At 59.3% G+C, this 695,927-nt stretch carries 649 protein-coding genes, 10 tRNA genes, 2 other RNA genes, 4 pseudogenes and 3 riboswitches; of the genes and pseudogenes, 396 read left to right on the top strand and 269 right to left on the bottom strand.

All coding sequences use genetic code 11. The annotated features are described in order from the left end of the window. The 4 genes and pseudogenes from BR48_RS0114665 to BR48_RS0114650 form a co-directional block, all read left to right on the top strand. Nucleotides 1-255 (top strand): annotated as a pseudogene (locus BR48_RS0114665) (homoserine dehydrogenase); the annotation flags it as partial. 53 nt (nt 256-308) lie between these two features. Next, on the top strand, nt 309-1,349 hold the full coding sequence (gene pdhA / locus BR48_RS0114660) for a pyruvate dehydrogenase (acetyl-transferring) E1 component subunit alpha (RefSeq protein ID WP_027232000.1): 1,041 nt from the start codon (nt 309-311) through the stop codon (nt 1,347-1,349). Further along, nucleotides 1,346-2,344, top strand: coding sequence for an alpha-ketoacid dehydrogenase subunit beta (locus tag BR48_RS0114655; protein WP_027231999.1), 999 nt, complete (start codon nt 1,346-1,348; stop codon nt 2,342-2,344). Before pdhA ends, BR48_RS0114655 begins: the two co-directional genes overlap by 4 nt. 2 nt (nt 2,345-2,346) lie before the next feature. Beyond that, the gene (locus BR48_RS0114650; protein ID WP_027231998.1) at nt 2,347-3,699 is read left to right on the top strand and encodes an acetoin dehydrogenase dihydrolipoyllysine-residue acetyltransferase subunit; all 1,353 of its coding nucleotides are present in this window, start codon (nt 2,347-2,349) and stop codon (nt 3,697-3,699) included. A gap of 9 nt (nt 3,700-3,708) precedes the next feature. Here BR48_RS0114650 and BR48_RS0114645 read toward each other — a convergent pair whose 3' ends face one another. Next, nucleotides 3,709-4,344 carry a hypothetical protein gene (locus BR48_RS0114645; protein ID WP_027231997.1) on the bottom strand — a complete coding sequence of 212 codons (636 nt, stop codon included), beginning with the start codon at nt 4,342-4,344 and terminating at the stop codon, nt 3,709-3,711. A gap of 172 nt (nt 4,345-4,516) precedes the next feature. On the opposite strand from BR48_RS0114645, the gene BR48_RS0114640 reads away from it, so the two are divergent. The 5 genes from BR48_RS0114640 to ptsP are packed head-to-tail and all read left to right on the top strand — an operon-like array spanning nt 4,517 to nt 9,227. After that, complete coding sequence (locus tag BR48_RS0114640; protein WP_027231996.1) at nt 4,517-4,951, top strand: transcriptional regulator GutM; 435 nt, start codon at nt 4,517-4,519, stop codon at nt 4,949-4,951. 41 nt (nt 4,952-4,992) lie between these two features. Further along, nucleotides 4,993-5,751 carry a PTS glucitol/sorbitol transporter subunit IIC gene (locus tag BR48_RS0114635; protein ID WP_027231995.1) on the top strand — a complete coding sequence of 253 codons (759 nt, stop codon included), beginning with the start codon at nt 4,993-4,995 and terminating at the stop codon, nt 5,749-5,751. Between the two features lie 20 nt (nt 5,752-5,771). Continuing rightward, nucleotides 5,772-6,803, top strand: a complete 1,032-nt coding sequence (locus BR48_RS0114630; protein WP_027231994.1) for a PTS glucitol/sorbitol transporter subunit IIB — start codon at nt 5,772-5,774, stop codon at nt 6,801-6,803. A gap of 30 nt (nt 6,804-6,833) precedes the next feature. Continuing rightward, a complete protein-coding gene (locus BR48_RS0114625) occupies nt 6,834-7,211 on the top strand; it encodes a PTS glucitol/sorbitol transporter subunit IIA (protein ID WP_027231993.1) in 378 nt (125 codons plus the stop codon). A gap of 45 nt (nt 7,212-7,256) precedes the next feature. After that, a complete protein-coding gene (gene ptsP, locus BR48_RS0114620) occupies nt 7,257-9,227 on the top strand; it encodes a phosphoenolpyruvate--protein phosphotransferase (protein ID WP_027231992.1) in 1,971 nt (656 codons plus the stop codon). Nucleotides 9,228-9,251: 24 nt separating this feature from the next. Here the strand turns inward: ptsP and BR48_RS0114615 are convergent, their stop codons facing one another. Beyond that, a complete protein-coding gene (locus BR48_RS0114615; RefSeq protein WP_027231991.1) occupies nt 9,252-10,004 on the bottom strand; it encodes a hypothetical protein in 753 nt (250 codons plus the stop codon). A gap of 328 nt (nt 10,005-10,332) precedes the next feature. Here BR48_RS0114615 and BR48_RS0114610 point away from each other — a divergent pair, with 328 nt between their 5' ends. Together BR48_RS0114610 and BR48_RS0114605 are read left to right on the top strand one after the other, a co-directional pair. Then, nucleotides 10,333-11,274, top strand: coding sequence for a sugar-binding transcriptional regulator (locus BR48_RS0114610; protein WP_081815892.1), 942 nt, complete (start codon nt 10,333-10,335; stop codon nt 11,272-11,274). A 144-nt stretch (nt 11,275-11,418) separates the two neighbouring features. Continuing rightward, a tRNA-Ile gene (locus BR48_RS0114605) sits at nt 11,419-11,495 on the top strand. 83 nt (nt 11,496-11,578) lie between these two features. On the opposite strand, the gene BR48_RS0114600 is transcribed toward BR48_RS0114605, so the two are convergent. After that, a complete protein-coding gene (locus BR48_RS0114600; protein ID WP_197030359.1) occupies nt 11,579-11,923 on the bottom strand; it encodes a DUF1344 domain-containing protein in 345 nt (114 codons plus the stop codon). Between the two features lie 403 nt (nt 11,924-12,326). Between BR48_RS0114600 and BR48_RS0114595 the strand changes: the two genes are divergently transcribed. The 3 genes from BR48_RS0114595 to BR48_RS0114585 all read left to right on the top strand — a co-directional run bounded on the left by BR48_RS0114595 (nt 12,327) and on the right by BR48_RS0114585 (nt 16,460). Continuing rightward, the gene (locus BR48_RS0114595) at nt 12,327-13,778 is read left to right on the top strand and encodes a DUF1254 domain-containing protein (RefSeq protein ID WP_245273488.1); all 1,452 of its coding nucleotides are present in this window, start codon (nt 12,327-12,329) and stop codon (nt 13,776-13,778) included. Between the two features lie 73 nt (nt 13,779-13,851). Continuing rightward, entirely contained in the window at nt 13,852-15,354 is a 1,503-nt protein-coding gene (locus BR48_RS0114590; RefSeq protein ID WP_036814469.1) for a DUF1254 domain-containing protein, read from the top strand. Nucleotides 15,355-15,503: 149 nt separating this feature from the next. Continuing rightward, nucleotides 15,504-16,460, top strand: a complete 957-nt coding sequence (locus tag BR48_RS0114585) for a trypsin-like peptidase domain-containing protein (RefSeq protein WP_027231986.1) — start codon at nt 15,504-15,506, stop codon at nt 16,458-16,460. Between the two features lie 14 nt (nt 16,461-16,474). Here the strand turns inward: BR48_RS0114585 and BR48_RS0114580 are convergent, their stop codons facing one another. From BR48_RS0114580 to BR48_RS0114540, 10 genes are all read right to left on the bottom strand, one after another. Further along, on the bottom strand, nt 16,475-16,882 hold the full coding sequence (locus tag BR48_RS0114580; RefSeq protein ID WP_228017943.1) for a DUF2147 domain-containing protein: 408 nt from the start codon (nt 16,880-16,882) through the stop codon (nt 16,475-16,477). Between the two features lie 185 nt (nt 16,883-17,067). After that, a complete protein-coding gene (locus tag BR48_RS0114575) occupies nt 17,068-17,925 on the bottom strand; it encodes an SDR family NAD(P)-dependent oxidoreductase (RefSeq protein WP_027231984.1) in 858 nt (285 codons plus the stop codon). A gap of 90 nt (nt 17,926-18,015) precedes the next feature. Beyond that, nucleotides 18,016-18,798, bottom strand: a complete 783-nt coding sequence (locus BR48_RS0114570) for a hypothetical protein (RefSeq protein ID WP_027231983.1) — start codon at nt 18,796-18,798, stop codon at nt 18,016-18,018. 10 nt (nt 18,799-18,808) lie between these two features. After that, complete coding sequence (locus tag BR48_RS0114565; protein ID WP_027231982.1) at nt 18,809-19,396, bottom strand: protein-S-isoprenylcysteine O-methyltransferase; 588 nt, start codon at nt 19,394-19,396, stop codon at nt 18,809-18,811. A gap of 119 nt (nt 19,397-19,515) precedes the next feature. Further along, on the bottom strand, nt 19,516-20,166 hold the full coding sequence (locus BR48_RS24625) for a hypothetical protein (protein WP_051614985.1): 651 nt from the start codon (nt 20,164-20,166) through the stop codon (nt 19,516-19,518). Between the two features lie 159 nt (nt 20,167-20,325). Then, the gene (locus BR48_RS26670) at nt 20,326-20,448 is read right to left on the bottom strand and encodes an ABC transporter (protein ID WP_113282376.1); all 123 of its coding nucleotides are present in this window, start codon (nt 20,446-20,448) and stop codon (nt 20,326-20,328) included. Between the two features lie 217 nt (nt 20,449-20,665). Then, entirely contained in the window at nt 20,666-21,250 is a 585-nt protein-coding gene (locus BR48_RS0114555) for a L,D-transpeptidase (protein WP_027231981.1), read from the bottom strand. A 123-nt stretch (nt 21,251-21,373) separates the two neighbouring features. Continuing rightward, nucleotides 21,374-22,723 carry a histidine kinase dimerization/phospho-acceptor domain-containing protein gene (locus BR48_RS0114550; protein ID WP_027231980.1) on the bottom strand — a complete coding sequence of 450 codons (1,350 nt, stop codon included), beginning with the start codon at nt 22,721-22,723 and terminating at the stop codon, nt 21,374-21,376. Next, nucleotides 22,720-23,382 carry a response regulator transcription factor gene (locus tag BR48_RS0114545; RefSeq protein WP_027231979.1) on the bottom strand — a complete coding sequence of 221 codons (663 nt, stop codon included), beginning with the start codon at nt 23,380-23,382 and terminating at the stop codon, nt 22,720-22,722. Before BR48_RS0114545 ends, BR48_RS0114550 begins: the two co-directional genes overlap by 4 nt. A 90-nt stretch (nt 23,383-23,472) precedes the next feature. Beyond that, the gene (locus BR48_RS0114540) at nt 23,473-25,113 is read right to left on the bottom strand and encodes a phosphoethanolamine--lipid A transferase (protein WP_027231978.1); all 1,641 of its coding nucleotides are present in this window, start codon (nt 25,111-25,113) and stop codon (nt 23,473-23,475) included. 272 nt (nt 25,114-25,385) lie between these two features. Between BR48_RS0114540 and BR48_RS0114535 the strand changes: the two genes are divergently transcribed. Continuing rightward, a complete protein-coding gene (locus BR48_RS0114535; protein ID WP_027231977.1) occupies nt 25,386-25,895 on the top strand; it encodes a low molecular weight phosphatase family protein in 510 nt (169 codons plus the stop codon). A 15-nt stretch (nt 25,896-25,910) separates the two neighbouring features. Here BR48_RS0114535 and BR48_RS0114530 read toward each other — a convergent pair whose 3' ends face one another. From BR48_RS0114530 to BR48_RS0114515, 3 genes are all read right to left on the bottom strand, one after another. Then, nucleotides 25,911-26,306 carry a hypothetical protein gene (locus BR48_RS0114530; protein WP_027231976.1) on the bottom strand — a complete coding sequence of 132 codons (396 nt, stop codon included), beginning with the start codon at nt 26,304-26,306 and terminating at the stop codon, nt 25,911-25,913. A gap of 92 nt (nt 26,307-26,398) precedes the next feature. Then, nucleotides 26,399-27,796: a PAS domain S-box protein gene (locus tag BR48_RS24620; protein ID WP_051614983.1), complete on the bottom strand. Its 1,398-nt coding sequence runs from the start codon at nt 27,794-27,796 to the stop codon at nt 26,399-26,401. A 659-nt stretch (nt 27,797-28,455) separates the two neighbouring features. Then, nucleotides 28,456-30,645, bottom strand: coding sequence for a PAS domain-containing sensor histidine kinase (locus BR48_RS0114515; protein WP_027231975.1), 2,190 nt, complete (start codon nt 30,643-30,645; stop codon nt 28,456-28,458). A 158-nt stretch (nt 30,646-30,803) separates the two neighbouring features. Here BR48_RS0114515 and BR48_RS0114510 point away from each other — a divergent pair, with 158 nt between their 5' ends. Further along, the gene (locus BR48_RS0114510) at nt 30,804-31,301 is read left to right on the top strand and encodes a peptide deformylase (protein ID WP_027231974.1); all 498 of its coding nucleotides are present in this window, start codon (nt 30,804-30,806) and stop codon (nt 31,299-31,301) included. A 9-nt stretch (nt 31,302-31,310) separates the two neighbouring features. Here BR48_RS0114510 and BR48_RS0114505 read toward each other — a convergent pair whose 3' ends face one another. Beyond that, complete coding sequence (locus tag BR48_RS0114505) at nt 31,311-31,793, bottom strand: cupin domain-containing protein (protein WP_027231973.1); 483 nt, start codon at nt 31,791-31,793, stop codon at nt 31,311-31,313. Nucleotides 31,794-31,964: 171 nt separating this feature from the next. Between BR48_RS0114505 and BR48_RS0114500 the strand changes: the two genes are divergently transcribed. Continuing rightward, on the top strand, nt 31,965-33,359 hold the full coding sequence (locus BR48_RS0114500; protein WP_027231972.1) for a sensor domain-containing diguanylate cyclase: 1,395 nt from the start codon (nt 31,965-31,967) through the stop codon (nt 33,357-33,359). A gap of 13 nt (nt 33,360-33,372) precedes the next feature. Here BR48_RS0114500 and BR48_RS0114495 read toward each other — a convergent pair whose 3' ends face one another. Continuing rightward, nucleotides 33,373-34,386 carry a substrate-binding domain-containing protein gene (locus tag BR48_RS0114495; protein ID WP_027231971.1) on the bottom strand — a complete coding sequence of 338 codons (1,014 nt, stop codon included), beginning with the start codon at nt 34,384-34,386 and terminating at the stop codon, nt 33,373-33,375. A 194-nt stretch (nt 34,387-34,580) separates the two neighbouring features. On the opposite strand from BR48_RS0114495, the gene BR48_RS0114490 reads away from it, so the two are divergent. The 5 genes from BR48_RS0114490 to BR48_RS0114470 all read left to right on the top strand — a co-directional run bounded on the left by BR48_RS0114490 (nt 34,581) and on the right by BR48_RS0114470 (nt 41,884). Continuing rightward, nucleotides 34,581-35,609 (top strand): ABC transporter substrate-binding protein, encoded by a 1,029-nt coding sequence (locus BR48_RS0114490; RefSeq protein WP_027231970.1) that lies wholly within the window; start codon nt 34,581-34,583, stop codon nt 35,607-35,609. Nucleotides 35,610-35,696: 87 nt separating this feature from the next. Continuing rightward, nucleotides 35,697-37,925 carry an iron ABC transporter permease gene (locus tag BR48_RS0114485; protein ID WP_027231969.1) on the top strand — a complete coding sequence of 743 codons (2,229 nt, stop codon included), beginning with the start codon at nt 35,697-35,699 and terminating at the stop codon, nt 37,923-37,925. Continuing rightward, the gene (locus BR48_RS0114480; protein WP_027231968.1) at nt 37,922-38,980 is read left to right on the top strand and encodes an ABC transporter ATP-binding protein; all 1,059 of its coding nucleotides are present in this window, start codon (nt 37,922-37,924) and stop codon (nt 38,978-38,980) included. Before BR48_RS0114485 ends, BR48_RS0114480 begins: the two co-directional genes overlap by 4 nt. 22 nt (nt 38,981-39,002) lie before the next feature. After that, nucleotides 39,003-39,803, top strand: coding sequence for an inositol monophosphatase family protein (locus tag BR48_RS0114475; RefSeq protein ID WP_027231967.1), 801 nt, complete (start codon nt 39,003-39,005; stop codon nt 39,801-39,803). Between the two features lie 257 nt (nt 39,804-40,060). Then, nucleotides 40,061-41,884 (top strand): thioesterase family protein, encoded by a 1,824-nt coding sequence (locus BR48_RS0114470; protein ID WP_027231966.1) that lies wholly within the window; start codon nt 40,061-40,063, stop codon nt 41,882-41,884. A gap of 317 nt (nt 41,885-42,201) precedes the next feature. On the opposite strand, the gene BR48_RS0114465 is transcribed toward BR48_RS0114470, so the two are convergent. Continuing rightward, a complete protein-coding gene (locus BR48_RS0114465; RefSeq protein ID WP_036814465.1) occupies nt 42,202-44,541 on the bottom strand; it encodes an EAL domain-containing protein in 2,340 nt (779 codons plus the stop codon). A 434-nt stretch (nt 44,542-44,975) separates the two neighbouring features. Then, complete coding sequence (locus BR48_RS0114460) at nt 44,976-45,278, bottom strand: helix-turn-helix domain-containing protein (protein ID WP_027231964.1); 303 nt, start codon at nt 45,276-45,278, stop codon at nt 44,976-44,978. Between the two features lie 95 nt (nt 45,279-45,373). Here BR48_RS0114460 and BR48_RS0114455 point away from each other — a divergent pair, with 95 nt between their 5' ends. From BR48_RS0114455 to BR48_RS0114440, 4 genes are all read left to right on the top strand, one after another. Next, complete coding sequence (locus BR48_RS0114455; protein WP_027231963.1) at nt 45,374-46,471, top strand: NADH:flavin oxidoreductase/NADH oxidase; 1,098 nt, start codon at nt 45,374-45,376, stop codon at nt 46,469-46,471. Between the two features lie 581 nt (nt 46,472-47,052). Next, entirely contained in the window at nt 47,053-48,093 is a 1,041-nt protein-coding gene (locus BR48_RS0114450; protein ID WP_027231962.1) for a methionine ABC transporter ATP-binding protein, read from the top strand. Continuing rightward, nucleotides 48,083-48,748, top strand: a complete 666-nt coding sequence (locus tag BR48_RS0114445) for a methionine ABC transporter permease (RefSeq protein ID WP_027231961.1) — start codon at nt 48,083-48,085, stop codon at nt 48,746-48,748. The genes BR48_RS0114450 and BR48_RS0114445 overlap by 11 nt, the downstream gene beginning before the upstream one ends. Before the next feature lie 32 nt (nt 48,749-48,780). Then, entirely contained in the window at nt 48,781-49,563 is a 783-nt protein-coding gene (locus BR48_RS0114440) for a MetQ/NlpA family ABC transporter substrate-binding protein (RefSeq protein ID WP_091923685.1), read from the top strand. A 41-nt stretch (nt 49,564-49,604) separates the two neighbouring features. Here BR48_RS0114440 and BR48_RS0114435 read toward each other — a convergent pair whose 3' ends face one another. The 9 genes from BR48_RS0114435 to BR48_RS0114395 all read right to left on the bottom strand — a co-directional run bounded on the left by BR48_RS0114435 (nt 49,605) and on the right by BR48_RS0114395 (nt 58,511). Continuing rightward, complete coding sequence (locus BR48_RS0114435; protein WP_027231959.1) at nt 49,605-50,675, bottom strand: sn-glycerol-3-phosphate import ATP-binding protein UgpC; 1,071 nt, start codon at nt 50,673-50,675, stop codon at nt 49,605-49,607. A gap of 1 nt (nt 50,676) precedes the next feature. Continuing rightward, the gene (gene ugpE / locus BR48_RS0114430) at nt 50,677-51,525 is read right to left on the bottom strand and encodes a sn-glycerol-3-phosphate ABC transporter permease UgpE (protein ID WP_027231958.1); all 849 of its coding nucleotides are present in this window, start codon (nt 51,523-51,525) and stop codon (nt 50,677-50,679) included. Between the two features lie 7 nt (nt 51,526-51,532). Further along, nucleotides 51,533-52,423 carry a sn-glycerol-3-phosphate ABC transporter permease UgpA gene (gene ugpA / locus BR48_RS0114425; protein ID WP_027231957.1) on the bottom strand — a complete coding sequence of 297 codons (891 nt, stop codon included), beginning with the start codon at nt 52,421-52,423 and terminating at the stop codon, nt 51,533-51,535. Nucleotides 52,424-52,488: 65 nt separating this feature from the next. Beyond that, nucleotides 52,489-53,799, bottom strand: a complete 1,311-nt coding sequence (gene ugpB, locus BR48_RS0114420; protein ID WP_027231956.1) for a sn-glycerol-3-phosphate ABC transporter substrate-binding protein UgpB — start codon at nt 53,797-53,799, stop codon at nt 52,489-52,491. A gap of 207 nt (nt 53,800-54,006) precedes the next feature. Beyond that, nucleotides 54,007-54,606, bottom strand: coding sequence for a bifunctional nicotinamidase/pyrazinamidase (gene pncA, locus BR48_RS0114415; RefSeq protein WP_027231955.1), 600 nt, complete (start codon nt 54,604-54,606; stop codon nt 54,007-54,009). Between the two features lie 54 nt (nt 54,607-54,660). Then, on the bottom strand, nt 54,661-55,818 hold the full coding sequence (gene nagA, locus BR48_RS0114410) for an N-acetylglucosamine-6-phosphate deacetylase (RefSeq protein WP_027231954.1): 1,158 nt from the start codon (nt 55,816-55,818) through the stop codon (nt 54,661-54,663). After that, nucleotides 55,815-56,825, bottom strand: a complete 1,011-nt coding sequence (locus BR48_RS0114405; protein ID WP_027231953.1) for an SIS domain-containing protein — start codon at nt 56,823-56,825, stop codon at nt 55,815-55,817. Before BR48_RS0114405 ends, nagA begins: the two co-directional genes overlap by 4 nt. A gap of 20 nt (nt 56,826-56,845) precedes the next feature. After that, nucleotides 56,846-57,631 carry a GntR family transcriptional regulator gene (locus BR48_RS0114400; protein WP_027231952.1) on the bottom strand — a complete coding sequence of 262 codons (786 nt, stop codon included), beginning with the start codon at nt 57,629-57,631 and terminating at the stop codon, nt 56,846-56,848. Continuing rightward, nucleotides 57,624-58,511, bottom strand: a complete 888-nt coding sequence (locus BR48_RS0114395) for a BadF/BadG/BcrA/BcrD ATPase family protein (protein WP_027231951.1) — start codon at nt 58,509-58,511, stop codon at nt 57,624-57,626. Before BR48_RS0114395 ends, BR48_RS0114400 begins: the two co-directional genes overlap by 8 nt. 198 nt (nt 58,512-58,709) lie before the next feature. Here BR48_RS0114395 and BR48_RS0114390 point away from each other — a divergent pair, with 198 nt between their 5' ends. The 8 genes from BR48_RS0114390 (at nt 58,710) to BR48_RS0114355 (ending at nt 67,604) form a co-directional block, all read left to right on the top strand. Beyond that, the gene (locus BR48_RS0114390) at nt 58,710-59,636 is read left to right on the top strand and encodes an N-acetylmuramic acid 6-phosphate etherase (protein WP_027231950.1); all 927 of its coding nucleotides are present in this window, start codon (nt 58,710-58,712) and stop codon (nt 59,634-59,636) included. Nucleotides 59,637-59,672: 36 nt separating this feature from the next. After that, complete coding sequence (locus BR48_RS0114385) at nt 59,673-60,932, top strand: ABC transporter substrate-binding protein (RefSeq protein WP_027231949.1); 1,260 nt, start codon at nt 59,673-59,675, stop codon at nt 60,930-60,932. 145 nt (nt 60,933-61,077) lie between these two features. Next, nucleotides 61,078-62,028: a sugar ABC transporter permease gene (locus BR48_RS0114380; RefSeq protein WP_036814461.1), complete on the top strand. Its 951-nt coding sequence runs from the start codon at nt 61,078-61,080 to the stop codon at nt 62,026-62,028. A gap of 13 nt (nt 62,029-62,041) precedes the next feature. Then, complete coding sequence (locus tag BR48_RS0114375; protein ID WP_027231947.1) at nt 62,042-62,881, top strand: carbohydrate ABC transporter permease; 840 nt, start codon at nt 62,042-62,044, stop codon at nt 62,879-62,881. After that, complete coding sequence (locus BR48_RS0114370) at nt 62,878-63,939, top strand: Gfo/Idh/MocA family oxidoreductase (RefSeq protein ID WP_027231946.1); 1,062 nt, start codon at nt 62,878-62,880, stop codon at nt 63,937-63,939. The genes BR48_RS0114375 and BR48_RS0114370 overlap by 4 nt, the downstream gene beginning before the upstream one ends. Nucleotides 63,940-63,967: 28 nt before the next feature. Continuing rightward, on the top strand, nt 63,968-64,969 hold the full coding sequence (locus tag BR48_RS0114365; protein ID WP_027231945.1) for an ABC transporter ATP-binding protein: 1,002 nt from the start codon (nt 63,968-63,970) through the stop codon (nt 64,967-64,969). A gap of 146 nt (nt 64,970-65,115) precedes the next feature. Beyond that, nucleotides 65,116-66,177 carry an L-glyceraldehyde 3-phosphate reductase gene (gene mgrA / locus BR48_RS0114360; RefSeq protein ID WP_027231944.1) on the top strand — a complete coding sequence of 354 codons (1,062 nt, stop codon included), beginning with the start codon at nt 65,116-65,118 and terminating at the stop codon, nt 66,175-66,177. 107 nt (nt 66,178-66,284) lie between these two features. Next, nucleotides 66,285-67,604, top strand: a complete 1,320-nt coding sequence (locus BR48_RS0114355; RefSeq protein ID WP_027231943.1) for a UDP-glucose/GDP-mannose dehydrogenase family protein — start codon at nt 66,285-66,287, stop codon at nt 67,602-67,604. 13 nt (nt 67,605-67,617) lie between these two features. Here the strand turns inward: BR48_RS0114355 and BR48_RS0114350 are convergent, their stop codons facing one another. The 9 genes from BR48_RS0114350 to BR48_RS0114310 all read right to left on the bottom strand — a co-directional run bounded on the left by BR48_RS0114350 (nt 67,618) and on the right by BR48_RS0114310 (nt 76,816). Continuing rightward, nucleotides 67,618-68,277 carry a hypothetical protein gene (locus BR48_RS0114350; RefSeq protein WP_027231942.1) on the bottom strand — a complete coding sequence of 220 codons (660 nt, stop codon included), beginning with the start codon at nt 68,275-68,277 and terminating at the stop codon, nt 67,618-67,620. Nucleotides 68,278-68,285: 8 nt separating this feature from the next. After that, nucleotides 68,286-69,068, bottom strand: a complete 783-nt coding sequence (locus tag BR48_RS0114345; RefSeq protein WP_027231941.1) for a hypothetical protein — start codon at nt 69,066-69,068, stop codon at nt 68,286-68,288. Nucleotides 69,069-69,421: 353 nt separating this feature from the next. After that, nucleotides 69,422-70,078, bottom strand: a complete 657-nt coding sequence (locus BR48_RS0114340; RefSeq protein WP_027231940.1) for a hypothetical protein — start codon at nt 70,076-70,078, stop codon at nt 69,422-69,424. Between the two features lie 121 nt (nt 70,079-70,199). After that, nucleotides 70,200-71,903, bottom strand: coding sequence for a glycosyltransferase family 39 protein (locus BR48_RS0114335; protein WP_245273482.1), 1,704 nt, complete (start codon nt 71,901-71,903; stop codon nt 70,200-70,202). Then, complete coding sequence (locus BR48_RS0114330) at nt 71,900-72,220, bottom strand: lipid-A-disaccharide synthase N-terminal domain-containing protein (protein ID WP_027231938.1); 321 nt, start codon at nt 72,218-72,220, stop codon at nt 71,900-71,902. The genes BR48_RS0114335 and BR48_RS0114330 overlap by 4 nt, the downstream gene beginning before the upstream one ends. Continuing rightward, the gene (locus BR48_RS0114325; protein WP_027231937.1) at nt 72,213-72,944 is read right to left on the bottom strand and encodes a glycosyltransferase family 2 protein; all 732 of its coding nucleotides are present in this window, start codon (nt 72,942-72,944) and stop codon (nt 72,213-72,215) included. Before BR48_RS0114325 ends, BR48_RS0114330 begins: the two co-directional genes overlap by 8 nt. Nucleotides 72,945-73,036: 92 nt before the next feature. Further along, nucleotides 73,037-74,686 (bottom strand): thiamine pyrophosphate-binding protein, encoded by a 1,650-nt coding sequence (locus tag BR48_RS0114320; protein WP_027231936.1) that lies wholly within the window; start codon nt 74,684-74,686, stop codon nt 73,037-73,039. After that, nucleotides 74,670-75,857, bottom strand: coding sequence for a CaiB/BaiF CoA-transferase family protein (locus BR48_RS0114315; protein ID WP_027231935.1), 1,188 nt, complete (start codon nt 75,855-75,857; stop codon nt 74,670-74,672). Before BR48_RS0114315 ends, BR48_RS0114320 begins: the two co-directional genes overlap by 17 nt. A gap of 2 nt (nt 75,858-75,859) precedes the next feature. Next, the gene (locus tag BR48_RS0114310; protein ID WP_027231934.1) at nt 75,860-76,816 is read right to left on the bottom strand and encodes an alpha/beta hydrolase; all 957 of its coding nucleotides are present in this window, start codon (nt 76,814-76,816) and stop codon (nt 75,860-75,862) included. 483 nt (nt 76,817-77,299) lie between these two features. Here BR48_RS0114310 and ettA point away from each other — a divergent pair, with 483 nt between their 5' ends. Together ettA and BR48_RS24615 are read left to right on the top strand one after the other, a co-directional pair. Further along, nucleotides 77,300-78,949, top strand: a complete 1,650-nt coding sequence (gene ettA / locus BR48_RS0114300; protein WP_027231932.1) for an energy-dependent translational throttle protein EttA — start codon at nt 77,300-77,302, stop codon at nt 78,947-78,949. Nucleotides 78,950-78,955: 6 nt separating this feature from the next. After that, entirely contained in the window at nt 78,956-79,738 is a 783-nt protein-coding gene (locus BR48_RS24615) for a BglII/BstYI family type II restriction endonuclease (protein WP_036814458.1), read from the top strand. Here BR48_RS24615 and BR48_RS0114290 read toward each other — a convergent pair. Continuing rightward, complete coding sequence (locus BR48_RS0114290; protein WP_228017962.1) at nt 79,708-80,352, bottom strand: MT-A70 family methyltransferase; 645 nt, start codon at nt 80,350-80,352, stop codon at nt 79,708-79,710. The two genes, BR48_RS24615 and BR48_RS0114290, sit on opposite strands and share 31 nt — an antisense overlap. 237 nt (nt 80,353-80,589) lie before the next feature. Between BR48_RS0114290 and BR48_RS0114285 the strand changes: the two genes are divergently transcribed. Then, nucleotides 80,590-81,198, top strand: coding sequence for a molybdenum cofactor sulfurase (locus BR48_RS0114285; protein WP_027231930.1), 609 nt, complete (start codon nt 80,590-80,592; stop codon nt 81,196-81,198). 27 nt (nt 81,199-81,225) lie between these two features. Next, nucleotides 81,226-81,409, top strand: a riboswitch (cobalamin riboswitch). A gap of 45 nt (nt 81,410-81,454) precedes the next feature. Further along, nucleotides 81,455-82,216 carry a 5,6-dimethylbenzimidazole synthase gene (gene bluB, locus BR48_RS0114280; RefSeq protein WP_027231929.1) on the top strand — a complete coding sequence of 254 codons (762 nt, stop codon included), beginning with the start codon at nt 81,455-81,457 and terminating at the stop codon, nt 82,214-82,216. Here bluB and BR48_RS0114275 read toward each other — a convergent pair. After that, the gene (locus BR48_RS0114275) at nt 82,149-82,466 is read right to left on the bottom strand and encodes a DUF2293 domain-containing protein (protein WP_027231928.1); all 318 of its coding nucleotides are present in this window, start codon (nt 82,464-82,466) and stop codon (nt 82,149-82,151) included. The genes bluB and BR48_RS0114275 overlap by 68 nt on opposite strands. A gap of 127 nt (nt 82,467-82,593) precedes the next feature. Here BR48_RS0114275 and BR48_RS0114270 point away from each other — a divergent pair, with 127 nt between their 5' ends. Both BR48_RS0114270 and metF read left to right on the top strand, forming a co-directional pair. Then, the gene (locus BR48_RS0114270; protein ID WP_027231927.1) at nt 82,594-83,601 is read left to right on the top strand and encodes a metalloregulator ArsR/SmtB family transcription factor; all 1,008 of its coding nucleotides are present in this window, start codon (nt 82,594-82,596) and stop codon (nt 83,599-83,601) included. After that, nucleotides 83,601-84,527 carry a methylenetetrahydrofolate reductase [NAD(P)H] gene (metF, locus tag BR48_RS0114265; RefSeq protein ID WP_027231926.1) on the top strand — a complete coding sequence of 309 codons (927 nt, stop codon included), beginning with the start codon at nt 83,601-83,603 and terminating at the stop codon, nt 84,525-84,527. The genes BR48_RS0114270 and metF overlap by 1 nt, the downstream gene beginning before the upstream one ends. A 494-nt stretch (nt 84,528-85,021) precedes the next feature. Here metF and BR48_RS0114260 read toward each other — a convergent pair whose 3' ends face one another. Continuing rightward, on the bottom strand, nt 85,022-85,912 hold the full coding sequence (locus BR48_RS0114260; RefSeq protein ID WP_051614981.1) for a DMT family transporter: 891 nt from the start codon (nt 85,910-85,912) through the stop codon (nt 85,022-85,024). 179 nt (nt 85,913-86,091) lie between these two features. On the opposite strand from BR48_RS0114260, the gene BR48_RS0114255 reads away from it, so the two are divergent. Beyond that, the gene (locus tag BR48_RS0114255; RefSeq protein WP_027231924.1) at nt 86,092-87,318 is read left to right on the top strand and encodes an alanine racemase; all 1,227 of its coding nucleotides are present in this window, start codon (nt 86,092-86,094) and stop codon (nt 87,316-87,318) included. Between the two features lie 9 nt (nt 87,319-87,327). Here the strand turns inward: BR48_RS0114255 and BR48_RS0114250 are convergent, their stop codons facing one another. Further along, a complete protein-coding gene (locus tag BR48_RS0114250; RefSeq protein ID WP_027231923.1) occupies nt 87,328-88,545 on the bottom strand; it encodes a lytic murein transglycosylase in 1,218 nt (405 codons plus the stop codon). Between the two features lie 114 nt (nt 88,546-88,659). Further along, nucleotides 88,660-89,478, bottom strand: a complete 819-nt coding sequence (locus BR48_RS0114245) for a GH25 family lysozyme (protein ID WP_027231922.1) — start codon at nt 89,476-89,478, stop codon at nt 88,660-88,662. A 190-nt stretch (nt 89,479-89,668) separates the two neighbouring features. Between BR48_RS0114245 and BR48_RS0114240 the strand changes: the two genes are divergently transcribed. Continuing rightward, nucleotides 89,669-90,688, top strand: a complete 1,020-nt coding sequence (locus tag BR48_RS0114240) for a hypothetical protein (RefSeq protein ID WP_027231921.1) — start codon at nt 89,669-89,671, stop codon at nt 90,686-90,688. Nucleotide 90,689: 1 nt separating this feature from the next. Here the strand turns inward: BR48_RS0114240 and BR48_RS0114235 are convergent, their stop codons facing one another. Continuing rightward, nucleotides 90,690-91,346, bottom strand: a complete 657-nt coding sequence (locus tag BR48_RS0114235) for a class I SAM-dependent methyltransferase (RefSeq protein ID WP_027231920.1) — start codon at nt 91,344-91,346, stop codon at nt 90,690-90,692. After that, on the bottom strand, nt 91,346-92,602 hold the full coding sequence (locus tag BR48_RS0114230) for a DUF3419 family protein (protein ID WP_051614979.1): 1,257 nt from the start codon (nt 92,600-92,602) through the stop codon (nt 91,346-91,348). Before BR48_RS0114230 ends, BR48_RS0114235 begins: the two co-directional genes overlap by 1 nt. 383 nt (nt 92,603-92,985) lie before the next feature. On the opposite strand from BR48_RS0114230, the gene aroA reads away from it, so the two are divergent. Further along, entirely contained in the window at nt 92,986-94,254 is a 1,269-nt protein-coding gene (gene aroA, locus BR48_RS0114225; protein WP_027231918.1) for a 3-phosphoshikimate 1-carboxyvinyltransferase, read from the top strand. 394 nt (nt 94,255-94,648) lie between these two features. Here the strand turns inward: aroA and BR48_RS0114220 are convergent, their stop codons facing one another. Both BR48_RS0114220 and BR48_RS0114215 read right to left on the bottom strand, forming a co-directional pair. Then, nucleotides 94,649-95,161 carry a GNAT family N-acetyltransferase gene (locus BR48_RS0114220; protein WP_051614977.1) on the bottom strand — a complete coding sequence of 171 codons (513 nt, stop codon included), beginning with the start codon at nt 95,159-95,161 and terminating at the stop codon, nt 94,649-94,651. Further along, nucleotides 95,154-98,789, bottom strand: coding sequence for a hydantoinase B/oxoprolinase family protein (locus tag BR48_RS0114215; protein ID WP_027231916.1), 3,636 nt, complete (start codon nt 98,787-98,789; stop codon nt 95,154-95,156). The genes BR48_RS0114220 and BR48_RS0114215 overlap by 8 nt, the downstream gene beginning before the upstream one ends. Before the next feature lie 233 nt (nt 98,790-99,022). Between BR48_RS0114215 and BR48_RS25875 the strand changes: the two genes are divergently transcribed. The 24 genes from BR48_RS25875 (at nt 99,023) to lpxC (ending at nt 123,828) form a co-directional block, all read left to right on the top strand. Next, nucleotides 99,023-99,433, top strand: a complete 411-nt coding sequence (locus BR48_RS25875) for a hypothetical protein (protein WP_139202489.1) — start codon at nt 99,023-99,025, stop codon at nt 99,431-99,433. A 127-nt stretch (nt 99,434-99,560) separates the two neighbouring features. Continuing rightward, the gene (locus BR48_RS0114205) at nt 99,561-100,280 is read left to right on the top strand and encodes a DnaJ family molecular chaperone (RefSeq protein ID WP_027231915.1); all 720 of its coding nucleotides are present in this window, start codon (nt 99,561-99,563) and stop codon (nt 100,278-100,280) included. Next, nucleotides 100,267-101,031: an N-acetylmuramoyl-L-alanine amidase gene (locus tag BR48_RS0114200; RefSeq protein ID WP_027231914.1), complete on the top strand. Its 765-nt coding sequence runs from the start codon at nt 100,267-100,269 to the stop codon at nt 101,029-101,031. The genes BR48_RS0114205 and BR48_RS0114200 overlap by 14 nt, the downstream gene beginning before the upstream one ends. A gap of 211 nt (nt 101,032-101,242) precedes the next feature. Then, entirely contained in the window at nt 101,243-102,007 is a 765-nt protein-coding gene (locus BR48_RS26845; RefSeq protein ID WP_027231913.1) for a transglycosylase SLT domain-containing protein, read from the top strand. A 97-nt stretch (nt 102,008-102,104) separates the two neighbouring features. After that, nucleotides 102,105-102,543: RNase P RNA component class A (rnpB, locus tag BR48_RS25520), an RNA gene on the top strand. A 377-nt stretch (nt 102,544-102,920) separates the two neighbouring features. Further along, nucleotides 102,921-103,379 (top strand): division/cell wall cluster transcriptional repressor MraZ, encoded by a 459-nt coding sequence (gene mraZ, locus BR48_RS0114190; protein ID WP_027231912.1) that lies wholly within the window; start codon nt 102,921-102,923, stop codon nt 103,377-103,379. Further along, a complete protein-coding gene (gene rsmH / locus BR48_RS0114185) occupies nt 103,376-104,374 on the top strand; it encodes a 16S rRNA (cytosine(1402)-N(4))-methyltransferase RsmH (RefSeq protein WP_027231911.1) in 999 nt (332 codons plus the stop codon). Before mraZ ends, rsmH begins: the two co-directional genes overlap by 4 nt. 3 nt (nt 104,375-104,377) lie before the next feature. Beyond that, nucleotides 104,378-104,806 (top strand): hypothetical protein, encoded by a 429-nt coding sequence (locus BR48_RS0114180; RefSeq protein ID WP_027231910.1) that lies wholly within the window; start codon nt 104,378-104,380, stop codon nt 104,804-104,806. 2 nt (nt 104,807-104,808) lie between these two features. After that, complete coding sequence (locus tag BR48_RS0114175; RefSeq protein ID WP_027231909.1) at nt 104,809-106,548, top strand: penicillin-binding protein 2; 1,740 nt, start codon at nt 104,809-104,811, stop codon at nt 106,546-106,548. 119 nt (nt 106,549-106,667) lie between these two features. Further along, nucleotides 106,668-108,137: a UDP-N-acetylmuramoyl-L-alanyl-D-glutamate--2,6-diaminopimelate ligase gene (locus BR48_RS0114170; RefSeq protein ID WP_027231908.1), complete on the top strand. Its 1,470-nt coding sequence runs from the start codon at nt 106,668-106,670 to the stop codon at nt 108,135-108,137. Next, nucleotides 108,134-109,567: a UDP-N-acetylmuramoylalanyl-D-glutamyl-2,6-diaminopimelate--D-alanyl-D-alanine ligase gene (locus BR48_RS0114165; protein ID WP_027231907.1), complete on the top strand. Its 1,434-nt coding sequence runs from the start codon at nt 108,134-108,136 to the stop codon at nt 109,565-109,567. The genes BR48_RS0114170 and BR48_RS0114165 overlap by 4 nt, the downstream gene beginning before the upstream one ends. Before the next feature lie 31 nt (nt 109,568-109,598). Continuing rightward, nucleotides 109,599-110,681 carry a phospho-N-acetylmuramoyl-pentapeptide-transferase gene (gene mraY / locus BR48_RS0114160; RefSeq protein WP_027231906.1) on the top strand — a complete coding sequence of 361 codons (1,083 nt, stop codon included), beginning with the start codon at nt 109,599-109,601 and terminating at the stop codon, nt 110,679-110,681. 5 nt (nt 110,682-110,686) lie between these two features. Then, nucleotides 110,687-112,090: a UDP-N-acetylmuramoyl-L-alanine--D-glutamate ligase gene (murD, locus tag BR48_RS0114155; RefSeq protein ID WP_027231905.1), complete on the top strand. Its 1,404-nt coding sequence runs from the start codon at nt 110,687-110,689 to the stop codon at nt 112,088-112,090. After that, nucleotides 112,083-113,240: a putative lipid II flippase FtsW gene (gene ftsW, locus BR48_RS0114150; protein ID WP_027231904.1), complete on the top strand. Its 1,158-nt coding sequence runs from the start codon at nt 112,083-112,085 to the stop codon at nt 113,238-113,240. Before murD ends, ftsW begins: the two co-directional genes overlap by 8 nt. A gap of 6 nt (nt 113,241-113,246) precedes the next feature. Continuing rightward, complete coding sequence (murG, locus tag BR48_RS0114145) at nt 113,247-114,374, top strand: undecaprenyldiphospho-muramoylpentapeptide beta-N-acetylglucosaminyltransferase (RefSeq protein ID WP_027231903.1); 1,128 nt, start codon at nt 113,247-113,249, stop codon at nt 114,372-114,374. Next, nucleotides 114,371-115,771 (top strand): UDP-N-acetylmuramate--L-alanine ligase, encoded by a 1,401-nt coding sequence (gene murC, locus BR48_RS0114140; protein WP_027231902.1) that lies wholly within the window; start codon nt 114,371-114,373, stop codon nt 115,769-115,771. Before murG ends, murC begins: the two co-directional genes overlap by 4 nt. Before the next feature lie 57 nt (nt 115,772-115,828). After that, entirely contained in the window at nt 115,829-116,803 is a 975-nt protein-coding gene (gene murB / locus BR48_RS0114135) for a UDP-N-acetylmuramate dehydrogenase (protein WP_036814446.1), read from the top strand. A gap of 64 nt (nt 116,804-116,867) precedes the next feature. Then, a complete protein-coding gene (locus BR48_RS0114130) occupies nt 116,868-117,134 on the top strand; it encodes a type II toxin-antitoxin system HicA family toxin (protein ID WP_027231900.1) in 267 nt (88 codons plus the stop codon). Beyond that, complete coding sequence (locus BR48_RS0114125) at nt 117,131-117,469, top strand: type II toxin-antitoxin system HicB family antitoxin (protein ID WP_027231899.1); 339 nt, start codon at nt 117,131-117,133, stop codon at nt 117,467-117,469. The genes BR48_RS0114130 and BR48_RS0114125 overlap by 4 nt, the downstream gene beginning before the upstream one ends. A gap of 209 nt (nt 117,470-117,678) precedes the next feature. Then, nucleotides 117,679-118,605, top strand: coding sequence for a D-alanine--D-alanine ligase (locus BR48_RS0114120; RefSeq protein WP_027231898.1), 927 nt, complete (start codon nt 117,679-117,681; stop codon nt 118,603-118,605). Then, entirely contained in the window at nt 118,593-119,534 is a 942-nt protein-coding gene (locus tag BR48_RS0114115; RefSeq protein ID WP_081815880.1) for a cell division protein FtsQ/DivIB, read from the top strand. Before BR48_RS0114120 ends, BR48_RS0114115 begins: the two co-directional genes overlap by 13 nt. After that, on the top strand, nt 119,531-120,853 hold the full coding sequence (gene ftsA / locus BR48_RS0114110; protein ID WP_027231896.1) for a cell division protein FtsA: 1,323 nt from the start codon (nt 119,531-119,533) through the stop codon (nt 120,851-120,853). Before BR48_RS0114115 ends, ftsA begins: the two co-directional genes overlap by 4 nt. A 68-nt stretch (nt 120,854-120,921) precedes the next feature. Continuing rightward, a complete protein-coding gene (gene ftsZ / locus BR48_RS0114105; RefSeq protein WP_027231895.1) occupies nt 120,922-122,616 on the top strand; it encodes a cell division protein FtsZ in 1,695 nt (564 codons plus the stop codon). Between the two features lie 270 nt (nt 122,617-122,886). Beyond that, nucleotides 122,887-123,828, top strand: a complete 942-nt coding sequence (lpxC, locus tag BR48_RS0114100; protein ID WP_027231894.1) for a UDP-3-O-acyl-N-acetylglucosamine deacetylase — start codon at nt 122,887-122,889, stop codon at nt 123,826-123,828. A gap of 136 nt (nt 123,829-123,964) precedes the next feature. Here the strand turns inward: lpxC and BR48_RS0114095 are convergent, their stop codons facing one another. After that, nucleotides 123,965-124,858, bottom strand: coding sequence for a LysR substrate-binding domain-containing protein (locus BR48_RS0114095; protein WP_027231893.1), 894 nt, complete (start codon nt 124,856-124,858; stop codon nt 123,965-123,967). 118 nt (nt 124,859-124,976) lie between these two features. Between BR48_RS0114095 and BR48_RS0114090 the strand changes: the two genes are divergently transcribed. The 9 genes from BR48_RS0114090 to BR48_RS0114050 all read left to right on the top strand — a co-directional run bounded on the left by BR48_RS0114090 (nt 124,977) and on the right by BR48_RS0114050 (nt 134,318). Then, entirely contained in the window at nt 124,977-125,387 is a 411-nt protein-coding gene (locus BR48_RS0114090) for a tautomerase family protein (protein WP_027231892.1), read from the top strand. Then, nucleotides 125,384-125,947, top strand: coding sequence for a DUF4865 family protein (locus BR48_RS0114085; protein ID WP_027231891.1), 564 nt, complete (start codon nt 125,384-125,386; stop codon nt 125,945-125,947). The genes BR48_RS0114090 and BR48_RS0114085 overlap by 4 nt, the downstream gene beginning before the upstream one ends. Before the next feature lie 148 nt (nt 125,948-126,095). Next, nucleotides 126,096-127,301 carry an MFS transporter gene (locus BR48_RS0114080; RefSeq protein ID WP_051615019.1) on the top strand — a complete coding sequence of 402 codons (1,206 nt, stop codon included), beginning with the start codon at nt 126,096-126,098 and terminating at the stop codon, nt 127,299-127,301. Nucleotides 127,302-127,640: 339 nt separating this feature from the next. Beyond that, nucleotides 127,641-128,507 (top strand): outer membrane protein assembly factor BamD, encoded by an 867-nt coding sequence (locus BR48_RS0114075; RefSeq protein ID WP_091946539.1) that lies wholly within the window; start codon nt 127,641-127,643, stop codon nt 128,505-128,507. An 18-nt stretch (nt 128,508-128,525) separates the two neighbouring features. Next, entirely contained in the window at nt 128,526-130,205 is a 1,680-nt protein-coding gene (gene recN / locus BR48_RS0114070) for a DNA repair protein RecN (RefSeq protein ID WP_027231888.1), read from the top strand. 112 nt (nt 130,206-130,317) lie between these two features. Further along, entirely contained in the window at nt 130,318-132,462 is a 2,145-nt protein-coding gene (gene ligA / locus BR48_RS0114065) for an NAD-dependent DNA ligase LigA (RefSeq protein WP_027231887.1), read from the top strand. Further along, complete coding sequence (locus BR48_RS0114060; protein ID WP_027231886.1) at nt 132,459-133,178, top strand: TIGR02453 family protein; 720 nt, start codon at nt 132,459-132,461, stop codon at nt 133,176-133,178. Before ligA ends, BR48_RS0114060 begins: the two co-directional genes overlap by 4 nt. 104 nt (nt 133,179-133,282) lie before the next feature. After that, nucleotides 133,283-134,023, top strand: a complete 741-nt coding sequence (locus BR48_RS0114055) for an AzlC family ABC transporter permease (RefSeq protein WP_051614976.1) — start codon at nt 133,283-133,285, stop codon at nt 134,021-134,023. Nucleotide 134,024: 1 nt separating this feature from the next. Further along, nucleotides 134,025-134,318: an AzlD domain-containing protein gene (locus tag BR48_RS0114050; protein ID WP_027231884.1), complete on the top strand. Its 294-nt coding sequence runs from the start codon at nt 134,025-134,027 to the stop codon at nt 134,316-134,318. Between the two features lie 7 nt (nt 134,319-134,325). Here BR48_RS0114050 and BR48_RS0114045 read toward each other — a convergent pair whose 3' ends face one another. Beyond that, the gene (locus BR48_RS0114045) at nt 134,326-136,170 is read right to left on the bottom strand and encodes an aminopeptidase P family protein (protein ID WP_027231883.1); all 1,845 of its coding nucleotides are present in this window, start codon (nt 136,168-136,170) and stop codon (nt 134,326-134,328) included. Between the two features lie 249 nt (nt 136,171-136,419). On the opposite strand from BR48_RS0114045, the gene BR48_RS26230 reads away from it, so the two are divergent. Then, nucleotides 136,420-136,560: a hypothetical protein gene (locus BR48_RS26230; protein WP_155810883.1), complete on the top strand. Its 141-nt coding sequence runs from the start codon at nt 136,420-136,422 to the stop codon at nt 136,558-136,560. 4 nt (nt 136,561-136,564) lie between these two features. Here the strand turns inward: BR48_RS26230 and BR48_RS0114035 are convergent, their stop codons facing one another. Continuing rightward, a complete protein-coding gene (locus tag BR48_RS0114035; protein ID WP_027231882.1) occupies nt 136,565-137,449 on the bottom strand; it encodes a 50S ribosomal protein L11 methyltransferase in 885 nt (294 codons plus the stop codon). A 10-nt stretch (nt 137,450-137,459) separates the two neighbouring features. Next, on the bottom strand, nt 137,460-138,053 hold the full coding sequence (locus tag BR48_RS0114030) for an SCO family protein (protein WP_036814441.1): 594 nt from the start codon (nt 138,051-138,053) through the stop codon (nt 137,460-137,462). Between the two features lie 274 nt (nt 138,054-138,327). On the opposite strand from BR48_RS0114030, the gene BR48_RS0114020 reads away from it, so the two are divergent. From BR48_RS0114020 to BR48_RS0114010, 3 genes are all read left to right on the top strand, one after another. Next, complete coding sequence (locus BR48_RS0114020; RefSeq protein WP_051614974.1) at nt 138,328-138,975, top strand: DapH/DapD/GlmU-related protein; 648 nt, start codon at nt 138,328-138,330, stop codon at nt 138,973-138,975. 68 nt (nt 138,976-139,043) lie between these two features. Next, nucleotides 139,044-139,529 carry a CreA family protein gene (locus BR48_RS0114015; protein WP_027231879.1) on the top strand — a complete coding sequence of 162 codons (486 nt, stop codon included), beginning with the start codon at nt 139,044-139,046 and terminating at the stop codon, nt 139,527-139,529. Between the two features lie 106 nt (nt 139,530-139,635). After that, complete coding sequence (locus tag BR48_RS0114010) at nt 139,636-140,469, top strand: N-acetylmuramoyl-L-alanine amidase (RefSeq protein ID WP_036814438.1); 834 nt, start codon at nt 139,636-139,638, stop codon at nt 140,467-140,469. Nucleotides 140,470-140,478: 9 nt separating this feature from the next. On the opposite strand, the gene BR48_RS0114005 is transcribed toward BR48_RS0114010, so the two are convergent. Continuing rightward, nucleotides 140,479-142,920, bottom strand: a complete 2,442-nt coding sequence (locus tag BR48_RS0114005; protein ID WP_027231877.1) for a UvrD-helicase domain-containing protein — start codon at nt 142,918-142,920, stop codon at nt 140,479-140,481. 250 nt (nt 142,921-143,170) lie between these two features. On the opposite strand from BR48_RS0114005, the gene BR48_RS0114000 reads away from it, so the two are divergent. Next, nucleotides 143,171-145,510, top strand: coding sequence for a glucose/quinate/shikimate family membrane-bound PQQ-dependent dehydrogenase (locus tag BR48_RS0114000; RefSeq protein ID WP_027231876.1), 2,340 nt, complete (start codon nt 143,171-143,173; stop codon nt 145,508-145,510). A 3-nt stretch (nt 145,511-145,513) separates the two neighbouring features. Here BR48_RS0114000 and BR48_RS0113995 read toward each other — a convergent pair whose 3' ends face one another. Then, entirely contained in the window at nt 145,514-145,984 is a 471-nt protein-coding gene (locus tag BR48_RS0113995; RefSeq protein WP_027231875.1) for an Lrp/AsnC family transcriptional regulator, read from the bottom strand. 147 nt (nt 145,985-146,131) lie between these two features. Between BR48_RS0113995 and BR48_RS0113990 the strand changes: the two genes are divergently transcribed. The 6 genes from BR48_RS0113990 (at nt 146,132) to BR48_RS0113965 (ending at nt 154,930) form a co-directional block, all read left to right on the top strand. Then, entirely contained in the window at nt 146,132-147,043 is a 912-nt protein-coding gene (locus BR48_RS0113990; RefSeq protein ID WP_027231874.1) for a DMT family transporter, read from the top strand. A 44-nt stretch (nt 147,044-147,087) separates the two neighbouring features. Further along, complete coding sequence (locus BR48_RS0113985) at nt 147,088-147,975, top strand: dienelactone hydrolase family protein (protein WP_027231873.1); 888 nt, start codon at nt 147,088-147,090, stop codon at nt 147,973-147,975. Nucleotides 147,976-148,059: 84 nt separating this feature from the next. Further along, nucleotides 148,060-149,013, top strand: coding sequence for a hypothetical protein (locus BR48_RS0113980; protein WP_027231872.1), 954 nt, complete (start codon nt 148,060-148,062; stop codon nt 149,011-149,013). A gap of 8 nt (nt 149,014-149,021) precedes the next feature. Beyond that, nucleotides 149,022-149,387 (top strand): DUF2185 domain-containing protein, encoded by a 366-nt coding sequence (locus tag BR48_RS0113975; protein ID WP_027231871.1) that lies wholly within the window; start codon nt 149,022-149,024, stop codon nt 149,385-149,387. A 223-nt stretch (nt 149,388-149,610) separates the two neighbouring features. Next, nucleotides 149,611-151,020: an FAD-linked oxidase C-terminal domain-containing protein gene (locus BR48_RS0113970; RefSeq protein WP_027231870.1), complete on the top strand. Its 1,410-nt coding sequence runs from the start codon at nt 149,611-149,613 to the stop codon at nt 151,018-151,020. A 124-nt stretch (nt 151,021-151,144) separates the two neighbouring features. Next, nucleotides 151,145-154,930 (top strand): AsmA family protein, encoded by a 3,786-nt coding sequence (locus BR48_RS0113965; protein WP_027231869.1) that lies wholly within the window; start codon nt 151,145-151,147, stop codon nt 154,928-154,930. 30 nt (nt 154,931-154,960) lie between these two features. Here BR48_RS0113965 and BR48_RS0113960 read toward each other — a convergent pair whose 3' ends face one another. The 5 genes from BR48_RS0113960 to BR48_RS24600 form a co-directional block, all read right to left on the bottom strand. Further along, complete coding sequence (locus BR48_RS0113960) at nt 154,961-155,446, bottom strand: VOC family protein (protein WP_027231868.1); 486 nt, start codon at nt 155,444-155,446, stop codon at nt 154,961-154,963. Between the two features lie 101 nt (nt 155,447-155,547). After that, nucleotides 155,548-155,778, bottom strand: a complete 231-nt coding sequence (locus BR48_RS0113955) for a ribbon-helix-helix domain-containing protein (protein ID WP_027231867.1) — start codon at nt 155,776-155,778, stop codon at nt 155,548-155,550. After that, complete coding sequence (locus tag BR48_RS24605; RefSeq protein ID WP_036814435.1) at nt 155,775-155,993, bottom strand: DUF4169 family protein; 219 nt, start codon at nt 155,991-155,993, stop codon at nt 155,775-155,777. The genes BR48_RS0113955 and BR48_RS24605 overlap by 4 nt, the downstream gene beginning before the upstream one ends. A 2-nt stretch (nt 155,994-155,995) precedes the next feature. Next, nucleotides 155,996-156,565 (bottom strand): SspB family protein, encoded by a 570-nt coding sequence (locus tag BR48_RS0113945; RefSeq protein WP_027231866.1) that lies wholly within the window; start codon nt 156,563-156,565, stop codon nt 155,996-155,998. 182 nt (nt 156,566-156,747) lie between these two features. After that, nucleotides 156,748-157,404 (bottom strand): TetR/AcrR family transcriptional regulator, encoded by a 657-nt coding sequence (locus BR48_RS24600; protein ID WP_245273479.1) that lies wholly within the window; start codon nt 157,402-157,404, stop codon nt 156,748-156,750. A 241-nt stretch (nt 157,405-157,645) separates the two neighbouring features. Here BR48_RS24600 and BR48_RS0113935 point away from each other — a divergent pair, with 241 nt between their 5' ends. Further along, entirely contained in the window at nt 157,646-158,854 is a 1,209-nt protein-coding gene (locus BR48_RS0113935) for a multidrug effflux MFS transporter (protein ID WP_027231865.1), read from the top strand. Nucleotides 158,855-158,917: 63 nt separating this feature from the next. Here BR48_RS0113935 and BR48_RS0113930 read toward each other — a convergent pair whose 3' ends face one another. From BR48_RS0113930 to ssrA, 4 genes are all read right to left on the bottom strand, one after another. Next, nucleotides 158,918-159,475 (bottom strand): AAA family ATPase, encoded by a 558-nt coding sequence (locus tag BR48_RS0113930; protein WP_027231864.1) that lies wholly within the window; start codon nt 159,473-159,475, stop codon nt 158,918-158,920. 210 nt (nt 159,476-159,685) lie between these two features. Then, nucleotides 159,686-160,165, bottom strand: a complete 480-nt coding sequence (locus BR48_RS0113925) for an SRPBCC domain-containing protein (protein WP_051614969.1) — start codon at nt 160,163-160,165, stop codon at nt 159,686-159,688. After that, nucleotides 160,158-160,499, bottom strand: a complete 342-nt coding sequence (locus BR48_RS0113920; protein WP_027231862.1) for a metalloregulator ArsR/SmtB family transcription factor — start codon at nt 160,497-160,499, stop codon at nt 160,158-160,160. Before BR48_RS0113920 ends, BR48_RS0113925 begins: the two co-directional genes overlap by 8 nt. 138 nt (nt 160,500-160,637) lie before the next feature. Further along, nucleotides 160,638-160,994: a transfer-messenger RNA gene (gene ssrA, locus BR48_RS25870) on the bottom strand. Nucleotides 160,995-161,137: 143 nt separating this feature from the next. Between ssrA and BR48_RS0113915 the strand changes: the two genes are divergently transcribed. Then, on the top strand, nt 161,138-161,449 hold the full coding sequence (locus tag BR48_RS0113915) for a DUF2853 family protein (protein ID WP_027231861.1): 312 nt from the start codon (nt 161,138-161,140) through the stop codon (nt 161,447-161,449). A 54-nt stretch (nt 161,450-161,503) separates the two neighbouring features. Here the strand turns inward: BR48_RS0113915 and BR48_RS0113910 are convergent, their stop codons facing one another. Further along, the gene (locus BR48_RS0113910; protein ID WP_027231860.1) at nt 161,504-162,592 is read right to left on the bottom strand and encodes an FAD-dependent oxidoreductase; all 1,089 of its coding nucleotides are present in this window, start codon (nt 162,590-162,592) and stop codon (nt 161,504-161,506) included. A 331-nt stretch (nt 162,593-162,923) separates the two neighbouring features. Here BR48_RS0113910 and BR48_RS0113905 point away from each other — a divergent pair, with 331 nt between their 5' ends. From BR48_RS0113905 to BR48_RS0113880, 6 genes are all read left to right on the top strand, one after another. Next, nucleotides 162,924-163,718 carry a thymidylate synthase gene (locus tag BR48_RS0113905; protein WP_027231859.1) on the top strand — a complete coding sequence of 265 codons (795 nt, stop codon included), beginning with the start codon at nt 162,924-162,926 and terminating at the stop codon, nt 163,716-163,718. A 43-nt stretch (nt 163,719-163,761) separates the two neighbouring features. Then, the gene (locus BR48_RS0113900) at nt 163,762-164,262 is read left to right on the top strand and encodes a dihydrofolate reductase (protein WP_027231858.1); all 501 of its coding nucleotides are present in this window, start codon (nt 163,762-163,764) and stop codon (nt 164,260-164,262) included. A gap of 191 nt (nt 164,263-164,453) precedes the next feature. Then, nucleotides 164,454-165,560: an FtsH protease activity modulator HflK gene (gene hflK / locus BR48_RS0113895; protein WP_027231857.1), complete on the top strand. Its 1,107-nt coding sequence runs from the start codon at nt 164,454-164,456 to the stop codon at nt 165,558-165,560. After that, nucleotides 165,557-166,501 carry a protease modulator HflC gene (locus tag BR48_RS0113890; protein ID WP_027231856.1) on the top strand — a complete coding sequence of 315 codons (945 nt, stop codon included), beginning with the start codon at nt 165,557-165,559 and terminating at the stop codon, nt 166,499-166,501. The genes hflK and BR48_RS0113890 overlap by 4 nt, the downstream gene beginning before the upstream one ends. Before the next feature lie 12 nt (nt 166,502-166,513). Further along, nucleotides 166,514-166,699, top strand: a complete 186-nt coding sequence (locus BR48_RS0113885; protein ID WP_027231855.1) for a DUF2065 family protein — start codon at nt 166,514-166,516, stop codon at nt 166,697-166,699. 108 nt (nt 166,700-166,807) lie between these two features. Continuing rightward, entirely contained in the window at nt 166,808-168,358 is a 1,551-nt protein-coding gene (locus tag BR48_RS0113880) for a DegQ family serine endoprotease (RefSeq protein WP_027231854.1), read from the top strand. Between the two features lie 27 nt (nt 168,359-168,385). On the opposite strand, the gene serB is transcribed toward BR48_RS0113880, so the two are convergent. Beyond that, nucleotides 168,386-169,273, bottom strand: a complete 888-nt coding sequence (gene serB / locus BR48_RS0113875; protein WP_027232002.1) for a phosphoserine phosphatase SerB — start codon at nt 169,271-169,273, stop codon at nt 168,386-168,388. A 27-nt stretch (nt 169,274-169,300) separates the two neighbouring features. On the opposite strand from serB, the gene miaA reads away from it, so the two are divergent. Next, nucleotides 169,301-170,182, top strand: a complete 882-nt coding sequence (gene miaA / locus BR48_RS0113870) for a tRNA (adenosine(37)-N6)-dimethylallyltransferase MiaA (protein WP_155810882.1) — start codon at nt 169,301-169,303, stop codon at nt 170,180-170,182. On the opposite strand, the gene BR48_RS0113865 is transcribed toward miaA, so the two are convergent. Beyond that, nucleotides 170,183-172,081: an ATP-binding protein gene (locus tag BR48_RS0113865; RefSeq protein ID WP_051614967.1), complete on the bottom strand. Its 1,899-nt coding sequence runs from the start codon at nt 172,079-172,081 to the stop codon at nt 170,183-170,185. 382 nt (nt 172,082-172,463) lie between these two features. Between BR48_RS0113865 and BR48_RS0113860 the strand changes: the two genes are divergently transcribed. The 12 genes from BR48_RS0113860 (at nt 172,464) to ilvC (ending at nt 183,702) form a co-directional block, all read left to right on the top strand. Beyond that, on the top strand, nt 172,464-174,269 hold the full coding sequence (locus BR48_RS0113860; RefSeq protein ID WP_027231851.1) for an acetolactate synthase 3 large subunit: 1,806 nt from the start codon (nt 172,464-172,466) through the stop codon (nt 174,267-174,269). A 22-nt stretch (nt 174,270-174,291) separates the two neighbouring features. Then, a complete protein-coding gene (ilvN, locus tag BR48_RS0113855; protein ID WP_027231850.1) occupies nt 174,292-174,864 on the top strand; it encodes an acetolactate synthase small subunit in 573 nt (190 codons plus the stop codon). A 131-nt stretch (nt 174,865-174,995) separates the two neighbouring features. Then, a complete protein-coding gene (locus tag BR48_RS0113850; RefSeq protein ID WP_027231849.1) occupies nt 174,996-175,589 on the top strand; it encodes a LysE family translocator in 594 nt (197 codons plus the stop codon). Nucleotides 175,590-175,627: 38 nt separating this feature from the next. Then, nucleotides 175,628-176,248 (top strand): nitrile hydratase subunit alpha, encoded by a 621-nt coding sequence (nthA, locus tag BR48_RS0113845; RefSeq protein WP_027231848.1) that lies wholly within the window; start codon nt 175,628-175,630, stop codon nt 176,246-176,248. After that, nucleotides 176,245-176,904, top strand: a complete 660-nt coding sequence (gene nthB, locus BR48_RS0113840) for a nitrile hydratase subunit beta (protein ID WP_027231847.1) — start codon at nt 176,245-176,247, stop codon at nt 176,902-176,904. The genes nthA and nthB overlap by 4 nt, the downstream gene beginning before the upstream one ends. Continuing rightward, nucleotides 176,891-177,253: a nitrile hydratase accessory protein gene (locus tag BR48_RS0113835; RefSeq protein WP_280949040.1), complete on the top strand. Its 363-nt coding sequence runs from the start codon at nt 176,891-176,893 to the stop codon at nt 177,251-177,253. The genes nthB and BR48_RS0113835 overlap by 14 nt, the downstream gene beginning before the upstream one ends. Nucleotide 177,254: 1 nt before the next feature. Then, entirely contained in the window at nt 177,255-177,701 is a 447-nt protein-coding gene (locus BR48_RS24595; RefSeq protein ID WP_036814422.1) for a hypothetical protein, read from the top strand. Between the two features lie 61 nt (nt 177,702-177,762). After that, nucleotides 177,763-178,890, top strand: a complete 1,128-nt coding sequence (locus BR48_RS0113825) for an ATP-dependent RecD-like DNA helicase (protein WP_027231844.1) — start codon at nt 177,763-177,765, stop codon at nt 178,888-178,890. A gap of 121 nt (nt 178,891-179,011) precedes the next feature. Beyond that, a complete protein-coding gene (locus BR48_RS0113820; protein ID WP_027231843.1) occupies nt 179,012-179,752 on the top strand; it encodes a pyridoxine 5'-phosphate synthase in 741 nt (246 codons plus the stop codon). Nucleotides 179,753-179,957: 205 nt separating this feature from the next. Further along, nucleotides 179,958-181,823 (top strand): potassium transporter Kup, encoded by a 1,866-nt coding sequence (locus tag BR48_RS0113815; protein ID WP_228019398.1) that lies wholly within the window; start codon nt 179,958-179,960, stop codon nt 181,821-181,823. 179 nt (nt 181,824-182,002) lie between these two features. Further along, entirely contained in the window at nt 182,003-182,662 is a 660-nt protein-coding gene (locus BR48_RS24590) for a TetR/AcrR family transcriptional regulator (RefSeq protein WP_036814419.1), read from the top strand. Between the two features lie 20 nt (nt 182,663-182,682). Further along, nucleotides 182,683-183,702, top strand: a complete 1,020-nt coding sequence (gene ilvC / locus BR48_RS0113800; protein WP_027231841.1) for a ketol-acid reductoisomerase — start codon at nt 182,683-182,685, stop codon at nt 183,700-183,702. 63 nt (nt 183,703-183,765) lie between these two features. On the opposite strand, the pseudogene BR48_RS26660 reads toward ilvC, so the two are convergent. After that, nucleotides 183,766-183,888 (bottom strand): annotated as a pseudogene (locus BR48_RS26660) (BA14K family protein); the annotation flags it as partial. A 350-nt stretch (nt 183,889-184,238) separates the two neighbouring features. Here BR48_RS26660 and BR48_RS0113790 point away from each other — a divergent pair. The 11 genes from BR48_RS0113790 to BR48_RS0113740 all read left to right on the top strand — a co-directional run bounded on the left by BR48_RS0113790 (nt 184,239) and on the right by BR48_RS0113740 (nt 193,063). Beyond that, nucleotides 184,239-185,354 carry an endonuclease/exonuclease/phosphatase family protein gene (locus BR48_RS0113790; RefSeq protein WP_027231839.1) on the top strand — a complete coding sequence of 372 codons (1,116 nt, stop codon included), beginning with the start codon at nt 184,239-184,241 and terminating at the stop codon, nt 185,352-185,354. Nucleotides 185,355-185,357: 3 nt separating this feature from the next. Next, nucleotides 185,358-186,071, top strand: a complete 714-nt coding sequence (locus BR48_RS0113785; RefSeq protein WP_027231838.1) for an NUDIX hydrolase — start codon at nt 185,358-185,360, stop codon at nt 186,069-186,071. 125 nt (nt 186,072-186,196) lie between these two features. Continuing rightward, entirely contained in the window at nt 186,197-187,114 is a 918-nt protein-coding gene (locus tag BR48_RS0113780; protein ID WP_027231837.1) for a PhzF family phenazine biosynthesis protein, read from the top strand. Nucleotides 187,115-187,229: 115 nt separating this feature from the next. After that, nucleotides 187,230-187,305: transfer RNA gene (locus BR48_RS0113775), tRNA-Lys, on the top strand. 86 nt (nt 187,306-187,391) lie between these two features. Further along, nucleotides 187,392-187,736 (top strand): RidA family protein, encoded by a 345-nt coding sequence (locus BR48_RS0113770; RefSeq protein ID WP_027231836.1) that lies wholly within the window; start codon nt 187,392-187,394, stop codon nt 187,734-187,736. Between the two features lie 240 nt (nt 187,737-187,976). Next, nucleotides 187,977-188,249, top strand: coding sequence for a 30S ribosomal protein S21 (rpsU, locus tag BR48_RS0113765; protein ID WP_027231835.1), 273 nt, complete (start codon nt 187,977-187,979; stop codon nt 188,247-188,249). 195 nt (nt 188,250-188,444) lie between these two features. Then, nucleotides 188,445-189,011: an NAD(P)H-dependent oxidoreductase gene (locus BR48_RS0113760; RefSeq protein WP_027231834.1), complete on the top strand. Its 567-nt coding sequence runs from the start codon at nt 188,445-188,447 to the stop codon at nt 189,009-189,011. Between the two features lie 50 nt (nt 189,012-189,061). After that, a riboswitch (TPP riboswitch) is annotated at nt 189,062-189,180 on the top strand. 147 nt (nt 189,181-189,327) lie between these two features. Next, nucleotides 189,328-191,130, top strand: coding sequence for a phosphomethylpyrimidine synthase ThiC (thiC, locus tag BR48_RS0113755; RefSeq protein WP_027231833.1), 1,803 nt, complete (start codon nt 189,328-189,330; stop codon nt 191,128-191,130). A 3-nt stretch (nt 191,131-191,133) separates the two neighbouring features. Further along, complete coding sequence (gene thiO / locus BR48_RS0113750) at nt 191,134-192,093, top strand: glycine oxidase ThiO (protein WP_027231832.1); 960 nt, start codon at nt 191,134-191,136, stop codon at nt 192,091-192,093. Beyond that, the gene (gene thiS, locus BR48_RS0113745; RefSeq protein WP_027231831.1) at nt 192,090-192,287 is read left to right on the top strand and encodes a sulfur carrier protein ThiS; all 198 of its coding nucleotides are present in this window, start codon (nt 192,090-192,092) and stop codon (nt 192,285-192,287) included. The genes thiO and thiS overlap by 4 nt, the downstream gene beginning before the upstream one ends. A gap of 2 nt (nt 192,288-192,289) precedes the next feature. After that, complete coding sequence (locus BR48_RS0113740; RefSeq protein WP_027231830.1) at nt 192,290-193,063, top strand: thiazole synthase; 774 nt, start codon at nt 192,290-192,292, stop codon at nt 193,061-193,063. A gap of 16 nt (nt 193,064-193,079) precedes the next feature. Here the strand turns inward: BR48_RS0113740 and BR48_RS0113735 are convergent, their stop codons facing one another. Further along, on the bottom strand, nt 193,080-193,529 hold the full coding sequence (locus tag BR48_RS0113735) for an Rrf2 family transcriptional regulator (RefSeq protein WP_027231829.1): 450 nt from the start codon (nt 193,527-193,529) through the stop codon (nt 193,080-193,082). 306 nt (nt 193,530-193,835) lie between these two features. Here BR48_RS0113735 and BR48_RS0113730 point away from each other — a divergent pair, with 306 nt between their 5' ends. From BR48_RS0113730 to cysW, 4 genes are all read left to right on the top strand, one after another. After that, entirely contained in the window at nt 193,836-194,027 is a 192-nt protein-coding gene (locus BR48_RS0113730; RefSeq protein WP_027231828.1) for a hypothetical protein, read from the top strand. A gap of 221 nt (nt 194,028-194,248) precedes the next feature. Further along, nucleotides 194,249-195,256, top strand: coding sequence for a sulfate ABC transporter substrate-binding protein (locus tag BR48_RS0113725; protein WP_027231827.1), 1,008 nt, complete (start codon nt 194,249-194,251; stop codon nt 195,254-195,256). Nucleotides 195,257-195,355: 99 nt separating this feature from the next. Next, a complete protein-coding gene (gene cysT, locus BR48_RS0113720; protein ID WP_027231826.1) occupies nt 195,356-196,198 on the top strand; it encodes a sulfate ABC transporter permease subunit CysT in 843 nt (280 codons plus the stop codon). Beyond that, the gene (gene cysW, locus BR48_RS0113715) at nt 196,182-197,057 is read left to right on the top strand and encodes a sulfate ABC transporter permease subunit CysW (RefSeq protein WP_027231825.1); all 876 of its coding nucleotides are present in this window, start codon (nt 196,182-196,184) and stop codon (nt 197,055-197,057) included. Before cysT ends, cysW begins: the two co-directional genes overlap by 17 nt. A gap of 11 nt (nt 197,058-197,068) precedes the next feature. On the opposite strand, the gene BR48_RS0113710 is transcribed toward cysW, so the two are convergent. The 5 genes from BR48_RS0113710 to BR48_RS0113690 all read right to left on the bottom strand — a co-directional run bounded on the left by BR48_RS0113710 (nt 197,069) and on the right by BR48_RS0113690 (nt 203,785). Continuing rightward, a complete protein-coding gene (locus tag BR48_RS0113710) occupies nt 197,069-197,629 on the bottom strand; it encodes an alpha/beta hydrolase (protein WP_027231824.1) in 561 nt (186 codons plus the stop codon). Between the two features lie 159 nt (nt 197,630-197,788). Next, on the bottom strand, nt 197,789-198,739 hold the full coding sequence (locus tag BR48_RS0113705; protein WP_027231823.1) for a lysylphosphatidylglycerol synthase domain-containing protein: 951 nt from the start codon (nt 198,737-198,739) through the stop codon (nt 197,789-197,791). Nucleotides 198,740-198,782: 43 nt separating this feature from the next. After that, entirely contained in the window at nt 198,783-200,540 is a 1,758-nt protein-coding gene (ybaL, locus tag BR48_RS0113700) for a YbaL family putative K(+) efflux transporter (protein ID WP_027231822.1), read from the bottom strand. A gap of 185 nt (nt 200,541-200,725) precedes the next feature. Next, entirely contained in the window at nt 200,726-203,254 is a 2,529-nt protein-coding gene (gene secD / locus BR48_RS0113695) for a protein translocase subunit SecD (RefSeq protein ID WP_027231821.1), read from the bottom strand. A 102-nt stretch (nt 203,255-203,356) separates the two neighbouring features. Next, complete coding sequence (locus BR48_RS0113690) at nt 203,357-203,785, bottom strand: hypothetical protein (RefSeq protein WP_027231820.1); 429 nt, start codon at nt 203,783-203,785, stop codon at nt 203,357-203,359. A gap of 202 nt (nt 203,786-203,987) precedes the next feature. Between BR48_RS0113690 and BR48_RS0113685 the strand changes: the two genes are divergently transcribed. The 4 genes from BR48_RS0113685 (at nt 203,988) to BR48_RS0113670 (ending at nt 208,563) form a co-directional block, all read left to right on the top strand. Beyond that, nucleotides 203,988-204,698, top strand: a complete 711-nt coding sequence (locus BR48_RS0113685) for a 2OG-Fe(II) oxygenase (RefSeq protein WP_027231819.1) — start codon at nt 203,988-203,990, stop codon at nt 204,696-204,698. A 54-nt stretch (nt 204,699-204,752) separates the two neighbouring features. Next, a complete protein-coding gene (locus tag BR48_RS0113680) occupies nt 204,753-205,982 on the top strand; it encodes a urate hydroxylase PuuD (RefSeq protein ID WP_027231818.1) in 1,230 nt (409 codons plus the stop codon). Further along, complete coding sequence (guaD, locus tag BR48_RS0113675; RefSeq protein ID WP_027231817.1) at nt 205,979-207,289, top strand: guanine deaminase; 1,311 nt, start codon at nt 205,979-205,981, stop codon at nt 207,287-207,289. Before BR48_RS0113680 ends, guaD begins: the two co-directional genes overlap by 4 nt. A 62-nt stretch (nt 207,290-207,351) precedes the next feature. After that, entirely contained in the window at nt 207,352-208,563 is a 1,212-nt protein-coding gene (locus BR48_RS0113670) for an FAD-dependent oxidoreductase (RefSeq protein WP_051614965.1), read from the top strand. Nucleotides 208,564-208,566: 3 nt separating this feature from the next. On the opposite strand, the gene BR48_RS0113665 is transcribed toward BR48_RS0113670, so the two are convergent. From BR48_RS0113665 to BR48_RS0113655, 3 genes are read right to left on the bottom strand one after another with little or no spacing between them, the layout of a single operon-like run. Continuing rightward, nucleotides 208,567-209,154 carry a sarcosine oxidase subunit gamma family protein gene (locus BR48_RS0113665; RefSeq protein WP_027231815.1) on the bottom strand — a complete coding sequence of 196 codons (588 nt, stop codon included), beginning with the start codon at nt 209,152-209,154 and terminating at the stop codon, nt 208,567-208,569. Continuing rightward, nucleotides 209,147-212,134, bottom strand: coding sequence for a sarcosine oxidase subunit alpha family protein (locus tag BR48_RS0113660; protein ID WP_027231814.1), 2,988 nt, complete (start codon nt 212,132-212,134; stop codon nt 209,147-209,149). Before BR48_RS0113660 ends, BR48_RS0113665 begins: the two co-directional genes overlap by 8 nt. Continuing rightward, complete coding sequence (locus tag BR48_RS0113655; RefSeq protein ID WP_027231813.1) at nt 212,131-212,406, bottom strand: sarcosine oxidase subunit delta; 276 nt, start codon at nt 212,404-212,406, stop codon at nt 212,131-212,133. Before BR48_RS0113655 ends, BR48_RS0113660 begins: the two co-directional genes overlap by 4 nt. Between BR48_RS0113655 and BR48_RS26225 the strand changes: the two genes are divergently transcribed. From BR48_RS26225 to BR48_RS0113635, 5 genes are all read left to right on the top strand, one after another. After that, nucleotides 212,399-212,731, top strand: coding sequence for a hypothetical protein (locus BR48_RS26225; RefSeq protein ID WP_139217655.1), 333 nt, complete (start codon nt 212,399-212,401; stop codon nt 212,729-212,731). The genes BR48_RS0113655 and BR48_RS26225 overlap by 8 nt on opposite strands. Before the next feature lie 44 nt (nt 212,732-212,775). Further along, nucleotides 212,776-215,178 carry a mechanosensitive ion channel family protein gene (locus tag BR48_RS0113650; protein ID WP_228019400.1) on the top strand — a complete coding sequence of 801 codons (2,403 nt, stop codon included), beginning with the start codon at nt 212,776-212,778 and terminating at the stop codon, nt 215,176-215,178. 119 nt (nt 215,179-215,297) lie between these two features. Next, nucleotides 215,298-215,561 (top strand): hypothetical protein, encoded by a 264-nt coding sequence (locus BR48_RS0113645; protein WP_027231811.1) that lies wholly within the window; start codon nt 215,298-215,300, stop codon nt 215,559-215,561. A 228-nt stretch (nt 215,562-215,789) separates the two neighbouring features. Then, nucleotides 215,790-218,306: an FAD-dependent oxidoreductase gene (locus BR48_RS0113640; protein WP_027231810.1), complete on the top strand. Its 2,517-nt coding sequence runs from the start codon at nt 215,790-215,792 to the stop codon at nt 218,304-218,306. 141 nt (nt 218,307-218,447) lie between these two features. Continuing rightward, nucleotides 218,448-219,299 (top strand): DUF1194 domain-containing protein, encoded by an 852-nt coding sequence (locus tag BR48_RS0113635; RefSeq protein WP_027231809.1) that lies wholly within the window; start codon nt 218,448-218,450, stop codon nt 219,297-219,299. A 1-nt stretch (nt 219,300) separates the two neighbouring features. On the opposite strand, the gene BR48_RS0113630 is transcribed toward BR48_RS0113635, so the two are convergent. Then, nucleotides 219,301-220,299, bottom strand: coding sequence for a GlxA family transcriptional regulator (locus BR48_RS0113630; RefSeq protein WP_027231808.1), 999 nt, complete (start codon nt 220,297-220,299; stop codon nt 219,301-219,303). 221 nt (nt 220,300-220,520) lie between these two features. After that, entirely contained in the window at nt 220,521-220,778 is a 258-nt protein-coding gene (locus tag BR48_RS0113625) for a hypothetical protein (protein WP_027231807.1), read from the bottom strand. Nucleotides 220,779-220,919: 141 nt separating this feature from the next. Between BR48_RS0113625 and BR48_RS0113620 the strand changes: the two genes are divergently transcribed. Then, nucleotides 220,920-221,822 (top strand): LysR family transcriptional regulator, encoded by a 903-nt coding sequence (locus BR48_RS0113620; protein ID WP_027231806.1) that lies wholly within the window; start codon nt 220,920-220,922, stop codon nt 221,820-221,822. Nucleotides 221,823-221,832: 10 nt separating this feature from the next. Here the strand turns inward: BR48_RS0113620 and BR48_RS0113615 are convergent, their stop codons facing one another. From BR48_RS0113615 to BR48_RS0113575, 9 genes are all read right to left on the bottom strand, one after another. Next, a complete protein-coding gene (locus BR48_RS0113615; RefSeq protein WP_027231805.1) occupies nt 221,833-222,555 on the bottom strand; it encodes a copper homeostasis protein CutC in 723 nt (240 codons plus the stop codon). After that, nucleotides 222,552-223,466: an ROK family protein gene (locus tag BR48_RS0113610; RefSeq protein WP_027231804.1), complete on the bottom strand. Its 915-nt coding sequence runs from the start codon at nt 223,464-223,466 to the stop codon at nt 222,552-222,554. The genes BR48_RS0113615 and BR48_RS0113610 overlap by 4 nt, the downstream gene beginning before the upstream one ends. A 76-nt stretch (nt 223,467-223,542) precedes the next feature. Beyond that, nucleotides 223,543-225,570 (bottom strand): ASKHA domain-containing protein, encoded by a 2,028-nt coding sequence (locus BR48_RS0113605; RefSeq protein ID WP_113280346.1) that lies wholly within the window; start codon nt 225,568-225,570, stop codon nt 223,543-223,545. 144 nt (nt 225,571-225,714) lie between these two features. Then, the gene (locus tag BR48_RS0113600; RefSeq protein ID WP_027231802.1) at nt 225,715-226,683 is read right to left on the bottom strand and encodes a methyltetrahydrofolate cobalamin methyltransferase; all 969 of its coding nucleotides are present in this window, start codon (nt 226,681-226,683) and stop codon (nt 225,715-225,717) included. Nucleotides 226,684-226,693: 10 nt separating this feature from the next. Beyond that, nucleotides 226,694-227,566, bottom strand: coding sequence for a methylenetetrahydrofolate reductase (locus BR48_RS0113595; protein ID WP_081815878.1), 873 nt, complete (start codon nt 227,564-227,566; stop codon nt 226,694-226,696). 16 nt (nt 227,567-227,582) lie between these two features. After that, complete coding sequence (locus BR48_RS0113590) at nt 227,583-227,885, bottom strand: virulence factor (RefSeq protein ID WP_027231800.1); 303 nt, start codon at nt 227,883-227,885, stop codon at nt 227,583-227,585. A 117-nt stretch (nt 227,886-228,002) separates the two neighbouring features. After that, on the bottom strand, nt 228,003-228,671 hold the full coding sequence (locus BR48_RS24585) for an exopolysaccharide biosynthesis protein (protein ID WP_051614961.1): 669 nt from the start codon (nt 228,669-228,671) through the stop codon (nt 228,003-228,005). A gap of 70 nt (nt 228,672-228,741) precedes the next feature. Then, nucleotides 228,742-229,323, bottom strand: a complete 582-nt coding sequence (locus tag BR48_RS0113580; protein WP_036814407.1) for a DUF4893 domain-containing protein — start codon at nt 229,321-229,323, stop codon at nt 228,742-228,744. Nucleotides 229,324-229,360: 37 nt separating this feature from the next. Further along, nucleotides 229,361-229,984, bottom strand: coding sequence for a DUF1638 domain-containing protein (locus BR48_RS0113575; RefSeq protein WP_027231798.1), 624 nt, complete (start codon nt 229,982-229,984; stop codon nt 229,361-229,363). A gap of 70 nt (nt 229,985-230,054) precedes the next feature. On the opposite strand from BR48_RS0113575, the gene BR48_RS0113570 reads away from it, so the two are divergent. After that, nucleotides 230,055-230,210 carry a hypothetical protein gene (locus BR48_RS0113570; protein ID WP_027231797.1) on the top strand — a complete coding sequence of 52 codons (156 nt, stop codon included), beginning with the start codon at nt 230,055-230,057 and terminating at the stop codon, nt 230,208-230,210. A gap of 93 nt (nt 230,211-230,303) precedes the next feature. Here BR48_RS0113570 and BR48_RS0113565 read toward each other — a convergent pair whose 3' ends face one another. Continuing rightward, on the bottom strand, nt 230,304-230,999 hold the full coding sequence (locus tag BR48_RS0113565) for a B12-binding domain-containing protein (RefSeq protein ID WP_027231796.1): 696 nt from the start codon (nt 230,997-230,999) through the stop codon (nt 230,304-230,306). A 277-nt stretch (nt 231,000-231,276) separates the two neighbouring features. Here BR48_RS0113565 and BR48_RS0113560 point away from each other — a divergent pair, with 277 nt between their 5' ends. The 3 genes from BR48_RS0113560 (at nt 231,277) to BR48_RS0113550 (ending at nt 234,400) form a co-directional block, all read left to right on the top strand. Beyond that, complete coding sequence (locus BR48_RS0113560; protein ID WP_027231795.1) at nt 231,277-232,863, top strand: trimethylamine methyltransferase family protein; 1,587 nt, start codon at nt 231,277-231,279, stop codon at nt 232,861-232,863. 123 nt (nt 232,864-232,986) lie between these two features. Then, nucleotides 232,987-233,655, top strand: coding sequence for a hypothetical protein (locus tag BR48_RS0113555; protein WP_036814556.1), 669 nt, complete (start codon nt 232,987-232,989; stop codon nt 233,653-233,655). Nucleotides 233,656-233,794: 139 nt separating this feature from the next. Further along, a complete protein-coding gene (locus BR48_RS0113550) occupies nt 233,795-234,400 on the top strand; it encodes a PadR family transcriptional regulator (protein ID WP_027231793.1) in 606 nt (201 codons plus the stop codon). A gap of 66 nt (nt 234,401-234,466) precedes the next feature. On the opposite strand, the gene bmt is transcribed toward BR48_RS0113550, so the two are convergent. Further along, a complete protein-coding gene (bmt, locus tag BR48_RS0113545) occupies nt 234,467-235,480 on the bottom strand; it encodes a betaine--homocysteine S-methyltransferase (RefSeq protein WP_027231792.1) in 1,014 nt (337 codons plus the stop codon). 108 nt (nt 235,481-235,588) lie between these two features. Continuing rightward, entirely contained in the window at nt 235,589-236,419 is an 831-nt protein-coding gene (locus BR48_RS0113540) for a helix-turn-helix transcriptional regulator (protein ID WP_027231791.1), read from the bottom strand. Between the two features lie 115 nt (nt 236,420-236,534). On the opposite strand from BR48_RS0113540, the gene BR48_RS0113535 reads away from it, so the two are divergent. Both BR48_RS0113535 and BR48_RS0113530 read left to right on the top strand, forming a co-directional pair. Next, entirely contained in the window at nt 236,535-237,572 is a 1,038-nt protein-coding gene (locus BR48_RS0113535; RefSeq protein WP_027231790.1) for a fatty acid desaturase, read from the top strand. Nucleotides 237,573-237,578: 6 nt separating this feature from the next. Beyond that, nucleotides 237,579-238,349 carry a PhnD/SsuA/transferrin family substrate-binding protein gene (locus tag BR48_RS0113530; RefSeq protein WP_027231789.1) on the top strand — a complete coding sequence of 257 codons (771 nt, stop codon included), beginning with the start codon at nt 237,579-237,581 and terminating at the stop codon, nt 238,347-238,349. On the opposite strand, the gene BR48_RS0113525 is transcribed toward BR48_RS0113530, so the two are convergent. From BR48_RS0113525 to BR48_RS0113505, 5 genes are all read right to left on the bottom strand, one after another. Then, complete coding sequence (locus BR48_RS0113525) at nt 238,326-240,902, bottom strand: FAD-dependent oxidoreductase (RefSeq protein WP_027231788.1); 2,577 nt, start codon at nt 240,900-240,902, stop codon at nt 238,326-238,328. The genes BR48_RS0113530 and BR48_RS0113525 overlap by 24 nt on opposite strands. Nucleotides 240,903-240,961: 59 nt before the next feature. Next, nucleotides 240,962-242,542: a trimethylamine methyltransferase family protein gene (locus BR48_RS0113520; protein WP_027231787.1), complete on the bottom strand. Its 1,581-nt coding sequence runs from the start codon at nt 242,540-242,542 to the stop codon at nt 240,962-240,964. Nucleotides 242,543-242,778: 236 nt separating this feature from the next. Beyond that, nucleotides 242,779-243,852: a glycine betaine/L-proline ABC transporter ATP-binding protein gene (locus BR48_RS0113515; protein ID WP_027231786.1), complete on the bottom strand. Its 1,074-nt coding sequence runs from the start codon at nt 243,850-243,852 to the stop codon at nt 242,779-242,781. Beyond that, the gene (locus BR48_RS0113510) at nt 243,845-244,732 is read right to left on the bottom strand and encodes a proline/glycine betaine ABC transporter permease (protein ID WP_027231785.1); all 888 of its coding nucleotides are present in this window, start codon (nt 244,730-244,732) and stop codon (nt 243,845-243,847) included. Before BR48_RS0113510 ends, BR48_RS0113515 begins: the two co-directional genes overlap by 8 nt. Before the next feature lie 132 nt (nt 244,733-244,864). Continuing rightward, nucleotides 244,865-245,869 (bottom strand): ABC transporter substrate-binding protein, encoded by a 1,005-nt coding sequence (locus BR48_RS0113505; RefSeq protein WP_027231784.1) that lies wholly within the window; start codon nt 245,867-245,869, stop codon nt 244,865-244,867. A 383-nt stretch (nt 245,870-246,252) separates the two neighbouring features. Here BR48_RS0113505 and BR48_RS0113500 point away from each other — a divergent pair, with 383 nt between their 5' ends. Both BR48_RS0113500 and BR48_RS26220 read left to right on the top strand, forming a co-directional pair. After that, entirely contained in the window at nt 246,253-246,600 is a 348-nt protein-coding gene (locus BR48_RS0113500; protein ID WP_027231783.1) for a hypothetical protein, read from the top strand. 218 nt (nt 246,601-246,818) lie between these two features. After that, complete coding sequence (locus tag BR48_RS26220; protein WP_155810881.1) at nt 246,819-246,956, top strand: hypothetical protein; 138 nt, start codon at nt 246,819-246,821, stop codon at nt 246,954-246,956. 310 nt (nt 246,957-247,266) lie between these two features. Here the strand turns inward: BR48_RS26220 and mmsB are convergent, their stop codons facing one another. Both mmsB and BR48_RS0113485 read right to left on the bottom strand, forming a co-directional pair. Further along, nucleotides 247,267-248,157 (bottom strand): 3-hydroxyisobutyrate dehydrogenase, encoded by an 891-nt coding sequence (gene mmsB, locus BR48_RS0113490; protein ID WP_027231782.1) that lies wholly within the window; start codon nt 248,155-248,157, stop codon nt 247,267-247,269. A gap of 25 nt (nt 248,158-248,182) precedes the next feature. Next, nucleotides 248,183-249,349: an isobutyryl-CoA dehydrogenase gene (locus tag BR48_RS0113485; protein ID WP_027231781.1), complete on the bottom strand. Its 1,167-nt coding sequence runs from the start codon at nt 249,347-249,349 to the stop codon at nt 248,183-248,185. 109 nt (nt 249,350-249,458) lie between these two features. Between BR48_RS0113485 and BR48_RS0113480 the strand changes: the two genes are divergently transcribed. From BR48_RS0113480 to cobO, 7 genes are all read left to right on the top strand, one after another. Then, complete coding sequence (locus BR48_RS0113480) at nt 249,459-250,907, top strand: cobyric acid synthase (RefSeq protein WP_027231780.1); 1,449 nt, start codon at nt 249,459-249,461, stop codon at nt 250,905-250,907. A gap of 148 nt (nt 250,908-251,055) precedes the next feature. Beyond that, a riboswitch (cobalamin riboswitch) is annotated at nt 251,056-251,290 on the top strand. 48 nt (nt 251,291-251,338) lie between these two features. Further along, nucleotides 251,339-251,515, top strand: coding sequence for a CbtB domain-containing protein (locus BR48_RS0113475; RefSeq protein ID WP_027231779.1), 177 nt, complete (start codon nt 251,339-251,341; stop codon nt 251,513-251,515). A 127-nt stretch (nt 251,516-251,642) separates the two neighbouring features. Beyond that, entirely contained in the window at nt 251,643-252,374 is a 732-nt protein-coding gene (locus BR48_RS0113470; protein WP_027231778.1) for a CbtA family protein, read from the top strand. After that, nucleotides 252,374-252,898 carry a bifunctional adenosylcobinamide kinase/adenosylcobinamide-phosphate guanylyltransferase gene (cobU, locus tag BR48_RS0113465; protein WP_027231777.1) on the top strand — a complete coding sequence of 175 codons (525 nt, stop codon included), beginning with the start codon at nt 252,374-252,376 and terminating at the stop codon, nt 252,896-252,898. Before BR48_RS0113470 ends, cobU begins: the two co-directional genes overlap by 1 nt. Nucleotides 252,899-252,902: 4 nt before the next feature. Beyond that, nucleotides 252,903-253,955 carry a cobalamin biosynthesis protein CobW gene (cobW, locus tag BR48_RS0113460; protein WP_027231776.1) on the top strand — a complete coding sequence of 351 codons (1,053 nt, stop codon included), beginning with the start codon at nt 252,903-252,905 and terminating at the stop codon, nt 253,953-253,955. Nucleotides 253,956-253,967: 12 nt separating this feature from the next. Further along, the gene (cobN, locus tag BR48_RS0113455) at nt 253,968-257,699 is read left to right on the top strand and encodes a cobaltochelatase subunit CobN (RefSeq protein WP_027231775.1); all 3,732 of its coding nucleotides are present in this window, start codon (nt 253,968-253,970) and stop codon (nt 257,697-257,699) included. Nucleotides 257,700-257,725: 26 nt separating this feature from the next. Continuing rightward, nucleotides 257,726-258,364: a cob(I)yrinic acid a,c-diamide adenosyltransferase gene (gene cobO, locus BR48_RS0113450; RefSeq protein WP_027231774.1), complete on the top strand. Its 639-nt coding sequence runs from the start codon at nt 257,726-257,728 to the stop codon at nt 258,362-258,364. A gap of 36 nt (nt 258,365-258,400) precedes the next feature. Here cobO and BR48_RS0113445 read toward each other — a convergent pair whose 3' ends face one another. Both BR48_RS0113445 and BR48_RS0113440 read right to left on the bottom strand, forming a co-directional pair. Beyond that, the gene (locus tag BR48_RS0113445; protein ID WP_027231773.1) at nt 258,401-259,045 is read right to left on the bottom strand and encodes a glutathione S-transferase family protein; all 645 of its coding nucleotides are present in this window, start codon (nt 259,043-259,045) and stop codon (nt 258,401-258,403) included. Between the two features lie 138 nt (nt 259,046-259,183). Beyond that, nucleotides 259,184-259,972, bottom strand: a complete 789-nt coding sequence (locus BR48_RS0113440) for a TSUP family transporter (RefSeq protein ID WP_027231772.1) — start codon at nt 259,970-259,972, stop codon at nt 259,184-259,186. Nucleotides 259,973-260,142: 170 nt separating this feature from the next. Here BR48_RS0113440 and BR48_RS0113435 point away from each other — a divergent pair, with 170 nt between their 5' ends. The 3 genes from BR48_RS0113435 to cobM are packed head-to-tail and all read left to right on the top strand — an operon-like array spanning nt 260,143 to nt 261,736. Continuing rightward, nucleotides 260,143-260,574 carry a TerB family tellurite resistance protein gene (locus tag BR48_RS0113435; RefSeq protein ID WP_027231771.1) on the top strand — a complete coding sequence of 144 codons (432 nt, stop codon included), beginning with the start codon at nt 260,143-260,145 and terminating at the stop codon, nt 260,572-260,574. Then, on the top strand, nt 260,571-260,960 hold the full coding sequence (locus tag BR48_RS0113430; RefSeq protein ID WP_027231770.1) for a cobalamin biosynthesis protein: 390 nt from the start codon (nt 260,571-260,573) through the stop codon (nt 260,958-260,960). The genes BR48_RS0113435 and BR48_RS0113430 overlap by 4 nt, the downstream gene beginning before the upstream one ends. A 14-nt stretch (nt 260,961-260,974) precedes the next feature. Then, nucleotides 260,975-261,736, top strand: coding sequence for a precorrin-4 C(11)-methyltransferase (gene cobM, locus BR48_RS0113425; protein WP_027231769.1), 762 nt, complete (start codon nt 260,975-260,977; stop codon nt 261,734-261,736). On the opposite strand, the gene BR48_RS24580 is transcribed toward cobM, so the two are convergent. Then, the gene (locus tag BR48_RS24580; protein ID WP_036814398.1) at nt 261,728-262,477 is read right to left on the bottom strand and encodes a cobalt-precorrin-6A reductase; all 750 of its coding nucleotides are present in this window, start codon (nt 262,475-262,477) and stop codon (nt 261,728-261,730) included. The two genes, cobM and BR48_RS24580, sit on opposite strands and share 9 nt — an antisense overlap. Beyond that, nucleotides 262,464-263,579, bottom strand: coding sequence for a cobalt-precorrin-5B (C(1))-methyltransferase (locus BR48_RS0113415; protein ID WP_027231768.1), 1,116 nt, complete (start codon nt 263,577-263,579; stop codon nt 262,464-262,466). The genes BR48_RS24580 and BR48_RS0113415 overlap by 14 nt, the downstream gene beginning before the upstream one ends. 103 nt (nt 263,580-263,682) lie before the next feature. On the opposite strand from BR48_RS0113415, the gene cobA reads away from it, so the two are divergent. Genes cobA through cbiB form a run of 4 tightly spaced genes read left to right on the top strand, consistent with a single transcriptional unit; the run spans nt 263,683 to nt 267,842 of the window. Beyond that, a complete protein-coding gene (cobA, locus tag BR48_RS0113410) occupies nt 263,683-264,522 on the top strand; it encodes a uroporphyrinogen-III C-methyltransferase (RefSeq protein ID WP_027231767.1) in 840 nt (279 codons plus the stop codon). After that, entirely contained in the window at nt 264,519-265,817 is a 1,299-nt protein-coding gene (locus BR48_RS0113405) for a cobyrinate a,c-diamide synthase (protein ID WP_027231766.1), read from the top strand. Before cobA ends, BR48_RS0113405 begins: the two co-directional genes overlap by 4 nt. Nucleotides 265,818-265,821: 4 nt before the next feature. Continuing rightward, entirely contained in the window at nt 265,822-266,832 is a 1,011-nt protein-coding gene (gene cobD / locus BR48_RS0113400; RefSeq protein ID WP_027231765.1) for a threonine-phosphate decarboxylase CobD, read from the top strand. A 29-nt stretch (nt 266,833-266,861) separates the two neighbouring features. Further along, on the top strand, nt 266,862-267,842 hold the full coding sequence (gene cbiB, locus BR48_RS0113395; protein ID WP_027231764.1) for an adenosylcobinamide-phosphate synthase CbiB: 981 nt from the start codon (nt 266,862-266,864) through the stop codon (nt 267,840-267,842). A gap of 36 nt (nt 267,843-267,878) precedes the next feature. Here the strand turns inward: cbiB and BR48_RS0113390 are convergent, their stop codons facing one another. From BR48_RS0113390 to BR48_RS0113370, 5 genes are read right to left on the bottom strand one after another with little or no spacing between them, the layout of a single operon-like run. Next, nucleotides 267,879-269,504, bottom strand: a complete 1,626-nt coding sequence (locus tag BR48_RS0113390) for a dipeptide ABC transporter ATP-binding protein (protein ID WP_036814395.1) — start codon at nt 269,502-269,504, stop codon at nt 267,879-267,881. Further along, the gene (locus BR48_RS0113385; RefSeq protein ID WP_027231762.1) at nt 269,504-270,355 is read right to left on the bottom strand and encodes an ABC transporter permease; all 852 of its coding nucleotides are present in this window, start codon (nt 270,353-270,355) and stop codon (nt 269,504-269,506) included. Before BR48_RS0113385 ends, BR48_RS0113390 begins: the two co-directional genes overlap by 1 nt. Then, on the bottom strand, nt 270,352-271,299 hold the full coding sequence (locus tag BR48_RS0113380) for an ABC transporter permease (RefSeq protein WP_027231761.1): 948 nt from the start codon (nt 271,297-271,299) through the stop codon (nt 270,352-270,354). The genes BR48_RS0113385 and BR48_RS0113380 overlap by 4 nt, the downstream gene beginning before the upstream one ends. 49 nt (nt 271,300-271,348) lie before the next feature. Next, the gene (locus BR48_RS0113375; protein WP_027231760.1) at nt 271,349-272,833 is read right to left on the bottom strand and encodes an ABC transporter substrate-binding protein; all 1,485 of its coding nucleotides are present in this window, start codon (nt 272,831-272,833) and stop codon (nt 271,349-271,351) included. A gap of 18 nt (nt 272,834-272,851) precedes the next feature. After that, the gene (locus BR48_RS0113370; RefSeq protein ID WP_027231759.1) at nt 272,852-274,123 is read right to left on the bottom strand and encodes an acetylornithine deacetylase/succinyl-diaminopimelate desuccinylase family protein; all 1,272 of its coding nucleotides are present in this window, start codon (nt 274,121-274,123) and stop codon (nt 272,852-272,854) included. Nucleotides 274,124-274,441: 318 nt separating this feature from the next. Between BR48_RS0113370 and BR48_RS26215 the strand changes: the two genes are divergently transcribed. The 6 genes from BR48_RS26215 to BR48_RS0113340 all read left to right on the top strand — a co-directional run bounded on the left by BR48_RS26215 (nt 274,442) and on the right by BR48_RS0113340 (nt 280,108). Further along, complete coding sequence (locus tag BR48_RS26215) at nt 274,442-274,597, top strand: hypothetical protein (RefSeq protein ID WP_155810880.1); 156 nt, start codon at nt 274,442-274,444, stop codon at nt 274,595-274,597. After that, nucleotides 274,594-274,959: a hypothetical protein gene (locus BR48_RS0113360; RefSeq protein WP_027231757.1), complete on the top strand. Its 366-nt coding sequence runs from the start codon at nt 274,594-274,596 to the stop codon at nt 274,957-274,959. The genes BR48_RS26215 and BR48_RS0113360 overlap by 4 nt, the downstream gene beginning before the upstream one ends. Beyond that, nucleotides 274,956-275,135 carry a hypothetical protein gene (locus tag BR48_RS0113355; RefSeq protein ID WP_027231756.1) on the top strand — a complete coding sequence of 60 codons (180 nt, stop codon included), beginning with the start codon at nt 274,956-274,958 and terminating at the stop codon, nt 275,133-275,135. Before BR48_RS0113360 ends, BR48_RS0113355 begins: the two co-directional genes overlap by 4 nt. A gap of 219 nt (nt 275,136-275,354) precedes the next feature. Continuing rightward, nucleotides 275,355-278,210: a molybdopterin oxidoreductase family protein gene (locus BR48_RS0113350; RefSeq protein ID WP_027231755.1), complete on the top strand. Its 2,856-nt coding sequence runs from the start codon at nt 275,355-275,357 to the stop codon at nt 278,208-278,210. Next, nucleotides 278,207-278,974: a 4Fe-4S dicluster domain-containing protein gene (locus tag BR48_RS0113345; RefSeq protein WP_027231754.1), complete on the top strand. Its 768-nt coding sequence runs from the start codon at nt 278,207-278,209 to the stop codon at nt 278,972-278,974. The genes BR48_RS0113350 and BR48_RS0113345 overlap by 4 nt, the downstream gene beginning before the upstream one ends. A 231-nt stretch (nt 278,975-279,205) precedes the next feature. Beyond that, nucleotides 279,206-280,108, top strand: coding sequence for a DmsC/YnfH family molybdoenzyme membrane anchor subunit (locus BR48_RS0113340; RefSeq protein WP_027231753.1), 903 nt, complete (start codon nt 279,206-279,208; stop codon nt 280,106-280,108). 4 nt (nt 280,109-280,112) lie between these two features. Here BR48_RS0113340 and BR48_RS0113335 read toward each other — a convergent pair whose 3' ends face one another. The 6 genes from BR48_RS0113335 to BR48_RS0113310 form a co-directional block, all read right to left on the bottom strand. After that, nucleotides 280,113-281,042, bottom strand: a complete 930-nt coding sequence (locus tag BR48_RS0113335) for a lipid A biosynthesis lauroyl acyltransferase (RefSeq protein WP_027231752.1) — start codon at nt 281,040-281,042, stop codon at nt 280,113-280,115. Between the two features lie 6 nt (nt 281,043-281,048). Next, on the bottom strand, nt 281,049-282,077 hold the full coding sequence (locus BR48_RS0113330; protein ID WP_027231751.1) for a zinc-binding dehydrogenase: 1,029 nt from the start codon (nt 282,075-282,077) through the stop codon (nt 281,049-281,051). 26 nt (nt 282,078-282,103) lie between these two features. Then, a complete protein-coding gene (locus tag BR48_RS0113325) occupies nt 282,104-283,381 on the bottom strand; it encodes a beta-ketoacyl-ACP synthase (RefSeq protein ID WP_027231750.1) in 1,278 nt (425 codons plus the stop codon). 11 nt (nt 283,382-283,392) lie between these two features. Then, on the bottom strand, nt 283,393-284,577 hold the full coding sequence (locus BR48_RS0113320) for a beta-ketoacyl-ACP synthase (protein ID WP_027231749.1): 1,185 nt from the start codon (nt 284,575-284,577) through the stop codon (nt 283,393-283,395). 73 nt (nt 284,578-284,650) lie between these two features. Continuing rightward, nucleotides 284,651-284,932: an acyl carrier protein gene (locus BR48_RS0113315; RefSeq protein ID WP_027231748.1), complete on the bottom strand. Its 282-nt coding sequence runs from the start codon at nt 284,930-284,932 to the stop codon at nt 284,651-284,653. Nucleotides 284,933-285,038: 106 nt separating this feature from the next. After that, a complete protein-coding gene (locus tag BR48_RS0113310; RefSeq protein WP_051614959.1) occupies nt 285,039-285,629 on the bottom strand; it encodes a hypothetical protein in 591 nt (196 codons plus the stop codon). A 102-nt stretch (nt 285,630-285,731) separates the two neighbouring features. Here BR48_RS0113310 and BR48_RS0113305 point away from each other — a divergent pair, with 102 nt between their 5' ends. The 3 genes from BR48_RS0113305 (at nt 285,732) to BR48_RS0113295 (ending at nt 289,316) form a co-directional block, all read left to right on the top strand. Next, entirely contained in the window at nt 285,732-286,688 is a 957-nt protein-coding gene (locus tag BR48_RS0113305; protein WP_027231746.1) for an AEC family transporter, read from the top strand. Between the two features lie 141 nt (nt 286,689-286,829). After that, nucleotides 286,830-288,287 (top strand): NAD-dependent succinate-semialdehyde dehydrogenase, encoded by a 1,458-nt coding sequence (locus tag BR48_RS0113300; protein ID WP_027231745.1) that lies wholly within the window; start codon nt 286,830-286,832, stop codon nt 288,285-288,287. Then, the gene (locus BR48_RS0113295) at nt 288,288-289,316 is read left to right on the top strand and encodes an aldose epimerase family protein (RefSeq protein WP_027231744.1); all 1,029 of its coding nucleotides are present in this window, start codon (nt 288,288-288,290) and stop codon (nt 289,314-289,316) included. On the opposite strand, the gene BR48_RS0113290 is transcribed toward BR48_RS0113295, so the two are convergent. Continuing rightward, nucleotides 289,313-290,230: a sugar kinase gene (locus BR48_RS0113290; protein ID WP_027231743.1), complete on the bottom strand. Its 918-nt coding sequence runs from the start codon at nt 290,228-290,230 to the stop codon at nt 289,313-289,315. The two genes, BR48_RS0113295 and BR48_RS0113290, sit on opposite strands and share 4 nt — an antisense overlap. A gap of 138 nt (nt 290,231-290,368) precedes the next feature. Here BR48_RS0113290 and BR48_RS0113285 point away from each other — a divergent pair, with 138 nt between their 5' ends. Beyond that, a complete protein-coding gene (locus tag BR48_RS0113285; RefSeq protein ID WP_027231742.1) occupies nt 290,369-290,980 on the top strand; it encodes a pyridoxamine 5'-phosphate oxidase family protein in 612 nt (203 codons plus the stop codon). Nucleotide 290,981: 1 nt separating this feature from the next. Here the strand turns inward: BR48_RS0113285 and phnF are convergent, their stop codons facing one another. Next, the gene (phnF, locus tag BR48_RS0113280; RefSeq protein WP_027231741.1) at nt 290,982-291,725 is read right to left on the bottom strand and encodes a phosphonate metabolism transcriptional regulator PhnF; all 744 of its coding nucleotides are present in this window, start codon (nt 291,723-291,725) and stop codon (nt 290,982-290,984) included. A gap of 90 nt (nt 291,726-291,815) precedes the next feature. Between phnF and phnG the strand changes: the two genes are divergently transcribed. From phnG to phnN, 14 genes are all read left to right on the top strand, one after another. Beyond that, the gene (phnG, locus tag BR48_RS0113275; RefSeq protein ID WP_051614957.1) at nt 291,816-292,289 is read left to right on the top strand and encodes a phosphonate C-P lyase system protein PhnG; all 474 of its coding nucleotides are present in this window, start codon (nt 291,816-291,818) and stop codon (nt 292,287-292,289) included. After that, complete coding sequence (phnH, locus tag BR48_RS0113270; protein ID WP_027231739.1) at nt 292,289-292,900, top strand: phosphonate C-P lyase system protein PhnH; 612 nt, start codon at nt 292,289-292,291, stop codon at nt 292,898-292,900. The genes phnG and phnH overlap by 1 nt, the downstream gene beginning before the upstream one ends. 4 nt (nt 292,901-292,904) lie before the next feature. Further along, nucleotides 292,905-293,999 carry a carbon-phosphorus lyase complex subunit PhnI gene (locus tag BR48_RS0113265; protein ID WP_027231738.1) on the top strand — a complete coding sequence of 365 codons (1,095 nt, stop codon included), beginning with the start codon at nt 292,905-292,907 and terminating at the stop codon, nt 293,997-293,999. After that, nucleotides 293,996-294,877 (top strand): alpha-D-ribose 1-methylphosphonate 5-phosphate C-P-lyase PhnJ, encoded by an 882-nt coding sequence (locus BR48_RS0113260; RefSeq protein WP_027231737.1) that lies wholly within the window; start codon nt 293,996-293,998, stop codon nt 294,875-294,877. The genes BR48_RS0113265 and BR48_RS0113260 overlap by 4 nt, the downstream gene beginning before the upstream one ends. Next, nucleotides 294,874-295,650, top strand: a complete 777-nt coding sequence (gene phnK / locus BR48_RS0113255; protein ID WP_027231736.1) for a phosphonate C-P lyase system protein PhnK — start codon at nt 294,874-294,876, stop codon at nt 295,648-295,650. The genes BR48_RS0113260 and phnK overlap by 4 nt, the downstream gene beginning before the upstream one ends. A gap of 9 nt (nt 295,651-295,659) precedes the next feature. Beyond that, entirely contained in the window at nt 295,660-296,370 is a 711-nt protein-coding gene (gene phnL, locus BR48_RS0113250; protein WP_027231735.1) for a phosphonate C-P lyase system protein PhnL, read from the top strand. Next, on the top strand, nt 296,367-296,981 hold the full coding sequence (locus BR48_RS0113245) for a DapH/DapD/GlmU-related protein (protein ID WP_027231734.1): 615 nt from the start codon (nt 296,367-296,369) through the stop codon (nt 296,979-296,981). Before phnL ends, BR48_RS0113245 begins: the two co-directional genes overlap by 4 nt. A gap of 119 nt (nt 296,982-297,100) precedes the next feature. Beyond that, the gene (phnC, locus tag BR48_RS0113240; RefSeq protein ID WP_027231733.1) at nt 297,101-297,934 is read left to right on the top strand and encodes a phosphonate ABC transporter ATP-binding protein; all 834 of its coding nucleotides are present in this window, start codon (nt 297,101-297,103) and stop codon (nt 297,932-297,934) included. Nucleotides 297,935-298,018: 84 nt separating this feature from the next. After that, nucleotides 298,019-298,936, top strand: coding sequence for a phosphonate ABC transporter substrate-binding protein (gene phnD / locus BR48_RS0113235; RefSeq protein ID WP_027231732.1), 918 nt, complete (start codon nt 298,019-298,021; stop codon nt 298,934-298,936). 71 nt (nt 298,937-299,007) lie between these two features. Continuing rightward, complete coding sequence (phnE, locus tag BR48_RS0113230) at nt 299,008-299,979, top strand: phosphonate ABC transporter, permease protein PhnE (RefSeq protein WP_027231731.1); 972 nt, start codon at nt 299,008-299,010, stop codon at nt 299,977-299,979. Further along, nucleotides 299,976-301,307 carry a phosphonate ABC transporter, permease protein PhnE gene (phnE, locus tag BR48_RS0113225; RefSeq protein WP_027231730.1) on the top strand — a complete coding sequence of 444 codons (1,332 nt, stop codon included), beginning with the start codon at nt 299,976-299,978 and terminating at the stop codon, nt 301,305-301,307. The genes phnE (BR48_RS0113230) and phnE (BR48_RS0113225) overlap by 4 nt, the downstream gene beginning before the upstream one ends. Before the next feature lie 85 nt (nt 301,308-301,392). Beyond that, nucleotides 301,393-302,100 carry a DUF1045 domain-containing protein gene (locus BR48_RS0113220; RefSeq protein WP_027231729.1) on the top strand — a complete coding sequence of 236 codons (708 nt, stop codon included), beginning with the start codon at nt 301,393-301,395 and terminating at the stop codon, nt 302,098-302,100. A gap of 1 nt (nt 302,101) precedes the next feature. Beyond that, nucleotides 302,102-303,241: an alpha-D-ribose 1-methylphosphonate 5-triphosphate diphosphatase gene (locus tag BR48_RS0113215; protein ID WP_027231728.1), complete on the top strand. Its 1,140-nt coding sequence runs from the start codon at nt 302,102-302,104 to the stop codon at nt 303,239-303,241. Between the two features lie 11 nt (nt 303,242-303,252). Continuing rightward, nucleotides 303,253-303,867 (top strand): phosphonate metabolism protein/1,5-bisphosphokinase (PRPP-forming) PhnN, encoded by a 615-nt coding sequence (phnN, locus tag BR48_RS0113210; RefSeq protein WP_343051206.1) that lies wholly within the window; start codon nt 303,253-303,255, stop codon nt 303,865-303,867. A gap of 61 nt (nt 303,868-303,928) precedes the next feature. Here the strand turns inward: phnN and BR48_RS0113205 are convergent, their stop codons facing one another. Continuing rightward, complete coding sequence (locus BR48_RS0113205; RefSeq protein WP_027231726.1) at nt 303,929-304,990, bottom strand: porin; 1,062 nt, start codon at nt 304,988-304,990, stop codon at nt 303,929-303,931. Nucleotides 304,991-305,345: 355 nt separating this feature from the next. Between BR48_RS0113205 and BR48_RS0113200 the strand changes: the two genes are divergently transcribed. Together BR48_RS0113200 and dusA are read left to right on the top strand one after the other, a co-directional pair. Beyond that, a complete protein-coding gene (locus tag BR48_RS0113200) occupies nt 305,346-306,236 on the top strand; it encodes a dihydrodipicolinate synthase family protein (RefSeq protein ID WP_036814392.1) in 891 nt (296 codons plus the stop codon). A 129-nt stretch (nt 306,237-306,365) separates the two neighbouring features. Continuing rightward, nucleotides 306,366-307,364, top strand: coding sequence for a tRNA dihydrouridine(20/20a) synthase DusA (dusA, locus tag BR48_RS0113195; RefSeq protein ID WP_027231724.1), 999 nt, complete (start codon nt 306,366-306,368; stop codon nt 307,362-307,364). 94 nt (nt 307,365-307,458) lie between these two features. Here the strand turns inward: dusA and BR48_RS0113190 are convergent, their stop codons facing one another. Genes BR48_RS0113190 through BR48_RS0113180 form a run of 3 tightly spaced genes read right to left on the bottom strand, consistent with a single transcriptional unit; the run spans nt 307,459 to nt 309,189 of the window. Further along, nucleotides 307,459-308,163, bottom strand: coding sequence for a TIGR02281 family clan AA aspartic protease (locus tag BR48_RS0113190; protein ID WP_027231723.1), 705 nt, complete (start codon nt 308,161-308,163; stop codon nt 307,459-307,461). 5 nt (nt 308,164-308,168) lie between these two features. Further along, nucleotides 308,169-308,402: a DUF1289 domain-containing protein gene (locus BR48_RS0113185; protein WP_027231722.1), complete on the bottom strand. Its 234-nt coding sequence runs from the start codon at nt 308,400-308,402 to the stop codon at nt 308,169-308,171. Nucleotides 308,403-308,421: 19 nt separating this feature from the next. Continuing rightward, a complete protein-coding gene (locus tag BR48_RS0113180) occupies nt 308,422-309,189 on the bottom strand; it encodes an adenosylcobinamide-GDP ribazoletransferase (protein WP_027231721.1) in 768 nt (255 codons plus the stop codon). Between the two features lie 125 nt (nt 309,190-309,314). On the opposite strand from BR48_RS0113180, the gene cobT reads away from it, so the two are divergent. Further along, complete coding sequence (gene cobT, locus BR48_RS0113175) at nt 309,315-310,334, top strand: nicotinate-nucleotide--dimethylbenzimidazole phosphoribosyltransferase (protein WP_027231720.1); 1,020 nt, start codon at nt 309,315-309,317, stop codon at nt 310,332-310,334. Between the two features lie 30 nt (nt 310,335-310,364). Here cobT and BR48_RS0113170 read toward each other — a convergent pair whose 3' ends face one another. Further along, complete coding sequence (locus BR48_RS0113170; RefSeq protein WP_027231719.1) at nt 310,365-310,811, bottom strand: DoxX family protein; 447 nt, start codon at nt 310,809-310,811, stop codon at nt 310,365-310,367. 88 nt (nt 310,812-310,899) lie between these two features. After that, entirely contained in the window at nt 310,900-312,420 is a 1,521-nt protein-coding gene (locus BR48_RS0113165) for a HAMP domain-containing sensor histidine kinase (protein WP_027231718.1), read from the bottom strand. Between the two features lie 247 nt (nt 312,421-312,667). Between BR48_RS0113165 and BR48_RS0113160 the strand changes: the two genes are divergently transcribed. The 4 genes from BR48_RS0113160 to BR48_RS0113145 all read left to right on the top strand — a co-directional run bounded on the left by BR48_RS0113160 (nt 312,668) and on the right by BR48_RS0113145 (nt 315,122). Next, the gene (locus BR48_RS0113160) at nt 312,668-313,219 is read left to right on the top strand and encodes a thermonuclease family protein (RefSeq protein ID WP_197030358.1); all 552 of its coding nucleotides are present in this window, start codon (nt 312,668-312,670) and stop codon (nt 313,217-313,219) included. Further along, nucleotides 313,216-313,827, top strand: coding sequence for a glutathione S-transferase (locus BR48_RS0113155; protein ID WP_027231716.1), 612 nt, complete (start codon nt 313,216-313,218; stop codon nt 313,825-313,827). The genes BR48_RS0113160 and BR48_RS0113155 overlap by 4 nt, the downstream gene beginning before the upstream one ends. Before the next feature lie 2 nt (nt 313,828-313,829). After that, nucleotides 313,830-314,450, top strand: coding sequence for a uracil-DNA glycosylase family protein (locus BR48_RS0113150; RefSeq protein ID WP_027231715.1), 621 nt, complete (start codon nt 313,830-313,832; stop codon nt 314,448-314,450). 192 nt (nt 314,451-314,642) lie between these two features. Then, entirely contained in the window at nt 314,643-315,122 is a 480-nt protein-coding gene (locus BR48_RS0113145; protein WP_027231714.1) for an Lrp/AsnC family transcriptional regulator, read from the top strand. A 19-nt stretch (nt 315,123-315,141) separates the two neighbouring features. Here BR48_RS0113145 and BR48_RS0113140 read toward each other — a convergent pair whose 3' ends face one another. Continuing rightward, on the bottom strand, nt 315,142-316,011 hold the full coding sequence (locus BR48_RS0113140) for an NAD(P)-dependent oxidoreductase (RefSeq protein WP_027231713.1): 870 nt from the start codon (nt 316,009-316,011) through the stop codon (nt 315,142-315,144). 61 nt (nt 316,012-316,072) lie between these two features. Between BR48_RS0113140 and BR48_RS24575 the strand changes: the two genes are divergently transcribed. Then, nucleotides 316,073-318,532 (top strand): penicillin acylase family protein, encoded by a 2,460-nt coding sequence (locus tag BR48_RS24575; protein WP_036814386.1) that lies wholly within the window; start codon nt 316,073-316,075, stop codon nt 318,530-318,532. 7 nt (nt 318,533-318,539) lie between these two features. Here the strand turns inward: BR48_RS24575 and BR48_RS0113130 are convergent, their stop codons facing one another. From BR48_RS0113130 to moaA, 8 genes are all read right to left on the bottom strand, one after another. After that, nucleotides 318,540-319,160 (bottom strand): glutathione S-transferase, encoded by a 621-nt coding sequence (locus BR48_RS0113130; protein ID WP_027231712.1) that lies wholly within the window; start codon nt 319,158-319,160, stop codon nt 318,540-318,542. Between the two features lie 27 nt (nt 319,161-319,187). Further along, entirely contained in the window at nt 319,188-320,024 is an 837-nt protein-coding gene (locus BR48_RS0113125; RefSeq protein ID WP_027231711.1) for an ABC transporter permease, read from the bottom strand. Beyond that, nucleotides 320,021-320,734: an ABC transporter permease gene (locus BR48_RS0113120; protein ID WP_027231710.1), complete on the bottom strand. Its 714-nt coding sequence runs from the start codon at nt 320,732-320,734 to the stop codon at nt 320,021-320,023. The genes BR48_RS0113125 and BR48_RS0113120 overlap by 4 nt, the downstream gene beginning before the upstream one ends. 122 nt (nt 320,735-320,856) lie before the next feature. Next, a complete protein-coding gene (locus tag BR48_RS0113115) occupies nt 320,857-321,648 on the bottom strand; it encodes a transporter substrate-binding domain-containing protein (RefSeq protein ID WP_027231709.1) in 792 nt (263 codons plus the stop codon). Nucleotides 321,649-321,871: 223 nt separating this feature from the next. After that, the gene (gene mobB / locus BR48_RS0113110) at nt 321,872-322,399 is read right to left on the bottom strand and encodes a molybdopterin-guanine dinucleotide biosynthesis protein B (RefSeq protein WP_027231708.1); all 528 of its coding nucleotides are present in this window, start codon (nt 322,397-322,399) and stop codon (nt 321,872-321,874) included. Next, on the bottom strand, nt 322,396-323,025 hold the full coding sequence (gene mobA / locus BR48_RS0113105) for a molybdenum cofactor guanylyltransferase MobA (RefSeq protein ID WP_036814375.1): 630 nt from the start codon (nt 323,023-323,025) through the stop codon (nt 322,396-322,398). The genes mobB and mobA overlap by 4 nt, the downstream gene beginning before the upstream one ends. A gap of 2 nt (nt 323,026-323,027) precedes the next feature. Continuing rightward, the gene (locus BR48_RS0113100; protein ID WP_027231706.1) at nt 323,028-323,951 is read right to left on the bottom strand and encodes a DMT family transporter; all 924 of its coding nucleotides are present in this window, start codon (nt 323,949-323,951) and stop codon (nt 323,028-323,030) included. A gap of 86 nt (nt 323,952-324,037) precedes the next feature. Beyond that, nucleotides 324,038-325,027, bottom strand: a complete 990-nt coding sequence (moaA, locus tag BR48_RS0113095; protein ID WP_027231705.1) for a GTP 3',8-cyclase MoaA — start codon at nt 325,025-325,027, stop codon at nt 324,038-324,040. A gap of 194 nt (nt 325,028-325,221) precedes the next feature. Here moaA and BR48_RS0113090 point away from each other — a divergent pair, with 194 nt between their 5' ends. After that, nucleotides 325,222-325,596 carry a DUF971 domain-containing protein gene (locus tag BR48_RS0113090; RefSeq protein WP_027231704.1) on the top strand — a complete coding sequence of 125 codons (375 nt, stop codon included), beginning with the start codon at nt 325,222-325,224 and terminating at the stop codon, nt 325,594-325,596. A 225-nt stretch (nt 325,597-325,821) separates the two neighbouring features. Beyond that, a complete protein-coding gene (locus BR48_RS0113085) occupies nt 325,822-327,741 on the top strand; it encodes a L,D-transpeptidase family protein (protein ID WP_051614955.1) in 1,920 nt (639 codons plus the stop codon). 1 nt (nt 327,742) lies between these two features. On the opposite strand, the gene BR48_RS0113080 is transcribed toward BR48_RS0113085, so the two are convergent. The 6 genes from BR48_RS0113080 to BR48_RS0113055 form a co-directional block, all read right to left on the bottom strand. Then, nucleotides 327,743-328,486, bottom strand: coding sequence for a proteasome-type protease (locus BR48_RS0113080; RefSeq protein WP_027231702.1), 744 nt, complete (start codon nt 328,484-328,486; stop codon nt 327,743-327,745). A gap of 32 nt (nt 328,487-328,518) precedes the next feature. After that, nucleotides 328,519-329,316, bottom strand: a complete 798-nt coding sequence (locus tag BR48_RS0113075; RefSeq protein WP_027231701.1) for a transglutaminase family protein — start codon at nt 329,314-329,316, stop codon at nt 328,519-328,521. 5 nt (nt 329,317-329,321) lie between these two features. Next, entirely contained in the window at nt 329,322-330,263 is a 942-nt protein-coding gene (locus BR48_RS0113070; protein WP_027231700.1) for an alpha-E domain-containing protein, read from the bottom strand. Nucleotides 330,264-330,321: 58 nt separating this feature from the next. Continuing rightward, nucleotides 330,322-331,734: a circularly permuted type 2 ATP-grasp protein gene (locus tag BR48_RS0113065; protein ID WP_027231699.1), complete on the bottom strand. Its 1,413-nt coding sequence runs from the start codon at nt 331,732-331,734 to the stop codon at nt 330,322-330,324. Between the two features lie 232 nt (nt 331,735-331,966). Next, nucleotides 331,967-332,437 (bottom strand): BA14K family protein, encoded by a 471-nt coding sequence (locus BR48_RS0113060; RefSeq protein WP_155810889.1) that lies wholly within the window; start codon nt 332,435-332,437, stop codon nt 331,967-331,969. A gap of 174 nt (nt 332,438-332,611) precedes the next feature. Beyond that, a complete protein-coding gene (locus BR48_RS0113055; RefSeq protein WP_027231697.1) occupies nt 332,612-333,295 on the bottom strand; it encodes an HAD family hydrolase in 684 nt (227 codons plus the stop codon). 197 nt (nt 333,296-333,492) lie between these two features. On the opposite strand from BR48_RS0113055, the gene rpiA reads away from it, so the two are divergent. The 3 genes from rpiA to gor all read left to right on the top strand — a co-directional run bounded on the left by rpiA (nt 333,493) and on the right by gor (nt 336,280). Beyond that, a complete protein-coding gene (gene rpiA / locus BR48_RS0113050) occupies nt 333,493-334,197 on the top strand; it encodes a ribose-5-phosphate isomerase RpiA (protein WP_027231696.1) in 705 nt (234 codons plus the stop codon). Nucleotides 334,198-334,201: 4 nt separating this feature from the next. Next, a complete protein-coding gene (locus tag BR48_RS0113045) occupies nt 334,202-334,768 on the top strand; it encodes a DUF2059 domain-containing protein (RefSeq protein WP_027231695.1) in 567 nt (188 codons plus the stop codon). A 120-nt stretch (nt 334,769-334,888) separates the two neighbouring features. Further along, the gene (gene gor, locus BR48_RS0113040; RefSeq protein ID WP_027231694.1) at nt 334,889-336,280 is read left to right on the top strand and encodes a glutathione-disulfide reductase; all 1,392 of its coding nucleotides are present in this window, start codon (nt 334,889-334,891) and stop codon (nt 336,278-336,280) included. Nucleotides 336,281-336,319: 39 nt separating this feature from the next. Here gor and BR48_RS0113035 read toward each other — a convergent pair whose 3' ends face one another. Next, entirely contained in the window at nt 336,320-337,207 is an 888-nt protein-coding gene (locus BR48_RS0113035) for an alpha/beta fold hydrolase (protein ID WP_027231693.1), read from the bottom strand. A gap of 256 nt (nt 337,208-337,463) precedes the next feature. Here BR48_RS0113035 and BR48_RS25855 point away from each other — a divergent pair, with 256 nt between their 5' ends. The 9 genes from BR48_RS25855 to gltX all read left to right on the top strand — a co-directional run bounded on the left by BR48_RS25855 (nt 337,464) and on the right by gltX (nt 347,618). Continuing rightward, the gene (locus BR48_RS25855) at nt 337,464-337,757 is read left to right on the top strand and encodes an antibiotic biosynthesis monooxygenase (protein ID WP_081815876.1); all 294 of its coding nucleotides are present in this window, start codon (nt 337,464-337,466) and stop codon (nt 337,755-337,757) included. A gap of 285 nt (nt 337,758-338,042) precedes the next feature. Then, nucleotides 338,043-339,422: a 3-deoxy-7-phosphoheptulonate synthase class II gene (locus tag BR48_RS0113025; RefSeq protein ID WP_027231691.1), complete on the top strand. Its 1,380-nt coding sequence runs from the start codon at nt 338,043-338,045 to the stop codon at nt 339,420-339,422. Between the two features lie 147 nt (nt 339,423-339,569). Then, the gene (locus BR48_RS0113020; protein WP_027231690.1) at nt 339,570-340,145 is read left to right on the top strand and encodes an ester cyclase; all 576 of its coding nucleotides are present in this window, start codon (nt 339,570-339,572) and stop codon (nt 340,143-340,145) included. Nucleotides 340,146-340,220: 75 nt separating this feature from the next. Continuing rightward, nucleotides 340,221-341,408 carry a Na+/H+ antiporter NhaA gene (gene nhaA, locus BR48_RS0113015; RefSeq protein ID WP_027231689.1) on the top strand — a complete coding sequence of 396 codons (1,188 nt, stop codon included), beginning with the start codon at nt 340,221-340,223 and terminating at the stop codon, nt 341,406-341,408. A gap of 32 nt (nt 341,409-341,440) precedes the next feature. Further along, entirely contained in the window at nt 341,441-341,875 is a 435-nt protein-coding gene (locus BR48_RS0113010; RefSeq protein ID WP_027231688.1) for a GFA family protein, read from the top strand. A gap of 49 nt (nt 341,876-341,924) precedes the next feature. Next, nucleotides 341,925-342,275 (top strand): diacylglycerol kinase, encoded by a 351-nt coding sequence (locus BR48_RS0113005; protein ID WP_027231687.1) that lies wholly within the window; start codon nt 341,925-341,927, stop codon nt 342,273-342,275. A 51-nt stretch (nt 342,276-342,326) separates the two neighbouring features. Continuing rightward, complete coding sequence (locus BR48_RS0113000; RefSeq protein ID WP_027231686.1) at nt 342,327-343,997, top strand: NAD+ synthase; 1,671 nt, start codon at nt 342,327-342,329, stop codon at nt 343,995-343,997. Between the two features lie 364 nt (nt 343,998-344,361). After that, nucleotides 344,362-346,176, top strand: coding sequence for an ABC transporter ATP-binding protein (locus BR48_RS0112990; protein ID WP_027231685.1), 1,815 nt, complete (start codon nt 344,362-344,364; stop codon nt 346,174-346,176). A gap of 68 nt (nt 346,177-346,244) precedes the next feature. Continuing rightward, on the top strand, nt 346,245-347,618 hold the full coding sequence (gene gltX, locus BR48_RS0112985; protein ID WP_027231684.1) for a glutamate--tRNA ligase: 1,374 nt from the start codon (nt 346,245-346,247) through the stop codon (nt 347,616-347,618). Here the strand turns inward: gltX and BR48_RS0112980 are convergent. Both BR48_RS0112980 and BR48_RS0112975 read right to left on the bottom strand, forming a co-directional pair. Beyond that, on the bottom strand, nt 347,536-348,594 hold the full coding sequence (locus BR48_RS0112980; RefSeq protein WP_197030357.1) for a DUF2865 domain-containing protein: 1,059 nt from the start codon (nt 348,592-348,594) through the stop codon (nt 347,536-347,538). The genes gltX and BR48_RS0112980 overlap by 83 nt on opposite strands. 91 nt (nt 348,595-348,685) lie before the next feature. Further along, on the bottom strand, nt 348,686-350,983 hold the full coding sequence (locus tag BR48_RS0112975) for an NADP-dependent malic enzyme (RefSeq protein ID WP_027231682.1): 2,298 nt from the start codon (nt 350,981-350,983) through the stop codon (nt 348,686-348,688). A gap of 229 nt (nt 350,984-351,212) precedes the next feature. Here BR48_RS0112975 and BR48_RS0112970 point away from each other — a divergent pair, with 229 nt between their 5' ends. The 3 genes from BR48_RS0112970 (at nt 351,213) to BR48_RS0112960 (ending at nt 354,442) form a co-directional block, all read left to right on the top strand. Then, nucleotides 351,213-352,034 (top strand): UDP-2,3-diacylglucosamine diphosphatase, encoded by an 822-nt coding sequence (locus BR48_RS0112970; RefSeq protein WP_027231681.1) that lies wholly within the window; start codon nt 351,213-351,215, stop codon nt 352,032-352,034. Continuing rightward, entirely contained in the window at nt 352,024-353,118 is a 1,095-nt protein-coding gene (locus tag BR48_RS24570; RefSeq protein WP_051614951.1) for a glycosyltransferase family 1 protein, read from the top strand. Before BR48_RS0112970 ends, BR48_RS24570 begins: the two co-directional genes overlap by 11 nt. Nucleotides 353,119-353,239: 121 nt before the next feature. Continuing rightward, nucleotides 353,240-354,442, top strand: a complete 1,203-nt coding sequence (locus tag BR48_RS0112960) for an MFS transporter (RefSeq protein WP_027231680.1) — start codon at nt 353,240-353,242, stop codon at nt 354,440-354,442. Here the strand turns inward: BR48_RS0112960 and dgcA are convergent. After that, entirely contained in the window at nt 354,439-355,422 is a 984-nt protein-coding gene (dgcA, locus tag BR48_RS0112955) for an N-acetyl-D-Glu racemase DgcA (RefSeq protein WP_027231679.1), read from the bottom strand. The genes BR48_RS0112960 and dgcA overlap by 4 nt on opposite strands. Nucleotides 355,423-355,488: 66 nt before the next feature. On the opposite strand from dgcA, the gene BR48_RS0112950 reads away from it, so the two are divergent. The 5 genes from BR48_RS0112950 (at nt 355,489) to BR48_RS0112930 (ending at nt 359,600) form a co-directional block, all read left to right on the top strand. Then, complete coding sequence (locus tag BR48_RS0112950; RefSeq protein ID WP_027231678.1) at nt 355,489-356,664, top strand: ABC transporter permease; 1,176 nt, start codon at nt 355,489-355,491, stop codon at nt 356,662-356,664. A gap of 23 nt (nt 356,665-356,687) precedes the next feature. Next, nucleotides 356,688-357,563: an ABC transporter ATP-binding protein gene (locus tag BR48_RS24565; RefSeq protein ID WP_051614949.1), complete on the top strand. Its 876-nt coding sequence runs from the start codon at nt 356,688-356,690 to the stop codon at nt 357,561-357,563. 3 nt (nt 357,564-357,566) lie between these two features. Beyond that, nucleotides 357,567-358,559, top strand: a complete 993-nt coding sequence (locus tag BR48_RS0112940; protein WP_027231677.1) for an MlaD family protein — start codon at nt 357,567-357,569, stop codon at nt 358,557-358,559. Between the two features lie 71 nt (nt 358,560-358,630). Beyond that, on the top strand, nt 358,631-359,212 hold the full coding sequence (locus BR48_RS0112935; RefSeq protein WP_228018108.1) for an ABC-type transport auxiliary lipoprotein family protein: 582 nt from the start codon (nt 358,631-358,633) through the stop codon (nt 359,210-359,212). Between the two features lie 55 nt (nt 359,213-359,267). Further along, complete coding sequence (locus tag BR48_RS0112930) at nt 359,268-359,600, top strand: hypothetical protein (RefSeq protein WP_155810877.1); 333 nt, start codon at nt 359,268-359,270, stop codon at nt 359,598-359,600. A 49-nt stretch (nt 359,601-359,649) separates the two neighbouring features. Here BR48_RS0112930 and BR48_RS24560 read toward each other — a convergent pair whose 3' ends face one another. Next, the gene (locus BR48_RS24560; protein WP_036814369.1) at nt 359,650-364,785 is read right to left on the bottom strand and encodes a hypothetical protein; all 5,136 of its coding nucleotides are present in this window, start codon (nt 364,783-364,785) and stop codon (nt 359,650-359,652) included. Between the two features lie 472 nt (nt 364,786-365,257). On the opposite strand from BR48_RS24560, the gene BR48_RS24555 reads away from it, so the two are divergent. The 4 genes from BR48_RS24555 (at nt 365,258) to BR48_RS0112905 (ending at nt 369,804) form a co-directional block, all read left to right on the top strand. Next, nucleotides 365,258-367,507, top strand: a complete 2,250-nt coding sequence (locus BR48_RS24555) for a hypothetical protein (RefSeq protein WP_155810876.1) — start codon at nt 365,258-365,260, stop codon at nt 367,505-367,507. Between the two features lie 266 nt (nt 367,508-367,773). Beyond that, nucleotides 367,774-368,145 (top strand): Hpt domain-containing protein, encoded by a 372-nt coding sequence (locus tag BR48_RS0112915; protein ID WP_027231674.1) that lies wholly within the window; start codon nt 367,774-367,776, stop codon nt 368,143-368,145. Nucleotides 368,146-368,267: 122 nt separating this feature from the next. Continuing rightward, nucleotides 368,268-368,588, top strand: a complete 321-nt coding sequence (locus BR48_RS0112910) for a 2Fe-2S iron-sulfur cluster-binding protein (protein WP_027231673.1) — start codon at nt 368,268-368,270, stop codon at nt 368,586-368,588. Nucleotides 368,589-368,775: 187 nt separating this feature from the next. Beyond that, nucleotides 368,776-369,804: an NAD(P)/FAD-dependent oxidoreductase gene (locus BR48_RS0112905; protein ID WP_027231672.1), complete on the top strand. Its 1,029-nt coding sequence runs from the start codon at nt 368,776-368,778 to the stop codon at nt 369,802-369,804. 6 nt (nt 369,805-369,810) lie between these two features. Here the strand turns inward: BR48_RS0112905 and BR48_RS0112900 are convergent, their stop codons facing one another. Continuing rightward, entirely contained in the window at nt 369,811-370,428 is a 618-nt protein-coding gene (locus BR48_RS0112900; protein WP_027231671.1) for a DUF922 domain-containing protein, read from the bottom strand. 122 nt (nt 370,429-370,550) lie between these two features. Here BR48_RS0112900 and folP point away from each other — a divergent pair, with 122 nt between their 5' ends. Beyond that, nucleotides 370,551-371,390 carry a dihydropteroate synthase gene (gene folP, locus BR48_RS0112895; protein ID WP_027231670.1) on the top strand — a complete coding sequence of 280 codons (840 nt, stop codon included), beginning with the start codon at nt 370,551-370,553 and terminating at the stop codon, nt 371,388-371,390. Beyond that, nucleotides 371,387-371,908 carry a 2-amino-4-hydroxy-6-hydroxymethyldihydropteridine diphosphokinase gene (gene folK / locus BR48_RS0112890; protein ID WP_027231669.1) on the top strand — a complete coding sequence of 174 codons (522 nt, stop codon included), beginning with the start codon at nt 371,387-371,389 and terminating at the stop codon, nt 371,906-371,908. Before folP ends, folK begins: the two co-directional genes overlap by 4 nt. An 87-nt stretch (nt 371,909-371,995) precedes the next feature. Here the strand turns inward: folK and BR48_RS0112885 are convergent, their stop codons facing one another. The 4 genes from BR48_RS0112885 to BR48_RS0112870 all read right to left on the bottom strand — a co-directional run bounded on the left by BR48_RS0112885 (nt 371,996) and on the right by BR48_RS0112870 (nt 375,801). Beyond that, nucleotides 371,996-372,532, bottom strand: coding sequence for a hypothetical protein (locus BR48_RS0112885; protein WP_027231668.1), 537 nt, complete (start codon nt 372,530-372,532; stop codon nt 371,996-371,998). A 132-nt stretch (nt 372,533-372,664) separates the two neighbouring features. Beyond that, entirely contained in the window at nt 372,665-373,747 is a 1,083-nt protein-coding gene (locus BR48_RS0112880) for a TIGR01620 family protein (protein WP_027231667.1), read from the bottom strand. Next, nucleotides 373,744-375,207 (bottom strand): YcjX family protein, encoded by a 1,464-nt coding sequence (locus BR48_RS0112875; protein WP_027231666.1) that lies wholly within the window; start codon nt 375,205-375,207, stop codon nt 373,744-373,746. Before BR48_RS0112875 ends, BR48_RS0112880 begins: the two co-directional genes overlap by 4 nt. A gap of 75 nt (nt 375,208-375,282) precedes the next feature. Beyond that, nucleotides 375,283-375,801, bottom strand: coding sequence for a histidine phosphatase family protein (locus tag BR48_RS0112870; RefSeq protein ID WP_027231665.1), 519 nt, complete (start codon nt 375,799-375,801; stop codon nt 375,283-375,285). A 386-nt stretch (nt 375,802-376,187) separates the two neighbouring features. Between BR48_RS0112870 and dksA the strand changes: the two genes are divergently transcribed. After that, nucleotides 376,188-376,604 carry an RNA polymerase-binding protein DksA gene (gene dksA / locus BR48_RS0112865; RefSeq protein ID WP_027231664.1) on the top strand — a complete coding sequence of 139 codons (417 nt, stop codon included), beginning with the start codon at nt 376,188-376,190 and terminating at the stop codon, nt 376,602-376,604. A 61-nt stretch (nt 376,605-376,665) separates the two neighbouring features. On the opposite strand, the gene BR48_RS25515 is transcribed toward dksA, so the two are convergent. Continuing rightward, the gene (locus tag BR48_RS25515; protein ID WP_027231663.1) at nt 376,666-377,775 is read right to left on the bottom strand and encodes a flagellar biosynthetic protein FliO; all 1,110 of its coding nucleotides are present in this window, start codon (nt 377,773-377,775) and stop codon (nt 376,666-376,668) included. Nucleotides 377,776-378,098: 323 nt separating this feature from the next. Between BR48_RS25515 and BR48_RS0112855 the strand changes: the two genes are divergently transcribed. Next, the gene (locus tag BR48_RS0112855; RefSeq protein WP_027231662.1) at nt 378,099-380,696 is read left to right on the top strand and encodes a PAS domain-containing sensor histidine kinase; all 2,598 of its coding nucleotides are present in this window, start codon (nt 378,099-378,101) and stop codon (nt 380,694-380,696) included. Between the two features lie 478 nt (nt 380,697-381,174). Here BR48_RS0112855 and cysK read toward each other — a convergent pair whose 3' ends face one another. Together cysK and BR48_RS0112845 are read right to left on the bottom strand one after the other, a co-directional pair. Continuing rightward, the gene (gene cysK, locus BR48_RS0112850) at nt 381,175-382,149 is read right to left on the bottom strand and encodes a cysteine synthase A (RefSeq protein WP_027231661.1); all 975 of its coding nucleotides are present in this window, start codon (nt 382,147-382,149) and stop codon (nt 381,175-381,177) included. Nucleotides 382,150-382,290: 141 nt separating this feature from the next. After that, on the bottom strand, nt 382,291-382,911 hold the full coding sequence (locus BR48_RS0112845; protein WP_027231660.1) for a LysE family translocator: 621 nt from the start codon (nt 382,909-382,911) through the stop codon (nt 382,291-382,293). Nucleotides 382,912-383,046: 135 nt separating this feature from the next. Between BR48_RS0112845 and mbfA the strand changes: the two genes are divergently transcribed. Together mbfA and BR48_RS26210 are read left to right on the top strand one after the other, a co-directional pair. After that, entirely contained in the window at nt 383,047-384,030 is a 984-nt protein-coding gene (gene mbfA, locus BR48_RS0112840) for an iron exporter MbfA (RefSeq protein ID WP_027231659.1), read from the top strand. 227 nt (nt 384,031-384,257) lie between these two features. Further along, nucleotides 384,258-384,398: a hypothetical protein gene (locus BR48_RS26210; protein WP_153669021.1), complete on the top strand. Its 141-nt coding sequence runs from the start codon at nt 384,258-384,260 to the stop codon at nt 384,396-384,398. Here BR48_RS26210 and BR48_RS0112830 read toward each other — a convergent pair. Both BR48_RS0112830 and BR48_RS0112825 read right to left on the bottom strand, forming a co-directional pair. Then, the gene (locus tag BR48_RS0112830) at nt 384,395-384,742 is read right to left on the bottom strand and encodes an antibiotic biosynthesis monooxygenase (RefSeq protein WP_027231658.1); all 348 of its coding nucleotides are present in this window, start codon (nt 384,740-384,742) and stop codon (nt 384,395-384,397) included. The genes BR48_RS26210 and BR48_RS0112830 overlap by 4 nt on opposite strands. Then, entirely contained in the window at nt 384,739-385,071 is a 333-nt protein-coding gene (locus BR48_RS0112825) for an NIPSNAP family protein (RefSeq protein ID WP_027231657.1), read from the bottom strand. Before BR48_RS0112825 ends, BR48_RS0112830 begins: the two co-directional genes overlap by 4 nt. Nucleotides 385,072-385,203: 132 nt before the next feature. Here BR48_RS0112825 and BR48_RS0112820 point away from each other — a divergent pair, with 132 nt between their 5' ends. Continuing rightward, nucleotides 385,204-385,899 carry a winged helix-turn-helix domain-containing protein gene (locus tag BR48_RS0112820; protein WP_027231656.1) on the top strand — a complete coding sequence of 232 codons (696 nt, stop codon included), beginning with the start codon at nt 385,204-385,206 and terminating at the stop codon, nt 385,897-385,899. On the opposite strand, the gene BR48_RS0112815 is transcribed toward BR48_RS0112820, so the two are convergent. The 3 genes from BR48_RS0112815 to BR48_RS0112800 form a co-directional block, all read right to left on the bottom strand. Next, complete coding sequence (locus BR48_RS0112815) at nt 385,896-386,609, bottom strand: SDR family oxidoreductase (RefSeq protein ID WP_027231655.1); 714 nt, start codon at nt 386,607-386,609, stop codon at nt 385,896-385,898. The two genes, BR48_RS0112820 and BR48_RS0112815, sit on opposite strands and share 4 nt — an antisense overlap. 171 nt (nt 386,610-386,780) lie before the next feature. Beyond that, nucleotides 386,781-387,086 carry a type II toxin-antitoxin system RelE/ParE family toxin gene (locus BR48_RS0112805; RefSeq protein ID WP_027231654.1) on the bottom strand — a complete coding sequence of 102 codons (306 nt, stop codon included), beginning with the start codon at nt 387,084-387,086 and terminating at the stop codon, nt 386,781-386,783. A 2-nt stretch (nt 387,087-387,088) separates the two neighbouring features. Beyond that, the gene (locus tag BR48_RS0112800; protein WP_027231653.1) at nt 387,089-387,352 is read right to left on the bottom strand and encodes a CopG family ribbon-helix-helix protein; all 264 of its coding nucleotides are present in this window, start codon (nt 387,350-387,352) and stop codon (nt 387,089-387,091) included. A 276-nt stretch (nt 387,353-387,628) separates the two neighbouring features. On the opposite strand from BR48_RS0112800, the gene BR48_RS0112795 reads away from it, so the two are divergent. Beyond that, nucleotides 387,629-388,291, top strand: a complete 663-nt coding sequence (locus tag BR48_RS0112795; protein ID WP_027231652.1) for an OmpA family protein — start codon at nt 387,629-387,631, stop codon at nt 388,289-388,291. On the opposite strand, the gene BR48_RS0112790 is transcribed toward BR48_RS0112795, so the two are convergent. Together BR48_RS0112790 and BR48_RS0112785 are read right to left on the bottom strand one after the other, a co-directional pair. After that, a complete protein-coding gene (locus tag BR48_RS0112790) occupies nt 388,284-389,201 on the bottom strand; it encodes a pseudouridine-5'-phosphate glycosidase (RefSeq protein WP_027231651.1) in 918 nt (305 codons plus the stop codon). The genes BR48_RS0112795 and BR48_RS0112790 overlap by 8 nt on opposite strands. A 14-nt stretch (nt 389,202-389,215) precedes the next feature. Further along, complete coding sequence (locus tag BR48_RS0112785) at nt 389,216-390,166, bottom strand: carbohydrate kinase family protein (RefSeq protein ID WP_027231650.1); 951 nt, start codon at nt 390,164-390,166, stop codon at nt 389,216-389,218. 317 nt (nt 390,167-390,483) lie between these two features. Between BR48_RS0112785 and recA the strand changes: the two genes are divergently transcribed. Together recA and alaS are read left to right on the top strand one after the other, a co-directional pair. Next, on the top strand, nt 390,484-391,575 hold the full coding sequence (recA, locus tag BR48_RS0112780; RefSeq protein WP_027231649.1) for a recombinase RecA: 1,092 nt from the start codon (nt 390,484-390,486) through the stop codon (nt 391,573-391,575). Between the two features lie 251 nt (nt 391,576-391,826). After that, nucleotides 391,827-394,490 (top strand): alanine--tRNA ligase, encoded by a 2,664-nt coding sequence (gene alaS, locus BR48_RS0112775; protein ID WP_027231648.1) that lies wholly within the window; start codon nt 391,827-391,829, stop codon nt 394,488-394,490. 420 nt (nt 394,491-394,910) lie between these two features. Here alaS and BR48_RS0112770 read toward each other — a convergent pair whose 3' ends face one another. Both BR48_RS0112770 and BR48_RS0112765 read right to left on the bottom strand, forming a co-directional pair. Further along, nucleotides 394,911-395,225 carry a YciI family protein gene (locus BR48_RS0112770; RefSeq protein WP_027231647.1) on the bottom strand — a complete coding sequence of 105 codons (315 nt, stop codon included), beginning with the start codon at nt 395,223-395,225 and terminating at the stop codon, nt 394,911-394,913. Between the two features lie 152 nt (nt 395,226-395,377). Beyond that, nucleotides 395,378-396,592, bottom strand: a complete 1,215-nt coding sequence (locus BR48_RS0112765) for an NADP-dependent isocitrate dehydrogenase (RefSeq protein WP_027231646.1) — start codon at nt 396,590-396,592, stop codon at nt 395,378-395,380. Between the two features lie 187 nt (nt 396,593-396,779). Between BR48_RS0112765 and BR48_RS0112760 the strand changes: the two genes are divergently transcribed. The 4 genes from BR48_RS0112760 to BR48_RS0112745 all read left to right on the top strand — a co-directional run bounded on the left by BR48_RS0112760 (nt 396,780) and on the right by BR48_RS0112745 (nt 400,574). After that, nucleotides 396,780-397,631 carry an RNA methyltransferase gene (locus BR48_RS0112760; protein WP_027231645.1) on the top strand — a complete coding sequence of 284 codons (852 nt, stop codon included), beginning with the start codon at nt 396,780-396,782 and terminating at the stop codon, nt 397,629-397,631. After that, complete coding sequence (murI, locus tag BR48_RS0112755) at nt 397,606-398,472, top strand: glutamate racemase (RefSeq protein WP_245273476.1); 867 nt, start codon at nt 397,606-397,608, stop codon at nt 398,470-398,472. Before BR48_RS0112760 ends, murI begins: the two co-directional genes overlap by 26 nt. Before the next feature lie 172 nt (nt 398,473-398,644). After that, nucleotides 398,645-399,088 carry a hypothetical protein gene (locus tag BR48_RS0112750; protein WP_027231643.1) on the top strand — a complete coding sequence of 148 codons (444 nt, stop codon included), beginning with the start codon at nt 398,645-398,647 and terminating at the stop codon, nt 399,086-399,088. 262 nt (nt 399,089-399,350) lie between these two features. Next, entirely contained in the window at nt 399,351-400,574 is a 1,224-nt protein-coding gene (locus BR48_RS0112745; RefSeq protein WP_155810875.1) for a hypothetical protein, read from the top strand. Between the two features lie 10 nt (nt 400,575-400,584). Here the strand turns inward: BR48_RS0112745 and BR48_RS0112740 are convergent, their stop codons facing one another. After that, nucleotides 400,585-401,631, bottom strand: a complete 1,047-nt coding sequence (locus tag BR48_RS0112740) for an LLM class flavin-dependent oxidoreductase (RefSeq protein ID WP_027231641.1) — start codon at nt 401,629-401,631, stop codon at nt 400,585-400,587. A 145-nt stretch (nt 401,632-401,776) separates the two neighbouring features. Beyond that, nucleotides 401,777-402,418 (bottom strand): NAD(P)-dependent oxidoreductase, encoded by a 642-nt coding sequence (locus BR48_RS0112735; RefSeq protein WP_027231640.1) that lies wholly within the window; start codon nt 402,416-402,418, stop codon nt 401,777-401,779. 147 nt (nt 402,419-402,565) lie between these two features. Between BR48_RS0112735 and BR48_RS0112730 the strand changes: the two genes are divergently transcribed. The 3 genes from BR48_RS0112730 to BR48_RS0112720 all read left to right on the top strand — a co-directional run bounded on the left by BR48_RS0112730 (nt 402,566) and on the right by BR48_RS0112720 (nt 404,010). Continuing rightward, nucleotides 402,566-402,982, top strand: a complete 417-nt coding sequence (locus BR48_RS0112730; protein WP_036814544.1) for a helix-turn-helix domain-containing protein — start codon at nt 402,566-402,568, stop codon at nt 402,980-402,982. 163 nt (nt 402,983-403,145) lie between these two features. Beyond that, the gene (locus BR48_RS24545) at nt 403,146-403,685 is read left to right on the top strand and encodes a DUF992 domain-containing protein (RefSeq protein WP_051614943.1); all 540 of its coding nucleotides are present in this window, start codon (nt 403,146-403,148) and stop codon (nt 403,683-403,685) included. A 136-nt stretch (nt 403,686-403,821) separates the two neighbouring features. Further along, on the top strand, nt 403,822-404,010 hold the full coding sequence (locus tag BR48_RS0112720; RefSeq protein WP_027231638.1) for a DUF3008 family protein: 189 nt from the start codon (nt 403,822-403,824) through the stop codon (nt 404,008-404,010). 18 nt (nt 404,011-404,028) lie between these two features. Here the strand turns inward: BR48_RS0112720 and BR48_RS0112715 are convergent, their stop codons facing one another. After that, nucleotides 404,029-404,958: an extensin family protein gene (locus BR48_RS0112715; protein ID WP_245273474.1), complete on the bottom strand. Its 930-nt coding sequence runs from the start codon at nt 404,956-404,958 to the stop codon at nt 404,029-404,031. A 368-nt stretch (nt 404,959-405,326) separates the two neighbouring features. On the opposite strand from BR48_RS0112715, the gene rpsD reads away from it, so the two are divergent. The 3 genes from rpsD (at nt 405,327) to ttcA (ending at nt 407,854) form a co-directional block, all read left to right on the top strand. Continuing rightward, on the top strand, nt 405,327-405,944 hold the full coding sequence (gene rpsD, locus BR48_RS0112710) for a 30S ribosomal protein S4 (protein WP_027231636.1): 618 nt from the start codon (nt 405,327-405,329) through the stop codon (nt 405,942-405,944). A 70-nt stretch (nt 405,945-406,014) separates the two neighbouring features. Next, complete coding sequence (locus BR48_RS0112705) at nt 406,015-406,944, top strand: glutaminase (RefSeq protein ID WP_027231635.1); 930 nt, start codon at nt 406,015-406,017, stop codon at nt 406,942-406,944. 67 nt (nt 406,945-407,011) lie between these two features. After that, complete coding sequence (ttcA, locus tag BR48_RS0112700) at nt 407,012-407,854, top strand: tRNA 2-thiocytidine(32) synthetase TtcA (protein WP_027231634.1); 843 nt, start codon at nt 407,012-407,014, stop codon at nt 407,852-407,854. A 174-nt stretch (nt 407,855-408,028) separates the two neighbouring features. Here the strand turns inward: ttcA and BR48_RS0112695 are convergent, their stop codons facing one another. After that, complete coding sequence (locus BR48_RS0112695) at nt 408,029-409,444, bottom strand: PLP-dependent aminotransferase family protein (protein ID WP_027231633.1); 1,416 nt, start codon at nt 409,442-409,444, stop codon at nt 408,029-408,031. Nucleotides 409,445-409,537: 93 nt separating this feature from the next. On the opposite strand from BR48_RS0112695, the gene BR48_RS24540 reads away from it, so the two are divergent. Continuing rightward, nucleotides 409,538-409,771 carry a DUF1127 domain-containing protein gene (locus BR48_RS24540; RefSeq protein ID WP_036814366.1) on the top strand — a complete coding sequence of 78 codons (234 nt, stop codon included), beginning with the start codon at nt 409,538-409,540 and terminating at the stop codon, nt 409,769-409,771. 84 nt (nt 409,772-409,855) lie between these two features. Next, the gene (locus BR48_RS0112685) at nt 409,856-410,077 is read left to right on the top strand and encodes a DUF1127 domain-containing protein (protein WP_027231632.1); all 222 of its coding nucleotides are present in this window, start codon (nt 409,856-409,858) and stop codon (nt 410,075-410,077) included. A gap of 413 nt (nt 410,078-410,490) precedes the next feature. On the opposite strand, the gene BR48_RS0112680 is transcribed toward BR48_RS0112685, so the two are convergent. From BR48_RS0112680 to purC, 6 genes are all read right to left on the bottom strand, one after another. Continuing rightward, the gene (locus BR48_RS0112680; RefSeq protein WP_027231631.1) at nt 410,491-410,907 is read right to left on the bottom strand and encodes a hypothetical protein; all 417 of its coding nucleotides are present in this window, start codon (nt 410,905-410,907) and stop codon (nt 410,491-410,493) included. 104 nt (nt 410,908-411,011) lie between these two features. Then, complete coding sequence (locus BR48_RS0112675; protein ID WP_027231630.1) at nt 411,012-411,671, bottom strand: glutathione S-transferase family protein; 660 nt, start codon at nt 411,669-411,671, stop codon at nt 411,012-411,014. A 400-nt stretch (nt 411,672-412,071) separates the two neighbouring features. After that, complete coding sequence (gene purQ / locus BR48_RS0112670; RefSeq protein WP_027231629.1) at nt 412,072-412,740, bottom strand: phosphoribosylformylglycinamidine synthase subunit PurQ; 669 nt, start codon at nt 412,738-412,740, stop codon at nt 412,072-412,074. After that, nucleotides 412,737-412,994, bottom strand: a complete 258-nt coding sequence (locus BR48_RS0112665) for a hypothetical protein (protein WP_027231628.1) — start codon at nt 412,992-412,994, stop codon at nt 412,737-412,739. Before BR48_RS0112665 ends, purQ begins: the two co-directional genes overlap by 4 nt. Before the next feature lie 19 nt (nt 412,995-413,013). Then, nucleotides 413,014-413,253, bottom strand: a complete 240-nt coding sequence (gene purS / locus BR48_RS0112660) for a phosphoribosylformylglycinamidine synthase subunit PurS (RefSeq protein ID WP_027231627.1) — start codon at nt 413,251-413,253, stop codon at nt 413,014-413,016. Nucleotides 413,254-413,287: 34 nt separating this feature from the next. Further along, nucleotides 413,288-414,052, bottom strand: a complete 765-nt coding sequence (gene purC / locus BR48_RS0112655; RefSeq protein ID WP_027231626.1) for a phosphoribosylaminoimidazolesuccinocarboxamide synthase — start codon at nt 414,050-414,052, stop codon at nt 413,288-413,290. A gap of 315 nt (nt 414,053-414,367) precedes the next feature. On the opposite strand from purC, the gene BR48_RS0112650 reads away from it, so the two are divergent. Then, a complete protein-coding gene (locus tag BR48_RS0112650) occupies nt 414,368-414,685 on the top strand; it encodes a DUF1476 domain-containing protein (protein WP_027231625.1) in 318 nt (105 codons plus the stop codon). 120 nt (nt 414,686-414,805) lie between these two features. Continuing rightward, the gene (locus BR48_RS0112645) at nt 414,806-415,573 is read left to right on the top strand and encodes an aldolase/citrate lyase family protein (protein ID WP_027231624.1); all 768 of its coding nucleotides are present in this window, start codon (nt 414,806-414,808) and stop codon (nt 415,571-415,573) included. Here the strand turns inward: BR48_RS0112645 and BR48_RS0112640 are convergent. After that, on the bottom strand, nt 415,570-416,118 hold the full coding sequence (locus tag BR48_RS0112640; RefSeq protein WP_027231623.1) for an alpha/beta hydrolase: 549 nt from the start codon (nt 416,116-416,118) through the stop codon (nt 415,570-415,572). The genes BR48_RS0112645 and BR48_RS0112640 overlap by 4 nt on opposite strands. A gap of 303 nt (nt 416,119-416,421) precedes the next feature. Between BR48_RS0112640 and BR48_RS0112635 the strand changes: the two genes are divergently transcribed. Next, nucleotides 416,422-417,234, top strand: a complete 813-nt coding sequence (locus tag BR48_RS0112635; RefSeq protein WP_245273472.1) for a VOC family protein — start codon at nt 416,422-416,424, stop codon at nt 417,232-417,234. A 47-nt stretch (nt 417,235-417,281) separates the two neighbouring features. On the opposite strand, the gene purB is transcribed toward BR48_RS0112635, so the two are convergent. From purB to BR48_RS0112610, 5 genes are all read right to left on the bottom strand, one after another. Next, nucleotides 417,282-418,586, bottom strand: a complete 1,305-nt coding sequence (gene purB, locus BR48_RS0112630; protein WP_027231621.1) for an adenylosuccinate lyase — start codon at nt 418,584-418,586, stop codon at nt 417,282-417,284. A 90-nt stretch (nt 418,587-418,676) separates the two neighbouring features. Next, nucleotides 418,677-419,414 carry a DUF2259 domain-containing protein gene (locus BR48_RS0112625; RefSeq protein ID WP_051614941.1) on the bottom strand — a complete coding sequence of 246 codons (738 nt, stop codon included), beginning with the start codon at nt 419,412-419,414 and terminating at the stop codon, nt 418,677-418,679. Next, nucleotides 419,411-420,076: a ribulose-phosphate 3-epimerase gene (gene rpe / locus BR48_RS0112620; protein ID WP_027231619.1), complete on the bottom strand. Its 666-nt coding sequence runs from the start codon at nt 420,074-420,076 to the stop codon at nt 419,411-419,413. The genes BR48_RS0112625 and rpe overlap by 4 nt, the downstream gene beginning before the upstream one ends. A gap of 70 nt (nt 420,077-420,146) precedes the next feature. Further along, nucleotides 420,147-421,154, bottom strand: a complete 1,008-nt coding sequence (locus tag BR48_RS0112615; protein WP_036814361.1) for a P1 family peptidase — start codon at nt 421,152-421,154, stop codon at nt 420,147-420,149. Next, nucleotides 421,154-422,233 carry a branched-chain amino acid ABC transporter substrate-binding protein gene (locus tag BR48_RS0112610; RefSeq protein WP_036814358.1) on the bottom strand — a complete coding sequence of 360 codons (1,080 nt, stop codon included), beginning with the start codon at nt 422,231-422,233 and terminating at the stop codon, nt 421,154-421,156. Before BR48_RS0112610 ends, BR48_RS0112615 begins: the two co-directional genes overlap by 1 nt. Before the next feature lie 225 nt (nt 422,234-422,458). Between BR48_RS0112610 and BR48_RS0112605 the strand changes: the two genes are divergently transcribed. The 8 genes from BR48_RS0112605 to BR48_RS24530 all read left to right on the top strand — a co-directional run bounded on the left by BR48_RS0112605 (nt 422,459) and on the right by BR48_RS24530 (nt 429,260). After that, on the top strand, nt 422,459-422,914 hold the full coding sequence (locus tag BR48_RS0112605) for a flavin reductase (RefSeq protein ID WP_051615011.1): 456 nt from the start codon (nt 422,459-422,461) through the stop codon (nt 422,912-422,914). A gap of 7 nt (nt 422,915-422,921) precedes the next feature. After that, nucleotides 422,922-423,863: a MoxR family ATPase gene (locus BR48_RS0112600; RefSeq protein WP_027231615.1), complete on the top strand. Its 942-nt coding sequence runs from the start codon at nt 422,922-422,924 to the stop codon at nt 423,861-423,863. Beyond that, a complete protein-coding gene (locus BR48_RS24535) occupies nt 423,853-425,130 on the top strand; it encodes a VWA domain-containing protein (protein WP_245273466.1) in 1,278 nt (425 codons plus the stop codon). The genes BR48_RS0112600 and BR48_RS24535 overlap by 11 nt, the downstream gene beginning before the upstream one ends. 17 nt (nt 425,131-425,147) lie before the next feature. Beyond that, the gene (locus BR48_RS0112590) at nt 425,148-425,483 is read left to right on the top strand and encodes an XdhC family protein (RefSeq protein WP_175498985.1); all 336 of its coding nucleotides are present in this window, start codon (nt 425,148-425,150) and stop codon (nt 425,481-425,483) included. Nucleotides 425,484-425,485: 2 nt separating this feature from the next. After that, nucleotides 425,486-426,199 (top strand): XdhC family protein, encoded by a 714-nt coding sequence (locus BR48_RS0112585; RefSeq protein ID WP_027231613.1) that lies wholly within the window; start codon nt 425,486-425,488, stop codon nt 426,197-426,199. After that, entirely contained in the window at nt 426,196-427,812 is a 1,617-nt protein-coding gene (locus BR48_RS0112580; protein WP_027231612.1) for a molybdopterin-binding/glycosyltransferase family 2 protein, read from the top strand. The genes BR48_RS0112585 and BR48_RS0112580 overlap by 4 nt, the downstream gene beginning before the upstream one ends. Before the next feature lie 11 nt (nt 427,813-427,823). Beyond that, on the top strand, nt 427,824-428,696 hold the full coding sequence (locus BR48_RS0112575; protein WP_245273492.1) for an alpha/beta hydrolase: 873 nt from the start codon (nt 427,824-427,826) through the stop codon (nt 428,694-428,696). A 120-nt stretch (nt 428,697-428,816) separates the two neighbouring features. Then, nucleotides 428,817-429,260 (top strand): hypothetical protein, encoded by a 444-nt coding sequence (locus BR48_RS24530; RefSeq protein WP_036814356.1) that lies wholly within the window; start codon nt 428,817-428,819, stop codon nt 429,258-429,260. 53 nt (nt 429,261-429,313) lie between these two features. Here BR48_RS24530 and BR48_RS0112565 read toward each other — a convergent pair whose 3' ends face one another. Both BR48_RS0112565 and BR48_RS0112560 read right to left on the bottom strand, forming a co-directional pair. Further along, the gene (locus tag BR48_RS0112565) at nt 429,314-430,216 is read right to left on the bottom strand and encodes a diacylglycerol kinase family protein (RefSeq protein WP_027231610.1); all 903 of its coding nucleotides are present in this window, start codon (nt 430,214-430,216) and stop codon (nt 429,314-429,316) included. A gap of 128 nt (nt 430,217-430,344) precedes the next feature. Continuing rightward, on the bottom strand, nt 430,345-431,610 hold the full coding sequence (locus tag BR48_RS0112560; protein ID WP_036814534.1) for a glucoamylase family protein: 1,266 nt from the start codon (nt 431,608-431,610) through the stop codon (nt 430,345-430,347). A gap of 136 nt (nt 431,611-431,746) precedes the next feature. Here BR48_RS0112560 and BR48_RS0112555 point away from each other — a divergent pair, with 136 nt between their 5' ends. The 4 genes from BR48_RS0112555 to BR48_RS0112540 all read left to right on the top strand — a co-directional run bounded on the left by BR48_RS0112555 (nt 431,747) and on the right by BR48_RS0112540 (nt 437,381). Continuing rightward, nucleotides 431,747-432,442, top strand: a complete 696-nt coding sequence (locus BR48_RS0112555; protein ID WP_027231608.1) for a fumarylacetoacetate hydrolase family protein — start codon at nt 431,747-431,749, stop codon at nt 432,440-432,442. Nucleotides 432,443-432,705: 263 nt separating this feature from the next. Next, nucleotides 432,706-433,185: a hypothetical protein gene (locus BR48_RS0112550; RefSeq protein WP_027231607.1), complete on the top strand. Its 480-nt coding sequence runs from the start codon at nt 432,706-432,708 to the stop codon at nt 433,183-433,185. 186 nt (nt 433,186-433,371) lie between these two features. After that, the gene (mprF, locus tag BR48_RS0112545; RefSeq protein ID WP_051614936.1) at nt 433,372-436,002 is read left to right on the top strand and encodes a bifunctional lysylphosphatidylglycerol flippase/synthetase MprF; all 2,631 of its coding nucleotides are present in this window, start codon (nt 433,372-433,374) and stop codon (nt 436,000-436,002) included. A gap of 5 nt (nt 436,003-436,007) precedes the next feature. Continuing rightward, nucleotides 436,008-437,381 (top strand): AcvB/VirJ family lysyl-phosphatidylglycerol hydrolase, encoded by a 1,374-nt coding sequence (locus BR48_RS0112540; RefSeq protein ID WP_245273464.1) that lies wholly within the window; start codon nt 436,008-436,010, stop codon nt 437,379-437,381. A 14-nt stretch (nt 437,382-437,395) separates the two neighbouring features. Here the strand turns inward: BR48_RS0112540 and BR48_RS0112535 are convergent, their stop codons facing one another. Next, the gene (locus BR48_RS0112535; RefSeq protein ID WP_081815890.1) at nt 437,396-438,397 is read right to left on the bottom strand and encodes a bile acid:sodium symporter family protein; all 1,002 of its coding nucleotides are present in this window, start codon (nt 438,395-438,397) and stop codon (nt 437,396-437,398) included. A 217-nt stretch (nt 438,398-438,614) separates the two neighbouring features. On the opposite strand from BR48_RS0112535, the gene BR48_RS0112530 reads away from it, so the two are divergent. The 4 genes from BR48_RS0112530 (at nt 438,615) to BR48_RS0112515 (ending at nt 442,960) form a co-directional block, all read left to right on the top strand. Then, entirely contained in the window at nt 438,615-439,631 is a 1,017-nt protein-coding gene (locus BR48_RS0112530) for an iron ABC transporter substrate-binding protein (protein WP_027231603.1), read from the top strand. Nucleotides 439,632-439,833: 202 nt separating this feature from the next. After that, nucleotides 439,834-441,339 carry an iron ABC transporter permease gene (locus tag BR48_RS0112525; RefSeq protein ID WP_245273463.1) on the top strand — a complete coding sequence of 502 codons (1,506 nt, stop codon included), beginning with the start codon at nt 439,834-439,836 and terminating at the stop codon, nt 441,337-441,339. Next, nucleotides 441,336-442,367 carry an ABC transporter ATP-binding protein gene (locus BR48_RS0112520; protein WP_027231601.1) on the top strand — a complete coding sequence of 344 codons (1,032 nt, stop codon included), beginning with the start codon at nt 441,336-441,338 and terminating at the stop codon, nt 442,365-442,367. The genes BR48_RS0112525 and BR48_RS0112520 overlap by 4 nt, the downstream gene beginning before the upstream one ends. A gap of 20 nt (nt 442,368-442,387) precedes the next feature. Beyond that, complete coding sequence (locus tag BR48_RS0112515) at nt 442,388-442,960, top strand: DUF1349 domain-containing protein (protein WP_027231600.1); 573 nt, start codon at nt 442,388-442,390, stop codon at nt 442,958-442,960. A 27-nt stretch (nt 442,961-442,987) separates the two neighbouring features. Here the strand turns inward: BR48_RS0112515 and BR48_RS24525 are convergent, their stop codons facing one another. Continuing rightward, a complete protein-coding gene (locus BR48_RS24525; protein WP_175492267.1) occupies nt 442,988-443,692 on the bottom strand; it encodes a GntR family transcriptional regulator in 705 nt (234 codons plus the stop codon). 93 nt (nt 443,693-443,785) lie between these two features. Here BR48_RS24525 and BR48_RS0112505 point away from each other — a divergent pair, with 93 nt between their 5' ends. From BR48_RS0112505 to BR48_RS24515, 4 genes are all read left to right on the top strand, one after another. Beyond that, nucleotides 443,786-445,360, top strand: a complete 1,575-nt coding sequence (locus tag BR48_RS0112505) for a sugar ABC transporter ATP-binding protein (protein ID WP_027231599.1) — start codon at nt 443,786-443,788, stop codon at nt 445,358-445,360. A gap of 38 nt (nt 445,361-445,398) precedes the next feature. After that, nucleotides 445,399-446,673, top strand: a complete 1,275-nt coding sequence (locus BR48_RS24520) for an ABC transporter permease (RefSeq protein WP_081815889.1) — start codon at nt 445,399-445,401, stop codon at nt 446,671-446,673. Between the two features lie 28 nt (nt 446,674-446,701). Then, nucleotides 446,702-447,667 carry a substrate-binding domain-containing protein gene (locus BR48_RS0112495; protein WP_036814345.1) on the top strand — a complete coding sequence of 322 codons (966 nt, stop codon included), beginning with the start codon at nt 446,702-446,704 and terminating at the stop codon, nt 447,665-447,667. Nucleotides 447,668-447,800: 133 nt separating this feature from the next. Beyond that, the gene (locus tag BR48_RS24515) at nt 447,801-448,199 is read left to right on the top strand and encodes a hypothetical protein (RefSeq protein ID WP_051614931.1); all 399 of its coding nucleotides are present in this window, start codon (nt 447,801-447,803) and stop codon (nt 448,197-448,199) included. Between the two features lie 6 nt (nt 448,200-448,205). Here the strand turns inward: BR48_RS24515 and BR48_RS0112485 are convergent, their stop codons facing one another. Then, nucleotides 448,206-448,886 (bottom strand): hemolysin III family protein, encoded by a 681-nt coding sequence (locus BR48_RS0112485; RefSeq protein WP_051614929.1) that lies wholly within the window; start codon nt 448,884-448,886, stop codon nt 448,206-448,208. Nucleotides 448,887-449,102: 216 nt separating this feature from the next. Between BR48_RS0112485 and BR48_RS0112480 the strand changes: the two genes are divergently transcribed. Further along, on the top strand, nt 449,103-450,815 hold the full coding sequence (locus BR48_RS0112480; protein WP_027231596.1) for a histidine kinase: 1,713 nt from the start codon (nt 449,103-449,105) through the stop codon (nt 450,813-450,815). Between the two features lie 60 nt (nt 450,816-450,875). On the opposite strand, the gene BR48_RS0112475 is transcribed toward BR48_RS0112480, so the two are convergent. From BR48_RS0112475 to BR48_RS0112425, 11 genes are all read right to left on the bottom strand, one after another. Beyond that, complete coding sequence (locus BR48_RS0112475; protein WP_027231595.1) at nt 450,876-452,474, bottom strand: bifunctional aspartate transaminase/aspartate 4-decarboxylase; 1,599 nt, start codon at nt 452,472-452,474, stop codon at nt 450,876-450,878. Nucleotides 452,475-452,484: 10 nt separating this feature from the next. Then, the gene (gene aspT / locus BR48_RS0112470) at nt 452,485-454,176 is read right to left on the bottom strand and encodes an aspartate-alanine antiporter (RefSeq protein ID WP_027231594.1); all 1,692 of its coding nucleotides are present in this window, start codon (nt 454,174-454,176) and stop codon (nt 452,485-452,487) included. Nucleotides 454,177-454,222: 46 nt separating this feature from the next. After that, entirely contained in the window at nt 454,223-455,212 is a 990-nt protein-coding gene (locus BR48_RS0112465) for a formylglycine-generating enzyme family protein (protein WP_051614927.1), read from the bottom strand. A 68-nt stretch (nt 455,213-455,280) separates the two neighbouring features. Next, nucleotides 455,281-456,642 (bottom strand): BatD family protein, encoded by a 1,362-nt coding sequence (locus BR48_RS24510; RefSeq protein ID WP_051614925.1) that lies wholly within the window; start codon nt 456,640-456,642, stop codon nt 455,281-455,283. Next, nucleotides 456,639-458,207 carry a VWA domain-containing protein gene (locus BR48_RS0112455; protein ID WP_027231592.1) on the bottom strand — a complete coding sequence of 523 codons (1,569 nt, stop codon included), beginning with the start codon at nt 458,205-458,207 and terminating at the stop codon, nt 456,639-456,641. Before BR48_RS0112455 ends, BR48_RS24510 begins: the two co-directional genes overlap by 4 nt. After that, entirely contained in the window at nt 458,204-459,217 is a 1,014-nt protein-coding gene (locus tag BR48_RS0112450; protein ID WP_027231591.1) for a VWA domain-containing protein, read from the bottom strand. The genes BR48_RS0112455 and BR48_RS0112450 overlap by 4 nt, the downstream gene beginning before the upstream one ends. Beyond that, nucleotides 459,204-459,707: a DUF4381 domain-containing protein gene (locus tag BR48_RS0112445; RefSeq protein ID WP_175492270.1), complete on the bottom strand. Its 504-nt coding sequence runs from the start codon at nt 459,705-459,707 to the stop codon at nt 459,204-459,206. The genes BR48_RS0112450 and BR48_RS0112445 overlap by 14 nt, the downstream gene beginning before the upstream one ends. Further along, on the bottom strand, nt 459,707-460,672 hold the full coding sequence (locus BR48_RS0112440; RefSeq protein WP_036814343.1) for a DUF58 domain-containing protein: 966 nt from the start codon (nt 460,670-460,672) through the stop codon (nt 459,707-459,709). Before BR48_RS0112440 ends, BR48_RS0112445 begins: the two co-directional genes overlap by 1 nt. 5 nt (nt 460,673-460,677) lie before the next feature. Beyond that, a complete protein-coding gene (locus BR48_RS0112435) occupies nt 460,678-461,652 on the bottom strand; it encodes a MoxR family ATPase (protein WP_027231588.1) in 975 nt (324 codons plus the stop codon). Continuing rightward, nucleotides 461,649-464,180 (bottom strand): fused MFS/spermidine synthase, encoded by a 2,532-nt coding sequence (locus BR48_RS0112430; RefSeq protein WP_036814336.1) that lies wholly within the window; start codon nt 464,178-464,180, stop codon nt 461,649-461,651. Before BR48_RS0112430 ends, BR48_RS0112435 begins: the two co-directional genes overlap by 4 nt. A gap of 75 nt (nt 464,181-464,255) precedes the next feature. Then, the gene (locus tag BR48_RS0112425) at nt 464,256-465,917 is read right to left on the bottom strand and encodes an arylsulfatase (protein ID WP_081815869.1); all 1,662 of its coding nucleotides are present in this window, start codon (nt 465,915-465,917) and stop codon (nt 464,256-464,258) included. 319 nt (nt 465,918-466,236) lie between these two features. Here BR48_RS0112425 and BR48_RS0112420 point away from each other — a divergent pair, with 319 nt between their 5' ends. Continuing rightward, nucleotides 466,237-466,890 carry a hypothetical protein gene (locus BR48_RS0112420; RefSeq protein WP_155810873.1) on the top strand — a complete coding sequence of 218 codons (654 nt, stop codon included), beginning with the start codon at nt 466,237-466,239 and terminating at the stop codon, nt 466,888-466,890. Nucleotides 466,891-466,896: 6 nt separating this feature from the next. Here the strand turns inward: BR48_RS0112420 and BR48_RS0112415 are convergent, their stop codons facing one another. Further along, nucleotides 466,897-467,646 carry a hypothetical protein gene (locus BR48_RS0112415; RefSeq protein ID WP_348625688.1) on the bottom strand — a complete coding sequence of 250 codons (750 nt, stop codon included), beginning with the start codon at nt 467,644-467,646 and terminating at the stop codon, nt 466,897-466,899. A gap of 418 nt (nt 467,647-468,064) precedes the next feature. Here BR48_RS0112415 and BR48_RS0112410 point away from each other — a divergent pair, with 418 nt between their 5' ends. The 3 genes from BR48_RS0112410 (at nt 468,065) to BR48_RS24500 (ending at nt 471,754) form a co-directional block, all read left to right on the top strand. Beyond that, nucleotides 468,065-468,292 carry a hypothetical protein gene (locus tag BR48_RS0112410; RefSeq protein WP_245273490.1) on the top strand — a complete coding sequence of 76 codons (228 nt, stop codon included), beginning with the start codon at nt 468,065-468,067 and terminating at the stop codon, nt 468,290-468,292. 149 nt (nt 468,293-468,441) lie between these two features. Beyond that, nucleotides 468,442-470,181 (top strand): hypothetical protein, encoded by a 1,740-nt coding sequence (locus BR48_RS24505; protein WP_051614923.1) that lies wholly within the window; start codon nt 468,442-468,444, stop codon nt 470,179-470,181. 127 nt (nt 470,182-470,308) lie between these two features. Continuing rightward, nucleotides 470,309-471,754, top strand: a complete 1,446-nt coding sequence (locus BR48_RS24500; RefSeq protein WP_036814332.1) for a lytic transglycosylase F — start codon at nt 470,309-470,311, stop codon at nt 471,752-471,754. Here BR48_RS24500 and BR48_RS24495 read toward each other — a convergent pair. From BR48_RS24495 to BR48_RS0112385, 3 genes are all read right to left on the bottom strand, one after another. After that, nucleotides 471,751-472,932 carry a hypothetical protein gene (locus tag BR48_RS24495; RefSeq protein ID WP_051614921.1) on the bottom strand — a complete coding sequence of 394 codons (1,182 nt, stop codon included), beginning with the start codon at nt 472,930-472,932 and terminating at the stop codon, nt 471,751-471,753. The two genes, BR48_RS24500 and BR48_RS24495, sit on opposite strands and share 4 nt — an antisense overlap. 9 nt (nt 472,933-472,941) lie before the next feature. Then, nucleotides 472,942-474,180 (bottom strand): alpha/beta hydrolase, encoded by a 1,239-nt coding sequence (locus BR48_RS0112390; RefSeq protein ID WP_027231581.1) that lies wholly within the window; start codon nt 474,178-474,180, stop codon nt 472,942-472,944. 167 nt (nt 474,181-474,347) lie between these two features. Further along, a complete protein-coding gene (locus tag BR48_RS0112385; RefSeq protein ID WP_027231580.1) occupies nt 474,348-474,980 on the bottom strand; it encodes a response regulator transcription factor in 633 nt (210 codons plus the stop codon). 221 nt (nt 474,981-475,201) lie between these two features. Between BR48_RS0112385 and BR48_RS0112380 the strand changes: the two genes are divergently transcribed. The 6 genes from BR48_RS0112380 (at nt 475,202) to BR48_RS0112350 (ending at nt 480,550) form a co-directional block, all read left to right on the top strand. Continuing rightward, nucleotides 475,202-476,173 (top strand): glycine betaine ABC transporter substrate-binding protein, encoded by a 972-nt coding sequence (locus tag BR48_RS0112380; RefSeq protein ID WP_113280668.1) that lies wholly within the window; start codon nt 475,202-475,204, stop codon nt 476,171-476,173. Continuing rightward, a complete protein-coding gene (locus tag BR48_RS0112375) occupies nt 476,170-476,862 on the top strand; it encodes a L,D-transpeptidase (protein WP_027231578.1) in 693 nt (230 codons plus the stop codon). The genes BR48_RS0112380 and BR48_RS0112375 overlap by 4 nt, the downstream gene beginning before the upstream one ends. A 22-nt stretch (nt 476,863-476,884) precedes the next feature. After that, nucleotides 476,885-477,214, top strand: a complete 330-nt coding sequence (locus tag BR48_RS0112370) for a hypothetical protein (RefSeq protein WP_027231577.1) — start codon at nt 476,885-476,887, stop codon at nt 477,212-477,214. A gap of 72 nt (nt 477,215-477,286) precedes the next feature. Next, the gene (locus BR48_RS26460; protein WP_051614917.1) at nt 477,287-478,756 is read left to right on the top strand and encodes a DUF3300 domain-containing protein; all 1,470 of its coding nucleotides are present in this window, start codon (nt 477,287-477,289) and stop codon (nt 478,754-478,756) included. Between the two features lie 43 nt (nt 478,757-478,799). Continuing rightward, a complete protein-coding gene (locus tag BR48_RS0112355; protein ID WP_027231575.1) occupies nt 478,800-479,732 on the top strand; it encodes a DUF2950 domain-containing protein in 933 nt (310 codons plus the stop codon). 29 nt (nt 479,733-479,761) lie between these two features. After that, the gene (locus BR48_RS0112350; protein WP_027231574.1) at nt 479,762-480,550 is read left to right on the top strand and encodes a hypothetical protein; all 789 of its coding nucleotides are present in this window, start codon (nt 479,762-479,764) and stop codon (nt 480,548-480,550) included. Nucleotides 480,551-480,602: 52 nt separating this feature from the next. Here BR48_RS0112350 and BR48_RS0112345 read toward each other — a convergent pair whose 3' ends face one another. From BR48_RS0112345 to BR48_RS0112335, 3 genes are all read right to left on the bottom strand, one after another. Next, nucleotides 480,603-481,019, bottom strand: a complete 417-nt coding sequence (locus tag BR48_RS0112345; RefSeq protein ID WP_155810872.1) for a hypothetical protein — start codon at nt 481,017-481,019, stop codon at nt 480,603-480,605. Between the two features lie 209 nt (nt 481,020-481,228). Next, a complete protein-coding gene (locus tag BR48_RS0112340; protein WP_027231572.1) occupies nt 481,229-481,684 on the bottom strand; it encodes a tetratricopeptide repeat protein in 456 nt (151 codons plus the stop codon). Between the two features lie 22 nt (nt 481,685-481,706). Further along, nucleotides 481,707-482,681 (bottom strand): MBL fold metallo-hydrolase, encoded by a 975-nt coding sequence (locus BR48_RS0112335; protein WP_027231571.1) that lies wholly within the window; start codon nt 482,679-482,681, stop codon nt 481,707-481,709. 308 nt (nt 482,682-482,989) lie between these two features. On the opposite strand from BR48_RS0112335, the gene BR48_RS24485 reads away from it, so the two are divergent. From BR48_RS24485 to arsC, 11 genes are all read left to right on the top strand, one after another. Further along, entirely contained in the window at nt 482,990-483,730 is a 741-nt protein-coding gene (locus BR48_RS24485; RefSeq protein WP_081815865.1) for a sigma-70 family RNA polymerase sigma factor, read from the top strand. After that, complete coding sequence (locus BR48_RS0112320; protein ID WP_027231570.1) at nt 483,727-484,515, top strand: anti-sigma factor; 789 nt, start codon at nt 483,727-483,729, stop codon at nt 484,513-484,515. Before BR48_RS24485 ends, BR48_RS0112320 begins: the two co-directional genes overlap by 4 nt. Nucleotides 484,516-484,922: 407 nt before the next feature. Next, nucleotides 484,923-485,966, top strand: coding sequence for a substrate-binding domain-containing protein (locus BR48_RS0112315; RefSeq protein WP_027231569.1), 1,044 nt, complete (start codon nt 484,923-484,925; stop codon nt 485,964-485,966). 85 nt (nt 485,967-486,051) lie between these two features. After that, nucleotides 486,052-487,518, top strand: a complete 1,467-nt coding sequence (pstC, locus tag BR48_RS0112310) for a phosphate ABC transporter permease subunit PstC (RefSeq protein WP_027231568.1) — start codon at nt 486,052-486,054, stop codon at nt 487,516-487,518. Beyond that, nucleotides 487,515-488,831, top strand: coding sequence for a phosphate ABC transporter permease PstA (gene pstA / locus BR48_RS0112305; RefSeq protein ID WP_027231567.1), 1,317 nt, complete (start codon nt 487,515-487,517; stop codon nt 488,829-488,831). The genes pstC and pstA overlap by 4 nt, the downstream gene beginning before the upstream one ends. Before the next feature lie 70 nt (nt 488,832-488,901). Further along, nucleotides 488,902-489,675, top strand: coding sequence for a phosphate ABC transporter ATP-binding protein PstB (gene pstB / locus BR48_RS0112300; protein ID WP_027231566.1), 774 nt, complete (start codon nt 488,902-488,904; stop codon nt 489,673-489,675). Between the two features lie 22 nt (nt 489,676-489,697). Next, nucleotides 489,698-490,423, top strand: a complete 726-nt coding sequence (phoU, locus tag BR48_RS0112295) for a phosphate signaling complex protein PhoU (protein WP_027231565.1) — start codon at nt 489,698-489,700, stop codon at nt 490,421-490,423. A gap of 18 nt (nt 490,424-490,441) precedes the next feature. After that, entirely contained in the window at nt 490,442-491,128 is a 687-nt protein-coding gene (phoB, locus tag BR48_RS0112290; RefSeq protein WP_027231564.1) for a phosphate regulon transcriptional regulator PhoB, read from the top strand. Between the two features lie 155 nt (nt 491,129-491,283). Further along, nucleotides 491,284-491,562: a metal/formaldehyde-sensitive transcriptional repressor gene (locus tag BR48_RS0112285; RefSeq protein ID WP_027231563.1), complete on the top strand. Its 279-nt coding sequence runs from the start codon at nt 491,284-491,286 to the stop codon at nt 491,560-491,562. Further along, nucleotides 491,559-492,500: a CDF family Co(II)/Ni(II) efflux transporter DmeF gene (dmeF, locus tag BR48_RS0112280; RefSeq protein WP_027231562.1), complete on the top strand. Its 942-nt coding sequence runs from the start codon at nt 491,559-491,561 to the stop codon at nt 492,498-492,500. The genes BR48_RS0112285 and dmeF overlap by 4 nt, the downstream gene beginning before the upstream one ends. Before the next feature lie 75 nt (nt 492,501-492,575). Then, nucleotides 492,576-492,998, top strand: a complete 423-nt coding sequence (gene arsC / locus BR48_RS0112275) for an arsenate reductase (glutaredoxin) (protein WP_027231561.1) — start codon at nt 492,576-492,578, stop codon at nt 492,996-492,998. A 9-nt stretch (nt 492,999-493,007) separates the two neighbouring features. Here arsC and BR48_RS24480 read toward each other — a convergent pair whose 3' ends face one another. Next, the gene (locus BR48_RS24480; protein ID WP_155810871.1) at nt 493,008-494,135 is read right to left on the bottom strand and encodes an LCP family protein; all 1,128 of its coding nucleotides are present in this window, start codon (nt 494,133-494,135) and stop codon (nt 493,008-493,010) included. Between the two features lie 232 nt (nt 494,136-494,367). Between BR48_RS24480 and BR48_RS0112265 the strand changes: the two genes are divergently transcribed. Beyond that, entirely contained in the window at nt 494,368-494,829 is a 462-nt protein-coding gene (locus tag BR48_RS0112265; protein ID WP_036814326.1) for a nucleoside deaminase, read from the top strand. 127 nt (nt 494,830-494,956) lie between these two features. Continuing rightward, the gene (locus BR48_RS24475; RefSeq protein WP_081815864.1) at nt 494,957-495,346 is read left to right on the top strand and encodes a nuclear transport factor 2 family protein; all 390 of its coding nucleotides are present in this window, start codon (nt 494,957-494,959) and stop codon (nt 495,344-495,346) included. A gap of 112 nt (nt 495,347-495,458) precedes the next feature. Here the strand turns inward: BR48_RS24475 and BR48_RS0112255 are convergent, their stop codons facing one another. Together BR48_RS0112255 and BR48_RS0112250 are read right to left on the bottom strand one after the other, a co-directional pair. Continuing rightward, complete coding sequence (locus BR48_RS0112255) at nt 495,459-499,256, bottom strand: vitamin B12-dependent ribonucleotide reductase (protein WP_027231559.1); 3,798 nt, start codon at nt 499,254-499,256, stop codon at nt 495,459-495,461. Nucleotides 499,257-499,867: 611 nt separating this feature from the next. Further along, entirely contained in the window at nt 499,868-500,350 is a 483-nt protein-coding gene (locus BR48_RS0112250; protein WP_027231558.1) for an NUDIX hydrolase, read from the bottom strand. A gap of 244 nt (nt 500,351-500,594) precedes the next feature. Between BR48_RS0112250 and corA the strand changes: the two genes are divergently transcribed. Further along, entirely contained in the window at nt 500,595-501,635 is a 1,041-nt protein-coding gene (gene corA / locus BR48_RS0112245; RefSeq protein WP_027231557.1) for a magnesium/cobalt transporter CorA, read from the top strand. A 3-nt stretch (nt 501,636-501,638) separates the two neighbouring features. On the opposite strand, the gene gpt is transcribed toward corA, so the two are convergent. From gpt to BR48_RS0112230, 3 genes are all read right to left on the bottom strand, one after another. Further along, on the bottom strand, nt 501,639-502,136 hold the full coding sequence (gene gpt, locus BR48_RS0112240) for a xanthine phosphoribosyltransferase (protein WP_027231556.1): 498 nt from the start codon (nt 502,134-502,136) through the stop codon (nt 501,639-501,641). Between the two features lie 145 nt (nt 502,137-502,281). Beyond that, a complete protein-coding gene (locus BR48_RS0112235) occupies nt 502,282-503,124 on the bottom strand; it encodes a universal stress protein (protein ID WP_027231555.1) in 843 nt (280 codons plus the stop codon). Between the two features lie 109 nt (nt 503,125-503,233). Continuing rightward, nucleotides 503,234-503,986, bottom strand: coding sequence for a competence/damage-inducible protein A (locus BR48_RS0112230; RefSeq protein ID WP_027231554.1), 753 nt, complete (start codon nt 503,984-503,986; stop codon nt 503,234-503,236). Nucleotides 503,987-504,134: 148 nt separating this feature from the next. Here BR48_RS0112230 and BR48_RS0112225 point away from each other — a divergent pair. Together BR48_RS0112225 and BR48_RS24470 are read left to right on the top strand one after the other, a co-directional pair. Beyond that, nucleotides 504,135-504,220, top strand: a tRNA-Leu gene (locus tag BR48_RS0112225). 87 nt (nt 504,221-504,307) lie between these two features. Next, a complete protein-coding gene (locus BR48_RS24470) occupies nt 504,308-505,813 on the top strand; it encodes a glycosyltransferase family 39 protein (protein ID WP_081815887.1) in 1,506 nt (501 codons plus the stop codon). A gap of 4 nt (nt 505,814-505,817) precedes the next feature. Here the strand turns inward: BR48_RS24470 and BR48_RS0112215 are convergent, their stop codons facing one another. The 3 genes from BR48_RS0112215 to BR48_RS0112205 all read right to left on the bottom strand — a co-directional run bounded on the left by BR48_RS0112215 (nt 505,818) and on the right by BR48_RS0112205 (nt 508,839). After that, nucleotides 505,818-507,320: a tripartite tricarboxylate transporter permease gene (locus tag BR48_RS0112215; RefSeq protein ID WP_027231553.1), complete on the bottom strand. Its 1,503-nt coding sequence runs from the start codon at nt 507,318-507,320 to the stop codon at nt 505,818-505,820. A 7-nt stretch (nt 507,321-507,327) separates the two neighbouring features. Beyond that, on the bottom strand, nt 507,328-507,789 hold the full coding sequence (locus tag BR48_RS0112210; RefSeq protein WP_027231552.1) for a tripartite tricarboxylate transporter TctB family protein: 462 nt from the start codon (nt 507,787-507,789) through the stop codon (nt 507,328-507,330). 72 nt (nt 507,790-507,861) lie between these two features. After that, complete coding sequence (locus BR48_RS0112205; protein WP_027231551.1) at nt 507,862-508,839, bottom strand: tripartite tricarboxylate transporter substrate binding protein BugD; 978 nt, start codon at nt 508,837-508,839, stop codon at nt 507,862-507,864. Between the two features lie 259 nt (nt 508,840-509,098). Here BR48_RS0112205 and ade point away from each other — a divergent pair, with 259 nt between their 5' ends. From ade to BR48_RS0112180, 4 genes are read left to right on the top strand one after another with little or no spacing between them, the layout of a single operon-like run. Beyond that, nucleotides 509,099-510,913 (top strand): adenine deaminase, encoded by a 1,815-nt coding sequence (gene ade, locus BR48_RS0112195; protein ID WP_027231549.1) that lies wholly within the window; start codon nt 509,099-509,101, stop codon nt 510,911-510,913. Beyond that, nucleotides 510,910-512,169, top strand: a complete 1,260-nt coding sequence (gene ilvA, locus BR48_RS0112190) for a threonine ammonia-lyase IlvA (RefSeq protein WP_027231548.1) — start codon at nt 510,910-510,912, stop codon at nt 512,167-512,169. The genes ade and ilvA overlap by 4 nt, the downstream gene beginning before the upstream one ends. After that, nucleotides 512,169-512,717: a DUF1697 domain-containing protein gene (locus BR48_RS0112185; RefSeq protein WP_027231547.1), complete on the top strand. Its 549-nt coding sequence runs from the start codon at nt 512,169-512,171 to the stop codon at nt 512,715-512,717. The genes ilvA and BR48_RS0112185 overlap by 1 nt, the downstream gene beginning before the upstream one ends. Beyond that, the gene (locus BR48_RS0112180) at nt 512,714-513,250 is read left to right on the top strand and encodes a DUF1697 domain-containing protein (RefSeq protein WP_027231546.1); all 537 of its coding nucleotides are present in this window, start codon (nt 512,714-512,716) and stop codon (nt 513,248-513,250) included. The genes BR48_RS0112185 and BR48_RS0112180 overlap by 4 nt, the downstream gene beginning before the upstream one ends. On the opposite strand, the gene BR48_RS0112175 is transcribed toward BR48_RS0112180, so the two are convergent. Further along, nucleotides 513,226-514,653, bottom strand: coding sequence for a PLP-dependent aminotransferase family protein (locus BR48_RS0112175; protein WP_027231545.1), 1,428 nt, complete (start codon nt 514,651-514,653; stop codon nt 513,226-513,228). The two genes, BR48_RS0112180 and BR48_RS0112175, sit on opposite strands and share 25 nt — an antisense overlap. A gap of 113 nt (nt 514,654-514,766) precedes the next feature. Here BR48_RS0112175 and BR48_RS0112170 point away from each other — a divergent pair, with 113 nt between their 5' ends. The 9 genes from BR48_RS0112170 to BR48_RS0112125 all read left to right on the top strand — a co-directional run bounded on the left by BR48_RS0112170 (nt 514,767) and on the right by BR48_RS0112125 (nt 523,135). Further along, nucleotides 514,767-515,630, top strand: a complete 864-nt coding sequence (locus BR48_RS0112170) for a DMT family transporter (protein ID WP_027231544.1) — start codon at nt 514,767-514,769, stop codon at nt 515,628-515,630. 112 nt (nt 515,631-515,742) lie between these two features. After that, on the top strand, nt 515,743-516,939 hold the full coding sequence (locus BR48_RS0112165) for an HPP family protein (protein ID WP_027231543.1): 1,197 nt from the start codon (nt 515,743-515,745) through the stop codon (nt 516,937-516,939). Nucleotides 516,940-517,278: 339 nt separating this feature from the next. Next, a complete protein-coding gene (locus tag BR48_RS0112155) occupies nt 517,279-518,613 on the top strand; it encodes a DEAD/DEAH box helicase (RefSeq protein WP_051615001.1) in 1,335 nt (444 codons plus the stop codon). Between the two features lie 172 nt (nt 518,614-518,785). After that, nucleotides 518,786-519,817 (top strand): cysteine synthase A, encoded by a 1,032-nt coding sequence (locus BR48_RS0112150; protein ID WP_027231540.1) that lies wholly within the window; start codon nt 518,786-518,788, stop codon nt 519,815-519,817. Then, nucleotides 519,817-520,563, top strand: a complete 747-nt coding sequence (locus tag BR48_RS0112145; RefSeq protein ID WP_027231539.1) for an alanyl-tRNA editing protein — start codon at nt 519,817-519,819, stop codon at nt 520,561-520,563. The genes BR48_RS0112150 and BR48_RS0112145 overlap by 1 nt, the downstream gene beginning before the upstream one ends. A 1-nt stretch (nt 520,564) precedes the next feature. After that, complete coding sequence (sseA, locus tag BR48_RS0112140) at nt 520,565-521,416, top strand: 3-mercaptopyruvate sulfurtransferase (protein WP_027231538.1); 852 nt, start codon at nt 520,565-520,567, stop codon at nt 521,414-521,416. A 3-nt stretch (nt 521,417-521,419) separates the two neighbouring features. Beyond that, complete coding sequence (locus tag BR48_RS0112135) at nt 521,420-521,956, top strand: GNAT family N-acetyltransferase (protein WP_036814320.1); 537 nt, start codon at nt 521,420-521,422, stop codon at nt 521,954-521,956. Between the two features lie 200 nt (nt 521,957-522,156). Next, on the top strand, nt 522,157-522,585 hold the full coding sequence (locus tag BR48_RS0112130) for a hypothetical protein (RefSeq protein WP_155810869.1): 429 nt from the start codon (nt 522,157-522,159) through the stop codon (nt 522,583-522,585). 76 nt (nt 522,586-522,661) lie between these two features. Continuing rightward, nucleotides 522,662-523,135 carry a DUF1203 domain-containing protein gene (locus BR48_RS0112125; protein WP_027231535.1) on the top strand — a complete coding sequence of 158 codons (474 nt, stop codon included), beginning with the start codon at nt 522,662-522,664 and terminating at the stop codon, nt 523,133-523,135. Between the two features lie 50 nt (nt 523,136-523,185). On the opposite strand, the gene ald is transcribed toward BR48_RS0112125, so the two are convergent. Beyond that, nucleotides 523,186-524,301 carry an alanine dehydrogenase gene (ald, locus tag BR48_RS0112120; RefSeq protein WP_027231534.1) on the bottom strand — a complete coding sequence of 372 codons (1,116 nt, stop codon included), beginning with the start codon at nt 524,299-524,301 and terminating at the stop codon, nt 523,186-523,188. A 151-nt stretch (nt 524,302-524,452) separates the two neighbouring features. Here ald and BR48_RS0112115 point away from each other — a divergent pair, with 151 nt between their 5' ends. Further along, on the top strand, nt 524,453-524,944 hold the full coding sequence (locus BR48_RS0112115) for an Lrp/AsnC family transcriptional regulator (RefSeq protein WP_027231533.1): 492 nt from the start codon (nt 524,453-524,455) through the stop codon (nt 524,942-524,944). Here the strand turns inward: BR48_RS0112115 and BR48_RS0112110 are convergent. Together BR48_RS0112110 and BR48_RS0112105 are read right to left on the bottom strand one after the other, a co-directional pair. Next, on the bottom strand, nt 524,941-525,303 hold the full coding sequence (locus BR48_RS0112110) for a hypothetical protein (RefSeq protein ID WP_027231532.1): 363 nt from the start codon (nt 525,301-525,303) through the stop codon (nt 524,941-524,943). The genes BR48_RS0112115 and BR48_RS0112110 overlap by 4 nt on opposite strands. Further along, nucleotides 525,300-526,547, bottom strand: a complete 1,248-nt coding sequence (locus tag BR48_RS0112105) for a cyclopropane-fatty-acyl-phospholipid synthase family protein (RefSeq protein ID WP_027231531.1) — start codon at nt 526,545-526,547, stop codon at nt 525,300-525,302. Before BR48_RS0112105 ends, BR48_RS0112110 begins: the two co-directional genes overlap by 4 nt. A 534-nt stretch (nt 526,548-527,081) precedes the next feature. On the opposite strand from BR48_RS0112105, the gene BR48_RS0112100 reads away from it, so the two are divergent. The 4 genes from BR48_RS0112100 (at nt 527,082) to BR48_RS0112085 (ending at nt 531,903) form a co-directional block, all read left to right on the top strand. After that, nucleotides 527,082-527,627: a spore coat protein U domain-containing protein gene (locus BR48_RS0112100; RefSeq protein ID WP_027231530.1), complete on the top strand. Its 546-nt coding sequence runs from the start codon at nt 527,082-527,084 to the stop codon at nt 527,625-527,627. Nucleotides 527,628-527,832: 205 nt separating this feature from the next. Further along, the gene (locus BR48_RS0112095; RefSeq protein ID WP_197030355.1) at nt 527,833-528,501 is read left to right on the top strand and encodes a molecular chaperone; all 669 of its coding nucleotides are present in this window, start codon (nt 527,833-527,835) and stop codon (nt 528,499-528,501) included. Further along, nucleotides 528,476-530,779 carry a fimbria/pilus outer membrane usher protein gene (locus tag BR48_RS24465; RefSeq protein ID WP_245273462.1) on the top strand — a complete coding sequence of 768 codons (2,304 nt, stop codon included), beginning with the start codon at nt 528,476-528,478 and terminating at the stop codon, nt 530,777-530,779. Before BR48_RS0112095 ends, BR48_RS24465 begins: the two co-directional genes overlap by 26 nt. A 191-nt stretch (nt 530,780-530,970) precedes the next feature. Then, nucleotides 530,971-531,903 (top strand): spore coat U domain-containing protein, encoded by a 933-nt coding sequence (locus tag BR48_RS0112085; protein ID WP_197030354.1) that lies wholly within the window; start codon nt 530,971-530,973, stop codon nt 531,901-531,903. Between the two features lie 667 nt (nt 531,904-532,570). On the opposite strand, the gene BR48_RS0112080 is transcribed toward BR48_RS0112085, so the two are convergent. The 3 genes from BR48_RS0112080 to BR48_RS0112065 all read right to left on the bottom strand — a co-directional run bounded on the left by BR48_RS0112080 (nt 532,571) and on the right by BR48_RS0112065 (nt 535,053). Continuing rightward, entirely contained in the window at nt 532,571-532,990 is a 420-nt protein-coding gene (locus BR48_RS0112080; protein WP_027231527.1) for a hypothetical protein, read from the bottom strand. A 77-nt stretch (nt 532,991-533,067) separates the two neighbouring features. Next, nucleotides 533,068-534,576 (bottom strand): bifunctional ADP-dependent NAD(P)H-hydrate dehydratase/NAD(P)H-hydrate epimerase, encoded by a 1,509-nt coding sequence (locus BR48_RS0112075; protein ID WP_027231526.1) that lies wholly within the window; start codon nt 534,574-534,576, stop codon nt 533,068-533,070. 168 nt (nt 534,577-534,744) lie between these two features. Then, a complete protein-coding gene (locus BR48_RS0112065) occupies nt 534,745-535,053 on the bottom strand; it encodes a DUF6665 family protein (protein WP_027231525.1) in 309 nt (102 codons plus the stop codon). Nucleotides 535,054-535,319: 266 nt separating this feature from the next. Here BR48_RS0112065 and BR48_RS0112060 point away from each other — a divergent pair, with 266 nt between their 5' ends. The 11 genes from BR48_RS0112060 to BR48_RS0111995 all read left to right on the top strand — a co-directional run bounded on the left by BR48_RS0112060 (nt 535,320) and on the right by BR48_RS0111995 (nt 547,893). Continuing rightward, nucleotides 535,320-536,036 carry a DNA helicase gene (locus BR48_RS0112060; RefSeq protein ID WP_027231524.1) on the top strand — a complete coding sequence of 239 codons (717 nt, stop codon included), beginning with the start codon at nt 535,320-535,322 and terminating at the stop codon, nt 536,034-536,036. A gap of 361 nt (nt 536,037-536,397) precedes the next feature. Further along, nucleotides 536,398-537,717, top strand: a complete 1,320-nt coding sequence (locus tag BR48_RS0112055; protein ID WP_027231523.1) for a site-specific integrase — start codon at nt 536,398-536,400, stop codon at nt 537,715-537,717. Further along, a complete protein-coding gene (locus tag BR48_RS0112050) occupies nt 537,714-538,475 on the top strand; it encodes a hypothetical protein (protein ID WP_027231522.1) in 762 nt (253 codons plus the stop codon). The genes BR48_RS0112055 and BR48_RS0112050 overlap by 4 nt, the downstream gene beginning before the upstream one ends. Nucleotides 538,476-538,866: 391 nt before the next feature. Further along, nucleotides 538,867-539,253: a ParB N-terminal domain-containing protein gene (locus BR48_RS25505; protein ID WP_197030353.1), complete on the top strand. Its 387-nt coding sequence runs from the start codon at nt 538,867-538,869 to the stop codon at nt 539,251-539,253. Next, the gene (locus BR48_RS0112035) at nt 539,243-540,220 is read left to right on the top strand and encodes an MT-A70 family methyltransferase (RefSeq protein ID WP_245273453.1); all 978 of its coding nucleotides are present in this window, start codon (nt 539,243-539,245) and stop codon (nt 540,218-540,220) included. Before BR48_RS25505 ends, BR48_RS0112035 begins: the two co-directional genes overlap by 11 nt. A gap of 751 nt (nt 540,221-540,971) precedes the next feature. Then, on the top strand, nt 540,972-541,271 hold the full coding sequence (locus BR48_RS0112030) for a hypothetical protein (RefSeq protein WP_155810868.1): 300 nt from the start codon (nt 540,972-540,974) through the stop codon (nt 541,269-541,271). A 114-nt stretch (nt 541,272-541,385) separates the two neighbouring features. Beyond that, the gene (locus tag BR48_RS0112025; RefSeq protein ID WP_027231518.1) at nt 541,386-541,712 is read left to right on the top strand and encodes a hypothetical protein; all 327 of its coding nucleotides are present in this window, start codon (nt 541,386-541,388) and stop codon (nt 541,710-541,712) included. Between the two features lie 190 nt (nt 541,713-541,902). Beyond that, nucleotides 541,903-542,337, top strand: a complete 435-nt coding sequence (locus tag BR48_RS24460) for a hypothetical protein (RefSeq protein WP_210165011.1) — start codon at nt 541,903-541,905, stop codon at nt 542,335-542,337. 570 nt (nt 542,338-542,907) lie between these two features. Further along, a complete protein-coding gene (locus tag BR48_RS0112005; protein WP_197030351.1) occupies nt 542,908-545,469 on the top strand; it encodes a DpnII family type II restriction endonuclease in 2,562 nt (853 codons plus the stop codon). After that, nucleotides 545,470-546,945: an AAA-like domain-containing protein gene (locus BR48_RS0112000; protein ID WP_027231514.1), complete on the top strand. Its 1,476-nt coding sequence runs from the start codon at nt 545,470-545,472 to the stop codon at nt 546,943-546,945. A 372-nt stretch (nt 546,946-547,317) separates the two neighbouring features. Next, nucleotides 547,318-547,893, top strand: a complete 576-nt coding sequence (locus BR48_RS0111995; RefSeq protein ID WP_027231513.1) for a recombinase family protein — start codon at nt 547,318-547,320, stop codon at nt 547,891-547,893. 103 nt (nt 547,894-547,996) lie between these two features. Here the strand turns inward: BR48_RS0111995 and BR48_RS0111990 are convergent, their stop codons facing one another. The 4 genes from BR48_RS0111990 to BR48_RS0111975 form a co-directional block, all read right to left on the bottom strand. Continuing rightward, nucleotides 547,997-548,917, bottom strand: coding sequence for an ATP-dependent Clp protease proteolytic subunit (locus tag BR48_RS0111990; protein ID WP_027231512.1), 921 nt, complete (start codon nt 548,915-548,917; stop codon nt 547,997-547,999). A gap of 151 nt (nt 548,918-549,068) precedes the next feature. Then, the gene (locus BR48_RS25500; RefSeq protein ID WP_027231511.1) at nt 549,069-549,671 is read right to left on the bottom strand and encodes a thermonuclease family protein; all 603 of its coding nucleotides are present in this window, start codon (nt 549,669-549,671) and stop codon (nt 549,069-549,071) included. A 137-nt stretch (nt 549,672-549,808) separates the two neighbouring features. Further along, a complete protein-coding gene (locus BR48_RS0111980) occupies nt 549,809-550,186 on the bottom strand; it encodes a hypothetical protein (RefSeq protein ID WP_027231510.1) in 378 nt (125 codons plus the stop codon). A gap of 267 nt (nt 550,187-550,453) precedes the next feature. Then, nucleotides 550,454-550,654 carry a hypothetical protein gene (locus BR48_RS0111975; RefSeq protein ID WP_155810867.1) on the bottom strand — a complete coding sequence of 67 codons (201 nt, stop codon included), beginning with the start codon at nt 550,652-550,654 and terminating at the stop codon, nt 550,454-550,456. Between the two features lie 304 nt (nt 550,655-550,958). Between BR48_RS0111975 and BR48_RS24450 the strand changes: the two genes are divergently transcribed. The 5 genes and pseudogenes from BR48_RS24450 (at nt 550,959) to BR48_RS0111940 (ending at nt 556,283) form a co-directional block, all read left to right on the top strand. Then, entirely contained in the window at nt 550,959-551,957 is a 999-nt protein-coding gene (locus BR48_RS24450) for an AraC family transcriptional regulator (RefSeq protein ID WP_051614905.1), read from the top strand. Nucleotides 551,958-552,609: 652 nt separating this feature from the next. Then, a pseudogene (locus tag BR48_RS0111965) lies at nt 552,610-552,903 on the top strand (EAL domain-containing protein); the annotation flags it as partial. Nucleotides 552,904-553,467: 564 nt separating this feature from the next. Then, nucleotides 553,468-554,502 (top strand): hypothetical protein, encoded by a 1,035-nt coding sequence (locus BR48_RS24445; protein WP_051614904.1) that lies wholly within the window; start codon nt 553,468-553,470, stop codon nt 554,500-554,502. 495 nt (nt 554,503-554,997) lie between these two features. Continuing rightward, nucleotides 554,998-555,348, top strand: coding sequence for a hypothetical protein (locus tag BR48_RS0111945; protein ID WP_245273451.1), 351 nt, complete (start codon nt 554,998-555,000; stop codon nt 555,346-555,348). 575 nt (nt 555,349-555,923) lie between these two features. Then, nucleotides 555,924-556,283, top strand: coding sequence for a hypothetical protein (locus tag BR48_RS0111940; RefSeq protein ID WP_245273443.1), 360 nt, complete (start codon nt 555,924-555,926; stop codon nt 556,281-556,283). 151 nt (nt 556,284-556,434) lie between these two features. Here the strand turns inward: BR48_RS0111940 and BR48_RS0111935 are convergent, their stop codons facing one another. Together BR48_RS0111935 and BR48_RS0111930 are read right to left on the bottom strand one after the other, a co-directional pair. Beyond that, nucleotides 556,435-557,478, bottom strand: coding sequence for a DUF2955 domain-containing protein (locus tag BR48_RS0111935; RefSeq protein WP_027231504.1), 1,044 nt, complete (start codon nt 557,476-557,478; stop codon nt 556,435-556,437). Next, nucleotides 557,468-558,589 (bottom strand): HlyD family secretion protein, encoded by a 1,122-nt coding sequence (locus BR48_RS0111930; protein ID WP_027231503.1) that lies wholly within the window; start codon nt 558,587-558,589, stop codon nt 557,468-557,470. Before BR48_RS0111930 ends, BR48_RS0111935 begins: the two co-directional genes overlap by 11 nt. Before the next feature lie 250 nt (nt 558,590-558,839). Here BR48_RS0111930 and BR48_RS0111925 point away from each other — a divergent pair, with 250 nt between their 5' ends. The 6 genes from BR48_RS0111925 to BR48_RS0111890 all read left to right on the top strand — a co-directional run bounded on the left by BR48_RS0111925 (nt 558,840) and on the right by BR48_RS0111890 (nt 567,595). Continuing rightward, a complete protein-coding gene (locus BR48_RS0111925; protein ID WP_027231502.1) occupies nt 558,840-559,949 on the top strand; it encodes an AI-2E family transporter in 1,110 nt (369 codons plus the stop codon). Beyond that, nucleotides 559,946-560,389 carry a potassium channel family protein gene (locus BR48_RS0111920; RefSeq protein WP_027231501.1) on the top strand — a complete coding sequence of 148 codons (444 nt, stop codon included), beginning with the start codon at nt 559,946-559,948 and terminating at the stop codon, nt 560,387-560,389. The genes BR48_RS0111925 and BR48_RS0111920 overlap by 4 nt, the downstream gene beginning before the upstream one ends. Before the next feature lie 1,768 nt (nt 560,390-562,157). Next, nucleotides 562,158-564,329: a mechanosensitive ion channel family protein gene (locus tag BR48_RS24440; protein WP_051614902.1), complete on the top strand. Its 2,172-nt coding sequence runs from the start codon at nt 562,158-562,160 to the stop codon at nt 564,327-564,329. A gap of 89 nt (nt 564,330-564,418) precedes the next feature. Continuing rightward, nucleotides 564,419-564,754, top strand: a complete 336-nt coding sequence (locus tag BR48_RS0111900; RefSeq protein ID WP_051614900.1) for a hypothetical protein — start codon at nt 564,419-564,421, stop codon at nt 564,752-564,754. A 277-nt stretch (nt 564,755-565,031) separates the two neighbouring features. Then, nucleotides 565,032-565,886: a universal stress protein gene (locus BR48_RS0111895; protein ID WP_027231499.1), complete on the top strand. Its 855-nt coding sequence runs from the start codon at nt 565,032-565,034 to the stop codon at nt 565,884-565,886. 614 nt (nt 565,887-566,500) lie between these two features. Beyond that, nucleotides 566,501-567,595: a porin gene (locus tag BR48_RS0111890; RefSeq protein ID WP_027231498.1), complete on the top strand. Its 1,095-nt coding sequence runs from the start codon at nt 566,501-566,503 to the stop codon at nt 567,593-567,595. A gap of 1,611 nt (nt 567,596-569,206) precedes the next feature. On the opposite strand, the gene BR48_RS0111880 is transcribed toward BR48_RS0111890, so the two are convergent. Next, nucleotides 569,207-569,281, bottom strand: a tRNA-Asn gene (locus tag BR48_RS0111880). Nucleotides 569,282-569,515: 234 nt separating this feature from the next. Between BR48_RS0111880 and BR48_RS24435 the strand changes: the two genes are divergently transcribed. Continuing rightward, a complete protein-coding gene (locus BR48_RS24435; RefSeq protein WP_036814496.1) occupies nt 569,516-569,767 on the top strand; it encodes a hypothetical protein in 252 nt (83 codons plus the stop codon). Nucleotides 569,768-570,493: 726 nt separating this feature from the next. Further along, nucleotides 570,494-570,567, top strand: a tRNA-Cys gene (locus BR48_RS0111870). A 146-nt stretch (nt 570,568-570,713) separates the two neighbouring features. Here BR48_RS0111870 and BR48_RS0111865 read toward each other — a convergent pair. After that, nucleotides 570,714-571,889 (bottom strand): effector-associated domain EAD1-containing protein, encoded by a 1,176-nt coding sequence (locus tag BR48_RS0111865; RefSeq protein WP_027231496.1) that lies wholly within the window; start codon nt 571,887-571,889, stop codon nt 570,714-570,716. A 309-nt stretch (nt 571,890-572,198) separates the two neighbouring features. Here BR48_RS0111865 and BR48_RS0111855 point away from each other — a divergent pair, with 309 nt between their 5' ends. After that, entirely contained in the window at nt 572,199-573,650 is a 1,452-nt protein-coding gene (locus BR48_RS0111855; protein WP_027231495.1) for an NCS1 family nucleobase:cation symporter-1, read from the top strand. A gap of 59 nt (nt 573,651-573,709) precedes the next feature. On the opposite strand, the gene BR48_RS24430 is transcribed toward BR48_RS0111855, so the two are convergent. Then, entirely contained in the window at nt 573,710-574,261 is a 552-nt protein-coding gene (locus BR48_RS24430) for a GGDEF domain-containing protein (RefSeq protein ID WP_051614898.1), read from the bottom strand. 423 nt (nt 574,262-574,684) lie between these two features. Between BR48_RS24430 and BR48_RS0111845 the strand changes: the two genes are divergently transcribed. The 7 genes from BR48_RS0111845 to BR48_RS0111815 all read left to right on the top strand — a co-directional run bounded on the left by BR48_RS0111845 (nt 574,685) and on the right by BR48_RS0111815 (nt 583,935). After that, on the top strand, nt 574,685-575,359 hold the full coding sequence (locus tag BR48_RS0111845; RefSeq protein WP_027231494.1) for a protein-L-isoaspartate O-methyltransferase: 675 nt from the start codon (nt 574,685-574,687) through the stop codon (nt 575,357-575,359). A gap of 143 nt (nt 575,360-575,502) precedes the next feature. Continuing rightward, complete coding sequence (locus BR48_RS0111840) at nt 575,503-576,897, top strand: TolC family outer membrane protein (RefSeq protein ID WP_081815858.1); 1,395 nt, start codon at nt 575,503-575,505, stop codon at nt 576,895-576,897. Between the two features lie 207 nt (nt 576,898-577,104). Further along, complete coding sequence (locus BR48_RS0111835) at nt 577,105-577,962, top strand: DUF2497 domain-containing protein (protein ID WP_027231492.1); 858 nt, start codon at nt 577,105-577,107, stop codon at nt 577,960-577,962. 218 nt (nt 577,963-578,180) lie between these two features. Further along, on the top strand, nt 578,181-580,967 hold the full coding sequence (locus BR48_RS0111830) for a valine--tRNA ligase (protein WP_027231491.1): 2,787 nt from the start codon (nt 578,181-578,183) through the stop codon (nt 580,965-580,967). Nucleotides 580,968-581,362: 395 nt separating this feature from the next. After that, nucleotides 581,363-582,667, top strand: a complete 1,305-nt coding sequence (locus BR48_RS0111825; protein WP_036814316.1) for an OmpP1/FadL family transporter — start codon at nt 581,363-581,365, stop codon at nt 582,665-582,667. Between the two features lie 136 nt (nt 582,668-582,803). Then, a complete protein-coding gene (locus BR48_RS0111820) occupies nt 582,804-583,154 on the top strand; it encodes a hypothetical protein (RefSeq protein WP_155810866.1) in 351 nt (116 codons plus the stop codon). 37 nt (nt 583,155-583,191) lie between these two features. Next, complete coding sequence (locus BR48_RS0111815) at nt 583,192-583,935, top strand: tetratricopeptide repeat protein (protein ID WP_228019424.1); 744 nt, start codon at nt 583,192-583,194, stop codon at nt 583,933-583,935. Nucleotides 583,936-583,977: 42 nt separating this feature from the next. Here BR48_RS0111815 and BR48_RS0111810 read toward each other — a convergent pair whose 3' ends face one another. The 3 genes from BR48_RS0111810 to erpA all read right to left on the bottom strand — a co-directional run bounded on the left by BR48_RS0111810 (nt 583,978) and on the right by erpA (nt 587,707). Further along, nucleotides 583,978-586,314, bottom strand: coding sequence for a phospholipase C, phosphocholine-specific (locus BR48_RS0111810; RefSeq protein ID WP_155810865.1), 2,337 nt, complete (start codon nt 586,312-586,314; stop codon nt 583,978-583,980). A gap of 237 nt (nt 586,315-586,551) precedes the next feature. Next, complete coding sequence (xth, locus tag BR48_RS0111805; protein ID WP_036814313.1) at nt 586,552-587,331, bottom strand: exodeoxyribonuclease III; 780 nt, start codon at nt 587,329-587,331, stop codon at nt 586,552-586,554. A 40-nt stretch (nt 587,332-587,371) separates the two neighbouring features. Beyond that, nucleotides 587,372-587,707 (bottom strand): iron-sulfur cluster insertion protein ErpA, encoded by a 336-nt coding sequence (gene erpA / locus BR48_RS0111800; protein ID WP_027231485.1) that lies wholly within the window; start codon nt 587,705-587,707, stop codon nt 587,372-587,374. Between the two features lie 168 nt (nt 587,708-587,875). Here erpA and BR48_RS0111795 point away from each other — a divergent pair, with 168 nt between their 5' ends. The 15 genes from BR48_RS0111795 (at nt 587,876) to BR48_RS0111725 (ending at nt 603,182) form a co-directional block, all read left to right on the top strand. Beyond that, nucleotides 587,876-589,084 carry a deoxyguanosinetriphosphate triphosphohydrolase gene (locus tag BR48_RS0111795; RefSeq protein ID WP_027231484.1) on the top strand — a complete coding sequence of 403 codons (1,209 nt, stop codon included), beginning with the start codon at nt 587,876-587,878 and terminating at the stop codon, nt 589,082-589,084. A 63-nt stretch (nt 589,085-589,147) separates the two neighbouring features. After that, nucleotides 589,148-590,905, top strand: coding sequence for an arginine--tRNA ligase (gene argS, locus BR48_RS0111790; RefSeq protein ID WP_027231483.1), 1,758 nt, complete (start codon nt 589,148-589,150; stop codon nt 590,903-590,905). Between the two features lie 128 nt (nt 590,906-591,033). Further along, nucleotides 591,034-593,568: an SPOR domain-containing protein gene (locus BR48_RS25495; RefSeq protein WP_027231482.1), complete on the top strand. Its 2,535-nt coding sequence runs from the start codon at nt 591,034-591,036 to the stop codon at nt 593,566-593,568. Between the two features lie 76 nt (nt 593,569-593,644). Then, nucleotides 593,645-594,664, top strand: coding sequence for a beta-N-acetylhexosaminidase (nagZ, locus tag BR48_RS0111780; protein ID WP_027231481.1), 1,020 nt, complete (start codon nt 593,645-593,647; stop codon nt 594,662-594,664). Between the two features lie 15 nt (nt 594,665-594,679). Further along, a complete protein-coding gene (locus BR48_RS0111775) occupies nt 594,680-595,543 on the top strand; it encodes a ScpA family protein (protein WP_036814304.1) in 864 nt (287 codons plus the stop codon). 34 nt (nt 595,544-595,577) lie between these two features. Next, a complete protein-coding gene (gene scpB / locus BR48_RS0111770) occupies nt 595,578-596,261 on the top strand; it encodes an SMC-Scp complex subunit ScpB (protein ID WP_228019427.1) in 684 nt (227 codons plus the stop codon). Between the two features lie 185 nt (nt 596,262-596,446). Continuing rightward, nucleotides 596,447-596,674, top strand: coding sequence for a twin-arginine translocase TatA/TatE family subunit (locus BR48_RS0111765; RefSeq protein ID WP_027231478.1), 228 nt, complete (start codon nt 596,447-596,449; stop codon nt 596,672-596,674). Between the two features lie 58 nt (nt 596,675-596,732). Beyond that, nucleotides 596,733-597,350: a Sec-independent protein translocase protein TatB gene (tatB, locus tag BR48_RS0111760; RefSeq protein WP_027231477.1), complete on the top strand. Its 618-nt coding sequence runs from the start codon at nt 596,733-596,735 to the stop codon at nt 597,348-597,350. Next, nucleotides 597,347-598,171 (top strand): twin-arginine translocase subunit TatC, encoded by an 825-nt coding sequence (gene tatC, locus BR48_RS0111755; RefSeq protein ID WP_027231476.1) that lies wholly within the window; start codon nt 597,347-597,349, stop codon nt 598,169-598,171. Before tatB ends, tatC begins: the two co-directional genes overlap by 4 nt. Before the next feature lie 64 nt (nt 598,172-598,235). Continuing rightward, a complete protein-coding gene (serS, locus tag BR48_RS0111750) occupies nt 598,236-599,519 on the top strand; it encodes a serine--tRNA ligase (RefSeq protein WP_027231475.1) in 1,284 nt (427 codons plus the stop codon). A 17-nt stretch (nt 599,520-599,536) separates the two neighbouring features. Next, on the top strand, nt 599,537-600,295 hold the full coding sequence (gene surE / locus BR48_RS0111745) for a 5'/3'-nucleotidase SurE (RefSeq protein ID WP_027231474.1): 759 nt from the start codon (nt 599,537-599,539) through the stop codon (nt 600,293-600,295). Further along, nucleotides 600,292-600,945 (top strand): protein-L-isoaspartate(D-aspartate) O-methyltransferase, encoded by a 654-nt coding sequence (locus BR48_RS0111740; RefSeq protein WP_027231473.1) that lies wholly within the window; start codon nt 600,292-600,294, stop codon nt 600,943-600,945. The genes surE and BR48_RS0111740 overlap by 4 nt, the downstream gene beginning before the upstream one ends. A gap of 192 nt (nt 600,946-601,137) precedes the next feature. Next, nucleotides 601,138-602,457: a peptidoglycan DD-metalloendopeptidase family protein gene (locus BR48_RS0111735; RefSeq protein ID WP_027231472.1), complete on the top strand. Its 1,320-nt coding sequence runs from the start codon at nt 601,138-601,140 to the stop codon at nt 602,455-602,457. 210 nt (nt 602,458-602,667) lie between these two features. Next, complete coding sequence (locus tag BR48_RS25840) at nt 602,668-602,856, top strand: type II toxin-antitoxin system HicA family toxin (RefSeq protein WP_245273442.1); 189 nt, start codon at nt 602,668-602,670, stop codon at nt 602,854-602,856. Then, on the top strand, nt 602,853-603,182 hold the full coding sequence (locus BR48_RS0111725) for a type II toxin-antitoxin system HicB family antitoxin (RefSeq protein WP_027231470.1): 330 nt from the start codon (nt 602,853-602,855) through the stop codon (nt 603,180-603,182). Before BR48_RS25840 ends, BR48_RS0111725 begins: the two co-directional genes overlap by 4 nt. Here the strand turns inward: BR48_RS0111725 and BR48_RS0111720 are convergent, their stop codons facing one another. Beyond that, the gene (locus tag BR48_RS0111720) at nt 603,183-604,046 is read right to left on the bottom strand and encodes an ATP-binding protein (RefSeq protein ID WP_027231469.1); all 864 of its coding nucleotides are present in this window, start codon (nt 604,044-604,046) and stop codon (nt 603,183-603,185) included. It lies immediately after the preceding gene. Between the two features lie 163 nt (nt 604,047-604,209). Between BR48_RS0111720 and yajC the strand changes: the two genes are divergently transcribed. From yajC to BR48_RS0111700, 4 genes are all read left to right on the top strand, one after another. Further along, nucleotides 604,210-604,545: a preprotein translocase subunit YajC gene (yajC, locus tag BR48_RS0111715; protein WP_027231468.1), complete on the top strand. Its 336-nt coding sequence runs from the start codon at nt 604,210-604,212 to the stop codon at nt 604,543-604,545. Between the two features lie 62 nt (nt 604,546-604,607). Continuing rightward, nucleotides 604,608-606,875 (top strand): protein translocase subunit SecD, encoded by a 2,268-nt coding sequence (gene secD / locus BR48_RS0111710; protein WP_027231467.1) that lies wholly within the window; start codon nt 604,608-604,610, stop codon nt 606,873-606,875. A 4-nt stretch (nt 606,876-606,879) separates the two neighbouring features. Beyond that, nucleotides 606,880-607,269 carry an Mth938-like domain-containing protein gene (locus BR48_RS0111705; RefSeq protein WP_027231466.1) on the top strand — a complete coding sequence of 130 codons (390 nt, stop codon included), beginning with the start codon at nt 606,880-606,882 and terminating at the stop codon, nt 607,267-607,269. An 11-nt stretch (nt 607,270-607,280) separates the two neighbouring features. Beyond that, the gene (locus tag BR48_RS0111700; protein WP_027231465.1) at nt 607,281-608,117 is read left to right on the top strand and encodes a phytoene/squalene synthase family protein; all 837 of its coding nucleotides are present in this window, start codon (nt 607,281-607,283) and stop codon (nt 608,115-608,117) included. Between the two features lie 129 nt (nt 608,118-608,246). Here BR48_RS0111700 and trmFO read toward each other — a convergent pair whose 3' ends face one another. Beyond that, complete coding sequence (trmFO, locus tag BR48_RS0111695) at nt 608,247-609,656, bottom strand: methylenetetrahydrofolate--tRNA-(uracil(54)-C(5))-methyltransferase (FADH(2)-oxidizing) TrmFO (protein ID WP_027231464.1); 1,410 nt, start codon at nt 609,654-609,656, stop codon at nt 608,247-608,249. A gap of 85 nt (nt 609,657-609,741) precedes the next feature. Next, on the bottom strand, nt 609,742-610,689 hold the full coding sequence (locus BR48_RS0111690) for an aldo/keto reductase (RefSeq protein ID WP_027231463.1): 948 nt from the start codon (nt 610,687-610,689) through the stop codon (nt 609,742-609,744). Between the two features lie 214 nt (nt 610,690-610,903). Here BR48_RS0111690 and BR48_RS0111685 point away from each other — a divergent pair, with 214 nt between their 5' ends. Continuing rightward, nucleotides 610,904-611,407 carry a hypothetical protein gene (locus BR48_RS0111685; RefSeq protein WP_155810864.1) on the top strand — a complete coding sequence of 168 codons (504 nt, stop codon included), beginning with the start codon at nt 610,904-610,906 and terminating at the stop codon, nt 611,405-611,407. A gap of 159 nt (nt 611,408-611,566) precedes the next feature. Here BR48_RS0111685 and BR48_RS24420 read toward each other — a convergent pair whose 3' ends face one another. Then, nucleotides 611,567-611,713 carry a DUF1127 domain-containing protein gene (locus BR48_RS24420; RefSeq protein WP_081815883.1) on the bottom strand — a complete coding sequence of 49 codons (147 nt, stop codon included), beginning with the start codon at nt 611,711-611,713 and terminating at the stop codon, nt 611,567-611,569. A gap of 257 nt (nt 611,714-611,970) precedes the next feature. Between BR48_RS24420 and BR48_RS0111675 the strand changes: the two genes are divergently transcribed. Together BR48_RS0111675 and BR48_RS0111670 are read left to right on the top strand one after the other, a co-directional pair. Then, entirely contained in the window at nt 611,971-613,083 is a 1,113-nt protein-coding gene (locus BR48_RS0111675) for a DUF2157 domain-containing protein (RefSeq protein WP_027231461.1), read from the top strand. Then, nucleotides 613,080-613,655, top strand: coding sequence for a GDYXXLXY domain-containing protein (locus tag BR48_RS0111670; protein ID WP_027231460.1), 576 nt, complete (start codon nt 613,080-613,082; stop codon nt 613,653-613,655). Before BR48_RS0111675 ends, BR48_RS0111670 begins: the two co-directional genes overlap by 4 nt. A gap of 28 nt (nt 613,656-613,683) precedes the next feature. Here BR48_RS0111670 and BR48_RS0111665 read toward each other — a convergent pair. From BR48_RS0111665 to BR48_RS0111645, 4 genes are all read right to left on the bottom strand, one after another. Next, a tRNA-Leu gene (locus BR48_RS0111665) sits at nt 613,684-613,766 on the bottom strand. Nucleotides 613,767-614,227: 461 nt separating this feature from the next. Continuing rightward, nucleotides 614,228-614,674: a pyridoxamine 5'-phosphate oxidase family protein gene (locus tag BR48_RS0111655; protein WP_027231458.1), complete on the bottom strand. Its 447-nt coding sequence runs from the start codon at nt 614,672-614,674 to the stop codon at nt 614,228-614,230. A gap of 83 nt (nt 614,675-614,757) precedes the next feature. Next, complete coding sequence (locus BR48_RS0111650) at nt 614,758-617,925, bottom strand: multidrug efflux RND transporter permease subunit (RefSeq protein ID WP_027231457.1); 3,168 nt, start codon at nt 617,923-617,925, stop codon at nt 614,758-614,760. Then, nucleotides 617,922-619,034, bottom strand: coding sequence for an efflux RND transporter periplasmic adaptor subunit (locus tag BR48_RS0111645; RefSeq protein WP_051614995.1), 1,113 nt, complete (start codon nt 619,032-619,034; stop codon nt 617,922-617,924). The genes BR48_RS0111650 and BR48_RS0111645 overlap by 4 nt, the downstream gene beginning before the upstream one ends. Nucleotides 619,035-619,669: 635 nt before the next feature. Between BR48_RS0111645 and tig the strand changes: the two genes are divergently transcribed. Next, entirely contained in the window at nt 619,670-621,094 is a 1,425-nt protein-coding gene (gene tig, locus BR48_RS0111640; protein WP_027231455.1) for a trigger factor, read from the top strand. A gap of 29 nt (nt 621,095-621,123) precedes the next feature. Here the strand turns inward: tig and BR48_RS24415 are convergent, their stop codons facing one another. From BR48_RS24415 to sfsA, 5 genes and pseudogenes are all read right to left on the bottom strand, one after another. Further along, on the bottom strand, nt 621,124-621,879 hold the full coding sequence (locus BR48_RS24415; RefSeq protein WP_051614896.1) for a 3-keto-5-aminohexanoate cleavage protein: 756 nt from the start codon (nt 621,877-621,879) through the stop codon (nt 621,124-621,126). 129 nt (nt 621,880-622,008) lie between these two features. After that, nucleotides 622,009-622,720 (bottom strand): annotated as a pseudogene (locus BR48_RS24410) (AraC family transcriptional regulator). 95 nt (nt 622,721-622,815) lie between these two features. Next, complete coding sequence (gene radC / locus BR48_RS24405) at nt 622,816-623,616, bottom strand: DNA repair protein RadC (protein WP_081815855.1); 801 nt, start codon at nt 623,614-623,616, stop codon at nt 622,816-622,818. Nucleotides 623,617-623,624: 8 nt separating this feature from the next. Then, nucleotides 623,625-624,455 (bottom strand): type I methionyl aminopeptidase, encoded by an 831-nt coding sequence (gene map, locus BR48_RS0111620; RefSeq protein WP_027231454.1) that lies wholly within the window; start codon nt 624,453-624,455, stop codon nt 623,625-623,627. Nucleotides 624,456-624,473: 18 nt separating this feature from the next. After that, on the bottom strand, nt 624,474-625,178 hold the full coding sequence (gene sfsA, locus BR48_RS0111615) for a DNA/RNA nuclease SfsA (RefSeq protein ID WP_027231453.1): 705 nt from the start codon (nt 625,176-625,178) through the stop codon (nt 624,474-624,476). 318 nt (nt 625,179-625,496) lie between these two features. Here sfsA and BR48_RS0111610 point away from each other — a divergent pair, with 318 nt between their 5' ends. Continuing rightward, nucleotides 625,497-625,676: a hypothetical protein gene (locus BR48_RS0111610; protein ID WP_051614993.1), complete on the top strand. Its 180-nt coding sequence runs from the start codon at nt 625,497-625,499 to the stop codon at nt 625,674-625,676. A 120-nt stretch (nt 625,677-625,796) separates the two neighbouring features. Here the strand turns inward: BR48_RS0111610 and BR48_RS0111605 are convergent. The 3 genes from BR48_RS0111605 to phaC form a co-directional block, all read right to left on the bottom strand. After that, nucleotides 625,797-625,872: transfer RNA gene (locus tag BR48_RS0111605), tRNA-Glu, on the bottom strand. Between the two features lie 145 nt (nt 625,873-626,017). Beyond that, the gene (locus BR48_RS0111600; RefSeq protein ID WP_245273437.1) at nt 626,018-627,331 is read right to left on the bottom strand and encodes a YcbK family protein; all 1,314 of its coding nucleotides are present in this window, start codon (nt 627,329-627,331) and stop codon (nt 626,018-626,020) included. A 248-nt stretch (nt 627,332-627,579) separates the two neighbouring features. Then, nucleotides 627,580-629,400 (bottom strand): class I poly(R)-hydroxyalkanoic acid synthase, encoded by a 1,821-nt coding sequence (gene phaC, locus BR48_RS0111595; protein ID WP_027231450.1) that lies wholly within the window; start codon nt 629,398-629,400, stop codon nt 627,580-627,582. Between the two features lie 117 nt (nt 629,401-629,517). Here phaC and BR48_RS24400 point away from each other — a divergent pair, with 117 nt between their 5' ends. From BR48_RS24400 to BR48_RS0111560, 7 genes are all read left to right on the top strand, one after another. Beyond that, nucleotides 629,518-629,877 (top strand): hypothetical protein, encoded by a 360-nt coding sequence (locus BR48_RS24400; protein WP_036814269.1) that lies wholly within the window; start codon nt 629,518-629,520, stop codon nt 629,875-629,877. A 141-nt stretch (nt 629,878-630,018) separates the two neighbouring features. Continuing rightward, nucleotides 630,019-631,236, top strand: coding sequence for an LL-diaminopimelate aminotransferase (locus tag BR48_RS0111585; protein ID WP_027231449.1), 1,218 nt, complete (start codon nt 630,019-630,021; stop codon nt 631,234-631,236). A 72-nt stretch (nt 631,237-631,308) separates the two neighbouring features. Further along, on the top strand, nt 631,309-632,625 hold the full coding sequence (locus tag BR48_RS0111580; RefSeq protein WP_027231448.1) for a homoserine dehydrogenase: 1,317 nt from the start codon (nt 631,309-631,311) through the stop codon (nt 632,623-632,625). A 178-nt stretch (nt 632,626-632,803) separates the two neighbouring features. Then, nucleotides 632,804-633,787, top strand: coding sequence for a class II fructose-bisphosphatase (gene glpX / locus BR48_RS0111575; RefSeq protein WP_027231447.1), 984 nt, complete (start codon nt 632,804-632,806; stop codon nt 633,785-633,787). A gap of 151 nt (nt 633,788-633,938) precedes the next feature. Beyond that, nucleotides 633,939-634,550, top strand: coding sequence for a hypothetical protein (locus tag BR48_RS0111570; protein WP_027231446.1), 612 nt, complete (start codon nt 633,939-633,941; stop codon nt 634,548-634,550). Between the two features lie 77 nt (nt 634,551-634,627). Next, nucleotides 634,628-636,418, top strand: coding sequence for a single-stranded-DNA-specific exonuclease RecJ (gene recJ / locus BR48_RS0111565; RefSeq protein WP_027231445.1), 1,791 nt, complete (start codon nt 634,628-634,630; stop codon nt 636,416-636,418). Nucleotides 636,419-636,505: 87 nt separating this feature from the next. Next, nucleotides 636,506-637,750 (top strand): type VI secretion protein ImpB, encoded by a 1,245-nt coding sequence (locus BR48_RS0111560; protein WP_027231444.1) that lies wholly within the window; start codon nt 636,506-636,508, stop codon nt 637,748-637,750. Nucleotides 637,751-637,761: 11 nt separating this feature from the next. On the opposite strand, the gene BR48_RS0111555 is transcribed toward BR48_RS0111560, so the two are convergent. From BR48_RS0111555 to BR48_RS0111545, 3 genes are all read right to left on the bottom strand, one after another. Then, the gene (locus tag BR48_RS0111555) at nt 637,762-638,544 is read right to left on the bottom strand and encodes a DUF4239 domain-containing protein (RefSeq protein WP_027231443.1); all 783 of its coding nucleotides are present in this window, start codon (nt 638,542-638,544) and stop codon (nt 637,762-637,764) included. Between the two features lie 76 nt (nt 638,545-638,620). Continuing rightward, on the bottom strand, nt 638,621-639,109 hold the full coding sequence (locus BR48_RS0111550; protein WP_027231442.1) for an anthrone oxygenase family protein: 489 nt from the start codon (nt 639,107-639,109) through the stop codon (nt 638,621-638,623). Continuing rightward, complete coding sequence (locus BR48_RS0111545) at nt 639,106-639,951, bottom strand: NAD(P)H-binding protein (RefSeq protein WP_027231441.1); 846 nt, start codon at nt 639,949-639,951, stop codon at nt 639,106-639,108. The genes BR48_RS0111550 and BR48_RS0111545 overlap by 4 nt, the downstream gene beginning before the upstream one ends. Before the next feature lie 92 nt (nt 639,952-640,043). Between BR48_RS0111545 and BR48_RS0111540 the strand changes: the two genes are divergently transcribed. Then, nucleotides 640,044-640,673: a TetR/AcrR family transcriptional regulator gene (locus BR48_RS0111540; RefSeq protein ID WP_051614894.1), complete on the top strand. Its 630-nt coding sequence runs from the start codon at nt 640,044-640,046 to the stop codon at nt 640,671-640,673. After that, nucleotides 640,670-641,113, top strand: a complete 444-nt coding sequence (locus tag BR48_RS0111535; RefSeq protein ID WP_027231439.1) for an SET domain-containing protein — start codon at nt 640,670-640,672, stop codon at nt 641,111-641,113. The genes BR48_RS0111540 and BR48_RS0111535 overlap by 4 nt, the downstream gene beginning before the upstream one ends. Here BR48_RS0111535 and BR48_RS0111530 read toward each other — a convergent pair. From BR48_RS0111530 to BR48_RS0111520, 3 genes are all read right to left on the bottom strand, one after another. Then, nucleotides 641,110-641,586 carry a hypothetical protein gene (locus tag BR48_RS0111530; protein WP_051614892.1) on the bottom strand — a complete coding sequence of 159 codons (477 nt, stop codon included), beginning with the start codon at nt 641,584-641,586 and terminating at the stop codon, nt 641,110-641,112. The two genes, BR48_RS0111535 and BR48_RS0111530, sit on opposite strands and share 4 nt — an antisense overlap. Continuing rightward, on the bottom strand, nt 641,583-641,966 hold the full coding sequence (locus BR48_RS0111525; protein ID WP_027231437.1) for a DUF6152 family protein: 384 nt from the start codon (nt 641,964-641,966) through the stop codon (nt 641,583-641,585). The genes BR48_RS0111530 and BR48_RS0111525 overlap by 4 nt, the downstream gene beginning before the upstream one ends. Before the next feature lie 91 nt (nt 641,967-642,057). Then, nucleotides 642,058-643,806 carry an adenylate/guanylate cyclase domain-containing protein gene (locus BR48_RS0111520; RefSeq protein ID WP_027231436.1) on the bottom strand — a complete coding sequence of 583 codons (1,749 nt, stop codon included), beginning with the start codon at nt 643,804-643,806 and terminating at the stop codon, nt 642,058-642,060. A 218-nt stretch (nt 643,807-644,024) separates the two neighbouring features. On the opposite strand from BR48_RS0111520, the gene gatB reads away from it, so the two are divergent. From gatB to BR48_RS0111495, 5 genes are all read left to right on the top strand, one after another. Further along, nucleotides 644,025-645,527 (top strand): Asp-tRNA(Asn)/Glu-tRNA(Gln) amidotransferase subunit GatB, encoded by a 1,503-nt coding sequence (gatB, locus tag BR48_RS0111515; RefSeq protein ID WP_027231435.1) that lies wholly within the window; start codon nt 644,025-644,027, stop codon nt 645,525-645,527. Next, on the top strand, nt 645,528-646,037 hold the full coding sequence (locus tag BR48_RS0111510; RefSeq protein ID WP_027231434.1) for a GNAT family N-acetyltransferase: 510 nt from the start codon (nt 645,528-645,530) through the stop codon (nt 646,035-646,037). Between the two features lie 8 nt (nt 646,038-646,045). Then, a complete protein-coding gene (locus BR48_RS0111505; protein WP_155810885.1) occupies nt 646,046-646,522 on the top strand; it encodes a GNAT family N-acetyltransferase in 477 nt (158 codons plus the stop codon). Between the two features lie 76 nt (nt 646,523-646,598). Further along, the gene (locus BR48_RS0111500) at nt 646,599-647,003 is read left to right on the top strand and encodes an NADH:ubiquinone oxidoreductase subunit NDUFA12 (RefSeq protein ID WP_027231432.1); all 405 of its coding nucleotides are present in this window, start codon (nt 646,599-646,601) and stop codon (nt 647,001-647,003) included. Nucleotides 647,004-647,142: 139 nt separating this feature from the next. Next, a complete protein-coding gene (locus BR48_RS0111495) occupies nt 647,143-647,535 on the top strand; it encodes a DUF2155 domain-containing protein (protein WP_245273435.1) in 393 nt (130 codons plus the stop codon). Between the two features lie 61 nt (nt 647,536-647,596). Here the strand turns inward: BR48_RS0111495 and BR48_RS0111490 are convergent, their stop codons facing one another. The 8 genes from BR48_RS0111490 to BR48_RS0111455 all read right to left on the bottom strand — a co-directional run bounded on the left by BR48_RS0111490 (nt 647,597) and on the right by BR48_RS0111455 (nt 656,576). Further along, on the bottom strand, nt 647,597-648,010 hold the full coding sequence (locus BR48_RS0111490; RefSeq protein WP_027231430.1) for a VOC family protein: 414 nt from the start codon (nt 648,008-648,010) through the stop codon (nt 647,597-647,599). Nucleotides 648,011-648,153: 143 nt separating this feature from the next. After that, complete coding sequence (aat, locus tag BR48_RS0111485) at nt 648,154-648,723, bottom strand: leucyl/phenylalanyl-tRNA--protein transferase (protein WP_027231429.1); 570 nt, start codon at nt 648,721-648,723, stop codon at nt 648,154-648,156. Between the two features lie 41 nt (nt 648,724-648,764). Then, nucleotides 648,765-650,123, bottom strand: coding sequence for an acetyl-CoA carboxylase biotin carboxylase subunit (accC, locus tag BR48_RS0111480; protein ID WP_027231428.1), 1,359 nt, complete (start codon nt 650,121-650,123; stop codon nt 648,765-648,767). A gap of 31 nt (nt 650,124-650,154) precedes the next feature. Further along, on the bottom strand, nt 650,155-650,634 hold the full coding sequence (accB, locus tag BR48_RS0111475) for an acetyl-CoA carboxylase biotin carboxyl carrier protein (protein WP_027231427.1): 480 nt from the start codon (nt 650,632-650,634) through the stop codon (nt 650,155-650,157). Between the two features lie 37 nt (nt 650,635-650,671). Continuing rightward, nucleotides 650,672-651,115 carry a type II 3-dehydroquinate dehydratase gene (gene aroQ, locus BR48_RS0111470; RefSeq protein ID WP_027231426.1) on the bottom strand — a complete coding sequence of 148 codons (444 nt, stop codon included), beginning with the start codon at nt 651,113-651,115 and terminating at the stop codon, nt 650,672-650,674. A 124-nt stretch (nt 651,116-651,239) separates the two neighbouring features. Continuing rightward, on the bottom strand, nt 651,240-652,031 hold the full coding sequence (locus BR48_RS0111465) for a DsbA family protein (RefSeq protein ID WP_027231425.1): 792 nt from the start codon (nt 652,029-652,031) through the stop codon (nt 651,240-651,242). 50 nt (nt 652,032-652,081) lie between these two features. Continuing rightward, a complete protein-coding gene (locus BR48_RS0111460) occupies nt 652,082-653,398 on the bottom strand; it encodes a M48 family metalloprotease (protein ID WP_244506646.1) in 1,317 nt (438 codons plus the stop codon). Nucleotides 653,399-653,651: 253 nt separating this feature from the next. Next, nucleotides 653,652-656,576 carry a ribonuclease E/G gene (locus tag BR48_RS0111455; protein ID WP_027231423.1) on the bottom strand — a complete coding sequence of 975 codons (2,925 nt, stop codon included), beginning with the start codon at nt 656,574-656,576 and terminating at the stop codon, nt 653,652-653,654. A 704-nt stretch (nt 656,577-657,280) separates the two neighbouring features. Between BR48_RS0111455 and BR48_RS0111450 the strand changes: the two genes are divergently transcribed. The 3 genes from BR48_RS0111450 to prfB all read left to right on the top strand — a co-directional run bounded on the left by BR48_RS0111450 (nt 657,281) and on the right by prfB (nt 662,450). Continuing rightward, complete coding sequence (locus BR48_RS0111450) at nt 657,281-658,486, top strand: N-acetylmuramoyl-L-alanine amidase (protein ID WP_051614888.1); 1,206 nt, start codon at nt 657,281-657,283, stop codon at nt 658,484-658,486. A gap of 271 nt (nt 658,487-658,757) precedes the next feature. Then, nucleotides 658,758-661,217, top strand: a complete 2,460-nt coding sequence (locus BR48_RS0111440; protein ID WP_027231421.1) for a penicillin-binding protein 1A — start codon at nt 658,758-658,760, stop codon at nt 661,215-661,217. A 104-nt stretch (nt 661,218-661,321) separates the two neighbouring features. Beyond that, a protein-coding gene (gene prfB / locus BR48_RS0111430; protein ID WP_113280744.1) for a peptide chain release factor 2 occupies nt 661,322-662,450 on the top strand; the annotation gives its coding sequence in 2 pieces (ribosomal slippage) (nt 661,322-661,390 and nt 661,392-662,450; 1,128 coding nt in all). 10 nt (nt 662,451-662,460) lie between these two features. On the opposite strand, the gene BR48_RS0111425 is transcribed toward prfB, so the two are convergent. Then, nucleotides 662,461-663,732 (bottom strand): M23 family metallopeptidase, encoded by a 1,272-nt coding sequence (locus BR48_RS0111425; RefSeq protein ID WP_027231419.1) that lies wholly within the window; start codon nt 663,730-663,732, stop codon nt 662,461-662,463. Between the two features lie 118 nt (nt 663,733-663,850). After that, nucleotides 663,851-664,324 carry a thioredoxin-dependent thiol peroxidase gene (bcp, locus tag BR48_RS0111420; RefSeq protein WP_027231418.1) on the bottom strand — a complete coding sequence of 158 codons (474 nt, stop codon included), beginning with the start codon at nt 664,322-664,324 and terminating at the stop codon, nt 663,851-663,853. A gap of 200 nt (nt 664,325-664,524) precedes the next feature. On the opposite strand from bcp, the gene BR48_RS0111415 reads away from it, so the two are divergent. Further along, nucleotides 664,525-667,845, top strand: coding sequence for a DUF3971 domain-containing protein (locus BR48_RS0111415; RefSeq protein WP_051614886.1), 3,321 nt, complete (start codon nt 664,525-664,527; stop codon nt 667,843-667,845). 8 nt (nt 667,846-667,853) lie between these two features. Here the strand turns inward: BR48_RS0111415 and tyrS are convergent, their stop codons facing one another. Next, nucleotides 667,854-669,107 carry a tyrosine--tRNA ligase gene (gene tyrS, locus BR48_RS0111410; protein ID WP_027231416.1) on the bottom strand — a complete coding sequence of 418 codons (1,254 nt, stop codon included), beginning with the start codon at nt 669,105-669,107 and terminating at the stop codon, nt 667,854-667,856. 100 nt (nt 669,108-669,207) lie between these two features. On the opposite strand from tyrS, the gene BR48_RS0111405 reads away from it, so the two are divergent. Continuing rightward, on the top strand, nt 669,208-670,338 hold the full coding sequence (locus BR48_RS0111405) for an anhydro-N-acetylmuramic acid kinase (protein WP_027231415.1): 1,131 nt from the start codon (nt 669,208-669,210) through the stop codon (nt 670,336-670,338). Between the two features lie 56 nt (nt 670,339-670,394). On the opposite strand, the gene BR48_RS0111400 is transcribed toward BR48_RS0111405, so the two are convergent. Then, on the bottom strand, nt 670,395-671,069 hold the full coding sequence (locus BR48_RS0111400) for an alpha/beta hydrolase (protein ID WP_027231414.1): 675 nt from the start codon (nt 671,067-671,069) through the stop codon (nt 670,395-670,397). A 206-nt stretch (nt 671,070-671,275) separates the two neighbouring features. Here BR48_RS0111400 and BR48_RS0111395 point away from each other — a divergent pair, with 206 nt between their 5' ends. The 7 genes from BR48_RS0111395 to BR48_RS0111365 all read left to right on the top strand — a co-directional run bounded on the left by BR48_RS0111395 (nt 671,276) and on the right by BR48_RS0111365 (nt 678,184). Beyond that, the gene (locus BR48_RS0111395) at nt 671,276-672,451 is read left to right on the top strand and encodes a cysteine desulfurase family protein (RefSeq protein ID WP_027231413.1); all 1,176 of its coding nucleotides are present in this window, start codon (nt 671,276-671,278) and stop codon (nt 672,449-672,451) included. Between the two features lie 170 nt (nt 672,452-672,621). Next, entirely contained in the window at nt 672,622-674,148 is a 1,527-nt protein-coding gene (sufB, locus tag BR48_RS0111390) for a Fe-S cluster assembly protein SufB (protein ID WP_027231412.1), read from the top strand. Further along, nucleotides 674,148-674,354: a hypothetical protein gene (locus BR48_RS0111385; protein ID WP_027231411.1), complete on the top strand. Its 207-nt coding sequence runs from the start codon at nt 674,148-674,150 to the stop codon at nt 674,352-674,354. The genes sufB and BR48_RS0111385 overlap by 1 nt, the downstream gene beginning before the upstream one ends. Before the next feature lie 90 nt (nt 674,355-674,444). Beyond that, complete coding sequence (gene sufC / locus BR48_RS0111380) at nt 674,445-675,200, top strand: Fe-S cluster assembly ATPase SufC (protein ID WP_027231410.1); 756 nt, start codon at nt 674,445-674,447, stop codon at nt 675,198-675,200. Between the two features lie 11 nt (nt 675,201-675,211). Continuing rightward, the gene (sufD, locus tag BR48_RS0111375) at nt 675,212-676,483 is read left to right on the top strand and encodes a Fe-S cluster assembly protein SufD (protein WP_027231409.1); all 1,272 of its coding nucleotides are present in this window, start codon (nt 675,212-675,214) and stop codon (nt 676,481-676,483) included. A gap of 43 nt (nt 676,484-676,526) precedes the next feature. Next, nucleotides 676,527-677,768: a cysteine desulfurase gene (locus BR48_RS0111370; protein WP_027231408.1), complete on the top strand. Its 1,242-nt coding sequence runs from the start codon at nt 676,527-676,529 to the stop codon at nt 677,766-677,768. A gap of 5 nt (nt 677,769-677,773) precedes the next feature. Continuing rightward, nucleotides 677,774-678,184 (top strand): SUF system Fe-S cluster assembly protein, encoded by a 411-nt coding sequence (locus BR48_RS0111365; RefSeq protein WP_027231407.1) that lies wholly within the window; start codon nt 677,774-677,776, stop codon nt 678,182-678,184. A 63-nt stretch (nt 678,185-678,247) separates the two neighbouring features. Here the strand turns inward: BR48_RS0111365 and BR48_RS0111360 are convergent, their stop codons facing one another. After that, a complete protein-coding gene (locus BR48_RS0111360; RefSeq protein ID WP_027231406.1) occupies nt 678,248-678,823 on the bottom strand; it encodes a hypothetical protein in 576 nt (191 codons plus the stop codon). A 118-nt stretch (nt 678,824-678,941) separates the two neighbouring features. On the opposite strand from BR48_RS0111360, the gene sufA reads away from it, so the two are divergent. Further along, nucleotides 678,942-679,316 carry a Fe-S cluster assembly scaffold SufA gene (sufA, locus tag BR48_RS0111355; RefSeq protein ID WP_027231405.1) on the top strand — a complete coding sequence of 125 codons (375 nt, stop codon included), beginning with the start codon at nt 678,942-678,944 and terminating at the stop codon, nt 679,314-679,316. Nucleotides 679,317-679,373: 57 nt separating this feature from the next. After that, nucleotides 679,374-679,691: a TfoX/Sxy family protein gene (locus tag BR48_RS0111350; protein WP_027231404.1), complete on the top strand. Its 318-nt coding sequence runs from the start codon at nt 679,374-679,376 to the stop codon at nt 679,689-679,691. A 19-nt stretch (nt 679,692-679,710) separates the two neighbouring features. On the opposite strand, the gene BR48_RS0111345 is transcribed toward BR48_RS0111350, so the two are convergent. The 3 genes from BR48_RS0111345 to BR48_RS0111335 form a co-directional block, all read right to left on the bottom strand. Further along, entirely contained in the window at nt 679,711-680,118 is a 408-nt protein-coding gene (locus BR48_RS0111345; RefSeq protein WP_027231403.1) for an NUDIX domain-containing protein, read from the bottom strand. 79 nt (nt 680,119-680,197) lie between these two features. After that, nucleotides 680,198-681,703, bottom strand: coding sequence for a DEAD/DEAH box helicase (locus BR48_RS0111340; protein ID WP_027231402.1), 1,506 nt, complete (start codon nt 681,701-681,703; stop codon nt 680,198-680,200). A gap of 189 nt (nt 681,704-681,892) precedes the next feature. Then, nucleotides 681,893-682,666: an NAD kinase gene (locus BR48_RS0111335; protein WP_027231401.1), complete on the bottom strand. Its 774-nt coding sequence runs from the start codon at nt 682,664-682,666 to the stop codon at nt 681,893-681,895. Nucleotides 682,667-682,894: 228 nt separating this feature from the next. Here BR48_RS0111335 and BR48_RS0111330 point away from each other — a divergent pair. The 3 genes from BR48_RS0111330 (at nt 682,895) to BR48_RS0111320 (ending at nt 684,717) form a co-directional block, all read left to right on the top strand. Beyond that, nucleotides 682,895-682,970 (top strand) — tRNA-Thr (locus BR48_RS0111330). A 75-nt stretch (nt 682,971-683,045) separates the two neighbouring features. Beyond that, nucleotides 683,046-683,423, top strand: a complete 378-nt coding sequence (locus tag BR48_RS0111325) for a DUF6632 domain-containing protein (RefSeq protein WP_027231400.1) — start codon at nt 683,046-683,048, stop codon at nt 683,421-683,423. Nucleotides 683,424-683,598: 175 nt separating this feature from the next. Continuing rightward, nucleotides 683,599-684,717, top strand: a complete 1,119-nt coding sequence (locus tag BR48_RS0111320; RefSeq protein ID WP_027231399.1) for an NADH:flavin oxidoreductase/NADH oxidase — start codon at nt 683,599-683,601, stop codon at nt 684,715-684,717. Between the two features lie 38 nt (nt 684,718-684,755). Here BR48_RS0111320 and blaOXA read toward each other — a convergent pair whose 3' ends face one another. Continuing rightward, on the bottom strand, nt 684,756-685,571 hold the full coding sequence (gene blaOXA, locus BR48_RS0111315) for a class D beta-lactamase (protein WP_051614880.1): 816 nt from the start codon (nt 685,569-685,571) through the stop codon (nt 684,756-684,758). 233 nt (nt 685,572-685,804) lie between these two features. Between blaOXA and BR48_RS0111310 the strand changes: the two genes are divergently transcribed. Together BR48_RS0111310 and BR48_RS0111305 are read left to right on the top strand one after the other, a co-directional pair. Continuing rightward, complete coding sequence (locus BR48_RS0111310; protein WP_027231397.1) at nt 685,805-687,424, top strand: ATP-binding protein; 1,620 nt, start codon at nt 685,805-685,807, stop codon at nt 687,422-687,424. Between the two features lie 36 nt (nt 687,425-687,460). Next, nucleotides 687,461-687,808 carry a response regulator gene (locus BR48_RS0111305; protein ID WP_027231396.1) on the top strand — a complete coding sequence of 116 codons (348 nt, stop codon included), beginning with the start codon at nt 687,461-687,463 and terminating at the stop codon, nt 687,806-687,808. A gap of 28 nt (nt 687,809-687,836) precedes the next feature. On the opposite strand, the gene BR48_RS26535 is transcribed toward BR48_RS0111305, so the two are convergent. From BR48_RS26535 to BR48_RS24385, 4 genes are all read right to left on the bottom strand, one after another. Continuing rightward, entirely contained in the window at nt 687,837-688,025 is a 189-nt protein-coding gene (locus BR48_RS26535) for a hypothetical protein (RefSeq protein ID WP_027231395.1), read from the bottom strand. An 84-nt stretch (nt 688,026-688,109) separates the two neighbouring features. Then, a complete protein-coding gene (locus tag BR48_RS24395) occupies nt 688,110-688,313 on the bottom strand; it encodes a hypothetical protein (protein ID WP_036814254.1) in 204 nt (67 codons plus the stop codon). Next, nucleotides 688,310-688,972, bottom strand: a complete 663-nt coding sequence (locus BR48_RS24390) for an acyl-homoserine-lactone synthase (protein WP_081815854.1) — start codon at nt 688,970-688,972, stop codon at nt 688,310-688,312. The genes BR48_RS24395 and BR48_RS24390 overlap by 4 nt, the downstream gene beginning before the upstream one ends. 81 nt (nt 688,973-689,053) lie before the next feature. Beyond that, nucleotides 689,054-689,797 (bottom strand): LuxR family transcriptional regulator, encoded by a 744-nt coding sequence (locus tag BR48_RS24385; RefSeq protein WP_155810863.1) that lies wholly within the window; start codon nt 689,795-689,797, stop codon nt 689,054-689,056. 477 nt (nt 689,798-690,274) lie between these two features. On the opposite strand from BR48_RS24385, the gene BR48_RS0111280 reads away from it, so the two are divergent. Then, nucleotides 690,275-691,924 (top strand): FAD-binding dehydrogenase, encoded by a 1,650-nt coding sequence (locus BR48_RS0111280; RefSeq protein WP_027231394.1) that lies wholly within the window; start codon nt 690,275-690,277, stop codon nt 691,922-691,924. Between the two features lie 18 nt (nt 691,925-691,942). Here BR48_RS0111280 and BR48_RS0111275 read toward each other — a convergent pair whose 3' ends face one another. The 3 genes from BR48_RS0111275 to rlmB form a co-directional block, all read right to left on the bottom strand. Further along, on the bottom strand, nt 691,943-692,536 hold the full coding sequence (locus BR48_RS0111275; protein WP_091921615.1) for a YceI family protein: 594 nt from the start codon (nt 692,534-692,536) through the stop codon (nt 691,943-691,945). Nucleotides 692,537-692,550: 14 nt separating this feature from the next. Continuing rightward, nucleotides 692,551-693,132 carry a cytochrome b gene (locus tag BR48_RS0111270; RefSeq protein ID WP_027231392.1) on the bottom strand — a complete coding sequence of 194 codons (582 nt, stop codon included), beginning with the start codon at nt 693,130-693,132 and terminating at the stop codon, nt 692,551-692,553. A 91-nt stretch (nt 693,133-693,223) separates the two neighbouring features. Continuing rightward, nucleotides 693,224-694,087, bottom strand: a complete 864-nt coding sequence (gene rlmB, locus BR48_RS0111265) for a 23S rRNA (guanosine(2251)-2'-O)-methyltransferase RlmB (protein WP_027231391.1) — start codon at nt 694,085-694,087, stop codon at nt 693,224-693,226. A 242-nt stretch (nt 694,088-694,329) separates the two neighbouring features. On the opposite strand from rlmB, the gene BR48_RS0111260 reads away from it, so the two are divergent. The 3 genes from BR48_RS0111260 (at nt 694,330) to tuf (ending at nt 695,924) form a co-directional block, all read left to right on the top strand. Next, nucleotides 694,330-694,414: transfer RNA gene (locus BR48_RS0111260), tRNA-Tyr, on the top strand. A gap of 25 nt (nt 694,415-694,439) precedes the next feature. Then, nucleotides 694,440-694,513, top strand: a tRNA-Gly gene (locus BR48_RS0111255). A 235-nt stretch (nt 694,514-694,748) separates the two neighbouring features. Further along, nucleotides 694,749-695,924, top strand: coding sequence for an elongation factor Tu (gene tuf, locus BR48_RS0111250; RefSeq protein WP_027231390.1), 1,176 nt, complete (start codon nt 694,749-694,751; stop codon nt 695,922-695,924). The last annotated feature ends 3 nt before the right edge of the window (nt 695,925-695,927 follow it).

Raw genomic sequence — 695,927 nt, 5'->3', positions numbered from 1 at the left:
GCCGTTGCCAAGAAGGACATGCAGCCCGGAGAGAAGCTCGATGCCATCGGCGAATATTGCTACCGCGCCTGGATCATGACCGCGGCGGAAGCGCGCGAGGCCGGGGCAATCCCGTGCGGGCTTCTGCAGGGCGGCACCGTCACGGCACCGATCCGCAAGGGCGAACTCATCACCAGCGCCAATGCCGCGCCGGTGCCAGGCTCGAAGATCGTCGAACTGCGCGCCCGCCAGAACAAGCTCGTCTACGGCGCGTGAGTGAGAAGCAACAAGATTCGTACGCCAGCCACTATCAGACAAGGAGCGCCGAAATGGCTTCCGCCAGAAGTTCAAATGCCAAACTGAAGGACGATGGCAGCAATCTTCCGTTTGCGTTCCGGCATTATCCGCCGGAACAGCTGAAGGAGGCGCTGCGCAAGATGTACCTCATCCGCCGTTTCGAGGAGGGGGCCGAAGAATCCTATACACGCGGCCTGATCCACGGCACGATGCACCTCTCCATCGGCCAGGAAGCAAGCGCCGTCGGCATCTCGCTGCCGCTTTCCGATGACGACATGATCACCTCGACGCATCGCGGCCATGGCCACTGCATCGCCAAGGGCGCAGAAGTCTCGAAAATGTTCGCCGAGTTCTTCGGGAAGGAAACGGGCTACTGCAAGGGCCGTGGCGGCTCCATGCATATTGCCGACGTATCCAAGGGCAACCTCGGCGCCAACGGGATCGTCGGCGGCGGGATTCCGATCGCCGTCGGCGCCGCTCTTTCCGCCAAGAAGCAGAAGAACGGCAAGGTCGTCATCTCCTATTTCGGCGATGGCGCCAATAATGAGGGTGCCTTCCACGAAGCGCTCAACATGGCTGCCGTCTGGAAACTGCCTGTCGTTTTCGTCTGCGAAAACAACGGCTATGGTATGTCCACTTCAACCAAGCGTTCAACAGCGGTTGCAAATGTTGCTGACCGGGCTGTGGCCTACAACATGCCGGGCGTCATTGTCGACGGCAACAACCTTTCCGAGGTTGCCGAGGCCTCGCATGAGGCTGTCGAGCGGGCGCGCCGCGGCGAAGGCCCGACGCTGATCGAGTGCAAGACCTACCGGCATCGCGGCCATTCCAAGAGCGACCGCAACCGTTACCGCACCAAGGAGGAGATTGAGGACTGGATCACCAACCGCGATCCAATCCTGCTCTTCCAGGAACAGTTGAAGGAGTTCGGCTTCGTTACCGACGGCGAAATCGAGGCGATCCGCGCCGACGCCGAGAAGGAAATCGCTGAAGCCATCGAATTCGCCAAGAACAGTCCGTCGCCCGATTTGAACAATCTTACCCGCGACGTTTATACGGTTGATATTCAATGAACGAGATCATTCGCGAACTCAGCTATTCGCAGGCCATCCAGGAAGCCATGGCGATTGCCATGGAGGCGGATGAGCGTGTTTTCCTCATGGGCGAGGATATCGGCGTCTATGGCGGCGCCTTCCAGGTGACCGGCGATCTCGTTCATCGCTTTGGTGAAGACCGGGTCATGGATACGCCGATCTCGGAGCTTGGCGGCGCCGGCGTCGCGGTCGGCGCGGCGCTGACCGGCATGCGCCCGATCTTCGAATTCCAGTTTTCCGATTTTGCCGCGCTCGCCATGGAGCAGATCGTCAACCAGGCGGCAAAGATAAGATACATGCTCGGCGGCGCGGTTTCGGTGCCGCTGGTGATGCGGTTTCCAGCGGGTTCCGGCACCGGTGCTGCCGCGCAGCACAGCCAGAGCCTCGAGGCATGGCTTGGCCACGTTCCAGGCCTGAAAGTGATCCAGCCGGCGACGCCATACGACGCAAAGGGCATGCTGCTCGCTGCGATCGAGGATCCGGATCCGGTCATGATCTTCGAGCACAAGCTCCTGTACAAGATGAAGGGGCCGGTTCCTGAGGGTCACTATACCGTACCGATCGGCAAGGCCGCTATCGTTCGCGAAGGGACGGACCTGACCATCGTTGCCACGGCCATCATGGTGCACAAGGCACTTGAAGCTGCCGAGGCGCTGGCCAAGGAAGGCATCAACATTGAAGTAATCGACCTGCGCACCGTGCGGCCGATGGACAAGGCGACAATCATCGCCAGCGTCAAGAAGACGTCGAAGCTGATGTGCGTTTACGAGGGCGTCAAGACGCTGGGCGTAGGCGCCGAGATCAGCGCCATGATCGCCGAGAGCGAAGCCTTCGATTATCTCGATGCGCCGATCGTGCGTCTCGGTGGCGCCGAAACGCCGATTCCATACAATCCCGACCTTGAAAAAGCGACGGTGCCACAGGTCCCCGGCATCATTGCGAGCGCCCGCGATCTCGCCAAAGGGGTACGCTAGTCATGCCCGTCGAAGTGATCCTGCCCAAGGTCGACATGGATATGGAAAGCGGCCAGATTTCGCGTTGGTATGCCAAGGAAGGCGACAGCGTTTCCAAGGGCCAGCTTTTGTTCGAGATCGAAACTGACAAGGCAGCCATGGAAGTCGACGCTCCCTCAACCGGGATACTGCGTGACGTAAAGGCCGAGGAGGGCACGACCGTGCCGGTCGGGCAGGCAGTCGCCTGGATCTATGGCGAGGGTGAAGCCTACGCGGCTACCCCCGCAAAAGCCGATGCAGGCAAACCTGATACGTCTGAAAAGCCGGCAGCCGCACCCGCCCAAACCGCGCCGGTTCAGGCTGCACCGATTGCGGCGACGCCTGCTGTTGCCGAAACCAATGGCGTCCGCGCCACGCCGCTGGCGCGCCGTGTTGCCCGCGAGGCCGGGATCGACCTCGCCTCGCTCAAGGGATCGGGCCCCAAAGGCCGTATCCAGAAGAAGGATGTCGAGGCAAGTACGCTCAAATTGGATGGAGCGTCGGCCAAGGCGCCTTCACCATCGCCAGTGCCTGCACCGGCGCGGACTGCCCAGATAACGGGTGAAGCGCCGCTCAACGCGGTCTGGCTACGCGAAGGCAAGTGTGCTGGACATGCACCGGTGGTTCTCATCCATGGCTTTGGCTCCGATCTGAATAGCTGGCGGCCGATGCTTGGCGGCGGCACGCTCGACAATCCGGTCCTCGCCATCGATCTGCCGGGACATGGCGGTTCGACCCGCGCCATACCGGACGATCTCGACGGCATCGCCGATCTCGTCGAGCAGACCGTTGCTGCGTATCATTCGGGCCCCGTCATCCTCGTGGCACATTCGTTCGGCAGCGCCGTCGCAACGGAGGTCGCAGCACGCAACAATCTCGATGTGCGTGCGCTGACACTTATATCGCCTGCGGGGCTCGGACCGGAGATCAATGGCGGCTTCCTTTCCGGTTTCGTTCGGGCGCGCAGCGAGGCGAGCCTCGTCGCGTGGATGAAGCAGCTTGTCCAGGATGAAAGCCTGCTGACCAAGCCTTTCGTCAATGCCACACTGGCACAGTCGCAGGACACGGCGCTGCGTGAGGCGCAGCAGCAGGTGGCGGATCGCTTCTTTGCCGACGGAACGCAGGTGATCGACACGAGGCAAACCCTCGCCAGTCTGCTCATCCCGGTGCGTGTGATCTTCGGCGCGGCCGACCGTGTCATACCGGCAAGCCATGCAGCGGGGCTGCCGGGCGAGATTGCGGTGCATGTTTTTGCCGGCACCGGCCACATGCCGCAGCTCGAACAGCGTGAGAAGGTCATGCGCATTCTCGGCGAGGTCAGCCGGTCAGCCGGCTGATTTCGGGTCTCACTCGCTGATCGCGTGGCGATCGTTTCTTGATGCGACCATCGCGCGGCGGATAGCGCCGCGGGCGGAGGCGAGATTGGGCATCACCCAGTTGGGCTCGGCTCCAAGGAACTTGTCGAGGAAGGCGATGGCATAGCCCGGCATCTCCTCAACGTTCTCGCGATAAGACCACCAGGTGCGCAGATCGTCGGCACAATCGTCGATGCGTGCAGCGGTTCCAAATTCCTGCTCATGGATGGCCGCGATCGCACCGACGCAGAAGTTGGTATATAGAAAACCTTCGGGCCAGAACGCGATGATATCCTGCATTTCGGTTTTTGCCGCAGCGCCGCCTTGAGCCTTGGCTGACACCGATGCGGGCGCTTCGGTGATCAGTTCCTTGAGGACCAGTCCTGCAGCAAAGATAATGAAATCCTTGCGGTCGATACGCGCAAACGACTTCTGCTGCTCGACCGTCTCGATCCAGTTGAGGAAGGCGCGGGTGAGCTTGGTCTCGTCGATGCTGAACTGGTAGCCGTAGTGGTCGGCGATCAATGCGGCATTCTTGCGGAAAGCCATGCGAAACCACCGCAGCCGCCGCAGCCGATGCCGCAGATCCGGCGTGTGGACGAGTTCATCCCGAAACAGAAAATCCATGTGCTCTCACTTTCGCGACGATGCTACCACGTTGCAGGTTTTCATGCATCCCCAGCCAAGATTTTGGTGGGTGTGAAAATCATACATATTGACATTACGAAAAACAAATGTTCTATATTTTTTCGTTCGATCATGGCATATGTTGGCGGTCGGGCGTAGGGAGGTTGATTACATGGCGATGTGGCAATGGGGATTGCTGGCCCTCGGATTCTTGTGGGCGTTGCAGTCGTTAGGCGTCTGGTATCAGATGCGGCATTACACTGATGTCATGAAGGGTATCTCCTCCAAATACAATGATGGATTCGTTGGCGCCGGCAATGTGCGCGGCCGCCTTGGCAAGGGCGTGATCGTCCTCATCGTTGTCACGCGCGACCTGACGATCCAGCGCTTTCTCGTCATGAGCGGCCGTTCGGTTTTTGCGAAGTTCAAGCGGCGTGAAGAGTTCGAGGGCATCTCGCTCAGTGCGCTGCGTACAGACCCGGTAATGTCCGGCCTGGGTGATCCGGCTCTGGCCAAGGCGGCAGAGCGGGCAATTGAACAAATAGATCGGGCGAGGGCGGATCCGCCCAAGCCGGGCCTATCGGGAATCAGGACAGTCAACGCTTAAGGGACGGCCGCTTGTCGCGGTCGGTAAGGAGGAGAGGGAACATGTCAATTCTAACAATGTTGGCGCAACATGCCGACATCGCCGCGCACCACATTTCTGTGGCGGGGACGATGGTCTCGGACGCGGCGCTGCACGGCAAGCACGCCGTCGAGCATGCGGGCAACGACCTCGTCGTTCTCGCGCAGTCGACGGGCGATATCTCGGTCGAGCAGTTCAAGGACAGGCTCAAGAACGTCCAGCAGGAAGAGCAGCTTGGCTGGCTTGCCAATATCGGCAAATACTTCATCGGTATTTTCCAGAAGGGCGGCGAGGTCTTTGCCGGTTTCGTTACGGGCATCATTCCGACCCTGGTCGTGCTGATGACCGCCTTCTACGCGCTGACCGAACTCGTCGGCGAAGAACGGGTCCATGGTATCGCGCGCGGCGCGGGCAAGATTGCCCTGACCCGCTATACGGTTCTTCCGGTGCTTTCGGTCTTCTTCCTCACCAATCCGATGGCCTATACGTTCGGCTCGTTCCTCGAGGAAAAGTACAAGCCCGCATTCTACGACGCCGCGGTTTCTTACGTGCATCCGCCGCTGGGCCTCTTCCCGCATATCAATCCTGGTGAATATTTCGTCTGGGGCGGCATTCTCGTCGCGCTTCTCGAACTGGAGAAGAAGGGCGCGGTTCCCACGGGCTATCACATCAACGTTGCTATCTGGTACGCGCTTGTTGGTCTGATCGTCATCCTGCTCAAGGGCATGCTCACTGAGCGCATCACCGCCATTATGGCGCGTCGCCAGGGCATCGAGCTTTAATTCGGGGTGGGAGCAGGAAAATGTCAAAGACATACAAGGCAGTAAAGATTTCCAGGGGATCGAACGGCTGGGGCGGCCCGCTCGTTATCCAGCTGACGCCGCAACGCAACAAAGTGGTCTCGGTTACGGGTGGCGGCATTCATCCCGTTGCGCGTCGCATTGCCGAACTCACCGGTGGTGAAGCGGTCGACGGCTTCAAGGCACCGCCGGTCGAAGGCGAAATGGGCGTGGTCGTGGTCGATTGCGGCGGCACCGCCCGCTGCGGCGTCTATCCGCGCAAGCGCATCCCCACCGTCAACCTGACACCGGTCGGACAGGCAGGTCCGCTCGCCCAGTTCATCACGGAAGACATCTATGTCTCCGGTGTGAAGGAAGGCAATATCGAGCTCGCCGATGGTTCGCAGCCAGCCGCCGTTGCCGGTGCTGCCTCCACATCGGGACCGGCATCGCCGCCCACACCGGCGGAACTCGCCGCTTCGATGTCGAGCCGCACCGGTGCAAGCGAATCGAGCGAGGGTGGCCTGATCGGCTTTATCAGCACGATCGGCCGCGCCATGGGACGTGTCGTCGGCATTTTCTTCAATGCCGGTCGCCGCACCATCGATCAGGTCGTTCGCAACGTCCTGCCGTTCATGGCATTCGTCACCATGCTCATTGGTCTCATTCTCTACACGGGCATCGGTGACATTCTTGCCCAGCCCATGGGACCGCTCGCCAACAACATCATCGGTCTTCTGATCATCTCCGCCATCTGCGGCCTGCCGTTCCTCTCGCCCATTCTCGGGCCGGGCGCGGTCATTGCGCAGGTGATCGGCGTGGCGATCATCGGTCCGCAGATCGCCAATGGCACGATTTCGCCCGCCATGGCCCTGCCGGCGCTGTTTGCCTATAATACGCAGGTAGGCTGCGACTTCGTTCCCGTTGGTCTTGCCCTTGGTGAGGCCAAGCCTAAAACCATCGAAATCGGTGTGCCTGCGGTCTTGATCAGCCGTCAGATCATGGGTCCCGTCTCGGTGCTGATCGCCTGGGTTGTCAGCCTGATCGTATTCTAAGATCGACCAACAGAAGAAGAGGTTCGCCATATGTCAGTCCTATTGAAAACACGGGTAACAGCCGTTGGGCCTGAGGTGGCGGACCTCGCGGAAGGAGGCGTCGTCATTCTGTTTGCCGATGGCGCGCCGCCCGAACTCGCCGAAGTTTCGATCCTGCACAGTGTCGAGACGCCGGCCTCCGAAGAGACGCCACCCGTAGGTGCGCCCATCAAGATCGGCAATGTCTCCGCCACCATCACCGGCATCGGCGACTATGCCTGGCAGAAGGTGAAGGACATCGGGCACGTCGTTATTACATTCAACGGATCGGACCGGGTCGAGCGACCTGGCGAGATCTGTGCTTCGGAAATCGATACGGAAGAACTGGTTTCAGCCCTGACAGTCGGTACGACGATTACCATCGGGTAATTGCAAGGGCACGACCAAAAACGAGTAACAGAGAGATACGAACGAATGGAACGCTCGACAATCGTCAGAGTGCATGACGGACTGCATGCACGGCCAGCCACCCGCTTTGTCAAACTCGCAAAGAGTTTCGAGGCGGACATAGAGCTCGTCAAGGCGGAGAAATCGGTCAGCGCCAAGAGTTCGGTCAAGTTGATGCTGCTCGGCGTCAAGGAAAACGAGGAGGTGACCGTTCGTGCGACTGGCGCCGATGCCATCGAAGCGATCGAAGCCCTGATCGGCTACCTCGAAAACCCGTTGTCGGGTACGGGAGAGGAGGGCGCCGCGGCGACGCCGGTGGAGGTTGCCCCGCGCAAGCAACAGGTTGCTGCTCCCGCTCCCGTCTCCATCCAGGGCGGAATTCGCGGCGTTGCTGCCAGCGAAGGCTTTGCCATCGGTTCTGCCTTCGGCTTTTTCCCGCAGGAGATCAAGCAGGAAAACCGAATGCTGGGCCACGACGAAATTCCCGCCGAGGCGGCGCGGCTGCGGCAGGCCTTTGCCACGGTTCAGGAGCGCATGGACCGCTCGCTCGCTGCATCCAATCTTGCGGAAAGCGACCGCGGCATCATCGCCGCGCTCAAGGACATTGCCAGCGATGAAGAATTGACGGAGGCAGCCGCGGCCCTCGTCGCTGGCGGTATCGATGCCGTCTCGGCGGCGATCGGCGCGACGTCGAAGATCGCCGACGATTTTGCTGCCATGGACGATCCCTATCTCAACGCCCGCGCCGACGACGTGAATGCGGTTGGCCGTCAAATCTGCCTGGCGCTTCTCGGCCAGGATGACGCCAATCTCGAAGCAATTCCGGAGGGCGCCATTCTTATCGCCGAGGATATTGGCGCCTGGGATCTTGCGCGTGCCCCGCTCAAGCGCATTGCCGGCGTGATCTGCGGTCATGGCGGCGCGACGTCCCATGTCGCGATCATTGCCCGCGCTCATGGCATACCCGCCGTTCTTGGCCTTGGCCACGCCGTGCACGAGCTTGAAACCGTGAACACAGTCGCGCTCGACGCCAATAGTGGCCTGGTGTTTGCCAACCCCGATGAAACGACCGCCAAGCGGTTCCACGACGAGATTGCAAAGGCTGAGGCCGTGAAGCAATCATTGAAGGCCTACAAGGACATAACACCGAAGCGTGACGACGGCACTGTCATCGAGATCGCGGCCAATCTCGGCTCGCTCGAGGAAATCGAGGCCGCGCAGGAAGCGGGAGCGATGGGCGTCGGCCTCTTCCGCACCGAGCTACTGTTCATGCGCCATATCCATCTGCCGTCCGAAGACCTCCAGGCCGAAACCTATGCCACGCTCGCCAAGGCCTTCGCGCCCTATCCGGTGATCGTGCGCACGCTCGATATCGGCGGCGACAAGCCCATTTCAGGGATCGATTTTCCTGTCGAGGAGAATCCCTTCCTCGGTTGGCGCGGCATCCGCATGTGCCTCGATCGCCCGGACGTGTTCAAGCCGCAGTTGCGCGCGCTGCTCAGGGCGGCCGTCCATGGCAATATCAAGGTAATGCTGCCGATGGTTTCGGGTGTCGACGAGGTGCGCGCGACGCGCCTTCTGATTGACGAGTGCGCGGCAGAACTCAAGGCCGAAGGCAGGGACCATGCCGTTTTCGATCTCGGCATCATGGTCGAGACGCCTGCAGCCGTCCTCGTAGCGCCGATGCTGGCCAGCGAGGTTGCATTCTTTTCCATCGGCACCAATGACCTAACGCAATATATCATGGCCGCCGACCGGCTTAACCCGACGGTGGCCAAGCTCAACGACGTCACTCACCCGGCGGTCATGGCTGCGATCGCGCTTACGGCCAAGGCGGCAGTGGAGGCCGGGATCATGGTCGGCATGTGCGGCGAGGCTGCCGGGCGCGCCGATCTTATTCCGGCTTTCCTCGACATGGGCCTGACCGAGCTCAGCATGAGTCCGTCTTCGATCCAGCGTGCAAAAAAATGCGTGCTCGATCTTGGCGCGGCGGCCTGACCAACATTTTCCGTAAGTACAGGCTTACGGAAGATGCGGCATGAGAAACGCATAAAGGCTCGACAGGGCCGCTTCGGGGTTGCCATTTGCAATGGCCGCGCCAAACTTTTCCTGCCGCGCCTGCAAAGCAAGGAGGGTACTTTCGACCAGTTTTTCGTCACAGGGCTCCACTTCGACATAGGTCGCAACACCTATGGCGAGCGCGATTGCGGCAAAGCACAGATATTGCGTGCGCCGGTCGGGCTTGGCGGAAACATGCGCCGGAAAGGCAGTGGGAGCGGCGTCATATTGCGTCTGCAGTTCGACGGTCATCACGGCGCAGGCAGCGGCAATTTCGGCAAGTCCCCCCTCGCGCGCGACGAGCAGCAGATGGGCATGGCGGCGGCTCATCGTCGCGTGGACGGCGGCGAACGTCGCCTCGTGAATAAGCGGATTGTCCGAGCCCAATATGCTGAAGATACGCTTGGTCAGGTAATAGACATCGCGCCGGAACAGCGCCTCGCCCTTGCCGGCACTGGCCGGAAAATATGCATCAAGGCTGCGGGCTTCGATCGTCGCCCTGTGCGCCGCGGGATCCTGCGAGACCAGAGAAATGGAAATCGTTTCGGCCGTGGTGAAGGCCTTGTCCATGACGCGGGCGGCCTGGCCGAACAACATATCCGGCAGGTCCTGCGCATGCGGCTTCGCATCGAGGCGGCTCGACCGGATCAGGTGGCGTACGTCCCGCAACCGGTCTTTCAGGTTGACGACGATGTCGCTCGAGATATCACGAATCATGATCGCAGCCTCTGCTCGCACGTGGATAAGAGTTCCTATCCGTTTTTGATGCCTTGCTAAATGACATTCTAGCGCATAACCCCAAAATCTGTATCGATTTTTGGCAAGCACTATGCGCAGATTCAAGGTGTTATGCCGTGCTTCGGCTTAAAAAGCGGCAGCGGGGCGCTTATGTAGAGAATGCAGATTTCTGTCGCGGAAGCGGCAGGACAATCGTAGGTTAAAAGGGGGACGAGTGGCCGATCGACGCAAACGAACAAATGGTGCGCCTGCGAACCCCCAGAAGGCGCCGGTGGATTTCGGGCAGCCCGACACCAAGATCAGCCGGATGCGTATGCGCGCCGCCTGGATGTACTATATCGAGCAGATGACGCAAAACGAGATTGCCGAAATTCTCGGCGTCGGACGCGTCACCATCGTGCGCATGCTGGCCGAAGCGCGTGCCCGCAACGAAGTCAAGATCGGCATTCAAGGCTATCTTTCCGATCTGATTTCGCTGGAGCGGCAGGTCGAGAAGCAGTTTGGCCTCGAACGCGTCATCATCGCGCCGCTGTCTCATCCGGACAATGACCCGATCCCGTCGATTGCAGCAGCCACGGGCGACTATTTATCGGGCGTCGTTGCCAATGGCATGCGGGTAGGCGTCGGTTGGGGACGCACACTCCTCAACACGCTGTCCTACCTCGAAGCCAAGGCGCTCGAAGATTTCACCGTGATCTCGCTGCTCGGCGGCATCAGCCAGCCGCGCCGCTTCAACCCGGCGGAATTCGCCTGGCAGTTTGCCCAGCTTTTTCAAGGCGATGGCTATCTTATTCCGGCCCCCGCCATGGTTGACAGCATCGAAACCAAGACGGCCCTTATCGAGCGCTGCGGGCTGAGGAACGTCTTCGAGATGGCCGAGGATGTGGACCTTGTGCTCCTCAGCGTCGGCGCCATCGAAACAGCATCGAGCACGCCCTATCACATCGGCTTTCTCAACGCCGGCCACCAGGCCTCGCTCGCCGAGCGCGGCGCGGTGGGCGACTTGCTCTTTCATTTCTATAACAAGGAAGGCAAGCTCGTCGATCATCCGATCCATGATCTCGTCATGTCTGTCGGCATCGATACGGTGCAGCGGGTGCCGGTACGGGTGCTGACCTCCGGCGGCAAGGAGAAGGTGAGGGCGCTTTATGGCGCGATGGCGCTCATTCGCCCGACGGTCTTCATCACCGACGAAGAGAGTGCGCGGCGGCTCCTGATCTTGGCCGAACAGGAGACGCAGAAGCGCTGAGCTTCGGACCCCATGGCATTTTCGGGGGAATTCGGTGGTGCGCCATGGACTTAAGGTCGTTCGGGGATTGCATTGTCAATTTTTCCCGTTATTGATCGCGGTACCGAACGCCGGTATTGCCCGGCTCGTTCGTATTTTCAGGTGGGGCCTGTAGCTCAATTGGTTAGAGCCGGCGGCTCATAACCGCTTGGTTGGGGGTTCGAGTCCCTCCGGGCCCACCATTTTCTTCCGTTCAAACTCCCAGATCGACCGGTGGCCGTTGGCCTCGCGGGCCTCCGACCACCGCTCAACCCTTGTCGATTGATCAGTGCACCACCACCATCTTCGCAGCGTGGAATTCATCCGATTCACCGTTGCCGAAGGACGTATTATAGGGGTCCTGGCCCTTCCAGGTGATGCGCACCTTCTCGCCGGCGGCTATGCCGCGGAAATCGGCATTTGCCGGCAACTGGTACTTTGTACCCGTCGTCAGCTGCACCGTCCTGGATTGCGGACTGACCCATTCGATCGTCCCTGTCGTGCTGAACATATCGGGGCTGTGCATGGCCCTAACCGATTTTACCGTGGAGGTGTAGGTGCGTTGTCCCTGAGCTGAGGCTAGGCCTGTTGTCAATGCCAGCGCAGAGATTACCAGAAGCAATTTCTTCATCATTTATCTCCTCCTGATCTATGCCGGACGAGACCGAGAAGAGCCGTTGCCAATTGTTCAAGACAAGGACCCGTTCCGTCCCGTCCCCATACCGGCACCCCGTGCCGGTTAGAGGACGTTACGCCATAAAACGTCATGAAAACAATGAATTACGTGTAATGTTGTTCAACTTCTCTTGAGAAAAATATGACCAAAGTTCACGGTCCGATGAGGCTGTCTGCCGGAGCGTGCATGCGGGGAGAAAATGCGCTTTTGCAGCATTTTGTTACTGTTACGTACTTTGGTTATCGTTGGGGATCGTTAGGTTCGGCATGTTATCTGCGCCGGTTTCGGCGCAGACAGGAAACGTTGGAAGAAGGGTAGCAAGATGCAGGTTTCAACCAGGTCTATTTCATTACGCACTTTGATTTTAGCTTCATCGATTGCAGTCTTTCCGGTCTCCTCCTTCGCCCAGGCGCCGGCTGTTCCGGAGATCAGCCAGGAAATCCCCAAGGGCCCGATATCCGGCACAACCCTTCCGAAAGCCTATGTGCGGGACATGGCGCGCATCGCCTATCTCTGGGGCTGGCCGATGGTCAACATGCACAATCGCCAGATGGTATTTTCCAAAGTGCCGGAGAATGGCCTGGGCGATGGCATCCTGCCTGTCGGACCGATCGGCCGCGTGACCATGCTGACCGATTACATTAAGCCCGAGGAACGCGGCGTCGCCACGCCCAACCAGGACGTCGTCTACGGCTTCGGTATCTTTGCGCTTGAAAAGGAACCGATCGTCTTTCAGGTGCCGGATTTCGGCGACCGCTTCTGGGTCTACCAGCTCGGAAACCAACGCACCGACACGATCGGCGGCATGGGCAAGCTTTATGGCAGCAAGCCCGGCTTCTACATGATCGTCGGGCCGGAATGGAAAGGCGACGTGCCTTCAGGAATTTCCGGCGTCTTCCGCTCGCCGACGAATCTCGCCTACATCATTCCGCGCGCGTTTCTCGATGACACCCAGGAAGATCGTGCCGCGATCCAACCCCTCATCAGCCAGATCATGACCTATCCGCTCAGCGAATTCGACGGCAAGATGAAGACCAAGGACTGGAGCAAGATACCGGTGCTTGCCGATCCTGCCGGCGGCAAGGCGGGAGCCGGCGGCGAGACCCAGTGGGTCAAGCCCGAGCTCTTCTTCGAGGAGTTGCCGCTGATCCTCAAGGAAGTGCCGCCGCAGCCGGGCGAAGAGGCGCTTTACGCCTGGTTCGGTTCGCTGCTCGAGGCCGCGTCGAAGAATCCGGAGGTGGCAGCCACGCTGAAGGAAACGGCGATCGAGACCGAAAAGGAATTGATGAAGCAGATCCACAGCTATTCCTATGCCGGCGTTCCGGTTGGCAATGACTGGGTCGCGCCGATGAACGGCGCCGAGTTCGGCACCGACTACTTCAGCCGCGCTGCGGCTGCCAAGGCCAATATCTTCGTCAATCCCCGGCGCGAATCCGCCTATTTCGGCCAGGAATACGATTCGCAGAAGAAACGTCTCAACGGCGAGCATGCCTACACCGTTACCTTCCCTAAGGGGAAGCTCCCGCCCGTTGACGGGTTCTGGTCGCTGACGCTCTACGATGCCGAGCACTTCTTCGCACCCAACGAGATCAACCGCTTCTCGCTCGGCACCAAGAACAAGGATCTCGTCTATGGCGAAGACGGTTCGCTGACGATCTATGTCCAGCACGGCAAGCCAGCGGGTGACAAGGCCGCCAATTGGTTGCCGGCGCCGAAGGGCGATTTCGAACTGTTTATCCGCGCCTATTCGCCGAAGGCCGAAATCATGGACAATAGCTGGTCGCCGCCACCGGTGCTCAAGGCAAAATGAATTTGAAGACAGGACCAAGATTACAACATCGCCGGGCAAGAACGTATTGCACGGCATAATTTGAGGTACGACCATGGTTTCAAAACAGGGCCTACATTTAATATCCCGCCGCAACCTCATGCTCGGCAGCGGCGCGCTCGCGGCGCTGCAGGCGCTGCCGCAATCGGCGGAAGCAGAGGTTGTTTCCCCCCTCGTCGAACAGCTCGATCACGGCGCCTGGCCGAGTGACGCAACGGTCAAGAAGCTCTACGAGGATCTGCTCACGCAGCGTGCCATCCAGTCCTATATGCTCACTTTGCCGACACTCAACGTGATCGGCATGCGCGATGGTTCGGAGGCGACGTTCGGCAAGGGTTATAACGTGCTGCCGATCTGGAAGGATCGCATGAACGCCAAGACGCTGGTGCCGACGCCGAACTGCGATGTCGTCTATTCGATGAGCTATCTCAACCTGAAGGAGACGGGTCCGCTCGTCGTCTATGCGCCGCCCAACGTCATCGGCATGTTCACGGATTTCTTCCAGCGCACCTTGACCGATGTCGGTGCGGCGGGACCGGACAAGGCCGGGGGCGGGCTCTATCTGCTCCTGCCGCCCGATTACAACGACCAGGTTCCGGGGGGCTATTTCGCCTTCCGTTCGCGAACGTACAATGTGTTCTTGTTCTTCCGCACGGTGCTTGCGCCTGGCCCTGATGGTCCGGACACGACCGTCGCGGTGGCGACGGCCGAGAGAACTCGGGTCTACCCGCTCTACAGTCTCGAGCGCAACCGTCCGCGCATGGAGTTTCCGAATGCGTCGCCGGTACGCGTCAACATGATGTATCCGACCGATTTCGCCTATTGGGAAAAACTGAAGGCCTTTATCGATTACGAGCCGGCCGAAAGCCTCGATCCGGTGACGCGCGGTATGCTCGCAAGCATCGGCATCATCAAGGGCCAGCCCTTCGCGCCGGATGCACGGCGCAAGGAAATATTGACAAATGCGGTCGAGACCGCGGCGCGCACGATTTTCGCGCTGCGCATCACGCCCGAAGGGCTCCCCAATGCGCCCTACTACTCGGACCGGCACTATGTGAATGGCTGGGGCGGCGTTGATGACGCCTTCTTCGGGTCGAGCTATCAATCGCTCGATAGCCGTGCCGCCTATTTCCAGGCAGCCTATTCCTCGGCGCCCGCCATGGTGGCGGATATTGTTGGGCTCGGCTCGAAATATCCGATCGCGTTCCGCGACGCGAAGGGCGAGCTTTTGGAGGGTAGCCGCAGTTATCGCCTGCGGTTGCCGCCGAAGATCCCGGCGCATCTCTATTGGGCGGTGACAGTCTATAACCCGCATGATGGTACCATGCCTGAAACGAGCCAGGCCTTTCCATCGCGCAACCAGTTCGACAAGGTGGAGACCAATCCCGATGGGTCGGTCGAACTCTATCTTGGACCGACGAAACCGGCGCAGGCGCCGGAACGCAACTGGATCCAGACCCTGGAAAAGCGTGCGTTTCTTGTCGCCGTGCGGCTCTACGGAACAGACCAGACGTTCTACGACCAGACGTGGAAGCCTGACGATCTGGTTCCATTGTAAGGCGGGCGAGCCGCGCGGATATCCAAACCTTGAACGTTCCGTGCGGCCTATCCATTTATTGGATTACAACGATGCCTTGACGGGTCCATCCGATGCGATGGATCCGCTGGCGGCAGGGGCGATGGTCGCCGCTGCTCGAGGATCCAATGATGGGTTACATAGACAAGGACATTGCGCCCGTCGATGACGGCGCGCTGACGGATGCATATTCACAATCGATAGCGCGGGCGGTCGATATCGTCGGGCCTGCAGTCAATCGCATCGAGCGTATAGGCGGTCGCGCTGGCCATGGTTCGGGCTTTGCCATTTCGCCCGACGGGCTAATCATCACCAATAATCACGTCGTCGGCGATACTGGGCACGTTCGTATCACGCGGCCGGACGGGTTCGTTACCGAGGGCACCGTGCTCGGCAGCGACGTCGACACGGATATCGCGCTGATTCGGGCCAATACGAGCGGCGAAGCCTGGGCGCGCCTTGGCAATTCGAAGCTGCTGCGCCGGGGCCATATTGCGATTGCCATCGGCAATCCGCTCGGCTTCGAATGGACGGTGACGGCCGGCATTGTATCGGCGCTGGGCCGGTCGATGCGAGCCGCGAGCGGCAGGCTGATGGATGACGTCATCCAGACGGATGCTGCGCTCAATCCGGGCAATTCCGGTGGGCCGCTGGTTTCATCACAAGGTGAAGTGATCGGGGTGAATACGGCGGTCATTCAGGGCGCGCAGAGCATTGCCTTTGCCGTCGCCTCGAATACCGCAAACTTCGTGGTGTCGGAGATACTTCGCTACGGACGCGTCAGGCGCGCCTATATCGGCATCGCCGGCGATACGATCGAACTTCCGCGTAGGATTGCGCTTGAAGCGGGGACGAGCCTCGCAACGTCGGTGCGCATCCGGCGCATCGAGCCTGCAGGGCCCGCCGAACTCGGTGGCCTCAAGGAAGGCGATTTCGTTCTCGCGATCGACGGCAAGCCTGTCGGCGGCGTCGATGACATCGTCCGCCTGATGCACAGCGAGACGATCGGCAGAGAGACCGAGGTTCTGATCTTTAACGTCGCGGGCCGCTTGGAAAAGCGCACTCTGGTACCGCTTGCCCGGCCGTAACGGCGGCTGAAGTGCTAGTCGCGACGCCAGGTAGCTGACTTGCAGATGAGGCCACCCAGAACACAGCCGGAGAGCTCCACAGCGTTGCCGGCAACCTTTGCCTTGCCGGAATAGGTTTTGCCGGTTTCCGGATCGTAGAGCGTTCCGGCATAGGTTCCGGGACCGGTGGCTTTCATCGACACCGCCTGCAGGCCGACAACCGGGCGGTCACGCTTGGACGCATCAGGGTTATTGATGTCGTTGACCGGCTGGTTCATCCACACGATCGTCCCGCAAACGCCGCTGTTGCAGTCGCTGATCTTCACTTTCGTGCGGCCGGTCTCATTCACATAGGTCCCTGCAATTTCCTGTGCTTCGGCCATCGCCGCAGTCGTCAGCGCACCGGCCATGAGAAGGGCGCAAAGGGCTTGTCTTGCGTTCAACAAGGGTCTCTCCAGTCCAAAAATTGTCATGTGAAGCGCGTTGAATGACGCGCACTCTGTTTTCGTGTTGAGTCAGCCGTTACACCAGAATTTCGGCAAGAATGGGCACGGCAACGCGAAAATCCATTCGCGGGCTAACTTTATTGTCGCAGGGGAAATGCGGCCTTGGTCGCCGGTTTCGGCCGCTATTTACGGCGCGCGCCGTGGCATTTCTTGTATTTCTTGCCCGATCCGCAGGGGCATGGATCATTGCCGCTGCGCTGCAGGCGGGCAATCAGCGGCAAGAGCAAGCTTGCAGGCAATAGCCTTGCCGCATAGACGGCGAGCTTGGCCGACAGCCCTGGAATGACGATCCGACGACCCGACCTGAAGCCGCGCCACGCCTGTTCGGCGACGTATTGGGCGTCGAGCATGGGCAGGAGCGTGAAGATCGAGGCATGTCTCGCCCCGGCCGTTGCATAGAATTCCGTCGACACCGGACCAGGCGCAAGGCACATGACGGTGACGCCGGACCGGCGCACTTCTTGATGCACCGCCTGCGAGAACGATCGCACGAAACCCTTGCTGGCATAATACAGCGCCATGTAGGGCCCTGCCGTGAAGCTTGCCACCGAACTCAGATTGATCACGCCGCCACGCTTGCGGGCCACCATCTGCGGCAGGAAATACAGGGTGAGCTCGGTAAGGGCACGAATATTCAGGTCGACGATGCCGAGTTGATCGTCCATGGGAAGACCAATCGCTGCGCCGCGCAGGCCGTAACCGGCGCTGTTGACGAGCACATCGCAATAAAGCCCGTTCCTCGCCAGGAATTCAGCAACCTGCGTGGTCGAGTCGTTGGCGAGCACGTCCAACGCCAGGGTAAAGGGTTCGCCGCCCGCGGCGCGCACCTCTGCCGCGGCGGCGTTCAATCCCTCGATCGAACGCGCAGTGAGGACAACCGGTCCGCCATCGCGGGCTGCCACGCGCGCTATGGCGCGGCCTATGCCGCCAGACGCCCCGATGACGACAACGGCGGGTCTCAAATCTGCCTGTGAATTCATGTCATTGCCCGCGAAACCACCCTTGGGGCAGCTTCGGCACCTTCCCAACTCATCTTTTCATCGCTTCATCGAGAAGCCAGCGCGTCGATGTCACTGGCTTCGGTCCTCCCGCAGTACTTTAACGACGCCACCCTGCGCAAGCTGCTTTACCTCGTCAGCCACAGCCCCGTTGAGGATGGCTTCGAACCGCTCCAGCGCGCGGGCGACGTTGGCTCCATCCATGACCCGGTGGTCGTAATGAATACGCACGGTCACCGAACCGTCCTCGCCGATCAGGCCATAGTTGAAGATCGTCGTCAGGGGGGTCAGCGGATTGAGCGATTCGGCGCCGAGGCCGGAATAGACGGAGAGTTGAAACGTGCCAAAGTAATTCGGCCGCTGCCGGCCGATATTGAGGCCGAGCCACATCATCGGCCAGCGGATGAGGCCCGGCAAACGTGCAATCTTCAAGGCACGCCGAAACTCCTTGACTTCAAGTACCGGCCGCGAGCGCACGTCCCTTATCGAGGCGTCGAGTTCGGGGATAGAGCGGTGCTCCGGGTCCTTGATCCGGCTGAGCAGGACCGCCTGTTCGCCATTATAGTCGCGCTCATGCGCAATGGATGCGACGCTGACCGGATATTCATAAAGTTGCGGCCATGGCAATTTGACATAGGCACGGCGCAGATCCGGCGTTTCCTGTGACAGAAGCGCATAGCCCTTCAGGAAAAGAACGGTCCAGGAAGGCTTGATGCTTTGCGACATCCTTGCCCGCAACAGCGGACCAAGATTCATCTGTCGCTGTACGGTCACCCTTGGTACAGCGATCGAGAACCGCATGAGGTCGTTCACCAGGCGCCGGGGCGCTGAAAGCTTGAGGGCTCGGCCTCGCATATTGTGACCTCTAATAAAGATAAGGGATAAGTCGCTTCGTCCTTTCCATGTAGTCGCGGTATTCTGGGCCGAAATTCTCCAGCATCATACGCTCTTCCTTGGTTACCCTCAGAAAAAACAGGATCGAAAAGCCAACGAGGCCGGCAAGGCCCGCAACCCAGTTCGCCAGCAGGAACGCCTGACCAAGCGCTATGAGAAGGAACGACGTATACATGGGGTGGCGGACAAAAGCATAGGGCCCCGATGAGACGAGCTTGTGCTTTTCACGTATCTCCAGCGTGATCGACCAGTTGCGGCCGAGCTCCTTGTGCGACCTGCGGAACACCCACAATGCAAGCAGCATTGTGATCGCTCCAAGGACGATCGCGAAGGCGTAGGGGCTATAATCGGCGGATTTGGGAATGCCTGTCGCCACGTAGAAGCCGGGGACTATGGCAAGGCCAAAGAATGCGATGCCAAGCCCCATCCTGTCGGTGAGGGTGCGCGCATTGCGCGTGACTTGAACCCGCCGCGCACGGCGCTCGAACGGGTAGCGAATCACGTACCAGGCAACGATGCCGAGCACCCATATGATCTCGCCGATTGAGGCAATGGACATGTTCACGCTAGGTCACTGGCGCCTTTTCTGCGATCCCGGCCAACATAAGCCGCACGAATGGCAACAGCCACGACTTTTGTGGGCCGCGAGACCCTGGAACAATGCGCTCCTCTCAAAATCTAACCTGCTGGTCCTGTATATCCGACGGCATTCGGTCCGCCGTTCATCTCGCGCAGCCGCGTCACGAACTGTTGGGGGCGTAGCCAGATGCCGGGCGTCTTGTAACCCATGGACCGGGCGATTTCACCAACGAATGCGTTGCAGTTATACACCGTCGCTTGCCAGTAATGGGAGCGCTTTTGCAGATCGTGAATAAACGCAACCACTTTGGTGTATTCGGCCTCGCTCAGCGTGACACGCCAGCTAGCGGACCTGTATCTGTCGTCAAGGTCGCCATCGCTTGCCCCTGTTTCCGCCGGCACGGGAATATAGTGACCAAGCACGTAGGGAACAGCACTGTTGGAGGCCGGATGAAGGCCCGCAACCTCGCGATCAAGCACGCGTCCCGACTTGTCGAGCCGCCCGAAGATTACGTAGGTATGACCGTAGCTAAGTGCGTAACGAGAACGGAACTCGATGTAATAAGGCCCTTGGGCCTGCGGTAACGTTCGTGTTGTAGTGCCCTGGGCGGACGTGGAAGGCGGAGCACCCACGGAACCCGTATTATTATAGGACACGACATTCGGCTTAATTGCAGCATCCGGCGCACATCCTGCTACTGCGACAGCAAACAGAACCGCAACCGACAGACGACCACTGTACAGCGCCATATCTTTCCTGAACTCCGAAGAGCGTAGGCATGAAGGCAAAACATGCCTGCTATAATTCTATGTATGACCGCCTGGAACCGTGAGACGCGTTCAGCCCGAATCACGTGCCGATGGGGAAAGAATCGCGTGAAACTTCCCCCATGCGGACGAGCGAATCAATTACTTGGTAATTACAGCCGGAGCTGGCTCAGGCGGCGGGGCTTTGCCCTTACCGATTGACCCGCAGGCACTCAAACTGGCGACCGTCATCACGGCAACTGCAGTGATCAGAATTCTCTTCATGTGACAATCCTTTCTCCTCAAAGGCGAGTAGGCCAACAATGTCATGCTACCATAAATAGTAATGAACGCTAGGGTAAGGTGCCGGAATCACTGGCATAGTGTCCGATTTGCCACATCAGGGTTAATTTGCCGATTGTCGACATTCCGCAGCATTTGGGACAGCAAAGCATGCAGTCCCAAACATATGCTGTCCATGTCAAAACCCTGGTGGAAGCCGCTAGATGATCAGTACCGGCGTACCAACGGGCGTGGCATCGTAGAGATACTCAACGTCCTCATTGGTCAATCTTATGCAGCCGTTCGAAACGGCCTGTCCGATCAACCACGGCTCGTTGGTCCCGTGCACGCGGAAGAGCGTGTCCTTGCCGTTCTGGTAGAGATAGAGGGCGCGCGAGCCGAGCGGGTTTTCGGGGCCGCCGGGAACACCGCCAGCATATTGGGCGAGGCGCGGCTTGCGCTGGATCATGCTGGCCGTCGGCGTCCATGAAGGCCACTCCTGCTTGCGACCAACTTCAGCCCGTCCCTTGAGGGTGAGCCCTTCCTGGCCGACGGCAATGCCGTAGCGCATCGCAGATCCGTCGCCCTCGACAGCATAGAGGTAGCGCTCATCCGTATTGATGACCAGCGAACCTGGCGCTTCGCCTCCCGTATAAGCAACGCGCTGGCGCCGCAGTCGGGGCTCGAGATAGTAGGTACCGCCTCCGCCGACCGGGTAGGCAAAGGAAATGGGTGTGCAACCCGCAGCCATCAGTGCCAGGCCGGACATTAACAGTCCCCGGCGAGCAATCTTCACATCGTTCATGTCCACCTGCTTCGAAGGAGTCGACGCCACTTCTGCAACCTAGCATTCCAGAAACGGGCGGCAAAGTCACCTTGGTTGTGGCTGATAAGAATAGCCGGCTCCTGATGCCGAGAATCAACAGGTCTAGCCAACTTCCGCCCTGTCGCCGTTGAACGTCAGAACCGCTTCGAACCCGTCGCTGCGACCCGTTGCCGGCGACAACAGGCTCAAAGTCGCGTTCATCTGTGCTGCGAGAGCGATAACGATAGCAAGGCCAAGCCCTGAACCGCGGGAGGTTTCGCCGCGACTGAAGCGCTTCTGGATTCGCACAATCTCTTCCTTGCCCAATATGGGGCTGCCATTGGCAATGCGAATCTTGCCGCCCCTTTCGAGATGCACAAGCACAGGCTCGTTCTGATGTCCATGATGAAGCGCATTTTCGATCAGATTGCGCAGCGCGATGGCAAAGATATCCTCGTTTGTCCGGCGCTTGAGCTCGGCGCCCGCGTCGCGCACATAATTGATGCGATCTGGCGCTGTGCTTGCGCGCTGGAAATCAGCGACCACCACGTCAAGGACCTTTGCGAGATCAACCATCTCATCTGCAGAGCCGAGCCCAGCCTCGGCCCGGGCCAGCTGCATGAGCTTTTCGACAAGTCCGCTCAACTCCTGGAGCGACTGTTCGATGTGCACCGTGCGTGATTTGGCTTCTTCGCTACGAACGTGTTTCTTCAAGAGCTGCGTCTGCGCGAGTGCGCCGGCGAGGGGGGTTCGCAGTTCGTGCGCGCTGTTGGCGGTAAATTCCCGTTCGGCCGCGAGTGTGGAACGCAATCGCGCCAGCAGCCGGTTAACGGAATGGACGATCGGCTGCAGTTCGCGGGGGAGGGCGATCGAAGCAATGGGAGCAAGGTTGCCGCCATCCTTGCTGGCGATGGCCTCGCGCAACTCGTTGACTGGCCGCAACGACAGGCGAACGACCAACCAGACGACGAATATGCCGACCGGAATAAGCACGAGGAGAGGAAGCAACAGGGCAAGCCCGCCCTCGATCGCTGCTTCTTCGCGATGCGCATTGTCATCCGCGACCTGAACGAAAATCGTGTCGTTGACTGCTTGCACGGTATAGAAGCGAGATGCGCCGTTTTCCCAGAATCCTCGCTTGAGCGGGGCCGCAAATGGCGTGGGTGGAATGTCCTCCGAGTGCAGAATCACCCCCCCCTCCGCGTCCCTGACCTGGTAGGTGAGATAACTCGACTCTGGAGACGCCGTCAGATTCTGCAAGCGCCTCGGCACGGTGGTGGTTTTGCTCTGAAGAATATCATCGACGACAAGGGGCGTCAGTCTTTCCGCGGTTTCCTTCAAGGAACTGTCGAATATTTCACCGAATTCATCCTGCATGACGAGGACCCCGGCCGTTACCGCAATGAGCCAGAACGCGATGAGCGTAGCCGTAAGGGACAAGATCAGGCGGCGCGTCATGCCATAGCGTTTCATGTGCGACCTTCAATCCGGTAGCCGACGCCCCGCACAGTTGCCACATATTGCCGCCCGAGCTTCTTGCGCAGGCGGCTGATATAGACTTCCACGGTATTGCTTTCGATTTCCCAGCCGAACGCATAGAGCGTTTCTTCGATCTGTGCTTTCGAAACGATAGCGCCAATTCGGGCGAGCAGCCGTTCGAGCACCGCCCATTCCCGCCCTGAAAGCGTAATCTCCTGGTTGGCCGAGGTCACCCTGCGGTCGGCGATGTGAATGTGCAGCGAGCCGAGCCGTATGACCTCGTCCGGACGTCCGGAATGGCGCCGCGCCACGGCATGCATGCGCGCCGTCAATTCATCGAGATCGAAGGGTTTGACGAGATAGTCGTCTGCCCCGGCGTTGAGTCCGCGGATACGCTCGGAAATCTGGTCGTGCGCCGTGAGGATGATCACCGGCGTCGCGTCGCCGCTGGTCCGCAGATCCGTCAGGAAATCGACCCCGTTCCCGTCCGGCAGTCTGATGTCCAGGAGCACGAGATCGTAGTTCGTCACGCGCATCGACACCTTTGCATCTTCCAGATGCTGCATCCAGTCGACGGCGTGATTGCCGTGCATCACGTGGTCGCGCACGGCCGCCCCGAGAGTCGCGTCGTCTTCAACAAGAAGGACCCGCAAATGCCTCATTCCCTTCTGCGATTTTTCCTGCTCACAGCATCGACCGCGCGGGAAACCTTTTCAAGTCAAGTTTTGGGCTGCTGTCCTCGGTCAACTCGTTCCGCTGCGACAGGGGGCGAGCGTATCGAGGTCGTTGTCATGGACCGACGTCTCAACATGCATCATCCCGAGCACCGTGTGGAAGAGGTTGTCGTGCGATTGCTTCTTCACCGCCTCGCTCTGCAAGCACGCGCCGTCGATCTGCGCCTTCTCGTCCTTGCCGAGCCACAATACGTAGGGAACATGGGTCTGCTGTGACGGCGCGACGATATAGGGCGCGCCGTGCAAATAGAGGCCGAACTCGCCGGTCGATTCGCCATGGTCGGACATGTAGATCATGGACGGCGAAATTTGTGTCTCCCGCGACTTGAGCCGGTCGATCACTGTGGACAGCAAATGATCGGTGTAAAGGATTGAGTTGTCATAGGCATTGATGATTTCTTCGCGCGAGCATGTGGCAAATTCGGCGGTCCTGCAGTCCGGCGTGAAGCGCCGGAACTCATCCGGATAGCGGAGATAGTAGGCGGGGCCGTGGCTGCCCAACTGGTGCATGACGAGCACCGAGTCGGTCTTGACGCTGTCGAGCCACGCATCGAGGCGGTCGAGGAAGATCGCGTCGAGGCATTCGCCGCCCTTGCAGAATTTCGGATCATCCGACTTGAACAATTGTTGGGATTTGATGCGGGCCGCCACGCCCTTGTCGCCCGTATTATTGTCCCACCATTCGACATTGATGCCCGCGTGCGTCAGTACGTCGACAAGGTTCTCGTTCTCGATGCCCTTCTGATGCGTATATTCCTTGCGGGTAAATTGCGAGAACATGCAGGGCAGCGAAACCGACGTAATCGTGCCACAGCTCGACGTATCGCTGAAATAGGTGATGTCCTGCCTGGCGAGTTCCGGATTGGTATCTGGGCCATAGCCGCCAAGCGAAAAGCTCTCGGCGCGCGCGGTTTCGCCGGCAATGACTATGGTGACGCGCGGCTTGCGCGTGCCGGCGGCCGGCCCAACCACGTGCGCGTCCTGGCCAAGCGGCTTGACAATAATGTTGTTGTCCTTGGTTTCCCGGATGGCAAGCTTCACGGTGTTCACGATCGGGGCGAGCGGATTGAGCGTTCCGAACCAATCCCGGTGTTCACGTATCAGCGACATGTAGGTGCTGGCATTGATCAGGGCCGCGACGCCCAGAACGAGGAGCGCAGGCACGATGACCGCAAGGTTCCACTTCAATTTCTGAAGATAGGGTCGATGTACAATACGCGGCCAGGCGATGATTGCCGAGGGGATCAACGCACATGTGATCATATGAACGACAAACGGAATGTTCAGAAAATGGCCGGCCTCCGCATTGGTGGTATCCACGGCGCTTTGCAGCATTTCGACGTCAATTATGACGCCGTAGTGATCCATGAACCAGGCGCCAAGCGCGCTGACGACCACGAAGAAGATCAGGGCAGGCTTGATGACGAACTTGACCGAAAAGGCGAGAAAGAGCGCTACATATCCACAAGCGATGCCAACGACCAGAAATGCGAGGGCGGCCGGCTGACCGTGCAAATAGGCAGCCGATTTCTCCCAGAACGTCCAGTTCGCGGACGCGAGAATAAACACCGCGGTTATGATAGTGAGCGGAACGCTTCCGATTTTCGGACGTGCAAGACGTCTGTCGAATTGACGCGTTGTAACTGACAAGGTGAACTACCCCGCACTCCTGGTTGATGCGCGAGCCGGTTCTGTCCAGGCTCTTCGAAAGGAGGGGCATTCACTGGTTTCCTGACACCAACCTGAACGCAGCAATTAAAAAACCGCGGCGTTGAACCGTTGTCCGATCCGATCAGGCGGTTTGGGGGGCTACAAACATGGCTCCGGTGACGTGCGATCGCAGCGCTGGCCGTTGTTGAACGGCTGTCACATTACTGCAGCATGATACGCACTACGCGCATTTTATTTGGAGAGAGTGAGCGATGGGCGACGATATAGTATTTCATGTCTTGTTTCTTTCGCATCGCGATTCGGTCAGGGGCGTCGTTGCCGAGACACTGCTCAACCGGCTGGGCAAGCCGCATTTCGTCGCCTACAGCGCCGGAACGGATCCTGATGTCGAAATAAACCCTGAAGCGCGCGAATTGCTCGAGCAGACGGGCTTTTCGGTCGAGGGCCTGCGTCCCAAGCATTATAGCGAGTTTGGGCTGGAAGGAGCCCGTGAACTCGATTTCGTTTTCACCCTGCATGATGGCGCCCATGGCGAAGCCATGCCCGAATGGCCGGGCGTCCCGGTGACTGCGCACTGGGAATGTCCCGACCCGCTGCTGTCGGAGGGCGAACCCTGGGAACGCAAGCAGGCGTTCAGCCGCATAATGAGCCAACTCGACCGCCGCCTGAAGATATTCGTCAATCTTCCGCTTGCGTCACTGGATCGGCTCAGCATCCAGCATCATGTCGATGAGATCGGCAAATCCGTCGGACCGGCCTGAGCCGATCCGACTTTCTCAAGCGCGGGCCTGGCGGACCGCCACGCTCTCGCGCGAGAACATCACGACCGCGAAGATCAGGACACCGAGGAAAGTAACCATCGAACCTATCCCGACCAACGGCTCAAGCTGCATGTTGCCACGCTCCATGAAGTAAAGCGACGGCAGCATCACGATAAGGCCGAGCATGTAAACGGCATAATGGACGAAGGCCAATCGCTTGGCTGCCTTGGCCGGATTGAGTGCGTAGTAACCGCCGAAAATGGCGCTCGTGACCCATCCGAGCAGGTTGATGTGGGCGTGGGCCGCGATCACCGTGTGATTGCCCGACATTCCCATCTGCAGGCCGGCGGCTATGCCAATCAGCAACCAGATGACGGCAGACTTGAAGAAGAGTTGAGAAATATTCGGCATTGTAGTCCCCCATTTTTGTGCAGCGGAGGATACACGCGCCCACAACCTCTTTCCAGCGTGCCGACCTAATCAAAAGGGGTGAAGACGCCTGGTTAGACGGAAGCTGCCCGGATATTCTCCATGGGCGCACGCACTGTCCAGACAATGCGATTGACGGACTGTTCGAGCATGCCTTCGCCGCCCAGCGACAAGGGCGTTATCCGCTCGAGAACGGTCTTGCCAAAGCCGCGCGTGCGGCCGAGCTTGACCGGTGGCCCGCCTGTTTCGGTCCAGGCGAGGTAGAAGGTCTTGCCCTCGTCGCCAACGAACCAGTCCACATTGATCTCACCGGTTTCCGAGGAGAAGACGCCGTATTTCGCAGAATTGGTCGCCAGTTCGTGGAATGCAATCCCGAGATACTGGACGGCGTTGGGTTGCAGAACCATGGACGGTCCGGTCATGGTAAGCCGGTTTTCGTCGCCGAAAGGCTTGATCTGCTCAAGCAAAAGGTCGGAAAGCGTCGCTCCGCGCCACGTCGCGTGAACCAGCAAATCGTGAGACCGGGCAAGTGCCATGATCCGCTCGCGGATCTGCTGTTCGAATTCGACGACATCGGTTGTACGGCTGCTGGTTTCGCGGATCATCGAAAGAATGACGGCGTACTGGTTCTTGACGCGGTGATTTACCTCCCGCATCAACATCAAAATCCGCTCTTCGCTTTCCTTCTTGTCGGTAATATCGCGGGCGATCTTCGATGCGCCGACCACGCGTCCGGAAGCGTTCTTTACAGGTGATACAGTGAGTGAGACATGGATGCGCGTTCCATCCTTGCGCTGCCGGACTGTCTCATAGTGATCGATCCTCTGGCCGTTGCGTACGCGCTCTACGATGCCGGGTTCTTCGTATAGCCGATCGGGCGGGATGACTGTCGTGATAGATCGGCCGATCATGTCTTCGGCGGTGTAGCCGAATATCCTCTCGGCCGCCTTGTTCCACGTCGTGACCATGCCCGAAAGATCCTTGCTGATAATCGCATCGTCGGACGATTCAACAATAGCGGCGAGGCGTTCGGCCATCGCTTCGTCGCGTCTCTGTTCAGTGATGTCGCGCAACATATTGAGCGCGCCGACAATCTCCCCTTGCTTGTTGCGCAGCAGCACAGGGAACGGCATGAAAGCGATGCGGCTTCCATCGGGCCTCTCCGCGATGGCATCGACGTCGCGCACCTCGCGCTCCTCGCGCAAGGTCGTCGCCAAGGGGCATTCGTCGTGCTGCATTGCCGTTCCGTCCGGCCAATACAGGCGCAGCGCTCCAGACCAGCGTTCCTTGCCGATTTCAGGCATGCGGCCCCAAAGTTCCGCCGCCGCCTTGTTATAGAATGTAAGGATGCCGGACTTGTCCGTCGTATACACGGCTACCGGCAACTCCATGATGATCGAGTCCCGGCTGTAGCTGTCCAATCCGTGCAGTGCTTCGAGAGAAGCCGCAAAATTGCTTTGTGGAATGTCCACGATTTCCCCAATTCAACATTATGTCTCGTTGCGAAAGCGCCTGCTGGAGAGCAGACTTCCGGTCAATCGCGCACATTAAACTATTTATGGTTGCATTGGTTCCATCAATCGTACCGATCAAAATGGTTTATCCCTCGTCTGGAGGGCAGCGAAATCGGCCGAGATTCATATGCGCCGGGGCCAACAAAGCCATACGGGCCAGGTCTCCAAGGAAACCTGACCCGCACAAAATGATAGGCGCCATCGACTTGCGCCGCAAACGAAAGCCAACCGGATGTTATCCGGGGGATCAAATCGCCAGGATGATCGCTGCAACTGCCAAAGCGCCGAACAGGCAGATAGAGCAGGTCATCCAATTGGCGATATCGCCGTTTTCCTTTGTATGCCGCAACATCATCGCCCTGTATCCTCCTGAGCAAAACCGGTAAACCGGCCCGTTCTCAAAAAAATCACGAACAACCACCGCTGATTTTGGCTTCCAGCTTGTATTTCAAATTGTCATGATCATTGCCCAAACCGGCGTGGCAGAAGGCTTAATTCCGTCATTCCGGTCTCAACGCTTTGGATTATAGCGCTTTCAATCTAGGCGTTCAATTTGTGTTGCAATGGCGATAATCACATTTTGATAGCGAATGAAAAGATTCCGATATTGGCGGTCTTCAGGCGGCAGCTGCCTCGGCTAGGCGCGGAAAAACCATGCGGACGAGGGCGCCCCGACCGCCGTGGAAATTAGCCGGCGCATCGAGCATTTCGAGATGCCCACCATGGTCCTCGACGATCTTCTTGACGATGGCAAGCCCGAGGCCGGTCCCTTTTTCGCGCGTCGTCACATAGGGTTCCAAAAGCTGGTGGCGGTTCTCGCTTGGAAGGCCCTTGCCATTGTCGAGCACCTCGACGGTGATGGAAGCCCCTGCACTCTTTGCGCGAACGAGAATATAGCCGGTCTCGACGGCGCCGGATTGCAACGCCGCCTCGATGGACTCGGATGCATTCTTGATGATGTTGCCGAATGCCTGGCCGAGCAGGCGGCTGTCGAAATTGCCGACCAGCGGTTCGTCGGCTATCTCATGTTCGAACTTGATCTGATTGTTGCTGATCTCGACGAGGAACGAGGCATCGCGCAATACAGTGCGAATATCTGTTGCCGCCAGCTGCGGCTTGGGCATACGAGCAAACTCGGAGAATTCATCGACCATCCGACCAATATCGCCAACCTGGCGAATGATCGTCTCGGTGCATTGGTCGAATACCGCACGATCCTCGACAATGACTTTGCCGTAGCGACGGCGGATGCGTTCCGCCGAAAGCTGGATGGGCGTCAGCGGATTCTTGATCTCGTGGGCGATCCGGCGCGCTACATCCGCCCAGGCGGACGAGCGGTGCGCGGCGACGAGATCGGTAATGTCATCGACCGTCACCACATAGGAGGTGTTCTTGATGTCGGCGTCTTCGCGCGTGATCTGTACGTTCAACGAACGCGCGACACCGCTGCGGGTGATGCTTATCTGCTTGCGGCTGGATGAACGTCCATTATCCCGCGCCACGTCGAAGACGGCGCCGATTTCCGGCAGGATAAGGCCGAGGCTCTGGCCAACGGCCTGCGATGCGTCGACCGCCAGCATCTGTTCGGCCGGGCGGTTAAGACCCGCGATGATCCCCTCGCTGTTGACGCTGATGACGCCTGCGGTAACGCCCGATAGGACCGCTTCCGTAAAGCGCCGCCGCTCGTCAATCTCGTCCTTGGCCGAAATCAGGTCGCTGTGCTGCGTTTTCAACTGCTCGACCATCTTGTTGAACGTGTGCGACAGAGAGCCGATATCGCCATCCGAACCGCGTACGGGGACGGAAACGTCGAAATTTCCGGTCGCGACGTCTTCGGCAGCGCCGATCAGCTGGCGGATCGGCAGGACGACGCGATTGGCAACAGCAATGCCGCTCCACACAGCGGTGAGCAGCAAGAGCAGGGTGAGTTCGATGTACAGCAAGGCATAGGCGATCTGTGTGGTGGACCGGTTGCTTGCCAGTGCCTGATACTCGGCATTGTTGTCTGTCATCACCCGCATATTTTCGAGCGCAGAGCGATCGACCGAGCGAATGGTGTAGAGGTAGAGATCGGGGAGTGCCTGCGTCTTGATCACCGCGCCGACGAGATTGGTGTCGCCCGGCGGTATCAGAACCGGCTTGTCGCCGGCGGCACTTCGCAGGGCCTCGATCGGGGCGTCCGGCAGCGAATGATCGTTGATGAGATTGGCCGCGACCACAACCTCCCCATCCGATTTGACCAGGGATGCGCCGAGCAGATTGTTGCGGCCGGCGTCGTAGGTGAGCCAGTCCGAAAAGGCGCCGCGGTCGAGGCTATAGAGCATGCGGCGCTGGTCCAGATCGATCACCATGGACAGCGTCGTCGTCAGCAGGCTTTGGGCGTTGTCCTCCGTGTAGGATTGCGCCGCCTTGATCGACATGTCGATGATCTGGTTGTTCTGGTTGTTGATCCACGAATCCATTCGCTGATCGAGGACGATGAGCGAGAAACAGGCCACGATGATCGACGGTATCGAGGCGATCAAGGCGAAGATCATCGCGACATTGGTGTGAAGGTCGTTGTGCTTTGCCTTGCTCTTGAACAGAAAGAGCTTCTTCAGCGTCGCGTAGGACAAATAGATCAGGACGAGAATCGATATGGCATTGGCGGCAATGATCAGCTGGGTCGTCTGTTTGGTGGGCGAAATATTGGTTATGCCCATCATGACGAGGAACGAGACGATCATCGTCGCAAGGACGAGGAGCGTCATGATCACGGCTCCTCGCGGCAGCACCTGCGGCTTGGTTATCGTCTTGCTGGCGGGCATTCAATCGCCTCGTTGGGCCCTCCGCAACAGTGCAGGGATGGCCGCATGGTTTCCTTGTCGATTATCGGTAGCGACGACGCTTGTAAAGCTTGCTTCCTCGGCGGGAATTGAGGCAACAGGATGGATACGCTGTCGCGTTCGCACATTGGAGCATGTTCATGGCGATTCGGCCAATCCTGACATTCCCTGATCCAGCCTTGCGAAGGCCCGCCGACCGCATTGCAGATTTCGGCGAGGCAACGCAAGAATTGGCGCAGGACCTTCTCGCTACAATGCGTGCTGCCCCCGGCATTGGCATCACGGCACCGCATGTCGGCGTGCCACTGCGTCTCGTCGTGATCGAGATCGAGTCCGGTCCGCCGCGCTTCTACATCAATCCGGAAATCGAATGGTCGTCAGGCGATCTTGCACGGCGGGAGGAGGGCAGTGTGTCGATGCCGGGCGTCTCCGACGAGATCGAGCGACCCGCCACGATCCGCGTGCGCTATCAGGATCTCGCCGGGAACATGTTGAGCGAAGAGGCGAGTGGTCTGCTTGCCACTTGCCTGCTGCATGAGATCGATCAGTTGGACGGCATGTTCTGGATTTTCCGCCTGTCGCGATTGAAACGCGAGCGGCTCGTCAAGCGGTTCGAGAAGTTGCAGCGGCTTGGCTGATTCAGCCGCTCAGCGATGGATGGGATCGATCCATGCAACCCCTTCCGGTTTTTCCACCGGGTCGATGTCGAGATTGACCACGATCGGCTCCTGACCGGAGCGGACCACGACGCACTCCAGCGTTTCGTCCGCGTTCGCATTGATTTCCTGATGCGGCACGTAAGGCGGCACGAAAATGAAATCGCCCGGACCGGCTTCGGCGACATATTCCAGCCGCTCGCCCCAGCGCATGCGCGCACGGCCTTTGACCACGTAGATAATGCTTTCAAGGTCGCCGTGATGATGTGCACCGGTCTTGGCATTGGCGTGAATGGTGACGGTACCGGCCCAGATTTTCTCTGCCCCCGCCCGGGCCCGATCGATCGCTGCAGCGCGGTTCATGCCAGGCGTCTGCGCGGTGTTCGGGTCAAGAGAATCGCCGGGGATAACCTTGACGCCGTGTTCGCGCCAATCGATGGGGTGATCATGTTCGTGGGTGTGATCTGTCGGCATGGTTCTTCTCCGCTCGCGGGCGAGTTTAGTCATCTTGGCAGCGGTGCACCAGCCGTTGCACGGTACAATTAATTAACCTCAAATTGCAGTAATTGCCTTGACGGTCTGGCCTTCCGCTCGCCAAGGTAGAGGTGCTGCGAGGCAATCTCGTAGTGGTCGGATACCTGAGTGATGCCAATCAGCAAATCGCGAAACGCACCATTTGACCGAGGCGATGAGCGCGGAAGCGACCGTCTGCTGCAAATCGAAGCGGTTTATGACAAGGTTCCCGTCGGGCTCTGCTATGTCAATCGTCAGGGTTTTCTGGTCACGGTCAACGACCGGTTTTCCCGTATCTTCGGCATTGCCGGCGAAAATGCCGTGGGCCGGTCCGTGGAAGACGTCGTTCCAGACCACGCATCACTGCTGCGCGCAGCCATCAACACTGCGCTCTCCGGCGGTTCGATTTCCGACGCACAGATCGAAGTCACCGGCGAATCGTTCATGGTTGCTGCGGCGACCGTCACCAATGATCTTGGCGAATTCGCCGGCATTTCGGTCGCTTACACCAACATTACCCACCTGAAGGATATTGCGGAACGGCTGCAACAGGTGGAGTTGCGCACCTCCTACGCTCTTGAGAGTGCGGGGCAATGGATATGGGATTTGAACATTGCGACGATGCGGGTATGGCGCTCGCCGCAGTATCGGACGCTGCTCGGCCTCGATCCTGCCGGACATGAGAGCGAAAGCGTGGCGTGGGATATCGTTCATCCCGACGACAAGGAGCGGGCGATCGAGGCGTTTGAAGACGTTCTCAGCGGGCGCAAGGCGCAGTTCGAAGCAACCTATCGGGTGTCGCGTCCGGATGGCGGTGACATCTGGATATTAAGCCGCGGCAAGATCGTCGAATATGGGCCCGACGGTTCCCCGCTGCGACTGCTGGCAACGAGCGTCGATGTTACGGCGCAAAAGCGGGTCGAGACGGAACTCTCGGCCATGGTCCAGGAACGCATGGCGCTGGAGCAGAAACTCCTCGAAGCAAACCGCAAGCTCCGTAACCAGTCCGAGCGCGATCATCTGACCAATCTTCCGAATCGGCGCAAATTCAACCACGTGTTGAGGCGTGCATTTCAGCGCGCCAGCGAGACTGGTGAACAATTGGCAGTTCTCATGGTCGATATCGACCATTTCAAAGCCTACAATGATTTCTACGGGCATCTTGCCGGCGACAAATGCCTCATTCAGGTTGGGCGCGCCTTGAACAAGGTCGCCAAGCAGAACGGCGGTTCGGTCGCTCGTTTCGGCGGCGAGGAGTTTGCGACGCTTATTCCCGGACGGGCACTACAGCCTTCCGCCGAAATCGCCGGCGCCATGCTCGACGCCGTGGCGGCCATGAAACTCGAACACGCCGCAAGTCCTCAGGGCGCAATTTCCGTCAGCATAGGCATGGCGATGTTCGATCCCCGAATGGGACTAAAGCCGCAGGGGCCGGAAGAGTTGCTAAATTTTGCCGACGGTGCGCTCTACCAATCCAAACATCGTGGCCGCGCGCGATTGACCATCGCCGGGACCTCCGGCAGCTAGCCTGGCGTTGGCTCTATCCGTTCCTATGTGCGCCCCTGATGGTTTTCCGCCAGATAAGCGGGGCATGGAGGGAAGCAGAGCGGCTGCTTGCGGCGCCGTCGCCGTTGACCAGCCAGACAATGCTGTTTCTGACTATCTCGTCGACGGGCTGGGTGAAGGTCGTCAGGGCGTAGGATGACCATCCTGACTGCTCGATATCGTCAAAGCCGACAACGCAAAGATCGTCAGGAATGCGCCGGCCAAATTCGTGGCGCGCCGCGTCCATCAAGCCAAACGCCATGAGGTCGTTGACGCAGAACACCGCATCGGGAGGCTCAAGGCCGGAAAACAGCGTCCTGCCAATCGTCCTTCCGCTTTCGTAGACGGTGTTGCCGTGCCGAACGACAGTTACATCAAGGCCAAAGTCCCTCGCCGCTGCCACGAAGCCCTGTTCGCGCGCCATGAGGCTTGGTGTTCCTACGGCCGAGTTTGCAAAAGCCAATCGGCGGCAGCCAGCGCGCAGGAAGGCACTGACCGCGACCCGCGCCGCCACTCCATCATCGAGGTTGATCCGAAACGGCCCCTCGATCTCATCGTCGCGGTTTATCAGGACGATGCGTTGGCCGCTATCGAGGCAGAGTTTGGTGATCGCCTTGTCGGGCAGCCCGGACAGCAGGATCGATGCATCCGCACGATAATGAAGTGTTTGGCGCAGGGCGGTATCGACGCTTCCGTCAGACCGGTCGGTGTTGATGAGCATCGAGATCTTGCCGGCCAACTGCAATTCATGGGTGAGGGCGCGTACGAGGCGGGCACGATAGGGCGTATCCATTTCGGAGACGACGAGGCAGACGATGCCGCTCTCGCTGCGCATGAGGCCGCGCGCCAGCTGGTTGACGTGGTAACCGAGCGCCTCGGCTGCCTGCATGACACGCTGACGCGTTTCTTCCGAGACGCTTGCCCCAGGGGTAAAGGTGCGTGATACAGCCGAGCGGGACACGCCCGCGCGTTTTGCCACATCGTCGGCGCTGACGAACGTCTTGTTCAAGCAAAGGACCCATATTTCAGTTCTGCGGCGCAGTTTGCACGCGATTGCGCGCCTTCGCAATCTCCCTCATTCAAAACATTTAAAGGTTATAATTGATGAGCCGGCTTGACAGATTGGACGCGCTCGTGAAAGTTTTGCACACGCTTGCAAAATGGCGTGCGGCATGGAGGTGCCGCTTTCTAGGGAGGAAAGATATGCGTTCTGTATTCGCCATTGCTGCTGCATTCGCCGTGGGCCTGCAAGTCATGCCAACCGAAGTGCGCGCCGCAGATAATCTCAACCTGATCTGCTCTGCCGACGTCGTCATCTGCGAATTGATGAAGGGCATGTTCGAAAAAGAGACCGGTATCCAGGTCAATATGGTGCGCCTGTCATCGGGCGAGACCTATGCCAAAATTCGTGCCGAAGCGCGCAATCCCAAGACCGACATATGGTGGGCTGGAACCGGCGATCCGCATTTGCAGGCGGCATCCGAAGGGCTGACGTTGGAGTACAAGTCGCCCATGCTCGATCAATTGCAGGATTGGGCGAAGAAACAGGCGGAGAGCTCGGGATACAGGACAGTCGGCGTTTATGCCGGCGCGCTCGGCTGGGGCTACAACACCGATATCGTCAAGAAGAAGGGCCTCAAGGAAGCAAAGTGCTGGTCGGACCTGATCGACCCCGCTTACAAGGGGGAAATTCAGATCGCCAATCCCAACTCTTCAGGCACGGCATACACCGCGCTTGCGTCGCTCGTGCAGATCATGGGCGAGGACCAGGCATACGACTATCTGAAAAAGCTCAACGCCAATGTTTCCCAATATACCAAGTCGGGTTCGGCTCCGGTGAAAGCGGCGGCACGCGGCGAGACGGCGCTCGGCGTGGTCTTCATGCACGATGCCGTCGCGCAGATCGCCGAGGGCTTCCCGGTGAAAGCTGTGGCTCCCTGCGAGGGCACGGGCTACGAAATCGGCTCGATGTCGATTATCAAGGGCGCACGAAATCTCAATGCCGCCAAGAAGTGGTATGACTGGGCGCTGACCGCCGATGTGCAGTCGCACATGAAGGATGCCAAGTCCTTCCAGTTGCCATCCAACAAGTCGGCGACGGTCCCACCTGAAGCACCAAAATTCGAGGACATCAAGCTCATCGATTACGACTTCAAGACCTATGGTGACCCGGCCAAGCGCAAGGAACTGCTGGATCGCTGGGATAAGGAGATCGGCGCGAGCGCGAACTGATCTACCTTCGCCTTGTCAACCATATGTCCGGCCTTATCCGGACATATGGTCCATAAAAATATGAGTCTTGGATGAGCGGGTGGCGTGATGGAGCGTAGCGACCGGAGACTGAACATTGCGCTCGGCATCGGGCTGGCAGGGCTTGTCCTCGTACCCTGGTACAGGATCGAGGCGGGATTCTATGGGCTGAGTTGGCTCAAGAACTTTCCGACGGGTTCCGCCGAAGCACCCGGCATCTTGCAGGCCTTCGAATTCGGTCGTTGGAACCTGGCGCTGATCGCCTTGATCTTTGCCGTGGCTATTGCCGCGAGGTTTTTGAGGGTTTCGGCGCTCCGTTCGAACCTGTTGATTGCAGCGGGCGCCGCCGGCATCCTTTTCCTCGTCTGGCAAGGCCTTGCGATTGGATATACGGGCTGGTCGTGGACGATCAACGAGACGCTGTTCGGGCCGCTGGCGGACGGTCAGCCATCCATGGGCGCCGGGGCTGGGTTAACGGCTTTGGCACTCGTTCTCTTTTTCGCCTTTGGCCTTGCCGAACGCGGCGTTCTTCGCGGCGATGCCTTCGTGGTCGCGTCGATTACGCTGCTCGTATTCCTCGTCGCGATTTTTGTGTTCTATCCGGTCGGCAGCATGTTTGTCGGCGCTTTCCAGAGCTTCGACGGGTCGTTCGATCCTTCCGGTTTTGTCCGAAACATTCAGGATCCATCGATATGGAGCCTCGATTGCCTCTTGGGCGGAAATCGCTGCGGCATTGCCTGGCGCACCTTTTTTCTGGCGGTCCTCACCGCCTCGGGATCCACCATTCTCGGACTGTGCTTCGCACTTGTCGCAACGCGCACCCGCTTTCCCTTCAAGAAGGGCCTGCGCCTGTTGACGATCCTGCCGATTATCACGCCACCCTTTGTCATCGGCCTCGCGCTCATCCTTCTGTTCGGCCGTGCAGGGGTCGTGACCCAGCAGATCTCGCATATCTTCGGTGTTGAGCCCGGCCGCTGGCTCTACGGCCTGACTGGCATCTGGATTGCGCAGGTCCTTTCGTTTACGCCGATCTCCTTCCTCGTCCTCATCGGCGTCGTCGAAGGGGTCAGTCCTTCCATGGAAGAGGCGTCGCAGACATTGCGCGCCGACCGCTGGCGCACCTTCTGGCGGATTTCGCTGCCGCTTATGAAGCCGGGCCTCGCCAATGCCTTCCTCATTGGCTTCATCGAGAGCATGGCGGATTTCGGCAACCCGCTCGTTCTCGGCGGCAGCCACGGCGTGCTTTCGACGGAAATCTTCTTCGCCGTCGTCGGCTCTCAAAACGATCCTTCACGCGCCGCAGTCCTCGCGATCATCTTGCTGGTCTTTACGCTGTCGGCATTCCTGGCACAGCGTCTCTGGCTCGCGGGCAAGAGTTTCGCCACTGTTACCGGCAAGGCCGACTCCGGTGCGCACATCGCGCTGCCGCGTTCCCTGTCGATCGGGGTCCACGCCATCGTCATCCCATGGGCGCTGTTCACCCTTGTCGTCTATGGCATGATCCTTGTTGGCGGCTTTGTCCGGACCTGGGGTCTCGACAACACCTTGACCTTCGAACATTACCAGCGCGCCTTTTCGTTCGCTTTCGAGAATGGCGCCATCGCCTGGACCGGCGTTGCCTGGAATTCGTTCTGGACGACGATGGAGATCGCGCTGATTTCCGCGCCGCTCACGGCAGCTGTCGGCTTGCTCACGGCCTATCTCATCGTTCGCCAGCGCTTTATCGGACGCAGCGTCTTTGAATTTGCCCTAATGATGAGCTTTGCCATCCCCGGGACCGTCATCGGCATCAGCTATGTCATGGCCTATAATTTGCCGCCGCTTGAGATGACGGGCACCGCCCTGATCCTGATAGCCTGTTTCGTCTTCCGCAACATGCCGGTGGGCGTACGCGGCGGGGTTGCCGCGATGAGCCAGCTCGACAAGAGCCTCGACGAGGCGTCGCTGACCCTTCGGGCGACGAGCTTCCGCACCATCCGCAAGGTCATCCTGCCGCTGCTGCGCCCGGCAATCGTAGCCGCTCTCGTCTATTCGTTCGTGAGGGCCATTACCTCGATCAGCGCGGTCATCTTCCTGGTAAGTGCACAGTACAATATGGCTACGTCCTATATCGTCGGCCTCGTGGAAAACGGCGAGTACGGCGTGGCCGTCGCCTATTCGTCTATGCTTATCGTGGTGATGATCGTCATAATCACCGGTTTCCAACTTCTCGTCGGGGAACGCCGGCTGCGGCGCGAGAATCGTGTCGCCACCGCCTTCGTTCCTGCCGCCGTGCCGCAAGAAAAGGCCACGCCATGAACAATCGTACCGGGTCAGTCGTCTTTACCAACGTCAAGAAGCAATTTGGCAGCTTCACCGCCATTCACGACCTGTCGCTCGATATAGAGCCGGGAACCCTTGTGACGCTGCTGGGACCGTCAGGTTGTGGCAAGACGACGACGCTGCGCATGCTGGCCGGTCTCGAGCACCCGACTTCGGGGCGCATTCTCATCGGCGGCAAGGACGTAACGATGCTCCCCGCCAATGAGCGCGACGTCTCCATGGTCTTCCAATCCTATGCCTTGTTCCCGCATATGTCGGTGCTCGAGAACGTCGCCTACGGGCTCGAGTCATCCGGGATGAAGAAGAGCGAAGCGCGGCAACGGGCGGAAGAGGGGCTGACGCAGGTCGGTCTCGCCGGATACGGCCAGCGCCTGCCGGCAGAGCTTTCAGGCGGACAGCAGCAGCGCGTCGCCGTTGCCCGCGCCCTGGTGCTCGAGCCACAGGTCCTGTTGCTTGACGAGCCGCTGTCCAACCTCGATGCGCGCCTTCGCCGCCGCGTGCGGACGGAGATTCGGGAGCTTCAGCAAAGGCTTGGATTTACGGCCGTCTACGTGACGCACGATCAGGAAGAAGCGCTCGCGGTCTCCGATCGCATCATCGTGATGCAGGACGGCGTCATCGCGCAGCAGGGATCGCCACGCGAACTCTACGAGGCGCCGGCGTCGTCGTTCATCGCCGATTTCATCGGCGAGGCCAATGTGGTGCCTTGCGAGGTGCTGGGCAATGACGGGACAGAGGCGATCATCCGTGTCGCCAGGTTGGAACACAGGGTGCCGGCGCGCAGCGCGCGCCCCGGGCCGGCCAGGATTGCCGTACGCCCCAATGCCATTACACTTGAAGCGGCGGAGGAGGCGGCATTTCCGGGCAGCATCCGCCATGCTGCCTATCTCGGCGACCACGTCGAGTATGAGGTTGAAACCGAAGCCGGAACGCTTTTCGTCGTCGATCCGGCAATCGACAGGAATCTTGCACCGGCGACCAATGTGAGCATCGGCTTCCATCACCGCGGAATCGCCATTATCAACAACTGATCGCTCGTACCGAGGAAAAGACATGACATCGCATACCCAAGCGGAGCTTGAGGCTCGCTTTGCCCTTGCCAAGACAATGGCCGCAGAGGCCGGAGCGAAGGCTCTTGCCTACTTCAATGCGCGGGAACGGCTCGTGATCGAGACCAAGGCCGATCCGCATGACGTTGTTTCGATCGCCGATCGCGAGGTTGAAGATCTCATCCGCCAAAAAATCGCAGCCGCTTTTCCGCAAGATGCGATCCTCGGCGAGGAACATGGCCTGAGCGCGGGAGCCTCCGGTTTCACCTGGGTCGTCGATCCGATCGACGGCACGAGCCCGTTCGTCAACGGCATGCCGACCTGGTGCGTCTCCATCGCCGTCCTTGCAGGAGAAGAGATCGCGATAGGCGTCATTCATGTCCCGTGCAACGACGAATTATACGCTGCGGCTCAAGGGCTCGGCGCTACCCTCAACGGCCGGCCGTTGAAACTCGGCTCCGACCGGACCGTCCGCAATGCGGTGACGGGCATCGGAGCCAACAGTCACGTTGCGCCAGCAGCGCTGGCGGGGATCGTGGAGCGCCTGCTTGATGCCGGGGGAAATTTCATCCGCAACGGTTCGGGTGCGCTGATGCTCGCCTATGTCGCGGCCGGACGCCTCGTCGGCTACTATGAGCCCTATATGCATGCGTGGGATTGCATGGCGGGTTATTGCCTCGTCAAGGAGGCGGGGGGCTGGCATCACCCCTTCCCGGTTCAAGGCGAAGCGTTGACCAAGGGATCGCCGGTGCTTGCCGCCGCCGAGGGCGCCGTGGACGACCTGCGGGCAATCGCCGGGCTTTAGCCCTCGCTCAAAATCCCGCGAGGCACTGCAGCCCATACGCGAATTCCGCCGAGATCGATTGCAACGATTTTGACACTAATGGATCCTATGCTGTACCCGGTCGACATTACCGCCGGGTCGTTATGGTGCTTCGCTGAACGGACAAGAAATTCTGGTTATCCAAGTTGCCACAACAAGCACGATCATTGACTTATCCGAGCGAATAACATCGACTAAAGTTTGAAGCTGTAGAGTTGCGTTTTTAAAGCTGGATAGTCATGACAGTCGTGCGGAATCTTTTGTGGGCGCCAACAATTGGCTTGTCCTGGCTATGGGGTCTGGGGTTCTTTTATTCGATCCACGTGACCCTCACCTATGGCTGGCTCGGATTCTTCGGCTTTGCCATCTCCAATGTCGCGGGCCTTTGGCTGTTCGGCTTTATCCTGGGGCGCACCAAGCGCTCGCCGGACCAGATCATGAAGGACATAGAGGGCCGCTACGCGGGCGTTTTCCTGCTGTTCCAGATGGCGGCGCTGGTCGTCACCATTTTCGGGTTCGTGGCCTATCTCTGGCAGCCGATCGTCGGCGAGGGCTCGTCGATCGGTGTTGCGATGCTGCTGCTCTTTGCCTGCGCCATCGGCCACGCGCTGACGTTGCAGCAGATCAAACTCTTGCACATCGTTTATACGGTCGTCGGCGTTTCCGCTGGGATCGTTCTTCTTGTTGGCCTGCGTGAAACCTCCACCTATCCCGGCGTGCCGCTTGCCCAGTTCGACAGCCGCTTCTACGGCCTGGTCCTGCCCACGATCATTGGCTTCCTGCTCGGGCCCTGGCTCGATATCCAGCATTGGCAGCGCGCAGTCACAATCAAGCGTGAAGGCGGGAATGTCGGCCTCGCCTATGGCGTCGGCGCCCTCATATTCTTCGGCTTTCTGTTTCTGAACGCCCTGACGGCATCGGCAGTCGGTCCGATCGGCAGCATTCTTTCCATCGACGGCTTGCCGAGCGCGCAGGGCGCCGTATCGGCAGCGACGGTACTCGCCGCCGAAAACGGCCAGTCCTACCTCGCCATAGCCTTTGTCATCTGGACGACGATCGCTCTCGCCTCGACTGTCGACAGCTACTACTGCGCGACGGCATGGTTCTTGAAGGGCAAGAACATGCGCAGCAACAGTCCGCTGCTGGCCCTTATCCCCGATGGAATTGCTTCCTCGCCGCTCTGGCTGCTGATCGGTGCTGTCTGGGTTGCCTTCACGGCCGTACCCGCGAACTTCTCGCTCATGTACTTCATGATGCCGTTCGCGACGCTTTTCGTGAGCGCTGCGGCAAATCTCGCCTGTGAGGCATTGGGCGCGAAGCCGAAGTTTGATCCGGTTCTGAGCTTTCTGATCGGCTGCGGATCGGCGGTTATCTTCGTCATCGGGTATGTCCAGCCGATACCGGAATTCCTGGCCCTTTCGCCGTTGATCGGCTTGATCGGCGCGCTTCCCGTCATCATCGAAATACTCGGTCCGGCCTCGAAGGCGATACCGGTCGAGATTGTCGACCAGCCAATCCGCATGATGTCGCCTTCGCCGATTGGCACGCCTGTCGCCCAGGGCGATGAGATGTCGCCTTCGCATGGGTTCGATGGCGAATGGTTCGTCATGCAGCTCATTCCCACCTATGACGATACGAATTCGGTCGGCAACGTCTATTTCGCCAACTATGTGCGCTGGGTTGGCAAGGCCCGCGAGCTTTTCTTCAATGTATGCATGCCGGATTTCGACCTGGCGACGACGCGATTCTATATCCTGACGCGCTCGTTCACCCATGATTACCGGCGTGAATCGAAGGAGTTCGAGCAGATCAGCGTGCGCATCAAGATCGCCAGACACAATCGCAAGTTCGTCACGCTCGAACATGAGATCCACAGTGCAACACAGGGCCTGCTCGGCCATGGCGAGCAATCGCTGATGTTCGTCGATCGGGAAAACTACAGCCCGCTGGATATTCCGGGCGAAGTGATCAAGGGTTTCCTTGCCTATTGGCCGAAAGACTCGCGCCTGTCACCCAACCACCGGCCGAATATCGCGGACGTCAAGGCAAAGCGGCAGGCTTAACTCAATCTTCCCTGGGATAGCCCCAAGGGTCGCATTGCCGACTTTGTCCGTTCCAGTTGAGAACGCAAGTCCCTAAACGCAATGACCTCAGTGTCCGCATAGAGGCGTCGAGCGGGTTGTTCCTATTCGACCGGGGGAGAGGTCGGTCCCGACCTCCGGGTTGCCGGTTGGATTCCTGCAACTTTCCGAGGTGCCTTTGTCCGATGCGTGAACATCGGCTTTGCTGCCTTCCGCGTGGATTGTCTCGCCATCCGGGAAACAGAACTGTTTCTATCTAAACAGGGAATGCTTAGCGGGAAGCTCAACGATCACGTTGCTCAGCTTGCGACCTGGTAGCGCTCGCTGTCGAACGTCAGGAGCTCGAAGGTCTTTTCCACGGGCTCGGCGGGGCTGAAGAGGAAGCCCTGTACCTGGTCGCAACCTTCCTTTTGCAGGCAGGCGAGCTGCTCGCGGGTTTCGACGCCCTCGGCGGTGATCTTCATGCCCATGCTGGCGCCAAGGCCCATCACCGCCCGGATGATGGCGAGACTTCCGCGATTGTGCGGCAGATCGCGCACGAAGGACTGGTCGATCTTGATCTTGTCAAACGGCATCTTGCGCAGATAGCTCAAGCTGGAATAGCCGGTACCGAAATCGTCGAGCGCGATGCTGACGCCCATGGCACGGAACTGGCGTAGCAGCGAAATCGCGGCGACGTTGGCTTCGAGAAAGACCGATTCCGTGATTTCAAGCTCAAGACGGTTCGGCTTGAGGTTGTTCTTGCTGAGCGCGTCGCGAACGATCGAGGCGAGATCGGAATGGCGAAACTGGATCGCTGAAATATTGACGGCCACGTGGATATCCTGCGGCCAACCGGCGGCGATGCGGCACGCTTCCTGGATGATCCATTCGCCAAGCGGGATGATATTGCCCGATTCTTCCGCGATCGGAATGAAGATCGTTGGCGAGATGAAGCCATGAACCGGGTGTTTCCAGCGCAAGAGTGTCTCGAAGCCGACTGTCTTCAGCGTCTGGGCCGAAACGATGGGCTGGAAATGCAGGATAAATTCCTGCCGGGCCAACGCCCCGCGCAAATCCATGGCTAGGGCGCGTTTTGCCTCGATGCGTGCATCCATTTCGACTTCGTAGAACCGATAGCTGTTGCGGCCCTCGTTCTTGGTGCGATAGAGCGCAAGGTCAGCACAGCGCATGATGTCGTTGACGCTGTCGGTCGGCGCTATCGCGATACCGATGCTGATGTGAATGTTGATCTGGATACCATCGATCCAGAAGGGCTGGGAGATGCTCTGCACCAATTGTTCGGCAAGTTCAGTCGCCGCTGCCTGATCCGCTCCGCGCGCAAGCAGCGCGAATTCATCGCCGGAAAGGCGTGCCACCGTGTAGGTGGCTGGCGAGGTGCCTCGCAGCCGGTCGGCCACCTGCTTTAGCAACTGGTCTCCAATGCCGTGACCGAAACTGTCATTGACAGTCTTGAACTCGTCGAGATCGATGCAGAATACGGCGAAGCTGCGCAGGCCTTTCTCGAGGTCCTTGGTCGCTTGGCCGAGCTGATCGGTAAACAGCGTGCGGTTCGGCAGGTCGGTCAGCACATCGTAGCGGGCAAGATAGGAAAGCTGGTCGTCGGACTGCTTGGCAGCCGTCACATCGGAACCAACGCCGCGGTAGCCGACAAACTTGCCGGCATTGTCGAATATGGCCTTGCCAGTCAGTGACCACCAGCGTGTCTCGCCGCGAATATTGACCGGGAGAATATGGTTGCGGAATGTGGTGCGGTTTTCAATGGCCTGCCAGATGGAACCGACCTGCGTCGCTTCTTCCGCATGCGACTGATCGACCTTGAAAAGTTGCGCGAAGGGCATGCCCTGCAATTCCTTCGTCGTCTTGGCGGCGATCTGGGCAAGGCGGGGGGAGGTGTGCTGCAGCTTGAGGTCAGCATCCGTTTCCCAGATCCAGTCGCTGGCATTCTCTTCGAAATCGTAGAGCAGGAGGCTGATGACTTCCTTCTGCTGTTCAACCTTGATCTGATCCAGCGTGCGCATGACGATGAGGTTGCTCATGTGCACGATCGTGAACAGGATAAAAAGCGCGTAGAACGCGAGCAGGATTGCAATGAACAGAAAGAAATCTTCGCCGGTGGAGGCGAGTGCGAAGAAGGATCCCGTGATGATCGTGCCGGAATAGGCGATTGCCGCAAGCGGCACGACCGCGACACCGATACCCGTGGCCATGAGACCCGCCGCAGTACAGGCGATCAACAACCGGTGATATGGGTCGGCGTCGAGGAACAGCATAAGCGGTATGCTGGCGAGGCAAATACCGTAGAGCGCCGAGACGATAATAAGATACTTGATGGCATCGAAGCCAAGCTCTTTCACCTTCGGCAGCTTGTACCATTGCGTGCACGCGAACAGCGAACCAACGGTCAACAGCGCCACCACCGTCGCGACACCGGCGAGATACGGGCGGGGTCCGAGATTCCAGAAGACATAGGCAACGACAAATACCACGCACATCGCAACAAGCACCGTGAATGGCGCCAGTCGCAGGGCGACGTCCATCTGCTCGGCATAAACACGGCGTTTGACTGCCGGATTTATGGCGCCGCGCATTCCGAAGATCGATCGGATCGCGTCAACTGTGTGGAACTTGGACGACACGCAAAGCCCTCAAATACGTGAGTTCGTAATTCCCCATGTTAGATTTTTTACGTTCGGCATTCGTTAATGTACTTAGCATTTTTTTTAATAGTTACCAATGTCTTTATCGCCTCATAGTACATTTTCATTAAGATGATTTTTTCAAGTCGTATATGATTAAATACGCGTTTCCGATTATAAAGAGTACTATTTCATATTGATTTGGTATAGCTATCAATTATATAAGTATAACATTGTAGAATGTTCCATTTGATTGGATTTGTATTTTCGAAGCGCGTCGATGGGCGGCTGGCGTCGCGATAGTGAGATAACACAACTGGCTGTAAGCATTCGCGTGTACTTCATTAATAATTGGTCATTTGATCGCCGATGAAGTTCGGCCGCCCCAAGGTCTGATAAATTATAGACCTTTGTTCGCAGAAATATCATTTTGTTCAGCGCGGGACGGAGAGAATGGCCCCCAGCAGTCCTGGAAAAGCGCTGTCCAGATCGTCTCGGCGCAAGGTATTCATGTGTGACGTCCCATCATTGCGGGTGTGGACGATGCCCGACTCGCGCAGCACCCGGAAATGGTGCGACATGCTGGATTTGGGGCGCCCGCCGTCAAGAGCCGCGCATGTCGCCTCACCCTCGCGCGCAAGTTGCCGCACTATGGAGAGGCGCACCGGGTCGCTCAGGGCATATAGAACTGACTCGACCTGCAATTCGGAAACTGATGGATGACGGAACTGTCTCATGGCCGATAAAGTACCACAAAATTTTGTGTATTGCTATTGTTCGAATATTATCGAACTATCAAAGAAATTCGGCAAGCCAGATTGGAGAATGATATATGGCATCGCTTTTTGACCCGTTCACCCTCAAGGACGTCACGCTGCGCAATCGCATCGCTGCATCGCCCATGTGCCAGTATTCCGCCAATGACGGTCTCGTCAACGATTGGCACAGCGTGCATCTCGGGTCGCTCGCGCGCGGTGGCGCAGGTCTCGTTGTGGTCGAGGCAACCGGGGTCTCGCCTGAAGGGCGGATCACCCCGAATTGCGTGGGTCTGTGGAACGACGAACAAGCCGCTGCCCTTGCACCGAATGTGCAGTTGATCAAGGATGCTGGTGCGGTTCCGGGAATCCAGATCGGTCATGCAGGGCGCAAGGCCAGTGCGAACCGGCCCTGGGAAGGCGACGACCATATCCCGGCCGGCGATCCGCGTGGCTGGGAAACAATCGCGCCATCACCGATCGCCTATGGCGGAGGCCTCAACAAAGTTCCACATGAGATGACCAAGGCCGATATTGAACGCGTCAAGCAGGCATTCGTCGATAGCGCCAAGCGCGCGCTGGCGAGCGACTTTCAATGGCTGGTGCTGCACTTCGCCCACGGCTATCTGGCGCAGAGCTTCCTTTCCAGGCACTCGAACCAGCGCACCGACGAATATGGCGGCAGTTTTGAAAACCGCAGCCGCTTCCTGCTTGAGACACTGAAGGCAGTGCGCGCCGTCTGGCCGGAAAACCTGCCGCTCGCTGCGCGTCTCGGCGTCATCGAGTTTGACGGCAATGACGAGGAAACCCTGGGCGAGGCAATTGAGCTGATCAAGCAGATGAAGGCGGAAGGGCTCGATTTCATCGATGTCAGCATCGGCTTCTCCCTCGGCAAGGCGGATATTCCCTGGGGACCGGCGTTCCTGGGTCCCACCGCAGCGCGCGTGCGCCGCGAAACGGCGTTGCCGGCTTCGACTTCCTGGTACATCAGCACGCCGCAACAGGCTGAGGGACTTGTCCGTGATGGTTCGGTCGATCTCGTCATGCTGGCGCGCCCATTGCTCGCCGATCCGCACTGGCCGTACAAGGCAGCGACGGAACTCGGCGTAGAAAAGCCTGCCTGGATTCTGCCAGCGCCCTATGCGCATTGGCTCAATCGCTATCGGGCGGCATAGGCGTTGCGAACTCTGCGAATAATTCCTGGGATGCTTGGAAACGCAGTGTCGTGAGCGAGGCTTCTGGGAGAGGAACGAGCTTTCGCCCGTCCCTCTCTTTCTGGAAGTTGAGTTGACCCGGACTGTGCCTCGCCAGCCCGTCTGGGAGTTTCGCCAAACGGCGAAACCGAAGCGATGTCCCCCAGGTTTTGAGAACAAGGCCGTTGCCAAGTTCCGGGCCGCCGATCTCCCGCTCTCGCGAATTGAAAGCAGCAGGCCGTTCGGTTGTTTTAGAATGCGAATCCTGAAACCTGCCAAAATATGAAACAGGCTTCGTGTCGTCTGAGGCGGCCTTTGCTTATGTTCGGGCACCGGCAAATGCCGCGCCATCTCATTCCAACCTGCCTGGTCGCTCAACCTGAAATGTTCATGCCCGTGTCCAACCTCTATCGAAAATTGCAGATGGTCTGTATAGACGGTCGCAAACAGGCAACAGGGCGGGTGTGCGAGCACCGCAAATGAACATGGCAATTGTGAAAAACAGGGCTAAGGGCCCGGTTGCCGTGGCGGCAAATGATGAGCCGGCCACGCAAGCCAAACCGATGGTCGCATTCGAGCAGGTCTCCAAACGCTTCGCGGCCGGCCGCAGCAGCAACGAAGTGGTCGCGCTCGACAATGTTGACCTTGTCGTGCCGCGCGGGTCGGTGACCGGAATCATCGGTCGTTCCGGCGCTGGCAAGTCGACCTTGATCCGCCTCGTCAATGGGCTGGAAAGGCCGACCGCCGGCCGCGTGCTTGTCGACGGCGTTGATGTTGCGGGGTTAGGCGAGAAGGACCTGCGCTCCGTGCGCCGCGCCATCGGAATGGTCTTCCAGCATTTCAATCTGCTGTCGTCGCGCACTGCCTTCGACAACATCGCGTTGCCGCTTGAAATCGCGGGTGTGGACAGGCAAGTCATCGAGAAGCGGGTGACGCCGCTCCTTGAGCTCGTGGGACTCTCCGACAAGCGCGACCGTTATCCATCGGAACTTTCCGGCGGACAGAAGCAGCGCGTCGGCATTGCCAGAGCGCTTGCGACCGAGCCGAAGCTGTTACTCTCCGACGAGGCGACCTCGGCGCTCGATCCGGAAACGACGCGCTCGATTCTCGACCTCCTGCGGAAGATCAACAAGGAACTCGGCCTGACCATCCTGCTGATCACTCATGAGATGGAGGTCGTGAAGACGATCGCCGACCATGTCGCAGTGATCGACGGCGGCCGTATCGTCGAGTCAGGGCCGACATTCGACGTCTTTACCGGCCATACCCATGCAACGACCCGGGCATTGCTTGGCGGTCTTGCGGGCATGCGCCTGCCCGAATTTCTGACCAAGCGGATGTCGAGCGAACCGCATGATGGTTCGCGCACGATATTACGCGTTATCTTCAAGGGCGAAAATGCCACCGAGCCAATGTTGGCGCGGCTTGGCAGCGATCTTGGCATCGAAGTGAACATTCTGGCTGGGGCCGTGGACGAAATCGCCGGGCGTCCGTTCGGCATGCTCGTCGTTTCGCTGCGCGCCGACGCGGCGAAGATCGCCGAGGCGCGGCAATTCCTTGCCGAACATGGCTTGGCATCGGAGGTGGTTGGCTATGTCGCCTGATATTATCGCGCTTATCGTCAAGGCGACGGGCCAGACGCTCTACATGGTTGCGGTTGCCGGTCTCGTCGGCTCGTTGTTTGGCATTCCGCTCGGCGTGTTTCTGGCCACGAGCGGGCGCGGCGAACTCTTTCCCGCGCCCTCGGTCAACAAGGTGCTGGGCGCAATCGTCAACGCGACCCGCTCGACGCCGTTCATCATTCTCGTCGTCGCGATCATTCCGTTCACGCGCCTTGTGGCGGGGACTTCCATCGGCACCAGCGCCGCGATCGTTCCCCTGACTATTGCGACCATCCCCTTTGTTGCCCGCCTCGTTGAGACGGCGATCCGCGAAGTCGATCCCGGACTGACGGAAGCTGCCCGCGCCATGGGCGCAAGTCCGATACAGATCGTATTCAAGGTTCTGCTTGCAGAAGCGCGCCCCGGTATCGCCTCGGCCTTGACGCTCACCGTCGTCAGCCTGATCGGCTATTCGGCCATGGTCGGAGCCGTGGGCGGCGGCGGACTTGGCGACCTCGGCATCCGCTATGGCTACCAGCGTTTCATGCCCGATGTGATGGCCGTTGTCGTCGTTGTTCTCATCGTCCTCGTGCAACTCGTCCAAAGCGCCGGCGACAGGCTGGCGCGCCAGTTCGACAAGCGCACGCGTCCGCGCTGAGCTTGTTATTCTTCAAAAGACAGGAGTTAGAAATGTTGAAGAGATTTCTTGCCACCGCCGCTTTCGCGGCTGTTCTGGGTGCATCCAGCGCCTGGGCCGAAACGATCAAGATCGGCGTCACGCCGGGCGAGCACGCGCAGATCATGGAAAAGGTCAAGGAGATCGCCAAGCCGAAGGGCCTCGATATCGAAATTTTCGAGTTTTCCGACTATGTCGTGCCGAACCAGGCGCTGAACGACGGCGAGCTCGACGCCAATTCCTTCCAGCACAAGCCCTATCTCGACAATCAGATCGCCGATCGCAAGTTTGACATTGTCGATGTCGCATACACGGTCAATTTCCCGATGGGCGTTTATTCGAAGAAGGTCAAAAGCTTCGATGAACTCGCTGATGGTGCGACGATCGCCATTCCGAACGATCCGACCAATGGCGGCCGGGCTCTGCTGATCCTCGCCGACAAGGGCGCGATCAAGCTGAAGGAAGGCGCCGGTCTGAAGGTCACCGTCAACGATATCGCCGAGAACCCGAAAAACTTCAAGTTCGTCGAGCTCGACGCCGCGCAGTTGCCGCGCTCGATCGACGACGTGGATGCGGCCGCGATCAACACCAATTACGCGCTGGAGGCTGGCCTCGATCCAATGAACGGCACCATCCTGAAGGAAGGTGAAAAGGCGCCTTACGTCAACCTGATCGCGGTTCGCACGGCCGACAAGGACAAGCCCTGGGTGAAGACGCTGATCGAATCCTACCACTCCGATCCGGTCAAGCAGTTCATCCTCGACAAGTACAAGGGTGCAGCTGTCCCCAGCTGGTAATCTACCAAACAGAGGCATCTCCCAAAAGGAGGTGCCTCGCCTCAGATGCGCTTCCCCTTGGCGTCGAACAGGTGGAGCTTTTCCTTCGGGACGATCACCCGCAAATGATCGCCTGGCTCGACGATGGATCGCCCGGCCACCCGCACGACCACTTTGTCACCGCCTATATTGCCGTAAACATAGCTCTCCGCACCGACCGGCTCGACACCGCGAACGGTCAGGTCCAATAGCAACCCGCCGATATGTTGCTGGCTTCCGGCCGCAACCTCGAGATCTTCCGGCCGGAAGCCGATCTGCGCTCCCTCGGCTGGAATTGCGAGGCCCTCAGCGCCGATATGGGTGCCATCCTTGAGGAGAAGACCGGCACTGTTTGCTGTAACATGAACAAGGTTCATCGGCGGCGCACCGATGAAGCTCGCAACAAAGGTGCTCGCCGGCTTTTCATAGATGTCGAGCGGCGCGCCGATCTGCTCGACGACACCGCCATTCATCACGACGAGAATATCGGCGAGCGTCATCGCTTCGAGCTGGTCATGGGTGACATAAACGCTGGTCACGCCAAGTTGCCGCTGCAGGTTCTTGATCTCGACGCGCATCTGGCCACGCAGCTTCGCGTCGAGGTTGGAAAGTGGCTCGTCGAACAGGAACACTTTCGGATTGCGGACAATCGCGCGGCCCATGGCGACGCGCTGGCGCTGACCACCGGAAAGTTCGCGCGGGCGGCGCTCAAGCAGGTGCCCGAGTTCGAGCGTCTGCGCTGCTTCCCGGACGCGCTTGTCGATCTCACCCTTCGGCATGCCGCGATTGCGCAGGCCGTAGGCCATATTGTCGTAGACCTTCATGTGCGGATAAAGCGCGTAGTTCTGGAACACCATGGCGATATCGCGTTCCGCCGGGCCAAGGTCGTTGACCACGGAATTTTCAATCTTGAGCACGCCTTCGGTGATCGTTTCGAGACCCGCGATCATGCGGAGCAAGGTCGATTTCCCGCAGCCTGACGGCCCGACGAGCACGCACAGCGCGCCGTCGTCGATGGCGATATTGATGCCCTTCACCGCCTCGACGCCGCCGCCGTAGACCTTGCGGATGTTGGTCAATTCCACGCTTGCCATTTCATTTCTCCGTTTCGACCAATCCGCGCACGAACCAGCGTTGCATCAGGACGACGACGAGGATCGGGGGGAGGATGGCGAGAATGCAGGTAACCATCACCAGATGCCATTCGGTGTCGGCGTCGGCGAAGGAGATCATCTTGCGCAGGCCGACGACGATGGTCGACATGTCGTTGCGATTTGTCATGAGAAGCGGCCAGAGGTACTGCGTCCAGCCGTAGATGAAAAGAATGACGAACAGCGCCGCAATGTTGGTTTTCGATAGCGGCAGCAGAATGTCCTTGAAGAATCGCCAGGGGCCGGCGCCATCAACGCGCGCCGCCTCGACGAGTTCGCCTGGAATGGTCATGAAGAACTGGCGAAACAGGAGCGTCGCGGTCGCCGAGGCCATAAGCGGCAAAGTAAGCCCCGTATAGGTATCGATGAGGCCAAGATCGACCATGACTTTGTAGGTCGGAAGGATGCGCACTTCGACCGGCAGCATCAGTGTGATGAAGATAAGCCAGAAGAAGAACATGCGGCCGGGGAAGCGGAAGAACACGATGGCATATGCCGAAAGAAGCGAGATGACGATCTTGCCGATGGCGACGCCAAGCGCCATGACAACCGTGTTCCAGAGGAGGCGGTCAACGCCGACGCCGCCGATGCGCCCGACACCGCCGAACAGGGCCGAAGAATAATTCTCCCAGAAATGGCCGCCCGGCAGCAGCGAAAGCGGCGGCCGGATGATTTCCTGCAGCGTCTGCGTCGAGGCGACGAATGTATAGTAGATCGGGAAAGCGACGACGACGATCCCAAGGATGAGAACGAAGTGTGCAATCAGGCGGCCAATGGGGTTGTTCTGGATCATGGTCACCTCAGCCGTAATGGACTTTGCGTTCGACATAGCGGAACTGGATTGCCGTCAAGGCGATCACGATGATCATGAGGATGACCGACTGCGCCGCCGAATCGCCGAGGATGAGATTGACGAAGCCGTCATTGTACACCTTGTAGACGAGCGTCTCGGTTGCCTTGCCCGGACCGCCGCCGGTCACGGCGTGAATGATGCCGAACGTGTCGAAGAAGGCATAGACCGTGTTGACGACGAGAAGAAAGAACGTCGTTGGGGCAAGGAGCGGAAAGACGATGGTCCAGAACCGCTTGTTCTCGCCGGCACCGTCGATGGCGGCAGCCTCGATCAGCGATTTTGGAATAGATTGCAGCCCGGCGACGAAGAACAGGAAATTGTAGCTGATCTGCTTCCATGCCGCGGCGGAAACAACCAGAACCATCGCCTGGTTGCCGTTGAGCAGCGGGTCCCAGTTATAGCCGGCGGAGCGGGCGAGATAGGCGAGCGTCCCCATCGATGGGTTAAACAGGAACAGCCACAACATGCCGGCGATGGCGGGCGCAACGGCGTAGGGCCAGATGAGCAGCGTGCGGTAGATGTTCTTGCCACGGATGACCTTGTCGGCCATGACGGCGAGAAGCAACGCGATCGTCATGGCGATCAGCGTCGTCGCGACCGAAAAGACGATCGTGACCTGCAGCGAATTCAGATAGTTGGGATCGCTGATGACCCGCCTGAAATTGCCAAGGCCGACGAATTGTGTCGACAGGCCGAAGGGGTCTTCGCGCAGGACGGACTGATAGATCGCCTGCGATGCCGGCCAGTAGAAAAAGATGAGCGTGATGGCAAGCTGGGGCGCCAGCAGCAAATAGGGCAGGAGCTTGTTGGGAAACGTCACGTTGTTGGACGATGCCATGAATGCCTCACATTAAAGGAAATCCCGGCCGCAAGGGCTTGCGGCCGGGTTTCAGACGGAAGGGCTTATTGGCCGAGCGCCTGCTTGATCGCTGCGTTGCCGCGCTTGACGGCATTGTCGAGCGCCTGCTGCGCCGTCTGTTTGCCGGCTAGCATGTTCTCGAACTCTTCATTCTCGATATCGCGTACCTGCGGCAGGTTGACGAGGCGCACGCCCTTGGAATTTTCCGTAGGAGCCTTGCCCAGCATCTGCTTGATCGGGATCTCGCGCGCCGGGTTCTTGTCGTAGAAACCGGATTTCTTGGTTGCCTCATAGGCCGCCATCGTAACCGGCAGATAACCCGAGACCTGATGCAGGCGAGCCTGGATATCGGTCTTCGACAGGAAATTGAAGAAAGCGGCCACACCCTTATATTGCTCGTCCGACTTGCCGGCGAAGACCCAAAGCGAGGCGCCGCCCGGAATCGTGTTCTGCGGCGCACCTTGCGCACCTGCCTCGTAGGGAAGCTGGCCGGTGCCGAAATTGAGGCCCGACTTCACCACGTCGCCAAGGCCGCCCGACGATTCAGTGAAGATGGCGCATTCGCCTGAGGTGAACAGCTGTTTTGCCTCCGAGGTACGACCGCCATAACGGAAGGTGCCATCCTTGGCGAGGTCGGCAATCTCCTGGAAGTGCTTGACGAAGGTCGGCGCGTTTATCTTCAACTCGACATCGGTGGCAGCGATGCCGTTTTCGTTGGTGCCCCACTGCAGATTATTCCAGGCCGCGTAATTTTCGGTCTGGATCCAGGTGAGCCAGGTCGAGGTGAACCCGCACGATGCTGCACCGCTGGACTTGATCTTCTTGGCGGCGTCCCACACTTCCGTCCAGGTTTTTGGCGGATTGTTCTCATCGAGGCCAGCCTTCTTGAAGGCGTCCTTGTTGTAGTAAAGGATGGGCGAGGAGCTGTTGTAGGGGAAGGACAGCATGGTGCCGTCAGGCTTGGAATAATAGGCGACGATGCCCGGCAGATAGAGGGTCTTGTCGAACTTCGAGCCACCCATCGAAAGAATGTCGGCAACCGGCTTGACCGCGCCTTCCGCGCCCATCATCACGCCAGTACCGGCGTCAAATACTTGAAGAATGTCGGGGGCCTGCTTGGCCCGGAATGCGGCGATGCCGGCATTCAATGCTTCAGGGTAGGTTCCCTTGAAAACTGGAACAACTTTGTAGTCGCCCTGGCTCGCGTTGAATTCCTTAGCCAGCGTCTCGACAACTTCATTGTTGGCGCCGGTCATTGCATGCCACCAGCTGATTTCGGTAACGGCGAAGGATGCGGTGGAGGAGGCAAGGACAAGGCCAAATGCAAGGCTCAACGAGGTAATACGATAGGTCATCTCAATCTCCCATGGACGAAGGCGTCATCTATAGTGCGCTTGATGCCAGTATCTCCATTATGTGACAGACAGACAACAGTAATGTGCCTTGTCCGGTTCCGCCTGTGGAAAAAATGCGCAGCTGTTCATTCGCTGGCGATAGTCGAGGCTGCGGGGCGGTCCCGGGATCGGGGCGCGTCTGCCGATGATTTTATTTGCCGGCTATGGTCAGACGAGGGTGACGCCGGCCTTGCGCATTTCACCGAGCATGGCGGCCAGCGAACCGCCGAGATTGATGCCGCGGCAAGCATCGAGCAGAACATCGGCGGCAAAGCCGTGCTCCACGGCGTCGAGCGCGGAATAGGCCACGCAGTAGTCCGTGGCAAGTCCGGCAAAGGTCACATTGGTGATCCCCCGGTCACGCAAATAGCCGGCGAGGCCAGTTGGGGTCTGGCGATCGTTCTCGTAAAAGGCCGAGTAGCTGTCGATATGATGGCGGAAACCCTTGCGGATGACGAGTTCGGCCTTGGTCCATTCCAGCTCGGCATGAAATTCGGCCCCGACGCTGCCCTGGATGCAGTGATCGGGCCACAGCGTCTGATTGCCGTAAAACATCGGGACCGTCTCGAAAGGTGCCTTCCCCGGATGGGTCGAAGCGAAACTCGAGTGACCGCCGGGATGCCAGTCCTGCGTCAGGATGACATGGTCGAAGCGCATGATCAGCTTGTTGATGATCGGAATGATCTCGTGGCCACCTTCAACGGCGAGGGCGCCGCCCGGGCAAAAATCATTCTGAACATCAACGACGATCAACGCGTCCTTGGCCATATTCATCTCCAATGTCTCGTGAAGAACTCAAGTATGACCAATCGGCGAGCCGCGTCAACGCGCGTAATGCAGATCGCCGTCGATCCATACCTGATTGACGTCGAGCCGATCGTCAAGATGCACGATGTTGGCGATGTAACCGGGCAGAAGGCGACCGTAATGGTGGTCGATGCGCAGGCTCTCCGCCGGATAGAGCGAGGCCATCCGCAAGGCTTCTTCCAGTGGCAGACCAAGCTCGTTGTGCACAAAACGCACCGCTGAGATCATGTCGAGGTCAGCGCCCGCAAGCGTTCCGTCGTCGAGTGTCAGACGTCCGCCGGCGCGGGTTATCCGGCGCCCGTTCAGTGTGAACGAGGTGATGTCGGTGCCGATGGTCGACATGGCGTCGGTGACGAGGAAAATGCGCGACGGCCCTTGCTTGGCTCTGATGGCAATTGCCATCGATGCCATGTCGACGTGGAACCCGTCGGCGATAAGACCGGCGGAAAGCTCGCCCGACTGCAACACAGCACCGACGACTCCGGGGCTGCGATGGCCAAGCTGGCTCATGGCGTTGAACAAATGTGTCGCCATGGTCGCGCCGGCTTCCGTGGCGGCGAGGGCGACTTCGTAGGACGCGCCGCTATGGCCGAGGCTGACAATGACGCCGGCGTCGGTCAAAGCCTTGATCTTGTCGGCGGGAACCGTCTCAGGCGCTACTGTGGTCAGGAGCACAGGCAATTGCTGTGCTGCCTCGATAAGCGCGACAAGATCGGCATCCTCCATGGGCCGGATGAGCTTCGGGTCGTGCGTCCCTTTGTGGGATACCGAAAGGTGGGGCCCTTCGATATGAAGTCCGATGAAGCCCGTCACCTTGTCAAGCGCGGCAGCCTTGCCGGCATTCAGCGCCGCCGCGGTGATTTCGGGCGTGTCGGTAATCAGCGTCGGCAGCAGGGCGGTCGTCCCGAAGGCGAAATGCGCATCGCAGATCGTCCGGATGACGTCAACACTCGGACCGTCGTTGAGAAGGACGCCGCCGCCGCCATTGACCTGGATATCGATAAACCCGGGCACCAGCTTGCCGCCGTCGAGTTCGACACGGCGGATATCGTCCGGCAGGGCGGCGTCGGAAATGCTCGAGACAACGCCCTTGTCGATGACGAGCGCCGCGTCGCTATGCCAGTTCGCGCCGTCGAAGATCTCGGCGCCCGTCAATGCGTAGGCGGTGCTCATATCGTTTCCGTCACCTTGCGCAGATGCGGCGGTTCGTCGGGATTGAGGCCGCGGCTGCGGGCAAATCCTTCCACGAAGGCGTAGAACGAAACGAGCAGGGCGAGCGGGTCGGTGAGCGGGTGCGATGTGGCGACGAAGGGCAACGCAGTTGCCTTCGATGGCTTTGACGAGGTGAGGAACACCGCCGCGCCTTGCTCGGCGAGGCGGTTCGCCGCTTCAACAAGCGAATCTTCGGCAGCATCACGCGCCGCCAGAACCAGCACGGGGAAGCCCTTGCCGACAATGGCCTTCGGCCCGTGCATGACTTCCGCGCCGCTGTAGGACTCGGCGTGGACGCCGCTCGTCTCCTTGAACTTCAATGCCACCTCGTTGGAGATAGCAAGGGAAGGCCCGCGCCCAAGCACGAACAGCGAGTTTTCATCCTTGAGTGCACCGGCAAAGGGCGACCAATCACATTCGACAGCCTTGGCCAGCGCGTCGGGCAGGGCATCGATGGCCGTCAGCAGCTTTTTGTCCTCGGTCCAGTGGCCGATGAGCGCCAGACCGGCAACGGCGGAATTGACGAAGGACTTGGTCGCCGCCACGCTGCGCTCGGGACCTGCGAGAATATCGATGGGGAAATCGCTCGCATTGGCAAGGTCGGAATTGATGACGTTGGTGATTGCGATGGTAAGCGCGCCGCTCTCGCTTGCCGCGCGAGTCATGCTGACGATGTCCGGGCTCTTGCCCGATTGCGATATAGAGAGCGTCGCTGCTTCTGCGAGCTTCAGCGTCACGCCATAGATCGAGGCGACCGATGGCCCGAGCGAAGCGACGGGAACCCCGGCGGTCAACTCGCTCGAATATTTGAGAAACGAACAGACATGGTCCGACGAGCCGCGAGCAATCGAGGCGAGGAATGGCGGGTTCTTCTCGCGCAGCTTCGCGCCGGCAGCGGCAAGGGTTTCGCGGGAACTTTTGAGGAACCGTTCTGTCACCGCGGGAATGGAAAGGATTTCCTCCCGCATGAGGGTGGTCGTTTTGGTCGTCAAAGCACTGCTCCTGATATTTCGGAAGAGTCGCCAAGCTTCAGCTCGGCCACAAACTCATAGGCATCCGCACGGTAGATCGATCGGGTGAACTCGATGACCTTGCCCGATTCCAGATAGGATATGCGCTCTATATTCAGGCTGGCGGAGCCGGCCGGAACCTGGAGCAATGTAGCATCATTTTCCTTCAAGATGGCCGCAGAAATGCGCTGGATGGCGCGCACCGGGCGGTTGCCCCCTTCGGCCAGCACCGCATAGAGCGAGACTGTGACCAACTCGGGATTCGGCAGCACGTTGATGGACAATGCAGCGCGTTCGATGGCCATGGGCGTGTCGTTGGCGACGCGCAGGCGGCTGATCCGCGCCACCTTTTCCCCCGAGGAAAGTCCGAGCGTGACCATCTCCTCGGGCGAGGGCGCATAGATACCGCGATCAAGCCAGGTAGAGCGCACCACCATGCCGCGGCGGGCCATGTCTTCTGTGAACGAGGTAAGGTGCGACAGCGATTGTTCGACGCGGGCCGAGCGCGGTGCGACGAAGGTGCCCGAGCCATGCCGCTGCACGAGCAGACCGCTGTTGACGAGGCCCTGCACGGCCTTACGCACCGTGACGCGTGAAATCTCGGCCATCGCCGCAAGTTCGCGCTCAGGCGGCAAGGCGTCGCCTGGCCGCAGCATGCCGTCGCGCACCGCATTCTCGATGAGCCGCTGCAGCTTTACATAAAGTGGGCCGCCGCTTGCCTGCTCGTTGAGCGAAGGAAGAATGTCAATCAGACCGTCAGCCATGCATATGCTCCACGCCTGCGCCGGAAAAGTGATGCACGGCGAGCTGGACCGCGCCCGTCAGGGGATCATTGAGCGGCTCCTGCAGCCGGGCCTTGTAACGTGGTGAAAGCAGTGGGCCGTAGAGCGAGCCAAGCCCGCCGAGGAGGGAAAGGCCGCTCTCGTCCGATGGCATCACTGCATCAAGACCTTCTTCGATGTTCCGGACTGAGCGCCCGATCAGCGCGACTGCAACCGGATCGTCCAGCGAAGCATATTCGAACAGCATCGGTGCAAATGTACCGAAATCGCCCGGACTTGCAGAATGGGCGAACTGGACGATCTGGTGCGGATTGCCGCCGAAGCGCCGCATGACTGCGTCGGTCAACGCCGAGGAGGGGTGAAACCCGTCATAGGCGAGCAATGTCTCTTCCAGCAGGTCGCGCCCGAGGCGCGCGCCACCGCCAAGATCGCTGACCTTGAAGCCCCATCCGCCAGCAAAACGTATCTCTTCTCCCGATCGGGTGACATAGACCGAGCCGGTGCCGACAATGACCACCGTCCCATCCGCATCGCCGAGCGCACCCTGCAGTGCAATGACACCGTCGGAATAGACCAGCGCGTTCTTGAAGGGGAGCATTGCCTGGAGCTGAGCGCCATTGCCGCCGACATTTGCACCGGCGAGCCCCAGGACAGCAGACGCAGAAGCGACAAGTGACGTGGACACTCCGGCGGCCGTGAAGGCAGCATCGGTTGCGCCGAGTATATTAAGCCGGGCGGTGTTCATGTCGGTCATGATATTGGCGGAACCACTTTTGCCCGTGGCCAGAATCCGGCCGCCCGCATCGGCCAGCGCCGCCCTGCAGCTCGTTCCACCACCATCGATTCCCACGAGATAATTCACGTTTCACCGTCCTCCACGAATAGAATACCAATAAAATACCAATAGCCAAGTGTTAATTCGTGCATTTTGTACATTTCCCATAGATCATTGAATAAATTGAACAAAAACCTCGAAAAACTTGACTGAACAGAAATTTTTTAAGATTTGCTGGACAAGTGGTATTTTTTTGGCATTATTTATCACAACGAGGAGAGAGTTGTGGCAGTTTCCCGCACAGAGGAGCGCAATGAGAGGGCATTCGGGCTGGACGAACGTTCGCCGGAAGATGTTCTGCAATTGCTGCATGAAGCGCAAATCGAGGCGGCCGCCTCGGTATCGCAAGCGCTTGGCTCCATTGCCGAAGCCGCCACTCTGGCCGCTCATACACTCGCATCGGGTGGTCGTTTGGCTTATGCGGCCGCCGGCAGTTCCGGCCTGATGGCGCTCGCGGATGCACTCGAAATCCCGGGGACCTACGGGATATCCCCTGAACGCATCGTCATCCTTATTGCCGGCGGCATTGCCAGCCTTGGTCGTCTTGCCGGTTCCTATGAAGACGATACCAGCCAGGCGACCGCGGACATCGCGGCCGCCGGACTTGGCGCCGGCGACTGCCTGATTGCGGTTTCCGCCAGCGGTACCACGCCCTATGCGCTCGCCGCCATCGAAGCTGGCAAACAGTGTGGGATGAAGGTCATTGCCATTGCCAACAATCCGGCCGTTCCGCTGTTCGACAAGGCCGATATTGCGATCACGCTGGAGACCCCGCCGGAAATGGTTGCCGGATCGACGCGCATGGGCGCAGGGACGGCGCAGAAGATTGCGCTCAACCTACTGTCGACCCTGATGGCGATCCATCTCGGCCATGTCCATGACGGCTATATGGTCAATCTTACCGCCGACAATCTCAAGCTGCGCGACCGCGCGGCCGCAATCGTCGCTGCGGTGGGAGGATGCGAACGCGGCGACGCGGTCAGGCTGCTCGAAGCGAGCGGCGGCTCCGTCAAGGCGGCAATTCTGCTCGCCGCCGGTGCGGAAGGTCCGCAAAAAGCATTGGAAATTCTCGAAAGCAATCAACAGAGGCTTCGCCCGTCGCTTTCGGAAATTGGTCGTAAAGACCTCAAGGAGAGCTTCGGCTCTCGTTAACGGCACAGCTCGCAAGGGGTGCAACAGGAGACTAAAATGGGAAGCACGACTTTAAAATCACTGCTTATGGCGACGAGCATCCTGGCTACGGCCGGTTTTGCCCACGCCGCAGACACCACACTGACGATCGAAAGCTGGCGCACCGACGATCTTGCCATCTGGCAGGAGAAACTGATCCCGGCATTTGAAGCCAAGAACCCCGGCATCAAGGTCAAGTTCGCGCCGACGCCGCCGACGGAATATGACGCGGCTCTCGGCGCACGCTTCGATGCGGGTAGCGCCGGCGACATCATCACCTGCCGTCCGTTCGACAAGTCGCTCGAGCAGTTCAAGCGCGGCAATCTTGCCAGCCTCAACGACCTCTCGGGCATGAAGAACTTCTCGGATGTCGCCAAGGCCGCATGGACCACCGATGACGGCAAGGACGCTTTCTGCGTGCCGATGGCATCGGTTATCCATGGTTTTATCTACAACAAGGATGCATTCGACAAGCTCGGCATTGCGATCCCGACCACCGAGGCAGAGTTCTTCGCCGCGCTCGACAAGATCAAGGCTGACGGCACGTATATCCCAATGGCCATGGGCACCAAGGACCTCTGGGAAGCTGCGACCATGGGCTACCAGAACATCGGACCGACCTACTGGAAGGGTGAAGAAGGCCGCGCCAAGCTGATCAAGGGCGAGGAAAAGCTGACCGATGCGGATTGGGTCGAGCCCTACAAGGTGCTCGCCAAGTGGAAGGATTATCTCGGCGACGGTTTCGAAGCCCAGACCTATCCGGACAGCCAGAACCTCTTCACGCTCGGCCGCGCTGCGATCTATCCGGCCGGCTCGTGGGAAATCGGCCTGTTCAACACGCAGGCCCAGTTCAAGATGGGGGCATTCCCGCCGCCAGTTAAGAACGCCGGCGATGCTTGCTACATCTCCGACCACAACGATATCGGTGTCGGCCTCAACGCCAAGAGCGCACATCCTGAAGAATCCAAGAAGTTCCTCGAATGGGTCGCTTCGCCGGAATTCGCTGAAATCTACGCCAATGCGCTGCCGGGCTTCTTCAGCCTGAACTCGACTGCGGTGAAGATGCAGGACCCGCTGGCGCAGGAATTCGTTTCCTGGCGCGAGAAATGCAAGCCCACGATCCGCTCGACCTATCAGATCCTGTCGCGCGGCACGCCGAACCTCGAAAACGAAACCTGGGTTGAATCAGCCAACGTGATCAACGGCACCGATACGCCGGAAGCTGCCGCCAAGAAGCTGCAGGACGGTCTCGACAGCTGGTACAAGCCGGCCAAGTAAAAGAAACGACAGCCGGGGCGTCCGTGAAGGAGGCTCCGGCTATTTCTTTATCGGAACATTGGGCGCTTCTTGCGCTATCATCCGTTTGAACGGCCGTCATGCGCCGCAAAAGTCGTGACCAAGAATATCAGGGGACTCTGATTTAATGAGCACAGTCGAACAAGCAATCGTTGATCGGGGCGCCGACAGGCGGCCGCGGCGCTGGCACATTCTGGTGTTCCTGGCGCCGGCGGTGCTCGTCTATACCGCCATCATGATCCTGCCGCTCATCGAGACGCTGCGGCTGTCGCTCTTCAATGTGAAAGATGGTCAGAGCGTTTTCGTCGGTCTCGGCAATTTCAACGTGCTCTTCGGCGACCCGCGCTGGGCTGCGAGCTTCTGGAATGCGCTGCGCAACAATTTCGTCTTCTTCCTCATACACATGATCGTGCAAAATCCGATCGGCGTTGCCCTTGCGGCACTGCTCTCGGTGCCGAAGCTGCGTTTTGGCGCTTTCTACCGCACGGCAATGTTCCTGCCGACGCTGCTCTCCTTCGTCATCGTCGGCTTTATCTGGAAGCTCATCCTGTCGCCGATCTGGGGCGTATCGCCATTTCTCCTCGATCTCGTCGGTTTGAAGTCGATCTTCTCGCCCTGGCTCGGCAAGCCCGGCACGGCGCTTATCGCCGTCTCGCTGATCTCCGTCTGGCAATATGTCGGCATACCGATGATGCTGATATACGCGGCGATGCTGAATATTCCCGATGAAGTTCTCGAAGCTGCGGAATGCGATGGCGTTACAGGCTGGAGCCAGTTCTGGAAGATCAAGCTGCCGTTGATCCTGCCGTCGATCGGCATCATTTCGATCCTGACCTTTGTCGGCAATTTCAATGCCTTCGATCTCGTCTACACGGTTCAGGGCGCGCTGGCGGGTCCTGACGGTTCGACGGATATTCTGGGCACTCTGCTTTACCGCACTTTCTTCGGCTTCCAGCTGCAGATCGGCGACAAATCCATGGGCGCGACGATTGCGACAGTGATGTTCCTGATCATCCTAACGGGCGTTTGCCTCTACCTCTTTGCCATCCAGCGGCGCATGCGCCGCTACCAGTTCTAAGCGAGGCACCAAAATGGCAAAACCAACCGCATCGCCGCTTCGCACGGGCCTCGTCCATCTCGCACTCGGAGCCTATACGCTCATCGCGCTGTTTCCAGTGTTCCTTGTCGTCATCAACTCGTTCAAGGACCGGGCCTCGATCTTCCGCGACCCGCTTGCGATCCCGACACCGTCAACGTTCAGTCTCATCGGTTATAATACGGTGCTCACCCAGGGCGACTTCGTCCTCTATTTCCAGAACAGCTTCATCGTCACGGCCGTATCGATCTTCTTCGTGCTGCTCTTTGGCGCGATGGCGGCTTTCGCCCTCTCCGAGTATCGCTTCAAGGGCAATACGCTCATGGGCCTCTACCTTGCCCTCGGGATCATGATCCCGATCCGCCTTGGAACGGTCGCGATCCTGCAGGGTATGGTCGCGGCGGGCCTCGTCAACACGCTGACAGCGCTCATTCTCGTCTATACCGCCCAGGGCCTGCCGCTTGCAGTGTTCATCCTCAACGAGTTCATGCGTACCGTCTCCGACGATCTGAAAAATGCCGGCCGTATCGATGGTCTTTCGGAGTATTCGATCTTCTTTCGCCTGGTGTTGCCGCTGGTTAAGCCCGCAATGGCAACGGTGGCCGTCTTCACGATGATCCCGATCTGGAACGATCTCTGGTTCCCGCTCATCCTGGCGCCAAGCGATGCGACGAAGACCGTCACGCTTGGATCGCAGGTGTTCATCGGCCAGTTCGTGACCAACTGGAACGCTGTTCTTGCCGCCCTTACGCTAGCGATCGTGCCGGTGCTCGTCCTCTATCTCATCTTCTCGCGGCAACTGATCCGCGGCATCACGTCGGGAGCCGTCAAATGACGACAGAAAAGCCTATCCGTGTGCTTGTTGCCGGCCTCGGCAATATGGGCCGCAGCCATGCGCTCGCCTATCACAACAATCCCGGCTTCGAGATCGTCGGTCTGGTGAACCGGTCTGTGGTGCCGCTGCCGGAGGAACTTGCTTCTTACACGATCCATCCGTCGTTCGAGACTGCCCTGGCCGACCTCGAGCCGGACCTCGTATCGATCAATACCTATTCCGACAGCCATGCCGACTATGCGGTTGCGGCCATGAAGGCAGGGGCCGACGTCTTTGTCGAAAAGCCGCTCGCGACAACAGTAGCTGATGCGGAACGGGTCGTTGAAGCGGCGAAGCAATATGGCCGCAAGCTGGTGATCGGCTATATCCTGCGCCACCATCCGTCATGGATGCGATTGATTGGCGAGGCACGCAAACTTGGCGGTCCCTACGTTTTTCGCATGAACCTCAACCAGCAATCGTCGGGCACGACATGGGAAACCCATAAGTCGCTGATGAAGACGACGTCGCCCATCGTCGATTGCGGCGTGCACTATCTCGATGTGATGCTGCAAATAACCGATGCAACGCCGACGGAGGTGCGCGGTATGGGCGTGCGGCTCTCCGATGAGATCGATGCCGGCATGTATAATTACGGCCATCTGCAAGTGCTGTTTGATGACAGGTCGGTGGGCTGGTACGAGGCCGGGTGGGGTCCGATGATGTCTGAGACGGCCTTCTTCGTGAAGGATGTGATATCGCCGAATGGCTGTGTTTCGATCGTGATGGACCAGAACGCCAAGTCCGACGATATCGACTCGCATACGAAGACTTCGACCATCAAGCTGCATTCGGCAAAGACCGGCAAGGACGGCCGCTTTGCCGCGCCCGACGAGCTTCTGAACATGGCCGGGGAACCCGGGCACCAGGAACTCTGCGATCTGGAGCAGGCCTTCGTGCTGAAAGTAATTCGCGAAAATCTCGACCTCGACCGGCACATGCGTGACGCCGTGCGCTCGCTGAGCGTCTGCCTTGCTGCGGATGAGAGCGTGCGGACCGGCAGGCCGGTAAAGCTATAATTTAGAATCAACGAACGGGAACAAGACATTGGGTTCTTTGAAGATTGAGAATATTCGCAAGTCGTTCGGCCAAGTCGACGTCCTTAAGGGCATCGACCTTGAGGTTGCGGACGGTGAGTTCGTCATATTTGTCGGCCCCTCGGGCTGCGGCAAGTCCACATTGCTGCGGGTCATCGCCGGCCTCGAAGACGCGACCTCCGGCGATATTCTGATCGACGGCAAGAAGGTCAACAACACGCCGCCCGCCAAGCGCGGCATCGCCATGGTGTTTCAGACCTACGCGCTCTATCCGCACCTTTCGGTACGGGACAATATGGGTCTCGGGCTGAAGCAGGCAGGCAAGCCGGCCGAAGAGATCAAGGAGCGCACCAAGATCGCGTCGTCGATGCTGTCCCTCGACGACTATCTGGAGCGGCGCCCGGCAGAGCTTTCGGGCGGTCAGCGCCAGCGCGTCGCCATTGGCCGCGCGATCGTTCGCGAGCCGGAGCTCTTCCTCTTCGATGAGCCGCTTTCCAACCTCGATGCGGCGCTCCGGGTGAACACACGCCTCGAAATCGCGCGCCTGCATCGCCAGCTCAAGGCAACCATGATCTACGTGACGCATGATCAGGTTGAGGCGATGACCCTTGCCGACAAGATCGTGGTCCTCAACAAGGGCAGGATCGAGCAGGTCGGCTCGCCGATGGAACTCTACAATGCGCCGCAGACGATTTTCGTCGCCGGCTTCATAGGTTCGCCGCAGATGAACCTTATCGATGCCACGAAACTCGGACAGAGCGGCGCCAGGACAATTGGCGTAAGGCCCGAACATATCGATGTCAGCAAGACATCCGGCGAATGGAAAGGCTCGGTCATCCATGTCGAGCATCTCGGCGCCGATACGATCATCTACCTTCAGACCGATTTCGGTCCACTGACGGTACGCCTCTTCGGCGAGCACCAGTATGAGGTCGATAGCACGTTGTTTGCGACGCCGATGCCGGGCCGCACCTATCGTTTCGACAATGACGGGCAGGCCATCAAGGGCTGAGACTCCGGGCCGGGCCCGTAGCCCGAAAATTGCGCTTTGGGCGGTAGGGGCACCAAATCCGGCCATGACATCGATGGGGTATTGCGCCATAGTCCGGCTCGCGCGGAATCACGCGAGTTGCAATACTTCAGGGCAGGACGACGACGATGGGCTGGACACCGGATACCAAGCGCTACGACACGATGAAATATAATCGCTGCGGCAAGAGCGGTCTGCGGCTGCCGGCCATTTCGCTCGGCCTGTGGCACAATTTCGGCAACGACACCCCGCATCAGCTCAAGCAGGCGATCTGCCGTCAAGCCTTCGATCTCGGCATCACCCATTTCGACCTCGCCAATAATTACGGACCGCCTCCGGGCTCGGCTGAGGAAGCGTTCGGCGAAATCTTGCGAACCGATTTCAAGGGATACCGGGACGAGCTGATCATCTCCTCGAAGGCCGGCTACAATATGTGGCCCGGTCCCTACGGCGAGTGGGGCAGCCGCAAATATATCATCGCGAGCTGCGACCAGAGCCTCAAGCGCCTCGGTCTCGACTATGTCGATATCTTCTATTCGCACCGTTTCGATCCAGATACGCCGCTCGAAGAAACGATGATGGCGCTCGATCATATTGTCCGGTCCGGGCGCGCGCAATATGTCGGTCTTTCCTCGTACAATTCGAAGCGCACGCGCGAGGCGGAGGCCATCCTCGAAGAGCTTGGCACGCCGTGCCTCATCCACCAGCCGAGCTATTCGATGATCAACCGCTGGATCGAAGATGACGGCCTGATCGACACGCTCGAAGAACTTGGCATCGGGTCCATCGTCTTTTCGCCGCTGGCGCAGGGCATGCTGACCGACAAATATCTGAAGGGCGTTCCTGAGGAGAGCCGCGCTGCGCAGGGCAAATCCCTCAATCCGGAATTTTTGAGTGACCGCAATCTCAAGAACATAAGCGCGCTCAACGCCATTGCTTCAAAGCGCGGGCAGACGCTGGCGCAGATGGCGCTGGCGTGGGTTCTGCGCAAGGGACGTATTACCACGGCGCTGATCGGGGCGAGCAAGCCGCAGCAGGTCGTCGATTGCGTCAAGGCGCTGGACAATCTCGAGTTCAGCGATGCGGAGCTCGCGGAAATCGACAGCTACGCCAACGACGCCAATATCAATCTCTGGGCAGCTTCGGCCGAGCGCAAGGGTCCTGAGCGCAAGCCGGTCAAAATGGATTGATGCCCGCCATTTGCAATCGCCTGGGCCGGCAGCGTCACAGGCGATTGGCAGCGCAGCGCTAATATGCGAAATGTCTGCGCCAGAGTTATGCTGATTGGAGCCTTTCAATGAAGATTGCGATGATCGGGACCGGATATGTCGGTCTGGTATCGGGTGTTTGCTTTGCCGAATTCGGCTTCCAGGTGACCTGCGTCGACAAGAACCCCGCGATCATCGAGCGCCTGCAGGCCGGCGAAGTCACGATCTTCGAACCGGGGCTCGACGATCTGCTCGACCGTAATGCCAAGGACGGACGTCTCGTATTCACCACTGATCTTGCGACAACTGTTGCCGATGCGGATGTCATCTTCATCGCCGTGGGCACGCCGTCGCGGCGCGGCGATGGCGAGGCTGACCTTCAATATATCCATGCGGCCGCGGACGAGATCGCGGCTGCGATGAAACCCGATGCCGTGATCGTCATCAAGTCGACCGTCGTCGTCGGCACCAATGCCGATGTGCGGGCGCGCATCGCCAAGGCAAGGCCGGGCGTTGCGTTCTCGATGGTATCGAACCCTGAATTCCTGCGCGAAGGCTCTGCTGTAGAAGACTTCCTTCGGCCGGACCGTGTGGTCGTCGGCGTGCATGATGAGGCGGGTGCGATCGCTATGAGGCGGGTCTACCGCCCGCTTTACCTGCGTGAGACGCCGATGATCGTTACGACGCTCGAAAATGCCGAGATCATCAAATATGCCGCGAACGCTTTCCTTGCCATGAAGGTGACCTTCATCAACGAGGTCGCCGACCTTTGCGAGAAGGCGGGCGGCAATGTTCAGGACGTCGCCCGGGCCATCGGTATGGACAATCGCATCGGCTCGAAATTCCTGCATGCCGGCCCGGGCTTCGGCGGTTCCTGCTTCCCGAAGGATACGCGTGCCTATGCCGCCACGGGCCGCAAGCTTGACGCGCCACAAACGCTGATCGAGCAGGTGGTCTCGATCAATGAGCAGCGCAAGCGCTCTATGGCGGAGCGGGTGATAGAGGCCGCGCAGAAGCATGGCGTGAAGAGCGTCGCGGTCCTCGGCATCGCCTTCAAGCCGAATACCGACGATATTCGCGAGTCTCCGGCACTCGATATCATTCCGCTTTTGCAGAAAGCGGGGCTGACAGTTCGGGCGCATGATCCAGAGGCGCGCACCGCCGCCGAACAGGTGCTGAGCGGCGTCAACTGGTGCAAGTCGGCCTATGAGGCCGTGGAAGGGGCGGGGATTACGCTGCTTCTCACCGAATGGAACGTGTACCGGGCCCTCGACCTGAAGCGGGTCGCAAGCCTGATGGATGGGAACATCCTGTTTGACCTGCGCAACGTCTATAGCGGGCAGGACCTCGATGGCACCGGACTCGAGTACCATTCCGTGGGCCGGCCGCTGATCGGCAGACCAAGTTGAGCCACTTAAGGTTTCAGCCTTGAAGCTCCAGCGGAAACGGTGTTCTCTCCCAGAACTTGCCGATCTTGTACGTTTTGACCGTCGCTGCTTCCCAGTCATGCAGGATTTGTGCGACCTCGACGCGGTCTTCGGCCTGAAGCGCCTTATAGAAACGCGGGGTTAGACCATTTACGTGATCGAGCCAGCGGTCACTGCTTTCGAGCTTCTCACAGGCAGAGGCGAATTCACCCTTCATTGCGTGATTCATGATTGCGCTGAGCTCAATTGAGGGCGATGCGACCCAAGGGAACAAAGGGCCCGAAAGATATGAATGATAGTCGTCGAGCGTTTCGATAGCATATAATTGCGCCAGCATCTCTTCGGTCGTATCGAGCATTTGCGCGACTATCTCCGGAACCCCGGCGTCCCAACCGCTATCGAGCACTTGTCCTTGGTGATCCGTAGGAAAGAATTGGTCCCCCCAGCCCTGCCGGACCTCCGCGGTTGCAGGGACGAGTAACCGAACGGACAAGCGCGATCCGAATATTTTCGGGTCAAGCCGCCTCTCGAAGTGGACACCGCGCAGGATATGCCGCACGGGCTTGATGAAGACAAAGCGCCCCATCGAGAAAAGGTCGTCACGACGCTCGATCAGCGGGCGCACGGCATTTCGTACATCGCGAATTGTGGTCATGGTCGTTCCTAACTGAAGGGTCCAACGGAAGGCCTGATCTCAATGACGAAGAACCGCTTTACTTTCGGAAAGGTTTTGGCGCTTGAATAAGAAAAATCATTCATCCGTCTCGTTCGCAACCTGCGGGCACCGGTCTTGAAGTCATAGATACAAGCTGTCTCATCATCCACGCGTTCATAAACATCCAGACCGATAGAATCTGTTTCGCGGGTACCCACGCCTACTTTGTAATATTCATCAGAAGCTCCCGCGAGCGGCGCCATCATGAAGAGTTCCGGCAACAATTGGCCCTGCCAACGTTTTTGAACTTCGCCCGCAGCCAGCAGGTGAAACTGATTTCCATAGTTCTGTTGCGATCCATATTGAGCGATAGGACCCATAGTGGCTGCTACATCATTGGCGATATTCTGAACGTCCAGATATCGTGGGCAATATTGCTTAACCGTCTCCATGTCGGCTTGGAGCACGCTTGCCCAAAGCCGTTCTTCCGACTCTCCCTTAACGTATTGACGTGCACGCGCCGATACTATCGCAATGGTGTGCGGATCGCCGGCAGCGACAATCGCATTGTACAGCCGAAGTGCTTCTTCAACCGGATACTCGATGGCGGGCTCTTTTAAAGCCGACAGCAGTGTCACCGCAGAACCGATCAAGGGAAGTTTGCGAATCGGAAGTTCGCGGCCGATTTTGCCTCCGATCTTTTGTGCTTCGTGAACTGCGCTCGAGGCGGTGGCCGCAATACCCTGAAAGGTCGTAGTTTCTTGATCTTTCGGAGGTTGCTTGTCCGCCACGGCGGATCCACTTCCGCCCTCGCTTACCCATTGCCCGCCCCCGGAAGTCCCGGCGGGAGCGCGGGGCTGGGGTCGTACTTGCGACAGAGGTGCTGGTACTCCAGAAGCTCTGCACGGAGAACGCGTTGTTCTGTTGCGACCCGTTGGCAAAGAGCGTCATGACGCCCGTCCTGAGAGGCGAGCCGTGCGGCTTTTAAGAGAACGTCATTCGCGTGTAACTGCCATTGTAAATCCAGGTCTTTGAATTGTTTCGCGGCGACCGATGCATTTAAAGAAACCCCGTTAATATGGGAATATATTCCTACGAACACATCAAGGAAATCAATTCGACTCTAGTCGTAGGCTTTTTCGACCTACCTAAGCTCTAGCGGAAACGGTGTTCTCTCCCAGAACTTGCCGATCTTGTACGTTTTGACCGTCGCGGCCTCCCAGTCATGCAGGATTTGTGCGACCTCGGCGCGGTCTTCGGCCTGAAGCGCCTTATGGAAACGCGGGGTTAGCGTGTTCAAATGTTTGAGCGAGCGATCACTGCTTTCGAGCTTTTCGCAGGCAGAGGCGAATTCACCCTTCATTGCGTGGTTCATGACTTCGCTGAGTTCTATTGTTGGCGACGCTATCCACGGAACCTGAAGGCCCGAAAGATATGAATGATAATCGTCGAGGGTGTCGATAGCGTGCAATTGCGCCAGTACCACTTCGGCCGTATCGAGCATTTGCGCGACTATCTTCGGATTACGAGCGTCCCAACCACTATCGAGTGCTCGTCCTTCCTGGTCGGTTGGAAAAAATCGCTCCCCCCAGCCCAGCCGGAACTCCGGGAGTGCCGGTACCAGCGACTGAACGGACAAACGCGATCCGAATATTTTCGGGTCACGGCGGCTTTCGAAGTGGACACCGCGCAGGATGTGCCGCACGGGCTTGATGAACACAAAGCGCCCCATCGAGAAAAGGTCGTCGCGGCGCTCGATGAGCGGGCGCACGGCATTTCGTACATCGCGTATTGTGGTCATGGTCTTATTCCCCCTCCGCGAACCGGGGAATAGGTTCCTATAAATCGGGCCAGAAAATCAATTCGACTCTAGTCGCAGGCTCTGGGACATGGCTAAGCGAATCCCCGGATAAGGCCCATGACTAGGGCGCGGCCCTATACAACGTCACCGTCGTGCGCCGGCCCTTGCTGTAGTTGATGCCGGAGACAGTGGCGATGGCGGCGACGGATTTCTCGCCCCCCGGCAGGCTGGCGATGAAGCCGTTGCGCTGTCCTTCATCGACTGCTGCGATCGCGCATTTCGGATCGGCCATAATATGCTGGGCGGCTCCGGCGCCGTCGGTCAGCACTGTATTCGTGCCGGCAAGGAAGACGAGGCTGGGTTCAGCATAGCTGGCGGAGGCCAGAACGCTGTCCGGGCAGGGCTTTGCTGCCTTGTAGGCATCGGCGATGGCCGGGCTAAGCCACATTGGCGTCAGAGCAGGAACGACGCCCCATGTGAGCAATCCGAGGGTAATTATAGCAAAGGTTGCAGCAGCTTGCAGTGCACCCTTCAAGTTGTGATTCAGGATGAGCCCGCTGGCGAAGACCCCTGCGGCGAACGCTGTAAAGAAGGCGACGATGCCGGGAAGTGAGAAGGAGCCGGTCATCACGTAAGGCAGGACGAGGCCTGCGCCCATCAGCGCCAGCGTGGCGGCGGCAAGGCCGAGCAAGGTCAGCCGTTCGATCCAGATCTGCCATTTGCCCTGATAGGGCCCCGATGCGACCCCGGTGTCGATGGCCCAGGCCATAATCAGGAGGAGCGCGGGGTAGGCGGGCAGGACATAGTGCGGCAGTTTGGTGGGGATCAATTCCGTCACCAGCCAGAACGGCACGTACCAGGCGACTAGAAAGGCGAGGCGCGGATCCTCGCGCAAGCGCCCGAGCGCCTGCAGGCCGCCGCGGACCGCCAGCACGCCGAACGGCCAGATGAAGAAAACGAAGATCAAGGCGAAATAGCCAGGCGGTGCGCCATGGCTTTCCTGCGCGTCACCCACCTTGGAAAGGAAATCCTTGTTAACCGATTCGTTGAAGAAGGCGCCGCCGCTTTTCATGGTGATCATGATCAGCCAGGGCAGGACGATCGCAAGCAGGATGATGATGCCGGCAATGGGCTTCAGCCGCTTCAGCCAGCGCCATTCGCGGTAGTAGAGGCTGAGCGACGCCATTGTGAGCAGGCTGACGAAAGGCGTAATGGGTCCCTTGATCAGTACGCCGACAGCCGTCGCCACCCAGAAGGTGAGCGCGGGCGCCCAGGTCTCGGCCGCTTGCCTGCGGCTCGCCATCCACATGAAGGCGAGCGCCGCCTGTGCCATGACGACCGTTGCGAGCACTGTCGCGTCCGTCTTGGCGACGCGTGCTTCAAAGCCGAGCATGACGATCGAGGCGAGAGCAATCCCGGCGAGAAGACCGGCGCTTTGCCCGAAAAGGAAAGCGCCGAGCGTTGCGGTTGCCAGCACGGCTACGGTCGCGCCAGCCACCGAGACGAGGCGGTAGGCCCAGGCGGGCGCCTTGTCGTCAAAGCCGGTCAGCTTCAAGGTAGCGCTTTGCAGCCAGTAGATGCCGATCGGCTTTTTGTAGCGTGAGGCATCCTGAAAGCGGATATCGACATAGTCGCCGCTTTCCGCCATCTGGTGAGTGGCCTGGATATAGCGCGACTCGTCGCGGTCGAGCGGGGGGATCGAGGCGATGCCCGGCACGAACGAAACGATGCAGATGAAGACCAGCAGCAGATAGTGGCTCAGGCGTAACCGCCGCGGCGTCGTGGCGGCAGGCGTTGTCTCTATGTGGCTCGCCAATGCGCTCACGAGTCTTGCGTCATCGCTTTCTTCTCATTGGCGATCAGCCAGAGGTTGCGAACGTAAACGACAAGTCCGAGGCCTTGTCCGGCGATGAAGACGGGGTCCTTGCGCACGATGGCATAGACAAACAGCAGGGCGCCGCCGAACAGCGAGAAGAACCAGAACGTGACAGGCACGACGCTGCGTTTTGCACGTTCCGATGCCAGCCATTGCAAGACGAAGCGCATGGTAAAGCACGCCTGCGCAAAGAATCCGAGCACGACCCAGGCATCGAACTGCGCGACGAATACCGAGTGCAGCCAATTGGTTATAGCGTCAGCCATGGCTGATCTCCGTGATAGTTGGGACGGTCTTGCGGCGTTTTCTCAGCCACCAGACACCATATAGATCGAGAATGCCGCGCAGGCCGCGGTCGAGAATGCCATAGTTGGACTTTCCGTGCCGCCGTTCGCGATCGACGACATCGACATGGACGACGCCGTAGCCTTCGCGAATGACGAGGGCGGGCAGATAGCGGTGCCAGCCGTCGAAGAAGGGCAGTTCGCGAAAGATCTGCGTGTGCAGCGCTTTGAGGCCGCAACCGGAATCGCGCGTATTGTCCTTCAGGATCGCACCGCGCAGGCGATTGGCATATTTCGAGGCGAATTGCTTGAGCTTGGTGTCGGTGCGCTTCAGGCGCTGGCCCGCAGCGATGCCCGTCCTTGGACCGGCTTCAAGAAGGGCATCGGCAAGCTGCGGCAGATAGGCAGGGTTGTTCTGGCCGTCGCCATCCATGGTCACGACGACATTGCCCTTGGCGGCGAAGACGCCTGAACGAACCGCGGCGCTCTGGCCGGCGGATTTGTCATGGCGCACATGGCGCAGCGGCTTGCCCGCCATGATGCGGCCGGCGAGCACGTCGCCGGTGGTATCCGTCGAGCCGTCATCCACGACGATGACCTCGTAGCTGCGGCCATCCATGGCGGCATCCACTTCATCGAGGAGAAAGGCTAGGTTGGCGGCCTCGTTGCGGCAGGGAATAACGATGGTGATTGCCGGATTGCTCAAGTCAGACGCTTTCGTATTGTCTCATCAGGCGCGCTCCATAACATTGAACGCACCGGCTTGCCATACCTCAATTCACGCATCGCGCGGGCTGATCACCGCTTATCGCGAATGTCTGACAGTGTCCTTGTCGGCGTGATTGCTTCCGGATCGAGGCGGATTTCGATGATGGCGGGCTTGCCGCTTGCAACTGCCCGTTGCCATGCCGCTTCGAAAGCATCCGTCGTTTCGACAGTCTCGCCATGGCCGCCAAAGGCACGGGCAAGCATCGCGAAATCGGGATTGGTGAGTTCGGTCGCCGAGACGCGCCCCGGATATTCCCGCTCCTGATGCATGCGGATTGTGCCGTAAATGCTGTTGTTGATGACGAGAACAATGATCGGCAGGTCATACTTCACCGCTGTCGCGAGATCCTGGCCGTTCATCAGGAAACATCCGTCGCCGGCAAAGCACACCACCATGCGCTCCGGGTGAAGCTGCTTGGCGGCGACTGCGGCGGGCAAGCCGTATCCCATCGAGCCGGAAGTCGGGGCAGCTTGCGTGCCGAAGCGGCGGAAACGATGAAAGCGATGCAGCCAGGTGGCGTAGTTGCCGGCGCCGTTGGTCATGATCGAATCTTCCGGAAGGACGCTTTCGAGGTAGGTCATGATCGGCCCCATCGCAACCTTGCCCGGGCCTGTCTGCGGCGGCGTCGACCAGGCGAGATAGGATTGGTGCGCCGTTTCCGCCTCGCCCGGCCAGTTGATGTGCGATGGTGGCGCAAGGTGCTCCACCACGGCCGCGAAGGCATCGGCCGCGGCATTTATGGCAAGGGTTGGGCGATATACTCGTCCGAGTTCCTCCGCATCCGGATGAACGTGGATCAGCGTCTGTTTGGGGTAGGGACTGTCCATCAGCGTATAGCCTGAGGACGGCATTTCACCGAAACGGCCGCCGACGAGGAGCAGAACGTCGGCCTCCTTGACCCGCGCGCCCAGCGCCGGATTGATGCCGATCCCGACATCGCCGGCATAATTGGGATGGAGATGATCAAACAGCATCTGGCGACGAAACGAGCAACCAACCGGAAGCTGCCATTTTTCGGCAAAGCGCGTGATTGAATGGACCGCTTGTTCGCTCCAGCGCGAGCCGCCAAGGATCATGAATGGCTTCCGCGCGCCTTGCAAAAGATCGGCGAGTTTCTCGATGACGGCAGCGGACGGACCGGTTTCAACCGGCTGCCAGCCTTGCGCCGCGACGGCTTCCACCTTGTCGGTGAGCATATCTTCGGGCAGCGCAAGTACGACCGGCCCCGGACGGCCGGAAGTCGCGACGGCGAAGGCGCGGGTGACAAACTCGGGGATACGGCGGGCATCGTCGATCTCGGCAACCCATTTTGCCGTGTCAGCAAAAAAGCGGCGGTATTCGACCTCCTGAAAGGCCTCACGTTCACGGGCGTCGCGCTGTACCTGGCCGATGAAGAGGATGAGCGGCGTTGAATCCTGCATGGCGATGTGGATGCCGGGTGATGCGTTGGTTGCACCTGGACCACGGGTGACGAAGCAGATGCCGGGCTTGCCCGTGAGCTTGCCCCAGGCGTCCGCCATCATCGCGGCGCCGCCCTCGGCCCGGCACACCGTCACCCCGATATTGGCGTCGTAGAGCGCGTCGAGCACCGCAAGGTAGCTCTCGCCCGGAACGCAGAAGAGCCGCTCGGCGCCATTGGCGACCAGAGCTTCAACGATCAGTTCACCGCCGGTTTTCATCGGTAATATCCTTCAATTCGTTCAATATGTCGGCGCTGTGTTCGCCGAGGCGGGGCGAGGGACGCTCGTACTGCAAGGGGGTCTTGGACATGACGATAGGCGTGCGCACGGAAGGGATAGTGCTGCCGTGGCTGTCTTCAAGGTCAAGGCGCAACTGGCGCGCGATGATCTGCGGGTCGTCGAACATCTCGCCAATACCGTTGATGGGGCCGGCGGGGACGGCATTGCCGGCGCAAGCCTCGAGCAGTTCCGCCCGGCTGCGCTTTGCCGTTTCGGCGCGTATCAATGCGGTCAACTCCGCCCGGTGTTCGAGGCGGGCGCGGTTGGTCAGAAACCGCGGATCGCTTGCGAGCGCATCCAGGCCGACGATCGAGCAGAAGCGGGCAAATTGGCCGTCATTGCCGACGGCAAGGATCAAATGCCCATCCGATGTCGGCACCACCTCGTAGGGCGAAATATTCGGATGGGCATTTCCCATCCGGTGCGGGCTCTTGCCGGTCGCAAGGTAGTTCATCGCCTGGTTGGCCATGACGGCTGACTGGACGTCAAACAGCGCCATGTCGATCATCTGTCCTTCGCCGGTTTTGGCGACATGCGCCAGCGCCGCCTGAATGGCGATCACCGAATAAAGTCCGGTGAAGACGTCGGCGACGGCAAGACCTACTTTCTGCGGTTCGCGGTCCGGCTCGCCGGTGACTGACATCAGCCCGGACATGCCCTGGATGATGAAATCATAGCCAGCCTGCGCCGCGTAGGGACCGGTTTGCCCAAAGCCGGTGATCGAACAGAAGACCAGCTTGGGGTTGTCGGCGCTGAGACTTTCATAGTCGAGCCCGTATTTGCGCAGCCCACCCACTTTGAAATTCTCAAGGACGACATCTGCCGTCTGGCAAAGCGCGCGCACGGTCTCCTGTCCCTCCGGCGTCGCGAAATCGGCGGTAATCGAACGCTTGCCGCGATTGCAGGCGTGGAAATAGGCGGCGGAGAGGTTCTCCCCTTCGCTGCTGGTGATAAAGGGTGGTCCCCAGCCGCGCGTCTCATCGCCGCCGGCAGGGTTTTCCACCTTGATCACATCGGCGCCGAGATCCGCGAGGATTTGTCCGGCCCAGGGTCCCGCCAGTACGCGGGCAAGTTCGATGACACGGATACCTTTGAGGGGTGCATCAGGCATGATCAGTTTTGTACCAGTTCTTTCGTTGAATGTTGGGCGACGCGCAGCGCCCAGGATGCAAAATCCTGCATGATCTCGTCACGGTTGATTTCGTTGAGGCTCTCATGGCGCGTGTCTTGATAGATCCGGCTTTCGACATCGGTGAAACCGAGGCGCAGGAGGCGCTCTTCGAGCTCCTTGACCGACTTGCCTTTCGCCGTGGCCGGATCCTCGGCGCCGCCGACAAGATTGAATGGCAGGTTGCGGCGCAACGTGGCGAGAAGAGCATCGTTGGTACCGGCGTTCATGAAATCGAAAATGTCGCGCCACATGCTCACGGTCGGGTCCCAGCCCGAGAGCGGATCGGCGAGATAGGCATCCACCTCGTCGGGATCGCGCGATAGCCAGTCGGAAGCCGTGCGGGCATTCTTGACCCTGCGGCCCCAGTCGCGAAAGGTAAGCTTTGGCAGGATCATGCTCGGGACATCGGAACCGAGGAGCATCCGTTCTGCCCGTAAAATACCGAGCGCAAGGCGATTGAGCGACGCCGTTGAAAAGTTGGCGTTCCAGATTGCGGCCCCGCTGACATTCTCGGGGTGCTTCAGGATATAGTTGAGCGCAACCAGCCCGCCCATCGAATGGCCGAAAAGGATGAGTGGCAGTCCGGGATTCCGGTTACGGGCGAGGTGGTTGACGACGTCGACATCGTCGAGCACGTGCTGGCGCCCGGCTTGTTGCGCAAAGCGTCCTGCCGGGGCTCCCGGCGCTTTGGTCAGGCCATGGCCGCGATGGTCATGGGCATAAACGTGAAAGCCCCTTTCGCTTAGAAACTGCGCAAAACGGGCATAGCGCAGGGAGTGCTCGCTGACGCCGTGGCAAATCTGGACAATGCCGCATGGCTCCGCTTCTGCCTGCGAGACCCGAACGGCAAGCGCGGCCCCCGTCGCAGTGCGTATTGTCTCAACCTCTTTAAATGCCATTCGCAGCCTCCCGCCCGCAATTGAAAGGGTGGCGCGCGATTAGTCAATGCGGAATAAGTCCATATCAATATCGCCCAAATTATCGCGGTGCTGCCTATTAAATAAACAGATAAATCTTTGTGCAACTTTCTTTTGCAAAACCACTTGCAATCGATAAAAACATGCCGCAGAACTTCACTCCGAAAGAAACGGGTTCTGACCTTTCGTCGCTGTTGCAGATGATCGAGCTGCCCATCTTGCCAGTTATATGGCCGTTCAAGGGAGAAGAGGACGCTCCCCGAATGCGGCACCAGAGGGGAAACCGGGTGACGGAAATATCCGCGCCCGGTTTCGCTCATTTTGGGACGGGTTTTATCTGAAACCAGTGTGAGGTGCGGGCCGGGCCGCGAAATAAAACGCCCGCGCATTGCCACCGGAGCGCCTTTCCCCTAAATACGGCGCAACTTCATTCACACGAATACGAACATCGGAGTGACGCGCGTTATGGCACGCCAATTCATTTATCATATGGCCGGTCTCAATAAGGCCTATGGCACCAAGAAAGTTCTCGAGAATATTCATCTCTCCTTCTATCCCGACGCTAAGATCGGCATTCTCGGCCCGAACGGCGCCGGCAAGTCGACGATCCTCAAGATCATGGCGGGAACGGACAAGGAGTTCACCGGGGAAGCCTGGCTTGCTGATGGAGCAACCGTTGGCTATCTCGCTCAGGAGCCAGCCCTCGACGCCAGCAAGGACGTCATGGGCAATGTGATGGAGGGTGTCGCCGACAAGAAGGCAATCCTCGACCGCTATAACGAACTGATGATGAACTATTCCGACGAGACCGCCGATGAAGGCGCCAAGCTCCAGGATATCATCGACGCCAAGAACCTTTGGGATCTGGAATCGCAGGTCGAGATGGCGATGGAGGCGTTGCGCTGCCCGCCGGGCGACGCCGATGTCAGCAAGCTATCCGGCGGTGAACGCCGCCGCGTCGCGCTGTGCCGCCTGTTGCTGTCGCAACCTGACCTGTTGCTTCTCGACGAACCAACCAACCATCTCGATGCCGAAACGACTGCATGGCTTGAAAAGCACCTGCGGGAATATCCCGGCGCCGTTCTGCTCATTACTCACGATCGCTACTTCCTCGACAATGTGACCGGCTGGATCCTCGAACTCGATCGCGGCCGCGGCATCCCATACGAGGGCAACTACTCGGCCTATCTCGAATCGAAATCGAAGCGCATGCAGCAGGAAGGCCGCGAAGAGGCTTCGCGCCAGAAGGCACTTGAGCGCGAGCGCGAGTGGATCGCCGCAAGCCCGAAGGCACGCCAGGCCAAGTCCAAGGCCCGTATCAAGGCCTATGACGAACTGGTCGATGCGGCCAACGACCAGCGTCCGGGCGACGCCCAGATCATCATTCCAGCAGGCGAGCGACTTGGGCAGGTGGTCATCGAGGCTGAGAACCTCACCAAGTCCTTCGGCGACCGGGTTCTGATCGAGGACCTTACCTTCAAGCTGCCTCCGGGTGGCATCGTCGGCGTCATCGGTCCGAACGGTGCCGGCAAGACGACATTGTTCAAGATGATCACTGGCCAGGAAAAGCCTGACTCCGGATCGATCCGCATCGGCGACACAGTCCATCTCGGCTATGTCGATCAGAGCCGCGATCACCTCAAGGGCGACAAGAACGTCTGGGAGGAGATTTCGGGTGGCAACGACATCATCAAGCTTGGCAAGCACGAGATGAATTCGCGTGCCTATGTCTCTGCCTTCAATTTCAAGGGTGGCGACCAGCAGCAGAAAGTCGGCAATCTATCGGGCGGTCAGCGCAATCGCGTGCACCTTGCCAAAATGCTGCAGTCGGGCGGCAATGTCCTGCTTCTCGACGAGCCGACCAACGACCTCGACACCGAAACGCTTTCGGCGCTCGAGGATGCGCTCGAAAAGTATGCGGGCTGCGCCGTGATCATCAGCCACGATCGCATGTTCCTCGACCGCCTTGCTACGCATATCCTTGCCTTCGAAGGTGACAGCCACGTCGAATGGTTTGAAGGAAACTTCGAGGAATATGAGAACGACAAGATCCGCCGCCTCGGCCCGGACAGCGTCAATCCGAAGCGTCCGACCTACAAGCGCTTGACGCGGTAAGGCCGCATGTTCGAGCGGCTGAAGGAACGCGGTTTTGATATCCTGGCGCTTCACCACGCCGAAGCCATCGTCACCATGGACATGGCCGGCGCGGAGAACGACCTCGAAACGGTCCTGCTCGATCTGACGATCCCCGTCACCGAAATTGTCGCGGGCGGGGGAGGCGAGGCGCGGCTAACGCAGCGTCTGCGCCGTGGTCTCGCCGAACGGGGCTGGAGCAAGCGCAATATCCGCGTCCGCAAGACCGTGCGCTGGTCCGAATTCGATGAGGAAAGGGAGGTCGCCTCCCTCTCCCATGAAATCGACCACGTGAAGGCCTTCGGGCCGCAAGGCTCGGTGTTCGCGCTCGAAATCGAGTGGAACAACAAGGATCCGTTCTTCGACCGCGACCTTGAAAGCTTCAAGCGCCTGCATGCCGAGGGCGCCGTCTCCGTCGGCGGGCTCATCACCCGCGGCGAGAGCCTTCAGAACGATATGCGGACGATCCTGCGCCGCTTTGCAGATGAGAGGGCTGTCGACGAACTCGGCCAGCTCGACAGCTTCAATTACGTTCCGACGCGGCGTCAGCGCGAAATGATCCTGACAAGGGCCGAGCGTACCGGCGACTTCCGGCAAGCATGGGTCGATGCATTCGTCGGCGACAAGTTCGGCGAGGCGACGACCCATTGGCGCAAGCTGCGCGACCGCGTCTTGCGCGGCGTCGGCAACCCGTGCCCGCTTGTCCTTATCGGCATACCTTCATCGGTGGTGACGTTCGATCACTCCGCGGCTTCCGCCGCCGAATTATAGGCGTAGGTCTTCCAGGTCGGCTTGTAGTCTTCGTCGGCCTGATTGCCCCAATAGGTCCAGTTTGGCCGCGTCCCGCGCGCAAAAAGTTCGAGATAAGGACCCTTCGAGCAGCTTTCGATCAGATCGTACTGCTCGTCGGGCTTGCGCGAGTGTTCGCGCTTGCGCGACGAAAGATAGTTCACCTGGCTGCGGCCTGGCGCCAGTGTGCGGGCGTTCTTGCCGCGAACCCCGAAGAGCAAGACTTCGGTGACGTTGCGAAAATAGAAGCCCACGCCGCGCCCGTCAGAGCCGCCATCCTTGCGCACCTTGTGCCAGATGATGTTCGACTTGTACTCGAATCCCCAGGATTGCATGACCCGCAGCCCCTCCGGCAGCAGCGCATTCGGCACCCACAGGTAGAGATGCGCAGGTTGCGCCGTCAGGTCGGCGATCGGCAGGGCGCAGATATCGTCGGTCGTCATCGTGCCGTAGCGGGACAGGCGCTTGTGCTCCGGAGCGACCTTTCCGGTGCGATTTGTGAAGCGCCACGGCGGATCGGCAAGGACGGTGTGATAACGCTTTCCTGCGGTTCGTTTCGCCAAATCTATGGCTGCGTCCATAACTTCAGCGTTCACGACAAACCTCCGGTGAGAAAAGAACGAAAGCAGAACACATAACGATTGTCAATCGGAGACGATTCGCCTTTCCAGTGGGTTGTAGCATGCCATAGGCGCAAGGTATTGCCGAGCCGCAATAGTTCACCGAATTCTCATGACTCTTTTTGACAGATTCATCAGGGATATTCGCTGGTGTTGCCCGCAGTTTTTCATAAAATGCGGCGGCTTTCACGGCGCATATTTTCAGGAGCGTTTATGAACGACCTTTTTTCAAACGGCCCCGAGATATTGCCCGCGCGCAAGCTCAGCGGGCGTGTCAGCGGCCTGTTCGAGGCACGCGCCGGCGATTTCGTGACGGCGCCGTCAGCGGAACTCAAAGTCACTTTCGACGGAATTGTCGGTGATTTCCATGCCGGCCCGACGCGGAAATCCGGCGGTCGCGAGCCTTGGTATCCGCGCGGCACTGAAATGCGCAACGAACGGCAACTCTCGATTCTTGCGCCGGACGAACTCGTACAAGTTGCAGCCGGCATGGGGCTTGCCGAACTCAGGGCAGAGTGGATCGGCGGCAACATGCTGATCGACGGGATCTCGTCGCTTTCGATGCTCCCGCCGCGGACGCTGATATTTTTCGAGGGCGGTGTCACGCTGAAGGTCGACGGCCAGAACGCGCCCTGCAAGATCGCCGGGCGCTCGATCGGCGAACATGCGGGAACGGCCGACCATACCGCGACTGCGCTCGATTTCGTTCGGGTCTCGCGGCGGATGCGCGGCATCGTCGCCTGGGTCGAAAAGCCCGGAACGATCGGCAATGGCGAAAAGGTGGATGTGCGCATTCCCGAACAATGGATTTATCGCCCCTGAGGCTTGCGCGCGCCCGGGAATTGTGGCGAATGATCAGGCAGGTCCGGTGCCTGCGGCAAGCGTTGCGGGAGAATCGGGAAGCCGGTGAAAATCCGGCACGTGCCCAGCGCTGTAAGGGGGGATGGACGCGCATTTGCCACGGAACGTTCCGGAAGGCGCGCGGCTCAGGTGAACCTCAGTCAGAAGACCGGCCGGACCTCATAGCTCGAACCGCGTGGACGGCGGCGAGAGTTTCAAGCGTTGTTGGGAGTAAACAATGCACGATAAATGCCATGGTCCGACTGCCGCCGACAATTTTTCCAAAGATGAACGCGCGGCGGTCTACAAAGCCATCCATACGCGCCGTGATGTGCGCGACCAGTTTCTTCCCAAGCCCATACCCGACGATGTGCTTATGCGCCTGCTCGATGCGGCCCACCACGCGCCTTCGGTCGGCTTCATGCAGCCCTGGAATTTCATCCTGATCAGCGATCCCGAGTGCAAGCAGGAGGTGCATCAAGCCTTCACCCGCGCCAATGAGGAAGCGAGGGCAATGTTCACTGACGATCGCCAGGCGCTTTATGGTGCGCTGAAACTCGAAGGCATCCTCAAGGCGCCGCTCAACATCTGCATCACCTGCGATCGCACCCGTGGCGGGCGCGTCGTCCTTGGCCGCACCCATAACCGTCAGATGGACCTCTACAGTACCGTCTGCGCAGTGCAGAATCTCTGGCTTGCAGCGCGCGCCGAAGGCGTCGGCGTCGGCTGGGTCAGCATTTACCATGATGCCGACATGCGCCGAATCCTCGGCATTCCCGCGCATGTCGAGATCGTCGCCTATCTCTGCGTCGGCTATGTGGATGAGCTCTACCAGGCGCCGGAGCTTGAGCAGCGCGGATGGCGCAAGCGACTGCCGCTGGATGAACTCATTTTCCGGGACCGCTGGAGTGGATGCGATGATCCAGAAACGCTCAGCTCTGATCATCCTCATCCGGATCGAGCAGGCGTGTCGCCCGCCACTCCGTCAGTTTCCGGTTGATCGCTTCCAGCACGAAGAAACGCGCCGACTCCTTGTCGTAACCGTCGTCACGAAGCTCATCGTAATCCGTGTGCTGGTGCCGGACATGCGCGACCGTCGCCAGCCACACCGCAATCGGCGGCGGCAGCGTCTTCATATGCGGGGCATTTGCGGCGGCGCGGATCGGCTCGGAATCCGAATAGGGTACGGCCGGTAGCAGAAGTGTCAAAGCCTTGTTGATGGCGCGCTGGCGGTTCGTTCCGATGCTCATGCCGCTATCCTAGCCGATTCTCGTCCTATTTCAGGCGCGGCAAAAAATGTCGTCAACGGCAAAAACAACTTGCTTATGTGGCGTTTGTCACATAAACATATCTTTATGTCTTTTGAGGATTGGAAGCATGGACAAGCGTGATCTCAACCTGGACCTGATGGTCGATACGCTGAAAGCGGCGGCCGAGCCGAGCCGCCTGCGCATCCTCGCGCTCCTGTCACGCGGCGACCTGACCGTTTCCGATCTTACCTCCATTCTTGGTCAGTCGCAGCCGCGCGTGTCGCGGCATTTGAAGCTGCTGTTCGAGGCCAGCCTCATCAATCGCTACCAGGAGGGTTCCTGGGCCTATTTCCGCCTGGCCGACTCGCTGATCGTCGGTGACATCGCCCGGTCGCTGCTCGACCGCCTCGACTTTTCCGATCCTTTGCTTGAACGCGATCTCGAGCGGCTTTCCTCAGTGAAGTTGCAGCGGCGCGAACGCGCAGCCGCCTATTTCAGCGCCAATGCAACGAGCTGGGATATGATCCGGTCGTTGCACGCGCCGGATGGCGCGGTGGAAGCAGCGCTCCTCAAGATCGTCGGCCGCAAGCCGTTTCAGGCGATGCTTGATGTCGGCACGGGGACGGGCCGCCTGCTTGAACTCTTTTCGCCACTCTATATTCGCGGCGTCGGCATCGACATAAACCGCGACATGCTGACGGTTGCTCGCTCCAATCTCGATCGCGACGGGATTACCAATGCGCAGGTGCGCCATGGCGATGTCTATTCCCTGCCGGTGGATCGCGAATCCTTCGATCTTGTTACCGTCCACCAGGTTCTGCACTTCCTCGATAACCCCGCCGAAGCAATCCGCGAAGCGGCTCGTGCATTGCGGGCAGGCGGGCGCATGCTCATCGTTGATTTTGCTCCGCACGAACTTGAGTTCCTGCGCGACAACCATGCCCATATGCGTCTCGGCTTCAGCGATGCGCAGATGCGCGAATGGCTTACGGAAGCCGGTTTGATGCTCGAAGAGAGCACGGAACTTGAACCGAAAGACAAGAATAAATTAACCGTCAAACTGTGGCTGGCACGCGACCCGCGCCTGCTGATTGCAGATCCCGATTTAACCTCCCGCGTCACGGAGAGTGTCTGATGAGTTTCTTTCGCCAATCGCGCCGCCCCGATATCGGTCACAATATCCGTGTGTCCTTCGAGTTCTTCCCGCCGAAGACGGAAGTCATGGAGGAACGGCTTTGGGAGACGGTGACGCGCCTTGCGCCGCTCAATCCTGAATTCGTCTCGGTGACCTACGGTGCCGGCGGTTCGACGCGCGAGCGGACCGCCCGCACGATCAACCGCATCCTGACCGAAACAGACGTCAATGCCGCTGCGCATCTTACCTGCGTCGATGCGACGAAGGAGGAAGTCGATACGGTGGTGCGCGAGTTTGCCGCCATGGGCGTCAAGCGCTTCGTTGCCCTGCGGGGCGATCCGGCAAGCGGCGTCGGTTCGCACTACAAGCCGACACCCCGCGGCTATGAGAACGGCGCTGATCTCGTTGCCGGGCTGAAAGCCTTTGCCGATTTCGATATCTCGGTTTCGGCCTATCCGGAAAAGCATCCGGAAAGCCCGGACTTCGCCACCGATATCGACATGCTCAAGCGCAAGGTCGACAATGGCGCGACACGGGCGATCACTCAGTTCTTCTTCGAGAACGATCTCTACGAGCGCTATGTCGAAAAGGTTCGCCGTGCCGGTATCTATATTCCGATCCTTCCGGGCATCCTGCCGATCCACAATTTCACGCAGGTGACGAATTTCTGCTCGAAGGCGGGCACGCACATTCCCAACTGGCTGGCCGAGCGCTTCGAGGGTCTCGAGAACGACCCGCAGACGCACCAGCTCGTCGCTTCGGCAGTCGCCGCCGAACAGGTGCTCGACCTCGTCGAAAGGGGTGCGCAGGATTTCCACTTCTATACGATGAACCGGGCCGACCTTGCTTTTGCCATCTGCCATCTCATCGGAATTCGGCCGGGCAGCAATGTCGTTGAGGCCAATTTGGCCGGGGCCGCGGCATAAGACCCGCCTCTGAAATGGGAAACGGCCCGACTGCCATGATCGGGCCGCTCCATGTTTCACCTACTTAACGGTCAGAGACCATCTACGTAGCGCTCTTATATTTACTCAGGGGATGAGTCCTACGACCATTGCACCGATAAATGCGAACGCTGCACAGATCATAAGGACATTCATCGATCGAGTTAGTCCCATCGTTTGTCTCCTGCAGTTAACCGATTTAGCATAGCGCAAATTTGCCACAGAAAAAGCCCAAATATTACGGTCTCATGACGCCGGGGAGAGAAAATTTTTGCCTGATAAACCTAAGTTTCTGAAATGAAACACATTTGACAGGGCAAAAAAATTTCGAGATCACGATAAAATGTTCCGAAATGAGGCATATATTTGCACTGCAGCATTTTTGCCACTAAAGGGCGCCGAAGCCCGTTTCAGCCACAATTGAGCCATAATTGGCCGTTCGTGGATATGTCGCTTTATTGAAAACTTTAGGTTTTTTACCGTTTTCGCATTGCGGTTATCAGGCGGCCGTCGATAGTCAACAGTCCGAGCGCGATGAGCCCCATCCCAAGAAAATCATGCGCGGCGAGCCGTTCGCCAAGAAAAATTGTTCCAAGCAGGATGGCGCTGACCGGGACAATCAGCGTTACGAGCGAAGCGTTGGTCGCGCCTGCCGTCTGCACGATGGAAAAATAAAGGATATAGGCATAGGCAGTGGACAGGAGACCAAGGCCGAGGATCGCGGCCCAAACTCCGCCATCGATCGTGGCGATCTGCGGGACGCCGTCCCAGAACAGCACGATAGGTATCATGATCAACGTCGCCGCGGTCATCTGGCCGGTCGAGGTGACGGTTGGCGGGACGCCTTTGAAGCGCTTGGCGAGGATGCCGGCAAAGGCGTAGGACAGCGTTGCCGCGATCACCAGCATTTCCGCCCACAGCGGTCCGCCCAACCCGGTCAGCGCCCCTGGACCAATGAGAGTAACGATGCCGGCAATGCCGAGCAGGATGCCGGCTATCTTGTTGACGGTGACCTTTTCATCGACGGTCAGAAATGCGGCAACAACGACAGTCCAGATCGGAGTCGTTGCGTTGAGGATGGCCTCCACTCCAGCGCCAAGGGCCGTCTGGCCGATGAACAACAATGAAAACGGTATGACGTTCATCAGCAGGCCGAGCCCGGCAAATTTGAGCGCGTGTTGCCGGTAGCTCCAGAAATTGATGCCGCGTGCAAGCAAATAGAGATGAAGAGCAAGGGCGGCTATGGCGACGCGAAAGAGCACAAGGGTAAGCGGCGGGACGACCTGAACTGCGATGCGGGCGAAGAAAAACGAGCCGCCCCAGATAGCGCCGAGAAGGAACAACTGCGCCCAGGCGAAGCCAGTCATGGCAAGGGGTCTTGGTGCGATGGTTTGGGATGACAAGGTCTCATTTCCTCCGAAGCCTGTCCGGCGTTGCACATTCAGGGCAAAACAGGATCAAGGCCACCCGATTCCTGCCGGACAAGAAGCGACTTTCGTCCGTCACGTTCGCTTGCTAAGAGTTTCGTATGACGCAGAACGACAAGATGCAACGATTCGCCTCGGCCCGTGAAGCAGCGCTTACCTTACGGCCGGATCAACCCGTCTACTGCTTTCGTCCCCATGTCCTCATCAAGGATGCGGACCGGTTCATGAAAATGTTCCCGGGCGAGACAGCCTACGCGGTGAAGACAAATGGCGAAGATCTCGTTCTCGATACGCTGGCGCGCAATGGCGTCAGCACATTCGATGTCGCTTCCCCCGGCGAATTCGCGGCCGTTCGCAAGGTCGCCCCGAATGCGCAGATGCTCTATATGCATCCGATCAAGGCGCAATCTGACATTCGCCTTGCTCTCGAAACCTATGGCATCCGCGTCCTTGCCGTCGATCATGAGGACGAGATCGCCAAGATCACGCGCATCGTCCGCGCGCTCGATATCGATCCGGCCAGTATTACGCTTTACGTTCGGCTGCAAACCAAGGGCCATGCCGCCTACGAACTCTCGAAGAAGTTCGGCGCGGCGCCGGCACATGCCATCGAACTCCTGCAGCGCTCGGACAAAATCGGCTACAAGGTCGGCTTGTGTTTTCACGTCGGCAGCCAGATTGAGGATCCCGATACCTATGAGAATGCGTTGCGCTCCGCTGACTGGGTGCGCAATCGCGCCGGCGTCCCGCTCGCGGGGCTGGATATCGGCGGCGGCTTTCCGGCCGAATATGGCCACGATCCGAAGCGCAAGCATGTGGAAATGCCCTCGCTCGGGCAACTGATGTCGCGCCTGCGCGGCGACATCAAGGAATACGGCTTCGGCGATCTCCCGCTTGTGGCCGAACCCGGCCGCGTCATTGTCGCTCGTGCCTTCTCGCTCATCGTGCGGGTGCTCCTGCGCAAGGGCAGGCGCCTCTATATCAATGATGGTATCTGGGCATCGCTGTCGGATTCATGGACGGGCAAGATCACGCTGCCGGCGCGCTTCATCCCCGATCCTGCCAAGAAGCTGCGGCACGGGGATGTGGAGGAGATCGTACCGTTCCGCGTCTGCGGCGCTACGTGCGATTCCGTCGATATCCTGTCGCGGCCATTCTGGTTGCCGGCAACCGTCGAAACGGGTGACTGGATCGAAATCGGCCATATCGGCGCCTATTCCCTATCGCTTCGCACGCGCTTCAACGGTTTTTATCCGGACACGTTTGTCGAAGTCGATACGGCTTTCGATGAAGGCAGCGAGCCGGAAAGCTTCGCATCGCTCGAAACGATGGCTCCGCCGCAATAGCGCTTCGTTTTAGAGCTTGCCGAGCAATTCCGGCGTCGGCCAGGAATCGGCGGGCATGCCGAGGCGGATCTGCTCATCTCTCACGGCATCGCGCGTCAGGATGCCGAACACGCCGTCGATCTTCGGGCCCATGTCGTGGCCGCGTGCCGCAAGCTTGTTCTGCAGTTCCTTCATCTGGTCAGGGTTGAGCCCGACTTCAGGGGTCGTCGCCTGCAGTGGTCCGGCTCCGGCCAGGCGCGTGGCGAAATAGGCCGCCGTGGTGGCGTAGATGATGGATTTGTTCCATTCGACGAACACGTCGAAATTTGCATAGGAAAGGAAGGCTGGTCCCTTGCGGCCCATCGGCAGCAGAAGGGAAGCATCGCCATCATCCGGCCCGAGAGGACCATTCATGCCTGTCACGCCCCACTCCGACCATTTGGAATGCGGCAGCCGGTTGGTGCGGATGGCGTTTTCCCAGGGCAGATCCTTGGTAAGCTTGACCTCTTCGAGCCAAGGTTCGCCGCGCTTCCAGCCGAGATCGCGCAGGACGCGGGCCGCGGTCATGATCGCGTCCGGGGCACTGTGCTTCAGATCGACCTTGCCGTCGTCGTCGCCATCGACGCCGCGTTCCAGATAATCGGTAGGGAGCATTTGCATCTGCCCGATTTCGCCGGCCCAGGCGCCGGTCGTCTTGGCATCGACGACGCCGTTGTCGAAGAGCTTCAACAGCGCAATCAGTTGCGGCCGGAAGAGTTCGGGCCTGCGGCAATCGAATGAGAGCGTAAGCAGTGCATTCAGTGTGTCGAAATCGCCCTGGACTGCCCCGAAATCCGTCTCGAGACCCCAGAATGCGGCGATGACCGGACCGGGCACGCCATATTCCTGCTCGGCTTCGGCGAAGGTCGAGGCATATTTCTTGAGGTTGGCTGCGCCCTGCTTCAACCGGTAATCGGAGACCATGCGCGAGGAGAAGGTCAGGAATGTCTGGCTGAAGACACCCTGTGCGCGATCGCGCTCCAGGACCTTGTCATCGAGCGAAGCCTTCAACAGCTCGTTCAGCCCACGTTCCCCGACGCCGGCACTGCGGGCTTCGGCAATAAGGCCGTTGAACCAGGGTTCGAGTTCGCCGCCGCAAGCAGGCTTTTCAGCCGGTGTCTGCGCAGGCGCTACCTGATCCAGCGCATAGGATGCGCTCGATGTCAGAAGAAGGCCGGCAGCGGCAAGGGCAGTCGAAAGTCTGTTCATCAGGGAAATCTCGTTCTAACGGGCACGCCCAAGCGCGCAGATGCCCTGCTAATGCACGAATATGCAGTTGAGGTGAAGTCAAAGAATCGCGAAACAGGGCGGGGGCCTTGCCCTTTATTGCACCTTGTTGCGCACCAGCCACTCTTTCCAGGATTTTTCGCTTCCGGCAAAGACATTGATGTCCGCATCGCCGCGCATTCCGGGGATGGAGCCGGTGCCGGTATATTGCCAGAAGGTCCAGGGGTGCGACCCGTATTTCTCGTCGGGATGCCCGGCTACCGAGCGCAACCAGAAGGGATAGCCCACGAATTGGCGCAGGTCATTGTCGTCAAAGAAATCGACCGTCGTATAAATGATCGGACGCTTGCCGTAGTAGCGTTCGACGATATCCATGAAGGTCTTCATCTCGCTGCGCACGATCGCGGCATTGGGCCGGAGTTTGCAGGTTGGCGAGGCGGCGTTCCACTCCATGTCGAGGACCGGCGGCAAGGCGCTTGGGTCCTTCGGGACGTGCTGGATATACCACTTGGCCTGATCCTTTGCCGTGCGGCAGAAATAATAGAAGTGATAGGCGCCGCGCGGAACGCCGGCCGCGCGCGTCGCGGCCCAATTCTGCGCGAAGCGATCATCCACCCGGTCGCCGCCTTCCGTTGCCTTGATGAAGGCGAACGAAATGCCATTGGCCCGGACGGTCTGCCAATCAACCGTAGATTGATATTTCGATATGTCCGTCCCGTGGATGGGATAGTGCCAGGGCGTCTTGCCGGTCCAGTCGTGCGGATCGCGGTCGCCGAAGCGCGGCGCCTTTACGTTGCCTGTCGGCGCGGCGATCTGCTGGACCGGCCTTGTCTGCTTGGCATCGGAAAAATCATAGTCGACGGTCGTGCAGCCGGTCAGAAGAACAGTCAGCAAACCTGCTGCAAGTCGTTTCATATATTACGGTCCATCATCGAATCGTGGCGGGATCAGTGCTCATGCACTAGAGATGCGCGATTATGCTTAACAGATGATGAGCGTGAGCGCGCCTCGTCGATGTTGTTCTGATTGCATATTTTTGCATGCTGCATCGAATCTTAAGCCGTGATACTCGTTGCAAACAGCGTTTGGTGCGAGGGGCGGGGCGATGAGAAAACTTGGTTTGCTGGTTTTTCTTGTCGCGCTGGTTGCGCTGGCCAATGCCTTTTTCGCGTCGTGGGTTACCATCAACAGGGATGATCTGGCGATATCCGTCAGCCAGTCCGGCAGTTGCGTTCGTCCGGCAATACCGAGTTTCTGGCGCAACTATAGAGGGTACCCCGATTACGACAACGAGCTGATTTCCGACTATTTCGGCATCTATGCCGCTTACGCTTCCAACGTCTACGCGCCATCGAACCGAGACCGTTTCAATCTCAAACCAGAAATATTCGGCTGGGCTCCGCAGGGCGGGCCGATCATCCGGCCGGGTGGGTTCTATGCTGAGCTTTTTTACAAGCGTAGTCCGGTGCGGCTTTCGGTAATGCTCGTCATCCGAGGCAAGGACAGCGCGTTCAACCTGCCGGATCTGATCAGCGAGAACACCTTGTTTACCCAGATGATCAATCCATGGGATCAATACCGGACTGTGCGCAAGGAGTTTTCGCGTATCCGGCGTGAGGCGCAAAGTGGCTCGGCGGGCCTGCCGGTCGAATATATCGTTGTCGGGCATGGGCTTGGCGGAGGACTTGCGCGCCACCTTGCGGCAGCGTTCCCTTGCACTGCGGCGATTACCTTCGATTCCACCTTCGTCTCCAACAATCGGCGCCTGGCCGAGCCCTATGACGGCCAGGTCGTCGATCTCTTCGCCGACAATGATTTGCGCTCGCGGCTCGCAGTCCTGCCAAATCCGCGCGCCTTCTTTCGCATTTCGCGGGTCCACCAGTGGTACCGCGTGCGCAATGCCGGAGATTTCTCCGGTCCCGCCGGCATGCAGAGGGCTGCCGTTGCGATGGCACGCATCCCGGTCATGTGCCTGCTGCGCGATGATTGCGAGTTGAAGCGACCGACAAGTGGCGATAGCGGCGAAGAGAACCCGCAAAGCGGGCGTTCGGCCGCGGAAATGTCGATGCTCTTTTGCCTCGCGGGCCCGGGTTCGGCCGGCCCCAAAGCCGACCTTTGCCAGTAGGTCAGGCGTGACGGCGGATTACTGAAATCCAGGCAAAGCCGCTATATAGCCTATGGATTTCGGCCTGCGCATTGGCGGCCAGGGCAATCTCGCCTGCAACATCGAACAGGTCGTTGCGAGGCGTCACGTGGTACCATTCGAGCCATTTATAAAGCCCGCGCCGCGCGAAGGCAGGCAGATCGCGCAGATCGCCGAAATCGACAACATGCAGCGCGCCACCCGGCGTGAGATGGTTGATCGCTTCGCGCATCACCGCCTGCCATTGCGGGATCATCGATACGGCATAGGAGATGAAAATGCGGTCGAACTCGCGTCGCCCGAGGATCGCTTCAGGTTCGAACTTTGCCGCGTCGGCATAGGCGAGCGTGGCGCGATCACCAATTCCTGCCGCAGCAATCTTCTTGCGTGCCGTTGCCAGCATTTCATTGGAAATATCAATGCCGTAGAGCGAAGTCTTAGGATAAGCCCGCCCGGCAAGCACGAGGTTGCGGCCCGTACCGCAGCCGATCTCCAGGATGCTGCCACTCGTTGGCGGGGTGAGCCCGGCAAGCATCGGGTCGCGGCCAAGCAGGTAGTATTTGCGGGTAGCGTCATAGAAGTGACGCTGATGCCGGTACACCCGGTCCATCAGCGGGCCGTGTTCAATCTTGGCAAACATCAGGCGCGGTCCTTGCGAAGGTAGAGATGAAAGCCGCCATAGATCGACGAGCGATCGCGCTCATGCAGCGCGCGGGAAAGTTCTTCCTGATAGTCCCAGCTACCAAGCAACGTATCGTCGATGCGTCCGGGCAGGATCGTAGGCTCGGCCGCCGTGCGGAAGATGACGCGTGCGCCCGGCGCGGCAGTGCGGGTAATCTCCGCCCATAATTCATTGAGCTGGGTGTCGTTCATCCAGTCCTGCGCATCCAGAAGAATGAAGCGATCGACCGAGGCGTCGGGTTTTGCCGCGAGGAATTCGGTGAAGGAGGCATTGACGACGTTCATCCGGCTGGCGCGGTCGCGCACGGTGGCAAAATTGCTGCGGGAAAGGTAGGGCGGCAGCGGGCCGGTCTCGGCATTGTCGCTGTAGCCGCGGCCAAAGGCCTGCCAGGCAAAATAGTTTTCCGAGAGCGGAAAGCCGCAAGCGAGCTTTTCCAGCCTGCCGCGCAGCACCTGCGCCATGTTGCCGTCACCGGCGGTGGCGAGCGCATCATACTGCTGCGGAGGAATGCCGAGTCCAAAGAGCGACGACTTCCGCTTCGTCGCCCAGCGGATCATGCGCTTATCGAAGAGCGGGGCTAGGGCCGTATCGAAATAGGCGCGCTGCTCCTCCATGGTGGATGCCTTGAGCAGATCGCGCGGGTCGATGCCGTACAGCCTGGCAATTCGATGCCCCATGCCGATGAAGAGCCCGAGCAGCCCGTGCCGATAGAGGTCGCGTGAGAAGATGGTGATCCGACGCCGGCCGGAAAGCATGCGCTTTTCCCAATAGGCGCGGCTCGTCGCGTCGAGATGCGGCTGGATGAAACGCTCATAGGCAGCAAGGTTGGCCCTGTCGTCAGCCGTGCCATAGAAGCGGTAAAAGGCGTCGTAATTGGGCAGGCGGGCAACTGCTGCGAGCTTAAGCCGGTTGAAGGCGACATGAGCGGTGTTGAGGTCGACGGCTTCGACGCTGGCTGGATCGGCCGTCAGATAGGACATGGCGTTGCAGCCGCCAGACGCGATGGTGACAATCCGGTGGCGAGGCAGAATCTGCAGTGCCTCCATGTCCACTTCCGGGTCTTCCCAGATTTGCGGATAGACCAGCCCCTTGAAGACATGGGCGAAGAGGCGTTCCGAAAGGCCGGCTTTCGAAAGGAGCCTGTTTTGCCGGACCGCCTTGTTGAGCTTCTCGTTGCGCGGGGACAGTTCGTTGGATTGTCTAGCAAGCGGCATCTAATCGAATCCCCTTTATTGGAAATTCCTGCCCGCCTAGCATCCCGATGTAACAAATGGGTGACGCACGCCCTTATAGCGACTTGCCAAGTTGATTCAATTTAAGCGGGCAAGTAATTGAGCTTGCACGGCCAGGAAGTGTGACAGCCGTGCAAAGGCAATTTAACAAGTGCCGTCATTTCCGTGTTTTATCAACGTTTCGTTGACGCCGCTGCGCCAAGCCAGTTTCAGCGCAAATCCAGGCGCCCATGACGCCTAACAGGGCACGTAGACATCAGGATCGCGCTTGTCGGTGCGTGCCGACTGGCCTAAAGAAATTATATGCAAATTCACCGATTCGTGGCTGCCCGGTCGGCCCGCATTGTATCCGGAAGTGACGTAGAATGAGCCAGCGTTTGGTTGCCACGATTACTCCGCCCGGTCGCAGGCTGATCGGCCAGATTACTCCTCCTGGCTCGAAGTCGATCACAAACAGGGCTCTGCTGCTGGCGGCAATGGCGCCTGGCAATAGCCTTATCCGCGGCGCGCTGAAGAGCGACGACACACGCTATATGTCCGCGGCTATGCGCGACATGGGCGTGATGGTCAGCGAGCCTGACGAAACCAGTTTTGCATTGACCAGCAGCGGCCGCCTTTCTTCACCTGCGGTTCCGCTATTTCTAGGGAATGCCGGCACCGCTACCCGCTTTATCACGGCAGCGGCGGCGGTCGTGGACGGAACGGTCATCGTCGATGGCGACGATTATATGCGCCTCCGACCGATCGAACCGCTCGTTGTAGCGCTGCGCGCTGCGGGCATCGACATCTTCAGCCAAGCTGGCTATCCGCCAGTGACCGTGCGCGGCACTGGCCGCCTGAAAACCAGCCGGATCGAAATCGATGGCGCGCTATCGAGCCAATATGTCTCAGCTGTGCTGATGATCGCGCCGTTTGGCGAGGGGCCGATCGACATCATACTATCTGGCCCCGCTATCGGGGCGCGCGGCTATGTCGATCTGACACTTGCGGCAATGGAGAAGTTCGGCGCAATGGTGGAGCAGACATCAGATGCAAGTTGGCGCGTCCGGCCGACCGGCTATATCGCCACCGATTTCATAGTCGAACCTGATGCGTCTGCAGCTACTTATCTGTGGGCGGCGGAAGCGATCACGAATGGTTCAATTGACCTAGGCATGCCGGTGGAGGCATTCACCCAACCCGATGCCAGAGCAATGGCCACCATCCGACAGTTTCCGCGGTTGCCGGCTGTCATCAACGGCGCGCAGATGCAAGACGCGATACCTACGATCGCGGTCTTGGCGGCGTTCAACGAAACACCGGTGCGATTCAGCGGGCTATCCAATCTGCGCGTCAAGGAATGCGACCGCGTGTCGGCGCTAGCTGCGGGGCTCAACGCAATTCGCCCAGGCCTCGGCATTGAGGAGGGAGACGATCTGCTTGTCGCCTCGGACCCGGGTTTGCAGTCAAGCTTTTCCGAGGTCGACATCGATACCCATTCTGACCACCGCATCGCGATGAGCTTCGCGCTGGCCGGCCTCAAACTGCCAGGCATCAACATCCTTGATTCCGGCTGCGTGGCGAAAACCTATCCAGGTTACTGGAACGCCCTGCGTTCGCTAGGGGTCGCGGTCAAGGAAACGTCCCCCTCATAGTATCTTGGCGAGTATCGTTCAGGAGACCGGATTCTCGGGTATCTGGGCATCTGGACCGCCGGTGTCGAGCGCGCTTGGCTTTCGCGATGCCAGCGCGGCGTCGTCGACGTGTACCTTGAGTGAAAGCTTTTTGCAAAGGTGAACTCATTTCATCGGCGAGCGTCAGCCTCTGGCGGACATGCGCGAAATTCGTCGGCCGCATCAGTCTGCCAAGGACTCGCAGCGCCTTCGACCGTTATTTTGTTCGCGCCAAATGCCTCGATGATGAGGGGCGGGCAAGTAATTGAGCTTGCACGGCGAGGAAGTGTGACGGCCGTGCAAAAGGCAATTTAACAGGTGTCGTTCGTTTCGTGTTTTATCGACGTTTCGTTGCCGCCGCTGCGCCAAGCCAGTTTCAGCGTAAATCCAGGCGCAGGTGCTCGTCGTCATAGGACTTGCCGTCGTAGCGCAACGCATCCTTCTCAAAACCAAAAACGGTAAATCCGAGACCGAGATATATATTGCGCGCGGAGAGGTTGGTTGCCATGACCGTCGCATGAAGAACGTCGACATGCTGCCTCGCATGTTCGATCACGGCCGCAGTCAATCGTCTGCCCAAGTCATGACCTCGCCAGGCGGGATCGACGAAGACACCCCATAGCAGGCCTACGTGACGCTTCTTGGCTTTGGGACTGACGGCAAAGCCGGCAAGGCCAACGAGCTGGTCGCCGGCGAAGGCGCCAAACACCGCATTGGGCTGCGCCTCCAGCATCGAGCGTATTTCGGCGATGTCGCGGCCGCACTCTTCCTCATAGCTCGAACCGAATGCTTCGGGTGCAGTCTGCAGGCAATGCAGCCGCAGGGCCTGGAAACGCTCCGCATCGTCGCGGGTGAGGCGCCTGACCGCAATCTGCATCGGTTCAACCATCAGTCTTTCCATAACCGCCGGGAGTGGGCGTCGTGAGTATTACAGCTTCACCGGCGTCGAGAACGGTCTGGTCGCAAGCTTTGAGCGTTTCGGTTGTTCTATTGTTGCGACGCACTTGCGTCTTGCCTGTCTCGCCATCGCCCCCGCCGTCGAGGCCTTCGGGCGGCCGGCTGCGATGCGACGACAGGATGGCGCAATCCATCCGTTCGAGGAAACGGATCGTCCGCTGCGTGCCGTTGCCGCCCGGGAACGTCCCGGTGCCGCCGGAACCATCGCGGATATGAAAATCCTCGAGCAGGACCGGGAAGCGCATTTCGAGGATTTCGGGATCCGTGAGGCGTGAATTGGTCATGTGTGTATGGACGGCGGCGGTTCCGGCAAAGCCGGTGCCGTCGTTGAAATGGCCTGCGGGCGATCCCGAGCAGATCGTCTCGTAATATTGATAGCGCTCGTTGCCGAAGGTCAGATTATTCATCGTCCCTTGCGAATTCGCCATCGCGCCCAAGGCGCCAAACAGGGCGTTGGTGACATGCTGCGATGTTTCAACATTGCCGGCAACGACGGCCGCCGGGTAGGTGGGCTTCAGCATCGACCCATCTGGGATGATGATGTCGATAGGACGCAGACAGCCGGCATTCATCGGTATCGTGCCTTCGACCATGACACGGAATACGTAGAGCACTGCTGCGCGCGCCACAGGCTCCGGCGCATTGAAGTTGTTTTTCATGACCGGTGACGTGCCGGTAAAATCCACCTTTGCCCGGCGCTCGTTGCGATCGACGGTAATCTTCACCGCAATCGTCTGGCCGGTGTCGGTCTCGTAGCTGTATTCGGATTGCTCCGGCAGCCGGTCGAGCACTGCCCGCACACTCTCCGCCGCATTGTCCTGGACATGGCCCATATAGGCTTCGACCACGCCGAGCCCGAACTGGCCGATCATCTTTTTAAGCTCAGCAACGCCCTTTTCGTTAGCGGCGATCTGCGCCTTCAGGTCGGCGATGTTCTGATGGACATTGCGCACAGGGAAAGGGTGATCGGTGAGAAGCGCAGTCAGTTCCGGTTCACGAAAGCGGCCACGCTCGACGAGACGGAAATTGTCGATGAGAACACCTTCTTCATCGACGGTCGTCGCGAGCGGCGTCATCGATCCCGGCGCGGAACCGCCAATATCGGCATGATGGCCACGTGAGGCGGCGTAGAAGAGAATGTTTTTTCCCGCATCGTCGAAGACCGGTGTCACCACAGTAATATCCGGGAGGTGCGTGCCGCCATTATACGGCGCGTTCAGGGCAAAGACATCGCCCGGATGGATATCGCCGGCATTGAGCTTGATGATCGTCTCGACCGAGCGGTCCATGGAGCCGAGATGAACGGGCATGTGCGGTGCGTTGGCGACGAGGGCGCCGCTGCCGTCGAACACGGCGCAGGAAAAATCGAGACGTTCCTTGATGTTGACCGAATAGGCGGTGTTCTGCAGCGTCACGCCCATCTGTTCGGCGATCGACATGAAGAGATTGTTGAAAACCTCGAGCATGATCGGATCGGCTTCGGTGCCGAGCGCGGCCGTGCGAAGCTTCTTTTCGGCGCGGCGCATGAGGACATGGTTCAAGTCGGTGATCTGCGCGCGCCAGCCTGGCTCGACGACGATGGTCTGATGCGGCTCGATGATCAGGGCCGGACCCTTGATCTCATGCCCGGGCGCGAGGTTTTCGCGCCGGAACGCCGGAGCGTCGTGAAACGCACCGCCTGAGAAAATCCGGCATGTGTTTTCGTGCTGCGGTTCTGCCGCAACCGGGGCCTGCTTCTTTTCGACTTGCGTCTGCTCGCGGGAATCCATGCCCTCGACGCCGACGGCTTCGACCACGATGCCCTTATTGTCGTATATGAAGCCGAACTGGGCCTTGTGAGCAGCTTCGAAGGCAGCGCGCGCTCCATCAATCGCAAAGGCGCTGAAATCGATGGGGATCGTCGTATCGGTTCCGTCATAGCGCAGATGCACGATGGGACGCGCCGCAATTGCCTCGGCCGGAACACTCTGGCCTGCAAGTTCGGTCGTTACGGCAGCCGACAGGCGCGCAACGAGTTCGCGAATTTCCTTAAGGTTTTCAGAAGAAAGCGGTTTGACCAGCGCCTGTTGCCGTGACGCGAATATCGAGGAAAGGCCGATACCATAGGCTGAGAGCAGGCCGGAGAAGGGATGGATAAGCACCGCTTCCATGCCGAGCGCGTCGGCAACAAGGCAGGCATGTTGCCCGCCCGCGCCGCCGAAGCAATTCAGGAGATAGCCGGTGACGTCGTAGCCGCGCTGCACCGATATCTTCTTGATCGCATTCGCCATATTCTCGACTGCGATCGTCACGAAACCTTCGGCAACCTCTTCCGGCGTCTTGCCGTCGCCGATTTCTGCCGCAAGCTGCGCAAATTTTCTCGCAACGATCTCAGCATCGAGCCGCTTGTCTTGATCAGGACCGAAGATCGCCGGAAAATATTCGGGCCGCAGCTTGCCGAGCATGACATTGGCGTCCGTAACCGCAAGCGGCCCACCGCGCCGGTAGCAGGCGGGGCCTGGATTGGCACCGGCTGAATCGGGACCGGCCTGGAAGCGCCCCGCGCTGTAGTGCAAAATGGAACCGCCGCCTGCGGCGACCGTATGAATGCGCATCATCGGCGCGCGGATGCGCACGCCGGCGACTTCCGTATCGAAGGCGCGCTCATAATCCCCATCGTAGTGGGCGACATCGGTGCTGGTACCGCCCATGTCGAAGCCGATCACCCGGTCGAACCCCGCAAGCCGTGCCGTCTCGACCATGCCGACGACGCCGCCCGCAGGACCGGACAAAATGGCGTCCTTGCCCTGGAAGAGATCGGCTGCCGTCAGCCCGCCTGACGACATCATGAAGGAGAGGCGCGGCCCCTGTTCCGCCCCGTCGCCCGCGCCAAGCTCACCGGCAACCCGATCAACGTAGCGGCGCAGGATTGGAGACAGATAGGCGTCGACAACGGTGGTGTCGCCACGCCCGACGAGCTTGGCGAGCGGCGAAACTTCATGGCTGACCGACACCTGTCCGAACCCGAGGTCCCGCGCCACCCGGGCTGCAAGCTGTTCGTGTGCCGGATAGTTCCAGGCATGCATGAAGACGATGGCGACGGCATCGATCCCATCCGCTTTGGCCTCGCTCAACAAGTCGCGTATCTGCGCGGCATCCGGCGCAACTTCCACTGTGCCGTCCGTTCGCACCCGCTCATCGATTTCGACCACGCGCTCGTAGAGCTGTTCGGGAAGAATGATCTCCTTCGCAAAGATGTCGGGCCGCGCCTGGTAGGCAATCCTCAGGGCATCGCGGAAACCGCGTGTTATGACGAGCAAGGTCCGGTCGCCCATGCGCTCAAGCAGCGCATTGGTTGCGACAGTCGTCCCCATCTTCACCTCGCCGATACGCTCGGACGGTATGTGATCGCCTGGCTCGACGCCGAGGAGTTCGCGAATGCCCTGGATGGCTGCGTCCTTATAGGCTTCGGGATTCTCCGAGAGGAGCTTATGGGCATGAAGCTGCCCAGCCGGATCGCGCGCAATCACATCGGTGAACGTGCCACCGCGATCGATCCAGAAATCCCATCTGTCCTTCACGGGCAGCCTCCGTCTTCAGGTGATTCGGCGGCGCGGAAAAAACCTCGCACATGCCCCAAGTGAGAATAAGCCAAACGGCAACAAGCGCAATCATGGAAGATTCTACGTTAAGATTCGCGCGAAACCGTTGATATCCACGGGAAAATTAACTGAATGCGCAAACAAACCGCCGCCAGCCGCCAATTCGTTTTAAGCTAAGGCGAGGGGCCAGTTTTAGCGATGGAGAGGAAACGATGAAGAACAGACTTTTTGTGGCGATGGCGACAGCCTCACTTCTTGTGCTTGCCGGTTGCGGCGAGAGCGAACAGAAATCGGAACAGGCTCCGGCTAAAACCGAAGCGCCAGCTCCGGCTCCCGCCCCGGCACCAGCGCCTGCGCCTGCTGCCCCGGCGGCAACCGAGACGCCCGCGGCTCCCGCAGCCCCTGCCGCGACACCCGCAACGCCGATGAATGCTCAAGACACCTTGAACAAGCTGAAAGAGCAGGCAGCGACGATGACGCCTGAGCAGAAGCAGTCAGCGGTAGCGACGGCGCGCAAGGCTGCGGAAGACGCTGCCAAATCGGCTGGCCAGACCGACGACCAGGCCAAGGTTGCTGCCGACGAGGCAGAGAAGGCCATCAAGGACGCGCTCGGCATGCAATAGCGCTTGCCGTTCGGCCGGGCGCTCCGCCGTCCGGCCGAACGTGGTGCGCGCCATGCGGCAACGCGTCCACCGCCGCGACATTGATATGGCTCTCGCATTTGCGAATGAATTTGAATAAAACGAAGTCATGTCGATTTGGCGCCGCATCAGCGATTTCATTACCAGCACTGCGATCGATGCATTCTCGAGCATCATCGAAGCCGTCCGAACCACGTTTGAGGGCGATCCGGAGACGCGCCGGCGCGTGGCTTTCTCCATTGCCATGATTGCGCTTTCGGCGAAGATGGCGAAGGCTGACGGTATCGTGACGCAGGCCGAGGTGAACGCGTTTCACGAGATATTCCACGTCCCGCCGCAGTATCAGGAGCAGGTTACAAGCCTTTACAATCTCGCAAAGCAGGACGTAGCCGGCTATGAGGCCTATGCGACGCAATTGTCCGGGCTTTGCGGCACCGGCAAGCCCAATTGCAAGATGCTCGAAGACATTCTGGATGGGCTCTTTCACATCGCCAAGGCTGACGGCGCCCTGCATGACAAGGAACTTGTTTTCCTCGGAACCGTGGCTGAAATCTTTCAGCTCGACGAGGAACAGTTCGACCGGATACTCGCGCGCCATGTGGGTGTTGGCCAAACGGATCCCTACAGGGTCCTCGGCCTTTCACACGGCGTCAGTTTCGAAGAGGCCCGCAAGCAGTACCGCGCGCTGGTGCGTGAGAACCACCCGGACGTTCTGATCGCTCGTGGCGTGCCGGAAGAATTCATCGCCATCGCCAACCAGCGCATCGCAGCGATCAATGCCGCCTGGGACCGGGTTGAAAAAGACCTGAAGGCGTATGAGCGGGTTTAAGCCGGACCACCTTTCCGCCGACGTCCATGTCTCGCCAAATTTCGGGCCGCGCAAGGATGGCAAGCGACCGTCATATCTCATATTGCACTATACCGGCATGGAGACCGGCGAGGCCGCCCAGAACTGGCTCGCCAATCCCCAAAGCGAAGTCTCCGCGCACTACGTCGTTCATGAGGATGGGCGGATCGTGCAGATGGTGCCCGAGAGCGAACGGGCCTGGCATGCAGGCCAGAGCTTCTGGAAGGGCGAGACAGACATCAACTCCTGCTCCGTCGGTATCGAGATCGTGAATGGCGGTCCGCTTCTCGGCTTTCCCGATTTCGAACCCGTTCAGATCGATGCCGTCATAGACCTTTGCAAGGGCATTGTATCCCGCCATGGCATCCGGCCCGAAGCGGTGCTTGCCCATTCCGACATCGCTCCGGCGCGCAAGATCGATCCCGGCGAGAAGTTTCCCTGGACTGTCCTTTACGATGCCGGCGTCGGTCACTGGGTGAAAGCGTCGCCGATCAGAGGCGGGCGTTTCTTCACGCTCGGCGATCAGGGCCAGCCGGTCGAGGCGCTGCAGTCGATGCTGGCACTTTACGGCTATGGCGTCCCTATCGACGGGGTCTTCGGAAACGCGACACAATTGGGCATTTTAGCGTTCCAGCGCCATTTTCGCGCCGAAAAGGTCGATGGAGTCGCCGACATGTCAACTATTGAGACCCTGCATCGACTACTTTATTCGCTGCCTGCTCTCTCTGCGTAAGCGTTTGAACCAAAAAACCTTTTCCGGCTCGTTTTGTGCAATGCAACCTATATATATCAATGGGTTACATTTTGTTATTTGGCCGATCAATATTCGGCTGCATTGGACCGTCAAATCCTTGGCCAGTGTTCCGGCTCTGCCCTTTTGATTTTTGGCACGGAACGATCCCGGTGTGCACATTCGTGTCGCCCAAGCTTCTAGACGGAAAACGATGAACAAAAAATTTGGTATGATTCTCGCCCTTTTCGGGGCGATGGCCCTCTATGGCTCAAATTCAGCACTCAGCAGCCCGGCAGAGCCGAACAGTATCGCTGATTACATCAAGTTGAAGCGGGAACGGGAAGCCCAGGCAAAGGCCAAGGCAGCTCCGGCCGCAAAAATCACCCAGTCGAAGGAAAAGGGTAAACGCGTCGCCAAGGCGCCGGCAACGAAAAAGGCAGCTGCCAAGCAGCAGCGCGTCAGCAAGAAATCCGCCTCGCACAAGCGGCCGGTCGTTCAGGCCAAGGCCCGCATCAAGACCACTGTCGTCAACGAGACCATTGCCAGCGTCGATACGATGACGACGGGGAGCATCGCCTCCGCCGGCGCTTCGGCGATCGGCGGGACCAAGTATTCGACGATCATCAATTCCTACGCCGCCTCCTACGGCGTACCGGTCGCGCTTGCCAATGCCGTCATTCGCGTTGAAAGCAATTACCAGCCGAACATGACCGGCAGCGCCGGCGAAATCGGCCTGATGCAGATCAAGTATGAGACGGCCCGCGGCCTCGGCTATACCGGCACGCGCCAGGCGCTCTACAACCCGGAGGAAAATATCCGCTGGGGGATGAAGTATCTTGCCGGTGCCCATAAGCTCGGCAACGGCACCACCTGCGGGACGATCCTGCGCTACAATGCCGGTCATGGCGCGACGCGCATGAACCCGGTTTCGGCCAATTACTGCGCCAAGGTGAAGCTGGAGATGGCATCCAACTAGGCTTTGGGTGTAATCACCGCATGATTTGAAAGGCCGGGCCGGACGCCCGGCCTTTTTTCGTTTGCGTTTTTCGCGCGAAACGCCTTTATACGCGTCGCCAGCTGGCTGGGCAGCCGCGCATGTCAAAAGCCGAAAGGCGGCATGTGAGGAAAGTCCGGGCTCCAGGGAAACACGGTGCCGGATAACGTCCGGCGGGGGCGACCCCAGGGAAAGTGCCACAGAAAGGAAACCGCCCCGCCTGTATTTCGGCTGCGACCGCGCAACGCTGGTCCGAGCCCAAATACTGGCGGGGTAAGGGTGAAAGGGTGGGGTAAGAGCCCACCGCGCAACTGGTAACAGGGGCGGCATGGCAAACCCCACCGGGAGCAAAACCGAATAGGGACGGCGTGCCGGGCGCAAGCCTGGCGATCAGTTTCCGGGTCAGTCGTCCGGGTGGGTTGCAGGAGGCGGGCGGCAACGTCCGTCCAAGATGAATGGCTGCCGCGTCGGGCGCGAGCCCGGCCATACAGAACCCGGCTTACAGGCCAGCTGGCACTTCAATTTCCACGGGATGATCGATCACTGTGAAGCCGCTCGGCGAGCGACTTCGCAGTGGTGCGAACACGTGAATGTGGCCTTTCCTAACGCTTCATTAAGCTTAATGAGCGATAAATTTCAGAATCGCCGGTAGTGCGCCGAATTGACGGCTCATTCCCTATCAGTGTCCGCTGGTCCCATTGACGCCCATAGTGCCCCATGATACCGATTGACTTCATCAGTAGCGTTCATTCGACACGGTGTCCCCCGCATTACGAACACGCATGCCAGGGCTGGCCATGGGCTGACCATGCCGATGTCTTGTCCGAACCATCGGAAGTTAGAACCATTGGCACCCCGAGAAATGCGGACGGGGCGGAAACGGCGGTGTTACGTCTTGAACCGGTTCCTCGGAAATATAACGAACAAGATCGACGCCAAGGGGCGGGTCTCGGTGCCGGCGCACTTCCGTTCGATTATCCAGAAGGCCGGTCACGCAGAGCTCTATGCACTGCGTTCTCTGCATCTGCCTGCCCTCGATGTGGGCGCGCCGGAGCTTCTGAGCCGGTTCGACAAGCGTCTGGAGAGCGAGGATCCTTTCGCGGAGACGGCGGACGACATGTCCTTCTACCTGCACGCCGACGGCGGCTTTCTGAAGCTCGACGGGGAGGGGCGGATTACGATCACGGATTTCATCCGGGAGCATACGGGCGTCTCGTCGGATGTGACCTTTGCGGGCGCCAACACCCACTTTCAGATGTGGCATCCGGATCGTTTCGAAGCGCATCGCACAACGGTGCGCGAACGCCTCGCGGAAAAGCGCCAACTCGAGACCTTGAACGGGGGCAGTCGATGACGGCATCCGACGACCGGCACATTCCCGTCCTGCTCGACGAAGTCATCACGGCGTTGCAGCCGCAGCCGGGCGAATTGATTATCGACGGCACGTTTGGCGCGGGCGGCTATACGCGCCGCATTCTCGAAACAGGCGCGTCGGTTACGGCGATCGATCGCGATCCCTCCGCGATCGAGGCAGGCCGCGCCATGGAGAAGGAATTTGCCGGGCGTCTCACGCTTGTCCAGGGCACGTTCTCGACGCTCGATCAGGTTGCCTTGCTGGCCGGCGCGCCCGATGGTGTCGTTCTCGATATCGGCGTCTCCTCCATGCAGATCGACGAAGCGGAGCGCGGTTTTTCCTTCCAGAAGGACGGGCCGCTCGACATGCGCATGTCAAGTTCCGGACCAAGCGCCGCCGATGTCGTCAATCGTCTGAAAGCGGGCGACCTTGCGCGCATCTTCAATTTCCTTGGCGAGGAGCGCCATGCCGGACGTATTGCGCGCATGATCGAAAAGCGCCGCGCGAGCGAGCCGTTCATCCGCACCCGCGATCTCGCCAATGCGATCGAAGCGCTGGTCGGGCGCAATCCGAAGGTGCCGATCCATCCGGCGACGCGCGTGTTCCAGGCGCTGCGCATCTTCGTCAATGACGAGCTGGGCGAGCTCGTGCGCGCGCTCCACGCGGCCGAAAGAGTGCTGAAGCCGAGCGGGCGACTTGTCGTTGTCACGTTTCATTCGCTGGAAGACCGTATCGTCAAGCGATTCTTCGCCGATCGTTCGGCAAGTGGCGGCGGATCGAGGCATCTGCCGCAGGTCGAACAGCGGCTGGCAAGCTTCACGCCGATCGGCAAGGGCATTGTTGCGCCGAGTGAGGCTGAGGCCGAGCGCAATCCGCGCGCCCGGTCCGCAAAGCTGCGTGGCGGAGTCCGCACAACCAATCCACCGCTTGCCGAGGACCATTCCATTTACGGCCTGCCCAACCTGCCCGCATTCCAAGATAAGGCGAGGAACTGATCCGTGCTGCGCACCTTCGATATCATATTGATAGGACTGATGATCGCGGCGGCCGCCGTGACCTACAAGATAAAGCATGATGCGGAAAAGCAGATGGCGCAGGTCAGCAAGCTCGAACGCATGATTGCCGACGAGCGCGATACGATCGACCTGCTCAAGGCCGACTGGAGCCTGCTCACCCAGCCCAATCGCCTGCAGAAGCTGGTGGAGACCTTCCAGGGCCAGCTCGACCTGCAGCAGATGGAAGCGCAGCAGATCGTCAACATCGACGAGCTGCCGCAGCCAAAGCCGGCATCGGACGGGCTTGATGATGTCGCGAACATCATCACCGAGGCGAATGCGGGCAATACGATAAAGACGGACGCGACGCTGACCGGCAGCGTCAAGAAAAGCAGCGCAGCCGTTCCAGGCGCAAAGCCGAAGGGGCATTGATGATGGCAGCGCTGTGGATCAAACGGAAAAAGAACCTTCTCGAAACGGGCGCTTCGCCGGCCTTCGCGCTTGACGCGAAAAAGAAGAAATCCGGCAATCGTGCACGCAATCGCGTTGTCATGGCCATTGCCGGTTTCATGGGCATATACGGCATTATCAGCGGCCGCCTGATCTATTACGGCATGCAGGAAGATACGACCGGTTATAATGGACCGACTGGCGCCGTGCTTGCCTCGCGTCCCGATATTCTCGACCGCAATGGCGAGGTGCTGGCGACCGACATCAAGACCGCGTCCCTCTACGCCGAGCCGCGCAAGATCATCGATCCCGACGAGGCGATCGAACTTCTATCGACCGTGCTGCCGGATTTGAACTTCGAGCAGACCTATAACCGTCTGAAGAGCAATGCGGGCTTCGCCTGGCTGAAGCGCGGTTTGACGCCGCAGCAGAAGAGCCAGATCATGGCGCTCGGCATCCCCGGCATTGGCTTCAGGACCGAGAAATCACGCTTCTACCCGGGCGGGCCGACCGCGTCGCATATTCTCGGCCTCGTCAATATCGACAATCAGGGCATTGCCGGTATGGAGAAATACATCGATGAGCAGGGTCTTTCGGACCTGCGCGATGTCGGCCTTGCGGACAGCCGTTCGCTCGAGCCGGTAAAGCTGTCGATCGATCTTCGCGTCCAGCACGTCGTCCGCGATGTCGTCGTCAATGCGATGCAGCGCTACCGCGCCATTGCCGCGGGCGCCGTCGTCCTTAATGTTCATACGGGCGAAGTCCTGGCGATGGCCTCTGCTCCGGATTTCGATCCGAACAATCCGTTCAACGCGCTCGACAAGGACAGGCTCAACCGCATGTCCGCCGGCACGTTCGAAATGGGCTCGACGATCAAAAGCTTCACGACCGCGATGGCGCTCGATTCCGGTAAGGTCAATATCAACAGCACCTTCGACGCCAGCCGCCCGATCACGATCGGCCACCAGACCATTCGCGACTTTCACGGCAAGCACCGCGTGCTGACCCTGCCTGAAGTCTTCATCTACTCGTCTAACATCGGTTCGGCAAAGGAAGCCGACGTCGTCGGCATCGAGGGGCACAGGGCGTTTCTGCATCGTCTCGGTCTGCTCGACCGCATGCAGACCGAGTTGCCGGAAGTAGCGCGCCCGATGGAACCGAAAGTCTGGAAGAAGGTTCACTCGATCACCATCGCGTTCGGTCACGGCATGGCGACAACACCGTTGCAGACGGCCGTCGGCGCCGCAGCCCTGATGAACGGCGGCAAACTGATCGAGCCGACATTCCTGCCGCGCACAGAGGAGGAAGCCACCAAGGTTGCCAAGCAGGTCGTCAGCGAGAAGACGAGCGAGGACATGCGCTATCTCTATCGCCTGAACAGCGAGAAGGGCTCCGGCGGTTCAGGCGCGCGGGCGAATGTTCCGGGCTATCGCGTCGGCGGCAAAACCGGAACGGCGGAAAAAGTCGTCAACGGCCGCTATTCGAGTGATGTCAGGTTCAATGCGTTTGTGGCGGCGTTCCCGATCGACAAGCCTGAATATGTGGTGTTGACCATCATCGACGAGCCGAAGCCAGAAGAAGGCAAGGTTGCGGCAACTGCCGGCTTGAACGCGGCGCCGATGGTTGCGGACATTATTCGCCGTTCGGCATCGTTCCTCGGCGTCAAGCCGGATTTCAAGGAAGAGAACATGGCAGCGCCAACGATGGTGTCGTTCGATGAATAGCCACAGCTTCGCTCGCGAATGCCCCAGAAACGACTCAAAACGATGCGTTTTGCGAGCAGAATCGGTGATTCTTGACCTTATGAGATGAAAAGTTTTTGAAAATGGGTTCCACTGCGGCCATGCAACTTAAAGATCTGAACGGAATTCCTGAAATCGCTATCTCCGAACTCGGCGATAAGACGATAACCGGATTGACGTCGGATTCGCGCAAAGTGGAACGCGGTTTTCTGTTTGCCGCGCTGAAAGGCTCCAAAGCCGATGGCGCAACCTATGCGGCGGACGCGGCGTCGCGCGGGGCCGCGATCATTGTTACCTCCAAGGGTGCGAAGCTTGGCAAGATTGCCGTTCCGATCGTTTATGTCGACGATCCACGCCGCACGCTCGCGCTTGCTGCGGCAAGCTTTTACAAGCTTCAACCGGATGTGATGGTGGCGATCACCGGCACGAGCGGCAAGACGTCGGTCGCATCCTTCACCCGCCAGATCTGGGCGCAGGCGGGCTTTGCCTCCGCCAGCATCGGCACCACCGGTGTCGTATCGCCCAAGCGCGACGATTATGGTTCGCTGACGACGCCCGACCCGGTCGAACTCCACAAGCTGCTCAGCGAGCTCGTCGATGAGGGCGTTACCCATGCCGCCATGGAGGCATCCTCGCATGGTCTCGACCAGCGCCGCCTCGACGGCGTGCGTCTCTCGGCCGGCGCCTTCACCAATCTCGGCCGCGACCACATGGACTACCATGCGACGGTCGAGGAATATCACGCCGCCAAGCTGCGGCTCTTCACGGAACTGCTGCCGAAGGGTGCGCCGGCGGTCATTTTTGCCGATGACGCCTTTTCCAAGCCGACGATCGCTGCTGCCACTGACGCTGGCTGCAAGGTGCTCACCGTCGGCCGCAAAGGCGATTTCATCACCTTGAAACGCGTCGAGCACGAGCGCTTCCGCCAACACGTCGAGATGCACATCGCCGGGGAAATCTTCGAGATTACCCTGCCGCTCGCCGGCGACTTCCAGGTGGCGAACGGCCTTGTCGCGGCGGGCCTTGCTATTGCCACCGGCGTTCCGCCCGCAGCGGCCGTGCGCGGCCTCGAGCGCCTAAAGGGCGCGCCGGGGCGGCTCGACCTCGTCGGTGCGACAGAGGAGGGTGCGCCCGCCTATGTCGATTACGCCCACAAGCCCGACGCGTTGGAAAACGTCCTCGCGTCGGTGCGTCCGTTCACGACCGGCCGCGTCATCGTCGTCTTTGGCTGCGGCGGCGACCGCGACAAAGGCAAGCGCCCGATGATGGGCGAGATCGCGACGCGCCTCGCCGACGTGGTCATCGTCACCGACGACAATCCGCGTTCAGAAGTGCCCGCCACTATTCGCGCCGAAATCCTTGCGGCAGCGCCGGGCGCCATAGAAATCGCCGACCGCCGCGAAGCGATCCGCCATGCGGTTTCGATGATGAAATCCGGCGACACGCTGATCGTGGCCGGCAAGGGCCATGAAGAAGGCCAGACAGTCGGCGATGTCGTTCTGCCGTTCTCCGATCATGCAGAAGTCGGCTCGGCGCTGAAAGACCGTCTGGCACGGGAGAGCGGCGCATGAGCCTGCTCTGGACCTCCGATGCCATGATCGAAGCGATGAACGGGCGGCCCGTCGGCAAGTTGCCAGAGGGCATCACCGGCATTTCCATCGATACCCGTAGCCTGAAGCAGGGCGAGGCATTCTTCGCCATCAAGGGTGACGCGCTCGACGGACACGATTTCGCCACCGCAGCGGTCGCTGCGGGCGCGGCGCTGCTTGTCGTTGCGGAAGCGAAACTGCCGGCGCTCGGCAAATTGAAGGCGCCGATGATCGTCGTCGATGACGTGCTCGCGGCCATGACCCGGCTCGGCATTGCTTCACGCGCGCGCTCTAATGCGCAGATTATCGCGGTGACCGGTTCGGTTGGAAAGACTACGACCAAGGAAGCGCTGCGGCATGTGCTTGCCACCAGCGGGAAGGTTCATGCCTCGGCGGCGTCCTTCAACAACCACTGGGGTGTACCGCTGACGCTTGCCCGCATGCCGGCCGATACCGATTACGGTGTGTTCGAGATCGGCATGAACCATCCCGACGAAATCCGCCCGCTGGTCAAGATGGTGCGCCCGCACGTCGCGCTGATCACGCTCATTGCGGCGGCGCATCTCGGTCATTTCAAGAATCTTCAGGAGATCGCAGCCGCCAAGGCGGAGATTTTCGAAGGCGTCGTTCCCGGCGGCTACGCGCTTCTCAACCGAGACGACAAGCATTTCAAACTGCTCGAGAAAATGGCGAAGGATGCGGGCGTCGAGCACATCAAGACCTTTGGTGAGAACGCCCGCGCAGATTACAGACTGATCAAATTGAAACTCCTTGGCGATTGTTCCTGCATGACAGCGCGGCTCGCCGGCGAGGAAGCCGTGGTCAAGATCGGAGCGCCCGGCCGACATATTGTGCAGAACGTTCTTGGCGTCCTCGGCGCGGCGCATCTTGCCGGTGCAGACATGGCCCAGGCGACGCTTGCTCTTGCCTCGCTGCGCCCGGAAAGCGGGCGCGGGGCGCGCCATACGCTGGAAGTTGCAAAGGGTACGTTCACGCTGATCGACGAGAGCTACAATGCCAACCCGGCGTCCATGCGCGCCGCGATCGAACTGCTTGCGGCGGCAACGCCGACTGGACGCGGGCGGCGCATCGCGGTGCTCGGCGACATGCTCGAACTCGGCAAGCAGGCGCCGAAACTTCATGCGGAACTCGCTTCAGTGATTGCCGACAACCATATCAACATGGTTTTTCTCGGCGGTCCTGAAATGGCGGCGCTCAAGGCGGCCATGCCGGTTGAATTTCATGCCGAATACAGGCAGAGCGTAGAGGAACTGCAACCGCAATTGCTGAAGACGATCCGGGCTGGTGACGTGATCATGATCAAGTCATCCAAGGGGACGGGATTCTCCCAGATCGTTAAAACGCTCTTGCAGAAATACAATTCCATCGAGCCTGCCGGTCCAGCCGAGTAAGCTGCGGGGATGGGGAAAGGGCTCTAGCCACATGCTTTATTATCTCGCCGGTCTGGCGGAACATATCCAGGCGCTGAACGTGTTCCGCTATATTACGTTTCGGACCGGCGGTGCGCTGATTACCTCGGCGCTCATCGTTTTTCTGTTCGGACCCCGCATCATCGACTCGCTGCGCATCAGGCAGGGCCGCGGCCAGCCGATCCGCGCCGACGGCCCGCAGACACACTTCAAGAAGGCCGGCACGCCCACCATGGGCGGCCTCATGATCATGACCGGGATTCTCCTGTCGTCGCTGCTCTGGGCCAACTGGTCGAATGTCTATGTGTGGATTGTTTTGCTCGTCGCGCTGTGCTTCGGCGCCATCGGCTTCTACGACGATTACCTCAAGGTCAGCAAACAATCGTTCAAGGGGTTTTCGGCCCGCGGGCGTCTCGGCATCGAGTTCCTGATCGCGGGGCTGGCCGGTCTCGGCATCATGTGGGCGGGACAGGAACCGTTTTCGTCGTCGCTGACCTTCCCCTTTGCCAAGCAGTTTATCATCAATCTCGGCATCTTCTTCATCCCGTTTGCTGCCTTTGTGATGGTCGGCGCGGGTAACGCCGTCAATTTCACCGATGGTCTCGATGGTCTTGCAACCGTCCCGGTAATGATCGCAGCAGCTTCCTTCGGCGTCATTGCGTACCTTTCCGGTAACGCGATTTTCGCCGACTATCTGCAAATTCACTTCGTGCCCGGCACCGGCGAGCTCGCCGTCGTCCTTGGCTCCGTCATCGGCGCGGGCCTTGGGTTCCTCTGGTTCAACGCGCCTCCCGCCGCCATCTTCATGGGCGACACCGGCTCGCTGGCGCTTGGCGGTCTCATCGGGGCTGTTGCCGTCGCAACCAAGCACGAGATCGTTCTTGCCATCATCGGTGGCGTCTTCGTCATGGAAGCCATGTCCGTGATCATCCAGGTGGCGTCGTTCAAGATGACCGGCAAGCGCGTTTTCTTGATGGCGCCGATCCACCATCATTTCGAAAAGAAGGGCTGGACCGAGAGCCAGGTCGTGATCCGCTTCTGGATCATCGCCGTCATTCTCGCGCTGATCGGCCTTTCGACGCTCAAGCTCCGGTAGGCCGCATGATCCCCGCCCATTCCATGAAGGACAAGACCATCGCGCTCTTCGGGCTCGGCGGGTCGGGCATTGCGACCGCGCAGGCGATCGCCGCAGGCGGCGCCAGAATTGTTGCATGGGACGACAACCCGGAAAGCGTCAGGAAGGCGCAAAGCGCCGGCATCGAAACCGGCGATCTTCGGAACGTCGACTGGAAGCAGTTTTCCTCCTTCGTCCTGTCGCCCGGCGTACCGCTGACCCATCCGCGCCCGCACTGGAGCGTCGATCTTGCGAGAGCAGCCGGCGTTGAGATCATCGGCGACGTCGAGCTTTTCGTGCGCGAGCGCAATCGCGCCGGCAAGAAAAGCCCGTTTATCGCCATCACCGGCACCAACGGCAAGTCGACGACAACTGCCCTCATCGCCCATATCATCAAGGCTTCGGGCCGGGACGTACAACTTGGCGGCAACATCGGCACGGCGGTCATGACGCTGGAGCCGCCGGCGGATAATCGCTTCTATGTCGTCGAATGTTCGTCCTACCAGATCGACCTTGCGCCATCCCTCAACCCGACGGCAGGCATACTTCTCAATCTGACCCCGGACCACCTCGACCGGCACGGCACGATGCAGCATTACGCCGAGATCAAGGAACGTCTGGTGGCAGGAAGCGAAACGGCGATTGTCGGTGTCGATGACAGCTACTGCGCGGCGATAGCGGAGCGGCTGGAGCGGACCGGCAAGCATGTTATTCGTATCTCCAAGCGCATGCCCATCGAGAACGGCTATTTCGCCAAGGGCTCCGATCTCGTCCGCGCCAAGAACGGCGATGCGTCGGTCGTCGCCTCTCTTGCCGGCATCGGTTCGCTCAGGGGCGAGCACAATGCGCAGAATGCGCTTGCCGCGCTTGCCGCCTGCCTCTCAGTCGGGCTGTCGATGGAAGAGATCAATGCGGGCCTGCGCACGTTCCCGGGTCTTGCGCACCGCATGGAGCAGGTAGCCAAGCTCGGCAATACCCTGTTCGTCAATGATTCCAAGGCCACCAATGCCGACGCGGCGGCGCCGGCGCTGTCGTCGTTTCCACGCATCTACTGGATCGCCGGCGGCCTGCCCAAGGAGGGCGGCATTGCCTCGCTTGCCGGCTTCTTTCCGCGCATTGCCAAGGCCTATCTGATCGGAGAAGCCGCTCCGCAATTTGCCGCGACGCTCGGCGATGCAGCGCCCTTCGAGATTTCCGGCACCATCGCCGCTGCCGTCGAACATGCGGCCCGCGATGCCGCAAGCGACAGTTCCGGCGAACCTGTCGTGCTGCTTTCGCCTGCCTGCGCCAGCTTCGACCAGTTTCAGAACTTTGAAAAACGCGGCGAGGCATTTCGCTCCGCCGTCCTCGCGCTTGAGGGCGCATCACCAATTGGAGGCATAGATGGTTAGTCGTATTGACCGTGGTCCCGTCGCCGACTGGTGGTGGACAATAGACCGATTTCTGCTGGCGGCCTGCCTGGCGCTGATGGGCCTGGGGATTCTTCTGTCTTTTGCCGCAAGCCCCGCCGTTGCCGAACGCATCGGCCTTGAGAGCTTCTACTTCGTCAAGCACCAGTCGATGTTCATGGTGCCGGCAGTTGTCGTGATGTTCGCCGTGTCATTCATGGCGCCGCGCACCATTCGCCGCTTTGCCATCATCCTGCTCGGCGTTTCACTCGTCGCGATGGTAGGGGCGCTGTTCTTCGGCATCGAGGTCAAGGGCGCGCGGCGCTGGGTTTCGCTTGCCGGCGTTTCGATCCAGCCGTCGGAATTCATGAAGCCGGCCTTCGTCATCGTCTGTGCCTGGCTCTTCGCCGAGAACGAGCGCCACAAGGATATTCCCGGCAATCTCTTCTCCATGATGCTCTTCGGCGTGGTGGCCGCGCTTCTGGTGGCGCAGCCCGATCTTGGACAAACGATCCTTACGGCAGGCACCTGGGGCGCCATGTTCTTCATGGCAGGGGTCCCGTGGCTTTGGATCATCAGCCTCGGCGTGCTCGGCATGGTCGGGTTCTTCGGCGCCTATACGGTGTTTCCGCACGTCGCCGGTCGTATCGACCGATTTTTGACCGGTGAAGGCGACACGTTCCAGGTCGATGCTGGCCGCGAGGCGATCATACGCGGCGGCTGGTTCGGGCAGGGACCAGGTGAAGGCACGATCAAGCGCATCATCCCTGACAGCCATACGGACTTCATCTTCTCGGTGACAGCTGAAGAGTACGGCATTGCCTTGTGCCTGCTCATTGTGGCGATCTTCGCCTTCATCGTCATTCGCGGGCTGACGATCGCACTCAAGGAGCGAGACGACTTCACCCGCCTTGCAGTGTCAGGTCTCGTCATTCTCTTCGGCTTCCAGTCGATCATCAATATCTCCGTCAATCTCCACCTGATGCCGGCCAAGGGCATGACCCTGCCATTCATTTCCTATGGCGGCTCGTCGCTTATCTCGGTCGCCATATCCACAGGGCTGCTGCTTGCTCTGACGCGGCGCAGGCCTGAAGCGCGGCGGTCGGCCACGCTCGGCAGCGCGAACATGCCTTCCATGGCCGGCGCACGCTGAGGGGTCATGGCAAAGGGGATTATCTTTCTTGCCGCCGGCGGAACCGGCGGTCATCTTTTCCCGGCTCAGGCGCTCGCGCATGAGTTGATCGCCCGCGATTGGGAAGTTCATCTTGCCACGGACGACCGGGCGGAGCGGTTTACCGGTGCATTTCCGGCAAAAGCAATTCACGTCGTACGTTCGGCCACCATTGGCGGGCGCAATCCCTTTTCGCTCGCCAGGACTTTCTGGACCCTGTGGCAGGGCAATCTCGATTCACGCAAGCTGTTTCGGGCGATGAAGCCGAAGCTCGTCGCCGGCTTTGGCGGCTACCCGACGCTGCCGCCGCTCTATGCGGCAACGTCGCTGCAGATACCGACGCTCATTCACGAGCAGAATGCGGTCATGGGCCGCGCCAACAAGGCGCTTGCGGCGCGCGTGACCGCAATTGCCGGTGGCTTCCTGCCCGACAATGGCGGCCCATTCGCGCAGAAGACGGTGTTGACGGGCAATCCCGTGCGCCCCGAGGTTCTGGCCGAGGTCGGGAAAACCTATGAGCCAGCGCAGGTATCGGGGCCGTTCCGTTTCCTCGTCTTTGGCGGCAGTCAGGGCGCGCAATATTTCTCGGCGGCGGTCCCCGCGGCGATCGAACTGCTGTCGCGCGAGAACCGGGCGCGTCTGGTGGTGACGCAGCAAGCCCGCCCCGAAGACGAAGCGAAGGTTCGCGCCGCCTACGATGCGCTCGGCATCAGGGCGGAGGTCGCTCCCTTCTTCAAGGATATGCCCGACCGCATCGCCGAGGCGCATTTCGTCCTCTCGCGGTCGGGGGCGTCGACGGTTTCGGAGATCGCAGCCATTGGACGACCGGCCGTGCTCGTGCCGTTTCCGCATGCGCTCGACCATGACCAGGCGGCCAATGCCGCGGCGCTCGCGGCGGCCGGCGGCGCGGAAGTGATCAAGCAGTCGGAACTGTCGCCGGAACGCATCGCCTCGATCCTTGCCAATGCCATGAACGAGCCCGACCGGCTGGCAATGACCGCAGAGAAAGCCCGAAGCACCGGCAAGCCGGAGGCGACAAGGTTGCTTGCAGACCTCGCAGAGGCTATTGCAACCGGCCAAAGCGTCGAAAAATTCAAAAAAGGAGTGCGTCCATGAAGATGCCGCTCAACATAGGTCTCGTTCATTTCATCGGTATCGGCGGTATCGGCATGAGCGGCATTGCCGAGGTCCTGCATAATCTCGGCTACAAGGTGCAGGGATCGGACCAGTCCGACAGCGCCAATGTGCAGCGTCTGCGCGAGAAAGGCATCGAGGTCTTCGTCGGTCACGCGGCCGACAATCTCGGCGACGCGGAAGTGGTGGTCGTCTCGACGGCGATCCGAAAATCCAACCCGGAACTCGTCGCGGCGCGCGAAAAGCTGCTGCCCGTCGTTCGCCGCGCTGAAATGCTCGCCGAACTGATGCGCTTCCGTCAAGCGGTTGCCATTGGCGGCACACATGGCAAGACCACGACGACCTCGATGGTGGCAACGCTGCTCGACGCCGGCAATCTCGATCCGACTGTGATCAATGGCGGCATCATTAACGCCTACGGTACGAATGCACGCATGGGTGAGGGCGACTGGATGGTCGTCGAGGCGGACGAAAGCGACGGCACGTTTCTGAAGCTTCCCGCCGACATTGCAGTCGTGACCAATATCGATCCGGAGCATCTCGATCATTACGGGACCTTCGACCGCGTGCGGGAGGCTTTCCGCCAGTTCGTCGAGAACGTGCCGTTCTATGGCTTCGGCGTCATGTGCCTCGACCATCCGGAGGTGCAGTCCCTGGTCTCGCGCATCGAGGACCGCCGGGTCATCACCTATGGTGAAAATCCGCAGGCCGATGTGCGCTTCGTCAATCTTGCCGTCAATGGCGCAAGCTCTACATTCGATGTCCAGATCGCCAAGCGCAAGACCGGCGATACAACGGTGATCGAAGGTCTGCATCTGCCAATGCCCGGCCGGCACAATGTGTCGAACGCCACGGCTGCAATCGCCGTCGCCAATGAGCTTGGCATTTCGGCCGAGGACATCAAAAAGGGGCTCGCATCGTTCGGCGGCGTCAAGCGTCGGTTCACCCATACGGGCTCGTGGCAGGGCGTCGAGATTTTCGACGACTACGGCCATCACCCGGTCGAGATAAAGGCCGTGCTGCGGGCGGCACGCGATTCCGCCAAGGGCAGGGTGATCGCCGTCATGCAGCCGCATCGCTTTACCCGGCTCGCCAGCCTTTTTGACGACTTTGCCGCCTGCTTCAACGATGCCGATACAGTTATCGTGGCGCCGGTCTATACGGCGGGCGAGGATCCGATCGAGGGTGTCAATTCGGAAGCTCTGGTTTCGCGCATCCGCACGGCCGCTCACCGGGATGCGCGCTATATCAGCGGGCCCCAGGAAATCGCGCCCCTGATTGCCCAGATTGCCAAGCCTGACGATTTCGTCATTTTTCTCGGTGCCGGCAATATCACGCAATGGGCCTATGCCTTGCCAAAGGAACTGGCGGCGATCTAGATTTGGCGGTTGCGCCGCCAGCGGGATGTGCGGCGCTAGAACCGTTGGAAGGATAATATGTACTCACTGGTTGACGGCGAGGCCCTGCTGAAGAAGCTGGGCGATCGATTTTCGAAGCTGCGTGGCCGCTTGACGCCCAATATGGGCATGGAGAAAGTCACCTGGTTTCGCGCGGGGGGGCCGGCCGAGGTCATGTTCCAGCCAGCGGATGAAGAAGATCTTGCCGAATTCTTGAAAGCAGTACCTGCTGAGTATCCGATCCTCACGGTCGGCATCGGTTCCAACCTTCTGGTGCGCGATGGCGGTATCCCTGGGTTCGTCGTTCGCCTCTCCGCCAAAGGGTTTGGCGAGGTCGAGCGGGTCGGTGACGTGCAACTGCGCGCAGGCGCAGCAACGCCAGACAAGCGCGTTGCTGCCGCAGCGCTTGAAGCCGGAATTGCCGGCTTTCATTTCTACCACGGCATCCCCGGCGGTATAGGTGGAGCCTTGCGCATGAATGCGGGTGCGAACGGCGTCGAAACGCGCGAACGCGTCGTCGAGGTGCGTGCGCTCGACCGCAAGGGCGAGCTTCAGGTGCTTTCCAATGCCGACATGGGCTACGCCTACCGCCATTCGGGTGCGGCGAGCGATCTGATCTTCACCTCGGCGCTGTTCGAAGGCACGCCCGGCGACAGGGCTGAGATTCAGGCGGCGATGGACGCGGTTCAGCACCATCGCGAGACAGTCCAGCCGATACGCGAAAAAACCGGCGGCTCGACCTTCAAGAACCCGGAAGGTTCATCGGCCTGGAAGGAAATAGACAAGGCCGGCGGACGTGGATTGATGATCGGCGGCGCCCAGATGTCGCCCATGCACTGCAATTTCATGATCAACACCGGCACGGCGAGCGGACACGACCTCGAGACCCTGGGCGAGACGATCCGCGCCAATGTCCTGAAGAATTCCGGCATCCGGCTCCATTGGGAGATCAAGCGGTTGGGCCGGTTCCGTACCGGCCAGGATGTGCAGGAATTCATGGGGCAGTTGTTGTAGGACCGACGTTTTTAATTAGCTGTTACAATTTTGCCAAAAAATCAATTTTCAGTGGTACTTAAATATGGTACTAAATTTAAAGCGTCGCCATCGCGTGATCCTGCAGCAAGTGTTTGCGCGGCCGGCCAGCGGCTCCATTCGCTGGTCGGATGTCGAGGCTCTATTGCTGGGTTTGGGCGCTGAAATCACGGAGCGCGAAGGGTCGCGTATTGGCGTCTTTTTGTTCGGTGAAATCAGGGTATTCCACCGTCCGCATCCCTCACCGGATACCGACAAGGGCGCCATTGCAAGCATTCGAAAATGGTTGGAGAGCCACGGTATAAGGCCATGAAGAACGTTATCCAGATTGAAGGCCACAAGGCAGTCGTTTCCTACGACCCGGATATCGAGATGATCCGGGGCGAGTTTCTCGGTCTGTCCGGAGGGGCCGATTTCTATGCGGATAGTGTTGAAGGGTTGATGGAGGAAGGCCGCCGGTCGCTAAAGGTCTACCTCGATATGTGCGCGGAAAAGGGTATCGCCCCGTTCCGTGAGTACTCGGGACGTTTCAATGTCAGGCTCCCTGCGGAAATCCACGAGGCTGCCGTTTTGGCCGCGGCATCTGAAAACAAGAGCCTCAATGAGTGGGTGGCGGAAGCCATCGAAGCCGCCGCACGCGCTGCCTGAGTACCCGCATTTTTTTACGCCGAATTTCATTGTTGAATCATTGAGGGCTTGTCAGCGAATCAACTCTCTGATTCTTTAGGGACAAGCGTTAACTGATTTGAGTCGGCTGCTTTTTTTGCCAGCCTTGGGTGTCTGCGGTCCCGGCCGCCGGACGTGCCCGGACTCATGTCTTTTTTCGCGTTGATGGGGAAATTCGAGGGGATGCCTTGATGGCGAAAAAGCATGTTGCAGTGCTGATGGGCGGCTTTTCATCGGAGCGTCCGGTGAGCCTTTCGTCCGGCAATTCCTGCGCCGATGCTTTGGAGGCCGAAGGCTATTCCGTCACCCGCGTCGACGTCGACCGCAACATCGCCAGCGTCCTGAACGATCTTCGGCCCGACGTCGCCTTCAATGCCCTTCACGGCCCCTTCGGCGAGGACGGTACGATCCAGGGCATCCTCGAATTTCTTGAAATTCCCTATACCCATTCTGGCGTGTTGGCCTCGGCGCTTGCTATGGACAAGCAGCAGGCGAAAATCGTTGCCAGGGCGGCAGGCGTGCCTGTCGCGGAAGCGAAGGTGATGAACCGGTTTGACTTCACGTCGGCGCATCCGATGAAGCCACCCTATGTCGTTAAGCCGGTCAACGAAGGTTCGAGCTTTGGCGTCGTTATCGTCAAGGAGGATCAATCGCATCCGCCGCAGGTCATCACATCGCCGGACTGGAAATATGGCGATACGGTCATGGTCGAGCGCTACATTCACGGCCGCGAATTGACCTGCGCTGTCATGGGCGATGTCGCCATCGGCGTGTGCGAAATCATCCCCGTTGGCCACCAGTTCTACGATTATGATTCAAAATACGTTGCCGGTGGATCAAATCATGTAGTGCCGGCTAAAATTTCACTAAAAATTTACCAAAAAGTACAAACACTGGCACTCAAGGCGCATCAGGCAATTGGATGTAAAGGAATTAGCCGGTCGGACTTCCGTTATGACGACCGTTTTTCCGAAGATGGCGAGCTTATCTGGCTGGAAGTGAACACCCAGCCCGGCATGACGCCAACATCCCTTGTACCGGATATCGCCAAAGCTGCGGGGCATACCTTCGGTGAATTGTTGAGTTGGATGGTGGAGGACGCATCGTGTTTGCGTTGAAGGCTAAAAATGCGCATCCGCGCGCTGCAGTGACGGTCGGTTCGGACCGCACGGCGGGTTTTGGCCGCTTCCGCGTCGTCCTGCCGAAATTCCTGCGCAAGCCGGTCCGCGTCTTCTCGCGCCTCGTCGAGGGCGAGCTCACGATCCCCAATCATGTTGGCACCATCGGCGCGGTTGCCTTCTTTGCCTTGACCGGCGCCTATGGTGCGATCCTCGGCGGGCATGCCCCGGAGGTCGTGAAAGTAACGACTTCGACCTTCGGCTTTGCCATCGAGGACGTGAAGGTTGTCGGCAACAGCGAAACCTCGGAGATCGATGTCCTAGGTGCGCTCGGGCTCGACGGGGAGACCTCGCTGGTCGGACTGAGCGCGGCGGATGCGCAAAAGGCGGTTGCGACGCTGCCCTGGGTCGAATCCGTCGATGTTTTCAAAGTCTATCCCAACACCATCCAGATCTCGATCCACGAGCGCACCGCGCTGGCGGTCTGGCAAAACGGCTCCGAGCTTTCGGTGATCGATGCGGATGGCCGCGTGATCGTCCCCTATACGGGCGGACGCAGCGCCTCGCTGCCGCTGGTTATCGGCGCCGGCGCCGAAAAGCAGGCGAAGCTGCTGTTCGCACAGATGGCGGCGTTCCCGCAGATCGCAGCTGAGGCAAAAGCCTATGCGCGTGTTGGCGATCGTCGCTGGGACCTGTTCCTGAAGAATGGCGTGACGGTGATGCTGCCCGAGGGGCAGATCAAGCAAGCGCTCGCCGACATCGTTGAAATGGACAACAAGTCCGGCATCCTGTCGCGCGACATCGCTTCGGTGGACATGCGTTTGACAGACCGCGTGGTTGTGCGGCTGACGCCCGACGCGATGATGCAGCGTGTTGAGTATTTGAAGGCGCGGGACAAGGCGCCAAAGCGTTCGGAGAAGCGTGTATGAGTATTCTGAACGGAAAGAGCACCTCGAATGGAGCGCCATCCGCCAAGCGGACGCGCTCCTTGACGGTTCTCGACATCGGATCGAGCAAGGTCTGCTGCATTATTGCGCGGTTGCGTCCGCGCGAGGAAAGCGCGCTTCTGCCTGGCCGAACCCATCGCATTGAAGTGCTTGGCATCGGTCACCAGAAGTCGCGTGGCATCAAGTCCGGTGTCATCGTCAATCTCGATGCGGCCGAACAGGCGATCCGCCTTGCCGTCGATGCGGCGGAGCGCATGGCAGGCCTCACGGTCGACTCGATGATCGTCAATATTTCGTCGGGCCGGCTCAAGAGCGAGACGTTCTCCGCCAGCATCAATCTTGGTGGCCATGAAGTCGACCAGGCCGACATCCGCCGCGTTCTTGCCGCCGGCGCCAAGCAGGCGCTTGCCACCGAACGGCATCTCGTACACTCCCTGCCGGTCGCCTACGGTCTCGATGGCGAGCGCGGCATTCGCGATCCGCTCGGCATGATCGGCGATACGCTCGGTGTCGATATGCATGTGCTGACGGCTGATGCCGCTCCGCTGCGCAACCTCGAGCTTTGTGTCAATCGCTGCCATCTCTCGGTCGAGGCGATGATCGCAACACCCTATGCCAGCGGCCTTTCTGCCCTCGTCGATGACGAAGCCGAGATGGGTGCCGCCTGCATCGACATGGGCGGCGGCACGACCACCATCTCCGTCTTCTCCGAGGGCAAGTTCATTCATGCCGATGCCATCGCCATCGGCGGCAATCACGTGACGATGGACGTCGCACGCGGCCTCTCCGCGCATATGGACGATGCCGAAAGGCTGAAGGTCATGCACGGTTCGGCCCTGCCGAGCGCGGCCGACGATCGCGATCTCATCAGCGTGTCGCCGCTCGGCAACGATGCTCGGGATGTCCCCAATCAATATCCGCGTGCCGTGCTCACGCGCATCATCCGCGCCCGCGTCGAGGAGACGCTGGAGCTTGCGCGCGACCGTCTCAATCAGTCAGGTTATGGGCAGATCGTCGGCAAGCGCGTCGTACTTACAGGTGGAGCCAGTCAGTTGGCAGGGCTGCCGGAAGTCGCCCGCCGCATCCTGGCTCGCAATGTGCGCATAGGTCGTCCTCTCGGCGTTACGGGGCTTCCCGAAGCAGCCAAGGGTCCGGCCTTCTCCGCAGCGGTCGGTCTTTTGATCTATCCGCAGGTAGCAGGCATCGAGGAGCGTTCTGTAAAGGCCGGTTCATCATCGCTGATGACAGGTACAGGTGGGCGTTTTCAGCGTATCGGCCAGTGGCTGAGAGAGAGTTTTTGATCAATCGGGGAAACCCAAAAGAAAATGCCGCAGCGGCGAGGCGGTAAGGACGAAAAGGAACGAGACACATGAGCATCAATCTGCAAAAGCCGGATATTACCGAGCTTAAGCCCCGCATCACCGTGTTCGGTGTTGGCGGTGGCGGTGGCAATGCGGTCAATAACATGATCAATGCCGGCTTGCGCGGTGTTGAGTTTGTTGTGGCCAATACCGACGCACAGGCGCTGTCGCAATCGAAGGCGGAGCGCCTCATTCAGCTGGGCGCTGCCGTTACCGAAGGCCTCGGCGCTGGATCGCAGCCGGAAGTCGGCCGCGCAGCCGCCGAAGAGTGCATCGACGAGATCATTGATCATCTGTCGGGCACACATATGTGCTTCGTCACCGCCGGTATGGGCGGCGGTACGGGTACGGGCGCTGCACCGGTCGTTGCTCGTGCGGCGCGCGAAAAGGGCATCCTCACCGTCGGCGTCGTCACCAAGCCGTTCCATTTCGAAGGTCAGCGCCGCATGCGCACCGCCGACATGGGCATTGCCGACCTGCAGAAGAATGTCGATACGCTCATCGTCATTCCGAACCAGAACCTCTTCCGCATCGCCAATGACAAGACGACCTTTGCCGACGCTTTCGCGATGGCCGATCAGGTCCTCTATTCGGGCGTTGCCTGCATTACCGACCTCATGGTCAAGGAAGGCCTCATCAATCTCGATTTCGCCGACGTTCGCTCGGTGATGCGTGAGATGGGCAAGGCAATGATGGGCACCGGCGAAGCTTCGGGCGATGGCCGCGCAATGGCCGCCGCGGAGGCTGCGATCGCCAACCCGCTCCTCGACGAAACCTCGATGCGCGGCGCCAAGGGCCTCCTGATCTCGATCACCGGCGGCCGTGACATGACGCTGTTCGAGGTGGACGAGGCGGCAACGCGTATCCGCGAAGAAGTCGACCAGGATGCCAACATCATCCTCGGTGCCACATTCGATGAAAGCCTCGAAGGCATCATCCGCGTTTCGGTCGTCGCTACCGGCATCGACAAGCAGGTTGGGGAATCGGCGCCTGCGCCGATCGAATTTCGCCAGCCCATGAAGCCTGTGGCTAAGCCCGCGCCGCAGCCGGCGGCAAGGGCCGAGACCGTAGCCCGCCCGGTTGTACAGCAGCCGGCCGCCCGCACCGCCGATCCGGTCGCCGATGTGATCCGCGCCGCCGAACACGACGTTCCGCAGCGCGCACCGCAGCCAATCGAGCAGGAGTTCCGTCCGCAAAGCCGGATCTTCCAGGCGCCTGCGCCGGAAGTCTTCGATGCACCGATCGCTGCCGCACCGGTTCAGCCCGTGCATCAGCCGGCACCGCAGCCGCAAATGCAGGCCGCTCCCGTGCAGCCTGCTGCGCCGCGCATGCCCAACGTCGCCGATTTCCCGCCTGTCGTTCAGGCGGAACTCAGCGCACGGGATATGGCGTCGCGCGATCATGGCCGCGAGCAGGCCGCTTACGAGCCGCAGGAAGACCGCGGACCGATGGGCCTCCTCAAGCGCCTGACCGCCGGTCTGACCCGCCGCGAAGACGAGACCGCACGCCTCGAGCCGGCGCAGCCGCGCGAACCGGCAATGCGCCCGGCCGAGCCGCGCCGCCCCCTGTCACAGGATGCGTCGATCTACGCGCCACGCCGTGGACAGCTCGACGATCAGGGCCGCGTGCAGCCGCAGTCGCGTCAGGCTTCCGAAGACGACCAGTTGGAAATCCCGGCCTTCCTGCGCCGGCAGGCCAACTGATCTGATCACGGATTGTTAACGAATATGAATTCCGCCACTCAAATCGTGGCGGAATTTCTCTTTAAAACCATTGAATTGGCATGAAAACGACTTAGCTGCACGCATGGCGGTTTCGTTACAAATGTCCCGAAACCGTGATTTTGCTTCGCAAGGCGCCATCTGTATCTTGCGCTGCAATATGACAGGGTGGTTGATTCCGCGGCAACGCCGCGCGTCAGTCAGATGTCCAGACCGGATATCGATCCGGCAAGTTCACAGGCAAGGGGTTCAATGCGCGATTTCCAGACGACGATTGCAGGACGAATCACGCTTTCCGGAGCGGGCGTTCATAGCGGCGCTCCCGTCAGCCTAACCTTCCTGCCCGCCGATCCAGATACCGGCATCGTGTTCCACCGGGTGGACGGCAAGGGCGATACGCACCCGATCAAGGCGCTGGTGTCGCAAGTCGGGACGACCGATCTTTCGACGACACTGACGAATGGCGCCGGTCTCACCATCAGCACTGTCGAGCATGTCATGGCTGCAATCGCCGGCGCGGGCATCGACAACATGACAATCGAAATCGATGGGCCGGAAGTGCCGATCCTCGACGGAACGTCGCTCGCCTTTCTCGATGCCTTCGAAGAGGCCGGATTTGTGCGCCAGGCGGCCAAGCGCCGTTTCATCCGCATTCTCAAGCCGACGCGGATCGAGTCGGGCGCTTCCTGGGCCGAGTTTCGGCCCCATGACGGCACGCGCTACGAGGTTGAGATCGATTTCGAGACGCCGGTTATCGGTCGCCAGAAATTTGCCGCCGATATGGACGAGAGGACCTTCCGCAAGGAGATCGCACGGGCGCGCACCTTCGGGTTCATGCGCGATGTCGAAAAGCTCTGGGCCGCCGGGCTGGCGCTCGGTTCCTCGCTCGACAACTCGCTCGTCATCGGCGACGATAATTCGGTGATCAATCCGGGCGGACTGCGCTACAAGGATGAATTCGTGCGTCACAAGACGCTCGATGCCATCGGCGATCTTGCGCTTGCGGGTGCGCCGTTTATCGGTTGTTTCCGTTCCTATCGGGGCGGGCACCGGCTTAATGCGGCTATGTTGCGCGCGCTTCTGTCGGATCATTCGGCTTTCGAGATCGTGGAAATGGCCGGAAAGCGCAGCCAATCGCGCGGGGCGACGCTTGTTGCGGTCAACGCGCCGGTATTCGCGCCCTGGGTCCTTTAGTCCGATGAATTGAACCCGGTTGCGCCGGCGTCGCCACGTCGGAACAGCGTTTTTATTGCTCATCGAATTCGCTCGGCGGACGGCGGACTACCATTCGCACGGCCGCTAAGACGATATTCTCACCCCGGGTTCACTCCTATCGTTCGACAGATACAGCGCTGCGCACTGCCTCGGTCATGATGGAGGCGAGGCGAAGGGTTGCCGGATCGGCATGCGCTTGCGAGCGATGCAGGAGGAGACTCAGCGACGGCAGCCCGGGCAGGCCGCTTACAACCGGCGCCAGAGGCTGGACGCTGGCCGGCAGTCCAACCGGTGTTCGAACAGTTACGCCCAGTCCTGCCGCCGTTGCCGCCCACAGGCCGGCAAGGCTGGGGCTGGTAAAGGCGAGGCGCCAGGCGATGCCGGCATGATCAAGGGCGTTGGTGGCGGCAGTGCGCAGCAGGCAAGGCGCTTCGAGGCATGCCAAGGGCAGAGGCTCGCCAGCAACCGCCAACTGTTCAATTGACGCGTTGGCCGGACCTACCCAGCACATCGGCACCTCGACAATGCGCTCGCAATAGGGCGTAACCGCCCCGTCGCTCCAGGCAAGCGCGAGATCGAGTTTCCCGGAGGTGACGCGATCGATCAATTCGGCGTTGCGCGCAACACGGGCTTCGATGCGAACCTTTGGATGGGCGCGTGCAAACTGGCCCAGTACCTGTGGCAAAATGGTCTCGCCGAAATCCTCCTGCAGGCCAAGCCGCACCCAGCCTTCGAGTTCGCTGCCGTGGATCGCTACAATAGCCTCGTCATTGAGATCGAGCAGGCGGCGCGCATAAGCCAGCATGGTTTCTCCGGCATCCGTCAACGCAAGACCGCGACCTTGCTTGACGAAGATATCCGTGCCGGCCTGCTGCTCCAATTTTCTCAATTGCGAACTGACCGCAGAGGTCGACCGCCCAAGCTTGTCAGCAGCCTTTGCGAAGCTGCCAAGCTCGACGCCAGCGACGAATGTCCTCAGCACCTCGAGATCCAATGTGATCTGCCGCATTTTAACTATCCTATATTTTAGGATCAATTGTTTAAATTATTCTAATTTTCAGGACCATCATGAGCGCGTATAGTCGCTGGGTCAAGCAAAGTTGCGCAAGAACCCAAGGACTACAACGATGCCATTCACTCGGATCACACTGCTGGAGGGAAAGTCGCCGGAGTATTTGAAGGGGCTTTCCGACAGCCTGCATCAGGCAATGGTGGAAACATTCGACGTGCCCGCGGCAGATCGGTTCCAGGCGATCCACCAGTTGCGCCCCGGCGAACTCATATTCGATCGCAGCTATTTCGGCGGGCCGCGCTCCGACGATTTTGTCGTCTTTACCATCACCACGGGCAAGCCACGCGACCCGGCGACCAAGAGAGCGTTCTACAAGCGGCTCGTGGCATTGCTCGCAGAGTCCCCGGGGGTAAGACCCGAGGACGTCATGATCATCGTCAGCACATCGAGCCGGGACGAGTGGTCGTTCAGCAATGGCGAAACCCAGATGCTGGATGGCGCTGCCGTCGAGGAGGCCCGGACATGATCGCCATGCAATATAGCTTCACGCTGCCCGCCGACTACGACATGTCGATCATCGACAGACGGATCGCCGAAAAGGGGCCGCTTCTCGATAACCTGCCCGGCCTTAAGTTCAAAGCTTACCTGACAGCGCGCAAAGGCAGCAGAAGTACCGAAAATCTCTACGCGCCCTTCTACGTCTGGGACAATGAATCCGGCCTGATGGACTTTATCTGCGGAGATGGTTTCGCCAACCTGACACAGTCGTTCGGCTGGCCGGCAGTCCGGACCTGGTTCGTCTGGGAGGCGAAGATCGCGCGGAACGTCCGGGAAGCAGTCGCAGCAACGCGCCAACTTCGCGAAACGCCGGCCTATGCACCGCTTGCGGATTTGCGCAGGCGCGAGAGCGCCGAAGTGTTCGAGGATGTCGAGCAGAACGGCGCGTTGGCGTCGATTTCTGCTTTCCAGCCGACGACCTGGACGCGCGTGCGCTTTCAGCTATGGGGCGAGAGAAATTCAGGCAGACCAGGTGAGGGGTTCGATGTCGGGCACGTTTCCTTTCCGGAAGGGGCACAATCCGATTAGACTTTAGTAGGGCTTTTAACGGCCGTATGTCCATGCAACGAGTAACGCTGTCGGCATCCGCAGGTCCAGCGCGACCGACCTCGTGGAGCCGGTCGTGAATTCGGAACTGAAGACATCGCTAGCCAGCCGTTCGCTCATTGCACTTGCCATGCTGAACTTCTTCTTGGCCGATGCGCGCGATGGGCTTGGTCCGTTTCTTGACGGGTTTCTGGCAACGCGCGGATGGACGCCGGTAACGCTCGGCTTCATAGCGATGATTGGCGGCATACTCGGAATGGTGGCGACGCCCTTGTTTGGAGCCATGGTGGACGCGTCGCGGCATAAGCGACTGCTGATCATTGTGCCTGTCGTGCTGGTCAATGCCGGCGCGCTTTGGACACTTGTCAGCCCCGATAACCTGTCGGTGTTCGGTGGCCAGTCTGCGACCGCTATTGTCGGCGCGATTATCGGCCCGGCGCTCATGGGCCTCACGCTTGGCCTCGTGGGCGAGAAGAAGTTTCCAGGACAGGTGGCCAGCAACGAATTCTGGAACCACGCCGGAAATGTCGTTTCCATGGCCGGAACATTCGGGGCCATCCTTATGTTCGGCGAAATTGGCGTGGTCGTGCTCATGCTGATCACCGCCGTCGCCAGTATCGTTGCCGTACTGGCAATCGACCCGGATGAAATCGACAATGACGTCGCGCGCGGCCTTGTTCCTGAACGCGATAATGACAACGGACCGTCCGGCTTTGCCGTGCTCTTCGACAATAAGGGCTTGATCTTTCTTGCCGTGACGCTGCTGATCTTTCATTTTGGCAATGCACCCATCACCCGGTTAGTAGCGCAGAATTTTTCGGTCCAGCTTGGGACGCCGTTTCGGACGACGGCGATTACGATAGGGGTCGCGCAGCTGGCGATGATCGTTGCCGCGCTCGCCGCGCCAATGTTGATCAGGCGCTTTGGCCTCGCCTCCGTGTTCATTATCGCGCTTGCTGCGTTGCCCATACGGGGCGCGATTGCCGGAACGCTGACAAGTTTTGTATCGATCTTCCCTGTCCAGATCCTTGACGGCGTTGGCGCAGGTCTGATCGGCATTGCGACGCCGATCGCGGCGGAACGGATTCTGTCGGGAACCGGACGCTTCAATGTCGGCCTTGCCGCAGTCATGACAGTGCAGGGCATCGGCGCTTCACTCAGCAATGCGGTCGCCGGCTGGCTCACTCAAATAGGCGGTTACAGCCTGGCCTATTGGGTGCATGGCGGCGTCGCGGTGCTGGCGCTTCTCCTGTTTCTTGCCACAAGAACGTCCATTGCGCCCGACAGCCCAATATCGCGAGCACGTGGGCCGAAAGCGGCTGCAGAATCGCCTTGAGCATTCATAAGGTGGCGGAGCGGTGAAATTGCCGGCTTCAAGGCTTTGCCGAACTTGCATTCAACAACTGCCTCAACCTCATGATTTGAAGCATATTATCCGGTTTCCGAAGTAATCTTTCCTGCTTATTCCGCCACCTTTTTGAGCTCCGCCACAAAATTGGACGATTGGATGGCAATAAGATTGCTGATTCTTTCGGCTTGTGGTTTATGAACGCCCAACCGACGGTAAGATTGACTTTGTTTGAGCATGAGTCGCAAGCGTGGCCAACAGGTTTGCGAGTGATGCTCTTGAATTATGTGTGGGGCCGGAGAGAGCATGGCGAACTGCAGAATGTCGATGAATAAGCGGTTTGGCGGCAAGGCCAGACTGACCCTTCTCCTTGTTCCGATCGCCGGCGCATTGGCAATTACAGGTTGTGCATCCAAGGATGACGATATCGATCTCAACGCCTATGTCGACACGATCGAGCCCGCCGACGTTCTTTACAATCAGGCGCTCGCCAATCTGAATTCTGGCCGTCTCGACGAGGCCGCCAAGAAGTTCGACGCGGTCGACCGCCAGCATCCCTATTCGGAATTTGCGCGCAAGTCGCTGGTCATGGGCGCCTTCGCCAATTACCGCGCCGGCAAGTATGACGAAGCGGTCAACATGACCAAGCGCTACATCGCGCTCTATCCGAACCAGCCGGAAGCGGCTTACGCCTATTACATCACCGGCCTTGCCTACTATCGCCAGATCCCGGACGTGACGCGCGAACAGAGCATGACGCGCCGTTCGATCGCCGCCTTCAACGAGGTGGTCGAGCGTTTCCCGGATTCCGAATATGTTGAAGACTCGCGTGCGAAGATACGCTTCGGCCGCGACCAGCTCGCCGGCAAGGAAATGCAGGTGGGCCGCTACTATCTGGAGCGGAAGGATTATGTCGCCGCCATCAAGCGCTTCCGCGGCGTTGTCGAGCAATATTCGAACACCCGCCACGTTGAAGAAGCTTTGGCGCGCCTGACCGAGGCTTACTATGCCCTGGGCGTAACCAACGAAGCGCAGGCCGCGGCCGCTGTGCTCGGCCAGAACTATCCGGACAGCCAGTGGTACAAGGACAGCTACAAGCTCTTGCAAAGCGGTGGATTGCAGCCGCGTGAAAGCGCTGGATCGTGGCTTTCCAAGGCCGCAGCGGCTATTACTGGTGGTAAAGACGGCGTCTGACCCTAACCTGAGCGATCCATGCTTTCGCATTTGTCGATCCGCGATATTGTTCTGATTGAACGGCTCGACATCGAGTTTCGCGATGGCCTGTCGGTGCTGACCGGCGAGACCGGTGCCGGCAAATCCATTCTTCTCGACGCGCTGTCGCTGGCTCTCGGAGCGCGCGGCGACGCCTCGCTCGTTCGCCATGGTGCCGACCAAGGCCAGGTAACGGCGGTATTCGATGTGACAGGCGGTCATCCGGCCCGTGCCTTGCTGCGCGACAACGATATCGATGACGACGGCGACATCATCCTGCGCCGTGTTCAGACCGCTGACGGCCGCAGCCGCGTGTTCATCAATGATCAGGCGGCAAGCGTGACCCTGCTGCGCGAGCTCGGGAAACGGCTTGTCGAAATTCACGGACAGCACGATGATCGGGCTCTTGTCGATATCGACATTCATCGCACGCTGCTCGACGCCTTCGGGGCGCTGGAAGTCAAGGCGGCGCAAGTTCGCGACCTGTACAAGGCATGGCGCGACGCGGAGCATTCGCTCGTACGCCACCGGGCCAAGGTGGAGGCCGCCGCGCGCGAGGCCGACTATTTGCGCGCCTCCGTCGAAGAACTCGCCAAGCTCGATCCTGAGCCGCAAGAAGAAGAGACACTGGCGATCAAGCGGACGGATATGATGCGATCCGAAAAGATTGCGGGCGACGTCAACGATGCCAATGAGGTGCTTTCAGGCAACGGGTCGCCAGTGCCGTCGCTGGCGAGCCTCGTGCGCCGGCTCGAACGCAAGGTTCCCGAAGCGCCGCAACTGCTGGAACCAGTCGTCAAGGCGATCGATGAAGCGCTCAATGCGCTCGCCGAAGCGCAAAATGGCGTCGAACATGCCATTCGTGCCATCGATTTTGACCCGCGCGTGCTCGAACAGACGGAGGAGCGACTTTTTGCTCTGCGTGCGGCTGCGCGTAAATATTCCGTCGCGGTCGACGATCTTGCCGCGCTGCGCGATAGGATGGATGCCGATCTCGCCGATATCGACGCAGGCGCCGAGCGGCTTGCCGCGCTGGAGCTTGAGGCAACGGCAGCGCGCGATGCCTATGATCGAGCAGCGACTGTGCTTTCTGCCGATCGCCGCGAAACCGCTGATCATCTCAAGCAGGCGGTGATGGCCGAACTGCCGGCGCTCAAGCTCGAGCGCGCCGAGTTCATCGTCGAAATCAAGACGGATCCGGCAAACCGCACCGCCGATGGCATCGACACGATCGAATATTGGGTGCGGACAAACCCTGGCACGCGTGCCGGGCCCATGATGAAGGTTGCGTCAGGGGGCGAACTTTCTCGCTTCCTGCTGGCGCTCAAGGTGGCGCTCGCCGATCGTGGTTCGGCCCCGACCCTCGTCTTCGACGAAATCGACACGGGCGTCGGCGGCGCAGTTGCCGATGCGATCGGCCAGCGGCTGCGTCGTCTTGCCGGTCAGGTGCAGGTGCTTTCGGTAACGCACGCGCCGCAGGTGGCTGCGAGGGCACAGACACACTTTCTCATTGCGAAATCGGCAGCCGGAAATGACCGGGTTGCGACATCCATCCGGGCGATGGAAACGAACGACCGGCAGGAGGAAATCGCCCGCATGCTTGCAGGCGCCAGCGTCACCGACGAGGCCCGCGCCGCGGCGGTCCGGCTTTTGCGCGAGAACGCCGCCGCCATTTCCTGAGTTATGGCAGGAGGTGGCGGCTGCGCCGCCAACGCGCAGATTGCACGATGCTTTTCGCAATATGTTAGGCTAATCTCCCGTCCGAATCCGTATATTCAGCGTCGGACAGGCCATGGCAGACACCCCCGTAGAAAAACTGACTGAGCCGGAAGCGGCCGAGGAACTTAGCCGTCTGGCGGCAGAGATCGCCCAGCACGACTATCGCTATAATACGGAGGACGCGCCGATTATCTCGGATGCCGAGTATGACGCCCTGCGCCGACGCAACCTTGCCATCGAGCAGCGCTTCCCGCATTTGAAGCGCGAAGACTCGCCCTCCAACAAGGTCGGCGCCAGCGTCTCGGAAAAGTTCGGCAAGGTTACGCATGCCATTCCGATGCTGTCCTTGGACAATGCCTTTTCCGACGGCGATGTTGCGGATTTCGTCGGCCGTATCCGCCGCTTCCTCAAGCTTGGCGCGGATGCCCCGGTAGCCATCACTGCCGAGCCGAAGATCGATGGCCTGTCGCTGTCCCTGCGCTACGAACTCGGGCGGCTCGTGACGGCGGCGACGCGCGGCGACGGAGCGACCGGCGAGAATGTCACGCTCAATGCCCGTACCGTTGCGAGCATTCCGAACGTCCTCAGCGGCAAGCCGCCAGAGGTGCTCGAGGTGCGCGGCGAGGTTTATATGAGCCATGCGGATTTTGCCGCACTCAATGAACGCCAGGCCAAGGAAGGCAAGCAAATCTTTGCCAACCCGCGCAATGCCGCGGCAGGATCGCTGCGCCAGCTTGATGCCACGATCACGGCGTCGCGCCCGCTGCAGTTCTTTGCCTACGCCTGGGGCGAAATCAGCGAGATGCCGGCGAAGACCCAAATGGGGATGGTTGGGGCCTTCAAGGACTATGGTTTCCGCGTCAACCCGCTGATGAAGCGCTTCGAGACGGTGGAGGGGCTGGTCAAGCACTACCACGAGATCGAGGAACAGCGCGCGCTTCTCGGCTACGACATCGACGGGGTGGTCTACAAGGTCGACGAGCTTGCCCTGCAGCAGCGTCTCGGCTTCGTTTCGCGCAGCCCGCGCTGGGCCATCGCCCACAAGTTCCCGGCGGAACGGGCGATGACCATACTGCGCGGCATCGATATTCAGGTCGGCCGCACGGGTGCGCTGACGCCGGTTGCGCGGCTGGAACCGGTCACGGTAGGCGGCGTTGTCGTCACCAACGTCACCCTGCACAATGAAGATTACATCAAGGGTATTGGTCAGAATGGGCAGCCGATCAGGGAAGGTCGCGACTTGCGCATCGGCGATACGGTCGTCGTGCAACGCGCCGGTGACGTCATTCCGCAGATCGTCGATATCGTGGCCGAAAAGCCGCGCGGATCGGCTCCTTACGTCTTTCCCGACACATGCCCGGCTTGCGGCTCCCATGCCGTGCGCGAGGAAGGCGAGGCGGTGCGTCGCTGCACCGGCGGGCTGATCTGCCCCGCCCAGGCCGTGGAGCGGATACGGCATTTCGTCTCGCGCAACGCGTTCGACATTGAGGGACTTGGCGAAAAGCAGGTCGAGTTTTTCTTCAAATCGGACGATCCCGCGCTTCATATCGGTACGCCAGCCGACATCTTCACGTTGAAGAAGCGGCAAGCCAAGTCGTTGGCAAAGCTGGAAAATATCGACGGCTTTGGCACCCTGTCGGTCAAAAAGCTCTATGACGCCATCGACGACAGGCGGGAAGTGTCATTGAGCCGCTTCATCTACGGCCTTGGCATACGCCATGTCGGCGAAGTCAATGCGAAGCGGCTGGCGAAAGCCTTTCGCTCGTACGCTCGGCTGGCCGAAACAGCCATGGCGGCCGAGATGCCGAAGGACAGATCCGACAAGGGCAACGATGCCTGGCGCGAACTCAACGACGTTGAAGGTATCGGCAGCATCGTCGCCGAGGCGCTCGTCGATTTTTACGCGGAGGAACATAATCGCGAGGCGCTTGCGGCGCTTCTTGCCGAAGTGACACCGCTCGACGAGGAAGTAAAGACAGTCAACGACTCGCCCGTGGCGGGCAAGACGATCGTCTTCACAGGGTCGCTCGAGCGCATGTCGCGCGACGAGGCGAAGGCGATGGCCGAGCGCTACGGCGCTAAGACCGCGGGGTCCGTCTCCAAGAAAACCGATCTTGTCGTTGCCGGGCCAGGCGCCGGCTCGAAGCTCGCGCAGGCGCAAACGCTCGGCATCGAGGTCATTGACGAGGATTCGTGGTTCACGTTGGTGGGAGCATGAGCGAGCCGCTGTTCAAGGGCTTTGGCGACAAGGCATTGGCTTTCCTCAAAGCGCTGGATTTCCATCAGAATCGGGAGTGGTTTCTCGAAAACAAGGAGCTTTTCGAGGCCCATCTCTACGAACCGCTCGGCGATCTCGTCGAAGACCTGATCGCCCGCTTCGAAAAGGCCGGCCTCCCGTTTAAAGGTGATCGCAAGAAGTCGCAGTTTCGGATAAAGCGCGACACGCGCTTCGCCAAGGACAAGAGCCCCTATAACCGGCATCTTTCGGCATTGCTTTCTCCAGATGGCAGCAAATGGACCGAAACCGGGTGCTTTTACGTTTGCGTCGGGCTTGAAGATTATCGCGGCTGCTATGCGGCGGTGGCCTGGTGGCAGCCAAAGGGCGAGCTCCTCACCGCCATGCGCAAATCGATCGTCACGAAGCCGGAGAAGTACCGTGCGATGGTCGAGGCCCTGCGCAGGAACGGCCTTGAATTGCGCGACAGCGACCGGTTGAAGCGAACGCCGCGCGGCTTTGACGACGTGACGGATGCGGATTTGATCGAAGCGCTGCGCAACCGGAGTTTCGTCGTGCGCCATGCGATCGACCCTGGGGCGATTACCGCGCCGGAGCTTGCCGATGATCTGTTTGATTTCGCCTTGCGATCCAGACCGCTGATCGACTGGGGTCGATCCATCGAGGGCACGCTCGTGACTGAAGTTGCTACATTGTAAACTTATCAGCAGGGGCACCGGACAGGGTTCACTGCAGCAACATTGATCTTATCGATCAACAAATCTCGCGTGACACACTCGCGCGTATAGCCTAGAGCACGGCGATGGACGAACAAATATATCAGCGGACGGCCACCGGCGAGACGAGTTCCCGCACGCAGTTTTGGGAAGGCTTTGTAAATGGCCTGCCGATCATGGTCGCGTCGGCGCCGTTCGGGCTGCTGTTCGGCGCACTTGCCATCGACAACGGTTTTACTGTCGGCGAAGCGGTGTTCATGAGCGCGTCGATTTTCGGCGGCGCCAGCCAGATGGTCGGCATCGAACTCTTTGGCCATAATGTCCCTGCCTGGCTGATTGTATTTTCGATCTTTGCGGTCAATTTCCGGCACGTGCTCTATTCGGCAGCCGTCGGACGGCGTATCGGCCATTTCAAGCCGCTGCAGGGCCTGTTGAGCTATTTCCTGCTCACCGATCCGCAATATGCGGAAACCGAGAAGCGGGCTGAATCCGCCAAGCCTGTAACCTTTATCTGGTACCTCGGGGTTGCGACGCCGATCTATGTCATGTGGGTGCTGGAGGCCTGGATCGGCGGCCTCTTCGGCAATCTCATTTCAGATCCGCATGCGCTTGGCATCGACATGCTGCTGCCGATCTATTTTCTCGGTCTCGTCATGGGGTTCCGCAAGCGCGATAATTGGGGGCCTATCGTCATTGCCAGTGGCGTCGTGTCGATCATCGCCTACAAGACCATCGGCTCGCCTTGGCATGTGAGCATTGGCGCACTTGCCGGCATCCTCGTCGCCGTCATCGTCGCCAAACCTGAAAAAGCGCAAGGGAAGGACTGAGATGTCGTCGATCTTCTGGATTACGGTTGCCGGCGCGATCCTGACATTCCTGACCCGTATCGGCGGGCACCTCGTACTCTCGCGCTTTGAGCGCATTCACCCGCGCGTCGAGGTTGCCCTCAATGCCGTTCCCGCGGCGGTATTGACGACGCTTGTCGCGCCTGCCATCGCCACCGCCGATTGGCGCGGGCTGGTTGCGCTCGTCTTTGCCGGGCTGGTTTCGCTGCGCTTCAATGCTCTGACGATGTTTCTTGCCGGCGCAGCAATGATCATCCTGCTGCGCCAGTTTTCCTGAGCCGATCTCAGCCCTTCGGTTCGTGACCGAAGGGTTCCGTCGCCGCGATCAGCCAGTCGCGTTCCTCGCCGCTCGCATGCGGCAGCAGGGTTTCGCGCACGCGGGCGTGATAATCGTCAAGCCAGACGAGTTCATCGCGCACGAGAAGATCGGTGTCGATGAGGCGCTTGTCGATCGGGCACAGGGTGATCGTCTCGAAACCCATCATCGGCAAGTCGCCGCCCTCCGGCACCGAAGGCTCGGTGACGATCAGCAGGTTCTCGGTACGGATACCGTAGCCGCCGGGCTTGTAATAGCCGGGCTCGTTCGAAAGGATCATGCCCGGAAGCAGCTCATGGACACCGCGCTTCGAGATGCTCTGCGGCCCCTCATGAACGGAGAGGAACGAGCCGACGCCGTGGCCGGTGCCATGGCCATAGTCGTAACCCTGCTTCCACAAGGCAATACGGGCGAGAACGTCGATATCCATGCCGCGTGTCCCCTTCGGAAAGCGCGCCGTGGAAATGGCGATCATGCCCTTGAGCACAAGGGTGAACTTGCGCTTCATATCCTCGGTCGGCGTGCCGACCGGCAAGGTGCGAGTGATATCGGTGGTGCCGTCGCGGTATTGGCCGCCGCTATCGATCAGATAAAGTTCGCCGTCCTGGAGCACTCGGTTCGACTGGGTGCTGACGCGGTAGTGGGCGAAAGCGCCGTTCGGACCGGCGCCGGAAATACTGTCGAAGGAGAGGTTTTCGAGCGGCATCTGGAAACCTTCGGCCACCTTGCGCCGCGTTTCTTCAAGCTTGGTCGCCGCCTTGATCTCGTCGATCGTGCCGGGTGCCTGCGTGTCGATCCACGACAGGAATGACACCATGGCGACGCCATCGCGCTCATGTGACTTGCGGGCGCCCTGAAGTTCCACAGCATTCTTCAACGCTCGTGGCAGGCGTGCGGGATCAAGTCCATCGGTCACCTTGCCGCCTGCCTGCTCGATGATCAGGCGCAGTTTTTCTGCTGCAAGCGCCGGGTCGAGCATCACCGTCTTGCCTCCAGCGGCAAAGGCAGCAACGTCGCCTTCGAGGGTCGACGGCGCGCGCAGCGTCGAAAGCTGGGTGAGGTATGCTTCGGTCTCGATCGGCAGCTTGCGCTTGTCGATGAAGAGAAGCGGCTCCCCGCTTGCCGGGATGAGGGCAAAGGCGAGGGGGAGCGGCGTATTGCTGACATCGTTGCCGCGAATGTTGAAAGCCCAGGCGATCGATGACGGATCGGTGAGGATAGTCGCATCGGCCTTGGCCTTGGCGACCGTCTCGGCCATCTCGTGTAGTTTCTCGCTGGCAAGCTTGCCCGCATATTTTTCGGGCTGGATCGTGACCTGTTCAAGCGGCGCCGAAGGCTGGTCGTCCCAGATCAAATCAACGAGATTATCCTTCACCGCAACGAGCGAGCCGCCATTTTTCTCGAGCGCCTCGCGCAGCGCCTTGGTTTCGCTTATCGTATGAAGCCAGGGGTCGAAGCCGATCGTGAATTTCCGTTCGGCGTTGCGCAACCATACCGGCGGCGGCGTATCGACCAGGCTTTCCACGGTGAAAACGTTCGGATCGGTCTGTTCGGCCGCCTGCAATGTGTAGCGGCCATCGACAAAGAGATAGGCCTTGTCCTTCATGATCAAGGCGACGCCGGCCGATCCGGTGAAGCCGGTCAGCCATGCGAGCCGGCGCGCGCGGGCGGGCACGTATTCGCCCTGATGCTCGTCGGCGCGCGGTACCAGAAATCCGTCGAGACCAAGGGATTCGAGTTCGGCGCGCAGTTTTGCAACGCGGGGGCCGCCGGTTGCTGGATTGCTGACGACCTCAAACGACTGGAACATGATTAATCTGACCTCTTTTGTTGGAGGCCGAACCTATCGCCACGACCGCGCTCACGCAATGGAAGAGGCGATGCGCAGAGCGAATTTTGCCGGGGGAATCAGCAGTCGCACAGGTAGATTGCAGAATTATTGCGGGGCGCATGTGTGAGGTGCATCACTGCCATGCGTGAACCGCGCTGGCGGGAGGCGGGCAAAATCAGCTAGATTCGAAGCGGGAGGATCGGTCTGCCACCATAATCACGGAGATGAGACATGGCCCAGAAGATCCGCGGATTTTTCAAGACAGCCCTTGAAAACCTGGTTTCCTGTCGCACGGCCCAAATGAGCCGCTTTGCCGTGCGCGCCATCGACGCGCCGCGCGAAAGATACCAGCACAGGATCTATTCCGTTTGACGCTTCAGTAGGTTGCCCGGGACTTGAGGTGCAGCGTGACCCAGCCTTCGCGGTGCAGCGTCTTCTGGTGGAATAGCCCCTGGATACGATAGGCGGCCAAAACCTTTTCGCGCTGTGACTCCAGTATTCCGGAAAGGATCAGCGAGCCGCCATAGGCAAGGTGCCTGCGCATTTCGGGCGCTAACTGCATCAGCGGTCGCGCCAGGATATTGGCAACGATCAGATCGAATGGCGCCGCAAGACGCATTGCCGGATGGTGGAACCCGGTCGCCGTTTCGGTTTTGACGCGAGCGGCGACACCGTTCTTGACGACATTTTCGCGGGCGACCGCCACCGCAACAGGATCGATATCGGTCGCGAGCACCGGGATCGGTGCGAGCTTGGCGATGCCGATGGCAAGGACTGCACTGCCTGTGCCGAGATCAAGCGCGTTTTGCGGATGATCCCTGCGGATCACTTCGCCGATCATGTCGAGACAGCCGGACGTCGTGCCGTGGTGGCCGGTACCGAAAGCTTGGCCGGCGTCGATCTCGATAGCGAGATCGTTGATCCGCCGCTTGGCTCGATCATGCGAGCCATGGACGAAGAAGCGTCCGGCGCGCACAGGTTTCAGTCCTTCGAGCGAATGCGCCACCCAATCGATATCCGGCACCTGTTCGCGATGGAGCTCAAGGCCGAACATATCGCTGCCGAGTGCGTCGCGCATGCGCGCCTCTATCTCGTCGGGCTCGAACGTGTAGACCGATACTTCGAAGATTTCGCGATCTTCATCGATTTCCGAGGAAGATATTGGCAGGCCGTCCTCTTCGAATGCGCGCTCCAGCATGGCGAAGACGCGGCCGGCCTCGATCTTGCCGGCGGTGAGGAAAAGACGGGTCTGCGTGGTCATCAGGGAACTTTCAGCTCTTGGCGAGGCGTTGCAATTTCTCGACAGCCGTATCAGGATTTTCGCCATAGGCAATGGTGCCGAAGAAGCCGCCCTTGCTGTCGAGCAGATAGATCGACGCAGTGTGGTCCATGGTATAGCCGTCACCACCCTCCACGGGAACCTTGCGGGCGTAGACGCTGTAGCCCTTGAGCATGGCAGCAAGCTTATCGGGCTCGCCGGTGACGCCGACGATGCGATCGGAAACATTGCCGACATAGGCTTTCAGCGTTGCCGCGTCATCCCGTTCCGGATCGACCGTCACGAAATAGGCGTTGACGCCGTCCGCCTCGGGTCCGAGTTTTTTCAGCCAGCCGTCAAGTTCGAACAAGGTCGTCGGGCATATTTCCGGGCAGTGGGTGAAGCCGAAGAAGATTGCCGAGGGCTTTTGCCGGAAAGCTGCTTCGGTGATCGGCTCGCCATTCATCGTCGTCAGTCGAAACGCTGAACCGAACGCGCCTTGCGCCCCGCCTGCGCTCTTGCGCGACGCCTCAAAAGTGACCCATCCGGCCGCGGCCACAACAAGCAAGGTCGCCGCGATAAGAAGAGGCAGCAGGCGTCTATTCATGGATGAAGGCTCCGGGACGGCGTGGCGGCTACATGCACCAGGCAAGACCCGCATTAATGAGAGACAGAAAGATCGAATCGCTATTGTTGAACCATGCTGCAAAGGTCAGTCCCGTTGCGACTGACGCGCCAAGCGCGAGCGCTGCGTAGAGCATCAATCTGGGCGTGCTGACCGACGGCGATGTTTTCATGACGCGAATATAGGATTTGCCCGCGGTTTATGCAAAAGAAATGCCGTGGGCACGATGCCCGCCAACCAGTTTCGAGAAGATGCCATGGCTGAGACCAACGATCCCCGTTTCATGAACGAGCAGCCGCGTATCCATCCGACCGCGCAGCTCAAGGGCGTCAAGCTCGGCAAATATGCGGAAGTCGGTGAGAGAGTGATCCTGCGCGACGTGACGGTCGGCGATTTCTCCTATCTGGAACGGCACAGCGAGGGTATCTACGCCGACATCGGGCGCTTCTGTTCGATCGCCGCCAATGTTCGCATCAACGCGCTCGAACATCCCATGGAGCGGCTGACGATGCACAAGGTCAGCTATCGCCCGAATGAATATTTCCGCTTCCAGGGCATCGATAACGGATTTCGCGCCCGCAGACAGGCGAAGCGGGTCCGCATCGGCCACGATGTCTGGATTGGCCACGGCGCGGTGATCATGCCCGCTGTCGAGATCGGGCACGGCGCCGTCATCGGCGCCAATGCCGTGGTCACGCGCAGTGTCGAGCCCTATATGATCGTAGCCGGCAGCCCGGCAAGGATGATACGGCCGCGTTTCCCGCAGGCTATCGCGACACGCCTCCTCGAACTTGCGTGGTGGGACTGGCCGCTCGACAGCATCTTCGAGGCAATTCCCGACATCCAGTCGCTTTCCATCGAAGACTTCCTGGCAAAGTGGGAAGGGCATCGCCCCGGCTCATAATGGCTTGCAATCGCCGCCTTAAATCGCCAACTGTCTCTGGCGAACGTTTTGAACCTCCGGAGATTTGAATGAAGAAGACATTGATTGCACTCATGCTTTTCGGCGCCGCGGCATTCCAGCCGGCAACAGCCGAGGAGGTCGGCAAGGTGGGCGTCGACTGGTTCGGCAATGATATCGTCATCGATGCGGTCCATGATCCGAAAGTGGAGGGCGTGACCTGCCACCTTGCTTCTTTCTCCCGCGGGGTTATCGATCGGCTGCAAAAGGGCAACTGGTTCGAAGACCCGTCCAATGCCTCGATTTCGTGCCAGCAGACGGGCCCGGTGACCATTGGCGATATCGAACTTGGCGAAGGCGGGGAACGCGTATTCTCCGAGCGCACCAGCCTTATCTGGAAGAAGCTCGTCATCACCCGCATCTACGACAAACCCAACAATTCGCTGATCTATCTGGCGCACGCGACCCAGGTTCAGGACGGCTCGGCCAAGACCTCGATCTCGACCATCCCGCTTTTTGCCGGCAATGTGACCTGGACCAAGGGCAAGCCCGAATAGAGGGTGGACGGCGTGCGATGGCGGATTATAATAGCCCATTCGTCTAATGGGAATTTATTCTTATAACGTCTAGAGTAGGACCAGTTCTGCATCGAGGAAACTGGTCATGAAATTCACGATTAAAAATCATAAGCTTGCTTCGATCGGTTCCCAGATTCCGTTCGTTGCTTCTCCCAATGTCGGCGGCGCGCTGGCCCCGAAATTCATCGTTATTCACTATACTGCAAGTGGGCCGGACGCCGATATCGCCCGATATTTTTCACAAAAGTCCGCCAACGTCGCGGCTCACCTCGTCGTACCGCGCGATGGCTCCATCTGTCAGTGCGTGCCCTTCGACAAGGTCGCATGGCACGCGGGTCAAAGCCGCTGGACCGGCAAGGGCGGCCGGCAATATTCCGGTCTTAACAATTCTGCGATCGGCATCGAGATCGAGAACTGGGGACCGTTGAAGAAGAGCGGCGCCGGCTGGGTATCGTGGACGGGTGCGCGTGTCGAAAGTCAAAAGGTTATCGAAGCAAGGCACAAGTTCGGCGCGCCCGATTGCGGGTGGGAGGTTTTCACGACGGTGCAGCTCGAGACCGTGATTGCGGCGGTCCAGGCGATCTGCGCCGAATATGCCATCGAGGATATTCTCGGCCACGACGATATCGCGCCCGGCCGCAAGTCCGATCCCGGCCCGGCCTGGGACATGGCGACGTTCAAGGCCAAGGTGAAAGGCGAGGCCGAAGATGGCGATGCGGTCATGATCGTGCATTGCCCGAGCGGGCTCAACATCCGCTCCGGTGCCGGGGCGTCGTTCCCTCTGGTTCATAATATGCTGCCGGATGGTACGAAGGTCTTGGTGCACGAAGCCAGCGGCAAATGGCGCTACGTTTCAGTGCTCGAGGCTTCAGGAAAGGCCGACTTTTCGGGCTGGGTTCACGGCGATTGGCTGGTTTAATCCAGCCAATCAAATCGCCTGAACGAAACTGTCGAGCACGCGCTTCTGGCCGGCCTTGTCGAAATCGATCGTCAGCTTGTTGCCTTCGATCGAGGAGACGTTGCCGTTGCCGAATTTGATATGGAAGACGCGGTCGCCGACGTCGAAGTTGGAGGGCGTTTCGCTGACGGATTTTGCCACGAGTTCCCCATCTATGGTGCGGCCCTTGACCGAGCCGCGTCCGGCGCCGAAGCCGGAATCCGTCTCGCCATAGCCGATCCGCTCCACCTTCGCGCCTGAGCGTGAGCCCCAATTATTGCGCGTGGCATCAGAGCGATGCTGCTGCGCGCGCTGCCAGCCGGGGGTCGAATAGCTGTTCTCGAACGGGTCCGCGCGGTCGAAACGCGACTGGCCATAACCTCCGCGTCCGCCATAGCCTCCATAGGAATCGCCACCCGCGACAACGTCCACATGCGCTTCCGGCAGTTCTTCGAGGAAGCGCGAGGGGATAGTCGATTGCCACAGACCATGGATGCGCCGGTTGGAGACGAACCAGATGTGAAGGTTCTTCTTGGCGCGGGTCAGCCCGACATAGGCGAGGCGGCGCTCCTCTTCGAGGCCGGACCTTCCGCCTTCGTCAAGCGCCCGCTGGTTCGGAAAGAGACCTTCCTCCCAACCGGGGAGAAATACCGTCTCGAACTCCAGTCCCTTGGCTGAATGCAGCGTCATGATGTTGACGGAGTCAAGGTTCTCGTTCCGCTCGGCATCCATGACCAGCGCGACATGTTCGAGGAACGAGCGCAGCGACTCGTATTCCTCCATCGAGCGAATCAGTTCCTTGAGGTTTTCCAACCGGCCAGGCGCTTCGGCCGACCGATCCACTTGCCACATCGCGGTATAACCGGATTCGTCGAGGATTTGCTCGGCGAGTTCCGTATGCGGCGTATTGTCGATGAGCGCCTGCCAGCGCTTGAAGTTCTCGATGACTTCGCGCAACGCTGAACGCGGCTTTGGCTTCAGCTCTTCGGTTTCGACAAGGTCGACGGCGGCATCGAACATGCTGATGTCGCGGGCGCGGGCATAATCATGCAATTGGCGGATCGCTGCCTCGCCAAGCCCGCGCTTCGGCGTATTGACGATGCGCTCCATGGCAAGATCGTCGGAAGTCTGCGCCACGACACGCAGATAGGCGAGGGCATCGCGTATCTCGAGGCGTTCGTAAAAACGCGGTCCGCCTACAACCCGGTAGTTCAGTCCGAGCGTGACGAAGCGGTCTTCGAATTCGCGCATCTGGTGGGAGGCGCGCACGAGGATCGCCATGTCGTTGAGATTGTGCCCGCGACGCTGCGCCTGCTCGATTTCTTCGCCGACAGCACGGGCTTCCTCTTCGGAATCCCAGGCGGCGTGGACATTCACCTTGGCATCGTCTGGGTTTGCCGCATCGGTGAAGAGCGTTTTGCCGAGCCGGCCTTCATTGTGCGAGATGAGGTAGGAGGCAGCACCGAGAATATGTGCGGTCGAGCGATAGTTGCGCTCGAGGCGGATGACCTTGGCGCCGGGGAAATCCTTCTCGAAGCGCAGGATATTGTCCACCTCCGCGCCGCGCCACCCATAGATGGACTGGTCGTCGTCGCCGACGCAGCAGACATTCTTCGACCCCTGCGAAATCAGGCGCAGCCACATATATTGGGCGGTGTTGGTGTCCTGATACTCGTCGACCAGAATGTAGCGGAACTTTGCGTGATATTCCTTCAGGACATCCGGATTGGCGCGGAACATGCGGATCGGATGACATAAAAGATCGCCGAAATCGCAGGCATTGAGCGTCTTCAAGCGGTTTTGATAGGCCGTATAGAGTTCGCGCCCCTTGCCGTTGGCAAATGACCGCGCATCGCCCTCCGGTATCTCAGCCGGACCGAGGCCCTTGTTTTTCCAGCTGTCGATCATCAGCGCGAATTGCTTGGCGGGCCAGCGCTTGTCGTCAATTCCCTCGGCCTGGATGATCTGCTTGATGAGGCGGATCACATCGTCTGTATCGAGAATGGTGAAATCGGATTTGAGCCCGACAAGTTCGGCGTGCCGGCGCAGGAGCTTGACACCGATCGAGTGAAACGTGCCAAGCCAGGGCATGCCTTCGACGGCGCCGCCGACAAGGACCCCGATGCGCTCTTTCATCTCGCGCGCGGCCTTGTTTGTGAAGGTCACGGCGAGTATCTGGCTCGGATAGGCTTTGCCGAGCGAGAGGATATGCGCGATGCGGGAGGTCAGAACCCGGGTCTTGCCCGTGCCGGCACCGGCGAGGACGAGGACAGGTCCCTCCGTCGTCTCCACGGCGAGGCGTTGCTCGGGATTGAGGCCATTGAGGTAAGGCGGTGCGCCGCGCGCCTGCATGGCGCGCGCAGCTATGCCCGATGGACGCCGCGGCGCCTCAGGTTCATCGAAGAATGGAATATCGTCAGGCAATCCGGCCATTTGAACCCAATGTAATGATTCGGGATCGAAAAACCAGATAAAAGCGATACAAAAAGAGAACGGGCGCGCGCTGAGAGGGCTTGAGCGGTGTATATCTCCGGTTGCATTGTTCCTTAGTCGATATTGCTTCAAGCAATTTAAAGGCTTACCCATTTTGACCAGAGCCGACTCTGGCAGCCGCCGGCGCATTCGCAGCCGCATGCCAAGGCCACCGAACCGAACCTGATTGAGCCTGGAAAGGACCCCCACCATGGCAATCACTCTGACGGCGCTCATCTTCTTCATCTTTGCAGCGGTGCTTGGCGTCGGCGGGATCTGGCTCATTATTCTCGGCGGCAGCTGGTACTATCTCATCGCTGGCATCCTCTTCCTTGCCACGTCGATCCAGCTTTTTCGCAAGCGCAGTTCCGCCCTCATCATCTACGCCGTTCTGGTCATAGGCACATTGGCCTGGGCGATCTGGGAGATCGGGTTCGACTGGTGGCAGCTCGCGCCGCGCGGCGGCGTGATCATGCTTTTCGCGCTCTGGTTGCTGACCCCATGGATCCGGCGTGAGCTCAACGAGGAGGAGGGGAGGTCGCCCTCTGATTTTCTGCCGGCACTGCCATTGGGCATTGCGGCAATCGTCGGGCTCGGCGTTGCTGGCTACGCGATGACAGGCGATCCGCTTGAGATCGTGGGCGAACTCAGCAAGGAAGTCATCGTTGCCACGCCTGACCTTGGCGGCAATGTGCCGGACAATGAATGGCACCAATATGGCCGCACGCCCTACGGCCAGCGCTATTCGCCGCTGAAGCAAATCACGACCGAGAATGTCGGCAACCTGCAGCTCGCCTGGCAATATCAGACCGGCGATGTGAAGCTGCCGCAGGACGTTGGGGAAACCACCTATCAGGTCACGCCGCTCAAGGTCCACGATACGCTCTACCTGTGCACGCCGCACAATTGGGCGATCGCTATCGATGCGGCGACGGGCAAGGAGAAATGGAAGTTCGATCCGAATGTCGGTCTCAACCCGGATCGCCAGCATCAGACGTGTCGCGGCGTCTCCTATTATGCCGATCCGAATGTGACGGCGGGGCAACCCTGCGCCGAGCGCGTGTATCTGCCGACATCTGACGCCCGTCTGATTGCCCTCGATGCGGCCAATGGCCAAATCTGCCCATCCTTCGGCGACAAAGGCACAGTCCATCTTGAAAAGGGCATGCCTTACAATCCCGCCGGCTATTACTACTCGACATCGCCGCCGGTCATAGCGGCTGGCAAGATCATTGTCGGCGGCGCCGTCAATGACAATTACTCGGTCCACGAACAATCCGGGGTCATCCGCGCCTTCGACATCAATACCGGCGCCCTGATCTGGAACTGGGATTCCGGCAATCCGGACGTAACGACGCCGTTGCCCGAAGGACAGACTTATACGCATAACTCACCGAACAGCTGGTCGGTATCCAGCGTCGATGAGAAGCTTGGCCTCCTCTTCGTGCCGCTCGGCAACCAGACGCCCGACCAGCTGGGAGCCGGGCGAAGCGAGAATGTCGAGAAATTCTCCTCGTCCATTGTTGCCCTCGATCTGAACTCCGGGCAGTTGCGCTGGGTGCGCCAGACCGTGCATCACGACCTCTGGGACATGGACATTCCGGCCCAGCCGGTGCTTGTCGACATCAATACGGCCACAGGTTCCGTGCCGGCCCTGGTCGGCCCCACCAAGCAGGGCGACATCTATGTTCTTAACCGGCGCACGGGCGAACCGATCATACCGGTCAACGAGGTGCCGGCGCCAACGGGCGCCATAGAAGGCGATTTCACGTCACCGACGCAGCCGGTTTCGGACCTTACCTTTATGCCGCAGCGTCTGACAGGCAAGGACATGTGGGGCGTGTCGATGTTCGACCAGCTTGCCTGCCGCGTCGAGTTTCTTCGCCTGCGCCATGACGGGCGCTATACGCCGCCCTCGCTGCAAGGCTCGCTGATCTATCCCGGCAATTTCGGTGTGTTCAACTGGGGCAGTGTCGCGGTTGATCCGGCGCGCCAGGTGATGTTCGGCATGCCGACCTATCTCGCCTTCACCTCGCGGCTGGTGCCGCGTGCCGAAGTGCCGCCGCCCGGCGCGGGCACGAAAGGCAGCGAGCAGGGCCTCAACCGCAATGAAGGCGCCCCCTATGCGGTCTATATGGGGCCGTTCGTCTCGCCGCTTGGCTTGCCTTGCCAAGCGCCGCCGTGGGGCTATGTCGCCGGCGCGGATCTGCGCACCGGCAAGATCGCCTATAAGCGCCGCAACGGCACTGTGCGCGATTCTTCGCCGCTGCCCTTGCCCTTCAAGGTCGGGGTGCCGGGCATCGGCGGGCCGATGATCACGGCAGGCGGCGTCGCCTTCCTCGGCGCGGCCGTCGATGATTACCTCAGGGCCTACGATCTCACGAGCGGCAAGCAATTGTGGGAGACGCGGTTGCCAGCCGGCGGCCAGTCGACGCCGATGACCTATGCGCTCGCCGACGGAAAGCAATATGTCGTCATCGTCGCCGGCGGTCACGGTTCGGTCGGAACCAAGCCCGGCGATTACGTCATGGCCTATACATTGCCGAAGTAAGCATCATCGCTGCGGCAATTTCAGCGGCGCGCCGGTCTTTACCGTCCGAATGGCGAAGTTGGAGCGTATATCGGCGACGCCGGGCAGAAGGAGCAACTTGTCGGTGAGGAATCGTTCATAGGCGCTGAGGTCTTCGACCACCACTTCGGCCAGAAAATCTGCCGTGCCTGAAATGAGGAAAGCGGCCGTGACCTCGGGCATCGCCAGGAGCGCGGCCTGCTGCGCTTCCGAGTTTTCGCGGCTGTGGTGCCCGACCTTTATTTCCACGAAAACCGTCAAGCCGAGGCCTACGGCCTTGCGGTCGATGTCGGCGCGGTAGCCGCGGATCACGCCGGATTTCTCGAGGTTGCGGATACGCCGCAGGCAGGGGGACGGGGAGAGGTTCACCTTCTCGGCGATCTCCACGTTGGTTGCACGCGCATCCTCCTGCAACGCTTCAAGAATGCCGATATCGAAATTATCCATATTTGGCATAAATGACCTTTTACAGGGTTCGAGCTTCCCGAAAGTTGCTGAAAGCATAAGTAGAGCGGCATCAACTTGCAAGGACATGCTTCGACCGTTTGCCCTATTGTTCTGTCAACCGAACGATGTTTCGGACGAAAACGAAAGGACATTCCGATGGTTGCTCTTGCCCCCGAAATGAAGAAGTCCAATTCACTGGGAGCCGGTTACGCCGGCGCATTGATTACCATCCTTATCTGGGCGACGTGGATCATCGCCACCCGGCACAGCAGCGCAACACACCTTGGCACCATCGATCTCGGCTTGATCCGCTATGGTGTTCCGGCGCTGGTCCTTGCGCCGGTCTGGCTCAGAACCGGGCTCATTCCGCGCGGCGTGCCAGTCAAGCTTGTCGCCATCATGGTCTGCGGGGCAGGGGCACTCTTCTTCCAGATCACCACCTTTGCCATCCATTCCACGCCTGCTTCGGCGGTGGGCGTATTGCTCGGCGGATCGATGCCGCTTGCTGCCGCACTGATCGGCGTGGTCGTCTTCGGCGAGCGGCCGGATTTCACCCGCTGGCTCGGCCTTGCCGCAATCGTGGCCGGTCTTGCGATACTTCTCACCATCGCGCTCGGCAGCCACGCGATCGGGTGGATCAGCTTTACCTTTCTGCCGCTGGGAGCTCTCCTGTGGGCCGGCTATACGCATGCGTTCAAGCGCTCCGGCCTCACGGCGCTTGAAGGCGGCGCGTTGATTGCGGTCTGGTCTTTCATCATCCACATTGGCCTCGCGCTTGTCTTCGGTACGGCCATCACCAGCGTTCCCCTGGCGGAGATCGCGTTGCAGTTTCTCAGCCAGGGCATCCTGTCGGGCCTCGCCGCCATGCTCGCCTATGGGATCGCTGTGCGTGTGCTGGGCGGCAGCCAGGCAGCGGCCTTCAGCGCCCTCACGCCGGTTCTTGCCGCGCTTGGCGGTGCCATCTTCCTTGACGAACCGGTCGGCGTCTGGGAGATTGCGGCAGCATTGATAACCGGGCTTGGCGTTGCCCTCTCAACCGGCATCCTTTCACACCGCTGCAAGCGCTGATGTGAAAGGTCGGCGCCTCGCCCCCCAACAAGGGTGAGGCTGTCATGAACGATCCTAACGCTACTCCGAAAATCACGCAGGCCATGGTCGATGCCTATGACGAGTATACGCACCTGACGCTTGACCGGCGCTCTTTCATGGACAAATTGACCAAGCTTGCCGGCTCGGGTGCTGCTGCCGCCATGATCGCCCCGCTGCTGGCGGCAAATTCCGCGAGAGCGGCCATCGTCGCTGCCGACGACAAGCGCCTGCTCACGAAGGATGTCGTGTTTCCCGGATCCAAAGGCGAGATCAAGGGCTATAGGGCAAGCCCTGCCGATGCGTCCGGCAAGCTTCCCGGCGTCGTCGTCATCCATGAAAATCGTGGCTTGAACGATCATATCCGCGATGTCGCGCGGCGCGTGGCGCTCGAAGGCTTTGTGGCGCTCGCGCCTGACCTGTTGTCCGTTTCGGGAGGAACGCCGCCGGATGAGGACAAGGCCCGTGACATGATCGGCGCGCTCGATGCCAGCATGGCGATTGCCGAAGGTGTCGCGACCATCGAATATCTGAAGAATGACAAAGCTACCAACGGCAAGGTCGGGGTCGTCGGCTTCTGCTGGGGCGGCGGGCTTGTCAATGACCTTGCCGTCAATGCGCCCGATCTTGGCGCAGGTGTCGCCTATTACGGGCGCCAGCCCAAGGCTGAAGACGTGCCGAAGATCAAGGCGCCGCTCCTCCTGCAATATGCTGGGCTCGATACACGCATCAATGCGGGCATCGACGCCTACAAGAAGGCGCTCGAGGCGAACGGCAAGACCTTCGAAATCTTTGTCTATGATGGCGCCAACCACGCTTTCAACAATGATACCTCGGAGGCGCGTTACGACAAGAAGGCCGCCGAGCTTGCCTGGGGCAGGACAATCGGCTTCTTCAAGAAGAACCTGAGCTAGCGCGAAACAGCGAACGAGGCCAACAGCTTGCGGGAAGCGTCGCGGAGCACTACTTCTGGATGACGTTCACGCAAGGAACCGCCAATGCGCCTGGTCACAATTGCCCTAAGCTTTCTGATGTTGCTGCTCGCCGGCATTGGGGCAAGCCGCGCTGATGATGTCGTATTTCCGGGCGGATCGAGCATAGGGCTTGTCCCGCCGCCTGGCCTGGTGCTTTCCACCAATTTCAGCGGTTTCGAAGACGCAGCCAAGGGCACCTCCGTCGTCGTCACCGAAATGCCCGCCGACGCCTATGCGGCACTGGCGGCGAAATTCAATCCCGAGGGCCTACGCGAGACGGGCATCGAAACTGTGGGCCAGCCTGAAAACTGGCCGGTTCAGGGCGCGGTCGTCTCCAAGCTCATGCGCGGCAGCCAGATGGCGGCAGGCATAAAATATCGCAAATGGATCGTGCTCGTCGGCGCACAATCGACGACGGCCATGGTCACGGTGCAAATTCCCGATGGCGTCGAAGGCGGCCTGTCCGATGCCGATGTCGATCAGGCGCTGCGCAGCATCGTCGTGCGTGCGCCGCCAAGCCTCGAAGAACAGATCGCATCGCTCCCCTTCAAGCTGACCGACATGGCAGGCTTTCGTCCTGTGCGCGTCATTGCCGGCGCGACGTTTCTTTTGACCGAAGGCGCAAACGACGTTGCGACGAACTCCACACAGCCGATGGTAATCATCGCCTCAAATCTCAATACGGCGCCCGAGCCGTCCACGCGCATGGACTTTGCCAGGCAAGCGTTCGCCTCGCTGACCGGCATCAAGGATGTCAGTTCCGACAATGAATCGAGTTCCGAAGCCGACGGCGCCGAATGGGTCGAAATCGACGGCAGCGCCAAGGATGCGGCGAGCGGCGATCCTCTCTACGTCGCTCAAATCGCCCGTTTCGAGGCCAGCCGATATGTCCGCGCCATCCTGATCGTTCGTGACAGTGAGAAGGCCAAATATGCCGATCGCTTCCGTAAACTAGCCAAATCCATGACGATCAATTAAAATTAGTCATGGAAAAGAGCTATCGACTCAGTGAAGACCAGATACGGCCATTGATTCGCAACTATGGTGGCTGCATCGCTACGGACACGATAACGATCGATGGTTTTCCGGTGCGTTTCATGTACCGCGAAGACCCCGACAACGAGTTCGACAGTGGCTGGCGCTTCCTTTCCGGCTTTGAGAGCGACGACTACATGGAAGATCCGGAAAACAGCGGCATCTTTGACGTCAATACGATCGCCAATTACGATCCGAGCATTATCCCTTTGCTGGACGCTCCCGTTGGCAGCGTCTTCGAGAAGACCGGTCAGCAGGAACGCTTCGTCGCGGTGACCGATTGGCATCCGGACGACGATGACGACGAGGAAGACTGACACGCGGCGTTGCGACGCGCTGGGCCGGCAACTTTCACACTGAGTTACAACTGGACAAGTCACGTGCATTCCCCGAAAATGCGGTGATAATCGATGAATCCTCGATTGTTGTGCCCAGCCCTCGCTTGTGCGCGGGTGGTGGTCAAAAAGAGTGTGCGAACGCGCATGCATGAGCTTGTGGCCGTTTCGGCCGTAAACGATGCGCGGAAGGGTGGAGACTGAAATGGCACTGGCAGACGCAGAGGCATTGCTGCGCAACGAGAACGGAATTGCAACTGTCGTATCGATTCTCAAGAAGCGCTTCGGCGATAATGCCCAAACCGGCAAATCCATTCGCGAACAGCATGCCCACACCACGAGCTACGTTCCGAACCAGGCTCCCGATCTCGTCGTTTTCGCCGAATCCGTCGAGGACGTGCAGGAGGTCGTGCGCCTTTGCGGAGAGTGGCAGGTACCGGTCATCGCGTTTGGAACAGGCACTTCCCTCGAAGGCCATGTGAACGCGCCGGCCGGCGGCATATCGATCGATCTGTCGCGCATGAACCGCATTCTGAAAGTCTATAGCGAAGACCTGAATGTCGTTGTCGAACCTGGGGTTACGCGCAAGGAGCTTAACGAATATCTGCGCGATACCGGGCTGTTCTTCCCGATCGATCCCGGCGCCAATGCGAGCCTCGGCGGAATGGCGGCGACGCGCGCCTCGGGAACGAATGCAGTGCGCTACGGCACAATGCGCGAGAACGTTCTGGCTGTGAAAGCCGTGATGCCCGACGGTCGTCTCATCACCACGTCGAAACGGGTGAAGAAGACATCCGCGGGCTATGACCTGACGCGGCTCCTCATAGGTTCCGAAGGCACGCTCGGCATCATTGTCGAACTCACGCTCAAGCTCTACGGCATTCCGCAGGCGATTTCTGGCGGCATCTGTGCGTTCCCCGATCTCGAGAGCGCCTGCAACACGGTGATCGAAACCATCCAGATGGGCATTCCCGTGGCGCGCATCGAACTCGTCAACCAGCTCGAAATGCAGGCAATGATTGCCTATTCAAAGCTCGACTACGAACCGGCACCTTACCTCTTCCTCGAGTTCCACGGCAGTGAAACCGGGGTCGCGGAACAGGCGGAGCTCTTCGGCGAAATCGCTGCGGCCAATGGCGGCGGCGCATTCAAATGGACCGCCAATGTTGAGGAGCGGGAGAAACTCTGGTCGGCGCGGCACAACTCGTACTTTGCCTGCATGACGCTCGCTCCGGGCAAGCAGTCGCTGTCGACGGATGTCTGCGTGCCGATCTCGCGATTGGCGGAATGCATTGTAGAGACGGAAACCGACATCGAGAGCAGCGGCCTCATCGCGCCGATCGTCGGCCATGCGGGAGACGGCAACTTCCATGTGCTCGTGCTGTTCGATGAAAAGAACCCCGAGGAGATACAAAAGGTCGAAGCCTTCGTCGAGCGCCTCAATTTGCGGGCCATCGCAATGGATGGTACGTGCACCGGCGAGCACGGCATAGGGCAGGGCAAGATCAAGTTCCTGAGAGCCGAGCTTGGCGGTGCGGTCGATGTCATGGAAACGATTAAGCGCGCCATCGATCCGGGCAATATCATGAATCCCGGCAAGATCTTACGGCTTTGAGCTTGCAAGTTGATTCGGGGCGCTGAACCTTTTTCTGAGGATTGCGTGCGAGCGAGGCGCTCGTCACGCCCGCGTGCGCAATCTTCTGCTATAGCGCCCAAGATAGAGTGATCGGAGCGGGAACCTGGCACGCCTTTTTGTTTTCATTGGTGGACTCCTCGTCCTGGTGCTGACTGCAGCGCTGATCGTGCCTTATTTCGTCGACTGGGCCGGTTATCGTTCGTCGTTCGAGCGGGAGGCGTCGGCGCTTCTGGGCCGCCCCGTTACGGTTGCGGGCAGCGCGAGCGCGCGTCTCCTGCCGTTTCCTTCGGTAACATTCTCCGATGTGCGGGTCGGCGATCCCGGCACCGAGCCCGTCATGACGATCGACAAGTTCTCAATGGATGCCGAGCTTGCGCCCTTTATACGCGGCGAAATCCTGATTTTCGACATGCGCATCGAGAATCCGCGGGCCACCGTTCGGATCGACAAGGACGGGGCGTTCGACTGGGCGATCCGTCCGCGTACGCCGTTTCATTCCGCGCAGGTACGGCTTGAAGACATGCGCATCACGGACGGATCGATCATCATCCGCGATGCTTCGACGGGAACCACGCGTACGGTTACCAATCTGGATGCCACGCTTGCAGCGAACGATCTGTCCGGACCCTGGAGCTTCGATGGCACGCTGTTCTTCAACGGCAAGAAGACCGCCGTTACTGCATCGACAGGCGCGGTCAAACCCGATGGTACGATGAACCTGCGCACCCGCTTCACCCCTGACAGTGTTCCGGCCTCGTTCGAAACCGACGGTCTCGTTTCGCTTCAAAACAGCGGCCTTAAATATACCGGCAGTATCGCCATTCGCTCGGCCGATGAAGTCGCTGCGGCAACGGGCGCCAAAGTCGAGCAGAAAAAAGCAAAGCCGCTATTGTCCAGCCTGCGGGTGACAGGCCGCTTCGAGGCCGACCACGCCAAGGTGACAATCCCCGAGTTCCGCATGGAGCAGGGGCCCGTGGACGATCCTTATGTGGTCAATGGCACCGCCCTGTTCGATTATGGCAAGACCCCCCACTTCGAAGTGACGGCAGATGGGCAGCAGGTCACCTTCGCGGAGCAGGCTCAGCCGGCGAAAGGCTCAACGCCGACCCCGATAACGGCGGCCGAGCGTCTGGCGGTGTTCCGCCGCCTCATGGACCAGCTGCCAATTCCAACAGTGCCGGGCAGGATCGACCTCAAACTGCCCGCGATCGTTGCGGGCGATACGACCATCCGCTCCGTCACCATCGACGCTGCGCCATCCGCAGCTGGCTGGACGATCAACCAGTTGCGAGCCGAACTGCCGGGACGCACGCAATTCGAGGCAAAGGGTACCTTAAGGGTCGGCGATGATTTCGGCTTCGACGGCCGGTTGCTCGTCGCTTCTCGGCAGCCCTCCGGGCTCGCAGCATGGCTGACCAATTCGGTCGACGAAGCCATCCGGCGTCTGCCGGGCGCGGGCTTTTCCGGCGATGTAAGCCTGCGCGATGACCTGCAGAAGATCGACAATCTCGAGGTTGCCCTTGGCGGGGCCTCGCTGAAGGGTTCGCTTCTGCGAAGCGCCAAGGGCGAATCCCTGCCGCTGACGCAATTGGTGCTCGAGGGCGGCGCGCTTGACGCGGATGCGCTTGAAGCATTCGCCGCCATCTTCGGCAATAATAGCCAGCCTTCGGACGATGGCTCACCGCAATTGCGCGGACAGGACCTCGATGTGCATCTTAAAGCTGGACCCGTCACCCATGGCGGCCTTGTCGCAGAAACGCTCGACACCTCATTCCGCCTGCGCGACGGCGTCTTTGATATAGATCGCCTGACGATCGGCAATGTCGCCGGGGCAACCATTACCGCAACCGGCAAGCTCGAACCCTTCAAGGCGGAACCATCGGGCTCGATAGATTCGACCGTGCTTTCCGACAACCTTGCTCCCTTCGTGACGGCCATGGCGCGAAGGTTTCCCGACTTCCCATTCATAACGTCGCTCAGCCAGCATGCGGTAAGCTATCCCGGCCTTTTTGAGGAAACCAAGCTTAACGTTCTCGCCAATAGCCTGCAGGGAAAAAGCGGTGCCAACGAGTTCTCCTTGAGCGCGGCCGGCAAGACCGGCGGGATGGACGTCACGCTTTCAGGTACGACCTCGAAGAACAGCGAGGGTTTGCGAAGCCTCGAACTCACCATGGATTCGCGCAGCGAACAGGCGGAAGCCCTGATGGCGTTCATCGGCCTGCCGGCGCTGCCTCTTGGGCTTGCTGGCGGGCTTGAAGCGGATCTTGCCTTGAAGGGCAACGAGAAGGACGGGCTGCAGACGCAACTTTCGCTTAAAGCATCGGACGGACAGGCGCTCGTCGATGGCGTGTTTCGCAATATCGGCGATATTCTCAGTGGCGAAGGTAGGGCCTCGATCAAGGCAGCGGACCTCGAACCCTATATCGCGACGGCAGGCTACACGCTTCCAGGCTTTGGCGATGGCATGCCCGTGGATCTCGCGAGCAGCTTTCAACTTGGCAAGGGCAGGCTTAACCTTCCCGATCTTGCGGGCCAGGTGAGCGGCACCAAGGTCGGCGGACGGCTCGGAATAGAAATCGCCAACCAGGTCCCCGACGTTCAAGGCGATTTGAATGTGGCGCATCTCGATCTTGCGACTCTCGGTGACTTCATGCTCGGGACCAGCGCGCTCCAAGCGGAGGCACGCGGGCCATGGCCGACGAAGACGTTTTCGGGCACGCCGCTGTTTCCCCTGAATTTCAAGCTGAAGCTTAATGCAAACGAGGCGGATGCCGGTTTCCTCGGGACGATCGGCAAATTTCAGGCAAACACGGCGCTGAAAGACGGATCGTTACGCTTCGATGACGCGAAGGGGGATATTCTCGGCGGCAATTTCAACGGCATGTTCGAACTGCGCAATACCAGCGGAACGGGACTGGCAACAGGTCAGTTCACCCTGGACGGTACGGCGCTCGATACGCTTTACAAGCCCGATGAGGACGTAATCCCCTTCGTGCCGCTCCGCGGCAAGACAAAAATTTCGGCATCGGTCAATGCAACCGGCACGTCAGTGGCCGAGATGATGCAATCGGTGGCGGGTTCCGGTGTCATTTCTGTCGCCGATCTTGCGATCAATGCTCTCAACCCAGCGGCATTGACGCCGATTGTGACGGATACGGATGCGGCCGACGGGCCGGTTACCCCGGCAATGATCGACGCCACGATCGGCAAATATCTCAACACTGGCGAGTTCAAGGCCGGCGCTGCCGAATTCGCCTTCACCATCGCCGGCGGCATGGCGCGCACGTCGACGTTCCAGTTGGCGAGCGAGGGAGCGACGCTTGGCGCCGATCTTAGGGTCAACTTTCCGGATCTCACCGTCGCGTCGCAGGGACGTTTCGTTTTCGATCCCGGAAAGTCGATCGTGGCCGGGGCCGATCCCGTCGTCGAGTTCAGCCTCTATGGACCTTGGGCAGCACCGAAGGTGACGCTCAACCAGCAGCCATTGGAGCAATTTCTGACGCAGCGGGCGCTTGAACGCGAGCAACAGCGGGTCGACGCCATGCAGGCGGCGCTTGTCGAAAAGCAGCGGCTGCGCCGCGAGGCTCAACTCTTCCAGGCGCGTGCGGACGAAAGGCAGCGTCTTGCCGAAGAGGCGCGGTTGAAGGCTGAACAAGAGGCAAGGGAAGCGGCTGAACGCGCCGAGGCGGAAAAACGCGCCGCCGAGGAGCGGGCGGCTGCAGCAAAGAGAGCGGCGGACGAAGCTGCGGCCCAGAAGGCCCTTGAACAGGGACAAACGCCGCCCGCGCAAGGGCAGGGCGGCGCAGCTGTGGCCCCGTCACAGGGATCGGGTACGATAAACAAGCAGTCCGTCGACGAGTTTTTGAAGACGCTCGAACCAAAATTTTAGGTCGGGGAGAATTCCGTCGATGAGCGCGGTCTATCCGGCGTCATAGGCCCGTTGCAGCTCGGCGATTTCAAGCTTGTGCATATCCATCAATGCATTCATGACGCGCGTCGACCGGTCCACGTCCTTGTCCTGCAGCATTTCCATGATCAGCGATGGAACGATCTGCCATGACAGGCCAAACTTGTCCTTGAGCCAGCCGCATGGTCCGGGTTCGCCGCCATCGGCTGTCAGTTTTTCCCAGTAGTAATCGATTTCTTCCTGGTTGGCGCAGTCGACGGTGAGGGACACGGCCTCGGTGAATCTGAACTGCGGTCCGCCATTAAGGGCGAGATATTCCTCGCCTGCCAACTGGAACTTGGCGATCAATACCTTGCCTTCCTTTTCCGGGTCGCTCTTGCCCCAGTGGGTTATTTCAAGAACCTTCGAATCCTTGAAAACCGACAAATAGAACTCAATCGCGTCCTCAGCATTTCCGTCGAACCAAAGGCATGGCGTAATCTTCTGGTTGGCTGGCATCTATCCTTCCTTTCGATTTGAATTCAACCGCTCCGAGGACGAACGAGCATGGGCCGGGCCTACACTTGGCCGATATTTTTTTGCAGAGTCGCAACAGCTATTTACGGACGATTGTTGCCGGCGTTTCTCACCCAACCGAGAACATGAAGCCTTAACGCCGACGAAAGATTGGAATTGCGGTCGCGGGTCTCATCCACTTCGGCAATGAGGCCGGCGATGGTCAGATTGCGGGCTTTGGCGATGTCGAGCAGAAGGTCGTAGAAAGCGTCTTCGAGCGAAAAGCTCGTGCGGTGGCCATGAATGGAAACCGAGCGCTTGCGGACGGCGCTCACGTCTTGTCCGTAGGCACGTCAGCCGGGTCGGCGGCGTCGGGCTTTTCCAGCCTATTGACGTCGAGAAAGCGCGCGGCCTTGTTGGTCTCATCGCGCTCGAATTGCTTTTCGACCTTGGTCCGACCGTACCGGATGCGGTTCTCGGCGGCGTGCTTGTCCTTTGCGTCCTTGGCCCTGCGCTTCTTGACCAGGCGAAGGTTGACGATCTCGCCCACGGCTATTTTTTCTTGCGGAAGGAGTCCAGCGATACGACGGAAGCCGATGATTTCTCGCCGTTTTCCTCAGCAGCTTCGCCGCCTGCCTTTGCAGGCTTCTTCGCTGCCTTGACGGGCGGCTTCGGCTTGGCGCTGGGCGTTGCGACCTTGGGCTTTTCGGGCTGGGCAGGCGCGATGCTGGTGACGCCCTGATCATTGTCCCCGACCGTTTCAGCAATCTCGACATCGAATTCAAGTTCGAAATTGACCGAAGGATCATAAAAGCCGCGAATGGCCGAGAACGGCACGACGAGGCGCTCCGGCACGTCGCCGAAGGAGAGGCCAACCTCGAACTGCGTGTCGGTCACCTGCATGTCCCAGAACTGATGCTGCAACACGATCGTCATCTGCTCGGGATATTTCTCGTGCAGCCGGGTCGAGATTCGCACGCCGGGCGCGCCAGTCAGGAAGGTGACGAAGAAATGATGATTGCCCGGGAGACCTGCCTTGGCAACTTCGCCGAGCACTTTGCGGATGACGCCCCGAAGCGCTTCCTGGGCAAGTATATCGTAGCGGATCATATCTTGTGGCATGCATTCTTATCCCATGGATTCACCCCTGCCTGTCAAGCGAAAGGGTGACCGAATTTCGACCATTATGGCGCATGGCTAAAGGAATTGCGACCGCTTGTCAGCACTGCGCTTAAATTTAACGTGATGGGCTGCGCGGATCGTTAAGCGCAGTGAGCGGAGAGGGAAAATGGCGGCAATATTGATCAGCCGACAACCGAAAGCGGCGGGCTCAGGCGGTTCGAATCGTTGCCTTGGGGGGCATAGGCGCGCAGGAACGTGCGGACCGCATTGCGCGACGCGCTCTCCATCTGTTCCTGGCTCGGCGTGTCGCCGAACAGCGTTACCATCTGCAGGTCGGCGTTGACGAGCGCAAGAAACTGGCGCGCGGCGACATCGACATCGTCAATGTCGAGGATAGCTTTGTGGTTGAGGCGGGCGAACAGCGCGGCAAGGGCCGTGGTAATCTTGCCCGGCCCATGCTGGCGCCATGCCTCGAACAGATGCGGATAACGTTCGCCCTCACTTTGGACAAGCTTGCGCAAAAAGCGCCCGTCCTGATTGCAAAGGCAATTCTGGGTCAAACGTATGGCAAACCCGGTCAGTTCGTCCTCGAGATTGTCACTTTTCTCGGGAAAGGTCGCAAGGACCGAGAAGAGTGCGGCATTGGCCCGGTCCATGACGTCGGCGACGACGGCGGTAAACAGCGTTTCCTTCTCGCGGTAGTGGTTGTAGATGGTCTGGCGCGAAACGGCGGCCTCGACGGCAATTTCGTCGATACTCGCTCCGGAAAAGCCTTCGCGGCAAAACACGTTGGCAGCGGCGTCGAGGATGGAAAGGCGTTTGGCACATTGGCCACGCATGGTGGGCCCCGCGGATTTCAGGGCAACGTCACGATTTGTCATGAATGAAAGATAAGGCGTCTTGACGTTTTAGACAATGGTGTCCAATTTGACACTTGTGTCCAAAATTGTTGACACGCCAATTAACGCGGTACGTGTACGTCCTCCCAAGACTGTGCGCTCCGTCAAACCTCATCCTGATCCTAAGGCACCGCGGAAACAATCCGGTTTCTGCGCCGCAGCTTTTGAAAGATTTGGCATCATGACGACATCCTTCTTTCGCAACGCTCTCATCCTCGGTCTTCTCACTGCGATCGGCCCATTTGCCATCGACATGTACTTGCCGGCCATGCCATCGATCGGCAGGGAACTCGGGGCAGAAAACAGCGCCGTGCAGCTGAGCCTACTGGCATTCTTTATTTCGTTTGCAATTTTCCAGTTGTTGTACGGTCCCTTGTCCGACATGTGGGGCCGCAAGGCGCCCCTCTACATAGGCATCGGCCTCTTTGCCGTCGCCAGCATCGGCTGCGCCCTTGCGCAGGATATCGAAACGCTCGTCGCATTCCGCTTCCTGCAGGGAATTGGCGGCGCCGCCGGCATGGTCATTCCACGGGCGATCGTCCGTGACATGCACACGGGCGTCCAGGCGGCCCGCCTGATGTCGCTGCTGATGCTGGTCTTCAGCATTTCGCCGATCCTGGCGCCGCTGACGGGCAGTGCCGTCATCGAATTTTACGGTTGGCGCGGTGTTTTCTGGGCGGTGATGATCGCCGCCTTCATCGGCCTTATCCTGCTATCGACTCAGCTCAAGGAAACGCGCCCATCCGAGGCGCGTGCCGAAAGCGGCCTTGGCAGCACCATGTCGGCCTACCGCCTGCTTCTTGGCGACCGGAATTTCCTGACGCTCACTTTTATCGGCGGCCTCGGCATATCCAGTTTCCTTGTCTATCTCGCGAACTCGCCATTCGTGCTGATCGATCACTATGGGCTGACGCCAACCCAATACAGCATAGCGTTCTCGATCAATGCCGTGTCGTTCTTTGCTGTATCGCAATTGACCGGCTGGCTCGGCGACCGCTTTGGCCTCGTCCGCGTCATGCGTATGGCGGTCACGGCGTTCGCGCTCACCATGGCGGCGATGGTCGTGGTCATGAGCCTTGGTATCAATCAACTGCCGGTGATGGCGGCGTTCCTCTTTGTTGGATACGGCTTCCTCGGCCTCGTCATCCCGACAACTTCGGTTCTGGCGCTTGAGGACCACGGTGAAATCGCCGGTACGGCGTCGGCGCTGATGGGTACGCTGCATTTCGTCACCTCGGCGATAGCGATGGTCATTGCCGGCGTGTTTTTCGACGGCACGGCCCTGCCGATGGCCATAGGCATCGCTCTTTGTGCGGTTGGCGCTTTCGTTCTTACCCAGGCAACAATCGGCAGGCGCCGCGTCGTTGAGGCGGGAGCCGCTGCCGAATAATTCTGATCCTCCGTCAGAAGCATGCGAAGGCTCCCGGAACGCGCGTTCCGGGAGCCTTTGTCGTCAAGGGACGGCGCCTATGGTTTCGATAAGGAAGGCGACCCGCTCCGAAATCGGCACGCGTGGAACCTCGACGAGCGCATAGCCGCAATCGCTGTAGGCCGAAACCATTGCGTGAAAGGTCCGCTCGGCCTCTTCAAGCGTTTGTTTGCGCTCTGTATCCTGTGTGAATATCTCCGACCACGGCGGCAGAATGAAAACCGTCGGGTTGTAGCGGAATATCCCTGCTGCCTCGCGGACATGGGCGGGAACTTCAAGGCCGCTAAGCTCCAGATAGCCAACAATGTCGGGCACGCCGCGATCGAAGAAGACGAGGTCGGCGCTGTCGGCTGCGCTATCGTAGGAACGCATCTCCCACGACAACATCAGTTCCGCGAAGATGGCGGGGTCCTTCCATGGCAGGGCAGGGCCATCCACTATCTGATGATGGCGGATGATCGCACGCCCGGCCTCGGTCGAGGTCGCGTATCCGTGCCGGTCAAGGGCTGAGATCAGGCTCGTCTTGCCCGAGCCCGGACCGCCGGTGAGAATGATGAAATTGTTCTGGATGTGTTGCTGCATAAAATGCTCCGGCTCGACGGTTGCGGAAAGACCGTGGCCCGTCACGCGTTGACGTCAGGCACAGACTGTAACATCCGGGCCGATTGAAATTTGGGAATTTGGGGAGTGCGCATGGGCAAGCGGGGGAGGGTGCACCAGCACCGAAATCGAATGCCATCGCTATCATAAGGGCGGCGACGAACCATCGCCACCCCAAATTCGAAGTCCGAATTATTCGCGCGCGAGCAGGGCTTCGAGGCGGTCGAAGGCGCTGTTCCAGCCGGTGACATGGCCGTCGCAACTTTCCGCCGTCTCGAAAACGCTCTGGCGGAATGTCATCAGCGTCTTCGCCGCCTGATCTTCAAACGTGATGTGGACAAGCGTCTCGTTTCCAGGCTTACCGTCCTCCTGGTCCCAGGCAAAGGTGAAGGCCAGCGTTCGATTGGGTACAATCTGCTGGTAGACGCCGCCGTGCCAGAGTTTTTTCCCCGTCGCTGCCGAATCGAGGCACGCGCGCCACTTGCCGCCAACGCGAAAATCCGCTTCCACCTGGGTTGCCGGATAATCACGCGGACCGAGCCACTGCATCATCCGTTTCGGGTTGGCGAAGGCCGCGAAGACGACGGCAGGGGGCGCATTGAACAGTCGTGTGATGGTAAGGACGCGTCCCGCAGTGTCATTCGTCACGTGGGCCCTATTGGTATCAGCCATCTTGCTCTCCGTTGTTTTGTACTTCGTGCAGATAGTCTTCCAGGCGGTCGAAGCTGCTTTCCCAGAACTGGCGGTAGCGTTCGAGCCAGTCGGTCGCTTCCTTCAAAGGCTTGGCATCGAGACTGCAGGGGCGCCACTGCGCTTCACGGCTGCGGATCACAAGCCCCGCCCGTTCAAGCACCTTCAGATGTTTGGTAATTGCGGGTCCTGACATGTCGAACGGCTGCGCGAGTTCAGTGACCGAGGTTGTTCCAAGCGACAAGCGTGCCAGGATTGCGCGGCGCGTCGGGTCAGCGAGCGCTGAAAATATTGTGTCGAGTCGATCAGGCGTCATCTTAACGGAACCAAATGGTTATTTAACTTGTGAGTTTAATACACCTTGCGTTAACGGCGGTCAAGCGGTCGTCGACAAATGCAGACGTCCATCGGGCGAGGTCCGAGGCGAATTTTGTTAAAAAGAAGCAGAGAGGGAAGTGGAGGCTTCTGTTGCCAGGTGCCTCCGAACCCCGCCTAGAAGTGCGAACCCCTAGGACTTGATTTGAAGCTATCGCACCGCATTAAGCGGCGAGACGTGCTTCCGCATAGTTGTCGTTTGCAACTACTGAGTTAGCCCGATAACGGTGGTACAATGCCGGGCAAAAGAGCGATCTTTACACCCTTGTCGATCCTGTGTCGCCCCCGCCACAAGGCAGCGCCTCGGCTGCATTGTGGTGGAGGCGCCGGGTACTGCCCCCGGGTCCAATGGGCTTATTGTATCGTCCGTTTATCACCATAGCCGACCGAAGCCGGCACGACTTATATAGGGCCTGATTTGTTGAATTGAAAGAGTGCATTGACTTCAAATCGTTGCTGGGGAATGTTTCGACTCGTATACAGAGTCACCGCCTCATGCGTCGGCCAGTCGCGAGGCGTCTTCAGGTTTCAGGGAGGCTGCAATGCGGGGCATTGCACCCAGCAAGCAGGGGAATTTCCATGACTGACTATTTGAAGGATGTACGCCATTACGACGCAGCTGCCGATGAGGCGACTGTTGCCAAGATCGTCAAGCACCTCGGCATTGCCCTGCGCAACCGCGACTCGTCACTGGTATCCTGCACGGACCCTGATGAACTCAAGCGGGTACGTACCAACTGGGTAGAAAAGAAACTTGGCCTCACCGACACCGCCAAGGCGGAAGCCGCCATCGAGTCGGTTTGTGCCGCCATGAAGGCTGACAACACCAAGAGCCGTGTCACCTTCTACTATTTGACGGCGAAAGCACTCGGCGCCCTCGGAAGCCTCTGATCCACGCTTTCCTGATCGATGTGAAATCCCTGGCCGTGCGCCGGGGATTTTGCGTCAGGAGGCCGCGCGGCCGGCGACTTCAAATCGCTCCAGCCTATAAGGCGCGAGGCGTTCATCTACAGCCTGCGTCATGATTTCGCCGCCGACCATGGTTCCTACCAAGGGGGCGAGGGTGACACCTGAATGCATGACGGCAATGTAAAGGCCGTCGCAACCTTCTGGCCGGCCAATGACGGGAAATCCGTCCGCAGGCGTCGGGCGATATCCTATCGTGTGAAACTCAAGGGCAATATCGTCTGCATCCCGAAACATTGCCTTGACCTTGGCGAAGAGAGCTTCCGCGGTTTGGCCAGGATCGTCGCCGGGCTCGCTTCCCGCGAAATCGCTGCCGGCAATGATGCGCCCGGCCGCCGTCTGACGCATGTGGACTTCTGGCGCAATCACCAATCCATTCAGTCTCTGCCGTGTCGGCTTGGAATGAACTATCAAACCGGGCGGCGTCTCAAGCGGCACTGTAACGCCGACAGACGCCGCAAGCTTGGTAACAGCGGCTCCGGCGGTGAGCACCACCATGTCGGCCGTCATTTCACCGGAAGAGGTCCGGACGCCGGTAATACGCCCACCTTCCTCGCGCAGGGCGGTGACGGTCACATTGTCGATCAACGTTGCGCCGTGGGCTCGCGCATCGGCAAGCAGTATGCGCGCGGCGTCGACCGGCTCGACTGCGCCTTCCTCCGCAACGGCAACCGCGAAGTCCGGATGTTCTGCGAGGTTTGGCTCCAGATTGGAAGCCTCAGCACGGCCAACGTGCCTGATATCGTAGCCCCAGCGTCCGTGCTCGGTCAGATAGGCATGCAATTCATCAGGCGCGAGGTCCCAGCACAGGCTGCCGCACCAGCGTAGCGGCATGTCCGGCAATTGCGATGCAAGCTGCCGCCACTCAGCCATCGCGCTACGTCGCAGCCGGAAATAGGGTTCCGGATTGCCCCAGGTCGCGTTGATCCAGGCGAAGGAGGCAGCGGTCGCAACGCCGCCCGCGTGCTCGGAGAGCACGGTGACTTCAGCGCCGGCTTTCGCCAGCGAGCGGGCAATTGATGCGCCGATAATGCCGGCGCCGACGACGATAATTTTCATGGACCTCATTTGCTCTCGAAATTGCGACGGCTGGGATCGTCCTGTGGAGAAAACCGGCAAAGACATCGCCGGATGCCGCATCCGACACTTGGGGGGAGCAGCCGGCCCACTTCACCGCGATGTTAGCTGCCATGGGTAATCACATGCGCTCTTGCTATTCAATCAAATTCAAAATGGCGGGTCATCAAAAGGCAAATGTCGAACGACTTCAGACAGATCGAAGCGATCAGAGCTTGATGCTCATACGCGAGGCTTATGCCCTCATGCGCTCTGAAGCCGGGATACTGTGGATTGGCGAAAGCGATGGTTTTTCGCCGGTCGAATCTGCTAAGAAAGAGGCATGCGCACTTATCTCGATCTTCTCCAGCATGTCCTGGACACAGGCGTCGACCGCGGCGACCGGACCGGTACCGGGACACGTTCCGTGTTCGGCTACCAGATGCGGTTTGATCTTTCGGCAGGCTTCCCGCTGCTGACGACGAAGAAGCTCCACCTCAAGTCCATTATCCATGAGTTGCTGTGGTTTCTCGAGGGCGATACCAACATCGCCTATTTGAATGAGCACGGTGTCACCATCTGGGATGAGTGGGCCGATGAGAACGGCGACCTTGGGCCGGTATACGGCTACCAGTGGCGTTCCTGGCCGGCCGCCGATGGGCGGCACATCGACCAGATTGCCAATGTGGTCGAGGCGATAAAGACCAACCCGCATTCGCGGCGCCTGATTGTTTCGGCGTGGAATCCGGCGCTTGTCGACGAGATGGCCCTGCCGCCATGCCATTGCCTGTTCCAGTTTTACGTTTCGGATGGAAAGCTTTCCTGCCAGCTCTACCAGCGCTCGGCCGATATTTTCCTGGGCGTACCCTTCAACATCGCCTCCTACGCGCTGCTGACGATGATGGTGGCGCAGGTAACAGGCCTGAAGCCCGGCGATTTTGTCCACACGCTTGGCGATGCGCATCTCTATTCGAACCATTTCGAACAGGCCAGGTTGCAGCTTGGCCGAACGCCCGGTCCCCTGCCGAAGATGCACATCAATCCGGCGGTAACGGACCTCTTTGCCTTCAAATATGACGATTTCCGTCTGATAGATTACGTCGCCGAATCCAGCATAAAGGCGCCGATCGCCGTTTAGGTTTTTTCGTCGCGGGTGCTCATTAAGAACGGACGATGTCAGCATGATCAGTTTCGTGGTTGCAATTGCCGAAAACGGCGTCATCGGACGAGAGAACGGCCTGCCTTGGCGGCTGTCCTCGGATCTGAAGCGCTTCAAGGCGACGACAATGGGCAAGCCTATCATCATGGGCCGCAAGACCTGGGATTCGCTCGGCCGCCCGTTGCCCGGACGCACCAATATCGTCGTAACGCGCGACGCTGCCTTCGGAGTCGATGGCGTCATTGGGGTTCGCTCCGTCGATGAAGCGCTGGTCGTGGCCGGCAGTCATGCCTCTGCCGACAAGGTCGACGAGATCTGCATCATTGGTGGGGGCGAAATCTTTCGCCAGACCTTGAACCGCGTCGACCGGCTCTACGTGACCTGGGTGCTCGCTGACATCGATGGCGACGTGCACTTTCCGCCGATCGATCCCAAGATCTGGGCCGAGGTTTCCAGCGAGGAATTCCCGGCTGGCGAGAAGGACAATTATCCGACGCGGTTTGCCGTCTACGAGCGCCGCTGAGTGCGCGTATAAACTGCGCGCGATATGAAAATATCGTGATAAGGAACCATAATCGTTCGGCTTTTTACCAAATTCGCGCGAAATCCGGCCGCGCGCGTTGAAAGCGTGCCCTGCCATCCCTATAAACGGGACATCGTGACAGTGGGAGGAAGCCAAGGGGTTGGCGTTTTCCTTCAAAATATGAGGTAGGAATGCCCTGGAGTAATCAGAACGGCGGCGGCGGCCCATGGGGTGGCGGCGGTAACAATAGTGGTGGTGGGGGTCCATGGGGCCAGAAGCCGCAAGGGGGCGGTGGCGGTAATCCGCCGGACCTCGAAGACATACTCCGTCGCGGTCAGGATCGTTTGCGTCAGGCTCTGCCTGGGGGTTCCGGCGGCAGCCCTGCTTTTTGGGGGATTGCAGCCCTCGTTCTCGTTGCTTTCTGGCTTTTCCAGTCGGTCTATACGGTGCAGCCGGATGAGCGCGCGGTTGAACTGCGCTTCGGCAAGCCGAAGCCCGATATCGCCGAACCTGGCCTGCATTTCCATTTCTGGCCGATCGAATCCTATGAAAAGGTCGAGATCGTCGAAAAACAGAAGAACATCGGCGGTCAGGGCGCACGCGGCGCCAAGGAAGGCCTGATGCTATCGGGCGACCAGAATATCGTCGACGTCCAGTTCTCCGTGCTCTACCGCGTTTCCGATCCTGTCGCCTATCTCTTCCATGTCGAAAACCCGGAGAATCTGGTGCAGCAGGTGTCCGAGAGCGCCATGCGCGAGATCGTCGGCCGCAGTCCGGCGCAGGACATTTTCCGTGACAATCGTGCGGGCATTGCCAACGACGTGCGCGGTATTATCCAGAAGACGCTCGACGATTATGGCGCTGGCATGCAGATCAATGCCGTATCGATCGAGGATGCGGCACCGCCGCGCGAGGTCGCCGATGCCTTCGATGAAGTGCAGCGCGCCGAGCAGGACGAAGACCGTTTTGTCGAAGAATCGAACCAGTATTCCAACCAGAAGCTCGGTCAGGCCCGCGGTGAGGGCGCACAGATCCGCGAAGATGCGGCCGCTTACAAGAACCGTATCGTGCAGGAAGCCCAGGGTGAGGCGCAGCGCTTTACCTCAGTCTACGATCAATATGTGAAGGCGCCGGAGGTTACCCGCAAGCGTCTGTTCCTCGAAACAATGGAGCGTGTCCTGAAGGACTCCAATAAAGTGATTGTCGATCAGAGCGGCCAGGGCGTCGTTCCTTACCTGCCTCTGACGGAACTGACCAAGCAGCAGCAGCGTCCGGCAGCCGAGGGGGCGAAGCAATGACCCAGAACCGCCTCCCCATCATCGTCGGCCTCATCGCCCTTGTCGCCTTGCTGGTCTATTCGTCGATTTTCGTCGTTCGCGCCGGCCAGCAGGCAATCGTCCTGCGCTTCGGCCAGATCGTCGACGTGAAATCCGACCCCGGCATCTATTTCAAACTGCCGTTCGGTTTTCTGGAAGCCGACAATGTCCAGATGATCGAAGATCGTCTCCTGAGCTTCGAACTCGACAATATCCGCGTGCAGGTCTCCGGCGGCAAGTTCTACGAAGTCGATGCCTTCCTCGTTTACCAGATCACCGACCCGCGTAAGTTCCGGCAGACCGTGTCGGGTGACGTTACACTGGCGGAAGCCCGCCTGCGTACCCGTCTCGATGCCTCGTTGCGTGGTGTCTATGGTTTGCGCGGTTTCGAGGCTGCGCTGTCTGATGAGCGCGCCGGCATGATGCATGAGGTACGTGAACAGCTGCGTCCCGATGCGGAATCGCTTGGCCTTAAGATCACCGACGTACGTATACGACGGACTGATCTCACCCAGGAAGTCTCGCAGCAGACCTTCGACCGGATGAAGGCGGAGCGCCTTGCGGAAGCCGAACGCCTGCGCGCCCGCGGCCGTGAAGCAGCCCAGCGCATCAAGGCCATCGCTGACCGCCAGGTGGTCGAGATCATCGCCGAAGCCCGCAAGGAATCGGAAATCATGCGAGGCGAGGGCGAAGGTGAGCGCAGCCGCGTCTTTGCCGAAGTGTTCTCCAAGGATCCGGATTTCTTCTCGTTCTACCGGTCGATGACGGCCTATGGCACCGCCCTCGACAATACTGGAACGACGATGGTGCTTTCGCCCAATTCCGAGTTCTTCCGCTATTTCCAGGACTCGAATGGAAACCTTCCTCCGGTGAGCGGCACCACCTCGCCGGCGCCGGCCGCTCCTGCGCCTGCCCCGCAATAGGGGCAGGCTCTCATGGTAGACTTTCTCGATGCCGTAGGGCTGTTCCTTGTGTTCGAGGGCGTGCTCTACGGCTGTTTTCCCGTGGTAGCCAAGCGCGTCGCACGCGACGTCAGCGAGCAGCCTGACGGGTTCCTGCGGATCGCCGGCGTGGCGGCGGTGGCGATCGGTGTTGCCATCGTCTGGCTTGCACGCGGATAAGTGGTCAAGGCCGCCGTTCATCAAACCTTTGTGTCGGCGGCCATATTTTTGTCTACTCTCACCGTTCTGTTGTATTATTTCCACGTTAACCGATAGGGGACCGAACGCATGGTTCTAAACACTGGTCGCACCTTCTTCCGTTCCACCACGGCAGCAGCGGCGCTGATTGCATTGGTTGCAGCGGGCGCTACTCCCTTGTCGGTCAATCACGCATTTGCGCAGGCGCAGGCGGCGCCGGTACCGAACAGCCTGCAGCCGCGGGCTCAAGGTCCAGCTTCCGTCGCTGATCTTGCCGAAGGGCTTCTTGACGCCGTGGTCAACATTTCGACGTCCCAGACCGTCAAGGGTCAGGATGGCGAGTCAGGTCCGGTACCCATGCCGAAGGTTCCGGAAGGCTCGCCCTTCCAGGAATTCTTCGATGAGTATTTCGGCAAGCAGAAGCCCGGACAGAACAATCCCTCGCATCAGGTCCAGTCGCTTGGCTCCGGCTTTGTTGTGGACGCGGCGCAAGGCATCGTCGTCACCAACAACCACGTGATCGCGGACGCCGACGAGATTGAAGTCAATTTCAACGACGGCTCGAAGCTCAAGGCGGAACTCGTCGGCAAGGACACGAAGACTGATCTTGCCGTGCTCAAGGTCGATCCGAAGAAGCACAAGCTCGTTGCTGTCAAGTTCGGCGATTCCGCCAAGACGCGGATCGGCGACTGGGTCATGGCCATCGGCAATCCGTTCGGCCTCGGTGGCACGGTTACGCTCGGCATTGTCTCGGCGCGCAATCGCGATATCAATTCCGGACCCTATGACAACTTCATTCAGACGGATGCGGCCATCAACCGGGGCAATTCCGGTGGCCCGCTGTTTGACATGTACGGTGAGGTGATCGGCATCAACACTGCGATCATTTCGCCGACCGGCGGGTCTATCGGCATCGGCTTTGCCATTCCGGCAGAGCTTGCCTCCGGCGTCATCGCCCAGTTGCGCGAGTTCGGTGAAACCCGCCGTGGCTGGCTTGGCGTGCGCATTCAGCCGGTTACCGACGAGATTGCCGAAAGCCTCGGTATGCCGTCGAGCAAGGGCGCGCTCGTCGCCGGGATCATCGATGGCGGCCCCGTCGCCGATGGTTCGATTCTTGCCGGCGACGTGATCACGCGTTTCGACGGCAGGGAGGTCAACAATGTCAAGGACCTGCCGCGCGTGGTCGCGGAGAGCCCGGTTGGCAAGGAAGTCGATGTCGTCGTCATCCGCAAGGGCAAGGAGCAGACCGTCAAGGTCAAGCTCGGCAGGCTCGAAGATACCGATCAGCAGGCCAAGAAGGATGATCAATCCAGTCAGGGCGAGGACAACAATGCCCTGCACGGCGTCGATGTCCTCGGCATGACCCTCGGGTCGCTCGACGATGACAGCCGGAAGTCGTTCGGCATCGCCAAGGAAGTGCAGGGTGTTCTCGTCACCGAAGTGCAGAAAGACTCGATTGCCGCCAACAAGCGTATCGAAGCCGGCGACGTCATAGTCGATATCGCGCAGGAAACGGTTTCGACGCCTGAGGACGTCGCGGCACGCATCGAAAAGCTGCGCGACGAGGGCCGCAAGAACGCGCTGCTCATGCTGGCTTCAAAAACCGGCGAGTTGCGGTTCGTTACACTGCAGATGGATTGATGGAGCGCGGCGGGCTAGCCCGCCGCCTCAAATTACGAAATCCTTCTTCCGGTAACCTTGCACGTAAAGCAGGGCTGTCAGGTCACCGTGGTCGATGCGAACGCGTGCCTGCTCGGCAACGACAGGCTTGGCGTGAAGCGCCACGCCGGTTCCGGCAAGCTGCAGCATGCCGAGGTCATTGGCTCCGTCGCCCACGGCAATCGCTTCACTTGGCGACAGGTTGAAACGGTCGCAGATCGATTTCAAGGCGGCGACCTTCGCCTCGCGGCCAAGAATGGGCTCCCGGACTTCGCCGGTCAGCATCTTTCCGTCGTCAAGCAATGTATTGGCGCTGTTTTCGTGAAAGCCGATCATATCGGCTATGCGCTGGGTGAACACCGTGAAGCCGCCGGAAACGAGGGCGGTATAGCCGCCGAATTTCTTCATCGTCCGCACCAGTTCAGGACCGCCCGGCATCAGCGTGATGCGGCTGGCAATGACCTTGTCGATGACACTGTAGGGGAGGCCCTTCAAGAGCAAAACACGTTCGCGCAAGGCTGGCTCGAAGGCGATCTCCCCGTTCATTGCCCTTGCCGTGATGGCCGCAACCTTGTCGCGCAGGCCTGCTTCCTCGGCGAGTTCGTCGATGCATTCCTGCTGGATCATGGTGGAGTCCATGTCAGCAATCAGGATCTTTTTGCGCCGTGCATCCTGGTCCTGCACGACGATATCGATGGGGCTGCCGCCGAGCGCATCCGCAAGCAGCGCATGGGCCTCAGTGAGGTCGGTGCCATCTTTCAGCGCAATATCGCAGGCAATTCCATCGGCCAGCCAATAAACACCTGTTGCATTGACCGCCGCCGAGGCTTTAATCCCGAGCGAAGGCGAAAGGCCCGCCATGGCGGGATTTGCGATGAGGGTGGCCATCAAAGGCATGGGACAATTTCCGATCGGGCGGTTGATGTGACAAGACAGGCGATCCTGATAGCTGGACCGACGGCAAGCGGCAAGTCGGCGCTTGCGCTTCGTTTGGCGAGGGAAGCGGGCGGGGTGATCGTCAACGCCGATTCAATGCAGGTCTACGACATATTGAACCTTCTGACGGCTCGGCCGAACGTCCACGATCTCGAGATCGCGCCACATTATCTCTACGGCCATGTTTCGCCTGCATTTGCCTATTCGACCGGCCGCTGGCTTGCAGATGTCGAGGCGCTGCTGGGGCGTGCGGAACTGTCAGACAAGCCTGTCGTATTTGTAGGCGGCACAGGCCTTTATTTCCGGGCGCTTTTGGGCGGGCTCTCGGCCATGCCGGATATTCCCGCAGAAATCAGAGCGCACTGGCGGCGTCATGACGCGGAGCACGGAGCCAACAAATTGCATGCGATCCTTGCCGGGAAGGACCCACTGGCTGCATCGATCTTGCGGCCCTCGGACAGCCAAAGGATTGTGCGTGCGCTGGAGGTTATCGATGCATCGGGCCGTTCTATCGTCGATTGGCAAAAGGAGACCGGACGCCCGCTGATCGATCCCCGGACGACGCGCAAGATCGTCATCGATCCGGACCGGGCGTGGCTCGGCGAGCGCATTGCCGTGCGCTTTCAAACCATGATGACATCGGGCGCGATCGAGGAGGTCAGCCAACTGCTGGCCCTGGAACTGCCAAACGAATTGCCTGCGATGCGGGCGATCGGCGTCAAGGAGATAGCGGAAGTCATTGAAGGCCGGTCGAGCGCCGAGGAAGCGGCCAATCGCGCCATAATCGCCACGCGCCAATATGCCAAGCGGCAAATGACGTGGTTTCGCAATCAGCTCGGCGACGATTGGGAGCGCCTGGCCTATCCCTGATCAGGGCTTGTCGGTGCGGAAGGTGCGGATGAGATCGCTGGCCCGGAAACGTTCGATACTTTCCTGCCGCGGCTTGGCTTGCTCATCATTGCGCATCGCCGCATTGAGCGTCCGCCATTGGGCGCGGACGGGATCCGTCGCGGCCGGCGGCTGAGGACGTGGCGCGGCAAATGACTGCGGCGTCGCGTGAGCCATTATCCCATCCAGATCGTCGAAGTCGCTGTCGTCGCCACTGTTGTTTTCCGCCGCATTGAGTTGGCGCATGCGCGTCAGGATCATGTCGAGCGAAACATGTGTATCGCCAAGCCGGGACGATTGCTGGGTCCTTGCCATGTGCGCGGCAGGCAATTGATCCGGCGCTATCGTCTCGAACATCATGCGCATCGGGGTCGGAACGGCTTCCCCAAAGGCTATGGCCTCGCGATTGGCGATGGATGAAAGAAACCCGATCGTACTCTGCGACGCGCCGGTTATGGCGCCGCGGATGATTTCCTGGTCGCGCTCATTGCCGAGCCGCATGGCGAAGACCGTGCTGCACTGAGACAGGATCGTCGGGTCGAGTTCGCCCGGGCGCTGCGTGATGACGGCAAGATAGACGCCGTATTTGCGTCCTTCCTTGGCAATGCGGGCAACGGCTTGGCGCGTCGGCCAGAAACCGCCATTTGGATCGGCGGGAATATAGCGGTGTGCTTCTTCGCAGACGACAAGGGTCTGCACGCGCCCGTCGCTCGAAAGTGCAAGGTCAAACGCCAGGCGGCATAGTACCGACGCAACGGAGTTCACGACTTCGGATGGCAGGCCGGCCAATTGGAAAACGCAGATCGGCTGGTCGTTCTTCGGTATGCGGAATATGTGGCCGATCGTCTGGCGCATCGTGTCCATGGTCGTCGGCGCCGAGAACATGAAGCGGTAGCGCGGATCGGCGACAAGCGCCTGCAAGCGCTGCTTCAATGCCTTCATCGTCGGACGGTCCGGCTTGCCTTCGAGCTGGCCTATACGCTCATCAATAAGCTTTATCAGGTCGGTGATCCGGTACGGCGAGGGCGTATCGGCCGTCATGGAAGAATAATCGCGGTCCTTTTTGAGGAGCGATGCGCTGGTAGTCCCTTCCGCGCTGGCAAAGCGCTCCTTGGCGAGCGGGATCAGATCACGCAATATATCGACTTCCGCTGCAACCGATGGGCGTCCGCGGAAGACTGCCTCGGCGAATTCCTCCAGCCGGAATAGCCAGTAGGGCAGGTCGAATGTTGTGTAATCGATCGAAATGGCGTGCTCGGGAAACGCACTTGAAAATTCATTGTGCGGATCGAGGATCAGGACGCGCAGATCGGGACGCTGGGCGATAATCTTGCGCAGGAGCAGCGAGACTGCACTAGACTTGCCGACGCCGGTGCTGCCGAGGACGGCAAAATGGCGCGATACGAGGCTGTCGATGGAGATCAGGGCGGGAATATCGGCATTTTGCGACAGGTGACCGACCGACACGGTGTTGGTCATCGTAGCGTTGTAGATTGCCGCGAGGTCTTCCGAGCGAATACGGTGCCCCACCGCTCCCATATAGGGATAGGTGGCGATGCCGGAGGAGAACCGCAGCGTCCCGTCGCTGAGCGTATCGACCTGCCCGACGAGTTCGATGTGGACGTGAATGATCTGGTCGTCGCCAGGTTCCCATTGGGCGTTGGGAAGATCGACCTTGTAGACAAGGCCGACAACGCGGCTGTGAGCGACCTGTATCGAGATGAGCTGGCCTACCGTCCAGTAGTCCTCCGACGCAGAGACGGATGGTCCGGACTTTGCATGGATGATCGCCTTTTCGCCGTTGCACTCGATGACATGACCGTCGGTTCGATTGCGAAGGAAGGGACGGGGCTGCTGGGAAGGCAAAGCTTCTGAACTCATTGGCGGCGTTCAATCCTGGGCGAGGAGGAATATTGATATCGTTCACAACAACCCTAAGCTGAGACGCATTGAGATTATGTTAGTCCAGTAGTTTGCATTTGAACGATATGCGCAGGCGCCTTGCCTCAATCGCGATTCATTTGCCAAATCCCTGCATTTTTGCCGTTGACGGATGGAAAATGCCAAATTATCGTCCGCGACCATGAAAACAGTTCTTATCGTCGTGGGATCGCGCATGGGCAGGGTGTTGTAAGCACCCGGCGAAAGCTCCCATGCGCGAAACACAGGCTCCTTCGGGGGCCTTTTTTATTACCAGCATCTCAGTTAAACGAAATCATCTTCTGAAGGGCCGAGAGCCACAGGATCGAACGGGAAGAGACCGATGACCGCAGACAAACAGGATAGTGACAGCCACGCATCGCAACGACGCGAAATGACCGGCGCCGAAATGGTCGTCCAGGCGCTTATCGACCAGGGCGTCAAGGATATTTTCGGTTATCCGGGCGGTGCTGTCCTTCCGATCTATGACGAGCTCTTCCAGCAGGACAAGATCAATCACATCCTCGTGCGCCATGAGCAGGGCGCGGGCCATGCGGCCGAAGGTTACGCCCGCTCGACGGGCACGGTCGGCGTCATGCTGGTAACCTCGGGTCCCGGCGCGACGAATGCGGTGACGCCGCTGCAGGATGCGCTGATGGACTCGATCCCGCTTGTCTGCATCAGCGGCCAGGTCCCAACCAGCCTGATCGGCTCCGACGCATTCCAGGAATGCGATACGGTCGGCATCACGCGCCCCTGCACCAAGCACAATTGGCTGGTCAAGGACGTCAACGATCTGGCGCGCGTACTGCACGAAGCCTTCCACGTAGCCAAGACCGGGCGGCCCGGTCCGGTTCTCGTCGACATTCCGAAGGACGTCCAGTTCGCGACCGGCATGTATACGCCGCCGGAAACCGCGCCGCGCACCAGCTACAACCCTAAGGTCCAGGGCGATATAGAGGCGATCAAGCAGGCGGTTGCGCTGCTCGCCTCCGCGAAGCGTCCGGTCATCTATTCGGGCGGCGGCGTCGTCAACTCCGGCGATGAAGCCAGCAGGCTTTTGCGCGAACTCGTGGAGATCAGCAATTTCCCGATCACATCGACGCTGATGGGCCTTGGCGCCTATCCGGCATCGGGCAAGAACTGGCTCGGCATGCTCGGCATGCATGGCACCTACGAAGCCAACATGGTCATGCACGATTGCGATGTCATGCTGAATATCGGCGCGCGTTTCGACGACCGCATCACCGGCAGGCTCAACGCCTTTTCGCCGAACTCGAAGAAGATTCATATCGATATCGATCCGTCTTCGATCAACAAGTCCGTCCGCGTGGATATTCCGATCATTGGCGATGTCGCCAACGTTCTTGAAGACATGGTGCGCCTGATGCGCGCCTCGTCGGTCCAGCCGGACAAGAAGGCGATCGGCGAATGGTGGTCGCAGATCGACAAGTGGCGCGCACGCAAATCGCTGTCCTATACGCGAAACAAGGACGTGATCATGCCGCAACATGCGCTGGAGCGTCTCTACGCGCTGACGAAGGATCACGACACCTACATCACGACCGAGGTCGGCCAGCACCAGATGTGGGCAGCGCAGTTCTACGGCTTTGAAAAGCCCAATCGCTGGATGACGTCCGGCGGGCTCGGGACGATGGGTTATGGCCTGCCGGCGGCGCTGGGCGTGCAGATCGCGCATCCGAATTCACTGGTCATCGATATTGCCGGCGATGCTTCGGTGCAGATGACGATGCAGGAGATGAGCGCGGCGGTGCAGTACAACGCGCCGATCAAGATCTTCATCCTCAACAACCAGTACATGGGCATGGTGCGCCAATGGCAGCAACTGCTGCACGGCAACCGGCTGTCGCATTCCTATACGGAAGCCTTGCCTGATTTCGTCAAGCTGGCGGAGGCCTATGGCGGGCACGGAATACGCTGCGAGAAGCCAGGCGACCTCGATGATGCGATCCAGGAAATGCTCGACGTCAAGAAGCCGGTTCTCTTCGATTGCCGCGTTGCAAATCTTGCCAACTGCTTCCCGATGATCCCGTCGGGCAAGGCGCACAATGAAATGCTGCTGCCCGATGAAGCAACGGACGAAGCGGTCGCCAATGCCATCGATGCCAAGGGCAGGCAGCTCGTTTAACCGAACCGGAGAAAGAAATATCATGAACGCGCAAAACCTTGCCTCCGGCTCGGCCTACTTCATCGCCAAGGAGACCGAACTACCGGTAACGACGGTCCTATCGGTACTCGTCGACAATGAGCCGGGCGTCCTTGCCCGGGTGATCGGCCTCTTCTCCGGACGGGGCTACAACATTGAGAGCCTTACGGTTTCGGAGACGGAGCACGAGCAGCACCTGTCGCGCATCACCATCGTGACGCGCGGCACGCCGCATGTGCTCGACCAGATTCGCCACCAGCTCGAGCGCATCGTGCCGGTGCATCGTGTCGTCGACCTGTCGGTACGTGCAGGCGAGCTTGGCAATGAAAAGCCGATCCAGCGCGAACTCGCCCTGGTCAAGGTTGCCGGTTTCGGCGACAACCGAAATGAGGCGCTGCGCCTCGCGGAGGCATTCCACGCCAAGGTCGTGGACGCCACCGTCGAGCATTTCATTTTTGAGATAACCGGCAAGGGCTCGAAGCTTGACCAATTCATCGCCATCATGAAGCCGATCGGCCTCGTCGAGATATGCCGCACGGGTGTGGCTGCGATGAATCGCGGCGCACAGGGCATGTAATCTCCAATGGAATGGCTCCAAATGTCAGGGATGCGCAATTGTATCCCTGACAAGATACGCGTTGAGCCGGATATCGAGCGGCCATATAGTTTGGGCCATTCATTTATACTCCATTTATACATGGTTAGATCATGACGCTCGAAATTTTCCTGACGCTGCTCGTCTTTGCCTTTGTCACCTCCATAACCCCCGGTCCGAACAATCTGATGCTGCTGACATCGGGTGTGAATTTCGGTTTCAGGCGGACGATTCCGCATATGTTCGGGATCGGCAGCGGGTTCTTCACCCTGCTTATCGCGGTAGGGCTGGGCCTCGGCGCGCTCATCCACAATTTTCCGCTGGTATACACTGCCCTCAAGTTCGCCGGCGGGGCCTACCTCGTCTACCTTGCCTACAAGATCGCGACATCGCGGTCGCTTGGCACGGTCGACAGCAATGCACGGCCGATGACGTTTTTCGAAGCCGCTGCGTTCCAATGGATCAACCCTAAAGCCTGGGTCATGGCCGTTACCGCCATGGCGACCTACACCTCGTCGGATGCCTATCTGCTGACGGTTCTCATCGTCGGTATCGCTTTTGCCATCGTCAACGTCCCTTCGGTGTCGAGCTGGGCAGCGTTCGGCCAGATGATGCGGGGATGGCTCGCCGATCCCGTCCGGCTTAAATGGTTCAACATCACGATGGCGCTTCTCCTCATTGCGAGCCTCTGGCCAATGCTGAAGTGAGCTTGCACCGGGGCAGGAAAAGGTCTTAAGATTTTTCCATGGCACACGATCACCCCGAGCATCACCCCGACAACGAACTCGATCCCATGGCCGCGCGCGTGCGGGCGCTCGAGACGATCCTGACAGAGAAGGGTCTCGTCGATCCGAAGGCCATCGATGCGATCGTCGATACCTACGAGACGAAAGTCGGCCCGCGCAATGGGGCGAGAGTGGTCGCGAAGGCCTGGTCCGACCCGGAATTTGCCGGTTGGCTGCAACGCGACGCCACCGAAGCAATTGCTTCGCTCGGCTATGCCGGGCGACAGGGCGAACATATGCAAGCGGTGTTCAACACCTCCGATACGCATAACCTTGTGGTCTGCACCTTGTGCTCCTGTTATCCGTGGTCGGTGCTCGGCTTGCCGCCAGTATGGTACAAGGCGCCGCCCTATCGCTCGCGGGCAGTGATCGATCCGCGCGGCGTGCTTGCGGAGTTCGATCTCGTTCTCCCCGAGACGACAAAGATCCGCGTTTGGGATTCGACTGCCGAGCTGCGCTACCTCGTTGTCCCCCTGCGTCCGGCGGGTACCGAGGGTTTCAGCGAGGAACAGCTCGCCGAACTCGTCACACGGGATTCGATGATCGGCACCGGGCTGGCACTGACCCCGGAGGCGGCATGAACGGCCCGCAGGATCTCGGTGGGCAAATGGGATTCGGCCCGGTTGCGCCGGAAAAGGACGAGCCGCTGTTTCATGCGGAGTGGGAAAAGCGTGCGCTCGGCCTGACCATAGCCGCCGGGGCAATGGGGCATTGGAACATCGATGAAAGCCGGCACACGCGCGAAAGCCTGCACCCTGCGGATTATTATTCGTCCACCTATTATGAAATCTGGATCAAGGCGCTCGAGCGATTGCTGCAGCGTCATGGTTTCGTATCGCCCGAGGAACTTGGCAAGGGTCATGCCACAGGCAAGGGCACGGAGCCGAAACGCGTCCTCAAGGCGGAAAACGTCGCGGCGGCCTTGGCGAAGGGTGGACCCTGCGACCGGCCGATGACTGCGCCGCCGCGCTTTTCGGCGGGTGACAGGGTGCGAACACATAATTTCAATCCGCAGACGCATACGCGGCTGCCGCGCTACGCCCGCGGCAAGGCAGGAATCGTCGAGGCTGTGCGGGAGGGCTTCGTCTTTCCGGACACCAACGCCCACGGCAAGGGCGAGAATCCGCAATTCGTTTATACAGTGACCTTTCCCGCTGCTGAGATTTGGGGTGACGGGGCCGACCCGACGCTGACAGTCAGCATCGATGCCTGGGAGAGCTATCTTGAGCCTGCGTGACCTGATCACGCACTCCAAGGGTCTGCCGTCGCAGGATGGCAGTCCTGTCTTTGCCGAGCCATGGCAGGCGGAAGCATTTGCCATGGTTGCTGCCTTGCACGACAGGGGCTTGTTTACCTGGGATGAATGGGCGCATGCGCTCTCGGCTGAATTGAGGCGCCCTGGCGCGCTGGAGGACGCCAGCGATTACTATCATTGCTGGCTTGAGGCCCTGGAAACCCTTGTCGTCACCAAGAATGTTGCGGCAAGAATCGAAGTAGAAGCGCTTGCGGCATCCTGGCAACGCGCCGCCCACGCGACGCCGCACGGCGAGCCCATCAGACTTGAAAACGACCCGGATCGATCCTGAAATGATGATTTCCCTGAACCTGCGCCGGAAGGCGTTTCTCCTTCTTGCGTGCGCAATGCTTGTTCTTGGCGGCGCCGCCATGGCGCAGGAAGACAATTGGCCAACGTCCAGCGAAGACGATTTGCGCAAGCTTATCACTGGGGCGACGCTGACGGGCGAAGTGAAGGCCGAGCCGCCATTCAACTTCAGTGAATTCCTTGCCTCCGACGGAAAGTCGCGCGGCAAGATGATCGAATGCTGCAAGCCGGAGCAGGTCGTCAGCAACGGCATGTCCTATGCGGGCGAGTGGACGCTGGAAAAGGACAATCTGTGCGTTACCTATGAAGGTGAAGCGGACAAGATCTGCTGGCGCCTCCAGGTGAAGGGCGACCGGTTTCGTATGACCGACCAGAAATTCGGTCGGGTCGGCGAGGGGCAGATCCGGGCGGGAAATCCCGATAATCTATAGTATAAGCCGATACCGCGGCATTTTCCTTGCCCTTTGGCGGCGAATCCTGTCAGTCAGACCCATGCAATTATCTCCGCAACAGGATGAAGCGCTACGAGCGGTTTCGACATGGCTGAAGGAAGGGCGACGGCCGATCTTTCGCCTGTTCGGCTATGCCGGCACCGGCAAGACAACGCTCGCCCGCTATTTCGCCGAACATATCGATGGCGACGTCCAGTTTGCGGCCTTTACCGGCAAGGCGGCGCAGGTGCTGCGCTCGAAGGGCGCGGCCAATGCACGGACGTTGCATTCGCTGATTTACCGGCCGCGCGGTGAAGAGGCTGTCGAAGACCAGACGACGGGCAAGACCAGTATCGCGCCGACTTTTTCGCTGAACCGGCAAAGCCCCGTCGCCAAGGCCAAGCTCATCGTCGTCGACGAATGCTCGATGGTTGATGAACAGCTTGGCAAGGATCTGCTGAGTTTCGGCACGCCCATCCTCGTTCTCGGGGATCCCGGGCAGTTGCCGCCGATCTCCGGCGGCGGGTTTTTCACCGAGCACGAGCCGGATTTTCTCTTGAGCGAGATTCACCGGCAGGCGCGGGATAATCCCATCATCCGGCTCGCACTCGACGTGCGCGAGGGTCGCGAATTCGGCTATGGCGACTATGGCGCGGCCAAGGTCATCTCCAAGACCGACGTGACCCAGGACCTCGTGCTTGGCGCCGACCAGGTGCTGGTCGGAACGAACCGCACACGCCGCCGCTACAACCAGCGCTTGCGCGAACTCAAGGGCTTTTCCGCCGCCTTTCCGCAGGCTGGCGACAAGCTGGTTTGCCTGCGCAACGACCCGGCCAAGGGGTTGCTCAATGGCTCGCTGTGGAAGGTTATGACCTCGTCGCGCGAGACCGTGAAGCCGGGCATCAACCTTCTCGTTTCACCCGAAGACGAGGAACCGGGCAGGGGCGTTGCCAAGATCAAGCTCCTGAAGGCCCAGTTCGATGACCCCGACGCTGAAATTCCATGGCAGACGAAAAAGCGCTTCGACGACTTCGACTATGGCTATGCGCTGACGACCCACAAGGCGCAGGGTTCGCAATGGGACGATGTCGTGCTCTTCGACGAAAGCTTTGCATTCCGCGATACCCGCGAGCGCTGGCTCTATACGGCCATTACCCGCGCTGCCGAGCGATTGACCGTTGTTCGGTAGGGCCATGCGTCCGTGACATGGATCGTTCAAATTTCGATCGGCCCTTGAACGAATTACCAATGTCTTATGTCGTATTTCTCAGATAGAACTGTGTGAGACGTTCCTGCGTGGAAATTCGACGATGACTGCAACACTCTCCGTCAACCTCAACGCTATTGCGATGCTGCGCAACCGCCGCGACCTGCCATGGCCGAGCGTGACCGGCCTCGGACGCATAGCGCTGGCGGCCGGAGCGTCCGGCCTGACGGTTCACCCGCGACCGGACGAGCGCCACATACGCTTCTCGGATCTGCCCGAGATTCGTGCGCTCATCGACGATGAGTTCCCCGACGCGGAGTTCAACATAGAAGGCTATCCGACGGCGGAGTTTCTCGAACTCGTCGCCAGGAATGAGCCGGAACAAGTGACCCTCGTTCCTGACGATCCATCGCAAGCTACGTCAGATCACGGTTGGGATGTCGTCGCGAAGGCAGATTATCTGCGCCCGATCATCGCCGGGCTGAAAGAGCGGGGCGCGCGCGTTTCCCTGTTCATCGATCCCGATCCGGAAGCGCCGGCCGGCGCGCAGGCACTCGGGGCTGACCGCGTCGAACTCTACACCGGTCCCTATGGCGGCGCCTTCGATAATCCGCGCCGTGCGGCGGAAGAGCTTTCGAAGCTGGAAGTCACCGCTGCGGCAGCTGCGAAGGTGGGGATAGCGGTCAATGCCGGACACGACCTGACTGTCGCCAATCTGCCGCCTCTGGTCAAGAAAGTGCCAAATCTGGTTGAAGTTTCAATAGGTCATGGCCTGACCGCCGACGCTTTGACCCACGGAATGTCGCGCTCTGTGGAAAGATTCCTCGATGCGCTACGAGCTTAGCCCCTTGATAAGGGTGCGCGATTTGATTTGCCATGCGTTTTTGCATACCGTGAGTCTAGAGCTATGAAGAAATGGCGATTGATATTGCGATGCAACACGGCTAACTCGTCCGCCCACGCTGTCAGAGCGAGGAAAAAATTGCATGAGTGACCAGCAATTGGCTGACGAGAACTACTACAAAGATCCCGTCACCCATGACCCGGATATGCATCACCACAAAGAGACGTTTCCGGTACTTGTGCTTGGGGCACTCGGCGTCGTCTATGGTGATATCGGCACGAGCCCGATCTATGCTTTCCGCGAGGCGCTTCATGCTGCTTCCCTTGATGGAAGCCTGAGCCGGACTGACGTGCTCGGCGTCGTCTCGATGATCTTCTGGGCGCTTACGGTCATTGTCACCATAAAATATGTGCTTTTCGTGCTGCGCGCCGACAATGACGGCGAAGGCGGCATTCTTTCCTTGATGGCCTTGGCACGGGCGAGCTTCAAGACTCGCCCGCAACTTATTCTGGCCCTCGGGATTATCGGCGCGTCGCTGTTTTACGGCGATGCGGTAATCACGCCGGCGATTTCCGTGCTTTCGGCGGTGGAAGGCCTTGAGATCGTCACGCCTACGTTGGAGCCGTTCATCGTCCCGATCACGCTGGTCATTCTGCTGACGCTGTTTTCCATCCAGCGCTTCGGTACGGCGCGTGTCGCGACCGTTTTCGGTCCGATTACCTTGCTCTGGTTCCTTGCCCTCGGCTTCTTTGGCCTTTGGCATCTCGCCGATGATCTGAGCGTCTTTGCCGCAGCCAATCCGGTCTATGCCTTCGAATACATCATCGACAATCCAGCTACCGCCTTCCCGACCATCGGTACGGTATTTCTGGCCGTCACCGGTGCGGAGGCGCTTTACGCCGACCTCGGGCATTTCGGTCGCAAACCCATAGCCACGGCGTGGATGTGGGTCGTTTTTCCGTGCTTGCTCTTGAACTATTTCGGTCAGGGCGCCTTCATTCTCGCGCATGGCGATGCGGCCAAGAATCCGTTCTTCGAAATGTTTCCGAACTGGGCGCTTCTGCCCATGGTCATTCTCGCCACGATGGCGACGGTCATCGCCAGCCAGGCGGTCATCTCGGGTGCCTATTCGCTGTCGCGCCAGGCCGTGCAACTCAATCTCCTGCCGCGTCTGAATATCGAGCACACCTCGGAGAAACAGTCTGGCCAGGTCTATTTGCCACGGGTCAATGTACTCCTCGGCCTCGTCGTCATCTTGCTGGTTCTGGGCTTCGAGCGCTCGTCCAACCTTGCATCGGCCTATGGCATTGCCGTCACCGGCAACATGCTGGTCACGACGACCCTGCTGTTCATCGTCATGCTCCGCATCTGGAAGTGGCGGCTTTGGGTCGCAATCTGCCTGACGCTTTCGTTCCTTATCATCGATCTGACCTTCGTCAGCGCCAATCTGATCAAGGTCGTCGATGGCGGCTGGGCTTCGCTCGTCGTCGCCTTCCTGATCATCCTCGTGATGTTCACCTGGGTGCGCGGCAGCCGCCAGCTCTTCGAAAAGACGCGCAAGGGCGAAGTGCCGCTTGATCTGATTTCGCGCAAGATGGCCGAAAACCCGCCGACGCTGGTTCCTGGTACGGCCGTCTTCCTCACCGGCGATCCAAAGAGCACGCCGACGGCACTGATGCACAGCCTCAAGCACTACAAGGTCTTGCATCAGAACAATGTCATCCTCACCGTCATCACCGCGCCGACGCCGCTGGTAAAGAAGAGCGAGCGCGTGCGGATCGAGCCGATCAACGACCTGTTCATGCGGGTGACGCTGACCTTCGGCTACATGGAGCGGCCCAATATTCCGCGCACCCTCGCCATCTGCCGCAAGCAGGGCTGGAAGTTCGACATCATGACGACGTCCTTCTTCCTGTCGCGGCGTTCGCTGAAAGCTTCGGCGCGGTCCGAAATGCCGCGCTGGCAGGATCGGCTTTTTATTGCCCTTGCTCGCACCGCAAGCGACGCGACGGAGTATTTCCAGATCCCGACCGGGCGCGTCGTCGAAATCGGTACGCAGGTGAATATTTAGAACCTGTTTAGTCTAGGACATGATCGAGGCGGAGTCCGTCCGGGGTCACCCCGGCCGCCAACGCCTCGCCGATACATTCTTTATCGAAAAATAATTGCGCCATCGCGCTTGCCAAATACCCTGCATCGTATTAGAAACCCCGCCGTAACGTACGGTACGGTACGGCAGGGAGTTAACGCGTGCACCCCACAGTCGATGTCAGCGAAAGCGGATTGACCGAGCGTCAGAAGGACGTGCTCGATGCGGCGCTCGCGCTTCTCGTTGAGGCGGGCGACACGCTGACGATGACAAGCGTCGCGCGTCGTGCCAGTTGCTCGAAGGAAAGCCTCTACAAGTGGTTCGGCGACCGCGACGGTCTCTTGACCGCAACAGTGCAATGGCAGGCCCTGAAGGTGAGGGGCGTACCGGTCGATCCAGAGGCTTTCAATCTTGCCTCGCTGACCGCGGGGCTTGAAGGCTTCGCTGCCGATTGGCTGCGTGTGTTGTCGGGCAATATTTCGGTCGCGCTCAACCGGGTCGCCGTTGGTCATGCCGGCAGCGACAAGCACGATCTTGGCGCGATCGTGCTCGAAAACGGCCCATTCGCCATGGCGCGGCGCTTGAAGCCCCTGCTGCAGCTTGGGCGGGAGACCGGCCTTTTGGAATTTCAGGAAACGGACGAGGCGTTTCGCACTTTCTTCGGACTTGTCGTCCGGGATGTGCAAATCCGGTTGCTGCTCGGCGACCGGCTCGGATTGAACGAGACGGCGATCGACCGTGACGCAAGGCGAGCGACACAGCAGTTTCTGGCTCTCTACGGAATTAACACCAACCAGGCCCGGAACGGCCACCAATCCTAACCAAGGGAAGGAATAGATCGATGCGCGTATATTATGACCGCGATGCGGACATTAACCTCATCAAGTCGAAGAAGGTTGCCATTATTGGCTATGGTTCGCAGGGCCGCGCCCATGCGCTGAACCTCAAGGACTCCGGCGCCAAGGACGTGCGCATTGCGCTTCGCCCCGGCTCCGCCACCGCCAAGAAGGCCGAGGCTGACGGCTTCCAGGTCGTGAGCGTTGCCGAGGCTGCAAAATGGGCCGATCTGATGATGATGGCAACGCCGGACGAGCTCCAGGCCGACATCTACAAGGAACATATCGCCGACAATATCCGCGATGGCGCTGCGATCGCCTTCGCGCACGGCCTCAACGTGCATTTCGGCCTCATCGAGCCGAAGAAGAGCGTAGACGTCGTCATGATCGCCCCGAAGGGCCCGGGCCACACCGTGCGCGGTGAATACCAGAAGGGCGGCGGCGTTCCCTGCCTTATCGCCATCCATCAAGATGCTTCCGGCAATGCGCATGATCTCGCGCTTTCCTATGCTTGTGGCGTTGGCGGCGGCCGTTCGGGTGTCATCGAGACCAATTTCCGCGAAGAGTGCGAAACCGACCTCTTCGGCGAGCAGGTCGTTCTGTGCGGCGGTCTGGTCGAACTGATCCGCGCCGGCTTTGAAACGCTGGTCGAGGCTGGCTATGCGCCGGAAATGGCCTATTTCGAGTGCCTGCACGAAGTGAAGCTGATTGTCGACCTTATCTATGAAGGCGGCATCGCCAACATGAACTATTCGATCTCGAATACGGCCGAATGGGGCGAATACGTCTCAGGTCCGCGCATCATCACCGCCGAGACCAAGGCCGAGATGAAGCGTGTTCTGAAGGATATCCAGACCGGCAAATTCACGTCCGACTGGATGCAGGAATACAAGGCCGGCGCGTCGCGCTTCAAGGGCATTCGCCGCATGAACGACGCCCACCAGATCGAAGAAGTCGGCGAAAAGCTGCGCGGCATGATGCCGTGGATCGGCAAGAACAAGCTGGTCGACAAGGCCAAGAACTAAGACGTTATCGTGTGAAGCAGAAAGGCCGGCGGAGCGATCCGCCGGCCTTTTCACCCTCTGCATTTACAAATCGCATTGCCGCCGCGGTGCGTTATATGGCTGGAACGTGTTGTCGGAAGGGCGGTACGACTGGTAGCGCGCGCGGCACCGTTCGACCTGGCTCGGTCCGGACGGCCCGACCGGACGGCGAACGCGAAAATCGTAGCAGCGCGACGAACCGGTACAATCAGGCGAGGCAATATTCGCAGGCGAACCATTCTTGAGGATGATCGGCTGGCGCGGGATGACGTCGAGGCCACGCGGCGCCGGGCGATAGGTCTGCACTTCCTGTGCTGATGCGACGCTCATCGAGATCGGCGCGGCGAGGCAGATGGCAAGGGCAATTGCGAGGTTTTTCATTTGTCCGGTCTTTCCATTCGCACAACATATAGGAGCAAGCGCCACGATAGCCACTGGTGGTCATCGCCGAACCCGATTAGGTTTCCTAAAAAGCAACGTTGCTTTGTACCGAATGGTTTCAACCTGGACCCCTCCGCATGTCCGTCCGCATCGCTACCTTCAATGTCGAGAACCTGATGAGCCGGTTCGATTTTTCCGGGTTCCGTAATAATCTCAACATGGATCGTTCGCTCCAGCTCTTTCAGATTCAGGACGAGGCGCAATTCAGGCAACTCGAACAGGCCCGCGCCATTGCCCATGCGGACGATACGCGCCAATTGACGGCGCTGGCGATTGCCGAAACCCATGCCGACATATTGTGCCTGCAGGAGGTCGACAATATCGGCGCGCTGAATGCTTTCGAGTTCGGCTACCTGTTCAAGATGGTGGGCGAGGGCTACCGCCACAAATACATGGTCGAAGGCAATGACAGCCGCGGCATCGATGTCGCCGTGCTCCTGCGCGACCAGACGCGCTATGGCGAACCGATCGAATTTGTGTCCATGACCAGCCACGCGCATGTGACCTATGACGATTTCGGGCTTTACGATCCGCAGCTTGGCCTTGTTGGGATCACCGCCAATGAGCGCATTTTCAAGCGCGACTGTCTCGAGATCGATGTGCGCATCGCCGGCAAGCCGCTCAGCCTCTTCGTCTGCCATTTCAAGTCGATGGGATCGCCGCGCAATGGTCTCGACGGGCGAACCTCGACCATGCCGGTGCGTGTTGCAGAGGCGAAGGCCGTGCGGCGCATCATCAGTGAAAAGTTTGCGTCAAGCGGCGGCCCGGCGGACAAGCACTGGTTGATCTGCGGCGATTTCAACGATTATCGCGAGCGGGTGGTGATCGGCGGCGATTCCATGAGCGGCTATACGTTTGCTCCGGTCAACGACCCGGTCAGCTGCGTCGATGTCCTGCTCGAAGGCGGGTTCTGCGAAAACCTGGTGGAGAGGCGGCCGATCATGGATCGCTGGACGCTTTATCATACGCGCGGCCCGCAGGAACGGCATCTTTGCCAGCTCGACTATATCCTGGCCTCGCCGGAGCTTGCCCGTTCCAACGGCAAGGTTCTCCCCGACATCATCCGCAACGGCCAGCCGCACCGGACAATCTTTCCGCCCGGCCAAGAGGTCGATCGCTTTCCACGCACTGGCTGGGACCGGCCCAAGGCCAGTGATCATTGCCCGGTGGCAGTTACTCTCGATATGGTTTGAACGATGCTGGATATTCCGGAAGGTGCGGTCATTCCGCTGAAGAGCGCGACCGTGCGCATCGACGGCGCACCCCTGGCCTATGAATTGCAGAACAGCGCGGATATTGCGGCAAACTGGTCGCGCGCGACCGCCGACAACCCGGCCTTGTTCAATGGTCCGTTCTTCATGGCGGAGGAGGCATCGGTTGCGGGTGGCGATTTCCGCGCACGATATCACCGCACGCGCTTTGCAACGATGATGCACTGGAAGGGCAATGTGTCTGCCGAAAAGCCCTGGCACATTTTTGGCGTGGGCGTCATCGTTTCCAGCGACAACAGGTTGATCGCCGGCCGTATGGCGCCTTCGACGTCGGCAGCGGGCCGCATCTATTTTCCAGCCGGCTCCTTCGATGAGGACGATGTCGTCGGCGACCATATCGATATCGACGGCAATATGATGCGTGAAGTCGAAGAGGAAACCGGCATTGATCTTTTGCGGGCGGCAGGCAGGGACGATGCCATATATCTCGTAACCGTGAACCGCAGCATCGCGCTGTTCCGCCGCCACTATTTCGATCTGACCGCGGCGACCATTCTCGATCGCATCCGCGCGCACATTGCCTCGGAAAACGATCCGGAACTCGATGATATTGTTGCGATTTCCGGCGCCGGTGCAATGCGCGAGGCGACGCCGCCGACATTTCGCGCCTTTGCAGACTGGCACTTCGGCCGGCCTTGAGCTTGCGCCGCAAGAGCGTAAGCTTTCAGGCCTCGGACCCGCCCAAAATGTAACCGTCACAAGCTTTGGCTTGAATGGGCGGGACCATCCACTAATTTCTGCGCATTCACGCGGGGAGAACGCAAATGGCTGGTCGGAACTACGAAGTCTACGACGTCTTTACGGACAAGGTATTGGCGGGAAATCCCTTGGCCATCGTCCACGATACGGATGGGCTCGACAGCGAGGCAATGCAGAAGATTGCGCGGGAGTTCAACCTTTCCGAAACGGTGTTCGTGCTTGCGGCCCGGAACCCGGCACATACGGCCTGGGCGCGTATCTTCACACCGGACTATGAGATGCCGTTCGCCGGTCATCCGACCGTGGGCACGGCGATTTCGCTGGCGCAACGACGCTTTGGCGCCGTCGAAGAGGATCAGGACGCGCTGATCATTCTTGAGGAGCAGGTTGGCCCGGTGCGCTGCGGCGTCCGCCTTACCGCGAGCGGTGCTTTTGCGGAGTTCGACCTGCCGAAGCTTCCCGTGCAGATACCCTACAATTACGACAGGATCGCAATTGCCAACGCGCTGCGGCTCGAACCGCGGGAGATTGGCTTCGAAAATCATGTACCGAGCATCTGGGACGCGGGCGTGCCATTCATGATGGTCCCGGTCCATGGTCTCGAATCGGCTGGCCGCATCCGTATCAACCAGACGGCTATGAAGGATGTTGCCCCGACCATCGGGCATCGCCAGTTGCCGGTCTACTGCTATTGCCGCGAAACTATCCTGCACGATAGCCATTTTCATTCGCGCATGTTCGTCAGCGATGACGGCACCTACGAGGATCCTGCGACAGGCTCGGCGACGGCTGCCTTTGCCGGCGCCATCCACGCCTTCGACAGGCCGCTCGACGGAGTGCTGCGGCTCTCGATCGAACAAGGCTACGAGATGGGCAGGCCGTCGCGCCTGCAACTGGAACTAGATATTGCCGAGGAGAAGCTCCTCGGCGCGCGTATTGGCGGTTCGGCGGTCAAGATCGCGGAGGGCCGTCTTTTTGCTTGATATGCTGCCTTGCGCTGTTCCTGTGCGCGGCCGTCATAAAGTTTTCAAGAAGGGCTGGACAGGCAGGAAATGCCCCGTTATAGAGCCCTCACTTTCGGTCGTCACAGCGGCTGACGGGCACATAGCTCAGTTGGTAGAGCAGCTGACTCTTAATCAGCGGGTCGTAGGTTCGATCCCTACTGTGCCCACCATTCTTTCGAAAAAAGGGCCGCATGGCCCTTTTTTCATGCACGCGAGGCAGAATCAACCTGCCGGCAAACGCTAGAGGAGACTTCCCATGAGCATCCGTCGTATTGAAGTTGGTCCACGCATGAGCCAGGCCGTTATCCATGGCAACACGGTATATCTCGCCGGGCAGGTGGGTGGCCCGGGCAAGAGTGTTACCGAGCAGACCAAGGATGTGCTTGCGGCCGTCGATCGCCTGCTCAAGGAAGCCGGCACCGACAAGTCGAAGCTGCTCCAGGCCATTATCTGGCTCGACGACATGAAGGACTTCAGCGAGATGAACGCCGTGTGGGATAGCTGGGTCGATCCGGCTAATACGCCCGCGCGCGCGACCGGCGAAGCCAAGCTCGCAACGCCCGAATACAAGGTCGAGATCATCGTCACCGCCGCTCTCTGATTCGGTTTGGCGCACGTCAAAGTGCGTTATTCTTGAAGCGGTTGTCACCATCCTGCCGTAAAAGGCGGTTTCTTTGCAGCAAAGCCCGAGTAAATTGCTCGGGCAGGCTGGATTTTTGGCGCGGAAATGCATAAAGTCCGCGCTTCTCCGGATTGCCACAGGGGCAATTCTTCAAACGCTTGTCTGATTGTAGCCAATTGCTATTGCGCAAGACGAGGCAAGCATGGGTAAGGAAAACGATTGCAAGTACTCGTTCGAGACAACAATGTTGAACAGGCCCTCCGGGTCTTGAAGAAAAAGATGCAGCGGGAGGGTCTCTTCCGCGAAATGAAGGCGCGCCAGGCATTCGAAAAGCCGTCCGAGCGCCGTGTCCGTGAAAAAGCTGAAGCCGTTAGCCGCGCCCGCAAGGCAGCGCGCAAGCAGGCGCAGCGCGAAGGTCTCCTGCCAGGGCCGAAGAAGAAGGAACGCCCGCCGCGTCCGAATGGCAATAGCGGTGGCGACTTCAACCGATAGTCGGTGACCGGCCGTCCGGTCATTTTTATAGCGAGAAAACCCGCACGGCCTTGCTCGGGCGGGTTTCGTTTTTCCTGGCCCTGAATGGTCGGCCGGGATCATCCCTTGGGCGGTTTCCAGAAAGTGCCTCCTTGCGCGGCCCAATAGCCTGCCTATTCATGCAGGCATTCAGTCATGCATCATGGAGACAAGCATATGGCGCTCAAGCTCAACATTATCATTGCCAGCACACGCCCCGGTCGTGGCGGTCCGGCAGTCGCAAAGTGGTTTCATGAATTTGCCAGCTTGGATGCCCGGTTTGAAACTGCGCTGATCGACCTTGCCGAAATCAACCTGCCTCTCCTTGATGAACCGCATCATCCCCGCATGCAGAAATATGAAAAGGCTCATACCAAGCGTTGGAGCAGCCTCGTCGATGCGGCAGACGCAACCGTTTTCGTTACGCCGGAATATGATTATTTCGCTCCGCCATCGCTCATCAACGCTTTGATTTACCTGTCGAAGGAGTGGAATTACAAACCGGCCGGATTTGTCAGCTATGGCGGCGTATCCGGCGGCTTGCGCTCGGTCGAGTCGGTAAAAGGGCTGGTTGCGGGCTTGCGCATGATGCCGATTCCCGATGGCGTTGCAGTGCATTCGTATCAGCAGTTCATCGATGATGAAGGCGTCTTCCAGCCCACCGAATCGATGACGGGCAGCGCGGCGACAATGCTGGCGGAGCTTGCCAAGTGGGCAGAGGCCCTGAAGCCGCTGCGCGCCTAAGCTGACGTATTGACCCGCTTGACAACAGCGTTGCAGGCGGGTCTCTTAGAGACATTCACCAGGGGGGTCCCGACAAGGGGCTGAGATACTGCTGGCCATCGGCAAGCGCAGTGACCCGTTGAACCTGATCCAGTTCATACTGGCGTAGGGACGGTGCAAAAGTCTGCGCGGGCCAGGGATCTCCTGTTGTAGTTCGCACAAGCCTTTCATCCTTCCGGCACAGAACTGGGTTTCGCGCCTGCATGGCCATAATGGCGTGCGGGCAATTTGAACTGGCGGGCGTTTTTGAGCGTTCGCGGAGCAAAGGAACCTGATGATGACCGCAATTACTCCAATCGTTTCGACCGGCGCGCTCCCGGCATCGACCAAGGTCTACAAGGCCGGGCGCATATATGCGGATTTGCGCGTACCGATGCGCGAAATTGCCGTGCATCCGACGGCGGGCGAGCCCCACGTCACCGTCTATGATGCGTCCGGCCCCTATAGCGATCCGCTCGTGACTATCGATATTGCGCAGGGCCTGCCACGCATGCGGGAGGCCTGGCTTGAGGCGAGGGGCGACACGATTGTTTATGACGGCCGCCACGTTCTCCCCGCCGATAATGGCTTTGCGACCGGTGAGCGTCTGACGCCGGCTTTCTCCGGCCTCAGCAGGCCACGCAGGTCCAGGGACGGCCGTGCCGTTACCCAACTCGCCTATGCGCGGGCAGGCATCGTTACGCCGGAGATGGAGTTTGTCGCGATTCGCGAAAACCTTGGCCGCGAAGCGGCGAGGAGCGCGTTGGTACGCGACGGCGAATCCTTCGGAGCGGCAATACCGGACTATGTGGCGCCCGAATTCGTGCGCGACGAGATCGCGCGGGGCAGGGCGATCATCCCTGCCAATATCAACCACCCCGAACTCGAGCCGATGATCATCGGCCGCAATTTCCTCGTCAAGATCAATGCCAATATCGGCAATTCCGCTGTCACCTCTTCGATGGCCGAGGAGGTCGAGAAAATGGTCTGGGCGACGCGCTGGGGCGCGGATACGGTCATGGACCTTTCGACCGGACGCAATATTCACAATATTCGCGAGTGGATCATCCGCAACGCGCCAGTGCCGATCGGCACGGTGCCGCTCTATCAGGCGCTGGAAAAGGTGGGCGGTATCGCCGAGGATCTGAGCTGGGAGATTTTTCGCGATACGCTGATCGAACAGGCGGAACAGGGCGTCGACTATTTCACCATCCATGCCGGGGTGCGGCTTCATTACATCCCGCTCACCGTCAACCGGGTAACCGGCATTGTCTCGCGCGGCGGCTCGATCATGGCGAAGTGGTGCCTGCATCACCACAGGGAAAGCTTCCTTTACGAGCATTTCGCGGAAATCTGCGATATCTGCCGCGTCTATGATGTCTCCTTCTCCCTGGGCGATGGGCTGCGGCCTGGCTCGATCGCCGATGCCAACGATGCGGCGCAATTTGCCGAGCTCGAGACGCTCGGCGAACTCACCCGGATCGCCTGGGCCAAGGATTGCCAGGTGATGATCGAAGGGCCCGGCCACGTGCCAATGCACAAGATCAAGGAGAACATGGACAAGCAACTCGCCGTTTGCGGCGAGGCTCCATTCTATACGCTCGGACCGCTGACGACAGACATCGCACCCGGCTACGATCACATCACCTCCGGCATCGGCGCAGCAATGATCGGCTGGTTCGGCACAGCAATGCTCTGCTATGTCACGCCCAAGGAGCATCTCGGCCTGCCCAATCGGGACGACGTCAAGGTCGGCGTCATCACCTACAAGATCGCCGCCCATGCGGCCGACCTTGCCAAGGGTCATCCGGCGGCGAAACTACGCGACGACGCGCTGTCGCGGGCGCGTTTCGAGTTCCGCTGGGAAGACCAGTTCAACCTGTCGCTCGATCCCGAAACCGCGCGCCTCTACCACGATGAGACACTTCCGAAAGAAGCGCACAAAGTGGCGCATTTCTGCTCGATGTGCGGGCCGAAATTCTGCTCGATGCGCATTTCGCACGACATCAGGGCGGAGGCGCAGAAGGAAGGCATGGCGGCGATGGCGGCGAAATTCCGCGAGGGCGGCGATCTCTATATGCCGCTGGAAAATGGCGGCTGATTCATGGCGGTGCTTGTCAAAGGCGCTGGCGTTGCCGGCCTGGCGGTTGCGCATGAACTGATGGTGCGCGGTATCGAGGTGACCGTGGTCGATCCTGCGCCCGGAGGCCTAAGGGCCGCATCCTGGTATGCCGGCGGCATGCTCGCGCCCTATTGCGAAAGGGAAAGCGCCGAGCAGGCTGTCGTCGAGCTTGGACGAGGGGCAGCCGATTGGTGGGAGGAAGCACTGCCCGGCAGCGTGACCCGGAACGGCACGCTGGTCCTCGCCCCGGCACGCGACCATAAGGAACTCGACCGTTTTGGGGCGCGCACGTCCGGCTTCGAAATGATCGATGAAGGAGAGATTGCGGCGCTTGAGCCCGACCTTTCCGGCCGCTTTCGCAAGGGGCTTCACTTTCCCAGCGAAGCGCATCTCGATCCTCGCCACGCGCTGGTCGTTCTTGCGGCAAAGCTTGCCGCCTGCGGTGTCTGTTTCGAAACCGATCTGTCGGCCCCGTCGGACTTCGATTGGACCATAGAATGTGTCGGACGCGCGACGCAGGACGAGAACATTCGCGGCGTGCGCGGCGAAATGCTGCTGTTGCGCACGCCGGATGTTGCCCTGTCACGGCCGATACGGCTCATTCATCCACGCTTTCCCGTCTACATTGTGCCAAGGGCAGGACAGACCTTCATGGTCGGCGCAACGATGATCGAAAGCGATGCGACCGGGCCGATTACGGCGCGCTCGATGATGGAACTGCTGAATGCTGCCTATAGCCTCCATCCAGCCTTTGGCGAGGCTGAGATCGTGGAGACTGGAACCGGTATCCGGCCGGCCTATGCCGACAACCTGCCGCGCGTCGTCCGCAACGGCAATGCAATCAGCATCAATGGACTTTTCCGCCACGGTTTCCTGCTTGCTCCCGCCATGGCGCGGCAGGCTGCGGACATGATTTTCGATGAAAGGAACAAGGCGCAATGAAACTCATCGTCAATGGTGAAACGCGTGAGGTCGGGGCGCAATTCCTCAACGCGCTGCTGAGCGAGCTGGAGTTCGAGGGTGAATGGCTGGCGACAGCGCTGAATGGCGAACTCGTCCGCTCGGCCGAGCGCGCGGACTGCGCGCTCCGGGAGGGGGACCGCGTCGAAATTCTGACGCCGCAGCAGGGAGGCTGACCATGCTTACGCTTTACGGCACCGAACTTCATTCACATTTGCTGCTCGGAACCGCGCAATACCCATCGCCGGCAATTCTGCTCGACGCCATTAAGGCCTCAGGCACCGGGGTCGTCACGGTTTCCTTGCGCCGCGAAACGGCGGGTGGCAGTTCCGGTGAAAGGTTCTGGTCGTTGATCCGCTCGTCCGGCGTGCGCGTGCTGCCGAATACGGCCGGCTGCCATTCGGCGAAGGAAGCGGTGCTGACGGCGCAAATGGCGCGTGATCTCTTCGCCACGGATTGGATCAAGCTCGAAGTCATCGGCAACCACGACACGCTGCAACCGGATGTTTTCGCCCTGGTCGAGGCCGCGGGTATCCTCAGCAACGAGGGATTCAAGGTCTTTCCCTATACGACCGACGACCTTGTCGTCGCCGGGAGGCTGATCGATGCCGGCTGCGAGGTGCTGATGCCGTGGTGCGCTCCGATCGGCTCGGCGCAAGGCCCGCTGAACCTGCATGCGCTGCGCTCGCTGCGCGGTCATTTTCCGGAGGTCCCGTTGATTGTCGATGCCGGCCTCGGCCGTCCGTCGCATGCGGCGACCGTGATGGAACTCGGCTTTGATGCGATTCTGCTCAACACGGCCGTGGCGAAGGCAGGTGATCCGGTGGCGATGGCCGGCGCCTTCGCCAAGGCGACGGAGGCCGGCTACGCCGCATTTCGCGCCGGCATGCTCGAGCCGCGCGATGTTGCCGTGCCGTCAACGCCGGTGATCGGCAAGGCAGTTTTTGGCTAGCAAACGCCTCGGCCAGTCAGCTATCGAGCAAGGCTGCGACGTTGTGGTTTTCGCCGTAGACGAGGCAATCGGCAATGGTTGTCTTGTCGAGGACGCCCCGCGTCACATTGGCCACCTCATTGAAGACATGGCGAATCTCGCAGGTCGCTTCGCTGGCGCAATCCTCGCAGCGGCGATAGGCGATCTTGCTGAGGCAGGGGAGTGGCGCAATCGGTCCGTCGATGAGCCTCAGCACTTCGCCGAATGTGATGTCCTCCGCGGATTTCAGTAGCAGATACCCGCCCATCTTGCCGCGACGGCTCATGACGATGCCCTGACGCTTCAGATCGAGAAGAATCTGCTCGAGGAACTTCTTTGGGATGTTCTGTTCTTCGGCGATGTCGGAGATAAAGAGCGCTTTCTCAGCATCCGCCCTGGCGAGCACGACAAGAGCCCGCAGTGCGTATTTGGCTTTTTGCGATATCATTTTCTCTGCCTGACCACCGTTTCAGCTGCAGTCATAGTCCGTCGCATACCATTTTCCAGTGTAGAAGTGTTAAAAATCTTAAGTTTTTTTGCGGCGGAGGAATGGCTTAAAAATGGCGTGTAAGGCGCTGAAAAATAAGAATTCATTAAGATATTTGCCTCTTTGCCGAAGACAGCTTCACACGATTGATACACGATTGAACCGGTAGAGATTATTGACAAATGATTTCAAGCCGTCATCATCAGCTATCGGTTGACCCCAAAAGGCAACTGCACTCTGCAACCGAAACCATTCTCGGAGGTCGCGATGTACAGTGAAGTATCGAGCATTTTCAATCGGGCCGAACGCTTGTGGCGCGACGTATTTACAGCAGAAACGCTGGAGCTGGATACCGGCGACTCCAAGAAGCGCGACTGCGATGAAGCGTCCGCCAAGCGCCATCGCAATTGGACGGAAGAAGACTTTCTCTGGTGCTGGCAGCATCGCGGTTTCTGGTAATCGCGGGCATATCCGGCGGTCGGAGCGACGCGCTGCAGGCAGTTGCTCCGCGCCACAATAGTTGTAGAATTTGGTTTCATTTATTGCATTAACAATAGAACAAAAGTCCTTCCGCGTCGGGCCCGCTCCGGCCATTCTGGCAAAAATTGCCCATCTTGAACCAGTGTGGCAATGGTCATCATTGCCGGTGCGTTCGCTCCCGGCCTGTGCGGGAGTTTTCCATGAAAAGACTATTGGTTTTGACGGCTGTGGCGCTCGGCCTCAGCCTTAATGCGGTGAAAGCGGCTGACGAGCCGAGCGAAATCCTCAACGTTTCCTACGATATTTCGCGCGAACTCTACGAGCAGATCGACAAGGCGTTTTCCGCTGCCTACAAGAGCGAGAAGGGCAAGGACATCACCGTCAACCAGTCGCATGCCGGTTCGTCCAAGCAGGCGCGCTCGATCCTTGAAGGGCTCGACGCCGATGTCGTGACCTTCAACCAGGTCACCGACGTTCAGGTCCTGCACGACAAGGGCAACTTCATTCCTGCCGACTGGCAGTCCCGCCTGCCGAATAATTCCTCGCCCTATTACTCGCTTCCCGCCTTCCTCGTTCGGGCGGGAAATCCCAAGAACATCAAGAACTGGGATGATCTTGTGCGCGACGACGTCAAGGTCGTGTTTCCCAACCCCAAGACATCGGGCAATGCGCGTTATACCTATCTGGCTGCCTACGCCTATGCGCTCGAAGCCAACAACAAGGATGAAGCGAAAGCGCAGGAGTTCGTCAAGAAGCTGTTCGCCAATGTGCCGGTTTTCGACACGGGCGGCCGCGCGGCAACGACGACCTTTGCCGAGCGCGGCATTGGCGATGTGCTGATTACATTCGAGGCGGAAGTGCTCGGAACGCGCAAACAGCTTGGCGAGGACAAGTACGAAGCCGTGGTGCCGCCGGTCAGCCTCCTTGCCGAATTCCCGGTGACCGTCGTCGACAAGGTGGTCGACAAGCGCGGCTCGCGTGCCATTGCCGAGGATTATCTGAAGTTCCTTTACACACCCAAGGGCCAGGACATCCTTGCCCAAAACTTCAACCGTGTGAACGACGCATCGGTGAAGGCGAAATATGCCGCGCAGTTTCCGGAAACACGGCTCCTGACGGTGGAAGATGTCTTCGGCGGCTGGGACAAGCTTTCGAAGGAGCATTTCTCCGAAGGCGGCATTCTCGACAAGGTGTTCACCAAGCGTTAACCGGACCGGCCAGCATGGCATATGGCGCAGCGGCGATGCTGCGCCATTCTATTTTTAACCACGACTTGCATTCGGACATGCACAGGCTAGAAAGCTGGAATGTCATTGTTTTCAAGGTCTTCTTCGCGCGGAATTCTGCCAGGCTTCGGTCTCACCCTTGGTGTGACCTTGCTCTATTTCGTGGTGATCGTAGCGCTGCCGCTTGTTGCCATGCTCTACAAGTCGGCCAATCTCGGCTTTGCGGACTTCTGGACGATCGTCACCTCGGAAAGAGCGCTTGCCACCTATCGCATCACGGTATCGACGGCTGCGCTGGCAACCCTTCTCAATGCGATGTTCGGCATGCTGCTCGCCTGGGTGCTGGTGCGTTATGAGTTTCCGGGTCGCCGGTTGCTCGATGCCATTGTCGATTTGCCTTTCGCGCTGCCGACTGCGGTCGCAGGTCTTGCCCTGGTCACCGTATTTTCGGCCAATGGCTGGTTTGGGCGCTATCTCGAGCCGCTCGGTATCAAGGTCGCCTATGCGCCTCTCGGCATCGCGCTCGCCATGATGTTCACCAGCATCCCCTTCGTCATCCGTACGGTGCAGCCGGTGCTGGAAGATCTTGCCAGTGACGTCGAAGAGGCGGCGAGATCCCTCGGCGCCTCCAATTGGCAAATATTCACAAGGGTCATCTGGCCGGCAATTTTGCCCGCATTTATAGCGGGTTGTAGTCTGTCCTTCGCGCGCAGCCTCGGCGAGTTCGGGGCGATCGTCTTCATCTCCGGCAACCTGCCTTTTGAAACCGAGGTGATGTCGTTGCTCGTTTTCATCCGGCTCGATGAATATGACTATCCGGCCGCCGCAGCGCTGGCGACAGTGATGCTGGTCACCGCCTTTCTCATGCTCGTCATAACCAACTCGATCCAGGCCTGGCATTTGAGATATGCAGAACGCAACTGAATCCGCGCTGCCCGCGCCGGCCGTCACGGCCTATTCTTCACCCCGGCGCGGCAAGCCAGCGGCGAGCGCAGTCCATCGCGTTCTCATCGGCGCCGCGTTCATCCTTTCGGCGCTTTTCATCGGCGTCCCGATGCTGGTGATCTTCACCTATGCGTTCCGCGAAGGTATGGGCGTCTATTTCTCGCAGATCACGCAGCCGGCGACGCTGCATGCAATCTGGCTGACGGTGCTTACCGCGATCGTGGTCGTGCCTATCAACATGGTGTTCGGCATCTGCGCCGCGTGGCTGGTGACACGGTATCGCTTCCCGGGTCGCCAGCTTCTGATCAGCCTTATCGAGATTCCATTTTCGGTCTCGCCGATCGTTGCCGGCGTGACATATCTGTTTCTCTACGGCAGCCAGGGACTGCTCGGGCCGCTACTCGAAAGTTACGACATCAAGATCATGTTCACCGTGCCGGCGATCTTTCTCGTCAGCCTGTTCGTGACCAGCCCTTTCGTCGCCCGTGAACTCATTCCGCTGATGCAGGCGCAGGGCAGCGAAGACGAAGAGGCAGCCATCACGCTGGGCGCCACCGGATTGCAGACGTTCCGCTATGTGACGCTGCCGAACATCAAATGGGCGCTGCTCTATGGCGCGGTGCTGTGCAATGCCCGCGTCATGGGCGAGTTCGGTGCGGTATCCGTCGTGTCCGGCGCCATTCGCGGTCAGACCAATACATTGCCGCTGCAGATCGAATTGCTGTTCAACGATTACAACGTTACCGGCGCCTTTGCCGCTTCATCGACATTGGCGTTGATCGCAATCGTGACGCTAGTGTTGAAGTACGTGCTCGAACGCAAGCAAAGAGCCGGCTGAGCAAGCCAGGCTCAGGCGGCGCGCTGTGGCCGGTAGTCTCGCTGCGGGCGTCGCAGAGAGTTGGCAAGGACATGGCCGTCGGGCCACGTGCCGAACCCAGCTTCTACATTGATATGGCCGGCATATTGCAGGTCGACAAAACCCGAACCCCAGACGCCGGCAAGGGCTTCCGCCTTCTTGAAGGACATGTAGGGGTCATTGCGGCTGGCAACGACGATCGACGGGAAACCGAGATTGTAGCGGGGCAGGGGCGCGAAACTCGCAAACTTCAAATCCTGCGATGCCATGCGCTCAGCGTCGGCGGGCGCAACGAGTACGGCTCCCGCAATGTGAGCCGCCGAGGGCCGGCTTGCGAGGTGAGAGACGAGAACGCAGCCGAGGCTGTGCGCAACGAGAACCGCATCCGGGGTTTCGGCAAGCTTTGCTTCCAGCACGTGCAGCCACTGTGACAGTACCGGGTTTTCCCAATCGTCCTGCTCGACGAGATGGGCGGTATCATCCTCGGCAAGCCATTGCCTTTGCCAATGGCCGCTTTCGGATCCGCGATATCCCGGAATGATCAATGTCGTCATCGGTGCCACAACTCCCTTGATGCAAAATCGCCTGAAGGAACTCTGATGTGGCCCAAAAATAAGGTTGCCGCGGCAATTCTTGAAGAAACAGCCCACTAAAGAGCCGGCATAATGGGAAAATCTGGCCCTGCAAAACCGCGCTTGTGTGGAAAGCGCCGCTTACGTTTCTCCGTCTTTCTTGTACCAGCGGATGAGAAGCTGGGAGCGTTCGAAATAGAGCACTACGAGCAGCGACAGGGCAAACGGGATCAGGAGATAGAACAGACGGAAGATGATAAGCGCGGCGAGAACGTCGGCATGGTTCATGTCGGGCAAGCCGGTCAGGAATACGAGTTCAAGGACGCCGAGACCGCCAGGCGCATGGGAGATGAGGGCTGCTGAAAACGACACGAGAAAAATGCCGAGGATGATCAGAAACCCGGGATTTCCTTCGGCGGGCAGCGTGAAATAGATGATAGCCGCAGCGCCAATGAGCTCCAGCGGTCCGACGATCAGCTGCTGCGCGACAACCGAGAGACGCGGATATTCGAGCGTGAACTGGCGAATCCGCAAGGGTTTGAATTGCAGCCAGCTGCCAAAGACATAGAGGAGGACGATGGCCAACGAGCCATAACCGAGGACATAGCCCACGGAAACCGGCAAATCCGCGTTGAAGCGCTGAAGTAGTTCCGGCTCGATCAAAAGCACGAAAGCACTAAGCGTCAGTATGCCGAGCATGAAAGTGAAGGAGCAGAAGGCAATCAGCAAAGCGATTTCAGATCCGCTCATCCCTTGCGAGGAATAGGCGCGATAGCGAACGACGGCTCCTGAAAGCACCGACGCGCCGATATTGTGGGACAGCGCATAGGTTGTGAAGGAACATAGCGCGATGAAGAGCCACGAAATCTTGCGGCGAAGATGCAGGAGCGCTACGCGGTCGTAGCCGGCAAGAGCCGCGTAGGCGGCAAGCGAGGACAGCGCGGCGAGGACCCAGCGATGCGGAGGAATCGCGTAGATGCTGTCGATTACGTCATCCAGCGAGATGCTCCGCAGCTCCTTGTAGAGGAGCCATACGGAAATCCCGACGGCGGCCAGTCCGACAACCGGCCATACATAATCCTTCAGCTTCATACTCGGTCCTGCCCACTCATACCGGTCGCTTTTATTGTTGTCTTTATTCAGTCAATGGTGCGGGCACCGGTTCATCGAGACCGAGAATCTGGGAAACCAGACCGCGCGCGATCTCGCGTTCTCCCATGATCACCGTATCGGCGCCGAGGTCCTGCAAGTGCTGCACTTCGGCGTCCGAATGGGCGCGCGCCAGAATGTTGATCGTCGGATTCGCGGCGCGTGCCTTGACGACGACCTGCCCGGCCTCAAAAGCATTGGGGATCGCCAGAATCAACTGCCGGGCTCCAACCAGATTCGCCGCCGCAAGTACGTCGCCATTGGCGGCGTTGCCGACGATGGTCTCGATATTGTCATCCCGCAACCTGGCGACGGTCTTGTCGGCATCTTCAATAACGAGGAACGGCTTGCCTCGTTCCTTGAGCGCCTCGCCAACGAGACTGCCTACCCGGCCGTAGCCGACGAGCACCGCATGATCGGTCAGCGTGGTGGGTTGCACTTCCTCCACGGCCTCCGCCTCGACAGTGGAAGGTTCGGCCGCGTCCGCAACAGGCTCGGTTGCCGCCGCCCGCTTTTCCAGCCTGGGTTTGAGATATGTCACGGCGGCAAATGCCAGCGGATTGACGAGGATCGACAGGATGGCGCCGCCAAGGATGAGGTCGCGTCCCTCCTGCGGCAGCATGCCAAGATCGACGCCAAGCTCGGCGAGAATGAAGGAGAATTCGCCGATCTGCGCCAGACTTGCGGAAATAATGAGCGCCGTGCCGGACGGATAACCGAAGGCGCGCACGATGAAGAAAGCAGCGAGCGACTTGCCGATGACGATGATCGCCAGCGTTGCCAGTAGCGGCAGCGGATCCTGGACGATTGTCATCGGATCGAACAGCATGCCAACCGAAACGAAGAACAGTACCGCGAAAGCATCGCGCAGCGGCAGCGATTCTTCGGCAGCGCGGTGGCTGAGCTCGGATTCGCTCATGATCATGCCGGCAAAGAAGGCGCCAAGCGCCAGCGATACGCCGAAGAGCTTTGCCGCACCGAAGGCGACGCCAAGCGCGATGGCGAGTACGGCGAGGCGGAACAGTTCGCGGGAGCCCGTATGCGCAATGGCGTGCAGCGTCCAGGGAATGACGCGTCGGCCGACGATGAGCATGACGGCCACAAAGGCGGCCACCTTGCCGAGGGTCAAAAGAATGACGCCGAGGACGCCGAGGTTGAAATAGTTGACGATCGGATCGCTGAGCGCGCGCATGGCCTGCTCGCCGTCACCACCGCTGTTGAGCGCACCCGCAATTGCAGGTAGCAGGACGAGCGCGAGGACCATGGCAAGGTCTTCGACGATAAGCCAGCCGACGGCGATGCGTCCGCGCTCGGTCTCGATAAGGCGGCGCTCCTGCATCGCGCGAAGCAACACGACCGTACTTGCTACGGATAGGGCCAGACCGAAGACGAGGCCTGCCTGCAGACCCCAGCCAAGGATCCAGGCGAGACCGGCGCCGAGGATTGTGGCCGCGACGATCTGTACGACGGCGCCCGGAATGGCGATCGCGCGGACGGAGAGAAGGTCCTTCAGGGAAAAATGCAGGCCAACGCCGAACATCAGCAGGATCACACCGATTTCGGCAAGCTCCGCCGCGAGCTTCTGGTCGGCGACGAACCCGGGGGTATGGGAGCCGGCGAGCACGCCGGCGAGGAGATATCCGACAAGGGGAGGAACTCGCAACCGATTGGCAATCGCACCAAAAATAAAGGCCAGAACCAGACCAATGACGATTGTCGCAATCAGCGGCGTTTCATGAGGCATATGTCGGCATCTCCTCCGTGGGATCGTTGAAAAATGAAATTTGATGAACCTGCAAACAGCGTCCTGTCGCAGCAGTATTGCGTACCGGGGAAGTCTTGCAAACCGCTTTCGTCAATTCTGCGGCACATGGAAGGCATTTTTTCCATGTGCCGCAAATATTTAGGCTTTGTGCTGGTCGCGCGGCATCAACTTTGCGCGACCGGCTTTTCACCGATGCGGTGCTGGTGGTTCTTCTCCCACCAGGTTCCGAGCAAGAGCAGGATGGGTGCTGCGATAAAGAGCGAGGAACTTGTCGCGATAATCACGCCGAAAAGCATCGGCAGCGCAAAGTTCTCGACCGCCTTGCCGCCCCAGATCGCCATCGGAAGCATGGCGAGGAAGACGGTCAATGAGGTGTAGATACAGCGCGCCAGCGTCTGGTTGATACTGAGGTCGATGATCTGGCGCAGCGGCATTTTCTTGTGGATGCGCAGGTTCTCGCGCATCCGGTCATAGACCACAACCTTGTCGTTGACCGAGTAGCCGATGATCGTCAGCAATGCGGCGATGGCGGTCAGGTTGAAGTCGAGGCCCATCAGCGCAAAGAAGCCGACGGTCTTGGTGGTATCGAGAATGAGTGTCGCAATGGCGCCCAGCGCGAAGTGCCACTCGAACCGCCACCAGATGTAGAACAGCATGGCAAGGCTGGCGAGGACGACGGCAAGGATGCCGGACCGCGCAAGCTCGCCGCTGACCTTAGGCCCGACGACTTCCGAGCTTTCGAACTTGACGGCGGGGTCAAGCTTTTGCACGGCATCCTTGACCTTGGTGACAGCAACGGTCTGCGCCTCTTCGCCGCCTTCCTGACGCTGGACGCGGATGAGAACGCGATTGTCGCCGCCGCCCTGCTGCAGGGCGACTTCGCCAAGGCCGAGACCTTCGAGCGTCGAGCGCATGGTGGCCAGATCCGCCGGCTGCGATGTCGTCACATCCACCTGGATACCGCCCTTGAAGTCGATGCCGTAGTTGAGGCCCGGATGGATGAACAGGATCACCGATGCGATCGACAGGAAGATCGACACGCCGATACCGAAGAAGCGGGCATTCATGAACGAGATGTTCGTGTTCTCCGGAACGAGCTTGAACAGGTGCTCGATGCGGATCGTCTTCATCTTGCGGCGACGCACGATCGCCATCATGATGATGCGAACGACGGTCACGGCAGTGAACATCGAGACGAGGGCGCCGATGATCATGGTGATCGCGAAGCCGCGTACCGGGCCAGTGCCGAAAAGGAACAGCAGGAACGTCGCGATCAGGTGCGTGGCGTTGGCGTCGACAATGGTCGAGTAAGCAAGCCTGAAACCACGATCGACCGCAGCCATCGCGCCGATACCCTTGCGCGCTTCTTCCCGGATACGTTCATTGATGAGAATGTTCGCGTCGACCGCAAAGCCGATGCCGAGAATGATGGCGGCGATGCCTGGCAGCGTCAGCGTCGCTCCGAGCAAGCTCAATATTCCGAAGGTCAAGGCAACGTTGAGAGCAAGGGCAAGGTTGGCGATGAGACCCCAGCCGCAATAGAGGATGAAGATAAACGCAACGACGAGGGCGAAGCCGATGAAGCCGGTCAACAGGCCCATCTTGATGACGTCGCCGCCAAGATCAGGACCGACCGTCCGCTCTTCGATGACGGTAAGCGGAGCCGGCAGCGCGCCGGCGCGCAGCAGCGCCGCGGTCGTCACCGTATCCTGTACGGTGAAATTGCCGGTGATCTGGCCCGAGCCGCCGGTGATCGGCACCTGGATGACCGGTGCGGTCAAAACCTTGCCGTCGAGCACGATGGCGAACGGCCGTCCGACATTCTGGCTGGTGATGTCCGCGAACTGACGTGCGCCGACATTATCGAAGCGGAAGGTGATGATCGGCTGGTTGGTCTGCTGGTCAAAGGCGGCGCGGGCGTCGGTCAGCCGTTCGCCGCTGATCGCAACGCGATCCTCGACCGGGAATGTGACGCCGGGAGTCTTGGCGTCGGGAAGGATCGAGACGCCGGGAGGCGGGTTGGTGCCGGCATCATGGTCGGCGACCATATGGAACGTCATTTTTGCCGTGCTGCCGAGCAGGGCACGCAGTTGGCTCGGATCCTGGAGCCCGGGCAGCTGGACCACGATGCGGTCGGAACCGACGCGCTGGATCGATGGTTCGGCGACACCGACCTGGTCGACGCGGCGGCGGACGATTTCAAGACTCTGCTGCAAGGCATTGTCGAGCTTGTCCTTCATGCCGGCCTCGGTGAGCGTCAGGCGGATCTGATTGTCGGTCGAGGTGATGTCGATATCGCTGACAGGGGCGGCGAAACCGACTTGGGCAACCTGCGAGGACAATTCACGCAAGGCAGCCACCGCGGCATCGCGCTGCGACGGATCGGAAAGCGTCACGATAACGGAATCGCCGGCAACACGCACCGACTGAGGCTGGATCTTCGCCGTGCGCAAATGGCCGCGCGCGTCATCGAGGATCGAGCGGATACGGTCCTTCTTCAGGGCCGCGGCATCAACTTCGAGAACGAGATAGGAACCGCCGCGCAGGTCGAGGCCGAGCGCAACCTGCTTTTTGGGGAACCAGCCCGGCATCGCGTCAAGCTGTGCCTTGGTGAAAAGATTGGGTAGCGCGAGCGTAATACCCGCCAGAATGATGAAAATATAGGTCCAGAGGACCCACCTCGAAGTACGCATGGTCGTTTTCCGTTATGAGATGGGGGCACTGCCGGGAACTGCTTACGCGTCTGCCTGGCGAGCGCCGAAGTTGTTCGTCATTTCCTGCCGGAAATGGTGATATCAGCCAAGGGCGCGGGGCGGCGCGCGGGCGCTGAATAGCGGATCGTGGCCGAGAAGCAATGTGGCGCTCGGTGCAAAAATCCGGATACCGGTCTGGTCGGCGAGCGCAAGCCGCGATCCGCCCGGAAGCAACGCATCCTGGGGACCGCTGTCGGCGCCGAGCCCGCTCTTGATTTTCAGATGCAGCGCTTCAAGCGCGATGACGCGCATGGGCCGCTCGACCGGAGTCGAGTGATTGTCAGTTTCGTGGGCGACACGTGTTTCGTGCGGCTTGGCCGCGCCGATCGCCCGTTCAGCCAGATTGCGGTCTGGCCCCGACATGTAAGAGGCGCCAAGGGCCGCGCCGATCGTGGAGACAAGCCAGAAAATAGAGATCAGGAGCGGAGCAGCGCTGCGCTTTCCTGTCCTGCTATTTCCATGCTTGTCCATGCCGCTACCCAATATCAATCTCCCGCGGCGCAAAGCGCCTCGTTGGTTCCTGTATTATGAAGTCTTGTTGGCTGAGTCACTTAAAATCGACGTGTTTGGCCGGTTCGACCAAGAAAAATCGCGCAGCGCGCAGGAAACGGGTGGAACCCATTCAAGCTAAGCGCACTCTAAGCCCGATAGGAAATTGCATGGAGGCCATGACATGACTGACAGCGTTACGCCACTTGCCACCACACGGTGGAACGACATTGCGACAAGTCTCGACGATATCGGCTATGCGGTCTTGAAAGGCGTGCTGTCGCCAAACGCGTGCGAACAGCTGGCAGCGGGTTATGGGGACGACGACCAGTTCCGCAAGCGGATCGTCATGGCCAAACATGGCTTCGGGCGCGGCGAATACAAATATTTCAGCTATCCCCTGCCGCCGCTGGTGAACGATCTTCGCCAATCGCTTTACGGGCCGCTCGCCGGCATCGCCAATCGTTTGAATGAGTTGATGGGCATCGATGTGCGCTATCCGGACGAGCACGCGGCGTTCATCGAACGCTGCCATGTGGCCGGCCAGAACCGCCCGACGCCACTGCTGCTCGAATACAAGGAAGGCGACTACAATTGCCTGCACCAGGATATCTATGGCGAGCATGTTTTCCCGCTCCAGGCCGCCTTTCTCCTGTCGCGTCCGGGCGAGGATTTCAGCGGCGGCGAATTCGTTCTCACCGAGCAGCGGCCCCGCATGCAGTCACGCGTCGAAGTTGTGCCGCTCAGGCAAGGCGATGCCGTGATCTTTCCGGTAAGCAATCGTCCGGTTAAGGGTTCGCGAGGCCATTACCGGGTCAATATGCGCCACGGTGTCAGCCGCCTGCGCAGCGGCAAGCGTCACACGCTCGGCATTATCTTTCACGATTCGAAATAGTTGCATCGACCCGCGAACGACCGCATTGTAGCGCGGCAATCTCGTGGGGCGTCGATGGATTATCTCATTTTCTGGGAATGGCTGAGCTTCGCCGCACGCTGGCTGCATGTCATCACCGCAATCGCCTGGATCGGATCGTCCTTCTATTTCATCGCGCTCGATCTCGGGCTGCGCCGCCACGCCGCTTTGCCCGCAGGCGTCAACGGCGAGGAGTGGCAGGTGCATGGCGGCGGCTTCTACCACATCCAGAAATATATGGTGGCGCCGGCGCACATGCCCGAGCACCTCATCTGGTTCAAGTGGGAATCCTATGCGACCTGGCTCTCCGGCTTTGCGCTGCTTTGCATCGTCTACTATGCCGGCGCCGACCTTTATCTCATCGACCGCAACGTGCTCGATGTCTCGACGTGGGTCGCGATCCTCATTTCACTCGCGTCGATCTCGATCGGCTGGCTGATCTACGACCTCCTGTGCAAATCACCGCTCGCGGCGAACGACACGGCGCTTATGCTCATCCTCTATGGTGTCATCGTCTTCATGGCCTGGGGCTACACGCATCTCTTCACGGGCCGCGCCGCCTTCCTGCATCTCGGTGCATTCACGGCGACCATCATGTCGGCGAATGTGTTCCTGCTGATAATCCCCAACCAGAAGAAGGTCGTCGCCGACCTCATCGCCGGAAAATCACCCGACCCCAAGCTGGGCAAGCAGGCAAAACAACGCTCGACGCATAATAACTACCTGACTTTACCCGTCATTTTCCTGATGTTGTCTAACCACTATCCGCTGGCAACGTCCACGGCGTTCAACTGGATCATCGCGTCGCTCGTGTTCATCATCGGTGTTTTGATCCGCCACTATTTCAATTCGCGCCACGCCGGAAAAGGCAATCCACACTGGACCTGGCTTGCGAGCGCCATACTGTTCATCGTCATCATCTGGCTCTCGACGGTTCCCAGGGTTTTGACCGGGGAGGCAAAGGTTTCGCGGGCAGCCGAACCATTCCTGACCGCGGCACATTTCGAACAGGTGCGCGACACGGTGTTGGGCCGCTGCTCGATGTGCCATTCCGCCGAGCCATCGTGGGAGGGTATCATGCTGCCGCCGAAGGGCGTCAGGCTCGACACGGATGGCCTTATCGCCGCGCATGCCAGCGAGATCTATATCCAGGCCGGCGCCAGTCATGCGATGCCGCCGGGCAATGTCACCCAGGTGACCGACGCCGAACGCGCCTTGCTCGTCGCCTGGTATCGCAGCGCGACCGCTGGAAAGCCGGTGCAATGACGGAAGTTCTGCTGCGCGGCCGCCTTCTGACCTTCCATGATGAGCCGATAGCGGGCGAGGCGAGCGCCGACGCCTTCACTTACATCGAGGACGGCGGCCTCTTGCTGTGCGACGGCACGATTGCAGCAATGGACGAGTTTTCGGCGCTGCGAGCGGGCGAGGGCCGCAACGTCGAGGTCATCGATCATCGCCCGCACCTGATTATGCCTGGATTCATCGACACCCATATCCATTTTCCGCAGATGCAGGTCGTCGGCTCCTATGCGGGTGCGTTGCTCGAGTGGCTCAACAAGTACACCTTCGTCGAGGAACAGAAATTCTCGAACCAGGGCCACCCGGAACGCATCGCCTCGGCATTTTTCGATGAACTGATCCGCCACGGAACCACGACCGCGGCTGCCTATTGTTCGGTGCACAAGGCATCGGTCCAGGCCTTTTTCGCCGAATCGCACCGGCGCAATACGCGGATGGTGGCGGGCAAGGTGATGATGGACCGCAATGCGCCGCCGTGTCTCCTTGATACGGCGCAGTCGGGCTATGACGATAGCAAGGCGCTCATCGCCGAATGGCATGGCAAGGGCCGGCAGCACTACGCCATCACGCCGCGCTTTGCGCCGACATCGACGCCGGAGCAACTGGAGATGAGCGGCGCGCTTGCCAGCGAACATCCGGACCTGCACATTCAGACGCATCTATGCGAAAACACTGCCGAAATCGCCTTCGTCGCCGAACTCTTCCCGTGGAGCCGCGACTATACGCACGTCTATGAGCACTATGGGCTACTGGGGCCGAAAACGCTTCTCGGCCATTGCATTCACCTGACGGACGCCGAAATCCGCGCTATTGCGGAGAGCAGTTCCGTTGCGGTTTTCTGCCCAACGTCAAATCTCTTCATCGGCAGCGGTTTGTTCGATCTTGCCCGGCTACGCGCTTCGGAGCCCTCCGTCCGCAACGCCATTGCGACGGATATTGGCGGCGGAACGTCCTACTCCATGTTGCGCACGCTCGATGAAGGCTACAAGATCCTCAATATTCAGGGGCAGCGTTACCATCCGCTGCGCTCCTTCTATCAAGCGACGCTTGGCAATGCCCGGGCGCTGTCGCTGGAAGATCTCATCGGTTCGCTAAAAGTGGGGGCAGAGGCGGATTGCATCGTTCTCGATGCGGGCGCCACGCCGGCCATGCGGCTTCGCATGGAAACGGTCGAGACGCTGGTCGAGGAACTCTTCCTTCTCCAGACCATGGGCGATGACCGGTCCATCGTCGAGGTCTATGTCGCGGGCCGACCGGCCAAATCGACGCTGTAGGGAACCGCAACAGCATTCGCACCGTTTGGCAGCAGTCACTTCCTCGCACCTGCGAAAGCCTTATGATCACACAACATCGCGATTTGCGAACCGGCCAGCCGATCTGGCTCGCCCGACGGGCACCCCGTATCGAAACGCAACTTCTGGTCGAAGATATCCGAACGGATGTTGCGATCATCGGGGCGGGCATCAGCGGCGCGCTGATGGCCGAAAGCCTTACGGAGGCTGGTTTCAGTGTGTGCGTCTTCGACAGGCGCAAACCGGTAACCGGGTCAACGCCCGCGAGCACGGCCCTTTTGCAATTTGAAGTTGACACGCCTCTGCATCAACTCGCGCGCAAGATCGGTATCAATGATGCCGAGCGTGCGTGGCGCCGATCGAAGCTTGCCGTCGATGCCCTGCGCGAGCGGACGCGGCGACTGCAGATAAACTGCGAAATGGAAAATCGCGATTCGCTTTATCTCGCGGGCAATCTCCTCGACAAGGACGGCCTGGAAAAGGAGCTTGCCGCGCGACGCCGCGCCGGTTTTGAAACGCAGTTGCTTGGCCGCGAAGAACTGAAGACGGTGTTCAACATCGACCGCGAAGCGGCATTGATGAGCTTCGACAATATAGAGGCAAATCCGCGCAAGCTTGCAGCAGGCTATTTGAAAACGGCGATAGGGCGCGGAGCGAAGGTCTTCGCGCCCGCCGACATCGTGGCTGTCGAACCCGCCGACCGCGGGGTTCGGGCCATGACTGCGACCGGACAGACGATCCGTTGCAAGCACCTGATCTTCGCGACCGGATACGAAATACCAAAGCAGGTGCCGCAAAAGGGGCATTCGATCATCTCGACCTGGGCCGTTGCGACGGTTCCGCAAAAGCAGACGCCGTGGCCGCAACGCTGCCTGATCTGGGAAGCCTCCGACCCTTACCTCTATATGCGCACGACGGCGGACGGGCGCATCATCGTCGGCGGCGAGGATGAGGAGTTCGAGGACGAGGACAAACGCGACGGCAAGCTGCCGGCGAAAACGAAAGCGATACTCGCCAAGCTCAAGAAGTTGTTCCCCGACGTTAGCGCCGAGGCAGACTATGCATGGACCGGAAGCTTTGGTGCGAGCGAGACGGGTCTGCCATCAATCGGGCCGGTACCCGGCATGAACCGCTGTTATGCCGTTCTCGGCTATGGCGGCAACGGAATTACGTTCTCGATGGTCGCCGCGCAGATCATTCGCGGACAGATCACCGGCACTGGTGATCCTGACGCGGATGTGTTCGCCTTCAAATAGCGATCATTCGACCTTGTACCCAACTTCTTCTGCCGCATGGCCGAGCGTTTTCCAGAACGACCGCGCAAAGGTGCGGAAGACATAAAGGTCGAAGGTCTCGTCGTCGATACGCTGGATATTGGCGTGGATGTCGTGATGCAGGGTCGCCCGCCCATAGGCGATAGGAAAGGCGTGCTCCGAAAAATCGATGGCGAAGAGCTTGGACAGCACCCATTCGGCATCAGGGCCACTGACCCGGATAACCGTCCGCCCGTGCGTGAGGTCGATGATCGTCGCAAGGTCGGCGGAAATGACGGACCGCAGGCGCAGCTCAAGTTCGGGCGTTGCGGCGACGACAAAATAGCGTCCGGGCGCAAAGCCGAACACTGACTTCTCACCGGCAACGCGGCCGAGCCCCGGCTTGTTCTGCAAGACGAGCCCCGTCGCGCTGCCTATGGCGGTCAGCACTTCTGGAATGGTGTCGCTCCAGGCGGTGATCTGGATAATCGAAAGTCCGATCCGCTCGCGGATCGTCACGCCGACCCCGCCGGCGGCATTGCCATGATCGCCCGTCACGTAGGCAGAGCCGATTGGCGATTGAAGCTCAGCCATGCATGCGGCTCCCTTCTGGATCATACATATGGTGGCTGACGATCTCGACCGGGCAGTGCCTGCCGCGCAAAAGGTCGGTGGCGAAGGCGCGGTTGCCGATCATCGACGTTCCGTGCTTGACCAGCGCCAGCGCGATATATTTGCCGAGCGCCGGCGAATAGCAGGCAGCGGTGACATGGCCAAAGCTGTCGGCGGGCTCGCGCGGCCTTGCATCGGTGACGATGTGGCTGCCCCCGGTGATCGCCTGATTGTCGAGCGAGACGAGGCCGACGAGCGAAAGCCGGTTCTCGTCCTTGAGCCCCTCGCGGCCAAGCATGGCGGAGCCGATGAATGGCTTTTTCTTCGACAGCATCCAGTCGAGGTGAAGATCATGGGCGCTGGCGCGTCCGTCGATCTCGGCGCCGGTCACGTGTCCCTTCTCGATGCGCAGCGTTCCAAGCGCCTCAAGGCCGTAGGGCATGACGTCGAACGGTTTACCGGCCGTGAGCAGGGCTTCCCAGACCCTCGTCCCGTAGCCCGAACCGCAATAGACTTCATAGGCGAGTTCGCCCGAGAACGAGAGGCGGCAGACCATGACTGGTACGCCCTCGATCTTGCCATGGACGATGCCCATGAACGGCAGAGTGTCATTGTCGACCTTTGTGCCGGTAACGCAGGCTTCCAGCAGCGCGCGTGCCTTTGGTCCGGCAACGGCCGTACCCGCCCATACGTCGGTGACCGAGGTCAGATGGACGCGCAGTTCCGGCCAGATGCAGTCGAGGTAATATTCCAGATGCTGCATCACCGGGCCGGCATTCGCGGTCGTGGTCGTCATCAAGAACTGCGTCTCGCCGAGGCGCCAGGTGGTGCCGTCATCGAAGGCAAGCCCGTCCTCGCGCAACATCAGGCCGTAGCGCGCCTTGCCGACCGGCAGCGTCGAGAACATGTTGGTATAGACGCGGTCGAGAAGCTCCGCCGCATCGGGTCCTTGAATATCGATCTTGCCAAGTGTCGAAACATCGACAATGCCGACGCTCTGGCGCACGGCACGCGCCTCGCGCACATAGGCCTGCTCGACCGTTTCGCCATGGCTGCCGTAGATCATCGGACGATGCCAAAGACCGGCCTCGTACATCTTGGCGCCGTTGGCGAGGTGCCAGTCATGCATCGGGGTCAGCCGATGCGGACGCAGGTCGCCGTAGCGTTCGCCGGCAAGAGCGCCAAACGACACCGGCGTGAAGGGTGGGCGGAAGCGCGTCGTGCCAGCTTCCGGTATCGAGATGCCGCGGGCATCCGCCATGATCGCGAGGCCGGGGACATTCGAAGTTTTGCCCTGATCCGTCGCCATGCCGAGGGTCGTATAGCGCTTGAGATGCTCGGCAGAATGGAAGCCTTCCCGATAGGCGAGGCGAACATCGTCGGCGGTCACATCATGCTGGAAGTCGACGAATGCCTTTTGCGATTTTGCCGAAGGCTCGATCTGGAACACAGGCGCAGGCGAGGCGTCGAGCATGGGCGCTTCGACCGGCGGCAAGATCAGCCGGCTCTTGGCCGAACCCTTGGTCGCCGCATCGGAGAGCACGCTGATCGTATCCATGTAACCGGCTGCAGCACCCGTCACCACCCAGTTCTGGTTGGGTTCGGGCGGGAGGAATGCCTGCAGGTCCTCGTCCCATTCCGGCTTGCCGCCGGCCTGGCTCGCAAGGTGAATGGCCGGTGACCAGCCGCCGGAAACGCCAAGACAGTCGGTGCGGATTTCGCGGGGCGCACCTGAGACCCGGCCTGTTTCGGCATTGAAATGCTGGACCGTGATCGAACTCAACGTCTTGCCGGCGTGGGTTCCAGTCACGGCATGGCCGGTCAGAAGCTCGGCGTTTGCCGCAGTGGCGATATCGCGGCAGGCACCCGACACATCTGCGCGAACATCGACGATGGCGACGATATTGACGCCTGCAAGGGAAAGCGCCCGCGCGGCTTCGTAGGCGCTGTCATTGTTGGTGAAGAGCGTGACGTTGCTCCCGGCTGCGACGCCATATTCCACCGCATAGCGGCGCACTGCGTCGGCGAGCATGACGCCTGGACAGTCATTGCCCGGGAAGACCATGGGCCGCTCGAAGGCGCCGGTTGCAAGAATGGTCTTGCCGGTACGAATGATCCAGTGGCGCTGGCGGGGCTGTCCCTTGGTGCGGTTGGGCTTGAAGTCGGAGACGTGTTCGATGGCAGTCAGGACATTGCCGTCGTAATAGCCCCAAACCGACGTCCGGGTCAGAAAGCGCACATTCGGCATGGCTGCCAGAGCCGCCGCCTTTTCACGTGCCCAAACCGACGGGTCGCGGCCGTCGATCGTCTCGGCCGAGGCGAGCAGCGAACCTCCCGGAAGCGGCCTTTCTTCGGCAATGATAACGCGCGCGCCAGTGCCGGCCGCTGCTTCCGCCGCAGTGAGGCCAGCAGGACCACTGCCGACGACGAGCACGTCGCACCAGGCGTTCATGCGTTCGTAGCGATCCGGATCGGGCGCGGTGCCGGCCTTGCCGAGGCCGGCTGCGCGGCGAATGAATTTTTCGCAGAACATCCAGAACCGCGTGCCACGCAGCGGGCCGATGGCCGGGCCCATGAACGTTTTGTAGTAAAATCCGGCGGAAAACAGCGGTCCGGCCAGCTGGTTGATGGCCATGAAATCATGGTCGAGCGAGGGAAAGCGGTTCTGGCTTTGGGTTACCAGCCCGTCATGGATCTCAAGCTCGGTTGCGCGCACGTTCGGTTCGCGGACGTCGCCGGAAAGCACGGTGACAAGCGCATTCGGCTCGTCGCTTCCCGCGGCAAACACGCCCCGCGGCCGGTGATACTTGAACGACCGGCCAAAAAGGGTGATGCCGCTCGCAAGCAGCGCCGAAGCGAGCGTGTCGCCGGGATGACCGCTGTAAGCCTTGCCGTCGAAGGTGAAGCGAACCGATTTCGAACGCTCGATGCGTCCGCCCTTGGGAAGCCTTGAACTCGTCATGCCTGTCCACCGCTCGCAACGTCGCGCGCAAAAGCCACGGATGAAATGGCATGGGTGGTCATGTCGCGGGTAACGACCAGATGCTGCCGACAGCCGCCGCTGTGCAGCCAGAACTCACGGTGCAATCCCGATGGATTGCTGCGGTCGTAGACATAGGCGTTCCAGACGTCCGGATCGTTGGACAAGGGCTCCGGGCGCTTTCGCGTCGCATCGCCCTGATAGGTAAATTCGATGACGTCGCGCGGTCCGCAATAGGGGCATTTGATGATCATGATCTCATTGTCTCGAAGGCGAATCGTTTGGACGTTGATGGCGGCGTTGGTATCGGGAAGCCCAATCCAGCAGAAACTCAAGGGACGGGTCAAGACGAGCCCGGTTGTATTCGGGCAAAATGCACGATCGAATTGTGCTCCGGCTCTTCATGGTATTCCCCAGATTATGCTACTGTCCGAAGCAAAGCTCGATCACCACGATTGCGGCGGGCACTGTCGCTGCGCCGACCATTCAGGCAATGAAATCAACAACAGCCTTGATTGTGCCGAGATCCGTATGCTTATGCGCAACGAAGACAGTTCACAGGTGGATATGAAATCGTGATTTTCCGCATGATCCGGCAGTTCGTATCGATGATTGTCGCGGTAATGCTTCTGGCAGCCGTGGTTCCATATGCAAGCGCGCAGCAAGCGCCGGACGCCGTACCGGACGTCGAGTCGGCAGTTGTCGCCGAACAGCGCCCTGCGATAGATGCCGTGAAGAAGCAAATCTCGAACTACGACCAGCAGAAGCTGAAGGCCGATACGGACGCCACGCTCGCCGACCTTCGCCTCAACCTTGAAGGCACATCGAAGAAACTCCTCGACATCGGCGTGTCGTTTCGCCCGCGTATCACCGAAATCAACGCTCGTCTCGATCAGCTCGGACCGCCTCCGCCACAGGGCCAGCCGCCGGAGGCCCAGATTGTCACCGACGAGCGCATACGGCTGACGACTGAGAAGGCGGAAATCAATGCGGTTCTTGGCGAGACCGAAGACCTGCTGATCCAGGTCAACCGGATGATCGATGCCATTGGCGAGGCGCGGCGCGAGCTCTTCACCAACACATTATCGCAGCGGGTCGATATCAACTATTCGCTCGGCAGCGAGATCGTCACCGCCTATGGCCAGGAACTGCAGACGATGAACAGGCTCGTCTCGTCCTGGTGGCGCTTTGTGGTCACGTTCAAATGGCAATCGATGCTGGCTGCCACCTTCTTTGCCGGTATTGCCGCATTGGTACTGCTGATCGGCGGCCGGCGTACGATCGGCCACCTCTACTTCCGCGATCCGGGCATCGAGGCGCCATCATATCTCAGCCGCCTCGCGGTGGCATTCTGGTCGACGCTGATGCGCTCGCTCACCGTGATCGTGTTCCTGGCGACGACTTACCTTTTCCTGGGCTATTTCAATGTGATGCGGCCGGACATTGCGTCGCTGATCTACATGCTCTTCTGCGTGATCGGCATCGTCTTCTTCGTGCATGCCCTGGCGCAGGCGGTAATCTGTCCCGGGGCGCCAAACTGGCGGCTGGTGCGGGTCGCTCCGCGGCCGGGCCGTATTCTCATGGTGCTGATCACGGCGACGGCGACGATCACCGGACTTGATTACATTGCCGATACGATCAACCAGATCGCCGCATCGGCGCTGTCGCTGACTGTGGCCAAGAGCCTCTTCGCCACGGTCCTTGTCGGCCTGCTGATCATTGCAATGGCCTTCCTGAAGCCGCTCGAGGACGCCGAGAGCGGGGCGACCAAACCTTGGCCGCGCGCCATGCGGATATTCCTTTTTACGATTGGCCTCGTTCCGATCATCGCGGCGTTCTTCGGCTATATCGGGCTTGCCCGCTTCGTTTCGCAGCAGATCATCATCAACGGCGCCGTGCTTGTGACGATGTATCTCGGCTTCCTGACGGCGCGGGCGGTGTCGGACGAAAATGCGCTGGCCGGCACCAAGCTCGGCCAGGCGATACAGAAGCGTTTCGGGCTTGACGAGACGACTATGGACCAGCTCGGTCTCGTTGCCAGCATCGTCATCAACGTCTTTGTCGTCATCCTCGGCATCCCGGTCATCTTGCTGCTCTGGGGCTTCCAGTGGAGCGAGATGTCGGCATGGTTCCTGACCATCGCCACCGGCTTCCAGATTGGCTCGTTCAACATTTCGCTGATCGCCATCGCCACCGGCGTCCTTCTGTTCGCGCTGTTCTATTTCTTCACACGCTGGTTCCAGGGCTGGCTCGACACGCGTGTCATGGCGCGTGGCAAGCTCGATTCAGGCGTGCGCAACTCGATCAGAACCGCCGTCGGTTATCTCGGCCTGGGCGTTGCTGCCGTCATCGGCGTCTCCGCGGCGGGCATAAACCTCTCCAGCCTTGCGCTCGTTGCCGGTGGTCTCTCGCTCGGTATCGGTTTCGGCATGCAGGCAATCGTATCAAACTTCGTCTCTGGCCTCATTCTTCTCGCCGAACGGCCATTCAAGGTCGGCGACTGGATCGAGACCGGCGGCGTTGGCGGCATCGTCAAGAAGATCAGCGTGCGCGCAACGGAGGTCGAAACCTTCCAGCGCCAGTCGCTCATCATTCCGAACTCGTCGTTCATAAATGGCAGCGTCGGCAACTGGACGCATCGCAACAAGCTTGGGCGCGTTGATATTGCCATCGGCGTTTCTCACAAGGTCGATCCTCGTCGCGTTCATGACCTGTTGATGGAGATCGCCCGCAGCCATCCTCTGGTGCTCAAGAACCCCGAACCCTTCGTGGCGTTCTCGGCAATTCTCGATTCGACCATGCAATTCGAAATAAGGGTTCACCTTGCCGATCTGTCCAATTCCGGCTCGGTCCAGAACGATGTCCGATTTGCCATCATCGATCGCTTCTCAGAAGAAGGAATTGAAATTCCCTATCCGCAGCGCGACGTGAACCTGCATTTGGAGGATGCGGATTCGATCGTCGAACTCCTGACCAAACGCGTGCGCGACGAACTTGCGGCAGATGGCAAGAAGTTCAAACAATAGTCGCTTGCGCCCGGGCTCCAGTGTTCAGTTGCCGTTCACGTTGATGCCGTTATAAATGTGGGTGACAAAGGGCCTGGCGGGGCCTTGCAACAGGGGCGGTGGCTACCACCGGGTTTGGAATGAAGAAGTTTGTGATTGCCGTTGTGGCGAGTGCGATTTCGATCGGATCGGCTTATGCGGCGAGCGTAAAGAACAATGACACCAATGCGCAGACGCTTGTCGTGACCGAAGGTTCGACCAAGACCCAGTTGCAGGTTGGCGCTGGTGAGACGGTTGAGTTCTGCAGCGGCGGTTGCTTCGTCACCTTTCCGAACGGTGACCGCGAGGCGCTGACTGGTGGCGAGACCGTCGAAATGACCGGCGGCAAGATCTCGATCAAATAGCCTGACGAAAAGCTTGAAGGAACGGTGGCTGGCTGGATTGATTTTCAGCCGGCCATTGGTTTTTCAGGCACCGGATGGCCTCGCAAGTCCTTGACTGTTTGCCACGCGTCGCGGCGTGTTTTCGCCATGTCGCAAACAGGCCTTAGCGATGGACATGCTGGGCGGCATAGTGCAAAAAAACCGGCGCAAGCTTTTCGCCCATCGATCGATATCAAAGGATAAAGTGCAATGAAGACTGAGGCGCGTGTTGTCGTTATCGGCGGTGGTGTGGTGGGCGTCTCGACGCTCTATCACCTTGCCAAGAAAGGCTGGAGCGACGTTGTCCTGATCGAGCGCAAGGAACTCACCTCGGGCTCAACCTGGCATGCGGCCGGATTGCTGCCGCTGTTCAACATGAGCTACTCGGTCGGCCAGATCCATAAGTACTCGGTGAAGTTCTATCAAGAACTGCAGAAGGAAACCGGCATGAATGTCGGCTTCACCAACTGCTCCAATATTCGTCTCGCCCGCACCAAGGACCGCTGGGACGAGTACATGTATTACGCAGGCGTCGCCGAGACGATCGGCGTCCCGGTCAAGGTTCTGACGCCGCAGCAGGTCAAGGAAATTTGGCCGCTCGCCGAAATCGACGGCATTCTCGGCGCGATCCAGCATCCGGACGATGGCTACATCCAGCCGGCGGACCTTACGCAGGCGCTGGCCAAGGGCGCTCGCGATCGTGGCGCAACCATCTATCGCTACACGACCGTGCTCGGCATCGAGCAACTGCCCTCCGGCCAGTGGCTGGTGAAGACGGACAAGGGTGACATCACCGCCGAACACGTCGTATCGGCAACTGGCAACTTCGCCCGCAAGACCGGCAAGATGGTCGGGCTCGATGTTCCGGTCATTCCGGTGGAACACCAGTACATCGTCACCGAGCCGCATCCGGCGATCCTGGAGCGCAAGGCCAAGGGCCTGCCGGAAATGGGCGTGCTGCGCGAGAGCGATTCGTCCTGGTATATGCGCGAGGAAAATGGCGGCCTGCTGCTCGGACCTTACGAGAAAGGCGCGCCGATCTGTTATGTCGATGGCCCGTCGGACGAGAGCGAGTACGAACTCTTCCAGGAGGATCTCGACCGGCTCGAACCGCACATCGAAACCGCGATTGCTCGCGTTCCTGCCTTTGCCGAGGTCGGCATCAAGAAGGTCTATAACGGCGCAATCGCCTATACGCCTGACGGCTCGCCGATCATTGGACCTGCGCCGCGCCTGAAGAATTTCTGGCTCAACGAAGGCCACTCCTTCGGCGTGACAGCCGCAGGCGGCGCCGGCTGGCAGTTGGCCGAATGGATCGTCGAGGGCGAACCCTCAATCGACATGATGGGCGTCGATCCGCGCCGCTTCGGTCCCTATGCGACCGAAGGCTATCTCAAGGAGAAGAACGAGGAAGCCTATGCCGAGGTCTTTTCGGTGCACTACCCGGACGAAGAACGCGGTGCTGCGCGGCCGCTCAAGCGTTCGCCGTCCTACGACCGCCAGAAGAAGCTCGGCGCCGTATTCGGAACCGTCTATGGCTGGGAACGGGCCAACTGGTTTGCGCCTGAGGGTTATGGGCTCGACGTCGCCAAGCTTGAAAAGCCCGATGTTCTCATGAACCAGAACCATCCGAAGCCGGATGCCGAAGGCAAGGTGAAGGAACTCTGGTCGTTCCGCCGCTCCAACTATTTCGAGCATGTCGGCAACGAGATCAAGAATGTCACCAACAATGTCGGCCTGCTCGACATGTCGGCCTTCGCCAAGATAGAAGTTACCGGACCCGGTGCGCGCGCCTGGCTCGATTCAATCCTTGCCAATCGCATCCCCAAGAAGCAGGGCCGAATTGCCCTTTGCCATCTTCTGACAACGCGCGGCGGCGTGCGTTCAGAGTTCACCGTTTATGAATGGGCGCCCGGCAAGTTCTACCTTGTCTCGGCCGGCGCCTATGAAAACCACGACCACGATTATCTGCACAAGCTGCTGCCCGACGATGGCTCGGTGACGCTGCGCCCGATTACCCAGATGTACGGGGTCCTCGTGCTTGCGGGTCCGAAGAGCCGGCAAGTTCTGGAAAAGCTCACCCGCGCCGATCTTTCCAACGAAGCTTTCCCCTGGCTTTCGGGCAAGGAGATCAGCGTTGGAACGGCAACAGCACATGCGCTGCGCGTCAACTTCGTTGGCGAGCTTGGCTGGGAACTGCATCATCCGATCGAGCAGCAGAATACGATCTACGATCTCCTGCTCGAGGCCGGTGCCGAATTCGGTATCAAGCCATTCGGCATCCGTGCGATGACGGCTATGGCCGTCGAGAAGTCGTACCGTCTGATCCCGCGCGAATTGTCGATCGAATACAATGCGTTCGAAAGCGGTCTTGATCGTTTCGTACATCCGAACAAGGGCGAGTTCATTGGCCGCGACGCGGTGGTGAAGGCTCGCGAAGACGGCTTGAAATGGAATTTTGTCACGCTTGAAGTGCATGTGCCGGGTGTCTCTGACGTTGATGCCCGCGGCAGCGAACCGATCTATATGAAAGGCGAACTCGTCGGCCGCGCTACCCATGGCGGTTATGGCTGGCGCCTCGGCAAGAGCATTGCGCTCGCCATGGTCAAGCCGGAATATTCGGCGCTTGGCACACAACTCGAGATCAAGATCCTCGACAAGATGCACAAGGTTACCGTCATTCCGGAATCGCCGTTCGACACCGAGAACGAACGGCTAAAGGCGTAGCGCCTTCGCAACAGCGAACATGAAATGCTGGACGGCGCCGTGGAGGCGCCGTTTCTGCGTTTGAACCTGTGGTTGTTCAACAGAATGTGAACGCACTGGAAGTTGCTTTGCGTTGCATCGTTTTGCGCTACACTTTGCTTCATGTCATCGCGAAGGAAAGCTCTCTGCAGTTTTCTGTCACTGGCGGCACTGATCGCCAGCTTTGAAACGCGCGCGCTTGCCGCCGATCTCGATGTGGACGTCGAACTTGTTCTTGCCGTCGATGCTTCGCGCTCAATGGAGCCTTTCGAGCAGAAGATTCAGCGCGAGGGCTATATCGCTGCGTTTCGGCGCAAGGAAGTTATTGATGCCATTCGCGAAGGGGTGAACGGACGCGTCGCGATCACCTATGTCGAATGGGCCGGCTCGACCGTCCAGCGGATCATCATTCCCTGGACACTGGTCGACAGTGCGGAAGCATCGCAGAAACTGGCGGATGCGCTGGATCAGCCGATACCTTCGACCCAAAGCCGCACGTCAATTTCCGGTGCAATCGATTTCGGCAGTTCGCTGTTCGACAATAACGGCTTCAAGGGCATGCGCAAGGTCATCGATATTTCCGGCGACGGCGCCAACAATAATGGCCGTCCGGTAGCCGACGCACGCAACGAGGCGGTGGCCAAGGGCATCGTCGTCAATGGGTTGCCGCTGATGACGCGCGGCGATTTCTATTCAGACTGGGCTGTTGCCGATCTCGATATCTATTACAGCAACTGCGTGATCGGCGGTCCCGGCGCCTTCATGATCCCCGTAAATTCATGGGATCAGTTTCCGGAGGCGGTCCGCCGCAAGCTGGTGCTGGAACTCGCAGGAAAGACGCCGGCAGTTCAGAAGGCCGATTGGCGGGATGCGGGGAGACTGCCAGTCATCCTTGCTGAAGACAAGCCGATGTATGATTGCCTTTCCGGCGAGCGCATATGGCAGCGCCGCATGCAGGACTGGGAATCCCGGTAACTTAAGCCGCCATCAATTGCTTGCGGTCCGCGCGCTCCTGTTGCGGCGAGCGGCCGTAGAGTTCGCGGTAGCATTTGGAGAAATGCGAAGCGGAGACGAAACCGCAGGCAACGGCGACCTCGACAATCGGCATTGACGACTGGATCAGCAGGTGGCGCGCGCGGTCGAGGCGGATTTCAAGATAGTAGCGGGCAGGGGATCTTCCCATTTCCTGGCGGAAGAGGCGCTCGATCTGCCGGCGCGACAGGCCGACATGATCGGCGATCTCGATCAGCGACAAAGGCTCGGAGAGGCGCGCTTCCATGAGTTCAATAATCGTCAGCACCTTTGAGTTCTGAACGCCGAGGCGCGCCCGCAGCGGCAGGCGCTGGCGGTCGTGCGGGCTGCGAACACGGTCGGTGAGGGCCTGCTCGCAGACGCGGTTGACGATATTGTCGCCGAAATCATCGCCGATGAGCTTGAGCATCATGTCAAGCGCCGCGGTGCCGCCGGCGCAGGTATAGATGTTGCCGTCAACCTCAAAGAGATCGGCATAGACATCTGCCTTGGGGAACGCTTCGGCAAAGCCCGGGAGGTTTTCCCAATGGATGGCACAGCGCTTGCCCGAAAGCAGACCGGCCGCCGCCAGGATGTGTGCGCCGGTGCAAAGTCCGCCTACCGCGACGCCGCGGTTGAACTCTTCGCGGAGCCACGCGAACACGGATTTGTTCTGGAATTTCTCGACGTGGACGCCCGAGCAGACAAAGACCATGGACGGTCGATCTCCGCCCGTAAGGTAGCGACGTTCGTCTTCCAGGGATGAGGATGCGGCGCATTCGACGCCGTTGGATGCCGTCACCGGCTTCCCATCCACGGAAGCAAGGCGCCAGCGATAGGCTTCGTATCCAAGCATTCTATTGGCAATGCGCAGCGGCTCGATCGCTGTCGCAAATGCGATCATCGAAAAGTTCGGTACGAGGAAAAATACGAAAGACCGCTTGGTCAGACCAACATGATCCATTTGATTCTGTGTTCCCGCTATTGGCTTCAAGGCCATGTCGCAACTGAAGCAGTGGCTTCAGATTACTGCTGTGGTCTTTTGAGCTTTTTTGCAGATAGAAACATAGAATTATTCTAAATGGAAGGGTCTTGCCCTGTGTCGCAAAAGCGCAGGCATCACATATGATAAAAGGGAGCGGATACGCCGTTATCCGCTCCCTTTACAAGGCTAATCTCATGATCTTAGCGCTGGCTAGGCTTGATTTCGTTGTAGTCCCTGATCTGTCGTTCATAGAGGTCCGGCCAGCCAATGTCGCAACGGATGCTGTCCGGGAGCGAATCAAGCGCCAATTCCGTTTCGCGCATCCGGCGACGGCGAGCAATGAGCTGGCGAGCATAGTTCATGCCTTCAGCCCAGCGGTGCAGCTGATCGGTTGCGAATGAGGCGAGACGTTCGGCCACGCTTGCATTGCGATGATAGAGTTCGTCACAGGTAGACATTGTCTTCTCCTCTCTAGGGATACGGTGGCAATTTCAACGCCATCCGTTTCTATGATCTTGACTATCTGCCCAAGTTGATGTTCAATCAAACGAAATTACGGAACACTATGCTTAAGAAAAATTGATGGAGGATTTGGCGATATGTCAGCACCAATGCATCATCCCATCCCGATCCTGGATCTCGACGTCTTGCGCACGTTCGCGATGATTGCGGAGACGGGTAGTTTTTCGAGTGCGGCGAATGCGGTGTTCCGCACGCCCTCAGCCGTTTCGATGCAGATCAAGAAGCTTGAGGAAACGCTTGGTCACGTATTGCTCGAACGCGATGCGCGTTCAGTAAAATTGACGCCGAGCGGCGAGGTCCTGCTCGGCTATGCGCGGCGTATGCTGGCGCTCAATCGCGAGACGGTGGCAAAGTTCATTGCGCCGACCGTGTCGGGAGTCGTCCGCCTCGGCGCTCCAGACGATATCGGCGAGCGGGTTCTTCCCTTCGTGTTGAAGCGATTCGCCGAAACCCATCCCGATGTCACGGTGGATGTTGTCATCGATCAGAGCAACGGCCTGCGCAAGCGGCTCGATGAGCAGCGCCTTGACGTGACGTTGGTCAATGTCAACGAAACGCTGGCCAAGGTCGAGGAGATCGAAATCCTCATGACCGAGGAGATCATCTGGGCTGGGGCCAAGTGCGGCACCGCACATGAGCGTAATCCGCTGCCGCTTTCCATGTGGGAAGAGGGGTGCATCTGGCGCGCCAACGCGATCAGTGCGCTCGAAAGCGCGGGCCGCGACTATCGCGTGGCCTATATGAGTGCGCATACGATGGGCCAGCGCGCCGCCATTCTCGCCGATCTGGCCGTTGCCCCGTTCTCGAAGTTCCTGCTGGATGACAATATGGTGCAGCTCGGATCCGAGCATGGCCTGCCGCGGCTCGGCGAATCGAAGCTTGGAATGCTGGTCGCCAAGAATGCAGGCGCCCATGTGAAGGCGGTCGCCCAGCATCTCAGGGTTTATTTCGAAGGGTACGAGCGGACCGGCAGGCTCTGAGTCAAGGCTCTTACGCCCGCAGGCAGAATTCCTTCAAGGCGCGCACGCGCTCGACGCTCGTCATTTTCTGCGTCGGCGTCTCGAAACCGAGGCGCCGCGCGCCTTCGCTCAATGGCGGCGCATCGACAGATCCCGACGAGTGAATTTCGGTGAACGGGATACGCTTGAGCAACGTCTCGACATTGCCGATGTTGACACCCGAGCCGGGCATGACCTTGATCCGGCCGTCGGCGCGAGCAAACGTTCGTTCCAGATCGTCGATGCCCTCAATCCCGGTCAGGGCGCGGCCGGACGTCAATATGCGCTCGAAACCGAGTTCGACCGCTGTTTCCACCGCTTCATCGAGATCGGGGACAAGGTCGAAGGCGCGGTGCAAGGTGACGCCGAACCCATCGCATTGACGGATGAGGCGTTCGAGCGTCGCATGGTCCAGTGTCCCATCCGCATGGTTGGCGCCGAAGACGACGCCTGCCAGATCAGCGCTGCGCATGGCATCGATCTCGCGCAACATGGCGTCGATGTCGGCTTCCCCATAGACGAAGTGCCCGGGCCGCGGGCGGATCATCGCATAGATCGGTATCAGTGCCACCGCGGCCTGTCCGATCAACCCGGGGGTTGGCGTAAGGCCGCCGACTTCGAGCGCCGAACAAAGCTCGATACGGTCCGCGCCTCCGGCAATAGCCGCCGCAAGTCCCTCGGGGCGGTCGACGCAAATTTCGAGAAGAACACTCATTTGACAGCTTCCATCAATCCCAGGACCCCAGCACCAATAAGGCCGGGCTCAATTTTCAGTTCGCCAGGGATGACCAGCGGCTTGTCGGTCTTCCGCAGGATTCGAGCGCGCACCGCTTCATCGAGCCGGCGGATCAGGTTTACCGAATTGGCAAGTCCGCCGCCGACCGGGACGATCGAAGCGCCGACGACATTGAGGGTCATCGCCAGAGGACCGCTGACGATATCGATATAGCAATCGATTGTGCGCTCCGCTGCCGCGTCGCCCCTATCCCAGGCCGCGATGATATCGGTGCTCGGCAGGTTCACGCCATGAAGATGCGCATGGAGCTTTTCCATGCCCCGCGCCGCGCCGATGGCATCGACGCAGCCGATCTGGCCGCAGCCGCAGGGAAAACGCGGTATGGCGACCGGCGGATTGCCGGCGAGGGTCGCCGCGACGGGGCCATGACCCCATTCCCCGGCAAAACCGCCCGCGCCCTCATGGATCTTGCCGTCGATGACGATGCCGCCGCCGACGCCGGTGCCGAGGATGATGCCGAAGACGACGCGGTGACCGCGCCCGGCGCCGACGACAGCCTCCGACAGCGCGAAACAGTCGGCATCATTGGCAATGAGCACGCGCCGCTGCAGTTTCTCGCTCAGGTCGGCTTCGAGCCTGCGCTGGTGAACGCAAGGAATATTGGCGCAGGTGATCCTGCCCGTATCCGTATCGACTACCCCGGCAATGGAAATGGCGATAAGGCTTTGCGGATCCGCGCCGCCATCCGCGGCGATCTTTTGGATTACGCCTGCAAACGCGTCGAAATCATGGAGCGGCGTCACCACCTTGGGCACCGGTCTTATATCCTCGGGCGAATAGGCGATCGCACCCTTGATCGCAGATCCGCCAATATCGAAGCAGGCTATCATGGAAAATCGAATCCGGAATCAAACATCATCGATGCTTGATAGCGGAAAACCGCGACAAGGACAAAGCGGCCGAGGCCTATTCGCGGTTGCGCCTTGCCGCGCGATCCTCGCGCGAGCGGCGGCGCGGCGTGGCATCTCCGGCAACCCCGTCCTCGCTGACATTCTTGCGCGCGGGCAAGGTCACGGCGTGGGAGAGTTTCGGGAAGGGATCAATCTTGTTCGGCATCGCCATGGCGTGGACGAAATGCTCCTGGAACTTCGGCTCGAGGGCGGTCTCGATCTTTTCGATCCGAGTCACTGTATCCTCGATCTCGCGCCGATAATTGCGGTTGAGGAGCGCCATGCGCGCGCCGGTGCCTGCGGCATTGCCGACCGCCTTGACCTTGTCGAGATCGCAATCGGGGATAAGGCCGAGCACCATCGCATATTTCGGATCGATGAAGGAGCCGAAGGCGCCGGCAAAGCTGATCTGGTCGACGTGGTCGATGCCAAGCTTGTCCATCAGGAGCTTGACGCCGGCATAGAGCGCGGCCTTGGCAAGCTGGATGGCGCGCACATCGTTCTGCGTGATCGTAATCGTCGGCGAGCCTTCGTGCAGGAGATATGAGAATGTCCGGCCATTGGCCCTGACACGCGGCGAACGGGCGGCGAGGCTGCCGTCAACGACGCCATCCTCGGAAATGATGCCCGAGAGATACATTTCGGCAATTACCTCGATAATCGCCGAGCCGCAAATTCCGGTAATGCCGCTTGTCTGCACCGCTTCGTCGAAGCCCGGTTCGTCGGACCATTGTTCGGTGCCGATGACGCGGAAGCGCGGCTCGAGTGTCAACGGATCGATGCGCACGCGTTCGATAGCGCCCGGGGCTGCACGCTGGCCACCGGAAATTTCCGCGCCTTCGAAGGCCGGCCCGGTGGGCGAAGAGGCCGCGACCGTGCGATGCTTGTTGCCGAGCACGATTTCGGCGTTGGTGCCGACATCGACGAGCAGCATCATTTCGTCCTGGCGGTGCGGACCTTCAGCAAGCGTTGCGGCCGCAGCGTCGGCGCCGACATGGCCGGCAATGCAAGGCAGCATATAGACGCGGGTTCCGGCATTCATCGGCAGGCCGATATCCGACGCCTTCAGATGCACGGCGCCGGATACGGCGAGCGCGAACGGCGCGCCGCCAAGTTCCGTCGGGTCGATCCCGAGAAAGAGGTGGTGCATGATCGGATTTCCGACGAACACCGCATCGAGAATATCCTCGCGCGCGACCTCGCCTTCGGCGCAAACCTTGTCGATCAGCCCGTTGATCGCCTCGCGCACGGCCGCAGTCATCGCTTCACGTCCGTCGGGGTTCATCATGACGTAGGATACGCGGCTCATCAGATCTTCGCCGAATCTGATCTGCGGATTGGACGCGCCTGCCGAAGCAATGGTGCGCACCGAAAGCAGCGACGAAAGATGCATGGCGATCGTCGTCGAGCCGATATCGCAGGCGATGCCGTAGGCCTCGTTCTTGAGACCCGGCCAGAGGCCGACCATGGCGGGACGCGAGTTTTCCTCGTCGTGGTAGATGGCGGCAGTGACGCCCCAATTGCCCTTGCGCAGGATCTTCTGCACGTTCGGCAGGATGTGCGTATCCACCTGAAGGTTGCGAATGCCCCATTCCTTTTCCAGCGCAGCCTTCAGGCGATCGAGATCGCCGAGCGGCTTGTGCATGTCCGGCTCTTCGACCTCGACATAGCACATGTGGATCGCAGGGTTGCGCTCGATGATGCGCGTATCGGCGGCCTTGCGCACGACCTGCGCATTGACCTGCACGTCCTGGGGAACATCGACGACGAGATCGCCGAGGATCGTGGCGGAGCAGGAAAGGCGGCGGCCTTCCTTGAGGTCGCGCTTTTCGGCATAGCGCTGCTCCTTGGGGCCGAATTCCGAGATGTGGTCATTGGATGACGTAATGCCATGCTTGGCGAAACGGCCTTCCTGAACCTCGACCTGGCAGCGTCCGCAAATGCCACGGCCGCCGCAGACGCTCTCGACATACACGCCGAGCGTGCGCGCCGCTTCGAGTATTGGCGTTCCAACGGCAAATCGTCCGCGCTTCCCCGACGGCATGAAGAGAACCAGCGCTTCCTTTGCCGATGTCTCAGGTGCTTTGACGGGTGCGTTCAAGATCGATGCTCCAAAACTTGCGGGGCGAGGGGCAGCATTTGCCACCCACCGCCTTGTTAGACCGGGCTGTCCGGCTGAGGCAAATGCTCAGCCTGCGGCGCCGCGCCGCGCCTCGCGGCCGCCACGGCGGCGACCGCCACCGGCGCCATCGGCTGGAACCGAGGGCGTGGCTGCGGGCGCAGCTCCAGCCGCTGCCGGCTGATGGTCGCGATACTTCTTGATCCAGTAGATACAGTTCGGGTCGGTGCCGTTGAGAACGTTGGCGGCGTGCACTGCCTCCATCTCCTGCGGGCGGCATGGGTTCATGATCGCCGAGGTCATGCCTGCACCGATCACCATCGGGATAAAGCCCGCATTGATGCCATGGCGATGCGGCAGGCCGAAGGAAATGTTGGAAAGGCCGCAGGTCGTGTTGACCTTGAGCTCCTCGCGCAGGCGGCGCAAAAGCGCAAATACCTGGCGCCCCGCATCGCCCAGCGCACCAATCGGCATGACCAGCGGATCAACAACAATATCATGCGCCGGAATGCCGAAATCGGCAGCGCGTTCGACAATCTTCTTGGCGACGGCGAAGCGCACGTCCGGATCCATCGAAATGCCGGTCTCGTCGTTTGAGATGGCGACAACAGGCACGTTGTACTTCTTGATGAGGGGGAGGATCGCCTCAAGCTTTTCTTCTTCGCCTGTCACCGAATTGACGAGCGGACGGCCCTTGGCGACCTTCAGAGCCGCCTCGATGGCGGCGGTTACGGAGCTGTCGATGGAGAGCGGCACGTCGACGAGGCCCTGGACGATCTCCAGAGTCTGCACGAGCAAGCCAGGCTCCGTGGCGTTAGGATCGACGGCAGTTACGCCGGCATTGACGTCGAGCATCGTGGCGCCAGCCGCTACCTGCTCCAGTGCGTCCTTGATCACCGTGTCGAAGTTGCCTGCGACCATTTCGGCAGCGAGTTTCTTGCGGCCGGTCGGATTGATCCGCTCGCCGATCACGCAGAAAGGCTGGTCAAATCCGATGATGATTTCTTTGGTCGCCGAGGCAACGATCGTACGGGTCATGCAGGGAACCTCAGTTTGCGGCTGCGTTTGCGGAAGAGTACTGCGCGTTGTTTACGTTCCAGGAGCCACGTTCGACAAGCCACTCGGAGGTCTTTTTCAGGCCGCCAAACGGGAAGAGGTGGATCTGCTTGATCGCCGACATCGGATTGGCAATGACATGCTGCTCGATCGGGCCGACAACGCCTTCCGGCGAATGGCTCGTGGCGAGAGCGGTCAAGGAGAGCGCGTTCTTCTTCAGGAAGCTGATCGAATTGCCGACGCCGCACATGGCCGCGTATTTAATGAGCGTGGTGATCTTGGCGGGACCGGCAACACCGAGATGGACCGGTAGGTCGATGCCATGCTCGCGCAGCGATTCGGCGTAGCGGATGAAGCGCTCGGCATCGAATCCGAACTGGGTGACGACGCGCAGCTTAGCGCCGGTGCGCTCGCCGAAGTTTTTCTTGAGACGAAGCGCCTGGAGGGCGACCGCTTCGGAAAACTCAGGGCTGCCCTCAGGATGGCCGGCAACGCCCATTTCGTTGATGCCGTATCTGTCGAAGAAGCCGGTTTCGAGCACCTGCATGGTCGAGGAGAATTCGCCCGCCTGGCGCTCCATCCCGCCGCCGATAACCAATATGTCGGTCACGCCTGCTTCTTCGGCAGCGCGGCGGATGCGCGTTTCAAGCGCAGCCTTCGTCGACAGGCGCCGCGAGGCGAAGTGCGGTACCGGCTTGTAGCCGAGATCATGAACGCGCTTGGCCGCGGCCGTCAGCGTATCGACGCTGTCGGTGCCCATGTCGGTAATGTAGACGCGGGTACCGGCTGGAAACAGACCAGGCAGGTCCTGCGATTCGATAGCCTGGCGTGCCGCCACTTCGATGGATGCTGCGATCTTTGTCATTGGCTTCGCTTTCAATTCATGAATTGTCATGTCCACCTGCCTTTACAAGCGCCACAAGGCGTTCCCGATCATATTCATTTTCAATGCGGGCTAGGGCTGCGTCAGCCTCGCCGTCAAGATCATCACTTACCGGCACCGGAATGCCGCGACGCCATTCCGCGAGATAGGCGTCGGAATCCCTGGCGCCTATGCGCATCGCGCACATGTCGATAGCCTCGGTAAATCGAAGGGAAAGCTCGCGCTTGGCTGCCTGGCGGCCCTTCTTGACGGTCACTTGAGCGGGAATGTCCCGCCAATAAACGACAATAAGATCAGCCATGCAATTCAACCTCCGATAACGACCCTTTTGCCGGAATATCAGGGGTTAAGCTTGCTATCTCACGACGCGCGACCACTCAAATGCGACGTCATTCATTTGCGCTTTTGCGACAGGCAATCAGAAGGGCCAGAACGTCGCGGCGTAGCTGACTGCGCTTGCCGCAGCAAAGGCGACACCGAAGACAATGCTCATCGAGACAAGGCCAAGGGCGAGGCCGGCAACCATCAGCCTGCCGTCGCGCTCACACAGCGCAATGCCGATGATGACGGTGGCCAGCGCCGGCAGCCAGTTCGACAACGGCATGGGAATAACGACCGACATGCCGAGAATGGTGGTGAATACGCCAAGCCAGCGGTCGCCCTGACGGCGGCCGAACGGCCAGTTGCGTGGCCGGATAAAGCGCTCCAGCCACTGCAGCCAGGGAACGACCTTGTCGGAAACAAGCCGGAAACGCTCGGGCGAAATGGTCTTGTCGCGCATGAATGAAGGTAGCCACACGGATTCGCGGCCCATGACCATCTGCACGGAAAGAAGAACCAGCGGGATACCAGTGATGACGCCGGTTCCAGGGGGCAGCGGCAGCAGGTTCAAGATGGCGAAGAAGGTGAGGAGCGCGGCGAAGCTGCGATCGGTGAAGGCGTCTTCCAGTTCGGCGAACGAAACCGGCTCCGTTGCCGACCGCGCCAGGTCCTCGAAGACCTGGGACAGGGAGCGGGGATCGTTATCGGCCGCATGCAAATCAGGCTTGTGCGGCTTTATTTCGTTGTTAGCGTCGATGGCTGCCATCTTATTGTCGTAGGTTCAAGTTTCGACGCATATGGCGCGGCAATGGTGACATTGCAATGACGAAAGTGTCTCAGCGCCTGAGTTCGATGATGTCCATGAGGGATTCGAGGGCGGGGGCTGGAAACTCGATTCGGAACTCGTTTTTGCCCGTGCGATAGGCGTAGCCGACCTGATCGGTATCGGGCCCGGCGCCATAGCGTTTTGGCTTTTCGCCTGCAACATAGCCGGCGCCGAGATAGGTCAGGCGCTTGTCGCTCTGTGTGTAGAAGCGGCCCTTGGTGCGCTGCGAACCGCTGGTTTTCTCGAGCATCCAGCCGGATCCGTCGTCCGTAACGCGGCATTTGAACCAACCATAGACGGTTAGCGGCGGTTGCTTGCCAAGCTTGATGATGCGGCATTGCCAATTGCCCACCATATCGAAGCCTTCATTGAAGGCGAGCGCCGGCTTGGCGAGAACCCCATCGAGCTGCGCCACATCGCCTGAAGTGCCGCCCTTCCTCGCCGCATCGACAGCGGCGGTTCGCGTCGCTTCATATTTATCGAGCCGCGACTGGTCCGATTTGGTGATCAGCCGTGTGATCTCGCCATCTGCAAGCGCACTGGCAGGCAACAACAGGCAGAAGATCGTGGCGAGGGCGGCGCGACAGGTCATGAGGGCTCCTTGGAGGCGTGGGGTTTGCGGTGCGCGTCTAAAGGGTTGCGGCTGCGGTCAGGGCCGGGATGAGATCGCCATAGCCGGTGAGGCGGCGCTCATAGGCAAGACCCAGAAAAGCTGCGGCGGCCTCGGCCTTGCGGCTGAGCGCCGGATCATCGGTTTGCGCCATGTAGATCATCTTGGTGTAATTGCTGAAATACATGTCGCGCAGTTCGGGGTGACGGTCGAGGCCAAGAGGCTTCACCATGAAGGCCTCGAAATGTCTTGCGAGGAAATCGGTCATGAAGAACGATGTCATGTCATCTTCCCACTGCGCACCGAAGGCTGCATTGCCGGCGTAGAAGGAAAAACAGTGCGGACCTTCGATCCGCTCGACGCCATGCTTCTCACACACACGGTCGAGCAGGCCTCCGGTGCCGCAATCCGCATAGCCAACGAAAATACGGGAAATGCCCGCCGCCTTGGCCTTGACTATGGCGCGATCCACAGCAGGAGCAATCTTGTCCGGGTAGTGGTGATAGATCGCCGGCAGGCATTTCAAGTCGATATGGTGGAGGCCGAATTGCTCCTGGATGGCAAGAATTTCACGCGCAATCATGCCGCAGGCGATGACGCGCACGGTCTGTGTTGATTTCGTTGACTTTTGTTGAAGAGTCATGGAACCGATGATGCTCTATCGCGTTATCCGACCGTTGAATTTCATTTTAGCAGAACGGGAGACACAATCCATGAAACTATCACATATCGTTCCGATTGCCGCTATACTTGCAGTTGTTGCACTTGCAGGTTGCGCAAATACCATACGCGGCGTGGGCGCCGATGCGGCCAACACCGTTAATGCTACGCAGAACGCCGGCCATCGCGTCGCCAAGGCTGCCAACTAATCTGTTGATTCGGATTAATTTTATTACTTAGTAGTCTATTCTTTATAGATGTTCTGAAAACGGCCGCGTCTGACGCGGCCGTTTTCATATGCGTCAGGCCGAAAGCTGGTTGTGCTTGCGCTTCATGTAGGATTTGGCTGTTTCAACCGCGACGGCCGCATCGCGGCAATAGGCGTCAGCGCCGACAGCCTTGCCGAATTCCTCATTGAGCGGCGCGCCGCCGACGAGAACGACATAGTCGTCGCGAATACCCTTTTCCTTCATCGTGTCAATGACGACCTTCATATAGGGCATGGTCGTCGTCAGCAGCGCCGACATGCCGAGAATGTCTGGCTGATGCTCTTCGATGGCGGCGAGGTAGTTCTCGACAGGATTGTTGATCCCAAGGTCGATCACGTCAAAGCCGGCGCCTTCCATCATCATGCCGACGAGGTTCTTGCCGATGTCGTGAATGTCGCCCTTGACGGTACCGATGACGAGCTTGCCCTGTTTTGGCGCTCCGGTCGCTGCCAGGAGCGGGCGCAGAATGAACATGCCGGCTTTCATCGCATTGGCCGAGAGCAGGACTTCGGGGACGAACAGGATGCCGTCGCGGAAATCCTCACCGACGATGCGCATGCCTTCGACGAGCGCCTCGGTGAGGACCCTGTAAGGTGCCCAGCCGCGCTCGAGCAGAATATTCGTGCCTTCCTCGATCTCTTCCTTCAACCCGTCATACAGATCGTCATGCATTTGCTCGACGAGTTCATCGTCCGAAAGCTCCGAAAGAATGATTTCATCATCGGCCATGGGTCTGCTTCCTTTCAAGCGTTATGCACAGGTCCGTAGCACAGAGCGACACTGGATAATATGGGTGCTTTGTCGCCCGCTGGCATTCGTTTAACATATCGGGCAAGTTGCTGAAAACGCATTGCTTAAAAGCGACCTTGTAAATGACGAAAACGACCGGATGTTTGTCTCCGATGCGCCATCACGTGCCGCACACGGAAACGCCCCCGCAGGCATGACGGTTAGGATTTGGTCTGATTGATTGGAAGTCTGCGCTTCGTGCGCCTGGAGAAAGACAATGATTGAGGAAACACCCGTCGATGCACCCGCGGAAACCGACACCGGCGGCGGACGCCGCAGTCGTGGCGCCAGTGGTGGCGCCGCCGCCCGTCGTGCGGCACGTTCCGGCGGTGGTCCCGGCAAGTCGCTGACCTATATCACGCGCAAGATTCGCACCTACGAAGTGCTCGATGAAGAAGGACTGGCGCTGATCGAGGCCAATGCCGATACGGTGCTTGAAGAGACCGGCATCGAATTTCGCGACGACGCGGAAGCTCTGGCGCTGTGGAAGGAAGCTGGCGCCGACATCAAGGGCGAGCGCGTCCATTTTCCCAAAGGGCTGCCGCGGTCGCTTTTAAAGACTGCGCCCTCGATCTACACGCAGCACGCGCGCAATCCCGAGCGTTCGGTCCAGATCGGCGGCGACGCGACGGTATTTGCACCCGTCTACGGTCCGCCTTTCGTGCGCGACCTCGACGGCAATCGCCGCTATGCGACGATCGAGGATTTCAATAATTTCGTGAAACTCGCCTATATGGCGCCGTCGATCCATCATTCGGGCGGCACGGTGTGCGAACCGGTCGACGTGCCGGTCAACAAGCGCCATCTCGATATGATCTATGCCCATATCAAATATTCCGACAAGCCGTTCATGGGCTCGGTGACTGCGCCCGAGCGCGCCGAAGATACGATCGCCATGTGCAAGCTCGTATTCGGCGAGAACTATCTCGACGAAAACACGGTTCTGACCAGCCTGATCAATGCGAACTCGCCGATGGTGTTCGACGAGACGATGCTCGGTGCCCTGAAGGTCTATGCTCGCAACAACCAGGCATGCATCGTTACGCCGTTCATTCTTGCCGGTGCGATGAGCCCGGTGACTGTTGCCGGCACGCTTACCCAGATCCTGGCCGAAGTGCTGGCCGGCGCAGCCCTGACGCAGCTCATCCGGCCGGGCGCGCCGGTCATTTTCGGCACGTTCGCTTCGTCGATTTCCATGCAGTCGGGCGCGCCGACCTTCGGCACTCCGGAGCCGTCGCTGGTCTCCTACGGCGCCGCACAGCTTGCACGCCGCCTTGGCCTGCCATTCCGTACAGGCGGCTCGCTTTGCGCTTCCAAGGTTTCGGACGCGCAGGCCGCCTATGAAAGCGCCAATACGCTGAATTCGACGTTGCTTGCCGGCACGAACTTCGTCCTCCACTCGGCCGGCTGGCTCGAAGGCGGTCTGGTATCGTCCTATGAGAAGTTCATGATGGATATCGATCAGCTCGGCATGGCGCAGAAGTTTGCGGCCGGCGTCGATCTTTCGGAGAACGGCCAGGCGATGGACGCCATCCGCCAGGTTGGACCCGGAAGCCACTATCTCGGCTGCGATCATACGCAGGCGAATTTTCAGACGGCTTTCTACCGCTCGAACATTGCCGACAACAACTCTTACGAGCAGTGGCTGGCCGAAGGCGAAAAGCGCGCCGACCAGCGCGCCAACGAACTCGCCCGGCGCTGGCTCGATTCCTATGAGGCCCCGTATCTCGATCCGGCAATCGATGAATCGCTGAACGAGTACATCGCCAAGAAGAAGGCCTCGATGCCCGACGCTTTCACTTGAAAGAAGCCCGAGGACGGCCGGGCTAAAGTGGCCAATCTGATCCATAAGGAAGTCTGGGCCTCCGCAATCAAGGGTTCGGGCAAGGGATGAGCTTTACATTCATGGCAATGGGCGGTGACGCCGATGCTTGACACGATCACCGCCGCGCTGGAACCCCACGGGCTTGTTCCACGCGGCGGCTTCGTATTCGACGCAGCAGATGACATCCCGGTCCTGCCTGATGGCACGCGAGCCCGAAGCGTCGTTCTTATCGGTCATTTCGGCTCGTCGATCTGGCAAGCTTTCACCGCCTGGCGTCGGGAAAATCCGGGGGTAGCCAATCCGCTCGATACGTGGTCAAAGCAGGTCCTCAACGCGATTGCCAGCGAATTTGGCGGGTACTCCGTCTTCCCCTCGGACCGACCTTATTTGCCGTTCCAGCAATGGGCGATGCGCGCGGAAGGGTTGCGGCCGTCACCGCTCGGCCTGTTGATCCACCCGCAATATGGTCTCTGGCAGGCATTTCGCGGTGCACTCCTGTTTCGGCAATCCATGGCTTTTGCGCCGCTCCAAGAAAACGGCCATCCATGCGACGTCTGTGCGTCAAAACCGTGTCTCAGTGCATGCCCTGTCGATGCTTTTGACGGCGAAACTTATGCCGTGGCGCGCTGCCGCGATTATCTCGCAACGGAGCCAGGCCAGACCTGCATGGAAGGCGGCTGTCTTGCCCGGCTGGGGTGCCCGGTCGGACGGCAATACGCCTACTTTGGCGATCAGCAGCGCTTCCATATGACCGCCTTCGCGCGTTCGTAAGCATTATATCCAGACGAAATTTCCCATTCGGTTCAATATGTTGATATGATTTACTGTTAAAAGATATATCTTTGGCTTGAATAAAGATATATCGTTTGTTAGATATAACGCATTGAAGTACTAACTAGGAGAAATTCCCATGCATAATCATTGCAGACACAATCACGGCCATGGCGGCGATCACTGGTCGCGGATGGACAGGATGGCCGGCTCTCACGAAGGCGGCGGACGTTTCAGCGGTCGCGGTCGCGGCGGGCCTTTCGGCCGGCATCGTGGCGGCCCCTTTGGCGGACGCGGTCCGCGCATGTTCGATCCGGGCGCACTACGTCTCGTCGTTTTAGGCCTGATCGCAGAAGAGCCGCGCCACGGCTACGACGTCATCAAGGCTCTCGAGGCGCGGTTCCAGGGCGCTTATAGCCCAAGCCCGGGTGCGATCTATCCGGTGCTGCAGATGATGGAGGAGGCCGATCTCGTTACCTCCAGCACCAACGGCAACAAGCGACTCTATACGATTACCGAGCAGGGCCTGGCTTATCTCGAAGAGAACCGCCCCGAACTCGACAAGATCAACGCGCAGCTCGACGACGCTTCCGGCGAAATACGCGGAGCGGCACTCGGCGAGGAGATGCACGCCTTGCGCTTTGCGCTCCATTCAAAGCTGCGCAGTGGTTCGCTTAACGCGGAAAAGGCCGAGCAGCTGCGCGAAATCCTCAAGAGGGTCCGTCGCGAGATCGAAGATCTCTGACACCTGTGAAAGCCAACAAAAAAACCGGCAGCCTCCGCTGCCGGTTTTTTCTTCAAAGTCCGTTGATTATCCGCGGCGCCCGCGACGCTCACGCTTCGGCGTATCGTCCGCATGGGCAGCGAGCTTGTTGCGCATCGGTCCAATGGTCTCGATGATCGTCTCGACAGTCGGGCGCGGACCGCTGGTGTGGCTGTCGAGCGCCTTGCGCATGGCGGCGAGATGCTCGAACGAGGTTCCGCAGCAGCCGCCGACAATCTTGGCGCCGCCGTCAATTGCGAGGCGAGCATAGTTTGCCATCAGATCGGGCGTGCCCGAATAGAAGATTTCCGAGCCGCGGAATTCGGGGATGCCGCAATTGCCCTTGATGACGATCGTCGCTTCAGGATTTGCTTCGCTCATATCGAGAAGCGAGGCAAGGATATCGGATGCGCCGACGCCGCAGTTGGCGCCGACCGCGACGGGCTTTGCTTTCAGGCCTTCGGCAACGCCATGGATTTCCTTGGGCGGCAGGCCCATCATCGTCTTGCCGGCCGTGTCGAAAGAGCCGGTATAGACATAAGGCAATCCGACCTTGACCGCAGCTTCGGCAGCGGCGCGGATTTCGCCCGGCGCCGACATTGTCTCGATCCAGGCGACATCGACGCCGCCGGCCTTGAGGCCTTCGAGTTGCTCGGTAAAGGCTGCGACGGCATCTTCCTCGGTGAGCGCGCCAAGCGGGACGAGCAGTTCGCCGGTCGGACCGACCGAGCCCGCGACAATGACCTTGCGGCCGGCATTGTCTGCGACTTCGCGCGCGAGTTCGGCCGCCTTCTTGTTGAGTTCGAAGACGCGGTCCTGGGCATGATGCAGTTTCAGGCGATGCCGTGTCCCGCCGAAGGAATTGGTAAGGATGATATCGGCGCCGGCATCGACAAAGCCCTGGTGGAGGGCAGTGATCTTTTCAGGCTTGGCTTCGTTCCAGAGCTCCGGAGCTTCACCCGCTTCCAGGCCCGATGCAAACAGGTTCGTGCCTGTCGCGCCATCGGCAAGGAGAACACCCTTTTCGGCAATAAGGTCGGCAAGCGGATTGTGAATGGTCATGGGAACGTCCCTTAAAACAAGTTAGATAACCATATAAGGAAGTCTTTATATGTGGTCAATGCTTCTTTGCGACATCGGCGCTCGCGAGCGGTCGCAAACCGCAAAGCGCTAGGTGACCTTGAGCGATGAAATATAGGTCGCAACCTCGTGAGCGTTGACCTTGGCGACGCGGATCAGCCCGTCAAAGTGTCGCTGCATGGTGAGCACCGCCTCGGTCGTATAGAGCACGAGGTACATCTCGCCGACGAAGATGGCGGCGCGGTAGGGTCCGAATACCGTATAGGGCACCGAATAGCGCTCGCGCCCATCGTAGAGATAGAGGCGAAACGAGGGATAGAGTTCGTCCACCAGCGACGCCATATGTTCAAGTTGCTCGACACGGACCTTGCGCGGCAGGTCACCCCAAAGGCTGCAGCCTGCCGCGAAATCATGCAAGGTCTGGAACGGCATGCATACTTCCATGTCCGTACCGGGCTGGCGGTTATAGTCGAGGCGGAACGCTGTCTCGCTCATCTGTATGGCTGGATCGCGATGGACCATCAGGGTTTCATAGGCGATCACCGCTTGCGTGCGCAGAAGATCGGGGATACGGGCTGGCACATAACGTATCTTCGTGCCTGTGGCCTCCGCATGCCATTTGACCAGCAAGGTCTGGTTGTCGAACCCTTCTTCGATTTCAAGACTAGGACGCAGTTCGCCGGTAATACCCTCGTCCTGGCTGAGGCCAAGCAGCCAGTCAAGCGATACGGAATGCCGTTCGGCGATGTTGAGCAGCGTTTCCACGCGGGGCAGGCGGGTCGATTGCCCGGAGAGCAACTGGGAGAGCGCAGAGCGGTCTATGCCAACGGAAGCCGCGAATGCGGATTGGTTTTCTCCGCTGCGGGTAAGCAGGCTCTTGATCCGCTCCTGAAAAAGCCGTGCAAGGTCGCGCTTGTCCATGAAAACACCCGATTGTTTATTATATACAACAAGTGCGCCCTTTGGTGACCAAAATCAACACTTTCTCACAATAATCGCATTGCTGACAGTTCCTGACAATGAGACCATGAAAATCATGGAATCAGAAAGACATACCGAAATACCCGCCTCCCGATCTCAACACCCGCGAAAACACCCCGGCATTGAGTGGCCAACCATTGCGCTTCTCACAGCATGCTATGGAATGTGGTTCGTAGGGGGATATTATCTCTATCCGGGCCTGCCGATCATCGCGCTGGTCCTCATGGGGCTTGCTGTCGCGTTCCATTCATCCTTGCAGCATGAAGCCCTTCACGGTCATCCGACGCGCAGTGGCATGATCAACGAACTCCTCGTTTCGCTGCCGCTCGGCCTTGTCTTTCCCTATCGCCGCTACAAGCATCTGCATCTCAAGCACCATGCGGACGAGCGCTTGACCGATCCCTACGATGATCCCGAAAGCTACTACCGTGCGCTCGGTGACTGGGAAAAACTGCCGGGCTTTGTGAAAGCGTTGCTCAACTTCAACAATTCGCTGGTCGGCCGCGTTGTCATCGGCCCGTTTCTCATGGTGGTCGGTTTCGCCATCACCGAGATCAAACTCGTAAGGGGCGGCGACAAGAAAACGCAAACGGCATGGGTGCTACATGGCCTTGGCCTCGTCCCGATGCTCGCGATCGTTTGGTTTATCTTCGGAATTCCCGTTTGGCTCTACGCGTTGACGTCCGTCTATCTGGGCTTGGCGATCATCTCGATCCGCAGCTATTGCGAACACCAGTGGTCGGAACGCCCGGACGGGCGGACGGTTATCGTCGAAAAATCGCCCTTGGCGTTGATCTTCCTTAACAACAATCTTCACTTCCTCCATCATAAGCGTCCGACTGTACCTTGGTACGATCTGCCGGGGCTTTACAGCGAACAGCGTGATGAATGGCTGAGGATGAATGGCGGCTATGTCTTCCGCAATTACTTCGAGATTCTGCGTGCCTATGCATTCAGACAGAAGCAGGATGTTGTTCACCCGGTGCTGCGCCGCGAACTGGCTCCCGGCCGCGCTTTCCGGCCTCGGGCACATGGCATCAGTCTGCAGGGCGGTTCGACCGTTCCCATTCCAGCCGAGCCTCCCAAAGAGTAGCTGCGCATGACGTTGATTGCGGCGTTGCCGATGTATGACTGGCCGGAAATGCAATCGGAGCTTCGTGCGCAATGGCAAAGAATGCGCGGCGTGCTGCTCGACAATGGCTATGACGCGCCGGAAAAGCTCGTTTCCCGCAATGGCGACCTTCCGGCGGTTCCAGGCGGCATCAGAGACCGGTCAGGCAATTTGATTGCGCCTGACCCAGCGACGCTGCCTCCCGACGAACTCGACCTGCCGACCTTGTGGCTCCATCCGGCATTGCTGATCACCCAGACGTGCTGGGGGCCGATGGAACTCGGCATTCAATCCCATGTTCATCTTGCAGGTCAGGATGACTACTCGGGCATTGAGGGCGGGGACGGCTCGCTTTACTCGAGTGCGCTCGTGATGCGGCGCGCCGAGGGGCGGGCGGCAGTCGCTGCGCCGGAAGACGGCAAGCCCGTACTGCCGCTGGAACTGCTTCGCGGCAAACGCTTTGCCTTCAACAGCCACGATTCGATGTCGGGCTACCTGGCGCTGCAACGCGACCTGGTGGCGTCCGGTGAATCACTTGCGATATTTGCCGGCGAACTCCAGACCGGCGGACACCGCGCCTCGGTGGCTGCTGTGGCGTCCGGCAAAGCGGACGTGGCCGCCATCGACTGCAAATCCTGGGCGAGAAGCCAGCGCTTCGACGCGGCAGCAGCCACACTTGCCGTTGTCGGCTGGACCGGCAGGCGCAAGGGCCTGCCGTTTATTTCCGCACTGCCGCTACCCGCGCATCTTTTCGCCTGAGGGATCGAACGGCGGCTCGAGATTGATGCGGGCGGGGCGCCGCACACCGAGAATCTCTACCTCGAACAGGCCATTGGATTCGTTTGATGCGAGTTCCGCCGGCACGTAACCCTGCGCCATCGAATGCTGGACGAAGTGGGCGTAGCCACCGGACGTGACCCAGCCGACAACGCGCCAGTCGCCCTGTACGGCGCCCTTGTCACTCGCGTCCGAGACCACAGCACCGGACGCATCGAAGCGGGGAGCGCCGACGCCATGGCCTGCCTGGACCGTACCGTAGTCCTTGGAGACCTTGGCCCAGATCGGCTCGTCGCCCATCACGTCGGCGGCGCCTTCGCCGTGCGGAACATCGATGAGGAAGGAAACCCGGCGCAGCTTCGTGCTGGTGCCGGCGTCAAACTCAGCCTTTTCCCTGGCGGCATGTTCGCGGCCGATGAAATCGTTCTTCGACAGCTTGATGAAGCGATCCATCGATCCCTCATAGCCGCCATAGATGGGGCGCAGTTCGCGAAACCATGTGGGGAAGTTCTTTTCGAGCCGCATTGAGAGCAGAGCACGCATGCCGAAATCGACAATGCCGAAGGCCGCGCCCTCGTCCTTGATCGCCTTGTAGACGAGGCGCTGATAGGCGGGTTGCATCCAGATCTCGTAGCCAAGGTCACCCGTATAGGAAATGCGATTGACCTTGCACGGCGCGCCGCCAACGGCCACTTCGCGGAAATCCATGAACCGGAAGGCGGCATTCGACACGTCTTCGTCGACGAGCTTGGCAAGGAGGTCGCGCGACTTCGGCCCGGCAATCGCAAGACCGACCAGTGTCTGGTCGAAGCGATGGATATGCACTGAGCCATCCTTCGGCTGCTGCTTCTGGAACCAGCGCATGTGATAGCGCTGGGCGGCAGACGAACCCCAGATCAGGAAGCGGTCATCGGCCGCCTTGGCGATGGTGAAGTCGCCGATGAGCTTGCCCTCTTCATTGAGCATGGGCGTCAGGACGAGCCGTCCAACTTTCGGCATCGTATTCGTCATCAGGCGCGACAAAAATGCTTCGGCGCCGCTGCCGGTTATTTCATACTTGGCGAAGTTGGCAATCTCGGTGACGCCGACGCCGGCGCGTGTCGCCCTTACCTCGTTACCGATATGCTCGAAATCGTTGGAACGATGATAGGAGACGATGTCGCGCGCTTCAGTGCCCTTCGGCGCGAACCAGAGCGGCGTCTCAAGGCCCCAGGAATCGCCCATGACGGCATTCTGCGCCACCATCGTATCGTAGAGCGGCGTGGTTTGTTGCGGCCGCGCTGCGGGCAACTCCTCGTTGGGGAAGCGGATCGAGAAGCGCCGCGAATAGTTCTCGCGCACCTTGGCGTTGGTGTAGCGCAGCGTCGCCCATTCGCCGAAACGCGCCACGTCCATGCCCCAGACGTCGAAGCCGGGTTCGCCATGAACCATCCAGTTGGAGAGCGCGAGCCCGACGCCGCCGCCCTGGCTGAAACCGGCCATGACGGCGCACGCTGTCCAGTAATTGGTAAGGCCGGGTACTGGGCCGACCAGAGGATTGCCATCCGGCGCAAAGGTGAAGGGGCCGTTGATGATCTGCTTGATACCCGCCTTCTCGATGCCGGGGAAATGCTTGAAGCCGACTTCGAGGGAAGGGGCGATGCGGTCGAGATCGGGCGCCAGAAGCTCGTGGCCGAAATCCCATGGCGTGTTGACCGGAGACCAGGGCTTTGCGGCCTTCTCATAGGTGCCGAGCAGGATGCCGTTCCGCTCCTGGCGGGTATAGATCTCGCCCTTGAAATCCATGACGCCGATGAGTTCGCGGCCCGTGGACTTATTGAATTCCATAACCTCCGGAACATCCTCGGTGAGAAGGTACATGTGCTCCATCGCAAGGACCGGCAGTTCGAGCCCGACCATGCGCCCAACTTCGCGGGCCCAGAGACCGCCGCAGTTGACGACATGTTCGGCCTTCACGGTGCCCTGTTCGGTGACGACGTTCCATGTGCCGTCGCTATCCTGCGTGAGTTCGACGACGCGGTTACGCAGGGTGATTTCAGCACCGAGCTTGCGCGCGGCCTTGGCATAGGCATGGGTGGTTCCGGAAGGGTCGAGATGGCCCTCGACCGGGTCCCACATGGCGCCGACGAAATTCGTCTCGTCCATGAGCGGGAACATGGCCTTGGCCTCCGATGGCGTGATCAGCTCCGTATCCATGCCGAGATAGCGACCGCGCGCGTGGGCGAGCCGCAGGAAATCCATGCGCTCAGGCGAATCCGCCATCATGACGCCGCCTGTCAAATGCAGGCCGCAGGACTGTCCGGAAAGCTCCTCGATTTCCTTGTAGAGACTGACCGTATAGGCCTGGAGCTTCGCAACGTTGGGATCGCCATTGAGCGTATGGAAACCGCCGGCGGCGTGCCAGGAAGAGCCGGACGTCAGCTCCGAGCGTTCGATCAGCATCACATCGGTCCAGCCGGCGCGCGCAAGGTGGTAAAGCACCGAACACCCAACGACGCCACCGCCGATGACAACTGCTTTAACGTGCGATTTCATACTCTTATGCCTCGTATGTGGAAAAGTGATTCAATGCGTTGAGACTTCGATTCAAGCGATCAGAAATCCGTGGGCGCGCCGCCTTCGGATTTGCGGCGGGCCACGAAGGCGTTGATGGCCTCTTCGACCGCGGGGTCGATTTCGGGTTTCTGGTAGGTTGCAAGGCGCTCCTTCCAGATGCGGTTGGCCTTCTCGATCGCAATCGGCGAGCCGGCCTCCTGCCAGGTTTCATAATTGCGCCAGTCGGAGATGATCGGTGCGTAGAAGGCCGTCTTGTAGCGCGACTGCGTATGAGCGGTGCCGAAGAAATGACCGCCGGGGCCGACGTCGCGCATGGCATCGATGCCGAGCGCGTCTTCGGAAAGATCGAGCGGGGTCAAGAACTCGGCCACCATCTGCAGGAGGTCGAAATCGAGGATCATTTTCTCATAGGAGCAGCAAAGGCCGCCTTCGAGCCAGCCGGCGGAATGGAGCATGAAGTTGCCACCGCCCTGGATGGCGCCCCAGAGGGAGAAGACCGATTCGTAGGCGGCTTGCGCGTCCACGGTGTTGGCGGCGCAGACATTGGAGGTGCGATAGGGAATACCGTAGCGGCGGGCAAGCTGGCCGCCGACCAATTGCGCCTTCATGTATTCGGGCGTGCCGAAAGCCGGCGCGCCGGACTTCATGTCGACATTGGACGTAAAGCCGCCATAGCCGACGGGCGCGCCTTTCCTGACCATCTGCGTGAACGAAATGCCGGCAAGCGCTTCCGCGTTCTGCTGCACGAGGGCACCGGCAATCGTCACCGGAGCCATGGCGCCGGCGAGGGTAAAGGGCGTTACGATGACGATCTGGCCATTGCTCGACATCTGGATGATGCCTTCCATCATCGGTATGTCGAGCTTGAGCGGGGAATTTGTATTGATGATCGTATAGCAGGACGGCTCTTGCTGAAGCTGTTCGTGGCTGACACCGCGCGCCAGGCGGGCGATCTCGATACCGTCCTGATTGCGCTCCTTGCCCAGCGAATAGATGTGGAACGCCTTGTCGCTGAGCGTCGCAAGGTCGCGGATGCATTCGAGATGCCGCACGGACGGGTGAATATCGATCGGCTCGACCGGATAACCGCCGGTCGTGTTGATGATATTGTGCATCTGGGCGAGCTTGATGAAATTACGGAAGTCGGCCTGGTTGCCGGAGCGCCGACCATTGTCGGTATCCGAGCAGTTTGGCGCCGAACCCATCTGCGCGAAGATGAGATTATTGCCGCCAAAGCGGACATTGTGGGCCGGGTTGCGGGCATGCAGGGTAAATTCGGATGGCGCATGGCCGACATGTTCAAGAATCATGTCCTTGTCGAAGCGAACCCGCATCGATCCGGGGCGAACGTCAGCACCGGCGCTCTTCATGATTTCGCGGGCGCCGTCATGCAGAACCTCGACGCCGATTTCCTGCAGGACCCGCAGCGACGCGTCGTGGATCGATTCGAGTTCGTCGTCCGAGACGATCTTGGTCGGCGTGAACGGAATTTTCAGCTGGCGAAACGGCGGCTGGTCGAAGGCTCCGCTTTCGGTGCTGCGCGGCCGCGCTCGTCCGCCCCGTCGTCCGTGATCCCGCGCTGACGTGTTGGTTTCGATCTCGATTGCCGGTTCGCTCATTGCCCATGCCCTTCGCTTGCACGTCTTGCGTGCGCTGTTGCCACTATCGCCAGAGCGGCATTGTGCGTGCGCGGCGTGAGCGACGCTGAGCGCAAAGGAAGCGACATGGTGTGGGGTGGGTCGCTGGGGCCAGAGTTGGGCCAATCAAGGGCGGTTCTTGGAGTTCGTCCACACCCCCTCTGTCCTGCCGGGCAAAGGGGGGTGAAACGACCCCACATATAGGAACTACAGTATGCCTACTCCGCAGCCGCCTTCGACGTCAGGTGGCTGATTGGCGTAACCATCGCCTGGATCAGGTTGTTCATGCTGATGACGCCGGTCGGCTTGCCATTGTCATCGATGATCGTTGCATATTGCTGGTTGGCGTCGGTCATCGTCTTGGCGGCTTCCTCGAGGATCGTGCCGGTGCGCACGGTGACGCCGCCGCTCGTGGCCGGAGCGCCCGCTGGCGTTGCGATCGTATCGACCATGATGACGCGGCCGCGGTTCACTTCCTTGACGAAGTTGGAAATGTATTCGTCCGCGGGCTGCAACACGATGTCCTGGCCGGTGCCCTGCTGCACTACCTCGCCGTCGCGCAGGATGGCGATGCGATCGCCGAGGCGCAGCGCCTCATCGAGATCGTGGGTGATGAAGACGATGGTCTTGCGAATTTCCTTCTGGAGGTCGAGGAGCACCGACTGCATGTCCATGCGAATGAGCGGATCGAGCGCCGAGAAGGCTTCGTCCATCAGGAGGATCGGTGCGTCGTTGGTCAGCGCACGGGCAAGCCCCACGCGCTGCTGCATGCCGCCCGACAACTGGTTCGGGTAGTGGCCCTCGAATCCCTTGAGGCCGACACGCTCGATCCAGCGACGCGCCTGTGTTTCCTGCTTGTCGCGGGGAAGTCCCTGGATTTCGAGGCCGTAGACCGTATTGTCGAGGACGGTGCGGTGGGGAAGCAGCGCAAACTTCTGGAACACCATCGCGGTCTTGTGGCGACGAAATTCGCGCAGATCGTTCTGGTTCATCTTGCAGACATCGGCGCCGTCGATGATCACCTCGCCGGAAGTCGGGTCGATAAGGCGGTTGATGTGGCGGATAAGGGTCGATTTACCCGATCCTGAAAGCCCCATGACAACCTGAATGCAGCCCGCCGGCATGTCGATGTTGATGTCTCTGAGGCCGAGCACGTGCCCATGCTGTTCGTTGAGCTCGGTCTTGGACATGCCCTTCTTGACGGCTTCGACGTAACTGACGGGTCTCTGGCCAAAAATTTTGTAGAGATTCTTGATCTTGATGCCTGCACCCTGGACCGAACGATCAGCCATGGACCACCTCCTGATGCTTCTGAAGACGCTTGCCATAGGCCTGACTAACGCGGTCGAAAATGATGGCGATGCCGACAATGGCAAGGCCGTTGAAAAGCCCGAGTGAGAAGAACTGCCCGTTGACGGAGCGCAGCACCGGCTGGCCAAGGCCCTGGACGCCGATCATCGAAGCGATGACAACCATCGCCAGAGCCATCATGATGGTCTGGTTGATACCGGCCATGATTGTCGGGAGGGCAAGGGGGATCTGCACGTTCTTGAGGCGTTGCCAACTTGACGAACCGAACGCGTCCGCGGCTTCAAGGACGTCCTTGTCGACGAGCCGGATACCGAGATTGGTGAGGCGGATCATTGGCGGGATGGCGTAGATCACCACCGCTATGAGACCCGGCACCTTGCCGATGCCCAGAAGCATGACGACGGGGATGAGGTAGACGAAGCTCGGCATCGTCTGCATCACGTCGAGAATTGGATTGACCACGCGCTGGAAACTGTCTGACCGGGCCATGATGATGCCGATCGGAATGCCGACGAAGATCGAAACGACGGTGCCGACGAAGATCATGGCGATGGTCTTCATCGCATCGCTCCACATGTCGAAATAGCCGATGAGGAGGAGCGTGATGATGGTGCCGGCAACGATCTTCCAGTTACGGCTGGCAATCCAGGCGATGCCTCCGATCAACAGCAGCATGATCGGCCACGGCGTCGTCGTCATGAAGCGCTCGGCTTCAATGAGGAAATACTGCAGCGGCTGAAAGAACGATTCGATGATGTCGCCATATTCGCGGGTAAAGGCCTTGAAGCCTTCGTCCATGGCCTTCTTGAGGTTGCGCAGCGTGTCATCATTCATGTTCGGGAATGAATAGAACCAATCCATGTTGGTATCCCCTTCATTGGGCCATTGAGGCTCGTTCTCTCTAATGACCGAAGCGCTGGACGATTATACGTTCAGCCTGTTCCAGCGAGGTAATAAATTGCGGCAGGGCCAGTGCCCTGCCGCAAAACATTATTATTGTACGGCAGCCTTGATCTTCTCGGCGGCTTCCGGAGAGACCCACTTGGACCAGGTCGCCTCGTTGTTTTTCAGATAGTACTTGGCGCCATCTTCGCCCGTCGCCTGGTTGTCGACCATCCAGGCAAGAAGCTTGTTGGCTTCCTCGGTCGAGATCTGGCGCTTCTTCAGGTATTCGAAGGCATCGCCGGCGCTGTCGGCAAACTTCTTGGTGACGATGGTGTAGATATCAGCCTTCGGCCAGCCATTCGGCTTTGGATCCGGGCAATCCGCGATGGCGTTGCAGCGGTTCCATTCCTTTTCATCCCATGCCACGCCGTTGTCGAGCTTGACCATCGGATACTTGCCGAGAATGGCGGTCGGACCCCAATAATAGCCGAGCCAGGGTTCCTTGCGCTCATAGGCCTTGGCGATCGAGCCATCGAGGCCCGCAGCCGAACCCGTATCGACAAGGGTGAAGCCGTGCTTGTCGCCCTCAAAAGCCTTGTAGAAGTTCGTCGTCGTGATCTGGCAAGCCCAGCCTGACGGGCAATTGAAGACGGCGCCCTTCTTCGGATCTTCCGGAGCAGGGAACAGTTCCGGATGCTTCATGGCATCAGCAATGGTCTTGATATCGGGGTGGGCATCCGCGAAATATTTGGGGATCCACCAGCTTTCCGTGCCGCCTTCGGTGATCGCCGGTGCAGCGTAGACGAGTTTGTTTTCCTTGACTGCCTTTTCAAGCGGCTCGCGGACGGCGTTGAGCCAGCCCTCGGGGGCGATGTCCGGCTGCCCCTTTTCGATCATGGACGTGAAGGTTGGAACAGTATCGCCGGCTACGAGCTCGGCGTCGCATCCATAGCCTTCGCTCAGGATGATCTTATCGAGATTGGCAAGTGCCTCGGCCGATTGCCAGTTCATGTTGGCAATCGTAACGGTGCCGCATTCCGCAGCCGAAGCCGACGCGGAGTAGCCGAAAAACCCAGCGGCAATCAGAAAAGTTGAAGCAAGCAGCTTCTTCATGTTCTTTATCTCCCACTCTTTGACAGTTCACCCGGTAACGAATTCTAACTTGGTACTGCCTTACCTAGTCGTTCGCTTATGTGCCATTTGGCATTCTTATCCCGTCAGAATGCAATGGAATCATCGAATTAATGCGGTGTATCGCGACAAGCCCTGTCGATATAGCGACGCCGGGATAAAGGATGCGACACCAAACGGCACATGGCTCCATCAGGTATCGTAACAAGGGTTTAGACGAAAGATCAACGCTTTAGACGATCTGCCTGCACGATCTGCGGATTTGACTGCCCGGATCCGGCACCCACCGATATTTTCCGCACGGCATGAAACCATTTTGCCCGCCGAAGGTTTGCAATGGGCCTGCCAAAGAAAAGGAACTCCCGATGAAATCTGCGCTGAAGACCGGACGCCAAACCCGTGACCTGCAACTGGCATCCATGGTAATTGCCATGCGCGTGCCAATGATGATGTTGGAGGCGATGAGCGAGAAGGGTGGCGGCGCAGAAACGCACCGCGCCGTTTCAGAAAAAGTCGCAGCGTCCGTGGATGGTGTCGTTTCCGCGCAGATTTCGCTCATGAACTCCGCAGCGACGTTCTGGTTTGACGTCATGCGCGGCAGGTCGCCCGCAAGCCTCGTTTCCGAAGCCGCCAATAAGGCTGCCGCAGCGGCATTGCGGCCGGGGCGAAAGACGTTGCAGGCGAACTACAAACGACTTGTTCCGGGAAGCTAAACAGCTTTTCCGTTAGCGTCACGCTTAATTTTCGAGAGTGATTTTATAAAACTTACCTTTCTGTAAGGGCGAGGTATGCGCTTCCGGCATGGTGACCATGCAAAAATGCAAGGGTTCCTGCTGTAAATGCGACATGCCATGGCGAAATTTCGTGATCAAACTTTGAGCAAAAAGCGCATTTGAGCGGCAACAACTCATTTCCTTTCGAGGTCGCCAAAATGCTCTACATTTTCAATCGCAATAACCGCGTGCACATTTCGTGGAATGCAACCGAAAAGCGCAACGCTCCGTCCAGCAATGCAAAGAGCGGTATCGGCTCCGCATTGTCCTTCATCTGGACCCGTTCGGCCGGCTAATCGATCAACGAGACGGCATGTGAACCGCTGCCTTTGAGGTGGCGGTTTTTCTTTGCTCTGAATTTTCTAAGGATGCAAAAAAACCGCCCTGTTCACGAGGGAACAGCGCGGTTTTTGCCAAGTTACGCATGGCAGTTCTGCCGAACTCAACGCGGGCAGAAAATTACAGCTCCGGTACGCGGTACCTGATCCGGAGCGGGGAACAGGTTTGACCCTGCTCGCCCGTAAAGTTTTAGCCGGACATCGTTACCGCGAGGTTATCGAGAACTTAAGCAAATCTAAATTTGCGACTTTTCCGCCAGGATTGTCGTCAGCCTTCGCGCTTGGCGTCGCGCAGATAATTGATAATGCCGGAGAAATCCGATCCTTCATTGCCCGCTTCCCCAAACTCGGCATAAAGCGCCTCGGCATGGGCGCCGAGCGGCGTCGCTGCGCCAACACTTGTCGCCGCCTCCTGCGACAATTTAAGGTCCTTGAGCATGAGCGCGGCAGCAAAGCCCGGCTTATAGCCATTGTTGGCCGGAGAGGTCGGCACCGGTCCCGGTACCGGGCAATAGGTCGTCAGCGACCAGCATTGGCCGGAAGATGTGGAGGCGACGTCGAACAGCGCCTTGTGCGAAAGCCCAAGCTTTTCGGCCAGCGTGAAAGCTTCGCTGACACCGATCATCGAAATGCCGAGGATCATGTTGTTGCAGATTTTGGCCGCCTGGCCGTTGCCCGCTTCGCCGCAATGAACGATCCGCCCGGCCATCGGTTTCAAGATCGGTTCGGCTTTGACGAAGGCTTCATCGGAACCGCCCACCATGAAGGTGAGGGTGCCCGCCGCCGCGCCGCCAATGCCGCCTGAGACAGGTGCATCGACGGACAGCAGTCCGTTCTCCGCGGCGATCGCATGCGCCTTGCGGGCGGAGTCGACGTCGATCGTCGATGAATCGATGAAAAGCGCGCCGCTTCGTGCTGCCTTGGCAACCGCCTCGTAGACCGAAAGCACGTGCTTGCCGGCCGGGAGCATCGTAATGACAACATCGGCCTCGGCGACGGCGGCCTCGGCATTATCTGCAATCGTTACGCCGTTGCCCCGCGCGGTATCGAGGTTTTCGGGCACGAGATCGAACCCAAGTACGTTATGGCCTGCCTTGACGAGATTGGCGGCCATCGGGTTGCCCATATGTCCAAGGCCGATAAAAGCGACAGTCGTCATCGCACTTCTCCCTCAATTTGAAATTTCAACGGCCCGTCATGTGCCGCGCGATGATAACTCGCATGATTTCATTCGTGCCTTCCAGGATCTGGTGCACCCGCAAGTCACGTACCAGTTTCTCCACGCCATAGTCGTGCAGGTAGCCATAGCCGCCATGGATCTGCAGAGCGTCGTTGGCGATATCGAACCCCTTGTCGGTGACGAAGCGCTTGGCCATGGCGGACCATTTGGAAGCGTCGTGCGTTTTGCGGTCAAGCTTTGATGCCGCTGTGTAGAGCAGCATGCGGGCAGCTGAAAGCTCCGTCTCCATATCGGCAAGCTTGAACTGAAGCGCCTGGAACTCATTGATCGCCTTGCCGAACGCCTTGCGCTCACTGGCATAGACCAGCGCCTTGTCGAGGGCCGATTGCGCGCCGCCAAGCGAGCATGCCGCAATGTTGAGCCGCCCGCCGTCGAGCCCGCCCATGGCAATGCGAAAGCCGTCACCTTCCTCGCCGAGCCGGTTGGCAACTGGGATACGGCAGTTCTCGAAGATGACCTGGCGGGTGGATTGGGCGTTCCAGCCCATCTTGTATTCATTGGCGCCAAATGAAAGGCCGGGCGCATCTTTAGGCACGACCAGCGCAGAGATGCCCTTCGGTCCATCCTCGCCGGTGCGCACCATCGTCACGTAAAGGTCGGAATCGCCGGCGCCCGAGATGAACTGCTTGGCGCCGTTGAGGATGTAGTGATCGCCCTCACGCACCGCGCGGGTCTTCAGGGCGGCGGCATCGGAACCGGAGTTCGGCTCGGTCAAGCAATAGCTTGCAAGCCACTCCATCGATGTCAGGCGCGGCACGAAGCGTTGACGTTGCTCCTCGCTGCCGAACGTGTCGATCATCCACGCGCCCATGTTGTGGATGGAGATGAATGCCGAGAACGCCGGACAGGCGGCGGCGAGCGCCTCGAAGATCAGCACGGCATCGAGCCGTTTCAGGCCTGAACCACCGACATCCTCGCGCACGTAGATGCCGCCCATGCCGAGCGGTCCGGTCTCGCGGATGACATCGGCGGGGAAATGCTTGTCGCGATCCCACGCCAGCGCGTTCGGCGCGACGCGGTCGGCGGCGAAGGCGCGCGCCATGTCCTGGATCGCCAGTTGATCCTCATTGAGTTCGAACTGGCCAGCGGTCGAATCAACGCTACTGTCCATGGCACCCTCCCTGCATTTCTTATTGCTTGCCACTCTATCCCAAGCTTCCCGGGGCGCAACGTCCAAGGCAGGACTAGGAAGAGAAAGACATATCCGCTACTCAAAGCCCATGACACGCGCAATCATGTTGCAGGGAACCGGTTCAGATGTTGGGAAATCCGTCCTGGTGGCGGGTCTGTGCCGGCTTGCGCACAAGCGCGGGCTGGTTGTCCGGCCGTTCAAACCGCAGAACATGTCGAACAATGCGGCGGTCAGCGATGACGGCGGCGAGATAGGTCGCGCGCAATGGCTGCAGGCGCTGGCCTGCGGTGTGCCGTCCTCCATCCACATGAATCCCGTGCTCCTGAAGCCGCAGTCGGAAACCGGCAGCCAGATCATCGTGCAAGGCAAGGTCTGGGGCCAGGCGAAGGGCCGGAACTACCAGAAGCTCAAGGGGCAACTGCTCGATGCCGTGATGCAGTCCTTTGACATCGTTTGCGATGGTGCCGATCTCGTCATCGTCGAGGGCGCGGGCTCGCCTGCCGAAATCAATCTGCGGGCTGGCGATATCGCCAATATGGGCTTTGCAACCCGCGCCAATGTGCCGGTCGTTCTCGTCGGCGATATCGACCGCGGCGGCGTCATCGCATCGATTGTCGGCACCCACGCGATCCTGCCGCCGGAGGATCGCGCCGCGATCATCGGATATATCATCAACAAGTTTCGGGGCGACGTCTCGCTCTTCGACGAAGGCTTGAAGGCAATCACCCGGTTCACCGGCTGGCCTTCATTTGGCGTCGTGCCATGGCTGAAGGATGCTTCCCGGCTTCCCGCAGAAGATTCCGTCGTGCTGGAGCGATTGGTAAAGGGGAACGGCCGCGCGCTGAAAGTCGCGGTGCCAGTGCTTGACCGCATTGCCAATTTCGACGACCTCGATCCGCTGATGGCCGAGGCTGATGTCGATGTCGTGTTTGTCCGAAGCGGGGAGCAACTGCCCGTCGATGCCGGTCTCGTCATCATCCCCGGGTCGAAATCGACGATCGGTGATCTTATACGCTTCCGGGAAAACGGCTGGGACAAGGACCTCAACCTTCACCGGCGTCGCGGCGGCTCGATCATGGGCATATGCGGTGGATATCAGATGCTCGGGCGCACGGTGCGCGACCCTGAGGGCATCGAAGGTGCAGTGACGCAAATCGAGGGCCTTGGCCATCTCGATATCGAAACGGTGATGGAGCCGGAGAAGACCGTTCGCAATGTTGCGGCTCATTCGCTGCAATACGACGTGCCGCTGAGCGGCTATGAAATCCACCTTGGCAAGACGACCGGCCTGGATTGCAGCCGCCCGACGGCGATGATCAACGGCGTCGAGGATGGCGCGATTTCAGCCGACGGTAAGGTCTTCGGGACCTATATGCACGGCCTGTTCGGCACCGATGCCTATCGCTCCGCATTGCTGCGTTCGCTGGGAATCAACGCCAATGCCTTCGACTACAGGGCGGGCGTCGATGCCGCGCTCGATTCGATAGCCGACCAACTGGCTGAAGTCCTCGATGTCCATGCGTTGATCGCACGTTGAGTATGTAGACCTGTGCGAAACATTATTGGGTGCCAATCCTGGCGACGGATGACGAATACAGGAACACCGATCTCGAAGTTTTCCCTTGACCGTACTAAAGCGAAAAACGTCGCGCGGTTTCGTTTGACATTCTCGGTGCTTGGTGAATAACGTTCAACCCATGATTGGTTCCCGTTCGGCCAAAGGCCATGGGATCAAAAGGGAATGCGACGGCCGTACCCATCAGGGCGGCCCTACCGCAGCCGACCCCGCGACTGTAGAGCGGCGAGGATTCATGCCAAGGCCTAAGGCGCAAGCCGAGGGCAGCCACTGGGAAACCGGGAAGGCGGCATTGATCCTGCGACCCGCGAGCCAGGAGACCTGCCAGTCATAGGGCAATGGTGCCCAAGACCGAAGGGGAATGTCCCTTCTGGCCCTGCACGGAGGTTGTTATGGCTGCACGTACTTCGACTACGATATCTCTCCCGCTCGCATCGCGTCTGACGACGGCGGTGGTTTCAATGCTGCTCGGCGTGTTCATCGTTTATGGCGTGGGTCTTTCCCATTCCGAAACGCTGCACGATACGGCGCACGACACCCGCCATTCCTACGGATTCCCCTGCCACTGAGGTTGGAGCCCGGCTGGATGTAATGATTCGGCCGCCACCGCTTAAGCATTGAAAACTGAGGGTTTATCTGGTCCGGGTGTCGTTTCGACAGCCCGGTGTCTTGATATGGGAATTCGGAGAGATATCGATGTTGGTTAAATATCTTCTGGCTACGATCGTGGCCGGTCTGTTTGCTGGTATTCTATTGACGCCAGCCATGTACGTGCGCAGCGTGCCACTTATCCTGCACGCGGAAGAATATGAGAACGCCGCAGGCGGCCACGAGCACGAGCATGCCGCAGCGCCTGCCGCCGCCGGCGAGACCGCACCTGCCGTGGCGCCGCACACTCACGAAGAGGAAGAGGCGAGCCCGGCGCTGCCATTCGGCCGCTTGGGTAATACGTTGCTGATCAATCTTGTCGCCGGAGCGGGTTTCGCCCTGATCACTGGCGCGGCCGCCTTGTTTCTTGGACGCAAGATCACCGTGCAGAACGGCATTTATTGGGGCTTGGCCGGGTTCTTCATCTTCAACCTCGCGCCATCGTTCAGTCTTGCCCCGGAACTGCCGGCCATGCCCGCCGCCGATCTCGCGACACGGCAAGCCTGGTGGCTCATCACGGTGCTGCTGACTGCGGGCGGCGTCTACTTCATCGTTCTGCGTGAGGAAATCTGGGCGAGGGTACTCGGCCTCGTGCTCATTGTTGCGCCGCATATCTATGGCGCTCCGGAAGCGGACGATCTTACTTCCGCCGTGCCGCCGACACTGGCATCCGAGTTCGCGGTATCGACGCTCGCGACCAACCTCTTCTTCTGGGTGGTGCTCGGCACTGCGCTCGGCTTTGCCATCCAGAGCTACGCGGCCTCGGAGCTTGAGGCCTGATGGCCGTGCTGGAGCGCGGGGTCACCTTTGTGCTCGGCGGCGCGCGCTCCGGCAAATCCTCCTTTGCCGAAGGACTGATCGAGTCATCCGGCAAGGAGGCGATCTATCTTGCGACGGGCAGGGCGTGGGACGATGAGATGTCCGCTCGCATCGACCACCACAAGGCGCGGCGCGGCGTATTGTGGACGACGGTCGAAGAACCGCTCGATCTGGTTTCCGCGCTGGAAGTGCATGCGGCCGAGGGCACAGCGGTTCTTGTCGACTGCCTGACACTTTGGGTCACCAACCTCATGATGGCCGAGCGTGATGTCATGGCGGAAACGGCAAGGTTTGCCGCAGCTCTGCCGCATCTCAAAGGTGCGGTCGTTTGCGTCTCCAACGAGGTTGGCCTCGGCATCGTTCCGGAGAACCGCATGGCACGCGACTTTCGCGATCATGCCGGTCGTCTCCATCAAGCTGTGGCTGGCGCCGCGGCAACAGTCTATTTCGTGGCAGCAGGTCTGCCGCTCAAAATGAAGGGATAACAACATGCAGGGTCAGAAGATTCCGGCAACGGTCATCACCGGCTTCCTTGGTTCGGGCAAGACGACGATGATCCGCAATCTGCTCGAGAATGCCGATGGCAAGCGCATTGCGCTGATCATCAATGAATTCGGCGATCTCGGTGTCGATGGCGGGTTGCTCAAGGGCTGCGGTATCGAGGCTTGTCGCGACGAGGATGTGATCGAACTCAACAATGGCTGCATCTGCTGCACCGTGGCTGATGATTTCATCCCGACCATGACGAAACTGCTCGATCGTCCCGATCGTCCTGATCATATCGTCATCGAAACTTCGGGCCTTGCGCTCCCGCAACCGCTGGTGGCGGCATTCAACTGGCCGGAAATCAAGACGCAGGTGACTGTCGACGGCGTCGTGACCGTGATCGATGCCGCCGCAGTTTCGGAAGGTCGCTTTGCCGACGATCACGACAAGGTCGACGCGCAGCGGTCGCAGGACGAATCGCTCGACCATGAGAGCCCGCTCGAAGAACTCTTCGAGGACCAGATCCGTGCAGCGGACCTCATCATTCTCAACAAGACCGATCTCATCAGCGGCGATGAACTCGACGGGGTGAAGGGCGACGTACAAAGCCGTTCGGTGCGTGCCCTCAACATGATCCCCGCAAGCTTCGGCAGGATCAGCAACCAACTGCTGCTTGGCCTTGGCGTCGGTACCGAGCAGGATATTGCCAACCGCAAGTCGCATCATGAGATGGAGCATGAAGCCCGCGAGGAACACAGCCATGACGAATTTGAGAGCTTCGTCGTTGGCCTCGGGCCGGTTTCCGAGCCGAAGTCTTTTGTCGAGAAGCTGAAAGGCGTGATCGCCGATCATGACGTTCTGCGCCTCAAGGGCTTCGTCGATGTTCCGGGCAAGCCGATGCGCCTCGTTGTCCAGGCGGTAGGCTCGCGCATCGAGCATTATTTCGATCGCAGCTGGCATCCGGGCGAGGAGCGGCAGACACGGCTCGTCGTCATCGGCCTTCACGATATCGACGCGGTAGCCATCGAATCGGCGATGAACGCGGCGGCTGCCTGATAAGGAAGACTGATGCATCTCCTGCTTGCCCAGAAAGGCACGATAGCCGAAGGCACCGAGGCAATCGATCTCGGCCAGACGCCGGGAGATGTGCTTTTTCTTTCGGCGGCCGACACGGAGCTGGCCAGCCTTGCCTCGGCCCATCGCCACAATGGCGAAGGGCTCTCCTTGCGCCTCGCCAACATGATGGCGCTGGCGCATCCGATGTCGGTCGATGCTTATGTCGAACGCACCGCGCGTCACGCCAAACTGATTGTCGTGCGCATCATCGGCGGCGAGAGCTACTGGCCTTATGGTCTCGAAGCGCTCCACGCCTGCGCGATCAATCACAAGGTGCAGCTGGCGGTTCTTCCGGGCGACGACAAACCCGATCCCGGCCTTGATCGCTTTTCGACGGTGCTGCGGCAAGATCGAGACGCGCTCTGGCACTATCTGCTTGAGGGCGGCGCGCAAAACGCGAGCCGTTTTCTCGACTATTGCGGCGCGATTGTCGATGGAGCCGAGAAACCGCAGGAGGCGGCGCCACTGCTGAAGGCGGGCGTGTGGTGGCCCGGCGAGCCGGCGCCATCGCTCGACCTGTTGCGGTCGCATTGGCAGGCGGACGCATCGATCGTTGCCATCTGCTTTTACCGCGCGCTGGTGCAGAGCGGACAGACCCAACCGGTCGAGGCGCTGGTCGATGCCTTGAGGCTCAAGGGTCTCAATCCCTTGCCCGTGTTTGTATCGAGCCTGAAAGACCCGGTTTCCGTGGCGACGCTTGAAAGCATATTCGGTGAGGCGGCACCCGTCGTTGTTCTCAATGCCACGGGATTTGCCGTTTCGGCGCCCGGCGTTGCGCGCAAGCCCACCGTGCTCGAACATGATGGCGCGGTCGTTCTACAGGTAATTTTTTCAGGATCGAGCGCCGAGCAGTGGCGCGCTTCGGATCAAGGTTTGTCTGCCCGCGATCTCGCCATGAATGTCGCGTTGCCGGAAGTGGACGGGCGGGTTCTCACCCGCGCCGTCTCGTTCAAGTCGGCACGGACGTTCGATGAGGCTGTCGAAGCCAATATCGTCACGCATGAGCCCATGCCGGACCGCATCGGATTCGTAGCCGAACTTGCGGCGAACTGGTCAGCGCTCAGGCGCACGTCGGCGGGGGAGAGGCGTGTCGCGCTGGTGATGGCCAACTATCCCAATCGCGATGGACGGCTCGGCAATGGCGTGGGCCTCGATACGCCAGCCGGGACCTGGCATGTGCTTACCGAGATGATGAAGCAAGGCTATGCGGTCGCGGACATTCCGGCGGATGGCGATGCACTTATAAAACACCTGATGGCCGGGCCGACCAATGCGGCGAGCGACGGCCGCGAGGTTCGCGAAACTATATCGCTCAATCATTACAATCATTTCCTCGAATCCCTTCCCATCCCGATTCAGCAAGCCGTCACCGAACGCTGGGGCAAGCCGGAAGCCGATCCGTTTTTCCTTGAGGAGAAAGAAGGATTCGCGCTGCCGCTTGCCCGCTTTGGCGAAACCCTTGTCGGGATCCAGCCGACGCGCGGCTACAATATCGATCCGAAGGATAGTTATCACTCTCCTGATCTCGTTCCGCCGCACGGCTATCTCGCTTTTTACGCCTATCTGCGCGAAGTCTATGGAGCGCATGCGATCGTCCATGTCGGCAAGCACGGCAACCTTGAATGGCTGCCCGGCAAATCGCTGGCACTTTCCGAAACCTGTTACCCGGAAGCGGTGCTTGGGCCGATCCCGCACATCTACCCGTTCATCGTCAACGACCCGGGCGAGGGCACGCAGGCGAAGCGCCGGTCCTCGGCCGTCATCATCGACCATCTGACGCCGCCGCTGACGCGCGCCGAGAGTTATGGGCCGCTCAAGGATCTAGAAGCGCTTGTCGATGAATATTATGAAGCGTCCGGCGTCGATCCGCGCCGGTTGGTGCGGCTCAAGGTGCAGATCCTCGATCTGGTGCGCGATATCGGGCTCGACCACGATGCCGGTATCCATGACCACGATGCCGACGACCTCGCGCTGCAGAAGCTCGATGCCTATCTCTGCGATCTCAAGGAAATGCAGATTCGCGACGGCCTCCATATATTCGGGCAATCGCCGCAGGGGCGGCTTTTGACGGATCTCGTAGTCGCGCTCGCCCGAGTGCCGCGCGGCTCCGGCATCGGCGCAGACCAAAGCCTGCAGCGCGCGATCGCACGCGACCTCGGCCTCGACGGCTTTGACCCGCTGGATTGCGATATGGCTGCAGTCTGGAATGGACCGCGACCGGAATGTCTGGCGCTGCAATCGGACGCCAATTGGCGTATCGCCGGTGATACGGTGGAACGCATCGAGTTGCTCGCCGCACGGCTTGTTGCCGAGGAGGCGCCGTGCCCACCCGATTGGGCTGCGACTAACGCCGTGCTTGAGGGCATACGGGCGACACTCGGGCCGGCCGTGGCGGACTGCGGCGAGGCCGAAATGGGCGGCCTGTTCCGGGCACTTGATGGCCGGTTTGTCGCGCCGGGACCCTCCGGCGCGCCGACGCGGGGCCGGCCGGACGTATTGCCCACGGGCCGCAATTTCTTTTCGATCGACAGCCGCGCCGTGCCGACACCGGCCGCGTGGGAACTTGGGCAGAAGTCGGCCGATCTCCTTATCCGCCGTTATACGCAGGACCATGGCGAGTGGCCGACATCGTTTGGTCTGACGGCCTGGGGCACCTCCAACATGCGCACCGGCGGCGACGATATTGCGCAGGCCCTGGCCCTGATCGGCGTCAAGCCAGTTTGGGACATGGCATCGCGCCGGGTCACCGGCTACGAAATAGTGCCTGTTGCAATGCTCGGCCGCCCGCGCGTGGATGTCACCTTGCGCATTTCGGGTTTCTTCCGCGATGCGTTTCCCGATCAGATCGCGCTGTTCGATACCGCAGTGCGGGCGGTTGGCGGACTTGACGAGGATCAAGCAGACAATCCTATCGCGGCGCGCATGCGCAGCGAACGCGAACGGATGCTTGGCGAGGGAATCGATGAGAAGACGGCCCGGCAGCGTGCCGGATTTCGCGTCTTCGGTTCGAAGCCCGGCGCGTATGGGGCGGGTTTGCAAACCCTGATCGACGAAAAGCACTGGGACAGGCGCGATGACCTCGCAGAGGCGTGGCTCGTCTGGGGCGGTTATGCCTATGGCGCGGGCGATGATGGACGCGCCGAGCGCGGATTGCTCGAAGAGCGCTTGCGTTCGGTCGAGGCCGTGGTGCAAAACCAGGACAATCGCGAGCACGACCTTCTCGATTCTGACGACTATTACCAGTTCGAGGGCGGCATGTCGGCGGCGGTCGAGCGCCTTTCGGGCGCGCAGCCGACGATCTACCATAATGACCATTCGCGTCCTGAAAAGCCGATCATCCGCACGCTGGACGAGGAAATAGCCCGGACAGTGCGCGGCCGCGTCATCAATCCGAAGTGGATCAGCGGCGTAATGCGCCATGGCTACAAGGGAGCATTCGAGATGGCGGCGACGGTGGACTATCTTTTCGCTTTTGCCGCCACGACCGGGGCCGTCGGCAATCACCACTTCGAGGCGGTGTACCAGGCATTCCTGGTCGATGACAATGTGCGCGCCTTCCTCAACGAGAAGAATCCACATGCCTTGCGCGAGATGGCCGAGAAACTCGAAGAAGCGGTCGAACGCGGTTTCTGGACGCCGCGTTCCAACTCGGCACGCTTTGAGCTGAGCCGGCTCGCCGCCTGATAAAAAGAATCTGAAGGAAACGCCAAATGTCTGAAAAATCACAAAAACTTCTGAACATGACCGAAGAGGAAATCAACGAGCGCCACGCGGACAAGATGCGCAAGAAGAAAGCGGTACGCGACAAGATTCTTGCCACCAAGACGGACGAGAAGGGCCTCGTCATCGTCAATACGGGGAAGGGCAAGGGCAAATCGACCGCAGGGTTCGGCGTCGTCTTTCGCGCACTCGGTCATGGCATGAAGATCGGCGTCGTCCAGTTCGTCAAAGGCTCCTGGGATACGGGAGAGCGCTGGGTTCTGGAGAAATTTCCAGACCAGGTGACGATCTCGGCCATGGGCGAAGGCTTCACCTGGGAAACCCAGGATCGCGCCCGCGATATCGCCATGGCGCGCAATGCCTGGGAGCAGGCCAAGACAATGATCCTCGATGACGAGACCGAACTCGTCCTGTGCGACGAACTCAACATCGCGCTGCGCTACGACTATCTTCCAGTCGAAGAGATCATCGACGTCCTGAAGCAGAAGCCCCACATGAAACACGTGATCATTACCGGACGGAACGCCAAGGACGAGCTTATCGAGTTCGCCGATCTCGTTACCGAGATGGAGATGATCAAGCATCCTTTCCGCTCCGGCATCAAGGCGCAGAAGGGCATCGAGTTCTAGGCCGTAGCTGCTGGCTCAATTCCACGCGTTAGTATCTCAGGCCGTTGGTGCGTTGATCGCATATTGCGCGGCGAAAGCGCGTCTATAGGCGGGCCGGGCTTCCCCGCGAGCCACGTAGGCGGCGAGGTTTTGATATTCGTCCAGAATGCCCGACATTCTCAGTCGCAGCAGAACTGAAACCATCAACAGATCACCCGCGCTGAACCTGTCATCAAGCCACTCGTCGGCGCCCAGGTGAGCCGAGAGCTTGTGCAGTGGAGCGCGGACACGTTCCTTTACCAATGGCAGGCGCTCGGCGCTCCAGGGTCTGTCACTTTCGAATATTCTTGCCGTCGTCAATTCGAGGATCGGCGGCTCGACGGTGTTAAGTGCGGCGAACATCCACGTGATGGCACGCGCGCGGGCATTCTTTTCCTTCGGCAGCAGGCCCTCATGCTGCTCAGCAAGATGCAAGATGATCGAGCCCGTCTCGAACAGCGACAGTGGGCCTTCCTCATAGGTTGGGATCTGGCCGAAGGGATGAAGCGCCAGATGGGCTGGCTCCTTCATCTCGGCGAAGGAAACGAGACGAACCTCATAGGGCTGGCCGACTTCTTCGAGCGCCCAACGAATGCGCGTATCGCGCGCCAATCCCTTGCCGCTATCGGGCGATCGTTCAAATGCTGTGATAGTGATTGTCATCGCATTCGTTTCCTTGCCTGGGCGAATTCTTTCGCTTCCCTTCGTGACGAATGAGTTTGCCGGAAATCGACACCGGTCGTGAACTATTTTCATTCGTTGCAAGAAGGCCGCGAACTCCCGAGGAACGTCCGACCAATCTCAGCCGTTCGTGAGCCAAACGCGCAGCGGATTGTCGGCGTCCAGCAAAAGCTTTGCGGCGAGCGCCAGGCACACGATGATAAGCAAGGGCTTGATGATTCTTGCGCCGATCTGCATGGCCAGGCCCGCGCCGACGCGGGCACCGGCAAACTGGGCAATGCCCATCAGCAACCCGACTTTCCAGTTGATCACCCCAAGGAAGGCGAATGTGATGAAGCCGCCGAGATTGGAGGCGAAGTTGAGAAGCTTGGTGTTGGCCGTCGCCTTCAAAATCCCGAAGCCGGCCAGAGAAACAAAGCTCAACATGAAAAACGATCCCGTTCCCGGACCGAACAGGCCGTCATAAAAGCCAATGAGCGGCACGACGGCTATGCCGAACATGAACGGCGTGATGCGCTGGGCACGATCGACGTCGCCCATGTTCGGCTTTACGGCGAAATAGATGGCGATGGCGATCAGCAGGATAGGCAGGAAAGCGCGCAATACGTCGCCCGGCAGGAACCCGGCGAGAAGTGCGCCCGCCACGCCGCCGATCGCCGACATCAATGCCGAGGGGAGTTGCTTGCTCGGATGCACAAAACCCTTCTGCGCATAGGCAATCGTTGCCGATGCCGATCCGAACAGCGATTGCAGTTTGTTGGTGCCAAGCGATTCTACCGGCGAAAAGCCTGCAAGGAGCAGCGCAGGCACGGTGATCAACCCGCCGCCGCCGGCGATCGAGTCGATGAAGCCTGCGGCAAAGGCGGCAATGATCAGAAGGATGGGTATGTTTTCGAAGAAGGCGGACATCTGGATTCTCGCTGCGACGGGGCGGGACCATAGACGGATCTGCTTCGTTGGCGAGCAATTTTCACGCCGGGTCGCGCAAGCGTGTTCGAATCGGCCGACAGTGTGTTGTTTCGGCACTTGAATTCGGCGCGCTGCACTGCAATCGTTTTGCGACAGAACGCGGGGATACGATGAGCGAAAGTATTTTTGACCGGATCAGTGAATTTTTTGGGGCGAAAAGCGCGGTACAGAAGGTCGCCGACGACCCGGTGCTGACCGCCGAATTGTTGCTGCTGTTGCACGTCGCGCTGGCCGACGGCAAGACCGACAAAACCGAATATGCTGCAATCCTCGGCATTGCCGAGACGGATTTCGGCATTCCGCGCGATGAATTCGCCGAGGTCGCGGAATATCTCAAGGATTTTGGTTACGAAACGACGAGCAAGCAGGCGGTGCTGGCATTTTCGGACGTGCCATTCGAGCGCAAGGTGCAACTCTTGCGCCATCTTCTTACGATCGCCAACGCCGATAACGATCTCGACCCGAAGGAAGCAAACCTGATCCGCACGACGGCCGGGCTGCTTGGCGTTACCCCGGAAGAACTGCACAAGAACCGCGGATGACGTCGCGGGGCTACGCGCTTGGCATCGGGTGTGAACGGGGCTGTGCGCCTGATGAAGTTTCGGCACTGGCGAGGAAGGTGCTGGAGCAGGCAGGGATTGCCGCAAAGGATCTGAAGGGTGTCTACTCGATCGACCAGCGCGCAGGCGAGCCGGCCATCGTCTTGGCGGCACACGGACTAGGCCTCCGGCTCGAATGTTTCGGTGCGCAATTGCTAGAGGAGCAGACGCCGCGCCTCCTCAACCCGTCCGAAAGCGTGTTTGCGCTCATGGGCTGTCATGGAGTGGCAGAGGCAGCGGCGCTTGTCGGCGCCGGTCCTGATAGCATATTGCTGGTCGGCAAGACCAAATCGGCGCATGCCACCGCGGCGCTTGCGGCGAAGAATTAGGCGACAGGTTCATCATGACAGTTCATTTCATCGGCGCCGGACCAGGGGCGCCAGACCTTATCACAGTTCGCGGGCTGAAACTCATCCAGTCCTGCCCGGTCTGTCTTTTTGCGGGATCGCTCGTGCCGCCGGAAATGGTGGCGGAGGCGCCATCCGGGGCGAGGGTGGTCGACACGTCTTCGCTCACGCTCGACGAGATCGTCGCCGAGTTCGAAAAAGCCCATGCGGAAGGCAAGGATGTCGCGCGCGTCCACTCCGGCGATCCGTCGATTTACGGGGCGGTTGCCGAGCAGATGCGCCGGCTCGATGCGCTCGGCATCGATTATGATGTCACGCCGGGCGTGCCGGCATTTGCCGCAGCCGCTGCCGCGCTCAAGAAAGAGCTGACCGTACCGGAGGTGTGCCAGACGATCATCCTCACGCGCACGTCGATGAAATCTTCGGCCATGCCGGAGGGGGAGGATCTGCAGACGCTTGGCAAATCCGGCGCGACGCTCGTGATCCATCTGTCGATCCGCAACCTCCAGCGTATCGAGACCGAATTGACGCCGCTTTATGGCGCAGATTGCCCGGTCATTGTTGCTTATCGGGTGGGCTGGCCGGACGAGCAGTTCATTCACGGGACCCTTGACGATATCGGCGGCAAGATCGCTGCCTCCGGTCTTACCCGTTCCGCGATGATCTTTGTCGGTCGTGGCCTCGCGGCCGATGCATTTAGCGACTCGGCCCTCTACAACAAGGGCCACAGCCACAGCTTGCGCCAGCGCTCAGAATGAGAGATTTGCCTCGACGAATTCGATAACGCCGTCGATGTCCGGGACCGTATTGGCGCCCGGGCGATGCGGACGCTCGATCATGATCACCGGCAAGCCGAGTTCGCGTGCGGCCCTTATCTTCGCGTAGGATGCCGTGCCGCCGGAATTGCGGCACACGATGTGCGACAGCCGTTTTGCTTTAAGGAAGGCTGTTTCCTCCTCAAGACTGCCGGGTTTGGACAACTCCAGTTCGTAATCGATGAGGCCGAGGGGCACTTCCGGCGGATCGATCATCCTGACGACGAAATGCACGTCACCGCGGCGCGCAAACGGCGCGATGTGCTGCCGGCCGAGCGCAAGCAGCACGCGTGCTTTGGTTGGGATCGCCGCGACGCCCTCTTCGAGCGTCATGGCGGTCGTCCACGCGTCTCCCGGCCGTTGCAGCCAGGCCGGCCTCTCCAATCGCACGAAAGGCACATCCGTCGCAGTGGCGGCTGCGATCGCGTTGTCCGAAATCTGCGTCGCAAAGGGATGCGTGGCGTCGATAAGGAGAGCTACATGCTGGCTGGCGATATAATCGCAAAGGCCCGCTGCACCGCCAAAGCCGCCGATCCGCACTTCGCCCTCGGGCCTCGCCGGGTCCTTCGTGCGTCCGGCGAGCGAAGATATGACGCGGTAGCCGCTCTCCATGAGGTGGGTTGCAAGTTTGGAGGCTTCAGCCGTTCCCCCAAGAATGAGGATCGGCCGATCAGACGCGGGCAAGGATTGCTCCCCTGCGATCCGTCACGATGACTTCGACATCTACCGGGGCCCCCTTGAGGGTGGCGATGGCGGTTTCCCTGGCCTTCACCGCGATGGGGGCGGCGAGGTCTATGCCAAGTTCTTGAGTCAGTTCAAGCACTTCCTGCGCGGTATTTGCATCGAGAATCCGCTGCCTCATGTCAGGATTCAAGCCGAGCCTGGTCGCCTCATCGGCGAGGAATTCCATGCTGACCTGACTGCGGGCGGAGTGAAGATCAAGCGCCCCTTGCGCAAGTTTCGTAAGCTTGGCAAAACCGCCGGCAATCGTCAGCCGGTCGATGGGGTGGACGCGCAGATATTTGAGCAAGCCGCCGGCAAAATCCCCCATGTCGAGCAGCGCTATTTCGGGTAGATGGTAAATCGCCTGCGCCGCATCTTCGGAGGTGGAACCAGTTGCCGCGAGCACGTGGGTAAGGCCAGCCGCACGCGAAACGTCGATGCCGCGGTGGATCGAGTGGATCCATGACGAACACGAGAAGGGGTGAACGACCCCCGTGGTGCCGAGGATCGAAATGCCGCCGACGATGCCGAGGCGAGGGTTCCATGTCTTCTTGGCGAGGTCCTCGCCCTCCGGCACCGAAATGGTAATCACAAGGTCTGTAGGCAATTCGTATTGAGCACAAATCTCCTCGCAGATTTTCTTCATCATCTCGCGCGGAACCGGATTAATCGCGGCCTCGCCGGGCGGAATCGGAAGGCCGGGCAGGGTGACCGTGCCCACTCCTTCGCCGGCGACAAACTGGATGCCGCTTCCGGGCGGAGCCGGGAAGACGGTGGAGATTATCGTCGCACCATGCGTGACATCAGGATCATCCCCCGCGTCTTTGACAATGCCGGCCATGGCGTAGCCGTCGCCGATCGATTCGATCGCGAGCTGAAAGTGCGGCACCTCGCCCTTCGGAAGAATAATGGCGACTGGATCGGGGAACTCGCCAGTGATCAAGGCGATCAGAGCTGCCTTCGTGGCCGCCGTGGCGCAGGCGCCCGTGGTCCATCCGCGCCGCAATGGCCGTTCCTTGGTCTCGTCGGGTTTGCGCAGCCCGGCATCGGGTTCGTCGTTCATGGGCTCCTTATAGCGGGCTCCATCGCCCGTTGCATGATTTTTCCGATAAGTTCATGCTTGCTCTCGGAAAAATTGTGCTATGCGCAAAAGACTGGAGTAAGCGATGGGCACAATGAAATCTAGGCTGCCGAAATTCGAGCCCGGGCACGTGTGGCTCGTCGGAGCGGGCCCTGGCGATCCGGGCCTCTTGACCCTGCACGCGGTCAATGCGCTCGAGCAGGCAGACGTGATCGTCTATGACGCCCTCGTCAATGAAGACTGCCTTTCCTATGCCCATGCCGGCGCGACGCTCGAATTTGCCGGCAAGCGCGGCGGCAAGCCGTCACCTCAACAGCGCGATATTTCGCTCCGCCTCGTTGAACTCGCCAAAGCGGGCAAACGGGTGTTGCGGTTGAAGGGAGGAGACCCTTTCGTCTTCGGGCGCGGCGGTGAAGAGGCGCTGACCCTCGTCGAACATGGGGTGCCGTTCCGCGTTGTCCCCGGCATAACCGCCGGGATTGGCGGCCTGGCCTATGCGGGCATTCCGGTCACCCACCGCGAGACCAATCAGAGCGTCACATTCCTCACCGGTCATGACGCAACCGGACTCGTGCCAGATTCGATGGATTGGACCAGCATTTCAAAGGGTTCCTCTGTCATCGTCATGTACATGGCGATGAAACATATCGGTCTGATTGCGTCGCGACTGATAGCCGCCGGACGCAAGAAGAGCGAACCCATCGCCTTCGTCTGCAACGCGACGACAGGCGAACAGCAGGTTCTGGAAACGACGCTCGAATATGCGCAGGCCGAAGTCGAACGCGCCGGCCTTCGTCCCCCGGCAATCGTCGTCGTGGGTGAAGTGGTGCGCCTTCGTGCGGCGCTCGACTGGCTCGGCGCCATCGAGGGCCGGGTGCTGACCCAGGATCCGCTTGGGACCCGCCGGGAAAAGGATGCGGGATGAAAGGCTTGCTTATTGCCGCGCCGGCGTCCGGGAGCGGCAAGACCACCGTTACGCTCGGTCTCCTGCGTGCACTTCGCGATCTCGGCGTCGAGATCGCTCCGGCAAAGGCCGGGCCGGACTATATCGATCCTGCCTATCATGCGGTGGCAAGCGGCGCGCCTTGCCTCAATCTCGATCCCTGGGCCATGCGGCGCGATCTGATCAGCGCCTTGGCCGCGCGCCATACGGAAGGCGCCAAATTGCTTGTCGTCGAGGGCATGATGGGCCTCTTCGACGGGGCGATCGACGGGCGCGGTTCTGCCGCCGACCTTGCAACGCATTTGTCGCTGCCGGTGATCCTCGTTGTCGATTGCGCCCGGCAGTCACACTCGATTGCGGCGCTTGTCAGCGGCTTTCGTGATTTTCGCCGCAACGTGATGATAGCGGGGCTGATCCTCAACCGCGTGGGCAGTGCGCGTCACGAGGCGATGTTGCGGTCGGCGCTCGAACCGGTCGGCATTCCCGTAATCGGCGTCCTGCCGCGTGACCCGCGCCTGCAGCTTCCGGAAAGGCATCTCGGACTGGTGCAGGCGGGCGAACATGCTGACCTTGACGCCTTTGTCGACTATGCCGCTGCGCTCATCGGTAAAAGCGTCGATCTTAAGCGCCTCGAGCAGATCGCCGGCAGCTATGGTCCGAGCGCTTCCATGGCCAATGTCGCGCGCGTTCCGCCGCTCGGCCAGCGCATTGCGGTCGCCTACGACAACGCCTTTGCTTTCTCCTACCTGCATCTGCTCGATGGCTGGCGACGTCGCGGCGCCGAAATCCACTTGTTTTCGCCACTTGCCGACGAAGCGCCGCCAACTGGGTGTGATGCGGTCTATCTGCCCGGCGGTTATCCCGAACTGCACGCCGGCAAACTTGCTTCGGCTTCCGCTTTCACCGCCGGAATGCGCGAGGCGGCGTTGAGCGGGATGCCGATCTATGGCGAGTGCGGCGGCTATATGGTGCTTGGGACCAGCATAGAGGACGCCGAGGGCGTCGCCCACAGGATGCTTGGCCTTTTGCCGGTCGAGACGAGCTTCGCCAGGCGCAAGCTCCACCTCGGTTATCGCCGCCTGACGCCTCTGGCGGCATCGCCTTTTGCTGCGTCCTTGACTGCGCATGAATTCCACTATGCGAGCATCGTGCACGAAGGCGATGCGCCGCGGCTTTTCCGCGTCAGCGATGCGCTAGGCGAAGACCTTGGCGAAGCTGGCTTGCGCGTTGGTTCGGTGAGCGGTTCTTATATGCATATCATTGATTTGGCAGGGTAGGTCGATGCGGATCGAACATGGGGGCGCACTCGACCGCGCCATCGAGCGTTTTGGCGGCGTGCGTGAAGACTGGATCGACCTGTCCACCGGGATCAATCCAGAGATATTCCCGTTGCCTGCCATTGCGCCTGAGATCTGGAACAGGCTTCCCGACGAGAAGCTGTTCGCGGCCACGCTTGCCGCAGCAAGGGATCATTACGGCGCGGGAACGGCAGCGCACGTCGTCGCGGCGCCAGGCACGCAAGCGCTTATACAGTTGCTTCCTGATATTGCCTGTAAAGGCGAGGTTGCGATTCTTGGCCCGACCTATCAGGAACATCAGGTTTCGTTTCTCGATGCAGGCTGGATGATTTCGGATTGCCGCAATGTCGAGGATGTTCCGCAATCGGCAAGTGTCGCCGTGATCGTCAACCCCAACAATCCTGACGGCCGGGTGATCGCCGCCGATGTCCTCCTCGAACTCGCACGTCGCCTGGCGGCAAAAGGCGGCTTTTTGATCGTGGACGAAGCCTTTGCCGATCCGCATCCCGAAACGAGCGTTGCCCGGTATGCCGGCATGGCCGGTTTGGTCGTGCTCAAATCCTTCGGCAAGTTTTTCGGCCTCGGTGGCTTGCGGCTCGGGTTTGCGCTGACCGATGGCGACGCCGCCCGCGCATTGACGCGCCGCCTGGGTCCCTGGGCGGCATCGGGGCCGGCGCTTGCGATAGCAACGCACGCCTTTTCAAATCGCCAGTTGCTCAATGCCTATACGGATCGGCTGCGCCTGCGCCGGCGGTTGCTTTCCGACGTGCTTGGCGATGCTGGCCTTGCGGAATTTGGTGGAACGATGTTGTTCTCGCTGGTCGAGTTCAGACAGGCGCAGCGGCTGCACGAAGCGATGTGCCATGAACATGTCCTCACAAGAAAATTTGCCTATGCGCCACAATGGTTGCGTTTTGGTCTGCCATTGGATGACAAAGCGGCGTACAAGCTGCGGCAGCGTCTTGATGCGGCGCTCGCGCGAGTCGGCGGCTGACATTTTGATTCAACAGGATCGATTCACTTATGGAAATCAATCTTTTGATCTTGTTTCTTGCACTCCTTGCCGACCGCTATTTCGGCGATCCGGAATGGCTCTGGGAGCGCGTGCCGCACCCGATCGTGCTCTTCGGCAAGGCCATCGAATTTGCCGACAAGCGATTCAACACGTCTTCGAAATCCGATGAGGAGCGCCGGCGCGACGGTTTTGTCGTCACGCTCGTTCTGCTTGTAATTGCCGCTGTCGCGGGTCTGGTGATCCACGTTGCACTGCGTACAATCCCGCCCTTCGGCGAACTGATCGAAGCACTGATCGTCGCCGTGTTCCTTGCCCAGAAGAGCCTTGCCGATCATGTGAGCCGCGTTGCCGTTGCGCTGCGTGAGGAAGGCATCGTCGGCGCCCGGCGCGCCGTTTCCATGATCGTCGGCCGCGATCCTGAAACGCTTGACGATGCCGCCGTCAGCCGTGCGGCGATCGAAAGTCTCGCCGAGAATACGTCGGATGGCATCGTCGCGCCGGCTTTCTGGTTCGCGCTGCTCGGGCTCCCCGGCCTGCTGGCTTACAAAATGCTCAATACCGCCGATTCCATGATCGGCCATCTCAATGACCGTCATCGCGATTTCGGGCGGTTTGCCGCAAAGCTCGACGATGTTGCCAACTGGATTCCGGCAAGGCTGACGGGCCTCCTGATTTCGGGGGCGGCCTGGATCGTCCATGGTTACGACGCGGCACTGCGCTCCTTCAACGTCATGATGCGGGACGCGCGCCTCCACCGCTCGCCCAATGCCGGCTGGCCCGAGGCGGCGATGGCCGGGGCGATCGAGGTCGCACTGGCGGGGCCCCGGGTCTATGGCGGCGAAGTCGCCAATGAGCCCATGCTCAATGGTGCCGGCCGCCGCGATGCCGGCGCCGACAATATCGAAGATGCGCTGGATATTTTCGGCGTTGCGACCGCCGCGTTGACCGGCGTCGTCCTGGTGCTTTTCCTTTTCGGTTTGCTGCTTTAGCGGCTCATCGCGATACGTCGACCAGGCGCGCCAGCGTTACCCCTGTTCGCCAATGCGGCGGGCGAGCGACCTGTGCAAGTCTGGCGAAGCTTGAACCAATGCGCGCCCGGCGTCGGACTCCGGATGGCGCAGCACCTCGTCCGTCCGACCTCGTTCCACGATCCTGCCATCAGCCATCACCATGACACTATCCGTTATCGCGCGTGCCACGGCGAGATCGTGGGTAATGAACAGATAGGCGATGCCGAGGCGGCCGTTCAAATCGGCGAAAAGGTCGAGGATCTGGGCGCGGATCGAAACGTCGAGGGCCGAAACCGGTTCGTCCGCCACCACCAGCTTCGGCTCGGTGATGATGGCGCGGGCGATGGCGAGGCGCTGCCGCTGGCCGCCGGAGAATTCATGCGGGTACTTGTCGCGATCTTTCGGCGCGATCCCGACGCGTTCAAGCGCGGTGTCGATCCGTTCACGTGTCTCGCCCTGCGAGAGTGGTGTATCGAACAGAAAGAGGGGTTCGGCCACCAGACGCCCGGCTTTGTGACGTGGGTTAAACGAACCGTAAGGATCCTGAAACACGACCTGCATGTGCCGCCGTGCCGGGCGCAGCGCTGCTTCGCCGAGATTGTCGATCCGCCGTCCGGACAGGACGATGTCGCCGTGCGACGGCTTGTCCAGGGCCAGAATCATGCGTGCCAACGTGGACTTGCCGCAACCAGAGCGCCCGACAAGGGCCATGGATTGGCCGGGCTCGAGCTCGAAGCTTACATCGTCGACCGCAATCGTCGGCTCGCTTCTTGCGAACAACCCGGTGCGCGTGCCGGGGTAGATGCGCGCGACATTGCGGACTGAAAGGAGCGGTCCGTCGTCTTGCGCGATGTGGGGGCGCGACCGATCCGGCACGTGCATCGAGGCTTGCGCCAGCTGGCGCGTATAGGGATGCGCCTGTTCCGTCAGGATTTGCGTGGTCTCGCCGCGATCCATGACTTCGCCGTGTCGTAGAATGGTGATGCTATCGGCGACATCGGCGACGACCGCCAGATCGTGGCTGATGAGGAGCATGCCCATTTTCTCGTCCCGGACGAGGTTCTGCAACAGATCGAGAATCTGTGCCTGCAGCACGACGTCCAGTGCAGTCGTCGGTTCGTCGGCGATCAGCAGCTTCGGCTTTAGCGCGCAGGCGATGGCAATGACCACCCGTTGACGCTGGCCGCCCGAAAGCTCGTGCGGATAACGGCCGAGCGGAAATTTCGCGGCCGGCAGGCCGACGCGGTCAAGGATGGCGCGCGTTCGCTCTTCCGCCACGGCAGGGCTCGCGCCTGTATGCAATCTGATGCCTTCGGCAACCTGCTCTCCGATCGTCTTCGTCGGATTGAGCGCCGTCATCGGTTCCTGGAAAACCATGCCGATGTCGTCACCGCGCAGGCGGCACATTTCGGCCTCGCTCGCTGCGAGAATGTCGGTGCCGTTGAAGCGGATCTGGCCCCCGGAGCGGGCGCCATTGGGCAGAAGCTTCATGACGCTAAGCGCGGTCATCGACTTGCCGGAGCCGGATTCGCCGACGAGCGCGCGGATTTCTCCAGGTTCGATGGCGAGGTCGATGCCGTTCAGAACAGGGACGCCACCAATCGTCAGGCGCAAATCCTTGATGTCAAGGAGGGGTGCCATCAGCGCTCCCGCCGCAATCGCGGATCAAGTACATCGCGCAGGCCGTCGCCAAGGAGGTTGAGGCCAAGCACCGTAATGACGATGGCAAGACCCGGAAACAGCGCCATGTGCGGCGCAAGACCGATCATGGTCTGGGCCTCGAACAGCATGCGACCCCAGCTTGGCATCGGCGGCTGCGAACCGAGGCCAACATAGGAGAGCCCGGCCTCCGCGAGAATGCCCAGCGAGAACTGTATCGTCGCCTGGACCACAAGGAGATTGGCGATGTTGGGCAGGACATGCTCGATCGTAATGCGCGCCGCGCCCTTGCCGGAGGCGCGCGCGCCGAGAATAAATTCGCGCGGCCAAAGCGACAGCGCCGCGCCGCGGGCGACGCGGGCGAAGACCGGGATGTTGAATATGCCGATCGCGATAATGGCGTTGATCGCGCCGGGTCCGAAGACCGCGGTTATCATCACCGCTGAAAGCAGTGCGGGAAAAGCAAACACCAGGTCGTTGAGCCGCATGAGCAGTTCGTCGATCCAGCCGCCTCGCGCTGCGGCCCAAAGCCCGAGCGGCACGCCGATCGCGAGGCCGATCGCAACCGAGACGAAGGCGACCGCAATCGAGTTGCGGCTGCCGACCATGATCATCGACAGCATGTCTCGGCCATAATGGTCGGTGCCGAGCCAGTGGCTCCAGGAGGGCGGCTTCAACTTGCCGGCAATGTCGAGCGTCCCAACGGCGTAGGGAGTCCAGACGAAGGAGAGGACGGCCATGACTGCAACGACGCCGGTGATCGTCAGGCCGACCAGAAACGACCGGTTGCCGATCGCCTTGGACATCCCTTCCTGCCATGCAGAGGCGGTCATGGGCGGCTCCGCAGACGCGGATCGACGATGGCATAGGAAAGATCGACGACGAGGTTGATGAGGATGACCGTCGCGACCAGCAACATCACAACGCCTTCAACGACGATGAGGTCGCGCTGGGTAATGGCCTGAAACACCAGCCGCCCTAATCCGGGAAGGTAGAAGACATTCTCGATGATGATTGTTCCGGCGAGCAGAAAGGCGAATTGCAGCCCGATAATGGTCAGGATCGGGATGAGTGCATTGCGCAGGGCATGGCGGTAAAGAACGCCGCGCCTGCTGAGCCCCTTGGCGCGCGCGGTGCGGATGTAGTCTTCGCCAAGTACATCGAGGAGGGCGGAGCGGGCAACACGCGCGAGAATTGCCGCCTGCGGCAATGCGAGTGCGGTCGATGGCAATATGAGCGTCTTCAACGCCGGCCAGATGCCGGCACTCCAGCCGGGAAAACCGCCCGCGGGCAGAAGCCGCAGTGTCACGGCAAAAACATAAACGAGGAGGAGGGCAAACCAGAAGTTCGGGATGGCGACGCCAATCTGGGCGACGCCCATGCTTGCGGTATCGGCAACTGTCCCGCGCCGCGAGGCTGAATAAAGAGCGACAGGCAATGCGATTGCCGTTGAGAGCACGAGCGAGATGAGGGCGAGCGGCAGGGATACTGCGACGCGCTCGCCAATGAGATCGACCACCGGAACCGAATAGGTGTAGGACCTGCCGAGATCGCCTGTCAGGAGGCCGCCCAGCCAATGGAAGTAGCGCGCTAGAAGCGGCTGGTTGAGACCCATCTGCTCTTGCAGGGCGTGAACCGCATCTTCTGTCCCATTCATGCCGAGCATGAGCCGCGCGGGGTCGCCCGGAACGATTTCCAGCATGGCGAAGACGACGATCGACGCGGCGAATACTGTCGCAAGGCCAATGAGGATGCGCTTTACGGCGTAGTTCAGCATAAGGAGCGCGGGTGGCGATCGATGACACCCCCCTCCGTCAGGTGCAAACTCAATCCGCCCATTTCACAGTGGTCAGGTCGTTGGCCTGGATCGGGCCGTTTTCCCAAAGGCCCTCGATCTTGGCATCCCAGACGCCGGTCTTGGGCAGCTGAAAAAGAAAAGCCGCGGGAACATCGGTCGCGAGTATCTTCTGCGCCTCTTGGTAAAGCTCCGTTCGCTTGGCGTCGTCGGACGTCGCCTCGATCTGCTTGATGAGATCCTTGAAAGCCGGATTGTCGTAGTTGAAGTAATAGTCGTCGCGGGCAAAAATATTCAGATCGTTCGGCTCGGTGTGCGACACGATGGTCATGTCGTAATCCTTGTTCTTGAACACCTGATCGAGCCATTGCGCCCATTCGAGCGGCACGATTTCAGCCTGGATTCCGACGTCGCGCAGTTCAGCCGCGATAATCTCCCCGCCGCGCCGCGCATAGGTCGGCGGTGGCAGCTTCAGCGTGGTTTTGAACCCATCGGGGTGACCGGCCTCCGCAAGAATCTTCTTCGACAATTCAGGGTCGAAAGCCGTTTCCGATGTCAGGTCTATATAGGCAGGGTGGTGCGGCGGAAAGAACGAGCCGATGGGGGTTCCGAGCCCGAACATCGCACCGTCGATGAGCGCCTTGCGGTCGATCGCATGGGCGATGGCCTGACGCACTTTCAAATTGTCGAAAGGCGGCTTCTTGTTGTTCATGCCGAGGATGGTTTCGCCCTCGGTGGTGCCGATGACGACCTTGAAACGCGGATCGGCCTCGAACTGCGCGATGGTTTCATAGCTCGGGAACACCGGAAAGGCCTGGACATCGCCCGCAAGCAGCGCCGCGGTCGCGGCGGCAGGATCGGGGATGATGCGGAATGTCGCTTTGTCGAGCAGGGCTGGCTTGCCCCAATAGGCCGCATTCTTCGACATAACAATCTGCGATCCCTTGGCCCAACTATCGAATTTGAATGGCCCGGTGCCGATCGGCTTTTCCTTGTTGGTTTGGGCGCTTTCCGGCGCGACGATGACGGCGTCACCCCAGCCCATATTATAGAGGAAATCGCCGCTCGGCTGCTTCAGCGTGACCTTGACCGTCAACGGATCGACAACCTCGACTGTATCGATTGCTGCAAACAGGCCTTTTTGCGCATTGGTGGAGTCGCCGCCGCGTGCCCTGTCCAGCGAGAATTTCACGTCTTCCGCGTCGAAGCTGGTGCCGTCGTGGAATTTCACGTCCTTGTGTAGCTTGAACGTATATGTCTTGCCGTCGTCGGAAAGCGTCCAGCTTTCCGCCAGCGCCGGCAGGACTTCGCCCTTCGGCCCGATACGGGTCAACCCTTCGAAGATATTGGCGTAGACGATTTCGTCGATGGCAGCAGCCGCGCCTGCTGTCGGATCGAGATGCGGCGGCTCGAGGACGATGCCGAGCACGAGATCGGCGCGCGCGGCAAAGGCTGCGCTCGAGGTGAGCAGCGCCAGGGCCGCGCCCACCAGTGCCGATTTTGCGAAATTGTTCATTCAACCACTCCCAACAGGTCAAACCGATCCGGACAAGAGAATCTTGAGCCCAAGCGCCATGACATTAGCGGATTCGAGCATGTCGTCGATGCCCACATATTCGTCCGGCCGGTGTGCAAGATCGAGAATGCCGGGCCCATAGGCGATGCAATCGTGCAGGAGCCCTATGCGGGCTATATGCTTCTGGTCATAGGTGCCGGGCGAAATCACATAGGCGGGCTCGCGTCCGAATACGGTCCGGATGCCCTCCGCCACCGCTGTCACCACCGGCGCGTCGCGCTCGGTCATGATGGGCTGCACCTCCATGATGTCCCGAATCTCGTAGTGAAATTTCGGCCGTTCCCATTGCAACCGGTCGAGGATCGAGGTGACCTCGCGTTTCACTTCGGCAATATCTTCCTCAAGCAGGAAGCGGCGATCGATCGTCAGCCGGCAGGAATCCGGCACGTTGGGCGAGGGCAGGCCGGAATAGTCGTCGGTTTGGCCGCCATGGATGGCGTTGATGTTCATGGTCGAGCGTCGCGCGCCTTCCGGTACGACCGGCATCCGGGTTTGTTTCCTGTCGAGTGCCGGGAACAACTCATTCTCGAAGGCGTCGAGCACCGCGCTCATATGCCGGATCGCGCAGTCGCCGAGGAACGGCATCGAACCGTGGGCGATTTCGCCCTTGGTCTCGATTTCGGCCCACCACACCCCGCGATGTCCGAGACAGATACGGTCTTTGTTCAGCGGTTCGGGAATGATGACGTGGTCGACACGCGGCTTCGAGAAAAAGCCTTTGCTCGCAAGAAAAGCGACGCCGCCAAATCCGCCCGACTCTTCGTCGACGGTGCCGGAAATCTCGATTGCGCCGGCGAAATCCGGATAGACCTCGAGAAAGGCTTCGGCGGCAATGACCGATGCCGCCAGTCCGCCTTTCATGTCGCAGGCGCCGCGACCATAAATCTTGCCGTCCTTAACCACGGCCTCGAACGGGTCGACCGTCCAGCCCTCACCGGTATCGACGACATCGATATGCGAGTTGAAATGCACGGTCTGGCCATGGGTGCGGCCGTCGAAGCGGGCGATAACATTGGTGCGCGGATAGCGGTCAGTATCACCCGGCGTGCCGACGCCCCGAATCAGTTGCGTTTCGAATCCGGATTTTTGCAGGCGCTTCGCCAGATATTCGGCGCAGGGCGTGTAGGCTTCGCCGGGCGGATTGATCGTCGGAAAGCGGATGAGATCACGCGTCAGCGCGACCAGGTCGTCACGGCGTCTATCAATGGCCCGGCGCAGCTTTTCGTCCATGCGCGCATCAAATCAGGGGACCCGCTGATTTGGCAAGAGGCAAGTGCTGCGCCAAGGCGCCATTGCAACAGGTTCACGAATGCATTGCACTACTTTGCACTTTCTTTGACGGATGCCCGGCAAACGTAAGTAAGCGTTACAAAGTGGTCTTTCGCAGCAAGTAAATTGCGCATTTGTACAGTTTTGTCGCACCCGATTGAACTTGAACTCGACAAGGGCCATCTGGTCAATCGCCGCAATGTAACGGCAACTTTTTCACCAAACAGGACCACGACGATGCTCCGCGAAGAACGAGTAGCAGAGACTGAATATGCACGCATGGAACAAGAGCACGAAGGCAGCTCCGACGAGCGCCGCGGCTCCTGTGCTATTGGTGTCCTCTGCGTTATTGGCCTTATCCTTGCGCTGGCGCTGCTTGCGCCATCCCATGCTGACGTGCCGATGCCCCATTCGGCTGTAGAACTCGTAAAATGACACGCTGGACTCTGGCGGAATATCGCCGCCAACGACGTATTGACGAGGCTTTCGACCCCGAAGCCGCAGGTTATGACCCTTGTGCCGTCATGTTTGAAGGTGTCGTGATGACCAGGCACGAAAAGACTGAACTGATGCGCGAGCGCCGGCTCAAGGCCGACCGCGACGCCGTCGTCGAAACCTGGTTTCGCCGCCTCATCCCGGTTCTCGTCATCCTTATAGCCGTCGGTATCTCGATGGTCTGGAACGTAGGCGCCGGCCTCTTGATCGCGGCGCTGGCAGCAGTGCTTTTCCTCAAGGCGAGGCGCCGCATGGTTCGCCAGGGCGCCTGGACCGCCGACACGATGGGCCTTTGGGAATGACGCCGCTTTTCGATCGGCGCGAACGGCTCATCGATTTGATATGCGTGGAGCGGCCCAAGGCTGGGTCGCTCGCGGACATTGTGCCGCTGGCCAGGATCGTTGATCCCCAGATGCCGTTGCGGGAGATCCGCGATGCCTGGACCATGTATAAGCGGCGGCGTGCCGATCGGTCCTGATTCGCGCCACGGTTGCGATTTGTCTGCACAAATAAAGCCATGTGCCGCTTTCCCTACAATACGCCGCTGCAAAACCGCTAAGATGCCTCCGAGTCGGGCAGGCTCTCGCAGTCGAGGCTGAAACGCTTCGCCAAACTGCAACTGATCGACTGTTACAGGATTGTTTTCACTACGCATTGTGAAACAATCGGGTATGCAAACAGCGGGGCGACTCAAGAGATGAATTCAGAACCAGACCTTGCCCTGTCGGAGCCGGTTGGTGATGAAGTTCGCAAGACCACCTGCTACATGTGCGCATGTCGCTGCGGCATCGATGTCCATCTGAAGGATGGCAAGGTCCGCTATATCGAGGGCAATCGCGATCATCCCATCAACAAGGGTGTGCTCTGTGCCAAGGGCTCTGCCGGTATCATGCAGCACTATTCGCCTGCGCGCCTGCGGGCGCCGCTCCTGCGCACCGGGCCGCGCGGCTCCGGCCAATTCAGGGAAATCAGCTGGGACGAGGCGCTGTCGCTCGCCGTCGATTGGCTGCAACCGGTACGAGAAACTGCGCCGCAGAAGCTGGCTTTCTTTACCGGGCGCGACCAGTCGCAGGCCTTGACCAGCTACTGGGCGCAGAATTTCGGCACGCCGAATTATGCGGCCCATGGCGGCTTCTGCTCGGTCAACATGGCGGCCGCCGGCATCTATACGATAGGCGGTGCGTTCTGGGAATTCGGTGCACCGGATTGGGACAAGACCAAGCTTTTCGTTCTCTTCGGCGTTGCCGAGGATCACGATTCCAACCCGATCAAGATAGGCATTTCCAAGCTGAAAAAGCGAGGCGCGCGCTTTGTTTCGGTCAATCCCGTCCGCACCGGCTATTCCGCCATCGCCGACAACTGGATCGGCATCCGGCCTGGCACCGATGGCCTGCTGATCCTGTCCATTATCCATGAACTCTTTCGCACCGGCCGCATCGATCTCGACTATCTGCGCCGCTACACCAACGCCCCCTGGCTGGTGATCGACGATCCGGGTCATGAGGATCATGGGCTCTTCCTGCGTGATGATCTCGGCAAGGCGCTGGTGCGCGACCGCGCCACCGGGGCACTCGTTCGATTTGACGAGCCCGGACATGTCGCCGATCTCAACGCGGATTTCATGACTGCCGACAATCGCAACGTGCGCAGTGTCCTTCGCCTGATGGCTGAAAAGTATCTCGATCCGAAATATGCGCCGGAGGCAGTGGCGGCCGAAACCGGGATCGACGCAAAGACCATTCGCGGCCTTGCCTCCGAGATCGCGCGGGTCGCCTTCGAGGAAGAGATCGTCATTGCGCAGCCGTGGACGGACATGAAGGGCGAGCAGCACGAGGTGATGATCGGACGCCCGGTCAGCTTTCACGCCATGCGCGGAATCTCCGCCCATTCCAACGGGTTCCAGTCTGCCCGTGCGCTGCACGTGCTGCAGACCATCATCGGCTCGATCGACTGCCCCGGCGGTTATCGCTACAAGCCGCCATATCCGAAGCCCGCCACGGCTCATCCTCGCCCGCACGGTAAATCTGAGCATGTGAGGCCGGGCCAACCGCTGGCAGGACCCCATCTCGGTTATCCGCTGGGGCCGGAGGACCTACTGGTCGACGCAGACGGCAAGCCGCAACGGATCGACAAGGCCTTTTCATGGGAGGCGCCGCTTTCGGCCCATGGCATGATGCATATGGTGATCGCCAATGCCTCGGCGGGCGACCCTTATCCCGTCGACGTGCTCTTTCTCTACATGGCCAACATGGCCTGGAACTCGTCGATGAACACGCGCGGCACGATCAGGATGCTCGAGGAGCGCGATCCTGCGACAGGCGAGTACAGGATACCCAAGATAATCTATTCCGACGCCTATTCGTCAGAAATGGTGGCCTATGCCGATCTTGTTCTGCCGGATACGACGTATCTCGAACGCCATGACTGTATTTCGCTGCTCGATCGTCCGATCTCGGAGCCGGAAGCGGCTTGCGACGCAATCCGGTGGCCGGTCCTGAAACCCGACCGCGACGTGCGCGGCTTCCAGTCGGTGCTGATCGATCTTGGTGCGCGCCTGAAATTGCCGGGCTTCGTCGATGCGGATGGCAAAGCGCTCTACAAGGATTACGCCGATTACATCGTCAATCACCAGCGCAAGCCCGGCATCGGACCGCTTTCCGGCTTTCGCGGCGAGGCTGGCGAGGATGAGGGCAGGGGCGCGCCAAACAAGGATCAGCTCAAGCAATATATCGAACACGGCGCCTTCTGGGTGAAGCACATTCCGGAGGAAGCGCTCTACTTCAAGCATCATAACGCGGCCTACCAGCAATTTGCCATCGACATGGGCTTCTTCGACGCCCCGCAGCCGGTCACGATCCAGCTTTATGTCGAGACGCTGCAGAAGTTCCGTCTGTCCGCCGAGGGCGTGCGCCAGCCGGTTGCGCCGCAAGCGTACAGGCAGCGCCTCATCGATTGCTTCGATCCGCTGCCGGACTGGTACCGGCCGTTCGAGGAACAGGGCATCGACTCGAACGCCTTTCCCTATCACGCGCTGACGCAGCGACCGATGGCGATGTACCATTCCTGGGGGTCGCAAAATGCCTGGCTCCGGCAAATCCATACGCGCAACCCGCTCTATGTTCCGGGCGGGATTTGCGACGAGCTTGGGCTCAAGGACGGCGATTGGGCGTGGGTAATCTCGCATCATGGCCGCATCAAATGCGAGATTGCGCGGACAGAGGCGGTAAACGGGCGCACCATGTGGACATGGAACGCCATCGGCAAGCGCAAGGGGGCCTGGGCACTCGCGTCCGATGCGCCGGAGGCGACGAAGGGCTTCCTGCTCAACCACCTTATCCACGAACTCCTGCCGCCCAAGGCCGACGGCATGCGCTGGTCGAATTCCGACCCGATCACCGGACAGGCGGCCTGGTATGATTTGCGTGTCCGCATCGAAAAGGCCGAAGAACGCGATGCTATGAGCGAGCCGCAATTTGGTGCGATTGAACGGCCCGGCAGCCAGAAGCCTGGCGCCGACGAAATTCGCTACGGCCAGGAGTGGGCGCGCAAATGACCAGCCTGCCGCAAAACCGCACCTCCACGAAGCTCGGCCTTGTCATCGATCTCGATGTCTGCGTCGGCTGCCATGCCTGTGTCATCAGCTGCAAGGAATGGAACACGGGCGGCTACGGCAATGCACTCTCGGACCAGCACCCTTATGGCGACGACGTTTCGGGCACGTTTCTAAACCGCATTCACAGTTTCGAAGTGGTGCCGGAGGGTGGTGAAGTCATCGGGGAAGCAGGCGATGCGCGCATCGTTCATTTTCCGAAATCCTGCCTGCATTGCGAGGATGCGCCCTGCGTCACCGTCTGCCCAACCGGCGCTTCCTACAAGCGCGCTGAAGATGGGATTGTGCTTGTCGACGAGGACAAATGCATCGGCTGCGGGCTCTGCGCCTGGGCCTGCGCCTATGGCGCACGCGAGATGGATCTCGCCGCCGGCGTCATGAAGAAATGCACTCTGTGCGTCGATCGCATCTACAACGAGACGTTGCAGCAGGAGGACCGGATACCATCCTGCGTTCGCACATGTCCCGCCAACGCGCGCCACTTCGGCGATCTCGGCGATCCGACATCCGAGGTGTCGATCATGGTGGCGGAGCGCGGTGGTTTCGATCTGATGCCGGAGCAGGGGACGCGGCCGACCAACAAATATTTGCCGCCACGCCCGCGAAAGGCTCTGAGCGAGAGTGCGCCATTGGTGCCGCTTGCCGAGAACAGCGAAGGTGCGACCGGTTTCTTTGCCTGGCTCGACAGAGCGCTCGATCGGATGTGAGTTAGCATGGCAGGCTCGCTATCCTATGATACCCCCCTCTGTCCTGCCGGACATCTCCCCCACAAGGGGGGAGATCAGCCTGCTTCACGGGTTTGCCTAACTACCGTCGTACAAATTGGAACACAGGCTTGCGGCCATCCGATCTCCCCCCTTGTGGGGGAGATGTCCGGCAGGACAGAGGGGGGTGACGCCCACCACCTGCGGGTCCCCGCAATGTCGAGGCCGCAATAAATGCATCCAGCCTATTCGATCATCGTCTTCACGACCCTGTCCGGCCTTGGCTATGGTCTTGCCGTCGTCCTCGGGCTTGGCTTTCTCGATCCGGCCGCGCTCTCGACCAAGATCGCCTATGTCGTTTCGATTGGGCTCATCGGCATCGGGCTGTCCTCGTCGCTTCTCCATCTCGGCAATCCGCAGCGCGCGTGGCGAGCGCTCAGCCAATGGCGATCGAGCTGGCTGTCGCGCGAGGGGGTGATGGCAATCGCCACCTTTGTGCCGCTGACCTTGAGCGCCGCACTGGCTGTTTTCGACGATCGCCACGATGTGCTGCTTGGCCTGATCACGGTCGCCGGCGCGCTGATCACCGTCTATTGCACATCGATGATCTACGCGTCGCTCAAGACCGTCGGCAACTGGAATACCCCGCTCACGCCGCTTTGCTTTTTGCTGTTTTCGCTGGCCGGAGGATTTCTGCTCGCGGCGAGTTTTGCCGGAGGCGCGCTCGGACTCGAGCTTCTGGCGCTGTTATTCATTCTGCTTGCCCTTGTCGCCAAGATGATCTGGCGCAAGGGGGCAATGACACTCGTTCCCATGTCGACGCCGGAGACGGCAACCGGGCTCGGACATATCGGCAAGGTGCGGTTGTTCGAGCGTCCTCACGCGCTGGAGAATTACTTGACGCGCGAAATGGGCTTTCGCGTTGCCCGCAAGCATGCGGCCAAGTTCTGGATGATAGCGTTTCTAAGCGGCATCGTGCTGCCGGTCGTTGCCTTGCTTGCTGCCATGGCGATTGGCGGCGGCCTCTTGGCACAATTCGTCCTTGCCGTAGGCGTCCTCGCGCATCTTCTCGGCCTCCTTACCGAGCGCTGGCTCTTCTTCGCCGAGGCCCGGCACGCGGTGATGAACTATTACTAGGTGATCAGTTCCAGCGCTTGTGGAACCACATCCACTGGCCGGGATACTCGCGAACCCAGCTCTCAACCTTGTCGTTCAAGGCTTGCACAGTGGCAGCAAGGTCTACCGCACCCTTTTCGTCGCGGGGCAGTTCCATTTTTTCCTCGAGTTCGAGGCGGAAGCGGCCGCCGGGCAAGCGGATGCAGCGGGCGGGATAGACATCGCAATCATATTGGCGCGCGAGCTTGGCCAGAAGCGGATTGGTCTTGCAGGGGCGATTGAAGAAGGTCGAGGGGATGCCGCGGCGGAATTTCTGGTCGACCAGCATGCCGACATTGCCGTTGGCATTAAGAACAGTCGCGAGCGACCATGCCGCTCCGGCCTTCGATGGAACGAGGTGCCCCATATTGGTGCGGCGGGCGCCCAGGATGCGCTTGGCGACATAGGGATTGTTTGGCGGGCGAAACAACGCTGTGACATTCAAGTCGAATGTCGCGGCGCAGATCGGCAAGAGTTCGAAATTGCCGGTATGCCCGGTGAAGAAAATATGCGGCCGGTCATTTTCCCCGAGCAGGCGCTCGAAGATTTCCCGGCCATGCACTTCAATGATCCCGGTCTTGTTGCTGTGCGGATCGTAGTCGAAGATGGCGTCGAGGAAGACATATTCGGCAGTGAGCCGCGCCATGTTGCCCCACATGTCGCGCGCGATATCCTGCAGTTCTTGCTCGGACTTTTCCGGATAGGCCTTGCGCAGGTTGTTCATGGCGACACGGTGGCGTCCCATCAGCGGGCCGATCTTGCGCGCCGCGGCGTCCATGAAATCCATTGCTGCCTGTGCGGGCAGGCGGCGCAACAGCCACAAAATGCCGAAGACGACATTCGCCGTCAGCCAGTAGTTGAACGACTTGAGCCTCTGGCTCCACCGGAACAGAGCAAGTTTCGTATTGAGCTTCATCGGAAATCAGTTGATGCGCAGGATGATCTTGCCGAAAACGTCCCGGCCTTCCATCCGTTTCAACGCCGTGTCGATTTCATCGAAACCGACTTGCGTATCGATGACCGGATGAACGAGGCCGCGCGCCATCTTCTGCATCGCATCCGCCATGTTCTCCATGCGGCAGCCGAAGGAGCCGAGCAGCTTCAACTGCTGCTGGAACAGCATCATCAGGTTCATGTTCGTCGATACGCCGGATGTCGAGCCGCACGTGACAAGACGCCCGCCGCGTCGCAGCGACAGCATGGAACCCGCCCAGGTGTCCGCGCCGACATGTTCAAAGACAACGTCCACGCCCTTCTTCTTCGTCAGCTTGCGCACGACACCTTCGAAGCGATCTTCGCGGTAGTTGATGACGTGGTCGGCGCCCAGCGCCTTCGCCTTCTCGATCTTGTTGTCGGAACCGACAGTCGTAATGACTGTGCAGCCGATCTTCTTGGCAAGCTGGATCGCCGCCGAGCCAATGCCCGACCCTCCGGCGTGCACGAGGATCGTCTCGCCGGGCTCGAGCTTGGCGTTGTCAAAGAGCATGTGCTCGACCGTACCGAAGGTAACGGGCGCCACCGCAGCGCCGATCTCGTCGACGCCGGGGGGCGCCGGGACGAGGAGGCGCGCCGGCAAGTTGACTTTTTCCTGGGCAAAGCCGTCAAGGTGAAAGCCATGGACCCCGGATACGTGTTCGCAGAGATTGTCGCGGCCTTCGCGGCAGGGCCGACAAAGGCCGCAGGTCTGCGCGCCGTAAATCGAAACAAGCTGTCCGGGCAGCACCGAACTGACGCCCGGGCCGATCGCATCGACAACGCCGGATGCTTCCGCGCCGATCGTCAGGGGCATCTTTCGCTTGGCGAAGGCCATGCCGCGCCAGCCCCAGACGTCAATGTGATTGAGCGCAACGGCCCTGATATTCACCGTGACCTCGCCGACGCCAGGCGGGGGCGGAGGGGCAATATCGACCAATTCGAGCTTGCGGTCGTCGATCAGCTGTAGTGCACGCATATCCGTTTCCTTGTTCAGGCCACGGATTAGTTCGGTTCTGCGGTCATGACAAGACAGGTATTTTGTCCACCGAACCCGAATGAGCTGGAAAGCACCGATGAAACGCTCGCCTCGCGCTTCACATTGGGCACCACGTCGAGATCGATGGCTGGATCGGGATTGTCGTAGTTGATCGTCGGCGGGATAGTGCCGGTCTGGATCGTCAGCATCGAGAATACCGCCTCGATGGCGCCGGCCGCCGTCAATGTGTGGCCGATCATCGACTTGTTGGACGACGTCGGCAGCTTCGAGATGCGCTCCCCGAACACGGTCGACAGGGCGAGATATTCCATCTTGTCATTCTCCGGCGTGGAGGTGCCGTGGGCGTTGATATAGTCGATCGCATCCTCTGCGATGCCGGCATCGTCGAGCGCTGCACGGACCGCTCCGATGGCGGGCGATCCATCCGGCTTCGAACGGGTGCGGTGGAAGTCGTCGGCCTTTTCGCCGCAGCCGCGCATGATCCCGAGAATGTTGGCGCCGCGGGCGACGGCTGCTTCCAGCGATTCCATCACCATCGCCCCGGAACCCTCGGCCATGACGAAGCCATCGCGATCCTTGGAGAATGGTTTTGCAGCCTTGTGAGCGGGCTCGTTCTGGGTGGAGAGGGCAGAGAGCAGCGAGAAGCGGATCAGTGCTTCAGCGGAAACCGAACCATCGGTGCCGATTGACAGCACCTTGTCGCTTTCGCCGCGGCGGATCGCCTCGACGCCGAGCTGGATCGCTGTCGCGCCAGACGCGCAGGCCGTCGACAGCGTCACCGGCAGGCCGCGCGTTCCGAACTTCTCGGCGAGCTGTTCGGCGATGTAGCCGAACTCAACAGTATTGAACATGTCGACCTGCGGCGCGCGGCGGCAGGCCGCGAGAAGGAGATCGTAGCCCGGCTCGCCTTCATTGCGGACCAGCGCATCGAGCGCGAAGCGGTTGCGCCAGTCGAGTTCGACCGGTGGCGCTGCCAGAAACAGTGGACCGCCGAAATCATCGACGGAGAGGCCGGCCTGTTTGATCGCTTCCTCGCCGGCGAGAGAACCGAGCTTCTGCGACAGCGCGACAGCGCCCTTGTTGCTTTCTTCGAGGAAATCAACGGTGCCGGCGATCTGCGTGCGCAGTCCATCGACGGGAAAACGGGTGATCCTGTGGATGCCGGACGTACCGGATGTCAGCGCTGCCCAGTTTTCCTCCTTGCCCTGACCGAGCGAGGAAACAACGCCGAGGCCGGTAATCGCAACAAGCGGGCGGCCCTGATGATCAGTATATTTGGACATGCGGCATATCCTTAAACTTTGACGAGACGGGCAACGCCTTCGCCGCGCGAGCCGCCGATCGAGGTAGCCAGCGCCGTGTCGACACGCTCGGGGCCGGCCTTTTCATTGTCGGGATCGATGGGGGGAAAAGCGGTGCCGTGATAGATGCTGAGCGCGGCAAGGCCAACGACCAGGGGGAACTGCGCCTCGCGGAAATGACCGAGCTTGCCGGCGATACCGCGTATGGACGAACTCGAGAATGCGTCGAGCGCCGCCTTCTCGGCAGCGGTGATGCGCTTGGCGCCGGATGCCCCGGAAATGATGACGTCAGCCGGCGAGTCGGCCGTTGCCGCGCCGAGAAGCTTGGCGATCGTTTCTTTCAGGTCGTCGCGGCTGCGGCGGATCTGCGTGCTGTAAACGCCGTCGATCGCCGCATATGCGCGGGCGCCGCGCTTCTTCGCGTGTTCCTCGCTTTCGAGGACCAGGAATGCGCCGCCCGAACCGGTAACGATGCCGCCGCCGGCCGCGTCTTCACGTTGCCACAGCGGCGCCCAGCCATTCTGCAGCAGCATGTTGTTCAGCTCATAACCGAGCAGCATGTCCGGGTGTTCAGCGTTATATGCGCCGCCGACGAGAGCGTGGGTGCTCTGGCCCGAACGGATACGCGCAACTGTTGTATCGATCGCAGAAATGCCGGAGCCCTCTTCACCCATGAAAGTGCGCGAGGAACCGGTGACCTTGTGGACGATCGAAATATTGCCGGCAAGGAGATTGGAAAGCTGGGCGAGGAACAGCGTCGGGCGCAGTTCCGTCGATAGTTTTTCGTTGAGCATCGTGCCGAGGTCATTGCGCACGCGCGCTTCGGCAAGGATCTGCAGATCAACCGCAACATCGCGTTCGCCGCCGCCGGCACCAACGACCATATCCATGGTGGCGCAAAGCGCCTCGTCATCCTTGATGCCCGCATCCTGCAGCGCGAGGCCGGCGGTATAGGTGCCGATGCGCTGCCAGGTTTCCATCTGCCGCTGGTCGCCGCGCTTCGGTATCTGATTGTTCCAGTCAACCTCGCCGAGCGGGTGGACCGTATATGGCTGGAAGGTTTCACTGTCGGTGCGCGGTTCAGCCTTGCCGCTGAACGCCTGCCAATGGGCATCTGCGCCTTCGCCCAGCGATGAGATCAGTCCAATCCCAGTGATGACGACGGTGTTGTTCTGCATTGTCTCGCAACACCGTCCACGCGGTGCACCCCGTTAGGTGGAAGTTGACTCGGTCCGAATCGTTGCTCGGAAATCAGGCCTTTTTGGCGGCGACGAGTTCGTCGATCTTGGCGCACAGGTTCTTCAACACGAAGTATTCTTCGGTCGGGACCTTGCCGTCATTGACTTCCTGCGTCCACTGTTCGAGCGGGATCTTGATACCGAAGGCCTTGTCGATTGCAAAAACAATATCAAGGAAATCAAGGCTATCGATGCCGAGATCGTCAATCGTATGGCTTTCCGGCGTAATGGAGTCGCGATCGATCTCACTGGTTTCGGCAATGATATCGGCAACCTTGTCGAATGTTTCGGACAATTGATTTTCCTTTTTTCTTCCGGTGCCCCTCGAAGGCACTGATGTCTGATGAGCCGGTATCTAACGTTTTTCAAGGTCTATGGAAAGACCCAAGGTTGTGCGCCGTCTAGTCGAATATAATTCGTCCAGCCACATGAACAGCTTCACCCTCTTCATTGGCGATAACCACTACGGCTTCCGTGGGCCGCGGAGTTACGCCCGTCAGAGCCGTTATATTGGCGCGATCGGTCAGCATTACCAGATTTCCGGACCCCTTGAAGCCTGTGATCAGAACGCGGATCTTTTCGAGTTCAGCGGCCTTGGCGGCGTCATCGGCGGGGAGCGGATCGAGCGGCTTGAAAATCCTGGCGGGAATGGAGCCGAACGACAGGCGCGCCGTCTCACGCGCATTGCAGGTGGAACTGGTCAGGATGCGATCGATGCGCACGCCGCGCGCCGCAAACCGCGCGCCCAATTTCTGCGCAAGCTGGCGGCCGCGATCAGAAAGCGTCTGCGTCGCCGAGCAGTCGACGGAGTGATCGACGGTTGGACTTAGCGTTCCCGAAACGTCGGCGCCCTGCATGAGGATCGTATATCCACCCCGCTGGACGCGCGCCCATGCCGCATCCGTCGCTTCGGCGGTAGAAAGAAATGCGAGCGCGCTCAACGCCAACGCGAGCATATGGACACGTAAGGGATGGATAAGCAGCCTCGACATCTGGCCTCCTTATCAGGCGAAATGGTGATTTGGCGAAGAAAAATAAAGTGAAGTCCTGGAACTGCTTGCGCGGCATGGCGCGCCCGCCTATTGCGGAATGTAATGGGTCTCGTTGAAACAATCCTTGTCGTCTTCGGTGTGATCGCCATCGCCTATGCTGCAGCCCAGTTCAAGCTGCTTGATGAGCGGGTGGGCGACGGATTGTCGGACTTCGTCTTTGTCGTCGCTGCGCCGCTTCTCTTGTTCCGGACCATGGTGACGGCCGATTTCCACGGGGCTGCCCCTTGGCAATTGTGGATCAGCTACTTCATTGGTGTGGTCGTTGCCTGGATTGCATCCGATCTGGCAATCAAGGTGCTGTTTGGCCGCGACAATCGCGCCGGCGTCGTCGCCGGGGTTTCGGGTGCCTTTTCCAATCTCGTGTTCCTGGGCATGCCACTGATGCTCGGTGTCTTTGGGCAGGAGGGGTTCGCCATCCTGTCGCTGATTGTCGCCGTTCACATGCCGATCATGATGGCCGCGTCCATAACGCTGCACGAGTTCGCCCTGCGCCGCGACGGGGTGTTCGATGGCGAGAGTCATTTATCCGCGGTGGTTGCCTCATTCTTCAAAAGCCTGCTGCGCAATCCCTTTGTCATCGGTATCCTCGCCGGCTGGCTATGGCGCCAGACTGGCTTGCGCATGCCCGTCGTTGCTGATTCGCTTATTCAGACGTTGGCAAGCGTCGCCGGCCCGGTCGCGCTTTTCGCTATGGGCATGGGGCTCAAGAAATTCGGTGTGTCGGGCCACATCGCCGCTTCGCTTGTCATGTCGTCAATCAAGCTCCTTTTGATGCCGGCTGTTGTCCTTGCTGCGGCTTTGCTGATCGGCATGCCGCCCTTTACCGCCAAGATTGCCGTCACCGCTGCCGCGCTCCCTGCCGGCGTCAACTCCTATCTGATTGCGACGCGCTTCGGCACCGGGCAGGCGCTCGCCTCGAATTCCATGGTCATGGCAACGGCGCTGTCGGCCCTCACGCTCGCGTTCTGGGTTTCCGTCGTCACGCATATTTTCGGCTAGGCAAGGCAGTTGCAGCTTTTGGCAAAAAGGAGCAGGGTAGCCCCATCGTCTTCACGAGACGCACATTGCCAAAGGCGATGCAGGGTTATCCTTCACGGAACTCACGGACACAATAACCCTTCGAACACAGGGAGAAATATGATGTTGCAGAAATCCAGCCCGTTCATGAAGCAGGCAAACCTGATCAATGGTGAGTGGGTGGGCGCCGATTCCGGCAAGACGATCGACGTCATCAACCCTGCAACCGGCCTGAAGATCGGCACGGTTCCGAATTCCGGCAAGGCCGAAACGCGGCGCGCCATCGACGCTGCAGCCGAGGCCTTCAAGACTTGGCGCAAGACATCGGTGCTCGAGCGCGCCAAGATGATGCGCAAGCTGCACGACGCGATCCTCGATAACCAGGACGCCCTGGCCGAACTCCTCACACTGGAGCAGGGGAAGTCGCTGTTCGAGTCCAGGGGCGAGGTCGGCATGTCGGCGGCCTATATTCTCTGGTACGCCGAAGAGGCGCGGCGGACCTATGGCGATATCGTTCCATCGCCCTGGGCCGATCGCCGCATCCTCGTGACGAAGGAGCCAGTTGGCGTCATCGGCGCCATCACGCCGTGGAATTTCCCGTCCTCGATGCTAGCACGCAAGATCGGTCCGGCGCTCGCTGCAGGCTGCACGGCGGTCGTCAAGCCAGCCACGCAGACACCCTATTCCGGGCTTGTATGGGGTGCGCTTTGCGAGGAGGCCGGCATTCCGAAGGGCGTCGTCAACATCCTCACCGGTTCTGCCTCTGAGATCGGCGGCGAAATCACCAGCAATCCCCTCGTGCGCAAGATCACTTTCACCGGCTCGACCGAGATCGGCAAGATCCTGATCAAGCAGGCGGCGGACACCGTAAAGAAGGTGTCCATGGAGCTTGGCGGCAATGCCCCCTTCATCGTGTTCGACGATGCGGACGTCGACCGCGCCGTCCAGGGTGCTATGATCGCCAAATTCCGCAATTCCGGCCAGACCTGCGTGTGTACAAACCGCTTCCTGGTTCAATCGGGTATCTACGACACCTTCATCGAGAAGTTCGCTGCGGCGACCCGGAAACTCAAGGTCGGCGACGGTCTCGAAACCGGTACAGAACAGGGTCCGCTGATCGACGAGAAGGCAGTCGCCAAGGTCGAGGAATTCGTCGCCGATGCCAAGCAGAAGGGCGGCAAGGTCGTGACCGGCGGCAAGCGCCATGCGCTCGGCGGCAGCTTCTACGAGCCGACGATCATAAGCGACGCCAAGGAAGACATGCTTTTCACCAAGGAAGAGATTTTCGGTCCAGTGGCGCCGGTCTACAAATTCGAGACCGAGCAGGAAGCGATCGACCTTGCCAATAACACCGAGTTCGGCCTTGCGAGCTATTTCTATACGCGGGACCTTGGCCGCGTGTTCCGCGTTTCCGAGGGGCTCAAATACGGCATGGTGGGCGTCAACGAAGGCATGATCACCACGGTCGAGGCACCCTTTGGCGGCGTCAAGGAATCGGGGCTCGGCAAGGAGGGCGGACATCAGGGCATTGAAGACTATCTCGATACGAAATATGTCTGCGTCGGAGGTCTCGGCCTCTAAATGAACACTGAGTTATTCGGCCACACGCCTGAGGGCGAAGCAGTCCACCGCATCACGATCTCCGGCGGGGGGCTGACCGCCAAGGTTCTGACCTGGGGCGCAGTCATCCAGGACCTGCGCCTCAAGGGCCACGAACCACCGCTGGTCCTGGGCTACCAGGACTTCGCCGACTATCCGGCACACTCGCCCTATCTCGGCGCGACGGTCGGCCGTTCGATCAACCGCATTCGTGGCGGCGAACTCACGATCGACGGCGAGACCTATGCGCTGGAGCGGAATTTTCACGATAGGCACAATATTCACGGCGGAAGCCGGGGTGCCGGCAAGCGCAGCTGGGACGTCGTCGCCGTCGGCTCGGATTATGTGACGCTGACCATCCAGCTTGGTGATGGCGAGATGGGGTTTCCCGGCAATCTCAACATCACCTGCACCTATATGCTGGAATCAAAGGGCACACTCGCAATCCGAATGGATGCCGTGACCGACAAACCCACCATCTGCAATCTTGCCCATCACAGCTACTTCAATCTCGATGATGGCGGTGCAACCGATGCGCTTGACCATCAGGTGCGCATCGATGCGGCGGCCTATCTGCCGGTCGATGCCGATCTCATTCCCGACGGGCGGGTTCTCCCGGTGGCGGGCACGACGCATGATTTTCGGGATTACCGGTCGATCCGCCGCGAAGAACGTGGCGCCCAGGTGGTCTATGACAACAATTTCTGCCTGTCGAGCCAGCGCCAGCCCCTGCGGCGGGTAGCATCGGCCAAGGGCGCGAAGTCGGGCGTCGAGTTGAACGTTCTGACCACGGAACCCGGCGTGCAGTTCTATGCCGGCAATACGCTGGGCGGGCGTCCACCGATCGGGCTGACAGGAAGCACCTACGATAATTATGCCGGCTTCTGTTTCGAGGCGCAGGTATGGCCGGACTCGACCCATTTCCCGTATTTCCCGCAGGCAATACTTCGGCCGCAGGAGACCTACAGCCAAATGACCAAGTACAGTTTCAATAAGGCAAAGCAGGCTTAAGCATCAAAGGCCTTGCGCGCTTCGTCCACCGGGGCAAGCGCGCCGTGAAATTCGACGACGCGCGCCGCCACCTTATGCGCCCGTTTTGCGGCCGCAACCGGATCGAGGTCGGCGAGGCGGGCAGCAATATAGCCGCCATTGAAGCTGTCGCCAGCGCCGGTCGTGTCGACCGCATTGGCTTTGGCGGCCTGTACGTTGGTGCTGACCCCTCCCGAAACGACCAGCGCCGGTTCCGTTCCATCCTTGACGACGATTTCCTTGACGCCATAGCTCGCAAGGCGGGCGGCCGTATCGGCCGGCGTGACGTCCCCGAAGAGCGCGTTTTCATCCGGGAATGTCGGCAAGGCGATATCGCTGACATGGAACGCGTTGCTCAATACCTGTCTCGCCGTCTCGGCATTTTCCCACAGACGCGGACGATAGTTGGCATCGAATACGATGAGCGAACCGTGACGCCGCGCATTGCTGACGGCGTTGAGCACAGTCTGGCGGCTCTTTGGGCTCAAAATGCCCATGGTGATGCCGGAGAAATAGATGATACGGCGGCCTTCAAGGCTCCTGGCGAGCGCATCGGCGTCATCCGCCAACTGACGCGCAGCGGCGTCATTGCGCCAATAGGTGAAGGACCGCTCGGCACCAGTCAAGGTAATTGCGTAAAGGCCGGGCCGGGCGCCGACAATCGTCGGGCTGTGGGCCGTGTTTATCCCATTGTCGCGCAAGAATGCCTTTTGCTTGACGGAAAAGGGATCGTCGCCAAATGCGGTCACGTAGTCGACGGCGAGGTCTGGATCGGCGAGGGCCCGAACATACCAGGTGGTGTTCAGCGTATCGCCGGCAAAGCCCATGCGCCACTGGTCGCCATTGGCGCCCGAGAGTTCGATCATGCACTCGCCGATAGCCGCAAATCCGTTCATGAAGTCCTCCGCAATCCGGTCGGTTGCGACTGATATACGAGTGGGCGGCTGCTGTCATGGGAAAGTTCCGGGGGCGGGGGCTGTCATATTCGCTTAATAATGCAATGTTAGTCGCGCCATATTTGCACGGAGAATCGAATGTCGCGCATCACGTCGATCGAACAACTCGAGGCGATCTACAGCGGTGTTGCCGAGGCATCGACGGCGAAGGTCACCGACCGAATCACGCCGGAATATCGCCGCCTCATCGAAGGCTCGCCGTTCGTGGCCCTGGCGACATCCGGCCCGGAGGGGCTCGATTGCTCGCCGCGCGGCGATCTGGCGGGATTTGTCCGCATCCATGACGATCGTACCTTGATGATCCCCGACCGCCGAGGCAACAACCGGGTCGACTCGCTGCGCAATATCGTCCGCGACCCGCGCGTCGCGCTGCTCTTCCTGATCCCGGGCGTCAACACGACGTTCCGCGTCAATGGCCGCGCCTTCCTCGATACGGACAGGGCATTGCTCGACAGTTTCGCCGTCGAAGAGAAAGCGCCGCGATCGGTGATGGTCGTCGAGGTGGAGGAGGCCTATTTCCAGTGCGCCCGCGCCTTGATCCGCTCCGAACTTTGGAATCCGAAGAATCATCGCTCGCCGAAAGAGTTTCCGACCCCCGGCCAGGTTCTTGCCGCTCTCAGCGAAGACCGTGTCGGCGGCGAGGCCTATGACCGCGAATGGCCGCAGCGTGCAGCCAAGACCATGTGGTAGATCAAAGCGCCTTGTTGTCGATCGCAATTTCCATGCGGTCGGCGGCGAAGCGGGTCTTGGCATATTCGACCGGACGGCCATCCATATCGACATTGATCGCAGTCGCAACGAGCACGATCGCCCCCGGCGACAGTTGCAGGTGGCGCAGGTCGTCGGCATCGGCATGTCTTGCCGCGATAATCGTCGACTTGCGCAGATAATCGTCTATTCCCGCAGCCTTGAGCGCAAATGTTATCGATCCGGATGAACGGTAGTCCTCGGCGGCGTTCGGCACGCGCGCGGCATCGAACCAGGCCGTCGAGCAGGTGACAGGGTTGCCATCCGCCGTGTGCAGCGTGTCGATGCGAACGACGTCTCCTGCCGGCATGCCAAGCGCCGCGGCAATTTCGGGCGTCGCCGCTTCGGTGCGGTAAGAGAGCAATACGCCCTTGGTCTCGCGCACCTGCGTTGCGAGGATCTGCGAGAACCGCGTGCGCTCGCCGATGCGGTAGATCAGCTTGCGGCTGTTGGCGACAAATGTGCCTCGCCCCTGCTCGGCGCGCAGCACGCCTTCCTTCGTAAGCGCGGCAATTGCGCTTCGGATGGTGTGGCGATTGACGGAAAATCGCGCGGCGAGCTCGATTTCGGGCGGCATGCGTGCGCCACTCGCCATTCTCCCCGCCGTGATGTCGCCGCGGATCTGGTCGGCAATCTGCCGCCAGATGGCGACACCGCTGTTTCGCGTAATGAATCGCGCTGAAGTCACGCTTTGTCATGCTCCTGTCATTGACCATCCCTATAGATGGATTTATTGTCTAGTTGTATAGACGAATAGATAAGTTTGAGCGAGGTGTCAATGACCAAAGATTTTCAGGAAATGTCGGCGACCGCCGATGCCGGGCGCAAGGCCGCCATGGCCTTGCTCGCCCAGGCGACCGCCGATGAGATGACCCGCTTCTGGTCCGTCTGGACCGACAAGCCGGAAGTCGAGACCTTGCGCGGGCCCGAAACGGGCCTCGTCATGGTTCGCGGACGCATCGGCGGGTCGGGAGCTCCGTTCAATCTCGGGGAAGCGACTGTGACCCGCGCGACCGTGCGGCTCGGCAGCGGCGCCGTCGGCCACGCTTATGCGCTCGGTCGCCAGGGCGAAAAGGTCCGCCTTGCCGCCGTCTTTGATGCGCTTTGGCAAGACGATGCCAAGCGCGACGTGGTCGAAAAGACCGTCCTTGCGCCAATCGCGCAGCGGCTCGACGAGGAACTCAGGACGAAGCGGGCCGAGACCGCAGCAACCAAGGTCGATTTCTTCACAATGGTGCGAGGGGAAGACTGATGCGCACGAATACTCAGGTTTTTGAGGGCGGCTTTGCCAATCCGGTCATGGGATCGCAGCAGATTTTCCGGGCTCTGATGGATGCCCTGGCCAATCCCGGCCGCGTCTTTGACGTGCCGGAACTCGTCGTAGCGCCGGCGCCGTTGACGCCAGTAATGGCGGCGATCGCCGCCACGCTGTTCGATCACGATGCAACGGTCTGGTGCGACAAGTCGATCAGCGCCTCGAAGGAAGCCATCGGCTGGCTGAAATTTCATACCGGCCTCGAACTCGTCTCCGATCCGGCGGCTGCGCAATTCGCGCTGGTGAAAGACGTCGCCGCAATGCCGTCCTTCGAAGCCTTTGCCAAGGGAACGTCGGAATATCCCGACCGGTCGACGACGGTGATCTTGCAGCTCGATGGATTTGAGGGCGAGAACGTCCTCACCCTCCGTGGACCCGGTATCAAGGATACGCAGGACTTCGCGCCGAGCCAGCTGCCGAAAATGTTCATCGATCAATGGACGGGCAATCGTGCCGCCTTTCCGCGCGGCATCGATCTGATCTTTGCCGGACGGGAAGCGCTCGCCGCCCTGCCGCGCACGACACGCGTTGCGAAGAAGGAGGCGTAAGTCCATGTATGTTGCAGTCAAAGGCGGCGAAACCGCCATCCGCAATGCCCACAAGCTTCTTGCCGACAAGCGCAGGGGTGATCGCTCCGTGCCGTCGATCCGGCTCGACCAGATCGTCGAACAACTGGCACTCGGCGTCGGCCGCGTCATGGCCGAGGGATCTCTTTACGATCTCGAGCTTGCGGCCCTCGCCATCAAGCAGGCGCGGGGCGACATGATCGAGGCGATCTTCCTTGTCCGCGCCTATCGCACGACGCTGCCGCGTTTTGGCTATACGCTCCCCGTCGAAACCGCGGCAATGGCGATAGAACGGCGCATTTCCGCAACGTTCAAGGATCTGCCGGGTGGACAGTTGCTCGGGCCGACATTCGATTATACGCACCGCCTGCTCGATGCTGAACTCGCCGCCGATGCCGCGGTCGAAGCGCCGGAGGAGCGGGTGGAGGAAACGCACGAGCCTGCGCCCCGCGTCACCGACATTCTCGGCCATCACGGCATGATCGAGACGGATGGCGAGTTGCCGGAAGGGACAGCGCCTGGCGATCTGACCCGCGAGCCGCTCGCCTTTCCGCTTGAGCGCGATCTGCGTCTCCAGGCGCTTGCCCGCGGCGATGAGGGTTTTCTTCTCGGTCTCGCCTATTCCACACAGCGGGGCTATGCCCGCAGCCATCCCTTCGTTGGCGAAATCCGCATCGGCGAAGTCGAGGTCGAACTTGAAGTCGCGGAACTCGATTTCCCGCTGACGCTCGGGCGCATCCGCCTGACCGAATGCCAGATGGTCAACCAGTTCAAGGGTTCGGCGAAGCAGCCGCCGCAGTTTACCCGCGGCTATGGCCTGGTGTTCGGCCAGAGCGAGCGCAAGGCGATGTCGATGTCGCTCTGCGATCGCGCATTGCGGGCGAGGGAGCTCGGCGAGGATATTACCGCCGCCGCCCAGGACGAGGAATTCGTCATTTCCCACAGCGACAATGTTCAGTCGACCGGCTTTGTCGAGCATTTGAAGCTGCCGCACTACGTGGATTTCCAGGCCGAGCTCGACCTGGTGCGTCGTATGCGGGCCGAACACGAACGCCGCGACGTCCAGGAGGCAGCAGAATGACCGAACTCGCAACATACAACTTTGCCTATCTCGACGAGCAAACGAAGCGGATGATCCGCCGCGCCATCCTGAAAGCCATTGCCATTCCGGGCTACCAGGTGCCTTTCGCCTCGCGCGAAATGCCGATGCCCTATGGCTGGGGCACGGGCGGCGTGCAGGTGACCGCGGCAATCATCGGACCCGATGACAGACTGAAGGTTATTGACCAGGGCGCCGACGACACCACCAACGCCGTATCGATCCGCGCCTTCTTCCAGAAGACCGCAAATGTCCGTGTCACCACCAGCACAACGGAAGCAACGATCATCCAGACGCGGCACCGCATCCCGGAAACACCGCTTACCGCAGGCCAAATCCTGGTCTATCAGGTGCCAATCCCCGAACCCCTGCGCTTCCTTGAGCCGCGCGAGACGGAAACGCGGAAAATGCATGCGCTAGAAGAATACGGCCTGATGCATGTGAAGCTCTACGAGGATATCGCCCGCCACGGCCACATAGCGACGACCTATGCCTACCCGGTAAAGGTCGAAGGGCGCTATGTCATGGACCCGTCGCCGACGCCGAAGTTCGACAATCCAAAGATGCATCGCTCGCCAGCGCTGCAACTATTCGGTGCAGGACGCGAAAAGCGCATCTACGCGGTTCCGCCCTACACGGAAGTCGTCAGCCTCGACTTTGAAGATCATCCATTCCAAATCCAGAGCTTTTCCGAGCCCTGCGCGCTGTGCGGCGCCAGGGGTACCTACCTCGACGAGGTGATCCTCGACGACAAGGGCGGCAGCATGTTCGTGTGCTCGGATACGGATTTTTGTGAAGACCGGCAGGCGCATGGCCATCGCGGCCATCTTTCGGCCAATCCGGCGGAGGCAGCAGAATGAGCGATACACCACTTCTCAAAGTCAACGCAGTTTCGAAATTCTATGGAAGCCGGATCGGCTGCCAGAATGTCTCGTTCGAACTGTGGCCGGGCGAAGTGCTCGCAATCGTCGGCGAATCCGGTTCAGGCAAGACCACGCTTCTGAACTGTCTGGCGACCCGGCTTGCGCCTTCGGCAGGTTCTGTCGAATACCGCATGCGGGACGGCCAGTTCCGCGATCTTTACCGCATCAGCGAAGCCGAGCGGCGGTTGTTGATGCGCACCGACTGGGGCTTCGTGCACCAGAACCCGGCCGATGGCTTGCGCATGACCGTCTCGGCCGGCGCCAATGTCGGCGAGCGGCTGATGGCGGTCGGCGACCGGCACTATGGCCGCATCCGCTCGACGGCGACCGATTGGCTCGGGCGGGTGGAAATCGCCGCCGACCGCATCGATGACGAGCCGCGCGCCTTCTCCGGCGGTATGCGCCAGCGCCTGCAGATCGCGCGCAACCTCGTAACCAACCCGCGCCTGATCTTCATGGACGAGCCGACCGGTGGACTGGACGTGTCGGTGCAGGCGAGATTGCTCGACCTTTTGCGGGGCCTCGTCAGCGACCTTGGCCTTGCGGCTATCGTCGTCACCCATGATCTTGCCGTCGCGCGGCTGCTTTCGCACCGCATGATGGTGATGAAGGACGGCCATATCGTCGAAACCGGCCTTACCGACCGGGTCCTCGACGATCCGCAAGCGCCTTACACCCAGCTTCTCGTTTCATCCATCCTGCAGGTCTAGGAGAAGATCATGCCAACGCCTCTCGTTGTCTCCGATGTCGCCAAGAGTTTCACCATGCACCTGCGTGACGGCATCCGCTTGCCGGTGGTCACCAACGTGTCATTCTCGATCAAGGCCGGCGAGTGCGCCGTTCTTGGCGGCCCTTCCGGCGCCGGGAAGAGTTCGATCCTGAAAATGATCTACGGCAATTATGCCGTGGATCAGGGCCAGATCATCGTTCCCTACCGCGACCGCCTTGTGGATATTGCCTCGGCCGATCCGCGAACCATGCTCGGTATCCGCCGCGAAATGGTCGGCTATGTTAGTCAATTCCTGCGTACCGTGCCCCGCGTTTCGGCGCTTGACGTTGTCGCCGAGCCGCTCGTCGCCCGCGGCGTCGATCGCGGCGAAGCCCGCGACAAGGCGGCGGTGCTGCTCTCTGGTCTCAACCTTCCCGAACGGCTGTGGGCGCTGCCGCCCGCCACCTTCTCCGGCGGCGAGCAGCAGCGCGTCAACATTGCGCGCGGCTTCATAACCGATCATCCAATCCTGCTGCTCGACGAGCCGACAGCATCGCTCGACGCCAGGAACCGCAGCGTCGTTGTGTCTATGATCGAGGCCAAGAAGGCCGCGGGCGTCGCCATGCTCGGCATCTTTCACGACGAGGACGTGCGCGAGGCCGTTGCCGACCGGATCATCGATGTCACGGCGTTTTCGACCGCAGGCGGAGTTGCGGCATGACGAAACTCTCGGAAACGCCACTGATCCATCCGACGGCGAGCGTCGAAGGCTGCGCGTTCGGCCGCTATACCGAAGTTGCCGAGCGCTGCCGCCTCAGTGAATCGAGCTTCGGCGACTATTCCTACATCATGCAGGACGGATCTGCCTGGTGCGCCAAGGTCGGCAAATTCGCCAACATAGCTTCGAGCGTTCGCCTCAACGCGCCCAACCATCCGACCTGGCGGCCGACGCTGCACCATTTTACCTATCGCTCGGGCGACTACTGGGACGACGGCACGGTTGACGAGCAATTTTTCGACTGGCGGCGCACCAATACCGTCACGATCGGCCATGATGTCTGGATCGGCCATGGCGCGACCGTGCTGCCGGGCGTCACGGTCGGCGACGGCGCAGTAATCGGGGCAGGGGCGGTGGTCACGAAGGACGTCGACCCCTACACGATCGTTGGCGGGGTTCCGGCGCACAAAATTCGTGATCGCTTCGACCGAAAAACGGCTGAACAACTGGAGGTCGTGGCCTGGTGGGACTGGGACCACGCTAAGTTGCGCTCTGCGCTCGATGATTTTCGCTCGCTCTCCATCGAGGCGTTCCTTGAGAAGCACGCGGTCTGAATCGAACGAGCGATAGGGTCAACGAACTGACATCAAGTTGTCATTCGGCTGCAACAAAAACGACATCGCACGTTCACATCCGTGTCCTAGGACAATGCAGCGCCAATAGGGACCTGCTTATGCTGAAGATTGAAAACGTGACGCGCCGGTTTGGCAAGTTCACTGCCATCGACGATGTCAGCCTGGAGATTCCCCAGGGTCAGATGGTAGGCATCATCGGCCGTTCCGGCGCCGGCAAGTCGACGTTGCTTCGCATGATCAACCGTCTCGTTGATCCCTCGGAAGGCGCGATCCTCTTTGAAGGCACCAATGTGGCGCAGTTGAAGGGCGCCGCCTTGCGTAATTGGCAGCGCGATTGCGCCATGATCTTCCAGCAGTTCAATCTGGTGCCGCGTCTCGACGTTCTGACCAATGTTCTGCTCGGTCGCCTCAATCATCGCTCGACGATCAAGAGCCTGCTCGGCATGTTTTCGCGCGAGGAGCGTGCGATGGCGATTGCGGCGCTGGAGCGCCTCGACATCGCGAAGACCGCGCTGCAGCGGGCCGGAACGCTCTCCGGGGGTCAGCAGCAGCGCGTCGCGATAGCCCGCGCGCTGATGCAGAATCCCAAAGTTGTTCTTGCCGACGAGCCGATCGCCTCGCTCGACCCGCGCAATGCTCAGGTGGTGATGGAGTCGTTGCGCGACATCAATGAGCGCGAGGGCCTGACGGTCATCACCAATCTGCACACGCTCGATACGGCCCGCCATTTCTGCCAGCGTATCATCGGCATGCAGGGAGGCAAGGTTGTCTTTGACGGCGGACCCGACGATCTCACCGAACTTGCCGCGCGCCGCATCTATGGCGCGGACGGCATGAAGGATGCTTTTTCGGAGGCAATCACTTCCACAAGTATCAGCCGCGGCACACCCAAGCCGCTTTCAGAGCTGGAGGCCGTTCTGGCCGCGCGTTGAGCGCACCGAGATCGGCTCGCCCACGATACGGGCCACTAATGAAACTGATCGCAAACTCATATCGACGTTTGACAGGAGAGAACTATGTTCAAGAAAGCCCTTCTTAGTGCAATCGCAATCGGCGCCATGCTGGCCGGTTCGATGGCGCGTGCCGAAAACCTCGAAACATTCCGCATCGGTCTGATCGGCGGCGAAAACGAAGCAGACCGCCTGCGCAACTACCAGTGCGTGGTCGACCAGTTGCCCAAGGTCCTCGGTGTCAAAGAAGTCAAGCTCTTCCCGGCAACCGACTATGACGGCGTCATTCAGGGTCTCCTCGGCGGCACGCTCGATGCTGCTGAACTCGGTGCATCCGGATATGCCAAGATCTATCTGACCAATCCGAAGGCAGTCGAACCGATCCTGACCGACGTTCAGACCGACGGTTCGACCGGCTATTATTCGATCATGATTGCCCGCAAGGACAGTGGCATCAAGACTCTTGCCGACATGAAAGGCAAGAAGCTCGGCTTTGCCGATCCGGATTCCACCTCTGGCTACCTCATCCCCGTTACCTCGCTGCCGAAGGACATCAACGCTTCGGTCAAGGATTACTTCGGTGAAACCGGCTTCGGCGGCGGTCATGAAAACCTCGTTCTCGCCGTCAAGGACGGCAAGTTCGACGCCGGCACGACCTTTGGCTCGGGCGTAGGCAAGTTCGAAGAGGGATACTCTTCCGGCAATCTGCGCAAGATGGTCGACAAGGGCCTGATCGACATGAAGGATTTTGTCGAACTGTGGAAGTCGCCGCTTATTCCGAACGGTCCGACCGTTGTTCGTTCATCAATGAACAAGGACACGATCGCCAAGTACAAGGAATATCTGATGAACCTTCCGAAGACCGATCCGGCCTGCTTCGCCGCGGCTTCTTCGACCGGTGGCGACCGCAAGGGCTACACGGAAGTTAACGCGCAGTTCTACCAGCCGATCATCGACGCCCGCAAGGCGCAGATCGGCGGCTGATAGCCATCCAACGATCACGGCCAGTTCCCTCAAGGTTCTGGCCGTGAATTTTTGTGCTCACTAAGGATCGGTTGATGAGCCAGCCTACGACCACCACCCTGTCGCCCGACGGTATCGAGATAGAACGCCACTGGCTGGAGCTTGCGACGCGCCGGCGTGCCTATTCATGGCTGATCGGCATTGGTCTGCTCGTGGCGGTCGCCGGGTCCCTGTGGTTCGCCAACGACTCAAACGCCGGCAAGTTCTTCGACCGTCTGCCGCACTTCTTCGAGTTTGCGGGCGATCTCGTTCCGCGCGACGGCTGGGAAGTGTGGCGCGCCTTGTTCGATCTGCCGTCACCCTATTACGACGGCAGCCTTAAATACGACTATCCGGAAGGCCGGGTCTATCTGTTCGGCGGGTTCTACTTTCCGGAGTATTTCCACAAGATGCTGCAGACCCTCAATATCGCAATCCTGTCAACACTTGTCGGCTTCATCTTCGGCTTTCTGCTCTGCTTCCTTGCCGCCAAGAACCTCGTCAAGAACCGGCTGATCCGCGGAGTCGTGCGCCGGACGATGGAAATCCTGCGCGCGTTCCCAGAGATCGTTATCGCCGGCTTCTTCGCCGCAATCCTCTCGCTCGGCGCCATACCCGCCATGTTCGCCGTGGCCATCCATACGATCGGCGCGCTCGGCAAGCTTTTCTTCGAAGTCGTCGAGAATGCCGACATGAAACCGGATGAGGGTTTGCGCGCCGCCGGCGCCAACTGGTTCGAACGGGTCGGTTTCGGCATCGTGCCGCAAGTGATGCCCAATTTCATGTCCTATGCGCTGCTTCGCCTTGAAATCAATGTGCGTGCCTCGACGATCATCGGCGCGGTCGGCGGCGGCGGCATCGGCGAGGAACTGCGCCTGTCGATCGGCCGCGGCCACCAGGCAAAGACGCTTGCCATCGTCCTTCTGCTGCTGGTGACGATCATCGCCGTCGATCAGTTTTCCGCCTGGCTGCGCCGCCGTCTCGTCGGCAAGCAGGCCTTCGCCTTTGCAGGCAAACAGTCATGACCGCCCTGTCCGCTGCCGCCATTGCCGATTACGAAAGCCGTCACCCGGAGGTCTTCAACCCGCCCGTGTGGAAGCGCTTCCTGCCGCTGTTCATCGCTTCCGGCATCGTTCTTTACGTCGTCTACTGCTGGTGGTTCTTTTCGATCGGCACCGTGCTCGCGAGCGGGCAGTGGCAGCGCGCCGAAATTTATGCGCGCGACTGGGTCTCCTACGCGGTCAGGGCGACCGTCAAGATGAGCCCGGAGGCGACAACAGTTTCCTATCCGCGTTTTTCCGAGCTTGGCAACAATCCCAATCCGGATTGGGTGATCAAGAACGGCAATGACGTGTCGATCCGCTTCGGCTCCAGCAAGTCGCTCGATATCAACGCCCAGCGTGTGATTGCGACGCGGGGAAGCGAAAGCCTGACGATCCTGCTCGAACCGAACGGCGCCAAGCCGCAAGGGACCTTGCCGAAATGGGCACAGCTGAAGGAGGACCAGGTTACGGTGAATTTCGGCTTTGCCGGGCAGGCGGATATCATTCCCGAGCGTGTCGTGGTGAGCCGGCGCTTCCTCGGATGGGCCAATTTCGTCTTCGATACCGCATCGCCATTCTGGGGCAAGTCGTTCGGCGAAGTGATGTCGATGATCACCAGCGGCGAGCGCATCAAGCCTGAGATGTCGAATGCAGCGCTTGCCTTCGATAACATCTGGTACAATTCATCGTGGCAGCATGGCGACGTTTGGACCAAGCTCCTGCAGACAATCGTCATGGCCTTCATCGGCACCTTGCTTGCAACGATCATCGCGTTTCCGCTCGCGTTTGTTGCGGCTCGCAACATCATGCCGAATTTCTTCGCCAACCAGATTACCAAGCGCTTCTTCGATTTCCTGCGCTCGGTGGACATGCTGATCTGGGCACTTTTCTTCACCCGCGCCTTCGGTCCGGGGCCGCTTGCCGGTATCGCCGCGATCTTCTTCACCGATACGGGCACGCTCGGCAAGGTCTATTCGGAGACGCTGGAAAACATCGATGACAAGCAGCGCGAGGGTGTCAAATCCGTGGGTGCATCGCCGGTGAACGTGCAACGCTATGGCGTCGTGCCGCAGGTCCTGCCGGTATTCGCCAGCCAGGCGCTCTACTTCTGGGAATCGAACACGCGCTCGGCGACGATCATCGGCGCCGTCGGTGCGGGCGGCATCGGCCTCAAGCTGTGGGAGGCGATGCGCACCAACACCAACTGGCATAATGTCGCCTATATGGTCGTGCTCATTCTCATCGTCATCTTCATCTTCGACAATATTTCCAACGCACTGCGCTCGCGCCTGACTGGAAAGCAGCACTAGATTGTCGATCCGCAGATCCCAAGTGATACAAAGCTTGTCATAATTGGAGTGTAACGCGAGACTGTTTTTAGGGAATCACACTGACATGCGCTATGCGATCTACTTCACGCCGCCGGCCAGCGACCCGCTTCTCAAAGTCGCGGCGAATTGGCTCGGCCGCAATGCCTTCAGCGGGCAAGCGGTGAAGGTCCCGCATATTCGCGGGCTCGATCCGGCGGACTTCGCGCAGCTTACCGACTCGCCACGCCGCTACGGTTTCCATGCGACGCTGAAGGCGCCTTTCCGTCTGGCGGAGGGGCTTGAAGAGCGCGAACTGCTTTCCGCCATGATGCATTTTGCCTCCTCGGTCGATCCGGTCGAAATTCCAAAACTTGAAATTCGCTGCCTTGGCGGTTTCTTCGCGCTTGTTCCGAGCGAGCCGCTTGACCGCCTCAACCAGTTGGCAAACGATATTGTCGTCGCCTTCGATCGCTTCCGCGCCGCTCCAAGCGAGCAGGAGATCAAGCGGCGCAATCCCGATGCGCTTTCGGTATCAGAGCAACGCAATCTCGAACAGTGGGGCTATCCCTACGTGTTCGAGGATTTCCGTTTTCACATGACCCTGACCGGTCCGGTACCGGAGGCCGACCAGCCAAGAATTGAGCGCATCCTCGGTGAATTCCTCGAGCCGGTTCTCGAAGAGCCGGTCGAGATCAACAATCTTGCTCTATTTACCGAGGCCCAACCCGGATCTCCTTTTGAAATCAACTCACTGCACCCGCTTGCTGGAACGAACCGTAGAAAGTCTGCCTGATATGTCCGCCGAACTGATCTTGAATAATGCGAAAATCGTCCTCGAAAACGAAGTCATCACCGGTTCCGTCCTGGTGCGTGACGGCAAGATAGCCGACATTACGGAAGGAACGGCATCCGGCGGCGAGGATTTCGGCGGCGACTATCTCATACCCGGCCTGGTGGAACTCCATACCGATCACCTCGAGGGGCATTATCTCCCGCGCCCGCGGGTACGCTGGAACCCGATCGCGGCTGTCCTTGCGCACGATGCGCAGATCGCCACCTCCGGCATTACGACTGTTCTCGATGCGCTGCGCGTCGGCATGGATGAGGATGCGGACCTTTCGGCGCCGGAAATGCGCAAGCTCGGCGACGCAATCGAGAACAGCGTCCATGAGGGCCGGTTGAGAGCCGATCACTATCTGCATCTGCGCTGTGAAGTCTCGGCGCCGGATTGCCTTGAGAGCTTTCAACTGTTCGAGAATGACAGCCGCGTGCGGCTCGCATCGTTGATGGACCATGCGCCGGGGCAGCGCCAGTTCGTCGATCTCGAAACCTACGCCTATTATTACCAGCGCAAGCTGAAGCTCAGCGACCGCGATTTCGAGTTGTATTGCGAGAAACGCATGGGCGAGTCCGCGCAGTATTCGGGCCCGCAGCGCGAGGCGCTGGCAGAAAAATGCCGCGCGCGTGGCATCGTTCTCGCCAGCCACGACGATGCGACGCAAGCGCACGTGGACGAGGCCATAGAGCAGGGCATCCACGTTGCCGAGTTTCCAACGACGCTCCAGGCGGCGGCTGCGTCCAAGCGCGCCGGCCTTGCCGTCCTGATGGGTGCGCCCAATGTCGTGCGCGGCGGCTCGCATTCCGGCAACGTCTCGGCGCGCGAACTCGTGGAGCACGGTTATCTCGACATTCTGTCGTCCGACTACATTCCGTTCAGCCTGATCCAGTCGACCTTCATGTTGAGCGAGACCGCGGACAGCATATCGCTGCCGGATTCGGTGCGCCTCGTCACCAAGAACCCGGCTGAGGCGGTTGGTTTCGAAGACCGCGGCGTCATCGAGATCGGTAAGCGCGCCGACCTCGTGCGCGTTCGCGTCGATGAGCACATTCCCGTGGTCCGCACTGTCTGGCGCGAAGGCCGCCGGGTCGTATGATGGCCGCCGCAATGATCGAACGCGCACTCGAAGTGGGGCCCGCGCCTTTGCGCAACGGCGCCTTCGTTGCGGTTGTCGGGCCGAGCGGGGCCGGCAAGGATACGATTATCGACTATGCCCGCGCTGCGCTCGCCAATGAGCCGGGATTCCATTTCGTCCGCCGCGTGGTCACCCGGCCTTCGGCGGTCGATGCGGAGGACCACGATACACTGAGCGAGGACGCGTTTTTGACGGCCAAGCGCGAAGGAGCGTTCTGCCACGACTGGTTCGCCCATGGGCTTTACTACGGCTTGCCGAAATCAGTCGATCACGAGATCGAACGGGGCGGGGTCGCGATCGCCAATGTATCGCGCGGCATTCTCCCCGATCTGAAATCGGCCTACGCCAATTTCCTGGTGGTCCATATTACGGCTTCGCCTGAGGTTCTGGCGCATCGCCTTGCGGCGCGCGGGCGCGAAAGCGCCGAGGAGATCGAGCGTCGCCTGATGCGGGCCGCGCCCAATCCATGCGATCCGGAAAATGCCGTTATGATCGACAATTCAGGTCCGGTCGCCGACGCGGGCGATGAACTCGTGGCGCTTTTGCGAAAATCGGCAGCAGTCGCTGCGGTTTCGGACCAGATTTGATTGCAGCTTTGTCGTAGAGGTATCCGGAGGCGTTTGCCTCCGGATTTTTTGTGTCAGGCGATCAGAAATTCCGCTGGAAGCGGACGATGCCACCGAGGGCATCGTCGTTGACGAGTGTGCCGTCGCCCTGACGGAAGTCCTCGAACTTGGTGTAGTTGATTTCCGGCGTGATCGTGAAACCAGGTACAAGTTCGTAGGCAACATTGAGGGCAAAGGCGTAGGTCCCCTCAGATGCGTACGCACCCTGACCGTTGACCGTCGCCTTGTCGGAAAGCTTTGCAGCAAAACCGGCCCAGGCGGCCCAGTCGCCCTGCCACGGCGTCAGGAAGTTGCGTTCCTCGCGCGTGGAGTCGTAGTCGGACTGGTAGGCCCCCATGCCCCAGACCTTGAACGTATCGGTGATGTTAACATCGAGGCGCGCCTTGGCGGCAAAGGCCTCGACGTTGGAATCGTAGCCGACGATACCGGACAGCGTTCCCCAACCCTGCTCGTACTTGGCGCCGGCCATGACATGCGGCATGTAGTTGTCGATGACATAGTCGGGATAATCGTCGTGCACCGAGCCCTGTTCAGCGGCGACGATGGCCGAGAAACCGTCTGCCCCTGTGAACGTGTAGCTCACCTGGTTGCTCTGCCAGCTGTTGTAGTTGATCACGTCGTCATTGATGATATCGCCGGCATAGCCGTTCCAGGCGCCGAAGATTTCATCGGCAACGCCGACACGGAAGCCGCCGAGCTCGATGAACGCCTGCGGGAGGCTGGCGCCGTCATCCGAACCATCGGTAAAGTCGAAGCGCGACTGGATGTAGGAACGCAAAGTGCCGAGTTCGGTCTCGGAACGGGCGTCGAAGCGAACCTCGGCGCGCGTGTGCTTGGCCCAAGTGTCGAGCGGGCCGCCATTATAGACGTCGTCACCCCCCTGTGCGTCGTAGCGGACATAGCCGCTTACCTTGAGGCAGGTTTCCGTTCCCGGAATATAGAAGAAGCCCGTGCCATAAGCATCGCAAACCCGCACATATTCGACGGGTTCGGGTTCCGCCACGACAACCGCGTCGGCGGCGCGCGCTCCTGAAACTGCAACCAGCGCTGCAGCGGAACCAAGGAGGAAGCTCTTTATTCGCATTATCGGTTCTCCGATCAAGTTGATACCAAAGCTCGTGTCCCCGCAGCAGGGATATTCCTGTTCGTTCGATCACGCAAAATCGATCTGCAATCGAACCGCCGGTTCGGAAATCGCTGTGGCGGTTTTGACACGCGGGGTAATGACTTGGTTCCGTCGGGGCGCAATTGCCCAAACAATAGGGCTTTGCGTAACACGATAAAGAATTAGGCAAAATTAGACTTTAGTCTCTGAATTGGATGTCCCGGAGTGCATTAACGGCTAAATCCGCCTGGTTTTCATACATGTTCATTGTATATCGATGTATTAAGACGATCAGTCTTAACGAATTCAGGCTGATTCAACCGAGGGAAAAACTTTGCTGTTCCATGGTCTATCCGCATTTCCGATTACGCCTGCAGATGAGAGCGGGCAAGTTAACGTCGAATCGCTCTGCCGGCTGCTGGAGCGGCTGGAGCGCGCCGGCGTCGATTCGGTCGGCCTTCTCGGCAGCACCGGTTCCTACATGTATCTTTCGAGTGCTGAAAGACGCCGGACGATCGAGGCGGCGAGGGAATGTCTCGGCGGGCGGGTGCCCATCATCGTCAGCGCCGGCGCCTTGAGGACGGGCGACGCCGAGGATCTCGCGCGCGACGCCAAGCGTGCGGGTGCAGACGGCCTTCTTCTCGCCCCGGTCTCCTATACCCCGCTGACCGATGACGAAGTGCTTCAGCATTATAGTGGCGTCGCCGGCGCCACCGATCTTCCCCTGTGCGTCTACAACAATCCGGGCACCACGCATTTTACGATCAGCAATGCCCTGCTCGCACGCATGGCCGCGGTACCGAATATCGTGGCAGTGAAAAATCCCGCGCAGCCTTTACCGGAGATGCGAGCGGTGCACCAAGCGCTTGAGGCCCAACTCCCTGTCGGGTTTGCCATTGGCTATAGCGGCGACTGGAATGCGCCGGGGGCGCTGCTTGCCGGCGGGGCCGCGTGGTACAGCGTGGTTGCCGGGCTGCTGCCGGTACCATCGCTGAAACTGGCGCGTGCCGCAAAGGTCGGTAATGTCGCCGAGGTCGAGCGCATCGATGGCCTATTCGCGCCCCTCTTTGCCTTGTTCAAGGAGCTTTCGAGCTATCGGGTGGTTCATGCCGCGGCAAATGCCATGGGGCTTGCGACCACAAAGCCGCCGCTGCCCATCTTGCCGCTTTCCACCGCCGATCAGGACCGCATCATGACGGCAATCAGCGCATTGGATGCGGTTTGAGCCTTGTCCAGCGCTGATCCTGCGCTAAATAGCCGGTGATGGACCTTGCGCTGCAGGGCGTGGTAAAGAGCCGCGAAGGCGCAAGGGCCTAAAAGGCGTGCGCTCAGCTTAACGACCTGGATGAATTTGATGGCAAAACTCTATGCCAGCGGAGAAAATATCTTCGCCGTGGCCCCGATGATCGACTGGACCGATCGGCATTGCAGAATGCTGCATCGCCAGTTCACGCGCCGCGCGCTGCTCTATACCGAAATGGTCGTCGCTGATGCTGCCATCCACGGCAAGCGCGAAAAAATTCTTGGTTTTGATCCTGAAGAGCATCCTGTTGCGCTGCAGCTTGGCGGATCGGATCCGTCGAAGCTGGCGCAGGCGTCAGCGATCGGCGAGGCCATGGGATACAAGGAAATCAACCTCAATGTCGGTTGCCCGTCGGACCGCGTGCAGTCGGGTGCGTTCGGCGCCTGCCTGATGCAAACGCCCGATATCGTCGCGGCTTGCATCGACGCGATGAAACAGGCCGTTGCAATACCAGTAACCGTCAAGTGCCGGATCGGCGTCGATGACCAGGACACGCAAGCGGCGCTTGATGAGCTGACGGGTCGTGTCTTTGCGGCAGGGGCGGATGCCTTATGGGTGCATGCGCGCAAAGCCTGGCTCAAGGGCCTTTCGCCAAAGGAAAATCGCGAAATTCCACCGCTCGACTACGACCGCGTCTATCGCCTGAAGCAGGACAATCCTGCGAAATTCATTGGCATTAATGGCGGTATCCAGTCGCTCGCAGAAGCTGAACGGCACCTTCAGCACGTCGATGGTGTGATGGTCGGGCGCGCGGCCTATCAGGATCCGCTGTTTCTTCTCGATGTCGACCGCAGGATCTATGGCGAGCCAGTGGTTTCGCCGACGATCGAAGGCATCATCGAGCACATGTGCGCCTATTCCGATACGCGTATTGCCCGTGGTGGACGGCTCTCGCACGTCACACGGCACATGGTCGGTATGTTCCATGGCGCTCCCGGCGCGCGCCGGTGGCGTCAAATGCTTTCCACGGAGGCCAATCGCGTTGATGCCGACAGCTCGGTGATCCGCCGCGCCTATGCGGGCATCGGCGCCGCCGCCGAGGCGGCGTGACCGGGAGGAGGCGATCGCCGTCGTCATCGGGCTCTTTTCTCAGGACCCACTCGTCCTTCAGAATTCACCAGTGTACTTGCGGACGGCAGTGAGACTAATCCGAAAGTACCAGCCGGTCGCCGCGCATCGAAAAGCCGCTGAGTGAGTTGAGAAAGTTCATCCCGAGCAGGCTGCCGTCCATGCGGCCGTCCTGAATCACCATGGCGCGGACGTTGCGCCGCTCGATAGCGCCGATCTTGACCTCGTCCAGGGTGACGTTGGCGGCCTTCGCCATGCCGTTTGCGGTCAGCACGGACGTGGCATAGGCGAGCTTGTCAGGATCGAGGCCGGCACGGCGTGCATCCCCGGCCGAAAGGACGATGGAGGAAGCGCCGGTATCGACCATGAACGGCACCGTCGCGCCGTTGACCTCGCCGCGCACCTCGAAATGACCGCTTTCCGATTTCGCCAGCGTCACGGTGATCAAACCATCGGCATCACGGTTGGAGATCGGGCTGCCCGGAATAAGGCCGGCCGTGATGCGATGGCCGACATCCTGCAATTCATAGCGATATTGATAACCGGCAACGAGGGCGAGGATGATAACGATCCAGATTGCCATGCTGCGCAGGAAATGGCCGAGCCGGATACCTGAGCCGAGAAGCGCAGAGGCGAGCACGATGCCCCAGATGCCCATATAGGCAAAGCGGGCAAAATCGTCATTGGCCATGCCGAAAGTCGAGCCGGCGTCACTGTTGGCCATCAGAAGGAGCAAGGCTGCGCCGACCAGTGCAATGATAATCCAGAATAGCCGGCCCATGCTGGTCAGGCCTCCTCTTCGCGCTCGCGCGCCATGCGGCTGCGGCGGGTTTCGCGGCGGGGACGCCGCTCGACAGTTTCGAGGCGGGACGGCAGGACCGCCATGATCGCGCGCCGGGCTTCCGGCGAAAAGGTCGACCATGCCCCGATTTCCTCGCGCGTGCGACCGCAACCGAAGCAGTACCCGGTCTTCATGTCGATGGCGCAAACGAGGATGCACGGTGACTCGATGATGCTCATGTTTCAACAATTGGTATGATCAGAGGACAATGACAAGCCCAAGCAGCAGGGAAATAGAGACGAACTGCTGCAGGGCTCCCAGTGTATCGCCGGTCTGGCCGCCGATCTTTGCGCGGCAGAGAGCGGCAAAGCCGAAATACGCAAGGGTGGCCAAGGCGCCGGCGGCTATGACTGCGAGCACGCCGGCGGCAAAGCCATAGCCCACCGCAAGCACGACGCCACCTATGGCGAGGGCAGAATTGGCGGCATTTGTGGTCGGAACGCCAGCCTGGTCGGCAACGCCGCCAGGACGGGCGGAGGGCAGGATTTGCCAGAACTTTGCAAGTGCGGCGCGGCTCGCGGCCTCGGTTCCAATAAGAACGGCGAGCGCCTGCAAAGATCCGACTTCGCCGATGACCGTTGCAAGCAATGCAGTACGCAGGAGCACGCTGAAGATAAGGGCGAGGGTGCCATAGGAGCCGATTGCCGAATCCTTCATGATTTCCAGCCGGCGCTGCGGCGAGTTTCCGCCATAAAAGCCGTCGGCCACGTCGGCGAGGCCGTCTTCATGCAAAGCGCCTGTCGTCACGACCAAGACAGCGGTGACGAGCAGCGCGCTTGCAAAGTCCGACAGCGACCATGTCACCAACAACACAAGCGCCGCGGGCAGGGCGATGATCATCCCGGCGAGGGGAAAGCCGCGCACCGAACTTGCCAGCGCGCCGTCATAATCGCGGAACCAGCGCGACGAAACCGGCAGTCGCGACAGGAAAGCGAGCGCCCGCATCGTCTCGTTGAGCAAATCCATGCCGCACACCTCTCAATATGGAAGCCGCGACACTCTGTGGCGCGTGTTGACCTTTGCCTTTTTCGATCCAGCGCTTATAGGACGTGGACTTCTAATTTGCCATGAAGACTTGACCGCAAGGGACCATCATGACCACTGGCCTGCCGTTTGACGATTTTCGCACGCTTATCGAGACATTGCCCGGACCCGACGAAGCCGCCGTCGCGGCTGTGCGCAAGCGCGATGCGACGCTGACGAAACCGCCGGGCGCGCTGGGCCGCATGGAAGAGATCGTGGAGTGGCTCGCAGCATGGACCGGCCGTTCGCGCCCGCAGGTCACGCGTCCGCTGGTCGCGGTCTTTGCCGGTAATCATGGCGTCACCGCCAAGGGGGTTTCGCCATATCCGTCGTCGGTCACCGCACAGATGGTCGAGAATTTTGCCGCGGGCGGCGCCGCAATCAACCAGATTTGCATCGCCTACGATCTCGGCCTGAAGGTCTTCGACCTCGCACTCGAATATCCGACCGCGGACATCACCGAGGAAGCGGCGATGGATGAGAAGACCTGCGCGGCGACGATGGCGTTCGGCATGGAGTCGATTGCCGGCGGCACCGATCTTCTTTGCATCGGTGAGATGGGCATTGGCAATACGACCATTGCCGCCGCGATCTTCCACGGCCTCTATGGCGGCACGGCTGAAGAATGGGTCGGCCCGGGCACGGGCGCCGATGGTGAGGGCCTGCGTCGCAAGATCGAAGCTGTCCGCACGGCAGTTGCCTTGCATGCCTCACATCTCAAGGATCCGCTCGAACTCTTGCGCCGGCTCGGCGGGCGCGAGATTGCCGCCATGGTCGGCGCCATCCTCGCAGCGCGTGTCGAGAAAATCCCCGTTATCATCGACGGCTATGTCGCGACTGCCGCCGCTGCGATCCTCCACCGCGCCAATCCGCAGGCGATCGACCACTGCCTTTTCGGCCATGTCTCGGCGGAGCCGGGTCATCGCAAGGTTCTCGAACAACTCGGCAAGAAGCCGCTGCTCGACCTCGGGATGCGGCTCGGCGAAGGCACCGGCGCGGCGCTTGCCGCCGGCATCGTCAAGGCCGCAGCGCTTTGCCACTCCGGCATGGCGACCTTCGACCAGGCGGGCGTCAGCAACCGCGATTGACAAAAGGCCCGCGCAAGCGGGCCTTCGTTTTTAGAACTCCTTGCCGATCCTCGCGTCGAGCGAGTGACGGCTTGCGCCTCGAATGACAAAGAAAAACAGGATAGCCGTCCAGAGGATCGACTTTTCCGAGCCGCCCCAGCCCTGTCCCTGCACGATCCAGTGGTAGTAGATGGTGACGAGAAGAACGATCGTCGTTGCGAAGGCGGCGGGGCGCGTCAGTAGCCCGAGCACGAGCAGAATGCCCCCGAAAAATTCTGTGGCAGCGAGGAGAGGCGACCAGAAGACGCCGGGGTAGAAGCCGAGCCCCTCGACCATGCCGACTGCGCCGAGAGGATTGGCGATCTTGCCCGATCCATGGACGATAAGCGCCGCACCGGCGACGACACGCAGGATCGTCTCGGAAAGGTCACCGAGCGACTGGTAGATGCGGCCGAGCGCCGGGATGATGAGAGGGCGATCATTGCCGTTGGCGTTCATTGGTTACCCGTTGATTTCGTTGCGTTAACGCCAGCAATGCCGACGCGCTCACGCCAGGGCAAATGACAATAAATTGAAGTGGAGTGTTTTAAGAAGCTTTTCGGTGCAGGGCACCCCGGCGCCTGGCCTCGTCAGCAATGACACGGCTGCGCGGGAATGTTGCAAGCGCCTCAGTGCCCTCCCGCAGTTTCGAAAACAGGTGGAACTGGCCGTCATGCAGGTTGACGAGGGCCTGGACGATCGGAAGGCCGAGGCCGGTTCCCTGCTCGGCGTTCTTGATGGCGATCGAGCCCTGACCGAACGTCGAGAGGACGACGGGAATTTCCTCCGGCGGAATGCCCGGACCATTGTCGCGGATCGTCAGATATTGACCGCCGCCCGCTGTCCAGCCAACCTTGATGTGGACGCGCCCGCCGGTCGGGGTGAACTTGATCGCATTGGCCATGAGATTGAGCACGATCTGGCGGATCGAACGTTCGTCGGCCTTGATGCGCAGCATGCCCTTCTCGAACTGCGGAAGGATAGTGATATCCTTGTTGCGCGCCTTGAGCTTCATCATATGGATGCACTCATTGGCGATATCGGCGAGAAGCAAAGGCTCCTCGTTGATCGTGTACCGGCCAGCCTCGATGCGGCTCAGGTCGAGAATCTCGTTGATCAAATTGAGGAGATGCTCACCGGATGCATGAATGTCGCTTGCATATTCGCGGTAGGTGCCGTTCTCGATCGGCCCAAGCACTTCCTTGGCCATCACTTCGGAAAAACCGAGAATGGCGTTGAGCGGCGTGCGCAGTTCGTGGCTCATCGAGGCGAGGAAGCGTGATTTCGCAAGGTTGGCTTCTTCGGCGCGCCTGCGCCCTTCGTCGGACATGGCATTGGCTGTTTCAAGTTCAGCGATCAGCGCGTCCTTTTCCGCCTGGAGAGCCAGCGTTATGGCGACGGACTGGTTAAGCCGGAGCGCTACGAGGTAGAAGAAGATGAGGCCGGCAAACAGCATGACCACCATGATGGCCGATAGCGGACTGCCGAGTTGCTTGGCCGCAAGCAGCGTATAGGCGACGACAGGCAGCGTGAAGGCGGCTAGAATCGCGGCGCGCAAGGCGGAGGTAACGATGGCCGTAATCGCCATTGCGAGGATGATCACCACGGCCTTGACGACCGGATAGTAGCTGATGCCGCATGGCGCGCAATCGAGAACGGCGAAATAAGCCCAGCCGATGCTGGTCATGAAGTGACCGCCGAGAAAAATCATCTGCCATTTATGGACGTGGCGATTGGCGATGCCGCGCTTTGCCAGCCTGCGCGCCAGCAGGCCGAGAAGCATGTAAAGGCCCATGGTGACCAAGGCCCAGATGATGATGCTGCCGCCAAAACCCGAGAAGACGCCGACACCGGCGATCATGACGATCAGGAGCGGGAAGGTTGCCGTGTTCACGATCAGGGCGCGCGTGTGCATGAAGAGCAATTCGCGCTCGAGATGGTTGCCGCCAGCGCGTTCCATCAACTGGTCACGGGCGCCGCGCATGACAGCCGACAGGTCCTTGTTGCGCGGCAGCTTGCGCCGGTCAACAATGTTCTTGTCTGCTGAGATTGCGTCTAGCGATGCCATATGCCTCGTTCCAGATGGCCCAAATCTGCACTTGTCGGCAGCATTGCATCGCAACCCTATTCAGAAATGATTAATAGAGAATCAAACCCATTGCTGCGATTCGAATGATTGAAGCCAGGCACGAGCGCCAGATGCCCCACACTCTTGCGGTTTGACAATGAGCAACTATCACAGGTATCGCCGCCGATGGCCGCGGCCTGCTCAGGCGCAGCGCCCGCCTTGGCGCCGTGGGTTCGATTTCGCGCTGATGGTGGTCTTTTTTGCGCTTGTGGCACTGCTTGCGGCGCGGCTAAACGTGCGTCCGCCGGCAGAATCGCTTGCCGGCAGGGCCTATGTCATCGATGGTGACACGATCTCGATTGCCGGCAATCGCATCCGTCTCAAGGGGATCGACGCGCCGGAGCTTGCGCAGGCTTGCGGGAATGGGCAGGCTGCGACGGGCTGCGGGCATGCTTCGCGTAAGGCGCTGATAGGCTTTATTGGTGGACTGGACGTCCGCTGCGAGGCATCCGGGAAAGATAAATACGACCGGGCGCTCGCAACCTGTTATTCGGGTGACATCAATCTCAATCGCGCTATGGTCGAGGCTGGACAGGCAGTCGCCTATGGCGATTATCATGACGTTGAAGCGAAAGCGGTGCGGGCGAAGCGGGGTCTTTGGGCCATTGAATTCGAGACTCCGCAGGATTGGCGCAGGGAACATGAGGCGGCTGCCAACGAACAAGCGCCGAAATCCTTGCCAGGTCCCGTGGATCAGCTTTTTGACTGGCTCGGTCGGCTATTGGGAGGATTGTGGTGAAACTCTATGATGGAGGGCGAGCGCCCAACCCACGCCGATTGCGGATTTTCCTTGCCGAGAAGGGCATCGTGGTGCCGCTCGTGCCAATCGATATGGGAGCGATGGAGCACAAGTCCGCCAGGATCACAGCGCTCAATCCGCTGCAGCGCCTGCCGATCCTCGAACTCGATGACGGCACGATCCTGACCGAGTCAGTGGCGATTTCCCGCTATTTCGAGGAGATACACCCGGAGCCTCCGCTCTTCGGGGTCGGCGCACTTGGCAAGGCTATGGTGGAAATGTGGAACCGGCGCGTCGAGCTCTATCTCATGGCGGCGATCACCGCCGCCTTCCGCCACACCCACCCCGCCATGATCGAATGGGAGGTGCCACAGGTTCCCGCCTGGGGCGAAGCAAACCGGCCCAAGGCCTTGCAATATATGAAGACCATGGATGACCAACTTGGACAGAACGAGTTCATTGCCGGGAGCCGATTCTCCATTGCCGACATCACCTTGCTCGTTGCAACGGACTTCCTGAAGCCGGCCAAGTTGCAGATACCAGAGGAGTTGGAGCATTTGCGCCGTTGGCATGTTGCGGTATCCGGCCGGCCAAGCGCCAAGGCGTGACAATGTCCGCCGCAGACCTTGGCGCGCTTTCGGCCGAGATAAAGGCGTGCCGGATTTGCCGGGATGCTCCGCGCTACGGCCCGGCGCTGCCGCATGAGCCCAACCCGGTCTGCATTCTTTCATCCACGGCGCGCATTGCCATTTGCGGGCAGGCACCCGGCATTCGCGTGCACAATTCCGGAATCCCGTTCAATGACCCTTCGGGTGACCGGCTGCGCGAGTGGCTGGGTGTCGACCGGACGACCTTCTATGATCCCGACAAATTCGCCATCGTGCCCATGGGCTTTTGCTTTCCCGGCTATGATGCGCATGGCAGCGACCTGCCGCCAAGGCGCGAGTGCAGGGAAACCTGGCACGAGCGCGTTTTCCGCTCGATGCCGCAACTCGAACTGATCCTGACGATCGGCCAATATGCTCAGGCCTATCACCTTCGTGACCGGCGCCGGCGCGGCATGACGGCGACGGTTCTGAACTGGCAGGATTACTTCGTCGCAAGCACCAGTCCGGCAATTTTGCCGCTGCCGCATCCATCATGGCGCAATAGCGGGTGGCTGAAGAAAAACCCATGGTTCGCAGATAACGTTCTTCCGGCGCTGCGGGAGAAGGTCAGGATTCTAACTTAGTGAATATATGCACGAAATTTTTTTGAGAATTGCAAAGATTGGAATAATTTTCTTGTACGCTCGATGATTATCAGACCATAAAGTATCTCATTCCAGAGCATGAGCCAAAACCGAACGGTTTGTGCGCAAATTCAAACAATTACTGCGTTGTTTGTGCGGCCAGCGGGCAGCGCGCAGTAAGGGGAACACGCAATGGACAGACTCGACCGGAAGATCCTTCGCCTTTTGCAGGAAGACGCAACGCTCGCGGTGGCGGATGTCGCCAAGAAGGTGGGGCTTTCGACGACGCCGTGCTGGCGGCGCATCCAGAAGCTCGAGGAAGACGGCGTGATCCAGCGCCGCGTCGCCATCCTCGATCCCGTGCGCGTCAATACGCGGGTGACTGTTTTCGTCTCGATTCGGACCGGCTCGCACTCGAACGAGTGGCTGAAACGCTTTTCGGAGGTGGTGCAGGACTTCCCCGAAGTCGTTGAATTTTATCGCATGAGCGGCGACGTCGATTATCTCCTGCGCGTGGTCGTGCCGGATATTGCCGCCTATGACGCCGTTTATAAGCGCCTGATCACCAAGATCGACATTCGCGACGTTTCCTCGGCTTTCGCCATGGAGCAGATCAAATACACGACGGAATTGCCGCTCGACTATATGAGCATCGAGAAGGAGCCGGCCTGAGTTCAGGCCGGGTTCTCGCCTATTTCTCGAGCCGCGCCAGGAGCGATGACGTATCCCAGCGGCTGCCTCCGATTTCCTGCACGTCCTTGTAGAACTGGTCGACCAGCGCAGTAACCGGCAGCTTGGCCTTGTTGCGTTCGGCTTCCGCCAGGCAGATGCCAAGATCCTTGCGCATCCAGTCCACGGCGAAGCCGAAATCATACGTGCCGGCATTCATGGTCTTGTGGCGGTTTTCCATCTGCCAGGATCCGGCCGCGCCCTTGGAAATGACCTCGATCACCTTTTCGATGTCGAGACCGGCCTTCTTGCCGAAGTGAATTCCCTCGGCGAGGCCCTGGACGAGGCCGGCGATGCAGATTTGGTTGATCATCTTGGTGAGTTGCCCCGCACCGGCAGAACCCATGAGGCCGACCATCTTTGCAAATGATTCAATGACCGGCTTTGCCTGCTCGAAGGCGTCCGCTTCGCCGCCGACCATCACCGTCAGAGCACCGTTTTCCGCGCCTGCCTGTCCGCCCGAAACCGGCGCATCGAGAAAGTGGAAGCCTCGCTTGCGCGCTTCCGCATCGAGTTCACGGGCGACTTCAGCTGAGGCCGTCGTATTGTCGATAAAGATTGCGCCCTGCTTCATCCCATGAAAGGCGCCGTTTTCGCCGATTGTCACGGAGCGCAAATCGTCATCATTACCGACGCAGGAGAAGACGAAATCCTTGCCTTCTGCGGCTGCCGCAGGCGTCGGCGCGTGACTGCCGCCAAATGCGTCGGCCCATTTCTCCGCCTTCGCATTGTTGCGGTTGAAGACAGTAACATCATGGCCGCCGCGTGATTTCAGGTGACCGGCCATCGGGTAGCCCATGACGCCGAGGCCAATAAAAGCGACTGTTGCCATTGCGTAAATTCCTCTGTCAGATAGGTCGTTGTGTAAGTGTGCTTCGGGGGACGTTAGGACAATGCGGCGTATCATCAAAGGCCTATTGTGGATTGTCTTCTCGCTCATCCCCATAGCATTGCTTGCTTCAGTCCTCGCCTATGTCTGGTTTGCCCGCTCGGTTACGCCGGCCGCAGGCGAAGCGACACTTGCGGGCCTGTCAGCGCCCGTCAGCGTTACCCGCGACAGGAATGCCGTTCCGCACATAAGCGGCAGCTCGGTCGAGGATGTGCTGATGGCGCTCGGTTTCGTCCATGCCCAGGAGCGCATGTGGCAGATGGAAATGAACCGCATGGCGGGGCAGGGCCGGCTTTCCGAGATATTCGGCGACAAGACCATTTTCACTGATCGCTTCATCCGGTCGATTGGTCTTTACGAATCGGCTAAAAGCTCGGTCGCATCTCTGGACGCGGCGGATCGTGGCAAGATCGACGCCTATGTGCACGGAATCAATGCGTTTATCGATAGCGCGCCGCCGACGTTCGGCTCCAAATACTCACCGGAATTCGTAATCCTTGGTCACAAGCCGGAGAAATGGACGGCTGCGGACGTCATCGTAATCCTGAAGCTGATGTCGGTGTCGCTCGGCGCCAATATCGATGACGAAGTCCTGCGCCTGAAATTCGCCCGGCTCGGGATGAGCGATGCGGAGATCACCGATCTCGAGCCGCCGGTCGAGGGCGATACGCCGCCGCCGCTCCCGGATCTGCGGCAGATACTCGGCCTTCAAACCGGAACGTTGAAAGCCGGAGCATCGGAAGCCGAACGCCGCTACGCCGCGCTCAACGACGTCGTCTCCACTGGAGCATCGAACAACTGGGTCGTCGGCGGTGCACGCACCGAAACCGGCAAGCCGATTCTCGCCAATGATCCGCATCTTGGCTTGAGCGCGCCCGCCATCTGGTATCTCGCTCATCTGCAGGTGAAAGCGGGCGACGGCACGGTAAAGAACCTCGTCGGCGTTACATTGCCCGGCGCGCCGCTTGTCCTGCTTGGGCGCAATGACAAGCTGGCATGGGGTTTCACCAATGCCGGCGCCGACGTACAGGACCTCTTCGTTGAAAAGATCAATCCAGCCAATCCGGACGAGTATCAGACACCGCAGGGTTTTCAGGCCTTCGACAAGAAAAGGGTCGACATCAAGGTGAAGGGCGGAGAGAGCGTCAGCTTCGACCGTCTCGCGACGCGCCACGGCCCCGTCCTCCCCGCCGATTATCGCGGCCTCGACCATTACATGCCGGAAGGCACGGTCGCGGCCCTGTCATGGACCGCGCTATCGGGCGACGACAAGACGATCGCGGCGGGCTTCAAGCTGTGGGATTTTGCAACGGTCAGCGACTTCCAGAATGGCATGCAGGATTTCATCACACCGATGCAATCGATCGTTATCGCCGATGTCGACGGCAATATCGGGATGATTGCGCCCGGAAGGGTGCCGGTGCGCGATCCCGCCAACCAGATCATGGGGCGAACTCCATCGCCGGGCTGGGATGCTACCTACGATTGGAAGGGCTTCATTCCCTATGGCGAACTGCCACGCATCGACAGTCCAGCCGATAATGTGCTCGCCACCGCCAACACCAAGATCGTCGATTCGAGCTATCCGCATTTCCTCACCTTCGACTGGGATGAGCCCTGGCGGCTCAATCGCATCAAGACCCTGGTGTATGGCGCAGACGGACAAACGCTGGAGAGCAATCGCAAGGTGCAGGGCGACGCCCGCAGCGATGGCTTTGCAGTGCTCCTGCCGGTGATGCTAAAGGCCCTGGAAGGCCGCAGCGACGTTGATCAGGATGCTTTGGCAAGGCTCAAGGGTTGGGACTTCGTCGAGGATCGCGCCAAAATAGAACCGTTGCTCTTCAATGCCTGGCTGCGCATTGCGATCAAGCGGATTCTCGAGGACGATCTCGGCGATGCGCTGCCCTCCTATTGGCAGGCCCATGTCACCGCCATGCTGCGCTGGCTTGGACCAGGGGCGGCACGCGACTGGTGCGATGACCGGCGGACCCCGGAGAAGGAAAGCTGCGGCGATATTCTGGCGCTGTCGCTCAAGGATGCGCTCAAGGATCTCGAAACGCGGCTTGGATCGGATCGCAGGGCGTGGACCTATGGCGCGCTGCATTATGCCTATGGGGCGCATCGGCCGTTTTCGCAGGTCAGCCCGCTCGACCGGATATTCAATGTGACCGTCCCAGCTTCCGGCGGGGCCTTCACGCTCGACCGCGGCAAGTCTGCCTACACCGACGAGAGCAATCCCTACCGGGTGACCCACGGCACGAGTTACCGTGGATTGTTCGATCTAGCCGATCTTGACCGCTCGACGTACATCCAGACGACAGGTCAGTCGGGTAACGTGTTCTCGTCAAACTATCGCGACTTTGCCGAGACATGGGCAAACACCGGAGGAATTACCATCCCGACCGACGAGACCGCCTATCAGGATGGTTTGCTGGGTGTTTGGAGCCTGAAGCCGGGGAAGTGAGAACGGTTCAAGTCAGAGGCGTCATCACGGACTTCTGATAGGCCGGGCGCTGTTTCAGCCGTTCATACCAGGCGGCAAGGTTGGGATGGTCGGGCCTTTCGATCGGCATTTCGAACCAGGCATAGGCAACGCAACCGAGCGGAATATCGCCGACGCCGAGCGTCTCGCCTGACAGGTAGGGGCTGCGCGCCAGCGCTGCGTCGACAATGGCGAAGAGCCGTGAGCACTCTTCAACGCCCTTGGCTTTTGCCGCGTGATCCTGTTCCTCGGGCCGCAGGCGAACCGTGTTCCAGAAAACGGGCCGGAATGGTCCGGCCAGCGTCGATATCTGCCAGTCCATCCAGCGCTCGGCAAGCGCCCTTGCCGCTGGATCGGCCGTTAAGAGCGACGATTGACCGTACTTGGCGGCAAGATAGCGCACGATGCTATTGCTTTCCCAAAGCACGAGGTCGTCATCCTCAAGCGTCGGCACGAGGCTGTTGGGGTTCTTGGCCCGATACTCGGGATCGGCGACGATTCCATAGGCGCCGCCGGCGGGGATGTTCTCATAGGCGACGCCGACTTCTTCGGCGGCCCATAGCGCTTTCTTGACATTGGTCGAATTGATGCGACCCCAAATCTTCAACATGGCCGGAAATCACTTCTGCACGGGAGTTTATCGGATGAGATGGCGCGTGATGCGTCGCTCCATCCAATCCCATACGTGGCGCAGGATTTCCACCAAAATAAGATAGATGATGGCTGCCCAGAGATAGGCCTGAAAGTCGAAGGTGCGGGAATAGGCAAGGCGGGTATAGCCCATCAGGTCGTAGACCGTGATCAGCGCGACGATAGCCGAGCCCTTGATCATCAGGATCACTTCATTGCCATAGGGACGCAAGGCGACGATCAGTGCTTGCGGCAGGATCACCTTGCGGAAGGTGACGAACTTCGAGACGCCGAGTGATGCGGCACCTTCCCATTGGCCAAGTGGGACACTTCTGATGGCGCCGCGCAGGATTTCCGCCTGGTAGGCCGCAGTGTTCAGCGAGAATGCGAGCAAGGCGCAGTACCAGGCCTCACGCAGGAAGACCCAGAGGCCGATCGCCTCCAGAAACGGCTTGAATGAACCGAGGCCATAATAGATCAGGAACACCTGCGCGATCAGCGGTGTGCCGCGGAAAAAGTAGACATAGGCATAGGCTATCGACGCGATGATGCGGTTTTTGCTCAACCGGCCAAGGACGACCGGTACCGACAGAATCGCGCCAAGGATGATCGACGCCGTGACAAGGCCGATCGTTGTTTTTAGACCGGCCCAGTAGCTCGGCGCATATTTCCCGATGACCTCCGGATCCCAGGCCGTATAGAGGTAAAATACAAGGCCGAGGATCAGTGCGGCCCACAGCGCCACCAGCCCGTTACCGATGATGCGTGGTTTCGTCCAGCGCCGGGGTGGGGCAGGCGGGCGCATCGTTGTCGGCGCCGGCGCGTTGATAAAGGTCTGGGTCATCGCTTCACCCCGCTCTTGGCAGCCCAGCGCTCAATGCCGTCGATGAAGAAGGAAGAGACGACGGCGAGGACAAGATAGATCATGCAGGCCGTGCCGAAGAACAGGAAAGCATGCTTGGTTACCCGAGCCGCAACGCCGGTCTGGCGCAATATGTCTGCAAGGCCGATGGCGGAAACGAGCGCTGTATCCTTGAGAAGGATCATCCAGAGGTTGGCAAGGCCAGGCAGCGCGATACGGATCAACTGCGGCAGGATGACCTTGCGCATCGTCTGGCCGTTTGAAAGGCCGATGGCATAGCCGCCCTCATATTGGCCTTTCGGGATTGCCCGAAACGACGAGAGGAACACCTCACTGGCATAGGAAGAAAACACCACGCCAAGCGCGAACATGCCGGCGATAAACGAATTGATTTCAACGGTACCGGTATAGCCGACAAGCACCGCGAGTTTCTGGATACCGATCTGCGCACCGAAATAGACGACGAACAGCGTGAGCAGTTCGGGCAGGCCGCGGAATATTGTCGTGTACATGTTGGAGGCAAGCCTGACCGACGGTTCGGGCGATTGCTTGCCAAGGGCAACAAAGAAACCGATCACCAGCCCCACGGGCAGTGTCGCCAGCGCCAAACTTACCGTCACGAGGACACCGCTGGCAATGCTCGGGCCCCATCCGCCCTCGCCAAAACCGAGTAATGCTATTGAGCCTTCCATAGGCGACTTTCTTTTTCGCGGGCAATTCCCCAAGGCCCTTTAGTCCGGCCTGCCCGTCATTCTTGGAAGATCGGCGAATGGCGGCTGACCGCCATTCACCCTTTTAGGTCAGATCAAACGGCTCAGTTCTCGCCGCCGTAGACGTCGATCTTGAAGTACTTGTCGTTGATTTCTTTGTACTTGCCATTCGCGCGAATGGCTGCGATCGCGGCAGTGAACTTGTCGGCGAGGGCGGTGTTGCCCTTCTTGACGGTTACGCCGGCACCTGGGCCGTGGATCGCCGGGTCAGGCGTGACCGTGCCAAGGAGCTTGCAGCATGCGCCTGCATCGCTATCGAGCCACTGGCCGAGAACGACCACGTCATCCATAACCGCATCGACGCGGCCGTTGGAAATGTCGAGCTTGTACTCATCGGCAGTCGGATACATCTTCACTTCCGAACCGGCATATTTGGACTGCGCATAGTTCGAATGGCTGGTCGAAGCCTGAACGCCGAGCGTCTTGCCCTTCAGTGCTTCCGGAGTGATGTCCTTGACATCGGAATCCTTCGGAACTGCAATGCCGGGGGGCGTGTTGTAGTACTTCTTGGAGAAATCTACCTTCTGAAGGCGTTCGGGCGTGATCGACATGGACGCGATGATCGCGTCGAACTTGCCGGCCTGCAGAGCCGGGATCATGCCGTCCCAATCCTGTGATACCCAGGTGCACTGCGCCTTCATCTCTTCGCACAGCGCATTGCCGATATCGATGTCGAAGCCTACGAGCTTGCCATCTGGGGTGAGGTTGTTGAAGGGCGGATAAGCGCCTTCGGAAGCAATCGTCAGTTTCAGGGCGTCCTCTGCGTGGGCCGCACCCATTGTGAAAGCAATGGCTGCAGCGGAAAACGCAAGTGCCAGACGCTTGGTGATACGCATATATTTGAACCTCTCTATTATGGCCCGGCTGTTCCCCTGTTTCTTTTTGAACAGCCTTCCGGGCAAGTCGCAGCTGTTACTGCTCCTGGCGCGATATTCCCACTAGTTTTTGAAGAATTGCAACCGGGAATCGTTCGCTGGCGCGCAAATCCGGCGAGCTCAATCGCATTAAAATTGGCATCTGATACTTTTGTTGCGCGCGTTTCGGTTGAAACGGCATTTTCTAACTCGGATCGCGCGAAAGTTGCATTTCACGTTCGATCATATCGGCAAGGCCGGCAATGTCATCGAGATCAAAAACGGGGATCGTCTCGCCGCTGATCGCATGATCGCTGGCAATTGCGACGATGGTCGGGTCGTCGGTCGACAAGGGATCCGTCGATCGGGCATCCAGCCTTCTCGCTTCGATTTTCTTGTGGTGCTCACGCTTGTACCCTTCAACAAGGACGAGATCGCAGGGGGCGAAGCGGGCGATGATTTCAGCGAGGGTGGGTTCCGCTTCTTCCGACAATTCATGCATCAGCGCCCAGCGCCGGTCGGAAACGATGGCGACCTCTCCGGCGCCCGCTTTCCGGTGGCGCCATGAGTCGGTGCCCTCCTTGTCGATATCGAAATCATGGTGAGCATGTTTTACCGTCGACACTTTCCAGCCGCGCCTGGCAAGTTCGCTGACAAGCTTGACCGCCAACGTCGTCTTGCCGGAATTCTTCCAGCCGGTAATGCCGAAAATGCGGTGATCGCTAGGGTTCATTCCGCTGTCTTCCAATGCTGTCGCGCAGCCGCGATATCTGCTGGCGTATTGATATTGAAGAACGGGTCGAATGGATCGCCTGTCCGCGCCCTGACGAGCGGAAATTCCACAACCCGGTGCGGATGCCTTTGCAGCCAAGCGGTAACCCTGCGATTGGCAGGATCGTCGAGCCAGTGCTTCAGATCGGATCGCAGCGACACCGGCCAAAGGCCAAAGGTAGGGTGAACCCGGCCGCCCGAGGCTGCAATGCCTATGTGGCGGTCTGCATCAAGGATCGTCTGACTGATCCTGGCCAAAAGCTCATCGGGGAAGAAGGGCGTATCGGTGGCGACGGAAAGAATGTGCGAGAACGGGCGCGGCTGTGCTGCCGCCCATTCCATGCCCGCATGGATGCCGGCGAGAGGGCCGGCGAACCCGTGAATGTCGTCGGCAATCACCGGAACATTGAGGTCGGCGAAGCCCGCGGTATCGGCGTTGCTGTTGAGGGCGATCGTTTCGACCTGGCGCGACAAGCGCTCGTGAACATGGTCGATGAGCCGGCGATCGCCGAACGGCAGCATGGCCTTATCCCGGCCATTCATGCGGCGCGACTGGCCCCCGGCGAGAATGATGCCTGCAATGCGCACCGCTAAACTCCATCTGGCGATGTTCTTGCCGCAGCCGCCGCAATTTCGACTGGTTTCATTCGGCCGACGATCTGCTCACGGTAGAGCGTATAGAGTCCGCTGCCAATGACAATGAGCGAGCCGACAATCATCGGGACATCGGGCAGGTCGTCAAAGAACAGGAAGCCGAGGAGGATCGCCCAGAGCAGGCTGGTATATCGAAACGGGGCGATGAACGAGATCTCGCCTTCACGCATGGCGAGGATGAGAAAATGATAGGCGACGATGACACAGCAGGCCGCAAGCGTCAGCAGCATCGTATTCATCAATGACATCGGCTTCCAGCCGCCGAGCGGCCCGATCATGGCAACGCCAGCAAGCGATACGCCGATGGATGTCAGCGCCGAAATCATGAGCACCGGGATGGTCTTCGGCACCTTGCGCGTGGCAAGGTCGCGCAGCGCCGCGAAAATGACGGTGACGACGATGAGCAGGATATAGGGGCTGACGCCTTCGCCGCCTGGACGCACAATGATCAGCACCCCACAGAAACCGACAGCGATGGCGACCCAGCGGCGCCAGCCCACTGGCTCGCCGAAGAAAATCGCCGCGCCCATGGTAACGGCAAGCGGCAGCGCCTGCAGGATTGCGGAGGTCAGCGCCAGCGGAACATGAACAAGCGCGACGAGGAAGCTCACGGTTCCAACGACTTCGCCGATCACCCTGACAATGGTCATCCTGTGCAGCGCCTCGCGGAGCGAAATGAGCATGCCCTTGTGCCATGCGAGCGCCAGGATGAGCACGGTGGCGATCGAGCCGCGCACCAGCATGACCTGGCCCATATTCATATGTTCGCCGACATATTTCACCGTCGCGTCGTTGAAGGTGAAGCTGGCCATGCCGATGGCCATGTAAATCGCGCCGCGCAGATTGGGAGATAATGCCAAGACTTCTATCCGAAATTAAAGCGATCCTCCTCCAGAATCGCAAGGATTGATATATCAGCCTATATCAATCCGCGCATTCGGAATTATCAGCCGCCGGTAACGCTCATATGGCGGGAGACAGCAGGGCGGTTGTGGCGGCGATCGATGATGAAGTCGTGGCCCTTGGGCTTGCGGCCGATGGCCTCGTCAATGACATCGTTGAGAAGGTCGTTGCCTTCGGATGCCCGCAGCGGCGCACGCAAATCTGCCGCATCTTCCTGCCCGAGGCACATATAGAGCGTGCCGGTACAGGTGAGGCGGACACGATTGCAGCTCTCGCAGAAGTTGTGGGTCATCGGCGTGATGAAGCCTATGCGGCCGCCGGTTTCCTCGACCTGCGCATAGCGCGCCGGACCGCCGGTCCTGTAGGCGATGTCATGCAGCGTGAATTCTTCGGCAAGTTTCGAACGCACCAGCGACAGTGGCAGATATTGGTCCGTTCGGTCGAGATCGATCTCGCCCATAGGCATCGTCTCGATCAATGTCAGATCCATGCCGCGGCCATGGGCCCAGCGGATCATCTCAGGTATTTCGTGATCGTTGAAACCTTTGAGTGCAACCGCGTTCAGCTTGATTTTGATGCCGGCAGCCTGTGCCGCATCGATACCCTCCATGACGCGGCCCAAATCGCCCCAGCGGGTGATTTGACGAAACTTGTCCGGATGGAGTGTATCGAGCGATACGTTGATGCGCCTGACGCCGTGATCGGCGAGCTCGGCGGCAAAGCGCGCCAGCTGCGAGCCGTTCGTCGTCAAGGTCAATTCTTCGAGCGCGCCGGAGCGAAGGTGGCGCGACAGTTCGCCGATCAAATGCATGATGTTCTTGCGGACAAGCGGCTCGCCGCCGGTCAGCCGCAGCTTCCTGACGCCACGCTCGATGAAGGCCGTGCACAAGCGATCGAGTTCCTCGAGCGTCAGCAGATCCCGCTTCGGCAGGAATGTCATGTGCTCGGACATGCAATAAGTGCAGCGAAAATCGCAGCGGTCCGTCACCGAAACCCGCAAATAGCTGATCGTTCGACCGAATGGGTCGACCATTGGTGCCTGAATGCCGGGTCTTTCGAGCAGTGATACGTGATCCACGAGCTTCCTCCTGAAGGAGAGATAAGGTGCGGCCGCTTGCTTGTCCAGTCATCGCCTCTAGCATGCTGTTTCAAGGAAAACTATACGCCGACTTGCAGGCCGCCTTGCGCATGCTACACAAGGGTGGCGAATGTTGAGGATTATACACCATGACGAGTGCCTGGCCGAAAGAATTGCGTGTTGCCAAGGACCGCCGGTCGCTGACGGTCAGCTTCGACAATGGCGAGACTTACATTCTTTCCGCCGAATTTCTGCGGGTTGCTTCGCCGTCGGCCGAAGTGCAGGGGCACTCGGCTGAGCAGCGCGTTACGGTGCCCGGCAAGATCAATGTCGCGATCATGAAAATGGAGCCCGTCGGCAATTATGCCGTACGAATCATTTTCGATGACATGCATGATACGGGTCTGTTTAGCTGGGATTACCTGATTGAACTCGGGCGCAACAAGGACGACCGCTGGCAGTCCTATCTCGACGAACTTGCTGAAAAGGGCTTGAGCCGCGAGCCGGCAATTCGGCCGCACTGACACCACCATACGCCGTGTCGCGCGGGTTATTTCTGCTTCGCCACCCTGAAAAATCGCCTGTGTCGAAATCGGCACACGGCGCAAAATTGTGCCGACCAAGAATAATCAAACGATCGATGGGCATTGTTAAAAGATTCTAAATAGGATGCGATGAAACTGGCCGAACACCAAATCAGAGGCCGGCCCATGATACACCCGTGGGCAAGTACCATCCGGGCGGACATCATGAATTCCTATTCCAAAAAACGTGCGATCTTTTTGGCTGCGATGCTTTCGGCAACAGCCATTCCGCTGTCGCCCGCATCTGCCGCAAACAATCTGATGGAGCTGTTGTTCGGCCAGCGCCGCGTCGAGTCGCAGCCAGTCGTCCAGCCGCGCGCGCTTCGCCCGGGCGAGGCGCCAGGCGAGGCAAGGCGCCCATCCGCACCGATCAAGCGCGTGACTGTTACGGCCCCGACAAATTACGATTATAAGCCGGAGCAGGTAACTCAGATCGACTTCTCTAAGGTTGATCCGCAACTGACGGCGTCCGCGGATCACGGCATTGTGTCGCCACCGCAGATGGAGCGTTTCGGGCTAAAGCTCGACCACTTCAAGGAAGCGCATGTCCTGGCGGAAAAGAACATTGCTGATGCTGTCGTCTCCTATTATGCCGCCAAGCAGCAGCCGATCTGGACCGCTTCCTATGATGTCAGCCCCAAGGCAAAGGCCGTCATGGCGCTGTTTGCCAAGGCGGGCGAAGAGGGGCTCGATCCGGCCGACTATGCCGTCAAGATGCCCTCCGACGACTATGACCGCAGCGATATCCCGGCCCGGCTGAAAGAACTCGCGGATTTCGAGCTGACGCTGTCGGCGCGCGCACTTCGCTATGCGATGGATCAAGGCGAGGGCCGCATCAATCCGAACCGCCTCAGCGGATTTCATGATTTTGCTGTCGACCGCGTGCAACCCCGCGACGTGATGAATCAGCTTGCCACCGCCAGCGATCCGGCCGTGGTGCTCGCCGGCTTTGCACCACAGAGCAAATGGTACGCCGAACTGAAACAGAGCCTCGCCGCGCTTGGCGATGCGTCGGAGCCGACCGTCCGCGTCGCACCCGGCACCAAGATCCGTCCGGGCGACGACAATCCGGAATTGCGCAATGTGGTGACGTTGATCAAGGCGAAGGCGCCGAAATCTTATCTTCTCACGCACGAGGCCGTCCTCGATGCCCACGAGAATGCCAGCGTCTACGACGAGAGCCTCGTCGAGGCCATCAAGGATTTCCAGCGTGATCAGGGACGCAAGCCGGATGGCGTGATCGGCACCAGCACGATCGGAGCGCTTCAGGCTGAATCGAACACGTCGAAGCGCGACCGCATCGTCTATTCCATGGAGAGGTTGCGCTGGCTGCCGCATGATTTCGGCCACCGTTATGTATTCGTCAATCAGCCGGCCTTTCGCGCCCAGTATTTCGATGGCGGCACCGAGAAGCTGGCGATGAATATCGTCGTCGGATCGCCGACCAACCAGACCTACTTCTTCAACGACACCATCGAAACCGTTGTTTTCAATCCTTCCTGGGGCGTGCCGCGCTCGATCATCCTCAACGAGATGATGCCGAAAATCCTCAACAATCCGTCCTATCTCGAAAGCAGCGGCTACGAGGTCTACGACAAGTCGGGACGCGTCATTCCGTCAAGTGCGGTGAACTGGTCGCAGGTTGCCGCCAACGGTGGCGGCGTCGGCATTCGCCAGAAGCCGAGCCTCGACAATGCTCTCGGCGAACTCAAGATCCTGTTCCCCAATAGCCACGATATCTACATGCACGACACGCCGGCGAAGTCCTATTTCAAGCGGGACATGCGCGCGCTCAGCCATGGCTGCATCCGTCTTGAACACCCGCGCGACATGGCTGCAGCCGTGCTTGGCATGTCGGTCGCGGACCTGACGCCGTATTTCGGCAAGAACGAGCGCAGCGTAAAGGTCGCCAACCCGCTGCCGGTCTATGTCTCGTACTTCACCGCCTGGCCGGATGCGGCAACGGGCGAAATCAAGTTTTACGACGATGTCTATGAGCGCGACGCCTATCTACAGAAGGCGATCGACAAGACGCGGGCGGTGCGTGAGTCAAGTCCGGTCACCGCGCAGACGGCGAAGCTCTGACCTAATGTCCCCTGGGCTCGATTTCGAAGGGCGGCAGGCTTTGCAGCGCAAGCTTCAAGGCCTGCGACCAGCCATCTGAAATCATTTCATAATAGGGATCGTGACGTTCCACGCGTCGTTCGAAACCAAGCCTGAAACTGTCGGCCTGGTAGAATTGCAGATCGAGCGGCAGGCCAACGGAAAGATTGGATTTCAGCGTGGAATCGAATGAAACCAAAAGCAGCTTGGTCGCTTCCTCGAAGGTCATGGCCGGATCATAGGAGCGGACGATGATCGGCTTGCCGTATTTGTGCTCGCCGATCTGGAAAAATGGCGTATCCGGCGTCGATTCGATGAAGTTTCCTTCGGGGTAGATCAGAAACAGGCGCGGATCGCCGCCCTTGATCTGGCCGCCGAGGATAATCGAGGCGCCGAACGAATCGGCGCGCTGCCCACTGGCGCCCACCTCGTCGATGACGTGGCGGATTGTATCGCCGACGAGGCGGGCGGTCTGGAACATTGACGGCATGTCGTAGATGCTGGGCGCCCGTTCGGACGGCATCTTGGTACGTTCGTTGAGAATGCTGATGACGGCCTGCGTGGTGGCAAGATTGCCGGCCGATAGCAAGGTGATGACCCGATCGCCAGTCTTGGCCCAGGTGTACATTTTCTTGAATGTCGAAATATTGTCGACACCCGCATTGGTTCTCGTGTCGGACATGAACACGAGGCCGCGGTCTAGTTTGAGCCCCACGCAATAGGTCATAATCAATCCCAGATTCTAAAAGCCAGAGCCGATTACTGCTCCACATTAACCTCGACGGCAAGTGATTCAATGCCGGGTCCCATGCGTATACCTGAAATCGGCGCCGCCTCGCGATAATCCAGCCCGCAGGCGATGCGCACATAGGTCTCATTCGGGCACAGATCGTTGGCGGCGTCGAAACCGACCCAGCCAAGCCCGTCGATATGCACCTCCGCCCAAGCGTGGCTCGCCGTCTGTTCGATCGTGTGATTGAGCATCAGGTAGCCAGAGACGTAGCGGGCGGGGATGCCAAGCAGGCGCGCCGTCGCAAGAAAGATGTGCGTATGATCCTGGCACACGCCCTTGCCGTTGAGCAGCGCCTCTTCTGCGGTCGTCGTGATCGTCGTTGAACCCGGCGTGTAGGCAACCCGTTGGTTCAGCAGACCCATGAGTTGATGCATGAGAGGCAGCCGCTCGAGGCTGCTGTCGAGATCCGCGGCGAGAGCGCGGATCGCATCTCCGGCGTTGGTCAGCGCGGTATCGCGTTCGTAGAGCCAGATCGGCATGAAGTTATAGACCTTGCCGAGCACGCCAGCTTTATCCTCGGTCTCGACCTGGCCCATGGCACGGATGACGAGGCGTTCTGTATCGCGCTGCAGGCGGATCAGCATGGTGCGGTTGCCGTAACCGTCGCGGTAATTTGCCTCTTGTGTCGCTCCCTCCACTTGCACAGACCAGTCGATGACTTTCTGGCCCGGTCCGCTTTGTGGATGCATGCGCAGCCGCAGAACCGAATAATGTACGGGAGCGTCATAATGATAGCTGGAAATGTGCTGGATGTTGAGAAGCATGATCTTCAATCGAAGTTGTAGGCTTCAGCAATTTTCGTGCTCAAGCTGTTCGTTTGATAGATGAGGTCGCTCAGGAACTCGTGCAGGCCGCTGTCGAATATGGTCCGGATATCATTGTCCTGCAACAGGGTCATGATGCCTTCCGCCATGTCATGGCAGGCGTGGCGGCGGCCGTAGTCGTTGGCCAGAAATCTCAGATTGTCGACGATGTTTGAATAGCAGAAGTTGAGCGAGCGCGGCATGCGCGAGTTGAGGATCAGGTAATCGGCAATGTTCACGGGGTTGTATTCGACGTCATAGACCCAGCGGTAGGAACGGTGCGCCGAGACCGAGCGCAGGATCGATTCCCACTGAAAATTGTCAAGGGTCGTGCCGACATAGGAGATCGATGGCAGGAGCACGTAATATTTGACGTCAAGGATGCGGGCGGTGTTGTCGCCGCGCTCTATGAACGTTCCAATACGGGCGAAATTGAAGATTTCGTTGCGCAGCATCGTCCCATGAAACGCGCCGCGGATGATCGCTGTCTCGCGCTTGATCTGGTCGAGGACGCGCGGCAGGTCGGTTTCCGGTATCGGGTTGGCGAGCGTGGATTTCAGGATCATCCACGTCTCGTTGACGCTCTCCCAGGCTTCGCGCGTCAGGGCGGTGCGCACCATGCGAGCGTTAAGCCGGGCCGTCTCCACGCAAGACATCACGCTCGAGGGATTGTTGAGGTCACGCAGCAGGAAGTCGGACACGAGGCCGGCATTGTATTCGGCGTACTTGCTGTCATAGCCGATCTTCACGCCGGCGCTCATCAGTACGGAGGACCATTCTTCAGGGGCATCGGAGGTCTTGGTCAGGGCCATGCGCAAACCGGCGTCGATCAGCCGAGCCATGTTTTCCGCCCGCTCGATATAGCGGAACATCCAGTAAAGACCATTTGCGGTTCGGCCGAGCAGCATTTTCCAGTATCATCCCTCGTTCTTGTGGAACCGTCTTCGGCGGCTCTTGATCAAAATGCTAGTCGTCGAGCACCCATGTGTCTTTCGTTCCGCCGCCCTGGCTGGAGTTGACGACGAGCGAACCTTCCTTGAGCGCGACGCGGGTCAAGCCTCCCGGCGTGATCCTTATGCGGTCGGAGACCAGGACGAAGGGGCGCAAATCCACGTGGCGCGGGGCGAGGCCCTTTTCGGTCATGATCGGCGTCGTCGAAAGCGCCAGCGTCGGCTGGGCGATGTAGTTCTTCGGATTGGCGCTGAGCTTGGCGGCGAAGACCTCACGTTCCTTCTTCGTGGAAGCCGGACCGACCAGCATGCCGTAACCGCCCGAGCCATGCACTTCCTTGACGACGAGATCGGCAAGATTTTCGAGTACATATTTAAGGGTGTCGGGCTCGGAGCAGCGATGCGTCGGCACGTTTTCGAGAATTGCCTTGCGACCCGTATAGAACTCGACGATCTCCGGCATATAAGAATAGAGCGCCTTATCGTCGGCGATTCCGGTCCCGGGCGCGTTGGCGATCGTGATGTTTCCCGAGCGGTACACATCCATGATGCCGGGCACGCCAAGCGCGGAATCCCTGCGGAAGGTGAGGGGATCGAGGAAGGAATCGTCCACGCGCCGGTAAAGCACGTCGATGGCGCGATTGCCTTCGGTGGTCCGCATGACAACCTTGCCGTCTTCTACCTTGAGATCGCTGCCTTCGACGAGCTCAACACCCATCTGATCGGCTAGGAATGCATGTTCGAAATAGGCTGAATTAAAAATACCAGGAGTGAGGACTGCGATCGTGGGCGGGCCCTTGCATCCGGGCGGCGCTACTGCGGCCAGCGATTGCCTGAGCAGCTTCGGATAGGTCTCGACAGGGCGAACCTTGATCTGCTGGAAGAGCTCCGGGAAGAGCTGCATCATGGTTTCGCGGTTTTCCAGCATATAGGAAACGCCGGAAGGCGTGCGGGCATTGTCTTCGAGAACGTAGAACTGGTTCTCCTGCGTCCTGACGATGTCGACGCCGATAATGTGCGTGTAGACGTTGCCGGGCGGACGAAATCCGACCATTTCCGGAAGGTAGGCATCATTGTGCGTGAAGAGTTCGCGCGGGATGCGTCCGGCACGGATAATCTCCTGGCGATGATAAATATCGTCGAGGAAGGCGTTGAGCGCCATGACACGCTGTTCGATGCCCTGCGACAGGCGGCGCCATTCATTGCCGGTGATGATGCGCGGGATGATATCGAAGGGTATGATGCGCTCGGCTGCCTCTTCGTCACCGTAGACGGCGAAAGTGATACCCGTTTTGCGGAAAACGTTTTCAGCATCAAGGGCTTTTTGTGCCAACCGCTCGGGGTTCTGGGTGTCGAGCCAGCATTTCAGTTGTTCATAGGGCGGTCGAACGTCGCCGCCTGTTTTGATCATCTCGTCAAATGGCTTCACTCAAAATCCCCTTCATATAAGGGACATTCAAGCGGGTTCATCGAAAAAAGCAAGCACAATCCATCGTTTAAGGCTGTGGCCGGGCGGCCGGGTTAAAAATTAGGCAACTGCATCACGGCAGAGGCAAGCGCAAGACGACTTTCGTCTAATCCATGGGCTAGAGATGGGGATAACCGAAAGAAAGCCCGGGATTTTGGTCCCGGGCCCTGATGAATCACCCCGATCGATTTGTTCAGTAAGGCGAAACACACTGGCGGCGCGGCCCGGAATAGGGCTGAAAACTATTGTCGTAGGCGCGATATGAGCGGTAGCGGTCATAGCACCACCGCACATGAGATCCGCCGGTCCTATAGACAGGTCCACCGTAGCGATAGACAGGCGGCGCGCTGAAAGCATTGCCTATGATCAGGCCGGTTCCAAAGGCTGCAAGCGGGAACCATGCCCCGTTGTAATATCTGTAGCCCGGGCGATAGTAGTTGTAGCCGCGATAGCCGCCCCAATAGCCGCCGCCACCGCGCCAATACGGGCGTCCGCTCCAGCCGCGGTCACGATAGAAACCACGGTTGCCGTTCCAGCCACCGCCGCGCCAATGGCGCCGGTACTGGACCTGATCGATGTTGGCGTTGCCGGTTTCAATCGTCACCGGCGCAAGCGGTGCAGAGTAGGCAGGAACGCTTGTGGCCGTCGCCATGCCCCCAACCATTGCCAAGGCAGAAAGTACTGAGGTCAGTTTCTTCAATTTCTCCTCCTTGCGAGACGCAGTGCCTCGCACACGTTTCATAGAAGTAAGAAATACGCAGATTTCGGGCCAAAACGGCCTTTTATCTCGGAAACTTAAACGTGGCTGGTCTTCATTTGTTCCGGCAGGCTGCTTGCGTCATGCATCCACCGACCCGATCAACTCATTTGCGAGTTCCACCTTCAATTCGCGAAAATGCGAAATGATGCGGCTCGGATCATAAGCAGAGACCGGCAAGTCCGAATAACCGAAGTCGACGGCAACGACAGGAATGCCTGCCGCCTTGGCCGTATCGATGTCCGTGCGGCTGTCGCCTATCATGACGGCGCGCTCCGGATCGCCGCCCGCCTTGCGGATGGTCTCGAGGAGATGGCGCGGATCGGGCTTGCGGAAGGAGAATGAATCCCCGCCGCAGATAGCGCCGAAGCGCGAGGTCTGGCCAAGCCCGTCCAAAAGCTTGACCGATAACCCCTCGAACTTGTTGGTGCAGACGGCAAGGAGGTAGCCGGCTTCAGCCAACTGTTCCATCGCCTGTTCGGCGCCTTCATAAAGCGCGGAACGACCCGGCATGTGCATACCGTAGTGCTCGATGAAGATATCGACCAGCCGGTCGAGTTCTTCCGGGCTTAAATGCTTTTGCTGCGCCTCGAAGGCGCGCTCGATCATGACGCGGCCGCCATGGCCGACATAGCGGCGCAGCGCGACCGGATCGATTTTCTCCATATCCTTGGCCTCAAGGCAATGATTGAGGCTGTCGAGTAGATCAGGGGCCGTATCCACCAGGGTTCCGTCTAGGTCGAAAACAACGATTGGCTGAGGCATATTTTTTCCTGTGGCATTCGCGGTTCGGAGCGAAGGTTGCGATAAATTGTGTGTTCGGTGCCCTGATGCATGCATGTACGATAATCAGGCCGGGATAAATCCGGCAATGAGCCTTGACCCGAACGTCTGACGTGTTAGGGAGCCCAGTGTCAAGGCAAAGCCATATCAAGTCAAAGCTACAAGAAGGCGCACCACCGATGGATGCCAAAACATTGAAGATCAAGGCCGCGGCCGAGGCGCTGACCTATGTCGAGGACGGCATGCGGCTCGGCATCGGCACGGGCTCGACCGCGGAGGAATTCGTGCGGCTGCTCGCGGTGCGGGTCAAGGACGGTCTTGATGTCATTGGCGTGCCGACGTCGGAGCGCACGGCCGCGCTTTGCCGCGAACTTGGCGTCAGGCTCACGACGCTCGAAGAGACGCCGGAACTTGACCTGACGATAGACGGCGCGGACGAGGTTGATCCCGAGCTGACCCTCATCAAGGGCGGCGGCGGGGCCCTGCTGCGTGAGAAGATCGTTGCTGCCGCCTCCAAGCGGATGGTGGTTATTGCCGACGAAACCAAGCTTGTCGAAGCACTCGGCGCGTTTCCTCTGCCTGTCGAGGTTAATCGTTTCGGGCTAGCGGCGACGAAGATTGCCATCGAGCGCGCTGCCTCGTCACTCGATCTGTCGGGGCCACTTACATTGAGGATGACGGGAGCCGAACCATTTGTTACAGACGGCGGGCATTTGATCCTGGATGCATCTTTTGGCCGCATTCCGGATACAAGAGCCTTATCACTCGCTTTGCACGCCATTCCCGGCGTGGTGGAGCATGGACTTTTTCTGGATCTGGCGCGCGTGGCCATTCTGGCTGGCGCTGACGGCATCCGCACACTGACAACGAAAACGGAGCGATAAACTCATGAACCTTGCATCTGGCTTTCGCCGCTTGATTGCACCCTTGTCTGTTGCGATCGTGCTGGGCGGTCTCTGCTCGGCACAAGCGCAGGAAATCACGCCTTCGCATCTCGCAGCTGCCCGTGCAGCGGTGGCCGCCATCAAGGCGACTGACATGTTCGACTCGATCCTTCCCGATGCTGCCCGCGGTCTCAAGGCCGAGCTTATCCAGAAAGATCCCAATCTCGAATCGGTGATCAGTTCTGCCGTCGACGAGCAGGCGATCAAGCTCGCAGCGCGCCGTGCCGACCTTGAGAACGAAGCCGCCCGTGCCTATGCGGTTTCCTTCACTGAAGAGGAACTTAACGCCATCACCGGTTTCTACACGTCCCCGGCCGGCCTCAAGCTCCTTTCGGAAGGGCCGATCGTGACGCGTGAGGTGAACAAGGCCGCCTCGATCTGGCAGCGCGGCGTCGCCCGCGATCTCGCGCAGGCTGTCGCCGAGAAGATTGCGGCAACCGCTGCGACGATGGCGCCAGCCAATGCACCGGCGCCTGCCAAGGCCGAGACGCCGGTAAAGCCGAAGCAGTAACGGCGTCGCCCCGTTTGAATCTTTCCACAAAGCCCGGCCCTAGCGCCGGGCTTTGTTCTTTCAAGACACCGCGATAGAACCCATATGCAATGAACCTCAGCAGATTCGGAGTGCCTTGCCATGACAGGCTTTGATTATGACCTCTTCGTTATCGGAGGCGGATCGGGCGGCGTGCGCGCCGGCAGGCTTGCGGGCGCCATGGGCAAAAAAGTCGGCCTTGCCGAAGAATACCGGATGGGCGGCACCTGCGTCATCCGCGGCTGCGTGCCGAAAAAGCTCTTCGTCTATGCGTCACAATTTCCGGAACATTTCGAGGCGTCGGCAGGCTATGGCTGGAGCGTCGGGGAGGCGAGCTTCGACTGGCCGACGCTCATTGCCAATAAGGACCGCGAAATTGCCCGCCTCGAAGGCCTTTATCGGCTAGGGCTCGACAATTCCAACGTCGAGATCCATGACAGCCGGGCTGTACTCATCGATGACCACACGATCGAGATCCTCAATACCGGCAAGCGGGTGACAGCGGATCAAATTCTTGTGGCGACGGGCGGTCATCCCAATCCGCATGCGGCGTTGCCGGGACATGATCTCTGCATCAGTTCCAACGAGGCGTTCCATCTTGCCGAACTGCCGAAAGCCATCGTCATCGAAGGCGGTGGCTATATTGCCGTGGAGTTTGCCAATATTTTCCATGGCCTCGGCGTTGAAACGACCCTCATCTACCGCGGCAAGGAAATCCTTTCGCGCTTCGACCATGATTTGCGGCAATTGCTGCATGCGTCGATGACCGAGAAGGGTATTCGCATTCGCTGCGTCGAGATGATCAAGGAGGTCAGGCGTTCGGGTGACGGAAGGCTCGCCGTGCAGCTCGGCTCGGGCGACAGCATCGAAGCGGACCAAGTGATGCTCGCCATCGGGCGCGTGCCGAACACAAAGTCGCTTGGCCTTGAAGCAGCCGGTGTCGAGGTCGACGAACTTGGCGCGATCAAGGTCGATGCCTATTCGCGCACGACCAAAGACAATATCTGGGCCGTGGGCGACGTGACCAACCGCGTGCAGCTTACGCCGGTCGCCATCCACGAGGCGATGTGCTTCCTCGAGACGGCATTCAAGAACAATCCGACCAAACCCGACCACAAATACATTGCGACGGCGGTCTTCTCGCAGCCGGAGATCGGCACGGTCGGGCTTTGCGAGGCGGACGCTGCAAGGGAATACAAGGAGCTCGAAGTCTATCGAGCCCTGTTCCGCCCGATGCGCAACACGCTATCCGGCGCCAAGGACAAGATGCTGACCAAGCTGATCGTCGATGCAGCGACACGCCGGGTCATCGGCGCGCACATACTCGGGCCGGACGCCGGTGAAATGGCGCAGCTCCTCGCCATTCCGATCAAGGCAGGCTGCACCAAGGATGATTTCGACAGGACGATGGCGGTGCATCCGACAGCTTCCGAAGAGCTGGTGACGATGTACAGGCCGAGCTACCGGGTGGTCGATGGGAAACGTGTCGATTGACCGCACTCGGGCTGCGGCGGCTCGCGTCAAAAGGCAGGCCTAGGCGGCGCGCATTTCCGGCCGCAACGCCGCCCCATCCGGAACCTTGGCGTTAAGCAGCCAATCCGTCACGGCCGGCCACAGTTTATTGGCCTGGTGTTTGCGGAAGAAACCGAGATGACCGATCGGCGCGCCGTCCGAACTTGCCGGGGAATACCACATCTCGTGCAGAACGGATGCATTGTCGAAGCGGCGCAGCAGGCTTTCGACCGCGCGCGGCGTTCCCCAGACATCGTCGGTGATGCCAACCGAGAGGAGAGGGATCGTCACCTTCTGGAAGTTTTGCGCTTCAGGAACCGCAGGGTCGGAGAACAGGAAATTCGGATTGCGGCACCAGCGGGCCCAGTCACGGAATATCGTGCCCGGCACGGCTTCACCGAGCCCGCCCCATTTGGGCAATTTGCCGAAGGGAATTGTAAGCGGCACTCCGACAAGGTTCATCTTGGCGTACATGGCGCAGGGCTGCGCCGTATTGCGATAGTACCCGGACAAGGACGCCAGCAGTGCATATCGCTCGAAGCTCGCAGACCGGTTGCTGAGACCGAGGGCAACGCCGCCATAGGAATGGCCGATACCGACCATGGGGCGCGATCCCGAGAGGCGCCTGAGTTCATCAACAGCGGCGGGAAAGTCGAGAACGCCCCAATCCTTGAGGTTGAGGCGCGATTTCCAGCGGCTGGGAGCCTCGGAGCGGGCGACGCCGCGGTAGTCGTAGGTAAGAACCTTGGATGCGCCGAGATCGATGAGATGGGCGGCAAAATGCCGGTAGATTGCGTCAGGGACGGCGGCTGCAGACGAAATCAGGACGGCCGGCCCTTCGCCGCCGCCTTCATACAGGTGACCGTGCAGCGGAAAGCCGTCCGCCGCCAGAAAACGTATATCCTTCATCGATCCTCCCAGATCTTACCTTGACGTTAACGTAAATCAAAACGGCGCTGCCGACAATGGTGATTTTCGCAACTGGCAACACGCGAACCTAAAAACTAATGTCTCTCGGCTCTAGAGCCACGCCGCACTCATTGATGTAAAAGCGAAAATCAAACGGTACGCTGACGTTGGTACACTCAAGACCTGTTTGACCCTGAAACCGGCTGGCTAAGGGCAGCAGCACGATGAAATCGCTGCCGTAAATGGATGGAATATTATGGATAACAGAACAGGCGCGGTTAGACTTTCTGGCTTCCTGCGATGCGTATCGATGCACGATGTTGCGCTTGTCATCGATTATCTTCCCGATCACCTTCGACTTACCAGGGCCGAGCCAGGCTGCATCTCTTTTGATGTGTCGCAGACCGACGATGCTCTGGTGTGGCGGGTGGGGGGGGTTTTTGTAGATCGCGCTGCTTTTGATTTTCATCAGCAAAGGACCCGCGCGTCGGAGTGGTTCACTGCGACGTCCACCATCCCCCGAGAATACACTGTCGAGGAACTTGAGTAGAGATTGCAGGAACCGCTTCATCGTGTAATCGATCGCGTCTTCACTTTGCCCATAGGCCATAATCAACACGTTATGGCAGACGCTATAATGACCCTCCGAACGCTCAAATGTCGGTTCCTGAGAGGGGCGTCCCGTATGTCCATGGGCATGTTCGCTTGATATTGTCCGCTGTTGCCGACGGGACTGGTATATCTGCAGCAATTGGACTATATGAGCGCCTCCGGCAAAGCCCGGGAAAACACAATCAATTACAACCGATATTGAAGGTCATAACAGGGTGCAATAATGACGAAGAACTGGACACCGACTTCCTGGAGAGGCAAACCGGTAAAGCAGATGCCTTTTTATCCGGACGCTCAGGCTTTGAGCGATGTCGAGGCCCGTCTTCGTACCTATCCGCCGCTCGTTTTTGCAGGTGAAGCGCGCAAGCTGAAAAAGCAGCTGGCCGCAGTCTCGCGCGGCGAGGGATTTTTGCTCCAGGGCGGCGATTGCGCCGAAAGCTTTGCCGAGCATGGCGCCGACAATATTCGCGACTTCTTCCGCGTCTTCCTGCAGATGGCCGTTGTCCTGACCTTCGGAGCGTCGCAGCCGGTGGTGAAGATCGGCCGTATCGCCGGCCAGTTCGCCAAGCCGCGCTCGGCCGACACGGAGACGAAGGATGGCATTGAGCTGCCCGTTTACCGCGGCGATATCATCAACGGCACCGAATTCACCGAGCAGGCCCGTATCCCGGACCCGGCGCGTCAGGAGATGGCTTATCGCCAGTCTGCCGCTACGCTGAACCTGCTGCGCGCTTTCGCGCAGGGCGGCTATGCCAATCTCGAAAACGTCAACCAGTGGATGCTCGGCTTCGTTTCCGACAGCCCGCAGGGCGAGCGTTATGGCAAGCTGGCCCGCCGCATTGCCGATACGATGGACTTCATGCGCGCCGTCGGGATCACCTCGGAAACCAACGCCCAACTGCGCGAGACGGATTTCTACACCAGCCATGAGGCCTTGCTGCTCGGCTATGAGGAAGCGCTGACCCGCGTCGATTCGACCTCCGGCGACTGGTACGGCACGTCCGGCCACATGATCTGGATCGGCGATCGCACGCGTCAGGCAGATCACGCGCATGTGGAGTACTGCCGGGGCATCAAGAATCCGCTCGGCCTGAAATGCGGCCCGACGCTTGAGCCAGATGACCTGATCCGCCTGATCGACCTGCTCAATCCGGCCAACGAAGCAGGGCGCCTTACCCTCATCGCCCGGTTCGGCCATGACAAGGTCGGCGACCATCTGCCCAAGCTGATCCGCGCGGTACAAAAGGAAGGTCGCAATGTCGTCTGGTCCTGCGATCCGATGCATGGCAACACGATCACCGCCAATGGCTACAAGACGCGGCCCTTTGACCGTATCCTCAAGGAGGTCGAGAGCTTTTTTGCAGTTCATCATGCCGAAGGGACCTATCCCGGCGGCATCCATATCGAGATGACCGGAAAGAACGTCACGGAGTGCACTGGCGGCGCCCGCGCCATATCGGCGGACGACCTCTCGGATCGTTATCACACGCACTGCGATCCGCGTCTCAATGCCGACCAGGCATTGGAGCTGGCATTCCTCGTCGCCGAGCTTCTGAAGAAGGAGCGCGACAGCCACCCGCAGAAGCTGGCAGTCAACGCCTGAGCGACGCACTGTCTGCCACTATTCCCAAAGGGCGGTCTTTATGGCCGCCCTTTGTTTATATAACGTACGTCACGGCAGGCTGGCGATTTTGGCCTGGCCAATACTGACGATTTCCATTCCAAATATTTCCAGAAAAGGAATTCAGCCATGAACAACTATATTGTTGTTGCCTTCGCTGCATTGACGATCGGACTGCCAGCTCAAGCACATGCAGAAGATCCCGCAAAGGCTGCGGAGAAGGCTCTTCCCGCCCTCATGGAAGAACTCGCCAAATATCAGAATGCCGAGAAGACGACGGACACCAATCTGAAAACATTCGATACGCTCGACTTCGATGTCTATACGAACCAGAAATGGGATCGCCTGGGCGAAAGCCACGCTGCCGATATTCTCGTCCACTATCCCGATGGTCACACGACGAAGGGGCTTCACGATCACGTCGAGGAATTGAAGGCGATATTCGTCTATGCGCCGGATACGCATATCAATGTGCACCCGGTGCGGTTCGGCCAAGGGCAATGGACCGGCGTGATCGGAGTGATGGAAGGCACGTTCACCAAACCGATGCCGACACCCGATGGCAAGTCTATCGCGCCCACCGGCAAGCCGTTCAAGCTGACGATGGCGACGCTTGGCCATTGGACGCCCGCCGGCGTGATGGACGAGGAATATCTTTTCTGGGACAATTTGAGTTTCATGAAGCAGATCGGGCTGGCGCAGTAGCCCGCCACGCAACCAACGCGGGAAAGGCGGATTTCGGGACTGGAGTTTTCCGTTTCAGGATTCTATCAAGTCTGCATGGACATTAAACCCACGCGCCGAATCCGCCTGACTGCGTCGTTCCGTTCGTTCATGGAGAATGAGGCTGCTGGCGGCATCATTCTGATGGCGGTTGCGGCTCTTGCGCTGATCATCGCCAATTCACCGCTCAGCGAAGATTATTTCGGTTTTCTCAAGACTTACGTCGGCGGGCTCAGCATCCTCCATTGGATCAATGACGCCCTGATGGCGATTTTCTTCCTGCTTGTCGGGCTTGAAATAAAGCGCGAAATGATCAGCGGACAATTGTCCACCTGGTCGCGGCGCGCTTTGCCAGGCTTTGCGGCCGTCGGCGGGATGATGGTCCCCGCGCTGATCTTTCTGTTCTTCAATGAGGGCGCCACCATTCGCGGCTGGGCAATTCCTTCGGCGACGGATATCGCCTTTTCGCTAGGCGTTCTCTCGCTGCTCGGCGCGCGCGTGCCACTCTCGCTCAAGGTTTTCCTGACCGCCCTTGCCATCATCGATGATCTCGGTGCGGTCATCATCATCGCGCTGTTCTACTCCGAAGGCCTGAATGTTCCGGCGCTCGCCGGCATGGCGGCGGTATTCGCCATTCTCGTCGCCATGAATTATCTCGGCATGGTGCGGCTCTGGGCCTATCTCGTTCTCGGCGTCATCCTCTGGATTCTGGTGTTCAAATCCGGCATCCACGCAACGATCGCCGGTGTTCTCCTCGCCCTGACAATTCCGATGAAAGGCAAGCGCGGCGAGGCCGATTCGCCGCTGGTCGAACTCGAACATGCCATCCAGCCCTGGGTAGGCTTCATCATCGTGCCAATCTTCGGTTTCGCCAATGCCGGTGTCTCGTTCAGCGGTGTATCGCTGTCAAACCTTGCCGATCCCGTGCCGATCGGCGTTGCGGCTGGCCTCTTCATCGGCAAGCAGCTTGGCGTCTTCGCCTTTGCCTGGCTGGCGATCAAGCTTCGTCTTGCCGAACGCCCGCCTGGAGCGACATGGGTGCAGATCTATGGCGTCGCGATCCTGTGCGGCATCGGCTTCACCATGAGCCTGTTCATCGGCCTTCTCGCCTATGACAAGTCGCCGCTGCTGCAGGACGAGACGAAGCTCGGCGTGCTCCTTGGCTCGCTCTTGTCGGCGGTGTTCGGCGCCTTCGTACTTGCTGTGGCGGCTGCCCGCTCAAAGAAGCCCGAGCCGAAAAAATAACTGGAATCCGCCAATCATCGGGAGGTATGGGCATGAGGGAAACGCATAAAGGATCGTGCCTTTGCGGCAGGGTCCATTTTGAGGCGAGGGGGGAACTGCGCGGGGTCGTCTATTGCCATTGCTCGCAATGCCGCAAGCAGTCGGGACATTTTTATGCTGCGACCAATGTTGGGAACGATGCGATCAGCATTTCGGGCGAAGAGAACCTCAGCTGGTACGAGGCGAGCGCTTTCGCCCGGCGCGGCTTTTGCAGGAATTGCGGCTCGGCGCTGTTCTGGAAGCATCGCGATCTCGATCATATTTCCGTCATGGCCGGCGCATTCGAGGAGCCAACCAGTCTGCGAGGCGAATGCCATATCTTTGTCGCCGATAAGGGCGATTACTATGCCATCGAGGATCATCTGCCCCAATACGAGAAGAGCGGCGGCGGCGTTGTCGTAGCCGTCAATGAGACACCCGGGGATTGACCTTGGCCGAACTCGCTCTAAAGCTTGTGCGGACAAATGAGGGTGAGGCATGCATCGGCTGGTACTGGCATTCATCAATTCCATGCGGGCTTTGAAACATTTGGCCATGCATGAAAAGGCGGTTCAACAGGAACTCGCTCTCTTCTTCATCTCGATACCGGTTGCCGCCTTCATTGCGCCTTCGGGACTTGCCTTTCTGCTATTGACCGGATCGGTGCTGTTCCTGATCCTGATCGAGGTGCTCAATACCGGCATCGAGGCTGCCTGCGATGCCGTTTCGCTTGATTTTCACAGGGAGATCCAGATCGCCAAGGATTGTGGATCGCTCGCCGTGCTCATCTCGGTTATCCTTGTGGCCGCCGTCTGGATCTATACGCTCTGGAGCGTGTTTTTTGCCTAGGAAGAGCGCGCCCGCCTTGCCTCGCCTGCAACGAAACGATATATGTTCATTATGAGCAAAAATACTGACATTCTCCGCATCGCTATCGCTCAGCTCAACCCAGTGCTCGGCGATATCAAAGGAAATCTTGCCAAAGCCCGTGAGGCGCGCGCCGACGCTGCGCGGCAGAGCGCCGATCTGATCCTCTTCACCGAGCTATTTATCTCAGGCTATCCGCCGGAAGATCTTGTTCTGAAGCGTTCGTTCATAGATGCCTGCGAGAAGGCGGTGAACGAGTTTGCTGCCGATACGGCGGATGGCGGTCCGGGGGTGATTATCGGGATTCCGTTGAAACGGCCATCGGGCCTGCACAATGCCGTCATGGTGCTGGATGAGGGCAGGGTCATCGCCGAGCGTTTCAAGGTGGACCTGCCGAATTATGGCGAGTTTGACGAGAAGCGCGTGTTCCAAGCCGGTCCGATGCCGGGCCCAGTGAACTTCCGCGGCGTGCGGATCGGTGTTCCGATCTGCGAGGATATCTGGGGTGATCTCGGTGTCTGCGAAACGCTGGCGGAGAGCGGTGCGGAGATTCTCTGCGTTCCCAATGGCTCGCCCTATTATCGCGGCAAGGTCGACGTTCGCTATCAGGTGGCGCTGCGCCAGGTGATCGAGACGGGGTTGCCCCTTATCTTCGCCAATCAGCTCGGCGGCCAGGACGATCTCATTTTCGACGGCGCCTCCTTTGCCTTCAATTCCGACAAGAACCTGGCCTTCCAGATGTCGCAGTTCGAAGAGCAACTGATGGTGACGACCTGGAAGCGGGGCGCGGACGGCTGGTCGTGCGGCGAAGGTCCAATGTCGCGCATCCCAGAAGGCGAAGAGGCCAATTACCGCGCCTGCATGCTCGGCCTGCGCGACTACGTCAACAAGAACGGCTTCAAGGATGTCGTGCTCGGGCTTTCCGGCGGCATCGATTCGGCGATCTGCGCCGCGCTTGCCGTCGATGCCCTGGGCGAAGAACGCTTGCGCGCGGTGATGATGCCTTATGCCTATACGTCGAAGGATTCGCTGAAGGATGCCGAGGATTGTGCCCGCATGCTCGGCTGCCGCTACGACATCGTGCCGATCTTCGAGCCGGTGGAGGGTTTTCTCAAGGCGCTGGGCCCGATTTTCGCAGGCACCAAGGAAGGGATCACCGAGGAAAACCTGCAAAGCCGCGCCCGCGGTACAATCCTGATGGCGATCTCCAACAAGTTCGGCTCGATGGTGGTGACGACGGGCAACAAGTCGGAGATGTCGGTCGGCTATGCCACGCTCTATGGCGACATGAACGGCGGCTATAATCCAATCAAGGACCTCTACAAGATGCAGGTCTACGCCATGTCCGAGTGGCGCAACAAGAACGTTCCCGCCGGTGGCCTCGGGCCATCGGGCGAGGTCATTCCGGTCAACATCATCAGCAAGGCGCCGTCGGCCGAACTGCGTGAAAACCAGACCGACCAGGACTCGCTGCCGCCCTATCCCGTTCTCGACGATATTCTGGAATCGCTGGTCGAGAACGAGATGAGCGTCGATGAAATCGTGGAGCGCGGTCACGATCGGGCGACAGTCGAGCGGATCGAGCACCTTCTCTACATCGCCGAATACAAGCGCCGGCAATCGGCTCCGGGTGTGAAGGTCACCAGGAAGAATTTCGGCCGGGACCGCCGCTATCCGATCACCAATCGATTCCGGGATCGCTGAGGCAACTGTTGCAAGCGCGCCTCACCTATGTCGCAAACACGCGAAGTTGAAAAAATTGGTGCTTGGCGCGCGAAAGCGATTCACCTATAAGCCCAAGTCCGGCAATGAAGACCGGGAGGTTTTCGAATGACAGTTTTCCATATGTCCCCGCGGGGCGGCGTTCGTTCCTGACACGTGATGCGGAAAAGCCCACGAGGCTTTTCAATTACCTTCACATGTCAAGGTAACCCATCGCCGACATTGGCCATTCCCGTATTCGGGCAAGTCGCCAAATCACTTCTGCCGTACTGATTCCTATCCACTACACGGCAAGCTCGTTCCTGATTATCTGTGAGGCCGGTGCAATTGGGCGCCGGACATTGTCATGAATTTTTTGCGTTTCAACCTGCGCGGGGGAGCATTCCGCGCCGTTCTCGGATTCACCTGGCACCACTGGCAAAAACAGCCGGTGCGCGTGGGCATTATCGCCGGGGCGGTCATGCTTTCGACCCTTGCCGACGTATTGACGCCGCTCTATTCCGGCCGGCTCGTCGATGCCGTCGTCAACGGGCACGCCCGTGAGGAAATTGTCTGGAATGCGGCAATGGCGGCGTTCGGGGCGCTTCTTGCCCTGTCGCTCGGCGCGATCATTCTCAGGCATGTCACCTTCGTTGCCGTGACGCACCTGACCTTGAAGATGATGACCGACATCGCGTCCGGTGCATTCTATCGCATTCAGCGTTTCTCGACGGACTGGCACGCGAACAGCTTTGCCGGATCGACCGTGCGCAAGGTAACGCGCGGCATGTGGGCGCTCGACCTGCTTAACGATACGCTGCTGCTGGCCTTGTTCCCATCGATCATCATGCTCGCAGGATCGACGATCCTGATGGCCTGGTACTGGCCGCTGATGGGTGTCATTATCGGCATAGGTTCGCTGGTTTTCGTCACTGTCACGGTGATGATGTCGCTCGGCTTCGTCGCGCCGATGGCAAGCCTTGCCAATCGCTGGGATACGAAGCTCGGCGGTTCGCTTGCGGACGCCGTCAGCTGCAACATGGTGGTTAAGGGCTTTGGCGCGGAAAGCCGCGAGGATGCGCGTCTCGTCAAGGTTCTGGACAAGTGGAAGGACCGGACGGCGCGCACCTGGATCAGGGGGACGTGGAACGGGACGACACAAGGCACGATGCTGCTCTTTCTGCGGGCGGCGGTGATCGGTTTTGCGCTTATCCTCTGGGCAGACGGAAATGCCAGCGCCGGTGACATCACTTTCGTGCTGACGTCGTTCTTCATCCTGCAAGGATACTTGCGCGAAGTCGGGATGCACATTCGCAACTTGCAGCGCTCGATCAACGACATGGAGGAACTGGTTGATATCCAGAGTCAACGCCTCGGCATCGAGGATCGTCCAGGTGCAAAGCCGATTGTCATCACCGATGGTAGAATCGAGTTCGACAACGTCACCTTTCTCTACGGCGCACATCGCCTGCCGCTCTATGACCGGTTCTCGGTGACGATCCGGGCGGGCGAGCGGGTGGGACTCGTCGGTCATTCCGGGTCGGGCAAGACGACATTCGTCAAGCTGATCCAGCGGCTGCACGACGTGAAGGCGGGCCGGATTCTGATCGACGGTCAGGATATCGCCGAGGTGCGGCAGGCGTCGCTGCGCCAGCAGATCGCCATCGTGCAGCAGGAGCCGATCCTGTTTCACCGGACGCTGGCGGAAAACATCGCCTATGCCCGTCCCGGTGCTTCGCAGGAGGAGATCGAGGAAGCGGCGCGGCAGGCAAGCGCGCATGAGTTCATCTCGGCGCTGCCCAAGGGCTACAGCACGCTCGTCGGCGAGCGTGGTGTCAAGCTTTCGGGCGGCGAGCGGCAGCGTGTGGCGATCGCCAGGGCGTTCCTTGCGGATGCACCGATCCTCATTCTGGACGAGGCGACATCGAGCCTCGATTCAGAATCCGAAGTGCTGATCCAGCAGGCGATGGAGCGGTTGATGCAGGGACGGACGACGCTCGTCATTGCGCATCGTCTTTCCACGGTGCGCTCGCTTGACCGGCTGCTGGTCTTCGACCACGGCAAGATCGTCGAGGAGGGCAACCACGAGGCGCTGATCCGTCTCGGGGGCGGCATCTACCGCAGTCTGTTCGAACGGCAGGCGCTGGAGTTGACGAAGGGCCTCGTTCTCAACGAGGACTAAAGAAATATGGGCCGCGCGCAATCGCGGCCCATATTGCCATTGCAGGCGCCATCCGATATGCCCCACCAATGACCACCATTGTCCGTTTTGCACCGTCTCCGACCGGCTTCATCCATATCGGCAACACACGCATCGCCTTGTTCAACTGGCTGTTCGCGCTGCAGAACAAGGGGCAGTTCATCCTGCGGTTCGACGATACGGATACCGTGCGTTCGAAGACGGAATATGCCGAGGCAACGATCGCCGATCTTGATTGGCTCGGCATTGAGCCAGTGCGCATCGAATATCAGTCGAAGCGCATTCCGCTCTATGACGCTGCTGCCGAAAAACTCAAGGCCGCGGGCGTCCTTTATCCGTGCTACGAGACCGCCGAGGAACTCGAGCGCAAGCGCAAGCTGCGCCTGGCGCGCCGGCTGCCGCCGATCTATGGCCGCGAGGCGTTGAAGCTGACCGCGGCCGATCGGGAAAAGCTCGAGGCCGAGGGTCGCCGGCCGCACTGGCGTTTTCTGCTGCCGAATTTCAAAGACGATCCGTTTGCGATAGCACGCACCGAGGTTCATTGGGACGATCTGGTGCGCGGCCGCGAAACCGTCGATCTCTCCTCGCTGTCCGATCCGGTCCTTGTGCGTGAGGACGGGACCTATCTTTATACCTTTACTTCGGTGGTCGATGATATCGACATGGACATTACCCATATCATCCGCGGCAATGACCACATCACCAATAGCGGCGTCCAGATCTCGATCATCGAGGCGCTGGGCGCGAAGGTTCCGGCGCTCGGCCATATCAATCTCCTGACGACGGCGTCTGGCGAAGGCATTTCCAAGCGCACCGGCGCATTGTCGATCGGCAGCCTGCGCCGCGATGGCTACGAGCCGATGGCGGTGGCGAGCCTTGCCGTGCTGATCGGCACCTCGGAAAATGTTACCGCAGTGCCGGACATGGCTTCGCTGGCCGCGATTTTCGATCCGGCTGCGACATCGAAATCCGCTTCGAAATTCGATCCTGCCGATCTCGATGCGCTCAACCGTGCCCTGATCCATGCGATGCCTTTCGAGGAAGTCAGTGAACGGCTCGCAGCGCTTGGCATTAAGGGCGACCGGGCGGGAGCCTTCTGGCTCGCCGTGCGCGGCAACCTTTCGAAGGTTTCAGATGCCGCCGCCTGGTGGACGATCGTGAACGAGGGGCCCGCAACGGATGTGGCTGTGGCCGCGGAGGATATTGATTTCGTGCGCGCCGCCTTCGACCTGCTGCCGGCCGAGCCCTGGAGCCGCGAGACCTGGAAACAGTGGACCGATGCGGTCAAGGATCAAAGCGGGCGCAAGGGCAAGGGCCTGTTCATGCCGCTGCGCATCGCGCTTACCGGGCTGACTTCTGGTCCGGAACTTGCGGATCTGCTGCCCCTTTTTGGTCGGGAAGGAACGTTGGCCCGACGACCCTGACCTTGCGGTTGGGATCGATCGGCTTGTCTTCGGTGAGCGGCTTCGGTTTCTCCACCTCGGTTTTTTTCGCCTCTGGTTCCCCGAGCTGAATAATCGAGGAGGCCTGCGTCGCGGGCTCGCCGGCGGTAACGGCAGGCTCGGTCTTCGTCTCTTGCGGTTGGGCTGATGGCTTTGCAGCCTCGGCAGGCGTCGCGGTCTCGACCCGTGGTACGGCCGGCTTGGCCGGCTCGGCTATAGCAGGTTTGGGCGTTGGCGCTGCCACTTTCCTCGGATCGCCGAGTGCCTTGAAGTCGCCGGCCGTCTTTTGACAGCTGCATTGCGGCGTTCCATTGGCGCCGACCTTGCGGAATTTGAAGGCGTTCGGCGTGCTCCGGTAGGCATCGCCGCGCAGCGAAATCATCGCGGCGGGGTCCTGATTCTCGGTCGGCCGATAAAACAGTTTCGCGCCGGTACATTGAGACTGGCATTGCGCTTGATCGCGCGCGAAATTCTCCGCACCCGTATCGTAGGAGATCGGGAAATAATAGCCGTCGCAACTGCGCACGCACAGCGTCTGGTAACGTCCGCCGGAGACGGGGGCCGTGCTCATTTCCGGCTCGACAGGTTCCGGCTCGGTTCCGTAAATCTCATAGGAAGGCGCGGCAGTCGCACGCCGCGGCGTGTCACGCAGCGGGTAATCGCGCTGGGGTGCCTCGTGTACCGGATAGTCGGGTATTGGTTGATCGCGCAGCGGCACGTCGTAATGCGGCTCATCGTGAATGGGCGAGTCAATGATGGGGCAGTCATTGGCATCGAGCGCAGCCACCACGCGGTCGCGGCGCAGTTGCAACTCGTAGTCGTCGACATCGGCATTTCTGTTCAATTGGTCGAGACGTTCCTGCATCCGCACGCAATTGTCGGAATTGGCATAAGCAAGCGGGGCCGTCGCGAGAATTGCGGCCGCGGCGATGATGGCAGATTGGCGTGTCCGATGCATGAGGCGGTCCGGAAAGTTCAGGGGCATTCGACGGGTGCGAATGCGCCTGAACCATCCACGGCCATGCGGCAGCAATAAGACGGTCCCTGTCTCAATCAACGCGCTGTGATGCCTCCACCACGGCAAGCGCAGTCATGTTGACGATGCCGCGCGATGTCACGGAAGGCGTCAGGATATGGGCCGGCTTGGCAGCGCCGAGCAGGATCGGCCCGACATGGAGCGCGTCGGTAACGCTCTTGACCACATTGAGCGTGATGTTCGCAGCATCGAGATTGGGGAAGACGAGGAGATTGGCCTCGCCGTTCAGCCGCGAATGCGGCAGCACGCGTTCGCGAAGCACCTGCGACAGCGCCGAATCGCCATGCATTTCGCCGTCCTGCTCGAGATGCGGTGCCTTGGCACGGAGCAGTTCGGATGCATGGCGCATCTTTGCGGCGCTTTCGGAATCGCGCGAGCCGAAATTCGAATGCGACAGCAAGGCCGCCTTTGGCTCGATGCCGAAGCGGCTGATTTCGCTCGCCGCCAGCACGGTCTTTTCGGCGATCTCCTCGGCGGTCGGATCGATGCTCACATAGGTGTCGGTGAGGAAGAGAACGCCGCGCTGCGAAATAAGCAGGCTGAGCGCCGAGAAATTGCGGATGCCTTCAAGCTTGCCGATGATCTGGTCGACATTGCGCAAATGCCGCTCGAAACGTCCTTCAAGCCCGCAGATCATGGCGTCGGCCTCGCCGCGCACGATGGCGAGCGCCGCAATGACGGTGCTGCTGGCGCGAACCATGGTGCGCGCCACTTCCGGGGTGGTGCCGCGCCGCCCGGTGAGCTTGACCAGAAGATCGACGTAATCGCGGTAGCGCGGATCGTCCTCGGGGTTGATGATATCGAAGTCCTTGCCGACCTTGATCTTCAGGCCGTAGCGCTTGAGGCGCGTCTCGATCACCTGCGGGCGTCCGATCAGCGTCGGCAGCGCAATCCCTTCCTCGAGCACGACCTGTGCGGCGCGCAGGACGCGTTCGTCCTCGCCATCGGCATAGATCACGCGCTTCTTCTCGGCCGTTTTCGCCTTCGTGAAGATCGGCTTCATGATCAGTCCGGACCGGAAGACGAAGCGGTTCAAGCGGTCAAGATAAGCATCGAAGTCGTCGATCGGACGCTCGGCGACGCCGGTATCCATGGCTGCCTTGGCGACGGCCGGGGCGATGCGCAAGATGAGGCGGGGGTCGAAGGGCGAGGGAATGAGGTAATTCGGTCCGAAGGTCGGCGTCTCGCCTGAATAGGCGCGGGCAGCAACGTCGGATGGTTCTTCGCGGGCGAGCGCCGCGATGGCCTGGACGGCGGCCATCTTCATCTCTTCGTTGATCGCCCTCGCGCCGCAGTCGAGCGCGCCGCGGAAGATATAGGGGAAGCAAAGGACGTTGTTGACCTGGTTTGGGAAATCGGAGCGGCCGGTGCAGATCATCGCGTCGGCGCGCGCGGCGCGGGCTTCCTCCGGCATGATCTCCGGTGTCGGATTGGCGAGCGCCATGATCAGCGGGTTCGGCGCCATCTGCTTGAGAAGCTCTGGCTTGAGCACGCCTGCAGCAGAAAGGCCGAGGAAGACGTCCGCCCCGCCGATGACATCGGCTAGGACGCGGGCATCGGTCTTCTGCACATAGACCGATTTCCAGCGGTCCATAAGCGTATTGCGGCCCTCGTAAACAACGCCGTCAATGTCGCAGACCCAGATGTTGTTGCGGTCGGCACCAAGCTTCACGAGAAGATTGAGGCAGGCGAGGGCGGCAGCGCCGGCGCCCGAGGCAACGATCTTGATCTTGGAAAGGTCCTTGCCGGCAAGCTCCATGCCGTTGAGGATTGCAGCGGCGACGATGATGGCGGTGCCGTGCTGGTCGTCATGGAAGACAGGGATGTTCATCTTGGCGCGCAGTTGTTCCTCGACCTCGAAACATTCCGGCGCCTTGATGTCTTCGAGATTGATGCCGCCGAAGGTCGGTTCGAGCGCGGAGACGACGTCGACAATGCGGGTGATTTCCTTGGCGTCGATCTCGATGTCGAAGACGTCGATATTGGCGAACTTCTTGAAGAGTACCGCCTTGCCTTCCATGACGGGCTTGGAGGCGAGGGGGCCGATATTGCCAAGGCCAAGCACCGCCGTTCCGTTGGAAACCACGGCTACGAGGTTGGCGCGGCTCGTATAGTCAGCGGCGGTTGCCGGGTCTTCGTGAATGGCAAGACATGGCGCGGCAACGCCGGGGGAATAGGCGAGCGCGAGATCGCGCTGGTTGCCGAGCGTCTTGGTGGCCTGGATTTCCAGCTTACCCGGCTGAGGAAAGCGGTGGTAGAACAGCGCGCTTTCATCGAGGTCAGAGCTGCTGGGCGTTTTGTCGTTGGCCATGGAGCGGGTCCTTCCGGAAATTGGTGCGGCGCGTTCACAAATCATCAGTTCAGGCATTTCTAGCATGCTTGAATAACATCCAGACGCATAAATGAAGTCCATTTTGTTACAAGTGTTTATCGTCCGAAAACATGCAGTTTTCCGCACCGTCATATGATTGTGACATGAATCGGGTTTGTGTCAGCGCAACCGGACGCCCCCGCGTCAGCGCTGAACGGAGATCAGCATCATGGTCGAGAACGAGGCCCGCAAATTCCGCACTCTTTTTCTTTCCGATGTCCATCTCGGTTCGAAAGGTGCGAAAGCCAGTTTTCTTCTGGATTTCCTGAAGTATCATGATGCCGATACGATCTATCTCGTCGGCGATATCGTCGATGGCTGGCGCCTGCGCCGCAGCTGGCACTGGCCGCAGGAGCACAATGATATCGTGCAAAAGCTGCTGCGCAAGAGCCGCAAGGGCGCGCGCATCCTCTACATCGCCGGCAACCATGACGAGTTCCTGCGCGATTTCCAGGGCACCCATTTCGGTGGCATCGAGGTCATGGACCGGACGATGCACGAGACCGCGGATGGACGAAAGTTCCTCGTCATTCACGGCGACCAGTTCGATGTAGTGGTGCGCAACGCCCGCCACATCGCCTATCTCGGCGACTGGGCCTATGACGCGGCCCTCGCGATCAACACCATCATGAACAAGGTGCGGCGCATGCTCGGCCTGCGCTACTGGTCGTTCTCGGCCTGGGCGAAATTCCGGGTCAAGAAGGCGGTCAATTTCATCGGCTCGTTCCAGACGGTCGTTTCCGATGAAGCGCGCCGCATCGGCGCTGACGGTGTCATCTGCGGGCACATTCACCACGCAACCATCGAGCAGATCGACGGTATCGAATATATCAATACCGGCGACTGGGTGGAGAGCTGCACGGCCATCGTCGAGCATTTTGACGGCCGCATGGAACTCCTGTCGTGGACGCACCTGATCGGTGAACAGGCTGGATTTGCACCGGTCATCCGCCTCGATGACAAGCGCCCCAAGGCGGCGAATGCGGCCTGAGCCAAGCGTTCAGCCCAAACGGCTCGTTATCGTTTCGGACGCCTGGCATCCCCAGGTCAATGGGGTCGTACGTACCCTGACGAAGCTGCGCGAGCAAATGGAGGCGCGCGGCTTCGACGTAACGATCATCTCGCCGGCCGACTATCGTTCGGCTCCGTGCCCGACCTACCCGGAAATTCGCCTGGCGCTGACGCTTCCGCATGCCGTGAAAGCGCGCATCGAGGCGCTGCAGCCGGCTTTCGTCCATATCGCGACGGAAGGTCCACTGGGCATCATGGCGCGACGTGCCTGCCTCAGGAATAGTTGGCGGTTCACGACCAGCTTCCACACGCGCTTTCCCGAATATCTGCGCGAGCGCCTGCCGGTGCCGCTGGCCTGGACCTATGCCTTCCTGCGCCGCTTTCACAATGCTGCCGAAACCTGTCTCGTGCCGACGCAATCGATCAACGACGAACTTTCCGCGCGCGGTTTCAAGACGCTGAAGGTCTGGACCCGCGGCGTCGATCGCAAGCTCTTCCGTCCCCAGCCGGTCGATCTCAAACTTAACCGGCCGATCTTCCTGTGCGTCGGGCGGGTCGCGCCGGAGAAGAACCTCGAAGCCTTTCTGACGCTCGAACTGCCAGGAACGAAGCTCGTCGTCGGTGACGGGCCGAGTTTGCCGGAGCTCAAACGCAAATATCCGGATGCGGTTTTTGCCGGCAAGAAGGAGGGTGAGGAATTGGCGCGCTACTATGCGGGTTCGGACGTGTTCGTCTTCCCGAGCCGCACTGACACGTTCGGGCTCGTGCTGCTCGAAGCGATCGCCTGTGGCGTGCCCGTGGCCGGCTATCCGGTCCCAGGTCCGAAGGATGTGATTGGCGTCTCGGGCGCCGGCGTCCTTTCCGATGATCTCAACGAAGCCGCGCTCGGCGCGCTGGCGATGGGCAAAGTCGATCCCGATGATCGGCTCAGAAGCTTCAGTTGGGAGGCTTGCGCCGATATCTTCGAAAGCGCGCTGACGGAGATCGTTCCTTCGCGCGAAGCTGTCGCCAGATGGATAGGCCGCAAGCGCGCGGTCCCGGCGCGGCAACCGTCGGACCTATAGAACTCCCACAATTATCGCGAGCATTTCTAGGCGGGTGCAGTATTTCGTGATAGGTGCGTGGCGCGGGCGGATCATGATTGCGATTCTCCCCAGCCGTCTTCGTTCTTCCGAAAGTCCTGCAATGATCACCGCCTCTGCGGATCCGGGTCTCGACAAGCCGCCTCGCTTTGAGCTGCGGGTGGCTCTCGCTTATTTCGCCATCTTCGCCTCGAGCGGCCTGCACCTGCCGTATTTTCCCTTGTGGCTCGAATACCGGGCGCTGACACCGACCGAGATTTCGATCGTCCTTTCCATGCCGCTTTTCGTGCGCGTCATCGCCGCGCCGCTTGTTTCAATGCTCGCCGACCGGTCCAACGACCGGGCGCATATCCTGACGACAGCAACCGTCCTTGCGGTCATCGTCGCCGCCTTCTATTTCGTTCCCTTCGGCTTTGCCGGCATATTGATTGTGTCGCTGATGCTGGCGCCGCCATGGACATCGCAAGTGCCGCTCGCCGATACGATTGCGCTCTCCGGCGTGCGCCGTTATGGAGCCGACTTTGCGAAGATGCGGGTTTGGGGCTCGATCTCCTTTCTGCTTGCCTCCTTCGCCGGCGGCGTCTTCATCCAGTATTTCGGCGAGTGGATCATCCCATCGGCTCTGCTGGCCACACTCATTGCCGCATGCGCCATGAGCTTCGTCGTCCCGCGCATCGGCAAGCCGCGCCGGCTCTCGCCGCTTTCGGATGTCGATATTGCCGATGCGGGCAGGGCGCTACGTCGTCCCGCCTTCGTCACCTTTTTGATCGCAACCGGCATTACGCAGGCCAGCCATGCTTATGGCTACAGTTTCTCTGCGATCTACTGGAAGTCGATCGGAATTGGCGAAACGGTGATCGGCGCATTATGGTCGATCTCCGTTGTTGCCGAAGTGATCATGTTCACGATGTTTCGACGCCTTTTCGGAAAGCTTCACCCTGCGCGGGTGCTGATGATCGGCTCGGCCTTTGCCATGTTTCGATGGGCCGCGTTTCCGCTGGTCGCCCCTTCGGGATTGGGTGTGGCGGGTTTCTTTCTCATCCAGAGTCTCCACGCTTTCTCATTCGCGCTCTCATTTCTCGGCATGCAGAAGATGATTGCGCTGACGATCCCCGAGGAACGCGGCGGCACCGCCCAGGGGCTGTCGACATTCTTCATCGGAACCTCGCTGGCCATCGCCACGATGGTTTCGGGGCCGCTCTATGCCAGGACGGAAATTTACGGCTTCTATGTGATGGTTGCGCTGGCCGCCTGCGGTCTTGTGCTTGCGGGCGTGTCTCTGCGGCTGGAACAGAGGCAAAATTAGCCCCAGAGATTACGGCTCGGCGGGAAAACCCGGCTGCCCTCGAACACCAGACCCGGCTCTCGATCCTCCTTGAGAATCAACGGACCGTCCAGATCGACAAAATCCGCGTCCTGGGCGACCAGCATCGCTGGTGCCATTGCGAGCGAGGTTCCGACCATGCAGCCGACCATGACGCCAAATCCAAGCGCGCGGGCGCTTCTTTGCATGTGCAGCGCTTCCGTCAGGCCGCCCGTCTTGTCGAGCTTGATGTTGATGCTGTCATAGCGGCCGATCAGGGCGGGAAGATCGTCGGTGCCGTGCGCGCTTTCATCGGCGCAGATCGGAACCGGGTGCGGTATCCTGGAAAGGATCGCATCCTTTCCAGCGGGCAGCGGTTGCTCGATCAGCACGGCGCCGGCCTTCGCGGCCGCCAGCATGTTTTCAATGATATTGGCGTCGGTCCAGCCCTCGTTGGCGTCGAGGATAATGCGGCTGGCCGGCGCTGCCGCCGCCACCGCCGCAATGCGCGCCGCATCGTTCTCGCCGCCAACTTTGACCTTGATCACGGGCCTGTCGGCGAAATTCCTGGCCGAAGCTGCCATCGCTTCGGCTTCGCCGAACGACACCGTAACCGCCGTGGTCAGTTCCTGGAGAGGAGCGAGACCGGCAAGGGCCACAACGGAGGTTCCGCTGCGCTTCGCTTCGAGGTCCCACAATGCGCAATCGACCGCGTTGCGGGCGGCGCCGGCCTTGAGCAGGGCCGGCAGGTCATCGCGTGTCGCGCCGTTTGTCAGTGCGCCGCGCAGGGCCTCGATCTCGGCGCACACCGATTCGAGGCTCTCGCCATAGCGCGCATAGGGCACGCATTCGCCTCTTCCAATGAATGGGCCATCCGTCAATGTGCAGATGACCACGGCTGCCTCGGTCTTCGATCCACGCGAGATCGTGAAGGTTCCGGCAATGGGCCAGCGTTCAACCGAAATCGAAATTTCCAGCGCCATTGTTTGGGCCCTATCCGAAACTATTGTTCAAGTGACATCGGTCGAGAGACTCGATATGTGTGTGTGATGTTGACCGATAGAGCAAACAATTCAAGTGCTTCTACCGCCGCGCCGCCCCACGTCGAATTCCAGAAGGAAGGCGACGGCGCGACTGTTGCGCTATCGGGTGCGTGGACAACCCGCAATGTCAGGCGTGTTGACGAGCGCATGCGCGAAATCGAGCGCGATACCAGCATTTCCAAGCTTGTGATCGACCTTTCCGGCATTGAACTCCTCGATACGGCAGGAACGTGGCTGATCGAGCGCCTGCGCACGACGCTGCAGGAGGCCGGCAAGGACGTCAAGATCGAGGGTCAATCGGAAAGCTGGGGCGCGCTCTTCGATGCTGTCGGCGAAGTTGCGACCACGCCTGATGATTCGCCGCCGCCCGAGCATGTATCCCTCACGGTACGTTTCTTTGCCGCAATCGGACGCAACGTCTATGCGTTTGGCGACGACTTCGTCAAATCGATGCACATACTCGGCGCTACCGTTCGCGGCGCGCAGATGAAGGGCAGCCGCCGGGGCAGCATTCGCCCTGCGGCGATCGTGCACCAGATCGACAGCATGGGCATTGGGGCCATTCCGGTGGTCGTGCTGATGTCGACGATCATCGGGGCGATCATCGCGCAGCAGGGCGCATTCCAGCTCCGCTATTTCGGCGCGGAGATTTTCGTCGTCGATCTCGTCGGCATCCTGGTTTTGCGCGAGATCGGCGTGCTTTTGACCGCGATCATGATCGCCGGGCGCTCCGGCAGCGCGATCACTGCCGAAATCGGTTCGATGAAAATGCGCGAGGAGACCGACGCGCTGACGGTCATCGGCCTCAATCCTGTCGGCGTGCTGGTATTTCCCCGCTTGGTCGCGCTGGTTATTTCGCTGCCGCTTTTGACCATCATCGCTGATTTTGCCGCGCTTGCCGGCGCCATGACCATTACCTGGGCCTATTCCGGTATTCCGCCTGATGCCTTTATTCAGCGTCTGCGCGATGCCATTGATATTTCGAGCTATCTTGCGGGCTTGATCAAGGCGCCGTTCATGGCCATGATCATCGGCGTCATGGCCTCTGTCGAGGGCATGAAGGTCGGTGGCAGCGCCGAGTCTCTCGGCCAGCGCGTGACCGCATCTGTTGTTAAATCCATTTTCGTCGTGATCGTGGTCGATGGCATTTTTGCCGTATTCTACGCATCGATCAATTTTTAAAGCCGGAGATTTAAGAAGACCCAATGACGCCGACAGCCCAGCAGGAAAACGGCAATACCGAAGAACGAGACATCATCCTGTCGGTCAAGGATGTGAGCGTTTCCTTTGGTCGGTCCAAGGTACTCGATAATCTCTCGCTCGATGTCTATCGCGGCGAAATTCTGGGCTTCGTCGGCGCGTCCGGCACGGGCAAGTCCGTGCTCATGCGCACGATCCTGGGGCTCAACCAGAAGCAATCCGGCACGATCAGCATTTTCGGTCATGACATCGACAGTGCGAATGATCAGGAGAAACTCAGTGTCGACATGCGCATGGGCGTCCTGTTCCAGCATGGCGCGTTGTTCTCGTCCCTGACTGTGCTTGAAAACATCCAGGTGCCGATGCGCGAATATCTCGATATTCCCGAAAGGCTGATGGACGAACTTGCGCGGCTCAAGATCGAGCTCGTCGGGTTGAAGCCCGATACAGCCGAAAAGTTTCCTTCCGAACTCTCCGGCGGCATGATCAAGCGCGCGGCGCTGGCGCGGGCGCTGTCGCTCGACCCCGAGATCGTCTTCCTCGACGAACCGACGTCCGGCCTTGATCCCATCGGCGCTGCCGATTTCGACGAACTCATCGCCAACCTGCGCGATACGATGGGTCTTACCGTCTACATGGTGACCCACGATCTCGACAGCCTGTTCGCGGTGTGCGACCGAATCGCTGTATTGGGAAAGAAGAAGGTTCTTGTCGAAGGAACCATCGAAGACATGTTGGCGTTTGACGATCCGTGGGTTCAGGAATATTTCCGCGGCAAGCGTGCGCGCCAGATCGTCAATGACGGCAAGACAAAGCGCAGATCAGAAGGCGTCCGTGCGGCGGCGGTATCTGAGCAAGGGCAAAAGGGTCAGGTAAGCTAACGCATGGAAACGAAAGCCAACTATGTTCTGGTCGGTGTTTTCACGCTTGTGATCTGCGCCCTTGCGTTCGCGTTCGTATACTGGATTGCGCGCTATGGCGATCGCAGCGAGACAGCGACGCTCGAAATCCGTATTCTCGGCTCGGTTACCGGTCTTTCCGAGGGCAGCCAGGTGCTGTTCAACGGCATCAAGGTCGGTACGGTCAAGAAGCTCTCGATCGACGACAATAATCCCGACGCCGTGATTGCGCAAACGGAAGTCAATGCGACAACGCCAATAACACGGTCCACGCAGGCGACGCTCGGCTTTGCCGGCTTGACCGGCCAGGCCTTCATCGAACTCAAGGGCGGCAAGCTCAACGAGCCGAACCTCCTTGAGGAGGCAGCCAAGGACGAGCAGATTGCGCGCATGGACGCCGACCCCTCCGTGGTCAACAACCTTCTGCAAAAGGCGCAAACCATTCTCGAGCGCGTGGATGGGGCGGTCAGTTCGATCGAAAGCTTCATTACCGAGGTCAAGGGACCGCTGGTCGACACGGTCAACAACACCAAGAAGTTCACCGATGCGCTCGCCAAGAATTCCGAGGTCATCGACAAGTTCAGCCAGAGTGCCGAGGATGTGCAGGCGGTCGTCAAGGAAGCGCGCGAGATGATGGCCAAGCTCAACACCGCTTCGACGCGCGTCGATGGCGTGCTTGCCAAGCTCGACACGCAATTGTCCGATCAGGACGGCAGCGTGGTCCGCGAGGCGCGTGAGACGATGAAGTCCTATCGCGCGGTTGCCGATAATTTGAATGCCCGGCTCGGACCGATCACCGACAATATCAACCGCTTTTCGGGGCAGGGCCTGCGTGACGTTCAGTCGCTCGTCAATGAGAGCCGCCAGTCGGTGCAGCGCATCGAGCGGGCGATCACCGATCTTGAGAAAAATCCGCAGCGGGTCATTTTCGGCGGTAGCGGTAGCGTTCCTGAGTATGACGGACGCACACGCCGTTGACTTTGGTCGATTCGCAAAGCATGAAGGTTAATAGATATTTACAGTTCGTTTTGCTTCGTTGGGGGGCATTGGTGAGTTTCAGGACCGTTCCCGCGTTACTTATTGCCTTGTCCGTTTCTGGCTGCGCCAGCAGCAAGAAACTTGACACGTTCGATCTCTCCAGCCCGTCGCCTGCCGTATCGGCCTCGCGCAAGCAAGGCAGGCAGATTCTCATCGCTGCGCCATCGGCGCTGAAAGCGCTTGATGGCGAAAACGTCGTCGTGCGCTCAGGTCCGCATTCGATTTCCTATTTGAAGGGTGCGCAATGGGCGGACCGACTCCCGAGCATCGTCCAGTCGCGCTTTGTCCAGGCTTTTGAAAGCACGCACCGTCTAGGCGGCGTCGGGCGCCCCGGCGATGGCCTTGCCATCGACTATCAGGTGCTCAGCGAAGTCCGCACCTTCGATATCGATGTCGAGCGCGGCAACAATGCCGTGGTCGAAATCGCCATCAGAATCCTGAACGACAAGAACGGCACTGTGCGCGCATCACGGGTTTTCCGATCGTCCTCGCCCGTCAGCGGACCGGGCAACGATGCCTACATTTCTGCCCTCGACCGCGCCTTTGATAATGTGACGTCCGATGTTGTCTCATGGACGCTGTCGGTCATTTAATTTTTCGAACTTACGAATGCATTTGCCCAGCAGTTGTTTTTAAGTTGGATTGCCGATGTATCGCCAGCAATCGTTTCTGCAAATTGTCAGGCATCTATCCGTAACGCAGATGGTATTTCTGGCGGTTGCGGGATCGACGGCGATAACCTGCTCGTTCTTCGCGGGCCGTACCGCCGGCAAGACCGAAATACACGCCGAAAGCCGCGAACTGATTGCCGGCTTTGAACGGAAGGTTGCCGACCTGCAGCACAGTCTCGATAGCGAGCGGGAGCGGGTGGGGCGGTTTTCCGATGCGAACCGAAGGCTCTCGGGCGACGCCGATGCCTTGCGCGAAAAGCTTGGTTCAGTAGTGCAGAAATTGCACAATAAAGATCGGACGCTCCAATAAAAAACGCGGCCCGAGAGCCGCGTTTTTTCACTTGCACGTTATCCCCACCTTAGCGCAGGCGGTTACTCGCATGCGCCAGCATCGTATAGACCTTGCCGGTATCGGACGTCAGGTAATTCTGCGTTGTGACATTGTCGCGGTCGTTGCGGCTGACATCTTCGAGCAGGCGCTCGAAATCATCCATGTAACGATCAACGGCACGGCGGAACTCGCTGTCGGCCTGATACTTGCGCTTGATCTCGTCAAAGGTCTGCTGGCCCTTCAGCGTATAGAGGCGGCGAGTAAAGACGTTGCGCTCGCCAGCACGGTAACGCTGCCAGAGTTCCACGGACGCTTCGTGGTCGATGGCGCGGGTGATATCGATGGACAACGAGTTCAGCGATTCCACGACCTGGCCGGGGGAACGCGTTTCCGTTGCCTTGGCCTTTGGCTCGGACGGGCCTTCATCGCTCGAAGCGCGGCGAAGGAGATCCGAAACCCAGCCATTGCCGGCAGGGCGGGGAGCAGCAGCGCGCGCGTCGAGGCTGCCGCGCAGAGGCGGTGCGGCAGGGGCAGGCGCCGGCTGGGCCGCGGGTGCCGGAGGCGTGCGCTGCGGCTGCGGGGCGACGGTTGCCGTTGTCCTGCCAGCGGTGGCCGTGCGTGCGGCGCGGCCTTCACCAACATCGGTCAGGCGACCGGACTTCTGAACGATTTCAGAGAGTTCCTTGAGCGCGTTGATCTGCTCGGAAACGGCCTTGCGCATCTGAGCGGTCGATTGCTTGGCCTCTTCTGGCATATCCATGACGCCGCGCTGCAGTTCGGAGCGGGTCTCTTCGAGTTCCGCGCGGATTGCCGCGGAGGAGCGGCGGATTTCGTCCGTTGCAGTCGCAAACTTCTGCGACGCCTGTTCCACCACTTCGGAAATCGAATTGCGGATTTGTTCGGTCGTCTGCGAGGCGCGGCCTTCGGCGCGGTCGAAGGCGGAGGAGACGAGCGTTTCGAACGAACGCATGGTCTTCTCGATGCTTTCCGACTTGGAGATGAGGCCGGCCGCAAGCTTCTGCAATGCGTCCTGGCGCTCGTCGAAGGTCGAGGCGAGGTTTGACTGCGACGCATTGATCAACTCGGAAGCCGAGTTCAGCATCTTGCCATGCTCGTCAAAGCGCTTGGCGATCGAGGCGATGTCGGTGAGCGTCGACTCCGAGAGGTTCGAGAGCTTGCCAAGATTGCCGTCGATAAGGCGTGTCGACGTCTGGAAGGACTCTGCCGCCTTGGTCGCATTCTCGGCAAAGGCCGTGGTCGTGTCGAGCAAGCGGCCATCGATATCGCCCAGGTTCTTGGTGGCCATGTCGATGAGTTCGCCAAGCTTCGCGTTCGAAGCGGAGAGACGGTCGATGAGGTTGCTGACGTCGTCGGTAAGTCCGGCCTTGGCTGCCTGTACCGCCGTGATCGTTTCGGCCGTGCGGCTGGCGATCGCATTGATAAGCGCGGCATTCTCGACGCGCAGGCGTTCCGTTGCTGCAGTTGTCGCCTCGACAAGCTGCGAGGCAAGGGTGCGGCCATTGTCGGCAAGGCTGTCGACCAGCGGTTGAGCCGTATTGTCGAGGATGCCAAGGATCTCCTGCGAACGGGCGGCGAGAACCTCGTTGAGTTCGCGGGTGCTTTCGGCGAGCTTCGACGCGGTCGAATCCGTTGCTGCCGAGAAGCGGGCTTCCAGAGCTTCAAGATTGGCCGCAGCTTCGCGGGCCCGCTCACCCAGACGACGCTCGGTTTCTGCAAGGCTCTCGTTCATGCGCTGGCTGAAGGCCTCGCCATGACCGTCGAGAGCCTCTCCAGCCTTCTGGGCCTCGCCGGTGAGCGATGCAGCGGCGTCGGTGATCTTGTCACGCAGCGTGCGTGCCACGACCGAGGCACTCTGTTCGAGCGACTTGCGAACGTTCTCCACACCCATGGAAAGTGCGTTCTCCATGGTGTTGGTGCGCTCGTCGATGGTTCCGCCGTGCGTTTCGAAGGCCTTGGCGAGAACGTCCGCGCTGTCCTGCAAGACAGCCTGCAGCGCAACCGTGCGGTCACTGATCGTGCTCGCCTTATCGTCCAGGGTCTGGCCGAGCAGCGAATTGCCCTGTTCCATGGCTGCCCGGATTGAGGCGATGCGGTCATCGAGCATGCCTGCATGTGCATTCAACGTATCGCCAATGCGCGAGTCGCTGTCGGCGAGAAGCGCGCGGATCGCTGCCGCCCGCTCTTCAAGCGCGCCGACATGCGAGGCAAGCGTTTCGTTGATCTGGCCGTTGCTGCCATCGAGCACGGAACGGATATCGGCCGTGCGTGCCTCGAGGGCGCCGATATGCGACGAGAGCGTGTTGCCGATTGCGTTGTTGCTGTTGTCCAGCACCGAGCGGATATCGGAGGTACGCGCCTCGAGAGCGCCGATATGCGAGGCAAGCGTACCGCCGATCGCATTGTTGCTGTTGTCGAGGAGCGAGCGGATATCCGATGCACGTTCTTCGAGCGAGGCGATATGCGAGGAGAGGGTGTTGCCGATGGCATTGTTGCTGCCGTCGAGCACCGAACGGATACGGACGGTACGCTCTTCGATATCGCTGGCATGATTGGCAAGCGTATCGCCAATGCGCGAATGCGTGCTGTCCAGCGCGGCCTGGATGTCCGCGGCGCGGGCATCGAGGGACGAGGCGTGGGAGGCAAGCGTGCGGTTGATGCGCTCGTCGCTATGGCTCAGAGCCTGCTCGATACCGGACGTGCGGTCCTCGATCGCGCTCGCATGGGTATTGAGCACATCGCTGATCCGCGCATCGCTGTTGACGAGGGCAGATTCGATACGATTGGTGCGATCGTCGACAGAGTCGATGAAGCCGCCGAGCGTATCGTCGATGCGTGCACCGCTATTGAGCAGGGTGGTCTGGATCTCGGCATTGCGCGCATCGATCGCCTGGGTATGCGCTGCCAGCGTGTCGCCGAGCTTGATATCGCTGCTCGATAGGGCGATCTGGATTTCCCGGTTGCGCTCATCGAGGCTCTTGGCGTGATGGTCGAGGGTCTGCGCGATCTTCGAATGCGTGTCGACGAAGGCAGCGCGCATGCCGGATGTGCGATCGTCGATGATCTTGGCATGGGCGTCGAGCGTCTGGCCGATACGGGAATCGTTGGCGTTGATCGCGGCCTCGATGGTTGAACTGCGCAGGTCGATGGTGCGTGCGTGTTCTTCGAGGGTCTCCCGGATCTTGGCATCCGTATCCGAGAAGGCGGCATGCATGCCAGACGTGCGGTCCTCGATCGCCTTGGCGTGCTGTTCGAGCGTGGCGCCGATACGGGCGTCATTGTCGTCGAGGGCTGCGCGCAGGCCGGAGGTGCGCTCTTCGAGGGAGCCAGCGTGACTGTCGATGATCTGGCCGATGGCGGCGGTGCTCGTTTCGAGGATCGAACGCAGATTGGACGTGTGGTCGCCGATCTGGCCCGCCTGTTCGCGGATGATCGAAGCTGCGCGTTCGGTTTCGCCCGAAAGCGTGGCAGCGAGCGCTTCGCGATTTTCCGCGAGGCGGTCCGCAAAGGCATTTGCATTGGTCGAGAGCAGGCTGCCGACCGATTCCGAAAGGCTCGACAGGTCGTTGCCGATCTTCGCCTTGGTTTCGTCTACGATGCCGTCGATGGAGGCGCGCCCATCCGTGAAGGTCTTGGCGATGTCGCGCGTGCGCTCGATCAATTGTTCGTTGATCTGGCGGGCACGAGCCTCGAGAGCGGAATTGAGGCGTTCGGTGCTCGTATCGAGCGACTGGGCGCGGGTTTCGAACTCAGCCAGCAGCGAGCGGCCGCGTTCGTTGATGGTCGCGTCGAGACCGGCAAGGCGATTGTCGAATTCGCCGACCAGCGTCTGCGTTGCGTCGCCGAGCAGCGACAACATGCTGCTGGTCCGGCCATCAAGGGTGTCCGCGAGCTTGAGGCTTACCGCGTCAGTCTGCTCCGAAAGGGCAGCGATGCGCATTTCCAGAAGATTCGCAAAGGCTTCGCCCGATGTGCTGATCTTGTGCGAGATATCGTCGGAGCGCGAAACGATGGACTCCGTGATCGCCTGGCCACTCTGGGTAAGCCGATCGATAAGGCCTTCGCCGGACTGGCTGATCGACATTGTGAGGTTTGTCGAAGCATTGGCGATGTTGTCGCGCAGCGCATCGCCGGCGAGCGACAACTCTTCCTTGAGCTGTTCGTGCGCGCTCGAAATCGAGGCGCGTACGCGCTCGGCATGGCCGATGACGGATTCGCGTTCGCCGCCGAGACGGTCGACGAGGGTGCGGATGCGATATTCATTGTCCGTATAGACGCGTTCGAGCTGGTTAACCTCGGTCTGGACCAGCGTCTCAAGTTCGACGGCGCGTGCCAAGGTGCGCTCGACGCCTTCGCTCATCGCGGCAACTTCGCGGCGTACAGCCTGACCGAGTGACGCGACGCGATCGGATGAGAGCATTTCCGGCTCTGACAGGCGCATGGCGGCTTCTGCCATCGAGCGCGCTGCATACTGCATTTCCTGTGCGCGGCGCACCATGAGGGCAAAGGCCCAGAACAGCATGATCGGCACGATGATCGCGACGGCAAGGCCGATTGCATATGGAGCAGCGGCAAAGTCGGACAATGAGCGGATCGAGCGCAGCCCTGGGAAGAACGCATTGCCGACGGCGAGCACGCCTGCAGCCCATAATACGCTGACGATTGCGGTTGGCAGCGCATAGGAGCGCGGCATCTGTGCGGCGGGCGTGGAAGCGCGGGCAGCTGTTGCCTTTTGCAACAGGTCGTCGTTTGCCGGCTTGAAAGTCTGCGACGGCACGGCAGGCGCCTTGGGCGGGGCCGGCGGCGCTGCGGGAATGGGGTTCGCGGCCTTGATCTGCGGCTTTGGTGCAGGAAGCGGTGCAACATTTGCGGCAGGGGCAACGGGAGCAGGGGCAGGTTTGGTTTCAGCCACCAGCACAGGTTCGGCATCCGGCGTCAAATTGTGCTTTTCAGCCGCCAATTCCTGCGCCGCCTGCGAAATCTGGGCTTCGAGGTCGCTCAAGGACAAAAGATCATCGTCGATCGGCGACAGATCCATATCCATGCCGAGCGTCGATTCGTCGAAATCGATTTCTAGCGCCTTTTCAAGAGCTTGGCCGAGTTCGTCTTCGGTCTTGGCTGCTTTGCTTCTAGGGGCTGTGGCCATGTTTACCTCACAATATTGGGCGGTTGACCACATGCGAAGTCCCCCGCGCCATACTCATTACGCCGCTACTTTATCGTACTGACACATGGATTGGAAAGAAACAACGGATTCGGCAAATGCTTAAAAGTTTAAACACAAGGTTAACGGGAGCCGGCGTCGCTGAAATTTATGGTGCAGGTGCTCCCGGCGGAGCCAGTCCGCCTCTCTGTGCCCTGCCTTTGTTTCGATAGACTCGAGAAGGCGCAACACGGGTTGATTTATCGTTGCAAGCGTTCGTCCCAATTAAAAACGGCGCGCCCCGTTCTGGCACGAAAATTGCTGACTATGGATACACGGAAAAGAGTCTGCTGCCGGATGCTTTATCGGCAAACTACGTGTTTTGAGTCATTTTTAAGCGCAAACGCCACATATTGGGTGAAACTGGATGATTTATAGAACAAAGCATATTGCACACAGAACATGCATGGCTGGCATGATGATGATATTTTTATCGGCGTGCGATCAAAGTTATACGGAAGGGCGGGTAACGGCGGCGCCAACGGTCGAACCCGCAGCGGTGGCTTCGACATTCGAAACACCGAACGATTTGAAGGAAACGGCGCCTGCAAATCCCAGCCCGACGGAAGGACCTGTTGTAGGAACGGTCACCGTCGTTCCCGGAACGGGGTCGCCTGATCCACAACTGGGCGGCGGCGAGGCGATCCCGCTCACCGGGCCCACCGACACACAAATCGTAATGCCCGCTGCGGAAGAAAAAGTGGTGCGATTCACCGAAATCGCCCCCGACACGGTCGGCGGCGCAACACTTAAACCTTCGCCCGCCCTTGACTACGACCTGGGCAACCTCGTGGCATCGACGGCCGGACAGTACGGCATTTATGAGACCGCTACACCCAGCGACGATGAGGTTTTCATCACTCCTATCAGGGGCCAAATACGCTATCCCCAACCTTTGAAATCAGCCGCAACGGCAGAACGGTTTCCAATTATCATCTTTCTGCACGGGAATCATTGGAACACTGATCCGAGCTATAGAGGGTATGATTATATTGCTCAGGATCTGGCGGCGCATGGCTATGTCGTGGCCTCGATCGACGCCAACGGGATCAATAGCGGCAGCGCGATTGATGGAGACGAGTCCAGCCAGTCGCGGGCGCAACTCATATTGGGCACGCTGGATCGGCTGCGCCAGGTCGATGCATCCGGCCAGGTTAATTCAGACAATGAACCCGGGCCGCTCGACGTACTGAAGGACAAGCTCGATTTCGACCGTATCGGCATCATGGGTCATTCGCGCGGCGGACAGGGCGTCTCCTATGCCATCAAATTCAACCAGACACGGCTCGGGGTGACCGAGGACGATCTGCGCGCGTCATTGAAAGCAAATCCTTATTTCTTCGAGGAGGATTATCCTGACTTGCTTGAGGCGGTCAAACCGGCAATCGAATCCTTCCCGGGGACTTCGAGAAGCCCTGCGGTCGCCGCGGCCCCGGCCAGTATTGACGACGATAAATTCGCGGAAGCCGCCAAGGAATATAATCTCTTCTACGCCGCCGGGCGCGAGACGGTAAAGCCCTATGACTTCAAAGGCGCTTTCATGCTGGCCCCGACTGATACAGATGGAAATTTCGGTATCAACAATGTGCCGCTTGCCGTCCTGCTGCCCGGCTGCGATGGAGATTTGGCCAATCTCAATGGGGCGATTGCCTATGATCACAACCGCTTCGGCCCGATAAGCGATATGGCGCCGCACTACCAGATCATGGTCAAGGGCGCCAACCATAATTACTATAATACGGTATGGGTAGAGGACGATTTCGATAGAAATGCACCACTATATTGCGACGCAGCCAGGCAGGACAGCATCCGCCTGAGCGAGGACAATCAGCGCCGCAGCGGCAATTTCCTCATCAGCTCCTTCATGCGCTACCATGTCGGCGGCGAGCAGAAATTTGCTACCTATTGGAACGCGGCGGCGCGCCTGCCGAATGCCGCCTGTCCCTCCACCGACGGTCCATGCGATGAGAGGGTTGTCCTGAGCGTGCAAAAAGGCGCCGACAAGCGCAAGCTCATTCAGCGCTTCGAGCGCAGTGACAGCATGGCGCGCAACGAATTTGGCGGCAGCTTCAGCTTGAGCGGTTTTGATGAGGCAGCCTTCTGCACGATGGGGCTGGGCAGCACAGGAGTATCGGACTGTAAACCAGGCCGCTTGGAGCATTTTGATTATGGTGACGGGATCCGCCCACAGGGATTCCTTTCAATTGCCGATCATTTCGAGCTTGCCTGGAGCAAGTCCCATGCTTCGATTGCCACGGATCTGAAGGGTCTTTCCGCCAAGTCGTACGATACGCTGACATTCCGTATTGCTGTCGTGCGACCTACAGGACAGGAAGTCAACGTGACGCTGACCGACAAAAGCGGCAAGGCAGCCACCGTTGCAGCAAGCGCTTTTACCGACGCCCTCTATAATGTCCCGCGCAAAATGGAAAAAGGGCTGCCCATGATCGACGATCCCCGCGATGCGCCGTTCGCCGATCGAAAAATGGCTTCGTTGCTCAACATGGTTGCAATCCCGCTCAAGGCGTTCGGCGGCATTGATATGACCGGGCTGAAGGAGTTGAAGCTCAGCTTCCCCAAGGAAAGCGGCAAGGTGGCGGTCACCGATATCGAGTTGCAAAACTTCAGCCGGGAAGCACCGCTCTCAACCGTTGCCCGCAAGTAGCGCATATTACAATCCCGCATCCCGCTTCTGGCATAGTCCGAGGCGGGATGCGCATTTTCAATCGCATATTTTTCAAGAACGCGGAGCGCGGGCAGCCGCATCAAGCCGAAGAACTAGAGCGGCCCAAATTTCAGCAAAACATCAAAATTTACCGAACGTTCACCATAATCCTTAAAACGCCCGGCGATTGCCAAGTTTTAACCTTGAATCAGCGCAATTTGATGAAACTTGTTCGTTCATTCGTAAACGTGTTCTGGAGAGTAGCAATGGCACAACAGGCGGCATCGATGGCATTCGCATTGCCGGGCGGAGAGCAATCGCTCCCTTCGCGCAAACGACCGATCGACCTCGTTCACCTGACCCGCGAGACTTTCGGCGACCGCACGCTCGAAACTGAAATTCTCGGCCTCTTTTCCCGCCAGACCAGCAGCATTGTCGACCGGCTCGCCCATGCGACACCTGACGAGCGTGCGCGGCTTGCAAAGTCGCTCAAGGGTTCGGCCCGCATCATCGGCGCTTTCGGCGTTGCCGACGTGGCTGAAGCCATCGAATATGCGCCGGCCGACCCGAGCAAGCTCAAGGAACTGCGGCCCATCATCGACGACGTGCGCGACTATATCGCTGCCATTACCCGTTGAGGCGTAGCTTCCGACATAACGTTGCCCGGTGCCGCGCGTGCTCGGGCTGCGTCAGGGAGTGCAATTGACTTCCCGCCCCAAATCCCTATGTCAGCGATAAAATTTCCTGCTTGGGGCATGTTATGGCGAAAATCACGTTTGTCACTTTTGATGGCGCACGGTTCGAAACGGACGCAGAAAACGGCTCGACCGTGATGGAGAATGCGATCCGCAACGCGGTGCCGGGCATCGATGCCGAATGCGGCGGCGCCTGTGCCTGCGCCACGTGCCACGTCTACGTCGATGAAGTGTGGACGGGCGTTGCGGGCGAACCGGAGGCCATGGAAGAAGACATGCTCGACTTCGCCTATGACGTGCGTCCCAATTCGCGCCTGTCCTGCCAGATCCGCGTATCCGACGATCTCGACGGTCTCGTGGTGCATGTTCCCGAGCGGCAGGCCTGATATTTTCTCATCGATGGATTAAAATCGCCGATCGGCGCGCCATTTTACGGGTGGGCGAGGATGCACTCACTTGACCTTGGTGAATGCAGTCGCTACGCGCTGTGCAGCCCGTGCGTCCCGTATGCACCAGCCAAGATCCCAATTTCGTCTGCACGGCATACAGACCTTCTGGCATGAGGAATTTTCGATGAGCGAAGTTATCAAAACCGATATTGTCATCATTGGCGCCGGCCCCGTCGGTCTTTTCGCGGTGTTCGAGCTTGGCCTTTATGACCTGAAATGCCACCTCATCGACATTCTCGATCGTCCGGGCGGCCAGTGCGCCGAGCTCTATCCGGAAAAGCCGATCTATGACATCCCGGCTTGGCCTATCATCAGCGGCCATGATCTCACCGAAAAGCTCATGGAGCAGATCAAGCCCTTCTCGCCGCAATTCCATTTCAACCGGATGGTTACGAAGCTGGAGCGTCAGGCCGACGGCGGTTTTCATGTCGAAACCGACGAGGGCGAGGTCTTCGAGGCCAAGGTGGTCGTGATCGCGGCCGGTGGTGGCTCATTCCAGCCCAAGCGCCCGCCAGTTCCCGGCATCGAAGCCTATGAGGGCAAGAGCGTGTTCTATTCGGTGCGCCGGATGGAGGAGTTCCGCGACCAGGATATCCTCATCGTCGGCGGCGGCGACTCCGCGCTCGACTGGGCGCTCAACCTGCAGCCGATTGCACGAAGCCTGACCGTCGTGCATCGCCGCGCGGAATTTCGCGCAGCGCCCGACAGCGTCAAGAAGATGTTCGAACTCGTCGAAAGCGGCAGCGTCCGCTTTGAGCTTGGGCAGGTATCAGGGCTCAAAGGTGAGGACGGGCAACTCAGTCATGCGACGATCAAGGGCAGCGAAGGCGAAATCGATATTCCGGTCACGCGCATGCTGCCGTTCTTCGGACTGACGATGAAACTCGGACCGATTGCCGATTGGGGGCTTAATCTGCATGAGAATCTCATTCCGGTGAATGTAGAGAACTTTGAGACGTCGGAACCAGGCATCTTCGCCATCGGCGATATCAACTGGTATCCGGGCAAGCTGAAGCTCATCCTTTCCGGCTTCCACGAAGCCGCCCTGATGACACAGGCGGCAAAGCACATTGTCAGCCCGGGCGAGCGGATCGTCTTCCAGTACACGACATCATCGACAAGTCTGCAAAAGAAACTCGGCGTCGCCAACTAGGCCCGGTTACGGCGTCTTGCCGAACTCGCGGATCAGGCGGTAGCTTAATAGCCGCCCGAAGCGGTCCTCGAAATTGAGGGCCTCGACCTTGTCGAACTGCACCTGGGCAAGGTCGTGCTGCTTCATAAGTTTCGCGGTCAGCGTGCTGATATCGTTCTTCAATGTTGCGCAGTCGCTGCGCCAGGGTAGCGCTTCGATCTGGCGTTCCATATTGCCTGCCGCGGTGCGGGCAATGGAGATGTGGCTTTCCTCGTGCCGCTTGATATCGGCTGAAAGTGTGTCCCAGATCATCGCAAGATCGGCCGGCGCGGTGCGCCGCTGCGCCCAGCGGGGCAGGTAGACATGCGCGTGGACGATGATCGTCGCATCGACCACACGACAGGTCTTGCCATTGGAGCCGTACTTGATGCGGCTTTCGAAGCGCATCTTGGTCATGCCCGGATGGCGCTGCCCGGTTTTCTGCAGGACCGGCCCGCGGCGGTATAGCTCGCGGTCGAGATCCGCCGCCGTCTTGCCGTTAAGGTTGAAGTATTCATAGCTGCGCAGGACGGTCGCTGCGTTGGCAGGCTGTGCTGCAAGGACGATCGCTGTGGCAAACGCTGCAGCTTTAGCAAAAATACGCATGATCTGTTCCTGTGTTCCGGCCAAGTCTGCCCGATCCAGACCCTATCGTCAAAAACATTGCGGATGAATTGACGCCGTGCGCGTTCTGTTCAAAAACAGGGGAATGTGAAGGGAGTAAGGCAATGGATTGGAATTGGAAGCTCGGGCATGGCCGCACGCTAACGCTTGGGAGCCGCGCGCTGATCATGGGCGTCCTCAACGTTACGCCGGATTCCTTTTCCGATGGCGGCCAGCACTATTCCCTGGACCAGGCGCTTGCCGGAGCCCGGCAGATGATTGCCGAAGGCGCCGATATCATCGATGTCGGCGGCGAATCGACCCGCCCGGGCGCAACGCGAGTAGAACCGCATGTGGAGCAGTCGCGGGTTCTGCCGGTCATCGAGGCCCTCGTGAAGGAAAGCGACATCATCATCTCCGTCGATACCTATCGCGAAGAGACGGCGCGGCTTGCCGTTCGCGCCGGCGCCCATATTGTCAACGATGTGTGGGGGGTCCAGCGGGAGCCTGCCATCGCCGACCTTGCCGCCGAGACGGGCGCGGGTCTCGTCATCATGCATACAGGGCGCGAACGCGAGCGCGATCCGGACGTCATCGTCGACCAGTTCGCGTTTCTCAATCGCTCGCTCGAAATCGCCAAGCTTGCCGGCGTTGCCCGCGAGCAGATCGTCCTTGATCCCGGTTTCGGCTTTGCCAAGGACACCGCGGAAAACATCGCGCTTATGGACCGGTTCGCCGAACTTGCGGCATTCGGCTATCCGTTCCTTGCCGGAACGTCGCGCAAGCGTTTCCTCGGCGCTACGTCCGGCGGCGAGGGGGAGCAGCGCGACGTCGCGACGGCCGCATCTTCGGCTCTGCTTCGCCTTGCCGGCGCCGATATTTTCCGCGTGCACAATGTGGCAATGAATCGTAGCGCCCTCGCGCTTGCCGATGCGATGCTTGCTGCCCGGCGGGAACGCCGATGAAGCAACCCATGCACAAGGCCTGGCTTGGCCTCGGCGGCAATATCGGCGACCCTGTGGCTGCCATGGCGCAGGCACTGCGTGCGCTTGATGGACGCGAGGATACGGATGTCGTCGCCGTCTCGCCGGTTTACAAGACGCCGCCCTGGGGCAAGACCGACCAGGCCTGGTTCCATAATGCCTGCGCCGAGGTTTTGACCGCGCTGGAGCCAGAGGCGCTGCTTGCGACCTGCCTCGACATCGAGAAAGAGATGAAGCGCGAACGCATCGAGCGCTGGGGACCGCGCATCATCGATATTGACGTGCTTGCCTATGCCGGATTCGAGACTTTCGCGAGTCCGACCCTGGTTCTGCCGCATCCGCGCATGACCGAGCGGGCCTTCGTGCTTGTCCCGCTCGCCGAAATTGCACCGGATCTGGTGGTTGACGGCAAGCCCGTGTCGCATTGGCTAGCCCGTTGCGACAAGGCCGGGGTGGAGGAAGCGCTGGGCGATTCCGGCTGGTGGCGCGAAGGAGCTTGAGGCACCACCGTTGATTCCGGGCCACTCCGGCAAACGCGAGGGTGATGCAAGGGAAGGACGCTGCGTACGCGAAAGAGGGCCGAAGGCTCAGTTCTTTGCGATACTTCCGACAGCCACCGAATCGACTCGCTTCAAGGATACCCCGACAACGGGGATAAGCTGGTCTTCAAGGCGAACGGATATCGTCACGTTCATCGTGTTGTCGCTGGTGAATTTTGCCTGCATCACGCCGGTGAGCTGCTTTCGGCTTATCGAAAGGACGACGCGGTCGCCGGCGACATTGCCGCCGGTGATATCGAGGCCTTTGCCGGCGGAGCCGTCAAGGAAGGTGCCCTTGTAGCTATTGCCGGAGCGGATGACCGTCGCCTTCATCGGCTGGTTGAAGATGCCGACGCGGCAGCTGCCGTCGAGCGTCATGCCCGGCTTCTCTGCTGGCGTTGTTCCGTCAAGGGTGCAGGTGAATTTCGTGCCCTTGTATTTACCGGCGACGATCTCGCCCGGTCCGGTCCATTGACCCTCGACCGTGCGGAAGAACTCGGCATCGTTGTCCCTTGCATGCGCCGGCGGCGCGAGAAGCGCGCAGGCGAACAGGGACAGGGCAGCGGCTGTTGCGCTTCTCTTCATCGGCGGGACTCAACACAAATCATTGGAATAGGTACGTGGGGCGATCATGGTCCGGAATGGTTAACGGAAAGTTGCCGTCCACAGAAAACGTGTCGCGACGAAGATTGCAACCAATAATTGGCGAACGTGGGACTATTCCTTTTTCGTTCCGCCGATACGGGCCAAATCTCCGATGAAATCGCCGATGTTCGGGCGCCGTTCGGCATTGAAGGGAAATGGCCGCACCAGATCCATCGCAGAAATGCCGATGCGCGCCGTCATCAGACCATTGATCACACCTTCGCCGAGGCGCGCGGAAAGTTTTGCGGCAAGCCCATGGCCGACCAATTGCTGGATGATCGAGTCGCCCATGGCAACGGTACCGGTGACGGCAAGATGCGCGATCACATTGCGCGTCAGTCGCAGAAAGCCGAGCGTGCCGGGCCTGCCGCCATAAAGTTCCGACAGGCGCCGGATCAACCTCGCGGATTCGAACACGACGTAGCCGATATCGACCAGAGCGCGCGGACTGACCGCGGTGACGATGGAGACGCGCTTGGCGGCAGCAAGGATCATGTCACGTGCCTGGCGGTCGAGCGGGCGCAGCAACTCGGTTTCGCTGAGGCGGATCAGGTCGCGACCATCGATGACCTCGTCGCGCAGATCGTGGAGCAGCGCGCGGCCCTTGGCCGTGGGCGGCAATGTCTCGGCGATCGCGACGAGCTTGCCGACGACGGCCTTTGCTGCGCGGCTATCATTGCCCTCGGCGGCTTTCGCTGCCTCTTCGCGCAAATGCTGCACGGACGCCAGCCGGCGCAGGGCGAGACCTTCGCGCAGGACGATTGCCACAAGTGCAAATGCCGCAAGGAAAGCAACGGCAAGCGCCAGCCAGCCGAGCCAGGGCGCCCGTTCAAACAAGGTGCGGATAAGATTGTCGGCCCATAACCCCAGAGCAAGCGATACCAGGATGCCGAGTGCGCCGGTGAAGAGCGATGCGAAAGAAAAGCGCGACTTGCGGGCAAGGGCGGGCGGCGGCGTCAGCGCGTCGAGTTCATTGGCAACGGCGTCATCGACGTCGAAAACATCGACAGCAGCCGGCGTAATCACCGCAACATCCTTGATCGCTGTCGGGCGGCGCACCTGTGATTTCGGCGCACTGGCAGCGTGCCGTGTTTCCGCTGCAGGTGCTGGGTCGAGGCGAAAGGCTGCGGGCTTGCGCGAGTTCTGGTCCGTCATGCGAGGCGATCTCCGATGAGGAACTGTAGGGCGCGATCGAGCCGGATATGCGGCAGTGATAGTGTTATACCCTCGGCGGTGCGCTCGAGCTTGGGTGGCCGGAAGCGAACGAAGCGAATGGCCGGATCGTCGGTGGGGCGGTCCGGAGCTTCAAAGATTGAATCCGGTTTTGCCGGCAAGTCACCGGGAAATATGGCAGTTTCAGTCTTGCCGTCGAATGTCTCGCCATTGATCGTCTCGCCCTTCAAGGGCATACCAACGATCACGGGCAATACCTCCCTGCCTTGCGTCACGGTTGCCTCGCGCGTCGTGCGAACGGCGGCCATGGCGAGCACATCGACGCTTGCACCCGAAAAATCGGCCCGGCTCACCGCGCGGTCGACGAGGCGGCGCACGATGGCCTGAAGCCGGTCGTGGCTTTCATGGTGGAGATGGTCGGCCTTGGTTGCGGCAACCAGGATGCGGCTGATGCGCCGCTGCACCAGTCCCGTCAGGAAGTTTGTGCTGCCAGGGCGAAAGCATGAGAGAATTTCCGTCAGCGCTCTTTCGAGATCCGCGACCGCGGCCGCACCGGCATTCATGGCCTGCATGGCATCGACAAGAACGATCTGGCGGTCGAGACGGGCGATATGTTCGCGGAAGAACGGCTTGACGACATGGGTCTTGTAGGCCTCGTAGCGGCGCTCCATCATGGCGGCGAGTGTCCCGGGTCGATGCTTGCCATCGGCAAGGCCGGGAAGCGGCGCGAAGGTAAGTGCGGGCGAACCGTCTAGATCGCCCGGCATCAGGAAGCGGCCGGGCGGCAGGGTCGAAAGTGCCCGTTCGTCCGCCTTGCCCGCCTTCAGATAGGCGGTGAAGCTTTTCGCCAGCTTCTGCGCCCACATTTCGTCGGCCGGGCCATCGGCCTCGGCGCCGGCTGCCTCCTGAACCCAGTCGGTCGCGACATCGCGGTGGCTGGCGAGTTGAGCCAACTCAAAGGAATCCCTCGAAAACTCGCTGTAGGATTTACCGAGAAGCGGCAGGTCGAGCAGCCACTCGCCCGGGTAGTCGACGATATCGACGGAGAGCTTGCCGCCCGAAAACATGCGATTCCACATCGAGGCGGATTCATATTCGATCGTCAAGCGGAGTTCAGAAATGGCTCGCGTCGATTCCGGCCATATGCGGTCGTCGATCAGCGCCTTCAAGTGTTCTTCATATTGGAAGCGCGGCACGGCATCATCCGGCTGTTCCTCCAGATAGGCGCGGGCGATGCGTCCGGATTTCTGCGCTTCGAACAGCGGCAACCGGCCGCCATGGATCAGATTGTGGACGAGGGCGGTGATGAAGACTGTCTTGCCGGCACGCGAAAGGCCGGTTACGCCGAGGCGGAGCGACGGCGAAACGAGCGCACTGGTCCGGTCGGCCAATGTATCGAGCGCAATTTTGGCTTCGTCGGTAAATGTCGTCAGTGTACCCAATTCTATCGTCCCATGGCGCGGTCACAGTTTCAGCCATATGGGACGAAGCCCGGTCGATGGCAAGGAATTGACGTCTTAGAGGTGATGTTCGGCGGGTGAGAAGAACGCCTGAAGCATACCGGTTCCCGGGTTAATTTCGGCGAGAGGGGCTTCGAAACTGATGACGGCGAGGCCAGCAGTGGGGAAACCCGATACGAGGTCAGGGTGTGCCGGTGATTTTGCCTGGTCTATGAGCGCGATCGCAAGCTCCTCCATCATGGGATTGTGGCCGACAAGCATGACGGAATTGGCGGTTTCGTGTTCGAGGCCGGCCATGCGCACGCTCAAAAGGTAGCCATCGGCGCCGCCCGAGTAGAGCTTTTCGGCGTCTTCAACGATAAAGGGTAGTTCGAGAGCGATATATTCAAGAGTTTGCCGTGCCCGGATTGCAGGTGAACACAGGACGATTTCGGGCCGAAATCCAGACCTCTTCAGCTCCTCGCCGACGACCTTGGCAGCTTCGATGCCGGCAATATCGAGGGCACGGTCAAAGTCCTTCTGACCGGCCGAGGGCCAGAGCGCTTTTGCATGCCGCAACAAAAAGACCTGACTCATCTATCGATTTCCCAGCGCTAAGATGCCCTTTAGAGTGGTTGCACGCTTCTTCGAAAGACGCAATTGCTGGATTCAGCTGTGGCGCAAATGTCAAAATAATCAAATAATTGTGCAAAAGGCGCCTGCGGAAATTCTGTGCTGCATGCGTTTTGGGAGTGCAAGCTACAACTCCCAGTAGAGTGTAAGAGCTATAAAAGGCCGCGTTTGGCCCCGAAAACCAATCATTTCGGTGCAGAAAATTCGAACATCCTGCCAATTTTGCCAATAAATTGAGCAAATTCCTGCCATTTGTTTCTGCGATTTACATGTCTTTTTGTAGTTGTGTGCCCATGTGACACGACCTATATAGGCCTCCTCGCGTCTCATAGGTGCAGGGTGATTCAAAGATGAATGAACTGATCGATCTTGACTACAAGCCCACGGATGACGAGCCCTTCATGAGTGATCGGCAGAAATCCTATTTTCGTGAAAAACTCATCAACTGGAAAAACGACATTCTGCGGGAGGCGCGCGAAACGCTTGAGATCCTGCAGCAGGAAAACGCCAACCTGCCGGACATAGCCGATCGCGCCTCGTCCGAAACTGACCGCGCCATCGAGTTGCGCGCCCGTGACCGCCAGCGCAAACTCATCTCGAAGATCGACGCCGCTTTGCAGCGTATCGACGACGGAACCTACGGCTTTTGCGAGGAGACCGGGGATCCGATCAGCCTGAAGCGTCTTGATGCACGGCCGATCGCAACGCTTTCTATCGAAGCTCAGGAACGTCACGAACGACGCGAGAAAGTTTACCGCGACGACTGAGCGGAGAAAATCAAAGCACCAGAGAAAGGCCCGGTTTTCCGGGCCTTTCGTTTTGTACGGTCTATCGTTTTTCCGGCTTGGAGAGTTCGCCAAGGAGACGCTCCATCTCGTCCTCGATATTGTCGGCTTTCCTGGGCGCCTCGTCCTTGCCGGGTGCAATGTTGAGCTCGCTTTCAAGATCCGCCTCGAAGGCCTCGGAGAAGTCGATCTCGCCGAGGGTCACGTCGGGCTCCACCGTCTCGGCAGGGCCGACGTTTTCGAGCGTCGGTTCCTTATAGGCCGAAGGTGCAGGCGCAGCCGAGGCGGGTTCATTGCGCACGGCAAAGGGAAAAGCTGCGGCGGTGGTCGTGCGCGGTTCCGAAGGGCGCTCGCTTGCGGGTGCGGGCGAAGGCGATTCCATCTTCGGCGCTGGCGGTTGCGGGGCGGATGCCTGCCGCATGACGCGGGGCCAGACACCGTTTTCGGCCGCAGGCTCACTAACGACCGGCGTCTCGACGGCTGGTGCGGCGAAGGATGGGGCCTCTACTGCCGTCGCAACCGTTGCGACGCGAGCGGCTCCAGCTGCTGCGGGCAGCGGAGGAACGGGAACGGCGGCTGGCGCATGCTTTGGTGGTTCGGCGAGACGCAAATCCCGCTGCGGCGCGACCGGACGCTGTTGGGGCGGTGCAGGGCGCAAGGGGATCTGCGGCGCGGCCTGGGCGGTTTGCGCAGGACGTGACGGGGCGGGTGCCGCGACGGGCGCGACCGGTTCCGGGGCGGCGATCGGAGCAATCGGCTCCGGCTGCGGTTCTTCCACCGCGACTGGTCGCTTCGCCTCGGCCACGGGCGCGGAAACCGGCGGTGCTATTGTTTCGTTGCGCGAGGGCTGCTTTGCGAACTGGCGGATATTCTGCTCGATGACAACGTCGCTCGGGCCGCCGATCAGGATGAGATGTTCCACATCGTCGCGCCGTACGAGCACGAGACGCCGGCGATTGTCGACGGCTGCTGCGTCAGTGACGGAGAGGCGCACCTGCCTGTTGCGGCCGCCGGCGACGAAGGTTCCGCCGGTTGCGCGCCGCAAGATGGCGAAAACGATCAGCAACAGCAGGATCACCAGGAGGAACAGCAGGACAAAACCGACAATGGGGGCGGCTGTGTCACCGACGATAGGGGCGAGCCAAGCGTTCATGACGAACTCTCCTTTAAGGTCTCCGAGCCCAAAACCTGTTCCCCGACATGGGCTTCCACGCAATACTTTGCGTGACACTAGTGCGAGCCAATGCTGGCCGCAACCCTGATGCCGTCAGTCTACCCTGGGATAAATCATTAGCCGGAAGCATTCGCCCGGCGGCGATATGGAATCGGCAGTCAGCCAACGAGTAGTGGACGAAGGCCCTGCATTTGAAAGATAGGGTTTATAGCGCCGAAAAGATATGATCCAAACGATTCGAAGCGAGACAGCGCAGCCAGGGTCGTGGCGGCGATTGTGAGGTAAAAAGGGGTTTGAGACGCATGTCTCAAGAAACGAACAGCGATCTTTATCCAGAACCGATCATTGCGAATACCAAGTCGAACAAGGCGGGTCTGCGCCTCGTCATCCTCGGTGTGCTGCTCGTCGGCGTTTCGATCCTCTACTTCATTTACCGGGACCAGTTGGGGCAACAGTTCCTTCTTGGACTGCTCGGCACGCTGGCCATGACCGGCGTTTTCTATCTTTTCGGCTCGGCGATCAACGTAATCCAGTTTACCCCGCGTGGCACGAGCGACGAACTGACACGCGCCTTTGTCGATACGCTGCCCGAAGGCACCGTCGTTTGCGACCAGAAGGGGCGCATCGTCTACGCAAACCGCGCCTATGCGCAATTGACGGGTGTCACCAATTCCAATGATGTCCGCCCGATCGAACATATTCTTTCCGGGGAAGCTGCCGCCTCAGATCCCATCTACCGTCTCGCCAATGCCGTGCGCGACGGGATTTCCGGGCAGGAAGAACTCAGGCTGTCGCGTCCTCTCGATCCGTCGCGCGAACCGGTCCCGACCTGGTACCGCATCAAGGCGCGCCCGGTCGCCGGCATTCCTGACCAGACCGCTCCGGTCTATGCCTGGCAGATCGCCGATATTTCGGCCGAGCGCGCCGAGCAGGAACGCTATTTCCAAGACATTCAGGAAGCGATCGACCATCTCGATCATGCGCCTGCCGGTTTCTTCTCGGCCGATCCTGACGGGCGCATCATCTACATCAACGCGACGCTCGCCGAATGGCTCGGCGTCGATCTGACGCGGTTCACACCGGGATCGATGATGGTTCGCGAGATCGTCGCCGGCAATGGCATGGCGCTGATCAATGCGGTCAAGACCGAGCCCGGCACCAGCCGCAATACGGTGATCGACCTCGACCTTGCCAAGGCCAATGGCCAGAGTCTCGCCGTCCGTTTTTATCACCGCGTACAGGTGCAGCGCGACGGAAGGCGGGGCCCGAGCCGCACCATCGTTCTCAACCGCGCCGAGGGCGAGGACAACTCGGCCGCGTTGCGCGCAGCGGAAGTCCGGTTCACGCGCTTCTTCAATTCCGCGTCGATGGCAATTGCCGCCGTCGATGCCACAGGCAAGATCCTGCGTACCAATGCGCGGTTCCTCGGTCTGTTCGCGCCAATCGTCGACCGTGACGACATCGACCGGCGCATCCCCCTGGAGACTGTGGTGCACGAGCGCGACCGCGAAGCCTTTGACCGGGCACTTGCGGCTGCATTTGACGGTCAGGCCGAGATTTCGCCTGTCGATACGGTCGTTCCAGGCAATGAGGAACGCCATTTGCGTTTCTACATCAGCCCGGTGTTCGATGCGGGATCGGAGGACGGCGCCGAGGAAGCCGCTATCGTTTCGGTCGTGGAGACGACGGAACAAAAGGCACTCGAGGCCACGATGGCCCAGAGCCAGAAAATGCAGGCCGTGGGCCAGCTGGCCGGCGGTATCGCCCACGATTTCAACAATGTGTTGACCGCCATCATCATGTCGTCGGACCTGCTCCTGTCCAATCACCGCGCGTCCGATCCGTCCTTCGCCGACATCATGAACATCAAGCAGAATGCCAACCGTGCCGCATCGCTGGTGCGCCAGCTCCTCGCTTTCTCGCGCCGTCAGACCCTGCGGCCGGAGGTTCTCAACCTTACCGACGTGATTGCCGATGTGCGCATGCTGCTGACGCGGCTTGCCGGCACGCAAGTAAACCTCAAGATCGAGCATGGCCGCGACCTTTGGCCGGTAAGGGCCGATCTTGGCCAGTTCGAGCAGGTGGTCGTCAACCTGACGGTCAATGCACGCGATGCGATGCCAGATGGCGGCGACCTCATCATCCGCACCCGCAATGTCAGCGAGGCCGAATCTGCCGAGCTTAATTACCGTGATCTCATTCCGGGGGACTACGTGCTGGTCGAGGTTGCCGACAGCGGGACCGGCATGCCGCCGGAGGTCATCGCCAAGATCTTCGAGCCGTTTTTCACGACAAAAGAGGTGGGCAAGGGGACGGGCCTCGGCCTTTCCATGGTCTACGGCATCATCAAGCAGACCGGCGGTTCGATCCACTGCGAATCCGAACCCGGCAAGGGCACGATCTTCCGCATATTCCTGCCGCGCTATGTGGAGGAGAAGCAGGCGGCGACCGTCAATGCCGATGGCGAGGTGATCGCCGCCGAAGCGCCGAAGCGCGAGAAGAAGGCGGAGAAGGCGACCGACCTTTCAGGCTCTGCCACGGTTCTCCTCGTCGAGGACGAGGATGCGGTGCGCATGGGCGGGCTGCGTGCGCTGCAGTCGCGCGGCTATACGGTGCATGAGGCTTCCAGCGGCGTCGAGGCGCTGGAAGTAATGAAGGAACTGGGCGGCAAGGTCGATATTATCGTGTCGGACGTGGTGATGCCGGAAATGGACGGGCCGACGCTGCTGCGCGAGTTGCGCAAGGAATATGGCGACATAAAATTCATCTTCGTCTCGGGATATGCCGAGGACGCCTTTGCCCGCAATCTCCCCGAGGACGCAAAGTTTGGATTCCTGCCGAAGCCGTTCTCATTGAAACAGCTCGCGACGGCCGTCAAGGAGATGCTGGAGGGCGAGTAGGGAAGTAGGGAAGTAGGGAAGTAGGGAAGTAGGGAAGTAGGGAAGTAGGGAAGTAGGGAAGTAGGGAAGTAGGGACCCCCTTCCTGGTCGGTCGACAGCGGGGCTTAAACCACGCACCAACGTCATTCTGCCCGTCCTTGTTCTCGCACTAATACCGCCATCCTTGGATCACTAGCGCCATCCACCCCATTACTACGTCATCCTCCGGCTACTACGGCCAGCCGCCTACGGCCATAATTCGCACACCGCCTGCGTCATCCTTGCTCTACAGCAGTCATGGTCGCGTGACCATCCGACCTCGCGCCACCAAGGTCGGGCAACTACCGCATCCTTCCACCCCTGCCATCATCCTTGCAGCACTACCGTCGACCTACCACCGCCGTCATCCTCGGGCCCTTGTCCCGAGAACCCACCTTCCGGCCGGATAATTGATCCTCGGGACAAGCCAAAGTAGCACAGTGGCGCGGACGCGCGAATCCTAGCTATCGAGCCCGTCGAACAGTGCCGTGGAAAGATAACGTTCGGCGAAGGACGGGATTATCACAACGATGTTCTTGCCTGCATTTTCCGGGCGCTTGCCGATCTCGATCGCCGCCGTCAGCGCGGCGCCGGAGGAGATACCGACCGGGACGCCCTCAAGCCGGGCCACGAGACGCGCATTGGCAAAGGAATCCTCATTGGAGACCTGGATCACCTCGTCGTAGATATGCGTATCAAGCACGGCGGGGGCGAACCCAGCGCCGATGCCCTGGATCTTGTGCGGACCGGGATTGCCGCCGGAAAGCACCGGCGAGTCCTTCGGCTCCACCGCAACGATCCGAACTTCGGGCTTGCGCTGCTTCAGCACCTGGCCGACGCCCGTGATCGTGCCGCCCGTGCCGATGCCGGCGACGAAGATATCGACCTTGCCCTCGGTATCGTTCCAGATTTCTTCGGCGGTGGTGCGACGATGGATTTCAGGGTTGGCCGGATTGTCGAACTGCCCCGGAATAATCGCATCGGGCGTCGTTTCGACGAGCTCATTGGCCTTGGCAATCGCGCCCTTCATCCCCTTGGCACCTTCGGTAAGCACAAGCTCGGCGCCAAGCAGCTTCAACATCTTGCGCCGCTCGACCGACATGGTTTCCGGCATGGTCAGGATCAGGCGGTACCCCTTCGCGGCGGCGGCAAAGGCAAGCGCAATGCCGGTATTGCCGGACGTAGGCTCGACGAATGTCGTCTTGCCCGGCGTCGCTTTGCCTTGCGCCTCAAGCGCTTCAATGAGCGCGACGCCGATACGATCCTTGACGCTGGCGATGGGGTTGAAGAATTCGAGCTTGGCGAGAAGGTTGGCGCCCACGCCCTTTTCCTTGGCGAGCTTGTCGAGCCGGATGATGGGTGTATCGCCAACCGTATCCACGATCGAATTGTAGATGCGTCCACGGCCCGGCTTGCGCGCGTCATTGTTGCTCATTGATGAACTCCCATCCTGGATTGCGTCGTTGGGCCGATCTTATGGGGCAGCGGCGGAATTTCCTAGTCGAAGCCGTTCGGTCGACGCATCCTCATGGGAAAATCCTGCCATTATCGCGCGAAAACTGGAAAATCATTCCAGTCAGGAAGCGCGCCCGGCGATCGCAAGCGCTGCTCCGGCCATGAAGGCGGCGGCAGTCCGGTTTAGCCGCTTCAACGCACGGGGCGATGCAAGGAGGCCGCGCGCCCTTGCTGCAAGGGCGAGGTAAGGAATCAGCACGACCAGCAACACCAGGACGGTAATCGTCGCCAATATCGAATAATCGGCGAGGGTGACAGCGTGAAGATCAACCAGCGTCGGCGTCAGGGCGATATAGAACAGCATCGTCTTTGGATTGCCGAGCGTGACGGTAAGTCCCGAAAGAACGCTTGCAGCCGGCCCGCCGCGGCTTTTCTTCGCCTCGATCTTTTCTGCGGAAATACCTGCGGACCACAGACCCCAAGCAAGATAGGCGAGGTAGGCAACGCCGGCCCATTTGATGATGAGGAAGACTGTTCCAAAAGTCTGCGCCACCATGGCGAGGCCTAGGACGACTGCGGTAAGGTAGGTGAGGTCGCCGATAATGAGCCCGATCGACATGAACAGCGCGGAGCGAAAGCCGGAACCGAGCGCCCGTGCGATCAGTGCGGTGAGGCCCGGGCCGGGTATGGCCGCGGCGATGGCAAGAGCGCCCGAATAGGCGACAAAACCGGCAAGCGTCATGTTAAGTTCCTGGGTGATTGCGACCGAACGGACCATATCCGTGTGGTTTCTTTCTGTCCATTGAAAGGCCCGCGCGGACTTGAACAATGACGCTGGAAACTATAATTTAGAATTATTCTAAATTAGGATGTTGTCATGCTCAGCCGGTTCTTCTCCCATCGCCGCCATTCGCTCGAATCGCTCACCGAACAGGAGATTCTTGCGCTTGCCATTTCGTCAGAAGAGGACGATGCGCGAATTTACCTCGCCTATGCGGATGGGTTGCGCGAGAATTTTCCCGACAGCGCCAAAGTGTTTGAAGACATGGCCGAGGAGGAAAACCGGCACCGGCAAGTGCTGATCGAGCTGCATCAGGAGCGCTTCGGCAACAAGATTCCGCTCATTCGCCGGGAGCATGTGCGCGGTTATATCGAGCGCCGGCCCGATTGGCTGATGCGTCCGCTTGGTATCGACAAGGTGCGCGAGATGGCCGAGAAAATGGAGGAGCAAGCCTACAGATTTTATACCGAGGCGATCAAACTTGTCAGCGATGCCTCGACCCGCAAGCTGCTTGGCGATCTTGCCATTGCGGAAAAGGCCCATGAATCGCTGGCGCACCGGCTTGGTCTGAGACATACGCCCGACGCGGTTCAGGACGCGGAAAAGCAAACGGAGCGCCGCCAGTTCATACTGACCTATATCCAACCCGGGCTTGCCGGTCTGATGGATGGTTCCGTTTCAACCCTGGCGCCGATTTTCGCGGCGGCCTTTGCCACGCAGGACACCTGGCAGACCTTTCTGGTCGGTCTCTCGGCCTCGCTTGGCGCCGGCATTTCCATGGGGTTCACCGAGGCCGCCCACGATGACGGCAAGCTCTCCGGTCGCGGGTCGCCGTTGAAACGCGGCCTTGCCAATGGGTTGATGACGGCGATCGGCGGTCTCGGTCATGCCTTGCCTTACCTGATCCCCGATTTCTGGACAGCCACCACTGTCGCTGCCCTCGTCGTCTTCGTTGAGCTTTGGGCCATTGCCTATATCCAGCATCGCTTCATGGAGACGCCCTTCTTCCGCGCGGCGATCCAGGTAGTCCTTGGAGGCAGCCTTGTGCTCGCGACGGGTATCTTGATCGGCAATGCGTGATCGAACGTAGGGACAAGCCCGAAGCGGTCGCAATGCTTTAAAAGGGGCATTCTCGCGGCAATATCCGTTGCAAAAACGTCTTTTTGCCCAAGTGGTTAAGGCTAATAATTGATGAATTTATCGGTCTTTAACCAATGGCATTCAGGAGCTGTTCATATTTATGAGTTAAATTTTAGCTAATTGATCGCTACCGGTTCGCCCGGCAGCCAAAATGCAAGAGACCAGACATGATGACCATGATTATCCAGCTGCGCGATACGCTTCGCGTCGTCCGCGAGTTCATTGTGCCGAGCTACCGGCCCGAACGCCACTATATGCGTGGTCCAGGACCGGCATGCGCCGAGCGCAATCACGGACAACGGGCCTAGGCATGATGATAAGCCCGCGCATCAGACGGAGCCTCGTCACGGGCTCTGAGGCCGTAGTCACGCACAACGGACGCAATCCGCAGCCGATAGTCGGCAAAGATCCCACCACGGCCGTCGCGTTGGGCAAGGCGATGTTCCTCGGTCTGGCGCCAAGCCGCCACTGACGCTTCGTCGCGCCAGAAGGAAAGGGAAAGGTAGCGGTTCGCGTCGGCAAGGCTGCGAAACCGTTCCACAGAGATGAACCCGTCCATCGTCTCCAGCAGCGGACGCAGATCCGCTGCCCGATCAAAATAATCCCCGGAGCGGCCCTCTGCCGGTTCGACCTCGAAAATCACTGCAATCATCGGATCAGTTCCTTCCCGTTCAATCCGGAAACGTGAGTGAGAAACGTGCGATCCTCGCGGCGGATGAATTTCCTCTCCATTGAGAACGCATAGTTCGCACGGCCGAGGGGATCGTCCCGCAGCCTGGCACGGTAGGCCTCGTAGGCTGCGAGGCTTTCAATATTGTAGATACCGTAGGCCAGGGTAGCAGAACCTTCATGCGGGGCGAAATAACCGATCAGGTCGGCGCCGCAGCGCGGGATCGCCTCATTCCAGTTGCGGGCATATTCTTCGAATGGACCCCTTTGATAGGGATCGATTTCGTATTTGATAATGCAGGTGATCGCCATTTCTCTCGCTCCATCGCGTTTCTAACCGGCCATCAACATAGGCCGCGAAGGCGGCTTGATACTTCGGCCGTTTTCGAAGCATTGTCGTCAGGGGCAAAGCAAATTAGGGCAAGATGGCGTGAGGAAGATGCGATGTCGAACAACGCGAAATTTGCCGAAATTGCAGCGCTGGCGGGAGATCCCGGGCGCGCAAGCATGCTGAACGGCTTGATGGACGGACGCGCGCTGACGGCATCGGAACTCGCGCAACTCGCCGGGATCACCGCGCAGACCGCGAGCAGCCACCTGACACGCATGACCGACGCCGGATTGCTGGCGGTGGAAAAGCAGGGACGGCATCGCTACCACCGCCTGGCATCGCCCGCCGTGGCGCAGATGATCGAGAGCATCATGCGCATTGCGGCGCCGGGCGTCGCTGCCAAGCCCGTTCGAACAGGGCCGCGCGACGCAGCCTTGCGGGCAGGGCGAACGTGTTACGATCACCTGGCCGGCCATCTCGGCGTCGCAATCACCGACGCGCTGGTTGACGCGGGTCACCTCGAGCTCGGCCTCGACGCCGGCGAGGTGACGGAGAGCGGGCGCGCGCTGCTTGACCGCGCCGGTATCGACATTGCGGCCTTGACCGCAGCCCGTGGCCGTATTCTCTGCCGGCCCTGCCTCGACTGGAGCGAAAGACGCCCGCATCTAGCCGGGGCCATCGGCGCGGCTCTCTGCAGCCATTGCTTCGAACGCGGCTGGATCAGGCGCGTGGACGGGACGCGGGCCGTAACCGTCACGCCGAACGGGCAAAGGCAGCTGCGTGAGACGTTCGGCGTCAGCCTTTCCTAGATGTGACGCGTAATCCCGCCATCGACACGGATATTCTGCCCGGTGATATAGCCTGCATCGTCCGATAGCAGGAAAGCGGCCGTCTTGGCGATTTCGTTCATCGTGCCGACGCGCTTCATCGGGACCTTTTCGGCAGTCTCCGGCTTGTGGTCCAGACTGTCGATGAAGCCCGGGAGCAACGCGTTCATACGGATATTATCGGCCGCATAACGGTCCGAATAAAGCTTGGTATAGGCGCCTACCGCGGCGCGATAGGCGCAGGAAACCGGAAAGACCAGGCTCGGCTCGAAGGCCGCGAAAGTCGTGATGTTCACGAAGGCCCCCTTGCCTTGCTTGAGCATGTAGGGCGTCACCAGCCGCGCCATGCGCACGACGCTCATCACCATCAGGTCGTTGCCAATCGCCCATTTATCGTCGGTGATGTCGAGAAGATCGCCCTTCGGCGGATGTCCCGTGTGATTGACCACGGCATCGACACGGCCGTATGCCTCCACGGTTTGTGCGACCAGCGCCTCGAGATCGCTGGCTTCGCCAGCGGACCCTTTCAGACCGATCGCGCCAAGTTCGCCTGCAAGCTCGACGGCGCTGCCTGAGGGCGACATCAGGCCGAGGCGGTAGCCGCGGCCATGCAATTCGCGCGCGATGGCGGCGCCCATGCCGCGTCCTCCGCCGGTAATGATTGCAACAGGAGCTTCTTGTGATTGCGTCATGGTTCTCGCCCTTCTTCTCGAATGGCGGCGAGCATTGTTGATTGTCCTTATGGACGCAAATGAATTCAGGATGCAAAGGGCGTCAAATTTTTTGAAGAACGTTGAGAAAATGAGTCAAAAGAGGAATTGAAATCTGACGACATATAGCGAGAGATGTCACTACTTCTTAAGTTAGTCCGGCCATTCCTCGGCCGACCAATCCCGCGATGTGTGGATGACCCGCAAGACGGCTATAACCTCTTGCCCGCCGTGGCTCTTGATCTCATAGGCTATGATGTAGGGCAGGCGGGCAACGGACTTTTCATAGCTACCTGTGACCCGGCCCGGCCTTCCGGTCGCAAACTCGCCAAGTCCGTTGCCCACCTGGTCGATCGCATCCGCTACCCTTTCAGCAGCAAGCGGGTTGTCAGCGGCCACGAATTGCAGAATGTCGAGGTAATCGTGCCGTGCGTCGGCCGACCAGATGACCCGCCTCATTCTTACGAGGCTTTTTTACGCTTCGCGTCCGCGATGATCTGGCGGGCTTCCGCCATCACCTGTTCATGGGGCACGACACGGCCGGCCGCAACATCGGCCATGCCGCGCTTGATGCCGTCGATGATTTCAAGCTCGCGATCAACATAGGCGGCGACAGCTTCGCCGGCGAGGAACGATTTGCTCCGTTGCGTGTCGGCCGCTATCCGGTCGAGCTTTTCTTTCACATCGGGCCGAACCCGAATCGTCATGGTAGTGCTGGTGGTCATGAAACTTGCCTCCTCATGTGTTGGATTGTGTACACCCTAGCACGTTTTCTTAGGCGCTGCCATCGTGCTTTCTAGTGTATCGATGCGGCCTGGCCTTAAGCCCCACGCGCCGTCATACCGTGCCTTCCCAAAAATCAGTTCGACCTTAGTCTAAAGGCCGGCGGCCAAGTCGCGAGGATTGCTATATAGGTGCGTCCAGCACGCATTTTTGGCCTCCCATATTTTGCCCGAATCGCTTGTATAGTCCGCGCCACATCCAAACGGGGACTTGATTCGATGATGAAGAAATTTGCCATCAGCTGCCTGGCAGCGACCTTTCTGGCGGGCTGCACGACGACGGACCCCTATACGGGTGACCAGAAGATCTCGAACACCGCCGGCGGCGCCTTGATCGGAACGGCAGCAGGTGCGCTCGCCGGTTTTGCCATTGGCGGCGGCAGCGGCAAATCGGGTCGAAATGGCGCGCTGATCGGTGCAGGCATCGGTGCGCTCAGTGGCGGCGCGATCGGCAACTACATGGACCGCCAGGAAGCGGAGTTACGCGCGCAGCTTCAAGGGACCGGCGTCTCGGTGACCCGGAATGGCGACCGGATCATTTTGAACATGCCGTCGAACATTACCTTCAACACCGACCAGGATCAGGTGAAGCCGGAGTTCTACCCGACGCTCAGTTCCGTCGCTGTGGTCCTGCGCAAATTCAACCAGACTATCGTCGATGTCGCCGGCCATACGGATTCCACCGGTAGCCTGCAGCATAACGAGCTTCTCTCTGAGCGCCGGGCGCTTTCCGTATCCAACTACCTGACCCAGCAGGGCATCGACAACCGCCGCTTCGACGTACGCGGCTTCGGCCCCTCGCAGCCGGTGGCAACCAACGCGACCGAAGCCGGGCGCGCCCAGAACCGCCGCGTCGAAATCCAGATCGCGCCGCTTACCTGATAGCGAGCGCCACGGCGATCCTCGCGGCAAAGCGCGCATTGTTCTCGACGAGTGCGATGTTCGCCTTGAGGCTCTCACCCTTGGTGATGTCGAGAATTTCGGAAAGTAGATATGGCGTCACGGCCTTGCCGGTGACGCCATCTTTCGTGGCGCGGGCGATCGCCTCGCTGATATAGCCCGCCATTCTCTCCGCTGGAATTTCGTCCGCTGCCGGAATGGGATTGGCGATCAGCATGCCGCCGTTGACGCCGATGGCTTCGCGTGCCCGCTGAAACCCGGCGATTGCCTCGGCTGAGTCGAGCCGCAGCGGCGCCTTGATCGGCGATTGGCGCGACCAGAAGGCGGGAAGCACATCGGCGCCATGGACGACGACAGGAACGCCCTTGGTTTCAAGCACTTCCAGCGTCTTTTCGATATCGAGAATGGCCTTGGCCCCGGCGGAGACGACGATGACCGAGGTTCGACCGAGTTCTTCAAGGTCGGCCGATATATCGAAACTCAATTCTGCGCCCTTGTGCACGCCGCCGATGCCGCCCGTGGCAAAAACCTTGATGCCAGCAAGATGCGCGGCAAGCATGGTGGCTGCAACCGTCGTGCCACCAGTGCGTCCTTCGGCAAGCGCGAAGGCAAGGTCGGCGCGCGACAGCTTCATGGCGCCTTTCACCTGCGCGAGCGCTTCACGTTCATTGGCGGAGAGCCCGATCTTGAGCCGGCCGTCGACAATGGCAATCGTCGCTGGAACAGCGCCTTCTTCCGCAATGATGGCCTCGACATCTGCGGCCATGCGGCTGTTGTCGGGATAGGGCATGCCATGAGTGATGATTGTGCTTTCCAGCGCGACAACCGGCTTGCCCGCATCAAGTGCCTGCTCGACCTCGGGGGCAATATCGGTAAAGGGATTGAGGGTCATGTCGGCTCCTTTGATCAACGCAGCAGGGTCGCATCGGGTATCAAGGAAAGCGCTGCGTCGAATTCCTCGGGGGTAAAGATCGGGCTGGCGGAATGTGTCTTCAATGTCAGCATCGACGCGGTCATACCTTGACGGACTGCCTCGTGAAACGCGACACCTTGCATCAGCCCGGCAATCGTTCCGCCGGCAAGCGCGTCACCTGCGCCGGTCACATCAGCAATCCCGTCGACGCCAGGCGGTTCGAGTGTATAGGCTAGATCGTTATGGTAGGCGAGGGTGGGACCGGCGCCATTGCTGATGACGGCGACTTGAAGGCCCGCCGCGCGCAACGCTGCGCAGATTTCCTTTAGCTCCGCCGATTGGCCAAGGCCTGTCAGGGCCAATGCTTCACGGCGGTTCATGAAAAGGCAGTTGAGATTGCCAAGGATCGTGCGCAGGCGCACCGCCTTTGCCGGGGATATCGCCAGGGCATAGATCGGCCGATGTTCCGCAAGGCCCGCAAGCCTTTCCAGCGCATCGGCCGGAAGGTTGGCATCACAAAATATGGCGTCGGCCGCTGCCACGGCATCGCGCACCTTCCGCCGGCGCAGTTGCCGAGGGAGCGCGACTTCATAAAGCGCCATGTCGGCGATTGCGGCGACGACATCGCCATGTTCGTCGAGGATTGCCGTATAGCTCGGCGTCGCCCGGTCCATGAAGACGACGGAGCTATCGATGATGCCGGCTGACTCGATCGCTGCGCTAATCGTCTCGCCGATACGGTCGCCGCCGCGTATGGACAGGAGTTCAGCTGCGATGCCGCGCTGCATCGCCAGCCTTAACGCATTGAAGACACCGCCGCCCGGCTCTTCGCGCATGATACCGGGGTTTGAAGCGCCGGGCACAAACGGTACTGTGCTTTGGCCGCGCCGGTCGAGATGGGCGCCGCCAACAGCAAAGAGCAGCGGTTTGTTGCCTGACGTCATGGGTGATTGCTTGTCCGATTTAAAACCACGGATTGAAGGGCTGGCGTTGCGCTACTTCTCTAAAGTGTCAGTCGGACAGGCGCAATAATCCGGCCGATTCGATTTTCGCAACTTCGGTTTGTCCGGCAACGCCTGGAAACAGCGGAAAGCTTGCCTGACAGCATGTCGCGCCCGTACAAGAACATTTTACGAACATTTTGAAGTTATGTGTTTATTTCAATAACTTATGTCTATTGCAAAATGAGAACAAAACAGATACAAATAAGTTCATCAGAAGCGACATCCGGACTTCATGCACAACACAGGGGTAGTGTAACATGGCTCAAAATTCATTGCGGTTGGTTGAGGGTAATTCGGTGGATAAAACGAAAGCGCTGGATGCGGCATTGTCCCAGATCGAGAGGGCCTTTGGAAAGGGCTCGATCATGCGGCTTGGCCGCAACGAGCAGGTTGTGGAGATCGAAACGGTTCCGACCGGCTCGCTGTCGCTCGATATTGCCCTTGGCGTCGGCGGATTGCCGAAAGGCCGCATCGTCGAGATTTACGGGCCTGAAAGCTCAGGTAAGACCACGCTTGCCCTGCATACGATCGCCGAAGCCCAGAAGAAGGGCGGCATTTGCGCCTTTGTCGATGCCGAGCACGCGCTTGACCCCGTCTATGCCCGCAAGCTTGGCGTTGATCTTGAGAACCTTCTGATCTCGCAGCCGGATACGGGCGAGCAGGCGCTTGAAATTACCGATACGCTGGTGCGATCCGGCGCCATCGACGTTCTCGTCGTCGATTCCGTTGCTGCGCTGACGCCCCGGGCGGAAATCGAGGGCGAGATGGGCGATTCCCTGCCGGGTCTGCAGGCCCGCCTGATGAGCCAGGCGCTGCGCAAGCTCACCGCATCGATTTCCCGTTCCAACTGCATGGTCATCTTCATCAACCAGATCCGCATGAAGATCGGCGTGATGTTTGGTTCGCCAGAAACGACGACGGGCGGCAATGCGCTGAAGTTCTATGCATCTGTTCGCCTCGATATCCGCCGCATCGGATCGCTCAAGGAGCGTGACGAGGTCGTTGGCAACCAGACGCGCGTCAAGGTCGTCAAAAACAAGCTGGCGCCGCCCTTCAAGCAGGTCGAGTTCGACATCATGTATGGCGAGGGCGTCTCGAAGACGGGCGAGCTGGTCGATCTTGGCGTCAAGGCCGGCATTGTCGAAAAATCTGGTTCATGGTTCTCCTATAATTCGCAGCGCCTCGGCCAGGGCCGCGACAACGCGAAACTGTTCCTGAAGGAGAATCCGGAAATAGCCAATGAGATCGAACTGGCGTTGCGCCAGAATGCCGGTCTCATTGCCGAGCAGATGCTCGACAAGAATGTCGGGGAAGTAGAGGACGACGAACCCGACGCCGCCGAAGGCTGAGCCGCCTCCAGATATTGACTGAGGATTTGAGACCCGCGGCCGGTGACGGCTGCGGGTCTTGGCATTTTGCCGTCGCCAATTCCCTGGCCGGTCGCGCTTTGGCTTGGCCAATTCCCTGGCCGGTCGCACGTCGCGGCAATAGGGATTTTCTGGACAGCACGCAGCCCTGTCGCTACAAGCGTTTCGTTCCGCTCCTTCGCTAAGAATGGGGCTAATTCCATTTGGATATAAGAAGTCAGAAGGCAAGCAGCATGAGTGGCGTCAACGAGATCCGGTCGACATTTCTGAACTATTTCAAGAAGAACGGCCATGAGATCGTGGCGTCGAGCCCGCTCGTGCCGCGCAATGACCCGACGCTGATGTTCACCAATGCGGGCATGGTGCAGTTCAAGAATGTTTTCACCGGCATCGAGCACCGTCCCTATAATCGGGCGACGACATCGCAGAAATGCGTGCGCGCCGGCGGCAAGCACAATGACCTCGACAATGTCGGCTATACGGCGCGTCACCATACCTTCTTTGAAATGCTCGGCAATTTTTCCTTTGGCGATTACTTCAAGGAAGAGGCGATCTCGCTTGCGTGGAACCTTATCACCAGGGAGTTCGGGCTTCCAAAGGACAAGCTGACGGTAACCGTCTACCACACGGACGATGCAGCGGCAGGTTTCTGGAAGAAGATCGCCGGGCTTCCGGAAGAGAAAATCATCCGCATCGCCACGAGCGATAATTTCTGGGCGATGGGCGATACGGGTCCTTGCGGTCCGTGCTCGGAAATCTTCTACGATCACGGTTCTGAAATCTGGGGCGGCCCTCCCGGCAGCGCCGATGAGGATGGCGACCGTTTCATCGAAATCTGGAACCTCGTCTTCATGCAGTTCGAGCAGGTGACGAAGGAGCAGCGCATCGATCTGCCGCGCCCATCGATCGATACCGGCATGGGCCTCGAGCGCCTTGCCGCTGTGCTTCAGGGCAAGCACGACAATTACGACATCGATCTATTCCAGACGCTGATCCACGCATCCGAGGAGGCAACGGGAGTAAAGGCCGAGGGTAAGTTCCGCGCCAGCCACCGGGTTATTGCCGATCACCTGCGCTCCTCAAGCTTTCTTATCGCTGATGGCGTGTTGCCGTCGAACGAGGGTCGCGGCTATGTGCTGCGCCGCATCATGCGCCGCGCCATGCGTCATGCGCAGCTCCTTGGCGCACGCGAGCCTCTGATGTGGCGGCTGTTGCCGGCGCTGGTGCGCGAAATGGGCCAAGCCTATCCCGAACTCGTGCGTGCCGAAGCATTGATCTCGGAAACGCTCAAGCTCGAAGAAAAGCGCTTCCGCAAGACCCTCGATCGCGGGCTCGGCCTCCTCGGCGAAGCGACCGAATCCCTCGGTGAGGGCGACAAGCTCGATGGCGAGACCGCGTTCAAGCTCTACGACACGTACGGTTTCCCGCTCGACCTGACGCAGGATGCGCTGCGCCAGCGCGGCATCGGCGTCGACACGGAAGCCTTCGATGCGGCCATGGAAAGGCAGAAAGCGGAGGCGCGCGCGAGCTGGGCGGGTTCCGGCGATGCGGCGACCGAGACCGTATGGTTCTCGGTGCGCGACAAGGTGGGTGCCACCGAATTTCTCGGCTATGAGACCGAGCAGGCCGAAGGCGTCATAACCGCGCTCGTTGAGAACGGTGCGAGCGTCGAAACGGCGGGCGAAGGCGATGCTGTGGCAGTCGTTGTCAACCAGACGCCTTTCTATGGCGAATCCGGCGGACAGCAGGGCGATACCGGAACGATCACCGGCGACGGCCTTGTCATCGAGATCAGCGATACGCAGAAGAAGAATGACGGCGTCTTCGTCCACATCGGCAAGGTGACGAAGGGAACGGCGAAGGTCGGTGCCCCGGTCGAACTTATCGTCGACAAAGCACGCCGCACCCGCATCCGCTCCAACCATTCGGCAACGCACCTGTTGCATGAGGCGCTGCGCGAAACGCTCGGCACCCATGTTGCCCAGAAGGGCTCGCTTGTTGCTCCGGACCGGCTGCGTTTCGATTTTTCGCACCCGAAGCCGATTTCTGACAAGGAACTTGCGGCAATCGAAGATATCGCCAATGAGATCGTGTTGCAGAACGCGCCGGTATCGACGCGCCTCATGGCGGTCGACGATGCGATTGCCGAAGGCGCTATGGCGCTCTTCGGTGAAAAATACGGCGATGAGGTTCGCGTCGTCTCCATGGGCACGGCTGTGCGAGGCGACAAGGCCGGAAAAAGCTACTCCACCGAGCTTTGCGGCGGCACGCATGTACGCGCCACGGGTGATATCGGGCTCATTCGCGTGGTCTCTGAAGGCGCTGTTGCTGCTGGCGTGCGCCGCCTCGAGGCGCTGACCGGAGAAGCTGCGCGGCGCTATCTCGAGGAGCAGGATGACCGCGTCAAGGCAATCGCGTCGGTTCTGAAGGCGACGCCGGCCGATGCGCTGGCCCGGGTGACGGCGCTGGTCGATGAACGCCGCAAGCTCGAACGCGAGCTTACCGAAGCCCGCAAGCAATTGGCTCTTGGCGGCGGTTCTTCCGGAGCCGCAGGCGGCGCGCCGGAGACGGTCAACGGTGTCGGCTTCATCGGCAAGGTGGTGAGCGGCGTCAATCCGCGCGACCTGAAGCCGCTCGCCGATGATGCCAAGAAGAGCGTCGGCTCGGGGGTCGTGACCTTCGTCGGCGTCTCCGAAGATGGCAAGGCGAGCGCGGTTGTCGGGGTCACCGAGGATTTGATAGGCAAGTACAGCGCCGTCGATCTCGTCCGCATTGCGTCCGCCGCTCTTGGCGGCGCAGGCGGCGGCGGCCGGCCCGACATGGCCCAGGCCGGCGGCCCGGATGGCGCAAAGGCGGAAGACGCGATTTCGGCCGTCCGCCAGGCGCTCGGCGCCTAGATTCGCGTACCCGGTCATGCTGCTGTATGACCGGGCCAACTCGCCGCTATGCGTATTATACTTATTGGCAATAGTACGGCGTTAAAATGCTCTTGCTTCTTCAAGCGATGCGTGATGTAATTCTTAAATAGTATTTGGGTTATTAAGTTTTTGGATTAGTATAAGCACTAAAACGACAGTGACTGTTACGGAAGCACCGATTGATATTGGCCGGTTGAAGTTTTATTATTTGTTGTTTGTACGAAGAATTTCCGGAGCGGCACTTCCATTGCTGGAACAAAGGAGCAGGTTCGCTGAGGTTGCTGCCGCTCCGACCTTTACTGCCGCTCTGACATGTGCCGCAGCGACAGCTACTCCACCTCGGCAAAACGCGGTCGGGGCCGGGGAAGCGGGTTCAGGCAACGAAAGCTGGCGCCGCGCTTACTCCTCGCGCGGAGCCTGTGCAGCCGCGATATGCATGGGCGCTATCGTATAGCTGTTGAGGCCAGCGAGTACGGTCGGGTCGTTGTCGCCGAAGCGGACCGCTTCCGCATGATCATTTACCTCAAGAAGAGCGAGCCCGAAGCTGCCGTCGGGCTCATGCACCGGGCCATAGGCAAGGACAAAGCCCTCGTTGAAACATTCCTGCACATAGCTTGCGTGCTGGCGCATCAGCTCTTGCTCGTCATCGTCCATGTCGTCCGCAAAGGTCGGCCGTGGCGGGATCAGGCGGAAAAAGAACTGCTGCTTGCTCATCTTCGGTCCCCTCGGGTGATCATAGCATCACGCATAATACCCAAAACAGCGCTTTTTGGCGCGCCATTTTCGCATCGCTCATTCGCGAAGCGCACAAACAAAAAGAGCTCCGGTTTTCACCGGAGCTCTTAGCATTGATGCTTTCAGATGGCTTAGGCAGCCATCGCCTTCGACAGGTTTTCGTTGATCTTGTCGAGGAAGCCGGTGGTCGACAGCCAGGGCTGATCCGGACCGATCAGGAGCGCGAGGTCCTTGGTCATGTAACCGGCTTCGACTGTGTCGACGCAGACCTTCTCCAGCGTGTGGCTGAAGCGCTCGAGCTCGGCATTGCCATCGAGCTTGGCGCGATGCGCAAGGCCGCGGGTCCAGGCAAAGATCGAAGCGATCGAGTTGGTCGATGTTTCTTCACCCTTCTGGTGCTGGCGATAGTGGCGGGTCACGGTGCCGTGGGCAGCTTCCGCTTCGACCGTCTTGCCATCCGGCGTCATCAGAACCGAGGTCATCAGGCCGAGCGAGCCGAAGCCCTGCGCGACGATGTCGGACTGCACGTCGCCGTCATAGTTCTTGCAGGCCCAGACATAGCCGCCGGACCACTTCAGGGCGGAAGCAACCATGTCGTCGATCAGGCGATGCTCGTAGAAGATCTTCTTTTCAGCAAACTTCGCCTTGAACTCTGCCTCGTAAACTTCCTGGAAGATGTCCTTGAAGCGGCCGTCATAGGCCTTGAGGATGGTGTTCTTGGTCGACAGATAGCAGGGAACGCCGCGATTATAGGCATAGTTGAACGAAGCGTGGGCGAAATCACGGATCGATTCATCGAGATTGTACATCGCCATGGCAACACCGGCGCCGGGCGCGTCATAGACCTCGTGCTCGATCGTCTGGCCGTCATCGCCGACAAACTTGATCGTAAGCTTGCCCTTGCCCGGGAACTTGAAGTCGGTCGCGCGGTACTGGTCGCCGAAGGCATGGCGGCCGACGATGATCGGCTGCGTCCAGCCCGGAACGAGGCGGGGAACGTTCTTGGCGATGATGGGCTCGCGGAAGATGACGCCGCCAAGAATGTTGCGGATCGTGCCGTTGGGCGATTTCCACATCTTCTTCAGGCCGAATTCCTCGACTCGCTGCTCATCCGGCGTGATCGTCGCGCACTTGACGCCGACACCATACTCCTTGATGGCATTGGCCGCATCGACCGTCACCTGATCATTGGTGGCATCACGGTGCTCGATCCCGAGGTCGTAATATTTCAGATCGATATCCAGGTAAGGATGGATCAGCTTTTCCTTGATATATTGCCAGATGATGCGGGTCATCTCGTCGCCGTCAAGCTCGACGACCGGATTTGCAACCTTGATCTTTGCCATGGATAGTCAGCCTCTATTTTGCTGGGTGTGGGAATGTCAGCATCGGTTTTCAGTGAGGGTTCGCGCCCCTATAGCATCGGGATCGCCGAACGCAAAGCTGCCGACCAGCCATGCCGTTATTTTAAGGCAGGATTGCCCATCAAAAGATCGCGCGTTATGACGGCGGCAATATCAGCAGGAACAAGAGATGGCCGGTACAGATAGACAACGCACGCTTATTGCCGAAGGCCCGGCAATTATTCTCGTTGAACCGCAATTGCCCGAGAACATCGGCATGGTGGCGCGCGCCATGGCCAATTTTGGCCTGGCCGAACTGCGGCTCGTCAAGCCGCGCGAGGAATTTCCCAACGAGAAGGCGCGCTCCGCGGCGAGCAGGGCGGACCACATCATCGATGCGGCGCAGGTTTTCGAGGATCTGCCTTCTGCCATCAAGGATCTGAATTTCGTCTATGCAACGACGGCGCGCGAGCGCGATGCATTCAAGCAGGTGCGGGGGCCGGTGGAAGCGGGCGTGGTGCTGCGCCAGCGCTTCAACCGCGGCGAGCGAACCGGAATTCTTTTCGGGCGCGAGCGCATCGGCCTCAATAATGACGAAGTCAGCCTTGCCGATGAGTTGGTGACGTTTCCGGTCAATCCGGCATTCTCGTCACTCAACATTGCCCAGGCGGTCCTGCTCATGTCCTATGAATGGATGAAATCCGGCCTCGAGAAACATACAGATACCGCCTTTCGCGGCCCCGAGCTTGCGCCGGCGTCAAAGGATCAATTGCAGGGCTTCTTCAACCATCTGGAAGAAGCGCTGCAGGCGAGGGGATATTTCCGGCCGATGGCCCGCAAGGAGATCATGGTCAATAATCTGCGCGGCGTCCTCACCCGGCCGGGTTTTTCGGATTCGGAGCTGAAGCTTCTGCGCGGCGTCCTTGTCTCTCTCGACTTCTTCAGCCCCGATACGCCGCGCGGCGCCGGAGCGCCGGAAGGGCGCAAGCGGGCAAAGCCAATCGATGAGCCGGCTAATGAAAGGCCGACAGACGATGAATGAGCGGGTCGCAGACCGACCGATCCTTGTCTTCGACAGCGGCATTGGCGGCCTCACCGTTCTGCGCGAGGCGAGGGTTTTGATGCCAGACCGGCGCTTCGTCTATATCGCGGATGATGCCGGCTTTCCCTACGGCGATTGGGAGGAGGCGGCCTTATGCGAACGCATCGTTGAACTCTTCGGCGGACTGATCGCGAAATACGACCCCGAAATCGCAATCATAGCCTGCAATACGGCATCGACGCTCGTGCTCGACGATCTGCGCAGAGCCTATCCGGGCGTCCCATTTGTCGGCACGGTACCGGCCATCAAGCCAGCCGCCGAGCGGACTTCGTCGGGCCTCGTGAGTGTCCTTGCAACACCCGGAACGGTTCGGCGCGCCTATACACGCGACCTTATCCAGTCGTTTGCCTCGCAATGCCATGTGCGTCTCGTCGGCAGCCAGAGCCTCGCTCGCCTGGCCGAAGCCCATATTCGCGGGGAATTCGTCGACGATGCCGAAATCAGGCAGGAGATTGCCCCCTGCTTCTACGAACGGGACGGCAAGCGGACGGACATCGTCGTCCTCGCCTGCACCCATTATCCTTTCCTCGCCAATGTCTTTCGCCGGCTCGCTCCCTGGCCGGTTGACTGGCTCGATCCCGCCGAGGCCATTGCTCGCCGTGGTCTTTCATTGCTCAAGGTCAACGGTACCGGCGAAGAACCCGAACATGGCGACGATTTTGCCATGTTCACATCGGGCAATCCAGATTTCTCCACGCGCCGCCTGATGCAAGGGTTCGGTCTCGATACCAATCTTGGACTGCAATTGGTTTCGGACGGCAACTCCGCCACTTTCGCCTAAAGCATAGGCCATGTTGCGCGGCGTTGGAAAAAACGGGCGTGTTGAACTTTCGAATAATTGACCCCGCGCTACCGCGCTCCTACGCTCGCATTTTATCGAGTTGCCATTAGTGATACCATTTGGGCGGTACAACATACCGCGCCCATCTATTGCATTGGACTGGGAGTATTTTATGCGATTTGTCGAACTTCTATCGGGGACGATGTTGGCAATTGTCGCCAGCATCCTATTCTTGTCGCCTGCGAGTGCGGGCGAGAAGCTGGGCTTCCCACCGCCCGATCCGCCTGGCACGGTGCGTACACCGATGACGCCGCAGAACATTCAGAAAGAACTCGATCAGCGGTTGAAGAGGCAGTTCGAGGCGGCGGCCGGCCCCTCGGGCCGCTTGACGGCACAACAGGCAAAGGATGCCGGTTGGGGCTTCATCGCCGACCACTTTGATGAAATCAGCCGAGGCAATGGCGATACGGTCGGTCTCAACGAAATCCAATCGTTCATGGATGCCCGCTCCCCCATGGCGCGGAGTGCAGAGCCGAACGTTGCCCCGAAGAGAAAAGGGAAAGCCACCGAGCCACCAAAGCCGGTGGACAATTCGCCAATCCAGATCATCGAATAAACAGGGGCTGCCAATGAGGCAGCCCCTCTTCAATTGTCCCTCTGCCTGAAAGTGTGGCGATAAGAGTGGAAGTGGTGGCGATAGTCCGTGCCGGACGGCATGACCTCCGCGACACCTTCCAGTTCCATCGGTCACTGCGCGCCGATCCTTCATTTGCAATATTCACAGCACCTGCGTGCCGCCGGGTTTTGACAGCGCGCCGTGCCCCGCCGCCGAGACTGCCGATCAGATACAACGCTTTCCAATATCGCCGAGGGCTTTCGTGAGCATTATTCTGGGACTCGTCTTCTCTCGCCAAGAAAAGATCAAATCTTCAAAGCAGCGGCCAAGCGCCAAGGATCTCGCCCGCAAGTTTTGCCTGTTGGCGCGCAAAGAGCCGACTTTGGGACCGCTGGCTGTCATCACTGCCGAGGGTGATGACGGCAAGGCGAGGTCAAGTTGCTCGATCTTGCCGACGGACGAGGATGTGCATTTCTACCAAGACGGCGCCCGGGTTAATTTCTCGGCGGCGACGGTGGCAACCGGCCCGGGTTATCATGATTATCTCGTGGCCTTGCTGGACGAATTGGTCGAACAGGAAAAACTTGTTGTCACGCAGGATGAGGAATTCAGCGACGACACCCAGTATTGGACGGACCGAAATTACGATGTCCTCCAGACTCACATGAGCGTTTATTTCAACTCGGTCTCGAAAGTCGTCGTCGAGCGGAGCAGCGCCAGCAAGCACGGCCCGCTGTCGCTGTCCCTGTCAGCACGCGAAGCGCTTGATGCTTTCAAGGACCGGATCATGACAGTTCGCGGGCCCCGCGACGTGGATTTCTTCGGCTTCAAGGGCGAGGCTGCCAACTTTTTCCCGTGGTGGGATTTCGGCTTGCCTGCGCGGGCGGCATTTGGACTGGCGGAGGCGATGTTGTGGCGCTCGTTTTCCTGGCGTGGCCCGATCGACGAGTATGAAGCACTTTTCATTCAAGTGCTCTCGGAACTCATCAAGATCGCAAGGGAAGAACCACGCCTCGAGACAGACAAGAAGTTGAATGTCGCAGCATTTGAGGCTGCAAGCCGGTCGAAGACGTGGCCGAGGCCACCCGGCATGGGCTATCTGCGCTATCCACGGCCGCAACCCTTTGGCGATAATTGGTGGATCACGCTGCCCGGACATTTCATTCTGGGCTGGAACGATCGTTTCAAACAGAATGTGTTCAAGAGTATCGGCTGCATCGTCGTGCCGGCCGCGACAACCATCGAACATGATGACCGCCGCCCGCCGGAGGGGTTTACCGGCAAGCTCGATGTTTCAGTCGTCAAGTACAATCTCAGCTTTTACGGCATATGGAACGACAACAAACTGGAAAACGGCAAGACCGATCAGTGGCTCGAGGGCTGCGCCGTCGCGACCGACGGTGTGACCTACGTTTTTATCCTGATGGACGACCCCGGTTCAAAGCAATGGGCAGTTGATACGCTGCTGTCGATCGAGCATCGCTAAGGCGACCTCCTCAAGATGGCTTCGCGCCGCCAAGCTCTTTGCGGATGACCGGTGCGACTTCGGTCCCGTAGAGTTCGATGGCCTTCAGGGTGTTGGTGTGCGGCAGGCTGCCGAGATCAATCTGCAGCATGAAGCGGTCATGCCTGAAATAGGTATGCTGCAGCATGATCTTGTCGATCACTTCCTGAGGCGAGCCGACAAGCAAGGCACCGCGCATGGTGCGGCCGGCTTCATACTGGGCGCGATTGCTCGGCGGCCAGCCGCGTTCGCGGCCGATCTTGTTCATCACGACTTCATAGGACGGCCAGTACTCGTCGGAGGCAGCCTGCGATGTCGCGGCAACATAACCGTGCGAATTGATGCTGACCTTGAGCTTATCCGGGGAATGGCCAGCCTTGGCTCCCGCCTCGCGGTAAAGTTCGACCAGCGGCGCAAAACGATGCGGCTCGCCGCCGATGATAGCGACGGCAAGCGGGAGACCGAGCGTTCCCGCGCGGATCACCGATTGCGGCGTCCCGCCCACGGCAATCCACACGGGCAGGGGATTTTGCAATGGGCGCGGATAGACGCCGAGATCGTTCAGAGAAGCGCGCAAATTGCCCTTCCAGGTTATACGCTCGCTTTCCCGCAGCTTGAGCAGAAGGTCGAGTTTCTCCGCAAAGAGTTCATCGTAATCATTAAGATCATAGCCGAAGAGCGGAAAGGATTCGATGAAGGAGCCCCGGCCGGCCATGATCTCGGCGCGCCCGGAGGAAATCAGATCAAGCGTCGCGTACTCCTGAAATACCCGCACCGGGTCGTCGGAACTCAGCACCGTGACGGCACTCGTCAGGCGGATGTTCCGGGTGCGCGCCGCACCGGCTGCGAGAACAACGGCCGGTGTCGAGATGACGAAGTCCGGCCGATGATGTTCGCCGATGCCGAAGACGTCGAGCCCCACCTGGTCGGCCAGTTCCATCTCCTCGAGGAGATTCTGCATGCGCTGGTGCGCGCTGATGGCGACGCCGGTTGCAGGATCCGGGCTCATCCCGGCAAATGTATAAATACCAAGTTCCATTTTTGACGCCCCGTTCAAACCTTGTCGCACAGGTAAGCATAGAAAGTGGTTCTGTGAAGAACTCACATCACGGTGTCCGAGGCACAAAAAGGATACTGGCGGGGCGCGTGGCGCCTGAAAGCAACGCCACGCACGCCGCGTGCGGTCAATAGCCGACGGTAAAGCGCTCGTGTGCGTGCGCCGGCTTTTCAGCCTCGTCGAGAATTGCCACCGCCAGGTCGCTGGTGCTGATCGTGCTCTTGCCGTCGGCTCCAAAGACAGGCTCGTCCTTGCCTTGGCGGTATTTGCCGGTCCGCTCGCCGGGAACAAGCGTGAAGGGCGGCGAGACAAAGGTCCAGTCAAGTGCGGTTTCGCTGCGAAGATCCTCGAGTGCCTGGCGTGCACCCAAAGCGCCCTCCTTGTACTCTGCCGGGAACGCCGCGCCATCGACGAACTGGGAACCATCTGGCGTACGCAGGCTACCGGCACCACCGACCACGATCAGTCGCTTGATGCCGGCCTGTTTCGTCGCTTCGGTGATCGATTTGCTGCCAGCGATATGGACGGCCTTGATATCGGGATTGTCCCAGCCGGGATTATAGGCTGATATGACGATGTCGTTTCCCTTCAGCTTGGCTGCGAGATCGGCGGTGTTGAGCGCGTCCGCTTCCACAGCGGTGATGCCATCGCGCTTCTCTACCTTGTCGACGTTGCGTACCAGCGCCGTCACGTCATGACCGCGCGACGACGCCTCTTTCAGGATCTGCGTGCCGACGAAACCGGTGGCGCCAATCAATGCGATTTTCATGAGATACTCCTTGGATGCGGGTACGCATCGTTTTGTAGTTACGATTGATAACTACCTATGCTAGGAAACATGCATTGGGAAGAACGCACTTTTTCCGTTTCAGGGCACATCCAGGTAACCGCCTGCCACAGCAAGGACATCGAGCGCATGAGCATTCACGCGAAAACCGAAGGCAAGACGCCGCTTCTCGCTTCCATGGCGGCAATGGAATCGGACGGCAGCGGTTCATGTCCGATGCGCGAGGTGCTGGATATTATCGGCGATTCGTGGAGCCTGCTTACGATCATCAATCTCCAGGCAGGACCGCGTCGCTTCAATGTGCTGCGGCGAATGATCGAGGGTATTTCGCAGCGCATGCTGACGGTAACGTTGCGTTCGCTCGAGCGCGAAGGGCTTGTGTTGCGGACGGTCAAGCCAACCTCGCCGCCGGAAGTTACCTACGCGCTGACGCCGATGGGCCATTCGATTGCGGTGCCGATCGGGGCGCTTGGCGAATGGGCGGTAAAAAACCGTGACAATCTCAGGGACGCGCGCAAGGTGTTCGACGCGGCGCCAATAGGCTGACACACGGCAATTGCTGCGCCAATTGCGAAATTGGTTGCACGGCCGCCGGAACCATCCAATCATGTGAACGTTTAAGGCAGCCCTCGGGATTTTCCGGGGAATGGTTCATTGAGGCGCGTCCTGTGCCGATAGTGATTTCATTAAGATCAACGGAGAAACAATTATGGTACGATTCATTCCGGCGCTCATTGTGGCGGCGACCGCCCTTACCGGTGGCACCATGGCAGCAACTGCCAAGACGACGAAAGCCGAAACACCAGCGAAAGCAACCCATATCGGAATCCTGTCGTGCCAGGTCGATGGCGGCGTCGGGCTGGTTTTCGGGTCGAACAAGGCGATCAACTGTGCCTACAAGCATCGCGACGGTTCGGTTGAAAACTACAAGGGCCGCCTCGGTAAACTCGGCCTTGACCTCGGCATAACGCAAAAAACGTATCTGAGCTGGACCGTGGTGACGACAGCGGACAATAAGCCGGGTGCCAATGCGCTTGCCGGCAAGTATGTCGGCGTGTCGGCGGGTGCTTCCGTCGGGCTCGGCCTTGGCGCCAATGCCCTTATCGGCGGATCCAACAAGAATATCGGCCTGCAGCCGTTCAGCACCGAAGGAACGCAAGGTTTCAACGTTGCTGTCGGCGTCAGCAGTCTGTCGCTGGAGCCGGTGGAAGGAGCCAAGCCGGTCAAGAAGCAAAAGCATCGCAGCTAACCGATTAGCCAGAGGTGAACGAAGGGGGCCAGCGTGCCCCCTTCATACTTTCCAAGTCAGCGGAAATGTGAACGTGGAACCGAGCCATAGCGCTTGCGTTTCTTTCCTTGTGCAACCACCCACAGGGAGAAATCCGATGCCCGCAAAATCCCAAGCCCAGCAAAAGGCCGCTGGTGCTGCGCTTTCGGCAAAGCGCGGAGAAACCAAGAAGAGCGAACTCCAGGGTGCCTCGAAGAGCATGTATGACTCGATGAGCGAAAAGCAGCTGGAAGAATTTGCCGAAACCAAGCGCAAGGGTCTGCCGAAGAAGAAAACCAGCGAGTGATAGATCGAGGCGCGTTTCTTACTGACAGATGCGCGCCTCGCACTTCTTTCCGTGACAGCCCTGATCGAGGTGCAGATTGCCCTGGTGTGCGGCATCACCGTCGGGGCCGATGACGGTCATGAAGCGCTCGCAGCTTGCCTTGTGCAAGGCGCGCCAGAATGTCTGTTCCTCGGGCGATCCCTTCCAGCCTGTACCGAGTTCCGTCTTTTTCCCATTCTTGAACTTGAACGCGACGATATCGAGGGCATTGGCAAAGGCATGCTCCGAAACACGGCCCTTATGCCCGTTGTTTACCTTGCGGCACTGATAGTCTGAGCCGGTGGTGATGCTTTCGATTTCCGCTCCGAAATCCTTCTGGGCTTCCGCCTGCACCTCGATGATCCAATTCGCCAGCGAACCGGCCATTGCGCAGTTGGTGGTGATGGCGGCCGCAAATTTCACCGGATTGTCCTTGCCGATCGCCGTAATCTTCAAAGGCGAACGTTCGCCGCAGATGCCCTCCGACAATGGCGGTATGAGTGAGCCCTCGACTTCCCCGTTCATCAACGCTGGACAGGCGTTCTGGTAGACACGGTCCGGCGAGATGGAGGGATCGACTTTTTCAACACTCTCTTCCTGATCGCCCTTCTCGGTGTTTTTGCCGGTTTCTTCCGGTTTTGGCAGCGGATTGGGCCCCAGTTGCTCTCCAGCTTTCACGTCGGGCTTCGACGCTGGTTCGGGCTTGCTTTCCCCTGCAGCAGGTTTTTGCGAAGGAACCGGCGTTTCGGGATCCGCTTTCTGGATTTCCTCCTTGGGCTTCTCTTCCGGTTTAGGCGCTTCGGTCGATTGTGCCGCCCGGGGATTGGATTCAGGGATCGGCGGAACGACAGGCAGTGGCGCTGCCGTTGTGACCGCACGGGGCGGACGCCGGCGCCGTGCATCGGCGTCGTCGGACGTCGTGATGATCATTGTGCTTGCGATAAGGGCGGTGAAGGATAAAAGAAGTACGGACCTGCGAGAATGCTGCGAGAATAGGGTCATTATCGGCTCTACTCCTGTTGAGCGTCTAACCTAACGCCTCAACCGGGCCATGGGTTTCAAATAATGTGAGCCGCTGAAACAGGCGCGCCCCCGCTTGACATCCCTGGCCCTTCCCACTAGAAGCCACCCCAGCGCAGGGCCCAACGGCTCTGCGTTTCATTTGACGTGTCCCGTGAGTGATTTCGCAATGCGTGCGTGAATCATTCTGTCAGTCTTCACACAAAGGAGGCAGAGGAGGGCGCGTTTCCTTGAACCGGCGCGTGAGCTTCGGTTCGTATTTGTTGAAAGGAAATGCGATGAGCAAGCGCGAATCGTCCAAGTATAAAATTGACCGCCGTCTTGGCGAAAACATCTGGGGCCGTCCGAAGTCCCCGGTAAACCGCCGCGAATACGGCCCGGGCCAGCATGGCCAGCGCCGCAAGAGCAAGCTTTCCGACTTCGGTGTGCAGCTGCGCGCCAAGCAGAAGCTGAAGGGTTTCTACGGCGACATTTCGGAAAAGCAGTTCCGCAAGACCTATGAGGAAGCTGCACGCCGCAAGGGCGATACCGGCGAACAGCTGATCGGTTTGCTCGAGTCGCGTCTTGACGCGATCGTTTACCGCGCCAAGTTCGTTCCGACCATCTTCGCCGCGCGCCAGTTCGTCAACCACGGCCACGTCAACGTCAACGGCCGCCGCACGAACATCCAGTCCTACATCTGCAAGGCTGGCGACGTCATCGAAGTTCGCGAAAAGTCGAAGCAGCTCGTGATCGTTCTGGAATCGGTTCAGCTCGCTGAACGCGATGTTCCCGAATATCTCGAAGTCGATCACAACAAGATGGTTGCCAAGTACAGCCGCGTTCCGGCTTTCTCCGACGTGCCATACGCTGTACAGATGGAACCGAACCTGGTCGTCGAATTCTATTCGCGTTAATCAGTTCTGAATTTCAGAAAAAGCCGCCCGGAGAAATCTCGGCGGCTTTTTTTTCAACCGGAGTCCGGCCATGACCGACCTTCAGGCTATCGTCGACAGTGTCTATAGCGACCTTTCCGGCCGCATCGGCGAGGGCAAACTTGCCGACTACATTCCGGAACTCGCGACGGTGGACCCGAAACAGTTCGGTATCGCTATGATAACGGTTGACGGGAAAGTCCATGTCGCGGGCGATGCCGAAACCAATTTCTCCATACAGAGCATTTCCAAGGTTTTCACGCTAACGCTTGCGCTCGGCAAGATCGGCGACGGGCTGTGGAAGAGGGTCGGGCGTGAGCCTTCCGGCAATGCCTTCAACTCCATTGTCCAGCTGGAGCAGGAGAAGGGGAAGCCGCGCAATCCCTTTATCAATGCGGGCGCTATCGCGGTTGCGGACGTGGTTCTTGCCGGGCATCAACCGCGGGAGGCGATCGGTGAAATCGTGCAGTTCATTCGCCACGTCGCCGATGATGAAACCATCGCCATCGACGAGAACGTTGCGCGTTCCGAAACGCAGACTGGCTACCGCAACATCGCGCTTGCCAATTTCATGCGCGCTTTCGGCAATCTCAATCATCCCGTCGAGCATGTCCTCGGGGTCTATTTCCACCATTGCGCTATCGCCATGTCGTGCCGCCAGCTGGCCCATGCCGGACTTTATCTCGCGTCGGCCGGCCGCAATCCGCTCAATGGCGGCAGCGTCGTTTCACCGGGCCGGGCGCGGCGCATCAACGCGCTGATGCTGATGTGCGGGCATTATGACGGCTCCGGCGATTTCGCCTATCGCGTCGGCCTGCCGGGCAAGAGCGGTGTTGGCGGCGGGATTCTTGCCGTGGCGCCGGGCAAAGCCTCGATTGCGGTCTGGTCGCCGGGATTGAACGAGAACGGCAACTCGCTGCTCGGGTCGGCCGCGCTCGAATTGCTCGCCCAGCGCACCGGCTGGTCCGTCTTCGGACAATGAAGGACTTGCCTTCGGCGATCCTGCGATGCAATTAAGGCGACGAACCGGATCGTAGCGGGATATTTCCATGACCATCCATGAGCTTGACCTCACCGACGCAAGCGGCTGCCATCCGATGTTTCTCGGCGTGCCGTCCTCCGTCGAGTTCAACAAGTTGCGCAAGCGGCTCCTGCGCCAAACGCGCCAGTCGCTCGAGGACTTCGCCATGGTCAAGCCCGGCGAGCGCTGGCTGATCGGACTTTCGGGCGGCAAGGACTCCTATGGTCTCCTGGCCTTGTTGCTCGACCTAAAATGGCGCGGTCTGCTCCCGGTCGAACTCCTCGCCTGCAATCTCGACCAGGGACAGCCGAATTTTCCCAAGCATATCCTGCCGGATTTCCTGAAGGCGAACGGTATCGAGCACCGCATCGAATATCAGGACACTTATTCAGTGGTCACGGATAAGATCGCCGAAAACCAGACCTATTGTTCGCTGTGCTCGCGCCTGCGTCGCGGACATCTCTACCGCGTCGCCCGGGAAGAGGGTTGCGCTGCGCTGGTACTCGGCCATCACCGCGAGGACATTCTCGAGACCTTCTTCATGAACCTCTTCCACGGCGGGCGGCTCGCAGCAATGCCGCCAAAGCTTCTCAACGACGAAGGCGACCTGATGGTGCTGCGGCCGTTGAGTTATTGCGCGGAAGATGATCTGGAAAAGTTTGCGGGCGCCATGCAGTTTCCGATTATTCCTTGCGATCTGTGCGGCAGCCAGGAGGGCCTGCAGCGCAACGCCATGAAGGCCATGCTGGCCGACATCGAAAGGCGCGTGCCGGGCCGCAAGGAAACGATGATCCGCGCCCTCGCCAACACCCGGCCGAGCCATCTGCTCGACCGCAAGATCTTCGATTTTGCCGGACTTGTGACGGGGTGAAGTTGGATCCTCGGGCTATGCCCAGAGGGATGACCGCCACAACACCGCCGTCATGCGCGGAAAGCACCCATCATTCGAAGGGCGAGGATTATACAGTCACGCACGCACCGACAGGTGTCCACCTACCTACCCAAAGACGCCCTCGCTTAACTACTCACTCGCTCACTACTCACTTCACGAATAGCTATCGTAGCTCGCGTTGTCGGACTCCATCAGGCGGCGCAACACCGACAGACCCTGGCCGAGCTCCTGTCGGGTCGTCGGGACGGTCAGGCCGACGCGAACACGGTGAAATACCTTTTCGCTGCGTCCGGCCTTGAACTCGTCCTCGTCGTCAATCATCACGCCCTCATTGAGCGCGGCATTCTTGAACGTGCCGGAGAGCCATGGATCAGGCAGTTTCATCCACAGGAATGGAGAATGCGGCTGCGACGCGAATTCCATGCCGGTGAAGACGGAGCGCGCCAAAGCCTCGCGTGCGTTCACTTCCGCGCATACCTCGTTGCGGATGCTGTCAGCTTCGCCGGTATTGACCAGTTGGGCGCTCAGTTCCATCATCATGAAGGGAACGCCGCCGCTGACCATCTTGTGGGCCGTGAGGACGCGGGCCGAGAGGTGAGGCGGGCAGGCGACCCAGCCGCTGCGAATGCCGGCGGCCACGGATTTCGACAGCCCGCCGATGTGAAATGTCCGCTCCGGCGCGAGTTCGGTAAGTTTAACATGATCGTGGCGGGTGAGCGAACCGTAGATCTCGTCTTCGATGAGCCAGACATTGTAGCGCCGCGCAATATCAACAATTGCGCGCCGGTCGTCTTCCGGCATGGTGACGGCCGTTGGATTATGCAGCGAAGGCATCAGGAAGACGAGCTTCGGGTGCTGCTGGGCGCAATGCCGTTCGAAATCGCCAGGGGTGAGCGAGCCGTTCTCGGTCTGAATGATGATGCTTCGCCGTCCCATGAGGTTGGCGCTGCGGGCAGCCGAGCAATAGGTCAGTTCCTCGAAAGCGATGCGGTCGCCGGGAACCGTTACGGCGGCGATGATTGCGAGAATCGCGGAGTGAGCACCAAGGGTCGGAACAATCGAAGCGGGCTCCGGCACCCATCCCGCAGCTGATAGCCAGCGGCTGCCGGCTGCCTGCCAGGAGGCGGGCAGGGTGCGGCAGTAGCTCGCGACCTCCGAGGGATATTGCTTGGTGATGCCAGCCAGCAACCCTGCCATCGTTTCCGATTGGCCGACGTCGATGGCGGCCGTACTATCGAGCCGTATTCTGCCCGGTTCGACCGCCTGGTTGCGCGTGCCGCCAAACGCCTCGGTGCGTGGGGACGGCTGTTCAAGTACCGGTTCCCTGCGCTCGGTGACATATGTCCCGCGACCGACTTCGCCGCTGACGAGGCCTCGTTCCCGAATGAGATTGTAAGCACGGCCGACGGTGCCAATCGTGACACCGATATCGAAGGCAAGGTTGCGCTGCGGCGGAAGCTTCGTGCCAGGGGCGAGAACGCCTTCGGCAATGTCGGATTCAATACGCTCGGCCAACTGCAGATAAAGCGGGCCTTTGCCAGGTTCAAGATTCGGAAGCCAATTTGTCATGGTGACAATTAATATATTGCGCTTCCATTTGAGTCAATACATAGAGACAATCATACAAAATAAGAGTCAATGATGGGCTTAAAGGAGCCAATTATGAGCACAATAGAGACAATAGGCGCGGATCGCGCTGGCACGAGCGAAATTCGTCGGTCATCGACACCCTCGCGGACCGTGACAATTGTTGCGCTCGTCAATTGGTTTGGTCGCGCAATGTTGAAGCGGCGCACGCGCATGCATCTTAGCGAGCTGAGCAACGAACTACTCGAAGACATTGGCATTGCACCTGCCGAAGCGCGACGCGAGGTGCAGCGCTTCTTCTGGGATTGATGCAACGTGCGGGCGCCGCGCGCTCTTGTTCGGCGCAACGCTTATGACGAGATATTACGCAAGTGATGACATTTGGAGGCAGTAATGGGTACGACCTATATCGATCCCGCCAGGCCCGTTCATCCAGGCTTGGCAGTACATGCGCAGAGCAACCGTTTCGGCCGTCTGTTTGGCTGGGTGGGAAATGCAATCGACCGGCGGCGGTCGCGGCTTGAGCTTGGCTCCCTCGGCGAAGACGGGCTTAAGGACCTCGGCCTAACGCGCGATCACATCGAAGCCGATCTCGGTAACTACTTCTCGGGATAATCCCCTTTATCAGTCCTACCGACGTTATCTTCGGGCTGTAGGTCCGAGGATCCGCCTGGAAGCTGTTGACCGTCGAAAGGAAAAATGGGTCCTCGGGTCAAGGGCCCGAGGATGACGGTGGAGAGGGAGGCGCGTGCAGGACGGTGGCGAAGGAGGCGCGTGCAACGCCGAGAGGATCGGTGGTGGAGAGCCTCTCGCCAGAATAGGGTTTCTCGGGACGAGACGCTCTTGGCGAATATTCTCTCCCCTTTCCGTCATCCTCGGGCACTTGGCCCGAGGATCCACGTGGAAACCATTGACCGTTTGAAGGAAAAATGGGTCCTCGGGTCAAGGGCCCGAGGATGACGGTGGAGAGGGAGGCGTGCACGACGGTGGAGAGGGAGGCCCGGGCAACGCCAACGATGACCGCGACTCTAACCGCTCGCTGCGCAGGACGACTGTCCGCTCGCCCAGCGGCGAACGTCTGCTGCGATGCGATTGCCTGAAGAATGCATCATCAGCGGACCAAACGCCTCGACCTTTGCAGGGTTGCCCTCGGCATGAACGACGAGCAAAGGCCGTCCTCCGGGATTGCTCGCCGGTACGACGAGGATGCGCGGCCTTCCCGAATAGGAATCGAGTTCGGGGGCGAGACGGTAGGGCTTGAATGTTGCATCGCCGGACTTGAACCAGCAGGCATTGGCGGCAAGCGCAACGCGTTCCATCGTTGGCAGCGCGGCCTTCTCAGAATTGAAGGCAAGGCTGCCCGGTCCAGGCTTGCTCTTGGATTGGCATCCGGCGAGTGCAGCGAGCGAAATCATCAGGGCAATACCGATCGTCGGCGTCTTCATGCGGCGTTCTCCACGACTGCGCCACTTCGCATGGGCGCAGAGGACATCTATGCATAAGCTATCCGGAGCCACTGTTCGGCACCGGGATTATGCGGGAAAGGGGATCAGGCGGTTTCGAGCTCCCCGAGGAATATTTTGAGGCCGTCCACCATCTCGTACCAGACGAGCGATAGCACCGGATCCTGAACAATCCGTTGCTCCAGCGCGTCGAACCTCGGGTAGGGAGCGAGCAGGTCAGGACGATTTGCCAATTGGCGGAAGGGGTTCATGACGAATCTGGTCGGCGTCAGCCATGCATCGGCCAGCGTCATCTCTTCACCGAGTGCATAAGGTCCATGGCCGAGCCGGTTTTCTACTTCCGCAAGACCGATCTCCATCTGCTTGAACAATTTGCTGATGCGCGCCTCGTCCTTGGATTTTCTAAACAGCAGTTCGAGGAGTTCCATGGTGGGCGCGAGCACCTCGAGCTCCGCCGCGCGCGCCAGCATCCGCACAATAGCGCGGTCGCGCGAGTCGGCCGGCAAAAGCGGCGGTTCGGGAAAATGCTCTTCCAGATATTCGGCGATGACGGTGGCTTCGATCACCGTAAGGCCAGAGCCGGTAATCAGGACAGGGATTCGGTTGAAGGGCGAAATCGCGCGAAATTCCTCCGGGATGGGCGAGCCGGGCGGCGGTGCAACGATCTTGATTGGCGCCTGCTTGTAATAGGCAATGCAACGGATGATGGAGGAATAGGGAGATAGCGGCCGGGAATATAGCTTCATTGAACTTTCCTCCAATTGAGCCGGCTATTTCTATGATTTGCCGGGCTCCTGCAGGAGCCTAACGAAATGGCGGGCGATATCAAGGACGACCAAACGGATTGCTGATTGTCAGGCGATCTATGGTCATTCCATCCCCCATATCTTCGGACCAGAGCACCGAACTGCCGCTGTTGATGGCGCAAGCGACAACGAGGGAATCGAAGAGCTGACGATTATAACGACGCGCAATCCTGATCGCAGCGTCGTGCGTGGCTAGGTCGAGTGTGACACGACGGTGGGGCACAGACGGCGTATAAGTGAAAGCGCCTCCTCGGTTTCTGTCCAATCCATGCGCAGCGCGGCGGGCGACATGCGTGAACTCGTTCAGAATCTGGACGCTGATGACTTTGTTCAGAAGTTCTTAGGCAGCCACTCCGAGGATACCGGCAAAAAGGGCGCGTCCGTCAGTGCCGCCATGCGCAGCTTCGATAAGGTTTTCCGGATGGGGCATGAGACCGAGCACATTGCCCGCTTCGTTGACGACCCCTGCAATATCGTTGATCGAGCCGTTGGGATTGGTGCCCTCGGCGTAGCGGAAGACAACCTGGCCATTGCCTTCGAGACGGGCAAGCGTTTCCGCGTCGGCAAAATAGTTGCCGTCATGATGGGCGACGGGGGTGCGGATGATCTGGCCGTGGGAATAGCCGCGCGTAAATGCGGTGTTGGCATTGGTGACTTCGAGCTTCACCTGGCGGCAGACGAATTTCAGCGACGCATTGCGCATCAGCGCGCCAGGCAGCAGGCCAGCCTCGACGAGAATCTGGAAGCCGTTGCAAACGCCCATGACCATGACGCCCTTGTTCGCCTTCTCGCGGATTGCCTGCATGACCGGCATACGCGCCGCGATAGCGCCGCAGCGCAGATAATCGCCATAGGAGAACCCGCCAGGAATGACGATAAGGTCGACATCGGGGATCTCGGTGTCCGTCTGCCACACCGTTTCGGGCGCGACTCCGGAGACGTCGGTCAAGGCCGCGATCATGTCGCGGTCACGATTGAGGCCGGGGAGAAGAACGACTGCTGATTTCATGGGTGTGGTTCAAACCTTGCTTGTGCTTCCGCGAGTTCCCGAAGTTCGAGACGGTTTTCGATGCGATCGAGACGGTCGTGAAGCGAGGACATCGACGCCCTGAGATTGTTCATCTCACCCTCGAGCAGGTGCAGATGACTGCGGACGCTAATACGATCCTGGCGCTGTTCGCGCCCGTTTTCCTTCAACGACGCAATGTCGCCCTGCATCTTCCGAAGAATTTCGTAAATCAGATCGGGCGATATACCGTCCATGGCGAATCCTCAAAAGTGATCAATCAATCGCCACACTATAATCTTCGATCACCGTATTTGCGAGGAGCTTCTCGCACATCGCCTTGAGATTGGCTTCGGCCGCGGCGCGGTCGGACGTGTTGAGTTCGACGTCGAACACCTTGCCCTGGCGCACGGAACCAACGCCATCAAAACCGAGACTGCCCAATGCGCCGACAATTGCCTTGCCCTGCGGATCGAGAACGCCATTCTTCAGGGTTACAGTGACACGTGCCTTCATCGACTTGTCTTCTCCGAGCTGATTGGATGAGTGCTTATTTGACCAGAACCGGTCCCGCGGGGCGGGTCGGCTCGTTTTCATTCATGATGCCGAGACGGCGCGCGACTTCCTGGTAGGCTTCGATAAGCCCGCCCATGTCGCGGCGGAACCGGTCCTTGTCGAGTTTCTCAGCGGTCTGGCTGTCCCAAAGCCGTGCCGAATCCGGCGAGAATTCGTCGGCGAGAACGATCCGCATGAGATCGCCTTCGTAGAGACGGCCGCATTCGATCTTGAAATCGACGAGCTGGATGCCGACACCGAGGAAAAGGCCGCTCAGGAAATCATTGACGCGGATGGCAAGCGCCATGATGTCGTCAATTTCCTGGGGTGCAGCCCAGCCGAACGCCGTGATGTGCTCTTCCGAAACCATAGGATCGTCGAGCTCGTCATTCTTGTAGTAGAACTCGATGATCGACCGCGGAAGTACGGTGCCTTCCTCGATGCCGAGACGCTTGGCCAGCGAACCGGCGGCGATATTGCGCACGACGACCTGGAGCGGAATGATCTCGACTTCCTTGATCAGCTGTTCGCGCATGTTGAGCCGGCGGATGAAATGCGTCGGGATGCCCATGCGGTTGAGCTGGCTGAAGATATACTCGGAAATGCGGTTGTTGAGGACGCCCTTGCCGTCGATCACTTCCGATTTCTTGGGATGCAGCACGGTGGTGTCGTCTTTGAAGTGCTGGACGAGTGTGCCTGGCTCTGGTCCTTCATAAAGGATTTTGGCTTTGCCTTCGTAGACACGGCGGCGACGGTTCATTGCAAATCTCGGTATTGGAGTTATCGGTCGGCCCCGGTTCTTAGCAGCGCCGTCATGTTGGCGCGCTAACTATCGTAAAAGCAAGCATTCTACAATGATCCTTTGTTAAGGTGCGCTGATTTGTGGAATATAGGTGCTCCATGAACGATCTACGACAAATTGATTCCAGCGGTTCATTTCGGTCTTTCGATTTCGTGCAGAATGGCTATATGAACCCAAGAAGCGAAAACATTGGGGAACTGCCTGAAAAACGCCCAAGGCCCGGATGTAGTTTAAGCATTGAACCAACCGATCATATTGCGGGAGCAACTGAGGATGACAATGGAAGATCGCAAAAACGCCTTTGAAAACAAGTATGCGCATGACGCAGAACTGCGTTTCAGGGCGGAGGCCCGCCGCAACAAGCTCCTCGGTCAATGGGCGGCCGAAAAGCTTGGCAAGAGCGGTGACGAAGCGGATGCCTATGTAAAGGAAGTCATCAAGGCGGATTTCCAGGAAGCTGGTGACGACGATGTCTTCCGCAAGATCCGCGCTGATTTCGACACGGCGGGTATCGACACGTCCGACCATCGTATCCGCCGCACCATGGAAGAACTGATGGTCGAGGCGATCCGCCAGATCGAAGGTTCCTGATCCGAGCCTTATGAACCCAAAAGCCCGGCCACAGCGCCGGGCTTTTTTCATGGCGGTGACTTGACCCGCCGTGGCGGCGTTTCCCATACTCCGCCGCGAAATCGAAGAAGGATGAGAAACATGTCATTTGCGTCGCGCCTGAGGGCTGGGGAGACACTCTATTCCGGCTGGTCGAGCGTGACCGATCCACTGGTCATGGAAGCCCTGTGCCGAACCCCGCTCGATGCGGTGCTTCTCGACATGCAGCACGGCGCCCACGACACGGCGAGCGTCGTCGCGCTGACCGGCGTCCTGCGCGCAAACCAGAAGCCGGCATTGGTGCGTATCCCGGTCGGACGTTTCGACATGGCCAGCCGCGCGCTCGACATCGGGGTCGATGCCGTGGTGGCGCCCATGATCAATAGCGTCGAGGATGCGCGGCTTTTAGCTGCTTCGATGAAATATCCGCCGCTGGGCGAACGGTCATGGGGACAATTGCGCGGTCGGCCCGCGAGCTATGGGGAGGGCGGCTCCGGCGCGTATCTGCGCGAGTCCAATGAGTCGACGCTGGCCTTTGCAATGATAGAAACCATCGCCGCCTACGAGGTATTGGACGACATTCTGGGCGTCGAAGGCATTGACGGCATTTTCGTCGGCCCGTCGGATTTTTCCATCGCCTGGAGCAGGGGCGCCGAGGTCAATGCAGCTTCGGACGCAATCATTGAGCCACTGACAAAAATTGCCGCCAAAACCAAGGCCGCTGGCAAGTTCGCCGCGATCTATGCGGCGAACGCCGACATGGCCAATCGCTTCAGTGCGCTCGGCTATACTTACCTGGCGCTTGCCGTTGATACGGGCTACCTGACACTCGGCGTGCAAAGCATCCTTGATGGGCTGAAGAAAGCCTAAAGCCGCGACAGGAACTGCGCGAAGACCATCGAGCCTTCCGGCCAGGGGCCATGGCCGGATTCGGCGTTGAGGTGGCCGGATTCGCCTGCATCGATGAAAAGCGATCCCCAGGCGGCGGCAAGGTCCTCGGCGACCGCATAGTCGCAATAGTGATCGTTGCGGCTGGCAACGACAATCGAAGGAAAGGTGAAAGGTTCGCGCGGGTAGGGGCCGAACGTCATCAGGTGCTTTGGCCTGATCTTCGGGTTCGAAACGTCGGGCGGGGTGACGAGAAACGCGCCCTTCACCTTGTCGCCGATCTCGGGAATTGCATGGACGAACGTCGGAACGCCAAGCGAATGGGCGACGATCACCACGGGTTTTGTCGCCGCATCGACCGCCTTGACGACCGCGGCCACCCAGTCCTCGCGCACCGGTTTCGTCCACTCCGCCTGCTCGACGCGGCGCGCCGTCGATAGCTTGGCTTCCCAGCGGGTCTGCCAGTGATCGGGGCCGGAATTGGTGTAACCGGGAACGATGAGAATATCGACGTCTTTGACTTTCATGCGGCGTATTTAGGAGAATCACTTCGGGATCGCAACATTCCAAAAGTGTAGCACGCTCAGGGAAGTGGCAGGAATGAGGGCGCCTTCACCGGGCTCGCATTGTTAGTAAACAATCATGCCTTTTAAGTTCATTATCTGTGAACAAGCTGTTCGCTGCTTTCGGCTTGTATCAAGCGCCGATAAATCCGACCTTACTGCGAACGAGATTTTTTCGAGGAAAGCATGGCGATCACACGCCGGGAACTGGTTGGTGGGTCTATTGCTTTCGTCGCAACAGCGGGAACTGCCCGCGCGGAGACGAGAATGGAAAACACATCTTTTGCGGCAACGGCGCCGGTCCACGTGTCGAAGGTCGGCATCAAGGCCAAGGACGCCGACACGCTGGCAAAATATTACCAGGAGGTCGTGGGCCTGCGCGAGATTTCGCGCAAAGGTCAATCGGTCACTCTCGGAACGGGGGAAACGCCCTTGCTTGAGATCGAGCAGGCAGATGCGGTGCGCGCGGACGATCCTCACAGCGCCGGCCTTTACCACACCGCATTCCTTCTACCGGCCCGCGCTGATCTTGCCCGCTGGGCCAAGCGCGCCATCGAAAAGCGCACGCCTATCGTCGGTGCTTCCGACCATCTCGTCAGCGAGGCGATCTACCTGACCGATCCCGAGGGCAACGGCATCGAGATTTATGCGGATCGCCCGCATGAAAGCTGGACCTGGAACGGTTCGTCGGTGGCAATGGGCACAGAGGCGCTCAATGTAGGCAGCCTGGTTGCGGAACCCGGCAGCGAGACGCCCTGGTCGTCGGCTCCCGACGGCACAATGGTCGGACACCTGCATTTGCGCGTCGGCAATGCCAAGGACGCGGAGGCATGGTGGCACAAGGAGCTTGGTCTTCAAACCGTGGCGGGCTTTGGCGGCAGCGCCGTGTTCATGTCGACGGGCGGCTACCACCACCACGTCGCGGCAAATTCATGGCAAAGCCGCGGCGCGGGCCTTCGGGACAATGACCGCTCCGGGCTTGCCTGGGCGGAATTCAGCTCGGCTATGGCCAATGACGAACGCGAAATCGTCGACCCCTGGGGCAATGTGATCCGCATCGTTCCCGCCAAACGCGGCTGATCGCCATTTGGCAAACGCTCGGCCTTTAAGGTCGAGCGTTTGCTGCATCAGTTTCCGAACACGCGCTTGAAGATCGTATCGACATGCTTGGTATGGTAGCCGAGGTCGAACTTCTCGCGGATTGTCTCTTCGGGCAGGGCGGCACGCACGTCCGCATCGGCGAGAAGTTCTTCGAGGAAATCCTTGCCCTGCTCCCACACCTTCATGGCGTTGCGCTGCACCAGACGGTAGGAATCCTCACGCGACACGCCGGCCTGGGTGAGGGCGAGCAGTACGCGCTGCGAGTGAATGAGGCCCCGGAACTTGTTCATGTTCTTGAGCATGTTGTCCGGGTAGACGAGAAGCTTCTCGATGACGCCGGTGAGACGGGCCAGTGCGAAGTCGAGGGTGATCGTCGCATCCGGACCGATCATGCGCTCGACGGATGAATGCGAGATGTCGCGTTCGTGCCAAAGCGCAACATTTTCCATCGCAGGCAGGGCGAAGGCGCGGACCATGCGAGCAAGGCCGGTCATGTTCTCGGTGAGGACGGGATTGCGCTTGTGCGGCATGGCCGAAGAACCCTTCTGGCCCGGAGAGAAATACTCTTCGGCTTCTAGGACTTCGGTGCGCTGCAGGTGGCGGATTTCAACGGACAGCCGTTCGATCGATGAAGCGATGACGCCAAGGGTGGCAAAGTACATGGCGTGGCGGTCGCGCGGAATGACCTGTGTCGAAACTGGTTCCGGCTGCATTCCCAATGCCTTGGCCACATGTTCTTCAACGTATGGATCGATATTGGCGAATGTCCCGACCGCACCGGATATGGCGCAGGTGGCGATCTCGGCCCGCGCCGCGACGAGGCGGCTGCGGCAGCGTTCGAACTCGGCATAGGCCTGGGCGAGCTTCACGCCGAAGGTGGTCGGCTCGGCATGGATGCCATGGCTGCGCCCGATGGTGACGGTATCCTTGTGCTCAAATGCGCGGGTCTTCAGCGCGGCGAGAAGCTTGTCGAGGTCGGCGAGAAGGATATCGCTTGCGCGCATGAGCTGCACGTTGAAGCAGGTGTCGAGAACGTCCGAGGACGTCATGCCCTGATGGACGAAGCGCGCATCCGGACCGACAATCTCGGCAAGGTGGGTCAGGAAGGCAATGACATCGTGCTTGGTCTCGCGCTCGATATCGTCGATGCGGTCGATGTCGAATGTTGCCTTGCCGCCCTTTTCCCAGATGGTTTTCGCCGCTTCCTTGGGGATAACGCCGAGTTCGGCAAGCGCATCGCAGGCATGCGCCTCGATTTCGAACCAGATGCGGAATTTCGTTTCCGGGGACCAGATGGCGACCATTTCCGGCCGCGAATAGCGCGGGATCATATGTGTTCCTGTCGGCGAAGAATTAAAAGTTGAGTGCGGTCTATCAGACCTTTGCCGATCGCTCAACGCAGGTTTTTGTCGTCGGCGCAGCTAGCGGCGCGTGGTCACGGCCATCCAGCGGTGATCGGGACCTTCGAAGCCGAACGCCCTAATGGCGACAAGAACTGCAACGACCGGCGATGCGCCTTGAGGATAATAGGTTTGCACGGCGCCAATGCTGTAACCGAGCGGGCAGCCCCGGCTTGTCGGTACCGTTTCGTCGGCATGCAGTAATTGCGGCCCAGCGCCGGGCTTGTCTTCGGCGAGTATCAGGCGAAACCCCTTGATATCGCCCATGTTCTGGCACATCTCGCTTGCCGGCGCGGCGATTTCCTCGAGCGTGATGGTGAGGGCTGGATCAAGCGCCGGAAAAATCGGCCGGGGGTTCACCCTTACCTTAAAGGGATCGGCAGAAAGCTCGGTTACCGGATTCGAAGCTACGGTAAAGCCGATGTTTGCCTGCAGTTCAACGTCCGTCAGCGATGTCAGGCCCTGCGCATCCCGCGCAGCCTTGTCGCGGGCCTCTTCGAGCGAAGAATGCTCATCGTCGAGGCGGACGCGCACCGGCGTCTTCGGCAGGAACTTGTCGTTTGCGGTATCGATGTAGAACCGGTTGGCATAGGGAAAGCCGGAACCGTCCTGAATACCGTATTCCTCGAAGGCGAAAACGCCGCCATCCTTGGAGAAGCCGAGAATATTAAGCTTCGCCGCATCGCCTGCATATGATGCAGTTGCCGCTGGAAACAGACCGAGCAGCAAACCGATGGCAAGTCGGCGATACGGGCTCACGCGCTGTTCACGCAGGCATTGCGAATGAGATCGATGTTACCGCGGTAAGATGCGCCCTTGAATACTGAGGATCCGGCAACCAGGGCATTTGCGCCGGCCGCCGCGGCAAGCGCAGCTGTTTCGGCGGTGACGCCGCCATCGACTTCAAGATCGATCGGCCTATCACCGATCATCGCCTTGATTTTGCGTATCTTTTCCAGCGTCTCGTGGATGAATTTCTGGCCGCCGAAGCCGGGGTTCACCGTCATGACCAGGATGAGATCGATATCGTCCAGGACGTACTCAATAGCCGATTCCGGGGTTGCGGGGTTCAGCGCAACGCCAGCCTTCTTGCCAAGTGCGCGGATCGTTTGCAGCGAACGGTGCAGGTGCGGGCCGGCTTCGGCATGAACGGTGAGGATATCGGAGCCGGCCTTGGCGAAGGCTTCAAGATATGGATCGCAGGGTGCAATCATCAGGTGCGTATCGAAAACCGCGTCCGTCAACGGGCGGATGGCCTTGACCACCTCCGGGCCAAAGGTGATGTTCGGAACGAAGTGCCCGTCCATGACATCGATGTGCACCCAATCGGCGCCCGCGTCGAGGACGCTCGTTACTTCCGCGCCGAGCTTGGAAAAATCCGACGCGAGAATGGATGGGGCAATGACGAGCGGACGGCTCATGTTCAGTCTCCGGAGTTTAAAACTTGCGCGCCGTTACCATGCGCGTTCCGGTGGCACAACCGAAACCGGTCTAGATCAGCGATTTCCACACCGGATAGGGATCGTTCGCGGCTGGCGTCGCGGCGTATATGCCGCGGGCAATCGCCCGTGACATGGTCGAAGCGGCTGCCGCGCAAAGATCGATGAATTCACCAACCTCCGGCATGCGGCCGCTCGTGCCGGTCGCAAGTGCGAATATGAGGTCGCCGTCAAATGGCGTATGGGAAGGCCAGATGGCACGGGCAAATCCGTCATGGGCCGCGATGGCCAGGCGCTTGGCCTGCGCCTTGGTCAGCACAAGATCGGTCGCGATGACGCCGATAGTGGTGTTCGAGCCCGTTGCTTCGCTGAATTTGGTTTTTATTTCACTGGTGTTGGCGGGAAGCGGATGGGGCAGGCCATGACCCCCGAACTCTGCGCCGATTTCAAAAGGCGCGGCCCAGAAATGCTTACCTTGTCCTAGTGTTACCGACCCAAGCGCGTTAACCGCAACGAGCGCGCCGATGGTCGCGCCGCTCGCCAGCATTGAAGAGGCTGAGCCGAGCCCGCCCTTCAACCCGGCCACAGTCGCGCCGGTACCAGCTCCGGCGGTCCCGATTTCGAATGCGGGCGATGCCGACTGGACGGCGGCGTAGCCAAGTTCGCGATAGGGCGGGAAGCGTCCCCAATCCTTGTCGCCCCCATTCATCATGTCGAAGAGGATCGCAGCCGGAACGATCGGAATGCGGTGACCGCCGACCTCGAAGCCGACACCCTTTTCGCGCAGCGCCGCCTGAACGCCCGAGGCTGCGTCGAGCCCAAAAGCAGAGCCACCCGACAGTACAAGCGCGTTGATCGATTCAACCGTGTTGTGCGGTTCGAGAAGGTCGGTTTCACGCGTTCCCGGGGCGCCGCCGAGAACCTGCACGGCGGCGGTCGCCGGCGTATCGCAGAGGATCACGGTCGTGCCGGACTTTACCTTTTCGTCGCTCGCATTGCCGACACGCAGGCCAGCCACATCGGTGATGAGGTTGCGCGCACCTGCCTTGACGCCGGCCATCACTTGGCCTCCAGGACGAATTGCGTTCCGTCGAACTTCTGCACCCAGTAAGTATCCGCGATCCGCTCGCCCAGGGCGTCAAACTGGACGGAGCCCAGCGCTGTCTCAAAAGCATTCTTGTGCAGAAGTTCGCTGAGGGAACCCGGCTGCGCCTGCGCACCGGCAAGAACCTGCAAGGCGATCTCGGTCGCGGCATAGGCCGGTATGACGTAGCCTTCCGGGACTTTCCCGGCAAGCTCGACAGCGTTTTTCGCGTTGCGGGCGCTGTCGAGCTTTTCCGCGTCGCGCGGTGCTATCATCAGGGTTCCGGCGGCAAGGTCGCTCCCGTTGCCGACAGTACCGAGCGCCTCGCCGCTGACGATGGTGAGCGGGTAGGACAGGGCGACGGCGCTGCGCCCGATGGCAGCAACGTCGTCGCGCTCGCCGCCGACGAAAACCTGCGTGGCGCCCGCGCGCTTGAGCCGGCCGACCAGTGCGTTCTGATTGTCGAGGCCAGGGCGATACGTATCGGCAAAAACCGGCTTCAGGCCCTTCTCCTCAAGCCGCGCGCGCACGCCGGAGGCAAGTTCACGGCCGAAGATGGTGCCATCGTCAATGATCGCGAAGGGTGTGGAATGCCATAGCTGCGCAAGAATATCGCCGGTTTCCGTTACCTCGCTCTGTTCGGATGGGGCGAGTCGGAAAACTGCATAGGGTTGCTCGGCTCGCCGTTCGGTCAGCGTTCGCGACCGCACCCCCGGACTTATGACCGGGATGCCCTTCTGGTTGAGGATCGGCAAGGCGGCCTCCAATGCGTCGGCGCAAAGGAAACCGACGACGATCATGACGTTGGCCTGTACCATCTGCCTCGCAGCGGCATCGCCACCGGCTGCGTCGCACTTGTCGTCGGCGGTGGTGATCGATATCGCCTGGCCTTTTCCGGCAGTGTTTACCGCCACGGTGCTGCCATCGACCACTTGCATGCCGAGGCGCGCAAAGGGACCCGAAAGCGGCGCAATAACGCCAATCCTGTCCTCCGCATGTGCGACACTCGAGACCAGAAGGCCAAGGAATGTTGCGGCGCGTAGCAAGCGATTCATCAAGAGCGGGCCATTTCGTGTTGTATGGTAACCAGTTACATTATTTCGGTAACTGTTTCCTTCATTCCGCGCAATTGGGGTCTATATAATAATAGGATCGAACAAAAATTTGTCCGCACTCTTTGGTTGTGGCGATTGTTGCGATACTGATGCTGCAGATACGGAATTGAAAATTTGCTTATAGCCAAGGATCAGAAGATCGAGCCGCTCGCGTTCCGCAATGCGATGAGCCATTTCGCGGAAGCCGTGCATATTATCACGACCGATGGTCCGGCCGGACGTCGTGGCGTGACGGTTTCGGCTGTCTGTTCCGTTTCCGACAATCCTGCAACGATGCTCGTCTGCCTCAACCGCGAGCATGAACTCAATCATCTCTTCATCGAAAACCAGGTCTTTGCGCTGAACACCCTCTCGCTTGGCCAGCAGGCGCTGTCCGAAGCCTTTTCCGGCAGGGGCGATCTTGCGCAGCAGGACAGGTTTTCCCTCGGCCACTGGCACACGTTGCAGACAGGGGCGCCCGTTCTCGTCGATGCATTGGCAAGCTTTGACTGCCGCATCGTCGCCACGCACGAGGTCGCCACCCACTACGTGATCTATGGCAAGGTGACGGCGCTCAACATGGGTGATCCGGCCAAATCCCTGATCTACCTCAACCGATCTTACCACTCCGCCGGAGACTAGGACCAGCATGGGCAAGCAAGCCGTTTCGTCCCTGCCGCAATCGATCGAGGCCACCTTGGCCCTGCTCGAATCCGGCGGGTACGTTGCGGACCGGGCCTTGGCGACCGTCTTGTTCCTGAGCTTGCGCATGAAGCGGCCGCTGTTTCTTGAAGGCGAGGCGGGAGTCGGCAAGACAGAGATCGCCAAGGTGCTGGCGACGACCCTCGGCCGTCCGCTTATCCGGCTGCAGTGCTATGAGGGCCTCGACGTATCCTCGGCGGTCTACGAGTGGAACTATGCGGCGCAGATGATCGAGATCCGGCTCGACGAGGCGAGCGGCGTCATCGACAAGAATGCGATCGAGCGGAACGTGTTTTCCGAAAAGTTCCTGATCCGGAGGCCGGTGCTGCAGGCGCTTTCGGGCGAGCAGGGCAAAGCGCCGGTCTTCCTGATTGATGAACTCGACCGCACGGACGAGGCGTTCGAAGCCTTCCTGCTTGAAGTGCTGTCGGATTATCAGGTTACGATCCCGGAGCTTGGCACCATTCGGGCGAATGAGCCGCCGCTTGTCATCATAACCACCAATCGTACACGTGAAATCCATGACGCGCTGAAGCGGCGCTGCCTCTACCACTGGGTGGATTACCCCTCGGCGGAACGCGAGCTCGAAATCGTCCGCCGCAAGGTGCCGGCCGCCAATGAGCGCCTCTCGGACGAGATCGTCCGCTATGTCCAAAAGCTGCGCGAAGTCGACCTCTTCAAGTTGCCGGGCGTAGCCGAGACCATCGACTGGGCCGGAGCCCTGACGGAGATGGACAAGCTCGCCCTCGATCCTGAAGCCGTATCCGATACGATCGGCGTGCTCCTGAAATATCAGGACGACATTGCCCGCATCGCCGGCGGCGAGGGGCGCCGCATCCTTGACGAAGTCAAGTTGGAGATACGCCAAGCCAGCTTGAATGCCGTCTGACATGGCGGCGCTCGAACGATCACCGCAGGCGGCGGGTTCGGGCAGTCATCTTGCGGACAATATCGTCTATTTCGCCCGGACCCTGCGCAAGGCAGGCATGCGCGTCGGTCCAGCCTCGGTCCAGGATGCAATCCAGGCGGTGCTCTTCGGTGGCATCGGCTCGAGGGATGATTTCTACTGGACACTGCACAGTGTTTTCGTAACGCGCCGCGAGGACCACGCGACATTTGACGAGGCGTTCCGCCTTTATTGGCGCTCGCGCGAACTGATCGAAAAGATGCTGGCAATGTTCTCCCCGGTCGCGATGGCGCAGGACCGTGAACGGTCAAGGGCTGCCGAAGCGCGGGTCGCCGAGGCGTTGCTCAGGGGAAATGGTCAGCCAGAACCGGGTCAACGGCCGCCAGAGATCGATATCGACGCCCGCTTTACATTTTCCGGCAAGGAAGTCTTGCGGGCCAAGGATTTTGCGCAGATGAGCGCCGCTGAGCTCGTTGAGGCGCGACGCGCCATGAGCGAACTCACCCTGCCGCTCGACGAGGTCGAAACCAGGCGCTACCGCAGCGATCCGCGTGGGAGGCGCATCGACCCGCGGGCCATGATGCGGGCAAGTCTGCGCACGGGAGGCGATCTGATCCTGCCAAAGTTTCGATCGCGCCGCGTCGTGCACCCGCCGCTCGTCGTACTTGCGGATATATCCGGCTCGATGAGCCAGTACACGCGCATCTTTCTGCATTTCATGCATGCGATTATGGAGAGGCGACGGCGAGTCCATTGTTTCGTCTTCGGCACGCGTCTTAGCAATATCACGCGGCCATTGCGCTACCGCGATCCTGACGATGCCATTGCGCGGTGCACCGATGTTGTAAAAGACTGGTCCGGCGGCACGCGCATCGGTGAGACATTGCATGAATTCAACAGGCAATGGTCGCGCCGCGTCCTGACCCAGGGCGCCGTGGTCCTGCTCATTACCGATGGTCTTGAGCGGGAGGATACAAGCGAACTCGAAGCGGAGATGGAGCGGCTGTCGAAATCGTGCCGGCGTCTGATCTGGCTCAATCCCTTGCTGCGCTTTGAAGGCTTCGAGCCGCGCGCCCGGGGCGTTCGGGCAATGCTTCCCTATGTCGATGACTTTCGCGCCGTGCATAACCTTGAAGCCCTGGACGATCTGTGCAAGGCGCTCGGCCGGCCGCGCGAGCGCAACGACGATCCGAAACGCTGGCTTGCCCGGGCGACCCCTTCCCATGCGCCGGGATCGCACCCATATTGAGCCTGCTGGAGGGCACGATGATGCTGGAATCCAATCAACAAACACTTGATCCGCTGATGACGGCGCAGGATTGGATGTCCGATGGCCGTGATGTCGCCATCGCGACTGTCATCGAAACGTGGGGGTCGGCGCCAAGGCCGGTCGGCAGCCATCTCGTTATCGATCGCTCCGGCAATTTCGAAGGTTCGGTATCGGGCGGCTGCGTCGAAGGCGCGGTTATCGCTGAGGCCATGGAGGTGATCGAGAGCGGCCAGCCGCGCATGCTCGAGTTCGGGGTTGCCGATGAAACGGCATGGCAGGTCGGGCTTTCCTGTGGCGGACGCATCAGGGTTTATGTGGAGCGGCTGGGCTGATCGTGGATCCCTTTTGCCTCAAGAAACTCAACGAAGAGCGACGCGCACGCCGCGCCGCGATCCTCCTGACTGATATTGGGGATGGCCGGGACCGGGTGATCCGTCAGGGCGATCCTGTTGCCGGTGCGCTGGGCCACGCGGTTCGAACTGCATTCCTGTCGGGCCGGTCCGGAATTGCCGATGTGGATGGCCGGTCCTTTTTTCTGAATGTGCATCTGCCGCCGCCACGCCTCGTTGTCATCGGAGCGGTCCACATCAGCCAGGCATTGGCGCCCATGGCGAAGGTTGCCGGCTATGACACGGAAATCATCGATCCGCGCACGGCCTTTGCGACACAGGAGCGCTTTCCGGATGTCGTGCTTCACGCCGAATGGCCGCAAGACGTGCTGAAAGCCCGCCCGCTCGACCCCTATACGGGCGTGGCCGCAGTGACACATGACCCGAAGATCGACGATCCGGCGCTCGCGGCTGCACTGACGTCCGGCTGTTTCTACGTCGGCGCGCTCGGCAGCCGTAAAACACATGCAAAGCGGGTGGAGCGGCTCAAGCTTCTGGGGCTTGCTGACGAACAGATCAGCCGGATCAGCGCGCCAATAGGACTTGATATCGGGGCCGCCAGTCCCGCGGAGATCGCCGTCGCGATTATCGCCGAGGTCGTCACGACATTCCGTGCGCGCGAACTGCAGCCATTGCAGCAATTGGACCGAACCGTATGATATTCGGTGAAATGCCACTCGACGGTGCGTTCGGCGCGATCCTCGCCCATTCGACCCATGCGGGCGGGCTCAAGCTGAAAAAGGGGCATGTGCTTACAGCCGCGGATATCACGGGGCTACGGGCAGCAGGCGTCAGGCACGTCATTGCAGCGCGGCTGGAAAGCGGCGATCTCGAAGAGAATGCCGCCGCCGAGCAAATCACCAAATCGCTTGATGTATTCAATGTCCGGCTGGGGACCGCAACGACGGGCCGCGTCAACTGCTACGCCGAAAAAGCCGGGCTTTTTGCTGTCGATGCCGACCTCGTCAATGCCATCAATGCGGTTGATCCGGCCGCAACGATTGCAACCTTGAAACCATTCGAGCGTGTTGAACTTGGCCAAATGGTTGCGACGATCAAGATCATCCCATTTGCAGTTCCAGGGCAAGTCATTGATCGCATCGCAATGCTGGCGCGCGGGCGAGCGGCAATTGGCGTCCATGCCTTTACCGGCGCGCGCGTCGGCCTTGCCCAGACGACCTTGCCGTCGGTGAAGACGAGCGTTCTCGACAAGACCCGCCGTGTCATCGATGCGCGCATAGCCGGAAATCATGGTGAACTGACTGCCGAGCGGCGGACTACCCATTCCGAAAGCGAGCTTGCGGAGGCCATTCGCGAACTGCATCGATCGAACGACATCGTCATCGCATTCGGCGCATCCGCGGTGGTCGATGCCGGCGATGTCGTGCCGGCGGCCATCAGGCAGGCCGGGGGCGTTGTGCATCATGTCGGCATGCCGGTCGACCCAGGCAATCTCCTGGTGCTTGGCGAACTGGACGGCAAGCCGGTCATTGGTGCGCCGGGCTGTGCGCGCAGTCCAAAGGAAAATGGCTTCGACTGGGTGCTCGAGCGCCTCATGGCAAATGTGCCCGTCACGAAGGAAGATGTCATCGGCATGGGCGTAGGGGGCTTGCTTATGGAGATAACATCTCGGCCGCAGCCGCGCGATCCACGACCTTCTACACGTGCCGATGTGGCGATCGCGGTGCTTGCGGCGGGACAGTCGACACGCATGAACGGATCAAACAAGCTGCTCGCGACTTTCGCCGGCATGCCTTTGATCCGGCGCTCGACCCTGACTGCGATCGAAGCGGGCGGACGTCCGGTCATTGCCGTTCTCGGCCATATGGCCGAGCAATGCAGCGCGGCGCTCGAGGGCCTGAATGTCGTCATCGCGCTCAACAAGGATTACGCGAGCGGCCTTGCATCCTCGCTGCAAACCGCGATCCGGCATGTGCCCGCTTCGGCGGACGGCGTCCTGATGCTGCTTGCCGACATGCCTGCGCTTTCGAGCGAGCACATTGAGACGATGATCAGGCGTTTCAGTGAGGCAGGGGGCCAGTCGATCGTGCGGGCGACCTTTGACGGTAAGCGCGGCAACCCCGTGCTTTTGCCACGCCAATTATTTGACGAAGTCTTCACGCTTGCCGGTGATGTCGGTGCCCGTCATCTGATCGAGCGGGGCGATTTTCCGCTGATCGATGTTGAACTTGGCGAGGCAGCGGCTATTGATGTCGACACGCCGGACATGCTCAATCGCGCCGGCGGCACGATCGCCCTGCCGAACCCTTAGGACTAACATTGCTGAAACCTATCCTCTTCGCCGCGTTCGCTCTGCTGTGCCTCGCCGCGCCCGCTTCCGCCGTGCAACTCGATCCGTACAAGGACGATCTCTTTGCCTATCCAGGTATTTTGAAAAGCGCGGATGGCGGCGACTATGTCGTTGTGGATTATAATGAACTGCGGGATATCAATGGCCGCGACACGGTGCCGGAACGGCGGGTCAAGCCGAACTATGTGTCCTTGCAGCCGAAACGCTCGCAAAAGGATCTGGTGGTCACGACCGACAGCGGGTCGGTCAAGGTCATGGCAGTCGGCAATCTCGACAGCCCGGCCATCATCACGATCTACCTGCACGGGCAAGGCGGAAATCGGCAGCAGGGGATGAACGATTTCACGTTCGGCGGCAATTTCAATCGGCTGAAGAACCTTATGGAGCGGAACAACGGTCTATACCTCACGCCGGATTTCACCGATTTCGGCGAAAAGGGTGCAGCGCAGGTCGCTGGCTTGATTGCGCATTTCAAGGCGCAGTCGCCGCAAGCAAAACTGTTCGTCGCCTGCGGATCGATGGGCGGAATGTTATGCTGGCGGCTCGCGAACGATCCAAAGGCGGCAAAGGATATTTCCGGTTTGCTGATCCTCGGATCGCTTTGGGACGATCACTTCATCGGCTCTGCTTCGTTCAAGCGCCGCATACCAGTGTTCTTCGGCCACGGTAGCCGTGACCCGGTCTTTGCCATCGACAAGCAGGAAGCCTTCTACCAGCAGATCCGGGCTTCCGCCAAAGGCTATCCCGTGCGCTTTACCCGGTTTGAAAGCGGCAACCACGGCACGCCCATCCGAATGACGAACTGGCGAGCCGCATTAAACTGGATGCTTTCGGTCGCACCCTGAGCGTCCTGGTGTTGTGGCAATAAAGTCCCATTGTGGCAGTTGTGCCACTAGACAAATGGCGAAAAGCGAATAGTTTCCGGCCTATATCCAATACTGCGATGAGACTTTGCGGAGAGACCCATGCGCCTGCCTGAAATACTGAGCCGAATTGCCCCTTTGGCGGTTCTTATTCCGCTGGCAGCATGCTCCACGACCGGCCAGCCTCCACTGGTTCCGATGATCCCCACTTTCGCGCCGGTTCGCCCGCCGGTGGATTCAGCACTGGCAGAACCCTGTATCCAGGCGGCGGCAGTCAAATACTTCCTCTCCGAAAGCAACATCAAGGCCGTTGAAGCGGAATCGATGGGCGGTGGCGTAAGTCAGGTGCGCCTGAAGGCGGATATTCGCGATGCCATGTGCACCGTAACCGACAAGGGCAAGGTCCGCTCGATCGTCGACACCATGCCGAAGAGCGCCGACCAGGCTGCAGCCGACGAGGCTGCGGCACGCAAGGCCACGAACCCGGCCCCAGCGGCAGCGCCCGCTGCGACGCCGGCAAAAAAGAACAAGAAAACCAGCAGCTAAGCGGTCTTTCCTTTATAATTTCAGCAGCGCGGCCATCGCCGCGCTGTTTTCATTTAGGGAAGCTTCGGCGCAAGGACTTTGAGTTCGCCGGCACGAACGGCAATCTTGACGTCGCGCGGCAGGGGGATCAGTTCGCCATCGATCGTGGCCTTGGCGCCGCGCCGCAGGTGCGGGAAGTGCAGCTCGACCTTTCGGGCCACAACTTCATCGACATCCGGGTTGCTGCGCCACGAGCCGGTGAGCACCGTGAAGGCCAGCTTGAGAAGGGCGGCCGGCGTCAATTTTCCAGCAATATAAACGCCGAGTTCGCCACGGTTGACGACTTCGGGAACCGGCAGGACACCGTGGCCATAGGCATTGTTGGCGACCGAAATGGCAGAAACGGTTCGCTCGATGGTGGTTCCGTCGACGACCATGCGAACGAGAAATTTGGGCGGGCGGCCCATGGCTTTGGCAAAGGCACGCATGCTGGCGAGCCGCTTGCCCCAACGCGAGCGATATTCCAGCGTGTTGCGAACCTGAATCATCTGCGGCTGGAAGCCGATCGAGAACTGATGGACGAAACTCTCGTCATTGGCCGTGGAAATATCAACAGCTTCGATCGATCCGGTCGCAAGGCTTTCAAGCGCTGCGTTGAGGTCGAGCGGAATCTTCAACGCCCGGGCGAAAAGGTTCATCGTGCCGGCCGGCAGGACGGCGAGGGGTATTTGCGACTTCCATGCGAAATCCGCGGCTGCGGAAATCGTACCGTCACCGCCGCCGGCCATGAGCACATGGTCGCCCGGCTCGGCGCAGACGCGTTCGAGCGCTTTGATAAGCTTCTTGCCCGGGATGATTTCGCTTTCGAACGTATGCCCATGGCTTTCGAAGATGGACTTTGCCGTCGCTGCGAACGCTTCCATGTCCATCGTGCGAAAGGTGCCGCCATCGCGGTTGAAAACGGCATGGACTTTCATGTCTGATCCTTGTTCAGCGGGAAGCGCGGCGAGGTGAGCGGAAGATGGTCAATTGCCCCACTAAAAACAATCCCTCAGGCGTGTTTTCGTTCCTCGACTTTCGTAGGACATAGGGGGCCATAACGGGCCTACGCCTGCGACAAGTGCGGGCTGACAAAGCCAAGCTTGCGCAGCCCATCCCTGATTTCCGGCGCGCTCATGAAGAGTTCCCAAAGCAGCCCGTTGCGGTAGTTCTCGATCATGGCGACGATCGGCCCCTGATTGATCGCAAGATAGGTGCGGGCATACCAGTTGCGCGCCGGTGCAAAGGCATCGACGAACCCGAAACGTCCGGCAATCCGGCTTTGCGGCAAAGTCATGAAATGGCGCAGCGCCCGCATCGACTCGTAGGGCGTGTAGGGGAGGCTGCTTAGGGCCGCTGTCGGTGCAATCAGACCTCTGTCGGAAGCCGGTGAACTGACGGCGTAACCCTTGGGCGCGTGGCTCGCGGTTAGCCCCCAACAATCGTCGGATTGGGTTTTTTCCACGCTGTGCAGATAGTTGATACGCGTGTGATTGCAGTTCTGTTCCCAGTAGTCGGCGTAGCGATCCTTAAGGCCGCGGGGGTCGAGGCCGCAGAAGGAGTAATGGGCAAAGAATAGGGGGCCGCCATAGTCCGGACCCAGCGGCAGCGTTACTCCATAGTACTCGCGCCCGTTGGCGATTGTGCCGTTGCCAGCGAAGCCCTCCTGGTAAATCCGGGGTTCGATCGCGTAGTCGGGGGAGGCGGCGGCGAGAACATAGGTGATCAGCGCTTCGTTCCAGCCGCGGATCGGCACGTTGCGCGCCCATTCATGTTTCGGGCTGTGATGCCAGTAAAGCGCATCCGTTCCGGGCTTTATGTGTGCGCTCCAGTTGACCGCGCGCCAGAGACGATCGATCCGGGCCCTCAGGTCGAAGCTCCCCGCATATTGCGAGGCGAGGTACTGCCGAACGCAGAGAAGCCCCTGAAACAGCAATGATGTTTCGACGAGATCGCCGCCGTCATCGAAGCGCGAGAAGGGGACCGTCGAGCCGTCGCGGCCGTTGATGAAATGCGGATAGACACCCTGGTAGCGCGTCGCTTGCTCGAGGGTCGATACCATCGCATCGAAACGGGCAAACGCATCCCGGCGTTTGATCCACCCGCGCTCGAGAGCGACAATGATCGCCATGAATGCAAAGCCAGAGCCGCTTATCGAGACGAGGTCATTGTTCGGATCGGCCGTCCGGCCAGACCTGTCGCGGGCAAGGCCGCTATGGGGATGCGCGCCATCCCAGAAATAGCCGAAGCTGGCGCGCTGCACCCGCTCAAGCAGTGCTTCATCGCTGTCCTCGCCATGAAACGCTGGGGCCGAGTCAAATCGAAGATGCATGGGAGGCGCAATATCCTTGCCAAGGGCATTATGCCGCTGCATATGCCGGGTTGCATCAGGCGGGCGTCTCGACTCTATAGTACGCATGGCGCTGAGTGAGAAGGCGCAACCGGTAAAACCCGAAAGAGGCGAATAGATGTTTGAAGCCCGTTTTGTTTTTGACCCGCTTCCGCAACCGGCATTGCCCGTGGCCGGTCTGGACAAGCTTTTCCCGGTTCACCGGATATACTGTGTCGGACGCAACTATGCCGACCACGCCATCGAAATGGGACATGACCCGAGCCGCGAGCCGCCATTCTTCTTCCAGAAGAACCCCGATAGCCTCCTGACCGAGGGGCGCAATTTTCCGTATCCCACAGCGACCAACGATGTTCACTTCGAAATGGAGCTCGTTGTGGCGCTTGCCAAGGGCGGCTCCGACATCAGCGTCGAATATGCGCTGGATCATGTCTATGGCTATGCCGTCGGGCTCGACATGACGCGGCGTGACTTGCAAGGCGAGGCCAAGAAGCTCGGCCGCCCCTGGGAGGTCGGAAAGGCGTTCGAGGCATCGGCGCCATGCTCGCCGATTGTGCCGGCGGCGGCGATCGGCCACCCCGCCGCCGGCGCCATCTGGTTGAAGGTCAACGGGACCGAACGCCAGCGCGGCGACCTCGACCAGATGATCTGGAAGGTTCCGGAGACGATTTCTTACCTCTCGACACTATTCACGCTGCAGCCGGGCGACCTGATCTTTACGGGCACGCCGGCCGGTGTCGGCGCCGTGCAACGCGGCGATGAGATGCATGGCGGCGTTGATGGAATCGGTGAAATTCAGGTTCGGGTCGTCTAGGACGGCCTGCAACCCAACACAATTTTGCCAGCGAACCGAACTTGTTTCTTCCGAGATCGATGGCGACGGCGAAAATAATTTTTTGCGCAATGTGGCGGGCCGTTGCGGGGATTTCCACGCTATTGGCGCGGCTTAGGCAAATATGTGCCGGCTAAGCGAAATCCCCTCGCATTTCCGTGAAGAGTCGCGGCCTTGTGTTTGAAAATAAATGAGGTATTTGAGATCCATCTTCTTCTATTTCGTATCTCAGAGCACCGATTTTGATGGAACACCGCATTCTGTTTGGCTCCTATCCCATCCCGCGATTCGGCGGGATCGCCAGCCACAACTTTGTGGTCTGGACAGATGAGGCCGGGCGTCCGTTGTTTGAAATCAACGGTGGCGCCGCAAATCCGGATGGAAGTTTCAACTATTGCGCGATTGGCGGCGCGCTGAGTGCTGTCGTCACCGACTATGCCAAGCGCGATCTCGTCTATTTCCCGGAATTTTACGTGCGGCCCACTTCGCGCACGACGATGATGCTGGAGGGCAGCTACGCGACGATTGCTGCGCGCTGGCGGGCGGCAATCGATGTAGCGAACCGTATCCGGCAATCGGATCTGCGCTACTCTTTCCTGATCCAGAACAGCAACTCGGTAGCAACCGCCATTGCCAAGGGAATGGGTCTCAACCCGCCGCGAAAGGCCGTCGGCCGCGTGCGTGCGCCGGGGAGCCATCGGCAACTATTGCTCGACGCGGCATGATCCAAGATTGATCTCCCAGTAAGACTGTAATAACTGATCGCATATCGTCATCCGGGCCACCGGAAGATGAAAGATTATTTAGCCTTTATTCTGGGCTCAATCCCGCCATTATTGCAGGGCTAATGCGCCAACCTTGAAACGGTGCAATTCGCTTCCTTCAGATCCATTCTGATTTTGGAATAACCCATGACGACGGCTGTGGCAGACCACGAAAAGCAGATGCAAAGGCTGGAAGCCCGCGCGAAGTCTCGCCTTCCCTGGTGGGGCAAGAAGGCCAGATCGGCGATGTTCGCCGCGCTGGGCATTGGCGTGGCCATCGTTAGCCTGCTCGTCCTCGCCCATTTTTCCAGCGAGATTTCGCTGCATGACGTGAAGCGGTCGCTGCATGCCATTCCGACAAGCACGCTACTGGTCGCGCTTGTTTTCACGATCGTCAGCTTTGCCGCCGTTGCACTTTACGACGTTGTTGCAGTTGAGACGATTGCGCCGAAACGCGTTCCGTATCACATTTCCGCCATGGCCGGCGGCGCCGGCTACGCCATTTCCAACGCACTCGGATTCTCGCTTCTGACCGGCGGAGCGTTGCGCTACAGGGTCTATGCCGCCGAGGGGATCGATATCGCCGATATCGGTCGCATCATCGGCACGTCGTGGCTGGCGATCTGGTTCGCATTCACGATTCTCATCGCCGTTGCCCTCGTTATCGACCCGACACGCATTCCCTGGGTGGTCTCGTTCGGCCCCATCGTCGATCAGGTGATTGGCACGGGAACTCTTATTGCCGTCGCCGTGCTTCTCTATTGGCTGTCGCGCCGCGAGCGTACGCTGCGGATCGGCCGCATGTCGGTGCGCCTCCCGTCGTCGCAGGGCGCGCTGCTGCAGATCATCGCCGGACTTGTCGATGTCGCCGCCGCTGCTGCAACGCTCTACGTTCTCCTGCCTGCGGGCTCGGTTGGAAGCATTCCGGCCTTCGCGCTCGTATACGTGGTCGCAGTCGCGCTCGGCATCGTCAGCCATGCACCAGGCGGCATCGGCGCTTTCGAAGCGACGATTATTGCCGGCCTTGGCCTTGGCCAGAATCCCGACGCTATCGCCGCGCTGGTCGCCTACCGCCTGATTTATACGCTTATCCCTTTTCTGATCGCGATCGCCGGGTTCGTCGTTTCGGAGATTTTGCGCAAACGCCATCTGCTCGCCGCGCCGACGATGATGGCTGCGCGCATGTTCGAGCCTCTGATACCGCCGCTTTCGGCCGGCATCGCGTTTCTTGGTGGCATCGTTCTCCTGATTTCGGCCGTGATTCCGGGCCTGCACTCGCGCCTCGAAGTGCTGGCAGACATCCTGCCCATGCCATTTCTCGAAATGTCGCATCTTGGCGCGAGCTTCGTCGGCCTCGCGCTGCTCATCGTTGCTCGCGGCCTGGCGCGGCGGCTGTGGCGCGCCTGGTTCCTCGCCATCATTCTGTTCAGCCTTGGCGCCATCTTCGCGCTTACGAAGAGTCTCGCCTGGGAAGAAGCGCTCATATTGACCTTGATGGCCGGAACGCTGCTCCTGTTCCGCGATTCCTTCTATCGCAGGCCGCTCAACGAACGCTTCACGCTCACATGGGGCTGGCTTGCAAGCATCGGGACCACGGCCTTCGCCGTAATCTGGCTCGGATTCTTTGCCTATCACCATGTCGAATATGCCAACGAGCTCTGGTGGGAGTTCGCCTGGGATGCCCAGGCCTCGCGGTTCTTGCGGGCGACGGTGCTGGTCCTCACCATTCTTGCGGCCGTCACGATCAACACGGTCATCAATGGTGTTGGCCGCAGCAAGCTCAAGGCCCAGCCCATTCCCGATCAAGTGCCTGAAGTCGTCGCCACATCGCCGCGTGCCTCAGATGCGCTGGCACTGCTCGGTGACAAGCGCTTCCTGATGGATGCGCAGGGCAGGGGTTTCGTCATGTATGCCCGCTCTGGCGGCAGCCTCGTCTCGATGGGCGAGCCCGTGGGCAACGACGGGACCGTCATATCGGATCTCGCCTGGGCGTTCCGCGGTCTTGCCGACCGAACGGGATCGCGCACGGTGTTCTATGGCGTAGGTCCTGAAAGACTGCCACTTTTCCTCGATATGGGCCTGACGGCGCTGAAGCTTGGCGAAGTTGCACGCGTAGATCTGACCGACTTTTCGCTTGAGGGCTCGAAGAGGCAGCCGCTGCGTTACGCGGCGCGCCGCCTCGAAAAAGAGGGCATAACATTCGAGGTCATTGCGAGGGACAATACGCCGGACATCATGGACGAGTTGCGCGAAGTATCGGACGCCTGGCTCGAGATGAAATCCGGTTCGGAGAAGCGGTTCTCGCTTGGTTCGTTTGAAAACGCCTACCTTGCCAATTTCGACGTCGGTGTCCTGCGCAAGGAGGGCAAGATCGTCGCATTCGCCAATATGTGGCGCGGCGCCAACAAGGAAGAAATTGCCGTCGACCTGATGCGCCATGTACCGGATGCCTCCAGCGTCGTCATGGACGGGCTTTTTGCCAATCTGCTGATGGCGGCAAAGAACGAGGGCTATCATTGGTTCAATCTTGGCGCGGCGCCATTGTCGGGCCTGTCCGACAGTCATCTTGCCTCGCGATGGAACCGGATCGGCTCCTTCATCTACCGGCGCGGCGCCGAATTTTATCGGTTTGACGGATTGCGCGCTTTCAAGGATAAGTTCGGCCCGAAATGGACACCCTACTACCTGATTTGCCCACCGGGCCTCGCGACGCCTCGCTCGCTCATTGATGCGACGAATCTGGTGAGCGGCAGCCCCTTTGAGGTCTTTAAACGATGAAATTCATGCGCAGGCGCACCCTGCTCGTTATTCTTGCATTGCTGATCGTCAGTATCGGTCTTTCTGCAGCACTTCACTACCTTCCGCGGTTCGGGTTCGGCGGCGGAGGCAAGCGCATTCTTGTTTCGTCCGAGCGGCTCACGGACGTGCCGTTGCTGCAGCCGGATGGCAAGGCGTCGGGTATCGCTATCGTCGTTTCGCAAAAGGGTGGCTTGGCTGCCGACGACGAAGCGCTGAGCAAGCTCCTGCTCGACCGCAACTTCCTGGTCTTGACCGTCGATCTTGAGAAGTGGCGCAAGGAACTCGATCAGGATACCGGCGATTGCACTTATTTCGTCTCCGACCTCGAAGGCATTGCCAAGGAGGCGCAGCGCATGATCGCCGTCGATACCTATATGCACCCGGTGATCGTTGGCATCGGCGAGGGTGCCGTGATGGCCTATGCCTCGGTGGCCGATACGCCGGCGGCAACCCTGGCGGGCGCGGTCCTTGTCGATCCCTCGGTCGGACTCAAGACCAAGCTTCCGTCGTGCGAGGGCGCCGATTATGAGGCCGTGGGCAATGACGGCTTCAGCTACTCCTACGATGCCGATCTGCCCAATCCGGCAACGATCGTGCGCGAGAAGCCGGATGCCGACCCCAAGGGCCCACCCAGCACTGGCTTTTTCCTCGCGCAGGAAAAGCTCGGCGCAACGCGTCCCGAGCGGCTGCAGATCGCGGCGGACGCGGCGGTCGAAATCGCCAAGGAAGACGCCTCGGCCGAGTCGCTGCCGATCATCGACGTGCCGGCAACAAACGGCGATCCTAAATATCTCGCCGTCTTCTTCTCGGGCGATGGCGGCTGGCGCGATATCGACAAGTCGGTCGGCGACATCATTGCCAAGGAAGGCGTTCATGTCGTTGGCGTCGATTCGCTTCGCTATTTCTGGACGCTGCGCAAGCCCGAGGACATCGCCAAGGATATCGGCCGGATCGTCGCGAAAGCCGATCCATCCGGCAAGCTGCCGGTGGTTCTCCTCGGCTATTCATTTGGCGCCAACACCATACCCTTCTCATGGCCATCCATGCCCCAGCAATTGCAGGACCGGGTGCGGATGATCGGCCTGATCGGCACGGAAGAGACGACGCCGTTTCAGGTGTCGGTCGGCGCATGGCTCGGGCTCGGCGGCGACAACGAGGTTGCGCCCGCGGTTGCCAAGCTGCCGCTCGACAAGGTTTTATGCGTTTACGGTTCCGAGGAAGACGATACGGCGTGCAACGATCCATCGCTTGCCTCAGTCGAGAAAATCGAACTTCAGGGCGACCACCACTATGACGAGAAGTACGACATGCTGGCCGCAAAGCTGATGCAGGCGATCGCGGCGCGCCAGCCCAAATAGTCTTGGATTTTCCGTCAGGTCTGCGCGGCTGGATGTGCTTCCTTCGCGCGGGCCCGCTTTCCGGCATCCGCATATTTCTGGGCAATGACAGCGCACACCATCAGCTGGATTTGATGAAACAGCATCAGCGGCAAGACTATGCTGCCGATGCTTTGCCCGGCAAAAATGACCGTTGCGATGGGAATGCCGCTGGCAAGGCTCTTCTTCGAGCCGCAGAAGGTTATTGCAATCTCGTCCTCGCGTGAAAATCCGGCCCAGCGGCTACCGAACATGGTGACCGCAAGGACGATGGCAAGGATTGCAATGTCGAGCAGGATCACGACGGCAAGGTCACGAATCGAGATCGTATGCCACAGGCCCTCGGTCACGGATTCGCTGAACGCCAGGTAGACCACCATCAGGATCGACCCTCGATCGAACGGCATCAGCAGCTTGCGCTGGCTGCGAATGAAGTTGCCGATGAATGGCTGGAGGATCTGCCCGAGAACAAAGGGCGCGAGCAATTGCAGGAGAATCGACTGCAGCGCGTCGAACGAAAATCCGCCATGGCCGCCTGCCGTCGAAAAGAGCAGGCCGACCAGAAATGGCGTTAGGAACATGCCGAAAATGTTCGAAGCAGAGGCGGAACAGATGGCCGCCGGCACGTTGCCGCCAGCAATCGAGGTGAATGCGATCGACGATTGCACCGTCGAAGGTAGCACGCACAGGAAAAGAATGCCGGAATAGAGCGCCGGGGGCAGTATCGTGGGCACCAGAATGCCGGCGCAAATACCAAGCAGCGGAAAGAGGACGAAGGTTGCCGCGAGAATCGTCAGGTGCAGCTTCCAGTGCAGGAAGCCGGCGATGACCACATCGCGTGAAAGGCGGGCGCCATGCAGAAAGAACAGCATGCCGATCGCTATCTTGGTCGCGGTGCCGAAATAATCCGCCGCTACGCCGCTGATCGGAAAGAACGAGGCCAGGATCACGGCCCCGACCAGCATCAGTGTGAAATTGTCAGGTAAAAAGCGACGCATTGCGACTTCCATTCGTGAATTCAACGCGTCCGTCTAACATACGCAGCCCACTCCCGAAACGATGAGGACAATCATATTTGTGCACGCATGAGAATCGAAAATATGAGTCGTTCGCTCACATAAATGTCACTGGTCTAAGTTGACGAGTTTTATCATAATTGTTTATCGAGTGAACGGACATCCGGGGGTCCGGATGCTTTTGATAGGGGGATTTTCCATGAAGAAGTCATTTTCGCAATTTGCCGGCACGCTGATCGTTGCTGCCGGGATCGCAAGCGCGACCATGATGGCGCCGGCGCGCGCCGAGGACGGGATCACCGTCTACAATGCCCAGCACGAGAGCCTTACGCAGGCCTGGGCCGACGGATTTACCAAGGAGACCGGCGTCAAAGTTACGATCCGCAACGGCAAGGACATGGAGTTCGCCAACCAGATCGTGCAGGAAGGCGCAGCTTCACCGGCGGATGTTTTCCTGACCGAGAATTCGCCGGCCGTGGCGCTCGTCGACAATTCGAAGCTCTTTGCACCGCTCAACGCCGATATCCTCGCGCAGGTCCCGGACAACTACCGGCCGGCCAATGGAAATTGGATCGGCGTTGCCGCTCGTTCCACCGTCTTTGCCTATGACAAGAACAAGCTGACCGAAGACAAGCTGCCGAAATCGCTGGTCGATCTTGCCGATGAAAGCTGGAAGGGTCGCTGGGGCGCAGCGCCCGCCGGCGCCGATTTCCAGGCCATTGTCAGCGCCTTGCTCGAACTCAAGGGCGAAAAGGTCACGGAAGACTGGCTCAAGGCCATGAAGGAAAACGCCAAGCCCTATAAGGGCAACAGCATTGCCATGAAGGGTGTGAACGCCGGCGAAGTCGATGGCGCGATTATCTACCACTACTATTATTACGGTGATCAGGCCAAGACCGGCGAAAACAGCAAGAACGTCGCCCTGCACTTCTTCAAGAACGAAGATCCCGGCGCGTTCGTCAGCATTTCCGGTGGCGGTGTTCTCGCATCGAGCAAGAACAAGGATCAGGCGCAGGCCTTCCTGAAGTGGGTCACAGGCAAGGGCGGCCAGGCCGTCTTGCGCGACGGCAATTCGTTCGAATACGCCGTGGGCAAGGATGAGGCATCGAATGCCGCTCTCGTGCCGCTGGCGGACCTGAATGCGCCCAAGGTTGAACCTTCGAAGCTGAACAGCAAGAAGGTGACGGATTTGATGACTGCGGCTGGCTTGCTCTAAACGTCAGTCACGTTCATAAGGCGTCGTCCTGGCACCCCGGCATCAATGTCGGGGTGCTGTTTCATTTCCGTGCGGGCGCGCAGGCGTCTGCGCCATAACGAAGAAAACAATGTCTCCATTGCCGCCAAGCCAGTCAGACCAGCCAGGCGCGTTGTTGCTGCAAGCCCCATTTCCCCTGGTGCGCCGCCGCGGACTGCCACGCATGTGGGTTTTTGCTGCGGCGGCGGCAGTTTCGGCGCTTTCGCTGCTACCGGTCGGGTTTGTCATCTGGATTGCCGTTCAGACCGGTTGGGAAGCCGTATCGGCATTGATTTTTCGGCCGCGCGTCGGCGAATTGTTGATCAATACGCTTCTGCTGCTCGCCTTCACCATTCCAATATCGATCGCTCTGTCGGTGACGCTCGCATGGCTTACCGAGCGGACGGACCTTCCCGGCGCCCGTTTCTGGTCCTGGCTGGCGGTTGCGCCGCTCGCCGTTCCCGCTTTCGTCCACAGCTACGCCTGGGTCAGTCTCGTCCCCGGGCTGCAAGGCCTCTTCGGCGGCGTACTCGTTTCGGTTCTCGCCTATTTTCCGTTCCTCTACCTTCCGGTTTCGGCGCAGATCAGACGCCTTGATCCGGCGATCGAGGATGCTGCGGCCTCGCTTGGCAATGGTCCGTGGCGCGTTTTCTTCTTTGCGGTGCTACCGCAACTGCGCCTTGCGATCTGCGGCGGTTCGCTGCTGATCGGCCTGCATCTTCTTGCCGAGTACGGCCTCTATGTGATGATCCGGTTTGATACCTTCACCACGGCGATCGTCGACCAGTTCCAATCGGCCTTCAACGGTCCCGCCGCGAACATGCTGGCCGGCGTGCTGGTCATCTGCTGCTTCGGCCTTCTTGGCCTTGAAGCCCTCGCTCGCGGCAACGAGCGCTATGCCCGCGTCGGCTCCGGCGCAGCCCGCGTCCCCGTCAAGCGGACGCTCGGCTGGATGGCGGTGCCGGGAATGTTGCTTTGCGCGCTGACCGCAGCACTCGCAATCGGCGTTCCGTTCACGACGCTTGGCCGCTGGCTTATCCTTGGCGGCGCCGGCGTCTGGCGTCTCGACCTTATCGGCAACGCTCTTGGGCAAACGATCCTGTTCGCACTCGCGGGTGCAGCCCTGACGACGGCGGTGACCTTGCCGATGGCATGGCTCTCCGTCCGCGCGCCCGGCCGTATCCAGCGTATTCTTGAGTCGTGCCATTACTATGTGGGATCGCTTCCCGGCGTGGTTGTGGCCCTGGCATTGGTCACGATTACGGTCCGCGTCGCCCTGCCGCTCTACCAGACTCTGGCAACGCTGCTCCTCGCTTACGCCCTCCTGTTCCTGCCGCGATCCCTCGTCGGATTGCGCGCCAGCATCGCCCAGGTTCCCGTCGAACTCGAACAGGCGGCGATGGCGCTGGGGCGCACGCCGATCAACGCCGTGGCGCAGATCACCATGCGGCTCGCCGCGCCGGGTTTTGCCGCCAGCATGGCGCTCGTTGCATTGGGCATAACCAATGAACTGACCGCCACGTTGATGCTGTCGCCCAACGGGACGCGCACGCTCGCAACGCAATTCTGGTCCCTGACCAGTGAGATTGACTACGTTGCCGCTGCGCCTTACGCATTGTTGATGGTTCTGTTGTCACTGCCCATGACTTTGCTGCTCTACACACAATCCAAGCGAATGACCGGACAATGACTTTTCTTTCAGTAAAGACCGTCACCAAACGTTATGGGCGTGTCACAGCCCTCGAAAATGTCAGCATCGACGTCGTTGCCGGCAGTCGCACGGCCATCGTTGGACCGTCGGGGTCGGGCAAGACAACGCTGCTGCGCTTGATCGCTGGCTTCGAGGTACCGGATGCGGGCCAGCTTGTGCTGGATGGAGAGTTGCTGGCCGAGGGCAGGGCCGCCACACCCCCGTACAAGCGCAGCATCGGCATTGTCGCGCAGGATGGAGCGCTGTTTCCCCATCTGACGGTTTCGGACAATATCGGTTTCGGACTGGACCGAAAGGCGCCCCACCGCGATCGGCGCATATTGGCGCTGATGGACATGGTGGAACTCGCGCGGGAAATGGGCGACCGGCGGCCGCACCAACTCTCTGGTGGCCAGCAGCAGCGTGTCGCCCTGGCGCGTGCCTTGGCCCGCCAGCCCAAGCTGATGCTGCTTGACGAACCTTTTTCGGCGCTCGACACCGGCTTGCGCGAGGCTATCCGCATGTCTGTTGCCGAATTGCTGCGGGCGGAGAAGATCACGGCCATTCTGGTTACGCATGATCAGGCGGAGGCGCTGTCATTTGCCGATCAGGTGGCGATCTTGCGCGAAGGGAAGTTGCTCCAGTCGGGACCGCCGCGCGACCTCTACATGAAGCCGTCCGATCCCGGCATCGCTTCGTTCTTTGGCGATGCGATCATCCTGCCGGCGGAGATTGACGATGGATGGGCCGAGTGCGAGCTCGGTCGCGTCGAGGTGTCGAGTTCCTATCGCGGCAAGGGCCGCATCATGCTGCGTCCGGAACAGGTGGTCCTCTCCTTGTCCAACGGCGCGCAACCTTGCCAGGGGACCATTTTGCGGATCGATTTCAACGGTCCGTCCAGCTTGATCGCGCTGTCGCTCGGGACAGACACAGCGCCGCTGATGGTCAAAAGTGCGCGGCTGGACTTGCCGCCTGTGGGCAGCCATGTTCAGATCAATTTGATCGGTCAGGCGCACGTCTTCGCCTGATCACCCGCGCGGAGAGACGAATGAGCAGGCAATTTACCTGGCTGAATGAACCCGCGGTGCATCGCGGCGATGCCGCAGAACTGCAACTTACGACGGATCTGCAGACCGATTTCTGGCAAGAGACATTCTATGGTTTCAAGCGAGACAACGGTCATGCTTTCCTGACACCGGTGGCAGGCGATTTCACCGTGCGGGTCAGGTTCAAGGGCGACTACCGCGAACTTTATGATCAGGCCGGGCTGCTGCTGCGGATTGATCCGGCAAACTGGATCAAGACAGGCATCGAGTTTACGGACGGGCAGATGCATTTCAGCGTCGTCGTCACCAATCGCCAGTCGGACTGGTCGGTCATTCCTTTGCCCTATGCAGGTCCCGACGATGAGGTTGCGGTGCAATTGACCCGGCACGGATCAGCGGTCCGCGTGCAATTCTCTGTCAACGATGCGCCTTGGCAGATGGCGCGCCTTGCCCCGTTTTCTGATGCTGACGCCTCGGTCGGAATGATGGCCTGTTCGCCGGAGCGGGCAGGATTTACGGCGCGTTTCCGTGGTTTCGAACTTGGTGCTGCCATCGACCGCAAGCTGCACGACTAGAGCCTTTCCTGCTTAAGCAGGACTTCTCTAGCTTTTGAACAATTCCGGTCGCTTGTCGCGCAGATGCAGCAGCATGCGGCCCATCTGGGAAATATGTGTTTCCATGGTCTTTGCCGCCCGATCGGCATCCCTGTCGGCAATCGCTGCAATGATTGCCTCATGTTCGACGAGCGTTTCCGCCATCCGCGCTTCGTAGTGGAGAAGGAGCCGTCGCACGCGGTCGATCTGGCTGCGCTCACGCGATGCGATCTCGCGCAGGCCTACCAATCCAGCCGCATCGCTGACCATGTCGTGCAACGCCTCATCGAGTTCATAGAAGTGTTCGAATTCCCGGTGGGCCGCGGCGTGGCGCTGCTGCTCGAGGTTTTGCTGCATCCGCTCAAGCGTTTCCGGCGTCAGCTGCTCCGTTGCCCGGCGTATTGCGGCGGTTTCGAGTGCGACACGGACGAATTGCGCCGTTTCGATTTTCTCCAGCCACAGGCGCGCGACGAACGTGCCGGTCTGCGGATAAATCTCAACCAGTCCTTCATCGGCCAGACGGTTGATCGCATCACTAACGGGGGTACGGGAGACGCCGAGCTGGGCCGCTACGACTTCCTTGCGGATAGCTTCACCCGGCGCGAGCTGCGATGAAATGATCGCCTGCCGTAATATCGTATAGACCTGGTCCTTGCGTGTGACGGCGACGACCTTCTGTTGCTTGAAGTCCCTGCTCGCAGAACGAATCTGCACGGTCGAAACTCCCCCCATTGTTCGCTGAAACCAGGGGTTCCAGCAATTGACTCCCGTCCCAACATCTAACATGTTACATACCAACGGGGAAGAATGTTTTGGGAGGAGCATTTGGACAGCCAGCCTCCAATTGTGTCGCTGCGCGGGATCAGCAAGACCTTCGCTCACGTGGTTGCCCTGCGCCGCATTGACCTCGATATCCATGCTGGAGAAATCCATGCAATCATGGGCGAGAACGGTGCGGGCAAGTCGACACTTGTCAAGATTTTGAGCGGCGTGCATCGGCGCAGCGGCGGACACATGGAAGTTCGCGGCGAGCCGGTAGATTTTGCAACGCCGAAGGAGGCGGAGCGCAACGGCATCGCCATCATCCATCAGGAACTCAACCTCATCCCCACTTTAAGCGTCTCGGAGAACATCTTCCTTGGCCGCGAACCTCTTAAAGCCGGCCTCTTCATCGACTATGCCGAGATTGAAAGACGCAGCGCCGAAATCCTGACGCGCTTCGGTATCGATATCGACCCGCGCGCCGATATCGAGAACCTGCGGGTGGGCGAGCAGCAATTGGTCGAGATAGCACGCGCCCTTTCGCTCAATGCCGATGTGCTGGTGCTGGACGAACCTACATCGGCCCTGTCGGAGGCCGAGGCGCAAAGGCTTGCGAGTTTCGTGCGCGATCTTGCCCGGCAAGGCGTCGCCATCGTCTACATTTCGCACCGGATGAGCGAGGTCTTTGCACTTGCCGACAAGATCACGGTCCTGCGCGACGGCAATTTTATCGCAACCCGCCGCTCGGGCGAGATCAGCGAACGCGACGTTATTCGCATGATGGTGGGCCGGGACGTGAAGAAGCAGCTTGCTGCAGCTTCCGTATCGGAGCGGCCGATTGTACTTTCGGTGCGCAATCTCGGGCTCGAAAGACCGAACTCGCGCGGCCGGATTCACAGCGTTGTCAATGATGTAGGCTTCGATCTTCACGAGGGCGAGATACTCGGGATAGGCGGGCTCCTGGGATCGGGCCGTACCGAAGTGCTGGAACTCATTTTCGGCGCTGCCATTGGAAAACGTTCGGGTACGATAGAACGCGGCGGTATCAGGCAGGCGGCGCAGTCGCTAAACCCGCGCCGTTCCGTCGGCAACGGCATCGCTTTCCTGACCGAAGACCGCAAAGGGACGGGTCTGCTGCTTCACGCCGACATCCGCTCCAACGCGGTGCTCCCTTCGCTGCCCTGGCTTGCGCCGCTTGGCTGGATCAGCAAGGCCCGCGAAGACACGGTTGCGGGTCGCATCATCTCGGCCATGCGCGTGCGCTGTCAGGGGCCAGACCAGGGCATCGATGAACTCAGCGGCGGCAACCAGCAGAAGATCGTACTCGGCAAATGGCTGGAGACGCGACCGCGGGTCGTGCTGCTCGACGAGCCGACGCGTGGCATCGACGTCGGCGCGAAGGAGGAGATTTACGATCTTCTCAAAAAACTGGCGGAATCCGGGGTTGCCATCGTGATGGTAAGTTCGGAGCTTCCGGAACTGCTTTCGCTGTCGAATCGCATTCTTGTCATGTGCGAGGGCAGGGCGACAGGCGTCATCGACGCCCAGGAATTTTCAGAAGAGCGGGTCATGGAGCTTGCAACGCCGCAGGGCAATGCCCTGACCAGAGCAGCGGCATGACCGATACAGGCGAGCGGGCAATGGCATCATCGAACACCATGGAATGGCTGAAGGGGATCGTAAAGGCGACGAAGCTCTATTGGGGCCTCGCATTGCTGTTTGCAGTCGGCGTTCTGTCCTCGCCCGTCTCATCGAAGGGACACAACATCTTCCTGTCCTTCGGCAACCTTTCCGACGTTTTCCGGCAAATTTCCGTGACCGGCATCACCGCTGTCGGCATGACGCTTGTGATCCTTATCGCCGGTATCGACCTTTCGGTCGGGTCGGTGCTTGCACTCGGCTCCGTGGTCTGCGCGATGCTCCTGACCAATGAGGGCTGGTCTTCCGCCTATCTGCTCGGTGTTCCAGCTGTGTTTCTTCTGGCCTTCCTTGTCGTCCTCGGCGTCGTATCGTTTGCTGTCAAGGTGCAGCGGCGCGCAACGCAAACCGGAGCGGTTCCCGGACTCTCCAAGATCGCACTGGTTGCCGCCTTGGCCGCCGCGTTTGTCGTCGCCGCCCTGGTCGCGTCGAGTTCCGGAAGCAAGGCCAGCGTCCTGCTTGTTCTGCTTGTCGTGCCCGCTGTTGGCCTGATGCTCGGGGCAATCAACGGTGTCGTGATCGTCGGCGGCAGGCTACAACCCTTCATCGTTACGCTCGCCATGATGGTTGCCGGGCTCGGCATTGCCCGTCTGACCGCTGGACAGAACACGGCCGTTTGGCCCGTCTATACGGGAAGCAATGCCACCGAGGATTTCGAGGCGCTGCGGGCGCTCATCTTCGGCATCATTCCGGTACCCGGCGTCATCTTTGCGGGCGTCATCCTGCTCTTCTGGATTATCTTGAGATTTACGAAATTCGGCCGCTATGTCTATGCGATCGGCGGCAATGAGGAAGCGGCCCGGCTTGCCGGCGTCCCGGTCTGGCGCGTCAAGATCACCGTCTACGCGATTTCGGGCTATCTTGCAGCGCTTGCAGGCATCCTCTACGTCGCACAATACCGCCAGGGCAAACCAGATGCCGGCATGGGTCTCGAGCTCGATGCGATCGCTGCCGTTGTCATCGGCGGGACCAGCCTCATGGGCGGCCGCGGATCGATGATCGGCACGCTCGTTGGCGTACTCATTTTTGGTTTCCTTAGCAATATCCTCCAGCTCAACAATATCGACAGCAATACCCAGCTCGTCTTGAAGGGCATCATCATCATTGTCGCGGTCCTGCTGCAGGAACGCCGCTCAAGTGGTTGGATGTTCTTCCTTTCTCAGCTCAAGGTGCGCGACGCACCCGAGAGATCCGTGTCCAGCCAGCAGACGGAGACAGGCCGGCACGGCGAATAATACGCATAACCACAAAGGGAGAGAGAGAATGAAGATTACCCGCAGGCAGTTTGCCACCTGGGCCCTCGCGACGGCCCTGATCGCTCCAGTCGCCTTCCACGTATCCCTGGCTGAAGCCAAGGATAAATACGTCATCGGCTTCAGCCAGGTGACCACCGTCGAGCCGTGGCGTGTCCAGTTCAACAAGGACCTCGAAGCAGAGGCGAAGAAACACGCCAATGTCGAGCTTCTGGTTGCCGACGGCCAGGACAAGACGGAAAAGCAGGTCGCCGACGTTGAAAACTTCATCCGCCAGGAGGTCGACGCCATCCTGATTTCGCCAAAGGAATCCGCCGGCCTTACCGGCGTCGTCGAAAAGGCGATGGAGGCAGGCATTCCCGTTATTGTTCTCGACCGCAACGTCGATACCGAAAAATATACGCAGTGGATCGGAGGCGACAATGTTGTGATCGGCGAGGCCGCCGGCAAACATGCCGTGGAACTCCTCGGTGGCAAGGGCAAGGCCAAGGGCACCGTCGTCGAAATCTGGGGCGGGCTGGGCACGCAGGCAAGCCATGATCGCAGCGACGGCTTCCACAAATATACGGATGCGGAACCCGGCATCAAATATTTGCTCGACAAGCAATCGGGCGACTGGAAACAGGATCAGGCCTACAACATCATGGCGACCGCCCTGCGCAACCATGAAGATATTACCATGGTCTACGGCCACAACGACCCAATGGCCTATGGTGCCTACCTTGCCGCCAAGGATGCGGGCCGTGAGAAGAATATCCTTTTCCTCGGCGTCGACGGGTTGCCCAATGAGGGCGTCCAATGGGTGAACAAGGGCGAACTGGCTGCGACATTCCTCTATCCGACGCCGGGTGCCGAAGGACTGCGCCAAGCCTTGAAGGTTCTCGCGGGCGAAAAGGTCGAGAAGAAGATCGTGCTTGGAACGGAAACGATCACCAAGGAAAACGCACCTGCGATCCTCAAGGCGAACGGGCTCTAACGCATTGGTCAAGGCGAGCCGCACGTCCACGTGCGGCTCGAATTTCTCCGACATCTTGTTGTTATCGCAGCCTTTTGCGCTATGATTTGGCCCGGCCGCACCTGTTGCGCCGCATGTTGTTGGAGGTACCGTCATGAAAACGCAGGCCATTGCCGCGGCAATTTTCTTCGCCGCGGCTGCCATATGGACAATCAAGGCCTCCGCCGAACCGCTGCAGACGATGGATGACGTCGGCCAGGCGATTGCCGCTTGCTGGAAGCCAGCCTCGGATTGGAAGGGCACGGTAACGCTCAGCTTCAGCTTCAAGCGTGATGGAACGTTGATTGGGCCGCCGAAGCCGACGAACATCGCTGTCGATGGCGATGACAAGGCGCGTCAAAAGTTCGTTGGTTCAGCAATCGAAGCGATCCAGGCCTGCATGCCATTGTCGTTTTCCACCGATCTTGCGGCCGGAATTGGCGGGCAGGTGTTCACGATGCCGTTCACCGCACCAACAAGCGGGCAGGATCAGCCGACGGTCGATACGCAGTAGAATTTTTCAGACGACGACGGAATAGACGGCCGCAAAGTGGATGCCAGCCGCGGTGAGGACGAAGCTGTGCCATATCGCATTGTGAAACGGCAGGCGTTCGAGCACGTGAAAGATGACTCCGCAGGAATAGACAATGCCGCCAGCGAGGATCAGCCACAGCACTGATGCTGACAAAGCCCCTTCAAGCTGGTGATAAGCGGAAACCCCGCTCCATCCAAGCAAGAGATAGAGCCCGATGGCGAGGCGATCAAAGCGTCCTGGCATTACCAGCTTAAGGACGACACCGACGACGGCCGTGGCCCAGACGCCTGCGAGCAGCCACCATGTGCCCGACTTCGCCATGAAGGGCGTATAAGTGCCGGCAATCAGGAGATAGATCGCCGAATGATCGAAACGGCGCAGCAAGTATTTGATCGGCGATTCCGGCCAGATGTTGTAGGTGGCTGACAGGCCCATCGAAAGCACGAGTGTTCCGACATAGATGGCGGTCGCGGTCGAGGTGCCGATCGCTGACTGACCGAGCACGATCGTCAGGAGTATGATCGATCCGACGATGGCGAGAGTGGTGCCCAGAACGTGCACAACGCCATCTGCCCAAAGCTCCGCCACCGAATAGCGCCGGAAGATCGTCACGGGTAGGGCTCGTAGCTTTGGTCCGGTCAAAGGGGCTCCTGCAATCTCGATCATGGCATCCAGCGTATTTCATTCTTCGCTTTTGACAACCCGAAATCCCCTGACCCAGGCATTGCGCATGGCGATCAGGAGAATTCCCGATGCGTATGGCGGGAAAATGTGTAACAATGATGGGCAATTACATTCGTAATTACTTTCCTTTTTACTTGATAGAATTGCAGTATAACAGGGCGGATCCGCTGTGGCGGACGTGGTGACTGGGGACTGGTGTTGAGCATTCTGCGCAGAAGTGGTGATCGATGGGCGCTTGCGGGACTTCCTGCACTCCTGCGCCGCCTTGGCCTGATGGCGCCCGCCGGCAAAGCGCTGAGCGGCAGCGTCCGCTCGCATTCGCGTCCGCTGGAGCTGCTGCCTTACGGACTTCTCCTCTTCCTCAGCGTCGCCGCGATCATTCTCGTCTTCATTATCGGCGTGGGTGAGAGCAGGGACAGGATGATCACCGAATCGACGGTTCAGTTGCGCCAGAAGACGGCGCTGCTTGAAGCCTATGTCAGCAAGATCCTCGAAGCCAATGAAATGGTCTTGCGCAACATTTCTTCTGAAATCGATCCGATGCCCTGGAGCGACATCGTGGCGTCGCCGAAAGTGGCAAGCCTTCTCGCCGATCAAAAGCAATTCCTGAAGCATTCTGGCGTCATTGCCCTCGTCAACAGGGAAGGTTCGCTCGTCGCCTATAGTGAGGGCTTTCCGGCCAAGTCGTTCAGCGTCACCGATCGCGATTATTACCGCTACCTGCACGATAATCCCTTGAGCGAGACATTCATTGGCGAGCCGCTCATAGGCAGGGTCCATGGCAAACTCTCGCTGACCATGAGCAAGGCCCTGCACCGGCAGGATGGCTTGTTCGACGGCTTGATATTGATCACCATGCCGCTCGAGTATTTTTCCAACCTGTTCAATGGGGCGGCTTCGCCGTCCGATGTTGCCCAGCTCCTGCGGAACGATGGCAGGGTCATCGTCAATGTCCCCTTTGCCCAAGGCGGCAACCAGGCGCCCTTGTGGTTCGCGTCTGCCGTGGGAGCCAATCCGGCCGCAGGGGTGGTCAACAGCGTGTCTGCAAGTGACCAGACGAACCGGCTGGTGGCATACCGAAAGGTTGAGGCGTTTCCGTTTTACGTGAGCTACGCCATCGATGAAGGCAAATTGCTGAACGGCTGGTGGCAATCGGTTTTCGTCTATGGCGCGGTTCTCGCGACCGCCCTTGCAGCATTCATGGCGACCGCATGGATGGCACGGCGAAATTCGATAGCGCTGCTTCATTCCAACGAGTCGCTTCGCGAGGTCAGCGAGCGCGTGCTTGTCTCGCAGGATGAGGAGCGCCGTTCGATCGCGCGCGACCTGCACGATTCAACCGGCCAGCACCTGATCGGCGCGGCAATGGAACTCGACAGCGCCCGTTCCCGCGTTTCGGAGACTGACGATGACACGTCGCGGGCATTGCACCGCGCCGCCGCATTGATCATGCAAAGCAATGAGGAATTGCGCACGCTGTCCTACCTGCTTCACCCGCCGATGCTTGACGAGTCCGGGCTGCCCAATGCGCTCGAACTGCTCGTCGTCGGTTTCGAGGAGCGGAGCGGTCTTGAAATCGAGCTGCGTGTGGCGCCCGAAATTGGCACGAAGCGGCCGCCCGCCGGCGTCGAGCTTGCGATATTTCGCATTGTCCAGGAGGCGCTGACAAATATCTACCGCCATGCGCGCGCAAGTCACGCCACGATCAGGCTTGTGCGCCAGGGCAGCGATGCATACCCGATGCTGTCTTTGACCGTGAAGGATGACGGCATCGGCATAGAACGCAGAAACCGCAACACGATCGGCGTCGGCCTCTCCGGAATGGAGGCGCGGCTGCGGCCCTTCAACGGACTGCTCGATATATCCACCGGCAAGAAGGGAACCACGCTCTCCGTGCGCGTACGGGGTTGATCGCAGCTCATTGCAGTCCTCGGGATTGGCCCCGAGGATGCTGATACAGGACCGGCTGGCTCAACCCTTCTTCTTGCCTTTATAATCCGCATAAATTTGGTCGGCCAATTTGCGCAACGACCGCCCGATATTCGCGTATTCGAACTCGTTGAGATTGGCGAGCGAGGCGCGCCCCGAAGGATGCAGGGTACCGAAGCCGCTGCCGGGCAGGAGTACAATCCCGGTGTCGCTGGCAATCCGGAACAGGAGCTCGGTCGGCGCCACATTTTTCTTCACCCAGTCGGCGAATGCATCTCCATAGAGCTTGCGGGCAATATGTTCGAGATCAAGCAGCGTATAGTAATCGACGGCATTGACGTCGTGTTCCGGCGGCAGCCCGAGTTCGCGGTAGAGCGCAGCCTCGCGGCGGCGGATGAGCTTCTTCAACTCTGCCTTGTAGCCGTCGCTCTCGTCCATCAGGGCAAACAGCGAAAACAGCACCATCTGTACCTGCTGCGGTGTGGAAAGTCCGGCTGTGTGGTTGAGGGCAACCGCCCGGCTGTCCGCAACTACCCGGTCGAGGAATTTCAGCTTCGATACGTCCGGAACAAGCGTCGAATAACGCTCGTCCAATTCCTTACGGTCTGACTTGGAGAGGCCCTTGAGCTTGGCGTCGAAGATATTTTCGCGCTGCGTTGCGATGACGCCTAGCCGCCATCCCGTTGCGCCGAAATACTTCGAGAAGGAATAGACAAGAAGCGTATTGGCGGGGCAGGTCGCAAACAGCGACTTGAAGTCGTCGGCGAAGGTCCCGTAGACGTCATCGGTAAGGATCATCAAGTCCGGCCGCTTCTCCGCGACCATCTTCGTGATGCGTTCAAGGCTGCGATCATCCATCTTCACCGAGGGGGGATTGCTCGGATTGATGCAGAAGAAGATCTTGATGTCCTTGTCGAGAAGCTTGTCGATCTCCTTATCGGGATATTGCCATTCCTGAGTAGGATCGGCGTTTATATGAACCTGCTTCAGGTCGTATTCTTTGAGCTCGGGAATTTCGATGTAGGGCGTGAAGGCGGGCATGCCGATTGCCACCTTGTCGCCGGCCGATATCAGCTTGTTCTGCTTCAGCGAGTTGAAGATATAGGTCATCGCCGCAGTGCCGCCCTCGACCGCGAAAAGGTCGATGTCGTCCGAACTGATGAAGCCTCCGATCATCTCCTTGACGATGTAGTGCTTCACGATCTCCTCGCTGACGCGAAGCATGCGCGGCGGTACGGGATAATTGCAACCGAGAATTCCCTCGACAGCTTCATGCAAAAAGTCCGATGCGTTGAGCCCGAGCTGATCGCGGACATAGCTCAAAGCCCGCCCGAGAAACACCACCCCGGGCTGATCGCGATGTTCGTCGATATAGCGGGCAAAGCGCCCCTCGATTCCGGCGATTTTCGGCAGGCCCCCGACACCGTTCTCCATATATGAGAATGAGAGTTCGGCTTCGGCAACCGCAAAGAGCCCGAGGCGGAAAAAGGCGCGTCGCGGCAGGGTGGCGAGAAAGTTCGGGTTACCGCGTCCAGCATTGAGAATGAGCCGGTTTTCCTTGCTGGAGGCAACCTGGATCAACGCATCCTTGAGTTCGAACGGGCTAAGCTTGGCATATTGGCTGTAGTCTGTGCGGGACATGGAACTCTCCTCAGGCAAATGCCACGACCAAAGGGCCGAGCAGGGTCAGGAATACATTGGCAAGGGCATAAGTGATGGCGAAGGGTGTCGTCGGAATCGTGTTGCCTGCCTTGTCGAGGATTTCGCCGAAGGCAGGATTGGCACTGCGCGAGCCGGACAGCGCGCCGGCAAAGATCGCCGTATTCTCATATTTGAGGACATAACGGCCAAAGACCATGGTGATCAGCAGCGGCAGGATGGTCACGACCATGCCGATGAGGAAGATCGAAAGACCGCTTGTGGCGATGGTTTGCACAGCCTGCAGGCCGGATTGAAGTCCGACCACCGCAACGAAGCCTGCCAGACCAAGGTCGCGCAGCAGCGTCGACGCCGCGGTCGGCATGTTGCCGATAGCAAGGTTGCGGCTGCGATACCAGCCGAACAGAAGACCGGAGAGCAGCGCGCCCCCGCCGCTTCCAAGCGTCAGAGGAATCGAGTCGATGCGGATCACGGCGAGGCCGATCAGCAGGCCGGCAACGATGCCAAGGCCGTGGAAGACGAAATCGGTCTTGTCGCTGGGGACGATGACGGTGCCGATGGATTTGGCCACTCTCTGCAAATCCTGGTCAGTGCCGTAAAGGCTGACCACGTCGCCGGCTTCGATGCGCGTGTCAGGCAATAGCGGCAGCGGCTTGTCGGCGCGCTTGATCCCGGTGACATAAATGCCGTGGCGCAGGTCATCGGCGGTCGCCGCCCTGATTTCCGCGACCGTCTTGCCGACCAGCGCCGGGCTGTTGATCGTAATATCGCGGGTCACGATGACAAGGTCCATGCCGTCCGACGATTGAAGCTCGGGACCGATGCCTTGTGCTGAAGACACCACGCCCGCACGCCGGCCGACAACCAGGATTACATCGCCGGATTCAAGCCGGAGGTCAGGCTGGACACCAATAAGCGCGCCGGCGCGCTTGACGCGTTCGATGGTCATCGGCGCGTCCTTGGTCGTCGGCCCTTCGATCTGGGCAATTGTCTTTCCAGCTGCCGTAGTCACCCGATAGATGCGGCCGACGAGATCGGGCGCGGCGGGTACTTCGCCCGGACCGAAGACCTGCGCGCCGGCGAGCAGTTCGGCCTCGGCCTTCATCGCATCATCACGAATACTGCGGCCCATGAACTTCGGCAGAATGTTGACGCAAACAATGATCGCGCCGAACGAACCGAAGATGTAGGTGACCGCGTAGCCGACGGCGACATTGCCTTGCAGGCGTTGGACTTCATCGGCGGCAAGGCCGAGCTTGCCGATGGCGGCGGAAGCCGTGCCGATGATGGCCGATTGCGTAAGGCCGCCCGCCGCGATACCGGCGGCGAGGCCCTTGTCGAGGCCAAACATCCGGGCCAGCACGATGACGGTCAGCAAGCCGCTGAGTGCAAGCACGACGGCCATAGCGATTTCGCGCAGCGATTGCCGGCCGAGCGAGCGGAAGAATTGCGGGCCGCTTTCAAAGCCCACGGCATAGATGAACAGCGCGAAGAGCACGGATTTTACGCCATTGTCGACGGAGACGCCGACCTGGCTTATCAGCACCGCTACAAGCAGCGATCCGGCAACGCCGCCGAGCTGGAATTTGCCGAACTGAACCTTGCCGATGGCATAGCCACCGGCAAGCGACAGGAACAAGGCAATTTCGGGCGATTGACGAAAAATCTCATGAAGCCAGACCATCGAGATCCTCCAACGATTGTATCAGCGCGATTGTGGTGTTTGAGCGTCAGGTCGTAGTCGAGCGTTGATCCGGGCGCTTGACGCAGCGAAAACCAACGTGACTGGTTGAAGTGTCCTCGGGTTCGGCATGCCGCGCGGCCGGACGGTAACGCCGGCAATAATTCGGTGCGCAAAGATGCGAACCGCCCTTGAGGACGCGCCGGGGAATAAGGATTTGCGGCGTGTGCGGATCATAGCTCGCGTCGATCGGACCGCCGCGCGGGTTAAGCGGGATGCAGCAAGCCTTTGCCGCCGGCTCCTCATGACGTGTGGACCAGAAATCGCCCGTCCACTCCCAAACATTTCCGATCATGTCGTAAACGCCATAACCGTTCGGCGGGAATCTGTGGACGGGCGAGGTCCGGTCGTCGCCTTGGGAGCGAAGGTTGTGATGTGGAAATATGCCTTGCCAGGTATTGGCCATCTGCCGGCCCCCGGGGTTCAGTTCTTCACCCCAGGCAAACTCGGTTTCGTCGAGCCCACCGCGGGCTGCCAGTTCCCACTCGGCTTCCGTCGGCAGGTCCTTGCCGGCCCAATCCGCGTAGGCCTTGGCATCCTGCCACGCTACATGCACGACGGGATGGTCGAGTTTGCCGCGCAAGTCGCTGCGCCGGCCATAGGGGTGACGCCAATCAGCCCCGAATTTGTAAGTCCACCACTGGGAAATATCGGGGCTTGTGACCGGGCGGGTCGGCGGATCGAACATCAGCGAGCCCGGCTTCAACATATGTGGCAGCGCACCGGGATAATCCTTTGGATCGGGGGCCTTTTCGGCAACGGTTATATGGCCGGTCGCCTTGACGAATTCCATGAATTGACGGTTTGTGACCGGGGTGGCCTGGATCCAGAATCCGTCGACCTCGACCGGGTGCGCAGGGGACTCCTCCGGATAGTGCTTGTTCGAACCCATCATGAAGGTTCGTCCGGGGATCCAGATGAGGCCGTCCTCCGATTTCAACTGGTCGTTGAAGCCATCTCTTTGGGCTGCGGCGGGCATTCTACCTCTCCGAAAGTCAACTTGTGCGAGCATTGCCGCGAATTCGCTGCGACTGAAGTACGTTACAGTTACATACTGTTGTTTCTGGCCGGACGCTGCCAGTTGTCGAACGGCGGATTAACCGGAGGAAGCGCTGGCGTAACTATAACGGATCGCCGGTCGCGGCGACGATACTTCACGCGCCAGGCCAGTATGGCGGACGCAAGAATACGCGCACTGCCTTGTGTCGGTGGATGCGGCGCACCGAAGAGATCACGTTCAAATCCTGGCAGCGCGTCCTGCACCGACCGGTCATTGCTTGCCTCAGCCCAATCCGTCGCGCTTCGAAATCCCATCGCTTTCGTCCAGAGGTTGAGCGCCGAATAGGCACGCTTCGCGTCGCCCGAGTTGAGCGCTGCCAGGAGTTCACGGTAGCGCGTGGGTTCGGATTGGGCCCGAGCCTGCTTGCGCGCATCAACCCAGCGTTTCATGCGGGGCCACAGGCGATGGAGGAGGAACGCCAGGACAAGGGCGGCGAGTATGGTGATGCCAATGCCAACCATGGCGCGGATGGAAAGGCGGTCTGGTGCTTCCTTCGCCTGCGGAAGATCGGGCGCAATAGCGTCGGCCGTCGCTGGCTTTGCCTTCACGGCGAGGACGAGGGGCTTCAGTTCAGCCCGCTGCGCCTGCATGTTTTCCGTGTCGAACCAGGTGACGGTCTGTGCGGGAAGCGTGAACGTTCCCTCTCTATCCATTACATAGGTGACGCGCTCGGTGCGGCTGCTCCCTCGCTCACGGCCACCACTGCCGGCAACATTGTCTGCGAGGGTCGGGGCCTGGCGATAGAGTTTTACGCCATCCGGCACGTCGAACGATAATTGCGGCAACATCATTGCCCGCGTCCCTGTCGCAAAGAGCGTAACCCTGCGCACAAGCGTATCGCCGACCTTGAGATTGGCCGGGTCACCGTCGAGGGTCTCACTAAGTTCGGCACGCGCGGCGGAAAACGCCGATGCTTCGGCCCCGGGTGGCAGTTGCGCGGCGACAAAGGTGACTGCGGGAAGGTTTACAGTTGCTGGGGTGGACTGACCCGGCAGCCTGGCGTAGGCGAGCGTGACGCTTGCTGTCGGGAGCGTAAATTCGCCGGCGATCTGCGGAATAATGAAATAGGTGCGGCGAATGCCGGAATATTCTTCGCCGTTGACGGATTTGACCAGATTCTGGGCCCGCTCGTCGGGAAGCGTCACGATTGCGTTCGGGACGTCGAGCAATGGAAACTGCGGCGGCGATGTGAAGAAGTTCGGAACGTAGACGTCGACATCGATGCTCACCTGCTGGCCGACCACAATCTTGCCCTGTGTCGCCAGCGACGTTTCCGCGAATGGCTCGGCGGCGTAAACCGGCGATGCAAACAGAAGAGGAAGCGCGACAAGCCAGCCAAAATATCTCATTGCTGGCCCCCTCGCGCCTCGATGGAAAATTTGCGGGCAAGAAGATCGGCCGGACTGACCTCGATATTCTTCATCCATAGATTGGCAGTCTGTTCAGAAACGTTGACCTGCCCCTTTTTGCCCTGCTTGCCCTTGTCGTCGAACTGGACCTGGTCAGGTTTGAGATTGGGGTCCTGCTGCTGTTCCTCGTCCTCCTGCTTTTGCAGCGACACGAGTTTCTCGGCAATGGCGAGATTGGCCTTGGCCTCGGGCCAATCTGTTCGAAGTTCCAGCGCGCGCTTGTAGGCGGCGATCGCCTGATCCAGCCGATTAAGGTGAAGCAGAGCGTTGCCCTGGTTGTACCAGGCTTCTGGCGTATCCCTTGCCGCGAATGCATCGACCGCTTCGCCGAACTTGCCAGCGCGATAGAGTGCGATGCCGCGCCATTCATTGTCCCTGAAGGCAGCCGCGGCGGCGGGATAATCGCCGCGCTCATAGGCGAGGCGTCCTTGCTGGTCCGGCGTCAGCCACATATCGGCAAGGCTCAGATCGGCGGCGCTTGAGGTATCGGGGCTGAAAATGAGATGGAAGGCGACAAGCGCGCCGGCCCAGCGCACGACCCAGCCCCGCCGGAACGACAGCGCGGCAAGTAGCACGATCGGTATGGTCAACCACCAGCCGAAGTCGCGCCAGCGCGTTTCGGCTTCGGCGGCCTTCTGCGCGAAATGCGTCTTGATCCGCTCCACGACCCAGCGCACGTCGCTGTCGTCGCTCGTAAAGGTTGCAACGCTGATGTTTCCGGCGCCTTGCAACCGTTTCAATTCGTCGACGTCAAGCTTGGCGAAGAGGCGACCTCCGGCAGCATCACTGACGAAACCTCCACCGCTGGTTTTGACCGGACCGCCCTCGGCTGTGCCAATCGCAAGGAGCACGACGTTGTTGCTACCCCCGAACCGAGCCACCTGATCGAAGGAGGCCGCATCGACACCGTCGGTCATGAGAAGAATCGTTCCGGGCGCTTGCGCACTTTCAAGCGTTTTCTCTGCCGCTGCCAATGCGACAGCAGTATTTTTGCCAGCAACGGGCATAATCCGCGTGGCCAGCGAGTCGACATAGGTGCGCACGAGCGCTGCATCGTCGGTTAACGGAAGAACCAGATGCGCCGAGCCCGCATAGGCAATGATGGCGGTTCGCGCTGCGGGCCGCGCGGCAAGGATGTCGTGGACCTTGAGCTTCGCCCGTTCAAGCCGCGACGGGGTGACGTCGATAGCATCCATCGTCTGCGACAGGTCGATGGTGATCACCAGCGGCGCTTCGTCCTGAACGAAGGGCGGGAGTTCGCGTTGCCAAGTCGGACCGGCAAGGGCGAGTGCTGCGAGGGCGATTAGCATTGCTGTCAGGTGATAGGGCCGCAGCCGCCCCTTGGATGGATCGTCGGAGACGAGATGATCGAGCAATTGCGGCGCAATCATATCGCGCCAGCGCAGCCTCATGTCGGACTGGCGCGATGCCAGCCACAACATTGCGATCGCTGCGAGGATCGCGAGCAGCCACCACGGCCGAAGGAAGTGGAAATCGGCGATCATTGGCTGGCTGCCGGTTCAAGCGCAGCGCCGCTGCGGTTTCGCAGCCTTGCGAACAGGAGCGCCAGAAGATGATAAGCAATAAAGAGCGAAAGCGCGGCACCGAGAGGATAGTGGAACAATTCGATGCGCGGACGCCAGGATAGTGTTTTCTGGTTCATGGGCGTGATGCGGTCGAGCGTCGTATAAATGTCCTGAAGCCCGGTCTGGTCCTGGCCGAAGAAATATCGTCCGCCCGTCGTCGCTGCGATTTTTTCGAGTGAGGCAGTGTCGAGCTTCTCTTCACCGGTGGCTTGGGGATTGCCGATGCCGATCGTATGTATCGTGATCTTTGCGTCCCTGGCTATGTCCGACGCCTTGGCCAGCGGCATCTTGCTTGCCGTATCGTTGCCGTCAGTAAGAACGATGAGCACCTTCTCGGGGGCGCTCGTGTCCTTGAACATCTTGATCGCCAGCCCGATGGCATCGCCGAGTGCCGTCCGCGGCCCGGCAATTCCGGGCAGCGCCTCCGCGATCATGGTCTGCACGGTGGGATGATCCATGGTGAAGGGGACGAGCGGGTAGGGTGCGTCGCCAAAGGCGATGAGGCCGATGCGATCAGCGGGGCGCTTCTTGACGAAGTCGCTGACGACGCTGCGAACCGCGTCTATCCGCGAGATGAGGTTGCCGCCGGGATCGCGAAAGTCCTTTGTCTCCATCGACTGCGAAAGGTCGATCGCCAGCATCAGGTCGCGCTGCGGCTCGGTCTTCTCGATCGGCGGTTCGACATATTGCGGACGGGCGAGAGCGATAAGGACAAGAAGCCAGCAGATCGTTCCCACGATCAGCTCCGGCCAGGTTCTACGCGTAACCAGTGAGCCGGTCGATGGGGCTATTCCCGCGGCCTGCGTGACTTCTTCGAAGAATGGAATGCGTACCGAAGCAGATTGCGAGCGATATGGCGGCAGGAGCCACCAGACGAGGACCGGCAATGGCAGCAGCACCAGCAACCAGGGCAAATCAAGCTGGTACATGGTGCTTCTCGATCCAGTGGCGTGCGGCTGCGAGCAATTGCTTGGGGTTACCTGAAGGATCGCTCTCCCGTGTGGGGTGATATTCCAGGTCGTCGAGCATATGGACAAGATCTGCGCCGAGGTTTCGATCCGGCAGGGCATTTTGCAGGAACGCGACCCATGCCCCGCCGCTTTGCGCGGCAACCGCATCGCGCGGCCAGACGGCCAACGCAACGCGCTTGACCAGAATCGGTACCTCCCGGGCGATCGTATCCGCATCACCATCGCTCTCGAGCCGATCGAGAATTTGCAAGGCTTCGCGCCGGTAACGATTGGCTCGTCGCCTCTTGAACCAATGCCAGCAAGCCATTGCCAATGCTGCAAGAAGGAGGATTGCCACCAAGGCCCAACCCCAGGTCTGCGGGAACAGCGCAACGGGGGCGGGGGTTGCGATATCGGCCAGTGATTTCAACGCCTGTTGTGTTGCGAGATCGAGCGGCGTATCGGCCATCATCGCCTCCTTTGCCGCCAGGCGGTCTGCGCCAGCAATCGGCGCAATTGTGGCGCCGTCTCAATCGCGGTCGATACCGGCAGCATCGGCAGGCCGAGTTCCTGCTGCCAGGCCAACAATTCGCGCCCTCTGCTTCGGGCAAAATCGCCGATCGCGTTGCGTGCCTTTGCCTGCTGGAAAGTGAGTTCTGCTTGCATGGAGCCGCCCCTGATGACAATCTCGCCTTTGGTTGGCAATTCGAGCAGGAACGGGTCATAGACCAGAATGGCGAGCACGTCATTGCGCACGCTGAGGCGCAAAAGGAGATCGCGCGTTTCTGCCGAATGTCCGTCAAAATCGCTGACGATGATCACTAGGTGATCGTGATGCGCGACATTCTCCACGGTCCGCAGCACCGTGTCCAGCTGTCCTGTGGCGCGCTCGCCGGGCGTGCGCGCATTCAGCGCCTGGTTCATGGCGGCAATGCTGTCGCCCAAGGCAATGACGGACTCTCGGCTGCGATGCGGCCGCAACTGCGTTGTGCCGCTATCGTTGAACACCTGCCCGCCGACCCTGTCGCCCGAGCCGAGAATGCGCCAGGCGCACAGCATGGCGGCTTCCGCAGCCGTGACCGATTTCATGACGCGACGGCTGCCGAAGAACATATTGGTGCGCTGGTCGACGACGATGAGGGCAGGACGTTCCTTTTCCTCGCCGTAGATGCGCACGAAGGGTTTGTTGGTGCGCGCCGTTACCCGCCAGTCGATGGTGCGTATATCATCGCCCGGAAGATATTCGCGCAGTTCCTCGAAGGTCAGTCCGCGTCCGCGCATCCTGGAACTGTGGCGCCCGGTCAGGGGCTGCTGTACCGCGTTCCTCTGGATGAATGTTAGGTCGCGCGCTGTCGATTCGAGTGCGGCGAGCTGTTCGACTGAGACATAAACGCCGTCGGAGATTTCTTGCGTGGACGAGGAAGCGGGCGCCATGGCACTCAGGCCACCGCTACGCGTTCGACAATCCGGTCGATGACTTTGTCGGGACCGATATCCGCGGCATGTGCCTCATAGGACAGGATCAGCCGGTGCCTGAAAACATCATGGACGATCGCCTTGACATCGTCGGGCGTGACATAGTCGCGGCCCTTTAGCCACGCATAGGCGCGTGAAACCTTGTCGAGGCCAATGACGCCGCGCGGGCTGACACCGACTTGCAGCCATTTGGCGAGGTCCGCGTCGATCTTGTCGGGGTAGCGTGTCGCGAAAACGAGTGCCACCATGTAGTCCTCGACCGGCTTGGACACGGTGATGGCGGATATTTCGGCACGGGCATCGAAGACTGCTTTGGGATCCAGCCTGTCGTCGGTTTTTCCGGCCTTGGACTTGGTTGAAGTCTCCTCACTGCGAACGAGCCGCATGATCGCCGCCTCCGACTGCTCATCTGTGTAGCCCACTTCGACGTGCATGAGAAAGCGGTCAAGCTGAGCTTCGGGGAGCGGATACGTCCCTTCCTGCTCAATTGGGTTTTGCGTCGCCATCACCATGAAAAGGTCAGGCAGGGGATAGCTTTTGCCCCCGACGGTCACCTGGCGTTCCTCCATCGCTTCAAGCAGCGCCGATTGCACCTTCGCCGGCGCACGATTCACCTCGTCGGCAAGGATCAGGTTGGCGAAGATCGGGCCCTGCTGGAATTTGAACTCGCCCTTGCCGCCCTCGCTGAAGTAGATTTCGGAGCCGGTGATGTCGGCCGGCAAAAGGTCTGGCGTGAACTGTACGCGCGACAGCTCGGCATCGAGATTTTTCGCCAGACTCTTGATCGCCCGCGTCTTCGCAAGGCCGGGCAAGCCTTCCACCAGCAGATGGCCATTGGCAATGAGGCCAAGCAGCAACCGCTCGACCATCGTGTCCTGGCCGATGATCGACTGGCCGACCCGCTTGCCCAATGCGAGAATGTCGTCACGTGCGCTCATTGTGTGTTCCCCCCTAAAAACCAGGCATAGTAGGCATTGTCGGGTGCATGGTCGCTGACGAATCCGGCGTTGCGCTGCCATGCGTCCCGATCACCGCGATAGGCGCTTAGGCCGGCATTATAGAACGTGTGGAGAATTTCCCGTTCCTGCTTCGTGGATGTGATGAAGGCCGCATCGGCATTGACCAGAGGCGGTTCACTGGCAAGGGCGAGAAGTTTCGGCAGGACTGTCGGAAAGGTGTCGGGTCTCACCCACGCCGCATATTCGATGCGAGGCATATCGTCGGTCACGGGGGCCGCGTCTCCGGCATAGGTTTCAAGTCCCTTGCGATCCATCACGAATGTGGCCATCAATTCAGGAAGTGAATTGACGCCGACTTCGCGCAAGGCCTGCCTCACACCGGGTTGTTCGAACCGCGCACTCATCTGAGCGACATCGAGGTTCATGGGTTCGAACGAGCCGACGAGGAGCATTTCATGCAGTTCGGTTGTCCATAGGGATGCGTGCGGAAAGACATCGATGAAGCTTCGAACGAGCGAGCGCGTATCCTCATCGTTTTGCGTCGGCAACGGGAGCCATTGCGCGACCATGCCACCTGGCCGCAGCCGCGCGGCGGCAAGCCTGTAGAAATCGGTGGAGTAGAGATTGGCTACCCCTGCGGCCGAGGGAGGCGGCGGTTCGAGCGTTACGAGATCGTAGGACTCTTCGCTTCCAAGCAGTTCCCGCCTGCCATCCCGCAGCCGGATATCGAGGTCGGGCGAGGAGGCAGCATTGAAATTGCCGTTGAACAGGTTCGCTGCCCGCTGTACGCCTGGCAGGAGTTCAGCGGCGACGCGCTGGTTGAGCCCGTCATAGGTAAGGAGCGCACCTGCGGTTATGCCGGTTCCGAGGCCGACAACCATCGCCGCCTGCGGCCGCTTTTGCATGGTTATCAGGGGAAGGAGCGCCTGGAGCCGCATGTAGCGCAGGGAGGGCAGGGAGTCTCCCGTATTGGAAACACCCTGGATATAGAGTCGGCGGAACTTGCGGTCGCGGCCCTGTTCGACGACCGCGACGGTAGCGCCAAGGCCTTCCTCGTAGAAGACCAGCCTTCCGGCCTGTGCACCGGGCAGCAGACTGGCGAAGCGATCAGAGGGGACGAGGAAGGCCAGGGCCAGCGTCAGGATGCAGACCGATGCGATGGCAATGCGGTGGAGGCGTACAGCTGCGACGTTGCGAAACACGGCGATCAGGCCAATGGCGGTGGCAGCGACGGCGAGGATGCCGAACGAGCCGACGAAGCCGAAAGTGGGAACGAGGACAAAGCCCGTAAGGACCGTCCCAACAATGCTGCCGAGCGTGTTCCAGCCGCTGACGAGCCCGACGCCGCTTCCCGTCCGGCCATCTTCAACCACGAGCTTAAGCGCAAAGGGAAAGGCGGCGCCAAGCAGAAGAGTCGTTGGAAGCACGATGAGGATCGCGGCGACCGCAAAGCGTGCCGACATTCCCGCAAGCTGGTTTCCTGTCAGCTGAAGCAGCCAGTACTCGGCCATGGACTGCAGCATGATGATCCAGTTGCCGAGGAACGCGATGCCGCAAAGACCGACGAGGCCCGCGCCGGCGATTAGCAGGCCGAAAATGCTCCAGTGGTCGCGAACGCGATCGACCCATCTCGAGGCAAGTGCGGAGCCTGCCGCCAAACCAATGAGGTAGGTGGCGAGCACGATGGCGAAGGCAAATGTCCGTGTGCTCATGAACTGGACGATGGATTGGGTCCAGATGACCTCGTAGCCGAGTGCGATGCCGCCCGCCACAGAATACAGAAACAGGGCAAGACGAACATTCCGGTAATTCACATTGGCAGGCGAGATGGTTTGCGCTTGAGCAGGCGACGCAAGGACCAGCGCAAGGGCAGCTGCAAGAAAGCTCAGCGCCGCCGCAGCATAGGCGGTGCTGGAGACACCGAGATAGGGGATGAGGAGGAATGCAGCGGCGAGGGTGCCGGCAATGGCTCCGGCGGTATTTGCCGCATATAGGCGTCCGCCCTTGCGGCCGATGTCGCGGTTCGACGCGGCTACCGATCGCACCACCGCTGGAAGGGTGCCGCCCATGAGGACAGCGGGAACACCGACGAGAGCGAAAACGATCAACCAGGCGACGGGTGCAGCGGAATTCTCGATAATTGCAAAGGACGGCGCAAAATGTGCGAGCGCGACGGTAACTGCAATGCCGCAAAGGGCGACACCCGCCTCGAGCAGCGCATAAAACCGAAAGGGATAATTGCTGCGATCGATTGCGGGCCCGAGCAACAGACTGCCGAGCGCCAACCCTGCCATGAACGCTGCAACGCCAGCCGTGACGGCATAGACGTCGACGCCAACGATCAGCGAGAGTTGCCGTACCCAGACGACCTGAAAGACCAGAGCTGAAAAGCCCGAGGCGAAAAGCAGAAGGGCAGGCGGCGCCGTGAGGGTCAATCGTTGGGGCATGGAAACCTCAAACTGTTCGGCACCGGCAGGCTGGTTGGAAAGTTGCGTATCAACGCTCATCTGATGCGCTCCGCAATGGATTGTTCGGCTGGCGCATCTTCTGGGCGCCAGCCGGTTATCGAAATCAAACGGGCGTTATTGCGCCTTGTTCTGCTTTGCCAGTTCCTCATCGATCTTCTTGTGAACGGCTTCCTCCACCTGGTCGACACTGAAGCTTGCCGGCTTCTGGCTCGGCGGATAATCGACGAAGGTTTGAAGGAACTCCGAAGCTTTCAACGTGGCAATACCCGTCAGATACGCGTTCTTCGCCAGCCAGTCATTGTACTGGTCCGACGTGATGTCGGCGCGCTCATAGGGGTCCATGCGCAGGTTGAAGATCTTGGGAAGACGCAGGCAGGTAAAGGGCTCTTGCCAGATGTTGAGGTTGCCTGGCGCGCGCTGCTCGCAGAACACCGCTTTCCAGTTGTCCCAACGCATGGCGACGAGTTTACCGTCGTCGTCGAAATAGTAGAACTCGTTGCGCGCACTCTTTGGCTGCTGACCTTCGAGATAGGGCAGCTGATTGTAGCCGTCGAGATGCACCTTGAAGTTCTTGCCGCCGATATCGGTACCCTTCAGTAGCCGGTCCTTGATATCCGTGTCGCCAGCAGCGGCGAGCAGGGTCGGGAACCAGTCGAGGCCCGAGAACATGTCGTTGCTGACGGTATCGGGTTTGATCTTGCCTGGCCAACGGATCATCGCCGGGACGCGGAATGCACCCTCCCAGTTGGAATCCTTTTCGCTGCGGAACGGCGTCATCGCCGCATCCGGCCATGAGAACATGTTGGGCCCGTTGTCGGTCGTGTAGACGACGATCGTGTTGTTGGCGATGCCTTCGTCGTCGAGTGTCTTCAGAAGCTTGCCGACGTCCTGATCGTGTTCCCACATGCCGTCGGCATATTCATTGCCCGGCATGCCGCTCTTGCCGCGATACTCTTCCCGCACATGAGTAAATACGTGCATGCGTGTTGTGTTCATCCAGACGAAGAATGGCTTGTCGCCCTTGCTGTGCTGCTTGATATAGTCGATCGCGGCACCCGTGGTCTCGTCGTCGATCGTTTCCATCCGCTTCGTCGTCAACGGACCGGAATCCTCGATCTTGCCATCGGCCGTTGCCTTAATCACGCCGCGCGGCGAGAAATTCTTGACAAAGGGATCATTGGGGTCCTTTGGCCAATAGGGTCGTTCCGGCTCTTCCTCCGCATTGAGGTGATAGAGATTGCCGAAAAACTCGTCAAAACCGTGCTTTACGGGCAGATATTCATCTTTGTCGCCAAGGTGGTTCTTGCCGAATTGGGCGGTGTTGTAGCCAAGCGGCTTAAGGGCCTGGGCGATTGTTATGTCGCGGTCCTGGAGCCCGACCGGTGCTCCGGGCGCGCCCACCTTGGAAAGACCGGTGCGCAACGGCGTCTGGCCGGTGATGAAGGAAGAGCGTCCGGCAGTACAGCTGTTCTCGGCATAGTAATCCGTGAACATCATGCCTTCCTTGGCGATGCGGTCAATATTCGGTGTCTGGTAACCGACGAGGCCGCGGGTATAGGCGCTGATATTCGTCTGGCCGATATCGTCGCCGAAAATGACGAGGATGTTGGGTTTGGGAGCGTCCTGCGCCTGCGCGGCCTGAACTCCAGGCCATTGCGCAAAAGCAATCCCTGTCGCTATGGCCGCGCCAGCGAGCAGGGAGGTCCTCGCCTTGGCTCCGCTCGGAACGCAAGCTTGCCAAAGCCTGCTTAAATCAATCTTCCATTCAACTGACATCAGTATCCTCCTGGAGACGGGGGCAAATTTCGTGCTGAAGCATTGTACTCTCGTGTCTGGGCCGAGGCATTATCAGACCCCTGCAACCGCTGCGCGTGTTTCTGCCCTGGATTGGGCTTTTGGACGACCTGCATGCTTTCGGGCTTCGGCTTCCGAAGGAAGTACGTAACTGTAACGCAATGCTTGATTTTACCGGGAACGGGACGAAATTTTATATGCATGTCGCAGAGCGTTCTGTAACAGTTAAGTACTTTGTCTTCGGATGAGATGCGCTCATGATGTCTGCACGTTAGACGCGAAAACGCAGCAGGAGACGTGAATGAAGGCGGTCACCGTGAGGACCCTATGTGCAATGATCATCGCCACCGGTCCATGGATATGGGCTGCGCAGGCGAAGGCTGACGACGTACGGCTTTCGGGCTTTCCATCGCTGATCCTGTCGGGTGGCACAGCCAAATCAACGTCCTATCAAATGCCCAAGCCCTTCAACAATATGCTCAAGGCGGACATGCTCGACATTTCGTTCGGAGCAACGACGCTCGATGCAATCCAGAAGGCGTTTGGCGGCGAGATCAGGACGCGCGGTTCGGGCGCCAATGGTGTCAGCTGGCTCTGCTACCAGGTTGCGCTCGATGGCCATGCGTCGAATCTCTGGTTTATTTCCAATGGTGAAGCAGCGGGTTCGAAACGGCTCCTGACGATGGTATCGGCTGAGGAGAGCGAGACTGCGCGGTCAGGCTGCTCCCAAGGTCCTGAAACCTTGACGGCGTGGATGTTGCCCGTACCAGGCTTGAAGGATGACGAGACGGATCTGCAAAAGGCTTTCGGCATGAGCATTCATGACGGGATTATCCGTTACTCGAATGAACAGGGCCCAAACAGCAATGGCGTGACGACCCTGCAAGCCCTCGTCTATCGGCTCGACGAAGGCAAGATCGACGGCATGTCGTTCAGTCAGGTTACGGCCAAATGATCTCGTCTATTTGCCGAGCGCAAACTGAAAGTTGACGCCTACGAAAACCTGCCACTCGGGGTTGCCGCGGCCTTGATCAAAGACGGTGTATTGCGGCTCGACGAAGGCGTTCATCGTCACCTTGTCGTTGACCTGAAACACCTTGCCGACGCCAAAACCGACCGGAACCGAGTAGTTTCCGCTCTCCAGGTCGAAGTTCCAGATGGCGGATGACCTGAGGTAGAAACCCTTGCTCAAATTGAAATTGACGATAGGCTGGAACGTTGCGAGTGAAACATCATCCCGGTCGCTTTCGCCGGCAAATGACGTCTGGTAGGTGACGAGACCGCCGAGCAGGCCCCAGCTTTGCGGTGCGACCACAACGCCGGCGGCGCCCGCCTGCCATTTGCCGGCGCCAAGGGCATCGTCCGTCGCGGTCGGGAGGACGACGAGCGGGCCGGCGCCGAATGAAATCTCCTTGCCGGGCACGAGGAAAATGTCCATCAGCGTCAGGTCGCCCAGGCCCGTCGTATATCCTGTCGGAAATTCCGGTGCGGTCGCAACTGGCAGGGTAAAGCGGATCAATTGCGGTGCGCCGAAAAGGTCCGAAGGCACGAGACCGCGCAGCAGGAACTGGTTTGCGTAGCGGTCGCCCGGCAGTCCGCTCAGTTCGGGAACGTAGTAGTCATGAAAATTGAGCGTGATCTTGGGCGTAAGCGGGTTGTTTGCAGCATTTACATCTGCGTGTTCCTGTGCTGATGCAGCTAGCGTACCCAACGAAATCGCGCTGATGGCCACAATCAATACATCTAATGAATAACTTAAATATCTCATGAACTTCATCCCTTAATTGAAAGCCAACGTGAGCCAGATTCCATCCTCCATGACAAGTTCGTAACTGTAACGTTTACAGCCTTCCGCCCATGCCGGGGTAGAACGACCAAAAAGGGGGCAATGCAAATTCATCCAAGGCAAAACATTTCGTTTTTTGGGCTCGCGGATTTGCGGCAACGGACCCCCTGTTAACCGTTACGTACTCCCATAAGGCGAGACATCATCCTATGATTGATGACCGAGCGGGGCCTGGGGATATAATTTCTGATTGCGGCCCGACCGGAGCTCGACGGAACAACGAGCAGGGGATGCAATTGAAGCGATGTCGACCGCGTCTGCCCAAAGGGGACTGTGGAAATTGATGCTCAGGCTGCCTGCGATGCGTGGGCAGCTGCAGGTTCTCAGTGCGCGGAATACGACATTGCAAAGCTTGTGCGATGCCTTCGACGAGGCCAGCTCCACGCTTGATCGCTTGCGCCGCAACGGCTCGAAAGATCTCAAGCTGATTGCTGAATATGAAATGCTCTGCGCTGACATCGAGACTGAAGTCATCGACATCTGCATCGCCACGCGCGGCAGAAGCTACTGACGTAGAGCCTCCCCACTATCGATGGCTGATCTCCTCAACCTGGTCTTGCGTCAGGACAATTCCATCGCAACCTGGGGGATTTCCCGTATGGCGTTGCGTAGCGTTCCGTTCAATTCTACTATCCAGTGAAACTGGGGTGGGGCGCGAACATGGAAGTTGACTTCAATGTCGACATGCCAGACTCGGAGAGGATTTCCGAAGAAGAGGCGCGGGCGGAGCTCGACAGGCTACTTTCGGACTCACAATTCCATTCGACAGAACGTAACCGGAATTTCCTGAGGTTCGTCGCCCAGGAGATGTTCGAGGGCCGGGCAGCCTCGGTAAAAGCCTATACGATTGCCGTCGACGTCTTTGGCCGGCCCTCGAGTTTCGACCCGACGACCGATCCCATCGTCCGCATCGAAGCAACCCGGCTTCGGGCCTCCCTGGCGCAATATTATGAGAGCCGGGCCGAGGAAGGCAGCGTACGCATCGAACTGCCGCGCGGCCGCTACATACCCGTATTCACCAAGGCACCGCCGCAAGCGGAGGTCGTGGAGGAATGCGAGGAGGCGGAAGAACAGCCCGTCTTGCCCCCGGCGCAGCCTTCCCATAGCTTCATTACCAAGCGGCATCTTGCCGTTGCAGCAGGCGTCGTGTGTATCACAGCGATTTCTCTCGTGGCAGTTGCGGCCAACCGCCGTGTATTTTCCGACAAGCCGGTCGTTGCTGTCGAGATGAAGCTGGCAGGCGATGGCACCGATGCTGAAGCCGGCCTCATCCGCGACTATCTGATGACGGCGCTTTCGCAATTTCAGACTTTGACGCTGGCGGCGGCAGAAATGCCTTCCCCGGTAAAGGCGACGGTTCCAGCGCTTAGCTGGTTCCGTAGCGCCCGGCGTGCTGCGAATCCCTACCATGTCGTCCTAAAGTACCATCCGGACATAAATGGTCGCGCAGTCTGGTGGCAGGTCGTCGATCCGGTGAGCGGCGAAGCCCTGCGGTCGGGGGTCGAGCGTGCGAACCCGGACGACCGGCCAGACACGGAGGTTCGCCGCGAGCTTGTCACCGATCTCGCCACCCGCTTCGCCGGCCCGCAAGGCGTCATCAACAATATCGAGTATACGCGAGAACTCGCAGCGCCCAGTCTCGGTAATGGCTGTATCCTCAGAACCGGGGTGGCGCTCGAGCGGCAAGATGCTACTGAGCTCGACGCCGTTCGCGACTGTCTCGCCGCCACTTTGCAAGCCATGCCGAACAATCCCGATGCCAACGCCGCCATGGCGGTCACCATGATCGAGTCCGCGGCGCCGGAAGTCGTCAACGGCACTGCAGCGCAGGCGCTGCTTCTGGCCAATAAGGCCGTTGCATTGGCGCCGATGTCGGACCGCGCCGGCTATGCGCAAATGCTGGCGCTCTATCACAACGGACAGAGTGAAGCGGCTTTCGTTGCGGGCTATCGGGCGATGGCGCTCAATCCCAACAATAGCTTCATTCCAGCCAAGCTTGGCGCGATGTTCTTCGCCAACGGCAATTGGACGGAGGGCGCAAACCTCGCCTCCAGGGCAGAACAGATCAACGGCACGCAGGATGATGCCGAGTTGATCCTTGCGCTTGATGCCTATCGCAAGGGCGATTTCACCAAGGCGGTGCTTAAGGTTCAGCAGATGGGTCATTCGGGGAATTATCTGGCCGATGTGCTTGAACTTGCAGCCTTCGGCCAATTGGGTGATGCCTCGGGCGTCCGGGAAACCATGGACCGTGTGACCCGCTATCGCGACCGCTTCTGGACGACGTTCCGCGCCGACATGATTGCGCGCCGCTATGCTCCGGCCATGATCGATGGGCTCGAGGCCGGGCTGGCCAAGGCCGGTCTTCCGTTGGCCCAGCCGCTTCCTGCAACCAATTAACAGTTACGTACTTGCAGGGAGTGGTGGTGTCGGTGAAATCTCACCAGCGCACTGCCGTTGCTCATCCGGGATAGAACCTGGGAAACCATAACGACACGGCGCTGCTGGGCGGGGAGGCCCAAAACAAATGAATAAGAGGTGGTTCGTCGGTGCTGTCGCGCTCGCGCTGGCACTCTTGTGCGTCCCTGCAGGCCTGGCGCTGGCGGAAAAAAAATCCCTCGTCCAGCCCCATCTGGACGATCTTGACGGAATGAAGCAGCGGCGTCTGGTCCGTGTCCTCGTTCCTTACAGCAAAACGATCTTTTTCCTGGACAAGGGCCGAGAACTTGGCACAGCCGTGGACTTCGGGCTGGAGCTTGAGACAGCCCTCAATATCGGCAAGAAGCGCGAAGTCGATCGCATTCACGTTGCCTTTATCCCGATGGGACGCGACCGGCTGATACCGGCGTTGAACGAAGGGCTTGGTGACATCATCATGGCCAACCTGACGATCACGCCAGACCGCCTGAAGCAGGTCGATTTCACCATCCCTATCTATGACAAGGCAAGCGAGGTGCTGGTAACAGGGCCGGCCTCCGAAGAGGTAGTCAACCTTGACGGTCTCTCCGGCAAGGAACTCGCAGTGCGGGAAACGAGCAGCTATTACGAGCATCTTTTGAAGGTAAACGAGGACCTTAAGTCGCGCGGCAAGGAGCCGATCAAGCTCAGGATCATGGACGACAATCTGGAGGACGAAGACATCCTCGAAATGGTCAATGCCGGCATTTTGCAGTACACGGTCGTCGACAAGTACAAGGCGGATATCTGGGCGACGATTTTCACCGACATCAAGGTGCATGAGGATATTGCAGTCGCCAAGGACGGCGAGATCGCTTGGGCGATCCGCAAAAACAGCCCGCAACTCAAGAAGGAACTCGACACTTTCGTCGCCGCCCACCGGGTCGGCACTGCGTTCGGCAACATGTTGCGCAGCAAATATTTCAAGAGCGACAAGATCCTGCAGCGCGCCTATTCAGGCGAAGACGTGGAAAAGTTCAAGCAGCTTGTCGAGATATTCCGCAAGCACGGCAAGACCTATTCGTTCGATTATCTGATGCTGATGGCGCAGGGTTATCAGGAATCAAAACTCGATCAGGCGAAACGCAGCCCAAGGGGCGCCGTCGGAATCATGCAACTGCTGCCCGCCACGGCGCGAGACAAGGCGGTCGGCATAAACGGCATCGACAAGGACCAGGACCGCAACGTCGAAGCCGGGTCGAAATATTTGCGCTATCTTATCGATACCTACCTCAACGAGCCGGACATGAAGGAACGCGACCGCCAATTGATGGCATTTGCCGCCTATAATGCCGGCCCGGGCAACCTCAACAAGTTCCGGAAAAGGGCCACGCAGATGGGGCTCGATCCGAACATCTGGTTCGGTAATGTAGAGAATTCGGCGGCCGATATCATAGGGCGGGAGACGGTGCAGTACGTCAGCAACATCTTCAAATATTACGTTGCCTATTCGATGCTCGTCGAGCGCCTCGGCGAGCATGCCGACGCGGTCAATGCCGGAGCCAAAGGCGGCTAGAGAAGCAGCAGGCGCTTCAGCACCGGTACGAGTTCCTTGATCGGCAGTTGCGTTATCGCGACGGCCACGAATGGAAGCAGGGCGGCCGCGGACACCGGTACCAGGGTCGAGCGCGTCACCAGCATGGGTGAAAGCTTCTTGGCGGCGTCGTAGAATTTGCCGGGATCGCCGAGTTCATCGTCGGCCATCGCCTTGCCATCATCGGCCACGAGGTTCTTACCGAACGTTTTGCGCTCGACCTGCCGCTGGAAGTCCGTCCCGCGCTCGCTCGCCGCACGCAGCGCGCGCTTCTTGAAGTTGGCGAGAAGCGATATGAAGCCGGCGAGCGGTATGCCGAAATAGGCAAAAATGAGGGCCAGCCACAGCCCCATGACCTGCGCGATTGCAGTAACGGTAAAGCTGCCATGCAGCACCTCGTGGGTCACTGACGCGGCAATCACACAGCTGACGGCCACCGTAAAGAGCACATAGGCGTTGGGGTATTGGCCGACGAAACCGAGGCCGGCGTGCCCGTCCGGGTGCGTTGCGACAAGTCGCGTTTCCAGCTTCGAAAGATCAGCAAGCAGCATCGACCAGATGATATGGCGCCAGAATGCGCGGGCAGCGAGGAACCAGAATAGCGTGTTGCTGACGGCAACCGCCCACCAGGCCGCGAGGCTAGGTGTCGGACCTTCCGGCCCAGCGGTCGCCGCCCAGGAAGCCAGTGGCTGGTCCTGCATGTTGTGGTAGAGAAGGAAGGAGGAGACGATCGCCAGAAAGAGGCTGACCAGGTCACCGGCCGGCGCATTTCTCCGCCGAAGCGCCTTGGCAACGGCAGCGCTGGCCGCGGCTCTGGATGCCTCGGGAAGCAATGGGCCCGAAAAGAAGTTCCGCACACCTTGCCGAAGATTATTTTCGATCTGGGTCTCGGCAAGCACCAGCAGGCCGATGGCAACGCAAAAGCGGGCCCAAGGTCCGGGGTCAAGCAGAAAAGGCCGCTCGGCAAGCGGCCCGAAAGCAGTGCCCGCGAGCAAGCTCAAGAGCAGTGGCACACCCCAGCTGAGCGCCACGAAGAGGGCGGCACGCAGTGTGGGCTTAAGGTCTTGGCGACGGACGAGTTTCGCTTGCAGCTGCAGATCATAGAACGGCCCCCCACGCGCAATGAGGAACTGCTGGCCGTCCTTGTGATCGTCGGTCATCGCATCACCCTAGTAGCTCAGTTCCTTCGATGGTGTCGGGCTGCCCAAGGTCGAACTCAGTTCGTCGCTCTTCTTCGGCATGCGCTTCGGTTCTTCAATCACGGTCAGCGGCGCTGCAACGGTTTTGGCGGCGATATTGCCGACGGTGCTGACCGAACCGGCAACGACTGCCGTGATGCCCTGTCCAAGCGAGACGTTGGAGTCCGTCAGCGTCTGCCCGGTCACGAGGCGCTGGCCGATAAGCTGGACCACTTGCGGGCTCTCGGCGAACTTGCCGTGGTTGAGGCTATCGCCGGCTTTCACCTTGGTAAGGTCGATAACGGTGATGCCAGCGTGTTCCAGCTTGGAGCGGTAGGGCTCCTCCGCCGGATTGATGGCTCCAAGCCGCTGCACATCGCCGGAGATGAAACGCGACGCGGCGAGAGCGCGGTCGTCCTGCGAAACGAAAATCGTGAACTTCGGGCGCTTCTCTCCCATCTCGGTGAATTGCCGCGCGAACACATCGACATCGATATCCGGCGAAGCGAGGATTACATTGTCAATCTTCGGCGCTACGCGTCCGTCGCGAATTGCCATTTGGCGCAGCGACTCCATGGCAAGCCAGGTGCCCATAGAGTGGGCCATGACCGTGATATCCTTGACTTCGGGATCGTTGGCGAGAGTGCGCAAGGTTTGCTCGAAGGCAACGCGCGAATAGTTCGTGCTTTCCTTGTCGTAATTGTAGTCGAAGACGCTGGCGCGCGAAGGCCAGGTGAAGAGGATCGGCGTCACCTGTGCGCCGGAGTCGTGGACGATCTGGGCAAAGCGGAAGACGGAGTCCTCGTAGCGATTGTTGAACCCGTGCACGAAGACCAGCGCATGGCCGCCGACGACATGTTTGCGGAACCAGGCGCGTCCTTCGGCAACCGAATTCAATTCCTTCACGTGGGTAACCGCGAAGTCGGTCTTCGGATTGGGCGGTAGCCGCTTCGGCCACTGTACGGTACCGGGCTTGCGAATCTTGTCGGATGGGATCGAGACTGTAATATCGGTGAGGTAGGGTTTTGGACTGCGCTCGCCGGTAAAGAGCGTTGCCGGATCGTCCGAGGGCACACGGCTTGTCACGACCAGCATGTCGACAGACGAGCCACCGGTCGCACCGGTGGTCATAACCGGCGCCATCACGCCTTTGGGATGCCCTGCGCATCCGGCAAGGGCCAAACCAAGGACAATAATGGCAGGGGAAAATGTGCGGACGGACAGGAACATGCGTGCTTTCGAATATTGACGAACCATGGTCAGGCTTTCAAACAGGCGGATTGCTCCGAACTAAAACAAAACGAGACGCGCCGAACGACGACACTGTGTACATGCTGGCTTGAGCTAGTAGTGGACGAAAATGTCAGTTTGTTAAAGCTCATGCGACGGCCATCCGGTCAAGCTTCGATCAGCCGATTGCGAATCGCGTAGCGAACCAGCGAGGCGGTCGACTTCGCATCGAGCTTGCGCATCGAGGCCGCCCGATGGCTTTCCACCGTCTTTTCACTGAGACCGAGGATGGCTGCCGTCTCCTTGTTGCTGTGCCCCTCGGCGATGAGCTTTACCACAGCGGTTTCGCGCGACGTCAGGACGCTCGGGGAAGCGTCCGCCTTGGCGAGATAGGACGAGACCAGGATGTCCGAGACGGTTTTGGTGAAAAACGGCTGGCGATGTTCCAGGGCCTCGACGGCCTGTACGAGATAGAGCGTTGCGTCCGATTTCAGGAGGTAGCCGCGAACGCCGGCCTCCAGGATGCTGCGCAGCAACGCCTCGTTGTCATGCTGGGTGAAGATGAGGACTTCGGTTTTGGGACTGTGCAGCCTGATCTGGCGCGCCGCTTCCACGCCGTTGATGAAAGGCAGGGCATAGTCGAGGATGGCGATGTCAGGCTCGCTGAGGCGCGCCTGTTCGACGGCGTCGCGACCGTCGCCGGCTTCCGCCACGACCTCCCAGCGATCGCGCTTCGACAGGATCGCGCGGACGCCCTGTCTGACGATCTCATGGTCGTCCGCGATCAGAATTCGTGTCATGCCAATCCTCGTATTCATCTGCCACGATCGTCTCGCCGGCACGGTTTACCCCTACACTGGAAACGGCGATGCGGCAAAAATTAACTGTTACGTACTTCCGGTAACGGGCGCGATGTTGGCTAATGCGCGCAACGAAAACAGCGGGAGCGCTGCACATGAGTCAACGATCGTTCGGGAGCCATTTACAATCTGTGGATGAGCGTGGCTTGGGGAGACCGCCGATGCGAATGAGGATGGCACGGCTGGGACAGACCGCAGCGTTGACGTTGCTGCTGGCAATGGCGCAGTCCGGGCTGGCCGCGGCCGCTGATCTTGTAGTCGCCATGCCGAACTGGCCTTCGGGCCAGGTAACGGCCAACATTATCAAGAGCGCCCTGAAAAAGGAACTGAGCCTCGACGTCGAGGTTCGCGAGATGGGTACGATGATCGCCTTTGCCGGCCTTGCGTCGGGCGAGGTCGACGTGCATCCCGAAGTGTGGCTGCCGAACCTCAATTCTCTCGTCACCAGATATGCCGACAAGGTTCAACTCGCCGATACTGGCGTCGATGCGTGGCAGGGAATTTGCACGACCAAGCAGACGGTCGAAAAGACCGGAATTCACTCGGTGACCGATCTCTTGGACGCCAAGAAGACCGCCGCGCTCGATACTGACGGCGATGGCAAGGGCGAGATGTGGGTCGGCGCCGAAACCTGGTCGTCGACGGCCATCGAGCAAATCCGCGCCAAAAGCTATGGTTACGACAAGGACCTGCAGCTTCTGCAAATGCCCGAGGACATGGGCATGGCGTCAGTGGATGCGGCCGAGGCTGCGGACAAGCCCGTGGTCTTCGCCTGCTACAGCCCGCACGTCGTCTTCAAGCTGCATGATATCGTCAAGCTCGACGAGCCGGCCTTCGACCCCGCCAAGTGGCACGTCGTCCTTCCCGCCGACGATCCCGATTGGCTCGCCAAATCGAACGCGCCCGTCGCATGGGACAAGGCGCATTTTCACATCGCCTATGCCAAGGCGTTGGCGACGCGCAAGCCCGAGGTGACCAAGTTCCTCGAAAGCATCGATTTCACGCCCGAGGAAATCACCGACATGAGCTATGCGGTGGAAGTCGACCGCCAGACACCGGAAGACTACGCCGAGGCCTGGGTGGAAAAGAACCCGGATCGTATCGCGAAGTGGGTAAAGGGGGGAGGGCAATGACCATGCACCTGCGTAATCCTTTAAGGGCGAAGCTCGTTGCCGGGGTGGCGGTGGCAAGCCTGGTTCTGGTCGCTCCGTTCGGACTTGGTTTCGCGCAAGTTCCGAAGACCCAGATTTACGATGTGAAGACGCGTACCTGGATACCCTACGACAGCCGCAAGGCGCGCAAATACTACGCCGCCAATGGCCAGGTGCCGGAAGCGTTCCGACGGCAGATGGTCACGTTCCGCACGGCCGAAAAGCCTGGAACGATCATCATCGATGGCAACCAGCATTTCCTTTATCTGGTCAAAGGCGGCGGTCAGGCTGTTCGCTACGGTATCGGTGTCGGCCGTGACGGGTTTGGTTGGGCGGGCATCGTCCGCGTCGGTCGCATTGCCGAGTGGCCGACCTGGACTCCGCCCGCAGAAATGGTGGCGCGCGATCCGAACGCCGTCAAGTTTGCCGGCGGCATGCCCGGCGGTCCCGACAATCCGCTCGGCGCAAGGGCGCTCTATCTCTATGATGGCGACCAGGACACCATCTACCGCATCCACGGCACGCCTGAACCATGGTCGATCGGACTTAACGTCTCGTCGGGCTGCATCAGGATGAACAATGACGATATCGTCGATCTTGCCTCACAGATACAGGTCGGCGCCAAGGTGATCGTGCTCATGCAGGGCGCTTCACTTTACAAAGGTGTTTAAGCAACTGGAGCAGGGGGACACGATGCTTTGGAAGTCTGATCGGGAATACACGAAAACGCTTGTCTGGATGGCGCTTGCCGCTGGCGCCTTCTCGCTCGGGGGATGCGTATCGAATACGCCTGCGCCAGAAAACATGGCGAGAAATACACAGCAGACTGCTCCAGCCGACCTGCAGGTCGCCTGTGCCAACGCCGCGACGCAAAAGTTCGGCGCCGATCACGCTTCGGTGCTGCCGGTCAGTTCGAGCGCGCTCGACGGCGGGAAATACCAGATCATACTCGAGGCCAAGGGTCAGCGCTCGACCTGCCTGATCGACCAGACGGGGCAGGTGCTGTCGCTCGAAAAGATGTGAGTATTCTTACGTAACCATAAGCAAGCAATGAAATTGCCTGTCGCGAAAGCGAACCACCAAGGAGATTCCGGAATGCCATTGCACTACAAGACGATTGCCCTCATTTCATCAGTCGCATTCATTTTATTTTCCGGACCTGATTTAAATTATGCCTTCGCCCAGACCGCCGCCGCACCTGCACCGGCGTCGGCGCCAGCCGCAACGCCTGCAACGCCCACCGCTGAAGCGCCGGTACTGATGACGGCGGACGAACTGCAAATCCTCGTTGCGCGGATCGCGCTCTATCCCGACGATCTTGTCGCATTGGTATTGTCGGCCAGCCTCAACCCGCTGCAGATCGTGCAGGCCGAGCGGTTTATCGAACAGAACAAGCCGAACGCAAAGCCGGACGCTGCATGGGATGGAAGCGTGGTATCGCTTCTCAACTATCCGACGGTCCTGAAGATGATGAGCGACGACCTTGATTGGACGCAGCAGCTCGAAACCGCCGTCGTCAATCAGCAGAAGGACGTGCTCGTCGCCATCCAGGATCTGCGTGACAAGGCGGTTGCAAATGGCACGATCAAGTCCAACGACAAGGTCGTCGTCGAAACCAAGAATGACAATGTGATCATCCGCCCGGCCAAGAAGGAAGTGACCTACGTTCCGACCTATGATCCCGTCATCCTGACGAGCCCTACCTATGTCGCGGCCGCGCCCATTGTCTACGGCGACCCCTATCCGTCCTATTATTATCCTTACGCGCCGTATTGGGCCGGCTTCGTGACCGGGGTCGCGTTCGGTGCGGCCGTCGATTGGGATAACTGGCATTCGTGGGGAGGTAATGACGTCAACATCAACGTCAACAACTTCAACCGCGACGATTTCCATTTCGACAGGAACAACATCAACAATCTCAATTTCGACAACAGCAAGTTCAATTTCGATCGCGATTCGATCACGAACAATCTGCGCGAAAACAATGCGAACCGTCTCGATCTCAAAAACGGCGGCTTGCAGAATCTTGGCGCTGGCGGCGGCCTGGCCGGCGTCGGATCGCGGCTGCAGAGTTCTGATGTGCGGCGCGACGTCCAGAATCAGCTGAAGCAGGGCGGCGGCAATCTGGCCGGCAAGCTGCAGGGGCAGGGTGGCAACCTCGCTGGCAAGCTCCAGGGACAGGCCGGCAGCGGCAATCTTGCTGGAAAGATCCAGAATCAGGCTGGAGGCGGCGATCTCGCAGGCAAGCTGCAAAATCAGGCCGGGAACAGGAATATTGGTCAGAACAAGGGCAATGTGCGTGCCAATGCGCAGAAGGCCGCGGGCCGCGTCGACAATCGCCCAAGGCAGCCGAGCGCCCTCGGCAATTACGGACCGGGTCGCGACGCGCGTTCTGCCTCGCAACGTGGCAATCTAAGCCTCGGCGGCGGTGGCGGCGGACAGCGCTTCCAGGGCGGTGGTGGCCGCTTCCAAGGCGGTGGTGGCGGCGGTTTCCACGGTGGTGGCGGTGGTTTCCACGGCGGTGGCGGTGGTTTTCACGGCGGCGGTGGCCGTTTCCATCGCTGATCGCCATCAACACCAATTGCGCATTCCTTGAAGGGATTTCGATATGTACAGGACAACTTTCAAAATACTGCTTGCCTCCGCCTTCATTGCACTGGCGGCCCCCTCTGCGCCGTCATTTGCGGCGGAACCCTCCTTGCAGCGTTTCGTCGGCGCTGAGCCGCAAACGTTCAAGGAACCGGGCGAAGCGCTCGATGCCTTGAAGAAAGACCTCGATGCAAAGGACGTGGATGCCTTGGCAAAGGTTCTGGGCCTCAACGCAGCGGCTGCGAAGAAATCCGATGATTTTGACGATCGGCTGAGCGATCTTCAGAAGGCATCGAAGGAGCGTGCCGAACTTAAGGATCGCGAGGATGGCTCGAAGACCGTTATTCTGGGAAATCTCGACTGGCCCTTCCCATTTCCGCTGGTCAAGCACGATGCCGGTTGGCAGTTTGATACGCTTGCCGGCCTCGAAGAGGTCTTGGCGCGGCGAATCGGTGAAAACGAACTCGAAGCTATCAAGACCATGCGCAATTACGTCGCCGCGCAGGTGCTTTACGCCCAAAGCGATCACGACGGCGATGGCGTGCTTGAATTTGCCCAAAAGCTCATTAGCGACAAAGGCAAGCAGGATGGACTTTATTGGCCATCGGCAGGCGGCGAGGAGAGCCCTGCCGGCAATTTCGGCGAAGCAAGCAAGATCGAGGGCGCTCCTGCCTCGGATCATGGGTATTTCGGCTATCGCTACAGAATACTCAGGTCACAGGGCGATAACATCGCCGGCGGCAAGTATGATTTCGTCATCAATGGCAACATGATCGCAGGTTACGCGCTGATCGCCTGGCCGGCGGTCTATGACGAAACGGGCGTCAAGACATTTGTTGTGAGCCATCATGGCACCATCTACGAAAAAGACCTTGGCCCGGCTACCGATAAGCGCGCAAAGGAGATAAGGTCATTTAATCCTGACAAGTCATGGGAACCGGTCGAGGATTGAGTGCTTTGCGCAGAACTCGGGGGAATGACATGAAAAATCCTATCGCACTTGTGTCCGTACTGGCTGCGGGTCTGCTCGCCGCCAGCCCGGTACGCGCCGCTGATATTTACTCCGCCATGGCGCCGGAAGTGAACCAGGTCGAGAAGGACGGCTGGACCTTCGCGGTCAGTCCCTACTTCTGGGCTGCGGGAATGTCCGGCGATACTGGCGTCTTCGGCCTCCCGCCCGTACACACGGATATGAGTTTCAGCGATATCTGGGACGAGCTCGACTTTGCCGCGATGACAATCGGGGAAGCGCGCTACGACCGGTACAGCATTTTTGGCGACGTGATCTACAGCAAGATTTCAGACGCATCGGGGACGCCGCGAGGAATATTGGCGGATAGCGTCGGTGTGTCTTCCGAAACGTTCGCCGGCCTGCTCGGCGGCGGCTATTCGGTGCTGCAAAGCGACCGAGGCAATCTCGACCTCGTCGCAGCGGCCCGTCTCTGGTACGCCAAGACTGAGATTTCATTCAACGGCGGCATACTTGACGGCGTCGATCGAAGCGACAGTGCTACATGGGTTGATGCGCTTGCCGGCGTGCGCGGCAAATATTCGCTTACCAACAATATCTATCTAACAGGCTGGGGCCTGGTTGGTGGCGGCCAGGCAAACCTTGATTGGGACGTTGCAGGCGGCATCGGCTATTCGTTCAACGAGAAGGTATCGGCCGTAGCCGGCTATCGTGCCCTCGGGGTCGACTACAGTGATGACGGTTTTGTTTTCGACGTCGTCCAGCAGGGCCCGATCCTCGGCGTCGTCTTGCATTTCTGATAAGGAAACGTCAAAGGGCTCGCGCGCATTATAGCGGCGAGCCCTTGTCTATTCACATGTCACACTTCTGGTAGGTGACATACATATTGTCGCCGAACGGATCGTAACGCTGGAATGTCTTTGCGTCGACGATCTTGAAGGTGACCGTCATATCATTCTGGATCATGGAGTCGACGCAGCTGAGATTGGCCGAAACCCGGTCCTTCTGCTTGCGAACGCTCCTTGTTGTGCAGATCGCGTTGGGCCCTGCGACCTTGCTGCCCGTAACCAGCAACCCGGTGGACGTTGACGCCGTTCGATCCTTGAAGACCGTCGACTTGCCCTTTTTGGTGAAGGTGTCCTCGCATTTGGTGCCGTCCATAGTCCAGGCCCCCTGCAGTTCCTTTATCGTCGCAGCCATCACGCCCGTTGCCATGCAAAGGCTGATCACACTGCTCAAGAGCGCGACCTTGCTCATTCTACCCGTCATCGAGTTCACTCCGATTTGTTTTAGTGGTGGCGCGATAGGGATCCGAGTTCTTGCCGGACTTGGCGCTGCCAGTCGATATACGGCTACGGAATGCCAACCATGTCAACGGCTTCCGGCTCATTTACTGCAAGGAATGGTTGCATATACCGCGACGGAAAAATGCTGTCGGCGCACGTCGCGGGCGGCAAGTAACCACCCGCGGCATTGGTTCACCTCGCCGCAATGAAGTTGCGCAGATCATCCAGTTCCTCGCAACCGACGGGACATAGCTTGGTCAGCGAGGCAAGCTGCTCCTGCGCCTTGTCCATCTTGCCGGTCTCGACATAGAGCTCGCCGAGATATTCGTGGGCGCCCTTATGATCCGGTTCAAGTTGCAATGCCTTGTCGTAATAGGTGAGGGCGGTGTCGAAGTCGCCGGTCTTGCGCAAGGTGAACCCGAGGAGGTTGTAGACATCAGCCTGCTGGTCGGTCTCGGCCAGGTCGCGAAGCTCGGCCAAAGCGCCGGCATAATCCTTCGCATCGATCTTCGAGCGAACCGAGGTAAGGTCAACCGTCGGGTCGGGCTCGATGTTGTCGACCGCGTAGGCCGGCGTTATCGAGTCGAGCGGCGTGAAAGCCGTGGTGGCGGCGAATGTCAGCAGGCCGATAAGTACGTGCTTGATCATAATTTCATGCTCCTTTGTTTAGTCAGGCTTGAACGGTCGGGGTAAAGGCATAGGCGTTGCCGTCCTTTACGAATGTTCCCGATCCCGGAAACGGGAAGTGCGACCCGCAGATCTTGATGTTGTCAGCGATGACGCGGTCGATAAGCTTGTGCCGGGTAGCGATCGCCATGGGACCGTCCTGATCATAGCTCCCCTGCCACTCCGGATGCGGCGCCAGCAATGCGGGCACGTACATCGTGTCGGCCGACACCATCAGTTGCTCATTGCCCGAGGTGACGAGGAAGACCGAATGTCCGGGCGTGTGGCCGGGTGCGGCGATCATCTGAATGCCGGGGGCTACCTCGGCTCCATTCTCGACGCGGTTCCAGTTCTTCCAGGTGGGGAACACCGAGGCGATGCGCCGTCCTGCTGCTTTGCGGCCCTCGGCCAGCTTGTCGACCCGGCCGGGGTCCGTCCACCACTGATACTCGGTGTCATTGACGATGATTTCGGCATTGGGGAAGATTGGGGCGTTGGTTTGCTTTTCCATGAGTCCCCAGACGTGGTCGGGATGGAAGTGCGAGATCATCAACGTATCGATCTTGGTATAGTCGATGCCCGCCGCTTTCATATTTGCCGGCAGATGCGTTGCGTTGGCCTGCCACTGGCCGACGCCCGAGCCTGCATCCATCATGATCAGGCGGTCACCCACCTTCAGGACGACGACGGTGAGCGGTATCGGCATGAAATCGGTGGTTAGCCCGGCCTTCGCCAGTGCTTGCTTCGTCTCGTCGACGGAAGCGTTCTTGATGAATGCCGGATCGTGCGGCTTGCGCCAGATGCCGTCATAGATGGCGGTCACTTCAATGGATCCGACCGTGTATTTGTAGAAGCCGGTTGCCGGCTCAACTTGCGCTTCGGCACGCGCGGGCAGGGTGACTTCCAATTTGCGCGCGAGGCCGAAGGCGGCGGCCGAGGCGGCCGCTCCAAGGACTGTACGGCGTGTAATATCAAACATGTGCTCGTCTCCTCGTAAAATGGTTCATTCCGGGCGGAGAACTTGTCCGATCGACTGTTCGATCCGCTGAACAAGGAGACTGAATGGAAGGCGATTTTATTCTCGCACCAAGCCGAAAAATCCAACAAGTCATTGAATTGAAATGAATATATTTGGTTTCCCGCAAGAGGACGGTCACGCTGGCATTTTCGGCCCGTCCCAAAAACGAGGGCGTCTCAAAAAAATCATCGATGTGGAGAATATTTCACGCGGCAGAACGATCTACCTGATGAATGCGGCTTTTGCCGCCCGATGTTCAGTAGGCAAAAATGACAATTGTACGAGGCATGCGCATGGCGCTTACATGGACTTTGCTGCCGCAAAATCCGGCCTTCACATGGCTGTCCCGGCTTTTCGATTTCAGGAATGCGGGCGACCGTGGTTTTAAGCCACGGGCGAATACCACGCTGCTTATGGTTTCGTCGGCAGCTGCAAGAACGCCTGTCGTGGACGAGGCCCGGTCGGCCCGCTTCAACCAACTCATGCTTCCGCAACTGGATGCGGCCTATAATTTCGCACGCTATCTCAGCCGCGATAGCGACGCCGCGCAGGATATCGTCCAGGACGCCTTTTTGCGGGCTTATCGTAATTTCGACGGCTATCTCGGCGGCGATGCACGCTCCTGGATATTTGCCATCGTCAGGAACTGCTACTTTGCGTGGCAGCAGGAGCGGGGTCGCAAGCGCCGGTTCGAGGCGCCTCTTGCCGAATCTGCGCACCCGGATGAAGCCGGAGCCGATGCGTCCGACATAGCGTCAGAGGACGATACGCCGGAAGACGTGCTTATCCGCGCGTCCGAATCGGAGCGGGTTCGCTCCATCATCAACGCGCTCGCCGACGACCTGCGGGAAATACTGGTATTGCGCGAACTCGAACAACTTTCTTACCGCCAGATCGCCGATATCATCGATGTGCCGATTGGAACCGTGATGTCGCGGCTCGCCCGGGCACGACGGGAGTTCGGCCGGTGCTGGCGCAACGAGAACGGCGACGAGGAGGCAGCAAAATGAGCAAGACCTCTCACGCCTGCCCGGACTGGTTTGTAATGATGCACGGTTATATCGATGACGAACTCGATGCGGTCCATGCGCTCGCATTCGAGGAGCATCTGCAGACCTGCGCGAACTGTGCAAGGGAACTCGACAACGTCCGATCGCTGAAGCACATGATGTCCCAGGACAATGTTCGGTGGGCAATGCCGCCGCAGGTTCGCGAGACAATTCTCGCAGCGATTACGCACGAGCAAAGCGGGGCGCGCGCGCAAGCCAACCACTGGGCTGCGCGGTTGCTGCAATTCACCAAGCGCTGGAGCTACATTCCTTCCTTTGCCGCCCTGGCGGCGAGCCTCTTCTTGGTCTTCTCGCTGCCGCAGACGCAAACGTCGCTGCAGGATCAAATCCTCGCCAGCCATGTCCGCTCCCTGATGGTCAGCCATCTGACCGACGTGCTGACTTCAGACCAGCACACCGTAAAGCCGTGGTTCAACGGGAAGGTCGATTATTCGCCGCCGGTGGTCGATCTTTCGGCGCATGGCTTTCCCCTCGTCGGCGGCCGGATGGACTACATTGACGGCAAGGTCGTCGCAGCGCTCGTCTACCGACGCAACGCCCATGTTATCAACGTGTTCGTGTGGCCAACCGCACCAGCGGCAGGCAGCGAAAGCGTGCGCGAAGGGTATAATCTGATCAAATGGTATGAGGACGGCCTGACGTTTTGGGCGATTTCCGACGTCAATCCCTCCGACCTTCGAGTGTTTCGCGAGCTATTTGCCAATGCTGTCGCGAAATCGGGCTAGAACGTTCGCCCACTCTTTTTGATGCCCTCAGCGGCGCGTACACGATTGTGACGGCCTTATTGCGGGCCCGGAGAATTTAGCGATACTTTCGAGCGTGACGGGGCATGTTAAGCTGGCTAAGTTCCTGTTGTCACGGAACTTGGCCGGCTTGTCGCCACCTGTCGCAATTTTATCGGGAGAAGCTGCTGGAATCATTGATCATATTCGATTGCGCCCATCTACACCCATTCAGTAGACTCATAAGGTTTTGGTTTCAGTGTGATTTTCGATTCAGGTGGTTGATGCGGGCCGCCGCAACCCCTGCAACATAACTGTTACAATGCTGTCATATGACTGTAATAAAGCTTCTATAGACCGCAGCCGACGTTAGAGGCGTCACACGAATTAAACCAACAGGAGCTGCTCCTATGAACAAGCTAATTTCCACGGCCGCAGTGCTTGCAATTGCGGTGGCCGCATCGACGGTGGGTGCATCTGCCCGCGACCAGATTCAGGTTTCTGGCTCCTCGACCGTGCTGCCCTATGCCAAGATTGTTGCCGAAACGTTCGGTGAGACCTTCCCGAACTTCAAGACGCCGGTTGTTGAATCCGGTGGTTCTGGCGCAGGCATCAAGGAATTCTGCAAGGGCGTCGGCGAAGACACGATCGACATTGCCAACTCTTCGCGCCCGATCAAGGACACCGAGCTGAAGTCCTGTGTTGACGCTGGCGTCAAGGACGTTGAAGAAATCCGCATCGGCTATGACGGCATCGTTTTCGCCACCGACATCAAGGGTCCGGACTGGAAGATCGTCCCGAAGGACATCTACACCGCTCTCGCCGCTCAGATCGTTGTTGACGGCAAGCTCGTAGACAATCCGAACACCAAATGGAACCAGGTCAACCCGAACCTTCCGGATTGGGATATTGCAGCGTATATTCCCGGCGAAAAGCACGGCACCCGTGAAGTTTTCGAAGAGAAGCTGATGACGGGCGGCTGCAAGGCTTCCGGCGCTGCTGACGCAATCAAGAAGCTCGGCCTCGACGAAAAGGCTTCGGCTGCTGCCTGCGTCAAGATCCGCAAGGACGGCAAGGCCATCGATATCGACGGCGACTATCCCGAGACGCTCGCCCGCATCGACGCCAACAAGACCGGCGTTGGCGTATTCGGCCTCGCTTTTTATGAGAACAATGCCGACAAGCTGAAAGTCGCGACGGTTTCGGACGTTGTGCCGAGCACCGAGACGATCGCTTCGGGCAAGTATCCCGTTTCGCGTCCGCTGTTCTTCTACGTCAAGAAGGCGCATCTCGGCGTTATTCCGGGCCTGAAGGAATATGTCGACTTCTTCCTCAGCGATCAGATGATCGGCGAAGACAGTCCGCTTGCCGAATACGGTCTCGTACCGGCTCCGGAAGCAGAACGTAAGGCCCAGCGCGACGCGTTCGCCGCCGGAACCACGATGAAGAACTAAATTCCTGAGGTACAGGGGCGGCGCGAGCCGCCCCTGTCCCGTTTCGAATTCAAACTGAATTACAGGACAGATCGGGGAAAGCTTGATGTCCACGTCATTGGTGTTTGTCATTGTCCTTGCGATCGGCGTTATCGGATACTTCCTTGGGCGCCAGCGCGCTGTCAGCAAGAATGACGGAAGCGTAAAGCCGCACTCCTTGCCGCATTACCATGCATGGTGGGTATTCCTGGCTTCCGCGTTGCCAGCGATCCTGTTCCTGGTCATTTGGGCCGGCGCGACCAATATCTACCTGGAGCGCTCCGCGATTGCCGAACTGCCGGTCCGCACGGCTGACACCGTCATCGCCAGCCAAAGCCTCGAACTCGGCATGGTCAGCGGCATTGCCCGCGGTCTCGGGAAACTGACGGCCGATGAGGTGACAAATCTGCCGCAGACCTTCGCCGAGTTGCGCCCGCTGCTTTCAGCCAAGGGCGTGGCGCTCGCGCCCGACGGTCAGGACTATATGATCCCGATCGCCGTTGAGTGGAACAAGAACACCCAGCGCGCGAATTATATCGGCGGCATCATGGCCCTCCTTCTGGCGGTCGGCGGCGCACTTTATGGCCTGTCCGGCGTTCATGTTCGGGCGAGGGCGCGCAACAATGTCGAGCGCGTCATCCTCGGTGCTCTGCTCGCTGCCTCCACCATCGCCATTCTGACAACCGTCGGCATTATCCTGTCGATGTTGTTCCAGACGCTCACCTTCTTCCAGTCGGTCTCTCCGGCAAGCTTCTTTTTCGGCACCGTATGGGATCCGCGCTTTGCCGCGGCCGGCTCGGGCGGATCGCAAGGCCAGTTCGGACTGATCCCGCTCCTTGCCGGCACACTCTACATCGCTTTCGTCGCCATGCTTTTCGCGGTCCCGGTCGGCCTCTTCGCGGCCATCTACATGGCTGAATATGCGAGCCGCGGCGTGCGCTCCGTCGTCAAGCCGCTGCTCGAAGTGCTCGCCGGCATCCCGACCATCGTCTACGGCTTCTTCGCGCTCGTCACCGTCGGACCGTTCCTGCGCGACCTCAGCGCGGCGCTTTCCGGCGGCTATGCCTTCATCCAGGCGCAGAGCGTGCTCACCGCCGGCATCGTCATGGGCGTCATGCTGATCCCGTTCGTCTCGTCGCTTTCCGACGACATCATCACGGCCGTACCGCAGTCGCTGCGTGACGGATCGCTCGGGCTCGGCTCGACCCGTTCGGAAACGATCCGCCGCGTCGTACTGCCCGCCGCGCTGCCAGGCATTGTCGGCGCGCTGCTCCTGACGGCATCACGCGCCATCGGCGAAACGATGATCGTCGTGCTCGCAGCCGGCGTTGCCGCCAATCTCAACATCAATCCGTTCGAGGCGATGACGACAATCACTGTCAAGATCGTCAACCAGCTGACGGGAGACCTTGAGTTCAATTCGCCGCAAACCCTCGTCGCCTTTGCACTCGGTCTCACGCTCTTCTTCATCACGCTTGGCATGAACATTTTCGCGCTCTACATCGTCCGCAAGTATCGGGAGCAGTACGAATGACCGACATAGCCCTCAATCCCACTGCTGCATCGGCACGTCCCGCCCGGCGAGACATTGGATTAAAGCGCCGCTACGCTGCCGAACGCAGGTTCAAGCTCTATGGCATCGCAGCGATAGCGATCGGCATCTTCTTCCTCATTGCGCTGCTGTTCTCCGTGTTCTCCAACGGCTACACCGCGTTCTGGCAGACCGAGGTCAATCTTGCGATCAATCTCGATCCGAAGATCATCGATCCGGACAATAAGCGTGCCACCGATCCAAACGTGCTTCTGACCGCCAATTATCCGGTTCTCGCCCGCAATGCGCTGGCGGAAAAGCTGGGGGTCGCCCAAACCGACAAGCCCGGCTTGCGCGAACTCGGCAAGCTTTTCTCCGATGGCGTGCGCGGCCAGTTGCGTGAGCTCGTCGTTGCAAATCCTAATCTCATCGGCACTACGCAGAATGTCTGGGTGCTTACGGGCGCCGACATCGACTCCGCGTTCAAGGGCCAGATCGATCTCAGCGTCGACCAGTCGCGCCGCAAGGTTTCGGACAAGCAGGTCGAATGGATGAACAAGCTGAAGGCCGACGGCGCCATGGCCCAGCGATTCAACACCGGTCTCTTCACCTATGGCGCGTCCAGCCGCCCCGAAACTTCGGGTCTCAGCGTCGCCCTCATCGGTTCGCTCTACATGATGCTGATTGTGCTCGGCCTCTCGCTGCCCATCGGCGTTGCCGCTTCGATCTACCTTGAGGAATACGCCAAGAAGAACCGCCTGACTGATATTATCGAGGTCAACATTAATAATCTTGCGGCGGTCCCGTCGATTGTCTTCGGTCTGCTCGGCCTCGCAGTCTTCATCAACTTCCTGCATATGCCGCGCTCGGCATCGCTGGTCGGCGGTCTCGTGCTGACGCTGATGACGCTGCCGACAATCATTATTGCGACGCGCGCCGCGCTGCGTGCCGTACCCCCGTCCATCCGCGCGGCGGCGCTTGGTATTGGCGCGTCGAAGACGCAGATGGTTTTCCATCACGTCCTGCCGCTCGCCGCACCCGGCATTTTGACCGGTACCATCATTGGCCTGGCGCATGCGCTCGGCGAGACCGCGCCGCTGCTTCTGATCGGCATGGTGGCTTTCGTCGCCAATAATCCGGTAACGCCGCTCGATCCTTCGACGGCCTTGCCCGTGCAAATCTACATGTGGGCCAACGAAGCCGAGCGCGCCTTCGTCGAGCGGACGTCCGGTGCTATCATCGTGCTGCTTCTCTTCCTCGCGGTCATGAACATCACGGCCATCCTTCTGCGTCGCCGCTTCGAGCGCCGCTGGTAACTGTTCGAGAGAGGACCTAGTTATGAACCTTATGACGGAACGAAATCTCGAAAAGGCGGTAAACGACAAGATGAGCGCCCAGCCCAACGCAATCAAAATGCAAGGCAAGGATGTCACCGTTCACTATGGCGACAAACAGGCCTTGTTCGGTGTCAGCCTCGACGTGCCGGAAAAGATGGTCACGGCGCTGATCGGCCCTTCGGGCTGCGGCAAGTCGACATTCCTGCGCAGTCTCAACCGCATGAACGACACCATCGAAGGCTGTAAGATCGGCGGCAAGATCACGCTCGATGACGAGGATATCTACAATCCTAAGATCGACGTTGTCGAGCTGCGCGCCCGGGTGGGCATGGTGTTCCAGAAACCCAATCCTTTTCCGAAGTCTATTTTCGAGAACGTCGCCTATGGCCCGCGCATTCACGGGCTCGCGAAGGGTCGCCACGAACTTGATGAAATCGTTGAGAAAAGCCTGCGCCGCGCCAGCCTTTTCGATGAGGTGAAGGATCGCCTGCATGAGGCAGGCACCGGACTTTCCGGCGGCCAGCAGCAGCGCCTGTGCATTGCCCGCGCCATCGCCGTCAGTCCGGAAGTGATCCTCATGGACGAGCCGTGCTCGGCGCTTGATCCGATCGCCACCGCAAAGGTGGAGGAACTGATCGACGAATTGCGCGAAAACTACACCATCGTCATCGTCACCCACTCGATGCAGCAGGCAGCGCGCGTTTCGCAGCGCACGGCCATGTTCCATCTCGGCAATCTTGTCGAGGTCGGCGATACGGAAATGATGTTCACAAGCCCCACCGAGAAGCGCACCCAGGACTATATCACCGGACGCTTCGGCTGACGCAGGAACGAGGACAAAGCACATGACCGAGTTGCAGCACACTGTGCGCTCTTACGATGACGAACTGAAGTTCCTGACGCACAAGATCGCCGAGATGGGTGGTCATGCCGAACGCATGGTCGAACAGGCGGTCGCCGCCATGGTCAATTCCGACAATGCGCTGGCGCAGCGCGTCATCTCGGACGATCTGATCCTCGACGCCGGTCAGCGCGAGATCGATGAAAAGGCCATCACCATCATCGGCAAGCGCCAGCCGATGGCGATCGACCTGCGTGAAGTCATCGGGACGATCCGCATTTCCTCCGATCTCGAGCGTATCGGCGATCTCGGCAAGAACATTGCCAAGCGCGTCGTTGCCGTGACCGATACCCGCCAGACGCTCTCGGTCTACCGCGGCTTGCAGACAATCGCCGAACTTGCCTTGACGCAGCTGAAGGACGTGCTCGACGCCTATGCCACGCGCTCGGTACAGCAGGTGAACATTGTGCGCGAACGCGACGACGAAATCGACGCGCTCTATACGTCGCTGTTCCGCGAATTGCTGACCTACATGATGGAAGATCCGCGCAACATTTCCGCCTGTACGCATCTTTTGTTCTGCGCCAAGAATATCGAGCGCATAGGCGACCACGCCACCAATATTGCCGAGACAGTCTATTACATTGTTACCGGTTCGCAACTGCCGGCGGAACGTCCCAAGGAAGACCAGACACATACTATTATTGTGGATGAAACGACCGAGTCCTAATTCAACTGAAGGCTTGATATGGCAATAGCTCCCAAAATCACCGTTGTGGAGGACGAGGAAGCCCTGAGCGTCCTCCTCCGGTACAATCTTGAAGCTGAAGGCTATGTTGTCGAGACGATCGCACGTGGCGACGAAGCGGAAATTGCGCTGCGCGAGAACGTTCCGGATCTTCTGATCCTCGACTGGATGCTGCCCGGCCTGTCGGGCATCGAACTCTGCCGCCGCCTGCGGGCGCGGCGCGAGACCGAGATCCTGCCAATTATCATGCTCACCGCCCGCGGCGAGGAGAGCGAACGCGTTCGCGGCCTTTCGACCGGTGCCGACGATTACATGGTCAAGCCGTTTTCGACGCCTGAACTACTGGCGCGCATCAAGTCCATGCTCCGCCGCGTCAATCCGAGCCTGCTTTCGCACGTGCTGAGCTTCGGCGATCTCAAGCTCGACCGCGAACAGCACCGCGTTTTCCGCAAGGAGCGCGAGCTGAAACTTGGCCCGACGGAGTTCCGGCTGCTTGAATTCCTCATGCAATCACCCGGACGGGTCTTTTCGCGCGGCCAGCTGCTGGATAATGTCTGGGGTGCGGACATCTATGTCGATGATCGCACCGTTGACGTCCACGTTGGTCGCCTGCGCAAGGCGATCAATATCGGACGTTCGATAGATCCGATTCGCACGGTACGTGGCGCCGGCTATTCGTTCGGCTGATCCCTAATTATTCCGGTTCTGATAAGGGCGTCGCATCAGCGCTAGATGGCTGATGCGGCGCCTTTTGGTATTTTGCAGTCCGCCGACAATGCCTTGCTCAAAGTCTCCACAGCCTGGCTTGAAATTCACGCAAATATAGGGTAGGGGACTATATTATGTCTCATGCCACCAAGGAAAAATCAAAACTGATCGCAAGGATCCGTCGCCTCAAGGGGCAGATGGAGGCCGTCGAGCGGGCGCTCGAAGCCGAAATGCCGTGCGGCGACATTCTAAACCTGGTGGCGTCGGTGCGCGGCGCCGTAAACGGCCTGATGGGTGAACTCGTCGAGGATCATATTCGCATGCACGTCGTCGATCCCGGCACCGAGACGGACAGGGAACGCGCCAAGGGCGCCGCGGATCTCATCGACGTTGTAAGGATGTATCTGAAATGAGCCACGATCACGCGATCCATTTGCCTCAAGGCACGCATGCCCATGTGTTTCTGGGTGACGATCACGAGCGCAACGAACGACGCACCTGGTTTGTGATCGCGCTGACCGCGACGATGATGGTTGCGGAGATCGTGGCGGGAACGGTTTTCGGTTCGATGGCGCTTGTCGCCGATGGCTGGCATATGTCGACACATACTGCCGCGATGTTGATCGCGGCGTTGGCCTATCTCTATGCAAGGAAGAATGCCAGCAATCCGCGTTTCACCTTCGGCACGGGAAAATTTGGCGATCTCGCAGGTTTTGCCAGCGCTGTGATCCTCGCGCTTATTGCACTGCTGATCGGCTGGGAGAGTTTCCTACGCCTTGCCAACCCGATCTCGATCAGTTTTCCGCAGGCGATCTCCGTTGCCGTGCTTGGCCTTGCCGTCAACCTTGTTTGTGCCTGGCTCTTGCGCGACGACCATAGCCATCATCACCACGGTCACCATGGCGATAACCATCATCACCACGGTCACGATCATAATTTGCGTGCCGCCTATCTGCACGTTCTTGCCGATGCGCTGACGTCCGTCCTCGCCATCATCGCCCTTCTCGCGGGCAGCATTTACGGCTGGCTTTGGCTCGATCCGGCCATGGGAATTGTCGGTGCTCTTGTTATCGCCAGATGGTCATGGGGTCTCATCCGCGATGCGGGCGGCGTGTTGCTCGACTATGTCCCTCAGGGTGAAGACCTGCCTGATGAAATACGTGGCGCCATCGAAAAGGAGGGCGACGTGATTACCGACCTGCACGTCTGGCAGCTTGGCCCGGGGCATCACGGTGCCATTGTTTCGCTTTTGAGCGACGATCCGAAAGCGCCGTCGTCCTATCGTGCCAAACTCGCACATATCCATGAGTTGTCGCATGTGACCGTTGAGGTAGAGCCGAAGGCCGCGTAAATTTCGATTCGGGTGTGTCACACGCTTTGAAGACCCCACGTGCGACGAACGTTCGAATAGCCGGGAGCCCATGTGATGACCGTCACGATTTACCACAACCCGAAATGCGGTACCTCGCGTAATACCCTCGCCATGATCCGCAATGCAGGGATCGAGCCGGTGATCGTGGAATATCTCAAGACGCCGCCGAGCCGGGAAACCCTGAAGGAAATGATCAGCCGGGCTGGTCTTAGCGTGCGCCAGGCCTTGCGCCAAAAAGGTACGCCCTATGCCGAGTTTGGCCTCGACAATGCTTCGTTGGACGACGATGCGCTTCTCGACGCGATGATGGCCAATCCAATCCTCATCGAACGTCCTTTCGTCGTGACCGAAAGAGGCGTGCGGCTCAGCCGCCCTTCAGAAATTGTGCTTGAGATCCTGCCAGATGCGCAGAAGGGCCCGTTTTCCAAGGAGGATGGTGAGGTCGTTATCGACAGCTCGGGCAATCGCGTCCGCTGAGCCTCGATGTTATGGACGAGCAACGCCATCGGCCTGCGAAATTTCGGCGCAGTGGTCGACGCGGCTGGCGCCGCAGGGCTTGGTCGTGGAATCTTGCGGCTCGCCGATCTTGGCCCGCGTGAACTCAGTATCCATCAGGGATTTATCGGCGGCTATCGAGCGGAAAAGCCGCTTTGCAGGCTTTTCGACCCATTCGACCCGTCCGGGGGATGCCGTCGAATAGTGCCATGGCATGGTGATGAAGTGAATATTTTCAGACGAAAGATGCTGGACGGCGAAGGCGAGTTCCCGCATCACGCCCGAACTGAAACCCGGGTCGGTGATGACGGATTTCGTCGCGGCATCCATAAAGCTGAAGAGCCGCACAGGGTTCGCCAATTGCGCTCCGAGCAATTTTTGAGCCATGGCACCAAAGAATTCATGCTGACGATGAATGCGTCCGATATCGGTGCCGTCGCCTATGCTGTAGCGGGCGCGCACGTAGCCTAGCGCTTCTTCGCCATTGAGGGTCTGGCATCCCGCAGCGAGGTCCAGCCCGGCAAGCTTGTCGTGGATTGGTTCGGAAATACAGTATTCGACGCCGCCGATGGCCTCCACAATCCGCCTGAATCCGCTAAAATCAACCTTGATCACGTGATCGATCTTTATGCCCGTCAGGGTTTCGACGGTCTTCCAGGTGCAGCTGATGCCTCCGAACATGAACGATGAGTTGATCATGCCGAGGTGCGCCCGCTGGCCGGGCAGGCCCTCGCGACCGGAACAGGCGGGAAGGGGAACGAGCAGGTCGCGCGGGAAGCTCACGACATTCAACTCGCTGCGATCGGCCGAAAGATGCGCAAGCATGAGGATGTCGCTGCGCTCGCCGGGGTTGGCGACGGAAACGGTTTGCTGGTCCGAACCCACGATCAGGATGTTGAGTGCATCAGGCGATGCCTTGGCCGGGCGGCGATTGCCGAGGTCGGCTTCAGCAACCTCGAAGTGCCGCAGATTGCTCGTGAACTTCCAATACATGCCGCAAATGGCAAGCAGGATTACAAGCATCAGGCAAGTGACGGAAGCGAGCAGCAAATGCAGCCGCCGGCGTCGTTGAGGATCGCCCTCAGGCTTCGGCGCGCTGTTGATCAATCCGTCACTCACAAAATTCTCCAGTAGAACAAGCCAAGGTAATCATTATCCGGGCCAAGCCAACTAACATTTCCGTTTTAACGATGCGCATCGCACAAGCAACAACGCGAATGCCAGAGAATTCGAACAAGACCTTTGCCATGCGCAGAGTGTGCGAACGCCGCAAGGAGATGGCCAAGCCGTTGCGACACACGGCAGAACGACTATGCTAAGGGCGCGAATTGAAGGAAGGCGCTACCGCACTATGACGGACATCAATCAATTTCTCGAAGAAGCGATCGCCCTTGCACTGGACAATGTAAAAAGCGGCGGCCGTCCTTTCGGGGCCGTGGTCGTCAAGGACGGCAAGGTCATCGCGCGCGGCGTCAACCGGATTCAGGCCGACAACGATCCAACAGCACATGCCGAGCTTCTGGCCCTGCGGGCTGCCGGGCTTGCATTGCAATCCCCACGTCTGGACGGCTGCTCGGTCTACGCAAGCGGCCAACCGTGTCCCATGTGCCTTGCAGCGATGCGAATGGCCGGTATTGGCGATATCAAGTTCGCTTATTCCAATGAACAGGCAGAACCGTTCGGCCTCTCTACGGCCGTCATAGCAAAAGAGTTGGCGAAACCAATCGACCAGCAAGCGGGGCTGTCATATGCGCATTCGCCCGTGGGCGATGGTAAACTGTATCAAGTTTGGCAGGACAACCAAAAGCGCTGATATCCGCGTCATCTGCAAGGGCTGCGGGTCTTGTCCTGAGAAGGCGGAATACCCGCAGAGCGACGGTAGCGGGAACCTGGGGCATCACTGAGCGTTTTTCGATGATACACCATCGGAGGACGAGGCCATGACCGCTCGCAGTATGCCAACGAAGGATGACATCGTAGCTCTCGAAAAATCCTATTGGGATGCGATGAAGGCGAAAGACGGCGGCCGCACCGCGGAACTGTCGGCGGATCCGGCACTTGTAACCGGCGCCCAAGGTGTGATGCGCATCGGCAAAAAGAAAATGGGCCAGATGACCGAGGACGGCAACTGGAGCCTGGAATCCTATGAATTCGCAGATGTCGAGGTTTCGACGCCGTCGCCTGATGTCGCGCTTATCGCCTACACGGTCGAGCAGAATGTAACGATGAATGGCAAATCGCAGAAAATGCGGGCCGCAGATAGCTCGGTTTGGATTCGCGGATCAAATGGTTGGGAGTGTCACGCGCACAGCGAGACGTTTCTGAAGTAGCACGAACCTGTTCAGTTGAAAATTTCATCTCCGGCCGTGAAAACGACCGGAGATGAATTTGCTTGTCCAACATTGTCCAGCTGATTGTGCCGGACAATGCGCGCTGCGCTTATCAGCTACAGCCGCTGGTTGCGCCGCATGTGTCGCACTTCAGGCAGGTGCCGTTGCGCACCATCGTGAAGTTCGAGCACTCCGAGCAGTTGTCGCCTGTATAGCCCTGCATCATCGACTTGATGCGCCGGTCGGACATGATTTTCTTTGCTTCGGCCTTGGCTTCCTCGGCGGCAGCTTCTGCATCCTCGTTCTCGAAGAGCGCGGAAGCGGCGCTGGCCTCGGCCTCGCCCTTGGCGCGTTCTTCATAATCGCGCTTGAAGGCCGAGGATTCCTCGCTGACTGCGGCGATGGCCGGTTTGGCAGCGACGGCGACGGCGGAGCGGGCGGCAAGGGTCGTGACATTTGATGACGCAGCTGCCTTCGGAGCGCTTACCGCACCCTGACCCCCTGCATTGCTAAAACCCTTTGGGTCCGCCTTGCCCGGCGAGACCACTTTCAGCGAAGCGCCGCGCGTCAGCCCCTTCGATACCGGTTCCGCCTTGCCTTCGGAAATACCACGCCCGAGCGAAGTGTTCGAGAAGTCGGACTGATCGACATGGGCGAGGTCGTGACGGTCGAGATAGGAAACGGCAAGCTCGCGGAAGACATAATCGAGGATCGATGTTGCGTTCTTGATCGCATCATTGCCCTGAACCATGCCAGCCGGCTCGAACTTGGTGAAAGTGAAGGCTTCCACATATTCCTCGAGCGGCACGCCATATTGCAGGCCGAGCGAGATGGCGATGGCGAAGTTGTTCATCATTGCACGGAAGGCGGCGCCTTCCTTGTGCATGTCGATGAAGATTTCGCCGAGACGGCCATCGTCGAATTCGCCGGTGCGCAGGTAGACCTTGTGGCCGCCGACAACTGCCTTCTGCGTGTAGCCCTTGCGCCGGTTGGGCAGCTTCTCGCGGTCATGGATATATTTCTCGACGATGCGCTCGACGATCTTTTCGGTAACCTGCACGGCGCGTGCCGCGGTTGGTGCCTCGATCAGCGCCTCGACTGCATCGTCCTCATCCTCGTCCTCATCGGCGATAAGCGAGGAATTGAGCGGCTGCGAAAGCTTGGAACCGTCGCGATAGAGTGCGTTTGCCTTGAGTGCCAGCTTCCACGAGAGCATGTAGGCGGACTTGCAATCGTCGACCGTTGCTTCATTCGGCATGTTGATCGTCTTCGAGATCGCGCCGGAAATGAACGGCTGGGCGGCGGCCATCATGCGAATGTGGCTGTCGACCGAGAGGAAACGCTTGCCGACCTTGCCGCAAGGATTGGCGCAATCGAACACCGGATAGTGCTCTTCCTTCAGGAAGGGGGCGCCTTCGAGTGTCATTGCACCGCAGACGTGGATATTGGCGGCTTCGATTTCCTTCTTCGAGAAGCCGAGAGCCGGCAGCATCTCAAAGGAAATATCGTTGAGCTGCTCGTCGGTGAAACCGAGCGCGTTCCTGGCAAAATCTTCACCCAGCGTCCACTTGTTGAAGGCGAACTTGATGTCGAAGGCCGACTTCAGCGCAGTGTTCAACGTGGCGATGATCCCGTCGGTAAATCCCTTCGCCCTCAGCGAGCCGGGATTGATGCCGGGTGCCTGGTTGAGGTTGCCATGACCAACGGCATAGGCCTCGATCTCGGCAATCTGGCTTTCCGTGTAGCCAAGCGTGCGCAGGGCTTCCGGTACGGCGCGATTGATGATCTTGAAGTAGCCGCCACCGGCAAGCTTCTTGAATTTCACCAGGGCGAAATCGGGTTCGATACCGGTGGTGTCGCAATCCATGACAAGGCCGATCGTGCCGGTCGGTGCGATGACGGTTGCCTGGGCGTTGCGATAGCCATGCTTCTCGCCGAGCGCCAGTGCCTGGTCCCAGGCGGATTTCGCGTGGGCAATCAGGTCCTGGTCAGGGCAGTCGGTGGCGACCAGGGCGACCGGGTTTACCGAAAGCGCCTCGTAGCCTTGGGTTTCGCCATGGGCAGCGCGGCGATGGTTGCGAATGACGCGCAGCATGTTGGCGGCATTCGGCGCATAGCCCGGGAAAGTGCCGAGCTCCTTCGCCATTTCGGCTGAGGTCGCATAGGCAACGCCGGTCATGATCGCGGTGAGGGCACCGCCGATGGCGCGACCTTCAGCGCTGTCATAAGGAATGCCGGAGGTCATCAGCAAGCCGCCGATATTGGCATAGCCAAGGCCGAGCGTGCGGTATTCGTAGGAGAGCCGTGCGATTTCCTTCGAGGGGAACTGCGCCATCATCACCGAGATTTCGAGGACGATGGTCCACAGACGGGCTGTATGCTCGTAGCCGACGACGTCGAACTTTCCGTCCTTGCCGCGATAGGTGAGGAGGTTGATCGAGGCGAGATTGCAGGCCGTATCGTCAAGGAACATATATTCCGAGCACGGATTTGACGCGCGGATCGGCCCTGCCGCAGGGCAGGTATGCCAATCATTCATGGTCGTATTGAAATGCAGGCCCGGATCAGCCGAGGCCCATGCGGCGTAGCCGATCTTTTCCCAGAGGTCGCGGGCTTTCAGCGTCTTCATAACCTTGCCGTCCTTGCGGGCGGTCAGGTTCCAGTTGCCATCACCTTCGACTGCGCGCAGGAACTCATCCTTCAGCGAAACCGAATTGTTGGAGTTCTGGCCGGCAACGGTGAGATAGGCTTCCGAATCCCAATCCGTATCGTAGGTCTTGAAGTCGATGTCCGTGTAACCCTGCCGGGCAAACTGAATGACCCGCTGGATATAGTTTTCCGGAACCTGGTTCTTCTTCGCGGCCTTGATCTCGCGCTTCAACGCCGGATTCTTGGTCGGGTCGTAGCAATCGCCATTGTCGGCCTCGCAATTGACGCAAGCCTTCATGATCGCGGTCAGGTGCTGGCGAACGATCTTCGAGCCGGTTACAAGCGCGGCAACCTTCTGCTCTTCCTTGACCTTCCAGTCGATATATTCCTCGATATCCGGATGATCGACGTCGACGACGACCATCTTCGCGGCGCGTCGCGTGGTGCCACCCGACTTGATCGCGCCGGCAGCGCGGTCGCCGATTTTCAGGAACGACATCAGGCCGGATGAGCGGCCGCCGCCCGAAAGCTTTTCGCCTTCGCCGCGCAGATAGGAGAAGTTCGAGCCGGTGCCCGAGCCATATTTGAACAGGCGCGCCTCGCGCACCCACAAATCCATGATGCCGCCTTCATTGACGAGATCGTCGGCGACAGACTGGATAAAGCAGGCATGCGGTTGCGGATGCTCGTAGGCGGACTTTGATTTTGTCAGCTTGCCGGTTTCGGGATCGACATAATAATGACCCTGGCCGGGACCATCGATGCCATAGGCCCAATGCAGGCCGGTGTTGAACCATTGCGGGGAATTGGGCGCGACGCGCTGGGTCGCGAGCATGTAGGCAAGTTCGTCACGGAAGGCGAGGGCATCTTCCTCACTGTCGAAGTATTTGCCCTTCCAGCCCCAATAGGTCCAGGTGCCGGCAAGCCGGTCGAAGACCTGGCGTGCGTCCATTTCCGAACCATAGCGCGCATCAGCGGGCAATGCCGCGAGCGCCTCTTCGTCGGCGACCGAACGCCAGAGCCATGACGGAACGTTGTTCTCTTCGACCTTCTTCAGCTTGGCCGGCACGCCGGCTTTGCGGAAATATTTCTGCGCCAGAATATCGGCAGCCACCTGACTGAACTGGGCCGGAACGTCGATATTCTCAAGACGGAACACGACGGATCCATCAGGGTTTTTGATCTCACTCGTCGCTACACGAAATTCGATGTCCGCATAGGCTGACTGATTGTCTTTGGTAAAACGCCGTTCTATCCGCATCTCTCTCGTCCTTGTCTCTATATATAGTGTCCATCGGGCTCCCTGTGAAGAGATGCGCAGCTATGGACACATGTCCGCCCTATCCGGCTCCAGCGGTCTGGAGCCAGCCGAATTTCCTCGACCCGTCATCGGCGCGGTCGCCCGCATGATTTCCGGGCCTGGCGGCCCTTTTTTTGACGCCTGTCGTGTGATTCATCTTTTATGATGTGTTCACACTATCTGGTATTCAATCTACCCTGTAAACACTAAATATAGTGTTAAATTGCCGTTTACCCAAGAAATATCTGCCAGCAGATGCAAAGAAGTTGTCCGTCCGGGCACAGCTTCGCCGACGCCTTGGCACAACAGGCCAAGCTGTGGAAAAACCTGCATAAACTGGTAAGAAGACCGGTAACAGACACGCCGGCCACGCCACGAACGCAACGCCGTCGATCATAAAAAATGACTCGGGCGTGAGCGTCAAGGCATAGTTTTTTACATATTTGTGACCGCAATATCTTGTGTGTCACATATGTGGATAACGGGGAGAACCTTGCGGAAAAAACGCCTGTGGATAGGCGTCGCGAAAAACGACGACGATCGTCAAGTCAGCGGAATCAGCGAGCTTGAAACTAGTGAAGATCCAGGATTGCAGGATCGAAGCTGGCGATGAGCTCGCGCAATTCCGGCTCGTCGACGCATTCTGCTGCTGCGGCGACGCTCATCCATTCGATGCGGCGCTGGCCGCGTTCCGGCCAGTTCTTTTCCTGCCGGGAAAAATGCATCGGAAAAACGTCGACAATGAAGTCGCCATTCTCGCCGTCGCACATGTCGCTCTTTTTGTAGGTGTAGGTGCCGATAGAGAAGGGCGCGACATCGCCGCGTGCGCCCGCTTCCTCATAGGCTTCGGTGCGTGCGGATTGAGCGAAAGTCTTCCGGACCTGCGGCCAGCCTTTGGGCAACACCCAGCGGCCGGTACCCCGGCTCGTAACCAGCAAGATTTCGGTCTTGCTCTTCTTCGTACGATAGACAAGCGCCGCCACCTGGCGAATTTTGCCGTTTGGCAATTCAATTCGCTTGTCGGTCACGATCTCATCCAGGTAGGTTACGTTCAATGGTCCGCTCGTACTTTAGTCTTACTATTTTCTACTAATGTGGACCGATTCTTCGAATTCACAAGTGTTTCGGCCCAACTACAGGTTGCTTATACGCCACTTGTGACGATTTTTTGAACAGCAGTGCAAAAATCTCACGATCCACCATTCTAATTGCAGCGCAAACCAATCACACGAACAAGTGATAACTGGAAAGGGATCGCTACACGCGATAATCTGTTCGTGCAACGCGATCGGAGGTGCAATGGTTTCCCAACATTCGTCTTTCGAGCACGATTTACCTCATTCGCACACTTCGACCGCAGACACCGGCCGTTCGAGCGTCATTGCCTCGTGTGTTTACGCCAATGGCAAGCGCATTGCCGATATTCCGATCGATGAGGCTGGCAACTGGTCCAAGAAAGACGGACATGTGGTGTGGATAGGGCTGCTCGAGCCTGACGGCGAACTCCTGCACCGGGTGCAGAACCAGTTTGGCCTGCACAGCCTTGCGATAGAGGATGCCGAGCACGCGCACCAGCGGCCGAAGCTCGAGCAATATGGCGATGCCATTTTCGTGGTGGCGCGCACAGCGCAACTCATCGACAACCGGGTGGCTTTCGGCGAGACCCATGTCTTTGTCGGCAAGGGTTATCTCGTCAGCGTCCGTCACGGACCTTCAACGTCCTATACGGCCGTCCGCCAACATTGGGAAACATCGCCCTATGCCCTGGCCAAGGGCGAGGATTTCATCCTCTACGCCATTCTTGATTTCATCGTGGACAATTACATGCCGGTGCTCGAGTCGATCCATGACGAGGTCGAGTCGATCGAAGACCGCGTCTTGACCAAGCCCATGACCAGCAGCGATCTCGAGCGGCTCTACATGCTTCGGCGCGATCTTTTGCGCCTGCGCAACGCCATTGGCCCGCTGGTCGATGTATGCGGGCGGCTCAGCAATACGGACCTGCCGCAGATACAAACCGCGATGCAGCCACTGTTTCGCGATGTGACAGACCATGTGCGCACCGTGCAGGAAAAGATCGACGGTTTGCGCGAGGTTCTCGCCTTCGCCTTCGAGGCGAGCTTGCTTGTCGGCCAAAGCCAGGAGACGATTATTTCCAAGCGGCTTGCTGCCTGGGCGGCAATCCTCGCCGTGCCGACGGCAATTGCCGGGATCTACGGCATGAACTTCAAATACATGCCCGAACTCGACTCGCCCAACGGCTATTACTGGATCATGGCGCTGATGCTGTGCGTGTGCCTGATTCTCTTCTGGCGGTTCCGCAAGAGCGGCTGGCTCTAGCGATCAGCCGCGGTGTCCCTTCGTTATCGGTTCCTGATATGTCAGGCCCATATCCCAGGGGAAATAGATCCAGGTATCCTGCGAGACTTCCGTAACGAACGTATCGATGAGCGGGCGGCCCTTGGGCTTGGCATAGACAGTGGCGAAATGCGCCTTTGGCATCATCGAGCGGACGATCGCCGCCGTCTTGCCGGTATCGGTGAGGTCGTCGACAACGAGGATGCCTTCGCCCTCGTTTTCGAGGAGCCGCGCATCGACATCCTTCAGCACCTTGAGATCGCCCTGCTCGTCATAATCATGGTAGGACGCGATGCAGACTGTCTCGATCATCCTTATGCCGAGTTCGCGGCAGATGATCGCTGCTGGCACAAGCCCGCCGCGCGTGATCGCCACCATAGCGCGCCATTCGCGCTGCATCCCGGCAACGCGCCAGGCGAGGGCGCGCGCGTCGCGATGAAACTGGTCCCAGGAGACCGGAAAAGCTTTGTCGGGCAGGGACATGGCGCGCACTCCAATAAGGCTGGATCGATAAAATAGCGGAAATCCGCTCGGAATGCATTTCGCAATAGCGGCAAATGCCGGCCGATGGCAAGCGGCATGCGCTGTTGGCCCATCGCGAGTCCTCGAAATATGTGTATTGCGGGCGCTAGCGCGACATCAGCGTCAGGCAGGGCATGTCCGCCATGATCGAACTGGTCACGCCACCGAACACCCATTCCTTAAGGCGCGACTGGCTATAGGCACCCATGACGAACAGCGATGCATTGGTCTCGGCAATGCGGCGACGCAACACCTTGTCGGTGGCCTCGCCATGGGAATCGACGATGTGGGGCGTGACGTTGACGCCGTGACGCCGCAACGCATCGGAAAGCGGCGTGCCCGGGATTTCGAGGCTGGGATCGAGCGGCTTCTTGGGATCGATCCACAGGATGTCGACGGAGTGCGCCTTGAGAAGCAGGGGAAGCGCGTCGAAGGCGGCGCGCGACGCCTCGCGCTTGCCATTGAAGGCAAGCACCACATGATCGATCCGTTCAGGAATACTGACCTTGTAGGGAACAAAGAGCACCGGCCGGCCGCTTTCCATCACAAGCGGATCGGTGACATCGTTGACGCTGTCGGGATCGTTCGGGTCAGGCTGGCCAGCAATGATGATATCGGCGCGCAATGCACTCTGGGTGACCCCTGCGGAAGGACTGCTGCTTTCCGAGCGCACGATGCGAAATTCATGGCTGATCTTGCCGCGCCCCATTTCGGCATTGAAAAGCTTGGTGATCGCCTCGGAATTTTCCTTGTGCCGCTGCTCATGCGCTTCAAACAGCGTCGTATCGGCAAAGCCGGTAGGATCGGCGTAAACGATCGGCGAGGGGATCGTATAGAGACCAATAATGTGGGTTCGCTCGCTCGACGAAGCAATCAGTCTTGCGGCATCGATCACTCTCTTTGCTTCACGTTCGCTGCGAATGAATGCGATGATCGTGCGAAATGCCATAGTGGTCTCCATCATATCTTGCGCCGCTCGGCGCATCTGACAGTATTATACCCCTTAAACACAAGAATTTCTTTGCGTTTTCCGTAAGCTGGCGTCAATTCGATGTGTATCAGCGTCCAAGTTGCGACGCCGACAAGCCCTCGACCATATTCCTGACCGCGGTTTCCGCGGCGATGAGTTTTTCCTTATCGCGAGCCCGGATAACGAGTTCGGTCGAGAACCTGTCATTTTCATATTTCGGATAGGATCCGATGATCGTATCGGGGTGCGCGGCCTGGATATCGCGCAGCGCAGTGGCGATTGTGCCTTCGCCAAAAGGGCAATTCACCGAGCGTGACAACAGCTGCTGGCCGACACGCAAAGTCGGCAAGACGTTGTCGAGCATGGCCTGGAAAACCGATGGAACGCCCGCCATCACATAGACATTGCCGATATGAAACCCTGGGGCCGTTGAAACCGGATTGGCGATATGCTCCGATCCGCGCGGCATGCGGGCCATGCGCTGGCGGCTTTCGGTAAACTCGATGCCGCGCGCCGCATAATTGTCGCCCATGATCTTCATGGCCTTGGCATCATGTTCGCACGGCACATCGAATGCCTTGGCGATAGCGTCGGCGGTGATGTCGTCATGCGTCGGACCGATGCCTCCGGAGGTGAAGACGTAGTCATAGCGGGCACGCAGCGCATTCAGCGCCTCGACGATGCGGTCTTGCTCGTCTGGAACGATGCGCACCTCCTCAAGGTCAATGCCGACCGCCGTCAGGATATCGGCGAGATGGCCGATATTCTTGTCCTTTGTCCGGCCGGAGAGCAATTCATCCCCGATGGCAAGCATGGCAGCGGTCACGACTTCGTTCGACATCAGATTCTCCTATCGGACGGCGACGGTAATTGCAGGCGGGGCCTGCGGCAAGCCATTTCCGCTGGGCGTCGTTGCTCTTCCCGTGGAAGGCCGGCGAGGGCAAATCAACGATTGACTGAATCGCCTGAACCGTCGAAAAGCAAAGCGCGCGGACGTGGCGAAACTGGTAGACGCAAGGGACTTAAAATCCCTCGGCCATAGGTCATGCGGGTTCGATCCCCGCCGTCCGCACCATGCGCGCTTGCGTGAGGCGAGGTATGGCGGGTGGATTTGGTATTCAACATCGCATAAAAGCGGCACTTCCAACGCCAAGAGAAGATGATGCCGGCCATTTCAGCACAGACCCCGACCACCAGGATCAAGTCATTCGCCGCGAGCAATCCAGCGATGCTGTTCGTGCTTTGCTATTTCGCCTTCCAGATATTCTTCCTGACGATGATCTCGAATGGCGCAGGGGTCGATGACGCCGAGCAGCTCGCCTATGTCGGTGCCTTGCAGTGGGGCTATGGCGGCTCGCAAGCCCCCCTCTATACGTGGATCAACAGCATTGCCGGCGATGTTCTCGGCATCAGCCTCTTTACGATTTATCTCGTCAAATTCAGCATGCTCGCGAGCCTTTTTACCAGCGTTTATTTTGGCGCAAGGCTCCTCGGGCTGTCGCGCATGGTCGCCGCCGCCGGCATGCTGGGCATGTTCATGCTACCGCAGATATCCTGGGAATCACAGCGCACGCTCACCCACTCCGTCGGCGGAACGACCGGTTGCGCCTGGGCTTTCCTCGCATTTGCCTGGCATATGAAGTCGCGGTCATGGCATTCGGCGGCACTGCTCGGGCTCGGCATCGCCGCCGGCCTTCTAGGCAAATTCAATGCAAGTTTCTTTCTTATCGCTTTGATTTTGGCTGGTCTTTCCATACCGTCCTATCGTGCCGTGCTGCTTTCGCGTCCAACACTCGCTGCGGTCCTCGCCTTCATAGCCGCCGTCATACCGACGGGCCTTTGGGCGCTCGCCCATACCGAAAACCTGCTCGCCCGGACGCACAAATTCGAAATGAACGCGGGCGGCCATTTTCTCCTCAGCCGTCTTCACGGTGAATGGAAGGTGTTCCTCAACAGCGTGCTTTTCTCAGGCGTCGCGCTGGCGTTCTTCGGCATTGCCTGGTGGCGCAGCCGCCGCGACCGGGTGACTGCGCGCTCCAGCGCGACCAATGCGGAAAAGTTTGTTGCGCGGCTCATCTGGTTCGCGCTCGCATGCGTTGCGGTCGGGGTCTTGATCAGCGGCGCTGCCGAGGTCAAGGATCGCTGGCTGCAGCCGGTCCTGTTCCTGTCGCCCTTGTATCTTGCCGTGCTGCTCGACCGGTTTATCAGATCCGATCTTCCCCTGAAGCGCTTTGCAGTGGTCGGGGCGATCTGCGGCCTCATCGTCATTCCGGGCCTCGCCATCAACATGCTCTACGCCCGCGACGGTGAAGATCCCTATATCGGCGAACTCGACTATGCGAAGCTTTTTGCCACGACGCGCGCCGAGGGCAGCTACCAGTCGGTCGTTTCCGACGGCCCGCAATTTCCCGGCAATTTGCGGCTTTATGATACGTCACTAACGCCTGTGCACATGGAAATGCCGAACGCCTCGGCGCGCATCAAGTTTCCGGCGCTCTTCGTCTGGTTCGGCGAGGGTCTCAATCCTGGCGTCATGGCCTTGATGAGCGCTGCCGGCGTGCCCACACCGCCCACGGATGTGCGGCACATTTCGCTCAACTTCAGGAATTATCCGTATCGGAACGAGGGCGTAAGCTACGTCCTCGTTCCAGGTCCGGCAAAGCCTTAGGCTCTCAATCCTCGACGAAGACCTCGTCGCGCTTCTTGCGGATGCTCGGCAGCAGGACGACGACGAGGACGGCAGCCGCAAGGAGCAGCAGACCGAGGCTCAGCGGCCGCGTCACGAATGTCGTCGGGTCGCCGCGCGACATGATCATGGCGCGGCGAAGGTGTTCCTCGAGCAGCGGTCCGAGCACGAAGCCGAGGAGAAGTGGCGCCGGTTCGCAGCGCAGTTTCGAAAGCCCGTAACCGAGAAGCCCGAAGAAGGCGACGGCGTAGAGATCGAATACATTGGAATTGACGCTGTAGACGCCGATCGAGCAGAACGCGATGATCGCCGGGAAGAGCATGTAATAGGGGATCGTCAGCAGCTTCACCCAAAGGCCGATCAGCGGCAGATTGAGCAGGATCAGCATGAGATTGCCGATCCACATGGACGCGATGATGCCCCAGAACAACGCCGGTTGTTCCGTGGCGACATTCGGGCCGGGAACGATGCCTTGAATGATCATCGCGCCGATCATCAGCGCCATGACCGGATTGGCAGGAATACCTAGGGTCAGCATCGGAATGAACGACGTTTGCGCGCCGGCATTATTGGCGGATTCCGGTCCTGCAACGCCGGCAATCGCGCCCTTGCCGAACTCTTCCGGCGTCTTCGAGATACGCTTTTCCACCGTATAGGAGGCGAATGAAGCGAGAATTGCGCCGCCCCCGGGCAGGATGCCAAGTGCCGAACCGATGGCCGTGCCGCGCAGGATCGGCGCAGTCATCGCCTTCCAGTCCTCGCGCGTCGGCCAGAGATTGGTCACTTTCTTGATCATGACGTCGCGCTCATGCTCGTTTTCGAGATTGCGCAGAATCTCGGCGATGCCGAACACACCGACGGCGAGGGCGACGAAATTCAGGCCATCCGAGAGTTCGAGGATCCCGAGGTTGAACCTCGGCGTACCCGTATAAATATCGGTGCCGACAAGCCCAAGCAGGAGCCCGAGAACCACCATTCCAAGCGCCTTGATGACCGAGCCATGGGCAAGCGCGATGGAAGAGACGAGGCCGACGATCATCAGCGAGAAGTATTCGGCTGAACCGAATTGCAGCGCCACGGCGGTGAGCGGCGGCGCAAAGACGGCGACAAGGATCGTCGAAACGGTACCGGCGAAGAACGAGCCGATGGCAGCGATCGCGAGCGCTGCGCCGGCGCGGCCCTTGCGCGCCATCTGGTAGCCGTCGATCGCGGTGACGGCCGAGGACGATTCCCCGGGCATGTTGATCAGGATCGCCGTCGTGGAGCCGCCATACTGCGCGCCGTAGTAAATGCCGGCGAGCATGATCAGCGAGGAGACCGGCTCGAGCTGGAATGTGAGCGGCAGAAGCATGGCGATCGTCGCGGTCGCGCCGATGCCTGGCAATACGCCGATCAGCGTGCCGAGAATAACGCCGATCAGGCAGAACAACAGGTTCCACGGGTGTCCCGCGGTAACGAAGCCAAGCGTGAGATTGTCGATCAGTTCCATCTTGGCCTCACTGTCCGAGCCAGGGGCCGAACCGCCGGAAGGGCAAGCCAAGCGCGTAGCTGAAAACAATTACCGAAAAAAGTGTCAGCCCGCTGACGAGGAGAAGGGCGGTTCCAGGCCGCATCTTCGAGCTGGCGAAGGCGGCGAGCAGGCCGGACAAGAACAGGGAAGGCACAAAGCCAAGTCCGCGCACCGTGAGGCCGAAAAGAATGGGAGCTGGCAGGATGAAAAGCATGCCGCGCCAGGCGATCGGGCCCATCGGCTCATGCTCGACCTGCGTGCCCTGGATGATCACGATGATCCCGAAAATGACGAGCAGGCCGGCGAGGACCAGAGGGAAATAGCCCGGACCCATCTTGAAGGCCGTTCCGATATCGAGGCCATAGGCCTGAATTGCGAAGAAGAGACCGACTGCGATGAAAAACAGGCCGCATATCAGGTCGCGCATACTGAAACTTAAGGATTTCATATGTCCCCCGTACCAATAAATTCTTTGTAATGGGCCGGTTCAGGCCATGAGGACCTGAACCGGCGAATAGTTCTAGTCGGCGTACTGGCCCGCGGCCTCGATGATCGGCTTCCAGCGGGAAACTTCGCTTTCAAGCTTCGACTTGAGCCCGTCGGGCGTCGCCTCGGCGTCGGTGACCGGTACGGTGCCGAGTTCGGCAAAGCGAGCGACGACGTTGGGGTCTTTCAGCGCCTTCTGCAGCGATGCTGAGAGCCTCGCGGTGACATCCGCCGGCGTTCCCTTCGGAGCGTAGATGCCGTGCCAGATGCCGACCTGCAAGCCCGGCAGGCCAGCTTCCGCAACCGTCGGCAGATCGGGGAGGGCATCAAGGCGCTTGGCCGAGGTCACGGCATAGGCCTTGACCGTCGCGCCCTTGATCTGCTTGGTCGTGTTCGTGGTCTGGTCGCACATCAAATCGACCTGGCCGCCGAGAAGGTCGGTCATGGCAGGCCCGGTTCCCTTGTAAGGCACCGTCACCAGCGACGTCTTGATCTCGCTCATCAAAAGCATGCCGCACAGATGCGAAGCTGCACCGATGCCCGCATTGGCGAGGGTAATCTTGTCAGCGTTGGCCTTCACGTATTCGACGAGGCCCTTCATGTCCGCTGGCTCGAAATCCTTCTTGGCGACAATGGTCATCGGCACGTCGGTGACGAGGCCGACATATTCGAAGGCGTTCAGCGTGTCATAGGGAAGCTTGCGGTACAGCGTGGCGCTCGTTGCCATGCCGATATGGTGCAGGAGGAGGGTGTAGCCGTCCGGATCAGCCTTGGCGACCTGCGAGGCGCCCAGCGTGCCGCCGGCGCCGCCTACGTTCTCAACAACGATCTGCTGGCCGAGATCCTTCGACATCGATTCGGCTACGAGGCGCGTAACGGTATCGGTGGGTCCGCCTGCCGCAAAGGGCACGACCATGGTTATGCTGCGCTCGGGATAGCCAGCGGCATTGGCGCCACCGGCGATAAGGGCGAAGGCAGCCGTGGCAGCCAGCGAAGAGATGAGTTTGTGCATCTTTGTTCCTCCCAGACGATTCTTGAAATTACTCGAAACGAACCATGGCGCCGAAGCTTGCCAATATCTTTCTCCTCCCGATATTGGCAGCGTCGCTTTCGGCGCGTAGCATCCAGTCTATCGGACGAAACCACGGCCGGTATGTCAAGCAATTCATGGGGTTCGTGAATATTTTTGACAGAGCGACTGTGAACAAACCCACTATGCCTTCGGCTTTAGTATAGGTTTGTTCGCACCACCAAGCATCAGAGGCAGTTTCATGGTCAAGCAAGCAAATCATGGCGGAAAGCCAAAGTCCTGGACGGAATCAGCATCCTTGCTGGTCGATGTCGCGATGGGCCGCAAACATGCCGATCTCGTGGTGCGTAATGGTCGCCTCGTCAGCGTTTATTCCGGTGAAATCATTGCAGGCATGGATATAGCCGTCGCCGCCGGCCGGTTCGCGTTTGTCGGGCACGGTGTCGAGCACTGTATCGGACCGAAGACGAAGGTGGTGGATGCGGGCGGGCGCTACCTCGTCCCTGGTCTTTGTGATGCGCACATGCACGTCGAAAGCGGCATGGTGACGGTGACCGAATTCACCCGCGCCGTCATACCCCATGGCACGACCTCGATGTTCATCGATCCGCACGAGATTGCCAATGTGCTCGGGCTCGAAGGCGTGCGCCTCATGCATGACGAAGCGCTCGCGATGCCGATCAACGTCCACGTGCAGATGCCGAGCTGCGTTCCGTCAGCCCCGGGCCTCGAAAATGCAGGCGCTGCCATCAGTCCGCACGATATCGAAGAAGCCATGACCTGGCCGAATATCATCGGTCTCGGCGAGGTGATGAATTTTCCAGGCGTCGCCAGCAACAATGCCACCATGCGCGGCGGCATCGATGCGACCATGAACGCCGGGAAAACGGTGGGCGGCCATTTCGCCTCGCCCGAGCTTGGACGGGCTTTCCACGGCTATGTCGCGGGTGGCCCGGAGGACGATCATGAAGGAACGCGCATGGACGATGCAATTGCGCGCGTACGCCAGGGCATGCGCGCCATGCTGCGGCTTGGCTCTGCCTGGTATGACGTTGCCAGCCAGATCAAGGCAGTGACCGAGCAGGGGCTCGATCCGCGCAATTTCATTCTTTGCACCGATGACAGCCATTCGGGAACGCTGGTGCATGAAGGTCATATGGACCGCGTCGTCCGCCATGCGATCACGCAGGGCCTGAAGCCGGTGACTGCGATTCAGATGGCAACGTTGAACACCGCCCAGCATTTCCGCCTTGAGCGCGAGATTGGCTCAATCACCCCGGGACGCCTTGCGGATTTCCTCATCGTTTCGGACCTTGCCAATCTGACGATCGACCGCGTCTATGCGCGCGGCAGGCATGTGGCCGAAAAAGGCAAGCTCCTCGCCGAGATCCCGCCATACAACTATCCGGCGTTCGCAAAGAACACGATCAAGCTCGGCAAGAAGCTTGCGGCGAAAGACTTTGACATCAAGGCGCCGAAGCCCGCAAAGCATGTCACGGCCCGGGTGATTGGAGTGATCGAGAACCAGGCGCCGACACGTGCGCTTGAAGCCGATCTTACCGTCTCCGACGATATCGTGCAGATGGACCGGCGCAACGATGTGTGCCAGATCGCGCTGGTCGAGCGCCATCGCGGTACCGGCGCAGTGGTCAACGGTTTCGTTTCAGGCTTCGGCTATACGCTTGATTGCGCTATGGCATCCACGGTTGCACATGACAGCCACCACATGATCGTCGTCGGTACGAACAAGGAAGACATGGCCAAGGCTGCCAATCGGCTCGGCCAGGTCGGCGGCGGCGTGGTGCTGTTCTCGAAGGGGCGCGAACTGGCGCTGGTCGAGATGCCGATTGCCGGCCTGATGTCGGATCAGCGGGCCGAGGTCGTTGCCGAGCAGGCGGACAAACTGGTCAAGGCCATGCGCGCCATGGGCTGCAGCCTCAACAACGCCTATATGCAGCATTCCTTGCTCGCTCTCGTCGTGATACCGGAATTGCGTATTTCCGATGTCGGCATTATCGACGTCAGGACATTCGAGAAGGTTGACCTGTTCCTATGACTGCATTCATCAAGGCCGTGGAGCGCGCGGCGGAAAAAATGCGCGTCCTTTTTCCAGAAACGCCGCTGCAACTCAATCACTATTTGTCCCATAAGTATGGTGCGCAGATCTGGCTTAAACGCGAGGACCTGTCGCCGGTTCGCTCCTATAAGATCAGGGGCGCGTTCAATTTCATCGCGCATTACCTGAACGAGCACAAAGGCGAAGACACCAGCTTTGTCTGCGCCTCCGCGGGCAATCATGCGCAAGGCTTCGCTTTTATCTGCCGGAATTTCGGCAAGAAGGGCGTCGTGTTCATGCCGGTGACGACACCGCAGCAGAAGATCGACAAGACGCGTACCTTCGGCGGCGAATTTATCGAGATCCGCCTTGTCGGCGACATATTCGACCAATGCTATGTCGCCGCGCAGGATTATGCCGCCGAAACGGGTGCCGTCATGGTGCCGCCATTCGACCACAACGATATCATCACCGGACAGGCGACGGTCGCGTTCGAGATTGCCCATCAGCTACCGGACAAGCGCAAGCCGGATTTGATGATCCTCCCCGTCGGCGGGGGTGGCTTATCTGGCGGCGTTACCCGCTATCTCGGCGAACTCGGCTGGGAAACGCGCTTTCGTTTCGTTGAGCCGGCTGGCGCGCCGAGCCTCAAGCGGAGTCTCGAGGCGGGCAAGCGCGTCAAGCTCGACACCGTCGACAATTTTGTCGACGGCGCTGCAGTGGCCGAGATCGGGCGCGAAAATTTCAAGATTCTCAAAGGCTTCACAGCGGACGCTGTGACTTTGATTCCGGAGAACCGCCTGAGTTCGACGATCCTCGAAATGCTCAATATCGAAGGCATCGTACTGGAGCCGGCCGGTGCGCTCGCCATCGACTCGCTCAAGGACTTCAAGAAGAGCGAACTCAAGGGGAAGCGGATCATCCTCGTGGTTTCAGGCAGCAACTTCGATTTCGAGCGGCTTCCGGAACTGAAGGAGCGATCGCTGCGCTATGAAGGTCTGAAGAAGTATTTCATCTTCCGTTTTCCGCAGCGGCCCGGCGCATTGCGCTCCTTTCTCGATCTTCTCGGGCCTGAGGATGACGTCGCGCGCTTCGAATATCTGAAGAAATCGGCACGAAACTTCGGCTCGGTACTGATTGGCATCGAGACCAAGAACAAGGTCAATTTCGATATTCTGTTCAAACGCTTCGATGAGGCGGGCTGGGCCTATCAGGATATTACCGACAATGAGGCGATTGCCGGACTGATCATCTGATGACGACCTATATCGTCCTGTTCCGTGGCGTGGGCGGAGCAACCTTGTTGCCCGTCAAGCCGCTGAAGGACGCGCTGGTCGATGCCGGCTTCGACAAGGTCGCCACCTATATCAATACGGGCAATGTCGTTTTGGTGTCGGAGCTTCAGCGGCAAACCATCTTGCAAAGAGTGGCGTCTATCGCACTGGAAAACTTTGCGTTCTCCAAGGCAATCATGATCCTCGACCGGCAGGAATGGTCGAGCCTCATTGCCGGCAATCCGTTCCCGCAGCACACGGCCGAGGGCAACAAACTCCACGCGTTCATTCTGGAGAAGGAGCCTGAAAAGGAGGCGGTCCAGGCTCTTGAGCGGAAGGCGGCGGGGTTGCCGGAACAATTCAAAATTCTGGGCAAGGTCCTTTACTACTATCCGCCGCAGGGGGCATCGCAGTCGAAACTGCATGGCAAAATCGAATCGACGCTGAAGGTTGCCGCGACGGCGCGCAATTGGAATACAGTGCTGAAATTGGGGGATCTGGCCGAGCGGCTGGAGGGGGAAACGCAATGACGGTCTATATCGCGCTGTTTCGCGGGATCAATGTCGGGGGCAACAAGCTTGTCAAAATGGAGACGTTGCGCAGCGCGCTGGAGGAGGCGGGTCTGGCGGACGTGAAGACGTATATTCAGAGCGGCAATGTCGTCTTCAAATCGAACCAGACGGCAGCGCGTATCGAAAAGATGATTGCGGATCTCTTTCCAAAGACGTTTGGCTTTGAGTCTCGCGTCTCGCTTCGCAGCATCGACGAATGGAATTGCATGGTCGCGAGGAATCCCTATCCGCAGGCCAAGGAAAACCCGAAATCGCTGCATGCAGTAATCCTTGATAGCGAACCGACAGACGCTGCCCTTATAGAGCTTGAGACGAGGGCACGCGGTTCCGAAAGCTTCACCGTCAGCAATCGCGTGCTCTATCTCTATACGCCCGACGGTTTCGGCACCTCGAAGCTGGCGGAAGCACTCGACAAGGTCTTGAAAGTGCCGTTGACGGCGCGCAACTGGCGCACGGTTCTGACGCTTCAGGAGATGGCAGGCGCCATCTGAGCCCGAGCGAGCGAATCCTCCAGCGTCCGGAAAATGCGCGGGTCGGAACATTGCGCAACATTGAAGCGCATGTAGGCATTTGCTCCGGGCGAGGGACTGAACACCTGCCCGGGTGCGAAGATCACGCCTTCGGTTAGCCCGTACTGCGCGACTGCCGCCGCATCCGCACCTTGCGGCAGCTTGCACCACACGAACATGCCGCCGCGCGGTTCGATCCACGGCGTAACGCCCATGGATTTCAACCGGGAGAGGGTTTCACCCATGCTGCGCGCTAGGCGCGTGCGCAACCCATCGATGTGCTTGCGATAGCCGCCATCCTTGAGCATCAGGTAGACCAGTTCCGCGGAAATGCGGCCAGCGCCGAAGGAGGTCGCGACACGCAGGTCCACCAGAGCCTCGACCCAATCACGGCGCGCAGCGACGAAGCCACAGCGCACCGATGCGGATAGCGACTTCGAGAAGCTGCCGATGTGGATCACCCGTTCGAGACCGTCGAATGCGGCAAGACGGGGAGCGGACTCGTGCTCGAAATCGGCAAAGATATCGTCCTCGACGATGGTCAGGCCGTATTGCTCGGCAAGCTTCAGCAGGCGGTGGGCGACGACTGGCGAGAGGGTCGCTCCGGTGGGATTGTGCAATGCCGCGTTGGTGATGTAGAGGCGCGGCCTGTTCGCCTCGAGTGCAGCGGCAAAGCGTTCAAGATCGGGACCCGACGGCGTAAAGGGCACGCCTATGATCCTGGCACGGTGCGCTTTGAGCAGGGCGTGAAAGTTGAAGTAGCAGGGATCGTCCACAATAACCGCATCGCCGGGTTCGATCAGAAACCGGCAGATCAAATCGATCGCCTGCGTACCTGACTCTGTCAGCATGATCTGGTCCGGTGCGGCCTCGATCCCATGGTCGGCCATGCGGCGCGAAAGCAGTTGCCGCAGGGGATGCAGCCCGAGAGGTGAGGCGTAATCGGTAAGGGCCGAAGTCTCGCCCCGTGCCAGTGTCCGCAAGGCCCGGCGAATGCCGTCCTCGGGCATCCATTCGGCGGGAAGCCAGCCGCAGCCGGGCTTTGCCACGTCCTCGCCAGCCTCAAGCGACAGGCGCGACACCCATAGCGGGTCGATGGCACGGTCGAGGCGCGGGCCAATTTCTGTCAGGCTGAGCGGCGGCAGATGGCCGGCTATGTAGAAGCCCGAGCCTCTCCGCGACTGGATGGCACCTTCCGCGGTGAGCCGGTCATAGGCCTCGACAACTGTCGATTTCGAAACGCCCATTGTGGCTGCAAAGCTGCGAATCGATGGCAGCTTGGCTCCCGGTGCGAGCGTGCGCCGCATCACCCGCTGACGGATCTCGTCCATCACCCGTTCGACCAGCGTGCCCCGCGGGCCCGCAATATGCGTGGTTATATCCATCTGTACTGCACTTGTATCCATTACAGTTTGACGAAATTGTACCGGACCGTCTCTGGAAAATCCATCCTTCAGACGTCAGAAAGCCGACACAAATGCAGGCAGTGGGAATCAATATGGACAAGATGGCGAGCGGCTGGATCAACGGCTTCGTGGGCGTACTTATCTTCAGCGGATCGCTGCCGGCGACCCGCGCGGCCGTATCCGGGTTCGATCCGATCTTTCTGACGGGGGCCCGGGCGACCATCGCGGCACTCCTGGGCTTGGCGCTGCTTCTCGCCTTTCGCGAAAAGCGTCCTGACAAGGCCGATCTCATTTCGCTTGTCGTGACCGCGCTTGGCGTCGTCGTCGGCTTTCCACTGTTGACCGCGCTGGCGCTCCGTCATGTCACGTCCGCGCATTCGATCGTCTTTGTCGGCCTTCTGCCGCTCGCAACCGCCATCTTTGCAGTCTGGCGCGGCGGCGAGCGGGTACGCCCGCTGTTCTGGTTGTTTTCCTGCCTCGGCAGCCTGCTCGTCGTCGGTTTTGCTCTCACTCAGAACGTCAGGGCATCGCTCGTTGGCGATCTTTTGATGTTCACAGCAATCGTCGTGTGCGGTCTTGGTTATGCCGAAGGAGCCAAACTGTCGCGCCGCCTTGGCGGCTGGCAGGTTATATGCTGGGCGCTTGTCATCTCGCTGCCAGTCATGTTGCCGCTGACGCTATATGTCATGCCCGGCGAGTGGCAGGGGATAAGCGGGCCTGCCTGGTTCGGTCTATTTTATGTCTCCCTGTTCTCGATGCTGATCGGCTTCATCTTCTGGTATCGCGGACTTGCGCAGGGCGGCATTGCCGCAGTCGGGCAACTGCAACTGCTGCAGCCTTTCTTCGGCCTTGTCCTTGCGGCAACCCTGCTGGGCGAGCATGTCGGGTGGCCGATGATCCTGGCAACGGTCGGCGTGATCGCCTGCGTTGTCGGCGCCAAGCGCTTTGCCCGATAGGTTGGACAGATTTTCTATTCCTGTGGGCCCACGCGCAAACTTATCCTTTGCCAGGGCCGCATCGACCGGTTATCGCCTGACGCACTCCTGTGTTCTGAATGCTGCACCCTCGATGAATGCCCTGGCTGATTACCTGAAGCGATTCCTGCCTCCGCTTGCCCCCGTGAGCGGCATGGAGCGCTTGCGCGCCTGCATCGGCGCGTTCCTCGGCATACTCGCAACCGGCATCGTCAGCGAGGCCGCCCTGGGCCCGACCTCCAGCGTTCCCTTGCTCATCGCGCCAATGGGCGCCTCGGCGGTGCTTCTCTTTGCCGTTCCGTCCAGTCCGCTGGCACAGCCCTGGTCGATCCTGTGCGGCAACATACTCGCCTGCCTGATCGGCGTGACCTGCGCGATCTGGGTCCCCGATCCTGTCATTGCATCGGCCGCTGCCATAGGCGCGGCGATTGCCGTCATGATGCTGACGAAATCGCTGCATCCGCCAAGCGGAGCGGTTGCGCTGACTGCCGTATTGGGTGGGCCTGTCGTCCATGATCTCGGCTACAGCTTCGTCATCTGGCCGGTGGGGCTGAACTCGCTTCTGCTGCTCGTCATCGCCATCGCCTACAACAATCTGACGGGCCGGCGCTATCCGCATCTGGCGCCACCGGCGGCCAAGAATATCCACGATACCGCCGATCCAATTCCGTCGGAGCGCATTGGATTTACGCCCGGCGATCTTCGATTTGCGCTAGGCCAGCACGACGAACTGATCGATGTGAGCCCGGACGATCTCGATTCCATCCTGCATCGGGCGCAAATGCACGCCTATCATCGCCGCTTCGGCGAGATACGCTGTGAGGATATCATGTCAAGCGACGTGGTGAGCGTCGCGCCCGAGACGTCCGTACGGCGCGCCTTTGCCCTGTTGCGCCGGCATCGGATAAAGGCACTGCCCGTCGTCAATAGCGAGGGCAGGCTGATCGGTATCGTGACGCAAACGGATTTCATGCAGCGCGCCGCCTGGCCGTCCCGAACCGCGCTTAGACCGGGCATTGTCGGCAAGTTTGGCAGCATTATCGGCGTCGCCCAAAAACAGCCGCGCGTGGTTGCGGACATCATGACGGCGCCGGTTCAGTTTGTCAGACCCGACACGCTTGTCACGGAACTCGTGCCGGCGATGGCCGATCGCGGCCTCCATCATTTGCCGGTCGCCGATGCGGAAGGGCACGTGTTGGGCATCGTTACCCAATCCGACCTTATCGCTGCGCTCTACGCGCGCAATCTCAACGACAGGCAGAAGCCCGAACCGCTTTCACTTGCCGGCTAACCGGCGCCGCAGACACTGTTTTTGCGCCGCACAATAATTCATTTGCATTTTCGCGCGATAAGGCCCATATGCGGTTCAGGCGCTTGGGCCGGTTTGATCCGGTCTTCCAGAATTTGGACTTGTGGCGTCTTCAGTCCCATCCGCAAAAGGCGATGGGCACGGCTGCGCAAGTCGCTTGGGCCCGCCAATTCGGCGGTGCTTCCCTCCGCGTCTCGTCGTTCATCCATAAATTGTGCATGCAGGTTGCGCCCTGCGATGCGTTTGTGACCCGCGAAGATTCGCGCCGGTCAGTGAAAGAAGATTGAATTGAACACTCCAGAAACAAACGGCTTTGCGGCAATGGGCCTGAACGTGGTCCTTCTCAAGGCCATCGAAGCGGCCGGCATGGCAGAGCCGAAACCAATCCAGGAACAGGCTATTCCGGCACAGGTGTCCGGCAAGGATATTCTCGGCATCGCCCAGACGGGTTCGGGCAAGACGGCTGCCTTCAGCCTGCCGATCCTGCAGAAGATCATGGGTCTTGGCGACAAGCGCAAGGGCAAGACTGCCCGTGCCCTCATTCTCGCCCCGACCCGCGAGCTTGCCGTGCAGATCGAGGAAACGATCCGCAAGCTCTCGAAGGGCGCGCATATTTCGACAGCGCTTGTTCTCGGCGGCGTCTCGCGCATATCCCAGATCAAGAAGATGCAGCCGGGCGTCGACGTGCTTATAGCAACGCCGGGCCGCTTGACCGATCTCGTGCGTGAAAACTGCATCGATCTTTCGGAGACGCGTTGGCTCGTCCTCGATGAAGCCGACCGCATGCTCGACATGGGTTTCATCAACGATGTGAAGCGCATCGCCAAGGGCACGCATCGCGACCGCCAGACCGCGCTTTTCTCGGCAACGATGCCCCAGGAAGTCGCCACGCTGGCCCAGGGCCTGTTGCGCGACCCGGTTCGCGTCGAAGTCGCGCCGCAGGGCACGACCGCGGCCGAGATCAAGCAGGTGGTACACGCCATTCCGACGAAGCAGAAAAAGCAGGTTCTTTCGGCAATGCTGAAGGACGAGGCGCTGGCTTCGGTCATCGTCTTCACCCGTACCAAGCACGGCGCGGATGCGGTAACGCGCGTCCTCGAGAAGGACGGCTATGAAGTTGCCGCCATTCACGGCAACAAGTCGCAGAATGCCCGCCAGCGGGCGTTGAACGGCTTCAAGGACGGTTCCGTTCGCATTCTCGTTGCGACCGATATCGCGGCGCGCGGCATTGACGTCGTCGGCATCAGCCATGTCATCAATTTCGACCTGCCGGATGAGCCCGAGAGCTACGTTCACCGCATTGGCCGTACCGGGCGTAACGGCGCATCGGGTTCGGCGATTACGCTTTACGATCCGGCCGAAGAGAGCGTCAAGCTGAAGGCCGTCGAGCGGGTCACGCGCATGCGTTTGCCGATGGCCGATTCGCCGGTTGATCTTTCGAGCCTGCCGGCCCGTGCTGCCAATAGCGACCAGCGTCCGCCGCGCCGCGAAGGCGGCAGCGGTGCTCCGGGCAAGAAGCCGCATCGCGGTCAGGCAGCTAGCAAGCCGCGCGAGGCGCGTGGTGAGAAGATCTGGAGCAATGATGGTGGCGCCCCGGCGCAAAAGCGTCCGTTCCGCCGCAACAAGCGCCGCAGCTTTGGCGCCAAGGCTGCCTGAGCGTAGCGTCTGAAACTTATAAGGGCCGCCGGCATAAACGTGCCGGCGGCCATTCTTTTTCCTGGCATCCTGCAGCGTAATCAGACAATTCACGTGGCTGATTGAATTCTGCGCTTGAACGGCCCGCCCGGGACAAATAGGTTCAAGCCCTGCAGATTGAAGGACTTGTGCCATGCTGAATTCAGTGATCGACGCGATCGGCAACACGCCGCTCATCCGCCTCAAGAAAGCCTCCGATCTCACTGGCTGCGAAATCTACGGCAAGGCGGAATTTCTCAATCCGGGGCAATCGGTGAAGGATCGCGCGGCACTCTACATCATTCGCGACGCGGAAAGGCGCGGCCTGCTTCGTCCGGGCGGCGTGATCGTCGAAGGGACCGCCGGTAATACCGGTATCGGGCTCACCATGGTGGCCAAGGCGCTCGGCTATCGCACAGTCATCGTCATCCCCGAAACGCAAAGCGAGGAAAAGAAGGACGCCCTTCGCCTCCTTGGTGCCGAACTCGTTGAAGTGCCGGCAGTCCCTTACCGCAATCCGAACAATTACGTGAAGGTTTCCGGGCGCTTGGCGGAGCAGATGGCGAAGTCCGAGCCGAACGGTGCGGTGTGGGCCAACCAGTTCGACAATGTGATCAACCGTCAGGCGCACGTGGAAACCACCGCACCGGAAATATGGCGCGACACCAACGGCAAGGTCGACGCATTCATTTGCGCGGTCGGATCAGGTGGCACGCTTGCCGGGGTGGCGGAAGGGCTGAAGGGGCGCGACCCGTCGATCAAGATAGGGCTTGCCGATCCGCTCGGCGCTGCGCTGTTCTCCTATTATACCACCGGCGAGTTCAAGGCAGAGGGCAACTCGATTACCGAGGGCATCGGACAGGGGCGGGTGACGGCCAATCTTGAAGGCTTCAAGCCTGATTTTTCCTATCAGATTCCGGATGCAGAAGCTCTCGACGTGGTCTTCGATCTCGTGCAGGAAGAGGGGCTTTGCCTCGGCGGCTCATCGGGGATCAACATTGCCGGCGCCATCCGCATGGCGCGCGATCTTGGCCCGGAGCATATCATCGTCACGGTGCTGTGCGACTATGGCAACCGCTATCAGTCGAAGATGTTCAATCCCGAATTCTTGCGATCCAAGGACCTGCCGGTGCCGGCGTGGATGGAAACCAAGTCCGACATTTCCGTTCCATTCGAGAATTCATAATGGCTTACGATACCACGATCCTGTTTCGTGACGATTCCTACCTCGAGGAAATTGAGGCGACGGTTGTCAGCGTCAACGAGCGCGGCGGCATTCTTACGGACCGGACGGTCTTCTATGCTACCTCGGGCGGCCAGCCCGGCGATACCGGCGCCTTCATCCGGCCCGACGGATCGAGCATCGCCATCGCCGCAACCGTGACGGGCGAAACCAAGGAAGAGATCATCCATGTGCCGGCTGCAGAGCAGCCTGTGCCGGCAATCGGCGAGAAGCTCTTGCTTCGCATCGATTGGGACCGCCGCTACAGGCTGATGCGCATGCATACGGCCTGCCATCTCTTGAGTGTCGTCTGCCCGTTTCCCATCACAGGAGCTGCGGTCAGCGAAGACGACAGCCGCGTCGACTTCGATTTGCCGGAAGCGGGGGTCACGCGCGAGGGCGTAACGGCCAAGTTGATGGAACTGGTGAACGCCAATCATCCGGTGTTCACCCGCTGGATTACCGACGAGGAACTGGCGGCAAATCCCGGCCTGATCAAGTCGAAGAACGTCCGTCCGCCCATGGGCACGGGACGTATCCGGCTGGTGTGCATCGGCAAGGACGCGGTGATCGATTCGCAGCCCTGCGGCGGAACCCATGTAGCGACCACCGGCGAGGTCGGAGCAATCCATATCGGCAAAATCGAAAAGAAGGGCAAGGAGAACCGGCGTTTTCGCATCAGGTTCGGCGCCTTGCCGGAGGGAGAGTGACGTGTCGGAAAAAAGCGCCTTTGTCGTTTCGCCGGACTGGCTTGAGGAGCGCCTCGATCAGCCCGGCTTGAGCATCCTCGATGCGTCCTGGTACTTTCCGTTCCAGAACCGCGATGCCAAGGCCGAGTATGAGGCAGCCCACATTCCGGGCGCTGTTTTCTTCGACCATGAGCAGTTGTCGGATCCGGGTTCCGCCCTGCCGCATACTTTCCCGAAGCCGGAAGCCTTTGCGGCTGCCGTCAGCAGCATGGGCATTACCAATGAGGACACGATCGTCGTCTATGATGGGCCCGGCATGTACACGTCGCCCCGGGTGTGGTGGATGTTCCGCACCATGGGCGCGAAGAAAGTCTTCGTGCTCGATGGCGGCTTCGACAATTGGAAGGCTTCGGGCCGCCCGGTCACGGACGCGGTGACCAAGATCGCGCCCTCTGCATTCGTGGAAAAGTTCGATGCCGGCAAGGTCGCAAGTTTCCAGCAGATGCGACAGATCGTCGATAGCGGCTCGCGTCAGATTGCCGATGCGCGTTCCGCCGGCCGCTTCGTCGGGACCGATCCGGAACCACGTCCAGGCCTGCGCTCCGGCCACATGCCGGGCGCCCGCAGCGTACCCTCATCGAGCCTTGCCGATAAGGGTTACCTCAAGGACCTCAACGGGTTGCGGCATGTCCTTGACGAGGCCGGCGTCGACTTGTCCCGTCCGATCGTGACGAGTTGCGGTTCGGGGATCACCGCAGCGGTTATCACCCTTGCGCTCGAATCGCTCGGCCACAAGGACAATCTGCTTTATGATGGCTCGTGGTCGGAGTGGGGCGCCCACAAGGATACTCCGGTCGTAACGGGCGAAGCGTAAGCCATGGCCGACAATCCCAAACCCCGTATGCTGAAGACCCGGGTGACGCATCTCGAACTGACCGATCGCCCGACCCAATCCGTTCCGACGCCCGTCAGTTTCAAGCTGGCAATCATGCGGGCGACGAGGATTTCACTACCCTTCTACCGGTTCCTCTATGAGCAGGTAGGCAAGCCGCATCATTGGTCGGTCCACCGTCATCTCGATGACAAGGCGCTCGCCGCGATCATTCACCGCGACAATGTCGATATCCACGTTCTCTATGCCGATGGCTCTCCGGCCGGCTTCTTCGAGCTCGTCACCGGCGAGGAAGAAGGCGTCACGGAGATACTCTATTTCGGACTGATCCCGGAATTTCAGGGCCGCGGCCTTGCCAGGTTCTTTCTCAACGAGGCGATCTCGACGGCGTGGATGAGCGACCCGCAGAAGGTCATCATCGAAACCAATACGCTCGACAGCCCCCGTGCCTTGCAGATGTACCAGCGCATGGGATTTCATCCGGTCAGCTTCGCCGAGGCCGAAATCGAGGCGTGGGTTTAAGGCACCGCGTCATTCCGAAATGCTCTCCCTCATCCTCGGCCCTGGCCCGACGACCTTGGCGGAAGCCCACCGCACAGGACGAAGAACCGAGGGTTGCCACGTTCTAATAACCATACTGTGGAATTCGACGGGCACCGAATAGAGAAAACGCCAATACCCCCCTATGAACGCAAATAGATTCGTTCTGGGAGGTAAATATCTTGTCTATGCGCAGTGTCCTTTATTCCATGGTTACCATGGCCTTGCTGTCTGGTTGTGTCCCTTCCGAACTCTCGACGACCAAGGAAGGGTCGGGAAGCGCCAAGGTGTCCGCGAAAGCCGGGCAGGAAACCGGACTTGCCGGATTTTACAAAGTGAACGGTGATTGTTCAGGTCGAAACCCGGGCTCGTTGAAAGTCGTCACGGAACCTGCGCACGGAACGGTCAGAATCCAACGCTTCACAGGCAATCCGACCTATGCGTCCGGGCACTTTCTTGCCAAGTGCAATTCGCACAAGGTGCCGCAACTCGGACTGTTCTATAGACCGGCGCCCGGTTTCGTGGGGAGTGATCGGGTCGTCGTTGCAGCCAAGGCCGCGGGCAGCGATGTTTACGGCTACGTCACCTTCCACATCGAGGTCGCGAACTAGCCGGTCAACATCCGCATGAATCGGGTGGCTCGGCTCCCTCGTTCGGTGTCTTCTTGCTCCAACAAAGGAGACACCGATGAGCACGATCCGCTATATTGCCATGTCCACCACGCTCGCTCGCCACTACCAGCAGGGCGGAGCCGACGCCAATGGCCAGACACCCGAAACCTACCTATCTGACGGCGATGGCATGCCGTGCCGCCATTGCCTGCAGAACATTGCGGCAGGCGACAAATATCTGATCCTGTCGCATCGACCGTTTCCAGCGCCGCAACCTTACGCGGAAACAGGGCCGATCTTTCTCCATGCTGATCCATGCGAGCGGTACCCGGAAACAGAGGAGATGCCGGCGATGTTTCGCGAGACCAGCGACTACATCTTGCGCGGCTATTCCTGCCAGGACCGTATCGTCTATGGAACGGGCGGGGTAATCCGAACCGAGGCAATTGCCAGTCGCGCCGCGGAATTGCTGGCGCGAGACGATGTCGCCTATGTGCATATGCGCTCGGCGCGCAACAATTGCTTCCAGTGCCGGATCGAGCTGCCATGAAAAAAGCCCGGACACAGGTCCGGGCTCCTTGATAATGTTGCAGCGATGCGTCAGGCGGCGATGGCGGCCTTGGCTTCGACCATCTCCAGGCCCAGCGCTTCGGCAACGGCCTGGTTGGTGATCCGCCCCTTGTGGACGTTGAGGCCATTGCGCAGATGCGGGTTGTCGACCAGCGCCTTGACGCCACGGTCGGCCAACTGCAGGCCATATTGCAGTGTCGCATTGTTCAGCGCATGGGCTGAAGTGACCGGCACAGCGCCCGGCATGTTGGCGACGCAATAGTGGATGATCCCGTCGACTTCATAGGTCGGCTCGGAATGGGTGGTCGCATGCGATGTCTCGAAGCAGCCGCCCTGGTCGATGGCGACATCGACAATGACAGCACCCTTCTTCATGCCTGACAGCATTTCGCGGGTGACGAGCTTCGGCGCTGCGGCGCCCGGAATGAGCACGGCGCCGACGACGATATCCGCCGAGAAGACCTCTTCGTCGAGGGCTTCGATAGTCGAATAGCGCGTGTGGATACGGCCGCGGAAAAGGTCGTCGAGCTGGCGCAAACGCGGAATGGAGCGGTCGAGGATCGTGACATCAGCGCCAAGACCGGTCGCCATCATGGCCGCGTTGATGCCGACGACGCCGCCGCCGATGATCGTTACTTTGCCCGGAAGAACCCCCGGCACGCCGCCGAGAAGAACGCCGCGGCCGCCATTGGCCTTCTGCAGGGCCGTTGCACCCGCCTGTATCGCAAGACGGCCGGCGACCTCCGACATTGGCGCGAGCAGCGGCAGGCCGCCGCGATCATCCGTAACGGTCTCATAGGCTATCGCCGTCACACCGGATGCGAGGAGACCCTTGGTCTGTTCCGGATCGGGAGCGAGATGCAAATATGTGTAGAGAAGCTGACCCTCGCGCAGCTGCGCCCATTCGGAGGGCTGCGGCTCTTTCACTTTCACGATCATGTCGGATTGCTGAAAGACTTCTTCGGCAGTCTTGGCGATCTTCGCGCCTGCCGCCTGGTAGGCCCCGTCGTCGGCGCCTATTCCAATGCCAGCTCCGGACTGGACGATGACCGTGTGGCCATGAGCGATGTATTCGCGTACGGCCCCCGGAGTGAGACCGACGCGATATTCATGGTTTTTGATTTCCTTCGGGCAGCCAACGCGCATAACGCCTCCTGTAAGTGTTTTTGAGTTCCCTTTTGAGGCAAATATTTCACCACGAATCCTGTCGCATGTCCTTGCCAAGACGGCTCGACGGAAGGCAAAATTTCGAATATTCTTGCGCAACATCGGCAATTGAAAGCGGAAAGCGCGAAGAATGACATTGGACAGGATCGATATCGCGATTCTCGACAGCTTGCAGAAGGATGGACGCATGTCGAATGCGACGCTGGCGGAGAAGGTCGGCCTGTCGCAATCGGCCTGCTCGCGCCGGCTCGACCTTCTGGAGAAATCTGGCGTCATCCGCGGCTATCACGCACGGCTCTCCAACAAGATGCTCGGGCATCCGGTCATCGTCATCGTCAATATTTCGCTGTCGGGGCAGGCAGACAAGCAATTGCGGGAGTTCGAAACGGCGGTGAAACGCTGCCCCAATGTTCTTGTCTGCTATCTGATGTCGGGCGAATATGACTATCTGCTGCGGATCGCCGCGAAAGATCTCGAGGACTACGAGCGTATCCACAAATTCTGGCTTTCGGCGATGCCGCATGTAACGAAGATAAATTCGTCCTTTGCGCTGCGCGAAGTCGCGGACCGGACTGGGCTCGGGGTCGAGACCGCGCTGATCGAAATGACAGGCGAGCGCTAAGGCTTTGCTTCTACAGCTTTACGGAGCTTGGCAGGCGCCTTGGCATGCCAGGCCAATTTGATTCGATGGCCAAGTTCCGCATCCGAAATACGGCCGAGACGCATCAGGATATAGGGCCAGCCTTTATAGTGGTCGGTTTCGAAGTAGATTTCAGGGACACTCTCCATAAGGAGCGGCTTTTCCTCGAGCGGACAGTGGATGGCGAAGGTGTCGGCATCCTTGAGTCGACCGATGAACGACGTCTTTACTTTCAGGGAAGGTGTTCCATGCGTGGTGCTCTCAGCGAGTTCGGGCAATCCTAGCCCATTCGCCACGTTCCAGATGCGTTCGAACGCCTTATCCAGGCCGCTCTCAGTCATGACTTGTAGAAGACCTGGCGCACGTCGATGTATTCGGAGCGGAAGCCGGCCTCGCAATAGAACAGGTAGAACTCCCAGAGTTTCTTGAAACGGCCGTCGAAACCAAGGTGACGCAGGCGGTCCCACGAGTCCCAGAAGCGCTGGCGCCATTCAGCGAGCGTTCGCGCATAGTCCTGCGGGAACACGTGCTCGCGGTAAAGGTCGAGACCAAAATCCTTGCCGAGCCGCTTCAGCCTTTCAGGCGTCGGCAACATGCCGCCCGGAAAAACATAGCGCTGGATGAAATCCGGCCGCTTGCGGTAGCGATCGAACGATTTGTCGTTGATGGTGATGATCTGCAGGCCGGCGCTGCCGCCCGGCTTCAAACAGTCCTTCACCTTACCGAAGAATACCGGCCAATATTTTTCGCCCACCGCCTCGAACATCTCGATCGACGCGACATGGTCGTATTTGCCGGTCTCGTCGCGGTAATCCTGAAACTTGATGTCGACCTTGCCGGATAGCTTTGCGCGTTCGATGCGCTGGCGCGCATAGTCGTACTGTTCGCGGCTGATCGTGAGCCCGGTCACATGTGCGCCGATCTCACGCGCGGCAAATTCCGCGAATCCGCCCCAGCCACAGCCGATTTCCAGCACCCTGCTGCCGGGGGTAATGCCGATATTGCGGGCGAGGGCGCGATACTTGGCATTCTGGGCGCTTTCGAGGTCGGTGGCGTTTTCCGCAAACAGGGCCGACGAATAGGTCATCGTTGGATCGAGCCATTCGCGATAGAAGGCGTTGCCGAGGTCGTAATGCGCCGAGATATTCTTGCGCGAACGGCTGCGGGTATTGTCATTGAGCCAGTGCCGTAGCCGCTGCACCGTGTTGAGCATGAAATTCGAGCCGCCGGCAAGGTTTTCGCCGACCTCTTCATTGACGACGAAGAGTTCGAGGAAGGTCGCGACATCGGGGCTCTCCCAATCGCCGTCCATGTAGGACTCCGCAAGGCCTATCGTACCGCCCGAGAAGGCGCGGCCCGGCAGGTTCCAATTGTGAAGAATGACCGACGCATTTGGCCCGGCCTGCCGGCCGCCAACCTTGAACAATTGACCATTGGGGGTTGTGATCGCCAGCGTTCCGCGGGGCAGATGAACCGCGGCGCGAAGTGCAGCCTGAGCTTTGAGAGGGAGCCCCTTCAGCATGGCGCCGACATTTTCAGGCGTGAGCCACTTGGCATCGGGGGTGGCGATAGATGTTTGCTTCATGCCGTCGATCTTCCAATTGGCGGACTATTGGTTGGCCCATGTTATCAAACGTTTAAGTTGCATCCAGTGGTTCTAAAACGCAAGCGAGTGATGGGGCGTGTGAATGTAGTTCGCAAGCTACTCGTGTTTCTAAAGCGCTAATATCAACTCGCGCGAGCAAGGGATTGGCGCCTTTGAGCATAAAGGCGATGGGCCACAAGTATTCGACGGCAATTGACGTCATTCGAGCGTCTCTTAGCCGACATATGAACGTTGGCTTACGTTCGAATAGATCATCTCAATAGTACAAATGAAATAAAACGCGATTTGTTGTTGTTGATATTAGACTAAAGTATCATAATATTTTGCAATAAAGCTGTTAACTGATCATCTGAACTAATATATTCATCCGGTTTGTCGTTAATTTCTTAATTTTAGTCGCTTCAAATAAAATTGTGACAAAACTATTGCCGTACTCACGTAAACGGTAATTTAACTACCCCAATTAATAGGGGTCAAAATTTTTCATACGAATCTGATTTGAGGACACCACCAATGAGCACTAAAACACTACGCCTCGCTGCTGCCCTGTTCGTGGTCGCAGCCACTTCGTCGGCCGGCTCGGCGCTTGCTGCCAGCCAGACTTCGGAACTCAATGTTCGGCTTGAAATCCAATCCGGTTGTACCGCAAATCTGCTCGAGGGCGCGACGCTCGATTTCGGCCAGGTTGCCGGAACGCCGACAAACGACATTCAGCGTTCTGCTCGCGTCAGCGTATCCTGCAGTGGCTACAAGCCGGCAACGGGCCCTGCTGCCGTTGCTCCGACGCTCGGGCTTGGCTACGGTCTCCACGCGGACGGAAACCAGCGCAATGTGCAGAGCGGCACCAACAAGGTTCCTTATTCGCTCTACAAGAATGGCTACTACGGTGATGCCTGGGGTCTTGCCGGCACCGGGTCCGGTGGTCCGCTCACTATCAACAACCTGACCAATGATACGCCGCAGGAAGTGACGATCTATGGTGTGGTCAAGAAGAGCGACATAACCAGCAAACCGGTAGGCGTCTATACCGATACGGTACAGATCGTTCTGACCTACTAATCTCGTAAGCGGGCAGGGGGAATTCTCTTCCTGCTCGCATCGTTCTGTTCGGTCTATATCTCAGTCGCTGCAGTATTTCAGATTACTGAAGAACGCGTTTAATACAACGCATTTAATACATTGCATTTGTAGGTTATTTTTATTGATGTTGCGGTATAAGCTGCCATTCTTTTCTTTGATCAGCGTAGTTTGTCTGTGGTTGTCGATGTCAACCTGGGCCGCGGCGTCGTCGCTGACGGTCATGCCCATAAAGCTCGATATTTCTTCCCCGCAGGTCGCAAGCAAGCTTACGCTGACCAACGGCGACGATGAGGCGGTCAATATTCAGGTCCGGGTGTTCCGCTGGTCGACCGTCAGCGGTGTCGAGAAGCTTGACCCGACACCGGATGTGGTTGCCAGTCCTCCGGCCGCTAAAGTGCCCGCAGGGGGGCAATACGTCCTTCGCGTTGTTCGGGTCAGCAAAGCGCCCGTCATCGGCGAAGAGCGCTACCGTATCCTGATCGACGAGATTCCCGACCCGAGGAAAGCCAAGGCCGGTACGGTTGGTTTTTCGCTGCGTTTCTCGGTTCCCGTCTTTTTTCACAACAAGGATGCGCTTGACGCCAAGCTAAGCTGGAGCGTGAAACAGACCCTTAGGGGCCTGGTCGTGACTGGCTCCAATGCCGGCGATATCACCGCACGCATCTCCGATCTTAAGATTCTCTCGGGCGGCCGCGTGGTTGCCAGCAAGTCGGGCCTTGTCGGCTACGTGCAGGGCGGGTCTACCGCCGACTTCGCGTTGGGGCTGGTGAAGGGTCCGCTGCAGGGCAACGTGCAGATCCGGGCTCAAAGCGATAGGGGCGCAATCGATGCGACGGTTCCTATACGTAACTAGCTTTGCGATAGCCGGAACACTTGTATTTGATGCCATTGCCTCTGCTCAGCAGTCGACGCAAGGGGCGACGCCGGTCATCCCTGCTGCAACCGGTCTGCAACCGGGAATCCTGCAATCGCAAGCGACCCAGGAACTGCAACTCGAAGTCTTTATCAACGACGTTTCCACCGGTTTGCTCGGCGCTTTCGAGCAGGCGCGGGACGGCCATCTCAGTGCCAGGGCCAAAGAACTCAAGGAACTTGGCTTGCGTCCGCCGAACGGCACGAGGCCGGACGATTTAGTCAATCTGAACGAACTCGTCGGCGTTTCCTATCACGTCGTGAGCGAGACGCAGATGGTTTACATCGAGGCGGCGGATTCTGCGCGTTTGCCAAAAGTCATCGACGTCAATCCGACAGAAAAGCGGCAGCCTGCGACGGCGAGTACGGGAGCTGTCCTCAACTATTCGTTGTTCTCGAGCACCGACAACATGCTCGATGGTTCGTTCGATGCGTTTCGCGGCGTCTCCGGCGGCTTTGACGGGCGCATATTCAGTCGCTACGGCACGCTCAGCCAGTCTTTTACCGCCAGCCTGTCCGATGGCGAGCTTGGCGGCGTCGAGCGCCTAAATACGCTCTGGAGTTATTCGGACCAGAACCGCCTCGTCACCTACAAGGTTGGCGACTTCGTGTCGGGCGGTCTTTCGTGGACACGCCCCGTCTATCTCGGTGGCATGCAGGTGTCGCGAAACTTCCGCCTGCGTTCGGATCTGGTGACTTTGCCCATGCCGGGGTTCACCGGCTCGGCGGCCGTTCCATCGACACTCGAAGTCTACACGCGCAACGCCAAGACGTTTTCGATGGACGTACCCGCAGGCCCCTTCAGTCTGACCAACCTTCCGGCATATACGGGAAATGGCGACGCGCAGGTCGTGGTGCGTGACACGCTTGGACGTGAAACCCGGACATCTCTGCCATTCTACAGCACCGTCGACATGCTGAAACAAGGTCTCGTCGACTTCTCGGTCGAAGGGGGTTTTCCCCGGCGTAACTTCGGTACCGAATCGAACGACTATTTCGGCGATCCGGTCGGAAGCGCGACGGCGCGCTACGGCGCCACGGACAGACTTACGCTCCAATCCCATGTCGAGGGCGGAGCGGGTCTGATCAATGGTGGCGCCGGCGCTGTGTTTTCGGTAGGAAGCTTTGGTGCGCTTTCCTTGGCGGCTGCCGGCAGCCAGTACGAGGATGGCACAGGTATGCTCCTCAATGGTGGGCTGCAATTCGATATTGGTTCATACGGGCTTTATGGCAGCGTCCAGCAGACCTTTGGAAGCTATGACGACATTGCTTCGATCTCAGCCGATGACGGCGTCGATTTAAGCAGCAACGGCTACATATTTACCGGTTACACGCAAATCTACAGCCCGCGCGTACCGCGCCGGACCATCCAGGCTTCCTTAAGCGTTCCGACGCCGATCGAACGGGCAAGCCTCAACTTGTCCTTCACGCATATCGAGACTGATACGGGCGAGAAAAGCAGTATTGCCGGGATTTCCTACAGCCAAGCGATGTTCAAAAGCACTTCTTTCTATGCTTCGGCCTTCACCGACCTGAACGACAGCGACAGTTTCGGTATTTTCGCCGGCCTGTCGATCCCGTTCGACAATGGCATCGGTCTCAACACGGGCCTCGAGCAATCTCCTGACGGGCTGGCGGTAACGACGGCCCTGACGAAACAGGAGACGAAGCAAGAGGGCAGCTACGGCTGGAGCCTCAGGGACCGCGAGGGCGAGGCGGCAAATCGGTCGGCATCGGCAAGTTATCGATCGAAATATGCGCGAATCGAAGGTCAGGTGAATCAGTACGACGATACCGCACAGGGCAATCTTTGGGTTGATGGTGCGATCGCTGTCGCGGGCGGCGGAGTTTTCGCTACCAATCGCCTCGACGATGCCTTTGCCGTGGTCAAGGTTGGTGCTCCGGACGTCGAGGTTCGCTCGGACAATCGGGTGATCGGACGCACGAACAAGTCCGGCCGCATCATAGTTCCAAACCTGAATTCCTACGAAGAAAACCGTATCGATATCGATACGACCAATCTTCCAGTCGATGCTGCGATCGATTCGACGCGCACAATCGTCGTGCCGGCGCAGCAAAGCGGGGTCGTCGTCGATTTCGGCGTCAAGGAAGACCCCGAAGCGGCTGTCATTTCCTTCGTGAACGCGGCGGGCGAGCCGCTGGAAGCCGGGTTGGCCGGCAGTCTCAACGGAGCAGAAGATGCCTTTGTCGTCGGTTGACGGACAGGCTTTCATCAAGGGGCTCAAGGCCAATAACGCTGCGTCCATTCATATGGCGGATGGGGCAGTGTGCGCGGCAGAGTTTGAATACCGTCCGACACCAGGGCAACAGGTGCATATCGGAGGTGTTCGATGCCAATAAAGCGCCGTCGTCTGGAGGGCAAAGGAAGCAGTCCGAGGAGACCTGTTTTATGAAAATGCTATTGGTTTGCCTCTTTTTCCTCCTGGGAATGTGGGTGGTTCCGGCTGCAGCCAACGCATCCGCGACGTGCACAAATCGGATGGATACAATAGAACTCGAGGCCATGAGCGGCGAGGCGGCCATTGTGACCTTTCCCCCGGTAAGTATCTCCTGCAATGTGACAGGGGCGAATGTCGGTTCGATTTTTTATGCATGCATCACCCTGGCTGATACCGACGACCAGACCCTGAGATCCGAAAACGGTGACAAACTCGCGTTCGAAGTCTTGACCCACGGCCAGTCCGCCGCCAAGGGCGGCTACGACACCTACCGCTACGACGTGCCGGGCACGAAGGGTACAATTGAATACATGTTCGATTATTGGACCGTGAAAATTCCACCTGGTCGTTGGGTCAAGGCAGGTATCTATAAAACAGATCTCCAAGTCGATGTCTGGTATGGCGTGTTGAGCAAGGGGTCTAATCCCTCGTGCTCGGCATCAGTACCCCCACAAATGATTCGTATGGCGACGACGCGTCCACTTAGCGTCGAAATCAAGCCGAGCTGCAAGCTGAACGTCATGGGTGATCTCGATTTCGGTGTTGTCACGCCTGTCACGGATTGGAAAAATATGCGGGCCTCGACCGCGCTGAACGTCCGGTGCTCGCCCGAAGCCAACTACACGATCACGGTCGACAATGGTAAGTCGAGAAGTCCGAAGGTCCGTAAAATGTACATGGCAGGCGAGATGGAGACCTCTGTCGGCTATGAACTTTATAAGGATGCTTCCGCCGGCGTACCGTGGCGAGAAACTGACCCTGAAAAGGGGACCGGCACCGGCTTTCCAATAAAGGTCCCCGTGTACGGCAGAATCACTGAACCGCTAAACAAAAAGCCGGCTGGAAAGTATTCCGACACGGTGCTCGTAACGATCGAATTCTAGCTGCTGGCAGCAGCACGTGATGAACTGGACACGGGTTTCGGCGTGGCGGGAGGATTGATGCGAAACGGCCGAGAGCGATGAGCTTGACGCGGCAAGCCGCCATCCGGCTGCTGACTTGAGCCGCTTCGGGATGACCTCGCCGTCGCAACGAGAAAACGTTTAGTCCAGCAGCGGGCGATGAACTCGACGCGGGTTTCGGCGCGGCAGGAAGATTGAGGCGAAACGGCAGAGAGCGATGAGCTTGACGCGCGTTTTTGGCGCTGCGGTGAGATTAAAGCGCAGCGGGCAGGACGCGGCAAGCCGCCCTCAAGCTGTGACGCGTTGGCAGGTTCCGGAATACCTCGCCGTTGCGACGAGAAACGGCTAGCGGCCTGGCGCTGGGCCGCCAACGAACTCGGTTCACGTGATCCAAATATTCGACGCAAATCCACAAAAGCAAAAGGCCGGGAGCGACCCGACCTTCCTAAACTTACCTCTACATCAGTGCCAGTACATCCGTGGTCAAAGACGAAGATAAGCTGTTCGCTTGAGAACGTTCACTACCCTGTTATTACGACAGAATGATGACGTGCATCGATTAAAACGGGAAGCGCGTACGCAACACCTTTTCGCGCTCGGGAACAAGGTGAACGATCAAGGTAAAGACCGGGTTAATGCGGCTATCGAACTATTGGGCCGGTCCCAACAATCGATCCTGGTTGGTTCGCCCGCCCATGCAGGTGTAGCGAACCTCATAGCGCGGATCCATGATCGCGGTCACGTCCTGAGCCGTACAGTTTCGCCCGGTGCTGCGCAGGAACTGTTCGGCGGCGTCGCGGTAGACTACCGGTGGCGTCGCCACCAGACCGCCGGCTACGCCGCCCGCAAGGCCCTTGACGAAGCCTTGCGTCGCTCCACCGCCGCCACCCGGTCCAATCATCAAGCGGTTGCGCTGCGGATTGTCGATGATCTGGAATGACTGGCCGTTGCTCGCCGTAAATTGTTGCTGCGGCAGGCCGCCATAGTTGGATTTTGCGTAGTCGATCCCCGCGCAACCGGTCAAAGCGGCGAAGAGGAGAGGGGCTGTCAGCAGCAGTGAAGGTTTCATACTGTAACTCCGTAATTGACGCCTTGAGTGGCGTGGCATTCCTGTCAGGCGCACCGGGATCGGCGCCTCGGGCTCGGTTATTTGTTCTCCTCGGCGGTTTCCATCAGGGAGGCCAAAACGCTTCCGGCTGCCCGTGGCAGATCTTCGGCAATCAGCCCAAAGCCAAGTGCATGGGCCGCCGCGCAGTGGATATGAACCGCCGCGCAGGCCGCCGCAAACGGCGCCATGCCCTGCGCCATCAGTCCTGCGTTGAGCCCCGCAAGCACATCGCCCGACCCTGCGGTCGCCAAAAGGGGCGTGCCGTTGCTGTTGATGACGGCGCGCCCGTCTGGCGCTGCAATGACGGTATCGGCGCCCTTATAGATAATGATCGCGTTGGCGCGCGCAGCTGCAGCGCGTGCCCGCTCCAGCTTTGAGGGCATGGCCTCCGCATCGAGATCAGGGAAGAGGCGCTTGAATTCGCCTTCGTGCGGCGTAAGTACCAGGCGCACTTCCGGCAGGCGCCGGGTCGCGGCAAACAGCATATCCGGCTTGTCCTTGAACGATGTGATTGTATCGGCATCGAAGACGAAGTGTCCGGGCGCCTTGTCAAGGAGCTCAAGCGCAAGGGCGCGCGTCTTCTCGCTAATACCGAAACCGGGCCCGATGACGAAGGCGGTTGGCTGGCGCGCTTCGATAAAGTCGGCGAGGTCCTGTCCATGGTCGCACCGGCTGAGCATGATAGATGTCAGATGCGCTGCGTTGGCCGCAAGTCCCTCACCTGGAGAAAGGACCGTGACCGCCCCCGCGCCGCTGCGGGCGGCAGCCATCGCCGACAGGCGCGCCGCCCCCGTTGACGTGGCGCCGCCCGAGAATACGGCGACGTGACCGCGACGGTACTTGTGGGTGTCGACATCAGGCGAGGGGAGTTGGTCCCGCCACAAGCCGGGCGCGTTTTCGAAGCAACGTGACGAGATCGCGGCGAGCACCTCATCCCTGATGCCAATATTGTGGACGATAAGATCGCCGCACAGCTCCCGGCCCGGATAGAGCAAATGCGCCGGCTTCTTTCTGAAGAACGTGATCGTGCTATCGGCCTGGAAGACAGTGCCGAGCGGCAGGCCGGTGGCGCCGTCGAGCCCCGAAGGCACATCGACGGCAATCCTGCGCACCGGCTCCTGGTTGGCGCGCTCGATTGCCTCGGCAGCCTTGCCCGTGACCGGCCGGTCCAGCCCGGCGCCAAACAAGGCATCAACGACGACAGAGCCGGGCTGGGGCGCGAAGCCTTCGATTGAACGCGGACGTAGCGGGCAGTCCGCAAGTGCGCGGGCGGCATCGGTGCCAGCCTTGGGCGCGCCGTTCGACCAGACGAAGGCGCTGGCGCCGTTGTCGTTGAGTGCGCGGGAGATCACGTAACCGTCGCCGCCATTATTGCCAGGCCCACAGAGAACGTGAAACGCTGGTGCATCGCCGTGATGAGCAAGGAGATGGTTTGCGATGCCTTCGCCGGCACGGAGCATCAGCGTGTACCCGTCTCCCGGTCCGGCAGCGATGCTGAGCCGGTCGGCCTCGCTCATTTCGGCCGGCGTCAAAATCTCATATGCCATTCGCGCTTTCCCTTGAACATTTCGCTCGAGACTAGAACAAATCCCGGCGAAATGAAGCCGGTTCAAGCGAAGCCGGTGTTGGAAGTACGCTCCGCAGCCTTCAAACGCGGCAAGGCCGGCAAAGTTCAACAGGCGGCAGCGCCACGCGTATTTGCTGGTCTATGAAGCTCAGTCGGCGCCCAGCCGCACCAGCACCGCGCGCGGGATACCATAGTGGTTGATCGCGTCGTCATGTCTGCGCAGCCCGCAAAGTTCGCGCTGGATGAAATAGGCATGCACTGCTTTCGCCGCCGCCTTCAGGCGCGCCGCGCGCTCCGCGTCCGAGGCTGCGTTCAGTTGCTCCAGCGCCCGTTCGACTTTCTGTCCCGCGCGGCCCAGCGCCGCTGCCATTTCAGCGATGATTTCCATGTCGATCGCGCTCGGCGGCGCTCCGCGATCGAGACCGGATGAAGTGTTTTGTGGCGGTCGAAACGACATGGGCAGCTCGGTATAAGGATCATCGAAAGGCGACGATCATAATTCGAGCATACGAGCCGCCACATCGCAAGGGTGCATTGTTCACCCCGCACGGCTTGCCGCTGCCACGCAGAATCGGCTACGAATCGGCTCCGGCAAAGCCCATGCCTCCCCCCTCCATTCGGGAAAGCATCATTCATGCAGGGTGAACATTTTTGAAACCGACTGTTCGAGCACGACGCATAAGGAGGGACTGCAGCATTTGCTCGCAATAGGAGGTTATTTGAATGAGATTGTCGGCACCAGTTTTCCATTTGAAGCGTCAGGCCAAAAACCTCGCGCGCGAACTTGGCATGCCCCTGTACAAGGCGCTCGATCAGATCGCGGCGAGGGAAGGGTTTACGCGCTGGAGCTTGCTCGCAGCCACAGCGCCTGCAGGATTGCCGGCCAGCAAGTTGTTTTCCCGACTGGATCCGGGCGACCTCGTACTGATCGGCGCGCGGCCCGGCCAGGGCAAAACGCTGATGGGTCTCAGGCTGGCCGTTCAAGCGATGAAGGCAGGTCGTCGCAGCGCGTTCTTTACGCTCGAATACACGGCAAAGGACGTCGTCGATCGCTTGCGCGCCATCGGAGGCAATCCCACGCTATTTGATCAAAGCTTCGAACTGGACCACTCCAATGCCATTTGCGCCGATTACATCATCGAGCGACTGGCAGAGGCCCCAAATGGGACATTGGCCGTCATCGATTATCTGCAGATTCTCGATCAAAAGGGCGACAGACCGGATCTGACGACACAGGTGCAAGCGCTGCGAGGGTTTGCACGGCAACGAGGGCTGATCATCGTCTTCATTTCACAGATCGACCGGTCATACGATCCATCGTTGAAACCCTGTCCCGATCTGCGAGATATTCGATTGCCCAATCCGCTCGATCTCGCCTTATTCGACAAGGCAGTGTTTCTGAGCAATGGCGCGGTGCGGTTCCAGACCATAAATGAGTGAACGCCGATGCCGCAGGCCGGTAAACTCATGAATATGGGCCGACACATAAGTCCGCGAAGCTTGTCGGCCTTCAAAAACCTGCAATGAAAGTCTGGGATTGTGCTTGGAAGTGGCTCCCCGGGCCGGATTCGAACCAGCGACCAACCGGTTAACAGAGGGTTTTCCTTGCGATTTTCCGCGTCAGGGTGCGACAACCTGCAACTATAATAATTATCGACTTACCAATACGTTAGCGCCTCATCCAGTCGCGGCATATTGCAACTTGTCTCGACAAAGCGCGAGCTTTTGTGTAGATAATTCTGTAGATCCCGCAGGGCACCTCCGGGGGAAATTGAGTTAGCAAAGGTTGGTCGCTAGACACATGCCGAAAATCGAACTTACCGACAAATTCTGCCAGTCCGCAAAGACAGGTTCCGTGAGAAAACTGGACTATTTCGACACGCTCGCGAAAGGTCTCGTGCTGCGCGTTTCGGCTGGCGGGCAAAAGAGTTGGTTCGTGGTTTACGGGCCATCGAATCGGCGACAATGGCTGAAAATCGGGACGTATCCCGAAATACCGCTCGGCACCGAAAAGGGGGCTCGCCAAAGGGCCAAGGACACGCGTGCCAACGTGCAAGGCGGAGGTGACCCGATAGCCGCTAAGAAGGCCTACGTCGCCTCGATGACTGTTTTTGATCTGGTTGAGAGCTATATCGCCCGTCGCGCGGCATCACGGCGCTCGGTCGATGAGATCGCGCGCCGGCTTCGCAAGAATGTGTCTGGCTATGATGCCGACAGAAATAAGATCGTGAAAGCGTCCTTGGGTTGCATTGGAGATGTAAAGCTCTCAGAGCTGCATCGTCGCGACATCACCAAGGCGATAGACGCTGTAAAAGACCGAGGCGCTGGGGTCGAGGCGAATCGGGTCTTCGAAGATGTCCGTGCCATGATCCGATGGGGACGCGGTCGCGGCGATCTTGATAGTAACTTGACCGAAGGTATGGCGAGGCCGACTGAAACTGGGGAACGCGATCGCGTGCTGACGGCTGACGAAATGAAGACTATGTGGGCGGCCCTGGCTGAAGCCAACATAAGGGAAAGCACTCGCCGGATTCTGCGCCTGTGCCTGATTACAGGGCAGCGTGTCGGCGAGATCGCGGGCATAGTGCACAGTGAATTGGATATGGTAGGCGGTCGGTGGACGATTCCGGCCAAGCGCGCGAAGAATGGACGCGAACATGTTGTCCCGCTTTCTGAGATGGCCATCAAAATCCTCGGGGACCAGATCGCAGACGTGATAGCACTATCGGGGCGAAAGGGTAGGGGTATTCCGCCTTTCGTTTTCCCAGGACCAGGAGCCGTTGCAGCCGTAACTGGCGCATCTGTCCCGAAGGCGGTGAAGAGAGAACAGATCATTAAGCGCGGGGCCGCTACCATCTTGGGTATTGCGCCGTGGACGCCGCATGACCTTCGTCGATCGGCCGCAACGGGAATGGAAGAGGTTGGCATCTCGCCTTTCGTAGTAGGACACGTGTTGAACCACGTATCCGTGACCAAAAGCAACGTCACCTCGCGAGTATACGCGCGCTACGACTACATGCGGGAGAAGCGGGAAGCACTCAATCTTTGGGCCGATCGACTCGCCAACATCATTGAAGGCAGCGGCAAAGTCCAGCACCTGGGCGGGGAGGAGTTTGCATGAACCGATCTCTGCAATCGCCATTTGATGCCGAAACCTTCTTGCCGCATGCGAGAAAGGTCAAGTCGATCAATAGAGAAACGGAAGAAATCATCTCAGGCCGAGTTGCGGACTGCCTCCATCGCTACGTTGAAAACTGGCCCGATGCATTTGAGCGTGAGAGCAGTCGGCTCATGAGAATCACGGATGGCATAAATAGGGCGCTTGCGGCAATGATAGCCAAGTCGTGGACGTTCTCCCAGGACGAGTCCCCCCCTTTCCATGATGAGGATAGCGCATTTGCGTGGTTAACCTCCGAGGGGAAGGAACCGATCCCGATAGGTGGCTACGACGACTATACTTTCGGCGGTGGCACTGACGAGCTTTTCGAATTCGAGCGCGACTGGACTATGCATAATCTGTGGGAGGTTCGAAAAGCATTCGAGCGGGAGCATTTGGATCTGCTCGAATGGAACAAATTTCGGAAGAACGACCCCTTGAGCCGCCCCCCAAAGTCTGCCGTCAGGTTACCCGCTGACGTCCAAGAACTTATCCACGACCTTTGCCAAATCTGGCACGACCATATTGACCGTCAACTTGGGCTCCCCAGCAGGAGCCCGCGTCCCAGTAATCCTCTGCTGCGATTTATCGGCGCATGCCTGACCATAGCGCTTGGGGACCAGCGACCAGCGGACAAAACGGTGCTCGACTTCATACTAAAGCGTAGTCGTCCGACCATCCGTAGAAGGGATGCCAAGTACGAGCGACGGTTCGACTACTGAGACCCTCCCGATATTGGCGGTTTGGTGATGGCACGTTTGCTTTACGAAGGTGGACCGTTCGGCAGTTTCAATGGTGTGAAAAAGTCCATGTTTACAACACGCAGCAACTGGATGATCGTTCTCGCGCCGATATGAAGGCGTGAGGGAAGAACATGCAGCAGCCCGATCCTTTGGGAGATATCGATGATCTAGTCGATGAGGCTTCCGCCTGCCAGATTATTGGTGGTGTTAATTCTCCAATTCACCGTTCGACACTGTGGCGCGGCATAAAGGCAGGTCGCTACTGCAAGCCTTTAAAGGTTGGGCCCAATATAAACCGCTGGCGGCGCCTTGAGTTGGTTGCTTGCCTTCACAAAGCCGCGGCTGCACGCGACGCGGCGGGATTATGATCATGACCTCCTGGCGCGACGTTATCGAAGTGCACCCAGCGACCAGCCTGTTTCCACCCCTCGAGCCCGGTCGACCCGCCAAGATGGCGGACGACATCCGTAAGGACGCTTCACTGCATCCGGTTGCTGTCTACAAAGACGACGCAGTGGCCGATGTGTCCGTCGATTCGCTGCCCGTCGATGCCATCATAGTTGGCCCGCGGATTAGAAACGACCTTGGCGATATCGACAGCCTCGCCGCCTCAATCGCCACTATAGGATTGCTTCATCCAATAGTCATTTCTCCTGATGGTCGCCTCATTGCCGGAGAGCGTCGGTTGCGAGCCTGCAAAAAGTTGGGCTTGGCCGATATCCCGGTTCGCGTCTTTGAGACATCCAATGCCCGTTGATCCCAGCATATTGGCAAAGTTGCCTCTCGAGCTGCAGGCGGAGATCGCCGAGAACTTGTTCCGCAAGGATTTGCTTCCGAGCGAAATGGACAAGGTGCGCCAGCTCTGTGCAGCTGCGTTGGTTGACCGTTGCAATGGTGGCGCGGGAAAATTTCCCCCCAACACGAAGGTTGGACGCATTCGCGATCAACTCGGTGAAATCTGTGGAACTTCTGGCCGAAACCTCGAAAAGATTGAAGCTGTCTGCGACGCCGCTCGAGACGAACCCCAACGTTATGGCCCCCTCGTCGAGGAGATGGACCGTACAGGGCGCGTTGACCCAGTTTTCAAGCGACTGAAAATTGCCCGCGCGAGGGAAGCCTACGATGCGCGCAGAATATCCGGCGGAACAGTGGATGATCTTACGGCACTGGCGGAAACTGGCTACCGCGCCGCGGTCATTTATTGTGATCCGCCTTGGTCATTCGAGGTCTATAGCGGCAAGGGAAAGCGTCGGTCGGCCGATAGCCATTATGACACGCAGCCTCTAGCGAAGATCATGGCACTCGGCCCCACGGTACAAGCCGTCGCCGCAAGGGACTGTGTGCTGTTCTTATGGGCGGTGCTGCCAGAGTTGCCAGGCGCACTCAAGGTTATCGACGCATGGGGCTTCACTTATAAGACTGTTGGCTTTGTGTGGATAAAATCCACGAAGTCTGGTGAGCCTGACACAGGGATGGGTTACTGGACGCGCGCTAATGCTGAAGTGTGCCTTCTGGCAACGCGTGGATCGCCTAAGCGGCTAGATATGGGTGTGGCTCAAGTCATCATGGCACCGCGGGGCCAACACAGCGCGAAACCAGACGAGGTCGCCTCCCGCATCGAGCGGCTCGTCCCGGGCCCTTACCTCGAACTGTTCGCCCGGAAAATAAGACATGGATGGCAAATTTGGGGCGATGAAGTGCCGGCGTCCTGGGTGGCGGTGTAGGAGCGGTTACATGTGGTCAACGTCTGGACCTCCTCGATCAGCGAGCTCGCTCCTGGGTAGCAAGAAGATTGTGACCAGAAAGGAACATCGCGGAAAGCTGACCGGCAAGCCACTTGCCTATAAAGCTTTGGCGATCGAGCCGTGCCTTTCAAATAGCCAGCGCCGGGTTGGCGCCGCGTTGATCGACCACATGCACGGTTGCAACGGCCGCTGTGATCCTGGCATGCGACGGCTGGCAGTGGAGACCGGCTGCACACTCGATACCGTGCAGTCAGCCATTGCCATTCTGTGTGATCCAAGCAAGCCCGATCGGCTCTTCGACAATGTCAATGCAGGACAGGGAAAGCGTCCGAGCTATCGGGCGCGTTGGAGAAGCATCGAGGCAATCGTCGACGAGTTCGAGGCTAGGACGCGTTCACGAACTGTTCAACGACAGCCGAACAGTGCAGGCCCGTCGACTGTTCAGGGACAACCGAACAGTGCGGGTACGCCAACCGTTCGGGAACACCTGAACAGTCACTGTTCGGAAAGTGACCCGCCAACTGTTCGGGAGTTGCCGAACAAAACCAATGTAAGAACCAATACAGGCGCGCGGCCGGCCGCCCCTCAAGCGGCTGGGCCGTGCCGCGCGCCTGTATTTAGCGAAGCAAAAAGTGCATTTGGAAATACCCGTCAGCCGGGCCGCGCTCTTGCTGTGAGGGCAAGCGCGCCCGGCTTCCCTCCCGTTGGCGATCCCCACCTGGAGCCGCCGGTGGCGGCTTTAATCCAAGCAGCGTGCGCTGAAGCCGAAAAGGGCAGTGTCGCCAACCCCAAACCTACCCGGCTCGACCGCCCACTCATCACCGCTGAGCAACGCCGTGAGAACGAAGCTTTCGAGCGCCTCGATGCAGGCCTGCGGAAGGGCGGAATAGAGTTCTACCTCTCGGCCATGGATCGGCTCGATGCAGATCTTCGCGATATGGCCGTTGCGGCTGAAATCGCCGAACCCGGCGCGGGTGCCGCCACGGTTCGGCTCGCAATGCTGACGCCCACGATCGGACGAAAGGAGTAGATGGCCATGCGAGATCTATTGAGTTCAATGCTACGTCCAAAGGAGGGAAAGGTAAGACATCCTCCGCTGATCACTGAGGTTTTGAAGCTACAACAACGGAAATAGGAGAAAGTTATGTCTGTTCTGAATTTGCAATTACAAATGTTTGTCGATGAGCAGGTGTCCAAGTTTGATCTGGCAGATCGTGACCTCAGCGACATTGAACGCGGCTATCTCTTGGGACTACAGGATATGCGCGAGTGCGGGACCACAGAGGTTCGTAAGTTTTTTGCTACGATGTCGGAGTGGTTTAATCAAAATGTTCCACGCAACGCGGCAGAGCACGGCGAACTAGGAGCCTATAATAACGCCAGTAAGGCTCTGGGCTTCGGCGATTTTTATGAACTCGCAAGTGAAACCTATGGTGACCCAGAAGCTCGGGATGTTCAATGCCGGCAGTAGGCAACGCTCTGGCGCTCATTGATGAGGCGTTGTATTTTAAGTCATGCCAACGCTGTCAAATTCGAAATGGGAGGCGTTCGCCCGAGCCGTGGTTCAAGGGCGACCGGCTTCACACGCCTACGCTAAGGCATACAAAGTCACTGGCAACGCAGCTGAAGTGAACGCTTGTAAACTACTAAGAAATACTAAGGTGGCGATCAGGGTGGCGGAGTTGAAGGGGAAGGCAGCAATACGGACGGAAAAAACGGTTGCGTCGCTGGTCGCCGAACTTGACGAAGTCATTGTTTTCGCAAAGCAATGCAACCATCCTTCGGCCATGGTCGCTGCCATCACCCAACAGGCCAGGTTGCTCGGCCTTGAGTCACCACGGCCGCTTGAGATCATGCATCGTCCCGCCCCGCTGCCGACAAGAGTGCTTGAACTTAGCCTGGAAGAATGGACGGCGCAGTTTTCCACCCCGCTTAGGCTGCCCAAGCCAGGCAAAGACCCTAAGCCGCTCAAGCCGATCCGGGAGGAAAAACGCCTGAAGACGCTTGCCGCCGACGAAACCGTCGCCGAACGGCCCGCTATTGCGGAGGCCTCAACATGGGAGCCGGGTGTGATCTACCTCGATGACGAACCGTAAAACAGCCACACGCGCCTATCCGGTTACTCGGGCCGGGTTAATCGCCGACTTGAAGGAAATAGCCGCCCAAGCACAGAAACATGGCGACTTGGCTGCTGCCGATGAGGCACTTGAGTTGGCATGGCGCATTGCGGCAGCCGAGAGGGAGATCCACACCCTTCACTGACATCTGTCCAATTTTGTTGGCATCCGTCTGTGCATTATTACACAATTCGTTGCCGACCGGCCACCGCGCGACTGATCCGACGGGTGCTCGGTGCCGATTTTGAGTTTGAGAAGACAATGCCGGTGGAGAAGAGGATCGCGCTAACACAAAAGCTGCACCGCTATCCGAATAAATGGCAAAGAAGCGGCCACTCTCGCAGATCGCCGACGCGCTGGTCAAGGCTGGTTATTTCGACCGCCGGCAAGCTCTACAACAGATGGCTATCTTAGGCATGCTTGAACTCCAGCCGACGAATTCTGCTTTTTGCGCGGCTCCCCTGTCCAAAGAAAACGTTGTTTGCGGATGCAGTGTCGAATAACAGTTTGAAGACACGCAAACGACTCGGTAAAATCAGGTTAGTACAAGTGGGAACCTCCGAATCAATTCAGGAATTTCGGGACAGCATCACATCGATCCTGTTGTCCGAGCGCGATTTTATAGATTGGGATTCAGTGAACGCTGGGGTGGCTGGTGCCAAAGAGGCGGCTAGCCAGCTTGAAGCGATACGCAATAGTGAGGAAGGTATAAGCGTAGATCGGCTGGCGCAGGCACTTGGAGAGTATCCGAGAATTTACGATGTCGCGCTTAGCCTGGTAGCATTTAACACTAGCGGCTCGCAGGTGTCTAAGTGGGGCCTTGGCGAATCAGTGCCGAGGACGAGTATCGGTCGTGAGCATTTAGCGCGGCAGCTGATTCATATTGGTCTCGGCAAGGCGTTGGCGACCCAGGCGCCGGTCATTGACCTTTTGACCATTGCTGAGGTCTATAAGGATAGCTTCCGCCGAAGATTCAGGTCGGGCGACCGCTTTGGCGCGGAGGTTAGCAAGATTGTAACTGAAGCCATTCAAGCGGCCGCAGGCGAACTCGCCCAAGCGGTGCGGGTTCAGAACGATGCTTTTGGCGACGTGGCACTGAGGCGCTCTCTTGACTATGTTGTCGCTATCGAAGGGCGTCCAATAGCTGGTATCGCAACTGTTTTCCAAAACCAGTCAGGAGGCCGACAGCAGCGCGACCTTTCCGTAACATACCCAATTCTACAGCAAAAATTAGCCGAATATGGGATGGTCCTTGTTCTCATTGCCGACGGGCAAGGGATGGCTGAGGCGTCTGACCGCGCTCTACTGCAGCTTTTCGAAAGCGTGCGCTATCCGATGACATTGGAGCAGGCGCGGAAGGGAGCGCTCAGAACCGCGCTTGTTGCTTCGGCCCAACAACCTCCGCCAGAAACACTCGATGCCGCAGCAATATCACTTCTGATAGGTGGCGCGCTTGACTCTCATGACATAATCACAGCCGACGAGTTGCCGCTTGCAAAAGGGCCTGCGGTCTTGGCGCTTGCGCGGTACGCTGAAGGTCATCGCGCGCTGGCGTTAAAACTCTCTAGCACAGGTGACACACTCAGCTGGAAACATCCGGATCTTTCCCAAGAGGCGCGAATTCTGTCAGCCAGATTTGATAGCCGACGTGCCCTCGAATTGCTTGGCAAATGCCTCGGTTGGCAAGCGGACCGGACAGAAAATGAGAGCGAGGTAACCTGGACGGTTCTTTCGACGCCCGATTCGCCGCCTTTCACCGGTAGGTTAGTCGCGGCGGCTCACGGTGCAGGCCTTACACCGGACGCTCGAGGTATAATTTCCCGCCACGCGCTTGAGCTGTCGCCGGGTGCTGCCTTCGCGATCCTACTTGCCAATCGAGATTTAACCGGGACCGAGATCGAGGCTCACCGAAAGCGGCAAGCCGTTCTTCCGATGAATATTGTTGTTATCGGGCCCAATCTTCTCCGGCAGATCGCACGGGGAGCTAACCCTCTTGGGATCATTAACCGCGCGGTACTGGATCAGTCAGATCTCACCAAAGTTAGTCCGTTCATCCTCAGCAATGCGACACCCGAACGAATGTTTTACGGGCGAGATGCGGAAGGGGCTACTGTGATAGGGACTATTTCTACCAACAGTGTCGCGCTGCTTGGAAGTCGGCGCATCGGAAAGACGTCTCTCCTTCGCCATGTACGTCAGGAACTACTTGCCGCTAATTTTCTCCCGTTCTTCGGTGACTGTCAGACCGTAAAGACCTGGTACGATTTCGCAGCGCTTGCAAAATCGGAATGGGGTGTTGAGACCGAACAGAACTTTCGTCCTCAACACCTTGGAGGACTAGTGCGCGCACTCGGTGCGGGTTCTGAAAAGCCTGTGGTGATACTGCTTGATGAAATTGATCAGTTACTTGAGTGGGATCGCACGCATGCAGATGATTCCGTTCCAGAAGCGTTTTTCAGAGCATGTCGTTCATTGTCGCAAGAAGGAGCCGCACAGTTCGTTTTTTCCGGTGAACGTACCATCGCGCAGCGAATCTGGGATCCACAATCGCCGCATTGGAATTTTTGTCGCCCGCTAGCGTTGGCTCAGCTGACGCAAGACGCGGCTACATCGCTGCTTATTCAGCCTCTTAAGGCAATTGGTATTCGGATTGCTGATGAAAATCGCTTTGGAGCGGAAGCCTGGCGATTGACAAGTGGTCACCCCCAAATCGCGCAATACCTCGGTGATCGCTTAGTACGCCGGCTGGACGCCCAGGCTAATCGGCAGGAGCTTCAACTAAGTGTCGACGACATCGTGGAGGTGGCTGAAACATATCAATTTGCTGAGCACTATCTCAATACGTACTGGGGGCAGGCCAATGCACTTGAGCGTGAAATTAGCTTAGTTGTTGCTCAAGCGCCTATTGCCCCAGGCAAACTGATCAGCGAGTTGAAGATCATCCATCCGACAATTGGTGCGGGCGGCTTCGAGAATGCGCTCCGCATGTTGCAGCTATATGGCATTACTATCGAACAAGATGGCGAGATTCGGTTACGCGCAGCATGGTTCAATGAGGCGCAGTCCTACTTTGGGCGCACCACTGCAGAACAGAAAGAGGGGTCGTGGTAAATGGCGCACCTACAAGGACCAGTTCCACTCGACGATACTACTTACATTGAACGGTCGTTCGAGCGCGAGCTGCAGCGCGAACTCATGGCGGACCGCTGGGCACTGCTCCTCGGCCCGCGACAGCACGGAAAGACGTCCGCTTTAGTCCGATTGCGCTGCTCATTGATCGACAATGGTGTACAGGCCGCGCTTGTTGACCTACAAGCTGCTCCGGCGCCACAGAGCTACGGGGATTTCGCTGCTTGGGTCGCCACGGAGGTCCGCCAGCAACTTGGCACCAACGGACAGGCACAGATCAATAGCCAAGACATCGGTGTGCTACTCGGAGCTGCTCTCGCGCCGGGCAGATCACCAGTAGTCATTCTCGTTGATGAGGCATCAAATATCTCTAATGTTGCCTGGCGCAACGCATTCTATGGCCAGCTCCGCGCTATTTCGAGCCGACGCGCCACGGCGAGGCCAGAAGATACAGCGGCACGGCTGCGTTTTGTTTTTGCGGGCACATTTCGCCCAGAAACATTAATCGACGCTGCCAATTCACCTTTCAACGTTTGTGAGCGTATCGACTCTGACGATCTGACCTCCGAGAATGTAAACGAGCTGACCCGCGAAATTCTGGGTGAAAAGGAGACGTATCTTGCAGCGAAAATTTACGAAGAGGTCGGTGGACAGCCGTTCTTAGTCCAAAAGTTACTAAGCAGACTGCAAGGATGCGACGACTTGCAAAGGGTGCTCGATGCTGAGATTACGCACCTTCGCACGGGGGAGTCAGATCATATAATAGATCTTTTCCGGAAGATGCTATCCGAGCCAAGTCTTGCCGCCATTGGCGCGAGGATGGTTCGTGATGGTGCAGCGCCGGTAGAAGCGGCAGATCCTGATTTTAGATACATGCAGGTGCTGGGTCTCGCGCGAAGGTCGGGAAGCAACCTTGTCTTCCGCAACCAACTCTATTCAACGATAGCTGCCAATAGTCCACAATTGGGAGGTAGAGCTCAAGCGACCGCTTTAGCGCCGATGTTTCCTGTTGTGCTAGCGGCGTTCAACAAGGTTCAAAATGTTGAGCTTCGTGAGATTGCCTGGTCAGCCCATAAGGGGGCCATCGCGTCATATCGATCAGGTGCCAATCGGCTTGCGCTCGCAGGATTTGGCGGGTCGCTCGAAGCTATGCTACTCGACCTGATGCAGCGCCAACCGGCAGGAACGCTTCCGACCCTAATCTCAGCAGCTGGGTTAACCTTGGGTGGACGGGAAAGCCCAAACGATCCATCAAGTTGGAATTTGGTGACTTTGATCAAGGTCGGGCAGAAAGCCGGGGGCGGTGGAGGCTTTGATCCGCCGCAAGCACTCAGGCAGTGGAGAAACTTGATTCATCCGTCAGTCGCGCAGCAAAATTACCGAGCAGATGCCGATCTCGAACCAGAAGCTCGATCGGCAGCGAATTTGCACGAGATTTTGCTGAGAGACCTTCCTTAAAAAACGAACGACGTGTGTTCACTGAATGCTATCTCGATCCGGCAGTGAGTTTAATGGCCGTGATCAATGGGCTGATGAAGCCGAAGGCGATTCACCTCTGTGGATGTTCCGCAGAAGCCAGATCGCTAGCATCCGCCCGCAGCCCTTCGAGTGATGGCACCCATTCAACGCTCACGCCCACAGCGCGGATGTTTACCGGAAGTTCCTATCAATACGAGTAACTTCATGGTGGTCTAACTAGCTTGCGGCGCAGCCTTGCTACAGAACTGCCCTGTACACAAAGGTACACTTTCCAGCACATAGCTTCTTGCGCGTATTCTTTGCGTACAGTAATACCGTGTTCAGTGTTGTCTAAAAGGAAAGTGTACGGAAGTGGCGATTGTCGGCTATGCGCGCGTGTCCAGCGTCGGGCAGGATCATGCGGGACAGGTGGAACGGCTAAAAGCTGCCGGCGCCACCAAAATCTTTCAGGAAAAGCGCTCAGGCGTCGATCGCGAGCGCGACGAGCTGAAAAAGTGCCTGGACTATGTGCGGGAGGGCGACACGCTCCTGGTAACGAAACTCGATCGCTTGGCGCGCTCGGCCATTGATCTGCTCAACATCGTTCGGGAAATGCAGGGCAAGGGCGTCGCCTTCAAGGCGCTTGACCAAAGCCTTGACATGACGACGCCGGCCGGCAAGCTTCAGCTCCAGGTTCTTGCGGCCGTTGCCGAGTTTGAGACCGCCATCCGGCGCGAGCGGCAAATGGAAGGCATCGCACGGGCCAAGGCCGAGGGGCGGACAGGCGGCCGGCCGAAATCGGTTACGGACGCCATCGCCAGCGACATACAGGCGCGCCGGACGGCCGGCGAAAGCTTTCGCTCGATCGCGAAGAGCGTCGGTTTCAGCGTGGCCACGGTGCAGAATGTTTTAAAGAGCGAAGCTTCCGCCGTCGATAATGCGGGGTAGGGCTGCGGGCACAGTCCGGCTAGAAACCGCGCGGTCATTTGTGCGGTAACTGCATTATGAGATAGAGGGGGTGGGCAAGAAGCTGGCTATGCCCAGCGGGCCATCAGCGACACCAGTCCTTGACCCGCTCGCCCTTGTTGTTAACAAAGGCGATGTAGGGCTGCGGGCTGGTCGAATGGAACACGGCGACGAAATGGCCATAGCGCGTCTTGCCCTTGGCCAGATATGAGCCAGCACCGTTCTTCGCCCAATTGCCGTCAAAGCTATAGGTGTTGGGACCAACGACGATTTTGCCATTGGTGATCAGCGATACATTGTAAGTCTTGCCAGAGGTGGCAGATTGGCAGGTCATCGTCCAATCGCTGCGATCCGGCACGTAGGATGGCCTGGGCAGTACAGGCACGATAGCTGCAGTGGTAGTCGGCGGGCGCATTGCCACCTCTTTCCGCGTATCGCTGATGAACTCGGAGAAACCTGCCACTTCATCGCTGTTAAGCCACGCCATCTGATCGCCGGGAGTGGTGACCATCTTGGCAATGACGCTGTCAGGCATGCCATAAAGTTTGGCAAGCCGCGCCATTTCAATTGTCGTTGCCTTGGCTGATTCACCCTCGTAGGGCGTGACTTCATCGCCTTCCGGGGCTTCTTGATAGGAAGACGCCGAGTGTACGCCGATACGCGCGCCTGCCATATGGTAGCGCTTCGCTCCTGCGGCCCACACCAGCGGGCACATTGAGTTGCAGCGATCACCACTCGCTACGGCAGTTTTAAGGCCGAGCAGATGCACCGCATAGGCCAGCTTTACCCCAGCGCCGACATTGCCACCTGGCGAGTTGAGCAGCAGCGATTGAATGGCGTTGCCCGCCTCATTGGCGGCGGTAACAGCTGCAATCAGTCGCACGTTATCGCCTTCGACGATCTCGCCATCCATGAGCAATATTTTATCTGAGATAGAAGTAAAGGTTGCAGCATGGCTGGTGCTGGCCAATGCTGCGGCGGCGAAGGCCGCTACAATGCGTTTCATTTTTTGGCGCCCCTTTTATTTTTCTATTTCTTGGCAGATGCCATTATTTCCGTGACGTGGTGGTGACTGACGGTCGGGAGAGAAGCAGCAAGGCAACGTTCATACCCGATGTCATCAAGTTTGCCGGATCCCAACGACCATTTTGGATTCCCTATTCGCAGGCAACGCTGTCGCCATCGCGGTCAAGCTTACGGGAATAGCCCGGCTCGTCGACGCGGATCGGTGTGCCGCCAGCGGCCCGAGCAGCGGCGCAATTCGGGTAATGAACAGTCGCGTCCGATTCTGTCTTCGGTTTTTCGTGCGCCGCCGCCATCTGTTCGACCAGCATATGTCGAGGCAGTTCGGCCTGCGGACCGCACCAGACCTTCAGCCGCGCCGCCCTGGCCCCGCTGCCCTTTTCATAGCGCAGTGCGTGGCCTTCGCGCATCAGCACCTCGCCGACATTGACGCTGCCAGCGAAGACGTGAGCCAGCGTGCGCCCGAAGCGGTCGACGCCCGTTGCGTTATAAGTTACGTCAGCAGCGCCGCGCACTAGCTGCCCCAGCCGTTCCTTGGCCTTGAGGCCGAGAACCAGTTCGTTCTCGCAGCGCGACCGGAAGGTTTCCGGCGTGTCAATCTCAGCGATGCGGATGGTCTTGCTGTCGATCTTCAGCGTGTCACCGTCAATGATGACGACGTGGCTGCGGGCGCTGGCCGTGCTATTGGCGGCTAGTGTGACCGCTAGCGCCAATGCAGTGATGATCCGGCGCATCATTCGGCCGCCACCATCTGAACGACATTGCCATTCGTCATATCGGCGATACGCTGCGGAATACCGCGGAATATTAAAAGCTGGACTCGAGATGGGGTCCGACGCTTCTATTCCTGGGATGTTCCTCGCCTGCAGATATCTTATAATTTCTTCGGGCCGGCATTGAAAACGATACCGCAGCCCTTGCGGCGAGACATCGATTCGATAGCCTGCATCTCGCCCTTAAGCCGGGAGACTTCGGCCGCCTGTGCGCCGTCGCCCTTTATGAAGAACAAAGCTGGCCAGAACACAACCAATGCGACACCCGTAGCGACGGCATCGCCGGTTGCTTTTTGGTTCTGCATACCGGCAGCTGCAGCGGCCCGAGACGAGATTTCAGTCGCCTCCGAGGCCAGTTGCTTGCACGACAGTGATTGATAGCTAAGCGCTGAAGTGTACGCCGGCGCTAAGCTGTCAGCGCGTGACGCACAACCCCCGAGGACGGCGCACGCCGACAACGCAACAATGAATTTCTCCATTTGGTATTTGCTCCTGCCCAAAACGGGCCTTTGTTCGTCATTTTAAGCAAGCGTCGGTTCGACGGGCCTGCTCATGCGGGCACTGCTATCACTCAACCTAAGCCGTTGCTTGCTCCTGGCTGCCAATTTCTTGCGATCAGACGCGTCTCTGTCCTATGGGAGGATACTGATTTGCGATTCGGCAAGAGCCCCTTGGGGTCTCTTGCCACCGGTGTGTTGATCGCGATCGGTTTGGCTACCTGACTTGTTCGATCTAGGTCCTGAGGATCAATCACCGCACTGACGATCGCACGCGTAACCGTCATGGTCACGGTCAAGCTTTGACATGCCGTTCTTGAGATCGGATTGCGCCTGCTCGCAGGTGACGGTATTGCCGTTGTCCGGTCCGACGTCATGCGTGCAGGTGTAGCCGAAAGCCTGACCTGATAGGAGGAATGCGAATGCGATGGACGCGATAGGGGTTTTCACTTTTTTTGCCTTTCGTTCTGGCGCAAAGAAATTTACAGCGACAACACGGCCGGCTGCTGAATTTGCGCCAAGGTTGGGGTCCAGCACCTGTTGAGTGCGGGATTTTCCTATCAATTCGAGAACAATCCTGCTTGCGTTTGAATGCCAAAGTCTTGGGGTAAGACGCCAATCAGATCTCAGCTTGCTGCCGATCGCAATGCTCCCAGAAGTTGCGCTGAGCTGCCAAAGCGCTCATACTGCGGTTAGATCGCATGCGCATGATTTTCGGTTAGCTAGCTTTTGTATAACGCTGGAGAACGATGGGATGCCAACGTCAATAGGCTTGGCTGTTCACTTGGCGGTTTCAGAGCTTCAACGCCGCGGCATTGACTCAACTCCCCTTCTTGTGCGCTCCGGTTTGTCAGAGGCTGCGCTTGCCAGCCACAAACGGGTCAAGGTCAGAGCGGCGATCGAGTTTCTGGAGCGCGTTGCGCTTGCTCTTGACGACGACTGGCTCGGGCTTACGCTTGCAGCGGATTTCGACCTGCGCGAACTCGGCATGCTTTACTATGTGGCGGCGTCATCGGAGCGATTTGGCGACGCACTCAAGCGCCTCGATCGGTATGAGCGCATTGCCAATGAAGCGCTGGACCTGAGGATCGTCCAGGGTCTGGGCGGTCGCGTCGGACTTTTTTACAATGGAGTGCCTCGCCATGTCGATCGGCATCTGATGGAGTCTTTTGCGGTCACGATCGTTCGGCTTTGCCGGCAGCTTGTCGGAAAGAGGGTCGTGCCGCTTTCGGCACGATTCATGCACCATCGCGCGGACGGGCGAAAAATCCAGCAGTTTCTCGGATGCGAGGTCAGCTTCGACGCGGATGGCGACGAGATACGTTTCGACGCGAGCGTCATGGACTTGCCTGTGCTGGGCTATGACCCGTATCTCAGCGATCTGATGGTAAAGAGTTGCGAGGATGCACTTGTGCGACACGCACCCGGAATCAGTCCGTTCCGGACCGACGTCGAGAACGCCATTACGCCGCTTCTGCCGCACGGTAAAGCGCAGGCAAAGACGGTGGCCGAGAAGCTAAACCTCAGCGAGAGGACGTTCGCGCGGCGGCTGGCGGCCGAGGGATTGAGCTTTGGAGAAATCCTCGACCGGATGCGACGCGATCTCGCCATAAGCTATCTGGAACAAAAGCTGCGCGCATCGGACATCACGTGGCGGCTTGGCTTCCAACAGCCCAGCGCCTTTACCCACGCGTGCCGACGCTGGACCGGCAAGAGCCCTTCGGCATTTCGCAGTCGTCCGTGGCCAGCGTGAGGCTTGCCGAGTCGGTATGATGTGGAGCCGGCCATCGCCTGACTGGCTTTCAACAACCAAACAACTTCAACCAGGGCGCTTGTTGTTTATTGAGAGAGCCCGCCAGATACTGCGAATTGAACATCCACTGGCGCGAACATGTCGGTCATTTCTGCTAGTTCGATACTTAGTTTGCGCACCCAGGGTGTCAACCGCGTCGTTCGCCCATCCTATGGCCAGCGAGCGGCGATCAGTTCGTTTTCGCGACAGCGGAGACGGCGAACTGAGACTAACGCAGGTTTTGCCAATTCCAGACATCCGCGAGCATGCTCGTGAAGATCCAATCGGTCTGTGTAAATGAAACTTGCTTAAAAGCGCACGGTCATCACCGGCGACGAAATGCACCCCGATTTCTACGCCTACATCGCCGTTGCCCACATCATGCGCGACAAGTGTTGTGGAGGCTGTTAAGAAAGCCAACATTTTCATGGAGGCGGCCCCTGGGCCCGATGGGACAGCCAGATCCCAAGCGGGGGAAGGCTTTGCGCAAAGGCCTAGAAGAAATCGCTTTCGAGCGTTTGTTTTTAATCAGAGTGTTGGGAGGCCTCGACCGGGATCGAAACTGGGAATCATCCTTGGTTTGGAGCAAGGATCGTGACAGGCGAGGAAAATCGTCCTCGAATTGAAGTCAATTGGCGTTTCAATCGCGATGGACGACTTCGGCACGGGATATTCATCGCTGTCGACACTCCAAACCTTCCCCATCGACAAAATCAAAATCGACAGGACGTTCATCCGTAACATCACGACTTCGGCACAGTCGCAAGCGATCCTAAAGTCTACCATCGCCCTCGGGCGCGCGCTCAACATCGATGTCCTGGCCGAAGGTGTCGAGACAGCGGCCGATCTCGATTTCCTGAAAAAGGAGGGATGCAACCAAGCCCAAGGTTTTCTATTCGGGAAACCCACGAGTCCGGGAATGCTTGAGCTCAAAAAAGCGTCGACGGAGGCACACGAACCCCTATTTGAAGATGGTAGAGGACGACTTGTAGAGCATCTTCTTTTGAGACAGCAAACAACTTGATCACAAATCGTAATACTGGCGGAATGCATCTTTGGGGGAGGGCCTCAGTGCTTATTGCGTAGCGTACCTGACGCGTCTTAAGTTCGACCTCCCGCCTTGCCATTCCTCGTTGCTGCTGCGGCCGACGGGCTGTGCAGCCGCCATGGTTAGGGAAAAGCTGCTCACGGCTTCGCCCCCGCAGCCCAAACACAACCGCGGGAGCGAGTACCGCCAGCAGAGGATGATGTTCAAAATAGCTGATTTGTTTCGAATATGGGAGTGACGCCATACTTGAACATCACATACTCAACTTTCGGGAATCAGGGTGGACTGCCAGGACTGGTGTAAAAATCCCTCCAGCCCGATTGCCTGACCCACGCTGGTATATGACAGCGGATAATTCCGACAGTAGCCAAGATAGTGTGATATAGACGGGTAAAGGGGCTATTACTTGTTGGAGGACAAGGAATGAGCGTTGCTATGAACCGTTCGCCGGTGAATGAGGAGGCAACCCTTCCCACCGAAGCTGAGGTTCTCGCACAACTTGAACGCATTCAATCTAGTCCGGAGTTTCATGCGCCCGAGCGGGCGCGCAGATTCCTGAATTATGTTGTTAAAGAGGTGATCGCGGGCCGTGCCAACTGGATCAAGGCCTATTCGGTCGCCCTTGAAGTCTTCGGACGCGACTCATCGTTTGAAGCGCAAGCGGACCCCGTAGTCCGCATCCAGGCAAGTCTCATCAGGCGTGGCCTTGAATATTATTACCTGGTAGCGGGTCAGGATGATCCAATTATCATCACCATGCCGAAGGGCGGTTACGTGCCCATCTTCTCGAAAAGGTGTACAATAACATCTGCCGTCGAAGTCCGCCCGCTAGCGGGCTTATCCAAAGAGTTTCTTTTGACGCACGAACCGCCTCGCAAGTTGGGAAATCTTGCGGCCATCGCTTTCATCGGTCTAGCACTGTCAGCCAGCGGCTACCTGATCCGCTCTCATGCAAACTTTTCCGGCAAGACTGCTGTCGCGATCAGGGGAACAGGACCTCATATTCCTCGATTACTCGTTAAACCGTTCAGTGACCTTTCGGGTACACAGGGCTCGGCAAATATGGCGAAGGGACTAACTGAGGAAGTCCTCACTCAACTTTCGAAATTCAAGGAAATCATCGTCGTGGATGGTGTTGCATCCAGCACTGTCATCGATCCGTACCCAACCGTTGTGCTGGAAGCAGCTGTCCGCATCGAGGACGAGAGGCTTCGGCTAAGCACCCGTCTCGTCAACCGTGCCGATGGTTCCATTTTTTGGACGAAAAGCTACGAAAACGATATCCAACCCCATGGCCTGTTTCAGCTTCAGGAGGACATCGCTCGTTCGATGGCTACGGCGCTGGCGCAACCCTACGGTGTTATTTTTCAAAGCGATGAGGGCGGCCTCGCACAGTCGCCGCCGGATGATATTCAGGCCTATACCTGCTCTTTGGCCTATTGTGGCCACACCAAGTAATATAATGAAATTCGCCTACCCCTCGTTAGCTTGATTCGTTCATGCTTCTTGGGTGGGTCCCACTTTCGCGCTTGCCAGCACTGAGACCGCAATTGAGCTGCAAGCTACCCGATTGCTGTGTGGCTCGATCCCTTAGTGAGGTCTGCCAGTGTACTAGAGAAGGTGCGCCGCGATGAAGCGACGGCCTCTGCAGAGTTTTGATCATGAGATACCATTCCTGACATCTAAGAAGTTCCGTGGGATAATCGCCGCCGCCGATCCCTCCCGGGTAATTATGCGCCACTTACTTCTCGGGATCAGTCAAAAGCTTGCACCAATGCTTGTTATCACTTGGTGATCCGAAAGACAGGGCGTAGTATGGTGGGTAGAAAAGGCGTTCAATCCTTTTCTATATTGCCCAAAACAAGCCCGCTGGTGCAGACCTCGCGGCAGCGGGCCTTTGGAAAAAACGAAATCTTTTTGCCGAGCGTATAACGTCTGTCGTGGTGATCGCGAATGATGTCGAGCTTGCATGGGCCGTCGGCCACACTAGGGCTGGGCATTTCGATCGTTACTTGCTCCCGAACCCTTTTGGGAAAGGATACTAAAATGCTTAGATTGAAACCACTTTTTACCGCATCGATAATTGCGATCTCTCTCGTGAGTTCGTCAGGATTGTCGTGGGCGACCGAGCAATCGCAGCAACGCCAGCAAGCCCGCGACACCAAACAGCAAGCCCGTCCGGCTGCACGGCAAGCCAAACAGGATTGTCGCGCCGCCGACCAGAAAAGCAATGCGGCCTGCCGCCAGGACAAGCGCTCCACTAAGCAGGACGCACGGCAGACGGGTCGAGCCATCAAATATTGAGTCGAAAAAACCCCGCCGCTGGGGTTTCAGCACAACGACGGGTAGGGGTTTACCAATCGGGACGGGTATGGACACGATTGGCACCTTATCATGAGGCAAAAAGTGGCTCCCAGCAATTAGGGTTTTCCCTAGATTGTCTGGTGAAAGGTGTGGTCGAACCAACGTTGGACCGTAATTAACGCGATCGCCGCCCTGCTTCTATGAACTCAGCCTTATCCTCTAACCCTGCCTATTCGTTATCGGAAGGCATGACGAATGATTCACGACCGCAGAGCAACCCAACGCTCGTTGGTTCAATGCGTAGGTGCTGAAGTAGGCCGGGCCGTTGATGAAGATCGCTAGCAAGTCTGGAGAAATAGACTACCACGTCACATAACAATTAAGCCTGCACAAAGGGGAATATCATGCGAAACGTCCTGACACTCATCGCAGCTACGGCGATAACGCTGTCGTCTGTGATAGCGGCTAATTCACAAAGCCCAAATCCCCTCCCGAAGGCCAGCGATGTGCTGGTCCGATATGGAAAGGACATAGAGGGCTGGACCATATATACAAATCAAACCCGCGGAGATTGCTTGATCGTTCGCGACTTCGGTCAGGGTTCGGTGCAGATGGGTGTTACCCCAAATCAAAAGGAGATCGGGTATCTCGGCGTGTTCACAAAGGCTGATATCGGCCTCAAGAACGGGAACAAGACCGACATCTTCGTCGCCCTCGACCGCAATCTATATAGAGGTGTAGCCACCAGCACCAACGGCGAACTCAAGGGCGGACTTTCTGGCGGCTACATTTTGACCGATGACCCGAAGTTCAAGCGCGACGTAGCAAAGAAATATGAAATGACCGTTTTTCCGGAAACCAAGGGGACGTTCGTCGTCGACCTAAAGGGGACTTTCAAGGCAATGGCAGCGGGAAAAAAGTGCCTCAAGCATTGACCACGCGCTCGTAACGAGCACTGGCGCAAAAGACCCGGCTGTTGAGGTTCAAGCACATCGACGGGTTAGGGCTACCAAAAGGTCGATGCGATTTGTCCGCAGCGCTGCCTCACGCCACGAGTACAACCCCAGATCATCACGATTAGACATGCTATTTTGCGGTCGATCGAGACTGCGTTCCTGTCGGCCAAAGCAACGTTGTCATGAAGATTGCATAGGCGATGGCCACCAGTATGTATGTGACCCGGGTGGAAAAGGAGTCGGCAGCAGACCCCGGAAGCGGTGACACTCCTGTTCCGAATACGAGGAGGAAGATCGTTAAGGCGCCGGCGTAAAGTTTAGCGGCAGGAGAATGCATGGCCGCTCGACCGCCAAATATCAGGCCCGCCATCAGCACCAGCAGAAAGAGGAAAATGTGGGATGGGTGTACCTGAAGCAGCCCGAATGCGAGAGATCCTGCTATGCCGCCAGTAATATTGGTTATCACGATACCCAAGGCCGCGCGCGTGCTAGCAGCGACGTCGAATTGTGACAGTAGTGAGACGACAGTTATCGGTATGACAATCGCCGTGGCCAACCCTTCACGTGTCAGACAAGCAATTACCGCGATCAGGAGTATGATGGTGTTGGCGGCAGCGTAGCGCTCCGCTTGCGGATACGTTGTTTTCGTCGCGGCCTGAACAGGGGGGCTACATCTATCTGGGATCAAGGCATGAGCCATCCACATCAAGAGCATTCCGCTCACCACACCCTGAACCAGTATCATAAGTATGGTGTCGCCGAGATCTTCGTTCAGAATTGTGAGAAGCGGCACCATGACAGCAATGACCAGGACAAGAAAGATTGTGGGTCCGCCCTTGCCGCTGGCCTGTTGGTGGAAACACCCAAAGTAAATCAGCCCGAGCAGCAGCAACAAGACCGGCGGCCGGTCGCCAGTCAGTATAGTTACGAATTGCAGAAGTGCGCCGACGACAAGAATCAGAACTGTGACTGCCAACGCCTTTTGCACGGGCAGAGGGCGGGAGCTGGAGATTAGAAACTGCGCCGCAAACAATGGCCCGAGGAATGGGATGATGGCCCCCGAATACACCGACCAGGAAAATCCCACGGCAACTGCGAGCGCTATCCGCAGGCCCTTGCGCTTTACATTGTTTCTGTCCCCTGCATTATGTGAAAGATAGGTTTCAGCTGACATAAGTAAGTACCGACAGAATGCGTATCCAGATGCTGCCTAGCGCATTGGTGACCGGATGGTCTCCGGTGTAGATGACAACATTCGCCTGCGAACCGTATCGCACGCCCTTAGGCCGCCCGTCGTCGAGAACTAGGCGGATCGGAAAGCTCTGCGGAGTTCTCACCCATCCAGTGTCTGTGGAAATCTTCGGCAGACCCGTCGCTGGGTCGACACTTCCCTGAGCCACCCCCATCCCGATGCCTTCTACGGTGGCGGCGAAAATCTGGCCCGGGAGGACATCGAAAAGTACTTCCGCACGGTCGCCAGCGCCAACCATCTCGAGGCTGTTTTCCTTGAACGCTGCGGTGATCCAAATCGTGCCAGTATCGATGAAAGTCATTGCACTCTCTCCGGCGCTTAGCATGCCCCCAACAGAAAGCTGAAGATTGGTTACAACGCCTTCGGCCGGCGCTGAAACCGTCGTATGCAGCAGATCGAGCTGGGCTTTTTCAAGCGCCGCAAGCGACTCTTTTAATTGCGGATTGTCCTTTCCCGCCGGTCCAAGCTCCTCCCGAGCCCGCACCAGATCGGCTTCGGCTGCAGCCACGCCTGCGTCTGCCCTATCCAGCGCAGCCGCGGCCTCATCGTACTTTGCCTGCGCGTAGATACCGCGCCTGACAAGTTCCATGGCGCGGGTAGCTTGATCCTGGACATTGACCCGGATGGCCTTTGTCTCAACTAACTTAGCCTGGGCGACATCGACGGCCGCTGTCGACGCGCCGATCGTCTGACCGACCCCTGCAAGGCGTGCCTCTGCTTCCGCCACGGCAAGCCGGTACTGTTCGGGGTCTAGGCGAAACAGCATCTGGTCGGGCCCCACGGCGCTGTTGTCAGTCACGCTTACTTCGATGACCCGCCCGGTAACCTCAGGCGCTACGCCGACGACATATGCACTGACGGTCGCTTGCGAGGAAGAAGGAGTGCGCCGCTCCATGAAAACCGTCACCATGAAGAGAAGCAAAGCCACCAAGAGCACGGAAATGGCGGCCGTGCGCTGCGGGTTTTTCTCCTTCACACGTGTACCAGCTGTCCTTCGAGTATCATCATGCGGGCCCGTTGCATCCGACGCCATGACATTTCCCCCCAGATCACGCGGCGGTCGCGTTCCAATGGCAATTTAGTCTCATGCGGTCACCGCCGCAACAGGCACCGGTGCGGGATCTCCAATCCAAAGAAAATCGCGTACATAGCCGCGCCAGAGCAGAGGGGCACGGGTTTTTTCGATCTACACGTCAAGCGAGGAATATGGCGGTGGTCTTGCGGGAAGGTCGAAACAGGTAAATAATCAAGGTATCCAGATTGGCTGGGAAGGGGCAGCAGAAATGGACCCGAACTTGAGAATCCCTGAGCGCGCGCCGTCGCTCTTGAGAATGCTCGATTCAGCACTTCAGATCGGGCTCGTGGCCTTACTGATCTTTGCCTGTAGCAGGATTATATTGCCCTTTACTGGCATTCTGCTTTGGTCGGTGATCCTCGCCGTCATGCTGTATCCCCTGCACCAACGACTGGTCGGGCGTGTCGGCAATCGCTGGTCAGCGACGTTAATCGGGTTGATCAGCATTACGCTGATGCTTGTACCATTGGTCATGGTGGTGACATCGCTGGGGTCTTCCATACTAGAATTCGTCTCGGGCTTGCAAGACCGCAGCTTAACGGTGCGGCCGCCGCCACCATGGCTTGCCGACCTGCCGCTGGTCGGCAAGAAACTGACCGAGACGTGGGTGCTCATAGAGACAAACATGCCGGTGGCGCTTGCCAAGTACGGCAAAATGTTAGGTGGAATTGCATCGTCGCTGGCATCGTTCGCGGGCGGCTTGGCGGCCGGTCAGCTGTCGTTCGTACTTTCGTTCGCGGTCGCTGCCGTGCTCCTTGCCTATGGAGAGGGCGCCACTGCATTCGCCAGTCGCTTGTTGGAACGTATCACCGGCAGCAAGGCACAGGGCCCCCGGCTGGTTGCGATGACCGCAGCTACGATCCGGGGTGTGGCAGTCGGCGTAGTCGGCGTAGCGGTAATCCAGTCGCTGCTAATCGGGATAGGCTTTTTCGCCATCGGCCTTTCGTCAGCCGGCGTCTTGACCCTCGTGGTGCTATTGTTTGCGATCGTCCAGGTGCCGGCGGTGCTGATAACACTGCCTATCATCGCCTATGTCCTTGCAACGGAGGCGACCACACCTGCGATCATTTTTTCGATCTGGACCATCATTGCCGGGCTCAGTGACAACGTGCTTAAACCATTGATGCTTGGCCGGGGACTTGAGGTTCCAATGCCGATCATCCTCATTGGTGTGATTGGCGGTATGATCGTTGATGGGCTTCTCGGCCTGTTTGTTGGCCCAGTGATTCTGGCCGTTGGCTACGTACTGCTCATGGAGTGGCTGCGGTACGATCCCATTCAGGGCGCTGCAGCGGGGCCTGAAGTTTCGTCGCCATGATCGCGGTTATTGCTCTCGGCTTACTGGCGATGTCGGCATGCCTTGCGCTTCAGGTGCTGGCATCGGTGTACGCCGCCCGTTATTTCGCGCGGGCCACCAGGCAACCGCTCGGCCCCAAGCCGCTGCGGGGCATTTTCCTTCAATTCTCGGTTCTGATGCTGATGCTCATGACCGGCAACATTGTCCAAGTTGCGTTTTGGGCATTGCTGTACAGGCTACTCGGTGCAGTCGAGGACTTTGAAACGGCGATGTATTTTTCGGGCGTGACATTCACTTCGCTCGGCTATGGGGACGTTGTGCTGCATGGCCAAATGAGGTTGCTTGCGCCGCTTCAGGCTGCCAACGGCCTCATGATGTTCGGCATCACTACCGCACTTTTTATCTCCGTTATCCAGCAGGTCACCGCTAAATGGATCGCCGCGCAGTCAGTCCGCACTTAGAAAGCCGACTGCGCGACGATTGTACGGCCCCTTTACCGGCCGCAAGCTTCAGGAGACATAGGCGCTGTAGCTCGACGTCCCGGGTGGCGCTAAGGGATGGAAGCCGCAAGCAATTCGATTGGGGCGATAGACAGACGGAGGCAAGATGTCTTCGATTGATGAGCGCGCCGGCGCGCGCGCATGCAAACGCGATCGTCTCTTGCGCTAGCGCGTTGCCCGGCAAAGCTTGCCGCAGCACCGGTCAGGCTCGCCCGGCTTCCTTCCGCGCACTTGCACTCGCTGGAACGTCTTGTAATTCGCGTAATCCATGCCCGGAATGTAGAGGCGAGGTTGACAAAATTTCGAATCAATAAGATCTCTTAGTCACCGCAAATACCAGCCGATCGCCATGATGATCACAATGCCCAAGACGAACCCCACCCCCAGTATCACGTAGGATGGTTCGTTCGGGGGCTGGTGATCGCCATTCTCATTCAAATCGCTTGGCATAGTGCTTTCCCACCGTCAATTGCCATAAGGAACCAGCGCCCAATATCGGCGTTTTCCGTTCATGGACGACGTCCCATTCCAAACACTGGTCCTCCGGCCTGCTCGACGCGGCAAACCTAGACATGTTAGCTCCGTCGGCCAGGAACTTGCTTTTCTAAAAAACAATTGGACCCACAAGCAAGGTCCTGCCTGCCTACGCGCTAAACTGACATGCACCGGAGCCTTGGAAGGACACTTCAGTCCAGTTGAGGCGCGAACTGCCTTTCTCGATGCGCTGTTAGACGCTGGTATCCGCGTCGAAGAGGGCAACACCACTTTGGTGGAAGCGCTCACAAATACGCTGCGGGCTGTGCGAGAATAAGGCCAATTCGCCCAAGCTTGTGGAATCCGACCCGTCGATTTACGCAACACAGGGACGGACGGGTTCCGCTGAGCATTGGGACGCATCAGCGGTCCTAACGTGCGCTTTAAGGAGTTGAAAACGGGCTCGGAAAAGACGGGGGCGCAAATCCGAGCCCGTTGCTGCTTGATGGCAAGGGGTGACATCAAGCAGATGCTGTTATCCCCAGCCTGTCTCAGAATCTAAATTTGGCGCAATTGTTCCATAAGGTCCAGAGCAAACATGCCGATAAACGCGAATGGTTTTCAGTCGATGCGGATGATTTGACCGTTCGATAGCTCCAAGATGCCGCTTCCGCCGCCTTACGAAAGAAATTCGGCCTCTACATCGCGCCCTGATGCATCGCAAGTGGGTGGTATCGGCTACCGCTACCATTGCGGCAAAGACCTCATCTTCGGCCTAGCCGGCCGCAACAGCCTCACCGAAAAGTTCAAGTAATCTAACTTCGATCGCTCTCTGGCAGTCGCTCAGTCGTTCCTTGTGGCCCGCTGGCTTGCGTGGTCTTTCGATCGCCATATGAAGTGCTTCCATCATCCTTCACGGTACGGCGTTTTTTCGCACGGTCCTGGGCCAGTATCCGCTCACGGTTTTCAGCATACCAGGCGTTTTGCTGTTCATGATATTTCTCTGGCTTTGCAAGTCGCCATTGTTTCGCGCGCTCGGCTTCCTTTGCTTTCTTTTCGGGAGAAAGCGTGACTAGGCACTTGATCACCCGCAGCTCGCATCGCCTTGTCGATGATTGGGCCGATGCATTGGTTAAGCACTGACAGCATCATGAACCATCGTGGACTCGCTCCGGGCAGCAGGCAGAGTCACTTTAGTGAGAAACGTCGATATAATGCGGATAGAGTGCTATAAGCGGTCTTCAGGGGCATTTGAATGAACAGTGCCGTTAACCGGGATTCGATCGCCAAAGCGAGCGTCATGCTTACAGTGAGCTTGGCTCTTTGCTTTGCGTGGACAGCAGCCTCAAAAGCTCAAACGTCTCCCATCCAATCCCCGCCAGTTAAAGTTGAGCAACTACTGAAACTGTTGGATGATCCGGATGTCAAAGCGTGGATAACAAGAAAAGGCGTAGCGCCTTCGCCAACCGAGCCGCCGGCAGCGCCTTCAGCGGATGAGTTTATCCTTTGGTCGAACATCGTTCGGGGGCATTTGAGGGGTCTTGTGGAAGCCGTTTCGGCGCTACCCGCCGAGATTTCTAGGGCAAGCTTCACAATTATGACCGAGATCAATGAACGAGGTGCGGGAGCAATCCTAATCCCGCTTATAGCATTTGCTGCGCTGGTTTCGGGAGTAGAGCTTGTCTTTAGGCGCTTGCTAAGTCAGGCGAGCCATAGACAGGTAGCGGCCCCCGAGATGGCGGGGGACGTGCCCAAACGGCATAGTATGATTGGTCGCTCGCTCTTTGAAGCCGTCGCACCATTGGTAGTCTTTGCGCTCGCCAGTATCGGTGCCTTTCTTGCTTTCACTTGGCCACCGTTGTTGGCCATGCTTGTACTTCCAATGCTCGTCGCCCTAATCGCTTGGCGCGTCATCATGCAACTGACCGCTAGTGTCCTCGGATTTCATGGGGGGCAGTCGACCGATAAGGCGGAAGACACGATGCGTCTCATTCCCATGGATGATGCGAATGCAGCTTTCTGGTATCACCGGGCCGCGTTGTTTTCAGGCATCTTCCTTACAGGATGGGCGGCGGTCAGATTGATGACTGCCGTCGGTTTTACCCCTAACGTCAAGAGCCTGGTCGTTTACATCTTGGGGCTTGGCCTCTTGGGTGTCGCGCTGGAAACCGTGTGGCACCACCAAGCGACGGCCGGTACCCCCCGATTGTACCGCACAAAGGAGTGGCTGCTCACTTTTTATCTGTGCATGCTCTGGCTGCTATGGGTTGCCGGCGTGAGCCTGGTTTTGTGGATCGGCATATATGCGCTCATCCTGCCGCCTATTTTAGGGGCAACTAGCAAAATCGTGAAGTCATTCTTGTACAGGTCTGACGATACAGCAAAAGCGAGGAGTTCCATCGTCGAAGTGCTTATTGAGCGCGGCGCACGGGTGGTCATCATTGCCCTGGCAGCCGCTTGGCTCGCCGCGGTTGTGCGCCTTCGCATGAGTGGCTTGATGGAGGACCAGGCCGTCAGTCGCATGATCCGAGGTGTATTAAGTGGCGTGGTCATTGTTCTCGCCGCCGACCTAATCTGGCATATGGTCAAGGCTTTCATCAACCAGCGCATTGAGCGCGCCCGTGGCGAAGGGGGTGATGAAGCTGCCATGGCGCGCGGCGGAAGACTCATGACATTGCTGCCAATTCTGCGCAATTTTCTGGCCGTTTTGATCGCTGCCATTGCAGGCATGATGGTTTTGTCCGGTGTTGGTGTTGCGATCGGTCCCTTAATTGCGGGCGCTGGCATTTTCGGCGTTGCGATCGGCTTCGGCTCGCAGTCCCTGGTCAGGGACGTCATCAGCGGTGTATTTTACATGACCGATGATGCATTTCGGGTAGGGGAATATATCCAGAGCGGTACTTACAAAGGCACCGTCGAGTCTTTCAGCATCCGGTCTGTCAAGCTTCGCCACCATCGCGGTCCAATTTTTACGGTCCCGTTCGGTTTACTCGGGGCAGTCCAGAATATGAGCCGCGATTGGGTCATCGACAAGTTCTTCATCTCGGTCAATTACGATGCGGACACCGTTAAGATTAAAAAGTTGGTGAAGGGAGTTGGCGCCGCGCTGCTCGACGATCCGGAATTCGGCCCGCAAATCCTGGAGACGGTAAAGATGAAGGGCGTGGAGGAATTCGGTGAATATGGCATTAAGTTAAGCTTTGCCATGATGACCAAACCGGGCCACCAATCCACTATTCGCCGCCGCGCCTATGCAATGATCCGCGAAGTCTTCGTGGAGAATGGCATCGGATTTGCTTCGCCAACCGTGCATGTTGCCGGCACCGAGGAACCTTCGACCGACGCTGTGGCAGCGGCTACAGGAGATACCATGGCCCGCAGAAAGGCCACCGAAGCGAGATTGAAATTGGTGGAGGGCGAAGGCTGACCGGACGCGGCCAGAAGCGACTTCTAACCCCGACCGAGGCTCACATGAACCGTCAGAAGCCACCCAACATATCTGTAAAGGATCGAAAAATGACCGTTTACGTTGCTGAAATTTTGGGACGGGGAATTGTTGCATTTGACGCAGCGAACGAAAACGAGGCCAGGGCGCGGCTGTCAGACAAGACCCTACGGCGGGACCTGCATGTATTTCAAAACCAAGGCCGTTGCCTCTGGGACGGTGTCTCGGAAATCAATTTGCGTGGAGCGCTCCCGCAGGAGGTCGAGACCTGGGAAGCCGGCCGCGCGTCAGCTGGCCAAACGGACGAGTTTGATGGTCATTGGTACCGGCGTGTCTTTTTGATACCAGTCGTCGATCCTTCTAGTTTTGACGATGATGACGATCACGACCGGGACGACGGTGACTAAAACTGGAGAATACCCGACGCTTACAGTCAATGCCCACGAAAGCTTTGTGGCAACTAGCCGTTTCGTTATTATAGTTTGTTCGGGCAAGCGCCAAGACTGCTTCGCTTACTCCATCGATAAGCAGCAATGCTCTTCGGCCGACGTTGATTGAACTCAAAAAAATACGTTTCCCGCCCTTGTTGATTTTGCGTAATCCGACCCCCAGGTTTTGAAGAAATTGGCCCACAATTAATGTAGTATTGAAATTCCTTATCTCGGTCTGCTGGGGCGTATCATCATGAAACATATTCTCGTGGCAATGGACGTCAGCGAGGTATCGGATCGAGCATTTGAAAGAGCTCTGCAACTGGCGCAGGCACATGATTCCAGGCTAACCGTCATGCACGTCATAGACGATGACGAATTGAAAGATAACGATCCCAACACCAAAGACCGATTGATCGAACAGGCAACGATGCATTTGCGGCGACACTGGGCAAACTTGCCCCCTTCCTCTGCCACCCGTATCGGCGCTATCGTCAAGATCGGCTCCGTCTCGAAGGATATTCTCGCCGAGGTCGCAACCAGACAAGTCGATCTTATAGTTCTTGGCATGCACCGTGCGACGACGAAGGACCGCTTTACAGGAACCAAAGCCGGAAATATTGTCCGCAACAGCCTCGTTCCGGTTCTGGTTGTAAAAGACAAGCCCGCTTGCCCCTATCGCAAGGTCGTTGCCGCGTCTGACTTCTCTCTTTCCTCGCAACATGCGCTGGGCGCTGGACTTAAGATTGCTCCCGAAGCAGCGGTTTGCCTACTGCATGTCTTTCAAACCCCATTCTCAAGCCGTATTAAAGTAAATGCCGAGGAATTGGCGGAATATGAGCGGCCCTTGATCGATCAGTCTCAGCGCGAAGCCGATGCGGCCATCAGCGCATTTGTGAAAACAAACGGCGCCTTTTCTGGGTCCGTCACGCCAAGGCTTGAACGCGGAGAAATTGGGCCGGGTATAGACAAGATTGTGGCTGAACAGAACGCTGATTTGCTAGTCATGGGTACACATAGCAGCGGCGGTTTCGTCGGTGCCATTCTCGGCAGCTATGCGATAGGCTTCCTGAATGCCCCGCCTTGCGACGTCCTGGTAGCGCGGTAAGCGCGCGCTGGAAAACTTAGGTCCCCATGCGTTGAGTAGCAGCGAGGCTCAGACGTCTCCACTCACTTATCTCCCAACATTGCAAACCAATAATCCACAAGTTCCAGACTGTATTCACTAGTACGTACCGCCCGATGAAAACGCCGCAAGTTGCGCGTTGGGTAACCCGCGTTCAAGCGTGGGCAGGGTTCCGATGACGTGCTGAACCAAGTTTTCACTTGCTTGCGGGCCAAATGCCGCTAAAGCGCAAACTCTTGTTGCAACGCGAATTCGTCAACTTATGTCCCATGGATTCGCCGAGTGTCACAGAAAATCGTTGGATATCAGTAGTAGCCAGTTGCTACTTAGTGCACCTCGGGTGCGCCGTCCCGGTTATCGTCCTTCTGAAGGATTCTGCCCGGCCCGCCAGTCAATGCCGGAATTTATGCAGGACTATACCTGTACTTTGGCCTATTGTGGCCACCCGAAATGAGTTCGTGAGCTTCGATCAGTGTGGCAGGTTGGCCACATGATGTATTTTTTGATCAACGTTATGATCCTCGACACCTGAAAGGGATAAGCTGCAGCGATTGCTGAAGCAGAAATGCTCGGCCGGGCAATCTGGAGGGGATCGCATGGCTATTCGTAGGCTTTTTCTGATATCGGGTTCAGTCCTCATGACGACGTCGGCCTATGCGGCGGATGCGGTCGTCGTTGCCGAGCCCGAGCCTGTTGAATATGTCCGGGTATGCGATGCCTACGGGGCGGGCTTCTTCTATATCCCGGGAACCGAAACATGCCTAAAGGTCAACGGTTACCTGCGCTTCGAGTTTTCCGGCGGAGACAACGTGTTTACCGGTGGCCCCGTTGGTGCAGGCGGAAATGATACCTGGCGTGTCCGCACCCGCGCCGAAATTCGTTTTGATGCGCGTTCCGAAACAGAACTTGGCACGCTCCGGTCGTTTATTGACACCCGTTTCCAGAATACAAACAGCGACGACGCCGGAGGCACGCTGCATCAGGGGTTTATCGAGCTGGGCGGGTTCCAGATGGGCGTCAACGATGTCCTCTTCGGCTCCTGGCTCGGCTATGCTGGGACGATTATTCAGGACGACGTGATCCAGTATGGATCCGACAGCATTTCCAGCAATCAGATCAGCTACACCTTCAAGGGTGGAAACGGATTTTCCGCTGTCATCGCCGCAGAACAGGGTATGGTATTCAACGGTTATGACTACGTCATCGATGATTACATGCCGCATGTCCTTGCCGGCGTGAAATATCAACAGGGTTGGGGCCAGATTGGTGCTGTCGTCGGTTATGATTCCGTGCAGGATGCCGTCGGCGTCAAAGCGCGGCTCGACGTGAGCCTGACGGATGCAATATCGGCCTGGATCATGGCGGGCTATCAATCCGACTATGATTCTGATTCTTTCATCACCAATCAGAACAAAAACTGGTACGGCTTGTGGGAAGGCGACTGGGCCGGCTGGGGTGGCTTTGCCATCAAGGTTACCGACAAGGCGACGATCAACGGCCAGGCGGCCTATGAAGAGCAGGGCACCTGGGCTCTCGCCCTCAACGTCAACTACGAGCTGGTGCCGGGCTTCTTCATAAGGCCGGAAATCGACTACACCAAGTTCGGCGGGGACCGAAAGGAAGTGGCAGAGAGCGATTTCGGCGAGGATGACGCACTTGGCGGCATCATTCGCTTCCAGCGTAACTTCTAGGCAAAGATCAAATAGTTTGTTGCCCGCCGCCGTTTATCCGGTTGGCGGGCCTTTTGTGTTTCGGCGCCCCAGGCTTGCCTGTATAGGCCGCCTGTACTCGGCATCCATATAAATCTGGCTTCCCTGGCTGCCTCGATAAAGGCAACACGCGCCACGGCCGCCGAACAACTGTCTTCAAGACATTTGAGCAATATCTCCCTGGCCATGAGATACTTCAGGCTCCGCTTGATCCGGCCATTGCTCAAGCACGAACCTTGCGGCGTCCTAAGCCGATGCAATCCTTACAAGCGCGCCCGGCTGCCTTAACAACTGCGCTTGCCGGAATGTCTTGTAATCCTCGTACACCATGGCTGGAAATATAGGCATAGTATAGCGGATAAGATTATTTGAAAGGCGGGGGCTCGACCGGCTGCCTACCCGTTTGGTCCGGTCAAGTCCCTGCTGACGATCGAACGTCAGTCGAAGCCAGACTGCGCAAGGAAAAAACTGTTCCACAGGGGCTTGGCCTCATGGCTCCTCGAAGAAAACATTTGGCCAAGCCCCGGCCGGGGGTGGGGGATACCCCATAATATTCCAATTATAACCGTTCGCAAAAACTTTCGTGGAATCGATCTGCTTATAAAGCGCGCCGTTGCGGACGCGAGGCTTTTGACGCCGTCAGCACAATTCGTGCGCTTCCTCTTTACCACTCATGACGTAATGGTCGGGTCATTAGGTGCATAGTCAAAATACGCCGCCGAACGCAATAAGAGGCTGGGATTGAAACGACTGCAACAACGGCCATTGCTTGAACGGATCGTGAACTTGTTCGGGACGACATTTTCGGGCTATGGAGCTTGATGGGGATCACCCGCGGCTAACGCGCCGCGGATTGACCTCATCCGTCCCCTTGAAGCGATATCTGGCGCTCCGCTGGTGCGAAAGGGGGACGGTCCTCGCCTCGAACTCGAAACCATCGTCCTTTGTGACCGAACTCAACAAAGACCCCGAATATGGCATTGCTACTGAGGCTGGCGCCGGACAGACGGCGCCGGAGTGTGGCGGAAGGCTGCTGGACGTGCGAGGAAAGGATGGTCGAACCTGGTATCGCTGCGAGCATGTGCAGCATTGTGGAAACTATCTAGCCGCATACTCGTCGTGTGGTGTTGGACTTCCAAGACATACGGACGGATCAGCTGAGGCCAAATGTAGTTGCGCAGCCACCTATTCGTCCTGCCCGGAGTGTAAGGATGGATGGCTGATCGAACGAGCCGGGCGTTACGGTGCCTTTCTTGGCTGCGTCCGCTATCCTGACTGCACCGCCAAGGCTAAGATTTCGACCAAAACGCCGGGCATCGGGGCGACAAAGTCAAAGCGTTAGCCAGATGCGGCGGCGTTCTGCCGTCCGCAGCGAACGGGATGCCAACGTTGCAGGCTCACTGAGAATCGAACTCTATTATTTCGTGAAAGGGGTACCTACTTGGTTCACCTCGTAGGTTCGCGACCTTTTTGGGCGGCGACCACGTGAAAACAGGCGAGATTGGGGCCTCTACCAAAACCAAATTCTGTAGATATACTGTAGATCAGTCAATTCAGACGAATTTTCAAAATGCATTAAGTGTTTGAAAAGACTGGCTCCCCGGGCCGGATTCGAACCAGCGACCAACCGGTTAACAGCCGGTTGCTCTACCGCTGAGCTACCGGGGAACAGCTACTCAGTCATCAGCGATGTGGCCTATAGCAAAAGGGTTTCGCTTTTGCAAAGGACCATTTCGATTTTTTTTCCGCAAATGTGCATAACAGAAGGATGACATGGCCGGCCCGGCTTCTTACATCCGGTCGAAACACGTCCAGATGATGAGAAAAGTTTTGGCTGAGCGCCCGGAAGACAACAAGGAACACGGCGAAGAGACGCACAAGGCCCGGGTCAAGCGCCGGCATATGCGGATTCTCGGCCGCCATGTACCCATGCCGCAATCGGTGGCAATGCGTCGCACGCTCGGCGGTGCGCTCGTCGCTGGCGGTACATTGGGTTTTCTCCCGGTTCTCGGGTTCTGGATGATTCCGCTTGGCCTCGTCGTCCTGTCGCATGATTCTGCCCTGGTGCGGCGTAAGCGGCGTCAGTTGGAGGTAAAGCTCGGACGCCGTTGGAAGGGGAATGCGGCGAACAAGAAAGACGGCTCGGGCACGTGATGCCTTCCGCATCAAGTTGGGTATTTAGTCAAATCGTCCCCGTGATAATTGACGTTCCAGAAATCGCGCTGATCGGGGTCGCGGTACTCTTGATGCGAGCGATGCTGACGACATACCCAAAAGTCATGACGAGGCACATCGCGCTGATGACTGTTCGTTTTGAGGTGTGGCGAGGCGGCTTACGTCGTTTACCTTTTTCATTTCATCTGCAGAATGCACGCGTTGCTATTTCAGAACTTGCAAGCGCAAAAAGGGGCCCAGTTTTGCGACTGGCAGATCAGTCCAGACAATTTCCCAGCGGGGCATAAAGGGCCTATGGCCAAGCTTTTCTCCATATTGGGAGCAAGTGCTGCCGAGAAAGACTTGGTTCGCGGTAATCTTCGAATCCATACCCACCAAATATGGCGACCCCGGTACGGATGTTGTGCGACAATCTTGTGGGAATGCTTAGGGAGGATCTGCCAGCGTTTCTAAGACTCGGCAGACCGGACAGCGAGACAACACTGAAATACCTAGAGCATCCCGGGGCCGGCGGCCTGTATTGGGGGCTTCATACCGCGGAAGATGCAGCGTAGAACAGAAATTAACCAATCAGGAACGATGCGAGAACGCCCGTTCGGAATGGGACGAGGAATTTCTTCGGAATGGCTTGACGGAGCGATTTCGGTCTCATAGAGAACAGCACCGGAGTTTCAACGGGTTATTCCGTGCTTCGATTGCAGTTGAGGCCTCGTGGCGGAGTGGTTACGCAGAGGACTGCAAATCCTTGTATCCCGGTTCGATTCCGGGCGAGGCCTCCAACTCTTCTGGCTCCGCTCCAACTGTTTGACATTGCTTGATTTTTTGTCGGGCGTGGCAGCATGGGCCACCACTTCACCTATAGGATGTGGCTTGGCATCCGTTCAGCCGATCATTTCCCTCATGCATCATCAGGTCAGTGACTTCGTCAATTAAGTTGAGCGTCGATGCTTGCAGTCGCTCGAATTTGCTCGACGAGATGCCTGGTGCTCGGAAAGCGCTTCTCCTGAAGGGCTCGAACCAGATCGAGGGTCCATCCCTCGGCTTGGACATAAAGCAGATAGTCATGGACCTGTTGCTCAAATCCGCCATCACTGACTTTCAGTCCAATCGGCCCTTTGTTGAGTTCGTTTGCGAGGAACAAGTCGAAATCCGCGGCCTTAGGAAACGTGCGCACAATCGATTCTCGCAGGACTTTCTGCTGTTTGCCGGAGATATCGTCCCAATTGACCGTCGTATAGTCGATGGGGATCGGGTCGCTGACTGTTTGTGAACGTTTGACGAAGGACGCCGCCCCGCCTTGCGATAACAAGGGTGCTTTGCGCCGTCGCACGCGTGCGACGAAGATTACTATCCCGCCGATCACTATAAGCGACGCCAGGAGCGGAATCAGCGTCTTGATAAACACCTCGCCCCAGGACGCAGGCTTCACCTTGACGGAGACTTCTCCGAAATAGCTGTCGATACGCAGGCGTGCTGTAGAATCTCCGTCAGGAATGAGCGCATAAAGAGTAGCTTCGAGAATTTGATCTCCCTCGTTAAGCGCCGTTACCTGCCATTTCCAAACGGTAGGAAAATCCCCTTCGGCAATTGGCTGAATCCGCTCGCTGATCGGTACGATACGGAATGAGCTGCCCTCCAGCTGAGCTTCCATTTCTGTCGAAACATGCAACGTCTTTAACGAAGTCTGGTCATCATGGGTCACCGTTCCCATGAGAACCTCGTCAGAAATCTTGACTCCGACGCGAGCACTCACCGTCCGCGTTTCCTGGACCGTCATTTCTCCGGGAGCAATCAAGACAATCTTGCCGACGGGGAGGGCCTTGAGGGTTTTGCCTCGTTCGTCCAGGCGGGTGCTTACCTGCCCGGAACCTTTGGCAGGATAGGCGTCTGGAGGCGGTTTCGCATTCACATCACCGAACGCGCCGTCAGCGTTAGGGAACGTCGTGCCAGTATCGGTTGGTGCTATCTTATCGCGATTGAGCGTTACTTTTTGGCCTTCGGCCCCATCATACCGGAAACTCAAGACAGTGAAGGCCGTGGCTACCGCAAGTAGCGAGATGACGCCTACGCTAATCCAGACTGATCGACGCCACTTGAACACGTGTTCGCGCCCCCTTCCGCTCAATATACTCGATTGCACGAGCGTTGCGGAGCCGGCTTTTTGCGTAACACAGCCGGAGACGCAGACGTCGTGCCGCAATTCATCGCCATCATAAGGCTCGCCAGTAGCAATACGATTGTGGAGAAGTATTTAGCCTGCACACAATAGAATAGGAAATGGCTCAACTGTTGGCTATGCTCTGCGAAACCAATCAGCGTTCCGTATTGTTGGAGGGGTTGATTGGGGTTGCAGCGTTCGATGCCGAGGGCATTGAACTATTCGATATCCCGTCTGAATGAGGAAGGCGATATGTCTCTAAGCAATCCTTCACCCGCATTGCACAATGAGGATCTGGCACCTGCCACGGAACGAAAGTGGGGTGCCTTCAGTATATTCAACGTGTGGACGTCGGACGTTCACAGTCTTTGGGGCTATTATCTCGCCGCCAGTCTTTTTCTCCTATGCGGCAGCTTCCTCAATTTCATCATCGCCATTGGCCTTGGCTCCTTGGTGATTTTCTTCCTCATGAGCCTCGTCGGCAATGCCGGCGTCAAAACAGGCGTGCCGTTTCCTGTGCTCGCCCGAGCATCGTTCGGCACGTTCGGTGCCAACGTGCCGGCGCTGGTGCGGGCGGTGGTTGCATGCTTCTGGTACGGTGCACAGACTGCAGCGGCCTCGGGCGCCATCGTTGCGCTGTTGATCCGCAATGACGCCATGCTCAACTTCCACCAGAACAGCCATATGCTCGGCCATTCGACGCTGGAAGTCATCTGCTATGTAATCATATGGTCGCTGCAACTGATGATCATCCAGCGCGGCATGGAAACGGTCCGCAGGTTTCAGGATTGGGCCGGTCCCGCGGTGTGGATCATGATGCTTTTCCTTGCGATCTATCTGGTCATCAAGGCTGGGACATTTTCGTTCGGCAGCGAAATTCCGCGCGATGTGCTCTTGGAAAAGACCAAGGATGCAGGCGTTCCGGGTGAACCCGGTTCAGTTGCAGCGCTCGCTGCGGTGGCTGCGACATGGATCACCTATTTCGCCGCGCTCTATCTCAATTTCTGTGACTTTTCACGCTATGCGAAGGATGTAAAAACGCTGCGCAAGGGCAACCTCTGGGGCCTGCCGATCAATTTGCTCGCCTTCTGCCTCGTGGCTGGCATCACCACGACGGCCGCATACACGGTCTATGGTGAAGTGCTTCTCCATCCCGATGGCATTTCAGCGAAGTTCGACAACTGGTTCCTGGCGCTGCTGGCCGCTCTCACCTTTGCCGTTGCGACGCTCGGCATCAATGTGGTGGCGAATTTCGTTTCCCCGGCCTTCGATTTTTCCAACGCCTTTCCACGGCAGATCAGCTTCAAGCGCGGCGGTTATATCGCGGCACTGATTGCCCTGTTGCTCTATCCATTCGCGCCGTGGGAGACGGGTGCTGCCCACTTCGTCAACTTCATAGGATCGACCATGGGCCCGATATTCGGCGTTATGATGGTCGATTATTACCTGATACGCAAAGGCGTCCTCGATGTGAACGCGCTTTACCAGGAAAACGGGGAATTCCGTTTCCAGGGTGGGTGGCATGCAAATGCGTTCATTGCCTTCGCGGCCGGGGTCCTGTTTTCTTCGATACTTCCGACCTTCACCAGTATTCTACCGGCCTGGTGGGGAACCTATGGATGGTTCTTCGGCGTGGCGATCGGTGGCGGCGTGTATTTCATGCTGCGCATGGGAGCGCGCGCCAAACCGGCTTTCGCCACCTGAATCGCAGGCTATCGTCGAGGGTTACTGCGAGAAGCGGGTGGGGGACTTGCCGGGATCGTTCAACTCGAACGTCGTTCCGAGTATCTGCGGTAAACGCCCTTGCCGGCCTTCTTGGCGATGTAGAGCGCTGCGTCGCCACACCAGAGCAGGCTTTCCGGCGTATCGCCGTCGCGCGGCGCCAACGCTGCGCCAACATTGACGGTGACCGTGACCGGTTCCGCGCGCCCAAGGTCGAGCGGTTCGGATACGGTGCCAATGATGCGGTCGGCGATGTTCGCAACTTCGTTGGCGGTTACTTGCAAAAGGATGATGGCGAATTCGTCGCCGGCAATGCGATAGACGACATCGTTCCTGCGCATGCATGACTGGAGCCGGTCGGCTACCAACCGCAGCAGGGTGTCGCCATCGGCGCGGCCATAGCGCTCATTGAACTTGCCGAAGCCATCGACGTCGATGCACAGGATCGCGAACTGCAGACGATCGTCGAAATCGCTGTCCGCATAGGTGCCGCACAGGCTGTCGAGATGTTCTTCAAGCGCGGCGCGGTCCGCCAGTCCGGTCAACTCGTCCTGCGTGAACGGAACATCGCCGAATCCTTTGACCTCAATCATTTGCCTCGATTTCCTATCGTCCATGTGGACGCATCCTCCGCGTTCCATGTGGACAATGACAGGTGGGCGCCCAACGTTCAATCCCGCATTCAGCCAAGGGTTAAGCAACCGTACCCGAGGCGCGCGCATGGCATCATTTGGCTATGATCTCCGCCCAGCGTTGCGTATGCGCAAGTGGTGCACGAACGCCGCAATCCTCCAAAAATTTGGGTCATGCAGTCCGAAGCGCATTAGTCATTCATTGACGCTAACGGAATTTTTTGCCACACCCTTTAAGTAAAATAGTAACTTCTGTGAGAGGGTGATCCGGCGAAGGACCATCAGCTTGACGGACGGCGGGTTTGATGGGGATTCGCCAGAAGCATGTTACGCGCTTGCAAAGCGTAGTGGTTGCAAGCGCCTTGCCAGGAAAGCTTGTAGAGAATGACACCGAATTTCGAAGACCTGCGGATCAAGATGGTCGACAATCAGTTGCGCACGACTGATGTGACCGCAAAGGCCGTTCTGCAGGCTTTTCTAGACGTTCCACGGGAAAAATTCGTGCCGGCTGCGCGTCAGCCGCTGGCCTATATCGACGAGGATGTGCTGCTCGCTTCGGATCGTGCCGGATCGGGCCCGCGTTATCTGATGGAGCCGTCTCCCTTCGCGAAACTTGTACAGCTTTGCAATATCCAGCCCGGCGATGTCGTTCTCGATATTGGCTGCGGCACGGGCTATTCCGCTGCCGTCCTGTCGCGAATCGCAAGCTCGGTGATAGCTCTCGAAAGCGACAAGGAATTGGCTGACAAGGCCGCCGAAACCTTGCCTGCGCTCGGCTTCGACAACGTTGTCCTGGTCAATGCGCCGCTGAAGCAGGGATATCCGGCCGAGGCGCCCTACGATGTAGTCATTATTGAGGGTAGCGTGGACGAGGTTCCTGGTACATTATTCGACCAGTTGAAGGAGGGGGGACGACTCGCGGTGGTCGTGGGGACCGGAAACGCGGGCAAGGCTATGCTCTACGGAAAGAATGAGGGGATTGTTTCCGGGCGCCGTGCCTTCAATGCCGCGGTCAAACCGCTTCCTGGATTTGAGAAGGTTGCTGCGTTCGAGTTCTGACTGCGGGCGATGAGACAAATGTGCAACTGTAGCTGAATTTTGTTGCACATCGGAAGTTGTGCCTGTGGCCATCTTGGCAATTGGCAGTTATTGAACCACATGTTGTCGAACCAATCGGTTCGGTTAAACGTGAGAGTTAGAGAATGAAGGGGCTTATGGTGTTCAAAGCGGGTAAGCGAGTTCTAACCGCAGCGCTATTGTCAGCGACGGTGTTGTCCACAACGCCTTCGATGGCAGAGACGATCTTTGGCGCGATGGCCAAGGCCTATAACAACAATGCTTCGCTGAACGCAGACAGGGCCGGCGTGCGCGTTACCGATGAGGGCGTTGCAGTCGCGAAGTCCGGCTACCGCCCGATCGTTTCTGCGACGGCGGATCTGACGTCTACCAATCGCCGCCTGGATGGCGGCCCAAGCGGCACTTCGAATGTTGGTACATTCGGCGTTTCGGTCAATCAGGTGCTTTTCGACGGTTTTACCGTAAGCAACAACATCAAGGCTGCGAAAACCCAGGTGTTGGCCGCGCGCGAAAACCTGCGCAATAACGAGCAGAACCTGCTTTTCAGCGCTGCGCAGGCCTATATGAACGTCTATCTGACGCGGCAGATCGTCATTTTGCGCCAGAAGAATCTCGAGTTCCTCGATGAACAGTTGCGCGCCGCAAAGGCGCGTTTCGACGTTGGCGAGGGCACCCGGACGGACGTTGCGCAGGCAGAGGCATCAAAGGCTTCCGCGATTGCAACGCTCGATGCTGCAAAGTCCGACGAGAAGACCGCCGAGGCGACCTATATCCAGATCGTCGGTGACACTCCGGGCAGGCTTGCTGCCGCGGCGATGGCAACGAAAGCCGTACCGAAATCTATGGATCAGGCATTCTCCATTGCCACCAACAATCACCCCGCGATCCTTTCCACACAGTACGCCGTTGACTCGGCGGGCTACAATGTGAAGGCCAATGAAGGTCAGCTCCTGCCGCAGATCGGCTTGAATGGCACCGTCCAACGCGACGAGATTTTTTCCGGTGGTATCAGTTCGGGAACGACCGACGGAACGTCTGCTTCGGCGGGCATCCAGGTGACGATCCCGATCTATAATGGCGGCCGAACCTCTGCGCTCGTGCGCCAATCAAAGGAAACGTTGGGCCAGCGTCGTATCGAAGTTGACGTCGCTCGCGACAGCGTGCGCCAGGCAATTGCCCAAGCCTATTCGGAGATGGAATCCGCCAAGGCGCAGATTGTTGCTCAGCGTTCGGTTGTTGCCGCCGCCCAGCTTGCCCTGAATGGCGTCATCGAAGAGCGCAAGGTCGGACAGCGGACAACGCTCGACGTCTTGAATGCCCAGGCTGATGTTCTGACTGGCCAGATCAATCTCGCGCAAGCGGAGCGCGACAGCGTGGTGACGAGCTATGCGGTTCTTTCCGCCGTGGGTCGCCTGACCGCGATGCAGATTGGACTCCAGGTTGCAGAGTACAAGCCTGAAGAGCATTACGATGCGGTCAAGGACAAGTGGATCGGCTTGCGGACACCAGACGGCCGCTAACTCTTCTCCGTTTCTGATTGATTATTTGCCGTCAGGTCGATCGCCTGGCGGCAAATCCATTTCAGGGCTTCGGGCAATCGCCTCCAGAAAATCTGTGGGTTAGCGCCAAACACCGCGCGCAGGGATTCTCAAACTCAATCCGAGCCTCTACACTGAATACAGATTCGTTGCAGCGCAACGGAACAAGATGTAGTGGGCAAGGGTATTATGGCACAATCATCCAGCGTCGCGCGGGAACCTTCGATGGAGGAGATTCTCGCATCGATACGTCGTATCATTGAAGAAAGCGACACGACGCGGACCGACGATGTGCCGCCCAAAGCGGTCAACACCGACGTCGCTTCGCCTGTAGCGCGCTCCGAGCCCCCCGTCAGCGAAGAAACGGTCCTGCCACCGCGCGAGGGGATCGCAGTACGGCCACCGGTTGCCAGCGCGCGGCCGACCTTCGAAGCGCCCTTGCGCCGGGCTGCGTCACCGGTACAGGCGAAAGCCAGCGAACCGCAGATTGCCCAAGCGAAACCGATGGAACTACCCGCCGAAGATGCGGCAGAGCAGGCAACCGCCAGCTACGCGGCGCAGGCTGAAGCGAACGAAACTGTCGTGTCGGCGCCCGTTCTGGATGTTCCGGCCCATCTCCAGCAGCCAGTGACTGAGATGAGTATCGAGGAGGCTCGAGCTCTTCTGCCGGAGTTCGAGCCGATCGCAGATGTCAGGCCACCGGTTGCGCCAAGGGTAGAACCTGCCGCAGTGCCCGAGTACCTGGCCGAGCCAACGAAGGAACAGGAAGACGTGCATAGCGCAAATCCGGACGAGGCGGTCTCGCTCAATCTCGAACAGGCGCTGGAGCCGATTCTTTCCGCAGCAGCGGAGCGCGAGGTCAGTGCCGCTTTCGATAATTTGTCGTTTGCCGTGCGCAATGAGCAGCGCCGCTCCTTTGACGAGATTGCGCAGGAGATCATGCGCCCGCTCTTGCAGGAATGGCTCGATAATAACCTTCCGACGCTGGTAGAGCGCCTTGTGCGCGAGGAGATCGAGCGCGTCGCACGTGGTGGGCGGCGGGCCTAGGCCTTCCAATTCAATTGCGATTTCGGCGAGGCTCTACCGCGCGGGCGAGGATGCGCTCGCTGAACCAAAATGCGCCACATTGCGCATGCCATTGGGTAAGAAGCCCAATGATTCTGCGAGCAGTGCCGGGCACGCGTTCGACAAGCATCATTGACTTATAGGCAGGCATTCGGTTTACACCGTAGCCAATCCTTTCCGCGAAATGACGGACCATTTGCATGCTTGAGAAGACGTATGACGCAGCGGCCATAGAGCCGAAGATCGCAGAAATCTGGGACGAGGCCGGGGCCTTCAAGGCCGGGGCCGGTTCGAGACCGGGCGCCGATCCTTTTGCCGTCGTCATTCCTCCGCCCAATGTCACCGGCTCGTTGCACATGGGCCATGCGCTCAATAATACCATTCAGGATATTCTCGTGCGCTTCGAGCGCATGCGCGGCAAGAACGTTTTGTGGCAGCCCGGCATGGACCATGCCGGCATTGCGACCCAGATGGTTGTCGAGCGCCAGTTGATGGAACGCCAGCTTCCCGGGCGCCGCGCCCTGGGACGTGAAAAGTTCGTCGAACGTGTGTGGGAATGGAAAGCGGAGTCCGGCGGCATCATCGCGGGACAGCTCAAGCGCCTGGGGGCTTCCTGCGATTGGTCGCGCGAACGCTTCACCATGGACGAGGGCCTTTCGAAGGCGGTTCTCGAAGTCTTTGTAACGCTTTACAAGGAAGGTCTGATCTACAAGGACAAGCGCCTCGTCAACTGGGATCCGAAGTTGCTCACGGCGATTTCCGACCTCGAAGTCGAGCAGCGGGAGATCAAGGGCAATCTCTGGCATTTCCGCTATCCGCTTGAGAACGTCGCATTCGACCCGGAAAACCCGCACACGTTCATCGTCGTCGCTACCACGCGCCCGGAGACCATGCTTGGCGATACCGGTGTTGCCGTCAATCCGGACGACACGCGGTATCACGCGCTGGTCGACAACAATGTCGTGCTGCCGCTCGTCGGCCGGCATATTCCGATCGTTGCCGACAGCTATGCGGATCCGGAAGCAGGTTCCGGGGCGGTCAAGATCACGCCGGCACATGACTTCAACGATTTCGAAGTCGGCAAGCGCAACGATCTGCGCCAGATCAACATCCTCAATACCGATGCGTCGATACATCTGAAGGACAATGACGATTTCCTGGAAGGCCTCGAGCCTTCGCGAAATCTCACCCAACTTATCCATGTGCTCGACGGCAAGGATCGCTTTGCGGCGCGCAAGCTGGTCGTGACCATGATGGAGGAGGGCGGCTACCTTGAGAAGATCGAGGAACATACGCACATGGTCCCGCATGGTGACCGCGGCGATGTGCCGATTGAACCGTTCCTGACAGACCAGTGGTATGTGAACGCAGCCGAACTCGCCAAGCCGGCGATCGCAAGCGTGCGCGAAGGCAGGACCAATTTCGTTCCGAAGAATTGGGAAAAGACCTATTTCGAATGGATGGAAAATATCCAGCCCTGGACGATTTCCCGCCAGTTGTGGTGGGGTCATCAGATTCCGGCCTGGTATGGTCCCGATGGCCAGGTTTTCGTTGAGCGTACCGAGGAAGAAGCGCTGAGCGCCGCTATCCAGCATTATCTCGCGCATGAAGGCCCGATGAAGGCCTATGTCGAAGACCTCTTGGAAAACCTCAAGCCGGGTGAAATCCTGACGCGCGACGAAGATGTGCTCGACACCTGGTTCTCCTCGGCACTCTGGCCGTTTTCTACGCTTGGCTGGCCGGACAAGACGCCGGAACTTGCCACCTATTACCAGACCGATGTGCTCGTCACCGGTTTCGACATCATCTTCTTCTGGGTCGCCCGGATGATGATGATGGGCCTGCACTTCATGAATGAAGAACCGTTCCATACGGTTTATGTGCACGCTCTCGTCCGCGACAAGAACGGCGCCAAGATGTCGAAGTCGAAGGGCAATGTCATCGACCCGCTCGACCTTATCGACGAGTACGGCGCAGACGCGTTGCGCTTTACCCTCGCCATCATGGCGGCGCAGGGGCGCGACGTGAAGCTCGACCCGAGCCGTATTGCCGGCTACCGCAACTTCGGCACGAAACTGTGGAACTCGACGCGCTTTGCCGAGATGAACGGCGTCAAGCGTGACCCGTCGTTCCGCCCGCAGGATGCCAAGCTCACGGTCAATCGCTGGATCCTGACCGAACTAACCAATGCAGTGCGCGACGTCACCGACGGGATAACCAGCTATCGCTTCAACGAGGCGGCGGGCGCAGCCTACCGCTTCGTCTGGAACCAGTTCTGCGACTGGTACATCGAACTATTGAAGCCGGTGTTCAATGGCGAGGATGCCGAAGCGAAGGCGGAAGCGCAGGCTTGCGCTGCCTATGTGCTCGACGAAATCTACAAGCTGCTCCACCCGTTCATGCCGTTCATGACCGAGGAGCTTTGGGCCCATACGGCAGGAGAGGGCCTGACCCGCGATACCCTGCTTTGCCATGCTCCATGGCCGCAGCCGGATTTCCTTGATGCGGAAGCCGCTGCCGATATCAACTGGCTGATAGATCTTGTCACCGGCATTCGCTCCGTACGGGCCGAAATGAACGTCCCGGCAGCGGCGGTTGCGCCACTTGTCGTCGTCGGAGCCAACGAAGCCACGCGCGAGCGGCTCCAGCGGCACGAGGCCTCGATCAAATGGCGGGCGCGCGTCGATTCGATCACGATCGGCGATAATGTGCCGAAGGGCTCAGCGCAATTCGTTATCGGCGAAGCCACTGCTTGCCTGCCGCTTGGCAGCCTTATCGATGTCGATGCCGAGGTGGCGCGGCTCCGCAAGGAAGCCGGCAAGATCGCCGACGAGCTCGAAAAGATCAACAGGAAGCTTGGCAATGAGAAATTCGTTGCCAATGCGAAGCCGGAAATCGTCGCCGCTGAGCGCGAGCGTCTCGCTGAACTCGAAGCTGCGGCTAAAAAGATCGAGACTGCAATTCAGCGTGTCCGCGACGTCGAATAACCCATAACGAGGATTCGCTTACCTGAGCGAATCCTCAGTTGTTGCCTCCGGCTTTCCCCGATGGAGGTTGTGGGTAACTTCCTATTTTCGCCTGTCATTTACCCCAATTTCGTCATTTTTCAACGTCGTTGCATTTGCGCAACAACGGCAACTTTGACGCGAAAACCGTCCTTTTTGGCCGTAACCCTTTCGGATTAGTTTGGAAAATTGCGAAAAGCGTCGCTTCGAGGCGGCAAATTTCGTGGTTTTGCAAAAACCCGTTAACCCAACCAAAGAGAGTCCTCCCTTAAAGTCGTTGCACGTTCTGTGCGCTTTGTTACCTATTACGTATTAGTAACAATTCTGCTGAACCGTATTGATGTTCAGCGCGCTTTTTGGACTTCGGGAGGGGTTTTATGTCAGGGGCAATATCGAAAATCGTGGGCGGGGCATTGCTCTTGGCAAGTGTGGCCTCCGCTGCTCAGGCCGGGGGGCTCGAGCGCGGAGGTTATAACTGGGATCTGTTGTTCGAACCGGGCCGCTTCGCTTCGGAAGCCGGCGCCATCTATGTGATGCCCGAACGGCGGATCAAGAACGCGGTTGATACCAATCCGCGCGACGGTCTTGGATCGAACGGTATTGGCGGTGGCGCGACGTCCGTGGACGAAACGCCGGACTATACGGTTCCGCGTTTTGGCGTGAAGGTCGGCCTTACCGACGATGCCGACTGTCTTGCCAGCTACGCCGAACCGTGGGGCGTTCACACCGACCCCGGCTATGATTGGGTAGGCGCCAACCAGAACATCGAGACAAAGATCCGCAGCCATGATTATGGCCTGACCTGCTCCTATCGCTTTGACGTTGGCAAAGGCCAACTGCGTGCCATCGGCGGTGTGTCGTACCAGGAAGTCTCCGGCTTCAAGCGCCGCCTCGTTCTTGGGCCGGCCATTATTCAGGGAGCACTTGGACCTGCGGCTGCTGGCTTTGACGGAAGTGGACTTCTTGATCTAGAGGCAGACGGTGTTGGCTGGCGCGTTGGTGCTGCCTACGAAATTCCCGAATACGCGTTTCGCGCCAGCCTGATCTACAATGCCGAGATCGATCTCGGCCAGATCAATGGCACGGTGGACCTGACGGAAATTCCTGGCGTCATGGCCGGCGCGCTGCGCAATCCATTCGTCGGCCGGATCACGGATGTCTACGGCACCGCGACCATGCCGCAGTCGGTCCAGTTCAACTGGCAGACCGGTATTGCTCCGGACTGGCTCGCCTTCGGTACGGTGAAGTGGGTTGACTGGAGCGTTCTCGAAGTCATCGCCTTCTGCCCGACTTCAACCAAGTCGCTTGGTTCGTGCGGTCCGAGCTCACCATTCCGCCTGACCTCGCTTGACCTGATGTTCCAGGATGGCTGGACTGTCTCTGCGGGCCTTGGCCACAAGTTCAACGATCAATGGTCGGCCTCAGCGCAGCTCAGCTGGGACCGCGGCACGTCAACGGGCCTGACCACCCAGACGGATACCTATCTTCTGTCGAGCGGTGTTGCCTACGCTCCCAACAAGAATGTCGAACTGCGTGTGGGCGGCGCAGTTGGTATGCTTACCTCCGGTTCCTACGGCCCTACGGCATGCCCGGGCAATCAGACCTGCGGCACCGATGTGTCCTATGACTTCGGCGATGACCTTGTGACTGCTCTGTCCATCTCCGGCAAGGTCAAGTTCTGATCAGAACCCACGCACCCCAAAGAGCCCGGCCATGTGCCGGGCTTTTTGTTGCGCCATGTGTGCTAGGTCACTGATTTTGTGACGATTCAGCAACACTTGTCCGGCATGATCTTCCGCACGGGTTCGGGGAACAAATTTGCCCATTTTGCGCCACAAACCCAGCGCACCTCGAATGGGCGGCGGAAAAACATCGAGTAATAGTGCTGATGTTCCGCACGGGGAAATGATGGACGCAATACTTATTCCGCATGGCAGTTTTTCAGATCGTCATCTGACGTTTCGCCATCATTTTACTGACAGCCCCAGTATTGCCGGAAATCTGTCAAATGATTGCTGGAATGATGTGCAGGATATTGAGGTTCCGGCCATGGCTGCCCTGTCAGAGCAGCGTGGAGGGGATTGGGCCCGCAAGGTTGCAATGGCGCGCATTGATGCGGCGACACAACTGATCCGGGCGAAGGAAGATTGCTGCCATGGTCATTGCTGATCGTCTTCGTGCACCCCTGATCGGGATTGGCCTTCTGATGAGCGCCATGACGGCGCCCTGCTTTGCATTCGATACACAGAATGAAGTGAAGGAGGATTCCAGTCCCTTCGCGCTCTTCAAATTCGGTTTTTCAGCCTATAAGAACGGCCACAAGGACGAGGCAGTCAAAGCGTTGCGCTTTGCGGCGGAAAAGGGCCATCAGGGCGCCAACTGGAAACTCGCCCGCATGTATGCGGAGGGCGACGGCGTCAAGGAAGACGACTACCAAGCCTACCAGATGTTCGAGCAGGTCATTCGCGAGGGCGCTGACCAGGGAACGCAGAACGAGAGCTACGTCGCTGACGCCCTTGTGGCGCTTGCAGGCTACCTGAAGCGCGGCATCCCGAACTCACCGGTCGGGGCTAATCCAAGCGCTGCCCGCGATCTTTACATGCAGGCGGCATCCAACTTCGGTGATTCCGACGCCCAGTTTGAACTCGGCAAGATGCTGATGAAGGGCGAGGGCGGGCAGTCCAATCCCAACCAGGCCGCCCGCTGGTTCCGCCTTGCTGCGCAGAAAGGCAATGCCGGCGCGCAGGCGATGCTCGGCAATCTTCTGTTCCAGGCCGGCAAGACCGTACGCGGCCTCGCCATGATGACCGCTGCGCTCGAACACGCGAGCAAGCAGGATCGCGCCTGGATCGGCGATATCCAGGAACAGGCATTCTCGATCTCCGACGAAGCCGACCGGCGAACAGCCATGGTGCTTGCCGAGGACATCATCAAGACCGGCGATTTCTGAAAGCCTGCCCGCGCAAAATTGCCCGGGCAGGTCTATTCTCGCCTAAGCCGTCTCCACATTGTTGAAGGTCAGGAACGGGTCGGTAACGCTCGCGGCGCCCGTTTCGACACGACCTGCAAACCGGCGCAGATAGGAGCCGTCGGACTTGCCGCTTTCATTGACCAATTCGACCGTAATATCGTACCAGCCTGACCGGGTTTTGATCTCCTCGAACTGCGGAACGCAGGTCAGAAGCTTGAGCGGGCGCATTTTCGTTGAAGGGGTGCGATCGGCCGATCCGATCTTGTCATAAAGAACCGTAATTTTGAGAATCTGGTCCTTTGTTCCGGCATTGACCAACTTGAGCGTCACGTCACCGCTTGTCTGATACAGGATTTCGACTTCCGGATCGACTTCGAGTTCGGTTGTCAGGGCGCCCTTGAACTGGCGTAGATAGCCGTTCGGTCCATGGATGGCGAGGTTGTAGCCCTTGTCGGTCACATCCCACGCATCCTGCAACGGTTCCCCCCTGATCACCGAATAGCGGCGCGGCTTTTGATCCTTGAGCACATAGTCGTAGGCGTAGAAACAGCTGCCCGCTTTGCCGGCGTTGACGAAATCGACCACCAGCTGTTTTTTTGCAGCATCCAAATGCCCGTTGACGTGGAACTCGTAGGGGAGTGGCCTGGATCTCCGGGAGAAATCGGGATTGCTGGTATTGTCGGTGCCAAACGTCGTTACCGGGTTTTCCAGTTTCGGCATGGCATTCGTGAGCGGCACGTTCGGAGGAAACTTTCCGCTCTTGTTCACGAATGGTCCGCCTTTCGGATAGGCCACGAAAGCGGCATCATTCTTGGCGAAGTCGAACGCCGAGGTAAGATCGCCGGCGATCGCCCGGCGCCATGGCGTGATATTGCTCTCGTAGAGCGGGTTTTCCACGCCCGTCTTGTCGCTCTCAAGGCCGAAACGCGCTTCGAGGAAGCGCAATGTGGAGGTGTGGTCAAATACTTCCGAGCACACCCAGCCGCCCTTGCTCCATGGCGAGACCACCAGCATCGGCACACGCGGTCCGAAGCCGATATATTGACCGACCCATTCTTTCTCGTGGTTATACAGTTCGCGGTCGAGGCCATTCAGCAGCGAGGGCGACATCTTGCCCGGGCCCTTTTCATCGACAGGCATGGGTGGCACGACGTGGTCGAACAGGCCGTCGTTCTCGTCGTAGTTGAGCAGGAAAATCGTCTTGCTCCACACCTCGGGATTGGCGACGAGAGCGCTCAGGACCTCGTTGATATAGTACGCACCGTCTGTGACTGTCGCGGATGGGTGTTCGCAGTTCTTATAAGGTGCCACGACCCATGAGATGTTGGGCAACTGATTGTTGAGGACATCCTCACGCATCTGCGCGATCGAACGGTTGGTGACGCCGTTTCGGACAAGCGTCGGAAGATTGTCCAGGCTGCCTGTATAAGCCTTACCGTCCTTGTAGCAGACTCCATCCACCCAGTAGCACCCCTTCACGGGCTGGTCGTTATAGGCGGCAAAATAGGCAAGGTTGTTTTCCTCGTAGCAATCGGTCGGCTCGCCAGGTTTGCCTGTGCCGCCCTGGTACGTGCGCCAGGTAATCTTCCGTCCAGGATTGGTCTGCTCTGCATTGAATTTCTCGATGCGCTCGGGATAGGTCGTCCAGTCGGAGACTACGCGCACGGCTGGTGTCTTGTCCCACGACGGCCAGATCACCTTCGGATTTTTCAAGGCAGGATTGGCGGCGGCGCCTGACACCAGAAATTGGCGGTTCGGTATCGTATCGCCATGGCAGGATACGAAGTAATGATCGCAAACGGTGAAGGCGTTGGCGAGATAGCGGTGATAGCTTACGTCCTTGTGGCGCAGGTAGCTCATCGTCAGGACATCGCCTTTCGCGGCGATCCAATTGTCGTAGCGGCCATGATTCCAGCAGGACTGGCCGCTGTTGACGCCATGGTCAGTGCCGCGCAGGCCTTCGCCGGTCTTGTCGTAATCGATCGGGTAGGGCAGGACTTCGCTCGTCCCCAAGGGCACGCCGCAGCGCTTCCCGTCCTTATTGGAAAGACTATCGGTAATCGGCTGACGGAATACGTCCTTGCCGGTAGTTGGAGAGACCACGGGCCGCGGGTCGGTAAAGCCGCGTACACCGTTATAGGTTCCGAAGTAGTGATTGAACGACCGGTTCTCCTGCATCATGATCACGACATGCTCGACATCCCTGATTGTGCCGGTCGCATTGTTGGGCTCGATTGCCAGCGCCTGCTGGATGGCCGGCGGCAACATGCTCAGCCCCGCGACGCCGCCCGCGCTCACACCCATCATTTCCATGAATTTGCGGCGGCTCATCTGCCTGTGCGTGCGATTATCGCTCAAGTTCAATCTCCAGTCGTCATAAAGTTCAGATGCAAAATGCTTGCTTGAAATGGACGGCGTAAAGATTGCCGCAATTGTGCGCACCCCATACGGAACGTCACGTCAATGCGTCAATGCGACTATAGTTTATGTGGACTTGGAGGCGTGCGTGATGCGGCACGCTTCTAAAAAAATTGTTTCAGAAATATTTCAGGTTTGTTTCAGAAATATTATCCGTCTCGTTATCAATACATCAAGCTAGGCGATTGAAATCGCTACGGGGACGTGGTCGGAAGGCTTTTCCCAAGCACGCACATGCTTCTCGATGGTTGCGGATTCGAGGAGATTGGTTGCTTCCGGCGACAGCATCAGGTGATCGATGCGGATGCCGTTATTTTTTTGCCAGGCCCCGGCCTGATAGTCCCAGAAGGTGTAAATGCCCGCTTCTTCGCTGACATTGCGAACAGCATCCGTAAATCCGAGGTTTTCGAGGCGGCGGAATGCCTGACGGGTTTCCGGCTGGAACAGCGCATCGTTCACCCAGACTTCGGGGTTTTTTGCATCAATGGGTTCGGGGATGACGTTGTAGTCGCCAGCGAGGATCAGCGGCTCTTCGAGCGCCAGCCTCGCTTCGGCCCAGCGTTCAAGTCGCGCCATCCAGTTCAGCTTGTATGGGAATTTTTCGGTGTTGATGGGATTGCCGTTCGGCAGATAAAGCGACACGACGCGCAACGCGCCTCGCTCGGTCGAGAACACCGCCTCGATGAACCGGGCCTGTTCGTCACTGTCATCACCCGGAAGTCCGCGCGTCACCTCATCTGGCGATTTCTTGGAGAGAATCGCGACGCCGTTGAAGCCCTTCTGGCCGTGCGTTTCGACATGATAGCCGAGCGCTTCGATCTCGAAGCGTGGAAAGGAATCATCGACAGATTTGATTTCCTGCAGGCAGACGATGTCAGGATTGGATTCCTGCAGCCATGTTGTCAGGACGTCGATGCGCGCCTTGGCGCCGTTGATGTTCCAGGTAACGATTTTCATGAGATCCGCTCTGGGTTGCGACGGCGGCAATGACGGGAGTTCAGATTGCGAAGCTCGTTCCGCAGCCGCAGGACGCCGTGGCGTTTGGATTGCGTATCTGGAACGACTGGCCCATGAGGTCATCAACGAAATCGATCTCAGAACCGCCGATATAGGGCAGGGAAATCGCGTCGATCAACACCTTCGCGCCGAGCTTTTCAATGACGATATCGTCTGCATCCTGGGCATCGACCAGATCGTATTTGTAGGAGAACCCGGAGCAGCCGCCACCCTCGACCGAGATACGCAGCGCCGTCTTCTCGGGATCGGATTTCAGGATAGCCGATATGCGCTTTGCAGCGGCATCGGATACGGAAATGTTTACGGCTTCGGTCATTCGCTCAAGCTTCCTTCGCGGATTACTCCGCACCCTGTTTGGCCGGATCGACATTATCATGTCACACCTTGCCATTCATCATATAGCATAGCTAAGAATTGGCGACTGTGAAGTCAACGGCGCGCAGGTTCCTGCCAACTGGAAGCTGCGCGCGAGGGAAGTTCGAGAATGTCCATGCAGGGTATCGGGTTCGGTTATAGGGAAAGGGCGCCCTATGCGTGCGACCCCGAAAAGAGCCGCGGACGGCTGGTAGCTGAAAGCGAAAGCCCGACGCGGACGGTTTTTCAGCGCGATCGCGACCGGATCATTCACTCGACAGCTTTTCGCCGGCTGAAGCACAAGACGCAGGTGTTCATCGCGCATGAGGGCGACCACTACCGCACGCGCCTGACCCATACGATAGAGGTTGCGCAGATCGCGCGGGCGCTGGCGCGCTCGATGCGGCTCGACGAGGATCTCGCCGAGGCGATCGCGCTGGTCCACGATTTTGGCCACACGCCGTTCGGCCACACGGGCGAAGATGCGCTCAACGAAAGGATGCGCGATTTTGGCGGTTTCGACCACAATGCCCAATCACTGCGGATCGTGACGAACCTTGAAAAACGCTATGCCGATTTCGACGGGCTGAACCTCACCTGGGAAACCCTTGAAGGGCTCGTCAAGCACAATGGGCCGCTGACGAATGCAAAGGGCGAGGGGATCGAGCATCCTGTCCCCGCTCCGATTGTCGAGTTCAATGCAAGGTTCGACCTCGAACTTGCGAACTACGCTTCGCTTGAGGCGCAGTGCGCGGCGATTGCCGATGATATCGCCTATAATGCCCACGACATCGATGACGGGTTGCGTTCCGGCCTCCTTTCACTTGAAAGCCTGGAAGATGTCGCCATTACCGGCGGCATCCTGCGGGCGGTCCGGCAGAAATACCCATCGCTTGACGATGTGCGTACCTCGCACGAGATCGTGCGACGTCAGATCACGATCATGGTTGAAGATGTCATTCGGGCGGCACAGGCAAACCTTGACGCCGTCAGGCCGCGCAATATTGGCGATGTTCATGCTGCGGGTCGTGCCATTGTCGGTTTCTCCGCTTCGATGCGGGAAGAGGAGAAATCGCTGAAGGCATTTCTCTACAAAAATCTCTACTTCCACGACAGCGTCATGCGGGTGCGCAGATCGGCGGATAGGATTGTACGCGAGCTTTTCGATGCCTACCTCGACGACCCGCAATCGATGCCCGAGGGCTGGCGGGAGGAGGGTGAACAGGGGGATGCGACGATGCGGGCCCGGCTCGTCGCCGATTTTCTTGCGGGCATGACCGACACCTATGCTGTGCGAGAACACCGACGCCTGTTTGACCATACGCCCGATTTAGCTTAATGCGGGCGCAAATTGCGGTAGCTAGCCGCTAGACCCTGCTAAAACCCAAACGAGTATGACGTCATGAACATCTTCGCCGATTTCGACGCGCGGATAAAAAAAGCCCTGCAAGCGCTTGAACTCAAGACTGCGCAAGGCAGCGAAATCGACCTGTCCCGCGTGGGCGTCGAGCCGCCGCGCGATCCGAGCCACGGCGATATCGCGACCAATGCCGCCATGGTTCTTTCCAAGGCGGTTGGGCAGAATCCGCGCGAACTCGCCGTGCGGATAGGCGAGGCGCTGAAGAGCGATCCCGATGTGGGCAGCGTCGATGTCGCGGGGCCGGGCTTTATCAACCTGCGATTGAAAGACTCCTATTGGCACCGGCAGTTGGCGATCATGCAAGGCGCCGGCCTCAATTATGGGCGCTCGCAGCTTGGCTACGGGCACCGCGTCAACGTCGAATATGTTTCAGCCAATCCGACCGGACCGATGCATGTCGGCCACTGCCGCGGCGCCGTCGTCGGTGACACCCTGGCGAATCTTCTCAAGTTTGCTGGCTATGACGTCACCAAGGAATATTACGTCAATGATGCCGGGTCGCAGATCGACGTTCTGGCAAACTCGGTGATGTTGCGCTACCGCGAAGCGCTTGGCGAGCAGATCGGCGAAATTCCCGCCGGGCTCTATCCGGGCGATTATCTCGTTCCCGTCGGCCAGGCGCTGGCCAGCGATTTCGGCACCAAACTCCTGGAAATGCCGGAAGAAGAGGCCTTGGCCATCGTCAAGAACCGGACGATCGATGCCATGATGGCGATGATCCGCGATGATCTTGCGTCGCTGAATGTGCATCACGACGTGTTCTTCTCGGAGCGGACGCTGCATGCGAACAATGCGAAGCTGATCCGGTCGGCGATCAACGACCTGACGTTGAAGGGTCATGTCTACAAGGGCAAACTACCGCCGCCGAAGGGCCAGCTTCCGGAAGATTGGGAAGATCGTGAGCAGACTCTGTTCCGTTCGACCGATGTCGGCGATGACATCGACCGGCCGCTGGTAAAGTCTGACGGGCAGTTCACTTACTTCGCCGCCGATGTCGCTTACTTCAAGGACAAGTATGACCGTCATTTCGACGAGATGATCTATGTGCTGGGCGCCGATCATGGCGGCTATATCAAGCGGCTCGAGTCGCTGGCGCGCGCGGTTTCGGGCGGCACGGCCAAGCTTACGGTGCTCATCTGCCAGTTGGTAAAGCTCTTTCGCGATGGCGAACCTGTTCGCATGTCCAAGCGTTCCGGCGAGTTCGTGACGCTGCGGGATGTTGTGGAGGAGGTGGGACGCGATCCCGTCCGCTTCATGATGCTTTACCGGAAGAACGATGCGTCGCTCGACTTCGATTTTGCCAAGGTGACAGAGCATTCGAAGGACAACCCGGTGTTCTACGTCCAGTACGCCTCGGCCCGCTGCCACTCGGTTTTCCGGCAGGCGATGGAGCAGATGAATATTGGCGAAGAAGCATTTGCGGGCAGTGCACAGCACTTCGGTTTGCTGACCGACGAGAGCGAAATCGCGCTCATCCGCAAGCTGGCCGAATATCCCCGGCTGATCGAGACAGCGGCGCTCCATCAGGAGCCGCACCGGCTCGCATTCTACCTTTATGACCTTGCCAGCGCGCTGCATACGCAGTGGAACAGAGGCACGGAAAATCCGGACTTACGTTTTATTAAGGTTAACGATCCAAACTTGTCAGAAGCCAGGCTAGGGCTGGTTCAGGTTGTTTCGAAAGTCTTGGCGTCCGGATTGACAATAATAGGTGCGGACGCTCCGACCGAAATGCGCTAAAAGCGGGTATAACACGGTATAAACCGCCGAAAAGCGTAGCAATTCTGACAACTTTTGCCCACATTGCGCTGGTAAGGCCAATGCGAGACGTTTGCGGACGTCCCACAGTTGAGTACAGGATTAACGCTATGGCGGACAATATTATTCAGCGTTCTCACCGGCAGGACGATTCGCGATTCGGCAATGACGATCCTTTGATGGAGCTTTCCCGCATCATGGGAACGCCCGATGAAGGGCATGATGCCGCGTCGAACGACGCCTTTGCCTTGGATCTCGAACGCGAACTCATGGGAGGCTTCGACGAGCCTGCGCCCGTGCAGTCCGCCGCAAAAGTTCCTGATCACCAGCAACTGGCGGATGACGATCGCCATGCGGTCGACAATTTTCAGGAAGCCATCGAGCGCGAACTCGCGAGCGATCCGAATTACGGCCATCATGAAGCGGCGTCAGGATCCCTCGCGGCCTATGCCGAACCGGATTATGCCGATTACGAGCCCGACCTTTCTTATGCGGACAATGAGGCAGGTGAGGGCCGTTCGGTGGTCGATGCGCCATCGATGAGCCTCGAAGACGAACTTGAGAACCTTCTCGCTGGATCGCCGCAGCCCGTTGTGCAGCGTTCGGCAACTGCCTCCTGGGGTTATGGATCGCAAGCGCAGATGACCGGCCGTGCGGAACATCCCGCCCCGTCGATTGCGCGGGCGATGTCCTATCAGCAGCCGGCCGCTCTCCAGCCAGCGCCGGAGCCTGCCGTTTACAGTGCGCCCGAACCGGTCGCCTACAGCGCGCAGGAACCGACACAGCAGAGCTACGAAGCCACCGAGGAGCAGCCCCAAGCCGCTGAGGACGAGTTCGACTCTGAGGCATTGATGGCGGCGTTCGACGATTTCGACGTTTCGGCCGAAGCCGAGGAAGAAGTTGCCGAGAGCCAGCCCGTATTCCCGCTCTATCAGGCTGTCGAGCCGTCTGCAGAAGTGGCACCCGTCCGCGAGCAGATCGAAGTTCCGGTAGCGATGCCGGTCGCGAGCGCTCCGAAGCTTCCCGAAGTTCACGATCTGCATGACTACGCCGATGAACTCGACCGGGCCGCATCGGCGATCGATGCCGCCCCTGACGTCGACACGATCTCGGTAACGGAAAATCGCGTCGATTTCACCGAAGCGCTCGACCTGCCGGAAGTGCACTACGAGGACGATGCTCCCGAACATCATGCGCTCGGCGAGCTCGAGAGTGAATTTGCCGAAGTTTTCGGATCGATCGAGGCCGAAGAGGTGCGTTCGAGCCAGTCTGTCGCTGAGGAACCTGCGGCGAAAGCCGAGCCCGAAGAAGACGAATATGCCGACATCTTTGCCGATGTGTTTGGCAACAAGGCGGAGCAGGGCCAGTATAGTGCGGCTGGTTATGCGGCCGCCGCTGGTGTCGCCGCCATGGGTGCGGCAGCCGCCGGTGCCCGCCAGCATCAAACGCCGGCCTATGGTCCCGAGGACGACAATGACTTCGGCTACGATCCGCGCCGCGACAATGTCGATATCGCCGCAACGCCTTACGGCGAAAAGCAGGCGAAGCGCCGCAGCAGCCTGTTTGTGCCGGGTGTGGCCGCTGCCGTGGTGCTCGTCGCCGTCGCGGGCGCCGTTGCCTATAAATGGACCGGCGGTGCGGGCGGTGACCCGGTCGTGATCATGGCCGACAAGACGCCGATCAAGGTTCAACCCGAGACGACCAGTACGGCAATCGTGCCCAATCAGGACAAGGCAGTCTACGACAAGGATGCAACGGCTGCACCGACGGCGCCGAAGCAGGATCAGCTCGTGACCACGCGTGAAGATCCGGTCGATCTGGCCGCCGATGAAGATGCCGAGGACCCGGCGACCGACAAGGTCGATGCACGGGTCGATCCGGCCGAGCAGGATACCGCCGCCAACGATCAGCAGCCGGCGGCCAATACGAATTCGCTGGCGCCGCGCAAGGTCCAGACCATGGTCGTCAAGCCGGACGGAACGATGGTTGCATCCATCCCGCAGAATGATCAGGCGCTCAGCAGCGGTCCAGCCGCTGCCCCGGTCGATCGTCCGGCGGCTGCAGCTGTAGCGAACGACGCTCCGACCGCGTCGCAGATGGCCGATACCTCGGGTGACGATGCCATTGGCGATCTGGTCGAGAGCAATGATGCACCTGCCGCCCCGGCGCAGGCCGCTGCATCGGAGCCGGCAAAGCCCGCCAAGGCACCCGTCGCCGCAAAAGTTGCGCCGAAGGCGGTTGAGACCAAGAAGATCACGCAGGAAACGGTCGCCTCCGTATCGGCGGCGCCTCGGAATGCACCGGTTGTCGATCGCCCCGCCGATCAGCCGGTCGACATCGTCGACCGCGTGCCACCAAAGAATGCCGCAGGACAGCAGGTCGCCTCTGCTGCCCCGGCAGCGGGCAGCTACCTGATCCAGATCGCATCGCAGCCAAACGTCGAGGGCGCGCAGAAGACCTACGCATCGCTCTCGCAGAAATATGCGGGTGTGATCGGCGGTCGCGGCGTTGATATCAAACAGGCCGAGATTGCCGGCAAGGGCACGTTCTTCCGGGTACGCATCCCGGCAGGATCCAAGGCTGACGCGATCAATCTGTGCACGAAATACAAGTCTGCCGGTGGCAGTTGCTTCGTCACGCAGTGATCGGCACTACAACGAATGAGACAAGGCGGCTCCGGCCGCCTTTTCCTTTTTTGGATTGAGGAAGTAGACTTCTCGCATGAGCGAATCAAAAGCATGGATTGCCGGCACTGCCGGTTTGAAACTGACCCCAGACGAAATTGCGTTTTTCCGCGACGAACGCCCGTGGGGTTTTATTCTCTTCGCCCGCAACGTCAGCGAACCGGCGCAGATCGAGGATCTGTGCGCGCACTTGCGCGATCTCGTCGATCGCGAGGATGCGCTCGTGCTGATTGATCAGGAGGGCGGGCGCGTGCAGCGCCTGCGTCCACCGCTGGCGCCCAACTATCCTTCCGGTTCGGCTCTCGGAGCGCTTTATCGCGAGAATGAGGAAGAGGGGCTGCGCGCTGCCTGGCTTTTGTCACGCCTGCACGCCTTCGACCTTCTGAAACGCGGGATCGATGTTGACTGCCTGCCTGTACTCGATGTTCCGGTCGAGGGCGCAAACGAGGTCATCGGCAGCCGTGCCTATGGCAAGGAGCCTGAGATCGTCACGGCAATGGGCCGCGCCGCAGCGGACGGACTGATCGCCGGCGGCATGTTGCCGGTTATGAAGCACATGCCGGGCCACGGCCGCGCGTTTGCCGATACGCATCATGAGCTGCCGACAGTAACGACACCATTCGATGCGTTGGCCGAGCATGATTTCGCCCCGTTCCGCGCTCTTGCGGATTTGCCGATGGCGATGAGCGCGCATGTGATCTTCTCCGCCATAGACCCGAAGAATCCGGCGACGACCTCGGGAAAGGTTGTCGAAGAGGTTATACGTGGCCATATTGGCTTCGACGGGCTGCTGATGAGCGACGACATCTCCATGAACGCACTTTCTGGGGATTATTTCGATCGCACCAAAGCAATCTTTGCCGCCGGACTCGATATCGTGCTTCATTGCCATGGCATCATGGATCAGATGCGGGCAGTTGCATCGTGTACGCCGGAGCTCGAAGGCAAGGCATTCGAGCGCGCAAAGCGGGCAATTGAATACAGGAAGCAGCCGGATACCTCGAATGAGGAGGAACTCCGGGAAGAATTCCAGCGCTATTTCGAGGCGGTGGCATAGAAGCGTGAGAGACTTTTGGCAGCGACGGAACAGAAGCTAAGCGGCAATAACGGAGCGCCCATGGAGGCGCTTTGGGAAAGTCCGTCCGATCGCGGCGTTAGTGAACCTTTGCTTGTCATTGATATCAAGGGCTTCGAAGGGCCGCTTGATCTGTTGCTGCACCTGGCGCGCAACCAGCGCGTCGATCTTGCGCGCATTTCCGTGCTCGCACTCGTCGAACAATATCTCGTCTTCATTCGCCAGGCGCAGGCTTTGCGGCTTGAGCTTGCGGCCGATTATCTCGTCATGGCCGCCTGGCTTGCCTATCTGAAATCCAAGCTGCTGATCCCCAAGTCGCCGGGCGATGACGGCGAAAGCGGCGAGGAACTGGCTGCAACCCTGCAGTTCCGGCTGAAGCGCCTCGAAGCGATGCGCGATGCGGCGATGAAGCTCGTCAATCGCCCGCGGCTCGGGCGCGATATCTTTGCGCGCGGCATGCCTGAGGCGGTCATAGTCGACCAGACCAACACTTATGCCGCGACGCTCTACGAGCTTTTGACGGCCTACGCCTCGCAGCGGCAGAAGCAGGCAGTGTCGCAGGTGCAGATCGCCCGGCGCAGTGTCTGGTCGCTGAAGGATGCCCGAGAAATCCTCATGCGCCTTGTCGGCGAAATGAAGGACTGGACCGCTCTCGACCAATATCTCCTGGAATTTATCGTCTCGCCGGCAGAACGAGCAACCGCAATCGCGAGTTCCTTTGCGGCAAGCCTTGAAATGGTGCGCGAAGGCCAGCTCGAAATTCGCCAGACGGGCGCCTTCAATCCGATCTATCTGCGCAATCGGCAGACGAAGGCGAGCGAGCCTTATTTCGAGCCGATGGAGGATGTGGTCAATGGCTGACAACATTCACGATACGCTGGAAGACGACGAAATCATGGAACCGGGCGCGAGCTGGACCGCGCGGATCGGGGTTTCCGAGGCGCTGCGCATGGTGGAAGCGATCCTGTTTGCGTCCGCTGAACCCGTGACCGAGAAGGCGTTGCAGGAGCGCCTTCCGTCCGGCGCCGATGTTCCAGCGCTCCTCGGCGAGCTTCAGGAGTTCTACGCAAAGCGCGGTATCAACCTGCGTCAGGTCGGCGGCGCCTGGGCGTTTCGGACAGCGGCGGATCTCGCTTTCCTGATGAACCGCGAGGCGGTGCAGCAGAAAAAGCTGTCGCGGGCGGCGCTCGAAGTCTTGGCTATTATTGCCTACCACCAGCCGGTGACGCGAGCGGAGCTCGAAGACATTCGCGGCGTTGAAACGTCGAAGGGAACGCTCGACGTTCTCATGGAAACAGGTTGGATAAAATTCCGCGGCCGCAGACGCACGCCGGGGCGGCCGATCACCTATGGCACTACGGCGTCATTCCTTGATCATTTCGGCCTGCAAGAGGTGCGCGATCTGCCGGGCATCGATGAACTGCGCGGGGCAGGCTTGTTGTCGGCGCGCATGCCGGCAAATTTCGCCGTGCCCGTTCCGACCAATGATCCGGATGAGCTGACCGAGGATGAGGATCCGCTGACGGACATCGATCTTGAGGAGCTTGGTCTTTTGACGCCGCGCGTCGAACATGATTGAGACAAGCTTTGGACTTAAGGATAATGTGGCCTAAACAACCCGTCACGCAAGATTTTGTGCGGGTTTTAAACTTGGGCCTTGCGCGTCGCTTACATGAATGTGAAAGAGCAAGCAGCTCTAGTGTTTGAAAAGCACGGGGAAAAGGCATAGATCAGCCCGAACCATTGGGCGAATGTGAGGAAATTATGGGTAGTTTTTCAATTTGGCACTGGCTTATCGTGCTTGCAGTCGTGCTTCTTCTGTTCGGTCGCGGCAAAATTCCGGAACTGATGGGCGATGTTGCCAAGGGCATCAAGAACTTCAAGAGCGGCATGAGCGATGAAGACGAAGCTACTGCCGACGGCTCGAAGACGATCGACAACCAGACTGGCCAGCCGGTGAACTCGGTCAAGGAAAAGACGACCAAGTCTTGATTGGCAATGATTAGCCTCGTCATGGGCGCGGCGGATTTGCCGCGCTGGAGCATGTTGAATGTTTGAAGTCGGTTGGTCGGAAATCCTGGTTATCGTGATCGTCCTGATCGTGGTGGTCGGTCCGAAGGATTTGCCGAAGATGATACGCGCCTTTGGCAAGGCGACAGCGAAATTTCGCGCAACGGCTGGAGAATTCCGCCGCCAGTTCGACGAGGCGCTCAAGGAGGCGGAGCTTGAGGATGTCCGCGACATCATCAACGACGCGAAAAGCCTCGATCCGCGCAGCGATATCCGCAAGGTCTTCGATCCGGTAAGGACGATGGGCGAGGATATTCGCTCAAGTCTCAAGGACGTAGCTGCATCAGCCAAGGATAACGTTGCCATTCCCGATCCGAGCGCGCCCGGCGCAGCTCAGCTCCAGCCGCAGGTGATGGAACCATTGCCGGCAGCGACGCAGGCCGCCGCCTCGACTGTCGCCGAGCCCAAGACTGAAGCGCCGGCAAAGAAACCGGCTGTGCGGAAGTCAAAGCCGGCGGCGCCCAAGGCAACCGAAGTGAAGGCCGCATCTGCCAAGACCGCCGCTTCCAAGGCTCCGGTAGCCAAGGCTGCAAAGGCGCCCGCAAAGACAACGGCCAAGCCGCGCGCCAAGACTGGCGATACGGGGAAACAATCTTGAACAAGACCGACGACGAAATCGACAAGAGCTCAGCGCCTCTGATCGAGCACCTCATTGAATTGCGCCGGCGTCTGATCTGGGCGCTCGTTGCGTTCTTCGTCGCATTCCTCGGCTGTTTCCACTATGGCAAGCAGCTCTTCAATCTTCTCGTTATTCCCTATCAATGGGCCGTGGGCTGGGCGGGTTTCGATCCGGCCAAGGCTCAGCTGATTTATACCGCGCCGCAGGAATTTTTCTTCACGCAGGTGAAGATCGCCATGTTCGGTGGCATCGTCTTGGCCTTCCCGGTAATCGCCTCGCAGATCTACAAATTCGTCGCGCCTGGCCTCTACCGCAATGAGCGCATGGCATTCCTGCCGTTTCTCGTTGCGTCACCGATCCTCTTCCTCATGGGCGGGGCCCTCGTTTATTTCTTCTTCACACCGATGGTGATGTGGTTCTTCCTCGCCATGCAGCAACAAGGCGTCGCTGGAGAAGTGCAGATCTCCCTCCTGCCCAAGGTTTCCGAGTATCTCAGCCTGATCATGACGCTGATTTTTGCGTTCGGCCTGGTGTTCCAGCTTCCGGTCGTTGCGACGTTGCTGGCCCGCGTCGGTCTCGTTGGCTATGACGGCATGAAGTCGAAGCGCAAATACGCCATCGTCATCGCCTTCATCGTTGCCGCCGTGATTACGCCACCGGATCCGGTCAGCCAGATCGGTCTTGCGCTCCCGACGATCATTCTCTACGAGATTTCCATCTGGATGGTGCGTCTGGTCGAGAAGAAGCGTGCAGCGGCCGAAGCCGAAGCGCAGTCGGGCTCAAGCGAAGTCTCCTCCTGACACTTTCCGATTTCGCCGGGTCTTCGGGCCCATTTTACCACGCATCCAAGACGGCTTTACTCCCATGCTCGACATCAAATGGATCCGCGAGAATCCGCAAGCGCTTGACGCAGCTCTGGCCAAACGAGGCAACGAGCCGGCTTCGCCCCGCCTGATCGAGCTCGATGAGAAGCGCCGTCAGCATATCGGCAAATTGCAGGAGGCGCAGGAGCGCCGCAACGCCGCGTCCAAGGAAATTGGCAAGGCCATGGGCGCCAAGGACCAGGCGACTGCGGATCGGCTGAAGGCCGAGGTCGCCGACATCAAGCTGTTCCTGCAGTCGGCCGAAGAGGAAGAGCGTCAGCTCGACCGTGCCCTGACCGATGCGCTCTCAGTACTTCCTAATATTCCGCTCGAAAGCGTGCCGGTCGGCAAGGACGAGTCCGACAATGTCGAGGTGCACCGCATCGGGCAGCTTAAGAACTTCGCCTTCGAGCCGAAGGAGCATTTCGAGATCGGCGAACAGCTCGGTTACATGGATTTCGAACGCGCCGCACGGCTTTCCGGCAGCCGCTTCACGGTGCTGAAGAGCCAGCTTGCACGGCTCGAGCGGGCACTCGGACAGTTCATGCTGGACCTGCACACGCAAGAGCATGGTTACATGGAAGTGAGCCCGCCGCTCCTCGTCAATGACGAGGTTCTGTACGGGACGGGCCAATTGCCGAAATTTGCCGAGGATTTGTTCCAGACGACCGAAGGCCGTTACCTCATCCCGACCGCCGAAGTGCCGCTGACAAATCTCGTACGCGAGGAAATCCTCGACATCCGCGACCTGCCGCTGCGCATGACCGCACTGACCGCATGCTTCCGTTCGGAAGCCGGTTCGGCCGGGCGAGATACCCGGGGCATGCTGCGCCAGCACCAGTTCATGAAGGTCGAGTTGGTGTCGATCACCGATGCGGATCGTTCGTTCGAGGAACATGAACGCATGACATCCTGCGCCGAGGAGGTTCTGAAGCGTCTCGATCTGTCGTTCCGCACCGTGACGCTGTGCACGGGAGACATGGGCTTTGGCGCGCAGAAGACCTATGACATCGAGGTCTGGCTGCCGGGGCAGAAGAGCTACCGCGAGATTTCGAGCTGCTCGGTCTGCGGCGATTTCCAGGCCCGTCGCATGAATGCGCGCTACCGGCCGGAAGGGGAGAAGTCGACGCGCTTCGTCCACACTCTGAATGGCTCCGGTGTCGCGGTCGGTCGCGCGCTGATCGCGGTTGTCGAAAATTACCAGAATGAGGACGGCAGCGTTACGGTTCCTCAAGCACTCGTGCCCTATATGGGTGGGCTGACACGAATCGAAAGAGCCGTTTAACAGGCAAGGATAGGGCAATGCGCATACTTCTGACCAACGATGATGGAATTCATGCGGAAGGTCTGAGTGTGCTCGAACGCATTGCCCGAAGCCTCTCGGACGATATCTGGGTAATCGCGCCGGAAACCGACCAGAGCGGTCTTGCGCACTCGCTGACGCTTTCCAATCCGCTGCGCTTGCGCAGGATCGACGAGCGGCACTTTGCACTGCGCGGCACGCCGACGGATTGTGTGATCATGGGCGTGAAGCATCTGATGCCCGAGCCGCCTGACCTTATCCTCTCGGGTGTCAACGCGGGATCGAATACCGCCGATGACGTCACCTATTCGGGAACCATCGCCGGTGCCATCGAAGGCACGCTGCTCGGCATCAGGTCGATTGCGCTGTCGCAGGAATATGGCCTTGAGGGCGACGCCCGGGTGCTGCCCTGGGACGTCGTGGCGGCGCATGCGCCGGACCTATTGAAAAAGTTGCTCGGCGTCGAATTGCCGAAGGGCGTCCTTATCAATCTCAATTTCCCGAACTGCAACGCCGGCGCTGTCGCAGGGACGCGAGTGACCGTGCAGGGCAAGCTTTCCCATGGCCTCGCCATCGAAGAGCGTCATGACGGCCGTGGTCTGCCCTACTACTGGCTGCGCTACGGGCGGGGCAAGGATGTGCCGGCGGAAAACAGCGATGTCGCGGCGATCCGCAAGAATTTCATCTCGATAACGCCCCTCCAACTCGACCTCACCGCGCACGAAACGCGTGCGGCGCTGGAGGATGCCTTCGCATGAAGCCTGCATTGTCCGAACGGGAGGGGTTTGCCGCGTTCGTTTTGCGCATGCGCTCGCTCGGCAATACCGACCAACGCCTGCTCGGTGCCTTCGAGGCGACGCCGCGCATGGCGTTCGTCAATGGCAATCTTGGTACTCTGGCCTATGGGCAGGGGATGCTGCCAATCGAGTGCGGCGAGTTCATGGAAGGGCTCGACCTGCAGGCGCAGCTCATCAAGTCGCTCGATCTCGAGCCGACGCACCGCGTGCTGGAGGTTGGTACCGGTACTGGCTTCACAGCCGCCGTCATGGCGCGTCTTGCGGGCCGTGTCCTGTCGCTGGAGCGCTACAAAACGCTTGCCGAGCTTGCCCAACAACGGCTGCAAGCGCTGAAGATCGAGAACACCTTCGTCAAACATGCCGACGGCAGGCATGGCCTTGCCAATGACGGCCCGTTTGACCGGATCATTGTCTGGGGCTCGTTCGAGAGCCTGCCGCGCCAGTTCGTCGACCTCTTGTCGTCGAACGGCGTGATGATCGCGCCGATCGGCGCGCTTGAGGGTAGGCAGGTCATGGCCCGCCTTTCGAAGATCGGCAGCCGTTTCGAGCGCCAGGACATGATGCCGGTGCGTTTCCTGCCGCTTCTCGAAGGCCTATCGGCCGCGCTCTGATCTACGTCATCAACTTCGTCAACTCGGCGCCGCTCGTAGCGCTTCGCGCGGCTATCTCTAAGCCGACGAACGGCAACCCTTTACGGGTTTGGTGAATTTTTCGCAAATTTTATAAGCACTTTAACCGTCGGGTAACATTAACGCGATCTAATGGCGTCAATAAACTTGTATTGAGTACGGGCGGGACATGCGATGCGTTTGAGTACATTAGACAAAGCGTCACGGCGGCTGGCTCTAAATGCCGCTATTCTTACGGTTGCTGGATTGGCTGCAGGTTGCAGCTCAGGCGTGCAGCGCTTCACCAGCGCCGATTTCAGCTCCGGCTACAGCGATAACCAGCGCTCCGTCATGGCGCAGAACAACGGCCCGCAGCTCTATACGCCGCCGGTCGATTCGACGCAGACCGCTTCGGTCGGCAGCGGAAAAGTTCAGCGCGGCAACCTGCCGCCAGTTGGCGCAGCCAGTGCGTCGGCCTTGCCGCCCGTATCGTCGCAGCCCTCGCGTCCTGCGCTTGCTCCGGTTGCCAGCGCTCCGGCGCGCAGCCAGCAGATGGCATCGGCCGAACCGGTCCAGCCCATGCGGGCGGCACCGCTTGGCTCCAGCACAAACACTTTGAAGACCCCCGACGGACGTGAAGCACGCATGCCTGCCCAGCCAGCCCACAATTCTGCCAATAACGTCGCCGTAATGCCGCAAGCGCCGCAGGTAAAGGCAACGCAGCCCAACGCTTCTACGTCTGCAAAGACGCCGGCTAATAACAACGGTGCCTATACGGTGCAGAGCGGCGATACGCTGCATGCGATCTCGCGCAAGACCGGCGCCAATGTCGAGGCCATCAAGCAGGCCAACAATATGACCGACGGTACCGTCCGTATCGGCCAGTCGCTGATCATTCCGCCTTCGAGCGGTTCGCTTGCGCAGAATGTCGCCAATAACATGAAGTCGAAGGGCGCGGTCGACCAGGTCAAGACCGCATCGACGCCGCCCGCCGAACAGCCCAAGGTTGTCGCCAACGCCGCGCCGACTGCAGCAACTCCGGCCAATGCCCAGCCTGACGGCCAGGCCAAGCCGTATACGCCGCCGCAGGCGAGCGAGAAGGTCATCGACGATGCGGAGAAGGACGTGGCCGCAGCACCATCGGCGACCGGCGTCACCGGCATGCGCTGGCCGGTGCGTGGACGTGTCGTCGCCAATTACGGCAAGGGTAGCGATGGCATCGATATCTCGGTGCCCGAAGGTACGCCGATCAAGGCTGCCGAGAACGGCGTCGTCATCTACTCGGGCGACGGCTTGAAGGAGTTCGGCAATACCGTGCTCGTGCGCCACGACAACGGCCTTGTCACCGTCTACGGCAATGCCAGCAAGCTCAATGTCCAGCGCGGACAGAAGGTCAAGCGCGGCGAGGAACTCGGCAAGTCGGGCATGACCGGCAACGCCACACAGCCGAAATTGCACTTCGAGGTGCGCAAGAACTCGACGCCGGTTGATCCGTCGAAATATCTCGAATCCTGATCAGGCTTCGACCGAGAGCTCAGAAGCCTTTATGTAATTTGGCCCCCGAAAGTTGGATATCAACCTTCGGGGGTTTTGCATTTTAGATTGACGATTTTGCTAGCATTCAATGCTTGCAAGTAATATATTTTAAAGAGGCATTTTGATGAATAGCAGGCATAGGCGAACCCTGCTCGCTGTCTTTTCTGACCCGGTCGCGGGCTCGATAGCATGGTCGGATATCGAAAGCTTGCTGGTCAGCGTCGGGGACGGGCGATCGAGGGTCGTGGCTCGCGTGTCAAATTTGAAAAGGATGGTGAACTGGAAAGCTTTCACAGGCCCCATCCCACCAAGGAAGCAAAGCGCTATCAAGTCCGCGCCGCCCGGGCCTTTCTGAAAAGAATTGGAATCGAACCATGAACGTCATGCACTACAAGAATTATACTGCGCGGGTAGAGTATGACGACGAAGATGAAATATTCTTCGGCAAAATCGCGGATATAAGCGACGGCGTCGGCTTTCATGCCGATACAGTCGTCGACCTTAAAGCGGCTTTTCATGAAGCGGTGGAGGACTATATCGAGGCTTGCGCCAAGATCGGCAAGGAGCCGCAGAAGCCCTACTCGGGCAAGATGATGTTTAGGGTGAAGCCCGAAGTTCATCGCCGCGCAGTCCTCGCGGCGGAACGCGCCGGGAAAAGCCTCAACCAATGGGCCGAAGAGGCTTTGGACAAGGCGGCGAACTGACTACAGCTTCTTCCCAAGCCGCCCAGCGAGATCCTGAGTGAACTGCCAGGCGACACGCCCCGAGCGCGAGCCGCGCGTCGTTGACCATTCAAGTGCGTCGGCATGGAGCTCGCCCTTTTCGACGCCAAGGTCAAAATGCGCGGCGTACCCGTCGATCATGGCCAGATAATCGTCCTGGCTGCACTTGTGAAATCCGAGCCACAGGCCGAAACGGTCGGAAAGGGATACTTTTTCCTCCACCGCTTCCGACGGATTGATCGCCGTCGAGCGCTCGTTTTCGATCATGTCGCGCGGCAAGAGGTGCCGCCGGTTGGATGTCGCGTAAAAGATGACATTGTCCGGCCGGCCCTCGACACCGCCTTCGAGCGCAGCTTTCAGCGACTTGTAGGACGTATCGTCATGGTCGAAGGAAAGGTCATCGCAGAACAGGATAAACCGGTAGTCGGTGTCCTTGATCGCCGCCATGAGGGCAGGGAGGCTGTCAATGTCCTCACGGTGGATCTCGACAAGCTTTAGGGGCGCGCCATTATCGCCCGCTGCAGCATTGACCGAGGCGTGTACCGCTTTGACCAGCGAGGATTTGCCCATGCCGCGCGCGCCCCACAGGAGCACATTGTTGGCCTGGAAGCCTTCGGCAAAACGCTTGGTGTTGTCGAAAAGGATATCGCGGACAGTGTCGACGCCGCGGATCAGCGAGATATCGACGCGATTGACCCTGGTCACTGGATCGAAGGAGAGATGGTCCGGATTCCAGACGAAACAGTCGGCGCCATCAAGGTCGACTGCTTGCGGCTCGGGCGGCGCCATTCGCTCCAGTACCTTAATCAAGCGGTCAAGTTTATCCGTCAGCAATTCCCGCGACATTCCCATCCAGCCTTTGCTTTACCTGCGCACCTGCAACTATCATGTTGACGATAAATCGAAAAGCCGCCCTCACGGTTTTGTACGGTTGCTTTTGTCAACGCAAACATTGTATTGCGCAGGCTCAGGTATAATCAAAATAGGTCTTCTCTGGAGGTTTGTCTCAATGTTCGTAACTCCTGCATATGCACAGGCCGCCGGCGGCGCACCGGAAATGCTCATGAGCATTCTGCCATTCATCCTCATCTTCGTGATCATGTACTTCCTCATCATCCGCCCGCAGCGCACGGCGGCGAAGAAGCGCGAGGAACAGCTGAAGGCAATTCGCCGCGGCGACACGATCGTCACCGGCGGCGGTTTCATCGCCAAGGTCATGAAGGTGTATGAGGATACGGGCGAACTCGATGTCGAGATCGGCGATGGCGTCAAGGCACGGGTGTTGCGCGGCATGGTCGCCGATGTACGGGTCAAGGGCGAACCGGTTGCCGATAACAAGAAATAAGGCATAGTTACGGGGCGGCCACGGAGCCGCCCTGTTGATTCTATGCCGAAGGTTATTGCCGAATGCTCTATTTCAGCCGCTGGAAGACCGTACTCATTTGGGCCGTTGTTCTGGCAGCCGTCATATTGGCTCTTCCCAATCTGTTCACGCAGGATCAACTGGTAAAGCTGCCGGACTGGCTGCCCAAGAAGCAGCTGGCCCTCGGGCTTGATCTCGAAGGCGGATCGCGCATCGGCCTGCAGGTCGACAAGGACCATCTCCCCGATACGGATGCGACGATGGCGGTGCTGACACGGCGCCTGAGCGAACTCGGCTATACAAATCCGAATGTCGAGGGCCAGCGCAACGGGCGTATCCTTGTCGAGGTGCCGGGCCTCTACGATTCGCAGCTCCTCAAGGACATTTTGAGCCTGACAGGCGAACTCACCTTCCAGATGGTGGATTCGTCGATGCCGGCTCAGAAGGCGCTCGATGGCACACCGCCGGAAGGCGATGAGGTCGTCTATTCCTTCGACGATCCGCCGGTTCCATATCTGGTCAAGACCGAGCCGCTCGTTTCGAACAAGAATTTTGTCGACGCGCAGGCCGGTATCGACACAGCGTCACAGGAGCCTGTGGTGACATTCCGGCTCGACAGCATCGGCGCCGATCGCTTCTCCAAGGCGACGAAGGCCAATGTCGGGCAATCCTTTGCCATTGTCCTCGACAATCAGGTTCTGTCGGCGCCGGTGATCAGCGAGGCCATTCCCGGCAATACCGGGCAGATTACCGGTAATTTCGACCTCTCGGGAGCAAGCAATCTTGCTCTCGTCATGCGTGCGGGCGCCTTGCCGACCGATGTTACCGTGATCGAAGAGCGCACCATCGGTACCGACCTTGGCGCTGCAGCCGTATCATCCGGCAAGATTGCGGCCCTGATCGGCGCAGCGCTCGTCATCCTGTTCATGCTGCTGACCTATGGCTTCCTTGGCGTCATCGCCAGCGTTGCGCTCGTCGTCAATGTCCTCCTGATCCTTGCAGTGCTGACGCTCTTCGGCGCGCCGCTGACCCTTGCCGGCGTTGCCGGTATCGTCCTGACGATCGGCATGGCGGTGGATTCTAACGTCCTTATTTATGAACGCATCCGCGAGGATCGGCGGGCGGGCTTTTCAGTCATCCAGGCCATCGACTCCGGGTTTTCCCGGGCGCTCGCGACAATTGTCGATGCCAACGTGACCACGCTGATTGCAGCGCTCGTACTGTTTATTCTCGGCAGCGGCCCCGTGCACGGCTTCGCCCTCACGGTGACGATCGGCATCGTTACGACGCTGTTCACGACATTTACATTGACCAGGTGGCTCATATCGATCTGGGTGCAACGCTCGAAGCCAAAGGAAGTGCCTGGCGCACCGCTCAAGCTCGTGCCGAACAACACCAGAATCCCGTTCATGAAATTGCGCGGCCTGACCCTCGGTTTCTCGGCGCTTTCGAGCATTGCCGCCATCGTCCTCTTTGCCGTTGTCGGCATGAACTTCGGCATCGATTTCAAGGGCGGTACGCTGGTCGAAATCCAGTCGCGGCAAGGACCGATCGACCTTGACGATGTTTATAGCCGGCTCGATGATCTGAACATCGGCGAGGTCAAAATCGAACCGTTCAAGTCGGACGACCGCGCCTTGATAACGGTTGGAAGCCAGGGCGAGGGCGAGAATGCCGAGCAGACCGTCGGCGTAAAGATCCGCGGCGAACTGCAGGACGACTACGATTTCCGCCGTGTCGATGTCATCGGCCCGTCCGTATCGAGTGGATTGTCGCAGGCGGGTGTGCTCGCCGTGGTCCTGTCGCTCGTCGCCATCCTGGCCTATGTCTGGTTCCGCTTCGAGTGGCATTTTGCTCTCGGCGCGATCCTTGCCACGATCCACGACGTCGTGCTCATCGTCGGCATGTTCGTTATCTTCCAGATGGAATTCAATCTCTGGAGCATCGCGGCGCTTCTTGCCATCGTCGGCTACTCGCTCAACGATACGGTGGTGATTTATGATCGTGTCCGCGAAAACCTCAGGCGCCATGGGAATACCATGTCGCTGTCGGCCGTTCTCGATGCATCGATCAATCAAACCTTGTCGCGCACTATCCTGACTTCGCTTGCTACCTTCCTCGCACTCCTTATGCTTTACATCTATGGCGGCGATGACGTGCGTTCCTTCGCGCTGACCATTGCCGTCGGCATCATTGTTGCGACCTATTCGTCGATCTTCGTGGCCGGTCCACTATTGATGTTGTTCGGGCTCAAGGGCCGCGACGTTGTTGATGACACCGCGAGGGTGGCGTCCGAGCAGAACGGAGTTTAGGGACTTGGCCAAGGGCATTGAAATCCGGGACGCCCATTTTCCGGGGCGCGCGCCGATCGATGCCTATGGCAATGGCGGATTTCGCTTTGCCGACATGTCCCATCGTGGCTCGATCCTGTGTCTTCCATCAGGCATTCATGGCTGGGAGCCGAAAACACCGCCGATCGTGATGGCTGCCGATCTGTCGCTCGTGATCGAGCAGGCGGATGACATCGAGATCCTCTTGGTAGGCACCGGCACGGAGCTGCGCCGGCTGCCGCAGGAACTGCGCGACGCCTTGCGCAAATACCGCATTTCCGCCGATCCCATGAGCACAGGCGCGGCAGTGCGCACCTATAATGTCTTGCTGGCCGAAGATCGGGCGGTGGCGGCTGCCTTGATCGCCGTCGATTAAGGCGGCATCTGATGAACGCCAATGAAACCTACTGCATGCAGTTCCTGCGCGATGCGGACCCTGATCGCCATGTCTCGATCCTCTATGCCCCCGAGGACAAGCGCGGCGCGCTGGCGTCGATTTATGCCTTCAATGCGGAGATCGCTCGCATTCGCGACCTGATCCACGATCCGTTGCCCGGCGAGGTACGGCTGCAATGGTGGCGCGATCTTATCAACGGCACCGAACACGGCGCGGTCTCGGCGAATCCGGTTGCCGCGGCGCTCCTCGACACGATCAAGACCCACGACCTGCCGCGGCAGGCTTTCGACAATTATTGCGAAGCCCGGATTTTCGACCTTTATGATGACCCCATGCCCAGCCGCAATGACCTTGAAGGCTATTGCGGCGAGACCGCGTCGGCGTTGATCCAGCTGGCATCGCTGGTGCTCGATGAGGATGCCGCGCTGAAGCACGCGGATACGGCGGGACACGCTGGTGTTGCGCAGGCGATTTCCGGCCTGTTGCGGCTCCTGCCCCTGCACAGGCGGCGCGGCCAGATTTATATCCCGGCCGATATTCTGACAGCGGTCGGCTGCAGCCCGCAGAATCTCCTCGATGGTTCTGATGGAGAAGCGATTGCGCGCGCAGTCGCTGCCATGATAGCGCTTGCGACAGACCATCTGGCAAAGTTCGAAGCCGGCGCGAAGGAGCTGCGCGTCAGCCTGCGTCCTGCATACCTGCCGGCGCGGCTTACGCCTATCTATTTGAAAAAGCTCAAGGCAAAGGGCGCTGATGCTGCAAACGAAGTTGCCGATATAACGCCGCTGCGTCGGCAGTGGGCGATGCTGAAGGCTTCCGTCAGTTAACATGGAAGGCCGATCGAGGACGCAGCACCCCCTCGGTCTTGCAGGATATCCCCCGCAAGCGGAAAGATGGGCGGCAGCCCAGAGTCGTGAGCACACTTGAGGAACGCAACTCCGAAGTGAAGTAGCTTGCTACTCCGCAGCCTCGGCAATCGCCGGCAATCCGAGCCAGGTGCGACAATCGGCGAGGGCGCGGGCGCTCATGGCGCGCTTCTTGGCATTGGATTTTTCCTTGCCGCGCAGGCGTTTGCCTTCCGACTTCGGTGCCTCGATAGGCGGGAAGAGCCCGTAATTGACGTTCATGGGCTGGAAGGAGCGCTTTCCTGGTTCCTCATCGGTGACAATATGGCCGCCGGTAATGTGGCCGAGGAGCGCCCCAAATGCCGACGTTGCCGGCGGCGGCGTAACGGCTTGGCCCAGTCGTTCGGCGGCGGCAAACCGGCCGGCGAGCAGACCAATCGCGGCCGATTCTACATATCCCTCGCAGCCGGTGATCTGACCGGCAAAGCGCAGCCCTGGCCGGCTTTTCAATTGCAGCGTTGGATCGAGGAGTGTGGGCGAATTCAGGTAGGTATTGCGGTGCAGGCCGCCGAGGCGCGCGAACTCGGCGTTTTCGAGTCCGGGGATCATGCGGAATATTTCAGTCTGCGCTCCATATTTCAGCTTCGTCTGGAAGCCGACCATGTTGTAGAGCGTGCCAAGCGCATTATCCTGGCGCAGTTGAACGACTGCATAAGCCTTGACGGTCGGATTGTGCGCATTGGTGAGCCCCATGGGCTTCATCGGACCGTGACGCAGCGTCTCCGGCCCGCGTTCGGCCATGATTTCGATGGGCAGGCAGCCGTCGAAATAGGGCGTGCCCTCCCACTGCTTGAATTCCGTCTTGTCGCCGGCAATCAGGGCCTGCACGAAGGCCTCGTATTGCTCCTTGGTCATCGGGCAGTTGATGTAATCCTTGCCGGTGCCGCCCGGTCCAACCTTGTCGTAGCGCGACTGGAACCAGCAGACGTTCATGTCGATCGAATCGAAATGCACAATCGGAGCAATCGCATCGAAAAAGGCGAGGGCGTCGGCGCTGGTCTCGCGGCCGATGGCCTCCGCAAGCGAAGGAGCCGTCAGCGGTCCGGTCGCTATGATGGCTTTGTCCCAGTCTGCTGGCGGCAGGCCGGTAATCTCCTCGCGTACGATCGTAATGAGCGGCTGCGCTTCGAGGATTGCGGTGACCTTGTCGGAAAAACCGTCGCGATCGACGGCAAGGGCGCTGCCGGCCGGCACCTGGTGGGCGTCTGCCGCGGCCATGATCAGCGAATTGGCAAGCCGCATCTCGGCGTGAAGCACGCCGACCGCATTGGTCTCGGCATCGTCGGAACGGAACGAATTGGAGCAGACCAACTCGGCCAGTCCTTCGGTCTTATGGGCATCCGTGCCGCGCACGGGGCGCATTTCATGCAGGATTACAGGCACGCCGGCTTGCGCCAGTTGCCATGAAGCTTCGGAACCGGCGAGACCGCCGCCAATGATGTGTACAGGTTTGATGGACATGGCTTTCCAATAACCGCTTTGACCGCCCGCATCAATGTGCAAAAGCCGCCGCACGGCGCAATGCGGCGGCTTTCGATCCAAGCGATCAGGCGCTGGCCTTGTCGAGTTGGGTAACGTCTTCGGCACTCAGGTTGAGCGAAGCCGCCTTGATCAGGCTGTCCAACTGTTCAAGGGACGTCGCGCTGGCAATCGGGGCGGTCACGCCTTCGCGCTGCATGATCCAGGCGAGGGCGATTTCCGCGGGCTTTGCCTTGTGCTTGGCGGCAATATCGTCAAGTGCGGCGAGAATGCGGAATCCACGCGGATTGAGATAATCCTTGATGCCGCCACCGCGCGCGCTTTTGCCAAGGTCGGCCTCGCTGCGGTACTTTCCGGAGAGAAAGCCGCGCGCGAGGCTGAAATAGGTAATGACGCCGATATCTTCGGCCATGCAGAGATCCCGCAGCGGTCCGTCATAGCTCTTGCGGTCATAAAGATTATACTCCGGCTGCAGCACATCGTAGCGCGGCAGGCCAGTTTCCTTGGAAACGTCGAGCGCTGCTCGCAGTTGCTGGGCATCGAGATTAGAGGCGCCGATTGACTTGACCTTGCCCGCCTTCAGGAGTTGCGCATGCGCGCCGAGGGTCTCCTCGTAGGGTGTTTCCGGATCCGGCCAGTGCGAAAGATAGAGATCGATCGCATCAACCTGCAGCCGGCGCAAGGAAGCCTCGGCGGCCTTGGCGATATAGGCAGCCGAAAGGTCCTTCTTGCCTTGTCCCATGTTGGAACCGACTTTGGTGATAATGACAATTTTGTCGCGATTTTTACGTGATTTCATCCATTCGCCGATGATGGTTTCGGATTCGCCGCCTTCATTGCCGGACACCCAGCGCGAATAGGCATCGGCCGTATCGACGGCGTTGAAGCCGGCATCGACGAAGCGATCAAGCAGGTCGAAGGATGTCTTCTTGAATGCGGTCCAGCCAAAGACATTCCCGCCAAAGACGAGCGGGGCGACGGAAAGGCCGGTTCGGCCGAGACGGCGTTGTTGCATGATCATTCTCCGATTGGGGTGAGGTGCGCCAGGGGTGATTTAGGGTGCGGCGCTGGCTGTTGCCAGGTGAGGATTTCCGGGAGCAACCATATTATGCAAATCTGTTGGGCTTCAGTGAAAACAATTGTTAGTGTTGGGCATGCAACCAAAAGTCTCAAAAAAACTCGTCTTCTGTTTTCTTCTTCTCATTCTTTGCAGTCCCGCATCCATCGCCATGGCGCAGACCTTCAGCGTTTGTCACGGTTATGGCTGCTATTTTAAGACCAATGTAACGCTGACCGGAACCAACCGTTCCCGCATTGCCTCCATCATGGCGTCCGGCCGCAAATCGCCAGAGGGCGAGCGCGCGGCGGTTCGCCGGGCGGTTCAAGTATTCGAACAACGCAATACGCAGGTGATTGGCGTCGTCGACCGGCCGAAAATGGATTTTGGCAAGGGACGCGAGCGCGGCCAGATGGATTGCGTGGACGAATCCACGAATACCGATCACTTCCTGCGCTATCTGCAGGGTGCAGGCCTGTTGCAGTTCCACACCGTTGCCCGGCGGGATTCGCGCGGAAGCTTTTTCGACGGGCGCTATCCACACTTCACTGCTGTTCTGAAAGATCGCAGCGGCACGCTTTGGGCAGTCGATTCCTGGTACGAGCCGGGAGGCGGCGCTCCAGACGTCATGACGCTCGCAGAATGGAAAAGCAGGGGATATGGCGGCGTCCGCTAGGGCTCAATAGGCTGGAGGCGGCCTGAAACAACAACACCCACCGCGGGAGGAGGTGCGGTGGGTGTCGTTTGATAAAGGCCGATCAGGGAGGAGGAGTATCGGCCTTTGATCGCGGGGGCTTCGGGAGGAGGATAAGCCCCGGCGATATTCTCTATGCGATTAGCGAATTGCGGACTTCTTGGCGACGTACGGGATGTCCGAACGGGCAATGCCGAGATCGCTGAGTTCGCGGGACGACAGGCGGTTCAATTCGGAAACCGTGTCGCGATAACGACGCCAGTTGCTGTAGGAGCGGATAAGGTTCATTTCAATCACCACTTTGGTTGTTGTTTGCTTGATCACTCTTGATCGTTGAGTGGAAGATAGTGCACGGCTCCTGAAAGTTGCAGAGCCAAGTTTGCAGATCAGCTATGCAATTGCTGCATTGCAACATTAATCGATGTTAATTGTTGCGGCGCACAAATGTCGTGATTGTGGCGCTGCGAGCACGCAGGGATCGCCATAGGAGGATGACCGCCACCTCGCTATACTAAAGACTCGTTGCAGCGATTCAGGAGCAGACCTTGGCGATAACCATTGGCGTTAAGAAACACATTGCGCGCTGGCAGCGGGATGGTCTGATCGATGAGACGACGGCCGAACGCTTGCGCAAGGACATGGACGGCAGGGGACACGGCCTCGGGCTTGGAGGCGTCCTTGCGGTTCTCGGCGCAGTTTTGCTGGGCGCAGCCATCGTCTCCCTCGTAGCGGCCAACTGGGAACTCATGCCGCGCCTTGTTCGGCTTGGTCTTATCATATCGGTGATCGGCGCCGGCTATATCGGCGGCGCCTGGCGGGCAAGCCTGGGCGACAGGATATTCAGTGAGGCGCTCTACCTGATCGCCGCCATCACATTCGGTGCGGGTATCGGTCTCGTTGGCCAAATGTACCACCTCTCGGGAGACACCACCGATGCGGCGCTTCTTTGGGGGGCGGGCACGATGGTGGCGGCCGTCCTGCTGCGATCAAAGGTACTGACGTCCACCAGCGTCGCAATTACCGGCTTCTACCTGTTCGCTTCGCTCGAACCATCGACTCCAGACCACTGGAACTACATCTGGCTGGTGCCTGTGTTTGCAATCATCTGCGCGGGACTGGTCTGGTGGACGAAGGCGAAGCAGGCGCGACATTTCATTGCCATTCTCCTCATCGCCTATGTCTTCGTGGTCCGGTTCGATCTGGACGACCAGGCGATCCTCTGGATCGCGGCCGTTCTCGGCGCGGCACTCTTCCTCGCGGATGCACTGCGGAGCAGGGCGACCCAGCAGCTTACCGGCTGGAGCGAGGCCATCGGAGGATATGGCTTCATCATGCTGGTCATCGCCCTCATCTTTTTCCAGTTCGACGAATTCAGCGAAGGGGTTGGCAATCAGGTTGTCATCGGCTTTGCGATTTTGGGATGCTCTGTCGCGGGCCTCGCCCTTTCGGGGCACCGGAACCTTGCGGTGCGCTGGGTTTCCTACACGGTCTTCTCGCTCGAGGTGCTGTACCTGGCGTTCAAGACGATCGGTACATTGATAGGCACCGCGGGCTTCTTCCTGACTGCCGGCATCCTCGTCTTGTTGCTGGCGGCCTTCGTTGTCAGAATGGAGCGAAGACTTCTAAGAAAGAATCCGAAAAAGGAAGCAACGGCATGATATTCAAGGTAAATCGCCTGATCCTGCTCGGCGCCGTTGTGGCAATTTTACAGTCCGGAGCCCTCTACGCCATGGTCGCACAGCGGGCGTCGATCCTGCGAAGCGGCACCAATCTCACGCTGCTTACCGAGCCGGTCGATCCACATGATTTCCTGCGCGGCGACTATGTCACACTTGGTTACGGCATCGCGACAATCGAGGCCAACAAGGTGACTGGGACGCCGCCGACGTCAACCGGGTTCGCCGATATCTATGTAGCGTTGAAGCAGGCGGATGACGGCTCCTGGGGCATAAGCAGCGCCTCGTGGCAAAAGCGCGAGGATCTGGCGCCCGGTGAAATACAGCTGCGCGGCCGCACCTCCGGTTACGCCAATGCCGCGATCTATCACGATCTTCACATCCAATACGGGATCGAGCGCTATTATGTGCCGGAGGGGGAAGGGCGCGTGATAGAAGTCCAGCAGCGAGAACGCAGGATTGAGGCTGTCATCGCGGTTTCGCCGTCGGGAGATGCGCAAATTCGCGCTCTGAAAAACAACGGAGAAGTTCTCTACGAAGAGCCAATCTACTGAAGAAATGGCGACCGTGCCTCAAGCGCTATGGTGCGGATGGAGGGACTCGAACCCCCACGGTCTCCCGCCAGAACCTAAATCTGGTGCGTCTACCAATTTCGCCACATCCGCAGATGGAGGCGTTACCGCACCCCAGCGCCGGTCTCTATAGCATCGTGATTTCTGCCGTCAAAGGAAAAAGGGGTTGTTCCAAGGAAGATTGGCGAGCCGTACCACGCGAGGCATGGCCCGCCGACGGGACTTGGGCTGGACAGTGTAGGTAGGCGCCTACTTGGCGGATGGCCGGCTCTTCGTAATCGAAAAAGCCCCCTTGGAGCGCTTCAAGACGTCCGACAAGCGTTCAGGGTTGAATTTTGGCTTTGGCGTCGCCTGCCGAATCGTATCGATGAGATGATCAGAAGCAGTTGGCATCCTGCGCACGAAATGCTGATTGGACGTTCCGCCCATGGTGGTGCTCCTTTTGATTGGTCCCTCAATTATACAACGTCTAAGGGGTATCGTTGGTTGCACCAGTTCGCAGGCCAGGATCACATTCTTCTACCTTATGGAAAAAGGGAATGTGCGAACTTCGTCTAACGCTCCTTGACCGCCTTATGGCCGGTCGTTTCTGTTATAGCGATGCGGAAGTAAACCGGGTCAAGCGGGCGTTCCTGTTCGCGAATGACTGTCTTCACGTAGCCGGGCTCCCACCATTCGGCCTTCTTGTTCAAGAGATCATGAGCCATGTTACGCTCGTCGCTATGTTCCTTTGTGATCTCCTCGAACCTGCCGGTAACGACCACGCTCTTCCAGCTATTGGTCGAATCGATCTCGTCGAACTCGACGCAGACCTTGTTGTTCTCGCGCATCCACTCGATTTTTCGCCCAACAGTGGTGAAGGAATAGAGGTAGACGGAATTGTAGACGAAGCGAAGCGGGACGATGTAAGGCTGATCATCCTTGGCGCAGGCGAGCCGGCCGATGCTGGCCCGGGTCAGCAGTTCCTTGATTTCCTGCCGCGACATTTCGGTAATAATCATCTCTCGCTCCGCATGAATGATAAGTCAGCGCGCACCAGCATGATGCCCGCCGACCCTTAACGCAAGCCGGTAATGAAGCGGGACTAGAAGCCCCGCGCCGGAGCCTCCACCGCGGATTTGCGCTTGCGCCCGAATGAACGGAGCGCCACGTAGAACACCGGCGTCAGGAACAACCCGAAGAACGTAACGCCCAACATGCCCGAGAACACGGCCGTTCCCAGCGACTGGCGCATTTCCGCGCCGGGGCCGGTTGCGATCATCAGCGGAACCACGCCGAAGATGAATGCAAATGCGGTCATCAGGATCGGGCGCAGGCGCAAACGGCTTGCCTCGATTGCGGCTTCGACGGGTGTCGCGCCGTCGTCCTGGTGTTGTCGCGCAAACTCGACGATCAGAATCGCGTTCTTCGCGGCAAGGCCGATCAACACTACAAGCCCGATCTGGGTCAGGATATTGTTGTCCATGCCACGCAGATGCACGCCGATCAGCGCGGCGAGCACAGCGAGCGGGACGATCAGGATGATGGCAAGGGGGAGGATCCAGCTTTCATACTGAGCGGAAAGCGCCAGGAAGACGAAAATGACCGACAGGGCGAAGATGTAGATCGCCGTATTGCCGGTGCTGCGCTCCTGGAATGCGAGTTCTGTCCAGTTGAACGTCGTTCCCACTGGCAGCGTCTGCGCCGCCAGTTGCTCCATCTTGTCGAGTGCATCACCAGTCGAAATGCCCGGCGCCGGATTGCCCTGCAATGGCACCGAAACATACATGTTGTAGCGCTGCACCAGCGAGGGTCCGGTCGTGTCCCTGATCTCGATCAGCGTTCCGAGCGGCACCAATGCTCCCGTCGCCGAGCGAACCTTCAGCGCCAGAATGTCGGCCCGGTCCATGCGATATTGCTGGTCCGCCTGCGCGCGCACTTGATAAACGCGGCCGAATGCATTGAAATCGTTGACATAAGAGGTGCCGAGGTTGATCGACAGCGTCTCGAAGATGTTGGGGATCGGTACGTTCAATGCCCGCGCCTTGTCGCGGTCGATCTCGAGGAAATATTGCGGGCTCGACGCCGAGAAGGTCGTGAAGACCCCGGTGAGTCCCGGCGTCTTGTTGGCTTCACCCATCATCTGATAGGCAAGAGGCAGGATGCGGCGCATGTCCGGATTGTCGCGGTCGAGAATCTGCATCTTGAAGCCGCCGGAATTGCCGATGCCGCGGATCGACGGCGGCGGCACGGCGATGATGAAGGCCTCCTGGATGCTCTGCATCTTGGTGAAGAGCTGGCCGATGATCGCCTGCGCCGTCTCGCCCTTTGGCAGTCGCTCTTCGAAGGAATTGAACGGCGCGAACACCACGCCTGCATTCGACGCATTGGTAAAGGTGGCGCCGCTGAAGCCAGCAAACGCCACGGCATGGCTTACACCGGGAACGCTGCGGACGATGTCCGAGGCACGCCTGATCACCGCATCGGTGCGCTCCAGCGACGCGCCATCGGGCAATTGGACGACGACGATGGCATAGCCCTGGTCCATGGTCGGAATGAACCCGCGCGGTACGATATTGGCCATGTACCATGTGCCGGCGAGGAGACCCACGAAGACGAGCAGCGAGGCCAGAAGCCCGACGGTCGAGCCGACAAGATGGCGTATGATCCAGGAGTAGCCATGTGCCATTCGGTCGAAGCCCGTGTTGAAGCCGTTGGCGAGGAAGCGGCCGGCGCGCGCAAGCGGGTTTCTCGATTGCGAATGCCCGTGCGGGCGCAGGACGATTGCCGCAAGGGCCGGGGAGAGCGTCAATGAGTTGAGCGCCGAGATCGCGGTGGCGACGGCGATGGTGATGGCAAATTGCAGATAGAACTGGCCGGAAATGCCGGGGATGAAGGCGGTCGGCACGAATACGGCAATGAGTACGAGCGAGATGGCGACGACCGCCGTTCCGACCTCATCCATGGTGACGTGGGCCGCTTGCTTCGGCGTCATGCCGGACGAAAGATTGCGCTCGACGTTTTCGACGACGACGATCGCGTCATCGACGACGATGCCGATGGCGAGGACGAGGCCGAACAGTGTCAACATGTTCAGCGAGAAGCCGAAGGCAAGGAGTATGGCGAGCGTTCCGATCAAGGACACCGGAATGGCGACGATGGGAATAATCGCGGTGCGCCAGGACTGCAGGAAAACAAGCACGACGAGAGCCACCAGAATGACGGCCTCGATGATGGTCTTGTAGACCTCGTTGATCGATTCGGAGATGAACTCGGTCGGGTTGTAGACAATGTTGTAGGTCAGTCCGTCCGGGAAATCCTTGGCGAGTTCCTTCATCGTCTCCTGAATGGTTTCGGAGGTTGCCAAGGCATTGGTGCCGGGCCGGCTGAAAATGCCGAGCGCCACGGCGGGACTACCGTCGAGGTAACTGTTGGTCACATAGTCCTTGGCGCCGAGCTCGATGCGCGCCACATCCTGCAACTGGACGAGGCGGCCGGTATCTGAAGCTTTGACAATGACATAGCGGAATTGCCTCGCGTCGCTGAAACGCCCTTCCGTCGTGACGGTGTACTGGAATGCACTGTTGCCCGACGTCGGCGGCCCGCCGATCGAACCGCCCGAAACCTGCACGTTCTGATCGCGCAGCGACTGGACGACGTCGCTCGCCGTCATGCCGTAGGCAGCAAGCTTCTGCGGGTCGAGCCAGATGCGCAGCGAATATTCGCGTTCGCCGAAGATGGTCAGATCGCCAACGCCGTCGAGCCGCAGGAGGACGTCGCGGATACGGGTGCGTGCATAGTTGGACGCATAGAGCTGGTCGTAGCGGTTGTTCGGCGAAAGAACGTGGATGACCATCATCAGGTCGGGCGAGCTTTTCGTCGTGGTCACGCCGAGACGCCGCACCTCCTCGGGCAGGCGCGGTTCGGCGATGGAAACGCGGTTCTGGACCAGCACCTGCGCCTGGTCGAGGTCGGTGCCGAGCTTGAAGGTAATCGTCAGCGCCATTGACCCGTCTGCGGTCGAGTAGGAGGACATGTAGAGCATGTTCTCGACGCCGTTAACTTCCTGCTCGATCGGCGTCGCCACCGTGTCGGCAATGGTTTGCGCATCCGCGCCGGGATAGGAGGTGCGCACCACGATCGTCGGCGGCGCGATTTCCGGATATTGGGCGACGGGAAGCTGCGTGTAGGCAATGCCGCCCACGATCAACAGCACGATCGACAGGACGGATGCAAAGATCGGCCTGTCGACAAAGAAATGCGCGAACCTCATTGGCCGACCCCCGTCGCCTTGGCTTCGGGTGGCAGGGTAATGAGTTCCGGCTTAACCTTGACGCCCGGACGGATGCGCATCAATCCATTGACGACGATGGTCTCGTCGCCGGTCAGACCCTCGCGAATGATGCGATAGCCATATTGCTTGGGCCCAAGCCGCACCGGCTTCGGCGTAACCGTGCCGTCTTCGCTGACTGTATAGACGATGCGCTCGTTCTGGTCCGCGCCAACCGCATCATCCGGGACGAGGATGCCCTTGTAGGTGTTCGAGGCTGAGACTTCGACGCGCCCGAACAGGCCGGGCTGCAAGACGAAATCCGGATTGGCGAAGCGGGCTCGCACCCGCATCGTGCCTGTCTGGGCATCGAGCCGGTTTTCGGAGAAGTCGAGCTTGCCCTTGACCGGTGGTTCCTTCGAGTCCGTCAGCCGAACCGTAACATCCAGCCCGCCACCGCCTTCCTGAAGGTCGCTGCCCCGCTCGCGCGCCGAACGGGCATAGGAAAGCAGATTGCGCTCATCGACGTCGAAGTAGAAGTCGATAGGATCGAGCGAGACGATCGTCGTCAGGATCGTGTCATTGGCATTGACGAGGTTGCCAACGGAAATCAGCCTTCGATCGATGCGTCCGTCCTGCGGCGCGGTGATTTCGGTGTACATCATGTCGAGCTTCGCCTGAGCGACCGCGGCTTCCGCGCCACGCACGCTCGCCTGGCCGGCGAGATAGGCACGGCGCTGGTCGTCGAGCGTCGATACCGACAGGGTGCCGCTCCCGGTCAGCGATTCAGTGCGCTTGTACTGGGCTTCGGCGTAGGTAAGAGTGGTCTTTGCGACCTCGAGCGCCGCTTGCGCCTGATCGAGTGCAGTCTGGAACGGCCTCTGGTCAATCGTGAACAGCGGATCGCCCTTCTTGACGAGCGCACCGTCCTTGAAGTGGACCGTATCGAGATAGCCCGACACACGCGAGCGCACAGCGACCTGATCGACGGCGTCGAACCGGCCGATGAACTCATCGGCATCGATCACATCGCGAACAATGGGTTTTGCAACCGATACAGGTGGTGGAGGCGGGGCGGCAGCCTCCTGCGCCAAAGCTGAAGTTGCGGTCATAATAGCGGCTGCAAGGCCGAGTTTAACGGCGGAAATGAATGTTCGTGGCAAGGGCAGGCCTCCAAAACAATCGGACACTGAACGACCACGCGGGATGAGACAAATCAACCGGATGGAGCGGCTGAAACTGCAAATCATCGGACGATCGGGTCTAGTTACGCAAAGTCAGAATTCAACGCTCAGGTGGAGTAATTCAACCAGATACGCTCGTGCGCCCAGCCGGGCGACGCGGAGACAACCTGTCTCAAAACCCCACGAATCCAGACTTGCATAGTTCGAATCGGTTGTCACCTTGCAATCGCGACTGGTATTTAAAGGTTAAACGCCTTGCAAAACGGGCATTTTTCTCGAAGCAGCAACCGGGCTGCGCCATTGATTTTTGCCCGCAAGGCAAGTAAAGGGAGCGACCAGTCGGTGAGGGTGCAATCTCTTTCGCAACTTTGTGCCACATTCTGTGCTAGAATTCGTGTCGCAAATCGAGAGTTGCACTGGAATTAGGCAATAAAATCAACGTGGATGGTGAGTAAAGCTCCTCGTCCGCACCGGAAGCCGCAAGGGCAGGCAGTTTTCTCCCGCAATTTAGGCCAACGAGCCGGCAACGGCGGGACAAATGTTAAAAAAGTGAAGGTTTGGACATGCAGGTTACTGAAACGCTCAATCAAGGGCTGAAGCGCGAGATCAAGGTCGTCGTTCCGGCCAAGGATCTGGAAGCAAAGCTTTCCGAACGCCTCAAGGGCGCCAGCGCCAAGGCGCGCATCAATGGCTTCCGCCCTGGCAAAGTGCCGATGACCCATCTGCGCAAGATGTACGGCAAGTCGTTCATGGCTGAAGTCGTCAACGAGATTTTGAGCGATTCCTCGCGGTCCATTCTTGCCGACCGCAACGAAAAGTCCGCTACCCAGCCGGAAGTCGTAATGACCGAGGACGAGAAGGAAGCGGAAAAGGTTCTGAGCGGCGAAGCCGATTTCGAATTCTCGCTCAACTACGAAGTTCTTCCTGCCATCGAGATCAAGGACGCGTCGAACATCAGCGTAACCCGCGAAGTCGTCGATGTCAGCGATGAGGAAGTCGAAGAGCAGGTTAAGCGCGTTGCCAGTTCCGCCCAGACCTTCGAGACGAAGAAGGGCAAGGCCGAGAGCGGCGATCGCGTGACGATGGACTACCTCGGCAAAGTCGATGGCGTTCCGTTTGATGGCGGCGCCGACACCGACGCGACGCTCGTCCTCGGTTCCGGCCAGTTCATCCCCGGCTTCGAGGATCAGCTCATCGGCGTCAAGGCTGGCGACGAGAAGCAGATCAACGTGACGTTCCCGGCTGAATATGGTGCTGCGCACCTTGCCGGCAAGGACGCAACCTTTGACGTCACAGTCAAGGAAATCGCCAAGCCGGGCGAACTCGAAATCAACGACGAGACCGCAAAGAAGCTCGGCATCGAAAGCGCCGACCGCCTGCGCCAGGTCATCCGCGAACAGATCGAGAGCCAGTACGGCACGTTTACGCGCCAGAAGGTCAAGCGCCAGATTCTCGACGCGCTCGACGGTGAATACAAGTTCGAATCGCCGGAACGCCTGATCGACGCCGAGTTCAACAACATCTGGGCGCAGATCGGTCACGACCTCCAGGAAGCCGGCAAAACCTTCGAAGATGAAGATACGACGGAAGAAGAAGCGCGCGAAGAATATCGCAAGCTTGCCGAACGCCGCGTTCGTCTCGGCCTCGTCCTTTCCGAAATCGGCAACAAGGCCGGCATCGAGGTAACGGAAGAAGAGCTGCAACGCGCCGTCTACGATCAGGTTCGCCGCTATCCGGGCCAGGAGCAGCAGATTTATGAATTCTTCCGTAAGACGCCGGAAGCAGTAAACAATCTGCGCGCGCCGATCTTCGAGGAGAAGGTGGTCGACCATCTCCTTTCGAACATCAAGGTCACCGACAAGAAGGTGACGAAGGAAGAGCTGATGGCCGACGATGAGGCGGATGCCAAGTCGGAAGAGACCAAGAAGCCTGCTAAGAAGGCCGCGCCGAAGAAGGCCGCCAAGAAGAAGACTGACGACGAGGCATAAGCCTCACTATCGATCCGGAAAGGGCGGCGTCAGCCGCCCTTTTCATTTGCGGTACCGAGAAGCGTATCGCCGCCATGCGCCAGGACCACCGCAGCCCGGATCAGGTCGGCATTGTCCTCGGCTTCCTTGCCTTCAGGAAGGAGCTTGCCATCCTCGAGGCCAATGCGTCCATCATAGCCGCGCGCAATTGCCAGGTTGAACATCGGCCAGACACTCGCTTCATCGCCGTGCAGCAGAATGGGAAGCTCGAATTTCGCCTGTTCCAGCACTGATATGATCCCAGTTGCCACCGCCATTGCCTCATCAAAGTCCTGTTCATTGACTTCAATGAGCACTCTCAGGCACTTCTTGGCGTCAGGAAGGGCAATGAAGCGCTCGGCGTCGCTCACCGACCATAGGCCGGCTTCGACGCCGATGCCCTTATCCCAGACGAGCGCCATGATCTCAGCAGCATCCTCTTCGATCAGATTGACCGATACATAGTCGGGAAGCTCCTGCCATTGCGCGATCGGTGCATGGCGCGCCTTGCCGCCGGGTGGGATGCGCCAATGTGTCGAAACGCCGATCGGTACCTCCGGAACGCTTTCACGTATGGCGCGGATCGCGGCGCTGATATCAGAGGCGACAAGGCTTTCGTTACCATCCAGATCCCGCGGATGTATGTGAAGCTCGCCGGCGCCTGCCGCCACGACAAGCGCGGCGTCGCGGGCAAGCTCGTCTGCCGTAAAGGGAACGGCAGCGTGAAAATCGCGGTTACGACCGCCGTTGAGGCAGGCTTGCAGCATGTGTCAGCTCCCATCTTGCCAAGGCGGCTGATCTTAGCAAACCTGCTAACAGCCATCTGTCAGCAATAACGGTTGGAGCGGCGCATGGTTGCGGCGGGCCGGCTGCCGCTGGCCCACCAATGAAAACGATCAAGACTTCACAGGTATCCAGATCTCGAGCCCGCCATTTCCGGTTCTCGGATCGAATTGCGGCCCATAGCGCTCGAAATTGGGAGCATCGGCGACCTCATGGCCAGACTCCGGAAGATAGTTGCCCCAGATGGTCATGAAGGTGCTTCGGATCGTCGAGATATGATCCTGATGCGTGAAAACGAGGTACTTCTGGGACGGAATACGGAGGCGGCTGAATGTGTCGGGAATTTCGGAGAAATCCCTGACCTCGACGCCGGCGATGTAATCGAAGTTGTTCTCATCGTCGCTATTGCAGCAAACGCCGTAGGCAATGTCGCCGACCACGCGGTTCTTCCAGATCTACGACCAATGTTTCGTCCATTTTGATAGCCTCCACCAGGGGGATGTTGTCGACATGGCCTTGCGCACGAACGTGTTCCGGCGTCACGCCGAACTGATCGCGGAAGGCGCGGGTGAATGCTTCATGGGAATTGTAACCGGCCCCGAGCGCAACGCAGAGAATATCGGGAGCACCCTCGCTGAGAAGCCGGGCGGCCGAGCTGAGGCGGCGGCCCCGGATGTAGCCGCTGACCGAACAGCCAGTCACAGCCGCAAAGGCACGTGACATGTAAAAGCGCGACAGGCCCGCCGAAGCGGCGATGTCGTCCAGGGTGATACCCTTGAAAAAATGCCCTTCAATGTACCAGATCGCTTTTTCGACCGTGTTCATTCAAATCTCCATTCAAGCACGATACCTGAATAGGACTTTTCAGAATGGTTTATTTGATCGGGTTTGCTGTCGAACAGGATATTGTCCGGCAATTCTCAGAAAAGTTGCAATCCCTTGAGACTGGCGTGGCTGTTCTTGCCGACGATAATGTGGTCGTGGACGACAATGCCCATCTGCGCGCCGATATTGGCGATGGTCCGTGTCATCTCGATGTCCGCCTTGGAAGGCGTCGGGTCTCCGGACGGATGGTTGTGGACCAGAATGATCGCGCTTGCGGAAAGGTGCAGAGCCCGTGCGATCACTTCCCGCGGGTAAACAGGTGTGTGGTCGACAGTGCCGACCTGCTGTACCTCATCGGCAATCAACGCGTTTTTCTTGTCGAGGAACAGGATGCGCAACTGCTCGCGGGGTTCGTGGGCCATCGCGGCGATACAATATTCGATGACCTTGTTCCACGATGTCAGCAACGCCTTCTCTCGAATATCGCTGCGGATAACACGATGCGAGAGCGCGGATACCAGTTTGAGGTCGAAAGTGACGGCAGGGCCGCAGCCCTTTACTTCGCGCAGCAGGTGCTCGGGCGCGCCCAGGACCTCCCCCAGTGAACCGAAACGGGCAATGAGCGCCTTGGCAAGCGGCTTGGTGTCGCCCTGTCGTATCGAGCGGTAGAGCAGCATTTCGAGCATTTCATAGTCGGCGAAACCATCGTGGCCGACCTTCTCGAAGCGCTCCTTCATGCGATCGCGATGACCGACATAATGCGGCGTGTCATTGCCCGACGGCTTCGGCTGAGCGTTGTGCGAAGCAGAGTAAGGCTCAACGACTGGTTGTTTAGGGGTGGATTTTGCGGAGGGTTCGTTGAGGAAGAAAGTCGGTTCCGGCTTTTCTTCGCTCATTGCCTATCCTATCCGAGGTTCAGTCCGGGCGCGAACAGGCCGGCCGGCGAGAGAGTGAATATCTCGCAGCCCGTGCTGGTGACGCCGACAGTGTGTTCGTATTGCGCGGTGAGCGAGCGGTCACGTGTCACCGCCGTCCAGCCATCTGCAAGCACCTTCACATGCGGCCGGCCGAGATTGATCATCGGTTCGATGGTGAAGATCATTCCCTCGCGCAGTTCGATACCCTCATTCGGCGTGCCATAGTGAAGGATGTTGGGCGCGTCGTGGAAGAGCTGGCCAACACCGTGGCCACAGAAGTCGCGCACGACCGAGCAACGCTCGGCTTCGGCATAGGTCTGGATGGCAGCGCCAATGGCACCGGTGCGCACGCCCGGCCGAACGGCGGCAATGCCGCGCATCAGGCTTTCAAGCGTGACTTCCATCAGGCGTTCAGCGGCGCGCTTGATTTGCCCGACGGGATACATGCGGCTTGAATCGCCGTGCCAGCCATCGAGGATATAGGTGACGTCGACATTGACGATATCGCCTTCGCGCAGCGGCTTGTCATCGGGGATACCATGGCAAACCACGTGATTGATCGACGTGCAGCTCGATTTGGTGTAGCCGCGATAGTTGAGCGTCGCGGGCAGGGCGCCGTGGTCGGCGCCGAACTCGAACACGAACCGGTCGATCGTATTGGTCGTGACGCCCGGCGCCACGATCGATGCGAGCTCATCGAGGCAGCGGGCGGTCAGCTGGCAAGCCTTGCGCATTGCCTCGAACCCTTCCGGGCCGTGCAGCCGGATCTGGCCGGTATTCTTAAGAGGCGCGTTCTGTGCGTCGAGATAGGTGACCATAGTTAAGTCCGGTTGGCATCATTCAATAATCGACATCGTGCTTATTGCAGCAATGCCCGTGGGCCTGATGTGGCATTTTACAGCGTATGCTTCAACCCCGCGCTTCATTGCCCGATCAAAAGCCATAGCGTAGACCGGGTCAAGATCGCCGCAGATCCTCAGTCGTTCGCAATCCCCGCGCTGGACGACATAAAGCATTACGCCGCGAAAACCATTTTCAACCATGTTTCCGAGCTCGTCCAGATGTTTTGCGCCGCGCGCCGTTGGCGAATCGGGGAATTCGGCAAGGCCGGCTTTGCGGGAGAAATGGACGTTCTTGACCTCGACATAGGCCGGCTGACGACCGGGGCCGCGCAAAAGGATATCGATACGCGAGTTCGCTCCATATTTCTGCTCGCGCCACAGCTCGGCATAGCCCGAGAGCGAGGGTATCATCCCGGCAAGGATGGCTTCCTCCGCGATCCGGTTGGGCAGGCCGGTATTGATGCCGACCATCGTGCCGCCAACCTCGACCATCTGCAGCGTGTGCGGATATTTGCGTTTCACGCCGTCGGAGAGGGAGAGCCAGACCGGAATGCCGGGATCAGTAAGGCCAAGCATCGACCCGGTATTGGGGACCGAACTCGTGATCGCAGCGCCGCCGTCGTCGAGAATGATATCGGCGAGAAAGCGCTTGTAGCGCTGGACCAGCCTGCCGGTAATGAGGGGTGAAGCGAAATTCATGGTCCTGGGTTTAGCCGAAGCGCAAAAAGACGGCAATCAGCGTGAACGGGTACAGTGACAACCGATGCCGCATAAAAAAACCTGCCTCTAAAGGCAGGTTAGTTTGCTGGGTGGGAGAATCGGGTCCGAGTGGAGGTAAACCGAACCCTACTGCCGGCAAATGAGTCCCGGCAGTAAGCTGATGATAGGTCAGCCGCCGATATCGGTCTCATAACTTTGTCTAACAGCGCGTGATAAAGCTTGAAAATGCCGGGGTGTTCGAACCGCTGTCGCTGACCCATTCTATGTATGGGGACGAAACAAACAGGAGAGAACATGATGAACTTCAAGTTTTTCTTACCCGTCGCAGCCGTCGCCGCGCTCACTTTGGCCGCATGCGACAACAAGCCGAAAGAGGGTGAAACCAGCGCGCCTGCCACGACATCCGAGCCGGCCACACCGGCTCCAGCGCCAGCGACACCTGCACCCGAGCCAGCAAAGCCTGCGCCATCCAACTGAGTCGTGTAAACGCCAAATCGTGCGGCCAGCTCGCGGAGGGCTGGCCGTTTGCATGGGATACGCGCCACAAAAGCAAATGAGCTTTACGCATTAAGGTTCTGAATTTCCAGGAAGAAAACCTGGTACGCCCAAGGGGAATCGAACCCCTGTTTCCGCCGTGAAAGGGCGGCGTCCTAGACCGCTAGACGATGGGCGCCCCGCAGGTAAGCGGCTTATAGTGAAACAGTTTTTGCGCCGCAACCCCATTGAGCATTCTTTTTTCAAAAAAATGAAGATTGTTCAACTTGCGCGTTAGCCGACACAGGACAGCGTGTAAGGACGAGGAGGTTTTCGCGGTGCGGCTAGCCACGGCCACGCGAGCAGCGCCAGTTCCAGTCGCGGGTCGGTCCGATATCCACATGAACCGATTCGGTGTGACAATAAGTTCCAACGCCGCCACGGCCCGGCATGGAGCGGGCAAAATTGGCCAGCACCCACTTGGAAACGCCCGGCACCTGAATATCGGCGGCGGCGCATGACATATGGAGCGAGGCCTTGGCGCCATTCACGAGGCGGTTGTAGGGCGGGCTGCGATAGCCGGAGGTGACGATTACCGCCTTGCCGAAGCGGCGCTCGATCGACTTGAGGAAGCCGACGAGCTGCGGCTTGAGACATGCGACCTGCACATTCTCGCGCTGCACCTTCAAGCCGTTCGGGGCGAGACGCGCGAGGCCGGCAGCGGAAGCGAGAATCACCTGTGCCGGCGCAGCCTCGACGTCATCGTCTTCGTAAAGGCTGTCGCGCTGCATGATCTGAATGCCGGCATTCGGGCGAACGCCGGGCAAGGACGACAGATGCTCGGTCTTGCCTTCGAATGATTCGGCCGAGGGAAGCGCGGCCGATGCCGTCTGGACCGGGGGCTCAGCCGAGCGAAGTTGCGGTTGGGATCTTGGCTGGATGATGGCAACCTGGCGGCTTGCCGCTGGCCTGTTCTGGCTGTTGCCGAAAAGGCGAAGGAGGAGACCGCTGTCCTTATTCGGGGCGGTGGCAGCCGCCGCCTTGGTCTCGGCGGGCTTGACGTTTGCATTGGCTGCAGCCTCGTCGGGCTTCGCCGTCTCGGTGCTGGTCGGTGCTTCCGCGGCTTCGGCAGGCTTCGGCGCAGCCTTTTGCGGCGCTGGTGCGCCTTCACCGCGCATGCTGTTGCCGAAGAGCGAAGTCTTGGCCGGAGCTGCCGCTGCTGCGGCGCTGGCGACATCTACGGTGCCTTCCGGCTTTGCCGGCGCGCTCGAACCAAAGAGCGAGGTTTTCTGCTGCGGAGCCGCTTCGACCTGTGCGGTGGCCGCTGCCTGCTGTTCTGTCGACGCGACTGCCGCAGCGGCCTTGGGGTCGGCTGGCTTCGTCGCATCCTTCACTGCTTGCAGGGCATTGGCTTCGGTGCTGCCGGCGAGCGCAAGCGCTTCGGGCGATACTGTCGCCGTGCCGGTGGAGGGCATACCGTGTTCCGAGGTGGACTTGGCTTCGGCAGTCTGTGTCGATTCGGCAGCGCTGGTCAGGGCGGAGGTCACGCTGGGACTGGTGCCAGTGGTGCAGGAGGTTGCTGCGAATGCGGAGAGCGCAACGACGCATGCGACGGTACTCGCCCGCAAGGCAGAAACTGAGGCTGGCAGTATTTTCAACGATTCCCCCGTCTCGTCTTTCGCGATTTCCGTGGATCGTGGAGACCGCTTTTATAAGAGCAGAAAGCTCGCGAAGTTTTGTCTAAGTGCAAAAACACCGGCGTAGAGTCGCCAGAGTTAAAGACTTTTAGGTATCTGCACAAGTCGTCCAGTATAGATAGAATGAGGCGAAAACGTGATTGGCCGCTTTTTTGCCATTGTCTTCACCTGTGCTTTGGCGGGTGCCGCCGGTTCGAATCAACTCTTTCCTACACCCTGACGCGAACATAGGTTCCTGGTGCTTCGGCCAGAATTTCAACGTTTTGTTCGCCGGGTTTGCGTGCGGAAACGCGCTCTGGAGCCTGCGATTCGATCCATTTTTCCCAGTGGTTCCACCAGGAACCCGGGTGCTCCCGGGTTTTGGCGATCCAGTCATCAAAATTGCCGATGGGAGCGCCGCCCGTCCAATATTGGTATTTGTTCCTAGCCGGCGGATTGACGACGCCGGCAATATGGCCCGAACCCGCGAGGACATAGGTGACATCCCCGCCAAAAAACTTGCACCCGGTAAATACCGAGAGGGCGGGAGCGATGTGGTCTTCCTTGGCCGCGAGGTTGTAGATCGGAATCTTGACATCGGCGAGGGAGAGATTTTCGCCGGCGAGTTGCATCATGCCGCGCACCAAATTGTTGTCGAGATAGCAATTGCGCAGATAGTAGGAATGGTTGGCAGCGCTCATGCGCGTCGCGTCGGCGTTCCAATAGAGAAGGTCAAAGGGCAGGGGATCGCGGCCGCGCATGTAGTTGTTGACGACATAGGGCCAGATAAGGTCGCCGGAGCGCAGCATGTTGAAGGCGGTCGCCATGCGCGTGCCTTCAAGGTAACCCTCGGCGGACATCGCCTTTTCCAATGCACTGATCTGGTCTTCATCGACGAAAACCTTCAGATCGCCAGCATGGGTGAAATCCACCTGTGTGGTGAAGAGCGTCGCACTCTTGATGCGGTCCTCGCCCTCTCTGGCAAAAAGCGCAAGCGCCGCACTCAGCAGCGTACCGCCGACGCAATAGCCAATAGCATTGACACCTTTTTCGCCCGTGGCTTTTTCGATGGTGTCGAGGCCAAAGCGCAGCCCTTCATTGATATAGGCCGTCCAGTCCTTGTGGGCATGGCGCTCGTCTGGATTGACCCAGGAGATGACGAAGACCGTGTGTCCCCGATCAACTGCCCATTTGATGAATGATTTTTCCGGGTTGAGATCGAGAATGTAAAATTTGTTGATCCAGGGCGGGCAGATGAGAAGTGGGCGCTTGAGCACCTTTTCCGTTGTCGGCTCATACTGGATGATCTCCGCGACTTCGCTGCGCGCGATGACCTTGCCCGGCGTGGTGGCCACATTTTCGCCAAGCGAGAATTTTGTCGTGTCGGACTGGCGGAGCCTGAGGTCACCGCCGCCGGCGGCGATATCTTCTGCAAGCATCTTCATGCCGCGGACAAGGTTTTCCGCGTTGCTGGCGACCGTTTCCTTATAGAGCTCGGGATTGGTCATAAGAAAATTGCTCGGCGAGGCCGCGGTCGTGATCTGCTTGACGTAGAAGGAGGCTTTATGACGCGTATGCTCGTCTAGCCCTTCGGTGTTTTCGACGAGCTCGGCCGCCCAGCGGGCCGTGACGAGATAGGCCTGCTTGAGAAAATCGAAAAAGGCGTACTTGCCCCAATCCTCGTCGGCAAAGCGTTTGTCGCCTTTGTCGGGCGTGACAACATCCTCCACGTCTTCGCCGCTCATGCGGCGAATGGAGTTCGACCAGATCGCCATATAGCTGGTGAACAGCCTTGTCTGGGCCTCGAGGGCACGCGCCGGTTCGGCGAGCCAATATTCGGAAACCTTGGAGAGTGTCTTGACGACATCGGTCACAGGGTCGGCAAGCGTATCGCGCTTCAGGCCCTTTTCGCGCGGCTCAACCCAGGCGGATGCGGCCTTGCCGGCCTGCTCGATCATGTGGGCGACATTGCGGGCAAACGCCTCTGGATCCTTGATGACATAATTATCAAGGTTCGGCGCTTTGCCTGTCTTGTCCCCTTGATTGTCCATGCAGGCACTTCCTCCCATGTCGCACAATATTGACATCATATCATAAATTGGTGCTATCCCTCTAACGTGCAATTGTTATCGTCATTATGAATTCGTTTTTCGCAATCGGGACATAAAATGAACTTGCCGGTCAAAAACCTCATGCGCCTTTCATTCGGCGCCGTTCTGATTTCGGGGCTCGGCGCCTGCGCAAATAACTCGGCGCAGCCGGTCATGGCGAATTCGCCGCTGACCGGACCCGTCAATACCGGCACCTATCCGCATTTTACGCCGGACCCGAAGGGCGAGACGACGCAATTTACCCCGGAAGAGAAGCAGGCGCTGATCGCCAGGACGACGGCGGCAAAGACAGCCGCGCAATCCGGTCCCTCGGCCGATCCGGCGGCGGCTGCCAAGAAGCAGGCGGATTTGCAGAAGCTGATCAAGCAGCAGCAGGACGATTTGACGGCGATCGAAGGCAAGAAGACAACGCCCTAGTTTTGGCCGCATCTTTCCCACAATGAGGTGGGAGGCTGTCGCGATCGCCGGCGCGAATGCCCGCAATGATTACTCGACCGCTGTAGCGTTTCGTTGTATAGCGCGACGCGCATAATTAACCCTTTTAACCGGACCCAGCCTATGGAAGAATTTCATAAAGTTCGCCGCCTCCCGCCTTACGTTTTCGAACAGGTGAATCGCCTGAAGGCGAGCGCGCGAGCGGCGGGTGCGGATATTGTCGATCTCGGCATGGGCAACCCAGACCTTCCGACGCCCCAGGGCATTGTCGACAAGCTGTGCGAGGCCGTGCAGGACCCGCGCACGCATCGCTATTCGGCATCGAAAGGCATCCCCGGTTTGCGCCGCGCCCAGGCCGCCTATTATGAGCGGCGCTTCGGCGTGAAGCTCAATCCGGATACGCAGGTCGTCGCGACCCTTGGCTCGAAGGAAGGCTTCGCCAACATGGCGCAGGCGATCACCGCTCCGGGCGACGTCGTGCTTTGCCCCGATCCGACCTATCCGATCCATGCTTTCGGCTTCATCATGTCGGGCGGCGTCATTCGCTCGATTCCGGCAAAGCCCGACGATCAGTTCATTCCGGCGTTGGAACGCGGCATTCGCCACTCCATTCCAAAGCCGCTGGCACTTATTCTGAATTATCCGTCCAATCCGACCGCCCATGTGGCGTCGCTCGATTTCTACAAGGATGTCGTCGCTTTCGCCCGCAAGAACGAGATCATCATTCTATCGGATCTCGCCTATTCGGAGATCTATTTTGACGGCGCGCCGCCTCCCTCCGTTTTGCAGGTGCCGGGCGCGATCGATGTCGCGGTCGAGTTCACATCGATGTCGAAGACCTTTTCGATGCCCGGATGGCGCATGGGCTTTGCCGTCGGCAATGAGCGGCTGATAGCGGCGCTGACCCGGGTCAAATCATACCTCGATTACGGCGCGTTCACGCCTATCCAGGTTGCGGCGGCCGCTGCACTCAACGGCGACGGGTCCGACATCGCGGAAGTGCGCGGCATCTATAAGCGCCGGCGTGACGTGCTCGTCGACAGCTTCGGCCGGGCAGGCTGGGATGTACCGCCACCGGCGGCGACCATGTTCGCCTGGGCGCCGATCCCGGAAAAATTCCGCAGCCTCGGCTCGCTCGAATTCTCCAAGCTGCTGATCGAGCACGCTGACGTTGCGGTCGCCCCCGGCATCGGTTTCGGCGAGCATGGCGACGACTACATCCGCATCGCTCTTGTCGAGAACGAGCACCGGATACGTCAGGCCGCACGCAGTCTGAAGCGGTTTCTTGCCACGGCCGACGAAAAACTGCACAACGTCATCCCGTTGAACGTTCGTCGTTGATCTGGCGGCGTTCGCAGTAAAATCGGCGGCGCCATCCGGCGCCGTTTCAGCAAAATTTCAGGGAATTGCATGATGAGTGAAGCGCTGCGCGTGGGTATCGCCGGACTGGGTACTGTTGGTGCCTCCGTTCTGAAAATATTGCGTGACCGGGGCGAAATGCTCACTCGCCAGTGCGGCAAGGAAATCGTGGTTACCGCCGTTTCGGCGCGTGACCGCAAGCGCGATCGTGGCGTCGACTTTTCCTCAGCGAGCTGGTTCGAAGACCCGGTTGCCCTTGCCAAATCAAACGACATCGACGTTTTCATCGAATTGATCGGCGGTGACGAAGGGCCGGCGCGTGCCGCCGTGGAGGCTGCGCTGAAATCCGGCCGGCACGTCATCACCGCCAACAAGGCGCTGCTTGCCAAGCATGGCGTCGCCTTGGCAAAGATCGCGGAGGATAAGGGCGTTCTCCTCAACTTCGAGGCAGCGGTCGCCGGTGGCATCCCGGTTATCAAGGCGCTGCGCGAGTCGCTCACCGGCAATACTGTTTCGCGCGTCTATGGCATCATGAACGGCACCTGCAACTATATCCTCACGCGCATGTGGGAAGAGGGTATCTCGTTCGATGCCTGTCTCGCCGATGCGCAGCGTCTCGGCTATGCGGAAGCGGACCCGACCTTCGACATCGAGGGCAATGATACGGCACACAAGCTCGCAATCCTGACGAGCCTTGCATTCGGCACTCAGATCTCCGCGGACGACATCTATCTTGAGGGTATCAGCAACATCTCGCTCGCCGATATCAAGGCGGCCGACGAACTCGGCTATCGCATCAAGTTGCTGGGCGTGGCCCTGAAAACCGACAGTGGCATAGAGCAGCGCGTTCATCCGACGATGGTGCCGGTCGAATCCGTCATTGCGCAGGTCCACGGCGTCACCAATGCGGTCGCGATTGAAACCGATCTTCTGGGTGAATTGCTGTTGTCAGGACCTGGCGCCGGCGGCGCGGCGACGGCCTCGGCCGTTATTGGCGACCTTGCCGATATTGCCAAAAGCCGGCCGGGTTTCCAGCACGGTCCTGTGTTCGGTACACCGGCAAAGGCGCTGGCGCCTTACAAGCGGGCGCGGATGCGCTCGCACGAGGGCGGCTACTTCATCCGCCTGACGGTGCACGACCGCGCCGGCGTGTTTGCCGCTATCGCCAAGCGCATGGCTGACAACGATATCTCGCTTGAATCCATCGTCCAGCGCCAGAGCGCCGACAACCAGCCGGAAGCGACGAAGACGGTTATTCTTGTCACGCACGAGACCACTGAAGCTGCGGTGAAGAAAGCGCTCGAAGGGATCGTCAAGGATGGCCACGCGACCGACAAACCCCAGATGATCCGTATCGAACGGGCGGGTTGAGACCGCCTCGCGCAGCCGCAACCACTGGAAGAAACTGCGCCTAGGGCGTTTAATCGATTAGCTTTTTTGCGAGCCCTTGCCGCATCGGTGCGACTTTGACAAAAGGTTGCATACCGATGCTAAGGAGAGCTGTGGCGATCCGAAAATACGGCGTCGCCACACCAACGCAGGAAAAACTATGCTGAAAACCTCCGAACAAAATGGTCTCGATCGCATCCTTACCCTCGAATTGGTGCGCGTAACCGAGCGGGCAGCGGTGGCTGCTGCACGCCTGCGCGGCCGGGGTGACGAGATGGCGGCCGATCAGGCGGCTGTGGATGCGATGCGTCAGGAGCTCAACCGGCTCCCGATTGCCGGAACCGTGGTGATCGGCGAGGGTGAGCGCGATGAGGCGCCGATGCTCTACATCGGCGAAGAAGTCGGCACGCGGAACGGTCCCGCCGTCGATATCGCCCTCGACCCGCTTGAAGGGACGACGATCTGCGCCAAGAACCTGCCGAATTCTCTCGCAGTCATCGCGATTGCCGAGAAGGGCAATCTTCTCTATGCGCCCGACGTCTACATGGAAAAGATCGCCGTTGGTCCGGGTTATCCAGCCGGAATCATCAATCTCGACGCGCCTGCCATCGAAAATATCACCGCCGTTGCCAAGGCGAAGGGCGTGCCGCTCAACGAAATCACCGCCTGCATCATGGACCGCCCGCGGCATGCGCGCCTGATCGAGGAGGTGCGTGCGACGGGCGCTGCAATTCGCCTGATCGGTGATGGCGACGTTGCCGGCGTCATCCATACGACGGATCCGGACGAGACCGGTATCGACATCTATCTCGGCATTGGCGGCGCCCCTGAGGGCGTACTTGCCGCGGCGGCGCTTCGCTGCATCGGCGGCCAGATGCAGGGGCGTTTGCAGCTCAACAGCGACGACAAGATCGCACGCGCCGCCAAGATGGGCATCTCCGATCCCAAGAAGGTCTATACGATGGAAGAAATGGCGAAGGGCGACGTGCTCTTTGCCGCCACGGGCGTGACCGACGGCAACATGCTCAGCGGCGTCAAGTTTGCCCGCGACTACATCCAGACGCATACGGTCGTCATGCGTTCGCATTCGCAGACGGTGCGCGAGATCAAGGCCAAGCATCAGGACATGGCCAAGTTTCAGTAACGACGCGCCCGCCTTCACATAAAGCTGCCTGTCTCGTTCAGGACCGGCAGCTTTTTTTTACGATAATTACTGCTGATTTCACTCTACCCTATTGGGATCACGTGTTTTTTGGTATTTTGTCATATGAGTACCTCTTCGCAACGGGTCAGGCATGAATATCCATTACGGAATTGTCTGCAATATATTGTCGATACTTTTGGTTTTAGTGCCGTTTTCTCCGCTTCATGCGCAGGAAACGGACCTGGATCTCATTCAAGGCTACCGTTCGCGCGATATCCTCGTCGGTCTGCCTGATACCTCCGGCCCCTTCACCGTCATCAGCCGCAATGCCGATCCGCAGAATTTCAGCGCGACTGTCGAATATGGCGGCGTGGATGCGCGAGCGATCGTCTCGGTCAACGGGGTCCGTGCCAGCAATGTCGCCGGCATGTACCCGGTCAAGGACGGCCCCGATGATCCAGTGGTGCGCAGCCTGCTCGACCAGGCATTCCAATACCATTCGAGCCAGCCCAACCAAGTGGCGCAGCGGACCAATATAAGTTACGGCAACCGCGCCATGGCCTGTGTCAGCTCTGATGATCCCCAGAAAAAGGACGACTTTCTCGTTTGCGCCACAGGCGTGCTCGGGCGCTACATGCTGATTCAGCCCGTAATGAATTATCGCCTCAGCTCCAAGGAGGTCGTCGACCGGCAACTTGCCGATTTCGCCTCCGCCATGGCCTCCGCCATCAGCGAACTTGCGCTGCCTCCTGCCAGCAACTGACACCCGTTGGCGTGATTGGCGTTGGATAGGCCTTTCGAAGCATTGCTTTCGCAGTCGCCGGATGATTGAACGATGCAATGACATCGGCACGGCTCTTCCTCGGCGTTGAAAAATCGGCAACCGGCCTGAAATGGGTGGACCGGCTCGCCCAGCGCGAGGCGAACATCGCGCTCGCTATGGCGCAGAACCATGGTTTTCCGGATATCGTGACCCGGGTGCTGGCCGGCAGGGGTGTAGGGCTCGACGAGGCGGTTGCCTTCATGGACCCGACGCTGAAAAGCCTCATGCCCGATCCCACATCGCTGACCGATATGGAAATTGCCGCGGCACGCATCGCAAGGGCAATTGCGGGCCGCGAAAAGGTCGCCATCTTCGGCGACTACGACGTTGACGGGGCGGCTTCCTCGGCGATCCTGTCAAGGTTTCTCAGCCACTATGGCATCGCCAATCGCATCTATATTCCTGACCGGATTTTCGAAGGCTACGGTCCCAATCCTGCGGCGATGCAGGAACTCGCGCAGCAGGCGAGCCTGATCGTAACGGTCGACTGCGGAACCAACAGCGCGGCCGCCATCGAGGCGGCGAAGGTTGCGGGCGCCGATGTCGTCGTGCTCGACCATCACCAGCTTGGTGGCGCGTTGCCAGCTGCCGCGCTTGCCGTGGTCAACCCCAATCGCGAGGACGATCTTTCGGGGCAGGGCCACCTTTGTGCTGCAGGCGTCGTGTTCCTGACGCTCGTGCAGACGTTGCGCGCGATGCGCGAACAGGGTGTCGGCGCGAGCGCGCCCCCGTTCGACCTCTTGTCGTTGCTCGACCTTGCCGCGCTTGCGACCGTTTGCGATGTCGTGCCGCTGCAGGGACTCAACCGTGCCTTCGTCGTCAAAGGCATCCTTGTGGCACGGGCCCAGCAAAATGTCGGCCTTGCGGCCCTCGCGCGCGTTGCGCGCATCGGTGAACCGCTCAATGCCTTTCATTTCGCCTATCTGATCGGCCCCCGCATCAATGCCGGCGGGCGTATAGGCGATGCCGGCCTCGGCGCGCGTCTCTTGACGCTGGACGATCCAAACGAAGCGCTGCGCATTGCCGAGGAACTCAACCGCCTCAATCAAGAACGCCAGGCGATGGAAACCGCCATGCTGGAACAGGCTGAAGCGGAGGCAATGACCGAACTTTCAGCGGCCGCTGGCCCCGCCATCGTCGTTACCGCGAATGACGACTGGCATCCGGGGATCGTCGGGCTGATCGCGGCCCGGCTGAAAGAAAAAACCCGGCGTCCGGCTTTTGCCATCGCGTTCAATGCCAATGGCACCGGCGCGGGCTCCGGCCGCTCCATCCACGGGTTCGACCTCGGCAGGCTGGTACGCGGCGCGGTCGAACAAGGCTTTCTCGTCAAGGGCGGCGGGCATGCCATGGCAGCCGGCATAACCGTGGAACGCGGCAAACTCGGCGCCTTGCGGGCCTTTTTCGAAGAAAATGCAGCGGCCATGGTCGGGGAATTGCGCGGCAATGAATCGCTGGAAATCGACGGAGCGCTCAGCGCCGCCGGCGCCACCGTGGCCTTGCACGACCTGATGGAGCGGGCGGGACCCTACGGCTCGGGGCATCCACAACCGGTGCTTGTACTGCCGCATCACCGCCTCACCGATGCGCGGGAAGTGGGAAGCGGCCATGTGCGAGCGACACTCGTCAGTGCCGATGGCTCGCGGATCAATGCCATGGCGTTTCGCGCTGTCGGTAGCCCGCTCGGCGATTTCCTGTTCAAAAATCTCGGCCAAACCATCCACGTTGCGGGCAATCTTTCCCTCAACCACTGGAATGGTTCGACAACCACGCAGTTTCGCATTCTCGACGCGGCACGTGTTGTCTGACCGGAGCTTCTTCGCGATTTTCCAAGATTGCTGTTTTAATTCCGGAGCAAGTGTTCTATTTTTGTTCTCAATGTGAGAGCCCGGAACATGCGCAAGCCGACCCATCCTGAAAAGCTATATCTGGATTTTGACAGTTTCTTTGCGAGCGCCGAGCAGCAACTCAATCCGGCGCTGCAGGGTAGGCCAATAGCGGTCGTTCCGCTCGATTCTCCCTATACCAGCGTGATCGCCGCAAGCCGCGAAGCCAAGCCATTCGGCATCAAGACGGGCACTTCAGTACGTGAGGCGCGGGAGAAATGCCCGGACATCGTGTTCATCGAGGCGCGGCCTGATGTATACGTGCGCCTGCACAATCGCATTCTTGAAATCATCGAGCGGTGCGTTCCGATCGCCGCGGTGCGCTCGATCGACGAGCTTGCCTGCACGCTGCTCGAATCTGAAGCGCGGCAGGCAGCAGAGCTCTCGTCGCGCATCAAGCGATCGTTGCGCGACGAGTTTGGTCCGGTGCTCACCTGTTCGATCGGCATCTCGTTCAATGAACTGCTCGCCAAGATTGCGGCGGAGATGGATAAGCCGGATGGCTTCGTGATTCTCGACCACGCGGATCTGCCGGGGAGATTGCTGGGTCTTGCCTTGCGCGATCTGCCGGGTATTTCCAAGGGCATGGAGACGCGTCTCATAGAGGCAGGCGTCACCGATATTGCAGGCCTTTGGGCACTTGCCCCCAAGCATGCGCGGGCGATCTGGAACAGCGTCGAAGGCGAACGTTTCGTTGCCGCCTTGCACGGTTACTCAGTCGAAAAGCCGGAAACGATCAAGCGCATGTTCGGCCATGGCCGCAATTTGCCTCCGGACTGGCGGACGCCGCAAAAGGTGCTGCAATGTGCGCGTCTTTTGACAATGAGCGCGGCACGAAGGCTGCGCCGTTCACATCATCGCGCCGGGGCGCTGACCTACACCGTGGGTACGCGCCGCGAAAACCGCACAAGCATGGACAAGCGATTCAGGCCGGCGCGCGACGATCATACTTTTCTCAATGCACTCAATGAATTGCACGAGAAATTTGTGATGTCAGGCGAAATGAACAACATCGGTTCGGTTACCGTCGTCCTGCATGAGCTCTCCGAGGAGCAGGAAGCCAGTCGCGACCTGTTCGATACGCGCGATAGCTGTAGAGCGCAGAGTCAGTGGGAGCGGGTGTCTGATGTTCTCGACACGATCAGGGTAAGGCACGGATCCAGGGCGCTGAACCTTGGTCCAGCGAATGGGCCCGGAAACTACATAGGGTCGAAGATCGCATTTGGCCGAATACCTGCCGCCGAGGATTTTTGAGCGACGCTTCGTTACGTCTGCGGTGGTTGCGAGATCGAGTGGCGGATCTGCTCCTGGAGGCGCAGAAGCGGGCCGGGGCTCATTGCTGCGGGCGGACTGTAGGGGTTGGAGAAGGCATAAATGAGAAACAGGATAATGCCGGTATAGGCGCCGAACATGGAGATGAGAACGATATTTCGTCGCTGCGGCGGATAGGAATAATAGGCGAGCGCGATGAACACGACGCCGGAGAGAGCCGCGAACCAGAAGATGCCGCTCATCGAGTCGGCGACATTGCTTTCCCGCTTGGTTCGGCTTTCGGCAACTGTGTAGAGACGCTCAAGCATGTGGTTGCGCAGGCTTTCCTCGCGCTTGTTCGTCGGTTCGAGATCAAGCACGGCCGCATAGGCTGCGTCCCACTTCGCCCAGGCCTCCGGAGTCAGGCGGTCGGTGGCGCCGAGGATCGCCCACTCCTTGTCGACCACCACGCTGATATATTCGCTGAGCGGAGTCTGGATCGCCCCGGCATGGCCGCCGCCATAGCGGCCCGCGTCGAAGTAGATATCGGCAATGGCGTTGGATTCGGTCGCGGTTTCATTGCGAAGCTGCTGGTAGTCGATCATCTCCTGCGCAAAGACGAGAGCCAGGATCAGTCCGTGCAAGGCCGATACGCGGAAGATGATCGAACTTGCCAGATCGCGTTCCTGGCCATCGGGATCGCCGCCCGTAATGAGGCGCATCAGGAAATAGGCGATGAGCGTCAGGGTTATCGTTCCGCCAACGAACAGCACCGCGACAAGAAGCTCAAATGCCATGTATTCCCCCGGAACCAGCGCAATTGCCTGGTTAATCTACTGTGTTTCCGGAAAAAGGACAGGAGATGAGGTTTGATCAGGCTGACTGTCGGGCAAAGGCCAGGATGAAGCTGATCAATGCCGCTATGCTGGTGAGCGTGCGGACATGGTTCCACGGCAGCCATTCGGCAAGGTAACGCATCCAGAGAGCTGCGCTCTCGAGGCTCGCCGGGTTGGCGGTGGCAAGCGCGTCATTCAGCGGCACGTTGAAGATCATCGTCACGGCGATCGTGCCGATCAGGAAGAGCAGGCTTCCCGCTACGAGCCACATCGATCCGGGCTCGGACCAGCGGAGAAATCCGACCACGCCAAGCCCAAGACACAAAATAGTTGTTCCGAAGAAGGCGACGCTAAAGCTGAGGTTGAGAATGGTCACGTTGATCGAGTTCATGGCAGTAATGCCTTGATCGGCGGGAAGGCGAGCGAGCGCCGCCATGACGAAGCTCGAGAACGCGAAGAACAGCCCGGCCATCAGACCGCTGCCAAGGGCGGCAAGAAGAGTGAGGATTGGAATGAGAGCAATCATTTCACTTGCTCCCATACGCCGGCCGCAGCGCCTGCTTGGGCGAAATCGGCAAAATCCCGCGGTGCCCGGCCGATTGCCCGCTGCACGCCATCGGTGAGATATTCATTGCGCCCATCCAGAACCGAGCGGAAAAGCTCATCGATCAACGCAGCGACATCATCCGGAACGCCATCGGCCGCCAGCCCCTGCATGAAGACATCGTGGGGGATCGGCGTGAAGAGAATATCGCGGCGAGTCGCCTTGGCGATTTCCGCGGTCGCCTCGGCAAATGTGATCAGGCGTGGGCCCGTGACCTCGTAGAGCTCGCCGATGTGCCTCGTATCCGTCAGCGCGGCGACCACGATGTCAGCAATGTCATCGGCATGGATGAAGGGTTCGCGCACGCCTTGCACCGGCAGCGCAAGATCCCCGGCAAGGATCGGTTCGCGAAAGAAGCTCTCGCTGAAGTTCTCCGCAAACCAGCTCGCGCGTACGATCGTCCAGTCCGCCCCCGATGCCTGCAAAGCCTGTTCGGCGCGTTGGGCTTCCGGCTCTCCGCGTCCTGAAAGGAGAACGAGACGCTTCACGCCCTTGCGAACGGCAAGGCGGGCTAACTCACCGACGGCATCCGCGGCGCCCGGCACGGCGAGATCCGGGTAGTAGGTGATGTAGGCCGCCGACACACCCTCCAGTGCCACAGCCCACGTGTCGGGATTTTCCCAATCGAAGGCCGGAGTGCCTTGGCGCGATCCGATACGGACGGGAAGGCCGAGGGCGGCAAGGCGCTTGGCCACGCGTCGGCCGGTCTTGCCTGTGCCGCCAACGATCAGAACAGGAAATTTCGAACTATGGAACGTTGTCATTTTCAGCTCCCATTAAATATGAGGAAGTCTCATATTTGCAAATGTGATAAATCCTCATATTATAGGAGTCAAGAAAAATGTGAGGAATACTCATGAATGACACTGGCATCGTGGCAACAGAGACGGGGACGCGGCGCGAACCCACCCAGAAACGCAGCCGCGAACGGGTTGAGCGCATATTGGCGTGCGCCTCGGCGCTCATTGAAAAAAGCGGCAGCGATGCCATGCGCATGAGCGATGTCGCCGAAATGGCAGGCATATCGATCGGTTCGCTCTACCAGTATTTCCCCGACAAGGCGGCAATCATTCGGACGCTGGCGGAGCGCTATAATGTGGCCGGCCAGCAATGCATTGCCGAAGGACTGGAAGGGGTTAGCGACAAGGTGGGTTTGCGCCGGGCGTTCGGCGAATTGATCGATATTTATTATGCTATGTTCCTGGCCGAGCCGGTAATGCGCGATATCTGGTCCGGCATGCAGGCCGACAAGGCGCTGCGCGATATCGATCTTGCCGATAGCCGCATCAATGGCGCGGTACTGGCGAGCGCCCGTGCACGCGTCAATCCCGTTGCCGACCGAACCGAACTCGAACGGTCGAGTTTTCTCATCATGCAGCTTGGCGAAGCAACGATGCGCCTTGCCATCTCGGTCGACCGGGCGGAGGGCGATGCGTTGGTTGAGCACTTCAAGAACATGGTCTTGCGGGAGATGGATCAAGGATGAGCAAGCCAACGATCGATACCTGCGCCGAAATCTTCCTCAACGGCGAGGCGCTTATCGAGACTATTCCCGATACATACGTTGCAAAAAGCGGGCTGCAGGGGCAGGGGCTTTTCACCGGCCGTGCCTGGGCGAGGGACGAGGTACTTTGTGTTCTCGATGGTCAGTTGGTGGAAGCGAAGCGTTACCCGGTCTTGCTGACGGAAATGGAATGGAATGCGCTGCCGGGCGAAATGCTGCTGGTTCGTCCCTTGCGCACGAGCTACGGCTTTATCAACCACAGTTTCAATCCCAGTATCGAGATCGGCGCCGACTATCGCACCATGCGGGCAATACGCGCTATCGCCGCAGGCGAAGAACTGACGCTCGACTATGCGGTGCAGCCGGTACCCGACGGCTACATGCAACGGGACGATACGACGTTCATGCAGGACGACGACTAGATAAAGCCGATCCAGCGTCCCGCAATGACGGCGCATATCCAGACGGTCAACGATATGAGCGCGGCGATGCGCGCTCCGCCGGACACTTGCTTTTCGAACCGCCAGGACCGGCTGCGGCTGAGCAGCAATGCGTTGCCCAGGCCCAGCGCGATCAGGGCAAGTTTGGCAAGGAAGGCAGGGTTGTTGACGTATGCTACCGGCCGCACGGTGAACAGGATGAACCCGGTCATCATGGCAAGCGCGATGCCCGTTGCCGCTACGCAGATGAGAGGCGGCGCAAGCATGTTCACAGGGTACTGCTTGAACAGGCCGAGAATGCGAAGATCAAGCGTGACGATGGCGCCGATGAGCAGGCCGACGGATATGATATGGACGGCGTTGGCGATCAGATATGCAATCTGATAGCGCCGCAGCAGCACGGCGACCGGCCATTCGGAGAGTCCCTGCAGCAGCTCGACGAAACCGCTGCTCACTGCGTTTTTATACGCTCGGGATAAAGATCATAGGTCTTGCCCGCGACCGAAATCCTCACCGCTTTCATACGCTTCTCTTGCGGGTCGGTGGAACGGTTGCCGAGCGCGACGATTTCATCACCCTCTTTTGCCGACCCCTCGATGAAGCCGGCGCGCGTGGTCTGGTTATGATTGGCAAGTTCGATGCGCCAAAGCCCATCGCTCGCGGTTTCGACATCAAGGGTCGGGTGCGGCGGCCCAATATAGATTTCCCGGATAATGCCGCGCAGTTCGATCTGGTCGGCTTCGGCCCAGGACCAGCCGTGATGTGCGAGTGCACCGGTGGCGAATATCGCTGCAACGGCGGCACCACTGAAAATTCGGCCTAGCAGAGTCTGCATGACTGCCTCCCTTTTCAATTGCCTGACAGGTCAAACTATCCCATCGATTAGCGGGAAGGCCAAACAACAGTCTTGTGAAGGCCGGGCAGCGTCACTCGGGCAGCCCGGCCTTGCGATATCCCTCGACAAACAATTGCCGCGTCTCCGGATCGCGGAATGGCTGCGATTCCGCCCACTTTCCGATGGAAAAGTTCGGGTTGTTGGCCATGAAGAGCGCTGCCTCCTGGCGGGCTTCGTTCAGATTCCCGGCCTGCGCAAGGCTTGCCGCAAGAATGCGTCGGGCCCCAGTGCGGTATGCGGGGCCGCGGCGCACGGTTTCGATCGCTTTTTCATATTGACCGGCGACGTAATATACGAGGCTCTGTTCCCAATAATATGAGGCGGTCGGATGCGGATTTAGCCTGAACGCCTGTTCCATGACGTCCATGGCTTCGCTCGCTCGTCCGGCAAAGGCGAGAAGCTCTGCGCGAAAGATCAACGCGTCCGCCGAGTTCCGATCCATTGCGATCGCTGCATCGAACGCCGCGTCCGATTCCGACCATTGCCCTTCATAGGCAAGGAGATAACCCAATATCCAGCGACTTTGAGCGTCATTGGCATCGAGGGCCACTGCCTTTCTAGCCATTTCAAGCGACAGTCTGCGATTGTCCCCGGTAGCATCCATGGCATTTGCCCAGGTGGACCACAGATTGAATGCCAACCAGCCATAGGCTTCGGCGTAAGATGGATCGATTGCGATCGCCTGCTGGAGCAGGACGATGGATTCGTAGATGGCTTCAGGGGATCCGGCGGAATTCCAGCCAAGCGAGCGCGCGCGCACGCAAAGATCATAGGCTTCCATGCTCTTTGGGCGATTGCGCATGGGCGGGACGATAAGTCGTCCAACAAGCGCCTCCACGATCCTTGCGGCCACGTCGTCCTGCACCGCAAAAATATCCTCGATCTCACGGTCGTATCGCTCGGCCCACAGGTAGCCGCCGCCGAGCGTGTCTACGAGCTGAACGTTGACGCGCACTCTCTCTGCGGAACGGCGGGCGCTTCCTTCGAGCAGGTAACGCACGCCAAGCTCGGTGGCGATCTGGCGGACGTCCACTGGTTTTCCCTTGTAGGCAAAGGCTGAATGCTGGGCGATGACGAAAAGGCCGGGCGTGCGCGAAAGCTCGGTAATGAGGTCTTCGGTAAGCCCATCGGCGAAGGCGCCATGCTCGGCATTGGCGCCCATCGTGTTGAACGGCAGTACCGCAATGGACGGCCGCGGCGGCAACGACAATGGCGTGGACTGACCACCATCCGCTCCTGGCGGCTGCTGCGGACACGGCCGGACGCGGTAGGCATGAACCGACTTGGCGAAATTCTTCATCGAAACGGGCCCGAGATCGTCATACTCCGCAACGACTTCACGACAGACCTGATCGAATACGTTGGACGAGATCGTTATGTCGCCGGCGTTGCCATGACTTTCGAGCCTTACGGCGAGATTGACGCCGTTGCCGTAGAGGTCCTTGCCCTCGACGATGACATCGCCGAGGCTGATACCGATGCGCAGCACATACTGGCGGGTCTCGGGCAATCCTTCATTGGCCGCGTCCATGTCCCGCTGCAGTTCCACGGCGCAGCGAACCGCGCTTGCGGCGCTGGCAAATTCCGCAAGAATTCCGTCGCCGAGGATTTTAACGAGGCGCCCCTCGTGGCGGAGCAGCAGCGGGTCGAGAACATCGCGGCGCCGGGCCTTCAGACGGGAGAGGGTGCCTGCCTCATCCTGCTCCATATGGCGCGTATAGCCGACCACGTCGGCGACGAAAATCGCAGCGAGTCGTCGTTTGACACGTTCATCTGCCATATCAGGTGTCGCCCCCGATCCCCATCTGACGCACTCAGTTAATCACGGTGTTTGGCATGCGCCAAGTCGGTGTATTACTGCGTGTCTGCCCTGCTTGCTATTGCATCAGAGGGATTAGGGCCTGGCTTTCAGCCATTCGCATATGAGAAACACTTGCCTGACCGAGCGGATTGCACTAGCCAATAGAACACACGAATGAGCCAGGAATGACAGGCAGCATGACTTTAGTTGATACCCGTACGCCCGACCCAAAGCGTTTCATATCCGGCGCCACAGGCGATTGGGAAATCGTTGTCGGCATGGAGGTCCATGCCCAGGTAACCTCAAACTCGAAGCTGTTCTCCGGTGCGTCGACCGAGTTCGGCGCCGAGCCGAATGCCAACGTGTCGCTGGTCGATGCGGCGATGCCGGGCATGCTGCCGGTGATCAATGAGTGGTGCGTGCGCCAGGCGATCCGGACAGGTCTCGGACTCAAGGCGCAAATCAATCTCAAGTCGGTGTTCGACCGCAAGAACTATTTCTACCCCGACCTGCCGCAGGGCTATCAGATCTCGCAGTACAAGCGGCCCATCGTCGGCGAGGGCACGATGACCATCTCGGTGGGGCCTGACCGAAAAGGCGACTTCGAAGATATCGAAATCGGCATCGAGCGACTGCACCTCGAACAGGATGCGGGCAAATCACTGCACGACCAGAACCCGACCATGTCCTATGTCGATCTCAACCGGTCCGGCGTCGCCCTGATGGAGATCGTATCGAAACCCGATTTGCGCTCCTCGGACGAGGCGAAGGCCTATCTGACGAAGCTGCGCACTATTGTGCGCTATCTCGGCACTTGCGACGGGAACATGGACGAAGGCTCGATGCGCGCCGACGTCAACGTGTCGGTGCGCCGTCCGGGCGGTGAGTTCGGGACGCGCTGCGAGATCAAGAACGTCAACTCGATCCGTTTTGTCGGACAGGCCATCGAATATGAGGCCCGCCGCCAGATCGGTGTCCTCGAGGATGGCGGCGCCATTGACCAGGAAACCCGGCTTTTCGATCCGGTCAAGGGTGAGACACGTTCCATGCGCTCAAAGGAAGAGGCGCATGATTACCGTTATTTCCCCGACCCGGACCTTTTGCCGCTCGAGTTCGAACAGGCTTACGTCGATACGCTAAAGGCCGATCTGCCCGAGCTTCCGGACGACAAGAAGTTACGCCTCGTGAATGAGCAGGGATTGTCGGTCTATGACGCGTCGATCCTTGTCACCGAAAAGGCCATTGCCGACTATTACGAGGCCGTAGCCAAGGGCCGCGACGGCAAGCTTTCCGCCAACTGGGTGATCAACGATCTCCTTGGGGCGTTGAACAAGGCGGGCAAGGGCATTGAGGAATCACCGGTATCGCCGGACCAGCTCGGCGCTGTCCTCGACCTGATCAAGGAAGGCACGATTTCCGGCAAGATCGCCAAGGACCTCTTTGAGATTCTCTGGACCGAAGGCGGCAACCCGCGCGAACTGGTTGAAAGCCGGGGCATGAAGCAGGTTACCGACACCGGCGCGATCGAAAAGGCTGTTGATGACGTCATTGCCGCCAACCCGGACAAGGTGGAACAGGCAAAGGCGAAACCGACGCTCGCCGGATGGTTTGTCGGCCAGGTGATGAAATCAACCGGTGGCAAGGCCAACCCGCAGGCGGTCAGCGATCTCGTCAAGGCGAAATTGGGGATTGTCGAGTAAATGTGGGTTCGCAGCGCCACGAAAGAGGATCTCGACGCCGTCCACGAAATGCTGGTTACAACCTGGCACGCAACATATGACGACGTATATGGAGCCGAGAAGGTAAAGGCGATCACCGGCCGCTACCATTCTCTGGAGGCGTTGAAGAAGCAGTTGGCCAAGCCCTATTCGGAATTCATCATCGCCGATGACGGTGCCGATATTCTCGGCATGGCCTATGCCTCGCAGAAGGATCACAGGCTGTCGATCCTTAACCAGCTCTATGTTCATCCCGAGCGCCAGAAGCAAGGCGTCGGCTCGCTGCTGCTGGCCGAAGTCGAAAGCGCGTTTCCCGGCGTCTTCTCGATGCAGCTTGAAGTTATCGAGGCAAATCAGAAAGCTATCCGCTTTTATGAAAGCAGGGGGTTCGAGCGGACGAATAACCGGATCGACAATTGGGGCGAGCCCAATTCAGGCATCTCGGTCGTTGTCTTTGAAAAATCGCTGACCGGCTATGAGCTGGCGCCGTGAACGTCGATATGGATGTTACCTTCCGGGAAGTGACGCGCGCCGATCTTCCCGCGCTGATCGCGCTGTTTGCCGACGACACAATCGGCGGCCATGGCGATACGGCCGATCCTGCAGCATTGCCTGACTATGAGCGGGCCTTCGCCGCTATCGAGGCCAGTCCCAATGATCTGCTCTTCGTCGGCATTCTGGGCGGCGAGGTGATCGCCACAGCGCAGGTTACGTTCATAACATCGCTGACCGGCCGTGGTACCCGACGAATGGCGATCGAGGCGGTGCAGACCCGCTCCGACATGCGCGGCAAGGGCATCGGGGCAAAACTGATCAATCACTGTCTCGATGTTGCGCGCGAGCGCGATATCGCGCTCGTGCAACTCACCTCGAATGCCAAGCGCCCGGACGCCCACCGCTTTTACGAGCGGCTCGGATTCGAGAAGAGCCATGCCGGTTTCAAATTGCGGCTGGCACCCGCTCACGCGGCAACTTGACCCTTGCCATTCCTTGGTGATACCGCCATAAACCCTTGAGTTGCCAAAGGCTGAACGAGATCGTTCGAGGATTGCCATGAAGACTTTCATCACCCAATTTTTCACCTGGTGGAACGGGCAGACGCTCGGGACCCGGTTCTTTACCTGGCGCAAAGGTACGAAGGTCGGCGAGGATGAACTCGGCAATATTTATTACGAGGGCCTCAGCACATTCGATTCGGAAGGGCGCAAGCGCCGCTGGGTTGTTTATAACGGCTATGCCGAAGCCTCGGCGATTCCGGCTGGATGGCACGGCTGGATGCACCACCGGGTCGACACGCCCCCGTCGCAGGAAAACTACAAGCCATATGGCTGGGAAAAGAGCCACCAGCCCAATCTGACCGGTTCACCAGCCGCTTATCGCCCCAAGGGCTCCATTGCCCATGGCGACAATCGTCCGACCGTCACCGGCGATTACGATGCCTGGACGCCTGGTGCCTGATCCGATCTTCTTCTGCCACAATTGATCATTATCGACTGCTGGAATCGAAATCCCCGACACCGCTAACCCCGGAAGTGCAATGATCCGCTCGACCCTGACTGTTCCCTTTCGCGCCAGGTTTGCACGGATGATTGGAGTGATGGCCACAGCAACTGCTGTTGCGGCGGCCACCGCGATTGCTCCGGCGCGGGCAGATGAAAAGATCACCAATCCGATTGCTGTTTTTTCAGGGCTCGACAAGATTACCGGCCGCATCACCACATTCGACGTCTATATCGGTGAAACCGTGCAATTCGGCGCGCTGCAGCTGACACCGCGCGTCTGCTATACGCGCCCGGATACAGAGGCACCGAAAACGGATACGTTTGTCGAGGTCGACGAAATCACCCTCGACCGCAAGATCAGGCGCATCTTCTCAGGGTGGATGTTTGCCGACAGCCCTGGTCTCAATGCCGTCGAGCATCCAGTTTACGATGTCTGGCTGAAGAGCTGCAAGCAGAAGTCGGATGTGCCGGCGCCGGCAAAGAGCTGATTTCGCTCTAGATTTGCGTTCAACGGCCGACACCAGCGTGCCGGCCGTCCGATGCGATCAGTTACATCGGCTTCGGGCAGTTGACGATCCAGGGTGTCCCGTATTTGTCGGTAAACATCGCAAAGCGCTGAGCCCAGGAGGTTTCGCCGAGCGGCATCAGCACGTGTTGCGCGTCTTGTGACAGGGCAGAGAATATGCGCTCCGCTTCCGCAGGCGTGTCGACGTTGATGGCGACCGTCATGCCCTGCGCCTTCTGGAAATAGGGCGGCGGTGCATCTGATGCCATCAGCACGTTGTCGCCGATATGCAATGTCGCGTGCATGATATTCTTGGCAAGTTCCTTCGGCATGTCGTTGCCTTCAGGCATTTCGTCGAAACGAATCATCGCGACGATCTCGCCGCCAAGCACGCCGGCATAGAAGTTGAAAGCCTCTTCGCACTTTCCATCAAAATTCAGATAAGCATTGATCTTCACGACAATTCTCCTTGTTTGTCGGGTTATTCCCTCCCTAAGACGAACGAGTGCGCACCGGGTCGACATTTTCTTTTAGAAAAAATTGCGCGGCACCCGCCCGCAAGAAGACATACACCGACAATGTGGAAGCGGGATGTCGCCGTTCAGAATTCCGCGGACTGCGCCAGTGCGTTTTCCAGCATCTTCTGGTACTGGCGGCGCGGCACCTCGACTGCACCGAAGCTCTCGAGATGGTTCGTGGTGAACTGTGTGTCGAGGAGCGTAAAGCCCTTCTCGATCAGGTGACCGACAAGGTGGACGAGGCAGACCTTGGAGGCGTCGCGCTCGCGCGAAAACATGCTTTCCCCGAAGAAGGCCGACCCGAGGGCGATACCGTAGAGCCCACCGACGAGGCGGCCGTCAAGCCAGGCTTCCACGGTATGGCAGTAACCGAGTTCGAACAGCTTGCCATAGGCCTCGCGGATCGGCTGGTTGATCCAGGTGCGGGAACGCTCGCCCGACCCGCTGGCGCATCCGGCGATGACGCTGGCGAAATCGCTGTCGAGCCGGATGGAGAAGCGACCTTGGCGCACGGTCTTGCGCAGACTGCGCGAGACGTGAAAATTCTCAAACGGGATAATGCCGCGCTTTTCCGGGCGCACCCAGAATATTTCCGGATTGTCGGCCTCTTCGGCCATCGGAAAGACCCCGGTCGCGTAGGCACGCAACAGCAACGCGGGGTCGATTTTGAAAGATTCTACCGGGTTATTGCCCGTCATGCCTCTTCTTCTGCGGTATCTCCGGCCAGATATTTCTCCAGCCAGTGAATGTCATAGTCGCCATTGGCGATATCAGGATTGTTGATCAGATCCTGGAAGAGGGGAAGTGTGGTCTTTATCCCGTCGACGACGAATTCATCGAGCGCCCGGCGCAGGCGCATCATGCATTCGACGCGGTTGCGGCCGTGAACGATGAGCTTGCCGATGAGGCTGTCATAATAGGGCGGGATCTTGTAGCCGGAATAGACGCCGGAATCGACGCGAATGCCAAGGCCGCCGGGTGTGTGGAAATGCGTGATTTTGCCCGGCGAGGGCGTGAACGTGCGCGGGTCTTCGGCGTTGATGCGGCATTCGATGGCGTGGCCGGAGAAGCGAATCTCCTCCTGGGTTACCGAAAGCCCGCCACCCGAGGCGACGCGAATCTGCTCATGTACAAGATCGATGCCGGTAATCGCCTCGGTCACCGGATGCTCGACCTGAAGACGCGTGTTCATTTCGATGAAATAGAATTCGCCGTTTTCGTAGAGGAACTCGATCGTGCCGGCCCCGCGATAGCCCATGTCGGCCATGGCGTTGGCGCAGATCATGCCGATGCGCTCACGCTCGTCGGAGTTCAGGGCCGGTGAGTTGGCCTCTTCCCAGACCTTCTGGTGCCGCCGCTGCAAGGAACAGTCGCGTTCGCCAAGGTGTACCGCCTTGCCATTTCCATCGCCCATGACCTGAACTTCGATATGGCGGGGCTTTTGCAGGTATTTTTCTATGTAGACGGCATCGTCACCAAAAGCGGCACCAGCTTCCGTGCGCGCCGTGGACAGCGCGATCGACAGTTCGTCCTCGTTGAGCGCCACCTTCATGCCGCGGCCGCCGCCGCCGGCGGAGGCTTTGATGATAACCGGATAACCGATCTCCGCCGCAATGCGCGCAGCTTCCTTGTCGTCGGTGACGCCGCCGTCGGAACCCGGTACAACCGGAATACCGAGGCGCTTCGCCGTACGCTTGGCTTCGATCTTGTCGCCCATGACGCGGATATGCGCGGCGGTAGGCCCGATAAAGGTGATATTGTGCGCCTCGAGGATCTCGGCGAATTTGGCATTTTCCGACAGGAAACCGTAACCGGGGTGAATGGCGTCCGCGCCGGTGATTTCGCAGGCGGCAACGATCTGATGAATATTAAGATAGCTTTCGCGCGAGGGCGGCGGTCCAATGCAGACGCTTTCGTCGGCGAGCCGTACATGCATGGCATCGGCGTCGGCGGTCGAATGGACAGCCACCGTCTGGATGCCGAGTTCCTTGCAGGCCCGCAGGACGCGCAGGGCGATTTCACCGCGGTTGGCTATGAGAATTTTCTGAAACATCACGCTCTCGATTCACCCACGGGGTCCGGCATCACTCAATCACGACCAGCAACTCGCCATATTCGACGGGCTGGGAATCCGCTACGAGGATTGCGGTGACCGTGCCGGCGCGCGGCGAGGGGATCTGGTTCATGGTTTTCATCGCTTCGATGATCAGAAGCGTCTGGCCTTCCTTCACCTGGGTACCGACCTGGATGAAGTCGCGTGCGCCGGGTGCGGGCGCAAGATAGACGGTCCCGACCATTGGCGAGGGGATGGCATTCTTCGAGGGATCGGCGGCGGGCGCTGCCGCCGGCGCAGACGCTGCGGGCGATGCTGGCTGAGCGGGACCGGCCGCCGGAGCCTGCGCATAGAACGGCTGCGGGGCTGCCGCCTGCACGGTGACCTGGCGCGAAACGCGGATGCGAAGGTCGCCCTGCTCGATTTCGATGTCGGTGAGGTCCGTATCGTTCAGGATTTCCGCGAGATCGCGGATCATGACCTTGTCGATCCCGGTGGTTCTGTTAGCCATGCTTTTTCAAGCCCCTTATTCTGATTGGCACTGCCAGCTACTGCGGCGTTGCCAGCTTGATGAGTGCGCGCAAGCCCATCAGGTAGCCGTCGGCCCCGAAGCCACATATCACCCCTTTGGCCAAAGAGGAAACGTAGGAGTGGTGGCGGAACGACTCGCGTGCGTGGATGTTGGAAAGGTGAACTTCCACCAGCGTTACCGATGCCGCCCTGATGGCGTCATGCAGCGCGATGGAGGTATGCGTATAGGCGGCGGGATTGATCAACACCAATGCCTTCTGCTCGCCTGCCTCCTGTATCCAGCTGACCAGATCACCCTCATGATTGGACTGGCGGAAATCAATCTCGCAGCCGAGTGCCTCGGCTTCGGTCCGGCACATGGCTTCGATGTCGTCCAGAGTCACGGCGCCATAGATACCCGGCTCACGCTTGCCAAGCATGTTGAGGTTTGGGCCGTTTAGGACGAAGATCGTTTGCTTCATGATTACCGGACGGTTCGAAAATGCTGGTCCCATATAGACGGCTTATCGGCAAGCGAAAAGCCTGCAAAGTCACGTTATTGCTTGTCCACAACGGGTTTTCGCAGTCAGAAGTAAATATTCAGACCTATTTATTGCGAATATGGCTGATCCGCTCGGCCAATGCGTCCGCACCGAGGGCGCCCGGCACTACTTCAGTTCCGACGACATAGGATGGAGTGCCGGTGATGCTGAGGTTATTTGCGAGGTCGTAGGTTTCCTGGAAGCTCTTTGTGATCTCAGGCGAATTCATCTTTTCGCGGATCTGCGCTTCATTGGCGCCGAGCTTGACGGCGATCGCCATGGCCGAAGCTTCGGTCGCACGTCCTTCGCCGCCGAGAAGGTCGCGGTGGAATTCGAGATATTTTTCGGGCATGACCGCCTTGAATGCCTTGGCGACGATATGCGCCCGCGTCGAATCGGCGCCGAGGATCGGGAATTCCTTCATGACGAAGCGCAGGTTCGGATCGCTCTTCAGCAATGCGTCCATGTCGGGGAGCGCCTTCTTGCAGTAGCCGCAATTGTAGTCGAAGAACTCGACGATGGTCACATCGCCCGTGGGATTGCCGAAAACCGCGTCATTGGCGGACTGGAATATCTTGTCCTTGTTTTCGCCGATGACCTGCGTCGAGGCTTCCTTCTGCGCCGCTTCCTGCTTGGTATTGAGCGCGGTCTGCACTTCGAGCATGACCTCGGGATTATTGATCAGATAGTTGCGCACGATGCCTTCGATCTCGGTGCGATCGGTGGTCGAGGCGGTGACCGCGGTCTTGTCCGGCGCGGAGGCCATGAGATCGGTCCGGCCCGCATGATAGCCGAGCGCCAATGCGGCGATGCTGACGAGGCCTGCGGCTGCGCCAATCAGAGCGACTTTTGCCATTATGGAGTATCCTTTTTCAAAAACTGTGTCCCCTGAGGGATTGCCGCATCTTACTTGCGCTTGGCGCTGATAATGTCCTGAGCCTGTATCCACTCGGGCGAGCCGCTTTTCAAGCCACGTTGTGCACGGGTCGCGAAGATTTGAGCGTCCTGGATCTTACCCGAATAGAATTTTTCGTTCGCGCTGGCGAGATCGGAGAGCGCCATGTCACCCATCTGTCCGTAGGCCTGGGCCAAATAGGCGTATCCGGCCGGGGACTCGCGGTCGCGGCCTATGCTCGTCTTGAGTTCGTCGACGGCAATCTTGAGGTTCGCCGGCGTTCCCGTCAGCATCAAGGCGCGGCCGTAGTTCATACGGATCAGCCCAGACTTGCGCGGATCGAGTGAACTTGCTTTCTCGAAGGCGTTGGCAGCATCCTGCACCTTGTTCTGCTTTAGCAGCATTTCGCCGCGCATCTCGTAGAAATACGGGTTTTTCGGTTGCTCCTTGATCAGCGGATCAAGCTTCGTCAAGGCCGATTGCGCCGAGCCATTGAGATAGGTGGCGATCGCATCGCCGTAACGGGCGCCGATATTTTGCGGATCCTTGCGGAAGGTTTGCAGGACGCTGGCGCCCCCGCCGGTATAGGCGGCGATCTTGCCGCGCATCAGATCATGGCGCTGCTGCAGGGCAGGGCTGTCCTTCTTGTCGAAATAAGGGCTTGCCCGGGCCAACGTCTCGAGGTTGGCAATGCGCTCACGCGGCAGCGGGTGACTGATACGGTAGGGATCCATGCGCGTGCCCGTCAGCGACAGGGCGTTGGAGAATCGCTCGAACGTCGTGAGCATGCCCTTGGCCGATTGTTGGGTTGCGGCAAGGTAGGTTATTGCTGAACGATCCGCCGCCATCTCTTCCGTGCGCTGATAGTTGAGAAGGCTGCGCATCGCGACTTCCGGCGCGCCCATCGCAATACCGGCGCCTGCCTTCGACAGGCCGCTCGCGCCCGCAGCGGCGCCGCCGACGATAGCGCCGACGCCGAGAAGGCCCGCTACCACGGCCATGGTCTTGGCGTTGGCCAATTGCTCGCGCAACTTGAATTGGTGGCCGCCGGCAAGATGGCCGGTTTCGTGGGCGATGACGCCGATGATTTCGTTGGGCGTTTCGGCTTGCAGCAACGCGCCGGTGTTGATGAAGATACGGCGCCCGTCAACGAAAGCGTTGAAACTGCTGTTGTTGACGAGGACCACCTTGATCGCACGCTTGCCGAGGCCAGCCGCATTGATGATCGGCGTTGCGTAGTCGGTAACCAGGGCCTCGATCTCGGCATCGCGGACGATCGGCAATGATTGGGACTGCGCAAGCGCGACTGCACCTTGGGCGACCACCATTGCGCCCGCGGTCAGGGCGATGAGGGCGGGGCGCATCATGGAGGCGAGCGAGCGGCATGAACGGCGAATTGTCATCATAGTCCCATTGGTATCGAAATCGAACTTCGAATGAAAGGGAGCCCAAGCTCCTCCTACCTTGTGAAATCTGCCCAATTCGGCAAATCTGCGGCGCAACAAGCCAAATCCCGGCTTTCATAAAGAAAAACCGGCACGAATGCCGGTTCCTCTTGTCTTCAATTCAATCGATCGCGGCTCAGAAGAAACCCTTCTTCTGCCACCAGCCACGCTTCGGTTGCGTTTCACCTTCGCTCTTCTTTTCCGTGGCAACGGTAGATGTGACGACCGGCTCGCTCGGAACTTTCTCTTGCTTCGGTTCGGCAGCGTCCGGCTCGGGCTGCACTTGCGCAGGCGCTTCGGCTTCGACTGTCTCGGGCTGCGGAGCAGGTGATTCCTCGGCAGCAACCGCCTCTTCGACAACAGCCTTCTTCGTTGACTTGCGCGGTGCACGCTTCGGCTTGGCCGGAGCTTCGGCGGCCGTTTCTACTGGCTCGGCGGCGGCCTCCACCGGTTCGGCGGCAGCCTTTGCCCGCGACTTGCGCTTGGCCGGCTTCTTGGCGGGCGCTTCTTCGATGACCGCAATCACCCCCTCGGCCACTGGCTCGACGGCAGGTGTCTCGACCGCAGCGACGACGGAGGCAGCTTCGGCCTCGTCGGCGACCGTCTCGATCGTCTTTGCCTTGGCAAAGTCCGGAAGCGGTATGGTTACGAAAACCGGTTCCGCGTCGGGGACGGCTCTTGCAGCGATGAAATTATCGCCGTCATCGCCGTCGCGACGGTTCTTGCGGCCGCCACGGCGACCCCGGCGACGCTTCTTGCGCCGTTCGTTCTCATCTTCGCGTGCCTTCTTCGCGGCGGCATCCTCGCCTGGAACGGGCGGTTGATCAGCATCGTCCGCATCGTCGTCGCTGCGAACCGATTGACCGGGCTCACCCGCGGCAACTTCCTGACGGTCACGTCCGCCACGCCGCCGCCGCTTGCGCCGGCGCTTGCGCGAACCGTCGTCGCCGTCGACGCGGGCCGTGTCGGCCGCCTGAACGTCTTCGACTTCATCAGCTTCTTCGACCGGAATATCGGCATCCTCGAAATCGTCGGCGATGCCGAGCGTCGGGGTCTCCGCCAGCGGAACGATGGGACCGAGTGCGATCGAACCCTTGTCGATGGCGAAGTGCTGAGCACCAACGCTGTCATCGGCCTCGATGCTGATCGTCAGACCAAAACGAGACTCGAGATCGGCAAGATTCTGGCGCTTGTGATTGAGGACGTAAAGCGCCGTCGGAACGGTGGTACGTACGATGATATTGTTCTGCGAATGGCGCAGCAAGTATTCCTCGATCGAGCGCATGACGTGCAGCGCAATCGACGAGGCCGAGCGCACATGCCCGGTGCCGCCGCACATGGCGCAGACCTGTGTCGTGCTTTCGAGGACACTGGCGCGGATGCGCTGGCGCGACATTTCGAGCAGACCGAAATGCGAAATTCGGCCGACCTGGATGCGCGCGCGGTCGTCCTTGAGGCAATCCTTCAGCCGCTTCTCAACCGCACGATTGTTGCGGTTCTCTTCCATATCGATGAAATCGATGACGATGAGGCCGGCAAGGTCGCGCAACCGCAACTGCCGCGCAACTTCGTCAGCGGCCTCGAGGTTGGTCTGCAGCGCGGTGTCTTCGATCGAGTGTTCGCGGGTCGAACGACCCGAGTTGACGTCGATGGCGACGAGCGCTTCGGTCTGGTTGATGATGATGTAGCCGCCGGATTTCAGCGTCACCTGTGGCTGCAACATGCGGTCGAGCTGCGCCTCGATGCCGTTGCGGGCAAAGATCGGGGTCAATTCGCGATAGGGCTGCACGACCTTGGCATGGCTCGGCATGAGCATGCGCATGAAGTCCTTGGCCTCGCGGTAGCCGTTCTCGCCAGCGACGAGGATCTCGGTGATGTCCTTGTTATAGAGGTCACGGATCGATCGCTTGATGAGGCTGCCTTCCTCATAGACCAGCGTCGGCGCTGTAGAGGCGAGGGTGAGGCTTCGAACGTTCTCCCACAACCGCATCAAATATTCGTAGTCGCGCTTGACCTCGGGCTTCGTGCGGTTGGCACCGGCGGTGCGCAGGATGACGCCCATTCCTTTCGGAACTTCGAGATCCTTGACGATGTCCTTGAGGCGCTTGCGGTCCTGTACGCTGGTGATCTTGCGGGAAATGCCGCCGCCACGGGCAGTGTTTGGCATCAGCACGGAATAGCGTCCAGCGAGCGAAAGATACGTCGTCAGCGCTGCGCCCTTGTTGCCGCGCTCTTCCTTGACGACCTGAACGAGCAGGATCTGTCGGCGCTTGATGACGTCCTGGATATTGTACTGGCGGCGCTGAAAGCGCTGGTGCGTCGGCACCTCTTCCATCGCATCCTCGGCACCAACCGATTCGACTTCATCGAGTTCGTCGTGCGCATCATCCTTGTCGTCGCCAGAGCGGCGACCGGACTTCTTCGAACGCGGGGTCTCGTTGTCCTCTGTGTCTTCCGGATCGCCGTCGACGACGACAGCTTCGGAAATCACGTCGGCATCAATCGAAGCCGCGCGGGTCTGGCTGCCCGATTCGTCAGACTGGGATTCGCTCGCCTCTTCGGCTGCGACTTCCACGACGGCTTCGTCCTCAGAGGATTCGTCCGTGACGGCACTCTCCTCGGCGTTCTCTTCCGAAGAGGCATCGAGCTTCGACGATTCTTCGCCTGAACGCGGGCCACGACGGCCGCGCCGGCGATTGCGCGAGCTGCGATCATTGCGATCACGGCTGCGCTGCTCGCTTGCATGTTCCTCGTGATCTTCGTCCTGGCTTGCAGCTTCCGCTTCCGCTTCGATCAGCGCCTGACGGTCAGCAACCGGGATCTGATAGTAATCAGGATGAATTTCGCTGAATGCGAGGAAGCCGTGGCGATTGCCGCCATACTCGACGAAAGCAGCCTGGAGGGATGGTTCTACGCGTGTGACACGCGCCAGATAGATATTGCCTTTGATCTGTTTCTTGTGTTCCGACTCAAAGTCAAATTCTTCAATCCGGTTGCCGCGAACCACGACAACCCGTGTTTCCTCCTGGTGGGAGGCGTCGATTAGCATCTTGTCCGACATTATAATTCTTCTCCCCGGCTGCAACGCTAACAACGCGAGACAGCCCGGATACCCTCAAGGTATCTGGAGCCGCGTCTTCACATCTGCCGGATATATTAAAGTTCGCAGAAACAGACAGACGCGGCAACGCGCGGACCTGCCTTGAGGCAGCCGCGGCTTGTAAGCCGGTTATGGTCACATCTGTACCAAACATTGTTGTTCCTGACGAAACGACCTCACGAATGGCACGCTTTTCAGCTGTGCCGCCACTGTTATCACCCCGCTAGGGGCTGGCCCGATGCGCCTTGTCTGCGCGATCTGCCGTTCACAAAGCGCTGCCGACAATCCCTGTCCGCGCGCGCCAAATCCTTTTGTCGGTTACCTACAGCGAAGCTTCGCCATCGCGCCGCCATGTCTGTGCTCCGCTTGTCTTTCCGGCATTCGCGGTGACATCGAGGAGCTGATTCCGGAGGGCGGAAAGTAACTCACCTTTGCTTTTAGGAGGTGTGTCGCTTAATGACAAGGCCTTCTTCATAATCGTGTCATCAACGGCTGCAACGAAATAACCTTGAATAAGAGATTATTAACCATGGCTCCTTACCTAATAGTCATAGATAATAGGCCCTGAGCAGACTTCCAGTGCGTGTTTGGTCGGCCGAGAGGTGCTTGCGGGGATTGCCTGCCCGCTCAGTTTCAAAGGTGTGAATGTGTTCCGTCGGATAATCATGGCTGCATTTTTTGGCCTTGTTGTCTCATTGCAGGGCGGCGCTGTCGCGCATGCGGCGGGGGATCTCGCCGCTTTGACCTATCAGGCAGCCGGCGACGAACTGCGCACACGCGTCGTCATCAATTTCGACCAGGAGCCGGACATTTCGACAATGCTGCTCGGCGATCCGCATCGCCTGGCGATCGACATGCCGAAAACGGTTTTTGGCTTCGACAAGAAATCGACCGAGGCGCGGGGTCTCATTACCGATGTGCGCTATGGGATGATCGACGCAACGCGTTCGCGGCTCATCTTTACCTTGAAGGGTCCTTTCGCGGTCGAACGGATCGATGTCCTCAAGAACGATAACAGTCCCGGCTACCGGCTCGTCGCCGACCTCGTCGCATCGTCCGATCGTGCCTTTGCGGAAGCATTGAAGACGCAGAACCAGACGACTGCCTCGACCACATCGACGCCGACGGGCGATCGATTGGCGGCTGCGGCTCCCGGCGAAGCAAGCCAGGCGCCGAAACCGTTCACAGTCGTCGTCGATGCCGGTCATGGCGGGATCGACAGCGGAGCGGAGAGCGCTGGCGGAAGCCTCGAAAAGAATGTGACGCTGATGTTCGCGCAGCAGTTGCGGGACGAATTGCAGAAGATCTCCGGCATCCGTGTCGAGATGACACGCAACGACGATACGTTCCTGCGCCTGTCCGAGCGCGTGCGCATCGCCCGCCAGTACGAGGCCGACCTGTTCGTCTCGATCCATGCCGACACGATCAATCGCGGCAACATCCGCGGTGCAACTGTCTACACGGTTTCCGACCGGGCTTCCGATGCGGATTCCCGCGCCATGGCCGACCGCGAAAACCGTGCCGACGCAGTGGCCGGCATCGCCTTCGACAACGAGGCGCCGGAAATCGCCGACATATTGATGGACCTGACGCGCCGGGAGACACACAACTTCTCGCTGAGTTTCGCCAAGACCGTGGTGAAGTCGCTCAAGAAAGACGTGAACATGATCAACAACCCGCACCGCTTTGCCGGCTTTCAGGTGCTGCGCGCGCCGGATGTGCCGTCCGTGCTGGTTGAAATCGGTTATCTCTCCAATCAGGAAGACGAAAAGCTCATGCTCGACCCGGCGTGGCGGAGCCATGTCGCCGAAAGGCTTGCCACGGCGGTCGGCGAATTTGCTGGAATGAAGACGGCTGGCGCACTCAACTAGGAGTTATGCACGGTAGGGTTGTATTGAAAATTCACACGCCCGTGCGTTGCCGAAACTACACATTTGGTATTTAAATTGTTAAGGGAAACGGGTTTTCCTTGCCTTTGTCACATTTGTCGATCAATGGCATCGACGAGCTTTCGGCGTCGCTCCTGGCACATGCCGAACTTGGGCTGGCTTTCACTGTGGCCATTCCTGCATCGCAATCTGCATGAATCGAAAGCTCGCTTTGATTTTACGTGCCAATTGGTGAAACGGGTTCCGGATACTTATGATACGCTTGATCGGATATTTTTTCGGAATCGGCACGGTTATGGCGCTGATCGCCGCTGCCGGCGCGGCCCTTTACGTCGTCAGCATCTCCAAGGATCTGCCGGACTACGAAGTTCTGGCCAAGTACGAACCGCCGGTCATGACCCGCGTTCATGCATCCGACGGCCAGCTTATGGCGGAATTTGCGCGCGAGCGCCGGCTTTATTTGCCGATCCAGGCGGTTCCTGACCGGGTCAAAGCTGCCTTCATTTCGGCCGAAGACAAGAATTTCTATCAGCATCCGGGCGTCGACATTAGTGGACTGTTCCGCGCTGTCCTTACCAATATCCAGAACTACGGCACGCGCCGGCCTGTTGGTGCATCGACCATCACGCAGCAGGTCGCCAAGAATTTTCTCCTGAGCAATGACCAGACCATTGGCCGCAAGGTGAAGGAAGCGATCCTCTCGTTCCGCATCGAGCAGGCCTATTCGAAAGACCGCATTCTCGAACTTTACCTCAACGAGATTTTCTTCGGCCTCAACTCCTACGGGATTGCGGGCGCCGCTCTGACATATTTCAACAAGTCGGTGAATGAACTGACCGTGGCGGAGGCTGCCTATCTCGCAGCCCTTCCGAAGGGACCTTCCAACTACCATCCGTTCCGCCAGCCGGAGCGTGCGATCGAGCGACGCAACTGGGTCATCGATCGCATGGCCGAGAACGGCTATGTGACGGCGGAAGAAGCTACCGAAGCGAAAGCCGAGCCGCTCGGCGTTACGCCGCGGCACACTGGCAACTATCTATTTGCATCCGAGTATTTCAGCGAAGAGGTTCGCCGCCAGATCATCGCCAAATATGGCGAGAACGCGCTCTATGAAGGCGGCCTTTCGGTTCGTACCACGCTCGACCCGAAGCTGCAGGTCATGGCGCGTAAGGCCCTGCAGCACGGGCTCTTCAAATATGACGAGGCGCGCGGCTATCGCGGCGCCTACAGGACCATTTCAACCAATGGCGACTGGGGCATTCCGCTGTCCGAGATCAAGGCGTTTTCCGACGTGCCGGAATGGCAGCTTGCCGTCGTGCTCGAGGTAACGCCGCAGCAGGCGACGATCGGTCTGCAGCCCGACCGCGAGACTTCCGGCAAGGTCGTCAGCGAGCGCAAGCAGGGCACGATCGACGCGGCCGACGCAAAATGGGCCTTGAAGCTGCTCATCGACGGCAAGCGCTCGTCGGCAAAGTCACTCGAGGGCGTGCTCAATGTCGGCGATGTGGTCTTTGTTGAGAAGAAGGAGGGCAGCAACGATGCCTTCCAACTGCGCCAGGTGCCCAAGATCGCCGGCGGCGCTGTTGCGATGGACCCGCATACGGGACGCGTTCTTGCCATGGTCGGCGGCTTCTCCTTTGCCGAATCCGAATTCAATCGCGCGACGCAGGCGATGCGTCAGCCCGGCTCCTCGTTCAAGCCGTTCGTCTACTCCGCCGCGCTCGATAATGGCTATACGCCAGCCTCGGTCGTGCTTGATGGTCCGATCTCGATCGACCAGGGCGGCAGCCTTGGCATATGGGCGCCGAAGAACTATGGCGGAAAGTTTGCCGGCCCATCGACGCTGCGCTACGGCATCGAACAGTCGCGCAACCTGATGACGGTCCGCCTCGCGCAGGACATGGGCATGAAGCTTGTTGCCGAATATGCCGAGCGTTTCGGCATCTATGACAAGATGCTGCCGGTTCTTGCCATGGCGCTCGGCTCGGGCGAAACGACGGTGCTGCGCATGGTGACCGGCTATTCGATCATCGCCAATGGCGGCCGCAAGATTACGCCATCGATGATCGACCGCATCCAGGATCGCTACGGCAAGACGGTGTTCAAGCATGACGAGCGCAAGTGCGAAAACTGCACGGCCACCGAATGGAAGGACCAGCCGGAGCCCGATCTGATCGACGACCGCGATCAGGTGCTGGACCCGATGACTGCCTATCAGATCACCTCGATGATGGAAGGCGTCGTGCAGCGCGGTACGGCCACGATCCTCAAGAGCCTCAATCGTCCGATCGCCGGCAAGACCGGAACGACTAATGACGAGAAGGATGCCTGGTTCATCGGCTTCACGCCCGACCTCGTCTTCGGCCTCTATCTCGGCTACGACACGCCATCGCCGATGGGCCACGGCTTTACCGGCAGCGGCCTTGCCGCACCGGTATTCAAGGAATTCGCCGAAGCGGCCCTGCAGGGGCAGCGCTCCGTCGATTTCCGCGTACCCGAGGGCATGACGGTCATCCCGATCGACCGCAAGACGGGCATGCGCGCCTCGCCGGACGGCCCGAATGTCATCATGGAAGCGTTCAAGCCCGGCACCGGTCCTGCTGACACCTATTCGGTCATCGGCATGGATACGTTCTCGGAAGGCTCACCTGTCGAGGTGCAATCGCCAAACGTGAACCGGGCCATTCAGGGCGGTGGCGGTGGTCTTTTCTGACCGCCTGGCCCGCACTATCTCAGGCAGAGCTGAACACTTTACATCGCGCGGACCAGTCAATATGGTCCGCCGAAATTCGAGCACAGAGAAGGAACGGACAGCCAATGCGCGCCGAAATCGAGACGCTGGTCGACGAGATCAAGCAGGCCATAAGCCTGCTGAGGAGGCATCTTTGACTGGGATGCTTCAATCAAACGCTTGGGCTATCTGAACCAGCTTGCCGAAGATCCGTCGCTGTGGAATGACGCGCAGGAAGCGCAAAAGCTTATGCGCGAGCGCCAGCAGCTCGAAGACGGCATCAACTCGATCCGCACCTTAAGCCAATCCCTGGATGACAATGTCGAACTCATCGCCATGGGCGAAGAGGAGGGCGATGGGTCGATCGTCGCGGAGGCGGAAGCCGCGATCCGGGCCATCAAGCAGGACGTGGATCGCCGCCAGATCGACACGCTGCTTTCGGGCGAAGCCGATGCCAACGACTGTTACCTCGAAGTCCATTCGGGTGCAGGCGGCACCGAGAGCCAGGATTGGGCCAATATGCTCCTACGCATGTATACCCGCTGGGCGGAACGCAAGGGCATGAAGGTCGAACTTCTCGAAGTTCACTATGGCGAAGAAGCCGGCATCAAGTCCGCCACGATCCTCGTCAAAGGCCACAATGCCTATGGCCTCCTGAAGACGGAATCCGGTGTTCATCGCCTGGTGCGCATTTCGCCCTATGACTCGAATGCGCGCCGCCATACGTCGTTTTCCAGCATCTGGGTCTACCCGGTCGTTGACGACAATATCGCCATCGATGTCAACGAATCCGATGTTCGTATCGATACCTACCGCGCGTCGGGCGCAGGCGGACAGCACGTCAACACGACCGATTCAGCGGTGCGTATCACGCATATCGCGACCGGCATCGTCGTACAGTGCCAGGCTGAACGTTCACAGCACAAGAATCGTGCGACCGCATGGTCCATGCTGCGGGCCCGCCTCTACGAGGCCGAGCTTGAAAAGCGCGAAGAAGCCGCAAATGCGATCTCGGCATCGAAGACCGACATCGGCTGGGGCCATCAGATCCGTTCCTACGTCCTCCAGCCATACCAGCTGGTGAAGGATCTGCGCACCGGTGTCGAAAGCACCAGCCCCCAGGACGTGCTTGACGGCGAGGTGGACGAGTTTATGGAAGCAGCCTTGGCGCACCGCGTTCATGGATCAGACGTGGTCGTCGAGGATATCGCCTAAAACCGCATTCTCAGAGGTCGGCAGCGATCTGCCGGCCGATGGCGAGGAAGGTCGTCGGATCGACGGCGTTGCCATTCCTGCGCACTTCGTAATGGAGGTGCGGGCCGGTTGAGCGTCCTGTGCTCCCGACCTTACCGAGAACGTCACCGAGCTTGACGCGCTGGCCCGTCTTGACGAGGATCTGGCTCATATGGCCGTAACGCGTAACGAGCCCGTTGCCGTGGTCGATCTCGACCATATTGCCGTAACCGCCGGCATATTCGGCGGCAGTCACGGTTCCGTTGGCCGTGGCAAGAACCGACGTTCCCGCTATTGCGCGGAAATCCATGCCCGAGTGAAAAGCCATCATGCCGATGAGCGGGTCTCTGCGCACGCCAAAGGAGCTTGATACGGGCATGCCCGGCGCCGGGTTGGCGATGGGGACCGCCTTTGCCAGCTTCTTTGCGCCTTCAAGACGGTGCAACGCATCATTCAAATCGGCGAGTTTCGTGTCGAATGGCGCGGTCGGGTTAAAGCTCGCCAGAATGAGTGGGCCGCCCGCGCCGGCAGTCTCACCGCCGGCCGCCCGTTTGATTCCCGTCGCAGCAAGCGCGTCCATGATCTTGTCGGCGGTTTCATAGGCCGAATTGGACAGCGTCTGCATCTGGCGGGACTGCTTGGTTTCGATCGCCGCGAGCGAATGGTCGACGGAATCGAGCAGTCCGGCCTTGTTGACCTTGGCTTTCGCCTTGTCGTCACGCGGCGCGGGCTTTTGCGTCGTCGACGTTGGGCCGGTTATGATAGGATCGATACCATAGAAGGCATCGGCGTCCTCGGACCTGACAATATTGTCGGCATCGCTGTCCATCGCGAGGTGTGGAGTAACGTCAGCCGGCAAGCTATTGCCGGCGCGTTTGAGCATGGGCGCGAGCTTCTGGTGCTGCTCGGTCAGGCGCTTCTGGCGCTGAACCAATTCTGCAACCTTGCCCTCGACCAGTTTCCGGTCGAGAAGCTGGCGGCTGGTGACGCGGTCGAGCTGTGTGCGGAGCGCGGCGATGCGATCCTCGTAGGCGCGCTCGATCTGCGCCTGCCGGGCGACGCTTCCGGTTATGAGCTGATCGCGGAAAACGAGGTAGGATGTCGCAAGGATGTAGGTTCCGGCAAAGCCCACGGCCAGCGACCCGCCGAGGAGCGCGGCCCAGGGCTTCACGCTGAAATGGCGGATCGTTTCGCCCCGCGCAATGATGATTGTATGCGGTTCCTTGATCGTGCCGAAGATGCTGGAGCTCCTGACCTTTTTCATGGCTGTGTGTTCGTCGATCCGCAGCTGAATTCCTGCAAATCACTACACTCTGTTAGGGTTAATAAATCCTGACAGAGCCGTGCATTCTCATTGAATTCGCAATGAAAAAGCGACGAAATCAGCTTTTGAGCGCCAGCGTCGCCTCGAGAACCTCCGCGGCGTGGCCGGGAACCTTGACCTTGTTCCACACCCGGGCAATTTTTCCGCTCGCATCGATGAGGAAAGTCGTGCGTTCTACGCCCATATATTTGCGGCCGTACATGCTCTTTTCGACCCAGAGCCCATAGGCCTCGATGATCTTCCTGTCCTCGTCCGCCACGAGATCGACCTTCAGATCATGCTTTTTCTTGAATTTTTCGTGCTTTTTCACGGCGTCAGGAGACATGCCGATAACCGTGGCGCCGAGCGCTTCGAACTGCGGCTTGAGGCCGGAAAATTCGATCGCCTCCTGGGTACAGCCGCTCGTGTCGTCCTTCGGGTAGAAATAGAGCACGACCGGCTTGCCGCGCAGCGCGGACAGTGTGATGTCGCCGCCGCCATCGCGGGGCAGGGTGAAGTCCGGAGCGATGCTTCCAGTGTCCAGAACTGTCATATGAATGCCTTTCTTTTGATTATTGAATGCCCGCCTCAGTTACGCAACTACAGAGGCAAGGGAATCGTCTACGGTTTCCCATATGATTCCTCAATTGGCTTGGGAATTTGACAGAGAAACCGGAAAAAGTCCGCTTCACGAAGCGCGACTTCACAAAACTTCATCGTTACCCGTCAGCTCATAAGCGCGGCAGGGTTCCCGTGGCGACACCGCGGCGTCGTTCGCGTTTGCATATTGCAACGAACGCCTGCTTTTCATTCATCATTCTTGTCGCCATTCTTGGAGGCATAGCCTTTACGGTTCTGCGGGTCGGTATAGGCGGCGAAGCCCTGACCCGGCGCACGCAGGCGGCGTTGAAATCGGTTGTCGGCCCGGAGACCGCGGCAACGATCCAGTCGGCGCAGATATCACTCGACCAGCGCCATCACCTCGCCCTCGAGGCAAGGGACGTCAACATTGCCGACGCGAAGCGCGGCATCGAAATAAACAATGTCCGTTCCGTGCGGATCGGTCTGGCGACGCTGCCGCTGTTGCAAGGCAACGTCAAGGTCGAGCGCCTCGAACTCGACGGTGCCGAGATCAAGGTTACCTCGAAGGTACCCTTCGATTTCATGACCCTCGTTCCCTGGGACGCGCAGGGTCTCGTCGATCTCGATGGCGCCTCGCGCCTGATCTTCTCGGGACTTGAAAGCGCGGTGTCGCTTCTCGATCAGCGCGAGACACGCGACATTACCATCACCGACACATCGTTTGATTTCACCATCGCCGGTGCACCGGAGCGACTGCGGATCGTCAATCTCGATCTGTCAGAGACTGGCGGGCCTGTCGCCATCAACGGAACGGTCGAGTGGCGAGGCAAGCAAATCGCCATTGCCGCACAGGCAAAGCGCTCGGCCGTCGGCGCGAAAATCGAAGCGTTTTCGCTCGACATCAGCAAAATTCCTCTCCAAGGCACCTTCGGCAATGCGCCTGTGCCCGATGTCGACGGCATCAAGCCTGACGGCGCCTATCTTGCCTATGACAATCTCGCCGAAATCAAACTCGATGGTCTTGCCGGGTCGGCGAGCGAGCCGGCCCGCGTCTGGGGCGCGCTCAACATAGGCGAAGGCCCGGTTTCAATCGGCAATGTCGACGATATGGCTGTCGCGGCGCAGATCAATTTCGAGCATGCTGTTGGGTCGAAGGCTATCGATCTCAAGCCTTCGACGCTGCATTTCGGTGCATTCAAGGGAATTGTCACGGGCGCGATTACCCCGGACGCGGCAAATCCGGCGGAACCGGCTTATCGGTTCGAACTTGGTACCAACCAAGCAACGTCTTCGCCGCAGGACTCGAGCGAACCGGCGCTGGCATTCGATGCCGGCTTGTCGGGACGATACGTGCCGTCGCAAAAATTGCTCGATATCCCGAGGATTTCCGTACGCGCTGGCGAAGACAGCGAATTGACAGGTTTTGCCAAGGCGACGTTTGGCAATGGCACGCCGGCCATGCAAATGTCGCTGCAGATCCCACAGATGCCCGTCGCCCATGCCAAACAGTTATGGCCCGTTTGGGTCGCTACCGGCGCGCGGCGGTGGGTTCTCGAAAATCTCTCCGGCGGAACGACCAGTGACAGCAGGATCGACTTGAATTTCGCGGCCGGCCGGTTCAACGGCCCCGGCAAGCCGCCGCCGCTCGAAGCCGATGAACTGCAGGCGGATTTTGCTGTCCAGGGGTCGCACTTCAATATCGTCGGTGAACTGCCGCCGGTCAGCAATGCCGACGGAAAGATCAGCGTGCGCGGCGCGCGCACGACGATCTCCCTGGAGAACGGCGTTGCGATTACCCCGAACAACCGCGAAGCACATATTGTCGGCGGCACGCTGGTCATTCCGTGGGGACCGCAACGGCCGGTGCTCGCCGATCTTGACCTTAATCTTGCGGGCGACGCTTCCGCCGTCACGGAAATCATCGGCTACAAGCCCATAAACGCCGTAAAAAACCTGCCGTTCACGCCCGATGACATCAAAGGGAACGTCAAGGCACACGTGCTCGTCTCATTCCCGATTACGCGGCGCGCGCCCCCGGGTAGCCTCACCTATACCGCCGAGATGGCGCTCTCCAACATCGACCTCGCCAAGAAAATCGACGGACAGTTGATCACGGATGCAAATGGTTCGCTTTCGGTTACCCGCGAAGGGGCGAGCCTTGATGCTGAAGCCAAACTCAACGGCATCCCCGCCGATGTGGAGCTGTTCGAGCCCTTGGGCGGCAACGCGGCGAAGCGCGAGCAGAACGTCACCTTGCGGCTCGACGACAAGACACGCAATGCGCTGTTTCCTGCGCTCGACCCGCTGCTGTCCGGCCCGATTTCGGTCGATATTTCAAAGGGTGCCGATGGCGCGCGTGTTGCAACGGCGGACTTGACCAAGGCCGAGATAAAACTGGCGCAAATCGGCTGGACCAAGGGCGCCGGTGTGAAGGCCACCGCAAAGTTCGCCCTGCAGCAGGACGGCGATACGGCAATCATCAAGGATCTCGATATTGCGGGCGACACGTTCCGCATCCAGGGCGATGTCAAGGTCGTCGGCGGCGATTTGAGCTCGGCAGATTTCAATAACGTCAAACTCAATCGCGGCGACGACATCACGGTCAAGGTGGCGCGGACGCAATATGGCTTCCGCGTCGATGTGAAGGGCAATGCGTTCGACGCGCGGCCTTTGCTTAATCAGATCACGGACAAGAAGCAGAAGAACAGCGAGGCAGGTGGCAAGCAGAGAGTGCTGATAAATGCCGACATCGACAATGTCGTCGGATTTTATCAGGAAACCTTCAGCAATGTCTCGCTTTCCTACGAGGGCGTCGGCTCAAATGTTTCGGGTCTCGCCTTCAACGCGATCAGCAAATCCGGCCAGAAGGTGATTGCGACGGATAGTTCCGGGAGCGGCGCCCGCTCTATCAACCTTCAGTCGCGCGAAGCCGGTGCGGTGCTGCGTTTCTTCGGATTTTACGAGAAGATGCAAGGCGGCAGCATCAGCGTTGCCCTCGACTCCAAAGGCGACGGGCCGTTGCGCGGGCAGGTCGATGCCCAGAACTTCACGCTCGTGAACGAGCCGCGGCTCGCCAAACTGGTGTCAACCTCGCCAAACGGCACAAGCCTCAACGATGCCGTGCAGAAGAACATCGACGTGTCGCGCGTGACGTTCGATCGCGGCTTCTCGCAGATCGAGAAAGGCTCGAACTACATCAATCTAGCAAATGGCGTGATCCGTGGGCCGACGATCGGCACGACGTTTCAGGGCGTTCTTAGCGATCCGGCCGGGAACATGAACCTGACCGGAACATTCATGCCGGCCTACGGCATCAATCGAATCTTCGGCGAGTTGCCGATCCTCGGCATGTTCCTCGGCAATGGCCGCGACCGCGGCCTCATCGGCATAACCTACCGGCTGCAGGGACCGCTGAAGCAACCGCAGATCATCGTCAACCCGATCTCCGTGATTGCTCCTGGCATCTTTCGTTCGATCTTCGAGTTCCAGTAGGGACTTGATCAGACCGGGCGAATGAGGATGTGCTTCTTCTTGCCGAGCGAGAGCTTGATGACGCCATCGCCGGTCACCTCCGAAGCGCCGACCTGAGCCCGCTCGTCCGCTACGGCAGCGTCATTGATACGAACTGCGCCTCCCTGGACATGGCGGCGCGCTTCGCCGTTGGAAGTGGCGAGCCCGGCCTTGACAATAAGGGTCAAGATACCAATTCCGGCCTCAAGTTCGCTTGCGGCGATCTCGACTGTCGGCAGGCTGGTCGCAAGAGCGCCTTCCTCGAAAGTCTTGCGCGCGGTCTCGGCTGCTTCTTCAGCAGCCTTCCGGCCATGCAGCAGACTCGTCACTTCGGTGGCCAGGACCTTCTTGGTCTCGTTGATCTCCGCACCGCCCAAGGCGCTAAGCCGGCTAATCTCGTCGACCGGCAGTGTCGTGTATAGCTTCAGGAAGCGCTCCACATCGGCGTCTTCGGTATTGCGCCAGTATTGCCAGAAATCGTAGGGGCTCAAGAGTTCGGCGTTGAGCCATACGGCGCCGTTCATCGACTTGCCCATCTTCGCACCTGAAGATGTCGTCAGCAGCGGCGAGGTGAGGGCGTAGAGCTGCGGCGTTCCCAGACGATGGCCGAGGTCGATGCCGTTGACGATGTTGCCCCACTGGTCCGAGCCGCCCATTTGCAGGCGCAGGCCATAGCGCTTGTTGAGCTCGACGAAATCATAGGCCTGCAGGATCATGTAGTTGAACTCGAGGAACGACAGCGATTGCTCGCGATCGAGCCGCTGCTTGACCGAATCAAATGACAGCATGCGGTTGACCGAAAAGTGCTGGCCGACGTCGCGCAGGAATTCGAGGTAGTTGAGCGGCAGAAGCCATTCGGCATTGTTGACCATCAGCGCGTCACGGGGACCGTCGCCAAAGGTGAGATAATTGGTGAATACGCGCTTGATGCCATCGATGTTGGACTGAATTGTCTCGGGCGTCATCAGCTTGCGCGCCTCGTCCTTGAAAGACGGGTCGCCGACCATGCCGGTACCGCCGCCCATCAGGGCGACAGGGCGATGGCCGGTTTTCTGCATCCAGTAAAGCATCATGATCTGTATCAGGCCGCCCGCATGAAGGCTCGATGCCGTCGGATCAAAGCCGATATAGGCAGACACGGTTTCCTTGGCGAAGAGCGCATCCAGACCCGCATCGTCGGAGGTCTGATGGATGAAGCCGCGCGTGGAAAGCGTGTGCAGAAACTCGGATTTGAAGGCAGACATTTCGGGTTTTCCTGATTGAATCAAACGGCACAAAGCATGTGCCTTAACAGACGCTGCCGTTTAACATCATTCTCAATCGAATCACAAGAAAGGCAGTGTCTTGGCGGCAATACGGCGTGCAATCGGGCTGATGAGCGGAACGTCGATGGACGGTATCGATATCGCGCTCGTCGAAACTGATGGGGGCGGCGATGTCGTGCGGGGCCCGTCCGGCTTCACGCCCTACGAGACCGCATTCCGCCGCCGCATTGAAGCGTCGCTCAGCGAGGCTAAGGCCATGCATCGGCGCGATGAGCGGCCGGGAATGCTCGCGCAGATCGAAGAAGAGCTGACGCGGCGGCACGGCAATGCCGTGAGGCAGTTTCTGTCCGGTCAGAACATCGAAGCGAAAGACGTTGATATTATTGGGTTTCATGGCCAGACGGTTTTGCATCGACCAAGCGAAGGCTTGACTGTCCAATTGGGTAACGGAGAACTTCTTGCCAAAGTGACCGGCATTCCCATCGTCTACGACATGCGTGCCAACGATATGGTGCATGGCGGTCAGGGTGCGCCGCTGGTGCCGGCCTATCACAGTGCGCTTGCGCGGCATGTTCCCGCTGAACTCAGCCACGGCCGGCCGGTGGTCTTCGTCAACATCGGCGGTATTTCCAACGTGACGATCGTGCCTTCGAAGGGCGATCCGATCGCTTTCGATACGGGACCGGGCAATACGCTGATTGATCAGTGGGTCGAGGACCGCGCCGGGATTGCCTATGATGCGGGCGGCGCCATTGCGAGTGAGGGCGAGATCGTAGGCGCGGCCGTGACACGCTATCTGACGAAACCGTTCTTCAATTTGCGGCCGCCGAAATCGCTGGACCGCAATGATTTTACCCTGGAGGAACTCGGAAATGCCGAGCTTGCTGATGGGGCGCGAACGCTGGCGAGAGTGACGGCCGACGCCATCTTGAAGGCGGGCGCCTATGCACCTGAAACGCCGTCGCTCTGGATCATATGCGGCGGCGGGCGAAAGAACGCAACGATCCTGAAGGATCTGGCGGAAGGCGCGCGGCTTTCGGGCGCGAAGGTCGTCGTCGCCGAAGATTTGGGTTTCAATGGTGATTCGATGGAGGCTGAGGCCTGGGCCTACCTCGCCGTTCGTGCACTCGACGGGCTGCCCTTGACCTGGCCGACGACGACGGGCTGCAAAGTGCCGGTGTCGGGCGGGGTAATTGCCGGTCGGAGGTAGATCCGGCTCACCATGATCCTCGGGCCTGTCCCGAGGATCCGTAGTCTTGGAGCCCGTTATCGCAGCCGTTTCGGCTTGGCTTCAACTAGTTCGCCGTTCAGGCGGCGGTCCAGATAGTCCGAACATTCGGCAATGACTTCATCGGTCATGCCGGAGAAGAAATGGTTGGCGCCGACCATGGTCTTTTGCGTGATCGTAATGCCCTTCTGGGTCTTCAGCTTGTCGACCAGACCTTGCACGTCCTTGGGCGGTGCCACCTTGTCCTGGTCGCCGTGAAGGATCAGGCCGGATGAGGGGCAGGGTGCGAGGAACGAGAAATCATAGGTGTTGGGCTGCGGCGCGACGGAGATGAAACCCTCGATCTCCGGCCGGCGCATCAGGAGCTGCATGCCGATCCACGCGCCGAACGAATAGCCTGCCACCCAGCAGGTCTTCGAGTCCGGATGCAGCGACTGCACCCAGTCGAGCGCGCCGGCGGCGTCCGACAATTCCCCCGAACCATGATCGAATTCGCCCTGGCTGCGACCGATGCCGCGGAAGTTGAAGCGCAGGGTCGTGAAGCCGCGCTGCTGGAACATGTAGAACAGATCGTAGACGATCTTGTTGTTCATTGTGCCGCCGAATTGTGGATGAGGGTGGAGGACAATCGCGATCGGCGCGTTTTTTTCCGTCGAAGGCTGATATCTGCCCTCGAGACGGCCCGCTGGTCCATTGAAAATTACTTCAGGCATGTATACTCCACTCTTTGCCACAGGCGGTTGTAGTTGACCGGACTTGACGGCAACCAACTGCGCCCATAAAACCAGTTTAGAACCGTTCAAAACTGGTATAGAATTTTTGCTCGAAGCGGCTTAATAGGCTGTTCCGAGGCAAAAATTCAAGGAAATTGCGCTTTGTGCAGCGCGGTGTTCATAAAGAACAGGATCAAGGACCACCCATGGCCGGCAATCGCGCCTATTTGGACTACAATGCAAGCGCGCCGCTGATCCCGGCGGCTCGCGATGCTGTCGTCCAGGCGCTCATGCAGACGGGTAATCCATCGTCCGTTCACCAGGAAGGCCGGGCGGCAAAGGCCATTCTGGAAACCGCTCGCCGGAATGTCGCCGCGCTTGTCGCCGCAAAGCCAGACCACGTGTTCTTTACATCGGGTGCAACCGAGGCAGCTTCAACCCTCCTGACCCCGCATTTCATTATGGGACGGGCGCCGATGCGCCTTTCGCACCTCTATGCTGGCGCGAGCGAGCATCCGTGCATTCTCGCAGGCGGCCAGTTTCCCGCGGATCAGATCACTATTGTTCCTGTGGACAGCAACGGCATTCTTGATATCGATTTCCTGCGCGGCGCCCTTGAGGCCCACGATCGGAGCGCGGGGCTGCCGCTGGTGGCCGTCCAGGCTGCGAACAACGAGACCGGTGTTATCCAGCCAACTGCCGAGATCGGCAAGGTCGTGAAAGCGTCCGGGGGCTTGTTCGTCGTTGACGCCGTTCAGGCGGCCGGACGGGTTCCACTTAGTATATCCGATACTTCGGCAGACTATCTCATCCTGTCTTCACACAAGATCGGTGGTCCAAAAGGCGTCGGCGCCATTGTGGCCGTGTCCGATCTGGTCATGCCGCGTGCACTTGTGCGCGGTGGCGGCCAGGAAAAGGGTCATCGGGCCGGCACTGAAGCTCTGCCGGTCATTGCAGGTTTTGGGGCCGCGGCAGAGGTTGCGACGAAGCGTCTGAACGCCGAAGGCTGGTCCCTCAGAACGCGCGACACCATCGAGCAGGGTATCAAGTCTATCGCGCCGGATGCGATCATCCATGGCGAGGGAGCCAACCGCTTGCCGAATACAACCTTCTTTTCGCTGAGCGACATGAAGGCGGAAACCGCGCAGATCGCTTTTGATCTTGCGGGAATCGCGCTATCGGCGGGGTCCGCCTGTTCTTCGGGCAAGGTCGGCCCCAGCCATGTGCTTGCCGCCATGGGTTTTGGTGGCGGCACCGGTGCCCTCCGAGTTTCGACAGCGTCCGACACGGATGAAAACGACGTTGCGTCGTTTCTCGACGCATTGGCTAAAATCGTCGCACGCCGCGACCGCTCGAAACCTGTTGCCGTGGATGCGGCCTAGAAATTCCGGCTATCGACCAAGGTTGACGGTCGATAACCGAAAAAATCCGGCGTTAGCCGGGTGTTAAATCGCGCAATTGCGCACTACATACGGAGCAAATATTCAAGACGACATACGCCTTGACGTTTGCAACTGCGGGACCTTGAACCCCGCGTGGATGGAGAACGCCAATGCCTGCCGTGCAGGAAACTATTGATCGGGTCCGCACCCTTGACGTGGACCAGTACAAATATGGCTTTGAAACCCTTATCGAAATGGATAAGGCGCCGAAGGGCCTTAACGAAGATATAATTCGCTTTATCTCTGCCAAGAAGAATGAGCCTGAATGGATGCTGGAATGGCGTCTCAAGGCCTATGAGCGCTGGCTGACGATGGAAGAGCCCACATGGGCGCGCGTCAACTATCCGAAGATCGACTTCCAGGACATGGTGTACTTCGCCGGGCCGAAGAACCAGACCGGGCCGACGTCGCTTGCCGAGGTCGATCCCGAACTCCTACGTACCTATGAGAAGCTTGGCATTCCGCTGAAAGAGCAGGAAATCCTTGCGGGCGTGCGCAAGCAGGGCGAACCGAGCACTTCGGACGGCGAAGAGGTCAGCGACAACGTCTACAAGTCAGGCCGTGTCGCGGTCGACGCCGTGTTCGACAGCGTTTCGGTCGTGACGACGTTCCGAGCCGAGCTTGCCAAGGCAGGCGTCATCTTCTGTTCGATCTCGGAAGCGATCCGCGAATATCCGGAACTCGTCCAGAAGTATCTGGCATCGGTGGTTCCGGTCTCCGACAACTTCTATGCGACGCTGAATTCGGCGGTATTTACCGACGGTTCTTTTGTCTATGTCCCGAAGGGCGTGCGCTGCCCGATGGAGCTTTCCACTTATTTCCGCATCAATGAGCGGGATACTGGACAGTTCGAGCGGACGCTGATCATCGCCGAGGAAGGCGCTTACGTCTCCTATCTCGAAGGCTGCACCGCACCGCAGCGCGACGAGAACCAGTTGCACGCTGCAGTCGTCGAGCTCATTGCGCTCGACAACGCCGAAATCAAGTATTCGACGGTCCAGAACTGGTTCCCAGGCGATGCGGAAGGCAAGGGCGGCATCTACAATTTCGTCACCAAGCGTGGCGATTGCCGTGGCGTCAACTCAAAGATTTCCTGGACGCAGGTCGAAACCGGATCGGCGATCACGTGGAAATATCCGTCCGTGATCTTGCGCGGCGACAATTCGCGCGGCGAATTCTATTCGATTGCCGTTTCCAACGGCCATCAGCAGATCGACAGCGGTACGAAAATGCTGCATCTCGGCAAGAACACGTCGAGCCGCATCATTTCGAAGGGCATTTCCGCGGGCAAGTCGAACAATACCTATCGCGGCCAGGTGTCGGCGCACCGGAAGGCCGAGAATGCGCGCAACTTCACCCAGTGCGATTCACTGCTGATCGGCAATGATTGCGGCGCCCACACCGTGCCCTACATCGAGGCGAAGAACGCCACGGCGCAGTTCGAGCACGAAGCGACCACCTCGAAGATCTCTGAAGACGCGCTATTCTACGTGATGCAACGCGGCATTCCGGAGGAAGAGGCGATCGCGCTCATCGTCAATGGCTTCGTCAAGGAAGTCATCCAGGAGCTGCCAATGGAGTTTGCCGTAGAAGCGCAGAAGCTCATCGGCATCAGCCTTGAGGGGAGCGTCGGTTAATGGTCATCGCCACGAAGGAAGAGCTCGACAGGTTGCGCCGGCGCTATGAAGAGCTTGGCGAAGTCATCGAGGAATTGACGGATACGCTTGCGCGCTCGTCCACGGCGACCGAACGTGTGCTCGAACCTGAACTGATCCGGGCCCGCAAGGAGCTCGCCTCCGTGGTCGAGCGCCTGAAAAGCCTGAGCGGCGACAATTCGAATTGAGGGATGGCGACAGGCCATCCATGCTGGAAATGAAATTGAGCGGAGGATCGCCTGTTTGCTGGTCCCGCTGGAATACGAAGGAACTATGAAATGCTGGAAATCAGAAACCTGCACGCACGCATAGCCGAAGATGGCACCGAGATCATCCGGGGCCTGAACCTCACGGTCAAGGCCGGCGAAGTTGCCGCCATCATGGGCCCCAATGGCTCGGGCAAGTCTACACTCTCCTATATTCTTGCTGGCCGCGAGGACTATGAGGTGACGGAAGGCGACATCCTCTACAATGGAGAGTCGATCCTCGATCTCGACCCGTCCGAGCGTGCGGCAAAGGGAATTTTCCTCGCATTCCAGTATCCTATGGAGATACCGGGCGTAGCCACGATGGAATTCCTCAAGGTGGCGATGAATTCGCAGCGCAAGGCGCGCGGCGAAGAACCGCTGAAAATCCCGGAGTTCCTCGGCCGCGTCAAGACCGCAGCGGCGTCGCTCGACATGGACATCGGCATGCTCAAGCGTCCACTCAATGTCGGTTTTTCCGGCGGCGAAAAGAAGCGCGCCGAAATCCTGCAGATGAAACTGCTCGAGCCCAAGCTTTGCGTGCTCGATGAGACGGATTCCGGTCTCGATATCGATGCCCTGAAGATCGTTGCCGACGGCGTCAACGCGCTGCGTTCGCCGGATCGGGCAGTAATCGTCATCACGCACTACCAGCGCCTGCTCGACTATATCGTTCCGGACACGGTGCATGTCCTCTACAAGGGGCAGGTCATCAAGTCGGGGGGCAAGGAACTTGCCCTGCACCTCGAAGAAAACGGCTACGCCGATATTATCGGCGAGGCAGCCTGAGGAGCGTCATGATGAATGTTCACGCAAGACGCCAGCCCACGGCCGCGGAAGCCGCGCTGGTCGACGCCTTTGTCGACCGGATGGGCGAACTGCCGGGCGATGGCGAAATCTCCAGCGCCCGCGACAATGCCATTGAGGCGCTGAAGGAGCAGGGCCTGCCCTCGCGCCGTGTCGAAGCCTGGCACTATACCGATTTGCGGACGCTGCTGCGCAGCGTTGCGCCCTATGACAGCGCTGCTGGCACCAATGCATTGCTGCCGATTATCTCCGGCTCTGCCATTGCCGCGGTTTCGAACGGCGTCAGCCTGGTTGCACCCAGAGTTGATGGCGTCGAATTCCAGAAGTTCAGCGAGAAGCTGTCGGAGGGATCGGTCATTGGCGACCTTGCCATCCGTGATGGCGATGACACGATCGGCCAGATTAACGCAGCCTATGTTACCGATGGCTGGGCTGTGTCGGTTGCCGAAGGCATCGAACTCGGTACGCCGCTCGAACTCCAGAACATTCAGATGCGCGGCCAGGGCCACGTGCGGTTTCCGGTCAAATTCGGCAAGGGCGCCAAGGCTACGGTCATCGAGCGCCAGGCAGGCGGCGAGGGCGACGGTTTCTCGACGAGCATCAGCAATGTCACTATCGCTGACGATTGCGAAATTACCTGGATCATCCTGCGCGAGCATGGCGAACAGTCGACCCAGCTCGCCCAGTTCATTGCGACCATCGGCAAGAACGCCAAGCTCAACCTCTATGTCGTCAATGCCGGCGGCAAGCTCGTTCGCCAGGAAGTGCACGTGCTTGCCCAGGGCGAGGGCGGCGACTTCCAGCTACGTGGCGTCAATCTCCTCGGCGGAGACAGCCATACGGATGTGACGATGACGCTCGGCCACCTCGTCGAGAACACGACGTCGGTGGAAATCGTCCGCAATGTCGTGACCGACCGGGCGCGCGGCGTCTTTCAGGGCCAGATCAAGGTCAACAAGATCGCCCAGAAGACCGATGCGCGCATGGCCTGCAACACGCTCCTGCTTTCCGACGACGGCGAATTCGACGCCAAGCCGGAACTTGAGATTTTTGCCGACGACGTTGCGTGCGGTCATGGCGCGACGGTTGCCGAAATCGACGGAAACCATCTCTTTTATCTGCAGGCACGCGGCATTCCCGAAAGCGAGGCACGCGGGCTGCTGATCAAGGCATTCGTGGCCGAGGTCGTCGAAGAGCTTAAAGACGAAGAATTGGTCGAAGCGCTGGAAGGCATCCTCGACAAGTGGTTGGCCGCTCACGTCTGAGCGGTCGTCCAAGTCAACTGGAAAACGGGGTAACGCGGCTATCATGGACTCCAAGATCATTCCGAGCAGCTACGACGTAGAGGCGATCCGTCGCGATTTCCCCATCCTGTCGCGCGAAGTCTATGGCAAGCCGCTTGTCTACCTCGACAATGGTGCATCGGCGCAGAAGCCACAGGCTGTCATCGACGCGATCACGCATACCTATTCCAACGAGTACGCCAATGTGCATCGCGGCCTGCATTTCCTTTCAAATGCTGCGACCGATGCCTACGAAAAGGCGCGCGAAAATGTCCGGCGCTTTCTGAATGCGGCTTCCGTTGACGAGATCGTCTTCACCAAGTCGGCGACGGAGGCAATCAACACCGTCGCCTATGGCTATGGCATGCCGAATATCGGCGAGGGCGACGAAATCGTGCTGTCGATCATGGAGCATCATTCCAACATTGTGCCGTGGCATTTCATTCGCGAGCGCCAGGGCGCCAAGCTCGTCTGGGTACCGGTCGACGATCAAGGCGCGTTTCACATCGAGGAATTCGAGAAGCGGCTGACGGAGCGCACCAAACTCGTCGCTATCACGCATATGTCGAACGTGCTCGGCACGGTGACGCCGATCAAGGATATCGTCCGTATCGCCCACGCACGCGGCATTCCAGTGCTGGTCGATGGCAGCCAGGGTGCGGTTCACCTGCCCGTCGATGTGCAGGAGCTTGGATGCGACTGGTACATTTTCACCGGGCACAAGATTTACGGGCCGTCCGGCATCGGTGTTCTGTACGGGCGCAAGGAAAAGCTTGAAGCGATGCGGCCCTTCCAGGGCGGCGGCGAGATGATCGAAGAGGTGACGGAAGACATCGTCACCTACAACCATCCACCGCATCGGTTCGAAGCGGGTACGCCGCCGATCGCCCAGGCGATCGGCCTTGGTGCGGCGATCGAATATGTCGAGAAGATCGGCCGCGGCACCATTCTGGCGCATGAAGAAGATCTGCGCGACTATGCCCACGAGCGTCTGCGGCAGATCAATTCGCTGCGCATTTTCGGCGACGCAAAGGGCAAGGGCGCGATCATTTCATTCGAGCTCGAAGGCATTCACGCCCATGACGTGTCGATGGTGATCGACAGGGCCGGCGTCGCGGTGCGTGCCGGTACGCATTGTGCGCAGCCGCTTCTGAAGCGCTTTGGCGTAACGTCGACATGCCGTGCCTCATTTGCCATGTATAATACGCGAAACGAGATCGATGTTCTTGCCGATGCGCTGGAGAAAGCGCGGAAATTCTTTGGGTGATGATAATGGCCGATAAAGTCGAAACGCTTGAAAAGCAGGATACGGTTGCAGCCGATCCGGTACATACGCCGGTTGGCACGGCGTCGGCGTCCGCTATTCCCGCCGATGAACTGGCGCGGATGACGGATGACATTATCAGTGCGCTGAAAACCGTCTATGATCCGGAAATTCCCGCCGATATCTATGAACTCGGGCTCGTCTACAAGGTCGATATCGAAGATGATCGCTCGGTCAAGATCGAGATGACGCTGACGGCGCCGGGCTGCCCCGTAGCCGGAGAAATGCCGGGATGGGTGCAGGATGCAGTCAGCGCCGTAGAAGGCGTTAGCTTCGTCGATGTAACGATGACCTTCGATCCGCCGTGGACGCCCGACCGCATGTCGGAAGAGGCACAGGTTGCGGTCGGCTGGTATTAATCCGTTCCCTGTTTGGATAGCTTGCCGCAAGCCCTCGGGCTTCGGCTCCGTCCGATGAATTGGTCAGGGCGCCTCGCAGCCCTCAGGAACGCTTTCTTCGAGCGACTTGTCGGATTTCTCCAGCGTTCCGTCGAGGATCGACATAGGGAGGTAGGGCACGCCCTGGATGGCCGGATTGGCAAGCCGTAAACGATAGCAGCCGTTGAAGACTTCCATCTTGCCATCCTTGCCGGTCGATTCGATGGCAACAGGCTTGCTCCAATAGGCGGAACCCGCGGCGCCTTCTCCCTCCGCCTTGCCGAAGAGTACTTTTACCGAGGCCGTGCTCTCATAGCCCTTCTGAAACTCGGCAAAAGGCTTGGGCGGATTGTCTGGAGCATAATAGCTGTAGGCGCGGGCGTATTCCTGCCGGTTGATGGCATTGTAGTAGGATCGGACCAGAGTTTCCGGCGTGCTGCGATTGTCGAGATATTCGGGCGGGGTCTGGTTTTGCGCTTCGGCGGCGGGTTCGGCGGGTTTTGCCGGAGGTTGCCCCTGATCCTGCGTTTTTTCCGGCTGCTTCGTTTCCTGCGCTGAGGCGAAGGCCGGCGCGAGGAAGGCGAATGCGATGCTGCAGTAGAGAAGTTTGCGATGGTTCATGGGCTCTCCGCCTCTCAATCGTTGGCCGGGACAGTTTGAACACTTGCGGTGACGGTTATGTAACATTAACTATGGTATTGTGTGATCGTTCCGCGATCTCAAAGAAGAGAGATGAGAAATGGGTCGTTTTTCTGTCATGACGTTGACTGATGCTGCAGCTAACCGCGTCCGCGAGATTGTCGCGACGCGCGAGAATGCGCTCGGAATTCGTGTCGGCATCAAGAAGGGCGGCTGCGCGGGGATGGAATACATGATCGATCTCGTTACCGAGGCAAAGCCGGCTGACGATGTCGTCGAGAAGGACGGCGTTAAGGTCTATGTAGCGCCGGAAGCCGTGCTTTATCTTCTTGGCACACAGATGGATTTCGAAGTGACGACGCTGCGCACGGGCTTTGTGTTCAACAATCCCAACCAGACTTCGGCCTGTGGGTGCGGCGAATCAGTAGAGTTGACGCCGGCAAAGCCGGAGGCGCTGGCTGCTGCCGCGTCTTAAGATTACTCCTGTCAAATCGGGCGTGACGCGCCGCGCTTGTCCTGCAATAGTTCGTGCATGGACAATGATGCGATTCACGATCTTTTCTCCGGTCTCGGACCCGTCACCATCAAGCGGATGTTCGGGGGCAAAGGCATCTATTTCAATGGCTTGATCATCGCGCTTGAAGTGGATGACGAGATTCTGCTCAAGGCTGATACAGTTTCGGCACCGGCGTTCCGTGCCGCCGGCTGCCGGCAATGGTGCTATAGCGGCAAGAACAAGTCCGTCGACATGCCCTACTGGTCGATCCCGGACGAGGCGATAGACGATCCCGATATGATGGCGGAGTGGGCACGGCGCGCCTATGAGGCATCCTTGCGCACCAAGAAATAGATACCGAGGCAGGATTTATCTAAACGACCGCCCGGTCGCGCAGCAGGTCGATGGCATGGAGCGTCGGCGTCGTCACCTTTTCCGGCAGCTCTCCGAGCGGAAACCAGGCAATGCCGCCGTGCTTTTCAGGCTCGAGCAGCCGGGCCTCGCCGCTATAGGTTCTTGCGAGATACAGGATGCCGAGCCAATGCTGTTGCTCTTCGTGGAAGAGCTGTTCGCTCAAGCCCAGCAGGCTGACAATTCCGGCTTCAAGACCGGTCTCCTCAAGAGCTTCGCGTCGTATGGCCTGTTCGGCGGTTTCGAGGAAATCCACTTTGCCGCCGGGAATGCCCCAGGCTCCGGCCTCGGGGCTTTTCTTGCGTTGCAGAAGGAGAATGCGGCCGCGATCCAAAAAGACCATGCCGCAACCGACGCCCGGAGTGTGCACGAGAAGCCCCTTCTTTCTGAACCGAATCCCGGTCCTGAGCTTTGCTCACGGGCATGGGATTCGACAAGACTGCCTGGGTTCAGATTTTGGTGTCGATCAGCATGAATGCGGGGATTTCGTCGCCGAAGCCGACCGGTGCCGAGCCCAGGTCGTCGCGTTCGCGCCGATGATCACGGCGCGGCTCGGCTTGTGAAGGCTTGCCGCGGCGCTGTTCATTGTCGGCCTTGATGGCTGCCCTGTGCGGCTTGTCGGCGTTGCGCGGCGCTACGGCGACCTCGGCCACGACTGGCGCTTCTTCGGCGTCCTTTGCCTTGTCGGCAGCGGCGAGAATATCGATTTCCGACTGGGGCCGTTCGCGCTCGCGGCCTTCGTTGCGTGGCCGGCGCTTGGGTTCGGCCTTGCGGCGGCCGCGGCGTGGCGCCTCTTCGGGTTCCGTCGAAACAGGCAGGGTGGAGAGGTCGCCGTCGAGCCAGCTGATATCTTCGCCGATCAGCTTTTCAATCGATGAAAGGTGCTTTACGTCAGCGGGCGTCACCAGGGTAAAGGCCTTGCCCGAACGTCCGGCGCGGCCCGTGCGCCCGATACGGTGTACATAGTCTTCCGAGTGGATCGGCACGTCGAAGTTGAACACGTGGCTGACATCCGGAATATCGAGGCCGCGGGCGGCGACGTCGGAGGCCACGAGAATCTTCAGCTTGCCGTCCTTGAAGTTCGCAAGCATCGTCGTTCGGGCGCGCTGATCCATGTCGCCATGCAGCGCACCGGCATCGAACTCATGCTTGACGAGCGAGCGGAAGAGCTCCGACACATCCTTCTTGCGATTGCAGAAGATGATCGCATTCTTGAGGCCTTCGTCTTCAGCGCGGATCAGGTCGCGCAGTACGGCGCGCTTTTCCCAATCCTTCTTGCCGGACTTCACCAGCTTCTGCTCGACGGTCTTGGCCGTGGTCGCTGCCTTCGCGACTTCGACGCGGGCCGGCGAATGCAGGAACTGTTCGGTGAGCTTGGTGATTTCCGGCGGCATCGTCGCCGAGAAGAACAGCGTCTGCCGGGTGAACGGGATCAACTTGCAGATGCGTTCAATATCGGGAATGAAGCCCATGTCGAGCATGCGGTCGGCCTCGTCGATGACGAGAATGTCGACGGCGCTGAGCAGCAGCTTGCCACGTTCGAAATGGTCGAGCAGGCGGCCCGGCGTTGCGATCAACACGTCAGCCCCGCGCTCAAGCTTGCGCAACTGATCGTCGAACGAAACACCGCCAATGAGCAGGGCAACATTCAGCCGGTGGTTCTTGCCGTACTTGACGAAGTTCTCCTCGACCTGCGCCGCGAGTTCGCGCGTCGGTTCGAGAATAAGCGTGCGTGGCATGCGGGCGCGGGCGCGGCCCTGTTCGAGCAGGGTCAGCATCGGCAACACGAAGGAAGCGGTTTTGCCCGTTCCGGTCTGAGCGATGCCGAGCACGTCCTTACGCTGCAGCGCATGCGGAATAGCGCCAGCCTGGATCGGTGTCGGAATTGTATATCCTGCTGCTTCTACAGCATTGAGCACTTTGGGTGAAAGGCCCAGATCGGCAAAGGTGGTCAACGGAGGTTTAACTTTCTATCTGCAGTCGGTGCTGCGCCTGTCCATAATCCGACCAGGATTGCCTTGGTCTTGGAATTGCACAGCGTTTTGCTTGAATGGCGTTACGGCGCAGGGGAGCAAAAGTCAACTCTTGGCGCAGGTCACATTTAAGAGTTTGTTACAATTGTGCGCGAATTTATTCCAATGTTGTCAATAAAGGAACTGTTCCTTGAGAATTCGCTCGTTCCAGGAATGGTTCTTGTCAAACAGAATGGTCGCGCGCATCTGCAAAGCTTCTTCAACCGTGACCGACAGGACGGACTTTACTTCCGTATGATCCGCGACAGCGTTGACCGGGCGCTTTTCGGGTTCGAGGATATCGAAGCGCACGGTCACACGATTTGGGAGAAGGGCGCCGCGCCAGCGTCGCGGGCGGAAGGCCGAGACAGGCGTGAGCGCCAGAAGGCGCGCATCGAGCGGGATGATCGGCCCCTGGGCCGAGAGATTATAGGCAGTCGAGCCGGCGGGCGTCGCAACCATGACGCCGTCGCAGATTAGTTCCTCAAGCCGCACCTGCCCATCGACGCTGATCCGGATCTTGGCCGCCTGGTAGGATTGGCGCAGCAGCGACACCTCATTGAGGGCAAAGGCTGTGAAGTTCTCGCCATCCGCCGTCTCCGTCACCATTTTGAGTGGGCGGATGGTTTCGGCTTGTGCGGCCTCGATCCGCTCCTTCAGGCCCTCTTCCTTATACTCGTTCATGAGAAAGCCGACCGAACCGCGGTTCATGCCGTAGATCATCTTGCCCTGGTTCATGTAGTTCTGCAGCGTGGCGAGCATGAAACCGTCGCCGCCAAGCGCAACGATGACGTCGGCGTTGCGCGCTTCGGTCTGGCCATAGATCCGGGCAAGCTCGCTTATCGCCTCGTCGGAATCGGGCGTCCCTGAGGAAACGAAGGCAAATGTTTCGATTTTTCGGTTCATTTCCGCCTGCTCATCCTCGGTCGATCCTCATTGCGCGCTGTTTAACTGGCAAGGTGTTCGCGATCTCACCCTCGCTCCAACCAGCAGATCCTATGACACGCGGCTATCCGCGTAGCACGGCAGGGCCGATCTGGCAAAACCGCCGGCGCCTAAAAAAGTTGACGAAATCGCTTCACCGCCGATTTTTTAATTTTACAGGAACGAGCTTTATGCTAAGCGGACGCCGCTGCCCTTGTAGCTCAGTTGGTAGAGCATCTGATTTGTAATCAGAGGGTCGGGAGTTCGAGTCTCTCCGGGGGCACCATTAAAACTTGTCAGGACGTCTTACAGCATCCGCAGCGCGAAACTGTGCCGTTTCCCCTGAACAAAGCAGCGCCCCATGTCACGTCTGAAAATTCTGCAGATTGCTCTGGTCGTGTTCGGTGTCGCATTTTGCCTCCTCTATCCGCTTGCGATTATCTGGCCTTCAGGGTGGGCGTGGCATGACGGCCCGCCGACCGCTTCGCACTATTTCATGATGATCGTGGGCATCTATGCGACGCTTGGAATATTTCTGGTTCGAGCGGCGCGAAACCCTATGGCACATCGGTCGCTCATCGACTTTACAATCTGGTCGAGTGTCGTGCACGCGCTGATCATGGCGATCCAATCCTACAGCCCCGGTGCGCATTCCGGTCATATGCTCGGCGACGTGCCGGCGCTATTGTTGGTCGCCGCGGTGCTCGGTGGATTGTCCTATTCCGGCGGCGGAGGATAGGAGCGCTAGAGAACGAAGTCTCGCATGGTCGTCTCTGTGCCGCCGAGCTGCGACCGGTCTTCTGCAGCACATCATCGAACTATCTGCGTTCGAAAAGTGCATTACCAGCCGTGCCGGACTACGCTACCATGTGGCGGCAAAGCCATTCGAACATAAAGCGGTTTTCGGAGGTCCTATGAGTGGAACCAAGCTCTTTTCGCCCGTGTCGATCGGCGATTTAAGTCTCAGCAACCGCATCGTCATTGCGCCGATGTGCCAATACTCCGCGCAAGACGGGCAGATGAGCGATTGGCACCTCATCCATCTCGGCACCCTTGCCAATTCCGGCGCGGGCTTCCTGACGATCGAGGCGACCGCCGTTACGCCGGAGGGTCGCATCTCCTACGGCGATGTCGGCCTTTATGACGATGCCTGCGAAGCGGCGATGCGCCGCGTCCTCGATGGCATTCGCCGCTGGTCGGACATGCCTATCGGCATTCAGCTTGGTCACGCTGGCCGCAAGGCTTCGAGCGAATTGCCGTGGAAGGGCGGCAGCCAGTTGCCGCCGGACAATGCCAACGGCTGGAAGACCGTTGCACCAAGCGCCATTCCCTTCAAGGACAGCTACGACGTTCCGACAGCGCTTGACAGCGACGGACTGGCGCGATTGCGCAAGGCGTTTGCCGACGCCACGGCGCGCGCGGCGCGGCTCGACCTTGCGGCGGTGCAGATCCACGGCGCGCATGGCTATCTCCTGCATCAGTTTCTGTCGCCGCTTTCCAACAGACGGACCGACGCCTATGGCGGGTCGCTCGAAAACCGCATGCGCTTTCCGCTCGAAATCTTCGAGACAGTCCGTGCTGCCTTTCCGGCGGGGAAGCCAGTCACGATGCGCGTGTCGGCAACAGATTGGGCCGAGGGCGGCTGGAATATCGAAGAGACGGTCGCCTTCGCCCATGCCCTCGAGGAGCGTGGCTGCGATGCCATCCACGTTTCGAGCGGCGGGCTCGCATTCAACCAGGAGATCGCAATTGGTCCCAATTACCAGGTGCCATTTGCGCGAGCCGTCAAGGCCGCGACGCATATGCCGGTCATCGCAGTCGGCCTCATCACCGAGTTCGAACAGGCCGAAGCGATCCTTGTGACCGGTGATGCCGACCTCATCGCGATTGCCAGGGCGGCGCTCTATGATCCGCGCTGGCCATGGCATGCGGCGGCACATTTTGGCGAGACGGTTTCCGCACCAAGCCAGTATCTGCGGTCGCAGCCGCGGCAGTACCGCACCCTGTTCGCCGGAAACGCTGCCCAGAAATAGCGGCGAATAGCGGGTGGGGTGGGGCGGTACGTCCCGTCTCAACGCTTCAAATTATCGGCTAGCGCCGGCCACTCCTTCAGGAATGCAGCGCGGGCACGTATCCCCGGCGAGGTCGCTTGCCGACTTTCGTCCCGCGTGAGCCGCGCGAACACCAGCGTGTCGTCGCCTTTGCGTGCCCAGCCGACATACCAGCCGAGGCCGCGGCTTCTGTCGAACGCGCCATCAGGTTTGCGCGGGTAGGCGCCTCCCGTCTTGCCGGAAATGGTCCAGCCGCCCGGCACCTCGCTGCTTTCAACGATCCTGTTGGTCATCTCATAGGCGCGCGGGTTTACTGGCAATTTCTGGTTTGCGATCTTTTCGAGAAAGCGCACCTGTTCCAGCGGCGAGATTTTCAGTGAGGAACTGATCCACGCCCGCTCGAGCGCATTGTTCTTGCCCGGATCGCCGGAAAAATCAGCATTGCCGTAGCCGAAGGTGGTCGCATATTGACGCAGCCGCTCGACGCCGAGCGCCTGCGTGATTTGCTGCGAGTACCAGACCACGGAGTATTTCATCCAGCGCGTCGGATCGGTCGGTTGTCTCCAGTCCTCGCCTTGCCAATCCGGATAGCCTTCTCGAAACGGCAGCCTTGGCGTGTGGGCATCCTTGAGAAATCCGGAATCATAACCCATGACGCTCAGGGCGATCTTGAATGTTGACGCTGGCGTCACCCGGCTTTGGCAATCGCCGTTTTCCACGAGGATTTTGCCATTTGATGCATTGGCAACGATCGTGCAGATGGCCTTCGCCTGCGACACGCCAGTCTGAAAGCCGAGCGCCAGAAGGGCGAGCCCTGCGAGATTGAGCTTCTGCAAAATATTCTCCGCTGTTTTCGATTATTCGGTCCGGGTGCAAGATGCCAAGCTAACCATCGGACATTGCATATAAGTTACCACCACGATCTGCTGGGGTGTAGACCCTGCCCAAGTTCGGCTTTCAGGTAAGTTTTACCAGCGCGACCAGCCCTATTGCGGGGCGGCAAATCATGTGTCATTTCAATCCTTAGTATAATATGGGGGCCGGGAATATTTCCGGGCATCTGCAAAAAATGAATTTGCTTCTTGCGACCGATCCGATTCGTCTGCGTCCGTGGCTCGGCTACGCAACTGCGATCGTGCTCGTTACCGTTTCGCTCGTTTGCAGAGCCTGGCTCGGGCTTTATGTCGGCGGCATCAATTTTCTGCTTTTCTATCCGGCGATTCTCCTTGCGAGCCTGCTCGGCCGATGGGGCCCGGGGGTTCTTGCAACGGCGCTTTCGGCGTTCCTGGCGCAATATTTCTTTGTCGATCCGGTGTACTCCGTCCTGCCGGAAACCACGGATCAATGGGCAGCACTTATCGGCTTTCTCTGCAACGGGTTGATCATCGTTGCGCTGATGGAGCGGGTTACGGCTGCCCATGCGCAGCAGATGGTTCTGCAGAAGCAATTGGAGGATGCCGCTAAGACGCTGGAGTCGAAAGTGGAGCGCCGCACCGCCCAGCTGCGATCGGAAATGGACGAGCGCGTCGCGGCACAGGAAAAAGTCCGGCAGCTACAGAAGATGGAATCGATCGGCCAACTGACTGGCGGCGTCGCTCACGATTTCAACAATATGCTGGCGATCATTATCGGCAGCCTCGACATGGCGACGCGCCGGCTCACGGGCTCCGAGGATCCGCGCCTGGCAAAATCGATCCAGAACGCCAAGGAAGGGGCCCAACGCGCCGCGACCTTGACGGCCCGCCTCCTGGCATTCTCGCGCCAGCAGCCGTTGAAGCCCGAGACCGTCGACGGCAACAAGCTCGTTGGTGGCATGTCCGAGCTGCTGCGCCGCACGATCGGGGAGCATATCCAGATCGAGACCGTGCTGGCGGGCGGCCTTTGGAAGGCCCATGCGGATATCGGCCAGTTGGAAAACGCGATCATCAACCTTTGTATCAATGCGCGCGACGCCATGCCCGGTGGCGGCAAACTGACCATCGAAACGGCCAACGCAGAACTTGATGATCGCTACGCGCGGCTACATGACGAGGTCAAGCCTGGCCAATATGTGATGCTCAGCATCACCGATACCGGTACCGGCATGTCCAAGGAGGTCATCGAGCGGGCGTTCGATCCATTCTACACGACGAAGGGCGCCGGGAAAGGGACTGGTCTCGGCCTCAGCCAGGTCTACGGCTATATCAAGCAGACTGGCGGACACATCAAAATCTATTCCGAAATCGATCGTGGCACGACGGTAAAAATCTACCTCCCACGCCATCACGGCGAAGCGGATGTCGCGGCGCCGGGAGATGCGCTGGAAACGGCGCTGCCCCTTGTCGACGGTACCAGAATCGTCCTCGTGGTGGAGGATGAGGAGCAGGTCCGGCACATGACGGTCGATGCCCTGCGTGAGTTAGGCTATACCGTGGTCCAGGCGAGCACGCCGAAAGAGGCCCTGCAGCAAATCGAGTTGCTGCCGCATATCGACCTTCTGTTCACGGATATCGTGCTACCTGAAACCAACGGCCGACAACTGGCGGATATGGTGCGGCAGAAACGGCCGGAGGTAAAAGTGTTGTTCACGACCGGCTATACCCGTAACGCAATCGTTCACAATGGCGTCCTTGACCATGGCGTCAATTTGCTGCCAAAACCGTTCACGATCGATCAACTGGCGTTGAAACTGAAAGACGTTCTTGGATAAGAATAGTGGTATCGTGACAGTGGGGAAAGTTAGACGGTGAACAAAGGGGCAAGAATTCTCGTTGTCGAGGACGAAGGTCTGCTCGCCATGATGATCCAGGAGATGCTGGAAGATCTGGGCTTTGAAGTGCCGGACGTTGCTTCTACCTTAAGCGAAGGCATAAGCCTTGTTGAAACGGGTTCATATGAAGCTGCGATCCTCGACGTCTCGCTGCAAGGTGAAAACTCATTTCCCATCGCCAGCTTGCTTGCCGAGAAGGGCATTCCCTTTGCATTTTCATCCGGTTTTTCGCTTGAAGATATCGCACCGGAATTTGCCGATCGGCCGCTGCTGCGCAAACCCTACCAATTCAATGAGTTGGAAGGTATTTTGGCCGCGTTCTAGAAATCGCAAGTCGGCGATTTTAAATCCGTTATGTTTGGGTTAGCAAGTGGCTCGAACTCGCAACCTGCAATTCGGCCTCCGCCAACGCAATTGAAATGAGCGTCACGACTGACGACCAGCCGTCGGCTGCCGCGATCGTTCTCAATCGCTCGAGCTCCTCCCTGATTTTGTTAGCCACCTCAAGTCGTTCAAAATTTTCATTGCTGGCCGTTGCCATATGTGCCCCCGAGTTGCAGCTTGCATGGCTCACAACTAAGCACATTGCGCGCTTCGGCGCTCTTGGCAATTGGTCGAATACGCCTTAGTGGGGTTCGGAACCGTTGAGGTGATTTGATTGCGTTTTGCTCTTTCCAGACACTTGCTGCTTCGCCAGGTCGCTAACCTCGATGAAGGCCATTTCTATCAGGTACGAGAGGAACGGCAGTTTCTGATCTTTGGCGAGATCCGCCAGTTCCTGAAGCAAAGAGGCAATATATTCGAGACTTTCTTTACGCGTGGCCTTCATTGGTGGTTGCTCATCTGTGCATTGAGGAAGAGGGCGGGCGAGGGATTGAGTTGCATGATCACCGGGTCGGGACGATCACCAGCTTTGCCCAGACGTTTGCGGGCGATGTCCGAAATCTCGAACATGCCGGCATGAGTGAGGATGCCGCCAAAGTAGGTAGGGACGCCGACGGAACGCGGTGCCCAGTTGGCGCGCCGAAAAATGCGCGCCATGCGGGCGTCGTAGACCGAAACCACAGTGTCGAGTCCGGCGAAGAGACCGACCTCAACAACACCGCAAAAGAGCTCGGTCGTGACGCTGTTCAGCCGGCCGTCGAGCGGGGCGGCCAGGTCAGGGTCGATGCAGAAGCGGGAGCTTTCCCAAATAAGCGGGCTTTCGATGAATGCGCCATCGGGCAGCAGCGCGCCGAACACGTCACGCAACATGTTTGGGCCTGTGGTTGGCAGCAACCGAAGCGATCCCTGCAGCCTTCCGGTCTGTTCATTGACCGAGGTCAGGTAGAGCGGATCAAATGTGTCGAACCGATCGATCTCGCGACCGTTCTGCACTTGCACATCCCAGTTCAAGCGGTCCTTGAATACTCTGGCGCGAAGGCGAAACATCTGGTCGAGGAAATGGTTGTGCGAAATATAGTCATCGGCGCCAATCACATAAATCATGGGAAATACCCCGTTAATACGGCGCCAGTCTAGACGACGGCAAAGGCCGCGCCATACTGGAGAACTCGGGTATTTTGATCGTCAGAGTAAATCGAGCGAATAGAGCTTGGCGACAGCGTGGGTAAGGTTTTTTGCATCAAGCTTGCGCCGGGCAAGATCTTGATAGAAGCGCACCGTTTTTTCACTCAAGGAAAGAATGGTCCCGATTTCACCTGCAGACTTTCCGGCGGCCGACCATTTCAGGCACTCCAGCTCGCGTGGCGACAGTTTTATCTTTGGGTCGCGGTGGCCTTCGGCGCGAAGGACCATCTGGTGAATGTGAAAAGCGAGGATCTGGAAATCGCGGGTCCAGAACGGCATGAAGCGGATCCATTTTCCGAGCGGCATATTGCTGGAAACAGAGAGCAGAGCTTTTTCGCCATATCTGCCACGGACCGGAAAGCTGAGCCCGTGCCTTCCGACGCCGAACTCCACTGCTTCGCCGAAGAAACGGCGCAATGGCGGCCTGGTCACGTCGAACTTACCCCAATCGATAGGCAGTATGGATGAGAAGCCTTGCTTCAGGACCGGGTCCAGCTGCCAGTAGTTCTGATCGTTATAGCGATTGATCCAATCCGGCAAAAATGTCGTGGAGACATAGCGATTTCCGCCAGCGGGCCCGGGAAGATTGACGCCGACATAGGCAACGGAACTCAGCTCGTAGCTTGTCGCGAGGCGGCCGATCAATTCGTGGACCTGCGGGTGATGGCGAACCGACGTTGCCTCCTCGATCAGATTGAGGAAGTTTGGATCGAGGTTCATAGAATGCGCTGTAGCGGAGGTCACGCGCTCTTATCCTTCATTCGCCTGCGCCACCTTTAATACAGTTCGTTTATGGCAAACTGTATTGAACGATAGTCTAAGACGCGCGTGAAAATGGGAGCAGAAGCGGTGCGTGACCCGAGCGCGACGTCGCGTCATCCTGGAATGCAACGGCAGACATACGTTTCGTTGGTATGAAAACGTGGAACCCCGCTAGCGCTGGCGCGGACGTCCGGTACTGACAAAGTAGAGCATCCCGTAAGTGAGGGCGAATGACACCAAACATGGGAGTAGGTAGTCAACAATTGTGCTCATATCATCCTAACTAGATCGGAGGCCAAAAGTTCCATTGCAGTATAGCATAAGTGGAAAAGGTTGGGGGAGGGTTTACGCCGTCTCGCTCCACATAAATAGTTTGTTTGGGTTGCATGGGGCAAAATTAGGTGCAAGCCGCTTCGATGCGATCCGAATCGGGTCCCGTTTGCCCTTGGGGAGATCAGTATGGCGCATGATGCGGATGTCATCGTAATCGGGGCGGGGCTCGCAGGTTTGGTGGCCGCAACCGAGTTGGCCGATGCCGGCAAGCGCGTCATCATCGTCGATCAGGAACCGGAACAAACACTTGGCGGTCAGGCCTGGCGCTCGTTCGGCGGTCTCTTTTTCGTCAATTCGCCGGAACAGCGTCGGCTGCGCATCAAGGATTCGAGAGAACTGGCACTGCAGGATTGGCTGGGCTCTGCCGGTTTCGACCGCCGGGACGACCATTGGCCCCGACAGTGGGCCGAAGCCTATATCGATTTTGCTGCCGGCGAAAAACGTTCGTGGCTGCACGCCCAGGGCATGCGCTGGTTTCCGATCGTGGGCTGGGCGGAGCGGGGCGGGTCACTCGCCACGGGTCACGGCAATTCCGTGCCGCGCTTTCACATCACCTGGGGCACCGGCCTCGGCGTCGTCGAACCTTTCATCCGCCGGGCGCGCGAAGCAGAGCGCAGCGGGCTAGTGTCCTTTCGCTTCAGGCACCGGGTGACGTCGCTGTCGTCGAGCGCCGGAACGATCGATGGCGTCGAGGGCGAAGTGCTCGTGCCCAGCGAGGTGAAGCGCAGCGAGCCGAGTTCGCGCGCGGTCTCGACATCGTTTTCGTTAAAGGCGCAGGCGGTGATCGTTGCGAGCGGCGGCATAGGCGGTAATCATCATCTGGTGCGCCGTAATTGGCCAAGGCGCCTCGGCACGCCAAAACACCTTATCAGCGGCGTGCCCGACCATGTCGACGGGCTTATGCTCGGGATTGCCGAGCGCGCCGGCGCTCACCTGATCAACAGCGACCGTATGTGGCACTACGTGGAAGGCGTGCACAATTGGGACCCGATCTGGACCAACCATGCCATCCGGATATTGCCCGGCCCTTCTTCGCTATGGTTCGATGCCGAAGGCAGTCGCCTGCCGGCTCCGTGCCTGCCCGGTTTCGATACGTTGTCGACGCTCGACCACATCATGAAAAGCGGTTTCGACTATTCCTGGTTCGTCCTCAATCATACGATCGTCAAGAAGGAATTTACGCTGTCGGGGTCGGAGCAGAACCCTGATTTCACCTCCAAGAGCTGGCGGCAGGTGTTGAAACGGGCGCTTGGAGGCGTGCCGGCGCCGGTCCAGGCCTTCCTCGACAATGGCGAGGATTTCATTGTCGAGAAAGATCTTGGCAATCTGGTGCGCCGGATGAACGCCCTGACCGGCGACAATCTCATCGATGAAGCAAAACTGCGCGGCGAGATCGAAGCGCGCGACCGCGAGGTTGACAATCCCTTCACGAAAGACGTGCAAATCACGGCAATACGGGGCGCGCGCAACTATATCGGCGATCGCCTCGTGCGCGTGGTGCCGCCGCACAAGATCCTCGACCCGAAGCATGGTCCGCTGATTGCGGTGCGGCTTAATATCCTCACCCGCAAATCGCTTGGCGGCATCGAGACCGATCTTGGCGCGAGAGCGCTCAAGGCGGATGGCGAGGTACTCGCAGGCGTCTATGCCGCTGGCGAGGCAGCAGGCTTTGGCGGCGGTGGAATGCATGGCTACAATTCGCTCGAAGGGACCTTCCTCGGCGGCTGCATCTTTTCCGGCCGCACCGCCGGCCGGGCCGCGGCAAAGGCGGTGTAACGAGCGCGTTTCGTTCTGTCAGGAACGCTGTCCGCGTATCGTCATGTCGAACTGAACGACGTTCGAATAAATCGGCGTACCGACATCCATGCCATAGCGCGACCGTAGCAGCTTGCCCTGCACGTGGAAGGTGATGGTGTTCTTGCCGTGATCGGCGAGACTTGCCTGGAAATTCGCCGGACTGCTTTTGCCGCGCGCCGTCAGGATCCCCGATATCTGGGCGGTATCGGAACTGGTCTGGGTGATCTGTGTCGATTTGAAGGTGATGGTCGGGAAATTTGCCGAATCGAATACCGCGTCGGATTTGAGGAAGCTTTCGACCCGGGCCTCGCCGGTCGAAACGCTCTCCGGATACAACGTGAAGTCGATCTCGGATCGCTTTATATCGGAACTGTTCAAGGCAAAGACGCCCGAGAATTTCTTGAAATCGCCGGTGATGCCGCCGCCGCCAACCTGCGAAACCGTAAAGCCCACGCGTGAGGAGGGCTGAATACGGTAGCGTCCGGCAACGTCGGAGAGCGTGTCGGCCGTCACGAACGTTGGAGTGAGGGCGACGATCGCGGCAATGCTTGCGCCGGAGATCGCCGATAGAATCGCATGTTTCGTTTCCATGATTGTTGATCCTGTCATGTTGCGTGCCGGCCGCCGTTTCGCACGGCCCCTGAAGCCAGCATGCGCAGCAAGATTGTGTCCCTCTTCCAGAAGTGATGGTGGAGCGCCGCGAGAATATGCAGCATGGCAACGGCCGCCGAGAGGTAGGCAAGCCAGGCATGGCTCGCCGACCAGAACGCCTCGGCGCTATCCGAAATCGCAATTGGCAAGGATGGGATAACGACGAGATCGAACATGAACGTCGGTATCCGCAGGGGCGAACTCGAGGCTATCGCCCAGCCGGTGAGCGGCACGACGAAGAGGCTCAGATAGAGAATGACGTGTGCACCATGTGCGGCCACGCGCTCCAGCGGGCTCAGCGTTGCGGGATCACGGGGACGCAGATTGGCCGATTTCCACAGCAGACGGAGGATTGAAAGTCCGAGAACCAGGAAACCGAAGGATTTGTGCCACTGGTAGAGATTGAATTGAAGGGTAAAATCGCTCACCCGCACCATCAGATAGCCGAGAGCGATCTGACCGATGAAGACGAGGCCGATAATCCAGTGAAACAGGATCGATATCAGGCCAAATGATTCTTTGCTGTTGCGCAGCATGGGCGTGCTCCATTCCAGCCCTCCGCTATTGGGACGACTGGAGCAGGATGAACACTGCTGACGCGGATTATATTCGAATGCGGCTTTTTATCTAAGCGGAATCGCCGGCAAGGAAGCGCTGCGCGGCGTATAGAGAGATCGCGGCCGCATTGGAAACGTTGAGCGACTTGATCGCGCCCGGCATATCCAGCCGGGCGAGGTGGGTTACCGTCTCGCGCGTCTTTTGCCTCAGCCCCTTGCCCTCTGCGCCGAGAACAAGGGCAATTCGACCCTGCTGCATTGTTCGTTCGAGTTCAAGCGGACCTTCCGAATCGAGCCCGATCGTGGTGAAACCGAGTTCGTGCAACTCGCCAATCGCTTCCGCAAGATTGCGGACCTCGATATGCGGAATGAGTTCCAGCGCTCCCGACGCTGCCTTGGCGAGGACGCCGGATTCCTGCGGGCTGTGACGCGCGGTCGTAATGATGGCGCCGGCCCCGAAAGCAACGGCAGAGCGCATGATCGCGCCGACATTGTGCGGATCGGTCACCTGGTCGAGAATCAACAGGAGCGAACTCTCCTGCAGCGCTTTCAAGGATTGTGCCTTGAGCGGCTTCGCCTCGATCATCACGCCCTGGTGCACCGCCTCAGAGCCAGTCTCGCGGTTGATGGCGCGCGGATCGACGATTTCGACGTCGAAAGGCAGCGCGGACGAATCGCCGATCTCGAGGCGATCCAGAGCGTTCTTCGTAACGAGCATGCGCTTGATCTGCCGGGCGGGATTGTCGAGCGCCGCGCGCACCGTGTGCAGCCCATAGAGCCGCACCAGGCCCTCAGGCGCTTGCGAGCCTTCCGCCGCGGGACGCCGGCTGCGCTGTGGCTGCGGCGCGCCGCCTGCCTTCTGGTCGCGAAACTGTCGACGCAGCGTCGCATAGTGGGAATCTTTGGGCGTTCGGGATGGTTTTTGCTCGGTCATGTCCGGACATATACCCTTTTGACAAGGGGTGCGATACAGACATCTCGGCAAAAAATCGCGGGCATTGCTGGCATGATAGGCAGATTTCTTCAGCTTGTTTCAACAAGCCATTCATTTTCTGCCGTGACCTGTTGACACCACGTAGGCTAGTCGGCATAAGGCCCTCCGCAAGCAGCGGCCAGGGCAAACGCAGGCAGGCTGCTTGAGAGAGTGCTTATGGTGTGGTTCCATCGGCGATGACCGGAGGGGTGCCCGAGTGGTTAAAGGGGACGGACTGTAAATCCGTTGGCTTGGCCTACGTTGGTTCGAATCCAACCCCCTCCACCATCCGCCGGGACCAACACCATGATGTGCGGGTATAGCTCAGTGGTAGAGCAGCAGCCTTCCAAGCTGAATATGCGGGTTCGATTCCCGCTACCCGCTCCAGTTTCAGGGGGCACCACATGTGCGTGAAAACGCGCAGAGGTGCTCTTCGATTTTTGTCTTGAGCATTGTACTTCGCTCATGTGTTTTCCATATGAACGAGCAAGCTTGGACAGAACCCGGTCGATCGCCCTGCGATTGAGCGGGTGAATGTGCTGACGGACGGCTTGCTGTCTCGTCTGAGCTACAAACATGGTACCGGCGCAAGGCCGGTTGTGATGACGAGAGAACGACAGCTATGGCTAAGAGCAAGTTTGAACGTAACAAGCCGCACGTCAACATTGGCACGATTGGTCACGTTGACCATGGCAAGACGTCGTTGACGGCAGCGATTACGAAGTATTTTGGTGAGTACAAGGCGTACGACCAGATCGACGCAGCGCCGGAAGAAAAGGCGCGCGGCATCACGATCTCGACGGCGCACGTCGAGTACGAGACGGCCAACCGTCACTATGCCCACGTCGATTGCCCCGGCCACGCCGACTATGTGAAGAACATGATCACTGGCGCGGCGCAGATGGACGGCGCGATCCTCGTCGTTTCGGCTGCCGACGGCCCGATGCCGCAGACCCGCGAGCACATCCTCTTGGCCCGTCAGGTTGGCGTTCCGGCGATCGTCGTGTTCCTGAACAAGGTCGACCAGGTTGATGACGCCGAGCTCCTCGAGCTCGTCGAACTCGAAGTGCGCGAGCTTCTGTCGAAGTACGACTTCCCGGGCGACGACATTCCGATCGTCAAGGGTTCGGCGCTTGCCGCGCTTGAAGACAGCAACAAGGAAATCGGCGAAGACGCGGTTCGCGCGCTGATGGCGGAAGTCGACAAGTACATTCCGACGCCGGAGCGTCCGATCGACCAGCCGTTCCTGATGCCGATCGAAGACGTGTTCTCGATCTCGGGCCGCGGCACGGTTGTGACGGGTCGCGTCGAGCGCGGTATCGTCAAGGTGGGCGAGGAAGTCGAGATCATCGGCATCCGTCCGACCTCGAAGACGACGGTGACGGGCGTTGAAATGTTCCGCAAGCTGCTCGACCAGGGCCAGGCCGGCGACAACATCGGTGCACTGATCCGCGGCGTTGGCCGTGAGGACGTCGAGCGCGGCCAGATTCTGGCCAAGCCCGGTTCCGTGAAGCCGCACACCAAGTTCAAGGCGGAAGCCTATATCCTGACCAAGGACGAAGGTGGCCGTCATACGCCGTTCTTCTCCAACTACCGTCCGCAGTTCTACTTCCGCACGACCGACGTGACGGGTGTTGTGACGCTGCCGGAAGGCACGGAAATGGTCATGCCCGGCGACAACATCGCAGTCGATGTGACGCTGATCGTGCCGATCGCCATGGAAGAGAAGCTCCGCTTCGCTATCCGTGAAGGCGGCCGCACCGTTGGTGCCGGCATCGTCTCGTCGATCATTGAGTAAAAT

Source organism: Phyllobacterium sp. UNC302MFCol5.2 (genome assembly GCF_000686005.1).
GTDB classification, from domain to species: domain Bacteria; phylum Pseudomonadota; class Alphaproteobacteria; order Rhizobiales; family Rhizobiaceae; genus Phyllobacterium; species Phyllobacterium pellucidum.
This window is presented reverse-complemented; position numbering and strand designations above follow the sequence as displayed.

Coding starts and splice junctions, on each gene's coding strand:
- BR48_RS0111650 (WP_027231457.1), bottom strand. CDS start 617,925: ATGAGGTTCGCGCATTTCTTTGTCGACAGGCCGATCTTTGCATCCGTC.
- murC (WP_027231902.1), top strand. CDS start 114,371: ATGAAGATGCCGCTCAACATAGGTCTCGTTCATTTCATCGGTATCGGC.
- BR48_RS26210 (WP_153669021.1), top strand. CDS start 384,258: ATGATGACCATGATTATCCAGCTGCGCGATACGCTTCGCGTCGTCCGC.
- BR48_RS0113685 (WP_027231819.1), top strand. CDS start 203,988: ATGACTGACAGCGTTACGCCACTTGCCACCACACGGTGGAACGACATT.
- BR48_RS0114500 (WP_027231972.1), top strand. CDS start 31,965: ATGCCAATCAGCAAATCGCGAAACGCACCATTTGACCGAGGCGATGAG.
- BR48_RS0111570 (WP_027231446.1), top strand. CDS start 633,939: ATGAATATCCATTACGGAATTGTCTGCAATATATTGTCGATACTTTTG.
- recA (WP_027231649.1), top strand. CDS start 390,484: ATGGCTCAAAATTCATTGCGGTTGGTTGAGGGTAATTCGGTGGATAAA.
- BR48_RS0114050 (WP_027231884.1), top strand. CDS start 134,025: ATGTCGTCGATCTTCTGGATTACGGTTGCCGGCGCGATCCTGACATTC.
- rpiA (WP_027231696.1), top strand. CDS start 333,493: ATGGATGCCAAAACATTGAAGATCAAGGCCGCGGCCGAGGCGCTGACC.
- BR48_RS0113180 (WP_027231721.1), bottom strand. CDS start 309,189: ATGGATTTGCTCAACGAGACGATGCGGGCGCTCGCTTTCCTGTCGCGA.
- BR48_RS0111920 (WP_027231501.1), top strand. CDS start 559,946: ATGATCGCGGTTATTGCTCTCGGCTTACTGGCGATGTCGGCATGCCTT.
- BR48_RS0113125 (WP_027231711.1), bottom strand. CDS start 320,024: ATGACCCAGACCTTTATCAACGCGCCGGCGCCGACAACGATGCGCCCG.
- ligA (WP_027231887.1), top strand. CDS start 130,318: ATGGCAGACACCCCCGTAGAAAAACTGACTGAGCCGGAAGCGGCCGAG.
- BR48_RS0114315 (WP_027231935.1), bottom strand. CDS start 75,857: ATGCCTGATGCACCCCTCAAAGGTATCCGTGTCATCGAACTTGCCCGC.
- BR48_RS0114255 (WP_027231924.1), top strand. CDS start 86,092: ATGCAACGATTCGCCTCGGCCCGTGAAGCAGCGCTTACCTTACGGCCG.
- pdhA (WP_027232000.1), top strand. CDS start 309: ATGGCTTCCGCCAGAAGTTCAAATGCCAAACTGAAGGACGATGGCAGC.
- BR48_RS0114440 (WP_091923685.1), top strand. CDS start 48,781: ATGTTGAAGAGATTTCTTGCCACCGCCGCTTTCGCGGCTGTTCTGGGT.
- BR48_RS0112940 (WP_027231677.1), top strand. CDS start 357,567: ATGGAAACGAAAGCCAACTATGTTCTGGTCGGTGTTTTCACGCTTGTG.
- BR48_RS0112340 (WP_027231572.1), bottom strand. CDS start 481,684: ATGATCAAGCACGTACTTATCGGCCTGCTGACATTCGCCGCCACCACG.
- BR48_RS0112320 (WP_027231570.1), top strand. CDS start 483,727: ATGAGCAAGACCTCTCACGCCTGCCCGGACTGGTTTGTAATGATGCAC.
- cysK (WP_027231661.1), bottom strand. CDS start 382,149: ATGAGCAACAATGACGCGCGCAAGCCGGGCCGTGGACGCATCTACAAT.
- BR48_RS0112870 (WP_027231665.1), bottom strand. CDS start 375,801: ATGAGTCAGGTCTTTTTGTTGCGGCATGCAAAAGCGCTCTGGCCCTCG.
- BR48_RS0111540 (WP_051614894.1), top strand. CDS start 640,044: ATGAATGACACTGGCATCGTGGCAACAGAGACGGGGACGCGGCGCGAA.
- BR48_RS0114400 (WP_027231952.1), bottom strand. CDS start 57,631: ATGGCTGACGGTCTGATTGACATTCTTCCTTCGCTCAACGAGCAGGCA.
- BR48_RS0112025 (WP_027231518.1), top strand. CDS start 541,386: ATGTCTGTTCTGAATTTGCAATTACAAATGTTTGTCGATGAGCAGGTG.
- BR48_RS0112815 (WP_027231655.1), bottom strand. CDS start 386,609: ATGACGCAATCACAAGAAGCTCCTGTTGCAATCATTACCGGCGGAGGA.
- purB (WP_027231621.1), bottom strand. CDS start 418,586: ATGATCCCGCGCTATTCGCGGCCGGAAATGGTCGCCATCTGGTCCCCG.
- BR48_RS0112420 (WP_155810873.1), top strand. CDS start 466,237: ATGAAGGCGGTCACCGTGAGGACCCTATGTGCAATGATCATCGCCACC.
- BR48_RS0111280 (WP_027231394.1), top strand. CDS start 690,275: ATGGCGCATGATGCGGATGTCATCGTAATCGGGGCGGGGCTCGCAGGT.
- BR48_RS0112125 (WP_027231535.1), top strand. CDS start 522,662: ATGAGCACGATCCGCTATATTGCCATGTCCACCACGCTCGCTCGCCAC.
- gpt (WP_027231556.1), bottom strand. CDS start 502,136: ATGTCCCTGCCCGACAAAGCTTTTCCGGTCTCCTGGGACCAGTTTCAT.
- BR48_RS26670 (WP_113282376.1), bottom strand. CDS start 20,448: ATGAAGAGAATTCTGATCACTGCAGTTGCCGTGATGACGGTCGCCAGT.
- BR48_RS0113610 (WP_027231804.1), bottom strand. CDS start 223,466: ATGATAGCCTGCTTCGATATTGGCGGATCTGCGATCAAGGGTGCGATC.
- BR48_RS24575 (WP_036814386.1), top strand. CDS start 316,073: ATGCGGCGTATCATCAAAGGCCTATTGTGGATTGTCTTCTCGCTCATC.
- BR48_RS0112095 (WP_197030355.1), top strand. CDS start 527,833: ATGTCAACCTGGGCCGCGGCGTCGTCGCTGACGGTCATGCCCATAAAG.
- BR48_RS0113690 (WP_027231820.1), bottom strand. CDS start 203,785: ATGGACAAGCATGGAAATAGCAGGACAGGAAAGCGCAGCGCTGCTCCG.
- BR48_RS0113150 (WP_027231715.1), top strand. CDS start 313,830: ATGTCCGCCGCAGACCTTGGCGCGCTTTCGGCCGAGATAAAGGCGTGC.
- BR48_RS26845 (WP_027231913.1), top strand. CDS start 101,243: ATGAACAAAAAATTTGGTATGATTCTCGCCCTTTTCGGGGCGATGGCC.
- BR48_RS0113995 (WP_027231875.1), bottom strand. CDS start 145,984: ATGCCAAATATGGATAATTTCGATATCGGCATTCTTGAAGCGTTGCAG.
- BR48_RS0111990 (WP_027231512.1), bottom strand. CDS start 548,917: ATGAAACGCATTGTAGCGGCCTTCGCCGCCGCAGCATTGGCCAGCACC.
- BR48_RS0112440 (WP_036814343.1), bottom strand. CDS start 460,672: ATGGCGCCCGCTTCCTCGTCCACGCAAGAAATCTCCGACGGCGTTTAT.
- BR48_RS0113725 (WP_027231827.1), top strand. CDS start 194,249: ATGAAAAGACTATTGGTTTTGACGGCTGTGGCGCTCGGCCTCAGCCTT.
- folK (WP_027231669.1), top strand. CDS start 371,387: ATGAAGCAACCCATGCACAAGGCCTGGCTTGGCCTCGGCGGCAATATC.
- BR48_RS0114480 (WP_027231968.1), top strand. CDS start 37,922: ATGAACAATCGTACCGGGTCAGTCGTCTTTACCAACGTCAAGAAGCAA.
- BR48_RS0113530 (WP_027231789.1), top strand. CDS start 237,579: ATGACGTTGATTGCGGCGTTGCCGATGTATGACTGGCCGGAAATGCAA.
- dksA (WP_027231664.1), top strand. CDS start 376,188: ATGAATGAACTGATCGATCTTGACTACAAGCCCACGGATGACGAGCCC.
- aroA (WP_027231918.1), top strand. CDS start 92,986: ATGAGCCAGCGTTTGGTTGCCACGATTACTCCGCCCGGTCGCAGGCTG.
- BR48_RS0113435 (WP_027231771.1), top strand. CDS start 260,143: ATGAGCGAAAGTATTTTTGACCGGATCAGTGAATTTTTTGGGGCGAAA.
- trmFO (WP_027231464.1), bottom strand. CDS start 609,656: ATGTCCATCAAACCTGTACACATCATTGGCGGCGGTCTCGCCGGTTCC.
- BR48_RS0113520 (WP_027231787.1), bottom strand. CDS start 242,542: ATGAGCGAACCGGCAATCGAGATCGAAACCAACACGTCAGCGCGGGAT.
- phnG (WP_051614957.1), top strand. CDS start 291,816: ATGACCAAAGATTTTCAGGAAATGTCGGCGACCGCCGATGCCGGGCGC.
- BR48_RS0113440 (WP_027231772.1), bottom strand. CDS start 259,972: ATGTCCGCCTTCTTCGAAAACATACCCATCCTTCTGATCATTGCCGCC.
- aroQ (WP_027231426.1), bottom strand. CDS start 651,115: ATGAAGCAAACGATCTTCGTCCTAAACGGCCCAAACCTCAACATGCTT.
- BR48_RS0112770 (WP_027231647.1), bottom strand. CDS start 395,225: ATGAGCAAGCAGCAGTTCTTTTTCCGCCTGATCCCGCCACGGCCGACC.
- BR48_RS0111350 (WP_027231404.1), top strand. CDS start 679,374: ATGGACAATGATGCGATTCACGATCTTTTCTCCGGTCTCGGACCCGTC.
- BR48_RS0111825 (WP_036814316.1), top strand. CDS start 581,363: ATGTCAGGGGCAATATCGAAAATCGTGGGCGGGGCATTGCTCTTGGCA.
- mmsB (WP_027231782.1), bottom strand. CDS start 248,157: ATGACGACTGTCGCTTTTATCGGCCTTGGACATATGGGCAACCCGATG.
- BR48_RS0113290 (WP_027231743.1), bottom strand. CDS start 290,230: ATGAACGGATTTGCGGCTATCGGCGAGTGCATGATCGAACTCTCGGGC.
- BR48_RS0112495 (WP_036814345.1), top strand. CDS start 446,702: ATGAAGATTACCCGCAGGCAGTTTGCCACCTGGGCCCTCGCGACGGCC.
- BR48_RS0114635 (WP_027231995.1), top strand. CDS start 4,993: ATGTCAATTCTAACAATGTTGGCGCAACATGCCGACATCGCCGCGCAC.
- BR48_RS0114230 (WP_051614979.1), bottom strand. CDS start 92,602: ATGCCGCTTGCTAGACAATCCAACGAACTGTCCCCGCGCAACGAGAAG.
- BR48_RS0113615 (WP_027231805.1), bottom strand. CDS start 222,555: ATGAGTGTTCTTCTCGAAATTTGCGTCGACCGCCCCGAGGGACTTGCG.
- BR48_RS0114630 (WP_027231994.1), top strand. CDS start 5,772: ATGTCAAAGACATACAAGGCAGTAAAGATTTCCAGGGGATCGAACGGC.
- BR48_RS0112050 (WP_027231522.1), top strand. CDS start 537,714: ATGAACCGATCTCTGCAATCGCCATTTGATGCCGAAACCTTCTTGCCG.
- BR48_RS0112975 (WP_027231682.1), bottom strand. CDS start 350,983: ATGGCCAACGACAAAACGCCCAGCAGCTCTGACCTCGATGAAAGCGCG.
- bmt (WP_027231792.1), bottom strand. CDS start 235,480: ATGACCATTCACAATCCGCTTGCCGACCTTATTGCCGAAAAGGGTGTT.
- BR48_RS0114005 (WP_027231877.1), bottom strand. CDS start 142,920: ATGGCCGGATTGCCTGACGATATTCCATTCTTCGATGAACCTGAGGCG.
- BR48_RS0114030 (WP_036814441.1), bottom strand. CDS start 138,053: ATGAATAGACGCCTGCTGCCTCTTCTTATCGCGGCGACCTTGCTTGTT.
- murD (WP_027231905.1), top strand. CDS start 110,687: ATGATCCCCGCCCATTCCATGAAGGACAAGACCATCGCGCTCTTCGGG.
- BR48_RS0113790 (WP_027231839.1), top strand. CDS start 184,239: ATGTCCGTCCGCATCGCTACCTTCAATGTCGAGAACCTGATGAGCCGG.
- BR48_RS0114200 (WP_027231914.1), top strand. CDS start 100,267: ATGAGCGGGTTTAAGCCGGACCACCTTTCCGCCGACGTCCATGTCTCG.
- BR48_RS0112820 (WP_027231656.1), top strand. CDS start 385,204: ATGTCGAACAACGCGAAATTTGCCGAAATTGCAGCGCTGGCGGGAGAT.
- BR48_RS24485 (WP_081815865.1), top strand. CDS start 482,990: ATGACAATTGTACGAGGCATGCGCATGGCGCTTACATGGACTTTGCTG.
- BR48_RS0112385 (WP_027231580.1), bottom strand. CDS start 474,980: ATGACACGAATTCTGATCGCGGACGACCATGAGATCGTCAGACAGGGC.
- BR48_RS0111890 (WP_027231498.1), top strand. CDS start 566,501: ATGGCTATTCGTAGGCTTTTTCTGATATCGGGTTCAGTCCTCATGACG.
- BR48_RS0114590 (WP_036814469.1), top strand. CDS start 13,852: ATGGTTTCAAAACAGGGCCTACATTTAATATCCCGCCGCAACCTCATG.
- BR48_RS0114575 (WP_027231984.1), bottom strand. CDS start 17,925: ATGAATTCACAGGCAGATTTGAGACCCGCCGTTGTCGTCATCGGGGCG.
- BR48_RS0114175 (WP_027231909.1), top strand. CDS start 104,809: ATGGCAGCGCTGTGGATCAAACGGAAAAAGAACCTTCTCGAAACGGGC.
- cysT (WP_027231826.1), top strand. CDS start 195,356: ATGTCATTGTTTTCAAGGTCTTCTTCGCGCGGAATTCTGCCAGGCTTC.
- BR48_RS0112735 (WP_027231640.1), bottom strand. CDS start 402,418: ATGAAAATCGCATTGATTGGCGCCACCGGTTTCGTCGGCACGCAGATC.
- BR48_RS0112515 (WP_027231600.1), top strand. CDS start 442,388: ATGAGCAGGCAATTTACCTGGCTGAATGAACCCGCGGTGCATCGCGGC.
- phnN (WP_343051206.1), top strand. CDS start 303,253: ATGATCGAACGCGCACTCGAAGTGGGGCCCGCGCCTTTGCGCAACGGC.
- BR48_RS0112520 (WP_027231601.1), top strand. CDS start 441,336: ATGACTTTTCTTTCAGTAAAGACCGTCACCAAACGTTATGGGCGTGTC.
- BR48_RS0113945 (WP_027231866.1), bottom strand. CDS start 156,565: ATGCCACAAGATATGATCCGCTACGATATACTTGCCCAGGAAGCGCTT.
- BR48_RS0112990 (WP_027231685.1), top strand. CDS start 344,362: ATGAATTTTTTGCGTTTCAACCTGCGCGGGGGAGCATTCCGCGCCGTT.
- tyrS (WP_027231416.1), bottom strand. CDS start 669,107: ATGTCTGCCTTCAAATCCGAGTTTCTGCACACGCTTTCCACGCGCGGC.
- BR48_RS0113375 (WP_027231760.1), bottom strand. CDS start 272,833: ATGAACAATTTCGCAAAATCGGCACTGGTGGGCGCGGCCCTGGCGCTG.
- BR48_RS0113705 (WP_027231823.1), bottom strand. CDS start 198,739: ATGAAGCTGAAGGATTATGTATGGCCGGTTGTCGGACTGGCCGCCGTC.
- bluB (WP_027231929.1), top strand. CDS start 81,455: ATGCACGATAAATGCCATGGTCCGACTGCCGCCGACAATTTTTCCAAA.
- BR48_RS0112750 (WP_027231643.1), top strand. CDS start 398,645: ATGCGATTTGTCGAACTTCTATCGGGGACGATGTTGGCAATTGTCGCC.
- BR48_RS0112175 (WP_027231545.1), bottom strand. CDS start 514,653: ATGGATATAACCACGCATATTGCGGGCCCGCGGGGCACGCTGGTCGAA.
- BR48_RS0113445 (WP_027231773.1), bottom strand. CDS start 259,045: ATGACAATCACTATCACAGCATTTGAACGATCGCCCGATAGCGGCAAG.
- BR48_RS24430 (WP_051614898.1), bottom strand. CDS start 574,261: ATGATTGAGGTCAAAGGATTCGGCGATGTTCCGTTCACGCAGGACGAG.
- BR48_RS0113140 (WP_027231713.1), bottom strand. CDS start 316,011: ATGGCAACAGTCGCTTTTATTGGCCTCGGCGTCATGGGCTACCCGATG.
- tatB (WP_027231477.1), top strand. CDS start 596,733: ATGTTTGAAGTCGGTTGGTCGGAAATCCTGGTTATCGTGATCGTCCTG.
- BR48_RS0113730 (WP_027231828.1), top strand. CDS start 193,836: ATGTACAGTGAAGTATCGAGCATTTTCAATCGGGCCGAACGCTTGTGG.
- serB (WP_027232002.1), bottom strand. CDS start 169,273: ATGCCTTTGATGGCCACCCTCATCGCAAATCCCGCCATGGCGGGCCTT.
- BR48_RS0111925 (WP_027231502.1), top strand. CDS start 558,840: ATGGACCCGAACTTGAGAATCCCTGAGCGCGCGCCGTCGCTCTTGAGA.
- BR48_RS0112345 (WP_155810872.1), bottom strand. CDS start 481,019: ATGACGGGTAGAATGAGCAAGGTCGCGCTCTTGAGCAGTGTGATCAGC.
- BR48_RS0112930 (WP_155810877.1), top strand. CDS start 359,268: ATGTATCGCCAGCAATCGTTTCTGCAAATTGTCAGGCATCTATCCGTA.
- BR48_RS0113825 (WP_027231844.1), top strand. CDS start 177,763: ATGCAATTATCTCCGCAACAGGATGAAGCGCTACGAGCGGTTTCGACA.
- BR48_RS0112795 (WP_027231652.1), top strand. CDS start 387,629: ATGATGAAGAAATTTGCCATCAGCTGCCTGGCAGCGACCTTTCTGGCG.
- BR48_RS0113625 (WP_027231807.1), bottom strand. CDS start 220,778: ATGTCTACCTGTGACGAACTCTATCATCGCAATGCAAGCGTGGCCGAA.
- BR48_RS0113245 (WP_027231734.1), top strand. CDS start 296,367: ATGACGAAACTCTCGGAAACGCCACTGATCCATCCGACGGCGAGCGTC.
- BR48_RS0114330 (WP_027231938.1), bottom strand. CDS start 72,220: ATGGCTGACGCTATAACCAATTGGCTGCACTCGGTATTCGTCGCGCAG.
- BR48_RS0112465 (WP_051614927.1), bottom strand. CDS start 455,212: ATGCCCGCCGCAGCCCAAAGAGATGGCTTCAACGACCAGTTGAAATCG.
- cobD (WP_027231765.1), top strand. CDS start 265,822: ATGCGGATCGAACATGGGGGCGCACTCGACCGCGCCATCGAGCGTTTT.
- murG (WP_027231903.1), top strand. CDS start 113,247: ATGGCAAAGGGGATTATCTTTCTTGCCGCCGGCGGAACCGGCGGTCAT.
- BR48_RS0114490 (WP_027231970.1), top strand. CDS start 34,581: ATGCGTTCTGTATTCGCCATTGCTGCTGCATTCGCCGTGGGCCTGCAA.
- BR48_RS0113215 (WP_027231728.1), top strand. CDS start 302,102: ATGTCCGCCGAACTGATCTTGAATAATGCGAAAATCGTCCTCGAAAAC.
- BR48_RS0114310 (WP_027231934.1), bottom strand. CDS start 76,816: ATGGCATTTAAAGAGGTTGAGACAATACGCACTGCGACGGGGGCCGCG.
- BR48_RS0111795 (WP_027231484.1), top strand. CDS start 587,876: ATGTCCATGCAGGGTATCGGGTTCGGTTATAGGGAAAGGGCGCCCTAT.
- BR48_RS25840 (WP_245273442.1), top strand. CDS start 602,668: ATGGTCGGATATCGAAAGCTTGCTGGTCAGCGTCGGGGACGGGCGATC.
- BR48_RS0111550 (WP_027231442.1), bottom strand. CDS start 639,109: ATGATTGCTCTCATTCCAATCCTCACTCTTCTTGCCGCCCTTGGCAGC.
- BR48_RS0111830 (WP_027231491.1), top strand. CDS start 578,181: ATGCTTGAGAAGACGTATGACGCAGCGGCCATAGAGCCGAAGATCGCA.
- BR48_RS0112235 (WP_027231555.1), bottom strand. CDS start 503,124: ATGGCATTTCGCACGATCATCGCATTCATTCGCAGCGAACGTGAAGCA.
- BR48_RS0112445 (WP_175492270.1), bottom strand. CDS start 459,707: ATGGCCGATACGCCGCTCGATCTCGCAACACAACAGGCGTTGAAATCA.
- BR48_RS0113480 (WP_027231780.1), top strand. CDS start 249,459: ATGACACGCGCAATCATGTTGCAGGGAACCGGTTCAGATGTTGGGAAA.
- BR48_RS0112715 (WP_245273474.1), bottom strand. CDS start 404,958: ATGATCATCACGACGTCCGACGACGCCGATGCACGGCGCCGGCGTCCG.
- BR48_RS24555 (WP_155810876.1), top strand. CDS start 365,258: ATGATGATGATATTTTTATCGGCGTGCGATCAAAGTTATACGGAAGGG.
- BR48_RS0113960 (WP_027231868.1), bottom strand. CDS start 155,446: ATGCCAGCCAACCAGAAGATTACGCCATGCCTTTGGTTCGACGGAAAT.
- BR48_RS0114505 (WP_027231973.1), bottom strand. CDS start 31,793: ATGCCGACAGATCACACCCACGAACATGATCACCCCATCGATTGGCGC.
- BR48_RS0112410 (WP_245273490.1), top strand. CDS start 468,065: ATGCTCAGGCTGCCTGCGATGCGTGGGCAGCTGCAGGTTCTCAGTGCG.
- yajC (WP_027231468.1), top strand. CDS start 604,210: ATGTTCGTAACTCCTGCATATGCACAGGCCGCCGGCGGCGCACCGGAA.
- BR48_RS0114375 (WP_027231947.1), top strand. CDS start 62,042: ATGGCAAAACCAACCGCATCGCCGCTTCGCACGGGCCTCGTCCATCTC.
- aspT (WP_027231594.1), bottom strand. CDS start 454,176: ATGGTCTGGCTTCATGAGATTTTTCGTCAATCGCCCGAAATTGCCTTG.
- BR48_RS0111585 (WP_027231449.1), top strand. CDS start 630,019: ATGGAAGAATTTCATAAAGTTCGCCGCCTCCCGCCTTACGTTTTCGAA.
- BR48_RS0114270 (WP_027231927.1), top strand. CDS start 82,594: ATGGACAAGCGTGATCTCAACCTGGACCTGATGGTCGATACGCTGAAA.
- murI (WP_245273476.1), top strand. CDS start 397,606: ATGAAAGGCCGACAGACGATGAATGAGCGGGTCGCAGACCGACCGATC.
- BR48_RS0113595 (WP_081815878.1), bottom strand. CDS start 227,566: ATGACAAAGATCGCAGCATCCATCGAAGTGGCGGCACGCCAGGCTATC.
- BR48_RS24515 (WP_051614931.1), top strand. CDS start 447,801: ATGAAAACGCAGGCCATTGCCGCGGCAATTTTCTTCGCCGCGGCTGCC.
- BR48_RS0113185 (WP_027231722.1), bottom strand. CDS start 308,402: ATGAGCATCATCGAGTCACCGTGCATCCTCGTTTGCGCCATCGACATG.
- BR48_RS0111935 (WP_027231504.1), bottom strand. CDS start 557,478: ATGTCAGCTGAAACCTATCTTTCACATAATGCAGGGGACAGAAACAAT.
- BR48_RS0113535 (WP_027231790.1), top strand. CDS start 236,535: ATGGAATCAGAAAGACATACCGAAATACCCGCCTCCCGATCTCAACAC.
- sfsA (WP_027231453.1), bottom strand. CDS start 625,178: ATGAATTTCGCTTCACCCCTCATTACCGGCAGGCTGGTCCAGCGCTAC.
- BR48_RS0113325 (WP_027231750.1), bottom strand. CDS start 283,381: ATGTCCAAATATACTGATCATCAGGGCCGCCCGCTTGTTGCGATTACC.
- BR48_RS0114165 (WP_027231907.1), top strand. CDS start 108,134: ATGAGCCTGCTCTGGACCTCCGATGCCATGATCGAAGCGATGAACGGG.
- BR48_RS0111425 (WP_027231419.1), bottom strand. CDS start 663,732: ATGAAAAAGGTCAGGAGCTCCAGCATCTTCGGCACGATCAAGGAACCG.
- cbiB (WP_027231764.1), top strand. CDS start 266,862: ATGGAAATCAATCTTTTGATCTTGTTTCTTGCACTCCTTGCCGACCGC.
- BR48_RS0114585 (WP_027231986.1), top strand. CDS start 15,504: ATGGGTTACATAGACAAGGACATTGCGCCCGTCGATGACGGCGCGCTG.
- BR48_RS0113885 (WP_027231855.1), top strand. CDS start 166,514: ATGGTAGACTTTCTCGATGCCGTAGGGCTGTTCCTTGTGTTCGAGGGC.
- BR48_RS0111840 (WP_081815858.1), top strand. CDS start 575,503: ATGAAGGGGCTTATGGTGTTCAAAGCGGGTAAGCGAGTTCTAACCGCA.
- murB (WP_036814446.1), top strand. CDS start 115,829: ATGTACTCACTGGTTGACGGCGAGGCCCTGCTGAAGAAGCTGGGCGAT.
- phaC (WP_027231450.1), bottom strand. CDS start 629,400: ATGGACAATCAAGGGGACAAGACAGGCAAAGCGCCGAACCTTGATAAT.
- phnH (WP_027231739.1), top strand. CDS start 292,289: ATGCGCACGAATACTCAGGTTTTTGAGGGCGGCTTTGCCAATCCGGTC.
- map (WP_027231454.1), bottom strand. CDS start 624,455: ATGGTCACCTATCTCGACGCACAGAACGCGCCTCTTAAGAATACCGGC.
- BR48_RS0111395 (WP_027231413.1), top strand. CDS start 671,276: ATGGCCGGCAATCGCGCCTATTTGGACTACAATGCAAGCGCGCCGCTG.
- BR48_RS0114600 (WP_197030359.1), bottom strand. CDS start 11,923: ATGAAGAAATTGCTTCTGGTAATCTCTGCGCTGGCATTGACAACAGGC.
- BR48_RS0113205 (WP_027231726.1), bottom strand. CDS start 304,990: ATGCGAATAAAGAGCTTCCTCCTTGGTTCCGCTGCAGCGCTGGTTGCA.
- BR48_RS0113975 (WP_027231871.1), top strand. CDS start 149,022: ATGGAAAAGAGCTATCGACTCAGTGAAGACCAGATACGGCCATTGATT.
- BR48_RS0113780 (WP_027231837.1), top strand. CDS start 186,197: ATGGCTGGTCGGAACTACGAAGTCTACGACGTCTTTACGGACAAGGTA.
- BR48_RS25505 (WP_197030353.1), top strand. CDS start 538,867: ATGACCTCCTGGCGCGACGTTATCGAAGTGCACCCAGCGACCAGCCTG.
- BR48_RS0112590 (WP_175498985.1), top strand. CDS start 425,148: ATGATGCTGGAATCCAATCAACAAACACTTGATCCGCTGATGACGGCG.
- BR48_RS0112685 (WP_027231632.1), top strand. CDS start 409,856: ATGGGTACGACCTATATCGATCCCGCCAGGCCCGTTCATCCAGGCTTG.
- BR48_RS0112695 (WP_027231633.1), bottom strand. CDS start 409,444: ATGACAAATTGGCTTCCGAATCTTGAACCTGGCAAAGGCCCGCTTTAT.
- BR48_RS0113165 (WP_027231718.1), bottom strand. CDS start 312,420: ATGGCATCGCTAGACGCAATCTCAGCAGACAAGAACATTGTTGACCGG.
- BR48_RS0111460 (WP_244506646.1), bottom strand. CDS start 653,398: ATGGTGGTCGCCCAAGGTGCAGTCGCGCTTGCGCAGTCCCAATCATTG.
- BR48_RS0113415 (WP_027231768.1), bottom strand. CDS start 263,579: ATGAACGACGAACCCGATGCCGGGCTGCGCAAACCCGACGAGACCAAG.
- BR48_RS0112645 (WP_027231624.1), top strand. CDS start 414,806: ATGTCATTTGCGTCGCGCCTGAGGGCTGGGGAGACACTCTATTCCGGC.
- BR48_RS0111845 (WP_027231494.1), top strand. CDS start 574,685: ATGACACCGAATTTCGAAGACCTGCGGATCAAGATGGTCGACAATCAG.
- BR48_RS25855 (WP_081815876.1), top strand. CDS start 337,464: ATGGATAACAGAACAGGCGCGGTTAGACTTTCTGGCTTCCTGCGATGC.
- BR48_RS0112075 (WP_027231526.1), bottom strand. CDS start 534,576: ATGGCATATGAGATTTTGACGCCGGCCGAAATGAGCGAGGCCGACCGG.
- BR48_RS0113355 (WP_027231756.1), top strand. CDS start 274,956: ATGACGCCGCTTTTCGATCGGCGCGAACGGCTCATCGATTTGATATGC.
- BR48_RS0112355 (WP_027231575.1), top strand. CDS start 478,800: ATGTACAGGACAACTTTCAAAATACTGCTTGCCTCCGCCTTCATTGCA.
- recN (WP_027231888.1), top strand. CDS start 128,526: ATGCTTTCGCATTTGTCGATCCGCGATATTGTTCTGATTGAACGGCTC.
- BR48_RS0111835 (WP_027231492.1), top strand. CDS start 577,105: ATGGCACAATCATCCAGCGTCGCGCGGGAACCTTCGATGGAGGAGATT.
- BR48_RS0111735 (WP_027231472.1), top strand. CDS start 601,138: ATGCGTTTGAGTACATTAGACAAAGCGTCACGGCGGCTGGCTCTAAAT.
- BR48_RS26215 (WP_155810880.1), top strand. CDS start 274,442: ATGGAACAAGAGCACGAAGGCAGCTCCGACGAGCGCCGCGGCTCCTGT.
- BR48_RS24450 (WP_051614905.1), top strand. CDS start 550,959: ATGCCAACGTCAATAGGCTTGGCTGTTCACTTGGCGGTTTCAGAGCTT.
- tuf (WP_027231390.1), top strand. CDS start 694,749: ATGGCTAAGAGCAAGTTTGAACGTAACAAGCCGCACGTCAACATTGGC.
- nagZ (WP_027231481.1), top strand. CDS start 593,645: ATGAGCGAATCAAAAGCATGGATTGCCGGCACTGCCGGTTTGAAACTG.
- BR48_RS0112800 (WP_027231653.1), bottom strand. CDS start 387,352: ATGACCACCAGCACTACCATGACGATTCGGGTTCGGCCCGATGTGAAA.
- sufC (WP_027231410.1), top strand. CDS start 674,445: ATGCTGGAAATCAGAAACCTGCACGCACGCATAGCCGAAGATGGCACC.
- alaS (WP_027231648.1), top strand. CDS start 391,827: ATGAGTGGCGTCAACGAGATCCGGTCGACATTTCTGAACTATTTCAAG.
- BR48_RS0113020 (WP_027231690.1), top strand. CDS start 339,570: ATGAACAACTATATTGTTGTTGCCTTCGCTGCATTGACGATCGGACTG.
- BR48_RS0114455 (WP_027231963.1), top strand. CDS start 45,374: ATGGCATCGCTTTTTGACCCGTTCACCCTCAAGGACGTCACGCTGCGC.
- BR48_RS26460 (WP_051614917.1), top strand. CDS start 477,287: ATGCCATTGCACTACAAGACGATTGCCCTCATTTCATCAGTCGCATTC.
- BR48_RS0113600 (WP_027231802.1), bottom strand. CDS start 226,683: ATGACCCGTACGATCGTTGCCTCGGCGACCAAAGAAATCATCATCGGA.
- BR48_RS0113075 (WP_027231701.1), bottom strand. CDS start 329,316: ATGCTTCTCAACATCCAGCACATTTCCAGCTATCATTATGACGCTCCC.
- BR48_RS0114285 (WP_027231930.1), top strand. CDS start 80,590: ATGAACGACCTTTTTTCAAACGGCCCCGAGATATTGCCCGCGCGCAAG.
- BR48_RS0112555 (WP_027231608.1), top strand. CDS start 431,747: ATGTTTGAAGCCCGTTTTGTTTTTGACCCGCTTCCGCAACCGGCATTG.
- purC (WP_027231626.1), bottom strand. CDS start 414,052: ATGAACCGTCGCCGCCGTGTCTACGAAGGCAAAGCCAAAATCCTTTAT.
- BR48_RS0112730 (WP_036814544.1), top strand. CDS start 402,566: ATGAGCATTCACGCGAAAACCGAAGGCAAGACGCCGCTTCTCGCTTCC.
- BR48_RS0111580 (WP_027231448.1), top strand. CDS start 631,309: ATGAGTGAAGCGCTGCGCGTGGGTATCGCCGGACTGGGTACTGTTGGT.
- BR48_RS0112640 (WP_027231623.1), bottom strand. CDS start 416,118: ATGAAAGTCAAAGACGTCGATATTCTCATCGTTCCCGGTTACACCAAT.
- BR48_RS0112370 (WP_027231577.1), top strand. CDS start 476,885: ATGCTTTGGAAGTCTGATCGGGAATACACGAAAACGCTTGTCTGGATG.
- BR48_RS0114615 (WP_027231991.1), bottom strand. CDS start 10,004: ATGATTCGTGATATCTCGAGCGACATCGTCGTCAACCTGAAAGACCGG.
- BR48_RS0114475 (WP_027231967.1), top strand. CDS start 39,003: ATGACATCGCATACCCAAGCGGAGCTTGAGGCTCGCTTTGCCCTTGCC.
- BR48_RS0112430 (WP_036814336.1), bottom strand. CDS start 464,180: ATGAGCGTTGATACGCAACTTTCCAACCAGCCTGCCGGTGCCGAACAG.
- BR48_RS0114060 (WP_027231886.1), top strand. CDS start 132,459: ATGAGCGAGCCGCTGTTCAAGGGCTTTGGCGACAAGGCATTGGCTTTC.
- BR48_RS0112950 (WP_027231678.1), top strand. CDS start 355,489: ATGTTGACCGATAGAGCAAACAATTCAAGTGCTTCTACCGCCGCGCCG.
- rsmH (WP_027231911.1), top strand. CDS start 103,376: ATGACGGCATCCGACGACCGGCACATTCCCGTCCTGCTCGACGAAGTC.
- BR48_RS24565 (WP_051614949.1), top strand. CDS start 356,688: ATGACGCCGACAGCCCAGCAGGAAAACGGCAATACCGAAGAACGAGAC.
- scpB (WP_228019427.1), top strand. CDS start 595,578: ATGGAACCGGGCGCGAGCTGGACCGCGCGGATCGGGGTTTCCGAGGCG.
- BR48_RS0114570 (WP_027231983.1), bottom strand. CDS start 18,798: ATGCGAGGCCGAGCCCTCAAGCTTTCAGCGCCCCGGCGCCTGGTGAAC.
- BR48_RS0111365 (WP_027231407.1), top strand. CDS start 677,774: ATGGCCGATAAAGTCGAAACGCTTGAAAAGCAGGATACGGTTGCAGCC.
- BR48_RS0113575 (WP_027231798.1), bottom strand. CDS start 229,984: ATGACTCTTCAACAAAAGTCAACGAAATCAACACAGACCGTGCGCGTC.
- phoB (WP_027231564.1), top strand. CDS start 490,442: ATGGCAATAGCTCCCAAAATCACCGTTGTGGAGGACGAGGAAGCCCTG.
- ugpB (WP_027231956.1), bottom strand. CDS start 53,799: ATGACCTATCGTATTACCTCGTTGAGCCTTGCATTTGGCCTTGTCCTT.
- BR48_RS0113985 (WP_027231873.1), top strand. CDS start 147,088: ATGAACGATCCTAACGCTACTCCGAAAATCACGCAGGCCATGGTCGAT.
- BR48_RS0114355 (WP_027231943.1), top strand. CDS start 66,285: ATGAAGATTGCGATGATCGGGACCGGATATGTCGGTCTGGTATCGGGT.
- BR48_RS0112060 (WP_027231524.1), top strand. CDS start 535,320: ATGAGATTGTCGGCACCAGTTTTCCATTTGAAGCGTCAGGCCAAAAAC.
- BR48_RS0111495 (WP_245273435.1), top strand. CDS start 647,143: ATGGCCACAGCAACTGCTGTTGCGGCGGCCACCGCGATTGCTCCGGCG.
- BR48_RS0113880 (WP_027231854.1), top strand. CDS start 166,808: ATGGTTCTAAACACTGGTCGCACCTTCTTCCGTTCCACCACGGCAGCA.
- BR48_RS0113815 (WP_228019398.1), top strand. CDS start 179,958: ATGCATCACCACAAAGAGACGTTTCCGGTACTTGTGCTTGGGGCACTC.
- BR48_RS0113570 (WP_027231797.1), top strand. CDS start 230,055: ATGAAACTATCACATATCGTTCCGATTGCCGCTATACTTGCAGTTGTT.
- rpsD (WP_027231636.1), top strand. CDS start 405,327: ATGAGCAAGCGCGAATCGTCCAAGTATAAAATTGACCGCCGTCTTGGC.
- BR48_RS0113340 (WP_027231753.1), top strand. CDS start 279,206: ATGCATCCAGCCTATTCGATCATCGTCTTCACGACCCTGTCCGGCCTT.
- BR48_RS0113085 (WP_051614955.1), top strand. CDS start 325,822: ATGAATTCCTATTCCAAAAAACGTGCGATCTTTTTGGCTGCGATGCTT.
- BR48_RS0112170 (WP_027231544.1), top strand. CDS start 514,767: ATGGACAAGATGGCGAGCGGCTGGATCAACGGCTTCGTGGGCGTACTT.
- BR48_RS0111690 (WP_027231463.1), bottom strand. CDS start 610,689: ATGCAACAACGCCGTCTCGGCCGAACCGGCCTTTCCGTCGCCCCGCTC.
- BR48_RS0114235 (WP_027231920.1), bottom strand. CDS start 91,346: ATGTTTGCCAAGATTGAACACGGCCCGCTGATGGACCGGGTGTACCGG.
- gor (WP_027231694.1), top strand. CDS start 334,889: ATGACAGGCTTTGATTATGACCTCTTCGTTATCGGAGGCGGATCGGGC.
- BR48_RS0111610 (WP_051614993.1), top strand. CDS start 625,497: ATGAACTTCAAGTTTTTCTTACCCGTCGCAGCCGTCGCCGCGCTCACT.
- BR48_RS0111275 (WP_091921615.1), bottom strand. CDS start 692,536: ATGGAAACGAAACATGCGATTCTATCGGCGATCTCCGGCGCAAGCATT.
- BR48_RS0111500 (WP_027231432.1), top strand. CDS start 646,599: ATGAAGACTTTCATCACCCAATTTTTCACCTGGTGGAACGGGCAGACG.
- BR48_RS0112185 (WP_027231547.1), top strand. CDS start 512,169: ATGACGACCTATATCGTCCTGTTCCGTGGCGTGGGCGGAGCAACCTTG.
- BR48_RS0114035 (WP_027231882.1), bottom strand. CDS start 137,449: ATGACCACGCAGACCCGTCTTTTCCTCACCGCCGGCAAGATCGAGGCC.
- BR48_RS0114645 (WP_027231997.1), bottom strand. CDS start 4,344: ATGGATTTTCTGTTTCGGGATGAACTCGTCCACACGCCGGATCTGCGG.
- BR48_RS25515 (WP_027231663.1), bottom strand. CDS start 377,775: ATGAACGCTTGGCTCGCCCCTATCGTCGGTGACACAGCCGCCCCCATT.
- BR48_RS0112565 (WP_027231610.1), bottom strand. CDS start 430,216: ATGAAAGTCCATGCCGTTTTCAACCGCGATGGCGGCACCTTTCGCACG.
- BR48_RS0113305 (WP_027231746.1), top strand. CDS start 285,732: ATGGGTCTCGTTGAAACAATCCTTGTCGTCTTCGGTGTGATCGCCATC.
- BR48_RS0111270 (WP_027231392.1), bottom strand. CDS start 693,132: ATGCTGCGCAACAGCAAAGAATCATTTGGCCTGATATCGATCCTGTTT.
- BR48_RS0113670 (WP_051614965.1), top strand. CDS start 207,352: ATGATCACACAACATCGCGATTTGCGAACCGGCCAGCCGATCTGGCTC.
- accC (WP_027231428.1), bottom strand. CDS start 650,123: ATGTTTCAGAAAATTCTCATAGCCAACCGCGGTGAAATCGCCCTGCGC.
- BR48_RS24545 (WP_051614943.1), top strand. CDS start 403,146: ATGGTACGATTCATTCCGGCGCTCATTGTGGCGGCGACCGCCCTTACC.
- BR48_RS0113060 (WP_155810889.1), bottom strand. CDS start 332,437: ATGGTTGGGGGCATGGCGACGGCCACAAGCGTTCCTGCCTACTCTGCA.
- BR48_RS0113120 (WP_027231710.1), bottom strand. CDS start 320,734: ATGGAAGGCTCAATAGCATTACTCGGTTTTGGCGAGGGCGGATGGGGC.
- BR48_RS0113385 (WP_027231762.1), bottom strand. CDS start 270,355: ATGACCGCCTCTGCATGGCAGGAAGGGATGTCCAAGGCGATCGGCAAC.
- BR48_RS0112560 (WP_036814534.1), bottom strand. CDS start 431,610: ATGCATCTTCGATTTGACTCGGCCCCAGCGTTTCATGGCGAGGACAGC.
- BR48_RS0113990 (WP_027231874.1), top strand. CDS start 146,132: ATGGTTGCTCTTGCCCCCGAAATGAAGAAGTCCAATTCACTGGGAGCC.
- purQ (WP_027231629.1), bottom strand. CDS start 412,740: ATGAAATCAGCAGTCGTTCTTCTCCCCGGCCTCAATCGTGACCGCGAC.
- BR48_RS0113645 (WP_027231811.1), top strand. CDS start 215,298: ATGAAGAAGTTTGTGATTGCCGTTGTGGCGAGTGCGATTTCGATCGGA.
- BR48_RS0113310 (WP_051614959.1), bottom strand. CDS start 285,629: ATGTCGAGGCTGCTTATCCATCCCTTACGTGTCCATATGCTCGCGTTG.
- BR48_RS0114000 (WP_027231876.1), top strand. CDS start 143,171: ATGGCAATCACTCTGACGGCGCTCATCTTCTTCATCTTTGCAGCGGTG.
- BR48_RS0113295 (WP_027231744.1), top strand. CDS start 288,288: ATGAACACTGAGTTATTCGGCCACACGCCTGAGGGCGAAGCAGTCCAC.
- BR48_RS24470 (WP_081815887.1), top strand. CDS start 504,308: ATGCCGGCCATTTCAGCACAGACCCCGACCACCAGGATCAAGTCATTC.
- BR48_RS0114275 (WP_027231928.1), bottom strand. CDS start 82,466: ATGAGCATCGGAACGAACCGCCAGCGCGCCATCAACAAGGCTTTGACA.
- phoU (WP_027231565.1), top strand. CDS start 489,698: ATGACCGAGTTGCAGCACACTGTGCGCTCTTACGATGACGAACTGAAG.
- BR48_RS0112540 (WP_245273464.1), top strand. CDS start 436,008: ATGCGCAGGCGCACCCTGCTCGTTATTCTTGCATTGCTGATCGTCAGT.
- BR48_RS0112830 (WP_027231658.1), bottom strand. CDS start 384,742: ATGATTGCAGTGATTTTCGAGGTCGAACCGGCAGAGGGCCGCTCCGGG.
- radC (WP_081815855.1), bottom strand. CDS start 623,616: ATGAGCGAAGAAAAGCCGGAACCGACTTTCTTCCTCAACGAACCCTCC.
- BR48_RS24435 (WP_036814496.1), top strand. CDS start 569,516: ATGCGGATTCTCGGCCGCCATGTACCCATGCCGCAATCGGTGGCAATG.
- mprF (WP_051614936.1), top strand. CDS start 433,372: ATGACGACGGCTGTGGCAGACCACGAAAAGCAGATGCAAAGGCTGGAA.
- BR48_RS0114550 (WP_027231980.1), bottom strand. CDS start 22,723: ATGAAACGCTATGGCATGACGCGCCGCCTGATCTTGTCCCTTACGGCT.
- dmeF (WP_027231562.1), top strand. CDS start 491,559: ATGAGCCACGATCACGCGATCCATTTGCCTCAAGGCACGCATGCCCAT.
- BR48_RS0111555 (WP_027231443.1), bottom strand. CDS start 638,544: ATGGCATTTGAGCTTCTTGTCGCGGTGCTGTTCGTTGGCGGAACGATA.
- argS (WP_027231483.1), top strand. CDS start 589,148: ATGAACATCTTCGCCGATTTCGACGCGCGGATAAAAAAAGCCCTGCAA.
- pstA (WP_027231567.1), top strand. CDS start 487,515: ATGACCGACATAGCCCTCAATCCCACTGCTGCATCGGCACGTCCCGCC.
- sufB (WP_027231412.1), top strand. CDS start 672,622: ATGCCTGCCGTGCAGGAAACTATTGATCGGGTCCGCACCCTTGACGTG.
- BR48_RS0112580 (WP_027231612.1), top strand. CDS start 426,196: ATGATATTCGGTGAAATGCCACTCGACGGTGCGTTCGGCGCGATCCTC.
- BR48_RS0111505 (WP_155810885.1), top strand. CDS start 646,046: ATGGATGTTACCTTCCGGGAAGTGACGCGCGCCGATCTTCCCGCGCTG.
- BR48_RS0114240 (WP_027231921.1), top strand. CDS start 89,669: ATGAGAAAACTTGGTTTGCTGGTTTTTCTTGTCGCGCTGGTTGCGCTG.
- BR48_RS0112885 (WP_027231668.1), bottom strand. CDS start 372,532: ATGAAGAGAAGCGCAACAGCCGCTGCCCTGTCCCTGTTCGCCTGCGCG.
- BR48_RS0113350 (WP_027231755.1), top strand. CDS start 275,355: ATGAATTCAGAACCAGACCTTGCCCTGTCGGAGCCGGTTGGTGATGAA.
- BR48_RS0113000 (WP_027231686.1), top strand. CDS start 342,327: ATGAGCAAAAATACTGACATTCTCCGCATCGCTATCGCTCAGCTCAAC.
- BR48_RS0112635 (WP_245273472.1), top strand. CDS start 416,422: ATGGAAAACACATCTTTTGCGGCAACGGCGCCGGTCCACGTGTCGAAG.
- BR48_RS24560 (WP_036814369.1), bottom strand. CDS start 364,785: ATGGCCACAGCCCCTAGAAGCAAAGCAGCCAAGACCGAAGACGAACTC.
- BR48_RS25495 (WP_027231482.1), top strand. CDS start 591,034: ATGGCGGACAATATTATTCAGCGTTCTCACCGGCAGGACGATTCGCGA.
- BR48_RS0114080 (WP_051615019.1), top strand. CDS start 126,096: ATGCTGAACTTCTTCTTGGCCGATGCGCGCGATGGGCTTGGTCCGTTT.
- BR48_RS24465 (WP_245273462.1), top strand. CDS start 528,476: ATGCGACGGTTCCTATACGTAACTAGCTTTGCGATAGCCGGAACACTT.
- BR48_RS0113735 (WP_027231829.1), bottom strand. CDS start 193,529: ATGATATCGCAAAAAGCCAAATACGCACTGCGGGCTCTTGTCGTGCTC.
- thiC (WP_027231833.1), top strand. CDS start 189,328: ATGACCGCAATTACTCCAATCGTTTCGACCGGCGCGCTCCCGGCATCG.
- BR48_RS0112215 (WP_027231553.1), bottom strand. CDS start 507,320: ATGGAACTGATCGACAATCTCACGCTTGGCTTCGTTACCGCGGGACAC.
- BR48_RS0113220 (WP_027231729.1), top strand. CDS start 301,393: ATGCGCTATGCGATCTACTTCACGCCGCCGGCCAGCGACCCGCTTCTC.
- BR48_RS0111700 (WP_027231465.1), top strand. CDS start 607,281: ATGAACGCCAATGAAACCTACTGCATGCAGTTCCTGCGCGATGCGGAC.
- BR48_RS0113145 (WP_027231714.1), top strand. CDS start 314,643: ATGGACAGACTCGACCGGAAGATCCTTCGCCTTTTGCAGGAAGACGCA.
- BR48_RS0111815 (WP_228019424.1), top strand. CDS start 583,192: ATGAGCGCCATGACGGCGCCCTGCTTTGCATTCGATACACAGAATGAA.
- BR48_RS0113905 (WP_027231859.1), top strand. CDS start 162,924: ATGCGCACTTATCTCGATCTTCTCCAGCATGTCCTGGACACAGGCGTC.
- BR48_RS0114010 (WP_036814438.1), top strand. CDS start 139,636: ATGAAATTCACGATTAAAAATCATAAGCTTGCTTCGATCGGTTCCCAG.
- phnK (WP_027231736.1), top strand. CDS start 294,874: ATGAGCGATACACCACTTCTCAAAGTCAACGCAGTTTCGAAATTCTAT.
- BR48_RS0114470 (WP_027231966.1), top strand. CDS start 40,061: ATGACAGTCGTGCGGAATCTTTTGTGGGCGCCAACAATTGGCTTGTCC.
- BR48_RS0114640 (WP_027231996.1), top strand. CDS start 4,517: ATGGCGATGTGGCAATGGGGATTGCTGGCCCTCGGATTCTTGTGGGCG.
- dusA (WP_027231724.1), top strand. CDS start 306,366: ATGGCAAAACTCTATGCCAGCGGAGAAAATATCTTCGCCGTGGCCCCG.
- BR48_RS0111465 (WP_027231425.1), bottom strand. CDS start 652,031: ATGGCAAAAGTCGCTCTGATTGGCGCAGCCGCAGGCCTCGTCAGCATC.
- BR48_RS0112550 (WP_027231607.1), top strand. CDS start 432,706: ATGGAACACCGCATTCTGTTTGGCTCCTATCCCATCCCGCGATTCGGC.
- BR48_RS0112150 (WP_027231540.1), top strand. CDS start 518,786: ATGCTGAATTCAGTGATCGACGCGATCGGCAACACGCCGCTCATCCGC.
- BR48_RS0112705 (WP_027231635.1), top strand. CDS start 406,015: ATGACCGACCTTCAGGCTATCGTCGACAGTGTCTATAGCGACCTTTCC.
- BR48_RS0112375 (WP_027231578.1), top strand. CDS start 476,170: ATGACCATGCACCTGCGTAATCCTTTAAGGGCGAAGCTCGTTGCCGGG.
- sufA (WP_027231405.1), top strand. CDS start 678,942: ATGGGTCGTTTTTCTGTCATGACGTTGACTGATGCTGCAGCTAACCGC.
- BR48_RS0111320 (WP_027231399.1), top strand. CDS start 683,599: ATGAGTGGAACCAAGCTCTTTTCGCCCGTGTCGATCGGCGATTTAAGT.
- BR48_RS0112485 (WP_051614929.1), bottom strand. CDS start 448,886: ATGATCGAGATTGCAGGAGCCCCTTTGACCGGACCAAAGCTACGAGCC.
- thiS (WP_027231831.1), top strand. CDS start 192,090: ATGAAACTCATCGTCAATGGTGAAACGCGTGAGGTCGGGGCGCAATTC.
- phnD (WP_027231732.1), top strand. CDS start 298,019: ATGTTCAAGAAAGCCCTTCTTAGTGCAATCGCAATCGGCGCCATGCTG.
- BR48_RS0114250 (WP_027231923.1), bottom strand. CDS start 88,545: ATGAACAGACTTTCGACTGCCCTTGCCGCTGCCGGCCTTCTTCTGACA.
- BR48_RS0112805 (WP_027231654.1), bottom strand. CDS start 387,086: ATGAGGCGGGTCATCTGGTCGGCCGACGCACGGCACGATTACCTCGAC.
- BR48_RS0112825 (WP_027231657.1), bottom strand. CDS start 385,071: ATGGCGATCACCTGCATTATCAAATACGAAATCGATCCCTATCAAAGG.
- BR48_RS24395 (WP_036814254.1), bottom strand. CDS start 688,313: ATGAAGGCCACGCGTAAAGAAAGTCTCGAATATATTGCCTCTTTGCTT.
- BR48_RS24625 (WP_051614985.1), bottom strand. CDS start 20,166: ATGGCGCTGTACAGTGGTCGTCTGTCGGTTGCGGTTCTGTTTGCTGTC.
- BR48_RS0111510 (WP_027231434.1), top strand. CDS start 645,528: ATGTGGGTTCGCAGCGCCACGAAAGAGGATCTCGACGCCGTCCACGAA.
- BR48_RS0114625 (WP_027231993.1), top strand. CDS start 6,834: ATGTCAGTCCTATTGAAAACACGGGTAACAGCCGTTGGGCCTGAGGTG.
- cobN (WP_027231775.1), top strand. CDS start 253,968: ATGCATCTCCTGCTTGCCCAGAAAGGCACGATAGCCGAAGGCACCGAG.
- BR48_RS0114450 (WP_027231962.1), top strand. CDS start 47,053: ATGGTCGCATTCGAGCAGGTCTCCAAACGCTTCGCGGCCGGCCGCAGC.
- BR48_RS0112115 (WP_027231533.1), top strand. CDS start 524,453: ATGACATTGGACAGGATCGATATCGCGATTCTCGACAGCTTGCAGAAG.
- BR48_RS0113500 (WP_027231783.1), top strand. CDS start 246,253: ATGAAATCTGCGCTGAAGACCGGACGCCAAACCCGTGACCTGCAACTG.
- BR48_RS0112105 (WP_027231531.1), bottom strand. CDS start 526,547: ATGAAGCAAACATCTATCGCCACCCCCGATGCCAAGTGGCTCACGCCT.
- BR48_RS0112285 (WP_027231563.1), top strand. CDS start 491,284: ATGTCTCATGCCACCAAGGAAAAATCAAAACTGATCGCAAGGATCCGT.
- BR48_RS0112435 (WP_027231588.1), bottom strand. CDS start 461,652: ATGAGCGCACGTGACGACATTCTCGCATTGGGCAAGCGGGTCGGCCAG.
- ade (WP_027231549.1), top strand. CDS start 509,099: ATGGTCAAGCAAGCAAATCATGGCGGAAAGCCAAAGTCCTGGACGGAA.
- BR48_RS0114120 (WP_027231898.1), top strand. CDS start 117,679: ATGGCGAAAAAGCATGTTGCAGTGCTGATGGGCGGCTTTTCATCGGAG.
- BR48_RS0112055 (WP_027231523.1), top strand. CDS start 536,398: ATGCCGAAAATCGAACTTACCGACAAATTCTGCCAGTCCGCAAAGACA.
- BR48_RS0113055 (WP_027231697.1), bottom strand. CDS start 333,295: ATGCCTCAGCCAATCGTTGTTTTCGACCTAGACGGAACCCTGGTGGAT.
- bcp (WP_027231418.1), bottom strand. CDS start 664,324: ATGACAGTTCTGGACACTGGAAGCATCGCTCCGGACTTCACCCTGCCC.
- BR48_RS0112100 (WP_027231530.1), top strand. CDS start 527,082: ATGAGCACTAAAACACTACGCCTCGCTGCTGCCCTGTTCGTGGTCGCA.
- BR48_RS0112970 (WP_027231681.1), top strand. CDS start 351,213: ATGGTCGAGAACGAGGCCCGCAAATTCCGCACTCTTTTTCTTTCCGAT.
- nthB (WP_027231847.1), top strand. CDS start 176,245: ATGAACGGCCCGCAGGATCTCGGTGGGCAAATGGGATTCGGCCCGGTT.
- BR48_RS0113605 (WP_113280346.1), bottom strand. CDS start 225,570: ATGCCGTCGGGGAAGCGCGGACGATTTGCCGTTGGAACGCCAATACTC.
- BR48_RS0111520 (WP_027231436.1), bottom strand. CDS start 643,806: ATGGCAGATGAACGTGTCAAACGACGACTCGCTGCGATTTTCGTCGCC.
- BR48_RS0111645 (WP_051614995.1), bottom strand. CDS start 619,034: ATGACCGCAACTTCAGCTTTGGCGCAGGAGGCTGCCGCCCCGCCTCCA.
- BR48_RS0113660 (WP_027231814.1), bottom strand. CDS start 212,134: ATGACGAGTTCAAGGCTTCCCAAGGGCGGACGCATCGAGCGTTCGAAA.
- BR48_RS0114170 (WP_027231908.1), top strand. CDS start 106,668: ATGCAACTTAAAGATCTGAACGGAATTCCTGAAATCGCTATCTCCGAA.
- BR48_RS0112530 (WP_027231603.1), top strand. CDS start 438,615: ATGAAGAAGTCATTTTCGCAATTTGCCGGCACGCTGATCGTTGCTGCC.
- BR48_RS0112790 (WP_027231651.1), bottom strand. CDS start 389,201: ATGACCCTCAATCCCTTTACCGATATTGCCCCCGAGGTCGAGCAGGCA.
- BR48_RS0114405 (WP_027231953.1), bottom strand. CDS start 56,825: ATGCGGGAGGAAATCCTTTCCATTCCCGCGGTGACAGAACGGTTCCTC.
- BR48_RS0113710 (WP_027231824.1), bottom strand. CDS start 197,629: ATGACGACATTGATCATTCCGGGATATCGCGGATCCGAAAGCGGCCAT.
- BR48_RS0113920 (WP_027231862.1), bottom strand. CDS start 160,499: ATGACGCCTGATCGACTCGACACAATATTTTCAGCGCTCGCTGACCCG.
- BR48_RS0113655 (WP_027231813.1), bottom strand. CDS start 212,406: ATGATCATCAAATGCCCCTATTGCGGACCGCGCGACGTCATCGAATTT.
- BR48_RS0113580 (WP_036814407.1), bottom strand. CDS start 229,323: ATGACCTGTCGCGCCGCCCTCGCCACGATCTTCTGCCTGTTGTTGCCT.
- BR48_RS0114090 (WP_027231892.1), top strand. CDS start 124,977: ATGCCATTCACTCGGATCACACTGCTGGAGGGAAAGTCGCCGGAGTAT.
- BR48_RS0112135 (WP_036814320.1), top strand. CDS start 521,420: ATGGCCGACAATCCCAAACCCCGTATGCTGAAGACCCGGGTGACGCAT.
- BR48_RS0112980 (WP_197030357.1), bottom strand. CDS start 348,594: ATGCATCGGACACGCCAATCTGCCATCATCGCCGCGGCCGCAATTCTC.
- lpxC (WP_027231894.1), top strand. CDS start 122,887: ATGCGCGATTTCCAGACGACGATTGCAGGACGAATCACGCTTTCCGGA.
- surE (WP_027231474.1), top strand. CDS start 599,537: ATGCGCATACTTCTGACCAACGATGATGGAATTCATGCGGAAGGTCTG.
- BR48_RS0114350 (WP_027231942.1), bottom strand. CDS start 68,277: ATGACCACAATTCGCGATGTACGAAATGCCGTGCGCCCGCTGATCGAG.
- gltX (WP_027231684.1), top strand. CDS start 346,245: ATGACCACCATTGTCCGTTTTGCACCGTCTCCGACCGGCTTCATCCAT.
- BR48_RS0112960 (WP_027231680.1), top strand. CDS start 353,240: ATGATCACCGCCTCTGCGGATCCGGGTCTCGACAAGCCGCCTCGCTTT.
- BR48_RS24400 (WP_036814269.1), top strand. CDS start 629,518: ATGAACTTGCCGGTCAAAAACCTCATGCGCCTTTCATTCGGCGCCGTT.
- BR48_RS0113540 (WP_027231791.1), bottom strand. CDS start 236,419: ATGGACAAGCGCGACCTTGCACGGCTTTTTCAGGAGCGGATCAAGAGC.
- gatB (WP_027231435.1), top strand. CDS start 644,025: ATGACTTTAGTTGATACCCGTACGCCCGACCCAAAGCGTTTCATATCC.
- BR48_RS0112180 (WP_027231546.1), top strand. CDS start 512,714: ATGACGGTCTATATCGCGCTGTTTCGCGGGATCAATGTCGGGGGCAAC.
- ybaL (WP_027231822.1), bottom strand. CDS start 200,540: ATGCCTCATGAAACGCCGCTGATTGCGACAATCGTCATTGGTCTGGTT.
- BR48_RS24530 (WP_036814356.1), top strand. CDS start 428,817: ATGCGCCTGCCTGAAATACTGAGCCGAATTGCCCCTTTGGCGGTTCTT.
- BR48_RS0112675 (WP_027231630.1), bottom strand. CDS start 411,671: ATGAAGCTATATTCCCGGCCGCTATCTCCCTATTCCTCCATCATCCGT.
- BR48_RS0112525 (WP_245273463.1), top strand. CDS start 439,834: ATGTGGGTTTTTGCTGCGGCGGCGGCAGTTTCGGCGCTTTCGCTGCTA.
- BR48_RS0113850 (WP_027231849.1), top strand. CDS start 174,996: ATGACGCTCGAAATTTTCCTGACGCTGCTCGTCTTTGCCTTTGTCACC.
- ttcA (WP_027231634.1), top strand. CDS start 407,012: ATGACCATCCATGAGCTTGACCTCACCGACGCAAGCGGCTGCCATCCG.
- BR48_RS0113635 (WP_027231809.1), top strand. CDS start 218,448: ATGTCATCGCGAAGGAAAGCTCTCTGCAGTTTTCTGTCACTGGCGGCA.
- BR48_RS0113865 (WP_051614967.1), bottom strand. CDS start 172,081: ATGAGTTCAGAAGCTTTGCCTTCCCAGCAGCCCCGTCCCTTCCTTCGC.
- BR48_RS0112665 (WP_027231628.1), bottom strand. CDS start 412,994: ATGGACGGTATATCGCCCGATCTGATTTACGAAATTCTTCGGAAGATG.
- BR48_RS0113910 (WP_027231860.1), bottom strand. CDS start 162,592: ATGAGGTCCATGAAAATTATCGTCGTCGGCGCCGGCATTATCGGCGCA.
- erpA (WP_027231485.1), bottom strand. CDS start 587,707: ATGACCGAAGCCGTAAACATTTCCGTATCCGATGCCGCTGCAAAGCGC.
- BR48_RS24495 (WP_051614921.1), bottom strand. CDS start 472,932: ATGACCGACGATCACAAGGACGGCCAGCAGTTCCTCATTGCGCGTGGG.
- BR48_RS0113370 (WP_027231759.1), bottom strand. CDS start 274,123: ATGGACGAAAAGCTGCGCCGGGCCATTGATAGACGCCGTGACGACCTG.
- tig (WP_027231455.1), top strand. CDS start 619,670: ATGCAGGTTACTGAAACGCTCAATCAAGGGCTGAAGCGCGAGATCAAG.
- BR48_RS0111450 (WP_051614888.1), top strand. CDS start 657,281: ATGGCTGCATTTTTTGGCCTTGTTGTCTCATTGCAGGGCGGCGCTGTC.
- BR48_RS0113160 (WP_197030358.1), top strand. CDS start 312,668: ATGGTGGTCTTTTTTGCGCTTGTGGCACTGCTTGCGGCGCGGCTAAAC.
- BR48_RS0113620 (WP_027231806.1), top strand. CDS start 220,920: ATGTCAGCACCAATGCATCATCCCATCCCGATCCTGGATCTCGACGTC.
- cobU (WP_027231777.1), top strand. CDS start 252,374: ATGGCCGTGCTGGAGCGCGGGGTCACCTTTGTGCTCGGCGGCGCGCGC.
- pncA (WP_027231955.1), bottom strand. CDS start 54,606: ATGGCCAAGGACGCGTTGATCGTCGTTGATGTTCAGAATGATTTTTGC.
- BR48_RS0112265 (WP_036814326.1), top strand. CDS start 494,368: ATGACGGACATCAATCAATTTCTCGAAGAAGCGATCGCCCTTGCACTG.
- BR48_RS0114565 (WP_027231982.1), bottom strand. CDS start 19,396: ATGTCCATTGCCTCAATCGGCGAGATCATATGGGTGCTCGGCATCGTT.
- BR48_RS0111855 (WP_027231495.1), top strand. CDS start 572,199: ATGTCTCTAAGCAATCCTTCACCCGCATTGCACAATGAGGATCTGGCA.
- ettA (WP_027231932.1), top strand. CDS start 77,300: ATGGCACGCCAATTCATTTATCATATGGCCGGTCTCAATAAGGCCTAT.
- BR48_RS0112505 (WP_027231599.1), top strand. CDS start 443,786: ATGTTTTGGGAGGAGCATTTGGACAGCCAGCCTCCAATTGTGTCGCTG.
- BR48_RS0111945 (WP_245273451.1), top strand. CDS start 554,998: ATGATGTCGAGCTTGCATGGGCCGTCGGCCACACTAGGGCTGGGCATT.
- BR48_RS24535 (WP_245273466.1), top strand. CDS start 423,853: ATGCCGTCTGACATGGCGGCGCTCGAACGATCACCGCAGGCGGCGGGT.
- ilvC (WP_027231841.1), top strand. CDS start 182,683: ATGCGCGTATATTATGACCGCGATGCGGACATTAACCTCATCAAGTCG.
- BR48_RS0112455 (WP_027231592.1), bottom strand. CDS start 458,207: ATGATCGCCGATTTCCACTTCCTTCGGCCGTGGTGGCTGCTCGCGATC.
- purS (WP_027231627.1), bottom strand. CDS start 413,253: ATGAAGGCACGTGTCACTGTAACCCTGAAGAATGGCGTTCTCGATCCG.
- BR48_RS0114535 (WP_027231977.1), top strand. CDS start 25,386: ATGGGCGACGATATAGTATTTCATGTCTTGTTTCTTTCGCATCGCGAT.
- BR48_RS0114510 (WP_027231974.1), top strand. CDS start 30,804: ATGGCGATTCGGCCAATCCTGACATTCCCTGATCCAGCCTTGCGAAGG.
- BR48_RS0111740 (WP_027231473.1), top strand. CDS start 600,292: ATGAAGCCTGCATTGTCCGAACGGGAGGGGTTTGCCGCGTTCGTTTTG.
- mgrA (WP_027231944.1), top strand. CDS start 65,116: ATGGGCTGGACACCGGATACCAAGCGCTACGACACGATGAAATATAAT.
- BR48_RS0112450 (WP_027231591.1), bottom strand. CDS start 459,217: ATGTACCAGCTTGATTTGCCCTGGTTGCTGGTGCTGCTGCCATTGCCG.
- BR48_RS0114095 (WP_027231893.1), bottom strand. CDS start 124,858: ATGCGGCAGATCACATTGGATCTCGAGGTGCTGAGGACATTCGTCGCT.
- BR48_RS0112760 (WP_027231645.1), top strand. CDS start 396,780: ATGGCCGGTACAGATAGACAACGCACGCTTATTGCCGAAGGCCCGGCA.
- BR48_RS0113285 (WP_027231742.1), top strand. CDS start 290,369: ATGTCGCGCATCACGTCGATCGAACAACTCGAGGCGATCTACAGCGGT.
- BR48_RS0113405 (WP_027231766.1), top strand. CDS start 264,519: ATGAAAGGCTTGCTTATTGCCGCGCCGGCGTCCGGGAGCGGCAAGACC.
- BR48_RS0113560 (WP_027231795.1), top strand. CDS start 231,277: ATGATTGAGGAAACACCCGTCGATGCACCCGCGGAAACCGACACCGGC.
- BR48_RS0113025 (WP_027231691.1), top strand. CDS start 338,043: ATGACGAAGAACTGGACACCGACTTCCTGGAGAGGCAAACCGGTAAAG.
- BR48_RS0113935 (WP_027231865.1), top strand. CDS start 157,646: ATGACGACATCCTTCTTTCGCAACGCTCTCATCCTCGGTCTTCTCACT.
- metF (WP_027231926.1), top strand. CDS start 83,601: ATGAGTTTCTTTCGCCAATCGCGCCGCCCCGATATCGGTCACAATATC.
- BR48_RS0111980 (WP_027231510.1), bottom strand. CDS start 550,186: ATGGAGAAATTCATTGTTGCGTTGTCGGCGTGCGCCGTCCTCGGGGGT.
- rlmB (WP_027231391.1), bottom strand. CDS start 694,087: ATGACCGAGCAAAAACCATCCCGAACGCCCAAAGATTCCCACTATGCG.
- BR48_RS0112855 (WP_027231662.1), top strand. CDS start 378,099: ATGTCTCAAGAAACGAACAGCGATCTTTATCCAGAACCGATCATTGCG.
- BR48_RS0113760 (WP_027231834.1), top strand. CDS start 188,445: ATGGCGCTCAAGCTCAACATTATCATTGCCAGCACACGCCCCGGTCGT.
- BR48_RS0113505 (WP_027231784.1), bottom strand. CDS start 245,869: ATGAAGAAGCTGCTTGCTTCAACTTTTCTGATTGCCGCTGGGTTTTTC.
- BR48_RS0111545 (WP_027231441.1), bottom strand. CDS start 639,951: ATGACAACGTTCCATAGTTCGAAATTTCCTGTTCTGATCGTTGGCGGC.
- pstC (WP_027231568.1), top strand. CDS start 486,052: ATGTCCACGTCATTGGTGTTTGTCATTGTCCTTGCGATCGGCGTTATC.
- rpe (WP_027231619.1), bottom strand. CDS start 420,076: ATGAGCCGTCCGCTCGTCATTGCCCCATCCATTCTCGCGTCGGATTTT.
- BR48_RS0112085 (WP_197030354.1), top strand. CDS start 530,971: ATGAAAATGCTATTGGTTTGCCTCTTTTTCCTCCTGGGAATGTGGGTG.
- BR48_RS25875 (WP_139202489.1), top strand. CDS start 99,023: ATGAAGAACAGACTTTTTGTGGCGATGGCGACAGCCTCACTTCTTGTG.
- BR48_RS0112315 (WP_027231569.1), top strand. CDS start 484,923: ATGAACAAGCTAATTTCCACGGCCGCAGTGCTTGCAATTGCGGTGGCC.
- secD (WP_027231467.1), top strand. CDS start 604,608: ATGCTCTATTTCAGCCGCTGGAAGACCGTACTCATTTGGGCCGTTGTT.
- BR48_RS0112845 (WP_027231660.1), bottom strand. CDS start 382,911: ATGACGCTTGCCGGTTTTGTCGCCTATTCGGGCGCTCTTGCCATCGCC.
- BR48_RS0113925 (WP_051614969.1), bottom strand. CDS start 160,165: ATGGCTGATACCAATAGGGCCCACGTGACGAATGACACTGCGGGACGC.
- BR48_RS0114435 (WP_027231959.1), bottom strand. CDS start 50,675: ATGGCAAGCGTGGAATTGACCAACATCCGCAAGGTCTACGGCGGCGGC.
- BR48_RS0113555 (WP_036814556.1), top strand. CDS start 232,987: ATGCTTGACACGATCACCGCCGCGCTGGAACCCCACGGGCTTGTTCCA.
- BR48_RS0112165 (WP_027231543.1), top strand. CDS start 515,743: ATGAATGCCCTGGCTGATTACCTGAAGCGATTCCTGCCTCCGCTTGCC.
- BR48_RS0111930 (WP_027231503.1), bottom strand. CDS start 558,589: ATGGCGTCGGATGCAACGGGCCCGCATGATGATACTCGAAGGACAGCT.
- moaA (WP_027231705.1), bottom strand. CDS start 325,027: ATGGTCGACCCATTCGGTCGAACGATCAGCTATTTGCGGGTTTCGGTG.
- BR48_RS0111535 (WP_027231439.1), top strand. CDS start 640,670: ATGAGCAAGCCAACGATCGATACCTGCGCCGAAATCTTCCTCAACGGC.
- BR48_RS0113515 (WP_027231786.1), bottom strand. CDS start 243,852: ATGGCTGATCGTTCGGTCCAGGGTGCAGGCATCAAGATCAAGAATCTC.
- BR48_RS0113680 (WP_027231818.1), top strand. CDS start 204,753: ATGGATTATCTCATTTTCTGGGAATGGCTGAGCTTCGCCGCACGCTGG.
- BR48_RS0112535 (WP_081815890.1), bottom strand. CDS start 438,397: ATGCGTCGCTTTTTACCTGACAATTTCACACTGATGCTGGTCGGGGCC.
- BR48_RS0113010 (WP_027231688.1), top strand. CDS start 341,441: ATGAGGGAAACGCATAAAGGATCGTGCCTTTGCGGCAGGGTCCATTTT.
- BR48_RS0114460 (WP_027231964.1), bottom strand. CDS start 45,278: ATGAGACAGTTCCGTCATCCATCAGTTTCCGAATTGCAGGTCGAGTCA.
- BR48_RS0113045 (WP_027231695.1), top strand. CDS start 334,202: ATGAACCTTGCATCTGGCTTTCGCCGCTTGATTGCACCCTTGTCTGTT.
- ilvA (WP_027231548.1), top strand. CDS start 510,910: ATGACTGCATTCATCAAGGCCGTGGAGCGCGCGGCGGAAAAAATGCGC.
- BR48_RS0112230 (WP_027231554.1), bottom strand. CDS start 503,986: ATGTCGAACGAAGTCGTGACCGCTGCCATGCTTGCCATCGGGGATGAA.
- BR48_RS0114320 (WP_027231936.1), bottom strand. CDS start 74,686: ATGAAAACCGGCGGTGAACTGATCGTTGAAGCTCTGGTCGCCAATGGC.
- BR48_RS0113890 (WP_027231856.1), top strand. CDS start 165,557: ATGACCCAGAACCGCCTCCCCATCATCGTCGGCCTCATCGCCCTTGTC.
- BR48_RS0111525 (WP_027231437.1), bottom strand. CDS start 641,966: ATGCAGACTCTGCTAGGCCGAATTTTCAGTGGTGCCGCCGTTGCAGCG.
- mobB (WP_027231708.1), bottom strand. CDS start 322,399: ATGAACCCTAGCGATCACCGCATTTTCGGCATTACCGGCTGGAAGAAT.
- glpX (WP_027231447.1), top strand. CDS start 632,804: ATGCTGAAAACCTCCGAACAAAATGGTCTCGATCGCATCCTTACCCTC.
- arsC (WP_027231561.1), top strand. CDS start 492,576: ATGACCGTCACGATTTACCACAACCCGAAATGCGGTACCTCGCGTAAT.
- BR48_RS0114380 (WP_036814461.1), top strand. CDS start 61,078: ATGAGCACAGTCGAACAAGCAATCGTTGATCGGGGCGCCGACAGGCGG.
- BR48_RS0113640 (WP_027231810.1), top strand. CDS start 215,790: ATGAAGACTGAGGCGCGTGTTGTCGTTATCGGCGGTGGTGTGGTGGGC.
- BR48_RS0112905 (WP_027231672.1), top strand. CDS start 368,776: ATGAGCGAAGTTATCAAAACCGATATTGTCATCATTGGCGCCGGCCCC.
- BR48_RS0113900 (WP_027231858.1), top strand. CDS start 163,762: ATGATCAGTTTCGTGGTTGCAATTGCCGAAAACGGCGTCATCGGACGA.
- BR48_RS0113320 (WP_027231749.1), bottom strand. CDS start 284,577: ATGCAGAACAACACCGTCGTCATCACTGGGATTGGACTGATCTCATCG.
- guaD (WP_027231817.1), top strand. CDS start 205,979: ATGACGGAAGTTCTGCTGCGCGGCCGCCTTCTGACCTTCCATGATGAG.
- BR48_RS0114245 (WP_027231922.1), bottom strand. CDS start 89,478: ATGAAACGACTTGCAGCAGGTTTGCTGACTGTTCTTCTGACCGGCTGC.
- BR48_RS0113170 (WP_027231719.1), bottom strand. CDS start 310,811: ATGAACGCCAACGGCAATGATCGCCCTCTCATCATCCCGGCGCTCGGC.
- BR48_RS0113970 (WP_027231870.1), top strand. CDS start 149,611: ATGGCACTGGCAGACGCAGAGGCATTGCTGCGCAACGAGAACGGAATT.
- BR48_RS0113785 (WP_027231838.1), top strand. CDS start 185,358: ATGCTGGATATTCCGGAAGGTGCGGTCATTCCGCTGAAGAGCGCGACC.
- BR48_RS0113300 (WP_027231745.1), top strand. CDS start 286,830: ATGTTGCAGAAATCCAGCCCGTTCATGAAGCAGGCAAACCTGATCAAT.
- BR48_RS0113565 (WP_027231796.1), bottom strand. CDS start 230,999: ATGGCCGATGATGAAATCATTCTTTCGGAGCTTTCGGACGATGAACTC.
- BR48_RS0113390 (WP_036814395.1), bottom strand. CDS start 269,504: ATGGCACCCCTCCTTGACATCAAGGATTTGCGCCTGACGATTGGTGGC.
- BR48_RS0112425 (WP_081815869.1), bottom strand. CDS start 465,917: ATGTCAGTTGAATGGAAGATTGATTTAAGCAGGCTTTGGCAAGCTTGC.
- BR48_RS0112900 (WP_027231671.1), bottom strand. CDS start 370,428: ATGCGTATTTTTGCTAAAGCTGCAGCGTTTGCCACAGCGATCGTCCTT.
- folP (WP_027231670.1), top strand. CDS start 370,551: ATGGATTGGAATTGGAAGCTCGGGCATGGCCGCACGCTAACGCTTGGG.
- BR48_RS0111655 (WP_027231458.1), bottom strand. CDS start 614,674: ATGATTATTACCGAAATGTCGCGGCAGGAAATCAAGGAACTGCTGACC.
- ftsW (WP_027231904.1), top strand. CDS start 112,083: ATGGTTAGTCGTATTGACCGTGGTCCCGTCGCCGACTGGTGGTGGACA.
- BR48_RS26220 (WP_155810881.1), top strand. CDS start 246,819: ATGCTCTACATTTTCAATCGCAATAACCGCGTGCACATTTCGTGGAAT.
- BR48_RS0113665 (WP_027231815.1), bottom strand. CDS start 209,154: ATGGCTGAGCTTCAATCGCCAATCGGCTCTGCCTACGTGACGGGCGAT.
- serS (WP_027231475.1), top strand. CDS start 598,236: ATGCTCGACATCAAATGGATCCGCGAGAATCCGCAAGCGCTTGACGCA.
- BR48_RS0111725 (WP_027231470.1), top strand. CDS start 602,853: ATGAACGTCATGCACTACAAGAATTATACTGCGCGGGTAGAGTATGAC.
- ilvN (WP_027231850.1), top strand. CDS start 174,292: ATGAACGCGCAAAACCTTGCCTCCGGCTCGGCCTACTTCATCGCCAAG.
- BR48_RS24595 (WP_036814422.1), top strand. CDS start 177,255: ATGATGATTTCCCTGAACCTGCGCCGGAAGGCGTTTCTCCTTCTTGCG.
- BR48_RS0113080 (WP_027231702.1), bottom strand. CDS start 328,486: ATGACCTATTGCGTGGGGCTCAAACTAGACCGCGGCCTCGTGTTCATG.
- BR48_RS0113550 (WP_027231793.1), top strand. CDS start 233,795: ATGCATAATCATTGCAGACACAATCACGGCCATGGCGGCGATCACTGG.
- BR48_RS0111335 (WP_027231401.1), bottom strand. CDS start 682,666: ATGAACCGAAAAATCGAAACATTTGCCTTCGTTTCCTCAGGGACGCCC.
- BR48_RS0111360 (WP_027231406.1), bottom strand. CDS start 678,823: ATGAACCATCGCAAACTTCTCTACTGCAGCATCGCATTCGCCTTCCTC.
- BR48_RS0114555 (WP_027231981.1), bottom strand. CDS start 21,250: ATGAACGATGTGAAGATTGCTCGCCGGGGACTGTTAATGTCCGGCCTG.
- ptsP (WP_027231992.1), top strand. CDS start 7,257: ATGGAACGCTCGACAATCGTCAGAGTGCATGACGGACTGCATGCACGG.
- BR48_RS0114445 (WP_027231961.1), top strand. CDS start 48,083: ATGTCGCCTGATATTATCGCGCTTATCGTCAAGGCGACGGGCCAGACG.
- BR48_RS0112605 (WP_051615011.1), top strand. CDS start 422,459: ATGAGCCATTTCGCGGAAGCCGTGCATATTATCACGACCGATGGTCCG.
- BR48_RS0113090 (WP_027231704.1), top strand. CDS start 325,222: ATGACGAGTGCCTGGCCGAAAGAATTGCGTGTTGCCAAGGACCGCCGG.
- cobW (WP_027231776.1), top strand. CDS start 252,903: ATGCAGGGTCAGAAGATTCCGGCAACGGTCATCACCGGCTTCCTTGGT.
- BR48_RS0112720 (WP_027231638.1), top strand. CDS start 403,822: ATGCCCGCAAAATCCCAAGCCCAGCAAAAGGCCGCTGGTGCTGCGCTT.
- BR48_RS0112205 (WP_027231551.1), bottom strand. CDS start 508,839: ATGCACAAACTCATCTCTTCGCTGGCTGCCACGGCTGCCTTCGCCCTT.
- nhaA (WP_027231689.1), top strand. CDS start 340,221: ATGGACATTAAACCCACGCGCCGAATCCGCCTGACTGCGTCGTTCCGT.
- BR48_RS0114020 (WP_051614974.1), top strand. CDS start 138,328: ATGGCTGAGACCAACGATCCCCGTTTCATGAACGAGCAGCCGCGTATC.
- BR48_RS24500 (WP_036814332.1), top strand. CDS start 470,309: ATGAATAAGAGGTGGTTCGTCGGTGCTGTCGCGCTCGCGCTGGCACTC.
- BR48_RS0111455 (WP_027231423.1), bottom strand. CDS start 656,576: ATGTCGGACAAGATGCTAATCGACGCCTCCCACCAGGAGGAAACACGG.
- BR48_RS0113770 (WP_027231836.1), top strand. CDS start 187,392: ATGAGCATCCGTCGTATTGAAGTTGGTCCACGCATGAGCCAGGCCGTT.
- BR48_RS24510 (WP_051614925.1), bottom strand. CDS start 456,642: ATGAGATATTTTGGCTGGCTTGTCGCGCTTCCTCTTCTGTTTGCATCG.
- BR48_RS0113630 (WP_027231808.1), bottom strand. CDS start 220,299: ATGGATCATGTTGGTCTGACCAAGCGGTCTTTCGTATTTTTCCTCGTA.
- BR48_RS0113525 (WP_027231788.1), bottom strand. CDS start 240,902: ATGAAATCGCACGTTAAAGCAGTTGTCATCGGCGGTGGCGTCGTTGGG.
- nthA (WP_027231848.1), top strand. CDS start 175,628: ATGGCACACGATCACCCCGAGCATCACCCCGACAACGAACTCGATCCC.
- BR48_RS0111385 (WP_027231411.1), top strand. CDS start 674,148: ATGGTCATCGCCACGAAGGAAGAGCTCGACAGGTTGCGCCGGCGCTAT.
- BR48_RS24440 (WP_051614902.1), top strand. CDS start 562,158: ATGAACAGTGCCGTTAACCGGGATTCGATCGCCAAAGCGAGCGTCATG.
- nagA (WP_027231954.1), bottom strand. CDS start 55,818: ATGAGCACCGCCTACGCATTGACGGGCGCCGAGATCTTCGACGGCGCG.
- phnE (WP_027231730.1), top strand. CDS start 299,976: ATGACCGCCCTGTCCGCTGCCGCCATTGCCGATTACGAAAGCCGTCAC.
- BR48_RS0114530 (WP_027231976.1), bottom strand. CDS start 26,306: ATGCCGAATATTTCTCAACTCTTCTTCAAGTCTGCCGTCATCTGGTTG.
- BR48_RS0113070 (WP_027231700.1), bottom strand. CDS start 330,263: ATGCTGCTCGGCCGAACCGCAAATGGTCTTTACTGGATGTTCCGCTAT.
- BR48_RS0112210 (WP_027231552.1), bottom strand. CDS start 507,789: ATGAAATCCTTAAGTTTCAGTATGCGCGACCTGATATGCGGCCTGTTT.
- BR48_RS0114650 (WP_027231998.1), top strand. CDS start 2,347: ATGCCCGTCGAAGTGATCCTGCCCAAGGTCGACATGGATATGGAAAGC.
- ugpE (WP_027231958.1), bottom strand. CDS start 51,525: ATGATCCAGAACAACCCCATTGGCCGCCTGATTGCACACTTCGTTCTC.
- BR48_RS0113650 (WP_228019400.1), top strand. CDS start 212,776: ATGCTTCTGGCAGCCGTGGTTCCATATGCAAGCGCGCAGCAAGCGCCG.
- BR48_RS0112880 (WP_027231667.1), bottom strand. CDS start 373,747: ATGACGGACCAGAACTCGCGCAAGCCCGCAGCCTTTCGCCTCGACCCA.
- BR48_RS0111765 (WP_027231478.1), top strand. CDS start 596,447: ATGGGTAGTTTTTCAATTTGGCACTGGCTTATCGTGCTTGCAGTCGTG.
- BR48_RS0114205 (WP_027231915.1), top strand. CDS start 99,561: ATGTCGATTTGGCGCCGCATCAGCGATTTCATTACCAGCACTGCGATC.
- BR48_RS0113330 (WP_027231751.1), bottom strand. CDS start 282,077: ATGCGTGCACTACAGCTGATCGACGACCGCAAGCTCGAATTGGTCGAT.
- BR48_RS0112680 (WP_027231631.1), bottom strand. CDS start 410,907: ATGAAGACGCCGACGATCGGTATTGCCCTGATGATTTCGCTCGCTGCA.
- BR48_RS0113740 (WP_027231830.1), top strand. CDS start 192,290: ATGCTTACGCTTTACGGCACCGAACTTCATTCACATTTGCTGCTCGGA.
- BR48_RS0112155 (WP_051615001.1), top strand. CDS start 517,279: ATGGGCCTGAACGTGGTCCTTCTCAAGGCCATCGAAGCGGCCGGCATG.
- BR48_RS0112380 (WP_113280668.1), top strand. CDS start 475,202: ATGCGAATGAGGATGGCACGGCTGGGACAGACCGCAGCGTTGACGTTG.
- BR48_RS0112145 (WP_027231539.1), top strand. CDS start 519,817: ATGGCTTACGATACCACGATCCTGTTTCGTGACGATTCCTACCTCGAG.
- BR48_RS24540 (WP_036814366.1), top strand. CDS start 409,538: ATGAGCACAATAGAGACAATAGGCGCGGATCGCGCTGGCACGAGCGAA.
- ftsZ (WP_027231895.1), top strand. CDS start 120,922: ATGAGCATCAATCTGCAAAAGCCGGATATTACCGAGCTTAAGCCCCGC.
- BR48_RS0114125 (WP_027231899.1), top strand. CDS start 117,131: ATGAAGAACGTTATCCAGATTGAAGGCCACAAGGCAGTCGTTTCCTAC.
- secD (WP_027231821.1), bottom strand. CDS start 203,254: ATGCGTACTTCGAGGTGGGTCCTCTGGACCTATATTTTCATCATTCTG.
- dgcA (WP_027231679.1), bottom strand. CDS start 355,422: ATGGCGCTGGAAATTTCGATTTCGGTTGAACGCTGGCCCATTGCCGGA.
- cysW (WP_027231825.1), top strand. CDS start 196,182: ATGCAGAACGCAACTGAATCCGCGCTGCCCGCGCCGGCCGTCACGGCC.
- BR48_RS0111400 (WP_027231414.1), bottom strand. CDS start 671,069: ATGCCTGAAGTAATTTTCAATGGACCAGCGGGCCGTCTCGAGGGCAGA.
- BR48_RS0112600 (WP_027231615.1), top strand. CDS start 422,922: ATGGGCAAGCAAGCCGTTTCGTCCCTGCCGCAATCGATCGAGGCCACC.
- BR48_RS0113265 (WP_027231738.1), top strand. CDS start 292,905: ATGTATGTTGCAGTCAAAGGCGGCGAAACCGCCATCCGCAATGCCCAC.
- BR48_RS0114515 (WP_027231975.1), bottom strand. CDS start 30,645: ATGCCCGCCAGCAAGACGATAACCAAGCCGCAGGTGCTGCCGCGAGGA.
- BR48_RS0113930 (WP_027231864.1), bottom strand. CDS start 159,475: ATGCAGCAACACATCCAGAACAATTTCATCATTCTCACCGGCGGTCCG.
- BR48_RS0114340 (WP_027231940.1), bottom strand. CDS start 70,078: ATGACCACAATACGCGATGTACGAAATGCCGTGCGCCCGCTCATCGAG.
- BR48_RS26230 (WP_155810883.1), top strand. CDS start 136,420: ATGGCCCAGAAGATCCGCGGATTTTTCAAGACAGCCCTTGAAAACCTG.
- BR48_RS0114370 (WP_027231946.1), top strand. CDS start 62,878: ATGACGACAGAAAAGCCTATCCGTGTGCTTGTTGCCGGCCTCGGCAAT.
- BR48_RS0114260 (WP_051614981.1), bottom strand. CDS start 85,912: ATGACTGGCTTCGCCTGGGCGCAGTTGTTCCTTCTCGGCGCTATCTGG.
- BR48_RS0114055 (WP_051614976.1), top strand. CDS start 133,283: ATGGACGAACAAATATATCAGCGGACGGCCACCGGCGAGACGAGTTCC.
- BR48_RS0113345 (WP_027231754.1), top strand. CDS start 278,207: ATGACCAGCCTGCCGCAAAACCGCACCTCCACGAAGCTCGGCCTTGTC.
- BR48_RS0111685 (WP_155810864.1), top strand. CDS start 610,904: ATGGCGCAGACCTTCAGCGTTTGTCACGGTTATGGCTGCTATTTTAAG.
- mbfA (WP_027231659.1), top strand. CDS start 383,047: ATGCTCAGCCGGTTCTTCTCCCATCGCCGCCATTCGCTCGAATCGCTC.
- BR48_RS0113590 (WP_027231800.1), bottom strand. CDS start 227,885: ATGGCTGATCTTATTGTCGTTTATTGGCGGGACATTCCCGCTCAAGTG.
- BR48_RS26535 (WP_027231395.1), bottom strand. CDS start 688,025: ATGGCAACGGCCAGCAATGAAAATTTTGAACGACTTGAGGTGGCTAAC.
- BR48_RS0113475 (WP_027231779.1), top strand. CDS start 251,339: ATGGCTGCACGTACTTCGACTACGATATCTCTCCCGCTCGCATCGCGT.
- BR48_RS0113260 (WP_027231737.1), top strand. CDS start 293,996: ATGACCGAACTCGCAACATACAACTTTGCCTATCTCGACGAGCAAACG.
- BR48_RS0114385 (WP_027231949.1), top strand. CDS start 59,673: ATGGGAAGCACGACTTTAAAATCACTGCTTATGGCGACGAGCATCCTG.
- BR48_RS24415 (WP_051614896.1), bottom strand. CDS start 621,879: ATGCTGCAAGCCTGCCTCAACGGCGGTCGTAACCGCGATTTTCACGCT.
- BR48_RS0113005 (WP_027231687.1), top strand. CDS start 341,925: ATGCATCGGCTGGTACTGGCATTCATCAATTCCATGCGGGCTTTGAAA.
- BR48_RS0112065 (WP_027231525.1), bottom strand. CDS start 535,053: ATGTCGTTTCGACCGCCACAAAACACTTCATCCGGTCTCGATCGCGGA.
- pstB (WP_027231566.1), top strand. CDS start 488,902: ATGAGCGCCCAGCCCAACGCAATCAAAATGCAAGGCAAGGATGTCACC.
- BR48_RS0113335 (WP_027231752.1), bottom strand. CDS start 281,042: ATGAAGCTCAATACGAAACTTGCTCTGTTCCGGTGGAGCCAGAGGCTC.
- BR48_RS25500 (WP_027231511.1), bottom strand. CDS start 549,671: ATGATGCGCCGGATCATCACTGCATTGGCGCTAGCGGTCACACTAGCC.
- BR48_RS0113915 (WP_027231861.1), top strand. CDS start 161,138: ATGACTGACTATTTGAAGGATGTACGCCATTACGACGCAGCTGCCGAT.
- phnL (WP_027231735.1), top strand. CDS start 295,660: ATGCCAACGCCTCTCGTTGTCTCCGATGTCGCCAAGAGTTTCACCATG.
- BR48_RS0113190 (WP_027231723.1), bottom strand. CDS start 308,163: ATGGGCCGGCTATTCTGGATTATCATTGCACTGGTCGGCGCAGCCTTG.
- thiO (WP_027231832.1), top strand. CDS start 191,134: ATGGCGGTGCTTGTCAAAGGCGCTGGCGTTGCCGGCCTGGCGGTTGCG.
- corA (WP_027231557.1), top strand. CDS start 500,595: ATGGTTTCCCAACATTCGTCTTTCGAGCACGATTTACCTCATTCGCAC.
- ald (WP_027231534.1), bottom strand. CDS start 524,301: ATGCGCGTTGGCTGCCCGAAGGAAATCAAAAACCATGAATATCGCGTC.
- mraY (WP_027231906.1), top strand. CDS start 109,599: ATGCTTTATTATCTCGCCGGTCTGGCGGAACATATCCAGGCGCTGAAC.
- BR48_RS0112650 (WP_027231625.1), top strand. CDS start 414,368: ATGACAATGGAAGATCGCAAAAACGCCTTTGAAAACAAGTATGCGCAT.
- cobM (WP_027231769.1), top strand. CDS start 260,975: ATGACAGTTCATTTCATCGGCGCCGGACCAGGGGCGCCAGACCTTATC.
- BR48_RS0112915 (WP_027231674.1), top strand. CDS start 367,774: ATGGCACAACAGGCGGCATCGATGGCATTCGCATTGCCGGGCGGAGAG.
- BR48_RS24445 (WP_051614904.1), top strand. CDS start 553,468: ATGAGCGTTGCTATGAACCGTTCGCCGGTGAATGAGGAGGCAACCCTT.
- BR48_RS0112910 (WP_027231673.1), top strand. CDS start 368,268: ATGGCGAAAATCACGTTTGTCACTTTTGATGGCGCACGGTTCGAAACG.
- BR48_RS0112765 (WP_027231646.1), bottom strand. CDS start 396,592: ATGGCAAAGATCAAGGTTGCAAATCCGGTCGTCGAGCTTGACGGCGAC.
- BR48_RS0112785 (WP_027231650.1), bottom strand. CDS start 390,166: ATGACGTCAGGCAACAAACCGCTGCTCTTTGCTGTTGGCGGCGCCCAT.
- cobA (WP_027231767.1), top strand. CDS start 263,683: ATGGGCACAATGAAATCTAGGCTGCCGAAATTCGAGCCCGGGCACGTG.
- BR48_RS24505 (WP_051614923.1), top strand. CDS start 468,442: ATGGAAGTTGACTTCAATGTCGACATGCCAGACTCGGAGAGGATTTCC.
- BR48_RS0111370 (WP_027231408.1), top strand. CDS start 676,527: ATGGACTCCAAGATCATTCCGAGCAGCTACGACGTAGAGGCGATCCGT.
- BR48_RS0112475 (WP_027231595.1), bottom strand. CDS start 452,474: ATGTCCCGCACAGACTACAGCCAATATGCCAAGCTTAGCCCGTTCGAA.
- BR48_RS0113130 (WP_027231712.1), bottom strand. CDS start 319,160: ATGTTGAAGATTTGGGGTCGCATCAATTCGACCAATGTCAAGAAAGCG.
- accB (WP_027231427.1), bottom strand. CDS start 650,634: ATGGCTAACAGAACCACCGGGATCGACAAGGTCATGATCCGCGATCTC.
- BR48_RS0114485 (WP_027231969.1), top strand. CDS start 35,697: ATGGAGCGTAGCGACCGGAGACTGAACATTGCGCTCGGCATCGGGCTG.
- BR48_RS24615 (WP_036814458.1), top strand. CDS start 78,956: ATGTTCGAGCGGCTGAAGGAACGCGGTTTTGATATCCTGGCGCTTCAC.
- ugpA (WP_027231957.1), bottom strand. CDS start 52,423: ATGGCATCGTCCAACAACGTGACGTTTCCCAACAAGCTCCTGCCCTAT.
- BR48_RS0113380 (WP_027231761.1), bottom strand. CDS start 271,299: ATGCTGAACTACGCCGTAAAGCGCATCCTCATTGGCCTTGCGACAGTA.
- ftsA (WP_027231896.1), top strand. CDS start 119,531: ATGAGTATTCTGAACGGAAAGAGCACCTCGAATGGAGCGCCATCCGCC.
- BR48_RS0113820 (WP_027231843.1), top strand. CDS start 179,012: ATGACTGCAACACTCTCCGTCAACCTCAACGCTATTGCGATGCTGCGC.
- BR48_RS0113470 (WP_027231778.1), top strand. CDS start 251,643: ATGTTGGTTAAATATCTTCTGGCTACGATCGTGGCCGGTCTGTTTGCT.
- sufD (WP_027231409.1), top strand. CDS start 675,212: ATGAATGTTCACGCAAGACGCCAGCCCACGGCCGCGGAAGCCGCGCTG.
- BR48_RS0111310 (WP_027231397.1), top strand. CDS start 685,805: ATGAATTTGCTTCTTGCGACCGATCCGATTCGTCTGCGTCCGTGGCTC.
- xth (WP_036814313.1), bottom strand. CDS start 587,331: ATGAAAATCGTTACCTGGAACATCAACGGCGCCAAGGCGCGCATCGAC.
- BR48_RS0114075 (WP_091946539.1), top strand. CDS start 127,641: ATGAATAAGCGGTTTGGCGGCAAGGCCAGACTGACCCTTCTCCTTGTT.
- BR48_RS0111720 (WP_027231469.1), bottom strand. CDS start 604,046: ATGTCGCGGGAATTGCTGACGGATAAACTTGACCGCTTGATTAAGGTA.
- BR48_RS0112350 (WP_027231574.1), top strand. CDS start 479,762: ATGAAAAATCCTATCGCACTTGTGTCCGTACTGGCTGCGGGTCTGCTC.
- BR48_RS0112035 (WP_245273453.1), top strand. CDS start 539,243: ATGCCCGTTGATCCCAGCATATTGGCAAAGTTGCCTCTCGAGCTGCAG.
- BR48_RS0113510 (WP_027231785.1), bottom strand. CDS start 244,732: ATGGATTGGTTCTATTCATTCCCGAACATGAATGATGACACGCTGCGC.
- BR48_RS0112740 (WP_027231641.1), bottom strand. CDS start 401,631: ATGGAACTTGGTATTTATACATTTGCCGGGATGAGCCCGGATCCTGCA.
- BR48_RS0112255 (WP_027231559.1), bottom strand. CDS start 499,256: ATGCGGATAGAACGGCGTTTTACCAAAGACAATCAGTCAGCCTATGCG.
- BR48_RS0113860 (WP_027231851.1), top strand. CDS start 172,464: ATGACCGCAGACAAACAGGATAGTGACAGCCACGCATCGCAACGACGC.
- BR48_RS0114220 (WP_051614977.1), bottom strand. CDS start 95,161: ATGGTTGAACCGATGCAGATTGCGGTCAGGCGCCTCACCCGCGACGAT.
- BR48_RS0113430 (WP_027231770.1), top strand. CDS start 260,571: ATGACGTCGCGGGGCTACGCGCTTGGCATCGGGTGTGAACGGGGCTGT.
- BR48_RS0114130 (WP_027231900.1), top strand. CDS start 116,868: ATGGTACTAAATTTAAAGCGTCGCCATCGCGTGATCCTGCAGCAAGTG.
- BR48_RS0113035 (WP_027231693.1), bottom strand. CDS start 337,207: ATGAAGGATATACGTTTTCTGGCGGCGGACGGCTTTCCGCTGCACGGT.
- BR48_RS0113980 (WP_027231872.1), top strand. CDS start 148,060: ATGCGCCTGGTCACAATTGCCCTAAGCTTTCTGATGTTGCTGCTCGCC.
- BR48_RS0114015 (WP_027231879.1), top strand. CDS start 139,044: ATGAAGAAGACATTGATTGCACTCATGCTTTTCGGCGCCGCGGCATTC.
- cobO (WP_027231774.1), top strand. CDS start 257,726: ATGTCTGAAAAATCACAAAAACTTCTGAACATGACCGAAGAGGAAATC.
- BR48_RS24520 (WP_081815889.1), top strand. CDS start 445,399: ATGGAATGGCTGAAGGGGATCGTAAAGGCGACGAAGCTCTATTGGGGC.
- BR48_RS0112390 (WP_027231581.1), bottom strand. CDS start 474,180: ATGTTCCTGTCCGTCCGCACATTTTCCCCTGCCATTATTGTCCTTGGT.
- BR48_RS0114085 (WP_027231891.1), top strand. CDS start 125,384: ATGATCGCCATGCAATATAGCTTCACGCTGCCCGCCGACTACGACATG.
- BR48_RS0111895 (WP_027231499.1), top strand. CDS start 565,032: ATGAAACATATTCTCGTGGCAATGGACGTCAGCGAGGTATCGGATCGA.
- BR48_RS0112610 (WP_036814358.1), bottom strand. CDS start 422,233: ATGAATCGCTTGCTACGCGCCGCAACATTCCTTGGCCTTCTGGTCTCG.
- BR48_RS0111670 (WP_027231460.1), top strand. CDS start 613,080: ATGATATTCAAGGTAAATCGCCTGATCCTGCTCGGCGCCGTTGTGGCA.
- BR48_RS24390 (WP_081815854.1), bottom strand. CDS start 688,972: ATGATTTATGTGATTGGCGCCGATGACTATATTTCGCACAACCATTTC.
- hflK (WP_027231857.1), top strand. CDS start 164,454: ATGCCCTGGAGTAATCAGAACGGCGGCGGCGGCCCATGGGGTGGCGGC.
- BR48_RS24585 (WP_051614961.1), bottom strand. CDS start 228,671: ATGGCAGCCATCGACGCTAACAACGAAATAAAGCCGCACAAGCCTGAT.
- BR48_RS24420 (WP_081815883.1), bottom strand. CDS start 611,713: ATGAACCTTATCCGCTCCTACAGCAACTGGCGTCGTTATCGCGACACG.
- BR48_RS0113360 (WP_027231757.1), top strand. CDS start 274,594: ATGACACGCTGGACTCTGGCGGAATATCGCCGCCAACGACGTATTGAC.
- BR48_RS26225 (WP_139217655.1), top strand. CDS start 212,399: ATGATCATGATCTCATTGTCTCGAAGGCGAATCGTTTGGACGTTGATG.
- BR48_RS24600 (WP_245273479.1), bottom strand. CDS start 157,404: ATGCGTGGCCAATGTGCCAAACGCCTTTCCATCCTCGACGCCGCTGCC.
- BR48_RS24475 (WP_081815864.1), top strand. CDS start 494,957: ATGACCGCTCGCAGTATGCCAACGAAGGATGACATCGTAGCTCTCGAA.
- BR48_RS0111440 (WP_027231421.1), top strand. CDS start 658,758: ATGATACGCTTGATCGGATATTTTTTCGGAATCGGCACGGTTATGGCG.
- BR48_RS0114610 (WP_081815892.1), top strand. CDS start 10,333: ATGCGTATGCGCGCCGCCTGGATGTACTATATCGAGCAGATGACGCAA.
- BR48_RS0112110 (WP_027231532.1), bottom strand. CDS start 525,303: ATGACTGAGAGCGGCCTGGATAAGGCGTTCGAACGCATCTGGAACGTG.
- BR48_RS0111900 (WP_051614900.1), top strand. CDS start 564,419: ATGACCGTTTACGTTGCTGAAATTTTGGGACGGGGAATTGTTGCATTT.
- BR48_RS0112080 (WP_027231527.1), bottom strand. CDS start 532,990: ATGAAACCTTCACTGCTGCTGACAGCCCCTCTCCTCTTCGCCGCTTTG.
- BR48_RS0114655 (WP_027231999.1), top strand. CDS start 1,346: ATGAACGAGATCATTCGCGAACTCAGCTATTCGCAGGCCATCCAGGAA.
- BR48_RS0112000 (WP_027231514.1), top strand. CDS start 545,470: ATGGCGCACCTACAAGGACCAGTTCCACTCGACGATACTACTTACATT.
- BR48_RS0112615 (WP_036814361.1), bottom strand. CDS start 421,154: ATGGCCGGCGTCAAGGCAGGTGCGCGCAACCTCATCACCGATGTGGCT.
- recJ (WP_027231445.1), top strand. CDS start 634,628: ATGACATCGGCACGGCTCTTCCTCGGCGTTGAAAAATCGGCAACCGGC.
- phnC (WP_027231733.1), top strand. CDS start 297,101: ATGCTGAAGATTGAAAACGTGACGCGCCGGTTTGGCAAGTTCACTGCC.
- BR48_RS0113485 (WP_027231781.1), bottom strand. CDS start 249,349: ATGGACAGTAGCGTTGATTCGACCGCTGGCCAGTTCGAACTCAATGAG.
- BR48_RS0113115 (WP_027231709.1), bottom strand. CDS start 321,648: ATGCGTATCACCAAGCGTCTGGCACTTGCGTTTTCCGCTGCAGCCATT.
- BR48_RS0111325 (WP_027231400.1), top strand. CDS start 683,046: ATGTCACGTCTGAAAATTCTGCAGATTGCTCTGGTCGTGTTCGGTGTC.
- BR48_RS24570 (WP_051614951.1), top strand. CDS start 352,024: ATGCGGCCTGAGCCAAGCGTTCAGCCCAAACGGCTCGTTATCGTTTCG.
- BR48_RS0112335 (WP_027231571.1), bottom strand. CDS start 482,681: ATGTTTGATATTACACGCCGTACAGTCCTTGGAGCGGCCGCCTCGGCC.
- BR48_RS0111560 (WP_027231444.1), top strand. CDS start 636,506: ATGCGCAAGCCGACCCATCCTGAAAAGCTATATCTGGATTTTGACAGT.